Origin of the sequence: Thermogladius sp. KZ2Tp1 (genome assembly GCF_051131135.1) — an archaeon.
Classification (GTDB): Archaea; Thermoproteota; Thermoprotei_A; order Sulfolobales; family Desulfurococcaceae; genus Thermogladius.
Genome location: NZ_CP151274.1, coordinates 115,043 through 1,024,509, shown reverse-complemented (window position 1 = coordinate 1,024,509; position 909,467 = coordinate 115,043). Strand labels below are relative to the sequence as shown.

Below are 909,467 nucleotides of genomic sequence, written 5' to 3'. Positions count from 1 at the left end.
AAGAGCCGTCGTAAGAGAGGTGCCTCCCAGGCACGCTGGTTTCGGAACCACTACTCAGCTACTCCTGTCAATCGCCGTGGGCGCCCTGAGGCTCCACGGCATAGAGTACAGCCCCCTAGACCTCGCATGGGAGCTGGGCAGGGGGAGAGTGTCCAGTATAGGGGTGTACTCGTTTATGAGAGGCGGTTTCATAGTGGACGCGGGGCGCGGTAGGAGTACGCGTATAGCCCCGCTCGCAGTCAGGCTGGAATTCCCCGAAGAGTGGAGGTTCGTGCTCATCCTGCCGAGGGGCACCGGGTTGAGCGGTGAAGAGGAGGAGAAGGCGATGAAGAAGCCCAAGTTCTACGAGGCTGCGAGAGTTCACGAGGCGGCGTGGCTCTTACACTACGGGCTAGTCCCCGCCGTCATCGAGAGAGACCCGTCCACCTTCGCCGAGGCGCTGGGCAGGCTGCAGGAGCTCGTTGGGGGCTTCTTCCAGGAGGAGCAGGGCGGGTTGTTCAACCCGGCCTCCGCGAAGGTGGTCGAGCACCTGGAGAAACTAGGCGTGAGAGGTTACGGTCAGAGCTCGTGGGGGCCTCTGATCTACGTCTTCGCGGAGAGCGAGGACAGGGCTGGGGAGATAGCGGACTCGGTGTCGAGGTCGGGCGAGTTCAGGGTCTGTGTAACAGGGGCGGACAACAGGGGTGCCTTGGTAAGGGAGGTCTAGCCGCACTAGAGGGAAGTGAGTATCACGTAGAGGGATATCAACACGAGGGCGAGCCCGGTCAGGAAGTTCAACACGCTCGAGTTCCTAGAGAGCCACTTCGCAAACCTCTTCTGCCTGACAGCACTCCTTACTACGACCAGTATCGCGATGAGAGGGAGGACGAAGATCAGGTCGTACAGTAGAAGCAGGGCGGTCGCCAGCAGTGGAGATACACCCCTGAGTATCGCCGCGAAGACAGCATACGGCCCTGCCGTACACGGTAGTAGGACCGTTACAGAGATTGCGGCGAGGAGGGCTGCTGTAAGGTACGAGACACTGCTCGAGACGTTGATCCCGAGCCTCTCGCACCACCCGCACTTCAACTTCTCCAAGGAAGAGGGCGTGCTCGGCCTCAGCGTGTTGTAGACGCCTATCGCGAGTGCTACGAGTGCGAGGGGGAGCGGGTTAACGACTCTCGCGAAGTGGTATAGACCCAGCCCCAGGAGGAAGTAGCCGGCGTAGACGAGTACTATGAAAAGTATAGGCGGCCCGTAAGACCTCCTCTTCCCGCTGAGAGAGGTAGTCGCGAGGCTGAAGAAGGTCACTAGCTCACACGGGTTAACGGAGTCTAGAAGGCTGAGGAACACCATCGATGGTATTAGGGCTAGGTAGTCCACACTGCTCACCGCCCCGCTGATCACAGAACTTGTACTACCGTTACTGTAGAAATCGTTGTACTTCTCCGGTAGCGTCTGTTGCGACGTTGTACTACCGTGACCGTAGAAAACGTCGTATTTCTCCAGTAGCGCCTGCTGCGACGTCGCTGTAACGTTGCTCACCTCGACGAGCTTGTAGTCGAAGATGACGTATGCTCTCACCGTAGTCGAGTTGTTGGGCGCTAGCAGGGGTTCAAGCAAGCTGGGGCTGTTAACCGTGTAGTTTGATATTTCCCCCATTACGACCCCAGATATGGTGTTGTCAACCACGAAGAGCGTTATTGGCACCGCCTCGTAACCCCCGTAGAAGTCCCTCGCTATGTTCTCGTAGCACTTCTGGCAGGAGCTGTTGGACGATATGTCGCAGAAAGTTACGTCTGACCCGAAGAGGCTGCTCAGGTAAGCGTAGGTGTTTCTACAATGAGGGCACCTCGGGTCTCCGTAGATGACGATCTGCCTCCCCGCCTCCGACCAGGCCTGGTAAGCCAGCGCGAGAACCGATAATACCAGGAAGGCCAGCGCTACGGCCAGAGCCCTCATACCCGCCCCTTCTACCGTATCGTGATCTAGCTAGACATTTTATCCTTTATCCTATTATCCTAATGAAGCGTCTGGACCGGCGCTTAGTGTAGCGCGTATATAGAGGCTAGAACCACGCCTACCAGGGAGGGTGCTAGAGAGTACTTGGCCATGACGTCGAGTGCCTGCTCGACCCTCAGCCTGCCCGTTGAAGCCCTCAGCAGGCCCGACGCCAGGAACACGAGCGCTAACTTGCCCGCGAGCAACGCCAGCCCTTGTACTGAGAGGTGGGGGTAGGGGTAGGGGCCTCCGAGGACCAAGTAGACTATCGACAGCATGGTGACCGAGTACTCGATGTCGTGTAACAGCCTGGCCAGCCCGAGGAGGGGGCCCGAGAACTCGGTCTCGAAACCCGCTATGATCTCCTGCTCCGCCTCGGGTATGTTGAACGGGTTGAGCATCGCCCTTGCCTGCAGTATTACGAGGGACGAGACGAGGGACAAGGCCATTAGGGGGGCTGTAAACGGGTTAGCCCAGTACACGTAGACCGACCTCGACGTGGCGTAGATGCTGTAGGCGGGCTCTACTCCGCTCGATAGCACCACGGGTATTAGGAGCGAGGTGAAGTAAGCTGGCTCACAGACAGTGATGAAGCTCAGAATCCTAGAGACCCCCACCACGGTGTAGGGCCCGGGCATCGAGAGGCTGGCAAAGAGCAGCAAGAGCGGCGACACCACGCAACAGAGGTACATGTATATGAAGAAGTCGAAGGGCGCCGACACAGTGTAGGGGTTGAGCGGTAAGAACAGGGCCGCCACTACTAGGGACGATATCCCGAGTGCCAGCAAGGACTCGGCTAGTCTCGGCATTGAGTACCTGTTGGCCACCACCTCCTTGTCTCTGATCAGCTTAAAGAAGTCTGCGAACGGCTGGAGCACGCCGGCCGGACCCGTGTAGGACGGGCCCATCCTCCGCTGCATCCGGGCGACGACCTTCCTTAAAGCGTATTCTACGAGCAGCGAGAACACGAACAGGAATAGCAGGCCGGGGAAGACGAGCGCCGTGAACACGAGCATCGCGTAGTCCATCCTACCACCTCGCCGCCAGGTACAGCAAGCTTAAGATGATCGATAGCAGTACGAGCACGCCGAGCCACGAAGAGATGAAGTAGAACCAGTCCGCTAGGCTACCCGTCTGGACCCTGTCCAGTAGTAGTCTGTAGACCCTCCTCGCGTACTGCCTTATGAAGGCCCAGTACAGCCCCCCTACGCCAGGCATCGGGTTTGACACCACGTCCTCGCCCTCCGCGGACAAGTAGACTTCCGTGTACCTAACGTTCTTGTTGCGCACCAGCAAGTAGAGAACGTAGAGTGTAGCGAACACGAGTACCATGAGCCCCGTTGTCAGGACAACTGCTTGGTAGACGTCGAGCTCTAGCACCCTACCCATACGGACCACCAAGCGACTTCCTGGTCTCTAGGTAAGCCCTGATGTAGTCGTCCACGCCCTGTTGCGTGAGGCTCAGAGCCGGTTGGGAGAAAACACCCGGGCTTAGCCCGAGGACGAGCCCCAGCACTAGGAGGCTGGCTGACATCGCGACTAGGAGAACATCCACTAGCTCTACCCTCGGGCTTGTGAAAGGCGCGCCCTTCTTGAAGGAAAACGCTATCGAGTACATCGGCTTCATGTAGCCGAGTAAGCTCACCGCCGACACGAGTATCACAACGAAGGCGAGGACCGGCAGGCCCGCATCTAGGAAGGCCTGGTACATCAAGAGCTTAGAGAAGAAGCCAACGAACGGTATGAACCCGGCCAAGTTCAAGAAGGAGACGGTCATGGCGATTGCGGAGAGGGGCCTCACTCGCCCCAGCCCTCTCATCGCGTCGAGGTCTCTCGACCCCGCCTCGTGTATGAACACTCCACTGGCCATGAACAGCGTGGCTTTACTGATGCTGTGGGAGACCAGGTGGGCCACCATCGCTGTTAGCGCCAGGACTAGAGCTCCACCCGCCGCCGCGAAACCCAGCGAGCCGGCCATTAGAGCCAGGCCTATGTGGCTTACCGTGCTGTAGGCCAGTAGCCTCTTGATATCTCTCTGAACAAGCATCATGAAAGCGCCGAGTAAGGCGCTGGCGCACCCGAGTAAGAGTAGTGCAAGCAACACTGCGCCACGATACAGCCCGAGCGCGTTGTTGTACCCGAATATGGTGTACAAGAACCTGGCCACAGAGTAGACGCCGATGTTGACGACGAGGCCCGACAAGGCCGCAGAAACCGGTGTGGGGGCCTCCGGGTGCGCGTCGGGGAGCCAGAAGTGGTTGGGGAAGACGGCCGCCTTGTAAGTGAAGACCCACAGGGAGAAGGAGACCGCTAGGAGTGCCGGTAGAGGCGATGCCGCGTAGGCCCTACCGACCAGGGCGAGGTCGGCCATGTTGAGGGTTGAGTAGTTCCCGTATATTACCACGAGTGCCAGGAAGTACATGTTAGTGGCCACCGCTCCTATCAGCGCGTACTTGCTCGCTGCCTCAACAGCCTCGGGCCTCTGCTTGTGGTACGCCACCAGCCCGTAGGCGGAGATGCTCAAGACCTCTATCATCACGAACAAGTTGAAGGCGTCGCCTGTGTAGAGGCAGCCGAGCAGGCCTACCATGAGGCCTACTAAGAGAGTGTAGTACCAGACCGGCTCGTCCATCTCCTTCTCATACCACTTGGAGTAGATGGTTATCGCCAAGATAACCCAGCCGGTCAACAGGCCTAGAAGCCCGTTGAAGGCGTCGACCTCGTATATTATGCCTATCGGTGGAGGCCACCCGCCAAACGGGTAGACTAGCGGTCTACCGCCCACCGCGACCGCTGCGTAAACGGCCGTCGTTGTGACCGCGACGAAGAGGGCCGCGAACATTGCCAGAGCCCAGGGGACACGCTTCCGCGCCCTCCCTAACAGCGGGGTAGCGAACGCCACGATCGCTGTCACTGGTAGGAAGGCGCCCAGGAGGTTGAAAGCCAGCTCTCTCAGCATACTCCCACCTAGTCGAAGACTTTCTTCGAGTAGTACTCGAAGATCTCGGAGATACCCTTCTTCGCCTCCCTGGGCTCTATCGACGCGACGTCTATCCAGTGGACGTAGAAGACCTTGTTCTTCTTGTCTACTTCAACCACAACGGTACCGGGTGTATTAGTTATCGAGTTCGCTATAGCGGTCATAGCGTAGTCCGACTCGGCGTCGAACGGCACCACCACTATACCGGGGTTGACGGGCATTCGCGGGCTCAGTATACGCTTGGCGACGTCGATGTGGCACTTGGTCTCGTCGATTATGAAGTACCTGAGGGCGTACCTCAAAGCCCAGTACCACCTCTTGGGAGAGAGGAGCTTGCTCGGCCTCTCGATCGTTACATTGGCGAATAGCGCCCCTACGACCACGGATACCAAGAGCCCCGTTACCAGGTCGTAGCCACTAGTGCTACCGGAGAACACGATGTAAGTGACGAAGGCGAGCAACGCGACGGGTATAGCCCTGGCCGCCCTCACCCTCTCAGCCTCCTGATCTCCCTCATGTCGAGTGTTCCGTAGTGGTTGAACAAGTTGTCCCCTAGGAAGATCAGGAAGACCATTACCGCCAAGCCTATGACGACGGCTGTTAAAACGAGTGCCTGGGGTAGAGGGTCTACAGCTCTGGAAGTAAACTCCACTAACACGCTCGCGTTCTCGAAGGGGTAGGTGAGGAGGATCGGCGGCCTGCTAGGGGTTGTGGGGCTAGGCCACGCCCTGTAGCCGAGGAAAATCGCGAACATGTTCAAGGTGTCCCCGAGGATACCCAGCATTATCAGCTTCTTAACGTAGTGCGGCTTGTAGAACAGCCCGAAGAGCGATAGCCCTAGGTTCACGAAGAGCGACAGGTAGATTACAGTGAACATGTACTCGGCTAGGAACCCTACCACTTCTCCTCAGCCTCCGGGGTCATGAGTATTATGAAGGCGAGCGTGAAGCCGGAGGAGACCGCGAGGAACTCGAACAGGTTAAACCACCACAGGGTACCGCTCAGCAGAGCCCCGCGAACGTCGTAGGGCATCGAGAGCGGTGAACCCGCCTTGGCTATGTTCTGGAAGACGTAGGACGGGAGCCCGAGGAGGAGCCCCGCCAGGAACAGCGCTATCGAGGTGAGACCGATCCCTATCAACCCGGCGCTCCTCAGAGTCAGCATTCTCTGCGACGAGACGCCTTTCCACAGCAGGTAGAAGGACGAGAACACGACGATGAAGACCACGGGGACGACGGCCGCGGTGGCACCGCCCTGGAAGCCTCCTCCCGGGGTCAGGTGCCCGTGCAGCCCTATCGACGCCGCTACGGCGAGTATCATCGGGCCCGTTATCTTCGTAACGGTCTTCACTATTGGAGATAGGCCCGACTCGTCCGTCGGCCTCTGATTCAGCCTCTTGACACCCCTGCCGAGGGCTAGGCCCGCTATTATCGCGAGGTAGAAGACGGTCGTCTCGTAGAGCGTGTCCAGCCCTCTGTAGTCCCACACGATCGCTGTGACCGACTCGGGGCTCCAGACAGTGAAGTCCGGCAGGTAGGGGTTGTAGGTGGTGTTCAGGTAGACTATTGCGAGCCACCTGAGGTTCTCGGAGGGGTAGAAGGACTGCCCCGAGAGGGCTAGGAGGAGGCTCATCCCGAGGACGATAGTGACGAGCACGGCGAGACCTACGACCCTCTTCATTCCCTCTCGAACCTCTCCGTCTTGCTTATCAAGACCAGTAGAAGTGCGGGCAAGACGCCGCCCGCCACTGGTAGGTAGACCAGGACTATGTCGGGTGACATGAACAGGTAGAACAGTAGGGAGTAGAACACGCTCTGAATAGCACTGTATATCACGGCCTTCACGAGGTCTCTCTCGACTAGAGCGAGGTACACCGCCACTACGGACATCAGGGACGCAACCGCGCCGACCGCGTATATCAAGAGGTCTAGACTCACGAGCCGCCACCCCTGACGCACATGGAGGGGTCTAGCGCGTCGTGAACGCAGGGCTCTACCAGGGCTTGCCTCGTCTTATGTGCGGCCCTGGCGAGGGCGTGCGAGCCGGCCGGCGACAGGATCAGGACTAGGAATGAGGTGACGAACGCAGCCCCAGCCATAAAGGTCGAGTAGGGCCCGAGCTCCTTGTAACCCAGCGCTACGAGCCCAGCACCGGCGATCGGGTAAACGCACCCCCATATAGAACCTATCGTGGCGGCGTGAAGCCTCAAGTAGAAGTTCCTGAACCTGTTCACGCCTATCCCCGAGACCAGCTGCGCGAAGGCGCCGAGGGCGATCAGGCCGAGCCCCGTGTAGACCAGGAGCTCCTCTATCAAGCCCCCATCACCCTCCTCTCCAGGTACTTCGCTACATAGATGTCGAGGGCGTATATCCAGAGGGCCAGTGGTATCGCCGTGACTATCAGTATTGGCTCCTTGAAAAAGATCCCCAGGACTATGAACAGCGCCGCGAGGTTGTAGCTGAGCAGGTCTACCCCGAGCACGTGGTCCGGTATCGTAGGGCCCTTCAAGGCCCTGTAAAGGTAGAGCGATGTCGCGACCAGGTAGAGGGGGACCACGGCCGCTATGAACTCCTGGACAAACACTCAGACCACCCTTTCGAGAGTGCCGAGACTCGACTGCTCGCTCGTGTTCTCCCTCGGCCCTGCCATCCCGTAGAAGTTCGTGGTGACGTACGCGTCGAACGGGCACACAGTCACGCACCTATAGCAGAACACGCACCTCCCGTAGTCGATTTTGGGGTAGACCCTCCTGGGGTTGGACTTCGGGGCCTCTAGATGCGCCGGTATCTGAGTCATGGCTATCGCGTCTGCCGGACACTCGATCGCGCAGAGCGAGCAGCCGGTGCACTTCTTCAGGTCTGCGTAGTGCCTGCCTCTGTAGGCCGCCTCGACTTCCGTCTTGACGTAGGGGTACTGTACTGTGGAGGGCCTCCCGAGGAGGCTCCTGACTACAGCAGGTAGAAGCCTCGGCCTCGCCAAGTCTTATCCCCTCTACTGAGCTGGGTGAAGGGTACAGTCCTCCGTTCTCCCGTCCTGAGATCGGTAATAACAGCCCTCTCCATACACGAAATACACGGGTCTAGGCTCGCGAGTATGACGGGCAGGTCCGCTATCGTGTAGCCCTCGTAGAGGAAGGCTGAGTTCACGATGTTGGTGAACGAGGGAGTCCTGATCTTCACCCTGTACGGGTTGGCCTTCCCATCGCTCATGACGTAGTAGGTGAGCTCTCCTCTCGGGGCCTCCACCCTGGTGTAGGCCTCCCCCGGCGGGAACTTCCTCGGCAACTTTCTCTCGTCGGGGACGGGGCTGCCGTCTCGCGGGAGTTTGCTCAGCGCGCTGAGGACTATCTCGGCCGATACTAGCGCCTCGTCCCACCGCACCATCATCCTAGCCCAGCTGTCGCCCTCCCCCCGCACTACTACCTCGGGCTGGAGCTCGTCGTAGGCGTCGTACCTGTCGCTCACCCTGGCGTCGATCCTCACGCCACTGCCCCTGGCGACCGGGCCTAGGAGCGTGTGCCTTACTGCGTCGACCCTCTTCAAGACGCCTACCCCTATCAGCCTCTTGTTTATCGTGGTGTCCTCCTCGAACACCCTCTTGTAGTAGGTCAGCCTCTCCCTCACTTGCTCGACGAGCTTGGCTATCCTGCCGGCGTCCGCGTCGCTCAGGTCCCTCCTGACCCCTCCCACCATCATGTAGTCGGCCATTACGCGCGCCCCCGTCAGGATCTCCTTGGCCTTCATGACCTTCTCCCTGTCCAGCATGATGCTCATGAACAGGGTGTCGAAGCCCACCACCTCGGCCATGACCGCGTTTATCAGCATGTGGCTGTGTATCCTCTCCAGCTCCATCGCCACGACCCTTAGGTACTTTGCTCTCCTGTTAGGCTCTAGGCCGAGTATCTGCTCCAGAGCCCTCACGTACACGTCTGTGTGGACCGTGTTGCAGATCCCGCAGACTCTTCCGACTATGAATATGTCCTTGTAGAACGTGTTCTGCTCGCAGAGCTTCTCGATCCCCCTGTGGTTGTACCCCGTGTTGACTTCGACCTTGACTATCGTCTCGCCGTCAGCATAAGCCTTCAAAAGGATGGGCTCGTGGAGCGCCGGGTGCTGCGGGCCCACAGGTATCTCGATGGTGACCGGTAGCTCCACGACCTTGTCCACCATTCTAGCCCCTCCTCAACGGGTAGACGCCTTTCTCGGCGACGTCGCTGGGGACGAAGAACCCCCTCCTGAGGTAGGGGTTGCCTTGGAACAGCACTCCAAGGAGGTCGTGAGTCTCCAGCTCCCCGCTCAGCGCGCCGGGGACAATGTCCACGATACTGTCGACCACTGGGTTGTCCCGCGGGACCGCCGTACGGAGTACCACTGTCTCTTCCTCGGGTAGTAGTACGACGAAGTAGTCGACCCTGATCAGACCCTCCTCCTTCAAATCCACGCCGACAATAGTGGAGACGTAAAACCCCTCCTGACCCCTCTCCCGGACTAAATCCAGGAATACACTCCTGACTCTGGAAGGCTCCAAGGCGAAAACTCTCCTGTTCGGTTTTACGAATCCTCCCGCTTGGGCTAAAGTGGCCGTCATAGGACTCTGTGAGTTTTTACTTCGAGGCAAGGCTAATAAAACGAGTGTTAGTGTGGGTGACCAAACACCTCTATTTTTACACTGGCCGAGCACTCTTAACTAGTGGAGCGTGCGGCACGGTGAAGTGCAGGTTCGTTAGGTACTCCCCCTGGCTAGTCCACTTCAACACTGGTGCCTGTAACGGTTGCGACATAGAGGTCTTGGCTGCGATCACGCCTCTATACGACCCGGAGAGGTTCGGGGTGAAGCTGGCCCCCTCCATAAGGCACGGGGACGTACTCGTTGTGACGGGGGCCTTGACTAAGAAGAGCGCCGAGAGACTCAAGAGGCTCTACGACCAGATGCCCTCGCCGAAGTTCGTTGTAGCCGTTGGCGCCTGCGCTATAGACGGGGGAGTGTTCCAGAAGTCGTACAGCGTGTTAAGAGGGGCTGACAAAGTAGTGCCCGTAGACATCTACGTGCCTGGATGCCCGCCCAGGCCCGAGGCCATACTAGACGCCATTGTAAAGCTCAGAGAGAAACTGGCTCAGCCGCAGTCCTCAGAGAACAGGCAGTAGACGACCTGCCCGAACGAGACCCCCTCGTCGTTCGGCGGTACTCTTGAGGGTAGCAGTAGTTTGAGGCCCTCCCCCCTCAGAACCCTCTCTAGGCCCCTCACGATAAACTCGTTAACGGCCGCTCCCCCGGAGACCGCGACCTCGCTCCCCACTCCCAGCCCCCGCGTAGACTCGACTAGTAGCCTCCCGAGGTTCTCGCCTAGCGACTCCAGGAAGGTCCTCGCAATGACCGGCCTGGGCTCGTCTAGCTTGTCCAGCAACCACTCGACGTAGCTCCAGGTGTCCAGCCTGAGCACGCCGTTCTCTTCGTATAGTTTGACCTCGGGAGGGTCTGCGTACTCTCCCCTGAAAGCCTCTGCCTCTAGCCTAATAGCCGGCTCACCTTCGTAGGACCTCTCGCGGCACACGCCTAGTACCGCCGACACGACGTCGATCAGCCTACCCGTGCTCGAGGCAGGCCTATACAAGCCCTTCTCGACGAGCCTGCGCACTAGTAGGAGCTCGCCGTACTCCCTCTCCCCGACGCCTATTCTCCGTAACACCCTTACGAGCTCCTCCTCGCTGTACCCTCTCAACGTCATGAGGCCGGCAAACACCCTCAGAGGCCTCAGCGTGTCCGCGTCCCCGGTGAGAGGGACGGGGCGTATGCTCGCGACTCTCTGGTAGAGCCCTTTCTCCGTGTCTACCACGATGACCTCTCCGCCCCATATAGTGCCGTCGTCCCCCCAGCCCAAGCCGTCGATCGCGAGGCCCGCCACCCTCCCGTTGAGGCGGTGGTCTCCGACAACCGACAAGACGTGTGACAGGTGGTGCTGTACAGTGACCAGTCTAGCACCGGTCTCCCTGGAGTACTCCCTTGCCAGCGCGGTGGACACGTACCCGGGGTGTTTGTCCGAGACCACGACCAGGTCCTCTCTGCTAACGCGGTAGGAAGCGATGAGAAACTCGAGGTACCCTCTCAGCTCCGAGACCGTCTCGACCTCGTCTAGGTCCCCCACGTAGGGCGACACCACGACCTTGTCCTCGAACCCGACTGCTATAGTGTTGTTCAAGTCGCCGCCGAACGCTACGACGTTGCGCCTGAGCCTCTGCGGCAGCCTGATCCACAGAGGAGCGTAGCCCCTGCTCCTCCTCAACAGGACGTACCTCCCGTTCGTCTTCCTCACAACGCTGTCGTCTACTCTGTGCACGACCTCGCGGTCGTGCACAAGGAAGTAGTCCGCTACGTTCTTCAGCTCTCTGAAGGCGCACTCCTCGCTCCTGCACATTGGCTCTCCAGATACGTTGCCACTCGTCATGATCAAGAACTTGTCGCGTGTAGCCCTCAGTAGGAGGTAGTGGAGCGGGGTGTAGGCGACGAACACGCCCTCGTGGCTCAGCCCTGGGGATACCAGGGGTGAGACCGGCGTGTCCTCTCTCTTGGGGAGCAGGAGGATGGGGGCTTGATGCGAGTTTAGGAGCTCCTCGTCCTCCTCCGTGATGTAGACCAGCCTCCTCAGGACTACCGTGTCTATGCCCATGATAGCGAACGGCTTACGGGGCCTCCGCTTCCTAGCCCTAAGCTGCGCCACTACATCGTCGCTTGTTGCGAGGGCGGCGAGGTGAAAGCCCCCGACCCCCTTGACTGCGACTATGCCCCCCTCTTCGACCAGCTTCGCGGCGGTCTCTATCGGGCTTTTCTCGTCGACGACTGAGCCGTTCCTGTCTAGCAAGAGCAGTCTAGGGCCGTCGCGCGGGCAGCTGATCCCCTGGGCGTGGTACCTCCTCAAGTTCTCCGGGTCTCTGTATTCTAGCGTGCACTCGTCGCACAGCTGGTACTTCCTCATGCTCGTGTTCTCCCTATCGTAGGGCACCCTGTAGATCATGGAGAACCTCGGGCCGCACCAGGCGCAGGAGTTGAAGGGGTAGCCGTACCTCCTGTCCTCGGGGTTGAGCACCTCAAGCAGACAGTCGTGGCACATTGCCAGGTCTGGCGGTATGTTCGACCTCGCCTTGAAGTCGTAGCCGCTGGGCTTTATGGTGAACCCGCTGTAGCCCTCCGGCTCCACGTCCTCGACTCTTAGCTCCTCAATGAAGGCGGGGGGCGGTCTCTCGGAGACCAGCCTCTTGACGAACTCCTCTAGTACGCCCTCTTCCCCCTCGACCCAGATCTCGACCTCCGAGCCCCCGACGTTCCTCACGTAGCCCGCGACCTTCAGCCTCCTCGCTAGCCTGTCTATGAAGGGTCTGAAACCGACGCCTTGTACCAGGCCGACTACCACGACCTTCTTCGCGCGCATACCCTCCTCCGTCAGCTACCCAGCTCTCTCATTATGTCCCTGTAGAGGTCTAGTATGTCCTTCAGCTCTTCCTCCTCGATCTTCGATATCGCAACGCCCGCGTGGACTATGACGTAGTCGCCTTTCTTGACGCCCTCAACCGCGAGGATCACCTCTTTGACTAGCCCCCCTATCCTCACCTTAGCCAGCGGGAGGCCTCTTTCCGACTCGTAGACTTCGACCACCTCGGCCGGGTACCCCAGGCACATCCGGCACCGCCTCAGCATATCCTCGGTAGGTTCAACGGGTTGGACGTGACCAAGACGAGGCCCCCGACCTCCGTACGGGCTACCACTCTGCCTTTGAGCTCCGGTAGCTCGACGACCTCTCCCACGATCCTAGCCTCCTCCCCGGCTCTAACTAGCTCTCTCACTACCTCGTCGGCGACAGAGGCATCGACGCTTAAGACGGCTACGCCCTCAGACGCGACGTTTAAGGGGTCGACACCCATAGCCTCCAAGAACCCCCTGACCTCCTCCCTGATCGGCACCTCGCTCCTGTCGATCACGATGCTCACCTCTCTCCCGTGAACCCACTCGTTTAAGACCCCCGCCAGCCCGCCGCGTGTGGGGTCTCGTGCCGCGCTTATGTACGGCCTGTACTTCTGGATCACTGGGAGGACGGTCTTCACCAGGGGCCTGCTGTCGCTCTTTAGCCCCTTGTTCTCCTCTAGGAGGCCCAGCTGTGCCGCCAGTATCGTCGAGCCGTGCTCCGCGATGGGGCCCGTTACAATGATCTTGTCGCCCACCCTTGGGTAGTCGATTATAGGCTCGTAGCTCGAGACGCCGACGCCGAAGCCGCTCACGACGATCTTGTCTACGCTCCCCCTGGGCATCACCTTGAAGTCGCCCCCAATCAACGCCACGTTGTTCTCCCTCAGGACCCTGAGCATGGACTCCACAACCCTATCGAGTACATCTAGGTCCAGCCCCTCTTCGACGACTATGTTGTCCATGAAGGCGACCGGCGTCGCCCCCATTACTACAAGGTCGTTCAAGACCCCGCTGGCCGCCAGGTGCCCGATGTCGCCTCCTGGAAAGAAGATCGGGTTCACTGTGTAGGAGTCGCTGGTGAACACCAAGTAACTGTCGCCGACCCTCACGTAGGAGCCGTCGTCCATGACGTCTACGCCCCTGCCGTTCATTGCCCTCCTCAACGCGTCGGGGACTCGCGCTACGATCAGCTTTGTTACGACCTCGAACGTCTCTAGGCCTCCCGCCCCGTGTAGTAGCTCGACCTTCCTCGAAGACATGGGGTTAGCACCGGGAGAGAAGACGTCGACCTTTATTCTAGTTTAATCTATAACGTGGTCCGGGGAATTTAACAAATCATGTCACAAAAACCGCTCACTTTATCGACAGCTTCTTGAGGACGTTGTAGACCCTGGAAGGCCTGAGACCGAACTCCTTGGCTATCCGGTATATGGAGTAGCCCTCCAAGTAGAGTTTCTTTATCCTTTCGATCTCCTCCTCGGTGAGCTTCCGATGAGACGACTTCCTGAGCTTCTCCCCCCTCTCCTTCAGAGCCTTGTACAGGGTCTTGGTAGAGATGTGTACCTCCTCGACTATCTGTTTGATCGGCACGCCCTGCTTGTATAGCTCGATGGCCCTCTCTATCTTGTCGCCCACACTCAATTTTCCCACCGCGTTTTTTGTTTTCCACTAACCCTAATAAACTTAACTCCGAGGTACCGGCATAGACGAGAACGTGTACTATAGTGTAGTGTCATATCAATCTTATGACGCTGGGTAATTGCCTCAAGGAGTACACTACGGCCACCCCGAGCAAGTTTATGGAGAGAGTCAGCTTTGAGTCCCTCCTGATCAGGACCGCCTTCATACCCATGCTCACGGGTCCCCCGACGTCCTCTATAACGTTGTCGCCGACGTGCACCACCGCCCCGGGCTCGACCCCTAGCCTCTCGAGGAGGGCTATGAAGAAGCCCCTGTCCGGTTTGTTGTAGCCCACCTCGTCCGAGAACACCCTAGCCTCGAAGAACTTGCCTAGACCCAGCCTCTCGAGCAGTCTCCACGTGTAGGAGCTCGGCCAGAAAAGGACGTTGCCGGCCACAGCCAGTCTTAGCCCCTCCTTGTAGAGACCTTCGACAGTCTCGACCACGTCGTCGTAGACGATCCTATGAGGGTCGACTTCCTGGAAAGCCTTGTGAATTAACGAGTCAACCCCCGACGGGTCTACACCAATGTGCTTGGCGAGTATTGCCTGGCCCGTTTTAACGGTCTCGTTGCCCGGGATAAGGGAGGACCGCCTCACCTTCCGGGCCTCCTCGTGGGCCTTGAGGACCTTACTGTAGACTGTCTCGAAGGGGGCTCCCAGCGCCTCGGCTATGACTCGGCTGGCCTCCTGAAGCGTCTTGTCCAGGTCTAGGAGAGTCCCCCACACATCGAAGGACACGGACTCGACCACTACTACTCCACCCTGTGTGCGCCCGCTATTCTCGAAGACTCCTCCAACAAGTGGGGAGCTATCTCTAGTAGAATACTTAAACCTACCTCGACGCCGTCGGTGCTACCGGGCAGCACTGCTACTATCCTCCCGTCGAACGTCTCGTAGAGACCTGCCCTAGACAACAGGGCTCTCAACCCCACTCTGTTAATCGACCTCCTCCTAAACTCCTCGCCGAAGCCAGGAAACTCCCTCCAGGCAATGGACTCCACGACGTCGACAGATACGTCCCTCGGGCTCGGCCCAGTGCCTCCAACGACCACCACAAGCCTGGCGTCGTGCTCCCTCAAGCTCTTTATAATCTCGGCCGGCTTGTTCGGTGAAACAGACTTCACGACTTCGAAGCCCCTCTCCCTCAACATCCTCGCCGCGAGCTCGCCGCTTACGTCTTCCCCCTTACCCTCGTAGACGGTGTCGCTCACGACCAGGACGAGGGCCTTCAAGTCCCCGCCACCAAGTGGTCTTAAGGATTAGCCCGTGTTATATTAACTGCACTCGAGCTGGTGCCTCTTGGCGAGAATACCACTCCTAGTATACGAAGGTGGTGTATTCAGAGCGGCCCGCGTAGAAGACCTGAAAGAGGCCGTTTACATGCTAGTGTCCACCATACCAGTGGGGAAGGTCGCAACGTACAAGTGCATCGCAGACCTCCTTGGCGTCAGCCCCCGGCTGGTGGCCCTCGTCCTCAAGGAGAACAAGCAACCGGTTGTAGTCCCCTGCCACCGTGTGGTGATGTCTAGTCTCAGAGTAGGCGGCTACAGTATGGGGGGGAGTAGGGTCAAGGAGAGGCTCTTGTCCTTAGAAGGTGTCGCGGTGAGGGCTGGCAGGGTCTCCGAGAGGGACGTCTTAGACGAGTGTAGAGATGGGGGGCCTAGGGAGAGGCGAAAATCTTGAAGCCCAGGGGGCCGATGACCTGCCCCGGCTCGCTGGAGACTACTTCCCGTAGGCCTTCGATGGCGGCGCAACGGGAGGCTTCCACCGGCTCGCTACCGGCGTTGAAAAGGCCGACCACCCTCCTCTTAAGCCATCTCTCGACCACGACCACGTCGTCGTGGCACAGCCTCACACTGGCGAAGCCGTGTCTGAGCTCCTCGAGACCCTTGTACAGGTCTATGAAAGTCTTGTAGGCCTCGTAAAGCTCGAGGTCCCACTCTTTGCTATCCCACGGCATGGGCCTTCTGTTGTCGGGGTCGTCTCCACCCTCCAGCCCGACTTCGTCCCCGTAGAACACCGCCGGGGAGCCAGGGAGCGTGAAATTGAGCGCTATTAGTAGCTTCAGGAGCCTCTTGTCGCCTTTAACGAGCGTCTTAACCCTCGGAGTGTCGTGGGAGCCGAGTAGGTTGTAGAGGGAGAAGAGCTGGGGGTAGGGGTGGTTGGCTATCTGGAGGTTTATCATCTCGACTGCCTGCCTCACCTCCGTCTTTTTGAGGGCTATAGAAGAGACCAGCCAGTACCTCAGCCAGTAGTTCATGTAGGAGTCCATGTATTCCCTGTAGAGGAACGGGTAGTCGCATACCTCGCCTAGGATTAGGAAGTCGTCGCTCAGCTCCTTGACTCTACGGTAGTAGTTCCAGAGCCAGTCCTCCTTAATACCGTGGGCTACGTCTATCCTGAAGCCCGCGACCCCTCTCTCCATCCACGCCTTCGCAACCCCGACGAAGTAGTCCAGGGTCTCCGGGTTCTCGTGGTTGATCTTCGGCATCAGCCAGTTGGAGAAGAAAGACTCGTAGAAGGGGGTGGTCAGTGCCCTCCTACGAAGGTACTCCCTGAGCGCGAAGACGTCGCAGTCTCTCAACATCCTTACGACTCCTTGGTCGACGTACTTCGACGGGTCGTCGAGGAAGTTGTACCACTCCCAGTACCTCGACGCCCTCCCGTGCTCGAGAGCGTCTACGAAGAACGGGTGGCAGGCGCCCGTGTGGTGTAGTGTGATGTCGAGCACGAGCTTCAGCCCGCGTTTCTCGAGTTCCCTGACCAGCTCGTTGAATACGGAGATGTCGCCCAGGTACTTGTCCACGGACAAGTAGTCTCTCACATCGTACCTGTGGTAAGTCCCAGCGGGGTATATCGGCGTAAGGTAGACAGCTTCGACCCCGAGCCTCACTAAGTGGTCTACTTTGGCTAAGACCCCCTTCAGGTCGCCCCCGTAGTACCCGTGCTCCCTCGGCGCCACCCGCTTTATCTTGACGGGCGGGTCGTTGCTGGGGTCGCCGTTGTAGAAGGAGTCGACGAATATCTGGTAGTAGACCGTGCCCATGAACCACTTGGGCTTGTCGAAGCCCGGTACTTCGCGTCTAAGGGTCTTGATCGGGCGGACCCCTCTACCCACCCCGTTGAAGCCGTACTCTAGGCACTCACCCTCAGCACAGACCTGGAAGTGGTACGAGAACATCTCGCCCAGGCGTTCCTCCGGGACAACAAACTCGAAGACCCTCTCCAGAGGGAGCTCGTGGACAGCCGTCGGCCCTACATCCCCTCCCCCCGCGTGCAGCCAGGCCGCCTCGACCCGCTTGCCCGTCCTAAGCCTGAAAACCACGTACCCCGAGAAACGGTGTAGGTACGCTGGGTCCTTCTCGTCGTGGATAACGTATTCGAAAGGGCCTTCTGGAACGGTTAGGTCGAGGAGGCTGCCCCTAATCCCCGGCTTCTCGGGGTGCATTATGTTCGGGAGAACAGCCGTCCTCTCGTTCTCCTCGTCTAAGATAGGCGACGGGGCGTTGTCGGCTTGGAACCAGTAAGCGTAAGCGCCGGGGTAGAGGTTGAGTCTTGCGTGCCCCTCCTCCCCGGTTTTAGCCAGTCTCTTAAAGCCCGGAAACCAGCTAGTGAAATTGCCCACGAGGTACATCCTCTTAGCTCCCCGCCTCCACTTGGTCCTGAAAAAGACCTCGAACTCCTTCGGCCTCCCGCCTTCGATGACCCTCCTCCCCACGACCTTGTACAAGCCCACGCACCACCGGAAGAAGCGCTTTAAAAACGCCGCGACCGTTAATGAAGTCGGTAAATGGTTAATCAGACCACCACAAAATAGTTTTACGGTGCTGTACGGATCCGTCTCTACGAAGGGAGTGTTGTCCTTGGAGTACACGGTGATCTACGATGACTTGCCCAGTTTTATCGAAGGCTGTGCTAGAGACTTCGGGCTCTCAGTCCACATCTCGCTGGGGGGCTTAAGCCTACTCTTCGACACGGGGAGTAGAGCCGATGTCTTGCTGAACAACGCGAGGGCGGCTGGCCTCGACCTGTCCGAGGTCCGCTTAGTAGTGGTCAGCCACCCCCACCCAGACCACACGGGGGGCCTGAAAGTGCTCGCCACAAGCGAGCCCACCGTGTACATCCCGCACGGACAGCACAAGGGGCTACAGGAGTGGCTCGGCTCGATCGGCCTCAAGGACGTTGTAGTCGTGAAGGGGATAAGAGAGTTGTACAGGGGCGTCTACGTTATCCCCTTCCCCGAATCCCAGATATCCGAGCAGGCGCTACTCGTAGAGTCGGGCAGTGGCTACACCATGTTCGTGGGCTGCAGCCACCCCGGCGTTCACTACATGGTGGGTAAGGCTGTCGAGGGAGGGTTCAAGGTCGAGAGGGTTGTCGGCGGGCTACACCTCTCGGGGCAGCCCGAGTACAAGGCGAGGGCCACTGTAATGGAGCTAAAACGGCTCGGCGTGAAGGAGTTGCTCCCCCTCCACTGCAGTGGAGACCTGGTACTCCAGTACGCCAGTCTTCTCGGGATGCTACGCGATAGGCCCTATCTGTGCAGGACCTACCGCGCATGAAGTGTGGTTTAAAGGCTCCCAAAGCGTAGGCTGAGTCAGATGGGGAGGAAACCCTTTCCTAGAGACAGGGAGTCGATGAAGAGAGTGGCCAGGGCCGACAAATAACGTTGTTCAAGGCGGTCTGTCGAGTAGGCTCTCGATGAACGCTCTGTAGTTTTCATCGAGTTCCCCCTCGTACGACACCTGTGTGGCCCCGTCGCGCAGCACAAGCCTCACCCTAGTCGACCCCGCCTCTAGCAGGTCCGTGTCGTGCGTTACCACGACAATGTGCGCCTTCTGCTCCTCGTCGAGCTTGTTTAAGAGTTCCCTGAGCCTAGCCACCAGTTCTCTACTTAGGCCTATCGTCGGCTCGTCCAACAACAGCGTTGAGTCCTTGAGCCGCGGGCTAATAGCCCTCAGGGCCTGGTTCACGGCCAGCCTGAGAGCCAGCGACGCCACCGACTGCTGCCCTCCACTAGGTAGGACTACCGGCCCCCTCCCCTTCTCGGTAGCGTAGTAGAAGCGGATCTCGTAGTCTCGGCCCAGCTCTATGCTGAGAGATTTGTCCGGCGCTAGCATGGTGAATATCGTGGTGAAGCTCTCGGAGACAAACTTGAAGGTCTCCTGCGCCAGCACTCTACTGACCTCGTCGACCATATCGGCCACCTTCTTGACGACCTCTCTACTGTTCACCAGCTTGTTGAGCTCTGAGCGCAGCGACTTCAGCTTCTCCTCTAGCACCTGGATCTTCTGGAGCTGGTCGTTCAGCGTCCTCAACTCCCCCTCCAGCTCCGAGAGCCTGCTGCTCATAGCTTTCTCGGCCTCCCGTAGCCTGCTCAACTCGTTCTTCAGGCTGGCGTACTTCTCCTTCTTCTCCCTCAGCGAGACCTCGAGCGACTCTACCTCTTGCTGCATCCGCTTGATGGCCTCCTCGTTCGAGGCGACCTCGGCAGCCCTCTCCACCAGGTTCTTCAACTCCAGTAGGAGCTTCTCCGCCTCCCGGACGCGGTCCTTCGCCCCAACCAGGTCCGCGAGCTCCGCCTGTACTCTATCGATCTCGGACCTTAGCCGGGACCTCTCCTCTCTAACTATCCCGCGTTTCCTCCGCGCCTCCTCCAGTTCCTCTCTTATCTTCTCGGCTCTCTCCCTTAGCTCCGCCAACAGCCTGAACCCGTGCTCGTGGGGTATCTTCTGGCCACACACGGGGCAGATTCCCTTCTTAACGATCCCCTCCTTCTCCCTGTAATCGCTCTCGACCTCGCTCAACCTCCTCTCGAGCATCGCGATTTCGGCGTCGAGCCTGTTCTCCTCTGCTATCAAATCCTTCTCCCTGGTTATGAGGGCGTTGAGTCTCTCCCTCAGCTCCGACTCCCTCTGCTGGATCGCGCGGACCTCCTCCTCGACCTTCATAGTCGCCTCCTCCAAGTTGTCTAGGGCGACCCCGAGGCCCTGCGTGTAAGTCGCCAACTTGGACTTAACAGCGTTGACCTTGTCTCTTAGAAGCCTGGTCTCCTGCTGCAGCCTGGAGATCACGCCCCTCTTCTCCTGTATGACGGAGTTTATCTTGAGGATGTCGTTGTTGAGGTCCTCGAGCTCCTTCTCGGCCCCCTCTCTAGTGGAAACCACCTTCTCGAGCTCTCTCCTTACCCTGGCCTTCTCCTCCTCTATCTTCTTGACTCTGGACTGGAGACCCTGCTTGTCGAGGCTCCTCAACGTGTCCTCTAGTCTCGAGAGCTCTAGCTGGACTCCTCTGACCTTCTCCCCGATGGCGTCGATCACTTTGGCCACGTTAGCCCTAAAGTCGGTGTATCGCGATAGCCCGAGCGCTATCTCTATGACCTCCCGCCTCTTGGACGGCTCGAGTTCGAGTATGCTCGTCAAGTTGAACTGTGGGGAGTAGATGATGTTCGTGAACACCTCGGGTCTCTGCCTGCCGCTTTTCTCTACGAGCCCGAGTAGACCCCGGAGCTTCTCGACGTAGTCGCCCGAGCTGAGCCTAAGCTTGAGGACGGGCTTTACTTGTAACCCGCCTTCTTCGGGTAGCTCGTACGCGTAGATCGCGTTACCGCTGTTAACCACCCTATCGCCCTCCCTCTGTAGAGCCCGCTCTAGGATGAACAGCCTTTTCCCCTGCCTGACCAGGACCCTGATGACGCCTCTGGACTCCCCCGTCCTGAGGAGGTGCCTCGGCTGCGGCGTGGCGAAGGCGTCGGCGTACTCCACCCGACCCGCTGCCGGTGTCTCGAAAGCGTACGCGATGGACATGAGGATGCTCGTCTTCCCCGACCCGACCTCCCCCTGGATGACCGTTATGCCTTTCAGCGGGAAGACGATCAGCCCCTTACGGAAGCTCCTGATGTTCTCCAGGTAGACGCCCAGGATCCTCAAGACTCTTCTTCCTCGGCGAGCATCTTGTAGACCTTTTCGTCTAAGACGGGGCGGGCCGGCTCTCTACGGCTCGAGAATATCAGGTCCTCCTCGAAGTCGCCGGGCAGGTAGACCGGTAAAGGTCTTCTGATTGGGATGTCGACGGAGTACAGGTAAGCCTCCCTCTCGCCCAGGAGAGGCAGAGTCTCCTTGGGTATGCCTATGCTCTTAAAGAACTCCAGGTCCGGCTCGTGGCTCGTGCGCATCGCGATAATGGTGTTGAAGTTGGAGAGGATCTGCCTATCCATCATCGTGGCCATTTGCGTTATGGCCACTATGCCTATGTTGAATTTCCTGCCCTCTCTCGCTATCCTGGCAAACGGGTTGTACACCGACTTTACTTTTTCGCTACTCAGGTATAGCGGCGCCTCCTCGGATACGAGCGCTACGGGGGGCAAGGTCGCTGCTGCGGCTGGGCCCTTCCGCATTCTCTCCTCGAGGATCCTCCGCGCGAGAGCCAGCGCCACTACATCCCCCTCCCTAGTAGTAATCCTCGAGAGGTCCACGACGAACAGCCTCCCGTCGTCTAGGTGGGAGGCCAGGTCGCTCAACGACATCCCCGGGTCATGTGTGACAGGTATTTGACTAGCTTTCGCAATCAGTTCTTCTCTAGCGCGGGAGTCGAGTCCGGAGGGGATGAACTTGTACGGCCCGGTGTTCGGAGGAGACTTCGAGCCCTTGAGCCTAGTAAGAGCTTCGAGGAGGACGTAGAGGATCGCCACCACACTCTCCGGCTCCTTTAGCGGCTCGACGGTCTTGAAGACGCTTGACGAGTCGTCTACAACGTGAACGTACCTTCTGCTACCCTTAGCATCGACGTAGACTTTAGGCCGGGTCCGTATGTTGAGCGTCTCCGTTATCTCCCTCTTCATCTTCCTCAAGACTTGAATACTCTGGAACCCCTTGTCTAGGAGGTACTCGTGGAAGCCGTACTTCACTCCCGTCTCCACCTTCATGGCGGCCTCTGCTCTAATGGCGTTATCGAACAACAGCAAGTATAACGAGAAGAGGTGCCCCTTGGGTATGATCTCGTCCCCCGTTTGCGTGACCAGGTGTTGGCATAGTGAACTGCTCAGCAAACTTCCACGACACGCCTCGAGCACGACAATGGAGAGGGCCTCGAGCAACTCCTCCAGTTGGGCAGAATCGTCCTCGCCGAGGTTCATTGCCGTAGTAATGTCGTCTACTTCGATGTCAGCCAGGGATATCGGGGTTCTCCTGACACCCAGCGCTGTGTTCCCGGCCGTGTAGTCGAGGACGATGGTGTCTACCACCACGTTCTTCCATGTGCTGACGACCTCCAGGGACCTCTTGAAGTCAACGCCCCCGGTGAGGCCGGAGTACTCGCCGTGTCTATCGAGTACCACCCAGCTGATAGGGCGGTCCGAGTAGGCGGTCGCCGAGACCACGATACCCTTCACGCCACTAGTTTTACCGGCCCCGGTCTGGCCCGATACGAGGATGTGTTTTGGAATCATTTTGTCTATCGGGAGCCTGATCTTCGAGGACAGGAAGTACGTTCTGTCCCTGAGCTTCACGTGCGTCGCGTGCCCAGCTCTGAGGTAGCATGCCGGCACTCCTTCACTGACCGCTTCGCCGATCTTACTCATGATACTCGAGCTTGTCGCGTCCAGCGGGTCTACCTTGAAGACCGGGCTGCCCGGCCTCGGCAGTGAGGAGGAGGCGTAAAGCACTCCCTCGTCCTCGTTGTACTCGAGGAAGGGTTCTGCGAGCCCCGTCTGCGTGTACGAGTCCGATATTAAGGCCGAGGAGTGCAACGCCTCTATCGCGGGTACTACGGCCTCCATCCAGCTGTTCAGAGACGTTAATTGGAGGATGGCTTTCCTAGCCCCCTGGTTTACGTAGTAGAAGTCGCCTATGGCCGGGCTGAAGTCCCTGGCGAACTGTATGACTACTCTGTTTTCCCTCCAGCCCGCTATGAAGCCAGCCGTGCTCAAGTACGCCCCCTCACGTAACCCAGTCTCTTCTCGAAGCCCGGCCTGAAAAACTCTGCTAGGGGGTGGTATTTACCGCCGGTTTGCTCGATGATGGACACCAGCATTCTAGGTTCGAATTTGTTGGTGATGTACTCCTTCTTCAACCTCACTAGTGCGTCGACTTCCAAGAACCCTAGTGGAGGATACCCGGGCGCCCGCGTGAGCCTCGCAAAGATAGACTCGACGGCTGTCGACAGCCTACCAGACGAGTCCCCAACAACCCCCTCGTTTACAGCGTAGGCTTGCCTTATGTCTATTAGGGGGCCTCGAGTATAGAGTCCAAACATGAAGACGTTCACTCCGTCAACGGTAACGGGCGTCCTTAAAGCGTGGATAGTGTAGTCGTCGCTGTGGAAGACAGGGGGGTTCACTATATTGAGAAGGTGCTCAGTGAAACTTTTCGACCTCGCGCCTAAATCACGTAGAAACTTCGCCGCCCTCTCCACGCTCTCGAGGCTTATTGAGCCGTAGCCTCCCCCTACGGTGCTCAGCAACGCCCTGCTCCTCGCGATGACCGTGAACTTCGTGGTTTTCGCTATGCCGTAGATTCTCCAGAGGTAGCGGCTCAGGATCTCCTCTCTACTAACCCCCGAGAGTATGCTGGCAATATCTAGCCCGTCGAACCCAAGCCACGCCCGTAATTTAACCGCGCCAAACCACCGAATCAATGTTCCGTCCAGTACGCATATTGAGTCTTTGATTGTACTAAGCACCTTGACACAGTACGAGAGTTCAACGAGGGATATTAAGTAGTTAGCGACACGCCTAAAGTACTTAACACCCACTTCCCAGAAATCTAGACCGCCTCTGAGGAACCCGCTATAGCCGCGTGTTACTAGGCTGGTCAAGCTCTTCGAGACAACCTCGGCTCGCGACGTGTCCACGAGGAGAGAGTTGTCGTCCAGAGGGTGTATTGTTACCTTGAAGCCGTCGGAAGTTATAGAAGCGTACAGGATGTACCCCTCGACCTCAGGACCCCCGGCTCTATGCCCGAAGTATTCTATCTTCTCACCGTTCCTGAGCACCCCACCAACGTTCATCAGCACCAAGTAGAAGCTGTCCGTCGAGTAGGACTTGCCAGTGTGGCCCGAGTCGACGAAGACTACGGTCTGGTCGACCCCGCCCCTGAACGGGGTGGGCACGTAGAACGACCTGAAGAAATCGTCACGGACACGGAAGACCTCTACCTTGCCGAGGTTTCTGTAGTCCTCGAGCATCAGCCTCACAACGGCCTTCAATTTGTCGCTCAGCTCATCCCTCCTGCCCGACACCGCTGACCGCCTCGACTACGTCTTCAACTAGCTCGTCCAGGGGGGCTCCCCTGGAGACCATGTCGATCAGCTCCTGCACTCTCTCTGGTGTCAGTTTTAAGCCGTACTTGGGGAGGAGCTGGGCGATGAGCCTCTTCTCGCTCTCGATCAAGTCCGCGACCTGGACTATGCTCGGGAGGGTGAAGGGGGCAGCGTCGTCTACGCCCCTAGTCCTGAAGTACGCAAAGGCGCCTTCTCTCTCGGCTGTGCTCCTCAGCCTGTTTAGGATATTGCTGTCCGTGCCCTTGCTCACAGAGACTACCACGACCCGCCACCTCCCCTTGAGCCTCCCCAGCGCCTCGGCCAGCCTGCTCTGGGCATTCGCAAGGTCGACCCTCTCGGGTAGCTCGACGTACTCCACGTCGGGCGTGTTTGAGAGCTCCACAGCCTCGTAGACTGGAGGCTCCTTGTCGAGGTCGACTACGAGGACCCTCCTCCTGAATCCTTTGTTTCTGAGGAAGAACGTGTCCAGTAGGTCGTTCGAGTCGTAGCCGACGGGGGCACCGGGGTAGGCGGCCTTGACCTGGCCCCGCCTTTCTAGGGGTACTGGGTAGTGGACGTGCCCTAGGGCGAAGTACCTGGCCTGCGGGAACAGCTGAGCGACGTCCCCCCAGGCTATAGACTTGAGTCCGCTCAGCCTAGGGACTAGCTCGCCAACCCGGGCTCCCCCTATGTCCACGATGCTGTGGAGCAGGACTACCGTGGGCTTACTCGACGCGCCGAGAACTCTAACCCTCCTAGAGCCAACGTAGTCTACCTCGGCGGAGTTCTTCAAGCCAGGTAAGGCTATGAACGCTAGGTCGCCGAGCTCCAGCAGTTTAGTCTCGATGGCGTCGCCTACCCTGACGCGCGGCTTCGACAGCAGCTCCGCCCTCTCGAATACCTCTAGGACGCCGTTCTCGTCCAAGTGGTAGTCGTGGTTACCCGGCGAGACGACCACTCTTACCCCTCCTCTCCTCAACTCCCTGAAGACGTCGATGGAGCTGAGTATGGTCTCCGTGTCCAGCCTGTTGAGGCTATTCGCGTCAAAAAGGTCGCCGGCTACGACCAGGTAGTCGCAGGACTTAGCCGTGGCAACCTCGGCGATCTCCCTGAGAGACTCCAGGAACACCCTCCTGAAAACAGGGCTCTCGGAGAAGAGTCGCGACCCTAAGTGCAGGTCAGACGTGTGTAGAACTCGCAAATAACCGGCCCCTACTAGGTTCCATAAGTTGAGTGAGCCTATAAAAGGCGTAGTGCAACCTGCCCAGTAGGGATGTTGCTAGGAGGAGCCGGCTTATCCCCAGTTTGAGCACCAGGCCTAAACCAGGGCTGCACCCAGACTGGGAAGACAAAAGCACCAGACCCGCTAGCCCGGTTCACCCGGGTTAGCGAACCTGGCACCTTGCCCTCCCAGTCTAGGTTTCACCCTAGCCTAGACCTAGTACCCAAACCTGGTGTAGACCCGGCAAGTAATACTCTCTCCTCTCTCCCCTATAACTATTTTGCATATAATACGCTAAAGGCCTGCCCCCGTCCTTAAATACTTTTTGATCATGTGCTTGAGGACGGCTTACTCTTGTTGACTGTTACCTGTTAATCCCCCGATGGGAGTTTTAAGGTTTACGAGCTCGAGGTACGGGGAGATCAGGGATACACCCCTCTTCTTGGCCTCCTCGATCGCCGTCGGGTGGAGGTATAGTCCGTACATCACGAGAACCGAGTCGCCCGCGCACCCGTTGTGCCCCAGGATCTTCTGCGCCTTCTCGTAGAACAGCCTTACGTCCTCGCCGTGGATCCTGGCCTTGGCCTCCCCAACTACCACGACAGTCTCGCCCTCCGCCGCCCTCTTGCCCAGCCCGTAGATGTCCACCTCTACTGTCTTGCCGTCCAGCTCGAAGAACCTCCTCTCGAGGCTTTCAACCGAGACGCCCATCTTGGTGAACAGGATGCTGGGTAGGACGCTCCGGGCTATGTCCTCGACTATGTGGCCGAACGACTCGGAGAGCTTGTAGACCTCCCTCTGGAGGCTCTCGAGCCCAGACGACAGCTTCGATATATCGGCCTTCATGTCCATTGTCGCCTTGCTCAGCGCGTCGAGCCTGCCGGATATCTCGTCGACCTTCAACTTGAGCTCCTGTATCTCCCGTGCCAGAGGGTACCCCGCCTCACCCTCGACGGGCTCGCTTGGCACCTAGTTCCCCTTGGTTGAAGTCGCATGGGATCCTCTTAAAGAAGGAGGCACCTGTAGTGCGACCCTGGAACTAGGAGTTGCCTTACGAGCCGTTCTCGCCACACGGTGGTATCGCAGGTTCTATCGGGCGGTGCCAACGTGTTGATCTATACTCGGGCACAAGAGTATAACCTGGCTAAAGGCCTGATCAGCGAGGCCGGCTAGAGACCTTTCTCCGGGCTCGCTGTGTCCCTTGGTGGACTACTAACGGCGATGCACGTGTCGAAGGGGTTCGTGGGCTTAAACCTTCAGACCTTTAGATGAGAGCGAGATTCGGGGCCAACGGGTCAAGAGTGTGTTTGGTCGGTTCTTCGGTACACGCATCGAGCTCCTCGGGGCTAGGACGGCAAACGGGTGTAGCTCGGGACACACCCCCAGCGGCAACATCCAAACAGCCGTGTCGAGCACCTTACTCGTTGTCCCGACCCTGCTTGGTTATTGGGTCGTGCTATACGGGTTGCACAGGCTTAGGATTAACGAGCAGTGTATCCAATAAACCCCAAGATGTATACTTTGTTTCCCCATACGATTACTCGACGGCCAGCATTAAAGGTTCCAGCGGTGGCAAATCGGTCGACAAAGCACGTTGAGGTTCAAGAGTTTTAAACGTAGACGAGAGCGGGTCCTGAGCAGACAGGTGGTGCCTACCTCTCCAGCTCCTCTACTTGCCTGTACCACGGCTTTGAAGTACCGATCTTAGACCTCTTAATCCAAGCCTTGCTCTTGGGCGTAGACTCGACCTTGTTGACAAGGGAATTGACCCTGCTCAGCACCAGTTCGACTACGTCTTTTGTCAACGCCCCCTCGGCGAGCTTGTTCATGAGCATGTCTTTCAGCCTGACCAGGTTCATCATGGCGTCGTACCAGAAGCCCCAGTCATCCGAGAGGACGGAGGCTATGAGGTCGTCGTCGACGCACTCTCTACTCTTAGACCCCTCGAGGCTGCACAGGTTGTGGGAGTAGAGCAGGACTGCGAGGTCGACCAGGTCCTTCCAGTTGATCTCGTGTATCTGGAGCTTTTCCAGCACGAGGTGTGCCAGGGAGATGGTGGGGTAGTCGAGCTCGAGCAACCCCTTACCGGGCTTGTTGCCGAAGTCTATGTCGTGGCTGAACTCGAGTTTGTCGAAGAATACGTCAACGTGGTAGAGGTCTTGAGGGTGGTAGTAGACGAGCCTCTTGCCGGCGAACAGGGCCTTCACGTAAGGGTCGTACTTAAACTTGAGCTCCTTCTCGAAGAGGTCGATTATCTCCTTCCTCTGCTTGCTGTACCCTATCAAGTCGAGGTCTGTGAAGACGAGCCCCTCCCCCTTGAATCTCCCCAGCTTCTCGTACAGGCTGACCGCGCCCGGTCTGTCGACTGAGTGGATGTACACTCCTAGAGCCCCCAGTATTCTGAGCACGACGCCTCTCTCCGAGGCCTTCGAGACTATCCCAACCGCCTCCTTGACGAACTCGTCGGCGTTCAGAGCGACGCGCTTCGAGGACAAGGCTGTCTACCCCTCTATCTTGTAGTAGTTGACCAGCCTCTCCCCCTCGACCTCCACGATGTAGGCCTTGAGGACCCCCTCGCTGTACTCGCTCCCGGGGTTCACGACTACTGTCCTACCGATCACGTCTTGCCCGCCCGACTCGTGTATGTGGCCGTGTAGACCTATAACGGGCTGGTACTTCTCTATCACCTTCCTCACGGCCTTAGAGCCCACGTGCTCGAACTGCGGTACGCCGGCGACCGTCACCACTCTGAGGTCCTTGGTGAGCTTGGGTGCCAGGTCCAGCATCGTGTTGTAGGGCGGGGCGTGGAAGTTGAAGATCGACTTGGACGGGTCGGCCAGCTTCGATATCAGTTTCTCCAAGTACTTCTCCAGGTCCTTCTCGTCTTTCTCTCGCGGGGTCTTCCAGGGGGTCGGGTTGACGTAGGGCGACGACACGACTTCCAGCTTCTCCACTGTGAAGACCTTTTCAAGGGGGTACACCACGCCCCTGTCCTCGTACTCCCTTACCACGCCGTCGATCACCCACTCGTCGTCGTTACCTGGCATCACGACCGTGGTCACGCTCCTCGTGTCGACTTTGCTGACGAGTAGCTCCAGCCACCTCCTCATCCTCTCGACCATCTTCTCCACCATGACCCTGTTCACAAACTCTGGGTTGTTCTTCAGCTCCTCCAGCTCTCTCTCGTCGACCCTGACGTAGTAGGCCCCAGCACCCTCCAGCTTCTCCTCGAAAGCCGCCACCTCGCTCTCGCTCTTCATAACCCACCTCGAGCCGAAGTAGCGGGCCGTCCAAGTCCCGTCGCCGTGCCTGACGATCGGGACCAAGACCTTACCTGTCAAGTCGCCGGACAACACCAGGACGTTGGCCTTGTACATCTCTTGTGCTCTGATCCACTTCCTCCATACTAGCGTAGAGCCGTGGACGTCGACCGAGAAGAATATGCGTGAGACCATGCCGGTACATCTCACACTCTATTCTATGGATTGAAGGGTAAAAAACGTGGTTTTAAGCTGGGGGTATCTGCCCGTAGATCTTACTCGGGTCTATACCCTTCGCCCTGTTCTTGGCCATCATGTACACGTAGATCGATATGCCTAGTACGCCGGCGGCGATGTTGACCATTTGGACCGAGGGCTCGGGGTACGACGTGTATAGCATGAGCCACCAGCCGATGGCGAAGACTACTATGCCCAGCACTGAGGTTGCCACCTTCGACCTGAAGACCGTCCGCTCGAAGATCTCGGGCCTCCACCAGGGTAGTAGTGTTAGTGCCAGGCCGACAGGCCAGACGAATATGAACAGGCTGAAGTCCAGCCAGGAGATCAGTGCTGTGGCGAGAGTCGCGCCTAGGTTCTCGTAGTACGTTATTATGGCGCCTAGGCCGGCTATGATGGCTGTGATGTGGTTGGCCCAGGTTGGGGCGGCGAACCTGGGTGAAACAGAGGCCAGTTTCTCGGGTAGGGCCCTGTCAAAGCTCATTGAGAAGAAGCCTCTCACGGCCGCTACCCAGACCGGTATAGCGGTGTTGAGGTACCACAGGAAGTAGGCTAGCCCTACTATGACGGCTAGGACCGGGTTCGGGAAGGCGATCGCTATGTAGAAGGGTACGGAGGGCTCTGGTAGAGGTTTGCCTGGGAGGATGCTCGAAAGGACGTCCGGGTAGTTAGCCCTCAAGTAAGCGTAGGCGGCGAGGAAGTCGTAGTTGAAGACGTAGGGCAGTATGAAGGCGTTGAACAAGTAGAGGGCCATGACCACTGCGTAACCGGCGAAGAGGCCCTTAAGGTAGGACCTGCTGGGGTCCTTTACCTCGCTACCAATGAAGGTGGTTACCTCGAGGCCGGACCAGGCCCACAGCGTCCAGAACAGCATCCCGTATGTGCCGATCAGCAGGGGGTTGGCTGTCAGGACAGGGACGTTGTACTGCTTGCTTACAGCCTCGTTAAAGGCGACGCTCATTATCTTGGAGGTGCTTCCAGCCCCGTAGATGGAGTCGAAGGCCGCCACCCCGTTGTTGGCCCCCACGAAGGACAGAGCGGCGAGCGTGAGCACTGTGACGATGAGCGGTAGTATCGTGCCTATTCTCATAGTCCACTTTATGACCTTGATACCGCCCATGTTGAGAGCCCAGAGTACCGCCACTAGTATTATCGATATCACGAGCTGGTTTACGGGGTCTATGAGCGCGTTAGCCATGTTGATCAATGCCGGGTTGTTTGAGGCGACCCCGGCCACGGCGAGCGGGCCGCTGAACGCCTTTAAGCCGATGTACATTATGAACCCCGCTGTCATGGCACCGCCACCGCCCACAATGTAGTACCAGAACGGGATGTAGCCCAACACCGAGTGCAGTGTCCTGGATACCACGACGTACATGCTGCTAGACCTCGGGAAGGATGCCGCTATATAGTAGAACGCTATCGTCAGCGGGAGGAATATCAGTCCAGCTAGGAAGAACGCTAGTGCTATGTTGCCGCCGTAGGTGTCGGGGTAGCCTAGTACTTTAACCGCGTAGAAGGTCATACCCGACGCTGCGGGGCAGGCTATAGACCACAAGGCTACGTCGATCCACGACAGCTCCCTGACCAGGCCTGACGCCCTTCTTACAAAAACTACTTCTTCTGACATACCCCACCACAAGTGGATATTTTTCCCGGGAAGAATATAAATTTTTATGCCATGTAAGTAGGGGCTTTACGTGTATGGATGTTGAAAATCTCATTCGAGAAGAACGTAACGTGATCCCACGACCGTTCGTCCTCAAGTACTTTCCCCTAGTCCCTTCGAGAGGGCGGGGTTGTAAGCTCTACGATGAGGCGGGGAAAGAGTACATCGACCTCACGTCGGGGGCCGCAACCTACATAGTGGGGTTCAACCACCCGGACGTCGTTAGAGAAGTCGTAGAGCAGGTAGAGAACCTCTTCAATTACACCACGCTCTACTTCTACAACAGACCCTCCATTGAACTGGCCAGGAAGCTCGTGGACCTCGCGCCGGGGCACTTTCCAAAAAAGGTCGTGTTCGGCTTCAGCGGGTCGGACGCCATGGAGATAGCCCTCACGGCGTCTCTAAACTACGCGAGAAGGCGGAAGCTGGTCAGCTTCACCGAGTCCTTCCACGGGACTCTCGTCCTCTCGGCAAGCGTCAGCGGGATAATACGAGACGTCCTCGGGGACCAGGGCGGTCCATGGTACAAGGACGTGGTGTTCGTCGAGTACCCTAACCCGTACAGGAACAAGTGGGGCGTGGACGGCTACGAGAAGCCGGGGGAGCTGACCTCCCTGGCACTTAAAGAGCTAGAGGAGGCCTTGAGAGCCGCAGGCGACGTGGCGGCCATTGTGATAGAGCCTGTTCAGGGAGACGCGGGGGTGGTCGTCCCGCCCAAGGACTTCGTGAAAGAGGTGGCCGTGCTCGCCGGCGAGCGCGGCTCACTGCTAGTAGTCGACGAGGCGCAGACCGGGCTCGGGCGCACCGGGGCTTGGTGGGGTATCGAGCACTACGGTGTAGCACCCGACGTACTGGTATCTGCCAAGGCGTTGGGCGGCGGCTTCCCCTTGTCTGCCGTGGTGGCTAGGAGCGATGTACTCGAGGCTCTGCCGAGGGCTGGGCTAGGGTTCACAAACATGGGGCACGCCGTCTCCTGCAGGGCTGGACTGGCCACGATTAGGGTCATAGAAAGAGAGGGCCTCGTAGAGAGGGCCCGTGTTCTAGGGGACTACTTGGCAAGGAGGCTGAGAGAGGTCCAGGAGAAACACCCCGTGATCGGCGACGTCAGAGGCCTCGGTCTCATGGTGGGTGTAGAGGTAGTCGAAGACCAGAGGTCGAGAAGGCCCTCCAGGGCCAAGGCTTTGAAAGTGGCTTGGAGTGCGTGGAGAAAGGGGGTTATAACGACTCCCCTGGGCAGGCACGGGAACGTCCTCCGGCTTACGCCGCCGCTCAACATCCCGCTTGAGGACCTAGAAAAGGCGGTAACGGTGCTGGAAGACGCCGTTAAAGACGTGGAGGAGGGCCGGGTACCCGACGAGGCCGTCGAAGGCGTCGAGGGGTGGGGGTCGTGGAGCTAGAGCCGGGGGCGGGATTCGAACCCGCGGTTAAACGGGTCTCTGAGCCCCTGACTCGAGAGTGCCCTGCAGCCCGCCGCCTTAGACCGCTCGGCCACCCCGGCTTCAAGTCTAATCTTGTGTTAGAAGGGGTTATAAGCTGTCTATCGTCCAGCGGCTATAAAGCTTTAACGTGAGGTTATTGTCTGTATGTTCAGGGCTGTTTAGGATGTCCTGTTCTTTTACCCCGTTTTTCCTACATTAAGTTTTTTGTGTATATATTCGGTCATGTAGCCTGCGGTTAAGTATTTAAGGGTGTTAAGAATATATGTGTGTGAAATACACGTATGTAATGAAAGGGGGCGTATATGGCGAGCGTAGAGAGGAGGAAGGTGCAGAAGACAGGTAGTTCGTCGTTTATAGTCACTCTTCCTAAAGAGTGGGTCGACGCCGTGGGATTGAAGAGCGGCGACTATGTCTACATATACGAGCACGGCGGTAGGCTAGTCATAACCCCGGGGACCTTCGAGATAGGGCAGCTACAGGCCACTATCAGGGTATTCAGCGAGGCTAGGATCGAGGAGATCTTCAGGACGATAGTGGCCTTCTACCTAGCGGGCTACACGAACCTGACGGTGTCCTTCGACTCCTCACTACAGAACCTCGCGAAGAAGATAAGCGACCTGAAGAGCATGGTTAGAATAAAACTGGCGGGCATAGAGGTCATAGACGAGACGTACAACACGATCTCCTTCAAGATACTGCTAGACCTACGCGAGCTACCGCTAGAGAGCAGCCTGAGGAGGCTCCACTTAATAGTCTCGAACATGATGAGGGACAGCCTCTCCAGCTACAAGAGCGGCGACAAGGCGCTAGCGGAGGCGGTCATCCAGAGAGACGACGAGGCGGACAGGTTCCACTTCATGATCGTCAGGGAGCTGTCCATGGCGCTCCTCGACGTCAAGGTGATGCACGACCTCGGGCTCTCATCACCCGTTGAGACGATCAACTACAGGATCATAGCGAGGAACCTGGAGAGGATAGCCGACCACAGCGTCAACATAGCAAAGAACGTCATAACGTACGGTAAGCCGTCTAGCATGGCCGACGACATCTACAACCTCGGCGTATCGCTAATAGACCTGCTCAACAGTGCTATGGGGTCTCTCTACAAGCTCAGCAGGCAGGACGCTGAGGAGGTCATACAGAAGACGCGCGAGACCGTGAGCAGGATCGACGACCTGGTCGCGAAGGTCGTAGTAGCCAACATACCGGACCGCGAGAAGGCCTTCCACATCATGGTGCTGGACAGCCTGAGGAGGATAACGAGGTACTCGAACGGTATTGCGGAGACGTCGATCAACATCAAGTCCAGCAAGGTTTCGTCGATAGACATCAAGTAGGCGCTTCTTCAGAGCGGCGAGTAGCTGGATTTATAACCCTACTAGAGAATCGTTTTTCTAGGTGACCCCGGTGCCCATGCTACGCCCCCGTGTACCGGGGGTGGGTGACCATGGGTCGGGTCACTCCCGGCTCACATAAAACCTCCTGCTCCTCTCCTTCGCCGGGATAAACCTCCTGTCCTCCTCCCCCGTCTCATGTATATCCTCGTGAGCCTCCGCGTCGACCTCCAACTTTTTCTCGGCGATGTAGGCTTTGATTAACTCGAGTGGTATATTATCGAACCTGCCTATGATGTGGGTTATACCCTGTAATCTCAACCACTCGATGAAGTCTTCTTCGAGTCCTGCCTGAACTATTAGCTCGAGGTACTCCCTCCTCTCCCTTGGTTCGAGGAAGGACAATTCGACCGCCATATTTTACTTGGACTCCGCGTGTAAAAACCTTAACGTCAACCAGCCTTGTACCTGAGTATTCCGGCTACGCCGTTGAAGGTCTTGTAGAACCACTCGCCTTCAGGCATGTCGTTGTTGACCACTACTACCTTAGCCCCGTAGTTCTTGGCCTTCTCCAACCACTTCTCCACGTCGCCCCTCTCCTCGGAGACCACTAGTACCTTGACGGCCCCCATCTCCAGCGCGTTGTTCACCTCGTCCTCACCGTAGACGACCATCCCGTCGTCTTTAGCCAAGTGGAGCTTGAACTCCTCGATGACCTGCAGACCCTCCACGTACTCCTGCTCCTTGAGCACGTCTTGGGCCTTCATCACCATCTCTCTCAGACCTGCCTCGCCCTGGTAGGAGACGTCGATGAGCTGGTTTATTAGGATCTTTTTCAGCCTGTAGTCGAGGTAGTCTGCCTGAACAAAGTCGTACTTGCTGTAAGCGGGTCCACCCACGAGTACGGCCTTTAGCTTGCCCTGCTCTAGCAGCGGCAGGAAGGCCCTGTTGGCGTGCTCGCCTACCTTCTTGTAGAAGTCCTCGACCATCTGCTCTATGATCCTGTCGTACCTTCTCTGGCTCTGCCCGCCCTTCTCGTGCTTGCCGGGTATGTACTCCTCCATCTCCTCCAAGACCACGAGCCTGTTCCCCTTCAGTAGGCCGAGAGTTGCGGCGTCCCGCTCGACAATTATCAGCCCTATGACGTTGTGCTCGTAGACCATCTCTTCGAGGAACTCGGTGTGGAAGTACTTGTCAGTCCTGTAGAAGAAGAGCTTCACTTCCTCTGGCGGGATCAGCATCACGGATATGAAGTCGCCGGTCTCGACGTCCTCGCCGGCGAAGTAGACTAGGCCGTTGTCGGGTATCTTGGTGACCTTACTGAACCTGTCGATCGCCGAGGCGAGCGCCCTCTGCACGGCGTTCTTAGTCCTTTTCAGCTTGATGTTGTCGGATATCGACAACTCCTGCCTTAGCAGGTTGACAACGTCGCTCACAGGCCTGCCGGGTGGGACGTAGAGCGAGAGCAGTACTGTCGCGGGCGCCTTCCACTTCTTCAGCTCTTTTATGATCTCCCTTAGCCTTTGCTTGTCAACTCTGAGAGCCTCGATCTTCTCCTCGCTGTAGCTAAAAGCCCATACCCAGCACCTGGACCACTGATTTCCTTGACTCCTAATAAACGATACGATTTTAAATAACGAGGCCAAGATAGAGCTCCGACCATAGGCTCCAGCCCTACCAACCTGATCCGATGAGGTTGCCGGAGGGGGCACATGATCAAGGTAGCTGAAAGTGATCACGCGTGACAGTGAGTGTGGACGTTAAGAAGTGGGCAACATCGGTAGTCGTGGTATTTGCCACCATACTGTCTTACAGTCTCGTCACTTCCAGCTATACCGCGGTCTTTAAAACCCCGCTCACAAGCCTCGCCCTGGCGTCCGCGACACTTATGTTCGCCTACTTCGTCTCCTCTGTGAGGCTGATGATAATACACTCGAGGTACACGGGCACTAGGCTAGGCGTGTCAGAGTACTACAAAGCCAGGCTGGTGGGGAACCTCGTAGGGTTTCTCACACCGTCTGCGGTAGGAGGCGAAATCGGTAGAGCGGGCTACCTCTCGTCAAAGGGCTTCCCATTCACGGACATGGTCGCAGTGTCGTACTACGAAGTCTTCTTCGACGTCGTATTCTGCAATGTCATGGGCATCGTCTTCTCCGTGTACCAATTCCCCTGGACCCTCCCAGTCCTCTTAGTGGCCTCGTTCACCCTCGCTACGTGGGTTGCTATTTCAGCCGTACTCCTCTACGCGGGGGGAAGACAAGTCTCCAATAGCCGGGCGATCCCTGGCTGGAGAGGGCTCGGAGAGCGGGTTTTACTGCTGGCCGCTAACATAGCCAGGGCTTTCAAGTCCGTCTCGAGAAGAGTGGGGGTAGTAGACCTCGTGTATATCGTGTTGCTGACCTCCGCCTCCCAGGTGTTACAGGCGGCGTCCCTACTCGCAATCATGGGTGTTTACGCTGCCAGAGGACTGGTCGCCTCAATGAGGGCGTACTTCTACTCTCAGAGCCTGAGCTCCATCCCGACGCCAGGGGGCGCTGTGACCTCGGAGTACGGGCTCAGCCTAGTCGTAGACCCCGAGACCGTGGTCTCGTTCAGGCTCGTGTACGCGCTCGTCAACATAGTCCCCGGGCTTATTATAATGCTTAAGACCTATACTGGTAAGAGAGGGAGGGTTTGATTGGCCGAGTTTGGGGAGAAGCCCGCCTCCGCCTACCTGTCTATCCACCTCGTGCCTTGCGACGCCAAGAGCGAGTGCCCCTTCTACAAGCTCGAGAAAGCAGATGAGGACCAGTGCGTGGCGGTCTGTACTGTGACCGATAGAGTCCTGACCAGGTCCAGCGCTAGGAAGTGCCTCACCCTCTGGAGAGAGTGCCCCTTCTACAAGCTCGGCGTCGAGTCAAGCAGTAGCTAGGCCTGGCTCGCCTAACGACGGAGTGGTTGGGGCGGTGATCCTACTAGCCACGACGAGCACCTCGACGAGCTCCCTAACGCTAGGCACGTCCGCTATGTGCAGCTCTCTCACGCCGTCGATCTCGAGCTTGACCCCCTTGAAGCCCTCTAACAGGACCTCGTAGACCTCTACTCCGACACCGTAATCTCTCCTAGCGATCTCCACCGCAAAGTCCACTATGCTCTTGATCATCATGGACAATTCGTCGTTACCGTAGAATACGGTCAGGTCCATGCCGCGCACCCCTCCTCTAATTGGGTCGAAGTTTGCTTTTAACCGGTGTGAGAAAAAACTTAAAGCGGTGATTGACAGAAATCATCTCTTATGGGAAAGAGGTGGACACGTTGTCCGAGTTCATTATCGACTTCTCAGACGTGCCCCTAAACCCCTTTGGGACGCGTGACGAGCAGAAGCTGGAGGCTGCACTGATAGTTGGGACTTTATACAGCCCGGAAGTAGTCGAGCTGTTGAAAGACCCGGTCGAGAGGACGACGTGGATCGACAGCTTGGCCGTGGCGGCGGCTGCCTATGCTAAGTACAAGGCGGGGAAGCCGATAAGCAAGATCGCAGAGGAGGTCGGGAGGAGCGAGCACACGATCAGGGCCCACATACAGGGCAAGACCAAGGCAGGCAAGCTGATCATATCGACCTACGAGAAGCTCAAAGCCGGGACTCTGAGGGTCGCTGTGCCGTTCGTTTCTGGTGCACCCCAGGTCGAGGCAAAGCCCAGCGAGCTCGAGAGAAAAGTCCGAGAGCTGGCCAGGGAGAGGGACACTTTTCTCGCGAAGGTCTCGGAGCTCGAGAAAGAGGTCGAGAATCTCAGGAGACAGCTCGAGGCGTGCCGGGAGGAGAGCGGCAAGCTGAGCCGCGTGGTCGAGGCCGTGAAAAGCCGACTGCAGGCGCTCGAGGAGATCAAGCAGCTAATCTCCCAGCTAGCGTGATAGCCCCTTAATACCGAGCTACACCCCTTTAAAGCGTCCCGACCACCACTTTAAGAGAGGGTCTGATGGAAGAGGCCGTGCTACTCGTCCTGGACCTAGGTGGTAGGTTACTAAACTTCGTCGCGGACATGAACACGCCGCGTGAAGTCGTAGAGTCGCTCTCCAAGCTCGGTTACGGGGCTTACAAGGCCCTCAACAGCCTCTCGGCCATCGTAGGTCTCGGCGACGTTCACAAGTTGAGCTTCGAGGTAGAGGGGCTCACAGTGACGGTAACACAGCAAGGAAACAGAGTTATAGTCGTAGCACACAAGAGCACAAACGTGAAGACGGCCAGGTCCAGTGCCACAGCGGAGGCCTAAACCACCCCCCTCTTTTTACCCGAACAGCCTGAGGTAGTTCCTGTAGAACAGGCTCGTCAGGTAATCCCTGCTAGCGCCCCTAGTATTTGCCAAGAAGTCTACTGTCTCGTTGATTAGGCGGGGGTTGAGCTTCAGCCCCTTGTACTCGTACGGGGAGTCGCTCTCTGTTAGAGCCCTCTCTAGGTCGGCCACTTCGAGGACGCGCCTGTGCTTGTCCTGGATTTTGAAAGCGGGGTTCAGCCCGACGTAGTAGCCCTTCTCCTGGATCTCCTCCAGCAGGTCGAGGGGTCCGGTGTACCAGTGGAAGTAGGCCCTCTCGATGTCGTTTCTCAACAGGAGCTCGTAGACCTCTCTCCAAGCTCTAGGCGTGTGGAGGTTTAGGACCAGGCCGTAATCTCTAGCTAGCGCCAGCAACTGCTTGAAGAAGTCCAGCTGTCGGTCGAACGTCTCTGGTACAAACTGCCTGTCAAGTCCCACCTCCCCAAGGCACTTAACCGTGTCCGCGCTCCTCTCCACCAGCTCTACTACACGCCTGTAGTCCTGCCCACCTATCTCCCAAGGGTGAAGGCCTATACACGGCCGCACCTCGATCTCTCCGCTCAGCTCGAGCGTCCTCAGGCTGGACTCGTAGTCGTCGCTGACGCATACCAGAACGTAGCCCTGCTCGACGAGTGCTCTCAGCTCGCCGACGTCCATCTCGTGGCAGTGGACGTGCATGTCCACGATCTTCATCTGAGCTCCACCCCCTCGTCTCCCAGGCACTTAGCCTCGACTTCCCCTTTAACGACCCCGTCGATAACTTCCACGCTGATAAGCCTCCTCTCGACCGCGTTGAACAAGCAGGTGGACGCCCCGCCGGCAACTACCGAAAGCATGTCGCGTATTTTGTCGAGGACTGCGTCATCTATGGACTGGCCCACCACAACAGCGTTGTCTAGCCTCCCACCCGCCTTCGAGCCCCCTTTGAGGAGGAATATAGGCCTCCCTCTCGCTAGAACCTTCAGTACGCTTACTAGATACCCGTCTACGCCTGTGTCGGCTAGGTCTGAGTCCGTGGGGGTAACAACGTAGACTCCCTCCTCTACCTCTACTAGTCGCCCCTCGACGCTAGTACAGTCGAGGTGGCCGCCCCCCGGGTGCCACACAGTGTACAGGCTGCCGCCCCACGCCCCCACATTGAAACGTACGCCGTTACAGATGACCCTCTGTGTAGGGCTGTGCTTGAACACCACGGGGCCAGCACTCCTCGGCTTGACATGGTAGACGCCGTCTTCGAAAACGACCTCGGCGTTCAGACACTCGAACCTGTCTCCGACCTCGCAGACAGCCGTATAGCTCATTTAAAAACCCCCTCGACACTCAACAATTCTAGATGATGAGTTTGCCGAATATATGATTAGGTGAATTGTCTCCCGAAGACTGACGTGACCCTCTATGACACGCTTCAGGATCCTGGTGTCGGACTACGACCTAACGCTCGTGGACAGCCTTATGGACTTCTACCACGCCTTCGCGGAGACGCTCCGATCGCGAGCTGGTAAAAGCATCGACTTCGACACCTTCTACAGGCACTTCGAGTCGGACAACTTGAACGACCTGATACCAGAGCGCTTCGACAAAAACGACTTCTGGAGGTTTTTCAGGGCCGTGTACTCGAGCCGCTTCACCTACCCCTACAGTTACACGAGCCAATTTCTCAGGATGGTGAAAAGCGCGGGGGCTAGAGTGGTGATTGTCACAGGGCGTTACACTCACTCGTCGAGCATATGGGACGACCTGCGGAGGTTCGGGCTCGACGAGTGCGTCGACGAGGTGTACACAGCCTACGACATACACCTCATGAGGGGCTCCGAGGAGTACGTGTTCGACAAGACCTGGTTATTGAAGTGGATCACGAGCAAGCACGGCGCTCGGCCCTGCGAGGTTGTGTACGTCGGCGACTACACCTCGGACCTTAAGAGCGCGCTGAAAGCCGGCGTCAGGTTCGTAGGCGTGGCCAGAGAAGGTGGTAGGAGGAAGATCCTCGAAGAAAACGGGGCTAGGGCTTTCCGCGACCTAGTCGAGGTCTCGATCTTCCTCTTCTCAGACACTATGCTGGGACTGCCCTGTAGCGACCGTCAGGCCCCGTGATCACGAGCCCGTTCTCCACCAAGTTTGAGAGAGCCCTCCTGATCTTGTCCTCGCTTGCGATCCCGCTTAAGACGAGGTGTACCTCTTTCAGATTCAGTGGCTTCTCCAGTAGAAGAGCGAAGATTATGTCGGTCAACTGCTCCTCGTTTGGAGCAGTCATCAGCACAACGTCGTCATCCTCGTGGAGGATCTTGAGCCTGACTTTTCGGCTGAGTCTCTCTAGTTCGTCAGGGGTCAGCTCGATGTTGGCCATAAGAACCTCCTCGGGAAACTATTTATAAATTAAATAGAGGTGGTCTTGGGATAAGCTTTTTGGTGGTTTTTTGAGAGTAGCTTTCGTTCTGTACCTGGACAGGTATACTAGGTACAGCGCCTACAGCGTAGCCGCTCTCCTAGACATGTTGGGAGAGGTCTCAACCTTCCTGGTGGAGAGCCGCGAGGCAGTATTCAGGGTTATAGACTATGCGTCGTCCAACTACGCGAAATGCGTTGTAGGGCTCAGCTTGCTGACCACGAGGCTCGTGGACGAGACCTTCAGGTCCGCAGCGGCGTCGATCGTGGGGCTGGCCAAGAAGAGGGGCTGCGCTGCTGTGGCGGGCGGCCCCCACGCGTCGGGCGACCCCCTAGGCGTCCTGCTAAACCTTGGGTTCGACGTCGCCGTAGTGGGCGAGGGGGAGCCCGCAATAGAAGACCTCGTAGACCACCTCACGGGCGGTAGAGAGTTGGGCGAGGTGAGGAACGCGGTGTACAGAGACACAGACGGGGGTATCCTAGCCGGACCCCGCGCCGAGCCCGTCGAGCCCGACGAATACCCCCCGTTCCCATACTGGAGGCACTTGTACACCCCCATAGAGATAACAAGGGGGTGCTTCCACGGCTGCTGGTACTGCCAGGTCAGCTACACCCACGGTTTCAAGGTAAGACATAGGAGCGTAGGCAATATAGTAGAGTACGCCAAGATTATGGTTGAGGACGGTGTCAGAGACGTCAGGTTCATTACGCCGGACGCACTGTCGTACAACTTAACCAGCATAAACCAGAGGGTCGACGAGGACGCCATCGAGGAGCTCCTCGGCTCGCTGAGCACGGCCGTGAAAGCCAGGGGTGCCCGTATATTCTTCGGGAGTTTCCCGAGCGAGGTGAGACCCGAGCACGTCACCGAGAGAGTAGCCAAGACCCTGAAGAAGTACGTGTCTAACAGGGAGATCATAGTGGGCGCCCAGTCGGGCAGCGACAGGGTCTTGGAGAAGATACGTAGGGGGCACAGAGTCGAGGACGTGCTGAACGCTGTGAGCATACTCGTCAAAGAGGGGTTCAGGCCTAGCGTCGACTTCATACTCGGGCTACCCGTGGAGACGGAGGACGACATGGCCGAGTCCATTAGACTCGCGAAGAGGCTCGTAGAGATGGGGGCGAGGATACACCTACACTACTACCTCCCCCTACCGGGAACACCGCTGTTCCCCCGGCCCCCCGCGAAAATACCGGAGAGGATTAGAGCCGAGATAATGAGGCTCGTCGGGTCCGGTCAGGCCTACGGGGAGTTCCTGGAGCAAGAGAGGCTTTCTGCCAAGATAGTGGAGCTGGTGAGCAAGGGGTTCATACGCCCTACAACTAGGCGACCAGTGCTAGAAACAGGCTGAGGTGTCATCGGCTTCAAAACAGCGCCCGGTCTCGTCACAGCTCGGCTCCGCCATAGTCCCTCTACATCGCCTTCATGAATGACCACGGCGAACAAAGGTTAATAGGCTTGTGGGTGATAAAATGAAAGTGTGGGACGCAATGCCCCGCCTAGAGGACGTCATACGGAGGAACCTGGAGAGCTCCTCTAGGGGTGTCATACTCAACATCATAGTACAACCCGGGTCGCCGACAGAGGGGTTGGTCATCGAGGGCAGCGAGCTGGTGTTCCAGACAGTCGAGCCCGAGGGTAGAGGGCGGGAAAACGCGGCCCTAGTCAGGTACCTCAGCAAGAACCTTAACATACCCGTCTCGAAAATAGACATCGTGTACGGAACCAGGGAGAGGTATAAGCGGGTCCTCTTAATGGATATCAACGAAGAGAGGCTGATTACACTCCTGTCGAGGATCCTCGCTTGGCCGGGCGAGGGGAGGTAGGTTTTCACCTCGTCTCTTGTGTTACTGTAGTATTTTTCCACTATGGGCAAGATCATTGTCAGATTATCCACTACCCACCGGCTCTAGAGCCGTTAGTGTAGGTTATTAGTACTCGACGTACCGGACATGTTCTGGACGTGTTCCTCGGGTCTACGTATTCCTCAACATAGACGAGCTAGAGGTATTGTTAGGACCTAGTAGTATCCCGGCAACCGAGTTCCTATTCAAATTCCTCGAGCCGGAAGCACTATTCCTTGAAACGGGAAGACGAGGGTTCTACGGTTATTAGCAGAGGGGGCGCTAGGATAAGAGCACTTGGTATAAAGCCTTTCGTAAATTTTATATTTACGTCGGCAAACTCATTATTTTGGTGTAATATTGTGAGGCACGATTTAGTCTTGGCTGGGTTATTCCTCCTGTTTTCAATAGTCCTAGCCTCAGCTGTTATTCTAGCAGAGCTGGGCTATGGCCCGGGCGACTGGCTGAGGTACAGATATAGCATCTCGGCTGGAGGAGCTAAATGCGTATACATTATCAAAGTAACTGTTAGAGACGTCCAGGGCACTGTTGTCAAGTATGATGCTGGGATCGAGAAGCTTGAGAGCGGTGATAGCACGCGGTGTTCTTCTCTTAGTGGTCTACTGGTTCTCGGATTAGCTTTCTCAAGCGCTACGTCTAAAGACGTTTCAAGCCAGGGGCCTGAGGGAGGAGACTTCTTTATAAGCCCACAGTACTCGGGTGACTACACTACTAGTAGCGGGTACAGGGTCTCCTACAAGAACGGTGTCTTGGTTAAGATAGAGGGTGAGTCCACAACCGGCGTAGTAGCCACAATCAGCGCGGAATTAATTGATACCAGTATAGGATGGCTTAAGCAGGGGATAGGACAAACACTGTTCACGCAACAACTCCTAATAATTATAGCCATAGTAGCAATAGCCGCAATAGGGATAGCCGTATACTTTATTGCTAGAAGGAGAGCTGTAGAAACCCCGCCTTCACAACCCCAGCAGCCCAGTGTCCCAGGCAATTAGCTCCTCCGGGGCATTTCTACTCTCCTACTCGGCATCGAGAAAGCTTACTCCTAGCCGGCTACTTGGCCAAGCCTTGTCCTGAGCCTGCTAAGCTCGTCTACAAAGGCGTCTACGTCTTCTATGTCGTTGTACAAGTGCTTGGAGACCCTGACTCCAGACACCCCTAGGGCTCCTCTGTAGGACACCACTACGCCTTTCTTGCGGGAGCTCCTCGGCTACCCTGATTTCTCTCCCCTTCTCTAGGCCCGTCTTAACCAGGGATATGCCAGACCAGTGCTTTTTGTCGCTCGTGTAGCCGTAGATGTTTTAGCCCTCGCTACTCAGCTTATCAATGAGGTTCTTCTTGACGCTCAAGACGTGGCTTTCGATGCTCTCAATGCCAATGCTGTTTATGAATCGGGCTGCCTCGTAGAGCGCTACTATTGAGATGCATGACCTTCCCTGCCCCACTCGAACTTTGAGACGCTCTTAGAGACCGGCGGCGACCAAACGTCTTTGTCTGGGTCAGGCCAGTAGCCGCTCCAACCGCTACCGGGCTCCTCACTGTTTAAAATGCCGTAGGGGGCTGGGTTGAGCCCTTCAAGCAGCTCTTTGCTGATATGCATGAAGCCCGAGCCAACGTGGGGGTTTAGCATCCACTTCTCACCGCCAACGCAGAGGACGTCCACGCCTCCTTTGGCGGCGTCGGGCCTTAAAGCACCCACGTGCTAAACCCCATCAACTACTAGATTGGCTCCATGCTCGTGGAGCTCTCTCGAGAGCTCTCTCAGATCTATTCTCCACCCGGTAATCCACTGGACCGAGGACACCACTGCTACCTTGACCGAGTCGTCGGCCTTCTCGAGGTCTCCCGTCTCGTAGATCCCCATGCCCCCGGCTACCTTGACTCTGCAACCCCTGACTTCGCAGAGGGACTTGACGAGGGACGTAATAGTGGGGACTCCAGGTCTAGTGCGAGGACGCTGTCACCTGGCTTCAGGTCGAAGGCTCCCAGCACGTTCTTCAAGCCCTCCGTGGTCTGAACCGTAAAGGTTACTTCATGGGGGTCTCCACCGACTAGCCTGGCAACCTCTCTCCTGGCCTTCACCACGTACCCCTCTAGGTCTTCAACGCCCAGCTCGCCGCTGTAAACGGCTTCTAGCAGCTTCTGCAGAGATTCGTACACCGGCGAGGGCATTAAGCCTACAGAGGCCGTGTCGAGGTCCTCGCTTGGCCGGGTGAGGGGAGGTAGGTTTTCACCTTGTTTCTCGTATGCTACTGTAGTATTTTTCCACGATAGGCAAGATCTCTGTCAGATCCTCAACTACCCACCTGGCTCTAGAGCAGGCCTCACCACAAGGCTTCACGGCTACCGAGTTGCCCACGACGTTGAAGATGTCTATGTCCCACACGTCGTCGCCCACGTAGGTCACCTCTCCCAGATCGAACCCCGATTTTTCGGCCAGCTCGGCGATGAACCTGTGCTTCTCCATCAAGGGGACCCTGACTAGGCCCCCCGGCACCAGCTCGTCGCCCTCGTACCTTAACTCGTTGTAGTAGCAGAGACTTATGCCGAGCCTGCTACATACCCTGCCAACGACCTCCCCTATCCCGGAGCTCACGACTGCGACCACGTAGCCCTCCCTCATGAGGCGGCTCACAACACCGGGGGCCTCTTCTCTCACACCGATCCACGAGACGGCCCTTTCTACGTCCTGTCTCCTTATCGGTTTCCCGTAGCTGTGGATCATCAACGCGACGTCTATCTTCATCCAGTCCTCGTAGGTTATTATGCCTCTCCTGTAGTAGTCCGCGAAGAGCCTGTTGTCCCGGCTACCGAAGTACTCGTGTAAGACGGCCCAGCTGCTCTTGGCGGTGGTCAGGACGCCGTCGCAGTCGAAGACTATTAGCCCTCTACCCACCCGCGACAACCTCCCTCAGCCTCTCCACGTCACTCTTATCCAAGAAAGTCGTTCTGCACTGGACGACCCTTATTCTGCCCCCTTCGTACGAGATTCTGACTACGAAGTCCTGGCTTACCCTCAGTAAGACCTCGTTCCCTGCCAGAGACGCCTCATAGTTGGAGAACATGGACTTGACCCGCTCGAACAACTCGGCGAGCTCCGACTTCACGGGCTCACCCTCGCTCAGCCTCTGGGCCATGTCTAGTGCCCTGGCCCTCACCTCGGGGAGGTCTCTGTACTCCTCTGCGACCTCTCTTAGGATGCCGACGAGGACTTCCAGCGCGTTACCGCCCTTGAACGCGCTGACGAGTAGCTCGAAATCCTTGCTGTTAAAGTAGTCTAGTAGCTTCTCGGGGTTCCCGCCGTAGATGCTGAAGCCGTACCTCGACTCCGCTTGGGATATGAGCCTCCTCACCTCGTCCACGGTGTTGGCCTGGATCTTCCCCTCTCTGATAGCACTTCCAAGATGGGGGTTCACGATGTTCCTCAAGAAGTCCTTTAGGGCCATCAGTGTTCAACCTATGGTTTTTAAAGGGGCTCTTACCTTATATATCAGCGACAACGCGTGGTGGATGGGGTAGTTAGTGAGTAGACATCAGAAGAAACACTCGTGGGCTCCTTACACGAGCGACGTCCAGAAATTCAGCATCTACCCCAGCATCAAGAGACCGGAGGAAGAAAGGGAGCTGAGAGTTGGCTCGATAGCCGTCCTGAACATCGACGAGGTAGACGAGAAAGGCAACGGGATCGCCAAGTACAAGAACGTGAGGGTAATCGTGAGGAATGCTAGCCTGGGCTCCAGAGTCAAAGCGCGTATCCTCAAGCTCGCCCCCGACTACGCGGTCGCCGAGGTTGTGGAAGTACTAGAGGACTCCTACGTGGATTACTGATGCCCGGAAGAAGCTTGTTCTCCGAGATAGCGCAGGTGGTCGGGGCCGAGGTCGCGTCGACGCTCGAGCTAGGGGAACCCATTGAAGGAGAGGACGCCTGGCTGGTGCTAGACTACCTGTTGGAGAACAAGCCTGTCGAGGTCGTTGACGAAGAGGAGGTTGTAGAAGGAGGAGAATGCTACCACGTCGCCCTGGTCGTGGAGGGCTCCTACCTCTTCTACCTGTTGAAGATGGGTAGGGTTAGCAGGTGCGTCCTTATAGAGGTCGGTAAAAACAGGGTGGAGAGCGTACTCGACGAGGTTTTTCGTAGGCTAGGCAAGTGCGGTGAGGAGGGCTAGCCGGCCTACTTCTTGTAGCCGATCTTCCTCAGGAAGCCGTGCCTCTCTTTTTTGTCCTCGTCCCCCTCAACGCCTAGCGGCGTGTAGCCGTCGACTACGCCGACTACCGCCCTGCCCTGGTCTGTCTCGGCTACTAGGACTTGAACAGGGTTCCCAGTCGCGACGTAAATGGACACGACCTCTTGCACGCTCTTCAGCTGGTTTAAGACGTTTATCGGGTACGCATTCCTTATGAAGAGGACGAATGTGTGGCCCGCCCCGATCGACAAAGCAGCGTCGACTGCAGCCCTAGTTAGCTCTTCATCGTTGCCCTCGTATCTCACGAGCCTCTTCCCGCTGGCCTCGTTAAAGGCCAGGCCGAACCTGATCCCGGGTACAGAGGTGACGAGCACCTCGTATATGTCCTCGACCGTCTTGATGAAGTGGCTGCGCCCTATTATCACGTTGGCGCCCTCGGGTATTTTAACGGGTTCAACCTTGAAGGACACGGACACCCGAGAACACCATACTAAATATTCGCACGAGTTTTCGTATTAAGGTTTCCTAGGCCAATACAAGGAGCCTTCTTGATGTTGAAGGATTAAATAGGTGATACGACCTTAAGAGAAGCAGAGCCCCACTGTTTAAAAGGGTTTGTTATGAGGGCTGTTTTGAAGATCGTGGATTTGAGTCCTTACGTTGAGAACGACGGCGTCGTCACCGCCTTACTCTACAAGCAAGAGGAGAAGTGGAGCGAGGTCGAGGTCGAAGAGGGGCTTGAAAGCCTTCTCTCGGTGGCGGGGAACACCATATCCAGCAACCCGCCCCAGGTGAACGTCCTCAGATTCGTCGAAGTAGAGGCGCCGGGCATGAAGGTAACGATAGGCGAGGGGTCTGTTGAAGGCGTCGAGACCGTGATCTCCCCCATCCCGGCCTACTTGAGGTCTATCAAATTCGTCAAGGTCGAGGGAGAGAGCCCTGTAGTCGTGCACGAGTTCAAGCCGGGCAACCCTAGCATCGTTTACGACTCGTCCATCGCCTTCGGCAAGAAGCTTGAGTACGACTTAATCCTCGTCGAGACAAGCGAGGGGGTCAGGGTAGTCTTTCCCCACGAGCTCCTACTCGAAAAGGTGAAGACCGAGACTAAAAAGAGGAGGAAAAGGCGGAAGGCGCGGAGGAGTAAGAAGAGTAAAGCAGAAAAGAAGAAAAAGAGGAGGAGTGGTAAGAAGAGGAGGAGGGCTCGTAGATGAGCTTCAAGGAGTTACCCCACATTAAGGCTAGACCGGGAGACATAGCAAAAAACGTCATCGCCGTGGGCGACCCGGGTAGAGTAGACCTGTTGAGCCAGCTTCTCGAGGAGAGGAGGGTCGTCAACGAGCACAGAGGTCTAAAGGTGGTGACGGGGACCTACAAGGGCGTGAAAGTCTCCATAGCCACTCACGGGATAGGCTGCCCCTCTGCGATGATAGTGTTCGAGGAGCTGGGCATCCTAGGCGCGAGGCGGTTCGTAAGGGTCGGAACAACGGGGGGTCTGAGGAGGGATATAAGGGTCGGCGACGTCGTAGTCGCCACGGGAGCTGGCTACACCCAGGGGGGATGCGGCCTAGGGCAGTACATGCCCGGTATATGCGGTGCCACGAGCCCACACCCTGTTTTAACAGCCAGGATTATGGAGTCGTTGAGCAGGCACGGGGTCAAGTTTCTAGCGGGGCCCGTCTACAGTAGCGACGCCTTCTACGCTGAAGACCCATCGTTTGCCGAGAAAATGAGCCACCTGGGATTCGTTGCCGTGGAGATGGAGGCCGCCGGCTTGTTCGCGCTCGGCTGGATGAGGAGTTGGGAGACGGCTGCCGTACTGGTAGTCAGCGACGTTCTGCCGTCCGAGGAAAAGGTGTTCCTCACAACAGCCGAGCTCGCTGACAAGTTTACTAGCGTCGCAAAAGCCGTCCTAGACGTATTCTCGGAGCTAAGGGACTAGAGGGTATGGAGGTAAGGCTCTACAACACGCTGAGCAAGGAGTTGGAAGTCCTCAGACCCGTTGAAGAGAGCACTGTCAAGATGTACGTCTGCGGCCCTACAGTGTACGACTATACGCACATAGGGCACGGCAGGACGTACGTCGTGTACGACGCCTTGAAGAAGTACCTATCGCTTAGAGGCTACAATGTCATACACGTCATGAACATCACCGACATAGACGACAAGATCATCAGGAGGGCCCAGAGCGAGGGGAGAGACTGGAGAGAGGTCGTCGACGAGTACACGAGGGACTACTTGGAGGGCCTCTCCAAGCTGAAGGTAACAATAGACCACCACCCCAGAGTAACTGACCACATAAGGGAGATCATAGAGTTCATACAAGTATTAATAGACAAGGGCTACGCCTACGTCGCACCGAGCGGTAGCGTGTACTTCGAGGTCGACAAGTACCCAGACTACGGGAGGCTCTCGGGGAGAGCCAGCAAGGAGCTGTGGAGCCAAGAACCCGAGTTTCTCGGCGAGAAGAAGAAGCCCTACGACTTCGCGCTGTGGAAAGCGAGCAAGCCAGGGGAGCCGTACTGGGAGAGCCCATGGGGTAAGGGTAGGCCGGGGTGGCACATAGAGTGTAGCGTGATGAGCTCTAGGTACCTAGGGGGCCGGTTCGATATACACGGTGGCGGGACAGACCTGATATTCCCACACCACGAGAACGAGAGGGCCCAGAGCGAGGCGTACTACGGCGGCAGGTGGGTGAGTATCTGGATGCACACGGGTTTGGTGATGGTCGGCAGCGACAAGATGAGCAAGAGCCTGGGCAACATAGTGCCTTTGAAGGAGGCCTTTGACAAGTGGGGGCTGGCGCTGAGAGTCTGGTACTTGTCTTCCCACTACAGGAAGCCGCTGGTCTTCTCTGAGGAGGCGCTCGAGCAGTCTAAGAGGTTCCACGAGAGGTTCGTGAACACGTGGAGCCTGTTGACGAGGCTGGAGAGAGAGGCCGTCGACAGACACTACGTGAGAGACGAGGACATAGCACAAGCCAGGAAGCTCCTCGAACTCCGCAACAGGTTCCACGAGTCTCTGTCAAACGACTTTAACACCCCTGAAATGCTCGCCGCCGTCAACGAGCTTATGAGCTTCGTGAATAGAGAGCTGGCCTACAGGCCCGTCCACATGCTGGTGTCGATCGCCAAGAAACTGTTCAGGGAGGCTAACGCGGTCCTGTCCCTTGTAGAGGAGGCCGAGACGTCGGCAGAGGAGGAAGTGGACTCGCTGGTGAGGCTAATAGTAGACGTCCGGCGCGAGCTGAGGAGTCTGAAGTTGTACGACCTCGCCGACAGGATCAGGAGCGAGCTCATGAGGCAGGGTATAATACTGCAGGACAAGGGGCTAGAGACCACCTGGATCAAGAAGAAAACTCGTTGACTCCTCCCAGTAAGTGCGTAGAAGTGCGTCGCAACCACCACACGCAACACGGTGCGCGCTGCGTCGTCTCTCCTTCGGGTGGATGGAGCTCAAGCCCAGCTATGGGCGTAATAACGCTTATTTACTTTACGGTCGCTCCAATATCCTATGTACAGGTATAAGCATGTTTACCGAGAGCCGATAGCTGACCCGGGGGGTGGTTGTTGAGGGGCTACAGGATAGAGGAACACCCTATCCTAAAGTTCAGGCGTGGTAGAGTTGTCAAGTTCCGCTTCAACGGCGTAGAGGTTGAGGGTTACGAGGGCGAGAGCGTTCTAGCGAGTCTCTACGCTCTGGGCTACAGGGTCTTCTCTTACAGTAAGACCGGTAGGCCTCGCGGCGCTTTCTGTATGATAGGCAAGTGCTCGAGCTGCCTAGCCAGAGTCAACGGTGTCCCGAATACCAGGATCTGCATCGAGCCCGTGAGGGATGGTCTCGTCGTCGAGACCCAGAGCGGGCTGCCCGAGATCCCCTCGGAAACACACAGCGACGTCTCCGAGGAGGAGATCGAGGCCGATGCCGTAGTTGTTGGTAGCGGCCCGGCCGGTCTCCAGGCAGCGCTGACGCTCGCCGGACACGGGCTAAAGGTTGTACTCGTGGAGGAGCACTTCAAGCTCGGCGGGCAGCTGGTTAAGCAGACGCACAGGTTCTTCGGAGACACGGCGTACTACGGTGGCGTGAGGGGGTTCAGGATCGGCGAGCTACTCGCGGAGAAGGTTCGCGCTAGCTCGAACATGAAGGTCCTAACCTCAACAAGGGTCTACGGGTTCTTCGCCGAGGGCTACCTCGGCGCAGCGACGGTCACCGGCGAGCCCAGACACTACCTGATCAAGTCGAAGTACACGATCGTCGCCACCGGCGCCTCGGAGAGACTCGCGTTGTTCGAAAACAACGACCTCCCAGGAGTAATGGGAGCAGGGGGTGCCCAGACGCTAATGAACGAGTACGGTATTAGGCCGGGGGACAGAGCCATCGTCGTCGGGAGCGGCAACGTGGGGTTAATAGTCGCCTACCAGCTACTCCAGGCAGGCGTGGACGTGAAGACCATACTGGAGCTCAGGGACGAGATCGGCGGGTGGTTCGTCCACGCAGCAAAGATCAGGAGACACGGCGTCCCCATCAAAACGAGGCGTACTCTGCTGAGGGTGGAGGGGCACGATAGAGTGGAGAAGGCCGTGTCCGTGGCAGTCGACGGGGGCTACAACCCAATACCCGGGACCGAAGAGGCGTACGACGTCGACCTAGTCCTGCTGGCCGTCGGGCTCCAGCCGAGCTATGCTCTGCTCGGCCAGATGGGGGCTGTAGTAAAGCACGTCCCCGAGCTCGGAGGTCTGGTCCCCGTGAGGACCTGGAGCATGGAGACCTCGATACCGGGTGTATACGTGGCCGGCGACTTGTCCGGTGTCGAAGAGGCTACAGCGGCTTTCCTCGAGGGAGAGCTGGCGGCCCAATCGATTCTTGAGAAGGAGGGGTTGGCAGACGGGGGGAGGGCGGAGGTGCTGCACTACTTGTGGAACGTGTACAGGATGAGCCCTGTGCTCGAGAGGGCGAGGAGAGGTAAGCTGTCGGTGACGCTGAGCGAGGGGGAGATGGAGGAATTGAGGAGGGGGGCGGGTTGAGCTTCCGGAGGACCGGAGTACTGTCCTTCGAGGAGCTGGCTAGGCTGGGCATCATACCGCCCGAGGAGAGAGTGAAGAAGAAACCGGTTGCTATAATAGAGTGCCCGGAGGAAGTCCCCTGCAACATATGCGTATCCGCATGCCCATTCAACGCTATCAGGAAGGAGACTCTCTACTCTCGCCCTAGGCTGGACGAGTACAAGTGCATAGGGTGCGGTGTCTGCGTCGTAAAGTGCCCCGGGCTAGCGATATTCGTGGTCGACCTCCGCGGCGGAGACGCGCTCCTCACACTCCCCTACGAGATGAGCCCGCCGCCAGCGAAAGGGGACAAGTGCCTCTTGCTCGACAGAGAGGGAAAGGTTGTAGGCGAGGGGGAGGTAGTCAAGGCGTGGTCCTACGACTCGACGTGGGCCGTCACGGTGCGCGTCCCGCGCGATATGTGGCTCCACGTGAGGGCTGTTAAGGTGGTGAAGAACCGTGCTTGACGCGAAGAAGGTGATCGTGTGCAGGTGTGAGGACGTAACACTCTACGACGTCGAGAAGGCCATAGAAGAGGGGTTGACGGACCTCGAACTCTTGAAGAGGAAGCTGAGGATCGGTATGGGACCCTGCCAGGGCTCTGGCTGCCTACTGCTCGTCGCATCCGTCCTCGCGAGAAAGAAGGGGGTCCCCGTATCCGAGGTGCCCCTCCCGGTTAGCAGGCCCCCGATAACCCCGGTTCAGTTAAAGTTCTTCGCGGGTGGTAAGAGTGGCTAGGCGGCTGATCGTAGTAGGTGCGGGCGTGACAGGGCTCATGACGGCCAAGTTCCTGGTCGACAGGGGCTTCAGCGACATTCTCGTCATAGACAGGAAGTACCCGGGGTCGGGCGGTAGCTTCAGGTGCGCTACGGGCGTTAGGGCGAGCTTCACTAGTAGAGAGCACATTAAAGTGATGCTCAGGGCCGTAGACCTGTGGCCGAAGCTGTCTAAAGAGCTCGGGATAAAGTACTCGAGAGACGGTTACCTGTGGCTCCTCACGAGGGACAGGGACGTCGAGTTCTTCAGAGAGGCGGTGAAGTTCCAGAACAGCCTGGGCGTCCCTACCAGGCTCGTAACACCCGAGGAGGTGAGGGAGCTGGCCCCCACGATAAACACGTCTAGCGTCGTCGCCGCTGTCTACGACCCCATAGCAGGGAAGGCCAGCTGTTTCGACAGCGTGACGAACACGCTGACACACCTCCTAGCCAGGGGGGTCGAGGTCAAGTGGGGTGTAGAGGCTAGAAAGATAGCGCGCGAAGGAGGGGGGCTCGTCGTCGAGACGAACATCGGCTCCCTTAGGGCTGAAAACGTCCTGGTGGCTGCCGGGGACGGGAGTAAGAGGTTGCTCGAGACCTTGGGCGTCGACCTGCCGATTAGGAACCTCCCCAAGCACGCCCTAGTCACGGAGGCGTTTAGACCAGTCTTCAAGCCCCTGATCATAGACTGGGCCACCTCATCCTACATCGTCCAGCTGTTCAACGGCAACTTCTACATTGGCGCCGACATACCCGAGGTCTACGACACGGTGGCGAAGGTGAAGCTCGAGTTCCTCAGGAAGGCTGCGAGAGTGTGGACATCTTACTTCCCCTGGCTTAGGGAGGTCTACGTGCTGAGGTACTGGACGGGGTACTACGACATGACGCCCGACCACCACCCCGTAATAGGCCCCGTGGAGGGCCTCGAAGGGGTCTACGTCGCCGCAGGCTTTAGTGGGCACGGGTTTATGATGGCTCCTGCCGTCGGCGAGGCCCTAGCGTCGTACATACTCGGGGAGAGGCCACTCGTCCCCGAGTTCGAGAGACTATCCCCTGGCAGGTTCGCGAGGGGGGAGCTTATAAGGGAAATAGCCGTATTCGGCTAAAGTAGACCTAGTGGTTTTCGATGCTCGTAGACAGGTTTGGTAGGCCTCTCACGAGCCTTAGGATCAGCGTCACCGAGAAGTGCAACCACAGGTGCGTTTTCTGCCATAGAGAGGGCCTTCTAAACTACGAAAGCGAGAGCGAGCTGGGGGCAGAAGACTGGGGCTTCGTGGCGAACGTCGCGAGCTACCTCGGTATAAGGGACGCTAAGCTGACCGGTGGGGAGCCGCTAGTCCGTAGAGACATAGTGGAGATCGTTAGGGAGATCGCGGGGAACGGGCTGAGCACCTCGATAACAACGAACGGTAGCCTGCTCGACAAGTACGCTAAAGGGCTCGCCGAGGCCGGAGTTGACCACGTGAACGTGAGCCTGCACTCCCTGAGGGAAGACGTGTTCAAGGCTATAACAGGCGGGGACCTCAAGCGGGTTCTCCAGGGTATCGAGGCCGCGCTACAGTACGGGACCAGGCTGAAGCTCGACTTCGTAGTACTGACGTGGAACAAGGACGAGGTCGCGGACCTAGTCGAGTTCGCGTCGAAGAGAGGGCTGGAGATAAACATGATCGAGCTGATCCCGCTCGGAGTCGACGCCGAACTGTACAAGAGGATACACGTCGAGTTGAGGGAGGTCGAGGGGTACCTAGAGAAGAGGGCGGTCAAGGTCGAGGTCAAGGAGTTCCAGAGCAGGCCAGTCTACCACCTCGACAACGGCGTGAAGGTCACACTTATTAAAGGCTTCTGTAACCCCGAGCTGTGTGCTAGGTGTACCAGGATTAGGTTCACCCCAGACGGGAAGATCAAGCCGTGCCTCTTCAGGAACGACAACCTCGTCGACGCGAGGCCCTACATCCTATCCAGGGACTTCCACGGGCTGGTCGAGGCGTTCAAGAGAGCTAATAGCCTGAGGGAACCCTACTTCAAGGTAGTCAAGGGGTGACCGCCTTGAGTATGGTGGACATCACCGAGAAGAAGCCAGTCTACAGGGAGGCTGCTGCCGAGGGCGTCATAAGGCTTAAACCCGAGACGCTCAGGTTGATCAAGGAGGGCAAGGTAGAGAAAGGAGACGTGCTCGAGGTGACCAGGGCGGCTGTTGCTATGGCTGTGAAAAAGACCAGCGAGCTCCTCCCGTTATGCCACCCTATCCCTGTCACTCACGTAGAGACCAGCTTCGACTTCCCGTCAGACGACGAGCTCAGGTTGACGGTGAAGGTGAAGACGGTTGCTCAGACGGGCGTCGAGATGGAGGCGCTGACGGGCGTCGCGGTAGGCCTCCTCAACGTATGGGACATGGTGAAGAAGTACGAGAAAGACGCGGAGGGCCAGTACCCGGACACCAGGATAGAGTACATAAGAGTGGTCAGTAAGGTCAAGACCTCGCCCTCTTCACCCTAGTCTCGTCGCCGATAATCCAGTACTCGCCGTCCTCCCTCACCTCGAGCTTGAATATCGGGGCCTCTTTCTTCACCCTGTCTATGATAACCCTCGTAGCTCTGTTGACCTCGTCCCTCCCTCTCCCGGCCGCGACGATGACGACTGTTGCCTCGCCGGGCCTCACCTCTCCCAGCCTGTGGAGGATGACCACGGCCTCTAGGCTGTTCTTCTCCGCCTCCTCTCGTGCGATCCTCTCGAGCACCCTCTCGGCGACCTCCTTGTAAGCCGTATAGACCAGCTTCTCGACCTTGAACCCGCCGACCCTCCCCTTGACGACCCCCATGAATACCTCTACTCCGCCGACTTCCTTGTCCACCGCCGTCTTACTCACCTCCTCCAGGATACTCTTGAGCCTGCCTGCTATGTCCCCTTCAACTAGCTCGGCTCTCACGATCAACGTCAACCACCCGAGGAAGGTGGCAATAACACTACCCTGTCTCCGTTGTAGACCACGCGCGACTCGGGTGCCGGCTCGTCGTTCACGAAGACGACGATGCTAAACCTCCTCCTCACCTCGAGGGGGACAAGGGTTTCCACCAACTCCCGCACGGTGACCCCCTCCTTGAAAGTGTACCGTCCCTCCCTGACGTAGTCCCCGAGAACCCCGTACGCCTTGATATAGACCTCCAGCACGAATCATACACCTGCGACGAGATCCAACCCCAAGTAGCCAACTATGTCTTTCAAGCGCTTTAAACCCGAGCAGTGGAACGCCCGCTACAACAACTTGGGCAGGACGCGGGAGGGCCCCCCTGTTTCCCCACAGCCCAGGCCCGAGTTGATCGAGTCGGTTTAAACCTTACGATAAGATACAGTAAGCTTTTAATTATAGACTGTTAAGTAATTATTTGACGGTGAAATAATGAGGGCGATCGACCCAGTCATAGCTACAGTTATTATTGTTGCGGTGACCATAGCCGTCGCGATCGCTGTAGCCCTCTGGATGACAGGCCTGGTCGGAGGCTTTACAGGCACCGAGAACCTCCAGATAGTCAACTCGTACGCGCTTGCGACCACAACACCCGGGCAGGGCTGGAGTATAACACTCACAGTAAAGAACGCGGGGACGACCACGGCTACGATAGACCAGGTCTTCGTGAACGGGATACCATATGATGCGATTACTTTAACTTCTGTTACCGGTACCGTAACGGTCACCAATGCTAAGGTAACCTTGACCGGAAATCTGCCACTGACTCTCTCGCCAGGTAATAGCACTACAATACAGTTGTTCATACCCTTGGGGACGAGCTCCGCGCTGAGCTTCTCGTCAGGGCAGCAGGTCGAGATCAAGCTACACACTGCGAGCGGCAAGACCTACCCTGTCCAAGTCGTCCTACCTTAACGGTAGTTCCTGAACCCCGATACGTTTTTACAGGTTTTTAATAACTCCTCGAGACATACTCCTATGGGGTGCTTGTTGACCGACGACCGATGCCTGATGATAGCCAGGTTCCAGCCGTTCCACTACGGTCACTTGAACGCGCTAAAGTTCTGCTACGAGAGGTTTGGCGAGGTCGTGGTCGTAGTTGGGATGGCCAGCCAGAGCCACACGCCGGAGAACCCCTTCACGGCGGGCGAGAGGGTCCTGATGATCAGGGAGAGCCTGAAGTGGAGTGGTCTACCGCTAGACAAGTTAATTACAGTAACGCTCCCGACACTAGAGGTCAGCAGAGTTGCCGTGCACTACGTCAAGCTCTACAGCCCCCCGTTCAAGCACGTCGTGACGTTGAACCCCGTCATACAGAGGGTATTCATGGAGGAGGGGTATACGGTGGTGGAGCCTCCCAGGCTGGCGAGGGAGAACTACAGGGGTAGTATCATAAGGAGGCTCATAGCCGAGGGGAGGAGTGAGTGGGAGCAGTTGGTCCCGCCGCCCGTTGTCGACATTATTAAGAGCGTTGACGGTGTAGAGAGGATCAAGATGCTCTACAGAGAGAAGCTGCCAGGCTACTACGCGACCGTGTAAGGGGTAGTACATGAGGTTCGTCTGCACCCTCTGCGGCGACTGCTGCCGGGCGAGCCCCGTAAGCCTACTGCCTCACGAAGACGTTATTCTCAGGGAACTGGCGGAGGCGCTCGGTCTGCCTTACAAGAGCTACAACGGGTACTACATGTACGACAGGGTATCGGGCTACAACCTGGCCTTCAGCTACGTGATGGACTTGGTTGACGGGAAGTGCCCTTTTCTCGCGGAAAACCTCTGCAGGATACAGAACGTCTACAAACCACTCATATGCCGCAGTTTCCCCTACATACCGAGACAGGTGAAGTACAACATCGACTCCTACAACCGAGTCGTCTACGCCACAGTTGAGTACGGGCTCAGCCTGATGTGCCCCGTCATAAAGAAGGACAGGAGCGTGCTGGAGAAGTACAGCGAGCTGAACCCCGGGATACTCTCAGAGTACATGCCATACGAGTACGACGCGGCAAACGAGATGGAGCGTATACGGAGCCTATTCCTAGCACTGCTCTCCACGCTCTGGAGGCTTGGCATTGTAGACCTCGAGCCTGGGAGGCCCGGCGCACCCTTCTACAACCTCTACTTGTTCCTGGCGCGGCACTACCCCGACTTACCACACATACTCAAGGTAGACCATGTCACGAAGAGGTTGGCGGAGTTGGAGACCTATGAGTGAGCAGCCAGGTATAGCCGAGCTTCTGCTACTAGACCTGCTAAGCGCGAAGAGGAGCGTCGGATTAAACGAGCTGTCGGGCGAGCTGGGGCTCGAGGGGGAAGAAGTCCTGAGGCTTGTCGAGAAGCTGTCGAGGAACTACATCATCAGGCTAGAGGGGAGTAGAGTATCGTGGTTCAGTGGGGACAACCCGAGGACTTTCAAACCGTGGGGCTGGATGCTCCAGTACAGGGTGGTCACGGGTTCGACCATGGCGGCGGCCAGGCACCTCAACCCCTGGAGCATAGTCGTTGCGGAGTACCAGCTGTCTGGGAGGGGGAGGTTTGGTAAGAGCTGGGTAAGCTCCTTGGGCGGCCTCTGGGTCACCTACAAACTGAGGGTCTCACCAAGGGCCGCGTCGATATCTTCCCTGGCTATCCCCCTGTACGTGATCGAGTCCCTTGAGAAGGCCAGCAATACAACGTTCAACGTGAAGTGGCCGAACGACATAACTTTCAAGGGGAGGAAGGTGTCCGGGGTACTCCTCGAGGCGGAGTCGATAGGCGAGGACATAGTACTCTACGTGGGGATAGGGATCAACGTGAACAACGAGCCTCCTCTACCCACCGCCGAGTCCCTCAAGAATGTCACGGGCGAACTCGTGGCGAGGAACAAGGTCCTGTCCGTTTTAACGAGCCTGATATCTAGAATCGAGCACTACGCTAGGAGGCCCGAGACGATAATGCACGAGTACACCAGCAGGCTGGAGACGCTAGGTAGGAGGGTAAAGGCGGAGACCGACGAGGGCACCATTGAAGGCGTTGTGGAGGACGTTGACGAGCAAGGTAGGCTGGTCTTGAAAACAGACGGGGGCGAGGTCCGCCTCGAGCCCTACAGAGCGAGGAACGTCAGGTACGTCGACTAGCCGCCGGACACCTTGGCCTCAGCGATGTACAAGCTGGGGGTTACGTAGTTGGAGTTTACCTCCGCGTCCGACCCCACCTCGACGAGCTTGCCGCCCAGCCACTCGTATATGTTCCCCGCCACGACAAACGATTTGACGGGCCTTACTCTCCCGCCGTCTACGAGTAGCCCGTGAGTGACTGTGAAGTAGACCTGCCCCGAGACGAAGTTGCTCATCCAGCTACCTATAGTCGAGTAGACCACGATACCCCTCTTCAACTCCCTGGTGAACTCCTCTAAGCCCCCGCTACCATTCTCGAGCACGACGTTTGTTGGAGCCGGGGCCGTGGAAGCCCCGGGTAGAGTCCTGAAGCCGTTACCAGTCGACTCCATGTTAAGCCTTTTAGAGACGTAGTAGTTGGTCAGAGGAGTCGCGAAGACCCCCCTGTCGAACACGGTCTTGGAGTAGACGCCAACACCTTCGTCGTCGAAGCTCCTAGACCCGTAGTGAAGCGGGAGCGTCGGGTCGTCGCGTACAGTGACCTTCTCGTTGAGCACGGGCACCCCGATCTTCCCCTTCAACGGGCTCCTGCCCTCGACGATGTTTAGGCCCGAGACAGCAGGTATAAGAGCTGCCGTTAAGACCTCGGCTGCGACCCTAGGAGCCAACACTAATGGGTACACGCCGGATTCTGGGGTAGCGGGACCCCGGAACAGAGTGGTGTAGTCAACAGCCTCTACCACTCTCTTCACGAGCTCTTCTTCAGCTATCCTCCTGCTCCCCAACGAGAAGTCGTACGTCGAGTCGGTCCCGCCGAACACCGACTTCACGCTCCCGTACGCCCCGAAGAGACTACACCTCTCGCTCACGTCTACACCGTTCGTGTTGACCACCCTGATGTTCACCCTGGCCAGCTCCACCAGCCCCTCCATGACGGTAGTCCTGTCCGCACCTACTACACGACCCCGCTCCACCGCGCTGTCCACTACCAGCTTAGCCAGCTCGACGGCCTTTTCCGGCTCCAGGTAGTCAAAGTGTTTAGAGTACGTCTCGGACCTGACCCCTCTATCGATTTTCGGCGGAAAGCCCTGCCAGTAGGGGTCCTCGGGGGAGCTCCTCACCGCCCTTTCCAGGTCCCGCAAAGCCTCCTCTAAACTCGTACCCAGGTCGCCGACGGATATCCCGGTCACCCTCCTCCCGATCGCCGCCCTCAACCCATAAATAGTCCTCGCGCTGAACAACACCGGCTTGATCTCGCCCGAGACGATGGAGACCGTGACCCTCTCCGTGCTGACGGCCGCGACCTCGAGCTCGCTCAGCCCTCTCCTCAACCCTTCTCTCAGGATCGCCTCAGGGTCAAGCCTAGCCTCCAAGAGCCACACCCCTGACTCTTACGTGGGGGCCCCCGTCGCCCACCCTGACCATCTGACCACCCTTACCGCAACCGCCGAAAACGCTGGTCTTGACCTCCAGGTCTAAGCCGACAGCGTCCACGTTGAGGAGCGTCTCCAGGATGTTCCCTGCTATCATGACCCCTCTAATCATCCCCTGTACCTCCCCTCCCTCGATAATGAAGCTAGGGCCGCTCGTGAAGGTGAAAGAGCCGGTCGCGGGGTTTACCTGACCCCCGGAGGCGCCGCGGCCCTTCAGGTACACCCCCCTCTTCGTGTCCTGTACGATCTCGAATGGGTCCCAGTCCCCCGGCTCGAGGTATATGTTGGTCTGTCTCACGAGTACGTTGTCAGCATAGGTCATGGACCTCCCGTTGCCCGTCGGACTCGCGTTGAAGAAGCCCGCTGTCTCTAGGTTGTGGAGGTAGCCCCTGAACACCCCCTTCTCTATCAGGTAGACCTTTACCTTGGGAGACCCCTCGTCGTCGTACGGCAGGTACACGCCACCACTAACCCTCCCGTCGTCAACTATTGAAACGAGCTCGCTGGCCACGACGCTACCCACTTTATTCTCGAGAACGCTCCCCCCGGACATCACTATGTCCGCCTCGGACGCGTGGCCGAAGGCCTCGTGGATGAGCAGGCCCACCATCTCGTTGTCCAGCACCACGTCGTACTTGCCGGGCGGGAAGGCCTTCGCTTTAAGGGCCCCTACTACGAGCTCGGCATTCTCCTTAAAGAGCCTCTCCCAGTCGAAGTTCTTGACAAACTCCCATCCTGCAACCCTGGACTCCCCGTGAGAGAGCCTCTCCATAGAGCCCTCGGCTTGTGCTACAAGGACACCGCCTACGCCCACCATCCTCCTCGTGAAGTCCACGTAGTCCCCTCTCGAGGAGGCGATCACCCTCCTGTCTTTTTCGAAACCGTACCTCAAAACAACGCTGGACAGCGCCCTCTCCTCTCTTAGAGTAGCGTGAATAGCCTTGAGCAAGTCCACTTTTTCCGACACGTCTACGTCGACCGGGTCGATCGAGTAGTCGCTCGCGACCCTATCCCTGTGAACGCCGCGGCTCGCCACCCTCGCAGGCCTGGACCTGCCCTCGAGGGCCCTGGCAATCCTGAGCGCCTGCTCCAGGGCATTTTTCAGAGAGGGCTCGTTGAGGTCGTTCGTAGACGCGTAACCGACGAACCCCTTGTAAAACACCCTGAAGCCGACGCCCCGGCTCTTGGAAACGGTCGACTCTCTCACCACGCCGTTGTCTAGTAAAATGAACTCGTATGTATGCTCCTGGTACCTGACATCAACGTAGTCCGCTCCCATTTCCTCGCCTTTCCTAATCCAGGACACGGGGTCAAAGCCCAACGAGACCATCTCAGCCAATAATAAACACGGAGTGAAGTTAAATGGCTTTCTCGTATAGGTATTAGTTGTGTAGCAGTTAGTGCGAGTAACAACCCATGATAAGAGACAGGCTCCTACTGGAGGTCAACAGTGAGCTGGTACAGCTCTACCCCCGCGCCGGAGCCTCCATTGTACACGAACACGTGGAGGAGTCCGTCGAGCCCGAGCCAGGTCCAAGCGTAGAGGATTTGAACCTACCGGAGGACCTGAGGCGGACGCTCATCAAGGCAGGCATAAGTAGGCTCTACAAGTTCCAGTACGAGGCCTTCGAGAACATACTAAACGGCTTCAACACGGTGGTAGTGGCTGGGACGGGGACCGGCAAGACGGAGGCCTTCCTCATACCCATACTAGTCGACGTCCACCGCAACCCTTCACCCCTGCCGAGAGCCGTAGTGACCTACCCCACCAAGGCGTTGAGCAGAGACCAGCTAGCGAGGCTCCACAAGTACTTGGTCTTCGGTAAAGTATCAGCGGGCGTCTATGACGGCGATACACCGGTCGAGGCCAGGAGGAGGATGAGGTCTCAGCCACCGGCTGTACTTATAACGAACCCCGACATGATACACGTAGGCCTAGTCCGCAGCCCCGCGATCAGGTCGTTCGTCGACCGTGCGAAGTTCTTCGTTGTCGACGAGCTCCACGTCTACGAGGGGGTGCTCGGCACGCACCTGAAGTACATAGTGGACAGAGTAAAGCTAGCTAGGGGAGGGCAGCTCCAGTTTATAGCCTCTTCAGGCACTCTCAGCAACCCCAAGGAGTTCGCCGAGAGCATCTTCGGAGTCGACGTAGTGGTCGTCAAAGGACCCAGTAGGAGGAGAGGCGGGGCCGTACACGCCCTTGTCTCGACGGGCTACTTGAGCAGGTGGACTATAGCGGCGGCCCTATCGAGTATACTCGCAAAGAGGGGTCTCAAGCACATAGTCTTCGTCGACAGCCAGCAGATGGCGGAGCTCGTGGCAAGGATCGGTAGGAGCTTCGGGACAGAAGTCTTAGTCCACAGGGCTGGCCTCCCACCCGAGGAACGTAGAAGAGTTGAAGAAAAGCTGAAATCCGGCGAAGTACTCGCCGTCGCGGCCACGCCTACTCTAGAGCTCGGAATAGACATAGGTGACCTCGACGCCGTCGTCATGTCATCGCCGCCGCCCAGCTTCACGAAGTACGTCCAGAGAGCTGGTAGAGCCGGTAGGAGGGGGAGACCCGGCTACATCTTCACGATATTGGCCGACGACCCCATAGACTCGTACTACGAGAGGTACCCGACCCAGTTCTTCAGCCAGGAGATACCACCCTCCGTCATAGAGCCCTCCAACATAGAGGTCGCAAAGGTCCACCTGATAGCCCACCTACTCGAGAGGGGGCGCGTGCACTTAAACGGCCTCCCACCCGTCTGGAGGAGGGCTGTCGAACTCCTCATAGAACAGGGGCTCGCGTACACCAGGGGCTACTACGCCTACCCCCGCCGCAGGCTCGCAATGGGCTTCCTCGAGGAGTACAGCAGTATCAGGAGCGGGGGCCCCCTCGTCGAGATCTACGACGAGGCGACAGGCGAAGTGTTGGGGTCCAGGGAGTTACCCCAGGCGCTCCTAGACCTCTACCCCGGTGCGATCTATTTCATTCAAACCAAGCCCTACGTCTCGCTGGGGGTCGACGTCGGGAAGAGGGCCGCTAACGTGAAGAGGCTGGGTGAAGACGTGGACTACTACACTAAGCCCTTGTACACCGTGGACGTGGTCGACTTCGAGGTCCTCGACGAGCGCGTCTCCGAGAGAAACATACCACTAACCTACGCTAACGTCGAGCTCGAGATCGCTGTCGAGGGTTACGTTGTCAAAAACGCCTTCGACGACAGAGGCGGCGAGAAGTACTGGCTCGACACGCCCCTTCGCTACTCCTACCCGACTAAAGCCGTCCTGGTCAAGTACCCGACGATCGAGGAGTGGGACAGGCTCGGCCACGCCGAGGCGTTCCACGCGATTGAGCACTCCCTGATCTCCGCCGCGAGAATAGTCTGCGGCGCCGGTTTGACGGACATGGGTGGGGTGAGCTACCCCAGCGGCGACATCGTGATCTACGATGCTGCGCCTGGCGGCAGCGGGCTTGCCAGGCTGCTTTTCGAGAGGTTCGAGAGGGCCGAGGAGATAGCCCACGACATCGTCTCGTCCTGCAACTGCGAGGATGGGTGCCCTAGGTGTATCTACTCCCCGTTCTGCGGCAACAACAACCAGGTGCTCTCTAGGAGGAAGGCCGCGTACTACCTAAATGGCCTGCTCGCGGGTAAGCTGGCCGAGCACGGTAAGCCCCTGGAGGCGAGGTATGGGAAGCCCATCGCCTGAGGCCCCCAAGTTTTAATCCCTAGATCAACCTATATTGAGCCGGTAGACGGAGTTGCGGATAGGCGTATACGAGCACAAGGCCAGGAAGGGGCTGATTAGAGTCAGTTTAAAGATCGTAGAGGGAGTAATCGAAGAAGCGACCATTACAGGCGACTTCTTTATATACCCTGAGGATGCCCTGTTCGAGCTGGAGGCTACACTCAGGGGGGCTAAGGCGTCTTGGGAGGAGGTCTCGTCTAGGCTAGACGAGTTCTTCAGCCGGGGCGTAGAGCTAGCGGGCTCAACGCCCGAGGACTTCAAGACGGCTTTGAAGAGGGCTCTCGTGGAGGCGGGTGTACATGGGGAGGCTTAGGGTCCTTTTCTACGAGACCCCGGACAACCCGTTCTACAGCCTAGCGTTCGAGGAGGCGATATTCCAGAGCGTCATGCGCGGCGCCGACGCGACGCTGAGGTTCTGGAGACACAGCAACGCTGTCATTATAGGCTACTTCCAGAAAGCTGACGAGGATGTGAACATCGAGTATGCGAGGAAGATGAACATCAGTATCGCGAGAAGGTTCACAGGCGGGGGAGCAGTGTACCACGACCTCGGGTGCCTCCTCTGGACGGTCGCCACGAGGGGCCCCGAGACGGGGTCTACCTCCTACCTCTACGACTACCTGTTGGAAGGCTTCGTGAAGGCCCTGAGAAGGCTGGGCTTCACTGCTGTACGAGAGAACGTCAACGACGTTGTCGTAACAAGCGGAGACAAGTCCTTCAAAGTGTCCGGGGCAGCAGGCAGTTTCAGGGGTGGTACCTACCTACTCCACGGCACTCTCCTTCTGAATACCAACTTAGAGGTGCTGTCGAGGGTGCTCAGGGTCTCGAAGGCCAAACTAGCCGATAAAAAGGTCAGCGACGTGAAGTACAGGGTCACGAACCTGGCGAACCTGAACCCCTCGATAGGCGTCCCAGACGTGGTCAAGGCCGTGGTCGAGTCCTACAGCGAGCTACTGGGGTTAGAACCATACTACGACCTACCGAGCAGAGAGGAGATCGACCTGGCCAGGAGACTGTACGAGGCCAAGTACTCGAGAGCCGAGTGGAATCTGCTCAGAATGCCCCACTCATACTTCGAGCTTTCCAGCACCTCATAGAGCCGTTTTTATAACTCCCAAACCCCTTATTACGAGTACTGGATGGGGAGGGAACCGAACGCCGAGTCGAATGACGAGTACTATCATACCGACAGTACGTTTTCTACACTCACACTTCCTTTCATGAACTTGAATAGCCTGATCAGCGGGCGCTTACTCACTACAAACACGATCTTCTGCTCGCTGTAGGGGTTGTAGAACCCCACCCTCCTCTCCTCGAGGACTGCCGGCTTGGGCTTGTTGTGACAGCAGCAGTCCTCGCACACCTTAGCCGAGTCGATATCAGGGTAGACCGAGTGGCAGTAGTCGCAGACGTAGTACACGAGCCCGTCAACCTTAACCGTGATCAAGCCCCCACCCTCAATCTTGGATCGGAACTAGACCCTTATCACTTTTTTCACGGGAGGACGACGTACAGGACTACAAGGCCCAGAGACGCCGCCGTGAGAAGAGCGGTGTGCACGGCCGAGCTCCTCGTTGGTAGGACCCCTTTAACACGACCCCCTACCTTGAGCCAGTTGTACTCCTCGACGAATCCGCCGTACTCCAACATTATGGCGACAGCTGGTGCCAGCCTCCTGTGGGGCTTCTCCCTCTTCAAGACGCCTATGTGAATGGAGTCGACGAGGACTCTTAACCCGTAGGGTATAGTGCGCCAGGTGAGCAGAGGGTAGTAGCCTGGGGCTCGTAGTCTCAGCAGTGTGTTGGCGACCTTCACCGGGCTGAGGGCTGCGGCTAGGAACAAGATCAGGAGAGAGACTGCTAGAGACCTGACCAGGACAACGACTGCGCCTACGGCGTCTACGCCAGGTAAGCCCACGTAGCCGCTTACATAAGCCGTGAGGGAAAACCACGCAGCTGGTATAAGTGAGAGTACGAGAGCGCTGTAGAGCCAGCTCCACCCTGGCCAGACAACGGAGAGAGGTAGAGTGGACCCCATCACGGCGAGCGCCGAGACGGCACCCGGCTTGGTGACCACGAGCAGACCGGAGGCCAAGTACAGTAGCTTAGACCACGTGTAGGAGAGCCTGAAGCCCTCCTCTCCCCTCAAGAAGAGGGCGCGGTAGACTAGGTTGACTAGAGTCGCTATAAGGCTCACACTACAACACCACGGTCGATTACTACTTTCCTCTCGACGGCCCTCACGAGCCTATCGTCGTGACTCGCGATGACCACCGTTTTACCCTCCTCGACCAGCCTCTCGACAACTTCCACGACCCTGTTGGCGTTGAAAACGTCCAGCCCTCCAGTCGGCTCGTCGAGCAAATATACGTCAAAACCGCCGAGGTAGGCCGATGCGATCGCTAGCCTCCTTCTCTCCCCAGAGCTGAGGTCCGCCAGCTTACTCCCCACAACCCCTCTCAGGTCGAACAAATCAGCTACTTCTCTAGCTCTGTCCTCGTCACCGCCCGCCATGTACACCAGCTCTTCCCACGGAGTGGGCATCGAGAAGTACGCCAATGGGTTCTCCGGTATGTAGATCGGCCTACCCTTCACAGCAACGCTACCTCTACTGGGTCTCAGGAGCCCAGCCACTAGTTTCAAGAGCGTGGTTTTCCCAGAGCCGTTCCTGCCCACTACCGCTGTAAGGGTGCCGGAGCCGACCTCTAGGTCGACACCTCTCAAGACCCAGCCGTAGCCAGGGTACTTGAACCACACGTCTTTAAGCCGGACAGCGAGCCCGCTGCCGCCCCCTCTCCCTAGCCGAGGGCTCTTCACCTCCCAGGCCCAGCTAAGCGAGTAGCCGTCGTACTCTACGACGCCGTCGTTCATCAGTACGAACCTCGGCCTAAGCTCTGCCCAGAAGAGTGGGTCGTGGTCCACGACTACAAACCCCTTTCCCTCACCAAGTTGCTGTTGGACGAGGCTCTTCATTTTCGACCTGCCGGCCTCGTCGAGGTAGACGAGGGGCTCGTCCATCACGATAACTCTAGCGCCCGTGGCAAGCGCTTCAGCCCACAGCAGTAACTGCGTCTGCCCCGCGCTCAGCCCGTACGTTATGAAGTCCTCCACGCCTCCGAGACCAGCCTCGTTTAGAGCCTTCAGGTCGCACTTGTCTCGCACGATAAGCTGAGTATAGCAGAACTCCGACATCACAGTGTAGCCTATTATCCCGTACCAGGGCTCCTGGGGTATGTAGGCTAGCACTCCCGCCAGTTCGCCCGGCTGGTACTCCTTCACGCTTTTACCGAGTAGGTGGACGTCGCCGCGGAGGTAGCCTCCACGTAAGGTAATAGTGTTGGTCAAAGCCCTTGCCAGGGTCGTCTTGCCTGAGCCAGACTTGCCTGTTACGACTACCAACTCCCCCTCGTCTAGCTCGAGGCTCACGTCTCTGATTCTAAAACCTCCGGCGTAACCAGCCTCGTCTATCTTGGCCTCTAAGAGCAATAAAGTTCCCTTTCCTGTGGATACTACTTCTGTTTCACGAAACCTGCCCTATATAGCCACACCGCCACCGGTAGAGAGATTATGACGCCTGACACGGCCTGCCCTATGTTTACGGGGACTTCGTACAGCGCGTTGATGGGGGGTCTACCCGTAAGGGGATTACTGACGAAGTACTCGTAGAAGAAGTAGCCGGCAACCATCAACGAGCCCGCGATAAGCAGGGCGAGGGGCTCGAGGGACTTCACTATGTACCTCGTCACACCGTAGACTACTACAGCCCCGAGCAGGACCGTGACGAGAAGCCAGCCGTACCATGGTATGAACACCTCGCTAGACGACAAGCTGAACCAGAGCCACGAAGAGGGCCCCAACATGACCCTGCCAGCCCAGTAGGACACCCCGTAGTACAGGCCCAGGGCGTAGACCGCGCCTACACTAGCGGCCGCGACGGCCTTCTGCCTGGTTCTCCTGAAGAGCCCTATTAGCACCCCTGCTAAGTAGCCCTCGGCGAACTTTATGACAAAGGTGGCGGGCGCGAAGATAGCGTACCCTGTGGTCAGATCGGCTAGAGAGGCACCGACGCCGCCCGCTACCGCCGCTACTATTGGGCTACTGGTCAGGGCGGCCAGGTAGATCATGGACTCCCCTAAGTTGAAGTAGCCTCCTGTGACAGGCTGGTATATCTGGAGAGCCACCGTGGCTACGTACACGAGAACCGTGAAGACTACAGCCTCGAGACCTCTCCTCATTCTCTGTCACCAAGGTATCGCTATGTCTTCACACATTTTAAAGTTAAAACTTTAAGAAGGGCTTTAAGTCACTTTTCCACGTAGTACCTCTTCCTACCCCCCTCCTCAACGACCTTGACAAGGCCCTTCGAAGCCAGCTCTCTCAAGTGCTGGTAGACAGCTTGAGGCGATATGTTTAAACCAAGCTTCTTCCAGACCTCGTACCCTGTAAGCCCGGGGTGGTTCGTTAACACCTCGAGTATGAGCCTCTTAGTCACCCCGGGGAAGACCTCTGTGAACTTAAGCCTCCTGGCTCTGGCGTATGCCTCCGGGGACTTAAGCCCGTGACTCGTGACTAAAACAACACTCTTGTCTAACGGCTGCTTCAGGAAGCCGGCGAACCCCACCGCGGAAGAGGCCTCGGCGAAGAGGCCCTCGCTGCGGCTCAACCTCTCGGCGGCCTCGATGGCCTGCTTCCTAGTCACAGTCACGACATCGCCGTTCTCTTCGATCAACCTCAGCACGTGCTCGTAGATGACCGGCCTGTAGTACCTGAGCCCGGGCAGGGGCTCCTCGCCACACGGGGAAACGTTATACAACGCGGAAGCGTACAGCGGTCTACCACAGGGCTCAACCCCCACGAGGAGCGGGACCTTTCCCATGACACCTAGCTCGACGAGCTCCTTGAAGCCCAGGTAAAGAGAGAGTAGTGTCAGCCCGCTACCTAGTGGCAGGTAGACCGCCTCCACAGAAGAGCCGAGCTTCTCGTAGATCTCGAAGGCGATCGTCTTCAAACCTTGAACGGACAAGTAGTTGAAGGTGCTTGAAGCGTTGTAAAGACCCTCTTTCCGGCTTCTCTCCTCGACGTACTCCAGCAGCTCGTCCAGGCTCTTATTGTCAACGATCACCCTGGCCCCAAACGACTTCATCAGTATGATCTTCTCCTCCTCAACCCACTCCGGGACGTATATAGTGGCGGAGAGGCCTGCCCTCGCGGAGTAGGCAGCTATGCTCGACCCGGTATTCCCGTCACTAGCCAACACGACTCTCCGCTGCTTACTAGACAGGGCGTCGCTCACCATCAAGGCAGCCGCACGGTCCCTGAAACTGCCCGTAGGGTTCCTAGTCTCGTCCTTGAACCACGCCACCAGGTCTCCTTCTACAGCTCTTCCAGCCCTAAGAAGGGGTGTAGAGCCCTCGCCGAGCGTCACCTTCTCCCCGATACCAGGTAGGAGGCTTGAGAACCTCCACACCCCCTCGCCCGCTTGCGTCTCCCACCTAGGTTTGTAGACAGGTCTCACGAGCCCTCCGCAGTGTGGGCACACGAGGTACCTCTCGTGTACATAGGTGCGCCCGCACCTCTCGCACTTGGCGAGTAGACTAGCCGTCACAAGGGCAGCCTCTTCTCCTCTTTCGCCACCCTGAAGATAATGCTAGTCCTGCTCTGCTTAATATAGGGGTGTTTAAGGAGCCACTTGACGAACTCGTCTAGCTCGCTGATGCTCTTGAAGGAGGCTATCACCGCGACGTCGAACTCGCCCGTTATATCGTAGACTGCCTCGACGTTCTGGTGTCTCGATATGTCGCTCTCGACGTCCAGTATGTGCTTCCCGTCCACGTTCAACAGGATGAGGGCTTTAACAGTGTACCCAAGCTTGCTGTAGTCGACCTCTACAGTAAACCTCCTGATAACCCCCGCCCTCACCAGCCTAGCCACCCTCTCGTGGACCGTCGATACAGGCTTAGCGAGCTCGTAAGCGATGTCCTTCAACCTACGCTTGGAGTCCTCCCGTAAAATTTCCAATATTTTCTTGTCAACCTCGTCGAGTAGCCCTGGATAGCTTTCGGGCCTCTTCCTCAAGCCCTGGAATCCCATTCATAAACTAGCATTTAGACTTTTTAAACTTTCCAGAGTCTTAAATAGGCCCATTAAACGGTGGCCGAGAGATGTTGGCGCACCTGTTGTTCACCGACTTGGCGGGGAAGCTTAGGAGAGTCACTCTGAGAATAGACGGGAACCCGGAGCTTCTAGAGGGTTTAGAGACGATAGTCGACGGCTCTAGTCTACTAGGCTTCCTGAGGGTCGAGGAGAGCGACCTACTAGTAAAGCCTGTGTCGAGTAGGCCTATCGTGACGAGGTACGTTGAGGGCAAGCACTTCATATCTGGGCTCTTCAAGAACAAGACCACGAGATACAACAAAGACCCGAGACTCGTAGCGGAGCGACTTGTCGAGTACCTCAAGGACGCCGAGCTCGAGGCACGTGTAGGCGTGGAGCTAGAGTTTTACATCGTCGAGTCGGTGGAGTCCAGGCTTACACCCGTCTCTCAGAGCCTGGACGTTAAACTAATCGAAGAGGCGGAATACCCCCAGTCCTCGCTATGGTTTGTCAAGACCTACGACTCTCCCGGAGAGGACAGAGTAGGCAAGCTGTTGAGCAGTGTCCTGGCAGAGCTCGAGAAAAACGAGCTCTACTTCAGTAAAGTCCACAGGGAGAACGGGCCTAGAGGGCAAGTAGAGGTCTCGACGCCCGCCGGAACGCCTATAGAAACCGGCGACTTCGTCCAGCTCTTCAAGTACACGGCGAGAGTAGTGGGTGATAGAGAGGGGTTCAGACCGGTCTTTCTCGCAAAGCCGTTTCCAGACGACTACGGTAGTGGAATGCACGTCCATGTAAGCCTTTGGCAGGGCGCCTCCAACATATTCGAGGAGGGGGGAGCGCTAAGCGATGAAGCGCTCTACTTCATAGGGGGCCTACTAGAGCACGCGGGTAGCCTGGCGGCCTTCACTAACCCGACGGTCAACAGCTACAGGCGGCTCGTAGAGGGCTTCGAAGCACCCGTCTACGTGTCTTGGGGCCTAGGTAACAGGACTACGGCTATAAGGGTTCCAGCCCAGCACCAGGGCAGAGTCGAGTACAGGCCGCCCGACCCCACGTCTAACCCCTACCTCTCAATCTCGGCCATCATCATGGCCGGTTTAGACGGCATCAGGAGGAAAATAGCCCCGGGCGAGCCGACGTCGCGCAACCTGTTCGAGGAGGGGGCGGGCTGGAGTACTTGTGGTAGAGTGCTCCCGAGAAGCCTAGAGGAGGCCTTAGAAGAGCTTGAATCGGACAACGAGTACCTACGACCTGTCTTCGACCGCGAACTACTAGAGTCTTACATCGAGTTGAAGAAGAGGGAGGCGAAGGCCTTCAGGTCTTACCCGACACCCGTCGACTACTTGTTCTACCTCGAGTATTGAGTTTTAAAGTATCCGCCGACTTTATCACAGTGTAGGCAAACAGCCTGGCAGGTGGCCAGCATTGAGCCATCTTCTGCTAACTCCCGTAGACGTGATTGTAGACAGTAGAGAGGACTCCAAGCACCCCGATTTCAGAAGGGCTCTGAGCATGCGGGGGCTGAGGGTCTCTGTCCAACCCCTTCCAGCGGGCGACTTCCTACTGCTCGCGCCCCCCGATAAGCAGTGTATTCTGGTCGAGAGGAAGACTGTGGACGACCTGGCCAACAGCATAAGGGACAACAGGATATGGGAGCAGACCAAGCTCCTACGCGAGGCGGCCGAGAAAGACGGGCACCAGCCCCTCATAGTAGTCGAGGGCTGGATCGGCGCCCTGGAGAAGTACAGGGGTTGGAAGATACAGAGCGTCCTGAGAGTTCTAGACACCCTAATGCTGGACTTCAAGATACCCGTCCTCAACACGCCCAACGCCGAGGCCACTATCGAGTGGATCGTGGCGAAGTCTAAAAGTCTCGGGGAGACCAAGGAAAAGAGGGTCTTGAGGATGAGGGTCGAGAAGAAGCCCATGGACTTGAACGAGAGGATCCTCTACGTTGTCGAGGGTCTAGCCGGGCCGACCATCGCGAGGAGACTCCTCTCCCACTTCAAGACTATCAGGAATTTAGCTAACGCCACCATATCCGACTTGCTGAAGGTCGAGGGTATAGGCGAGAAGAGAGCACAGGAAATATACGCGGTCTTGAACACGCCTTGGAGGGAGTCGTGATTGGACGCGGCTACACTACTCTTCACGCTCCTCTCCGCGTTGGTGTCCTTTGCCAGCTCCCTCGTAGGCGTGAAGTGGTGGATTGGTAGAGCCCACGCGATCGGTTTCGTGGGCAGAGACATGAACAAGCCAGGGCACGTAGAGGTGGCCGAGGCCGGCGGCGTGTGGGTCTCGCTCGGTGTCGCACTAGGGCTCCTGACCTTCATAGGGCTGGAGACCTACGTCTTCAACGACCAAGACCTCCTAAAGGAGTACACTTCACTCGCATTAATGCTCTTCATGTCGGGCTACCTCGGCTTCCTCGACGACGTACTAGGCTGGAAGAAGGGGTTGAGGGCGGTCTACAGGGTTTTGCTCATGGCCCCCATATCACTGCCGCTCGTCATCCTCAAAGTGGGTATACCAACCATAACGCTTCCTTTGATAGGCACGGTAGACCTCGGTCTGATCTACTACCTCGTACTGATACCTCTCGGCGTGACGGGGGCCAGCAACGGGTTTAACATGCTGGCGGGATACAACGGGCTTGAGGCTACACAGGGGATCCTGCTAGTCCTGTTCTCGGGAATACTCGGCCTAATGAAGGGGCTCGACGGCCTCTTCACAGCGTCGCTGATAATGGTGGCCGGGATAGCTGGTTTCCTGGTATTCAACAGGTACCCAGCCAAGGTCTTCCCGGGTAACACCTTCACGTACGCTACCGGCGCGTACTTTGCCGCACTAGCCATCCTGTTCAAGACCGTGAAATTCTCTCTAGCTCTTTTCACGCTCTACTTCGTCGAGCTAGCGCTGTTCTTGAGGGGGTTGAGAGACGGCGTCTACAAGGAGAACTTCGGGAGGCCCCTTCCAGACGGGAGCCTACTACCCCCCTACGACAAGTCCTATAGCCTCACTCACGCCGCCCTGAAGGCGTTGGTCAAGATAAGGGGGAGAGCCAGGGAGCCTGATGTGGTGTTGTTTATCGCGCTGCTCCAGACTCTAATCGGGGTTGCAGCACTAGTGTTGAGTGCGGCGGGCCTGCTCTCTTAGTACTTTGTCACATAGTCGGGGGTCAGACTCCTGTCCCCCGCGTCTCCAATGCCCGGTACAATGAAGAACCTGTGGTCTAGCAGGGGGTCGACCTCGACGGCGTAAACGGGGACGCCAGGGTGTTTGCTCCAGAAGTACTCAAGACCTCTCTTGGAGGCGAGAATAGTCGCCGCGATGATGTCGCGCCCACCCCTCTCCGACACGAGCTCGACGACTTTGGTCATCGTCTTACCAGAGGCGAGAGTAGGGTCTACCACTATCGTTGTGTAGAACGCGAGATCTGTTGCGATCCTCTCGTAGAATATCTCCACCTCGAGCTCCCCGTCTACAATCCTCCTCCTCGCACCCACGAGGCCTAGGCCAGCCCAGGGTAACGCGTCCCAGATCCCGTGCATCATCGGGATCGAAGCACCGAGCACACCTATTATGTAGACGGGTCTCGAGGGGTAGACTCCCTCAGCCTTGGCGAGGCCCGTCTCGACGAAGAGCCGCCCCCACTTAAGCCTCCTAGACACCTCGTAGCCGACTATGAAGCCCAGCTTCCTGACGGCGTCTCTGTAGGACCTCGGCGTCGTGTTTTTGTCTCTAAGAACGCTCAAGTAGTACTTCGCCAGCGGGTTATCTATTAAAACAAGCTCTCCCAACTAAAACACCGGGGTTGAAATATTCTCACAGCCGGCTTTTTAACAAACTCGCTTCGTCAAAAAACCGTGTCTACTAGTTGCTCCTGCCCGTGGATGCGTTTAGCCCTCGCTCATTAGCCTGTCGACAATGTTCTCAAAGTAGCTCCTCAACGGACAGTTCCTCACGTTCTCTAGAGACCCGATACAGTTGTCGAAGCCGGGATAGAAGGGCACGTAACCTAGGTAAGTTATCCCAGGCTCCTTAAACACGTCCGCCAGACCGCCTCCACCCATGTTCTCCACCAAGAAGATCTCCCTCAGCCCGGACTCCCGGAGCAGAGATATCATCTTCCTAACACTGCTCACCGATAAGGGGCTGGGAGTCGTCACTACCACCGGCTTAACGACCTCACCTAGTCTGTAGACTATGTCCATGTGCTCGTCGCTCATCCCCGGAGGCGTGTCTATGAACAGGTAGTCTAGCCCGTCTAAACGGAGGATGGAGATCAGCTCGAAGAGGGCCCTCGACACGTTCTCCCCTCTCAGGGGTAGCGGCGAGTCCCTTGTGAAAGCCGCCGGGGTGACGTAGCGAAGTTTCCCGACCAGAGCCGGGAATATGCCCTTTTCCTCCACATACCTCACCTCCCTTGGGTCAACGCCGAGCACTATGTGCGTGGACGGGTTGGTGAAGTCCAGGTCTACTAGACCCGCTCTCGCGCCTCTCTCGGCGGCGTAAAACGCCAGCAGAGACGAGAGTGTCGATTTACCGACACCGCCTTTACTGCTGAGTACAACGTAGGTCTTCTTAACCGCCATCAACTTATCTTTGACATGGAGTATTCTGAAGTCCAGACGCACCACCCCAGGCTAGCCAGGGACCACCTCGGCTACCTCCAGCCCTCTCCCCTTGACTACCTTGAAGTCTCTACTCCCGCACCTCGGGCACCTGGTGTAGGCGAAGACGGCCTCGGGCAGGAAGTGTATAGACTCCCTCACCTCCTGTCCTAGGTCACCCGGGTTGAAGGACCACTCGTAGCCGCACCTGTTGCACTTGAATACGGCCTCCTCGTCTTCCAGTACTACGTCTCCAAGACTCACGTTGTACAAACCGGCGAGCTCGCGTATCGAGAACAAGAGTACTTCCTTGTCGATACTCTGCAACACACCCACTCTCAGCTTCAAGGACTTGATCCTAGGACCGTAGACGCTCGCAACGTACCTTAAGAGCGCCTCCGCGAGGCTCCACTCGTGAACCATCCGGTCACCCAATGTGTAGATCTCTGCTCATAGTATATAAGCGAGGTACGCTGTAGAAGCAATGCCGATAACGAACGACAACACGAGCGAGTTGAACGGGTTTAGAGCTGTATACAAGAGTCCCGCCACGTATGAGGCGAACGCTCCTCCCAGGGTCTCGAGCGTCCTCTGGATGCCCGTAGCCCTACCTCTCAACTCTATAGGGAGGACGTGTGTTAGAGCCGAAGATATAGCTGAGCCGACCACCAAGCCGCCGGCGTTCGAGACTACCGCGCCCACGTAGACAAGCGCTATGAGCCCCCTGTTGATGTACGGGAGAGCTAGGAAGAGCTGGCCGAGGGCTATAAGAGAGCTCGCTACGACTGTCACCCTCCTGTTGTGCACGCTTATGCGCGCGGAGAGAAAGAGGGAGGTCAGTATCGAGGAGGCCGTCCCCAGCGTTGTCGCGACCCCCCAGTCTACAGCGTTCATACCAAGCCGGTTTATGGCGTAGATCGCCCCAAAGGTGTTGACCACTGCGAGTGTCAGCTGGTTGAAGAAGGCGGTGTAAACGTAGTACTTGATAGCCTTGTTCAACACTGGCCGGTAACCGGCTAGCTCGACCACCACGCCTGATAGGTCCTTGTCCCTCGGGCTGAAGGTCTCCTTCAAAGCCTTGATCCTCAGTATGGACACGACTAAAGCTATTACGCCCGATAGTACGAACCCCCACCTGATACCGCTAACGCCATACATGTCGTACAGGGCACCACCAACTACCGGCATGAACAGCCAAGGTAGGCTGGAGAACGCGTTCAAGACCATGAAGCCCTTCATGGTCTTGTCCCTCGGCATGGAGTCCATTAGTATAGCTGTTAGAGCCGGCTGGTAGAAGTGGCTCGCGTTGTCGACAACCCAGATTACTGTAAGGTACCTCCAGTCCGGTGCAAGCGCGTAGAAGAACTGCACGGTCGCGACCATGAAAGTGCCTATTATAATAGGCTTTACTCTACCCCAAATATCCGTCAGTAGCCCGCCTATCGGCAGGAACACTGCGAGAGCCACGAGGCCTAGAGACCTCATAATGGAGACCTCGATGTCGCTAGCACCCAGGCTCCTGGCGTAGACGGAGAAAAACGGCGTTACGATAGCGCTGCTCAGGGCGAATAAGAACCAGGATATCGCCATCACGCCGACGTTCCCGGACAGTAGGAGCCTCAGCTCCGCCAGGTAGCTCTTCACACTGCTCAAGAAGTTGGCACCTTCGAGTTAGAGGTCTAGACCTTCTCTCCTCTCAAGTACGCCTCGAGGAGCTGCTTCGCGTACTCGTAGCTGATCTTACCGTCTCTCACCATCCTGTCGGCGATCTTGTCGACGAGATCCCCTGTAGCACCCGCGGTTATGGCCAAGTTTCTAGCGTGCAACCTCATGTGGCCGCGCTGAATACCCTCCGCGACGAGCGCCCTCAGCGCGGCCAAGTTCTGGGCTAGCCCTACAGCCGCCATGACCTCGGAGAGCTCTTTCGCCGTCTTAACCCCCAGCATCTTGAGGGCTATCTTCGCTATTGGGTGCACCCGGGTAGCGCCGCCGACGGTGCCCACTTGAAGTGGTATCTCGAGGGACCCCACAAGGTAGCCGTCCTCGTCTATCTCCCACCTACTGAGAGGCTTGTAGACGCCCGACCTGGCCGCGTACGCGTGGGCGCCCGCTTCTATAGCTCTGTGGTCTTGCGCCGTCGCGAGAGCAACCGCTATAATCCCGTTCATTATACCCTTGTTGTGAGTGACGGCCCTGTAGGGGTCTGCCTCGGCTATTATACTCGCCTCGACTATCCTCTCCGCGATCTCTCTCCCGCCAACGCTTTCCGGGCTCGTTCTAGCCCAGGCCCTCACGATCCTTCTCGTCGCGTAGTTCGAGAGTATCCTTAGCCTCGCCTCCCCACCCGTGATCCTCTCGACGAGCGGGGCTATCGACTCGACGATGGTGTTGATCGTGTTGGCACCCATCGCGTCGACCACGTCTACGATGACGTGGACGATTAAAATAGGCCCCATCCTCGAATCCACGACCCTGACCTCGAGATCCCTGGGCCCGCCACCTATGCTGACGATGGTCGGGGAGCTCTTCTTCGCCTCTTCCAGTATCTCTTGTTTCGCTTCGAGGATCTTCATAGCCTTGTAGTGGGGTGCCCTACACCCGACTATGTGAACCTGGCCGATCATTTCCTGCGGGCCGGCCAGGCTCCTGATCCCCTCGCCCTCCCTCAACATCTTGGCGGCGTTGCTGGCGGCAGCGACAACGCTCGGCTCTTCGATGACCATCGGGACTAGGTAGTCTCTACCGTTTATCCTGAAGTTCACTGCGACGGCAAACGGGTAGGTCATGCCGCCTACGACGTTCTCTATCATGGACTCAGCTACTTCTCTCGGCAAGTTACCGAGGTTGCCTAAAGCCCCTACCTCCTCCTCGGTTAGACCGGCCCAGTCCGCAACGATCTTGAGCCTCTCCTTCATGTCGAGCTTGTAGAACCCCTGTATCCTACTAGTTCTCTCCACGCTAAACACCGATAAAAGTACTATCTCCGTCGCAAGGTAATAAAAGGGTCTAGTCAGCCTTCGACTTTAAAGCCCATGCCCCTCAGCTCCTCGTAAATAGACTCGACTAGCCTGACACCAAAGCCTGGGAGGGACAGTAGCCTGCTCCTAGGCGTCTTTGCCAGATCCTGGAGGGTCTTAATGCCGTGGTTTATCAAGATCCTCGCCCTCACCCTCCCGATCCCCCTCAGTCTTATCAGCTCAAGAGCGTCTTCCTTGACCCCGTACTGGACCCGCAACGACAGCCGGTTCAAGCGCGTAGAGAACGTGATGTTGCCTAGAAGTCTTTCGATCTTGGCGAGGGAGCCGGCGATCCAGGCGACCGTCTCCCTCATAGTGTAGAGGTCGCCTGGGCCTATCTCGTACTTGCTTGCTATCCTGTCCTCGTCTACCTCGTTTATCCAGTCTCTGAGAGCGAGCGCGTGGACGTAGCCCGTTATCAAATTGTCTATTTCGACCGAGCTCATTCTGCCCAGCCCTACCCTCCGCGCCAGGCTCGAGTTCAGGGCTTCGTCCTCGAACACCTCCACTACGCTGTCGGGTATGTATGGTCTACTCCTGACGTAGTCGACAGACGTCGTTATCAAGTGTAAAACGTCACGCTCGTCGAAGTCTTCCGGTCTGTACTTGATGCAGTAGTGGACCGTTAGCGGGTCGAGGTACGTGAACGACGTGAGCTTACCGAGTCTAGTCGCCCTGAGACCGCCCTCGTACCGCTCGACCATTCTCATCTCAACTAGCGCCCTTATCGCCCTCTCGACCTGGTTCGAGAAGACTTCTATGCCGCCGTACTGACGAGCCCCTAGTGTTTGGCTGTAGACGTCCATCACCTTTTTTAAGTCGCCCGCGTCTCCCCCGGCTATCAGCGACAGGGTGTGAATCCTCAGACTCCTCTCGCTGGACACCTTGCTCACGATGTTCTCGGGGCCCGAGTTAATGTACTTCAGGGCCTCCTTCTCGCTCTTCGCGTCGGCTATGATCGCCTCGCCGATCTCGTCGTACCTAGGTCTACCGGCTCTACCCGCCATCTGCTTGTACTCGAAGACCGGGATGTTCACCATCTTGGACGATGTAGGGTCGTATCGCTTTATCGAGACGATGACCCTCCTGGCGGGCAGGTTGACGCCCGCGGCGAGAGTCGGCGTAGCGAACACGGCGCTGAGAGCTCTAGCCCTAAAGGCCTCCTCGACGGCCCTCCTCGCCTGAATGGACAAGCCCGCGTGGTGGTAGCCGACTCCTTTCTCCATCAAGGCGAGCAGTTTTTCTCTCTCCATTCGACTGGGGCTCTCCGACAGCCTCTCTACGACCTCGCTTGTAAGCCCTCTCGACCTCGAGACACCGATCAACGCGGCCGTGGTCTCGGCTAGCTCTTCAACCCTCCTCCTGTTGTGGACGAACACCAGGACCTGGATGCCCTTCGATAGGGACTGTGAGATCAGGTTGAGTATCTTGTCGTCGAACTCGTCTTCGACGTCCTCCGACCCCCCGTCGGCAAAAATTATGCTACCAGCCCTCTTGTCGTAGTAGCCCTCTCTCAGCTTGACGGGACGCCACGCTACGTCGACCAGCTTCGCGCCGAGCCACTCGGCCAAGTCTCTCGGGTTCCCTATCGTTGCCGACAAGCCTATTACCCGCGCAGAGAGCGACCTAAGCCTCGCTATTATCATCTCGACTACAGGGCCCCTCTCCGGGTCGTTGATCATGTGGAGCTCGTCGACCACAACAGTGCTAACCTTCCTGAGCCAGAGCGGCTTAATCCTGAGGAGGCTGTCAAACCTCTCGTACGTCGCGATCACCACGTCTTTGTCTTCGAGGTCTTCCGCTGGGGAGTCGTAATCTCCTGTCGATATACCCACTTTGATTCCCAGCTCTTCGAGGGCCTTGAACTCGTCGTACTTCTCGTTCGCGAGAGCCCGCAAGGGGAGGAGGTACACTCCCTTACCCCCTTCTTGAACCGCCTTGACAATCCCCATCTCTCCTACGAGCGTCTTGCCACTTGCTGTAGGAGCAGAGACGACGATGTTAAGGCTGGAGAAGAGGCCGCTCCTAACAGCCTCCTCCTGCACCGGGTTGAGTACCTCTATACCCCTCTTAATCAACAGGTTGATGTACTCCTTCCTCAGCCCGTAGGACTCGAGCTCTTCGACCCTCAAAACAACACCTTACCAAGACCTCACTACTTCCTCTGTCTCTTAAAAGACGGGGCCCTTTCACAGGACCAGTTTTATCTCTCACGGTGGATATAATCGTTACCAAGGCTGGGTGGTCCGGGTTTGTCTAGGAAGCTGTTCCACAGCCTAGTGGGGCTCGATGAGGCCTTTAAGATAATCGGCTCCTACTACAGGCTCGAGCCGCTTGGAGTCGAGAAGGTCCCTCTCGGTGAAGCCCTGTTTAGAGTCCTGGCGCAAGACGTCTACTCGCCAGTAGACTACCCACCCTTTGACCGTAGCGAGGTGGACGGGTACGCTGTACGGTCGCTCGACACTTCGTGGGCCGACGAGCTGAGCCCGGTGAAGCTTGAGATCAAAGGGAGAGTTGAGGTCGGCGAGGTCCCCTCCCTGAGCGTTGAGGAGGGCGAGGCCGTGGAAGTGGCCACGGGCGCTATGTTGCCGAAGGGTGCTGACGCCGTCGTCATGGAGGAGCACGCCAAGGCCGGCGACAACGAGCTGACGGTCTACAGGAGCGTGTACCCGGGCGAGAATGTTAGCACGACTGGTAGCGACGTATCGATAGGCGACCTCGTGCTCCAGAAGGGCGTCGTCCTGACCCCCGAGCGCATAGGTCTACTAGCGGGCTTGGGTATCAGGGAGGTCGTAGTGTACAGGAAGCCACGCGTAGCTGTGTTCTCGACAGGGAGGGAGGTGGTGCCGCCGGGGTCTCCGCTAGAGCCGGGTCAGGTCTACGACGTCGACAGCTACCTAGCCGTGTCGTTCCTGAACTCCATCGGTGCCAGCGCCGTTAACCTAGGCATCCTGCCAGACGACGAGAGGACTATACGCGAGGAGATCGGCAAGGCGGTGGAGGAGTTCGATCTAGTCCTAACAAGTGGCGGGACGAGCGCCGGCGTCAGAGACGTTGTGTACAGGGTGTTCGACGAGCTGGGCGAACCCGGAGTCGTTATCCACGGGCTCAGAATTAGACCTGGTAAACCGACGGTTGTTGCCGTCGCGCGGGGCAAATTACTCGTAGGACTACCGGGGTTCCCTCTCTCCTGCTACATAGTTCTCCAGAAGCTGGTAAAGCCTATCATCTACAAGCTAGTGGGCTTGAGCTCGCCTGAGCAGGAGGTCGTGAGGGCGGTGCTACCGGTGAAGATCAGGAAGAGGGCGGGTTTCACGATGTTCGTGCCCGTGGGGCTTGTGTCCTCGGATAGAGGGTTCACCGCCTACCCTCTCCAATCGAGTAGCGGCAGTATAAGCTCCCTCGTGTACAGCGACGGGTTTATAACTATAGGAGAGAGCGTCGAGCTGGTGGACGAGAACGAGCCTGTGGAGGTCGAGCTGGTGAAGGGCTTAAAGCCCACCGCGAGGCTTGTCGTCATAGGCAGTAACGACCCCCTGCTCTATAGGCTCATCAGCGAGCTCGGACTGGCCGATAAAGCCAAGATAATACCTGTCGGTAGCATGGGCGGCTGGCATGCTGTGGCTAGAGGGGAGGCCGACATTGCCCCAACTCACTTACTAGACGAGGAGACGGGTCTTTACAATACCCCATACCTCGAGAGGCTGGGCTTGAGAGGGAGGGCCGCGATTGTTAAGGGTTACAAGAGGCTCATCGGCCTCGTGTTCCCCAAGGGCAACCCGAAAAACATCAGGAGTATCGAGGACTTTCTCAGGTCTGACGTTAGAATAGTTAACAGGAACAAGGGTTCTGGCGTACGCGGGTTCTTGGACATCGAGTTGAAAAAGCTGAGTGCGCGATTAGGCATAGGATTCGAAGACCTGGTCAAAAGGATCAACGGTTACTTCTACGAAGTTAGAACACACACAGCGGTAGCAGCCGCCGTGAGGCATGGAAGGGCTGATGTAGGGATCGCCGTAGGCTGGGCCGCTGAGCTGTACGACCTAGACTTCAAACCGCTGGGCTGGGAGGAATTCGACTTTCTAATCCCGGTCGACAAGCTTGGAAGAGGAGAAGTGGCCAGGTTCGTAAACGCGTTGAGAGACAGGGAGTTCATGGAGAGGGTTGCGAGCGAGTTCAAGCCTTACTATCAAGTAACAGACGCCGCTGGGAGCGTCGTGTACTAGAAGGCGCCATCCAGCGATTGCGTAGAGGTCTATGCACGAACTGGGTGCGCCCCTGCTGTTAACTCGCTTTGCCGCTCTTCACTTGGTGAGTAGGTACTTAACCTCCACGTGGAAGCTCCTGAACCTGTCAACGAACTCCTCTAGCACAGCAAGCTCCTTGAAGCACACGATCGGGGTCAGTGAGCCGAGTAGGAGAGGGCCTAAGGCTATTAGCTCGTCGCTCACACTTATACCGAGTCTGAGCCCGACTCGACGAGCCCCTATCTTCTGGGTCACTGACTCCACAACTATCTCTGCGTAGTTTTCTATACTGCTAATCGAGACCTTGACCTGGGCTAGGAAGAACGAGTTCAGGGCGCTGTAGAGCTCGAAGAGTACTACAGCGTAGAAGAGCGTGTTGTACGAGATCAGCGAGAGTATACCGGCCAGGATCGCCAGCGGGTACCACTCCATGTAGGTCTTGAAGCCCCGTTCAAACTCTAGCGTTGCCACCTCCAGCGCCTCGAGCCTAACTCCTGTCCTCTCCCACACGAGCCTGGCAAGCGTAGAGCCATACTCGTGGAGGCTTTCGGCCAACCGGCTTGTCGACGAGATCAAGTATACCATCATGACCGTCGTGAAAACGACACCGAGGAACCCGAACATGAGTGCTATTCTCAAAGACTCTTCTGGAAGCTCTAGCAACTCATTCAGAGCCAAGAAGAGGGCGTAGGCTGGGCTCAGCGAGCTTACGTAGAGCGACACTAGCACGGCTCTGTTAGAGGCGCTGATCCCCGCTAGCTCCCTGACAATGGAGTCCATTCTCTTGGTCAGACTCATAGTGAGCCCTTTTTCAAGAGCTTCTCAACGCGGGACAGAAACCTGCTCGCCTTGACGGCTTCGTGGGATACCTCCAGTAGCTCGCCTTCGTGGATTACGAAGTGCCTCCTCTTCACGTTATCTGGATTTACTACCTTGAATACCTCCTCGACCATCCAGTGTAGTTGAGTGCAGTGCATACTGCCGTCAACTGTTAAAACGGAGACCTCTTCATAGGCCCCTCTTCTAAGCATGCCTGCCAGCTTGAAGCCGACCATGTTCACGTGCTCTGCCTCTAGGCAGACCGACAATGGGCAGTAGCCACTCTCCACAAACCTCTTGTACACCTCCGGGTGCTCTACCTCGACGCACCTCCCCACGACCAGGATTTTCCGGCAGCCCCTGAGAAGTCTCGACTTGGCGTTCAAGTCGATGAGCCTTGGGGCAGTATATACCAATTTACAGCACCGTTCAAGATGTAATCTGATTACTGACGAGTAAAAAATATTATAGGGGTTTAACAAAGCAATATTTGGGAAAAACATGTCTGTAGTGAAGACGGGCCCAGTCCGCTTAAGCGGGTACGCTATCAAGTTGAGAAAAGTGGTAAACGCATCCGTGTCCACTGCTCTCAAGAACAGGCCCGAGGTCTCAAAGAAGGAAGTCCAGAAAAAGGTCAACGAGGTTTTGACAAACCTGAATAGGGTGATTTACCAAGTTCTCGTAGAGAAGTACATGGCGCCGAAGGACGCTATCGTGAACATAGAGCTCGAGTACGAGCTAGTAGACACCGAGTTCAAGATCAAGAACTTAAAAGTAGACCTGTACGAGCTGAACACGTCGATCTCAGAGGAGGCCACAGCCGAGCTAAAGAAAATGCTTGAAATAGGAGCCTAGTTTTTACCCACTTACAGGTCTACATTACTGGTCACAGTTTAGTGAGGGTAGGGAGATGTCAGACTTTGTCACAGTGGGTATTGTCCAAGCAGACCTGAGCTCGACGCCCCTCGAGAACGCGGAGAAGATCGGTAGGCTTGTGAGGAGTGGGTTCAAAAACGCAGACTTGGTATTGACGCCTGAGTACAGTATGGCAAACCCGTTGAAGGTCAAGGACCCCAATCTGTTCTACGACATAGCCGAGAATGTCGGTGAGAGTAAGTTCCTGGACGTCATCGAGAAGGTCGCCCGAGAGACGGGTTCCGTGGTCGTGACTCACTTTGTGGAGAAAACGGCGGTCCGACCGAGGACGCTTAGCTCGAGTATAATGGTCGTCCCCGACGGTTCTCGTAGGAGGCTGTACAGCAAGATCCACTTGTTCGACGCATTCGGCTACAGGGAGAGTGACTTCTTTGATGAAGGCGAGGTACTCAGCGAGACGTTCAACTTGAAGAACTTCAAAATGAGAGTAGCTATCTGCTATGACTTGAGGTTCCCCGAGTTGTTCAGGCTGTACGCACTAGAAGGGGCCGACATAGTCCTGGTACACGCGGGCTGGGTTAAGGGTTTCATGAAGGAGTCCCAGTTAGATTTCCTCGCCAAGGCTAGGGCGCACGAGAACACATTCTACCTGGTCTTGTCGAACCAGGTTGGCGAGCTATTCACGGGAGGTAGCGGTGTTTACAGTCCTCTAGGCTACAAAATCAGGGACCTAGGCTTTAAGGAGGCCTACGTCGAGGTAGCCCTTGACAGAGAGGAGCTTAAGACGGCGAGAGAGCTCGTGCCGGTCGTGAAACAGGCTATAACGAAATGGAGAGTAGAAAAAAATAAAAAGAGGAAGTAAGGCTTAAAACTCACTTAAGGGCTTCCAATCTCTTCATTATCTCCTGGTACATCTCCTCGCTCGCGAAAACAGCCTCGACCTCACTGTCTCTGACCTTGACTACGAGACCCTCAAGCGGGTGCTTAGGCGGGTCGGGTAAAGTGGGGTCGGGCTTCTCCTTACCGATGTACACCCACCTGACTCCACCTTTCTCGCTGCGCTCAATCTTGTACCAGTACCTGCCGTAGTAGTAGTACTTTGTCTTGACCGTCTCCTTCTCCTTCCTAACGGCGATGTGAACAGGTTTTAGGTAATAGCCCTTCTGGCGAGCCGTGTTGTTGTACTCGTAGATCTGCTGGAGGTAGTCCGCTATTACTATGTTCAACTTCTTGAGGAAGTCGAGCGACTCCTTCACCTTCTTTTTCATCCGTCTTACCGGAACCTCCATGTTTTCAGCCCATGGGAGTCCTATCACTTGTTATCAAAAACGTATTTTCATCATCCTATATAAATTTTAGCACAAAAAACTTATTAACCGTTTTTTTAGCTGGGTGTTATGTTTATCAAACGGCTAGCCTTGACTAGTACGACTATCAGGTGCCCTTCTCACCCCTTCGTCGTCGATTTGGACCACGAGTGGCGTTAGACCTAGGAGCTTGATTTTCTCGACTACGCTTGGAACCTTACTGGTTTCCACCAGTCCTATAACGATACCTCCACGGCCGGCCCCACTTATTTTAGCGCCGAGCGCACCGGCTTCGCGCATAGCCCACACTATGCTCTCCAGGACCCGCGAGGACACGCCTATGGAGGAGAGGAGCCCGTGGTTGATGTCCATCAACTCCCCCAACCTCGCGAAGTCCCCCGTCTCGATGGATTTGAGCGCGTCGCGGACGAGCTCCGAGGCTGCGTCGTATATCCTCGACATCACATTGGAGTACTTATCGTACCTGTTTAACACGTCTGCTACTACGCTACCCGTCGACCTCTTGATACCGGAGTCCGCTATAACGATCACGACGTCGTCTGGCCACCTCCTCTTAACCCTGTTGAAGACCCCTCTCTCGTACACCATCACGCCGCCGTAGGTCGACAGCGTGTTGTCCACCCCGCTCGGCCTGACGTGGTAGACCTTCTCCGCCTCGAACGAGACCTCCCACACGGCTTTTTTGTCGGGCTCTACACCCGCGAAAGACAAGAGTGCGTGCGTTGTGGACACGGCCACAGCGGCCGATGAGCCCATGCCGGAGGAGATCGGTATCTCCGAGTCGATTGTCGCGTGGAAGTCCCTCTTTAAGCCGAACCGCCCGGCCAGCTCCTCGACTACCCTGTACAGCCCCTTGTCGTTCACCGTGTTGGATGACAAGTCCAGCAGTAGCCCTAGCTGCCTAGACTCGACCCTGCCCTGTCCACTTGATACACACACTCTCGCGTATAAGGTCACGGCTGCGCCTATAGCCGGCATACCCTTGACGACGAAGTGCTCGCCAAGCAAAATCACCTTGCCCGGGGCTATAGAGCAAGCCATCCTAGACACTCAACTATTAAAAGAGGGGTGGCCGTTTTATAGGATTTGAGGAGCCTTATGAGCGGTGCGAGGCAGATCCAGCCAGTCTTCACCCTCCTCAACAAAGCCAGGGACAGGGTCGGGAAAATAAAGCACAAGATAATGGTGTTGAGCGGGAAGGGCGGCGTGGGGAAGTCCTTTATCTCCTCAATGCTCGCGCTAGCGCTAGCTGAAAAAGGGTACAGGGTTTCAATACTCGACGCAGACATACACGGCTCGAGTATCCCGACTATACTCGGACTCCACGGCATGCGCCACTTCGCCGACGAAGAGGGTATTCTCCCCGTGGAGGGCCCGCTTGGGGTCCAGGTCGTCGCGATCAATCTGATGCTGGACTTCCCAGACGCCCCGGTCGTGTGGCGCGGCCCCCTGAAGTCGAGGGCTATAACAGAGTTGCTGGCCAAAGTCAAGTGGCCGGAAGGGGACTTCCTAGTCATAGACCTGCCACCCGGAACCGGCGATGAGGCGATAACAGTCGTCCAGACGATAAGGGACTTAAGCGGGGCAGTGATCGTCACGGCACCAAACATGCTGTCCGAGGTCATAGTCTCGAAGGCCATAAACTTCGTGGTTAAAAACAACGTTAAGCTACTGGGGATCGTGGAGAACATGAGCTACTTCAAGTGCCCGGGTAGCGACGTGGAGTACAACCTCCTAGGGAGGAGCACTGGAGAAGAACTGGCCAAGAAGTACCAGACTAAGCTGCTAGCTAGAATACCCTTGGATCCGCTTATAGGGAGAGCACTTGAGGAGGGCGTACCATACCTGCTAGCCTACCGGGAGGGGGAGGCTGCCAAGGCAATTAGATCGCTAGCTGAAGAGATATTAAGGATTGTGCAACCATAAGATATCCGTGGATTACAGGACCGGTGGTAAATTGGAAGAAGCGCAAGAACTAGGCCAGAAAAAGCCCAACTGGATGTTGATCAAGGAGGCGTCCCTTGAGCTCGTCAAGTCCGGCAAAAACTTTTTCACGAGGAGGGACATCATAGGCATCGCGAAGCAGAAAGACCCCTCGAGGTCGGATATGAGCCTGGACTTCGAGATAGACCTCGTCACGGTGAATAGCAATAGCAAAGACAAGTACAAGGACCCGGAAAAGCTGTTCCTCTTCAGGGTAGACAGGGGCACGTACACCCTTTACGACCCGGAGATCCACGGCCCTATTGAGAAGTACATTGAGCTGGCCAAGTTCAGCCCCGCGAGAAAGCAGGTGATCGCGCAGGTGATCAAAGACCTGGAGGAGAGGGGGTTCGAGGTCTCGGAGAACAAGACGTCAAAGCCGCTCCTCCCCGACCTAACCGCGTGGAAAGACGAGAAGAAGATCGGCGTGTGGATCATCGACCCTAGCGCTGATAGGGCTACCCAGCTCAAGAACCTGTACCTAGCTATCGGCTCTTCTATGGTGGACCAGAGCTACGACGGCTACTTCATCGTGATGCCGCAGGACCTGGCCGACAAACTCAGTGACAGGATAAAGGGGGTTCTGGAGTCCTTCAACACGAAGATTATAATCCTGAAAGAGGAGAAGAAGTACACTCTACTTATTTAGGCTTGGAGGCTGAATGTTCTCGCTCTCCAGTTTCGTCTTCAGGAGGCTCCTAGCCTCCTCGAGAACCCTTCTAGCGTCGGGTGTCTCAGTCGTGTCGTACGATAGGGGTGGCCCCACGTCGATGTCAGCACTAGCCAGCTCCCGTATAGACGAGTCCAGCTCAGCGAAGTAGACGGCTAGGTCGGGTATTCTCGACTCCGGTATCTTCTTTATTTCGCCGACTATACTCGACACCTCGTCCGCTATTAGCTTGAAGTCCCTCATAGTGATGGCAAGGTCGATACTCAGGGAGACCTTCTCGAGAACCAACCTCAGCACTTCGAGCCTACTCCTCATCTTGTCGAGCTTAGCGATCTCCTCAGCGTACCTCTTAGCGAGGAAAGTTTCGCCTCTAGCCTGGAGGTCAACGGCCATATCCATGAGCTTGCTTCTCCTGCTGTTTATCCTATCGATTAGGGAGTCGAGACGCTGGATACTCGCCCTCACGTTGTAAAGCGCTGTCAAAGCCGACTTTAAAGGGTCAACTTTCTTCCTCCTGAGAACCAAATCAGCACACCACTCTAGTAATAGCCTAGGGCTTTATTTATAAAACAATAGGGCTGTGTAACCGCAAGAGGGGTGTGGTCGGCACGGTAGTAGTCGGCGTGTCAATGAAGGGGTTTGTGAGCGTGTGGGGGAGCCGTTCCGTGGTCGCAGAGTTCGGGCACCTGTCGTACAACCACAAATCCTCTAAAAGGTGAGGCGGGTAAAACGCGTTCATCGGCCGGCCCAGGGGCTGTGAACCCCGAATACAACAGTGTTATCTAACAAAGGAGCGCGGAGCTTCGGGGACGTTAAGCCTGTGAGGGGTAGACTACTTGGTATACCGTTATTACCTCGTACAAGTACGCTCCGTTAATGAACACCTTGTTCCCGTTCTTGTCGTAGAAGGGCTCGGCTATGATGGCGTACGGCCTGAAGTAGGGGCTGTTAGCCAGCGGCCTCTGTTCGTAGGTGAGGGTCTTAACAGACAGCACGCGTATGTAGGTGGTCAAGTTCAGCTGTTCAACGACTCCGCTTAACTGAGGGTACTGCGAGGTCAGGGTTGACACAGAGTCGGCTACACCGGTATACCATGTGAAAGTGACGTTGGCGTTCCACTGTTTGTTCAGGTGCAAGACCCCGTCTACTAGCATCCTGTAGAGTAGTGGTGCGTTAGACAAGTCGTCAAACCTCGGAGAGATGACAATGTTGTTCTGGAAGAGGTAAAGGTAGAAAGCGTCGCCCAGGTTCCTGTAGGAGACGTTCACACCCACGGACTGCAGCTGGCCTACGATAGAGTCCCCAATCCTGATCATCCAGATGCTCTTCGGTATGTCGTCGAGTCCCACCATGAGTCCTGGTATTACGGGTGTAACCATGTAGGAATTGTTGCCAGACGGCCTGAAGTTGAACACGTCGAAGACTAGAATGTAAGTGCTGTTCACCGGGGTGTGTAGGAGCTCGAGCAACCTCAACACCTCGGAGTCGTTCTGGGCCGTCAACGTGAGCCCTAGTACGCCTATCTGTGTAGTGTTCAGCGTTGAACCGTCGGCCACTGTGGGTCTTTGCCCCAAGACGCTTATCGGGTAACCGTAGTCCCACCAGGCCACGATAACCGAGCCTGGCGTGGTGTTCCTGATCACCTCTATCGCCTTGTACCACGCGTCCGTCCAGTAGGGTAGGGACGTGTAGCCCGCTTTAATACTAGGCACCACGTTGTTCATTTGGCTGTACGTGTTGTACCCCGCCAAGGCAATGTTCGCGGTCATGAAGAGCGTCAATAACAGCGACGCGTAGAAAACCTCGGGGCTCGTCTTCTTAACGTACATCCTTTTCTTGTCCCTTGCGTAGACGGCCTCGCTGGGGACCAGTCTAGATGCTATGACCCCGGCGAAGACCCCCGCGATCGTCAAGCCGGTCGTAGCCGCTGTCACCTCCATGTAAGCGGCGTTCATGTAGGCGTAAACTGCTAGCAAGAAGGCAACGGAGACCAGTACTCTGTCCGCCGTCCCCTTGTACAGTAGATACAGGGCCCCCAAGACAGCTAGTATGAAGGGCGAGACGAAGAAGAGCCAGTCAGAGTACGTGCCCCAGCTCCTCAGTATGGCCGAGATCCCCATTACAGCGAGAGCTGGTTGGTGTTCTTCGACGCTCTCGAAAATAGGGTTTGAAGCTATCGTCCTTAGACCCAGTATCCACGCGAAACGTCCAGGGATGTCGAGCCTACCAATGTACACCAAGGCGGCGCCGAGTACGACGAACAGCAGGAGGACTAAGAAATAGCCAGCCCGCTTAAGAAGTGGTCTCCTAAGTCCTAGTAGCCCATACTGATAGAACTGCATGGAGAACAGTAACGGTACAAGGGTAGAAGCCAGCAGGAGGGTCCCCAGGCCGCTCAGTTTAAAGGGCATTATTTGCAGCATCGCTGTTATCGCTGGCGAGCCGAGTACTATGACCATGGTCAGAGCCAGTATGGCGGTGTTCAGCAGGACAAACCTCGGGGTCGCGTCTTTAATCGAGAGTAGAGGGAGTAGTAGGAGGTAGGCTACGAAACCCCCTAGGACGTAGACGAATCCGCCCCACGACCAGCCCAGTAGCCCTAGTGCTAGCGACGTAAATACCAACAACGCTAACGTCTTGGCTGACAGCCCTTTAGCAGAGTAGCTCTTGTAAAACAGGACGTACAAGTAGAAGAAGAGGGTCGAGAACATTATACCTATGCCGTACTTTGTCGAGAACCCTATTATGCTCCTACCCGTCGCGGCGGGGACGAACGCGTAGAACGCCGCGGCAAGTAGCCCAGCCAGGTGACTGCCTCTCGTGAGCTCGTAGGCCGTCAGGTAGACAAACAGAATCGTGAGCACGGTGAATATCAGGGGCTGGACAACACACCAGTCCTTGAACGAGACCCCCGTGAACTTGACCAGGTTGTAGGACAGCGCCTCCCACATCGGTAGAGCCGGGTACTCTGTGTGCGGGAAGTCTCTGCCCCAGGGATACCAGAATGTGTGTGTAGCAGGGTTCTCGGGTGTCAGCGTGTACCAGGACAGTAGCCCGTGCTCGTAGATGTACTTGGCTTGCCAGTACACTACGAACGGGTCGGCCTCGTAGAGCTCCAGCCCGAAGTTTATCCCTGGGAGGGCCCTGATGTAGACACCCAGGGCTATCACTAGTGCTAGGAGACCGTAGACCAGTAGCTTGAACTCCTTCTCGTGTTCAGCCTTGAACCTGTAGACGGTTTTGCCGAGCCTGTAGCTGAGCTCCGACAAGCATCACACCTCACGTTCAGAGAGCGTATATAATGGGGTCGAAGTATAAAAAAGGTGTTCTATGGTATGAGGAGCGCGAGGACGGCTTTCTGAACGTGCTTCCTGTTCTCCGCCTGGTCCCAGACCACGCTCCATTTCCCGTCGATGACCTCGTCGGTGACCTCTTCTCCCCTATGGGCGGGTAAACAGTGCATGAATATGGCGTCTGGCTTTGCCTGCTTCATTAGAAGGCTCGTGACCCTGTACGGCTCGAGGTCCTTAACCCTCTTCTCCCTCTCTTTCTCCTGCCCCATGCTCACCCACACGTCGGTGTAGACCACGTCCGCGTCCTTGACCGCCTTCCACGGGTCTCTCTCTATCTCGAAGCTACCGCCGTACCTGGCTGCTGTCTCGTTAAACAGCTTCACTACAGAGGGGTGCGGGTCGTAGCCTTTAGGTGCGGATATGGTGATCTTCCCGCCTAGTATACCGACAGCCAGCATCAGGCTGTGGGCTACGTTATCACCCCCGTCGCCCACGAAGACTATTTTGAGCCTTGTAATGTCCCTCCCCTTCTTCTCCAAAATGGTGAAGACGTCTGCCAGCCCTTGCGCAGGGTGGTGGAGGTCGCTCAACCCGTTGATCACGGGCACTTTACTGTACTCTGCCAGTTTTTCCAGTTTATAGTGCTCGTAGACCCTAGCCATTATCCCGTCAACGTACCTGGACAGCGTTCGGGCCGTGTCCTCGATCGTCTCGCCCCTGGCCAATTGCATCTCGCCGTAGTGTAAGACTATCGCGTCTCCACCCAGCTCCTTAATGGCGGCCTCGAAGCTCACCCTAGTTCTAGTACTAGGCTTCTCGAATATCATGGCCAAGTGCCTGCCTGGAAGGAGGGGGATTACCCTCTCGCCCATCTTGTAACGTAGCTTAAGGTGAGCGGCCGTCTCCAGCATCACGGTTAGCTCTTCCTTCGTGAACTCGGCGAGGGTCAGGAAGTCCCTGTTTTTCAGGCCGGTATACAAACCCTCCTCCCCAATCCGAGTCTAGTCCAGGATAGGAATATAAAAGTCGATTAGACAGTGCGTGTGATGTTTAAACTCTAGTCCGACCTAGTACTCATTGATGGTTTTTATGAGGCCCGTCGTCAGGTCTGTGACCTACTTTGCCCCGCTGGTAGAAGATCCAAGCGAGTTGGAAAAAGTGCTTGTCAGGGCAGCGACCCTGCTAGAGGAGGCAGAGAAAGCGCTTGAAAGCAGAGGCTACAGCGTCTTCTCTAAACGGGTATCGCTCCCGCAGAACGAGCTCGGTCTATCAAGGGTCCTCGAGCTTGTAGACAAAACAGGTGCCGTCAACCGGGGGGTTCTAGTTAGCGTGGGCTCGCAACACATCAGGAGGGCCGACTTGGAGGACGTGACGCACGTCTTACTAAACGGGTTGTACACCAGTCTCCTCTTCGACTACGAGAGACCTCTCGACGCGTCTAAGACGGCCTCCACGATTATTCACAGGGTTAGCGAAGCAGACCCCTCGGCAGGTACGAGACTTGCCATAGGCTTCCACGAGAGGCCTCTCGAGACCCCCTACTTCCCCGACTCCACGAGCAGTGGAGTGGGGGGGGTCGGTCTATCGTTCCTCTACCCCGATTACCTTAGGAGGCTCGTGGAGACAGGAGCTTCCGTCAGACAGGCCTTCGACAAGCTGGGCGAGGAGGTCGACAGCGTAGTACACCTAGTTAGGAGTGTGACCGGGCTGAGGGTCGTAGTAGACTACAGTCTATCGCCGTGGAAGGAGAACAGTGTTGTCAGGCTGATGGAGACGGTCGGCTACTACGTGAGAAAGCCGGGCTTTCACTTCGGCGTCATGACGCTGAACGCGGAGATAAGGAGAATAGCTACCTCTAGCGGGCTGGCATCGGGGTTCAACGAAGTCATGCTGCCCTACGCGGAGGACGACTCTCTTGTACAGCTCGGCTCTAGAGGCGCCCTCACGGCTTACGACCTCCTGTCGTACACGACTGTCTGTGTCGCTGGACCCGACATGGTCGTTATCCCCTGGTCGATCGACGACCTCGAGATGTTCATCCTAGACGCGTACAGTGTATCCCTCGTGAAAGCAAGGCCAGCCGCTTTAAGGGCCATCCCCGTCACCAGAGAACCCACGGAAACGGTAAACCTGGGGAAGTTCGGTAGAGTCCCTGTTATCCCGTATTATCCGTGGAAGTAAACGTTATATACATCCAGCCCAATTAGATGACTCTACAGTAGGGTGTACGCAATGAGCGAGGCGTGGTTCCTAGGTCTACTGGAAGGGAAACACTGGCTATCCAACGCGGACTACGACATAGACACCGTCTTCACTGTCCTGAAGGCGGCTAAAGAGCTCAAAGAGATGTTCCACAAGGGCGTCAGGAAGGTCAACTGGCTGGACGGCAAGACGCTGTACCTGATATTCTACAACAAGAGCTTGAGAACTAGGAACAGCTTCCAGACAGGCATGTACCAGCTGGGCGGGCAGGCTATATACATCTCTCCAGACCAGGTGTACACGCCGACTCTACCAGAGGACATGGTGCCTTACGCCACTGAGGCGATAAGCGACGTAGCCAGAGTCCTAAGCAGGTACGGTAGCGGTATTGCCATCAGGATCTACGGCGACGCCGCGAAGTGGATCATCGGGAGAGGTCATAGGATCATACAGGAGTTCGCGAAGTGGAGTAAGGTCCCCGTGCTCAACATGGAGGACGACATATGGCACCCGTTCCAGTCCCTGGCAGACGCCCTCGCCGCGTTTGAGGCGCTAGGGTTCCCCAAGGACCTGAAAGGGAAGAAGGTAGTGGTGAGCTACGCCTACAGCGGCGGCTTGAAGCCGCTCGCAGTACCACAAGACGTGGCGACGACCTTCGCCATGCTGGGTGCCGACGTATACGTGGCTCACCCACCAGGCTTCGAGTTGCTAGACGACATCATGAACAAGGCCAAGAAGTACGCCGAGCACTGGGGTAGCGAGTTCAAGATAGTCTACAACATGGACGAGGCCTTCGAGGGTGCAACAATAGTCTACCCGAAGGCCTGGAGCCCCAAGGGCTTCTTCCCACCCTTCAACAGCAAAGTCGACAAGGAGGGCGCCACGGCGTACCAGAACAAGTTCAAGGACTGGATCGTTACAACCGAGAGGCTGGAGAAGGCCGGCAAGCCGTTCTACATGCACTGCGGGCCGGCTGACAGGGGCCAGGAGGTAACAGACGAGGTTCTCGACAGCTACCCGAAGAGCCTCTACTTCGAGGAAGCCGAGAACAGGCTCCACGTACAGAAGGCCGTAATGGCCATGACCATGGGTAGCAGGAAGTGGTAATCGAGCTCTCTTTTTTCTCCTTTCTCCTCTTTAATCTGCGTTCATAAAAACGCCTGTGTCGATGTCCTGGTGCTAGGAGTAGCCTGTCGATGCGCATCAAAGGTATAAACTACGGTCTAACCCTCTACTACTCGTACCTCTTACCCCTGTTCGAAGTAGAGGAGGTGTCCGGCGGCTTCGCCTTCGTTAAGAGGCATGGAACCTGCTCTGGGCTGACGTGCAGGTTTAGAAAGCAGAGCCTCGAGACGACCTGCCGTGTACCTCGGTCGTGCCGGCTAGACGAGGTGGAGATGCTACTGGGGCTTCGGAAACGCCCTCTATTCCACGAGTTAGGGGTGGCCACTAACAGTGTTGGTGTGGTCGACCAGGTTACACTGTTGTACTCTCCGGGGGACAGGACAGCTGTTGCCTACGCGATTCACCTGTCACAGAACACGGACTACCACGTAAACACCGTCAAGTGGATCAGAGAAATGCTGGAGAAGGGCTCGATAAATTCGAGATCCTACCAGGTGGCGGCCTTCCGGCTCATTAAAGCTAGTGTGGACCGCTCCACGTCGATCGGCGACCCGTACGCAGAGGCCTCCAACCTGTTGAACATCAAGGGGCTTGGTGTCAAGTCCGCGAAGGCCTACCTACTACACGCCTACGGCCTCACAGAGCACGCGCCGGTCGACAGGCACTACAGGAGGTTGCTAGTTCTCGGCCGGGACTTGAAAGCCCCCGACAAGGCTAGGTGTGCTAAAGCCGGGCTAAAGTGCTCGACCTGTCCGTTCTCCTCGCGCTGTTTGTACGGGGTGTTGTTCAACAGACTCGGCGCGTTTAACGGGGTAATCCAGTCCCTTGCTTTCATAGCCGGTAGCTTAGAGAGGGTCGGGAAGGACTACTTGTCGAGAACCCTTGTGGGGGGTTTCGAGCATCTCAGCGATTTATTAAGGACCGTGATAAGCTCTTACCTAGTCGAGAGGTTCGAGGGTATCACGGGCTCTCGATGCCGGGGCTAGACCCGTTTAAGCTGACAGAGGAGGTCTACAAGAGAGTAGTGAGAGTGATCGGAGGTGTTGAGGAGAGGAGGTACTACAGGTTCAGGGGAGGTAGGTGGTACGGTGGTATCGCCACAGGCGACGTCGTTGGATGTAACCTAAGGTGCAAGTTCTGCTGGAGTTGGAGGTACAGCTACTTCTCCGACAAAGGGGGTTTCTACAACCCGTCGAGCGTTTTCAGCACTATTACCGACATCGCCAGCAGGAGGGGGTACAGATACGTTAGGCTGAGCGGTGGAGAGCCAACTATCTCGAGGAGGCACTTAGTAGACCTACTGAAACTCTTCGAAGAGACCAAGTTCGTCTTCATCCTGGAGACGAACGGCCTCCTCATAGGGAGGGACGAGAGCTACGCCCGCGAGCTCTCTAGGTTCCACAACATCGTGGTAAGGGTCTCATTCAAGGGGGCTACACCCGAGGAGTTCGAAGTGCTGACCGGGGCCGACAGGAGCTACTACGAGTACCAGTTCAGAGCCTTGGAGAACCTGATGAACTCTGGTCTTAGACCAGGCGAGGACTTCTACCCGGCGATCATGTTAAGCTTTAGTACAGACGAGAACTACAGGGTCTTCAAGAAGCGGCTTTCCCAGACACACCCCGCACTAGTCGAGTCCATCGACGAAGAGTACGTCATCCTATACCCCCACGTGGTCGAGCTACTTAGGAGGAGCGGTCTCAAGCCCCGTGTCGCTTACAGGCCGGACGGCGTGCCCGACTTTATGATCTAGTTGAACATATATACGCGAATAAACAAAGCTAGAGCAGTATTTGATAATTTAAAAACTCCTAGTAGAATCACACTTAATCCAAGCAAGGTGGTTCGAATGCCCAGAGACGACAAGTACATGGTAATAGCGTTCGGAGGGAACGCGTTCCAGTCCAAGGGCGATAAGGGGACTCCCGAAGACTACTGGAGGAACGCATACAAGGCCGCTGAGATAGTGGTGTCGCTGATCGAGGAAGGCTACAAGATAGCGCTGACGCACGGGAACGGCCCCCAGGTTGGCATAATAGCCGAGTGGATGATGGCTGGCTTGAAGATGAAAGAGCTCCCCCCGATGACTCTCGACATCGCGGGTGCGATGAGCCAGGGCTGGCTGGGCTACCTGCTCCAGCAAGCCCTGTACAACAAGTTGCTTGAGAAGGGCCTGTTCGGCAGTAAGGTCAAGGGCGTCGTCACAGTAGTAACGCAGACGCTGGTCAGCAAAGACGACCCGGACTTCAAGAACCCCAGCAAGTACATCGGGCCCTGGTACGAGAAGGAGGAGGCCGAGAAGCTGGCTAAGGAGTACGGGTGGTTCATAAAGCCAGACCCCAGAGGCGGTTATAGAAGGGTAGTGCCTTCACCGGACCCACAGATACAGGTGGAGATTGAGGCTATCCGGACCCTGCTCGACAACGGGTTCATAGTGATCTCCGACGGCGGTGGCGGAGTACCAGTGTACAAGGACGAGAAAGGCCTGCTCCACGGTGTGGAGGGAGTCATAGACAAAGACCTAGGCGCTGAGAGAATGGCGACAGCCCTCGGTGCTAGCGTACTCATGATATTGACCGACGTGGAGAAGGTCTACCTGAACTTCGGCACCCCCAACGCTAAGCCACTGGACGTGCTGACCGTCAGCGAGGCCAAGAAGTACTACGCGGAGGGCCACTTCAAGCCCGGGAGCATGGGGCCTAAAGTGCTCGCTGGGATAAGGTTCGTGGAGAACGGAGGCAAACTCGCCATCATCGGCCACCTCTTCAAGGCAAAGGAGGCACTGGAAGGAAAGTCCGGAACCCGTATCATACCTGGCTAGCGGAGGTTTTAGACTGGAGACCCTCTTTTTTCTCTCTCCTTACTCTCTTTCCATCTAGGCTGGCCTGACGCGAGCGCGTGGTGTCTATGAGGGATAGGTTAAAGGGGCTCTTAGCACTGCTCGCTACCTCTCTGATTTGGGGCTCTAGCTTCGTTTTCATAAAGTTGAGCGTGTCGGATATCGACGGTGTAGCCTACACGTTTTATAGGTCTCTAATAGCGCTAGCGCTACTAACCCCAGCTCTCCTACTGGGGAGGTCTAGGTTTAGCAAGGGGAGCTTTAGAAAGGGGTTCGTAGTAGGCTTGTCCTACGTCTCGGGACTGGCGTTACAGGGTGTGGGGACACAGTTCACCACCCCCTCGATATCCGCTTTCGTCACAGGGCTAAACACGGTCTTCGTCTACATATACGAGTTCTTGAGGGGCACCGCCGATAAATTAAAGCTCGTTGCGTCTCTAGCACTCTCCACGATCGGGCTATACCTGCTCACGGAGCCGGCGGGCGAGCTGGGCTTAGGTGTGGTACTGGTTCTGATAGGTGCTGTCGCCTGGGCCGCCGAGATAGTGTTGGTGGGCGTGTACAGCGCTGAGCTAACCCAGAGTACTATCTCCTTCTTGTACGGTCTTCTACTGCCCGGCCTACTCATCACACCGTACGTGGCCTTACACACCAAGACCCTGCCCAGCCCCAGCACTCTCCTCTACATCCTATACTTGAGCCTGTTCTGCACCATAATAGCCTCCGTACTCCAGGTGGTAGGGCAGAAATACGTCCCTGCCTACGCCGCGGCAACCATCTACTTGTTGGAGCCGATATCGGCAGCCGTGTTCTCTGCCTTGCTATACGGGGAGAGGCTCTCGTCTATACAAGTGGCGGGAGCCTCCCTGATCGTACTAGCGATCTACATCGTCTCGAAATAGCAAGCGGGGGCTCAGGAGGTCGTTTAGGAGAATTGTTTATTTCCCTCCACGGTAAATTTGAATACGAGGGTAGAGTGTATGAGGGAGAAGGTCGACATCCTCGTCTCCAACTCGCTAATCGTGACAATGAACAGCGAGCGTCGCGTCGTCCCGAGGGGCTACGTCGCAGTGAGAGACGGAACGATCGCCGACGTGGGAGTCGGCGACGGGAGAGACAAGTACACTAGCGAGGAGGTTGTTGGGGGCGGCAGGTCTGTCGTAACGCCTGGCTTCATCAGCGCACATACGCACTTCTACGGGGCCCTACTAACGGGTAGCCCCTGGTTCGGGAAGATCGAGCCCCCCACGGACTTCATGCAGAACCTCCAAAGGATCTGGTGGGCCCTTGACGTGATGCTGTGCCACGACGAGGCATACGCAGCTGCTCTGATCGGGTCTCTAATGTACGCGAAATCCGGGGTGACCAACTTCTTCGACAACATAAGCGCGCCCAACTGTATAGACAGCATACTCGACAGCATGGAGAAGGCTGTCAACGAGGTGGGTATCAGGGGTATTCTGAGTTTCGAGGCGACTCAGCGAAGGAGCTACGAGGAGGGAGTGAGAGGCGTGAAGGAGAACGAGAGGTTTATAGTCAAGAACAACAAAGACCCGAGAAAGCTAGTTAAGGGCGCCATCTACCTGCACGCCAGCTTCACGGTAACAGACGACTTGTTCAAGATGGCGAAAGAGCTCTCCGAGAAGCACGACGCGCTCGTGGCAATACACGCGGAGGAGGGGCTAGTCGACGTCTACCACAGCATCGAGAGGTACGGCGTGCGGCCTATAGAAAGGATGTACAGACTAGGCTTCCTCTCCCCGAGAGTCCACCTAGTCCACGCAGTACAGGCGACCGACGAGGAGATCCTGATCATCAAAAAGACCGGGGCGCACGTTGCGCACAACCCGATGAGCAACATGCTCAACGCCGTGGGAGTCCCGAAGATACCGAGAATGCTAGAGCTGGGCATTAACGTAGGGCTTGGCGACGACGGCTACATATTCAACGTTTTCGAGAACATGAGGGCGGCCTACCTGATCCACAAAGTCTGGAACCTAGACCCCAGGTTAATGACGCCTCTACAAGTCGTCGAGATGGCCACAGTCAACGCCGCTAGAATGTTCCACCAAGACAAGGACCTGGGCAGTATAGAGCCTGGGAAGAGAGCCGACATCGTTGTCATCAAGCCCAGGACGCCGCCAACGCCGGTAAACGAGAAGAGCGTTTACGGCCACCTCGTGAACTCCTTCACACCGGACGACGTGGACACAGTGGTGGTTGACGGGAGGTTCGTCGTTAAGGAAAAGAGGTTCGTCAACGTAGACCTCGACAAGGCTTTAGAGAAAGTCCACAGCACTGTCGAAAGGCTGTGGGACAAGATGATGGCTGAAGGAAAGTACCAGCTAGACTACCTCAAGTAGTAGAACTCCTCTCCTGCGTATAACATATCATTTTTCTACTACACTCTTTCAACTAACTTGTTCCTCTTATAACCACGGAATCTGTTCTATTGGGAGTTCATTTTTTCTAGCCGAATATTAAGCTGTAATATCGACACATTAACGTTTTATGGCTGCTTGTGAAAAATTATATAAACCCTTAACAACTAATATTTCTAACAGGTGATTGCGATGGCTGCTAGAGAGCCATGTAAAAATGCGGTCAAAGTCAGGACTCCTTCGGGCAAGGAGCTCGAGCTGATCCCTAGGAAAGTCTGGCAACTGACCCCCAGCGGGAGAAAGGGCGTAAAGGTGGGGTTATTCCAGGACCCTGAGACCGGGAAATTCTTCAGGCAGAAGGTCCCGGACGACTACCCGCTCTGCGGCTAAGGCTCAGCCTTCGAGCTTGTTTTTTACCTCGTCCTCTCAACTACAGGTCTGAAACTTGGAAAAATATTTTACTTGAGCCTCTCTAAATCTATGATTTTAGAGGTGTGAAATTGCCTAGTCTAGAAGTCGAAATAGCCGGGTTGAGGTTCAAGAACCCCCTGATGAACGCGGCGTGCCCTGTCTCAAGAGACGCCGAAATGATGAAGGCCCTTATCGAAAACGGTGTAGGCGGGGTAGTAGCCAAGACAATAAGCGTTAAACCGGCGATTGTCCCCAGGCCTAGCATGGCGGCCGTAGACCGGGGTATGGCGAGAATGCAGATCTTGAAGACTTTGAAGCCGGGCGACATAAGGATCGTCAACGTCGACAGCGGCAACAACAGGTTCATCTACGGCGTGTTGAACGCTGAGCTGTGGAGCGACATACCGGCCGAGCACTACCTTGAACGCGAGTACCCCATCGTCAAGGAGTACGCCAAAAAGAACAACGTGCCGTTCATAGCCAGCATAGGCTACACCCCGGAAGAGCTGTCCAACCTAGGTCCGAAAGTCGAGAAAGCCGGGGTAGACGCGATAGAGTTCTCTACACACTACATTGGTAGAGACTACAGGCCAGTCGTCGAGGCCGCTAAGGCCCTCCGCGAAAGTGTGAGCGTACCGATCTTCGCCAAGCTAAGCCCGTTCACCCCGAACATACCCGAGCTGGTTAAAGAGCTAGAGAAGGTCGGTGTAAACGGCATAGTGGCAACCAACACGATCGGCCCGGCCCTTAGTATCGACGTCGAGACAGGGATGCCTATCGTGGGCGGGCCTTACGGCTACGGGTGGTTGAGCGGCCCGGCCCTGAAGCCGCTGGCGCTCGCCGTCGTCTCCGAAGTAGCCCTCAACTCCAAGCTCCCTATTATAGGCGTGGGCGGGATATCCAGGGGTGTCGACGTGATCGAGTACTTCATGGCCGGCGCGTCGGCTGTCCAGATATGTACAGCCGCACTTATTGAGGGGCTAGGGGTCTTCAAGAGGATCCTGAAGGAAGTAGAGGACTGGCTCGCCAGGCACGAGTACGACAGTATACTGGACGTGAAAGGCCTAGCACTCAAATACCTGAAGCCGGAGCCGCGCAGGGTCTGGGCAGAGCCGCCCATAGTAGACGAGAAGAAGTGCATCGGCTGCGGTTTCTGCGAGCAGGTGTGTAACTATGACGCCGTACACGTGCTACCGGACGAGAAGGGCAAGAGGATCGCGAGAGTAGACATAAACAAGTGCTATGGCTGCGGGCTCTGTACTAGCGTGTGCCCAACACGAGCAATAGCCTTCAAAGAGTATATTACATAACCTCGTTTTTATTTTTCTACTCTTTTAATCACCTACATAAACTCTGTTCTCTAATCTTCTCCTATGTCTTTTTTACTCATTTAAATAAATTTTTAACGTAGACTTATATACGAGAGCCTGAAATCATCTATGTACGGTGGATCAATGGACAGCACCCTCCTCGACCTTCCGACACTTAAAGACCTGGATATAACTAGACGCAAGGTCTTCATGAGGATAGACGTCAACTCGCCTATAGACCCCGAGACTGGGAAAATCCTGGACGACAGGCGGATAAGGGTCCACGCGAAGTACATCAAAGAGATAGTCGACAAGTACGAACCCGCCCTCGTTCTCGGGTCTCACCAAGGGAGGCCGGGGGAGCGCGACTTCACCACTCTAGAAGAGCACGCAGAGCTCTTGAGCAAGTACAGCGGTGTCCAAGTGAAGTTCGTGGACGACGTGATGGGGCCGGCGGCAAGGAGCGCGATTTCGGAGCTGAGACCGGGCGAGGTTTTACTATTGGACAACCTCAGGCTGGTATCGGAGGAGGTCCTAGAGGCCGCGCCCGAGGAGCAGTCTATGACAGTGTTCGTTAGGAGGCTGTCCGGTTTGTTCGATTACTACGTGAACGACGCCTTTGCTACCGCTCACAGGAGCCAGCCGAGCATAGTGGGTTTCCCCTTGGTGCTACCCAGTGCTATGGGCCCGCTCTTCGAGAAAGAGGTGAGTGCTGCCGCTAGGATCTTCTCGTCTACGTCTGGACCCCGGATCTTCATACTAGGTGGTTCTAAAGTACACGACCTTCTCAGAGTCATCGAGAACCTTGTGAGAAACAGGCTCGCCGACCGGATACTCACAACGGGGCTCCTCGCACAACTCTTCCTAGTAGCTAAAGGCGTGAGACTGGGCGATGAAAACGTGAGACTTCTAGAAGAGAAGAACATCCTCACCCTTATACCCCGGGCGAGGCTCCTGCTCATGAAAGGCGCGCCCATTGAGACCCCCGTCGACGTCAAGGCGCACAACGAGAAAGACAACACGGTCGAAAACGTGTCCATAACCAAGGTTACCGGAGTGGTAAAGGACATTGGCGAGACTACCCTCGAGATCTACTGCGAGCTTATTAAGGAGGCCTCGTTGATCGTCATGAGAGGCCCTGCTGGAGTAATCGAGGACAGCAAGTTCAGAGAGGGCACGCTGAAAATACTCGATGCCGTTTACAACTCCAGGGCATTCGTCGTCATAGCTGGTGGTCACCTGGGCGCCATGATCGACGAGAGCAAGGTAAACGACAGGATCCACGTCTCTACAGGGGGCAACGCTCTACTCCTCTTGCTGAGCGGAGAGGAGCTGCCCGCGATTAAGGCGCTCCAGATGAGTAAATCCATCTTCTACGGTGGTAAGAAATGAGGGCTCCCGTGGCTGTTAACGGTTACGGTACGATCGGGAAGAGGGTCGCCGAAGCGATAAGGCAGATGCCTGACTTGGAGCTGAAGGGCATCGTAAAGTACACACCCGACTACAGCGTCCTGGTGGCCTACAGACAGGGCATCCCGGTATATGTGCCGGAGGGAAAAGAAGGGTTGTTCGAAGAAGTCGGGGTCAAGCCATCCGGGACTATCGACGAGTTACTCGGGTCGGTCAGTCTCGTCGTGGACGCGTCCCCTGGTGGAAAGGGGGCGCAGAACAAGCGGGTCTACGTAGAGCGGGGCCTGAGCGCCCTCTTCGAGGGCGGAGAGAGCCCAGACGTAGCCGAGGTCAGCTTTAGCACGCTCTGCAACTACCGGCAGGCCCTTGGTAAAAAGTACATTAGAGTGGTCAGCTGCAATACCACGGCCCTGCTTAGGCTGATATGTCTCCTAGACAGACACGTCGGCGTCAGGAAAGTCAGAGCGGTTATCGTCAGAAGGGCTAGTGACCCAAAGGAGGACAAAGGCATCGTCAACACGGTGAAGCTAGACCCGCCCAGTATACCCAGCCACCACGCAATAGACGTGAAAACGGTTCTACCAGGCCTGGACATCGAGACAGTCGCACTCATAGTGCCGACGACGCTGATGCACGTCCACGTTGTCCACGTCCAGACCAAGAGGAGTACCAGCATAGACGAGGTCGTTGAGGCGCTGTCCAGTACTCCTAGGGTAGTTTTCCTGGAGGGCGCAAAGATCGGTATAGACTCCACCAGCAAGATCGTCGAGTTCGCTAGAGACCTTGGCAGGAAAAGGTACGACATCTACGAGAACGTGGTTTGGAGGGACATGGTCAAGGTGAGTGGAGACGAGCTAACTGTAGTCCAGGCAGTCCACCAAGAAGCAATAGTAATACCGGAGAACATCGACGCGATAAGAGCGGCCCTGCGCCTAGCCGAGAGCGCGGAGGAGACGATGAAGGTGACAGACAAGGTTCTTAACGTCGGTTTACAACGTTAAAAGCGGGGTGAGAGTATGTCTGAGGCGCCGACCTACGAGATCAGTTTCATGTTGAGGAGAATCCTCGTCCCCTTCGACGGGAGTAGCCTCAGCCTGAAGGCTCTAAACATAGCCGTCGACCTCGCGAGGCACTACGGTTCGCAGTTGACAGTCCTCTACGTGAAGGTGCCAGGAGAAACCGGGGACCCCCTAGACCTGGCCAGGAGCGCTGTAGGCAAGAAAATAACGAACGTTAGGTACAAGACTATAGAGCTCAAGGAGAACGAGAGCATCTCGTCCATCATCCTTAAGGAGGCCGTTGAGGAGAGCTACGACCTGATCGTCGTGGGGGCTAGAGGAAAAACGAGCTACTTCGACTTGAGCATCGGGAGTATACCCCTAGCCCTGGCAGTCAACTCTACGTCCTCCGTCTTGATTGTCAGGTAGGGAGTTTTTTCTTCTTCAGGTACCCGAGAGACGCCTGGGGGTAGTCCTTAGAGCCCATCTCGCTCAACAGACCACTGTAGAAGCTAGCTACACCGCTCGATACTACCCCGGGGTAACCTCTGCTCTTCAGCTCACCCGATATTATACGGAAGTCCTTGGCTGCCCCTGCCACCGTGAACCTCGCCTTCTTTTCCTCGGCGATCCTGGGCCAGTACCTCTCAAATACGCTCTTCAGCCACGAGGCGTTTGCTACCTCTATGAGCTTGTCGACAGCAACGTTGTACGCCTCGAGGATCTCCAGCGACTCGCCTATCAGGGCTGGAAGGGCCAGGGCTATGTTGTTAACGGCGAGCTTCAGAGCCGTAGCTGCTGGAATGTCACCCGCGTACACCGTCTTCGAGGAGTACTGCGACACTAGGGACTCGACCTCCCCGAGCTTGCTACTCTCTCCAGCTACCATGGATAACAGCCTGCACTCCCTAGCCTCGTCGACGCTCCCGAATACTGTCCCCTCGAAGTAGTCGACGCCGTGCTGCCGGAATAACGACGATATCATGAGACTCGTCTGGGGTGATATTGTCGACGTGTTGACGACGAAACGTGTCTTGACATTCTCGTAAAGTCTCTTGCTGACCAACACCTCTATGTTCGCCACGTCGTCAAATAGAGAAACTAGTGTATAGTCCGCTGAGGCGCCTTCTAGGGTCTCCACCGCTTCACAGCCTATCTCCTCGCATAGTTCCACTGCTTTACTCGCTGTTCTGTTGTAGGCTAGGAGCTTGAACCCCTTTCTCGCCAGGCACGTTGCGATCGATGAGCCCATCAGGCCGGTTCCTACAATTAAGACTCTCATCTCACAGTGCCTCCAGATAGTACTTGTGCAGCACACGCCGCATATCAACCTTACTAGGGGTCTTCAGGGCGCTGTTAAGAGAGACCTCCCAGTACTTGTCTTTGTCGCTGTGGTACATGTCGATCAGGTCGAGGAGTTTTTTCTTGAACTCCTTGTACTCGTTCTCGTCGACCTCCTTCGCCCTGGGGTCGTCGTATATGTTTATGAAGTCTCTGATGTCGGTTCCGAAGAACCACCCCGTCACGTTGTCTTCTATCACCTCCAAGGCGGCCCCGTCTCTCGAGGAGAGCACGGGGACTCCGTTGACGAGCGCCTTCATGAAGCTAGTCCCGCTAGCCTCCCACCCACTGAATGGCGTGAACAAGAGGTAGTCGCTACCCTGTAGTACCGTCCTTGCTGCGGGTACATCGTGGTCGCTTAAGAAGACGACGTGGTTTATTTTCAGGTGTAGGTCTCTAAACTTCCTAGCGTAGCTCAGCCCGTCGAAGTCCTTGGGGTGGGGCTTCCCGCCCAGGACGAACACCGCCTCGACGTCCGGGTTCTCCTCTATAAACCTGGCAACGAAGTAGGGTCTCTTGTACCTCGCCAGCCTCCTCGTCCAAGCTATGATCGGCTTATCGTCAGCGGACAGCTCGGGCTTCACGTTCCTCAACAGCGAGACAAGCTTTTTCCTGTTATCGAGCCTCACGCTGATCAGTAACTCCCGGCTCAACGCATTTTTGTTGTACGCTTCGTAAAGCCTCGGGTCCATCCACCTCTCGAGGCTCACCCCGTTTGTTATGGAGACTATTTTACTCGAGTGCTTGGCGAACAGCTTCTTTATCACGTCTTCCTGCTTCTTGGAGACTACGATCCCCTTCCTCAGCTTGCTCAAGGCGTAGTCCGTCAACAGTATGTTGTCCCCGAGGAAGAGGCCGAACTCCCTCGCGATCAGGCCTCCAGGGAACGAGGGGTGACCCCAAGGCCCTGGAGTGTGGATTATGATTCTAGCCCTGTCCTCAACGTTAAGTGCCATTAAGAGTAGTGCTGTGTGGGCCTCTTCAAGGTCTATCACGCTCGCGTTCTCTAACCCAATGAAGTCCCGTATGAAAGCGGCCGAGGCCTTAGCCAGCAAAGCGTAAACCAGGAACTGATTCTCGAGGGTGTCGGCCATGTAAACCCTGTCTGTGAGAGCCCTAGCCCAGTTCGGGCAGACCGCCTCGAAGAAAACGACCTTCGCTGTTTTGTGAGTGTAGACGAGGGGTTTTATGATAACCTCCTCTCCCTTTAACGTCACGGTGAACTCGTCCCAGGGCTGCAACTTAGCCAGTACGCTCGGGGACTGCTTCTCCGGCTCTGCTATTGGCTCAGTGCCGTTGAACTTTAGTCTGACGTAACCCTGCCTGTAGTATAAGGTGAGAGCCCAGTAGTCTAAGCCCATCTCCCCTGCTGTTATCACCTTGTCACCCTCTAGTACGCCGAGACCGCCGGCATACGTTCTCAGTTGGTCGATAGCGATCTCAGGAGTGATGCTCACGATAACCATTGTACCACCACAAACAGAGGCTAAAGTTTATGCAAGTCTCTCAAAGTATTTAAGCTGGACTTTATACACTCATGGAAAAGGTGTCTTGTACGAACTTCAGGGAGCAGGTCCTAAAGCTCCAGAAAGAAGTCCCCCGGACACTAGGTGTAGACGTCGTAAACATGCTATCCAGCTACAGTAGGGTTACCGGTTCGACCGGGCTAGTGAGGGCCGTTGAAGAGCTCAAGGAGGCGCTGGAGAACGCTGGGCTCCCAGCCAAGGTCTACAAGGTCGAGAACAACGCTAGGAGAGGCTTCATAGAGACCCCGTCTGGTTGGGACCCAGTAGAGGCGGAGCTGGTCATTAGAATAGGCGAAAAGGTCTTGGGAAGGTTCAACCTGCTAGAGCATCCAACTCTCCTGTCCGCTCATAGCCCTGGTGGGGAGGGCTGTGGCAGGCTAGTCGTGTGCGAGAGGGAGTGCTCGGGCGAGGTCGTGCTAACAGACCTCAACCCGTACGACGCTTACCTAACCGTTGACACCAAGCTCATCCTCCACTACGATAAGAATAGGTTCCACGAAGCTGTCCCCTACACGGGGTTGTTCCTAAAGGCTAGCGAGGTCAAGCACGGCAAGGTCGTCATGAACATACCCTACCGCCTGGCCACAGACTTGATCTCGAGGCTGCTAGTTAACCCTTCGCTGGAGGTAGAGGTTTGCTGGAAAGCGAGCGTCAAGTTCCACAGCGCCGGGCTACCAGTCCTGGTCTCTTGTGGAGGTCGCCCGACCACGCTTATTGTAAGCCACGTGTGTCACCCCAAGCCCGGCGCCCACGACAACGCGAGCGGGAGCGCCGCCAACTTCCTGGCAGCTTTCGCTAAGGTGAACATGAGGGACCCCTCCCTGGGTAGCGTCTGCCACGTGTGGGTGCCAGAGTACACGGGAACGGTCTTCCTGAAAGAAATCCTGGGAGAATTACCCGAACACGTAGTGAACCTGGACATGGTCGGCTCGAAACAGAATGTGACGGGCTCAGTCTTATCCGTAGTGAACCCTCCCCTGTTCATGCCGGGCAGAGTCTCTTCCGCGCTGTACGTCTCGGCGAGGAGCGTCTTAGATACCGTGGAGAGCTTCGAAGGTGTGCCCCAGCCGTCTGTCAGGTACGACATAGCTCCGTACAGCGCCGGGAGCGACCACGACGTGTTCATTACCTGGGGTGTCGACTCCGGGATGCTCAACGAGTGGCCGAGTAAATACTACCACACAGACATGGACACGCCAGACACTATATCGCCGTCTCAGCTGTCGAACACGGCTGTCATCGCCCTTCTCGCCTCCTACATACTGAGCGACCGTGGATTGTCCGAGAGGGCCAACAAGGCTTACCGCGAGTACCTGGCTGGGTGGTACAGCGTTAAGTCGGCTGTCATGGGGGTCGAGACCCCTTCACTAGGGGGCCTCAATGTCGAGTATAGAAGGCCGGCGGGGTTAGAGTCCCCGGTATCCATGAGATTCATATACAAGACCCTCGGCAGAGACACGTTCAACAAAGTGAGGAAGATTAAAGGGGCCTACTCGTACTTGACAGTCTACGCCCCTGTAGCCGAGTCCCTAGGGCTTAAAGACCACTTAGACAGGTTCGTAAGAGAGGGGCTCGTGGAATGGGGCAAGGAGGAGGCCGAGAACGTCGCCAAGGTTTGGAATGAGCTCAAGGCAGTAGTGGGGTGGTGACTTGCCTACAATCAGCGTGCGCGTGGACGACCTCTACAGGCTTCTAGGTGTTGAGCTAGACGTGAAAAGCCTGGTTCGGCTGATGACGAAGCTAAAGTGCGAAATAGAGGAGATGGCGGGCGGCAATTTAGTCTACGAGGCCAACCACGACAGGCCCGACTTGTTCAGTGCCGAGGGGCTCTCCAGGGCTTTAAAGCACCTGCTCGGGCTACCCGTTAGGAGGCCAACCGTGTCTGACTGCGGAGCGGCGGCTTACGCAGAACCTGTCCCCGGCAGGCCTTTCGTCGCTTTCGCGATCGTTAGAAACGTGGAGTTGGACGACGAGGCTCTAAAGCAGATAATCCAGCTGCAGGAGAAGCTCCACACCACTTACGGCAGGAACAGGAGGAAGGCCAGCATCGGTTTGTACGACCTAGACAAGGTCAAGCCGCCTATTTACTACAGGGCTGTCGACCCCGACAATACTAGGTACCGCCCGCTAGGCTACGGTAAAGAGATGTCTCTGCGGGAGGTCTTGGGTCAGACAGACAAAGGAAGAGAATACGGGGACATAATCGATAAGATGGAGAAGTACCCCGTCATAGCGGACTCTGAGGGCAGGATACTGAGCCTAGCCCCCATCCTGAACAGCGAAGACGCGAAAGTGACCACGTCCACACGGAATGTGCTGATAGACTCGACGGGGCTGGACCCTAGAGTAGTCGTTGACATGGTTACAATAGTGGCATACAGCCTGTTTGAGAGAGGGCGTAACACGGAGATCTGCCTTGTGGAAACCCGGTATAGCAACGGGAAGAAGATCGCCGCTCCGAGAGTCAAGGGAGTAGTTCAGGAGCTCACCATTGGGCAGGTCAATAGCCTGCTGGGCACGGAAATGAGCGTTAAAGAGGCGGCCAGCCTCCTGGGGGTGTTCGGGTACGACGTGGTCGAGACCGCCGGAGACAAGCTAGTGGTCCGCGCGCCCCCCTACAGGATCGACGTGCTGAGCTGGGTCGACGTGGCAGAGGACATAGCGATCGGCTACGGGTACGAGAGGCTGGGCGAAGAGGCTAACGAGTTGCCCCCTTCACGGGGCAGCGGTAGAGAGGACGAGGTAGAGCACTTATCCGATCTCCTCAGAGGGGTGCTGGTCTCGATGGGGTTTAGCGAAGTAGCAAACTATATGATGACCAGTGTCGACGTTGACGTTAGACTGTACAACAGGAGAGTAGAACCTGTTGTGGTGGCGAACCCCATAAGCGAGAGATTCACTTCTCTAAGGACGTGGCTAACAGCCGGCCTCGTGAACTTCATCGTAGAGAACAAGAACAAGGCGACTGAGTTCAGGGTTTTCGAGGTAGGCGATGTAGTCTTCGTTAGAGAGGGCAGGGTTTACGAAGAGAGAAGGGTTGGGACAGCTATTTCGTCGCCGGAGGCTACGCTAACTGACGGCCTCGCCGTTGTCAATACTCTCCTAAACGCGATCGGGCTGAACCCGGCGTTTAGAGAAGGTGAGGTAGACGGGTTGCTAAGGGAGAGGACCGCTGAGATCATCGTTAGCGACGAAAAAGTGGGGTTTGTGGGCGAGGTCCACCCGGAAGTACTGCTGAAGCTGGACTACGATAGACCGATAGTCGCCGTGGAGATCGACGTAGGAAAAATATTAAAAGTGCTCAGGAAACAGTAACTATTGACGAGGATGAGGCTTGGAAGGGATGACCGCAGGTGGGATGAATTGACGGGCCTTTCTGAGGGGCGGATGTGTTGAGCGGCTTCATAACTACATTGCTTGTCTCCGTTCTATTCCTCCTCGCCGGATACTTAGCAGAGCTTGCCGTTAAAAGGGCCTCATCGCGAAGGAACGTAGTATAACTGGTTCTCCCAAACTACTTTCGACGCAACCTTCTTGTCGACGAGGTTCTCAGCCGCCATAACGCCGAAATCCCCGTAGACCTCGCTGACCTCGCTCACCCTGAGGGGCTTCCTTAGAATGTGGTTGTAGACCTCGACAAACGCCTTCTTGGACTTAACGCGGTGGACCCCCTGGGTTCTCTGGCAGGCTAGTACCTCGACGCCTTCGCTCTCCAGCTTCTCTCTCACCATGTCCAAGACACGTCTCGAGACGGGTTTGATACCCTGGTCTCTAACAGGCCTGTCGATCGTCTTTAGGAAAACCCTTTTCGCCCCTATCCTCCTCGCCTGCACTATGTACTCGTCTAAGTACCCCCCCAAAACGCTCTCCGGCCCCTTCCTCGCCACTATGATCTCGAGCACGAGCTTCTCATACGACCTCGCTCTACTGAATAGTTCGTGTAGTTTCCTGTAGTACTCGCTCTTCGTCGTGTTCGTTCTGGGCTGGTAAAGGGAGTCCCATTCCATGTCGGCGACGTAGAACGGGATCAACAGGGTATCCACCACCTCGAGGACTTCGTCGACTGCTCTCTGGAAGTAGCCCGGTGTCCTCGTGACGAGCCTGGCGTTTACAGAGTCGGATATACGCCTCAGCTCTCTGAGTAAGCGCGCGAGGTCATCGTATAGGAACGGGTCGGACGAGCCGTAGACATAGATAGTGTTCACCTTGACCTCCCTTTCCGCTAGGTCCCGCGCGACTCTTTCGGCTAGCTCGCCCGTAGTGTAGCTTTTGAGAGCTCTCGCCTGGCGGAGAGAGTGGCACACCGCGCAGGCCATATAACACCCTCTCGAGAAACTTACCGGGTCTACTCCCAGCGAGGCTCCAAAGCACCTACTGGGGTGGGGGCCGTAGACGGGCTCTAAGATCAACCAGAGAACACCCTGCTATCTAGTAGAGCTAAGTACATCCCCTGGCCGTCTACCACGTTAGGCATTATCCTGTACGTGTAGTCGCTAGACTTAAACCCCTTATACGCCTTCGACAAAAACCTTTCAGAGATCCTCACAGGCTCCGCTAACCCCTCGCGGAGGACCTCGTCGACTACCGCCTCACCCTCTTCAGGTAGCACGCTACAAGTAATGTAGAGAACACTCCGGCTGTTGACTAGAGCCCTCCTCAACAGCCTAGTTTGGATTTTTGTCAGGCTCTTCAGCTTCGCCGGCGAAAACCTGACTTTGACAGTGGGGTCGGAGTAGACGGCCCCGCTCCCTGTACAGGGGGCGTCTACAATGGCCTTCTCGAAAACCCTGCTGTAGTCGACAATCGTGGAGTCGCCGTTTATAATCACAGCCCTGTCTAAGCCGCCGTACTTCGACAACACGTTGTACACGTACTTGACCCTCTTAGGCGAGTAGTCTACTGCCACGGCCGTGGAGTCTCTGTATAAGGAGAGTACCAGCTGCAGTTTGACGCCGGGGGCACTACAGGCGTCAAGGACGCTCCTCTCGTAGGGTCTACCCGCGAGAACGGAGAGTACGCTGGAGGCATCCTGGGGGACCAGTATTCCCTTCTCAACGCACTCGATCGACGAGACCGGGCTGTAGACGTCTCCTAAGATCTTGTAGGAGAGGTCTGTGTACTTCGACGCCTCGAACCTCAGGCCGCGCTTCACGAGACAATCCACGGCCTCCTTCACGGTGGCGGCCAGCGTGTTGACTCTCAACCACCTCTTCCGCGTGTTGAGGCTCCCCAGCACCTCCTCGAGCTCGCCTTCGTCCAGGAACTCCGAGAGCCGGTGGACGATGAAGGGAGTGTAGCCGTACTTGACAGCTAGACCCTCTAGCCCGCCTAGCCTGTCCGCGTACGACTCTATCTCCCTGCGGACGGCGTCGAAGTCGAACTTCCTTGATGCCAGGTAAGACGCTATACCAAAGGGTGTTTGGTTGAAACCCTCTCTACGAGCGAGCAGCCTGAGAGAGTGGTAGTATATTAACGTCTCATACCCTACCCTGAAAAACCTCCTGAGAGCTGAGGGTGTCAGACGCCTCTTGCCCGCTACAACCTTGAATGCCCTCTCGAAACCCACTCTTCTCGTCATAACTACGTGGAGAAGCTGCGCGGTCAGGAGCTTCAGTTCGTGGACGGATATCTCGTGGACACCCCCCGGTCTTTTACTCGGGGCTCGGTCTAACCACTACATCTCTCCCACTAGTCGTACCCAGGAAGTACGGTAGCGGTTTTTTGGCGACGCTTCTCAACAAGTCCAGGTCTTTCGCGAACAGCAGTCTTATGTCGTCTATCCCCATAAACCACATAGCGAGCCTGTCGACCCCTATGCCCCAAGCCACCGCCTTGTACCCTCCAGCACCCAGCATCTCCATAACCTCCGGCCTGAACACGCCGCCGGGGAACACCTCGACCCAGCCCAACACGGGGTGTTTGATATAGCCCTCTACACTGGGCTCTGTGAACGGGAAGTAGCCCGGCTTAAACCAGACATCCTTGATACCCAGAGCCGCCGCGAACTCTTTGAAGAAGTAGAGTAAATGCTTGAAGTTGACGTCTTTGCCTACGATAATGCCGTCGAGTTGGTAGAACTCCATACTGTGTTTCGCGTCCAAGTTCTCCGGCCTGAATACTCTGTCTATTGTGAACGCCCTGTACTCGCCGCCGCCCCTGTAGTATATAGTCCTGGCCGAGACGGCGGTACACTGAGTCCTCAAGACGAGCCTAAGGGCCCTAGAGGGGTCCCAAGTGTACTTCCAGCCCTCTTCGTGGACTCTCTTGACCACTTCTAGAGCTTGGGTAGGGACGTCTACCAGCGCCCTGTTCAGCACGAAGAAGGTGTCGTGTATCTCCCTAGCAGGGTGGTCCTGCGGCTGGAACAGTACGTCGAAGTTCCAGAACTCGGCCTCGACGTGGGGGCCTCTGACCTCCTCGAAGCCCATGGAGACGAGGATTTCACGTAACTGCTTAATGAAGTCCATGAAGGGGTGGGTTGACGAGTACTTAATACTTGGTGGCGGGACATTTAAGTCGAACTTCTTTACGACAACACCCTCTGCCTCCTTGTACTGGGATGGCAGTACGACCGTCAAGAGCTTGCCTGGGACGACATGCCCTCTCCTGATCATCTCCGCTAGGTCTCCACGAGCCCTGACCACGAGTACGCTCTTCCGCTTCGCGACGACCATTTTACGTCTCTTTAAAGTCTCTAAGTCCTGAGAGCTCACCCCGGTACCCCTGCTAAGATTCAATAACGCTGACCTCAAGTAGGCTGACTGCTCCCTCAGCTCTAAGCACCTGGCCTCGTCTCCAAGCACCACGACGCTGTTGGGTCCGACCTTAACGCAGTTACTCTTAACGAGGATTTGTAGAGCTACACTAGCGTCTTCGGGCGTCAATTTACTGTTTTTGGCCAGGCAGTCCACGAAGTCGCCGATCTTCGAGTTCAAGCACTTCCTAAACACCTTGAGGGCCTGCTCCTCGGGCAAGCCGTCGTTGAGGTACCTCACGCCGTGCTCGGTCAGCTCGTGCGATATCGCTTGTTGAGAGCTAAGCTCGACTAGGTTTTTACCCGCTAGCTCGGCCAGGTCCCTCATGACGTCTTCTGGGGAAAGGCCGATCCTCGAGGACAAAGTGTATACGTCAACGCTTCCAAGCTCCGCAACGACCCCCAAAATTTCAAACTGTTTCTTTGTGACGACAACCTTCTCCGCCAACTTGACACCTCTAGTTTAGCGCGCTTCCCACATCACATAACAATACTAAATGGGTTCCATCATATAGCTTTTAACTAGGAGCCTCGTGTACTCGTGCCTAGGTCTCAAGATCACCTCTTCGAAGAGGCCCTCCTCTACCACTCGGCCCTCTCTGAGTATGACTACTCTGTCTGCGAGGTATTGGGCAACCGCGAGGTCGTGCGTCACCAAGAGAACCCCGATCTTATACCTCTCGTATATGTCGTTGATCAAGTTCACGATCTGGGCCTGTGTGGAGACGTCGAGAGAAGAGGTCGGCTCGTCTAGTATTAGATATTTGGGCTCGCCGACGATCGCCCTTGCTATTAGGACCCTCTGCAGCATTCCGCCGCTCAGGCTCCTAGGGTAGAGGTCCAGCACTTCCTCGTGAAGCCCGACCAGCTTGAGAACCGACCTCACCCTCTCCTCTATTTCCTCCCGTCGCATACCTGTTCTCTCCAGCGGCTCGATGAGGCTCGTTCTAATCTTTACCCTTGGGTCTAGCGACCTGTAGGGATCTTGCGGGACATAGCCGAGTTTTCTAACGCTTCTCAACCAGGACGCCCTGTCCCTATAAATGTCTCTGCCGTCAACGACCACTCTACCCTTGACGGGCCTCAAGAGTCCGAGCACGACCTTTAGTAGGGTCGTCTTGCCGCTACCGCTTTCACCTATTACAGCCACCCTCTCGCCTGGTCTTAAACACAAGTTCACGTCTTTCAGTACCGGTGTAAAGCTTCTCCTTATCGAGAGAAGAGACCTGGTTACGCGATAGCCCGCTACGACTCCCTCTAGCTTAATAAAGCACTCTCCCTGATCAGGGGCCTCCAACACTTGACCACCCTCCCTTCAACCTCCCGAGCTGGTGGCGTTTTGACGCACTCGTCTCCTCTAACAGGGCACCTTTCGTAGAAGACGCAGCCCTCCAGCACTTGACCGGGCCTAGGAGGCTCGCCGGGTATGGACTCCAGCTTCTTCTTGTAGCCCAAGACGGGGACTACGCGTGTGAGAAGCCTTGTGTAGGGGTGTAGTGGGTTTTCCAACAGCTCATTTGCGCCGGACACCTCGACTATCTCGCCCCCGTACATCACTAGGATCCTATCACAGACCTTACCCGCCAACAAGATGTCGTGCGTTATCAAGACGATCGTGATCCCGTACAGCCCCTTGATCTCCCTGAACAACCTCATTAACTGTAGCTTGAGGTGCGCGTCTACGCTTGAAGTAGGCTCGTCCGCCACGAGGAGTTTAGCACCCGTAACAAGGCTTAAGCCTACGGCCACCCTCTGCTGCATCCCTCCACTGAGTTCGTGTGGGTAGAGTTCTAGGACCTCTGTCTTTAGGTTGAGAAGACTCAGGATTTCTACGACTTTTTTCCTCGCCGTCTCCTCTGTAAACCCGTGGGCCTTCATAACACGCCAGAACTGGTCCCACACCCTCATATACGGGCTTAGCGAAGAGCCGGGATTCTGGGGTATGTAGGACACTAACCGCCCTCTCACGCCCTCGTAAAACCTCAGCTCGTCCTTCACGACCAGTTTACCGAAAAGGTAGAGCAACCCTCTCGTAACGGTGTAGGGTGGTAGAACGCCTGCGATAGAGTTACCTAGGGTGGTCTTACCCGAGCCGCTTTCGCCGACTAGACAGCACACTTCGCCCTCTTCTATACTGAAAGAGGCGTTCCTCACCACCAACACCACGTTGTCGTCCTCGTCGAGGTAGCCGATGCTCAAATTCCTCGCTTCCACGGCTAGAACCACAACCTCCACCTCCTCCTCAACTTCGGGTCTATCTCGTCCCTTAAAGCGTCGCCTACCATGCTAAAGCCCAAGGCCGTTACCAGGATGAACAAGCCGGGGATGAGGCTGATCCACGGCATTTTCATTATGTAGTAAAATCCGTTCTGGGCTATTACGCCCCAGTCTGGGTAGTCCGGGGGGAGGCCGAACCCCAAGAAGTTTATCGCCGAGGCCTCTAATAGGACGCTCCCGAAGTCTGTGACGGCCTGGACCACCACGGGAGGACTGGTGTTGCTCAAGACGTGTCTAAAGATTATCTTGTAGCCGGGTAAACCAGAGAGCTTTGACAGCGTGACGAACTCCATCTCGCATACACTCCTAGCGTACACGTTCGCAACTCTTCCATACCAAGCCCACCACGTGAGGACCATCGCCATAACGACAACGTGTAGCCCAGGGCCCAAGACCATTCTGAGCGGGACCGCTATCAAAATGGCCGGTAGTGCCAAGAAGACCTCTATGATGTAGTTCAGCACGGTGTCGAGTGTTCCTTTGTAGTACGCCGCGAATACCCCAACTGTCATACCGATGGCTAGGCTTAACCCCACTACGAGTACTATCTGGAGTAGAGCTGTCGAAGAGCCTAGCAGAACCCTTGATAAGAGGTCTCTACCCTTGTCGTCAGTACCGAATAAGTGCGCTAGACTCGGCGGCTGCCCGGCCTCTCCCGTCTGGTTGATCGGGACGAACCCCCAGCCTTCACTCGGATAAGGGACCACGAAGGGTGATAGAAACGCCAGCACTGTAATGGCCGAGACGATAACGACCCCGACTCTGAACCTGGCACTCCTCTTCCAGGCCCTAGTCAAGTAGTAAGTGAGCCCCCCTAGCGTGGTAGCCCGCTGGCTGGGCGCTATCACAGTACCACCCTGGGGTCTATCCAGGACTGGACTATGTCCGTGATGGTGTTCGCCAGGATGTAGAAGACGCTGATGACTATGAGTATCGATGCGGCGAGTTTAAAGTCGTTGGAGACCACAGCGCTCACGAGGAGGCTGCCCAACCCCTCCCTGCCAAACACGTACTCGACGACCATGGCGTCCACGAGGCTGTACGCGAAGGCTAGACCCATTACCTGTGTTAAGCCGGGGACTGTACCCCTAAACGCGTAGGCCCATATAACCTCCCTCTTCTCGACGCCCAGAGCGACAGCCTGCCTGACGTAGTCCTCGCCCAGCGCTTCTGACATCATCACTCTCACGACCCTAATTCCTACCCCCGTGGGGTAGAGGGCTACGACGAAGGCTGGGGGTAGTATCCTCTTCAAAACGTCGAGGAATAATATAAAGTCGCCCTGAAGCAGAGTGTCTACGGTGTAAAAGCCTGTTATAGGCTTAAACCCCAAAGTTGCTGCTAGCTTCGCGTCTATTCTACCGTAGGAGGATACGCCTAGTACTTCGGCGAGTACGAGGAAGAGCGCCATGCTGGTCCAGAATGATGGTGTGTTCGCGATAACGAATCCAACTGATTCCAGGGCATCCCCACGAGGAGTACCCCTCCTAAGTGCCGAGTATACACCTAGTAAAACTCCTAGAGGTATACCGATCAAGTACCCGAAGATCAGAAGCTCGAGCGTCGAGGACAAGTGGGCCCATATAGTAGCCAAAATGGGGGTCTTTGTTGAAATAGACACACCTAGATTGCCCGTGAACACGTTGAGTATAAAGAGTGGTATTTGAACATAGAGGGGCTTATCGAGGTTTAGTTCGGCCCTAGCTACTTCGATCGCCCTTTCAGCACCGGGACCCCTGGGGTTGCCAGCCCACCTGGCGGCGGGGTCTCCGGGAGAGAATATAATGATAGCGTAGGTCACGACAATGACGCCGATTATCACGAGGAGGGAGTAAAAAACGCGTTTCAAGACGTAGCCCAGGCTGACGGCCAATTACTATGCCACCTTCACGTACTGGTAGAATACGACGTACATGTACAGCGGGTTGATCGCCTCCTCAGGAATGTCGAGTCTCGGGCTGTAGACGAATACCTTCACCTCGTCCCACAGGTTGACGGCCACGCCGTTGGAGAACAGTATCTCTTGGGCCTGCTTGTACAACTCCATGGCCTTCCCGTAGTCGACTCCTTCAAGAGCGAAGGCCTGGTCTATGAGGTTGTTGAAAGTGTCGTTCTCGAAGCCGCTCCAGTTCCACTCCTTGCTATCGCTGTGGAACAGGTTGTACAGGTAGTCGTACGGGGACACCGTTGTCGGCCACCAGTCGTTTATGATCAAGTGAGGCGCCGAGTCCGGGCTGCTCCATACCGCCTTTCCAGCCTCTTTCATTGACTCCCAGCTCGCGGGTAGAAGCCTTACGTTGACACCTATCTGGGCTAGCGAGGTCTTGAGTATGCTCGCGAAGTCCTCCTCCTCGAGGTAGTCGGCTTGGTACATGAACTCTATTGTCACGCCAGGCTCGACACCGCTTTTCTCCAGGTAAATCCTGGCCAGGGTGAGGTTCTGTTTGTAGGTCAAGCCCTCAACGAAACCCGGGAAGTAGTGTGGAACGTACCCGCTCCCTAGTAGCGCGTAACCCTTCATTGCCTGCTGAACAATCCTGTCCCACGGTATAGCATAAAGCACAGCCAGCCTGAACTCGGTTATGTTTGTCGGGTACCTCTTGGTGTTGAAAACAAGGAAGTAGCTGTGGAAAGTCGCGAACTTTATGTACTTGTAGCCCCTGTTGACCAGGTCCTCTATGCTCGTCCGGGGGACACTCGTCACTATGTCCAGGCTACCGCTTACCAGCCCATTGAATTGGCTCTGCGGGTCCGTCACTACTTTGATTATCACCTTGTCGGGGGCCTTGTCGTTGCCCACCTGGCTCCACCCCCACCACTTGTCGAACTTCACCAGGACGACCTGGCTGTAAGGGTCGTAGGACTCGATTATGTATGGACCTGTGCCCTCGTCGGTACCCTTGTTGAACCACTCCCTCAACCGTAAGTCGGTGGGGTCGGACACGCCAGCCTTCGCTAGGGCGCCCGGGTTGAAGATGTAGGCCGCGTAACTAGATGCCGCTATCAGGTCCAGTCTCTGTGGGTACTTCAGCTTGAACTCAACAGTGTACTCGTCGAGGGCCTTCACCTCGTCTACCGCGTCCCATATAAACCCCAGCCCTATCCCGTACTTCTCGTAGACTTCTTTAGCCCTCGTTACACTGAGGACTACCGCGGTCGAGTTAAACGGCGAGCCGTCGTGGAAGACCACTCCTCTCCTCAAGTGGAAGACCCACACCGTGTTGTTCTCGCTAGACTCCCACCTCTCTGCGAGGGCTGGTATAGTCCTGTTATGAACAGGATCGTAGTACAGGAGCGGCTCGTAAACGCTGCCCAGTACGACTAGGCCGGTGTCGTCCTCGAGGCTGGGGTCTATCCCTGTTATCTTGTCGTTGTACGCGTAAACTACGACCCTTGTTTTACTCACGCTGTGTCTCGTCGACATGAAGTACGCTGAGAGGCCCGCAACCACGACGATCACTAGTAGTGTGATTACTAGCGTCCTCCTCATAGAGCAACACTGTGAAACCCTAATCCCGCTAGGGTTTTAAAACGTGAACCTATCGGCCGCCCACGAAAATACCCAGGCCTTTTAGCCGCTGGACAGCGCGAAGGGGCAGGCTCTACAAGTATTTAACCTTCCACCTAACTAAGAGGGGTTTAAGCGGAGAGTGGGTGTCATGCCCTCGCTAAGGTACCTCGTAAGGGAGTTGAGCGGGAAAGACCTGATCTCCACGCTAGAGTGGAGCGACGAGGAGATCGACATAGCGCTGAAACTAGCAGCCGAGTTCAAACAATTAGCGAACTACTACGGCGTCGAGGCTATTCCCAAGGTGCTGGAGAAGAAAGTCTTCTACATGCTGTTCTTCGCGCCATCCACGAGGACGAGGGCGGCTTTCGAGTCCGGCATGTACTTCCTTGGCGGCCACGCAGCATACATTGACGCGACCACGACTAGGATGGCGTTCGGCAAGCAGGAGAAGGCGGGGGAGGCCGTTAAGGACGTAGCCGCTATGTACGACTTGTACGGTCACGGCCTAGGCATCAGGATCCTGGACAAGGCCATTGACTACCTGTACGGCGTAGGCAATTCCTATATAAGGGAGATGGCTAAGGCGGCGAAGATCCCCGTCATCAACATGGCCGACGACATGTTCCACCCGACGCAGGGCCTGGCGGACATATTCACCTTCATCGAGAGGTTCGGGAACCCGCAGGGTAAGAAGTACGTGATAATGTGGGCGTACAGCCCGGAGATCAGAGGCTGGTGCAGCCCCCAGGAGGACATGATACTATTCCCCAGGTTCGGCGTAGACGTCGTCATTGCCAGGCCTCCAGGATTCGACCTAGACCCCAAGCTCGTCGAGCAGGCTAAGGAGCTCGCCAAGGAGCACGGCGGCTCCCTCGAGGTCACTGACAACCTACAGGAGGCGCTGAGGGGTGCTCACGCCGTCTTCCCGAGGAACTGGGCTACGCCAACACTAGTCCAGGTCGGCTACAGCAAGTTCAAGGACGAGGAGCTCAAGATATACGAGAAGTACAAGAACTGGAAGGTGACAAGGGAGTTAATGGACTTGATGGACAAGCACGGAGCCTTAATGCACGTGCTACCGATATTCAGAGGCTACGAGGCGGACGAAGACGTCATCGACGACCCGAAGAGGTCTATAATTTACGAGCAGGCAGAGAACGGCCTGTGGACGAAGATGGCCGTCCTAGCGTTGACGATGTACGGAGTCAAGTAGGTCTCTCACAACGTTTTTTCTCTCCTCTCTTACTTCTAGCTCACTTAACGTAGTCCTCGAAGTCCACCTCCCTACCCTGCTTCACGAACTTGATCCTTAGCTCGGGCCTCACGTCGAGGCCGAGCCTTCTCAGGACCGCTAATACGGTTAGACCGTCGAGCTTGTCTACAATCCCCCTCTTCAACATCTCGTACAGCACGGAGACGACCGCGGGGTATTCTCTCGGGTACAACTGCTTCGTCTTCTCTACCAGTTCAAGTGCCCTGTCGTCGGACAGCTTACTATAGACCGCTCTCTCCGGGTCAACGGGCTGGGCGTCTCTCTCCTCCTTTTTCTGGGACTGAGCAGAGATGAGCCTCTTCAACATCTTCAACCTCAGTTCGTCGGGGAGTGTGTCGTCCAAGGAGCTACACCCTGCCCTCGTTCTGTACGAGTGCTTTAACACCCATATATAATCTGAGTAAAACTTATGAGGACTCACGGCTTAAAACCCGCTCTACTAAAGTCGTCTGGGAGAGCGCCTTACGAAACTAAGCCTAGAAGTTGTAGAGGTGCTAGGAAAGCGAAGTAGACAACAATGTTTACCAGCGTCACTATAGCGCCGATCTTCGCGAACTTCGTGAAAGTGATGGTGGTCCCCATTCTCGACTCGAGGTACTCTACGATGATTATGTTGGACGCCGCCCCGAGTATGGTCAGGTTCCCAGCTATCGTCGTGGACATCGCTAGCGTCAGCCAGGGTAGGTCTTGTTTTCCTGTGTAACCCGCCTCGTGAAGCTCGGTTATCATCAGCCTGGTGAAAGGCACGTTACTTATCAGCTGGCTCCCAACTACCGAGAGGGCCGAGATCGATAGAATACTGAGAGGCGTGTCGACCGGTCTTCCCGAAACAAACAGCGCTAGAAGGGGGTTTAGGAAGCCGCTCCTCCAGACCCCTTCCATGGTTATGAACATCGATATGAAGAAGACTATAGTGCCCCAGTCCACCTTGCCTAAAACCTCACGTGGGTTCTCCGAGAACACATATATGGCCGAGGCGACGACAAAGGGGATTATCCCCCTCTCCTCTACGTAGGGGAGACCCATCAGCTGTAGTAGGTCGTTAACCATGAGTGCGGATACCGAGACGGCCAGCCCTATACCAGCCAGGGCAGCGTCTCTCCTGCTTTCTATCGTCTCCTCTGGTACTAGGAGCACCTCGCTCTTCCGCCCGTTTCTTACGCCATACAACTTCATCAAGATTAGAGGCGTGACGAGTAAGTTGAGAGCGGTCGGGATGGACAAGTAGAGTACAAATTTCACGAAGGGCGCCGACATGCCAGACCTAACAGCGATTAGCATGTTCTGCGGGTTACCAATAGGTGTCATGACGGAGCCGATGGTCAAGGAGAAAGCCAGTAGAAGCATCATCATCTCGGATTCGACGCCGATCGCTTTCGAGATAGTGTAGGCGATCGGTGGGCCCATCAACGCGACGGTATCGTTGACGGCCATAGCTGACAGAAGCCCGAATAGTAGCGAGGATGCTACTATTAGCGACCTTCTCGTCTTGAACAGGCGTATGAACCTGCTCGCCACGTAGTCTAATAGCCCGGACCTCTCTGCTAGGCCTGTGATGCTAAACATGCCTATCAAGAACAGCACGACGCTGAGGTCTATCACGCTGTTAAGCTCGTCGAGCCTTACGAGGCCCGATGCTACAGCAATAAACGCCGTGAATGTCATGATACTCCATATAGGGGTCTTCGGCCTCTTACCCCGAATAACTAAGGATACCATTAGCAACACTACTATGAAACCGCCCGCCGCGAGCTTGACGTTCACTTCCTTCACCAAGCCTAACTATGAAGTGTGAGCTAGCTTAAAGGCGGGGCCTCCCGCGATGACCCAGCAAAGGGGTCCCGCGGGCGATTCTCTAATAAGCCTTTTAGACCCGGGCCGTCGGATAAAATAAAGTACCGGCGAGACCCGGGGGAACATGTTCGCGCTCTACGCTTCTATAGTCAAGAACCTCCGCGGGGTGGTCCTGTTCGATCTCGACGAAGAGGGTGGCTGGGACACTGTGGAGTGGTTGAGGAAGAGGTTCAAGTATAGAGATCTCGGCTTGACACCTAGACTCGTCGAGAAGTACAGGGGCAAAGTCGAGAGGTACCTTCAAGGGAACCCCTTCAGAGAGTTGACGTTACCCATTACAGGGCTTGATCGCATGGTGGAGCTCCTGGAGAACGGGGGCGTATCGCGAGAAGTCTCCGAGCTCTTGGTGTTCTCCTCCGTCTACATCTCGCCAGCTATGTGTATTGGCGAGAAGTACTGCGGTGAGGTCGCGAAGCTTGTGGACGAGGCCGTTAAAGTGTGTAAGGGGATGGGCGTAAACGATTGGAAGCTACATCTAAGAATAGCAGACTACTCAATACTCGACTGGTACGAGAAGTGCGTTAAGACCTCTATGGACGTGATCAGGCGGAAAGACCCGCGTCTTTTGGAGGAGGTACTCAAGGCTAGGGCCCAAATGATCGAGAAGGATAAGAAGAGGTACTGGCGGATCGAGTGCGGCGGTGGGAGGGTATTTCTCGGCTACGTGGACTTGCTGGGACTATACTATAGGCTCGGGCTGATCGACCGCGTCGACAAGCCCGACTATTCCACGAGCCTCGCAATAGTCCCCGTGGTATTCATACCTGGCGGCATGAAGTAGTTTATAGCATGGTAGTCTGCATTAGAGATCTGTTAGTGATGGGCTTGGTCGGAGTTCTCATCGTAGTACTGGGAATAGCAATCAGCCTCGTAGGCTTCCTGCTGATGCTGTTCGGGGCCTTACTTTCTGGGGAGGAGGAGAGGAAAAACAGAGCAGAGGGCGGGGGTGTTCTGATCATCGGGCCGATACCAATTGTCTTTGGGACGAGTAGAAGAGCTGCCCTAATAGCAGCGGTTATCGGATTGGTACTAGTGGCTGTAACCATAGTGTTCCTATTGTTAACCACGTGGTGACGGTATGAGCAGCCTAACACGCATAGGCCTCCTGCTCTTCGTGGCAGGTATTGCAATGTCGATTGTTGGGGTTTTACTAGCCCTCTTCGAGTCTTCGACGTCAGCTACCAACGTGTCGACAGGGTTCTGTGTAGTGCTGTTCTTCGTCCCGCTCTGCTTCGGCGCGGGCCCGGCTGGGGCTGTCCTGTTAATCCTCTCTCTACTGGTCGCTCTATTGATAGTAGCCTCTACTCTCCTACTCGTAGTTCTCTCGCGTAGACGCGAGCCCGCCCAGCCGCCTAGCCTACCGAGCTAGGCGGGGTGCCGGTTACCTTACGCGTCCCGCCCGCCGCGGTCTTTTCGATAATCCATCTTCTAACCACGAGCCCCATCGGCTGACCCAGGGCTCTCCTCGTAAACCTGCAAAACGAGCACTCGGTTCCGCTACTTATGAGGCCACAACTAGCACAGGCCTTCGGATTGGTTTGCTCTGCCGACCTCATAGACATCGTTCTCCTAGCGTGAGACCTGAGTAGCGAGATCTTGAAGCCGGGGGACTCCTCCTCGGCCCTGTCGAGCAGTTCTCTAACGTAGCGCTCGAGCCAACCCACGTGCTTGAACGGGCACTTTACGCTCACGAACGGTAACCCGTACAGCCTCGCAAAGCTCTCGATCTCAAACTCGTAGAACTCGTAGAGTGGCTTGATTTTTCTAGCGGCGAGCCCCGGCACCTCGTTGTTAACGGGGGAGATCTTGTAGAGCTGGTCGTAGTCCTGTAGCAGGAAGCTCTTCACTATGTACACGGCCATGTCGTCTGCGTGGTGAGCGGTAGCCAGCGCATCGTAACCCAAGTCCAAGGTGAGCGCGTTCAGTACGTACCTCTTCACCATGCCGCACACGCTGCAAGGGCTTCTTCTAGTCTTCGCGACGAGCTCGGGGATGCCGATACCGTAATCGGAGAGGTCTACGATGAGGTAGTCTAGACCGTGCTCTACACTGAACCTTCTCACCGTCTCCACGGATATCCTGGAGTACTCTCCTATGGACAGGTTCACGTGGACGACTAGCATTTTCGCGAGACCGGACTCGGAAAGAAGCTTGGTGAGGGTTACGCTGTCTTTCCCGCCGGAAACGCCCACGACCACCTTGCTACCTTTACCGAACATCTTGTACCTCTCCACGCTCCTCTCGAGCTTGCGTAGAAGGTACTCCGCGAAATGCTCCCTGCAGAGGTTGAGCTTGGCGTAGGGCAACCTCACAACGGCTTCCCTGTCGCAGTAGTGGCACTTCACTGTGACAACACCTAGGCTCAAGGCACTAACTTTTTTTTACATAAATGTTGATAGACTTATCAAGGTGCTGCCTAGTTTGGGCAATAGCGTCTCGACGGACTTCGCCATCCTCATCCCCGTGCTGAACGAAAGAGAGGGGCTGGAGAAAACGCTTAGAGAGGTAATCGAGTTGGGATACGACCCAGCCAGGGTTCTCGTCGTAGACGGGGGCTCGACGGACGGTACACCCGAGGTCGCGAGGAGTTTAGGAGTGAGAGTGGTTCGACAAGAAGGGCGTGGTAAGGCAGACGCCATAAAGTCCGGCCTAAAGTACGTAAACGGTAGCGTCGTTGTAGTCATGGACGGCGACTACACTTACCCAGCCGAGCACATCCAAGACTTAATAAAAAAGATCAATGAGGGTTACGACCTAGTCATTGGAGCCAGGAAACAAATCGAGAAAAGGGCCCAGAGCGTAGTATATAGGTTCGGCAACTGGTTCCTGACCAGCCTGTTCAACGTCTTTTACGGCGTAAAACTTAGCGACGCGCTGAGCGGCATGTACGCGGTGAGGAAGCGTGTCCTAGACGAGGTCGAGTTCGAGTTCAAGGACTTCAGCGTAGAAGCCGAGATCTTGTCCCACACCCTCTCGACAGGCTATAAAGTAGCCGAGGTCCCCATCAAGTACAGGAAGAGAGTGGGCGAGAAGAAACTCGGTGTTAGGCACGGCTTCACGATACTCTTAAGCATGTTGTTGCTAACGTGGAGGTACAACCCAACTTTCACCGTGCTCTTACTCGGAGCCCTGACCCTAATACCGGGACTGTACTTCGACTTCTACGTGTTCCTTAAGTACGTTCTAACAGGTGTCATACACCACATTAGGGCCTTAGTAGGGGCCATATTCACGACAACAGGTATCGTGAGCTTCTCCCTAGCGCTCTCGGTGTTCTACATGAAAAGAATGGAGGTTAGGTTGCTGAGGAGGATATCGCAGTACTGTCACGACTGAGTCGTGGAAGTTATCTGCTCCAACAACACGTTTTTATCCCTTGAGATACTTTCTGAATATGGGGGTTACCAATGAACAGGGATCAAATGGTGGGTTGGGGTCTAGTCGTTGTGAGCATCGTAGTCATAGTAGCCTACGGCTACATACTGTTCATGACCCCCTACTGGGTGCAACTACTCCAGTTAACAGCGATGATAGCTGTCTTAGGCGTGTTCGGAATACTGGCTTGGATCGGCTACACACTAGCCACCACACCGCCTCCTAAGCCAATTGAGGAGATAGAGAAGGAGATAGAGGAGGAACTAAAGAAGCTAGAACAAGAGAAGTCGGGGGCGTCTAGTTAAGCCGGCTATTAGAGCCGCTCTAAATCGCTACGGCTACAACACCTAGAGGTGTTTTTGCTGGTTCCTCGAACTTAGAGCATAAAACACCGAGACTGGATCTATTCCCTGCTAGGATGATGAGTTACTCCCGGTTAGACGGGTGAAGAGAACTTACCAGGCTGAAACCACACCAGAGAGCAAGAGGCTACCACTTAGTGGTATTCGGCGAGGGTCTCGAGTATTTGAATAACAGATAACTTTGCGCGATTATAGCAAATATGAGAAAGCGAGTAGTGGTCGACTTTGTGTCCTACGAGCACGTTAAAAACGCTATCGCGAAAAGTGCTTGCTTTACGCCCTCTATAGCGTCCTCAGCCTCGGCTCAACGATCCTCTCGATTGCTAGACCCACCAACACGAAGGCCAGGCTCGTTATCGAGATCAGGATGCCCGGAGGTAGGATCCACCACCACACGTCGTACCTGTTGGAGTCCCTTGCTCTACTGAGTACCGCACCCCACGTGGGGTACCCCGACCTTATACCCAGCACGCTTAGGCCCGCCTCGGTTAGTATGGCCGATGGCACCGAGAACACCATGGAGGCTACACCGTAGGCTGCTACCTGCGGTAGTATGTGCTTGAGGATCACCCTGCTGTTGCTCGCGCCAAGCGCTAGCGCGGCCTCAATGTACGGCTCCTCCTTGATGCTCAGGGTCATAGTTCTGACGGTTATCGTGAGGCCTCCCCAGCCGAAGACTATCAGGACCGTGATTATAGTCATCAGAACCATGAACGGGTTGTTGACGAACACCAACAACGCGATCTGACCCAGCAGTATAAGGATCGGCAGGAGCGGTATGTTACCTATGACGTCAACGGTCCTCTGGATCGCCTCGTCGACGTAGCCTCCGTAGTATCCGCTTATGACGCCCAGTATCAGCCCTATTAGTGTTGTCGCCACGGCCGCTGTCAAGCCTATCGCCATGGCAACGGGGAACCCGTAGAACAGTATGACCGCTAAGTCTCTGCCGATGTCGTCCGTGCCTAGCAGTCCGAAAGCCGAGCCCTTGAATATAACACGCACGGTCTTAACAGGTAGCCCTGGCAGCTGTGACAGCGGGGCCTCCGTGGAGTAAGACACAATGACGTCTGCAGTGTACGTCCCCGTAAGCGGCTGCGTCTGTATTTCGATGTTGTAGTACTTTGTAGTCGTCTCGAAGTCGTTTATAACTTTCGAGAGCGACGTCATCGCGGAGGACAGGGCATTCGACTGGTCTGGGGTGAGAGTGTTGTAGGCGACCGAGAGGGCGTAGGCCTGAGTCAAGTTGCCGAGCGCGGCGTATAGGTGTGGTACCATCTCGGAGGGGGTCCTCGAGGCCAGCGCCGACCTCAGCTCTGAGAGGGCTCTGCTGAGGCTTTCCTTGACCAAGTCAGAGCCAGGTGCGCCGGGAGTTACGCTGTTCGCGACTGTCTCTACCTGGTGGTATATCGGTAACAGGTCAGAGGACACGTTTCCGAGAGTCACGGTTACCTTGAGCTTCCCGAATATGTAGAACTGCGGGAAGCTCCTCATCAAAGTCACGATGTTGTTGATTATCCCGAGCCTCACAACGGACAGCAGGGTCGCGTTATTCCCTATAACGCTGGATAGCTGCGTCTCGTTTATGTACTTCGACCCGAGGGCCTCAGCTATTCCACCGTAGTTTGTCGTCGTCAACTTCACGTCTGTTGTCACGTAGAGCCCTGTTATGTTGCTAACGGTCGGGGTCGAGGTTGTCAGAGTAAACGTCAGGTTGTCTGGCCTCGTCAGTTTGAGGACTATTGTCGGGGAGACCACCTTTGAGGTCCCGTTTACCTGGACGTTGAACACGGCAACACCCTGTACTTTAGCGAGTATGTCTTGCGGGTACTGTGGCTGTGTCAACGTGTACTTGACCGTGTATACGTAGTACATGAACCCGGCTTGCTCCATAGACGTAGTGGGCCTAGTTAAAACGTTGACGCTCTGTGGAGCAACCGGCTGGCCCAGGTAGGCGACCCATGCTGGAGGGACTAGCATGGGGTTCTCGTCCCAGAAGGACGGGCTCTCCCACATGGCAAGCAAGTTAGAGGGCATTGTAACGGTCGCTACCGCGGATACCCCGACGAGTACGAAGAGTAGAGCGAGCCCTACTTTACCCGTGCCGAAACTCCAGACCTCTTTGAGGCCGCCCCACAGCGGCTTGACGAACTTCTGCCTTATTAACGTGGTTAGAGATGGTTGCTGGACCGCCATAGCTACCCCACCCTACCTGTACCTGACTCTCGGGTCTAGGATGATGTACAGTACTTCTAGTAGCAGCCTTGCCAATATGTATACTAACACTAGGATGAAGAAGACGCCCATCACGGTGTTAACGTCGCCTGTTGTGATGGCGTAGTACGTCAGTGTACCCATGCCAGGCCAGTCGAAGACGGACTCCGTTATTATCAGCCCGCCTAGGGAGCCCGCGAGGGCCAGTATCACGTACGTCACTATGGGCGGGGCCATGACCCTCACGATATACCTTCTGGCTATGTCCTTTTCAGGCAGCCCCTTCGCCTTGGCCACCATGACGTAGTCCTCTCGCACGATTCGCAGTACCATGGCCCTGATCGAGTACAACCAGGTGCTTAGGAACGCTATGACCAGTGTTATGACTGGGAGCGTCGCGTACCATGATATGTAGAGCGTGTTGACCAGCGGATTGCTCCAGAACGTGTTTATGTACGTCATCAAGGCTCTGTAGTTGGTCGGAAAGATCCTGAGCGTGTAACCGAAGACCGAGAGAAGGATCATAGCCAGCCACCAGACCGGGACGGCGTTGAAGAGCGCCGCGTAGCTAACTATGAGCCTGTCCCACAAGGAGCCGTGTTTATAGGCTATCCTTGGAGCTAGAGGTAGAGCTATTAGAGCACATACGAGCTCGGCCACGGTGGCCATTAGGATGGTCCTCGGTAAGACGCCCGCTATCACGGTTATAACGGGCTGAGGCGGCAGCCTACCTATCAACCCGGTTATGCCCTCCTGGTTAGTATAGCCGAAGTCGAACTTGAGGCTGTTGAAGACCAGCTTCCACATCCTAATGTAGGGCGGGACGGGATTGCCGTTGGCGTCTATGAGGCCGTAGTACTCCATCCAGTACTTCGTCATCTGGTTCTTGAAGTTCTGGATATCGGACGGTGACGCGCCCGGGTGCGTCCTAGCGTATATCTGGACATCGGACTGCACGTTTTGCGTAACAAGAGCCTCGTATATTTTTTGCGCGAAACCAGTGCCCTCGAGTATGCCGGCCGTTAGTATCACTATGAGTATGAAGGCTAAAGTTAGTAGTATTGCTCTCCTTAATATTACTCTACCGGTGCCCGGCATAGTCCTCACACTCGTACCGCTAATAAAGGGAATTAGAAGGAGTATTTATATGTATTCTCTGGGCAGGATTGTATTAGTGTGGGTCGAAAAAATATTTGTGTTTAAAATTAGGAAGCTACTTCTTTCTAGCTAGCCCAATACCGCTGACTATTAGAGTCACTACTACGAGCCCGAGAGTGGCGTATACTAGGTTCTGCAGCGTGGAGACCTGGCTCTTCAAAGCCTCAACGTCGCTGGCCGAAGCGGCTCCCTGTAGTGTCGTCTGCATGCTTGCCAGTGTGCTCTTTATGCTCGAGAGGTCGCTGGATATGGAGGAGAACTGGCTGTTTGCCGAGCTCTGGAAGTTCGTCAGTGTGGCCTGCGTCGTGTTGACCGCGTTAGCTAGGCTGGTCAGCACGTCCGAGACTGTCTTGATGTTCTGGGTTAGAGCCGTTACAACGGCCTGGATCTGCTGCCCTAGCATGGCTGTCAGAGTAGAGTTCAACTGTGTTAGCTGGCTGTTCAACTGGTTAATCTGGTTGTAGACGCTGGATATCTGCTGGTTCAGGGCGCTCTGTAGCTTATTCAACGCCTCCTGGTTCAAGCTCTGCATGTACTGGAGTGCTTCTGCTGTTGAAGCCGTGGTCAACTCTAATTTCTTCATGTCGGGCATCGCTACTATGTCAGAATAGGCTAGAAGTATCAGGTAGTAGGTAGTCTTGTAGTCCAGGTTGATCGTGAAGTCGCTTGAGAAGGAGATCAGGAACGCCGTCTGGTTGATCTGGGTTGCGTCGCCCGTCGACAGTATGTTGCCGGCTGCGTCCTTCAGTATGTACTCCAAGTGTAGCGGTGGTATACCGTTGACTACGACCGTCAAGTTGGCTGGGCTACCCGGCAGTATCTTACCGGGTATAACGGTGCTGAGAGTGTAGCCGCCTATCAGTGTCGTGATCGGCTTGCCATAGTACCAGTCGCCCTTCTTGAATGGGTAGGTCGGGTCTCTGAAGGCCTTGTATACAGCCGTTTGCGCGTCTTTATCGAACTTGTCCATGTAGAACGGGCCCTGGCTTATCCAGGCGTGGCCGTGGGCGTTGATCCAGTTCAGGTCAGCCTGTATCCTGGCGTTCCACTCGTCCATCGTGAGGAGGCCGTCCGCGTAAGCGTTGGCCTTCGCAAAGACTGTCTGGTTGTTAAGGTACGTGGCAAGAGCGTTCTTCACCAGAGCCACGTGGTCGGGGTAGACTAGGCTGAACCACTGGTATCCCTTCCTCTGATAGAGCACTAGGCCTGTCTGGTTCCTCTGGTCAAGTGCCAGCTGCCACGTCACGGTGTGGATCTCGAGCGGGTTAACTATGCCTAGAGTCGCCATTCCGGCTATGTAGTTGGTGTCGAAGAACCAGTAGTCTATGTAGACGATCAACCTCTTGTTCTGGACATCGAAGACCAGGCCCTTGATCATGTCTAGTGTAGGTTTCAGGTTGCTCGCAATCCTGGGCTCCAGCGCGCTGTACTTCGGGTCGTAAGTTATGTCGAATGCGTATGCCCAGGTGGCCGCGACATCGGCCATTGTGATCGTTATACCGTTGTGCCATTTAGTACCGACCAGCTTACTCAGGTCGAAGACGACCATGCTAGTAGCCTTAGTGCCGCTTGGGACGGGGACCCACTTCTTAGAGTTCACGTCCCACATAACGGCGTTAGATGGTACGTCCAGCTTGCCAGTGGGTCCCGCCGTAGTCACGACGTACGGCGTCCTGAACGGTATTGGCTCGCCGTTGAACGGGTGGTTCCAGGTCAACGGGTCGTAGGTGGCGTACATCTGGTCGAAGTAGTACACGCTCCCGATCCCACCCCAGTAGTTCCACGCGTCGCCCGATGTGTAGACCCACAAGTGGCCTATAGTCAGGGCAGGTTTACCGGTGACAAACGCCTCTCTGACGTTCCATATACCTCTCAGGCCGGCACCCAAGTCCAGAGTAATGCCCTGCACCTGGTTTGTGGTCACCCATGTGTCTAGCCTGGTGGCGATCCAGACCCTAACGGACTCCTGTATAGCCATCTCCGTTGCCTTCCTATACAGCTGTACGAACTCGCTCTGGCTGGTGAAGTTGCCCGTGTAGATCCTGAGAGTGAGGTCGTCTATCGTGGAGTTCTGGTAGTTCCAGAAGGTGGGCTCCTGCCAGCCAGGCATGTATCCGAACCACGGGGCGGAGAACTGAGCTATTGAGGCGGTATCCCACCTGGTTATGCCGCCCTTACCCCAGCCCTCCGTGTAGATGTGCCACGCGAATTCCATCGGGTCGGTGCCGTACACGGTGTTGATCGCGTCGGTGAACCTCATCGGCAACACGTTGACCGTGAAGCCTAGCAGTTTTAAGTCGGTAGCCACCATGTTGCCGATGTCGTACCTCTCGTCCTCAATTCTGATAATGAAGTTTATCGCTATCGGCTTACCACCGTAGTACCATACACCGCCGATCTTCTGGGCGCCCACTGACGTCAGGACGCTGGTTATGAGGCTGTCAGCATACGATGGGTCGTACCTGAACTCGTACCTCGCCACGATGTCGGCTATTATCGTGTAGGTGGGGTCGTACTGGCTCAGGAAGGTGTACATCGGTACACCGAAGCCCTTGAGGATCTGCGAGACTATAGTGTCTCTGTCGACCAGGTAGTTCATGGCCCACCTAATCTGCTTGAAGGCAAACGGGTTGATACTGCTAGTGTTGGGGTTAGCGCCCAGCTCGACGATCGTCTGGTTGCCAGAAGTCCCGAAGCCCACGATAGCCGCCAGCGGGACGCCGAGAGCAGCTGCGGCCTGCTTTATAGTGAGCGTACCGTTGAGCGTTATGACTGAGACTGGTGCTGGGTTGAGTATCAGGTCTATTAGACCAGCCGGCGCCTGCCATAGCACTGCGTTAGGGACGCTCTGCTGTATCTGCTGGGCCTGTAGGGGTCTCAGAGCGTAGTAGTACATGTCGATCTGGTTGTTTTTGATCGCGTCAGGAACCTGGTCTATAGTGACCCTTATGAAGGTGATCTGGTCAGAGGCTGGGCCTGGCTGAACCTGCTGAGCGACTCCTAGATTTGCTAGAGGGATTATAGCGATCAACATTAGAGCTAATAGTATAGAGGAGACTCTCATGACGAGTCGCATGCACTGCACCACATTTATTGAAATACGCGTTGAATATATAAACATTTTGTGCTTTGATCGACTCACCTACTTGTCTTCCACCTAGAATAAGTGTACAACGCCACTGGAATTGCTAGTAGTCCTGCGATAACAGGCATATTGTCTTTTAGAGACAAATACGTTGAAGAGCTGTCAACTCTCGCTGTCAGGAAAAGCACACGGGCGTACAAGACGGGGTGTACGGCAGTGTAATTCCCTATGAGGTGAATGCTCGTAGAGGAGCGTGGTCGCAGATACAGTTTTTCTTGGACGGGCGTTCCATTAGTAGAGACCGCGTTCAATACACCGTACACGTCGAATCCTAGATTGTTGGTCACAGTGACAACCGGGCTATCGATGTAGATTGAGAGATTCGAGTAGGCAGTCGCGTAGCCGGCCTGGTGGAAGAGGAGTAGGTAACTCCCGTTACCAAAGCTCACCATTCCGCTAGGCGGCATCGGGGCTAGATAGAAGCCTGGGAGCTTCACCAGTATACGTAAGCCCGTGTTCAACGATACACCGGCCGTACTCTTGTTGATGCGGATACACGTGCCCCCGATATCGTCGTAGAAAGAGAGGTTTGTGTAATACCTGAAAGACGCCAGCTTGTACTCTGCTGAAGAGTTGCCCGTGTATAAGTACACGTAGACCGGTACGTCGAGCGGACTACTTGTTTGGGGTTGTAAGTAGAGAGTCACGTTCTCAACATAGAAGCAGTAGTAAACATCCTCGTAACTCAGAGAAACGGACGCCCCCCCACTACTCAGGGTCACCGGCGGGGTAAACCACAGGACGGCGATTAGAAGAAGGTAAACTATTACTGGTTTAACGAGCACGGCTTTCAGAGTACGCGGGCGGGCCTGCTTCCGGCTTTTCTTAACGGGCATGTTTAGACCTCGTCGTCTCGATACATTTTAAGGATTATGAGAGAGTTAGTATTTATTGACACTGAAACCAGTTTGCCAGGTGGAAGATTGAGGACTTCAGTAACTTTTTTCATCGTCGCGATCGCGCTACTCGTGGGTTCGAACCTGCTGTCTATAGAGGCGTCGAGAGAGGTCCTTGTAACCAAGGAGTCTGTCTTCGACGTACTCGTCTCAAACCCTCCCCGCTTCTTCCACCTGCTCTCGATGCTCAACGAAACAGTCCCCCTTGAAGCCCCCTGTAGCTTGACTATCCACAACCGAGGCAATACCAGTGTCAGGGTAGCCATCACTCCTAGCAACATGTCCTCGATAAACCTGAGTATCCCACCCGGAGGGAGTACGACATCGTCTTTCGACGACTCGAACATCTACATAGAAGTCGCTGACCCGGGTAGTCTCGTGTTCGACTACAGGACCTCGTTCGAGACACGCCCCCACGCTATCCTCGTTATACCGGCGATCCTTCTCTTCGTGCTAGGCTCCGTAACACTGATACTGGGAGTCTTAACCTACGTTTACGAGAGAGAATGAGGAGCGGGCCCGCCGGGATTTGAACCCGGGACCTACGGGTTAAGAGCCCGCCGCTCTACCAGGCTGAGCTACGGGCCCACCCTCCCAATTCCTTAAATCAACGGGGCTTTTATATTTAACCCGCCTCTTCGTGGTTGCTTCCCAGGATACGCTTCAGGCGTTAAGAGTAATAAGATTTTTTGACCAGTTGATCGACTCTGAAAGGTGTCTGGCCCTGGTCGAGACTACACCTAGCCTCTACAAGCTAGTCGACGGGCTGTACATCTACCCCGGGCTCCCCTTCGCCTACTTGAGCGAGCTGAACGCCCTGGTCATGTCGGACCTCCACCTCGGCTTTGAAGAGGCCGCTGCGAAGGGCCTTGAGTACAGCCTGAGGGGGAGGAGCGGGTACGCTGGCGTGTTCCTGCCCAGGATCCAGTTCAGGCGCACCGTAGAGATGCTCGCGAGGGCTTTCAAGATTCGGAGGCCGGGTAGGGTCATCATAAACGGGGACCTGAAACACGCTTTTGACAGGCTACTGAGGCAGGAGAAGGAGGAGGTGTCGAGGTTGATCGACTTTATAAGAGAAGGCGGCGTCGACGAGGTTACGGTCGTCCGAGGGAACCACGACAACTTCGTCAAGAGGGTTCTCGAGGAAAGGGGCGTGTTAATCGTCGACTCCATCGAGACCAGCAGCGGGTTTCTCATCACCCACGGCCACTTGGACGTAGACCCCTCGCGCTACAGCCATGTCGTGATAGGGCACGAGCACCCCAGCATACGCTGCTTCGGGGGGAAGATGCCTGTCTTCTTAAGGATGCCGTTGACCGGCGGTGGCGAGCTAGTAGTGTTGCCTGCCACGGGGCCGTACCACCCGGGTACAACGTTTTCACTGTCGAGAGAAGACTACCTGTCCCCACTGATCAGGAAGTACGGCGTCCTAGAAGAGGCGAGCTTTGTAGCCTGGGTCGAGACGAGCTACACGGGCCTCGCCCTGTCAGAGGCCGACATCAGCAGGCACGAAAAGCTCATAGGGCTTAGCGAGTACAGGTTTGACAACTCCATTGTCACACTAGTCCACATCGAAAACCCGGTGCTGTTACAGGCCTTATGCGAGTTCTGAGAGTAGTCAGCCAATCGACCCTTCTTCACATGGTCTGCTTATGTCGGCCTCATCACTCAGGCAGTTACTCTGTACTTGGGGGTTTAAAAGTTGAGACGGGGGGTGAAGGCTTGGGAAAAAAGGTTTGTGTGTTTCCCCTACTTCTTCCTCAGGATCCCGGCTAGTAGACCCAAGGCTATTACTACGAGGACTCCTCCGATAGCCATAGTCGGCGTGTAGTCGTAGGTCGTCTCGTACGAGGTGGTCGTGTAGGTGGTCGTGGCGGTCGCGGTGGCGGTTTGAGTCACGGTCTGCGTGACAGTCGTTGTCGTAGACTGGGTCAATGTGACGGTGGTGATGGGCACGGACGGCATGGTTGGAGGCGGTGTAGGCGAGACGAGCTCGCCTTTCAGGTTCACACCGTACACTACAGCAAACTTCCCTGTAGCGGTGTCGTAGCTACTAAGCATCCTGTACTGGTCCTGGGCTGTTGGGGCCACGATGTCAATGACTAGAGGCTGAACACCCGCCAAGACGGCCTTGGGATCGGCGCCTCCCAGCACCCACTGGCCTGGGTCTCCGGGCTGGGCAGTCCTTACCTTCATGTACCCGAAGCCGTCGTAGCTGACCACCGCTACCAGGTAGACCCATTTGTCGGCGTTAGCTGAGTCCTTCAACAGGCTCACTGCAACCTGGGCGACGATCGTGTTGTTGTCAGCCGGGTCGACGTAGACCTTGAATAGGGTTGCGTTGTGGTAAGCGTCGGCTACTAGGCTGCCGGAGGAGTCGTATATCGCTGAGACCTGGCCGTCTGGTACCGGCGTGTCGCCCCAACCCGGCGCTAGGAGGATCGCGTAGTTCCAGCCGTTACCAACAGTTATGTTGAGGCCGAATGTCGTGGTGTTCTTCGGTAGAGTGGTGTCCGTGGTCAGCACGTATACCTGGACGTACTGCAGGCAGAAGCCGGTTGGGCCGTTCCACGGGTTGCCGCCCAGGTCCTTGAAGGTGGTCTTGAAGTACAGGTACTGCCCGTCAGTGTAGACGGCGTACTTGGTTATGTCGAACACGCCGGGCTTAAACACGTCGGCTGTCGGGTACTTCAGGCCTCCGTAGCCCTTATCGTCGCCAACGGGGTCTGTCACAGAGCCAAGTGGCTTGAGAGGTGGAGTTGTTGGGGTAGGGGTTGGTGTGGGTGTTGGAGTAGGTGTCGGGGTAGGTGTCGGAGTTGGAGTCGGAGTTGGGGTAGGGGTAGGGGTTAGAGTCGGCGATACAGTAGTAGTCGTGGTCGTCGTAGTAGTTGTCACGGGGGTTGTTGTAGGAGTCGTGGTCGGTGTAGTTGTAGGTGTGGTCGTCGTAGTAGTCGTGGTAGTGGGTGAGGTGGTGGTTGGCGACACTACTTGCCCTGTCAGTGTAACCATGTATACTGTAGCAAACTGTGGCGGCGAGACGCTGTAAGACGACAGCATGGACTTCTGTAGGTCGACTGCGGGTAGCAGAACGTCTATGGCGAGCGGCTGTACACCCGCGCTGATCGCGGCTGAATCGCCTCCACCGAACTGCCAGTCTTGAGCAGGCCCAGCTACTATAGGTCTAACTTTCATAGGCCCGTAGCCGTCGTAGCCCGCCAGCATGATAGAGAAGTACCAGTAGTTGACGAGTGTGTCTTTGAAGACGCTCTTCGAGACAACGGCCAGAACCGTGTTGTTTATCGGGTCCACAGTGACCCTGAACACCGTAGAGTTGTGGTAAGCGTCGGCTACTAGGCTGCCGGAGGAGTCGTATATCGCTGAGACCTGGCCGTCTGGTACCGGCGTGTCGCCCCAGCCCGGCGCTAGCAACAGAGCGTAATGCCACCCTGGATAGACCGAGACGTTTAAACCGAAGGTCGTCGAGTTGACAGGCATTGCCGCAGTCGTCTTAATGTATATCTGGACGTACTGTAGGCAGAAGCCGGCTGGGGCGGACCAGGGGTTGTCGCCCAGGTTGTTCACCTGTACCTTGAAGTACCAGTAGTTCGAGTCCTGGTACAGGTAGAACGCCTTCAAGTCGAAGACGCCGGGCTGGAAGACGGAGTTCGTCGGGTAAGTTATGTTGCCGGCCCCGAAGTCGTCTCCCAACGGGTCGTACAAGACCGCGACTCTAGTCGAGGTTGGTAGGTCGACGCCTATAGTTCCCATGTATATGTTAAGTGTGGAGGTGTAAGTCGAGTTGACGCCCGAGTACACTACTACAAAGTTGGATCCGATAGTCCTCAGACCTAGAGGTGTCATGTTGAAGCCGGTTGTAAGGATGATGGGCGAGGACACCATGACGCCGCTACCCAGCTCGTCGAACGCGAACGCGAAAATAGATGATGGCTTGTTGGCCAGCCATGTACTCACGTAGAAGCCTCTCGAGAAGGACAGGAACGGCATGTTCTGGGGGCTCATGAAGGAGCTCCCGCCTCCTGCCGACAGTATAACGGAGTTGACTACGGAGCCTGTCCTAGCATCGTATATCACAGCCACGGGATACCCTGTCGTAATACTGGTTCCCTTGATGTAGGCGACGGCGAACGTGGTTTGGCCCGAGACCACGTGTGGTCTCAGACCGACGTCGACGTTGATGTACGAGACTGTCAAGGTCGGAGTTATCTTCAGTAGTTTGACCATTCCGGAGCCGTAGGCATACACAGCCACGTACAAGTTGTTGTTAATGACTGTGTAGCCGTAAGGCCTGTAGATTGTGCTATTCCTCTGCGTGGTCGGGTTGTAGATGTACAGTACGTCGCCAAGGGTCTCGTTCTCGCCAGGTGTGACTATTGTGGGCAAGTCTACGTAGCTCCCGTCTGGCTTTATGAAGTGTATAGCTATGTCCCTGTTAGTTGTGTCAGTGTTGTTAACTATTTGGTGCATGAATACGAAGCCGTTGAGGAACGGGGCGATCTGCAGCGAAACGGTCGTGTAACTGATGTTTGCCCCAATAGTCGTGAACGGCCCTAATGTAATGTTGGTCACAACAGTGTCGCCCGAGAACTTCAATAAAGTGACATTGAACTGCGTAATTGGCAGAGGCGACGCTGTAGTGCCTGAGAGGAAGTAGGCTACCGCGTACATGTCTACGATAGGGTTGTAGGCAACCACGGGGTACTCTTCGTAGTACTTAGTAGCCGATACTGTGAAGGGGCCTACAAGCATCTTCTCGGTAACGTTGTACAGGTATACGTATAAGTCCCTGTAGCTCGCTGTGCTAGGAAACTCCGTCACAGCTATCAGAATCGAGTCCTTGCCGGCTACGGCATTCACGTCAATAGCTAAACCGGAGGTGTCGACTGCGAGCTGTGTGCCAGTATTGGTCGCCGGGTCATATATATACAGGCTCACGTTGCCCTCAGCATATGTAGGGTTAGAGACGTTGATGTAGGGGACGTAGACCTTACCACCGAACACCACTATAGCTGGCTCGATCGTCGCCGCATATGTGTAGTTACCAGCTTGTATCTCCTGCGTTACGCCCGTAGTAGACGCTGGAGGCGTGATCGGCGTGGGTGCCAGGGTGCTAGCTGTGTAAGATACGAGTGGGGCTACCAGGATCGCTAGTAGGAGTAAATACGATACCTTCGCGACAGGGCTACTCATTTACTACACCCATATTTATATCTCATAGAGGCGTAAGTTTTAACCTTTTTCTAAAACCCCTACCCCAGACTAAGTTTTTCCTGGTTAACAGTTTTTAAAAGGTTGATTAAATTTATACAATTCCTTTCTCCCAGATGAAGTCCACGACCTCCTCGTGGCTAGGTGCCTCGTGCGAGCCTAGCCTTGTGATTTTAAGGGCTGCAACAGCGTTAGCGTAAGAGAGCGCTTTCCTCAAGCTGTAACCCCTCAGTAGACCCGCGATAAACCCAGCTGCGAATGCGTCGCCCGCGCCAGTCGTGTCGACGACCTCTCTCACACTGAAAGCGGGGACCTCCTCCTCGACATCCCTTGTCTTGAGGTAGGCCCCCTTCTCCCCCCGTTTCACCACCGCGATCTCTGCCCCAGACTCCAGTACCTTGGAGGCAGCCTGCTTGTAGTCGCTTACCCCCGTCATGTTCTGGTACTCTTGTTCGTTGGCAAGAACTGCTCTCACCCTCTTCACGACTCTCTCTAACTCGCTCCAGGGCCTCTTTGATATCAGGCGCCCGGGGTCCCAGGAAGTCGCTACCCCGTGTTTCTCGGCTATATCGAGCACTCTCGTAGTTGTTTCTAGGTTTAGGCTCGCCACGTGAACCCATTTACTCTTCGATATGACGTACTCGCTGACCTCTGTGGGTGCCAGCTCTTCGGCTACCCCTTTATAGCCGTACATTATGATGTTCCCCCGCGAGTCGATCACCACGATGGTCACACCTGTGGGGAGTAGCCCGATCCTGAGACCGCTGATGTCCACGTTCTCCCTTAGAAGCTCGTCCACGATGAGCCTGCCGAAGTTGTCGAAGCCTATCTTGGCAATGACCGACGTCTTCAGCCCTAGCCTCCTCCCGGCTATTGAGACGTTCACGGCCGACCCGCCGGCGCCCCAGGTCTGCTTCTTAACGTCCGCCTCCTGGTCTGGCTGGGGGAACTCGCTTACTACGAGCCTTATGTCGACCAGGGCGTGCCCAACGGCCACGAGGTCTATGTCCTTATCGCTACTCAAGACTGCTTCACCAGCTCGAAGGCATCCTCCGCTGTCCTGCCTTCGTGGACTACCGCGGCTATAGCCCTAACCGCCCTGTCGGGGTGCGGGTGCCTGAAGACGTTCCTGCCCACCACAACACCGCTGGCCCCAGCCCTCATAACGCTCTCGACGTCACGTAGGAAGTCTAGGAAGTTCTCTCTAGCGGGCCCTCCGCTCATCAAGACCGGTGTACCAGCAGCCACCTTAACCACCTCTCTGAAGGTCGCCTCGCTGCCGGTGTAGTAGGTCTTAATGAGGTCGGCCCCGCTCTCAATAGCGGCCCTCACACCGTACTTGACGACCTCGACGTCGTACATGTTCCTGATACTCGGGCCTCTGGGGTAGGCCAGCTGTAGACACGGGATCCCGTACCTGTCCGCTTTCTCCTTTACACTGAACCACCTCTCGAGCATCTGGTCCTCGAACTGGCTGCCCCAGTACACGGTTACGGCCACAGCGTCCGCGCCGAGAGCGATCGCCTCCTCGAAAACGCCGAAGACGCTCTGCCGAAGCCTCTCGTCGGGTGGCCTCAGGTTCGTCTTACTGGTCAGCTTCACTATCAGGCTTGTTTTCCCGGCCCAAATATCCCATGTACGGTAGGCCATGGCCGGCAACATCATGATGGCGTCGACTCCCCCCTCTACGACCTTGGATATTATACTCCTAGGGTCGATCGATTCGGGCGGGAAGTCCGATGGGCCGTGTTCAACACCGTGATCGAAGGCGAAAACGACAGCTTTACCCTGCTTGAGAATCCTGGAGAGCCGCAGCTTCTTTCCTACTAGGGAGTACAACCGCCGTCCCCAATGGTAGAGTATGACTAGCATGGCATAATAACTTGTTCTCGCCGCTCCAACATAGTCATGCCACACAAAGAGCACCGGCCATGGCGAGAGTGCAGGGCTCTTCACAGGGAGACTGGGCTCACAGGTAGTGACCGGACACGATTATTAGTGTAGAGACGAGAGATATCAGGACATTGTCGTCTAGGTAGGGCGGGAACTCGAAGTGCTCGACTACCGAGGCTACAACGCCGGCTAAAACACCTAACAGACCCGCGTAATGGTAGCCTATCACCGCCGCAACAGCGAGCATGCCGATATTGCCTAGCCAAGACTTCGTCCTGCGACCGTACACCATGTTCCTTATAAGCCCTGTAACAGCGTCTCCGAAAGAGATAAACAACGGCGGCACTACAGCGTAGAACGGGTTTGAGGTGGCCACCCACACTACTAGAAGGGATGCCCCCCACGCTAAACAGAAGTTGACTTCGTACCAGTTCTCGCTCGTCTGGAACCAGTTAAGTAGGTGCCCCCTTCTGTGAGGGACAAGCAGGAGAGCCGCCAGCGCTAGCGCGAACAAGAACGGGATCAGTGGCGACGTGAATAGGTAGGGTGTGAGGGCGGCTGTAACCCCCCCGGCCAGCATGTGTATGATCTTCCTGTTGTAGTAGACGGCCACGTTGTTTTTAACTCCTCGTAGCACGAGTACGCGGTGGAGCACTTTAGTCAGCCAGAGGCTACCCAACACTAGCCCCAGTAAGAGGAGGGCGTAAACCACCTCCTGCGACGGCTGTTGCGGCACCAGAGAACTAAGCCAGTCCATTCGCAACCCTTGTATCCCTTCATCACAAAGTTTTGCTTAGAGGGGCCAGCAAATAAAAGTTTATCCCTTACCATTTGAGCTTGTACATGCTTGCCACCTGGCCGATCTAGCTCAAAGACAACAAGTTAATTAGACCGGGTTAGCGCTACTTTTCTAGTTAGATCGACTGAGTAAACCGGGTGGTATGGTGCCCAGTGGGCGGATCGTGGCCCTCGTTTTGCTAGCCGCAGTACTTATATCTCCTCTCATGTCGTCCTCGGAACTCGTCGGCTACAAATACGTGAGGACGGTCGTAATACACGCTCCAGCAGTTAGCTCGAGCGGTGTCGGGATCCTCACCAACATAACACTGAGTATCGCGTACCCGGGTAAGGGGCGGGTCTACTTTTCCGCACTACCGCTGACGGAGTTAGACACCCAGGCAGCAGCCCGCGTTGCCGCTTGGGTCGCCGCCAGCATTAGCGGTGCCAGCTTCTACGACTACGACTACTTCGTCTCAATGGAGGCGAGCGCGCCGGTTGTGGGCGGGCCGAGTGCCAGCGGGCTTATGACCGTGGGCTTCCTAGGCCTCTTCCTCAACACCACTATTAAGCCGTACGCTACAATGACGGGCATGATCAACCCGGACGGCTCGATCGGCCCCGTCGGCGGGATTAAGGAGAAACTAGACGCGGCCAAAAGTATGGGCTTCACGCTGTTCCTCATACCCTACGGGCAGAGGTACTACACGTACCCCGTTGTAAACCAGACGGTCACGCCGTTCGGCATAATCAGGCGTGTCACCTACGTCACCATAGACCTAGTCAAGTACGGGCAGGAATTAGGCGTGAACGTGGTAGAAGTTAAGACTGCCAGAGAGGCATTCCAGTACCTCACAGGCTATTCTATTGTCTGCCCTAAGCAGGCCGAGATCGCCCTACCCGACGTCGTGATAAGCACAGTGAATAATGTCACGTTTAAGACTCTAAACGAGACTTCGAACAACCTAGACCAGGCCCAGGCAATGTTGAAATACATAACAGCGAATGCCCTCTACTACGACTACGCCGTTCGGTTGATAACGCAAGCGAGAAACTATGCCGCTAACGCGACCCACTACCTGGCCTTAAACATGAATATAATAGCGAACTCGTTTGCATTCAGGTCACTAGTCTACTCTACATACGCTCTTTGGCTCACGCAGTATCTGAGCGGGAAACTGAGTTTCGATGACGCCGTTAAGAGCGTCAATGACACAATTAACGAAGCGTCCCAGCTCTTCGAGAAGGTACAGCCATTCGATCTCACATACTTCGGTCTGGAGGTGTTTATTGACAACCTGGCCTCGTACTACGACTCGCAGATACTGCTCTACACCGCGCTCAACTCGACTAGTCTCACCAGCCAGCTCTATTTGCTGGCCTACGCCTACAGCGAGGCGAGCTTACTCAGCGACTGGATGGGCCTCGTCGAGTCTTTGAAAGGGGGACCCCTAGTTAACGAGAGCCTAGTAAGCCAACAGGCTATGACCCTGTACTCTCTAGCCTCGACTACTGTACCTTACGCACAGACTCTCTCCAGCGAGACCGGCTTAAGCGTGGACAGCCTCACCCTGGCTAGTGACTACTACGCGGCCGCCCAGCAGGCCTTGAACTACAACGACACACTCGCCCTAATAGGGCTGAGCATCTACGCCTCAGCTTACTCTAGCCTGGCTCTCCACCAGATGTTCTCTCAAGGGCAGGCGATCACGAGAGACCTGGTGAAAACTGTGGGTGACGAGGCCTTCTGCCTCTTAGCGAGCACTAACTACTCCTCCATAATGGCGCAGATATACTACGAGTACGGCCTTGAAGCTTTGAACGCCTCCTCGTTGGACGAGGCGCTAGCAGCGTTCTCTATGTCGATCCTTTACTCGCAGGCAGTCGAGCAGATAGGTGCCAAAGCGACCAGTCGCATCTCACCCTTTACAGAAACACCGGTTCCGCTGACAACCACGACTATACCTCCTCTACAAACCACAACAACTGGGGGTGTAACCCAGACGCCAGCCTCTCCTAGGATGCCTTTGACCACGGCTGTGATCATAAGCGTCATAGCGCTAGTTTCCTTGATCATTGGCATAATTCTGCTTCTGAAGGGCACGAGGTACCCTAGGTGAGAGAGTTGATAGGCAACAAACGTAGCGTAGCTGTAAACATGTACAGGAGTCTTTTCAAGGCGAGCCTGTTTTTTATAGCAGGCCTACCGGCCTGGATTTCCGGTATATTGATCTCGGCGACCTCAGTAATACACATTGTCATGTACGCTCTTAGGGTCTCGACAACCATAGAGATCATCAATTATCTACCCGGCATTGCTCTCATCGAGACGGGCTCCCTCCTCCAGCTGGTCGGCCTCTACTACTTATGGGGTTTCTTAAAGTCGTCGTACTGGGACGACCACGTAGTGAGGCCTCTGAGCACGGTGGTTCTGGCGGGTTTTGTCGGCGGCGTGGTAACGTCTATGTCGCTAGCACTAATCCCTCTCTCATTTCTATTCATGAGCATAGGGTACATGGGCCTCGGTGGTGTACTCCTGAGGCTGTACAAGCTCACTAACATACCAGAGCTTTACGGTGCCTCTATCGTATTCCCTATAAGCATATCTACACTACTTACCTTGAGTATAGTGGGCTGGGTACTCGTCCTATCCGTCTCAGCGAGAAGCCCCCGCGCCTTGTAAAACCTCGTAGACTGTTGTCAGGTTTATACGCCAGGCAAGCCATCTCTTGAGATAGTCAGGTGATGCGATGAACATATTCTACGGGCTGTGGTGGTACAACCCCCTGGCAATGCTCTCCATAATGGTAGCGTACGTCCTCGGCATGCTGGTCATGATTCTTGGCTCGTACGTCGTAGCACCGAGACTGGCGAGCAGAATAAGTGGAAAACTCTCCCTGAGAACCTCGATGTTCCTGCTAGGGGCTATCATAGTAATAGGCGGTGTCGCCGGCTTACTCTTCCTCGCCGGGCTGGTACTAGCTGCTATCGGTGTCCAGGCCAACCCGGCTACCGGCCTCGCACTGGTCCTCGGCGTGGTCCTCATGGTCCTGATCCTAAACGGGATAACATACCTGATCTCACCGCTGATGATCAACATAATGTACAGGGCCCGTAGAGACGAGGAGCTTCAGAAGCTCGTGGACGAGGTGGCCCGCCAAGCAGGCTTCAAGAAGCCCCCGAAGGCCGTGGTGGTTGAAGGGCCTCCCAACGCGTTTGCCTACGGGAACTTCCTCGCCGGTAGGTGGGTTGCGGTATCTAGCGAGATGCTTAGGATCACCAGCAGAGACGAGCTGAAGGCCGTGATAGGGCACGAGCTAGGCCACCACAAACACGGCGATAACGCTATAATGCTGTTCATGGGGCTGATCCCCAGCGTCCTGTACTACTTCGGGCTCATACTGATCCAGGCGAGCTTCTACTACTCGGGCCTCTCGTCGCGGAGAGACAGGAGTAGCGGGGGTATAGTGTTCCTGGCAGCCGGAGTCGTGGCTATCATCCTCAGCTTCCTCATGCAAATACTAGTGCTGGCCTTCAGCAGGTTGAGGGAGTACTACGCCGACGCCCACGGTGCTGGCGTGGCTGGCGCTAGGAACATGCAGAGAGCCCTGGCTAAGCTCCACGTGTACTACAGCTACAACAAGTACGCTAGGGCGTCTCTGAGCGAGAGCAAGCTGAGAGCCCTGTTCATATACGCCTTCACGGAGGCCTACGCTAACCCCTACTACCCAGCCTTCTTACCCAGACCCCCCGGCGACTTCTCGGGCATTGACATAGACGAGGTAATCGACGAGCTGAGGAGGACTCAGACTAGCAGCCCCGAAGAGTTCTTCAGCACACACCCGCCTATCCCGAAGAGGATAAGGTTCCTCGACCGCCTAGCGACAGGATTCGAAAAACTCTAGAGTCAGTGTGAGCTCGAGGTCTTCATCTCTTTTTCCGAAGCTGCCCACTTCATCACTAGAGTGCTATATTTACAAGAGAGGTTTTATTCCTGTTCTTCCAGCCTAGGGCCTATTATACACCCGAGGTCTGTGAGCTCCTGGGCTATCTTCTTGGCAGCCTCCTCTACCTCCTTCTCCTCCTTCGCGCCCGTAATAACCATTTTACCGCTACTAAAGATCAAGAGAACTACACGCGGCTCCCTCATCCTGTGAATTAGGCCCGGGAACTGCTCGGGTTCGTACATGCTGTCCTCGAGCATGTAGGCGGCCCTCTCCAGGTTTACTAGTGCGTGGATGTCACCGCTAGCGACGATGTTCTGGATCTGAATCCTGGGTTTACCGGTTATCCTTATACCGTGCCTCGCCAGGATCCTTATCATCCTCTTCACTACTTCGATCAGCTCGTTGGTGCTCTTCGTACCCGTTACAACCATTTTGCCCGACCTAAAAATGAGCGCGGTCGCCTTAGGCTTGTCGAGGCGGAATATCAGCCCGGGGAACTGGTCTGGTCTAAATGTGATGTTTGGTATCTTTGACTCAAGGAGGTCTAGGTCTATTCCGTGTTCCAGTATTACGGTAGCGACGATGTTCTCGATCCTCGTCGTGGGCCTAGCAATAAACTCCATTAAAAGCACCTTATCACGAAAGATATCTATTAGTGAAGGTATTTAAGCATATTAAACGGTTGATTCAAGCCCTGTGCCCCTCCACGGTTAACATTGTTACACGTACCAGCGGATAGTCCGCAAGGGGCTAGGCCGGAAAAAGGGTGAACAGTATCCTAGATAACAAGGGGGATAGAAAGAACACGTATAACAGAAGTAGAACCGTTGCCTCTAAGTAGCTCTTCTTGAGTAAATAGACTAGCTCGTATGCGGCATTGTTCAACAGCCTCAGCTTCACGGTAGACGTTGCCATGTACAACCCTCTCGAGAACGGCTTCGAAACAAGTCTTTTAACGCCGTCTTTTAAGCGCAGTATCGCCTCATCAGTCAAGTGGACCGGGATGTAAGTTATGTGAGCCCTGACACCGGTCTCAGTATGCTCGTCGTTGGTAAGAACCTCTACAAGACCGTTAAACTCCCCCTCCAGGGCGTTCAACAAACGGTCTCTAGACCCGGGCGCCATGTTGTTCCCCCTGAAGAAGACCATGAGCACCGGGTCCCTGCCATCGCTACCCCGGATCTCCACGAACCTCGCTACTCCTTTGACTACCCCGGGGGCTTTCACGTTAACAGATATAGACCTTACCATGGGCCACGTGGGATCCCTCTTCCTAGTCTCCCAGGCGGCCTCGACAGCCTTCGCGAGGGCGTCTCCTAAACCGCTGGTGTCGACCCTGCCAGCCCTCTCCCAGTTGTGGGACTCAACTAGCAGCAGGTTGCTATTCATTCTTCTGAGCACGAGGTCCTTTAACTTCAGGTTGAAGGAGTATGGGAGGTCGTCGATCCCGACGTGGGGCCTCGACACCATTAGAAGCAGTAGTTTGTCGAAGACTAAACCGAGGACCCTCCACTTGTCGCTCGTCGTTATCTCGAAAGCGCCGTGGTAGAGAAGGCTCTCCCCCTCCTCGTTCACTAGTTTGACCAGGTGGGGTCTCAGCTTGGCTAACTCCCTTGTCGACACGACGTCGCGGTCGTGGCTGCCGAAGCCGTGGAATACGATGACGTTGTAGTTCTCGGAAAAAGTCCTCTCGAGCTCTTCGGGTAGGAGGCTGCTTCCTACATTAGAGAACGGACCGTAGTGTAGGCTAGTGTAGACGAGAAGAGTGTCCCCCGACCTGAGTACAGCGAGGTCTACGTCCCTGGGCGAGCCGACGCTCTCGAAAAACTCCTCTATCGACTTGTCCCGGTCTAGCCAGTTCCTCAAGAATAGCGTGCCGATGTCTGCGGCACCGTAGCCTCCAATCTTTCTTCTGTTGATCACCCTATACACCACGTAGTCTAATGCGGCGACTATAACAGCCCCTACCAGCGCGTAAGCTATCAGGCCCTTCTTTAACGTGGTGAGTACGGTGTAGAGGGGGACAGGTATCGACGATATCACGACGGGGATGCTGTATCGCACGAGCTTTGTTCCATCAAGGCTTAAGACCACTACGGATAGGAGGGACGCGGACGCCACCGCCGCTACTACCCAGCTCCCTAGGAGCCAGGCGTATATGAGGACGTATATTAAGGCCGTGAGGGACAGCCCCAAAACCCTCTTAGGTTTCCAGAAAACCGTCCCTTTTGAGAGGCGTGAGTAGACGTACAGTACAAGGAGGGAGACAGCGAAGTACGTCAAGAACGGCAACGACCCCTGCCCCATTAACACGACTATTGCCACCAGAAAAACTACGATAACTGCCGCGAGTACTTTCCAGTGCGGCAGGGAGAATAGGACGGTGTAGTACTTGCTGACCACCGACTTAGGCCTGTACAGCTTCAAGCCTCTGACCCTACTTCTTAAGTCTCGCTTTTGCCAAGACCACGAGAATAGCCATAAGCACTACGGATACGACCGCGATCTCTGTACCCGCGAGAGAGTTTACCGAGATGTAAATCAGCACCAGGCCGGCTAGGGCCGCTATCACGGAGATGATGTAGTCCACTATAAGGTAGATGATCACGATCAAGACAAGCGATAACAAGAGCGTGTAGAGTAGGTTAAGCCCAAGGTACGAGCCCGCTATTAACCCTATGCCTAAACCGGCGATCAGTGATAGAGACAACTTGAAGACCGTCCAGCCCACGAGAAACCCTATAACGAACAACACTAAGACCGCTACGATCTCAGCTAACTGGCCCACCCTCATTAAACTCAGTACTCTCAGCCCCAGGTAGGCGAGTAGAACCCCGAAACCCACACTAACTATAGTCTTGATAAGCAACCTCCCGGCAAACAACAGAGCTATGCCTGCCAAGAGTAGTACTAGGGCTGAGCCCCACTCGGCCTTGCTCAGCTCTATAGCTGTAATCGAGGTTAAGTTCGTTAAACCGAATCCAGGGTTCATGAAGACACCTTACTTACTACGTCTATCCCTTTACCAGGACGGTATAAAAACGTAGCCCTCCTACGTCACGTCAGGTCGCCGCAGCCACAAAAGGCCTCGTGTATCAAGAAGTGTAGCTCCTCTAGCCCCTCCTCCCGAACAGCCGAGACTGCCACAGCCCTGAAGGCGCCTCGCGTCTTGTTCACTAGGTGAAGGAACTCCGGGACAAGGTCCTCGACTAAACCTTTTGCCTCAAGCGTATCGAATAGTCGTGAAACGTCGGCATCTCTGTCTACTATGCTTTTCAGAGCACTAACGTTCTTCGCGAGGTCGGCCTTACTCAAGACGGGCACTACGTCTAGACCCAGCTTGACCTGTACGAGGAAGCCCAATAACCACAGAGTTATCGCGTCGGCAACGTTCTCCACGACTGACGAGTCTATCAGGTAAACGACGACCGTGTTGCCTCTTTTCGAGAGTTCGTGTAGCACCCTGCTACCGGCCGGCCTGAGGATGAAAGCCTCCAGCTGTCCAGGTGTGTCGACAAGGACTATATCCCACTCCTCGAGGTTGCTAAACGGCTCCTTAGACAACACCTTGTCGATGTTCTCGGCCACTAGCTCCGCGGCTTTAATGAACGCGCCGTTGGGGCCCAGCCTAAACTTCCTCATCACGTCCTCCAGCGTGAAGAAGCCTCTTATGTCTAGGGTTGGCCTGTACAGTAACACCTCTGCGCCAGGGTCCAGGTTTACGACGGCGACCCTAGTTATCAGCCTACTCTTCAACCATTTGTAGTACGATGCTATCAGAGTAGACTTGCCGGAGCCAGCGACGCCGGTAAAAACCGCTATCACCACCAAGTGCTCCCACCCGAGGGCGGAAAAATCTGTTAAATCTGTTTTAGGTAGCTTCCCCTTCCCCGGGCTTCTCGACTATTTTCTTCAACTGGTTCTTGTACATCTCGACGAGCTCGTTTGAGGTGGTGGCGTCTTCGGGGCCCTTGTCGTCTCTCCACCTGATGAAGCGTGGGAACCTTATAGAGATACCGGCATCAGCCCTGACCTTGCCCACCGCGCAAGTGTGGAGCGGTGAAAGGGTTAGCTCGGCACCTATTATCTCGGCGACCAGCTTTGGTACAACCCAGACGTCTGGCTCGATGTTCGAGACCACCCGCGCCGGCTTTTTGTCCACGGTGTGGGGCTTAAGTAGGTCGGGTAGCTGGTTCAGGTCCTCGTCTGTGAAGCCGCTACCCACTTTGCAGACGGTCTCGAAGACGTCCTTCTCCTCGTTGTACGCAGCCATGAGCAGGGCGCCGAATTTACCGCCCCTACGGCCCCTGCCGTAGAAAGCCCCGACCACGACGAGGTCTACCGTGTCTATCATCTCGCTCCTGTAGTCCCTCTTGAACTTGACCCACAGCCAACCACGTGTACCAGCCTGGTAGACCGAGTCCTTGTGGACAGCCTTGACCATGACCCCCTCCGCACCGTCACTTATGGCCTCCATGAAGAACTTCTCCAACTCGACAGGGTTTTTCACCGTGATGTACTCTGCTATATCAAGACCCTCGTTCTTCTCGACAACCTCTTCTAGAGCCCTTCTCCTCTCGGGCAGTGGTTTAATAGTGTAGTCAACACCGTTGAGGTAGAGTAAGTCGAACAAGTAGACCCTTACAGGGATCTCCTTCACCACAGACTGTACGTCGTGCTTCCTCTTTCTGTGCATCAGCTCCTGGAAAGGCTTGAACTCGCCCGTGTCCGGGTCTATCGCGACGATCTCGCCCTCGACTATAGCCTCCTCCGCTTTGACGCCCCTCCTGACGTAGTCCACAACGTCGGGGTACTGGTGAGTGATGTTCTCCAGCCTTCTCGAGAATATCACTACTTCGTCCCCTTTCTTGTGTACTTGCGCCCTCTCCCCGTCGTACTTGTACTCGACGTAGCCTACACCACCCACCTTTTCCAGTATCTCCTTGGGGTTGTTGTGCCTCTCGGCGAGCATGGGCCTGATCGGTATTCCTACTACTGGTTTAAGAGCCTTCAGTTCCTCAATGCCCTTCGTTGCTACTACTCTCGCGACTTCGCCTAAGTCTGCCCGGAGGTTGTACGCCCTTTCAATAATAGGCCTTGCAAAGGAGCCTCCCCCGAAGGCTACCGCCAGGGCGTCCATTAACGTTGCCTCGCCTACACCAAGCCTCAGCTTCCCCTCGGCGAACCTGACTATGTACCTCGCCTCCTTGGGGGACGCCTCGGCTAACAGACCAGACAAAAGCCTGATCTTGATGTCTTTACTCCCTTCGCCCTGCGCCATTGCGATCCTGGCAAACGTGTCATAGACCCTAGACACCGTCAGCTCCTTCCTAGTAGTCACAAACGACAAGAGCGAAGTAGCTCTCTTCTGCTTCTCTCTCACAGCTGAGATCAGGGACTCGGCGGCCTTGCCTAGGTCGCCTAGGGTCTTCGCGGTTCTCTCTACTACGTCGTCGCTCTGACCCGTTGCTACAGCAATAGCCCTGATGATCGACTTCTCGGCTATCCCCAGCTCGGGCAGGCCCTTCCAGTCGGGCCACAACCTCTCCTCGATGATGTACACAACCCGATCGATGATCTCCGGGGGCGTCTTCTTCAAAAGTGCGACTAGGATATTGACCATCTGAGTCCTGGCGGTGATGCTCTCCAAGGACTCAAAAGTGTCCGCAAGCACTTTGAAAGGTAGATCACTCGTACTACTCAAGCAAAACCACCTTGCCTACTTTTTCCGCAGTATAATATTCTCTAAAAGCCGTTAATAGATTTAAGCCGGCTACACGCCCGCCCAACATTCTCGACGACACTATAACGTAAATAAAGGACTAACACGACCATATGATATCTTGATGATGACTACCCGGCAAGATTGAGCCCATGCTATGATATGTCAGTGTTACTCTGATACGAGAGCAGGGGCTACTTTTTCATGTACTTGAGAAGGCCTTCAGCCTGCTTACCGAAGGCCTCCTCGACCACTTGTCTGATCGACCCTTTAAAGTCCTTCTCGATCTCGTCGCGTAACCCGGGGTTGTACAAGGCTGATGCTGGATGATACGTTGCCACCAGCTTCACTTTCAAACCTAGGATCTCAACTGACCTGACTTTACCGTGTTCTCGCGTCATGCTAGTCCACTTAAGACCCGCTAACTGGTACAAGAACCTCGCCGAGTGCCTCCCCAACGCGATGATAGCCTTGGGCTTTAGTAGTTTGATCTGCCTTACGAGGTAAGGCGAGCACGCTGCGACCTCCTCGTCGCTGGGGTCCCTGTTTTCTGGTGGACGGCACTTGACTACATTGGTTATGTACACCTTGCTCCTGTCCACCCCTATGGAATGCAGTAGCTCTGTCAAAAAATGTCCAGCAGCACCCACGAAAGGCCTACCCGTCTCGTCCTCTGTCCTGCCGGGGGCTTCGCCGACTATGAGAACAGGAGAGTTCACGTCGCCCTCTCCCGGGACGGGGTTCTTCCTGCTCGAGTGGAGCGGGCATTTTGTACAAGAGGCGATCTCGTGTATCAGCTTCTCCCAACTGTCTTCCAAGCAGAGCACCTTGTTCATGTTAAAATATCGGTGTCGACCGTTGATAAACTGTGGTGTGAGCACTATAAGAGCCCCGATTAAGGTTGTGAAAGTCGATTGTTCGCAGAAAAGGGGATTAGACAGCCCTGAGGGCAGCCAAACTAGTTCGTTCCATAGTAGGGGTGTCGCGGAAAAAGTCCTTCTCCTAGCCGAGTTCGTCAGCGAGAAGGACGCGGCGAAGATCGCTGAAACGCTTAGCACGATGACAGAGGACGCTACTATCGTTATTAAAGCTCTATCCCCCTTGAAGCCGGTGTGCGACTCCCTCGGTGCGTGGGGCGTAAAAGGCGTAGTTGGGGTCTACGGCGACCCGCGCGATGTTTTCGGGTTTGCAGGGAAGTACAGCTCAACGACAAAAAACCGCAACGTCGTCTACGTGGACTACAAGGTTGACATGACAACAATGTACAGCTACGTCGTCGGTAAGCTCCCGAGGCCTCTTAAAATGCTCTTGAAAGAGCCGTTGAGGTTGTTTAAGTTCGGTTTCGTGGGGTTCACAGGCACTTTGGTGAACCTTCTTGTCGCCAGCCTACTGTACTACCTGGGGATCGCTAACGCCATTGTATCGACGATCGTCGGTTTCGAGGCCAGTACGCTGTGGAACTTCAATCTACACGAACGCTGGACGTTTGTAGACCTAGCGAAGCAGAAGCCCCGCAAGGTCCTCGGTAGGCTCCTTAAGTTCCACATCTCATCGGCGGCGAGCCTGGTTACGCAAGTACTTCTAGTCTACTTGGGGACGATCGTGCTCGGTGTGAACTACACGGCGAGTCTATTGGCGGGCATTTTGGCAGGCTTTGTGGCTAACTACATGGTCAGCAGGTACTACGCCTGGGAGTAGGCGAGACCGCGGATTTACCCGGTGGAGCCTGTTTAAAAGCCTTGAATACATCAACTACTTTAAGGTGCCTACCCATGGGGCTTAAACACGGCAAGTTCATCTACGTCGAGAGAGCCGACGGATTCTACGTCAAGGTTAGACTACTCAGAGTGAGGTTCGGTAAGAAGGGTAAGAGCAGCGGCGACTTCAACAACCCGCAGAACTACGTGGTCCTCCCGTTCAAGACGAAAAAACCTCCGGCCTCAGCCGTTGTCGTGAAGGGGCAGGACCTGCCGGACGACGTAAGGAGGCTTGTAGACGCGGCCTAGGTGTGATTCTTGTCCCTAAAGAGCAAGTTGAGCAAGTTTTTCGGCAAGGTTTACGAGGAGGATCAAGGAGAATATAAGTTGTTTATCCTGTACGAGAGGGGAGAACCTAGATACGTCCTCTGCGTCGAGATGGAGGACAACTTATTGGTCGGTAAAATAACCCTGTTCTCGAAGGCCGCGTCGACGGACTGCTCATCTCTAGAGTACCAGCCGGAGGGGTTGTACGTCATCTCGACTGATTTGGACGACTTCGTGGAAAAACTGAAGAATAAGGCCGCCAGGTTAGCCTCTCTCGAGCACGTAGGCGTATAGCCCAGAAAAGCCGAGCCCCGCAACAACCACAAGAGCCTTCGCTCTCATGTCTATAGGCAGGAGGCCCGCTAACGAAATAGAGAACAATATTGCACCGAGTGAGCCCCTAACGGTTCTACGAGAGACATACGCCGAGGGCTCCTTCTCCAACAGAAGCCCGGTTAGTGTGAGCCACAAAGAGAGGACTAGTAGTCCAACCTCCAAGGACTGAGTCGCTGGCAGGTTATACGATGAGGCGATACCCGCGATGAGGCCGAACACTAGCGCCAGGAAGTCGTATAGGGGTTTGTACCTCAAAGGTATACTAGACCACCACCTTATTCAGCATAGACGCGTCCCTTATAAGCAATCTTATCACTCCACCGCACACCTCAACGTAGCCCTCTTTTAACACGCCGGGGACGTATACCAAGTCGCCGACCTCTACTGCTATATTGGTAGCCTTGAACTTGGGCCCCCACGTTTTCCAATACTCGTAGTAGTACCTCTCGGCGACACTTCTGGGCGTCAACGGCGGTACTACGTGGAGACTTGAGCTCAGGTAGTCGTCTCTAAGCCCTTTGACCACTGGCTCGACGCAGGAGGTGTTGAAGGCTTTTACCTTCTCTCTCAAGTCCTTGCCTTTAGCCTTGGACACGAAGTCTACGTCTATCACCGGCGGGTGTGTTAAGGGTGTGGAGGCGGGTAACAGAGTGTTAAAGTCTATCATCTCGCCCTTCTTGCTTAAAAGCCCTCCCGTCACAGCCGTGACGGTTACCTTTGAAAGGTAGAAGGGGGCGAGGACGTCCCCTGCCCCCTGCGCGTAGCGGACTTTCCCAGCTCCTAGTTTCGCGTAGTGTATCCTCGAGTACTCGTTCAACAGCTCGACGAAGTCCTCATCGACCGGCCTGCCGCTCAGCCCCCTGTAACTCTTGATGAACTCTACGGTCTTGACGTAGGGTTCAAACGGGTCTCTACCGTGCTGAAGCCACGTATTTGACCAGTCCACTACGACCTTCACTACTTCGACACCGAGCCTGTCGGAGGGGTCGACTGCGTCGAGGCCCCCGATCAAGGTGGAAGAAGCGGTGGGGTCTCTATTTTTGACTTCCGCGAGGGCTCTGTAGACCCCGCTCACGGCTTTGACTCTCTGGGCAATCCTGGGTTCGCCTATAGAGTCCAGCACCCTCGCTGCCTCCTCGAGGTTCTTAGCCGCCTCGGAGTAGTTCTCGCCTGCTGCGTTTACCAGGGCGTTGTTGATGTAGGCTACTGCGCTGAAGTAGCTGGTCGCAGTGTTCACGAGGCTTAGGTCCTCGTCCGACCCCGCTAGCTCGCTCAAAGCAGAGAGCTTGAAGGACTCCTCGAAATAACGCTTTGGGTCTCCGGGCTCCTGCCTTCTCAATAGACCTTTAATATCGACTAGGCCTAAGCTTATAGTCCTGTAGAACTCCGCTCTAGCTGTTGCAAGTCTCGGGGTTATCCTCGGCACGATGTAGGCTTGGAACAAGTGGTGCCTTGCGACCATGTCTGCTGTAGACGAGGATACGACCTGCCTGGGGACCATGCTGGAGATCCACTGCTTGACTTCTTCGAGCAGCCGCGAAGTGTAGTTCTGCGTGTCTACGATCTTGTTCCAGTAACCGCAGTACTCGCACCTAACGTACTCCTCACCGGGCTTAGGCTGGGAGAGCGGGGCTCCGCAGTTAGAGCACCTTAATTTAAATGTCTGGGCCACTCCTTCTATACCCCACTCTAATAGAGGATACGGAGACCCTGAGCATTTCGATCTCGGCCCTTAAAGCCGATATCTGCGCCATCAACCTCTCTTCGAGCTTCCTCATTTCCTCTAGTGCTCTTTCGTAGTAGCGCTTCGAGATCTTGTCGCTCAACATGTATATCGTGCCGTAGCACACGGCGCAAACAGCTACTTTACCTTCGCGTATCATCAACTCGTCTTCGCCACTGTACTTCTTGAGGATGTACTTCGTTGTGAAGGTGTCTAGATATAGAAAGTGGACCTCCTCGCCCTGGATAGGCCTACCGCAGACCCAGCAGCGAGTGGCCTTGCTAAGCTTGTTTATCCTGTCATTCGCTTTTTTAACAAATTCGTCGACGTTAGCGGCCAATCCGAGATACCCTAGCGCCTCTGAGTAGGCCTCTATAGCCTTGTCGGGGTCCTCCTCCTCCAGCTGTTTAGCGATTATCATCTTTGAGAAAGCCAGTAGCTTGTAGCCTATAGACTCGAAAGTGTCGTGGATTTTTACCAGGTCCTCGATAACGAACTTCCTGCTGCCAGCGGAAACGAATATTTTACCTACTTCTTCAATCTTCGACGCGTCCCCGGGACTGTAGTTGGACAGGTTTGACAGGTCGATCTCGGGCGTGCTGCGAAGTAGGGCTAGGTACTTGAGGTCCTCGGCGAGCTCGCCCGCTTTCACCTTCTTGGGTAAAGCCAGGTCGAGCTCGGACTCTGCCGGCAAAGACGAGACGGCCTTCCGGGCCTCTTCGATGTCCTTAGGTCCGCCTGTGGACAAAGCCTTGTACACCAACGCGTATGAAAGGGGTAAGTTTGCGATTCCTCTCAGCTCCTCCTCTTTAGACTTGGTGGCGATCTCGTAGGCTTTCATGAAGTGCTCTATCGCGTCGTCGATCTTCCCCTTGTTCCTAGCGTCGAAGGCCTTACTCATCTCTTCCTCAAACTTCTCTCGGTCGCTCTTCCAAAACTTCAGCAAGGCCGGACCTCACGCTACTCTCTCTTGAACTCCTCGAGAAGCTCTTTTTTCATTCTCTCGTACTCTTCTTGAGTTATCAAACCCTCATCTAGCATCTTCTTCAGCTCCCTCAACTTCTCTATGACGGGCTTGCCCTCCTTCGGCTGCTGTGCCTGTTGAGCAACCGGCTGCATGACGCTCGGGAGAGCGACAAGTGCCCCGAGTACCCCAACACCCGGCGACCTTCCCAGGGCTCGGAGGCTCTCCACAGTCCTTATAATCTCCAGGACCTTGTCCTCGTCGCCCTTTTGTATCGCGATCAGCAGTGGCAGCCCGTAGGTTGGGTCTTCTTTCTCCATCTTCTCCAACTGGGGTAAGGAGACCCCTGCTACCTTTACGTCGATCAGTTCCAGCCCCCTGCTCTTGAAAGCCTCGTAGACGTTCCCCGACTTCACCTTTACCTCAATGTCCCTGAGACTAGTGTACACGTCTATAGCGGTGTACCTCGATATTTCCTGCATGAATAGCTCGACAAAGTAAGACCTCAAGAACTCTGTGACCGCAGACGTCGTCAGAGAGGGGACCGAACCTGCTATCTGGGTCAAGAAGAGAACAGGGTCTACCACCCTAAACCAGTAGTCACCGTACATCTGAAGCTCGGTCATGTAGAGGGTGCGGGGGCCCAGCTTTACCCTCGTCGATAAGCCAAACCTACCCCTAAACTGCTTGGTCGAAACAAACACGACTCTGGCCTTAAAGGGTGTCTCGCCGTAGCCCATGACGAGGTTGTACGCCTTTGTCAGCAACGGAATGTTCTGCGTCGTCACAATGTGCCTCCCGGGGGGTAGCACATCGTAGACCTTCCCGTCCCTCATGAAGACGGCTACTTCGTACTCGTGGACTACGACTACGCTACCCCACCTAATGTCCTCGCTCGGGTAAACCCAGAGGATGTCGTCGGGACCCGGGTTAACCCACTCTATTACATTGGTTTGTCTACCAGACGTCGGGACCACCCCTACAGTAGCAGGATGTAGTTCTCCCTGCTATTAACAAGGGCTTCTACCTCGTCCAGCTCGCCCAAGACGTAGTTAAATAGCCCCCGTACTTCGTCTAAGCTAGACGCCTTACCAGACCTTTCCTTAACTTCGCTTAGAAGCCTCGTGACCCGCTCACCCAGCGATAGGTCGTAGTCCTGGAGCTTCCTCAATTTCTCTTCGTCAATTTTCACAACATTGAACAACGGCCTGTACCCGTGAGGGGCGTGCCTGACCTTCTCTGCGACCGAGTCCACTCTGTAGATGACGGACTCCATGAAGGTCGCGTCGCTGGCGGTAGCCTGTAGGAGGGCGGCCCTTGAGTAGAGCCTCTTGAGGTGTTCTTCGAGCTCTTTCAGTAAAATGTATATCCTCTCCCTAACGACCCTATCCGTCTCCCTCAGGACTTCTTTCTCCTTGTACCCCCTGTACCCCGGAAAAATCGCCAGTAGCTTCTCGTAAACCCTAGTGTCTGGTCCTGTCCCGACAGACATAGGATTCACTTTCAACAAATTCCAAGTGCATCCATCCAATATTAACCTTCTTATCCCATTGACATAGCGGTCGCGTGAGGTTTAATAGGTGTGGGAGACCATAACTCATACACGGAATTCGTAATGACACCTCCCATTCACAGGATAAACGCTGTGTCGACGCTCGTGGAAGTAGACGACAGAAGGTTTAATGCGACTCAACTATCGGTGAAAGGCACTGGAAGCTTCACCGTCGAGATCGGCCCCGGCGTATTCAAGCTTAGCGGGCAGGTCTTCGGAGATTTGAGGGTTGTCGACGAGGGCGACTTGGTAACAGTTGAGTCCGGCGAGGTGACCGTCAACACGAGGATCGAGAAGGAGGACTTCATTATAGAGGACAACGTACTGTACGGCTACTCGAAGCCCATGATAGTCTCGGTCACTGTAAACAAGGATGTGATCACTAAGTTGAACTACAAGTACTCGTACAAGTCCGCGAACATCAAGATCAGAATAGACGGTTGCTCCGTATACTTCAACGCGATCACCTCCCCCTTCCTCTCGGCGTGGTTGTATATCAACGAGGGCGTCGTCTACGTAGAGAAGGAGCTGGCCGGGCTCGACATCGCCGTACTGCGTAGGCAGGAGAGGAGGGAGGTAAGGGAGGTCATATCTCGGGAAGGGGGTCTACAACCCAGCTTAACCTGACGTACCTGAAACCCTGCCTCTTATGCCTGGTCGACCTGTGCAGGCTTAGTACTCTCTCCACGACACTAACCGGTAATCCCGTGGCGTTAGCTGCCTCCTCAACACCCATTCTCATGTCAAATAGAGCGTACAACACCCTGTCTATGTCCTCGTACTTCATGCCCAACTCCTCTTCGGCGTAGTGGTTCTCCCAAAGTGCCGGGCTACTCGGCTTACTGACTATTTTCTCGGGGAGCCCCAGATAGCGGGCGAGTCGCCTAAGTTGGGTCTTGTAAAGCGAGGCCTGTGGGAGGAAGTCGCTCGCCCCGTCGCCGTACTTTGTGAAATAGCCTATTAACAGCTCGCTTCTGTCGCTTGTTCCGACCACAACGCCGTTCAGTGCGTTAGCGTACAGGTAGAGTATGCTCATTCTGATTCTAGCCCTGAGATTCCCGATGGGGATCCTCTCCCTTCCGCTGATGCCGGGTAGTATAAGGTACGAGTCCACGACCGAGTCTATCGGGATAACCCTGTAGCTCACGCCGAGAGAGCCCGCTAGCTCCACGGCGTCTACTGTGTCACCCGGCTTGTTCACCCTGGTATCGGGCATTATGAGCGCTAAAATCCTGTCTCTCGGTGCGGACTTCGCCAGTAGGGTTAGCGCGACAGCCGAGTCTAGGCCCCCGCTCACCCCTATTACCATCATCCTTCTGCCCGTTTCATCTAGAAACTCCCGTATTCCATTGGATATTTCAGCCACCGTCTTCTCCAGGGGGAATTCGAGGAGATCCTCGACGCTGATCGTGGGGGTCTCTCTGGCTACCATGCCCCAACAGCCACCTTTACTAGACCCGCTCTCTAAGGCAGTTCCTCGAGTACTCCTCCTCCATGCCCCTCTCGACTACCTCCCCTCTCGGCGCCCTCTCTCTGAACACCCTGGCCTCGTAGGCGTAGACCTTCACCCCAGGGCTCAGCCAGCACGTCGGTCTCAAACCAGCCTTTAGGCACGTCTCGCTGAGAAACGTCTCCTCGTCCCAGCAGTACTCGATCGGCACCTCGGGCAGTAGAGTCCCCTGGTAGAACCTCCCGTACTCGACTATCAGGCCGTGCCTGCCTATTTTTACTTGCTTAACAAGGTCTGCTCGGTTCTCCGCCCTTAGCTCTACTGGTGGAGACAGGACGGAGACCTCCACGACTATGCTGTCTAGCTCCCACGGCTCAACGGGGTGGAAGCGTGGATCGTTTACCGCGGCACTGACTGCGCTCTCGATCAGGGAGTCCACAAGGCTATAGACTGGGGCCAAGAAGCCTATACAACCCCTCAGGCTAAGCCTGCCTTGGCTATCCGCAATCTCCAGAGTAGTGAAGGTCATGCCAGGTCTACGGAATTTACTGGGGAGATCTGTAGGGGGTTTGATCTTCTTGTTAAACCTAACAACGTTCTCAACCGCTTCCCTCGCGATCCTCACCAGCAGTACTCCTTCCTCGAAAGTCAACTCGGACGGCGACACGACGCTCATGGAGACACCTTGATCTTATATATCTTCGACAGCTCGTTATAGATTTCTCGCGCTCTGGTCAAAGCACTTTCGATCGTTCTCCAGTGAGATCCAACCCAGTACACGTTCCCGCACCTCGTACAGACCCAGAAGTCGTTGTACAGGCTGTAAACCCTATCCGGCACCTTGCCCTTAACCCTCTCTTTGTTTACCTTGACCAACTCCCCGTTACAAAGAGGACACCTGGTTCTCTCGAAGTCGACCGCGAGCCTGATGTTTGTCAGCAACGCTATTACAGCCAGACTCTTGGGAATGTCTCCGGGGTTCTCTATGTAGACGCTCCTCAGACCGTTCTTTAGTGCCTTGTGGTGGAGGGCTCTATCCCTCGTGACCACTACTCGGTCTTCGTCCTTAGCGATCTTTAGTATCTGCCAGTCTTCGTACCTCCTGTCGTACACGACGTCGTATCCAAGTATCCTAAGCCACCTGGCAATACTACCTAGCATCGTGTCCGCAATAAACCGCGGTTCGTCTTCGCTCAAGCTCTATCACTGAGCTGAACAGGTTATATCCCACTACGTCTACCCAGCTTTATTATTCTTGTGCCTCATCTTGCCGCAGTTATGGCGTAGAGTATATCTCGCTCCGTGACAATCCCCTGCAAAACACCGTTCTTATCGACTATAAGAACGCTGCTGACGTTGTTTGCCTCCATCAACCTCACCACTTCGCTAAGGTCCGTGTAAGGCTCTGCCGCGACGATCTTCTCCCTCATCACCTCCCTCGCCTCCACCGAGTTAGCCTCCCTGATGTCTCCGGTTACACATCTCTTGAGGGCCTCGTGTCCTCCGTAGTACTTGATTATGTCCATTACTGTGACTATGCCGACTACACTATTGCCCTCGAGCACAGGTAGACGCCTGAACCCGACAGAGATCATCTTCTCCATGGCCTTCTTGAGAGTCTCGCCCGCGCCTATAGTGAGGACAGGTGAGGACATCACCTGGGAGGCCCTTATACCGGACTCGTAAATCACCGTTAGCCTCTTAACTAGGTCGTGTTCGGTCAGAACCCCTACTACGCGCCCTTCTCTGTCGACAACGGGTAGAAAGCCGACGTTGTAGACCACCATCTTGTACAGGGCGTCGTATATCCTCTCGTCTGACCTCGCCGTGACGACATTCCTCTCGTGGATCGACTCCACAGGCTCCCTGTTGAGCGCTGAGTAGATGTTGAAGCTGTGCTTGTGCTCCACGATCTTGTGCAGGCTCCCGCCGCCCAAGTAGTTCACGACATGAGTAGCCAGCAATATCCCATCTACGGTGTCTCTCTGGGAGACTACCAGGCCCCTGAAGCCCTTTGACATTTCCTCGATCGCTTTAATAACTGGGGCCGTGGGAGGGATCTTGGCCACGGGTTTGCTAGCGATGATCTCGAGTTCCCCCTCGATCTTGTATATTTTGTCTGAGAAGTTCGGGGAACCGTCGCTCCTGAGCCACCTGTAGTGGTCCTGTCTCCTCCTCGGCTTTATAGCCCGTACGCCTATGCTCTTCACCTAGAACATAGTCCGCTTTTCAAACAAATAATCTTAAACTGCAACCCTCTCTGGTGCCACCTGCCCGTAGTTCACGCTTACGAATACGATGTGGCTACCTCTGATCAGTGCTTTACCGTAGCGCGCGATGGGCCTGCCGTCGGCTGATGTCTCCTCGCAGTCGCTCAACACCACATTCATTGTTGGATCCACCATCTCCAGGTTCCCTATGTACTCGTTGCCGTCCTTAACCCGGACGAGGACTATCTGGTTTATCGCGCTCCTCAACACCTTGAGTGGGGATGGGTTTCTAACGCCTCTTGGTTGGTTACTCAATCGACCACCTCGTTGACAAGGCCATCAAAGACATTATTCACTATTGCGACGTTTTAAACTATCTGTCGCCTGAGGCAACGTAGAAGTAGTCGACCCTGAAACCTATTTCGCGGAAAGCCCCATCCAAAGCCGGGGGCGGCTCCGAGCGAGACTTGTGGTGCCGGGTCACGACCACGACTTTCGCCACCCTTCTCAGCTCACTCAACGCCCTACTCCTGTCCTCCAAGTTGTCCCACACGGTGACCGAGTAGGCGACGTCAAAGTACTTGTCTAACGCGGGGGTGTTTTCTATGTAGGCCACGACAGGTATAAACCTCGGGTCGCTTGACCGGGAAGCCGCTATTCTGACCATGCCCTCGCTTGCGTCTAGGCATACATAGATTCTGAAGTCGTCTAGGCCCCTCTCCACCATGTAATTGTACAGTAGGCCAGTCCCGCACCCCGCATCCAACACCCTCTTGAAGCCGCCAAGCAGCCTTTTCTCTTCGATGAACCCGTACTTCGAGTACTGCTCTTCTCTATATAGAGCGTCGTAAGATGGCGCGGTCAAATCGTACAGCTCAGCCACTGAGGTACTTGGAGAGTCCTCCAATCCTACCACGCCTCTTGAGGTACTCTAAGACCTTCTTCGCGTCGATGTACCTCCACTCGAGCCCCAGCCTACTGAGCAGCTCGATCGCTGCGGGGGTAAAGGACTGGGCCACGAGTATTCCGCGAGGTCTGCTGCCCTTCTCGTTCTCGAGGGAAACAACGTACTTGTACAGCTGGTAGACAGCGTCCTTGGTGGCCGTGCCGCGCTTGACCTCGACAACCACGTACCTGCCCTCTGCGTCTCTGGCCAATATGTCGACCACACCCATACTAGTCCTGACCTCCCTCGCCAACACCTCTATGCCCTCCCCGAGAATACCCGGGTTCTCGAAAAGGTAGTCCCTGACCTCCGCCTCGTCGAAGTACGTTGAGAACCCCCCTCTATCCGCCAGCCTACCTCTCACCAGCACGCTGACTTTAGTGAAAGCGACTTTCAAGACCTCTCTGGGCTTGTCCCTGACGGCGACCAGGGACAGCCTCCCATCCGGCTCGATCCAGGCCTCTACGAGGTCGGTTCTAGGCTGGTAATTGACCGGTTGGAAACCAGTGGGCCGGTGGACCATTAACGAGCCGTCACTCTTGACTATGACCACTCTCTCCCCTGCGGAAAGCCTCGTGTAGCCCCTACCCTCGTACTCGACCTCGCACTCACCAATGAGGAGGAGCACCTCCTTAGACCTAACAGCGTCGATGACTTCTCTCAACGCGGACTCCAAGTCTGGCTCTTTAATCGCCTTTATCAATCCAGGCAACCAGAATAGACTATCGTGAGTGTGCTTATTTAAGTGGTCCAGATGAAGCTGCGGCTCATAGGCTTCGACAGTATGGGAACCAGGGGTATGGCAGCGTTTATCGACGTGAACGGCGTCACGATATTCGTTGACCCCGGCGCTAACCTGGCGCCTCGCAGATTTGGTCTACCGCCACACGAGGTCGAGCTGGAAGCCTTAGAGAGGGCTCTACACGAAATAAGAAGTCTAATGCTAGAAGCGGAGTACGTCGTCGTGAGCCATTACCACAGAGACCACTTCTTGTACAGGAAGGGCGAGGAGGACCTCTACACCGGCAAGGTCGTTCTAGTAAAAGACTTTACGAGGAATATCAACTTCAGCCAAAGAGCGAGAGCGTACGGTCTGTTCGTTACGAGAGGGGTGTCAAGCAAGGTCAGAAGCCTCGAGATCGCTGACGGCCGGTCTTTCAGGATCGACCGAGACCTAACCATAGAGTTCTCGCCACCACTTCCACACGGGTCAGAGAACACGAGGCTAGGTTACATAGTCTATACCGTTGTAAGAGCGGGCGGGAAAGTCCTTGTACATGCTAGCGATGCCCAGGGCCCGATGTCCAACGCGGGTGTTGAGTTCCTTAAAAAGGCGAGACCCAACGTTCTAATTATAAGCGGACCTCCCACCTATTTGAGAGACCTGAAGACGCCCGAGCCCGAAATAGAGAAAGGCGTCCAGGGACTGCTCGAAGTGGCCTCTTCAATGCCGGAAGGGTCTGTGATCGTAGTCGACCACCACCTCCTCAGAGACCTTGACTACAGGAGGGTTTTTGAGACGGTAGAGAGAGCATTATCGTTGAGAGGCGCGCGTCAGGTTAACGACGGCTGCAGAGTATATGAACCAACCTCTAAACCAGCTTGAAGCGAGGAGGAGGGAGCTGTGGGGTCGCCGATAGTAGTAATTGAACACCTCGAGGAAGCACTGAGCCCGTGGCTGATCTTAGAGTACAGGCACGCCAGTACTATCGCTGGAAGGGAGAACTTGGTCTTCACGAACGTGCCCCCAAACTACACAAGGCTACTCAGCAGGTATGGGAGGGTCGTCAACGAGAGCGTGGTGAGGCTGGTAAAGAGCGGCGTCCTAAAAGCGAGCGAGGTGATCATACTGGACCCCAATGCGTCTCGAAGAATCGAATACGAGGACTTCCTACGCGCTCGGTACTTCGTAGTGGGCGGTATCCTCGGCGATCACCCGCCCCGGGGGAGGACTTATACCAACATCACGTCGAAACTCCCCGAATGCGAGGCTAGAAACATTGGTGAGCAACAGTTCAGCTTAGACGGCACTGTTTACTACATCATGTATTTGTTCAGGAACAGGGGGATTGCGGGGCTGGGTTTCGTCGACGGTGTCACCGTGGAGACCGACCACGGCTATGTATACCTCCCATACCGCTACCCGTTAGTTGAAGACAAGCCTCTCCTGGCGCCCGGGCTGGAGTACTACATTAAGTACAGACGTCTACCCCCCGAGATCGCGGAGGAGATATACGGTGAGGGGTCTAGAGAAAAGTAGCATGGATGTCATAGACGTGTATGTTGCGGCCAGGCTCTACAACGACAGGCTCAAGGACTGTTACCTCGACAACTTCTACAGGGTTCAGTTCTACTGGTTGGCGAAGGTCAGGTGCAGGGAGGGTGTGGCAAACATTAAGCTGGAGCCAGGCGTTAGGTTCCACTTGTCAAATATAGTGCCCTCTGAAAAGAAGGTAGACCCTCTCGCGATATTCGTGAGGAAGCACCTCGACAACGTTAAGGTCCTCGGTGTTAGACAGGTTGGGTGGGAGAGAGTACTGAGAGTAGAGCTCGCCAGGGGGTCTGAAAAGTACAGCCTGTTTATTGAGCTTCTACCACGAGGCGTTGTCGTAATAGCGAACTCCGAGGAGAAGATCTTGTTCGCATCTAGACAAATGGAGCTCAGGGACAGAGTTGTAAAGCGAGGTGTAAAGTACCAGCCTCCTCCTGCGCGAGGGCTGCCTCCCTACTCCGAGAAGCTCGTGGAGGTCCTGCTAGAGCACGACACCCTAATCAAGGGGTTGACCCGTGGTTGGGGTCTACCAGGCTATGTTGCCGAAGAACTTGCTTTCAGGGCCGGGCTATTCGAGTTGAAAAGCGCGAAGCCTGGGGACATTGCGCGAGAGGACCTCGAGAACTTAGCCGGGTTGTACAACGGGGTAGTGAAAGAGGCCGAGAACGGCAAAGGCTTCCTGGTTTATGCCGCGTCCAATGAGCCTCTCCTGTTCACTTCGTTCAAGCCAAGCGTCCTCATTGAGGAGTACGGGCTGAGCGTCAAAGACGTAGACTTCAACACCGCTGTAGACACGTTCTTCGGACACTACGAGAGGAGGGTTGCTAGAGAGACTGCGTTGAGGAGAGTGGGCGAGAAGGCGGCCGAACTAGAGAGGGCCATAGACGAAATCCAGCAACGCATCTCGGCTTTCCAAAAAGACTTAGATTGGTACAGGAGCGTCCTGAGCACCATTTACGAAAACTACGCGCTAGTCGAGCAGGCACTCCTTTGCGCCCAAGAAGTCAGAAGGACTGTTGGCTGGGAGTCGGTACCGGAGAGGTGTAGCGGGGTCGCGTCCTACCAGGCCGACAAGGGGTTGGTCCTCGTAAAAGTCGGGGACTCCCCCCTATGGCTTGACATAAGGCTAGACCTCAAAGGAAACGTCATCGAGATTAAAAAGAGGATCGGCGAGCTGGAGAGGAAGCTCGAAACCGCTATGAACAAAAAGCGTGAAATGGAGGAGGAGCTGAAACAAATAGGCGAAGCATCGCTGGAGGAGCCCAGACTTGTGATAAGGCCTAGAGAGTGGTACGAGAGGTTTCACTGGACGATTACGAGCAACGGGTTCCTGGCTATAGGTGGGCGCGACGCCGACCAGAACGAGACGATATACAGGAAGTACATGGAGGAGAGCGACATATTCCTCCACGCCGATGTACACGGGGCACCGGTGGTTGTAGTGAAGACCCGCGGCAGGGACGTGCCCGAGACCGATATACGCGAAGCAGCGTATCTGACCGCCTGCTACTCGAAAGCTTGGAGGGCTGGTCTAGCGTCCATAGAGGTGTTCTGGGTGAGGGGAGGACAGGTCTCCAAGTCGCCCCCGAGCGGGGAGTACCTGTCAAAAGGCTCATTCATGGTCTACGGTAAAAGAAACTACCTGAGCATACCCCTCGAGTTGGCGCTGGGGGTCGAGAAGGTTGAGAGTAGCGTCTACGGGGTCTACTACAGGCTGTTCACGGGCCCTGAGGACCTCGTCAAGCGCAGAACAGTCTCATACGTGGTTCTGAGGCCGTCCAACCAGCCTGTCGAGACTGTTGCGAAGGAAGTCTACGGTTTGATCGTGAAGGGGCTGGCCAGCGAGTTCATCTCGGTCAACGACATAGTTGAGCGTCTACCGGGCCCCTCCGTGGTAGTAAAAACAGTCAAGACTTGGGGTTAATTATAAAATCTTTTGGTTCTATTAATTAAGGAAACAACCTGGGCTATTGGTGATTAAAGTGGCGAGAAACATAGTCGTTGAACCGATAAAATTTCAAAGCGTCAGGGACATGCGTGTAGAGCTAGTTGAAAGGAAGGGGTTGGGGCACCCCGACTACATAGCGGACTCGGCTAGCGAAGTTGCCTCGAGGGCTCTCTGCCAGTACTACTTAAAGGAGTTCGGGACGATCCTACACCACAACCTCGACAAAACACTGCTCGTGGGCGGTCAGGCCAACCCCCGTTTCGGTGGAGGCGAGGTCATTGAACCGATCTACATTATAGTGGCCGGTAGAGCCACTACGGAGGTTAGAACCGAGAGTGGCGTCGAGAGAGTGCCGTTTGGCAGTATCATCGTAAAGGCGGTTAGGGACTGGATCAGAGAGAACATGAGGTATCTAGACCCGGACTCACACTTAGTAGTAGACTACATGGTCAGGAAGGGGAGCGCCGACCTTGTCGCTGTGTTCGAAGCGGGTAAACGAAGTGTACCCCTGGCCAACGACACCAGTATCGGGGTCGGCTTCTACCCGCTTACACCACTAGAGCAGCTAGTCCGCGAGACCGAGAGGCTTCTCAACTCTCGCGATTACAAGAAAAAGCTCCCAGCTGTGGGAGAGGACATAAAGGTGATGGGTCTAAGGGTGGACAAGAAGGTGAGGCTGACCATAGCCGTCGCGTTCATCGACAGCCAGGTCAAGGACGTCGGCGAGTACTCGAACTACAAGCAACAAGTGGTCGAGGACGTCTTGAACCTCGCCTCGAAAGTCATGCCAGACTACAACGTGGAGGTACACGTCAACACAGCAGACATGCCCGAAAAAGGCGTAGTGTACCTAACCGTTACGGGGACTAGCGCTGAGCACGGGGACGACGGGGCGACAGGCCGGGGGAATAGGGCTAACGGGCTGATAACGCCTATGAGGCCGATCAGCTTGGAGGCTACGGCTGGCAAGAACCCGGTTAACCACGTCGGCAAGATATATAACGTGTTGGCGGAGCTCCTCGCAAAGAAAATATACGAGGCGTCTAGCGAGTACGTGAAAGACGTCTACGTGGAGATCTTGAGCCAGATAGGTAAGCCCATAGACAGCCCCCAAGTAGTCAGCGTTAAGATGATCCCGCTAGACTTCTCCAAGACCGACCTGCCCTCCCACATAGTCAGCGAGATCGAGGGTGTTGTTAACAACGAGCTAGACAACATCAGGGACGTCACGAGGCTGATACTCGAGGGTAAAGTTACACTATATTGACCTGTCGAAGCGCTTGACACCGAGTTTTTTCATGCGATCGGCTTGATACTCCTCAATGAGTTTGAGCACGCGATTAAGCTCGTCCTCTCTCTCCTGTTTCTCGATGTCGCTCCAAAGCTTCTGGCCTTCGCTAATGACCCTCTTCTCGACTATAACCACGTCGTTAAACTCCACGACAGGGTTGTACTCTATAATTGCTGCCGGCGTGTAGCTAATACCCTTCTTACGGGTCAAGACGACGATCTTGTTCGACTTCAAGTACTTGAGAGTCTCCTCATCCAACACCCCAACCTCGTCCACGAAGACGACGAGCTGTGGTGGAGTAACTTTTAGCGCGTCAGGGAGTTTTCTAAACCTTGGGACAACTAACAAGTTGCCCTCGGACACCTCCTTGAGGGCTTTAGACAACCTGTTCAGCGTCTCGGCCAGTTCGTCGATCTTCCTCTCCTTGTCCTCTACGCTCTTCCTCAGCTCGCCGATCTCGTTTGTCAGCATGTAAATCCTTCTCTCGCACTCCTCGTCCCACTTTTTACTGCTTAAGAGCTTTAATTCGAGCTCGAGGTCCCTTAAAGCCTCCTCTTTCTCAGCTAGCTTGTTCTCCAGGGACTTGACTAGGGCCTCCAATTCTACGAGCCTCTGTTTCAACGCTAGAGTGTCGCTTGACTCCTGTGTTCCTTGTCGCTCAATAAGGGCTACCGGCTTGGCGGGTGCCGAGGATTTCTTGAGCTCTATCTCGATGTACTTCTCTATCACTTCGTTTACAGGTCTTCCCTTCAGGATTTCCCTCAGTATGTAGGGCAGGCTGTTCTTAAATCTATAGTGTCTCGCGTACCTCCTCACCACCAATAGCTTTTCCGAGATCATGTTCAACGCCTTGTAGGCGGCCGCCACCGCGTCTTTGACGTGAGAGTCTTTTAGCTCTAGGTCCTTGTTCAGACTGACGGCTTTCTCGAGTAGCCTTTGCTTCTCGCTCGCCTCCAGGTCCCTGGGAGGCGATATAAGGACCGAGCCCGTCTGGGCCGCGATCTTCTCGACGAGGTCTGGTGGGCTGTTAACGTCGCTGGTGACCACAACGGGTATACCGTACTCAGATATGATGTTTACTATAGCGGACCTGTCTATACCCCTGTAGGACGAAGCGTGTAGAACCCTACCGTCGAGGTCTATAATGGCCAAGCCCGTGGTCATGCCAGGGTCTATTCCAACGATTACGGGCCTGAACGGGGTTTCCTTGTCCTCTTCCCCGACGAAGATGTCCGCTAGGGGTTTTATTACTACTTTCACCCCCTTGCTCTTAATAGGTCTCACCAGCCCATACAACTCACTGCGCGGAGCGTAGACTATGAAGACGCTCCTCTCTAGACCCCCCTTACTCCTCCTGATATATAGGTCGTAGTCTAACCCTTTCTCGTCGAGCACCTTCTTTATGTCCTTTGTAACCGAGAGTATCCCGGCCCTAATACTCCTTAGATACCTGTTCAGGCTCATACCTCCGTGGCTTACACTTCTACCCCGTGTAACAACGATTTTCGTCTTCGTGACACGCCTCCCGATCTTAAGACCCACACCTCTACTAGCGGCATACGCTATTATGCGGGCTGAGGACAGCGGGTCTGAAGTGTTCAGGCCGTCTAGGCCTAAACTCCTCTTGATCTCCTCGAGGCTCCTGAATCCTTCTACCCCTGCCGTGACCTGGACGATCTCCGTGGATTCTGGGAACATCTCGAAGAGCTTTAGCAGACTCTTTTTATCGGGGGCGAGCTCGTAGATGTTGTCGACGGCGACGATCGCTTTCCCGCACTCCCACGCAAGCCTAATTATTTTACCTAGAGTCGCGTCTCTCAGTTCCTGTTTGACCTCGTTGTTTCTCAGAACGACAACCGAGTACTTAGCCGCTTGAGTGGACGAGGGTGAGTGACCTGGCTGGATGTCCACGCCTATTACACATACGTCCTCCGAGCCCCTGTTAGTTGGACCCTCGAACTGGGACAAAATGCCAGCCCTTGGCGCACTGTCAGCCAACAAACATGCAAGTATTTCACGCCTTATTTAATAATTCCCGAAGTCTCGTGCCCCTCCCCCTCGAGGTTAGGTCGTGATATACCTAACGACTTCGTCCGGGTCCCCGCCGACACCGTACACTTTGCCGAAGAACCGCAGGATGTACTTGACATCCCTGCTGAGTAGAGGGAGGGCGTTGGGCTCCTCCTTGTACACGAATTGAGGCCAGTCGATGATGTAGGGCCTCTCTTCATTTTTTGACACGATTATGTTGTACTCGCTCAGATCCCCGTGGACGATGCCTACTTTCGAGTAGGCTATCCTCAGCGTCTCGAAGATCTGCTCCAAGACCTTCAATGGGTCTCTAAGTGGCGGCCTGCGGAACAGCTCGACTCCGTCGATGAACTCCATTACTGTCGCGTGCCTGTTGAAGCCATAGGGCCTAGGTACGTTCGCCTTGTTGCTATAGAGGTCGACCAGCGCCTTGAACTCTCTCTCGGCCGCGGCCTTGGACTGCTCAAACCACGTGGTTGTTGGCGACTGGGCCCAGCTCCTCAGAAGCTTCGTCCTCCTAAAGCTGGAACGGCCGATCCTCAAGAACTTTATAACCAGTACTTCTCCGCTGGGTGACATGGCTCTGTACAAGTCGCTCTCCTTACCGACGCCCACCTTATCGCCTATGGCGGATACAATGTTCTGGTCAACGAGACTCTTCAACGCTAGCATATCGAGGGCCAGGTAAGTCAGCCTAAAAGACCTAGAGGACCCCGTCAAAGCCGACTTTACTAGTTTGAGCTTGTGGAGCTTGTACAGCACCAGCGAGGCTTTCTCCTCGTATAACCTGGTCTCCCTGACGATGTCTTCTAGCGGGATAAGCTCCCGCCTCTTTGAGAGCCTCTCCATCGCCCTGAGAACCTTGAAGTCGTCCTCGTTCAACGATCTATAGATGAGGCCGAGACTAGGCATCAGTTGTAGTCCTCGCTATTTCGTCTAGGGCGTCCAGGAACCTGCCGATCAAATGCTCGTTGAAGTGGGGCATTACCACGACTCTCAACCCGCGGATGCTGGGCGCCTTGTAGACAAACAGGCCTCTCTCGGCCAGGTACTCGAGGAGAGCCCGGCTGTCCACCCTCCTATGCCTGAAGGCCATAATGGTGGTTTGAGGCTTGACAACCTCGAATCCGCGTAGTGAGCTAATCCTTTCGTAGAGGTCGGCGGCCACTGTATACGCCCATAGCGCCCTCTCCCTTAGACGCGCTGCTCCCACTGCTTTGACGACGGCCCAGATACCTGCTAGGCTGCCTCCGGGTCTAGTCCCCAGTATGCCGCACGTCCTCCCCGAGAGCGTGTAGGAGTATTCGAAGCAGCTCTTATCCAGGTACTCGTCGCTAGAGAACAGTAAGAGCCCGGCTGGTGGGGGGGCTGCCGCGAACTTGTGGAAGTCCACGGCGATGCTCGAGACACCCGGGTAGAAGTAGACGTTGTCTCTAAGAAGCCCCTTCTCGTACAGGAACGGTACGATCAAGCCCCCGTAAGCTGCGTCAACGTGTAGGTAGACGCCGTGCTCTGAAGCCGCTCTGGCGACCTCTCTCAACGGGTCCACTAGACCCAGCTCCGTGGTACCTGCTGTCACAACGATCGCGAAGGGTCTGTGAGCCCGAATGTAGTCCTCGAGCAGTCCCGGGTCGACCGGCTTGTTTCCTGTCGGGACTTTCACGAGTTTACAGCCTAATAGCCTGCAACCCTTCTCTACAGACAAGTGGACGGTGTCGGGTGCTAGAACAACACTACTCTCCCTCCCGTGGAGTTCCCTGGCGACAAAGAGCGCCACTATATTGGACTCGGTAGCGCCAGCCGTGACGTAGCCTTTGCCAGACCCATACAAAGCGGCTGTGAATTCGAGGACTTCCCTGTACATGTCTTTGAGAGGCGGGAAGAGCTCAACGTCCGCCAGGTTCGTGTGCGAAAAAACACTGAAGGCGTGAAGTGCTAAGGGGTCTGGCGTAGTGGTCATCGAGCCGAGTATTGATGACTCGTGTCTAGGGGTCTTGCTACTAAGGACGTGAAGATCCCTCAGTAGACCGGCTACTCTATTCTTCTCGAGGGCCGTCATCAACTCTCACTTTAAGAACTTGGACTCGAACTCTTTCAAGTACTTAACGCTGGCTGACAAGTCTATGAATAGCTGTCTCGCCCTCCTCACCTCTTCGACCCCTACCTGCTCCTTACCGTTCTCGCCGGCTATTATGTAGGCGGGCTCCAGAAGCTGTACAGCGTACCTCAAGCTCGTCTCGGTAGCGAGCCTGACTAGCTCCTCTAGAGCTTCATCGCTCAGCTTGATGTCCTCCTCTTCTGCTCTAATCTTGATTATCTCCCTCATCTCTTCAGAGGTGTAAGGTCTCGTTGGTATTATCAACAACCTGTCGAGGAGGTCCAGGGGGATACCGTGCGGGGACTCGATGTCCGTACCCCTTATCTTGGCCATCCCTCTATTGGTCGCGAGGATGATCAAGGGGGAGAACTCGCTCTCCATCGCCCTCGTCAAGAAGCTGAAAGCCTCGATATCGAGCATGTGGGCATCGTCTATGAACAAGACTCCGGGGACTATCTCGCCCTTATTGCTCTCGATCCACTTCCTAACCGTCTCGTCGACCTCTTTCCTAACCTCCGGCGGTATCTCCTTCTCGAAGGCGAAACCGAAGAAGCTTATCAACGCCCTCTGGGAGGCAACGATCGTGTCAAGCTCGTGCAGCGTAAGGGTTCTGACTATCTCTTTCTCCTTCTTGACCGGACCGCGAGGTATCTCGACAAGCCTCTTGGTCTCCACGTCGTACGTCTTCACCTCGGCGAAGTCCTTCGCCTTGCCCTCCCTGAAGACCCTGCCCGTCTCTGCGTCGATCCATATGACGTCACCCCTCCTAATCCCCATCTCGATTATTTGCTCGGTTATCTCCTCGCCGACTGTCAGCGGGACTTCCTCGTCCTTTGTCGCTAGTACTATGCGTGCTTCACGGGGTATGGTGAGGTAGGGTGCCATGGGATGCCTCACTCTCTTGACTTTGACGTCCTTGACAACGCCTTCGTAGACAAGCCTTCTCTCCCTTATCCTCACGCCTAGAGACCTGCGTAGAGCCTCCATGAGTATTTCCGTCTTTTTCTTCTCGCTACTGTAAATCTCGCTGCCGCTCATTATGACAAACGGCGTATCTTCGCCGAGCTCTCTCGCGATCGCAATAGCCAACGCCGTCTTGCCAGTACCAGGGGGCCCGACGAAGAGGATGCCCCTGCCACTCATCCTGCCCGACTTGATTATTTGTACTATAATGCCGGCTGCCTCCCTAGCTTCTCTCTGCCCCACTAACCCGTCCGCAACAGGTAGGGCCCTGCCCTTCTCGTCCAGTCCCAGCCCCCTTATGTGGCTGTGGGTACTGATCCTCGCCATCCTCCTGATAGTCTCTACTTTAATCTCTGGCATTGCTTACACCACCCTTCGCACTGGGTAGCTCAAAACCAATAATCAATACTCTCTATAATTAGAAGTGGTCGTTTTATTCCTTGTAGCTATCGAGTAGGGCCCTAATCCTCCTCGTTATCTCGTCACTCGAGAACCCTGTGGCCCTCAACGCGTTGATCTTGTAGAGCAGCAGGTCCTTGCCTATCTCTCCGTAGTTTCTCGCGAACAGCTTTAAGACCTCCTCGTCTACCTCCACGCTAACAGCGTCTACGAAGACTAGACCCTCCTTTTCGAGCGTGTAGCTGGAGACAAGCCTTGCGTAAGCGCTCCCTCCGTACTTGGCTGCCTCGAATAGCACCAGGTATGTAGCGTTGGTGACAACGATCAGGGTGTACAGCGTGATCGTGAGGGCGTCATACCCTTGTTCAAACGAGGTAGAAAGGCCCAACAGCCCGCCTAATATGTCCAACAGGTATGAAGACGCTGCGGACAAAGCGAAGAGGGGTACTGCAATAGCCCCCAGTATGAACGAGAGTAGCGGGACGAATAGACCGGAACTCGCGTAGCATAGGAGAAACGCTATTGAGGACAGAACAACAGGGGCGGCGAGTTGTAATCTCTGTAACCTACTGCTTCTGAGAGCACGAGCATACGTCTCCTCTAGGGTGTTCCCAAGGTCTCTCAACAGGGACGCTACTGCGGTGCTGTCGAAACCCCTCTCGACGGCGTATGCCAATTGCGTCACCCTGTAGAGGAGAAGATAGGCCCCGAAAACAACCTCGCGGTCCAAACCATATAATTGGAGTCTACTAAGCCTATCATATGCTTCCTTGACTCTGTCGACCTCGCTTCTGAGACTGGGGTTTTTCAACGCCACGATATCTAATATCCGGGCCACATCTATTCTTTCCAGCTCTCCTCTAACCTCTCCCAAACCTGACCATCACGCAACTGCTTATCTTCCAGACTATTAGAGATGACGTATCGGCTCAAATACTTCGCCGGTACAATGCTGCGACTCAATTTTATAGGCCGTGATAACGTAATAGGTACAAGGCGGGTGTGGCGAGTGTCTAAACCGCAACAACCACAAACCTCCAAGAGCAAGGAGCTAAAGATCGTTACAAGGCATGTCGTGACCTTAAGCGACGTCGAGAAAAGCCCTAGACTAATAAAGCTCCTATACATCACCTCCCAATTCAAGGACATAAGCGAAAAAGCACTGATACACCTCCTTTACCATATGCGGCAAAACGGGTACGACCTCGGCTACAACTTCGTCGTCATAGGCCAGACCCCGACGAGCAAGGACGTATCAAGCGACCTCTCAGTTCTCAAGTACCTCGGCTTACTAGAGGTGAACGAGAAGAAAAAACTGTCCGTGAGCAGCCTAGGCAGGGAGTTCCTAGGGAAACACCTTGAGACATCTCTTAAGAACGACAAGGAGGCCATAGAGAAGCTCGTCAACGAGCTCAAGACCAAAATCGCCCCGATCGACACGGAAGTCGAGATTAAGGTCAAGAGAAGGGCGTCCAAAGCGTAGCTGAGAGCTCGAAACCTCCGCTTCAAGAATGCTATATTTGGAGCTGTACCCTCTTGGGCTCCTTCTCCCCCTTCTCGTAGAACAACAGCGGGTTTAGTCTACCCTCCGCCGACAGTTTCTTCAAGAACTCGTTGTACCTGCTCGTGTGCTCGATGTCTAGGTCTATGAGACCGTAGAGTAGTACCCTCAGCTTCTCCCACAAGTCCACCAGCATCTCCCTCGGCATGTGAGCTGTGATGGCCGGGTCTTTCAACCACTGGTCGAAGGCCTCTATAGTCCTCATCATGTGCTGGAAGGCCATTCTAGACAGCAGTATCAGGGCGAGTCTATCGGCCTCTCTGTAGTCCGCCTCCGCCTTCTTGAACCCCTCCTTGACCTCCTGTTGCCTCTTAACCCATGCATCTAGGTTTGCGAAAATGTCCCCCATTACAGCCCACATCCAAGCTGGTTGTTAAGGTGTAATAGGTAGCTACCCTAATAAGCTCTAGCCCCCAATAGTCCTGGACAAGTTGAACGGCTTCCCCTCGTAGACTACGTGGCTGGGGAGCTTGTCTCTATAAGCCTCCAGGAATTTGAGGTCTGACTCGGCCTTCCTCTTCTTATCCGGCAACAAGTAGACTATACCGTTCTTGATCGGGTACCACCTACCGCAGTTAGGACAGTAGAGGACGCCCGTCTTGATGCCTACTCTTAAACACCTGTCGCACGGGTACTGCTCCCCTTTGACTACGGGCTTGTTCAAGTAGGCACAGTAATTACGGCATATAGGGAACTCCAGCCCTGTAGCGTCGACGTCTTGCTCCTCCGACTCCAACACCACTAGCTGGAGAGGGTGGTGTTTACACTCGACGCACCGTATAAAGTCTACGCCCCAGTAGCGCATCATGCTCTCGCCCCCGCTACTTCGCCGATGATCTTCTCTATCCTCTCAACTATCTCCCTAGCTTTACTCTCGCTCTCCGCCTCCAGCATCACTCTAAGGAGGGGCTCAGTGCCGCTTGGACGGACGAGCACCCAGTAGCCTCTGCTAATCACCTTGACGCCGTCTACGGTTATCTGCCTCTCGTTCTTGAACTCCTCCTTCACCCTCTCGACTACTTTCAGCGCGGTCTCTCTGTCCATACCGTACTTTTTCTTCAAGACGTAGACCTTGGGCAACATGCCGTACAGCTCACTAGGTTTAGCCCTGAGCCTCGCGAGCATCTCGAGGAACAGCGCCATAGTCATCCCACCGTCCCTAACGTACTGGTGCGGGGGGTACATGAACCCGCCGTTCTCCTCGAACCCGCACAACACGTCTTGGTGTTTCTTCATCTCGTGGGCTATGTCTACGCTCCCGACCTTCAACCACACCACACTGACGCCCAGCGGCTTAAGCACGTCTTCGATCACGGTACTGCTAGAGACCGCCGTGAATACCTTAGAGCCCTTCTCGCCCCGCTCCTTCTTCAGGTAGTAGGCCAAGAGCGTGGCTGTCCTGTCCCCCCACTGCACGACTCCGTTTTCGTCTACTACTATGACCCTGTCCGCGTCGGCGTCGTGTGCAAACCCTGCTACGGCCCCGTAGTCCTTAACCAGCTTCACAGTCTCCACGAGCGTCTCGGGCGTGGGCTCCGGGCTCCTGGCGGGGAAGAGGGGGTCTAGCGTGCCGTTGACGACCACGGCCTTGACGCCGAGCTTCATAGCGATCTTGGGCGTGGTCAAGGCGCCAACGCTGTTGACGGGGTCTACGACTATTTTGAAACCAGCCTTCGCTATGAGGTAACTGTCAACGAGTTTGACGACGCCCTCCACGTATATGTCGTTACACACCTTGAACTCGACGACGTCGTTCACTACACTCCTCCAGCTAGAGACCCTGAACTTGCTGTTTAGGTAGATGTCTTCGATTTCGTCTTCGTGTTCCCTGGGTATCTCGACGCCGTCCGGTCCGATCACCTTTATCCCGTTGTATTCCGGTGGGTTGTGACTCGCAGTGATCATCACGCCTCCGTCAAAACCCTCTTTTTTAACACAGTACTGGAGCGCGGGTGTCGGAGTGTAACCGGCGTCGTATACTTTGACCCCCGCCGACAACAGACCCCCTATCACGATACTCTTGATCATGTCGCCTCCAGCCCTAGAGTCCCTGCCGATGACGACTTTAGACCCCTCTCCAAAGTAGCTGCCTATGGCCTGGGCCATCTTCAAGACGAACTCGGGTGTTAGGGTCTCGTTGACGACGCCTCTAATCCCATCTGTGCCAAAGAACTTACCCAAGACCTACACCTGACGTTCAACCACTAATAAGAGGTGTTACCAAGTATTTTAATAAACTCTGGCAGAACCCTAGGCTAGGAGTGCCCGATGTACGTAGTAGTGCTAGCATCGCAGGGTTGCGACGACCTAGCCGAGGTCAAGAGATACAGGAGCTCGAGGAAAGTACTCATGTACACTAGAGGCGTCGAGAGGCTTGTTAGAGGGCTGGCGCGGAGTATAGACGAGGAGGTCGTGCTGGTGAAAGTCGGCGATTTCAGCGAGGAGAACATGCTCAAGCTCTACGTAATGTACCCACCGGAACTCGTTTTAAACTGCGATTGCTCATTTAAATTCACAGGCTACAGCGAGCTTGTTAGATCAAGTGGCGTAGAAGAGGTCAACATCTGTCTTGACAAAGCATAGACTCGTCATAGGGATAGACGAGGCGGGGAGAGGGCCTTTAATCGGGGATATGGTAGTTACCGGCGTAGCAGTGTCTAGTAGCGTAATAAATAAACTCGAACAGCTCGGCGTCAGGGATAGCAAGGCCTTGTCTCCCGGAGCGAGGTCCAAGGCAAGGGCAGCGGTCTTAAGCGAAGTTCCGGTGTCTTTCGTCTCGATCTACGTCCACGCCGCCGAAATAGATTCGAAGAACTTAAACACGGCCACGCTGGAGGCCGCCAAGACGGTGCTTCTCCTGATCCGCGAGTTGGCGTGGAGAGGTGGGGAGGTCGAGATCTATGTCGACGAGATAAAAGGCGGGGAGTCCAAGCTCAGACGTTTTTCCACAGAGCTCTACGGGGACAAGCTAGCGGTATTCGTCATGGAGCCAGAGGCCGACTCCAAGTACCCGGTGGTCTCCCTGGCGAGCATAATAGCCAAAACGCTTAGAGACGAGAGTATCCAGCCTGGTAGAGTCCTCTTCGGCGATTTCGGTTCAGGGTACTCCGCTGACCCGAAGACGGTTAAGTGGGTGACCGAGTACTCTAAGCTAAGCCCGCCACCGCTCATAGTGAGAAGGAAGTGGAGGAACCTGGAGAGACTTGCCCCCTCATGGTGGAAGAAGAGTGCTAGGAGCCTCCTCGACTACATTAAGAGGGGTGAGACCTAGATGGTGACGAACCTTCCAGCCGAGGCCAAGGCCAAGTGGCTGAAAGTACTCGAGGCTAGGACTCTAGAGGAAAAGATCAAAGCCCTCGAAGAGTTCCTATCCGCGGTTCCTAAACACAAGGGGACCGAGAACCTAAGGGAGTGGGCTACTAAAAGACTGGCCGAGCTGAGAGACGAGCTCGAGGAGAGGAGGAGAAAGGCTACCAGGCGGGGGGTAAGCTTCCTCGTAGAGAAGGAGGGGGCCGCTCAGGTGGTACTCGTTGGGCTGCCTAACTCGGGTAAGAGCCTTTTAGTCCACAAACTGACAGGTGCTAGAACGAGAGTCTCCGAAGTGCCCTTCTCTACGACGTCCCCCCAGGTAGGTATGTTGAGGTACGAAGACATATACTTCCAGCTGGTCGACTCCCCACCGGTATTACCGGGTAAAGGACCGTACAACACCAAGGTCATGGGCCTCTGCCGAAACGCTGACTTGATCCTATTGGTCCTAGACGCTACCAGGGACGTCGTAAGCGACTACCTGGCGTTGAGAAGGGAGCTGGAGTCGGCTGGGATACTCCTTTCGAGGCCGAAAGGTAGGGTGGAGATCGAGAGGTTCAAGACCGGGAAAGTGGGTATAAGGGTTACCATGATGGGCGAGCTCGTCAACGCCACCGTCGAGGACGTGAAGAAGCTTCTGGCGTCCTACAACATCTACAACGCGCACGTCAGGATTATGGGTAGCGTGAGTCTCGACGACGTCGAGCACGCGATCTTTGGAAACGTCCTATACAAGCCCTCGGTCACCGTGGTTAACAAGATCGATCTCGGCGATAAGGCGTTCGTCCAGGAGCTCGTGAGCAAGGCTGGCGTTCCAGGCGTGGTCGTAGGGGTGTCAGCACTGACCGGTGAGGGCCTCGACAAGCTGGGCGAGCTGATCTTCAGGGAGCTGGAGATCATCCGCGTCTACACAAAGTCTCCTCATGGAGGGGTCTCGAACAAACCGCTCATCCTCAAGAGAGGGGCGACGGTACTAGACGTCGCCAGGCGCGTCCACGATGACTTTGTTAAGAACTTCTACTACGCCAGAATATGGGGTCCTTCGTCGAAGTACCCCGGTGAGAAGGTCGGACTCGACCACGTGTTGATGGACAAGGACGTTGTCGAGATCCACCTGAAAGACTGAAGCCGAATACGTTGCGCTGCCCTGGGTCATCGGCTCGTCTACCCCTGAGCCGATCACGAGCTCAAGAGGCATGACTCGCTTCATCGCCTCACCAATAATGTTCTGCAAGGGGGTTTATGAACTAAGCTCACGTAGCTCCGTGTTGCTCATACCATATCTTGTAGGCCTCGATCATCTTCGGCGATATGCTCGGCTTCCTTCTGTTTATCACCTGGACGAAGTCCTCCATAGTGAGCCTCCTCTCGACGCTGCCCGAGGTCTTCCCGTCTTGCCTCTCGTTCAACTCCTCCGCGATGTTGTTCTGCACCTCTTTCACGATAGAGGCGATATCGGCGGAGCTGTACCCCTCGGTCATCTCGGCCAGCTTGTCTAGGTCCAGCTCGTCGGCTTTGTAGACGTTAGAGAGCTTGTCGATGTAGTACTTGAAGAGCGCCTTCCTGATTTCCCTGTCCGGCGGTGGGACGTACACCCTCTTCTCGAACCTCCTGATGAAGCCTATGTCGAGTTTCCACGGCTTGTTGGTGGCACCTATTACAAACAGTGGTAGCTTACTGTTTTCTTTCTCCTTCAAACCGTCCATCTCCATCAAGAACTGGTTCCGCATCCTCTTCTCGCCGCCGACCTCGTCGCTGTACTCTTGGAACAAACCGTCTACTTCGTCGATGAAAATGATGACCGGGGTACCGCTAGAGGCGATCTCCCTGGCCTTGTTGAACACTTTGGCTACGTTCTTCTCCGACTCTCCAAGCCACTTGCTCATAATCGTCGCGGGGCTCACGTTTATGAGCGCAGCGTTTATCTCGTTGGCTAGCGCGATAGATATCTCCGTCTTCCCGCAGCCGGGTGGACCAAATAGGAGTATGCCTTTGGGCCACCCGAGCGGGTATAGGTGTGGCGTCTTTACAGGGTAGATGACGGCCCTCTTCAGGGCCTTCTTCACGTCTTCCAGGTCGACTAGGTCGTCGAACTTCTTCTTGTTACTCCTCTTGTCCGGCATCAAGACCTCTACGTCGTCTTTAGAGGCGTCTCCAGGTGAGCCCCCAGCAACGCTGGCCTTTTCCATGTGTTTCTCCAGTATTTCGATTCTCAGCTTGTACTTGGCGATCAAGTCCTTGTAGAAGTCTGCGAGCGAGTTGTCCGGGTAGAGCGATAAGTACTTGGAGAAGAGCTCGATAGCGGCCTTGTAGTACTTTATAGCCTTCTCGTACTCCCCCTTCTTGTCTAGCTCGACCGCGAGCCTGGCGTACTCAGTGCCTTTCTCGACTAAGTAGTGCATGGCCATCGGGTACACCCCGAGGAAAAAGTGAGTCAGTTTAGTATCGCTTAACCTTAATTATTCCTTTCTCCTCTAGGTACCTCAGCGCTTCGAAGACCTTTTCCTTGCTCACCCTAAACTTAGACGTAAAGGAGGGCAGGTCTAAGATCCCGCCGCTACCCCTCAGCTCGTCGAGCACCCACTGAGCAACGACGTTTGTAGGGACGGGCGTCTCCACGGCCACTTCTCTTTTTTCTACTCGACCCTGCCTACTTGAGAGAGGAGTCTCCGTAGGTGGGAGAGGCGGTAACTGTGCGGGGGCGGCCGTTTTCGCGTCCCCTTGCGCCTCCTGGACATGCTTCTTAGGTAGCGGTAAGGTTAGCGTAGATGACCCCAGGTTGGAGACCGCCATTATACTGGAGACCTTCCTCTCGACCTCGTTGAGCATAGTCGTGAGCTCGGGCGCTATCCTCTCTACTTCGGGCCTTAAGTCTTGTAGCTCCCTTATGACCTCTGGCAACATCTTCATGGGCTCTTCGACTAGTGTCAGTGTCTCGAGCCTGTACCTCACCCTGACGAGGTCGTAGGTGACCTTCTCGAATATGGCCATTAGGCTAGAGATGTGCTTTATTTCCTCGTCGAAAATCGCTTGGAACTCCGTCTTCCCGTCCTGGGCGGCCATCTTAGACCTCTTCGCGTGCTCGTCTACGACAGCTTTAAGGCTCCTCTTCGAGGACTCCAGGCTGTTGATCATCCTCTCAAGTATGACTATGGCGTCGTAAAGGTTCTTGGTGGTGGGGTCTTTGGGTTTCAAGGCCCATATTATCCTAGACAGCAAGCCTCCCCGGGCCACAGCACTAGACATGGACAAGCTTAACACCCTGCCGTTGAAGATATGGCTTTAGGAAGGCTTTTAAAAAACCGTCGGAGTCTTATCCCGTTAATACTAGCCGCCTTCGATCACGACAACCGGCATGGGCTGGCCAGAGGGTTGCTGCTGAGGTTGAGGAACGGGGGTCGTCTTAATGGATAGGTCTACGGGCTGGCTTTCTAACGCCTCTATCTTGTCTAAGTGTTGCTTGACGCTCTCCTTCTCCATCTCGCAACTCTCTAAGTGTCTCCTGATCTGCTCGCTCGCGGCTTTGTAGGCTTTTTCAGGTATCTCGCCCGAGAGGTAGCTCACCTTGATACTCGTCATAGCCTTCTCTAGCTCGAGTATCGTGTCCTCCAGCTCGTGTATCCTCTTTCTGAGCATTTCCTTTACGTTCTTAGCGTCTTCCTTCACCTTCATCAGGCTCTCGTCAAGGGACTTCTTGAAAGAGTCGTAGGCGTGTTTCGGTAAGTCCTTCCTAGCGTTGAGCTCCTCTAGCGCCGCTATCCTTTTCTTAAGCCTCAAAATCCTGTTCTCGAGCTGAACAGCCATGAACTCCCACTCGGGTACTAGGACTATGTTCCCGTTCTCGAACCTAAACCTCTCTATGTCTACCTGCTTGAACTCCACATCGCCGAGGCTCACCTCTAGCGACCTTACTTTACCGTCCGCGTCACTGTAGAAGCCGACTACGTAACCAAGCCTTCTACCGTAAGGGTCTACAACTGGCTTACCCAGGTACTCGTCGATCTGGTCTACTACTATCTCCATACTAACACCTCTCGACCGACCAGTTATCCCCATGAGATCCGTTATAAACGACCGGGCTGAGGGAGGCCTAGAGCAGTAATAGAACCCGAGGCCTCCTCAGAAGCCTGGTGCCTGGCATCGCCGCTCGGCGTTCCACGCTTTTAACCGTCATCATCAAGATAGCGTAAGAGCCTCCCTCTTTTTAAATCTAACAGCCCGACTCTAGGGAGGGGAATGGCATGGGGCTAGGAGTGGCGTCCCAGGTATTCAGTGGTGTAGCTAACGCGCTATCGGGAGCCGGAGGAGTAGGGGCAGTACTGTTCTTCGTAGGGCTGGCAATAATACTGGTGATAGCACTGTCGCTGCTAGTAGTAGGACTCGTGAGGCTGATCAAGGCACTACCAAACATGAGCGTGAGTGCATTCCTCAAACTAATGGTGGTCACGGCCGCCGTCTTGATCGTCCTAGGGCTAATCCTTCCATGATTTTTTACGGCTAGGGCTTCCTCGGAAACACGGTGAAGCCCGGGTATACCGGCTTTTCGACCTCCTCCTCTATCTCCAGCAACCTGTTGTACTTGGCCGTCCTTTCACTTCTAGCTGGAGCGCCCGTCTTTATAAGCCCGGCTCTTACGCCAACAGCGATGTCGGAGATGGCCGTGTCCTCGGTCTCGCCGCTCCTGTGGCTTATTATAGTCCTGTAGCCCGCCGTCTTTGCCATGTCCACAACTGTGAACGTCTCGCTCAGGGTGCCCACCTGGTTTACTTTGACCAATATAGCGTTAGCGGCCCTTGTAGCAATACCCCGGCTGAGCCTTTCAGGGTTTGTCACGAACAGGTCGTCGCCGACGATGAGGATCTTAGAGCCAAACTCGGTCGTAAACCTAGCGAACGTCTCGAAATCCTCCTCGTGGAACGGGTCCTCGATGCTGACTATCGGGTAGTCGCTTACCAGCCCAGCATAGTACTCCAGTAGCTTATCGCTCGTGAGCTCGGCCCCCTCAACAACGTAAACGCCCTTGTCCTGCTTGAAAAGCCTAGAGCTCGCCACGTCGAGAGCTAGGGCTATCTGGTCGCCCGGGCTATAGCCCGCCGCTTTTATGGCCTCCATTAAGAGGTCTAGCGCGTCTCTCGCCCTCTCTAGTGGCGGCGCGAAACCGCCCTCGTCTCCCACGTTAGTGGCCATCGGCCCGAACTTGTTCTTCAGTATGTTCTTAAGCTCGTGGTACACCTCGACGCTCGCTCTAAGAGCGTCGCTGAAGCTGGTAAACCCGGCGGGGACGATCATGAACTCCTGGAAGTCGAGCTTGTTGCCGGCGTGAACCCCCCCGTTTATTATGTTGAGCATGGGAACCGGGAGCACGTTCGCCTGCTTACCACCTATGTACTGGTAGAGCGGTACCTCCATGGTGTGAGCCGCCGCCTTCGCGACCGCTATACTGGTAGCAACTATAGCGTTACCGCCGACTCTCGCCTTGTTCTTCGTCCCGTCGATCTCGACCATCTTCATGTCGATCTCGTACTGTTTTCTAGAGTCCATCCCTATGATCACGGGGGCTATCATCCTGTTGACGTTCTCGACCGCTCTCTTAACACCTTTACCGTGAAACTCCCTACCGCCGTCCCTTAGCTCGAGAGCCTCGTGTGTTCCGGTGGACGCACCGCTGGGCGCGTAGCCCACGCCTACTCCAAGGCCCTCTGTTACAACCTTCACCTGGACTGTTGGGTTCCCCCTGCTGTCGAGAACCCACCTACCCTTGACACGCTTTATTAGGAACGCCTCGTCATACTCTGAGTGGTAAACGAGGTACACTACACTCACCCCAGAGGAGTACGCTATGTCTCCAGCTATGGTCTTAGAAGTAATAACTTTAACTCTAGTAATGGTAGCCTACGTCCTGTTCACCAGTTTCTCCTACGAGAAGATAAAGAACAGGGCTATCTACGTGGCATACCCGTCTACTCTCCTGTACTTAGCACTCGTCGTGGTGTCGGCCAGGAGAGGGGAGGTCGCCTACCCAGCCCTAGTGGGCCTCGCTGTGGTCGTGGCCTACTGGTTGACAGGTAAGCTGGCCCGAGGGTTGGCATCACTGTTATTAACTCCATTACTCCTATACTTAGCATTAATCCTAGCATTAAGGGGTCTGCCATGAGTAAGCAGTTGTCGTGCCCCAGGTGCGGGAGCACCGACGTCGTGGTCGAGAAGACGTGGCAACTGGTATCACCGCTGCCGGACAGCGCTGGCAGGATAACGATAACCGTCATGGGCATGGTCAAGTGTAATAGGTGTGGACACAGGTGGAGGGCAACGATCAGCAAGCTGAAGGTCGGTGGAAGCGGTGTTGAGATCGAGGGCGGTAAAAGGTTCGAGGAGAAAGAGGAGAGGAAACCCAAAGAGATAGTACTCGACGTAGACGAAATCCTCCGCGAGGAGGGGCCTTGAGGGGCCTAACCCGGGCTGTTCTTAAGGCCCTGACACTTGTACTAGTGGTCGCCGTCTTAACACAAGTACTCCTGTACTTGATAAACAGCTCGCAGACGACGGTAGCCGTTGTAGAGGGCTCGAGCATGTACCCTCTCATGAGAGAGGGAGATCTCGTCTTCGCTTACCGCCCAGCGCCCAATGAAATCAGGGTCGGCGATATCGTCATCTACAGGGCTTACAACAAGCTGATCATACACAGGGTGATAGATGTCAGAGTAAAGAACGGGGAGTACTACTACGTAACCCAGGGCGATAACAATCCTATACCAGACTACATATACTTCGACGTCGTCGACGGGGTCCCTGTAGGAGTGTCCTACAGCAGGATCGTCGGGGTGGTCCTCTCGGTGGAGGGGCACACGTTTAAGGTCCCGTACTTGGGTTACCTCGCGATATGGTATCACGAGCTAGCCAAGTCCTAGGACGTCCCCCCTAAGGACGGCCTCGGCTACCTCCTTGACCCACTTACCGGTGGACTTAGACTTCACCACCTGCTTCAGGTAGTCTTGGAAGGAGACGTCCTCTCTCCTAGACCACTCCAGGTAGCCTTCCTTTAACCTCTTATACGCCTCGTAGTGATATCTACACATATTGCCGGACAACGCCTGCCTACCGCATATTATGCACTTGCTGGCCGGGGCGATCAGACCGAGCCTTATTGCCAGCTCCTTCCCGACACCGCTTTTCCTCGGCTCGAATTTCTCGATCAGCGAAGACAATGTCTGCTTGGCTTTCTCTACCACGATGCTGCGAGATGTCTTACCTGCTCTTATGTCCTCGAGGGACTTCTCGAACTCCCTTGTCAGCTCCACCTTGGTTAGCTCGGGGAAGAACTCCTCTATGACTTCGATCACCCCGAGACCCAGGTCTGTTATCTCGACCCCTTTAGAGCTCATCTTTAAGTAGCCCCTGTCAAATAGCGTCTCGATAATTCTAGCCCTTGTAGACTCGGTCCCTATCTCAACAGACTCCATCCACTTGAGGATGCTCATTTTAGTAGGCTTATTGGGGGGCTTACTCGACATTCTCTTCAAATCTACCTCGACGACCCTGACCAACTCCCCCTTCCTGAACACGGGGATCCTTCTCTCCTCGGGTGTGTGGAAGTAGTAGTACGATAGCCACCCTTTCTTGACGAGGTACTGTCCCTCGCTGTAGAACGTCTCGCCCGGGACGCCTGCGGAGAAAACAACCCGCTGCCTCACAAGCTCGTAGGGGCGGCTGAAAACCGCAAGGAACCTCCTGACCACTAGGTCGTAAACTTTGAGCATATCTGGAGGGAGGTTGTGCGGGGGCTTGACACCTGTTGGGTATATCGCCGGGTGTGCTGGGTCGTCTTTGGGGCCCTCTCTCGGTTTCAGGCGACCGCCTGTCTCGGATAACAGTTGGGCTACGAGGCTCCTGTAAACGGGGTTCTCGGCTAGTTGGTCTAGTATCGTCCTGTAGTTCAGCGTAGGCGGGAGTTTCTGGCTGTTTGTACGGGGGTAGCTTATCAACGCCTCTAAGTACAGCCTCTCGGCGATCTCCTGTGTTTTGTACGGGCTGAAACCATATATTCTGTACGCCTCCTCCTGGAGGTCGCCCAAGTTAAACGGGAACGGAGGTAGCACCGAGACCTTTTCCTCTGTGTAGTCCTCGACTTGAACGTGCTTCTTTTCTTTTATTAGAGAGGCCACCCGGAGTGCTTCACGCTGGGTTTCGAATACTCCTTTCTCCCTCGAAGCACTGACTCTCGCACTGTTTTTCTCGACTACTATGCTAAGCAAGAAGATTGGGTACGGTATATGGTGGTTTCTCTCGGTCAATTGCTGGGCAACGTATGCTAGTGTTGGCGTCTGTACTCTCCCAGCACTAAGTATTACCCTTTTGCCAACAGCCCTCTCGACAGCCGACATCAGAGCCCTGCTTATGTTTACTCCCCACAACCAGTCGAGTTCGTGCCTCGCTAGCCCCGCCTCTATCATCTCGTAGTCCAGCCTGGTCAGTCTCTTAAACGACTCTCTCAGCTCTGCGGGCGTCAAAGACGAGAACTTCGCCCTGAGGGCCCTCTTGGGGTCTCCCAGGAACTTTATTATGAGGAAGCCTATGACCGAGCCCTCGATGTCGTAGTCGCAAGCATTGATGTAGTAGTCCCTGCCCCTGCAAGCCTCCACGAGCGCTAGGTAGAACTTCTTTATGTACAGAGACCTTTTGTCGACCTCGAACGAAGGTGCCCACTCGTATGAAAAAACGGGGTAGCCGGAGAGCTTCGTTGATAGGTTGAAGATGTGCCCCGCCGCGCTTGCGACCGTCACCTCGAGACCGTTGCCCTTGTACACGTATAGGGGGATCCCCTGTACCGCGATCTTACGGTAGCTAGGCAGGACGGCAGACGCGATCTTGCTGGCAGCTTTAGGCTTCTCGGCTATAATGACGACCCTGCCTCTCAGTTGCCACAAGTCTACGAACGACGTCACATAGTCCACCGTGCGGGTCTACGGGGGGCCTCTGGTTACATCGGTACATGTTTATATTATGGGATAGGGGCTGTTAAAGCGAGCAAGACCAGGTACAGCGCTAAGTAGATCAAGTTGTGAGACTCGCTATACTGGTTAGCCGAGCCAGGGTGCTGGTACCTGCCGAAGAGGAGCTTGAACAGTAGAGCGATGATCCCTATCCACAGGTATATTCCGTAGAAGATGCCGAGCGACATCAATAAGGCAATGCTAGCCCAACCGGCGAGGTCGTACAGAGACGGCGACAAGTAGCTCCTGAGAACGTGTCCGCCGTCCAACTGCCCTATCGGGATGAGGTTTAGGAATGTCACCAGGAAGACTATGTAGCTTATGAACGCAAGCGGGTGGACGAGTATAGTGTAACCCTGGGGAACCATGAAGTACTCGAGTACCTGGAAAATCAGCGGGACCCCTGCGAGTGGCGACGCCAAACCTGCCTCGATCATTGACTGTGCTTGTTGAACAGTTAGGGGTTGCGATAAGAGGATTCCAATAGGTGCTATGACTAGCCCCGCCAAAAACCCGAAGAGGGGGCCTGAAATCCCTATTTGAGACAAGCTCTTCTTATCCGGCGGTATGGTCTTCATGCTTATGACAGCCCCGAAAGTGCCTATGAAGCCTAGCTGTATCGGGGGAGCCGGAATGAAGAACGGCCCCTCGATCAGCACGCCGCTCCTCCTGCTCGCTAGAATGTGGCCGAACTCGTGAACAGCCAGGGCGACTATGAATATGACAGTGTAGACGGCACTCCAGGCGACAACGTCAGCCGTGACAGTGTAGAAGGACGCCGATAGGCCGAGACCTGTGGCGAAGACTGTGACCATAGTGGCGAGCAAGAGAGGGATCTTCCACCTAGACCGCTTACTGCTGATCGGTATAATCCTGAAAACCGGCTTCTCGGACTTCAACTGTACTGCCATGTAGCCTTTCTTTACCAGCTCTCGATATACCCTGTTAAAGAGTTCTTCGCTCAATGGTTCTACGAGTATTACGTCTGCTACTTCGCCTAGACCAGCCGAGTAGTACGTGCTATAGCCTTCTACTCTGACCCCAGCTGTCGAGAATAGATTCAAGATATCGCTTAATATCGTCTGTAATAAGCTTGTTGACTGGTACGAGCTCTGTGCTTCCATCAACGCCCCTCCTCTTAATAGACATTGGCAACAGTCCTCTTATTAACTCAGCTATGGCAATCGCGACAGGGTCTTTTATGGGGAAAGATGAAATGTCGAAAAGGGGAGGGGCGCCGTAGGCTAGCTGGAGCGCTCTAGCCCCTACAACGCGCGCCACTTCAAACCGCGTGAGCTTGCTGTAGTAGAGCTTCTCGGTCTCAGACGTCGACATCTAGAAACACCGTATTTTCAATAAACACTCAGCATGGAGAACTGGGATTAGTTGTTTGGTTAAAAAACGTTTCCCTTAAAAGCTGGTCTTACCGAGCGATGTCTCTTCCTCTTCCTTCTTCTCCTTCTTCTCCTCTTTCTCCTTCTTCAGCGGGCTGGCGGCAATTATGTCGTCTATCTTCAGTATCGTGACTGCGGCTTCGGCAGCTGTCTTGATCATCGAGTTCTTCACAAGCAGCGGCTCAACGACGCTGATGGCGCTCATGTCCTCTCTCACAACACCATTTATGACGTCAATCCCAGCGTTGACTTTGCCCTCGCTGTGGTATTGCCTCAGTTTCATCAGGGTCTCCAGCGGGTCTAGACCGGCGGTCTCTGCTAGTATCAAAGGTATCTCCTCAAGGGCGGAGGCAAACGCCTCTATAGCCAGTTGCTCCTTGCCTCCGATCTTTGCGGCGTAGTCTCTAAGCTTCAAAGCGACAGCTATCTCTGTGGCTCCACCGCCCGGGACTATCTTAGGCACCCTCAACACGTTCCTCAGGACGTTGAGGGCGTCCTTCAAGCTCCTCTCTATCTCGTCGAGCACCATGTCGCTGGCTCCTCTTACTAGTATGGTGACCGCCTTCGGGTTCTTGCAGCCCTCTACGAACACCATCTTGTCGTTACCCACCCTCCTCTCCTCTACGAGTGCGGCGTAGCCTAGGTCTTCGGGCTTCAGGTCTCTCACGCTGCTGACGATTTTACCGCCGGTCGCTCTCTCGAGCTTCTCGAGGTCGCTCCTCTTAACCCTCCTCACGGCTAGTATACCCTTCTTAGCCAGGAAGTGCTGGGCTACCTCGTCAATACCCTTCTGAGTAATCACAACGTTAGCACCAGTAGAAGCGATCTTCTCCACCATGTCTCTCAGTATTCTGGCCTCCTCCTCGATGAAGGCGTTCATGAGCTCAGGGCTCGTGATGTTTATCTTGGCGGTGATCTCGGGCTTCTCCACCTCGAGAGCTGCGTCTAGAAGGGCTATCTTCGCGTTCTCCACCCTCCTCGGCATACCAGGGTGTACGACCTCCTTGTCGAGGACAATACCGTACACCAGCTGGGTGTCGAGGACGTTACCGCCCTTCTTCTTCTCTATCTTGACGTCGTCGACCCTGAAGTCGTACGTCCCATCCGGCTTCTTATCTGCGACGGTCAAAGCCGCGTCTATCGCCATGTTCGTCAACTTCTCGCTTACTAACGGTCCACCGATGTACTTGCTTGCTATAGTGGTGGAGACGACCTTCTTGAGCGTCTCTCTATCAGAGGGGTTGACCTTGAGGGCGATCTCGTCTAGTATTCTAAGGGCCTCCTTGAGGGCCTTTGTGTATCCCTCAATTATAATCGTGGGGTGGATGTTCTGGTCTAGCAACTCCTCGGCCTTCCTAAGGAGCGCGCCTGCCAGGACGACCGCCGACGTCGTCCCGTCACCAACCTCGGCGTCCTGGGCTTTCGCGACCTCTACCAAGAGCTTAGCCGCCGGGTGCTGAACCTCCATCTCCTTCACTATTGTAGCACCGTCGTTAGTGACGGTGACGTCGCCGAAGCTGTCCACGAGCATTTTGTCTAGTCCTCTCGGGCCTAGGCTAGTCTTCAGGACCTCGGCTAGAGCCCTGGCAGCCATGATGTTTGCTCTCAATGCCTCCCTTCCAACAGTCCTTTGCGAGCCCTCCTTCAGTATTAAGACTGGAATACCATACATTGCCATACTAGACTACCACCTGGGAACCAGTTCGCATAGAAGTGATGATATTACTTCTATATAAACCTTTCTCAGCGAGTTAATAAAGGTGGTGAAGTAGAGTAGAAACCAAGGGATTAGGCGTTGAGCGTCGAGCTGACAACCAGAGAGGAGCTTGAGCGGGCTCTATCCATTGAAGAGCCTGTGATTGTTGAGTACTACGACCCCGACGTAGAGGAGAGCAGGTTCTTCTCAGAGGTAATAAAGGAGTTGGGGAAGGTGGCCGACCCTAGGTTGCTATTCTGCCGTGTGAACGTCAAACAACACGAGGAGCTCGCCGATGGCATAGGAAGCGTGCCGGCAGTGAGGGTGTTCTACAAGAAGAGCGTCATCTTCGAACAAAAAGGGTGTTTCGGAGACCCCAGGCTCGACTTGATGGTTTTGAGGCGCGGGATTAGAGCTGTGTTCGAGAAGGTCAACCTGCGTTTCAGGATCTAAGAGGTCTCCTATATAGGTTGACTTCTACCCTCGATCTCCTCCACGATCAGCGCGACCTCGTCCGACTTCAAGTATACCTGGAACATAACAGTTGGCTTGGGAGGCCTGTACAAGGGGTGGTAGACCCCGTCCTCCCCGAGTAGCACGTATCCACGCTCGACGGCTAACCTGAGCTCGCCTACGCTCGCCGTCTTAACAAAACTATTGAGTTTATCGCTAAAGTCGAGGGCGTCTCTAACGTACTTCTCTGTTACGACGGCTCCGCAGACAAGACAGGAATAGTCCGGCATTACCGAGTTAAAACCGCACTTAGGGCACTGTACTGGTGACCTGATCCCATACTTAGTCCAAAGGTACTGAAGGGTGGCGATCAGGTCCTCCCTACCATACTCTTTAGCCAGCTTGTATAGCCTGCCGACCTCGGCGATGGCCGCCCTACCCCCACTGTAGACGATGTACTCGAGCTGCTCGCGTGTAGGTCTCTTTATCAGCTCAAGCATCTTTGCCGATACAAGCTCGTCGACCTGGGGCTTAAACCTCTTGATCCTCCTGAGAACCGTGTCCACGTCTGGTTTAGAGGAGAGACCCTGTGTAACAAAGTCAAGCACCTCTAATACGATCTTCTTGGAGGTTTCCTCGTCTAGACCTAGTTGAGAAAGCCCTAACGCGTCGTTAACGTACCCGTACATCTTGTCCAACAGATCGCCCGCTTCGAAAGTCTTCTTCCTGGTGGCTTTACGCCTCGTCTTAGTCTCGGACTTCTTCTTTTTCCTTACTTCTTCCTCTGCAGACTCCTTTTTACGAGTTCTACGAGGAATGAGTACCCCCTACGAGTACTCCCTACTAGAAGACCGGCTCTCGAGGGCTCCGGAGTCTCTCTCCTCTATGTACTCGGAGATCAGGTAGCTGAGTATCAGCTTAGCCACCGAAGACCTCTTCCTGAGCTTCTCCAGTATTTTCAGGTATTTTTCCGTTCTGTTCTTTTTACCGGCTTTACGAGCGAGCCTCTTCACAATGAAGTTCAGTATGTCCTCGTACTCGGACTCTATGTCCACCTTGTCCTCGTAGTACTCCTCGATGATCTCCTCGATCATGTCGCCCAGGAGCTCATCGGTCATGTCCATCAAAGTGTCGAGGACCGATTGTCCGACCACTTCAATTGCGCCCCTGCTTCATAACACGATATTAAGGTAGCATTCCTTATAAATTAAACTCCGTTAATAGGACTCGAACTCTAGTTTGTCGATCACTCTCCTAGATATCACACCGACCCTCATCAGCTCGTACTTAAACCCAGCACCCGTCTTGACGATCCTCAGTAAACCAGTAGTCCCTAAGTGGTATGGGGTAGGCGCGCTGAAGACCGTTATAACTCTCCTCTCGTGGTTGATCCTGTAACCCTCTACAGCCTCATGCCCTCGAATTATGAGCTTGACTTCAGCTATCTTAAGGAACTTGTCGGTGAACTTCTGTCCGTAGAAGAAGCCAGCTCCTCTCACAGACTCCACTAAATACGTCTCCTCGTCCACCGGGTCGCTCCAGAGCACCGTCTCCAAGTCTAGGTCGTCTAGCATAGGGTCTCCTACGGAGAAGGCCTCCTCGAGAGTGCTCGCATGGAGCGTCCTGAATGGGGGTCCACCATGTAACAGCACGGCCTCGCCTGGCAGGACAGCTACTACTGGTAACTTGTCGAAGAACTTGTATAAGAGGTGGAGGGCTTCGCTCGACTTCTCGGGCCCGAAGTACTGTGAGACCCTGTAAGGTAAGTCGTGGGGGTAGGGTAGCAACCACCTCGGGGGTTCATGATTACCTCGCAATAGGATAACGTCGCCCGGGTACCTGTCTTTCAACTCGAGCAGTAACGCGAGCGTTTCTACCTGGTAAGACCCTCTATCGACGTAGTCCCCGAGGAAGACCAGCTTAACCCCTGTGCCTAGTTTCTCCGGAATACCGATGGTCTCGAAAACCAGCTTGACGCTCGAGTAGTCTCCGTGTACGTCTCCGAGCACGTAGAGCTCGTTGAAGGAGTTCTCATCTATCTCCACGAGTCCGGGGATCCTATACCTCACACCGCCCCCTGTGTAGTTAAGTTTACTGGCTACCCGTCTGAGGGTCTCGGCGAACTCGCTGTGTGAGAGCTTAACGTCCCTGTACGATTTTAAAACCAAACTCAGCCCCTACGCTCTTATCAAGTAGATCTCATAGCTGGTGAAATTAAAAACGTCGTGACCAACGTCGGCGGCGTATAAGTGCTGGGGGCTGACCCAGACGTGAGATACCGATATGAGCGGGGAGCCCTCGATAACGTTCACCTGATCCACGCCTGTAACCACGTTTATCTTGACTAACTCGTTTAGCAGTTCCCGCAAGGTCGAGAGATTTGGCGCCGAAGAGACCATGATAGCGTAGCTTCCCCCCTGCCTGAAAACCAGCCTCTTCTTCGTCAGCCTCCCATCCACATGCCTATAGTAGTGGTTGAGGAAACTCGAGAAGGTGACTCCCAGCCCGACAAAGCCGTACAGCTCGGCCAGGGTGAGCGGTTTAAAGGGCGGGTTGTAATGTCTGAAGAGCGTTAAGAGCGTTACTTCGTCGACTTTGTCTAGCTCGGATACCGGCTCTCCTTCCGCAACTTCGTCGAGCCTCAGTAGCTCTATTTTATCACCGTCCTCTACAGGGACAAGCACGTCTCTGACTCTCCCGTTGATTACTGGCTTACAAACGTACCTCACACCGCTCTCCAGTCTCTCTCCTAGACCCCTACCATACACCAAGATAGCGGGTCTCGAGGTGAAAGAATAGTAAGCAACGTCGGGCTTCGCGCCCCCCAAACAAAACTTGGGAGGGATTTTCTGTGAGACGCTTATTACTGCGAAGTCCAGAAACCCTATTTTGTGCAACGCTACGTGGTAATACTCTCTCAGTAAACCTAGTTTAAAACCTCGTCTGACAAGCCTCGTCAGCTTCTCGTACGGAACGCTGATCTCGGCGCTGATCTCTTTCAGGGAGCGATACCTCAGCGACGCAGAAGACACTTCTCTCAGGATGCCGACTATGTCGTCTGGGCCTGCCATGGAAACACCCGAGAAAGCTGGCGGCCGACACGTATACCCGGGCCCTGTTCTCGAACGCGATTTGAAGTGCCGGGTGCACACCCCCTCCGCAGGTCGCGGGTATCAGTGTATGTGGGCTCAGTGGCTACCATTCAGATCATCCACGGTCAACAGCGGCCAAGGTTCTTCACAGCCCTATCAGCACGCTCGTGTATCTTCACCGGTCGTTCGATGGACCTCATCACATGCGTAGAGCGCTCGGCCAAATGCCTTCAAATCATTGACTTATCATAGACGGGAGTACTCCTCATCGCTAGCAGTTCTCACAGTATGTTTAATTCTTTGAGCCTCCTTTTAACGATATCCGCTACAACAGAGCCCTCGACTCTACCCCTAAGAGCCTTCATCGCCTCGCTCATAACGATATTGAAGGCTTTGTCACGCCTTGCCTTCAACTTTTCCAAGTTCTCCTTCACGATTTTGTCTACTATGTCGAGTACGTCGCTCTCGGAGACCCTGCTCAAGCCTAGCTCTCTAACGACCTCCTCGACGTCCCTACCGGGCTCTTTAGAGACCTCCCTTAGCACGTCCGGTATGGCGTCTTTCACCAACTTGCCCGTGGCTACGAGATCTATGACTTTCTCTATGTGCTCGTCCTCTATGTTCTCGACGCGAACCCCCTCGTTCTCGAGCATCCTCAACGTGTTCGCTATAGTCGAGGCGATCAAGACTGGCGGTACCTTCCCCCTCCACTTCTCTACAAGCCTCTCATAGAGGTCGAGCCTTATGTCGTTTATGACGCTGGTGGCTAGCTCCCTGCTCAACCCGTGTTCGCGAACAAACCTCTCTAGCTTCGCTTCGAACGGCTCGGGGGCGAGACGCTTCGCAGACTCGATCAGATCGCTCGTTATCAGTATAGGCGGGATGTCTGTTTCAGGGTACATTCTTGCCCCTCCGGGCCTAGGTCTCATGTACCTCGTCGTGCCGTCCGGGTTCGCAGCCCGAGTCTCCTCGGGAACGCCGTCGAGGGCAGCCTTAGCCCTTTCTAGGACTACCTCGAGAGCCTTCAACGCCTTGCTTCTCTCGTCGACCACCAGTACGAATGCGTCCCTCTCCGGGTCGGCTCCCAACCTTCTATAGACTTCGTTGACCTCTCCCACTGTTATTCCATACCCCGGTAGCTCATCGCTGTGGATCAAGCCCCCGACCCCAGCCCACACCCTCGCGTAGTCGGCTAGCTCCGTACCGAATCTTCTACCAGGCTGTAACTCGAGGCCGAGTAGACCCCTGAATCCAGCAAGCTTGAGCCCGTAGACTACGGCGTTCCTCTCCGTGAGGAGCCTCTTGATCAGCTTCGACTGAGTGTTCCTGAACAGGTTGGTCAAGTCTACGAATACTGCTCTGAGACCCTCTTTGTCTACTCCCCTCCTACGTAGCTCTTCTCTTATCTCCAGGAGCCTTAACTGCCTCAACACCTCGTATTCTACTACTCTCGGAATCATGTAAAGGTGTTGAATACCTTTGATCTCGACCTTGCCCCCACCGGCAACACTTATGTTCACATCCTGCCTGATCGAGCCCAAACCACGCTTAGCTCTACCCGTCAACCGGACTAGCTGACCTATCTTGAACGCGACTCTCCTAGCCTGCTCCGGGCTGTGAATATCTGGCGCTGTTGCTATTTCGACCAGCGGGATACCAAGCCTGTCAAGCTTATATTCAACCTCATACTCCGACTCGCCTACTTTCCTGGCCGCGTCCTCCTCTAGGCACAGGGTCTGGATACGCACCCTCCCCTCCTCGTCTTCGAGCCAGCCATTCATCGCAATCAGGCTGGTCCTCTGGAATCCGCTGACGTTGCTACCGTCTATCACTATTTTCCTCATGACATAGACTTCGTCTACGATTCTCATGTTCAGCGATAGAGCTACAGCTAGAGCTACCTCGAGGGCCTCTCTGTTCATCTGGTGAGGTGGTTCTTCGTCGGCCTCAACGAGGCAAGAGGCTGAGCGGGGGAAATCGTACTTGAACCTCCTGCCCTTCTTCCACTCGAGGACGGCTGCCGGGTCGACCTCGCCCATCTCGCTTCTGCTAGGCCTCAACTCCCTGTAGAAGACGTCTACCGCGCCCTCCTCCACTAGCTTGGTGGGGCAGCCACAGAACAGCTTCTCCCGCGTGTCCAACTGGACGTGAATCTCCAGCCCAACCCTTAGACCGAGCTTCTCGTAGTCGAGGCCTTGAACCACTCTACTCATACGACCACCTCGGGTAAAGGTCTAGCGTGTGCCTGTAGTTTATCTCGCCCTCGAGGTTGGTCAACATCCACTTCCTGACCTCCGCGATGTCCCTCGTCTTGCTGGCTAGAACCCACGAAAGCTTTACGTAGGCTACTTCCGGCAACATATCCTCTGCTGGAATAACCCCGGCTTCGAGGAGCCTGCGCCCCGTGGAATAGACGTTCAAGTTCACCCTGCCAAAGAGGCACTGGCTCGTCATTACAACGGGGACTCCGCTCTCGACGGCCCTCTTTATCGAGTCTACTAGCCTGTTCGATATATGTCCTAGCCCGCTCCCCTCAATGACTATGCCGTGGAAGCCCTTGTCGACGAGCATGTCGATTATCTCGTCCTGTACCCCGGGGTAGGCCTTAACCAAGGCAACCTTGTCATCGAACCTAGCCTCCAAGGCGGGTGTTCTCGTAGGGTCTCTACTCTTTAAAATCCTCCCAACCTGTTTGACCTCCAAGGTGTAGGGGTTCACTAGGAGTATAGGCTTGTCGTTAATCGACTGAAAAGCGTCCCTCCTGCTCGTGTGCATCTTCCTTACTTTAACTCCTCTGTGGACGGCTATCAGGTCGTCAGAAGTAGAGGCGTGCATTGCGACAACCGACTCCGCTATCGGCGCTCTTGACGCGGTTATAAAAGCGCCTTTAAGGTTTAGTATGGAGTCGCTGCTTGGCCTGTCACTACTCCTCTGAGAGCCGACGAACACGACGGGGACGGGCTTGTCCCTGATAGCGAAGGCCAGCGCCGCGGCGGAGTAGGACATCATGTCAGTGCCGTGAGCTATGACAACCCCGTTCACGCCTTGCACCATCTCCCTGTAGACCTCGTTCGCGAGCCTCTCCCAGTCGCTGGGAGTTATGTCTTCGCTGAACACCCTCATGACCTCTCTTGCCTCGAACACGGCTATGTCGGACAGGTCAGGGGCCCACTCCGTGATCTCCCTAGTCGAAAGCGCTGGGACGACAGCGCCCGTCTCGTAGTCTATCTTAGAGGCTATCGTACCCCCTGTACTCAACAGTACGATCTTAGCCTTGCTCTCTACGGTCCCCTCCGGCTGTGCTACCTTCTCTAGTCCGGCCTTCTTGGAGGTCAGGATTACCTGCGTCCTCTCGTCGACTTTTACTCCTATGTTGTAGCCGTTTTCCAGCTTTATGACAAGTATATCCTCGCTCGCTCTGACGGTGTACCTCGGCATCAACACTCCTTCGAATACCTCACCATCCTTCACAACTCTGACTCTATCACCTGGCTCGACCCCTATGCCCGACAACAACGCGGCTAGTCTCCCCGTATACCCGTGGTAGACAAGCACCATTTCCCAGCTCCCTAGCCAGAAAAACAATAGAGTTTCGTGGAGTAAAATAACTGTCGTCTAACACGTCTAGGGTTCCTAGCTCTAGGAAAAACCCTACATTACAGTAGGCTTAGAGGCCGGGGCCAAGACTCTCCTCGCGTACTCTACCCTGTTCCTGACTCTCGGCGGCTTGTTCTTCCTACCCTTGGGCGGGATCTTGGGCGTTTGGCTCCTGACCTTGCCCGCCTTCGTAAGTGAGCCGTGGCTTGGCATACATGACCACCGCTGTTTTACGCTACTAGAACTATTTGTTTTGGGGATATTTAAATAAGAGTGTTCTTAAAGTAGAATTAGAAGGTTAGGTGAAAGAATGGCCGCAGTTTATTTTACGCAGAACGTGCTAGGGGCGTTTTTGCTCGACGAGGAGGGGAAAAGGCTAGCAGAGAGCCTGTCGCCTTTCAAGACTAACGAGATAATAGACTACCTCATAGACCTCGAGGAGGGCAAGGTGACACAGCAAGCGAGAGAGGTGCTCGAGAAGGCGAAGTCTATGGGGTTCAACGAAGTAGTCGTGGAGACTATAGAGGACGGGAAGATCGCCAGCTCCCTTGGCTTAACTCCGAGAGTCGACGTGAGAGCTAGTGCGATAAGCAGGTTCAAGGAGAGGCTACAAGACTTGGCCGTAGAGCTGGGTTTGAGTAGTTCTACAGACGAGTTCTACGCGAGGTTGCACGAGATATCGCTCGAGCTGTCCCGCAGGAAGCTCAGGAAAGAGGCCCAGAAAAGAGACCTACTCGCGATCCAAGCTATAAGGGCTATAGACGACATCGACAAGACCATAAACCTGTACGTGTCTAGGCTGAGGGAGTGGTACAGCATACACTTTCCCGAGCTAGACGAGCTCGTCAAAGACCACCACGACTACGCAAGGATAGTCTACGAGCTTGGGGACAGGGAGAACATTAGCTACGAGAAGCTGAAGAAGCTTGGCTTTAGCGAGGAGCTGTCCACGAAGATATCCGAGGCGGCGAAAAAGAGCATCGGCGCGGACCTGAGCGATTTCGACATTGAGTACATAAAGACTCTCGCCGGGATCATACTAGACCTCTACGAGCTCAGAGAGACCCTCGAGGGTTATATCGACGCGGTAATGAAAGAGGTTTCACCAAACGTCACCGCTATCGTGGGTAGTAAGTTAGGCGCGAGACTTCTCAGCCTGGCAGGTAGCCTCGAGAACTTGGCAAAGCTACCTGCTAGCACAATACAAGTGCTCGGGGCCGAGAAAGCCCTGTTCAGGGCTCTAAGAACGGGCGGTAAACCGCCGAAACACGGCGTGATATTCCAATATCCTGCCATACACAAGAGCCCAAGGTGGCAGAGAGGCAAGATCGCCAGAGCACTCGCAGCAAAGCTCGCTATCGCGGCCAAAATAGACCTCTACACAGGCAGGTTTGTAGGGGACAAGCTGGTTAAAGAGCTCCAGGAAAGAATCGAGGAGATTAAAAACCTGTACGCGAAGCCGCCCGCTAAGAAGCCAGAAGAGGTTAAACCAAGCAAGAAAGGTAGACAGAAGAGGAGGTGAAGTGGTTTGAGCGAAGTGGCCACCATTAAACCCCACGAGAAGTACTACGGAGTTTACGTGGTAGAGCTCGAAGACGGGAGCATGAGACTGGCTACCAAGAACCTCGTCCCAGGCCACAGGGTCTACGGCGAGAGGCTCTTCAAGTACGAGAACGTAGAGTACAGGGAGTGGAACATGTACAGGAGCAAGCTAGCTGGCGCCCTCGCGAACGGTTTGAGCGAGCAACCGATTAGAGAGGGAGACTCGATCCTGTACCTCGGAGTCGCTACGGGCACTACTGCCAGCCACATCTCCGACATAATAGGACTGAAGGGCAGGATATACGGGGTGGAGTTCGCGCCCAGGGTCATGAGAGAGTTCGTGGCGCTCGCAGACGTAAGGAAAAACCTCTACCCGATACTCGCCGACGCCAGGAAGCCACAGCTGTATAGGCACGTGGTGGAGCTGGTCGACGGGATATACGCCGACATTGCCCAGCCAGAGCAGGCATCCGTGGTGGCGGACAACGCGGATTACTTCTTGAAGCACAACGGGTACTTGCTACTAGCCATTAAGGCGAGGAGCATCGACGTAACGAAAGAGCCGAGCGAGGTCTACAGGAGAGAGATCGAGACGCTGAAGAACAGGGGCTTCGAGATAGTGGACGTAGTCCACTTGGAGCCCTACGACAAGGACCACGCTATGGTCTACGCAAGGTTCAAGAGGTAAAAGTTTTAAGTGCACCCTCGGGCTTTAGCCCGGTGTAGTTGATGAAAAGCAGAGTACTAGAAGAGCTCACAGAGGAAACGCTCGGAACCCTCAGCCGCGCCGGCTTTATTGTAGAGGAGATAGACTACCCCGAGGAGGGCCGTAGTGTAGACGTCGTTGGTAGGTCTGGAGACAAGAAGGTAATTCTGAAAGTGGTTTACGACTCGGCTAGGGTGAGTAAGAGGGAGATAGAGGATCTAAAGAAGCTCTCCGCAACCTACAGATCGTCGGTTCTAATAGTGTCGGAGAAGTACTGGAAGACCGAGATGGAAGACGACGTTGTCTACGTTAGAAACGACATCTACGTTGTCAACAAAAACCTCCTCCGGGACTACCTGTTGAAAAGCAGTAAGCCCATAGTGCTCAACGTGAGAGGGAACTACCTGGTCAGAATAAGCAGCAAGGGGTTTGCGAAGAGGAGGCTAGAGCTGGGCCTTTCAAGGAGTGAAGTCGCTAATAGGCTCAACATATCTCGGGAGGCGGTGTACCAGTACGAGACCAGGCGCTCGATGACGTCTGTCCAGACAGCTATTAAGATAGCCGAGCTCTTGGGCGAGGAGGTGTTCGAGGAGATAGACCTGCTCAACGAGAGCGTGTTCGACCGGTACGATACCCGTTCTGAGAGCCCGCTCCTAAACGAGTTACTAAGTCTCGTGAACGTCAGGGACGCCAAGCTCTACTCCTTCACAACGACACCTGTAGACGCTGCTATTGTCAAGGACGAAAAGGCGGTCTCGATAGTGAGGTTGACGGGGTTCAGCAGAAGCGAAGTCGAGCTCAAGGCGGATAACGCTGTGAAGCTAACTAGCATTACAAGGTCTACACCGCTGTTCATACACGACGAGAGGAGGATTGAAAGGGTCGGGGAGGCTCTGAGAGAGATACTCGGTGAGTAGCTGGGGATGGGCTACACCCTCGTGATAACGGGCAGGCCCGGAGTGGGGAAGTCCACGCTTTTCAACAAGATCGTAGAGGCGTTAAAGAGCAGTGGACTAGCCGTCGCGGGATTCATAACCTTCGAGGAGAGAGATCCCACGGGTCTGAGAGTGGGGTTCAAGATCCTCGACTTGAAGTCGAGGTCGTGGGCCTGGCTTGCCAGGAGAGACAACCCGTCCCCTGTACGGGTCGGTTCCTATGGCGTGTTCGTCGAAGAAGCAAACAAGGTCGTCGAGATGGCCCTCAAAAAGGAGGCTGTAGTGAACAGCGACGTCATATGCGTGGACGAGGTTGGCCCCATGGAGCTAAAGCTCCCGAGCTTTAAACCCCTGCTCATCAGTGCCCTTAAACTGGGTAAGCCGGCTATCCTCGTAGTTCATTACAGGCTGTCTGACCCCGACATACTGAGGTTTATTGACAGGTCCGAGAAGGTAACGCTCACTCTCGAGAACAGGGACGAGCTAAACCGTGTACTGCCCTTAGTAGTCTTGGAGAAAGTCAGGGGGAAGAGACCGTAAGGACATGACTAGCAGGCTGTTAAGTAAAACCATCGTAGTGGAAGAGGGCTTAGCAAAAGTATACGTGCCCGACCTCTCAGAGTACGTGAGAGAGGACGGAGTAGTAGAGCCTTCCTGGATGCCCGTATTTTACAACCCCTCGGCTAAGTTCTCTAGGGATGTAACCGTACTCGTCGCAAAGACGTACTTTAGTGGTAGGGAGTTCTTCTTCCTCGACCTTCTCTCGGGTACTGGCGTGAGAGGGATCAGGCTGTCGCTTGAGGCGGGAGGTTTAGGGGTACTGAACGACGTGGACCCTCGGGCATACGACTACATAACCGAGAACATCAAGTTCAACAAGCTGGACGACAGACTCGCAGCGTTCAATATGGAGGCCAACGCTCTAGCCAACCTCTTGACCTTCACGGGTGTAGTCGTTGACTACGCCGATGTAGACCCCTACGGCTCGCCGATACCCTTCCTCGAGAGCGTTCTAAAGCCGTTGGGGAAGAAGGCACTACTGGGCGTCACAGCCACAGACAAGGGACCCCTGACCTGCGTGAACAAGGAGAAGACGCTCAAGAGGTACTGGTTAGAGTGCCACAGTGTCGACTTCGCGAACGAACTTGGGATAAGAGTTTTGACGTACGTTACAGCCTTGAGGGCCTCAGCCCTTAACTACGCTATCACACCCCTGCTGTACCTCAGTAAGGCCCACTACTACCGCGTCTTCTACCTGGTCGAGCGTAGGAACCCGTACGAGGAGATTTCTAGGTGTAAGGGGTACGTATGGTACTGCCCGGATACCCTTGAGAGAGGGCTCTCAAAGACCGGCGAGCCGGACTCGAGCTGCAAAGGGGGGAGGAGGCCCGTGGTGATCGGCCCCCTATGGGTGTGTCCGCTGGGCAGCAAGGAGTTCGTTGACCGAGTAGCCGGAAACCTCGAGAAGACACCCTATCTCGAGAGCAGAGACGTGCTGAAGTACGTCAGCTTGTTGAAGAGCGAGGTCGAGGTGAACGTCCCGTACGTAAGGCTAGATCTCCTCTGCAAGAGGGTTGGAGTCAACATGCCGAACATGGACTCACTCGTCGAGAGGCTGAGAAGCATGGGTTTCAAGGCCTCGAGGACGCACCTTGACTACAGGGGTGTGAAGACCGATGCCCCTCTAGACGTTCTGACAAGCGCCATAAGGGAGACGAGTGGAGCTAGTTCCTCGTGACTGGCTCAACGCGTGCTTTTGGTTTGTCCGTGTCTCAGGACCCACTCGTTTATGAACTGGCAGTTCACTGGGTCGTAGAACCCGCCTTCATAGCACCTGTTGATGAAGGGGCAGGATACGCACGGTATGTCGAGCACCTCGTCAACCAGCCTACTAACAACGAGCTTCCCGAGGCGCCCAGCCTGGAGACCCGTCTTCTGTACTCTGGTTAAAGTGTCTGCTACGAGTGTAATTCTGTAAGTCCTCTTACCCTTGTATGTAACGGGCTCTCTCTTAATGACTCCTTCCTCCTCGAGCTTCTTCAAAGCCTTTGACAACTCCTTACTAGTCAACCCAAGCTCTTTCCACAACTCGCTCTGCAGAACATCCTTGCCCTCGTTTGAGAGTAAGAACCCGATTATTCTCTCGCTTACTGAATCCTTCGACATGAAAATTCGACCTGTCACTGAAGTCGCTGTTGAGCCAATATTTTATTCTATCATTAGAGGCTTATAATTTGACATGAGAAAAACACGAAACCGTTAGAACTACATCGAGATCACTATGTCTAGGTTTCTGACTATCTCGCTATAGGAATTCCTGATCGCCACGTCGGTCAACCCTACCGTCCTAGCGATGTCTAGTTGAGTCCTCCTGTTCCCAGTCAGGATAGCGGCCACGTAAACGGCTGAGGCTGCGAGGCTTGAAAGCCCCTTACCGCTCACGAGCCCCGTGCTCGTGACTTCTGCCACTATTTTATTGGCGACGAACTCGACTTCTGGGGGTAGGTTGGAGCTCTTCACTATGTAGGAGATGATCGTTTGGGGCTCGTTCCTCACCAGTTTCTTGTTCAGGTTCTTGACGGACTCGCTAACCATCTTAATAGCATTCCACACCTCCTGCGGTTCGAGCCCAAGCTCGCTAGCAAACTGCTTAAATGGTCTTGGGTAGCCGTGGATCTTGTAAGACAGGTACAGCGAGGCCGCGGCCAGCCGCTTGAGCGTCTTCTCCTTAAAGTTCTTGCCTGCGACCGCCTCCCTGAGAATCTCGCCCGCCGTCTCGGCGACTGCGGTAGGCGGCTTTATCAACTTGACTAGGTCGTTGAGGTGCTTGAGCGCCTTCTCGACGACCCTCTCGCCCTTGCTAACCCTGACGTCTTTCTGTCTCGCGACCCAGCCCCTGCCCTCCTTCACGTGGTTGACGATCTTACCGGCTATCTCTGTCCCCCCGATACCCCTGTCGTGAACCCTGTTCGTGTAGGAGCCGCTTACTCTGGGGGTGGCCTCGTCCTTTATCAGAGTCTCAATACCGTAGTCGATAGGTCTCTCCTCTAGGACTGTTCCGCAAACAGGACAAACATACGCGTTCTCAGAGTAGTCGAAGACTATGTTTTGATTACCGCACACCGGGCATCTCAGAACGGCCGTCTCGATCTTCATCATTGGGTCTCTCCCCCTTGCTTCCTAGCGCCCCTTCTCTGAGCGGGCTCGTAGTACACGTTGTAGTCGCGTATTGTAGAGGCCAGGTCCCTAGACTCCAGTTTAACGATTACCCTGGGGTCGTCAACTCTCCCTACTATGTCGACTACTTTTCCAAGCCTCCGAAGATTGGAGTCGTACACGAGGCTGCCTATAAGATCCTCCCGGACGTTCACGGATGGCCTTACCACCAGGATCCCATTCTTGCCCACGACTTCTACGAAACCCAAGCGCCTCAAACCCTGACTGAACCTCCTGTGGTAATACCTTGTTGACACGGTATTTAACCAGGGACCCTATAATACCTACGACACAACCGTTTTTTGTAGTATTGTTTCCCTCAATCGGGTGTTGGAATAAGAACGTAATACACTATATATGAGATATAATCACGTAATACGACCTAATCATGTGGAGGGACGGGTTAAGCGGTCACAACCCTAATTTCGAGTAGGCCCCCTTCCGAGGACTGGGTTAAGCGTACTGGTAGCTGGGATATTGAAAGCTCTTAGCCCCTCATCTTCTTCAGCTCCATGGATAAGAGCTTGAGAAGCCTCGTCTTGTTAAAAACCTTGTTTACAACGACTCTACCAGCCTTCCTCCACATTCGAGGGTACTTCTTGTCCGCCTCGACCTCCACCTCAAACCCTAGGCGCCGGGCTGCTTTCTCGATCTCCTCTAACGTGGGGTTCGGCACGCAAATCGACTTTGGAACCCTCCTTCCACTGCTCCGAGAACTCGAACAATCGATGTAGTGAGGGTATATGACGACCTTTCTTTTCTCGTACTCCCTACTCACTACGACACCGTGTACTCTACTTTACCAGCACCCCGTTCAAAACTCCGTCTTGCCCTGGCCTCGAAACGATTTTGACCAGCCCTACCTCAGTCTTAACGACCGCACCTTTAACGATTATCTTAGACCTCGCTAACTGGGGGTTAGACGGGACATTCACGACGTCTAGGATCTTGACTTTCCTTACACGCTTCTCTTCTGGCAGGTAAACGTTGACATAGGCTGCTCTCTTCAGCTTTACCTTGGTGTTCCCGCCCACAGTCCTAACGATCTTCCTCTCCTCCTCTCCCGCCAGGGTTGTGTTGATGGGCGGGCCTCCTAACTCGTATTTCCTCTTGTCCCTGCGTCGTCCTTTCTTACCCCCCGTTATCTTTTTGAAGTCGTTACCTTGGTAGTACGACATCGACAGCACCTTCCTCTTTCTAGAGTTTGAAGCCGGCTTATAAACTTCTTTAAGTGGTAAACCTAATGCATAAAACCTGGCAAAGTTCAGGGAAGCAGAGACATGCGCAGATTGCTCGCCTCTTCTCAGAGAAGGCTGGAGAGATTCGCTTTCAGGGTACTAAGCTTCTTCGAGAAAAGAGTTCTTGAAGACGTCTACGAGAGGTGGCTGTGGCTCCAGATCAAAGACGGCCCGTTCCCTACACACATAGGCATAATCCCGGACGGGAACCGTAGGTGGGCCAAAAAGCGCGGTTTAGACCCTTTAACAGGGCACGAGAATGGCTACGAGAGGATTAAGGAGGTCTTGAACTGGATCTGGGAGCTCGGTGTGAGGTACGTAACGATCTATGCTATGAGTAGCGAGAACTGCATGTTCAGGAGCCGCGAGGAGTTCTATCACCTGCTCTCCCTGCTCAGGAGGGGAATTAGAGAGATACTGGAGTCGGGCGAGATCGATGAGAAGAGGATCAGAGTCAAGGTGATCGGAGATCTAGACATGCTCCCACCGGACCTTGTCGACGAGATCAGGAAGCTCGAGGAGAGGAGTAGCTCGTACAAGGACAGGACTTTGATGATCGCCGTATGTTACGGCGGTAGACACGAGATAGTCGAGGCCGTTAAGAAGATTATTAAAGAGTACGAGGCGGGGAAGGTCAGCCTAGACGAAATAAACGAGGAGACTTTCTCGAAATACTTGATGACCAGCGATATCCCAGACCCTGACTTGATTATAAGGACGAGCGGGGAAGTGAGGATAAGTAACTTCCTGTTGTGGCAGGCCGCCTACAGCGAGCTCTACTTCTGCGATGCTTACTGGCCCGAATTCAGGAAAATAGACTTCTGGAGAGCTATAAGGAGCTACCAGGCCCGCGAGAGGAGGTTTGGGAGGTGATCACGCCTCTTCGCTCAACTCGTCGGGGTTCGAGTAGAGCAACTTGAGATCCTCGAACGTGAGCTTCTTAACACCCGACTTCAACTTCTCTTCGACCTGCCTCTTCTTCTCCTCGATTATCTTAGAGGTCTTCGCTCTTCTCAGCTCTTCTACCTTCTTGTTATACATCTCCCTTAACTCCCCTAGTCTAGACCTGTACTTCTCGATTTCCCCGTTGATTTCGTCTAGCCTCTTCTGCTTCTCGTTTATCGTGTTCGTTAGGTCGTTAACAGCCTTCGCTTTCTCGGTCAACTCTTGCCTCATCTTCGTGAGACTCTCTTTAGCTTTCCCAACCTCCTCCGTCAACACGCCTATCTTGTTCCTCAGGTCGCTTATCTGTACACGCAGTGATGTTATGTACGCTCTCAGTTCCAGGTACTGGTTCTTCTCGTTTACAGCCCTACGCGCTTTCTCGAGTAGCCTCTCGTAGCGTTTTATCCTATTGATGATCTCGTTTTCCTGCTCGAGTGATAGAACTCTCGTCTGCAGACTCCACTCGAGCCTGTTTATCTCGTCGACGATGGCGCTTATAGGTATCCTGACCTCCTTGTTCAGGTTCTCTACCTCGATCTTCTTGCTTCTAGCTAGCTCTATAAGAGAAGAGTACTCCTCCTTCTTCGACTTCAGCTCCCCGATTAGTCTCCTCCTCTCCTCCACCAGCCCCTTGTACTTCTCCTTCAGGCCCTTGTACTCCTCCTTTAGTTTTTTGATGTTCTCGATCAGCCCTCTACGCTGGGTCCTTAGAGTTTTCAGCTCTGCTATTAGCCCGGCTCTCTGCTCTTTAAGCTGAGATATCAAAGCCCTCGTCTTGGAAATCTCGTCTCCTATTGCCGTAAGAGACGGGTCCCCGTTAAAGCCGTTCTCGGCCACTCAACGATTCACCACACTAGCTCTACTGACTATGACTCTAGCGTCGACGACAACCGCCCCACGGCTATAGGCTATTACAGGATTTAAATCGACCGAGATAATATAAGGATTATCCTCCATCAATTTAGAGAGCGATACGATCATGCCGGCGATAGCCTCCTTGTCCACGGGGGGTTGCGACCTGTACCCTTCGAGTATTCTACTCGCCTTGATCTCCCCTAGCATCTCGATAGCGTCCTGGTAACTGACGGGGGCCACTCTAAAGGTGACGTCTTTTAGAACTTCCACGAATATGCCGCCGAGCCCGAACATAATGACTGGGCCGAACACCTGGTCGCGTGTAGCTCCAATAATCACCTCTACGCCTGGCGGCATCATTTTCTGCACGAGGAAGCCTGTCAGCCTAGCCCCGGGTTGCCTCTCCCTGACGTTCTTCGCTATAGCCTCGCAAGCACGCTCGACTTCCTCGCCGCTCTCCAAGCCTAGTACAACACCGCCAACGTCTGTCTTGTGACTAATATCGGGCGAGACGACCTTTACAACGACCGGGTAACCAATCTTGTCTGCGACCTCCCTGGCCTCACGGCCGCTCTCCGCGAAGCCGTAGTCGGCAACTCTGATGCCGTACAGCTCCATTAACCTCATTGCTTCGTGCTCGAGTAGCTTAGACCTCCCCTCTCTCAGCGCCGCCTCGACGATACTGCCGGCGTTCAAGACACGCCACCTTGTATTCTAATTCGCGAGTAAGTATATAAAGCACTCAAAGCCCTCGCAAGCCTCTCGGGGGACTCGAACACCGGTATGCCGTTCTCCTCGAGGAACTTCTTGTACTTCAGCGCGAGCTCTCCTCCTATTAGGACTACGAGCAGAGGTTTGCCGTACACCTTGGCCTTCACAAGGTATTCGAAGAGCTCGCCTCTCAGGCCCGGGATCTGGGGTAGAGCTACTACGACGACCGCGTCCACGTCGTTTCTCGGCAGCAGCTCGTTCAACACGGTAATGAACCTCTGGTCGTCTGTATCACCGGTCAAGTCTATCGGGTTCTCGACTATGCAGTGAGGCGGGAGAACACTCCTCAGTCCCTCCTTGAGGTCGGGTGGCGTCTGCGGTACCTCGAGGCCGTTGAGCTCGATGGCGTCTGTTAACATCACTCCTACACCACCTGCGTCGGTCACGATGTAGACCCTCCTACCCTTCATCAACGGCTGCGTGGACAAGACCTTGACGAGGTCCATAATCTCGTCGAAGCTGACAGCCTCTAGAAGCCTGCTCTGCTTGAAGACCGTTACGTAAAGAGTGTAGTCGCCGGCTAAGGCTGCCGTGTGGCTGGCTGCGGCGATACCCCCTCTCTTGGTCTTACCCGCCTTGTAGACAACGACGGGCTTAACCCTTGAAACCTTCCTCGCGGTGTCGATGAAGTCTCTTCCCCGCCCTTCTCTGACACCCTCCAAGTAGAGGAAAATAACGTTGGTGGTAGGGTCTTCCGCTAGGTAGTTCAGCAGCTCGACCTCGTCTACGTCGATCTTGTTCCCGAAGCTTATGGCCTTCGAGAGGCCGTAGCCGTGGTGCGCCATCCAGTCAAGCAACGCCGACGCGAAAGCGCCGCTCTGGCTTATCACACTCACGTAACCCCTGGGCGGCCTCCTCATTTTGTCTTCTGGAAGGAAGAAGGTGTCAACACCACTCCAGTTGTCTAGCACCCCTATACAGTTAGGCCCTATCACCCTAATACCGTGTCTAGCGGCGACCCGCTTTACCTCGTCCTCGAGCATGGCACCCTCTTGAGTACCGGTCTCCCTGAACCCCCCGCTTATTATTATAGCGCCCTTCACGCCTTTGACGCCCGAGTCTTCCAGTACCCCAGGGACTGTCCTAGCGGGGGTGGCTATCACTACTAAGTCCACTCGCCCCGGTATCTCCTGCACGCTCGCGTAGGCCTTTAGCCCGAGGATCTCCTGGTAGTGCGGGTTAACCGGGTATATCTCGCCCTTGAACTTGTTCTTGAAGTTCTCCAGTATTACCCTGCCTACCTTACCCTCCTTAGGGGTCGCCCCCACGACCGCTACGCTCGAGGGGTTGAAGAAGAACTCGAGCACCGAGAGCACCACTATCACGTAATTTTGGGCGAGGTAAAATAAGATTTGTCAACTAATCACGAGTCAGAGAACGGGGTTGGGCTCCTCTGTGTAGTAGTCCTCGCCGCCCGCCAGTACCCTCTGTAGGGCTGCGTAGAGCTCGTCGAGACCTTCTCCCGACACGTTCGAGACTTTCACGACATCGAAGAGCATGAGCTTCTCGAGCAATAACCCTATCTCGTCTTTACTCCATATGAGGTAACCCGGCGAATCGAGCGCCTCGGCCAGACTGTAGGGGTCTTCAAGGTACTCGCCTATCTTATCCAGCTCGTCGCCGGGTATCAAGTCCGTCTTCGTCACCACGTTTATCTGCGGGTATGCCAACCTGGCGTGGACAGAGGCCGATAAGAGGAGCGACGACAACAGGTTGTTTGGGTTCACGACCTGGAGACCGTCGATTAGGAACAAGGAGGCTCTCCTGTTATCACCTATTATCGAGTTGAGTATGATCGGCCCCGTCTCCCTGAATGCGAACACCTCCATCTGACCCGGGGTGTCTATGATGAAGTAGTTTGGACGAAGCCCCTCGATTTCCTCTCTTAGGTCGTTTATTTTCAGAGCCAGCATATCCATCGAGGCTATGAGAGCCCCGTTGGGCCCGAGCCCGTACTTCTCCATGACCTCACGCGCGTCGACGTAGTCCCTCACGTCTACGTCCGGGTCATAGGGCAGTTTTTCCACGGCTGGATCGAGGTTCACGATCGCCGCGTCTAGGCTGTGGTCTTCCAGGTACTCGCGTAGACTCCCAGACAAGGTCGTCTTGCCACTGCCTGCTGTGCCCAGCACCACGATGTAGTATGGCATGAGCTACACCTGCATTAGATGTAGAAGAGCCTCCTACCAGCACTGCCCCAGTACTTCCCTTTGAAGTTCAGCTTGTACCCGCACTTGGGGCAGGTAAAGTCTTCTTTTAAGTTCCACTTGGTGATGAAGAACCCCTCTCTTTCGACAACAAGGGTGCCACACCTAGGACAATACGTGTTCTCTAGGGGGTGCCCCCACACGTTGCCTATATACACGTGCTTCAAGCCCTGCTCTTTGGCCAGTTTCGCCAGCTTCTCTAACGTCTTGGTAGGCGTAGGGGGCACGTCAGTCATGAGGTAGTCTGGGTGGAACCTCAAGAGGTGGAACGGCGTCTCGTCGCCGAGGTTTTCTACTATCCACTTGCTCAACTTTACTACGTCCTCTTCTCGGTCCCCGTAGACCGGTACCACCAGGTTCGTGATCTCGATCCACCAGCCTTGCCTCTTCATCTCGAGGATTGTGGAGTATATAGGGGAAGGGTCCCACACACCCATGAACTTCCTGTAGAACTCGACGTTGCCTCCAGCCTTGAAGTCCACAGTAGCAGCGTCCATGTAGGGCCCGATCTCCCTAACGGCCTCTTCGGTCATGTACCCATTTGTTACCATCGTGTTGAACAGCCCGTGCTCCTTCGCCAGTTTAGCAGTATCGTACATGAACTCGTAGAACACCGTCGGCTCGTTGTATGTGTAGCTTATCCCCTGACAGCCCAGCTGTAGAGCCCTCTCCACGACCTCCTCGGGTTCAAACGGCTCCCCGTATAGCCTCTCTCTCCTAGACTGGCTCAAAACCCAGTTCTGACAAAACCTGCAGTAGAAGTTGCAACCCACAGTCGATATCGAGAAAACACAGGCGCCAGGGTTGAAATGCATTAGGGGCTTCTTCTCTATTGGGTCAGGGTTGGCGGCTGTCAGTAGACCGTAGACTAGCGTGTACAGAATACCGTCCTTGTTATACCTGACGCCGCAGGCCCCGTACGCCCCGGGTACTATCACGCACCTCTTGTGGCAAAGATTGCACTTGACACGCCCTCCCTCGAGGCGCTGGTAAAACATCGCCTCTCTTACACCAGGTCTCTCAAGCAAATACACCTGAACACCCTCCAATGTGTATTGATTAGAGAGTCTCATAAACGTGTGGTTACGGTTTATTATTCCCGTGCGTTATTCCTCTCTTGGTGAGACCTCTTTGCTGATCGTACCGGGCTCCAACTTCACAAGGCAGTCGATGGAGCTGGCTAAGCGCCTCGGGGTAGAAGTGGTCGAAGTCGAGAAGAAAGTCTTCCCCGATGGAGAGGTCTACGTGAGGCTCAAGGGCCTGCCGTCCGACCTCGGCTCCACCTGCGTCGCAGTGGCAAACACCATGTACCCGAGTCAGGACACCGCTCTGGTCGAGACGCTCCTGCTATTAAACGCGGTTCACAAGGCGGGCGGGAAAGACGTTGTTCTCGTCGCACCATATCTCCCGTACATGAGGCAAGACAAGGTGTTTCTCCAAGGAGAGCCCGTATCAGCGGAGGTAGTCCTAGAGGTGTTAACGAGAACAATAAAACGGGGTCTGGTAGTCGATGTACACAACCCAGGTGTTCTCGAGAGTAGGCCCTGGACCAATATACTCGTATCCGACATGCTAGTAGCCCAGGCTTTGAAGTACGTCACCGACCCCATTGTCATGGCCCCGGACAAGGGGGCCTTGGAGAGAGCCGGTTTTGCCGCCAGCAAGCTGAACCTGGAGTTCGACTACTTGATAAAAGAGAGAGACAGAGTGACCGGTGAAGTCACTGTGAAGCCGAAGAGCGTGAGCGTGGCGGGGAGAGACGTGGTGATCGTAGACGACATAATAAGTACCGGCGGGACGTTAGCGGAGGCCGCTAAGTTCCTGCGTTCGCAGGGAGCACGCAGGATCGTCGTGGCAGCCACGCACGGCCTGCTGGTCGGTGGAGCCATGCGGAAAATGGACGAGGCCGGGTTCTCTAAAATAATACTCGCAGACACCTTAGGAGTCACTCACATCAGCCCGAGCATCCTTTACGTAAGCGTAGTGGAGAGGATAAGCGGTTTCCTGAGAGAGGTCTGTTTAGAGAGATGAGTACCCTCTACTACGTCTTGTCCGGCGAGAACGAGGACGTCTCGGAAAGCGAGCTCAAGACACTCCTGGAACTCTACGACAGTGGACACAGCGTCTTCTGCTGGCCGATGATATGCGTGGTGAGACACTCGAACGAGAGTGCTTGGGCAAAGGTTGCTGAGAGAGCCAGTAATGTGCGGGAGGTCGGCCAGGTATACGACTTCGAACCTCTACCCGGTTGGGAGGACGTGAACTTATTAGCCGGTAAGCTCAGGGACCTGGCGAAGGGCTCCGAGTGGATCCACGTAACACAGCTCCACGGTTACTTGGAGGACGAGGAGCTGAAGAGGCTAGAGGGGGTGTTAGAGGAGAAAACCGGGCTGACGACCAGGTACCGTCGGGGTCCCTCTCTAAGGCTCATTTTCTCGGGCGGGGTTGTCGTAGTGGGTAGGGCGCTGTTCAGGGCTAAACGTAGACCGGTCTATACGAAGGTCTTCGACAGGAGTTTCGCCATTACTCCGTCGCTCGCGAGAACTCTGATAAACCTCTCAGCGGTTAAAGAGGGCGGGGTCCTACTCGACCCCTTCGCCGGAACAGGGACGATAATCCTAGAGGCGCGCTCGATCGGGGTGATCGGAATAGGGTTGGACATAGACTGGAGTATTATAAACGGGCTCGCGAGGAACCTGAGGCACAACAAGAACCCTTCTATACCTGTTTTGTCGGACGGGACTCGCGCCTCCTTCGCGAACATTGACGCCGTCGTCACCGACCCTCCCTACGGTAGAGGGGCTAGCACCAGGGGGGTTGAACTACGGGAGCTCCTCGAGAACTTCTTATCCAGGTCTCTCGAGAGTTTGGTTAGGTGGGGGAGGGTCGTGTTCATGGTCCCAGCGGAGGCCGAGCTCGAAGTAGACGACATAGTCACGCGTGTAGGTGGTTTAATAAAGAGTAAACACTATATGTACGTTCACAGTAGTCTAGCCCGAGTAATATACGTGGTCGTACCGGTTTGAACGGTAGGATTGTTTTCCTCGGGACGGGGGCGGCCATACCCATCAATAGGGGTCTACCCTGCCTAGCCCTCAAAGTAAACTCGTCGATCTACCTGCTAGACGCGGGTGAGGGCTGCCAACACAGGCTTTTCAAAGCAGGGCTCAGCCCACTCAAGGTCAAGACCGTCTTCATAACACACGGTCACGGAGACCACTACCTCGGCCTCTTCGGCTTAGTACAGTCAATGAACCTGCTGGGGAGGGATAGCGGGCTAAACGTGGTGGCACCAGAGCAGGTAGCACACCTGGTTAGTAGAGTCCTCGAGAACATGTTGGAGAAAGTAGGCTTCGAGATCAACATCGTAGTTGGCAAAACAGGGGAAGTGTACAAGGAGGACGACCTCGAGGTAACCCCATACCCGGTGTGCCACACCGTAGAAGCCCACGGCTACTTGGTTAGAGTCGGGGACAAGACTGTGAGCTACACAGGCGATACCAGGCCTTGCCCCAGCATAGTGGAGTACTCGAAGAACGCGAGCATCCTAATACACGAGGCTACATTCGCGAGCGAGTACTCGGAGGAGGCCCTGAAGCAAGGGCACTCTACAGCGAGGGACGCTGCTTTAGCCGCTAGAGAGGCCGATGTAGGGTTGCTAGTGCTCACACACCTTAGCTCCAGGTACAAGGACGACACCGCGATTTTTGTTGACGCGTACAGGTTCTTCAGGAAGTCAGTCGTTGCAAGAGACTACATGACCCTTATTCTTTAGCCGTTCAACTCGTCAGCTCTATGCTCCCCAATTAGTTTCGCCTTACTGCTTCGGGATTTAAAGGAGATGGCTTTTACTACATTACACAGTCCATTTAAAACTTGAATACTACTCAAGGGCTAGCCACGGCTTTGGTTTAAACAAAGGAGTAAATTAATATGTACCTACTCCTTATACCGCGGTATTACCGGCTTATTATACATCGGTGCATTCTGATGCCAATCAAGTACGTGTGCAGCCACTGTGGTGAAGTCATTTTCGAGTTCAGGTATGTAGGGCAGGACTATTACGGTATCCCCACTCCTCAGGAGGTCTACAACCTATACGGCGGTGTATGCCCCCACTGCCACAACGAGCTGAGGATTCCCACAGTAAAGGACATCACGATCAGGCCCAAGCTCTACAGCCTCAAGCTGGCTAGAATACCAACAAGTATCTCTGCCAGTACTATAGCTGTACCAGCCCAAGGCAGCGCTTGACGTTAATCAGGTTTTCTTCGTTCACAGAGTTCTTGTACGCCCTAAGCTTCTCCAGCACAGCCTCCTCTTTTATGTCGAGCGCCCTCTTGAGCTGGTCGGAGTACTTGAACCTGTAGAGGAGGTACGAGACAAGCTGTGTTAGATTAGAGGGCTTACCGCTACGGCTCGCGGACTCCCAGTCCAGTACCTTCACGCCACTATCGCACACCATAATGTGCGAGCCGGGCCTGTTTAGCTCTCTATGATATAAGCCGTGCTTGTCGAGGAGGAATAGAGCGTCGATCACTCTCGACACTGCTCTCCTTACCCCCTCGACGTCCCCTCTCGCGATCAGCCTAGCCAGGTCCTCTTCGAAGGGGGCGCATCTGCTCGAGTCGAGGTACTCCATGAAAACGTAGTCGTCATCGTAGTAGTACACTCGTGGCGCGACTCCGAGCGAGCTCGCATAAGATAGGAGCTCTCCTTCGGTGGCGAGGCTTGCCCTGCGGCTATCCAGCCTCCTTACCTTTAGAGCGCCCAGCCCGTGTACAGCGTGTAGTGCTAGTACGACTATTGAGGTGTAACCTTTCCCCAAGATCCTGACCCCCTGGAACGGTATGCCCTCTTCGACTATGCTTAGAAAGCCTGCCCTTACCAGTCTCGAGACGCGGGCGCTCAGCTCAGCACAACTCGGTCTAGGGAAGCACAGTACTCTGGAGACGTAAGTGTCCTGCTTCTCTAACTCGTGCACTCGAGAAGCCAAGACTCGACCTTCCCCAGCGATGCCCGCAGGAACTCCTCGCCGTACTTGGAGGCTATCTCCCTGAGCTTAGCAAGTGTGAGCTCGTAGACGACGGGCCTGCTGGCCTTGAAGTGAGGTGATACAAGGTATTCGCGCTGTTTACTCTCTAGTAGTTCGACAGCTCGTAGAACAGGTCTTTTGGAAACCGACATTAACCTGCCATCCCTATCCAACCACAACTTAACGGACTTACCAATGTGCTTCGAGACAAAGTCTGAAACTCTGTCAGGCTCGGAGAAGGGCGGTCCCTCGTACAACTTGTACGCAGGTTTAGCGCACTCGTCGAGCTCTACCACTATGACCCCTTTCCTGGAGTCGTCTGTCCAGGCCGACGAGTGGTAGACCGCGAAGTCGTGCCCAGACAGTAGTTTTACACAGCGGTCTCTGACCCTGTCGACCTCGCCCCATACAACCTCGGGTGGGAGCGGTTTTTCGGACTCGACCTCGACTACCACGATACACCTACTGCCCAGCGACCTCTCGAGAGCCTCGACGTCGTACTCTACACGGTTTTCGAAGAAGGTCTTACTCGGGCGTCTCAGGAAGCACTTCGAAGCCAGTATGAACCTCGCCAGCTTCTCGAAGCTCACGGCCGCGGTGACGTTCCTTGCGTGGTCCACGGGGTCTGGCATGTAGATGACGCTGTCAGGGTACTTCTTCGTGAGTACTTCCACGGCTCTCCTGAACAGCCCCTCCTCGCCCAGAGTGTTCACGTACACCGGAGGCCTCCACTCGGATGCCGCGCGCAGTACGTTTAGGAAACCCCCATAGGCTATCACTAGCAGCTCCACAGCGTAACCTGAAAACCCCTTCGTCTTTATCTCGGCCCCGTACGAGCCGATACCCTTCATAAATTTCTTGAGCAGCCTCACGTCGTTGTTTAAACCGCCCTTTAGATGGGAGTTCACAAACTCCGTGTGGAAGGGTGTCCTGTCCACGGCCGTCCTTATTCGAGACGGGGAACTCAACTTGTAAGCCGGGACTATGTCTGCCTCGACGTCCTCCACGAATACTCTAATATAGGGGTGCTCGGCATACCTTATCTCGACCCTGCCGACGTCTCTTACAGCCTCCTTGATTAGTTCGAAGCCCTTGGTCTTCACGTCCGCGACAGACCAGTCCTCGGGGTACAAGACGAAGACGTCGATGTCTCGATCCCCCCTGAGCCAGGTGTCGTGCGCCACGCTACCCTGAAGGGTGACCTCAGCCCACACGTTGTTCCTTCTTAGGTGCTCTTCCAACCTGTTCTTGATGACCTCGTAAGCTCTTGCGATCTTCTCTCTCTCGTCGGGTGTCGGGGTGATCTCGTCCAATACGCTCTTCAGCAGAGTCTCGAGGTCTGTCACTTCAGCAACTCGACCTCGCACACGTCTTTATATATCGGCCCCCTTGGCGTGAGGAAGCTCTCCTTTAACACGACCCTGTCCGCTGTGAAACTCCCGAAGTCCACACCGGTAGAGGCCTTTATCAGCCTGACGAGCTCACTTATACCCCTATTGCTCCTAACCCTCGCCAGCGTTACGTGGGGGATATACTCCTCCCTGTCCGGCTGAACACCCAGCTTCCTTAGCTTCTCCTCGTAGAAGTCGTGTATTCTGGCTAGCTCGCTCGAGCCCTCTGATACCCCGGCCCAAACGACCCTGGGTCTATCAACCGAGGGGAAGGCGCCTACACCCCTAACATGTACAAGGAAAACCTGGTGCCTTAGGCTTTTCACGGCGTCGCATACACGCGATACAACCTGGTCGTCCACTTCACCTATAAACCTTATCGTGATGTGCAAGTTCTCCTCCTCGACAGGTTTGACGTCTGCCCCCGTAGACACGATCTCTCTAACGTACTTCGCTAAGTTAGCGAGCACCTGCTTGTCGCTTATGTCGACAGCTATGAATATCCTGTGTAACGGCACCCCAATGACACCCTCGCCGTGTAACTCTAGATAAATACAAGGTTTGATATATTTCGATTAATAGGCTTTTACCCCGTGGTCTGAGATGATACTAGTACTCTTGACTGGAATGCCTGGAGCAGGGAAGAGTATAGTTGTGAAGGCAGCAGAGGAGATGGGCCTGCCGGTTGTCAGCATGGGCGACGTTGTTAGAGAAGAGACCTTGAGAAGGTACGGGGTTATCACCCCCGAACTCATGCTGAAGACGTCTTTGGAGCTCAGAAGAGAGCACGGAGACGACTACATCGCGCTCAAGACCATGGAGAGACTCCCGAGGAAGAGCGGGATTGTAGTCGTAGACGGTGTTAGAAGCCTGGTCGAGGTTGAGACCTTCAGAAGAGCAGGTAATACAGTGATAGTAGCCGTACACGCCTCCCCGAAAACCAGGTTTAAGAGACTCCTTGAAAGAAATAGGCCAGGGGATCCTAAGAGTATAGAGGAGTTTAACGCCAGGGACTCCCTTGAGCTGAGCCTCGGGATCGGCTCGGTTATAGCCCTCGCTGACTACCTCATAGTCAACGAGGGGAGTTTCGAGGAGGCGTATAAGGAGGCTAAGAAGATATTAAGCAAGGTGGTCTCGGATGCCAAGGGTAACGGTGGAGGCCGAAGTACGTCCGACTGAAAGTGTAGAGAAGGTCAAGAAAGCGGTTCAGAACTTCTTCGCAGGGGATTTACTGGTTCTAGAGGTGAGAGAGGGCTGGTTCGTAGTGAGGGGGGTTTCGGACAGCATCGAATCCCTGCGTGCTCTGCGGGACAGGGCGAGGGCTGAGGGGATTGAGCCTGCTCTGAGGAGCTACCTCGTCAAGAACAGGAGGGGGAATACGACAAGCCTCATGCTACACAAACAAGCAGCGTATGTTGGCAGGATATCACTAATAGACACCCCAAAGGAGTCCCCCCTAGGCCCAATCACTATAACTATAGAGGGCGACGACCTAGACCAGTCGATCGACTACTTAACCAGCTCGTAGAAGTTCCGGCATCCTAGGTCAGTCTCGACTCACCAGTCTGAGCGGTACCGGTACTAGGTTCTCGAGCTCGTTCTTCGAGACCTGCGTGTTACCTGTTATGTACGATAGGAGCTCCCAAGTCCTCGGGTCGTTCAACTGCCTCACTATCTCCTCCATCTCCTCTAGGCTGGCGCCCGGCGGCGGGTAGACCACGTTGACGTGGTTCTCCGCGACGAAGACTGTTCCGGGTGGTACGAGCGCGGCCTCGAGCCTCAGCCTCTTGGGGTGTCCCGTGACCCTCTTCACGACTATCGCCGGGCCCCTGTCGACCCTCCCGCCCCACCTTATGTACTGGGGCCTCCGCCCGTTGCCTAGGACTAGCCTCCCGCCCCTTATGTTGTGAGACCAGACGAGGAGGACTCCCTGGCCGGGGTCGTCCATCAGCTTGTCCCTGTGCTGGTTCCAGACCACCCTACCCGTCTGAACCCTGTAGCCGAGCTCCCCCAGCGTCGCCGAGCCCTCAAAAGCCTTCTTGAGCTCCTCCGCCCTCTCGGAGAATATGAGTATACCGCTCCTCCTGAACACGTACCTCCCAGTGTTCGGGGCCTTCCTGAGGACGAGCACTTGGAAGGTGTGGTTGACCCCGTCGAACACGCGGGGGTCGTCGAGGACCCTCATGTAGGCTATGTCGGCCACCCTGACGACGTACTCCCTCAGCCTCCTGAAGTAGGCGCCGTTGTTCATCGAGGAGGAGACGACCAGCCCCAGCCAGCCGCCCGGCTTGAGGAGCCTGAGGGAGAGGTAGACGAAGAGGGCGTATATGTTGACGCGGCCCCACACCACCTCCTTGAACCTCTCCCTGACCCACCCCTCGGGTCTGAACTCGTAGTACGGCGGGTTGGTGACCACGACGTCGAACTCCTCCCTGAACGGTTTCGTCAGGGAGTCCACCACTTCCACCCTGGCCTCTGGGACTACCCGCTTAGCCACCTCGGCCAGCTTGGGGTCGACCTCCCAGCAGTAGAGCTCCGGCTCCACGAAGTACTCCCTGGCCGAGAGCAGGAACTCCCCGGTGCCGCAGGCGGGGTCGAGCACCCTCGGTCTCACGAGGCGCGGTATGCGCCTCAGCACCTCCTCCCTCAGCTGCCTCGGCGTGAAGAACTGTCCTCTACGCGACCTCTCCTCCAGTGGGACGGTCTCCAGTATCCTCAATGTCTCTGGGTGGAGTTCGCCGTATAAGTTAGCTCCCATTAGATGTACCCGTGATTAGGTTTAATAGAAGGGTGTAGACTAGTATAATAGTACTCGAGGGGCCGTCGTCTAGCCTGGCTAGGATGCCGGCCTGGGGGGATGCCCCGCCTAGCCGGGTTGTCCCGGAGCGCCGGTGGTCCCGGGTTCAAATCCCGGCGGCCCCATTACCTCAACGGGCTTTAACTTTACCCAGGAATTTCTCCTTGTCGACAACGTACCTCTCGTGCAGCCCTTTGCCTATTGTCTCGTTGTTGTACAGGGCTTCTACTTCGAAAAGTATCCTCTTACCGTCGAACTCTACAACTCTGGCTTTCACCACCACCTTACCTCCAAGAGGCGCTGGTTTCAGGTGTCTCACGTTCACCATGGTACCGACAGTTGTATACTGTGGTGGCAGGTGCTTCTGAACGCAGTTTAGACTCGTCCTCTCCATGAAAGCTATCATGCTCGGGGTGGACAGGACTGAGACCGTGCCCGAACCGATATGCGATGCTGTGTGTTTCTCCTCTACGACGAACTCTTCTAAGCACTCCTCGCCTACTTTAACCTGGGCGCTCATGTACACCTCCTTGCTTCTGGAGGTACCACTTGACTCTGCTATTCCACATCGACGGAGGAGTCCAGAGCACCCAGGCCGGCACAGCCTTAATCAGTTCGTAGGCCTCCTCCCAGGACTCGAGGCCTAGTCTACGGGCCAGCTCGTCTAGGCTCATGGGCGCTTTCAAGTACTCTCTCAACACGGCTAGCGTGTTCTCGTTGATCTCGACTTCCTTACCACCGACTTTGACGACGAACACCACCTCTTCGCTCATACCGTAAACACCCAAGTTTGAGGAGATTAAACGGATTTTATAATCTTTTACCTATAAATCTACCCGATGATGACGCGTTCCAGCACAGACCCGTGAAGAGCTCTTTACGCCCCACTGAGTGTTTCAAGCTGTTCCCGCGGACCGCCCCCAGTGGGTCTGCCTATAAGTCAGTACCTCGAAGTCTTTGCGAGCTTCCCGGGCATCGGCTCGTAAAGTTCCCCGCTGTTCTTGAGGTGCTGGATCATCTCGTAGACGAAGTCTTTCTCGAATCCCTTCTCTCTAGCCAGTTTAACTAGCTGGCTCACCTCGATTTCCGGCACCTGTTCGAAAGTCTCGTTGAGGAACCTGACGAACTCCTTCATTTTCTCCCGCTTACTCCTTGACACACCCGTCTCTAGCACGTCGATGTCGATGGTCTTCGACTCTATGTCGAAGCCGACCTTCCTCAGAGTAGCGTACATCAACCTTATAGCCTCCTCGACGTCTTCTATAGTGGCCTTGTCTTTCAGCGCCATTTTAGCGTGTGCCTCAGCCAACCTGATCAGGCCCTCTAACTGCCTGGGTGTTATCGCTATCGGTGGCGGCGTCTTCAAGTCTTCGCCCTTGATACCGCCCTTACGCATAGCCACGTAGAACTCCTCTATCAGCCTCATGGCTTCCGGGGTTAACTGTGGTCTAATGTACTTCCTAGCGTAGCTCACGTACTTCTTCAATAGTTGCGGGTCTATGAAGGGCTTAGCCTTCTCTATATCGCTGTGTACGCCCAGTATGTGCCTTGCGAGCCTCCTGTCCTTCTCGGGTAACGGGACGTCCTGAATAACAAAGATCAGATCGAACCTAGACAGGATCGTGGGCGGCAAGTCGATGTTCTTGCTTATAGGCTGGGTGAGGTCGTAACGCCCAAACCTCGGGTTACCCGCCGCGAGGACGCTGGCTCTAGCGTTCAGCCTAGCAACTATACCCGCCTTCGCTATACTGACGGTCTGCTGCTCGAGGGCTTCGTGTATTGCGCTCCTGTCCTCCTCCCTCATTTTATCAATCTCGTCTATGGCAGCCACCCCACCGTCGGCGATCACCATCGCCCCCGCCTCCAGGTAGTACTCGCCCGTGGTCTTGTCCCTCAAGACCGTGGCCGTCAGGCCGGCCGCCGTGGAGCCCTTGCCACTCGTGTAGATACCTCTCGGCGCTATCCTAGCCGTGTACTGGAGGAGCTGGGACTTCGCCGTACCAGGGTCTCCTACGAGAAGCACGTGTATGTCGCCCCTGATCCTGGTACCGTCAGGCATCACCTTCGGTACCCCGCCGAAGAGCAGTAGAGCGATCGCCTCCTTGATGTCGTAGTAACCGTAGATCGATGGAGCGATGCTGGCGACGATCTTCTCCCTGACCCAGGGGTCTCTGGCCAACTCTCTGATCTTCTCCTCGTCTTCTCGCGTGATCTCTATCTCCTCCAAGACCTTCTGCTGGACGTCGACGTGGTTTGCCTCTATGTAGAACGAGAAGACCGACCTACCCGCGGCCTTCTGTACCGCTTGCGTCGGCATCACTCTCAGAACCCCTGTTATGAGCGCTCTGTCGCCCGGCCTAGCAGAGTCCACCAGGTCGCCTGTCAACACTACCTCGATACTCCTCGGGATCTGGCCGGGCGGTATCTCCTCGGGCCTCTCCTGGACCACGACCTTCTGCCAGTCGACGAACTTGCTCTTCTCTAGGTCGATCTCGAACCTGCCCATCCTGCCGCAGACAGGGCACACGATAGGCTTCTCGATCCTCTCCCCCATCTCTCCGTGCTCCGGGAAGTCGAATTCGTGGGTATCCCCGTCTGGAGTTACGTGGATGTAGTGTGCTTTAACGAGCTTCGCCTCGACTCTCGTGACCCTGGTGACGATCCCCTCGACCGCGACGAACTTACCTATGTAGTCGCTCGTCAGCTCCCTTATCTTCAGCACTCTGGGCGGCTGCCTGATCCTGACGTAGACCTTGCCGACTACCTCCTTGTACTCCGGCTGCTCCTTCTCCAGGTACTCCATCAGCGCCGAGGAGAACTCCTCTAGTGCTTGATCGGGGTCTTCCTCGACGTGTCTGGCCAATTCCCTGTCATAGAGGATCACGTCGCTGAAGTCCACTACTAAGCTCTTTTGCATCATGTGGGTCATTCTGAATATTCTCTCTCTGTACTTGAAGGCGCCCGCGGAGTCCCTGAAGTCCTGCAGGAACTTGTAGAACTTCAATTTCCAGTCTACGGCCTTCTTGACCTCCTTGCCCTGCACCGCCTCGACCACGCTACTCACCAACCTTCTTCTTCCAGAGGGCCACTATTGCCCGCAGGGTCTTCAACAGGTACCTCTCCTCCTCGCTGAGCTTCTCCTCAACGTCTTGCTGTACGTCTGGGAGAAGCGAGTAGTTGACTAGCTTCCTGACCCGAGACTTCAGGAGGGAGTCCATCGCGTCCTCTATCTTCTTCAACTCCTCGAATTTAGACAGGTCACCCGTGGTCTTGGCTTCCTCGGTTAAGTCGCGCCTCGCCTTGAACATCGCCATGTAGAAGAAACCTTTCAGCTTGTTAGTGAGGGGCTTCGAGTAGGCAGTCTCCTCGTTGTAAGCTAAGACAGAGAGGCTCTCCACGGGTATCCTGGCGTCTTTTATCTTGACGTAGCCTTTCTTCGCGAGCAAGTCCGCGAGCCATCTCGGGACGGTGTACTCCCCACCTTTGACTAGCTCTAGAACCCCTTCGAAGGTAGTGAGCCTCAACCCGTCTCTGTAAACCTCGATCTTTACCGAGTCCTCCTCGAAATCCCTCTTGAGGAATTCCATTACTCTCCCAAAAACTAGCTCGAAAAGCATCCGCACCCACACCATTATCATATCCATTAAAAGTGGTTTATTTACCCAGTACCAGATAGAGATGAACGGGGGTCGATCTTATTTGAGCGAGCAACCCCTCCTTTTATGGGCTGAGAAGTACAGGCCCAGAACCCTCGACGAGGTCGTAAACCAGAAGGAGGTCGTGGCAAGGCTCAAGAAGTTTGTTGAAGAGAAGAACATGCCCCACCTACTGTTCGCGGGACCGCCTGGCACGGGGAAGACCACCCTAGCTCACTGCCTTGCCCACGACCTCTACGGCGATAACTACAGGCAGTACATGCTGGAGTTGAACGCCAGCGACGAGAGGGGCATCGACGTGATAAGGAGCAAGGTGAAGGAGTTCGCGAGGACGAGGGTTGCCGGCGAGGTACCGTTCAAGATAATACTACTGGACGAGGCCGACAACATGACGGCCGACGCCCAGCAGGCCTTGAGGCGGCTCATGGAGCTCTACACTGCGACGACGAGGTTTATCCTAATAGCCAACTACCCGAGCAAGATAATAGAGCCTATACAAAGCAGGTGCGCGGTGTTCAGGTTCACGCCATTATCCAAGGAAGACGTTGTAGAGAGGCTGAGGTACATAGCCGAGAAGGAGAACGTGAAGTACAGCACAGAGGCGCTTGAGACTATATACGAGCTCTCTGAGGGGGATATGAGGAAGGCGATAAACATTCTACAGGCCGCTTCGGCCCTCGGCGAGGTCACAGTAGAAGCGGTTTACAAAGTCGTCGGGCTAGCACACCCCAAAGAGGTGAGGCAGATGCTACAGCTGGCTCTGAGCGGCAACTTCACCGAGGCCAGGAGCAAGCTGAGAGAGCTGATGTTGAACTACGGCCTCAGCGGTCTAGACATAATCAAGCAGGTACACAGGGAGATCTTCTCCAGCGACATTAAGCTGTCCGACGAGGCCAGGATCATGATCGCCGACTACGCCGGCGAGATACAGTTCAGGCTCGTAGAAGGCGCAGACGACGAGATTCAGCTGAACGCCTTCCTCGCACGCCTCGCGTTCATGGGGAAGAAGTTCAGGCCCACATCGTAGGGTGGTTTATTGAGTGAGCGCTTACCGTGGGTAATCAAGTACAGGCCCAAGAACTTGGACGAGTTCGTCGACCAGGAGGAGGCTAAAAAGGCTTTTATAAGCTGGTACGAGAGCTGGAAGAAGGGCGAGACCGATAAGAAGGCTGCCCTGCTACACGGGCCTCCGGGGACCGGTAAGTCCAGCTTCGTACAAGCCTTCGCAGCAACCTACGGGCTTGAGCTCTACGAGATGAACGCGAGCGACTACAGGCGTAAGGGCGACATAGACAGGCTACTGAGAGTCACCGCCTCTTCGGGTAGTCTCAGCGGGAAGGGCAAGCTGATATTTCTCGACGAGGTAGACGGGCTGAACCCGAAGTCCGACGCCGGGGGGCTGGAGGCGATACTTCAACTAATCGAGAACTCTAAACACCCCGTTGTCATGGCGGCCAACGACGCGTATAACCCCAACATAAGGCCTCTCAGGGACGTGTCTCTCCTAATCGAGTTTAAGAGGCTGAGAGAAGGCGCCGTCGTGCAGTTGCTGAGCAAGATCTGCGAGAAGGAGCGAGTCCGCTGCGACAAGGACGCTCTAGACGTGATCGCGAAGAGGAGCGAAGGCGACTTGAGGAGCGCTATTAACGACCTCGAGGCTATCGCGGAGGCCTACGGTAAGGTCACGAAAGACCTGGCCATGTCCGTGAGCACATATAGGGACAGGGAGTACGCCCCGTTCGAAGTGCTGAGAAGAATGTTCAACGCCAAGTACATCTTCCAGGCGAAGGATGCCGTGAGCTCCGCCAACATAGACTACGACACGCTGAAAGTGTGGATCAACGAGCACATACCGACCTACTACGAAGACCCCGAGGAGGTCTCGAGGGCCTTCGAAGCCCTGAGTAGGGCGGACGTCTACATGGGCAGGATCATCAAATCCGGGTCGTGGGACTTACTGAGCTACGCTATGGAGATGATGGGGCCCGGGGTCGCCTACGCTAGAAAGGCGTACAGCGGGAAGTTCAAGGCGTTCAAGTACCCCGAGAGGTTTAGGCTGCTCTCCGAGACCAAGAAGGCTAGAGAACTAAGGGACAGCATTGCCGAGGCCCTGGCTAGGAGGCTGCTAACAAGCAGGGCTACTGTGAAGTCTGACGTCATACCGTACCTAAAGGTCATCTTCACGTCAAACCCGAAAATGGCCGCTGGCATTGCTAAGGCCTATGGTTTGAGCGAGGACATGGTCAAGTTCCTCGCGGGGAGCAAGGCCAGCGAGGTAATGTCCTACCTGAAGAAGCCCGCTAGAGCTAGGAAGACCTGAGCTTAACAATCCTCAGCCTACCGTACCTCTTCTCCTCGACTACCCCCTGCTCGACCAGCTCCACAACGATCTTCTCTAGGACTGAGAAGTGTATCCCGGTCAACCTAGACAGCTTCGTGATGTTCAGCTCGCCGTGCTTCCTAAGGGTTTCTATGACAAGTTTTCTCCTGTCGATCATTCTAGGTCGCACCAATCGCGATCTTCCTCTTGATCAAGTCCATGAGGTACTGCTCGAGCATGTCTAGGGGGCCGTAGTTTATACCTATGAGTGTCGTTCTGCCCTTCATACCTTTCCCGCTGGACTTGGCTTCTATTATACCCGCTTTCTTAAGGTTCATCACGTACTCGTAAACCTGGGTGTGTCTCCTGGGTTGCTGGCCTAGAGTCTCGCAGACCATCTCGTACTCTTTCTCGACATCGCCTATCTTGACGTACGGGTTGCCGGTCCTCCTCAAGAGCCTCACCGCCGCGAGGAGGACGAGCAGTTCGTGTAGGGAGCTGTAGTTTATCGCTTCGGACACGTTGACGATGTCCCTGCTGATTTTCATGATCGCCTTTCTCGCGTGCTCTAACGTGATCCTCTTAGCCCCCTCGTTCTCGGCCATTACGCCGGCTATCATCAGGACCTCTATGGCGTGCCTGGCGTTCCCTCCCCCACCCTTATCGCGCCCCTCGTAGTCGGCGATAAACTTCAGCACTGTGTCGTCGTACGTGCCCTCGTAGAACGCCTTACTGGCCCTGTACTTCAATATGTCGAGCAACTGTGCCGAGGTATAGGGTTCCAGCTTTATCATGTGGCGTAGCAGGTAGCTCTCGAGCGAGGGGTCTAGGAGGGAGAGCTTGGCGGTGTCCTGCGAGATGAAGACGAAGTTTAGCCTCTTGACAGGCGTCTCGAACACGTCGTAGGCCCGGACTATGAAGTAGACAGCGTCCCTTCCGGCCAGGCTCGCGAAGTAGTGGAACTCGTCCAAGGATATTATTGCGTACTGGTCCGTCTCGTCCAGGTGCGCTAAAAGAGCCTCGAACATCTCCCTCGCGGACAGCCCCCTCGAGGGCAGGGGGGCGTTTAGCTGCCTGGACATATCGGCTATCACGTTGTAGAGCGTTCTGTTACTGTGGCAGTTCACGTGAGCGTACTTCACCTTGTAGCCCTTGGTCAGCGCGTACCTAGTGAAGTCCCGCCCGAAAACCCTAGCTGTAGCCGTCTTACCCGTCCCAACACCGCCTATTAAGAGGACCCTCTGGGAGAAACTACCCGGCGAGGAGACCAGGTGCTTAAAGTAGGACGCTAACTCCTTTAACTCCTTCTCCCTGTGGGGTAAGGTGTCGGGTATGTACTCTGGTGTAAGGCTCTCCTTGCTCTTGAAAATCGACGGCCTCTCTACCTCCTCTTCTATTATCTTCCAAACGTCCTCGCCCAACGGAAAACACACCCGAAACTTTCAGCCTTCTAATAACACTACGTTTCCTTAAAAAACGCCTTGCACAGCCCTTTCCCCAACAGTATAGACTCCTTGAACACCATTATGTATAGACAAGTCGGAGAAGACTTGTCCACGGAACCCCCTGCCCTCCCAATGTACTCTACGGCCCTCCGCCACACCTCGCTCGAGACACCCCTTACACCAAACGACTTCACTCTCAACCTGACCCTCTCGCCAGGGCAAACGAGCGACTTGATCGCGGCCTCCAATTCCTCAAGCCCGGAGAGAACTCTGTCCACGGGAACGATGTTCTCCACAAACCCGTACTCTCCCCCTTTGGCCCTGTTGTACAGCGTTCTCGGCTCGGCACCAGAACACACGACTAGCACGTCGGGGAACCCCGTCTCCACGACGACGATATCGTGGTTCACCTCGAACAGGGCGTCGCCTACCTCCTCCTCGCACCAGGCTCTGGTGCCAGTCCGGCAAGTAACAAGCAGGGCGGGTCTCCGCCCTTCATTAGGACACTTCAGGGGCAAACCCCTCCTAACTTCGCTCGCCTGGGCGTCAGCGGTTTCCAAGGTAAGTTTTAAAAGCAAAACCATTTAATTAACTATGTTGAGCGGCGGTCGTCTAGCCTGGACTAGGACGCCGGCCTGCCACGCCGGAAATCCCGGGTTCAAATCCCGGCCGCCGCACTAGCCCTTTACTAACCCCTACGCGGTTCAGGCCCACCGAGTGAACGCGCGTTCCCTAGCTCGCATTAGCGGCTCACCTCTGTCTTCTACAGGAGCCGGGCGCTCGCAATAGCCGTGCGCCCCGTTGCACGCCCAGGTCGACCCATTGCTGCAATGTTTATGTGCTTCCACTCGATCACTACACGGTGGCCAAGGTGTGTATAGGTTTGCCCAACGTGTTCTTTGAGGTTAGAGGGCGGGTACCCGGCGACTTCCTGTCCTTTGTGGAAGAGGCGATCTCGGGCTTTTACAACGCGGTGGAGACAGCGCCAGAGATACTGGAGGTCTACGTGTTCGAGTCGACGTGGCTCAAGAGGCGGTTCCTGGAGGACGAGGCCCGAGATCTCGGCGTCCTAGTCGTAGGTGACTACCCCGTTTCACACGACGCGTGGCGCGGGTGGCCTAGGATACACCTGGACTACGAGAAACTGAAGAACCTGCAACCACGCACTGTAAGGGCCCTACTCGCGCACGAGTGCGCCCACGCTATACTACACGGCTCGCTATCGAGTTACTTGATACGTGTAGAGGGTTGGACAGAAGAGGAGCTAGGAGAGGGCTTCATAGAGGGCCTCTACCTGGCCTCGACCGTTGTAAAAGACCTTGAAGTAAGCGCGTTTCTGAAAGAGAGGGGTCTCTACGACGTGCTAGCGGACTACTACAGCTATGTTAGGGAGGAACTAGCGGGTACGGATTGTGAGGGTCTCCACGGCCTCTTAGACTTCGCGAAGCTCGCGACTCCCTGCGCCTTAATAGACTGCGACCCACCCCCGTGTAGACTGGCGAGGGGGTGTTGCGCTAAGCGCTGTGAAGATATAGTAGAGGTCTTACGAGAGGTCTCCAGGCTGAAGACGGGTCTCAGTGAGAGAGTAACCTTTCTATTAAGGAGGATAAAGGAACTAGTGGGAGAAGAGAGAGTGTGCTTGTAGGGTGGCCGATGTGCGGAGGGTCTGGGGTTGAACGTGGGGGATGTCATTCCTATATTAATCCTCGTGACCTGCGTACTACCCGCTGCTCTCTCGGGCCCCCTTTCAGTCCACGCAACTCTTAGCAGTACCCCGCCCAGCTCTTGCGATAACGGGGTTGGTCTCGCCGTCGTTAACGCTGTTGGAGTAGTGATAAGTGGACACAATATAACAAATTGCCTCTACGGCGTGTACATTGCTAACTCGAGCCACGTTACCGTCCGGGACCTCTTCGTCTCAGACAACGTTGTAGCAGTTGTCGTAGTGAACTCCCAGGACATCTCCATCGTGGACACAGTTGCGGTGAGGAGTCTAACCGGGGTCGAGATCGTTAACTCTAGCGTCACAATCTACAATTCTACGGTCGAGTCGAACATGGACGGGGTTGTCGTCTTAGCCTCCCCTAGTTTCACCATGCACGGCACCATAGTAGACTACAACACCGTGGGGTTGAGGGCCTACAATACCTCGACCGGGCTGGTTTACGGGAACGCTTTCATCAACAACACGCGCCAGGTGGTGTTAGAGAACAGCGTACTCGAGTGGAACAGCACCTACTACGGGAACTACTGGTCGGACTACAAAGGGGTGGACGCCGATGGAGACGGTGTAGGCGACCAACCCTACACCATCGACGAGTACAACGTAGACTGGAAGCCTCTCGTGCGCTACCCGCCGCCAATCGAAGTGCAGGTTAATACGACGACCACGACAACAACCGTCACCAGGGCGACAACGTCCACGGTAACGACGCCTACTACGACGAGAACAACTGTTCCCACGGAGAGCACTCACACCACAATAGCTACGACGACGGCTGGCACCGCTACAATTACGTCCTCCACAACCACTACCGCATCGCCGCCCTTGCCTACCTCGGTTTACACAACGGCGACCACTACAGTACCAACACGCCCTTGGCCGACAACCACCAGCGGAGGTACGAATACGAGAACTCCTCAGAACACAACCTCTTTTACGACACCTCAGTCGAGATACGCGACATACAGCACTTCTACTACTGTTCAATACTCACCGGGGGCCCCACCGAGTAATCCACAGACTACGACCCCTGCTACGAGCTCTGAAAACCCGAGCGGTGCGACTCTCCAACCCGTCCAAGCAACTGCTTACCTGGCCCTTGGTCTAGCCTTGCTAGTCGCTCTTTTAATAGCGAGAGGCATTACTAGAGTCCGGAGAGAGTAGGCAGTCTTCCGGGTGGTCTATTGACCAGTAAAGACGAGTTGGACAGGCTACTGGCCTTGTACAACATCCCCAGGGCTGGGTGGCTGATCAGAGGGGTGCCGGCCGCCCTCGCCGAGGATGTGGCTTCTCACTCGTACCTCGTAGCCGTCCTAGCTCTGAGAATCGCTCACGAGGCTAGAGGGTGCGGCGGGAACGTCGACGAGGGTAAGGCCCTGACCATGGCCTTAATACACGACCTGCCCGAGGCGCTCACCGGCGATATACCGAGGCCCGTGAAAGAGAGACTGGGCGACGTGGTGGGGAGACTAGAGGAGGAGGCTCTGGGCAAGCTGGGCTTCACTCACTTCAAAGACCTGTACGCGGAGGTGGAGTCGGCTGCTAGTGTCGAAGCCCTTCTCGTTAAGATGGCAGACGACCTGGCTACCTACCTGAGAGCCGTGTACTACCTCAACAGCGGGTTCGAGGGGGTTAGGGACATAGCCGAGAACACGCGGTCTAGCGTGGTGAGCTTGATACCGAGGCTCCCCGGGGGCTTGAGGGAGTGCGTACAGAGATACGTCTCAACCCTACTGGAATACAAAGCTAGGTGAGAGGGCGATCTGCGTGGAGACCGAGCTCGCGAAGAGGAACGCCGCAAATAGGGCGGTCGACATCGTCCTAGAGGGAGGGTACAGGCTCGTCGGTGTTGGTACAGGGAGCACGGTTGAAAAGTTCGTCGAGGAGCTCTCGAAGAGGCTTGAGGCGAGGGAGAGCGTCCTTTTCGTGCCGTCCTCTATTAGTACAGCGCTTTTGTTGAGGCAGGGGGGGTTCAGAGTTCTGGATGCCTCGACTGTCGACTTCGTGGAGATATACGTCGACGGGGCCGACGAGGTCTCGGAAGACGGCTCGATGATCAAGGGCGGAGGCGCGGCTATGACTCTCGAAAAAATACTGGCCTACAGTTCACTGTTCAACGTCTTCATAGTGGACTACACGAAGAAGGTCGAGAGGCTCGGCGAGAGACACCCACTACCAGTCGAGGTCGTCCCGCAGGCGCTCAACCTCGTGCTACACAAGCTCAAGTCGATGGGCCTCGAGGCGGGTGTCCGCGTATCTGGGAGAGGCAAGTACGGCCCCGTGGTCTCGGACCTAGGGGGCGTCATTGTCGATGTGAGAGTGCCCGAGAACGCGGACTTGAACGAGCTGTCTGAGACTATAGAGTCGATACCAGGGGTGGTGTCGACCGGGTTCTTCAAGGGGTTTACCGACCTGCTAATAGTGGGGTACAGTGACAGGGTCGAGGAGCTGAGGTTTACAAGGAAAAAAGGTGTTCACCTAGCTGAGTAGACACCTACAACGTCCCTCTCGAGCGCGTAGACTAGTGGCGGGTACGTGGTGGAGCCTACTGTTAGCCTGTTAAACCTGTACATTAGGCTTGCCCCGAGCTTGACGTCGTAGTACTCGCTCTTGGTGTTCTTCGCCGACGCGCTCGAAATAGACGTTATAATGGCGCCTGTGAGCGATACGTACAGCAGGTTAGCGACCATGCCTCCGAAGGCGGACACAGACTGCTTCATGTACGCCGTAACGGGGTATCCGTACAAGTTGGTTGCGTATGCCGACTCGTACGAGTGGGAGACGAACACCCTCATCACGTCCTGCGCGGGCACCGGGTTGCTTACTGTCGCCTTGCTTATGTCACCTTGCGGGACCACTATTTCATAGTAGTTCATTCTTATAGAGGAGCTCTCGGTCCTCGCCAAGAAGCTCGTACCCCACCTGCTCTTGAAGCCCCAGACCTGGTTTAGCGTTGTGTTCCACCAGACGTCGCTGTAGGCCTGGCTCCCCGAGGCGTACACGTAGTAGTCTGTTATGTAAGTGTACGTCGATCCACCCACCGTTATGCTGAGTCTAGCCGTGTTGACGTAGCTCGACGATACAGTGTAGACTACGCCTCCAGCTACGCTGAGCTGGTTCTCGACGCGAGAGAACACGGGGTTGTCGCCTAGGAACGTGTACGAGACGCTCTGGCTAGAGAGTTTGAGGGCTATGAACCCTCCCACAAGCCAGTAGTTCATGTTGTTGCTCACGGTTATTGACAGGTTGTGCGTCCCTACCAGGAACGGTAGGTAAGGCGTCACGTCGACCACGAACGGGTGGAAGGCGTAGGTGTCGATAGCGGGCACAGGCCTCCAGAGGAATGGCAGTACCCCTCCCGTGTAGATGTATGGGAACGCCTGTGTCACCGCGACCAGCCTACCATCGGAGTAGACCATTATGAACCTGTCCGTGGGTATGTTCGTCCACCAGAACTCGTCGTACGACGCGCCCTCGGCGTACAAGTAGAGGAAGGCCTGAATAGCGTTGGACGGTATGTTGACGACCTGCCACGCGACCGGCTGCCTGGTGCTCAGCGTGACCCACGCTATCCCGGAGGTGTTCCAGAGTGGTAGGACCGCGTCGGGGACGTCTGGCGGCGGTGTCCCGGGGTAGTAGAGCAGGCTGGCGTTGACTACGAAGTACCCTGTCAGCCCTAGACGGGGTATGACCCAGTTGTTGAGTATCATGGTGAAGTTGTGGGGCCCGCCTACCAAGACGGGGTACAGGTACGTCACATCCGCGACTAGCGTGTAGTTGAATCTCTGAGCTGTAGTCCCTATTAATAGAGGTATGCCGTCTACGAATATCCAGAGAGCTCTGTCGTAGTTAACCCCGGGCCTACCGGGGACAGCGCTCTGTAACGTGACGTTGACTCTCAACAGGATCTTTGAGAAGCTACCCGACGGGAGGCTCGCCACAGCCGTTGAGGGGACTGGCGGGTAGTTGGGGTCTGAGAGGTTGTTTGAGGCAGCATTCACCAATATCGGGACTTCGACGGGCTGGGCCGAGGGGACGTAGCCGGGGTAGTCCTGCCAGCTCCAGAAGCCCTGCGTGCCTACGCCAGGTCTAGTGTCTAGCCCGGCGTACAGCGAGTAGCCTGGGGGTATGATCGGCACCGCGTAGGCTTGCTGGACGACCCTCTCTGAGAGGGGGGACACTGCGAGGCTCCTGAACCTAGTACCTGGTTGTACACTGCTCGAGGCCGGGAGGGCCTGCAGGGCGGTTACAAGGAGGAAGCCCAGTGCCAGCACTAGTAGAATTCTCCGCATTACACCACCAAAGTGGAATTATCTCACAGTTGAGATTATAAGTATTGACCATTATCTGGTGTGTACGTCTACCAGCTGCACTTACGTGCTGAATACATACATAGCCTGACCGCACATGCGACGAGAGAGTGGAGGTAGGCCGTTAGGCTACGGGATTACTGCTGGACAACGGCCCGAGGACGGCCAGCCGGGCGCGGACTACTGCTTGGAGAGAACTCCTGTCGCCAGCCTGGCGTTCTTGGAGTATATGAGGAGCTCTTGCGTCGTCTCGATGAGTCTCCTAGCAGTGTCTATCTTGTGCCTGAAGCCGGGGAGAAGGGCGTCCGGGAAACTGACCTTCCTCAGGTTGTCGTAGACGTACTTCATCAAGCGGAGGACCCTCTCCGCCTCTTCGAGTTTGCCGAGGAGCAGCAGGTCGAGGGCGTGCCTCTTGAGCTCGCCGATAAAGTCCGCCAGCCCTAGCAGGTACGAGACGTGGTCTACGCCGATCTCGGCTCTGCTCGGCACCCTACCCTCGGTTATCGCGTAGTAGGTCACGTAAGCCTCTACGTACTCGACTAACGCCCCCTGTAATATTCCGCTGTACAGTATGTCGGGGTGGTCCGCGAGCACGCTCCCCAAGCTGGCGTAGACGTCTCCAGCTCTTCTGATGTTCTCGAGAGCCCGCGACAGGTCGCCTGCGTGTATTAGACGCGTGGCCTCTGTCGAGTACCTCAGTATCTCCCTAGAAGCCTTCAAGACCTGCTCTCTAACCTTGTCCTTAACCGAGAGGTATTCGATCGCCTCGTTTACCTCCTGTTCGAGCCCTATGGTAGACCACCACGTAGAAAGTAGAACGCGAGGGTTAAAAAATCCCGCCGGGGGGACTTGAACCCCCGACCACCCGGTCACTGCCGACCCACCCTCATCCAACCCCTAGCGGGGAGTTTGGTGGGCGGGTGACCCCTACAGCCGGGCGCTCTGCCGCTGAGCTACGGCGGGTTGGGACACCAGACCAATCTCATTATATAGAGACAGCCCTTTTATAAACAACGCCTGCGAGGGTGTAGTGGGCCCGCGGGGACTTGAACCCCGGGCCTCCGCCTCTCCTAGCCTTGCTTGTAAGGGCGGCGTCCTAACCAGGCTAGACGACGGGCCCTAGACTATGATTATGATGATGGAGAGGAGGGTTTTAAACTTGGGAGTAAGGCCCCTTAGGGGCCCGATGTTTAGAAAAAAAGGAGTTGTGGTCAGGGTTTTACCCAGCCAGCTTCCTGTGTAGCACTATGACCTCGTATATCGCGGCAGCTGCGGCAATCAGCGCTAGTATGAGTGTTACCAGCACGTAGTTGGAGACGGTGGACACCTGCGAGCTCAGCGCCGACTGGGCGGAGTCGATCTTGCTCGACAGGCTCGACTGGGCGGAGCTCACGGCGTTCGTGATAGCGGACTGGGCACTACTTATAGCGCTGCTCAGGCTGCTTGTGCTGCTGTCGATCTTGCTCGACACGGCGCTTATGGCGCTCGACATGTTGGCGAAGCCCTTGTCCACCTTGTCGCTTAGAGCCGACAGGCTGCTCGATAGCGTGTTCACGCTACTGCTCAGAGCGTTTACAGTGGACTGCAGCCCTGACACTACGCTAGACAGCGAGTCGACGGTCGCCCTTATCACGCCCACAGTGGTGCTGATTGTGGCCACAGTGCCGTTCAGGCTCAGTACAACACCCTGTATCGTGCCGACGGCAGTCTTAATCTCGGCCACGGTGCCGTTGATGGAGGTGACGACCGGCTGTAGGGCCTGTACAGTCGTCTTTATCGTACCCACGTCGGTCTTGATAGTCGCAATGTCGCCCTGTACCGAGGCCAGGGTGGCGTTAATCTGCTGTAGGTTCACGAGTATCTGGGAAACGCCGGCCTTTATAGCGATCACATTGTCTCTTATGAGTTGTATGTCGGCTACGTCGTTGAATATGCCTATGTAGGTCGGCGCAGACAGGCTACCGTCGGGCATTATCATCCTCAACTCGTAGATGCCGGGCTCTAACACAGGTATGTAGAGACCTGGGAACACGTTCGGCGACAGCACGTCGGTGAGGGTGCCGTTGGGTGTGATCCTCCAGTTCGACACGTGCAGGTTGACGCCCATGATACCGTCGTTGAGGTTCTGCTTGTACTTACCGTCGGCAATAGTGTCTAGTACTGTAGTCCTTATGGCTACGCCCGCGACTCCACCGGTGGCACCGTATGGTAGGCCTGTAGCCACGACCTCAGCTACGTACGGGCCGATAGCTACTGCGGGGTTGAGGTAGAACCCTGGTAGTACCTGGAACGACGTGATGCTCGTCTTAGCTATGTAGACAGCCTGTACCTGGTCGTAGCCTCCAGAAATCCTGCCAACGAACACCCATATCTTGTACATTGCTCCGGGTAGTGTCGGGAATATGAACCACGTCGAGAAGCTGCCCTTGCTGTCAGTCGTGGTGTACGCTACTAGGATACCGTCGGGCAGGAAGCTCGACAAGCTCTGCCCGTAAGTGGCGAAGTAGCTGGGGTACAGTAGCCTCAGGTCGACTGGTGGAACACCCTCGATGAAGACCAGTACTGGCTGGTTGGGGTCGAAGCCAACGCCGGACACTGTCACGTTGGTGCCGAGAGCAGTCTTCCACAGCTGGACCACGTTTGTGGGTGCTGTGACGTTCACTCCGCAGACCGTCATGCCCGAGACCAGGCAGTAGTACGGGCCTGCGAAGCTGCCCGAGACGACACCTATGCCTGTGGTGGGCTCAACTCCGACGATGCTTGTGTACGGCCCTACCGTGCCGGCTGGTGGCGAGAAGAATGCCGTTGGACCGACAGCTATGTTAGTCCTAGCCGAGAACCTCAGCTGGACGGGCGCAGTGATGTTCTGGGTCTCACCGATCTCGTGGCCGCCCCTCACTATGGCCGAGGGCATCAGGACTACCACAATGTTGAAGCCGTCAGCGTCCGGTAGGAGGTTGTAGCTGTCGATCTGCGTGCCGACGACGACGCTGGAGATCGTCAGGGTGTTCTCTGGAACGTCGACGTCGATGAATATGTGGGCTGGGACGCTTACAGTGCCAGCGGCAGTAGTGATGTTGCCTGGGGCGAACGCCCAGCCAAACACTATCACCTTAGCGCCGGGGCTGGTGACCTTGAGAGATGGCATAGAGGCGGCCGCTGCGTTGTAGTCCGTGGAGCCGAAGGCGCTCGTGTAGGCGTTGTAGTCATAGGCCTCTATGTATGCGTTGAAAGTGATCACGTCCTTGAACGTGTAGCTGTCGTTGGTCGACTCGGTGACTATGACCGTGTAGGTGCCTCCAGGTATGTGGCCTATGTTCAGGACGGCAGAGAACACGCCGTATGAGTCAGTGGCGGCTGTAACATTTATTGCTTTATTGTAGTTGTAGAACGAGTTCCTGAACGTGATGGATATTACACCCACATCATGGTCGAAGCCGGTGCCCACTACTAGCAGAGGTGTTATGTTCTCCTCAAGGTCCCTGACTAGCGGGCCAGACACTGTGAGCAGGGCGGTGTAGACGGCTGTGTTGGGGTCGTAGAAGAATAGGGCTGGTATAACGTTTATCGTGGTGCTTGCTGTGACATTGCCGTCGGTGGCTACTATCGTGTAAGTACCTCTGGGCATGTTCTGGACCGACCATATGTATGTGAACACGCCCCTAGCATCGGTCTGGGCAGAGCCGATCTGGGAGCCTGTCTCGTTGATGAAGATGGTCACGCCAGCGCCAGCTGTAAAGCCCACACCAGTTATGTTTACGATCGACCCTGGTATTAGGCCGCCCATACCGCCGGACTTTACAGTCGTGACGTTGAGTATCAGCTTGGGCACTAAGGTGAACGGCACGTAGTCGTAGGTGTTTGCCTCGAAGCCTGGGACGAAGGCGTACACTGCGTAGTTAGTCGCGTAGGGGACGTAGGGCACTACGAGGACGGCCTGGAACTTACCGCCCACTCCGACAGATGCCAGTGTGCTAGCCAGGACCTGGTAGTTGCCTGGGGCCGGCGCAGTACCTGTGTAGTTGACGAACGACACGTTGACAGAGTAGCCTAGAGGCGCTACGCCTGTGACTACGATGACGTCGCCGGGAGAGCCCTTAGTTGGAGTAACCTGTAGCTGTAGGTTGCCTGTGACTCCGGCTACTGCCACTATTGGCGTTACGATAGAGGCGAGTATTAGGGCGAGTACGAGCGTATAGGTTGCTCTACTCATTCCACCACCACACTCGGACTGATAATTGATAAAGGGGGTTGGTTTTTAAGGGTGCGTACACAACCTTAAACCGATCATTAGATCCTGTGCACAGGCCACGGGATGGGCTGCGCCCTCGTGGAAGTCCAGGTTTAACGCTAAGCCTTGAACTCCACGACGATTATGCCTTTAGAGACCTCCTCTCTCAGTATCGAATAGCCGAGCCCTGCTAGCAGGCCCTCGATAAAGCTGGCGGTCATACTTGTCTCGACCTCGCCCATGACCGTTGAGACGCACATAAGCTTGTAAGAGCCGCCCTGCTCGACTACCGAGACCTCGTTTAAGTCCCACCTGGTCTTCTCGAGAAAAGACCTCACGATGTCGAGCGACCCCCTGTACCTGTTCCTGATGTACAGCCCGTAGGCCCTCCCAGCCTCGTAGAACACCCTCCGGACGTCGTCGGTGCCGCCCGTCTTCTCCAGTAGGGTCTCCACCACTTCGTGGGGGACGAACACTGCCCCGAGCTTCTTTTCTACCTCTACTACCTTGAGGAGGTTTATCAGCTCCTCCATGTTGTAGCCCATGTCGAAGGCTTCTACTACCTGCCTCAGTACCCGGTCTAGTAGCTTAGCAAGCGACTCGCCTCTAGCGTAGGCAAGCCTCGCTAGCCTCTCCAGCACGTCCTCCGAGACGTATATTAGCTTCTTCCTGCTCGCGTCAGGCATTGCTCGACCTACCCGCCACGATCACCGTCTTACCCACTACCTCGCTTGAGTCCACCCTGTACCCGAGCCCCTCTAAGAAGCCCTCTACCATGGACTTGAACAGGTCTGCGTACTCCGGGCTGAACCGTGGGCTGGTGGCAAAAACCTCGACCCCGTCACCCAGCTCTCTGATCTCAAGCTCAGGTATGTCCCAGAATATCCAGGGCGCCAGGCTCTTGAACTGCGAGAGAGCCCTCTCGCCGTACTTTGCTTTAAAGGACTTAGCCATCCACACCCCCGCGTCCCTCCAGACCGCGTGCGCCTCCTGGCGGTTCCTGTAAGTTATTTTGACCATAGCCTGGAAGAGGTTCTCGAGCAGTAGCACGAAGCCCGACTCACGTATTTGCTTGAAGAACAAGAACTCGTTGACAACACCGGTGATCGAGTACCCCTCCTTCTCTGCCTTGATAGCCACCTCGAAAAGCTCGTTCACGTAGTCGTACAAGCTGTAGCCCCTTCTCCTGGCGATCTCCTTTACCGCGTCGATCAAGTCCTCGCGGGCCGCAAAAGTCTTCCTCCTAGCCGACACAAAAACCATCCTCAGGTATAGTTAAGTCGCCCCGAATTTAATAATGTAAGTTTGCGGAGGTCGAAGGCTGGAAACCGCGGTGTAGCGTGAAGGTTTAATAGGTTCACCAACACTATTCATCAACCGATAAAGGGCCCGGACATAGAGCGTAAAGCGATGATGAGCTTGGGCCATTAAGCAGGGGAAATGGCCCGGGTAGCTCAGCCTGGTAGAGCGCCGGGCTGTGGACGGCCCCTTAAGGGGGCCGGCACAGACCCGGAGGTCCCGGGTTCAAATCCCGGCCCGGGCCCTTCGTCTAACCCATTTGTCTTTGACCTTACAGCCTAATGGATGAGGGTGGACCGTTCTACTCTCCGAGACCTGTTTAAGGCGTGTTAAGGGGCGTCTCTGCCAGCATTGACCTGAAGATTGGAATAGCAGCTTAGAATTCAACGCCCCAGTCCCCGAGATGGAGCCCTCTAGAGTCACCCCGTTCCAGTCTTAGTCTCTGGAATGCCGTCTCTAAAGCCCCGCGTGCTCCTCGGGCATGTGCAACCTCGAGGAGCTCTGAGGGAATAGTGGGCGCCTGTTGTACGGGGGCGATACCCCTAGCTTCTCGACTTCGAGTAAGCAATGAGCATGGAGGAGAGGGCCGCTGCTGTGATGAAGCACCCTGCTCTCAGCGTGTTGGAGCCCACTAGGGGTTGAGCCGGTAGGAGGAGGATACCGCCGAGGCTTGTGAAGAATATGACCTGCCCGAAGCCGTGAGTCCTGTTGTTCACCCCGCTCCTCTCCGCGACATACGAGTACACTGACGTGTCTAGGAACGGATATATCGGGACCAGCCAGAGTAGGACCGGTACGATACCGCTCGTCAGGGCGAACAGCCAGTAGGTAACCAGGTAGGAGGCGCCCGACGCTATGTAAACGTTTAACGGACCATACTTGTCGACCACGCGGCCCGACACCAGCCTCGCGAAGGGGCTTATTAGGGAGCCTATGAAGCCGTAGAACAGCCCGTACAGGACGTACCTTGTCCCCTCGTCTACCTGTGGGAACAGCTCGTCTATACTCGTGCTAAGCTTTACAGCGCCCACTGCAAAGAACATCTCACGGGCGAATACGATTAGAGTTAAAGACGTGAGGAAGGCTGTCAGCCCCCCGCTCCTTAACCGCCACTCGATTTTACCGTTGCTATCGCTTTTCCCCGTAGGGCTCAAGGCCCAGCCCGCCACGAACGTGGTGGCGAACAGGAGTGCTATTAGCAGGAACACGAGAAAGGCCCCACCCATCTTGTACACGAGGCCAGATAGTAGGGCTCCGACCCCGAAGCCTAGCCCTGTCGCGACTGTGAAGCTACTGTAGGCCTTACCGTACTCGCCTGTTACGTCCTGGAACACGGAGGAGACGACGCTTGGCCACGACAAGGCCCACAAGAGGCTGGAGAAGCTTATGACAGCCGAGAAAGCGTACGGCTCCTTAATGAAGCTCGATGCGACGATCGGTAGTGAGGAGAGGCCCCCGATCAGAATGCTCTTTCGGCCGAGGCGCTGTTCCAGGAGGGCTGCGAAAAGCGAGGCCATGCTCATGCCCCACTCCAGACCCGCCAGCAACATGACAACCCTGCCTGCCGACAACTCGTCGACTAGGTACCTCCGTGTAAACGAGTAGTAGACTCCCCATCCCAGGGTATTCACGAAGGCGACAGCCGCGTAGGTGCTCATCTTGTCCTTGAACATTGCTCCACCACGCTAGTCGAGACTACCTCGTTGCGGCGTCTTTTAGCCTTCTTATTGTACCCGCCCGAGTTTAAAGCTGACTCAGCTGTAGACCTCGACGACCGGGTCGACCAGCCTGTAGTCCACAACTAGACCCCTGTCCGTGATCCCGATCTCGGGTACGGACGGTAGCGAGACGAACTCTAGCTGCATGAACGGGTTGGGGAGGCTCGACCCCAGAACGTGCCTCGCTATGTACTCAAGCCTGTTTAACCTCTCCACTACCTCCTCGTAGCTCCTTGTCGACATCAACCCCGCGAACTCGAGAGGAAGCTCCGCCAATATCTCGCCGTCCATTACGGCGACGAAGCCCCCACCTATCTCGCTCAGCCTCTTCACGGCGACGTACATGTCTGAGGGGTCTACGCCGACCACCACTATATTGTGGTGGTCGTGCGACACGCTTGATCCTATCGCTCCCTTCTTCAGGCCGAAGCCCTTCACAAACCCCTTGCCTACGTTGAGCAACCCCTTGTGCCTCTCTACCACTGCTATGTGGATGATGTCGCGCCCTACGTCCCCAACCACTACTCCGCTCCTGACCTCGAGCCACTCCCTCAGCTCCTTCTTGAGGATCTGTCCGGGAGTCACTCCTATCACCCGAACCAGGGCCTTTCCACTCTCTGAGCCGGCTTTTACCACAAGGTCGCCCGCCTTTAGAGCCGGGTTGACTCTCACGGTGCTCCTCGCCCACTCGGGTATCTCCACTCGCGGGACCTCGAACATGAGTCTACCCTCTTGGTAGACGACCTCGCCGTCGAAGACAACGGTCCTAATGCCCAGCTTCTCGAGGCTGTCCACGACCACCACGTCCGCCTTACGGCCTGGCGCCAGAGAGCCTATTAAGTGGTCTAGCCTGAAGTACATGGCGGGGTTTATAGTCGCCATCTGAACTGCCACGACGGGGTCTAGACCCTCCTCAATAGACTTTCGTACATTGTAGTCGATGTGCCCCTCTCTCAAGATGTCCGTTGGGTGCTTATCGTCAGTGCAGAACATCAGGAGACGGTGGTCCCTGAGCCTGCCCATCAACCCCTTGATCACGTCGGCGAGGTTCCTCTCGCTACTACCCTCCCTCACCATGACTGCTACACCCCTGACCAGCTTAACAAAGGCCTCGTCGCCAGACACGACCTCGTGGTCGTCTGTTAGCCCAGCTGACGCCAGAGCGTTAACGAAGTCTTCCTCTACCACTCCAGCCATGTGACCATTAGACCTCTTCCCGAGCCTCCTAGCCGCCTCAACTCTCCTCAGGTAGCCCGGGTCTCTCAGTACGTTCTGGTAGTTCAGCTCACCAAGCGAGACAGCGGAGTCTTCTCTGAGCAACTCCTCCACGTCTCTGTCCTCTAGGACAGCACCCGTGGTCTCTAGCCCTGGTGCTGTGGGGACCCTGGATGGGACTTGTACGAATACCCTGATCTTCGACATCTTACTCATCTCCACTAGTAGCCTGACACCCCCTACCCCGAGGACATTGGCTATCTCGTGGGGGTCTGCCATGAGAGTGGTGACGCCGTGCGGTATGAGGAGGCGTGCTAGCTGCTGTGGGATGAGTAGTGTGCTCTCTATGTGGATGTGGGAGTCTATGAAGCCGGGTAAGAGGTAGTATCCTTTAACATCTAGTACCAAATCGGCCTCTCTAACTTTCTTAGTCAACCCGATGACCCTGTCCTTGTAGATCTCGAGGTTTCCCTCGACAACGGTACCGGTAAACACGTCGACGACACGCGCGTTCTTCAGGAGGAGGGTCGGCCTCCTCTTACCAGCGGCCGCCTCAAAGTACTCGATGAGGCTCTGCGCCAAGAACGGCACACCACTGTATACAACTGAGCTTTAAAAACCCGTGTAGAATAATATAGATAACGGCGGGGCAAAGCAGCGGGGTAGGGCAGCCAGGTAGCCCGCGGGGCTCATAACCCCGAGGTCGGTGGTTCAAATCCACCCCCCGCTATACCCCTGCCGCGAGGCAGGCCCCGCCGTTACCACAAAGTCTCTTCTTGCTTTTCTCGGCTTTCCCAATCATCTCTGTCGCAGCTTGTATTACAGAGGAAGAGAAAAGTGATGAGAGATGAATAAAATCTACTTCAAAAGCTCGACTATCTTCTTGGCGGCCTCTAGCCCGGCTTGATCCTGGGCCTCTACGCTACTGGCACCTATGTGAGGGGTCAAGACCACGTTGTCCAGTTGGAGTAACGGGTGGTCTTTCGGCAACGGCTCTTGCTCGAACACGTCTAGTGCTGCACCTGCTATCCAGCCTTCTTTAAGGGCTTTTACTAGGGCGTTGGTGTCGACTACAGCACCTCTAGCCGTGTTCACTAGAATAGCCGTCTTCTTCATTAACTTCAGCTTCTCCTCGTTGATCAGGTGCGTCGTCTCGGGCGTCAAGGGGACGTGAAGGGAGACGATGTCCGCCGCCCTGAGCAGCGTGTCTAGGTCTACACACTCGGCGTTGAACTCCCTCCCAGCCTCCCTGTCGCACTGTTTATCCGTGTAGATGATCTTCATGCCGAACCCGTAGTAGCAGATCCTAGCCACCGCCCTGCCGATCCTGCCGAAGCCGACAATGCCTAAAGTCTTGCCCCTCAGCTCAGTGCCCACCGCCTCGTGCTTAATCCAAATGCCTTCTCTCATCTTCCTGTCGCTTAACGCGATCTTCCTCAGGAGCGCTAACATTAAGCCCACGGTCAGCTCTGCAACAGCCTGCGTGACCGACTCGGGGGCGTTCACGACTTTTATACCCCTGCTCTCGGCAGCCTGGACGTCGATGTTGTCGAGGCCCACGCCGGCCCTGGCGATCACCTTCAACTCGTCGGCGGCCTCGATAACTCTCCTTGTTACTCTAGGCTTGCTCCTCACGATTATCGCGTGGAAGCCCTTGATGAGCCTGGCCAGCTCCTCTTCGCCGGGCTCGTGTACCTCGACTACCTCGAAGCCCTGAGACTTCAAGTAGTCTACTGCGCTCCTGCTGATCTTGCTCGCGACGAGAACTCTGTATACCAAGCTCTTCACCTCTTGGCGAAGCCGAGGGAGGTCAGTACCTCCTTGAGGTTCTTGAACAGCTCTTCTATGTCCTCTTGGGTGATGTAGCCCATGTGCCCTATCCTGAACGTGATGTCCCTGACCTTACCGTAGCCCTTGGCTATCTCTATCCCCCGCTTCCTCAGCTCCTCATATATCACGGGCCCCTTGACGCCGGGCGGGTTGTAGACTACCGTTATTGTGGGGCTATAATAGCCCGGCTCAGCAAACAGCTCTAGGCCTAGCTCGAGGACTCTTCTCCTTATAGTCTCGGCCCTCTCGGCGTACATCTTGAGCCAGGCCTCTTTTCCGCCCATCCGGTCGATGACCCTGAGCATCACGTCCAGCCCTATGACTATCGAGATCGGCGGCGTTGTCGGGGTCGACCACTGCTTCTCTAGGAACTCCCTTATTTCTAGGAGGTCGAAGTACAGGCCTCTCTCAGGTATCTTCTTGGCCCTCTCGAAGACCTCCTCGCTGACAGCCGCCATGGCCAAGCCTGGCGGAAGGCCGAACGCCTTCTGGCTACTAGCGAAGACTAGGTCTATACCCCACGCGTCTACTTTTATGTCGGCCGCACCCATCGCCGACACCGCGTCTACGAAAACCAGCTTCCCGTGCTCCTTTGCGACTTTAGCCAGCTCCCTCAGCGGGTTGAGGACGCCGGTGCTCGTCTCGTTGTATGTTATCGTGACGGCCTCCACGTCCGGGTTCTTTTTCAGCGCGTCGTCCAGCTCCTCTGGCTTGACAGCCTTGCCCAGCTCCTTCTCGAGGACAACGGGTATCCTCCCGTTCCTCTCCACGGCTTCCCTGTACCTGTTCCCAAACTCGCCTATCACCGTTACTAGGACCTTACCTCGGGGGGATATCGCGTTCCTCACGCTGGCCTCCATGAAGCCGGTCCCACTGGAGGGTATCAGCAGGACTGTGGCCTTGTCGGCCTCTAGGAACTTCTTCAGCCTCAGCGTAGCGTCCTTGTGGAGCTCCTGGTACTCCTTAGACCTGTGGCTGAACATCTGGAACTTCATCGCCTCCAGCACTTCCGGGAAGCAGGCCACCGGCCCTGCTGTGAACAGCCTCATTTTCCTAGGCCACACCAGCTGCTCTACTTCTCTTACAACGTCTAAGTACATGGGATCCCCCACCGATTACGTGATATCGGGTGCAAGGTATATTTCCTTTACTGCCTCCAACGTAGAGTACGGGCATTACTCTGTAGAGGTGGAATGAAAAGGTTGTGGTCCCAGTCGCTCCACCTACATCACACGTTCAGTCCGTCTCTGCCAGGTCATCCCACGTGGTAAGATTTTCAAAACCGGATTATATATGGTGTAGTAGGATGGTAGCATATGAAGGTCTACTTGAAGACGAGGACGGGCAAGTGGATACTCGTCAAGGGCTGGCTAAAGCAGGTCTCCACGAGGTCTGGGAAGAGGACTCAAGGCTACGCCTTACTGGGCGAGGAGACCGACCCTCCCGAGGTTGAGGGCGGGGAGGAACTGATAATCCCTGCGTCGGGCTTCTCGAGACTATTGTCAAAGGTCGTCAACGCGGGGGAGGGCGTTGTAGTAGTCGAGCAAGTGGATGCAGAGCACCTACGCGTGCGGGGTAAGAGCGAGGCTGTGAGAAGAGTCGCAGACATAGCGAGAGAGCTGAAGATTGTGGAGTAGGGCTCCTCCATGAAAGGATTTAAATACGCCCGATCCAACATCCTAATAAATTAACTACAGCCAGACCTAGGTTTTGTTGGAGACGAGGCGTTTCAATGGATGTTCTGGGGCTGAAGAGTGAGGTAGGCTGGATAGGGACAGAGCTAGTCCGCTTCCTACGGGAGAACATAGGTAGGGCTGAGCTGGGCGTAGAGATTGGAAGAGGGATTACAGGGGACACGACTAGGAAGATAGACTTGATGGCGGAGGAGTATCTCGTAGACCTCTTCAAATCCAAGGGGATCAACGCGTGGGTCTTGAGCGAGGAGAGAGGACTCTACGAGATCGCTAGAAACCCAGACTACCTGGTCCTGGCCGACCCACTCGACGGTAGTTTGAACTACGTGCTTGAGATACCCTTTTCAGCCGTCTCTATAGCCGTGTACCCCATGAGCGAACTGAGTTACGGGAGGGTTGTCTACGGTTTCGTCTCCAACGTATTCAGGGACGAGAAGTACGAGTACTTAAACGGAGTTGTCTACTTGAACAACGAGGAGTACAAATTCTCAACGAGGGGTAAGGGGCTGATCTGCATCCACACGATCAACCCAAGGCTAGTAGAGAAGATTAGAAAGTTCGTCTTAGACAAAGGAGGGGTCCCGAAGTTGAGAACGCTGGGCGCCGCCTCGCTGGAAGTCCTCTATACGGCTATAGGCAAGATGGAGTACTACATAAACGACGTCGGTAGACTGAGAATAAACGACATCGCGGTAGGGCTAGCTGTAGCGGTGAATAGGGGGTTGAGGGTCATACTGAGGCCTCCGCTCAATAGGATCAACCCAACGACCATAACCGTCCTCGACGAGGTCTGGATCACGCCAGGCGAATATGGGCCGTGAAGAAGGTTGGTTCACTCCGTATTAGAGAGCTGACAACCTAAACCTCGAAGACGCGGCTGAGACTCGAGGACAAGACCCTAGCGCCCCTCTCGTCTACGAGCACGTCCTCTTCTATCCTCACCCCGACGACCCCGGGTATGTAGACGCCTGGCTCGATCGTGAACACCATGTTCTTCTCTAGCACGGTCTCGTGGCCCACCCTCAGGTAGGGCGGCTCGTGGACTACAACGCCGATCCCGTGTCCGAGTCCGTGTATAAACCTCTCCTTCAGCCCGTGCCTCGCCATCACGGCTATAGCCCTCTCCGCCACCTCCCCTGCCTTAACGCCCGGCTGTACGGAGTCGATCGACTCGGAGACCGCCTCGACTACCACGTCGACCAGACGCTTGAACTCGCCCGGTATACTCCCAACCTTTACAACCCTAGTGAGGTCGCTACACCTCCCGCCGACTCTCACCCCGACGTCTATCACTATTAGGTCGCCCTGCTTCACCTTCGCTGTTGTAGGTGTGTTGTGGGGGTAGCTGTTGTTGGGAGAGGTGGATACTATGAGAGGGAAGGCGTAGTCCTCGACCCCCATCCTCCTGACAGTCCCCTCGAAGACGCCCGCGAGCTCCGCCTCGGATACTCCCACGTCGACGGCGTCGACCACAGCCCTAATGCCCTGGATCGTGACGTCGACGGCCCTCTTTATCAGCTCTATCTCCCAGTCTTCCTTGACCACCCTGTACCTAGATATGTCGTCCGACACGTCGACATACTCACCCAGGCTCCTCATGACGACCCCCATTAAAGGTGATGTGAACCGCGCGTCGAGCCCGACCTTGCCACCCCCAGCAAGGGTCTTAACCAGCTCGGCCCAGTCCTTGTCGACGACACGCGCATCAGACGGCTTAAGGGTCTTCGAGAGCCCGTAGACCTCGACACCAGAGGTCTCGAGGGAGTCCCTGTACCTGTAGTAATCTAGGAGCGGGGTGTACACCTGCGTAGACCTCCTCCGGCGGTCGTAGAACAGTAGGACGACCCCGTCGGCCAGGGACTTAACACCGGTGAAGTACTCGACGTTCTCCGGCGACACTATAATGACGGCGTCCAGCCCGCGTCTCTCCGCTATCTCCTCCACTTTCCAGAGCATGCTCCTCAAAAACAGCCCCTCAGCGTACAGTATTCCTGCGTTATTTTAATAACGCTTTTCTCGCCGATCTTAATAAGCGCTAAATCGACTAGGTTTTACAAGTGAGACCATGGCCCAGGTGGCGAAGACCGAGAACGGCTACCTTTGCAGGAGAGACGGTAGCCTTATGTACGTCGTCTACGAGTCGGAGAAGACCATGGACAACAAGCTTAGGGTCTCCATAGCCTACAAGTGCCCTGTCTGCGGCTTCAGAGTGGAGGCGGAGACGCTGGAGATGACGAGGGGGCGGGACTCGTATACCTTGACCAGGACTGTCAGGAGGCTGCCAGCCTAGCAAGCGCGAGTCGCGCACGCGGCGTGTACAGCCAGAAAGACCAGTTTACCAGTTTTCTTTAATCAAGCATATCGCATAAAAATTAATTTGGTCGAATATTTTTATTAAGAGGCGTTTAAATTGTTCAGAAGGAAGGTAAAGAAAACAGGGAAGGTCATCGAGCTGACTTTAACAGAGTCGCCACACCCCCTCCCCGCGGTGAGCTGGGAGTTTCCCCCAGGGGAATACGTTTTAGGCCGTAACCCCACATGCGACGTCGTGTTACTTGACTCTACCGTGTCGAGGCTACACGCTAGGATATACTTCAGTGACGGAGAGTGGTTTATCGAGGATCTGGGTAGCACTAACGGGACCGTCGTTGACGGGGTCGAGATCAAGGGTAAAGGGCCGGTTAGATTAAAAGACGGTAGTAGAATCACCGTCGGGAAGTCCGTGCTAGTCGTTAAGTTCAAGTAGGGAAAGATGGAGTATGGTGCTCAAAGAGTACGCCAATATCGAGGAGCTGAGCGATGTCCTAGGCGACCCCCTTCAGATATCCAGACTTCTACTCAGGATTAAGTTCGAGGTAGCTAACAAGAGGGCGCCGTTTAACGAGGCCCTCAGCGAACTCGAAAGGACGGCTAAGTCGAGCATCAAGGACTACCAGGCAGTTTACTTCCTGCTGAGGCACGAGGAGAGGAACAGGAACATAAGGGGCGTTCTCGTCGGAGACTACGTGATAGCTTTGACAGTCGAAGAAGGCGGGGTTATCAGGCTAAAGGGGAAAGCCGCCTTCAGCGAGGTGGCGACCTCCTATAAAGCCTCGAACCCGGTAATCAGGGTTAGCTACGCTAGGATAACACCCGACGTTGTAAAGGACACCCCCATCGAAAACTACCTGAGGGAGATCATAAGCAGGGTGTCCGAGGAGAAGCCGCCTAACATATGGGTGGGAAGGCTACTCTACGACTACAAGGTCGTCGAGGCGGTGTCGGACAAGGGAGGCTTCACCTACGTTCTGAAAACCGTGGGGAAAGATGGGCTGACGTACGTCTTCAAGATACCCCGGGACAAGCTACCAAACGGGACACTACTCGCTCTCTCGGGTCCCGAGAAGATCAGCGACTTCATGAGGAGCTACATTAACGTGCTGCAGATATGCCACCCTGACAAGGAGGAGATCGTGAGGTTTTTGACGAAGGTGGGGCTCGGGGAGGCCTTGTACAACGAGCTCAGCCTGTATAAGAAGTACGTCCTGTGCCCCCACGGATTCATACTCACCCAGGAGACCTACGACACCGACTCCTACATCGATAACCCGCCTGTGGTCATAGAGCCCTACGCCGACCTAGGCGACTTACACGACTACGTCAGCAGGAGAGGGGCGGACGCGAAGTTCGTCGCCAGCGTGGGGCTGAGGGTCGCGGGGGCTCTAGCGCTAGCACACGCGCTCAGCATACTACACCTCGACGTGAAGCCGCACAACATCCTACTGAGGAGCGACCCTAAGGAGCCCTACGGTGTACGCCCTTACATCAGCGACTTCGCTAGTACGGGTAGGGCTGTTGAGGGGTGGTATAAGCCCACGAGGCTCACACCAGAGTTCGCGGACCCGCTATCCCTCCTTGAGATGAGGGCCGGGTTTGACTACGACGTGTACTCGCTGGGGTTGACCCTTCTGACAGCGCTGACCTCCAAGAAACTCCCCCACAGGACGCTGGTCAACCTCCTAGCACTAAAGTACGTGTACGGGATGGACATCAGCGTAGAGCCATTCCTCCTCGACTACCCCGCGTTGGCCACTTTCCACAAGGAGGTAGAGCCTTTGTTTAAGAGCCTGGCCGAGGGCAGGGCCAGGGTTGGAGAGCTTGTCGAGAAGGTGATCCCGCTGGTCGTAGACCGCGACAAGATATCCATGGACGTGCTGTCGAGAGAGGTCGACAAAGACCTCTTCGCACTCCTATCCAGAACCATCACCCTTAAGAGAGAGGACAGGTTCAAGAACGCGCTGGAGTTCTGGCTGAGCTTCAAGAAACTACTACAGGATAAGAAGTGGGAGGACGCGATCCCCAAGCCCCCGTGAACCACAAGACAACCAGCTACGCCATGCAATATTCTAAGAGAACGTGGGGTTTCCAAGCCGCGGCCGGGATTCGAACCCGGGACCTCTGCCTTACCAGGGCAGCGCTCCACCAGGCTGAGCTACCGCGGCTCTCTAATTGTTAATGTTGTAGCGAGATTTAAAACTTGCTAGCCTTACAGGGCTTACGTGACAGTTTAGCTCGTCTTAGCAGCTGTCCTAACGGCTTTCTTGGGCCTCAGCGTACCCACCGAGTGGCATCTCCGGCACTTAGTCGCACCAGGCGGGTTTAACGCGCCGCACCTACGGCATACTGTCTTGTTGAGCGCTCTGTCGAAGACGATCTTCAGCTTGACTGGGTCGTTGATCGGCGTAATCACCACCTCTAGCGTCTAATTGCTCGAGGGGGTTTAAAACTTAAAGCCCACGCCCCTCAGCCTCTCGGCTATGTCCTCCGACTCCTCGGGGAAGCAGCTTAGTGTAGCCTCGAGTAAGCTCGTGTTCAGCCTACCGAGCTGCCTGTAGTAGTTTCTAAGCTTGTCCAAGTCTACTCCCTGCCTAGCCTTCAGTACAAAGTACTGCTCGGGGTGTAGAACCCTCACTTTGACCCCGTCTATAGAGGCCTGTCTCGTGTTTGCAACTACCTCATCCGGTATATTGAAGTCCATTATGTTCTCGTAGAGCTCGACCTCTACAGTCTCGCCGTCGACGTTGGCAACGAGCTTTAGTGTGCCCAGCTCTGTTAAACCGACCTCCCACCCCTCCTCTGCGGCTAGGCTCCGGTAGAAGTCCTCGTTAGCGACGGGACTGGGCTCTACGACAAACAGGTCCAAGTCGCCCTCGAAAACGTCCTTGTTTAGAGCGAGCTCTACAGCTGTACTACCTATCACAACGAACTCTACCCCTCTCCTACTGATTTTCTCGGCTACCTTCGCCAGGGCCTTCCTACTAAAGGACACTACCACCACCTACTCTACGCTAAACATCCCCTCGGATACCTCATTATCGGCTATTAAGGTTTTATGCCCACCCGTGGTATATTACGAACCCAGCGAAGCCCACCAGCTACCGGGTCGACTTCTTTATTCTGTTGAACACAAGGTGATACAGTGAGACACTCGAAACAATGAAGCCGTGCACTCTCGAAGGTGCAGGAAAGTCTCCAACTGTTATGGAACTAGTCCGGCCAGCGTAAGTAGAGTCGACCGTGAAGATGGTACTGTACCTCGAGAACGAGTTGGGCTCTTCGACCGGCCCCCGACAGCCAAACCGACCCCTCCACAGCCAAAACCCCTTTAAGCAGATCGACATAAGATCGTAATACAAGAGCAACCGGTCCACTGCTCGACCGTTACGAATATCCGAGATGCCGTTTTGGAGCGAGAAGTCTCGGCTGGTGCTTCTCGGCTAGCTACGAGTGCGGGTGCGCCTGAGCGACCTGGGTGGCAGTATCTTGAGCCCCGCCAAAAACAGGTAGTACACTAATACGGCGATCACTCCGAGTTTAAGCAGTACTCCCAGTGGATCGAGCAGGCTCACGGTGGATGGTGGGACGAACGGCTGGCTGTTTAGAACTCTTTTTATGGCCTCTAGCGCGGCGACCGTGGAGTCAGGGGCTGTCTCGCCAGGTGCTAGAAGCACCCTGACATATAGTTGAGAGGTGGCGGACCCATCTCTTATTGAAACAGGGAACAGGGCGGCTGCTACCGTACAGCTCGTATTCCACCTGCTAGCCTGCACGAGATACACGCGTACACCGTTCACGTCTTGAACCCATGACCTAACAACACTGTACCCCTCCAAGCTCAGGTCATAGCTCCACGCGTGAAGGAGTGCGGGTGTCTCGGCGACCTCGATGACCGATTGATAGGGTACCCTATTATAGCTGAAAGCTACGTACCTCACATTCAGTACGCCTAGTAGGCCCGCTCTACCAGGGTCGCTCCAGGCGCTCTCGACCTGGAAGCCCTCGAAAATGTAGTTCTCGGGCCTTGACACGAAGTCCCAGGCGCCAACTCCCGGAGAAATTATTGTGTAACCCCACGAAGTGTTAATGGGGCTTAAAACCGCTACCAGAGCCGCGAAAGCGAGTAGTAGCAGTAGTACTAGACCGGTTACAGCCCTTACGCCCGCGTCGGATCCTCCACGAGAGGTCTCCTCACTGGGCGTGCTCCCAGTGAGAAAAGTCCCGGAAGCTAGGTATACGGCCGCAATAGACGAGGCCGCTACATAGACTATGGTGGGAGTGTAGCTGAGAGCGCTCCAGGCGAGAGGGGCGCCCTCATACCTTACCGCCTCGACCAGGACGACCGCTCTCAACACTTCCCCGACAAAACCGATCAGGAGCCCTAACGCGATAGATAATAGGGCGAGCACGCTCTTCCTCCTAAAACTCAAAGTTTTCCTAGAAACTAACAAGAGCACCACTGGCAGCAGCGCGATCGTCGACGTGAGGGGGGCGTACCCGAGGCGTATTGATACCAGTGGCACTTCTACAGGCCCGTAACTAGTGTGGACTGTGATCTGCCCGAAGCCGTCCTCGTAACTAAACGTCGAGCCGGTTATCCCCGCCGCGATCTCTCCCGCCACTCTCGAAAAGATTCGCGCCGCGTTGTCGAAGGAGCTCACCGGGATCGGCGCTAATAGCAGCACTGAGAGGTAGGGTGCTAGGGTCCTTGCGCTCGTCGGTGTGAATATGAACAGTAGTGTGGAGAGAACGAGCAGGCTAAGGCTCAGACCCCAGTAGAAAGTCATGTACTCACCTACTAGAGGGGCTACCAGGTAGAAGAACGCCGAGAACAAGGCCAGCAATAGTGTCGCGAGGACCTTGCCAACGCTGACCTCGAACCTGAAGACTTCGTCTCTCAAGGCCATGTAGAGCGCTAACACCGCGTTGACTAATGCGATTACCAAGTAGGAGTGTACGTCGCTGAGTACCACTGTGGCTACATCCCTAACGTAGTCCCTGTAGAGCGTGGAAACAAGGAGAGCGACTATGCCAGCTACTCCAGTTAAACCGATGAAGAACGCTCTGCGAGAGGTCGTGTCCGGGGGTGTACTTTCCAGCCCTGGCACATCCACCACGCCGCGGGTCTAAGCTGAGCCTCTGGATAGGTCTCCCAGTTGCGGGTAAAAAAACACTTTTGAGCCTCACGCCCGCCCTTTAGAGCCCTTGAGAGCTCTGTCGGCCTAAGGCCGCCTCGGCCTCTACTGGAAGCACCTACAGGATGCAGACAGCAATATACATGGCATCGTGAACAGTATATCAACAACCAACGGAGAAGAAACTCTAGCGTCTACTCCGTTGAAGCAGGCGGCATACTTTGCTCTCACTCTGCTCCCTGCTAATAGCGGGTTAGGCCTCGACGGGCCCGCCGGGACTTGAACCCGGGACCTCCGGCTCCGAAGGCCGGCGCCCTATCCAAGCTAGGCGACGGGCCCTAATCTAGTAGTGTCTCAAGAGCTGTAATTAACTTTTGAGGACTGCTACGAGCAGTGCGGGGGGTGGGATTCGAACCCACGCAGGCCTACGCCATCGGGTCCTAAGCCCGACCCCTTTGACCTAGCTCGGGCACCCCCGCTCTAATTATTTCTGTTGATTCTTCCACGGGTTATAAACGTGAGCGGTAGGGTTGCTTCTAACCTTCTCGACTTCCTCGAGCGCTCTCTTGTAGAGGCTGTCGCTGAGCGCCTTGCTCCTCCACGCCTCTTCCAGTTTATCGAGGTCTACCACCTCCGGTCCGCCGTCTCTCCTGACCACGACGTCTACCTCCAGGTCCAGATACTCGACTACCCCCTCCCCGACGTCCGGGGGCGTGTTGATGTTCACGTACGTGCCCAGGTAGTCTGAGCCCCTGTAGTAGTTGTGGGATATGGTCCAAGACGACGTGTCCACTACCATGTAGTCCACGTCCCCGGGCTTCTTCTCCACGCCCAGCCCGTCGTAGACACCGCTGGACCTCATCACCCTCTTGAAGACGAGGGTCAGCCCTCCCCGCCCGACCTCCACCTTCTCTAGCACGCCCGGCGCCAGATTCACGACCCCTCCGTCCGGCTTAACCTGCCTGAACGAGAACTCCCGCCCGACCTGCTTGTACACCAGGTAGCTGGAGAGTAGGGCCGTGCTCTCCCTCGTTATCGCCTTATTGGACAGCAGGTACTCGGTGTAGTCCACTACCTCGTCTAACCCCATGTACTTCAACTGGTGGTGCCCTATCGCAGTCGGGGCGACCCTACCCCTCAGCTCGTCCAGCCTAGCCTTGGCAGGCGACGTCAGGTATACTAGGGCTATGGACTCGCCCTCGTACAGCACTCCCACGTCGCCCCCGCTCTTCAGCTTCGCCTCGAAATCCCTCAAAACCCCGAGTAAAAAGTCGATCTCTCTGGACACCTCGTGCGGGTCTGCGTACTGGCTGTTGCTCCTGAACCTCACGCCTAGACCAGACCCCACGAGCTTGGATACCGCCAGAGCCGAGAGCTCTGCTTTCTTCGCCGGGTCTCTGATGAACTCCGAGAACTCTATCTTTCCTCCTTTAATGAGGGAGACGTAGAGCCCGTCGAACCTCAGCTCCCTGGAGACTACGGCCCTCTCCCCTCTCCTAAACGAGGGCCTTGCAACGGACACGACCACGAGGTCGCCCTCTCTTCCGTGGCACGCGCGCAGAACCCCCTCAACCCCGCCCGGTAGCTCTAGTATACACCCGCCCTCCTCGAGCCTGCTGACCCGCGCCCTCACCACGGCGTGGAGACCGGGCCTCCCCCACCAGACCACTACGTCCCGTAGCTCCGCGGTTATCGAGTCCAACACTTCTCTGACTCCTTCAGGCTTGCCGAGGACTACGAGCGTGCTCGGCTCCTCGGAGTCCTTCACAGTGACCTCGGCAGGGGAGGTGTCGAAGGGTATCCCCAGCCTCTCCCTGATCACTCCCGACGCTTGTACGACCCTGAAGCCCCTCAACAAGAACAGGTAGGAGAGCGCAGTTGACGAGATACCTCTGACTCTGACGCTCGTCAAAAAGGTGAACCCCGTTCAGGACCGGCTAGTCGTGTATTGTCTCCAGGATCGCGATGACCTGCCAGATCTTCGTCCTAGCGGACAGGGGCATGTTGGGGTCCTGGCTGACCTGGTCCAGCACGCTCACCGCGTTCGCGGCCTTAACGCCCGGCGTCAGGTTCTCGCTCCTCAGGTAGTTCAGCGCCTCGGTGGCAGCCCTCCTTATGTTCCTGGGGACAGCCGTGTCGTTTATGATGGAGAGCAGCAGGTATATCGCGTTGTTGATCTTGGCAGTATTATCGGGCACCCTCGCCACGGAGGACACGCCGACCACCCCCACTTCTCTAATGTGTAAACGGCGATTAAAACAGTGTAGGGGCACCGCCCCGAAGACTGCCGCGTGCTCCTGGCCCGCGCGGCGCGGGTCGGCGCCGAGATAGAAATAGAGCGCCCGGCTTATAGCCGGGAGAGGCAGATGTGAACGGGTGAAAAACTGTTTGAGTTAGGCGGTGGAAGAGAAGCTCACGCCTATTACGTAGGACGCCGTTTGTCCCTAGATGTTCACTCCAATCATTTTATATGGATTCATGGTCTCATCTAGGGACTTCCGCCTCGCCCACAGGGCTCTGGGTACCCGTGTGGGCTCATGGGCGGCTGTCGAGCCCAACGGCACGGGGCTCCCATCTAGGTTGAGGCCCGCGGGGCTTGGAGCAGCACTCACACCGCCCGGGCGGCCAGGTAGCCTCTCCAACACTCGGCCCCGACCACCTGTAAAAAATTTTCCTCTACATTACTTATAAACGTTTAACCCACGCTCTCTTGGAAAATCTAATGGTACGCTTTGCTGGTGGTGTAGCGGGTCGTGAGGGTCGCGGACGTACAGGAGAGGCCGACAACGCGGCTGGGGAGGGGGAGGCGTAGGCAAGGGGGATCGTCGAGTACCTGGGATCGAAGCCCCGTGCCGAGGGGCCTCGCTGGCGCTAGCTTGCAATTAAAATCCTCTATAGCTATTTGGTATCCATGTGTGGTCTGACTTGGTGGAGGCTGAAGTAGACCCTGTCAAGAAGATGGCCGAGCTTATCAAGGCCGGGGCGGTAATGCTGGCCGAGACATGCCCTTACCCGGGCTGCGGCCTACCTCTGTTCAGGCTGAAGACGGGCGAGGTGGTCTGCCCCGTCCACGGTAGGGTCTACCTGGTCAAGACCGAGGAAGAGGCCAGGGAGGTGAAGACCTCTGTGAGCCTGGCCATGACGCTGGACAGGATAGAGGAGAGGGCCTTGATGGAGATGAACGCCATGCTGAGCGAGAGGGGGGAGATAGACCCCACCGAGCTGATAAGGTGGCTTGAGGTCGTCGAGAGGGTGAGGAGGATCAAGAGCGTCATCGCGTCTAGGCCTTCCTCTACGAAGTGAGCCGGTCGAGCAGGGGCCTCACCAGACCCCAGACGTCCCGGAAGACTTCCTCGAGCCCCCTGCTGGAGTCGACTACTACCAGCAGGCCTTCTCTGACCATCCTCAAGTAAACCTCCCTGACCCTGGAGAGGAAGTCGACCCTCTCGTACTCGGGGAACCTCGACGGGGCCCCCTTCTTCCTCGCCAGCCCGAGCGAGGGCTCTACGTCGAGGTATACCGCTAGGTCGGGCCTCGGCGCGAACCTGTTCACCTCCAAGACCCACTCGTATGGTGCCCCTGAGGCGGTCTGGTAGGCGACGCTACTGTAGAAGTACCTGTCGCACACGACCACGGCGCCCTCCCTCAGAGCCGGCTCTATCACCGTCTTCCAGTGTATGAGCCTGTCCAAGGCGTAAGCAAGCGCGTCGACATAGGCGTCCCTAGCGCTGGAGTACTCGCCTTTAACGGCTCTGACGATGCTCGAGTCGTAGGGCTCGTAGGTGTAGGTTGCCCTGTAACCCAGCTCGCCAAGCCTGCTTATGAGGATGTTGGCGATGCTCGTCTTACCCGAGCCGTCCAGCCCCTCGAGGACTAAGAACAGGCCTCTCCTACTCGAAGTGTAGCTCAACGTAGTCTCTCCCCTTCTCGTGTACGAGCACTGCTCTTTTAGAGCCCACCTCTTCTAAAAACCCTTTCCTGACCTGGAAGAGGGGTATATCCGCCATGATGCACCCCGTAATGATGATGGGCTCGGGCTCCTCAACCAACATGCAGCTCGGCTCTCTCCCGTAGTACTTCAGCGCGTAGATAACGTAGGAGCCCACCGTACTCCCGCGCCCGCCCCTGAAGGCCAGCGCTACGCCGGCTATCTGCTCGCCCACCTCCTTGAGCGTGCCGGTCGCGGGGTCTACCTCTCCGAAGAAGCTGATGTAGTCGTTGTAGACACGGAGGGGGGCCCGGCAGTCCCCGTCCACCAGGACTCTAACCCGCTCTCTCACCGTAGACAGCCCTTATCACCCCCAGGGTGTTCGTCAGGTAGTACTTTGCTTTTAGTTGCTTACTCAAGTAGAAGACCGCCTTACCGGAGTTCGTCACGAGGTGGTCGAACACCCGCGTCAGCCTAGAGACTACAGGGCAGGTGCCAGCGGCCACGTCTACGCCCAGCCTACGCAACCGCAAGACCTCGCTGTAGTGCTTCTCAAATACCTCTACAGGTATTGTTATTAGGAGCCTCCTGTCTCTGGGTAGCACACCCCGCTTTACGACTTGCCTGTATACCTCGAGGAACTCCCACGGGTAGAGGTGGGGGCATCCGAGGTAGCCCAGTACGCTGCCACCGCCGGGCTCTACCCCCGTGTACTCTTCCACGTCGTCCCACTCCACCTCGACCCTGTCCACGAAGTCTGTTGAGTAGAATCCCCTGGGCGTCACCCCTTCCAGGACGACGAGGGCGTGGGAGCCCGAGGCGGCGGACGCGGCGAGCATTATCTTCAAGTCCGCCAAGCCCTGTCCAGCGCCCCTGACGAGCGGTATCTCCCTGACCCTGTAGCCCAGCCACAACCCGAGAGCTCCCGGGTTCCCTCTAACGCGTGGATCCCTAACGTGGACCAGGACTCTCGCGACCCTGTTCTTCGGGTCGTGGAGGCCCGCGTAGTATGTGAAGCCCGTTAGCGCGGAGGCCAGCGCTAGCGGTCCCCCCTCCCGGTTCGTGCTCGCTCCGAACACGCTGTTGGCCACTGCGACAGCGCTACTCTCGCCCCAGGCTAGGAACTCCCCCTGAGCCGGGGGCCTGTGGTAGTACGGGATGCAGGTGAAGACCGGTTTAAACCCCATTTTGATTAGGGAGTCGTCTATCACAGCCTGTTTCCCGGCGTAGGAGCCGTCTATCAACTCCGATAGACCCGAGTAGTCGACGCACCCCGGGTTGACCGTGGTGTATACCCGAGCCCTGCCTCCCCCGAGAAGCAGGCTACGGACGAACTCTAGCCCGGGGTCTAGGATGTTGGAGTAGGAGACGCCGGACACGTGGGCGTGGGCGACCTCGACCAGCCTCGTGGCCCCCAGCGCCTCACCCGTCTTGACAATTATAGACATTGCCTTCGCGACGACCCAGCCGAACTCCCCGTTCAACATCCTCTCTTGTTCGCGCGTCAGGTACATTACATTCAACACCGCTTAAGGTACATGATATACCGACCCAGATGATAAAAGTGGAGTGTTCCCCTGCCCCGGACCCACGCCAGCTTCGTCTCGAGGAGTTGGCAGATGGGTGCATCCCGCAAAGTTTTTCGTGTAGTCTCCACTGTATTTAATCTATTTTTACTACCCCACCGTAATACCCCTAGTAGGGTAGGCGACGAGTGCCGTTCACCACGTACCATCTAGTCTCAGGGTTTCTGGTGGGGCTCCCGCTTAGAAGGAGGGTCCACTTACCGACCCTCTTGGTCGCGACGACTATACCAGTCGACCTCGGGTCTGTCCTCCTAGTCCTTGGCGGAATAGACGCTAGACCTCACGGGTTGACGCATAGTTTCGTCGTCGCAGCCCTTCTAGGGGTACTCACGGCTATCGTTGTCTACGTGCTCGACCGCTACTTGAAAGTCCATAAGACCCTGTACAGAGCATTCTACCTGGCTCAGGGCGACGAGAAGTTCCACAAGTATATCGCCGGAGGAGTTATCGGCTCGCTCCTCCACGTGGTTCTAGACGCGCCGTTATACGAGGACATGAGCCCCTTCGAGCCCTTTGTCTCGGGCGTAAACCCGTTCCTCCTCTCGGGCACTCAAATAACGCGGCCCCTATACGACTTAGTCCTGTACGCCGGGCTACTGGCGTACCTCGTATTCTTCTACGAGATGTCGAGAAGGGCGCTGGGCGGACCAGTGGCAAGGTTGCAGCTAGGTGTCCTTGTTATCTTACTAGCCATATTACTCGCCCCCACCACGGTCGATGTCGAACTCCTATTCAGAGAGCCCGAGGCGTTTATACCCCTGGGTGTTGGGGTTCTCGGTGTAGTTCTCGCCGTGCTATCTCTCGTGGAGATGAGGTTGATGAGCACTGTACGGGCAGGCCTTGTACTCTCGGTGACGGCAACCCTTCTTGCCACTGCCTGCGCCAACCTGGGAGGCCTGCTACTCTCCTCTACGACCGCTACTCTGGTCTACACTGGAGTCGCTGCGATAATAGTTTTGTTGAGGAGCCCGCTGACCCGTATCCGCATCACGTTTATGAATAAGTCTCTTAAAGCCGTAGACCTCCTATTGATGGGGTGGTTGAGCGCGTTGCTAATTGTGGGGATCCCCGTCTTCGTCGCGGCCTTGTTTACAATACTGGCAGAGTCGAGAAGGCTGGCGGGCCTAGAGCCTCTGGCACGCCTTCGATGAGCGTGCCCTTCAAGCCGCTACGTGTACGCGTCGGTCTCTAGTACTCCACGTACTCCTCCTTGAAGTCCTCTGTCAGCCTTATGGTGGAGGCCCTCACAACTCTCACGGGGAGTTCCGGGCAGGGGGTTCTAGCGAGTAGTTTACCCGCGTCGAAGTCTATCTTCTCCACGATGCCCGGGCACTCGCTGCCCTTCCCGTCGGAGAGCGAGACGTAGAGCCCTCTCTCGAAGCCCTGCGGGTAGACTGCCAGCTTGTCTCTCCCCAGGCTAGCCGACAACTCCTCGTAGACTCTCCTGGTGTCGCCTCTAGCCACCACGAAGTACTTGCCCCCCAGTACACTGCTGTACACCACCCTCTCGTCGTGTAAGTCGACTCGAGCCCCCTGGAGCAGGGGCATGTCTACGAAGACCAGCTGGTCGAGGTCGTACTTCACCATGGACGCGTTAGCGAAGAACTCCCTGTACCTGTCGCTCCGGTACTCTCTCCTCTCAGACCTGTCCCTTACCTTCTTCACGCTGGGCGAAGGGGCGGGTCTGTACTTGACCCCCAGCCTCTCGAGGGCCGAAAAAGAGGGGTCTGAGCCGCCCACGTGAACCAGGTAGTCTGGTCTCACCTCCACCACGAGCTTGGTCTTGTACAGGACCGCTCCGACCTCCTTCACCCAGCCGTCAGTGTCGACCACAACGGGTGTCCTACCCTCGCCGACAGCCTGCTCCACCAGCCTCTTGACGTAGTTGACTATCGCGTCCGTGCTTCTCTGGGGCTTGTTGTCCCCGACAAAACACATTCTCACGGGCTTTAGCCCCCTGTTCCACAGGGTCTGCTCGCTCGGGTAGGCGAGTGATACGTAGCCCGGGGGAGCAACGTCGGCTTGGCCTACGTCCGCGTCTACGAGAGCCGGCCTCATCCCCCTCTCGAGGGCCTTGTTGAGGAGAAGCGTCGTGAAAGAAGACTTGCCGGAGTCTACTTCGCCTACAACCACTACTACTGTAGGGCTGCTGCTCACGATTTCCTCGCTAAGCTTAACCCACTCGAAGTAGGCCTCGTTGTCCTCGAGCCTCTTAATCTGCGCCTCGTTGACCATGCTCAAGTCAAGCTCCGAGTCCTCGAGGGCTACCACTGCGTAGCTCTTCAGCCTGTGGATTATGACCCTCTCTCCTACGACGACCTTCTTGCCCAGGATCTCTACTGTGCCCCTCAAGAGCGTGAACGCCATCGGCCCGAACAACTTGACGCCCTCACCTTTGTTCAGCTTAAGAGTTGGCACAGCCGCTCACACCACTCGTAGCGGGTTTCACCAGGCCTTTTTACATGTGATGGTAACTTGGTGGGCGTCTATTAAGCTTCCTACAGGAGGAGAATTCCAATAGCGGACCCGCTGTTAGGGCACGCCGACCCTCCTATACTTGGACCACGGCTCATTGAAGGGTTTCGTCGCGATCACTATTAGTTTGTCCCCGACCCCCTCCGGGCTCCTTGGGTCCAGCGTACTAGCCTTGGCGTTCCTCAGCACGACGACGTCTTCGCCGGGCTTGCTGCGCGTCGCTATAGCCCACTCGACCTGTAAGGGGTCGTCGACGTCTATGTCCTCGTCTACGACTACGACCACTTTCATGCTGGGGTGTCCCGTCAGGGCCGCCAGGGCCGCGTTGAGCGCCTCTCCCCTAGTAGACTGTTCGATGGCTATGACCCCTATGAGCCAGCTGCCGCCGCTGACAGCCAGCCGGACGGCCCTGACGCCCGGCGCCACCCTCTTGACACTCTCGTAGATCGGCGGCTCTCTCGGGAGGCCCATCAAGTAGAAGTGGTCGCTTGTCGCCGGCACTATGGCGTGGTACACCAATCTGCCCTGGGCGTTAACGTAGTAGGCAACGGGCTTGAAGACGTTCTGCCTCCTCCTCTCGTCTACTAGACCCAGGATGTCGACGAAGGGGCCCTCCCAATCCTCCTCCCTGGAGATGACCCCCTCGACAACCAGCGAGGCGGTGACCGGTACAGGTATGTTGAACACGGGGGTCTTGGCCACCCTGTTCACCCCGCTTAGGGCCGCCCCTATTCCCACCTCGAAGACGCCGTAGGGCGGGCTCATGGCGGCCGCGATCTCCTGGTAGACGTCTAGGCCGAGCACCATAGCCACGGGCAGGTCTCTACCCGCCTCGAAGGCCTTTTTCACCATGTAGTGCAGGTGCCTCGGGACGATCCTGAGCGTTGCCCTGTCGTCGTCAATGTACATGACCCTGTGGAAGCTCGAGTTGCAGACGCCCTCCCAGCACGCTATGAAAACAGCGCTGGTCAGGTAGGGGCCCCCGTCCTCGCGGTAGAACTTGATGAAGGGGAGGTCTCGTAGAGCCATGTCGGCTCTCCTGAAGCTGCCGGCGAAGTCCACAACCTCGAGATGTGAAGGGCTGTAGTACGCTCTCAGTAGCTTCTCGTACAGCTCGGAGTCGCTCCTCGCACCCACCAGCTCGTATACGTCTCCCCGGTCTCTCAGTATGTTTGAGACGCACTCCCACTCCTTGTCCTTGAGCCTGAACACCACTCTCTCCCGCCTGTGCCCGTAGACCGCCCTCGTGGGCTCGTATTCGGGGTCTAGGTCGCCGGCAAAAAACGTGTCTTTTCGCCCCTTTATAGAGTCCACTAGCGAGGCGAGCATGGTCAAGTAGACGCCCTCTACACTCATCAGCTAACGTAAACTAATATCTGGCGGGGCGGAGACTTAACCTTATCTGGCGTCGGTAGCCGGAGGTGCTACAGCACCTCGACCCCCTGCTTCAAGGCTATCCTCAGGGCTGCCAGGACGTCCTTATTGCCCCTGAGGTACTGCCTGTTCACGACGAGGCCCTTCAAGAGGAGCCGGGCGCTAGCCCTACTGTGTGAGGGCGTGGTGTTGTACTCGCTGACGAGCTCTACTCTAACACCCGGGACCCTTATCTTGACGTCTCTGGCTATCTCGAGCCCCCGACCGTGAGCCCCCACTCTAACGATGACGGATGTCGCCGGGACGCACTCTACCAGCTCCCTCACTTTGCCGACCAGGTCGTCCATAAACCCCCAGTCTACTACAACCGAGTCTCCTAGAGCTATGAACGCGTGCCTCGAACCCGGGTCGACCCCTATTGTCAGGCTGCCGTACTCGCTCTTCATGAGAGAGGCGAGTACGGCCTTCTCCAGCCCTCTACAAGTCCTCTCCGGGTCGTAAACAACCGCTAAATCCCTCCTGGCGCCGACCTCGTCTCTTATCTCGCTAGAGTCCGTGTAGACGACGCTGTACTCAGGTACCTCGTCGAGCGTGTAGTAGAAGGAGAACTTGATACCCCTCCTCCTGAGCTTGTCGACGACTTCTCTAAACCACTTAGGGTCGTATACTGCGACTACCAGGTTCCTGTACAGCAATACAACCACTTCTATTATTAAAGGATACAAGAGTAGATTATAGGTTGTGAGCGATACAAAGACCCGTAGCCATCACCAGAGGTTTCGCGGGCTTGCGCGTGCCGACCGAGTTGAGGAGGCTGGTCTCCGGGTCTCCTACAACCCTCTTCTACGGCCCGGCAGCCGCTGGTAAGACGAACATATTGATCAGCCTGGCTAGAGAGTTCTGCGTCTTCGGGAAGAGGTGCGTGTTCATAAGCACCGAGGGCACCCTCCACTACGACAAGATAGCAAGGGCCGGCGTAGGTTTCGGGAACGTAGAGTTCGCGGACGTGGTGGACTTCGACGTCTTCACCGAGCTGCTCCTCAAGCTCTCATCGGCAACGGTATTCAACTACATCTTCATAGACAGCATTAACGCCCTCTACAGGCCGCTCGCGACTAGGGCCGACGTGCTGTCCAAGTACCTATTTACTCTCGCCAAGCTCTACAACTATAGCCTCAGGGGTGGTAGAGTGGTCGCCTCTGCGCAGGTGAGGGTGGGGGAGGACGGCGAGTTGGAGGCCTCGGGCTTCAAGCTGCTAGACTACTACTTCGACACTATCTTCCAGGTCAACTTCGAGGGCTCCAAGAGGTTTATTAGACTCGAGAAGCCCCCTAACAGGGAGCTTAAAATGTACTTTAGGGTAGGTGACGAGGGTGCTGTATTCTACTGACAGCGCCCTGGTGGCCCTAGTCGAGTTCGTGCTCATGTACTACCTCTCCCCGATGGTGGCAAACAGCGCCCCCGTCCTAGTCAGGGGGAGGACGCTCATCGACGGGGGCAGGCTGTTCCTGGACGGTAGACCGGTCTTCGGATCCCACAAGACCTGGGAAGGTTTCCTCGCAGGGGTCGTAATGGGTTTTACCTCTTCGTGTACTGTAGGCCTGGTTTTCGAGAGCCTGCCCCTCACGTTCCTCAACATGGGCGGCGTAGTAGCGGCATTACTAGGGGACCTGGGAGGGGCGTTCGTGAAGAGGAGGCTGGGTATCGAGCCGGGAGAGCCCCTACCAGTTGTAGACCAGCTCGACTTCGCCCTCGCTGCGACGCTACTATACCTCCTCCTAGACGCGGGTTTCGCGTCGCGCCTAGACCTCGTGGTAATGTCTCTGCTTATTATACTCGTACTCCACTTGCTGACAAACAACGTCGCCTTCGTGCTCGGGTTGAAGAATAAAAGGTGGTAACGTTTTTAACCATTAATAAAATGGTAGTTGAGGAGGGTGCTTACTCGTGAAGATACCCAAGGTTATTGTGACCTACTGCCCGAGGTGCAGGAGGCACACCGAGCACACCGTGACGATCTACAAGCACGGTAAGAGGAGGAGCCTAGCCGAGGGCGAGAGGAGGTACGCCAGGAAGAAGCAGGGCTACGGTTCCAAGAGGAAGGCCGAGCAGAAGAGGTTCGCCAAGACGACCAAGAAAGTCGTGCTGAAGCTGAAGTGTAAAGAGTGCGGCTACACCCTCCACAGGGAGGGTATTAGGCTGAAGAAAGCCGAGCTCGTAGAGGTGGCCAAGTAGTGAAGAAGCGGCTAATCCCGGTACCCCAGCCCAGGAGCAGGTTCTACAGGGTTATCTGCAAGACCTGCGGAGCGGAGAACGTAGTCTTCAGCCACTCGACGTACCCGGCGAGGTGCAAGGTCTGCGGCACGGTCTTGGTCAAGCCGACCGGGGGCCGGGCTATCGTACTCAAGGACAAAGCCGAGATAGTAGCCGAGCTAGGCTGAGACGCGACCCGCTCTTGTCCCAAACCCTCCCTGCTCGACTGTTCTCCGTTGCAGGCCGTTGGAGTCGGCGCTGCGCCTGCTACACAAAATTTTAAAGACAAAACTACATACCGGCAATTTAGGGAGGTGGTGTTTGCACTATAAGGCCGTTCTAGCCGCATTAGCTCTCATACTTCTCAGCCTTCTACCAGCCACAGTAGTCTCGTCTTACGCGCAACCAGGCGACGGCGTCTACTCGGTTAAGTACATAGTGGTCAAGGCCTCCCAGGTACCGGTGTTGATCGGCTGCAGACAGGACAGTCTGAGGGCAGTCACCTATCTACCGGGCGGGGGCGTAGTACACGGACGCGTCTTCATCGCCCCCAGAGAGTTCGTCGCGTCCAATAGTACGCTAAAGGGGCTGATCGAGATCCCAGTACTCGGAAACGGCCTGGTCGACGCGGACACCGTGCTTATGGTCCAGCTACTCGTACCTCAAGCAGGGAAAGACCAGCACGCGGCGGACCAGCCTGGAGTAGGAGAGACCTTACCATGGCCGGTTGAGTACGCGAAAGACAGGGTTAGAAGCAGGGCGATTGTACAGGTAGAGCCGGGCAGCCTCGTAATCGACCCCGCTAGGGGGCTAGAGTACGCTCAAGCACCGATGACCCTAGGGCTCTACTGTGATAGCGACCCGAGGGGCTCTAACGCTGTCTTCGATAATGACGTCCTCCAAACTCTGAAGTACGCTGTTGAGAGGGGGGTGTTCTCGTCAGTTAAGATAGTCAAGGAAGAGCACTTTAAGGGGTTTGTTGTGGACCTCAAGAAAAACTCCATTAGCGCTGTGCTCCCTGACAGCGAGCACGATACAGAGTCGGTGAGTAGTCAAGGCCTGATCGTTATTGGGGGCGGTGGCGGGCCAAGCCAGCTCTATCAGTTTGTCTACCCGCTCGTACCGCCCGAGTTCGCGAAGTATTTGGCGGGGGGCATCTCCTACGACTCCGTCTATCTAGGTCCCTACGTCTACAATGTGAAGCTGAATATCAAGTTCTCGGCGGTTAGCCCCGGTAGCGTCTTAGAGGTGAAGTATGTGCTCAAGAACATCGACCCCGCGACAGGCCGGGTTTTGAGCATACTCGAGTCGAAAGACTTGTTCTTCGAGGCCCCTACAACGCCGACCCTTATTACGTTGTACCCGTCCAACGTTGATTACTACGGTAATTTGAGCGTAGACATCTCGTTGAACACGTGGGTGAAATCGTCGGGCACGTTACAGAGCGGGGGGAACGTCTCGCTTAGGACGCTGTCCGTCTACGTGGAGAAGCTCTACCCCGAAATGCCGATACCACAGACGAGGAGGGCCGTGCAGGTCTTGTCTACAGGAGTCCAGTCCAGCCTACTGCCTTCCAACACTAGTGGCTACTTCAGGGACGCGGGGGCCTACTTCTACGTGCCCTACACTATCTCGCTGTCGTCCACGCTTATCAACGGGCAGTACTTGAACTACGCTACGGGCAACGGTAGTGTAAAGGTCAGGGTCGTACTAGTCGACGCCGGCCCCTTTGGTACTCCAACACCGTTCAGCGGCTGGGTGGCCATATATGTCGACAACTGGCTTTACGTCAACAAGACTGTGTCCAGCCGCCTCGTAGGGAGCGTATACATAGCGGACACCTACACCGAGGTACCGGTCGAGCTGGCCCTCGCGTATTTCGAGATGGCGGCGGGCCCTCTCCTGACTATTACAGTTAACGCGACAGACGTTTACGGCTCCCGGACGTATATAAGGGCGTACGTCGACGCCTGGGTCGAAGAGTGGTACGCTCCAGAGGTGTGGAACCGTTTGTCCCTAGATGTTCACTCCAATCATTTTATACGAGTTTATGATCCCATCTAGGGACTTCCGCCTCGCCCACAGGGCTTTGGGTACCCGTGTGGGTTCATGGGCGGCTGTCGAGCCCAACGGCACGGGGCTCCCATCTCCGAGTAGTCTCGCGGGGCTTGGAGCACTGCTCCCACCGCCCCGCAGGGCTTTGAGGAGGAGGTTCCAGACGGCTACCACGTCCCTGTGCCAGTACTCGCCGCCCTTGGTGCACCTCCCAACCCTAGACCCGTCCTCGTAGGCGATCTCCGAGCCGTGAACCGGGCAGAGCCTAGAGGTGTTCTTGGGGTCTACATAGACTACCGGTACGCCGTGCTCTCGAGCTTTCTCCTCGATCGCCCTCTGCACGCCTCTAAAGGCGGCTTGGAACACCCTGTGCCTCAGCTGGCTGTCCCTTATCCTAGAGACCATCTTCTCACCGGGTCTCATCCCAAGCCTCTCGAGGACTACGGCATAACCTCTTCTAGAAGCCTCTCTCACAATTATGTTCGCAATCTTCCACCTAGCATCCAGCTTCTTCCCCCTTTCATTAAGCTTCTTCAGGGTCTTCCTCTTGGTTCTGGACTTCACACCGTAGAGCTCATCGTACTTCCCCTGAACCCTCTTCCTACGGTAGTAGTAGCCGAGGACAATTCTCCCAATGTTTGTCTCGAAGAGATATACAGAGCCGTCGATTAGTGCGGTGACGTTGTTCTCGTTAACGTCGACAGGTATGAAGCCACGTGGTCTATGCTCTTCAACATCCTTCGCAAAGGTTAGGTAGATTATTAATCTTCTGCTTCTCTTATCCAGCTTAATCTTTGCCTCGGAAGCAAGACTCCAGCCCCCGTTAATGTACCTCCAGTACTGCTTGTGTGGGTTGAGCTCAACGGATACCCACCCCCTGTGGGTCGCTATCCTGACGACCGTGTAACCCTCCATCTTCCACAGGTGGTCGTCCAGCCAGATAGAGACGCTGTTGACCTCAGGGAATTCTTCTTCAGTCAACCGTTTCTCCCTCAGCTTGAGAAAACTCTTCGCCCTCGTGGAAGCGTCTTGGCAGACTGTGTATGCGTAGTGGGAGGGGAGATGTGGGTAGAGGTTTCTCAGCTCGCGGTACTTTGATGCCTTCAGCTTGGTGAAACTCCTCACCTTGCTCCTCACAGCATACATTGTAAGTTGCTCGACCATGTTCCGGTACATGCCCTCGAGCTCGGCGAAGACCCTGAACAGCCTCCGCGGGAGAGGGGGCGTCTCGACGGCAACGGTTCTAGTTACCCTCGTCTTTCTCGACCTCTTCTAGGAGCTCCTTGAATTCCTCGAGAAACCTCTTTTTCTTGTGGCTTCTAAGCCCGTAGAGCTTGCCCGCGAACGATGTGACAATCTCTATTAAGTCCTCGACTAGCTCTCGGTGAGCGTCCTTAGGCTCCTCGCCGAGGACAACCTCTATCCTGACCCCGTACTGCCTGAAGAAGTACTCGAGGTACTCGAAGCCGAACCTGGTCAGCCTGTCCCTGTATGCAACGACCACGACGCCCACTTTTTTATTGACGACGTATTCGAAGAGCTTGAGCAACCCTCTGCGGTCTGCCTTCAGCCCGCTGGCGACGTCCGTCAACACGTCGACCACCCTATACCCCTTCGCAGAACAGTATTGCGTAAGGTACTGTACCTGTCTCTCTAGGTCGCTCTTCTGGTCGCTGGAGCTAACGCGGGCATATACTACTGCCCTGACCTCTCCCGCCGGAATGCCTTCAATGATCCTCCTGACCTCGCTTTCGGGAATCCTGTACTTTCCGCCAGCAGTCCTAATGGCTTTAATTCTGCCTTCCCTAACCCACCTAGAGAGAGTAGAATAGCTTATGCCAAGCCTCTGGCAAACCTCTTTAGGTCTAAGCAACCTCTCTGAAATAAACAACACCAATAAACATAAACAAAACCAAAGCTTATAAACCTTACGATCCATTATCAACAACGAAACAGCCCTACAACCCGTTCCCCTGGATAAGCAACCAACCCCCTTCAATCCAGGTGATCGCGCAGGCGATAGTGGGCGACCCGAGTTATGTTGGGCATCCCACAACCGTACTCGGCGTAAGCTTGGCGGGTATCGGTCTAGGTGTTGTCACGGAAGAAAGCACGTGGATGGCCTTTGAGATAAAGGCCTCGGGGGTGAGAACGAGCAATCTCGCGAGCAGCGTAGGCTCGTTAAACCTACGAATCAGGATGCCCCTCGAGATGGCCCGATACGTCGATCACGCCGGTGGCTTCGAGTGGAATGTCTCTGTGGGAGGGGCAGAGTTTATCCTACAGCTGGCTGGTATTATAAACTTCCCGATATCTCTTGCCACCAGTGTTCTGGAGTTCTTTGGGTTGGTCAGGTCTGAAACAGCGTTTTTGGCTAGTAGCCTTTTCGCCATTCCTGACCTACTCTTGGACATTATATCGAGGGGTGCCACCAAGGTTGTCAACATCCTCAACATCCGCACGTGGAGCGACGGACAGTTCTACTACGTTCTCTACGGGTGGTCTTCTGGGCCTCGAATCGTCGACTGGGCCTCGCTTAGGGTTGTTTTGCCCTCCGGGAGGGTCGCTATCCCGTCCAATAGATCGTACGTCATCTACGTGTCGGGTAGCGTGAACGGGAAGGAGCTCGGCGAGTTTCCTGTGAACGTGTACTTGTTGCCCCCTCCCATCCCAGAGTACTACGAGCCTGGTGGTGTGAATGATGTATTCAAACCCTGGTGGTAGTCCCAGGCTACTACTAAACATTCTCGAGTACATCGGGGTCGTCACTCTGCTTGTTCTGCCCGTGTCCTTCGCATACTCGTTCGTGATTAAGAGCTACTTACTAGCGTTCCAAGACGACAGAGTGCTACCATACGCGACGGGTCTTGAGTTCACCCTGGCACTCTTACTCCCAATCCTTCTCCTGCCCCTCCCGCTATACATGGCCGCTAGGGAGGAGGCGCTCGTGCCACCCGTAGTGATACGTATAGTGAGGAACACTGCCTTCGCGTTCGCGCCGTATACCATGTATTCTCTAGTGGGAATCCTGTTGTCAGCCTTCGGTATTAGGAGGTTGATCGACCCCGTTGTCTCGTTCTTTATCGTGGGGGTTATCCTCTCGCCGATTCTAGGGCTCCTTGTTTTGGCGATCTTCTTCCTCGCGCCGGCTCTCTCGTGCTTCATAGTACACTACGACGGGGAAGTAAGGTGGGGTGCCTACAGGTACCTCTGGAGCATCGTCAAGTCTATGTGGGCCAGATCGCTGGCAGGCTCCCTGCTAGCCCTATTCGCATCGGCTATTGTGGGCTGGACTCTCCTCTTAACTCTGGCACCCCTCGTTCCCAGCTTCTTCCTCGAGAAGGTCGTAAGCTACACAGCGTACGACTGGTGGATAAGGGGCTTACTTGACAAGTACGTCCTGAACTACCTCAGCGTTGCCCTGGGCATCCCGAACATTCTAGTCTACAGCGCGGTAGCCATAGAAGTCGTGAGAAGTGAGTGTAGGCCGGTCACAGCCCCAAGCGCGTGAAGCCTCCAGCAGAGACCTTATTTTAACGATTGGTTTAACCCGAAGTGCGGGGGGTGGGATTCGAACCCACGCAGGCCTACGCCATCGGGTCCTGAGCCCGACCCCTTTGACCTAGCTCGGGCACCCCCGCCCCGTTAATATATTTATCTGGAGACCCGTTTTAAGCAAGGAGGGTTTGCCTAAAGCGCCGGGGGCGGGATTCGAACCCGCGTGCCCCGTATGGGGCAGTAGGTCTCTCGCTCTAGCCGGAACTCGAGCCTACCCCCTTAGGCCGCTCGGGCACCCCGGCTCAACATATTCTATATTGTTAGAGTGGTTTAAATCGCTCGTTCTACTAGGGACTTCACGAAGCCCGTGAAAACGGGGCTCGGGCTCAGCGGCCTGCTCTTGAACTCCGGGTGGAACTGGACTCCCAGGTAGAACCTGTGCCCCTTCAACTCGACCACCTCGACGAAGCCCTCATCGCTCCAACCCGTGGGTTTGAGGCCCGCCTCGCTGAGCTTGTCGACGTACTTGGGGTTCACGATGTACCTGTGCCTGAACCTCTCGTAAACAGGTGTAGTACCGTAGAGCCTCCATACCAGGCTGCCCTTCTCGAGGTTCACCTTGTGGACGCCTAGCCTCATAGTCCCGCCCAGCCTGCTCACGCTCCTCTGCCAGGGTATCAAGTCTATAACCGGGTGCTCTGTCCCCGGGTCTAGTTCCGTGCTGTTAGCCCCCTCCAAGCCGAGCACGTTCCTCGCCGCCTCTACTACCATGAGCTGCATGCCGAAGCATATCCCCAGGACGGGCTTACCCTCTTCTCTGAGCTTCTTCAAAGCCCTAATCTTGCCCTCAGCCCCCCTCTTCCCGAAGCCGGGCAGTATGACGGCGCCGTCGTACTCGTCGAGGGCGTCCAGGCTTACGAGGCCGCTCTCTATGTCGGTCGACTCGATCCAGCCCAGGTTAACCCTCGCACCCACCTGGGCGGCAGAGTGCCTCAACGCCTCCACGATGCTTATGTAGCTGTCTCTGACCTTGGTGTACTTCCCCACCATGGCCACTCTAACTTCCTTACCGGCACTCTTCACCTTCTCGGCCAGCGAGGACCAGTCACCTAGGTATGGCTCCCTGTAGTCTAGCCTAAGCACCTCTGTCACGTACTTCAACAGCCCCTCTCTGTGTAGGATAAGCGGCACCTCGTAGACGGAGGAGACGTCTGGGTCGCTGAACACCGCCCTCTGAGGCACGTTGCCGTAGAGGGCTATCTTGGCCTTCTCCTCCTCGTTCAGCATCCTGCCAGACCTCACCACTATCGCGTCTGGCTGTATACCGATCCTCCTGAGCTCCTGGACGCTGTGCTGGACGGGCTTGGTCTTCAGCTCGCCAGTAGATATGATCGGGGCCAGGGCCACGTGGACGAACACCGTGTTCGAAGGGCCCTCCTCGAGCCTCATCTGCCTAATGGCCTCCAGGAAGGGGAGGCCCTCTATGTCCCCAACCGTACCTCCTATTTCGACTATGAGTACGTCTGAGCCACGCCTCCTAGCCACCTCCCTGATCCTGCTCTTGATCTCGTCTGTCACGTGGGGGACGACCTGGACGCACTGCCCCAGGTACCCCCCTTCCCTCTCCTTCTCCAGGACTGAAAGGTATATCTGCCCCGCGGTGATGTTGTTCAGCCTCGACATGTCCTTACCTAGGAACCTCTCGTAGTGGCCTAGGTCGAGGTCTGTCTCGCCACCGTCCTCGGTAACGAAGACCTCTCCATGCATGTAGGGGTTCATAGTCCCAGCGTCTACGTTCAGGTAAGGGTCTATCTTGACAGCGTCGACGTTGTACCCAGCTCTACTGAGGAGCAATCCTATAGAACCCACTATAACGCCCTTGCCAAGGCTCGAGAGGACTCCTCCTGTTACAAAAATGTACTTGACCAAGTGCCCTTACCTTAATTAGCCTTACGTTACTTTATAAACTTGAAGCCAGATATGTTGATACATGGTCGACAAGACTTCTCTAAAGTACGTTACATGGGATGAAATACACAAAGCTCTAGCAGTGCTGTCCAGGAGAGTTAGGGAGACTTTCAAGCCGGACATACTAGTGGCGATCGCTAAAGGGGGGTACATCCCGGCCCGTATACTCTCGGACTTCCTTAACGTCGGCGAGATAGGGTTCGTGGAGATAAAGTTCTACAAGGAGATCGGTAAGACGAGGGAGAGGCCTGTTGTCTACCAGTTCTCGCTCAGGAACATCGAGGGTGTCAACGCTCTACTAGTAGACGACGTCGTCGACTCGGGTAGGACCCTGCAGACGGCGACAAACCTCTTATCGAACTTCGGCGCGAGGGAGATCCGCAGCCTCGCCATATACGTCAAGAAGTGGAGCCCGGTCCTGCCCGACTACTACTGGGAGGTCTCAGACAAGTGGATTGTCTTCCCGTGGGAGATATGTGAGACGGCTCGCGAAGTCGGCGGCGGCAACCTGCCGCCGGAGGTAGGTGTTGTAGAGCACTGCTACTAGCAGTGCTACAGCACGAGAGCCGTTATCACAGCCACCGACAAGACCGTCAGTAGTACCGAGTAAACCACGTAGACGCCCTCGTCGAAGACCATGAGGCTGAACATGTCCATTACCCTCCACAGCTCCATGTTGGGCTCCTTGATGTGCACGTGAGCCCACCAGCTGGTCGGGAACATGAAGACCCAGAACGCGATGTAGGCTATGTAGACTATTGATGCCACCGTTCTACGCCTGGACCCGCCCACCTGCAGGGCCGCCAGCCCTATCCCCGGCACGAAGTACTGGTAGTTCACCCTCCAGTACGAGGTCGTGAAGGCCAGGTAGAGGAGGAAGGCTAAGAGGCCCGCGTCGCGCTCTCTGGTACTAGTGAGCCAGATTGCCACCAGTATGTTTAAGACCAGGTAGAAAACCCACCAGTACGAGACGACCCACTCGTAGTCACCCCCACCGAACTGGTGCATGTATGTGGCTAGGCTCGACAGCCCGTTGAAGCTGTACACTATCGGGTAAGTGTACCCTGGTTTCAGCGAGGCGAGCACCTCAAAGGCCTTGGACAGGGTCTGGCTGTAGTAGGCTGCAAAGGGCGCGAAGGGCGATAATGCGCCCAGTACGAATGCCGCGAGGCCGGATAGCCTGCTCTTTAAGCACTTGTCCTCTACCAGGCTGGAGACCAGTACGCCTAGTGAGGCGGGGGCTACGTTGGGCTTGAAAGTCGCGGCTAGCCCCGCCAGGGCCAGGCTCGGCAGGCGCCTACCCGACCTGTACAGGTAGAGGGACGCTAGTATCATGCTTAGAGGTATTTGGTCGAACATGCCGTAGACCGAGGAGGTGTATATGACCGCGGGGTTCAGGTAGTAGAGGGCAAAACCCACTAGCGCGGCCCGGCCGCCACTGTACCTGGACAGAATGAGATAGACCAGGGCGCCTGACACGACGTCGAACGCTACAAACAAGCTCTTACACGCGACCACCCACTCGACGGGGACGTAGACGTAGTAGTTCCCGCTATTCCAGTACGCCAGGACGGGTTGTCTAAGTAGAGCCCTGAGAGGTGCTAGTAGCAGTACTAGCTGGGGGCCGTAAACGTAGGGCCAGTTGTAAGGCCACCCCTCCTCCGCGTAGAGCTTCGCGTCCGCGTACTTGTAGAATTCGAGTCCGTGTCTCAGGAAGGTGTCGGAGAAAGAGGCGAACTGTGCTATATCGCTTCCCGAGGTGTACGGTACGAAGACCAGCCGTACCATTAGGCCTGCTACCAGCATCAGCGAGAAGGCGTAGTCCCTAGCGAGCCCCCTCAACATCCAGGAGGACCCGTGTACTAGTGGGGCGGCTGTAGCTAATAAAAATTAAAGCAGCTCACGGCTTGACGCTGAAGTACAGCCTCTTCTTACCCTTACCCTTGTTCTCTACCCTGAGCAGGACTATCTCGCCTATCTCAAGGGTGTTCTTGACGTGCGGCCCGCCATCGGCCTGTACGTCTACCCCCGGTATCTCCACTATCCTCAGCTTCTCGACTCTCGGCGGCGCCCTGGAGGCCAATTTCACGATCCCGGGTATCTTCATGGCCTCGTCGTAGGGTAGCCAGTACACCTTCACCTCGATGCCCCTCTTCACGACGTTGTTTGCCATCTCGACAGCCCTCTGGAAGAGCGCCTTGTCCGCCGACTCGAGACTGTAGTCGTCGTAAGCGTACTCGGGGCTGACGTTGCCGCCCGTGATCAGCGCGTTGTACTCGCTGTACATGATCGCCGATATTATGTGCGCCGCCGTGTGCAACCTCATCAGCCTGTACCTCCTCTCCCAGTCCAGGACCAGCTTAACGACGTCGCCTGGCTTCAATTGGAGGTCGCCCGCGACCTCGTGGGCCACGTCGCCCGTGTCTCGATCGTAGTACACCGACTCCACCCGAGCCGAGGACCCGTCCTTCACAATAAAGCCCTTGTCGTTGTCCACGCCACCGCTCCGCGGGTGGAAGATCGTCCTGTCTAAAAAGACCTTGTTCCCGACGACATTAACGACTTTGGCGTCCAGCTCTTTGATGTACGAGTCGTGTTGATACACCAGCTCTGTCAAACAGGCCACCCACCACTCGTTTAACAGTAGCCGGGCGGGGATTCGAACCCCGGTCACGGGGTCTCCTCCCTGTGTGAGGACCAAAGCCCCGCATCCTTGGCCGCTAGACGACCCGGCTACTGGTAGGAGATATTACTTGCGTAGCTTATTAAACTTGGGACAGAAAAGTTTATTAACCCCCAGGATAAGGGTTTAATAGAGTGTGCTTAGGTGATCATATTTAAACTTTACTCTTCTAGGGGGTGACCGTTTTGAGCGGTGAAAAAACCTCCTCTACTCCTAGCCAGAGCCCCAACGTTTCGAAGTGCCCTCCTAACAAGATCATTTTCGACCACGGTAAAGGCGAGTACGTCTGCCTCGAGACCGGCGAGGTGATCGAGGAGAGGGTCATCGACGAGAGAGCTGAGTGGAGGGCCTTCACGCCGGAGGAGAGGGAGAGGAGGGCCCGCACGGGCGGGCCTATTACGGGTACTGTGCACGACATGGGCTTCGCGACGTCAATAGACTACGCTGACAAAGACGCCTCCGGGAGGAGGATCATAGATAAGAAGGCCCAGCTCCAGAAGCTAAGGAAGTGGCAGGCGAGGACCAGGATTCAGAGCAGCGTGGACAGGAACCTCGCCCAGGCCCTGAACGAGCTGGAGAGGATCGCGGAGCTACTGAACCTCCCCACGCACGTGAGAGAGGAGGCTGCCAGGATATACCGCATGGCTGTCGAGAAGGGCCTGGTGAGGGGCCGTAGCATAGAGAGCGTTATAGCCGCCGCGGTCTACGTAGCCTGCAGAGAGGCTAGGGTCCCGCGCTCCCTCGACGAGATAACAAAGTACACGAGGATACCCAGGAAGGAGATCGCGAGGTGCTACAGGTTGCTGCTGAGGGAGCTTGGTATCAAGGTCACCGCAGTAGACCCAATAGACTTCATCCCCAGGATAGCCCACGCCCTAGGGCTGAGCGGCGAGATAATAAAGAACGCCACGGAGATCCTGAACAAGGTTAGGAACAAGGGGGTGACCGCTGGTAAAGACCCGGCAGGGCTGGCTGCCGCAGCGGTCTACATAGCCGCTATAACGGCGGGCGAGAAGCGTACACAGAAAGAAGTGGCCCACGTTGCGGGGGTAACCGAGGTCACAGTAAGGAACAGGTACAAGGAGATAATCGACGCTCTGGGGATCCAGGAGAAAATGGAAGAGTGAGAGAAAAACCTTTTTGCTCAGTCTACTATAATCACGTTCTCAGGCGGGAACCCGAACTCGTTAACGAGGATCTCCTTGACTCTGTGCCTGTGGTCTCCCTGTAGCTCTATAACACCGTCGTCTCTATAAGTTCCTCCGGCTGCGAGCTTTGTCTTTAGCGTCTTGGCAATACTCTTCAAGACGTCTCTTTCCTGAGGTAGGCCTTCGATCACCGTCACGGCCTTGCCGAACTTCCTCGTGTCAACCCTTATCTTTATGATCTGCTCCTCGCGCCCTAGTTGCTCGCATATCTCCGGGGGTAGCCCACCACAATCCAGCTCTTTTGCCACCATTACTTTATCCAACCTTTGATCCGAGGTGTTCCGTATCTACTTTTATACTAGTAGCCTTAAAAACTTATTTAAACAATAAGAGTCTATCCCGGGGACGTGCCGGTTGGTCAAGTACGTGTGTGGCAGGTGCGGCTACGTATTCGACGAGGAAGAGTTGAGGGTTTACAGAGGTAGGATCAAGTGCCCGCGCTGTACGTACGAGGTCATCTACAAGATCGCTAGGCCTTATAGGCTGGTCAAGGCCGTCTAGCCCTTCTCTAAGAGGACACCTCTATCCATCGAGTAGGGCTTGTCCGCCACTGCCAGGTCTTCGAGGTCGTGCGAGACTATGACTGTGGGGACTCCGAGGGCCTTCACGAGCCTCGCGATCTCCTTTCTCAGCCCCCTCCTAGACTCCACGTCTATGTTAGCGAAGGGCTCGTCTAGCAGGAGGACGCGGGGGTTGGACGCAAGCGCCCTGGCCAAGGCTACTCGCTGCTGCTGCCCGTAGGAGAGCTCCCGTGGCATCCTATTCTCGAGGCCCCGGAGGCCTACGAGCTCCAGGACTTCGCTCACCTTCTCCTTGTCGGGCCTTATCTTCCTACCTCTCATGGCGTAGGCTATGTTCTCATAGACGCTCATGTGCGGAAACAACAGTAGGTTTTGGGGGAGGAAGCCGACCCTCCTCTTCTCCGGAGACTTGTTGACCTCGACTCTCTTATCCGCCTTGAAGACGACCTCCCCGCCTATCACTATAGTGCCTCTCACCGGCCTGATAATGCCCGCTATCGCTTTCAGGAGCGTGGTCTTGCCCGCGCCGTTCGGCCCCTGTATCACGGCGATCTCGCCCCGCCCCACGCCAAGGTACCCAACCCTCACGCTGAAGCCCCCGACCAGTACGAGGAGACCCCTGACCTCGAGACCCTCCTCAACCACCACTCCTCATCACCCTGGCGAGGATGCTTATCGTCAAGGATACGACAACAGAGAGCAGTATCATCGCCAGGGCCACGTTGACGTTACCAGTGCTCATCTCGACGTATATGGCGCCCGGGAGGGTCGCTGTCTTCCCCAGGATCATGCCGGCAACCATGACTGTAGCGCCGAAGTCGGAGAACGCCTTCATGAAGCCCATCAGTATGGAGGACACGAGCCCCCTCCTAGCCAGGGGTATCACCACGTTGAAAAAGGTGCTGAAAACGCCGTGCCCCAGCGTCCTCGAGACGTGCTCGTACTCCACGCTCACGTTCTTGAAGGCGTCGGTCATAGGGGTGATCATGGTTGAGAACGCAAGTATAAACTGGACGAGGACAGCCCCGTTCAACGTGAAGAGCAGGTTGAACGCGCCGTTTAAGGCTCTGCCCACGCTCGTCTGGACGATGAACAGCAAGACAATGCTGCCTGTGGCGACAGGGGTTAACATGAAGGGCAGCGATAGTATCGACTCGACCAGAAGAGGCGTGAACCCAGCCCTCCTCGAGAGCAAGTAGGCGACGACGACCGCTAGCGGCGTCGCCAGCAGCGTGGCGAGCGAGGCCGCGACTAGGCTGAGCGAGAGCGCGCTCTTGAACTCCCACGACGTGAATGCGGCTACCAACGACCCCACACCAGAGCTAGCTACTACGCTCCCCAAGACGTAAGCGACTACGAGTAGCGTTGTCAATAATATTATTAACATGCCGATGTCCACGTACACCACCGCTCTCGATTAGACTAATCACCGAAAGTTTATAAGCGTAACAACACCATAGGAAGTAAACAACACATTGCCCTCTCGGATGTGAGGACGTATGAGGTCAATTATCTTATTAACATTAGTTCTAGTAGCGGTGGCCGCTGGGACTCTCTACTACGTCTACCAGTCCAGTACTCAGGGTAAGACCTCGACGCCCGCTCAGACGACGACCCCGCTCACGTCTCCTCTGGCGGGCGGTGGCACGACCTCCACTGCTCCCTCTACAACCACTACCGAGAGAATAGGTGGGGAGATAGTTGTTGACGCGGCACCTATAGCCAAGCCGATCCTAGACAAGGTCGCAGGCGTGTTCGAGAACCAGACTGGTGCAAGAGTACTGGTCTCGTACGAGGCCTCCGGGAATATCTACACGAAGATCGAGGAGGGCGTCCCAATAGACGTGGTGATTTTCGCGTCTGAGGACTGGGGTGTTAAAGCCCTTAACAACGGGTTAGTCTACTCGACCCCCACCACGGGCCTCGGCTACCAGGTTGTCCTAATCTACGTCAGAAGCACAGTCCCGTACAATATAGCGTGTGTGGACGACCTAGCCAAGTACGACGTGAAAGTTGGGATCCCGAACCCGCAGGCCGCGCCGGCTGGGGCTGAAGCCCTGAAGATAATCAACCAGAGCCCCAACGCTAGCCAGATAATGGACAAGATCGTCGCAGCCAAGGACATCGCCGAGCTAATCACGTGGTACAAGTTGGGCAGCGTCGATGCTGCCTTCATATGGAACACGTTCAACTCTACGCTGGCCAACTTGACTAAGACCGTGATCTACCCGTGGAGGTGCGGCTATAACACTAGCGTGTACTTCTCACCGGTCTACGTGTCGAAGACTAGCAAGAACGTGGAACTGGCTAAGAAGTTCGTCGAGTTCCTTTCGTCAGACTACGTCAAGAACGTGGAGAGGCAACAAGGCTTCTTCGCCACAAAGGAAGAGGCCGAGTCCTTCATAAGGTCCACTTCAGCGTAGGTACAGCCCTATAACCTCTAATATTATTTTTGACGCCAACACAGAGGTGACGCCTCCCGGGTCTACTAGTGGGTTTACCTCCACTACGTCTACACCGACCAATCTGCTGGAGCTTGCTACTAGCTCTCTTACTAGTTCCAGCAACTCCCAGGGTGTCAAGCCGAGAGGCTCGGGGTTGCCAACCCCTGGAGCGTAAGAGGGGTCTACGACGTCCATGTCCACGCTGATGTAGACTGAGCCTAGCTTACCCGTGTTCACCCCTCTCCTGGCCTCTAATACGTCCAGTACTCTGACGTTGTCGAGGTCTTTGACGTACTCGGCCTCCTCAGCGCTCAGCGCTCTCGAGCCGATGTGCACGACCCTGAAACCCTCCTCTACCAGCCTCCTGGCGAACGTGGCGTGGTTGAGCGTCGAGCCCAGGTACTCGCTCCTCATGTCGAGGTGGGCGTCGAATATTACGACTGTGTCCACGAGGTCGCCCAGCGCCTCGACAATGGGTAGCGTCACGAGATGCTCCCCGCCCACGAACACCTTCAGCGAGTCTGGGTAGTCCTCTCTTACCCCCTTAGCTACCGTCTTGATGTTCCTCAGCGACAGCTCCACGTCTCCCTGGGGTATGACGATGTTCCCCAGGTCGGTCAGACCGATATGCTCGAGGCTCCTCCTGCCGAGCAGAGAGTAGAGCTCCAAGTTGCACGCCGCTTCCCTTATACTATCGGGGGCAAGCCTCGAACCGGGCCTGTACGTCGAGGTCGAGTCGAGGGGGGCGCCCACTATGACGGTGCCCGGCTCTTCCTTCTCGATACAGCCGAACGGCTTGGTCTTCGTCAACAAATGCCTCCAGCTCATGTAGACACCTCGCGTGATTTGTCTTTATATTATCCGGTGATTTAATATGAATCCCCTAAGGTGGGCGGTAATTGAGCGACGTGTACGATAGGCTAGCCGACCTAGCAAAGAAGAGGGGGTTCTACTGGGTCTCCTACGAGATATACGGTGGGCTCGCCGGCTTCTACGACTTCGGTCCCGTCGGCGTGCTCCTGAAGAGGAGCATTGCCGAAGAGTGGCTTAAGACCTTCGTCTACGCCTTCGACTTCATGGTGGAGGTCGAGACGCCGGTCATAAACCCCCAGGTGGTGTTCAAGGCCAGCGGGCACGAGGACCACTTCACAGATCCCATAGTCGTGTGCACGAAGTGTGGGAGAGTGTACAGGGCAGACCACTTGGTCAAGGAGGCGACAGGCCTGAACGTGGAGGGGGCCAGCATCGAAGAGATCTGGAGGGTGATCGTGGAGAAGAACGTGAGGTGCCCAGAGTGCGGCGGCGAGCTGTCCAAGCCCGAGAACGCACTCCTCCTCTTTAAGACCGAGATCGGCCCTTACAAGGGGCAGTTGGGGTACTTGAGGCCCGAGCTCGCCCAGGGGATGTTCGTCGACTTCAAGACCGTGCTGAATATCGCTAGGAACAGGCTGCCGCTCGGTATAGCGCAGATAGGAAGGGTTGCCAGGAACGAGATATCGCCTAGACAGGGGCTCTTGAGGCTGAGGGAGTTCACTATTATGGAGCTGGAGTTCTTCCACGACCCTTCCGAGAGCGTTAGAGAAGTAGAGGAGTACCTGCCTTACGTTGAGGGCGAGACGTTGAACATTGTGACAGCAGAGAGCCGCGAGAGGGGTGTCGAGGAGCCTGTCACGGTCACTGTCAGGGAGTCTATTAATAAAGGTATAGTCAAGAACCCGTGGCTAGCCTTCTGGATGGGGGTCGGAAACAAGTTCGTCAGGTCACTCGGCATCCCGCCCGACAAGACGAGGTTCTTCGAGAAGTTGCCGCACGAGAGAGCACACTACTCGGCTCAGACGTTCGACCAGGAGGTCTACTCGGCCAAGTTCGGGTGGATAGAGGTGGCGGGTTACGCCTATAGGACGGACTACGACTTGAAGAGGCACATGGACTACAGCGGTGTAGACATGTTTTACTTCAAGAAGTACGAGAAGCCCGTCGAAGTCGTCAAGAAGAGGGTGATCGTAGACTACAAGGCCCTAGCCGACCGCCTAGGTGAGCGGTTCCAGGAGGCGTTGAAGGTCCTCCAGGGGAAGAGCCAGGAGGAGCTGTACGAAGAGCTCTCGAGCAAGGGCTACGTAGAGGCGGGGGGCTTGAAGATAGGGAGGGAGTTCTTCACGCTGAGAGAGGAGAGGTCCCTAGTCCACGGTGAGAAGATCGTACCCCATGTAGTGGAGCCCTCCTACGGGGTTGAGAGGCTACTGTACGTTCTCCTGGAGTACTCCTACAACGTGGTCGAAGACAGAGTAGTGCTGAAGCTGCCGCCCAGGTTAGCGCCTTTCCACGTAGCCGTCTTCCCGCTCATGGCCGGGAGCAGAGAAGAGCACAAGGCTATGGCCTCGTTGGCGAGGAGTATCGTCCAGAACCTTAGGGAGGGGGGGCTGCGCGTGGTGTACGACGAGGAGGGCAGTATAGGTAGGAGGTACGCTAGGGCGGACGAGATCGGGATCCCCTACGCTGTCACGGTAGACCACCAATCGCTCCAGGACGGCACAGTCACTATCAGGTTCAGGGACACGCGTAGACAGGTGAGAGTGGGCGTCGGCGAGTTGTACGATACCATACTTAAATATCTCAGAGATAATACTATGATATGACTTTGAGAGATGACGCGTCATGAGCCAAGAGAGTGGGGAGGCTGGGGGGAGCAAGCCCGACATAAACAAGCTGCTCGCAATAGTCCCGCCCGCCAGCGAGTTGAGGAAGAAAGAGACCAGTATTAAAGAGAAGAGGATTAGGGTCCAGTTCGACTCCAGCCTAGACCCCTCTAAGATGAAGATCCCCACAGAGCTGGCCAAAATGCTCGGCGTTAAGGAGGGAGACGCGGTAGAGCTCGTTGTAGCAGGGAAGAAGAAGTTCACCTACACAGCCACTCTGTTCGAGTCGAGCGACACCAACGTCGTGTATGCTCACCCGGACGAGTTGACGAGGCAGGGGGTCGCAAACAACAGTATAGCCACGGTTAGAAGGGCTCACTAGCTTCGTAGAGGACAGCCTATAGTAATCTAAAGTCAGGGTGTTTCCTGGGTGGGGTCTGAAAGCGTGGACGTTCTAACAGCGTTGAAAAAGCTCGTAGACGACTACGAGGAGATCTTGGACTTCGCCAAGGCCATACCATATACAAGCGACAGGAGGCTCATCACCAGCTTTATACAGAGGCTCGCAGACGCGGTAGAGAGGACGGGGCGGCTCGAAGCCGAATACAGATTAGCCGATGTGCGCGACCCGACCCTGTCCAGGTATGTCCAGACCTACTACACATACTTAACCGCCGTCTCGATACCTTACCTGAAGGACCTCCTCTCCGATGCCGTGCTTGAGCTGGAGAAGAAGGGGCTTGTAGAAGAGTCGGCGAGTATAAGGAGGCTCCTCGAAAAGATAAGCGCTATGCGTCTACCCTAGAGGGTGGCCGCGGCCCGCACACGAGCCCCAGCCCGTGTTCTACTCGGTTAAGCCGATCCTTTGGGCTATATCGTAGACTAGGACGGGCCTCCAGTACTCGCCCTGGGCCGCTTTAACAACGCCTATGATCCATAGCACTACTACGAGTAGCCAGAACAGCGCCGACAACACGCCAGCGAGGATGCCTAGGTGTACAAGGGAAAGGAAGAGGTCTACTATCCACAACACCACATAACCGGCTATCACCAGGATGAAAAACCCTATGGAGAGGAACGACCAGTGCTTAACGTATTTCAGGTTGGGCCTGAGCACCAGCGCTAGCACCGGCCCCACTAAGGGTATCAACCACGCGATAAGACCCCAGAACTTCTCCTCCTCTTGAAGTGTCATTTATTCCTTCCTCCTCCAACTTACCTACAATAGGCAAAACAATTAATAAACGCTTCTAAAGATCTTGAAGAGCCGCTATTACTGCTGCCCGCAGAGACCCTTCTTCCTCATCTCCCTGTATACCTGGATGAGCTTCGCTAAGACCTCGCTACGGAACTCGCGTAGCTTCGCCTTGGGCGGCGTGTTGCCCGTCACCAACACTATGTAGTAGTTCTTGTCGCTCTGCTCCTCGACCAGTACCTTGAACTCGCCTAGCTCGCTTAGAGCCCTCCGGGCCGACTCTAGGACCTGGAAGGGGTCGCAGTCGACGGGGAACTCGAACCTGACTTGAAACCGCTTCTCCTCCTCGACCTCCTCGAGGACTATGCTCCCCGAGAACAATGTTGAGTTAGGTATCTTGACTAGCTCGCCGGAGTCGAGAACTACCTTGGTGTACATCAACCCTACTTCCACTACGACGCCCTTCAGGGACGGGACCACGTAGTCCAGGCTGAAGGCCTTGTAGGCAGGGAACGTCACGGCCGAGACCGGTAGGTTGGGGCTGCCGATCCTGACCCTCGAGCCGGGCTTTATAAAGCCGCTACCGAGAATTATCAGCCCGGCGAACAAGTTGGCTAGCACGGGCTGGAGGCCCAGACCGATCACGAGGCCCGAGAAGGTGGCGCCGGCAAGTATGCTCTCGCCGCTGACACCTAGTATGGCCAGTATTACGACGCCGAGTACCACGTAGCCTACTATCAGGAATACGTTCCTGATCAAGTAGGCTTCTCTTCCTACGTGCTTGACCCTCGCGAGTATCATCGATGAGACCAGCTCGATAGAGGACACCCCGAGTATCAGGGCCAGGGTTACCTGGATGATGGGGTAGTAGTTGACCACGACAACGCGGATCTCCTCGGGGAGGATTCCGGGCTGCCTTATCGCCCAGGCTATAATGCCGACCACTATAATCAGCAGTAGCAGGTACACTAGCTTTCTCAAGTCTCCCACTAGCCTAGGTTTAAAGAAGACAGGGCCCTATAAACAAGTGCGTGAGAGAATGTGTAGGCTCATCGCGCTCGTAGACCAGCACCCGGACAACTACACTCTCAGTAGACTTGCATGGGCCTTTGTCGAGTCAAGCAGGTTCGACGAGTACTTGTCTAGGTTAACTAATGGCAGGACCTACTCGCACGACGACGGCTGGGGGTTGGCGGGAGTTGGTGTTGTAAGGTCGGACTTCGCAGTAGTGTACCACAGGAGCCCACTGCCGTTGTTCAGCCCCTCGAGTATCGTGGAACTACAACTCCTACTGGACAGGCTGAAGCGTTACGACAGCATCTACTTTATAGCCCACGCCAGGAAGTCCGGTAGGAGCGAGCCCTACGGCCTGGAGTACACGCACCCGTTCAAGTTCGAGCTAGGGGGCGGCGTGTTCTGGTTTGCTCACAACGGGGGGCTCGACAAGAAGTCTCTGGCTAAAATGTTAGGGGTTAACCCGTGGGTTCACGTAGACTCCGAGCTGGCAGGGATGTACCTGGCGAGGCGATTGTCAGAGTGCGAGAGCGGGCTCAAGGACTGCCTCCTAGACGCCTACAGGGGGCTGGCCAAGTATACCACGAGCGGGTTGAACACGCTTCTCTTGCTACTGAGCGGCGAGAACACCAGGCTGTTTGTCACTCACTTCTTCAAGAAGACCGGTGATGGGGCGAGGGACGAGGCTTTGAGGGAGTACTTCCAGCTGTACCTACTCGAAGACGGGCATCTTAAGGCCGTGGTGAGCTCGACTGTGACGAGGTACTACGGAGGTGGCGGTTTTAAACCGCTCGATGAAGGCTTGTACGAGCTCGGCTTGAGCGGCCTCCGCAGGGTCGGCGACATTTGCGTGGAAAGTTGAGTGAAGCTTAAAAGAGTTGTTCACGGAATATAACTATTGCTTGATGGTGGTTACCACATGAGCAAGACCTACGAGACGCTTGGAAACTTGAAAGTGGGCAGCTTCATAGTCATAGACAACGAGCCCTGTAGAGTAGTAGAGATGTCGAGGGCGAAGACGGGGAAGCACGGGAGTGCCAAAGCCCACGTTGTGGCGATAGGCCTCTTCAGCAAGGCTAAAAAGACGCTGGTCGCACCCGTGGACACGCAAGTGGAGGTCCCGATCATCGAGAAGAGGGTTGGGCAGGTCATAGCCGACATGGGGGACAAGGTTCAAGTGATGGACTTGGAGAGCTACGAGACCTTCGAGGTGGAGAAGGAGTTCATAGACGAGAAGATCAGGGACAAAGTCCAGACAGGCGTCGAGGTAGAGTACTTCTCGATAATGGGTAGAAGGCTCATCGTTAGGTTGAGGTAGCTCACTGCAGGTCTGGTATGAAGTCCGGTTTTGCCGCCAACCTGATCAGCGGTATTGTCAGCCCTGGCTTCGGGTGTTTCGAGAGCTCGAACCTGTCCTCGCTTAGAGACGCCACTATATAGTTGGTGTTCTTCAAGTCCTCGGCCTCTTTACCCTCGGCTATGTAGTAGTAGAACACGGGTATCCCGTAGTACTTGTAGTAGTCCCTGAACACCCCTAGAATCCCCAAGACCACCTTGTCGCCCGTCTCGAACCTCAGGATGTAAGAGGCCCCCTGGGGCATGGAGATAGCGGCGGCGAGCCTTACGAGGTCAGCTAGGCTGCCCAGTTTGACCGGCACCACCTTCTCCAGGGACTCCCCCATAAATGCTGTACCTCTTGTACAAGTGCCTGTAGAGTCTATAGAACGTCCTGGAATTTAAACCGATAGTCCTAGGCGCAGACCTAAGGAGGCCTTTGGCTATCACGATAAACGCCTCCTCTAGACCGTAGTGCTTGTAGATTATCTCGCCCTCGGGGTTGATCATTATCGTGGGGAGAGCGTAGACCGTGCCGTCCCTCCTCACGAACCTGCTACCCGGAACCAGAACCCACACCCTGTAGATCAACGCCAGGCTCTTCGACAACTCGATGTAGTTCTTAGGCGGTTCTACCTGCGGGAGCGCCACTATAAGCAGGTTCGCGTTGTTCTCCGTAATGAACCTCGCTATCTCGGGGTAGAATAGCTCGTCTTCTATTAACGTGTTAAAGACGAGCCCTTTGTCTACGAACATCGGCAGGTCCACCCCCTTAGAGAGACCGAGCCTCCTCTCCTTCTCGTTGAGCACGAGCTTCCTGCGGGTAGCCAGGCCTTCTTCGAGCTCCCACGAGGTGAAGGCCGTGGAGACGTATATCTTGGAGGAGACCCTCTCGAAGTAGCCTGGGAGGACGATGCTTACGCCGTAGTGGTCTGAGAGAGTGACCAGGGTATTAATGTAGCTCGACTCCCTAGTCAGAGCGAAGAACTTGCGTAGGTCGTCTCTTCGGATCACGTCGTATAACTGGATAATGGGGCCGTACGGCTGCATGTAAGGCAGGACAATCGTGGAGACGTTGTTCTCGCTTGCGTAGAAGACTATTTTCCTCGTGGCTTCCAGGTTGAGCCTCAGCCCGGCCTCGTGGACGCTCAGGTGAGCTACGGCCAGTAGCCCCCCGGAAGGCGCCTCCTTGCCCCCCACAAACTCTACTTTCATCCACCGGGTCCTCGCGGGGACCTATTAGCTCTCCCTCCCGCAGTAGAACGAGTACCTGTCCCTGAGCTTGCTCAGAAGTTCGTCGTTGTTCAAGACCAGGCTGTGAAGCTCGCTGTATATCGCGTTGAGCACGCTCGAGTAGTCCTCTTTACCGGTTGCTACGTCGTCCATTTTACTCTCCAGTAGCCTCGTAGCCTCAACGCCGATCATCGGGGTTTTAGTCCAGCTCGTCCTCCCCGAAGCGTTGTGCGGGAACAACTCTTTGAACAAAAACTCCGCTACCATCTTGCCCTTTTTAGCCACTATTAGCCTGTTCTCTCTAATAATCACGTAGCCTCTCTCCACGAGGGTAGACAGGATTTTCGCGTAAGTACTCGGTCTACCGATCCCTTTCTCCTTCATCCACGAAACGACCTCGTGCGTTTTCGGGAGTGGGGGCTGAATGAATACCACGTCTTTGACGACCAGTTTCACCGGCGTCTCGACCTCCGGCAGTCTGTTCTTGGGGTCTACAGTAAACGGCTTGTACATGTCCAAGAAGCCCGGCTCGACCACGTCTACGTAGTCGGTTTGCTCCAGCGAGGCTTTTTTCGCACACTCGCCCTCCGCTCCGTCCTTTAGACAAAACTCCAACTCGTACTTCTCGGCAAGAACCTTCGCCGCCTTCATCTGGCTGGCAATGAACCTCCTGAATATAAGGTCGTACAACTGGTAGTGCTCCCTCCTCAACTGGATGGGGAAGTCCAGCACTCCCTCCCTTACAAGTTCCCTCAGGCGCTCGGCGTCGATGGGCCTGGTGGGTCTTATACACTCGTGTGCCCCGCCCGTACCCCACTGCCTGGGCTTGAACAGGGCTGTGTCACCGTACTTCTCCTCAATGTACTGCCTCGCCACAGCCAAGCCCGCATCGCTTACTCTGGTGCTGTCGGTCCTGTGATACGTTATCAAGCCTACCTCGAACAGTTCCTGTGCGATATTCATGGCCAAGGAGGCCGTGAAGCCCAGGGTTCTCGAGGCTTCCGCCAGCAGGGTGTCTGTCGTGAACGGGGGCGGGGGATCCACCTCTCTCTCATCGTGCCTCAGTTTTACGAGCCTCACCTCCACGTTATTTATGAAAGACTTCGACAGCTTATCTCTCACCCTCTTAGAGGCGACCTTGGGGTCCCTGCTACCTAACTCCCTCTTAGAAAGTTCCCTGAGGATACCCGGGAATCCCCTCTTCTTTAATGGTATCTCCACCCTCTTCTCGACGCCGTTGTGAGAGAGTATCACTGAGAGCCTGTACCCTCTAAGCTTACTTTTTTTCATCACACCTTCGAGTATGTACATGAGGACGGGGCTCTGCACCCTCCCTGCGCTCCAGTTGTAGTTAGGCCTGCAACAGTCGCGGACGCTCTTGATCCCCCTCTTGGGGTTGTGCATTTCTTCGTAGCAGTATTGGACCCACAGGTACTTCTGGAGGATAGCGGAGAGCGTGAAGCCGACCCACCTGTCGTCGAGCCTCCTCACGATCTGCGCCTTCACCATGTTGAGGTCTATGTCCTCCGGGTTCGCAATGGCGTTCAGGATCGCCCTCTTCGTGACCTCGTGGAACCTTATCCTCTTAATGTTCCTGTTGTAGGGCCTTAGTAGTACCGTTAGATCCCATGCTATCTTCTCGCCCTCGGTATCCGGGTCTGTGCCCACTAGGACGAGGTCTACCTCCCTGGCCAGCTCTCTCAGCACGTTTATCACCTCGAGCTTCCGCAGCGCTATCTTGTCGCAGAGAGCCTGTTCCTGGGGCTCATCTGTGAACTGGCGCCCGTCCTCGCACTTCTTGATGTCCGTGTAAATCGGGATGAACTTAGACCCGTCTCTCAAGATACCGTAGACGCTCTCGTCATCCACGTCTCTCCCGGCCAGTTTCTCGAATATTAGGTCCCTGTTCTTGCTCGCTACTAGGTCGTATACGTGCCCCCCGCTTGCGACGATCGTGAGGATGTAGTTACCGGTGGCCACTTCGTAGGCGAGCAAGCCCTTGCCCAGGATCCTGATGGAGGGCCTGCCGAAGAACCTGGCTATCGTCCTAGCCTTGTTCGGGGACTCGACTATCAAGAGCGTGGACTTGACCAGCTGGTGCACCTTGCTCTCTTTCACCTCCCCCTTCATGACCCTCAGTACTTCCTCCCTGTCCCTGTCTATCTCGGACACCACCGCGTCCAGGTCCACGTCCTTCAAGTCCTTGAACTGGAAGTCTTCTAGAACCCACCTCAGCCTCCTAGCGAGCCCCCTAAGAAGCCTGACGTCGTCGACCACAAGCACAGACAGCCCCTTCGTCAGCCCGCCGGGGTACAGCCTACTGGTTCTACCGCTAGCTTGGATGTAAGTCGTGTAGTCCGGTATCATGATGTACTGCTGCCCGTCCTCCGTCACCAGCGCGACCTCGCCCACGCTGCTCAGCTTGCTCCTCACGTCCTCCCTAGACAGAAGCCTCCTGGCGTACTCGAGGGCGGTCGTCAAGTCCCTTAGTAGGGGGGTCTCCTCGACCTGCTCGCCGCTGAGCTTCTTCCTGAAGTCCTCCCTGACTCTGAAGAGCGCTGCGCCGCTGAGCCTCCTGAACCTAGAGGACAGCCTGCCAAAGATTTTCTCCAGGTCGCGTTTCTCGTCTCCTTCAACGACCTCTAGAAGGGCCGCTATTAGCCTCAACAGGTCTATTGGGGAGACGTCCTCGAGCTTGCTGCTGAACTTGTGGCGGGGTACTCCAGCGAATACTGCGTACCTTACTCTAGCAGGCATGTCAAGCCCTCTCACCAGCGTCCCGTAGTAGACCGCGACGCCGACTAAGACGTCTACATCCCCTCTCTCGAACTCGGAGAGTATCCGCGGCGGCCTCTTACTGTGGAAGGACTCCGCTTTAACACCGCGCTCCCTCAACAACCCGGCTAGTTTATCGGCGTACTCAACGCCCTTGTCGACGGGGACGAAAACGAGCCCGCCACTACCCAGTTTCGAGACCAGGTCTATGACTGCCTCCTCGACACTCTCCTCGGGTACAGTGTACGTGTCCACTATATTCCTCAAAGCCTCGGGCCTCGAGCCTGCCACGAAGCCCATGAAAACCTTGAATAGCTTCGGGTAGACTCCTCGAGGCCTACCGGTCGCGGTGTTCACCACTAGTACCGTGTCTATTCTCCTCCTTACCTCGCTCAACTTCTTTTCCAGTTCCTCGACTTCCTTCTCGAGCTTCGACCTTTCATCGTCGCTCAGCCTCCTAGCCAGCCTCTGCGTCGCCCTGACAAGCCTAATACCCTCCTCTATCTCGTCCTCTGTGATACCTATCAGCCTCATCACGGTGGACACGGACCGCTTGCTCCTCAAGACCGCGTCGACGTCGTCCATTACTACCAGCTTGTACTTGTGCCTGCTCAGTACTTCGACGTTGTCCTGGAGGAACCTGTTAGTCACTAGTAGCACGTTGAAGCTACCCTCTTCTATAGCCTTCATCGCCTTAGCCCTCTCCTCCTTCCCCATCCTACCGTAGACGTAGACTATTCTCACGCAATCGCTCCCGGCGCTCTCTTCCTCAGTGCAGAGGCGGACACCCGCGTTCTCCGCGAGCTCTTTGACCCTACTAATGGACTGGGACAGCAGTACTACTGTGGGGAAGGCGACTACTACCTTGTACCCCCTGTTCTTCGAGACCAGGTAGAGCGACATCACGAGGGAGAACAGGGTCTTACCCATACCCGTCGGCGCGACAATGGTGAAGGAGACCCCCCTCAACACCCGCCTAGCCCACGTCTTCTGGGCGCTCGAGGGCCTCGAGCCCTTCGTAGCCCTGGCGAAGAACTCCTCGAACTCTCTAAGGGCCTCCTCCTCCTCGAGGAGCCTCTTCAGCCCGCCCTCTCTGTTGGCCAGCCTCTCGTAATACGTCTTGAAGAGGTCTAGGTCCTCCAGCCCCGCCCCCGACTTGTCGACCATCTTCTTAAGCTCAAAGAAGTCCTCGTCTCTCAAACACGACTTGCAGGGGGCCCTGTAAAAGAGGCGTAGGTCGTCGATGTCCCTACCACAGTTAGGACACGCGTGCCTGTAAACGGCTATTGGCTCGTCCAGCCTCTTTAAACCAACCTCCATGGAACCAGCCATTGTTTTCTATGTGATAAACCGTTGAAGGACAGCTTATATAACTTTCCTCCTACAATGGACAAGCAAAAAACTTTTAACCGACAACCCCACGCGTCTTCACGACTTTGTCCGGGTATATCACGATACCCTTGTCTGTTATCTCGAACGGGTGCCTCTTCAGGCTGTGGCTGGTGCCCCTCATCTTCCAGACGATAACGCTCCTAACCAGCTCCCCATCGACCTCGTCGAGGTCGAGCCTGACGATACCGTCCGCCGCGTGTTCTACACCCGGGCCGCCAAACCCCCTCTCCGTCACCGAGACCTGTGACACCAGCATTGACGTGGTGCCTGTACCCGAGAGCACCTTCTTCAACGACATTATCACGCTCCTCGCAACTGACGGTTTAGTCAAGTACAGCGTTGAGACACTGTCTATCACCACCCTCATCGCGTTCACGTCTTTGATAGCCGTCTTCACGACGTCCACGAGCTCGCCTACGTCTGTCGGGTCTTTGACGACGTACTTCTCCCTCTTCGCGGCCTCCCCGATCCCCCCGGTGAACGCGTCAACTACTGCGAAGACCCCTTGTTGCTCGTACTGCTTTACATCCCAGCCGAACTGCTTCATGTTGACCCTGACCTGGACCGGGTGCTCCTCAAGGGCCACGTATACGCCCGGCTCGCCCATCTGTAGCCCGTTCCACAGGAACTGGCTCGCCATTATAGTCTTACCCGTGCCGGGCCCGCCGCTCAGCAGCACCACGTTCCTCTTCGGGATACCGCCGTTCAGTATCTCGTCGAACCCCGGGATACCCGTCTTCACTCTCTCGACCATCTCTGACCACCGCCAGAGCCGCAGCATTAATCACTCTGGAAAAACAGTATTAAAAACCTTGTACCGTGGAGGTGGTCTGCTCGTCTCAAACCAAGTACACGCGGGTAGACGAGCCCGTTCTCTACGTGGCTCGCTACTCGCACGCCGCGACCGGGTGGAGCTCGCCTACGGGGTGTTAAATTATAATAACGGATTATCGCCCTAATTACAGACTGGACTAGAGGTGCTTCTCCGTGAGTAAGACCGGTGAGGTTAAGCTCAGGGTGCTAGAGGCGAGAACCAGCGACGTGGGCAGAAAGATCGCGAGGATGGACGAGAGGGTCATGAGGAGCCTCGGTGTAGAGTCGGGCGACTACATCGAGGTCATAGGGCCGAAGGGCTCTGTGGTAGTGAGAGTACTGCCCGCTAGACCCGAGGACGCGGGGAAGGAGGTGATAAGGCTGGACGGCTACATAAGGAATAAGATCGGCGTCGGGATAAACGAGTACGTCATTGTGAGGCCCGCTAAGATCGAGCCGGCTACAAGAGTCGTCTTAGCACCCGTGGCGCCCGAGGGTTACGGTTTCTACGGGATCTCCCTAGACCCGAGCTACGTGAGGCGCCTCCTGCCGCCCTACACTCCTGTGAGCAGGGGGGAGATAATCGTCATACCGTTTTTCGGCATGGAGTTGAAGATGGCTGTCGTGAGCACGCAGCCTACGTCGAACGTGTACATAACCGATAACACCGAGATAGTGATCAGAGAAGAGCCGGTGAAGGAGGAGGCCGTAGCAAGGGGTATACCCAGAGTCACCTGGGAGGACATAGGCGACCTGGAAGAGGTCAAGGAGAGGATCAGGGAGATCGTCGAGCTCCCCCTTAGACACCCGGAGCTCTTCAACAGGCTGGGTATAGAGCCCCCGAAGGGGATACTGCTTTACGGTCCCCCCGGTACTGGCAAGACGCTCCTAGCCAAGGCGCTAGCCAACGAGATCGGGGCCTACTTCATAGCGATCAACGGCCCAGAGATCATGAGCAAGTTCTACGGCGAGTCGGAGGAGAGGCTTAGAGAAGTGTTCAAGGAGGCCGAGCAGAACGCTCCGGCCCTGATCTTCATCGACGAGATCGACAGCATAGCGCCGAAGAGGGAGGAGGTCGTAGGAGAGGTCGAGAAGAGGGTCGTAGCGCAGCTACTCACGCTGATGGACGGTTTGAAGGAGAGAGGCAGGGTCATAGTAATAGGCGCCACTAACAGGCCCGACGCGCTGGACCCGGCTCTAAGGAGGCCGGGCAGGTTCGACAGGGAGATAGAGATACCACCCCCCGACAAGAGGGCTAGGAGGGAGATCCTCGCCGTCCACACCAGGAACATGCCCCTCGCCGAGGACGTGGACTTGGGTAAGCTAGCCGAGATCACGCACGGGTATACAGGGGCAGACCTCGCAGCGCTAGTCAAGGAGGCCGCCCTCGCGGCGTTGAGGAGGTTCGTGAAGGAGGAGAGCGTCGACCTCAACCAGCCTATACCGGCCAGCAAGCTCGAGAAGCTCAAGGTGACGATGGGCGACTTCCTGAACGCGCTTAAACTCGTACAGCCCTCGCTAATCAGGGAGGTCTTCGTCGAGGTACCTGAGGTCAGGTGGAGCGATATAGGAGGTCTAGAGGACGTCAAGCAGCAGCTCAGGGAGGCTGTCGAGTGGCCGCTCAAGTACCCGGACGTCATTAGCAAAATGGGCATAGAGCCGCCGAAGGGCATCCTCTTGTACGGCCCTCCCGGCACCGGTAAGACCCTGCTGGCCAAGGCCGTGGCGACGGAGAGCGGTGCCAACTTCATCGCCATAAGGGGCCCCGAGGTGCTGAGCAAGTGGGTCGGCGAGTCCGAGAAGGCGATAAGAGAGGTGTTCAGGAGGGCCAGGCAAGTCGCTCCGTGCGTGGTCTTCTTCGACGAGATAGACTCTATAGCGCCGGCTAGAGGGGCGAGGTACGACAGCGGCGTCACCGACAGGATCGTGAACCAGCTGCTTACCGAGCTCGACGGTATACAGCCCCTCAGGAAGGTCGTCGTGATAGCGGCTACCAATAGGCCGGACATACTAGACCCAGCGCTACTGAGGCCCGGCAGGTTCGACAGGCTCGTCTACGTGCCACCGCCGGACTACAAGGCTAGGCTCGAGATCTTCAAGGTGCACACGAGGAGAGTCCCGTTGGCTAGTGACGTTAACCTGGAGGAGCTAGCGAGGCTGACGGAGGGCTACACGGGCGCCGACATAGCCGCTGTCGTGAGAGAAGCCGTGATGCTCGCCTTGAGGGAGAGGCTCGAGGCCAGGCCTGTAGAGATGAAGTACTTCCTCAAGGCGCTCGAGGTCGTGAAGCCGAGTCTGACGAAGGACCAGGTAGAGGAGTACGAGAGGCTCGCTTCGGAGATCAAGAGAATGAGCAGTGTCGCTAGACGCGCCGCCCCATCTCCATACGGTTAGACGAGGCCAGACCAGTTGGCAGGAGAAATACCCTCGTCGTTCAACAAGCTTTTGTCCACTATTGGAAAGAGCGAGGAGTTCCTAGTCAAGAGAAGGCTTAGGAGCCTAGTCGCCATATCGGGCTCCGACAGCGAGAAGCTGGGGCACCTGGCCGCGAGGGCTATCTCCTACCACGAGCGGGTTAGGCACAGGTACGACAAGAGGAAGTACACCGGCCTGTACGTCTACCACGACGAGTTCCCCGAAGCCGAGTCCATGAAGGAGGTCTTCGAGGGGCACGCCAAGAACTTCAAGTACACTAAGTTCGAGCTCGACGTCTACGAGAAGTCTGAGAAGTACCTGGGCAAGACCTACTCCTACCTAGTACTAGACCTGACCAGGGACCTGAAGCCTAACGACATAGGCAAGCTTACGGGCATAGTCGAGGGAGGGGGGCTCGTAGTACTCCTTACGCCGAGCTGGGAGGACTGGGACAACCACTTGACGATATTCAAGCAGAACCTGACCGTGCCGCAGTTCCCGGAGCCGCGCCACGTTTTCATAACCTGGTTCAAGAGCAAGCTACTGGAACACGAGGGCGTGGCCGTATACGACTCCGACAAAAACAGAGTGCTGAAGAAGTTCGCTCTAGACAAGGAGAAGTACAGCGAGGCGGCGAGCCGGGACATAGTCATACCCGAGGAGACGCTCTTCCCCAGAGAGCTCTACGAGCTCGCGCTGACGAACGACCAGGTGAGGGTTGTCGAGCTGATGGAGTGGTTCTACGAGAAGCCTAAGGGCAAGAAGGTCCTCGTAGTCACCGCGGACAGGGGTAGGGGGAAGAGCTGCGCCGTGGCAATAGGCTCCGTGGGGCTAATACACCTGCTGGCCAAGGTCAAGCCCAAGCCGAGGGTGCTAGTAACCGCGCCCTCACCCGGCGGCGTACAGTCGTTCTTCACCATGGCCGCCACCGCCCTAGACACGCTGGGCTACAAGTACGACGTCGTGAAGAAGGGCGGGGACGTCATAGAACTGAGGAGTAGCAGGTTCAGTATCGAGTACTGGGAGCCGCTCTCGGTGCCGAAGATCAAGGCAGACCTCGTCGTGGTAGACGAGGCCTCCGGTATACACGTGCCCATGCTGTACAAGATATGGGAGGCCCACAAGAGGACGGTCTACGCGACTACGATCCACGGCTACGAGGGCGCGGGCAGGGGCTTCTCTGTCAGGTTCTTGAGGAGGGTGAAGAGCGACAAGTCCACCGAAGTACTGGAGTACGAGATGACGGAGCCCATACGCTACGGTAGGGACGACCCCGTGGAGGTGTGGTCCTTCAAGACCCTCCTCCTAGACGCCGAGCCAGCCGAGCTCGACGAGATAGACCTGAGAGACATCGACGAAAAGAACCTCGTCTACATCTCCTACGACCCCTCGTATCTATTCAGTAAGAGTGGTGAGGAGGAGCTAAGGCAGCTGTTCGGCATATACGTCCTAGCCCACTACAGGAACGAGCCAGACGACCTCGGAATGCTGGCTGACGCCCCGCACCACTCGATCAGGGCCGTCAAGACCAGGTCGGGGAAGATCGTCTGCGCTATCCAGATAGCTGAGGAGGGCCCGATACCGGAGAGCATGGTCGACGAGCTCTTGAAGGGGGGCAGGATACCCGGTAACATAATACCGGACAGGTTCCTGAAGCACACCAGGCTCCGGGAGTTCGGCGAGTCAAAGGGCTGGAGGGTCGTCAGGATAGCGACACACCCCAGCGTCCAGGGGAGGGGGATCGGTAGCTGGGGGCTAAAGAAGCTGATCGAGGAGGCCTCTATCAGGGGCCTGGACTGGGTCGCCTCGGGCTTCGGAGTAAACGAAGAGCTACTGAAGTTCTGGGTCAAGAACGGGTTTAAGGCGGTTCACATAAGCCCTGACAGGAACCCTGTCAGCGGCGAGTACACGATACTCGTCGTCTACCCGTTGAACGAGAGGACGAAGGAGTTCGTCGAGGTGTCTGAGAGAGAGTTCAAAGCCAAGCTACTACTCAGCCTACCGATAAACTACAGGGACATGGAGCCGGAGGTCGCGAAGCTACTCGTCGACTCGACGCCCCCTATACTCGAAAAGCTGGACAAGAGCTGCCTCACCCCTATACAGCTGGACAGGCTCTGGGTCTACTGCCTGGGCCCTATGACTTTCGAGGCGGCGGCAGACCTCATGTTTAAACTAGCCAACCTCTACTTCTCGCTCCCGGCCGGGTCGAGGCCCCAGCTTACACGCCTCGAGGAGTTTGTCCTCTTAACGAAGGCACTCCAGGGGAGGAGCTGGGAGGACCTCGAGGAGATGCTCAAGAAGCCGGCTAAGGACCTCCACAAGGCGGCACACGACATAGCCTGTAAGATGTTCGAGTTCTTGACGGGGGTTAGACCAGAGGACTACAAACCGGGTATCAGGCTCGGGGACTACGGCGGCGGTAGGCTACTCTTCCTCTAGCTCCTCTTCACCGTAGAGCTCGAGGTTCTTCCTCAGCTCGGCCTCCAACATCTTCCTCATGACCGACGCTGGCAACGCGAAGTCTTCACGCGAGAGAGCGTAAGGCCCGACCACGACCATCCCCCTCCCGTCCACAATGTCGACCTCGAAGACCCTCTTGTCGTGGTCTGTCTGCCTCATCTTCTCGACGACTATGAACCTCTTCAGGTAGCCGCCGACAAGCCTCTTCCTGAACCTTATTATCCCGTCGGCTACGTGCTCTACCCCGAACCCGAAGCCTAGGCTCGTCGTCACGGCGTACTGGCTCGTGAGGACCGTCGTGAAGTCCCACTTGCTCAACACTCTCTTCACGTGGTAGCTGTACTTCCTCGCCATGGCTGGCTTGTCGAGCCAGAACGCGCTCATCGAGTCTATGACCAGCCTCGTGTGGCCGTGTCCGAGGTACTTCTTGGCCTCTATCACCATATTCACCAGCTCCTCGACGTCGAGCTCTCTCAGGCTCCAGGCGTCCCCTCTATCCCCCATGAGCGCGTCGATCACTACTAGGTCGCCCCTGTTTATGGCCTGGAGGAAGTCCATGTTGAACGCGGCGGCCTGCCTTATGATGCTGGCCCTGCTCTCCTCCGTAGTGACGTAGATCGCCTTCTCGCCGTTCACGAGGCCGGCGTTGACGAAGTGTAGCGAGAAGACGGTCTTCCCTGTACCCGGCTCGCCGACCACGGCCACTGTGAAGCCCTTGGGTATCCCGCCTCTCAGGATTTCGTCGATTCCGCTTACACCCGTCGACAGCCTCTCAACGGGTGTAGACACCGATTATACCCCCCTTGTCTGTATTCTTGTTCTAGAAGAGTATTTACTTTGACGCGCCCGCGGTGTAACGAATGACTATCGTGGCTAGAGTGGACCCCTTGAACCCGGACGAGGGAGTGATCGAGAGGGCCGCCGAAGTCATCCGGAGAGGGGGCCTCGTCGCCTTCCCCACTGAGACGGTCTACGGGCTCGGCGCCAACGCCTACAACAAGTCCTCGGTCCTCAGGATCTTCGAGGTGAAGCAGAGGCCGGCTGACAACCCCCTTATTATACACGTCGACAGCCTCGACATGCTGCACGAGGTCGCAAGGGACATACCCGAGGAGGCCTACAAGCTGATGTCGAAGTTCTGGCCCGGCCCCCTGACCCTCGTACTGCCGAAGACGGACAAAGTCCCTTACGAGGCGACGGGCGGGCTTGACACGGTGGCTGTCAGGATGCCCGCGCACCCCGTCGCGCTGAGGCTGATCTCCAGGGCTGGGGTCCCCATAGCCGCTCCAAGCGCGAACCTGTCCGGTAGGCCTAGCCCGACGAGGGGCGAGCACGTCGTCGAAGACCTCTACTCCAAGGTGGAGATGATCATAGACGGCGGCGAGACTCTCTACGGTGTTGAGTCGACTATTGTAAACCTCCTCGTGAAGCCCCCTGTTCTGCTCAGGCCGGGCGCTTACCCGGTCGAGGAGATCGAGAGAGTGCTGGGGGTCAGAGTACACGTGCCGGGCTTTGCGCGCGGGCTCTCAGAGGCTGAGAGAGCCCTGGCCCCAGGTATGAGGTACAGGCACTACGCCCCGGAGACCCCGCTGCTCCTCGTCGAGACAGACAGGTACGACGCGGACGGCCTCGCGAGGCTGACCCTTAAGGTGGCCGAGCTGGCGAGCGAGTTCAAGGAGGGGAAGGTCTGCGTCCTAGCCTCGAAGGAGACCCTGGCCCGCTACAGCGGGTTGGGCGCCGAGGTCCTCAGCCTGGGTAGTAGGAGCAACCTCTACGAGGTCGCGCACAACCTCTTCAGCGCCCTGAGGAAGATCGACGAGCTGGGTTGTAGAGTAGCCATCGCGGAGGGGTTCCCCGAGCAGGGGCTCGGCCTCACCATAGTGAACAGGTTGAGGAAGGCTTCGTCGAGGCGTTTCTTCACCTGAGAAACTTCACCTCTAGCTTGTAGCCGGGCAGGTACCTGGCTATTACACCCCCTATCTCCCGCGCGACCGCCTCGTTTAGTTCCCTGGACTCCGCGTAGACCCTGACTTCTACCAAGTTGTAGCCGGGGTAGAAGTGGAGGCTCGCCACGAACCTGCCCTGGTACATCACCCTCATGCTGTACGAGTGCCTCTCGGCCCACAAGCCCCTCTCGCGTAGGTCTCCTATCATCTTGTTGAAGACCCTAGGGTGTATGCCCTGCGGGACGTAGCTCAAGGGCGGGCGCCTCTTAGTCAAGGTATATTACTCGAGGAGGGGATAAGTATGACTGAGTGATGTGGCTCGAAAGGCCTGAACCGTGATGACCCCGCGCAGGCCTGACACCAGGACGCTCGTAGTGGGCTTGACCGGCGCTAGTGGTGTGAGGTACGGTCTGAGCCTCTTAGGCAACATCTCCCTAGCCAGGAGGGTCTACGACAAGGTCTACGTCGTCTACACGGGTAACGCCGCCGCGGTGGCCCGCCTCGAGGAGGGCGTAGAGCTGCCCGAGTACCTGGCCAGGCTCGGCGGCCTAGACGGGGTCTACCCCAGCAGCGACCTCTCCTCGGACATAGCCAGCAGTAGCAACCTGGTGTCCACCGACATGGTGGTAGTCCCCGCCTCTATGAGCACCATCGCCAAGATAGCCCACGGCATCCAAGACAACCTCCTCACACGCGTCGCCTTGGGGGTCCTGAGGCTGAGGAACAAGCTAGTCTTGGTACCGAGGGAGACGCCCCTCTCCCCCGTGGACTTGAGGAACCTCTACGAGCTCTCGCTGATGGGGGCTGTCGTAGTCCCGGCCATGCCGGCCTTCTACATCAAGCCCAAGAGCGTCGACGACATGGTCTTGTTCGTGGTCGGTAAAATCCTCGACGCCCTGGGGGTCGAGCACTCCCTCTACCGGAGGTGGTCTCCGGGGGGCTAGGCTACCTCAGCCACCTGTCGTCGACGTCCTCTATCGCCTGGATCTCCCTGAAGAGCTCCTCGTCCGAGACGGGCTTGACCTTCTTCTCTAGCGCTTTAGCGCACTTCCCGTCCGGCAGTAGCGCGTTCAGCCTACAGGACGCGTACTGGCACTCGCCCCCGATGCACTCGCCGCCGGTCAGCCTGCACATCGCGACCTTGAACGTCTTCCCCCTGTAGGACTTCGTAGTCACGAAGAGCGCGTTTCTCGTGCACTTGAAGAGCGGGCACAACGGGTTGCACTTGTCGTCTATCGGCATGGGTACCTGCCGCTCAGCTTGCTGCCTGGGGTTGAAGCCCCCTTCTCTCCCGGGTCTTCTCCAAGCCAATAAAAAGCACCTCGACGGCTAGCCCTGCTACCCACCCTACGTTTTGAAACATGTCTATCCATATTATTAAGGCTTCCACCAGCTAAACAACAGGTAGTTGATATTGTTCTTCTCGTCGACGACCGCTACTATGAGCCTCTTCCTCACCGAGTGGAGGAGCCTCCCCATCCTCACTATCTCGATGGGGTCTGTCAACTCGTCTTTACTGTACACCTGGACGCCGTAGGGGGCGTGGTCTATCCCCGGCCCGTGCCTGTACACTAAGTAGTCGCAACCGAATTTGAGGCCCCTCCTCACGACGAACCCTCTCTCCCTCAAGTCCTTGTAGACGGCGTAGAGCTCCCTGAACCTGTTGACCCTCTCTAGACCGATCGAGTACAGCTCCTCCGGTGAGAGAGGTGCGGGTCCGCCGCCTCTATTGGCGTAGACCCTCAGGAGGTTTTTCTCGAGTAGGTAGAGCGCCTCTATGAGAGAGAGCTCTAGGGGTGCCTGGTCGCTCCTACTCCTCGGCTTCTCGATCCCTAGGAGGGAGCCGTAGTACGAGCTCCAGTATACCGCGGAGCCGCAGGCGGGGTCGGGTACTACCACCCGGTTGTGTAGCAAAATAGAGAAGCACTTGGTCACGTCGACGCTGTCTTCAGGAGTGCTAGGAACCGTATCTCCTCACCGATGAGCTTGGCGAAGTCGCATATGTCCTCGACGAAGTCGACTATCTCTTTACCGACCATGAGAGCCACTATGTTCCCCGAGTGGAGGGTGTACAGGCTGAAGGTGGTGTTCCGGTACGTCTCGTCCGCTAGAGCCTCTAGCTTGCTCACTTCGCTGCAGTTGCTCAAGCTCTTCCTGGGGTTGAGCCTCAGCTTCTCCAGGGAGTCTCTTACCAGGAGCATCTGCTTCCTCGCGGTCTTCACCAGCTCGACCACGCTGTCGACTATCTTGTTGTCCAGTCTTATGTTGTTCTCCTCCAGCAACATGAGCCTGTACCCTGCGCCGTCGGACAACTGGGCTATCTTGTCCAGCCCCTGGGCCACAGCTATGTAAGACCTGGCGTTCATTAGGGCTTCTCCCAGCCTCATGAGGTACTCCAATATCAAGACCTTGCCTTCCTCCACCTTGTTCTTTAGGTCTCTTATCTTGGGGTAGACCCTCGAAACGCTGTTGCCCCCCGCGTAGGCTTTCACGGCCTCCTCTAGTACTGCCAGCACGTCCTCGACGTCTCTCACCATCATGGTCAGGTAGTCTATGCTGTTCATCTCTGCTATCGACGTCTCTGCTGGCATTATTTACCCCGTGTAACTTTACATGTCAAAGGGTATATAAAGAACTCCAAGTGAGCCTATGAGAGTCGCCGTTGTGGACGCGCTAGCGAGGGGCAGGGGGTCTAGGTACTCCACCTTCGACGTCGTGGGGGCGGGGCCCCGCGTCGTGGCGGGCATTGTAGCTACCCTGGGCTACAGCGTGGGGCTGCACACCTACGAGGACGTGTTACTCGGGGGAGTTAGGCTCGACAGGGTGGACGCCGTCATGATCAGCGCCATGTCCACAGACGCCGGCGCCGTGAGGGCCCTCTCGGACTACGTCAAGAGGAGGAACAGTAGAGCCGTGGTAGTGGTGGGCGGGCCCATAAGCTTCTCTTGGAGGAGGCTACTGGAGAAGGTCGGTAGCGTGGACTTCGTCGTGCTGGGGGAGGCCGAGCCAGTCCTACCCGTCCTCCTAGACAAGATGCGGGAGAGCGGCGTCGGGGGCTTCGACCCCAGGGGGGTCCCCGCCCTAGCCTACAGGTCGAGCAACGGGGCCAAGCTGACCACGCCGCACTTGTACGCGGCTGTCGAGGAGATCACTAGGTTCGAGCACTGGACTAGAGTCGACCGCGTCTACAGGCCTGTCAAGGTCTACAGGTACTACGTCGAGGTGGTGAGAGGCTGCAGCAACTTCTACAGGCCCCTGCTAAGGGAGCTCGGTTGCCTCAAGTGCATGCTCTGCCGCCACCCGGACAGTGCGAGAAGGGTGAGCTGCCCCGTCGACATACCCCCCGGCTGCGGCTTCTGTAGCGTCCCCTACATGTTCGGCGCCGCCCGCTCGATCCCGGTGGAGTACGTGAGGAGAGAGGTGGAGGGCCTGGTCGAGAGCGGCGCTAGGAGGGTCGTGCTGAGCGCGCCCGACTTCCTCGACTACGGCAGGGACTGGCTAGTGAAGGGCGTCCTAGCAGACCCCTGCAACCCCCCAGCCAACGTGGACGCTATAGAGGGGCTCCTCTCCGCCCTCAGCGACGTCGGGGTCTTCAAGGCCGGCGAGGGCGCCCTGATGATAGAGAACATAAAGGCCTGCCTGGTCGACGAGGGAGTGGCGAAAGTCCTCGGCAAGTACCTGAGCGGCACCACTGTCCACATAGGGCTGGAGACAGGCGACTTCGAGTACAACAGGGACGTACTAGGTAAGCCGATAGGGCTGGAGCACGTTGCGAGGGCCTCCAAGCTCCTGCGGGAGGCGGGCCTGAGGCCCTACGTATACTTGATGTACGGGCTCCCATTCGAGGGCGCGGGAGTGTACCGTAGGACGCTGGAGGGGCTGAAGGCGCTGTCCGAGACCGGCGTGGAGAAGATCACCCTCTACAAGTACACACCCCTCCCCGGCACAGCCTTCGAGAAGCTGGGTAGGCCGGTCTTGTCTGGTAGCGAGAGAAGAGCGGTGGAGGAGCTGAGGAGGGCGGTCAACGAGTACAACCTGGTAATGAAGAAGAGCCTGCTCGGCAGCGAGCTGGAGGTCTACCTGCTCTACAGCAGCGGGAGGTTCTACGGGTACCCGGTGAAGCACGGGCCCGTGGTCTTCGTGGAGGGCGTCCAGTCGGGTAAGTTCAGCGGGTGTAGGGCTGTCGTGAGGGTGACTAGAGTCGGGGAGAGGTACGTCGTGGGGGGCCTCGTTAGAATAGCCTCCTGCTAGTAGAGGGCCCGGGGAGTGGGCCCGCGGGGATTCGAACCCCGGACCTCCGCCGTGTGAGGGCGGCGTCCATACCAGGCTAGACGACGGGCCCTAGTTATTTTCATGGGTGTTCACGGGTTTAATAAACGTGAGCGCTACCCGCCTACTTCCCCCCGCTCTTCTTCTCGGAGAGTACGAGCTCGGCGAACCTGTCTCTCACGGGCTCGTAGGCCTTCCTGTAGAACTCCTGGGGGTCTAGCAGGACCCTCTCGGGGAACCTCCTCACGTACTCCACGGCGGCCTCCCAGGCCTTCTCGTACGGGATCCCGGCCCCCTCGATCTTGTAGGCTATGTTCCTGTCGTAGTCCTCGGGCGTCTGCTCCACTCCACCCATTGTGTAGTAGCCGCGGGGCGAGACCTGCGCCCTCTCGCCGCCCAGCGAGTCCCAGCCGAGCTCTTCGTCCCTGTAAGCGCTCCGCGCCGAGTCGCTAAAGGCCTCCCTGACCTTGTTCATGAGCCTCCTCGACGAGGGACCGTAGTACTTCGCCCACGCGTAGAATATGGCCCTGTTAAGGCCCCAGCTCTTCGCCTTCTCCAAGTCCCCCCTCAACACGTAGTAGCGGGCCGCCTGCAGCAGCCCCATTACCTGGAACCTCCCCAACCTAGGCACGTTGACCGGCTCCTCGGGGATCGGCGGCACCGCCTCCGCTCTTCTCTCTACTGGCTTCTCGACGGCGATCCTCGTGTGCTCGCCCCTACCCCTCTTACCGAGGGCTTTAAGGGCCTCCTCGACTAGGGGGTCCGCCTCCCCCCTCCTGAAGCTCCTCCACGCCTGGGGGTCGTGGCGGGGGTTTGAGGGGTTGGACCACTCGGGGTCGAAGCCGTCTATTGCCCCGGGCTTGAAAGCCACTGCTACCCTGTTCTTCTCCCTGTGGAGGCTTAGAGGGGCTGTGAAGACCCTCTTCGGGTTCACGATGTTCTCGACCTTGACGCAGCCGCCGCAGCCCTTTATAATCTCGAGCAACTTCTCCTCCAGGCTCACGAGAGTGTACTCGACGAGCGCCCAAGCCGCCTCCACGGGGCTGGCCCTCCTCAGCGAGTCTTCGATAGCGTTCTCGTTGACCCTGACGTGGAAGCCGTTACCGCTCCACAAGACGTACACGCTGTCCTTGACGCCCCTGTCCTCGAGGAAGCCCACTATGGTCTTGACGACCTCGACCCCCCTCCTCCACGCCACCCCGAAGTCCTCTCCCTCCAGGTCTACGTCTATGAAGGGGGTCGCCCTCTCGACGTTGAGCTCGTAGTCGTCCTCGACGTCGCGCCTAGACTCCAGCCTCTTGAACACCTCTATACTACCGTAGACGCTCCTGGGGTTCAGCTTGACGTACTTGGAGAACAAGACGTAGACGTCCGAGGGCCTCGACAAAGCCAGAGGCCTGTCGCCCTCCCACCTAACCCACTTCTTGCCGACCCCCTCCAACCCAGCCCAGCGCCCCTTGAGGAAATCGAAGACCTCCTCCTGCACGCTCCTCCTACTGTAGTAGGCGAGAACCGCCAGCGACAGAAACAACCCCTCCAACAGACTAATCCTAGCCCGTACCATGAAAAAGGGTGGGCCTACCTAGCCTTGTTACAACCGCGGGCACAGGAGAGGCTTTTGAAACGTAGCGTGAAAGGCCGCCTTGTAACGGGTTAACACCGACTATTAAAGCGCCTACCTCGGATCGAGAAGATAGGGTAGTTCTATGAAAGCGGTGATGGTCGTTGTAGACGGCTTATTCGACGAGCCTTCGCCGTCTCTAGGGGGTAAGACGCCACTCGAGGCTTCCGAGACCAGGACATTACGCAGGCTCGCCGAGAGATCCGTTCTCGGAGTTGTGGAGAACGTAGTTGAAGGAGAAGTCACAAGCGACGTCGCAGTAGCCAACCTCCTGGGTCTCGAAGCCTCAAACCTGGCCAGGGTACCACGCTCAATACTGGAAGTGGTGGCTGAGGGGACAGACTTTATTGATGGTAACCTAGCGCTTCACTGCAACTTCGCTACACTGGATACGCATACCATGAAGATAGTTGACAGGAGAGTCGGCAGGTCACTCACGCGAGGTGAGGCCAAGATCCTAGAGAAGGACATAAATAGCAAGGTGAAGCTGGTAGGCGCCGACTTCGCTTTCAGGCACATAGTCGACTACGTCGGTGTTTTAGTACTACGGGACGAGAAAATAGAGTTATCCGACCAGATATCGGATACCGACCCCTGGCGAGAGGGGGAGGAAAAGGTCCTGAAGCCTTGTAGACCCCTGTCCCAAGACGGGTCGGCTGTGCGAGCCTCGATTCTACTCAACGAGTTCACAACGAACGTCATTAGAGTGCTCGAGGATCACCCGGTAAACACCTTCAGGAGGAGGAAAGGGTTGTTGCCGGCAAACTCTGTCATATGTAGGCAGCCGGGGAACAGGCTGCCTAGAATCGAGAAGAGGTTCGCCGACTTGTTCGGGTTAGAGGGCTGTTTCCAGGCAAGGTTACCGACCGAGAGGGGGATCGCTACGCTACTGGGACTAAGACCTCTGCAACTACCACTAGTAGAGCCGTTTGAGAACTTGGGAGCCTACTACTACGAGAGAGCCCGTATAGTGGCTGAAAAGCTGAGGGAGTGCGACTTCGTGTACGTGCACTTGGACGAGGCCGATGACGCTGCCCACGACAGAGACCCGTTGAGAAAGAAATTTGTCATCGAGACTTTAGACGAGTACTTCCTAGGCCCGCTATACGACGCACTAGCAGACACGGACGTCACACTTATCGTAACAGCCGATCACTGGACTTCCTCGAGGACAGGGCATCACCTGAATAGACCACTACCAGTCCTAGTACACAGTAGGAGGTTCGCGGAGAGGGCGGGGAAGACTTTCTCCGAGAGGGTGATCGAGGGCGGCTATGAGTTCTGGGTCAACGCCAAGGACTTCTTAAAAAAGGTGATCTTCGGCTTTAAGTAGACAACGGACAGGGGCTACTCGACGAGGAACTTTATGTCTCGTTTACCTATGGTCAGGAATACCTTGTCACCCGGCTTTATAGAGTTCGCGAAGCTGGTCGGGACGTACGTTATCAGTTCCGTGCCCTCGACGTCGATATACACCTCGGTGTCCGAACCGTAGAACAACTTATCGACCAATTTTCCCTCTAGTACTATCTTGTCGCTCTCGAGCTTTTCGGGGCGCGTCACCGAGACGACTACGACGTCGGGCCTCACACCCACGTACAGTCTCCCGCTTGTTGACGGTATATTGAAGCTTTTGGTTTCAAACTTCCTACCAAACATCTCAATATAGCCGTCACCCACTTTCACCTCGAAAATATTCTTATACCTCAAGAACCTCGCCACAAAGACCGTCCTCGGATCTTCGAACACGTCGTCGGGCGAACCTAGCACCTCGATCCTCCCCCTGTTCATTACAGCGATCCTGTCGCTCAGGCTAAAGGCCTCGTCCTGGTCATGAGTAACATAGATAGCCGTGACACCGGTCTTACGCTGGATGTTCTTCAGCTCTCTCCTAAGCTCTATCCTGAGCAGCGCGTCAAGGTTGCTTAACGGCTCGTCTAGGAGTAGGACGTCTGGCTCTCTGGCTAGAGCCCTAGCCAACGCGACTCTCTGCTGCTGCCCTCCGCTTAGTTGCCTAGGATACCTGTTCTCCATGCCCTCCAATTTGACTAGCGCGAGGAGCTCCTTCACCTTCCTCCTAATCTCCTCGTGACTGTATCTCTTCAACTTGAGCGGGAACGCTATGTTGTCGAAGACGGTCATGTGGGGGAACAACGCGTAGTTCTGGAAGACGAAGCCGACGTTCCTTTTCTCCGGCGGTAGGTCGTTGACGACCTGCTCGCCTATGTATATGGTTCCCTTATCAGGCTTCTCGAAACCTGCTATCATACGGAGGGTGGTAGTCTTGCCACAGCCACTCGGGCCCAGTAGAGTGAAGAACTCTCCTTTCCTCACCTCCAGCGTTATATTGTCGACTGCTACGGTTGTCCCGAAGGTCTTTGTTACCCCGGTCAACCTGACCTCCTTCACCTAACCACCTCGATATACCTCGCGATCGCCTTACGAGACAGGTACGCAACGAGGAAAGATGTAATTACGCTCACGACGATCACCAGTAGGATTATCGCGCTTGCGTTCCAGGCGTTCTTAAAGAAGTACTGGAATATGGCGATGGTCACAGTCCTGTACTGCCACGGGGCGAGCAGGTTAGCCATCTCGAAGTCGCCAAAAGATACTGCGAAAGCGAGTAGCATGGCGCCGATCAGTCCATGGTATATGTTCGGCAAAATGACCTTATAAGCTGTTGTTAAAACACCCGCTCCCAGGCTCCTAGACGCCTCTATAAGCGTCTTCATGTCTATCATCTTCGCTACGCTGAACAAGTTCCTGAAGACGTACGGCGACACGATGGTTAAGTGGGCTGACACGAGGATCCAGTACGTTCCGCCGATGAACGTCGGCCTGTACACCTCGTATATCGCGAGAGCCAGCAGTATTGCCGGGAGCATAAGGGGTATGAGCACCGCGACCTCGATGAAAGTTGACACCCACCTACTCCTCTCTCTCAAGAACAAGTACAAGATGACGAGGAAGTATACGGTTGTCGAAAAGACAGAGGTTATACCAGCTATTAGGAGAGAAGCGTACAGGCTCCTCAAGACGAAGGGGTCTTCGAATAAGAATTTGATATTGTTTAAGGTCCAGACCTCGGGTAAGATGGAGAGCTCCCATTTTAAGGCGAACGCCCCTATAACCGGTATAAACGATACCAGGAATATGTATGCCACTACTAACACCAACGTTAAATAACTAACTGCTTTAGCGACCACGTATACGAAATCTGATAGACTCAAACTACCCCACCTACTACTTTCTTTAGAAGCCTATTGTAAACCAACGCCAGAGGGATCGTTATTATAGCTATATTCATGGCAAGCGCGCTTGCGAGGTGAGGCTGATATTCTACGTCGCTAATCAACATTATGATCCTTAGAGTTATCAGGTTTCCTCCTCCGCCCACAAGAGCGAGGGCGGTGCCATACCCGCTAATAGCAATAATGAAAGCTTGAATGAAAGCCGCTATGAGTCCCGGAGCAACTATGGGTAAAACTACCCTGAAAATAGTCTGAAATACGTCGGCTCCCAGGCTCCTAGAAGCCTCTATAATCGACCTATCTAGTGACAGGAACACTCCACTCAACGTTATAGACGTGAATCCTACCAGGAAAGATTGGTATGCGAGTATCAAACCATTGTAACTCCTTACGTCGAAAATGCCCGGTAAATACACTCCAAAGTACTTGAGGAGCATGCTCGTTACTACACCTGAACTACCGAAGAGTATGACGAGAGAGAAGGCTATGACGAGACCGGGGTAGATTATAGGTAGTAGGAGAACCGATCTTATGATGTCTCTCACCGTTGGAGACAAGAACGTGAAGGCGTAAGCTAGTAGTGAGCCGAATAGAGTGCTTAAAACAGCTGACTCTAGAGATATCACTATGCTATTTCTTATAGCGTCGAGGTACGATCGATCAGAGTATATTCTGATGAAATTACTTAAAGTAAGCGAAGACCCGGATTGATCTGATAGGCTATAGTAGAGGGAAACACTGAAAGGTATAAATATGAAGAAGACGAGTATGAGCATGAAAGGAAGCAACAGTAGGGTGTCTAGCAAAAAACTCTTTATATACGGGTTAACCATTTGTATCCTTCCTCGTCTACTATTAAACTAGTTTACCCAGCTTTTCAACATCCAGGAGTATCAGCGATATAGCTGGTAGCATAAGACCGGTGTTGACTAGTAGACCAGGTAAGGCCGTATTAGCCGACCCAGCTACCTTCATGTTCTTCACGTATTCCTCGATCAGAGGCAGCGCTTTTTGCAAGAGGTACGGGTTTATCTTCAATGACGGGTCTTTCTCCAGAGGGTCGCCGAGAGACGCTTTGAAGCCCGGCATTATAGCGGAAGCTATTGGCAACACCTCGGACTGCCAAGCATTTGAAACGTCTTGCAGGACTTTCGATAGCGCTCTTTCATCGATAGGCACGGCTTTAGCGTATGCTTGGGCAGGCGGGAAGAGTTGCTGAATAAAGGCCGGCGGCGTATAGTCTGTCCTAGATGGTTTGGCGAAAGCCAGTGTTATCAAGAGCGAACCTAGGTCTGACATTATGAAGTTGAAGAACAGTCTGGCGGCGAAGGGGTGAGGTCCTCCTCTAGCTATTATCATGGCGCCAGCTCTACTTACGGTTCCATCCTCGGGGATGATGACCTCCGTATTCGGGAACCCTGGTGAGTACTTGTATGTTAGACCGTTGTAGTCGAAGTTGATTAAGATTGGGACCTCGCCTTTCTGGTAATCAGCTGTTGGAACAAGCGGTGGGACGTACTTTATATTGCCTATTTCATGCAGTTTCTTGATGAAATCTAGGCCGGGTCTCCAATTATTTATATCGCCCCCATTAGCATAAGCTGCTGCTATAATGGTTATTAAGCCAGTTGCGGTTTTGGTCGGATCTTGGTAGACTATCATTCCTTTATAGACAGGGTTCAATAGGTCCTTCCACGATTTGGGAATGGGGACGCCTCTAGCCTTCAGGTAGTCAACGTTTACAACGAACGCGATAGTACCATAATAGGGGGCGATCCAGCACCCATTAGGGTCTTTAAAGACTCCGGGCACAGCATCAAAGTGGGGGGGTATATAGCAGTCCGTGAGGTTTTCTTGAGCAGCCTTTATCGCGTATGGAATAGCCAGATCTGCTACGTCGGCGTCAGGGTGTCCCTTAGCAGCTTCCAGCGTTGCAACTACTACAGCGCTACCCATGTCTGTGTCGGAGTGTTGAATACCGTAGAGTTCGGTGAAGGTCTTCCACGCAATACCATAGTGAGCCCAGCCCGGCGGCATACCGTAGCTAAGAGCTACACCTTCCTGAAGAGCGTACCTGACCAGGTCGGCTTGGCTTATCTGGTCGTACCGGGTAGGTGGGGGAGGTAATGCAGCGGGCGCTGGGGCGGGCTTATATAGTAATACAAACGCTATTGTTTCCACTATTATTATCAGTACTAAGATAAGTGATACTAGCTTCCACTTCTCCATACAAACACCCGTTGCTTCTACTTTCTCTCCTTGATTATTCTCAGCTGGGGTTCTATATAAGATTGCAAGAAAATGGGACTTATGTCTAGTTGAAACCAGGATTTCAAGAACTCTTTTAAGCGTAGCTGGGTTGATGCGTAATTGGGGTTCTAATGGATAAGGCAAGGGTTTTATACAAGCTAGCAGACGCCATAAAGGACGAGAGGCTTAGGGGGCTAGTTTACAAGTACTTGGATAGAGTTCTTAGTTCAGCTAGTAGTGTCTGTGTGAGTTTTGACGAGGCTCCAGGCGAGATCGAGGAGCACCACTCCTACCCAGGCGGGTTACTAGACCACACTATTAGCGTGACACGTATATCCGTATACATAGCTGACCTCTTCAAGGAAGTATACGGTTATGACATTAATAGGGACCTCGTCCTCGCGTGTGCTATCTTACACGACTTGTACAAGGTCCTAGAGTTCAAGTACAACGGAGTGATGATAGAGAGGTGCGAGCAGTACTACCCCCACGACGCGAGGATCTCAGGTGAGATACTCGCGAACGAGGGGCTTGTCGAGCTGGCTAAGTGTATCACCGAGTTGCACGGCTACTATGGCTACACGAGTTTGGAGTCTCTTGTTGTTGGTTTGTCGGATATTCTCGACGCGAAGTTCCACAGCGTAATACAGAGTAAGATCAGGAACTACCTCGCGAGGAGAGGTAGAGCAGACATTAGATCGTTCTACGAGTTCGTGAGGAGCAGAGAGTGGTGTAAGAAGGGAGTGATAGAAGAAATTATGTTGACGCCCCCATGACAGGCTAGGCATGCTAGGATTAGACGGGGGTCTGTTATGGAGCGAGGTCGATGTTTGTATTGTATGGAGGGCAACAGGTGTTGAGAATCGTCTTCTCGAAGCTTATACTTGGGACATAAGCTTGGTCAACATGCCCTCTAGTATAGGCTCTTCTACGTCTCTCGGACACTTCCACGGTGGTACATTAGCGTAGCCGAGGCTGGCGAGTTCGTATCCCTCTTTCAAAGCCTCGATCTTGTTCTCGACATATTTTACTTTACTCGACTCTAGCTCTTTTATAACACCGGCTAAGAACTCCTCGTCGTCGTTACCCAGCTGGAGAAGGAGTTGGATATCCTTATCCTTGAGTTTTTCCTCAGCGAATACTAGCCAGCTTTTTAACCTGCTCTTCATCAGCTCCTTAAAGACCCGGTCTGCGTACGATTGATCAGTGTTTATCTTCTCATACTCGTTCTCTTCGACGACTATCGTGTACCCGCCACTATTCTCTATTTTCTCCACAAATTTCTGCAACTCGTTTTCTTTCATCACGTGCTTCTTGTTGAGATAGTAGGCTTCAAAGTAGTCTTTTCTCCTCAGTATGGGGACGAAGTACTTGCCGCTTATGTCTCCACCGTAGATCAAGTAGTCTACTTTATACATTAGCGACGCGTTAACGAACTTCCTGAAAACTATTGTAGACCCGTGGAAGTCGGAGGCGTAGAGTATCTTTAGCTGGGGCAAAAGCTCACCTTATGTTAAACTTCTCTTCGGCCTCCGAGAACACCTCGTCGAAGATCTCCAGGGCCCTGTTCAGCGTCTCCTCGCTTATCACTAGCGGTGGTGATAGGGCGAACCTGTTACCTAGGTAGCCCGCTCTCTTGACTAGCATACCCTTCTGCATCAGCCTCATGGTCATCCACTTAGTCTCCTCGGTAGCCGGCTTCTTGCTCTGCCTGTCTTTGACGAACTCGACGCCTATGTACAGGCCCTTTCCCTCGACGTAGCCTAGTATTGGGTGCCTCTGCATCAGGTCTTGGAGACCTTTCAGGAACTTCTCTCCTTTGACCTTAGCCTGGTACGCCAGGTTCTCCCTCTCTATTATCTCTATAGTCTTTAGCGCTGCCGCACAACCGAGCATGTACCCCGCAAAAGTACTCGAGTGGGCGCCGGGCCCCCAGCTGTCCATTATCTCCGCCCTCCCTATTACGGCGGAGAAGGGGAGACCGTTGGCTATAGACTTGGCCACCATCACCAAGTCGGGCTCGACACCCGGGTAGTGGTCTACAGCCCACATCTTACCCGTCCTAGCCCACCCGGTCTGGATCTCGTCGACCATGAAGAGAGCGTCGTACTCCCTGGCCAGCTTGTACAAGCCTGGCAACCAGTTGTCTGGGGGTATCATGTAGCCCGCCGCGCTCTGATAGGGCTCTATCAGGAATCCCGCTACATTAGTCGACTTGCTGAGCGGGTCTCTCAGGCCGTAGTAGGTGTGGGTGAACATGTACTCGACAATGTACAAGCAGTCCTCCGCACACTCCTCGCACGTTTCCGCCTTCGGGTTACACGGGCACCTGTAGCAGTAGGGGAAGGGTATCCTCACGACGTTCATGTCGGCACCCATTAAGGGGTAGTTCTGCGACCACGTCGAGAAGCTGGTGGTGAAAGGTACTGTCCCGATCGTCCTGCCGTGGTAGTCCGCCCACTGGGTTATTATGATCGGTCTACCGGTATAGTACCTGGCCAGTTTTATAGCCACCTCGTTCGCGTCAGAGCCAGTTAAACCGTAGAACACCTTCTTCTTGAAAGAGCCGGGCGTTATCTGGACGAGCTTCTCGCCGAGCTTAATCCTAACCTCGCTGAGCATCTCCGAGTACTGGACTAGCCTGTTGAACTGCTCTATAATGGCTACCAGTACTTCCTTCCTGTGGTGGCCCACGTTGTTGACCGCAAAGCCGGCCATCATGTCGATATAGCGCTTACCATCTGCGTCGACGATAATGGCGTCATCTACGGCCTCCTCGACTATAGGGGGTGCGTCGTACATGCTGAAGGGCATTGCTCCAAGAGACTCTACTTCGAGTGCTCTCCTCAGCAACTCCAGCGACCTTGGGCCGAGCCCCCACGTCACGGCTTTCTTCAGGATTTCCTGCGGGTCTGGTATCATCTTTAGCTTTTTCTCGATAGTTTCAAGGATCTTAGTCAAGCGCATCGCCTCTACTGCAACACGTATTGATTCGGGTTGGTATTAACCGTGAAACCCAGTAGAGGGTACCGTTTTTTGGAGGATATGGGGAAACTATATGAACTCAAACTCGCTCATTACACTCTTCCTGGCCTCATTAGGTAGTATCAGGACAACGTGTAGTCTGTTCCCCAACTTCCCGACGAGCCTTTCATAGACGTCCCCAAAGGTCGCTAGCAAGAAGACGCCTACGACATCGCACTTCTTGCGAGCCGCGTACTCTGCTAGAGTCATTACCGTAGCCCCTGTCCACGCTATGTCGTCTACGACTACTACCCTCTTGTTCTTCAGCTCTCTGCCGAGGGGTAGGGTGATGTACCTCTTGATCCTAGGCCCCCACGCGTAGACCGGCGTATACTTGTAGGGTATACTGTGGCCACCCCTTATGATAATGTCCCTCAGGCCGTAGACGACAGGTAGCTTGAGGCGTGAAGCTATGGCTTGGGCTAGTGCTAAACCCCCGCCCTCTACGGTCAGGATGTAGTCGAAGACCACCCCTCCAAGCTCCTTGAGAAACTCGTAGACCGCGCAGTCGAGGAGCTCGTTGCACTTGAACAGCAGGTTGTTCATCTCTGGGAACGGGTATGGTTGCCATATTAAGCAGTCTCTGATCACGCTCTTGTAGTCTACGTCCCTAAGCTTCTCACCGAGCTCCCTCATTCTAGGCCTACTAGGCTTTATGTGCATGTTAACGTACTTGCTCAGCGTGGTCAAGTCGACACCTAGGCTGCTGGCGAGGTCTTTGAGCTTCATAGTTCTACGAGCCGCGTTGACCCTGCAGTAGAACTCTGCCTCAAGCATTAGGTCTTCTATTCTCCTGGCTACAGACAACTCCAACCCTACTCTACTAATCCTCCAAGCTCCTTATATACTCTTTTCATTTTTCTGTATACCTGGAACAGCGCGTTGTATGCCACAACTAGCTCTGGCCTAGGGCTATACACTTGCTCGAACTCTATGAGTCTAGGGACGTCGCTGAACTTGATCTTCCCGGCGCCTATTGCGGCCAGTAAAGCTGCTCCGTAGGGAGACAAGTCTCTCACGCGGGGCTTCTTGACCTCTAGACCAAGGATGCTCGAGGTTATAGTATTGAAGAGGTTCGAAGAGGACAGACCGCCCGAGACGACTACTTGTCTCACCTCTAAACCGAGTCCACGCGATAACTCCAAGACCTCTCTCGCCCAAAAACCTATCCCCTCGTAAGCCGCTTTGAGTAGATCGAGCCGTGTCGTCGAGAGGCTCAGCCCGTAGACCAGCCCTCTCGCTGATGAGTCCCAGTCCGGGCTGCGCGAGCCTGTCAAGTAGGGTACTAAGACCAGCCCTGAGGGCTTGTCTAGGCCCACCTCCTCTTCGACGCCCCTCTCTAGACCAGCGAGCTCGAGCACCTTGTCTACCGTGAGACCCGCAGACGGGAGCGAGGCCTCGAGCACGAACCAGCCGGGTAGCACGTGGTAGTAGGTCTCGAAACCTTTCTCGTAGTCTAGTACTGGTCTCGCAACGGGTATGTCAACGCAGGCAGAAGACCCCGCCGACAAGGAGACCGTGCTAGACTCGACGACACCTCCACCCAAAGCTGCCACGACGGAGTCTACGCCGCCTAGGACTAACCAGATACGCGGGTTCGAGACGTGTTGGAGGACTGTGTGGGAGGCGGCCGGCTCGAAGAGCTTTGACTCGTCTAGCCCGAGGAGCCCCAGAATCTCGTCGTCGTAGAAGCCTCTTATGTTGAACAACTGGGTCTCGGAGGCGCTCGAGTAGTCCGTGTACGCCTGCTTCGTTAAGTTGTAGACAACGTAGTCTTTGAACTGGGCGACCCACCTCGCCCTCTCTAGTACGGAGGGCTTGAACCGCTTAATCCACAGTATCTTAGCCGGGAAGAATATGGGGGATAGACGTAGGCCGGTCTTGTAGTACCACTCCTTCTCCCCCATTAGTTTAGCAGCCTCGTCGAGCACGGAACTGGCCCTCGTGTCTAGCCATACAATAGTCTCGAGGCTTCTACCCTGTTCGTCCATGACTACGAGCGAGGGTGAGTGCCCGCTGAAGCCCACGTAAAGGTCTCCGCCCAGTTTACTGGACAGAGCTCTCAGCTCGCCCTCGACAGTCCTTAACACTGCTTCCGGGTCGTAGAGTACGCTACCATCACTAGCGAACCCTATTCTGAGCTCGCGTGATAAAGCGTACACTTCCTTAAGCGACTCGTCTAAGACGACAAACTTAACAGAGGAAGTCCCCAAGTCCACGCCCACGAAGTACTCCAACACATACCCCCTGAGTACTAGTCTACTATCCTCCCTTCTCCTCGAAAACCCTCAACTGGTAAACCTCAAAGGGCTCATTGCATTATATACTCCAAAAGTGCTCTGTAAGACTGGCTAGAGGAGGTGTGTGGAGTGAGGCTAGTAGAGCTGAGGGCGGTCAAGGGGGGGCTTACAGGGTTCGGGGAGGCCCTGCCCTACATCAAGGAAATACTCGCTTCTTGGAGGGCTCCCCCGCTACCAGTCGACGGGGAGCTGAGGGCTCTAGACGACGCCCTGTACACCGCGCTCTGGTCTCTCGGCCCCCGCTTCGTACCCGTGGACGAGCCTGCGTCCCTTGACGCCCTCGACTTCTACTACAACGTTAAGGGGGACGCCGCGAGGGTCTACGACTCCGTGCTAGACCTGGCCGTGAGGGACGCCCCGACCCCGCTCGTGAAGCTCAGGAGCCTCAGCGACGGGAGGGTGAGGGTCTGGGCGAAGCTCGAGTGGTACCACCCCTTCAGCCTGAGTATCAAGGACAGGATAGCCTGGTTCATGCTGTTGAACAACCCCGGTGTGAGGCCCGGGCTCAAGGTTGTCGAGGCCACGTCGACCAACACGGGGCTGGGGCTCGTCGGGGTCGCGAACAACCTCGGGCTGAAGGCCAAGGTCTACCTGCCCCAGACAGCCCAGAGGTGCGTCGACTACATATTCGAGCTCATGGGGGCCGAGGTCGTGAGGCTGAAGGGGGCCTTGACCACGGAGATCCTCGGCGACGTGAGAGAGACGGCTAGGCGGGAGGGGCTGCTACACCCAGACCAGTTCGAGAACGACCTGAACGTCATAGCTCACCTCCAGTACACGGCGAAGGAGGTCGACTACCAGGCCTCGCAGTCGGGCCTGAGGATAAGGGGGGTGGTGGGGGCCCTTGGGACCTCCGGCCACTTGTCCGCCCTCTCGGTGTACTTCAAGTCTAGGCTTGGGGGCGTGAAGGTGTTCGGGGTCCAGCCCGCGAGAGGCGACTTCATACCGGGCATGAGGAGGGTGGAGACGGGGATGAAGTGGGTGCAGCTAGCGGGTGTAGACGGGGTCCTAGAGGTCAGCCTAGACGAGGCGTTCCAGGAGGTTGTCGCACTGGCGAGGAGCGAGGGTTTGCTGGTCGGGTTGAGCGCCGGGGCAGTACTCAGGGCGACCAAGGAGCTCACGCGTAGAGGGGTGCTGGAGGGCGACGTGGTAGTCGTCCTACCCGACCACGGGCTGAAGTACGCCGAGCTACTCGAGGCCCTCTACTCCAAGGTCTGCCCCGACGTGGCGGATTACAAGGGCAGGGTCGACTAGAGGCGTGGTCCATGGCCGACGTCTGCGTTTACGGGACTGTCTTCAACAACGCCCGCTACATCGAGGAGTCGATCAAGTCGGTCTACAGACCGAACTACACGATAGTGGTCGTAGACTCCTACTCAACTGACGGAACTTGGGAAAAGCTCCTCGAGCTTAAGAGAGACTTCAACTTGAAGCTCTACAGGTACAAGTCTAGTAGAGGGCTAGGCCGGCAGATCGCGCTACACAAGTGCCCGGAGGGGTCTATAACGGCCTACTTCGACCTAGACACCGTTTACAACACGAGTTTTCACAAGGTCATAGAGGTGGCCGAGGCCCACCAACCCGTGTACGCTATTGGTACACTGGCCGGAAAAAGAGAGCATATACTATCTAGAGGCGGCTGGAGAGATTTGATGAATGGGGAGGACTTGGAATTCTGTGTTAGAGTAGGCTTCTCGGTCGCGGTCCCAGTAATGGTCGGGCTTAACGCTCAGCCGGCTCTCATCGATTTCAGGAGGGAGAAAAGGTATACCAAGAGTGTTGTGAGTTACGTGGGCAGGGTGGTAAGAAACAACATCGACTACTACAGAGCCCTAGGCTTAAACCCCGCCGAGCTGCTTGTTTTTAAAAGGAAGAGAGACGCCCTTGTATTCCCGTTTTACACACCCTACGTATTGATCAGAGAACCGCTCAGGTACATCAAGTCGGTTAATAACAACGTGGCCTTCGAGGTCAGCGTCGTATCTAAGATGGTTAACCCCAGGGAGTATGGTATAGACGACTCTCTCTTCCTCGTGGGCGTCAGCCAGGAGACTCTCGAGAGGCTAAGAGACCTAGGTGAGGTCGACTTGGTTGTTAAGGGTAAGATCGGTAGAAGTATTAAGGTAACACGTGAACGAGCACAATACAGGGTCGTCTACATAAAAGATCCGAGAGTCTTCCACTACGCTGGAGCACTTCTCAAAGGAGTCAGGTCTGTAGAGGTGTTAGAGTAGTGGAAGTGGTTATCGTACACCCCCTCCTCGAGATAGGGGGTGGCGCCGAGAAGCTGGCGATCGAAATGCACCGGGCTCTAGCCGAGATGGGCTTCGAGAGCAGGATCGCGACCTACTACCTGGACTGGGAGAGGCTGGCCGAGGTCGTCGGGCTGCTCTCGCCTGGTTTCAAGCCTTTGATCGAGGCGAGGCCTCTGCCCCCGACAGCCGGTATAGTCGACCTTCTCGCGAGGGCTTTGACGGGCGACCGGTTGACGAGGCTGAGAAGGGCTCTTCTGACCGGTGTCTTGGTGAAGCGCATCAAGAGAGAGGCGGGCGGGGACGTCGTCGTGGACACCGCCTCGCACGTCCCCACGCCCGTTGACGTTGCCTACATACACGTCCCGCTCATAACCCCCAGCGGTAGGAGGGGGTTCGTGTGGAGGAGCTACGAGACCCTGCTTAAAAGGCTGGCCGACTCGGTCACGGGCAGGCCGAGGCTCGTCTTGGTCAACAGTAGCTGGACGCGAGCGGTCTTCCACAGCGTTTACGGGGACCAGTTCAGGGTCGAGGTGGTCCACCCGCCAGTGGACGTCGAGTACTTCGAGAGCCTGGACGAGAAGAGGGAGAAGGCCATCGTAACCGTCTCCAGGTTCAGCCCCGAGAAAAACCTCGGCAAGGTCGTAGAGGTGGCCGGCGCGCTACGGGACTACGACTTCTACATAGTCGGCTCCGCCACGAGGAAAGGCTCGAGGTACGCTGGCTACCTGAAGAGGTTGGCCGAGGAGCGGGGGCTGTGGAACGTCCACGTGCTGCCTAATCTGCCGAGGAGTAGGCTGAGGGACCTTCTACGGACTGCCTTGTTCTACCTCCACCCCCCTTACGCGGAGCACTTCGGTTTATCGGTAGCCGAGGCCGTCTCGGCCGGGGCCATACCGATAGTGTACAGGGACGGCGGCGCCTGGTTCGACATCGTGTCCAGGATTAGCCCCGCCCTGGGCTACACCGAGGTAGGCGAGGTCCCATCTATTGTGAGGAGAGTCGAGGAAGACCCCGCTTTAGCTAGAGCCCTGAGAGAGAGGGGTCTCAGCGTAGTGCGGGGCTTCGACTTCGAGTCGTTCAAGAAGAGGCTCTCAAAGGCCTTCCTTTCGTGCTGCCCACCAGCCAGGGGCTCGTAAATAGGCTTCTCCGGGAGTATTGTGCCTTGGCATCTCATACCTCTTCTCCACCCCCGCTAGCAGGCTTCTCACCTCCCTTGGCTCCAGCCCGCTCTTTATAGCTGCGACGGCGAGTCTCAGACCCCTAGCAAAGCCTCCTAGTCTAGGGTTACGAGAGTTCCTGGAGTAGACTTCATAGACGTGCGAGAGCAGCTCTAACTTGTTCAAGTCGATTTTAAACCTATACAGGCTGACACCGTAGGGTAGTAACCCGAGCTCTACGCCGATCATGTAGCTTTTAGTAGGGATTACTGCTCTAGACAATGACTCGCCTCTTTCCACGTGTCTCACGATTCCGCCCTTGAAGCGTGTCGCGTGTAGTCCCTGCCTAATGTAATGTAGGGCTAATAACTGCTCGTTGCGCAAGCCCCTCACAGTGTAGCCCTTCAGCTCGAACCCCTCTATGTAGTTTCTCGACTTGAAGCTCAGGTTAACGCCTCTAATGTCTACTGTTAGGACGTACTCGCCCTCCCAGTCATGTTTTTGGTAGAGTTTCTTGAGTGCAGTCAAACCAACGTTGCTAATAAACACGTCGTAGTCGTTCATGTTTTCCAGGAGCGGCTTATTAACGCCGAGAACCCTCTTAGCCAAGAAGGCTGCCAGGCCTGCGCGAGAGGCCCAGACGGTTTTTTCTACGACGAGCCCGCTGGTGATACCCACTTTACCATGGGTGTTGTGGAACGCGACGTGGTCTTCTACGAACCTCGAACTGGGCACGGCATCGTCGTCTGTTACTATGGTGAGGTCGTACTCCTCCGACACCCTGAAGATCTCGTTCATTGCTTCCTCAAAGAAGCCGCTTTGTTGTACTCTGACCTCGATGTCCAGCTTGTCCTTATATTCGTCTACAATGTCGAGTGTCCTGTCCCCCGGGCTCGGCTTGTAGACTACTAGTGCACGGAAGCCCCCTAGGGTCTGGTCGCACAGCGCCTTCAGAGTAGAGCGGATAACATAGCCTGTCGACGCATTCCTGTAAGTAGGTATGGCGACGAGCACTCTCAAGTCTTGAGACCACCTATCCAGAGACTGGTGAACGGCTAACCGTGGGGTGTTCCTCTCCCTATCTCTTCAAGCAGCGCCCTAACGGTAGCAGTAACGCTGGCCGTGGAGTTCATAGACGGGCTGAAGCCCAGCTTCTTCAACTTGTCTATTCTCAAGGCTATGCGCTTCACGTCCCCCGGCCAGCCCACGCCGTGGGCCACGGGCTTGTAGACCAGCTTCACCCCTTCCAGCCCCATCTCGCTCAGTACTATCCTCACCACGTCGTTGACGGTTATCCAGTCTTCGTTCCCGACGTTGTAGACGGCGAAGCCCTCCCCCGCCCTCCGCCAGGCTAGTAGGGTGGCCTCGACTGCCTCGGACACGTGGAGGTAGCTCCTGGTCTGGGTCCCATCCCCCAGCACCTCGAGCTCCCTGGGGTTTGCCAGGAGCTTGTTTACCAAGTCCCATATAACGCCGTGCCTCAGCCTGGGCCCCACGATATTCGCGTACCTGAGGGAGACGGCCCTGATGCCGTAGAGCCTGGAGTACGCGTGCATCAAGTTCTCGCAGGCGGCCTTGCTGGCGCCGTACACCGAGACGGGCCTCACGGGCTCCTCCTCACCCACTGGTATGTGGCCCGGCTCCCCGTAGACCGAGCTCGACGACGCGAAGACGAGGTCTCTAACACCCCTCCTCCTCATCGCCTCGAGGAGGTTGAAGGTCGCCACCACGTTCTCGCTGAAGTGTACCTCGGGGTTGGTGGTGCTGACCCTCACCTCGGGGTTCGCGGCGAAGTGGAAGACTGCCTCAACACCCTCCACGGCCTTGAGGGCCGTGCCGGGGTCCTTGAGGTCGCCCACCACTACTTCAACGGAGCTACTCCCCCTGTGCCTCTCCAGGTTCTCGAGCCTGCCGCTGCTGAGGTTGTCGACGACTCTAACCCTGTACCCTTCGAGGACTAGCCTGTCGACGAGGTGGCTGCCGATGAACCCCGCTCCCCCCGTGACCAGGACAAACCTGCTCAACCGAGCACACCGCTGGTTGCCTGTCCGCGTGTACGCTAGCTAGATTAGAGGCCCGCTCGCTAATAAAGCTTCAAAAGACCGCAAACCACGCAGGTACCCCCAGAGGATCGACCACTGGCACCCTCCCCGCATTAGGGGCGGGGCCGGGTGCTTTACCGTCGGCTGGGCGGATGGGTATTGAAGTGTATAGGCTCATCGCCCCGGGCTACGCGTAGCCGCGCGGCCGCTCGCACGCGGTGGAAGGGCTCAGTAGGAGGCCCTCGTCAGCCTCCACTTGACCGATCTACCGGCTCTCTCCGTCAGCATGTACTCCAGCGCGTTGACTAGGGTCGACCTGAACACGCTGTCCCTGAACAGCTTGCGCGCGTAGGCACCGGCTAGGTAGGAGACCGGTATCCTCGAGGGTAGCTCCACTAGCCCGCTGTCCACCAGCTCGTTCAAGCGTGTGGACGCCCTGAGGGAGTCCTCTACCCCGAGCTCTCCCGCGAGGTCTAGGGCCCTCTTGTTGAGCCACTTCTTCACCGTGAAGTAGTCTGCTAGGAGGTAGACGTGCTCTTTGTACACCGCGTGTGCTGCTGTGACGACTACCTCTGCCTCTTTTGTGAGGCCCCTGAGCTCGAGGCCCTCCCACTCGAACTCCTCCGTGCAGCACTCGAGGAGCTCCTCCCCGTCTAGGTAAACAACCCACGCGAAGGAGGGGTGCGTGTAGAGGTCTACTATAGCCCGCCCCCTCGTCATCGTGACCGTGTACTTCTCCCAGACCTCGACCCCGAAGCCCCTAGACGCCAGCCTCTTGACCGCCTCGGGTAGCTGCCGTGCGTCGACCAGGACGTCTACGTCGACCGAGACGTGCTCCACCGGCTTCCTGAACTTGTGTAGCGCGTAGTCCAGCCCCCTCAGCGCGCCGGCCACCTCCCCCACGACGCTGCTGAACCGCTTGTACCTCTCCTCCTCGCGGCGACTCGCCTCGCCCTCCACGCCCGCAGACCTGAGGAAGCCCAGTAGCACCTTGTTCAAGCCAGCCGCCTCAACCAGCTCCCCCAGCTCGCCCTCCCCCGGCTTCTCCAGGCCCTCCAGCGCCCTGACCAGCCTCAGGGTCCTAGAGCTCAAGTCTATACAGCACCTCCGCGGCTGTCCTGGCCGGCCTGCTACTAGAGGTGTCCACAGTGATTGAGGCGATGTACCTCGCTAGTACAGTGTAGTAGGCGTACTCTGCTTTAAGGAAAGAGGGCGGCACGTCGGCCCTCCTCCTCAGCACGTCCAGCCTCGCCGTCAGGACGACGGGCCTCTCCCTGGAGGCCAGGGCTAGCAGGAACCTGCCGAGCGCTGTCCCGAGGAAGCCCTCGCACCTCAGCGTGGCCGAGACCCAGACCAGGAAGTCCAAGACGCCCCTGTCGCACACGACGACGTCGCTGAAGAGGAGCCTCAGCCGCCTCGCGAGCAGCTGGGGCAGGAACCCCGTGAACTCCAGTAGCGCGAACAGCCCCCTGAGAGCCGGCGGCACAGAGAGCTTGTAGTAGGGGTTGTCGGCGCCGCTGAAGGTCTTAGTCTTCGAGAGGAGCCTGTAGAGTAGCGAGACGTGGAGGTGGCTCCCCCTCAACCAGTGGGTCGAGGCCCTGTGAGAGGCCGCCAGGTAGGAGGACAGGGCCCTCGCAACAGTCGTCTTACCGCTACCGTCGCAGCCCGACAGGACAACAGCTCTACCCATAGCAATCAGGTTTCATAGAATGTCCCGCCCGGAATTAAAACAGGGCGGCCCGCCACTCGGTAGCCGCGCTACAGCTACGCTGTCCCGCCGCCACCTGCTCCCCGAATAGCCCGCTCTTCCAGGCGGGTGTCGCCTCCCGGTCGGCCCGTGGCGTATTCCTGGGCCAATACTCGGGGGCCCTATTTAGCGGCTCCTCGCCTACGTGGACACTACACCGCTCCGGGTCACGAGTCCAGGCGGCTACCCGAGTTTTCTCAATGCGCTTCCGAAGTCCTCGACGAAGGACTCCCAGGAGAAGTACTTTCTGGCCACTTCCCTTATCCGGGACTGCTTGAAGCTATCTATGTTGTCCACCACGTACACTAGCGAGACCAGGTAGGCCTTGTAGTCCTCGCCGCTCCTCACGTAGGGTTGCCTAGCGCGAGAGCTTCCATTATAGCATCTCGGGCTTTTTCGACCCTTGTAAAGCTGTTTCAAGCGGTTTGTATCGTGGTGGAGCACTAGACTATCCGCGAGTCTTCTTTACCGCGAACAACGCTGCCGTGGCTGTGAGTAGCACTACCAGGGCTGATACTAGTAGTATGCTCGTGTACCCTCCCCCGCCGGCCTGGCTGCTTGTTGTGTCCGTGGCTGGAGTAGGTTTGGTAGTAGCCGTGTTTGTAGCGGTCTGTTGCGTGGTCGTGGGTGTTGTAGTGGATGTGGATGGGGGTGTCGTTGGCGTCGTCTGCGTTGGCTTCGTGGTTGTCGCCGTGGTCGTGGTTTGCTCTGGGGCTACTAGTGGTCTCGCCAACGGGTATTTGTCTAGTATCTCGATGCCGGTGGTCGTTGGTATAGGGTAGGGCTGGTCTGTTATACCGTCGCCGTCCAAGTCGGGTGCCTTGTTGTTAGACCAGTAGTTGCCCATCCTAATAGTCTCGTTGTACCAAGTGTTGCCACCGCTCTCGTCGGCCGCCTCGTAGTTGTAGCAGAGCCAGAAAGTGTTGCCGTAGATAGTGTTCTGGCTAGTGTACTTCGACATGTACACTCCGACGTTTCCAGTCCTGTTGATTAAGTTGAAGGCTATAGAGTTCCCCCTGCCGTTCGAGCCGTGAACCCCTCTACCTCCCGAGAGCGTGTTGTTCAGTATCAGGTTCCCGCTACCGTAGAGCTCTATAGCGTGACCCCCAGCGCTTACGGTGTTAGCCTCGACGACGTTCCCGTCGCCGACTAGGTTGACCCCGTTACCCGGGGTCGTAACCTGGTTCCGCTCGATAACGCTCTGGCTGCCCCGGACGTCTATCCCCCCGTTGAGCACCCTGTTACCCTCTATTAAGTGGCTCTTCCCGTCGACGAGTATACCCGCTGCGCTACCGGTGATGTTGACCTCGTTCCCCCTCGCAATATTACCCTCGCTCAAGGCCCCGCCGACGGCCACCCCGACCCCCTCGGAGGCGACCCTGTTGAACTCCACGTCCATTCGGCCGCAGTAGGCTACAGCAGCCGCGCTCTCCGAGACAACGGTGTTGTAGAACAAGCTGAGGCTCGTGCAGTAGCCGTAGACGGCCTCTCTCCCCGAGCGGATGCTGCTGTACTCGATTAAGGCACTAGCCTTACTGTCGGCGCTGCCGACTTGGACGCCGTACTTGTAGCTTTCGACTACAATGTTGGTGAGGACGGCGTCGAGTCCCTTGACTAGGACGGCTACCGAGCCGCCCGTGCTCTCGTCGAGGACTATCTTGAGGTTACCAAGCTTCACCCCGTTAGCCGAGACGACGACCCCGCCGTAGACTACCACGGTCTCGTTGCTCTCGCCGATGACTGTTACACTCTTAGACACCGTGAAGCCCTTGTAAGAGCCCCTGGACACTAGTATGACGTCCCCCATAGAGGCGTGGTCCAGGGCGGCCTGGATACTCCCGTAGTCGCCGGGGACCCTGATAGTCGAGCCCCTGGCCACGACCGGCATGGATAGCAGTAGTAGGATTAGGACTAGGCAAGCTGATGACAAGGGTGGCCTCAAAACCTAAAACCACACACCGTTGGGTGGATCTACTAGTGTACTGGCTAATAAACACCTCACACTCTTTTTCCTATCAACGAATTGCGTTGTTTGCGGCCGCTTAGTGTACCCGCGGATTAAACAGGTGTAGGCACGATGCCTATGTCCAAGCCCGCTCTCTTAAGGAGCTCGACAAGCCTCACACCCGGTGCCAGGAACGCTAGCCCATGGTCTCTGGCAGCGGCGTACGGGAGGGGGTCTATCCCGTACGTTGAACACCAGAGCAACACCCGCCAGACACGAGGTCTAGGCCTCCTACGAACTACGCTGCCGCCACACCCGGCTGCCGGGGCTTCGAAGGAGCCCGAGACGGGCTCTACTGGCGGTTGGAGTGTGTACGCTGACTGAGAGGCCCCCAAGGTGATAGAGTAGGCGCTGCCGTCGGCGCCGGCCGGGTGAACGAAGAAGGCTGTCGAGGGCTTTGCTCACCTGAACTTCTCGGCCTCCCTGAACCCGGGGCACTTCTTGTCCTTCTCGCTCACTATGACGCCCTCTCTTATCGGCCAGTCTATCGCCAGTTCGGGGTCGTCCCACCTGATACACCTCTCGTGGAGTGGGCTGTACTCCTTGGTGACCAGGTAGAGGAGGAGCGTGTCCTCCAGCGCCTGGAAGCCGTGGGCGAAGCCCGGGGGTATCCAGAGGGCTAGGCCCGGCTCCAGGAAGACGCCCACGTGCCTGCCGAACCAGGGCGACCCGGCCCTCACGTCCACCGCCACGTCGTAGACCCTCCCCTTGACCACGTACACCAGCTTGCCTTGCTCCATGGGCTCGACCTGGTAGTGTAGCCCCCTCACCACGCCCCTCCTAGAGTAGCTGAGGTTCACCTGTGCGAAGCCCGCGGGGAGGCCCCTGGAGGCGAAGTCGCTCCCCTTGAAGAGCTCCGCGAAGAACCCCCTGCTGTCCGGGAAGACCACCAGCTCGACGAGCACTACCTCAGGTACACACGGTCCGCACCAGACAAGTTTGTAGTCTTTGTTTCACTCCGTGTATTTGTTGGGGTTTTGTTTAAGAACTGGGGATTCTTTTGAGGTGAATCGCGGTTGGTGATATGTGTTTCTGAGATCCCGCTTAGTAAATTATTGTTAGCCCTGCTTGTAATTGGGTTTCTCTGGGAAGGTCACCTCAAGTTCAAGTTCATGCTCTACTGAAGTGAATATATTTCCTATTCTTGCCTCCGGTAGTTTGAACTTTTTGCACACTTCCACGTCCTCTTTAACAGCTTCAACTAGCTTGTTCAAATAATTAGGCCAGTTACTCACTATTGCTGCGACCTCTACGGAGTCGCTGTCCACCTGTATTTTAACGTCCTTACACATTAGGATTGACACTGGCTGGGGCTTGGCATAAGATCCTCTACTATCAACGGAGAAACCAATTTCGATCAAATCCCCTCTTGGAGTCATGCTTAGCCTACTTAGCATTTCTTTAACGTCATCCACATTACGCGGCCAACTATCGTAAACTCCCAACGATATCATCAAAATCAGGGAGATCAGATCCTCCGCGCGAATAGCTTTTTGCTCAAACCTACAAGTGTTATTAATAATGTAGCTCTCTACCTCTGCCGGCTTCAGAATATTATATTTAGCATCTTGATCTTCGCTTCTTCGAGGGGTTTCGAGGAAATTGTACGATGCCTTGACGTGTTTAATCTGGTACTCCCCTCTGGGAAGTCTAATGCTCACAGGCTTTAAAGGCATGTAGATGCCTTTTTGTGAGTCTTCGCGCCACAAATACTTGATTGCCACACCCCTGTCTGTAAGCACATATATTTGAGCTTCGCCAGGCTCCTTGGACAAGTCCGGGTCTACAACAACCTCAACCTCGTTAACCTCGAAGTTTTCTAGAGTTTTGAAGAGCAATGATCCAGCGCTACACTCGTCCCTTGTGTCTGAGCTTGGAGTGAAAGACCGCTGTGGGTGTTCAAGCTCTACATCGTTTTTGAGCGTACGTAACACCCTCATTATGAGCTCCCCAGACTTACCTAGGTAAGATTTAATTAACTCGCTCAACTCGTGTTGCTTGCTATAAGCCTCGATTTCATGCGGTCTATGATCGTAGGGTAGGATCTTAGCTAGTAGCTCCGCATCCTTTATGCTAAGTTTTACCTCACATATATTATCAGGGCCTCCAGCAAACTGGCAGTGGTGAACAAGCTCGTGAGAGACGGTCTCAAGGAATTCATCAGCAATATTCCCACCTGATCTTAACAGACACGGTAGAGAAACCAGGATCCCCCTGCTAACTGGATCGTACCTACCGCACACGATAAGCGTACTTTCGCTTTCTTCTTCCCGGAACTCCTTCAGAGAAAGCAACACCTCCACCCCTGGCAGGTGAAGAATCCTACACGCACTGGAAATCTCCGAGGTTAACTCTCGAGAGGCATCGACGAGCACTTCGAGAATGCCCTCAGCGTTTCTAAGAAGCTCTTTTGTCGGTGTTCCCACTAATGACCCTCGGTGTTCTATCATGGTCTAGCCTTTTGGGTCCATGGTCGCAATCTCGCTATTGTTACTGTCGGTGCTTTTGATTAACTCTAGTGACTGCGTATCATGTGTGATTGCCGTTAAAGGCTTCTTGACTGACAAGGTAGTTAGATAGGCACAGCACACCCGCCTTTGATCAAGCTTTTCACCAATGAACACTGGGTCTTCAGCTCTGTTGCTGAACTACCGAGACATCATCAAGTCGTTACCAAGGAACTTATATTGAAAGTTACCAAAGCCGATCGATACGAAGACTATTCTAGCGAGACCCTTACTTGTAAAGACCTTGATTATATCAGCCACGTGATCAATAACCGCGTTGTTAGTCTCTTCGTTGCGAATTCTAGGGTTAACGCCTAAAACCGTGGCATTGGTTAAACCATAATTACTAGTCGAGTAGTTGCAGAGCAATTTCAAGACCTCCCACAAAAAGATAAGTAAAGAGTTGAGAAACGAACTATATTCAACACAACTCACTTAGCATGATAGGTAATGGGATGCCGTCATTGGCTTCACGCCGTTGATAAGCTTCTTAGCCTGAGCCCTTAGCAGATGCCAGCATCTTCAAAGCACTCAGCGCCAGAAGACGACCTCAGTCTCGGCACGGCCCACTTTCAAAATCTCACATACTGCTGTACAATCGATGAATCGAGCTATGTTAGGAGCTTTAACATAATTCAAGCTTTAAAATGCTAAATACCATGGGATGTTTTCACTATCCCTAATCCTAGCTTCTCACAGACTTCTTGAACAACATCATCAACACTCCTTCTAACATCAACTACAGGTATATTCATGTAATTGGCTAAGAGAAGATATAGCCTCCTCTTAAACTCAAGCTCTTTCAACGACACTATATCTTTCTTCCTCTCAACAGCAGTTTTTACATCAACATCTAAGACAACGGAGTTAGAGATCTTGGAGTGCATAGATAGATACAGCCGCAAAAGACGCCTGCTACAGCGCCTTGATTCATACAAGGAGTCTACTAGCGCGTCTAGAAAGAACCTATCGTAAATAACAACTTCAACACCTCGTACGAGAAGTAAAATCGTGTTAAATATGTAGTGAATGGCTAGGTCGAGAAATAGCAGGTAGGGGTAAAGAAGAGCTGTAACGGGGTCTAGGCGAAACACGTGTATTAGAAACCAGCGTCTAGCAACAGGGTGGTAGAACTTCACATATAGTCCTCGAAGCCTTGAGTAAGCGTAAAGAACATACAGGGTTAGGGCTCTCCACCTAAACCAAATAACTTTAACTCGTAAGCCGCGCCTCCTATGAAGTGCCGTAATGTGTGATGCTATCGTTGATTTGCCGGAACCGTCAATACCCGAGATTATGATCTCTCTCATGTTAATTTAGCCTTTAAAGCCCAGATTATCTTTTCATAGGAGAAATTATTATGAGCATACTTATGTGCTGCGTCGCGAATTCTCCAGTAGAAATTGCTATCGTACTCTTCATATAAGTATTCAAAGGCCTTAACAAGCTCCTCAACAACATCCTGAGTATCAACTATGAAGGCACACTTCTCAACATCCCTGTGAAGGACGGAAGCAGCATTTTTAGTTGCTATAACAAAGCCGCCTGCGCCCAGTGCTTCAAGTAATGTTAGAGAAGGGGTTATGTGAACAGGTCTTGTATAGGGAAGTACGACGTAGGAACTATAAGCATATTTGTAGGCAATCTCCTCGATTATTTGTCTAGGACTTGAAGCACCCTCTTTAACACGCTTTATTGGGTTAGTTATAACTATGTAAACATCGCCTCCATAAAGCTTAAATACTTCTTTTGTCCCTTTATCTTCACTAAACGAGTCTATGATAAGCTTAGCTCTTGCTTCAGGTCTCTTAATCCTGAACCTTTTAAATGCTGTAATGACCTCCTTAATCCCTCTTCCTCCCTGAAATCTTCCCATAAGCCTGAAGGTTACGCGACCTCTATCGACACTCCTCTCTCTGAGAACCTTAGATCCTTTCTGTAGGAAAATGCTGTGAACTGGTGGTAGAACCTTAATTAATTTCAAAGAACCTCTGTCTATATCACAGCAAGGATTTAGAATTACTACCTCGGAACTTTCATCTTTTAATCTTAAGCTTTTTAAAACTTTTTCCAGGTAATTGAGCGAATAGGCAAATGATATAAGCTTACTGTTGTAACCACTAATCTTATCTAAAATCCTATTCTGAATTATTGAAAACGATGGATGAGGTTTCCAGGAGAGCACTACGACTTCGGCCTTCCTCAGACCTCTCAAGACTGCGCCGATCAGCTCATCTAATGGGTACATATTGTCATATACTTCGATCACAGTATTTACACGCTTAGAGAGGTAAGCATAGAGACTAGATATTACTAAGTTAACGCTTATACCCCCCTGATTTACGTTAGTGACATGTACTTTGTCGGGTTTCCACATAAATGTAAGAAGATTGGAGAGCTCGAGAAAAATCTTAGCATGGCCTTCTAAAAAGTATTCTGCATGAAAGCCACTAAGCAGTAAGTCCATATCTTAAAACCTCCAGAAACAGCCTCTCTACTTCCCAGTAATACCCTTTCATATCGACCCTTCTAGCTCTAAGATTTGCAAGTATAGTTGAGACTGAAGTTAGTAGTAAGTATTTAATGGGGATCCGGGCCTTTCCATACTGAAATATGTTTGAAATAACATCCTCATTGTTTAACATAGCCACTAGGTATGAATAAAACCTTCCAATATTCAAATACGTTTTTACGTTCTCGACAGAGGCACTCATATTCATTGGGTTTAAAATAAATAATTTCAATAGGTCACCAAGTGTAACCCAACCCTCGCTTTCAAATATGTGAGCAATCAATATAGCTAAGTCTATATCCTCTCTGATCACGGAGATTTCCAGACTGTTTACAAGCCTTACTACCCTCCTTGTTGTGGGACTAGCAAGAGAGACGTCTAGTACTTTAAGACCTCTCCAGCCTACCTCGTTGTAAATATCTACTTGTAGTTCCATGTCATTTAGCAATAATGTGACACCCTTCCCAGATTTTCCAATGATGCTCTCTACTTGAAGCTCTCTACTTAGATGCTTAACCACAGCTTCTAAGTTTTTCTTCTCGACAAGTATATCCACATCGTTACCTAAATGAGTTATAAATGGATGTACTTTTATCAGCGCGTAACCCTCTTGGGGTAAAAGCGAAATCGCTTTAAGGATTTCCATAAACTCAATGTATTTTTTACGTATCTTAGGGTTTCCATGAAGTAATAGCAAGTTTATCTTGGCATTTTCAAAATACTTCCAGTCATTACTTCTATGTTTAGCAAAAACTACTGTAGCGATTCTTCTTGCTAAACGTTCGTTTGTTAACTTTCTGATTGCGTTCTCATAGAATTCGTCATATGAGGTGATTACAATCATCTTCTCTTCACACTTCCACAAATCCTTCTCTTCATTGTTTCAGCTGTGATCACGTAGAAGAGAATACTCTTGAGCAAGATTAATATAGGTAGTCCGATTATCCCGACTACTATCTGTTGATGAGGTTCACAATTCTCTGCAAGTTTCTCTGTTAATATCGTGAGAACGGCATATGTTATTAACAGGAATAATATAGGTGGCCCCAGATATGTTGTAAGGAATCCCATTGTTATTACTGTTAGAGGTGCTACCAGGAGAGCTGTGAGGTAGTCTTTATTGATCACTAGTGAATCATAGCTATTGTAATACCATCTAAGTCTCTTGTAGATGAACATCGCATCAAACTTCTCATACACGTGTCGCACGTCTTTGACAAGCACTTTATCGATGTGATAATGCCTTAGCGATTTTCTATGTAGGGCTACTAGGTTGGCAGGCCCTAGATCATCTAATAGCGAAATCTCAGGTCTACGAACCCTAGCCTCCATAAGCAAGAGGTTTCTCTGCCAAATGTAGAGGGTGTTGACAAAACCGTAGTCTCTGTTAAAATGTAGACCGCCCCTGAGGGTAGAGAGGAATTGTTGAGCATAGAATAAGCTTCGGCAACATCTTGATATCACACTTTTCGATAGAAAGGAGACAAAATATCCCTTGCTGAGAAGCGGCACCACAATCCCCATGAAATCCCTCTCCAATACATTATCTGCGTCTATGAAGAAGACATAATCTCCTCGCGCTCTTTCCAAGCCACTTAGCATTGCAATACCAACTCCTCCCCTAGACCCCTTCACCAACTCTACATCTACGTTGGAAGACCTCAAGCCCTCGACACATTTCTTAACAAATACCTCGTACTCAGGATCACTATCATCGACTATTATTACCTCGAAAATCTCTTTGAACCTCTGCACCGAGATGCTCTTGCACACCTCTAGTAGGTTGTAAGATTCATTCCTTATGGGCAAAACTATTGATAGCAACTTTGACACGCAGGACACCTGTATGAGTTTTAAGAGCTTTTCACGAATAGGAAATTGCTGTTATGTCTATCCTTTAGTCTAAACCCCAATTGCATGAAGGCGCTTACCGCTTTCACATCTCTACCCAACAGTTCTACGAATAGGTACTTGGTTTTACTAAGAGTTTTCACAATCCCCGGCAGAGCCTCCATCACATGTCCCTCAATGTCTATTTTCAGGAAGTCAATTCTCTCCAACCCCTCAGTTATGTCGTCGAGAGTATTTGTTGCAACAACATATTTCGGTTTGCACTTTGTACTCTGCTTTATTATATGTGCTGTTTCGAGCCCTAACTGAGAGACACCTCCAATGGGTATACACATCTCGGCATACCCCTTACTTCGGCTAATAGCACTATTCACTAACACCACTTTATCAGAGTATTCATTCAGCCTTACATTGGCCATCAGAGAAAGGAAGTTGAGCAGCAAAGGCTCTATAGCTACAACCCGTTCAACCTCATCCTTCTTACAAGCAAACACCGTGTACTTGCCTATATAGGCACCAACATCAACAACGATTCCTTTTGCATAAGGTAAGAACCATGTTCTAAGCTCATAATCTTCTTCTAAAGCGACATGGAACAAGTCAGAAGTGTTAGCCCTCACTATAAAGTAGGGAGCGCATCCATGCTGTTCCTCTAATCTTCTTGAACCCCCAGAAATTAATCGTATGAGAGAAAATAGCCCTTAGTAGCCCAACCATGGCAGTCATATTTACAGCGTTCACATTCTATATAATCATGAACTTGCGTATAACAGCTTGAAACTTAGCTTAAATGTTCACGCGTATTTTGAAAAGTCCTGAATCATATACTATGTCACTTTTGCTATTCAAAATGGACTCAACACTATTAAAATCTAGAAACAGTGTATTGTGATACACAATGTATTTTTCCAGTGGGGACTCTACATAAACTCCATTATACACCTTTTCAACGAATTCTTTCACAAACCCTTTAGATAATAAATATGCGTTTAAACTAGCTTGCCCTCCAATCAGATATGTACAGAAGGGGATAGCGTGTCTTAACTCCATAAAGGCAAAATGTATCGAACCTGAGGGAGAACCTATGCACTGATGCATCTCGTAATACTTAGCCATAAACGCAGCAGTAATAATTTCATTGGTGGAGTGTACTATAGTTACAGGGTTATTGTTTGTTAAGAACTCTAGTAAAGCTATATGTGATAAATAAGGAACTATTATTAGCAATAGGAGCATTGAGGATTTGATGAAGAATCGCATACGTGGAGTGACGTTTTTCACAAAAATCCGAGATAGACTTGCGATAGATGCAGGAACCAACATTACCATGATAGTACTAGTGAAATATAGTAATCTATGGAGAAAGGACCCCGGAATAAAGTTTAATGGAAGTGATCCCACTAATGCTCCAGCCATAATTATTAAGACTCTATTCTTGAGCGAGTCCCTACTTTTGACCATAGCGATTACGTATATTAACGTGAACAACCCTAACATGAATAAACTTATATAGCGATAAATAGCCATAGCCTTGTAGAATAAATCAACATCATATATTAGGACTGTAGCTACTGGTGGCAAAGACTGTAGTTTGGCTTCACCAAGGAGTTCCACTAACACGGATCTAATAAGGCTCTCAAAGTTCAAGTTCCATACTATGAAGAGGATGATAACACTTATGGAGAGCAACGGTAAACCCAGCAATTCTCTTGATCTCTTAATTAGTACGAAGAGCATCATAGCCGACATTACACTAACTACGATTAACGAAGTTAAGGGATGAGATGTTATTATGGTTACCGATAAAATCAGTAAGGTTATTAGATCTCGTACCGCTAGTTGATTCTTAAGAAGAGTTGAAATAAAAAGTAAGAATAGTGTAAGCGCGTATATTTGTGGGCAGAAGTGCAGTATCTTATAAGGATCGATTGTAGCATAAGCTATTATTGATGCTAATGCAATATTTTGAGCCCTCATTGGAAGTATCTTCTGACTGGCAGTGAGTATTGCTAAACCAAGCAGAAGATAATTTGCTACCATAAGTAGAACAGGTGCATCAAAGGAAGTCATACCTACAATATTAGAGAAAATGCCCTCTAAAAGCCATGTAGAAGGCCAATTGAAATAGCCACTCAGTGCAGACGCTTCTTCAAGTGATGTAATCTTACCGCTCACCATAAGTGATCCTATTGAGAACTCTAACCTAGGTTGATCTCCCACAACAAGCCCAAAAGCTAGGAGATTTAAAATTATGATCATATGCCACATGAACGTTAGAAGTACGGCAATAAAATTCAAATAGCGATTTTTCATTAGAAGAAAAATGCTTAAGAGAGCAAGGGTGACAAAAACTTTTATAGAGAATAGACCAGGATACAGGATGTAGGTTTTGCCATTAGCTATACTCTGAGATAAAACGTTATAGTTGATTACAGGGGTTGAGAATAAGATCTCCAACGAAGTAATCAGCAAAGCAAATAACACGATTGCCTTAACGTCTCGCTTCATCTTTGATCACGAAAAGGACTTAAGGATCTTGTTAACTCTTTCAGCCACCTTTGACGGGTGGAAGAGTCTCCTACTTATACTGTATGCTCTATGAGATAACCTTTCGTAATTATCTACCACTTTTCCAACAGCCTTTACAAATGCATCCTCAGAATCTTCGCTAAACCCAATAGCGTAGCCTAATTCAATATGCTCCTTTAATGCAAATGCCTCTCTAACAACTGAGGGCATGGCAGAGGCAGCAGCTTCAGCTACAGGTAGACAGAAGCTTTCCCAATAAGATGCTGTTACTAGTATATTGGAATGCTGATAAATCTCTAATAACCTACTACCGTCAACAAAGCCGTGGATAAAAATCCTGTTGCTTAAGCCCTGTCTGCGAATCATATACCGGAGATAGTTTAATAAGGAGCCGCTACCAACTACGTGTAGCGACACGTCACCAAAATCTCTTAGTACGCTAGGGAACCACTCAATTAATTTGTGAACCCCCTTCAACCTTTCCAGTCTACCAACATATAACAATCTTAATTTTGATGGGTGTGATAGTCTTTGAATTCTCTCTTCACCTAGCTGGAAGTATTGTTCCATAACGGGATTATATATTAAGGCGATTCTTTTTGGTTTGAAGACATCTACTATTCTCTTGTACATATACTTTGATATAGCAGCATAAGCTCCCACGCTTCTAGAAACAAGGTATATCTCTGGATATGTTGCAAGGGCCTTCATATCTAATGGTTGAAACCTAATAACTATAGGTTCAAGGAATCCTTGTGGAATCACCAAAGTTCGCTCTAATAACCTTCTACTTTGTAAGCATAGCAATTCTGGAGCAGTAGATATTATGTAGTCTGGTTTATATACATCAACAACGTGCCTAACGAGAGCCTGCATTACGTAATGGTTAACTTTGCAGTTGAAAACTATTATTTTCGTATTTAAAGCTTTTTCAACATTTATAAGACTAGCTCGAAGAATAGGGTTTGCAGGGAATAGAGTTTTCGTGTAATCATTAAGGTATTTAATGAAGTAAAGAGCATTAGAAGGGCCCCCTATTCCAAAGCATGGTGCTATAATTAGTAGCTTCGGCTTTGTCATTTTTCTTAACCCTGCATCTAATCTAATGATTTATGACAAAACATATAGTCAGGCCGAGTCTTGAAACACACGTATGAAAATTTCGTTAATAAGTGTTTTAACGCGTAATACGTATCCTTCCTAAACTCTATGAGTATTGCTGGTGAGCACTTGTCAAGACACTCTATTCCTCCTTTTAGAACATCTACCTCTGCACCTTCAACGTCGATCTTTATTATGTCCGGGCATCCATAGGTTCGAACTATGTCATCAAGTGTTAAAGCTTGAACCCGCTGAACGCTAACATGTTTGATTGGTCTTTTAATGGTGTGACGCCCCGAATACTCACTTAAATATAATGATATTTCGCCCCTAGTATCAGATAGAGCAACATTTAACAATACAATGTTTCTCATTCTGTTTAGAACCACATTATACTTAAGAACATGATAATTTAGTTTAGCAGGTTCTACACATACCACTTGCCAACTCGGCTTAAGCTTAGCCATCAGAAGACAATATTTACCTATGTGGGCTCCTACATCTATGAATAATCCCTTATGTTTATTCTTAACTTGGCTTAAAACTTCATGCATGTTTTCTAACTCAAAATAAGGTGATAGTACATTTAGGGCCTCTAAATCGGGAACCAAATATATTAAGTTTAGCGATTTATCGAAGTAAAATGCTCTATTACTTAGTATGCACTTTGAGATTATTTTGTGTAAATGTTCATTTACGATTTTAATAATTCTAGTTGAACTGATAGGATAAGTAAACCATTTTATTAGAAGATCTATCAATAACCATATAGCAACTTTTTTAGAATTTATTCTTCTAGTTAGCAGAATCGTATTTAGGAGCTCAATCTTTCTATATTGTAAAAATCTTGCAAATTTCATGAAGATCATCGGTTTGCCTTGATAGTAAAGAGGCTGCCACCTTTAGGTAAAGTTTAGCTGTAGAATGCCATGATGGAACTGCTACACTGTTAACATGATAATCTCTTTTAACCCCCTCAATTAACTTAAGAGCTAGACTACGTGAGAAATCATATGATTCTATATTCGCCAATAGATTGTTCAAGTTTGCTAAAGCTAAGTACTCTGGGTTCCCACCAACGTTTGTTGCTACCACGGGTGTTCCGCATGCCAGCGATTCTGGGGTGATTAGAGGGCCTCCCTCCGAGTACGAGGGTACTACTGTTAGGTCTGCCGCGTTGTAGAGTAGGGGTAGTTTATCTTGTTGCACGTAGCCCAGGAACCCCACGTTGTTCTCGAGTCCAAGGCTTTTAACCATCACCTCAACGTACTCTTTGTAGCTTTTAGGGCCTATTCTACCGGCTACCAGAAGAGTTATATTCTCTCCGTAAACCCTCTTCACCATCGCAAGTGCTTTTATAAGCATGTGGGTGCCTTTTATCGGCCCGGGGTTCACATGGAGCAAGACCTTGTCCTTGAGCTTAACTCTAAACACCTCCTCAACCACTGTTTTAGCATAGTCCTTGTTCATAGGCTTAAACAAGTCCTTATCAACACCGTTTAAGATAGAGAAAACTCTGTGACTCGGCACACCAGCGTTCACGAGCTCCCTCTTCGTGTTCTTCGATACAGCCGATATAAGCGTGTTATTTAGCTGGGCCACGGTTCTTAATTGTGATATTTCAATATCGAATGATAAGCGAATACCCATCATATACCTGATTTTTTCAAGTCCAGCAATTGGATGGTACTTCATGTACTTCAATTCATTAAAATATGTTCCATGAACAGTAACTATTATGGGTAATTCTGTTTTCAGGAAACGTGAAATTATCGATAACCATCCTGGATGGATCATTATAGCATCCGGTTTTTCGCGTGTTACTATCTTCTTTATTTTCTCTGAAACAGCTAAAGCGTAGAAGTAAGAAGAGAAGGGGGGTAACATGAGATTCACGTTAAGTATTTCCACGTTGCTCTCCTCAAGTGTTTTCAAGATTTCGGGTGAAGATCTTTCAAATGTTACGACTATGTTCTCTACACCGATCTTATTAAACGCTTTAACTAGGCCAGTAACTACGTTAGATACTCCTCCAGGGATAAGTGGTTGAACAATATGTAAGATTTTCATTTAGTTTGCACCGAGGTTAACAGTTCTTCGTATAAACGTCTCGTGATAAGTTCCTCGTTAACAAGCTTTCTACCCCTTACCCCGCGTGACAGGCTCTCCTCTCTGAACATGTGTAGTATAGGGTTATTGGGTGTGTACACGCAATCCCACCCCTTGAGAATCAGTTGGATGCCCACATACTGCTCATTGCCAGGAGCTCTTCTCAGCTTTGGATGCTCTGGGAATTTCGCGTTCTCTATGGCCCCCTTCCTAAAAGCCATGTTTACTCCCCTAAACGGTAATGAGTAGCATTCTTTGCTCGGTATGCAGGGGCCGTGCTTAACGTAGTAGTCCTTGCCTATGTAGACCCCGCACCAGTACTTCTCTAGGATTGGCAGTGGTTTCTCGAATAGCGGTCTTGTTAAGTATCTATAGAGTTTCACGTGAGCCCTGTCATCGGGTGTGGGCATCAACCTGAGATTTTCAAGGTCAATGTATATATCTCTGCTGGAGACGCATCCAACTCCGCTTCCGTAAACCTCGAATAATTTAACGTATCTTTCAACCCACTTCGGCAGGGCTATTGCATCGTCATCCGTAAACACCACTATATCCCCTGAAGCAGCTTTTCTACCCATGTTCAAAGCCCTTGTAAAGAAGCCTTCCACCTGCTCAAGGATCACACACCTCAGGCCATGACGTTCACACGTACTCTCTAGGTATAACACATTCACGTTCTTAGCGACTATCACAACCTCGTAGGGTCTAAGGGTTTGCGTAGATAGGCTTTTGATGAGATACTTTAATCTCTCAATATCCGTCGTCGGAACAACAATAGAAACTCTGTCCATAGAAGCCTTAATCAGTTATCAACTCGAATATCGGAGATTGCCGAAGATAAGTAGGTTGTTAACCGGCATTGCTGGTATAGCAAAGCCAACCATCGGCTAAGCACGACTCTAACCTTGCAACCCCCTCTAATGAGCCTATCGACTAGATGGGTGGCTGTGGACCCTACTACACCAGCAGCTAAGAGTACTCTGCCCATACTGTCATCTAGCTGTGTAAATGCTTAGTAGCTTACTCACTATCTCATCCCAGGTAAACACCGATTTCCTACCCTCCATCCCCAACCTTACACTTAACTCCCTATCTTGCACTAATGCTATCATAGCTTCGGCAAGCGCTTTGGGGTCTCTGGGCGGTACTAGAAGCCCGTTAACCATGTGCTTAACCCTATAGGGTATGCCACCAACCGAGGAGGCTATAACAGGCTTGGATCTCGCCCAAGCCTCTGATATAACCATTGGGTAGACCTCAACGTAATCACTTATGCTAGGTAGGACAACACATACCGACCCGTCTATAGCCCCTACCTTATCCTCCTCGCTAATGAAGCCCGGGAAGAGCACGTATTTATCCACGCCTAGACTACGCGCTAGCTCTACGTAAGGCCTTTTATCGCCAGTTCCTGCAATGACCAACCTGAGATCCACTTTACTAACAACTATGCGCATAGCCCTAAGCAGCACGTCGATACCCTTCAACGGGTGAAGCCTACCAACGTAGAGCACATAGTCACCGTCTACGCCGTATTTTTGCCTAAACGATTTTCCGGCATGATCATGCTCTACGAACCACTTTGGTACCCCATCTGGTACGTACTCAACGTTTACACCGAGTTTACTCTCAATTAACTCCTTGTCCCTGAGACTACGAGCTAAACGGATATCAGCAGAGCTCAAAGCTCTCTTAAGCATGGTATCAGAGTATAACGAGCCTAGTAGTCTAATCAAAGCGCTCGGGTGATCTTTTAAAGCGTCAACAGCCATGAAGTGCATCGCTGTTATAATATTAAGTTTCTTAGCCTGCTCAATCACCTTCACAGTAAAGAGGCTGTTTTGACTGTGGCCGTGCACAACGTCAGCATCTCTCAAAACACTTCTTGGAACTTCGATAGGGTATGTTAAATCCGGGTATCCAAGTCTAGTAGACTTAACCCTGTGAATATGCACACCGCTAATAACCTCCTCTCTAGGCCTACCCTCAGCACCGTAGTTGCTTGTCACCACGTGAACCTCGTGGCCAAGCCTAGCCATGCCCTCGGCCAGCGCCTTAACCACGTTTTCCAGGCCGCCGACCACGGGCCAGTAGTGGTGAAATATGTGTATTATTTTCACGTTAGCCCATCCCTTATTCCTTTTAGTACTGTTTTGATGTAATGTGGCCTGTATAGTGTGAGTATTACCGCTGTGTTTAGCATATACCAGGTCTTAATCATTGGCGACTTAACCCACTTGGCGATGAATTTTGTGTGGTTCCTGCTTTTCCAGTACATCCTCTCCCTCATGCTCATCTTCGGCCTGTCACCGCCTTCTTCGAGGGCTAGATGGTACACGTAGGCCCGGGGTACGAGTATTAGTTTGTAGCCCAGTTTCCTTATCTGCATCTGTAGGTCGCTCTCCTCCCTGAACGCCGTCGGTGTTTCGAAAACCCTGCTGTACCTGACCCTGTCTAGCAATTCGCCGCGTATCATGAAGAAATGTGTTAGGTATTCTGCGTATCTTGGCCCGTTCCTCACGTCTAGGAATATGTAGCCCGTTATCTTCGTTACCGCGTCTGCTATCGGTATTGGTGTGTTTAGGAAGAAGTCCGGGTCAACGGCCCTCTTCCTCAACGGAATTACTCTACCACCCACCGCGCCTACGTCCGGGTACCGATCTAGATATGCTTTCATCATCCTAACGACATCTCTACCTGGTAACAAGTAGTCGTCATCGACCATTAGACCATATCTACAATTGTTCCTGAATGCCAACTCTAGTAACTTATTTCGAGCATTTACCGAACCAAGCCTGCCCTTATTGAGCACATAAGTAACCTTGTCATCATACTTCGAGAGCACACGTTCATACTTGACTAGTGTATCTTCGTTTGAAGCCTCGGCAACTACAATAACACCATCGACACCCCTAGCCTCCAGCCACCTAGGCAAAGTCATACCAACGATACTAGGCCTATCGTACGACGGCATCAATACACAGGCCATAACCCGCCTCCAACCCCATTGTAAGTCACCGCATAGACCTCACGGCCCTTACCGGTTATGTACTCGGCTACGTGCTTAACCACGTCCTCGACACCGCCGACCACGGGGTGGTAGAAGGGCGCTACGTGGACTATCTTCATTTCCTCGCTAATACTACGATTCTCCTTGCTAGTGATGGTATTTTTGAAAATAGCTTGTCTAGGTGTGCTAGCTCCCCAAGTTCTACTTCTGAAGGTACACTCACCTTGACTACTGTGAAGCGCCGGTATTGGAGTAGCTCTCTTAGAGCTCTAAACGCTAAGGGCTTCGTGTGCCCGCTAGGGTTGGAGAATCTCCTCGCCCTCCAGGATGCACCCACGTTGGTAACTCTGTATGCTACCACCTCTCTATGGGTGTCGTCTCGGGCTCTCCGACTTTTTCTGCTACTATGACGATTAGCTGTCTTAGTGATGGTACTAGCTTTACGAGGGGGTATGCTAGTAGTCTTGCCGCGTTCGTTCTGGTCGGGTTGGCAAGCGCGTGTTTAGCCAAGTTCGGGTAACTGGGAGGCGAGAGGTGTTGCCTAGGTTCCCTGACGTCGACGTACGTTAGATCGTTTATTGCCGAGTAGTAGCTTCTAATTATCTCGAAGCCGTTTGCGGCGAGTAGTTCCTCCACCTCGTTTTTCGTATACTCGTGTACGTGAACCCTGTACTGTGGTTGTACACCCGGTAGCAGCCTTAGCCTCCCGAATAGGGGTTGCTGTCGAGTATTTGGTAGTATAGCTAGCCGCGTTAGGTGCTTCACGACTTTCTCTGCTTTCTCCACACTAGTTCCTTGGTCCACAGGTTTCTGACCATCGCGGTTATTAGGAAGGCTTGTGTCGCTGTCCACGCCCTGTAGGGCTTGTAGAGGAGTAGTAGTGCCCCCAGTGCTAGTGTGGCCGCGGGGAGTACCGCGCCCGCGGCTGCCGAGGCTGCGAGCAGCGCCGCCGCCAGGAGTAGCAACCAGGGGTTCACCAGGTGGAGGTAGGCCTCCGCTAGGAGCACCGCCTTGAAGCGCCCCGGGGCCCTCGAGCCCCTCAGCCGCCTCAACGCCTTGGCGAAGCTCTGCACCAGGTGCTGCGCCCTCCTGGTCCTCCAGGCCGCGTAGCCCCTCCCCGGGACGTACTCCACGCAGGTGAGGCCCTCGGGCGTTATAGCCCTGAACCCCGCGAGGGCGGCCGCTACCGCCGTGTAGCTGTCGTCCGCGCCGACGTCCGTGGGGAACCCGCCGATCTCCTCGAGAAACCCCCTCTTGAACGCCGCCAGCTCCCCGTGGAAGACGGGGGTTGACCAGGCCTTGCTCTCCGCGAGCCTGACGGTGTTGTAGAAGCCCCTGTAGGCCTCCTCCACCCCGGGCACAGCCCCGCCCCCCGGCAGCTTGAGGCAGGAAACCGCGGCCACCCTCTCGTCCGACAGCCACTTCACGGCCTCGCTCAGAGCGCTCCTCGGCCAGAGGGAGTCCGCGTCCGTCACCACCACGACCTCGCCCCCCGCCCGCCTCAGAGCCTCGTTGAGGGCGGGGGCCTTCCCCCTCCTAGCGGGCTCGACTACCACCTCCACCCTCAGGTCCCCGTGTCTCCCAGCCCACTCCCTAGCGGCCTCCGCAGTCCCGTCGCCGCTAGCGCCGTCGACCACCAGCACCTCCAGCAGCTCCCTCGGGTAGTCCTGCTCGTAGACGTTCTCCAGCTTGCCCTCTATCAACCCCCTCTCCATGTACGTCGGGACGACGACCGTCACCCGGGGCCTGTAGCCCGGGTCAAGCCTCAGGCCCCAAGGGCGGCCGAGCCACCTCGCCTTCAAGTAGGCGTAGTAGGCCAGGGGGAAGGCGAAGTGGGCCAGGGAGAGGGCCAGGCCCGCCGCGCCGAGGGCGTCTACCAGCCCCATGGACTCCCGAGGGCTACCCCTCGCCCCCGTGCTCCTCGTTGGGGGCCTCCAGCTCCACCACCTCCCCCCTCCCTACGGCCTCGGCCACCTCCTCGATCGACAGCAACCTGCCGGGTGCCTGCCTCGGGGCTAGCACTCTGAAGCCCCTCTCCCTCAGGAGGCTGAACGCGCCGGGGCCCACCTCGCCGACGACGACCGCGCCGACGCCCCTCCTCGCCAGCTCCTCGACTATGGCCCTAGCCCTCCCGTACCCCTCCCTCCCCAGCCCCGGGTTCTCGAAGACCTCGACTACCCTGTAGCCCCCCTCGCCGACCTCCACCACTGCGAAGTGCCTCGCTCTCCCGAAGTGCGGGGACAGGAGCAGCCCCCTGCCGGTCTTGACTACAGGCGAGGCGAACCTCATACCCCTACCCGTAGAACCTGTAGAGGGTGGGGAGGTTGAGGTAGAATATGCCCAGGGTGAGCAGCCTCGAGGCCTTGGACACCAGTTCCCCCAGCCTGCCCCAGCCCTCGGCCAGGGCGACTATAGCCCCATAGAAGAGGGCCCTACCCCTGAGCGTGTAGAGCTCTATCTCGAGGAAGACCTCCCTCAGGACCGCCCTGAGCGTGGGGGACTTGACCACCCCCCACCTCCTCAGGGCTAGCAGGAGGCCCCGGCTATGTGCCGGCAGCCTCCTCCAGGCGCCGTGGCGGAGGGCCTTCCTAAGGTACTTCTCGACCACGGAGCCGTCCACTCTCTCCGGTAGCAGCACCCTCGCCACAACCTCTCTAGCCCTATACTCGACCTCCCTACTGAGGCCCTCGACCGCCCTCTCCAGAAGGCCCTCCGCCACGAGGGTCATGAGGTAGCACACCAGGCAAGACATCTTGATGGAGGCGGCGAGAATAAAAAGCTTTCACTGGAAGCGGGGGCCCCCTAACTTTCGCCCCACTGGGCTCCTCAACAGCCGGCCTTAGGGTAGGGTGGTCTAGTGGAGGAGTTCGTCGCTGCCTCTCTAGCCCTCCTAGCTACGCTCGCGGGCTTCGGGCTCGTGCTGGCCTCGGTCATCAACGCCGAGGGGGCTCTCAGCGGGGTGGAGTACCAGTGCGGGAGGCTCGCCTACGTGGCCTACAGCGGCGGCTACGTGTACGCCTACTACCAGGGATGCCCCGCCGCGCTGAAGAGCGGGGTCGAGGCCTACGTCAGCGGGTCGTGGACACTCGTGGACAGGCTGGTGGACGGGGCGCTCGTGAGGGCCCCTAGCAGCGACGGGAGGCTCGTGCTCGAGACGAGTAGAGGGGCCCTGGTGGCGTCGCCTTGAGAGCGGTCAGCACAGTGGTGGGCCTCTACCTCGCCCTCATAGCGATGGTAGTCGTGGGCCTGGCGGTAGCCGGGAAGCTGTTGGAGTTCTCGAACACCTTCGACTACGCCGCCAGTAGAGCGGGGGGTGCGCTGGGGGAGGCCTCGAGCCCGCCCCTGATGACGCTCGCCCTGTCCGGGGACACCCTCTACCTGAACGTCACGCCCCTCAGGCCCTTCACCCTCAAGCACCTCTTGCTGGAGTACTCGAACGGGACCGTGGACGTGAGGGAGCTGGACCTGCCGGTCCTCAACTCGACGCTGCTACCCCTTGTACGCGGCTACAGCGGGGAGGTTTTCAGGCCCATCCTGGTGACGGGGAACGGCGCCACCTACGTCTACACGCCCGGTAGAGACCCCCTACTCGCCTCCCTCAACCCTGCCCTGGCGGGGAGGGCGTTCATAGACCGGGACGTCGTGGACTCCCTGAGAGTTGCCGGCCCCCTAGTGTGGGGTCCCGCGGGCCTCAGAGAGGTCTACGACCCACTGAGCAACTCGCCCCTGCTGGTACTCTCGGGCTCCAGCCCCCTCAACTACACGAGGGTCAGGCTCGGCACGCAACTGACCTTGTACCTGACCGTGAAACAGGCTGGCTGGCCATACAACAGCTGCCCCGCAGTGTACTTCGACATCGGCGGCTGGGCGGTCATCCCCTGCTCCCTCCAGGAGGCCGGCTTCTTCGACAAGGTCTTCTACTACAAGAGGCTGGACCTGGGGGGCTACCCCGTCGACCTCTACATAGAGGTCTACGGCCTCAGCAAGGGCTACGTGTACTACTGGTACCCCAGCCTGGAGTCGGGCACCACCATACCCCTGGCGTCCTTCTACGTGGCCCTCAGGTTCAAGCCTGCCGGCCCCTACGCCCTGCTACTCAACGGGACCGCCTCTGTCGAGGTCCGCTTACCCGCAATAGTCTTCCCCCCGAACCCCACTGTGACCGTCCCCTTCTACGTCCCCGGCACCAACGCGTGCGACGCTGTGCTGGACGACTACCTCGGCCTCCCGACCCTTACCCCCGTAGTGCTCGCCCCCTACTCCACCTTCATCTCGAACGCCAGCCTCAACGCCTACGTGGTCAAGACAGGGGTGTCGGGGGGCTTCAACTCCACCAGGCTGTACTCCTTCACCAACGCGACCGTCATATCCTCGCTCCCGGGGAGGCCCTTCTACACGGCCAACGCGGCGGGTGTCTTCTCCACGAGCGACTACCTTGTAGTCCTAGCGGCGGGCACCTACTTGTTCCCGCCGCTCACAGAGCAGGTAGCCGTAGCCAGCGTAGCCGTGACCCTGGCGCTCGACACCCTCACCGTGGCCCCACCCCCCTACGTCGCCGCCCCCGTCCCCGAGTCCTTCAACGCCACTGTAGAGAGACTCGTCGACTACAGCCCCCCACCCCTCCTCCAGAAGCCGTGGTACACGCTGGGCTACAAGGTCGTGTCGGACTACCTGACTCCGAGGGCCCTCCTCAACGTCAGCGCGGCTGGGGGAGTCCGAGTAGAGCTCGGGTACGGGTCGTCCACAGTCCTCTACGCGCCGACCCGCGACCTCATAGTACTGGACACGCTCGCGCGCACGCCGGTGGAGTCCTCCTGGAACCTGACGTGCACTGGGAGCAGCGTCCCGTCTACTGTCGGAAGCCCGCTGTACTTCAACTTGACCGCCTACGCCGTGAGACTAGGCCTCCCAGCACCCCCCGCCCCTATAGTCCTGTCACTCTACAACGGCTCAGCTACGTTGAGGGTGTTCGTCTCCCCCGCAAGGCCACCGGTAGTACTGTCGTACGGGGGGTACGATCAGCCCTTGTACGCCTACGCTTACAGGGGCTACAACGTGACGCTGGTCAACACGTACAACGCCAGCCTCCAGGCCGTACTGGTGAGGCTGCGCCCATGGAACGGGGTCTTGGTCTACGACATGGGTTCCAGCCCTGTACTGAGCTTTGTTCTGAGCCCTGGCCTCAACAGCCTCGAGCTCCCGGCGTGGCTCGAGAAAGGGTTCTACGCCCTAGTGGTTAAACCGGTAGATGAAGCGACCCCGGGGGTAGTCAGCGGCCTGTCAGTCCTCTACGTTATTTAAACACCCAATTCAAGGAGCCCGCGGGCGCCCCTCTCCGCGCCGACCAAACACGTTTAAATAATTGCGTGTAATGATTTTATATATTGGCGAGTGCGCTATGTACGCGTTAACGAAGGTACAAGCCGTACTGATCGTTATCGTAATCGTTCTAGCAGCGATAGGCGTGGCGATGTACTTCGCGACCTCTAAACCCTCAGCGCCCCCCACGACCACCCCGCCCGCGACGACAACGACTACTACGACCACGACCACCACTACGACCACCACGACAACGACTACTACGCCGGCCGTTCCAACCCTCACCATAGGCAACACTACTATCAGGGTTTCCAGCGACCTGGCAAACTTCGTCGCCGCGTGCAAGTCCGGGAGTATACCGGCTGGCAGCGTCGAGATAATATTCGGCCACGCCCTGGCTAGCAACGAGATACCGGCCTTCAACAAGGTTATACAGGACTTCATGAAGGAGTACCCGTGCATCAAGGTCACCGTTAAGCCCTACGCCGACATGAACTCCCTGAAGTCCGCTGTGATAGCCGCCGTGGCCGTGGGGCAGCCGGGCGCCGGCCCGGACGTTTTCACGTGGGCCCACGACTGGATAGGCAGCTTCGCCGACGCCGGTAGGATAGTCGCCCTGGACAAGTACCTGCCGCCCGAGTCGATCCAGGACATCAGGGCCCAGCTCCTACCCGTGGCCGGCGCGGCCGTCACGTACAAGCTCAAGATGTACGGCGTACCATACGCTGGCGAGGCCATAGCCTTGATCATAAACAAGAAGATGGTCTCGACGCCCCCGACCACATTCGACGAGATGAAGGCCATAATGCAGCAGTTCTACAACCCGGCGCAGGAGAAGTACGGGCTGGCGTACCAGATAGACCCCTACCACATATACCCGTGGATAACAGCGTTCGGAGGGTACTGGTACGACCAGTTAACCGACACGATAGGTGTCAACTCGACGCAGACGAAAGAGGGCCTGGTATTCTTCATCGAGAACATACTGCCCTACCTCTACTACCAGGACCTGGGCGCACCCACTCAGCCCAACCTGTTCTTCACCGAGAAGGCCCCAATGATCATAACAGGCCCCTGGAACCTGGCCGGCATAAACCAGACCATCGGTCTTAACAACGTGATCGTCGAGGCGATACCGCCGATCATCGTAAACAACACAAAGTACATACCAAAGCCGTTCAGCGGTTTCAGGAACATGTACATAACAGCCCTGGCTGAGCAGGGCGGCAAGAACAGGGTGCTTGCGTCCATACTCTTCACCCTCTACGTCGGGCTCAACGACGACGACCTCAAGACTCTCATGGTCGAGAACGGCTACGTCCCCGTCAAACTGAGCGTTCTACAGTACCTCGAGGCCAACAAGGACAAGTACCCCATCGTCTACGGCTTCGCTCAGGCGGTCATCAACAGTACCCCGATGCCGAACTCGCCCAAGATGGACGTCGTGTGGAACGTGGGCACCTACCTGAACGCCGTCATAAACGCGTACACCAGTGCCATGAGCGCCGGTAAGCCGCAGAGCGAGGCTATACAGGCAGCCGTAGCCCAGGTCGGGCCGCAGCTAGACCAGGCCTACGCCGCTATAGTGCAGGCCCTGTCTACGTTGACCACGTAGCTTTTTTCCCGACTTCCCATCGGGGGGTCAAGATGCCCTCTCGCAAGACCAGGGCCGAGGTACTCTACCCTAGGAGAGTAGCCTACTCTCTCGTCGTCGCTAGTATAGCCCTCTACCTGTTCTTCTCTGTATGGCCAATCCTATTCTCGATAGGGATAGCCTTCACTAACGCGAACGACGTAAACATAGCCCCGAACCCACAGTTAGTCGGGTCGATCAACAACGCCATAGCGTGCGCGGAGGCCCTCAGAGACAACGCGTCGTACGTCGAGAGGGCCGTTGGCACGGTCAAGCGCGTGGACGAGCTGTTGACCTCGATAAACCAGAGCCTCGCGAACATATACAACATGGTCTCTAACGGGACGAGCCCCTCGAGCCTCGAGTACCAGCTGGCGGTCTCAGACCTCTACAACAAGGCGAACATGCTGCCGAGTATACTGAGCGACTTCGAGAAGGCGTTCAACTGCACGGCCCTGGGGTACCCCACGGACAAGACCATTATCAGCTCTGCCGTAGAGTCTAACCTGACCAGGCTCATGGAGCTCTCCTCTTACCTCCCCACGCTACAGGACCCCAACAGGATACTCAACTTGACGTCGATGGGGCTGAGCATCGTCTCGGCTAGCGAGGCGTACTTCAAGTCCATCGAGACGGACTACAAGGGCTACTTCAACTCGGTGATCAAGAGCCTAGAAGCCGACAAGTACGGCGTGGAGATGCACTTCGCGGGCTTGAGCAACTTCCAGAAGCTCTTCACGGACCCCAGGTTCGTCTACTCGCTCTACAAGACGCTCCTCTTCGTGGCTACGAGCGTCCCCTTGAAAGTCTCCGTCGGAGTACTACTGGCCTTCCTGTACTCCACGCCGCTAGTCTACGGTAGGAGGGTGTGGAGAGGCCTGCTCCTTACGCCGTGGGCTCTACCGATACTCCTCTCTGGAATGATGTGGAAGTACATATTCTACCCCAGCGGACCACTGGGCGCGGCGTTCCACCTAGACATAAACAACAACGAGTGGCACGCCTTCCTAGTCTACAACCTGTTCGAGGCCTGGCTAGCCTACCCGTTCATAATGACCGTGACAATGGGGGCTCTCTCGGGCGTCTCCAAGGACTTGATCGAGGCATCCTACATAGACGGGGCCAGCCTCTTCTTCAGGATGAGGCACGTGGTTCTACCGCTGGTATCCAGGCCCCTGGTACTAGCCACAATACTGACAACAGGCGCCTCTCTCCAGGCCTTCATGGTGCCGCTGCTCATAAACGGCGGCGGGCCCACAAAGACTATAGCCGTCCCCTACCTCGGCTCCGCAACAGGGAACGCGAACGAGGTTCTGCTACTCTTCGGCTACGACAGGGTGACCATAGACAAGCAGTACGGCTACGCGGCGGCGACGTACGTGGTCGTGGTCTTGATAATACTCGCGTACGTAGCTCTATGGTTCTACTACAGTAGGAGGGGTGGTAGAGGGTGGTGAGGTCTATCACCTTCACTAGCATAATGCTGAGAGTCGCCCTGACGGTAGCCGGCGTACTGGTAGTCTCGATACTACTGTACCCGGTAGCCTACGCGTTCCTCATGTCGGTCCTTGGGAAGGAGGGGATATTCCTAACCAGCCTCAGCCAGCTGGAGGAGTACGGGGTGGACCCATGGAGGTACGTCCAGGTCCTGAGGGACCCGGAGTTCGTCAAGTCTCTCGTCACGAGCCTCGTCGTAGCGTTCCTCACCATACTGATATCGGTCATCGTAATCACGCCAGCCGCCTACGGGTTCTCGAGGTTCAGGTTCTGGGGCAGGGACTCCCTGCTCTACGTCTACCTGATAATGAGCCAGGTGGGCGGCGGCTTCGGCATCATGGCGACGGTGGCGCTGTACATATTCCTGCTGAGGCTCAACGCCATGGGCGTACCGGTGCTGGGGAACATGTTCGTACTCCCGGTGATCTACAGCTCCGGGCTGGTACCTTTCATGACCTGGTTGCTGAAGACCTACTTCGACAGCCTACCGAAGGAGCTGGACGAGGCCGCCTTCATGGACGGCGCGAGCTGGACTACGATCGTGTTCAGGGTGATTCTGCCCGCCTCCAGGTCGGCAATCATCATAATAACCCTGTTCGCGTTCATGAGCGCCTGGGGCGAGTTCATCCTAGCTAACTTCCTCGGCGTCAGCACGCTGGCGCAGTACATCTTCCAGACCGCCTTCGGGGCCAGGGGACTGGAGCTCCCGGCCAGGTTCGCCGCTAACGCCATACTCTTCGCTATACCCACGATAGTGATCTACGTAGTGGCGCAGAGGTACATCGGCGAAGCGATGAGAATGGGGGCTGTGCGAGGCTGAAAAAACTAGACTATAAGCTTACCTGTTTTTTTATCGAATACCAGCACCCTCCTCGGGTCGATTAAGAGGTACGCCTTGTCGCCCGGCTTGAACCTGGTCTCCCCTGTCAACTTCACCTTGACGAGCTCGTCGCCCAGCCTCGTCGTCGCAATGGCCTCGGAGCCGAGGTTCTCCACCAATTCGATCGTCGTCTCTGTCACCGCGACCTCCCTCACCCTCTTACCCGAGAGAGCCAGGTGCTCCGGCCTAATACCTACGTAGACCTCGTCCACGCCTGCGCCCGCTATCTTGGAGGCGATCCCCGGCTCGATAGGTAGCGCGACGCCGGGGCACTCGAGCCTAAAGGCCGTCTTAACCTTACCCGAGCCCATCACACCACCGGACAGCTCCTCGGGGACCGCGTACTCAACGGACTCGACCTCCCTCACCCTACACGGGAGGAGGTTCATCGGCGGAGAGCCTATGAACGTCGCCACGAAGGTGTCGGCCGGCTTGTGGTACAGCTCGCTCGGCGACCCGACTTGGAGGACCCTACCGGCGTTCATGACAGCTATCCTGTCCGCCATGCTCATGGCCTCTACCTGGTCGTGCGTCACGTAGACCGTGGTTATCCCCAGCTTCATCTGGATCTTCTTTAGCTCGGTCCTCATAGCCACCCTCAGCTTCGCGTCCAGGTTGCTTAGAGGCTCGTCCAGCAGCCAGACCTTGGGCTTCCTCACCAGGGCTCTCGCCAGCGCCACCCTCTGCTGCTGCCCTCCACTCAACTGCGACGGGTACTTCTCCAGGTGCTCTTTAATGCCCAGGAACTCGGCTACGGAGACCACGAGGCTCCTTATGTCGTCCTCGGTCAAGCCGACTTGCTTCTTCCTGGCCCTCAGGGGGAACGCTATGTTGTCGAAGACGGTCATGTGGGGGTAGAGAGCGTAGTTCTGGAACACCATGGCTACGTCTCTGTCCTTGGGGTGTACGTCGTTCACGAGCCTGTCGTCTATGTAGACCTCCCCCTCGTCAGGGGTCTCGAGCCCGGCTATTATCCTCAGAGTGGTGGTCTTACCGCAACCAGACGGGCCGAGTAGAGCGAAGAACTCCCCGTCCCTTATGTCGAGGTTGACGTGGTCTACCGCTACGACCCTCCCGTACCTTTTAACGACGTTGACGAGCCTAACCCTAGCCAACTAGACCACTCACCCACAGATTATTTGTGTGAACGGGTGTGAAAAAACTTTTGAACTCAAGCTACTTCGCCCTCAACCCGAGGAGCACCGCCGCTGCCAAGACGACGACCACTACTACGACGATTACCCACAGCTCAACTGCTGGCGCGCCCGCGGGCGGTGTAGCCGGCGTAGTGGCAGGTGGTGTGACCGGTGTTGTAGTGGTTGTCGTCGTGGTAGTCGTAGTAGTGGTGGTGAAGGTCGTGGTGGTCGTGGTCAGAGGCGGTGTGGTCGTGGTAGTTGTAGTAGTCGTAGTGGTCGTTGCCGTGGGCGGGGTGTACGTAGTGTACGACGGGCCGAAACCGACTACGACCGCCAGCTTCCCGGTGTTAGGGTCGAAGGAGTTGAGCATCTCGTACTGGTCCTTGGCAGTCGGGGCAAGGATGTCGAAGACGAAGGGTGCCACACCCTTCGCCACCGCCAGGGCGTACTTGCTGCCAGTACCGCACACCCACTGCTCCGCGTCCACGCTGAAAGCCCTCACCTTGGTAGCCGAATAGCCGTCGTAGCTCGTGACGGCCACAGCGAACCTCCACTGGTTGACGTTGGACAAGTCGAACAACATGGACTTCGGTACTTCGGCAATCATAGAGTTCGAGGTCGGGTCGGCGTACACCTTGAAGCCGTTGGTGTCCTGGGCTACAACCGTGTCGTTGTAGTAGTAGAGGGCCGATCTCTCGCCCTTGGGCACCGGGTCCGTACCCCAACCAGGCACTAGTAGGAGAGCTATGTGCCAGGCGCTATCAGTAGACAGGTTGACGTTCAGCCCGTAGGTGTCGGTCCTACCCCCGCTCATAGTCGTGTGTATGTATATGTGTACGTACTGTAGCGACCAGCCGTTGGGCCCGTTCCACGGGTTGCCGCCTAGGTTAGCTACTGTTACCGTGAACACTAGTTTGTCCCCAGCGTCGACGACCTTGAACTCCGTCAAGTCGAAGACCCCCTTCACGAAGACGTTCGCTTTCGGGTAGACGTAGCCTCCCGGCCCGTCATCGTCTCCGACAGGGTCTTTCATGTCGAAGACTACCGCTCCTCCAACCGCACCTCTCGGCACCTGCACCAGGTAGACCAGCCCAAGCCTGGTCGAGGAGCCCACATACTGCCCGTTCGCGTAGGAGGTGACGGTGATGTAGACTCTGTCGCCCTGGGTGAAGTTGAGCGTGCTCCAGGGGACTGCTACGTTTACTAGCGTCCCGTTGTCCTGGACGAGCTTGCTCGAAGCCGTGCCGACGGTGACCCAGCCTCCCCTACCGTCCGCCTTCAGCACCACTGCGCTGCCCGTCGCCTGGTCGACCTTGACAGCGTACACCAGGTAGACGCCTAGGTCCGCCGTGCTGTTCTCCGGGTAAACGTTGTAGCCGGGGTTGAACGGCGAGAGGCTCACCTTGGGGGAGGGCATGTAGAAGACGGCCACGCTGTTCGTCGAGGCGGTTGTGAAGTGGGCCGCGAGGTAGAGGTTACTGCCGTCAACTCCCACGTAGGCGTAGTCCACGAACCTGGGCTCGACTGGGAGGGCCAGCGCAGTGCCCGCGGAGACAAGGCTGTTCCAGTCCGAGAGCTTGTTGCCCAACGGGCTGGACGGGACCGGCTTGGGCACGTCCGGGTTGAGCCAGCCAATGGGCTGGCCGTCGGGGTACGCCGTCACGTTCAGGTAAGCCGGCGGCGTCAGGCCCGCCTTAAGGTAGGCCTCTCTCAGGAAGCCCTTGAAGATCGGGTCGAAGGTCTGCGCCGAGCCCGTCTCCTGCCCGTACCACCACCACCAGTCGCTGGCCTCGGCCCTCAGAAGGTACTCCGCGACGTCCTTGCTGACCTTGATAGCGTCCACGAGCGTTGAGACGCCTAGTTTAGACAGGATCTCGTCTCTCGCCTTAGCCAGCCACATCCAGGCCACGTTCTCCTGCCTGTCTCCGATCCACATTGCGAGGTTGCCACCCCAAGAACCCTCGGGTATTCTCCCGCTGACCGTCTTCACGGGTAGCATGGAGTAGCCGTCGCCGTAGCTGTCGGGCGGTATGTTGGATATGTCCTTCCCAGCCAGGTCGAAGTACTGGTACTGCTTCGGCGGCAGCTCTTTCGCCGTGCTGGAGTAGAGCTTGACGAACTCGCCTGGAGTAACGGTCTTAATGACGCCCTGGCTCTGGAGCTGCTCGAGCGTACTGTAGAGCTTGTTCAGGAAGTCGTCGCCGAAGTTGATGTAGTTCTCCCACGGGTTCTCGCCGTCGAGTGCTATGACTACGACCCTGGGACCGGCCGCGCTAGACGCTGACGCCTTGACCCTGTTCACGAGGTCGTTTACAGCCGAGTCCGTCGCCCAGGCGCTGTACTGGAAGCTTATCATGTTGCTGATGTCCGTGTTCCTAAAGAATACGTATATCCTCGACCCGCCGTAGTCGGCGTACCAGGGTACGCCGTAGTTGTTTATATCCGAGGCGTCCACGCCCGTCGCTGCGAGAATAGACTGGTCGGTGACAGTCCACGTCATGCCGGCCGAGGCGAACGCCTGCAGTACGTAGTCGTTCACCGCCTGCTCAGCCGGCCAGACGCCGACGGGAGTGTAGTTGAAGTACGTCTTGAAGAGCTCTATGCTCCTGGTTATGTGGGCTACCAAGTCGCTACTCCAGCCGAAGTCGGCTATGAGGGGTGCCAAGGGGTGGCTGTATGGCACTGGTATGAGCTCCGCCTGCCCCTTGCCGGCCAGGTCCCTGTATATGCCGGTTATCTTCGACATTATGTCCTTCTGAACGCTGAGGACGAGCTTCAGGTCGTCCCTTGTGAACATGGGGTTGGCCGAGGACTTAGCCCTCTGCATCAGGTCGTATACCTGCGGGTACTGCTCCCTGGCGACCTGGGGGTCTATCCAGAACAGGTTGAAGAGGACTGCTAGGTCTATCACCCTCTGGGAGGAGTAGTTGCCCGCAGTGAACTGGTTCGCCACGCACTTGATGAACTCCTGTTGTGTCAGCGGCTGCGCGCTGCAGATCTGGAACGCGGACTGAGCCGCGTTCCTCAGCTCCGTGTACCTAGGTATGACGTTCACGATCCTGTTCCAGTTTATGTCGAAGAAACCGCCGGGTATCTTGATCATGTTGTATACGTCCTCGGCTGTCAGGTTCTCGTTGTTCGCCACCTTGTAGGCGAGTATCTGGTAGCTGTCCATCCTACCGGTGGTGACGTAGTCGACCAACTGGTAGAGGAGCGAGCCCGAGAACGTGAAGGTGACCTTGATGTCCGGGTATTTAGAGAGGATGTACGCCATCTTGTAGTAGTTACCAACGCTGTGCATCCTAACCCAGGGCAACACGAAGTAGGTGCCGTCGGGGCTGTAGTACCAGGGCTGGTGGTAGTGCCATATGAAGGCTACGTATATAGGCTGGCTCTCGCCGACCATCACTGGTTGTACAGACACTAATATAGACATAATGAGGACGAGTTGCAGAACTAACAGTATTTTCCTCAATATACCACCCAATTTTATCTTGAAGCCACAAGTTTTAAAACTTAAATTGTTTTTGTATGATGAAACGCTTAAAACGTTTGTTTAAAGAATTAGTTATTTAGGGTTCCAGAAATAGTGTAGATACGGGTATTTATGGAGACGGGCTTCTCCTGGTTTTGTCCCAAGTGCGGCTTTAGAGAGGAGTTTGGCAAGTCCTACTACTACAAGTGCCCGAAGTGCGGTAGTCCGCTGACGATCTCGACTAACAAGAGGTACGAGTTGTCCGAGGGGAAGGGCCTCTACAAGTTCAAAAGCGTTCTCCCCGTCCTCCCGCACAAGTACATCGGTGAGGGGGGGACACCTCTAGTCGAGGTCGTCGAGGAAGGGGTAAACGTGTGGTTTAAACTCGAATACACGAACCCCAGCGGTAGCTTCAAGGACAGGGGTACGAGCCTCTCACTCGCGTACGCTAAGAGGCTGGGGTACACGAAGGTCGTTGACGACTCCTCCGGCAACACCGCCATATCCATATCGCTCTACTCCCGAGTACTCGGACTGAAGCCTGTCCTCTTCGTGCCCAAGACCGCGCCGGAGGGTAAGAAGAGGGCTCTCAAGTTCCTCGGGGCCACGCTCTACGAATCGGAGAGCAGAGGGGCGGCGAGCGTGGACGTGGTCAAGTACGTTGAGAGAAACCCCGACGCGTACTACGTGGCTCACACCTGGAGCTACTTCTACGTGGTGGGCGCCGCCACCATCTCCTTCGAGGTATTCGAGGAGGCCGGTGTACCGGACTACGTGATAGCCCCCATAGGCTCCGGAGGCCTACTACTAGGGCTGGCGCACGGCTTCAGGACGCTACTCGAACAAGGCTTGACGACCAAGATGCCCAGGGTGATAGGCGTACAGGGCTACAGCGTTCAACCGGTCAGCGTGGCTCTCAAGGGTGTCGAGACGCCCGGGGAGGACTCCAGCCTAGCCGACGGCATAATGGTCCCCAACCCTCCCAGGCTGGGCGAGATCGTGGAGGCGATCAAGGAGACGGGTGGAGACGTCTACCTGGTGGGCAACAGCGAGATCCGGGAGGCGTGGTCTAGGCTGATAGACCAGGGCTTCCTCGTAGAGCCGACCTCGGCGGCCGCGTACGCGGTGCTCCAGAAGCTGAAGACCAGGCTCCAGGGCAAGACAGTACTGGTACCCCTCACCGGCTCGGGGCTGAAGATAATATCGCAGGCCTAGCCCACGGGCCCGGCCCCGCTAAGCCCTACACAGGTTGACCACCAGAGCCGTCCCACGCCCGGCTCAGCCCCGTTGACCCATGAACGCCAGCGTCCGGGGTTAGGTTGCTCCCTTCCGGGCCTGGCCAGGTTCCCCCGGCTAAGGCGGTTGACCCCTCTCCTCCGAGAGGGGCTCCGCCTCCGCTAGCCCCATGGGGCGGGGGTCACAGCCTACTGCGTGGGGGATGGTGGGCCTGTGTAGAGCCCAGCGGTTATCTGGCCCCGTGTTACAGGGCCCTACCCGCGGCCCGTGGGCGATATTATATTTTGTCACACAGGCTTAAAAACACGCTAGGGTAGAGGGGCGAGCGAAAAGGCTAGGGCGAGCAACGAGACCGCGTTGACTAGGAGCGCCGCCTTCTTGAACCTCCCGCCCAGGACCTCGAAGACAATCCTACCCCCGTCCGTTATGAAGAGGGGGGCTGCGTTCAGTATGGCGAGGTTGAAGTTCACTAGGTAGAGCCAGAAGAATGCTCTCAAGAGCTGGACGGCAGGGTAGACCCCGACTACGCTGATTAGCCAGCTCGCCGGGGGTGTGGTCACGTACACGCCCAGCTTCCTCTCGGTAGCGTTCCTCGCTATGGAGACGGTCTCGACCGCACCCCTGGGAGTCAGGAGCGTTATGTTCAATACCGTGGCAGTCGCGTTGGAGAGCAAAGACCTGAGGTCTTCCACGCCTCTCGGGCTAACCCCGTTAACGCTCAGTAGGATGCTGTAGGGCTCGATACCCGCTCTGGAGGCGAGGCTGCCCGGGACTACACCGGTGACCAGTACACCGCTAGGCGACGCGGCGATATTGAAGAGGGCTAGGCCTAGCAAGCCGAGGGCCAGGTTCGCGGCCACGCCGGCCGCGAGGACGCTCGTTTTAACGAAGCGGCTCGACCTGTTGAAGTCCGACTCCTCGATCTCGGTGAAAGCCAGGGGTATGAGGACGGCTACGGCGAGGCCGAAGGACTTCACTCCTACGTTGTGGCTTACCGCCGTCTTCCCGTGGAAGAGCTCGTGTAAGACTACCGCAGCCCCTAAGGCCAGGACGAAGTAGGCAAGGTCGAGGCCCGTAATGTCGACGCCGGGAACGAGGACTCTCAAGGCGCCCGTACCGTTAAGCTTCGCATCGATACCACTGTACACTACCAGGAAGAACCACGCGACCGAGACAGCGTACAAGGCAACCAGTAGTATAGACGCCCGCCTCCAGGCTCTACTGGCTCCTCTCACTCTCCCGGCGCGGTAAACGAGTACACAGCCGTACATCAGCCGTATACGCCTCGACTCGAAGAACTCCCTCTTGTGGTAGTAAAGCAGGTTTAGAGTAGACCAGGCGGCCAGTAGACCCCCAAGCACTGTGAGAGCGGTGTTCAATACTGCAACCCTTACCAGGCTTCTTAATAAGTTCGGAACATCTGCATAGTAAGATGAGCGCCGCTTATAAAAGTGTATTGGAGATGGTCAGGGAGAAGGTCGAGAAGAGGCCCGAGTACCGGGAGGTCGAGTACACCCCCGACCACTGGATGCTGCTAGCCGAGTTGAGGAGGGCCGCAGGGAAGTTGATGAGGGTACTGGCCTCCCGCGGGCTGTACTCCGTAGTCCACGGGAGTATCGCCCGAGGCGACGTCCACGAGAAGAGCGACATCGACGTCTTCATACCCTACGTTATATCGTCCTTCAAGCTCGAGCAAGTCCTGGAAGAAGCCGGGCTGAAAGTCTACTCTAGGACCATCATCATGGCCACGCCTCAGAGCACCCCTAAGGCGTACTACGCTCTAGACCCCGAGGAGAGGGTCGTCATTAGCTACCCGCTCGCAAAGCTGAAGCCCCGCGAGATAGAGTTCTACAAGTTCGGGGGCATGCTCGAGCTCGAGGAGCTGGAGAGGGGCGCCCGGAAGCCGGGCGTTAACAAGAAGCTCGTCCTGATAGTCCCCTCGGAGAAGGGCCACCTAGAGGCGCCGGTGACAGGCTTCGAGAGCTACGTCGCTAGGGTCGTAGGAGTCAGCGTCGACACCGTCCTGGAGAGGGTGAGGGTCTTGACTAGGAGGGACGAGGTCGGCAGGACGGGCGTCTTCCTGAAGATAAACGTGCCCTCTACACTGAGCATCGAGGAGGCCTTAGCCGAGGAGACTACTAGGAACCAGTACCTGCGGAGGGCGCTCGTCGAGGCCGACCTCCTCTGAGGTGCCGGGATTGAAGATCCTCGAGGCAGACGAGAAGAAGGGGGTCTACAAGGTCCTGGTCGAGGACGAAGAGGACCTCTGGGCGCTGAGGAACATACTGAGAGAGGGCGACCTAGTCGAGGCTGTTACGACCAGGGAGGTCAAGCCCGGGGAGGGAGGTGAGAGCCGGAGGTTCCCGATGGTGCTCAGGGTGAGAGTGAAGGACGTCGAATTCCAGCCTTTCACGGACAGGCTCAGGATAAGGGGGGTCGTCGTCGAGGGGCCCGACAAGTACGGTGTCGTGGGTAAACACCACACACTCAGCATAAAGCCCGGGGACGTCGTGGTCTTCGTCGAGAAGGAGCTCGACGACTTTAGCAGGAAGTTCCTCGAGACCTACTCGAGGAAGAGGAGGATACTCGTCGTAGCACTAGACTACGACGAGGTCTGCATATCCCTGGTGTCGGAGCAGGGCGTGAGGGCTGTGAGAGAGTACTACACCAACCTGCCCGGGAAAGACGCTGTAGAGGAGTACGAGGAATCTGTCAGGAGGGTGATAGAGCAAGTCGTCGAGGAAGTATTGGAGTACTCCAGGACGCTCAGAGTAGACGGCGTCATAGTAGGCTCGCCGGGGTTCCTGAAAGACGAGGTAGTAGCCAGGCTGAAGAGCAGGGGGCTCGACAAGCCGCTGTTCGCAGACTCCGTATCCTACGGTGGTTGTAAGGGCGTTGACGAGATACTGAGGAGGGGCGGCGAAAAGAACGTAGTGAGGGAGCTGAACATAACGACGGCCGTGAAGTACTTCGAGGAGTTCAAGGAGGCCGTGACGCGAGACCCGGAGCAGGTGGCCTACGGGCTGGAGAACGTCGCGAAGGCCGTGGAGCTCAACGCCGTGAGAGTACTGCTGGTATCCAGCAGGCTCCTCTGGTCTAGCGAGGGGGGCGTAGACCCCAACGCCGTCGTGCTCGAGGCCTTCAAGAGGAGGGCCGAGGTCTACATCGTGCCCCCAGACTCCAACATCGCGCCGGAGCTGGAGGGTTTCGGCGGCATAGTAGCCCTCCTCAGGTTCAGGCTGCCGCTGGGCTGAGAATACCGCGCCCAGCAGTGGCCCTCGTTAAGGTTTATCACGTTCGAAAACATGATTAACCATTGTGAGGTCTAATAATGAAGATAGAGTTCTACATGCTCGACGACACCTACGAGGTCGTCGGGAACGAGCCTCACGTCCTCATCTACGGTGTTACCAGGGACGGGAGAAGGGTCGTCCTGAGGGACAGGCGCTTCAGGCCCTACTTCTACGTCGTATTGTCGCCCGACGCCGACCCCAACACCGTCGCGAAGAGGGTCAAGGCCCTCTCCGAGACGTCCTCGCCCATTATAGACGTGGGCGTCGTGGACAAGAAGTACTTTGGCAGGCCCGTTAAAGCCCTCAAAGTCACGACCGTGATACCGGAGAGTGTTAGGAGGTACAGAGAGAAGGTCAAGGGCGTGCAGGGGGTTGCCGATGTCCTCGAGGCGGATATCAGGTTCAGCCTGAGGTACGTCCTAGACCACGGGCTTAGACCGTGCGGCTGGCACGTCGCAGAGGTTGTAGAAGTCCCTAAGAAGCCCGGCCTGAGAGTAGACGCCGAGTACGAGGTGACCGGCCCGATCGAGACGCTAGAGGACTCAACCCCGCCCCGCGACTTGAGGATACTCGCCTTCGACATCGAGGCGTACACGAAGACGGGCAGCCCCAAGCCCAGCCAAGACCCCGTCATCATAATTGGTGTTATGAACGACAAGGGGGAGCTGAGGTCGTTCGCCTCGGACGGCCTAGACGACAGGAGGGTGATACAGGAGTTCGTCAAGTACGTTCAGGAGTACGACCCCGACGTAATCGTGGGCTACAACTCCGACGCCTTCGACTGGCCGTACCTGCTGGAGAGGGCCAGGAGAGTAGGCGTCAAACTAGACGTCTCCCGCCGGCTGGGCGTGGAGCCCCAGACCAGCACTTACGGGCACGTGAGTATACAGGGCAGGCTCAACGTGGACCTCTACAGGTTCGCGGAGGAGATACCCGAGATAAAGGTGAAGAGCCTCGACGTGGTCGCGGAGTACCTTGGCGTAATGAAGAGGGGCGAGAGGACCCTGGTCGAGTACACGGACTTCCCGAAGTACTGGGACGACCCGTCGAAGAGAGGAGTGCTCGTGAAGTACAACCAGGACGACGTCAAGTCTACTATGGGCTTAGCCGAGAAGTTCCTGCCCTTCGCGATGCAGCTGTCCTACGTAACGAGGCTCCCGCTAGACCAGGTAGGCGCGGCGAGCGTGGGTAACAGGCTAGAGTGGTTCCTGATGTACGAGGCGATGAAGGCGGGGGAGCTGATACCCAACAGGGAGGAGAAGGAGGCCGAGCCGTACAAGGGCGCTGTAGTCCTCCAGCCCGTTAGGGGCATACACGACAACGTAGCCGTGCTAGACTTCTCCAGTATGTACCCCAACCTGATGATCAAGTACAACGTGGGCCCCGACACCATTGAGAGGGCGGGCGAGTGCGATGTCGAGACCCACAACATCGCGCCCGAGGTAGGGCACTGCTTCAGGAAAGAGCCGCCCGGCTTCTTCAAGGACGTCTTGACGAAACTACTCGAGCTCAGGAAGTCCATTAGGAGCGAGATGAAGAAGTACAAGCCCGACACCGTGGAGTATAGGATACTGGACGAGAGGCAGAGGGCTATCAAGATACTTGCCAACGCTACGTACGGCTACATGGGCTGGGTCGGGGCTAGGTGGTACTGCCGCGAGTGCGCTGAGGCCGTTACAGCCTGGGGTAGGGCCACGATCACCAACGTCATCAAGTACGCGGAGGGGCTAGGCCTGAAGGTCATATACGGCGACACGGACTCCATCTTCGTCAAGTACGACAAGGAGAAGGTCGACAAGCTCATCAAGTACGTGGAAGAGGAGCTCGGCTTAGAGATCAAGATCGACAAGCTCTACACCAGGGTCTTCTTCACAGAGGCGAAGAAGAGGTACGCAGGGCTCCTCGAGGACGGGCGCGTCGACATAGTGGGCTTCGAGGCTGTCAGGGGCGACTGGGCCGAGATAGCCAAGGAGGTCCAGGAGGAGACAACCGAGATACTGTTGAAAGACGGCGACTTGAACAAGGCCATCGAGTACGTGAGGAGCGTTGTTAGCCAGGTCAAGTCCGGGGGCGTACCGGTGGAGAAACTCGTGATATGGAAAACACTGACTAAGAGGCCCGAGGAGTACTCGGCTGAGGCCCCCCACGTGTCGGCCGCTAGAAAGCTGATGAAGAGGGGCGTCCGCGTCGACGTCAACGACAAGATCGGCTACGTGGTCGTGAAGGGGTCCGGCAAGATATCCGACAGGGCCGAGCCGTACATATTCGTGAAGGACCCCAAGTCGGTTGACGACGCGTACTACGTAGACCACCAGATAGTACCCGCCGCTATGAGGATACTCGAGTACTTCGGGGTGTCCGAGGCGCAGTTGAAGAAGACTTCGCAACAGGCCCCAAGCCAGAAGAGCCTGCTAGACTTCCTGAAGCAGAAGAAAAACTAGCTATGTGAACTCGGAGAACGTCAGCACCAGTACTTCGGGCGGTTTAAGGGTTATCTTGCCCACTTTGGCCCCGACGAGTATCTTAATGTTTTTCTCAACCGCCTTGTCCAATAGCCTCTGCGTAACGATACCGTCGAATACGACCGCGTTTACCGCGCCCTCCTGCACGTTTGACAGCTCGTCCACCAGGTCTCTAGTCGGTATCCTCTTTATCTTACCCCAGTTACTGTCGTACAAGATAGCCTCAAGGGTGCCTACCAGGGACTTTATGTCCTCCACGACTGTGGAGGGTATCACAACCTCCTCCCTTGTTACCTCCTCGGTCTCCTTCCTCAGCCTCTCCTGCGCCTGGAGTAGTTGCTGAGCCTCCTTAACACCCTCTTTCGATAGCTCCTCGAGGTAGGTCTTGTAGTCTACAGCCTTGCTCAAGGCCTCCTCGATGTCCTTGCCCGTTAAGTCCTCTACCTCCTTGCCAGGTGGCGCTCTCGCGACCAGGTCCACCTTGATGCTCCTGAGCAGCTCTCTCAGTATCAGGTCGCCTATGTGGTCCCCGTCTACGAAGACTATCGTCTTCTTCTTCCTAGCCAGCTCTTTAACCGTGTCGGGGACCTTCCTCGCGCCGCCTATCGCTATGACGTTGGTCTTACCATACCTCAGAAGGTTTATGACGTCGGCTCTCCCCTCGACTATTATCACCGTATCGGACTTGTCGACGTCCGGGCCCGCCGGGAGCTCTTCTTTACCGTAGGATATAGGCTCGGGTACCCTCAGCAGCTCCTGTATGTCTCTCAGTATCTCTTTTATGTCAACGGTCTTTTCCTTACCCCATCTCCTGAGTATGTCGACAGCCCTGTCCATTATCTTCTTGATCCTCTCGATCCTCAGGTCGACTATCTCGGTTACCTCGACTTTGGCGTCGTAGGGGCCTACTCTATCGACGATCTCTATCATGGCCGCCAGTAGCGCTGTCTCGACTCTGTCGAGGTTGCTCGGTATCTGGATCTCCCCGACAGTCTTGCCGCCCTGGGTCTTTATGTTCACTACTATCCTCCCTACCCTGCCCTTGTCTTGGAGTGCCTTCAGGTCGAACTGCTCGCCGAACAACCCCTCCGTTTGACCGAAGAGGGCGCCGATTATGTCGTGCTTCTCCACAACGCCGTCTACTTGGACGCGTGCCCTGATAAGGTACTTGCTCATATACTCCACGCTACTAGCCAAACAGATCTCAATTCTTAATAATGTTTTTAAAGACCTAAATTAAGGTGGTTTAAGCGACGCTCCTTCAGACTATCCTAACCCTGTTGACCTTCTTGTTAGCCCAGCTATACCTCCTAATCCTCTTACTCCTACCGAATCCGCAGGCAGCGCAGTAGCCCTTGGCGACGTTGAAGCTGTGCCTCCCGCACCTCCTGCACCTGATGTGCGTCTTGCTCCTACCGTGTTTACCCATCGCAGTGGTTCCTTTGACCATGGCTCAGACCCTCAGGCCTGGAGAGGTGATATGAGTACTACAGTGTCTCCTCTTATAACCAGTGTCCCGAGCTTCCTGCTAGAACCGTCTCCTCTGACCTCCTCGGCGTCGTCGAGGACTATGTTCAAGTGCTGATCGTAGCTCCTGAGCTTCCCTCTTATAGAGACCTCGCCCTTCATCTTGATCAGCACTATCTTGCCGACGTTCTCTTCGAGCAGCTTGTACGTTGTCTCGGCAATCATGAAGTCATCCCTAGACCAGGTATCTAATGCGTGTTAAAATACCTGAAACTCTTTAAATACTTGACTAGCAGGTTTACTGGAATGCTGCGGCACCCGTTGTCTAAAAAGGAGAAGAGGGGCCTACTCCAGGAGGTGTCGGCCAAGTTCGGGTTTCTCGGGCTGGATGTAGAGCAGCCTCTCGAGCACGGTAGAGACGAGGACGGGGAGTACATCATAGTGGGCAGGAGCATAGCCCTGATCAAGGCAGGGGGCAAGTGGTTCCCCGCACTAAGGTATGTGCTGGAGAGGGGTCTCAAGCCGAGCCCGGGCATCTACGTCGACAGAGGCGCCACCAACGCGCTCCTCCGCGGCGCCGACCTTATGGCGCCCGGTGTGAGGAGGGTCGAGGGCGGCTTCAGTAAAGAAGACGTAGTCTTCGTATACGACGAGGAGTCGGGTAAGCCCGTGGCCCTCGGCGTCGCGCTCTACTCCTCAGACGAGCTTAAGTCGCTGAGCCGGGGTAAAGTAGTGAAGGTGCTCCACTTCGTCGGCGACAAGTTCTTCGACAAGAAGGTCTAGCACGCGAGAAACAACAGCGGGGTACCGGCTGGGGAGCGGGTTTAAGAAACATCATTCTTTAAAAAACCGTATACAGCTCTAATTAAAGAGGTGGTTTAGATGCCATTCGAGAAAGGGGACTTCCTGTTAGTGGACTACACTGTGAGGGTTAAAGAGACGGGCAACCTCGTCGACACGACCGACATGAACACGGCGAAGCAGGAGAACATGTACGACGAGACGAAGGTCTACGGACCGACGCTAGTAGTCCTAGGGAAGGGGTGGATCAACCAGTATGTCGAAGAGGAGATCATGAAGATGGGCGAAGGCGAGGAGAGGACTATTGAGGTCCCGCCTGATAAGGCCTACGGTGACAGAGACCCGAACAAGGTAAAGGTCTACAGCCTTAGAGAGTTCACTAAGAGGGGCTACGAGGTGAAGGTAGGAGACATAGTCGAGACGGAGTCCGGGAGAGGAGTAGTCAAGAGTATAAGCGGGGGTAGGGTCGTAGTAGACTTCAACCACCCTCTAGCCGGCAAGGTGCTGGTGTACAAGGTCAAGGTCGTGAGGAAGCTCGCCGACGCCAAGGAGAAGCTCCTCTACCTCGCGGTTAGACACCTGAGCATACCGGGTGAGGAGCTCAAAGTAGACTTCGACGAGGCGTCGAAGAGAGTGACGGTGGGCCTCCCCGGCAAGTACATTAGTAGGAGAGACCTACCATACGCCAAGATAAGCCTCGCCACGGAAATCCTAGAGACGTTCAAGGACACCGTCAACGAGGTCGTGTTCCAAGAAGTGATCGCCAGGAAGACCGAGCAGTCGCAGAAGAGCTAGGCGACGCCGGTCTCCTTAACTAGCCTCCAGGCGGCCTCCCACGCCAAGCCGTTTTCGCCGAGTATAGTGTATCGCTCAGGCCTAATTTTGTGGGCGATCGTTAGAGCCTTGACTATGGTCTCGGCTGGAACGCCTATCTCGTCGGCTCTCGTGGGCAGGCCTATCTTTCTCATGACGTCCCTGACGAGCCTCCACTTCTTGTCCCCGTACAAGTAGAGCATGAGTATAGTCCCGAGGGCGACCTGCTCGCCGTGTAACGCTCGCCCCGGGGCTAGTAGGTCTAGCGCGTGGCTGAACAAGTGCTCGCTGCCGCTCGCGGGCCTACTCGACCCAGCTATACACATGGCGACCCCGCTGCTAATGAGAGCCTCTACGAGTATCCTCACGCCCTCCTCGCTACCGCTGGCGATCAGCTCGTGGTACCTCAGGACGTGCTTAGCGCTCATTAACGCTAGTTGTGCGGCGTACTCGCCGTAGTACTCCCCCTTCAGCCTGTGGGCGAGCCTCCAGTCTTTGACAGCCGTGAATTTCCCCAGTAAGTCCCCGACCCCGGCTAGTATCAGCCTCCTGGGCGCCCTAGATATGACGCCCGTATCGGCGATAATAGCGCTGGGCGTCGTCGCATATACGCTTGTCGGCCTCTCCAGGCCCCTCAAGCTAGCGAAGGGGCTCGCGATGCCGTCGTGACTAGGGGCCGTGGGGGCGCTCACCATCCTGGCACCCGCTCTCCCCGCCGCGAACTTCGCTAGGTCTATAGACCTGCCTCCGCCGACACCCAGCACGAAGCCCACGTTCTCTCCTCTAGCCTGCTCCGCGATTCTCTCCGCCTCACCGACGCTGGCCTCCCCGGCCTCGAAGACCCTCACCCTGAAGCCGCTGGCTTTCAGGTTCTCCGCGACCTCCCTACCGGCGATCTCGAAAGTGCTCCTCCCCGTGACGATGCCCACTAGGTCGCCGGGCCGGCCGCCCAGGGCCTCCAGGACGCCGGCGGTCTTGCCGAGCACTCTACTGCCGACGACGACTATAAACGGCAGTTTTATCTCGTGAATACTCAAGCCGACACCCTTTAGACATACGTTTATATAAGCTTAAAACCCGATTCATAACACCATAGAGGTGTCCTCTACTTGAATACCGAGAGCAGAACAACGACTGTCGGCCTAGTAGTGGGCGACTACGTAGTGCTGGCCGCCGATAAGAGGGCCACCGGGGGCCCCATGGTGTACCACAAGAGGGTCAGGAAAATACACAAGATAACCGACTACGCCGCAATGACGATATCCGGGCTTGTGGCAGACGCGCAAGTACTCGTCGACGAGGCGAGGTACATAGCTAGGCTCTACGAGCTGGACTACGGGAGGAGGATCGCATTAAGGTCCCTCTCGAACTACATGTCTCTCATACTCTCAGCGTACCTGAGGTACGTCCCCTTCATAGTCCAGCTCCTGCTCGGAGGCGTCGACGAGGAGGGGCCCTCGCTGTACTACCTGGACCTGTACGGCTCCATCTCCAAGGAGAACTACGCTTCCACGGGCAGCGGGTCGCCGGTGGCTTACGGGGTTCTAGAGAAAGAGTACAGGAAGAACATGAGCCTCGAGGAGGCAAAACACCTGGCGTTCAAGGCTGTAGAGGCGGCTCTGAGCCGGGACGGTTTCAGCGGCGAGGGCGTAGACGTGGTGGTCATAGGCCCCAACTACTACACCGAGGAGACGTTCCTCTTCGAGAAGAAGCTCTTGTCCAACCAATAGGCTTAAAAGTATAAAAGTTAATTAACGTCTTATACAAAGATCCACACAGAACCACAACTTCTCCCCGCGTAATTAAGGGTGTGTAGGGAAGTGACTTTACCTAGCGACATACTGGACAAGAACAGGAAGACGTTAGTGGAGCTGCTATTGAAGGAGATACCGCCCGAGCTCAACCTGGCGAGCATCGAGTTCGAGGGGCCGGAGATAGTCCTCTACGTCAACAACAGGCAGGCAATAGTAAAGTTCCTAGACACCATAAAGGCCATCGCCAAGAAGATACGTAAGAGGGTCGTGGTCAGGGCCAGCCCAGACGCGAGGCTCCCCCCTGAGGAGGCCAAGAAGAAGATCCTCGAGCTGGTCCCGAAAGACGCGAACGTCGACCCCAACAGTATAGTCTTTGACGAGACCCTCGGCGAGGTCTGGATTAAAGCGGAGAAGCCGGGTGCGATAGTCGGCAAGGGCAACATCATAAGGCACTTCATCCTGGCAGAGACGGGCTGGAGGCCCGTGCCCCAGAGAGCATCGCCGCTAGAGTCCAAGATGTTGAACACCATTATGTCCAACATGCTGAAGCAAAGCAAGTACAGGCTAGAGTTCCTCAGGAGAGTCGGCGAGAGGATTCACAGAGACGTGATCTTCAAGAACAACTACGTTAGGGTCACCGCTCTCGGGGGCTTCATGGAGGTGGGCAGGTCCGCGATCCTCGTCGAGACGAAGGAGAGTAGAGTGCTACTAGACCTCGGCATTAACGTGGGCGCTCTACACGACCCCCTCAAGGCTTACCCCGAGATCGACCTCGACGCTATCAGAGTAGACGAGCTCGACGCTGTTATCGTGACTCACTCGCACCTAGACCACGTGGGGGTAGTGCCGCTGCTCTACAAGTACGGCTACAGGGGCCCGACGTACATGACCAAGCCCACTAGGGAGCTCTCGGCGATCATGGTCCAGGACTTGATCCAGGTCACCAGGAGAGAGGGGAGAGACCTCCCCTTCGGCGAGAAAGACCTGTCCACGATGATACTCCACACTATACCAGTAGAGTACGACGAGGTCACCGACGTAGCGCCCGACATAAAGCTGACGATGTACAACGCCGGGCACATACTGGGGTCCGCTATAGTCCACCTCCACATAGGCATGGGGTTGCACAACATAGTGTACACGGGAGACTTCAAGTACTCTAGCACCAGGCTGCTGGACAAGGCGGTGAGCGAGTTCCCTAGAGTAGAGACTCTAATAATAGAGAGCACTTACGGCGCCACTAAGCAGCAGAGTAGGCAGGCCGCCGAGCAGCAGTTGATAGACATCGTTAAGAGGACTATCGAGAGGCGCGGCGTCGTCCTAATACCTGTCTTCGCCGTGGGTAGAGGACAGGAGATCATGGTGGTACTAAACGAGGCTATCGAGAAGAAGATGATCCCGCCCGTAAACATATACATCGAGGGCCTGATAAACGAGGTGACAGCCATACACACCGAGTACCCCGAGTACATGAGCAAGAGCCTGAGAGACGCCATATACAGGGGCGAGAACCCGTTCACCAGCGAGCACTTCAAGATCATAGAGGGGGACGTCGGCAGGCCCGATATCGTGGAGGACAGGCCGTCCATAATCATGGCGACCAGCGGCATGCTCACAGGCGGGCCCGCCGTAGACTACCTCAGGCTGATAGCCAGCGACGAGAGGAGCTCCCTAGTCTTCGTAGGGTACCAGGCCGAGGGGACGCTGGGAAGGAAGATAAAGGACGGTATGAGGGAGATAACGAACGTCGTCGAGGGCAAGGTCGAGGTACTCAAGATAAACCTGGAGGTTCACAGCATAGACGGCTTCAGCGGCCACAGCGACCAGACGGAGCTCGTCAGATACGTGCTGAACATCAAGCCCAAGCCGAGGAACATAATACTGAACCACGGCGAGCCCAACGCTATATACACCTTCGCGAGGCTTATATCGCGGGCTGTCAGAGACCCGTCGTCCGGCTACCAGACCGTGCCGAACATCTTCACACCAAGCATCCTAGACAGCGTCAACCTAACTGTCTCTAGATAGCCTCTACCGGTGGAGTCTGTGAGCCGGGTACTCTACCCCGGGAGATTTCAGCCGTTCCACAAGGGGCACGCGTACGCGCTGGGGTGGCTCCTGGAGAGGTACGACGAGGTCGTAGTAGCCGTAGGCAGCGCCCAAGAGGGCTTCACGTGCCAGAACCCCTTCACGGGCGGCGAGAGAGTCGAGATGATCAGGAGGTACACCAAGTCGCGGGGGATAGACGGCAGAGTCTGGATTATAACAGTCCCCGACATAAGGATGCCGCCGGCCTGGACCTCCTACACGCTCTCTCTATCGCCCCGGGTCGAGGCCGTGGCCTCGGGGAATCACCAAGTGCTCGACCCGTTCAAGTGGCTGGGGCTCAAGACCGTTGAAATACCCCTCGAGAAGCCCGAGCTCTACAAAGGCACCGTGATCAGAGGGTTTATGGTGAGAGGGCTGGAGTGGAGGCACCTTGTACCAGAAGAGGTGGCAGGCTTTGTAGACGAGATCGGCGGTGTCGAAAGAGTCAGGAGAGTGTGTAGCGGTGAGGGTCGTTGAAATAGACGGTAGCATGGGGGAGGGAGGGGGCCAGATACTCAGGTACAGCCTAGCCCTGTCGGCCCTCACACTAAGGCCTGTGAGGATCTACAACATCAGGGCTAAGCGGGACAACCCTGGCCTAAGGCCGCAGCACCTAACAGCCGTTAACGCCTTGAAAGAGGCCACCAACGCCGTCGTGAGGGGGGCCGAAGTAGGGAGCACGGAGCTGTACTTCGAGCCCAGAGAGAGGAGAGGCGGCTTCATGAGGCTCGACATCGGGACTGCCGGCAGTATAAGCCTAGTCATGCAGGCCATGATACCGGTGCTACTCTTCAACGAGAGGGAGGCCAGAGTCCAGATAACGGGGGGCACCGACGTCGAGTGGAGCCCGCCCATCGACTACATGAAGCACGTCTTCGCGTATAACATGAGGCTGCTGGGGGTCGAGGTGAAAATAGACGTGTTGAAGCGGGGGCACTACCCGCGCGGCGGGGGCTTAGTCGAGTTCTCGGTGAAGAGGGCTGCCAGCGTGCTAAAGCCGGTCAAGCTGGTCGAGCACGGGGGTATCGTAGCGGTCAGGGGGGTTAGTCACGCCGTTAGGCTGCCGAAGCAGGTCGCAGAGAGGCAGGCCTCTAGCGCGGCCAGCGTCGTGACGAGCAGGCTCGGTGTCAAGCCCGCGATCGACCTAGAGTACTACGAGCCGGGCAAAGACCACCACTTGGGCCCCGGTAGCGGCATCGTGCTGTACGCCGAGACGAGGTCTGGCACTAGGCTGGGGGCAGACTCGCTGGGGGCTAAGGGGAAGCCGGCCGAGAGAGTAGGTGCCGAGGCCGCGGAGGCTCTCGTCGAAGAGGTCTCGACAGGCATGTGCTTTGACAGGCACATGGGCGACATGCTCGTGCCCTACCTCGCCCTAGCGGGGGGCCGAAGCGAGGTAGGAGTGTCTTCTATAACACTCCACACCCTGACGGCAGTAGAGGTCGTGAGGATATTCTTCCCAGAGGCTGAGATCAGAGTTGAAGGGGGTCTGGGCAAACCCGGTACTATAAAGGTCAAGGGGGTCTCCTACCAGCCGTAAGCCTCTCTAACACTACTCTCTTCAAGTAGTCTAAATTCAGCTCTTTCAGGGCCGAGACTCGTACTAGCCCCCCGGGCACCTTCTCGCCGAGCTCTCTCGCTAGTTTCTCGAGCTCGTCTTCACGCAGGGCGTCGACCTTGTTCAACACCGCGATGACGGGCTTATCCCCCAGCAGGCTTCTCACGGTGTTGTACGTCTTCAACTGCTGTTCGAGGCTGTAGTAGCTGTTCGGGTTAGCGTCGAACACGTAGATAGCCGCGTCGGCGAGGTACTTGACTGCGTAGACGGCTTTGAGCTCTATCTCGTTCATCTCGTCCACGGGCCTGTCCAGTATACCCGGTGTGTCGACGAAGACGACCGTCCCATACTCGCTCTGCCAGTGCCCGACTATAATGGTCTTGGTCGTGAACGGGAACATCCCTATCTCTGGCTTAGCCCGGGTCAGCTTGCTTAGGAGAGTGGACTTCCCTACCTGGGGCATGCCCGCTATGACCACGACGTAGTCCCCTTTAACACTGGGCATCTTGGCCAGCTCTGCGACCCCCTGCTTTACTCTCAGGACGTCCCTGTTGAGCCTCTTGTACGTTGAAAGGCACCTACCCAAGCCTTCTCTAAACGACGCGACCGCTTCCCTCCTCGTCCTGGCGCTTTTCAACCTGCTAGCGTAGTCCTCCTCTATCCTGCCAGCAAGCCTGCGGCTCCTCCTCAACTTGCCTAGCAGTGCGTCCAAGTCTAGCCTAGTGTACAACTCGAACAGCTTAGCGTAGAACTCGCCCATGCTCTTAACTAGGGAGACGGCCTCCTCTACCCTCTCGAGCTCCTCTCGAACGGTCTCGCAGGAGACTCTGAGCTTAGCTGTGAGAACCCTCCTGATCTTCTCGTCGCCCACGAGCCTGCGAGCTCCCACACTCCTGTCGGTGATAGACCTCATCCTCTCGTCTACTAGAGCGTAGACCTCTTTGAAAGACCTCACCCTAACCCTCTTGAACTCCTCCAGCGAGACCACCGCGTGGCCTCAGTCACGGCTCCGCTTCACGCTTATGGAGGACGTCTGAAAACCCTTATTTAGCCGATAGCTCGTAAGTGCACTCACGCCGCGGTAGTGGTGCACTACCTTGGTCTTGTCCAGCGGGAACCTGAAGGTCCACTGGCTTCTCAGGAGGCCGGCTCGCATGGAGCTGTTCAAGGTCGGAGGCGCCGGCTTACACACTAAAATGGTTAGAGAGAGCATGAGAGACGGGAGGATAGGCGTCTACGTTCACATACCGTACTGCAGGACTACATGCCCCTTCTGCCCCTACTTCAAGACCCTGCCGAGATCAAGGGACGAGGTCGAGAAGTACCTCCGCGCCGTCGTGGGCGAGATAGACATCTACGGGAGACTACTCGAGGGCGGAGGCTACGAGGTCGTCGAGATACACGTGGGCGGAGGCACGCCGAGTCTAGTACCAGCCTCCTTCTTCAAGGAGCTCTACGAGAAGCTGTCAGAGTACTTCACCTTGAAGACGAACATCGGGATGGAGGCGAACCCCGAGGACCTAACCAGCAGCGAGTACGCTGGTGAGCTCTACAAGAACGAGGTCGGCGAGGTGAGTATAGGGGCCCAGAGCTTCAACGGGAAGGTCTTGAAGGCGCTCGGCAGGAAGCACACGGTCGAAGACAACGTTAGGGCTGTCGAGAACGCTGTCAAGGCTGGTTTCAAGTGGGTTAACGTAGACTTGATGTTCCTTCCGCCTAGTATAAGAGGCTACGTGGAGATCAGCCCGAAGGAGGGGTTGGCCATATTCGAGGACGACCTGGAGAGGGCTCTCGAGCTAGGAGCGCACCAGATAACGTTTTATCCCACAATAATCCCACGCCACTCACCAGGTTTCAAGCTGGTGGAACAGGGTAGACTAGCCCAGGACGAGAGACTAGTCGACATGTTCGTGGAGAGGGCCCTGGACTTCGCGGAAAACAAGAAACTCAGATTAGTCAGGGTGTACTCGATCTCGAGGGAGCAGTACGAGTACGCGACCGTGAACCTGGAGATGGTCGGCCCACTCTTAGGCCTTGGCGCAGGGGCGTGGAGTAACACGGGTCTCTACCAGTACATCAACGTGCACGATGTCCAGTCATATGTACGTCTAGTGAACGAAGGTAAGCCGCCGGCAGCGTACTACAGGAGCCTCAGGAAGTCCACTATCGCTTGGAGAGTCCTCTTCGACCAGTTGGGTAGTGGAGTGGTCAAGACAAGGCTTTTCAACGAGCTAGGTGTAGAAAAGATCCCCTACAGTATTAGGGCCTTCCTCGAGTTGGCTACTCTAGCGGGGCTCCTGGAGAAGAGAGGTGGAGACTACTACCTGACGAGAAGAGGCGTCGTCGAGGTCTACAAGTCCGTCATAAACTACGTCGTCGAAATACCCGTGAAAGCAACAATGATCCTCGAGAAGTACAGCAGGCAGGAGAGCATGCCGGATAAGATAGTAGTTTAGAGTAATGCCATAACAGACTGACACAGTAAACTCCTTGCAATCTCTAAGAGGGTTACTTTTAATTGGTTACCTAGGTAACCTGCATGTTGTTTGACCTAAGACCCAAGGAGAAGAGAGAAGAGTTATACGGGCGGGAGAAAGAGCTCGAGGAGCTACACAGGCTCACCGAAAGTGAGTGGGTTGTAGTCCTCGGCAGGAGAATGACGGGTAAGACATCGCTCCTAAAGGTCTTCTTAAACGAGGTGGACGGTTTGTACGTGAACCTCGCTGGAGTTAGGAGTATGAGAGGGTTTGTCGAAGAGTTGATGAAACACGCTAGGAAACTGAACATAGAAATAACCATGGGGCCTCTGACTATAAGCTGGACAAGGCTCGCTGAGGACGTCTTCTCGAAGCTTGAGGGCAGAATTATCGGGTTAGACGAGGTGCAGGAACTCCCACGTAACTACATGTTGAAACTACTCAAGAAGGTCTGGGACACTTACGATGTAAAGCTCGTCTTCACGGGTTCCCTGGTGGGAGTTATCACGGGGCTACTAGAGCCCACGCCGCAGAGCCCCTTGTATGGGAGGCAGCCGGCGAAGATAGAGCTCAAGCCTTTCCCTAGCGATGTCGGGGTCGAGTTCCTGGAAGCAGGCTTTAGAGAGTTCGATATGAGGCCTCCTCGGCTTGAGGTGGAGGAAGCGGTGGAGTCGCTAGGAGGCTACCCTGGCTGGCTTGCTTACTACGGGAACATGAGGTGTGTCAGGGGTCTAGGGCATAGAGAGGCCCTAGAACAAGTCTACTCCGATGGAAAGCAAGTCCTTATCCAGGAGCTCAAGAAGTTCCTAGCGGGGAGGAAGAACCCGGAGAGGTATGTCAGGCTCCTCAAACTTCTCCCAGCCAAGTGGAGCGAGCTCGAGACCGCGCTAGGCATCAACGCTAAAGTGCTCTCAGACATGCTAGACAGCCTAGAGAGAGCCATGATCATAGAGAAAAAGGGTAACACTTATACGATACCCGACCCTATAATGAGAAGACTAGTCTTAGAGCTCTGAAAAACGCCCGCCACCCCCCTCTCGGCGGTGGGGATGAATCGCGCGAGCGTTACGAGACTGGACGGGGTGTAGGTTAGCGCGGTCGCTTGACACGTTGTCTACTTCTACTCTTTCCTTAACACGACTATCTTGCCCTGGCATTTGGGGTCTCCCAGGCTCCTGGCTACAGGCGGGCACTTCGGTATGAGTATGAAGAACACCTGTTTGCCGAGGTCTACCTCCGACAAGTACTCGTAGTGGCTCATGCCCTTGGCGACGACCACGTCTGCTTCCTCGACCAGCCTCCTAGCCTCGTCGCCCAGTTTCTCCAGGTGTACTGTGGAGCACCTGCAGCCGTAGGACGCGATGCGGTCTAACACCCTGTCCAGCCCGATGAGTGCGGCGTCTTCTATAGTGACGTCGTTCTGGAAGCCCGGCTCATCCTTAACCAGGCCCCACACCGTGTTGCCGTACCTCTTGACCTCCCTGATCAGCAGCGTGTCGTAGACAGCCTCGCCGGCGTTGTCGAAGAGCCAGAGCACGCGGAGCCCGCCACGCGAGACGGCCTCGTAGAGCTCCCCCGTGTCGTCTATGCAGAACTCGTACCCCTCCACCAGGCCCGGTGTGAGCGCCTCCGGGCTGATGTGGTTATGCCCAGCTACCCCGAGGTCTATCAAGTTGCCTAGAGCCGATAGCTTGACCAGGTACCTGAACCTACTAGGCCCATCCAGCCCCGCAGCGTAGTCTTGGTGGAGGCCCAGGCTCTTGACCGCCAGCTCGTTCAGCTCTCTCTTGACCTTCTTGTAGTAGTCGACCACGCTGGGGAGGAGGGTTGTCAACGTGTTGTACAAGTCTGTCGCTAAATGCGTCAGCTCGGCCTCGTAGCCGAAGGACGACTCGGCCAGAGAGAGGACTCTCCTAGCCGTCTCGAGCTTCTCCTCGCTGCTTGCCCCCGAGCTCTCGACCTCTCTAAGCCTGATGGTCAACAAGCAGCGTAGGCACTCGAAACTCGGCTTCATGCTAGAGACCCCGAGCATTGTCGAACGATAGACTGGTTACCGGCGCTAACGGGCCCGCCGGGACTTGAACCCGGGTCCTCCGGCTCCGCAGGCCGGCGCCCTATCCAAGCTAGGCGACGGGCCCTACTTAACTCTCATCTATTAGGCCCAATTTTAACTTGCAGAGACGGCCCCGCGGTTTTCAAGGAGTCTTTCTATCCAAGAGCCTCTTGGCTTCCCTCGAGTACAGGTCTGCCCGGTAGAGCGGCTCTGGCAGCTTGTGGCCTAGGAGGGTTTTCTTGACGAGTCTCACGGCCTGCTCTAGTGTAACGCTGTAGCCTATACTAACGTAGAGCTCCGAGCCGCCGTGCTCGACTACGACGCCCGCCTTCACGCCGTGGGCGTACACGTACCTGATACCGCCCTCCACCTTCTCCTCCCCGTATAGCCTGCTCTTCGCCACTCCTACGCTGGGAATCCCCGTCACGAGCCCGACGTGGGAGGCTATACCGAAGCCCCTGGGGTGTGTTAGACCGTGGCCGTCGACCATTAACACGTCCGGCTTCTTCTCGAGCTCCAGCAGTGCTCTTATAACCCCCGGCGCCTCTCTGAAGGCGAGTAGCCCCGGTACGTACGGTATACCCGCTCTTACAACCGCGTACTTTTTGTCGACCACCCGCATTTCGTGTAAGTCCATTAGCACCGCAACGCCGACCGAGAGGCCCCGCGTATACGAAGCGTCCAGCCCCGCGACAAGCCGGGCCTCGTCTTCGCGGAAGAGAGGCCTCTCTACGCTCGCAATGACCTGTTTAAACAGTTCTCTCTGTAACCTGGTCGCCCTGCTGTAGTCGAACAACTCCACCATCTAGTGAGAGAGTGTGGGTGCCGGGGAAAAAAGGGGTTTCAGGTTTAGAAGCCGGTCGTGATGACCGCGTTGTACGCTATGCTGAAGACTACCAGGCTGTTCGAGGTAGTGTTGTAGTAGTAGAGGCCTGTCGCGTGCCACGTCCAGCTGGGTAGTACCATTACAGTCTCGACGTAGCTCGCCGATGAGACCGTGTAGGACGCGTAGTAGTTGATGCCGTTGCTCGAGGCGCCCAGGTAGTAGCCCTGGCCCGCCAGCACGGTAGCCGTTGAGCCGTTCTGGAACGTCCTCGTGCCGAGAGGTATGGTACTCAGGCTTGCGCCGGCTACACTACCGTCTGTGACGGCGTAGGCCTTAGCGCCTAGTAGCGGGAACATTATCGAGGGCGCGGTGAAGTAGGCTGTCACGCTCAGCCCGCTGGCGGTCTGGGTCTTGACCTGGTAGGCCCTCACCACGGTTATCTCTAGCGTGACGGGGTCGTAGAGGAGCCTACCGCTGTAGCTGTTGAAGGCTACCAGAATCCTGTAGAGCCCGCTCAAGACGCCCGGATACGCGTAGGTCACCGGTATGATCGTCTCCCCGTAGCCCGTCGGCGAGACCGTTATCCTGTAGTGTGCGAGTATATCGGTGTAGGCGTGTAGCGTACTCCACTTCACGGGCGCGTAGAGCCTCAAGACACTGCTCAACTGGTCACTCGGGCTCGGGTTGTACACGTAGCCTATCGACGCCGCGAGCTTGTAGCCCGAGAACAGGTTGAGGTCTCCTGAGGGCAGCAAGGGGCCTCCCGGCGGCTGGACCAGTAGCTCGAGGGAGGTGGCGGGCCCGCTAGACCACCTGGCCATCAGTAGAATGCCGGCTATCCTCGGGTCTGACACGTAGACAGGTATCATCCTCCAGTCGAGGCTCTCGGTGTACCTGCCGTAGGCAGGGTCTGCGAGGCCGACCGGCGTGTACGAGTCGTACGACAGCACTGACTTGAAGCCGCCTAGCCTGACGTACCACGTGGAGTCTAGTACAGCCGGTACGACTACTGTGGCCGGTATCACTATTATCTTATTGGACGTGTACACCTGTATCTTGAAGTCGTAGACTCCTGGAGGCTGAGTCGAGGGCACCACTATTCTACCCTTTATAGAGCCCGTGCCGTTGACGTAGGCGTACGGTAGACTGAACGACACTAAGTACGACGGCGCCTCCTTGTACACCCTAGCAACTATACTGACAACAACGGGCGTGGGGGCGGGGACGCTCGGGTTCGGCCTGAGCCTCAGTACAAGGTCTCCTTTAACTCTCTGCATCACGTTGCCCACGGGGATCCTGTCCTCGGTCGCTACCCTAGCGTCCGTGGTCAGCCTGTACATGCTACCGTTGTAGTAGTCGAAGGCGTCTGCCCTGATCATGTAGCCGTTGCTCGAGGGCAACATACCGTAGTATGGCGGGTTGTAGGACAGGTTCTGGAAGACTATGTAGAACTCTACGTAGTCCGCGTCAGCGAAGTACATTCTAGGTAGTACGAAGTACCTCGTGGTGAAGTAGTACACGCCGCTGTAGACAGGTACCTCCCTAACGAGCTGGTACCACACAGCTCTCGCGAAAGCTGGGCCCTGGCCTTTCAGGTTTATCGTGAAGTCGTAGGAGGAGCCCGGCGGAACTACAGCGTACAGCGCCGTGTCGGCTAACATGCCCGCTATAACACCAGTGTAGCTACCGTACACGTTAGCGTAGTTCTCGGTGAAGGCCGCTGCTATCGGTTGCGTCAAGTACGCGGTCATGCCCCCGCTCAGTATCGTGGATACCAGCTTGTACGCGTCGACCTGCCCGCTGCCCTGCTCCAGGGCGGGGTACTTCAAGTCGTTCGTGCTGCTCTTGAGCAGCACCTTGAGCTCTATGGGGGAGGGGACATAGCCGTGCTTGGACATGTAGGCCTGTACGCCTAGGGCTAGGACGCCGCTAGTGAAGGGTGTCGCCTCGCTTGTACCGCCGAATAGCGTCAAGCCCCCGCCGGCGCCCTCGTTGTAACCTCTCACGCCGTAGCCTCTACCGTCGACCGTCCTGACGCCGGCCCACTCGAACGCGCCTACGGCAGCGACGTCGGGCTTCGGGTAGCCGAGCGCGTTGGGCCCTCTGCTACTGAAGGGTACTATATCACCGCTGTAACCGGGCGGGAAGCCGTACAACCTGAAGTACTCCATGTTCGTGGAAGCGGCAACCTCTATTATCAACAGGTCAGCACCGGGTGCGGATATAGTCGTGTAGCCCGGCCCGTAGTTCCCAGCCGCGAACACTATGGTTACGTTGTGGTTGATCAGCAGGTTGACGGATATTATCTGGTTGAAGACTGCCGACAGGTAGTCCATGCCGGGGCCTTGGTGGCCCCACCTAGCCAGGTTTATGTAGCCCCAGCTGTTGCTGATTATGTCGGCCCTCCTCACACCGCTGGGCACTGGGAAGAGGGCGCTGTAAGTCGGGTCGTAGACCCAGTCCCAGCCGCCCAGCCAGTACTCGACCGGTATCAGGTCTCCGAAGAAGAACCCCGTGCCGGCAGATAGCTTGGCCTCGGGCGCGACACCGTATAGCTTGTACACGCCGCCGTAGCCTGTGTAGTTGAGCCTGCCCCTAGCGGCAATAACCGTAGCCACACTAGTGCCGTGCCCCTCCCAGTCCGTCAGTATAGCGATGTAGTTGCCGTTGGGGTCTAAGCCGGGGTACTCGCCGGGCTGACCGAACGTGAAGGTGGGGTACGAGTAGGTGTAGTTCGCTAAACCGTACGAGTCTATGTAAGCGCCCGCTATCACGCCGACGCCGAAGTCTATAATGCCGTCACCATTGAAGTCCCTGCCGACCACGTCGTTTACGCCCAGCTTGAAGAGCTGCTCGTCGTTAAAGCTGTAGTCTAGCCAGGCGGGTTTCGGGGCAGCCCATAACACTGTGCCCAGCGTGCTGTTCTCCAGGCTCCTCATTGTCGCGGACAAGGCGTAGAACGCCGAAGACAAGTCGAACATCACGGCGTTGTACACTCCTGGAGTGTCGGCGTCCACGAGTAGAGTGGGTATCCTGACTCTTACGTAGTAGCCTGTGAGCGAGTCGGAGAAGAACCACTCTAGGAAGCCGAACTTGTAGACGCCGCTCTTACTCACAGGCGGAGCCGTGTAGTTGACCGTCACCCTTACTGCGTATACGTATGGATACCCGTAGAGACCGGAGTAGAGGGTGCTGAACACTGGGACGATAGCGCCGCTCGTGTTCAGGTAGCCGTTAGCGTCTCTCACAACAGTAATGGGCGTCAGCGCTATGTGCTCGTCGTTGACTACCATGAGCGGTGTACCGGAGGAGTCCCTCGCGACCGCGTCTAGCCCAAGCTCGGGGTTGGTGAAGTCTACACCGGTGTCTACTATGCCAACTATCACTCCCTTACCTTTGTAACCGTAGGTGGACCACTCCCTCTTCACGCCTAGTACGTCTAGGCTCGAGAAAGTACTGTAACCGCCAGCACCAGCGACCTGGCTGGGGCTCTTGTCCTCGAACGCCATCGACTTAAGCCTGGCCTGATCCGAGAACAGCTCCTCCAAGGAGGGTGAGGGCATGATACTCAAGACGCCGGGTAGCCCAGCTAGCTTGACGAGCCCCTCTCTCGAGACCGCCACGTGCGCGACTACTACGCCGTTGGGTAGCGGGACGTAGTACTTTATCTTAGCGTACTCCCTGACGTAGGAGAGCGCCTGCTTGTACGCCACGAGGATGAAGGGCTTGTATACCTGTGAGCCACCGCTGGTTACGACCTGGACGCCCGGCTCCTGCGCGTCTACAACCTTGGGGCTAGGGCTATCGAAGACCTCTAGCAGGCTCTTCACGTCCGTGACCCTGCTTGGAGGCAGGGTTGCTGCCTGGCTCACCGGCACTACCGTAAGGAGGGGTAGTACTACTATAGCCAGGAAGAGTATAGGGAAAACTGCCTTCACGCGTATATTCATATAGAGGTACACCTATCCCACTCGACTAATTATTTTAGGCTTGAGTCGAGTAAATAAATTTTCACCAACGGCCTTAGAAAAGCGGAAGGGTCTTCCCTCAGCGGGTCGTGGACCTGGCCAGCAAGTGTTCCTCGCTCTTAATACCCTCCCTAGTTATGACTAGGACGTCGACGCCGTCGCCCGACAAGACGTCCCTCTCTATAGCGGCCAAGACCGCTTTGATAGCCAGGTTCTTCGCCTCTTCGAGCGGCATGTCCTCCCTGTAGCTCTGCTCGATTATGCTCAGAGCTAGCTGGGAGCCCGAGCCCAGCGCAGTGTACCTCTCCTCTAGCAAACTGCCTACGGCGTCTAGCACGAAAAGGCTCGGGGCCTCGTCGAAGCCGCCCACCACTGCCTCTGTCAGCATGGGGAAGAGCTTGTAACTGTAGAGGATTATGGAGAGCAGCTTGGCGAGGCTCCTGGTCTTGATCTCCCTCCCGTGCTCGAGCTCGTAGTTCCTTGCCTCGGTCTTGAGCACCCTGTACAGGAAGTTCATGTCCCCTGTTAAGCCCGCGAACCCTACCGCTGTGTGCTCGGTGATCGGGAACAGCTTCCTTACACTCTTACTCAAGATGAAGCCGTCGTAGGTCATCCTCTTCTCGCCGGCCAGGACCACGCCGCTGCTGGTCTTGATCCCGATTACTGTGCCTGGTAGAACAGCCTCCAATACAACCACCTTGCTAATGATAGACTTTACAAGGTTAATAAACGAACTCCGCTCAATACTTTCGCTCAACCCTCCCCCTCCCCTCGGTTGAAATCTCCTCTAATAACAACGGCTAACGTATGCTAGCTTGGTGTCGCAATGGAGAAATGCCCTGTATGCGGGTCCAGCCTCGTCTGGGACTACGAGGAGGGCTTCGTGGTCTGTAGCTCGTGCGGCCTCGTCGTAGACAGGGTTTACGAGTACGCCCACGCACCTGACACCGAAGAGGGCGAGGCAGTACGCGGGCGGAGGCGTGGCCCGAGGAGCGTGATCGACAGGAAGACGTACAGGTTCAGGCTCAGGCTGTACAACAAGGCCTACAAGATCGCCAAGGAGAAGCCTTGGATGGTAGTCGACACAGACAAGGTCCTCGAGACAGGCAGGTTTGTTAACACGGTTAAGAGCAAGGCGTCTATAGCGGCTGAGAAGAACATTGAGAAGGAGGGGGTGAAGACCTACGTGGAGAGAGGGCTCGAGATCATTAGGAGGGAGAACCCCGCCCTCCTCTCCAGGAGTCTTCGCGGCAGGTACGCGCTAGCGTATATGGTGGCCTACGCGGCTTCAACGAGAGTAGTGCCCCCCGAGGACTTCGTAACCAAGGTGTTCAACATCAGCAGTACGAGCTACAAGCGCCTCAAGTCGATCACCGTGAAACTCCTGGGGAGGAACGGCGGCCTCTCTCAGATGCCGGGAGTAGTAGTCGGCGAGGTTCTCTCCTTGGATACCACCGCGTAGTGTAGGCTGAGCCCCCTCGTAAGACTCCTCTCAGCTGAGACAGGTCCGCTCATCTCTCGCGTTTTAGGGGTTCATCACCAACTACTACGAACGCGATACACGCTATTAAGCTTCTTCAGCGGAAGCAAAGTATTAAATGAGTCCTCGCTCATTAATGCATCAAGCCTTAAAGGGATGGGTTTTGAGGCTACTTCTAATACACGCCAAGAGGTTCTCGTACAAGGTGAGGGAGCCGGCTGTCAAGGAGCCGGAGAGCCTCGGCGAGGCGAGCGCTACAGGCGATTTCGAGAACGCACTAGTAGTCTTTTCGACAGTGGAGCAGGGCGACGACGAGAGTGTCGCGGAAAGGGCTGCCAGCGAAATCTACGAGACGGCCTCCAGCCTCAAGCCCGGTATTGTAGTGGTCTACCCCTACGCCCACCTGTCGAGCGAGCTGGCTCCCCCGCCAGTAGCCATGGACGTCCTCAGGAAGTTCGCCGACAAGTTAAAGGAGAGGGGGCTGAGGGTAGAGAGAGCCCCCTTCGGCTGGTACAAGGAGTTCGCCTTGGAGTGTTACGGCCACCCCCTCAGCGAGCTGTCCAAGACCATAAGGAAGCAGGAGACAGGCGTAGTGAGGCGGACTGTGGAGAAGACCTTCTACATCGTCACCCCCGAGGGCAGAGTGTACAACCCGACCGAGTTCGACTACTCGAAGTACCCCGACCTGAAGATCCTGGTGGACAAGGAGGTCTTCGGGGTCGAGCTGGCGGGCGGAGAGAACAGGGTGAACGACTACTGTAGGAAGTTCGGCTTCGAGTGGGAGCCGATGAGCGACCACGGCCACATGAGGTACGGGCCCCACGCCGTGGTTATAATGGAGTCCGTTATGAGGTACAGCTGGCAGGTCGTGAGGAGCCTAGGCATCCCCGTCTTCAAGGTTATGGGCAGTAACATGTTCAACCTGAAGGAGAGGCCTGTCCTAGAGCACGCGCTCTTGTTCGGGGACCGGCTGTACGAGGTCGCTGTAGACGAGGACAGGTACGTCATGAGGTACGCTGCCTGTCACCAGCAGTTCGCCATGTTGAGAGACTGGGTCATAAGCCACAAGGACCTGCCATTCGGCATGTTCGAGGTCGCAGACAGCTACAGGCTCGAGCAGAGAGGCGAGCTCAACCTCTGCTTCAGGCTTAGGAAGTTCTACATGCCGGACCTCCACATACTGACCAGAGACCTCAGGGAGGCCATAGAGGTGTCGAAGCTAGTCCAGGAGAAGATTATGGAGGAGGCAAGGAAGGTCGGCAGGAGGTATGTAGCACTGTACAACGTCTCGAGAGACTTCTTCGAGAACAACTTCAACGACATAGTTGAGTACGTCAAGAGAGAGAACTACCCAGTCCTGGTAGCCGTGATACCGGGCGGTATCTACTACTGGGTTCTCAACGTAGAGTACCACATAATAGACAACATCGGGAGGCCTAGGGAGATAGCGACCTTCCAGATAGACGTAGGCAACGGTAAGAGGTTCAACATAACCTACACGACACCCGAGGGCGAGAAGAGGCACCCGGTGATAATCCACACCGCTATCATCGGCGGCGTCGAGAGGTACATCTACATGTTGCTAGACACCGCTGCGCTAGAGGAGAAGCAGGGGAGGACGCCCAGTATACCCACCTGGCTAGCCCCTGTACAGGTTAGAGTAGTACCGGTCTCCAAGGACTACGTGGACTACGCCGTCAAGGTGGCCCAGGCGCTGGCTGGCGAGGGCTACCGGGTAGACGTCGACGACAGAGACGAGAGCCTGGGGAAGAAGATCAGAGACGCGGGGAGGGAGTGGGTACCTTACATCGTAGTGGTAGGCGAGAGAGAGGTCAAGAGCGGGACGCTCAGCGTCAGGGTGAGGGCGACTAACGAGACTACCACTATGTCTGTGAGCGAGCTCACCGCTAAGCTCGGTGAAGAGGTCAAGGGGTACCCTAGGACAGAGCCCACGCTGCCTCTCCTGGTCAGTAGGAGGCCGTTGGCGAGCTACCAGCTGTGAGTAGAGTAGCCGAGGATGCCGCCCAAGAAGTTTCTCGGGAGGCACATAATCTTCCGGGGGGAGTACGCGGAGAAGATAATCGAGGGCTCTAAAACGACGACTATCAGGAGGGGTATTGTAAGGCCGAGATACAGGCAAGTAGTGATACACGCGGGCTCGCGCCCGATAGCCCTAGCTAGAGTCGAGTACGTGTACTACAAGAGACTGAGAGACATCAGCGAGAGCGAGGCTAGAAGAGACGGGTTCGAGAGCAGAGCCGAGCTCGTGAGCGAGTTGAGGAAGATCTACCCTGGTATAAGAGACGACGAGTACGTCACGGTCATCGGTTTAAGAGTTGTTAAAAGGCTCGACAGCGTCGACACCGGTAAGCCATTCGGCGGCTTGGAGCCGGTTGTCCTAGCCCGGATAGCCTTAAGGTATCTCTCAGACGTGCTAACGGACTCGGAGGCAAAAGTCCTTTTTGACCTGACCAGGACAGGCGATATAGACCTGACAGCTATTAGGGTACTGGGCGATGTTAGTAAGAGGGGTGCTGTCGTAGACGTTTTAAACCGGGCACTAAGAATCTTGGTCGAGAGGGGCATACTGCAGGAGAAGGGGTGACCAGGAATACCCTACTGGCTACTAAAGTGTAAAGAGTGCGGCAACACGTGGAAGCTAGAGGTAAGCTTCCCTCTCAAGAAGGAGTTTACACAGCTTTTCCACTACTGCCCATACTGTCGCCGGAACACGTTCCACGAGATACTAGAGTACCGGGAGGAGGTAGAGCCCAGTTAACGTAAATAGCCGGTTTAAAAACAGCTATTACATAGTAGGGTGGTCGCGTGAGCGAGGGTGGGTCTTCTAGCAAGGTCGTTTACGTGAAGGATTTACCGGGCGTCAACCCCCAAATAGCCGAGAAGCTCGAGTCGGCCGGGTACACTACTGTTTGGGCTCTGATAGTTGCCAGGCCCGAGGAGGTTTCGGAGAAGACCGGGCTACCCCCCACAACGGTGTCCAGGGTCATCGACTCCGCGAGGAAGGTCCTCGGGCTGACCTTCAAGACGGCCAAGGACGTGAAGTACGAGAGGCTGTCTATAAAGAAGATAACGACGGGTAGTAGAGAGCTCGACAACATCCTAGGCGGAGGTGTTGAGACAAAGACCATTACCGAGTTCTTCGGCGAGTACGGCACGGGGAAGACCCAGATATGCCACCAACTCAGCGTGAACGTGCAACTACCGCCCGAGAAGGGGGGGCTGTCTGGGAAGGCGGTCTACATCGACACCGAGGGGACTTTCAGGTGGGAGAGGATCGAGGCGATGGCTAGAGCTGTGGGCCTGGAGCCCGATAAGGCTATGGAGAACATATTCTACCAGAGGGCGTACAACAGCGACCACCAGATCAGCATAGTCGAGGAGCTCTTCAGCTTCGTGCCCAAGAACAACGTCAGGCTCGTGGTGTTAGACAGCGTGACGAGCCACTTCAGGGCGGAGTACCCTGGTAGAGAGCACCTGGCGGAGAGGCAGCAAAAGCTCAACGCGCACCTGCACCAGTTAATGAGGCTCGCAGAGGCGTACAATCTAGCGGTTGTCGTAACGAACCAGGTGATGGCCAGGCCCGACGTGTTCTACGGCGACCCCACCGTGGCCGTGGGAGGGCACGTACTAGCGCACACACCAGGTGTGAGAGTCCAGCTGAGAAAGTCGAAAGGTAACAAGAGGATAGCCAGGATCGTCGACGCCCCCCACCTACCGGAGGGGGAGGCGGTCTTCGTAATAACGGAGGAGGGTATTAGGGACTCCGAGGAGTGAGGTCTAGAAGCCCCTTACCAGGAACATTATGAAGCCAAACAATATGTAGACCACTAACGGGTGGCCGTAAGAGGCCCACACTACTTCGTCGTGTTTGACCAGCCCCCTTTCGAGGTACTCGCCGATTCTAGACCTCAACTCCGAGTCCTCTATTTTCGTTACTCCCTTAAGCCTCCACTCGACTCCCAGGGGGCTCTCGAACGGCTCCTGTAGAGGCACGTAGTAGTCTTTCTCTAGTAGTTCGCCTACTGTAATAGGCCAGCCCGCTATCGCCAAGAAGGCCTTGTCCCACGCGCTGAAGCCTTTTGGAACCCTAAACCCGAACCTGCGTAATCTCGCAGCAAGAACAGCGTAGTGGACCGCGATCTGGAGTACTAGGGCGTAGATTAAGACCGAGTAGACTATAGGAGGCACGGGGACGCTGTATCCACCTAGTAGAGTGGGGTAGTTGAGCGGCGAGGAGTAGGCGACGGCGATCGACGTGACCACGTAGAAGTCGGCCGGCCCCACGAGCTCTAGCCTCGCCAGGACCAGTAGCACTAGCGGGACAGGCACCACGGACAGCAGGGTGTAGAGAGCCTGGGCTTGGAAGGGCACGAGGTCTTTCACCAAGTAGAAGTTCAGGAAACAGAGGACCACCGACACCGCTAGGAACAAGTACACGAGTTTATCCGGGATGTCCCTCTTCTTGTAGTCGTAGACGGAGAAGGGGGTTAGGAAGAGCAACGTAATAGCGTACTCGACTACTGCGAGTAGCGAGAGCTCGATCAAACGGGACCACTCCCGTCCGTGGACAGCGTTTTTGTTGATTTACTACACATATAATCCGCCTTGAGCTAAAAATATGCTATGCGACGGGGTGCCTACATTTGAGGATACTCTGGTCGCCCTGGAGGTACCAGTACGTCAAGACGCTGGCGGGCGCGCAGGAGTGCCTCTTCTGCAAACTGCAGGGCGCGAGGGACGACGAGGCCTATATAGTCTACAGGGGGCGGTTCAACTTCGTGGTGTTAAATACCTTCCCCTACAACACCGGCCATGTAATGGTGGCGCCCTACAGGCACGTGGACAGCCTCGAGAAGATGAGTGACGAAGAGCTTTTAGAACTGGTGCAGCTTGTCAACAAGAGCATGGCCGCGATAAGGAAGTCCCTCAACCCCGAGGGCTTTAATATAGGGGTTAACATAGGCAGGCCCGCCGGCGCGGGTGTGCCGGGCCACGTCCACGTCCACGTCGTCCCGAGGTGGACAGGCGACAGCAACTTCATGCCGGTAGTAGCCGAGACCAAGACTCTCCCCGTGGCCTTATCCGAGGTCTACAAGTTATTAAAGGAGAATTGGCCTAGTTAGAGATTGCATGAGGAAGTCCTCGATCGCTGAGGAGTGATGATAAAGGGGTTGGCTGATTGAGCGAGGTTTCGAAAAGCGACCTTGTCTTGGTCGAAAAGTACGTTTTCCTGGGTAAGACGAGGTACAGGATAGCGCTGTCGGGCACGAACATAGTCTTCAACGTGGAGGCGTCCAGCGACGAGGAGGCGTACAATAAGGTGCTCGAGATCGTTAGGAGAATGGGTATAGACAGGAGTTTGCTCGAGTCTATTAGGGCGAAGGTGAAGAAGAGCTAGGCGAAGTCGCTTAAGCCGGTGCTCTTCCTCTTCCTCGCCTGGAACTCCTCGCTCGTCTTCTCCAGGACGATCTCGTACAACCTGGCCTCGCCACCACCGGGCTTCGGTCTCAGGATCCTGCCCAGCCTCTGTACGAACTGCCTCCTAGACCCCGTGCCGGAGACGATTATACCGACGTTCGCGTCTGGTATATCCAGCCCCTCGTCGCCTACTGTCGTGACCACGAGTATACCCGACTTCGCGGACTTGAACTCCTCGAGGGCCCTCCTCCTCTCCTCCCCGGGCGTCTCGCCTGTCAGCAGCCAGGCGTTAAGCCTCTTCGCTAACTCCTCGGCCTGCTCGACGTACTGTGTGAAGACTATGATCTTGCCCCCCTTCGCGAGCTCGCTTCTGGCGATTTCAATAGCCTTCTCTATTTTGGCCTTAGACTTTGCGAGGATCCCCCTGATCTTGCTGTGAACCCTGAGCGCTTCGGCAGCCGACTTGTCCCCTCTAGACGCGTCGTCCACTAGTTGCTCAAACGTTCTGCCCGCAGCGTACTTCTCAAATACAGTCCTCAACTCGAGGTACTCCTTCCACTCGTTGGGAGGGAGCCTGGTCTTCACCGTGTAGACCACGTACCTCGCTAGGTAACCCTGCTCCGCCAGCTCGCCGGGCGTCTTGTAGTACACTACTCCCCCGAGTAGCGGGAACAGCTCTTCGTGCCTCCCGTCCTCCCTGTACGGGGTGGCCGACAAGCCCATCCTGTAGGGTGCCATGGCGTGGACGGCGATGAACCTGAACTTGTCCGCGGGCAGGTGGTGCACCTCGTCTACTATTAAGAGGCTGTACTGCGGTGCTATCTCCTTGATCATCCTGAAGCCTGTTTGGTAGGTTGTTATCGTGATGGGTGCTATCCTCTTCTCCTCGCTGTAGAGCAGGCCTACCATGTGGCTGGGCGTGTTCGTGTACTTCAGTATCGTCTCTCTCCATTGGACAGCCTGCTCTTTCGTGTAGGTAACAATGAGGGTTCTCTCGGAGATCTTCGTGATGGCCGCCACCCCTATGAGCGTCTTCCCGGACCCCGTCGGCAGGGCTATAATACCGGTGCCCTTGTTCTCGAGCCACTTCGCGAGAGCCTCTTCCTGGTAGTCTCTCAGCTTTACGTTGACGAGCTCGGGCTTGAAGGGTAGTTCCTTCTTAGCCGTCAAAGCCTGCCTGTCCTCGATGGATAAACCCGACGCCTCCACGACCATCCGGGCTGTATGTAGCATGTAGGGGGGTAGCCTGTACACGACAAGCCCGTTCTGCACGCCGAGCCTCCTAGCACCCATCTCCCTCAGCTTGTCCTTGACCCTGCCCACGACCCCCAGCGGTACTCGAAACAGGACGTAGCCGGACAACGAGTCGTAATCCACCGATACACGGAACTTATCGAACTCGCGTCTCAGCTCCTCGATAGATCCCTCGACCTCTAGCTGGAGGTCGTTGACCAGGTTGAGGACGTCCTCGAAAGTGTAGCCGTTCAATACTGCCTTGTCCACGTCGATCTCGAAGGAGACACTGCCCCCCGTTCTACCAATATAATTGGCTACCTTGAGTAGCTCCTGGAAGTCCTCTTCGCTGAGCCACTTGCTCGCTCTGACTAAGACCACTACTCCCTCCCGCCCTCGATAAATTCTCTCTCCTCAAATAACGCCTTTTCGACTCTTATATCAGAGGGCTCTCTGTCCCCGCAGAGCATGAGCCGCGCCGGCTTGGCGAATTCGGGGGAGAGGTAGAAGTACACTCTACTACCCTTTTTCACGACGGTCCGCGAAAGCGCGAAGAGCCTCTCGACCAGCTTATCGAATGGGTGCTGTTCGCTCACCGAGACTCTAGCCCCCCTCACACCGACCTCGAAGTAGTCGCCCTGGAAAGTTATCGAGGAGACCACGCAGTACTCCCACTCGCTACAGGAGCCGCAGACGAGGACGTAGTCCAGCCCTTCTAGTACGCTCTCAAGGAGCTTCTCGTATACCGTCTCGTCCCTGATACCGAGCTCTGTAAACGCCTCGTCGAACTTTAACTCGACCAGTTCAACCCACCGGTCGTAGCGTGGGTTTCTCCTCATCAAGGTCGGTACTTAAGACCCCACTCATCCCACTTTGAATAAGTTTTTATTTAGCCGTATTAAAGTTATCATAGACGAGAAGGTCGGTAGCATGGTCAGGAGTTCTATAACCTCGATAGTCGTGAGAAAGCCCCTCGACAGCGAAGTATTTCAAATGATGAGCAACATTAACAGAGTCTACGGTACAACGAAGGCCAACAGGATGAAAATCAGGCTATTAGCTAACGAGATGCTACGACTCCTGAAGATCAACCTGTCCTACAAGGACCTCTCTATGCTCACAGGCATACCGGAATCCGTTCTCTGCAGGTACGTGAGAGGGAACATAATACCCAGCTACGAGCAGGCCGTCAACATACTCTCGAAGCTGACCCTCTCGATAGACATAAACCACCTCCTACGAGAGCTTGTCGAACACGAGAAGAGCACGCTAATAGACCTGTCGAGGGTCCTCAAAGACCCCTACGTCATCAGGCTGCTCTCCATAGTCCTACTACTAGAGCTGGTCCCGACGAACATCACTAAGATCGTTGTGACGGCTGAGTCCGTGCTACCTCTAGGCACACTCCTGGGGATGGAGCTTGGGGCGCCCATTATACTGGTCAAAAGGAGGAGTTACCCGGGCGTCCAGTACTTCAGCTCTATAGTCGTGAGGACCCCGAAGGAGGCCGAGGCCCTCTACCTGGACAAGGACATGCTGAGTAGGAAAGACTTCGTCCTCATACTGGCCGACGTCGTCTACTCGGGTAAGACCATGAGGGCTGTAATAGACATGCTCGAGAAGGCGAGGGTGACCGTATCGGACATAATAGTGATACTAGGGTTAGGCGAGATGTGGAAAGAGAGGCTCAAAGACTACCCGGTTAAAACTCTCACTATAATACCGCCGCCCGTCAGCTAGCCCTTGAGGAAACACTTTTATACGCAGAATGAGGTAAGAACTCCACAGGGACTTTCACAGTTGACGATCGAAGTTTTGAACCTGCACAAGTCTTTTGGGCGCAAAAAGGTTCTCGAGGACGTGTCTTTCAAAGTATCTAATGGCGAAGTAGTCGGGTACGTCGGCCTCAACGGGGCCGGTAAGACGACCACTATTAGAATAGCTGTCGGGGTGCTGCCGCCCGACTCCGGGGACGTCGTTGTAGACGGCTACTCTGTGACCAAGGAGAAGAGGGCCGCCTCTACAAGAGTCGGCTGGGTTCCCGAGCTACCTATCTTCGAGACAGATTTCAGGGCGCTAGACTACTTCGTCTACCTCGCGGGCTACTACGGGATTACTGGCACAGAGGCTAGGAAGCTCGGCAAGGAGCTCCTCGAGGAGTTCGGGTTGGGTAACGCCCTCTACATGAAGCTGTCCTCCTACTCCCAGGGGATGAAGAAGAGGTTTGCCCTAGCCGTGTCTATGATGAACGACCCGCCTAACTTCATACTCGACGAGGTCTTGAACGGCCTAGACCCGCAGGGGATCGCCTTCTTCAGGGAGTTGACTAAGGAGTTCAGGAAGAAGGGTAAAGCAGTCCTCTTCTCATCCCACATACTGAGCGAGGTTGAAGACATAGCAGACCGAGTCGTCTTCATACACAAGGGTAGGATAATAGGCGTACACGCGATGGAGGAGATCAAGAGCAAGGCTAGCCCGGGAATCTACCTGGCCTTAAGCAGAGTGGACGAAAACACGCTCAGGATACTCGGCAGGTTCGGCGAGCCCCTCGTCCTGGAAGGGGGTAGAATCCTCGTTAGGAGGCCCATGGGCAGCGTGGAAGAGATAGTCGCCGAGCTCGTCAAGAACGGTGTCGGTGTTTTGGAGGTTAGGAGAGAGGAGAGGAGTCTCGAAGACTTCTTCTTCAGCTTGATTAAGGAGGCCGAGAGTCCGTGAACCCCGTGCTCTACGACTTCAAGAGAGGTCTTCTAAGACTATCCGTAATAGTGGCACTATCATTGTTTATCCTAGCCGGGGTAGGGCTCGCCTACTTAACCTCTAGCACCCTGGCCACTACGCCCGGGACTACTTACGTCGCGCTATATTCGTATGTAAGCCCCGCTAGAAATCAGTTCTACCTCGAGGCGCTACTGCTGACGCCCGATCTCAAATCGACGGAGGGGGGTATATTCTACGAGCTGGATAATTTCACGTTTTCCAAGCCTAATACGCCACCCGAGACCACTGTCTTAGATAGCGGCGTGGTCACCGGGTACGGCAAGATCTCCGTGCTCAAAAACTTGACTAGCCCGATCGGCCAGTTTGACAAGCAGTCTAGCCTGTACTTAAAGGTAGATGTCACGACTAAGACGGGTAGCTACTCTTTCACCACATCGTATAGTAGACCATTTACTCTCGACAACGACACCGTCTATGTGGCGAGCTCAATCCCGTTCAGCCCCCCAGCCGACTGGGCGTTCTACTGCCTGAACGAGACTTCGTTCCCTATTAAGGAGTTAATACCCCAAACGAGACCTCCTGGGGTAATAGTTCTGACTCCACTACAAGGCAGGACGTTGTCGGACAAGTACCTTGATACAGCCTTCTTACTGGTGAGTCACGGGCAGGGCAGGTACGAGCTTGTATCTGTGGTCCTTCTACTAGACAGGGACAACTTAACTTACGAGCTCTACCTGGTACCGAACTCCACAAGTCTCCCAGACAAAGTTGACTACGGCAACCTCGCCTCCTACCTGATACCCCTCGGCGAAGTCGCGCCAGGCCTGAACTTGGTCAGGTTTAATGTAGGGAACTCTAGCGAGCTCGAAAAAATAGTGTGGGATTTCCAGAGCGTCACGACGACTACTGGCGAGGACATAGTTGGGTCACTACACGTGTTGTTAGTGGCGCGTAACAGCAGCTGCGTCATAGTCGGCTACGCCAACTCGATGGTGTCCACAGTGAGCAGTGTGCCTATGGGTAAGATCGTGGCGGGCGTCCTGGCCGGGACGGTAGGGTTGGCCCCGTTCTCGATGTTCTTCCCTATCCTGATGATATACCTAGCGTACGTATACCTGGCTAAGCCCAGGTCGTCGGGCTCCCTCGAGTTCCTCCTGGCGAGGCCTATTACCCGTCTGGACGTCTACATAACGAGGTTTGTAGCGGGCGTACTAGTGGCTCTGGCGTCGTCCCTGCTGTTCTTCGCATCAACAATGCTGACACTGCAAGCCTTGATCGGGGTTTACTTCGACCTGTACTCCTACCTCTTGCTCTTCGCCGGGCTGGCTGCTTCCCTGATAGCGTTCTACAGTGTTTGCTACGCTATCGCGAGCTCTACCAGGGGAGGAGCCTACATCGCGCTAGCTGTGGCAGCGTACTTGCTATTCACTATACTCTACCAGATCATAGTGATCGTGGTAACTCAGTTGCAGGGGATAGGGCCTGACCTCTACGAGAGGCTCCGGGTGAACATGTACATATCGTACTACCTCTCACCTCTGGGCCCAACATCTTTCTCCCAGTACTACTTCGGGATCCACAACGGTCTCAGCATCGAGCCTAAAAACGTGGGGTCTGTCGTTAACCCGTTACTGGTTGTAGCCTCGGCAGTGTTGTGGGTTATTGTACCCTTCGTAATAGGCTGGTTAAAATTCAGGAGGGCTAATTTGATCGGATGATCAGCAGTCTTCCTTATCATTTTTTAAAACACTTGATCGACTAACATTAGCGTCACTAGTCCAGTAGCAGTGTGTAGAAGTCCGGGTGTTGAAACACCGACCAGTTCTCTAGGTAACTAACTATGAAGAAAACCACAGCTCTAGATAGCAGTTTGTTTGCTATAGCTTATAAAAGGCGTTTACAAATTAAACAAGTAGCAAAGGGGGTCTCATGAATGGTTAAGATAGAGGAGCTTGTCCGTGTAGACTCCAAAGGCAGGATCACGATACCCTTGACCATTAGAGAGGCGCTAGATATACGGGAGGGCATGTTCGTGGTGGTGGTCGGGGACAGAGACAAGAAGGAGATAGTCATAACACCCCTCCCGGTATCGGCGAAACTGGTTAGACTATTGATGAGGATAGAGGACAGGCCTGGAGTGCTGGCCGAGATAACGAAGTACCTGGCGGACTACGGTGCCGATATTGTGATGACCAAGTGTGTCGTGATCAAGAGGGGCGATATCGCCGAGTGCGAGATCATAGTCGACGTCTCCAAGACAGACATAAAGCAGCCGAGCTTGATAGCGGATAAACTGAAGATGTTGGAGTCGGTCAAGAACATCGAGGCCGTGTGGTTCACAGGGTAAACCGTAATGGTAGTCAAGGTAGGCTGCTGCGGGTTCCCTAAAGCGAGGAAGAAGTACTACGAGTCCTTGAGCCTAGTCGAGCTCCAGAACACGTTCTACGACCTCCCCACCGTCGAGTGGGCGGAGAACCTCAGGAGCGAAGCTCCGAGAGACTTCGAGTTCACCGTGAAAGCCTGGCAGGCTATAACACACCCCCCGACCTCACCCACGTGGAAGAGGATGAAGAAGAGGCCGAGGGGCGACCTCGCGAACTACGGCCTGCTAAAGCCGACAAAAGAGAACCTCGAGGCACTAGAGGAGACCCTGAGGGTCGCGGAGGCTCTTGGGGCCAAGGTCGTAGTTTTACAGACTCCGCCCAGCCTCCCCTTCAACGAGGAGTCCGTGAGATGGGTCAGGGAGTTCTTCAGTAAGGCGGGCGAGGTTTCGCAGGGCTTTGTTTTAGGCTGGGAACCGAGAGGAGAGTGGGCCCACTCGGCCGAGCTACGCAGGGTCGTCGAGGAGTTCGGTATAGTACACGTGGTAGACCCCTTTAGAAACAGGCCGATTTCAGAGAGGGCGGACGTGGTCTACTTCAGACTCCACGGTATCGGCCCCGGTGAAGTGAACTACAGGTACAAGTACACCGACAGCGACCTGGAGAAGCTGAAGAACATCGTATCCGAGTACAGAGACAGAGAGGTCTACGTGCTATTCAACAACGTCTACATGTTCGACGACGCTCTCAGGTTCAAGAAGGTACTCCATGAAAGCGGGTTGTAGGACTCTCAGCCCCCGTTTTCAGACAGGGTTCGTTAATCTTCATCCTGGCATGTCGTTGGATAGGGCGCTCATCACTAGTTCATAGTCTCCGCCTCCGCCTTAATAGAGATTACCTCTCACGCCAAGCTCCTAACGTAGGACGATAGGGCTTCAAGGCTCTTGCCTATCGAGGTTGTTAGCTTGTCGAAGCCTTCTCTATCAGCACACACGGTGAAAACAGAGGAGGGAGGGCTCGCGAGGTCTCTCAACGACCCTCTCAGGGCGACCCTGATTAAGACGCCCCTAGGGCCGCACCTTATGTAGAGCTGCACCCCCTCTATGGTGTCCGAGCACGCGACCCAGTCTTTCACTTTAACGAGGGGTTTGGTACACGGGCACTTGGACGCCCTAGCCCAGTACTCGAGGCACGCACTCCTAACGTACTCGTTGGAGCCCGCGGACTTCACCTTGTACATCACGTCGTGAACCGACCCTACCTCCGCGGATAGTAATGCTATTAAAGAGACGGGTGGGAGTACTTCGACTCTAAAACCCATCCCTCTTAGAGCACGGGCTAGCTTGGGTAGCGCGACCTCGCTTACAGCGTCCACGTAGAGTTTGACTAGAAGCGTCGCCCCCAAACGCTACACCCTATCAGGCAGGGATAACCTCCTCACCGATCAGGGCTCCCCTATCATCACCAAAGTTAGTTTCACTGGTAGACCACTTAAATTGGTTACAGGGCGTCAGAAACACGAGCCGTCTTCACTACTCCGATAAGTGGCGACTCATCATCACAACCTAATATTGCTATCCAAATTTATTAATCTACCAGCCAATAGTGTTCTTAGCGTGTCTGTGATGATGGGCCAGCCTAAGAGGCACGTCAGCGTCCTGATCAACGCTATCAGCATAATAGTCATAGCTCTCTTGACAACTCTGCTACCGGCATACAGTCTACTGATATTCTTCGTCTTCTACATGTTCGTCTTGTTCATCGTCTACAGGTTCACAATGAAAACCGGTAAAATGCCTCCGCCGAGCGAGCTTGGAACCCCTTTATACAAAGAGTCTAACGCCATGAAGGTTGCGGTCTCAGACCCGGGCCTAAACAAAGACCTAGGACAGCAGTTCAAGTTCCTCATGGTGACGATCGCGATCTCTATACTGGCGATCTTCCTGTACTCGCTCTACAACGGGTTAGCCGGCGTAGAGTTGGTGGGCTACCTCCTTACTGTGACAGGGAGTAAGTTGCTCTCCAACTTCCTGAACTACGTTACAATGTACACCTTGATCTTTGCCATACTTTACTCGCTGAGGTGGGCCGTCACGAGGAGGATGACCTACGTAAACTTGATCATACCCTACAGCTTCGCGGTGTATAGGAGGGGCATTGTCGTAAACAACAAGAACTTCATAACTCTAGACCACAACCTCTGCTTTACTTTAAACAAGCAGAGGAGGTTCATCGAACTACTAGACCCCCGCTCCAAGACCTCTAGAATCAGGCTCTACACTGAGACTCCCACGGCTTTATACGAGAGGCTAGTCGAGGTGGGTTTCAACGAGTGTAAAGCATAAGTGTGTTGTGTGCGGGAGGCCCTTCCCGGAGGGGCAGGGTATCGTAGTGCAGTACGGCGACCTGAGACTCGAGTTCCACAGTAGCAAGTGCGCCAGCAAGTTCTTTAAAAGCCTGTTGGAGAGGGTGGAGCCGCGCGTCTTGTCCCCGTACATCAAGAGGCTGATCGAGGAGTATAACGAGGTAGTCGAGTCGAAGGCCAGGAAGAGGATGAAAGTGATCTAGAGGCGTCAGATCGCGGTAATTTCGTCATCCATGCGTCATCTGGGGGCAAGTGTCTTCATCCAGGCTATAACTTCTGCAAATCAGGCCTTTAAACGCGTCCTCACCTGTCGGCCAGGTATAGAATGGCGTCGACGAGGCCGAGGAAGTACAGTGTCGCGTGCTCTCTGCACTTCAAGGGTATCTTAAGGTTCACAACCTCCCTCCCCCCAGCTGAAACCTCGAGCAACCTATACCCGCCTGGTTGCGAGACTAGCCCTGGCTCGCCCGTGTAGGGCCGGCCAGGTTTCGCACCGGCGTAGTGGTATGGTGCCGTGTAGAAGCCTGTCGCGTGTACTTCTTGGCAATCTTCTTCTACGACTCCCAGTCGGATCTCGATGTTCTCGTCTAGAGTGACAACCCCACAGTTGTTCTCCAGCACACACCCCTTGAGAGCCTCGGCGACTGCTAGTAGAGTCCTCGCGCTAACCCACTTCAAGTCCAGCCACGTGTCCCTGGCCGTGACGTAGGCTACAGGAACCTTCGAGATCGCCGGTAGAGTCGCGGGGTCCACGCCACTTACGACAATAGCGAACGGGGGTACGGCAACGTCGACTGCCCTCTCGCCTAGGCGTGCCAGTATGACGCCCGGTCTGGTCGTGACACCGACTCTACTCTGGTCGTCTAAACTCTTGAGAAGGGCCGCCAGCTCGTGCAGCGTTAGCCTCCAGGCCTCCAACACCACGCTACCCGCTAACACGCGTGGCAACATACCACCGCTGTTTTAATACAGGTCAGCTAATCCCATGACTCGTGGGGTAGTTATGGTCGAGCAGGGAGTTAAATTCCTCAAGAAAAGAGACTTCTTGTCGTATGTAGCCCTCTGCCTAGACCGCAGGGAGCCGCTGAACATAGGGGAGGCTGTTGATACACTGAAAGAAAGGTTTTGCCTACCAAACAAGACCGCTTTAAGCATAGTTAGGAAGCTGGTTAAGAGGAGCCTGCTCGTTAAAGTCGGGGACTTGGAGTACAGGTGTGTAGACCCCCTTGTTTACCTCAGGGGGCTCGTCGAGAAGTATTCGGCTGTGAGGAGGGGGCGGTCGAAGATGGCCTGTTAATGGGCGTTCGTTAAAAATAGTGTTTGCTAACTACGTCGTACAGGCGGTCCTTTACTCTTTTACCTTGATCTTGATCTCGATGATGCTGACCCTGCTCTCCTTGCCCTGCGGGTTTGTCACTGTCTGGCTGCCGATCTTTATCTCCTCTACGTCGACCTTGCCTGGCAGGAACCTGTTCCTCACTATCTCGACCGTGTCCACAGCCTTGCTAATGGCTCTGCCGCGGGCTTTCACGTATATCTCTTTGATGCCCTGGTGTACTAGAGTTAGTACAGCTATTACATAGTTCATTACGGGCTTCTTACCAACCAACACGGTGTTGGCACTTTGTGGTTGGACTGCCATTTCCTTCACCCTTTTCTGACTTAGGTGTATAGCTGAAATCTATAACATTAAGAGAACCGTATAAAAGCTTTACTATCTACGCGGTGGAACCACAGTAATACGGCACCACGCCTCTTTAAACGAATTCTTCTAGCGGTATAACCACATAGGGGCATTAAAGCAAATGCTGAAGTTAAACCCGGTGTACTCTTCTTCTTGCCCTGTTTGCGGCGGAGACGCTTACTCCGAGGAACTCGAGGCCACGGGTGTCTGCAAGCTGTGCTCTAGGCGGGAAGGCCTAGAGGGTAGTCTAGAGGCCTTCTTGAACAGCGAGCTCGAGGACTTCAACGGCTTCTTTGAAAAGGCAGTGGGGTCCCCGATGTGGGGTGGTCAGAGAGCGTGGGCGATGAGGTTGCTGAGCGGAGAGAATACGGCAATAATAGCGCCTACAGGGCTGGGGAAAACAACGCTGCTCGCCGTTTTCGCAGTGTACTCTTCGGCAGTGTACAGGAAAAAAGCCTTGTTCTTGGTGCCGACGAGGGCTCTAGTCGGCCAGGTGTACAATAAACTGGTGGAGATCTCCGAAAAGTCGAAGACCGAGTTGAGAGTAGTGGCCTACGACTCGAAGATGTCGAAGAAGGCACGCGAGAGTTTAATAAGAGACATAGCGAGCGGCTCCTTCGACGTACTAGTCGCAACCAACAGCTTCTTCTCCAGGTACGAGAGCGCCCTACGCGACTCGCGTGTAGACATCGTGATAGTAGACGACGTCGACAGCCTCCTTAGAAGCCAGAAGAACATCGTGAGGCTCCTCAGGGTCGTCGGCTTCGACGAGGACGTGGTAGGTCTAGTGAAAGCTAAGATGAGCCTTCTCTGGAAGCTCCTCGTCTCAAGGGCTCTAGGGGACGACGAGGAGTACATGAAGCTGGCCGGAGAGCTGGTAGAGCTCGAGAAGAGAATAAACGAAGCCTACAGCAAGGTGGGGGGTAGGCAGGTCGTATTCTCGTCTGCGACTGGGCGGATGAAGGGGTTGTACTCCAGGATCCTGAGAGAGCTGCTGAGAGTGGACATATCGGGCGTGACTGTGTACGGTAGAGACGTAACCGACTCCTACCAACCCGTGGTGTCGTGCAGGGAGGTAGTTGACATTGTCGGCAGGCTGGGTAGAGGCGGTATCGTCTACGTCAGCCCAAGACACCCGTTAAGGGGCTTTTTCGAGAAGTGCGTTGAGGACCTGAAGCAGGCAGCCGCTGGTCTAAGGGTAGAAGAGGCCTCTCCTTCGTCGATCGAGAAGCTCAGGAGAGGAGAAGTCGACTTGATCTACGGTAGCGCGAACTACTACGGCGTCAGTGTTAGGGGTGTGGACGCCCCGGAGGCGATCAAGTACATAGTCTTCTTGGGCACGCCACTGTTCACGTTGAAACTAGAGGACTACGCCTCCAGTCTGAACGGCCTACTCCGGCTCGCCATACTAGCACGGGACAAAGGGGTTGACGCTGGAAGCGTGTTGCAGGAGTTGAGAGCCTACGTGTTGAAGCTCTCCCCGAGCGAGCTGAGGCTGGTCTCCCAAGTGCTCAAGGGTAAAGTTGACCCCGACTCGTTGAGCGACTACTTGAGAAGCGTGGTCTTGAGGCTGGTCGAGATAAAGAAAAGGCTGGTAGAGGTCGTTCGCGAGATTGTGGCCGCGAGCGGGGTGGTCGAAGCAGGCTCCCTCACTCTCACTTACACCGAGAGCGGGGTCCTCGTACTCATACCAGACCTGATGACGTACATTCAAGCCACGGGTAGGGCTAGTAGGATGCTCAAAGGCCGCATGACGCACGGGTTATCGGTGATATTCGAGCACGCCCAGCTGGTGAACGTGGTTAGGGGGCTCGAGGCGCGCCTGAAAAGCATATCGAACGACGCCCTCTCGATCAAGAGTCTGGACCAGCTAGACCTAGGGAGAGAGCTCCAGTTGATCGAGTCCACGCGGAGGGGTGAGGGTGGGGAGTTCGGCTTCAAGAGTATACTGGTCGTCGTCGAGTCACCTACCAAGGCGAAGACGATAGCGAGCTTCTTCGGCAGGCCGTTGAAGAGGGTTGTAGGCAGGACGCCCGTGTACGAGATCCCGTTTATAAAAGACGGGCGTGTAACCCACCTAGTCATAATGGCTACCAGAGGACACCTGTACGACCTCACAACCAACCCGGAGCGAGGTCTACACGGTATCGTCTTCAACGGGGACGCCATATCTCCCGTCTACGAGACGATCAAGAAGTGTTTAATCTGCGGGGCCCAGTTCACCTACGGGGACTCTTGCCCTAGGTGCGGGAGCAGGGTGTACAGCGACGCCTCGGAGACCATCGCATCGCTGAGAAAGGTCGCGAGGGAGGTGGACGAGGTGTACATAGCGACCGACCCGGACGAGGAGGGGGAGAAGATAGCGTACGACGTTTACCTGTCTATAAGGTATCTCGGGAAGAAAGTGTACAGGGTTGAGATGCACGAGATCACCCTGAGAGAGTTCTTCAGAGCCCTGGAAAACAAGAGGAGCGTCGAGAAGAGGCTCGTCGAGGCCGAGATTTACAGGAGAGCCTTGGACAGACTCGTCGGCTTCAGCCTTAGCACTCATTTGTGGGAGAAGTACAACGCCAGGTTTCTCGGGGCTGGGCGCGTACAGACGCCCGTTCTCGGCTTCATTATACAAAGAATGAGAGAGTACAACGAGTCGAAGTGCTGGAAGGTATCTCTCCAACTAGACCTCCAGGGAGGACTGTGGGTAAACGCGTGTCTCGACGACAGGGAGGTCGCTGAGAGAGTAGCCTCTGCTAAAACTGCTACATTGGTGAGGAGGTCTAGCACTATACAGGTCTTCAACCCCCCGCCACCTTTCACGACAGACGACTACCTGGCCGCGGTGTCGAGAATCGGTGTCACTGCCGGTGTCGCGATGAGGGTTGCCCAGGACCTCTTCGAGATGGGCTTGATCACGTACCACAGGACCGACTCGACACACGTGTCGTCGACCGGTATTGGCCTGGCCTTGAAGTATCTCGAGTCTAGGAACATGTCTCACCTGGCCAACCCGAGTAGCTGGGGCAGTAGTGGCGCCCACGAGGCGATAAGGCCGACAAGGCCTCTCGACGTCGACATGTTGGAGAAGTCGGTCTCCGAGGGCGTCGTCGTGTTGACGAGGCCGATCACAAGACTCCACCTGAGGGTCTACGACCTCATATTCAGGAGGTTCATCGCGAGCCAGATGAAGCCCTTCAAGGCTGTTGTGTCAGAGTACGCTGTTATCGTGGACGGGTTCACCCTGTCCGAGCTGAGACTCGTAGAGGAGGTGGTAGAGGAGGGCTTCAACCTAGTGCAGCCGCCCAGACTGGTAAAGGTCGGTGTCGACGTGGCCACCGTAGGGGTAGCGTCGAAGAGCGTTGTTAGGGGGAGCCGAGTAGCGCTGTATAGCGAGGGCGACGTCGTCTCCTTGATGAAGAAGACCGGCATTGGGAGGCCCAGCACCTACGCGAAGACAATCGAGAGTATCAAGCGGCACGGCTACGTCGTAGAGACGAAGAAGAAAAAGAGGCTGGTGCCGACGAAGTTGGGCGTAGAGGTCTACGAGTACCTGTCATCGGAGTACCCGTCCCTGGTAAGCGTCGACATGACCAGGAGGATGGAGAGGACGATCGACGACATAGTCAAGGGGGCCACTAGCGCCCCCCTAGAGATCAGTAGAGTCGTCGACGAGCTGGAGAGGCACAACCTGATACGACGCCCGCTAAAACCCGCATACGAGGCCACCACCATAGCCTGACCTGGCCAGGTGATCCAGTCGAAGCAATGAGGGCGAACCTGCGGTTCCCCCCTATTTCCACCACACTTTCTGGCGTAGACTCTCCCGAGGCTCGACACTGCAGAGCCGGCTTCTTGACACACAGGTATTTACTTACTAGGCTACGATTTCAGCCGCATAAGCGTTTCTCGATTTTCTTTTGTCTACCTTTATACAAACTTATAGATGTGGTCGTTTCAACGATGACACTTCCTGCAGTTGAATTATAGGGGTGGGTGAGCTGGCCAGTTGTTCCACTTGACACAGACCTGTAAAACCACAGGTCTCCACGGTGGATCGACTGCCGGGTACAGTGGTTGCAGTTGAAGAGGAGGGGTAGAACGACCGGTTCCTGCGGCGCTCATCCATTCAGCAAAATATATAATACGGGGGTGTCTAAAGCTAACTCAAGATATGGTGACCTGGCGTGTCTGCCGGCCAAGTTAACAAGGTCATCAACGTGAGGAGGGGTAGTATAGACGACTACGTCATAGAGGCTATAGTAGGCTTCCAGGAGGGGCCTGGCCTCGTGCTGCTGAAGGGTAGGGGTCCGTACATCTCGAAAGCCGTGGACGTGTATAACGAGCTGGTTCACAGGCTTGGAGACGGCCTCGAGCTGGTGAAGGTGGAGATAGGGAGCGAGAGGGTCAAGGGACGGGTGTTCTCTTATATAACCATATCCTTAAAGAAGAGGTTCTAGTAACATAAGCTTAAGGGGCCTATAGCGAAATAGAATTGTGGGGCCGGGGAGCCCGCTTCGCCCCGTAAGGGGTGAGGAAACACCGTCCACCGGGCGACACCGCGGCTCCGCAAGGAGCACGGGTAGAACCCGTGGCAACGGCACAGAAACGACACGGCCACCGCTCTAATGGCGATGGGGCCGCGCGAGACCCCCGGCGACGGGGGTCTGGTAACCGGCCGAGGACGGCGGTGGATGCGTTGAAACGGCCGTCCCGCGGGGTGTAAGGCCTGGGGCCGGTGTGACCTGTCGCCGGACCGGTACAGGCCGCTTAGTCCAATGCGGGCGAGAGACAGAAGACGGGTTAATCCCCGGCCCCGTCAACAGGGGCTAACGCCCCAGTACTCGGCGACAACCTTCTCCAGCTCGGCAGGTGTACTGGCCTTATAGTACTCCTCTAGAAGCTCTCTGTTAAGCTCGTGGAACGTCCGCATCCACTTGAACAACCCCAGTAGCTTCTCGTAGTCCTCCCTGAAACCCGTTATGTAGAGTGCTGCCGCGACGGCCTCTACACTAGATAGTACGCAGGGCTTTCCGTAGTTTACGGGGTTTGCCGCCAGGAGAGGTGGTAGTTTCACGTGTATTCCACGTATCCCTCTGAAGACGTCGGGGTGGAGCCTCTTCCAGCTCGCGTCGACTACGACAACACTGCCAGCCTCCAGTTCACCCCTCAGCCAGGCCCCTAGTACTTCCCTCGAGAACGGGTCTAGGACGACGCCCCTCCTCACCGAGCTAGGTCTAACTCTCTCTGCTAGCCCTTTCCTCACCATTTTAATGGACGTGTTCTTCCTAGGGTCGTCCTCTCTCTTGTAGATCACGAGTATTCTAGGCAAGGTTTTCAACGACAGATATTTATTTTACAACAGGATTTTTATAAAATGGGGGTGTGAAATGCCCAAGGCGACCGCGATAGTACTAATTCAGACCGAGATCGGCGCCGAGTCGCGCGTCCTCGACGAGCTTTACAAGATTCCAGAGGTTACCGAGGCCTACATTGTTTATGGGACTTACGACGTAGTGGTTAAGATCGAGTCGGAGTCCCTAGAGAAGATAAGGGAGATAGTCACAAACAAGATAAGGAAACTGCCCGACATAAGGACCACAATCACAATGATCGTGGTCGAGGAGAGAGTCAAGAGTAAGAGCAGTTAAGGTCTGCTCTAATAAGGCACTCTAACAGTTTTTCACAGCCATAAACCCGATCCTGCGTAGTTGTCGTAAAGGACGCGACCACCTCCTGAATAGTTGAGTGGAGTGGACCGGCCGGGACTTGAACCCGGGACCTCCGCCTCTCCTGCGACCTCGGTTGAAGCTAAGGCCTTGCAAGGGCGGCGCTCTTCCAGGCTGAGCTACCGGCCCGCTATTATTTTAATGGATTTCTACATGGATTTTAAACTCTCACCTTGTCACCTTTACGTTCTTCAACTCCTCGAGTAGAGCTACCGCTTCCCCGCTACTGAACAACCTCCTCCTAATGTCCTCTAAGAGCTTGTTAAGGCTCTGCGCGGTGGCCTTCTTTAAGTCCAGCGGGTGTAGCTTGCCCTCGACGTAGGCCCTCTCCAGCTCTTTGTAGTCGTTGTAGACGACCGTCCCCCCGTACTTCTCGGGTCTTTCGACTACGAGGCTGAAGCCCTCCTGCTGGAATAGGAGGTACTTGTTCAACTCCATTACAGGGTTGAACTCGACCACCCCCGGTGGGCAGTAGGCCTTCATCACCTTGGACTCGACCTCCTCGGGACTGTCGTGGATGAATATAGCTGTCTCGGGTTTGCTCTTGCTCATTTTAGCGTCGGCTAGCACGTCGTCTACGTCAAGCCCCTCCATTCTCCGGCCCGGCCCGCTCAGGCCTGTCAGGATCGGCGTGTGGATGGCAATCGGCTTCTTGAAGCCCAGCTTCTCTGCGATGTCGCGGGCGAGCATGTGGGCCTTCCTCTGGTCCATCCCGCCCAGGGCTATGTCTACTCCCAGGTAGAAGATGTCTGTGACCTGCATTAACGGGTATATGACCTTGGAGGAGTCCAGCTCGGCCTCCTCGGCTCTACGACCCATAATCGTTAGCGCCCTCTTCACCCTGGCGAGACTCGTCGCCTTGGCCGCCTTGAGCAGCACCCCCCAGTAGTCCTCGTCGGAGACCAGCTCCTCGGCGTCTACGAACCTGATATTGGACTCGACCCCGACCGCTCTCAGGACGTGCCGGACAAACCTGGCGGCCTTTCTTATCATATCCATGTCTCCCCCCAACTTGTCGTTGATGTACGCGTGCCACGTGGCCTCTAGCACCGTGAAGTCCACGCCTATGCTCGTCAAGTCCCTCACCTTGAACATCCATATGAGCCACCCTACATGGACTAGCCCGCTCGGCTCGAAGCCCAGGTAGCCCGTCACCCTCTGCCCGCTCTCCAACTTCTGCGACAGCTCCTCGGGCAAGACCACTTCGAGGGTGTTCCTGACGGCTATGTCGAACCTGCTCTTGGACAAGGCTGTACACCACTATTCTATAACACCACTATACTGCGTCAACTTAAATAGGCTAGCAAGGAAACACTGTCCACTTGGTGATGACGAGACCTAGAAGCCGACTCGTGACGACCCACGCAGGACTGAAGAGAGCGAATGTACCCCGCCCCTGACACCCGTGCTCACTCGACCTCTACGGGTCTTTTACACGGGCTCTTTAGGCGGGGCTACTAATTAGTATTGTTGAAAACCTTTTTATCTCAGGCTCTCTAAGGGTACTGCAACTCGTCGCCTGGCCTCAAGACTACTACTCTAGAGGGCGTCGTAGCCTCCACGAGCTCCTTGAACCTGGCCGGGTCCTCCTTTATGACGGGGAAGGTGTTGTAGTGCATAGGCACTACGATCCTAGGCCTTAGTAGTTCCACCGCTTTAACGGCCTCCCTGACACCCATCGTGAAGTGGCCGCCTATGGGTAGCATGGCTACGTCCGGGCTGTACAGCTCGCCGATGAGGCTCATCTCGTAGAAAAGCCCGGTGTCTCCTGCGTGGTAGAACGACACGTCTTGCCCTTTCACGACAAAGCCGACGGGAGTACCCTTAGAAGAGGAGTGCGTGGCAGGCGTCATCACTATGAGGAGGTCTTCGATTTTCAGGGGGCCACCTATGTTCCCCCCTATCGACTTAAAACCTCTAGACTCTGCTTCCTCGGCCAGCTCGTAAACGCCGACTATAGTCGCCCCTGTAGCCCTGGCGATCTCGAAGGCGTTCCCTAGGTGGTCGCCGTGGTCGTGCGTGACCAGGATGTAGTCGACCTTCTTGCCCTTGAAGTAGTCTAGCCTAACAGGGCTCAAGGGGTTGTCGATCCACGGGTCTACGAGCACGGTCTTCTCCTTACCGTCTAGGCCTTTCAAGACCACCTCAAAGGCGCTGTGGCCTAGGTACTTGATGCGGGCCATGAGAACCCCCATGTATAAAATACCCTCCGTTACGACATAAAATGTTCAAGGTGGTTAAATGGACGAAGAGGAAGTGAGGAGCTATATCAAGGCTGGGGAGATCGCCAGGAGGGTCAGAGAGAAGGCGGAGAAGATGGTGAGGCCAGGTATAGGGGTTCTCGAGCTGGCCAGAGAGCTCGAGAGGGAGATCGTCGAGCTGGGCGGCCAGCCGGCGTTCCCGGTGAACATAGGGATTAACGAGGTAGCGGCTCACTACACTCCCACTCCCGAGGACGCGGGTGTCATACCAGACGGCTCCGTAGTCAAGGTAGACCTGGGGGTCCACGTCAACGGTTACATAGCCGACACGGCTACCACCGTGTGCTTCAACCCGGCTCTCGAGGGCCTCGTCGAGGCTACCAGGAGGGCCCTAGAGGAGGTGGTCAAAGTCTTCAAGCCGGGTGTGAGGGCGAGGGAGATAGGCAGAGTCGTGGAGAGGGTTGTGAAGTCCGCCGGCTACAAGCCGATAGTCAACCTGAGCGGCCACAGCATGGACCTCTACCTCATCCACAGCGGTAAGACCATCCCCAACTACGACGACTTGACAGCTCTGTGGAGGATAGGGGAAGGGGCTTTCGCGGTCGAGCCGTTCGTGACAGACGGCTCGGGCCTCGTGAGGGAGGGTAGCGAAGTCACTATATACGCTCTGAGACCCGTTAGGCGCGTGGAGCTGACCGCCCCCGAGGGGGACTTCTACAGGCGCGTCTACGGGGAGAGGAGGACTCTCCCCTTCACCCTTAGGTGGTACCCGGACTACTACAGCCAGTCGCAGCGCATACTGGGCTTGCTGAGCAGTAAGGGCCTGCTCGTGAAGTACCCCGTCCTGGTCGAGAAGACGAACAGGCCGGTTGCGCAGTTCGAGCACACGTTCCTCGTCCTGGGAAAGGACGTCATTGTAACGACGATGTGAGGCGACCGGCTTCGCCGGCTTTATCTTAAAAACTCTCTTAACGAATAGAGTTCTTAAGTCAGTTGATGCCGAATGAACGGAGACACGATCTCCCTGATAACCCAGATAATCTGGCTAATAATATTCATACTGTTGATCACCGGGCTAAACACGAAAATCCAGATGAGAATTTGGGCAATGGACATTAGGAACAAATTGAACTTGATCAAGAGGATCATTGACGAGGACAGGGTCCGCGTCGAGAAGATGATCTCCAACTTGGGGTACCAGACGCCCTCGGTCCTCGTAGGGAGGGTTCTAGACTTCTTCACGATAGAGCCCGTTAGTATCGAGCCTATAGACATCATAAAGAGACTGGACCACATGATAAGAACTAGTGAGGCGACCGTAAGGAGGTTTGTCGAGAGCTCTCTACCAAACACTGGTAAATTCGAGAGGAGCCTTGTCGAGACAAGCATCGAGGTGTTAGCGGGCCTAAACCTTATATACAAGGTGATAAGGCACTACCTCTTAACCGGCGAGAAAGAGAACAACTGGGTTCTTCTAATGCAGCTAGAGCTTCTAATGCCTACGATTATGAGGTATGTCGAGACCTACCATATGGCCCTAGACCCGTTCATGTCCGGGAAGCCCGTTGGAGACTCTGCCGGCCCCCTCGTAGTCTACAATCTACTCGAGAAGTCGAAGGTCGTGTCGAAGAGGGTTATCGAAGACACCAGCGTGTTCGAGACCTGGCTAGAGGACAGGAGGGTCTTCTTCGTGAAGGCCGAAGGGCCGGGTAGCAACGTCGGTCACCCAGGGGCGGTAATAAGAAAACTGGTGGAGGAGCTAAAGGGCAACGTGGACTTGATCGTGACGATAGACGCCGCCCTAAAACTAGAGGGAGAGGAGACAGGCTCAATAGCGGAGGGTGTAGGTGCTGCCATCGGAGACCCCGGCCCCGAGAAGATCGCGATCGAGAGGGCCGCGGCCGAGTACGGGATACCCTTGAGAGCGCTAATCGTAAAGATGGACTACAGGGAGGCCCTCACCGTTATGAAGAAGGAGATATTCGAGGCTTCTAGGAAGGCCGTTGACTACGTCCTCAAGCTTATCAAGGAGGAGACCAAGCCGAATGCCACCGTTATAGTAGCGGGTATAGGCAACACCATAGGGGTGCCTATGTGATGAACACGCTGGATCCATACACTTTGTTCATGATCGTGCTTACAGTGCTATTAATAGTCTACATGTACCTGGAGACCAGGAAGAGGCCTACTAGGACAGAGTACGTTACGCGTGAACTACTAGTCTGCGAGGGCTGCGGGTTCCAGGTAGAGAGGGACTTCGAGCCAGGCGACTTCATAGGGCTCGTTAAGGGTAAGTGCCCAAGGTGCGGGAGGGAGCTCAAGATTAAGGGGATTTACTCGGTCGATAAAAGTAAGATTTTAAAAGCCAGCTAGCCATCAGAAATAGACGGCCCGACCCGGCCATAGCGGTTGGGCAACACCCGGTCTCATATCGAACCCGGAAGTTAAGCCAACCGCGTCAAGGTGGCCGTGAGGTCCGAGAGGCCTCGCAGCCACCTTGAGCCGGGATCGGGCCGCTCAGCCTTAACGCTTCTTTTGGATTCTCCTTCTTAGCTCCTCAATTCTCTTGATCGTGTTGAAGAGGGGCCTGTGAGCTAGGATACTCACCGATGCGGCTACAGCTGTTGTCAGCGCGAGGAAGCCTATGACGAAGATGTAGCCGGTGCTCACGAGAGTTGAGGCTGCCTTGCTGGCTTGTGCTATGACAGGGTTTTCAACGGTGTTTGTCTGGGTCACCGTCATCGTCTGCGTCAGCGTTGAGTTGTGCCCGACCGTGATGGTCTGCGTCAGGGTGCTGTTCTGTAACACCGTTGTGGTCACTGTGCTTGTGAAGGTGTTGTTGACGTAGATGGTCTGCGTCAGGGTAGACGTCACCGTGGATGTCAATGTGGTTGTGGCGGTCGTCGTCTTCGTGACCGTGACGTATACTGTTGTCGCAGTGGTAGTGCTACTGACCGTGGACGTGGTAGTAGTCGGAGGGGGCGTGACAATGTTCCCGGAGGGCGGGTTCACCGTGACCCCTCGGTAGCACGTCCTCGGCGGGGGGTCTAGCATGACTTGGCGTATTGTACTGTTGTAACCCGTGTTCGACTGGGGGTCGTAGACAACGATCCAGATACTCGAGGTGTTGGTGACGACCGGGAGTGTTAGCGTGGTGTACAGGTCACCGTAGGCTCCAGTCCCTAATACTGCGAGGTGAAGGGGGTTGCCCGGTATGTTGGGGTATACGGCGAGTATCTCGTAGATCTTGAAGGGGGCGAGCCCCCTGGCGTACACGTATATCTGGGGTGGTGAGGCCACCTGGTTGGTTATTATGCTCGGCATAACCGATACCGTCACGTTACCCACAGTGTTGTTGCTCCATAAGTCGACAGCCCAATTGTAGCCGCTTATAAAGACATTTCCCGACGCGAGTGTGCAGGCGTAGACGAGTTTACTGTCGCTCAGGCTCCTGAGCGAGACTATAATGGAGTAGGTGTTGGTGGTGTATATAGTGTACCCGGACAAGTCTGACGACAAGTAAAAGGGTGCCGTGCTATTCGGGTATATGACCTTCGTGTCGCTGGCGACCACAACGCCGTTGAAAACGAGCGTGACGTTTAGCAAGCCGCCGATGTCGTTGTAGTTGAGGACAACGCCTTCTATCGAGACGTAGGGTCTCCACAGGTATATGTCGGAGCCGTTGAAGAACCCTACAAGGCTACCCGTGATAGTGTATATACCCTCAAAGCACAAGCTCTGGGAGACCGCGTGCCAGGTAGAGCTGAGCGTGATGGCTAGCGCTAAGGCTATGAAAACGATCGCGAGGAACCTCCCCATGCTACCACGTTTCAGCGCGACAAACACTAGGTATTTAATGTATAAGGGGGTTACTTAAATAAGATTCCTACGTGTGGCGGGTTTGAAAACGAAGATCATTGTGACTCTTGGCCCGGCTACTAAGTCCTACGACATCATAAAAAGGCTGATTAAAGAGGGCGTGTCCGGGTTCAGGATTAACTTCAGCCACGGCGACGCGAGCGAGTGGGATTTATTTGTCAAACTAGTCAGGGAGGCGGCTAGCGAGCTCGATCAGCCGACCTCGCTTATAGGGGATCTGAGAGGCCCGCAGATCAGGATAGGCGTCTTAGACCAGGGGGCTCTCAAAGTAGAGCGAGACCAGGTTTTGAGGTTTGTCTTCGGGGAGAGAGCCGGGGAGAAAGATGTCCCGGTAAGGTCTAAGAGCCTCTTCGAGACCGTAGAGGTAGGCGACACGATACTGGTTGGAGACGGCGAGTGCATCCTACGAGTTGTCGAGGTAGGAGACGACTATTTCCAGGCGAGAGCTCTCTACGACGGCGTTATAGGGTCGGGCAAGAAGATCGTTGCGAGGGGCAAGGAGCCCAACGTGCCTCTCCTGTCCAGCGAAGACGTCTCGTTGGTCAAGTATGCTGTGGACCGCGAGTTCACGTTCATAGGGGTTAGCTATGTTAGGAGCGGGCACGACATCAATGTCGTGAGGAACCTCATCGAGGGTATGAAGGGCTCTACGGGGATAATAGCGAAAATAGAGACCCCCACAGCGTATAGGAACCTAGCCGAGATCGTCAGGTCGAGCGACATGGTACTCATCGCGAGAGGAGACCTCGGCTTACACTTCGACCTAGAGAAGCTCCCCACTATACAGAAGGAGGTGATCATCGCCTCCGTCAGCTACGGGAGGCCCGTCATAGTAGCGACCCAGATCCTCGAGTCGATGGTAGAGCAGCCTAGGCCGAGTAGGAGCGAGGTAGTAGACGTCTATAGCGCTGTCCAAGACATGGTCGACGCCCTTATGTTGACGAACGAGACGGCTGTCGGAAAGTACCCTCTCGAGACTGTTAGGTGGTTGAAGAAGATAATTGAGTCGGCAGAGGCCGACATCAAAGTAGAGCAGGCCAAGAGTATCAGGGACTCGCTGGGCAAGCAGTCTCTCAAGGACAAGTACGTCCACGGCCTGTTGTCTTTAGCTGAGAGCGTGGAGGGTAAAGTGCTTGTCTTCTCCAAAACCGGCTCTGTACCCCCGCTGATAGCCAGGATGAGGCCCCAAGTCCCTGTGATAGTCGGCACGCCTGACAGAAGACTGGCCGAGAGGCTAGCGCTATTCTATGGTCTCAAAGTGTACGACATGAGCAAGACTGTTCAGGGCGATGTCGGTTATGAAGAGGGGATTGGGTTGCTGGAGAAGCTCGCCAGGAGTAGAGGAGAGCTCTCAATCGGGGACGTCGTGGCGGAGTCTTTCGCTAGGCCAGGCGAAGAGATGCACGAGATCCTAATCAAAAGGATACTGTTTTAAGCCGCCGGCGGGATTTGAACCCGCGTCCACCGGCTCTCCCGACCTCGGCTACACCGGAGCCATACGAGGCCGGCGCTCTACCCGGCTGAGCTACGGCGGCTCCGCACCGGAATTAATAAATTCTCACGCGGATTTTATAGGTTTCACCACTGGCCGGTGACGGCTTTAAGAGCGCTTACAGCCATGTCCCTTATAACCGAGTAGGGGTCTTTCGCCTTCACGATCGCCGACGCGACTAGAACGCCGCTCGTCCCGTACCTTATAGCCGAGTACACGTCTTGCCCGTCCGTTATGCCGGCGCCCGTCAAGATCACTACTCTACTATTGACTCTCCTGATGAGCTCAACGCTCCTAATAATGACTTCTGGTTTAGCCTTACTCACGCTAATACCCGTGCCTATAAGCTCAGGTGGCTCGACAGCGACATAGTTGGGTTCGAGAGCGGCCACGGCAGCGCCCGTCTCGGGCTCGTCGGCGCAGACAAGCGTCTCCAACCCGAGCTTAGCGGCCCTCTTGACCAGTAAGTTGATGTCCGCAAGTTTGAGCCTGTGCTCGCTGTGGTTCAGTATGACTCCGCTCACACCCGCCTCTTTGAGACCCTCGAGCGGCATGAAACCCGTAACAGCTCCCGGCTCCACGGGGTCGGCGTGTTGTGCGAAGACCCTTACACCAGACCCTCCTACCTCCTCGACGACCCTCCTTATCTCAGTGTAGGGCGGGGCCAGAACGATCTCGACTCCACCGCCCAGTTCTTTCACCACTCTAACCGCGTCCCGAGCAATCCTTAAAGCATGCTCGCCGAAGCTCTGGGGGTAGTAGGCCTTGTAGTTTACGACTATAATAGGCTTCAGACGCCCCCACCTCTAGGTGGAGTGATCAATGCCTAGAGGAGTAAAAAATTAGTCGTGTTCCCCGCTTAACATCTCGCTGTGTCTCTTCACGACCTTAACTTCCTCGGTCTTGACGAACCTGTTCTTGAGCTTCTCAAGCACCTCTGGTAGAGTAGTGTACTCCATCTCCTCTGGTCCGAGCCTGTGCGGCATGAAGGGCCCGTGCCTACGCATGTACTCGGCTATCTGTATAGCCAGCCTCCTAGTCTCGTCGAACGCCACGTCGTCGAACAGGTCGGCCGGGCCTATCAACCTGCCTTTGCTGATGTTCCAACCGAGCGCTAGTACCCTGGGCGGTCCGTCGAACCTCGTCACCCTGGCGTACCTCATGGAAACCGGTACTAGGGGGCCGTGGTGGCTGCCCCTCATCCAGCCAGCGACCAGGTGAGGGAACGCGAACGCCTCGAGTATCTCGCCCGCGGCTGGTAGCCCGGATTGCGCTCTAACGATCGCCACGGGGTCGTCCTTGCCAACGTACTGGCCCGCTACCAGGTTCAGCCTCTCGACACTTACTACGGCAGCGAGTAGGTTGTCTTCTTTCCTATAGACCCTCCTAACAATGTACCTGCCGGGGGTGCCTATCAGCGCAAGCAGGTCGTAGGACTCCTCGGGCGTCTTTAACAGGACGCTCTTGCCCTCGTATACGTCGAACACCTCGAAGACGAAACCGGCATGCATCCTGGGGTCGATGACAAGCCCGGCGGTGTTGAAGGGGTCGGCGAAGATCCTGTACATGGGTAGGTTGAAGGCGCCGGGCTCCGTCTTGTCGGCGTGGAAAGTGATGACCGGCTCGGCTTTCCTCTCCTCCATCTCGAGCTCGGCAACACCCGGCCCAAGCCCTCTAACGTTGCCGCTGAAGGCGTCGCTCAGCAGGTCCTGGCCCGCGGCGTAGAGTTTGAGCTCCTTGGCCACCTTGGTAGCGGCCTGGAACGCGTCCCAGGCGAGCCCGTGTATGTCCGGGTGGTCTGGTCCCTTGGTGTGAGTCATTATTAGCTGTATGTCGTCTCCAACGTGGGTGACGTAGAAGTCTATTAGCAGCCCCTTCTGCTTGGCCTCCGACAGGACTTTGGTCGCAGCCGCGAGCTGGTCGGGGTGCGGCATGTAGTGGCCTGATATGCTGCCAACGTCCGCCTTTATCACAGAGAGTGTAATCTTATCTGCCATGATACCACCTTGTTTAATTGAGTGCGTCAGGTGGGTAATAAAAGTAATCCCTCTTTGCCAGCCTTGGTTATTTAAACACTTGTTTAAATTAGTCTGGCAGGTAGTACTCGCCTCTGGTTTTCTGCTCCCTGTCGAGGTACGAACCCGGCTTGTTTATCCTGGGCCTACCCGTCTCCGGGTCTCTTCTAACAGTTACATCAAGTTGCTTAAGAAGGTTGTTGAAGCCAGTCCTGATATCAGACGGCCTTAACGCGACGCCTTCAACGCTAGGCTTACCCGTGAAGACCATAATCTTGTCGCTCACGTAGTTCTGGAACAGGAGGTCGTGTTCGACCACTATAGCGGCCTTCCTCTTCTCCTCGACCACCCTCCTTATCAGCCTAGCAACACTGACCCTCTCCTCGACGTCTAAGTACGCGGACGGCTCGTCTAGCAGGTAGACGTCGGCTTCTCTGGCCAGCGTAACGGCCACGGCCAGTTTTTGTAGCTCTCCCCCACTCAGCTCTGTCACCTTCCTGTCTAGCATCTTGTTCAAGCCCAACCTCCTTGTCAACTCGTCGTAGAGCCAGCTAGTGGGGTCTACAGCGTCCTTACTAGCGTCTGCCAGGTTCTCCTTGACGGTCTCGAAGCGGAAGATAGAGGGGGAGACTTCCTGGGGCTTGTAGCTGATCTTATCGGTGCCTACGAGGATCTCCCCTTCGTCCGGCTTAACCACGTCCGCGAGCATGTTTATGAAAGTGGACTTGCCTATCCCGTTCGGGCCGAGTACCCCTAGTACTTCTCCGGGGTGCACCTCGCCCTCCTCAACGCTAAGTCTGAAGCCGCTGCTCGGGTAGACCTTGTAGAGGTCACTCCACTTGAGTATAGGATACTCCTCGGGCAGCTTACCCCTGTCGGCTACTACTACCCTGAACCTGATCTGCTCCTTCCTGATCCTGACGTTCTCCGCTGGCAGGTAGCCCTCCAGGTAGAAGTTAATACCGTTCCTAACGCCGTACGGCTTGCTCACTATACCGTACACCCCGGGCTCACCGTACAAGACCGCCACGTAGTCGCTCACGTAGTCGAGTATCATGAGGTCGTGTTCGACCACCATGACGTAGACCTTCGACGGGTTTAGGAACTCCCTTATAGCCGATGCCACTCTGACCCTCTCCCTGACGTCCAAGTACGAGAAGGGCTCGTCAAAGAAGTACGCGTCGGCGTTCTTGACAAGGACAGCCGAAATAAGGAACTTTTGTAGCTCGCCGCCGCTGAGGTCTCTAACGTTCCTGTCCATGACTCCCGAGAGCCCCATCTTATCGGCGAGCTCTCTGAACAATCCCCTTTCGTCGGCCTTCTCTAGGAGTTCCCTGACACTCCCCTTCAGCACCCTTCTCGCCGCCTCTATGTACTGCGGTTTAACGGCAGCTCTAAGATTGCCGTTGGCGAGTTTCTGGAGATAGGCGTTTATTTCAGTACCTCGAAACGTCCTCAGTACCTCGCTCCAGTCTGGGGGGTTGGAGTAGTTCCCCAGGTTAGGCTTCACCTGGCCGGACAGTATCTTAACGCTCGTCGTCTTACCGCTACCGTTCCTCCCAATAACCCCGAGTATCCCACCGAGTGTTAGTGGTGGCAGCCCGTACAACTTGAACATGTTCTCGCCGTACCTGTGTACAGTAAACTTTTCCAGCTCGTCGGGTAGGTTCACAATGGAGAGAGCGTTAAACGGGCACTTTCTCACACATATACCGCACCCTATACACGTTACCTCGTTTATTACAACGTGTTTACCGTCCTGGCTCAGCTCTATGGCCTTTACTTTCTTGCCCCTGTTAACCGGGCAAAACCTTATACACTCCAGCGTACACTTGTCGGGTTTGCAGAAGGCCCTGTCTACTATCGCGACTCTGACCAACGGCTCTCACCTTAATTGCTTATTAGCGAGTTAAGCATGATCCAAGTCTGATAGTAAGGAAGACGGGTTTAATATGATGAGTGGTGACGGCTCGGATAAGTGAAGAGTCGTGCTAGTCTGACTCCTCTTCCTCGACTTCCTCCTCCCTCATGCTCTCGAGTAAAACCTCGTAGTACTCCTGCAACATCTCCCTCTCATCGGGCGTCAGAGCCGTAGCCTTAGCCTCGGTAGCCTTAGCTGTAATCGTCCTCTTACTGGAGTCCACGACGTACTTGATACCGTACTTCTCGAGGTCTTTCTGCGAAGCCCTCTCTTCGTAACCGCACCTAGGGCACTTCAAAACGTAGTACTCCTCTTTACCCTCCCTCTTCTTAATAGGCATCATTGCTGCGCCACATCTAGGACAAAACTTGACCAACCCTCACACCTTACGTTAGTTAATCTTCTATCACTTACTTAAGGAACCTTATTAAATGCTATCACCGGCAGTAGCGGCGGCCCCCGTCGAGCTAGTGTACATACAACACGTCCTCATTTAACGACTCTCCCGCCGAACCGTTTTACTTAAATATCCTTACTCCACAAATACTTCTAAGACGTAAGGTGGAAGACATGTTGTGGCTTGAGGAAGAGTGGGAGGAGTGGGAGGAAGAAGAAGAGGAGTGGGAAGAGGAAGAGTGGGAAGAGGAGTGGTGAGCCTACAAGAGGTCTAGTAAAACAGCAACGTTTTTTACAATGTTCGTGATGTCCTTTGCGATGTCGGTCTTACGAATCTCGTATTCCGAGCAGTTTGAGGGCCTGGGGAAACCACCTGTAGCCGCAACTACGAGATAACGCTCTGACTGCGAGTAGGAGACTCTAAGGTTCTCCAGTAGGTCCTTCAACTGCTTAAAGCCTGTCACCAGCGTAGCGAGTAGTAAACCCTTGTGCCTTATGCGTGTGAGCAGGTTTTTGTTCATGTAGTAGTGAGCTAGCCCTTGAACCAGCTGAACGTCGTTCCCGACTAGTTTAGAGGGGATCAGGGCCACAGGTAGGTCTGGTGCTAGACCTAAGTCTTGAAGCTCCGCGTCTATGTCCTCGTTTTTCTTCCAGCATTGGTAGATCCGCGCTTCGAACTCTTTACCGAAATACCTAATTGACAGGAGACCAGGCTTCGGGGAGTAAACTTCGAATACCATTAACACAACCTAGGCTGGGCAGGTAGCACCGAGGACTCTAGCCTGCTTCACGAGACAGGCTCTTCGACGGTCTCAACCCTCTTCTCTCTACTCCTTATAGCCACGAGGTGAGTTATGTAGCCTGCGATCTTGTTTCTCAGCTTTTTAGACCTTGTCGAGATGAGCTTCGACACGACTTGTTTATTGGACTCGAAGTCCCGTGTGAACAACTGAGGGTAGCTGTCCAGGAGCTGCCTAGCCACCCTCTTCACCAGCCTTATCCTGACTTTCCCCACGCTAAGCACCTCGCCTCAGGTACTGTCTAACAGGGAATACGTTAGGGTGTTTTAAATTTTTAAGCAAGAGCCGACGACCCTTCGAGAGCCCCGACCAGCTGGGGTGCTATACGCGATTCATTAATATTCACCGGGTTGCATAATGAAGTTCCGGTGTTCCGATTTGAAGAGCAGAGTCAAAGACTTAAGTCTAGCCGAGCAGGGCAGGCTAAAGCTCGAGTGGGCAATGAAGCACATGCCTGTCCTGATGAGACTCAGAGAGGAGGGTAGGGATAAGAGACCCCTAGCAGGTCTGAGGATAGGAGCGGTTCTACACGTTACTAAGGAGACCGGGGTTTTAATGATGGCCTTGAAAGACTCTGGTGCCGAGGAGGTGGTCTTAGCTGCCAGCAACCCGTTGTCCACCCAAGACGACGTGGCGGCCTCTCTCGTAGAGTACGGTATAAAAGTATACGCTTGGAGAGGCCAGTCTAGTGAAGAGTACTACTGGTGTATAAGGCAGGTCGCCGAGAGCAGACCGGACGTTGTTCTAGACGACGGTGGAGACCTCCACGCAATGCTCCACAGCGAGTACAAGAAGCTGGGGGGCGAGATAACGGGAGGCACCGAGGAGACGACTACCGGTGTCATAAGATTAAAGTCGCTTGAGAGAGAAGGACTCTTACTCTACCCCGTAGTAGCCGTGAACAACGCGTACACCAAGTTCTTGTTCGACAACCGCTTCGGCACTGGTCAGAGCACTTTTGACGGGATAATGAGGGCAACCAACATCCTAGTGGCTGGGAAGAACGTCGTTGTCGCAGGCTATGGTTGGGTCGGTAAAGGAATCGCGCTGAGAGCGAGAGGGTTGGGGGCTAGGAGAGTCATAGTAACAGAGGTCGACCCTATTAGAGCGCTAGAGGCAGTGTTCGACGGCTTCGAGGTGATGCCCATGTCCGAGGCGGCTGGTATAGGGGACGTATTCGTGACAGCCACAGGCAACAAGGCTGTTATTAGGAGAGAGCATTTCGAGAAGATGAAGGACGGAGCCATCTTGGCGAACGCGGGTCACTTCAACGTCGAAGTATGGATACCGGACCTGGAGAGCTTGTCGGTCGGGAAGAGAGTGATCAGGGAGAACGTGACAGAGTACACTCTACGAGACGGGCGTAAGCTGTACTTGTTGGCCGAGGGAAGGCTTGTCAATCTAGTAGCGGCAGAGGGACACCCGAGCGAGGTGATGGACATGAGCTTCGCGAACCAATACCTCGCTGTGAAGTACCTACACGAGAACAAGGGGAGGCTCGAGAAGAAGGTCTACAACCCGCCGAGAGAGCTAGACGAGATGGTGGCCAGGCTAAAACTAGAGACCATGGGTATCAGGATAGACGAGCTAACCCCCGAGCAGGTCGAGTACTTGAAGTCCTGGTCTTATGGGACCTAGAGAACGCGAAAGAAGTGGGCCCGGGGGGATTCGAACCCCCGACCACCCGGTTATGAGCCGGGCGCTCTACCGGGCTGAGCTACGGGCCCACGGTTCTAATCAATCAAAGTATTTATTCGGGGTTTAATAGCTTTAAATCCGTTGTCCTCCGCTCACGTTTTCTTTACCGATAAGATGTACTTGAACGCGGCGTCAGCCGCAATAGCCCCGTCTGCGGCAGCGGTTATTATCTGCTCGAACCTGTACTTGTAGGGCCCACCAGCCGCGTCGCCTGCCACAAACACGCCTTCCAAGTTTGTCGACCTGTCAACTTTGACGACAGCGTGCCCTGTCTCGTCTACCTCTAGCCCGATCTTCTCGAAGAACCCGCGTGGAGGTTTCAACCCTATCTCGACGAAGACCCCATCTACCTCGATCACCCTCTCCTCGCCGGTAGCCCTGTTCTCGACTCTCACCGCGCGTACCCGGGTGTCGCCTATTATCTCTTTGACTACGCTGTTCTTCAAGATCTCTATCTTAGGGTTGTTCAAGGCCTTCTCCACGTAAACCCTGAAAGCCCTGAACTCGTCCCTCCTGTGTATTAGGTACACTTTCGAGGCCAGCGAGGCGAGGTATATCGCCGAAGTCAGCGCCGAGTTACCCCCACCGACCACCGCCACGATCTTGTCCTTGAACAAGGGGCCGTCGCACGTGGCGCAGTAGGAGACTCCTCTACCACTGAACTCCTCCTCTCCCTTCACATTAAGCTTCCTCTTCTCGCTACCCACCGCTATAATCACGGCGTAGCCGCACAGCTCCTTCTCACCGGCAGTCTTTACACACCATAGCTTGTCCTTCCTGTACATGTCTACGACCTCGTCTTGTATGATCGGAACGTTGTATTTCTTCAAGTGGTTAACAAACCTGTTTACTAGCTCTTCTCCCGGTATGTCGGGTAGTCCAGGGTAGTCGTCAACAATAGTCGCCTCGGTAACGTATCCACCCACTAGTTTTGTTACAACCACAGTTTTTAGTTCGTACCTAGCCGAGTAGAGAGCAGCCGTTAAACCGGCGGGACCGCCGCCTACGATCACAACGTCGTACACCTCTTCTCTAGTGGGTGCTTTAACAGGCACGATCTTGAGCTTGAAGCTCACGTTAAGCACCTCTTTGTCTTAACATGGGAGAAGAGCGGTTTAAAGCTTGATTTAGGATTAATACGACGTGGTGTTCGTCCTCATGGAGTACGTGGAACTCGGCTGGAGCGACCTTAAAATATCCAGGATAGGTCTCGGCACGTGGCAGTTCAGCGAGACGTGGGGGCTCGTCGACTACGAGAAAGCAAAAGCGGTAGTAGCTAAGGCTGTAGAGCTTGGCATAAACTTCTTCGACACGGCCATGGTATACGGGAGAGGCATGAGCGAGACATTCCTAGGCAAGGCCCTTAAAGAGCTCGGGGTTAAGAGGGACGACGTGGTGATAGCAACAAAAATACCTGGAGAGTTTTTACAACCGGAAGACGTGTTTAAGGCCGTGGACAGGTCGCTTAAGAGGCTGGGAGTCACATACATCGACCTACTTCAGATACACCACCCGCCGACCCATCACAACTTCCCGACCTCGAAGTACGCTAAGGCCCTCGAGAGGCTCGTGGTACAGGGGGTTGTAAGGTACCTCGGCGTGAGCAACTACCCGATAGCACTGATAGAGGACCTCAGGTCCAACTTGTCGGTAATAGACATTGTAAGCATGCAGTATAGGTTCAACCTCGTCGAGAGGTGGTCCGAGGAGGAGCTGATACCCTACGCCGAGGCAAACGACCTCACCTTCATCCCCTGGAGCCCGCTCGCTAAAGGCGCGCTCTCGGGCAAGTACAACTTGGAAAACATCAAGCAGTTCACAGACCTGAGGAAGAACGAGCCGGTCTTCCACGAGGAGAACTTCGTGAAGGTAATGCCTCTCGTCAACCTCTTAGTCGAGGTAGGTAAGAAGTACGGTAAAACACCATCCCAGGTAGCCCTGAGCTGGTTGATCAGCTGCAGCCCGGTTATCGTGCCAATACCAGGCGCTAAGACCCCTGAACAAGTCGCTGAGAACGCGGGAGCTGTTGGCTGGAAGCTCAGCTACGAGGACTGGAGGGCCATCGACGAGTTAAGTAGGAGTATAAAGATCACCTACGTGACCTGGTAGAATACCTTGTACATGAATATAGACAGCAAGGCCAGAGCTGGTAGTTGAGAAGGGACGTCCTTTAACCTGACGAGCTTCAGCCCAGTCAGCTCTTTTTTGCTCGGCTCGCTTTCACCCGACGGGAACACTATCAGCAGGCTCCCGTTCCGGGCTTGGCGTATCTGGATCGCCTCCAGCTCGGCTCCTTCATCGCTGTAAAAGTACGCTTCGCTTGGTCTCAGGAGCTCCAGCGCGTCGCCGAGCTCGGGGAAGACCATGAAAGGCTTGTTAAGCTTAACCGATACCTTGAACGCCTCCGGAATCCCTATCTGGGCTGCCGCCCCAATAGGCTTGACTATAACAGGTACTACCTGTGCTTTCTGCGAGAATGCGTAAACCGTCTTCACGAAGTCGACCGCTCTCTGAACACTTGTGGGACTGTATAGTCCTACGTAGACCATAGCCAACCCCGAGCTACCTCCGCACCTCTTGTTTAACTGGAAACTCATGTATTGGTTGTTTTTAATAACCTGTCGCGCTTCTTATAACTCCCGGAGTATCTCGTAGACGAACAGGGCGATCGCCCTGGATAACGGGATTGGTACGGCCTCGCCTACCTGGTTGTACTGCTCGTCTCTACCCCCGTAGAAGACGAAATGGTCTGGAAACCCCATGAGCCTCGCCTGCTCTCTTACGGTAAGCAGCCTGTTCTCGAAGGGGTGTATGAAGCGAGATGAGCCGAGCACCGTCGGGGCGACCTCGTAGGGGTCGAGCCTGATCAAATTGGGAATCTCTCCCACGGCGCCTTGGAAGTATATGAGGGCCTTACCGTGCTTCAGTTTTGCCACCTTTTTAAGTTTCCTCCAGCTCAGCTCAGGGGGCGGGTCGTGGTTGGGGAGAGAACTCCCGGGCGGCGGCATCCCGCTCAGTGCGTCTATCACTCTCACCTTTTCGTTCGACTTCGGGGGTTTTATCTCGACGTTCGATATGAAGACCCTTCGCCTCTTACTTGGGTTAGAGTAGTCCTCGGCGTTCAGTACATTGAAGTATAACTTGTGATAACCGATACGCTTAAACTCACGAGTTAAGGCCTCTCTCAGACCACCCTCCATTATCGCAGGCACGTTCTCCATTATGAAGACTCTCGGCTTCAACAACCCGACTATCCTTATGAAATGTAGAGTTAGTTGCCCCTGGGGGTCGACGTACAGCCGGTTAATCGGGTCTCTCTCCCTCCTCGGGTTGGCGCCAGTGAACGGCTCACACGGCGGGCTGCCAATGACGAGCGGGATGTCCAGATCTCCGAGCACGCTTTTCAGCGTTGTGTAGTCTACTTCTTTAATGTCCTCTACCAGGACTAGGGGGTCCGGTATGTTAGCCTTGTAAGTTAGAGCCGCGGGCTTGAAGTTGTCTACTGCTAGAACTGGTTTGTAGAGCCCCGTCTCGTAGAAGCCCCAGGCAAACCCTCCTGCTCCAGAGAATAGGTCGACGAATTCTACTTTATGTCTCAAAATCCATCACTGTGTATGTAGTCCAGAAGTTTGTCGAGAGACTTTAGCTTCTCTCTCAGAAGGGCGAGCTCACTGTCTTTGTCTACTTCCATTAACAGGGAGTTGTCGTTGGGGCAGTGAAAGTCGTTTATGAGGGCCTCGTCGTACCTGAACCTCCTGTGGCATGTCGGGCAGATGAAAAAGGTGTTCTCCTCAAGCTCTCTTATTCTGGTTGCCAGCTTCTCCTTGGACTTCCTCAGTCTTGAGACTATGAAATTGGCTAGCGCATCTCTATTCAAGACCCACCCGTGTAAAACCTTGTCCTTGTCTTTTACCTTGACCGGTACAACTACGGCCTCGTCTGACAGCTTCTGGAGTATTTTCCTCACTATGTTCGACTTTGTGTTCAGGTCTTTACCAGCCGTCTCCTCGATAATCAAGCCGTTGTTCGCCAGCATGAACTCCAGTATTCTCCTGCCCTCCTCGCCCATCATCTTCTCAACGATCAAAATCGTTACTTCAACGAGTTTGTCCTCCCTGGGCACTCCGCTCACAGCTCTCTCTGTCGCCAACTCTTAACACCTTTTTGCCTCTAGGGGTCGGTGCTACTACTAGTTTTGCTCCACTAAATTTCCTATGTAGTTCTTCTCCCTTATAATACCTATCTAGGAACACGGCGAGTGCTGCGACCTCGGAGTGCGGCTGGTGACCTATGGCCACGTTGTAATCGGCCAGCTCGTAGAATATCCTTGGGACTTTCTCGGCGCCTACCACGACCAGCAGGTCTTTACCCGACCCCCTGATCTCGTCTATAACGTTGTCGACGTGTAAACCGTACATTGTCAAATGAACTACAATACCCCGGGACTTCCACTTCTTAACGTACTCAACGGAGTTCACGCCCATGATGACCTCGAAAGGGCCGCCCCACAGATCCACGACTTTTCTAAGAGACCTCGCAACACTTTCGTCTACAACGTCACCAATAACTATCCCGTTAGCCCCGAAAGACCTCGCGACAAGTCCCACGTGCGTAGTGACTCTTTTGTCTCTCCCGGGTCTGTGACCTAGTCTCAGCACGTAGATCTCGACCATCTCTCACATACCTCTAAAGACTCCGACTATCTCGCGCTTAAGAGCGTCCAAGTTGATTCTTTTCTCGGCCGAGATGGGCACAATCCTAGCCGCATTCACCGCCGATTTAGACAGCTCTCTAACTAGCTCTTCAACCCCGTTTTCGTTGATCAGGTCTATCTTGTTCAAAGCGATAATAATAGGCTTACCGTGGACACCTATATCGTTGAATATTTTCAATGAGGAGTCAACTTCGCTAATAACTCTCTTTAAAGGCTTTGATGAGTCCACGACAAGGACGATCAAGTCGGCGGCTGTTACCTCTTCGAGTGTTGCGTAGAACGCCTCGGTGATCTCGGGCGGCAGGTCCCTTATGAAACCGACGGTATCTGTCACAACCATGTGAACCCCGTCGATATTCAGTTTCGCGGTCTTGGGGCTCAGAGTGGTGAAAGGCTCGGGTCCTACGGGCATGTTCTTCCCGGTTAAGGCATTGAATAAAGTGGTCTTACCAGCGCACGTATAGCCTGCAATCGCTACGTGGGGGACTCCCTCTCTCACCCTCCTTTCTCTCCTGACCTCTCTCACCCTCCTGATCTCCTCGATCTCTCTTCTTATACGGCCCTCCCTTCTTCTGAGAAAAGTGTAATACTTCTCGTAGCCGTACCTGCCAGGTCCAAGATACCCGGCCAGCTCGCCCAGCTTGGACTTCCTGATGAAGTCTCTCACGAGCGGGAGCATGTGTTTGATCCTCGCGAGCTCTATCTGTAGGAGAGCCTCTCTACTACCGGCGTGCTGGGCAAATACCTCGAGTATTAGCAGAACTCTGTCGACAACCTCCGTTTTCACCTCTCTGAGTATGTTAGTCACCTGGCTTGGCCTCAGTATGTCCATGACCACGAGCCTGTCGGGCGGGTCATCTGCTAGTTCCTTGAGCTTGTCTTGTTGAATGTAAGTCCTAGGGTTGGGCCTCTTGACGAAGTGGACCTGGTCTACGACTCCATACACCGTCTTGACGAGGCTTAGCTCTTCATCAACAAAGTCGCGGTACTTACTTGGTATGAATACGACTACTCTCCCTGTCTTCACTTCTTGCTCACTCTGATGAGGTCGCCTACGGTAAAGTAGTCTTCGTCCCCCCTCCCCGTTTCCAGCGGCTCTTCGGCGGTTCTCTCGATCAATTTAATACCCAGCACCTTCTCCAGTCTCCTAGCCAGTTCTAAGCTGGGTTTAAGCCTGCCCGACTCTATTCTCTTAATAGTGTTCTCGCTCTCTTTTATCTTAGAGGCTAGCACAGCCTGCGTCCAGCCGAGCCTCTCACGAGCCTCCCTAATCCTCTTGGCATAGTCCTCAACAATCTCGAACTCCTCTCCAAACCCTCTACCAGCTCCCGTCATAACTCTCTTACTCCGGGAAGCAACGACCAGCGGCTTCTTACTCTCTTCCACGTAGGGTTTTGCCTTACCGCTACTTACGAGCTTGCGGTAGCAGTCGGGGCAGACTTGTAAGACAGAGCCCTCTACAACGACCCTTCTGCAGTCCCTCTCATTCAGTACTTCTCTCCCGCATATCTCGCAGTAACAAGGCATTTAGATAACCTTAAGACTTCTCTCCCTGAAGACTCTTAAATACTATTGAGTCCGGGTTTTAAAGACCTTCTTAAAACCGATAAAAGGAAAGGGAATTTTCATGTTTAGTGAAGACGTGCGAGAAGACGCAGCTGAAGCCAGGCTACCCGATGAAGACTACATTCGCTACCTAGAGAGCAGGTTGAAGCAGCTGGAGAGCGAGGTTAAGAAGCTCAGTATGAAGGTCAATTATTACAAAGCCGAGATCGAGAGGCTGTTGGCCCCCCCTCTGATAGAAGGTGTTCTCTTGTATTTGATCGATGGAAACAGGGCCGTTGTAAGGAGCACTACTGGCCCCAACCTCATCGTCCACGTATCGGAGAACGTGCCTCGTGAGAGGCTTGTCCCCGGCGTGCGTGTTGCCTTAAACCAGAGAGGCTCGACGATAGTGGACGTCCTCCCCGAGTACGAGGATCCGTACGTGCAGTCCTTCGAGGTAATCGAGAGACCAGAGGTGGCTTACAACGACGTAGGCGGTCTAAAGGAGCAGATCAGAGAGTTGAGAGAAGTCGTTGAACTACCTTTGAAATCCCCCGACTTGTTTAGAGAAGTGGGTATAGAGCCCCCGAAAGGGGTCCTGCTCTACGGTCCGCCCGGGTGCGGCAAGACCCTCCTAGCCAAGGCCGTAGCTAGAGAGGCGGAGGCGACATTCATCAGTATTGTAGGTAGCGAGCTAGTACAGAAGTTCATAGGGGAGGGGGCTAGGATCGTCAAAGAAGTATTCAACATGGCTAGGAGGAAGGCTCCTGCTATAGTCTTCATAGACGAGATAGACGCGATCGCGGCTAAGAGGATAGACATCGGTACTAGCGGGGAGAGGGAGGTTCAGAGAACTCTTATGCAGTTGCTGGCGGAGATAGACGGCTTTAGGCCCCTGGACAGAGTCAAGGTGATCGCGGCAACGAACAGAGTTGACGTGCTGGACCCCGCTATACTCAGACCGGGCAGGCTAGACAGGCTGATAGAGATCCCATTGCCCGACAAGCAGGGGAGATACGAGATTTTCAGAGTTCACACAAGGAGGATGAAACTTGCAGACGACGTCGACTTACACGAGCTGGCGAGCAAGACCGAGGGTTTGTCTGGAGCCGAGATTAAGGCGATCGTTACGGAGGCCGGCTACAACGCTATCAGGTCGGGTAGGAAGGTTGTAACGAGGGAAGATTTCGAGCTCGCAGTGAAGAAGATTGTGGCGAAGAAGAATGTTAGGAGGGGTATTGTAGAGGAGAGGAACAACAGCCTCCACGTTATCTTCTGAGAATCGTACAACCGAAGTTTTTAACAGGTACTTAAACGATCCTTAATCACCATAGTACCTAACGTGACAGCTCATGATCAGGAGGAGGCTAAGCGACCAGGAGCTAGAGGAGCTGAGGTACATAGCCGGCCTACAGTTCGGAGTGGGCGGCGAGTTCATACCTGAAGGGGCTGTGGGCGAGTTTAGTAAAAACACCTTGAAGCTGAGGAGGGTAATCGTCGACGATAAACCTTACCTGTCCATCAGAGCCTCGGACTACAGGTTTAACCTCCACATACCTTCAGGACTGGTTCTAAACCGGCTGCTCCCGCAGCCCCGCCTACGAGTGTACGTAATGGAGAGGTACTCGGAATTCGTGGCCAGCGGTGGTAATGTGTTCTGTAAACACGTGGTGATGGCCGACCCCGATATAAGGCCCGAGGACGAGGTCTTGGTCGTCGACGAGAAAGGTAATCTGCTGGCAGTAGGCCGCGCGGTTAAGCCCGGCTGGGAGATGGTTTTTTATAAGTGGGGTGAAGCAGTTAGAATAAGGCAGGGTGTTCGGGAGTGAATATCGTACTGCTAGAGAAGATAACCGATGAAGACCTGCAGGACTCGATATTCATAACAGGCTTCCAAGGGTTTGGCATGGTGGGTTATTTGACGAGCAGGCACCTTGTTTTAGAGTTGAAGTTGAAGAGAGTGGGCTTCGTTAAGACGAAGTACTACCCGGAGACCACCATATACACGAGGGAGATAGGTGTAGTCTACCCGTTCGAGCTGTATTATGGTGTTGTGGAAGGTAAGAAGCTCCTCGTACTCCTGAACAACGGGACACCGAGTGTACGTGATAGGACTAACTACGCCGACCTGGTCGCCAGGTGGGTTAAAGAAAAGAAGGTCTCGACCGCAATACTCGTGGGGGGTCTAGACCCTAGTCTCAGAGAAAGCGAGGAGGAAAAGTACAGGTGGATCCCTGTAGGCGGTTACGAGGGCAAGCTAAACGCGCAGCTACTCGAGAACAGGCATATCATCGGGCCTCTAGCCCTCTTGATAATGTTCATGGACGCTTACAAGGTACCTGGTGTAGCGATCTTCGCCTACACGGAACTCTACAGACCAGACCCGAGGGCTAGCGCGGCCGCGGTCGAGGCCATAGGCGAAATGCTCGGTTTCAAGATCGACACTACGAGGCTACTCGAAGAGGCTAAGATCATAGAGTCGATCGAGGCTGAGCGAGAGAGAATGTTAAAGACGATCGAAATGGAGGAATCAGAGAGGAAGGGCCACCCAATATACCTGTAAACTCTAGTGTGCCGCCCCGGCTTCTCCTAACGCTAGTACGTTGAGCTGTACTTCTACGCCAGAGCCTTTTAACAAGTCCTCTATTATCCTGGCGAGCCTGAGCTCTACGTTGCTTGAGTTCTCTAAAACACCTATTTCAACCCTGGCTATCTTCTTTCCTTTGACCAGTTCGAGGACTTTGGCGGAGACCTCCTCTAGTACCTTGTTGCCTAAACCGTCCAATACCCCTTCCTCGTGTTGGAAGTAGGGGTACGTGTTGGCAAGTTGGATTGGGAATAGGCCTAGGACGGGGTGTACTATGAAGACTTTGTCGCGGCCCCACTTCTTCAACGAGTATTCTCCTAGACTTGCGAAATCTTTGCCGGCGGCCACCAATAGGACTATACTGTCGCTTACGAGTACCTTCTCAACCAGCTGCGAGCTCTTCGACTCGATAGCTCTCACTCTCGGGTTGTAGTAGGAGTCCTCGTCCAGGATCAGAAGGGCTGGAGCGTCTGGTTTGGATACGGGGTTGAACCTGAGGAGTACGTCGGCGTGTCTCTTGACTACTTCGAACGCTCTACGCAGGCTAGGGTGCGTCTTGCTCCTCTCTTCCAGTAACTCCCAGAGCCTCCCCTCTCTAATGCTCTCCTTTACAGTGTTAAGTTCCTTCTTCAAAGTGTACAGGTTGTGGAGCGCGATAAGTCTCGTGCGCTCTTCGCTAGGTAGCTCCAGTAGATCCCTGGGGGTGTACCTCGAGCAGACCGGGCAGTTGCAGGGCAGGTATGTCAGTTCCTCGACCCTCCTAGTCCCACCAGGTAGCATGTACCTCCCTTCCCGCGCGTAGAGGATGTAGCTTGCGGAGTCGAAGAGGTCTGCCCCCAACGCGACGAGGAAGGGTATGATCATCGGGTGCCCTACACCGAACACGTGTATTGGTTTACCTGGTGGCAGGACTCTCTTGACTAGGCCGACATACTCTAGGAGAGGGCTGTAATCGTACTTCTCCAGTAGTACTGTAGGCGAGCCGAACGCGAAGATGTGGTAGGGGGTCCTCCAAGCCCTTACAGCGGACTTCTTGAGTAGGTCGGGGTAAGGCGAGCCTTGTATAGGTAGAGCCCATAACTGGTCGCTGTCCATTATGAGGGGGAGTGCCTGGAGAGCTCTTCTCCAGGTCTCTTCCACAGCATTGTACGCTTCGCTCCACGTCATTTTAGTCCCCGTCGGCACATCGAGTATGACCGCTATGTCGCTACCGATACCCTTCTGATAGCTCACGATAGTTGGGTTGTCTACCTCCACGTCGCCATATACGAGTACTTGATAACCCCCCGAGTCGGTCATTATCGTGTTGCTCCACTTCAGCTCTTCGTGTATGTCCTTGACGACGCCTTTGTTCCTCTTGTAGAACAGGTAGGCGTTAGTTATGATCGCGTTGAAACCGGTCTCTAGGATCGTGTTTAAGTCGACGTCCTGCCTCACCGGGTCAACAACAGGAAAAATATATGGTGTCTCGATAGACCCGTGTCTCGTTTTCAGTCTACCGATTCTCCCCGCTAAGTCGTACTCTCTCACGTCGAAGTACTCCAATACTATTCTCCCTTTAGCATCTTACGCCTCGTTTCGAGGTACTGCTCTAGCAGCCTGTATAGGGTCTCTGCTATGGGTCCGGTGCCCTCGACACCCCTCTCGCTCACCCTATAGCGCCCCTGGACTTCCACGACTCTGGCCTCGGGTATGATCTTCACGAGGTGTTCAGGCAGCTTCATCTCCTTGATGATGATGTTCTTGAATTCCTCTGGGTCGAACAAGGGTATCTCGAGCACTATTATCTCGCTCAACCTCTCGCCTTTCACTATCACCTTGGGGTACCTGTTACCTTTGTCGTCCACAGCGTTCTGTAGGAGAATGTTCAGGGAAGGCGTGTCGAACCCCACGAGCCTACCCTCGTAGGACCTCCCGTCGGCCAGGACGATTTTAACTCTCTTGTCGATCAAGCTCGTCAGCTCGCTTGTAAGCCTCCTCGACGCGTCTAGCACGCTCATAAGACCACCTTCAGGCACTTTAACCTATGTCAAAGTGGTTATTTTGAATATTTCTCCCCCTGACACCCTAATAAGCGTCCTTTCAGCGTTGACGCTGGGTTAATACTTAAAAATATCTCAACGACTTAAATAGAGCATGGTCTTAGTCCATTAGACTAAACTGTGGCCTGGTACTATGCTTCAGAGGTATACTTGCTCAGTAGAGGACATCGAGAGGCTGAGGTATCCCGGCGTTTACAGGGTCAAGTTCAGATGCGGGGATGTGTCGATAGAGCTAGAGTTCCACGAGAAAGTTATGCCCCCTCTGAAGAAGGGGGGTAACGCCACGATAGTTCTGACAGACAGCAGAGAGGAATGCCTACAGCACTACTTCTGCGGTAAAGGCAGCGTAGTGTCTAACAGGAGCATAGGTGATACGTACAGAGCCGTGGTCTCGATAGGGGGCTTCCTACTCGTGTTGAAGTCGGCCCAGCAACTAGACCTCAAACCTCTCGACGAGGTCTACACAGGGGTCTCAGTCAGTTAGCGGCCGTCCTTGAAACTTTCGGCTGTCACCCCAGCCAATACGTGCTCCTACTTCAAGGGGATGGTTCTTGAAGTACTACGTCTTGAGGCTATACAAGTATATGGGCTCCAGGGACGAGCTCGTCGAAGACGAGCTGAGGAAGCTAGGCGAGCTCATAAGGAGTAGAGTTAGTAGGAACAGGTCAGCGAAGTACATAACAATGAGCGTACTCGGGAGGAACAGAGCTGACGGGATGCTGATCATAGGGGTGAACGAAGGTGAAGAGGCGGAAATACAGCTCATAAGCGACTACATAAAGTCCAACTTCAAGCACATAACCGTAGGCGAGGTAAAGGAGTTCGGGCGGGGAGACTCGCGAAGTATACTCGAGACGCTCGTAAATTTTTGAAGAGGAGGGAGAGCGTAGGGGTAATACACCCCACGTCGCTAGGGGTGGCCCCGAAATACCCGGTCCAGGAGCCCGTGAAGACCAGACAGATATCTGGCGATGAGTGCGTCGTCTTAGGAGAGGTAGTGAACTCCATCCCCCCGGTTGACGCGTGCGTCCCCGTAGAAGACTTAAACAAACATTTACTGGTAACCGGCGCGACGGGCTCGGGTAAGACGTTCACAGTCGCTACACTAGTCAACCGGCTAACTACCAGAGACAACCCGTTTAACTACAGGCCGCTTGTACTCGACTGGCACGGGGAGTACGGTCGCTTGCTGAAAAACCCCAAGGTCGTAGACCCGTTTCAGTTACCAGTCCCCCTCTTGGGGGACGAGGACCCTAACGCCTCCGTCGACTTCGCTAGTCAGGTGCTCGCCTTAACACCCGCCCAGGAGTACGTCTTGCTCAAGGCCTTCGAGAACCTCAGGGGTTGGGACCACCTGGACTTAGCGGGTGTTATCGAGGCGCTCGAGAAGATGGTGGACGAGTCTGGGTGGTTCAGGGAGAGCCGTCTCTCGCTCGTGAGAAAGTTGAGAAGGCTCGTGGTAGGCAAGTACAAAGGCCTGTTCAGGGAGAGAAAGGCTGGGTTCCTCGATAACACGAGAAGCCCCCTAGTAATAGACCTGTCCAGAGTGGGCGATCTGACCATTAGGAGGGTCTACGTGGCCGCCCTCCTCAAGAAGATCTTCGATATGGCTGTCCGTGGCGAGTTCGGGGTCAGCAAGCTACTCGTAGTCGTGGAGGAGGCTAGGAACCTTCTAGGGAAGGAAAACCACGTGGACGTGTTAGTCAAAATGCTAGACGAGGTGCGGAAGTTCGGGGTTGGTCTCGTAGTGGTGTCCCAGTCGCCCTCTTCACTCGTGGAGGACGTGATGGTGAACACCTCTACTAAGATCGTCCACTCGGTGAAGTCTGCCGTGGACTTGGAGGTGTTGGATGGAGCGACTAATATGCAGGTCGAACTAAGAGAGGTGATACCTTACCTGGACAAAGGGGAAGCGGTTTTGTTCTCGAGCCTGTACAAAAAACCTCTATTGATAAAAGTGGTTTAGTCTTCCTCTTTCTTCTCTTCCTCGCCAGGCTTCTTACCGGTCTCGGCGCCTTTCTCTTTCGCCTTGCTGGCAGCTATCACGTCGTCGATTCTCAGTATTATCGTAGCGGCCTCTGTACCCGCCTTTATCGCGTTGGCTATGACGCTCACCGGCTCTATTACGCCTCTCTCCATCATGTTGACGAGGTCGCCGTTGTTTAGGTCCACGCCAGTCCAGGCGCCCTCTTCTCTCTCGTGAGAGGCCCTCAGTTTCATGATTATGTCTACCGGGTCTAGACCCGCGTTCTCGACGAGCGTGACAACCAGCCCTTCTAGAGCCTTTGCGAAAGCCTCCACGGCAAGCTGCTCCTTGCCGCCGACCTTCGTGGCGAATTTCCTAATGTGCTTCGCTAGTTCAGCTTCTACCGCCCCGCCTCCCGCAACGATCTTTCCGTCCCTTATAACGTCCGCAACCGCGGACAGGGCGTCCCTCATACTCCTCTCGGCCTCGTCTACGAGCCTCTCTAGACCTCCCCTTATCACGATGCTGACGGACCTCGGGTTCTTGCAGCCCTCTACGAACACCATCTTGTCCTCTCCGACCTTCCTCTCCTCTACGAGTGCGGCGTAGCCTAGGTCTTCGGGCTTCAGGTCGTCGATGTTGCTAACTATCCTCCCACCGGTCGCTCTCTCGAGCTTCTCGAGGTCGCTCCTCTTAACCCTCCTCACGGCGAGTATACCCTTCTTAGCCAGGAAGTGCTGGGCCACCTCGTCAATACCCTTCTGAGTAATCACAACGTTAGCACCAGTAGAAGCGATCTTCTCCACCATCTTCTGGAGGATGTTCTCCTCCTGCTCTAGGAAAGCCCTCAACTGGTTGGGGTCGCTAATTCTTATCTCGGCGTCTATCTCGGGCTTCTCTATCTCGAGTGGGGCGTCTAGTAGCGCGATCTTCGCGTTCTCCACTCTCCTCGGCATACCAGGGTGTACGACCTCCTTGTCGAGGACAATACCATAGACGAGCGTCGAGTCTAGTAGAGCCCCGCCGTACTTCTTGATTATCTGGACGTTGTCCAGGTCAATGTAGTACTTGTCGCCCCTCTTCTCGACGATCTGCTTTACCGCTTTCACGGCCATCTCGGCGAAGTAGTCTCTGGCGTCGTGCACGGCCTTACTTGTTAGAGACGTCTTTGCCACCTTCTTGAGGAGCTCCTCGTTGTTTATGTCTATCGGGACCGCTACCTGGTCTAGCAACTTCAGGGTCTCTTCCATGGCCTTCCTATAACCGCTCACGATCACCGTCGGGTGTATGTTCTTAGCCAGCAATTCTTCGGCCTGCTTTAGTAGCTCGCCAGCGAACACCACCGCCCTCTTAGTCCCGTCGCCGACTTCGTTGTCCTGGCTCTTAGCGACCTGGACGAGCATCTTGGCAGCGGGGTGCTGTATCTCGGCCTTGTCTAGGATCGTAGCGCCGTCGTTCGTGATCGTGACGTCTCCAAGGGCGTCGACGAGCATTTTGTCCATGCCCTTGGGTCCATAGGTCGTCTTGACCATCTCAGCAACTGCCCTAGCAGCCATTATGTTTGTACGGAGCGCGTCTCTACCGGCTGTCCTCTGAGTTCCCTCCTTCAATATTAACACGGGTATACCGGTCGGCTCAATTGTCATCTACTTCACCTGTGAGGAACACGATCCTAGAGGAGTTGATGATAAGACTTCTATATAAACTTAACTTCGGTCAGCGAGGAGTTAACGAGTACTGCCCAGCCAACGCTTCACCCTTGTACTCCTCCACGCTCCACGACTGGATCCTGTAATACTCGTTTATCACCGGGTCTTCGATCACCACCCTAGGGTCTACACCGTCGTCTAGTAAAACGATGATATTCATCCCTACTACACGCGCTCCCTTGACACCCCTAATCTTGAACAAGTGTATCAATGCCGTCGCTATACAGCCGGGGCAGCCAATGCTTTTGATCCTCATTACAAGCTTCTTCATATCGTTCACCAGAGTGTATTCGTGTCTAAGACATTTGAAGCAGCTGATTAAACTTACCTTATTTGCTTACAGTGAACGCGTCCTACTGCTCCCCAAACTCCCTCCTGTAATTGTCCGCCAGGGTCTGGCTCCAGTTACCCACGTCTCTTAGCCTGCCAAGGAAGAACCTGAGGACGGGCGGCTCGTAAACCCACTCGAGCCCCTTGACTACGTCTCTGTTCTCGTAGAGCCATACAAGCCTGTCCACGAGGTACTCTACGTGGTTTCTCAAGTAAGTCTTCCTCGGGAATGCCAGCCTCATTAGCTCGAGGGCTGGGTACTCCTCTCTTCCGTCAGGTAGCCTGTCGTTAGATATAGCACCTCGCTCCATCCCCCTGATGCCGGACGCTATGTAGAAGGCGGTCGTTAAAGCCCCCGCGGGGTACCTATTGCGGGGGACGTTTTCTAGGAACTTCAGTGCGTCAACGTGGATGCCGAGACCGCCTGGCGGTTTAACGACGGGTACACCCGCCCTATCCAGCTCCCTTACGCCGTTCTTTATAAGCTCTATCTCGGACCCTATCAACTCTTCTTCGGCTAGCTGCCTTAGACCCACTGCGAGAGCTGCGATCTCCTTGACAGACATACCGCCGTAGGATAGGAAGCCTTCGAAGACCGGGAGTAGTACGGCTATTTTTTCGTAGAACTCTCTATTGTTTGTAGCAAGTAGACCCCCTCTAACCGAGCCCGCTTTACGTGCGCTCATGTAGAATACGTCGGCGTGACTGGCGAACTCTTTAATTATCTTGCCGAGGGGCCAAGACCCTAGTTCGCGCTCCTTTACGAAGTAGGAGTTCCAGTCTATCATACTACCGTCTACGACCAGCGGCACGCCATACCTCTCGCAGATCTCTTTGACCAGCTTAATGTTCTCCATCGAAACAGGCTGGCCGCCTAGGAGGTTCGCGAGCGCCTCGACCCTGACGAACGCCGTCCTCTCGCGGTTGCGTGCTAGGAACTCCTCCAGTCTCGCGGCATCCATGTTGCCCTTGAACGGGTGTTCACTGGACGTGTCGAGTGCCTCGGGGATAGGTAGCTCCACTAGAGCCCCTCCGGCGAGCTCGACGTGTGCTCTGGTCGTAGTGAAGTGGAAGTTTGTGACCACGAAACTACCAGGTCTTACGAGCGTCTTTGCTACCAAGTGCTCAGCGGCCCGGCCCTGGTGGACTGGTAGCGTATACTTAAAGCCGAGCACCTCCTCCACCGCCCTCGCCAGCTCCTCGTAGGTGTTGCTACCGGCGTACGCGTCTTGGGCGCTGACCATGCCGGCCAGCTGCTCAACGGTCATGGCGTTAACTCCGCTGTCTGTCAGCATGTCCAGGAACACGTCGTCGGCTTTCAATAAGAAGGTGTTAAACCCTGCTTCTCTAATAGCGAGCAGCCTCTCTTCCAGGGACGGGAGCCTAATCCTCTCTACGACGCGTACTCTGAACCCTTCTACTCGAATGTAACCTCCGTTCCTCGATCTTACCTGTATAAATAGGCATCACCGAAATATGGTACACTATTATGTTTGAGTATATAACTCTTACGCTACATATGGGGGAGGCAAAAGCCCTGCGGGCTAAAGGCGTCTTCCGGCGTAGGTAGCTCCTTCCTCACCTTCTCGAGCAACCTCAGGTAGTACCCGAGGTCTACTTCCTCGGCGCCGACTCTCCCATCGTAGACGGCGAGACCGCTCTTCAGCGCGATTAACTGGTGCGACGCGCCGTCTCCTTCCAGGACGTACCTGGGCGGCCTCTTGTAGGATCCTCTCGCGCGCCTAGACCTGGTCATGAGGAGGAGCCTAACGTCGACGTTCTCTAACAGTCTCCTCTCGTAGTCTTTCACGACGTCGTAGGCGGTGCTGAGGGCCTCGGCCATGCTCAAAGGGTCTCTCGCCTCGGCCAACTTACTCAACGCTTCGAGCTCTGCCTGTCTCACGATCTCGGGGGTATCCCTTCTGACGGCTAGTACACCCTTTATCTTCAAACCCCCCTCGTGGAGTAGCCCGTAGTACCTGTTGGCTACACCCCTGCTACCGTCTAGTTCTCTGGGGAGATACAGCCACACGTAGTAGGCCTCCACCTTAGTCTTGTAACCCGTAGCCCCCTCTATGGCCGCGGCCAGCTCCGCGCAGCACTCCGCGTCAGCTACGCCACCTATGAACAGGCTGTCTACAATGGCGTGTACTACTTTGTAGCCTCTCCTAGCGACCTCCTCCGAGGCTCTCTTCATTATCTCTCTACTAGTAGCCGTGACAGCTTCGTGCGCCATTATAGAGCCGAACAAGCTGTTCCTGTAGCCTAGGTAGCCGAAGCTGGCGACGAGGAGCCACTTAACAGCGCTCCTCCTTTCATAGTACAGTTCGTCGCCTGTAGCCTTGTAGAGCTGCTCGTAGAGCTCTTTCAGCTCTAGCAGTATCTCCAGGCTCATGGGCACGACCCCTCTCCTGTCTACGCACACCTCTTTAGCGACGTAGTCTAGGCTTACTTTGCTACCGCAACCGGGGTCGTTCACAGTCTCGCCCGAGATGTTCAGTTTGGCGATGATAGACGGGTAGAGGCTCTTGAAATCGACCTGGCACACCCCCCAGTAAAGGCCCGGCCTAGGCTTAAAGACCACGCCTCCACGGTCGAGCAGTATCAGGTCTGTTATCCGCCTAAAGTGCTCGGGCCTAGAGTGGTCTTTCCTGACGATGTACTTCAAGTCTCTAGACGCGAGCACCTCGATGGTGGTCAGTAATCTACCTATCGTAACGTTGTTCATGAGGCTTAGTGGTGTGAAAGACAGCCTTGACCACTCGAAGTACTCGTGGGGGCTGAAAGCGCCTCCTAGAACCCACTTCCCGACGTACTCCTTCACCTCCGGGTACATCGACGCGAGCCTGAGATAAACGCTGGGCTCGGTGAACGCTAGTTGTGGCCGGTGCTCAGCTATGTAGGCCGCTAGATCCCTCACAGTATAGAACTTGATGGGGGTCTTACCGCCGACTATGTAGGCCCCGTTCCTGACGTCCACGACCATGCTCCTGAGACCCGGGTCTCTCTCGCTAGGTCTCCAAGCTATGGTCAAACCCTTGTTGGCCTCGCAGACCCTGGTTAGAGGTCTAACACCCCCCTTGTACAGGGACTCCACCAGCGGGTGAGGGTACTTGTTGACCGGCCTCAAGCCCCTCTTCTCGGCGGTACTCGTGATCCTTCTCAGCTCGTGCAAGCTCTTGACGGAGAAGACCACTATCTCCTCCCTACCCCTGTAGTAGGGTGGTGTAAACCACTCCTCGACCCACGCGTTCTCTACTATACCCTCGTAGACAAGCTCTCTAGATACAGCGTACGGGTCGGGCGCCTCCATGTAACCGTAGAAGTGCAGGTCGACCGGCAGCTCCCTGACCAGGCCAGAGCCTTCGTCGAATAGCTCTAGGACCACACCTCCACTAGGCGACGGTCTTGCGTCTAGGATCCAGAGCCCTCTCTCTTCGCTGTTACACTCACTTACACTGTTTACCTTCATACTCCGCCTTTAACTCCGCTATTACGAGTAGGAGATGGAAAACAAGAGGCTCTAAGGGGTCCACGACGCCCTTGTACGACAATAGGGAGGCCGAATAATCAGCCCTCTCGAGGACCTCCTTGACCGCAGCCCTAGTACAGGGGTCTAGTAGTGGTAGTAGGCTAGACCACCTCTCCAGGTACTTGTCGACGAGGTCCTTGAGAGAAGGGGTTGTCCTACCCAATCAGCCCACCCTCACCCAGTTCAGTAAGCTAACAGTGTCGACGGGAGCCGTCTTCTCCTTGAGTAGCTCGACTCTAAAAAGCCTCCTCAGGCCGGCGGGCTTCGCGGGGTGTTTTACGAGCTCTGCTACCACGCTCCTTCCCAGCCTCTTGACTCTGAGTATAACCTCAACTACGTGGTGGTGCATACTACCGCCCTCCGGCATCCTCGACCCGAACCTCGTCGTGGTGTTAAAGATGAGGACGGTGTTCTCCGCCGATACCCTGTTTATAAGCCCCGATATCTCGGTGGCCTCGTAGTAGGTCGAGGGGTCGTCTCCTAGGAAGTTGTAGGGGTACAGAAGGACGACCGTGGAGTCTCTTACACCTATTAGGCTCTCTAGTATGCGTACGACATCCCTTGTTTTGAAAGCCCTGCTAATACTTACAGCCGTCAGTCTACAGTCGAAGACCCTACAAAACGCCTCTATGAGGTCTGTCCTGATACCCCCGAACTCTAGAGAGACAACTACGTAGACCTGGCCTCGCCTACTCTGTATGGCTATAGACCTGTGAAACAGGTAATCTAGAACGTAGGAGTCCCCGTAGAACTCTATACTCCAGTACCTGCCGACCGGGTTCAAGAGGTCGTCTATCGGCTTTAAGCCTGTTATAATCACTTTCGATGACCTCACTATACTCAGCTCTAATAAAGAGGGGTAGAGATGACCGAAACTTTCATTCTGTCCTAGGCTAAACGTTATTTCTTAGCGTTCACAATATTAATGGTTGGTGGTCTTGTTGGAGGACCTCGTGAGGCTTTTCCAGGAGTACTCCGAGGTAGAGAAGAGGTACGCCGAGGAGCTCAAGTCCATAACGAGCAAGTTCAGGCACCCGCTACTCAAGGCCTTGATAGAGAGCGTCGCGCAAGACTCCCTGAAGCACTCGCTGATGTACCAGGCTCTAGCGGAGATAGCAAGGGGTGGGCTACCGTTCTTAACGGAAGAGGAGCTGGAGTACATCAGGGAGGGCATCGTCAAGCATATACAAGCCGAGGCGGAGATGATCGCGAAGACTAAGAAGCTCCTAGAGGAGAGTAAGGAGCCCTACTCTAAGTTGATACTGGCGGCGATACTCGACGACGAGAAGAGGCACCACACACTCCTACTCGATATACACGACAAGGTGGCTGTGAAGGAGAAGTTCGGCGAGGAGGAGTTGTGGGAAGCGGTGTGGAAGGACAGCCCGTGGCACGGGACGCCGGGTGGATGATGCCTTAACTTAGAGGGAAGCTACACCTGTGTTTTAGTCTATCCAGTCGCCGCCCTCTATCTTACTCGGTATGTACGTATCCGCGAGGAATTTCAGACCCTTGCTAGCCATCGCCTCTATCTCGAGCTTGTTTAGGGTCTTGAAGAATATACAAAGTTCTCTGACCCAATTCGGAGTTCTAAACCACGGGTAGCCCGTAAGACCCTCCTTCTTTTTGAGCTTAGACCTGAGCTCGGAGCCTTCTACGCACTTGTCGGCGACATCGTACCCCACGAGCTCTACTGCGCGCTCGATGTCGCGTTGTTTCGCCTTTATAACGTAGTTCCTCCTCTCGCTCTCCGACAAGTAGGGCTTCTTCTTCTTGAGTTTGCCGAGAGCGGTTTTAGTGAACCCGCCTACCTCCTTAACTTCGTCTAGAACCTCGCGGAAGACCTCGTCACCGAAGACGTCCGTCATGGAGACGCCTATAAACCTGGCACTAGGAGTAGCGAGCCTCTCGCTCTCGTAGGAGAGGGTTATAGAACCTATCTTGAAGACGCTGTAGATGTAGAAACCGTAGGGGTCGCTGTCAGTCAACACGTAGACAGGTAATTTTAGCTCCTCGTTGAGTCTCCTAACAAACCTCCTCGTGGCCCTGTCGGGCTGCCCGGCGCTCGTGACTAGTATGGCTCTGTACTTCCGCCAGAACCCGTACCTGTGGAGCTGCTGGAATACGGCGTCCTTCTCGACTACCAGCACGTACTCCGCGTCCACGTCTTTGAACTCCACCAGGTCGGGGGTGGGCTCGATCGAGTAGGCCCCGTGCCCCATCTTGCTCAAGTCTATCGTGTCATCGCCGCTCCTGATCACGAGGTTCCCTACCACCTTCCCCTTCTCCTTGCTTAGGATGAGCATCTCCTCTCTCAGGACGTTCATGAAGACCTCCAGGTCTCGTATGACGCTGTCGGACTCCTTCTGTTCGTCCCATGTGTTCTCGTGCACCAGCTTCCCGTCCACGTCCCTGTACCCTATGCTGTGCTTACCCCTGTAGTACAAGTCACGTATAGTGGGGTACTCGTTGTTGACTAGTGCCTCGTATATTATGGAGGCCATTAAGAGGGTCTGCATGAACTTCCTGGCCTCGTTTACGTCGATGAGCGACCTCCTGAGGACGTCGGGGCCTAGAAGGAGCATTTTGTTCTTCTCGTCGTAGATAGTGTTGGACAGGACCCTCTTGGGCATGACTAGGGTCGGCTTCTCGCCCCTCTGTATCTGGTCTAATATGATCTTGAACTTCTCCTTCAGTACGCCTATGGCGTTCATCCTCGCCCTAACGTCTACACTCGACATGGATGCCCCTCCTAAGCACCTATCTCGACGCCCCTGATCACCTCGTTGATCTTGTTCTCTGGTATACCCGTTTTAGCCGATATAATCCCTACGAGCCTCTTTACGAGGGTGCCCTTGTCGAACCCGTCACCGGAGAATATGACCTCGAGAGACTTGGCGATCTCCGGTATATACTTGGCTAAGTGCACTACTTTCCTCTGCGTCTCCAGCTCTTTCTGTTTAGCTGTTAAGTACCCTCTGAGCCTCCTGGCTACCTCTGAGATGGCGAGCTTGATCTCCCTACGGACTTCGGGTACGTCTGCTATGCTCTCTTTGCCAACGCCCTTAAACGGCACTTTCGTGCTACAAACGTGTACCAGTAGCACTAGCTGGGCTGGGAAAGCCACCATGTAGTTGTCCCACGCGATGTCCTCCTTGACAACGCTAGTTATCACGTCGCTGCCCTCGTCGTACAGTAGCGGTATCTTGTTCGCGTACCTCAGTAGAATTGGTTTGTCGGCCTCGCTGAGCGGGACTTTGCCGCCGTAGGCTATCCCCGCCTCTACTATGAACGGGTGCCCTTCGTAGGTCGACGGCTTCCTCGTCACCGCGTCCACGAACTCCGGCTCGAACATCCTTGTGAGCCCCGCCTTTATGACCTCAACACCCAGGGGTGATATAGCCGAGCTTGACGGGGGTTTGAACTGGTCGTACGACTTCATCGTGTTGATCAGCCTGAGGAGGTCGTTCTCCTTCAAGTCCCTCGGGTTTGAGGACGGGTCTATACCCGCCTTCGACAAGAGGTCTTTAGCAGTTACTTCGCCTACGCTCTGAAAGTTCTCGACCAGCACTTCGAGTATCGTCGGCTCCTTGCTGGACTCTATGATCATTTTCAGCATTTCCAAGTCCACACCGTAGGGGTGCGGCTTGACCTCCTTTGGGGGTCTAGGCATAGTCTCTATGACCCTCTTGTACAGGATTACCTCGTTGTCGGGAGTGTACATGACTACGTTAGCGTAAGGTGTAACGGTAGCAGTCCTGTTGATGTACTCTTTTATCCTGGCCTTGGCCTTACCCCAGTCCCCCTCGATCGTGAGGGACACTATTGTGCCGTGCCAGTCTCTCTGCTTCCTCCAGCTACCTCTCTCCAGTACCACGGGCTCGTTCTTGTTGATGTCTATCCTTATCTTGAAGAAGTAGATCCTCCTGTACTCCCTCTTGCTCGTGATCACCTCGATCGGTCTGCCGGTAGTCATCTGCCCGTATAGGACGGCCATCTTAACGCCCAGCCCGTACATGCCTCTTGTTTGTCTCAGGACGTACTTCGAGCTGAACAGCACCCTGCCGAAGGCGTTCGGCACTATATCGGGCGGTATACCTATACCGTTGTCCTCGACAGTTACTCTGTAGAACTCCTGAACAGGGTCAGCCCTCTGGATCACGACCTTTATATCGGGCAGTATCCCGTGGGAGTCGGTGGCGTCGAGAGCGTTCTCGACCAGCTCTCTGACTGTCTGGTATAGTGCTCTAGCAGGGTTGGCAAAGCCGGCTATCTCCTTGTACTTGTAGAAGAACTCCGCTGGGCTGATCGCCTTGTACTTCTCGACGGCCTCGCTCGACAAAACATCCCCACCTTACTTCCTTTCCGTAAATCCACCAATAGACGTCTTTAAACTAGGGGACTAAGGGGGTTAGTTTCGCTGAACCCCGCGACCACCCAGCTATTTAAAACTATTCTTAACAACCTGTTTAAAGCCACTCCTTTCGACTGGGGTGTACGGGCTTGAAGGGCGTAGAAGGTCTCGTAGCGGCGGCCCTACTACTAGTGATAACGGTAGCTGGGGGGCTACTATTGTACAACTATGTAATGAACTACCTGTCACTTCCTCAGCAATACGTTAGCTTGAAGGTGGTGTCCGCAAAGATAGTAGTGCTAGACTCGACATCGTCTATGCTGACAATACAGGTCAGCAACCTAGGCAACATACCCGCTAACATCACAGGCGTTACCGTGTACACAAGAGGTGGCGCCTACTCGGTTTCATTATCGAACCAGGTCCCGGCTGGAAGCACGATCGCCATAAACGTCGGTTTAAACAGCACTGTCACGAGCGCCGTTGTGGCTTCCAGCCAGGTCTACATATCCGTTAACTACACTTCTAACGGGAGTAGTGGGGCAACAGATCTAGTCAAGGTACCCGTGTACTAATTAGGTGTTTTTTCGCATGATCAAAAACCTCCTCGCGTTTGGTCTGTTCTCTCAATCGAATTCTAAGCAGAAGAGCTTCTTTTCTAAGCTTGTACAAGACTATCTCTCTAGTACTGTATATGACAAAGTAGAAGTGAAGAGGGTTTTCGAGGAGTACACTGTTGGCGGTGTGGTCAAGGTCAGGATCGCGGAGGGGGGAGACGGCTTCCTCTACTATCTCGTGGAAGAGCCGCTTCTGGACGAGACCGAGGTTGAAGTACTCGGCCACGTGCTCTCCACGGGCGTCGAATGCGTAGACGTGGAGTGTTTGACGACAGAAGTCGACGGTAAGCTGAAGGGGCTCCCAAAGGAGTCTGTGAGTAGAGTCTACTACCACTACGCGAGAATAGTAACGGGTTACGGACCCTTGTACCCTATACTCCTCGACCCCTTGGTCGAAGAAGTGGCTCTCAACTCTCTTGACAGGAGAGTCTGGGTAATTCACAGGGCGATTAGCCACTACGGCTGGATTAAGACTAACCTGCTCGTCAGAGAGGGCTTTGTCGACAAGGTTGCGTTAAGCCTGTCCAGGAAGGTCAGGAAGCATGTGAGCTTAGCGTCTCCCATCGCCGAGGGGCTGACCAAGGAGGGCTACAGGGTCAGCGTCATCTTCGGCGGGGATGTCTCTAGGAAGGGTAGTAGTATCGTCATCAGGAAGAGGCCCGAGAAGACGTGGACCTTAACGCAGCTCATCAACCAGGGCGTGCTCAACAGCCTTATAGCGGCGTACCTGTGGCTCGTGATAGAGTCGAAGGGCTGGGTCATCGTAGCCGGAGGGGTGGGAGCGGGTAAGACCACCCTACTACAGGGCTTGCTCAACCTCATACCACACAACAGGAGAGTCGTTACTATCGAGGACACGCCCGAGCTATTCCTGTCGAGCGAGCAGTGGGACCCGCTCGTAGAGAGAGTGTCGGTGATAGACCCTAGCACGAACATCGACATGTATGGTTTGCTCAAGGCCAGTTTGAGGAGGAGGCCTGACTACATCGTGGTAGGTGAGGTGAGAGGGGTGGAGGCCAGGGTCCTAGTCCAGGCGTCGAGGCTCGGGCACGGAGTCCTCAACACTATTCACGGCGACAGCCCAGACTCCGTCCTGAAGAGGCTCACAGCGTACCCGATATCGATACCGAAGAACCTCCTCGGCAACATATGGTCGATAATCATAGTCGAACAGACCGGCTACGGGAGGAGGGTCGCGAGAGTATCCGAGATAACCGAGAAAGTCGACGTGGTCGACATCGCGTGGTTTGAGAGGGGGGTGTTTAAGCCCCTCGGTGTAGAGGAGCTGGCGTCCAGGTCTCTGAGACTCGCGGAAAGGATGGGAACAAGGGGCCTCTTGAAAGAGCTGACCGAGAGAAGCCTCTTTCTAGAGAGGCTCGTGTCGAACGGCGTCTTCGAAGAAGCCGAGCTCGCGCGGATGATCAACGAGTTTTACCGTGGTAGGGGCCTGCTAGGCGGGAACTAGCGTTATGAGAATCAAGAGGTCCAGGCCTCTTTTCACGACCGTGTCTAACGTGTCCGAGCTAGAGTTCATGGAGTTCTTGACCCTCCTCCTCGCGTTCGAGACTAGCGGTCTCAGACTACCCAGGCTACTAGTAGAGATCGCCGAGGGGAGAGTTGAGGCCAGCGGTTACATAAAGGAGCTGGCGAACAAGTTCAAGGTCCTCGAAAAGACGATGATGGAGGACTACAGTGCCCTGAGGAAACTGGCGGAGTTGGCAGGCTCTCCAATGGTCGCGGACTTCCTGAGGGGCTATAGCGAGGTGGCTTCAACGAGCGGCGAGACGTTGAGGTTCGTCGAGTCGTACCTAGAGAGAGTGTCGTCGTACCTCAAGTCCAGGCTCGAGGGCATGCTCAGGTTCATGGAGGGCGTATACGAGGGTCTAATGCTAGCTGTCTTCGGCTTGGTAGCTCTATCAGTAGTGCCGATGGCAGGGGCGGATCCGAGGATGTTGACTTCCGCTATCATACTGGCTGCCCTGGCCTCGTACTCAATAGTACTGAAGGTCTCGGAGAACGTTCTAACACTCTCGAGAGTAGAGCACATTGCCACGATAACGCTGATGGGTCTTACGCTCATCACGGAGCTAGGGGGCACGTGGACTCTGCTACACATGTTGTTGCTAGCCTTAGCGCTGGTTATGGTCGCCCCACTAGCTAGGAGAGCGGTCGAGATCGAGAAGAACGTCGTAGACTTCCTAGAAGAGGCGTTCTCAATGACGAGGCACGGAATACCCCTCGAGCAAGTCTTCCACCACGTCGAGTTCAGGAGCGACCCCCTGAAGCTCCTCAAGAGAGTACTGCTGCTTGGGTACGACTACGTTCAGCTACTGGGGGCACTACCCGACTTGGCGCGGAGGGCGTTGTACCAGTTACTGGCACCGCTGCAGTACACCTCGAAGCACGAGAGAATCTCGTCTTACGTGCTCAGGTTTGTAGAACTGATATCCGACGCTAGAGCTCGGCTCGAGAGAAGGGGCTTGACTTATATGGTCTACTCTTTCATTTTCCCCGCAGTAGTGTACGTCTCCTACACGCTCGTGCACTCGATGTCCAGGACTATCGGGGGCGCGATAGACTTCGGCCAGGCGAAAGTTATCGCCTACTCCACTTTCTTCAACACTTTTACACTGGCAGTAAGCATATCGGGTATAGGCTTGTTCAGGAGCAGAAAAATCGGGTTGTTGCTCTTTGGAAGCCTCCTAGCGATCGTGCTGCTGCCTAGCCCTTAACTACGCCGATAGGCCTCAGCCTGACAACAGGGCTAGCTATCCCTACCTTCTGAGCCACCAGGACTACGCGGTCGACGTCCTTGTAAGCCTCAGGCGCCTCCTCGCTGACAACGCGCTTAGTAGCAGCTCTCACGGCTATCCCCTTCTTCGCCAACTCGTTTATTACTCGGTCAGGGCTGTAAGACCTGATGGCCTCACCCCTGCTCAGCCACCTCCCAGCCCCGTGAGGGGCGCTGTACCACGTCCTGTAGCCCTCCGGCACACCAACGAGTATGTAGCTCGCCGTCCCCATGCTCCCCGGTATGAGGACTGGTTGCCCGATGTTCTTGTACTTGGCCGGTATATCGGAGTGTCCTGGAGGGAAGGCCCTCGTGGCCCCCTTCCTGTGAACGATCACCTTGTACCTCTTGTTGTTTATCACGTGCTCCTCGATTTTCGCGATGTTGTGTGCCACGTCGTAGACTATGTGTAGCCCGAGCTCTTCCGGGTCTTTCTTGAAAACCTCCTTGAAGCTCTCGCGTGTCCAGTGGGTTATCAACTGCCTGTTAGTCCAGGCGAAGTTCGCAGCGGCCGCCATCGCCTTGAAGTAGTCCTGCCCCTCGTTACTCTTGAAGGGTACAGCTGCTAGCTCTCTGTCGGGAACAGTGATGCCGTACCTCCTCATGGCCCTCTCCATGATTATGAGGTAGTCGCTGGCCACCTGGTGTCCAAGCCCCCTGCTACCCGTGTGAATCATTACGGCAACTTGGCCGACGTGGTCGAAGCCGAGCACCTTGGCTATGTCGGGGTTGTAGATGTGGTCTACCACCTGTATCTCTAGGAAGTGGTTGCCAGCTCCGAGAGTGCCGAGTTGCTCGTGTCCTCTCTGTTTTGCTATATTGCTCACTTTACTCGAGTCTGCTGCCCTCCAGCTACCGTGCTCTTCGATGTACTCCATGTCCTCTTTCCAGCCGAATCCTTTCTCTACGGCCCACTCGACCCCGCGGTCCAGGACTTCGTCCAGCTCTCTAGTGCTAAGCCTTATCTTGCCTGTGGAGCCGACACCGCTAGGTACGTTCCTAAATAGCGCGTCCACCAGCTCCTTGAGCCTACCTCTTACGTCCTCCTCGTCAAGGTCTGTCCTGAGTACTCTGACACCGCAGTTAATGTCGTACCCGATACCACCTGGGCTAATCACGCCCTCGTCTAGGTCAAAGCCAGCCACGCCGCCGATTGGGAAGCCGTAGCCCTGGTGGCCGTCGGGCATGACGTAGGCGTACTCCTGTATACCAGGAAGGCAGGCTACGTTGGCCGCCTGCTCCAGTGTTAAGTCCTCGTTCATCTTCTCTAGCAGAAACTCGTCAGCGAATACTATAGAGTCTGTTCTCATACAGGGCTTGTAAGACCTCGGTATCCTCCACTCGTAGTTGCTTATCTTCTCCACGTAAACTTTTGTCATGTAGAAACACCGTTACGAGGCCTGCTTGATAGGATTCTAATTTGGACCTAATAAAGCTAGGTTGAACCAGGCTTGGGAGCGTAGGTGTCTATGTAGTCTTCGATGGACTTCAACGGCACTTCTTCCTGCGTCTTCTTGTTTAGATCTCTAACTGTCACTTTGCCATCCTTGAACTCTCTCTCGCCAATAATCAGAGCTAGGTCGACCCCTGTTCTACTAGACACTCTGAGCGCCTTGTCGAGGTTCTTCGTCGCCAGAACGGTGAGCGAGGCGAATTTGCTACTAAGCCTCTTGACCAACCCGTACCCTACACTCAAAGGTATGTTCTCTGACAAGACCACTATAACACCCGACAGGCCTCTTTTGGCGAGGAGCCTGTCCTTCGAGTCCATCAAGATCAGCGCGATCCTATCCAGCCCTAGCGCCAGGCCCGTGGAATACTCGTAAACACTACTGTAAACGCTCGTGAGCCCGTCGTATCTACCACCTCCCCCTATGCTCTGCTCTATGCCTCTCGTCGCCTTGTACTCCCATATGAGACCAGTATAGTATGCTAGCCCTCTCACGAGCCTGGGGCTGAACTCCACCTTGTAGCCTAGGTCTGACAGGGTCTTGGAGAAGTCTTCGAGCCTCCTCGCCTCTCTCACCACCTTGTTGTACTCGTCTCCCAGCCCCTGCTTGAACTCCTCCACGAGGCTCATGACGCTGTCGAGCGTACCCCTCATCAACTTGACCACAACCTCTCTCACCGTGCTGCCATACCTATCGAGCAACTCCTTCTCCAACTGGTCGTCCATCTCCTTGTCTATCAAGTGAAGTATGTGGTCCTGTTCTTCACCGGGGACCTTGAACATGTTCATGAAGGCCCTGTATATCGCCACGTTCCCGACCAGGTATTTGTGGTCTAGACCCAACTTGTCGAGAAACCTTGAGGCGGTGTAGGCGGCGGACACGTCTGCGTTGACGGTCTCGTCTCCTATGATCTCGAGGCCTCCCTGCCAGAACTCTCTGTACCTAGCCTTCTGCGGCTCCTCGTACCTGAAGCACTGAGAGATATAGTACAGCCTGATGGGTTTAGGCCTAGCCCTCATCTCCTTGAGGTACACTCTTATTACGCTCGCGGTCACTTCCGGTCTCAGAGCTAGCAGCCTACCGGCTTTGTCTTCGAAGACGTACATGCTCTTCCTAATCTCTTCGCCACTCTTGACCTCAAACAACCTGTAGTACTCTACAGTCGGTGTTATTATGGGCTCGAAACCGTTTTCCGAGGCCGTCTCCGAGAAAAGGCTGAACAGGGTGTAGTACAGCTTGGCCTCGTCGCCGGTAATGTCCCTCATTCCTCTTGGGGGGTTTAGGGTCTCTGCCTCCATGTAGGTCCCTTGGCCTTCACATGTTAATTGGGATACTCACTGATAAAACTACGTCAAACAGCTTTACTCTGGTACAGCCCCCTCCTCTCTATACGGGCTCGATCTTATGAACCTCGTAGTACGTTACCTCCCCCTGGAGACTCACCACGGCGACGATGGGGGACACGTTGTTCCTAGTGGACTTCTCCGCGAATTCGAGTATGTCCTTGACTCCTAGCCGGCTCTTCTCCTCCAGGACCAAAACTAGTCTGATATCACCGTGCTTGTCTTTCACCATGAAAGTATTCTTGTCTACTATTCTGACTCTTCTCCCTCTGTCTCTCAGGTCTTTGTAGACGACCAGGTTAGACCAGGAGTAGTCCTTAAAGCACTCCACAGACGTTTTCATGAGGTCTTCAAAGCTCCTCACGGCCCTACCTTCGACATCGGCGACGGCTCTCCCGGTCAGCAGCAGGTAGGATAGTTCAACAACGTTCAGGACTAGGACGTCACCGCTTTTCTCCCCAAACCACTTCTCCTCGAGCTCTTGAACGTTACCGTCCTTTACAATACCTGTACAAGAGCTCTTGTCTACCCTTACAACTATGCTCATTGAGCATACCTTAAAATATTCTTCTTGAAATCACTTACACTTAACAAGGTGTTATAATGTATACGCACAAGTACCCTTTAACGGTCAAGGCTGTGTGGTGGGACGAGACCAAGCGTGAGGTTTGCTGGATAAACACTCTGAAACTCCCGTTCGAGGAAGAGGTTATATGTAGTAGCGACCCCGCCAGGGTGGCTAAGGCTATCGTCGAGATGGAGGTAAGGGGTGCTCCAGCAATAGGCGTCATAGCCGCTCTCGCTGTAGCGGCGTACGCCAATAAGCTAGCCGCGGAGAACGGCTCTAACGTCGTGGAAAAGCTGAACGAGGCCATCGACCTGCTGTGGAGGACTAGGCCAACAGCTTACAACTTGTTCTGGGCTCTCGAGAGGATGAGGAGAAGGCTTATGGCTTCGGCTGGGTTAGGCCCACGCAGTCTGGCGGGCAGCCTCACGGAGGAGGCCTTGAACATTCTAAACGAGGATATCGAGGCAAACATCAAAATCGGCGAGTACGGGGCGGATCTAGTGCCGGAAGGGGCAACTATACTCACACACTGTAACGCCGGCGCTCTAGCCACGTCGGCTTTCGGGACGGCAGAGGCAATAATGCGCGTTGCGTGGTATAGGGGTAAGAAGATAAAGGTGATAGCGACCGAGACGAGACCTCTCCTCCAGGGAGCACGGCTGACCGTCTGGGAACTGGTGAAGGAGGGTATACCTGTTACGCTGATAACAGACAACATGGCCGGCTACGTTATACGAAAAGGGCTAGTAGACCTAGTGATAGTCGGGGCAGACAGGATAACGCGCGAGGGCTACGTGGTGAACAAAATAGGCACCTACATGATCGCCCTCGCCGCGAAGAGGAATAACGTGCCCTTCTACGTCGCCGCCCCGACTAGTACGATAGACTTGAAGTCGAGTATCAGAGATGTGGTGATCGAGGAAAGGAACCCCGTGGAGGTTAAAACGGTTATGGGGAGACTCATAACACTTGAGAACGTCAAAGCGCTGAACTACGCCTTCGATGTGACGGACCCCGACCTCGTAACAGCTATCATAACCGAGAAGGGTGTCGTGTACCCGCCTTTCGAAGAGAACCTGAGGAAAACAGTTGAGAGGTAACCCCTAGAAGCATGCTCTCAGCTAGACCCCCTAGGGCTTTACTACTACTGGTCGCCGAGCTCACTCTCTCGGCTTTCTACGTATACTATTTTTCCAAAACAGGGGTATCGGGAGGACACCTGGCTCTCCTCCAGGTCGCCGCACTCGCCCCCCTCGTAGCCGTAGTCGTTGCTGTCGTATACGGCTTGGTCGCCTCGATAGTCTACACATCAGTAGTACTAGGCGCTCTCAACAGTGTTTGGCTCTACTTCCTAGTAGTGTACTCCACGGGCAGTGCCGAACTCGCGTCATTAGATAACCTGGTGTACCTAGCGACCGTGGCAGGCGTCTCCCTGTACTTCGTCTACTCTAAGCTGCTACACGTGGACGTCTTGAAGTACCTTACGGGCTCTGTAAGTGCTATCAACTACGTTGGAAAGCGTGGTTGGGCTGCCTTCGTAGAACCCCTTCCTATGTACTTCTACTCGTTAGCCGTCTTCAACATAGTCAGCTTCTACGCCTCCGCTGTCACCGACCTACCCCTGAACGCTCTACCTATGCTACCTGCTAACATCGTCCTCGGCGTTGTCACGGCTTACATCTATACAGCCGTCCACGCGGACGGTCGCGGAGGTGTTCAGCTGGTCAAAGCGATGGAGTTGGCTGCGGTGTCGTCCTCAGGGCTGCTGGCGCCCGCGATTCTGTTAAGCGAACTCCTCTACAGCCTCTCGGTCGACGTCGGCTACAGATTTGGGGGTGTGAGTGGGCTGATGAGCGAGAACGGCCTTAACTTAGGGGTCGGACTAGGCGTAGCACGTAGAGGTAGGAGGATATGCCCCGTGGAGCTAGAGGGGTTCGAAGAACCCGCCGAAGATTGGTACTGGGCCTGTTTAGGAGCCCCTCTCAAGCTGGATCCTGGAAGACTCGTTAACTCTCACATGATAGTAGCCGGGTCCTCGGGTATGGGTAAGACCACGTTTGTCAAGGGTCTCGTAAGAGATATCGCCAGTCAAGGGGGCGTGGACGTCCTGGTATTTGACCCTCACAACGAGTACGTAGACCTGCTCGAGACCCTGGGAGCTAGAAGCATCAATCCTAGGCAGATGGAGGTAAACATCCTCTACCTGGGCCTTAGCCCCCCTAGAGAGAGGGCGCGTAGACTAGCGGACATAGTTTCCAGCTTCTTTAACCTGGGACCCCTCCAGCGCAGGGCGCTCGAGGAATTGATCGTAAAGGCGTATGAGAGGAAGGGTATAGTTGACGGGGACGAGAGAACTTGGACAAGGGAGCCGCCCTCGTTAAGAGATCTAGTCGAGATGTGTGAGTCCGAGTCTTCCGAAACACCCTCCTGCTCGTCCATACTCCCATATGTGAAGACCCTAGAGGAGGCCTTCTACCAACCGCAGGCAACACGTGGGGGTTCGTGGACTCTCGAAGGTAGCGCGATCATAAACTTATCAGACATACCAGATGACTACACAAGGTTTATCTACGTGGACGCTATCCTCCAGCTTGTACTGAGCGAGATGTACTCTAGGTCTGTAAGGCGGAGGCTTGTCATAGTTCTCGACGAAGCGGCTCTGCTGATGAGGAGCAGGGCCGTCGAAGACGTGATGTCGAGACTGTACATGGAGAGCAGGAAGTTTGGCTTCAGCGTGATATTGGTTGTCCAAAACCCGTACTTGCTACCGGAGTCCATAATAGTCAACTCGGGTATAAGAGTGGTGTTTGGTCTCGGAGAGCCGAGGAGTGTTAGTTACGCTGCTAGAATCCTGTCACCTGGCGGACCGCCAGGTAGGAGTAGGCTGGTCGAGAAGACTCTAGCCAATCTTAAGCCTGGGTACTACCTGGTAGGGCTACTAGGGAGTGAAAATATATTCCTTGCAACCAGATATAAACCAACTTGCTGAGGTGTAGCTCATGATCTACGAGGAGGAGGGCGAAGAGCTTACCGAAGCAACGGAGCCGGCTGCCGAGGAGTTAGCGGAAGAGGAGGCCGAGGAAGTCGAAGTAACGCCTAGTAAGATAGCAATGCTAGAGCAGTTAGTCGACATCACGCGTAAGTGGGAGAGAGTCATAGCCGGGGAGGAGAGCCTAGAGTCGCTAAAGTCGGTGGTCAGCCTACCGGTGGTCACGAAGACCGTAAAAAAGAAAAAGGCCAAGAAGAAGAAAGCAACCGCGTCCAAGAAAAGCAAAAAGGTGGAGAGCAAGAAGAAAAGGGCGAGGACTAAGCGTAAGGGTAAGAAAGGAGAGTCTAGTTCTTAAACGCTCTGCCTCTCTACAGTTACGTCAACGTAGCCTATCTTCTTTAGCGCCTCTTTTATAAGTTCTACCCTGATCCTCCTATCGAATACTATCTCGACGTACTCGCCTCCGTTCTTGGTCAGCCTCAGCTTCTGAACTACGGTGTACCCTCTTAGAGACTCCGCGGGGTCTTTAGGAGGGAATATGAACTCCTCGAACCTCTTCCTGCTCAACCTGTAGTACTCTTCGAAGTTACTTACAATTCTAATAGACTCTGATAAGTTCCTCGAAGAGCCCATAGCCTCGGCTAGTGTGCTCAGCAAGCGTACAGCGCTCTCCTTGTCTAGAACCACGTGCGGGGACCCCGCGAAGTCGACTACGACTTTGATCTGCATTGCTTACTACCCTTACCAGGCGTGCGAACGCCTGCTTTTAATGCAAGCTTATAACAATACTGGAGTTTATAATTTAGTGAAGGTGCGCTACTTGTTTAGGGCGACATACCCGTCTGGTAGTAAATTCAAGTCTATAGCCTCGGCGATAGTCAAGATCACGGATGAAGCGCCTTTCTACATAAAACCCGAGGCTCTCGAGGTAAAGGTGTTCAGTCCCGACAAAACGGCAATGATCATAGTCAAGATACCGAGTGTGGCTTTCGAGGAGTACAATTTCGAAGCAGAAGACTACTTCGTCGTGTCCTCATCGGATCTCAATAGAGTTCTCAGGAGAGGGACTAGAACAGATGTCTTGGTACTGGAACTCGATAAATCGGTCGGTGTACTGAAGACGGTCTTCAGGAACAAAAAGACTGGCGTGGAGAGGACGTTCTTCGTAGAGCTCAAGCAGAGCATACCAGAGGAGGTGCCAGACCTCGACATCGAGTTAGGAGTCACAGTGACAATGCTGGCCAGCGACTTCAAGCTGCTCATACGAGACCTTAAAACCGTGGGCGACTACGCCACTTTCCACTTCAAAGAAAACAAGCTCCACGTGTACTCGGGTGAGCAACAAAAGGAGTACAGGGCAGTACTCGAGGAGGGGTCCCCCCTCATCTCCGTGGCTTCGACCGTGGACGAGGCGAAAGCCAGCTACAGCATCGACCTACTGAGGCTAGCTACTAGGGCTGCCTCGGCGTCTAAGAATATCACGTTTTCGTTCGACAACGACAAGCCGATGAAGATAGTCTTCGAGCTTGAAGGAGGAGGGTCTATCGCATACTGGCTGACCCCGAGAGTCGAGTAGAGTTTACTTTCCTTCTTCAAGCTTGGAGAGTAGGTCTAGTAGAGCCTCCTTACCCGCGGTCTTGCGCGTGGGCCTTGTCGCGGGCCTCAGCTCGAAGGCGAATTTCCACACGGGGTTGGGGCAAACAGGCCTATTCATGCAGGCAAGACAACAGTGCGGACAGACATAGTTGCCGGGAAACATTGTACACTCCCTAGTGGCGTTGTGCTGCCCACAGAAGTCGCACCTCTCCCAATAAATGGTCAACTAGACCACCACTCTTTCACCTTTACAACTATTCGAACTTGGTGTAATAAAGAGTGGTACCTTTGTAGATTAAGCACAAATGCATACGTTTGAAACATAGAACACTATACGCGTATATAAGATTTTTAATGCTGGCGAGGCATGGTTCTTCATTGGTGGACTAATGCTTGAAATAGTGTTTATAGGACGGGGAGGGCAAGGAGCTGTAACAGCGGCCAACATTCTCGTCGAGGCCGCTATGATAGAAGGTCTACACGCCCAGGGCTTCCCCTTTTTCGGGGCCGAGAGAAGAGGAGCCCCGGTAGCGGCTTACGCGAGGGTGGATAAGAAGCCGATTTTGAGGCACGGTATGTTCAACACAGCAGACGTTGTAGTGGTATTGGATAGCAAGCTTGTCCAGCAGGACTACGTATCACAGTTCAGCCTCAGGGATAAAGGAGTTCTCGTGTTGAACTCTTCGCACACTCAGGTACCCCGAGACCTCAAGATACGCTTCGAAGGAGACTACTCCATATACGTTGTGAACGCTACAGAGATAGCTGTTAAAAACAAGTTAGTAATAGCTGGCTGGCCTGTAGTCAACACGAGTATGTTGGGGGCGCTCTCTAGGGCTATAGGAATAGTGTCTAAGAACGCGGTGGTCGAGGCTGTGAAGAGGTACTTCGGGGGGAGGGTAGGCGAGGTCAACGCGAAGGCCTCGGAGGATGCTTACGAGCAGACTGTTAGGGTGGTCTGATGAAGGTCATAGTTGAGCCCTCGAAGTACAGGTTGCCCATCGCGAGACCCCTCGTCGGGGTAGCGGGGAAGACGGGTACTTGGAGGCTCGAGAGACCAGTAGTAGACGATAGTAGGTGCACAAGGTGCTACCTATGTGAAATACACTGCCCTGTCAACGTTATTAGGGTCGAGCCCGACACCGGGGTCTCGATCGACTACGACTACTGCAAGGGGTGCGGTCTGTGCGCGGACGTCTGCCCCGTTCTCGCGATTAGAATGGTCCCGGAGGAGTGAGGGCCGTGGGGTTGAAACTAGTCTTAACAGGCAACTACGCCTTGGCGTATGCGGCTAAAGTTGCTAGAGTAAACGTCGTGGCAGCCTACCCTATCACGCCTCAGACGAGCGTGGTAGAGAAGCTGGCGGAGTTCATAGAAGAGGGCGAGCTAGACGCCGTGATGATAAGGGTCGAGTCGGAGCACTCGGCACTAGCTGCCTGTTTCGGAGCGGCCCTCGCTGGGGCGAGGGTATTCACAGCCACGAGTAGTCAGGGGCTCTTGTACATGCACGAGGTGGTACACTGGGCTTCGAGGGCCCGCGCCCCTATGGTCATGGGTATCGTTACGAGGACTATAGGCCCCCCGTGGAACATCTGGCCCGACCACACGGACTACATGGATCAGAGGGACACAGGCTGGGTTATGAGCTTCGCGATGGATAATCAGGAGGCCCTCGACCTGACGTTGCAGGCTTTCAAGGTCAGCGAAGATCCCAGAGTCTACTTGCCGGTCATGGTCGGGATTGAGGGGTTTATACTGGGCCATACCTCCATGCCGGTTGAGGTACCGGAGCAAAAATTGGTTGACGAGTGGCTCGGGCCTAGGAGGCAGCCGTACGTTGTCGACGGCGGTGAGCACTTGGCGATAGGCAACCTAGCCTCGCCGGAGGACACCGAGGAGTTCTTTATGGATGTACAGAACGCCATGGAGCAGGCTAGGAAGGTCGTAGTGGAGGTTGAAGAGGAGTATTCGAAGATTAGTGGGAGACCCTTCAAAGGACCTGTGGAGTGCTTCAAGTGCGAGGACGCCAAGTACGTTGCTATTAGTATGGGAGCCTGGTCAGGGGACTTGATGGAGTCCATACTGCAGTTACGCGACGAGGGGTACAGCGTCGGTCTGATGAGGATCAGGTATTACAGGCCCTTCCCTGGGGACTATATATTCGAGAAGGCCAACTCGGCAAAAGGCGTTGTGGTGTTCGACAGGTCCGTCAGCTTCGGGTCTTACGGCCCGATCTTCCTAGACACAGCTGCCTCATTCTTAAGGCACGCGAGGAAGACCCCCTACATTAAGAATGTGGTCGCCGGGATCGGCGGCGTCAATATCACGTCGGACGATTTCTCGAGGATATTGAGGAGGTTTGTGCACGAAGTGGAGTCTGACGACGTAATTGTGTTTGAGTGGTACCACAAAGGTAAGGTGGTCAAATGAGCAGGCCACCCCTACCCTACAAGGCCAGAGACGTGGTGTTGCCAGGCGACGCAGCCTGTCCGGGCTGCCCTATACCGATAGCGTGGAAGGTTCTCTCCGCGGTGTTCGGAGACAAGATGATACTCGTTATACCAGCAAGTTGCTCGTCGGTCGTCGTGGGAATGTACCCCGGCAACTCCTTGAGGGCGAGCGTGATACACGTACCATTTGCTTCGGCAGCGGCAGTAGCCTCGGGGGTTTTGGAGTCCCTCAAGAAGCGGGGTGTTACGGACGTCCAGGTCATAGCCTGGGCTGGAGACGGCGGTACAGCCGACATAGGAATGGCGTCCTTGAGCGGTGCGGCTGAGCGTAACCACGACTTCATATACATAATGTACGACAACGAGGCTTACATGAACACGGGTATTCAGAGGAGTTCCTCGACTCCTAGAGGGGCGTGGACAACGACTACACCAGTAATAGGGAAGAGCGAGGAGAAAAAGGACGTGGCCAAGATCATGATAGCGCACGGCGTGCCATACGTAGCTACAGCCAGCATAGGCTACGTCCACGACTTCTACAACAAGCTCGTTAGGGCCAGTAAAATCAGGGGTTTCAAGTTCATAAGTCTGCACGCCCCGTGCCCGATAGGGTGGAGGTTCGACCCGAGGTACACTGTTAAGATCGCGAGGCTGGCTGTAGAGTCAGGGCTCTGGATACTCTACGAGTACTACGATGGAAAGATCCATCTTTCGGGCCCAAGCAGACCTTATGTGGACCCGTCGAAGAGGAAGCCCGTCGAGGAGTACTTAAAACTGCAGGGCAGGTTTAGGAGGATCGACGACGAATTACTAAAGAGTATACAGGAGTACGTAGAGAAGAACTGGGAGTGGGTCAAGAAGCACATGTGAGCCCAGCGCTGCATCAGTACAAGGGGTGTACTTTCTGTAGCACGATCACCGCTATACTTACAGCTAAAGCTAATATTATGAGTAGGTGAGGTTTCACCTTGATACCCACATCGGACTCCTCGTAGAACCTGACAAGCCCGGCTGCTGTCAGGGGGGCCGCTACCTCTCTTCTTCTCTTTCTAGCTCTACTCACTTCCTCCACCGCAAGTCTTTATTTACGCGTGTCTTTATAAGCCTGAAGCTGGGTGCGCTGGTATTGGAGCTGAGAGAAGCACAAGAGCTGATAAGGAGAGTCTACTACGAGAGAGACCACGCCAGAGGACTCTACGCAACCTTCACGTGGCTCGTTGAAGAGGTTGGGGAGCTCGCGAGGGCGCTTCTCGAGATGAACCAAGAGAACCTGCGCGAGGAGATAGCTGACGTGTTTGCTTGGCTCCTCAGCGTAGCGAACCTGCTAAACATAGACCTGGAAGAAGCGTTCAAGGAGAAGTACGTCGAAGCTAGCGGCTCTTGATCCCTCTAATGATAGAGACCGCTTTCTCGTAGTCTTCTTCTACGACGGTACCGGTCACTATTATGTCGGCCCCTGCTTTAGCAAGGCTCCTGGCCACCTCGGGCGAGCGCACACCTCCCCCCACGATCACTGTTAGACTAGTGCTCCTCTTTATCAGGCTTGGGAAGGTCTCCGGGACGTGTCTGCTAGCCCCACTACCAGCCTCGAGATATATGTACCTAAATCCCATCATCTCGGCTGCGAGGGCGTAGGCCAGCCCGATCTCAGGCTTCTCCGGCGGTATGGGTTGTATTCTACCTACGTGAGCGACAGCGGTCTCGCCGTATAGGACGAGGTAGCCTGTCGGGAGGGCCTCTAGGCCGTACTTTCTTACTAAAGGAGCTGCCTGGACCTGCGCTTGCACTAAGTAGTACGGCTCTAGGCTGTTCATTAAGACCATGAACAACACGGCATCGGCCTTAGGCGTGAGGCAGTTGATGTTCCCTGGGAAGATTATCACGGGTAGACCGGTCGCCTTTTTCAAGGTGCTCGATACTTCTCCTGCCTCCTCTGGCGCAACACCAAGACTACCACCGACCAGAAAGGCGTCTGTACCAGCCTCGTGTAGCCTGAGCGCGACCTTCTCGAGCTCGCTGTGGTCTACGTTCTTAGCGGGGTCAATCAAGGTGAAGTGAAGCTTCTCTCCTTTCTCAAGCTTCTCCTTCAGATAGTTGCTGACCCTCTCCAAGCCCGCCCCCTTCGCTAGGCTTCCTCGTCTCAACTTTGATGCTGCCTTCTAAATATAAGTCCAGGAACTTGGCGTAGACGTCGACGGCTTGGAGTATCTCCGGGACCGGCTGCGGGTACTCTGCGTACAACCCGCAGGAGCCGCAGGATATTATAGCTCTCTTGAATCCAGGCGTTTCGAGTTTCTCGAACTTCACGCTAAGGGTCTTGGCCCCGCACCTTGGGCACTGGAATACTGTTGGTATTTTAGGGGCTCTCTTAACGACCCTCTTATACTTCTTCCTCCTTTTACCCATTTTCTCTACCTCGTGTACAGTTTCTTTCTCAAGGTAGATGTTAAATTCTGTGTAAAAACCTCGTTTAATACCTTAATGTACTCGTCGAAAGAGCCGAGGTCCACTACCCTGTAGAGCCCCCTTTTCTCAGACAGCGCTTGTTCAACGAGGTGCTTGCAGTAGCACTTCTCTCTCCTCCCAACCACCCTGATGGTGAAATCACTACAGCTACAGAAGACCCCTGGGACTATGACGTAGTCACCGCTGGGGCCCATGTAAACCCACGTGTTTAAGTCTGCGCCTTGAACGTTGACTTTGACAAACCTCCTTAGAACCTGCTCATCGACCACCCCGACCGTTTTAGAGGCCTCGAGGACTTTCTTGATAGAATCTCTTGCGGAGCAATAGCCAGCCGTAGACAAGACATAGCACCATGTAAGTGGGCCCGCGGGGATTTGAACCCCGGGTCACGGGGACCCGAACCCCGCATCCTAACCAGGCTAGACCACGGGCCCTATCTGATAGTCTTAAGTTAAAAGGGTTTAAAGGGTTTCCAGATAACTGGTGCCTTTGTGCGCTTATTCCGGGAAAAGGCATGAGTTTGCCTGAATGTTTAAGACGGCTAGGCTATAGGGAGTTTACAAATTTACAAAAAGAGTCTTTTAAAAAGGTAGTTAGAGAGCGGAGCAACGTAATCGTGGTCGCGCCCACGGGCTCGGGAAAGACGGAGGCCGCGGTCATACCGGTCTTCTACATCTTGTCGAGGTTGAACGCGAAGCCCATTTCCTGCGTTTACATTACCCCCCTCCGAGCTCTGAACAGGGATATAGTGAACAGGATTAGTAGGCTGGCCAGGTGTTTTAATGTCACCGTAGCTCTCAGACACGGCGATACGCCGTACAGCGCGAGGAAGGCTATACAAAAGAGCCCTCCACAGGTTCTCGTCACGACCCCGGAGACGTTCACTTATGTCCTATTGAACGAAGAATTATTGAAGCGGCTTTCTAACCTAGGGTTCGTGATACTAGACGAGCTGCACGAGCTCGTCGAGAGCAAGAGAGGGCTCTTGCTACTGACGACCCTATACCTGGTGGTGAACCACCTGCGGATAAGGCCTGTCGTGATAGGGTTGTCGGCTACAGTGAGCAATGAAAACGCCGTCAGCGAACTGATCTCGTCCATTAACAGGCTCCCCACGGAGGTCGTCAAGGACGCAGGTGGTAAAGAACTAGAGATCAGCGTCGAGGTCCCGTCTTGCGACGACAAGTGTAGAGAAGCTGTCAGCGGTACAGTGGACGAGCGTGTTGCCGGGAGAGCGTACTACATTATCAGGAAGATAAACGAGAGCAGGAGCGCCCTGGTCTTCACGAATACGAGGACGATGGCAGAGTACATGAGTAGTCTGCTGAAAAAACTCAGCGAAAGGCTCGGGCTCGACCTCCAGATAAGCGTGCACCACGGGAGCTTGTCGAAGGAACACCGCGAGGAAGTAGAGAGGAGGTTTAGAAGCGGGGAGATAAAGGCTGTAGTTGCGACCTCCAGCCTCGAACTGGGTATCGACATAGGTAGCGTCGACTACGTTATACAGTACTTGTCCCCAAGGCAAGTAACGAGGCTTGTGCAGAGAATCGGGAGGAGCGGGCACAGGCTGGGGGGCGTTGCTAAAGGGAGCATCGTGTCGACCAGCAACCTGCTTCATTACCTAGAGTCGGCCGTGATAGCTAGGAGGGCTATAGCGGGGGAGCTGGAGAAGGAGACTATACACGACTCTCCTCTAGACGTGCTGTCCTACTCCATCGCCGTGTACACGTTAATCAACCCCCACGGTGTAGATGTCAACAGGCTGTACGCTAGTATTGCTCAAATGGCACTATACAAAAACCTCTCCTTCCAGGACTTCATGGACGTCGTGTCTTACCTTGATTACAGTAGGATAGTGAAACTGGAGTCAGGAGTCCTGAAGCCTACTCGGAAGACGAGGCTACACGTCTACAAGACCTCTATGATACCCTCGACTAGAGAGATAACAGTTGTAGACGTAGCCAGCAGTAACAGGGTCGGGAGTCTAGACGAAGACTACGTGATTTTAAACGTTCAACAAGGGGACTACCTCGTTCTAGCGGGGAGTGTTTGGAGAGTAGTTTCATATGCCGAGAGCGAGGGGCGGCTGTACGTTGAAAGAGCAGAAGCCCCGTCCGAAGAGGCCGTCATACCGTCTTGGGAAGGGGAGAACATACCCGTAGAGTACAAGGTGGCCCGGGAAGTAGGCAGCGTGGTGAGGAGGCTTAAAGAGGGCCGAGTAGAGGCCGTGAGAAGAGAGTACGAGCTGAAGATCGATGCCGCGACAAGGGGGCTAGACCTCTTTGGGGACGACAAGACTATCGTTGTAGACTACGTCAGGCCCCTGAGGGCCATCGTCATAAACGTCTTCGGAGGCTCAAAAGTGAACTCGATGCTTAAAGACCTGCTCCACTACTACGTCAAGAGGATCTACCCGTTGGGGAGCATCAAGACGTACTCTACACCTTACGCTATCGTGTTGCGGGCTTCCAACGTAGACCCCGAGTTACTACGTGAAAACGTGGTCAAGTTCTTCAACTCGCTTGACAAATTTGTTGAAGAGAGCTTTTTGCTAAGCGCTGCACGGGAGAGTAAGACCCTCCTCTGGCGGATATACCAGGTAGCTCAAAGGTTTGGCGCCATATCCCCTGAAGCTGAGAGAGTTAGCAACACCATGTTACAGGCCTTCGTAGACACGGTAATAGGCAGAGAGGCGTTCAAGGAGGTGCTGACCAGAGACTACGACATTACCTCGGCTAGGGAGCTCGCGAGGCTCGTCGCGACGGGTGTTGTCAAGGTAGTGGATAGAGTCTCGGAAACCCTCAACGACTTCCACAAGGAGGTACTGGAGTACATAGAGGTTCCACTGGTCAGAGGGCTGGTCTTCGACCAGGAGGCGTACCTTGCGAAACTCCTCTCGCGTAAGGTAACACTACTCTGCCTCAGTTGCGGGTACCACGAGTCCGGTAGCGTGGCGGACTTCTTGAAGTGGAGCGAGTTCGGGTGCCCAAAGTGTGGGAGAGCCACTCTCACACTCGTCAAGGGGCACGACATATCTAACGAGCTCGAGATTGTTAAGAAACTCAAGAATAAGCTGAAACTGACAGACGAAGAAAACAAGACTCTCGACGAGCTGAGCAAAAGGGCCGTCCTGCTCTATAGGTTCAAGAGGGACGCGCTGCTGGCGCTGTCCGCGAGGGGGGTGGGGTCGGTAGAGGCTGCCAGAATACTAAACAACGTTATGAGAGGCAGAGACCTAGTCCAGGAGATCTACGAGAGCGAGAAGAAGTTCCTCATGGTGAAAGAGTTCATAAAGCGGGACTGACCCTGTTACCCCATAGCCTGTACATTCTTGTGAACACCTGGATTACTTCTGCCCCATGCCTTCTCGAGCTGCGCTTAAACGCCTTCGGATTACCCAGTATAAGCGGGATGACCACTTTCTCGACTAGCTGGTCAGCCAGCGGGCACGTGTCAATACATAGCTTACAGGAGGGACACGGCACGCGCGGTAACGGGCCTTTGGGGGTCATTTTAACCCTGTTAAGCGGGCACCATAGTACGCAGCTAGCACACTTGGCACAAGACCTTGTTCGGTAAGTCACCTTCAAGACGTCTGCTAGGTCTTCCACGTTCTCGTCTTTGTCGAAGGGCTCTACCTTAAGAGTGTTGCGGGCGATCTTAATGCGCGTATTCTTGGTCTCCACGAGTATAGAGTCGCCCTCCCTCCAGACCTTGAACGAGAGCATTCTAATGTTCTCGGCGAATGTTTGCTGCGCCTCGTCTTCCACCACGTTGTCGTTAAACGTTACTTCGAGCGAATTGCCACCCCTCTTCACGTGTAGTGGTGCGAGCCGAGCCTCGCTACTGAGAAGCCTCAGAGTGTACTCTTTTCTCCAGTCTAGGGCGTAGCCGGGTATTCTCCTGGCAACCCTCTTCTTAGCTGCTGCCGGCGTAAGCCACCTCCACAAACCGTACTTGACCCACTCCGGAGGCTGGTTCAGCCTCTCTCTCCAGTGCTCTAGGACGCTGAGCCACCTCTCCCACAAGCAGGGGTAGTGAGTTGACACGTCCTTGAACTCGGCCAGGTAACTAGAGGGGCAGAGGTAGCAGCCTAGCCTGTCGAACCCTGTATCGTACAGCCTGTTGTATGGGAGCTTGTTGGCGTAGATGTATAGCCAGACCGAGAGCTGGCTCCAGTCCTGTATGGGCGTGGTAGAGACCACGTGGGGTATCCACCTGTTCCTCCACACTACGGGACTCTTCGCCCTGTCCAGGGACTCGTACGCCCTCTGCCCCACTATATTGAGCGCTCCACTAGGCCACTTCGCTCTACTAGTCTTTGCTATAGGCACCAGTTTGATTATCTTGCAGCACCACCGGTAGTCTTTCCCGGGCGGCCCAAAGGTTTCAACGGCTGTCCAGAAGAAGTTGCCAGCGGACGCTGTGACCAAGTCGAGGCTGTAAGCTTTAGAAACCTCCTCGACGTTCTTGAGAGTCTCCGGTAGCTCGATGCCCGTATCGTTGAACAGCATGTCAACACCTCCAAAGGCCTTGACAGCGAGATGGAGGCTGACGAGGCTGTCTTTACCGCCGGAATAAGAGACTACGGGCTTGTAGTTGTATTTCTCGCGGACTTTTAGGAGGTGCCTGATAGCCCTTCCTTCCAGCGTCAGAAGACCCTCCATATTCTTCTTTACCACGTCTTGGAGAGTGCTCGGTCTTCTACTCGTCTCCACAGGCGGCCTGTAGTCGTGGAATGTCTTAGTTACGACGAGCTTACCCCCGACGTTCTCGGCTACAGCCCTGATCCTACCCTTGTAGTCAAGTACGACGAGGCTTTGCTGGCTTGAAGAGGGCGGGTTTATTGCCATACCAGTATAGAAGTACTTGGAGTCGACCTTGACGTGGTCTACTAGCCCCTTGTCCAGCGCCTCGTAAGCCCCGTGGTAGCTCAGCCTGAACTTCCAAGTGTCGGCAAAGGGGTCGAAGTAGAGCTGGCCCCATACGTTACCCGAGGACGCCACCTCCCACATGAGGTCCCAGTGAGGCACCTTGTTGAATAACACCACTCTATTCTCAAAGAGTTCCCTGAACAGTTTATCGCTACCGAACCCCCTTACGATGCTCTCTCTAAGTCTCTGGTAGTCCCCCGGCCTTGCCGGCCTCGCATCGCCTGGCTCGGTGAGCCTTAGAACGTAGTACAGGTCGATCTCGTCCTGTCTGGGCTGTATTATGGGTATGTCGTCGTAGGGGTCCCAGTACACCTTCGCTACCTTCGGCCAGGTTCTCGGCATACAGCTCAGTCTCGTGGCCGGTGATTAGAGATTCATAGATAGTGTTCAGTCTTACCCCCTCTAATATAGCATCCCTGGACAACACTTTCGCCTCAGTCTCATCGTTGTTAGGGCGACGCCTTGGACGGGTTTGGTCATGGGGTTAGTAGAGTTCGTTAGAGACATAACAGCTCAGGTTGTTGTAGTAGCCTGGGCTCTCTTCTTCTTGTCTTGGGTCGTAGGTTGGGCTCTTAAAGGTCTCCCCATACCGCTCACGAGAGTCAAGAAGATAGGTGAGAGGATACTGGAGGACGGCGTTTGGGCTGCTTTTTGGCTAGCTGTGGGTAGTAGCGTGTTCGCGCTCGTGTCGTACATAGCATCCTCGGTGTACCAGCCCCTACCCCCACCGCCCAGCCCGTAGGTGTTTAAATGGACCTACTGTACCTAGCATACTACCTCTCGGTATTGACGTACTTCATAGGCGCCGCGTTGAAGGGCCTGCCACTACCGCTGGCCTCCGTCAAGAAGGTCGGGCAAAGGCTCATGGTTGACGGGGTGTTCTCGGCTTTCATGGTCTTTAGCTACAAGGCGCTTGTCTTCAGTATCTCCTACTTCAGCTCGGTCATCGGAGCAGACTGGAGGTTGTTAAACGAGTGGTATATCGCGGAGTCGGCCTCGTTGATGTCCCTCTTCGTGCTGCTGAAGACCATAGGCTTCCTGTACAGTAAGGTGGGACTAGGGTTCTTAGCCTCGGGCCTAATATCCCCCATGGTTAGCCTACTCGTAGACGTCCTCGTCACGATCACCGTCTTCTACCTGGCTGTAAAGGCGATATATCTCACGGCTAAGACGATGATCGCCGCCGGCATTCTACTATACTCTATACCTTTTAGGCTGACGAGGCCGGCAGGAGCCGTACTCATATCCCTCCCGATAGTATTCACGGTCGGCGCCCCGCTCCTCCCAAACTTCGTTGCGATGTTCTCGACCTTCAACCCGCCAGACAGCTTTGTCCAGGCTCAGCCAGCGTACATAAGACTGCTCGACTACCTAAACCAGCCTATCGCTTACTACGTCGTAAACGCGAGCGACGCTAACGGCAACCAGCTCTACATGTACTTGAGCGATTCGAGCGGCCTCGTCAACGCTACCTCCATGGAGAGGTGGATCCCCCCGGGATACCAGAGGCTCGACTTCTTGATGCCGGGCTCGAAGTACTCCGAAGAGGCTAACGTCACTAGTAGCGGGGGCGTAGTGAATCTGACCTACCGGGTTCCAAACATTATAAAAATAGACGTGAACACTCTCGTCTACTACAATACAGACGAGGCAGTCGTGGAGTCTGTTGATAGGTCGAACAACACCTTCACCACGCTATTCAACGTCTTGTACAGTACTAAGATCTACCTCGTTTACGAGTCGTCTAGTACATTAATTGTGTGGCTCGACAACACCACTGCTCAGGGTTACACTGTTTCATTCGACTGGTTCAACGTCGGTTTCAAGGCACTAGTGTTAAGTCTCCACCCAGGACTACACAATCTCACCATACAAGTGATCAACGCAGCGGCGTCTAGGCCTAACGTAAGCGAGGTGTACTACTTCGAGAAGGTCGCCGAGAGCGGTTCAACCCTCTCCCTGGCCATCGGCCTTGTCTCTATAAAGTTCTTCACTCTCTTAGTCCTACCCGTTGTGTACATATTTGTGCTCGTGACAGCCACCCTTGGTTTGGCCAGGATACTCGGCGGGGTCGAGGCTAGGATATCCAGGCTACTGGTGCTAGGGCCTTGAGGAGGCTAGAAGGCGCCCTAGTGATAATGACCCTCCTAGTCCTTCTCATGAGCCTGTTAGAGGAGCCTGCCCCCTCCAGTCTACTGGTCTCTCTAGGCGTGGCGATACTCGTCACCTTGCTGGTGTCTATCCTTGGTAAGACTGAGAGGAATTAGAGGCCTGTTCAACAGGCAGTCTAATAACCAGGAGGTACGTGTTGACCCGCCAGACGTGTACTTAGTCAGCAGAGACAAGGTCGTCGGGTTCAGGTATATAGTAGCGGACGAAATGGACTTCGACGTGAGGGGCTTGAGCCCATCAAGGCTTTACGACAATGTCGAGAGGCTGGCCTCAGTCATCGACAAGCTACCCCACGGCAGCGAGGTAAAGCTGGTTAAGACGCAGCTCGACCTGTCCTCGTACGCCAGAAAAATCGAGAACGAGATGGCCAACTTGAGAGCGTCGTTGGAGTTGACGAGCGAGCCGCACATAAAGGCGAGGCTCGAGACTAGGTTGGAGACTCTCAGCGAACTCTACAGGCTGATCGTGGAGGGTAGACCTCTCTTAAGGCTGTCTTTCGTGGTGAAGATACGCGTGGAGGCGAAGTCGGTCGAGGAGGCTAGGCAAATACTGTCCTACCACTCCTCCATGGTATCGAACATCCTCCGCTCGAGCCTGGGTCTGAAAGTCAGGGAGGCTAAGAGAGAGGTCGAGAAAATACTAGCGTACGAGGCCGGGTTGTCGAGCGAGCTGGGTATACGAACGTTTGTTGGGCCGATGAGCGCCGCCGCCCCCGTACTCCCCATACCGGCCGTCAAGAGACCCAAGCTAGACTACGACAACGCCGTGGTTCTCGGAGTAGAAATCGAGGAGAACACCCCGGTGCTCGTGCCTACCGAGTTGCTTACTAAACACATGCTAGTCATCGGTCCTACGGGACGAGGCAAGACGACACTCTTGGCCAACCTGCTCCAGGTATTCGCCTCCCTGGGGACCGGCATCTTCCTTGGAGTGGACTTCAAGGGAGACCTGGCCTCGTACCTAGAGGGGGGAATCGCTAAGGTAGTCGAGCCCAGGGAGTACCCTCTCTCTATTAGGAGCCTGGTTAGTGGGGGTCTAGAGGTCAAGAGCCTTATAACCGATATCTTGTCCTCGTCGCTACAAGTACCGAGGGACAGCCTCGTCGAGTCGGTGGAGTACGTCTACTCTCTCTTGACAGACGACCATTTAGAGGGCGGCGTCAGGGCGGACGTTCTGCCGCTAATGGAGTTACTTAGGGGCGATGCGTCCACCAGTAACCTACGCGAGTTGATCCTGGGCGACAACGTCCTTGTAAATCTGGGTGGGTACGGCTACGCGTACCAAACAGCTTACGGTCTTTCACTCTTGTACCTAGCCAAGGACGCGATCTTTAAGAGAAGCACAAGCGAGCCGAGACTGCTCGTCGTCGACGAAGCGTGGAGGGTGAGCAGGTCTAGGCTCGTAGTAGAACTGTTCAAGGAGGGGAGGAGTAGAAGGGTAGGCGTAGTTCTATCCACTCAGAACCCCGGGGATATCCCCAGGGAGGTCTTCGAGAACGCTCACTTATTAGTAGTCTTTGGGTCGCCCAACGAGAAGTACGCTCGTACAGTCGCGGAACTCCTCGGGCTAGAGTACGACGCCCTGTTTAAGAAGCTCGGCCGGCTCGGCGTCGGCGAAGCAGTGCTTCTAAATACCCTAGACCCTCATCCAGTAGTATTTAAGGTCAGAAACCCGGTGAAGAAAAACAGTGGTGATGAGCGGCGAGCATCCTGAGTAGTGATGTGTGCGGTCGTATCTGATGGTAAAAGAGTTTAATAGGAGACTCTACTTGTCTCTCTAGCTTGGGTGATATAGGTGGGAGGTAAGCAGAGGACTACCATATTTATGACTAAGGAGAAGAAGTCGTCGAGCGAGAAGAAGCCCAAGCCCGAGGAGAAACCTGAGAAGGGTAAAGAGAAGGGTAAGTAGGTTTGGGGAATGCTGTTCACGTCGCTCTTCCTTCAAGCGTTTTAACAGTAGAGCCCCCTGGGCTGCCTAGGCTTCTCAAAGCCTATCAGATACTGAGGTACTCCTCGATATTCGGCGTGGAGAAGGCGGTTTTCTTCAGAGACTTCTCGACCAGTGAAAGGGATCACGGGGCTGCGAGGGCCTTCATAGAGAAGGCCTGGAACTACTACAAGACGCCCCCTTATCTGAGGAGGAAACTAGTCCCGCTCGACAGAGACCTGAGAGGCGTGGGGATACTGCCGCCTCTTAGGTTGGAGTCCTTTCACGTCTCCAAGAGACCGTATACAGGGCAGGTGAGACCCGCACTAGTAAAGCGTTTAGCGGACGGCTGTTTTGCCGACATAGGGGTCGGAGAGGACTTTTATGTCGAAGGAGAGTGTAGAGAGGGAGTTCGGCAGGTGAGAGTAGTAGACCCGATTAAAAAAATAGTGGAGTTGGCGGAGACGAAACTCTACACGGGTCCGGAGGCCGCTTTCAAAAACTCCCTGAGGGAAGTGCTAGAGGAGTACGCTGGAAAGAGCTTTCTACTCGCTACCGACAGGAGAGGACGGGTACCATCCCTAGTGGCCGATGCGAAGAGATTGTCGGGTAAAAAAGTCGTAGTCCTATTCGGGTCTCCGAGCCACGACCTCTTCGAAATGTCTGTGGCCGAAGGCTTCAACCTGAGGATGTTCGTTGACGACGTGTGGAACACGATACCTGGCCAGAAAGTTGTTACCGTGAGAACAGAGGAGGCTCTAGTCATAACCCTTGGAATAGTCAATATGCTTCTGGTCTCGACCACGTGACGCGTAGAGGGCTGTCCCGACTCAGCTCGCTTGGAGGTCATCTTTAAAACCTTGTCTAAGTGTTTACATTGAGTAGCCTGGGGTATGCTTAATGGGTCATAGAAAACTAGAAGCGCCGAGACACGGGAGCATCGGCGTAAGGCCGAGGAAGAGGGCTAGCGAGCTGACAGTACGCGTGAGGACCTGGCCAGCCAAGACATGGATCGAGCTACTCGAGGAGAGGTACGGGAGCGAAGTCGAGAAACTCAACGTCGTTAAAAGGCCCACGCTACTAGCGTTCCCTGTATACAAGGCCGGTATGACGCATGCTATGGTAGTAGAGGACAGGCCCCACACGCCTTTAACAGGCAAACCCGTCTTTACACCTGTCACGGCACTGGACGCCCCGCCTATAGTGGTTTTAGGTCTGAGGACATACGCCTCCGAGAACGGCTCTTTGAAGACCCTTGGAGAGGCGTGGAGAAGCCCTGTTAACGCCGTTGTCGAGGTCTTCGAGAAGTTTTACAAGGACAACCCGTTCTTCAAGGACGCGGCAGCCAAGGACGTTGTGAGAAAGTACCTCTCCGGCTTGAGGAAGGTCAACCACGGCCTCGTTAAACCGGACCCGAGTGGTGAATACGGGTTTAAGTTTATCGAGACGGACTACGAGAGCAGGTTGAAACAAATCTTGACGGGTGACGTGAAGGCCGTTAGCCTGGTCGTTTCGACCATACCGGTTCTCTCGGGGATCGGCAAGAAGAAGCCCGAGATCTTCGAGATCAGAGTAGGGGGTGGGAAGATCGACGAGATAACCTCGTACGCCGAGAAGGTGACTGGAGGGTACGTGAGCGTCACAGACGTCTTCATTGAGGGCCAGCTCGTCGACGTTATAGGTGTAACCAAGGGGAAGGGCTTCCAGGGCGTTGTAAAGAGGTTTGGTGTGAAGGAGCTGCCCCGGTGGCACAAGCACAGAAAGGGTAGTAGAAAGATTGGTGCCAGGAGTCCGGGCTTCGGCACGATGAGCGAGCCGCCTCAAGCAGGCCAAATGGGGTTCCACAGGAGGACGGAGTTGAATAAGCGTATTCTAAAGATCGGCTCGAGCGGTCTCGAGATAGTGCCAAAGGGCGGGTTCCTACACTACGGCCTGATCTACGGCCCATACATATTGATCGATGGCAGCGTCATAGGGACTGTTAAGAGGGTCTTGCTGCTCAGACACCCAGTTAGGCCGCCTGCTGGCTGGATACCTTTAACACCCCCGCAAATAACATACATGAGCCTTGAAAGCAAGCAGGGTGTGTAGCTGTGACCTGGCAGCTACTAGTCAGGGTCTCCTCGCCGGAGAGAAAAAAGGTGGGCGTGCTAGACGAGAACGCCAACAAAGTAGGCGAAATAGAGCTGCCTCCAGTATTCAACGTCCCTATTAGAGCAGACCTGGTCAGGAGGGCTTTCCTGGCAGCCTTCACAGCGAGGCTGCAACCCAAGGGTAGAGACCCTCTAGCAGGCAAGAGAACCACTGCCTACAGCTGGGGTGTAGGGTACGGTTTAGCGAGAGTGCCTAGAAACCCCAACGGGAGAGCGAGGTTTGTTGTTAGCGCTAGAGGTGGGCGCGCAGCCTTCCCGCCGACCCCTGATAGGGTTCTGAGAGAGGAGATCAACAAGAAGGAGAAGGCTCTCGCTCTCGCAAGCGCTTTGGCGGCGACAAGCAATATCGAGCTTGTCAGGAGAAGAGGGCACGTATTCAGTGCGAACCAGCTACCAGTTGTTCTAGCCGATAGTGTCGAAGACTCCGTTGACTCGACTCAAAAAGCCAGAGAGCTGCTGGTCAAGCTCGGTCTATGGAGCGATGTGGAGAGGAGCCGGGGCGGGACCGGGATAAGGGCTGGTAAAGGGAAGATGAGGGGTAGAAGGTATGTGGAGCCCAAGAGCATCCTATTCGTCGTGTCTAGTACCGAGAAGCTGCTTGCTAAGGCTGTAAGGAACTTGCCTGGAGTCGACGTCACCACGCCCAAAGACCTAAGCGTCCTCCACCTCGCCCCTGGTGGCGTGCCGGGAAGACTCACCGTCTTCACGAAGAGCGCTCTCGAGGAGATAGGAAGGCGGTTCGAGGTGATACCCCTGTGAGCGAGCAGGACAGGTTGGCTAAAGTCATCATCAGGCCCGTCCACAGCGAGAAGGCCTTGACGCTCATAGACAAGAACAATACACTAGTATTCATAGTCGAGAGAACCGCTAATAAGACTCTCATAAAAGAGGCCGTTGAGAGGCTCTTCAACGTCAAGGTAGTCAAGGTTAATACGGTGATCACGCCTAGAGGTGAAAAGAAGGCTTACGTCAAATTGGCTAGCGAGTACAAGGCCAGCGATGTGGCCACTCAACTAGGCTTACTGTGAGGTGGTTTGTATGGGTAAGAGGATACTCCCCCAGAGAATGGGTAGGGGCTCGCCTACATTCAGGAGTCCGGGACACTTACGCGTCGCCCCTGCCAAGTATCCCCAACTACCCGTAGACAAGACCGTTAGAGGGAAAGTCGTGGACCTGGTTCACGACCCCGGCAGGTGGGTGCCGCTCGCTAGGGTAGTACTAGAGACAGGCGAAGAATTCTATATGCCAGCAGTAGAGGGGATGTACGTAGGGCAGGCGATCGAGGTAGGCCCCGAGGCCAAGATCGAGAACGGTAACATCCTACCGGTAGGGAGGATACCCGAGGGTACTCAGGTCGCCAACGTGGAGAAAAACCCCGGTGACGGAGGGAGGTATGCTAGGGCTGGCGGGACGTATGCTGTGGTGGTTGGGAGGTCGGGGAACAGGACGCAGATCCAGCTGCCCAGCGGGCGCGTAGTCGAGGTGCCTAACGAGGCTAGGGCCACTATAGGCGTGGTAGCTGGAGGAGGTAGGGTCGAGAAGCCGCTCTTGAAGGCTGGTGCTTCCTACTACAAGTGGAAGGCAAAGGCTCACAAGTGGCCCAGGGTGCGCGGTCTCGCGATGAACCCCGTTTCCCACCCCCATGGAGGCGGCAGGCACGTAGGTAGGCCTACAACGGTTGCCAGGAACACCCCGCCCGGTAGGAAGGTCGGTCATATAGCGGCGAGAAGGACTGGGAGAAGAAAGGGTAAATAACCTTTTTACACAATGCTGTTCTGGAAAAAGAGCTCACACCTGCTCATAGGTCTCGGTCGAGATGGCAGTTGGCGGCGATAAAGTCACCGACCCGATAGTAAGTAAAGTCCGCGAGATCTACTCCCAGACTATCCGGAAGTACCCAGTGATAAGAAACCCGCCCGATATTATCAGGTATCTTAGGGAGCACTTCAAGCTCATTGTTAAACCTTATATAGTGTATATAACAGTGGCGGCGTTCTTAAACAACAGACCCGTCCTGTTCGAGGGGCCGCCGGGTACTGGGAAAACAGAAATAGGCGAAGCGATTTTAAGCCTCTGGAGCGGCAAGTCGGCGTTCATCCTGCCCTGCAGCGAAAACTACGACGAGTACCGTGTCATAGGGGACTTTCACCCCGCAATGGCGATGAGTAAGGGCTTCAACGAGGAGAGCTTTATACCGAGACCTTTACTAGCAGCCATGATACTCGGCACGGGGGTCTTAATAGACGACATAAGGAGGAGTAGCGAAGAGTTCCAGAACCTCTTGCTGGATATAATAGATAAGAGGAGGATCGTAATCCCGGAGCTGAAGCGGGTTTACTACCAGAGGGATGACGGCTTTCAGATCATTCTCACGAGCAACCCCTACGACATAGCACAGGGCGAGCTGAGCGACGCCTTCCTGAGGCGGGTCGTCAGGGTGGAGTTCAGGTACCCGACCCTCGAGGAGGAGTTCGAGGTGATAAAGTTGAGGCTAGGAGACCTGGTTAATAGGCTAGAGCCCAAGCTGATCGAGGAGGCTCTTCAAATCGTCAGGACCCTTCGCCAGAAAGCCGTGTACAAGCCGGGTATTTCAGATAGCGTCATGTGGCTTACGCTGGCTTCTCTACTCGCAGAGGCGCGGGGGCTGGAAAAGGCCGGTAGAAACGAGTTGGCTGAGGCAGGCAGGGCAGTACTGCTCAAGAACGTCGAGGACGAGGCGTTGTTGAATGAGCTACTACCAACACGTGAGTGACGAGTTCAGGAGCCTAGTAGACAAGGTGCTCGACGAAGTATACGAGAGGGCTAAGAGTGCGGGGAGAATCCCTACAGGGCGGCTCGAGGACTTAGCAAGGATAAGGTTGACGCTCGAGCTCCTAAACTACGAGGCGGGCACGGTAAAGAGCGAGGTAATCGAGGAGTTCTACAAGTCCAACCTTGCGAAGCGAGAGCCAACAGGCTACGGGGGCTGGCTCTATAAACCGGGTAAAGAAAGTGTTCACAAAGTCCTGTCCAACAAGGGTAAGAGACTGAGGCTAAGCGACGTCATCAGGGAGGGCACCGCTGAGGAGGTTCTTAACTACGTGTGGCTCAGGGCGAACAAAGCTCTTTACAGAGACAAGAGCGGTAAGCTCGTCATAGACAAGAGCAAGGCTCATAGAGCCGTTGTGGAGGAGAGACCGATATCGGCTAGGGACGTACTTAAGTACCTGAAAGAGGTTCCGAGCAGGTACTGGGCCGGTGTAATAACGAGCGAGCTGCTCACGTCGTTGGACTACGACCAGGTCGAAGAGCTTGTAAGAAGTTATTACGGTCACAGTAAGACGGTGGACAAGAGAATCCTAGACTTCGTGCTAACAAAAGCGGGCGGGACCAGCGGCGGGGGCGATAAATTAGGCGTCGTACTGGGTCTGTCGAAAAGGCTCGGTAAGCAGACGTCTAACAAGGTTAGGTCGCTAGTAGACGAGCTTGTGTCTACAACCGACTTGAGAGACATAGAGAAGCAGCCCCTCGCTGAGAGGTGGGCCGTCGTCTCTAGCCTCTACAGGGATAGCAGGCTCAGGAGCAGGATGTCTCCGCTATCACCACTATCTCTAGCGGGGTTGACGAGCGTAGAGAAACTGGATGACACCGCAAGGAACAAGGCCCTGCTCGGCAAGGCTCTTAGACACTACTTAAACTACGTAGTGACCGGTGACCAGGCCGAGAGACAAGCCGCCTTGTACTACGCAGGAAGGGTGGAGCCCGCTGCCCTTGAGCCACAACACAGAGCGATCCTAGAGAAGATACTGAGCGACGACCAGAGGCTTCTGCTTCACCTGGTCTCGAAGGTCTATCCGGACGACACCTTGGAGCTGGTCTCGATGAAATTGTCGGATGTTTTCTCGACGAGAGGCCTCGACTACGTTGTACTAGAAAGGGCGATAAAGCTGAGCTACCGGGTCTTCGAGAGGGCGCGACGCGGTGTACCGGTCGGGGGCAGAAAAGTCAGGTCCGCCAGGGGGAGACTCGATGTAAGGTCAACGTTGTTCAACTACACTAGGTTCAACTACAGGATGGTGTTCGAGGACTTGCCGAGAAAAAGGAGCATAACGGCCGTCGTAGACGTCAGTGGGAGTATGCTCAGGTACAGTATGTGGACGCTGGTAGCGCTGGCTAGCGTGATAGAGCTTGTAGACAAGGTAGTCTTGTTCTGGGACAGAACCGAGGTCGTGAGACCTCCTGTGAAGAAGACAAGGCCCCTCATCTACAGGTTCCTTGAAAGAGTCTACACGCAGAGGTTCAAGGGGTATACGAATATCAGCCAGGCTATTAGAGTAACGGTGAGTAGTCGACCTGGAAGGCTGGTCGTTCTCGTGTCCGATCTTCAGCAGACCGTGAGAGACGTAGACCCCTGGCTAGAAGTGCAGAGCCTGATCGATAGAGGCATTAGAGTGGTCGTGGTCGCGCCGCCGAGACACAATAGGGATGTCTTGAGGAGGTTCGAGAGTATAGGTTGCGAGACGGTAATCGTTAAAAATCCCAGCAAGATACCCATTTACCTTAAAAAGAGGTTAAACATTAAAATCTAGACGCAGGCATATCAGGATCGAGTGCTTACAGGTGTGTTAGCGTGGCTTTGGACTTGAAAGAGATGCCGCCCGAGTGGAAGAAGTTCAGGTACAGGGGGAAGACCCTCGAGGAGCTGCTGTCTATGCCGATGGACGAGCTGATCGAGCTGTTGCCAGCCAGGGCTAGGAGGAGCCTGAAGAGGGGGTTCACGAAGGCCCAGATCAGATTGCTCGCGAAGATAAGGAAGATCAGACAGAACCCCGACCTCGCGAAGAAAGCCGTCATAAAAACCCATGTGAGGGACATGATCGTGCTACCCGAGATGGTGGGGTTGACGATTGCCGTTTACAACGGGAAAGAGTTCGCCCCGGTGAAGGTAACCCCCGAGATGATAGGGCACTACCTTGGCGAGTTCAGCCCGACGACCAAGAAGGTCGTCCACGGAGAGCCGGGTCTCAAGGCGACCCGGAGCAGTATGTTCGTAGCCCTGAAGACGTAGGGTGGTCGAATGCCGACTTGGCACTACTCACTACAGTTGAGAGACGAGTCGAAAATTGCAAAGGCTGTAAGGTACGACATACCGGTCTCTATAAAGTACATGAGAGAAGTCGTCTCAGTCATCAGGGGGATGAAACTAGAAGACGCCAAGAAACTCCTGGAAAACGTCGTTAAACTAAAAGAGCCGATCCCGTTCAGGAGGTACCACGGCAAAGTCAGCCATAGGAGAGGGCTAGCCGACAAGTACGGTTGGCCAGCCGGCAGGTACCCGGTCAAGGCGGCAAAGTTCCTTCTCGAACTCCTCGAGAACGTGGAGGCAAACGCCGAAAACAAGGGGTTGGACAAGGACAAGCTGGTCATAATACACATAGCAGCACACAAAGGGGTCACGCTGAAGAGGTACATGCCTAGGGCTTTTGGTAGGGCGACTCCCAAGTTCCGTAGAACAACGAATGTGGAGGTCGTAGTTAGAGAGGCGAGCTGACATGGTGGGCTCGAGGGTAAAACAGTATTTCATAAACCTTGGGCTTAAGAAGACGATGATCGACCAGTTTCTAGCGAGCTACTTCGTTGACGCGGGCTACGCAGGTGTAGAGCTCTTCAAGACCCCTACAGGGCACAGGGTTGTGATATACGCTGAGTACCCGGGGAGGCTGATCGGTAGGGGAGGCTCGGTGATCAGGAAGCTCACAGCGATCTTCCAGACGAGGTTCGGGCTGGAAAACGTAAACATCACGGTTTCCCCAGTGACGGACGCAGACCTGAATGCCAGGGTCGTAGCGTTCCGCATAGTCAGAGCCCTCGAGAAAGAGATACCGTACAGAAGAGTTATGATGGCCATGCTAAAGAGGATTATGGACGCGGGAGCACTCGGGGCCGAGATCGTGATCAGTGGTAAGCTCAGAGGCGAGAGAGCGACGTACGAGAAGATGAGAACCGGGAAAATTTACAAGGCGGGAGACCTAGTCGACTACATAGTGGACAGGGCTGTCGCCAAGACTCTACTAAAGCCTGGTATATTCGGTGTTGAGGTTATCATCGTCAAACCGTCTATGCCGTTACCGGACCAGGTCGAGCTGAAACAGCTGAAACCCGAGGAGTTGCAGGAACTAGTGCAGCCCCAGGCCAAAGAGGGGGCACCAGTAGGGGGTGGTAGTAGTGAAGGCCAGTGAGATAAGGAAAATGCCGCCCGAGGAGAGAGTCAGGAAACTCGTAGAGCTCAGGATGGAGCTGGTCAAGCTGAAAATGCAGTCGCGGGTTGGGACTCTCACCAATACTAGTAGAATTAGGAACATCAAGAGGGACATTGCCAGAATCCTCACGGTCATGAGAGAGGAAGCCTTGAGAAAGAGCTCTGTAGAGGCGGTCACTAGAGAGGGGACTAGTGAAGGTAGTCAAGCGGTTGAGAATAAGCAGTAAGAACATTCTTTTCCACGAGATAATAGGCCTAAGAGTGAGGATCCTATCCTATACAGACACAAACCTCAACGGGCTCGAAGGAGTAGTGATAGACGAGACCCTGAAAACTCTCCTCATAGAGACCGCAGAGGGCAGAAGGATCAGGGTTTTTAAACCGAGCGGTGTATTTGAATTTAAGCTCCCGCACGGCGAGGTAGTGGTTATAAAGGGGGATTTAATTTTAGGTAGACCAGCTGAAAGGCTTAAGAGGTTGAAGAGGCGGTTAAAGTGAGCGCTGTGCAGGCCCGGGACGTGGGTATAAGGGGCGTGGAGCCACCCAGCGAGACTTGTAATGACCCTAAGTGTCCGTGGCACGGTCACCTGAAGGTCCGCGGCGTTATTTTGACTGGCGTTGTTAAGAGCGCGAAGATGCAGAAGACTGTTGTTGTAAGGCACGACTACTTGTACTACGACCCAAAATACAAGAGGTACGAGAGGAGGCATAAACACATCCACGCGCACCTACCACCCTGTATCAAAGTCAGAGAAGGGGATGTTGTAGTCATCGGCGAGACAAGGCCTTTAGCCAAGAGCGTGTCTTTCGTAGTCCTAGGCGTCGTGAAGAGAGGTGGTTGAAATGGGCGCGAAGAGAGCAGTAGCGGGGAAGCCCGCCTTCTCCAGGCGGAAGGTGAACACTGGTCTCCAGGTCGGGTCGAGAGTCGTTGTGACCGATAACAGTGGTGGGAAAGAGGCGATGATCATAGGAGTGCCAGGGTATAAGGGTAGGCTGAGAAGAGTGCCGCCAGCTGGAGTAGGAGACCTAGTAGTAGTGACCGTGAAGAAGGGGAGTCCGAGCGTCAGGAAGCAGGTCTTCAAGGCCATTGTAGTCAGGCAGAAAAGACCCTACCGAAGACCGAGCGGCGTGTGGGTGGCTTTCGAGGACAACGCCGTGGTCCTGTTAACACCCGAGGGGACCCCGAAAGGTAGCGAAATTAGAGGCCCAGTTGCTAGGGAGGCAGCGGAGAGGTGGCCTCAGATAGCGAACCTTGCGACGATGATAGTCTAGGTGGTATGAATGGCCTTAACCAGGTCTAAGAAGCCCTCTAAACAGCGAAAAGCCCTCTACAACGCGCCCCTCCACTTGAGGCACAAGTTCATGACAGCTAAACTTAGCGACGAGTTGGCGGAGAAGTACGGGGTTAAAAGGCTGCCCGTACGTAAGGGGGACACCGTTAAGATCCTAAGGGGTGACTGGAGAGGTCACGAGGGTAAAGTGGTCGAAGTCGACCTAAATAGGGGGCGCATCTTTGTCGAGGGTGTTCAAGTTAAGAAGGCAGACGGTACGCTGGTGTACTACCCTATACACCCCAGCAAGGTCATCATCACTAAACTAGACCTGAGCGACAAGTATAGGATGAGGATCATAGAGCGACGGAAGGGGGGTGAGAGCAAGTGACAGTCTCTAGGCACTTAAAAGCCCTCGCGGCACCCTACTACTGGTCTATCCTGAGGAAAGAGCACAAGTGGACGGTAAAGCCCTCCCCAGGTCCACACCCCATCGAGTACTCGCTACCCCTACTAATAGTCGTCAGGAACGTCTTAGGCTACGCCGAGACGGCGAGAGAGGCTCGGAGACTTATCTCCGAGGGGCACTTCGAGATCGACGGGCGCGTTGTCCGGGACTACAAGTTCCCGGTAGGATTCATGGACGTCCTCCGCATTAAAACGACCGACGAGTACTACAGGGTGGTACCAGTCCCCACGAAAGTGATAGGCTTCGTGAAGATCCCCAAGGAAGAAGCAACGTTCAAGTTGTGCCGGATACGGAACAAGACCACCGTGAAAGGCGGCCACATACAGTTGAACCTACACGACGGTAGAAACGTGTTGATCAGGGTGAACGACCCGAGAAACCCGGTAGAGGACGTCTACGAGACGCTCGGAACAGTCCAGCTGTCTCTAGCAGACAACAAGATCGTGGACTACATTCCACTCGCTGAGAATAACCTGGTAATAATATCGGGTGGAAGGAACGTAGGGCGGGTCGGCCTACTGAAAAAGGTACATAGAGGTATGGGTGTGAAGAGGAGTGTAGCCGTCATTGAAGACAGAATCGGGAACTTGTTCCAGACTAGCCTGAACTACGTCTTCGTAATAGGTAGAGACAAGCCACTAATAACGCTTCCCGAGGCGGTGTGGAAATGAGCACCGAGCTCGCCATAGACGAAGACAAGATCTTGTCAAAGTGGAACAGTAATCCCATGCTCAAGCCAAGGATAGTCAAAGTAACCGTCAACATCTCGGTAGGCTCGGAGACCGAGAGACTAGGTAAGGCCATAAAGGTTCTCGAGGAGCTGACGGGAGCCAAGCCCGTGCCCCGGAGGGCAAAGAGGACCATCAGGGACTTCGGTATCAGGAAGGGAGAGAACATAGCGGCGATCGTCACGTTACGGGGAGAGGAGGCCTTGGACTTTCTTAGAAAGGCATTCGAGGCTGTAGGGTACAGGTTGAAGGAGTCCAGCTTCGACGACTACGGTAACGTTTGCTTCGGGGTCAAAGAGCACATCCACATACCCGGCGTGAAGTACGACCCGGAGGTGGGCATCTTCGGAATGGACGTCTGTATCACTATTGAGAGACCGGGTTACAGGGTCATGAGGAGGAAAAGATCTAGAAAACGGAGAGTACCCAGGAGGCACAGGGTCTCGAAAGAGGAGGCAATAGTCTTGCTTAAGCGCGAGCTCGGAGTCGAAATAGTCCCAGAGTAGGTGGTGGCGGTGGGGAAGTACAGGCCGCCTAAGGAGAGGAGCTACGGTAAGGGGAGTAGAAGGTGCCAGAGGTGCGGGGCGAGAGACGCTGTGATACAGGCCTACGGCCTCTACTTGTGCAGGCAGTGCTTCAGAGAACTAGCCTACTCGATAGGGTTCAAAAAGTATGGTTAAATAAGTCTTTTAACCCGATATAATGGAGAGGTGTTGCTTATGGTGATGATGGACACGCTCGCTAACGCCCTCGCGGCGATACAGAACGCGTCGATGAGGTCGAAGAGCGAAGTGCTCATCATGCCAGCCTCTAAGCTCATACTCAACGTCTTGAAAGTCCTCCAGAGGGAAGGGTATATTGGCGAGTTCGAGTACATCGACGACGGGAGATGGGGTAAAATAAAGGTACAGCTACTTGGCAGGATTAACAAGATCGGTGTCATAAAGCCGAGGTACAGTGTGACCTACAGGGAGCTATCAGAATTCCCAGACTGGTTGAAGAGGTACCTCCCGGCGTACAACATAGGTATCTTGATAGTGAGCACGTCGAAGGGGGTCATGAGCCACAGGGAGGCGGTAGAGAAACACGTTGGCGGCGTACTACTAGCGTACGTCTACTAGGTGGTGGCAATGGTAAAAATGATACACTACAGCTCGACCGTTGAAGTGCCGGAAGGGGTAAGCGTCCAGGTAGACGGGATGAGGGTCAAGGTAAGGGGTCCTCTCGGCGAGCTGGAGAGAGATTTTAGCCACGCGAGGGGTATTGTCATCAGAGTTGAGGACAACAAAGTAGTCGTAGAAGGCTTTTACTTGGACAGGAAGAAAAAGGCGCTCGTCGGTACAATCGCGGCGCATATCAGCAACATGATCACAGGTGTCACAAAGGGCTTCACGTATAAGCTGAAGATAATCTACTCGCACTTCCCGATCACTGTACAGGTAGACGAGAAAAACCGCGTTGTCAGGATAAAGAACTTCCTCGGCGAGAAGGCCGACAGAACTGCTAAAATCTACGGCGAGAAGGTGAAAGTAAAGGTGTCGGGCGAAGACGTAATAGTTACAGGTATAGACATAGAGGAGGTTGGACAGACAGCAGCTAATATAGAAAGGGCTACTAGGGTCAGGGACTTAGACCGGAGGATATTTGCTGACGGGATCTACATATACGAGCGGGGTGTGGGGATTGAAAAGTAGAATAGAGCGCTTACTCGAGTTGAGAGGGAAGATCAAGGAGAAGAAGCCAGAGTTCCTCAGGTATCTGTGGTGGAAGAAACCGAAGTTCGAGAACGACCTCAAGTGGCGGAGACCTAAGGGTATCGATAACAAGGTCAGGAGGAAGTTGAAGGGGTACCCGCCGCTGGTGTCGGTGGGTTACGGTGGTCCAGCTGAGGTAAGGGGGTACCATCCATCGGGGTTAGTACCAGTGACTGTTTCGAATGTAGACGAGATCGATAAACTAGATCCTTCGAAGAACATCATATATATTAGCGCGGCTACGGGATTGAAGAAGAAGATTGAGATATACAGAGCGGCGGTGGCAAAAGGCTTTAAGGTAGCAAACCCGCCCGCGCTAGCTGAGGGGGTGCGGTAATGGTGGACTTAAGCCTCCAGAAAAGGCTTGCCTCGGAAATACTGGGTGTAGGGGTCTCGAGAGTCAGGGTCGACCCCGCTAGAGTAGAGGATGTAGCCGACGCCATCACTAGAGAGGAGATCAAGAGGCTCATCAAAGACGGGGCCGTATACGCAGAGCCCGCTCACGGGAACACGGGTTACAGCAGTAAAGTTAGGCGTGAACAGAGGAGGAAGGGCAGGAGAAGGGGGCACGGTAAGAGGAAAGGGGTCAGAACTGCGAGGACCGACGAGAAGGAGGTCTGGATGAGCAAGATTAGGAAGATCAGAAAGTATCTACGGTTTCTCAGAGACAACAAGATCATAGACAGGAAGACGTACAGGAGGCTCTACAGGCTTGCTAAGGGTGGTTTCTTCAAGTCCTTCAACTCCCTCAGAACGTATCTGATTGAGCACGGGTACTTGAGGCAGTAGGGTGTTCAACATGGCAAGGGGGCCTAGGTATAAAGTTCCGAGGAGAAGGAGGAGAGAGGGTAAAACGAACTACTACAAGAGGTACAAGATGGTCTTATCGGGTAGGCCGAGGTTCATCGTGAGAAAGACCCTAAACTACATATGGGTGCAGGTGGCAGTGGCCAGACCCGAGGGCGACCACATAATAGCGGCAGCTCACTCGTACGAGCTAGTGAAGAAGTACGGCTGGAAGGGTGGTACGGCGAACACGCCGTCCGCTTACCTGACTGGTCTGCTGGCCGGCTTTAGAGCCTTAAAGAAAGGCATTAAAGAGGCAATTCTGGATATAGGGCTTCACTCGCCGACGAAAGGTGGTATAGTGTTTGCGGCGGCTAAAGGGGGCATAGACGCTGGCCTGCAGATCCCGGTGGGCGAGGGGATGTTCCCCAGCGAGGAGAGGATTAAGGGCGAGCATATAGCGTCGTGGTCCAAGATCCTCAGGGAGAAAGGGCTTTTAGAGAGGTACTTCTCAAGGTATTTAGCTAGGGGTCTTAACCCGGAGGAGTTGCCTCAACACTTCGAGGAGGTAAGGAAGAAGATAGTTGTAGAGTACGGTGGTTGATATGAGTATGAGTGCTGTGGATAAAGGGGCCTTGGAGAAGTGGGTTCCGAGGACGAAAGTCGGTAAGATGGTACTAGAAGGCAAGATCACATCTCTTAAGGAGATATTCGACAAGAACCTACCACTACTAGAGCCGGAGATAGTCGACTACCTCTTACCAAATCTCAAGTACGAGAGGATAGACGCGGGCCTCGTACAGAAGATGACCGACGCCGGTAGGAGGACTAGGTTCAGGGTTGTGGTAGTAGTGGGTAACGAGGACGGCTTTGTCGGGGTCGGACTAGGCAAAGCCAAACAGTACGTGGAAGCGCTGAACAAAGCGATAAGGGACGCCAAGTTGAACATCACCCCTGTCAAGAGGGGTTGCGGTAGCTGGGAGTGCAGGTGTGGAGAGCCGCACAGCGTTCCGTTCACGGTCGTCGGGAAGAGTGGCAGCGTCAGGATCGTGATTAAGCCTGCCCCTAAGGGTACAGGTCTAGTCGCTGGAGAAGTTGCCAAAGTCGTGTTGAGACTCGCGGGCATAAGGGACGCCTGGACAGAGACCTTCGGCGAGACGAGGACGTCGGTCAACTTCGCCAAGGCGACTCTAAACGCTCTCAAGAACACCTACAAGTTTGTTACGCCGCTCGACTGGCTGAGAGGCTAGGGGTTGGGCGATGCCGGTGCTCTACGCGATTATCAGGGTTAGAGGTGTTCCAGACACCCCGCCCGACGTCGAGCACACGCTAAAGTTGCTGAGGCTGAGGAAGAAGTACCACATGGTAATATACCCAAAGGACCTGCCGGGCCTCGAGGGAATGTTGAGGGTAGTAAAGGACTGGGTAACCTGGGGCGAGATTGACGAGGAAACGCTCGCGCAAGTCTTGGAGAAGAGGGGTAGGGTCGTAGGCGGCTCTAAGCTAACCTCTGAGCTGCTGAAGAAGTACTTCAACGCAGGCAGCTACGAGGAGATGGCGAGGAAGATTTTCACGGGCGAGGTTCTCCTTCACAAACAGGAGGTCATAAAACCCGTTTTCAGGCTGCACCCACCGAGAGGCGGGTTTAAGGGTAGTATTAAAAAGCCCGTTGGAGATCATGGCGAAATAGGTTACCGCGGGCCCGCGATCAACGAGTTGATCAAAAGAATGCTGTGAGGTGTTGGAGATGGCGGTTAGGAGGAGGAAGAAGAGCAGGAAGCTACGGGGTAGGACGCGCTCCATGGGGTGGGGTAGGGTAGGGCAGCACAGGAAGAGCGGTTCGCGAGGCGGCTTCGGCGCGGTTGGGATGCACAAGCACAAATGGGTCTGGATGTTGAAGTACGCTCCTGACTGGTATGGGAAACACGGCTTTGTCAACCCGACGAGTAAGACGGAAGACATCCGCGAGATCAACGTGGGGTTGCTAGACGAGATAGCAGAAAAACTAGTTAGGGAGGGCAAGGCCGTCGTCGAAGGAGACCTGGTAGTCATCGACGTTACTAAACTCGGGTTTAACAAAGTGACAGGCTCAGGGAAAGTCACCAGGAGAATGAAGATCATCGCAGAGTACGTAACAGAGAACGCTAAGAAGAAAGTAGAGGAAGCCGGTGGGCTGGTTCAACTCCTCGAGTGACGTTAACGTTCTCAACGGATAAGTTTTAATAAGCTACTTGATATGTCTAACCCAGATAGCCTAGTTTACGCCAGTAACCCGCTGGTGTCCACGATGGGAGCCTTGGACGTAATGGCGAGGATAGCAGACTATTTGCCTGCTGCTAAGAAGCCGGATAGGAAGCCGTCCTTGTACGAAAGGTTGTTCTGGACCGCTATGGCGCTAATAGTATACCTAATACTCGCTAACACCCCGCTGTACGGTATCCCAATCCAGCCGGCCTCGCAACAACAGATACTGTTAATACAGGTGATCTTTGCGTCTAATAGGGGAACCCTAATGGAGCTAGGTATAGGCCCGATCGTGACCGCGGGCCTGATAATGCAGATCCTGGCCGGAGCTAAGCTGGTCGACCTCGACCTTACAGACCCAGAGGATAGGAAGAAGTTTACCTCAGCCCAGAAGACGCTGGCGATTATATTGGCCGTCTTCGAGGCCGCGATGTACGTCTTGTCGTGTAGGTATTGGGTAGTCACGGGGCCCAACCCGTTCACTGCGTGTACTGCCTCGTGGTCTACTAGGTTGATAGTGGGGCTCCAGATCTTCGCGGGAGCTTACATCGCGATACTCCTCGACGAGATGATACAGAAGGGGTGGGGTATAGGGTCGGGTGTCAGCCTCTTCATCCTGTCCGGTGTAGCAACTATAATCTTCTGGAACATATTCAGCCCAGTCGTGATAAACGGCACAGCCGTGGGGTTGATACCCTACATCATCCAGGCTCTCTCCACTGGTAGTAGCCTGTCGAGTATAATGATAAGACCCGGCGGGAGGGACCTGGTCGGTCTCATAGCTACGATCGTTGTCGCGGTACTCGTGATCTACTTAAGCAACATGAGGGTTAACATCCCCATTACAACGCCGAGACTTCAGTCAATAAAAACTCGGATACCCCTACAATTCCTTTACGTCTCGAACATCCCTGTCCTGTTTGTGGGTATATTGTACGCGGACATTCTAGTATTCGCGTCGCTGTTCAGGACTTACGGGGGAGGCTTGATACCCCAGTGGCTAGTTAACACACTCGCTACGTACGACCAAAACGGCAACCTAGTCGGCGGGATCGCGTACTACCTGAACTCCCCGCTGGGAGTGTACAGTGCCTATGCCGACCCCGTTAAGACCGTTGTCTACATCGTGGTGCTCGTACTGCTATCAATAGTGTTCGGCTACATGTGGGTAGAGGTCTCCGGGCTAAACGCGACCGCTCAAGCCCAACAGCTAGTAGACAGCGGGATGGAAGTCCCCGGCATGAGGAGGAACCCCAAGGTCTTGGAGAAGATGCTCGACAAATACATAACACCTCTCACAGTGTTGTCCAGTATTATAGTGGGTGTTATAGCAGCGCTATCCGACGTGCTTGGCGTCTACGGCGGCGGAATGGGCCTCTTACTGGCAATCGGTATCGTACAGCAGTACTACATGATGATAGCGTACGAGAGGGCGCTCGAGGCGTACCCGTTACTGAAGAGAATCATAGGGGAGTAGAAGGATTTATTAGACTCCGAGCCGATTTTCTGGATAACACGATAACGCTTACAGGGGTCGGCAGCGATGCCCAGACCGATGTACAGGGCTAGGAGCTGGAGAAGGGTTGTGGTGAGGACGCCCGGGGGCGAGCTTAGAGTCCACTACGAGAAGAGAAGGCCCTCCTCCGCCCATTGTGCTATATGTGGACGACCGCTCAACGGTGTCCCGAGGCTCAGGCCGAGTCAGTTGAGGAAGCTCGCTAAGACTGAGAAAAGGCCCGAGAGGATCTACGGCGGGGTCGTCTGCCCGAGTTGTCTTGCCAAGCTTATTAGGCGATCTGTGAGGGCTGCCAGCTAGATAGTCTACTTTTGCGGTGCTGAAGTTGGTGAGGATAGCTGTAAGCGGCCCTCCGGGGAGTGGGAAGACTACACACGCTAGGAGAATCGCTGACACCTACGACCTGGTCTACTACTCCGCTGGTGGTATTTTCAGAGAGCTGGCCAGAAGCAGGGGGTTGTCGCTGGAGGAGTTATCTCTCGTCGCACTGAAAGACCCGAGCATTGACCTAGAGATAGACAAGAGGACGTTCCAATTAGCGCACGAAGACAATGTAGTGCTAGACGGCCATCTGACGGCATGGATCGCGAGCGACATCGTAGACTTTAAGATCTACATAACAGCCCCCCTAAAAGTCCGCGTAGCCCGAATCGCGGCAAGGGACAACAAGCCATTCGAGGACGCTTTACGCGAGACTATTGTGCGCGAGAGTGTCCAGCGGAGGAGGTTCATAGAGTTCTACGGGATAGACCCGCTGGACCTGTCGGTTTTCGACCTAGTCATAGACACGTCAAAGTTGGGCGTTGAGGAGACTTTTGCGATCATAAAGTATAGTATAGACAAGTTTTTAAAAACACATAAAACTGCTAATCTTTGAGAGAGGGTGTTGACTATGCCGGCTATTGAGATAGGCAGGGTCTGCGTCAAGGTGTCGGGTAGAGAGGCGGGCAGGAAGTGCGTCATAGTCGACATAATAGACGACAGCTTCGTCCTGGTTACAGGCCCGAAGAGCCTCACAGGGGTGAAGCGGAGGAGGGTCAACATAAAGCACATAGAGCCTCTAGACAAGAAAATACCGATATCTAGAGGAGCGAGCGACGAGGAGGTATTGAAGGCCATTGGTGAAAGCGGGTTAACGGATTTCATGAAAGAGAGAGTAAAGGTCTCAACCAGCGTCGTCTAAGCGGCGGTGTCCACCTGAACGCGGCTGACCCGCACGGCTATTTTAGTACAGGTTTTCAGCTCATCGCCTCACCCTTATCGTGTATTAAGCTCCTTAATAGGTGCTGACTCGTGCATTAAAGACTTAGGGTGGTGCTACCCGATGGGTCTAGTGGAGAGAGGGCTGGAATTCCTAGACCACGTAACAGAGAGAGCTGGATACAAAAACGACTGGATAGTGGTGAGAGAAGCCGACACGTCGAGCGATTACGGTAGGCTTCCTTACGAGAGGCCGATCAAGGAGCACATTGTTAACGGAGTGATAAACCTAGACAAACCACCAGGGCCTACAAGTCACGAAGTAGTCGCATGGGTTAAGAAACTGGTAGGGGTTAGCAAGGCAGGGCACGGGGGTACCCTAGAGCCCCTGTAGACGGGGCGGGGATACCCCAAAGTAACAGGTGTCCTGCCTGTAGGCCTAGAGAACGCCACGAAAGTGATCGGCAGCGTAATTCACACGGTCAAGGAGTACGTCATGGTGATTCAGCTCCACGACGCGGTCGATGAAGAGAGTTTGAGGAGGGCTGTTGAGTACTTTAAAGGCGAGATCTACCAGAGACCACCTTTGAGATCGAGCGTGAAGAGGGCTTTGAGGAAGAGGAAAGTCTACGAGATCGAGTTGCTCGAGTACAGGGACAAGTTTGCCTTAGTCCGCGTACTCTCCGACCCCGGTACTTACATGAGGAAGATAGCTCACGACGTAGGGCTGCTCCTGGGTGTAGGGGCTCACATGAGGGAGCTCAGGAGGACTAGGACAGGGCCGTTCAGAGAGGACGAGACTCTGTTTACAATGCAGGAGGTCATGGAAGCGGTCACTTTATGGAGGGAGAGAGGCGACGAGAGACTGCTCAGGAGAGTAGTACAACCTGTCGAAGTCTCGGTTGTACACCTACCCAAAGTGGTGATACTGGACACGGCTGTAGACGCCATAGCCCACGGGGCCAACCTCGCTGCGCCGGGTGTAGCGAAAGTCACGAGCGACGTGAGGAAAGGGTCTACGGTGGCGGTTTTTACACTAAAGGGCGAGCTGGTATCACTGGGCGTATCCCAGCACGACGCCGCCGAGATCAAAAACATGAACAAGGGCATCGTAGTTAAGACTAAGAGAGTGTACATGCAACCGGGCGTATACCCGCAAACCTGGAAGAGGCAGGTCTCGAAGAGTTGACCCACTACTTTAAGAAGGGGCCTGCAGGGAATAAAGTCGTAGTCACCTACGTCTACAGAGGCGTGCCTCTCCAGTTCGTTTCGTACACGAGCCTGTTCTCCGGTAGCGAGGTCGACGAGGGCACTCGCCTATTACTGGGACACCTAAGGATACCCGAGGAGGGAGAAGTGCTAGATGTCGGATGCGGTTTTGGCGTAATAGGTGTAGCGGTCGCGAGCGTAGCGCCCCGCCTGAAAGTCTACATGGTGGATGTGAACCCGCTCGCAGTTAAGGTCTCAAAGCTGAACGCTAAACTGAATAAGGTGGAGGATAGGGTTGTAGTGGTCTTAGGGGATGCCTACGAGCCTTTCAAAGGGAAGAGGTTTGATGCGATATACTCAAACCCCCCTCTTGCGGCGGGCATGGACGTGGTCGAAAGGATAGTACTGGGGGCTGTCCACCACCTGAGAAGCGGTGGATGGGCTCAGTTCGTGCTAGCTAAGGGTGGAGAGAGAATTCTTAGCAAGGCAAGAGATGTATACAAGCGCGTTGAAAAGGTTAGCAAGAAAGGGTACACTCTGATATATGCGGAGCCGTAGCACTCCAACTATTCATGGTAGGGAAACTTTGTAAAAGGCCGTCTTAAGCGGTCTGCTGTTAGATTAATAAGGTTGCCATCTCATACTCATCTCCATGTTTATAGTAGACAGGTGCCATGAAGCAATAGTGCTAACGGTAGTCCATCAATTTTAGGGTGTTTCTATGATTCAATTGCTGATCGTCTACTGGCTTAACATTTTCTTGACCACTGTTATAGCGGGCTACGTTCTAAGCGGGGTTATTAGAAAAATGGTTGTTGAATGGCACAAGAAGCCGCCGAGACTCCTAGAGGTAATTTACAGGTGCTTAGACCGTATAGGCTTGGACACTACTAGCAGGTCCTTCACCGACTACGCTAAAGACTTGCTGTTTTTCAATTTCATCTTAATAGCCATCGACACCGTGCTACTCGCTAAACAGGGACTATTCTTCGGTGGAACCGACCTCCCTTGGGACCTAGCTTTCAATACGGCGGTATCCTTCGCAACGAACACGAATCTCCAGCATTACATCGGCGAGACGACGCTCACGAACATGGCTCAGAGCGTAGTTATCGGCTCGACGATGTTTCTGGCTCCCGCTACAGGTATATCGGTTTCGCTAGCCTTTTTCCGGTCGCTGATGGGAGAGAGTGCGGGCAACTTCTACCGCGACTTGGTTATGACGATAGGGCTACTATTGCTACCGCTATCCATCGTCAGCGCAGTACTGCTATCTGCCCTAGGCGTCCCGCAAACCTTCAACGAGTGGGTTCGAGTAGACAACCCGTATTCCGGGTCGTTTATGTTGAGGTTAGGCCCAGTAGCCTCGTTCGAGGCGATAAAACTTCTAGGTACTAACGGTGGGGGTTTCTACGGGTCGAACTCCGCCTACCCTCTCGAAAACCCGAGCGGGCTCACGAACTTCATAGAGTCGGTTTTAATGCTACTCACACCGACGAGCATGCTCTTTGCCTTCGGCAGGGTCTTAGGGAAACGTAGGGGTCTCTCCCTGTTCGCCGTAGCCTACGTAACGGCTTTCATAATCGTCGGTGTCTCCGTAGCAAGCGGCGTGCCCTCCCTAAACAACCTGATAGAGCCGAGACTCGGCTACCCTGGCTCCCTCGTTTTCAATACGGCCTCTCTCTTGTCGGATACAGGGGCTACGGCTTCGAGTCTGCTAGCCATGAAGCCCTCCGCCATAGCCGCCTTCCTTACAGCTATGTTCATCCAGGCCGTCCCCGGGGCCGATGGAGTAGGGCTGCTGTACCTGCTAGTCTACGTCTTCATAATAATTTTCATCGGCTCGCTGATGGTGGGTAAGACTCCGAGATTCGTTAACATCCCTATATCTCCTAGAGTAGTCAAGCTATCTACGGTGGTATTCCTGATACACCCCGCCATTATACTCGTGCCGACCTCTATAGCTCTAGTACTAAGACAGTACACAGCCTTTTCGAATAGCCTGGACCCCCTCACGTACACGATGGTCTTGTACGAGTACACCTCTGCGGCGGCCAACAACGGTTCCGGCTACCTAGGGTCTCTCGGTAACACGGCCTTCTGGAACTTGTCTACAGCCATAGTCATGCTCTTGGGCAGGTATTTGCCTATTTTCCTGTTCTTACTGATAGCTGACGACATAAGTAAAGCCAAGAGAAGCGTTGCCGAGGAGCCCGTCGAAACACAGGGGTTGCTGTTCGTAATATTCTCTGTAGTTATGATCGTAATTCTGACCGCTTTAACGTTTTTCCCGTTCCTGGCAATAGGCCCCCTGTTAATGGGTGGCTGAGTTGAGCGAGTTTAAGATCAGCTGGATTAGTGTTTTAACCGAGTCCGTCAAGAGGCTTAACCCCCTCTACCTACTGAAGACAAGTCCGATAATGTTCATCGTAGAGCTTGGGGCGTTCTTCGAGCTACCTCTCGTCTTCTACCCCTCGCCTTACTTGGGCACGTGGTTCTATGTGGACGTCTTCGCCATTCTACTAATCACGGTGTGGTTCTCGACGCTGTCGGAGTCCTTCTCGGAGCACGAGGCTAAGGCTAGGGTCGACTTCCTGAAAGGGCTCGAGAAAGAGATAGTAGCACACAAACTGGTTGGCGACAAGGTGGTTGACGTCAAGTCTAGCGAGCTGAGGATCGGGGATTATGTAGTGGTAGAGCAGAACGAGTACGTCCCTCAAGACGGCTTTGTTGTCGAGGGGGAGGCCTTCGTCGACGAATCGATGCTTACGGGGGAGTCGGAGCCCGCCTTCAAGGGTAAGGGCGACAGAGTCATATCTGGTACTAAAGTGGTAACGGGCAAGATCGTTGTAGAGGTCGCCGCTGAACCGGGCAGGAGCTATCTCGACAAAATGATAGCCCTGATCTCGGGGGCCAAGAGAGCGAAAATGAGGAGCGAGATAATGCTGTCGATGCTGCTCCTCGGCCTCTCGCTGATCTTCCTAGTGGTAGTGGCGTCGCTGTACTTCGTGTTGGGTGCCTTCGGCAATTACCCAGACCCGTCTCTCATGATATCATTGTTAGTGGCCTTAATGCCGACAACCATAGGGGGGCTGCTGCCTGCGATAGGGATATCGGGTGTACTAAGGCTCGCGAGCCACAACGTCATCGCCAAGTCGGGTAAGGCGGTGGAGGCGGCGGGCGACGTAGATGTCGTGATCTTCGATAAAACTGGCACTATTACCGAGGGTATCAGGAGCGCTGTCGAATTCGTTCCGCTGAACAACTATAGCGAGAGGGACGTGGCGATTGCAGCGTACCTGTCTTCTGTAGGCGACTCCACGCACGAGGCGAAGTCGATAATCGGGCTGGCCGAAGAGAAAGGCTACGTCCCAGCCAAAGTCCTAGTGGAAGAGGCGATGGTCGCATCGAGGATAAACTACACACCTAGCAAGAGGTACGGCGGTATAGTCTTCGCGTGGAGGGGAGGTAAGAGAATGTTCGGGGAGCCGGAGGGTCAACCACTCTCCAGGATTGAGAAGGAGATTTTAGCCATGAGGAGTCTGGGTGAGGAGGTCAGGATAGTCAAAGGAGCTCCAGACGCCATATTAAGACTCCTGAACATCGACAAAGACCCTAGGATAGAGGACATTGTGAGGACTATAGGGTCTCGTGGCGACACCCCACTACTAGTGGCCTTCAACGACGTCCTCGTCGGTTTCGTCGTGTTGAGAGACAGGTTAAAGAAGGGCATCAGGGAGAGGATCCACGAGCTGAAGCTAATGGGTATAAAAACGGTCATGATCACGGGTGACAACCCCTATACTGCGGCTAGTATCGCAAAAGAGGCCGGTATCGAGGATTTCTACGCTCAGGCTAAGCCCGAGGACAAGTTGCTGTTGGTAGAGAGAGAAGAGAAACAGGGGCATGTTGTGGCGGTTATGGGCGACGGAACAAATGACGCCCCGGCGCTTGCGAGGGCTGACGTTGGTGTTGCGATGCACACGGGTACGAGGCCCGCTAAGGAGGCTGCCAATATGATAGACCTCGACTCCAACCCGGCCAGGATAGTCGACATCATCAAGCTCGGCAGGTCTATATTAACGACCAGGGGCGCTCTCACGACTTTCAGTATAATGAACGACATAGCCAAGTACTTCACCATACTCCCGTTCATCATCTCAACAGTCGTCCCCCAGGCGAGCTTCCTAAACTTCCTCAACCTGTACAACACTGTGACGGCCGTCTTAGCCACCATGATTTTCAACGCCATCATAATCCCGTTGTTAATACCGCTCGCAGTCAAGGGGGCGGGTTTCAAGGTCTCCACTTTCAAGAGGCTCCTAGTGCGGAACCTTATCGTGTACGGTATCACGGGGGCCATTATACCGTTCGTCGCGATCAAGTTGATCGACACTGCGGTCGCATGGACCGTTTACGGGGTGATCCACTGGTGAGTTTCTTTAAGGTCGTGGTTAAGCTCGCTAGTCTGGCGGCTCTCCTTCTAATTCTAGTGGTCGTGTTGGGGTTCGTGTACCCGGCCTTAGTGTGGCTGGTCTCACACGCGATTGCGCCGTGGCGGGCTGAGGGGAGTCTACACGTGGCCTGCGGGAGGGTTATAGCCTCCTCTCTAGTGGCGCACTACAACGAGTCAAGCCCTCTATTCCACCCCTTCAGCACTAATATGACCTCCTCAGGTGCGGACCCGTACGTTCCACTAACCTACGCGCTGGAGCAGGTAGATAGAGTGTCTAATGAAACGGGTTTGCCGCGTCACCTACTCGTGAAGCTCCTGCTAGACAACGCCGCAAAGAACGCCGTGGCGAACCTGCACTTGTTTTCTCCAGGTTACAGCATAGTCAATGTGGAAGAGGTCAACTTGGAGATCCTACAAATTCTCAACAAGACTTGCGGGTGGTGAAAGTGAACATACAGATGATCCTGTTCGTTGCATTCGTCCTATTCTCGGCAATAGTGCTGTTGGTAGCGTTGGCAAAGGAGGGATGAGGTTAGGGAGGACGTGTTTGAGCCGATGCGGCGGCCGGGATTTGAACCCGGGATCTCCGGCTTGGGGGGCCGGCGTCCTATTCCAGGCTAGACGACCGCCGCGTCCAAGAATATCATCTAAACTGCATCGTTTTATAAACCTATAAGCCCAGGTCTACGCGTAACGTGGAATAGTAAAAAAGGTAATTATCGTGGGAAAGACTGTAGTACAGCTAAGATGGAGACCTCTCCTCCTCGGGCTCGCCGCGTTTTATGCTCCCGGTTCTTATCACCTTTATGACGTAGTCTATGAAGCTTCTGACCTCCTCAAGCTCCTCCTCTGGTATATTCTTTATCTTGTGGTTCTTGTTCTTATTCGTTAGTAACTTGAGAAGTAGCAGTCTCCCAATAGCGGTCTTAGTCGGTATCTTCCCCTCGTTCCAGTCCCTCCAGATCGCGTTGGCAATACCGTAGAACTCTGGTATGCTGTCTAGACCGGGGTCACCCACATCTATGACCTCTTTACCCAAATACTTATATCGTTCTTCTTTTTCGCTTTCCGAGAACTCTTTGGTCTTTTCCTTTATGTACTGGTGTAACACAATTACACCAAGATGTGGTAAGGTGTCTCATTGTAATAAGTTTTTTAGCAAGACTCCCCGAGAGAAGGATTAGCGGTGTGCGGTAGCAAACTGTTTTAAACGACTACTGTAATTAAGAAGTGCTGGATGATGAGAAGAGGGTCTCATGAACTGTGATGTGAGCCGGAAATGCTGATCATAGCTCGCCTTTAAGGACGTTTGAGATGAGGTTAGAAGCCTCCTCCAAGTCCTTGTGCGTGTCTATAGCCCTCCAAAACACGTTGTCATACCTTACAACCCCTAGAACGCCCTCCTCAGCCATCTTGGGGAACGCGGTTTTCTCTAGATCACCCTTCTCGGGGAAGTACCTTAAACTCTCGGGTCTCAACGCGTAGATGCCGGCGTTAATCCAGTAGTCGGATATAATAGGCTTCTCCACGAAACCCACCACCCTATCACCCTCAATCTTCAACACTCCGTAGGGGCTGGGCAACGGTATCGACGCGATGACTCCGAGAAGTTTCCTGTCTTCCTCAAGTTTAACTACGAGCTTCTTGGGGTCTAGGTTTGTGAGTATATCCCCGTTTACCACTATGAAGACGTCGTTTTTAGACAAGACATGCTCGGCGTTCTTTATAGCCCCGCCTGTGCCTAGCGGCTCGTCCTCGATAACGTAGGTTATCTTGACGCCATGCCTACCCCCGCTACCCAGGTGTTCGATGAGCCTCTCCTTCTTGTAGCCGGCAAGTATCACGAGCTCCCTAACTCCATGCTTCTTCAACCACTTGATCTGCCAGTCTATGATGGCCTCCCCCGCTACTTGGACTAGGGGTTTGGGGACGTCTTCTGTGAAGGGTCTCAATCTCTTCCCGAAACCGCCCGCCAATATGGCCGCGATCAAGGTCTTACCCCACGCAACCAGAAAGCTGTGCAAATCTATTTATGTGCGGTTAAAGTATTAAAATCCCCCATGCGAGATTCAGAATATGCAGAGGCCGCCGTAGCTCAGCTGGGAGAGCGCCCGGCTGAAGACCGGGATGTCCGGGGTTCAAGTCCCCGCGGCGGCATTCCAACTCCTAGGGTGGTTGATTGCCCAAGCTCTACATTATCCCTTTAACTCAAGCAGGCATCGTCGAATACCTCGACACCATAATTGGCATGGTTCGCGAGAGTTACAACAGGGCTGGTGTGGACCTGGAGATATACAGTTGGCCGGAGGTCCTCAAGCCGAGTTTGAAGTGCTACGACTGGGACAGGATGCAGTACCGGGTTGGTTGTATAGTTGAGGACTTGTACAGGGGGGTCTCGAGTCTAGACGAAGGGGGTTATTTCGTCGGGGTGGGAATGATCGACGGTTACGAGCCTGGCTTAAACTTTGTGTTCGGACTCGCGGAGCCTCGCAAGAGGACGGGAGTAGTCTTCACTAAGAGGCTGAGAGAGGAGTTCTACGGAAGGTCGGCTAAGTTCGACCTCTACGTAGAGCGGGTAGCGAAGGAGGTGGTGCACGAGTTGGGACACCTACTCGGCCTACCCCACTGCCACAATAAGAGGTGTGTAATGAGCTTCAGTAACAGTATAGTCGATGTCGACTCCAAGGAGAGGTTCTTCTGCGACGAGTGCTCGCTTACTCTTAAAAAGCTAGTTTTAACCTAGATGTCGAGAACGAAGTAAGCGGTCCATTTGTCGTCTTTCAAGATCCTCATCAGACTGTACGTGACGGCCTTGACCTCTACACGGGCCTCGTGTAGCGAGGGGTCGAAGACTTCCCCAACGCACCTACCGCCAACTCTGTAGTTGAGCTCGTTGCCCCTCCTCTCAATCTCTAACTTGTGTACCTCGAGGTCTCCACACATAATCCTCTCAGAGTAGTACACTGTAAGGAGGGCCTCGAGCCACCTGTACAGCAAGTTCTCAAGGTCGAACCCTTCGGCGCTAACACTTCTCTCCAATACCGGTCTAACGCTCTTAGTGTCCACCATGCTCTCGAAGAGCGCTAGCCCCGCGTTCTCGAGAAGCTCCAGTATGTCGCTCCCCACCGCCTTAACGTATATGTCACCCGTGTGTTCCAGGTAGTAGAACCTCCCCTCCGGGTCCTCGTATACAATTTTTTCCTCAACCAATTTGGGCACCCTCAAACTTATTGGTCTCCCCAAGGTCGGAGATTTAATCGTGAATTAACCCAAAATATTCTTTGAGTGAGGGATCGTATTGCCTAAGGAGGGTTTTGAACCATACCCCGAGTACGTCGACAAAACCTACCAGCCAGACCCTGATACTCATGTGATAGTCACGTTCAGAGTCAAGCCGGCCCCCGGGTTCACTGTAGAGGACGCGGCCGGCGGGGTAGCGGCAGAGAGTAGCACTGGCACTTGGACCACGCTGTTCAGCTGGTACGACGTCTCGAGGGTTAAGAGGTTAAGTGGTAGGGCCTACTACTTCAAGGACTTGAAGGACGGGTCTTACATTGTTAGAGTAGCCTACCCCGTCGAGCTGTTCGAAGAGGGGAACATGCCGGTATTCCTGGCTAGTATAGCTGGCAACATATTCGGCATGAGGAGAGTTGAGGGTCTAAGAGTAGAAGATATTTACCTGCCGAAGCAGTTCCTCCAGTACTTCAAAGGCCCCTTCAAGGGCGTTAAAGGGGTAAGAGAGATATTTGAAGTCCACGACAGACCCATTGTGGGGACTGTGCCTAAGCCCAAAGTGGGCTATACTCCAGAGGAGGTCGAAAAGCTAGCGCTCGAGCTTCTAATGGGAGGAATGGACTACATAAAAGACGACGAGAACCTGGCCAGCCCTAGCTTCTGCCGGTTCGAGGCCAGGGCAAAGTCGATCATGAAGATCATCGACAAAGTGGAAAAAGAGACTGGTGAGAGGAAGGCTTGGTTCGCCAACATAACTGCAGACGTAAGAGAGATGGAGAAGAGGCTTAAGCTGGTGGCAGACTACGGCAACCCCTACATAATGGTCGACGTCGTCATCACGGGCTGGTCGGCCCTGACTTACATTAGAGACCTCGCGGAGGAGTACAAGCTAGCGATACACGCTCACAGAGCGATGCACGCTGCTATTACGAGGAACCCCTACCACGGTATCTCGATGTTCGTGCTCGCTAAGCTGTACAGGATCTTGGGGATGGACCAGCTACACATAGGTACGGCAGGCGCGGGCAAGCTCGAGGGCGCCAAGTTAGACGTGGTCAGGATAGCCAAGATGCTCAGGGCGGAGGAATACCAGCCCGACCCCGACGACGACTTCCACCTACCTCAGAAGATGTACCACATCAAGCCAATGATGCCCGTGTCGTCTGGCGGCCTACACCCCGGCAATCTACCAATAGTGGTCGAAGCCCTTGGGACGGACCTCGTCATGCAGATAGGTGGAGGTACAATAGGCCACCCAGACGGCCCCAGAGCGGGAGCTACAGCAGTTAGGCAGGCTCTCGACGCTATAATAAAGGGGATACCCCTAGACGAGTACGCGAAGGACCATAAGGAACTCGCGAGAGCCTTGGAGAAGTGGGGCTTCGCCAAGCCTATATAGCCCGCACTTCTAGCCTCCGTAGGTCACATACTCTTTTTTACCTTACCCAGGCATGCTTAACTACAAGGGTTATTACAGCAAAGGGGTTGGTGTTGGTTATGGTGAAGACTTGGCTCAAACTAGCCTACTCGCTAGCGCTCTTCGGGGCATTGTCCGCAGCAGTCTTGTCAGGGCTCCTGAGGGGTCTGGACTACTATGTTTACGAGCAACTAAGGTTTGACAACGTCGTGGTTATAGGGATCTCGAGTACGGCGAGCGTGGTTTTCCTCGGCGTAGTCTGGGTCGTAATGGCTGTTGTAGACCTTGTCCGCTCAAGGGGGCTTAGAGAGCATACTTACGACGTGGCGGTTCTACTGGTGTTATCCGTCTTGTTCGACGCGGCCTTCAAGCTGGTTTTCAGAGTACCGCGGCCGGGCTTGAGCGGCCTTCTTCAACCAGCGTCGGCGTTGATGTCCTTGGAATACTACAGTTACCCGTCCGGTCACGCCACGAGAGCAGTAGCGCTAGCGCTGTACGCAGGTAGGAGATCGAGTAGCGCGTGGAGCCTGGCTATATACACCTGGGCCCTCGCAGTCTGCCTATCAAGGATACTCCTGGGTGTCCACTGGACATCTGACGTCTTAGGGGGGTTTGCGGCAGGTCTTATCACAATGTATGCCTCGGAACTACTGAAAGGCCCCTTTAAGAGAGTTCTCGAGGCCCTACGGCTCGGTTTCATTTTGAAGCAGTGAGCACGGTTTAAAGACCTTGAAAAAGGATAGAGATATGTAGAGCCGGGGTGCCCGAGCGGCCTAAGGGGCTGGCCTTGAGAGCCAGTGGGCTCGCGCCCGCGCGGGTTCGAATCCCGCCCCCGGCGTTCACGAGACGGTACCATACGTCGTCAAATAGGTTCTACCGTGGTTTGCTTTTGACGTGTTCCTAGTGTTATCTCCGTAGACAATTTAGAAGATAGACCCCCGCTTCTCCGACCTTTTCGGTTCATCTTAGAGCACAAGACCCCTGGTTCATAGCTTCGACTATAAGTGTTGGAACTCGTAGTAGGCCTGTCCAAGGGTTACCGGTGTTTCCAATACCTTGCTTGAACCCCAACGACCTAACCGGAATCGGGTCTATACACTCCCCCTACTCCCACGAAGTAGAGCAAGCTTCAATATAAAAGAATCGGGTCCTCGGTCGCCCTTAATCCTGGTGGTCGAGGTGTCTCTCGTAACCTCTCGTCATAACCGGCAAGACTTACTAGGCCAAAACCTCCTCCCCAAAGCGCCGGTAGGCCCGCCTATCGAGGTACCCCGGATAAATGAGCCGGAGAATAAAGATCACTATACCTCCTAGTACTGGTGCCGTGCGGGTTTGGGTCTCTCGATGTAATGGGAGGGGATTTCGCGCCTTTAGGCTAGTGACGTATTTTAGAACCTCTGCGTTAGAGGTTTGATAGAGACGGTGTTTAAATGAGGATAGACCGCAAGAGAGCAGGATACCTAGAGGGCGTAGTCTCAATTGTAGTGAACACTGTTCTCTTCGTGGTTAAATACTACTATGGTGTACTTTTCAACTCGATCGCGGTAATAGCGGACTCTGTTCACACGCTCTCCGACAGCTTGACCTCTGTGGTCGTAGTCGTGGGTTTCAGGGTAGCATACATAAAGCCGGACGAGGAACACCCCTTCGGCCATGGGAGAGCTGAGGAGGTGGCCGCCATCATAATAGGTGTACTGCTCTGTGTGGTGGGCTACGAGTTCGCTGTATCGAGCTACAACAAGCTCGTCTCTAGAGAGACACTAGTATACTCGCTCACACTAGTCTTGGTTCTACTGGTCTCCGCCGTTATCAAGGAAGTCCTGGCCATGTGGGCTTTCAGGCTGGGGGAAAAGTTTAACTCTGAGTCTATAAGGGGTGATGCGTGGCACCACAGGAGCGACGCAATAGCGACTGGTCTACTAGCTCTCGCTATATTGACAGCCGGTGGCACGTACTGGTGGGTCGACGGCGTAATGGGGTTGGTAGTCTCGGCCTTCATAGTGGTGACAGGGGGCAAGATCGTCCTCGACGCCTCCAGCGTCTTACTTGGTAGAGCCCCATCGAGGGAAGAAGTAGAGGAGATAGTAAGTGTGGTCAAGAAGGTGAGCCCGAAAGTCCAGAGCGTACACCACATACACGTACACAAGTACGGCGAACACACAGAGGTGACCCTCCACGTGCACTTACCAGACGACATGTCTCTCTCGGAGGCGCACGAGATAGCTACTTTAATAGAAGAAGTTTTAAGGAAAGAGCTCGGGTATGAGGCGACAGTACACGTAGAGCCGGCTAGTGCTAAAAGACTCAAAAACCATGCCGACTAAATCCCGGTTTACAACCCGAGTACTAGTCTGACGAGTATACTCAACCCTGCCGAGGCGAGGATCACGTATATCGGATGCAGTCTCGCCAAGTACAGTAGTGCGAAGGCTATCACGAATATGACCGCCGAGATCACGTCGATAAAGGGAGGCCGCTCGACGACGAGGACGCTCCTGCCGACGGTTATTAGCGCGTAGAGTATGAGCGCTACCACGGCGGAGTTTATGCCCCTGAACACAATCCTAGCCGCCTCTGTGTACATGTAGCGTGTAAGGAACATCGCTATTACTAGGATCACCAGATAGGGGGGCGTGACCACCCCCATAGTGGCAAGCATCGAGCCCGGTACGCCCCCTAGCTTGTAGCCTATGTAAGTGGCAGAGTTGATCGCTATAGGACCCGGGGTGCTCTCTGCGATACCTAGTATTTTGACGAACTCGTCCTCGCTGACCCACTTGTTGATCTCCACCAGCTCCTTATACATTAAAGCTATCCCTCCGTACCCTCCGCCGAACATGAAGAACCCTATCTTCATGAACTCCAGGAACAGCTGGAGTAGACTAACACTCATCCCCGTAAGTCACCTAAACATAAAGACTTGGGGTCATCTATTAAACTAGAGCCCATAGTCTAAGCAGATACCAGTTGAACAGACCCGTGTAGAGTAAGCAGGGTAGAGCGAGGCGGCTGGAAACAAGTGTAGGAGTGGTAAATTAGGGCCTCCCCCATTTGATTAATTGGTTGTCAGGAGTACAGAGTATGAGAGTCGATACAAGGGCTCTGCTCGAAAGGTTGGGCTACAACTACTACTACGAGGTAGAAGAGGCCTCTAACCCGGACTACGCGGATGCGAAGTTCTCGGACTTGGTGCCCGAGTTTAGCGGGCTAAACATAGGGGGTAAGAGGCTCTACAGGCACCAGCTCGAGGCCTTCGAAGCCCTGAAGAACGGCGAGAACGTCATACTGATCTCCGGCACTGGTAGCGGTAAAACAGAGGCGTGGGTCCTATACGTCTTGGACCAGGCTAGAAGGGGCACACCCCTCAAGGTGATAGCCGTCTACCCGACACTAGCGCTCGCGAACGACCAAGTCAAGAGGATAGCAAAGTACTCGGGTCTGCTGAAAATCGGGTTCACACAGCTTGACAGCATACGAGTCAAGCGACTGTCTGCGGCGGGGAGGAGAAAGCTGGTCGAAGAGATGGGGAAGGTTAAAATCGTAGTTACAAACCCCGCCTTCCTCTTAAACGACTTGAAGAAGTTCCTCATAACCCAGAGCTCGGCGCTCTTACACAACTTCTACAAGGGTCTAGACTTACTCGTTATCGACGAGATAGACTTCTACAGTCCCCGCAGCCTAGCCCTCCTACTAGCTATGCTCAAAATTTTAGGCTATGTGTCGGACAAGAAGCCCCAAGTCGCCGTGCTAGGGGCGACCATTTCCAACCCCGAGGATCTCGGCGTTTTCCTAGAGGAGGTCACTGGCAGGAAGTACCGCGTAATCAGGGGTAAGCCGTTCAGGGTCGAAAACAGGACTTACATCGTCCTCGGTAAAAACCTCAGGGAGAGATGGGAGAGAGTTAGGCGTGAAGTGGAGAAGCCCGAGTTGAGGGGCAAAATCCCAGAGGAAGTAAGGGTGGCTATGGAAAAATTCGATGTTTTCGCAGAGAGGCCGTACTTCTACCTCCAGTACCTCGAGTCGCTAGGATTAGAGGTTCCCCCGATCCACCCAGACTACATTGAAATACTGTCGGGCTACCTCGCCGACGACTACGTCACAATCGTTTTCACCAGGGGCATAAGCCAAGCAGAGGAGGTTTTGAGGGACCTCAAAAACAGGTTGGGAGAAGGGATCCCTGCTGCCACACATCATCACCTGGTGCCGAAGGAGAGACGAGAGGAAATAGAGGAGAAAACTAGAAAGGGGCTTATCAAGCTGCTGATATCCCCCAGAACTCTCTCCCAGGGGATAGACATTGGCGAGGTAGCCAGGGTGGTTCACCTAGGCCTGCCGGACGACGTGAGAGAGTACTATCAGCGAGAGGGGAGGAAAGGGAGGAGATCCGAGCTAGGCTACTCTGAGACTGTGATAATACCTACCGGCCGGTGGGACAGAGAACTGCTCGCCAATGGTTTCGACGCGCTCAAAGAGTGGCTCAACCTCGGAGCAGAGAAGACGATAATCAACCCAGGGAACCTGTACCTCCACCTGTTCCTCGGCCTCTCGAAGCTCTTGTCACCGTGGTTTAAAAGCGAGCTGAGCGAGCTAGAGAAAGGGGCCTTGGAGAAAGCAGGCCTGCTCTCGAGCGGCAAGGTTAGCTTAGACTACCTGAGGAGAGTATACGAAAGGATCAACTTCTACGAGTACGCTCCACCGTACGGTATCAAGAGGTACCTGGTGAAGGGCGACAGAGAGCTGGCTTTAGAGCCGATAGGGCACTGCGACCTCGTAGAGAGGTTTCAGCCAGGTTGCATCGACTACGGGGAGGAGGCAATAGTTGTTTCCCTAGAGAAAGGTAGGAGTACAAGACACGTCGCCCGGGTGGTAGAGAAAGGTTTCAGGGAGATAGACTTCTACCAGGACGACGCGTTCAGGCTCGCCTTGGAGGAGTACAGGTACATAAAGGACGGGTGGGGCGAGAAGCCGAACATACTGAGGGACATCCTAGCTGGAAGAATATCGTCTTACGAGCTCTGCGTGGTCTACGTGCCCTCGAGGGGGTTCGGGGTCTACAAGAAAGTCCCAAACCGCTGTATATGGACAGTGAGATCCGAGAAACCCAAGTCGATAAGAGTCGGAGGAGAGACCATCGTCTTCTACGATAGGAGGAACATATACATCCCAACCCCCACAGGAGGCGAGTACAGGGACTTCACCTACGGATACAAGTTTGACGTAGACCCCGCGGAAAACGCTGAGCTCCTCAGGCTGGCCCTTGCCAGCCTGATGATAATTCTCAGGAAGAGGCTCGGTATAGCCTTCGAGACCATAATGTACGATGTCGTCAAAGTCGGTGAGACGAAGTACTTCAACCTCCACGAACCCGAGTCAGCGGGTCTAATAGACAGCATAGACTGGGACACCGTTAGGAGGGCTGTTGAAGATTACACATTCACACCGCTCGACAGAATACTGCTATCCCAGATAGACGAACTAGCGTACTCTACACTAGTCTCGTACGAGTTTAACTGGGAGGTCGTCAGGCAGGAGGTCCTTAGGGTCGTTGATTACATTGTTGCCAAAAAGAAGCTCCCGCTTCTCGTGAGGGGGGTCAGGGTGAAAATCCCGAAACCTAGCAAGGCTTTGAAGATAGGCGCCCTCTACGCGTTTACGGAGGTATCAGGCGAGGACTCCCCTAGACCGGTGATGATCGCGGGGCTCAGCTTCTTCGACGGCGAAGACGCGTACAACGTCGTGGAGTCCTACCCGCCAATACCCTACATTAAGCCGCCGGAGTCGTTAAGGTCTCTCGAGGCACTCATAGCCGAGAAGGTCGACTACGAGGACTACAAGCTCGTGGTCGAGTCCAAAGATAAGACGTTGGAGCAGCTAAAGAGGGCTAATCTCAGAACACTGGTAAGAGTGCTCGAAAACGCCGAGCCCGGTAAGCTGATCGATGTAAGGGAGGTCAGTAGACCGGAGTGGCTCAGGGGCCTGAGCTTGAGAGACGTCCTCGTCGAGACGGGGTTGCTCACGCCAGGTGTCAGTATTGAGAGCGTGTCCTTGTCGATTACACGCATTTTCGAGAAGGGCAAAATATATCCAGAGACCAAGAACGTCATAGAGGCGTTCCTAGCGGAGCAGTCTAGGTCCTTGTACTTAAGCTACCTGCTCCTCACCTCGTCGGAAGTAGAGAACTTGGGAACCGGGTAGGGGACGGACCCTCATGTAGTTTTGGCTAGGGTGAGACGGCCCCTCCGTTACCGTGCTGCTCGTGCTTCTTCAACGCACCGGCTATCTTGTCCCACCAGAGGAATAGAATGCCCAAGACTATTATTTGTCCGATGTCAGGGTAGAGCGTCGAGCCCTTGGTAGTCGACTCTACGATGAGTAGTGGTAGCACTGTCAGCTGGACTTCAGTAGAGGTAACGACGAGATAGACCACAGTGTAATGTAGGAGTACTACCACTAGGCCAAGTATGGTAACGGCGGCTCTGAGTAGAGGTCCTCTAAGTAGGGACGAGAGGATTATTAGACCGACCACGAGGGCTCCGACGATCGCTGAAAGCTCGTATACAAAGCCGGGCGAGAACACGTCCAACACCATGTCTAGCCGTCGAGCTGGGGACCAATGTTAAATACGGGGGGCATTGAAATTTAAAACTCCTCTACTTATAGAATTAGAAGGAGCCGCCGTAGTATAGCCCGGTCAAGTATGCGGGCCTCTCGAGCCCGTGACACCCTAGGCCCGTGAGGGTGCGGGACACCCGGGTTCAAATCCCGGCGGCGGCACTAGGAATAACGCCTCCTCTAGCTCCCGTCCCTCAGCGCTGGTGTTACACCACGTTGGCCCTGGTACTTGCCGCTGTAGGGCTTATAGACCGGGCTACTCGTCCTGAGGAAAACTACGTGGAGGAAACGCTGGCCAGGGTATACCCTAACAGAGTTGGGCCCCCCAACGATTTCAATAGTTACCTCCCCTTTGAACCCGGCATCTATTACTGTAGGGGGTATGTAGATCCCGGCTCTAGCGAAGGTACTCCTCAGATTGACCAGGCCGACGAGGTCGGCGGGTAGCTCCACCCATTCCAAAGTCGTCGTTAAGACGTGTTCGTACGGTTTTATTAGGAAGCCCCCTCCGCCGACCCTTTCGCACTCGAGGAAGTCCGTTACGTTCATCTCTCTCGTGTCTATCAGACCCCCCGTCTTGAACCTGCAGAACTCGCCTCCAAACCTTAGGTCAACGCCGTTCTCCCTCACGGTGTCCTCGTGAAGAGGGTTTATCACGAGGAGTTTCTTCTCGAGGTAGACCTTGATATCCCAGTCGCTCAGGATCATAGTATCACCACGTACCACTACCTATTACTACATACCGTTACTCATTAAAGGGGTCGGTTTGGCGAGGGGTAGCTCTACACGGTTTAGGAAGACACCAGGACCACCCTCAGGTAGAAGTTCTCGTATATGGTCTCTGACCTGAAGTTTGCGGGAACAACGGCTTGGTCATTCGTCGACAGGACCACTACCACGTGCCCGTTTTCTCTTACAGCGAGCTCTATAGCACTGGTACTCAGGCTAGGGCACGAGGTGAGCATTCTGGGATCAGGGTTTCTCACAAAGAGGTGGATGAACCTAGCAACCCACTCGGGTGCTAGAATGGGCATTTTACCGTAGAAGTCCGCGACTCTCGCGGACACGTCTACGGCAGCGTTGTAAAGGAGCAGGTCGGGTGGCATTGGTCTCAACAGAGCTGGAGTCCTGTACAAGGCGCTGTAAATCACAGTGTTATAGAAGTATCCTCCCGGTAGTACAGCGTAGAGTCCCGGCAGGGTGATCAGTACGGTTATGACAGCCAGCGAGTTTCTGAGACCCGTTTCAGAAGCCTTCTTGAAACTGGAGGACAGGATTAAAGGAGCTATCGTCATCAGGATCCTGTCCCACTCACTCCCGCTAATATTTAAGGTAGGTGCTACCAGCGGGGTAAGAGAAATCATGAGTAGGGCTAGCGAGATAGCAGCAGAATACCTGGGCTTGCCTAGGTCTTCGCTCAGCTGGGCGACGTAGAAGGGTAGTAGAGGACCTAGTGTTACGATTAGGTATGCCGTTACGTAAGGTGCCTGTACTGCCAGGCTATCATATGTAACCACTGGCGGGGATACTACTGAGACAGGGTTCTCGACCAGAGCCGGCAGTCTCATCATGAAATGAACGGTCACGTAGTAGAAGACCAGGGAAGACGCTAGGTAAGTAAGACCTGTTAGGGTCCTCCTCCTTTTCAGTATTTCGAGCAACCCTATCACAAGAGCTGAGACGCTCGAGGTAAACCCGCCAAACTCGCTGGCGAGAGTGGATAAGGCGAAGAACAACAAGGGTGTTAGGCGTCGCTCTTCGTCGACGAAGATGACTGCTGTCAGAAAGAAGAGCTCGGCGAGGAGTTGCTTCATCAAGTCCCAGGAGAGCCTCAGCATCAGCAGGCTGAAAGAAGCTGCTACGCCGAGAGCTATCCCCGACTTGCCCCTCAGCCTCATCAACTTTGTTCCGTAGTAGACCGTGAGTGCCACTACTATCGAGTATACTGCGGGGGTGTACAGCTTGAACACCATCACGGGGTCGGCGAGTCTAGCAAACGGGTAGAGCAGCCAGTCTAGGAGCGGGGGTACTCTCCTCAAACCTCCAAACCAGTAGTATACGCCGAACAAGCTGGGAGAGGCTGCGAAGTCCTTTAAATGAGCAACGTACTCCACCGTGTCGTATCCTAGAATGTAATTGGAGTATGTTAGCTCAGGTACAAGTCTAACGAGGAACGCTATAGCCCCCGCCACCAGGGCAGGGTGTGCTAATAAAGCGCGGGCTAAACCGGCCACGGTGTTTAGGGGGTTGGGAAGGAGCGTCTGCCAACTCTTGACGAGGTCACCAGCAGCAGAGAGGACCAGCCCCATAACCACCAGCACAATAGTCGGCGTGTAGTTACCTGCGTCTATAAAGCCCCCGAGATAGAATTTCAGAGGTATACTCTGGAGGGCGGTGAGCACGCTGTAAAGCCTCCCGGCCGCGACCAGGAGGAAGCCGGTAAACCATATTAGTTCGCCTATCGGGACCTTGTCCCCTCTTAAAACACCGCGTCTCATACTCGCTAGAAGTAAGGTAAGGAAGGACACCCACACAACGAGGTCTAGTCTAGTAAAATATGCTAGGAGGTCGTCTGTAGGAGTTGAGGCGGCAAGTACTAGGATAGCGAGGAGAGCAATACTCTTCAGTCTCTGAGCGAACATTAGTTTGCCCATGTAGTCACGTCCCTGGGATTTGTTAGCGGTCGCGCGTTATATAAATGCCCGATAAAGTCTTCAACAGCCTTCAGTATACCTGCGAAGTCTACGTCGCGAACTCAGCCTGTTCGAGTACACCCCTGGAACTCTGACACCGAGTAAAAGAGGCACTCATGTATTTTGTCTCTCGGCACTAGCTCAGGGCACCTCTCAATCGTGAAGGAGCACTTCTTACTCGCAAAGTCCTCTAGGCTACACGGGCTGCTTCTGGCCCTGTTTTCCATGAGGACACATCGCGGACCGGAGAATTTGAATATGAGCGGGTCGACCTTAACGAGCTCCTCTCTCACAGCCCAGGCGACCCACCTGATCTCCCATTGGGCTCTGCTACAAGTCCTTAACGGTATGAATACCTCGAGTAGTTCCCGGGCGTTCATACTCACAATGACCCTTGTCTTCACGGCCTGGGGTAGGAGAAACCTGGCGTCCTCGTAAATAACCCCGCTTTTGAGGACCTCGTAGTAGTCTCTAACGCTCTCAAGTAACCTCTCTAAAAACGCCCTGTTCTCAAGTTCGACAACCTTTGGAGGCACGATAAAGGCCTCGCCGACAACGTCAAGGAGGGTATTGAAGTCTAGCCTCATCTCGAGGAGTCTGTCTATCACCTCGACCTCGCCAACGTCTTCACCTGTTAACCCGGTCAACTCTCTAGCTCTAGACACCAGGCTTCTCAGGTACTTGTCGCTGTACCTCTGGCTTAGCTGGGAGAACGAGGCATGCCTGTGCCTAACCAGTTGGTGGCTACACACCCTGCTGCAGACAACCTCGAACACGTAGATGCTGTGCTCTAGTGGGCTGCCGTGACCTCTCTTAACCAACTCGGTAATCCACGTCTCTATTTTGTTTTCGTCCATTATCTCCGCGACACTCTCGAAGTCCTTCGGCGTAATGGTGAGCTTAGCCGAGATGGCGATGAGCTTCTGCGCGTCGGGCAGCCTAGCTACAAGCCTGGCTGAAGGGTAGTGTTTAGATGGCATCCAGCTATCCTACCGGCACCAGGTATTGCTGGCAGAGGTTAAAACGGTGTGTTTCAGCTAGAAAGCCACCTTTTTACCCTCACGCGGAAGCCGAGCTTGGACACCGTCCCGGCAACCTCGTCTAATAGACCGTTGTCCGGGTTACAGAAGAGCTTGCACCAGTCTGGGTCTCTCGGCGTGGTAACCGGCTCACCGAGTAGCGGCTGGACAACGATGATAAGCCTTCCGATTTTGGACAGGTACTGTTGGATTTTAACCAGGTATTCCGACACGAGGGCTGGTTTACTGAACTTGGTGACGGGGATTCTCAGCTCTAGGGGTACACCGTAGTCGGCTACGAGTGCGAGCCCCCTCTCGTATAGAGACCACAACTTCGAGGCCGTCTCGGGGTCGTGTCCGTACATCACTTCGGGAGGGAGCTTCAGGTCCGTGGCGATGTGGTCTACTAGCCCCTCTCTGAGGAGCCTACTCAGTGGTGAGTACAAAGTTAGGTTCGTGTTAACGCTAGTCTTCTCCCCTATGTTGTTTTTCACCAACCTGAGCAGCTTACTCAGCTCAGACCACTGTACTAGGGGCTCTCCACCGGTCACGTGAAGGTAGTCGACCAGCATCTTGGACGCGTCTAGTTCGTCGATCAATCTCTCGATATCGAGGAGTCTACACCTCTCCGGGTCGTTTACGGCAAGCCTCCAGTTATGGCAGAAGGGGCATCTCAGGTTACAGCCGCAGAGCCATAGGGTGAAAGTGACCGAGTCTACAACGTCGACTAGGCTAACATTCTTCCAACCCGCTCCTACAAGTCTGATGTCCTCCATAACAAAAACCCGTTTTTGACCCCCGCGCTACGTGTAGTGCTTTCTAGTCCAGAACTCCTTTCTCCTGTACGGGTTCCAGTTCTTCAGCGGTCTGTAGTACCCTATAATCCTGCTCCAGATCTCCACGTTCGCGTTGCCGCACACCGGGCACTTAGTGTAGAGGCCGGTGAAGGTCCTGTTACACGAGGGGCAGTACGTCAGGGCAGGTGTGAAGCTCCAGTACACGATGTCCGTCTCCATGATCCTCTTGGCGAGCTTTGCGAGGGCCTCCGGCTCTGGTTCTTCGCCGAGGAATATGTGCATCATGACTCCTCCGGTGAAGTACTTCTGGACTCTGGCCTCGATCTCTATCCTCTCGGCTAGATCGATTTCGCCGTAGTACGGCGCTATACTTGTACTGTACACCGGGTTCTCCGGGTCGGGAAGGTACTCGGCGAGCTCGGGGTACAGCTTCATATCGATAGAGGCCATCTTAGGCGACGCGGACTCAGCGGGGACTTCCTCCACGTTCCACGGTGTACCGGTCTCCCTCATCCACTCCCTTGCGTGGCTGGTCGCGAACTCCACCATTTTCCTCATCAACTCGGCGGCTCTCAACCAGTCTTTCCTAGACCCCTCGAGCCATAGTTTGGGCTCCCCCATGTATACCGCGGCGGCCTCGGGTAGCCCTACTAAACCAATGGTGTTGAAGTGGCTAGAGGGGAACTCCGGCATGTACTCCAGTATCATGCTGTAGAGACCCGGGTACTGCTTCATCAGCTTCACGTACCTCTGCCTGAACCAGTCGACAGCCTCTTTCACCAGCTCGAGCCTCTCCTCGTACAGCTCCCAGAACCTGGACTCCTCTCTCTGGGACTCGAGTACTACCCTAGGCAGGTTAACGTCGACAACGTTCACGCTGCCCGTTATGTCCGGCATAGCCCATAGCCCTCCAAACCTCTGTCTCTCCAGTTTACTCCAGTACTCCTCCTCAGCCTCCTCGAGGTCCTTCCTCGTAAGCGAACTACCCTTTAGGCTAAAGCCGCCCGTCTTGGAGTATGCGTACACAAGCTCGTTCTTGTCGATGGCGATCCTGCAGCACATCGCGAAAGACCCGTCGGGGTCGACGACCCTCGTGTTGAGCCAGTAGAAGCTACCCCTCTTGGCCGCGGTCTTAAACACTAACTCGTGTATCTCGGGGTCGTCCCAGATCCAAGAGGCAGTGGTCATGAGCGTCGGTATAGGGAACGTAAACGGCTGTCCAACAGCGTCGCCCTCCGTGAGCAGTTCGAACATCGCCTTCAAGAAAGTCTTGGCCTCGTCCTCGTAGGCCCCTAGAGGCTCAACCTTCTTCCCGTCGTATACAGCGTAATCTCCCTCAAGAGCTTTCTTGGCAGCGTCCATTGTGACGGTGAAGTTTGTGAACGGCGTCTGCATACCGACTCTAGTCGGGTAGTTGAGGTTGAAGAGCAACCTCTGTATTTGTTGCTTAACGGTCCTGAAGTCCAGCTTATCGTTTCTAATAAACGGACCAGCATACCACTCAACGCTCGAGAATGCTTGAGCACCGGTGAAGTAGTGCTGTAGGGTTATCAGGTAGTTGGCGACGTGGTCGACATAGGTATCGAAGTGTTTGGCCGGCCTCGAGACAACCGTGAAAGTCTTCAGGCCCTTCTCCAGAAGCCTGCTAACACTGTGGCCCGAACAGTAGGGTATGTATACACTGTAGGGTAGCTTGTGGATGTATATCAGCCCCGCCTTATGGGCCTTGAGGATCCTCGACGGTATCAAGTCCAGCAGGTCCTTCTTCATGTACTCCTCGAGTAGGTAGCTGAAGAAACCGGTGGGACCCATATACCTGTTAGCGTTCTCGTTCACGTCTAGACTATTCCATCTAGCGTACTCTACTAGTGGGTCGACCTTGCTCTCTATTTTATGACTCACGATCTGCTGATCCATAAAAATTTCACCTGATCCAAACCCTTGAAAAGTATTCTTGCTGTTACTCTATTGGTTTTAGAAGGTTTAAAAGAGAGTGATAATTTCGTTATTATACCTAATTATTAAACACCGTAGAAGCGAGAGATCACCATTTTTGATTATTTGATCTAGATCTGACAATAATTATTTAGTTAAGGGCTTAATAAACCTAGCTTTACCTCAAATGCTGTGATCAGGCGTGATGCCACGATCCATGTCGGCAACGACTCTTTGTAGACGGAATATTTCACTGTAGCGATCTGAAGCGTTTTTTCATCGAAGTCGCTGTGCTGGAACCCACCTATACCTATGGCGTAGTTGTTCTCGAGGGCCTCCGTTACTATTGTGCTAAGCCCTTTGGGCTCGCCCCTCTCCCAGAGTAATACGACGCCTTTTAAGCCGTTTCTACGAGCGAAGTCCTCTAGGCCGTAGTCTTCTACCTTGATCAGGGGCTCGCCCTTCCCAGGGGGGACTCTACCCTCGGATAAGAGCTGCTCCATCAGTCCCACAAACCTGTTGTAGTTTCGGGGTATTCTCACGCCCGCCTTGAAAGATACGATAAGCCCCTGGTATGTGTGGACGAACACGTTGACTAGACCACTCCTGCCAGCCGGCCCGTCGAGGACCTGCAGAAGGGTCGTGTGGACTATGTCTGGGCGGCCCCTCTTAACCCAGTCTCTGAGTCTCCTCGCAGCGTGGTAGTGGATAGAGATGTCTAGCAGTATTCTAGACGGGTCCTTACCCCGCCTCCTCGCGTTTTTAACAACGGACGGCTCGCGCCTAATCTCTGGTGGTACGAGCTCAAGCCCGGACTCTAGGAGTATTATGGTCAGCGGCCCCACACTCTCCACCTTGTCGTATGAGATCGCGGGAGGTGGTTTATTTAGCACGCTCTTCAGCAAGAGTCTAGAATAGGGTTAGTGGAGGAACGGTTTTGAGAGACGTGCTCAGGGACATAGCTAAGGAGAGAATGACCATACTCTACGACATGGCGTTAAAAGCAGTTAGGAGAGGCGACAAGGACTTGGCGAGAAGGTACGTCGAGCTAGTGGTCGACATCGCTGGTAAGAGCCGGACTAGGCCGCCCAAGAGCATCAGGAGAGGGTACTGCAGGAGGTGTTACATACCTTTAATACCCGGGTTAACAGCAAGGTATAGGATAGTTAGCGAGGGTAGGGGCTCAAGGCTGGTTGTCACATGCCTAGAGTGCGGTTGGAGAAGGAGGTTCATGATAAAGTCAAGGAGGAGATCAGGAGGAGGCTCGAAGGCAAGGTAGACGTTCAACTAGGTAAGAGGGGTATTACAGAGGGTTTTGTAAAGGAAGTTAAGACGAGGCTGAGTAAGAGGGGCGTGGTGAAGGTCCGCGTGCTCAAGTCTTATCTAAGGGCGAGCGGGTCTGATGTGGAGGAGATAGCTAGAGAGATCGCCTCGAGAACCGGCGGTGTTGTTAGAGACGTTAGAGGGCACACGTTTATCATTGTTAAGAAGCGTGGCGCTGACTCGGCAGCTGTCTATTAACATTTAAAACACCTTAACGATTTTAAACTACATCTAGCTTGCTTAAGGGAGTGCTTTAGGATGGTCAACGCGCTAGAAGTCCCAGCAGACAGGCTAATAAAAAGACTGGCCGCGTACTTGAAAGAGAACGTGCCCGAGGTCAAGCCGCCGAGTTGGCACTCGTTTGTTAAAACCGGCTGCTTCAAGGAGAGGCCGCCTTCGGACCCTGACTGGTGGTACGTTAGGGCTGCGAGTATACTCAGAAAGATGTACAAGGCAGGTGAGCCGGTCGGGCTGAGCGAGCTGAGAGTCGTCTACGGCGGTAGGCAGAGGAGAGGTGTCAGACCCCCTCACTTCAGGAGGGCTGGCGGGAGCATAATCAGGAAGATCCTCCAGCAGCTCGAGCAGGCGCAGCTGGTGAGGAGGACCCGTAAAGGTAGGGTGCTCACCCCGCAGGCTATAGCGATAATGGATAGGGTGGCGCTCGAGGTAGCGAGGGAGTACGCTAGGGAGAACCCCGAGTACTCCAAGTACCTAGCTACCACCTAAGCCTTAAGAGGATCAAAAACAGTTTTAGACAACTAGGTGGGTGCTTCGCCGTGGCGGCAGGCTACGAAGACGAGGAGTTAGAGGAGATCAAGAGGAGGAAGCTCGCCGAGATGCAAAGAAAGATGGAGGAGGAGAGGCAGCGCAGGGCGCAGATCGAGGCGGAGCTCCGGCAGATCTTGACACCCGAGGCTAGAGAGAGGCTGGCAAACCTGAGGCTCGTTAAACCGGAGCTAGCACAGGCCCTGGAGGAGCAGCTGATCAACTTGGCTAGGAGCGGGAGAGTTAAAATACCCATCACAGATGACTTTCTCAAGAGACTACTCGCAGAGATATACGAACAGACCCATAGGGATACAAAGATTGAGATAAGGAGGAAGTGAGTATGGCCCGCTTCAAACCCCTGGCCAGGAAGCTCAGGTTAGCGGCCGCCCTTAAGAGTAATAGACCTATACCTATCTGGGTCACGCTCAAGACGAACAGGAGGGTAAGGAGGGCCTTTAGGCTGAGACACTGGCGTAGGAGCAAGCTGAAGCTGTGAGGGGGGTGGTATAGTTGAGCGAGGCACAAGTCAAGAGGTCTGTCCACGTAATACCGCTCTCCCGCGTCTACTTCGGTAGAAGAATGAACAGAGCCGACAGGGCTGTCAGGCTCGTAAGAAAGTATGTTGCGAGACACTATAAACAGGCTGAGAAGATAGTTATCGACCCGCTGGTGAACAAGCTCATTTGGTCGAGGGGGAGGGAGAAGCCCCCTAGAAGAGTAGTGGTCGAGATAAGGTACGACCCCGAGGAGAAGACAGCGAAGGTGCTGCTAGCTAGAAGTACTCGCAAGACAAAGACCGCTTGAATCTCTACTAGGTGTTTTAATTAATGGAGATTGTGAAGCTGAGCGTTTATGGGAATTCGAACATAGGGGTCTACATTTTCGTAAACAACGAGATCGCGCTTGTACCGCCGGGCCTACCCCGCGACGACCTAAAGATGATCAGCGAGATACTGGGCGTTAACATCCTCGAGTTCAGAGTAGCCGGCAGTCCTCTGAACGGAGTTTTTGTGGCGGGAAACGACAACGGGATTTTGCTCCCCCATTTTGTCCACAGCTCGGAGCTAGACTGGCTGAAGAAGGAGGTCTCTAGGTACGGTCTCGAGGTGAGAGCCCTGAAGTCCCGTGTCACGGCGCTGGGTAACGCGATACTCCTCAACAACAAGGCGGGCATAGTTTCTCCAGATTTCTCAGGGGAAGACGTGAAAGAGATGGTAGAAGTGCTGCGTATCAACGTAGTGAGGAGGAGCTTGATGAACCTCCCTATACCCGGTAGCTTAGGTGTCGTGAACGACTTTGGAGGCATAGTTCACCCCGACCTACCCGAGGACGAGATAGGTCTCGTCAAGCAAATTCTGGGAGTCACAGTTGAGAAGGCTACAGTCAACGCTGGAGTTCCGTTTATAAAGAGTGGATTAATTGCTAATAATAGGGGCGTTATAGTAGGGGGCATAACAACTGGCCCCGAGATACTGAGGATAAAGAGGGGTTTCGGTGGTGGCTGATGGGAGAGGTGAAGGTCTACAGGGTTGTGGGTAGAATGCTCGTCAGCCACGACAGGTACCCCACGTGGCAGAAGTTCACAAAGGAGGTTAGGGCCTTGACAAGAGAGCAAGCCCTGGAGAAGGTCTACTCCCTGCTAGGGAGCAACCACAAGCTTAGGAGGAAACACATAGTTGTCGAGAAAGTTGAGGAGATACCGCTCGAGGAGGCTATGGACCCGCACGTGCGGGAGCTTCTGAGGGTCGAGAGGCTGGTAGTTAAATGAGCAAGAAGCCGGGTGAAGAGGGGAGGGCTGTAACCCTAGAGGAACTAGTTGCGAGAGCTGAGGAGTTGAAGGAGTACGCTGGCGCGCTGCAGTCGGCATTAAACACCTACCTGACACAGTACGCAGAGCTACAGCTGGTTCTAGACACCCTTAGAAACCTGCCGCAAGGGGAGACCCAGATATACGTCCTCTTGAACAGGCTCGGCTCTGCTATGGTGCCGGCTGTAGTGAAAGACGGTTGGGACAGAAATGTAATAGTGAACCTAGGCCTAAACTACTATGCTAAGGCGAGCAGGGAGCAGGGCGTCAGCCTGCTGGAGAAGAGACTGCAGGCGGTGAAGAGGATCGTTGACAAACTGCAGAGGGACTACAAGTCTGTAGTGGAAGAGTACTCCTACATCCAGCAAATCCTCAGCCAGGTATTTGCTCAATTACAGTCTAGGCAAGCAGGTTCTACCGGCGGGGAAAGCGGTAGTAGGTAATAGAGAACCTATAGGGTGTTTTCTTGTTTCGTAGGCTCAAGAGCGCCTTCTCAAACTTCGTCGAGAGAGTCGCGTCGATAGCGTTCTCAAAGGATAAGCTGTTAAGCGAGCTGGAGGAGCTGAAGCTGGAGCTATTGTCGAACGACGTCGCTCTGGAAGTAGCGGAGGACATATCAAGCAAGCTCAACAAGGCGATAGAGGAAAACGTGGTCAAATCCAGAGAAAAACTCGTAGAGTACTTGAGGGATACTATACTAGGCTACTTCCGCGAAGCGGGTAGTATAGAGTTCGACAAGGCCGTTAGGAGCGAGAGGCCTTTCAAAATAGTCTTTCTAGGCGTAAACGGTGTCGGCAAGACCACCACTATAGCCAAGATAGCCCACTACCTTAAAGAGAAGGGCTTCAAGCCCTTGATGGTGGCCGCGGACACCTTTAGGGCTGGGGCTCAAGAACAGCTGAAAATACATGGGGACAGAATAGGAGTCCCAGTCTTTACGGGTAGATATGGGGTAAGCCCCGCCTCGGTGGCGTATGATAGCGTAGCCTACGCGAAGAGCAGGGGCTTCGACGTGGTGCTTATCGACACGGCTGGTAGAATGCACACAGACATAGACCTAGTTGAGGAGTTGAGGAAGGTAGTGAAGGTCGTTAAGCCGCACATGAAAATACTCGTAGTAGACGCCTTAACAGGGAACGACGCAATAGAACAGGCACGGTTCTTCAACGAGAAGGTAGGCGTAGACGCTGTTGTGATAGCTAAAGTAGATGCTTACGAGCAGGGGGGTGTCCCTGTGAGCATAATCTACGCGATCAAGAAGCCGATCCTGTTCATAGGCGTCGGCCAGGACTACAAAGATTTAAAACTGTTTGACCCAATTGAGTACCTGGAAAGAATTTTACCCGCTTAGAAAGGGTGTCCGTGTTGGACTTGCGGGAGATGGTCGACCAGTGGAGGAAAATTTTCACTCTCGCGTCTAAACCCGAGAAAGACGATTTCATGACCACGCTCAAGCTGAGTTTACTTGGCATGGCCATCGTAGGGGGGATCGCGTTTATCATAAGAGTGATCTTCTACGCCTTCCTCTTCCCACAGATAGCGGGGTAGCAGTATGTCTTCGGAGGAGGCTAAGATATATGCGGTAAGGACCACCGTAGGGCGGGAGCTGGACGTAGTCCTCATCCTGGAGAGGAGGATAAAGGAGCTAGCCGAAAAGGGTGAGGACGTCGGCATAGCTAGCCTGATAATACCGCCTGGTGTGAGAGGTTACATTTTCATCGAAGCGACAAAGCCCACGGGTATATACAAGGTCATATCCGAGGTAAAGCACTTGAAGAGCTCGTCTCTCATACTGGTATCCATGGAGGAGATAGAGAGGCTCATCAAGCCAAAGCCCGTAGTAGAGTCCATCAAAGTCGGCGACATAGTAGAGATCGTGAGAGGGCCGTTCAAGGGTATGAGAGCTCAGGTCACCAACGTGGATAAGAATAAAAACATGCTTACGGTTAGCATTTTAGAAGCGAGTCACGCGATACCTATAACTATCTCAGGTGAGTACGTGAAGCCTGTTAAGAAGGGTGATTAGTCGTGGGTAAGAAAGTCGTTAGGGTTATGGTGGAGGGCGGGAAGGCCAACCCTGGCCCGCCGCTGGGTCCAACCCTGTCCTCTCTCAAGTTGAACGTGCAGGAGGTTGTGAGGGCGATCAACGAAGCCACGAAGGAATTCGCAGGGCTTAGTGTTCCCGTCGAGATTCATGTAGACACGTCGACTAAGAAGTACGAGATCAAAGTAGGCGTACCCACCACGACAGCACTGCTATTGAAGGAAGCGGGGGCTAGCCAGTTCACAGGTGACCCGGCTCACCAGAAGATAGGCGATCTAAAGATGGAGCAGGTCGTTAAAGTGGCCATCTTGAAGAAGGATAAGCTGACCGCTAGGACCCTCCGGTCCGCGGTCAAGACCGTTCTCGGTACGGCTAGGTCTATAGGTCTAACCGTGGAGGGTAAGGACCCCAAGGAGGTGCAGAAGCTTGTTGACGAAGGTTTTTACGACGAGTTATTAAAGAAGTTTGAGAGCGAGTGGGAGAAAGAGGTGTCTTGATGCCCATAACCAAAGAGATGCTTGCCCAGGCTTTGGAAAAGGCAGTAGCGCACAAGCACGCTAACTTCAGGGAGTCTGTGGAGCTGGTCATAGTACTGAGAGACGTGAATGTGAAGGAGCTGGGCGGCAAAGTGAGAGAAACGGTGTTCCTGCCTAAGGGGAGGGGCAAAGAACGTAAAGTGTGCGTTGTAGCTGACGGCGAGATGGCCGAGAAAGCTAGGCAGGCAGGGGCTCATATGGTCTTGACGCCCGCCGACCTCCAGGGGATGACAAAAAAGAACGCAAAGAAGATCGCGGACACATGTGACTGGGTCCTAGTAAAGACGGATCTAATGGCTGTTGTAGGTAGGACTCTCGGACCGGCTCTCGGCCCCAGAGGGAAGGCACCGATACCTGTCCCGCCCGGATCGGACATGTCAGCCTTGTTGAACAGGTTCAAGAACGCTGTGTTGGCCAGGCTAAAGGATCAGCCGCAAGTAATGACTTCTATAGGCACTGTTGACATGAAACCCGAGGACTTAGCCGAGAACGCTCTTGCCGTGATCTCGGCTGTGGAAGCGAAGCTTCCCCAGGGTGTAGCCAATATCGACAAGGTTATAGTCAAGACTACAATGGGGATACCCGTAGAGGTTAGGGGTGCCTAGTGTGCCAGCCCTCGTGCAGAAGAGGGAGGTCCCTGGGTGGAAAGTCAAGCAAGTAAAGGAGCTAGCAGACGAGATCAGGAGGCACAAAACGATCCTCATAGCGGACCTCACAGGCTTCCCTACGAACAAGCTTCAGGAGCTGAGAAAGAAGATAGGCAAGGTAGCATTTATCAAGGTCGTAAAGCCGAAGCTACTAGCCATCTCGCTAAGGGAAGCCGGGATAGACCCAGAGAAGACGGGTTTAACGAAGTACTTGACGGGCCAGGTCGCCCTCCTATTGTCGGACATCAACTCGTTCGAGCTCAACAGCCTTCTCGAGAAACACAAGTCGTACACGTACTACAAGCCCGGCGACGTCGCGTCGAGCGAGATCGTTATACCGGAGGGGGACACAGGCATACCTCCAGGGCCTATGTTGAGCGTATTCGGGAGGCTTAAAATACCGACAAAAGTAGTTGGGAACTCCATTCAAGTAGCCAAAGACACGGTCGTGGCTAAACCGGGTGACCAGATATCACCTGAGCTAGCGAGCCTACTCCAGAAACTCGACCTCCCCTTGAAGGAGGTCAAGCTGAGAGTCAAGGTAGCTTACGACGGCGGCGTCGTCATCCCCGGCGAGAAGCTCGCGTTGAACATCGACGAGTACGTAGAACTCCTTAAGGTCGCGGTTCTGGACTACCTGAAGATAGGCGTCGAGATAGCGTGGCCGGAGCCCGACATCCTAAGGCTAACCCTGGTGAAAGCCCACAGACAGGCGCTAGGCCTAGCAGTAGAGGCAGCCTTCGTGACCCCTGACACCGTAGAGCACGTTATCAGGGTAGCTGAGAGTAGGGCCCTGGCGCTAGCAGCGGCCGTGTCGGAGAAGGCACCGGAACTGGGACTCAAGGTCAGCGCGGTTCAGCAGCCATCTCAGCCTCAGCAGCCTGCTGCTGAGAAGAAGGAGGAAGAGAAGAAAGAGGAGGAGAAGCAGGAGACGATCAGCGAGGAGCAGCTGGCTGAAGGGCTCGGAGCCCTCTTCGGGATGTAGCCTAACTGGTTCACGATAGTTTTAAAACCCTCGCATTAATTTAAAAAGCCCTGAAACAATCTACAATGCGTGTAGAGGTGATGCCTATAGAGTACATCTATGCTTCCCTACTACTCTATAGAGCCGGGAAGGAGATAAATGAGGAAAACGTCAAGAAGGTCCTGGAGGCCGCTGGTGTAGCCGTAGACGAGGTAAGGGTTAAGTCCCTCGTCGCGGCGCTCAAGACGATCGATATAGGCAAAGTCCTGGAGCAGGCACTGGCAGCGCCCGTCGCGGCGGCTCCAGTAGCTCAGCCGGCCCAGCCTCAGCAGCCTGCTGCTGAGAAGAAGGAGGAAGAGAAGAAAGAGGAGGAGAAGCAGGAGACGATCAGCGAGGAGCAGCTGGCTGAAGGGCTCGGAGCCCTCTTCGGGATGTAGCGCGATCCAGTTCTACTCCCACGAAGCGGCAGAAGTATTTTAATATAACAGCGGGTTTCTATACTCTTTGATGCCTACCGGGGGTATTCTTGTCTACAAGCGGCATAGACCTAGGGTACTTGAGGAAGTACGGGTACGAGAAGTACAGGTGCGTCAAGTGCGAAGGAGTCATGTGGAGTACGAGGCCTCGAGAGACGTGCCCCGACAGACCGTGCTCCAAGTACGAGTTCCTCTACAAGGACTATAAGAACCTGAGACCTCTGTCCCTCCGAGAGGTTAGGAGCAGGTTCATCGACTTCCTCGTAAAGAGAGGCCACGGGGTCGTCGACCCCTACCCTGTACTAGCAAAGTGGCGCGACGACCTCTACTTGACGATCGCGTCGATAATAGTCTTCCAGCCGCACGTGACCGACGGTCTCGTCGACCCACCTTACAACCCCCTCGTTATAGTTCAGCCGTCGATCAGGCTGACAGACATAGACAACGTCGGGCTGACTTTCGGTAGGCACATGACCAGTTTCGAAATGGGGGGCATGCACGCCTTTAACAAGCCCGGTAAGTTTGTTTACTGGGTTGAGGGTGTCCTCGATAACACGATAGACTTATTCACGAAGGAGATCGGGCTGAGCCTAGACGACATAGTCTTCAAAGAGTCTTGGTGGGAGGGAGGGGGCAACGCTGGTCCGGCCCCCGAAGTGCTGGTCGACGGTTTAGAGGTGGCTACGCTCGTATTCATGAAGTATAAGGACGCAGGTGGTAGGTGGGTAGAAAACCCCGTACTAGTCGTCGACTGCGGTTATGGCATCGAGAGGATCACGTGGCTTTCCCAGAGGACGCCGACCGGCTTCCACGCAGTGTACGGTAGCCTGGTTGGCAAGTTCAAAGACCTCCTCGGGGTCGAGGAGCCCCCCAGCGATGTCTTGAAGAAGATCGTGTACGAGACTAGCGACAAGGAGATATCCTCTGTGAGCGAGCTCCTAGACCTCGCTACCAAGTTGGGCTTCGGCGAGTACGCCAAAGACTTGGAGAGGAGCGTCTACACGTACTCTATACTCGACCACACGAGGACGCTAGCCCTAATGCTCGCGGACGGGATAGTCCCGTCGAACACGGGGGAAGGCTACTTAGCGAGGCTAGTGGCTAGAAGGCTCGTCAGGAACGTACTACTCGCTGGCGTGGAGCTTAGCAGGGTAAGAGACGTTGTACTGGAGCTAATCAACGCCCAGATAAACTACTGGATCGGGGACTACGTCTTCGGCAAGTTGGCTAGTAGAAGAGACTACATCCTGGAAGTGGCGCAGGCGGAGGTAGGCAAGTTCGTTGACATGTTGGTCGAGAGCGAGAGCCTGGTTAGGAAAATCGTATCCAGGAAGAAGCAGCTGAGCCTAGAAGACCTGATCTCGATATACGACTCCTACGGTGTACCCCCGGAGATAGTCGTCGAGAAAGCCAGGTCCCTGGGCATTAACGTCCAGTTACCGCCAGATTTCTACTCGGTCGTGGCAGCGAGGCACTCTGCGCCGCCAAGGCTAGCGAAGCAGGTCGAGAAGCAGGAGGAGTTCGAGTGGGTGAGTAACCTGTGGGAGACGGTGCCGGAGTTCCACGTCGACCCATATAAGAAGAGCACGGAGGCTAGAGTGCTAGGCGTTAAAGGCAGGCTGGTGGTCTTCGACAGAACAGTGATCTATCCGAGGTCGGGTGGGCAGGACTACGACACGGGCATTGTGAGGTCTGGCAAAGAAGTCTACAGGGTTGTCGAGGCCTACAAGTTCGGGAATGTCATAGTCCACGTGCTAGACCGCGAGCCCTCTCTTAGACCAGGTGACGCCGTAGTAGTCGAGGTTGACTGGGGCAGGAGGTACAGGCTTATGAGACACCACACAGCAACTCACTTAGTTCTCGCCGCCGCCAGGAAGGTACTTGGAGAACACGTTTGGCAAGCCGGCGCCGAGAAGACCGTCGAGAAGGCTAGGCTAGACGTAACCCACTACAAGCCTCTGACAAAAGAGGATGTTGACGCCATAGAGAAAGAGGCTAATAGAATAGTCGACTTAAGGATCGACCTAAACGTCAACACCTTGAGTAGGTTCGACGCGGAGAAGAAGTACGGGATCAGGCTGTACCAGGGCGGCTCGGTCTACTCGAGTAACGTAAGAGTCGTCGAGATACCAGGTTTCGACGCTCAAGCGTGTTACGGGACGCACGTCAAGAACACAGCCGAGGTCGGCGGGATAAAGATAATCAACGTGGACAGGATACAGGAGGGCGTTGTCAGGCTGGAGTTTGTATCGGCAACCAGGATACCCGAGGTCATGAGAGACTTCGTGGAAGAAGAGCAGAAAGCCCTAAGTATCCTAGGCGGGGACAACATAGTCGCGGCTGCCGAGAGAACAGTGAGCGAGCTCAAGGAAAAGACCTCGCTCTTAGGTAGGTACAGGAGTTTCCTCAAGGAAATCCTCCTCGAGAGGAACGTTGTGAGAACGAGTTGCGGGTTCGAGTACTACTTCGTCCCCATACCGATAGAAGACGAGGCGCTTAGGAAGGAGGTCGTTGAAGAGGCCGCCTTGAAGAGGAGGGCAATGGTCGTCGTCTTAATGGGCGACCTACTCGAGGTAGCGGTAGACCCTAATAAGGCGAGGGAGAGTGGTTTGGACCTCACAAAAGTGGTAAAGGAGCTCGGTCAGTACGGTAAAGGCGGGGGTAAGCCAGACCACGTGATAATCAAACTATTCAAGCCCACAGACCCCGGTCTCATCAACCACGTCATCGAGAGGGCTATTTGCTCCAGTAAATAGCCTCGAAGGCGTCGCGCTCATTCTTTTAAACCGGGTTAACTCATAGAAGCATAAAGGCGGGCCCGTCGCCTAGCCAGGATAGGGCGCCGGCCTTCTAAGCCGGAGGCCCGGGGTTCGAATCCCCGCGGGCCCGCTTGAGCAGGATATTTCTCCTCGAGGACGAATCCCTGTAGCGAGGATACTACGCCCGCTTCTAGGCGGTACTTGAGAATACGCGTGGAAGCCGTTGGGCAGAGCTGTCTAGTTTATTACGTAGCCGCGTAAGTCGAAGAATGTGGCCTCACTAATAGCTACCTTTACCCACCTCCCGTAGTCTAGATCCTCCCCCGATCTCAGGACGACCGGTATGTAGTTCTCAAGCCTACACACCCAGCCCTTGTCCTTTTCTGTGGTGAAGCAGCTCTGGACCGTGTTGACGTACCTCTGTTTGTCTTCGAGCCCCACCAACTCTATTACCCTCAGGGCTTGGAGTACACGTGATTTCTTAGTCTGAGTTGGGATCTGGGGTAGAGACGAGGCTAACGTCCTAGGTCTTATACTGTAAGCCGCTAGGTGCACCCTCTCGAACCTCAGCTTCTTGATGACTTCTACCGTGGCCTGGAAGTCCTCGTCCGTCTCGTGCGGGAAGCCGACGAGTATGTCGGTGGCGATACTAATGCCTGGGATCTTGCTCTTCAGCTCCTCGACGTAATCGATGTACTCTTCAACGGTGTAGTTCCTCCCCATAAGTCTCAGTACCCTGTTGCTGCCCGATTGGAGGGGTATATGGAGGAACTTGTAGACTTTCCTATGCTTTAGGGCTTCGACGAGGTCGTCTAGGATGTAGCTCAAGTGTTCGGGGTTGAGCATGCCGACCCTCACCATGAAGTTCCCCTCGACCTCAGCCACGGACTCGATCAACTCCGGCAATTTCCGTGTCTTGTATAGGTCGATGCCGTATGTGCCGAGGTCCATGCCGGTGAGTTCTATCTCCACAGCACCGAGCCTGACGGCCTCTTCGGCAGCCCTCCTGACGCTCTCGATAGGGTGGCTTACGAGCACCCTCCTAGCGTGTTTCACGATGCAGAAAGTGCAGTTGCCCAGGCAACCCTCTTGTGCGGGTATTGGAGCTACTCTACCCGTCAACAAGACCCCTATAGCCCCCCTGCTCCTAAGCCCTGTCAGCAAGACGACTCTAGAGTTGGACTCGACCGCGAGGTGTATTTTGTCGGCGTTCTGGGGCGAGACGATACTGGCGTCAGGCGCCAGCTTAGCCACCTTGTAGGGCTGGGCCTTGGCGAGACAGCCCGCAACCACTAGCTTTTTACCGCCCTCTTTAGCTAGCCTGTACAGCTCGCCGATCCTCCTCGCCATCCTATACTCGGTATCGAGCCTCACAGTACACGTGTTGATCACTAGGGCATCAGCGCTGGTAGGGTCGTCTACTATACTATGCCCTCTACCGGTGAGAACCCTCTTCATTAACGCCTCGTCGCTCTTGTTCAAAGCACATCCATAGGTCTCGATGTATACTCTCATCTGGTTTTCCTCAACGTTGTTTTGAATGAGAGTTATTAAAGCCCTATTAACCATTAAATCTAGGAGCGTGGTCTTGATGTCAAAACGTGCTAGGGACTACGCCTACGAGGAACTACTCGAGAGAGCCTACAGTAGGCTACCGCAGAGGACAAGTAGCGGCGAAGTCTTCGAGGTGCCTAAGGCAGAAGTTACAGTTGTAGGCGGTAAGACGATAATAACGAACTTCAGGAAAATAGCCGATGTTCTAGCGCGCGACGAGTCTCTCCTCCAGCACTACTACATCAAGGAGCTGGGTGTGCCGGCCGTGATCAACGAGGCGGGCCAACTGGTGTTGCAGGGTAAGTTCAATGCTATAGTGATTAACAAGTTCCTAGACATGTTCGTGAAGAAGTACGTTAGATGCCCGACCTGTGGTAGCTATCACACCAAGCTGATAAGGAAGGGTAAGGTCTTTGTTCTCAAGTGTGAGGCGTGCGGCGCCGAGACGACACTGGAGGCGTTCAAATGAGCGATCGCGAAGCCGCGGTGAGGGTGTACGTCAAGGCCTACAACACGGAGAGCGGGCTTTTTGTAGCGGCGTGCGACGAGGACGTTTTAGGGCTTAGGCTCGTGGACGAGTCACGGGGCATCAACTTCTACGTGGACCCGTCTTTCTTTAAAGGAGAGGTCTTGGACGTTGATAAAGCCGTGAAAGTTCTAAGGAAGGCTAGTATGGCGAACATCGTGGGCAACGGTATCGTGGGGCGAGCTGTAAGTGAGGGCCTTGTCAGAGAGGACACCGTGCTCGTTGTGAACGGCGTTAAAGTAGCTATGTTCGTAACCTTGTAGGCGTCCTAGGTGCGGTGGGTCGTAGTGAGGTACTGCCTTAATTGCGGTAGAGAGGTCCCTGACGAAGACTACGTCAACGGCTACTGCATAGACTGTTTCAGGAAGATTGGGAACCCCTTTACTAAACAAGTCTCCCTGGAGCTAAAGGTCTGTAGCAGGTGCGGCTCAATATTCTATAAAGGCGAGTGGCACCAGGATAGCATGGAGAACGTGGTCAGGAGGTACCTCCTCGACAACCAGGCCAAGTACATGATATCCTCGGCTGAGCTGATCTCGGTGGAGCCCTCGGGCGAGCCTAGGGAGTCTGCTAAAGGGGTTTACGTCCAGAACTGGTTATTTGGGACAGTCCTGAACCAGAGGCATTTCGCGCAGTTCAACCAGGACGTCAGGATTGCCGTTTCAAGAACCATATGCCCGCGGTGTTTGGCCCGTGCCAGCAGGAAAATCTCGGCTGTGGTACAAGTCAGAGGAGTTAATGCTCAAGCTCACAGAGGCTTGGTTGAGGAGGTCATCAGGTCGAACCCGGGTTATAGCGAGTACTTGGTAGACTTGGAGGACGCCCCTAACGGGTTTGACATAAGGTTCGTCGACCAGCTTCCTGCTCGGAGGCTAGCATACGAGCTGGCTAGGTTGCTAGGGGGTCATGTGAAAGAAACCTTCAAGTCGACCAGGTACGACTCGCGGAAAGGTGTTTGGCAGGGTATACACACTTTCTCGGTAAGGCTTCCCGATATTACAGAGGGCTCTATAGTCAGATACGGCGGCGAGCTATGGGTGGTGAAGAAGCTCGACGTAAGAGGGGTCCAGTTAGAAGCGGTTTCCTCCGCTAGGAGAACTACTGTACCGTTGTCGGAGTACTGGAGTGGGCGTCTACCCATCGTCGAGAACTACTACGTTAAGGGAGTGTACGAGGTAGTCGCTGTGGACAAGTCGATGGTCTATTTGCTGAACCGCGACTCGGGGGAGGTGAAGGAGTTCCTGCTGTCAAACATACCGTTTCAGGTCAAGCAGGGTGATTACGTTAAAATACTTGTTATAGATGATAAAGAGTATGTCTTGAAGTATGGTCAATAGGGTGATTATACTGTCGAAGAAATCAGTTGGGGAACCGAGCAGTAAAGAACCACCTGTTCCCAGCGAGGGGACTATAATTTGCGGTGTCATCAAACACCTCGGTGGCGACTACTTGCTGGCTAAGTGCATGGACGGGGTTGACAGGAAGCTGCGAATACCGGGGAAAATGAGGAGGCGCGTGTGGATTAGTGAGGGAGACATAGTGCTCGCGGGCGTGTGGGACTTCTCTCCCGAAAAAGGCGAGGTACTGTACAAGTATGGTAGGAGTGAGCTGGAGAAGCTGATGGAGAAGGGTATTGTGACGAAGGAGTTTATCGACGCGATCAGTGAACTTGTATGACTGGGGGTTATGAGAAGCGAATTAAAGACGACGATTTATTCGAGACCGTAGAAGAGGTTTTTGACACCAGAACTGTTCTGAACGTTGTCGAGTTGATGAGGAGGAGGGTAATCAAGAGGCTGGCTGGTACTATAAGCGCTGGTAAAGAGTCAAGGGTATACTTAGGCTACACCTACGACGATAAACCTGTGGCCGTGAAGATATACCTGACAAGTAGTGCCGAGTTCAAGAAAGGGATGTGGAAGTACATTGCGGGAGACCCCAGGTTCGCAGGCTTTTCGCCGCGTAATACGCGTGAACTCGTCTACGCCTGGGCTAGGAAAGAGTTCAGGAACTTGGCGAGGCTCTACGAGGCGGGCGTGAGGGTTCCAAGGCCTATTAGCGTCTACAACAACGTGCTCGTAATGGAGTTCATAGGCGAGGACGGCTTAAGATACCCGCTGCTGGTCGAAGCTTATAAAGACCTAGAGTTGGAGGAGCTCGAGAAGATACATGGCAGAGTCTTGGAGGAGCTCGAGAAAATGGTCTGCGGGGCTAGGCTGGTCCACGGCGACTTGTCAGAGTTCAACATCATGGTGACTCCCGACGCGGACGTGGTCATAATAGACGTTAGCCAAGCACTCGACGTTGGCCACCCCAACGCGCTTGAATTCCTAAAGAGAGACGTAGAGAGAGTAGAGAGCTTCTTCAAGGACGAGGTAGGGCTTAATAGCGTTAAAGACACTAATAGTATCCTCGAGGTACTACTCAAATGTCTGGGGAAGAGAAAGGTAGAATGATTATAGGGGTCACGAAACTCTACGAGAAAATCCCCTTGGAGAGGATTGGAGTCCTGATAGGTAACGAGGGGAGGGTTAAGAGAGAGATCGAGGAGAAGACTAGGACCAGGATAACCGTGGACTCGACCAGCGGTATGGTCATAATTGAGCCAGCGTTTCCTTCAACAACGACGTATGAGCTGATGAAGGCTAGGGAGATCGTCAAAGCGATCGCCAGCGGTTTCTCACCCGACAGAGCCATGAGCCTCCTAGGGGAAGACCAGGTCTTGATGATTATCGAGCTCAAGCAGCACGTAGGCGACAAGCCTAACCATATACAGAGGGTCCTGGGAAGGGTGATCGGGGAAGGGGGTAAAGCAAGGAGGGTTCTAGAGGAGATGACTGGCACGTTTATCTCGGTATACGACAACAATATAGCGATCATAGGCGACTACGAGTCAGCCCAGGTTGCGAGGACAGCGGTAGAGATGCTTATCGAGGGTAGGAGGCACAGTACGGTCTATTCATACATTGAGAGAGAGATGGATAAGCTGAAGAGAAGGAGAATGAGGGAGCTGTGGAGGCCTAAAGAAGCTGGATGAGGGTCGAACCTCAGTAGCGGGCCTCGTCAGCACGCTCGGTCTACGCTTAAACCCGGATTCCCTCTTCATCGGCGCGGCGTCATCTTCTTAAATTAGGCCTCGCGGGATATAAACTTGAGGTGCAGGCTAGGGGCACGCAAGCAGGCAATTACCGGTGTACACGTTTTCGGCTGGACAGTCTGGAGGGGTTTGCTTGAGCTCTATTGAGCAGGTGTTTTCGAAGAGTTTTATAAGAGTAGTACCCCGCATAGACATCGACTCTATTCTAGCAGCTAGTACTATGCTCCACAACTTGCCTGAGCGCGGCGTCGATGTCGCCATCAGCTTCGACACTACGAGCATATTAGAAGCGAAAGAGGAAGTCGCCCTTCTAGGCCTGCCACAGCCCAAGGGGGCTAAGGCCATCGTCCTGGGCAAGCAACCGAACTCTACGTTGACAGGGTCTATCGTCTACGAGATGGAGAGGAAGTTCGGCGTTCATGCCTGGGACAAGGTCTTATCCGTCGCGGCCGGCGTTTACGAGGGCGTGGATGTCGGGAGGGAGGGCCCTAAAGGAGTCGAGAAATCGATTCTCAACGAGCTCTTAACCAAGGGCTTGATAGAGCAAGAACTGGGCTTCAGGCTATGGGGGTACAAGAGAGTGAGTATACTGAAGGCGTTGACGAGAACGATAATCCCTCCCTTGCCCGGCTTAACTGGTAGAGAGGATGTCGTAATGAAAATGCTGGCGGAGCTAAAGTTGCAGCCGACAGTGAGGGCCTCCGAGACTGGGGTTGAGCAGGACCCAAACCTACTGAGGAAGTTCATCCTGTTGCTGGAGTCGAATATCGTGGGCGACAAAGCTCTTAAAGAGAAAATAGAGCGTAGGCTGGTTGGTTACGTTTACACGACGACAATAAATGGGACTCTAGTCGACCTCGTCGAGTTGCTGGGGGCCTTCTTGGTGTACCTGAGCCTTGTAAAGGGGGCGCCTTACCAACTACTCGAGGTGACGCTCCACCAGAGACTCGCCTACGACTTTCTCAACGTATACGAGGACGCAATCGACACAGTAGCCAGGGCTATTTCTACCCCCCTCACCAGCCCCAGTAGAGTTGTTGAGATGCCCGAGCCGATGACTAGGCCTGAACTGCTCGTAGAGGCGCTGAGGTTCATCTACCCGATCGAGTCCAGGAAGCCGATTATTGTCAGAAGGGACGGGGAGTTGATGACGAACGTCGGTGAGCTCTTGAGAGCCGGCTACCCGGTGGAGGAGGTGTACGATAGCTGCGGTCCCGACCAGCTGTGTAGGGTAAGAGAGGATGGAAGTCTCGTTAAGGCTTAGTATCGAGCTAGACGCAAGGGAGGCAAGGTCTGTATACGTCTCGCTTAAGCCTGACAACGAGTACCCTGGTCGCGACCTGTATATAGAGGATCGCGTAGTCGAGAGGGACGGTAAGGGGGTTTACATTCTGGAGGTTAAATGCCAAAGTAAGGAGACCTGCTTAAACACGGTTAAGGGGACAATAGACGAAGTGCTCGCGCTAGTGAGCGTAGTGGTCAAAATAGGGGACTTAGTGCACTGAAAGCTTAAAAGTTAGTAAACTAATCTGCTTTATAACCCGAAGAGAAGGGATGCTTACATGGCTGCCAGAAAGGGAGTGATCAAGGACAAGTGGAAGTTGAAGAAGTGGTTCAGCATAGTGGCACCCCAATCGTTCGGAGGCGTTGTTCTGGCTACCACACCGTCCGATGACCCGATGAAGCTGATCGGTAGGACTGTTGAGACTACACTGTATGATCTAACGGGCGACATATCGCAGGTTCACGTGAAGCTGTACTTCCAGGTGGTCGACGTTCAAGGCGACCAGGCCATTACCAGGTTCAAGGGCCACGAGCTGGCTAGAGACTACATGAGAAGCCTTATAAGGAGGAAGAGTAGCAAGGTTCAGGGGATTTTCGACGTTACGACAAAGGACGGCTATGTTGTCAGGCTAACGATCGTCACCTTGACAAGCTTTAGGTGTAACACCAGCCAAAAGAGGGCGATCAGGAGGATTATGAGAGAGTACATATTCGAGAAGGCGTCGAGCCTAACACTGGACGAGCTGATCAACGAGATACTGGGAGGCAAAGTCTCCGCCGACATAGCCGAGAGGGCTAGGAAGATATACCCGGTTAGAAGAGTAGAGGTTTACAAGAGCAAGCTCCTAATGGTACCCGGCCCCACCGGTCCTCAGCCGGCCAAGGTTGTATCACCGATACAGAAGGGTGCCGTGTAAGACTTTTTACGAGTAGGCTACATATAGTGCTCACAGTGGTTTATTTTGAAAGCGGTGATACTAGCCGCGGGTAAAGGGGAGAGACTGAGACCGATCACCGAGACCAGGCCTAAGCCTCTGATACCAATATTGTGTAAACCACTACTCGCGTGGCAACTCGAGTGGATCGAGGGATTGAGCGGTCTAGTCGACGAAGTTATAGTTGTAGTGGGCGACATGAAAGACAAGGTAATAGAGTTTCTATCGAAGACGGCGGCAAGCAAGAAAATAAGGACGGTGGAACAGGAGCAACAACTTGGCACGGCCCACGCTGTCTTGAGGGCCGTGGAAAAGGCCGAGGAGGAAGAGGACGTTCTCATCGTATATGGGGACGTGTTTTTGAGTAAACCGGGGTTGCTACTCGAGGTAGCCAAGCGAGAGGGCAACGTGATACTGGGCGCGGAGGTGGACGACCCCAGCCAGTACGGGGTGCTGTTAACAAAAGGCGAAGACTTGCTAGGTAAAATCTTAGAGAAGCCCAAGGAGCACCTCTCTAAAGTGGTAAACGCTGGGGTGTACAAGCTTAGGGTGGGCGATATACTCTCGAACAGGGACATACAGTTGAGCCCGCGTGGAGAGCTAGAGTTCACAGACATAGTCAACAAGATAGCGAGCGTAAGCGATGTGAGGGTTGTTACAGCGCCGAGAGGGAGCTGGATAGACATAGGGTTGCCGTGGCAGGTCATCGAGGCAAATAAAACCGCCCTCAGCGTCCTGAGAGGACAAAACATAAAGGGAGTCGTAGAGCAACCCGTCGTGATACACGGTGACGTCTACGTAGGCGAGGAGAGCCAGATAAAGGCGTTCACCTACATCGAGGGGCCGGTTTACGTAGGCAGGAGAGTGAGGGTAGGCCCCTCTGCTAGGCTTAGACCTTACAGCGTGATATGCGACGGCTCAGTGATTGGTTTCTCCGTTGAAGTGAAAGAGAGCGTTATATTCGAGAACGTCCACGCAAACCACTTGGCCTACATTGGGGATAGTGTTGTGTGCGAGGGAGTGAACCTAGGGGCAGGGACGGTCACGGCTAACTTGAGGTTCGACGAAAAAACCGTTAAGATGAGGATTAAGGACAAGGTTGTCGACTCCGGTAGGAAAAAACTTGGCAGCGTGATTGGGGGCTACGCGAAGACCGGCGTAAACGTCTCGCTAATGCCGGGGGTGAAGGTGGGGCCCTTCTCGTGGATATATCCAGGAGTTGTGGTTACGAGCGACGTGCCGCAGAAAACGATATTAAAGCCCGAGACTAAGGCAAGAGTTGATGTGATGAAGTTTGAGAATGAGCACTGATGAATTCAGAAGAAAGTACCCGAACCTCGCGAAAGAGATACTGGACGGGCAATATGAGGGTATCAGGCTGACCGTAGACCAGGGGTTCTCCGATCCGTGGCATGGTTATCTCCCCAACGTCTACGACTACTTGAGGAGGTGTAGGGACGAGAGCGAGGCAGTAGAGGTTATAGAGTACCTGGTGAGGCGCGGCGAGATACCCCTAGAGGAAGGCGAGGAGCTGAAACGAGCGGTTCGAGAGCACGGGTTAGCGTACTTCGGTGAGAGGAAGTCTCCCGATTACTACTACAAGGCGGCTCAACGCTACTGGAAGTCCTTAAGGAAGAACAGGTGACGGCGCCTTAGACGTCAACGTCTCGACTTGGCTGAGACGACCTTAATGACGTCGCCGTATTTGAGCTGGTAGTCCTCGCCGACTCTCTCCTTAGTACGTGCGTTGATGGCGTACAAGAACCCTTCACCCAGGTCTGTGTGTATCATGTACGCGAGCTCCTTGGCTGTGGTCCCCCATGGCACTAGGTAGACATCGGGTAACACATTCCCGTGGTGGTCTGTGTACTTGTTAGCATCCTCGACAGGGTAGACGGGTATTAGGCGTAGCACGTCGAATACAGCCTTGTTCAACAGCAGCTGAACCCCGGTGCTACCATAGACTCTTAAGACGCTCTCTTCTATGAGCTCCAGCGCTCTCTTGTACTGTCCCGACAGCTTCTTCTCGTCGACAACCCTGAACGAGGAGTCTCCGGGCAGGTACTCTATGGCTCCGTCTGCTGCGAGTTTCCTCAGCAACAACTCTGCGAGGGAGCTTACAGGTACTACGCTTCCCTCGCCGAAGACCTCCACGAGCCTCCTAACATTCTCCCTAGCCTCCGCCACATCTATCTTGTTGGCTGCTATAACTATCGGCTTGCTCAGCCTTCTCACAGCTAGGCTGAAGGACCTGACGTCGTCCGGTGACCAGTTCTTCAGGTTCTTGTTTTCCAAACCCACTTCTCTAAGAGCCTCGACGACGTGTTGTTTCCTTATGGATAACCCCGATAGGCTTCTCGCTAGTAGGTCGACCTGGTCCACGGTACTGTGAAGGCTCCGCTGGATTTTAGTCTCCCAGAGCTTCTTGACGACGCCCCAGAACCACTCGTCTATCTCGGCCTGAATTAGCTTGACCTCTTCCACAGGGTCGAACGAGCCAGGCCGTACAGGTCTCCCCTCGGGGTCGGTGGATCCGGCCGCGTCAACTACGTGGATCAGCACGTCTGCTTGGCGAAGGTCGTCCATGAACTTGTTGCCAAGCCCTCTACCTTGGCTAGCCCCTGGTATCAGTCCAGCCACGTCCATTATCTTTACCGGCACAAACCTCTCGCCCCTAGTACAGGCACCCGCCCTGGGGTTACAAGAAGGTAGGTTCAGTTCTACGTGGGCGCATCTTATCCTGACGTACCCAACTCCTACATTGGGCTCGATAGTGGTGAACGGGTGGTTCGCTATCTTCACTGTCGCGAGCGTCATAGCGGAGAAGAGCGTTGATTTACCGACGTTCGTCTTACCCACAATACCGATGAGGCGCTCTGGTGGAGGCATGATACTCCACTACAACATTTAGGGGGTGGGTACGCCCTCTTAAAAAGTGTGGCCCGATCCAGTCTTATATAAGTTTTTTAAGCTTGTATAACGGTTAGAGTGTAGAGTCAGGTAGCGGTGGGCCGAATGGCCAAGAGCATGTACCACTACATTGCGATGCTGTGGAAGAAGCCCTACGAAGGAGCCATGAAAGACTTGATGAGAGAGCGGCTGATGAAGTGGAGGAGAGAGCCGGCTGTAAGCAGGGTGGAGAAGCCTACTCGTATTAACAGAGCGAGAGAGCTTGGTTACAAAGCTAAAGTAGGGTTTATTGTGGTAAGGGTCAGAGTAAGGAAGGGGGGACTAAGGAAGCAGAGGCCCTCGAGTGGCCGTAGGCCCAAGCGGATGGGTGTCTATGGTTACGCGCCTGCGAAGAGCCTGAGACTGATAGCAGAAGAGAGAGCCGCGAGGAAGCACCCGGGCTTGGAGGTGCTAAACAGCTACTACGTCGGTGAGGACGGCAGATACAAGTGGTACGAGGTCATACTCGTCGACCCCCACCACCCGTCTATCTGTAAAGACCCGGAGGTAAACTGGGTCTGCGAACCGCAGAACAGAGGGAGGGTGTTCAGGGGTCTGACCAGTGCCGGCAAGAAAATTAGGGGGCTGAGGAAGAGTCGGGGGCTGAAAGGCACTCACAAGCATAAGTGGAAGAAGAAAGCCAAGGAGAGGAGGCTGAAGAAGAGGCACGAGGCTAGCAGGGGAGCAAGAGAACCTTGGAGCGAGGCAGAAAAGAAGAAGTAAGACTCGGTGTAAGAGAAGTAGAGGTATCTACACACTGCCACGCGACAGAGGATTGTTCGAAAGTCCTGGTAGCTCTCCACAACGTTATACCTGCCGAGCTTAGAGACCGCGTGAGAGTCGAAGAAGAAGACCTGGAGGGCTTCTACGGGAATAGGATAAAGGTCATGAAGATTAGAGTCGGAGAGAGAGGAGTGCTCGAGAACATACTGAGAAACCTGAGCAAGAGCGATAGGTCTCTGCTAAACGCCTCGCTAGACCTGAGGTTCGATGGGAGAACTGGGAGGTTTTTCGTGAGACTCGACAAGCAGAGCCTATACCAGGGCAAATTTGTCTTGAACGACGCCGACGACGTGGTCAAGGTAGTCGTCCACTTCAAGGGCTTAAAGAACGTGAACGAGTTAAGGTCGCTTCTCGACTCGATCTCCGGGGAGTGAGGTAGGAGGCTCTGCGAACATAGGGGTGGTTCTACGCTAATCGACTTGTGGCTGAAAGACTACAAGCTAGTAGACGAGGCTAGGAGGCTTGGGTACAAGGTCGTCTCAGTCGAGGGGTTAGACTCGGGCGAGGCGTCGTTGGACCCCAACGTTTTCTCGAAGGTCGTCGTAGTCTCGGACAGCATAAGCAATCTCAAGAGCGCTCTTGGCGGTCTCAAGGGACCTAAAACCGTTGTGAGCGTCGTACCGCTAAACGTCGAAGTAGCAAGGTGGGTAGCCCACGATAGGCGCGTCGACAGCATTGTCATGACGTCGAGGAACCAGGTGTTGTTTGACAAGAAGCAGGCGTCGGTTATGAAGTACTACGACAAGCCTCTTGAAGTACCGTTTACGGAGATAAGGGGGGCAAACGAGAGCAGTCTCGCGGGATTCGTTAAAAGGCTCAAGTTGATGATCTCCAGGAAGGTGCCGATCATAATATCGAGCGGTGCTAGCGGCATTCTCGAGTACCACCACCCCTTGGTGGTCTTGTCGTTTATCGTGAAACTACTAGACGTAGACTACGAGGCGGCAAAGGCAATGCTCTCTACGAATCCTTACAAAGTACTCACGAGGACGGCGATTTGACGTGGACATCTACCAGTTGTTATCGGTCCTCTCCATAGTACTGTCGGGAATTTCTCTCGTCACTGTTCTCGTACTTCTCTCGGACTCGACGGTGGTTTGTAAGGCGCTTACGTGGTTTATGCGGGCCAGGAAAGTTGGAAGGTACAGGAAGAGGTACCTCGCCATAATGTACTACCCTCCAGGCCGCTTCAAGGAAACGGGGGAGCTGGAGAAGGCTTTGAGATCGGTCGTGATGAGGTCTTTCGGAGTTGTCTACTTAGCTGGTATAGACCCCAAGGTTGTATACTTCGACCCGGGCGGGTGTAAGGCTATAGTGAAGTTCAATGGCAGGTTTAAGGTCGAGTTTCTAGCTTCTCTAGCGGCTTCTAGCGAGCTGGGCTTCAAAGTTATACCGGTCGGTATATCGGGCACGTTTAAGTCTGCGAAGAAGAAGCTTGGTTGAGTGCCTAGTTTAATAACTCTGAACTGCTATAGTCTTCACAAGATGATGAAGCCGCTCCAACACGACGGGTGAAGAACTCGCGACGAACTGAGTTCTCGTCTCAAGCTTAAAACCCAGGTTAAGTAAGATACTTGTTGAGAGCGGGGGTGCCCGAGCCAGGCCAAAGGGGGCGGACTTAAGATCCGCTGGTGTAGACCTGCGTGGGTTCAAATCCCACCCCCCGCACTAATCGTGCCGACAACGGCTTGAGACCCAATTCTTATAAAACCCTTGATTCATTGAGTACAAATCAGCGGTGGTTTAGATGAGCTTCGGGATATCGGCGGCAGCCTACGACAGGGCGATCACGATATTCTCGCCGGACGGGCGTATATACCAGGTCGAGTACGCTTTCGAGTCTGTTAGAAGAGGCTGGACTACAGTCGGGCTGAAGAGCAAGACGGCGGCAATGGTTGTTGTGGAGAAGAAGAAAATAGCGCCCTTAGTTGACGAGAATTTGATACAGAAGATATTCAAAATAGACGACCACGTTGGCTCGAGTTTTGCCGGCATCGCGAGCGACGGGCGCGTCTTGATCGAGTATGCTAGGCAGGCCGCCTTGTTGCACAGGCTGTATTACGACGAACCGGCCCCCGTGGAGTACCTCGCGAAGAGGGTATGCGACGTGAAGCAGGCTTACACGCAGCACGCGGGTGTTAGACCTTTCGGTGTAGCAGTGATATTCGCAGGCATAGACGAGCAGGGTACGCAACTCTTCATGACAGAGCCTAGTGGGAGATACCTCAGCTACTACGCCGTGGCCATCGGTGAGAAAGCCAACGCGGTATCGGAGTTCATGGAGAAGAACTACAAGTACGACATGAGCGTAGAGGAGACGATCAAGCTCGGAATACAGGCTATAGCCTCGGTACTTGATGTAAAGCCCTCTAGTGAGTTCATCGAGGCCGGCTACGTTGACGCCAGCTCCAGGAAATTCAAGATAATGAGCAGACAGGAGATAGACGACGTGCTAAGGCAGCTGGCAAAGGAAGGAAAATTGAAAATGTGAGACGCCACCTTCTCATCAGTAACTAGAGTGTAATACAGGAAGTTATTTTACCCTGTTAGTTAAAGAATCTGTAGTTTAGTGTAGAAGAGTGATGTGTTTTGACAGACAAATACGTGATAGCGAGACTCGAGGAGAAGGGGCACAGGTTTGAAGTGTTGGTTAACCCGGATTTAGCTCTGAAAGTAAAGGAGGGAAAGTCTGTTAGTGTAGACGACCTTCTCGTAGGCGACTTCATTTACAAGGATGCGAGGAAGGGGTTGAAGGCGTCGCCCGAGAGCCTGAGGGAGGTTTTTAAGACGGATGACGTCAGACAAATAGCCCTTGAGATAGTTCGGAGAGGCGAGATTCAGCTGACGGCTGAGCAGAGGCGAAAATTTGTCGAGGAGAAAAAGAAGCAGGTTATAACACTTATAGCAAAAAACGCCGTGGACCCGAAGACTAAACTACCGATACCTCAGAAGAGGATCGAGCTGGCAATCGAGCAGGCAAGGGTTTCGATAGACCCGTTCAAGCCCGCCGAGGCCCAGATGGAGGAGATCCTTTCGAAGATCGCGCGGGTGATACCAATAAAGATCGCCAAGGCATACATTAGTGTGAGGGTCCCGCCTGAGTACGCTGGGAGGATCCACAAGTCGATTGCGCAGCTAGGCGAAGTGAAGAAGTCGACCTGGATGAACGACGGTAGTTTATTAGTGGAGATAGAGATACCAGCTGGTATGCAGCAGGAGTTCATAGACAAGGTAAACAGTTTAACAAAGGGTACGGCACAGGTCAAAATCATCAGCGTGGGTTGAGAGGCTTGAAGCTCAAGGTCTACGTGGCGGACAGGCAGATTGTCAGGCCGGGCGATACTCTGGCCGAGATAGAGGAGGACGGGAACCAAGGCTTTAAGAGGCTACCGGAGAAGCACGTATACCTGGTAAACAACAAGATTTACTCTGACGTCTACGGGGTTACCTCGGTCTCCGAGAACGACATCGCTGTTATACCATTCAACACCGTGTACTACCCTAGAAGAGACGATGTCGTGATCGGCGTTATCGAGGGAATCGGGATAACGGCCTGGGAAGTCAACATCAGGAGCCCGTATAGAGCCTACTTGAACGCGAGCGACGCGATAGAGAATTTCAACCCCTTATACCACGACTTGAAGTCTTACCTGGACGTAGGTGACATGGTACTTGCTAAGATCGTCGCTTTTGACAGGACAAGAGACCCCCTTCTCACGATAAGAGGTAAAGGTCTTGGCAAGATCATCGAGGGCATCATAATAGAGGTTAAACCTAGCAGGATCCCTCGGATAATAGGCAAGAAGGGCAGCATGTTCAACCTGCTAACAACGAAAACGGGTTGCGATATAACAGTTGCCCAGAACGGCTTCATATGGGCGAAGTGCCCGGACGAGTACAGGGGGGAGGTTTTAACCCAGGCTATTAAGATAATAGAGGAAAAGCCGCATGCGAGGGGCTTAACGGAGGAGGTGAAGCAGTTCCTAGAACAAAAACTGGGTGGTTGATGTGTCGGAGTCTAAGCCCAAGCTGATCCGCGAGGACGGATTGAGGGTCGACGGTAGGAAACCAGACGAACTGAGGCCAATAAGAATGGAGATAGGTATACTGAAGAACGCGAACGGCTCCGCCCTAGTTGAGTATGGTGGAACAAAAGTTCTAGCAGCCGTGTACGGACCTAGGGAGGTAGTACCCAAGGCTGTGCAGCTCCCGGACAGAGCTGTACTAAGGGTGAGGTACCATATGGCCCCATTCTCGACCACAGAACACAAATCACCAGCACCTACAAGGAGAGAGATAGAGTTGTCCAAAGTCGTAAGAGAGGCGCTAGAGTCGGTGGTCTTCACAGAACAGTTCCCCAGAGCCAGCATAGATGTGTTCATTGAGGTGATCCAGGCCGACGGCGGTACTAGGACAGCCGGGTTGACAGCGGCTTCGTTGGCATTAGCCGACGCGGGCATACCGATGAAAGACCTAGTGGCCGGGGTCGCGGTGGGCAAAGTCGAGGGAGTCCTGGTACTAGACATAAACGAGCTCGAGGACGAGTACGGCGAGGCGGACCTGCCTGTAGGGTATGCTGCTGGCATTGGCGAGATAGTCTTACTTCAGCTGAACGGTGTTCTAACAGTAGAAGAGTTCAAGAAGGCCATCGAACTCGCGAAGAGAGGGGCCGAGAAAGTGTACGCCTTGATGAAGGAGACGCTGCATAAGAAGTACCTGTCTGTACTAGAGTCGTGAGGTGGGCTCTATGTCGATAACTCCTCAAAGAGAGCCTATAATGCCCAAGATAAGGGCGGAGACGATAGTAAGGATGCTGAAGAAGGGTGAGCGTGTAGACAACAGGGGTCTTCACGACTACAGGAACATCTCGGTAAGCGTTGGCATAATAAGCAAGGCGGAAGGAAGCGCCTTAGTGAAGCTGGGTGGTACGCAGGTAATAGCGGGTGTGAAAGCGGAGCTGGGCACGCCTTTCGAGGATAGGCCGAATGAGGGGGTTTTGCAGGTTCACGCCGAGTTCGTCCCACTAGCATCCCCCTCCTTCGAGCCTGGACCCCCGAACGAGGACGCGATAGAGGTCGCGAGGGTAATAGACAGGAGTCTCAGAGAGCCTAAGGTAGTTGACCTGTCTAAGCTGGTGATCCAGCCGGGGAGGCTAGCGTGGGTGATATACGACGACATCTACGTGATAGACCACGACGGGAACATACTAGACACCGGCATGATAGCGTCTATGATAGCCCTCGCCACGTCGAGATTACCTAGACTTGACACTACGGTGGAGGGCTTCAAAGTCGTCTATGGAACCAAGGATACGCCCCTGCCAATAAACACTCTCGTGACCACGGTAACCATGGGCGTGCTAGGTGATATTCTGATCGTAGACCCGTCGCTCGAGGAGGAGAGTGTGATAGACACGTTCTTGTCGATCTCGGTGGACGAGAAAGGACGTATAGTGGGCCTACAGAAGAGAGGGCCGAGAAGTATAACGCCCAGGACGTTGGACTCTGCTGTCGAAATAGCTTTAAAGGCTGGCGAACAAGTCTTAAGCTTTATAAGGAGGGTTATAAGCAATCCGCAAGAGTACACGAAGTGGTAGACCAGGTGTTGCTTATGGGAAGGACGAAGGTCGTTGGTCCGGCCGGTAGGTTCGGGGCGAGATACGGCTCTACTCTGAGGAAGAAGGTTAGGGATATACTACTCAAGAGGTACTCTCCCCAGCAGTGCCCCTTCTGTGGCTACACGGGTGGTGTAGTGAGGGTGTCGGTCGGTCTATGGACTTGTAGAAAGTGCGGAGCTGTTTGGGCCGGCGGCGCGTACTACCACAGGACAGAGATCAGCAAGTACTTTCCCAAGGTCGTTGTAAGGGAGTAGAAGGGGTTGTTTTTAGTTACTACGTCGCATCGCCCGAGTCAGAGACTAAGGTCTTTCGTAAAAGACCTTACCCTCGTCTTACCTGGGTCTGTCAGAGTTACTAGGGGTAAAAGAAGGCTTGTCGACCTAGCCTACCTCGCGTTGCTGTTGAAAAAGAAGTACCTAGTTGTAGCCACGAATAAGAAGGGAAACCCGGCGGTTATTCACGTTTACGTAGTCCACTACGATGCCGAGGGCAAAGCCGCGGCGTCGAAGTACTTCGACGTGCTCCTAGGTGGCGTAAGGCTTTCCAGAGAGGGAGGGGCTAAGTTAACGGCCCCTATAACATCATATAGTGGTGTTGACGAGTCGAACTGCTCTAGTAGTAAGTGCCTAGAACTAGCGGGGTTATTGATGAGCCTGCTCAAGGACTTCATTAACAAGTCGTCGGCCTTCAAGATATCTCTACACGACGAGGGGGGTAATGTAACGGTTAAAATACTTTCTCGGAATGGAGATGTAGTCGGCCCCTTGTTAAAGGTGAGAGGCTTCAAGATTTATGGAGAACAAGGTTGAGCTCGAGGTAAGAGGTGCTGACGAGAATATTGCTAGGTCCATCGTGGAGTCTCTGCGGCCAGAGATAGAGAGCCTCCCGGAGGCCTGCAGGGGCGAGCTAGAGTTGAAGGAGTCTACGCTCAGGGTTGTTGTATCGTGTTCCAGAATAGGTCTTTTAAGAGCGGTTGTTAATAGTATAATAAGTACCATATCAATGCTCATGGAGTTAAAGGCGGTGATCGAGGGGTGAGCGAGCAGAGATTGCCACCCGAGGTTCAGCAGTTGATAGCACAGTACCAAGCTGTGAGGGAGAGCTACGTCAAGGTCGACTCGGAGCTAAAGCTCGTAGAAGCTGAGATATCGGAGATAGACAACGTACTAGAGAACCTGCAGTACCTACAGGACTCTACGGAGGTCTACAAGCTTATAGGTCAAGTCTTGGTGAAGAAGAGCAAGGACGAAGTAGTCAAAGAACTCCAAGAGAGGAAGGAGCTACTCAGTTTGAAGAAGGAAAAGTATAGGAAGCAGCTCGAGGTACTCTCGAGGCAGCTAGCAGACCTAGAGAGCAAGATCAGAGAGGTACTATCAAAGTATGGGCTCACAACCCAGAAACAGACCTAAGCTCGTGGGCTTAAAACTAGACAATATAAAAGACGACGACTTGGAGGAAATCGCTCTGAGAGTCGAGGAGGCTGTCAGGGGTTTCATCGACGAGAAGGCGCGAGGTCTTGTCGAGGCCGACATAATAGTCCGGTTAGAGAGGACTACGGAGAGCGTCAACGTAGTGATCGACGTGAGGCTAAGAGGGGGAGCGCCTGTTGGGGCGCTCGACATTGACACGCTGCTAAGGGACTCGGTTAACGTCGGTAAGAGGGAGTTCGAGGAGCTCATAAGCAGGTACGCGAAAGGGAGTACTTGATATCCGATTTTTAACCCCCATATACATGAGGTCTTTTAGTACGGTTACGTGGGCGAGGCTGGTTTACGCATGGTCAAGTATAAGCAGACTAGTGAAGTCTTGAAGATAATGAAGAACCTCGAGCAAGTCAGGAATATAGGTATAACAGCACACGTCGACCACGGGAAGACGACGCTGTCTGACTCACTGTTGGCGATGGCGGGTCTGCTCTCTGAGAAGATCGCAGGGCAGGCATTAGCGCTGGACTACCTAGATATCGAGCAGAAGAGGCAGATGACCGTCAAGGCGGCGAACGTTAGCTTGTACCACGAGTACAAGGGCAAGCCCTACGTTATCAACTTGATCGACACTCCGGGGCACGTCGACTTTCAGTCGAAGACTATAAGGGCGCTGAGGGTGATCGACGGCGCTATTGTCGTGGTCGATGCCGTTGAGGGGGTGATGACGCAGACGGAGATGTACCTTAGAGTAGCGCTGGAGGAGATGGTGAGACCGGTACTGTTCATAAACAAGATCGACAGGTTGATAAAGGAGCTTAAGTTGTCCCCGACAGAGATACAGCAGAGGCTAGTCCAGATAATTAAGGACATCAACTCGCTGATAGCCACCTATGCCGACAAGGAGTTCCGGACGGCGTGGCAGCTCGACCCGGCTAAAGGCCAGGTCGTATTCGGCAGTGCTAGGGATAGATGGGGCTTTTCAGTACCCATGGCTCAGCAAAAGGGCATCAAGTTCGGCGATGTCGTTGATGTCTACCAGAGGGGTAAGGACGCCCTCCCCGAGCTACAGAAAGTAGCCCCGCTACATGAGGCTATCCTCGACATGGTAGTCAAGTACATCCCCAACCCAAGGGAGGCACAGGCCTACAGGATAAGGAAGATATGGCACGGCGACTTGAATAGCGAGGTGGCAAAAGCGATGCTAGAGGCGGACCCCAACGGGCCTTTGGTGATGCTGGTTAACGACGTTAGGGTGGACCCGCACGCCGGCCTGGTGGTTACTGGGAGAGTATACTCGGGGACTGTTAGAGCCGGCGAGGAGCTCTGGCTGGTGAACGCGAGGTTAAAGCAAAGAGCTTTACAGGTCGGGCTGTACATGGGCCCGTACAGGGAGCTGGCTGACGAGATAAGCGCCGGCAACATAGCCGCCGTACTGGGACTGGACAAGGCCAGGTCTGGAGAGACCGTGTGCTCCCTCGCAGTCAAAGACTCTATGACCCCCTTCGAGAGGCTGAGGATGATCACAGAGTCGGTTGTCACGGTGGCCATCGAGCCCAAAGACCCCTCTCAGCTGACTAAGCTGATCGACGCGATGCACAAGCTGAGCATAGAGGACCCGAGCTTGGTGGTCAAGATAAACGAGGAGACGGGCGAGTTCCTGCTGAGCGGTGTTGGGACTCTTCACATCGAGATCGCTCTTACTCTCCTCAAAGACTTCTACGGACTGGAAGTAGTCGCCACCCCGCCGGTCATAGTATACAGGGAGAGTGTTAGGGCGGGTAGCCGTGTATTCGAGGGCAAGTCGCCGAACAAACATAACAAGTTGTACATAAGCGTCTCGCCGCTGGACGAAAACGCGATCAGGCTGATACAGGACAGGATCATCACGGAGGACATGGACCCAAGAGACAGGGCTAAGATCCTCAGGGAACAGGCTGGATGGGACGCAGACGAGGCCAGGAGAATATGGGCTATCGACGACAACATAAACGTGTTCGTCGACATGACCACCGGTGTTCAGTACCTTAGGGATGTAAAGGACACCATCATACAGGGCTTCAGGCTAGCCATGAGAGAAGGCCCGCTGGCCATGGAGCCCGTTAGAGGGGTCAAAGTGGTACTACACGACGCGACAATACACGAAGACCCGGCGCACAGAGGTCCGGCACAGTTGTTCCCGGCGGTTAGGAATGCCATATACGCTGGCATGTTGACCTCGAGGCCCACTCTCCTAGAGCCCATCATGAAACTCGACATAAGAACCCCCATGGAGTTCATAGGGAACATATCGACGATAATAACGAAGAAGAGGGGGAAGTTGATAGAAGTCCAGCAACTGGGCAATCTGTCGAGGGTGATAGCCGAGATACCGGTCGCCGAGTCTTTCACAATAGCCGAAGAGCTCCGGAGCGCAACTGCCGGCAAGGCGATCTGGGGGCAGGAGTTCAGTAGGTGGGCCCCAGTACCAGACAGCATGTTAATGGACCTGGTGGCTAAGATCAGGGAGAGGAAAGGGCTCAAACCAGAGCCTCCAAAGCCGGAGGACTTCCTCGGTCCATAGGAACTTTTTCAAGCTACCAGTTTTTCATATACTGTTCTCGCTTCACCTTTAGAAGTAGAATAAAGCGCCGGGGCGGGGACTCGAACCCCGGACCACCGGGTTTCCACCAGGCTACCTAGTGCGGTTAACAGCCCGGCGCTCTACCAGGCTGAGCTACCCCGGCTCGAGTTCTTATTATATATTGTACGACGGGTTTTATACTTCAACAACCGTTGTAGCCGTTAGTTTCAGGGTGGTGGTCGTGTTTCAACACCAACCTCCACAGGGGGTGCTCGGAGATAGCAAGCACAGTGAGGGTTAAGGTTGACGTGGTCAAACTCTACAAGAGCTTTGTTGAGTCCGGGGTGTTGTTCGTTAGCGTAGAGGACGTCGCTGAGAGGCTCTACACCAACAATACGTCGGCTGGGAGGGTACTGTCTAGGTTAGAGAGGCTGGGTCTTGCTAGGAGGTGGTCCAAGAACGTATACGTAATCAGAGCCAGTCTAGTCAACAGCGATGGAGTCCCCGTTGTTAGGGACGTAGATGTTTAGGTCTTTCCCCAGGTTCTCCCTTATGGCATTGGCCAGCCCTTTAGACGACTCCTCGTCTCCGTGGACTATGACCACGTTGCGTAGCGTGTGCGAGTAGGTCTTGGCTATGTCTACTAGCCCGTCTCTACCGGCGTGGCTAGAGAAGTCGAACCACTCTACGCGGGCTTTAGTGAAGTAAACCCCGATCTCCTCCAGCCCCCCTTTCTCGAGGAGCTTATGTCCCGGGCTGTTAGGCGACTGGTAGCTAACGAGTAAAACAGCGTTCTTAGGGTCGTCGGCAAGCTTCTTCAAGTACTGAAGACTGGGACCCCCTTTGAGCATTCCCGCCGTAGCTACGATGACCCCCGGACTCTTCAGGGCTTTCTTCCTATCTCTCACGTTCTTCACGAAGGTAACCCTTTCCAGCGCCCTTAGGTACAGGGACGGGTCCCTCAAGTACTTCTGGTAGTTTAGGTATATACCGCATATCTCTCTCGCCATCCCGTCTACGTAGATGCCTACATACGGTAGCTCGTTCGCGAGTAGCGTCAAGACCTCCTGGCTTCTGCCCACACTGAATGAAGGTACTAGTACCACGCCCCCACCGGAGATCACCTCTTCGACTACGCTGACGAACCTTTTTTCGACGCGGTACCGGGGTGGGTGTACCCTATCACCGTACGTGGCCTCTGTGATAAGGGTATCTACTTTGACAGGCCACAACTCAGCCCCGCTGAGCGTCCATGTCTGCACCGTATTGATGTCTCCCGTGTACAGAATCCTGTGCCCGCTCCGGGTCTCGACGTAAATAGCTGTGCTACCGAGTATGTGGCCCGCGTTCATGAAGACCAGCTTAAAACCGCCGGCTTCGACTTCCGCCCCGTAATCGACGAACTGGGCATTGTCGCTCATCTTCACGAACTCGCTGTACTCGTAGTCCACGTTGACCGCGTTCAGCTTCAGGAAGTCTAGTACGAGGAGTCTGGCGATTTCGATCGTGGGCCTCGTCATGTAGATCCTCGGCCTCCCGGTTATGTACATCAAGGGGGCTGCCCCGATGTGGTCTAGGTGAGCGTGCGAGATCGCGATCAGGCTTAGGTCAGCAGGCCTCACGTGCAAGGGCATTTGCGGGCGGTCCTTGTCGTCGAAGTTAATACCGTAGTCTAGTAAAGCCTTCTCCCCGTCCTCAACTAGTATGGCGGCTCTACCTACTTCCCTACCTCCACCTAGTATTCTCAGGCTGGGCATTTTGAATCAACAGGATTCTTCGCTTCGGCTTCTACTTTAATAGGTTAACACGACTTATATAATTTAGACTACCGCGGTGTTTCTCCTTGATACCGGGATTTAGCCCCCGAGAACTGAAGAGAGCACTGAAGAGAATGGGCCTTGATGTTGAAGAGCTGAGCGGTGTCGAAAAAGTGGAGTTCTATTTGAAAGACAGGAGGATCGTTATCGAGAGCCCCCAGGTAGTGGTTATAAAGTCTAAAAACCAAACGGTTTTCCAGGTCGTCGGGGAGGCAAAAGAGGAGACGACCGGGAAGGAGCAAAGAGAAGCAGTGGTCGCGGTAAACGAGGAAGACGTTGAGTTCGTAGCCTCACAGGCTGGCGTGTCCAAAGAGGAGGCTAGAAGAGCGCTCATGGAGACTAAGGGCGATATCGCAGAGGCGATCCTAAGGCTGAAGGAGAGGAGGGGGTCTAGTGAAGTACAGTAAAATAGGCGATGTTTACACACTGGATTTCGACAGGTATGTTTCTACACTAGACTCGCCAGCTTACCTGCTCAATGTCGAGTATAATGGAGAGGCCGGTAGAGCCTGCCTCGTATTTTTGTCTAACGATGGAAGAAGGATAATTAGACTGCTAGACCCCACGGGGCATAGGCCGTACTTCATCACCGACGAGCCCGCTGACGAGGTCTTGAAGAGGAAGGAGGTCACTGGAGACCCTTCTTTTGAGACTGTTGAGGAGGTGTTCAAGGTAAACCCCTTGACCATGCAGAAGGTAAAGCTGACAAAAATAGTTGTTAAAGACCCGCTCGCCGTAAAGAAGCTCAGGGAGCATTTCGCCTCGGCGTGGGAGGCCAAGATCAAGTACCACAACAACTACATTTACGACAACTTTCTTGTGCCCACCATGAAGATAAAGGTCGAAAATATCAACCATAGACCCGTCTTGTCAATAGTCAAGCCCTCCGTAGATAAGCAAGTCCTGGAACTCGTCACAAAACTATTCGGTAATGAACACCCCGAGGTCTACGAGACATCGATGGGCTTCCTCGACTACTTCGAAGAAATGCCGCCAAACCCCGTGAAACTAGCAGTCGACATAGAGGTCTACAGCCCGGCAAAGGGCAAAGTCCCCTCGCCTAAGCACGCAGACCTCCCCGTGATATCGATAGCGTTCAGCGCAAGCGACGGGTTTAAGAAAGTCTTGGTCTTAGCTAGGGACGTGAGGTTCGGCGAGCCGACCGATGAGTACCCTTGGGAAGCCGAGGTCGAGGTATTCGACAGCGAGAGGGCGATGATCCTCGAAGCCTACAGAGTCATGTCTAACTACCCTGTGGTCGTGACGTTCAACGGAGACAACTTCGACCTGCACTACCTGTACAACAGGTCGATTAGCCTCGGTATAGAGAGAGACAAGATCCCCATCAGGGTTGCGAGGGTAGAGGAGACTAAAGAAGTCCAGGCCAGGTTAGAGTCATCTATACACATCGACTTGTACAAGTTTTTCTCGAATAAGGCCATTAAGAGCTACGCCTTCGGCAACAAGTACCAGGAGGAGAATCTAGAGGCAATATCAACCGCCCTACTTGGAATATCCAAGGTCGCGTTCGAGGGAAATCTCGGCGAGAAAGACCTCTTGTTGCTTATAGCCTACAACTACCGAGACGCCGAGATCACACTGCAGCTGATCAACTTCAATAACGAGCTGGTCTGGAAGCTGATGGTATTAATGGCCAGAATATCGAGAACCGGTATTGAGGACATCTGTAGGAGGAAGATCTCAAACTGGATCCAGAACATGGTCTTCTGGGAGTCGAGGAAGAGGAACTACCTGATCGTGAACAAAGAGGATATCCAGAGGTTCGCAAAGAGCACTCACACCAAGGCTATAATAGAGGGCAAGAAGTACGCTGGCGCTCTCGTGATAGAGCCGCCAATAGGCGTCTTCTTCAATGTAGCAGTCCTAGACATTGCCTCCCTGTACCCGAGTATTATAAAGAGGTACAACCTGAGCTTCGAGACTGTCGATGTAGAGTGGTGCTCTAACAAGTACTGGATAGAAGACGAGACTGGGAGGAAAATCCATAGTGTCTGTAGAGACAGACCAGGCCTTATGTCGATTCTCGTGGGTATACTAAGGGACTTTAGGGTTTTTGTCTACAAGAAGAGAGCCAAGGACAAGAGTCTTCCGCCAGAAGTACAGGCTTGGTACGACGTCGTGCAGAAGGCCATAAAAGTGTTTATAAACGCTAGCTACGGGGTGTTCGGCGACGAGGCCTTCCCACTCTACTCGCCGGCTGTAGCCGAGAGTGTTACAGCGATGGGAAGGCGATCTTTCTTCAGTATCCTTAGTAAGGCGGCGGAGCTAGGGGTCAAGATATTGTACGGGGACACGGACTCTATATTCTTGTGGAACCCGACGCAGGAGCAATTAGGGAGACTACAGGAGTGGGTTTACAACAACCTAGGGCTGGAGATAGAGCTCGACAAGGTGTTTACTTTCATCGTCTTCACGGGGTTGAAGAAGAACTATCTCGGGCGGTCTAGTGATGGCGGGATCGAGATAAAAGGCCTTATTGCCAAGAAGAAGAACACGCCCGACTTCCTCAAGAACTTCTTCGAGGAGATAATAGAGAGGATGAGAGTCGTCTCAAACCCGGCAGACCTCAAGGAGTTCGAGGAGTGGTTGAGGAGCGAGGTGAAGGAGAAGTACGTTAGCTTGAAGAGGAAGGAGATAACCCTCGACCAGCTCACGATCAGGACTGGTTTGACCAAGAAGGTCGAGGAGTACACGAAGAACACGCCGCCCCACGTCAAAGCAGCTATACAGTTGAAGAACTACGGTATCCACGTTGGCGAGAACGACATAATAGCGTACGTGAAAGTTAAGAGCAAGGACGGTGTGAAGGCTATCCAGTTGGCGAAACTCGCTGATATAGACCCCGACAAGTACATCGAGAACATAAGGAGTAGTCTCGAACAGCTACTGGAGGCGATAGGGCTGGACTGGGACAGCATTATCGGGACGAGGGTAAGCGACCTGTTGGCCAGGTCGAGATAGAGTGCACGGGATAGAAAGGTATATAGGCTTTTGATCCAATTAGAGACTCAGCCGATAGGTGATTACCTCATGCCAAAGAAGAGGGAGAGCAGGGGACGTAGAAAAGGTGATAAAGGCAAAGTAGAGATGATACAGTGCGACAACTGCGGGAGGCTCGTCCCCGCAGACAAGGCTATATGTGTTACGAGAATGTATAGCCCTGTAGCCCCTCAATTAGCTCAAGAACTAGAGAAGAAAGGCGCCATAATAATGAAGTACCCTGTTAGGAAGTGCTACTGTATATCGTGCGCTATACACTACGGTATAATCAAGGTCAGACCAGAAGAAGAGAGGAGGGCTAGAGGACTGGTTATTTAGAGATAGGGATACAGTTTTAACCTCTTTAAGGCATTTAAACGGCTCTGAGAGCGGGTGATCGGATGGCCTCTGTAAAGAAGGTAGTACTGGTCACCGCGGAACACCACCCCTATCACAAGCTATGGGTTAAGCTGGCGGAGAGGATATCGAAGGACCTCAACGCGCCCTTGGACGTCAAAATAGAAGACTACGTGTACATCAACGAGTACGGTGACAAGGACGAATACGGTATGGCGTGGCTACCCCAGATTTTAGCCGAGTACGACGACGGGACAGTAAAAGTCCTCTTGTCTCAACTTCCCTTGAACCAGGCTCTTCAACCAGACGAGGAGAAAGCAATAGAGATTATGAAGAGTAAAGCTTTAGGGTCTTGATGGCAAATATTTTTACCTTGGACTCGAACGCGAGGCCTTAGACATGTACTATGTGCCTTACGTCCCTACCCCCTACCCTGTTGTCAGAAAGATGCTTAGCCTGGCTAATGTCGGACCCGAGGACGTGGTTTATGACCTAGGATGCGGCGACGGGAGAATTCTCATCGTATCAGTTAAGGAGTTCAACGCCAAAAAAGCCGTCGGCATTGAGAAGGACCCTGAGAGAGTGAAGGAGGCGAAAAACAATGTTCTGAACCACGGACTGGCCGACAGGGTAGTGGTAATAAACGACGACTTCTTTAACGTAGACATCAGCGAGGCCACGGTTGTAACGCTCTTCTTGTTGACGTCCGTGAATGAGGCCCTGAGACCCAAGCTCGAAAAAGAGTTGCGGGACGGGGCTAGAGTGGTCAGCCACGAGTTCAGAATACCTGGTTGGAACCCGGTCAAAGTTGTCGACGTTAAAGACGACAACGGGTTGACTCACACGGTTTACTTGTATGTTAAAGGCAAACACGTTTGATTAAGGGAGTATTTTTCTACCAAATACTATGTAACCCGTGTGCCCCGTCATCCTAGGGCTGGGACGTGTACCCTCTCTGGATACGATGTATTCTCTCAGGAGAACCTCGTAGACGTGGATATCGACGAACAGCCCCTGCATCGAAGCCACGGTCTTCTCGACCTGGTTTACGGTGGGTAGAAAGGCGACGAGAGGGGAACCCGACTTGAGCGAGTCGTACACGGCTTTGACGGCGTTCCAGGGGTCGGGGATGTCTAGGATAGAGGCGTCGAAATCACGCTCGTCGACCCCCTCCCTGATGTCTCTCTTGACGAAGACGACCCTCTTAGCGAGACCAAGCCTCTCCAGGTTTTCGGCGGCCTTCCTAAGCTTCGCCTCGTCTATGTCTACGGCGTAAACCTTCCCGTTATCCCCTACCAGGTAGGCCAATACTGCTGTGACGTGCCCTGTCCCCACGCCCCCCTCGAGCACTCTAGACCCCTCTGCGACCCCAGCCAAGTATGTGATCAGGCTCACGTCCTTGGGGTATATAACCTGGGTGGCTCTCCTCATTGACGCGAGGAAGTCGACTGGGAGAGGTCTGAGCAGGCGTACTCTTACGCCCTTAGAAGTCGTCACAAACTCGCCTATCTCCCGCCCTATAACTTCCTCGTGTCTGACAAAGCCTTTGTCGGTTCCGAGGATGCCGCCCTCGCGAATCACCTGTACGAATCTTCTCTTGGGGTCTATGTAGAAGAGAACCCGATCACCGGGTCGGATCGGCATTACTCGAAACACCGCTCAGTACTGGTGTCATACATCACCGCTCAGCAATACCAGCTATCCTCATCTCAACTATATTTAAAGTTCTTCGGAGTTTAAATAGTGTAGGCGCTCACCCGCTGGTTAGAGGCAGTACGTGGTCTACATGGAAATGTACTTGATAAGCATACTGCCTCTATACACCCACAGGATCTTCACTGGGAAGAAGAAGATCGAGTTGAGGAGGTTCTTTGGATTAAGGCCTTCACCAGGCAGTCTCTTCGTAGTGTACTCTAGCGGGAGTGTGAGGGCGATCGTTGGGGAGTTCTACGCTGGCAAGGTGTTTGTAGGGAGCCCGGAGGAGGTGGGCGAGATCGCTTTGAGAGGCGAGACGGGCGTTTCTAAGGGCGACCTCAAGTATATCAAAGGGTCGAGGATGGCGGTTGGGATTGAGATACGTGGGGCTAGGCTTTACAGGAGGCCGGTTAAACTAGAAGAGCTCAGGACGATCTTTCCCGGGTTCCAGCCCCCGCTCAGTTTCAGAGTGTTGAGAGAGGACGAGCCCCTTTACGTCTTGTTGATAAAGAAACTACGAGAGCTCTCGTAAACCAGGAAAAACCCCTATCTCATTTCCCGGTCTCTAACCCAGAGCTCCTTTTTCAACAAGTCTCTAATCGCTACTCTTATGACTTCACTCCTGCTACTGTACCTGCCGATCCTGACCAGTTCGTCAATCCCCTCGACGTAAATCTCGGGCATTTTGACTGTAATCAATCTCATTCTAGCAATGCTGTTAGCCATCTTACTCACCAACCTTCTATGGCGTACGGTAAGATTTATAAACCCCAAGCCATTTTTCCCGGGGCACTACTGAAGGAGCAGCAGTCTTCCAACCGTCCTCTCCGCTTCGGTCAAAAAGTCTCTCCAGGATCTGAGGACTTGCAGCACGTCAGTACTCTTGAAAGTGGCTAAAATGGTCATCGTGGACGTGTAGACTACCGGTGCGAACTGGACGGCGTAGAAGCTGTACTGTGTTCTCCCACCCGCAGCCCACAAAAGGGCATAGCCCGCAAGTAACCCGAGCAGCCAACACGACGACTTGGCGAACGCGTTTTTACCTTTCAGGTACCCTGGCAACAGGACTAGTGTACTGACTAGCGCGAATGACCATACGGGCCAGAACCCGACAGCTACCACAGCCGCTCCGCCGGGGAAGTAGTAGAGCGTGAAGGGGTTTACACCGGCGAACCAGTCCCACGGAGCAGAGCTGACCGGGCAGCCGTTACCGGAGCACTTTACTTGGGTGTGCCAGGCTATAGCCCCGGTTATTGACTGCTTGAACCAGTTAGTGAACCCTAAGTAGCTGATCAGAGGCAGGCTGGCTAAGATCTGTGTGGCGAGGAACGCCAGCCCGCTGACTATGTAGAACCCTAGCAGGGTAGCGGTGAAGTCTAGCAGGTTAAAGCGCTTCTTCACCCTCTCCCGGGCGTACAGCAAGGACAGAGGTATTAGAGCGAATAGTGCGTTGAACTTAAATAGAGCCCCAATAACCGCGGCGAGTAGGGCCAGCCCGTACCTTTTACCGAGCGCGAGGTAGAATGACAGAGCTGTGAACAAGGAGACGTACACGTCCAACAGCGCGATTGACGACAGGCTTCTTACAAGCGGGTCTACGGACAGGAGAGCGGCTGCCGCCAAGCCCGCTACAGTGTTTCCCTGTAGGAGCCTCCTTGTCGCGAGAAATGTCAAGAAGATCAACAGAACCCCCGCAACCATGTTACCCAACCTCCAGTACAAGGGGTAGTCCCCAACCAACACCATGGTCAAGCCTATAACGTACTTTCCAAGCGGCGGGTGTTCGAGATTGAGGTACGTGTTGATACCGGAGGCGTCGGGCATCATCCAGCCGGGTATCACGTCCCCCACGCTGACTACTCTCTTAACAGCGTCTAGGAACTCGTTGAGAGCTGTAAGGTTCGTAGAGTGCGCGTAGAACCCGTTCAGCTTGCTGTAGTCAAGCCTGAGGGTTACACCGTACTCCTTCGCCAACGACTCTACGCGCGCCCTGTCTAGTGTGCCGTTATAGATGATGGTATACCCATAGCCCCCCACTTCTCTTGGGGATAAGTGGAATACCTTTAACATGATGTTTCTAGCAGAGGCGACATACCACACCTCGTCCGAGACGTAGCCTTTCCCGCCAACGGCCAGTTCGTTGTCGGTGAAGCGCGCGTCCCAGTAGTAGAACTGGGCTGCGGACAGAGCCAGAATAACAGCCAGTAAGGCAAGCTCGTATAGCCTCAGCCTAGGCAACGCGACACCTTGCGTTATTATAAATCGGGCGGGTATTAATATAGGGAGTCAGCCTCCGGTGACGCTCGTTTGAGGGAGAGAGTAGTAGTGTTGCTGGTAGCTCTATTCGCGGGGTTGGCGGCCTTTATTATACACATGCCTCCCGAAGTATCGGCCGCCTTGTTCGGGAGACAGCTTATACAAGCACCTTTCTACGACGACTTTTACCAGTCAGTCTACAACGGGGTCTACGCGAGTTCGTGCTCTGGAGGCGAGAACTGGATTAACGCGCAGGTAATGCGTGCTGTTTGCGAGGGGGTACCCGTGTTCCCCGTACCTTACTCGGACTACAAGCTAAACCAGCCACCTCTCTACGCTCTGATAGCAAGCTCCATGATCTACCTGTCAAACGCTGTAGGGTATAAGCCCGGGACCCCCCAGGCGGGCGCCTTCTTCTACACTCTTCAGTCCGCCGTAGAGGTGCCTTTTCTCGTCGCCGCAGCGCTGGTATACCACGGGTTCACAGTCGAGCTTAACGCGCCTATTCAGAGGAGGGTGTTCTCGTTCTTTTTTCCGTCTATGGTAGCGTACTCCGTGTACTCCCTCGACACCGTATCCCTCTTCTTGCTGGCCTCCTCGCTCTACTTCGCCTCGCGGGGTCGCCTTACATATTCAGCGCTCGCGCTGGCCGTGGGCTCCTCGGTGAACGCGTTTCTCTTCATACCGCTCTCCTTGCTTCTCTATCTCAACGCGGTCGGTGGCGTAAAGCTGAGCTATCCACCTATCGTAGCCGGGTTCACACCCTATATAGTGCTAGGGGTGTTAACGCCCTCGGGCCTAGTGGCCTACTTTACTTACCTGGTAGACAATAGCCTGAACAACGGGCTGGCGGTGATATTCAACTACTTCGCGGGCAGGGACGGTTACGGGTACTGGGTCGGGCTCTACACGACTGCTCTATTCGTCTTGTTAGCCCTCTCTGGGGCAGTAGAGGAGGGGGGTCTGAGCACTTACATGGCGTCGTTCACAGCCCTTGCTGTAGTGCTAAACCCCTCCCTACCGCCTCAGTCTCTTTTGTTCCTAACGCCCCTACTCTACGTGTTCACGCTAGGTACTAACGAGCTACTCCTGTTGTACACAGCTGACTTTCTTAACACCATGATAATACCGATGTGGTTTAAGGACTCTACACTGAGATACTACGCAAACCTCTACCTGGGCCTTAACCTGCCAGTCTACGACCAGCCGTGGAGTCTCGACTCGCCTGTCCAGTGGGTCGTCCAGGCTAGGAACGTAGTACTACTCGCGCTCTGTCTGGGGGTATTCCCCGGGCTTATTAAGCGAGTGATTAAAGTTAATAAAAGCTAGAGTAGATAAACCTATAACGCCTGCCGGGGTCGCCTAGCCTGGTAGGGCGCCGGCCTGCTAAGCCGGTGGGGGAAACCCCGCGCGGGTTCAAATCCCGCCCCCGGCGCCTATTTTTTATTTCGAGGCTCGCGGCTCGACATACCTCGTTATGGATAAACCAAGTCGGTAGGGACAACGAGAATCGCTGCGAGGTCGGTAGCAAGCGCGACATGCGCGCTGCCCTGCTCGGTACCGTGCGAGTCTCTATCGTAAGGCTTTATCAACGCCGTATACGTTTTTTCATTTTCTCGAGGTAGTAGTCCGTTAACCCCCCCTCGCCAAGTCTAACGATGTGTTCTCTAGGCACTCTCGCCTTAGACGAGACCCACGGGAGTATTACGTCTAGGAAGTTGAGGTCCGGGAAGTGTATTATACCGCTCGAGACGCCTATGATGGCCTTGTCCCCCTTGTAAGCGACCATGCTCATTGTGGTCGGCTTCATGGGGATACCGTAGGCTACTACCGTGTCAGCCACCATTCTTATCGCGACCGGCGTCCTATCGGTCGGGTCGACGCTCATGCCCCCGACTGCTATGACCGCGTCGGAGTCCTCGAGCAACTCCTCTATTTTGTGCGCGATCTCCCTCTCGTCATCCCTAGCATAGAGAACTCTACCGGGACTACAGTTGTACTCGGCGAGCTTCTTTATGACGATCCCGCTGGCAATGTCTCTCTTAAGGCCCTCCACGATCTCGGTGCCCACGACGAGAACCCCGACTCTGGGTCTCGCACTCGGTATCAGGGCTAGAACCGGGTTGTAGGGCTTGGTCTTGTTCAACAGGTCTTCTAGGACCGCTCTAGGCACTTTCAGTGGCACAACGTCAACGACCGCCACCACGTCCCCTTTCCGCACAAAAACGCCGTTTCTCCGTGCTATCACAACCAATAACCCGCTTTCGTTAACAACTCTCAGCCCCTCGGAGTTGACAATAAACAGCCCGTCTTCGCCGGCTCTTACAAGGGCTTTACCCTCTTCTGAAGCCTCTACTACGAGATTTCCACTCGTAATACTACTTGCCAGGGAGACCGCGGCATCCGTCTCGAAGACCTCTTCAGTAGACTCTTCCTCGCCCTCTAGCACGTAGACGTAGTAGTGCCCGTTAGCCTTCATTACCTCAACGTCCCTTGCCTCCAGGACCTCGCCCCTTCTCTTCAGAGCCCCTTTCTGGTCGGGTGTTACGATCGTGTAGTCCATTGCCAGCTTCTTCCCTACAGCGTCCTCTACTCGCAGGAGTTTCAAGGTCTCCACCCGTGGGAGTTTCCATGTCTAATAAGTAATTGTGTGTATTAAATGTGTAGTGAAGATGGGATGTTAATGGGTTGATGGACTAAAAACTACTTATAGAGCTGTTTAGCGTACTCGTACGCTTTTAGACTGTACATTAGTGCGGGGCCGCCGCCCATGCAAACGGCAACTTTGATCACGTCGTAGACCTCCTCAATAGTGGCACCAGCTTTATACGCCTCGTACAGGTGCCACTGGATACAGGGCTCGCACCTTATCGCGATGGCTATACCCAGAGAGACGAGCTCCTTGGTTTTCTTGTCTAGAGCCCTCGCGGACTCCGCCTCCTCAACGTAGTGAAGGAAGTCCTTAAGCTCGGGGGCCCTGCTGAGAAGTTCGAAAAGGACTCGTTTAACCTCGTCGAGGCTCTTTATTAAGGACGCCTCCTCCAAGACTAAACCCTCTCCTCTCTAATCTGCGGGAAAGTTAAAAAAGTTAAGTCAGCCTAAGTCAGGCCTCGGGCTTCCTCCTCTTAACGGCTTTGTCGAAGATGATCCAGTTCCTATACCACTCCTCGTTCTCCCTCTTCAAAAGGTCCAGGACCATCTTCATCAGGTCTTTGCTAGAGATCTCCGTTACGTTTTGCTCGAGGAGTTTTCCCTCGACGATTTTGGCGATCCTTCGAGCAACATCTACCGGTGCTCCTGTTTTGATAATGCTGACCACGATCTTCTCCGGTATGAACTCTTCCTTGCTCCCGTCTCTCTTTATTACAAAGATACTGCTCACACTCAACGCCCCCTGTTTAATATAAGCGGTGTGAATATATATCCTTTATGCACGTATGTACAAGGTCTTTTGCCTACGGGGGTCTAGTACATAGCCGCCTCCCATAAAAGGCACTCTTGAATAGGGGAAAAGCCTTATTCTCATGGGTGGCTTAAAGCAAAATGTGGTTAGCTATGATAGTCCTTGTCACGGGCTCTACCGGGCAAATAGGGTCTGAGCTGGTGCCGGCTCTAAGGGAACTTTACGGCAAGGACAGAGTGATCGCCTCTGGTAGGAACGTGGCCAAGCTGAGAGAGATAGGCGAGCCGTACGTCGAGCTCGACGTGTTGAGACGGGATGAGATAGCCAGAGTTGTCAAAGAGTACAAGGTTAACGTGATAGTCCACCTAGCTGCGGTGTTGTCGGCTAGAGGGGAGCAGGACCCCGCCCTCGCCTGGGACGTCAACACCAACGGGACACTAAACGTGTTCGAAGTAGCGAGGGAGAGCAGGCTCGACATGGTCGTAGTACCCAGTAGTATTGCTGTTTACGGGCCCGAGACGCCTGACAACCCTGGTGACATAACGGTGATGAGACCGAAGACGATTTACGGGATCAGCAAAGTCATCACGGAGCTCCTAGGCGAGTACTACTACTTAAAGTACGGCCTCGACGTCAGGGGGCCTAGGCTGCCGGGCGTCATAAGCTGGAAGACCCCGCCTGGAGGCGGTACGACCGACTACGCTGTCGAGGCATTCTACGAGGCTGTTAAGAGGGGGGAGTACACGTTCTGGGTTAGACCCGACACTAGGCTGCCCATGATCTACATGCCGGACGCAGTAAGGGCGTTCACGATGTTGATGAAGGCCGATAGCACTGCCCTCACGGTCAGGTTCTACAACGTCCAGGGCATGAGCTTCACAGCCAAGGAGCTGGCTGACACTATAGCCAAGTATATACCCGGCTTCAAAGCAGACTTCAAGCCAGACCCGCTGAGGCAGAGAATAGCAGACTCGTGGCCCAAGAGCATCGATGACAGCAGGGCTAGAAGGGACTGGGGCTGGAGACCGATGTGGGACCTCGAGTCCATGGCTAGAGACATGATTGAGAACCTGAAGAAGTCCCTAGGAGGAAAGGGCTAGAGGACCCTTAAACCGTTTATTTGCGTCTAATACATTTATATCCGAACCAGCGATCTATACATATATGGCGTGGTGTTGAACGTGGGGAGACTAGACTGGATTAAGGAGGAGCTGGAGAACCTGAAGAAGCAGGGCCTCTACGTCACAATACGCAAGCTACAGACAGCGCAGGGCCCATGGGTCGTCGTGAACGGTAAGAGAGTCTTGAACATGTGTAGCAACAATTACCTGGGCCTCGCGGCTCACCCGAGGATTAAAGAGGCCGCGATCAAGGCTATACTAGACTATGGTGTCGGCGCTGGGGCTGTGAGGACTATAGCAGGGACTATGGAGCTACACGAGATACTTGAAGAGAAACTAGCCAGGTTTAAGAGGAGGGAGGCGGCAGTAGTCTTTCAGAGCGGTTACAACGCTAACTTGGGCGCTCTAAGCGCCTTGGGGTGGGGTAGAAAGGACCTCGTCTTCGTCAGCGAGGAGCTGAATCACGCGAGCATGATCGACGCCATGCGCCTCGCAGGGGCGCCGAAGGTGATATACAAGCACGTGGACGTGGAGGACCTCAAGAAGAAGCTCGAGGAGGTCAAGGACTACAGGATCAAAGTGATCGTAACCGATGGAGTGTTCTCGATGGACGGAGACCTAGCCCCTCTCCCGGAGATCGTCGAGCTAGCCGAGCAATACAACGCGATCGTCTACGTCGACGACGCGCACGGCGAGGGCGTCCTAGGCGACCATGGTAGGGGGATAGTCGACTACTACAAACTGCACGGTAGAGTCGACTTCGAAATGGGCACTCTGAGTAAAGCCTTCGGCGTTATAGGGGGGTATGTAGCCGGGGACAGAGAGTCGATCGAGTTCATAAAGCAAAGGGGCAGACCCTTCCTGTTCTCTAGCGCAATGAACCCGCCCGACGTAGCAGCCGCGATAGCGGCTGTCGAGATACTAGAGGAGAGCGACGAGTTGATCAGGAGGTTGTGGGAGAATACAAACATACTGCAGAAAGGTCTTAGGGACGCCGGCTTCGACCTAGGCAACACTAGACACCCGATCACACCCGTGATGCTCTACGACGAGAAACTAACGCAGGAGTTCTCGAGGAGGCTGTTCGACGAGTACAACATATTCGCTCAGGCTATCGTATACCCTACAGTGCCGAAGGGCAAAGCTAGGATCAGGCTCGAGCCTTCAGCGGCGCACAAGCCGGAGGACATGAAGTACGTCGTAGACTCTTTTACAGAGCTGGCTAGGAAGACCGGTTTCTTCAAGTAGTTTTTAACTCTCATAGACGACTTCCACTATCTCGGAGTACTTCCTGTACAGTCCTAGTAGGCTTAGCGCGGTGGTGAGTATTGCGAGCGAGGTTAGTACAGGTGCGAGTCTTATCCCAAACGGGGTGTAGTTTAAGACGAGCCCTACTAAGGGGACTATCGCTAGGCTTAACCCTATGGATAGAGCTAGCTCTTCGATCGGGCTCAACTCTCTGCTTTGATACAGCGCTCTTATCAGCGAGTACCCTGGTAAGAACAGGACAAAAAGCGAGCCGAACAAGTATCTAGCGGGTGTTAAAATAGGGCTTGTACTCGATACGGCAACCAGCAGGAGTGTCACTGCCTCGACCGATACCACTGTCCAGAACCAGAGCGAGTAGTCGAGCCTCACGACAACTTCTAGGAACGAGCGAGGAGGGTTTGGATCTCTTAGCTCAATGTCGCCTCTCGCCCACTCCCTGTAAGCCTCCAAGATACTTTTTGTTCCAGCCTTCTTCTTGGCAACATAGTCCTCGAGAGTTTCCTTGCCGCTCAAAGCACGACACCCGTCACGTTCAGTCTTAGGAAGACGTACTCGCCCATGTAAACCCACGTGCTGTTATCGGGGGAGTAGTCATACAGTTCTAAAACCAGCGTCTGGTTCACCATAGGGTACGTGAAGGTCACGTTGAAAGGTATTGTCGCGTTCTCGTAGTCGCCGAGGAGCGTGTAGAGACTGAATAGAGGAGGCTTGGGTAAAGGAGTGGTGTTCGAGGGTACCTCCCCGTCTCCTACCTTCACGTCTACTCTGAATAAGGCCGTGTAGCCGAGATGGTTGTAGACGAAGACGTTGAGAGAAACAACCTGCCCTACCCTCACGTTACTGGGGTAGTCCCCTATCTTACCCTCCTTATTCAGCAGCCCTATCGCCGCGAAGTTTTCCGAGGGTCTCGGTAGAGAGACGGCTATGCCGACAACTGACAGGACTACGGATATAGCCAGTACGACCGCGAACACTTCGTCGTCCAAGATCACAGCGCACCAACCTTTAAACCAGTTCTCGACAATCCCGGCTCTACAACTTCTGGCAATCTGTAGGCTGTTAAACCGTGCGACTCCAGTATAAACCTCAGGAAGTCGTATTTCAACATTGTCGGCGTACCGTTTATTATCATGTAGGGTGTTTTAGTATCTCCCACAAGCCTCTTGAACTCCTCGTATATCCTACTCGACTCTACTCTGTGTACCTCCCGCAAGAATACTACCAAAAACGGTTCTTCTAGCGTCATCATCTTGTCTGCCACCATTTTGTAATTGCTGTTTACCGGGCTGAAATCCCAGTTCAAGCTCAGTTCCTCACTTCTAAGCACACTAATCAGGCCAGCAAGAGACTCGAGAGGAGAGCCTGATATAAAGTACTCCCTCAGCGAGGGTGTACGCAGGTAGATGTAGAGACTCTCTTTCACGTCTTTCACATACCAGACCAAGCTAAGGGTGGTCAGAACGAGGCTGTCGAGCTCCTCGTAGTTAGAGGCCACCCAGTCAGCCACTATGAGCAGACTCCCGGACCCCCCAGCCACCCCTCCCCCATCTCCTCTAGAGAACTCTTTGACTACGAGCTTGCCTTTACTAGCGCTCTTCTTCCAGTGTATCCTCCTAGGCGGGTCGCCTGGGATGTAGTCTCTGCAACCGATGTATTCCCCGTAGAACCCGGAAAACAGTCTCCGCATCAAAATGTACACTCTGCGAGCCAATCTCCACGCAGCGTAGTACTCCCTGGCGTCCCCAGCCGTGATAGTCTCTCCACTCCACTCTCCTAATTCTCCGCGGAGGGGAATACCTGAACCCGCATACCCTGCGCCCGCTTCTCCTGGTGCGGGTTGGGAGCCTGCCCCAACCCGTCCAGCTGTCAGACTCCTACCTACGCCAGCACCAGTAGTGCCCCCTAACGGAACCCCGGGCTCGGTGTGTAAGACCCTCTCGCGTACGAGTATGAGAGGTGAAGGGGTCTCTCTCAACGCCCTCCTGAGATAAGCTAGCGCTCTCTCGGAAACTACTCTAAACTTGGGGACGACTTTGAAATTCACCTTAATAGCGGGTTTCTCAATACAGGCGAAACCGCTAATGTCACAGAACCTGACGTTCACGAGCATGTTAACCAAGCCTATCCTAGTAGCCCTGGCCACGTACTCGTATTCAATAGGCCCGCTCGCTAACCCCCTTCTAACGAAATTGTCCCCGACGCGTATCTCGTACCAGGCGCTCTCCCCTATCTCAGCCCTCACCCTAATGCGTGCTTCTCCCCCGAGTTCCACTACTTTTCGATCGGCTTCGGCAACTACGTCAATCTTACTTAGCTTGAACTGGACCAGGCCTAGTCTAAAAGCAGCCGTACTTAGTGCGGAGAGCGCTGAGACGATGTTTATGGGCGTTAGTATGTAGATAGGTGTAAAAATCCCCGTGAAGACGGATATCTCGGTAAAACCGCTCCGCGCGCTGCTGGGAGAGGACTTGTAGGCGAGTACGCTTACGGCCGACGACACTGCTTTGGCTAGCAGGCACAGGGGGTGCAAGCTCAGGCAGAGAAGACTCGACGTAAAGGTTGTGAAGCTCGTGTAAGCAGGGTCAACCATCGTAGCGGATGCCAGTACTAGTGCTACCAACGATCTGACGAAGTCCCTCTCAACCAATAGCACCAATAGAAACACAGTGAGCTGAGCTGAAACGGCGACGTAAACGGTTAGAGCCTTAAAACCTCTGCCTGACAACAAATACTCCTCCGGCTAGTAATGTCCCTAATAGAAAAACGAGGATAAAACTGTTGTAACCCCTAGTAGAGGCGGCGAGCCTTAAGTACTCTAGCAGGTCTCTACTCTGGGCGGTCTGGTCGATCACAACCTCTCTACCGCCTCTAATTTCGTCTAGAAAGTCCTTGTTAAGGCTGAACAGGTTGTTGACGAAAATATTGCTGGACGGTATTATAAACGCAGTACCGTTGAGGTACCTGAACGCGACGCCTACGCAGAAGCTGTCCATCGGTTCGCCAGGGTCGTAAAAACCGTTGCCGTTCAGGTCTATGTACGAGAAGGGTGAGGAGCGCAAAATACACTCTCCACCCGGTCCCCAGCTTTCGATGGGGCGAGGTTTTTCGAGAACGACACTTACGTTTAGCGGCCTGGAGAAGACCACGGGTTCGAACCTAGTGCCGTGCTTGGAAACCTCGTCTAGCAGTGTCCCATTGTATACCGTGATGGTCAGGTTGAGGAGGCTCGGGAACTCCTCTGTGGAGTTGTCGACCCACATGACGACAGAGCCCCCTTTAGCGAGGTAGTCGGCGACGTACTTCAAGCCGTTACTGTCCAACGGGCTAACAGATGTAAGCACTAGTATAGTATTCTTCGGGTCGAGCCTCTCGAGCTCGCTATACCTCAGGATTATCGCGGCGTTGTACTCTGAGTAGAGCATCGAGAGCCCATCCTCGCCGGTGTTTACCACCGACTCGGGCATGTTCGAGGGTGCTACAACGAGCACGCTAAGGGAGGTGAGAAGCAAGAACGCGGTCATGACAAACAGTAGCGGGCTAGGTCTCGGCATTTCTAATCTCCCTCACAACCGACTCGGCCTCCTCCCTCTTGGGCTTGTCCCGCGAGTAGAGCTCCCTCTCCACCAACAGGAGCAGCCTCCATAGCAGGCTCTTAATAGCGGTGTTAATCCTTAGGCTGGCAAAGTGCTCCCTAAGCGTCTCCTGCGCCTCGGGCTTTCTGAATCCCAACTCCATTAAAAGCCTGTAGTACAGGCCGGCTACTGGCAGGTGTGTACTTAGGTAGTCTCTAAACCGAGAGACACCCCTCAGCAGACTTCTCCCCCCACCTCTTGAACCAACACGTTTCAACGCCAAGTACACCCCCTTCTCGTGGACTACGAGAAGTGGGAACACAAAAGTGACAGCCAAGCCGATGGACAGGAGCGTCAGCGGGTTTATGTACAGTACCGATACACGGTGTACCGTTGGTTGGTAGACGGAGCCCTCTACTGGGTATACCTCTATCACGGCCTCTACACGGTCAAACAGCCCCAATCCACCGTTTAAGTAAGTTATACCCTCATTGGAGACTTCTCTTTCACCACTACTAGTGACAACGACTATTCTGGAAGCGTTCCCCAACGCTCTCACAAGCACGGGTATCGTGTTGGAGAGGCCTACGTACACTGTGGGCGCTTCCACGACAACGGGGATCTCGGGTCTCTCGACTAGTAGCGGTATCGAGACTGTGCCGCCCAGGTACCTGAAACCAGGCTCCAGCCTCACTTCCAGGTAGTGTGTTCCGGGGGTGGCGTTGTCGGGGATCCTGAAAGTGACAACAGCACCCTCCTCCCTCAAATAGCCCTCGAAGATCACGTCTCGATCCAGTAGGATAGAGGCAAAACACCCCTCGGCGGGGACTATGCTGGCCGAGACGAGCTCCCCAGGCCGCACAACCCTGGGTACGTTGACCGTTATGTTGTTTGTGTAGAGGTCTAGTGTTAGGAGTGAAAGGACCGACGAATTAATAGGGTCCCGTATCCCGACATGAGCGACCACAATGTACCTCCCGGCGGTCAACACCTCGCTCAGTTTGCTTGCAGGGGGGATACTTACATCGATCTTATTGACGCCCGTCGAAACGGGGATCTCTTCGGAGACCAGAGTCGCGAGCCCTGGGAGTACAGCCAAAACTATGGACCCGTTAAAGACGCCCTCTTCTAGGACAACGATCTTAAACGACACGGTGTCCCCTGGAGCAAGGGTCTGCGAGCTCGGGTACACCTTGATAGAGCTGCTTGAGCTGGACGTGGCTAAGTATACCATCGCCTGGTTCAGTAGGCTGTCGACCCTGTCCAGCAGCGTATAGACCTTCCCCGAGTAGAGCGAAGCCGAGCTCTTGTCTACGCTACATGCTGTAAGGGTTTCAACATACGATTCGACGTCTGTTCTCAGCCTCTTTGATAAATCCGCGATATGTTCTAGGGTGGCGGCGACGCTGCTCTCGTTGAATACCGAGTTGAGGACATCGTGTAGGTCGGCGAGGTCCTCCACGACCCTTCCGTGTAGCTGGCTTATTGGCGGTGGTAAAACAGCCTTAGAATACAGGTCTAGTAGGCCCGCCGAATTGTTACCGCTCAAGGAGGCTTCCATAACTTTGTACAGCGAGGCGATGAGGGCTTGGCAGTCAAGGCCGGTCTCTTCGGCGCGGTCTAAGCTTAGGAGGGGGAGCGCGAGGACAAGAGCGAGTAAAACGGCCAAGGCGAGCTTTGTCAAGGCGCTAAGACCTCGTAGACCCTGTACGATACCAGGGCTATGAATAGTGTTATTAGAATCCCGTGTAGAACCCCTACAACCCTCCTGTTCTCAAAACTAGGCCTGTTCATGGCGTACGATATGTAGAACGAGAGGATGTTGAGTACAACGTACACGTCCCACCGAGTCTCGCCTAAAAACAGAACCCAGCCATTCAAGACCAGGGTTAAGACTATATACAGGCGCACGAACCTGTCCAGCTCGCTCACACTACCCCACCCTTAAGAACACCTCGGCATTGCCGCCCACGAGACTAACCCTCTCAAGGCAAACAACCCGGTCTTTAAGCCTACCCACGGCTGCGAGCACGTACCCTACGAGAGGGTTGTAGGGGTACTTTAGTAGATCAGCGAACTCGGGCGGTAGGTTGAAGAGAACTACTCTCACGGAGCCTTCTTCCTCGGATAAGGCTATGTTATTACAGAGCCCTCTGTTAGAGCACAGGGCACTGCGCAGGTCCGCGGCGCCCAGCTTATCGTAGTCGGCTAAAACACCAGATATAGGGAAGGCTATGTATGGTGTATCGGCGTAGCCTACACCAGGTTTTTGAATAGCGAGTGGGGCGCTCTTCGAGAAAACGACGTACTCCTCCCCGCCCGACCCCTTCATATAGCAAGGTCTCACACCCAACATGTCGGCGTCTTGTAGTATACTCGTGATAGCCACGGTCGACGCCAGAGAGTACTCTTTGAGAGATAAAAGCAGGCTCTCGCTCGTAGAAGCCGAGGTGAAGATCAGGACTACACCTATAACTGCTGTCGAGGCACCCATACCTATGATAGGCTGGCTACCCGTTACGACACCGTACGCGATCAGTATAGAAGCGATAACGACTATGTTCAAGCCGGCTACCATGTAGCGCAGTATCAAACCAGCCCACCCAGGTAGTAAACGACGGGTTTAATTATGGTGTCAAATACCACGATGACGTCTGCCCTCTCCGAGCTATCGAGAGCAATGTTTTTCGCCATGTAGACGAGATACGAATACACCAAGTATAAGAGGTTCACGCTCAGGACCGGGCTAAGGTAAAGGGGGATAAAGTAGATCGAGACCAAGACGGCGCTGTCTAAACTAGCCGGTTCTAGTAGCCTGGCTGAAAACAAGACATCGTATACAGCAACCACGGACACGCCCAACGGGTTCTTGATGCCCAGAATTACGCCTACTGTAGCTGACAAAAGTAGGGGCGGTAGGATATACGGTCTGTAGAGAGACTGGTACTTATCCACATCTGTGGAAGAGTAGAGCCCCAGAACTAGAACGGCGAGACACGCTAGATCAAGTAGCCACAGAGGCGTGTTGAGCGATGTGGTGAGCGCTTTTACGGTCAAAGGTACGTAAATGAGTAACGGCTGTAAGTCTAAACTCCCCCTTTTGTTTGGTGAAAAGTAATAGGCCTCTAGTACAGCCGCGAACGAGCCTAGTGCTACAACTAGCGATAATAGGCCCGGGGTAAAGTATTCGAGGATCGAGGTCACAGCTAGTAGTATGACTACTAGTATATCGAGCATTTCGAGCGACCTACTTTGGGACAGGGACTCTATTTAGAGCCTCTTCGACAAGGCTCTTCGGGGTCACACTCTCGACCTCGAACTCCTCCCTGATCTTGACCCGGTGCGCTAAGACGGGGACCGCGAGGGCCTTCACGTCATCGGGTATAACGTAGTCCCGCCCCTCCATGAAGGCGAGGGTCCTAGACACCCTGTACAACCAGACGCTAGCTCTATGGCTAGGCCCGTAAAGCACGGCTCGGGAGCTCCTCAAGTAGCTCACTAGATCAACTATGTACTTCTTGACGTTCTCCTCCACGTGCACCCAGTAAGCGATCAACTCGGAGATCTTAGTCACGTCGGACGGGGTGAGCACCTGCTCGACTGGAGGCTGTAGCACGTAGTCCGACCTCGAGACTATTTCGAGCTCTTCCTCGGGTGGGTTGTAGAGCGAGGGCAGGCTAGTAGCAAACCTGTCGATCAGCGTCTCGACCACGCCGTAAGCTCCGCTCGCGTACTCCTGGGGGATCATCGTCGCGATCACCATGAAAGGCCTGGGCAGAGAGTAGGTGACCCCCTCGACCGTGACCTGGTATTCCTGCATCGCCTCTATGAGTGCGGCTTGAGACCTGGACGGCACCCTGTTAAGCTCGTCGAGCAATAAAATATTAGAGAAGACAGGCCCTCTCACAAAACTCGACGAACCGTCCGGCCTATACACGTGGAAGCCCGTCATATCAGAGGGCAGCGTATCGGGGTGTCCCTGGATCCTCCTGTAAGTCCCACCTATAACTCTGGCCAGCGTCTTTGCTAGAAGGGTTTTACCGGTGCCGGGTAAGCCCTCGATCAGCAGGTGGCCACTACTCAGAAGCGTTGCCATGCTCAGCTTTACCAAACCCTCCTTCCCGACGTAGACCTTCTTAATCTCGCCTAGGGCTTGTTTGATCATCTCGCGGGCGTGGTCTATGTCAATCGACAAGCCTGAATCCCTAGCGAACCGCTTAATCAATAATTTCACGTTGTTAATATAAGCCTTAACTACCTCTTGTACCTCCTGCGGACTAACCACTTCTTCCTAGTCTTGAACCACAGGTAGGCCCAGACACGCGGCAGCAGGAAGTACACAGCTATAGGTATGGACGCGAAGCCGACTACTGTGCCGGCTAGCGTAATGTAGCGCCAGGTTACGAAACTGGAATACGAGCTCTCAAGGGACGACAGCTCCTCTCTGGCCAGGGTGAGGTTGCCTTCAACCCACGCCGCCTCTTCGGGGGTCAGGTTGCCTTTGTTTATGAGCGACAAGGCGTTGTTCACGCACTCTTCCACCATACTGGTGTTCACGCCCGCCTGGCTTAGGCTCTTCAACTTAGTAGCTATCTCCTCAACCTGGGCGAGGTAGTCAGGCGAGGCAGCCCAAACGACCTCAGCCGCTAAAACGAGGATTGCGAGAACGGCGACTACCGGCCTGACCATAGAGCTCCTCATCTCGCCGTCGGGGTCTAATCATCCCTAGACCTTTGTTAGAGTCCCGTTGGTTAAAAGGTATTCCTCGTCCCCCGTGAAGCTCTTGATGTTTATCTCCGTAGTAGTGATGACGAAGGAGACCCCGAGCCTGTCCCTTAGCTCTCTTATAGTGTTGAACAGGTTTTCTACACCCTTATCGTCAACGTAGGCGAAGGGCTCGTCCGCGACGACGAGCCTAGGCTTGGTCACCAGGCTCCTAGCCAAGGCGACAACCTGCTTCTCGCCGCCGCTCAACGTCTCCACTCTTCTCTCAAGCATGTGCGGTATTCCGAGCAGCTCGCTCACTTCCCTGACGGCCAGCTCTCTGTTTCCCTTTTTCAAGCCCCTAATAACGGCCGGCAACTCTATGTTCTCCCTAACCGTCAGGTTGGGGAGCAGGTCTATTGTCTGAGGGATGTAGGATATGGTTCCCGATACGAGCCTAGACCTCGCAGCAGTGCCGAGTCTCCACGCGTCTACGCCGTTTATCAGTACCCTACCCTCGTCAGGCTTTAGCAGTAGGACCATGAGCTTTAGTAGGGTCGTCTTACCGGCCCCGCTCCTACCCCTTATCACGACGATCCTCGAGGGCCCTACTTGTAGGTCGACGTTCTCGAGTACAGCCCTTCCGTTAATGGTCTTTCTGACCTTTTCCAGCTTAACGAGCTCCAATAGGCTGACCCTACCCCGCTACACTGCTATACCAATAAGAGGAAACCGTTGCCGTTGTTTAAAACGGTACCGTTGACCCTATTCGGGTCCACACTCACTTTTACAACCCGGCCGGCGGACAAGAGAGCCCCGTTCGTCGCCATGTACCTGTACCAGAGTCTCAGGGCCTCTGATCCGCACGGGATCTGTGCCGTCTCAACCCCGTAGAAACCACTCAGCATCATGCCCTGCTTCACGTCGCTACACACCTTCAACCCTGTAAGTTTTTCCTTGAGTAAGAGCCCCGTGTAGACCTCGCTCTCCCTGTACACCCAGTACCACCCGAGGGGAGACGCTGCCCCGGTGAAGGTCAGGACGTAGACGAGGACTGACGCCGCGAGGAAGAGGGCGGACGCAAGAACAGCACGCCTCCTACGGTGCCCGTTGATGGTTAACGGGGCTAGAACTACGATGAACCCGGCCACTCTGTAGATTATGGAGTCGTAGCCGGGGATCTCCTCCCCGACAAAGAACGCGATCAGGCCTGCTACAGCGGTGAACCACGCGAGAGAAGAGAGCGTTGTCCTGTCCCTCGACACAGCGTTAATGACCACGATGAGTAGAGCCGTTAGAACGAGGAGCACTGTCAGAGCGAGACTCACCGTGTCTAGGGAGTAAACGACCTCCGCGACCACGCCCGATAAAGCGACCCCTGTAACAAGGGATAGCAGAGCCGCGGCCTCTAACAAACGCTCCTTCACCTTGACTACGAAGACCCCTATTGCTAGCCCGACCAGGCTGAAAACGACGACGTAGGAGACTAAGCTGAGGGCAAGCCAGCCCGTTACAACCGAGAGCGTCGAGAACCTCCCTAGCACAAGGTACTGCAGATATTGCGACGCGAGTAGCGGGACAGAGGAGACGACAACCCTACGAAACTCCACCGCCCAGTAGGGTAGCGGCTTATATAGCCTGACTACGTGGGCTAAGAACGACGAGAACAGGATGACGGCGGCGATTAGAGAAGTAAGGTGGTGGGTGAACGGAAGCGCCAGCGCGGAGACCACGGGTATGACCGGGCCTAGATTCGCTCTGCCGACGAGGGAGTAGACCATCATTAAGAGGAGGACGTAGGCGTACCCCTCTTTTGTATAGGCGGCCGTCATCATCAGGACGTTGAAGGCCGCCCCTATCACTACCGCGGCCAGGCCGCCCTCTAAGCCCCTCCTAAACGAGTAGACAATTGTTATGATCGACGCCGAAATAAAGCTCGTTATCGTGACTACGGAGAGCAGCAGGCCGGCCCCCGTCACCTCGCTGAAGATGGCGAGCTCAAACGATGTTGCTGGCCAGTAGTTGTTGTAGCCGTCGAAAACGCTGGAGTAAAGGCTAATAGGTGAATACTGGCTCAACACCTGCGAGTTCCTTAGAATACCCCACACGTCGGTCGAGAAAAAAGTACTGCAGGTAATGTAGAGTGCGAGCCTTGCTAGGAGCGGGATTGAGACGGCCAATAGTAGAAGCAGGACACCGCCGTTAGGCCTCTTCTCCAATATTGCCGACACCTCTCAACACGATAAGCGACTGAACCACCACGAGGCCCAGGGTGTACAGCAAAGTGTTGTCGGGCTGCGGGTCGGGGCTGATACTGTGGAACAGCACCTGGAAGCGCAATAGCCCGTGGAGAAGCCAGGTAAGCAAGACCCCGAGAACATACCCAGACACGAACAAAGCTATTAGGGAGGCTGCGGCCATAAACCTCACCCTCCTCGTATCAAGCACCACCTCGAGAATCGTGTGCAGGACTTTCCTTTTCGCCTTCAAGTAGTATGACGAGGTCTCGACCAGTACGGCCGTCGAGAGTATCAAGGAGCCGGCTATCCCGAGGAGACTCGTCTCCCTACTCAAGTTGACCACGTCGCCGAAACCCTTGATCGACACGACTCCTTTGAACCCCCCTCTCTGCGACTCGAACAGGGAGACGAGCCAGCTGGGTATGCTTACCTTGAGCCCGTAACCCACGCTGGTGTTGCCCGCGATAGCCTCCAATAGCCTGGTCGCCTGCTCGTCTAGGCTACTACACGTCAAGACGCTGTACTCGCCTACGCCTATGCCCCTTAGAAGCCTGGCTGTATCAAGGCTCGTCAGCACCTCGTCGTCCAGTAGAGTCCCTGTCTCGAAAACGCCGGAGACCTCGACTGCTACAGCGTTGTTGTTCAAAACCCCTCTCAGTAGGAGTAGTTCCCCGGGAGAGACACCCAGCTTGCTCGAGACCCGGGCGCCAACCACGGCGTTGAACCCGTCTACTCTCAGCTCTCCGACAACCTTGCCTGCACCAATTACCTGTTGGACCTTGTCTGGTGGTACACCCCGGACTACCACGGGCGTCGCGTCGTTGATCAGCGCGGGAGCTAAGACGACAGGGACGCATCTCCCGCCAGTACTGTTGACTACGTATTCGGCTAAGCGACTCGGTAATAGACCGGTCACCACGAAGCTGTACCTGTTATAGACCAGGAGGTCGCTACCCCCTCTAGCGACCTCTAGTGGTGCTAGTACAATGCCCCCCGCTATGCTTATAGCGACCATGCTGAAAGAGACGACGACTGCTAGTACCGCTGCCGAAGCAAAGTAGTCTTTGTCGAAGAAGAGTTTCAATAAGACGTTCACTCGTACACCCTCCTCGTCACCCTCCTGACTATGAGCGTGTGGGGTAGTAGAGCGATGGCTGCTATCAAAGCGTAAGAGCGCGCGAAACCGGCCAAATTTATGTACGGGCTTACAACGATCGGGGCCTTCAGGAGATATTTTGCTACAACGGTGAGAGTACGCGACAGAGCTATAGAGAGGCTAAAACCGAGGAGTGCACCGGTCACGGCCGTGACCGCGATCGAGAGGAGAAGACCAGCGGCTGCGGACCCTCTCCCGCCTCCTAGCTCCCTAATTACCTGTGCCGTGTTCGCTAAGTCGTCCTCTCTTTTCAAGCCGAGCAAGAGGGAGCCCAGGAGGAGTACGGCTAGAGCAAAGTAGACGAGCACTTCTCCCACGTTCTCGAACTCGCGCACTACACTAGAGGAAGCTATCGACAAGGGGTGCAGGCTCTCGTTACACCCCGAGACAGGTTTCAACGCCGGCGCCTCTCCAGGGAAGGAGCCCGTGATGACGACGCTGGTTTTCACCGGGCCGATCTTGACCTCGGCTTGGAGGCGGGTTGGCGGCTCGCCCCCGTACTGGAGTAGTTTTAACAGCCCCGTAGAAGCCAGCATCTCGACGCCTCCACGGGAACCCTCGGCTACGGAGGGGCAGTAGACTACTAGGGGGATCTCGCACTCGTTCGCAAGTAACACGCCAACGCTAGCCGGTTGCGCCGGCGGGGCGTTCACTATAGAGCTTAGACCGCTGACGATGACTACGACGGGTGTGAAGAACAGCTGTATCATGAAAATTATGCTAGACACGAGCACTGTAAACAGAAGGAGTTCGCCGAGGCAACACCTCGTGAAAGCCGCTATAAGGGGCACCTTCATCGGTTCTCCTCCAACTTAGTGCGGGGGGTGGGATTTGAACCCACGCAGGCCTACACCAGCGGATCTCCCCTGGGCTACTTGAGTCCGCCCCCTTTGGCCTGGCTCGGGCACCCCCGCACCGTAGATATAAATTAGGTGTAGAAGGGGTTTTAACCTAGACTTTGCCGACTCCAACCGCGGCGTGGTCTGTGTAGGCCGTCTAGTCGGGATGTGCGGACTAAGCTTTATTAATCTAGTTAAGGTTCTCGTATACTCTAGGGTGCTACTTAAATGCCTCTGAGACCGGCGAGGTGCTACACACACTTCAGCGGGCCGCCGTACACTAGGAAGGAGTACATACCGGGCGTCCCCCAGCCCAAGATAACGAAGTTCGAGATGGGGAACCCGAAAGGCGATTACCAGTACGTGCTGAAGCTAGTGGCGGAGGAGGCCGGGCAGATCAGGCACAACGCTCTCGAGGCCGCGCGTGTTATGATCAACAAGAGGATGAGTATCGTGGCGGGCGACTTCAACTACTACCTGAAAGTGAAGAAGTACCCCCACCACGTTATCAGGGAGAACAAGATGATGGCGTTTGCCGGTGCTGACAGGTTGCAGGACGGTATGAGGCTGTCCTTTGGCAAACCCATCGGATTGGCCGCCAGGGTCAGCCCCGGCGACGTGATCGTGGAGCTCTACGTGAAGAAGGAGCACTTGGACGAAGCCAAGAAGTCTATGAAGATAGCGGCGTCTAAGCTACCTCTGCCGGCAAGGGTGGTCATAGAGCCTATCCAGGCAGATGTTGGGCAGTAGTAGCTACGCTGTCAAGAGCCGTTTTCAGTCCGAAAGGTTAGTACCTTGAAATGCGACACCTACATTGTTGAGGAGAGCCTATTAGTAGAGGAGCTATCTTCGATACCTGCCTCGAGGCCCCGGGTTCTCTTACAGGCCCCCGACGGACTAAAGAAGCTGTACGACTGCCTAGGAGGCCTCCTAAGGAAGGTAAGGGACGTCGAGGTCTACTACTCGGCGTCGCCCTCGTTCGGTGCTTGCGACATCCCGCTGGAAGAGACAGCCCTCCTGAGACCCGACTTAGTGGTCCACGTCGGGCACGCCGAGTACCCCCTCGCCGAGGTCGAGCCCCCCTTGAGGGTCGTGTACGTCCCGGTCTACTACGACGTGACACCCCGCGCCGAGTCTTTACTGGAGATAGAGGGTTCGCTGAGGTCTAGGTCTTGGAGGAGGGTGGCCGTGGTCAGCCCTTTAACGGAGCGCCTTGTGGCTAAGAGGGTCGCAGATTACCTGTCCAGCAGGGGTTTCGACGTTAGAGAGGCCGAGGATAGACCTATACTCGGGTGCGACTACCGCTCTGTAATAGCACTGGCGGGCTCGGTGGACGGGTTCCTACTAGTCTCTGGGGGGCTGTTCCACGCGTTGGGCGCGGCCCTATATACCGACAACTTGCTGGCCTACGACCCCTACAGGGGGAAGGTCTGGGATCCATCAGTAGAAGCACGCAAGTTGATCAGGGAGAGGGTTTACACGGTAGTCAAACTCCGCAACCAGGCTTTGAGGAGAGCAGTAGTGGTCGCCGGCGCGAGGCCGGGACAGTTCAGGCCTAGTGTACTAAACATGGTCGCCAAGCTGATGGAGAAGATTGGGGTCGAGTACGTCGTGACGACCGTCTCCTACCTAACCTTGGACAGGCTCCTCACGATAGACGAGACGTTCAGGCCCGACTTCATAGTCGTCACGAGCTGTCCTAGGCTGCCCCTCGACGACTTCCACGGCTTCCACAAGCCGGTCCTCACACCAGGAGAGCTCGCCATGCTTGTCTGGGGGGTTGAAAAGTACGTCTTCCCGTGGTAGTTTAGACAAGAAGGGCCTCGAAATAGCCCTCTCCAAACTACCTCGTTACCCGCATCCAAGGAGAGAGCTGGAGCAGTACGAGACGTCGCCGGACGTCGCTGCGGCTGTTCTCTGGGACGCGTACATGATGGGGGATATTGAGGACTCCGTTGTCCTGGAGCTGGGGTGTGGTACTGGCAGGTTCGTATTCGGAGCGCTGATGCTGGGGGCCAGGCTCGGTATATGTCTTGACATAGACGAGGGGGTGCTGGAATACGCGAGGGAGGCCCACTGCCGCCACAGCCGCCAGCTCTGTAGGAGGGTCGTCTACATGGTCGCCGACGCCCTCTACAACCCCGTCGTAAGCGTTGACACGGTCTTAATGAACCCGCCTTTCGGCGTGTACGAGAGCAACCGGGGGCTTGACATGGGCTTCCTGAGCTCGGCGCTAGACGTCGCGGGCAGCGTCTACTCGATCCACAAGTACACGGAGAAGGCCGTTGAGCTGGTTAGGGCGCATGCTGCTGAAAAAGGTTTCGGAGTCGTTAAAATAGGCTTTCTTGAATTAAAAATACCGATGATGTTCGAGACCCACCGTAGGAGGGTGCACAGGTTCAAGGCGTTCTACGTCGTGCTAAAGAGGGGTCTGGGTTGAGTAGCGACAAGGTCACACCGGGCGACGTCTTGGGGGTCCTAGAGGAGTTCATAGCGGGTAGTGGCGTGTACGAGGATGCTAGTGGGAGGCTCAGGAGCAGCGTCGTAGGCGTGGTTTTCGCGGATAAGTTGAGGAAGTCCGTGAGCGTAAAACCCGCTGTCGCCAAGACTCTCGTACCACGCGTAGGCGACATAGTAGAGGGTGTAGTAGTACACATGAACGACGACCTAGCATTTGTGAGAATTTACTGGGTCGAAGACAAAAGGTCTGTAAAGCCTGTGAGTATGACTGGGGTCATACACGTCTCCCAGGCCAGCCAAGCATACGTGGAGACCATGTTCGACGTTGTCAGGGTCAGCGACGTGGTCAAAGCCAAGGTGATAGGTGGGAAAGGGGTTTTCCAGCTATCCATCAAGGAGCCGCAGCTGGGCGTGGTGTACGCGAGGTGTAACTACTGCGGAGGCGAGCTAGTGTACGAGGGCGGCAGGCTGGTCTGCAGCGTGTGCGGGCAGGTTAACAAGAGGAAGGTGAGCACGAACTACGTACTCGTGAAGGTGCAGTGATGCCTCTCGTCAAAAGAGTTTTCAGAGTGAGGTGTATCAGCGAGCCCTGCGAGAAGATAGCTGAGAGGATAAGCGAGCACGTAGCTCTTGTAGGCGAATACACTATAACCATCCACGACAACTGGATATCGATAGAGTTCCACGGATACGAGTCGGAGATCAAGAGGGCCTGGGCCAGGATCAAGAGCCTGTTAGCCGGGTTACCCAGGGCTGGTAGAGGAGGGTCCTCCTTCGAGCTTAACGCTTTGTTCAGGGACCTCGGCTCGACCTTCCCGCCCCGTGTTTTAGTAGAGGTGTTGAGGAGGAGGGGGTTCACGGCCGCTCTAGACAAGGACAGCAACAGGGTAATAACTAACGCGGGCAAAGAGGTGGTCTACGAGCTGTCCAAGAGGATAATAGAACTAGCCAAGAGAATGCCCGGCAACGTGAGAGGGTTGTCGACGAAGTACTACCTGTTAACTATAGGCGCTCTAACAGGGGCCCCTCTGGAGGAGATCCTGGAGAGGGCTCTCGCGTTCTCGCACCTGAGGAGGGATGAAGAGGGGTCTATCGTCTTGAATATCGAGTGGGTCCAGGGTGTAGATGAATTTTTAAAAAAGCTAAAGTATAGTACTGGCTAGCCAGCGAGCAACCGGTGGTTTCACCGATGGAAGTGAGAATTCTCAAGAGGGAGGGGAACGAGCTGGTGATAGAGATCCAGGGAGAGGACCATACAATTGGAAACCTGCTAGCAAAAGAGGCTCTCCTAGACCCGAGAGTGGAGTACAGCGCGTACAGGATTCCGCACCCGCTCCAAGAGAGAATGGAGCTAACAATAGTCACGAAGCAGGGCGAAGACCCCCTCAAGGTCCTCGTAGAGATAATAGACAAGCTAGTCGGCGACATAAGAGCTTTCAGGAGCCTGGTAGAGGAGAAGCTATGAAGAGGGAGTCGAGGGTACTAGCTGTAGCGTTACTCGACGACATCATAGTACTGGCAGTATACAGGGGAAATTTTTAGAAGAGATGAAAATAGTCCAGGCCCTCGATAGGCTGTTCAGCCTGCGAGAAGCCGTTAGAAGCCTGTCCACTTTCAACGAGTTGTCGATAGTAGTGAACTGCGAAGGCTCGAAGTACGACCACGCCTGGCTGGGGTTGAGGGTCGTAGAGGGCTCCCAGTACCTACCGTTAAGGGAGAAGTACTGTAGCTTTATAAGACTCGCCTCCAGTCTTGTCAAGTATATAAGTCTGGGTGGTGTAGAGGCTCTAGAGTCGGTTGTCTGCGGCGAGACACCATGCCACGGTTTTGCCCTCGTTGCGGGGGTCTAATGAAGCCTGTGAACGAGGGCGGGACATACTACCTAGTTTGCTCCAGGTGTGGTTACAAGGTAAAGGCCACAGAGCGAGACCTGGCCCTCTACGGGTTGAAGGTGAAAATCGAGCACTCGGAGAAGGAGAAGACGCTCGTGCTGAAAGACAGCGGCGAGGCCAACCTGCCTATAACCAGGGAAGTGACTTGCCCGAAGTGCGGTTACCACGAGGCGTACTACTGGTTCATCCAGACGAGAGCCGCTGACGAGCCTCCGACGAGGTTTTACAAGTGCAGGAGATGCGGGCACGTCTGGAGGGAGTACGAGTAGACGGTCGGGCGGGTTGCTGGGCGCTCCTACTAGGCCCCCAAGGTTTAATTCCTCTGGAGCCTAACTAGTTGCATAGAGCGGGTGGTCACTGCTTGAGGCTCAAGTTCTCGAACGCGGCGATATGGAAGTACGTAGTTTCTTCTATTGCCAAGATCATCGAGGAGGGCGTCTTCAAGGCCGACGCCGGTGGTCTAAGGATGAGGGCTCTAGACTCGTCTAATACCGCCCTAATAGACCTAGTAATCCCGAAGGAGTCGTTCGCCGAGTACGAAGTCGGCGGGGAGGAGAGGTTCGGCGTCAACTTCGAGGACTTCTCTAAAATACTCAAACTAGCCTCAAAGGGGGACGAGCTCGCACTGGAGACTTTCGAAGGCGGTAGGCTAGGTGTGACGTTTCACGGTCACGGGACGAGGACGTTCATCTTACCCAATATCGAGGTGTCAACTGTCGAGGAATTATCCGAGATAGAGCTCGAGTTCCCGGTAACCGCTAGAATCCAGCCGGCTATCTTTGCGGACGTGTTGAAAGAGCTGGAGGTAGTCGGCGACGTGATCACGCTAGAGTCCGAGGCGGGCTCTAGCAAGTTGGTATTCTCCTCGTCTAGCGACGTGGCCGAGGCGAAGATCGAGCTATCGCTCGAAGACGGGTCCCTCCTCGAGTACGCCGCCAGCGCTGACGCGAAAACCAGCTACAGCATGGAGTACCTGGTAGAGATCTCGAGGATCTCGCCGGTAGCAGAGGGCCTCACTCTCAGTTACGGGCCTAACATGCCCATGAGACTCGTATTCGACATCTCGCAGGGCGGAAGGCTAACGTTCTATGTATCGCCGCGAGTCGAATAAGCATTTTCTCCGGAGAGTGCTCAGGCAATACTATAGTAGAAGGCCTCTTGTAGAGCCGCCTAACCTCCATTCGAGAGAGATAGCTCTCGTAGACCTCGAGAGCGAGACTTACGTGAGACACCTGAGTTTCCCCTCGATGGCCCAGCTGTACCACTTCATTCTGGACCAGAAGACGCCGCTACACCTGTACTACTCGTCAGCAGTCTACGAAGACCCCTCCGCCGAGAACATGAGTATGAAGGGCTGGAAGGGCTCGGAGCTCATATTCGACATAGACGTGGACCACCTCCCCGGGTGCGAACTCAAGTTGAAAGTGTGCGTCGAGGACAACAGCGTTCTCGGTGAACACGCCGAGAAGTGCCCCTCCGGCTCTGAGCCCGTCGAGGTGAGCGTTATAGAGCCCGAGTGCTTTAGGAAAGGGCTTAGTGAAGCCTCCAAGCTACGCGAGATCCTCGAAGACGACTTCGGGTTTAGAGACGTCAAGGTCTACTTCTCGGGGCATAGGGGGTTCCACGTGAGAGTCTCCGACGACCTCGCGCTAGACCTAACGAGGGAGGCGAGAGCCTCCATAGCTGACTACGTCTCCTGCGAAAACATGGACGTCTCGCGCCTCTTCCCATCGGATACCTCCAGTAGAGCTGGGTTTGTGTACTTTGGTGAAAGCGAGGTGGGGTTCAGGAAAAGGGTTTTAAAACTCGCGCTCGAGATGGGTCTGGCCGAGAAGGTGGTAGCCGCAGAGGGCTTCAGGAGCCCTCCTAGACACAGTGAGAGGGGCGTGTTGTACAGGCTGCCCGGCGAGTACCTTAGCAACCTACTGAGCGACTTGTGTGTTAAGGTCGACAAGGTCGTCACAATGGACATCACGCGCCTGTCTAGGTTCGAGGGCGGCATCAATGGTAAAGCGGGCCTCAAGGTGGCGGAGTTCAAAGAGGCCGAGCCCTTTAGTTTCACCGACCTCTTCGCATGGTCGGGGAGAGTAGTGGTGAGCCCTCTCATAGATTTCGCTGGCTTCAGGGTATTCGACCAGAAGCTAAACCTGAAGAGGGGGGTCAGGCTGGAGATGGAGGCTCCCTACGCCATATATTTAATTCTCAAGAAGCTAGCAAATTACGTGGGCGATAGAGGAGTGGAGCCTCTGGTATGAGCAGTCCGCTAACCAGGTTAATCCGCGAGGAGATCTGGTCTGCCAAGCTCCTGTCAATCCAAGACGTCAAGTTGCAAGACGTCCAGTCGGGTCTGGAGAGCGGCCTTCAGGCAGGCTTAAGTTCTAGCAGAGAGGAGAGAGAGCTCTTCCTAAAGATACTAAGCCGGGTTGTCGAAGACGCGCGTACTCTGGCCGAGTTCAGGCTGTTGAAGGCGTCTCTCGGCGTCGAGCCCCCCACCGATAGCGTAGACGGGTACGTGCTCAGGCTTGTGTGGCGCATGAAGAAGTTCCTCGCCCTACTCTACTCTGGTTCCTCAGTACCGCACGGGAGGAGGTTGCTCGCGTACTTCAAGTCCAGTTGTGGCAGGTACAGGAGAGGCGATGTCGTTTTACTAGAGGTCGAAAAGACGCTGCCCTTCTACTTGGAGGACTGTGTCGAGCTAGTCGAGAGACCGATCTACTCGTATCTACAGCTAAGGGGGGAGGTACTGCGAACTAACGGCTAAGGCGGTCAAGGACGCGACAGCCAGCAAGCTGACCATTACGTAGAAGTTGATCTCTAGCCTCCTCTCCTCTGTTATCCTCTTGAAACCCTTTGGTCTAATAGACTCCGTGAAATGCGGGGCTATCGCTCCTACCACGATTAGGAACGCTATGAGGGTTGTGTAGAGCAGTGTGTACCCTACAGCGCTCAACCCGTACGAGGCTAGCTGTGAACCATAGGTCAGGACGAGGTAGGGCCAGTTCGGCACGACCACTACGATCGCTACGATCGACAAGACCACGAATAACGACAGGGCCTTGTCGGCCACGTAGTCGTAGTCGAACTCGTAGGCCAGGTCCTCTTTAAACCTCTTCGTCTTTCTCGACACGTCTCCTCCCTACGTGTTTAGGTTTTAAATTTAGGTCTCAACTAATAAACACAGCCCTGAAGGTGCTTACTATGAAGGTCAGGAACGTAGTGCCCGGCGTTGTTTTCCTCGCACTAAGCCTGGTCTCCTACTTTGTTCTCGGGTTTTACACCTTGAAGTACGGTCTCCCAAGCGACATTTCGTGGTTTCACATATACGTCGTAAAGTATGCTGGGTACCCGCTTGACAGGGGTCTCTCCGTTGTGGCACCCGTCGATCTGAGGTACTACGACACGCTAGGGGACCTTTTAATCAGGGTGCTGGCCCGGAGCTCTGTAGACGTAGTGCCCCTGGTAGCGGGGGCTTTAACGCTGGTCCTTGTAGTCGCTCTCACGTATTTCTGGTCCAGGGATCTGCTGGCGGCGGGTCTCGCGGCTCTCCTCGTCGCGACGACTCCAGGCTTCGTGTACTGGTTTAAACTGGGGATGTTCGGTCCTTGGAACATGGTCCCGCTCACTCTGCTGGGCGCCCTACTCCTATTCGCCGCCTCGGGCACGGGAAGCCGCTTGGTTGGCGTGTTAGCGGGAGCGGTCTTGGCGTTTTCGTGGCTGTTGAATGGTAGTGTATGGGTAGTGGTGGCATCGTACGGCATCGCCGCCAGCATCCTCGTGACGGCTGGTAAAATGGGGTGGAGAGAGCTCCTGCCAGCCCGCGTTATACTTGTCGTGTTCCTCGTAGCGGTCTTGCTCGGCTACAGGTTCGTAACCCTCTGGCACGCGGTGGCGCTAGGCTTGCTGGCGGGCCCCCTAGTGGGGTGGTACTTGGTTAAGAGGTTCGGTCTCAACAAGGCGTCTTCGAGGCTCGTTGCTGTCGTCGCCTCGCTGGTACTCGCCGCCGCCTCGTCTGTGCTCGCGTCGGCAAGCCTAGGCGCCCCGGGCGTCACCGGGGTGTACTACAAGCAGTATAACCCGATGTTCGACCTGGGTGCTCCAGGGCTCCTCCTCGTCCTCGGCTTCCTAGCCTTGTCGAGGACGGCCAGGTATTCGGGGATCGTAGACCTCTTCGCAAAGGTCTTCCTGCTCTCGACGTCTGTTATCTCACTCCTCCTGGGCTACGTTGACGTGGTCAACGAGCTGTACGCTATAGTAGCATCCTCCGTGGTGGTCGCCTATGTTTTGACAAGGGTACTCCACGGGATAAGCGTATTCGAGAAAGGCTTCGGCAGAGCCACCTCTATACTCCTGGTCTCGCTAGTACTGCTATCGATCGTAGGGAGCAACGCCGTCTCTTCGACGGCGGTGAGCTGGAGCCCCCCGAGCATCGTGTCTTTGGACATCCCGTTGACCTACATAAACAGGACGGGGGTCGACCTTAGCGGTCTGCCCAGCCTTCTAAGCGCTCTCTCCAACGTCTCTAGCAACAGAACCCTCGTCGTAGCGTACTGGGGCTACACGTACTACATCCTGGGCTATCTAGGCGAGGGATATACAGCCCTCGCAGGCCCTTCCGGCCCCGTGGAGGGGTGGAGGCTCGCGTCTTGGATCATGGTCAGCGACGAGGCCACCGCGGCCGGCATCTTGAGGAGACTGGCTATGGCGTACAACATAAGCAGGGTCTACGTGATCGTGGGGGAGGCTGTAAGCATCGAGAACACGGTGTATGGTACTAAGCAGGCGCACTTCGGGAGGGCTATACCAGCGGGTGGTATCGGGACGGTGACCTACCAACCCTTAGGGGACGTTGCCAGGATACCCGTCTACGCCGCGCTCGCCAACCAGAGCGTAACGGACTTCGTAGACTACAGTAAGGCGACGTACTTCGTGAACGTGCCCCTGGCTTGGACTAGCAGGGCGGCGTCGTCCCTCGTAGTAGAGCTCGTAGCTTACGCGGCTCACTCGATGGGCTACCCTGTCCTGAACGACGTCTACCAGCCCCAAGAGCTCAGCGTAAAGACTCCGATGTTCTTCAGACTCGTCAACACTACGCTCATACCGCTGGACACCACTACTTCGACGTCGGCGACCTTCTACAATTATTACCTGCTGGCACTATACGAATTCCGTGAGGTGGCGGTTTAAGGTGGTAGTCCCAAGGAAGCCCCTGCCAGACCTCGGCGAGCTAGTAGTCGCCACGGTGAGAGAGATATTCGACTACGGAGCTTACGTGACCCTAGACGAGTACAACGACCTGAGGGCGTACTTGCCCTGGAGCGAGACCTCTACGAAGTGGGTCAAGGACCTCCACGAGGTCATATACGAGGGCGAGAAGATAGTCGTCAAGGTCATAAGAGTGGACAGGAGGAAGAACGAGGTAGACGTCTCTCTAAAGAGGGTTTCTGACGGAGACAAGCGGAGAAAGATGATGTGGTGGAAGAGGTTCCTGCGCGGCGCCAAGATAATCGAGACAGTAGCCAAGTCTATGGGCTGGAGCCTAGAGGAAGCCTACAGGGACGTGGTCTGGAAGCTAGAAGACCAGTTCGGGGAGCCGCTAACTGCGCTGGAGGAGGCCGTGGGCAAGGGAGAGGAGGTTCTCATTAAAGCCGGTGTACCCGAGAAGTGGGTCAAGCCTATTCTCGAAGAGGCGTCTAAGCACGTGAAGCCCAGGAAGATCTCGGTCAAGAGGGTCGTCCTGCTCAGGAGCCTGGAAAGGGACGGCGTTGTGAGGGTTAGGAGCGTCCTCGAAACCCTGGACAGTGAGATCACGGGGCAGGGGCTGGCGGCGAGAATATACACGGCTGGCTCCCCGAGGTACGTCGTGGAGGTGGAGGCTGGAGACTACAAGACGGCGGAGGCGGTCCTGGAGAGGTCGCTTGAGCGCGCGCTCAAGAAAGCCAAGGAGCTCGGTGTCGAAGTCTCTGTAGAGAGTGTGAAGTCTTGAAGTGGCTCATGAGGAAGTGCTCTAGGTGTGGCAGGTATACTCTTGCGACAGACAAGTGCCCGTACTGCGGGGGAGAGCTGAGAGTCCCACACCCGCCCAGGGCCAGCCCGGACGATAAGCTCGTCGCGTACAGGTTGCAGGCCAAGCTGGAGTCGGGCGTCTTGAAACTAGACGAGAAGCCTCCTTACATACCGTGAAACAACTTTTTAAAACCCTACAATGCAGTATCCAAATTTACAGGGCCGCCGTAGTATAGCCCGGTCTAGTATGCGGGCCTGTCGAGCCCGTGACCCGGGTTCAAATCCCGGCGGCGGCGTATACACTGATCACACCGGCTCTCCCGGTCTTTTAAAACCCTGTAGATCCTCCAATAACTCTCATAGTGCTAGGGTGGTAAGCATGGCCAGGGTAAAGATAGTGTTCACCGACCTAGACGGGACCCTGACCGAGTCTAGGAGGACGTACAGGATCTACCTGGGAGCCGTCGAGGCGCTGAGAAGGCTCCAGAGCATAGGTGTCCGAGTCAGCATTGTCTCCAGCAATGCTCTCCCGGTAGTCATAGGCCTGCACAGGTACCTAGACCTGAACGGCCCCGCTATAGCGGAGACCGGTGCACTGGTATACAGCGAGGACCTCGGAATAGTGGAGCTGCCGTCGAGGTCGGCGAGAGAAGCCTACTCGGACGCCCTCTCTAAGTTCAGGGGGCTGGTGGCGGACTCGTGGCAGAACAGGTTCAGGCTTTACGACTTCGCTCTCAGAGTAGTTGATAGGGCCAACGGCGACCAGGTCTACAAACTGGTGAAGGACTACGTCGAGGGCAGGTACGACTGGGTGAGGGTAGGCTACAGCAAGTACGCTATTCACCTGACGCCGCGTGACGTGGATAAAGGCAGGGCTGTCAAATTCGTCCTCGACAAGCTGGGTCTGGACCCCAGCGAGGCCGCGGCTGTGGGCGACAGCTCCATGGACGCAGACCTCCTGAGAGCCGTGGAGCTGGGCGTAGCGACCGGGGACGCGGACGAGGAGCTCAGAGCGGTGGCCAAGCTAGTTGTAGACGAGCCCGCGGGAAGGGCCATCGTGAAGCTCGCCGAGTTGATCGAGGGCGGCCAGCTGTGATTAGGGCTGTCCTGTTCGACATGGACGGCACATTACTGGACTCGGAGGACTTCATAACCTGGAGCTTCCTCGAGGCCTCGCGTATAGTGGGCGTCGAGGTAGACGAGGACGCGATTAGGAGAAACATCGGTAGGCCCCTAGAAGAGTTCTCCTCCCTGGTATTCGGGGGGCTAGGTAGGGAGAAGCACCTTGAGCTGATGAGGGTCAGGGCCAAGCTGGTAGAGGAGAACTGGAGGCGGATGATCAGGGTTTTCGACGACGTCCCCGAGGTTTTGGGCCTGCTGAGGAGTAAGGGGTTCAGACTCGCGGTAGCCTCCTCCAGTAAGCTGGAGAGGATAGTCGAGTACCTCGGCTACTTCAACATACTCGGCCTCTTCGACACGGTCTCAGGCGTCGTTGACGGGGTACGAGGCAAGCCCTACCCGGACGTGATCCTGAGAGCCCTGAGCACTATGGGCGTCGGGGCCGACGAAGCGGTTTACGTCGGCGACAGGGAGGTCGACTGCCTCGCCGCTAGGTCGGCGGGGGTCGGTTTCGTTCTGGTCAACAGGAACAACTACAGGTACGACCAGGGTGTGTGCCGCCCAGACTACGCCGTGGGGAGTCTCAGGCCCCTCCCCGACCTCCTTCTGTATATCAACAAAAAATGATATGTTTGTAAACGTAGTTTTATCACAGAATATAAAAGGGGGTTTAGTAATAAGCTAACCCTGGGTGAAGTATGTGGACATAAACATGGTTGACCTGATCATATATATTTCTTTGACAAAATCTGTCGAGCTAAGTAGAGCACGCGACGCGGGAAGAGACGCGGCTATCACGCAGAGCCTTAGAGCGGCGACCCTAAACCAGGAGGGGCACGCCCCGGTCTAACGTTGGAGCGCACCACACAGCTCCAGCAACGCCTGGCTCCAAGGAGCTAGAAGTCGATAGGTCTAGGCCTCCTACACGGTGGGCGGCGCCCGCCGCGGGAGCGAGGGTCCGGTCTCGGTGGCCATCCGCTGCAGGTTAATTAGGTCTTACAGTCAATACTATATACAGCCCCGCGGCACCCGGCGGCGGCGCGGTTCCTACGCTGGGTTATACCAGCGAGTGAGGAATCGGCCTCCTGCCGCGGGGACAGTTGAGCTGTTTAATGAACAGATCAAAGGGGGTAAGGTTTATAACACCCTCAGAGTAAGATAGTTATGCTGGAACCACGCTTACCACGTGGGGACTCAAGAAAACCGGGGAGTTTAACCCCGGGAACCTTGAGTCCGACGGGGGCAGGGCGGCGTGGCACACGAGGTAGCATGCCTCCCGCCTTGCGGCTAACTCCGGTTGATCCTGCCGGACCCGACCGCTATCGGGGTAGGGCTAAGCCATGGGAGTCGTACGCCCCGCCGCCGCGGGGCGTGGCGGACGGCTGAGTAACACGTGGCTAACCTGCCCTCGGGAGGGGGATAACACCGGGAAACTGGTGCTAATCCCCCATAGGGGAGGAGGCCTGGAAGGGTTCCTCCCCGAAAGGGTGCGGCAGGGGTTATCGCTGCCGCACCGCCCGAGGATGGGGCTGCGGCCCATCAGGTAGTTGGCGGGGTAACGGCCCGCCAAGCCTATAACGGGTAGGGGCCGTGAGAGCGGGAGCCCCCAGTTGGGCACTGAGACAAGGGTCCAGGCCCTACGGGGCGCACCAGGCGCGAAAACTCCGCAATGCGGGAAACCGTGACGGGGCTACCCCGAGTGCCCCCGATAAGGGGGCTTTTCCCCGCTGTAAGGAGGCGGGGGAATAAGCGGGGGGCAAGTCTGGTGTCAGCCGCCGCGGTAATACCAGCCCCGCGAGTGGTCGGGACGATTATTGGGCCTAAAGCGCCCGTAGCCGGCCCGGGAAGTCTCCCCTTAAATCCTCGGGCTCAACCCGAGGGCTGGGGGAGATACTCCCGGGCTAGGGGGCGGGAGAGGCCGGGGGTACTCCCGGGGTAGGGGCGAAATCCTATAATCCCGGGAGGACCACCAGTGGCGAAGGCGCCCGGCTGGAACGCGCCCGACGGTGAGGGGCGAAAGCCGGGGGAGCGAACCGGATTAGATACCCGGGTAGTCCCGGCTGTAAACGATGCGGGCTAGGTGTTGGGTGGGCTTAGAGCCCACCCAGTGCCGCAGGGAAGCCGTTAAGCCCGCCGCCTGGGGAGTACGGCCGCAAGGCTGAAACTTAAAGGAATTGGCGGGGGAGCACCACAAGGGGTGGAGCCTGCGGTTTAATTGGAGTCAACGCCGGGAACCTCACCGGGGGCGACAGCAGGATGACGGCCAGGCTAACGACCTTGCCCGACGCGCTGAGAGGAGGTGCATGGCCGTCGCCAGCTCGTGCTGTGAAGTGTCCGGTTAAGTCCGGCAACGAGCGAGACCCCCACCCCTAGTTGCTACCCGGGGCTCCGGCTCCGGGGCACACTAGGGGGACTGCCGCCGTTCAAGGCGGAGGAAGGAGGGGGCCACGGCAGGTCAGCATGCCCCGAAACCCCCGGGCTACACGCGGGCTACAATGGCGGGGACAGCGGGATCCGAACCCGAAAGGGGGAGGTAATCCCTCAAACCCCGCCGTAGTCGGGATCGAGGGCTGCAACTCGCCCTCGTGAACGCGGAATCCCTAGTAACCGCGCGTCATCAGCGCGCGGTGAATACGTCCCTGCTCCTTGCACACACCGCCCGTCGCTCCACCCAAGGGAGGAGGGAGTGAGGCCTGGTCTCTTCGGAGGCTGGGTCGAACTCCCTCCTCCTGAGGGGGGAGAAGTCGTAACAAGGTAGCCGTAGGGGAACCTGCGGCTGGATCACCTCCTGCTACCCCGCCGCCGGGGGGCATGCTACGTGAAAGGCCACTGCCGCCCTGCCCCTCCCTCCGATGCAGCACAGGGCCTCAGAGCCCTGTGTAAAGGGCGTTATTCCTCCTCCGATAACGGGAGGGGGAGATGAACGCCGCAGGTAGGCCTATCAGGGGTGCCAGTCGAGCTCCGCGTGGGCGTTGCTCTCGCATCCCAGGCTACGGCGAGGAAGCCGCCTGGTGGATGGCTCGGCTCGGGCGCCGAGGAAGGCCGTGGCAAGCTGCGATAAGCCCGGGGTAGGCGCAGGCAGCCGTCGAACCCGGGATCGCCGAATGGGACCTCCTGCCACGGGCTCAAAGCCCGTGGCGCCCGGGAAACCGTCGAGGGAGTACCGGGCGGGAACCCCCCGAACGGAAACATCTTAGTAGGGGGAGGAAGAGAAATCAAACTGAGATCCCCTGAGTAGGGGCGACCGAAAGGGGGAGAGCCCAAACCAAACCCCCACGGGACGACCGTGGGGGGATGTGGGGTTACCGGCTCCACGGCTAGGGGTTCGACCCCGAGCGAGCCTACCCACGGTAGCCGAAGTGGCCTGGAATGGCCCGCCGTAGAGGGTGACAGCCCCGTAGGCGAAACCGTGGGGGCTCGCGCCGTGGAGCAGAGTACCACGGCTTGGTTGTGCCGTGGGAAGTAGGGGGTCACCGGCCTCCAAGGCTAAACACGTCCCGAGACCGATAGCGAACTTAGTACCGTGAGGGAAAGCTGAAAAGCACCCCGCAAGGGGGGTGAAAAGAGCCTGAAACCAGGCGGCTACATACGGCGCTGCCCTAAAGAGGTGATGCCCCCCGAAGGAAACCGGGGCGACCCGGGAGTACGAGGGGGGTGGATCAGGGTGGCGCCGTCCGTCTTGAAACACGGGCCGGGGAGTCCACGGCAGTGGCGAGCTTAAGGGGTTGAACCCCGTAGGCGTAGGGAAACCGACATGCCCGCAGCCACGGTTAAGCCGTGGCGAGGGGCGGGGTCCCAAAGGGCCCGGAGTCACTGCCGTGGGACCAGAAACCGGGCGATCTAGGCGGGGGCAGGGTGAAGCCGGGGGAAACCCCGGTGGAGGCCCGAAAGGGTTCTGACGTGCAATTCGTTCCCATGACCCCCGTCTAGGGGCAAAAGACCAATCAAGCCCGGTGATAGCTGGTTCCCGCCGAAGTGGGTCTCAGCCCAGCCCCGCCTGAGGTGGGCCACGGGGTAGAGCTACGGATTGGGGGTGCAGGAGCCGAAAGGCTCCGGCCTCCAGTCCAACTCCGAACCCGTGGTCACCGTAGAAGGCGGGAGTGGGGCTCCCCGCCGTAAGGGTGGGGGCCGAGGGGGGAACAACCCAGACCGGGGTTAAGGCCCCTAAGTGCCGGCTAAGTGCCAATCTTAAAGGGCGTCCCACGGCTCAGACAGCGGGGAGGTGGGCCTAACAGCAGCCATCCTCTAAGGAGTGCGTAACAGCTCACCCGCCGAGCCGTGGGGCCCCGAAGATTGGTCGGGGCTTAAGCCGGCCGCCGAGACCCCGGGGCACGGCCCCTATGGGGCCGCGATCTAGTAGGCGGGCGTCGGGTCGGGGCAGAAGCCGGGCCGTGAGGTCCGGTGGACCCGATCCGAGTGCAGATCCCGGCGGCAGTAACAGCGAAGAGGGGTGGGAATCCCCTCCGCCGGAAAGGACCAGGGTTCCTCGGCAACGGTCGTCGGCCGAGGGTTAGCCGGTCCTAACCCGGGCCGTAACTCGGACCCGGGGAAAGGGAAACGGGTTAATAATCCCGTGCCGCGGGGGTAGGTGCGGCAACGCAAGCCCAGCCCCCGACGCCTCCGGATAGGCGGACTGGGGGCGGTCGAATGGCCGCGACCCAGCTAACCGGTGAAGACCCCGGAGTACCGTAATGGTGAGAAGGGGCTGAAGCCGGGAATGGGGCCCCGTTAGGGGCCTTCCGCCGACTCTGGGGGCCCTTGAAAAGGGGGCTGGGAACGATCCCCCGCGCCCGTACCGAGAACCGACACAGGTGCTCCTGGGTGAGTAGCCCCAGGCGTGTGGGGGTTAACCCGGGCCAGGGAACTCGGCAAATTGGCCCCGTAACTTCGGGAGAAGGGGTGCCTGCGGTTCTGGGGCGCACCCCTGGAACCGCAGGTCGCAGTGCCTAGGGGGGCCTGACTGTTTAATAAAAACATAGGTCCCCGCTAGCCCGAAAGGGTTTGTACGGGGGCTGAATCCTGGCCACTGGCGGTCCGTGAAACCGGGGTACAACCCGGCGAAGCGCCGCTGAAGGCCGGGAGTAACTCTGACTCTCTTAAGGTAGCCAAATGCCTTGCCGGGTAAGTTCCGGCGCGCATGAATGGATCAACGAGGTCCCCACTGTCCTGGCCCGGGGCCCCGTGAAGACACGGAGCCGGTGCACAGGCCGGCAACCCCCCGCAGGGCGATAAGTCCCTGTGGAGCTTTACCGCAGCCTGGCGCTGACCTCTGGGCTGTGGTGCGTAGCGTAGGTGGGAGCCTGTGAAGCCACACCTCCGGGTGTGGCGGAGGCGACAATGAAACACCACCCACTACAGCCTGGGGGCCTCACCCCGGGGGAGACCCTGGGGGACAACGCCAGGTGGGCGGTTCGGCTGGGGCGGCACGCCCGCGAAAAGATAACACGGGCGCCCAAAGGTCGGCTCAGGCGGGTCAGAGCTCCGCCGTAGAGTGCAAGGGCAAAAGCCGGCCTGACCGGACCCTTGAACACAAGGGGTCCGGCCGGGAAACCGCGGCCTAGCGAACGCTCGTGTCCCCCTCGGTGGGGGCCGGGCATGACAGAAAAGTTACCCCAGGGATAACAGGGTCGTCGCGGGCGAGAGCTCCCATCGACCCCGCGGTTTGCTACATCGATGTCGGCTCTTCCCATCCTGGGGGTGCAGCAGCCCCCAAGGGTGGGGCTGCCCGCCCATTAAAGGGGAACGTGAGCTGGGTTTAGACCGTCGTGAGACAGGTCGGACTCTACCCGCGGGGGGCGCGGGCCGCCTGAGGGGAAGGTGCCCTCAGTACGAGAGGAACGGGGCGCCGCGGCCTCTAGTCTACCGGTTGTCCTGGCGGGCAACGCCGGGCAGCCACGCCGTGTGGGGTAACCGCTGAAAGCATCTAAGCGGGAACCCCTCCCCGAGACGAGGCGGCCGTCCGCCACGGGGTCACCCGTGGCGGGTAGGGCTCCCGTAGAAGACGGGGTTGATGGGGCGGGGGTGTGAGCCCCAAGGGGTTCACCCGAGGGGTTCAGCCCGCCGCTCCCAAGAGCCCGACGCCGTAGCTACTCACCCGGGAGCGAGGGCGTTAGCCCACGCGGGCTCGGGCGCGTCTCCTGGTAGGCCTACCTGCGGCGTAGACCCCCTCACTCCACTCTCGGATCTCGTTCTCGGGTACAGGAGTAGTGTAGGCGAGCTTGTCGTAGGCTAGGAGGAGGCCTCAGCTAGGGTAACGCTCTTCACCGGTCCGTAAACCGTCGTCTCATCACACCGTATTTAACTCTGTTTCCCGAGTTTAAAACAGTGGTGTGCTGCTTGGGGCTGCGCGACTACGTAGCGATGACAAGGCCTGTCAACAGCCTCATGAGCGGCCTGGGCGCCCTCATGGCTGTCCTGGTCTACAGGGGCTACACTCCACCAGACGTCCTAATGGCGGCGGTCGCTACCTCGACGGGCTACCTCTCCACGGCAGCCTCGATGCTAATGAACGACTACGTGGACGCGGCGGTGGACGCGGTGAACAAGCCGTGGAAACCGATACCGTCCGGCCGGGCCAGCCGGGAGGCCGCGAGGAGCCTCGGGCTAGCCCTGGCAGTAGCCTCTATAGCCCTGAACGCGCTACTCGTGCTCGCCGGGCGGGGCGTAGGCTGGCCGCCCGCCCTGGTCGCAGCGGTCTACACACTAGCGGGGCTGGCCTACAGCTACCTCAGGGCTCACTGGTGGAGCCACCTACTCGTCTCGCTCTCCACCACGGGGCCCGTCGTCTACGGCTATGTGCTCGCTGGGTCTCCCCAGGGGAAGCTGGCGTTCACAGCCGCCTTCGCAGTACTCGTCTTCCTCGTTACCACGGGCAGGGAGGTGGTCAAGGCGCTCCAGGACGTGGAGGGCGACAGGAGGGCCGGCTACAGGACGATACCAATAGTGTTCGGCGTGGAGGCGTCGAGGAGGCTGGTCCTGGCGGTCGGGGCCTCGGCGCCCCTCCTAGCCCTGGCCGCGTACGCGCTCAGCGGGAGCGCAGCCTTCCTGGCCCTCATAGTGTTGGCGGCGGCAGCCTACCTACACCAGGCGGTGAAGGCCTACTCCAGGCCCACGGACAAAAGGGTGCTGGAGGACGCGAGAGTGAAAATGCTGGCTTCGATGGTGCTGGGGCTGGTCGCCTTCTGGGCCTCAGGGCTTTAGCGGGCCTGTCCCGAAGATCCTCCCAGCCGCGCTCTTGTACCTCGCAATACTCTCCGTCGCGGCGGGGTCCAGCCCCCGCTTCAACGCCAGCTCCACGCTCGCCAGCCCGAACAACATGGCGGCGTAGAGGACCTTCCCCACCTTGTTCACCCCCCTCAACGCGAGTACCCTGGCTCTCCTGCCCCTCCTCTCGTGCTCCCCCACCATGAACTCGACGAGGCCCCTCCCCGCCTGGTCGTCGGGGTCGTAGAACGCGACAACCCGGTATACGTCGAACAGGGGCTTCTCGTAGCCGACTATGTCGTTGTGCATCCACTCGGGTGCCACGTCTACCTTGACCACTATCTTCGAGTTCTCGTTGAACTCCGACTTAGCCCTCACGGCCAGGGGCTCCAGGGGGCTGTGGGTCGCGACGACGAGGAGCTCTCTGCTGTAGGCGAACTCCGCTAGCGAGGAGGCCTCGCCGGCTATGTCCCCCGCCTCTCTCTCCAGCTGCCTATTGGCGTCCTCGACCTCGGCTCTCGACGCTACGGTGAGGCCGCTGGAGTCCAGTACGCCTAGCACGCCGGTCAGCATGTGGGGGAAGCTCACCCTGGGTAACAGGCCTACAGGGGTCTTGAAGACGGGGAGCCCCCTCTCCACGGCCAGCCTCTCGAGCAAACCACCGCTGGTCACAGCCACTACCCTGGCCCCCTTCTCGAGGGCCCTGGCTGTGGCCAGTAGGGTCTCGTGGGTGTTCCCACTGTAGCTCACGCTGACGAAGAGCGTCCTAGTGGACACGTAAGATGGGACTATGTGGGACTTCACAACCTCCACGGGGACGCTGAGCCTTTCCAGCGACAGTAGCTTGACGACGTCCCCGACGATACCGCTACCGCCCATCCCCGACACCACGATGTTCTCGAACGGCCCCTCGACAGCGGCACTACCCCACTTGGAGAGCGCGTCCTCCACTAGTCTAGGCCAGTTGAGGTAGTCCCCCCGCATGCCGCCACCCCAGGCCACTTTATATGGCGCAGAGAGTATTTTAGTGTAGGCGAGAGGAAGCCCTCTTGCGCGTAGTCGAGGCGCTGGCCCGGGGCAGGCACGTAGTCTACACCAGCGACATCAACGTAGTACTAAAGCTCGTCGCGAGGTTTGTCGAGGAGACCACCGGCGGCCGGGTCAACGTCGTGGCGGAGAGGGGCGTCACAGAGGCCCTGGCGGCAGTCTTGACCAGGGGGTTGGAGAGGGTGGTGCTAAGCGAGGATCCCGGAGAGGGCCTGCCGGGCCCCGAGACTAGACTGGTCTGCGTAGACAAGCCGTGTTTCGACGTCCCAGCCGAGAACGTGGTCGTCTTCCTGACGCGGGGGGTCAAGGCGCCCAGGTTCTACACGAGGCACTACCTGAGGAGGCTGGACTGGGGCGTGTACGTCTTCGAGACACCCTCGACAGGCGAGAGGGTAGTCCTCACAGCCAGCGGCGGCCTGGCAGAGGGGACCGGCCTAGCCCCCCTCGAAGAGAGGGCTCTGGAGCTCGTCAAGAAGGCGATGCTCGACTACGGTGAGCTGAGGGTGGGCGACGTGCTGTTCCTTATAGAGAGGGAGATGGGCGTGTCCAAGAACGCGGCCAGGGAGATACTCTCTAAACTGGTGTCTAGGAGGTACCTCAGGGTCAGGAGGGGAGTAGTAGAGCTAGCGTAGAGCCCGTCAAGAGCCGAGCCTCCGCATCCCCCTCACGTACACACCTGTTAGCGGGAGGCAGTCCCTCAGCCCCGCGAGGACGGAGTTGACCTCCTCCTCGGGCCCTAAGATGTCTATGTAGAGCTGTTCCCCCCTGCTCACTACCAGCACCACGAGTTCTCCCCTGAGGTAGAGGCCGACAGGTCCATCCCTGACCGGCTCGCCCAGCAACTCCGAGAGCCTTCTCGTGATACGCGAGGAGCCCTCTGCCCCCAGCCTGACGTCGAGGGAGACGTGGTACATAGGCCACCATCGCGCGAGGGCTTAGAGTCGGGGGTATCCAGGTAACCCCGGGCTACTGTAACCCAGTATCGGTGGTAATATGTCTTTGCAGAGGCCACTCTAGGGCTACTCCTTACGAAGCAGCTGTGGATTGATGTATTGCTGTTAGGCGTACCCCGAGGCCCTTTCGCATGCGTGTCGAGGCGTTGGTCGTGGACGACGAGCGCGAGCAAAAGTTTATAGATACAAAACTTGTTTAACTGTTATAGGGGGCTCCTAGTGCGTGTTTGGCCACGCTGGCTCAGCCGGCATTACGTGGCTCTATTGATAGTTGTCGGGGTACTCTCGGCCTCCATACCTCTCGGGACATACCTAATGGTCGAGCCTGGGGTCTACCTGGAGTTCAGGTTCCACGAGCCCTCGCACGACAGGAGTATCGATGTGTCAGACCAGCTGTCTTTGAGCAGGGACGTATACCTGTGTGTGAGGGCAGAGGCTGTCGCCCCTGTCCCAAGCGACACTCTTCTACTGGGCTTCAAGTGCTACAAGGGTATACCCCTCCTCCTAGTCCCGTACAAGAGCATCGAGCCGGCGTTGAGGGCCTGGGCCTCGGTGCTCAGGTCGAGAGGAGTACCAGGCGACGGTTTGACAAACCACTTCTTCGGCCTAATAGTACACGCTGTCTTACTGAACTCCTCAAACAACAGCGTGTTGTACGAGACGACATACTCGCTCCCGGTTAAACTCGGCGACCTCTTGTCACCGCGAGCGCTGAAGTACACGCTCTCGGTGTCCAAGGCCGGGGGGCTCTACCAGGCGGTCTACAGAGTAGAGAACGTCCTATTAAGGCCTGTGAAAAACTTTGAAGTTCTCCAGGTCGAAAACGCCGAGGCGAGCACTACTCCACCGACTTCGAGTAGTGTAGACCTGAAGTGCGCCCCCGCGTACCCCCCATTCTACTACTGCGAGAAGACGTACACGAACAAGCCAGAGTACGTGACAGCGTACCTACCTCCCAGCTACTCCAGGGTAGAGAACGGAATACTCTACGTTAAAACGCCCGTGTTGATCGCGAACAACCTCTTCTCCTACTCGGGGGTGGTCATGGTCAGCATGAATATAGGGCCCCGGCAAAAAGTAGTAGAGGCTAAGCTCACCGTCGGCACTGGAGACATCTTGCCGAATATAACGCGTGCTAACCTGCCGGACATAAGCCTGCAGCTAGCCGGGAGAACGTGGGGAGGAAACACCTACTACTACGGCGTCAGTTACCCGGTTGCGCCCAATTCTAGTGCGTGGTTGTACATATGGGCCAGGCCAATACAGCGGTTCGTCGAGGCCTACCTATGCAGTTCGAGTGAATGTACCCGCCTGCAGGGCCGGGACAGAGTAGAGGCGTTCATAACAGACGTCCTGGTGAACGGCACCACCATACAGGGGGGTGTAGAGCAGGGGTTGCCGCACCCCTACATCATGGACAAGTTCTTCAACGCAACCACTAGAACCCGGCTTGTAATACCGGGCACTGCCCTAAGCGACGGGACGCTGAGCCCGGGCGAGTACGTCGCTCTAGAGAGCGTATTCCAATACTACGACACCTGTGGGAGCGGGTCCGGAGTAGGGGTATCCGGCGCGGTCATAGCGATGGGTGTTTGCCCCGCCCTTGGCCTCCCCACTAGCGGCGCGGCGTGCGCGGTGGCCGCGACTCTCGCCTCAGCAATACAGATATCGCTGGGCACCGAGCGGCCCGGCATCTACGTTACGGGCAATGTATATAATGTTGGCAGTTGGCAGGGCACCGGCTACAACGTCGACAAGTACGTGTACGTAGCAGTCAGCAAATACAATTACACACAACCGCCCCCATGGCCGTGCCCATCGTGCGGCAGCTGCGTCTACAATGTTCCAGCTGGCATATACTTCGAATTCGCTTAACCTCCCAATACAGTGCCTAGACAGAGTTCAACGGCGCAACCTCCCCCTAAACTTGCGTTTTTCCCGTCGTGCCCACACCGGCTTGGCGAGTGTTTATTTGTACTCAACACGACATTTACTTCACGGACTACCGCCTCAGGGGATCGGGACGCTGATAGTAGACCGTGATAGGGTAAGGTTCATAGCAGGGCTCTTGAGGGGTCTCGGAGGATTCCTCGAGTGCTTCGAGAGGGTCGACCCTCAGTTCGGCGCGGTGAGGCTGGTCGTTGAGAGGCTTGGCTGCGGGAAGTCCGCTGTCCTAGTCGTAGCCAACTCCCTGGTGAGCTACCAGCTCAGTACTACCGGCGAGGTGTACTGGACGGAGTTCGCTAAGTGGGTGGTGTCGTCGACGGGAGGACTATACGAGGTACACAGGGGCTTCCTCGAGTCCACGCGCTTCAACAGGGCCAGGCTGTTAGACAAGCTCGACAGGCTCAGCAGGTTCTACGCTTCGAGACTGGCGGCGGAGCTCGAGGCCGACCCGCTGAGGTACTGTGGCAACCTCCCGGGACTCGTGGAGGAGCTGGCGAGGACGATGGGTGGAAGCCCCGAGGACAAGACAATCGCCTTCGCGGGTAAGATGCTGAGGTACGTCTGCTTGGCGTGCGGCTCGGAGACGAGGGGGGACGTAGCCGTACCCGTAGACCGGAGAAACGCCCTACTATTGCTAGCAGGCTGTCTCGTGAGGGGGTGTGGCGGGAGCCTAGACGAGTGCGTGGGCTTGTTGATGACAAGGCACAAGAGGACCGCCCTGGCAGCCCTCAGAGAGCTCTGCGCCACGGCCGGAGTGGACTGCGTGAAGCTGGACGCCCTCACCTGGGCACTAGCAGGGGCGCTCACGGGTAGGAGGCGGATGGACGAGATCCTGGAGGCGGTGAAGGGCTGTCTTGGCGGTGAGCGTATCGAGATTGTCTCGGGGCTCTACAGCGAGTTCTCGAAATGCCTAGAGCCCCGGACCAGAGGGGTTTAAAGACGAGGGCCCTCATGTAAACGTGGGTGTGCCCATGGAAGGTGTCGTGGCCGAGGCTAGGCGCGTAGCACGGGAGTCGCTGGGATCGGACTTCGACCACGGGTTCCCCCACGTGGAGAGAGTGAGGAAGTGGGCTTGGGAGATCGTTAGGGGGGAGGGGCTGAAAGTCGACCCCCTCGTGCTAGACCTCTCGGTATACCTGCACGACGTCGGGAGAGTCATAGGGGAGCCCCACGCCTACTACTCGGCGGTCTTCGCAGCGGGGTTCCTCAGGAGGTGGGGCTTGGACGACGCGGTCGTCGAGAAGGTTGTCAACGCCATAGAGTACCACAGCTTCAGTTACTCGCGCTCGAAGAAGGTCTGGCCTATGAGCACCGAGGCCCTCGTCCTGAGCGACGCCGACAAGCTCGACGCGCTGGGCGTGGTAGGGTTCCTACGGGTGTTCGCGTACAACTGGAAAACGGGTAGCAGTATGGACGACATCATAAGGCACTTCCACGAGAAGATATTCAGGCTGAAGGACCTGATGCACTTCGCGTACTCCAAGAGGAGAGCGGAGGAGCTGACGAGCAGGGTCGAGAGAGTGGTCAGAGAACTCTTAGAGGAGCTCTCCTCCTCGGGTGAAGGCTCGTAGGCCTCTGAGGGCCAACCTCTATCACATGCTTAACGGAGTGGGGAGACCTAGACACGGTTTTAAGAGTCTTATCCAAGAGAAAAGTTATGAAGACCATGTTCGAGGTCTTCGTACTTAGACCCGACGCCCTCACAGTGTGGGAGGACAGGGTAGTAAGAGAGAGGCTGTCCTGGTACCACAGCGTGATGGTCGACGAGAAGCCGGCGAAGTTCATAGTCGCGCGTAAGGTCGAGGTCCCCGAGGACCCGTACAGGTTGGAAGACACGAGGGAACTGTGGAGGGTCCACGAGAGGGCTGCCAGGGACTTCGACAGCCTGCTGAGAGAGGTCAAGAGCGCCGACGCGACCCCTGCCTCGTACCTGAAGACCCCCGACCCCAGGCACAGCTACCTCGACGTGAAGACAGCTATCGCCCGCAGGCTCATGGACCCCTGCAGGCTGTGCGAGAGGAGGTGCGGCGCCCGCCGGCTCAGCGGCCAGCCCGGCGTCTGCTTGATGGCCGACAAGTGCATTGTTCACTCGGCCTTCCTCCACATCGGGGAAGAGGCGCCGCTCGTACCTAGCGGGACTATCTTCTACGGTGGCTGCAACTTCAAGTGCGTGTTCTGCCAGAACTACGACATCAGCCAGGTCAACGCGAGAGGCGGCGAGGTTGTCTCGAGCCTGGAGCTCGCCAAGGTCCAGAGGGCTCTAAGGTTGAGAGGTGCGCGCAACATAAACCACGTGGGGGGCGAGCCGACGCCTCACGTGGCCTTCATACTCGAGAGCCTCAAGTTCCTCGACGTGAACGTGCCACAGCTGTGGAACAGCAACATGTACATGACCGAGGAGGTCACGAGGCTGCTCCTCGACGTGATAGACATATGGCTCCCAGACCTGAAGTACGGGAACGACGAGTGCGCCTGGCGGCTAAGCAAGGTTAGGGACTACTGGGCGGTAGCGACGAGAAACATTAAGATGGCGCACGACTCAGGGGACATGATCATAAGACACCTGGTCTTACCCGGGCACCTGGAGTGCTGCACTAGGAGAGTCCTACAGTGGATATCCGAGAACACGCCGGGGGCGCTAGTGAACGTCATGGACCAGTACAGGCCAGAGCACCTAGTCCTGAAGTACCCGGAGAAGTACAAGGAGTTAACGCGGAGGCTCAGGCGCGACGAGGTCCTCGAGGCTTATAAGATGGCCGAGGAATTTAAGTTAGAGTACAAACAGGTGTCTTAGCCGATGCTGCCGGGCAGTGTAAGGGAGGTGTACTTCAGCGACTACTACAGGGTACTGGTGGTTGAGGAGGACGACAAGGTCTTCGTAAGCGTGGACGTGTACAAGAAGGGCTTTGACTACCCTGTCACGAGGACTAGCTGTGTAAAGGAGGACTTTTGCCTGGTATATTCGACTCTAGACCCAGCTTTGGCGGGTCCCGAGCTCAAGGACGTGACCCTGAGCCTCGAGGTCGTGGGCTCCAAGACCCCGGGCGGCGTGGAGACGTTGAACGTCAGGTGGGTTTTGAGAAAGCCCCTCGGAGAAGACGTGCTAAGAAAGGTGTTCGAGACCTCCTGGCTTCTCATTAGGGCAAAACCCACTCCACAGTGAGTCGTTGAACGTTTTTAATCACAAACGGCTACTTTATAACACCTAGCCGGATAGGTGTCGCGTTGCCGGACACGTACAAGCCTAGGTTAAAGGTGACGCGCTGGAGCCCCAGTAGAGAGGTCGAGTTGCTAGAGCTGTGGGAGAAGGAGGGGCTGTACAAGCCCGGTCTAGACTCGAAGGAAGTGATAGTGATAGACACGCCGCCCCCGTACGCTAGCGGCAAGTGGCACGTGGGCGGCGCGGCGCACTACGCCCAGATAGACATGGTGGCAAGGTACTTCAGGATGAAGGGCTACGCCGTCGTGGCCCCCTTCTACGCCGACAGGAACGGGCTACCAGTAGAGGTACAGGTCGAGAAGAAGTACGGCGTCAACCCCCACGAGCTCTCCAGGACGCCCGAGGGTAGGGAGAAGTTCCTGGAGCTGTGCAAGCGCTTCCTGGACGAGGCGGAGAACGAGATCGTTAAGGTCTGGAGGAGGCTCGGCTGCAGCTTCGACTACTGGAGGGAGGGGACGGACAGCGCCAAGTACAGGGCGATAACACAGTCGACCTTCATAGACCTCTACAAGAAGGGGCTGATCTACGAGGCCGAGAGACCCGTTAACTGGTGCCCGAGATGCAGGACGACGCTCGCGGACTCCGAGCTAGAGTACTTCGAGAGGGACGACTACCTGTACTACATAAAGTTCAAAGTCAGGGAGACCGGCGAAGTCGTTGTTGTGGCCACTACTAGACCCGAGCTCCTAAGGGCCTGCAAAGCCCTCGTCTATAAACCGGGCGACGAGAGGTACGAAAGGCTGAAAGGTCTGCACGCTGTAGCCCCGCTGTACGGGACAGAACTGGTAATAGCCGAGCACCCGGAGGTAGACCCCTCCTTCGGCACAGGCCTTATGATGGTGTGTAGCTTCGGAGACCACGTCGACGTCAAGATGTTCAGGGACCTAGGGCTCCAGCCCGAGATAATCATCGACAAAGAAGGCAGGATGACGGACAAGGCAGGCTTCCTCGCAGGGCTAACCGTCGAGGAGGCGCGGAAGAAGGTCGTCGAGTCGCTCGAGTCGAGCGGACTCCTAGTAAAGAAAGAGGCCATTAGGCACTCGGTGCCGGTCTGCTGGAGGTGCAAGACGCCGACTCAGATCATCGCGACGAGGGAGTGGTTCCTCAAGCAGGTGGAGTTCAAGAACGCGCTGATCGACCTGGTCAACAAAATCGTTTTCAGGCCGGAGTTCCACAAGAACAGGCTTGTGTCGTGGATCAACAGCGTAGCAACGGATTGGCCTATAAGCCGGGACAGGTACTACGCCACCGAGGTCCCCGTCTGGCGCTGCACGAGCTGTGGTAGCGTGCTCGTCCCGGAGCCGGGCACGTACTACAGGCCCTGGAGAGACCCGCCGCCATGGGACAGGTGCCCAGTGTGCGGGGCGCCCAGAGACAAGCTTGTCGGCGAGAAGAAAGTGTTCGACACCTGGTTCGACAGCAGCATCTCGGTGCTCTACGCTTCTGGGTACATGCACAACCCCGGCCTTTACAAGAGAGTGAAGTACACTCTGCGCCCGCAGGGCGTCGACATCGTGAGGACGTGGCTCTACTACACACTGCTGAGAGTGTACCAATTGACAGGGAAGCCGGCCTTCAGCTGGGTGAGGATAACGGGGATGGGGCTAGACGAGAAGGGTGAGGAGATGCACAAGTCCAAAGGCAACGTCATAGACCCAGACCCCTACCTGGAGAAGTACGGGGCAGACGCCTTCAGATTCTGGGCCGCAGCCAGTGGGAGGCTAGGGTACGACTACAGGTTCTCGGAACAGCTGATCAAGACGGGGCTGATGTTCGCAACCAAGCTGTGGAACATAGCGAGGTTCGTGTCTAGTTTCCCCGAGCCGGGCGACTACAGGCTGAGGCCCATAGACGAGGCGACCCTGGCCTACTTGAACGCCGTCCTCGAGAAGGCCGACAGGGCTTACGCGGAGCTAGACGTTTACGAGCCGGTACACGAGATATACCAGTTCGCGTGGAACTACTTCGCCTCTCAATACGTCGAGCTGGTCAAGTCGAGGGCCTACAACCAGAGCGGGAGGTACAGTAGCGAGGAGCAGAGAGGGGCCTGGTTCACTCTACACTACGTGTTGAAGACTCTTCTCAAGATGCTGGCGCCGGTAATGCCGTTCGTCACAGACGCCATTTACAGAGAGCTCTACGGGAAGAGCGTGCACACAGAGGAGTTCCCTAGGGCGGATAAGGTGCTCGTAGAGAAGGGGTACGAGCTAGCTAAGCTCGTAGAGGAGGTCAACTCCGCTATATGGAGGTTCAAGAAGAAGAGCAACATGCGGCTCTCCGACCCCGTAAAGGCCAAGGTCTACCTACCTGCCAAGCTCCGGGGGGTCTTGGAGGAGGTAGTAGACCTGCACAGGCTCGAGGATGTCGAGTTGTACGAGGAGCCGCCCGCGAATGCGGCGGACATCGGTGGCGGAGTCTACATTGCGTTGTGACCGGGCGATTTTTCACTCGAGAGAGACCTCGACGATCCTCCCCCTAGCCGGGAAGGAGACGTTGTATACAGGCGTGCCCCCGACGACCACCCTCTCGTACACCCCCCTGTGGGCGTGAGCGTGGATAGCCAGGCTGAAACCCCCCTCGGCCAAGACTCTCTCGAAGTCAGGGTTGGCTAGGTAGTCCCAAATATCGCGGGGCTCACCCGCGAGGTTCTTGAAAGTCACCCCGTAGTGCGTCAGCAGTACGATTTTCTGGCACCCACGAGCCCGGCACTCCCTGCTCATTCTCAGCACCTTCTCCGGTAGAGTCTTATAGTAGACTCTTAGACCCGGCATATGCCTCTCCTGCCACTTCGTCGGCCTGTTGAGCGCGCCCCGAGACCCTATAATACACAGCCTTGCACCGGACACCTCTAGGTCGAGGACCTCGTCGTTCAGCCACCTGACCCTCCCGTAGACTCTCCTATACTCGTCCTCAAACCCCGCGTACTCCTCGTTCCCGAAAACCGCCACAATAGGCACGCGTCCAAACCGCTTGAGGAGCTCTTCGTAGACTGGTCTAAAAGCGGCTATGTTGTTGTGCTCCACTAGGTCGCCCGCGAGTAGAACCACGTCCGGCTCTATAGAACCAGCTTTCTCAAGAACGCCCAGGAAACTCGAGGTGTAGACCGGGGCGTGTATGTCGCCGGTGGCCAGGATCAGTACCACAGTAGTACCCTAGGTAAACTTATAAAGACCTCGTTTTATCAATAATCTCCCAGCTCCCAGGTGCGGTGGTGCTATGACTGTAGGCTTACTGAGGGGTGCGGAGAAGTCCGGTCACAAGGGCTGGACCACTGTATACTGTGCGATTTGTAACAAGAAGCTGGACTTGTTCGCCGCGTACGATACAAAGGACGTCTTCTACTGCCCCACCTGCGTCTCAAAGGGTAGGGATGCGTACTTCTGTAGTGCCGACGCGAGAAGGCTGCACTACAGGTGCCCCTACTGCGGAGGCGAGCTTAAGCCGTACTTCCCTCTGGAAGAGACTTTCCGTCAACAAAGACCTTGATGGCCCTCCTAGGGCAGAGAGGTACGCAGGCAAAACACCCTATGCAACGCGAGTCGTCGACGCGTACTTCCCCGTTCTTACCCGTGTAAAAGACGTGTAGCGGGCACAAGTCGACACAAAGCATACACTTGTCGCACTTCTCGGGGTCCAGTACCACTCTAAAGCTCATGACTCTCAGCTAATACTTTAAACTGTCCAACCCGGTCTAAAATACCGTCGAAGAGCGGTGCTAGGTAGTGAGGGTCAAGGCAGACCTCCACATACACTCCCTCTACAGCGACGGGAAGAACTCCCCAAGCGAGATAGTCCACCGCGCCGCAGACATCGGGCTGGCCGTGGTATCGATAAGCGACCACAACACCTTCGAGGGTAGCGTGAGAGCCATAAGACAGGTACCCAGGGGCTCACTGGAGGTGCTAGTGATCCCTGGAGCAGAGGTTAGAACGGACAGAGGAGACGTGCTGGTCTACTGCGAGCAGCCTTTCGAGACCCCATACAGGCTTGAAGAGCTCGTCGATAAAGCGCACGAGAACAACTGCCTCGTGGTCCCCGCTCACCCGTTCGACCTTTTCAGGCTCGGTATAGGCGAGTACGTGTACAGCGTAAGGGGGTGGGACGCTATAGAGGTTTGGAACGCGTCTTCTACCAAGGCCTCCAACAGGAGGGCGGTTCAGGCGGCCAGAGAGCTAGGCCTACCCGGGTTGGCCAACAGCGACGCACACGTTGTCGAACAGGTCGGCTCCGCTCACACGATCATCGAAGTGGACGACCTAGAGATCCAATACGTCTTGGAGTCCATTAGGAGAGGCCGGGTGCAACCTGTATTCGGGCGTCACGGAGTGAAAGCGACCTTTAAGTGGGTCGAGTGGAGCATTGAGAGGAGGATTAGAGACTTGTTGGAGGGCAAGTAGCCCTACGCTGTGAGCAACCCCTCGTAGACTGCCAGGAACGTCAGCACCGCAAGCTCCTCGACGTACTCGTTGAAGCTGAACCCCTGCCTCCTCACCTCGACGTCTACCTCGAGTAACTTCTTAGCCGCATCCTTACTGGTCAGGTCCTTCTCTACCAGGTCTCTCACGGCACCTCTGAGGTTAGCCGGAATGCGGGGGGTGATTAAGTCGAGGTAAGTGGCCAGTATACTGGCCTCCGTGCTCTTGAACCGTTTCTTGTAGTTGAGCATGTTCTTCAGTAGCCCTATGACCGGGAACTCGTAGGTGTCGAGAAGAGTAAAGGCGGGCCACCTAGACGACAAGGCTCTGAACACCTCGCCGAAAGAAACCGTTGAGCTGATCAACCTGACGCCTGTAAGGTCTGTAGAGGCGAGGTGGTCGAGCATGTCCGTCCTATGGACACTCCTCAGCGCGTCTTGGAAGGCCTTGATGTCCCCAGGCCTGTTCGCCGAGAGGAGGTTTTCCACCACCCTCTTCACTTGCGCGTGGTCTCTCAGAATACTCTCGGTACCGGTGTACCCAAGCGAGAAAGCGTACAAGAGGCTCGGCACTATCAAAGAGGGGTACACCCTACCACACCACCTGAAAGCCTCCCTTAGAGCTTTACTGAGAAACCTGCCGAGTTCGACAGAGGGCAGTGAGAGGTCGCCTCTCCTAACCCGCTCCCCTACCGAGGTCGCCTCGTTTACGAGGTCCGAGACCGAGATACCGTTGCACACGAGGCTAACCGACTCGAGGTCTACTCTCAACCTGTGGTAACCACCCGGCTTGATAGGGGTGTCGACTGCTAGGTAGACCCCGTACAGGAAGGACTTTACCACGGTGCTCACGTGGACCACCCCTCTTTACCACTCGTCTTGGAGGACCTAGAGGTCAGGCTGAGAGCTCTTCCTCACCACTCCGGATGGTTTGCTACTCATCATCTCACTTCTTTATCTTATCCTTCAGGAGCCTAATTATATCCCTCGAGGGGTCTACGCCGGTGGCCAGCTTGAGTCCGTGCCACTGCGGGAAAGCGTTTACCTCCAGGATGAACAGTTTGTTTGTCGCCCTGTCTAGTGCGATGTCTACCCCGGCGTAGTCGAGTTTTAAGACCTTAGTAGCCTCTAGTGCTAGTTTGAATGCTTCAGGGTACTCGCTCTCGTCGACTTTCACCCCTCTAGCGCCCTGCGCTACGTTAGTCTTCCACTTACCCTCCACGACCCTCTTCATACCGGCGACTACTCTACCACCTACCACGAACAACCTGAAGTCGAAACCAGGCTTGTCCAAGAAGACCTGGTAGTAGCTTGGTATACCCATCGACGACAGCCCCTTAGTTAGCTGGAAGGCAACGTCGGGGTCTTCTACAAGTGTCGAGCCGAGCCCCAGACTCCCCGTGATGGGCTTTAGAACAGCTCTTCTGGCCTGCTCTACGTACCTCATCGCAGTAAACGGGTTCTCGGTGACCAGCGTGTTAGGGACCGGCAGTCCAGCAGAGGCCAGTGCCAGGAGACTCCTCCACTTGTCTCTGGCAATGACTGAGGCGATTGGGTCGTTGACAACCGGGACTGTCTTTGATAGCGCCTCCAAGACGCCTATCCTCTTCATGAAGACCTCAAGCGACATGAACACCCCTACACCTCTAAGAACGGCGCCGCTTATGTCTAGTTCTCTGTTGTGGTACTTCACGCTGATCTTCCCGTCCACTATGTAGGAGTCGAGGCCTTGAACCCTGACGTACTCTGCCTCCACGTTCTCCTCGGTGGCAGCCCTCATCAAGTCTACGACGGACTCCGATAGTGTCGACCTAGAGTGGATTATCCCTATCTTCATCTCGGGTACAGCCTCAGAGAAGCGACTGCGGTGGCGAAAGAGGCTAGTGCCAGCGTGGCACAGGTCGACAAGGAGTAGTATGAGCCGCTGAGGACGTAGCCTAGGAGCCCCCCGATCGACACGAGAACTACTGATAGCAAGACGAGGACGGCCGTCTCTCTCGGGCTTTTAACGTAGTCGACGTACTTGACGTAGTAAGCCATCGAGAGCAAGAACAACGCGACCCCTGCCACGACTGTGTAGAGGCTCGCCTGGTAGGTTATGAGGAGACTGCCTATGCCTGAGGCCGCTAAGGCGGCGTAAGTGTACCTCCTGGTGTAGAGCCTAATACTGGGCATGCCATATACCACGCTCAACAAGTCGTTTACACTCGTCTCTTATTAAGATTTTAACTCGTTTATAAACAGGGACAAAATCGCGAAGTAGACAAGCGACTCTAGCGGGTCGGTATTCATTTGAATGCTATGCACCTTTACACCGAGGCGTGTAAGCTCCACCACTCTTTGCTTCACGAGGAACTCCTCAACACTGTTGTACAGTAGTACGAGGTGCCCCGAGAGCGGCGCCTGCTCGAGACTCACGTAGACCGAGCTGATCCCTGCGCTTCTCAGCGCCTGTGAGAAGAGGAGCCCGGTTGGCTCGAGGAACCTCGTAGACGACACGTAGACGGCTCTCTCCGACACCACATCCTCTAGGTTACCGACATACTTGCTGACCAGCTCCTCGCCCAGGACGCTGAAGCCCTCCTCGGCGTGTTTACGTAGTCTCCTCCCTCTCGCGTCGAGCTTGTCCCCGTACAGGCCCGCATAGTACTTGAACACCGTGATCGCCTCCAACGTGGCGTACTCCACTTCGTCATGGACGCTCACGAACCGCACGCTCTCAAATCTGCTTAGGAGCCCTCTGGCTCTCTCGTCTCTTGGCTGGGGTAGCACCAAAACTGCCTCGTACCCGAGAGCCCTAGTTGTTTGGAGTAGTTCGTAAACAGCTGGGGAGTAGGGGTTTGACGCGTATGCTAGGACCGGGTCTCCCTCTCTATAGGGGGCTACGTGGTAAACAAAAGACTCGACGTCAAAGAGGAGGACCGTCTTAGACGGGTTCAACACGTTGTTAAACCAGTAGACTAGCGAAGCCGGCAAAAACCCGTGCCTATCGTACAGGACTACTAGGCGAGTTGCGTCGGACAACTGCCTAGGTGTCTCGGCAACTAGCTTATTTGATAGCTCCTCTAGTCTATTTAGGCTGGTTAAAAAACGCTCTAGATAAGCGCTGTCTCTAAGCTTCTGCAGCAACTACACATCCGCTCATCTGGTCTGTCGGGTAATCTTCTCACAATCAGCGGTATTAAACTCCTAGCCTTCACCGTGTTCTCCTCCATGACTCTAACCACTTCCTCGGCTGTGACGGGGCGTTCAGCCCACACGTCGTAGTCGGTGACCATGGCTACCGTGGCGTAGCACATCTGGGCTTCGCACGCCAGGTTGACCTCGGGCACCAGCGTCATGCCGATGATGTCGGCCCCGAAAACGTCTCTCCACAACCGGCTCTCCGCTCGCGTACTGAACCTCGGCCCTTCTATGCATATGTACGTGCCCTTGGGGTGAATCCTAAGCCCAGCTACTTCCTTAGCCGCCTCTACGATAACCCTCCTCAGGTGCTCGCAGAAGGGGTCAGCCATGCTCACGTGAGCCACGGTGCCGCCCTCGAAGAACGTGAAGTCCCTTATGCCCTTGGTCATGTCTATGAACTGGTCTGGTACAACGAAGTCGCCCGGCCTCATCTCTTCGCGCAGGCTACCTACAGCGGCGAACGAGATGACCCACGAGGCGCCCAAAGCCTTGAGCGCCCATATGTTGGCTCTGTAGTTTATTCTGTGCGGGGGTATTCTGTGCCCTCTACCGTGCCTGGGCAGGAAGGCTATTCTCCTTCCGCCTAGCTCCCCGACTACGACCTTGTCGCTCGGCTCACCGTACGGTGTGTAGACCTTGTACTCGTTCACGTTCTTTAACTCGGGGATGTTGTAGAGACCGCTACCCCCTATAATGGCTACCTCCACCTGGACAGGAGGCTTAACCAGCAAGTCTAACCAGCCTCAACCACGTACCTCCCAGTCCTCTCGTCGTACTTGAGGAGCCCCTTTTCCACGAGGGCGCTTACGGCTTCCTTGTAGTAGGTCTCGCCCACGTCCACGCCGTACCAGTCCTTGAAAGACTCGACTATCTCCTCGTACGACCACTCCCTCTTGCCCGCCTCTTTGAGGGTCTCCAAAACCATTCTTTTTATGAACTGGGTGGTGTCCTCTAGCCTGGTCCAGGGGTACTGGAACCACCACCAGTCTTTTACCTCGATGTAGTAGTAGTCCGGCTTGAACTTCGCGACGCTACTTATCCACTGCAGGGCGGCTGTTCTGAGCTCGCTGGGCCTCCAGTTCTCCGCAATGTAGTCCCTCGCAAGCTTAAGGGTGTCACCAGTGTCCACTATGTCGTCGACCACTAGCACCTTGAAACCCCTAAGGTCCAGCTGGTAGGGGAACTTTATGATAGCCCTCTCCTCCGCCTTCGCCGCCTCTGTCCAGTGCTGGCTTTGTATGCTCAACAGGTTCTCTACCCCGAGGAAATCACAGACCAGCCTGCCGGGTACGTAGCCCCCTCTAGATAGCGCCACTACGATGTCTGGTTTAAACCCGCTGCTTTTTACTATATTCGCGAGACCACGAGACCACTCAACGATCTCTTCCCAGGAGACCAGTTTCACTTTTACCCTTGGCATGGTCTCACAAAATTAATAAAAACGCCCCCCGCTTATAGGATTTACGGCGTTGATTATGAAGAGAGCAGCCGTAGTACTCTTAGTAGTCATGCTGTTCGCCTACGGTCTAGTCTACTTCCACAGGGTTATGACGGGCATAATGAAGGAGGAGATCGAGGGGTTCGCCGAGTACTACAAAGTGGACCCAGAATACCTGCTGGCGTTTTTCCCATCAGCGTACTTCTACGCGTACGCCCTGTCACAGCTGTTCATGGGTAGTCTCGTTGACACATACGGCGTGAAGAGGGTTGGGGCCCTAATGATGGGCTTGATGGGTTTGTCGACCGCTCTCATGATGTTGCCGTCGCCTGCGGCGTTGATGCTGGGCAGGACGCTGGTAGGGGTGTCGGCGGCCGTGGTGTTCGTGGGGACTCAGAGGGTGGCCTCGCTCTACTTCGCGTCTAGTAGCCAGGCGATAATAACATCACTGCTGTTGATGACCGGAAACATAAGCGGGCTCCTCGCGACCTACCCTCTACGGGTCTTCCTATCGTACTACGGGCTAGCAGGGCTCTTCACGATCCTAGCGGCGCTCGCCCTCACGATCATGGTCCTCGTATATCTTCTAGCATGGGACGTCGGTACGCGGAAGAAGGGGCTCGGGCTGAGAGAGGTGTGGGGTAAACTGGTTCACCTGTCCCGCGAAAAACACGCGTGGGCTACAGCGCTGGGCGCCGTGGCCTCTTACGGGACTGGGACAGCCTTTCAGGCGGCCTGGGGCCAGGACTTGATGTCGCGGGTGTTCGGCTACGACAAGTTCACGGTGAGCATACTCCTGATGTACCTCGCGCTCTCCTTCGTGTTGTCCGCGCCTCTAGTAGGGGTCTTGAGCGATAGGGTAATGGGGAGAAGGAAGCCCGTCCTAATCGCGTCCAACATTGTTTCCACGCTCTCGTGGGCCTTGATAATAGCCTCGGTACTGACGCACAGTAGCCCCCTACTCCTCGCCGGGCTGGTACTCCTCGGCGTATCGATGGGGCTGCACATAGTAGCCCCGCCTATGGCCAAGGAGCCCTACGGCATCGACTACTCGGCTACGGCTACATCGTTCTTTAACCTAGTCTTATTCACCGGGATCGCCGTGCTACAGAGCACAGAGCCTTTCGTCGGGCCGCTAGCCAACTCGGCGTTGAGTCTCACCGTCTCCCTGCTAGGGCTAGTGCTCGTGGTGGCCTGGACACGCGAGACGCTTAGGTCTTAGGCACAACAGTCACTTTTCCGGGGCCAACGAACACCCGCCCCCTCATGTGCATGAGTATCCTAGCCCTACCGAGGTTCCAGCTGTACTTCTCGTAGAGGTCCTGCCTCACGTGGACTGCGAGCGACCTAGCCAGGACGAGGGCCACGGACTCCACGTCTATCATCCTCTCGACCCTGCACTCTACGAAGCCGTAAGACCCCTTGACACCGGGCGGCTTGACGAACTTCGAGGGAGCTGGCTCGAGGCGTAGGAGTTTCCACTTGTCGACACTCTTACCGCTCAAGCTACCGGCCTGGTAAACTAGGCCTGCGTGCTCCTCCCCCATCACGTTCACCGTGAACTCGCCTACTTCGAGGAGGTTCTGGTACGTCTTCGTCTCCTTGTCCAGGGCGAGGGAGAGGATGAAGGGCTCGTCGTTCACGGGCATAACCCATGACGCCGCCATTACGTTCAGCCTGCCCTCCCTATCGGAGGTCACGATGAGGTATGCCGGCCTGGGGTGCAGGACGTGGTACTCGTTCGGGTCTAGGGACACGTACACCTGTTCCACCAGGACCCTCCCAATGCTGTAATTACTCCATCAGAACTCTATATTAACCCAGTCGCTGGAATAATTAAAAAACCCCGAGTGACTATCTAAGAGACTGAGCGGGGGTGCCCGAGCTAGGTCAAAGGGGCCGGGTTGAGGACCCGGTGGCGTAGGCCTGCGTGGGTTCGAATCCCACCCCCCGCACTAGCCGAACCTGGTTAAAGACGCGGCTTGGCATCACACTCTCAGGGTAGGTAAGGTTTGGTACTCGACGGCCTGAGGAGGATCGTCAGGAACTTCATGGAGTCTAGAGAGTATGAGGCGAGCGTCAACGAGTTCGTGAAAGAGCTCCAAAAGGAGTTGATCAGGAGCGACGTGAACGTCAGGCTCGTTATGGACCTGACCAAGAAGATCAAGGAGAGAGCGGCCGAGGAAAGGCCTCCCCCCGGGCTAACCCGAAGGGACTGGTTCCTGAGCATAGTGTACGAGCAGCTCGTGAACTTGTTCGGCGGCCCCGAGAGGCCCCAGGTCAAGCCGCCCAAGAAGCCCTGGGTCGTTCTGCTTGTGGGTCTGCAGGGCTCCGGTAAGACGACCACCGCGGGCAAGCTCGCCTACTTCTACAAGTTGGAGGGCTACAAGGTAGGGCTTGTGGCAGCCGACACTTTTAGGCCTGGAGCCTACGAGCAGCTGAAGACCCTCGGCGAGGTAGCGGGCGTCCCAGTGTACGGGGAGCCGGGGTCCAAAGACGCGGTATCCATTGCCGTGAAGGGCGTCGAGTTCTTCAGGGAGAAGGAGTTCGACGTGATTATCATAGACACCGCAGGCAGGCACCACAGGGAAGAGGACTTGCTGGCCGAGATGGAGGACATCGCTGGGAAGGTGCGGCCAGACGAAGTGGTGCTCGTGCTAGACGCCTCGATCGGACAGCAGGCCTTCGAGGTCGCCTCGAAGTTCCACAACAAGACCCCCGTCGGCTCCATAATCGTGACCAAGCTCGACGGGACGGCGAAGGGGGGCGGAGCACTGTCAGCGGTTGCAGCCACTGGGGCCAGGATAAAGTTCGTGGGTACCGGCGAGAAGATAGACGAGCTCGAGGTCTTCGACCCCAAGAGGTTCGTCGCCAGGATTATGGGGCTGGGAGACCTGGAGGGCCTGCTAGAGAGGGTCAAGAAGGCTAAAGTGGAGCTGAGCGAGAAGGACGTCGAGGACATCCTCGAGGGGAGGGTTAACATGAGGATCGTATACAAGCAGTTGGTGAGCCTGAGGAAAATGGGCCCGCTTAGGAAAATACTGGAGATGATCCCCGGGCTCCAGGTCAGGATGCCCGTCGAGGTAGACTCCAAGACCTTAGAGGAGAAGATGGAGAAGTGGCTGGCCGCTATAAACTCGATGACGTATGAGGAGCTCGACAACCCGGAGGTTATAGACAAGAGCAGGGTAAAGAGGATATCTTACGGGGCCGGTATAGACCCCGAGGACGTGAAGGCCCTCCTAAAGCAGTACGAGGCGGTCAAGTCCATATCGAGGCAGTTGAAGAGGCAGAAGAACCTACTCGCGAAGATGGGCCTGGACGCGAAAAAGCTCGGCGAACTTATGAAGGGCTGAGTACCAGCACCGACCCATCACCTAAATTAACCCTGGCTAGATCCTTGAGCTATAGCCACCCCTAGAAGTGATGCAATATGAGCGTCGAAGACGTGATGGGACGAGCCGAGAAGGCGCTATTTAAGTACCCGCTCTGCGACCACTGCCTTGGTAGGTTGTTCGCTAAGATGGGACGCGAGCTAGGGAACGAAGAGAGAGGAAGGGCTTTGAAGACCCTGCTGTCGATGGTGTACGACCTTAAGCTAAGGGCTGCGGGCGAGGGAGGGGTGAAGGGGGAGCTATACACGCTGGCGAAGCACGGGGGAGAACCTCTAACGAGGCTGTACAAGAGGGTCTACGGGGAGGAAGTGGCCGTCGACAAGTGCTACGTATGCGGCGGGCTCCTCTCGCGGTCGCTGTTCGACGAACTAGCCGAGAGGGTCTCCTCGTATTTGAGAGACCTTGACGCGTCGACCTTCCTCGTTGGAGTGAAACTCGAGCAGAGCGTCCTCGAGCACGAGCTGGAGGTAGCCAGGGTGGTGGGGTTCGACTACAGCGAGTCGATAAAAAACGAGGTGAAGCGGGAGGTCGGTAAGCGGGTCGCCCAGATAACCGGCCTTCAACCCTCCTTCACGAACCCGGACGTCGTAGCCATAATACACATACCTAGCCTATACGTCGAGCTAGAAGTGAAGCCGGTCTACTTGAGAGGTTACTACGTGAAGACGGGTAGGAACATATCCCATACCCCTTGGATCACGAGAGACGGCGCCAGGAAGTATCCTCTGAGTATACAGGAGTTCGTCGATAGTAGGCTGAGGGGCTTGTTCAAGGCGGACGCGGTCCTGATCCACGCTGCTGGGAGAGAGGACGTGGACGCGAGGATGGTCGGCACGGGCAGGCCGTTGGTCATCGAGGTCGTTAGACCCCGCCGCAGGAGGATCGACCTGAGCGAGCTGAACACTCTCCTCGAAGGCGGGGCAGTGACCGTGAGGCTCGAGGGCTACACTCAGCCCCGGGACAAGAGGGTTGTCAAGGAGAACCTGGGGAAGAAGGCGAAGGTCTACAAGGTCCTGGTCCTCCTCGGGGAGGAAGTCGGCGAAGACAAGCTCAGGCAGCTCGAGGACTCCTTCCAGGATAGGGTCGTGACGCAGAGGACCCCGACGAGGGTCTTGAGGAGGAAAAAAGACGTCGCGAGGAGGAGGAAGGTCTACTCCGTCAAGGTGGCCTCAGCCAAGGGCAGACTGGTCGAGGCCTTGATCTACTGCGAGAGCGGGCTCTACGTCAAGGAGCTAGTCCACTGCGATAACGGCAGGACAGACCCCTGCTTCGCAGGTATACTAGGGGTACAGGCCGTACCCCTTGAGCTGGACGTCCTCGGCTTCGCTGGGAGGCCAGGATTAGACTTTTAAAAGCCTAAAGAGTATTCGTTTTCAATGCTCAAAAGGGTTCTAGTATGGTCAAGGCGCCAAAGGGTTACAGGCACAGGACAAGGAAGCTATTGAAGAAAGACGTGAGGGAGAGGGGCGCTGTACCGCCACTCAGTAGGATCCTCGTGGAGTACAAGGAGGGCGAAGTAGTCCACATAGACATAAACCCGTCTGTTTACAAAGGCATGCCGCACAGGCGGTACCAGGGCAAAACGGGAGTGGTGGTAGGCAAGAGGGGGAGGGCCCTAATAGTTAAAGTCAACCTCGGAGGTAAGGAGAAGATACTGTTCGTGAGGCCCGAGCACGTCATAAAGGCGGGAGCAGGCTGAGCGAGTTGAGCAGGGTCATTAGGCTAAATGTGGTCGAGCAGAAGGTACTGTCCAACCCCGAGGCCGCCATCCTCCTCAAGGACGTCGTCGAGAGAATAAAGAGTAAGGAGGGCAGTATCTCCCCGTTCCTGGCCAAGGCTCTAAACTACCTCAGCAAGCACTCCAAACTCAAGGAGGACGTCGGCGTAGAAGCCGTCAAGTCCTTCCTCAAGGGTTTAGGCTACAAAGACGAGACCATAGTTATGATAATCAACCTGTGCCCAAAGACAGTGGACGACCTCAGGATCCTCCTCGACTATGAAGAGAGGTATGTCGAGGAGAGCGTTCTCAACGAGACCGTAGAGTACATGAAGAACGTCTGCCTGTAGTCCCCCTCTATTGGAAACGCTGGGGTGTGCTAGGAAATATTAGACTCCTTCGAACTCTTATTTAGTGAGGGTGTTTGAGAGGACTGAGCGGTTTTGTCCAGGAGAGGGCTAGAGGCTAGGAAGGAGGCTGGCAGAGAACCCGCGATGTATGTCCTAGACTATTTGGAGACAGGTAACCCCTCCGACAGGCACTTCGAGCACAGGAACCAGCCTTTGGTCCAGGGCGTAGGGGTCAAGTACCTCTCACTGCTAGAGGCTATTCCGCTGCCCGCTTTAAGGGTCGAGATCTTCGAGAGGATAGACCTGGGCCCCCACAGCAAAGTGAAGCACATCATCCACGTCTCGTACGACGACTTGACCAGCGTAGCTAGGTCGAATCTACCCGAGGCCCTGAAGAGAGTCGTGGCGGAGAACGAGAAGCTGTACACGGAGTTCTTCAACGTAGCGGAGCCCATAAACATCAGACTCCACGCCCTAGAGCTGCTCCCAGGCGTGGGGAAGAAAACAATGAAGACTATACTGGAGGAGAGGGAGTCCAAGAGGTTCGAGAACTTCGCGGACATTAAAGAAAGAGTGAAAATAGACCCCGTCAAGACCGTGGTCGAGAGAATAGTCAAGGAGATGGTTGGAGGCGAGAAGTACTACCTATTCGTAAGACCCAGAGAAAGGACTGCCGGCGAGGTCTATTTGGGCTACTTGGAGAGACTCCATGGTGAGCTCCTATAATGTGGACCCAGACTCTTTCCGGGCCGTCTTCAGGAGGGTCGTGGAGAGAGTTAAGTCCAGCCGTGTCAAGCTGAGGAAGAGCCTCAGCCAACACATAACAGCTAGCCCTCGCGTCGTCAACTGGGTCTTGGAGAGCGTCGACAGGTCCGCTGTGACCCTAGAGGTGGGGTCCGGTACAGGCATCCTCACGTACTTCTTGTGCAGGGCTGTGAAGGTCCCGGTCTTAGCTGTGGAGATCGACAGCGCCTTCGCCGACCTCTCCCGGGAGGTCGTCAGCTGCCGCAACGCCGTGGTATTGGTAGGCGACGTCCTAGACCTGGAAATAACAGCCGACCAGGTAGTGTCCAGTGTCCCCTACGCGATCTCGGGTAGACTGCTCTCTAAAATAGCGCGGAGTAACAGCGTCAGGAGGGCGGTTCTAATCCTCCAGAGAGAAGTGGTGGACAGGATGCTCTCGAGCCCGGGTGAAGACGCCTACGGGAGGTTGAGCGTCCTCGTCAAGCTACTCTTCGACGTGACTCCAGGCCCCCTCTTCCACAGGGCGGAGTTCTACCCGAGGCCAAAGGTTGAGTCCAGGGGTGTAGTCCTCGTGAGGAAGAGGGTGTACGACGACGATGTGGCACTCGTCGAGGAGCTGACGAGGGCGCTCTTCCCGTTCAGGAGGAAGATTGTGGGGGGCGTGGTGGAGAGAGTGTTCAAGGTCGGTAGGGAGGAACTGGGTCGCATAGGCTTGAACTGGTCCACGAGGGTCTACGAGCTGAGCGAGGGGGACCTGCTACGACTGGCGGAGTACCTGAGGTCAAGAGGTATACTATAGACAGCATCAGGATCGCACTGCTCAGAGACGTGTACGAGCCTAGCGACGACACCTGGCTCGCGGCCAGCCTGCTCGGTAGCGTCAAGACGTCTCTGCGGCAGAGGAGGCTGAAGGCCTGCGCGGATATAGGGTCCGGCACGGGGTTTCTAGGGCTGTACACGTTGGTCGCGGGCATCTGCGAGGAGACGGTGTTCGTGGACGTCTACGATAACGCGCTACTCAATACGAGGCTCAACATAGACTTAAACGGTCTGGGCTCTCGTGGGCTCGTAGTGTCTTCGACAGGGGGGTTACGAGACTCCTCACTCCATCTCGTCGTGTCCAACCCGCCCTACCTCCCAGGTGTACCGAGTAACGAGTACGAGGCGTCCCTTTACGCAGGTGCCCGCGGGTTCGAGGTCATAGTCGACGTAGTGAGGGAGGCCCATAGACTGCTCGTGGAGGGGGGTTTGTTGGTTTTAGTCTACTCGTCGCTCAGCAACACAGAGGTGGTAGAGGGGGAGATAAGCAAGTACTTCAAAGTAAGAGAGGTTAAGGTTAAGAGGTTCTTTTTCGAGGAGCTTAAGGGTGTAGTTCTCGAGAAAAAGAGTGGTGGGAGTTGATAACCAGGGTCGTACTGGTCGGCGTCGAGGGAGCGTACAACTTGGGCGTGATAGCGAGGACGTGCGTGAATTTCGGGGTTGAGGAGCTGTACCTCGTTAAGCCGAAGGCGGACTTGAACGAGGCCCTCAACTACTCTGCTAAGGCGAGGGAGTACCTTTCAAGGGCCGTCGTCGTCGAGGACCTAAAGTCGGCCCTGGAGGGAGTGGACCTGTCGGTCTCGACCAGCGACGAGGGCTTTTCTAGAGGCGACGTGTTGAGGCAGGCCGTAACCCTCGAGAAGCTCCTGGAGCTCGTGAGGTCCCGGGGTGTCAACAGGCTGGGGATCGTCTTCGGCCGCGAAAGCACGGGGCTTACGAGGGAGGAGATAGCCCAGACAGACCTGCTGGTCACAATACCGGCCAACCCGGAGTACCCGGCTCTCAACCTGGCGCAGGCCGTGGCAGTTGTCCTATGGGAGGTCTGGAAGATGAAGGGGGCGGCGCCGACCAACGTCCCCCCTCTCGCGCCTAGAGAGAGGCTCGATAGAATCGTTGGCGTCCTAAGCGAGCTAACAGACCTGGCCGTTTCGCCAGAGGACAAGCGGAGGAGGATCAAGACAGTACTAAGAAGGGTCGTGTACAGGTCTGGAATGTCTGAGCTGGAGGCGAGGACTGTACTCTACATGCTCATGAGGCTGAAGAGGAGGGTTTCGAGGTAGGAGTGTAGCCTACTCGGGGATTACGGTCGAGCCCGGGTTACCGCCTCTCATCATCTCGATCAAGCTGCCCGGGTTCTTGTAGCTAGCTATCTTGATGGTGATCCGGCTCCTGACGGCGATGTCTAGGGCTCTCAGGTCGAGTAGTGCGTAGTCCCCCGGTACCTGGCCGGCCTTGAGCCACTCGGCTAGCTTGGAAGCCTCGACGACCTTAAGCGGCCTCGCGTCGGGGTTTGTCCTGGGGTCTTTGTCGTAGACGTAGTCGGCGGCTGAAAGGTCGTAGACCTCGCGAGCCCCCACGGCCTCGGCCACTTCTAGTAGGACTGCCGCCGTCGACTGCCCCGGCACTAGGCCCCCCAAGACCACGACTCTACTGTACGCGAGCCCGTGCATGACCTCCCCGAGGGTTCTCGGGACTCCGGGGTAGGAGAGGGGCTGAAGGGACGCTACTAGGATCAGCGCGTTGAGCCTCGAGGCCTCTATCCCGATCTCGTCAAGCCAGTAGTTGGAGGAGACCCCTATAGACTTCGCCCTCTCGATAGCCTCTCTGGCCGCCCTACCCCCGCCCGCTACTACGACGACCCTCCTCTCGCGGGCAAGCTCTCTCACTACTTCTACGAACCTCCTCAGGGCCTCCTGGTCGTCGAAAATCTTGCCTGTCACTTTCACTACAACAGTGTCCACGCTACCCGAACACCCTTAGTCTAAGTAGGTGGATTAGGTTTTAAAGAATACACGGGTTTCAACCATATGTAGGTGTGTGGGGCGCAACTGTTTGTGCGGCATAATAGGCGTTTGCACCCGCGTCGACAAAAAGCTTAACACTGGGGACGTCGTCTACAAGGGTCTTTTAAGACTCGAGTACAGGGGTTACGACTCCGCCGGTGTTGCCTCGGTCGAGCAGGGAGTCCTGAGGGTGTTGAAGGGCAAGGGCAAGATCGCCGACCTGGAGAAGAGGCTGGGGTTGAGCCGGGTCAGGGGCAGCGTGGTGATAGGTCATACGAGGTGGGCGACCCACGGGGCGCCCAGCGACGTCAACGCCCACCCGCACACGGACTGCACGGGGACGATAGCGATAGTCCACAACGGCATAATAGAGAACTACAGGGAGTTGAAGGAGGAGCTGGCCAGGAGAGGGCACGTCTTCAAGAGCGAGACCGACACCGAGGTCGTCGTCCACCTGATAGAGGAGTTTTACAAGAGCGGTGATAGGCCCTACGACGCGTTCAAGAAGGCGGTCTCGATGATCAGGGGTAGTTACGCGATCCTCGTCGTCTTCGCGAGCGCCCCCAACACTATCTTCTTTGCCAAGAAGGACAGCCCCCTCGTAATAGGGTTGGGGGACGCGGCCAACTTCGTCGCGAGCGATATTCCGGCGGTCCTGGAGTACACTAGGAGGGTTATCACGCTGAGGGACGGCTGGGTGGGCTTCGTGACGGGGGACAGCGTTTTCATCGAGGAGCTCGGTAAGGGGCCGGTCAACCCTATGGAGTACGTGAGAGTAGTGGAGTGGAGCCTGGAGAGCGCGAGCAAGGGAGGCTACTCCCACTTCATGCTCAAGGAGATACACGAGCAGCCCAGGGCCCTGGTCGACACGCTTTACGGGCTCAGTAGCGACCCCACCCTGAGGGAGGCCTCGAAGGTCATGGCTGAGGCCCGCAGGGTCTTCATAACAGCCGCCGGGACAAGCTACCACGCGACTCTCCACTTCGCTGCTGCGCTGGCCAAGATAGCGGGGGCGCTGGCGACCCCTTTCGTAGCAAGCGAGTACGAGGCGTACCTCCCCGTCGTGAGGGAGGGGGACGTCCTGATAGCCGTGAGCCAGAGCGGCGAGACGATGGACACCCTGAAGGCGGCGAGGGCGTTCAAGGAGAGGGGTGCGAAGCTTATAGCGGTGTCGAACGTGGTGGACTCCGCTATACCTAGGGAGAGCGACATAGCGCTCTACACGAGGGCTGGCCCCGAAATAGGGGTTGCGGCGACGAAGACCTTCACCACTCAGGCCCTCCTCCTCTCGTTCCTCGCGCTGGACTACGCCCTCCTGCGAGGGGCGATACTGAAGAGCGAGTACGACGAGTACGCCAGGGAGCTCTCCAGGGCCAGCGACCTCGCGGCGAAGTCCATTGCGTGGAGCGAGGGTCTGGCGAAGAAGGTCAGCGAGATGCTGAGGCTGAAGCAGAGCGTCTACTACCTGAGCAGGGGGGTGGGCCTCCCGACGGCGATGGAGGGGGCGCTCAAGATCAAGGAGATAGCCTACATCCACGCGGAGGCCTACCCCGCGGGAGAGTCGAAGCACGGCCCCATAGCCCTCGTCGAGGAGGGGTTCCCAGTGGTCTTCGTGGTCCCCAGGGACGCCTACTACGAGAAGGTGCTCCTAGGGAATATACAAGAGATGAAGGCGCGTGGGGCCTGGATTATAGGCGTAGCACCCGAGGACACGAGCCTGGGCGAGCAGTTCGACGTGTTCTTCAGAGTCCCATCTTCGCACTGGCTGACAACCCCTATAACCCACACTCCACCCATGCAGCTACTAGCGTACTACACGAGCACGCTCAAGGGCCTCGATCCCGACAAGCCGCGGAACCTGGCCAAGACTGTCACCGTGGAGTAGGTGGTGGCCATGCTCAACTTAGTCCTAGCCGCTGGGAGGCCCTCCAAGGAGCTCGGCGTACTAGTCCCACCCCGCTCTAACAAGGTCTTGTTGAGGGTGCTCGGTAGACCGGTCCTGTACTACCCTGTGAGCGGGGTGTACCAGGCGAACAGGTCGACGGTGCTCGTCGTCTACAGGAGCGAGGAGGACGCTGTGCCGAGAGAGGCGTCGTCGGTTCTCGAGCCCCCTGTGGAGTTCGTGGAGCAAGAGGCGGGAGAGACGGTGAGGGACGCTCTACTGGCCGCGAGAAGGGCCATCGACGTTACGGACTACTTCCTGCTGTCGTTCGGCGACATAGTGCTCGACGCCGAGGCCTACGCGAAGGTCGTCAACACGCACCTGGAGGAGAGCCCGGACGCGACTATCCTCGTGGCGCCGGTCGAGCCCCACAACGTGGAGAACTACGGCTTCGTGTCCGTCGACGAGAACTGGCTCGTTAGGAGGGTCTACTCGACGGGGCCTAGACCCCCGGAGGCGGTGTACACGATAGCCGGGGTCTACGTACTCCCGTCGCGCGTATTGGACTACCTCGAGAAGGGGCTGAACCTCCCCGAGGCGATCCAGAAAATCGCGGAGTCCGGGCGGGTCAAGGCGGTCCTGTGGACGGGGACGTGGGTGGACGTAGGGTACCCCGCAGACCTCCTGGAGGCCGTGTACCAACTACTCTCGAGGCTGAGAGGGGTCGCGATATCGGGGAAGGCGGTCGTGGAGAGGACCGCCGTGATCGAGGGGCCGGTCGTGGTCGAGGACGGCGCCTACATAGACCACTACGCGGTGGTCAAGGGGCCGGCCTACATCGGTAAGAAGAGCTTCGTGGGCGCCCACAGCTTCGTGAGGGACTACGTGGACTTGGAGGAGAGCAGTAGGGTGGGCTCCTACAGCGAGGTCAAGTTCTCGAGCATCCAGCCGTACTCTCTCATGGACAGCAAGGTCACAGTGCTGAACTCGGTCCTGGGCTCGGAGAGCATCGTAGGCATCGGGGTCACCACGCTCAACGTGCTGCCCTCCGAGGAGGCCCCGCCCCGCCTCAGAGAGCACGTGGTCAGGAGGGGCGTGTTCGAGAAGAAGATGGGGGCCGTCATAGGCTACGGTGCTAGGGTCCCGCCGTACACGGTGCTCAAGCCGGGTAGCGCATTCAAATGAGGCCCCCACCATATAAAAGGCGTGGAGGGGTGTACGCCCCGCGGGCTTGACGGGGGTGCTGGGTTGGAGGTCGTCGGGGTAGTCCACTTGCCCAGGCTACCGTACACCGACACGAGAGAGGACTTCGACCTGGACAGAGTCCTGGAGGCAGTCCTGAGAGACGTCTCCGTCCTCGAGAGGCTCGGCTACGACGGGGTCGTAGTAGAGAACTACGGCGACAGCCCGTACCCCAAGCGCTTGAGAGACCCGCTGGCCCTGAGCACGCTGGCCGTGATCGTTAGGGGGGTCGTGAAGTCAACGAGCATGAGGGTCGGCGTGAACGTGCTCCGGAACTCGGGGAGGGAGGCGTACGCGATAGCCGTGGCGACGGGGGCCAGGTTCATCAGGGTCAACGCGCTGACCGAGAGCATAGTGAGCGACTCGGGCCTCATCGAGCCCGAGGCGCCCAGGTTGAGGGCTATCAGGAGGAACTACGGGGGCGTAGAGGTGTATGCGGACGTACTGGTCAAGCACGCCGGCAGCCTGTCGCTACTGGCCTACTCGGCGTCTGGCAAGAGCGCAGAGGCCTTCTGGGACGCTCTACGCGAGGTCGTACACGACACCGTCGAGAGAGGCGGGGCCGACAAGGTCGTTTTAACGGGCTACAGGACAGGGGAGGCGCCCGAGCCCGGGTTCGTGGAGAGGGTCAGGGGGCTGACGCGCGCCCCTCTAGTTCTGGGCAGCGGCGCTACACCCGAGAATATCGGGCTCTACAAGAAGTACGTCGACGGGGTTATTGTGGGCTCGTATATCAAGGTCGGCGGTAGAGCGGGCAACCCGGTGGACGAGGAGAGGGCTAGGGCGTTCATAAGAGCGGCGAGAGGTTGAGGGGGAGGGTAAAAAGAGACTGGGCTCACATATAGTAGAGCGCGTAGTCGACCGCGGCCTTCGCGTCCACTATACCGTAGCCGTAGAGCGGGTCGTAGCTGTAGCCGGTCGGGTTGTACGCGGTGTACTCTATCGCGTAGTAGACCTTGTCGGGCGTCAGCTTGGCTTTGCCCGCGGCCAGCCTTAGAGCCTGTATCAGAGCGGCTATCGCCGAGACGTGGGGTGTGGCCATCGAGGTACCGCTCATGTAGGCGTACTTACCGCCAGGGTAGGTCGACAGGATGTTGACGCCCGGCGCGGCCACGTCAGGGTACCTGTTGCTCCAGCTCGGCACGTTCCCGTTGGAGTCCACGGCGCCCACGGCCAGCACCTCCGGGTAGGCGGCCGGGTAGTCTGGGTAGCTGGCGCCCTCATTACCTGAGGCCGCGACCAGCACTACGCCGTAGCTGTAGGCGTACTTGACGGCGTCGTGTAGGGTCGTGCTGTCGGAGGAGCTGCCCAGGGACATAGAGATGACGTCCGCGTCGTCGCTGGTACCGGCGACGCCGTCTGGGCCCTTAGTGGCCTCGATGATGCCCTTGGCTATATCGCTGACGTACCCGCTACCAGAGGCGCTCAGCACTCTGATAGCGTACAACAGCGCCTTGGGAGCCACGCCTGCGACGCCCGCCCCGTTCAGCCTGGCGGCGATGATCCCGGCTACGTGGGTGCCGTGCCCGTTGGGGTCTGAGCACTTACTCAGGTCTGTGCCCTTGTAGAAGGTCGCCCCGTTGTTCAGGGACACGACACACCAGGTCACAGCCCCGTTCAAGTCCGGGTGCTTGTAGTCGATACCGGTGTCGACGACGGCCACTCTTACGGTGGAATAGTAGCCGTAGGCTGCGTTACCGTAGTACGGGCTGTAGGCCGACCAGACCTGCGGCGCGTTGACCATGTTGACGTTCCACTGGACCTCGCCGTGCAGCCTGGCCGGCTTGTCCTCCTCGACGAGCAGGACGCCCGATATCCTCGCTATAGCCGCCTTCGCGCTACTGGGCACTGCCAGGACGACCGCCCTTATCTCGGGTATCTCGCTGACTAGGGCCCCTCCAAGCCTCCTAGAGGCGTCTAGTACCTGGGCCTTGACAAGCGCGTAGTTGGCCGAGGGGCTTACCCTTACAACAACCCTCTCAACGGTCGCAGGGGCGGCAGCTGTCTCGGCCGATAGTAGGATGGTGGTCAAGAACATTACGACGACGAGGGCTACGAGCCACTTTTTCATATTCACACCGAGGGTAAAATTCTCTACGGCTAGGAAATATAAACTTTTCCCTCCAACCTAGATACATACCCCGCTGTCCCAAATACTTACGTGTAATAGGAGGGGCTGGACGTATATACGCAAAACTCGAACAACGCTCGAGCTACTAGGAGTCGTTAGAGAAGCGGCGGGGTCTCCACGCGGTGTAAACGCCTTCTCGTCCCGCCCAGCTTTCAGCCCTCGGGGGTCACGGGGTGATGGTCTTGCCCAGCCTCTCGCGTATCCTCCTCTCGAGCTCCTCGGCCCACCATGGCTGCTTCAAGTCCTGGACTACCCTCCCCCTATCGTACGGCTTGATGTCGAGGACGGGCGTCCCGTCGAACAAGTCGAGGTTCTCCACGTGTATCTTCCGCCCCTCGATACCTCTGACCCTCAGGATGGAGAGGGCGATCGGGTTGGGTCGGTGGGGGCTGTCGGTCGCGAAAACCCCCACCTCGGGGAGGTCCTCTATGTCTATCCCCAGCCTGCACAGCCTCCTGTGCTTGACTCTGAGAACTTTCCTGTCATCCTCGCTCGTCTTGTGGAGGAAGGCTATCACGATAATGTGTGAGAACCCCTCAAGGTTGAGGAGGCCGTCCGCGTACTCGGGTAGGACCTCGACGCAGCCCGGTACACCCTCGACGCTGTTCCTGACCACCTCGTCACTGAAGCCGTGCCTAACAAAGCCGATGGGCCTCAGGCATATCTCCGTACAAGACACCCCTGGTTTGAATGGCTTTAGGTGGAATATATCCCTTAGCCCATGATCGGCTCCTTGAGGTAGCACCCCCATTAGTCTAAGACCGTGTAAAGGCAGCTTTGATTACGAGGCGATCTATCATAACTGTTAAAGCACAGACATCGACCAGTAAAGATAAAACATTACGGCGTCTAGAGGAAACGGAGGTATTACGGGACTCGTCGGATCAAGGGGCCGGGGGTGCCGTAGAACCTATATCAAACCTCGCCTGGCCCCCTTGATCGAGTCTACTCGGTTACACCGGACAATATTTAGACATTGAAAAGTGCAGTAATTACGATGACTATCAGCTCAATAAAGCATACTGTTGTACATGAAGGCGTGACCCTCTTAAATACACAGAGTAGCCGCTTATTGGTGTTACCCGGCCGGGGAGATCAAGGGCTAAACCTCCCGCAACACCTGTGTCATTTGGGCCCTCGCCCAGATGTGGCGGGTACGAGGAGTACTACTTCCACAGAAATCATTACAGTGTATTTCAAGCCATGACATATTGATGCCTCTTCGTAAATCCAGTATGGAATACATGAGTCTGGCTCGGGGTTTTTGACCGCGTATTTCGACTCCTTGGGGTAGTCCGTCCTTGTACACAATACTTTTGTCGTACATGATCAACCCTAACCCGGGGATCTTCTCCGACCCCTGTTTACAGTGTTTCCCCGCCCTCGACGCGGAGGGGGCCTGGTTAACTGCCCTCCAGTCAAGTTAACCGGGGATTAACTTCCACGGCTCGATCAAAAGATCCTGTCTCGATCAGCCGTCAAACCACCTTTTTCTCCATCAAGTGTCCTAGACCCGGTATCCTGTCGCCCACGGGGCGTCGTGGCCGTGTGTTAGCCCTGTCTAACGCAAGGACGATTTCCCTCTCCTGCAGTCCACTACTAAGGGTGGTCGGGTTGATAAACGAGGAGGCCTTGATAAGCGAGGGCATACTAGAGGCAGCTAGGCTGATGGCGGTAGCGGCTAAGACAGCCCCGAAGGCTAGGGGGGTCGACAACGTCGTCACGGCTCTAGTGACAGACAGAGGCGAGATCGAGAGGCTGGCCTCGAAGATGGAGGAGCTGGCGCCAGTCTACGGGGAGTTCTTCAGGAGGGACGCAGAGTCTGTCAGGGCGAGTAAAGCCGTGTTTTTGGTCGGCTGCAGGTTCCTCAAGCTGGGGCTCGAGTCGCCTAAGAGGTGGGGCTTAGACGTCGACTTGGTGAACTGCCTCGTGAACCTCGGTATAGCCATCGGCTCGGCGGTCAAGACAGCCCAGATCCTGAACGTCGACAACAGGGTCATGTTCTCGGTGGGCGTCGCGGCGCAGGAGCTCGGCTTAATACAGGCAGACGTGGTCTACGGTATACCCCTCTCCGCGACCTCGAAGAACATATACTTCGACCGGAAGTGGCCTCGCTGAACCCGATTTTCTATTTTTGCGAGCCCTACGAGCCGCACAAATCCTGTCAACTCCGTCAATTGTTGGTAGCGGGGTCGGCCCGCTCGAGTGGAGTTCTGGGTTTTGTATACACGCGGGAAGAAGGTGGGGAGCAGGCCGTTTTCCAGCCCTGACGGGAGCCGTAACAGGGATACCGACGCCCTCGCCAGCCGCCGTAGAGCGGCGCCTGTTCCACATACAGGTCTAGCACGAGGTTGCTTGGAGGCGAATCCAGCTGTAGATCTCAGCGCGGGCGGTGGGCAGAGCGACACCACTCCGCCTGGAACCACAGTGGGCGCCTTCACCCTGGCTGTAGTGGTCGCTGTCCTGGCTACACTAGCGTGGACGCGTTTTGTCGAGCGGCCTCCCGAGTAAGACTCTTGGTTGCTGGGCTCGTCCTCGAGAGGCCCGCCCTTGATGATATGTAACTAGGTTGGCTATCGGTGGCGTGGAGGGTGGTAGGGTGCCGGAGCCCCTCGGCCAAAGCCCGGGGATCCTCGCGGAACCCGGTGCGGTGCTCGTGGGTTATGAGAGAGCGTATTTTTAGGCGTTGTTCAACATAAGCCGTTACCCGGGGCGGTTTCGATGGACAACGTGAAGAAGGGTCTAATAGTATCTCTCGTGATCCTCGTGTTGTCGTTCGCCGGCATGTACCTCATCAGGGTACCGTACGAGGGGGTGGGTAAGAGCATCATCGACGCTTGGTGTAGTGTGAGAGGAGGCTGCTTGGACCCTTCGCTGATAAACTCCGCGAGGAGCATAGTGGAGCAGGGCGCTAGCCTGGGCTTCTTCCTCGTCGTGATAGCCCTCACGGTGATCTCGATGGAGTACAGGTACTACGCGGCCCTCCTCGGCGTCTCCGCGATAGTCTTCCTGGGTGTTGCCTCCCCGCAGCTGGTGTTAGGGGGCGTTGAGTGGGGGCTGATCCTCTTCCTAATCGGTAGCATGACCCTCGCCTACGTCCTGAGGTCGCTGAGGGTCTTCGAGTACCTCGCTATAAGAGTGCTGGAGGCCAGCCGCGGCAACCCTGTACTGGTCGTGGCTTACTTGTCCATCCTCTCCTGGTTCCTCTCGCTGGCCGTGGGCGAAGTAGCTAGTATCACGTACGTGCTCATGCTGGTCTTCGACATGTACAAGCTCACAGGCTACGACGTGAGGCCTCTGATCATACTGTCAGTCCTAGCAACCAACACGGGCAGCGTCGCCCTGCCCGTGGGGAACCCCATAGGGCTCTACTTGGCCTTCACAGCGAACCTCAGTATAACGTCCTTCATAGTCAAGGCTTTACCCCTGTCCCTGCTAAACCTAGCGCTCCTGGTAGTGGTGTTCTCCGCGCTCGCGAGAGGCTACCTCTCGGGTTTCGGCGAGAGGTTGAGCAGGGACATGATAGACAAGATAGCGGCGCGCTTCTACACCTCGCTTTCGCCCAGCGAGATCACCAGGGTCAAGGGGGGCCTGGTAATACTAATAGCCTTCCTGACCCTCGTCGGGGTAAACGACCAGCTGTCGAGGGCGATAAGCCTCCTAGGGGGCATTAACGTAGACCCCCACGCTCTGCTGGCCTTCACACCCTACCCGCTGATAATGGTGTCGACCCCCCTTATCGGCGCCTCGAGAATGGGCGAGGTGCTCGAGAAGGGCGTCGAGTGGCCCTCTATAATATTCTTCATCTCGCTCTTCATGCTAGGCTACTCTCTGTTCTGGTCTGGCGTGGCCTCCAAGCTGGCTTACCTGACAGTCCTGCTAAGCTCTTTGACAGGCGCGGTGTCCTTCCCGCTCCTGTACACCATCATGCTGGTTCTCTCGGCGGGCCTAAGCAGCGTCTTAGACAACTTGTCCGTCATAGTGGCCCTGACACCCGTCGCGCAGACGCTGGTCTCGATCGGGGGCTCGGCTGCGGCGTTCTGGGCCCTACTATACGGCGGCGTGTTCGGCGGGAACTACACGCCGATAGGCAGCTCGGCGAACATAATAGCCGTGGGCCTGAGCGAGAAGAACAAGATGAAGATAGGGTGGGGCGAGTGGCTGAAGATAGCCCTGGTCGCTACGACCATCGAGGTAGTGGTCGCCATTGCTTGGACTCTAACAGTGGCTAGCATGTAGGAGCCGCCTATGCCCGTGAGGGCCCTCGTACTACCCAGCAGGGTCTGGGTCGAAGTACCCGGGGACTCCATAACGCTGGCAGAGCTCGTGAGGACCATAGTGGAGCGCGGTTTCAGCGGCAACCTCATAGTCTTGGTAAACGACAGAATCGCGGACGAGCCGTGGACTCTTATAAGGGCCGGGGATAGAGTTGTAGTTATAGAGGAAGCGCCGGGTGGCTGACGGTGAAGGTGAAGGTCGTCTTCACCGGGAGGGCGAGCGAGATGTCCGGCGTCTTCGCGATGGAGGTCGAGCTACCGGAGGGCGCCACGCTAGACGAGCTGGTGAAGACGGTGTCCAGTAAGCTCAACCCGAGGATATACAAGAGGTACTCCCAAGGACACTTCGTCTTCGTGACCTTCGTAAACGACAGGCCTGTACTCAGCCCCGACTACAGGCTCCGGGACGGCGACAGGGTCACATTCATGACGCCCGAGATGGGTGGTTGAGCCTCACTGGCACCTCTCGAACATTTTTGGGTCGGGCTTGAACTCGATAACCTCGAAAGACGGCTGGAGACCGTTGTAGACGAGCAGCTTGTTGACTAGGAGGCCGCCCACGCCTAGGATTATCTTGGCGGTCTCCAGGGCCTCAATTAGACCTATGATCCCCGGCGTTGTGGGGAATACCTGGAGAGGGGACTCTTCCCTGGTCTCGTCGGTAATCGGGAACAGGGCCCTAAGACAGGGTGTCACCCCGGGGAGGATGACTGTCACCTGTCCGTAGAAGCCCCTGACACCCCCGTGGACAAGGGGCTTTCTCTTAGACCAGGCGACCTTGTCCAGTACGAACCTAGCAGGCCAGTTGTCAAACGCGTCGACGTACACGTCCACGTCTATGCTCGACAAGAGGCTCTCGGAGGCCTCGGCGTATATGGGCTGGACGTTCGTGTTCGGGTTCAGCTTCCTGAGCTTCTCAGCGGCTGCGAGCGGCTTGGGCTTGCCAAGGTCGTCTATTGAGTACAGCACCTGCCTCTGGAGGTTGCTGACCTCAACCACCTCTCTGTCCAGTATGTAGAGGTTCCCCACACCCATGGCTGCCAGGTAGATCGATACGGCTGAGCCTAGACCGCCTAGACCGGCGACGAGGACCCTGGCCTTCTTCAGCTTCAGCTGCCCCTCTTCTCCTATCAGCTTTAGTTGCCTGCTGTAGAGCTCTCTCTCGAACTCGCTCAACCCCGCACTCTCAGCCACCGGACTTCACCACGTAGACTATTACCTCGTCCCCGTCGCTCAGCTCGTCGTCCTCTGTCAGTATGACGCCGTTCCGGAGCACGACCACCTCCTCTCCCACCAGGCCTACTCTGGACAGCAGCTCCCTCACGCTAGAGACGTTCTCGACGACGCGCTCTCCCTCACCTGTTATCCTCACGCGCACCCCCATCGCCGTGCTCACTCCGCCTCCACGGGTTCGACGTAGTACGGTATCAGACCATCGTGGAAATCCCTAATAACCTTGCGAGCCGCCTCGTCAACGAGGGGCTCCCCACTCTTCTTATAGAACCAGCCGTGCCTGGCCGCTATAGCCCTCAGTATCTCCTCGGGGTCCACGGAGTCGAGGCCATAGGCCTTCTTGAAGGCGTCGGGCCTTTTCTCGAGAACCCTCTTGATCAGCATGTGGGCTATCCCTACCGGGTCCTCGATGTGCTCGACGGGGGTCCCCCTGATAACCCTCTCCAGCGGGTCTCCCTCTATGGGGATCACGCCAGGGGTGTCTAACATGAGAATGTCCTTGTCTACTCTAACGAACTGGACGCCCTTGGTGTAGCCTGGGGAACCGGGATAGGGGCTTGTTGGGGCGGATCGCCTCCCCTTCAAGGCGTTGATTATAGACGACTTCCCAGTCTTCGGGAACCCGACTACGGCCACGACCGTCGGGAGTCCCGGTGCTACGCGCTTTATAGTCCTTCTAAGTATGAGCGTGCCCTGGTGTCTAGTGGTCGACACGTAGACCGCGTTGTAGCCCCTTCCAGCGAAGTACCTCTTCCAGGCCTCGGCTACATCCCTGGGCACGAGGTCGGCCTTGTTCAAGACGAGGACTAGTTCCTTTCCCTGGCGGCGGACTATGCTCTCGACCCGCGCGCTCAGCGTGGAGAGCGGGTCTCTGATGTCGAGCACGTGCAGGACGACGTCCGCCGAGTCGATCACCCGCCTGACCTCGCCCCAGGACATCAGCCGGAAGAAGCTAGGCCTCCGGCTCACGCTCCAGCACCCTCTCGAGCTCCTCTATGAAGCCGGGCTCCACAACACCGAGCCAGTCGATGTACCCGGCTGGGGTAGCCCCTCCCCTGACCTTGTGTAGGAGCTCGTCGACGACCTCATCAGGGGTCTTACCTGTGACATCCACCTCGACAACCTTCCCAGTACCGAACCTGGCCACGGCGTTTGACAACACTACGGATAAGACCTCTGCCATCACGTTCTCCGCCACCTTCTTGTCGCTCCAGCCCCGGCTCCTCAACCTGGCGATCAGTTCCCGGGGATCCAGTCGTAGGACGACCACCACGTCCACCGCCTCGCTGTCTAAGACCTCGGGATAGTGCGTCGAGATCACGATCCCTCTACCGCTCTCGCACAACTCCCTCACCCTAGCCGAGACCCTCTCCTCGCTGATCACGTAGCTGTTAGTCTCGGGGTCGTAGTAGTTGTACAGCCCCTCCCTCACGACGAGCTCGCTCAAGTCGACGTAGGTGCCTCCGATCCGCTCTGCCAGTAGTCTCGAGACCGTCGACTTGCCCACTCCCGGCGTGCCTGCTACGACCAGGCACTTGAAACCCGACATGATTCAACCAACGCGTAGGGATGGAAATAGCCCGCTAAAAACAGGGGTCGTTACCTCTTCACCAGCTCGAGGATACCCTCATAGGTCTTCTTGTAGATCTCCGTCGACTCCAGCTTGCGCCTGTCCCTGATGTACTTCCTAGTGACGATGCCCTCGGGCAACCCGTACTTCTTGCTGTACTCGAGCAGGCTAATACTGTTCTCCTTGTGTATCTTCTCCCTGTAGATGTCCTCGAAGATGTTGAACGCGCAGAACGGTATCAGCCTACCGTCTGGGACAGCGTAGTGGATGTTGCACCTCTGGACCCTCTGAATGTCGTAGTTGTATAGGTCCATGAAGTGCATCTGCCCCAGGAACAAGAGCTTGTAGTGGAGTTCACCTAGAGCTTCGTAGCTCCTCTTCACGATGATGTTGAACAGCAACTTGTAGAGGTCGAAGCCCTCGGGGGCCTTCTCCTGGTGTATGAACTTCCGGATAGTGTAGAGCAGCCTCATCCCGGTCAAGAGCCTGCTCGAGCCCTCCACTAAGTCCCTCCACTTATCCTCGAGGTACTCGACGAGCCCTTCCACGTCCACGAACTCGGTTATGGGCACGAGCCTGGTGGCGTCACCCCTCCTCTCGACGTAGACGTAGGTCCCCACCCCGCAGGCCGGGTGGTTGCTCATCTCGAACTTGAACTCCCCGCTGAAGCCCTCTATAAACCTGGAGAACACGGCGCTGACGTTGATCGGGAACCACGCCTCCCTCGGGACCTCCCCATCGGTCTGCTCCTCTATCAGCTTGACTATGTCGCCTATGGTGACCCTGTACTTCTCCCTCTCGTGCCTCTTCATAAGCCCTGTTATGCTCACTGGTTGGAAGTTCACGGACCTCACGATGTCCATGTGCTTGGCGGCGAACCTTATCATCGCCCCGAGCTCGTGGGTGTTCACGTTGTTGATCACCGTGGGCACCAGCACGACGCTCGTCATACCCGCTTTCCTGAAGACCTCGAAGATGTACGGGACCTCCCAGTGGTTCTTCCAGTTCGTGACGGGCGACACGCCGTCGAAGCTCAGGTAGACCGTGTTTACGCCCGCAGCCCTCAGCTCGCGGGCGTACTCGACAGCTTTAGCGGGCTCCTCCCAGTACACCTCGGCAAACTTAATCCCGTTGGTGTTAAGCTGAATGTGCCTTACGCCCTCGCTCCTCAACATCTTGACTATATCGACGAGGTCCTCCCTAAGGGTCGGCTCCCCGCCTGTTAGCTGGACAGCGACCGTCACACCCTGCTTCTTGATCGCCCTCACCATCTCCCTTATCTGGTCGATAGACGGCTCGTACACGAAGCCTGAGGCCTCCGCAAAGAAGAAGCAGTACCAGCAGCTCAGGTTGCACCTGTTAGTCAAGACGATGTTCACTAAGGCGGAGTGCTGCTTGTGCATCGGGCAGAGACCACAGTTGAACGGGCAGGGCCCCCTCAACTGGGTGTAGACGTGCCTCGTCCCTCTCCCGTCTTCCTCCCACTTGGCGATCCTCTTGTACGTAGTAGCGTCGCCGTAGTATATCTCCTCGATCTCCCCGTGCTCAGGGCACGCTCTCCGAATGTAGATCTTCCCTTCTCTCTCGACTAATACGGCTGGTAAAACTCTGTAGCAGTAGGGGCAAACACTCATGGTCGTGGATACGAGCTCCTCGCCCTGCCTCAGCCGGGGGATTACGTAGGAGATCTCTCCGACCCTTTTGCCTACAGTTAGGGTCACAATACCACCGTTCTCTTAGGTTCACCTAATAACCGGGGGCGAATATAAGCGTTTACAGGCTCATGAAAAACAAGTGGGAGGTATGACAGATATAAACTTACAGGTCGCTTTCGAGTCCAGTATCGGCGAGCCGTTCACGCGGGCTTTTAGTGGAAAAATCGCAAGGAGGTCTGGGACGCTGGTCTTCGAACTGGGCGATCTCGTCCTCAAATCGAGGCACAGTATCAGGGTCGAGTACGAGAACAGCGCGGCGGGCTACTACAAATTAGTGGCGAGCGGGTGGCTTAGGATCGGGCCTTTCGAAATCCCACTCCCCTGCCTCATAGCTGTGGGCGAGCCCTGTTACAGAGTCCAGGTCTTGATCCCAGGGCTGGACGAAGAGCTCGATGTAGAACCAGGCGTCTACGGCTCCACGCTCTCCTTAAGTTGGGATTTGGCAGAGGGCACCGGCTCCCACAAGCTCAACGTGAGAATCCGCGGTAGAGAGGGCTCTCCCGGTAAAGTTTATAACAGAACATAGAGTAGGAGGAGAACTGAGGGCCCGTAGCTCAGCTTGGTAGAGCGGCGGGCTTTTAACCCGTAGGTCCCGGGTTCAAATCCCGGCGGGCCCGCTCACGGCCCCAGGCGCCGAGCCCCCAAGGGTATAAGACTTTTAACCCTTGTTGCCAAGTATCAATATACTTGATAGCCGGGTCGTCTAGCGGCCAAGGATGCGGGGCTCTGGGTCGCCGGGGAGGCACCCGGCGAGGGGAGCCCCCGTGACCGGGGTTCGAATCCCCGCCCGGCTACTCTTCTCCTACACTTAACCTGTGGTAGAGCAGCCTCGTCAACGCGGACGCTAAGCTGTGCGCTATCCTGAGGGGCTCGGGGATAGGGCTGTAAATCATGGCGGCCCTGACCAACACGACCGCCTCGTAGAAGTCCACCCCTACCGGTAGTATCCTTATGGTTCTCCAGGGCGTCTCCAGGGGTTTCATGGACTCGTATGCTCTCAGGAAGGTCTCGAGCCTCTCGCGCCCGTCTGGGAAGTGCCTGGTCAAGGCGTCGACGACGCCTTGTAGGTCGACGTCGCCGTACTGCACCACCACGACGGGCTGCCCCGTGGACTCGTGCACTCTCCACGGGTCTACGATGTCGAAGCCGCTGTACGTCACTCCGTCCAGCAGCAGTAGCCCGCCCCCCAGTCTCCTCCCTAGCTCTATCACCGCGTCTTCGCTACGTCCAGCGTCTACCAGGACGGGCTTGAACCCCACGGCCGTCGGCCTCAGGGTCTCGTCTGTCTTAACCCCGAGTACGATCGTATAGCCCCTCCTCGACTTGAACTCGACAGGGAAGTACCCGTCGTCGAAGGCAACGTAGTTCATTTAACATCCTTCAACAAGTCGTCGACGGTCTCCACGAGATCAGATCTGACTCTAATAACCTTGGTGACCCCGTACCTCCCTCTACTCGCAACGGTCGCGTTCACGAGCCCGAGCATGTCCAGCTGGCTTATTATCTCGCTCACCCTCCTCTGAGTCAGCGGCTCTAGGCCCAGCTCCTTGGCGATCTCGGAGTACTTCAAGTAGACCTCGCCAGTGGTGGCGCTCCCCTTCAGCTTGGCGACTTCGATTATTGCCTTCAGCACTATCTTCTGGTGGAGAGGGAGGGACATCACGCTCTGCTGGACTCTCCCCTCCTCTATCTCGACATTAGCCCTCTTCACGTGGTCAACGGTGACCTTCGGCGAGCCCTCCCTCTCCGCGATCTCGCCCGCTACTCTGAGCAGGTCGAGCGCTCTCCTCGCGTCTCCGTGCTCTCGGGCGGCTATGGCGGCGCAGAAGGATATCACGCCGTCGTCCACGACACCCGGGTAGAAGGCCTTCTCCGCTCTCTGCTTCAGGATGTCGAAAAGCTGCTCCGCGTTGTAGGGCGGGAAGACGATCTCGACCTCTCCCAGGCTAGACCTCACCCGCGGGTCTAGGCTCTCGACGAAGTTTATGTCGTTGGTAATCCCCACGAGGGCTACACGGGAGCTCTTCAGCTCCTCGTTGATCCTCACGAGCTTGTAGAGCAGGTCATCCCCCTCCCTCTTCACGTAGTAGTCTACCTCGTCGAGGACTATGATGTGTACACCGCCCCAGTTCTCGAGGGCGTTGATGTACCTCCTGTAGACCTCGCTGATCGCCAGGCCTGTTGGGGGGATCTTCAGCCCTACACTAGAGGCTATCTGGGCCACAACCCTGTACGTCGTGTCGAGCTTCCTGGTGTTGACGTAGGCCTGCTCCAGCTTCACGTTAAGCGAGTTGGCCTTCTCGACAAGCCTCTTGACGACGTACCTGGCCACAGCAGTCTTGCCGGTGCCCGTGAGACCGTAGAGGAGGGCGTTGCTGGGCCTCTCCCCTCTTAAGGCGACGACCAGTATCTCCGCCAGGCGCCTGATCTCGTTCTCTCTGTGTGGCAGGACTTCCGGGACGTACTCTGGGTGAAGTATCTCCCTGTCCTTGAAGATCCTCGTGGAGGGCGCTCTCAGGTTCTTGACCAGCTCGTCGATAATGTCCGAGGACATACAGGGACACAACCTCTTCTTCAACTGGGAATAGGGGGCTCTTCCTATTTAACAGAGAGGGTTGAGTTGACTCCCTACACGTGAACGCTTTTAAGACGTCCGAGGCGTATAGTATCAACTAGCGGGCCGGTAGCTCAGCCTGGAAGAGCGCTCGGTTGGCATCCGAGAGGTCCCGGGTTCAAATCCCGGCCGGTCCACTCCCAACCTCCACTCCCTTCTCGGCAGCGTCGCCGCTGACGATAAATTTAATAGACTTTTATGAATTGGGGTATTCAGGTGTGCTAGCTAGGATTATATCATGTTTATATCCGGTGTTGATTATGGGCGAGGAGGAGAGTATAAACATCTTAGAACACGTTCTAGTCCCTAAACATGAGGTCCTGTCCCCCGAGGAGGCGCTCGAGGTCCTAAAGAAACTGGGTGTAAGCCCGAAGAACCTCCCCTGGATATCTGTTGACGACCCGGCGGCTAAGGCCGTGGGAGCCAAGCCCGGCGACATTATCAGAGTGATGAGGAAGTCCCCCACAGCCGGGGTCGCGATCGCTTACAGGTACGTAGTAGTGGACGTGAGCAAGAAAGAGGCGAGCACGGAGTGACGTACAAGCCCTCTATCGAGGACTTGTGGACTCTAATGAAGGCTTTTTTCGAGGAGAAGGGTCTTGTACGCCAGCACCTGGACAGCTACAACAGGTTTGTCCGCGAGCTACTCCCTGAGATAATGAGGGAGTACCGGGAAATCCCGATCACAGCCGACCTTAAGCTGGTGATAAAGGACTACAAGATCGGGAAGCCGGTTTGGAAGAATATCGAGGGGGTCGAGAGCGAAGTAACCCCCATGGAGTGCAGGCTCAGGAATCTGACCTACGCTGCCCCGGTGACAGCGAAGGTCGTCCTAGTAGACAAGGAGGGCTCTCACAAGGAGCAGGACATAAAGCTCATGGACCTCCCAGTCATGTTGAAGTCCGAGCTAGACCCGCTGAGCAAGCTGTCTAGGGAAGAGCTTAGGCAGGCCGGCGAGGACCCCGACGATCCGGGCGGTTACTTCATAATCAACGGCGCCGAGAAGGTCTTGATAGCCCAGGAGGACCTAGCGAGCAACAACATAATAGTGGACGTCTCTCCCGAGGGCTCGTCGACGACGCATGTAGCGAAGGTTGTCAGCACTGCCAAGGGTAGGAGGAGCCAGCTAGTGATAGAGAGGAGGAAGGACGGGGTCTTCTACGCGAACTTCCAAGGGAGGAAGATACCGGCTCCAATTCTGATGATAGCCCTAGGGCTGGCTACGGAGTACGAGCTGATGAACGCGGTGTCCTTCGACCCGGACGTCCAGATCCAGCTCCTACCCTCCATAAGCGAGGTTCAGTCGGTCCTGCCTAGGCTCGAAATCCCGCCGGGAGTCTCTGACGAGGAGATTCGTAGACTGGAAGAGGAGTACAGGAAGAAAGTAGTCGAGGAGGCCCTCGACTTCATAGGTGCGAGGATGGCCGTCGGCAGGCCTAGAGAGGAGAGGGTCAGGAGAGCTGAGAGGGCGCTAGACGAGTACCTCCTACCTCACATCGGCACGGACCCGAGCCCTTCAACGAGGCTGAAAAAAGCCCTGTTCATAGGGCAGATGATAAACAAAATAATCGAGGTCTACCTCGGCAGGAGGCAACCCGACGACAAAGACCACTACAGGAACAAGAGGCTCAAGCTCGCAGGGGACCTCCTCGCAACGCTTCTCAGGCACGCGATCGTCGTGTCGTTCATCAGGGAAGTGAAGACCAGCATCGAGAAGACCTATAGCAAGTACAGGAAAGTAGACCTAAAGATGGTAATCAAACCGAACATAATAACCGACAGGATCTCCCACGCGATGGCCACAGGTAACTGGCCTGGAGGCAGGACCGGCGTCAGCCAGATTTTAGACAGGACGAACATGCTGAGCACTCTTAGCCACCTCCGTAGAGTCGTCTCTCCGTTAGCTCGCGCGCAACCCCACTTCGAGGCTAGAGAGCTTCACTTCACTTCTTGGGGTAGGATGTGCCCCTTCGAGACCCCCGAGGGCGCGAACATAGGCCTCGTCAAGAACCTCGCTCTTATGGCTCACATCAGCGTCGGCTTCGACGAGAAGGAGGTCGAGCAGGCGCTCGTTAAACTAGGCGTGAAAACCCTGCCCCAGATACTGGACGAACTCAAGGAGAGTATTAAGAGAGGAGAGGGCTACTCCGGCTCGGTGGAGTACGGCTCCTGGAGCAAGGTCTACCTTAACGGTAGGCTGATAGGGCTCTACCCGGACGGCGGAGAGCTCGCGAGGAAGATCAGGGAGCTGCGCAGGCAGGGCAAGGTCTCGTCGGAGGTCAACGTGGCCTACTTTAGAACAGAGTACCTCAACGAGGTCTACGTCAACTGCGACGCCGGGCGTATAAGGAGGCCCCTCCTCGTCGTAGAGAATGGCGAGCTAAAGCTCAAACCCGAGCACATAAAGCAGCTCAAGAACGGGAATTTGAAATTCGAGGACCTGGTCAAGAGGGGCGTCATAGAGTACCTGGACCCCGACGAGGAAGAGAACGCGTACATAGCCCTAACCCCCGACGAGTTGACTAACGAACACACGCACCTCGAGATATGGGTCCCTAGCATTCTCGGCATAGTGGCCTCCATTATACCGTACCCAGAACACAACCAGAGCCCGAGGAACATATACGAGGCTGCCATGGGTAAGCAGAGCCTCGGCTTGTACGCCGCGAACTTTCAGAGGAGGACGGACTCTAGAGGGCACTTCCTCCACTACCCCCAGAAGCCCCTAGTCCAGACTAGGCCGCTCGAGGTAATCGGTTACAACGAGAAGCCCGCTGGCCAGAACATGGTGGTGGCCGTGCTGACTTACACAGGCTACAACATCGAGGACGCGGTCATAATGAACAAGAGTAGCATCGAGAGGGGGCTAGGCCGCAGCACCTTCTTCCGTGTTTACTCGACGGTCGAGTACAAGTACCCCGGTGGACAGGAGGACAAGATATCTGTCCCGCCGAGCGACATAAGGGGCTACAAAGGCCCGAGGGCCTACGAGAAGCTAGACGAGGACGGCATCGTAGCCCCGGAGACGTACGTTGTAGGCGGTGACGTCCTGATCGGGAAGGTCAGCCCATCAAGGTTCATGATCACGCAGGAGCTGACTGGTAGCGAGCAGGTCAAGCAGGACACGAGTGTCGTGATGAGGCACGAGGAGAAGGGTATAGTGGACGTCGTCATGATAACCACGGACAGCGACGGTAACAAGCTCGTCAAGGTGAGGGTGAGGGACCTCAGAATACCCGAACTAGGGGACAAGTTCGCCTCGAGGCACGGCCAGAAGGGGGTTGTAGGCCTCATCATCCCACAGTACGACATGCCCTTCACCGAGGACGGGGTTACACCAGACCTCATAATCAACCCCCACGCGTTCCCTAGCAGGATGACGGTGGGGCAGCTGATCGAGAGCATAGCGGGTAAGGTGGCCGCGCTGGAGGGTAGGCTTGTAGACGGGACGCCGTTCTTCAAAGAGGACCCGGAGAAGCTGATGGTCGTACTGAAGAGGCACGGCTACCCGGAGACGGGTGAAGAGGCCATGTACGACGGCAGAACCGGCGAGCTGATGAGAGCGCCCGTTTTCATAGGCATAGTCTACTACCAGAAACTGCACCACATGGTCAGCGACAAGATCCACGCCAGGGCTAGGGGGCCGGTGCAGATCCTGACCCGGCAGCCCACGGAGGGCAGGGCTAGAGCAGGCGGGCTTAGATGGGGCGAGATGGAGGTAGACTGCTTGGTGGGCCACGGCGCGGCCTCGCTACTGAAGGAGACGATGATTGACAGAAGCGACAAGGCAGTGATATACGTGTGCGAGTTATGCGGTCACATAGGTTACTACGACAGGATCAGGGACAGGTACGTGTGCCCCGTCCACAAGGAGAAAGGGGTTCTAAAACCCGTTGAGGTGTCGTACAGCTTCAAGTTGCTCATACAGGAGCTCATGAGCATGGCTATCATGCCTCGTCTAAGGCTGGAGGACGTTAGGGAGGCGTGAGAGCATGGGTATGTACAGGGTTAAGGAGGTTAAATTCGGCATACTTTCGCCGGACGAGATCCGTAGAATGAGCGTGACCAACATAATAACGAGCGACGTCTACGACAGCGACGGAGCCCCCGTGGACGGGGGCGTAATGGACAAGCGGCTAGGGGCGATAGAGCCTAAGGAGGTCTGCCCGATCTGCGGGAACACGAGAGACGAGTGCCCGGGGCACTTCGGCCACATAGAGCTGGCTAAGCCCGTCATACACGCAGGTTTTGCCAAGCACATCCACATGTACTTAAAGACCACCTGTAGGGCGTGCGGCAGGGTTAAGCTCCCCGAGAACGAGAGGCAGCTCTACCTGAAGCTGTTGAAGGACCTCGAGGACTTGAACCTCAGGTACCTAGTTAAGCGGCTCCACGAGTTCATAAGGAAGAGAGCGGCAGCGCAGCAGACGTGTCCGCACTGTGGCGCGCCTCAGTACAAGATCAAGCTGGACAAACCACACACCTTCTACGAGGACCGGGAGGAGGGGCTCGTCAAGCTCACTCCCGCCGAAGTCAGGAGCAGGCTGGAGAAAATACCGGACGACGACGTTAGGCTACTCGGCGGAGACCCGACCGACGCTAGGCCGGAGTGGATGGTTCTAACGGTCTTACCGGTGCCGCCGAGGGCTGTGAGGCCCTCGATCCTGCTAGAGACGGGTATAAGGAGCGAGGACGACCTGACGCACAAACTAGTGGACATTATAAGAGTCAACAACAGGTTGAGGGAGCACGTAGAGACGGGCGCTCCCAACGCCCTGATCGAGGACGAGTGGGAGCTGTTGCAGTACCACGTCACTACCTACTTCGACAACGAGGCGCCGGGCATACCGCAGGCCAAGCACAGGACAGGTAAGACGCTTAAAGGCATAGCGCAGAGGCTCAAAGGTAAGGAGGGCAGGTTCAGAGGTAACCTGAGGGGTAAGAGGGTAGACTTCAGCGCCCGTACTGTGATCAGCCCGGACCCCAATTTGAGCATAAACGAGGTGGGTGTACCGGAGGTAGTAGCGAAAGTCCTAACCGTCCCGGAAAAGGTGACGCCTTGGAACATCGAAGAAATGAGGAAGCTCGTTCTCAACGGTCCCGACAAGTGGCCTGGCGCTAACTACGTGATAAGGCCGGACGGGAGGAAGATCAGCCTCAAGTTCGTCGACCGGAAGGCCGTAGCCGAGTCGCTAGCCCCCGGTTTCATAGTGGAGAGACACCTACTAGACGGCGACGTAGTCCTGTTCAACAGGCAGCCCTCGCTTCACAGGATATCGGTGATGGCCCACATCGTCAGGGTTCTCCCGTACAAGACCTTCCGCCTCAACCTGCTAGTATGTCCGCCCTACAACGCCGACTTTGACGGGGACGAGATGAACTTACACGTACCTCAGAGCGAGGAGGCGAGAGCCGAAGCCAGAATACTGATGCTCGTCGAGAAACACATCCTCACCCCGAGGTACGGCGGGCCTATAATCGGTGGGCTACAGGACTACATAAGCGGCGCCTTTTTGTTGACCAACAAGTCCACTATACTCACAAAAGCCGAGGTCATAGACCTGCTGAGCGTTGCCGGCTATAAGGGCTCGCTACCCGAGCCGGCTATCCAGAGACCTGCAGAGTACTGGACGGGGAAGCAGATAGCCTCCGTCTTCCTGCCGAGGGACTTCAACTACAAGAGGAACGCTAAGATAGCCTCCGCCTCGGCGTTGAGGTGTATAGACGAGGACTGCCCGCACGACAGCCTCGTTATAATCAAGAAAGGGCAGCTGCTCGAGGGCGTTATAGACAAGGCTAGTATCGGCAGGGAGGAGCCCGAGAGCTTGGTCCACTGGTTGATCAAGGAGCACGGGGAAGACGCTGCTAGGAAGTTCATGGACAACGTCTACAGGGTATTCATAAGGTACTCGGAGATGTACGGTTTCACCATGAGCTACTACCACTTGCTCATACCCCCCGAAGCCAGGGAGAGGATCAAGAGCATAATCGATGACAAGAAGAGGGAGGTTAGTAGACTGATCGAGGAGTACAGGGCTGGAAGGCTGCAGCCTAAGCCGGGGAAGACCGTTGAGGAGACCCTTGAAGACGAGGTTATAGACCTGTTGTCCAAGAGGCTTCTCGACGAAGTAGCTGACGTCATCACGCCGTACTTCACACTGGCCAACCCCGTGATAGTCATGGCCAGGACGGGCTCTAGGGGGAACCCTGTCAACCTAACGCAGATGGCGGCCCTGCTAGGGCAGCAGACGGTCAGAGGTAAGAGGCTTACGAGGGGCTACATGGACAGGAGCCTACCCCACTTCAAGCCCGGCGACCTAGGGCCGGAGGCCAGGGGCTTTGTCGCGAGGGGCTTCGTCAACGGCCTGTCGCCTATCGAGATGTTCTTCCACGCGGCAGGCGGGAGAGAGGGCCTGATCGACACGGCTGTGAGGACGAGTCAGTCGGGCTACATGCAGAGGAGGCTGATAAACGCCCTACAAGACGTCAGAGTAGACATTGACGGTAGTGTGAGGACTACTAACGGCGAGGTCATACAGTTCAAGTACGGGGAGGACGGTGTAGACCCCATGAAGAGCGACCATGGAAAGGCCGTTAACGTGGACAGGGTTATCCAGAGAGTGGTGGGGTGGAGGATGTGAGGCCCGTCAAGTCTGTCGAAGAGCTAAGGAATCGTATCGAGGCGTTACGGGGTAGAGTGAGCGAAAACGTCGTGGAGGAGCTCGAGAAAAAGCTCGTCGAGGTGTACGAGAAGTACGGCCTTTACGAGGAGGAGGTCGACGCTATCCTAGGCGAGGTGGCTAAGAGGTACGAGAGCTCTCTCGTTGAACCGGGCGAGCCTGTGGGGACGGTGGCGGCTCAAAGCCTGGGTGAGCCGTCGACCCAGATGACACTACGTGTCTTCCACTACGCTGGTGTTAGGGAGTTCAACGTGACACTGGGCCTCCCGAGGCTTATAGAGATAGTCGACGCGAGGAAGAGACCGGAGACTCCTATCATGGAGATTTACCTCGAAGAAGAATTCAAGAACAGAGAGGGGAAGGCCAAAGAGATAGCCAGGAGGATAGAGTCTACCCTTGTCGAGAACGTTGCCGAGAGTATCGTTATCAACCCGTACGAGGGGGCCATCATCAAGCTGGACCAGGAGATGCTGGAAGACAAAGGCGTCAAGATATCAGACGTGGTGGCCGTCCTCGAGGCGCTTAACATTGGTGAGATCGAGGTAGACGAAGAGAACTATACGGTGAGAGTGGAGATACCCGAGGAGTACATGGACTATTCCAAGATGGAGAAGGTACGGCAGAAAATAGCGTCGGCCCGAATCAAGGGGGTGAAGGGTATCAAGAAGGTCATTATCCAAAAGAGGGGTGACGAGTACGTGTTGATCGCCGAGGGTAGTAACCTACCCGAGGTGATGAGGATCAAGGGCGTTGACTGGAGGAAGGTCTACACGAACGACATCATGGAGATCGAGAGAACGCTGGGGATCGAGGCTGCGAGAGCGGCGATCATACGCGAGATCAAGAGCATCCTCGACGACCAGGGGCTTGACGTCGACATAAGGCATATCATGCTCCTGGCCGACGTTATGACTTGGACAGGTAGGGTGAGGCAAGTGGGTAGGATGGGCGTCGCCGGCGAGAAGCCCAGTGTTTTGGCCAGGGCCACTTTCGAGATGACGGTGCAGAAGCTGATCGAGGCGGCAGTCAGCGGAGAAGTAGACAACTTAAACGGTGTCCCCGAAAATATTATAATAGGGCAGATAATACCTGTTGGTACAGGGTTGGTAGAGCTCTACGCGACACCGTCAAGTATTAGGAACCAGAAGACGGAGGGATAGGCATGTCCGCAGCCCAGCCCGAGATCATCAAGGCTATTCAAACGGCGTATAAGACGGGTAAGGTGGTCATGGGCTACAGAAGGACTGTGAAGTTGCTCCTCCACGGTAAGGTCAGGCTAGTAATACTGGCAGCAAACGCGCCGCCGGAGTTCAAGGAGGACGTGTACTACTATTCTAAGCTGTCTAACGTCCCCGTGCTGGTCTTCCCGGGCACCAACATGGAGCTCGGCACAATACTAGGGAAGCCGTTCGGCGTGTCTACGTTGGGAGTGATCGAGCCCGGGCAGTCCAACATCCTAGAGTTGGCGGGTGGAGGCAAGCAATGAGTAAGGAGAGGCCCCAGATCAAAATAACGCCCGAAGAGTTCAGGTACATGACCCTCCTACACGAGCTGACCGGGGTCCACGTCCACGACTGTGTGGTTGACGAGGAGAACAACAGGATAATATTCCTCGTTAAGCCGGACGAGATAGGTAAAGCGATCGGCCCCAAAGGCATTTTCGTGCAGACCCTGAAGAAGATGCTCAATAAGAACATCGAGATCGTCGGCTACAGTGACAACATAGAGGAGTTGACGAAGTACGCATTAGCGCCTGCTAGAGTTAGAGAAGTGAAGGTGGCTCAGAGACCTGGCGGCAAGAGAGTCGTGTACGCCACCGTCGACCCTAACGACAAGGCGGTTGCTATAGGGAAAAACGGTAAGAACGTCGCCAGGGCCCGTCTACTACTAAACCGGTACTTCAACATTGACACAGTGATAATAGCGTGAAGCTTAAAAGCCTATGTGAGACTCCCTTCTTAGAGGGGTCAAGGAATGCCAGGTAAAAAGGCGCCGAACGGCCTCTTCGCTGCGAGGAAGCTGAAGAAGAAGAGGCTCAAGTTTAGGTGGAGCCTTAGAGAGTTCAAGGTGAAGATGTTAAGGCTGAAGGAGAAGGCCGACCCGTTGGAAGGGGCCCCAATGGCACGCGGTATAGTGCTTGAGAAGGTCGGTGTCGAGTCGAGAAAACCGAACTCTGCTGTGAGAAAGTGTGTTAGGGTTCAGCTAGTGAAGAACGGCAAGGTGGTCACGGCTTTCGTGCCGTGGGACGGCGGCGTAAACTACATAGACGAGCACGACGAGGTGATCATCGAGGGTATCGGAGGCCCCAGAGGCAAGTCTATGGGAGACATACCCGGTGTTAGGTACAGGGTTATCAAGGTGAACGGGGTCTCTCTTAGGGCTATATGGCTCGGTAAAAAGCAGAAACCGGTCAGGTAAAGCCCCGGCGGTTCACTGCTTAAACAAGGCTTCCTGAGCGTCTACCAGCTCCTTCTTCACGTATACAGGCTTACTCACTAGTAGAGCTAGAAGGATGGCGTGACTCGGCACCATCTTCCTCTTTATGGTCAGTTCCCCATCGTTGAACTCGACGTAAGCCGAGTACACCCCTCGCGTCTCGTCGAACTCTTCGATCAGGACTCTCTTGACGTGCTTGCCGAGCGCCTCCAGCACCTCGGGCATCGAGATTAGCAGGTCGCCCAGCCTCTCTCTGTCGTCGTCGATCACGCCGCCGTTGATTTTCTTCACAAATATGATGACATCGTAGGGCACCCTCTCCAGGTAGAAAGACCTCCCGTCCTCGAGCTCGCACACTAGTCTTGGTACAGGCATATACAAGTCCAGCCCTTCTACTCTGACCTCGCCGATCTCGTCGCGAACCCTCTTCACGAGCAGGTATTTAGTCAATCCTGCTGTCCTCTCTTACGCTATGTAGATAGAGTTAAACCTAGTTTTAAACCTAGCATGCCGTCAGCGAGGGACTTCTACGGGACAGCTCCAGCAATCTTTTCGCGGGGAGGCTGTTTCCGGTTTGGCGATAAATTCAAATGCTTTTGATCACTCTTGACCCCGTGGGTGGGGAAACGCTTTGAATACGTGGCGGGCATAGAGAAAAATATTTGGGAAGAGAGAGTAGGGTTTGACGGTGAAATCCTTATGGTTGACGTTTGTTGTCAAAAGCGTATAGTGACATCCCCTGCAAAACCCCTCTTTTCTATTTTAGGACAGAAATAAACTTCACGTTCAGTTAGACATTACTAACAGAAACCTGTGTTCAAGAATAGTTGAATAGAAGAGTCTTCCGTAAATTTTAAGTTTAAATATCCCCAGAGTGTTTTTATCTTGGAGGTAAAGATGGGTTGAGAAAGGCCGTTGCTTCCAGCTTGTGGCTGTTTCTCCTTCTGACAAGCACCTTGCTTATAGCGGTTAAAATTCAACCAGTTAAGGCGCAGTGGACTGAAAAAGTCTATATTAGGGCTGATGGAAGTATTGACCCTCCAACAGCACCAATACGACGAGACGGCGATGTTTACACCTTTACAGATAACATTTACGGTTCAATTGTTATCCAGAAAGATAACATTGTGGTTGACGGAGCAGGCCACACTCTTACAGGAAGCGGGGATGGAATAGACCTTGCAGGGAGAAGCAACGTGACAATCAAAAACACAATTATCAAAAACTTCTATACTGGCATCTATCTTGAATATTCTTATAATATCATCATTTCTGGAAACAATATAGCAAACAACGATTATGGCATCGAGCTTTTCCATTCTTCAAACAACAGCATTAGCGGAAACAAAATAATAGCAAACAACGATTATGGCATCTGGCTTTACGATTTGTCAAAATATAACATCATTTCTGGAAACAATATAGCAAAAAACGATTATGGCATCGTTCTTTCCGAGTCTTCATACTATAACAGCATTAGCGGAAACAATATAGCAAACAACTATTATGGCATCCTTTCCCAAGGTTCATACTATAACAGCATTAGCGGAAACAATATAACAGCAAACAACGAATATGGCATCAGGCTTTCCTCTTTCTCAAAACATAACATCATTTCTGGAAACAATGTAGCAAACAACGGATATGGCATCATTCTTTACGATTCAGACTATAACAGCATTAGCGGAAACAATATAGCAAACAACGGGGATGGCATCATTCTTTCCTATTCTTTTAATAACATCATTTCTGGAAACAATGTAGCAGACAACTATTATGGCATCCTTTCCCGAGCTTCAGACTATAACAGCATTAGCGGAAACAATGTAGCAAACAACGTTGGTGGCATCGATCTTGCCTCTTCTTCGAACAACAGCATTAGCGGAAACAATATAACAGCAAACAACGAATATGGCATCAGGCTTTCCTCTTTTTCATATTCTTCAAAATATAACATCATTAGCGGAAACAATATAACTGCAAACAACTATTGTGGCATCATTCTGACCGATTCTTCAAAATATAACAGCATTTCTGGAAACAACATAACAACAAACAACTATTGTGGCATCGAGCTTGACTATTCTTCAAACAACAGCATTAGCGGAAACAATATAACAGCAAACAACGAATATGGCATCCTTTCCCAAGGTTCATACTATAACAGCATTAGCGGAAACAATATAACAGCAAACAACGGGGATGGCATCAGTCTTTCCGAGTCTTCAAAATATAACATCATTTCTGGAAACAACATAGCAAACAACCGTTATGGCATCGATCTTAGATCTTCTTCTAGCAACAGCATTTCTGGAAACAATATAACAGCAAACAACAAATATGGCATCTGGATTGACAATTCTTATAATATCAGCATTTCTGGAAATGTGTTTATTAATGATGGTCTTGGCGTTAGGGATTCTTATCAGAACTCTGTTGAAAACAATACTGTTAATGGTAGACCACTTGTCTATCTGGAGGGTGTTTCAAACTACACTGTGGTTGATGCTGGGCAGGTTGTGCTTGTCAGATGTAGCAACATAAGGGTTGAAGACCTCAACCTATCCAACACGACTATTGGTATACAACTATGGGAGACAAGCAACAGCACAATCCACGGAAACAACATAGCATGGGACATTGCTGGCATCTGGATTGTCAATTCTTCTAGCAACAGCATTTCTGGAAACAATATAGCAAACAACAAATATGGCATCTTTCTTTCCTATTCTTCAAACAATAAAATCTATCATAACAACTTCATAAACAACACCCAGCAAGTCTACAGCAACGCTTCAATAAATGTTTGGGATGATGGTTATCCTTCTGGCGGAAACTACTGGAGCGACTATAATGGAGTTGATGAGAAGAGCGGCCCAAACCAAGATCAGCCCGGGAGCGATGGAATAGGCGATACGCCGTACGTCATCGATGACAACAATATAGACCATTACCCTTTGATGTGTGCACTAAACGAGACGGCACCGCCCACCTCCCCGCCCACCTCCCCGCCCACATCCCCGCCCACCTCACCGCCCACCTCCCCGCCCACCTCACCGCCCACCTCACCGCCCACCTCCCCGCCCACCTCACCGCCCACCTCACCGCCCACCTCACCGCCCACCTCACCGCCCACCTCCCCGCCCACCTCCCCGCCCACCTCACCGCCCACCTCACCGCCCACCTCCCCGCAGGCGACACCGTCCACCCCCCTACAATATATTGTAGCTGTAGCGATAATCGTCTTCGTTGGGATTATAACGAGTATGATGATTATAAAACGGAAAAGCTGAAAAACAAAACACGAACCCTCTATTTTTTCCCATGCCTTTCCTCTTACGAGGCCTGTGCTTGTGGCTGTTCCACTAAGGTTTTTCGGAAGTTTTATTTTTTGAATCAATCTTTGCCAAGCTTTGAGAAAGAGGGATGCAAATTGAGGGGAAACATTTTTGAACTGGCGTTTGTTCTTCTTCTGCTTTTGCGCGACAACTTTAACCTTTAGCGTCCAGGTAATTAAAGCAGAACCTGCAACAATCATCGTGCCAGACAATTATCCAACCATTCAAGGGGCTATTAATGCTGCCGGCTTCGGCGATGTTATATACGTGCGGGCTAGAACGTATTATGAGCACTTGGTTGTGGGCAAGGGCATATCACTTGTAGGCGAGAATACGCTTTCCACCATTATCGATGGAAGGGGCGTCGACACGGTAGTTTATGTCACCGCAAGCCATACTTCTATAAGGAATTTTACAGTAAGAAACAGTGGTGTCGAGCGGCTTAACAGTGGCGTACGCCTCAATGGGGTTAGCAACAGCACGATTCAAAACAATCTTGGACAACTTTGACATAAGACTTGTTTTCACAGGCTGTTTTTCGATTTAGCGGTGAATTTAAATGCTTTTGTTCACATGTAAATACTTGTTTACGAGTGAAGAAGTTGCGTAAGCCCATCTCTGTGATCCGCGCTGCGGTGAGAGGGGCTAGGAGGGTGAGGGTGGCAAAGGTCGCCCTAAGGCTGGCCAGGCTGAGCAACGGGCTGACCCTAGACAGGGACGTCGTCGGGGCCGTAAACATCGGGTTGAAGCACCTGACCGCAGATGGGAGACCCGTGGCGTTGGGCTCGACGGGACCCCATGAGGTGCGGGTGAAGCTAGTGAACCCGCACCAAGGACCAACCCCACCCACGGTACTTTTAATTGGTTTCAACTACTTTTAATTCCGTGGGTGGGGAAACGCTGAGATTTAAAAGACCAGTTTGACTATCCAATCCCTTCAGGTGCTCAAGTTGAGCGGTACTGCTGGGTTAGAGGTGCCGGAGATTAAGCTGTTCGGTAAGTGGAGCTACGACGGGGTGGTCGTCAGAGACCCAAGCCTGAAGAGGTATATATCCCTTAAACCGGTGTACCTGCCCCACACAGGGGGGCGGCATGAACACAAGAGGTTCGGAAAGGCCGAGGTGCCGATAGTCGAGAGGCTGATAAACAAGATCATGAGACCTGGACGCAACATGGGCAAGAAACACCTGGCGTACAACATAGTGAAGACCGCTTTCGACATGATATACCTGAGGACCAAGGAGAACCCTATTCAGGTCTTGGTTAGGGCTATCGAGAACGCGGCCCCCCGTGAGGAGACCACTAGAATAATGTACGGCGGTATAGTCTACCACGTCTCCGTGGACGTCTCCCCGCTACGCAGGGTGGACTTAGCCCTGAGGCACATAACCGAGGGAGCCCGTTCTAAGGCGTTCAGGAGCACCATTAGCGTAGAGGAAGCCCTCGCAGAGGAGATCATACTGGCCGCCTCCAACGACCCCAGGAGTTACGCGATACAGAAGAAGGACGAGATCGAGAGAATAGCCTTGAGCAGTAGGTAGAAGTATAAGGTCTGGCTTCTTTTACTTCTCAACCCTGCTCAAACATAATGCTTTATAAACACCTCATTTTTATTTAAATCCCAGTGCGTTAGGTTACAGGAGAGGGTCGATATGAGCGTACCCCAGAAGCCTCACTTAAACCTGGTGATAATAGGGCACGTCGACCACGGCAAAAGCACGATGGTAGGGCACATACTCTACCGTCTAGGCTACTTCGACCAGAAGACGATGCAGATGATCGAAGAAGAAGCCAAGAAGATGGGCAAGGAGAGCTTCAAGTTCGCGTGGTTGATGGACAGAATGAAAGAGGAGAGGGAGAGAGGAGTAACAATAGCGTTATCCTACATGAGGTTCGAGACGAAGAAGTACTTCTTCACGATCATCGACGCTCCGGGTCACAGAGACTTCGTGAAGAACATGATCACCGGCGCCAGCCAGGCTGACGCGGCCATACTAGTGGTGAGCGCGAGGAAGGGCGAGTTCGAGGCCGGCATGAGTCCCGAGGGCCAGACAAGAGAGCACGCGATCCTGGCCAAGACGATGGGCATCGACCAGCTGATCGTCGCGGTAAACAAGATGGACGCGACCGAGCCGCCCTACAGCAAGGAGAGGTTCCTGCAGATCAAGGAGACCGTGGGTAAGTTCCTCAGGGGCCTAGGCTACAACCCGGACAAGGTACAGTTCGTCCCTGTGTCTGCCTGGACGGGTGAAAACCTCATAGAGCGCTCGCCCAACATGCCGTGGTATGATGGTCCGACCCTAGTAGAAATCCTCGACACGCTCCAGCCACCGCCAAAGCCGTTAGACAAGCCTCTCAGGATACCTATCCAGGACGTCTACAACATCTCCGGTGTGGGCGTCGTACCGGTTGGTAGGGTCGAGACAGGCGTCTTGAAAGTAGGCGACAAAGTAGTGTTCATGCCAGCTGGGGTTGTCGGCGAGGTCAGGTCGATCGAGACGCACCACATGAGGATCGACAAGGCAGAGCCAGGCGACAACATCGGTTTCAACGTCAGAGGCGTCGAGAAAAAGGACATTAGGAGAGGAGACGTTGCCGGGCACTTGGAGAACCCGCCGTCGGTGGTCGAGGAGTTCACGGCTAGGGTGTTCGTTATATGGCACCCGACAGCGATAGCCGTTGGCTACACGCCGGTCATTCACGTACACACAGCCAGCGTTGCCTCGAGGATAACCGAGATCGTCGGCAAGCTCGACCCAAGGACTGGCCAAATAGTGGAGAAGAACCCGCAGTTTATAAAGCAGGGTGACAACGCTATAGTGAAGTTCAAGCCGATCAAGCCGCTAGTGATAGAGAAGTACTCCGACTTCCCACCGCTCGGAAGGTTCGCTATGAGAGACATGGGCAAGACGATAGGTATAGGCATAGTCACCGACATTAAACTAAGCGAGGTCAAGATAAAGAAGTAAGAACGATTTTTTCACAAAACACCAAGTGCTTTAAGGGTTTCAGTCATGTCAGCGCCTCGAATGGTCAAGATAAAGGTCTGGAGTACTAATGTGGACGTGCTCAACGACTTCACGGGGAGAATAGTCGACATAGCGAAGAAGACGGGGGTCAAGCTGTCCGGGCCTATACCCCTCCCCACGAAGAGGCTCTCGATAAGGACTCTCAAGCTACCTCACGGCGAGGGCAAGAAGAAGTACGAGAAGTGGGAGATGAGAATCCACAAGAGGCTGCTCTACATCGCTGCCGACGAGAGGGTAATGAAGCAGCTTATCAGGCTAAGAGTTCCACCCGAGATCTGGATGGAGATCGAGCTGTAAAAAAGGGTTTTTAATTCCGGTAACCGCTGCCTGCCATAAGCATCAAAAACCTTACTTCTTCTCAGCCTTCTTTTCCTCCTTCTTCTCTTCCTTCTTCTCCTTCTTCTTGCTCATACGGACACCCTTTGTTTGCTACCATTTTATGGCTTCAATCACCAAAGTTAAAAACCTATCTATTTGTCTTCGTGAAAGTCATGATCGCCCTGTTGTAAACCCGCAGTAGAACCGGGACCTCAAACCTTTTTGTATCATAGGACCCAAGCGCCGGGGGCGGGATTCGAACCCGCGCACCCCGTAGGGGGCACTGGCTCTCCAGGCCAGCCCCTTAGGCCGCTCGGGCACCCCGGCTCAGTTATAATATTTCGGTGTAAACTTCTTTAAAAGTGTTGAGTAGAGGGGTCTCGGAGCAGCATCCTAGGCGCGGAAGCCTACGGCCCTAGGCGGCATAAACTTAAAAAGAGTTTACTTAATTGAAGGTTCTAGGCGTGCTTAAACGGTTTAAGGGATGCTCATGGAGAGAGGCTTTAGACCGATAGTCAGGATAGCAGGCGTCGACGTCGATGGGAACTTATCGCTAGTCCACGGGCTAGCGGAGATAAAGGGCGTCGGCCTTAACTTTGCCCTAGGCGTCTCGAGAGTCTTAAGGTTCAACCCCGACATGAAAATAGGCTTTCTCACCGAAGAGGAGGTCAAGAAGATAGAGTCGGTTATAATCGCGCCAGAAAAGCACGGTATCCCGGCTTGGATGTACAACAGGAGGAAGGACTTTGCGACCGGGAGAAACGTCCACCTGGTCGGCAACGAGCTGATCTTCTTCGTGAAGGAAGACATCGAGAGGGAGAAGAGGATGAAGAGCTGGAGGGGTATTAGGCACTCGCTAGGGCTCAAGGTCAGAGGGCAGAGGACGAGGACCACCGGCAGGACGGGCATGACTGTGGGTGTGAGGAAGAAGAGGCAGGCCCAGCAGCAACAGAAGAAGTAGTAGGTGGCGGTCCAGATGGGCGACCCGCGTAAGATAAGGAAAAAGTGGGAGGGCCCGAGGCACCCCTGGAGGAGGGACGTCTTAGAGCACGAGATGAAGCTGATAGGTACTTATGGTCTTAGGAACAAGAGAGAGCTCTGGATAGTAGCTACCCTAGTCAGGAGGATCAGGCACAGAGCCAGGTCGCTCCTAGCCGCACCGAGGGAGGTACGCGAGAGAGAGGAGAAGGTCCTCATTAACAGGCTAGTCAGGCTCGGAGTAGTCCGGGAGAACGCCAAGTTGGAGGACATCCTAGCGCTGAAGCCGGAGGACCTCCTCGAGAGGCGGCTCCAGACAATAGTGTACAGGAAGGGGCTCGCTCGCACAATTCACGAAGCCCGCCAGCTTATAGTCCACGGGCACATAGCTATAGCTGGGAGGAGGATCAGGTCTCCTAGTTACCTGGTCTCCTTGGACGAGGAGAAACTCGTGGATTATGCTCCTACGAGCCCCATTAAGGCGAGGGCTTCACAGGCTGGTGGTGGGTAATGTCCTTCGCTGGTAGAGAGCTCAAGTGGGGTCTAGCCCACATCTACAGCAGCATGAACAACACGATAATCCACATAACAGACATCACAGGGGCCGAGACGGTCAGTAGATGGAGTGGCGGTATGGTCGTCAAAGCCGACAGAGAGAAGCCCAGCCCCTACGCTGCTATGATCGCTGCCAGCCGCGCCGCAGGCGACGCAATGGACAAGGGTGTTACGGCGATACACATAAGGGTGAGAGCACCGGGTGGACACGGCCCTAAGACGCCTGGGCCGGGTGCTCAGGCCGCGATTAGGGCCCTAGCGAGGGCCGGCTTCATCATAGGCAGGATCGAGGACGTGACTCCGATACCCCACGATACCACAAGGAGGCCCGGCGGTAGGAGAGGTAGGAGAGTCTAGTGGTGTCCGAGGTTTATGGACATAGAAGTCCTGCGGAGAGAAGGCAACGCTGTTAGGTTGCTTGTCAGAGGCGTAAAGCTACATGTTTTGAATAGCATAAGAAGAGCCATCTTAGCCGAAGTACCGACAATGGCAGTGGACTACGTGGTTTTCATGGAAAACAGCAGCGTGTTCTACGACGAGTACATCGCGCACAGGCTAGGCCTGATACCGCTGACCAGCGAGAACGCCCTTGGAAAGTACAAGCCACCGGAAGAGTGCCGCGAAGCAGGAGAGAAAGGCGTGTTCTCGGAGGACTGTTTCGTCAAACTCGAGTTGAGCGGGGAGGGTACTCCGGGAGGAGTTAAGACCCTGTACGCCGGCGACCTTGTCACCGGCGACCCCGACGTCAGGCCTGTGTACGAGAGGATACCAATCGTCCAGCTACTAGAGAACCAGCGGATCAAGTTGGAGGCGTATGCCAGGCTCGGTAGGGGTAGGGAGCACATAAAGTGGAGCCCTGTCTCAGTGGCTTCTCACAAGTACGTTGCAAAGATAAGCATAGACGGAGAGAAGTGCAGGTACCCGGGTTGCAAGAAGTGTGTTGAGGTATGCCCCAGGCAGGTCATTGTAGAGAGGGAAGGCACCGTTAAAGTCGAAGAGGCCAGGTTACTGGACTGCAGCTTCTGCAGGTTATGTGAGACCGTCTGCCCTAGTGAGGCTATTAAGGTCTCCTGGAAGGAGGACGAGTACGTACTGTACTTCGAGTCGACGGGTTCTTTAACCCCCAAGAGAATTCTAATAGAGGCAATTAGAGCCCTTGAAGACAAGCTTAACGCGCTTAAGAAGAGTCTAGTCGAGGGTGTCCCGTATGGAGCTGGCTAAGACAAACATAGTGTTGAGGAGGACTATTAGCGAGCTGAGGAAAGCCGCAAACAAGTACGGGGCAGCGATATGGGATAGGGTCGCAGAAGAGCTCTCGAGACCCCGTAGAAGTAGGAGAGTGGTCAATTTGAGTAGGATCAACAGGTACACTGGGCCAGGCGACGTGGTGGTGGTGCCGGGGAAAGTTCTCGCGGCGGGTAGACTAGACCACCCGGTAACAGTGGCCTCTTTCAGCTTTTCTAAGGCGGCCGTAGAGAAGATACGGGCTAGCGGTGGCAGGGCAATACACATACTCGACCTAGTAAAGGAGAACCCGAAGGGCAGTGGGGTGAAGATTATTGGGTGAGGCAAAGACGACAGAGAAGGACAGGGTTCTAGTAGTAGACGCGAGCGGGCTGATTCTAGGAAGAATGGCGAGCATCATAGCAAAGAAGCTACTCGAGGGGTACAAGGTCTACGTGGTCAACGCAGAGAAGGCAGTCTTGAGCGGTGAGAGGAGGAGGGTTGTGGAGGGTTATAAGCTGCTTTTAAACGTTAGAACCCACTACAACCCAGATAAGAGTGGTATCAGGAGGCCTAGGACGCCAGTGGGAATTGTCAAGAGGGCTGTCAGGGGCATGTTACCAATGGATAAGCCGAAGGGCAGACTCGCCTTCAGGAACCTGAGAGTGTTCGTGGGAATACCCAAGGAGCTACAGGGACAGAACGTGGTCCGGTTCGAGGAAGCCGACGCGAACAGGCTCTCAGGCAGGTTTGTAACGGTTGCGGAAGTAGCTAAAAGCCTTGGTTGGAGGGGTGGTGTTGAATGAGCTCGCAAGAGGCTGGTGGACACAAGATAGTCGTGTCGTCGGGGAAGAGGAAGACGAGCGTAGCCGTGGCAACGATCAGGCCCGGGAAGGGTAGAGTGTGGGTTAACAACGTCCCACTAGAAGTCATACCCATCGAGTTGGCGAGGAACAAGGTCCTAGAGCCGCTCCTACTCATAGGAGACCTGAGAAACGCGATCGACGTGAAGGTCAGAGTCAGAGGTGGGGGCTGGATGAGCCAAGCAGAGGCCTCCAGGATAGCTATAGCTAGGGGTATTGTGGAATACTTTGGACTAGAGGAGATAAAACGTGTTTACAAGGACTACGACAGGCACATGCTCAGCGGCGACCCCAGGCAAACCGAGCCCGAGAAGTGGGGTAGAATTAGTGCTAGGAGGAGGTGGCAGAAGAGCTACAGGTGATTGACATGCTCTTCCCGGTCAGGTGCTTCACGTGCGGTGCTCCAATAGGCCACTTGTGGGAGGAATACGTCAGGAGAGTCCAGGCAGGGGAGGATCCGGGGAGAGTCCTCGACGAACTCGGCGTTAAGAGGTACTGTTGTAGGAGGATGTTTTTGTCCCACGTGGACATAGTGAAGCAGGTGCTGTACTTCCCCAAGATCTCGTGAGGTGGTCTGAATGAGCGAGGAGGAAAGACCAGGTATGGAAGAGGAAAAGCCGATTACAATGCTACCGGGGGAGAAGGTAGTCGAGCTACTGATACCGCTCGAGGACTACTTGACAGCGGGAGTTCACATTGGTACACACATCTGCACGAAGTTCATGGAGCCCTTCGTGTACAGGGTCAGGAGCGACGGGCTCTACATACTGGACGCCAGGAAGATAGACGAGAGGATAAGGGTAGCTGCTAAGTTCCTCGCCAGGTACGAGTCGGCGAGGATCGCCGCGGTGTCCGTCAGGCAGTACGGCTTTAAGCCGGTCACTAAGATGTGCCAGTACGTTGGGTGTAAGCCGTTCACTGGCAGGTTCGTTCCCGGGACGTTCACGAACCCCAGCCTGAGCTGGTACTTCGAGCCCGACGTAGTGATAGTGACGGACCCCAGAGCCGACGCGCAAGCCGTCAAGGAGGCCGCCGAGATGGGCATACCCCTCGTGGCGTTCGCGGACACCGACAACAAGACCGAGTTTGTCGACCTAGTTATACCTGGAAACAACAAGGGCAGGAAGAGCTTGGCCCTACTCTACTGGCTGTTGACTAGGCAGATACTCAGGGAGAAGGGGCTGATCCCGCCTAACGGAGACCTGCCGGAGAAGCCCTCCGATTTCGAGACGAAGCTCTAGGCGTGGTCTTGATGAGCAAAAGGTACCCCGCTGTTGCCGGGTTTTTTTATCCAGCCAGTAGAAAAGAGCTCGTTGTGAGCATAGAACAGTCCTTCACTCACAGGTTGGGGCCCGGTAAGAAGCCCGTCTTGGCAGCCTCGCGGAATAAGAGCGTTGTCGGTTTCGTTGTCCCGCACGCTGGCTACATGTACAGCGGCCCTGTAGCAGCCCACGCCTACCTGGAGCTCGCATCGGCGGGAGTCCCGGAGACCGTCGTCGTACTTGGAACAAACCACACGGGGTACGGGGCATTAGTATCGGTTTACCCGGGTGGGACCTGGGTCACTCCACTAGGCGAGGTAAGGGTCGACGGGGAGCTCGCGAAGAAGATCGTGGAGCTCAGCGGTTTTGCTGAGTTAGACGAAGAGGCCCATGTAGAGGAGCACAGTGTTGAGGTTCAGGTCCCCTTTATTCAGTACATATACGAGGACAGAGTCAAGATCTTACCGGTCGTCATAGGGCTGCACACGGTAGATGTGGCTAGGGACCTGGCCCTCTCTTTGAAGAAGGCTGTATCGGAGCTAGGCCGGGACGTGGTAGTGCTCGCGAGTAGCGACTTCAACCACTACGAGCCTCAACACGTTACGGTAGCAAAGGACATGGAGGCCATAAACTACATCCTGAGAGGCGACTCCGAGGGCTTCTACAGGGCGATAACAGAGAAGAACATAAGCGTATGCGGTCCAGGGGGGATAATGACCCTCATAGAGTACACCAAGCTATTCGAGAAGTACACCCCGCGTATATCGCTTTTGAAACACGCTACAAGCGGCGACGTAACGGGAGACTACTCCGCCGTCGTAGGCTACGCATCGGTCAAATTCGAGGTAGCCTAAGGTGTTCCAGCCTGGTTGTAGACCACTTACTGAGGAAGCTTAGCCACATAAACGTGGTTCTGACCAAGGACGTCGACCACCCAGACCACTGTAAGCAGTACTTCGACTCAGTCGTACTGGTGCACCAGGCATTCCCAGCGCTGAGACTGGAGGACGTAGACCTACGCGTCAGGTTCCTGAAGTACGAGGTTAACGCTCCAGTTATGATCACCGGTATGACAGGGGGGCATCCCGAGGTCTACCCGGTTAACGAGAAGCTGGCAACGATAGCAGAAGCACTACGTATACCCATAGGCGTCGGGTCGATGAGGCCCGTGCTAGTGAAGCGGGGCGACACCGCTGTAGCAGAGACCTACAAAATCGTAAGGCGCGTGGCACGGGACGTCCCCGTAATAGGTAATATAGGTGCGGTCAACCTGCCGAGCTTAGACGAAAGACTCTTTATAGACCTAGTGAACGAGTTTGAGCTAGACGCGCTGGCAGTCCACTTAAACCCTGCTCAAGAAGTCGTACAGCCGGAGGGCGAGACAGGGTTTACCGTTGAGGTGGTCGAGGCGGTAGTCAGACTGTCGAAGACTGTGGGAGTCCCTTTAATAGTCAAGGAAGTCGGGAACGGGCTCTCAATGGAGGCGGTCTCGGTCTTCTACTCGAAGGGCATCAGAATGTTCGATGTTGCGGGGGCCTGCGGCACAAACTGGGTTTCCGTGGAAAAGCACAGGCTCCCAGAGGACGACGTGAGGAGAGTCGTGGCAGAGGCCCTCTCTTCATGGGGTATACCAACCCCAGCCGCCATTGTGGAGGCCAGGTACGTAGCCCCCGACGCTACTATAATAGCTAGCGGGGGGGTCTGGGACGGTTTGAGGGCTGCCAAGTCGATATCGCTAGGGGCGGACCTCGTAGGCCTGGCAAAACCCTTGCTCAAGACGCTCCTTCTGGAGGGCTACGAGCGGGCTCTGAAGTTCATGGAGGCATACATACATACCCTGAAGACCGTCATGTTCTTGACGTCCTCGCGGAATACGTTCGAGCTGAGAAGGAGGCCCGTAGTCATACTCAGCCCACTACTAGAATACTTGAAGCAGAGGGGGGTCGACGTAAACGAGTACGTGATGGCGAGGTAAGAGTTGCACTACTACCCGGCAGTCCTAGTACCGTGTTCTAGCAACGCGAAATGGTGCCTTGTAGGAGACCAGCTCTGTCCGTCGGCTGGCTCGTGCGAGTCTGGTCAAGGTTTCTGCCCTATCGAGTACGAGAGGGCTCTAGAGAGAATAGACCTCGTCGAGGCCACTGTTGTAAGCGACTTCATCGTCATCGAAAAGTACGGTCTGTCCATCCCATCAACACGCGGGTTCTACCTTAAGGCGGGGGACAAGGTATGTCTCCAAGAGGTCTCGGCAGCCTACGTGACGGTTACCAAGGGGGAGGGCGACCCGGTAAGGGAGGGGGAGAAAATAGGCTACATGCTCTCCTCTAAGGGCAATCTCAAGACTATAAGGTCTAGTTGTAATGGGATAATAACGCTGGTCATCAATATAACATGGGAGATGCCAGAGAAATACGTGGTCGTGGTAGTGAAGGAGGATGAGCTTAGACAAGTCTTTGTTAGAGAAGGTACGGGAGGTTGCTCTAAAGAACGCCTTAGTTAACGCTGTTAAACACAGTGGTAGGGCTGATACTAAGGCTGTAGTCTCGAAGGTTCTCGGAGAGCTGCCAGAGGCTAGGAAGTACGCGAAAGAAGTGGTCAAGGTTGTCCAGGAGGTCGTCGACTCCGTTAACAGAATGGCGCCCGAGGAGCAGCTTAGGCTTCTAAAGTCCAACTGGCCCGACCTAGTCCTCGAGAAAAGAGCAGAGAAGGAGAAGACCCTCCCGCCGCTACCAGAAGCAGCGGAGGGCAAGGTCGCCACAAGGTTCGCCCCCAACCCAGATTTCGCCATACACTTGGGTAACGCGCGGCCGGCGCTACTTAGCTACTGGTACGCGAGGGAGTATAACGGGAAGTTCATTCTCAGGTTCGAGGACACGGACCCAAGAACAAAGGCCCCATTCCCGGAGGCATATCTGCAGATCAAAGAGGACCTGAGGTGGCTCGACGTCAAGTGGGACGAGGAGTACATTCAGAGCCTCAGGATGGAATTGTTCTACAAAATAGCGAAGGAGTTGATCAGGGTAGGCGGGGCTTACGTGGACAGGTGTGGCGAAGAAGACTTTCGGAAACTCAGAAACGAGGGCAAGGCCTGCCCTCACAGGGGTAAGAGCCCCGAGGAGAACCTCGAGGAGTTTGACAAAATGCTTGAAGGCCGTTTCGCTGAAGGAGAGGCTGTTGTAAGGGTGAAGACCGACCTCCTCCACCCCGACCCAAGCGTGCGGGACTGGGTGGCTCTGAGGATAATAGACACGTCCAAGACCCCTCACCCTATAACCGGGGACAAGTACGTCGTGTGGCCCACATACAATTTCGCTGCTGGAGTAGACGACTACTTGATGGGGGTCACCCACATACTCCGCGCGAAAGAGCACGTGTCGAACACCGTGAAGCAGAAGTATCTCTACGACCACCTCGGCTGGAAGTACCCCGTCACGATTCACTTCGGTAGGCTGGGCCTCGAAGGCGTTATCCTTAGCAAGTCGAAGATGAGAAAGCTCAGTACGAGATCAGGTCTAAACCCCTACACCGACCTGAGGTTCGGCACTATTAGCAGCTTGAGGAGGAGGGGCATCAAGGCAGAGACTATACACCGCGTCGTCATGGACGTAGGAATAAAACCCGTTGACGCCAAGGTCAGCTTGGTGAACTTGTTTGCTATAAACAGGAGCATCGTGGACCCAATTGCTAGAAGGTACATGGCGGTGGAGGACCCTGTACTAGCGGTTATGGAGCTGAATGTCGACAAGGCCGAGGCCCACATACCGAGGAGACTTGGGACTAAGGAGGTCGACCGCTACGAGGTTAGGGGCGGGGACATTGTGGCCGTATCACAAAAAGACCTCGTGGCATATAAGGAGACGGGTTTCAGGCTGATAGGTCTAGGGAATTTCCGCGTCAAGGGGGTAGTGGAGAGAGACGGGCTACCTCTAATACAGCTCGAGTTGACGAGTCTGAGCTCAGAGGACGCGAAGAGACTCGACCTCCCGATCATACAATGGGTGAAGGTGGGCGAGCACGTCCAGGGTAAGCTGATCAGAGCAGAGGGCGACAGGGTGGAATCCCGCGACATACTCGCCGAGAAGAGGATCCTAGACGAGAAAGCAGACAGTATAGTCCAGTTGTACAGGGTAGGGTTCGCTAGAGTGGACTACGTAGGCGACGACGAGATCGTCCTCGTGTACAGCCATGACTGAGGGATGGCTGAGAGCCCTCAGGTTTCCACGCTATTTTTACAGGCCTGCGAGGGGTTATTGGTTCACGAGCTTTCTGGCGCAGTTAATCGAGAGCGGAGAGGGTTGCCTCAATGTCACACTGGACATAGGGCTCACGCAGAGCCAGGTCTGTAGACAGGGCGGTTACGTGAGAGTCGGGGACGTAGAGCTCCCTATTACCGACCTGAAGCCTACTGAACCTGATAGGGTCGTGTTCTTCGACGTCGATAGGCATGAGCTCTACGAGGTTGTCAAGCACACGGAGTCGGGGTTCTACAAGCTCAAGGCTGTCGGGCTAGACGTAGCCCCGACACTCGAGATCAACGGTATTCACATGCACCGGATAAAGGACGTCGACCCCATCACTGACACGCTGTACAAGATAAGAGCGTTGAGACCCAAGAGAGGGGCGTAGTCCTCGACACTTGCCTGGGGCTGGGATACACGGCGATTATGGCGGCCAAGTCTGGGGCAAGCCTGGTAGTCTCGTTCGAGATAGACCCTAACGTTGTTTACATCGCCGAGAGGAATCCGTGGAGCAGGGGCCTGGCCGACGAGAGGGTGAAGGTCTACCTAGGCGACGTAGTCGAGGCTGTGTACGAGTTGCCGGACGAATTCTTTGACAGGGTCATTCACGACCCCCCGAGGTTCACGTCCTCGACGGGTGACCTGTACAGCCAGGAGTTCTACAACCAGCTGTTCAGGGTCTTGAAGCCAGGCGGGGTGCTCTTCCACTACACGGGTGAACCTAGGGCGAGGGGGCCTCCGAGCATTCTGAAGGGGATAAAGGAGAGACTCGTAAGGGCCGGTTATGTGAGGGTGTTCTTTGACAGGAGGGCTCTGGGGTTTACCGCTGTGAAACCCGGTTAAGCCGCTCTAAGTTAACGTTAAAAACCCGTTGTAGAATTCTAGGAGACTACAGACGACCACTAGGGAGGAGGATGATATGCCCAAACCGTTCTACGTGAAATTCGAGGTTCCGCAAGACCTGGCTGAGAAGGCGTACGAGCTCCTTAAGAAAGCGAGGGAGACCGGCGGGAAAATCAGGAAGGGGACAAACGAGACCACTAAGGCCGTGGAGAGGGGTCAGGCGAAACTCGTGCTGATCGCGGAAGATGTAGACCCTCCAGAGATAGTCGCTCACCTGCCAGCGCTGTGCGACGAGAAAAAGATACCCTACATATACGTGCCCAGCAAGCAGAGACTAGGGCAGGCGACCGGTATTGAAGTCGCCGCAGCCAGCGCGGCGGTAATCGACTTCGGGGGAGCTAAGGATCTCGCCGAGGAAGTGCTGTCGAAACTGAAGGAGATCAGGGCCAAGAGCTAAGGGTGAACCGCTCCTACATACAAAAGAACCGTTTTTATTTTCAGCTTTCGGTTTTTGGCCTCGTGTGCCGCCAGAATAGTCCTATTGGACCAAGTAGTCTTGATAGCCAAGAGCCCCTCTCTTCTACCGGCAAAGGACTGACGTAGAGAGGTCTACCTCTTGCCTGTGAGCTTCTTGGCTTCTCTCTCCGTCTCTCTCAGTATGAGAATATCGCCAACTCTAACAGGTCCCTTGACATTCCTGGTTATGACTCTCCCCTTATCGCGCCCTTCGAGGACTCTTACTCGAACCTGTATAATCTCGCCTGTGACACCCGTCCTTCCGAGTATCTGGACGACTTCGGCGGGGAAGCCTATCTCCTCTACTACGTTGACGTTCAGCGGCTCGAAGACAACTTTCTTAGGGCTGCTCGTTGTTATCACCTTAGCAACTTTTACAACTAAAGCGTGTTTATAAAGGTTTATATTGGAGGTTTAAACTGCTTGGTGTATGTAGTGGGTGTGCTTACAATGCTGAAGATAGTGACGTGTGCCTTTTGCGGCAGAGAGATAGAGCCGGGAACAGGCTTGATGTTCGTGAAAAACGACGGCTCAATCCTGTACTTCTGTAGCAGCAAGTGCTTCAAGAACTACAGGCTGGGTAGAGACCCGAGAAAGTACAAGTGGACCGCAAAGCACTCGGCCCAGAAATGATGAAACGAGTGAAGGCCGGTGAGTGTTGAGGTGGTTGTAGAGAGAACACTTGTGATGGTGAAGCCGGACGGGGTTCGTAGAGGACTCGTAGGCGAGATCATCTCGCGCTTCGAGAAAAAGGGTTTCCGTATTGTGGGCCTGAAGATGTTGAGGATGAATAGGGAGCTCGCGGAGAAGTTCTACAGTGTACACAGGGGCAAGCCCTTCTTCAACTCTCTAATCGACTTCATAACGTCGGGGCCCGTAGTGGCAATGGTGATAGAGGGGGACTCGGCGATCAGCGTCGCGAGGCTTATGATCGGTAGCACGGACGGTAGAGAGGCTCTCCCAGGCACTATACGGGGTGACTACGCGCTCTCGAAATCGGAGAACGTCGTCCACGCTAGCGACAGCCCGGAGTCTGCAGCGTACGAAATAGGCTTGTTATTCAGCGAGAACGAGCTAGCTTAGCTGGGCTTACAGCTGGTAGAAGCCCCCGTAGAACGGATCCTTCTTTTTCTTTATCGCGATTATCTCTTTTAGAACAAGGAGCTCGTCATCGGACAACTCACTCCTGTACTTTGTCAGCCAGAGGTTGACGTGGTCTTTTGGGACACTAGTGTACAGTAGGTCTCCTTCGTCGATTTGCCTGCCGACCATAACGTGGCCCTTGATACTTATCGCGACAGAGGATCCTACTACTGCCTCCTTTAACACCTGGTCTTTGTCTCTGATCTGCAGGATCACCCCTACCTCGGTGCCGTCTTCCCTCATGAGAGGGTACCCGGGCTTTATTCTACCGCCCAACACCTCGACGCCGACAATTGCGGGGTCGCTCCTCCTAAAGACATAGCCCGGCAGTATTCTTATTTTACCGGGTCTAACAAGCTGCTCTAGTTCTTTCATCTTCTCTCTAGTCCTAACCTCTTTGACCCACTTGTCGAACTCCTCGAGTAACTGGTATATCACGTTGTGGTATAAGATGTTCACGTTTTCTCTTTCGGCCAGGCTCTTCGCCTCGGGTAGTACTTTGACGTTGAAGGCCAACACCACTTTATACTCAGGAGCCGTCTTACCAACAATGGAGGCCTCTAGGACGTCGTTTTGGGTCACCGGGCCCACGTCGGCTATTCTCACGGGTATGCCCATTTGTTTTAGAGCAGAGGTCAAAGCCTCTAGTGTGCCCAGTGTATCGGCTTTGACCACCACACCGCTCCCACTGCCCCTCACTATGATCTCGCCCACCTCCTCCCTAACAGCCTTGACGACCTCACCCAGCACCTCATCGCTGGGAGCGACGTATATCGGGGAGCCGGCTAGCGCGTCGTCGAGGTTCGCGGCGGATATCTTTACGCCGGCGGCCGCCACGACCTGGTCTATGAGGGTGAAGGCCCCCTCGTGCATTCTCATGTCCTGTAGCGGCCTTGGCATTAGGAGCGCCCTGACCTTCGTGACTATAGGCCCGCTCTTCCCTGCGAGAACGATGGTGTCGCCCCTCTTCAAGACGCCGTCGAATACGACGGCGTCGATAGTCGTCCCAAAGCCGGGCTCCTCCTTAACCTCGAGGACTACCCCTTTCGCAGGCTCGTTCTTGGTTACAAGTCTCTTCTTCATGAACTGCTGTACTAGCCCTGTGATCAGTGCGAGGAGCTCCGGGATGCCTTCACCGGTCTTGGCAGAGACCGGCACGACTGCCACGGTCTTACGGAAGTCTCTTACCCTGTCAAACCTGTCCGCCTCGAATCCCTGCTCGTACAGCTTCGAGACGATCGCGTAGATCCTCTCGTCTAGCTTAGCGAGGGCCTTCTGGCTCTGCGACTTGAGGGACTCTAAGAAGGAGGCGTCGGGCTTCGAGACCCACCCCTCCACCCTATCGATCTTGTTGGCCACCACCACGAAGGGGACTCTCTTCTCCTTCAGTATGCTGAGGGCCTCGTAGGTCTGCTTCTGGAAGCCCTCTATGACGTCGACGACTAGCAGGGCGAGGTCGGCAACACTACCCCCTCTGCGCCTCAAGTTCGAGAAGAGTTCGTGGCCGGGGGTGTCGATGAACAGTATACCGGGGATATCAACGGTCAGCCTCGGGAAGAACTTCCTCAGGGGCTCGGTCACCTTCTTGAGAACGCTGGCCGGCACCATACTCGCACCCACGTGCTGTGTGATTTCGCCCGGCTCTTTCTTAGCCACAGCAGTACCCCTGATCTTGTCCAGCAAGGTGGTTTTCCCGTGATCTACGTGTCCCAAGACTACTACTATGGGCTGCCTTATCCACTGTTCGGCGTCAGACCCCAACTCGGCGTCACCCCTACTGGAGTCACCTGCTCTCACATTTTTACATTGTGAGGTTCACAGCTTAATTAAATGTACGCCAGTAATAGACCCGGGCGAACCCGCCTCGTCCACGCTGAAGAATCTCGGTCAGCCCGAATTCTCACCGGCAGGGCTGGTCTTACTAGAGAAGCGTTTATAAAACTGGCTTTTACATCTAAAACTAGTCCACCGGGCAACTGGTGGAGTCGTATGCCTGACTTCAAGATCGTGGTGAGCGACCCGGAAGCACCTAAGAAGGAGGTCGTTTTAAAGGTCAAAGTAATCGGAGACCCCGATGTGGAGTACACTGACAAAATAAAAGAGAAGTTCGAGTTGCCCAGGATCAAGCTCAACCCGGAGACCATCAACAGGCTCGGGGCTAAACACGGCGTTGTCACGATAAGAATGAGGAGGCCGGACACAGGCGACAAGGTGAAAATAACGGGAGTGGCCATCCCCGACTCAGCGGTTCCCGAGGGGGAGGCCAGGGTGAACTCGGAGCAGATGATAAACCTTACGGGCGTTAACGAGCTCGAGGGCGAGATTTTCAGGGCGAGGGCTTGGCAGATCAGGGTCAACGACGAGAGGACGAACTCGTTAATAGGCCTGAAAATAGGCGAGGAGATAGGCGGCGAGATAGTTGGTCTCAAGGGCGTCAAGCTGGTTATAACCGGTGGTAGCGACAACAGCGGGTTCCCGATGAGACCCGACATTCACGGGCCCGTTAAGAAGAGGGCTCTCTTATCGGGTCCGCCAGGCTTTCACCCGGCTGAGAGCGGAGAGAGGAGGAAGAAGACTGTTCGCGGGGACACCATATCGGGTGACATAGTCCAGATAAACGCGATGATTAAATACTAGGAAGGTGGTATTTCTTCACCGCTGAAACCTGGTGCTCGAGGTGAACGGTTTCTGCCCTGGGAGATGAGACAGCCCGAAGTGAATATAGGTGTTGTCGGCCACGTTGACCACGGGAAAACGACGCTCGTACAGGCTATAACAGGCATTTGGACCGCTAAGCACAGCGACGAGATAAAGAGGGGTATGACGATTAAACTAGGCTACGCGGACGGGAATATCGCGTACTGCGACTCCTTGAACCCACCCGAAGCATACACCACGGAACAGGTATGCCCCGACAGTAGCGAGTCAAGGCTTCTCAGGCGGGTCAGTTTCATAGACGCCCCCGGTCACGAGGCGCTCATGGCCACTATGCTGAGCGGCTCCTCTCTGATGGACGGAGCGATACTCGTCGTAGCGGCAAACGAGCCGTGTCCCCAGCCGCAGACCCTAGAGCACTTCTCGGCTCTCAACATAATAGGCATCAGGAGGGTCGTCGTAGTTCAGAACAAAATCGACGTGGTGTCGAAAGAGAGAGCGCTGGAGAACTACCGCGAGATCAGGAGACTTCTAGAGGGCTCTCCGATCGAGGACGCCCCTATAATACCGGTCTCCTCGCTCCACAAGGTGAACATTGACGTAGTCCTAGAAGCGCTTTACGAGGAGATCCCTGTCCCCGAGAGAAACTTGGCGGGGGACCCGATAATGCTCGTGGCTAGGAGTTTCGAAGTGAATAGGCCTGGAACCCCGTACAGAGATCTGCTAGGCGGGGTTGTCGGGGGGTCGTTAATACAGGGTGTCTTGAGGGTAGGAGACGAGATCGAGATCGTCCCTGGGGCTAAAGTACTTGTCGGAAAGACGTCCTACAAGTACCAGCCGCTCGTAAGCACTATTGAAGAGCTAAGGTTCGGCGACCTGAGGGTTAAAGAGGCTAGGCCGGGCGGACTACTGGCGATAGGCACTAACCTAGACCCCTCTCTCACCAAGGCGGATAGCCTCGTCGGCAACGTCGTCGGGAGGCCCGGTAGAACGCCACCAGTCGTCGACTCTCTGACTATACAGTACAATGTACTAGAGAGAGTCGTTGGTCTTAAGGAGCTAAGTAAGATGTCTCCGCTGCAGCAAAAGGAGATGATAGTCCTTACTATTGGTACGGCCGTGAGAGTGGGGACCATAACGAAGCTCAGTAAGGACCACATGGAGGTCGAGTTGAAGGAGCCTGTAGCAACGTGGCCCAACTTTAGGGTGGCTCTGAGCAGGAGGGTCCTCGGTAGGTGGAGGCTCTCGGGTTGGGGTATAATAGAGAGTGTGGCCAGCAAAGGAGCCTAGAAATTGTCCTTGACACAAACTTTGTAGTTATCTTGTCCGAGCACCCCCACCTAATATCCCAGCTGGAAGGCATTACCGAGTACCCCTACAAATGTGTGCTGCTGAGCGCGGTGCTCAGAGAGCTCGAAACCGTATCAAGACAGCTCGGAAGGACGAAGAGGAGGTTGCTAGAGAGAGTCTTGGACCACCTTAAACACAGGTGTAGCGTCGTCGACTTTGAAACAGCGCCTGACGCGGATCAGGCGATCATAGAGTACGCGAGCGGCAGGGGCTGTCTTGTGGCCGTGGCGACAAACGACAGAGAGCTCAGGAGGCGGTTGAGAGAGGCTGGGATTCCAAGTATATACTTCAGAGAGGAGTCGCGTAGGCTAGAGTACGAGGGTTTACTGCCTTGATCGTGAAAACATTAAAAAGACCCTCTTAATACTATTAGGCTAAGGTGTGCTTATTGTTCAAACTCATTAAAGTCAAGAGCGTGGTCAGAATACCCCCGGACAAGTTCGGTAGGCCTCTTGACGAGGTCTCGTGGGAAGAGCTTAGGAAGGAGTACGAGGGGGCGTTGACGAGTAACGCGGGGCTGGTAGTGGCAATATTAGACGTGAAGGTCAACGAGTACGGCAGGATTATACACGGCGACGGCGCCACATACCACGACGTAGAATTCACAGCCCTGACGTTCGACCCGTTCCTAAAGGAGGTGGTCGAGGGAGAAGTCCTCAACGTCACGGAGAGCGGTATCTTCATAGACTTGGGCCCCCTCGACGGCTTCATCTACATAGGTCAAGTCTCCGACGAGCGAGCCGAGTACGACTCCTCTAGGCAAGCCCTCTTGCTGAAGGGCGGGAAGAAGACTATCGAGAAAGGCGACGTGGTTAAGGCCAGGATTTACAACATCGGCCTCCAGCCGGGGAAGGGCCTGAGAATCCAGCTGACGATGAGACAGGTCGGCCTAGGCAAAGTTGAGAAGGAGGAGTAGCCTTGTCTACTCGTGGAAAGCCATTCAAGGTTTGCCGGAGGTGCAGGACGCTGGTAGACAAAAAAGCCGAGGTATGCCCTGTCTGCGGCTCAAAGGACTTCTCAGAGGAGTGGGAGGGGGTCGTAGTAGTAATCGACCCAGCCAAGTCGTCTGTATCCAAGGAGCTGGAGCTCACAAAACCTGGTCGCTACGCTATAAAGGTAGTTTAACCTTGTTTCTACCGTCCCTGGTATTGAGGGAGGAGTTCAGGAGAAGTGCCAGCCTGCCACAGGGCACACTCTACGTCGCGCCCGAAGAGGGTACTGTTAGAGGGCTCAAGTTCACTGCCACAGTAGGGGATGTCGTGTCGGAGACTCTCGAGTCGTCAATAAAGGTCGTCGACGGTAAAACGAGAAGGGGCGACCACCGCCCCGGCGCCGTTGGCGTAGCGAACATCGTCAACCCGCGGGGGGCGGTATCGCTCCACTCTCTCACGGTTCTAAGGGGGTCTAGAGGCGGCACGTACGTTGTCCTCGGAGAGGAGGACCTCTTGACGACTTCTCTCGCTTGGGTGTTGAGCCGGGGTACAATAGCCTACGGGCAACCAGGCGTAGGTGTGGTCTCCGTGGAAGTCGACAAGGTCAGGTTAGCGAAGTTTATTAAAGTATTAAAACCTGCCATAATTCATATAACACCTGGTCGTGCTTAAGGGGGTAGAGCATGGGCAAGAACGTCCAGGTCGGCGAGTTTGCCGGCGAGGTTGTCGAGGAAAAGTACAACCCGCTCATAAGGCGTAGGGAAGTAGTCTTGAGGATAGGCCACGTCGGTAAGGGTACGATCAGCAGGGGGCTTCTTCGAGCAGAGCTGGCGAGGCTGTACAACGTGTCCGTGGAGCACGTGTACGTGAAGAAGATCGAGACGGAGTACGGCATGGGAGTCAGCGTGGTCAGAGCCCACATCTACGACTCGCCGGACAGGGCGAGGTACTTCGAGCCCGAGTACATTGTAAAGAGGAACGAGGAGGCTCTCCAGAAACTCCAACAGGCGCAGGGTGGCTAGGGACATGGCGCACGTCCATAAACTCTACGAGTTTGACCTAGAGAAGGGCTTCATAAAGCCCAGGAACAAGAAGTGCCCGAAGTGCGGTAGCTTCATGGCTTACCACAAACAACCTGTCCCGAGATGGCACTGCGGGAAGTGCGGTTACACCGAGTATGTCCGGTAAGGTCAAGTACAGGATACCCTTCACAGTCCCCCTTAGAGAGGACAGGAGCGTACTAGTCCTGGGGTTCGAATCTACAAGCCACACCTTTGGTGTCGGCCTAGTAGAGTTCAGGGAAGGCGCTGTCACCATACTGGCAAACGTCAACAAGAGGTACACTCCGTCCAAGGGAGGCATACACCCAAGAGAGGCCTCTTACACCCACCTTAGGAACTCGAAACAAGCCCTCGAGGAGGCACTAGACCAAGCCAGTGTAAAGTTGAAGGAGGTAGACGCGGTCGCAGTAGCCCTGGGGCCCGGTCTAGGCCCTTGTATCAGGGTAGGCGCTACCCTGGCTAGGTTCATTGCATCGATGTCGAACAAGCCTCTAGTCCCGGTCAACCACGCGGTCGCACACGTCGAGATCGGTAAGCTGGTCTCGGGGCTGGCCGACCCGGTAGTGGTCTACGTCTCCGGCGGCAACACCATGGTCCTCGCAGGTAAGAACCGCACCTACAGGGTGTACGGGGAGACCCTCGATATACCCCTCGGGAACCTCTTCGACACTTTCACGCGCGAGGTCGGAATTGCCCCACCCTACGTGGTCGACGGTAAACACGCTATAGACGTGTGCTCCGAGTGGGGGCAGGAGTTCATACCCCTACCATACGTCGTGAAGGGTAACGACCTGAGCTTTTCTGGGCTGTTAACTGCGGCTCTCCACCTGGCTAAGAGAGCGGGCAGGAGCGACAAGAGGAGACTAGGTGACATATGTTTGAGCCTCAGGGAGACCGCCTTCAACATGCTAGTAGAGGTCTCCGAGAGAGTCTTACTCACCACTGAAAAGGACTCGGTCCTGCTGGTAGGGGGTGTGGCGTCGAACGCCGAACTGAATAGGAAGTTCGAGCTGATGGCTTCAGAGCACAACGCCGTCTACCACTCAACACCACCCGAGTACTCGGGCGACAACGGTGCGATGATAGCCTACACTGGTCTACTACACTACCTCTACGGGGTTACAGTAGACCCTGTGAAAGCATACGTAAGGCAGAGGTGGAGAGTGGACGAGGTAGAAGTCCCATGGGTCCCATAGAGAGGCTAACGAGGCTTGCGGAGGGGGCGGAGTCGATCGTCCTGCTCGGTAGCCTACTCGGGCAGGACGTTGTGGTCAAGGTAAGAGTCAGTAGGAGCTACAGGCACCCCGACTACGACAGGGTCTTCAGGTTCTACAGGACAAAGACCGAGGCCAGGGTCATGGCCGAGCTACTCGAGAAAGGCTTGAAAGTGCCTCAACCAATCCTGGTGGACATGGAGAACTACGTGATCGTGATGACATTCGTCAAGGGTCGCCGGCTTCTTCACGTGCTGAACAACTACGGGGTCGAAGACCTGGAAAGGATATACAGGGACGTCGGCCGACAGGTGGGCGTCATGCACAACTCGGGGATCTACCACGGCGACCTCACAGTCTCCAACGTGATCGTTACCGAAAACGGCGAGGCCTACATCATAGACTTCGGGCTATCGGGGTACAGCAACGACGTCGAGGAGTATGCAATAGACCTACACCTATTCGACAGAAGCACGAGGAACCTTGTACCGGACAAGGCAGACCGGCTGTTCAAGTCTTTTATCGAGGGCTACAGCTCAACGTTCCCTAGGCACCAAGAAGTGGTCGAGAGGATGGTCGACATTAGAAGGAGGGGGAGGTATGTCGAGGAAAGGCTCAGAAGAAAGCTCAGGCGCGAAGCATACACCCAGTAGGCAGGAGCTACTCTTCGTGTCGGACAATATACACAAGTACGAGGAGGTGAGAGCTGTTGCCAGAGAACTGGGCTTCGACGTTCAACTAATGCCCGGCCTCAAGCTCGAGGTGCAGAGCGACAGCATAGAGGAGGTGTCGAGGAAATCGGCAATACTCGCGTACTTGCTTGTTGGCAGGCCCCTTTTTGTCGAGGACGCGGGGTTGTATATCCAGGCTCTGAGGGGGTTCCCGGGTCCGTACAGCAGCTTCGTGTACAGGACGATAGGCATCGAAGGAGTGCTTAAGCTGTTAGAGGGCGCGAGCGATAGGAGGGCGTGCTTCAAGTCGGTGGCGACGGTGATATACGAGCCCTTCATCGTCGTTGGACATGGAGAGGTATGTGGGTTCATAACCGACAGGCCGAGGGGTAGCCGGGGTTTCGGCTTCGACCCGATTTTCACGCCAGACGGGTCAGAGAAGACATTTGGCGAGATGAGCTTAGAGGAGAAGAACAGGTTCTCCCACAGGGCGAAGTCTGTTTATAGCGCTCTGAGCAGGCTGAAAAAGATGATGGAGCAGAGCGGGTAGTAGCCGGGTAATGTTTTAAAGCTTGGTTAACAGTTTATCCCATTCTTAGACGCTAGGAGTGACCGGTATGAACAAGAGGAGAGACAAGGGGCAGTCCCACTCGACGAGGCCCTCTCGGGCCGGGCCGCCTAGGTGGCTGAAGCTGGATATGACCCCCAGCGACGTGGAGCTGCTCGTGGTGGAGCTTGCTAAGAAGGGCTACCCTCCGTCCATGATCGGTATAATACTGAGAGACCAGTTCGGGATTCCACTGGTGAAGCAGGTCACGGGCAAAAAGGTAGTAGAGATACTCCGCGAGCACAACGTAGCACCGCCTATTCCAGAAGACCTGTTCAACTTGATGAAGAGGGCGGTGAACCTGAGGAGACACTTAGACGAGCACCCCAAAGACTACCACAGCAAGAAGGGCTTGATCGAGATCGAGTCTAAGATACACCGGCTAGTCAAGTACTACAAGTCTAGGGGCATTCTACCGCCGGACTGGGAGTACACGCCGGAGAAAGCCAAGCTAATAGTTTCGGGCGCCTACTAGATAGCGAGGGCTGTTCAGCGGGGATAGGCCTTTATAGCCCGAGTAGCATAATTCTAAAGAATATAAATTCGGTTTTCATAGAGTAGTTAGTGTTGGGAACTAGAAATGAGCAAAAGTAGCCAGCAGAAGGCTATTTACTCTCCCGGGAGGCAAAAACAGGTCTACTCGAGTTTGTGGGATTTGAGGACCTTCTTTTCGAGGAACCCCCGGGTAGTGATCGTGCGGGGCGACAAGAACTACGTTGAGGCGGAGCTCTCGATCAGGACAGGTTTTAGGTCCCTACAGAGAGAGTTTGTCAGGATGCGTAGCGAGGCCGTAGACGAGGAGAACTTGGCAGTTAGAGGCGAGGGCGGGAACATAAAGTTCACTATCAAGTACAGAGTTGTCGGAATAGGTTTCGCGACCCACGTAAACGTCTATATGGACTGTGAAAGCACCATAAGAGACTTGTGTAGACACTTTCTCGCAGATTTGATGGACTACATCGAGGAATACGTCAAGAGGCCTCCTAGTATAGAGCTCCAGATACCAATGCCCGCCAAGCGCGCCGAGGCGCCTCCGGCGCAGCCGCCGGCACCTACAGCTCCCACACCGCAGCCGTCCCCGCCTACCCCGCCACTGGTGGTTAGTCCCCCCCAGCCGGCCCAACCTCCCGCAGTACCCGCACAACCGGCTGTAGAGGAGCGTAGAGAAGCTGTAGCTGGAGCCCCCGCTCTCACGTTCGACAAAGTAAAGCATTTACTGGACTACACTACTCTAGCCACGCTCGTGATGAACGCAACCCTCATCGCGAGAGTCCAGATGCCGCAGCCTTGGGGTCTAGAAGAGGTGGAGAAGGCTATTAGAGAGAGAGCAGGCTTATTGCGGGACTACGCGGTGGTAGTGTTGAGCGTGAGGGGTGCTGGAGAGGCCTACATCATACTAGACAACCAAGGCAACTACATAGCTGGCCTAGCCGAGATCTCCGGTAACCTTGTTAGCGGGGGAAGGGACGTGGTCGAGAAGATCATCGGTCAACTGGGCAAACAACAGGCTGTGGTCAGGATATGGGGTGTCAAGGAACTTCCAGCACAGGTTTAAATAACCCCCGTAGGGAATAATTAATCACTTGATGACTGCTGATGGGCCCGTAGCTCAGCCAGGCAGAGCGGCGGGCTCCAGATCCAAACTATGGGTCAGACGACCCCTCGGGGGATGAGTTAGATCTGGAGGGAGTGACCCGTAGGTCGGGGGTTCAAATCCCCCCGGGCCCATCAGCGTACACTTCTGCCACATCTTCACGGTCTAAATTTAAAACCTCTCACGGAGTTAACTACTAGGAGAGGGCCCGTCGTCTAGCCTGGTTAGGACGCCGCCCTGACACGGCGGAGGTCCGGGGTTCAAGTCCCCGCGGGCCCACTGAAAACGCTAACGGTCGAGGTATCCGTTGCGTATAGCCTGGACGCACTTCTTCTACTGGACGCCCCCACGTAGCCGTACCTCCTTTGCGAGAAGGGAGTTACTTCCGGTGTTAGACCTGGTGGGCGGGCACTTGCCCTCCAGCACCCCGGCTATACAACAAACCCGCTTAACAGGAGTCTGCCTGCCGGAGCAATCTGGGGCCGTCAGTGAAGCGGACAGAGTTATGCGTTGTAAACGCTGGCGAGAGAGGGTACGGAGTGGTTGCTGCGATCGCTATAGAGACCGGTACTGGGGGTTAGGTGACTCGAGGGTATAGGATGGAATCCCTCGGGTCTCCATCACAAGTAACGTTATTATCTAATAGCGAGAATGACCTCATCAAGAACCCGGTTTAGGTGAAGTCGACGATGCCGCCGGTGAAGAAAACGTTAGGGGTGGTCGTTCTCGTCTCTATCGTAGTCTTAATACTCGCAAGCGAGTTGTGGGTTTTAACCCAGCAAGGGCGCGAACAGATTTTGACGCAGACCAAGACGTCTTCCCAGGTTTCGACTACAACGACCTTCACCCCTAGTACTACGAGCGTCGCTTACACGACAACACCGGGTACTACGAGCAGTCCGAATAGCGCAACGGCCCTCCCGGTGGAGGAATACCTAGGTAGCGGGGGATCGAGCGCTGTGTTCAACCCAGCCGACCCGGCGTTCCTCTCCGTGGCAGACAGCAGCGTAGTAGTGAGATTGACGACACCCGCGGGGACGTACTCGAGCGTCTATGTCGTCGTCAACGGGACTTCGATAGAGATGAGGAGACAGCTCAAGTGGAGCGGGTACGAGATGTGGTACGCAAGGGTCGACAGTGTAAGGCCCTTCGAGTACTACTTCGTGCTCGCGACGAGTGGAGGTCGGAGAGTCTACCTGTACAACACGACTGAGAGGCCACTGTTCAACTTCGACGGCGTTGACAGGTTCCCGCAGGTGAGGTGGGTGGTCGGCTCGGTCGGTTACCAGATCTTCCCCGACAGGTTCTATAACGGGGACCCGACGAACGACCTCCTAGCGAACAGGACGGACGAGTTGTGGCTGAACGCTTTCTCCACGTCGAGACCCGTTTTCTCGAACTGGAGTGACCCTATAACGCCGCTACACTGCTGCCACCAGTACTTCGGCGGTGACTTGAAGGGCATCACCATGAAGCTAGGCTACTTAAAGAGCCTCGGGGTGGACATGATATACCTAAACCCCATCTTCCTCTCGGGTAGCGTCCACGGGTACGACACCTACGACTACCTGGTTGTAGACCCCAAGTACGGGACGCAGGAGGACCTCAGGAACCTGATAATAAGGGCACACGACCTAGGCATACGGGTGATATTCGACTTCGTACCGGACCACGTCGGCATAGGCTTCTGGGCCCTCCTAGACGTCTACGAAAAGGGCATCTCGAGCAAGTACTGGTACTGGTTCACGATATACAAGTGGCCGTTCAAGCTCGGAGACTCATCGGCCTACAGGTGCTGGTGGGGCTTCGGCAGTCTACCGCAGTTGAACACCACTAACCCAGAGGTGAGGGACTACCTGCTGAACGTGGCGCTCTACTGGATGGACTTCGGCTTCGACGGGATGAGGATAGACACCCCGACAGACCTGCTCGGCGCGAAGGACTTCTTCAGGGAGTTGAGGGCTCTCGTTAAAAGCAAGTACCCTCAAGCCTACATCGTCGGCGAGATCTGGGACTTGGACCCCTCCTGGCTCAAAGGAGATTTATTCGACTCGCTGATGTTCTACTCGCTTGGTAGAGGGATTCTCCTCGCGTTCAGTAGTGGTAAGATAACAGGCACCCAGGCAGCCGAGGCTCTGTCGGTCTTCTACGCCTCTATAGGTGTCAACGTAGCGGGTATGGGCTTCAACGTGGTCGACAGCCACGACACATCGCGCGTCTTGACAGACCTCGGCGGGGGCAGACTGGGCGATAAGCCCAGCTACGAGTCTATACAGAGGCTCAAACTACTAACCGTGCTCCAGTTCACTATGCCGGGCATGCCCGTGATATTCCAGGGCGACGAGAGAGGGGCTCTAGGTGACAAAAACCACTTCGACGAGCAGAGGTACCCCATCCAGTGGGGTCAACTGATACCCGAGGTTTACAACCACTACCTGTACTTAACGACCCTCAAGCACACCCTACCAGGGCTCAACACGAGTATCATACGTGTACTGTACTCGAGCGATGACGTGCTAGTGCACACGCGAGGATACAACGACGAAGTCCTAGTGATAGTGAATAACGGCCTTATAGACCACGAGGTTCAGCTGCCCGAAGGGGCTTGGAGAGTGGTTTACCCGGCCGGTTATCAGGCGGTAGTCATCGGCAAAATCCGTGTCAGCCCGCTCTCCGCACTAGTCCTCGTGAAAGAGTAGCGCTGTTGGCGACCGACCCCAATATATTTAAATCAATTAAAGAATCTCTCAAGTATGATTAAGCGTAGACCTGGTGATGTTCCTAGTGAAGTATCCGCTAGACAGGATATGTGTTAAAAGCGGTGTGCTGTGCCCGAACTGCCAGCGCAAGGTGGAGTCGGGGGAGGTTGCGAGGGAGGAGATCCCTATAATGAAGACGTTAATGGAGCTGGAGGAAGACCTCAAGGAGCTTAGGACAGGCAACTATATCAAGTCCTTTGATTTCGGGGACGAGGTCATAGTGATCTTGAAGGGCGACTGGGATAAGGCGAGTCTCGACAAGATAGCCAAGGAGCTATCCTCCAGGTTAGGAAAAAGCGCTAAAGTACTCCTGGAGGGTGAAGGCGTCAAGAAGCTGATGGAGCAACTGCTCTACCCCGCGACCATACTCGGGATCAACACGCTCTGGCTTCCTGACGGGAGCGAGCAGATGGTGGTAAGGGTCCCGAGGAGGGACAGGAAGTACCTAAGGGGGAAGGAGGAGAAGTACAGGAGGTTCATATCAACTATACTAGGGAAGGACATAAAGATAACATTCGAATAACGGCGGCGAACTCGCTTTAAGCCAGGTCGCAGGTCTCGGGAGTTCTGGGCCGTATAGGTTCCGTCACCGGTCCTGCTGGACTAAGAAGTTCTCCTTGAAGAGCTCTCTAATGACAATAGTGGCGTAACCCGCTCTCGGGAGCGTGAAGGAAATCTCGAGAGTGTTCCCCTCCCTGCTCACCGAGGGGTCGGCAGGCCTAATAACGCTGTCTCTATACCAGCACTTGACTAACCCCCAGTTTCTCGGCTCGAGCTTCTCCTCCGACAAAAGCTGCTGGTAAGCCATTCTATCGCAGCCCAGCGTCGGTATCTTAGTGTCAGGTAGGGAGCCCTTGTTCGAATCTATCAACCTCGTGAGTAACCTGTTGAAAAGGTAGGATACGTAAGCGTCTACGTAAAGGTTCCGCAACCTCTTGTTGAGAGCGAGCCCGCAGTCCTCGAGAGGAGGCATCCCGTAACACATTTTTTCGTACAGTAAGGCGTCGTCGAACTTCATGAGAGTTCTACTAAGCACGCTCTTCTCTGACTCTAACGGCGTAGTGTCGCTGAGCAGCGTCTTCGCGAAGAACGCCGAGTCGGCTTCGAGGACGGCCTTGCCTAACAAGTGGGTCACAGGCCTCTTAACCCCGAACCTCTGGTAACCGTAGTAGTTAGGCAGGCCATGCTCTACCACGAGCTTTAGTATCTCCTTCGCGAGTTGGTGGTCTGACTCGTGGGAGTCCTCGAACCTTATTTTGAACCGGTTCCCCAACAACGCCGATTTGCCCGGCTTGCCCCTGCTGAACCCTACGACTCTGGCCTCGACGCCACCCTTCTCCACGCTGAAGTTCTCGGGGAGTAAGCTTCTTTTAACGAAGACGTACTGGACGCTGGTCGAGTCCTTGTCCTTCAATCCCAGGACGAGGAAGTTCTGTAGGGGGATACCCGCCTCTTTAGACATTATCCTCAAGGCTTCGTACGTGTCTAGCCCCTTCTTCCTCACCTCTAGAACAGCGTACTCCCCTCCCTCGGCCAGAACGCCTCTGTCGAGCACCTCTTGTACGTGGAAGGAAGAGGGGGTCTGACGGTACTCGGCGTGTAGACCTCTCTCGGTGACCAAGTAGGCTATGTCAAACACGAAGTCGAGTACGTTGACGTACCTCTTGATCAAAGAAGTCTTAAGCCTCCTGTGAGTTCGTCGACTAGCTTAGTTGGGCAAGGCCCGATAGCGACAGCTGTCAGCGTGCCGGGTGGTAGCTCCGTTAAGCCAGCGTCTCTTACCATGGATGCCGGCAACCCCCGCTGCCTAGCCTTCTCGTAGAGCTCGAGAAGCTCACCCTCATTACTCACCTTGACCACGACTTTCTTCTGCCCGCTTTCCCACCACGCCGTAAACCACTCTCTATGCTCCTTGTACGCCTCGAACGCGGCCATGAGAGAGGCGTGGGCTACCTGAACAGCTATCTTCCCCCTGCTCATGTTGAGGTCGCTTCTGACTATCACGACTTGCTTGTAATCTTCTCCCGCCATGTTCCACAGGCCAGTGACAAGTATGTTTTTAAACTGTTTAAATGTTGATATGAATGGACTAGTGTGATACAACATGGCGTCGAAGTACATGCTTACATCGCTAGACATATCCATACACGAGCCAGCGGCGACGCCCGTGTGTAGCAGTTGTCACCGACCGATGCTGCCACAAGAGCACGGCGTGGAGTTCTTCTGCCCCAACTGCGGGAAGGCCATTATAAGGCGCTGTAAGCGTTGCCGCCAGCTGGGCATCCCTTACGAGTGCCCTAGTTGCGGCTTCAGGGGGCCTTAGGTGGTGTATATGGCGAGGGTACTGGTCGTTCTAAAGGTGCTGCCCGAGGATGTCGAGACTAAGCCAGAGGAGCTGAAAGAGAGGATTGAGAAGGCGCTGCCCGAAGGCTACGAGCTCAAAGGGTACGATATCGAGCCGATCGCGTTCGGGTTGAACGCCCTACGGCTCTACATATTCATGCCCGAACAGACCGAGGGGGGCACCGAGAAGTTGGAGGAGACGGTGTCGGGCGTCCCGGGCGTCAGCCAGGTAGAAGTGGAGATCGTCCACAGGGTTAGCTGAAGTGTCAGGTTAGCCCTCTAAGCGTGTCTTCCAGTGTATTCCCGTTTTTCCCGCTGATGCACCTATAAGGACCCTTCATCATAAAATCTCTCGAGAGGCGGTGCTGCCTGGATGTCGAGCGAGAGAGTCAAGCTCACACTGCGGGTTCTAGAGGCTGAGCCCAAAGACGTGGGAAAGGGTATTGGTAGAGTAGACCCGGAAGTACTCGAGAGAACAGGCCTGATGAACGGGGACATCGTGGTCATCGAGGGTAAGAGGAGGACCGTGGTCAGGGTAATGGAGAGCAAGCCCCAGGACAGGGGGCTGGGAGTCATAAGGATAGACAACACAACTAGACAAAACGCTGGTGTGAAGATAGGAGACCTCGTAATTGTGGAGAAAACAGAGGCCGCGAACGCTGTCTCGATAAAACTAGCGCCAAGCAAGTACTACGCTCCACCAGACTCTCAACTAGCGGACTTCGTGAAGAACAAGTTGCTCAACCGCCCGCTCGTTGAAGAGGACATAGTGGTAGTCCCCGTCCTGGGGCAGACCATACCGTTCAAGGTGGTATACACTAAGCCCAAGGGCCCCGTCGTGGTGACTAAGGACACGATAGTAACGATCTCGGAGAAGCCGATGGAGACCTACAGGCTGCCGCGCGTCACCTACGAAGACATCGGGGGTATGAAGCACATCATACAGAGGGTCAGGGAACTTATCGAGCTACCCTTGAAACACCCAGAGCTCTTCAGGAAGTTGGGGATCGAGCCCCCCAAGGGCATACTCTTGTACGGCCCTCCCGGCACCGGTAAGACCCTGCTGGCCAAGGCCGTGGCTAACGAGGCCGACGCGTACTTCATAGCGATAAACGGGCCCGAGATAATGAGTAAGTACTATGGTGAGTCTGAGCAGAGGCTAAGGGAGATCTTCGAACAGGCAAAGAAGAACGCTCCAGCGATCATATTCATAGACGAGATCGACGCGATAGCCCCCAAGAGAGACGAGGTCGTAGGAGAAGTCGAGAGGAGAGTAGTAGCCCAACTACTCGCCCTAATGGACGGGCTTGAGGCTAGGGGCGACGTTATCGTCATAGGCGCTACGAACAGACCTAACGCCCTCGACCCGGCGCTTAGGAGGCCCGGTAGGTTCGACAGAGAGATAGAGATACCAATGCCGGACAAGAACGCGAGGCTGGAGATACTACAGATACACACTAGGGGTGTGCCGCTAGCTAAGGACGTCGACTTGAACAAACTAGCCGAGATCACGCACGGGTACACTGGGGCAGACCTCGCCGCCCTGGTCAGAGAGGCGGCCCTCCACGCCCTCAGGAGGTACCTGCCCGAGATCAACCTGGACAGCCCGAGTATACCCTTCGAGATACTCGAGAAGATGGAGGTCAGAATGGAGGACTTCATGGCGGCCTATAAGGAGATAGTCCCAAGCGGCTTGAGAGAGGTCTTCGTCGAAGTACCGGAGGTCAGGTGGAGCGATATAGGTGGGCTGGAGAACATAAAACAAGAGCTGAGGATGAGCATCGAGTGGCCAATAAAGTACCCCGAGACGTTCAAGAGGATCGGGATCAAGCCCCCCAAGGGCATCCTCTTGTACGGCCCTCCCGGCACCGGTAAGACCCTGCTGGCCAAGGCCGTGGCGACGGAGAGCGGTGCTAACTTCATCGCCATAAGGGGCCCCGAGGTGCTGAGCAAGTGGGTCGGCGAGTCCGAGAAGGCGATAAGAGAGGTGTTCCGGAAGGCGAGGCTCTACGCGCCGGCGGTGATATTCATGGACGAGATCGACGCGATAGCCCCTGTTAGGGGGTTCGCTTACGACTCGGGAGTCTCCGAGAGGGTTGTCAGCCAGCTTATCACAGAGATGGACGGGATCGAGAAGTTGGAGAACGTCGTGGTCATCGCGGCGACGAACAGGCCCGACATACTCGACCCGGCCCTACTAAGGCCGGGCAGGTTCGATAAGCTGATCTACGTCCCTCCTCCAGACCTGTCTTCGAGGCTCGAGATATTCAAGATACACACCAGGAATATGCCTCTCGCAGACGACGTCGACCTCTACGAGCTGGCGAAACAGACGGAGGGGTATAGCGGGGCAGATATTGAGGCCCTCGTTAGAGAGGCTGCCCTGATAGCGATCAGGGAGGACCTGATGATAGACAGGGTATACATGAGGCACTTCAACGAGGCCTTGAACAAGGTGAAGCCATCTATAACCCAGGAGATGACCAAGTTCTACATCGAGTGGGGTGAGAAGGCCAAGCAGAAGTTGCCCAAGGAGCACTTAAGACCGCAAGTGTACACGTGAGGCGCCCCTAGCCCTCGCGGAGATATAGTAATCAGGTTTATAACTCCGCGAAAACCTGTGTTATGAAAGGTGCTTCTACGTCGTCTTGAAAACCGTGGAGCGGTGTTTTGCCCATGAGCAAAAGGACGCTGTGGCGCACGAGCCCGCTGTTCAGGGTGGTCATCGAAGAGGTGCTGGCAAAACCAGAAGGGATTCTAGAGAGCGAGCTATTGGAGATACTCAAAAAGAAGCACGACCTCGAGGTCTCCAAGCCGGAGCTTTACCAGGCGTTGATTAAGCTGGAGCTCAACGGGTTTATCACGTCGGAGTTTATTGGTAAAGAGCTGAAGATCAGGCCGTCTAAGACCCTCATGAGCCAGTTAACCGGCTACTAGTGCGATCAAGTATTTTAGGGTAGCATGTCAATCAAAAAGGATCGGGATGTTTCTGAATGGGTGTCAACCTGAAAGACCTCATCCCGCTCGAAGCGAGGATCGTTTTAGACGATTTGAGGGCCCTCCGCGGAAAGATCGTCGCAATAGACGGGTATAACGCTCTCTACCAGTTCCTAGCCGCAATAAGAGGTCCTGACGGCTCGCCGTTAATGGACAGCAGCGGGCGTATTACGAGCCACCTGAGCGGGCTTTTCTACAGGACTATAAACTTAGTTGAGGAGGGTATTAAGCCGGTCTACGTGTTCGACGGCAACCCGCCGGAGCTTAAAGTAAAAGAGCTAGAGCGGAGGAAGGCGCTGAGAGAGGAGGCCGCCAAGAAGTACGAGGAAGCCGTGAAAGAGGGCGACTTAGAGGCTGCTAGGAGGTACGCGATGATGTCCTCAAAGCTCACCAGCGACATGGTCGAGGAGACCAAGAGACTGCTAAACGTGATGGGTATACCGTGGGTTCAGGCTCCCGCCGAGGGAGAGGCACAGGCCGCCTTTATGGTGAGGAGGGGTGATGCATACGCGAGCGCGAGCCAGGACTACGACAGCCTCTTGTTCGGGTCTCCTAGGCTGGTTAGGAACCTCACGATCAGCGGTAAGAGGAAGCTGCCGAGAAAAGACGCGTACGTGGAGGTTAAGCCCGAGGTCATAGAGCTCAGCAAGCTTACGGAAAAACTCGGTATTACTAGGGAGCAGCTGATAGACATAGGCATCCTGCTCGGGACGGACTACAACCCGGAGGGCTTCGAGGGTGTAGGGCCTAAAACTGCTCTAACGCTCATCAAGACGTACGGGTCGATCGAGAAGGTCCCCAAAGGCTACCTCAGAACACGCGAGGAGGTCGACGTGGTCAAGATCAAGAACTACTTCCTCCACCCTCCTGTGACCGCCGAATACAAGCTAGAGTGGAGAGAGCCTGACCAGAAGGGGATAATCGAGGTGCTCGTCAAAGACCACGACTTCAACGAGGAGAGGGTTAAGAACGCGGTGGAGAGGCTTAGCAAGGCCTATAAGGAGTTCCTCAAGGGGAGGCAGTTAGGGCTAGATCAGTGGTTTAAGAAGAGCAGCTGAGGTCACCCCTCTCGCCACCCGTACTCTCCGATCAAGGGGACGAAGACACAGTCGATCCCCCACTTCATTGACAACTCTCCGCTAGCCTTCTTCCCGACGATCAAGAGCCTTTGTATGTACCTGTCGCCGACGGGTATAACTAGTTTGCCGTGCACGTCTAGCTGCTCTATGAGAGGCTTGGGTACGCTGGGAGCGCCGGCTGTCACTACAATCCTGTCGTAGGGCGCCCCTTCCGGGTACCCCTTTGAACCGTCGGCTACAACAACTGTCACGTAGTCCTTGTACCCAGCCCTCTCGAGGTTACGCCGGGCGAACTCTGCGAGCTCAGGTATTCTTTCGATCGTGTAGACGTGCCCCTTGTGGCTCGGGTCCATTTTGGCCACGATCTCGGCCAGGACTGCGGCTTGGTAACCAGACCCGGTACCGACCTCCAACACTTTCATCCCCGGTAGCGGATCCAAGGCCTCTGTCATGATGGCCACCATGTGTATAGCGCTGATGGTCTGCCCGTAGCCTATAGGGAGCGGTGTGTCATAGTAGGCGTACTTCCTCAGGTTCTCCGGCACGAACATCTCGCGTGGGACCGACAACAGAGCCCTCTTTACGATACTGCTCTTCAAGTACCCCTCTCTCTCCAGCATTTCTACTACTCTCTCCCTGCTGACTCTGAACACGTTGTCCTCGGACAAATGCCGACCCGTTGAAATTTCAATTAAATCACCTTAATTATCTTTCACAGTAAATTAGACCTGGCTGAGAGAAGCCATGAGAGCAAGAGAGGTGGTACACGCGAGGGGGCACTACAATGTTAGAGCGGTCCATAGGACTACTATCGAGATCACCAAAGAGGAGCACTTGACTACCAGGGGCGACTGTATAGTCGGGGTCGCGGCCGATAAGTCTGCTAGCGACCTCAGCGAGGTGTTCAAGACGCTAGTAAGAAGGCCGGATAGCGTCGTCTTCGCCAGATTCACGGCCGGAGGGGCGAGCGACGTTCTAGTGGCACAGGGGCATCCCGGGCTCGTACTAAGCGATGATAAGAAGATCATTATAAGGAGGAGCGAGTATATCGAACCCGCCACGATAGGTGTGAGGGCCAACAAGGCTGCGCGCGACCTCAGGAGAGACCTCGTCGAAGCCCTGCGTAGAGGAGCCGAGCTCGTGGTCGAGCTAGTCGTGTTAACGCTTGACGAGGTCTACTCTGAACACGCCGGTTCTAGGGCTGTGCTCTAGGACGAGCCTGTGTCCCTCGATCGAAAAGTCGGCGAGCTTCTCGCGTACGACGTCGTAAGTTGCCAAGATGTCGTGTGACAAGGTGTAGAGGTGTAGAACCCCGCCGCTCCTTAGCAAGCGGCCGTAGAAGGGCGCGAAGTCCAGGCTTCTCGTGGGCAAGTTTGCTATAACCCTGTCAAACACCTCCTTCTCCAAGACGTTTACCAAGTCGACGGCGTCGTAGTTTAGCGGGTAGACCACGCCCTTCAACTTCTTGTAGTTCAGCCTCACGTTGACTATTATGTGCTTGTAGGCCTCGGGGTTTTTGTCGTTAGCGACCACGAAGGCGTCTCGCAGGGAGGCGATGTGTAAGGCGAACCCGCCTATACCGCTGAACATGTCCAGAACGACCTCGCCGTCCTCCACAGACTCCGCCACCCTATGGTGCTCTTCTGCCAGCCTCGGGTTGTAGTAGGCCCTGCCCAGCGGGACGCGGAAAACGAGCCCGTACTCCCTGGCCTCGGCGTAGCCCCTATTCTCGCCCCACAAGAGCCTGAGACTCGGCACTCTGTACTCCCCAGTCGTCTCCTCGACCACGTAGATGCTTTTGATCCTAGGGTGTATCGAGGTTAAAGCCGAGACGACCTCATCCTCGCCGAGCGACTCGAGGGCTCTCGACCTCACCAAGGCCACGTCGCCTACCAGGTCGTACGCCGGGATAGTAGGGGGAGCGGTCTTACTGACAAGGGGAGGGTGGCAGTCAACCACAGCAAACTCTAAACCCCCCAGCGCCTCCTCGACCTCGTCGAGCTTGGACTCGTCGACAGGAAGGAGAACCCGCGAACCCTGCCTGGTAACCCTCAGGTCACTCCTCAGCGCCTTGATGCGCTTCAGTGTGGAGAGAGCTATACTGGCAACCCCCTTATCGACACTAACGCACAGAGGCAAGAAACCGACCTCTACACCGGGCCAGATAGGATCTTCTCCGTCCCGGGTTTATAATAATACGAAGATGGACAGCTAAGCTACCCCTCGGCATGTCCTAGGATGCGCGGATTCAAAGATGTAAACGGGGGAGAGGCGTGGGGCCCTCTCTTACGCAAGCACTCCCTGCGCTGGCGATGTTCGCTGTAGGGCTCGGCGGCTTCCCGCTCACGAACACGCTAAACAACTTCTTAAACGTGTTCTTCGACGTGGCAGGCTCCTACACCGACGGCGATGTGTTGAGGGTTGGAAGCCTCACCGGGGGCTACCTCGTCGAAGTGGGCGCGGTAGTAGACACCCCTCTGGCTAGTAGACCTCTTTGTCGCGTCGAGCGTACTAGTCTCGCAGTTTTTACAGCGGAACCCGCTGGCACCATCGACAAGCCTACCCCTCCACAACGCTTATTCTCTGCGTTAATCATAGTAGTGCTAGAAGCGTGGGGGAGGCCTCTACCAGCGGCCATAGAAGGTTTGTGCCGAGTGGTGGCTTTCGGTGGATACTCCCGTTTTCACGAGTGCGCTGGTCATCTTCAAGCCAAGCGGGAGCTGTATAGAGGTCGCTAAAAAGTTGACAGACCACCTACGGCGACGGGGTATTGAGGTTGAGAGCGTGTGGGTCGACGACCTCTACAGGATAGAAGGGAGAGAGTTTCCCCTCATAGCCCTTGTAGGAGGCGACGGGACCTTCCTCAGGTTCTCGAGGCTTGCTGGAAAGACCCTCGGCCTCGTCCTTCCGGTCCCGTGCGGTAGGAGGACAGCCTTCTACGAGGATATAAAACCAGAGGAGCTGGGCTCTTTCATCGACAGGTTTTTCGTCGGCGACTTCTCCATCGAGTACCTGCCGAGAGCAAGGGTGGTCGTAGAAAACAGGGAGTACAACGTATTGAACGAGGTTGTCGCCGTCAACGTCGACCAGGGAAGGGTAGGTAGCTTCAAGCTGACGATAAAGACCCCGTCGGTCAGCACAGAGTTCGAGGTCGAGAGCGACGGGGTCATCGCGGGGCCTAGCCCGGGCTCCTCTGCCTACAATCTCTCTGCCCGCGGGCCATTGATAGACTTCTCCCACCTAGGGCTTTTCGTGAACTTCCTCAACCCCCTGCAGCTTAACTTGACCCCGATCGTACTGCCTTTCACTAGCAGAGTGGTGATAGAGCCGGAGGTGGTGTCGTCGGTGTATGTCGATGGTGAGAAAGTGTCATCTGTCTACAACACCCCTGTTGAAGTCACGGGCTCCTGGGAGTGGCTGAGAGTCGTTAGGTTTAGAGCCCCACGGGGCTGGATACTCGATGTACTCGCTAAGAGAGCACTCAGCCAATAAGGTTGCTGTCGTGGGCGACACGGGGGCCTTGCTCGCGCGGCTCTACTACATGCTCCCCTCCTACCGCTTCGACTTTTACACCACGAGCATTTGTGTCAGCGAGGTTAAAGACCAGGAAAACCGGGAGGCTCTTCTTAAGGCCGTAGACCTGGGACTGGTAAAGGTCGTTGACCCGGGAAGCGAGGACTTCCGCAGGGCTACCGACGCGGCGAAGAGCATTGGCGAGCTAAGCAAAGTCTCCGAGGCAGACTTGAGCGTGATAGCACTGGCCTTAAAGCTCTCGCAGGAGACCCGCGTTGTCGTGCTGACAGACGACTACAGTGTCCAGAACGTGCTATACCAGCTAGGGATCGGCTTTAAGCCTGTGAGGACCAGCGGTATCAGGTCGGCTTTCAAATACAGGGAATACTGCCCCACGTGCGGGTATGTACCGGGGAGGCCGGGCGAGAAGATCTGCCCTGTGTGCGGATCCCCGATACTGCGAGTCAGGGTTTCCTGAGGACAGCTATGAAGAACCCCGGCATGTCGTCCTTTAACGGGTGGAACCGGTAGGCGGTCGCCTCGTCTAAGTAGACCTTGTCAGCTCTGGGCACCCAGCCTAGGTCTAGTGGCTCAAGCCCAAGAGACCTCGTAGCGTACAAGATGTTCTCCTCGTTTTCTACTCGGGTGAGTGTGCAAGTAGAGTAGACTAGGACTCCCCCGGGTCTCAGGATGCGCCTGGCCACTTTCATGAACTGCCTCTGGTAGTCGGCCAGGTTGACCGCGTCCCTGAGAGTCTTCTTAAACGAGAGCTTCGGCCTCACGCCCAGGTTGGTGCACGGCGGGTCTATTAGGACCTTGCCCACTCTGTTCTCCAGTAGGGTTACGAGGTCTAGGAACCTCGAGTCGAACGGTACAGGGAGCACATTCGTTGTGAGGTGCAGCCTAGCCAGGTTCTCGACGAGCTTCTCCACTTTCCCAACGCTCCTGTCAACGGCCACGACGAGGGCTCTCCCCCTCGAGAGCTGGACTATATGCCCGGTCTTCCCGCCAGGGCTCGCGTTCATGTCCACCACAAGCTCGGAGCCTGGGGAGACGAGTCTGCCGGCGACCATCGATGGGAAGCTCTGGGGGTAGACCAGGCCTTCCTTGAACTCCGGTAACTCGGCGATCGGGGGGGCTCTATAGACAGGCCTAACGTTCACGGCCACCAGCCCCCTCCTCATACTCTTGAGCTGGTCCGATGAAACCGACGCCTCCAGCTCTGCTACTACGACCCCGTTTTTCGTGACAGCCGTCAGAACATCCCCTTTCTTAAACACGTCATAGGCGACTACGCCCGGCCGGTACAGGTTCGCACCCATCATTAGAGACTCCGCAGCGATGTCGTCCACGACTACCCGTCTACCGTGGTCTCTCACCTGGTAGGGCCCCTCTAGCTCTATGTAGATGGCCTCCTCCAGGAGATCGTCTGACCTGACCTCCACCCCTCTCCTTCTGAGGGACTCTATCACCTCTTCCCGCCGTGCTCTCAGAGTATTCACCCTCAAGTACAGCCTTTTAGGAGGGTAGGTGAGCATCTCGAGCAGTCTATCCGTCAGGCTCCCGTAAACCGCCCTCAACTCCATGTACAGCCCGTGGTCTATTCGAGTAGCCTGCACCTCGCCGCCCTCATACTTGTGCACTAGGTTCATTTTTATTATCCAATCTATCCATTCAGTAATCACGAGGTGATTGGGGTGAGCACCACTAGGGTCACGGACGAAGACCTCAAGAAGGCACTGCTCGAGAAGGAGAAGAAGCCCGGTGACGAGAAGCAACGGTGGGTGCAGAAAATGATCAAAAAGGCCAGGCAGTACCACAAGATATGCCCCTACTTCGACAAGAGAACTAAGATGTGCTTCCTGACTCTCGGCCAGAAGTGTGACAGGGAGGGTAAGTTCGACGTGTGCCCGGTGTTCAAGTCGTTCCTCGAGAAGAAGTACGACGAGTTCAAGGCCAAGAACCTCCCACTACCACTAGACTTCGCCGACCTCGTAGCCTCGCCGTTGTAGGCGGTGTCGAGCGCATGTCTGTTAAAGAGTACAGGGTGAGAGACCTAGACAAGGTGTGGTTTGAGTACGACAAACAGAACGACATTCTCTACATAAACTTCGGGGACTCAACCGAGGAGGCCGACGAGGAGTTTCTCAGCGAAAACGGCGACGTCGCGTTCAGGATCAAGGAGGGTCGCGTCATATCCATAATGATAATCGGCCTGAGCACCAAAGCAGGTATCACTGTCATGTAGCCCGAGGGGTATCGGGCCTCTAGTTAAGGCCGCTACTCGGGTACAGCTTTCTCGCTTGCCTCAGGCGGGCGGAGTTTTTCGTCGAACACCACCTTTAACAGGCCCAGCTTTTTCATGACCAAGTTTACGTAGTCGGTGATCACGTTCCTGTCAAACCCCATTTTTTCGGCCCTATTCAAGACTATGTTCTCCACGACACTGTACTTACCGTACTTCTCGTTCAGGTCTTTCCAGGGTATGCCGGTCATAGCCTTGATTACCTCGTTGTCCACCGGTAGAATACCCTTCACCATCATGAAGGCTATGATGGGGTAGCCTACGTACCCTTTGAACACCGTGCCGTTGTCGTTGCTGTAGACCCTGTACGCGTTCTCCCCCTCCTTTAACACGACCACAACGTACTCCTTCTCGCCCCTGCTCGAGGTGATCTTGGCCGTGTTCTCGTCTACGACCTTTATTCTCGCGTCACCTATACTCCCGGCAGCCTCTAACACCTTAATCCTGGGGGGCTTAGTCAGGACCTTCAAGCCTAGACAAACCCCGCTAATCCAGTCTTAGAACAAGAGGAGAGTCAGACACCTTGACAGCTTCGCCCTCAACTCTCTGACCTATACCGAGCCTTAACAGTTCGTTGAACTTGTCCTCCGATACAACGAGCGTGAACTCCGCCGGCTCCCCCTCAACACTCCCGTAAACCTGTACCCGCCTCTCGTCCGTAGACTCGAACGAGACTATAACGCCTTCAAACCTGGCTTTCATCTGTTTACAACCCAAGAAATAGGTTGTCTCCAGGTGTAAAAATACTTTATGACTCGATCAAGCGAAGTGTTTAGTGATGTTCACATTCCTGATCAGTGCGTATGGGGCCCTCGTCGGTATCCTTACCTCCCACCACATTACGTCGTAGGTGTCCCTGGTTAGCCCGGCGACGTTCTTGAGGATGTTGGGTAGTGTGTCCGCTATCCTCAGCCTCTCCAGGGGCTTCACAATCCTGCCCGACTCGACTAGGAATATGGCGTCTCTAGCGATCGTAGAGAACACCCCCTCCACGTAGTTCTGTAGCCTGGTGTACCAGTTGTTAGTGATGAAGACCCCCCTCTTCACTTCCGAGACGAGCTCGTCGAACTTGTAATCGCCGCTCTCGATCACGAGGTTCCAGGCGCGTGGAGCGACCCAGCCAGCGTTACCCGTGGGTCTCGCGTTCAGCTTGGCGGCGGTCTTCGAGTTGTGGAGGATGTTCTTGAGAACACCCTTCTCTATTATCGGCTTATTGTACGTCTCGAGTGCTTCGTCGTCGAACCCGGTGGAGTGAGGCAGCTTTTCGTCCCTCGGGGCGTCCCAGACCGTTAAAAGCGTCGACGCCACCTGCTCCCCTGGCCTCTTGTCCGTGAAAACAGAGGTGCCAGTCAAGATCGAGAGCCCAGTCGACATCCAAGCAACGACGTTTAGCAATTGTGAGAAGACGAGCGGCGAGAGGATCACGTCGTAGACGCCCGGTTCGACGGGGCTTCTCCCCCGGCTCTCGTGGGCTAGCCCCGACGCCTTTAAAGCGGTCTCCTCGATCTTCTTCTCGTCAAGGCTCCTCGAGGAGAACCCCCACTGCCCGCTACCGTCCTCTTTAAAGCTCCTGACGTACACTTCAACGCCGGTAGACTCCTCTTCAAGCAGGGCCCCCGTAGAAGTCGCCAAGTGCTTTCTCCTCAGCCACAAGTCGACCTTCCCCGCAGTGAAGTCTACCTTGTGCTCCCTCGCAGAGGCCTCTAGAACGAGCTCGGCGAGTCTAGACGGGTCTTTCATCGACTCGACGACCCTAGTATCGACGAACGAGAAGCCTCCGGCCTTCCTACTCGGCTCCGGTAGAGGCGCGTAGAGCTCGCTCTCGGACACCCTATCAACGACGTAGCCTATCTCGTGGAGTAGTTTGTCAAGGTCTCTCAGCCTATCCAGTACAACCGACCCGGTGTAAAGCCTCTTATTCTTGCTCAAGTACAAGCTTGCCACCGAGGTATCCCATCTTTGGACTACGCTAGGCTGCGAGTTGGCGAACTTCACCATAACCCTGCTTACGTCTTCCACTAGGACGGCAACGTCGCTAAAGCCCATTTCGAGGGCTTTCGAGACAAACCGCGAGGCGAGCTCGCTACCACTCAAGCCGCCATCACCCCGGGGCAACGCTCAGCCTTATCTTAGTCAGCTTAACGTCCGGCCCGCCGAACCAAACCGGCACGCCCTGGCTGGGCTCGCCCTTTCCACACGTGCCCGCGTAGAACCTCAGGTCCTTTGACTTGGCCACGATACTGCTGTAGAACGTCTTGGTCGTGAGCTCTAGCACAGGGTTTCTCACGAACCCCTTCAGCTCGCCCTTCTCTATCAGGTAGGCCTCTAGGCCGACGTACCTCTGGCTCCACCTCTCGTCGTCTATGTTCCACTCCATGTACGACTTGATGTACACGCCGTACTCTATGTCCTCTACGAGCTCCTCGAAGGTGTAATCGCCCGGGGTTACATAGGTGTTGGACATCCTTATGATGGGTTCGCTGGCGTAGTTCATAGCCCTGGCTGAGCCGTTGGACTCCGTGTTGTACTCGGCTGCCGTGAACCTGTTGTGGAGGTGCTCGTAGACCTCGCCCTCCCTGTAAAGGTACTTGGGTCTCGCAGACACGCCCTCGTCGTCGTAGAGGAAGAAGCCGTAGCTACCAGGTATAGTCGGGTCGTCCACGACAGTGGCATTCTCGTTGCCTACCTTGAACCCTCTCATACCTTTCTTTATGAAGCTCATGCCCGCCTGAGCGGCCTCCCTGCCGAGAATCCTGTCGGCCTCGCTGGGGTGCCCAGCGGACTCGTGCGCCATCAGGCCCACTATCTCGCTCCCCACCAGCACCTCCACTGGCTCTGATGGGGGCGCGCGGGCCTCAAGTATGACCCTTCCAAGCGTCCCCGCCTCCTCTACGACAGTGTCCACGACTCTCCACTTCTCAACCAGCTCGAAGCCGCCGCTACCACCGAACTCGCGCCACCTCTGAACCACGCCTTTCTGAGGGTGAGAGATCACCATGTTGTAGCCGAAGTACAGCCTCGGAATAGTGCTCCTCACGTAGGCTCCCTCGCTAGTCAATATCACCTTCTCCTCGAGACTCTCCACGTACTCGTTGAACATCACCTTCAAAGAGGCCTCTTTAACGACCTCCCTGCCCCGGTTCCAGAGCTCCCTGAACAGGCCTATCTTCTCGTCTAGCGGCGTATTCTCGAAGCTCTTGGCCACGGGGACCTCGTACTTGACCCTGCCCGTCCTGCCAGGGCCTAGCCTGAGAGGGCTCTTCATGAGCCAGCTCAATCTCTTCGCTGCCGCCACCGCCCTCCTAACGGCCTCTAAGACGCCCTCTTTGCTAAGCGTACTAGTAGAAGCGAAGCCTAGAGACCCGTCCACGAGTACTCTGACGCCCACCCCTTCTTCAACTTCACGAGAGCTGTCGATCAAGTTTCCATTACGTGCTCTCAACGTGAAGTAGTCGTTCTTGTGGTACCTGGCCTCAACGTAAGTAGCGCCCATGGAGGAGGCTTCAGCGATCGCCTTCTGTAGAAGGTCTTCCAAACTCGTTACACCTCAGAAATATTTAACTATTGCGTCCACTAAATAAAATATGATGCAATCATTGAGGATGAGATGATGTCGTCCGAGAACGTCCAGGAATTTACCTTGAGCACAGGGCTGGTGATCGCTGGAGCGTACGCCGCCAAGGTCCGGAGGACGTTGTTTGCTCAGTTGAAGGATTTGACGAAGAACGATAAGGAGATGGCTAAAGAAGCCGCGAGAGCCACAGCCGAGTTGAACAGGCTGCTCTACTACCTCATAGTTGGCGAGCTGAAAAGCGACAAGGGAGATGCTGTTAGGATCAGGGTCAAGTACAAGGTCCACCCCGAGAAGAAAATGATCGAGTGGGACTACAGCAGTTTAGTGGTAGAGTTCTTTAGGAGGGTCAGCGACGAGGAAGTCTCTAAACTTCTCGGAAAGGTGATAAACGAAAAGCTCAAGGAGGTTCAGGAGGCCTTCGGGAGAAGGCCAGGCGTGGAGCAGGCGCCTACAATAGAAACGGAGGAGAAGCCTCGCGAGAAGGTAGAGTCAGAGACTACGCCGCCGCCCACGGTTATCGAGGTAGCAGACCTGCCCGAGATAGGCGAGACTACCATGGGGACTAGACTGCTGAAGATCGAGGGACCCGGAGGAGAGTCCATAGGAGTAGTGGAACTTAGCGAGAGGGAGGGGAAAGTCCTGGGCGAGGTGCTCTTGGTGTACGGCGGCGAAGGTTATAGGGCGATAATATCGTTGCCGGGGAGTGTAGAGAAGCTACTGGAGGAGAAGTCTGTCGTGATCGAGGAGATCAAGAAGGCAAAGTATGAGAAGATAGGTAAGGAGGAGGCTCAGCACCTTCTTAGAGAGAAAATGAGCATGTTGTGAGACTCTACCTCGCGAAGTCCCTGTACAACGAGTTGATTTTTTCCACGAAGGCGTCGAAGAGGCTAGCAGGAACCCTAGCTCCAGCCGCGAAGGGGTGTCCCCCTCCTTGAATATCAATGGTTTTACTGATCGCTCTCAACAACCTGTTTAGATCGACCCCGTCGCTCCTCAGGCTCATGACGAGTACGTGGCCGCGGGTCTCGTACGCCAGCCCGATTAGACCACCACCGTATATCTTTGCGTAGTTCGCAGCACGCCCCACGCTACCCGGCGGGTTCTCAACGATGGAGACCACGCCTCTAGTGTAAACAGACATCTTGACTTTTAGCCTAAGCTCCTCGTCCAGCCTGCTCTGCTTCACTGCTCTCTCGTAAAGCTCGCTTATCGAGCTCGGTAGCTGATTCTGGCTTAACGCTTGAAGTACCTGCCTTTTAAAGTCGTACTGCCTACCCGTGCCCTCGAGGCCCTGGATCAAGACCCCCGCCTCGTAGTAGACAAACCTCTTGTCCCACCTCGCCAAGTGCTCGCGAACCCACGGAGTCTCGTCTATGTAGTCGCCTATAGCCCCGTACAACCCTACTCTGGAGTAGTCCGGGTCGAGGTATTTCTCGACGTACCTATACGTCAGCTCGGATGCCGAGCAACAAGTGTCGTGAACAAACTCTATGTTGTTCACTCCTCTGAACTCCTCCGGCAGGGGGTGGTGGTCTATGTAGACTACTTTCCCCGCCTCACCCCGCTTCTCCAGTAGTTCGACCACCTGCCTGAACGTCTTCTCGTCCAGTGCTATATCGGCTATGTAGATGTGGTCCCCCTGGCTCGTGAACTCCGAGAGGTCTTTCACGAGACCAACCGGGTGCGTGAAGTAGACGGAGACCTCCCCCTTCTTCTCCAAGTAGGCCTTTAGGAGAGCGCCGCTACAGACTCCGTCGCTATCCCCGTGGACCAAGATCTTGATCAGCCTTCTTCACCCCGTGAAAAGCAAGACAGGGTGTCAGCCCCGCGCGGATACTTCACTACTCAGACCTGCCACGTTTCTTCATCCAAGTAGGGAACTATAGGGGGAGGCGTACCTATTAACCTAACCCGGCTTCTTAAAACCGGACCCCTTCGATTTCAGTAGGGGGAGAATGCCTGCCGGGATCGACGTAGGCAAGGCGTCAGACGACATACTGGGGCTCCCGAACGAGGGCATCGTTCAGGAGTTCCTAGCAGTACTCGAGGCGTCGGGCGCGAGCCAGGAGACGGTGAAGGCTTACAGGTCGGCCCTCGCAGACTTCCTGTCGTTCATTGGTAACAAGCCCCTGAGAGAGGTTACTCTAAGGGATATCGTGTCCTGGAGGAACGACAGGTTGAGGAACGGGTTCAAGGGGAGGAAGACGGAGGAGAAGGACTCTTGGTTGGCCACGCTTCACTACTACACGATCTACTTGAAGAAGTTCTTCAAGTGGCTGGGGCTCCAGGTAACGATCCCCTCGGTGAAGAAGCCTCCCAGGAGAGTGGAGGCCTTGAGCGACGAGGAGGTTAACAGGCTCCTGTCAGCGGCTAGCAAGGTGGAGGAGAAGGTCGTCCTGAAGACCCTGCTGGACACGGGTTTGAGAAGCAGAGAGCTGTTGTCGCTCAGGGTCTCGGACATCAACTTCGACGAGAGGGTGATCAGGGTCAGAGAGGCGAAGTACGGCAGGGAGAGGTACGTCACGGCCACTCAGGATACATTCGAGGCGATCAGGGCGTACGTCAAGTTGAAGAATCTAGGCCCAGGCGACAGGTTATTCGACTACACGTATTCGGGGCTTTACAAGATGCTCAAGAGGCTGGCGAGGAGAGCGGGGCTCGACGAGTCCAAGGTCAGGCCGCACGTTCTCAGGCACACCTTCGCGACGAGAGCTCTCAGGATGGGGCTAAGCCTCAACGCTCTCCAGAGAATACTGGGCCACAGCGACATCAAGACAACGCAGGTCTACCTGCACCTGACGATAGAAGACTTGAAAAACGAGTATGCTATGAAGATGGACTCCACCAGCAGAGGGGTGAAGAGGTGTGCGAATTGCGGGAGGCCCATACCCCTCGACGCCCTGTTTTGCCCGTACTGCGGGGCTAGGCAGAGCGCGCCCGGCGAGCCAGCGAGCACGGCGGTCTAGGCTAGCTCGTCCAGCAGTCTCGCGACAAGCAACTTGACGGTGCTCTGGTACTGGGGATTTCTACGGCGGTACTCGCTAACTAGCAGTTCGCCGTCGGCTACAGGGTACTCGTCGCTGTACCCCCCTAGCATCTCTACAAGTTCTTCGCTTAGCGCGACTACGGCGACGTCGTCGACGGGTATCCTCCACTTCTCTTCGCTATACTTGACCTCTAGGAGGGCTCTCAAGTACTCCTTGTCGTCCTGCAGCCCTCGTAGCTCGACGCGATAGTACGGGGTTATGAAGTGTACAACTGCGTAGCCTTGTAGAACTCCCTCCCTCTCTATCTTGACCGATACGACCTCGCTCTGGTCTACGAGAACAGTGTGAGGGCCTTCTTCGACCTCGTAGCCCCTGGCTCTCAGGTACTCGACAAACTTGTCTACGTCCTTGACAGGGATCCTGACTACCCCGAGCATCTTACGACCTCGACGGACTTAATTACGGTATACGGCGTCTTAACATTATAATGCTGCGGTGTCTGAATGGGGCTTCGCGTCCTTAGACGACCTTTTACAGAGGAGGTTGTAACAGGCTCTAACGCTGAGCAGGTAGTTGTGCGCGGTCTTAAGGAGTTGTTTGTCGAGGTGGCAGAATGGGTCAAGGTCTTCGATACGCCCGTCGTCTCGTGGGTAGAGGAGGGCTGCCGAGTTGAAGCCGGGGAGACCGTCGTGGAATGCCGTGTCATGCCGCCTACAACTGATTTCGAGGTAGAAGGCAGACTGGTAGTTGCTCAAACTCCCACGGATATTCCTGGGCCGGTGCCCGAGGGGTCAGTACTGCTCGCCGGCTACACGGGTAGCGCCCTGGGTCTGAACCGCGTGGTACAGGAGGCGGTCTCGAAGGGGTTTAGCGGCGTGATAATTTACGACCCGACCAGGGACTCTTTCAAGAGGGAAGTAGTGTCGGGCTCGGCTAGGATATCGCTGGAGGCAGGCTCGCCGCCCGCGGTTCCAGTCGTCTCAATTAAGGCAAGTGACGCGTGGGAGCTGGCCAAGCTCTCTGGTGCGAGGATAGGGCTGTCGGGTAGGGCTAGACTCGTGAGAGGCGCTGTAGGGAAAACAGTTGTGGCAGGCCTGAACGGTAGAGGGGAGCTGGAGGTCCACGTCAACGCGCACCACGATCACTGGCTGAGCGGGTACTACGACGACCTCGCCGGGCTGGAGACCCTCCTACAGGCTGCTCGCCTCCTGAGACAAACGAGCCGCGCAGTCAACGTGGTCCTCGTCAGCTTTACGGCGAAGGAGTTCGGCTCGCCGGGGCTAACGACGTGGTACTGGTCGTGGGGAAGTAGGTACTTCCTCGAGGCGCTGGCCTCTAGGGGGAGTGACGAGGAAATCATAGCCAGTATAACGGTGGACAACCTAAGCGGAGAGAGCGTGAGGGTCTCCTCCCACCCCTTACTCGACGGCTGTGCCGAAAAAGCGGCACTTGGAGTACAGGCTTACTTCGACGGTTCGCGATACCTCCCGTACCTCGACTCCTACAGCTACCTACTACACTCAATACCCTCCGTGGCAGTACACGACCAGCCACGCCACTTGTCAAAGGGGCACGTCGAGGAGGCTGTAGAAGAGCAGCGGTTGAGACACCTTATCGAGAAGCTTGCTGGGCTGACAACCAACATCGCTGTGTGCCTGTCGACTCAGGAGGCCAACCTCGGACAACGCCGTCCAGAAGACCTCTTCCCCCACGGGGACTCGGAGCTCAGGTACCTCGCCGGCAAGGTCGCGATGATGTTGGATAGCGCTGGCAGCCTCAAGGAGAAGGCCAAGATTCTGGGGGAGTTCCACGCAACCGTAGCCTACTACGAACCGTGGCTCGAGGTGAGCTACGGGCTTCTCGAGGACGTCGTCGCCGTTAAAAAGGTCATGGAGGAGGTCGAGAAGGGCGTGGGCGGCAGGTTTGCTGTCGAGGCCCTCGACAACGGGCTGTTAATAGAGCTCCTCGTGAACGACTTCAACAGGGGTGTCGCGACTTTGGCATTAGCCGAGGTCTACAGGAGGAGGGTGAGACGGTACCTGGAGAAGTCGAACAACATCGTTGCGAGGATGAAAAAGGTGGTCTGATCGCGCCCAATTTAAAAGTTATTTTAGGTGTCTCAACTCAATAAGGATAGAATCAAGGTGCCTACATTGTCGAAGATCGATAAATTCAGCAACTTCCCAGAGTGGTACCACAACATATTACGCGACGCAGACATAGTAGACATAAGGTACCCCGTCAAGGGCATGATAGTTTGGAGACCATACGGCCTTAAGGCGCTTAGGCTCGCCCAAGGCATCCTGATAAGGCTCCTCGAGGAGACAGGCCACCAGGAGGCGTATTTCCCAACCTTTATCCCCGAGTCCGTGTTCTCGAAGGAGAAGGACTTTCTCGAAGGCTTCGGTGGGGAGACCTTTGTAGTAGAGGGCACTATGAGCAAGAAGTTCAACGAGAGGTTGCTCGTCAGGCCCACCAGCGAGACGGTAATGTACTACATGTGGAACCTTTGGATCAAGGGCAGAAAAGACCTGCCCCTCAAAATGTACCAGGTGGTCAACGTTTTCAGGTACGAGACTAAGATGACCCACCCTATCCTGAGAGTACGAGAGATAATGGGCTTCATAGAGGCCCACACGGCGCACGCCACGATGCGAGAGGCCGAGGAGCAGATCAAGGAGGCGATATCAATTTACAAGCAGTTCTTCGACTCGCTCCTCCTCCCCTACTTCATAGTCAAGACACCGCCCTGGGACACCTTCGCTGGCGCTGAGTACAACTACGACTTTGTAACTGTAGCCCCCGACGGGAAGGGGCTTGAACTGGGGAGTGTCATAAACCTGGGTCAGAGGTTTGCCAAGGCTTTCGACTTGAAGTTCCTCGACAGCGATGGGCAGTACAAGTTCGTGTACCAGACGTGCTACGGGGTCAGCGAGAGAGTCCTAGGCGCCGTTATAGCGGTCCACGGCGACGAGAGGGGCCTCTTCTTCCCCCCTGCAATAGCGCCCATCCAGGTGGTCATAGTACCTATTTTCAGGGAGGGCGAGGAGGACGTTGTCGACTACGCAAGGAAAGTGCTCAAGATACTGAAGGAGAGCGGCGTGAGGGCCCATCTAGACCAGGATACAGAGCACTCGCCAGGCTGGAAGTACTACTACTGGGAGCTGAAGGGGGTCCCCACAAGAGTAGAGGTCGGGAGAAGAGAGACGTCATCTAACACTGTCACGATAGTCAGGCGCGACACACTAGAGAAGAAGACGGTACCTCTCGAGAAGCTCGTCGACACCCTCAAAGAGACGTGGCTACAGATCGAGGCCCATATGAAGAGCAGGGCACTCGACTACCTCAAGAGGCTGACTATTATCCCTCACAGGCAACCCCGAACGGAGAAGGGCCTCATAGTGGCGGCCTGGGACGGTACTAAGGAGTGTGCCGAGAGACTCGAGCAGGAGTACGGTAGGACTGTACTGGGGGAGATCGTCGAGTCGCCCATAGAGCTGCCGCCCTTGAGCGAGTTTGAGAGCTTGTGCGAGAAGCAGCCGGACAGGTACGCTCTCCTGGGTGTGACGTACTAGATCGAGACATTTATAAGGACTCTAAAATTTTCAATATCCTACGACAGGGTGGTTAGATGAGTGAGTACATAAAACAGTTCAAGATACAGCTAGCTAGTAAAGTTCGCGGCGTGACATTCCAGGACAGGGGTGCCAACGTCACGTCTGTCCTCATGGGAGGGAGCGTTAGGGTGGTCGTGAAAGACGAGGGCGACTACGTCGTAGTTACCATAGACAACAAGGACTTTAAGTACGACAAGTGGTACACTAAGCCCCAGCACTTAGCCGATACAATAGCGGTTTACCTCAGCTCCAAGAAGTGACACGCGGCGTCCAAGTGTTTTTAGCGGCAAGAGCGACTCTCTTTATTTCGAGGTACCCCTCGTACTCGCTCACAGACCTCACCACGCCGTCCACGTTCAGCCTGTACCTGAAGAGCGGCATGTCGACGACGAGGGTCTCCGCCTCACCACCCTCGAACGACGGGTTAAAGCCGTACTTCTTCGAGAGCCTGATTATCGAGTCCACGTCTTCCCTGGTGATCTCCTTTCCTATTAAGCTGTGTGGCAGCCCCATTGTCGAGACCCGGACTATTATGAACTTAACCCCCATGTCCAGAACCCTGTTCAAGTACTCCTCCTCGTCTACCCCCCACCAAGGGGCGTAGACCTCGAGCCCCACTCTACCGGCTACCTCCTCGAATACCCTCTTCTGGAACCTGCTAAACAGCCCTCCCGTAACGAGTGTTTCGACACCGTACCTCATCTTCACGCGGTCCAGCGCCTTCTCCAGCACTTCTCTCTCCTTGCTCTCGTTAGAAACGCCCACGGTCTCGAGAGGTACGCCAAGAGAGTAGCTCTGGAGGCTCAGTGCTTGGAAGTGCGGCCTGTGGTACAAGTAGGAGTAGTCGTACTGGGGGACCACCGAGACGAGCACGGCTATTCTGTACCCATTCATCGAAGCCCTTAGCAAGGCCGAGGATGAGTCCTTGCCGCCGGTAAACATGACAGCCGCACTGGTTATATCTCTTCACCCGCTTTATATGTGTATGTCTACTAGACAGGAGTTTAATCATGCGCGTTTACGTTCTAGTGGGTGGTGCTCCCAGGAAGGGCTTTGAACAGAAGAGGGGACTCTCAATCGGTGTGGAGTACAAGGGGCTGTACATAGTCTTCGACGCAGGCCCCGACGCTTACGTGATAGCCAACAACGCGGGCATGTCGGGCTTCCCGCTGGACTTGGTAGACCACGTGGTGGTATCCCACGCCCACTCGCCACACGTAGGCGGCTTGGAAGCCATAGGGTGGGAGGCCCCCTTCGCCAAAGTGTACCTGCCCTACGCCTCTATGGAGGCGCTCGGTAGGCAAGCCCAGAGATGGCAACTGAGCCCGGTAGAGGTCGTGAAGGAGACGAGGGTTGTCGACGGCGTTGTGGTCTCGAGGCCTTTCCACGGCCCTCCATGGGAGCACTTCATGCTGATCGAACTCGAGGGTGGTAGAGGGGAGTACGCTCTGTTCACGGGATGCCTCCACCCCGGTGTCAGGGAGGTGTTAGCGGACATTTCGACAAGGTACAGGGTCACAACGGTGATAGGAGGCTTTCACCTGGAGACGGCGCCGCCAGAGACCGTGAGGAGGTTTGCCGAGGACATAGCCTTGAGGCTCCGTGCCGAAAGAGTGTACCCCCTCCACTGTAGCGGAGGCTTGGTCGGGGAGTTACTGTCGGAGAGATTTAAGCTGGACGTGAGGTATCTGAGGACAGGTGACGTAGTTGACCTCTAGCGAAGAGGGCGAGTTGGGGAAACTAGTGCTCGCTATGCGTGAGCTCTTCCAGTTAGGGCTCATAAACCCTAGAGGAGGGAACGGTAGCGTTCTCCTAGACGAGAGACACATAGCCATCACACCGTCGGGAGTGGCGAAGCAGTGGCTCAAGGTTGAAGACCTCGTTATCTACGACATGGAAACAGGCGAGTTTCGAGGGAGGTTCAAGCCCTCGATCGAGGTCAACGCTCACGTTTTGACGTACAAGAAGGTCAAGGAGGCGAGGGCAGTGCTCCACGCCCACCCCCCATTAGTTCTTGCTCTAACAGACCGCTTCACGAAGTCCAAGTCGCGGAGGCGGTGGTGGGAGACGGGTCTAGTTGAAGTGGAGTATAGCGTTGGTAGGGCGGAGATCGCTGAGCCGTTCCAGCCCGGGAGCGTGGAGTTGGCAGAGGAAGTCTCGAGCAAGCTTGCCTCCGGGGCGCGGATCGTCATCGTCCCTAAGCACGGTGTCTTTGCGTTGGGGCGGACGGTCGAGGAGGCAATGGACGCCGTAGTGGCCTTGGAGCTCGTAGCCAAGTATGTTCTTGCGCGGCTCGTCTCAGTAAAGTAGCTACCTAAGCCCTAGCAGCCCGCGCCTGTAGCCCGCCAGCAGGACCCCTATCACCGTCTTAGCGTCCCTTATCTCGCCTCTCAAGACCCTCACGAGCACTTCCCTGAAGGGCACTCTGACCACCTCGATCAGCTCGTGTGGCTCGGGCTTCGCCCCCTTGAACTCCAATTCCTCCGCCTCGAAGACGTGCATTACCTCAGTGCTATAACCGGGCACAGGGTACACCGTCGCTAGCCTTGTCAACCTACGCGGGTAGAACCCCGTCTCCTCGACCAGCTCCCTCCTAGCAGCCTCCTCGGGGCTTTCACCCTTGTCTAGGACGCCTGCTGGAACCTCGACAATGTACTCGCCCAGGGGCGCGCGGAACTGCCTTATAACGATGACCTCTTCGTCGTTGACGAATGGGACTACTACGGAGCTCTCGGGGAAGACCACCACGTCTCTGGCGAACCTCCGCGACCCGTACGCGTAGTGCCTACGAACCACGTCAAACCTCAAGCCCCTGAACAACACCTGCTCCTCTAGAACCTTGGGAACCTCCCCCGTACACCACACCCCTCGACACCATTTAAACCATCTTTAACGCAAATAAAAGAGTCAGGGGTCGAGTTTTGAGATTCAGGTTCGGACCTGCCGGCAAGCCCTTTTCGATGAAGTCTACCGACATTCTAAAGGCCCCGGCTTTCCTTAGAGACCTGGGCTTGAACGCCATGGAGTACGAGGCTGTCAGGGGAGTGAACATCACGGAGGGGAAGGCAAGGGCGTTCGGCGAGGAGGCGGCGAAAAACAACATTCTACTGAGCCTTCACGCCCCCTATTTCATAAACCTGTCGAGCAAGAACACCAAGACCGTAGAGGCGAGTATCGAGCGGCTGAAGCAGAGCGTTCTGGCGTCTTACTGGATGGGGGCGTACGTTGTGGTATTCCACCCCGGCTACTACAAGGACATGCCGAGTCGCGAGGAGGCCCTGAGGGCCGTCGTAGAGAGTTTGAAGGCCGTCGCCGAGTTCAGGGACTCGATCGGGGCGAAGAACGTGTGGCTGGGCCCCGAGACCACCGGCAAGACGTCGCAAGTTGGCGACTTGGACGAGACCATAGAGATATCCAGCAGGGTTCCCGGTACGAGGCCTGTGGTGGACTGGGCCCACCTCTACGCCAGGTACGAGGGGAAGTTCATAGTATCAAAAGACGACGTCGTCGGGGTGGTGGACAAGATCGAGAGGAACCTGGGGAGCTGGGCCCTCAAACCCCTCCACATGCACTTCTCTAAGATCGAGTACGGGCGCGGCGGGGAGAGGGAACACCACATGCTCAACGAGAAAGAGTACGGCCCCGACTTCGAGATGGTGTGCAGCGCTCTAGCCGAGGTCGGCGTAGAGGGTGTTTTTATAAGCGAGAGCCCCGTTCTTGAACATGACGCCATCATAATGAAGAACATCTGCGACAAGGTCTGCGGTGAAGCATGTGTTGGGGAAGCTGAGAAAGAGGTTGGGGGCGAAGGTAGAGGAGCTAGGAGGAAAACTAGGAAGACTGGGAGTTAGACCCGTTCACTTGACGTTGGCAGGCCTGGTTTTCTCGACTCTCGCCTTCCTGCTGTCCTTCAAGGGGGACATACCTACCTTTACCGCCCTCCTTGTGCTGTCAGGGCTTATGGACATGTTGGACGGCCCTGTGGCTAGGGCGACTGGCAGTGCTACACCGCTAGGGGCCTTCCTGGACTCGTTCATAGACAGAGTCTCCGACGTGTTCTTGATCGTCTCTTTCGTAAACTTCGGAGCAGACTGGGGCATGGTCACCGCCCTGGTGGTGGCATCCCTCCTAATTAGCTACACTAGGGCGAGAGCTGAGAGCCTGGGGGTCCCGCTCGAAGGAGTAGGGTTGATAGAGAGAGGCGAGAGAGTGGTCGCGCTGTTCGTGTCCGCAGTCTTACTGGCTTTAAACCGGGTAGCCGGTTACATGGTGCTGTCCCTGCTGCTGGCGTTATCGGTTGAGACGGTCGTCCACAGGGTTGTCCACGTGGTTTATCGGATGAAACGCTAGACCTTGGACAAGTCGTAGTGCCCCGCGATAGTGAGCGGCGTCCTGAACGACACGTAGCCTAGCCTGAGCACGTGGCTCTTGAGCACCCCCACTCTGTCACCACAGCGAGTCACAAAGTCCTTATACTCGGGCGGTAGGTCGAGCGAGGAGACGTGGGTTTTGTCCATTCGCAGCACTATCTTCGTGTTCGCCAGTTGGAGGATTATGTCGTGGACGTCATCTGGGCTGTGAGTGCTGAAGACGAGCCCGAGCCCTCTGCTACGTCCCAGCCTCGCGATCCTGTCTATCATGCCGCTCACGTGCTCTATAAACTCCTCGGTCCCCCCTCCCTTAGAGGGGAAGAACCTGTGCGCCTCGTCGACGAATATCACGACTGGCTGCGTCCTCACCCGCTCTCTGCTCTTCGCCAGCTTCCATTCGAAGACCCTATTGAGGATTCTGTAGGCGACTATGCCTATCACTTTTTCGGGGTCTGCCGGCGAGTACTCCTGGAGGAAGTCGAGGTCGACTACTATTGGGAAGCCAGAGAATACAGACTTGTGCTTCTCGAGGATGTCGGAGATCGGTGGCTCCACGAGGTACTCCTCTCCACCCCCCACGCCTATGTCGAAGACACCCGTGTCGATTAGTGAGCCCAGCTGTCTCAAGATGTTTTCCAAGGTGCTCTTGTGGACTGCGAGGTCTTCTACGACTTCCACCAGCCCTCTCCACCTACCAGTTGGCGCGCCACCCTTGTGCTCCATGTAGTACCTTGCGACACGGAGTAGGTCGTAGAGCTCGTTGAGGGTCTTAATAGGGCTGCCCAGGTCTTCCAGCCTCTTCATCAGCCTGGACAGGGTGTCCTTGGCCTGTCTAGTGAAGTAGGGGTTTAAGACAATGAACTCTCTAGGCGAGAAGTCGCTGAACCTGAAGCTGTAAGGGACTATGTAGAGGGTGAAGGACTCCTCCTCTGGGTACTTGACTGTTACGGCGATCTTCACGAACCTCAACGGGCTACGGCCCGGCTCCTCGTGTACGACGAGCTCTTTTATGCTCCAAGCCCAGTTAAACCTCTCGAAGAGGGGTCCATAGGTGTCCGAGACGTATGCCTCGCTTACGTCCTTCAGCGCCTTAGCCCAGGTCTGCGAGCCTCCAGCGTACTGCTCAACGACCAGGCTTGTGATGGGGAGGACTATAACAAGCCCTTCAGGCCTCCTGGCCTTCTTCGAGAAGTGCTCGACTAGCTCTCTCTCGCTGTGGGGCACGTCCTCGGGGAAGACCGGCCTCAGCGGTAGAGAGACGTAGTCCTTGTTAGGGTCTAGGACTATAATAGTCGCGTCGTGTGAGGTAGTTATGTCGTACTTGCTGTATATCGACGTGACTACGTTCTTCAGCAGGGTGGTCTTCCCGCTTCCCGTAGTACCTAGGACTAGTACGTGTTGGTAGAACGTGTTCACCGGGAGGAAGAGGGGTACTTGTGCGTCGAATATGGGCCTGTCCCCCGTGGTGACGAAACCTACGAACACGCCGGTCGTGGGCATCCCCAGCATGAACTGCGCGGTGGACGCCTCGCGGGGCCTGATAACGGGGCTCTGGGGCTCTACCACGTAGTTCGCTATGCTCACGGTCGAGGTCTCGGGGTCGTAGGACAGGAGAGGCTTGGCCTTAACGCGAGTCCTAGTCAGCAGGCCTGTGACCTCAGGGCTGAGTGCGGGTGTGTAGACCTCGGGGATCGACAACTCGGCTAGGATGTCTCTCCTCTCAACAGATATCACGCGCAGGCTGATCACATGGCCCGTCTTCAAATCCACGACGGCAAGGAAGCTACCGGCGGAGGCCACGTCGACAAACTTATCGAAGTAGATGACCGGGTCTACGTCGAATACTACGAGCCCCCCCTCCTCGTCTATTAAGGAGGGGCTAGTCCGCGAGACAAAACCTATTACCTCCCCGAGCCTATTCGCCGTCTCGATAGCCTTACTAGCCCTCGAGCTCAGCTCCCTGATGATCCTTTCACTCATGTAGGGCATCCATCGATATAATGTTCGATCTATGGACTTAAATACTGGAGGGTCGACTCGCGGTCCACGCCGACGGCTAGCATTACATTCCTCGCGATTGCTTCGCTGAGCCTCTTGACCCTCTGGTCGGCGATGACGATACTTAGCGGGATGCCCGCGCCAGCGCAAACAGAGTCGAAGAGAACCGGCTGGACGTCTCCCAAGCTACTCGTGTTGCCGAGCGTCTCGACCCTGAAAAAGACGTAGCTCCCTGTCTCACCCCCCACGAACCTCCGAGGCACGCATATGTACCACATGCTCCTATCCACTCTCCTCCCGTCGATCTCGCTCCTGACGCGAATAGGCCCTAGGGCGAAGGGGGACGCCTTCTTTCCGACGAACATCCTCTCAGACAAGATCGACAGGTACGCGTGGTCGCTGACCTTCTCGACCCCTAGCCTAAACGGGTCGTTGCGCGACAGGATGTGTGTGTACTGTAACCTCTTGACGATGCCGAAGACCCTAGTGGTGGAGTCGATCTTCTCGATGATCCCGAGCCTCCTTCTCATCAGGAGACTCCAGTTCTCCTTGTAGACGTCTATGAGGCGGCTTCTTCCACGCGCCTCTGTAACCGGGTGTGTGGGGAGGAACAGGGGGCCGTCTAGGAAGACTAGCTCCCCCCAACTCAGCACGTTCTCGAGTACATGGTTCTCGAGCTCTACGCGGTGCTCCTCGAGGGCGAGGGCCTTGTTGTACTCGGGCGGGTATGGGCGTGATGAGGGGTCTTTATACTCGACCCCCAGCTCCCCTAGCACGTTGTAGTTGAACGGCTGCACCTCCGGTATGACGAGTATGTACTTGTGGTCGCCTTGCGTCAATATCGAGGAGGGAGATGGTATATCGAACGCTTTGAGGCCTAGCCTACTAATCCCCGTCGCCGAGCCCACGGCTATGAACATGTACGGGGTGTCCACGACGCGGCTGCTGCTGTCCACGCCTACAATACCCTTTGGCACCGTCTGCGTACAGTATTCGCGGCTCAGCTCGTAGACCCCCACCTCCGACCCTTCCACGTCCCCGCTCTCGACGGACACGGTATACTGCCTAGACTCCTCTACTCTGACCACCCGACCGGAGCTTCTGCTTATCTCGTATAGTGCGCTGAGTATGCTGGCCACCAAACGTGGTTACCGAGTATTAATGTATCCTTTAAAATTGGTTTAATTATGTCTCTATAGCTTGAGCTGAGCCCGTTAGCGTGTCGACCTATGGAGAAACCCAAGAGAGTGCTGGTCGCCGGCGACTGGGACGCCGACGGCATCGTCTCGGCCGCCCTGCTGGTCTACACGCAGGAGAAGCTGTCACTCTACCCGCTCAAGAGCGTGAGCATAGTAGACAGGGTCCCCGTAGACCCCGATAGGTTGAGGTACATGCTCAACAGCATCTCGGCACCCTACGACCTGGTGGTCTTCCTAGACCTCCCATACGTCCCCTACACCGGAAATGTGCTGAAGATGATGAAACAGCACTTCGGAGTCGGGAAGATAATGTACGTAGACCACCACTTGTCAACACTGCAGCACGAGGAGGAGCTCAGGCAGATAGTAGACGTCCTCCTCGTAGACCACAGGCAACCAACGGTGGGACTTCTAATGGACGAGCTCTCGAAGAATGGCATTAGGGTTCACAAGCGGCTCGAGAGCTTCGCAATGGCGGTCAGGTACATGGACGCCGGTAAGAGGGTGCCCCCCGAGTACATGAAGATATTCGAGATAACGAAGACGATCTCGAAGGCTTTGACAGCGGTCAGAGACGACGAGTTGTGGGTTAAGATCGTGAACTGGCTGGCAGACCCTACACCGCTACCGATGCCTCTCGACGAGCAGGTCATGGCGAGGGTCAAGGAGGTGATCGACAAGAGGGACAGCGAGCTGAGAGAGGTGGCGATGTCGCTCGCGATCGAGGCGGTCAAGGTCGGGGACCTCAGGTTCGTAGACGCGAGGAAGAAGTGGAAGAAGCGCGGAGCCACCGCACTGGCCTCCAAACTCGCAAGCATACTCAGGGCTCCCGTCGCCCTGCTGGTCGACACGAACAAGAACCACAGTCTCCTGGTGATTAAGGCCTCGCGGGGCAGAGCCTACAGGATGGCAAAGTACCTAGTAGGGGAGGGCGTGGCGTACGACATCGCGGGACACCCGAATCTCGCGATCGTCAGAGTAGAGAAGGAGATCGACAAGAAAACGGTACTGGACGCCCTCCAGCAGGCCCTTTTCTACACTGCCTGAGCCCTGCAAAGGGTATTAAGGCCCCTGACCCCTACCTACACTCCTGAGGCATGGCGTTTTGCTCGAGGTAATCGTAACAAGGAGTTCGCTGACAAAGCACAAGCCTTGGTTCGACCACCCCGAGAACCCTGGTAGAGTGGTGAAGATCCTCGACACTCTCAAGAGGATGGGCTCGGTACCGTATAGAGTGTGGAGCGACGTAACGGACGCTGGGGAGGCTGTTGACGTAGCTAGCATGGTTCACAGCCGCGACTACGTCGAGAGGCTAGTCGACATTTCTAGGAGGGGTATCGCCCTCCTGGACGGCGACACGTACGTTGCCCCTGACAGTCTCGAACTGGCTCTAGAGTCGTTCCTGCTCTCTTACAGGTTCGCGGGCGAGCTGAGAGGCGTCTCCTTCCTAGTTATCAGGCCCCCGGGACACCACGCCGGTAAGAGGGGCAGGACGAAAGGTGTCTCGAGCAACGGGTTCTGCCTCTTGAACAACGCAGCGGCGGGCGTTCTCGGCTTCAGGCACAGAGGCTTCAAAAACATCGCCATACTAGACTTCGACGTCCACCACGGAAACGGTACAATGGAGATGTTCTACAGGGAGAGGGTCCTCCACATAGACCTCCACCAGCACCCCGACACCCTCTACCCGTACACGGGGTACCCCGATGAGATCGGGGAGGGCGAGGGGTTCGGCTTCAAGGCGAACTTCGTCTTCCAGCCGTACACGGGCGACGACTCTTACACGGCGGCACTAGACTACGTTGGGGACCTCCTCTCAAGGTACCAGCCCGACGCGCTCGTGGTCTCTGCGGGCTTCGACGGATACGCGGGCGACGGGCTGGCGGACCTCTCGCTGTCTGAGGCGTCGTATTACAGGCTGGGGAGACTGGTGAGAGACCTGGGCGTTCCTACGCTAGTAGTGCTCGAGGGAGGTTATACAAGGGGGCTTGAGGGGGGCTTTAGGGCTTTCGTCGAGGGGCTCGCTGGACTGGACAGGTCTTACACCCCAGCAACCAGCCCTAGGGGCGTCGCCAGGTTCAACGAGCAGGTCAACAGGGGTGTTTATGAACAGCTGGCGAAAAGGGTGGGGTGATGTACGAGACCGAGGCTAAGATAAGAGTTAACGGCAGCAAGGAGGGCGTGGTAACCTGGTTCGCTAGCATGGGGTTCCAGTACGTTGACACCTGCTACGAAGAGGACGTCTACTTCACGCACCCCTGTAGGGAATTCGCCGCGACAGACGAGGCGTTGAGGTTTAGGTACAAGAGATGTAGTAGCGGTGATGCCTACCTCCTGACATACAAGGGGCCTAGGGTTAACGAGGGCTTCGTTAAGACCAGGCTCGAGCTGGAGACCAGGCTCGAAGAGGGCCAGGTGAAGAGTGTACTAAAGACTCTCGAGATGCTCGGGTTCACAGGAAGGTTCGTCGTGAGGAAGAGCAGGGTCACACTAAGAAACGGGGGGATAACGGTCAGCGTTGACGAGGTCGAGGGTCTGGGCGTCTTTGTCGAGGTTGAGGGTGGGGGTATCGAACCCCTATTGAGAGAGGTAGCCTCGGCTCCTTGGTTTGGCGGCTTCGTCGGTAAAACATATCTAGAACTCATGTTAGAGAAGAGTAAGGTGTGAGAATTGTCCCACCAGAAGCAAGCTGTCCGCGTGAGGGCCTCCGAGGGCCGCGTCCTCTCTCTGGTCTACAGCAGGTTCGTGAAGGAGCAGGTCAGCAGGATGGGCGAGCTGACCGACCCCCGCGTAGTCTACGTCACCGACCTCGTGTCGTGCCACCACAAGTTCCACTTGAGGAAGCTGTACCCGGAGCTCTCCATCGGCTTCGAGCCCCCGGCGGTGGTGGGGAGCCTGATACACGCGGGCGTGGAGTCCATTGTGCTCCAGCACGGCTTCGTCCCGGAGTACACCGTGGAGAAGCACGTCGACGTCGGCGGCTCCCTCTACGTCTTGAAGGGGAGGGTCGACGCCTACAACGTAGAGACGAGGGAGGTCTTGGAGGTGAAGTCGGTTAAGACCTTCCAAGGGGAGCCCTACGACCACCACGTCCAGCAGCTCAACATATACCTCAACCTCCTGGGCTCACCCAGGGGCTACCTCCTCTACGTCTCGCACGACAGGATAGTGGAGTACGTCGTGGAGCCCTCCCACGTGGACGTCGAGGAGGAGGTGGCGAGGCTCCTAGCGGACGAGAAGCACCCGCTCTACCCCTGGGAGTGCCGCTACTGCCCGTACAGGAAGATATGCCCGTACAGGAGGCCAGAGGGCGAGGCCGAGCGCGAGGCGACACTCTGACGGTAAAGCTCGCGTCAGGGGTAACCGGTTCAAGTAGCGTCTATGTTTCTCTGCTCTCGGTTTTCCAGCAGTTTACGAGGGGTCTTAGCTACACTACCAGCCCGGCCCCTATAGCCATGGCTACGAGAACGTGCGTGCGTGGGGTTGACAGCGACTATTACAGGCGAGCTGGGCCTCGGATGGCCAGCGTGCCCTTTGTTTTGTCGTGCCACGGCAGTGCTGAAGGGTCCGTCAGCACTCAAGACCCATTTCATCCCATCGAGGTAGTCAAATACCCGAGCTCATCACTCGATTAGGTACATGGTTGTCTAGGCGTTTAAAGTGTTGCCCACTCAACCGGCCGCTGGCTTGCTGGGTTTAATAGGTGTGAGGGCCAATTTCTCTCCTCGGTACCTGCTCTGAGGGTGCCCAGGGTGGAGAGGGACAGGGTGGGCAGGACCATACTGCTCCTCGCCCTTCTGAGCGTAGCTGGCGGCCTCCTCAAGATCTACGGTAGTCTCACCGGCGGTTCGAGGGCCGTGTTCGTCGACGCTATGACGTCGATAGGCAACAGCGTCACTATAGCCCTGACCTACAAGTACTTCAGGGAGAGCTTGAAGCCCCCCGACCTCGACCACCATTACGGTCACTACAAGATGTTGATGGGGGCCCCCGTGTCAACCCTAATGGTCTACTCTTTCGTAGCGGGGGTCGTGTTATTCGACCTAATAGAGTCCTACGGAAACCCCTACAAGGTGGGCTACGAGTCCCCTCTTTTCGCGGCGCTAGCGGTCGTACCCTACGGAGTGGCAGTGGCCATATCGAAGGGCTCGAGGAGCTTCCTAGCCGTATACGGGGGCTTCACAGTTATCGAACTCATTGAGAGCTCGGTCTCTATAGCGTCGTCCATTGGCGGTATGGCGGTGAGTTACACGATCGACTACGCTGGAGCGCTAGTCTTGCTGGGCTACCTGCTCTTCGAGCTGGTGTCCAGCTTCCGAGAAGTCATCCTCTCCTACAGCGACGTGGCCCCGAAAGACGTCGTCGAGAGAGTTCACGCCATAGTCAAAGAGCTCAACGTCGAAGTCTCGAGGGTGAGAGTCAGAAAGGTGGCCGATGGGCTGTACCAGGGAGACGTTGTCGTAAGGGTCAGGCCGGGGACTCCTGTAGAGGAGGCGCACGCTATCATGGACAGGGTCGAGAAGGAGCTGGCCAAGCACGGTATCGAAGTGGTGGTCCACGTCGAGCCGTAGGTCCCCCGCGCGTCTAGCCCGCCTTCCTTATCACTAGCTCGTCGTCAAGTCTAACACCGAGTTCGCGGGACGCGTCGCCCATGTTCACCCCTAGCTCGAGGTAGTCGAAGCTGCTTATGTAGCAAGCCAGCTCTCCCACCTTGACTAAGCTGAAACTGCGAGTAAGAGTGCACTCCCTCCTCGCACTCCCCGCCTCTACTAGCAGCGTGTCGCCCATCCTCCAGCCGAGCGAGTCCAAGAGCCAGGGCTCAACGTTGGTCAACACATTCCCGTACACGTCTACGTATATGACCCTCGCTCTTACGCTCTCACCGTGGACCGAGGGCTTGGGTATCTCGATCACCTGTATACTGTTCGAGTCCACCCTCTCGCCCAGCTCGCTCAAGGGCACTCCGAGGCTGGCGTAGGCCGCCACGGGGGCGAATATGTCCCTACCGTGGAACGTCCCGGACACCCTCTCCAGGCGGTACCTCGACTCACCTATGTCGTAGACCTCCTCGATGCCGTCCTCTATTGCCAGGAGCGAGAGCAGCCCGTTGTCCGGCCCGACGAGGATGTAGTTTCTCGTCTTTACCAGGATACTCCTTCTCTGGCTGCCGACTCCCGGGTCTACGACAGCCACGAAGATCGTGCCTGGGGGGAAGTACTTCGCGGAGGACTTTAGGATCAGGGCGCCCTCTCTAATGTTCTGTCTCTCGACCCCGTGCGTCAAGTCCACTATCTCGGCGGCGGGGTTTATCCTCTTGATGACGCCCTTTAGGATCCCCACGTACGGGTCCTTGTAGCCGTAGTCCGTTAACAGGGCGATCAAAGGCATGGCAAGCCCCCAGCTAAAGACACATTATTATAGGCGCCTATAACTAAGTCTTAAATAGCCGGGGATGAGTACGACGGGCGGCCTGACACGTGATGACCCATTGTAGCACTAACCCGGCCCAGAGTTAAACCGCCCAGAGAGAAAGTGGCTCAAGCCTCAGCTTCAACCGGTCCTAGAAGGGGGAATGGTCGTAGAATCATTAACCCCCTTACCAGACATGGTTATTTAGTGGAGCCCGATGATTGACAGCGGATAATCGGATGAGTTGGTGAAGAGTTACGTGGATGAGGGCCGTTTTAAGCTTTAAAAGAAGAAGTCTAATCAGATAGATGGGGGCCCGTAGCTCAGCTTGGTGGAGCGCCCGGCTGATAACCGGGAGGTCCGGGGTTCGAATCCCCGCGGGCCCACTCTCCTAAAGGCCGGCAAAATACTCCACTATGCTGGGGGGTTGGACGAGCAGGTGCTCGCCTTTCTCGAACGCCACTTCGCCCCCCACGAACACGACCTGCGGCCCTCCCCGCATGGCCACTACTACTGGGCTCAGCTTACTGAGAGGCAGGGATAGTACTGGGTCGGACAGATCGTAGACAACGAGGTCGGCTAGAGAGCCCCTCTCAACGAAGCCGCTGTCGAGCCCGAGAACCCTGTACGGCTGGACAAGGGTCCTTAAGAGAGACTCGGGGTTGTCGGACTTGGAGAACCAGGCCTGCGGGCTTCTCGAGTGCTCTCGTCGCGTGTCGAGTATGAGGCACTCGTCCCCGATGCTGCGGGGGTCGCAGACGACCTCCCCCCACCTGCCTATCAACCTGTTGTCGAAGACGAGCATGCCCTCTTCAACGAGGATGTTGTAGACTCCCGGCTTCGCGCAGGGTTTTGAGGATATTACGGCAGCCGTTAAACCGTGTTTGCTGATCACGCTGGAGACCTTGCAGTCAGGGGTATCCTCTAGTATGGGGAGCGTGACGCCGTTCGCGTATGCCGTGCTAAGGGATGACAGAACGAGCTTTTCAACTGTGCCCTCGTCCGTTGGGGGCTGGACGGAGTCTAGACCTCTAAACGGGAATTCCACGCCTGGTACTAGGGCGCTGAAACCGTGTACGACCAGCGACGGCTTTTCGTATCTCAGTACGAGCTCCGACAGTTCGTACTCCGGCTGCGGCTCCTCGCCCACGTCTCTAATCTTACCCCCGTCGATGAACAAAAAACCTTTCTCGACCCCTTTCGACCCGTAATAGTACACCTCTCCGTGTATCAGCGTCCTCAGGCTCATCTCGGCCACCACGCCTACTCAACTTATGCTGTAAGTCATTATACATAAACTTTTATCTGTGGACCGCCTTTAGTAATCGTGTGAGGGGTGCGGCGTGAAGGGGTGGTGGGGCCGGCTTCTTAGAGTAGACCTTTCTAGGGGGAAGACTAGCGTCGTAGAAATCGACAAGAGGATACTCCTAGACTACATGGGTGGCAGAGGCCTCGCGATAAGGATCCTGTGGGAATACAACCCCCCGGGAGTGGACCCTCTATCCCCCTACAACACACTAGTGATAGCCTTGGGTCCGTTGTCCGGCTTGCCTCTGCCTAGTAGCGGTAAGCTCGTGGTGGCCTCCAAGAGCCCGCTGACGAACGGTTACGGTGACGGGAACATCGGTAGCATGGCGAGCCACCACCTCAAGAGGGCTGGTTTCGACGCGATCGTGATCCAGGGCAAGGCTAAGAAGCCCGTCTACCTGTACATCGAGAACGATAAAGTGAGTATAAACCCGGCAGACGACCTCTGGGGCCTCGACTCGTTCAGCGTGGAGGACAAGCTAGTTAGGGAGCACGGGAAGAACGTGGGCATCTTGACGATAGGACCTGCCGGCGAGAAGATGGTGAGGTATGCTACTGTTGTCTCCCAGAAGGGGAGGAGCGGCGGCCGTCCCGGGATAGGCGCTGTGATGGGCAGTAAGAACTTAAAGGCCGTTGTGATAAAGGGCACCCTCCAGCCCCCCGTCCACGACCTGGACTCCCTGAGGAAGACGGCCGAGGAGGCTTACAAGAAGATCATGGAGGCAGAGGGCTATGACTACTGGGTAAGGCAGGGTACGATGGCGACGATAGTGTGGAGCCAGCAAAACAGCGTGCTACCGACTATGAACTTCAGGGAGGGCGTGTGGGAGGAGTACGAGGGCATATCAGGGGACTTGATGGAGAAGCTTAAAGTCGACAGGCGGGCCTGCCCCTACTGCAACATGGGTTGCGGTAACGTGATAAAGGACGAGCTCGACGAGCTCAGCGAGCTGGACTACGAGAACGTGGCGATGCTGGGCAGCAACATACTGTTGGGCGACCTGAGGAAGGTGGCGGACATAAACAAGCTTGCCGACAAGTACGGTCTCGACACGATCTCGCTGGGGAACTCGATAGGATTCCTCATGGAGGCCAGCGAGAAGGGCTTCGTTAGGGAGAGGGTCGAGTGGGGCGACTACAAAGTGGTTAGGGAGCTCACCGAGGACGTGGCGCTTAGGCGCGGCTTGGGCGGGTTCCTCGCGGAGGGCGTAATGAGGATGAGTACGGCACTCGGAGGCGAGGCACTCGAGTTCGCAATACACGTTAAAGGCCTCGAGGTCTCGGCCTACGACTGCCACGCAGCCCCAGCGATGGCGCTCGCATACGGCACCTCGTCTATAGGTGCTCATCACAAGGACGCCTGGATCATAAGCTACGAGGTCAGGACGGACAGGCTCGGATACACAAGGGAGAAAGTCGAGAGGCTCGTGTACCTTCAGGACGTGAGGGGAGGGATGTTCGAGTCTTTAACCGTGTGTAGGCTCCCGTGGGTAGAGTTAGGGCTGGACCTCGACTACTACCTGAAGATGCTGAGCCACGTCACGGGTATCGAGTGGAGCTGGGGCATGATACGCGAGGTCGCAAACAGGATCTACACGTTGATAAGGGCCTTCTGGATAAGGGAGTTCGACGGGTGGAGCAAGTACTACGACTACCCGCCGGCTAGGTGGTTCAAACACCCGTTGACTAAGGGCCCATACAAGGGTGTCAAGCTAGACCCTGCGAAGTACGAGCAGATGCTCCAGGAGTACTACGCTCTGAGGGGCTGGGACAGCAACGGAGTACCGAAGCCCGAGACCCTCAGTAAGCTCGGACTAACGTTCGTCGAAGACGCGTTGAAGAGAGTTGGAGTACTGGTATGATAGCCATAACGGGGAGAGTAGTCTCCGGCCTCGGCGAGGGGGCTCTCTACGTAGACTTGTACAGGGTGTTTTTTATCAAGTATCTAGAGATAGACCCTTTCCCCGGCACCCTCAACATCGAAGTTGACAACCCCGTCTACGTGAGCGAAGTTCTCGGGATGATCAACCCTGTGAGAATACCACCACCTAGACCTGGCCTCGGCGGCGTGTTGGCGTACCCGGGTCTAATTCATAACCTCCGCGTCTACGTTGTGAGACCCGAGAAGACGAATCACCCACCGAGGATAGTGGAGATCGTTTCCGAGAGGTATCTGAGAGGCTACCTCAGGCTGAAAGACGGGGACCCTGTCACGGTCGTTTTACTAGCATGAGATGGCACAAGTCGCTATTATTGTTTAAAACAGGTTTCACGATATATGTTAAGAGTGTCTCGTTAACGCATGAAGGCTCGGCTCTTTAAGGCGCTTACCATGTCAAGCAAGACCTCAGCTGTTAGGATTGTGAACTTTACTAAGCGATTCGGGAGCTTTACTGCCGTGGACAGCTTGAACTTGGAGATATACGACAGGGAGATCTTCGGCTTCCTAGGCCCAAACGGCTCCGGTAAGACGACGACCTTGCTCACGATAGCGACAGTCTACAAGCCGACCAGTGGCGACATATACGTGTACGGCCACAGCGTGACGAAGGAGGACTACGAGGTAAGGAGGCTTGTCGGGATAGCGTTCCAGGACCCAAAGGCGCTGTGGATAGACAAAGTACAGGACATGTTGGAGTGGCATGCTAGAGTGGTCGGGCTCAGCAGAGTGGAGGCCAAGAACGTTGTTAAAGAGGTTCTGGAGACTCTCGAGTTGTGGGATCACAGGAACAAGTACTTCTACCAGCTAAGCGGGGGCACGCGCAAGAAAGTCGAGTTAGCAAAGGTACTCATCCAGCGGCCGCGGCTGGCTATACTGGACGAGCCCACGGCCCAGGTAGACGTGCCCACGAAGCACAAGCTCTGGGATATCATTAAGATGATGAGAGACGAGGGCTCGACTATAATAATCGCCACGAACGACATGTTCGAGGCCGAGAAAGTCTGCGAGCGGATCGGCATCATATACAAGGGTAGGCTGGTCACGGTCGACACTATTAGCGGCCTAAAGGACAAGATACCCAAGGGCGACGTAATAGAGGTCACGATCGAGGGCGACGGGTTGAGGGACAGGTTATTGAACATGTTGAGCGAGATAGGCAGGGTCGACTATAGCGGCAACGTCATAAGGGTCTTCGTCGAGAGAGCCGAGGAGAAGGCCTTGTTCGTTGCGGACATGTTGAGGTCTGCCGGGGTTAAGGTAAAGTCGCTGATGATCAAAGAGCCCACGCTAGACGACGTCTTCATGTACTTTACGGGGGCAAGGCTCATTGAGAGCAGTCAGTAGCCGAGACCTCGTAGACCTCCTCCACGTGATAGAGTGGGACGTTAGGAAGCTCAGACGCCAGACTCTTTTCGTGGCTATGAGGACAACGTGGTTCATACTACAGGTCATAGTATTCGGTACTAGCATCTCCCTGCTCGTCAGGTCCTTCCCGGGTCTCAACTACTACGACTTCTACCTCCTCGGCGTCTTCACGGCGCTTGTCTACTCTGTCAGTATAGCTAGGGGTTACGAGATCGCAGACGAGTTCGACGAAGGTATTGTAGAGTACCACTTGGCGCTCCCGGTGAAGAGGAGCACGCTAGCCCTGGGGCGCGTCCTGGGAGGGTCGGTGGCCTCGTTCCTCTTCACCCTCCCGATGTACGCCTTCATAATGTTCATGATCAGGCCGGACAACGCCTTTTACGTCCTCGTATCCCTCGCAGCCATATACTTGTTCTCGGCGGGGGTAGTAGGCTTGGTAATAACGGTCGTCCTGAGCGTCAAGTCAACCGATGCCACAGACATCTTAATGGGGGTTATCGACGCCCTCCTCGTCAGGCTCAGCACGGTGTTCTACCCGGCCCCGGTAATAGCGAAGGTGCTACCCTACTACTACGCGTCGCTCGCCAACCCCATATCGAGCGTCTCCGACTTCCTGAGGGTTTTGTTCCTACCCGAGTACGTGGTCTACGCTAGCCTCCCACCCCAGGGCCAGGTAGCCTACATCGTGGGGCTCGCAGCGGGCTTCTCGTACTTGGCGATATACGTCATCTCGCATAAACTCGAGGCGGGTGGCTGGAGGTAAGGTCTGAAATGAAGAGCGTACTCGTCATAGCCGCTAGGGACTTGAAGAGGTTCTGGAGTTACAGGTTCTGGCTAGCTGGGCAAATAGTGATGAACGTCGCGGACATAGTGATCTTCGGCCTGTTGTTCAACAACATGATCAACAGGAGCCTTATACCCGACTACATCAAGTTCGTCACGCCCGGCATACTCTCCCTAGCGCTGTTCATATCCAGCTTCAGTATAGGGAGGGAGGTGGGCGTGGAGCTCAGGCGGGAGGTGTCGGACTACCTATTGTCGCTACCTGTGTCGAGGGTAGAGCTCGTACTGGGCAGGTTCACTGGTGGCGCCTTGAGGGGCCTCATATACCAGTCCGGGTTCATCGTGTTGGCGATGCTGCTCGTCGGCGTCCCCAGCGGGTACGCGTGGTTGGTGGTGGCCTACACTTCGATAACCCTCTCCTTCGCGATGTCGGGTCTCTCAATAGCTCTGTCGACGGTGACAAGGGACTTCAACCTGCAGGCCACAATAAGGTCGGTGGTCTACTACGTCTTGTTCTTCTTCTCCAATATCTTCTACCCCCCACGGGTTATTGCCGCGAGATTCGGGGGGTTCTCCGACGCAGTCTCGTACTCACCTCTATCTATCGCTACCTCGCTGTATAGGTGGGCTTTCGGTTATACACCAGAAGTCGACGTCGCGGTCGACAGTTTGCTGCTGGCTGCTTGGACAGCAGTACTGCTGCTCGCGTCTTACTTCCTCTACTTGAGGAACTTGACGAAAAAAGGTTGATTGCCTTTAACACGTCCCAGGGTGCTTACTCAGCTTCTGCGGTAATTGTAAAACCGCTGTGGATTTTCCTCATCCTGTCGCCGTATACTTTCAGCAACTCGGCTTCGCCTCTTAAACCGGTGCAGTGGCCTGCGTAGACCTCCTCAACGCCCTCGTTCTCGAGCTCGCTTACGACTCTACTAACAGTCTCAGCGTCCGCGTTAGCGAGGTGAAGGCCGCCCAGGACTACAAGCTCGTCCCCGCCCGCGGCCTTCCTAGCTTTTCTCACAATGTTTGAAATACCGCTGTGCGAGCAACCAGCTAGGACGAGCGTTGTACTGCCTAGTCTGATAGCCATGCCGGTGTCGTCGAGTACAGGGTCGTCGACGAGCTCACCCTCTCTCAGCTTCTTAAAGCCTTTCACAGCGTACTTGTTGTCATAGTACCTCTCGACCTCCCCGAGGAACCACGTGCCTGGTGCTAACTCGAACGCGCTTTTCGTGAGTAGGGTCCTAAACCTCTCCAGGGCCCCCCTAGACTCATCCGTGAGCCCTATATACCTTAGGCCTTGCTCGCCGACGGAGTAGGCCGGCTCCAGGATCCCCGGGTGGGCTATCACTGTCGCCTTTTGGTTGACCTTTGCTACTCCAGGAAGGCCCCCCGTGTGGTCCCAGTGCCTGTGCGAAACAACCACATAGTCTACGAGCCCCAAGTCCAGGCCAAGCCTTCTCGCGTTGAACAGTAGGACCCTACTCGTGGCGCCGGTGTCGAACAAGACCCTCTTTACCAGCCCGTCACTGTACCTCAACTCGACTAAGGTGCTGAACCCGTGCTCGCCGAGCAGCCCCTCGGTGAACCCGGCGTAGTCGTCCACTAAGACGACGAGCCTTATCGAGGACAGCTCTCTCATAGTAACCCCTAAGAACGAGACTGGATTTACACTGTTAAATAATCGCCTAACGCGGGGGAGAGCATGTGCCGCCGCCGGGATTTGAACCCGGGTCACGGGCTCGAAAGGCCCGCATACTTGACCGGGCTATACTACGGCGGCCAATCTATGCTATTCGTTGAACGGGGTTAAATCCCTTCAGGCCCTGGTCTGCCGGAATTGAATATAAACTCCTGACAGTAAGATAGAGACTAGGCGGCGGTCGTCTAGCCTGGACTAGGACGCCGGCCTTCCAAGCCGGAAATCCCGGGTTCAAATCCCGGCCGCCGCACTCAGAACGCTTTTTGTCACGGGAGCTCAACAGCAAACCCCTTAGCTAAGCTAGCGGAGCACGCCAGGACGCGATCACGGACACCCTCAACACCGAGACCGGGAGATCGGTCGTTCTTTCCCGCGGAGACCTGGGGTCGCAATAGTGCGGGTCAGATGGAGGTACTCACCTGGTTTAGGGTGAGGTTCTACGGCTTCGAGAGAGACCGTACGTTCCTGGTTCTCTTATAAGGAGTTGTAAATATCTGCGTAACACGTCTTTTATACGGTTAATTAAACCAAAATTTTAAACTTTGGACGAGCTAGTATACGGTAGGACTTACAAACGGTGTTTAAATTGCTGGGCGTCGATTTGTACCCGCCTCTCATACCGTACGCTTTGATCGGCTTCGCATTTCTCCTCCCGTTACTGAGAGCTTTGGGTGTTAAGAGGTCGGTATCGAGGGACCTGGCTCTAATAGCCACTCTCGCGGCTTTCTACGGCTCTCTAGAGGTCTACAGGGCCGCTTCCAGCAGCGTCCTCGTGTACACTATAGGCGGCTTCCCGATCCCCGTCGGCATAGCCTACGTTGTCGACGGCTTCTCGGCCCTGTTTGGTCTACTGATAGCGTCGCTGTTCGCCGTGCTGACCCCTGTCTCCCCCGTCTTTGTGGAGGACAACGAGTACTTCTACTCTGCTCTACTCGGCCTGGAGGCCGGCCTACTAGGGGTCGTCTACACGGGGGACGTGTTCAACATGTTCGTTATGCTAGAGGTTTTCACCATATCTGCCTTCGTCCTTATATCCGCGTCCAAGACGAGAGGTGCTTACAGGGCAACGATCACGTACGCCATAGTCGGCATGGTCGCTGGCACGCTGTTCTTTTTCGCGGCAGTACTAATCTACTACGTCTCAGGCTCCCTGAACATAGGCCACGTCGCGGCCATGGTCTCAGGGACCGCCCCGCCCGCGGGAAGGACTAGTCAGGTGCAGCTCGCCATACTATTGCCCCTCTTCATAATCACGTGGTCGATGCTGGCCGAGTCCGCGATCTCCCCCCTCCACTTCTGGCTGCCCGAGGCCTACACTCACGCGCCGCCCGTGGTGTCCTCCCTCTTGAGCGGCCTGGCTGAGGGCGTGGCCTTCTACGTTATAGCCCGGGTCTACTACACGATATACTCCGGCATCCCGCCTTACATCCAGTTGATGCTGGCAATTCTCGGAGGGCTCACTGTAGGGGTCGCCGGTGCAGGGCTACTGGCGTCGAGGGACCTGTTGAGGGTGGCAGGCTACACCGTGATACTGGACTCGGGCTTCATGGCCTTAGCCCTGTCAATGGGTGCGAGAGGGTTACCGGTCTTAATGGCGTACGCAATAGCACACGCCTTCGTCAAGCCCATCATCTTCCTAGTCGGCGGCTACGCGACGAGGTTGCGAGTCGGCGTTTTGAGGAAGAGCTGGCCCTTAGCGGCCTCTTTCATGATCGGGGTGCTCAACATCGTCGGCGTGCCGCCCACAGCGCTGTTCATGGCCAAGTTGCAGCTATACCAGGTAGCACTAGAGTCCCTCGGGTCGAACAGCGTGCCGGCGCTCATAACCCTGGTCAGCCTACCCGTGGGCTCCGTAATGGCTTTAATAGGGTTCATGAAGGTACTACCGCCCCTCGTGACAACGGAAACTAGAGAGGCAGCAGAAAAACCGCCGAGGTACTTGATGGCCCTCGTGCTCTACTTCGCCCTGGCCAGTTTGCTTCTCGGAATTCTCTACAACCAGGTACAAGCCGCCGTCTCCTCCTCTGTCGAATCCATGCTGAACAGGCTCTCATACATTGGGTCGGCCTTGGAGAAGACAACGGAGGTGGTGTACTCCTATGGCTAGCTTGCTTAAGAGGCTCGTAGACTGGGCTAGGTCGAGGAGCCCCTGGATGATACACTACTGCGCTGCCTGCGGGGCAGTGGAGTTCCCGCCCCTAGTGACGTCTCCGTTGGACTGGGAGCGCTACGGCTACATGCCTGTCCCGTCGCCTAGGCAGGCAGACTTCGTAGCTGGAATGGGCTACTTGACGAGGAAGACAGTGAAGCTGATGATAAACCTCTTCAGGCAGACCCCGAACCCGAAGTTCGTGGTGGCCGGTTGCAACTGTACCGCCACTGGAGGCCTCTACTGGGACTCGTACGCGACTTACAAGAGGCTGGACGACTTCTTCACGGTCTCCGGCTGGGTCCCCGGTTGCATGCCAATGCCGGACGACTGGACGGCCCTGATCACAGACCTCAGGAGGCAGATCTACGAGGGCTTGAAGGGAGACAAGCTAAAGGACGCCGAGGAGTTTATCGCGAGGGTCGAGGAGGGCGAGAGGAAGTGGCGGGAGGAGTACTTTGCCAAGCCCCAGCCCCCGTTCAACTACGCATTCAAGGAGACCTACCCCGAGTGCGAGGAGATGTACGAGAGGGCTAAGCTCTGCGTGACCAGCGTGAGAAGAGAGAGGCTGAAGACAGCCCTATCGGAGCTCAAGGAGAAGGGCTTCGTACTACTCTCCAACATCGACGCAGTCGACTACCCCAAGAACGGCGTCATAGAGCTGTACTACTTCGTAGAAAACAAGGACGACTCGTCCCAAATTGCTTTGGAGACCTTCGTGCCGAGGTCCGAGCCTGAGATTGAAAGCGTTCACGACCTCTACCCTAACGCCCTGTTCATCGAGAGAGAAGTCTACGAGATGATGGGGGTTGTTTTCAAGGGCCACCCGGAGCTTAGGAAGTGGATACTCGACGGCAACTGGGAGGGCCCCCCTCCTCTGAGGAAGGACGTGGACACAGCTACCTACATCGTCAAAACGTTCTACGGGGGCGACAAGTATGGCAGGTAGCTACATGCTGTACTTCGGGCCGCAGCACCCGGGAGCGCCGGGGAACGTAGGGTTCAGGCTAGAAATGGAGGGGGAGAGGGTAGTACGGGCCGAGCTAATACCCGGCTTCCTCCATCGCGGCTTCGAGAAGATGATGGAGAACAGGAAGTGGGAGAACAGCTACGTCCTGTCCTACAGGTTCTGCGTCGAGGACCCCGACCCGTTCGAGGTCGCCTACGCAGAGGCGCTTGACATGGTGTTCAAGGTGGACCCGCCCCCTAAGGCCAAGTACTTCAGAATGATACAGGCCGAGTTCTCTAGGATAGCGTCTCACATGTTCTGGACCCACTTCATGCTAGGCTCTGTCGGCTTAAGGACACCGGCTTACTGGGCCCTCGCAGCTAGGGAAGAGATACTGAAGTGGTTTGCCTGGGTCACCGGTCACAGGATATACCACAACTTCAGCGTCCCCGGCGGTATCAGGAGCGACGTGCCGCAGGACTTTCAGAGTAGAACACTTGACCTGACCTACCGCGTCGAGGACCTCGTCAAGGACGTGGAGAAGGCGGCGCTGGGGAACAGGGTCTTCAAGAGGAGGACGAGAGGGGTCGGCGTGATCAAGGGCGAGACGGCCCTCAGGCTCGGCGCCACAGGCCCGGTCGTAAGAGGGGGCGGGCTAGCCTACGACGTGAGGAAGCTCGCACCATACGAGCGCTACGACAGCGTCAACTTCGAGGTACCGGTTGGAGAGGTCGGTGACGCGTACGACAGGGCCCTCGTGAGGTTCAGGGAAGTCCATGAGAGCCTTAAGATCATAAGGCAGGCGACCATGGAAGTGAGACCAGGCGGCCCATACAGGGTAAAAATACCCCTTACAGCACCTCCTGGGAGAGGGTATGCGAGAGTCGAGTCGGCGAGGGGCGAGTACACCGTTCACGTCACGAGCGTTGGCGGGAGGTCGCCGTACAGGGTGAGGTTCAAGAGCCCCTCGATGCCACTGCTCACGACGGTGTTGGACTACATCATAAAGAACGAGGAGGTGACAATAGCAGACTTCCCGGTGGTACTCGCCTCCCTAGATCCGTGCGCGCCCGATATAGACAGGTGATACCATGGTACTCTCCACAATAGCCGAGGCGGTCAAGTACCTCTTCAGGAGGCCCTACACGAGACTAGTCCCAGCCGAGACGGGGCCCTTCAAGACGGACAGAATGAGAGGTGCTCACATACTCGACATGTCGAAGTGCACGGGGTGCTCGATGTGCCAGCTGGTCTGCCCAGCGAACGCGATCGACATGGTCGAGGTCCCCGGCCAGTACCCCCAGAACCCCAGGAGGAGGTTCCCCAGGATAGACCTCCACAAGTGCACTTTCTGCGCCCTCTGCGTCGAGTACTGCCCGTTTGACGCCCTCTACATGACGAGCGTGACCGGCTTCGAGCTCTACACTAGGGACAAGTCCACGACGCTCAAGAGCCCGGTCGAGCTCTCCAGAGGGGACTACACGCTCGTGACGGTGAAGAGGGACCTCTACGTGACCAAGGAGGTGAAGGCCAGTGGTTGACCCGTCTCTACTGAACTACGTGTTGCCGGTCGTACTGGGGGTCTACGGCCTCGCCTACTCCATCTACAGCATAGTCGTACTGAGGGGGCCGACGGTCCCAGACATGGTGCTAGCACTAGACGTCATGACAGTAGACCTTATCATCATCTACCTCTTGATAGCCTTGTACTACGAGTCTCCAATGCTCGCGATCGGTGCGATCCCCCTGGCCTCGTGGATTCTGCTACTCGACTTCGTGGTCGCGAAGTACCTGTTGGAGGTGAGGAAGAAGTGATAGACGTGCTGCTGTTCGTACTAGGCTCCTCCCTGATGGTCTTAAGCGCGGTACTCTCCCTGATCGGTGCGGTCGGCTTCCTACGGTTCAGGAACTTCTTTCTTAGACTACACCCAGCCACGGTGGGGTCCATAGGCGGCGGGGTCTACGGACTGGTCGGCCTAGCACTACTAACGCTCTCACTCGACGTACCCGGCTACTTGAAGTACTACATATTCGGCGTCGCGATCGTCTCGGCGGCTCTCGTGGTCTTCGCCTCCCCTACAGGCTCGCACATCCTCGCCAGAGCTGCCTACAGGTCCGGCGAGGCCGCACCCCGACCCCTAATTAAAGACAAACTAAAGGAGGCCGGCCTCGAATGACCCCCGTCATCATCCTTCTACTCAGCGCGTTCAGCGCGGTAATGGCTTTGATCGCCACGATAAAAATAGTCTACGAGAGAGACGTCTTGAAGACCATAATCATCTCGGGTGTCGAGTCGCTTTTCTACTCCATTATACTCGCCAGCTTCCTGGCCCCCGACCTGCTCATCGCGTATATAGCCGTAGGCCTAGGCCTCAACTCGGCGATCCTCTTGTACGCCCTGAGAGGGGGTGAGAGGTATGAGGAGTAGGGGTGCGCTAGAGGAGGTAGGGCTGGTCCTTTCCATACTCCTAGGGGTTCTACTGACCTACTACCTGGTGAGGGCTGACGTGGTCTCTTTGACATACGGCAACATCCCGCTGGCAAACCTTTACTTGAGAGCCGTGCCAGACCCCAGCTCGCCGTTCACTAGCAGGAGCCCGGAGGTAGTGACCAGCGTTATATGGGACCAGAGGGGGTACGACACCTACTTCGAGACCTCGGTCCTGTTCATAGCGATCATAGGGGTGCTCTACCTGGCCGGTTTAGGTAGTGGGCAGGATAAAAGCTCCGTCTCCACGGTGATACCCAGGGTGATCACGAAGATACTCTTCCCCGTCATAGTCGCCGTCTCTGTGTCTGTCGCGCTTCACGGGCATCTAACCCCTGGCGGAGGCTTCCAGGGAGGCTCCATTTTCGCGGTCGCCCCCTTCCTGTACCTACTAGTGTTTGGACGGAGAATGCTGGAGGGGAAGGGGTTCAGGGCAAACGCACTAGTATTCGCGAGATCGCTAGCCGTGTTCCTGATCACGGTCGTCGGCTCCATAGTTCTGGTTGTCGGCCTACTCACGGGAGTCTCTGCTTTCCTCTTCCAGAACCAGCCGAAGCCGCAGCTCTCCCCTATAGGCTACCCGGCTTACGTGGTTTTGCCCTGGGGCGGCATCTTCCTGTTCTCCGGTACCCTCATGATACTGAACGTCCTGGAGTTTACCGCTGTCTCGACCGGCTTCACGCTAGCCCTAATCATCATAGACACCGTAACAGGTGGTAGGGAATGATCGCGGAGGCCCTGTTCTACCTAATAGTCTTCGCGGTTGGTGTAACGATAGGGGTGGCGATCTACGGGATCATTGTCAGGCCGCACATCGTTAAGAAACTAGTGCTGCTAACGATCTTGACCGACGCCGCCAACGTCATGGCGGTCCTCTTCGGCTACTACTTGAGGGCGATCTCGCCACCCGTCTACCCGGGAGGCTCACTCGAGGACTTCGCCTTCCCTTCGAGCGGTCAGCTGAGAGAGTTCTCGTCTATAAGCGTCGACCCGATACCTCAGGTCCTCATCGTCACAGCTATAGTCATAGGACTAGCAGAGCTGATCTTCCTCTCCCTCGTCGCGTACAACATTGGCGTGAACTACAAGACGTTGATGATCAACAAGCTGGAGGTGGAAGAGGAGTGAAGAGGCTCCTAGTGGTGGGACTCTCTATAGCCCTCGTATACCTAGTGTACACTGGGACCCTCAGCGTCGTCGAGGTCCTTATAGCGGTCGGCATAGGACTAGCCTTAAGTAGGGTGATAGGGGTAGACCTCGTCAAAGACGAGAGCAAGCTCAGTGTAAGGAGGTTTTTCGAGGCCGTTAAGTACGCTCTCAAGTACTTCACGATCATAGAGTACCTCGCCCACTACTCGGTAGTTAAAGCGATACTGTCAAGAGACCCGGGGCTGAAGCCGGCTATTGTCGAGGTGCCCTACTACGTGAACAGCGAGATAGCCGTGGTCACGATCGCGAACTCTATAACCAATACCCCGGGTACGGTCGTGGTGGACGTCGACGAAAAGAGGAAGAAGTTCTACGTACACTGGATCTTTGCCGAGGCGTTCGAGGGCGAGGAGGCGAGGAGAGGTGTCTCGGCGGAGTTCGAGGAGTGGGCTAAGAAGATATTCGATTAGGTGACGGCCATGCTCCTAGACCTCTACACCCTGACAGCAGTCGTCGCGGCGGCCACCGCTCTCACGGGCCTTGTGGTGTACTTCGTCTTCTACTGGCTCTTCCAACGTGTGGCCGGTAGAAGGGAGGCCGAGGAGGACGAGGTAAAGAGGAAGATCGTTTTCTCGGGCTTTATAGTGGACAAGCCCGAGTTCCCCAGCCTCGTTGAACTCGTCAAGGACATCTATTCAAGGGCTTTCAGGAGGGGCTTCAGGGTCGTCGAGAGGACGTCGAGAGGCCTAGTCGTGGACTGGTACCTCGTCGGCTACCTACTCATGCTAGCCCTGCTTATAGCGGGTGTCGTGATATGGTTCACCAGGTGATCTGGTTCCTATTCGAGTCGCTCGTCTACCCAGGGCTCGTTTTCGTAGTCCTACTGATCATATTCACCCAGTGGCTGTACAGGAAGCTGTCTGCTAGGATCCAGTATAGGAGGGGGCCTATACACTCAGGCCCCTTCGGGCTACTGCAGCCCCTCGCCGACTTGGTAAAGCTGCTCGCTAAGGAGGACGTCTACAACGTCTTCGGCCTCAACATACCACCTCTAGTAGTGATCTCCCTCGCGATAGGCGCTCTCTCGAGCGTCGCACTACTCACACCGCTGGCGCTGAAGCCCCTCTACGCGCCCTTCGACGCGGTGGTAGTGCTCTACTTGCTAGCGTTCGTACCGTTCGCGATAGCGTACCTGGCGCTCTCCAACCCCAACCCGTACACCTCCGTAGGCGTCGCGAGGTACCTGGCCCTCCTGATAGCCGCCGAGCCCCCCTACGTCCTGTCGTTCCTAGTACCCCTAGTGATAGCGGCTAGGCACGAGGGTACAGAGTACTCAGTCTACCTAACGAGCAACTTCTCGTACAGACTGTGGGCGGAGAACCCGGCCTCCATGGCGCTAGCCGCGGCGTCCTCCTTCATAGCTGTCATGGCGTTGCTGATGGTTAAGCCCTTCGACTCTCCCGAGGCCGAGGCGGAAATCTACTGGGGCTTGTTCACCGAGCTGGGTGGTCCGAGGCTCGCGTTGGGCATGTTCGCGAAGTTCGCTGAGAGGATAGTCTACCCCCTGTTCTTCGCCCTGCTCTTCCTCGGAGGCCCCTGGCCCTTCCAGGGGTCGGGCCTGCTGCCGGTTACGGCGGTTCTACTGAAGTACCTCGCCGTATACGTGGTGCTCACAATAGTGGACAACAGCCTGCCGAGGTATAGGCCGGACCAGGCAGTAGAGTTCCTCATTAAGTACCTCTACCCAATGTCCGTAATATCACTAGTTCTAGCGGTAGTGTTGTGATCGCTGACCGTGTCCAGAAGGAGCGGGTTGAATACCGGTCTCGACGCATATGGGGCCGCGGGGATTTGAACCCCGGGTCACGGGGGCCCAAGCCCCGCATCCTAGCCAGGCTAGACTACGGCCCCCTTCAATAATGATTATAATCGGCCGATTGATGTTTTAAACCTACGCGAAGGATTTCATTTTTAAGACTCCAGAGATAGGTTTCCTGGGGTGGAGGTGTGGAGGAGTTTACCCTAGGTGAGGTGAAGACTCTAGAGGTTAAGGAGAGGACCGTCCACCAGCTCCTGCTGGAGATGAGCGACGTCTCTTTCCAGGGTAGGGCGTTGGGGGAGGCGTACCGGGTACTCATAGACATGTTCGAGGACCCCGACAACACGATCTTCATGGGCCTAGCGGGGTCAATGAGCACGGCCGGGATGTGGAGGATAGTGAAGTGGTTTGTAGAGAACAGGTACGTGGACGTCCTAGTCTCCACCGGGGCCAACATAAGCGAGGATATCGTGGAAGCCATGGGCTTCAAGTACTACAAGACCTACCCGACGGTAGACGACGCTAAGCTGCTCGAGCGGAAGTTCGACAGGTTCTACGACACCGTGGTCAACGAACTCGAGTACAGGCAGATGGAGGGCCTGATCGGAGAGTTCATCGAGACCCTCCCAGAGGGCGGCGTCTACTCGACGATGGAGTTCCTATACTTGTTCGGCAAGTTCCTGAACGAGAAGGGGATAGACTCGATAGTGTCCGCGGCTTACAGAGCAGGGGTACCGGTTTTCTCCCCGGCGCTAGTAGACAGCGGCTACGGTATCGCCGCCGTCCTCAAGTACAGGAGAGGGCACAGAATAGTCCTTGACATGGTGAAGGACTTCGCGCAGCTGGTGGAGATAGGCCTCAGGAGCAAAAAGATCTCCGCGATCTACATCGGGGGCGGCGTCCCCAAGGACTACGTGAACCTCGTCGCAGTTGCCAACACCCTCGTCGCAGAGTACGAGCGAGGCGAACACGACTACCACAAGCCGCTCGAGTACGTCGTCCAGTTCACCACCGACAGCCCTCAGTGGGGCGGGCTCAGCGGCGCCACACTCGAGGAGGCCGTGAGCTGGGGTAAGGTCTCGCCGAAAGCGAAGAAGAGGGTGGTCTACGTCGACGCCACTATAGCGCTGCCCCTGATCTCCCACGGCCTAGTGAGCGGGGGTGTTAAGAGGAGGAGGCCCGTCGACCTGAGCTGGCTCTTCAGCGAGTTGGAAAAGAAGTGACGGCCTAGAGACCCGTGGAAATACCGAGGTGCCTACTCAGAGCAGCGCCCAGGAGGTAGCTCGCGAGAGCGATGCCCAGGAGGAGGGAGAGGCTCTCCAGAAACTCCCTCTTAAACTCCTTGTCCTCGACTACGCTCGAGTAGTACGTGAAGACCCCCGTGAGCAGTACGCTGGCGGTAACGCTCGCCGCGAAGGCGGCTGGCAGGCTCCTCATGGTGAAGAAGGGTGCTACGAGTAGGAGGACCGACAAAATGTAGGCCAGCCCCGTGACCACAGCGCTCTTAGTGGGCGAGACCCTCTTTTCGTGTTTCGACTGGAGGTACGACGCCCCCGCCATGGAGAGAGCGGCGGAGAAGCCCACTATTAAGCCCGCTAAGCCAACGATGACCGTGTTCTCGGTGGCCCCAAGGAACCCCGCGTTGACGCCCGTTATCTCCACGATGGCGTCTGCTAGCCCTAGGGCCACGAAGCCCAAGTACTTCAACCTGGGGTCTGAGAGTATTCCGATAAGCTCTTTCTCGTGGGACTCCTCGTCTTTGATCAGAGCCTCTAAGGTACTCCTCGCCTCCCCACTCAACGCGCCCAGCAGGCTAGTGTACTCTCTAATAGCGCTCTCTTCACCCCTCTCCAGCAGTTTGATCGTATACAGGGGGCCCAGGAGCACGTAGCTGAGCTTGAAGAGCCACACCCTCCAGTAACCGGGCCTACAGTCTTTGCCCGCGTACTCTCTCCAGAACTCGTAGTGCCGTTCCTCGTCCTCCGCAAGCTTGCTCAAAATCCTCCTCCTCTCTTCGTCCTTCTCCAACCTCGACAGAGACCTGTAGACCTCTAGACTAAAGGCCTCGTCGAGACAAAACCTGTACGCTTGACGCGGGTTTATCGAACCGGGTGTTGACTCCATAGTGGCCGCTCCCAACAACTAATTCCCGCAGTGGGCTCTTTAAACGTGGTCGAGCCCGTTACGCCTCCGTTGGCCAGTGGTCAGTTTTTAAAGGACTCTTCACGCCTCAGCGAGTACAGCCTTCTTCATCCCGGTGCAATCTTACTCGTCTCCGACCTTAAACTAGACGGCCGGGTTCAGACGTAGTTCAGGGCTACTCCTAGCGACACGGCGATCGAGCCGAGGACGTGATTTAAGGCGACCCTCTCCCGGGACACCAGCCTTGTGGTGAACTGGGATAGGACGGGCGTGAAAGCGGTTGCCACGGCGGTCAGCGACGCGCCCACGGTGTTGATCGAGTAGATGAATAGGTACATCCCGATCGTCCAGCCGAGGATCCCTGTGACCAACCCCGCCTTGATAACGTCCCTGAGAGACCGCCGGTCGTACCAGCCCTCGAGGACGTAGCCAACCGGTGTCAGGAATAAGGCTATGAGTACCAGCCGGACAACTGTGAGAGAGACCACGTCCGGCAGGAAGCGCAGACTTATCTTAACCAGTGTTGTGGCCAGCCCCCACAGCACGCCGGCGCCGAGACCCGCGAGTATGCCGGTGGCGAGTTTGCCCTGCCCCCTAGAGTTGTTCGAGCCGATAGTCGCTACAGCGATACCGGTGAAGGCCAGCACCCCGCCCAGGGCAGCCTTGAGGCTCACGGCCTCGCCGGCCATGGTTAGGGAGAAGAGCTGGGTGAAGAAGATGTACGTGTAGCTCACCGTCACGGCTAGGGAGCCCCCCACGCTCTTTATGGAGAGGGTGTATAGAGAGTCGCCTAGGCCTGGGCCGAGCAAGGCGGACAGCGCGATCACCAGCCACCCGTATGGGGTCGCGTTCAACGCCACCGGTCTGAAGGGAATGAGCACCAGTAGAGGCGCGACCGCGATGAGAGCCCTTAGCCCGGTGAAGGTTAGGGGCTTCAAGCTCCTACCATATCGCGATATCACGGCCGGGTTCAGGCTCCACACAAGGGACGCCAGTACAGCGGCTAACAGGCTCAAGTAGACCACCGGCCCAGGCTTCCCGTCGCTGGCGTCTACATACTCTCAAAAACCGCTACATATGCGTACGTGAATACTCATCTCCGTAACCTCCTTTAAACCTTACAAGAATACCACTACTAAGGCGAGAAAGGAGCCGGTAGAGCCCTCCTTTAGCGTAGTGCTACGGAGGGTTAGCGTTGCTTGCCGTGAAGGTAAGGGGGAGAGACAACTACTTGAGGTACACCCTAGTTAGCTGGCTCCTCGAGGTGAAGGACCTGCTCGAGAGAGAGCTGTGCGACAACATCCAGCTAGAAGTCGAGGAGGGCGAGAACGAGTTACCGTAGCTCATAGTGGACGGCCAACTAGTTGGCGCGGGACTGCCGGGCGAGGAGGGCTACCTAATAGAGGTCGTCAAGAAGGCGGTCATGGACCTGCGTGGGCCGTCGAGTCGGTGCGACGAGCAGGGGGAGTGGCTTGCCGAGTAATTAGGCTGTACTGCAAGAGACCATAGCGGTGCGAGAATGGGCGGTCCACGTGATCACAGGCTACGGTATGCTGACGCCGCTACAACTGATACCCAACCCCAGGGCCGTCCACGCGGACAGGTTGCTGAGAGTAACCGCTCTGGTCCTTAGTCTACCACACTCCTACTTCGGGGTTCGGCACACTCTTCATGTTCGCGAGGAGGCGCCGTCGAGGACGTGGAGGAGCGTCTACGCGGCTGTGCCCACATCCGCTATAGTCGTACTCGCGGTAGCCCTGGCGCTACTCGAGTCTTACTTGGCCGCCCCGTAAACTTGATTAAGCGGTCTAGTCTCGTGGTTAACACGGGGGTGCTGTCTACGAGGCCTGTCTACTCTAGTAGAGCACCGAAGCCGATAGGCCCTTACAGCCAAGCCGTACTAGTGGACGGCTGGCTGCTTGTCTCGGGGCAGATACCCGTAGATCCGGCCACCGGCGAAGTGGTCAGGGGCGACTTCAGAAGCCAGGTTACCAGGGTGCTCGAGAACATCAAGGCCATAGTCGAGGACGCGGGGGGCACGCTCAGAGACGTGGTCAAGGTGACCGTCTACTTGAGGGACCTGAGTCGCGTAGGCGAGTTTAACGAGGTTTACGCGAAGTACTTCGGGGAGAGCCAACCGGCCAGGAGCCTCGTCGGCGTCTCGGACCTGCCCAGGGGGGTCGACATCGAAGTCGAGGTCATAGCGCGCCTAAAAAGCGGTAGTGGGGGCGAGTAAAGAATACGCCGATAGGCGCCCCCTCCGTCACTTCCGCGGCTTTACCCTGACCACGAACTCGGACTTTTTACCCTTCGGGGACACACCCGAGTAGTAGTTGAACACTTTGTGGCACCTCGGGCACTCCAGCCTCATCACTGTGTAGAAGCGGAACCTCCAAGGCTCCCTCAGTAGCTTGAAGGCCGAGACGTCCGCCTCGTAGCCGCAGTAGGGGCACTTGACCAACTTTCACCACCATTCTAATTCTACTGCACACAAAGAAATAAACCGACGCCTCTGCCGGGTCAGCTGACGACAACCTCGAAGGTACCCTCGGGCTTGACGCAGGTCTTGTCTGAGCAAAACTCCGTGCCGCCAATGGTCCCGTACTTGAACACGCCCTTGAACGGCCTCTCTACGAGGAACACGAACTCCCTGGAGTAGAACACGCCGCCTGGGAGGAGGCCTCTACGGCACAACACCTGGCAGTCTACGTACGGCACCGCCACGACACCGCCCCCCTCGACGAGAACAAGGTGCGCCTGGAGGGCGGTGTTGCACGCACAACCGCCAGCGTAGAAAGAGACGCTGGAACCCCCCTTGTTGGCTATTACGAACCCGACTCTCAGGACCGCGAGCTTGTCGAGGCTCTTGTTAGCCCACTTAGCGTAGTCGACCCCAGTTAAGTTCCACTGTTTGAGCAGGTCGAGTACTGCGCGGACCTCACTCTCGTTGAACGACACGGTGTAGTAGGGCTGGACGGCCAGGGAGCCGAAGGGGGGCTGGGCGACCACGACCGTGTAGCTCCCTGGTGGGGGCGCGTGCGTGGTCTGACCATACGGCGGAGCCGCGCTGACCGGCGAACCCGTCAGAGTAGCGAGCGGCGGAGTAGTAGCCGGTGTAGTCGTTAGGGTAGGCGCTGCCGACCCGCCTTGGGGCCTGGCCTGGAGGGCAGCCCACAGTAGCGCCCCGGCCAAGGCCAGCACGGCGGCTATTGCGTACGCTGCGACCCTCTTCACACGGCCACCAGTAGTTGCTACGGGTTCGACGAAATAAACGGTTTGCATGTGGTGCCTGTACGTCTCTTCAGTCTCCCGGGTGAGCGATTATGCGATGTTTCCTGTGGGCGTTAATGATTTAAAACCCCTGTCGAATCCAGATGTCCTGAAGGGTGGGTCGATGTCGAAGAAGAGGGAGAAAGCCGAGAAGGCTCTACCACCCGAGCTCGCCTTGACGTCGCCGGACTTGACCGGGGAGTTGCTGGCCAAGGTCGAGAAGGAGATCGCGAGAGCCGAGGACCCGTACGTAACCCCAAGTACTATAGCGCAGAAGTACGGGGTCAAAGTGAGCACTGCCAAGAAGGTCCTGAGGCTACTCGAGGAGAAGGGGCTCGTGAAGCCGGCCTCTCACACGAGGAGGACCCGGGTCTACGTCGTCGTGAAGTAACAGCGTGGACCGCCCTCACCCCCTCCCTACCCGAGAACGCTGTTTCGCGCCGGCGCAGCTTGAGGGCCTGCCTCCTGTCTACGGGGTCTGGGCGGGTCCGGCGACCCCAGCCCGGGCACTCCGGTTTTATCGGGTTTCTAGACTACTTGGTTACAGGGTGCTAGTGTAGACTCGTCGCCGCTCCGGCACATCTCCAGGAGTGGTGGGGATGCGGGAGGTCCCTATAAGCGAGTACCTCGAGTTCGTCTCTAGGAACAGAGAGGTCGTCGTCGAAGACCAGGTGATAAGACTCGACCCTATAGAAGTCAAGCGGCTCGACCCCCTCCCAGAGGAGCTCACCGACGTGTCGACGACGGTCTGGAGCTTCCCGGTCAGGGGGGGCTGGGCCACCCACAGGGGGGACTACAGGGGCAACTGGGCGCCTCAGATCCCCAGGGCGCTTATACTCATGTACACGAGGCCCGGTGACGTAGTGCTAGACCCCATGGTGGGCAGCGGGACTACGCTGATAGAGGCGAAGCTCCTGGGGAGGAACTCGATCGGCGTCGACATAAACTACAACGCGGTCATGCTCGCTCTCCACAGGCTCTACTACCTCGAGAAGGCCCTCGCGGAGTACTTGAAGAGGCTGAGGGAGCGGGCCGTGGCGAGAGGCGGAGGTGCGGGCCCGGCTCTCGGGGACGCTACGCCGGAGGACGTGGAGAGGGCCTGGTACAAGGCATACCACGGCGACGCCAGGAGGCTGAGCCTCCTCGGGAGCGAGAGCGTCGACCTGGTTGCTACACACCCGCCGTACTTCAACATTATAGACTACGGGGGCGGGGAGAGGCCCGAGGGCGACCTATCTGCTGCTAGAGACCTCGAGGAGTACCTGAGGTGGGTGAGGGAGGTGGCCGGGGAGCTCTACAGGGTCTTGAAGCCGGGGAAGTACTGCGCTATACTGGTAGGCGACACCAGGGTGCACAAGCACTACGTCCCGATATCACACTACGTGCTCCAGGCCTTCCTGGACGCCGGCTTCCTCCTCAAAGAGGAGGTCATCAAGGTCCAGCACAAGATGAAGACCACGAGAGAGGTCTGGAGCAGGGTCAAGAACAGGGACTTCCTACTGATATACCACGAGAAGCTCTTCATACTCAGGAAGCCGGGGCAGTCCGAAGAGGGCAGACCTGGCAGACTCAAGTACAGCGGGAGACAGCCCTTCATCAAATTCGAGCTATAACACGGTAGAAAGCCCCGTCTACATTCCCGGCGTCTTCTAGAATCTAATTAAGGCGGGAACACCGGCACGGGAGTCGCTGTAACCCCTGTTTACCACTTTTCCGAGCCCCTTTGTTTAGGCTCCTGAGATTGTCACGCCGCTTGTGAAGACCACGGAGTTCAGCACATCCCTGCAAGCCTTCCCAAGACCCTTGTAGTCTCCAAGAAGTCTGTACCCGCGAACTCCGGGGCCGTAGAGTGTGGTGGGTTCTTGGTAGCGATGCACGCCCTTAGTACCGGGAGTGTCACCGGTCTAACCGCGTCGAAGGCTACTATGTTCATATGTGGGCTCCACCACTTATCAAGGGCCCTCTTAAACTACTACAGCCTCTCGGCATCGGAGACGGCGTCCATGTAAATCTCAAGTTAGGTTGCTGTGTCCGGACTGTTCAACACAAGAATAAGCCCGGCGAGAGGGCTGCCAGACGAGAGGACACCAACAGAACACCTACTGGTTATGAGACGGAAGAACTAACGGCTTGTTCACACAAATTGTACCCCCTCTAGGAGCAGTATCAGCCGAAGCCCCACCGTTACGGCGACGAAAAGGAGACCAGCCTGGCTCCTGAAACCTCCAACACTTCATCCTCACACACCTCAAGCTCAAACCCGGAGTATGTACGTGGAGTAGTGCTACCCACGTGTTCTTTATGCACCTGCTCGCATGACTTCAGGTCTAAGCTCGCATCCAAGGCTATGTGCCGACGAGCCCATCGCCAGAGGTTAGGTATTTATCCTTATGCTCCGTGTTTAACAGATGGCTTGCGGGCTCAAAGGGTTTGAAGGGTGCGGTTCTTCGACCCGGGATTCAACGATAGGGTTAGGGCGTTCCGGGAGGCCGTTGTCGAGTGGTACAGGAGCCACGGGGATAAGAGCCTGCCCTGGAGGGCCGCGAGGGACCCCTGGCACGTGCTCGTCGCGGCTTTCCTCCTGAGGAGGACGACCAAGAGCCAGGTCGTTAAGGTCTACGAGGAGTTCCTGAAGCGCTACCCCAGCCCGGGAGCCCTCTTGTCCGCCGGCGAGGACGAGGTGAGGGAGCTCATACGGCCCCTGGGCTTGGAGCACGCGAGGGCCAGGCAACTCAAGGAGCTGGCCGAGCAGATCGAGAGGAGGTTTGGGGGCAGGGTCCCCTGTAGCAGGGAAGAGCTCAAGGAGCTCCCGGGCGTGGGGGACTACGCTGCGTCGGAGGTCCTGCTAGCGGCCTGCGGCAGGCCGGAGCCTCTCCTAGACACGAACATGATAAGGGTTATCGAGAGGGTGTTCGGCGTCAGGTCGACGAGAAGGAGGCCGCACAGGGACCCCCGGCTCTGGGACTTCGCCAGAGCCCTAGTACCCAGCGACCCGCTGCTAGCCAGGGAGTTCAACTACGGGGTTTTCGACATAGCGAGAAAGTACTGCAGAGCCCGAAGCCCCAAGTGCACAGGGTGCCCCCTCACACATGTATGCGACTACTACTCGAGGCTCGAGAGGTCACCTCGAGCTCCACGATCCGGCGGAACGTAGGACTTTGGGAAGTTTCCAGAATACCTGCTCAATCCCTTTACAACTCCTAATGATCTCGAGGGACGATCGAAACCACTAACTTATTATCGAGGGCACACCATCTAATGATTGTTCATGTAGACGTGAAATGGTTAAGCATGCTAGTTAATGCTCTAGATCTGCTACCACAGATGGTCGGTCCGTAGAACTGCTAACGGGCTACTCGAGGACAAGACCTAATGTCCCTAGCAGGGTCAGACGGTCTAATCCCTACATGATCAACCAGCCTGGTGTGGAGTTAGCTGGTGTTCGCCTCATCATAGACTCGTGTAGAAGTTCATGAAACGCTTTACCAGCGGGGGCGAAACGACACTCTAGATGGTCTAGTAATAATTTACGCATTAGTAGGTCCTGACTAGGCAACCCATGTAAGTTATTAGCTATAGGTGGTCGATGATCGAGACGGACTAGATCAGCTAGTAGAGACACCAGATGTACTACGCTCAGCACGCTTGCCCTACCAGCACGGCTAGATAATGTGCCGGATCAACCGGTCGAGGCGTTGGTCGAGCTCGGCTCTAGACGCCTCTTCTATATGATCATCTTCATCAGGGTAACACCTCTCAACGGTCATTTCGGGCAACCTACTATAGACACTCTAGGCTGTGGTAGTCCACAATAAATGGTAGCTACACCCGTACCTCGCCTTAGTCCAAGCCTCTTTAGACCCTCTAATCATAGTGTAATCGCATACTGCCAAAACCCTTAAACCTGGTCACCCGCGTAATGTGAGAGCCGTCCGGGTACTATATGTAAGGAAGCAAACCACCTTATGCCCCTCAGAGCCTGCTCACGTGTCTCTCCTATTCGTCACACTTAGCTCTCCCGGTTTACCTTAACCCCTTCCAGCTAGGTTAACATGTAGAAATATATGGATTACGTCTCATAAGTTATTCATGTTCATAACACATTTCACAATCTATCATTACTGTGTTAAAATCTCTGGTTATCTCTGATGGAGATATTTTAAATTGTATTTGGTTTGCTGCTACGTCCCACCATTTTCTTTCTTTAGTCCATCTGTTGCCTCCTTTCCTTTGTAACTCGACTTTTCCAATAAGTAAGCTTCCCTCCTTCGATATTGTAACCTCTCCCTGAGAATATATTTCGATTACTCTGCTTGCTTCCGCAATATAATAGCAGCACGTGTTTCTTTCAATTTTCACTACTAAGAAAAATAGGCAATCTTCGTTTAAGTCGCCGACAAGTATATTTTTCACGACAAATTTCTTATTTTGTTTAAAGAAGCTTAGAACGTCTCGAACTAATTGCTCGTCTATGTGGTTGATTTGATTAAAGGTCAATCTTCTCATTTTACCGATCAATCCTGGGGTTACCCCTTTCTTCTCAACTTCTTTCATTAGTTCTCGTTTTTCATTTTCATCTATTAGACCCTGTCTGGCCCTTTCATTAAGCTCGTTTATGATGAGGTCTACATTACTAGAAATTTCCTTAGCTTTATCCACGAACTGTTGCCTCGGCAGAGGAGTACCTTTCTCGTCTACTTCTCCTACAAATAACTTCAGTGCCTTATAGACAGACTCCGGCAGGTTCCATTTATTCCTATAATCGTCTACATAGCCTCTCTCTACGTGATTATAGTCGGCTTTAGGCTCGTACGATTTGACTGAGATGTACAGGGTAGCATTGTTACAATTTACTTTAATATCGGCTTTCCTCTCAGACTTGCCTGTTTTCTGTGCACTACAGCTAGTGAGATCTCTCCCCGTAAGTTGTTTTAGATAACTTACTATTTTCGCACCTATGCCTGTGTTTTCATTTATGAGAGTTATCACCCTATTCTCTATTTTCGCGCCCCTCCTAGCTGGCTTTGCCGTGAGCTACCCCCCTTGCTTGCCGCGTATCGCGTGCTCCTTCAGCGGCTTGGCTAGTAGCTCGTGTAGGTAGTCTACGCCTACGCCTTGAACCCCCAGCGTGTCGAGTATGAACTCGTCGAGTCTGCGCCTCCTGGGGTCGTCCAGCTGTAGTGGTAGCGGGGGCAGTCTCGCGGCGGAGATCTCTCTGATCAACTTCTCGGACTCCTCCCTGTACTCTCTACACGTGCCCGGGCTTGGGGCGGGGAGCCTCAGGTAGTCCTCCTCGAGGAACCTCGTCCACGCCTCGCTTATCGCCCTCCCGGCGTAGAGTAGTAGCGATATGAAGAGGCTGCTGTTGAACCAGAGCGTCAGCAGCGGCGAGCACTGCTCGTCGAGTACTAGGTAGAAGTCCTTGGTCGCGGAGGCGGGGGCTTCGGACGCCACCGCGAAGACGCCCCTATTCCTGAACCTCGCGTCGACTTTGTCGGGGAGGAACAGCTTCGCGAACGGCTTCTTGCTCTCTACCTGCCTGTACACGTGGCTGTACCACTTCTCCCCGAAAGCCCTGACCGCCGCGGCGGCCGCGCCGCTCTTCAGACCCCACGCCACGTACCTCCTCACGCCGCTCGGGAGCTCCTCTACGCTCACCGGGGGTATGCTGACGAGGTAGTGGTCGGGATCCACGAGGATCCTGTCGGTGTACAGCCCGGGCTTCCTGAGGCTTTTAACCGCGTACTCTCTAGGTAGCTCTAGAACCTCCCCGCCGCCGCTTATCGCTATGGAGTCGCCGCTGACCCCGGCGACCCTCCAGTACTTGTTGGGCACCAGGAAGAAGTCCGGCCCGTACATCTCCACGCCCCTGATAACGCCGTCTTCTCCAATGGCCTCAGCCAGGGGGAGCAGCCTCCCCGCCGAGGTTAGGGTGGAGAGCGCGCTGACGAGCGGCTTTAGAGCCCCTAGGTTGAACAGGGAGAGCCAGTTGAAGTCGAGTATGGGCGGTACGCTGTGGAGGTCTACGTACTCGGCCCCGGGGGCCCTCACCCAGCCCGAGGAGTACGCTAGGCTGGGCTCGAGGCCGCTGTCGAGGGTTACGAACGCCGTCTCACCCCTCCCCTCCCTGGACTTCGAGGCTACGAGTACTACCTCCTTGAAGCCGCTGCCCAGGGAGAAGGAGGACTCGCCCCTCTTCTGGATCAGCGCTAGTATGCGGTAGTTCTCTCTCAAGAGCTTCTTGACGCCCTCGCCGTATATAGTGTAGAACGTGGAGGCTGGGAGGACGGCGGCCAGCAGCCCCCCTTTCCTCAGCATGTAGTCGGCTGTGAACAGGGACAGCGTCTGGAGGTTTAGCTGCCTCCTCGCTATGTACTTGGAGTAGTGCGTCGCTGTAAACCTGCTCTCCAGCAGCCTCCTGTACTTGCTGTCCAGCAGCTCCCACCTCGTGAACGGCGGGTTAGTCAGGATGAGGTGGGCGCAGGACTTGTAGCTCGCCGTGGAGCCGGCTAGGGTGGGCTGGAGCCTGACGATCTCGAACGTGTCCCCGCACTTGACCTCGACTTTACCCCTACCGCACAGCCTCAGGAGCGCGGCGTAGCCGACGAGGCAGGCCAGCGGGTCTTTCTCGAAGCCTATGACCCTCCCCACCTTCTCGCACCCGAACTCCTTGATGAACCCTGCTAGCAGAACCCCGGAGCCCATGAAGGGGTCGGCTACCACCACGTCCTCGAAGCCCGAGTCCAGGGCGTAGGACTTGGCGAGGGCGGATATGACCCTGACACCGAGGGGGTCCGTGTAGTAGGCGGCCAGAACCTTCCTCCTGCGCCCCTCTATGAGGTTTGAGACCTCGTACAGCCCGCGGGGCGTGCTACCCCCTTTCAAGGCCGCGGCGTCTCTCACGGCTTTATCGAGGTCGACCAGCGCCTTGACCCCCAGTTCTTCGAGGACGCGGGCGTCCCCGTGAACCTCGAGAATGACAGAAAGGGATTCTACAAGCAGTCTATAAGCCTCGCCCGGAGAAGTGTACCTAGATAAATCGAGCACGTAACAACCCCTCCAGCGCCGCTGTCCTTGTAGCTCCTATTAATCTGTGTACAGTGATACCTACTTAAACCACAGCTTAGCACATCCCAAGGAGACGCGTCGTCTTGTTCTCCTAAGAGTCTCCTTGGCTGTCTCTACACATGTTCTCCTGTCTGAGAGAGGAGAATCCGCCTTCGGAATCTAAGCCCATGGTCTATTAAACCTCTTCTACTGAATCTTATAGTGGGTTGTATGGAGTTCACACCTATACTCGCCAGGACCATGGTTGGGAGGCTGTCGAGGGCCGGGGAGGCTAGGGTCGACGCCCTCAAAGGGTCTGAGGAGCAAGCCTTTAGAAAAGCCAAGAAGAGAGGTAGAGGAGGCGAAGTTGGGAGACCCGTGAGGAGGCTCGACGAGTTCTTCCGCCGCGCCTGAAACCCCTCACACGTTTTTAACGTTATGTAGCTCACAGGAGACAAGCGTATTTACCCCTGAGGTGGTTAGTGATGTTAGTGATTAACATCTACCTGGTTTGCTAGGAATAGTTAGACTCAGTATGATGCCGAGTAATGGGTGTGAAGACCATTCAAATTTCATGTAAGTAGAGGGCTAAGATAGAGTTCCTCGATATTGTTTAGAAAGCGGATTGCCTAAAAATTCTTTGGATACCGAATCCAGCTTCACCACGGACTGGGCTTTATTCTGCGGGAGGTTATTCGACGTGTTTGAGGTTCTATGGTGTTGGGTACTGTGGGCTCACCCATGTAGTGCCGTCGCAGGGAGCCCACACCTCGTACAGGCCGCAGTCCCTAGGGCCGAGTCTGCGGGAGGGCCTTGTACCCCTGTAATCGAGTGGCGTCTCTTTCGATATTTCATCGATTATAATTCGAACGCCGGGCCACTTAATGAAAAGTCTGCCGGGATGAACAATTATGCGGTAATGTAGTGTCCAACCCTTGTAGTATTCGATTAATACTGCGTCCAGGCCGCGGCATCTAGGCATTACCAGCGGTAGCTTGACGTATTTGACGAAGTCTCTATAACCTGGCATCTGGTAGTGGTGGTAGGCGATTCTGAGTATCGTAAGGTAACTGGCGAGGATAGATTCTATTGGTATGAGTTTGTAGGCGTGCCCTCGCCGCAACTGTTCTTTGTCAAATATATACCTCTTGAACGCCTCGTATAGCCCTAGGGCTGTCGCCTTCCCCTCGTCCATTATACCCCCTACACAGTGTGCTCTTTCGTGTACCTGGAGGTAGGCTAGCGCCGTCTCCTCTGTCGCTAGATAAACATTCTTAACTAGGTCGATGAGGAAAGGATCCCTCAGCAACCGCTCATAATCGTGTGGTCTATCTATTTCCAGGCACTGCTTGAAAATGAATGCCAGGTTGTTGAGGGCGTGTTTCCTCACCCAGCTTCTTATCCTATCGATATTGTAGTAGATAGCAGGGGCGTCCGCGCGTGCTGAAGACTCCGCAGAGCACGGGGTTTTCGAGCAGACGGCTAAAGTCTCCGTGCAAGCTATACTACCCCACCTACGGGCGTCACAGCTACCTTCTACAACCCTTATCTCCGGCAGTCTCTCCAGCGAGCGATATATGTCCTCGCCTGCAAAGTCGAGTTCTCCTTCACCCAGCGGGCGGTGCTCCCCCTCGCCCGCGAAGCCTGGGACGCCTTCAATCTCGTAGCAGAGCCCTTCTAGATTCGAGAAATCCATACCCTCAGGTAGCGGAGGGCCCTCTCCAGGCCCCTCAATTACACAACTACCGAGGCACCTACTCGACATCCCGCAGTTCCCGAAAAGTATTCCAGCCTTAAAGGATATAAAATTTGCTAGACCGCCGAGAAGCACTATTGGGATTAAGTCTGAGAGTCCCTGAGATGAGGGCTATCCGACTAGGAGGTAGCAATATTATACCTAGACGTCGTTGAGGTTTAATGATAAGGAAGTTAAGCGATCTGAAGGAAATCGTGGATAAGGGGCTCTTATACATCGAGAACGCCTCTACAAATATTATTGTTGTGAGCACTGCGAGAGCATGTTCGTGGTGATAGCGCTGGGCGTGCTAGGGAGAATTCGATGCTGGGAGGGCGTGGAACTACTTAATCTTATGATGAGACGATAACAAAGGCCTTAGATTTCTTATAGTGCACAGATAAGCGTCTTGAGCCGTCTAGACCCCCACGTATCCGGATCGGGTCTTAAGATACTATAAAAGAGGGTCAGCGGCCGTGGAGGATTTAGCGGGCCCGCCGGGACTTGAACCCGGGACCTCCGGCTCCGGAGGCCGGCGCCCTATCCTGGCTAGGCGACGGGCCCCGTGTATTGTATTGGGCTGTCGAGGTTTTATTACTGAACACCGCGTGCTTCCGCGGGTGAGGCGTGCGTCCCGCTGTTGCACCTGCGCCCTCTGTGCGGCCGTGCTACTACGGCGTGATTTTTGAATAGAGGTTTGGGTCTTGAACGCGGTGAAACGCGGTACCGGGTTCGCGCGTCTGTCAGGGACGCTACGCTTCGACCTCGACTCTGTCTCCGCCGAAGAGGGTGAGGTACTCCCCCGTGTCGTACACGAGGTCTCCGCCTCTAAAGACCCTGATCTTGACGTGTACGTAGTCGTCGGCGCTCGGGAGCTTTAGGGCGCACGGCAGGACCTCGCACACGGTCCTCTCCCCGTCTAGGGACACGGCCTCGACCGCCAGGCCCGGCGCCCCGGCCTCTATGAAGGCCTTGTCCGATATCGCGTGGTAGAGCCGGTCGCTGGAAAGCACCTCGGTCCTCCCGCCTGCTATCCAGCCCAGGCGTATCTGCGAGAACCTGTACCTGCAGTAGAACAAGAGCCTCAGCTTGTAGAAGCCCCTCCTCAAGTAGACCTCCTCGCTCATGTAGAGCGTCGGCGGCTGGTCTCTCCAGGCGTCTATCAGGAGCTTCCCGTCCAGGTAGAGCCTGCTCCCGTCGTCCGTCACCACGTAGAACCTGTAGGAGCCGGGCTCGTCCACCCTCAGGAAACCCCTCCACTCGACCATGAAGAACTCGGGCGGTACACCCCTAGTGGGCGAGTCCCACCAGGTGAAGTCCACCCCGCTGTGGACGGCTGCCGCGACCGGCGTCAGGCCGGAGGTGTCTTGGGGAGGGGCCTCGCCGCTCCAGGTGTAGAAGAAGGCCTTGAGCCCCGGTATGAGGCCTCTCTTCTTGACCTTGATCAACCCTTCCAGACCCACGTTTAAAACGCGCTCTACGTAATTAACTAGGGCAAGTAAAGTAATAAGCGTTAGGTGGTCGGGCGTGGTAGTGGTCAGCCCCCAGCTGGTGAAGGCGCTGGTCACAGGCAGCAGGCTGCTAGAGGAGGCCTACTACACCCTGCTGAACGACGTGGAGGTGCAGGCCCTGTGGGAGATGGCCAACGTCATGGCCGTTAAGAGGCTGAGGTACAACGACCACGGCCCCGTACACGCGCAGATAGCAGCGGGCGCGGCCCTGTACCTCTACCAGCTGCTCAGGAAGAAGGGTGTCGAGTCCACGCTAGTCAAGGACGGGATAGTCGACACGGAGGAGGAGGCAGCCCTGGTCCCGCTGGTCGGCGCACTGCTACACGACGTGGGAAACTCCGTCCACAGAGACAACCACGAGAGGGTCGGGGCCCTGCTCTCCGAGCCTATTGTCTCGAGGCTCCTAGGCTCTTTGATCGACGACCCGCGTAAGAGGGTCAGGCTGAGGCAGGAGATACTCCACAGCATATACTGCACCGCCTACGACGTGGACTGCCTCACGGTGGAGGCCGGGTGCGTAAAGGTCGGGGACGGGCTGGACATGGCAGAGGGGAGGGCTAGAGTCCCTTACTCTCTAGGGAACGTCAACATCCACAGCTTGTCTGCCCTGAGCATCAAGAGCGTCGAGGTCCTGGAGGGGGAGAGCAGCCCCGTCAAGATACTCGTCTACATGGACGAGACAGCGGGCGTCTTCCAGGTGGACGAGGTGCTCATGCCGAAGCTGAAGACGACGCCGCTGAGAAAGTACGTAGAGGTGTACGCGATCTCCGGAGACAGGGTCCTCAAAACATACTCGCCTTCTTGAGAATATAGGTTTATAAGCTTAGGTCCTATCATAGTAGGGCTGGTGGCCGAGGGATGTCATTTAACAAGGCTACCTAACCCGTCCTGGTCTAAGTTCAAGAGGACCAGGCTCCTGGTCCAGCAGGGGCCGGGAGAATTCCTCGCCTGGATCGCCGGGAAGAAGGGGCGCACTCTCGTTCTCCGAGACCCCTCGGGGGCGCGAGAGCTAAGGCCTGCGGGGCCCCTGGGAGAACAGCTGCTCGCACTACCGCTCGAGACCCTCGTCTGGGTCAGGGGCTGGGTGGACGGCGAGAGCATAGTAGTCGAGGACCTGGCGGTCGTAAACAGGCCGCTGGTCGAGAGGAGGGTAGACTACCTGGCCTCGCCGCCGGACCCGAGGAGGTACGCTGAGCTCTACTACTGGTACGTCAGGGGCGACGGCTTCAGGAGGGTCGCGCTAACCAGGAGCCTGATACTGAAGTACTCAAGGGAGTTCCTGGACGCCAACGGGTTCATCGAGCTGGAGCCCCCCGTCGTGGGGGTGGTGAGCGACCCTGGTCTGAGGGGCGCTGGGAAGCTGGCTACCGAGGCCTACGGCTTCAGGCTAGAGCTGATGAGCAGCTTGATAATGTACAAGCAGTTGATGGCCAGCGTGTTCGAGAAGATCTACTACGTCGCTAGGAACGTGAGAGAGGAGCCCCCCGAGAACCAGTCCAGTGGAAGACACCTGTTCGAGTTCACCCAGTTGGACGTCGAGTGGGGGCTGTCGAGCCTCGAGGACGTCAAGGGGCTGGCAGAGCGGCTCCTACACTACGTCCACAAGAGGGTGTTGGAGGAAGCACCCAACGTACTCCACGAGAGGTTGCTTGACAGGAGCCTCTTCAACCCCCCGTTCCCGGTCATAACGTACGAGGAGGCTCTTAAGAAGGCCGCCGAACTCGGCTTCAAAGAGGAGTGGGGGCGCGAGCTCAGCATCCAAGCGGAGACGGCCATTTCCAACGCGGTCAACAGGCCTTTCTGGCTGATGTTCTTCCCAAAGCAGAGCAGGGGCTTCTACTACTACCCCCTGGAGGGCAACGAAGCCCTCAACACGGACTTCAACCTAATACTCCCCTGGGGCTTCGGCGAGGTCTTGGACGGTGGCTGTAGGGAGTACAGGTACAGCAGGCTGTTGGAGAGGATAAAGAGCCTGAACGAGGACGTCGGGAAGTACGGGTGGTTCCTGGAGCTAGCTCTGAACGGCGGTATCGCGCCGTCCTGCGGCTGGGGGCTGGGGGTGGAGAGGCTCGTCAGGTTCATGCTAGGCCTGGAGCACGTAGCCTACGCCACACTACACCCTAGGCTGCCCGGCGTCCTACCCCCTTGACGAAGTCGAGGACCACCTTCGACGCCTTGGCAGCCCCGTCGCCGAAGGCAGCCGGCCTTTTCGAGAGCGTCTCCTCCACGACCCTGTCTAGCTGAGATGGGTCGCCTGGGTCTGGTGTTAGGTAGCCCAAGTTCAGCTTCCGCGCCACGAACTCCGCGCCCTCCCTTCCCCCGGCCAGCGGTATGTCGGGGTTGTAGGCGATCACAACGGGTTTACCGTAGGCCTGGCTGGCCTGTATGGCCGCTATCCCCTGGTGCGTGATGACGAGGTCTGCCCCCGCGATCCACCTGTCTATGTCGGGATCGTAGTCGAACACTACGCTACCCGGCAGCTTCCTCTTGAGGTACTCCGCCCAGTACTTGCCCGCCTGGATGACCAGCCTGTAGCCCCTCAGCCCCCCTCTCGCGATCGTCCTAAAGAGTAGGCGGTGCCCCATAGTCCCAGTCGTGACGAGGACGTAACCCCCCCTCTCCGGCTTGTAGACGGGCCTCTCGTAGATCAGCCCGACATAAAAACCCCTACTCCTGTAGAGTCTCAACTGCTCCCCCCACTGCAGGAGCGCGTAGGCCCCCAGCCCGTGGAGCAGCCCCACCGACCTGCTCTTCTCGAACACCCTGTACGGGTCCTCGACGCAGAAGACCGGCACCCCCCTGGCAAGAGCCGCCAGCGAGGGGGGTACGCTGTGGTTGGAGCCGGTGCAGACGAGGGCGTCTACACCCCTCGCGAAAGCCGACGCCTTTACGAGCGCGTGCGGAGCCCTCGTTAAGACCCTGTACAACCTTTCCTGGGGGTGCAGAGGCTTGGGCGATGTCGAGACTCTAACGCCGCGGCCGCGCAGCCTCGAGGCCAAGCGCCTTAGAGTGTTGGTGTCGCCCGCCGGCGCGACGACATCGATCTCGAGCCCCGGCTCGAGGTCTAGGAGGCGCTCGGCAAGAGCCACGGCGAAGCTTGTGTGCCCTCCGCCGCTCGCTACGAGGGCCACCCTCAACTGACCACCTGGTACCCCTCAGCACCGATAAAAGTATAATTGTCATACTAGGATATGAAATTCTGGGACTCCGGATGTTTGACCCACTTGAAGTCAGGAAGGACTTTCCCATCCTCGAGCGAGTCGTTAAGGGCAGGAAGCTCGTGTACTTTGACAACGCTGCCTCGACGCAGAAGCCCGTCCAGGTGATCAACAGAATAGTCGAGTTTTACAGCAAGCACTACGCTAACGTCCACAGGGGCCTCCACACGCTGAGCCAGGAGGCTAGCGAGATGTACGAGAAGGCCCACGAGACGCTCGCGAAGTTCATCAACGCGTACTCCTGGGAAGAGGTGGTCTTTGTCAACAACACGACCGACGCCATGAACCTGCTGGCGTACACCTATGGCCTCGAGAACCTAAGGGAGGGCGACGAGGTGGTGACTACCGTGATGGACCACCACAGCACTATGTTGCCGTGGAGGAAGATAGCCGCTATGAGGGGGGCCAAGGTCAAGTACATAGACGTCACTTCCGAGGGGTACCTGGACTACAGTTCTATCGACGAGGCGATCACGAAGAGGACTAAAGTAGTGGTGTTCACGATGGCCAGCAACGTCCTCGGGACTATCAACAACGTCAGGGAGATCGCGAAGAGGGCCAGAGAGGTGGGGGCGATCGTGATAGGCGACGGCGCCCAGTACGTCCCCCACATCCCCACCAACGTGAGGCAGCTGGGTCTAGACTTCATGGCCTTCAGCGGCCACAAGATGCTGGGCCCGACGGGGAGCGGCGTCCTGTGGGGTAGGAGAGACCTACTCGAGAGGCTGGGTACGTTCAAGGTCGGCGGCGACACGATCAAGGACGTAACGCTGGACGACATTGTGTGGCTCGACATCCCGTGGAGGTTCGAGGCCGGCACCCCGAACATAGAGGCCGGTATAGGCCTGGCGGCCGCAGCCGAGTACCTGCTCAGGCTCGGCATGGAGAACGTGAGGGAGCACGAGAAGAGGCTCGTCGAGTATCTGCTGAAGAGGCTGGAGGAGGAGTTCCCCGACGAGGTCGTAGTCTACGGGCCTCGGAGGCCTGACGACAAGACCGGCGTCGTGGCGTTCAACGTGAAGGGGCTGCACCACCACACCGTGGGCATGGCGCTCGACTTCTTCGGGATTGCCGTGAGGACGGGCCTGCACTGCGCCCACCCACTGCACTACAGGCTCAAGATGACCTACCTAGACCCTCCCCCAGACAAGGTCCCCGACAGCGCCGACGAGAGGATGAGGATCTTCGGCTCTGTTAGGGCCAGCTTCTACGTCTACAACACGCACGAGGAGATAGACTATTTCATAGACGTCCTGAGGAGAGTCATCGAGTTGAAGGAAGCGCTGAAGTCCAAGCCTGTAGAAGCTGCCTGTACAGGAGGCTAAGAGCAGGAGAACGATGCGGGGATTAAAAAAGAGGTTTCCTGGTTAGGGGTTTAACGGGCTTACTTGGCCGGGCCTAGGATCCTGGCGAACTTCTTGCCGGTGTAGGGGCTTGTAGCGAACGCTATCTTGATCTTGCCCCTCTTAGTCTCCCTGACGACGACCTCGTACTGGTCGGTCTCGTAGTACTTCTTCGCCTTTAGGTCGAAGAACTTTAGCTTCTCAGGCATGATCCGACCCTCTTACACTTTTATTTTCACTTTTAATTGTAGAATGAGGGGATATATAAATTTATTGCTCGGAAATTAATCAGTATTTGAGACACATAAAGTAACACCAATAATATTAAATATTAAATCATTAATCAGAATCATTCTTTGTAGGGATCGAGTTTAAATTGAAAACACGGATTACTTTAAGCATTTAAACAGTATCACGTAACGCAGTAAAGTGTTCATAAAAAAGTAGAGTGTTAAAATTTAAGGGAAGGAAAAACTGGTTAAAAGATGGGCCACTTGAGGTCGGGCTCCCTGCAGACCCCTGCTCGCTGGTAGAGGTTGAACGCGGCCTCGTCGGCCTTCCTGAGGACTTCCTCCTCGTCGAACGTCAGTATCTGCCTTTCGAAGACCACGAGCCTGCCGTCTACTATGACGTGCTTGACGTCGCTACCCATGGCGGAGTAGACGAGGTGGGACACCGGGTTGTTCAGCGGCTTCAGGTGTGGTTTGTGAAAGTCGACCACCACGAGGTCGGCTCTCTTGCCGACCTCTATACTACCGACTAAGTGGTCGATCATCAGGGCCTTCGCACCGTTTATTGTCGCCATCTCGAGTACTTGCTCCGCTCTTATCGCTTCGGGGTCACCGGTCAGGAGGGGCTGGAGTAGCGCGGCCACCTTCATCTCCCTGATAAGGTCGTAGTCGTTGTTGCTCGGCCCGCCGTCTGTGCCCAAAGTTACGTTGACACCCCTCCTCAACATCTCCGAGACCCTGGCGCCCCCGCTGGCGAGCTTCAGGTTGGACGACGGGTTGTGGCTCACGCTAGTCTTGGTCTTAGCCAGCAGGTCGATCTCGTCGTCCGTCGCCCAGACTACGTGGACTAGGACTACGTTAGGCCCGGTTAGGCCGACCCAGTGAGCAAACTCGACAGGCTTTTTACCGAAAACCTTGACGGTGTAGTCCACGTCTTCCCTGACCTCGGCTAGGTGCATCGTGATCCCTGTCTTCATCTCCCTAGCCTTCTCGGACATCTTCTTGTACAGCTCCACGGACACCGCGCCGGGGGTCCTCGGACCGAACCAGATCCATATCCTCGAGTCCCGGCCGTGGTACTTGTGGTAGAGCCTTATCGTGTCGTTGAAGCTGGTGTCCCCCGGCTCCACGAGGCCCTCGTGTAAGACGTTCTCCTCTAGCGCGTACCCTTTCAAGTCCATTACATGCCTAGCGACAGCTGCCCTGATACCGCTGTCGTGTAGGAACTCGATTATTGCGTCCACGCCGTACCTACCTACTAGGCCCGTCTCGAGGAAGGTCGTGACACCCGACTTCAGCATCTCGGCGACCACCAACTTCGCCGAGACCGACGCCTCCTCCGGCTTGTAGTTGCCCTGCAGCGGCCACACCCTGTCCTTGAGCCAGGGGATGAGCCTCTTGTAGTCGGCGCAGGCCTTCAAGAGCCCCTGGGCGAGGTGGACGTGCGTGTTGACGAGGCCCGGTATCACCACGCCGTCTCGCGCGTCGATCACCACGTCGCTGTAGGACTTGTACTGCGGGTCCAAGTTGTCTCTCTTCCCTACCGCGGTTATTACGCCCCCTTCCACCGCTACAGCGCCGTCCTTGATCACCCTTTTCTGCGGGTCCATCGTTACGATCCATCCGCCCCTTACGTATATGTCCGCCACAGCCTCCACCTTCACTAGCATATCTGCCGTGAAAATTAATAAGGTGATGTTGAGAGAAATTAGTAAAACCCCACGAGGAGTACTCATGAGGAGCTTATTCAAGTACGACATATCCGAGAGAGCCAACCTTATAAAGGTCGCGAGGGGCCTCCTCCCCGCTGACATCGTCGTCGTGAACGCGAACGTCGTGAGCGTGACTACTGGCGAGGTCCTCGAGAACAGAGCGGTGCTGGTGAAGGGGAGGAGGATCGCTGGCATAGTGAACTCCAACGGCGTGAGCAGGTACATCGGGCCTGACACGCTGGTGATCGACGGTAGAGGTGGGTACGTGGCACCGGGTTTCATCGACCCCCATATACACATCGAGTCCAGCCTCCTCGATCCCTACGGCTTCTCCAAGGTAGCTCTAAGGCACGGGACAACGACGGTGGTAGCCGACCCTCACGAGATAGGCAACGTTCTAGGGGTTGAAGGCGTAAGGATATTTGCGGAGGCCTCTCTGAAGCTCCCCCTCAAGATCCTCATAGACATACCTAGTTGTGTACCGGCCACCTCGCCCAGTATGGGCCTGGAGACCACGGCTCACGTGATCACGGCACGCGACGTAGAGAAGCTCGCGGACCTCGAGAACGTGGTGGGGCTGGGCGAGGTAATGGACTTCGTGAGCGTCGTGAACTCCTCCGAGGAGGTTCTAGAGAAGGTCAAAGTGGCCTACGAGAAGGGGCTTGTAGTTAACGGCCACGCCCCGCTGCTGCCCGAGGACATGCTTAACGCGTACATATCGGCGGGCATATTCAGCGACCACGAGTCCACCGAGGGCCTGGAGGCCCTGGAGAAGGCTAGGAGGGGTATGCACGTGTTCATAAGGCAGGGGAGCGCCTGGAGGGACCTAGAGCCCCTACTGCAGAGTCTCTCCAAGGTGGACTGCGAGGTCTGCTCTTTTACAAGCGACGACTTGAACGTGGTGGACCTCTTCGAGAAGGGCCACATGGACAGGATCGTGAACGAGGCGATCGAGAACGGGATGGACCCAGTGAAGGCGATCAAGTACGCGACCTTGAGGCCCGCCACCAGGCTGCACCTACAGGAGCACATTGGCGTCGTGGCCCCCGCAAGGCTGGCAGACATATTCACTTTCAGCAGGCTGGAGTACGTCGTCCCGGAGACCGTCATCGCGAACGGCGGGGTCATCTACTACAAGGGGGAGTTGAAGAAGGAGTTCGTGAAGCCTGTTTACCCCGACTACGCGTTGAAGACGGTGAACTTAAAGCGGCTCCCGGCTCCCGAGGACTTGGTTCCGCGGGCTAGTGTGCCTAAGGGCACTGTAAAAGCCAACGTCATAGAGGTCAAGCCCGGCTCGGCCTTGACGAAGTGGGTAAGGGAGGACGTTGAGGTGGTCGACCACAGGCCTGTACTGGGTGAGGACGAGCTATACGTGAGCGTGATCGAGAGGCATAAGGGTAGCGGGAGTACTGGGAGGGGGATTATAAAGGGTCTAGGCGTCAGGATCGGCGGCTTGGCCCAGACCATAGCTCACGACACACACAATGTCATCGTTGCCGGGCGGGACCCTGTCGACATGAGCCTGGCGGTCAAGAAGCTGGCGGAGATACAGGGTGGAATAGTGGCGGTCCACGAGGGGGAGGTACTCGGGCTCGTCGAGTTGAGGTTGGCGGGCTTGATGAGCGTGAAAGAGCCCGAGGAGGTGTACTCCGAGTACAAGAACTTCGTGAATAGGCTCAGGGAGAAGCTCGATGTAGAGTTCGAGAGCTTCTTCATGACACTAGCACTGGTCGCGCTACCGGTCATCCCAGAGCTGAGAATAACAGACAAAGGACTTGTTGACGTCATGAACGCTAAGCTCGTACCCCTTTTCCTCGAATAGACTAGCTCGCAAACCCCTTACTCACTCAGCTTTTTCACTATCGCCTTCTCGCTTAAGATCCTCGAGACACCTGTCGGGTCTGACACGACTATCGTGACCGGCTTGAGGCCTCTAAGAACCCCTTCAAGGTATTCGATCTTCGAGGAACACGCAGGGGACGAGTTCTCGCACGCGTATCTCAGCACGTCTATCACCCTCGTGATGACCCCTTCAACCGTTGTTATCTCGCCTTGGGAGAAGAGACCCGGGGAGACCTCGATGTCGACCTCGGGGATCTTGATCGTCGCCGCAGACGACTTGATGATGAGGGCCCGCTCGTCACCAGACTTCTCTATCCTGTACAAGATTTGGACCGGCTCGCTCTCCTCGAGGCTCGTTACATCGCTGTGCTTGTACCCGCAGTGGGGGCACTTAAAGGTCGACAACAGCACTTCGCCGAAGAAGGGTATCTTGTATAAGAACTCCTCTACGACGCCCTCCTTTCCGCAGAGCGGGCAGCGCGCCTTGTACTCGAGGACCTTGAGCGGCCTCGGTTGCTGCTCAACCTCGTCCATATGGGACCCTGGACGCTACGAGATGGGATCCATCACAACTAGGGGCCCTTAAAAAGCCTACCCCCAGCCCCTCTCTGCAGACAGCCGCCGTCAGGCCCCTCGCCAGAGAGAACTCTATGACAGGGGCGAGCATCCTTGCTCTGAGGGGTTTGCCGAGGTACCTGTAGCCTTGTATCAGCTCCCCCTCTTCGAAGTAGAGCCTCTTGTACAGCTTCTCTAGCTCTGGAAAGGCCTCCACGATCCTCCTGTAGCTGTCGGGCTTGAGCTTGTAGGTCGACGTAACCACGTGTTTAGCGCCGGCGTTGGCCACGGCATCGACCAGCTCCTTGATCGAGGTCGGGTCGTCGTTGAGACCGGGGAGTATAGGGTCGACCCTGACTCCGACAGGTATGCCCGCCTCACTCAGCTTCTCGACGGCTCTCAACCTCCTCGACGGGCTGGGAGCGCCGGGCTCTAGCTTAGACGCTAGCGAGTCGTCTATCGTCGTTATGGTTATCATTACCGCGCTGGGCGTCTCCCTTAGGATGTCGACGTCCCTCACTACGATGTCTCCCTTGGTAGTGATGAGCACCCTCAACCTCCTCTCCGACAAGACCTGTAGTGTCCTCCTCGTCAACCTCAGCCACTCCTCGAGAGGGGGGTACGGGTCGCTACTACTGCTGAGCTCGATTACCAGCCTGGGGTTCACGTAATTCAAGTCCTTTCTAAGCCTCTCGAGGAAACCCCTCTTGGGAGTGCTGGGCCTCCTCCCGATGTAGGAGGTTGCGTAACAGTAGAGACAAAAGTGGCTGCACCCCGTGTAGGGGTGTAGGCTGTACTTCAACGGGCACGTGCACAGAGGGGAGTTCCAGGGGTCAAACGGCCTCAGTACACTCAGCTTCCTGGCGTCACCGTAAGGGGCCGAAGTACTTACACTCAATTCAGTCTCCCTGTAAAGGGGTGTGCCCCGCTCGACCGCAGCTCTCTCACAATCATCAACCGCGAGGTTTCTTCCAGAGGCGTGAGAGAGCGGGGCCAATAAGAGTTATCGGAAGAGGACATTTTATTCTCGCCAGCTGGTAGGCGTTTTGCGTACGTACATCCTTAAGGCGATTATGTTTTAATACGTACTTCAAAATATTTGAATCAGGGCTCTCATGGTTACTGGTCTAACTCGGCGCGCGATGTTGGAAATAATAGACTACGTTACTAAGTCTATAGAGGTCATAAGCGACCAAGACAAGGACAGGCTGATAGAGACCCTCGTCGACGCCTATAAGAGGGGTGGTAAAGTCTTTGTCACGGGCGCCGGCAGGAGCGGGCTGGTGATCAAAGCCTTTGCCCTTAGGTTGATGCACCTGGGTTTCCAGGTCTACGTAATGGGGGAGACGATCGTCCCGAGCATGAGGAAGGGCGACGTGCTGATAGCACTGTCGGGTTCGGGCAGGACCAAGTCAGTGGTGTCAGTAGCGGAGGCGGCCAAGTCTGTCGGGGCGGTGATCGTGAGCATCACCACGTACTTGGACTCCCCGCTCGCAAGGCTCGGCGACGTAGTGGTGCTGATACCCGGTAGAACGAAGTTGGCGAGAGAGGACGACTACTACGTCAGGCAGGTCATGGGTCTGCACGAGCCGCTGACGCCTCTGGGTACGCTGTTCGAAGACACCGTAATGATATTCCTGGACGGCGTCATAGTAGAGTTGATGGAGAAGCTCGGCGTTTCGGAGGACGATCTAAAGGAGAGACACGCTAATGTGGAGTAGCTCAGTCGAAGCCGCGCGCCCTCAAAGAGGACTCGAGGACGCCCAGCCTTCTAGCCAGTACTTTTGTAGCGTCGAACAACCCTACCAGCTGCCCGCGGAGACTCCACCTCAACTCTATACCCCGGCTCCTCTTAGAGTCCAGCACCTCGTCTAGCTCCCAGACCACGTTTTTCATGAGCCTTATCGCGAGGCCGAGACCGACGCGGTCCATGGCGCTGACGAGTAGCCTTGGGCTGGTTGTAGCCACTACAAGCATCAGCGAGAGAAACGTGTTGTAGCCGAACAAGTAGTTGTGTAGTATGGCGGGCGTGTACCCGTGGACGGAGTAGCTGAGCCCCAACATAACACCCCCGGCCGGCAGGAAAACGGCGAGCGAGTACGCCAGCAAGTCGAGGCAACCGCCGGCTACCAGTAGCGCGGCGGACAAGAGGAGGTTCAAGACGTCTGCTACAACGTTGTTGAAGTACCCTACCCCCAAGGTGGCTGTGAAGTAAGCGGTTTTGAGGTAAAGCCAGGCCTTCCCAGAGCCCCTGCCCACTTCCTCGGACTCAGCCCAGTGCCTTAGTAGCGACTTGGCTACCGACATATCATCCTCCTCGAGAGAACGCCGTACCTCTCCAACACCGAGTCGTCGACTTCACCGCCCTTGAACACGTCCAGCGACCTCTTGTCCTTGTCTATAATGAGGACGCTGTCGCTCTCGACGACCTCCAAGTAGAACGGGTTGTGGAGTGCCACGACAATGTTCTTCCCCCTCTGCTTGCCCTCCCTCACGATCTCGGATACGCGCCGGACACCGTCCGAGTCGAGGTTGTCGAAGGGCTCGTCCAAGAGCCAGACCGGTTGGTCTGCTACGAGCACACTCGCCAGGCTCACTCTCTTAGCTTCACCCCCACTTAGAGAGAACGGGTCCCTGTCCCACAGCTGCTGGGGTACGAGCCTGTCCGCGACATCCGTGTTCCCCCTCGCTCTCAACTGCCGCAGTATGAGGTTTACCTCATCTCTAACAGTCGGTTCGACGAATCCATAGTACGGGTCCTGCCACGTTATCCCGACAACGGCCGCAACCTTGCGCCTCCTCTCCTTGTAAGGCTCAATACCGTCGACCAGCACCCTCCCGTAGAGAGGGCTGATAAGACCCGCGACCGTCTTCAGGAGCGCGCTCTTACCCGACCCGTTCGGGCCGAGTAAGATGTGTAGACCAGGCTTAAGAACGAGGTCGACGTCGACGATTAGGGGTTTAGTCCTCAAGTAGCCGACCGTCGCCTTCTCGAATACTATGTCCGTCATAGCCCAATCCTTTGCGCAAACTTCACAAGTAGTCCGCCGAAGACCTCGAGAATTACGAGCTCGCTTGCAAGCACTGACAGGAAAGTCCATGTAGGCAGGCCGAAAATCGCCGCGAGCTCGAGGTAACCGACCGCGAACGCTATCCACGCAGCGCTAAGTAGACCCCCGAGGATGAAGGGTACAGCTCCAATGCCCGCAACCCTCTTTACGGCGTAGAATATCAGGGAGGCCCCTAGGTTGGTGACGGGGCCGAATAGCCAGTCCCACAACCCGAAGGGGCTTGGTATATTCCCTAAGAAGCCGCCTATTGTCAGGCCCGCCACGGACTCGAACCCCATTGATGTTAAATACGGCAGTACGAGCATAGCGTCGGCGACCCTGAACTGTAGAGGCCCGAACGACCAGTAGCCGAGTACTACGGTTAAGGCGGTGTAGACGCCTGCTATTGCCATGGCCTTTGCGACCCTCACGCTCTTCACTAAGTACCCCCTCTCCACAACGGCTCATATGCAGGCTGGTTTTTAAACGTCGTTTGACCCCGCTTTGCCACACCCCCTCTAAACACTGTACGTGAACACGGGCCCGACGCCGTTCTTCAGTAGGAACAAGGCTATTGTCGAGGTCAGTAGGTCGGCGAGACTCCCCGGGTTAATCATCCTACTCTTGAGAGACCTGTCGAGCTCGGACACCCTCTCCTCGAAAGACGGGTCAAATAGACGCTCCTTCACCTTCTCGGCCTCTCTCTTCACTTCTAATGCTACAGCGTAGCCGTGCTTCCGTGAGACGAGGGTGTCGACTTCCGTGGACAAGAGCTCGATAAAGGTCGCTACGACGGCCTTATTCCAGTCCCTGAAGGCCGTTACATACTTCTCGAGCACGTCTAGAAGCTCCCTGCTCCTCTTTAGACCGGAAACCACTTCGTCTGACACGACGTCTATCCTCGACGCGTACTGGAGGACGTCGACAAGCCTGTGCCCCCTGGCCCGAAGTTTGTTTGCGAAGTCGGGGTCCCACACGTCAACAAACCCGCTGTCTACACCCCCTCTCCTGATATAGCTGGGTTTAACTAGCCGGACAGCCTTGTAGAACCATACGGAGTCTTCGACCGTCGTCTCCTCTACTACGGCCTTATAGTTCCCGACAAAGCACTCGTAAGACGGGGTGCTCCTCCCCACGCACCTCCCTATAGAAATTGCGAGAGGCGAGAGCAGCAAGATCTGCCCGAGAGACGTGTTGAAACCGCTATACACCACAGTGGCCCTAGCGGCCCTGTACACCGCCCTACCCAGGCTCACCCCCTTCGCGATCGAGTCGCGTATGGTTCTCTCGAAGACGTCTTTCAACGCAATAGAGTTCAAGAGAAAGGCTAGGTAGGGCTTGTCCCTGTAGTCAGACAGCCTATGCGTGTTGCCCGGTTTAGGGTAGGCCGAGACCTCTAGGGCGATAGAAAACGCTAGGAGCGTCGAGTAGCGTTCTACGAGCTTCCTAGTAGCCCGCGTCAAAACCTCTTAAACCTCTCCGAGTTTTCTACTCTGCCTCTCGGGTGGTAACCCATGACCTCCCAGTAGCCGTCCCTGTACTCGCTGGTGAACTCCAGCCTCTTCACCCACTTAACGCTCTTCCAGCCGTAGAGGCCGGGGAAGAAGAGCCTGACGGGACCCCCGTGCTCGGGAGGGAGAGGCTTGTCGCCCATGTAGAGCACTAGGATTCCCTTCGAGAACTCGTCGACCGGGACTATAGCGGAGTAGTCGTCGTATCCTGTTATGTACACCCACCTGGCCTCCCTCAAGGGTTTTGCTAACTCGGTGATGAGCCTGGTCTCGACACCCTTTAACCGGGCTGACCTAACGCTCCAGCCTGTGACGCAGTGGAAGTCCGTCGTGATCGACGCCATAGGCATCTTAACCAGGTCGTTGTAGCGGAGTAAAAGACTGTTTTCGACTAGGCCGGCTACCTCGAGGTACCACTCGCTGGGCTGTACTCTGGGGATACCCTTTACAGCGTATATCACGGGGTACGGGATGTAGACCTGTTGGTCGGGTACCTGGGCAGCCCCGCTCACGTCCTTGTCGGGGTTGTACCTACCGATCGTCAGCCCGCTCTCCAACGCGCTGGATACGCCCTCCAGCTCCCTTGGTACAACAAACAATACCCTAGTCACAACGTTGTCGACGGCAACAACTCTTACGCCGACGTACTCGCGGGCAGAAGCGTCGGGCTTAAAGTGCAGCCTGAACAGGACAGTCCTAGACCCGATCGCCTCGTTACTCGAGAACTCCAGGACCCCCTCTAGGCCGGCTTCCCTTAGTATACCCTCCACGTAGGACTTGACGTCTTCCACGTCGTTGAAGACGACGTTAACCGGGCAATCGTACACCGCTAGAATTCCGGGCCACTCTTTCATACCCGTGGTCTTGTAGCACAGCAACCTCGGGCACCGAGAGGGCCGAATGAGAGACAGATGATAATTAGCTTTGCGCCGGCTTAATGAACGACCTGATCGAGAGGGAAGGGTTGTTTCTCGCAAAGCCAGGTAAACATTTAACGTTGTGTTCTTTACACTTAGACTCTATGTAGTTGAACAGGCCTCTCCAGTCGTAAGAGCTCGCCCTATTAGCGTAAGGGGCTAAAACGTGCCCTCCCGACATGAACGGCTTGACGTGCAGGCTGTCGTAGTAGAAGTCTGAGCGCGTCGACTCGGCTAGCTTGAGTAGAGCCTCTATGTTGTCCTCGCCGTCGTTCAGACCTGGTATTATCGGTCCGTAGAACAGCCACGTTTTGACCCCTCTCTCTGAGAGGTGTTTGAGAGCACTGGCTCTCTCGCTCGGCGGCGGTGCCCTCGGCTCGATAAAAGAGGCGACCTTGTTGTCGAGGGTCGTAATAGTGAAGCCCACGTCCACCCTGTCTTTGTACGCCGCGAGTACGTCTACGTCCCTGGTCACGAGCGGGTTCTTTGTCTGAATACTCACTCTGAACCCCAGTGGTAGGAGGACCTCTAGCGACCTCCGCGATAAGAGGTAAGTGGCCTCGACGGGCTGGTAGGCGTCTGTTATAGTGCCTAGCCCCACAACCCCTCTAGGCTTGCTGGGGGCCTCCTTCTTAAGCACTTCGACTATGTTTGTCTTGACGGCGACGACCTCACCCCAGTTTTCCGAGACTTCGCGTATCCTAGTGTAGAGCCTAGCATAGCAGTACGTGCAGGCGTGGTAGCAGCCGAGGTACGGGTTTAGAGCGTAGTCTAAGTCCGGCAACCCGCTCCTGGAGAGCGCTCTCGTAACCTTGACCTCTAGGATCTTGATGGCTACGCACCTCGGCTGGACATGAACTTTGTAATCTCCTCCGTGGCGACTATAGTCTGGAGGAGCTTTGACGACTTAAGCCACCTCTTCGCGCCCAGCTTAGTCCTCTTGTCCAGGTAAGCCAGCACCTCTCTCACGTCGCTCGTCGTCAAGACGGAGCCCCTGTCGTAGGCCTTCCTGAGCGACTCCCTCACAAACCAGACCCCGATCGCGAGGTTGAAGCCCGGGTATATCTCCCGGAGCAACACCGCCATGGCCTGCCTCCTCAACTTGTAGAGGTGCTCGGCCGTGGCGAGCCTGCTCGCGTAGTAGCAGCCGCCAATAGACGGGTATTCGTCTCTGCCCCTGTACAGCTCGTAGTCCCCTTCCACGCTCACCTCGCTACTCAGCGGGTTCCAGGTCGACCCCGGCCACCACGCCTCCATCCACTCGAACCCCCACTTCCTCGGCGTCAGTATTGCGATGAACAGGTTGTCGTGTATGGAGATCTCGTAAACCCTATACTCATCGATGGGCTCGAACCTCTTCACCTCCTTTACAAGTTTCTCGGAGATTATCGAGTCCACTGCAGTGATACTCCACCTAGTAGGCACTAGCACTCTGCTTCCTCTCCTTCCGAGCACGCCTATGCTGAGAGCTCTCTGGATGTACGAGACCGGGAGACCGCTCTTGTACAACTCGATAACCGCAGTAGAGGCCTTTACGTCGTCGGCTATCAGCCTGTCGACTACGCCCGGTACTTTAGGGTTAGAGTCGACCCTGAAAGACTCGAAAGGGCTTCTAGGACCTATTGGAGGGTTCGTCTCGTCTAAAAGAATGTTTGTCTTCGGAGGCTTCTCCAGCTTCAACTCTACGTCCACAGGCCTGGTGCTCAAGGCGACTTCTTGGATCCTACCGAGGACGGGGTGGTCGACCTCGGTCTTCTTGTTCAGCCTAAACCCAAGTACGAGGGTCAACCTGTAGTCCAGAATAGTGTTGAGGTCAAGGCCGATCCACTGCTCAGGGTAGTCGTAGATAGCCGTGTCGCCCGTCTCGGGGGGCACGCTCAAACCGACTCTCACCACAGGGTACCCGACTCTCCCTACAAAGACCGAGGGGGGTGACGAGCCGAAGACCTCTCTCTTCGTAACCAGGCTGCTCAACTTGAAAGACACATACTGTTTGACGAGTATTGGACAATACGATAGACCGCACCAGCCCCTGCCTCTACACAGGACGCACAAGTTGGAGGGGTACGTGCGAGCCCCGCTCATGAGGGTTCTTCCACTCGTGTCTTACCGATTCTATCCTAATTCCTCTTAATAAAAAGGCGGTTAGACCCGTACTCCTTCTACCCTAGCTTGTTAGAGTTGTTGTTGACGACCTCAGGGGCGAACCTGTACGCTACGCCGCTACTGATGACTCTCAGCACGGAGGATATCATGAAAGGCGCGTAGACGAGCCCGGTCAAGCCCGCGATCACCGAGCCCGTGAAAGAGGCCGCCGAGGCTATCAGGTTTGACGACAGGTTTAGTAGCGAGATGAAGACAGGCCTCTCCTCGCTGGGCGTTATGTAGAACGTGTAGAGTGCGCCTGTGAGGTCGAGCGACGACCAGGCGAACCCGCTATAAGCCTCCGCTAAGACGGTCATCCAGGAGTTGGGTACCGTGATGTAGGCTACGGGGACGAGGCTCGTTGTAGCCATTCCCAGGCTCATGGTTCTCCTAGAGCCGCGCAAGTTCAGCCTCTTCTTCCAGAAGTCTATCGTGAAGAACTTCACCATAAGCCCCGTCATGTTCTTGAAGAGTATCACCACCTCGTTACCCCCGAGCACGTTGAGGACGAGGTAGTCCCAGAAAGGCGCCGGTATGTTGACCGAGTAGCTGAACACTAGCTGCAGCGCCAGGTACTTCGACGCGCTGTTCGAGATGGAAGGTACTCTGCTGTTTTTACTCCTCGAGTTGTTCAGGGACGGCGCTATCCCGTTACCGTTGTTGCGGTGCCCGGGGTCCCTGATGGACAGGAGCATGGCGGTGGAGAAGACGGCTGCCACTAGTGAGGCGAGGTAGACTACGGTGTACGCCTCTAACAGGTTCCTTATCGTGAGGAAGACTAGGGTCCCCGTGAGCATGGATGAAGCGATCGCGACGTAGTTGAGCTTGTTTATCCTAGCCCAGAAACCCGCGGCCTCCTCCAGGGAGACCATGTCGCCCAGCAGGTCCCCAGCGGCTACCCCTGCTATACCACCGGCGAACTGTGTTAGGGTGGTAAGCCCGAGTAGATACTCGAAGTTGTACGGGTAGGGTAGGAGGACGCTTAGAATGGACATTGACAGCCCGATCCTGTTCAAGGCGCCGCCAATGCTCCACAGGAGCTTCCTGTTCCTTTTAATGTAGCTCGCGAAGAAGACGCCGGGTAACTGTGAAAGGGCGTATGTGAAGATCCTTGTGGAGGTCAGAATACCGATGTCGAGGATGTCCAGGTTCAGGACTCTCAACGCGAAAGCATTTGCGAGCCCCGAGGAGAGGTTGACGGAGAAATTGTACGACGTGGTCTCGAACTGGAAGTACCGCTTACTCCTCTCAGCGACGTTGTCAGTGCCCGTCAACGTAAGCCCCTCAACTAGATGGGTATGCCGTTCACTTAAAACAGGGGCCTCTAAACCCGTGTTCAGGAGGCGAGTGGATGGGGGTGAGAGTAGAGAGGTGAGGAAAAAAGGCTATAGGTCTAGCTCGCCTAAAAGCTGGTCTCTCCTAGCGATCTCTCTCTTCTTCTTGAAGAGCTTTGTAGAGAAGTACCTCGCTGCGTAGTCCGGGAGTATGGTGACGACCTTCGAGCCGCCGCCGAGGTTGTACTTCTGGGCCACCTTGATCGCGGAGACCACGTTAGCGCCGCTGCTGATCCCGACCGGCAGGCCCTCTAACCTGGCAATCTTCCTCGCCATGTAAATCGACTCGTCGCTGCTGGCTGTCACGAAGTCGTCTAGGAGGTGCTTGTACTTCATTATAATGTCTGGGATGAAGCCGTCGCCTACACCCTCGATCTCGTGCCTACCCCAGGGCCCCGGCTTGCCCTCCTTAAACCAGTGCGCCGCGACAGGGCACTCGGCGGGCTCTGCTCCTACAACTACCACTTTCTTGCACTCCTCCTTCAGCCTCTTGGCCACTCCTATCAGAGTCCCGCCTGTACCCACCTGGGCCACGAAGGCGTCCGGGCATCCTACCTGCTGTAGTATCTCCTTCCCCGTGGTCTCGTAGTGTGCCTGCACGTTGGCCTCATCGCTCCACTGGTCGAAGAAGTAGTACTTGTCCGGGTGCTCGGCAGCGAGCTTCTTAGCCTTCTCCAACGCGAGCCCGGCATCGCTCTCTCCACCAGGCGTGAACAGGAAGTCTGCTCCGAACAGCTTCATTAACATGAACCTCTCGGCGCTCATCTCCTCGGGTATGACTATCAGGACCTTGAAGCCCATGAATGAGCCGATCGCGGAGAACGCTATACCGGTGTTACCGGTAGTCGGCACTACCAGCGTCATACCGGGCTTCAGCTCGCCCTTCTCCATAGCCTTCTTTATCATGTAGTAGGCCATTCTGTCTTTCACGCTACCGGTCGGGTTCATGAACTCCATCTTACCCCATATCTCGGCTTTCACGTCGCTGGGGACCGCCCTCGACAGCCTTATGATCGGCGTGTTCCCTATGCAGTCCAGTATGCTGTTACACACCTTCACCCAGCTCACCTCGCCCTAGACTATTAACGAGGATGAGTATAAATTGCTTACTTTCCCGCGGCGCTGTAGACAAATGTAAAGAATTTTATACCAGCCCCTCTATAAAGGGTTGACAACTAAGGGTGGTGGGTATAGAGCTTGTTAGTATATACAAGCCGAAGAGCCTCAGCGACGCCCTCGAGTTCCTAGACAAGAACGCCCCCGATGTAAAGCCCATTGCGGGTGGCACAGAGCTACTGCTGCTGATAAGGGACAAGAAGATAAAGCCGCCTAAGTACCTCCTCGACTTGTACCCGTTGAAGAAGCAGCTATCCTACGTCAAGGTCGAGAACGGCCTCGTGAGGATCGGTGCCCTGACCACGGTGCACGAGCTGAGCCAGAGCGTCCTACACAGAGACAAGAGGTTCGCCGGGTTCGTAGACGTCTACGACAAGTTTGGGACTATGGCGCTCAGGTTCGAGGCTACGATCGGCGGCAACCTGAACGCCGCGACGCAGTACAGCGACTACATTACGCTAATGCTCGTCTTCGACGCGTCCGTTAGGCTAGAGAGCGTGAAGGGCGTGAGAGAGCTCAAGCTCAGCGAGTTCGTACTCGACAAGAGGAAGACGGCTCTCAACCCCAACGAGCTCGTCACAGAAGTGGTCTTCAGGGAGCCCCCGCTGGACTCGAGCAGCTCTTTCGTCAAGTTCGATAGGAGGGAGATACTGATAGCCGGCATAGTCACCGAGGCGACCTACCTACACCTAGAGGGAGACACGATAAAGGACGTCAGGATATCCTTCGACATGGTCGCAGGTAGGAGGATCCCAGCGAGGGCTCTGAAGACCGAGGAGTTCTTGAGGGGGAAGAGCTTCACGAACGACCTACTAGAGGAGGCAGCCGAGAAGGTGCTGCCCTCGGAGATGTCGAGGGTTACAGACTGGTGGACAACAGCCGATTACAGGCTTGAAATGTCCAAGGTCTCTTTGAAGAGGGGCCTGAAACTCGCGTACGAGAGGGTGAAGGGGGTGAGGTAGATGGTCAAGGTCACTCTCACAGTCAACAACGTTAAGTACGAGCTCGACGTCCCTCCGCTGGAGAGGCTCATCGACACCCTCCGCTACAGGCTAGGGTTCACGAGCGTCAAGGAGGGCTGTGGTAGGGGAGAGTGCGGTAGCTGCATTGTGCTGGTCAACGGAAACCCGGTCCACAGCTGCCTCGCGTTGACTTCGAGGCTGGACGGCGCTGAGATAACGACACTGGAGGGGCTGGCGCCTGCCGGTAAGATGCATGCTATACAGGTGGCTTTCATCGAAGCAAGGGGTGTCCAGTGCGGGTTCTGTACACCGGGCTTCATCATGGTGACGAAGGCGCTGCTGGACAGGGTCAGCGACCCCGACGATAAGACCATACGTGAGTGGCTGTCGAGCGTGTTGTGCCGGTGTGGTAGCTACCCGTATTACTTCGAGGCCGTGAAGAGGGCCGCTAAATACCTCAAGGAGGGTAAAGTATACTTTGACGAGAGGGAGGTCAGGGAGAAGTACCACCTCAAGGTCCTTGCGAGGTGACGGGCATGAGTAAGCCCGACTACGTGGAGATCGTCGAGGAGGTGTTCTACAAGTACAAGGACAAGAAGACAGAGGAGTTCAAGTATATAGGCAAGAACGTCGTACGCTGGGACGCGATCGCCAAGATAACAGGCCAGCCGATATTCACTGCTGACCTGCTAAAGCTCGTCAAGAACCCGGTGTTCGTCTACAGCGTGAGGACAAAGTACGCCCACGCGAAGGTCAAGGGCGTTGACTACAGCGACGCCCTTAAGTATCCAGGAGTACTCGCCGTGTTCACGGCCAAAGACGTCCCCGGGATCAACGACGTCGGCTACGTTATACCAGACCAACCACTGCTCGCGGACAGGAAGGTAAGGTACATAGGCGACACCGTGGCGCTAGTAGTAGCGGAGTCTCTAGAGAACGCTAGAGAAGCGGGCGAGCTCGTACAGGTCGACTACGAGCCCCTCAAGGTCTACCTAGACCCACTCGAGATAATCGACCCCGAGACCCTCGAGGAGAAACCCCACGAGCTGATACACGACGAGCGAGGCACAGACATACTGACGAGGTACAAGATCAGAGTGGGTGACGTGGAGAAGGCCTTTAAGGAGGCCGCGGTGGTGGTAGAGAACAATTACGAAACACCGTTCCAAGAACACGCCTACATAGAGCCCGAGGCGGCTATTGCTATACCGGAGCCCGACGGAGGCGTTACCATATACGCCAAGACTCAGTGCCCCTTCGACACTAGGAAGGCCGTGGCCAACGTCCTGGGCCTACCGTTCAACATGGTCAGGGTCATAGCCCCCGCGCTAGGAGGCGGCTTCGGCGGAGCTGAAGACGTAGGCAACGAGATAGCGGCGAAGGTCGCACTCGTTGCGACCAGGCTGAAGAGGCCGGCCGTACTGATCCACACGAGGGAGGAGTCGATCATAGGCCACACGAAGAGGCACAGAACCATATCGTGGTACAGGCACGCGGCCGCCAGAGACGGGACTCTACTGGCGGTCGAGGCGAAGGTCATCTTAGACAAGGGCGCCTACGCAAGTCTCGGCCCGTTCGTGGCATGGAGAGCAGTAGTACACAGCACCGGGCCCTACAAGGTCAGGAACGCCAAAGTCGACGTAGTCGCGGTGTACACCAACAAGATACCCGGCGGGGCGTTCAGAGGGTTCGGCAACCCACAAGTCACCTTTCCGGTCGAGAGGCAGATGGACCTGCTCGCGGAAGAGCTCGGCATGGACCCAGTCGAGCTGAGGCTAAAGAACGTGCTGAGGAACGGCGACAGGACCGTACACGGCCAGCTACTGGACCACGGCGTCGGGGCTGAAGAGGTCATCAAGAAGGCTGTGGAGCTGAGCGGCTGGTACGAGAAGAGGAGACTGTACGCCTCGCTCACAGGCCCCGTGAGGAGGGGTATAGGCATAGCGATATTCTACCACGGGAACAGCATTGGTGCCGAGGGCGCCGACTACTCCAGCGCCTCCGTGATCATTCAGAGGGACGGCTCTATAATATTCAGGACTGGCCTGACAGACATGGGCCAAGGCGCGATACAGGGATTGATCAACATCCTCGCAGAGGTCCTGGGAGTACCTCCTAACTACATTAAAGTGGAGGCAGCCGACACTGCCGCGACGCCGGACGCCGGTCCAACAGTGGCGTCTAGGTCGACGGCCATGGGCGGCAACGCTACGCTCGTAGCTGCCTACAAGCTGAGGCAGAGGCTGAACAAGCTCGCTGCGGAGCTTCTCGGCTGCGGCTCGCCCGACGACGTTGTCATCGAGGCACCCAAGGTGTACTGCAAGGACGACCCGTCCCACGCGATCACCTGGAGGGAGCTAGTCGAGCAGGCCTTCTGGAAAGGCGTGCCGCTCCAGGAGTTCGGCTTCTACAGGGCGCCGCCAGCCGAGTGGGACGAGGAGACCGGTACTGGCGCGCCGTACTTCACGTACACTTACGGTGCCATTGTGAGCGACGTCGAGGTAGACCTCGAGACAGGCTTAGTGAGAGTAAAGGAGGCGACCACCGTCTACGACATCGGCAGAGTAGTCAACAGGACCGGTGCGGAGCTTCACGCTATTGGAGGCTACATCCAGGGCATGGGCTACGCACTGATGGAGGACCTGTACTACGACTCGGCGGGCAGGCTTATGAACAGCAACTTGAGCACATACCACATACCCACGGCCAGGGACGTCCCCGAGAAGTTCAACGTTTACTTCGTCGAGGCCGGCTACTACCACGCGCCGTTCGGCGCGAAGGGGCTGGGCGAGCCATCTATAGTGGCCATAGCCCCCTCAATCGCCAACGCCGTGGTGAACGCCCTCAGGAGCAAGCAGGCCAACAAGCTCGTCAACAAACACCCGTTGACGCCCGACTACGTGTACGGCCTTATAAAGAAGGCTGGTGTGAAGCCGTAGAGTTTTCACCAGACCTCTTTTTCTTTCCTCACTCATACCCCCCCTTTTGCCCACACCCTCCCTCTGTCGGCTACAATGTACACCCCGCTCTCCCTATACTCTATCTCCCCCTCGACGTAGTACACCCCCGGTGGCAGCTCTGCGTAGAGCTCCCTGTGCGTCTCGAACACGAGTTCTTCACCACCGATAAACGCTCTTCTACGAGCGGGCAGTATAGGGGTCGCCCTGTCCCTCAACTCGATGACACCCCTTACGCTAGCCCTTTTTACAACCCTGTCGACGCACTTGTGCCAACCGGCTCTGTACCTGTACGGTCTCAGGTTCACGACGACGCCATTTACTGACAGGTGGAGTAGCGTCCTGGCCTTCAACGCCAGGTATAGGTCGAGGTCGACCCGGCCCACGTGCTTGGTGTAGTACTCTCTCAGCGAGTGCCAGAGCCCGGCCCTCTTCAAGACCCCTCTAGATACCAGTGCTTCGAGCCTTTCCACTGTAGACTCGTCGGCGCCGTATAATACGATGTCGACATCGCCGGCCTCGTGGGGGTCGACTAAATAACTCCCAGTCACCTCCATATCCTCTTCGTCGAAGTCTAGCAGATGCGACAGAAGCCGCAGGACGGGAGTTTTCAGTCCTGTGAATGGCTTTGAAACCCTGTCTAGGGGTATCAACGGCAATCTCAACTTAAGGCAGTCCCACCACGACTCGTGGGAGCTTTGAAGCCTCTCGACTTCGCGGCGCTCCATTTTCCTCCTGTTGACGAGGTCGTATCTGGGGTAGGCGACGAGCCAACCGGGCTTGTGCTGGAACCCCTTCACCAACCACCCGTGGCCATCGTATACAACAAACTCTCCTTCGAGGGCCCTCAGCAAGGGTTTACCTGTGGGTGTCGTATATGTGGACCCCCTTCTCCACCCACTCCCAGCCGAGGCCGTAGAACTTGCTTAAGACCTCTGGCACGAGCACTTCTTCGGGGGGACCGTAGGCGTACAGCGTCTTGTTCAGTATGAGGATCATCCTAGTCCACTTCACCATGATCAACGGGTCGTGGGACGTGACTATTATTAACTTCTCCTCGCTCAGCCTCCCGAGGGTCTCCGCCAACAGCGCCCTACCCTGAGGGTCTATGTTCGCCAGCGGCTCGTCGAGGAGGAGTATGGGTGGGTCGGCAACGAGCGTCCTCGCAAGGAAGACTCTCTGCCTCTCCCCGCCAGAAAGCTCAGACACCCTCTTATGCCACAACTCCTCGGTCAAGCCGGCCCTCAAGAGGGCGTTTCTAACGGCCTTGCTGTCCCTCTTGAATAGCCGGGGCCAAGGCCTGTGCAGTCTAAAACAGCAGTCCACGAGCTCCCAGACCGTAAAAGGCGCGTTCAACTCCAACTCGGAGGTCTGAGGCATGTACCCGATCCTCCCCTTCAACGTTTCAGGCTTAGACGTGACGTCGACGTCATCTATCAAGACGCTCCCCTTGACAGGCTTAACAAACCCAAGTATTGCCAAGAGAAGAGTGGTCTTGCCGGCGCCATTAGGCCCTATGACCTGAACCAACCCCGGCCCTTTAAAATCCACGTTCAAGTCGCTTAAGACCAGCGTGTTATCCCGTTTAACCGTTAAGTCAACAAGCGTGATCTCCACTACTCGGACCACCCTGTCGTATTCTAATTGTGCACAATCCTTTTAAACCCACACAATAGATTGTGCACAACGGGGTTGCCCGTGAGGCTCCTCGCTATCGTTGCTATTAGTTTAGTCGCGGTAGTACTGTTCGCTATTAGTCCTGGTAACGCCGCTACTAATAGAACTCTCCGGGTAATTACGACGTTTCCAGGGCTTAAGTACGACGTCCAGAACCTAGTTTGTGAAGGGGACGTTGTTGAGAGCTTGTTACCCCCCGGTGTAGACCCGCACGAGTACTCGTTAACGCCGGGAGACATAGCTAAGCTGCAGCAAGCCGACTTGATCGTATCTACAGGTCACACTGGGTTCGAGCAGAAGATAGAAGAACTCTGGAGGAGTGGAGTGATCAAGGGAGTACTAATCAATGTGCTCGAGATACCAGGGCTTACGATCTTCACCAACCCATCTACTGGGCAGCCAGACTACCACATGCCAATATACTACCCTCTAAACTACATTGCCTTCGTTAGAAACGTCTCCGGGACCCTCGCCTCTTTGAACCCAGCGGCGTCCCAGTGTTATATGAGCAGGGCCCTAAACATTACCGCCCGTGTAGCCAGCTTGTACGTGTCGACGCCCCCTCTCAGAGGTAAGGCCATAGGAGACCTGCCTTACACGATCTACGTCGCTAGATGGCTCGGGCTCGACATGGTTGGCCTAGTGATGAAGGAGGAGGGTCTACCCGCCACACCGGGCGAGCTCTCCACGTACCAGGAAATGATGAGAAACGGCAGTATTGCGTACGTGCTCGTGACAGCTTATGGAAGCGATAGCCCAACAGCCTCGACCCAGTTGGAGAACATGGCCGCCTCTTACGGAGTAAAGGTCATCAAACTGTACAGCGAGGTGTACCCCAACTCCATCCTCGACAAGCTGGCCTACGTCTACACCCAGATCGCCAACACGTCGCTGACCACGGCTACGGAGACCGCACACCAGATCACGCCGTCTGGGCCCTCGTGGTTAGGCGTTACCATGATAGTCCTAGCCGCAGTGGTGCTAGTCGGCCTCGCGGTATACCTCTTGGTGAGCCGTAGATGAAGCAAGATCTCGTGTTAGCCGGCTTACTAACCGCTACTCTGCTCTACGCGCTCGGCCTCTCGACGATGTACAACCCCCTGTGGGTTTTAGTGATGGTGTCCGCATCGGTCGGCTTCGCGTTCGTGAGCGTTATCGTTGCCTACAGGAGGCTCTTCTTCCTAGCCTCCGAGATGCCGCACGTCAGCTTTCTAGCTGTGACGCTGGGGATTTACTTATCGTATGTTCTGTGGAGAGGGTTGGAGATCGTTCTCTCCATAGTAGTGGGTCTCGGGCTAACCTACATAGTCGGCTACATGATACACAGGCGTGTAGACCCCTCTATTGCCACATCGGTCTTCGTAGGCTCCACTACATCGCTAAGCGTACTGGTGGCGTACTTTGTCTTAACGAGAGTACCCGTGGCGTACAACATAGCGAGTCTGATAATCGGAGACCCGCTACTAGCGACCTACAGCGACGTGATTACATGCGTACTCGCGACCGTCCTTACACTAGCAGCGTTTATCTTCACATACCACGAGCAGGCTTCGATAGGTTTGGACAGAGTCGCGGTCAAGATCGCAGGGGTTGACACGAGGGTCTACGACCTCTTGGCTTACACCCTCCTCGGCGTCAACACTGTTGGCATGTTGAAAATCACAGGGTATATCATGGAACACGTTTTCATACTTATGCCCCCCGCAATCGCGTTCTCCCTTGCGAGGAGTTACAGGGGGGCGGTCTACATAGCGGTGGTATCGAGTCTTGTCGCCAGCTTGATAGGCCTTCACCTGAGCATCCTGCTCAACCTGGCGCCCTCAGGCATGGCCGGCTTAATAATGCTCCTAATGTACATTGCTAGCTTACTGGTGAAGAGGGCGTGAAGAGGAGGAGATTTGGCGTTAGCCTACCCGAGGAGCTGGCCTGCGAGCTTGACAAAATATCGAGAGAGTGCGGGTTAGACAGGTCTAGCGTGGTAGCAACGGCCTTGGAGAAGTACGTTGAAGACATGTCCCACTTTAAGAACAAGCACGAGTGTCTAGGCGTCTGCATAGCTGTAACCGAGGGGGAGCCTAGCCTTAGGCTGGAGGAGTTCAGGGACATAGTCGTTAGCTACTATCACAACCACACGAGAGGGCTGTGCCTCAACATATTCGTCTTTCGAGGGGACTCAAACAAAGTCCTAGATCTGTACTACAGGCTTGGGAAGAGCTCGAGGAAGACGGTACTGGTTCCGCTACACTAGGCGTTAAAAGAGGCGCTCCCACCCCTCGCGCGAGTGATCAGGCTAGGCTCTCTATGTTCTTCGGGATCCCTGGGTCCAGCCTCCCCAACTTCTTCTTCAACTCCTCTATTAGCGGCTTTGACAAGTTGTAGACGCCACCCTTGTACTCCAAGTACCCCGCTGTTATGAGCCTCGATATGACTCTCGAGACCTCTCTCTCTATAACCACGTCGTCTAACTCGGGTACCAGGTCTCTCTCCCCCCTCGAAGCTCTCCTCTTAACCTCCTCCCTCAGTTCGATCAGAGCTATAATCTCCCCCACGCTGATGTTCTTGATGAAGTACTCCATCACGATCCTCTCCAGCCTCCCCATCGACAAAACGTCTTTGAGCTTGACCTCGCCCGGCATGTTCGACCCCCGCTAGTAGAACCACGTGTTGTAGTACGTGGGCTCGTTGACCATGAAACTCTTGTTTCTAAACGCCGCGCACACGTTCCTCAGAACACACTTGTCGCACTCAGGCTTGTCTCTTAGGCAGACCGTCCTCCCGTGGAGCCAGAAAAAGTCGTCTAAGGCGCTGGCCCGGATGCCCGCCGTGCTCGACAGGTGCCTGTAAGCCAGCCTCACCGTTAACCTCAGTAACACGTCCTCGTCGCGGGTGATCTCGACCCCCCTTTTTATCTTGTCCCAGAGCCCGCCCGAGACGACGACCAGGCCGATCCTAATAGCCTGCCTGGTCAGGTGGTTGTCTACAGCTACGTCGAGCTCGTCTACCGGGTTGAACAAGCCGCGCCCAGCCAGGAATTTCGCTAGGAGCATGGCCTTCTTCTCGACGGGGTCCTCGAAAGCCCTGAAAACCCTCATGAGGTCGACCAGGCCCTGCTCGCCCAGAGTCCCCCTCAACCTCCCTCCAGCGGACTTTACGAGTTTTGTTACCTGGCCGTCCCAAAGCCTGGTCAGCTTAAACCCGAGGTCCCGTAGCAGCATCGCCCTAACCTCTGGGTCTGGCGGCGCGGCACCCCCTACGCTCAACCACTTCACCACGTCTTCAACCTTGACCTCCGCGAGTCTCGCGGGGTCGAAGAAAGAGGGGTCTTCGTCGAACTTCAACTTGCCGAGCCTGTACAACAGGTCGGCCCCGTGGTAGCAGCCGTCTTCCAGGCATGCCTCGTAGGGCCTTCCAGGCCTACTGAGCCTGTGGTCCATGGACACCATGACGACGAAGTACCTTGCAACGCTCTCCTCGTCTGTCGTAGCCGGTGGGTAGTAGCGCTGGTCGTAGAGGTCGAGTCTGGGTAGGTTGATTGAATGCTTTTTAAGAACCCTTCCGACCTTCTCGACAGCTCTCCTGTCGATACCCACTAGGTCCATTGAGGGCGCCCTACTAACCGGTCACGCTGTACCTGTACTCAACTACATTAATCGACGGCTCGTTTTTAAACCAGACGTGGGGGTCGAGGAACACGGCTCGACGCGACTCTACAGACCCGACGAGGGTCTCCTGCCCGAATACCGCCGTTTCTGCTCTGAGGCTGCCCACAACCGCCTTCTTGAAGAAAGCCAGCTCGGCGGAGACGGCGTCCACCACGACTTTACCTCTAAGCCCGAGTAAGAAGGCCTTAACACAGTCGAGCCTCCTCAGCCTGACGAGCCTGCCGGCCGCCAGGATGAGGCAGGTGTCACCTACAACCCAGTCGCCCGAGCCGGACCCGTAGAGTAGGACCGTATCAGCTACGCACAACCCCCTGATCTTGAACTTACCGAAGTGGACTATCTCCTTGTCCTTCACGTTCTCGAAAACTCTCGTTCCGAAGGTTATCATACGACCACTTTAGCCGGTCAGCGACCTCGCGATCAGCCTAGCCCTGACGACGCTTTCTCTGGCCTCGACCAGGTTTTGATATATCTGGAAGACGACCCCCTTCGACGTCTCTGTAGCGAGTGTGAGCCTAGCTATCAGCTCCTCTATCTTGTCTATCGAGTCTATGGCCCTATCTAGCAGCTTGACCAGCTCCTCTACTTCCTGCAAGGCTGAACCCTATCTTTAAACCCTGGTTGAAGGCTCTTAAATTAGCCTCCGCCGCTCTGCCTGCGAAGAGGGTGTTTATCGCCTCCTCCACCATGGCCGGGCTGACCACTCTCCTCAGCCTCTCGTCGACCGCGACGGATATCCCGAGGAGGAGCGTGTTCGAGTAGAGGGTGGAGCCGGCCACCTGTTTCGCCTCGTTATCGGCGTCGTAAACGTAGACCAACCCGTCAAAGGCCTTGCGCAGCGCCCCCTCTATGACGTCTAGACCAGGCGGGCTCGTGAGAGGAGGGGGTAGCCTAAGCCTGTTGACGACCAGGACAGCCCCCCTCCTTGCGTAGGACAGGTACCTCAGCGCTTCTAGAGCTTCCAGCGCTATTACGTGGTCTGCCTCGCCGACGGGTATGAGCGGGGCGTCCTTGTTGTTCAGCCTCACGTGGACTGCCAGGCTTCCACCCCTCTGGCTCAGCCCGTGGGTCTCAGCGACCGTAACATCGATGCCCGAGAGTGTTGACGCCCACGCTATCAGGCTCCCCAGCGTGAGGACTCCTTGACCGCCGACCCCGACTATCAGCACGTTGAGCCTCCCGGGCACCTCAACCAGCCCCCTCGACGAACCTCTCGCTGTACAGCCTCTCCCAGCCCTCACCACCCGGCCTCTTCACGTAAATAGCCTTGAACGGGCAAACGTGTTCGCATAGGCCGCAACCAAGGCACATGTCCTCCAATATAACCGGCTTCTTAGCCCCCTCTGGGACGACTATAGCTGGACACGCGACGAGGTTTACACACGCCATGCAGGCCGTGCACTTGCTCTCGTCTATAGCGTAGACGGGGAGCCTAATACCCGTCTCCCTTGAAAGCCTGTACGCCTCGAGCGAGCACCTCATCCTCGATACCACAGCGACCTTCCCACCGTTCAGGTAGTCCTGGAAGGCCCTAACAACCGTCTCGACGGATTCTCTGACCCTCAACGGGTTGATGACGTAGACCCTGAACCCAACGGACCTCAGCACGTCCGCTATCTCGACGACCGGCGCACGACTGCCCGTCGCGGAGAGTCCTGTACCCGGGTGCGGCTGGTGGCCCGTCATAGCCGTAGTGTAGTTGTCTAGCACGACTATCATGGCCCTGCCGCTGTTGTAGACTATGTTTACAGAGCCTGGTATACCCGCGTGGAAGAATGTCGAGTCGCCTATCACCGCCACAACGGGGTCCTCAACTACCTTACTGATGCCGTGTGCTATGCCGATCGAGCCCCCCATCTCGAAGCACGTCATTTGCGTCTCGAAGGGCTTCTGGTAGCCGAGCGTGTAGCACCCTATGTCGCCCGTGTACACGACGTTTCTCAACTTCAGTTTGTTCGCCGCTATCTTTAGGACGTAGAAAGTCATCCTGTGGGGGCAGCCTGGGCACATGACCGGGGGTCTTGGCGGTACCATAGCCTGCTCCTCAACCTTGAGCGGGGGCGGGGGTGTATACTCGATCCCCAGGAACTTGGCTACACCCGGTAGGACCCTGTCTGTGCTGAGCTCGCCGATCTCCGGGATCAGCTCCTTGCCCAGAACCCTGGCCCGAACCCCGTGCTTCCCTAGAACACTCCTCACGTTAGTCTCGACAACAGGGTCGAGCTCCTCTACGACGAGGATCTCGTCTGCTTCACCAGCTATGTTAAGCACAGGCTTAACCGGTAGTGGCACTGTAAGGTTCAGCTTCAAGACCGTCACCTCGCTCCAGGCCCCGAGCCTCTCGAGCGACTCGGATAAGTAGGCGAAAGCGAGACCAGAGGCTATGATAGCTTTGCGTTTACCCGGGTTCAGGACCTCGACTAGTGGGGGTCCCAGGTCCGCTCCCTCGATGCTCCTCCACACCTTCAGCGCCCTCTCCTTCATTAGCCGCGCGTGCGCCGGGATCAAGACCCAGCGCGTCAAGTCTTTGTCGAACACCCCCCTGCAGACCCTCGATGTCGCTACGTTGTCCTCGAGCTCCACGTACTGCCGGCTGTGGCTTACGCGGGTTGTAGTCCTGAACATCACAGGCTGCTGGTACTTCTCGCTCAACCCTAGAGCGACCTTGACGAGCTTGTACGCTTCTCTCACGCTACTCGGCTCTACCACCGGGATGTGAGCTAGGTACCCGTACCATCTGTTGTCTTGCTCGTTCTGGCTGCTGTGCGCGCTGGGGTCGTCAGCGGAAACAACCAAGAAACCGGCCTTGGTCCCCGAGTAGCCGCTGCTAACTAGTATGTCGGCAGCGACGTTCAGCCCCACATGCTTCATGGCGGTGAGACTACTCACCCCGGCGATGGCCGCGGCGTAGGCGGACTCGTAGGCCACCTTCTCGTTGACACTCCACTCAGCTATAACTCCAACGTCCTCTGCGACCTCTGCCACAGACTCGAGAATCTCGGTAGACGGCGTGCCCGGGTAAGCTGCGAAGTAGCAGATGCCAGCCTCAAGGGCGCCTCTCGCTATCGCCTCGTTGCCCATGTAGAGTACTCTACTCCCCTTCTCGGCAAGAAGTGTTTTTACCGGGATATCCACCACCTTAAAAGGCCTATACTCGTGTAAACTTTATAGCCGGTCAAGCTATTTAACCTTCGGCAAAAAATTGTGGGATTTGCTTATAATCAAAGTTTAAATATCTGTTATCCCACTACCTTATATTGGGTGAGACGTATGGTTAATGGTAGAGTCATACATGAAGATAATGACGTGATCGTCGCTATAGCTCCGAGAGACGAGGAGCTGCCGGACATGGTGCTAGAGGCGATCAGGAAGAAGGGGCGTCCAATGTACTTCGATGAGATCGTGAAGGAGTTCAGCGGTCTAGCCGGCGAGGACAGGGTTAGGAAGGCTGTAAACCACCTCCTGGCCTTGAGAGCCATCATGGAGTACCCGGACGGAAGCCTTGGACTACCAGGCATGAAGTGGGAGCCTAGGAGAGCGAGGAAGAGGAGGAGGAAGAGGACGCCGAAGCTGATGTCGGTAGACCAGGAGCCCAGGTTCTACTACGTGCCACCAGAACAGTAGGCCTTGGCGGCGCCTACTCTCGCACAGCCTCACTTTTTTAACACTACTTCTTCCTCCTACTCTTGGGCTTATACTGCCTACCGATACTAGGCTTGTAGTCCCTGCACTTCTCTTCCAGGCCTAGAATAGTGATCCCGTACCTGTACTGGAGCTCGCACAGGAAGTGGTCCGGAACTACTGCGAGAGCCCCCCTGTTCGTCTTCACGACTAACGTCTTGTCGGTGAGGCGGTCTACGTTAGCTGTCTCCGACACCCAGTCCAGGAAAATGGGTAGCCTCGTCGTGTTCACGAAACCCCTCTTCCTCTCGATGCCGTACTCGTCTACGACGTTGTCTCCCACCCGGACGCCGTCCTTGCAGACCCCGTTGGCTTCGCACTCTATCCTCTTGAACGACGGACTACTGGCTATCTTGCTCAGCACGTCCACGGCTATGCTGGCCTTCTGCTCGGCTTCCACCTCCTTGGAAACCTCCGCCTTCTTCGCCATTTTCTCCTCGGTGAAAGCCCTTACGATCTCCTCAATACTCGAAAGCCCTGTCTCGCGATCACCAGCGCTGTCCGGCCGGCTGGCCTGGGCCGGTTCAGCCTTCTTGAGAAACTCCGTCAGCGGCTTATACTTCCCCTTGCCGTTTTTACTGGTCTTCAAGTATACCATCCATCAAGAGACTTTATACCGCGAGACTTTAAATAAAGCGAAGCCGGGAGTAGAACTGGCCTACCCCCGCCACCTACACAGGTGGCATCCCCACCCTGTCCGGGGAAATAGGTGGATACCGTGAGCAAACTACCAGACAATCCCCGGGTGTAGGTGGGGCTTAGGGGGTATCTGGCCTCACAATAATTATACACCTGGCATCCTTATAAATTTTGATCGGCTCCTATTTGGTGGTGTCAGAGATGAGGCTGTGCGGCTGGGTATTGCGGAGTAAGACGATCGGTAGAGTTGTGATCGTCGAGGTGTCGGGTGGAGACGTCAGGCCGTATGTTCTAGTAGGTAAACAGGACGTGAACCCAGACCTGTACAAAACCTTGAGTAGCCTGCCTCTGGGCTCGGCTGTCTGCTTCGAGGGCGAGCCTGCTAAGGAGCAGAAGAGCAAGAGGGGCACGGAGTTCGAGGTGAAGTCTATCAAAGTGTACGCCGAGCCTGTTGAGCCCCTACCCGTCGAGCTGGTGGGCAAAGTGCCGTCTCTGCTAGAGACCAGGATTAAGTACAGGTGGCTACTTCTAAGGAACCCCGTCGAGAAGGCCATATTCAGGGTCAGGCAGGGCATTGTCCAGGCGGCCAGGGAGTACCTGTTAAACAACGGCTTCACGGAAGTCCACACCCCCAAGATAGTCGCCGCGGGAGCGGAGGGCGGTACCACCTTATTCAAGGTCCAGTACTTCGAGAGAGAGGCTTACTTGAGCCAGAGCCCCCAGTTGTACAAACAGATACTCGTATCCTCCATCCCGAGAGTTTTCGAGATAACCCCCTACTTCAGAGCCGAGAAGTTCAACACTGTGAGACACTTGAACGAGTCTTGGGGTATCGACGTCGAGCAGGGCTTTATAGAGGGCGTGGAGGACGTAATGAACACGCTCGAGAACCTGGTCGCCTACATTATCAACTACGTCAGGGACAGAAACAAAGAGGAGCTCGAGACCCTTGGAGTAGAGCTGCCCCGTGTGTCCACCCCGTTTAAGCGCCTCAAATTCGAGGAAGCAGTGGACATACTGCGGAGCAACGGAGTCGAGGTACCCGAGGGAGAGGACCTGAGCGACTACGCGGAGAGGGAGCTGGGAAAGATCATGTCCGAGAAAGGGCACGACCTCTACTTCATAGTCGGCTTCCCGTGGCAGTCCACAGGGTTCTACTATATGAGAGAAGAGGACGGTTACCACACGAGGAAGTTCGATCTCGACTTCAGAGGGCTCGAGATCGCGAGCGGTGGGCAGAGAGAGCACAGGTACGACAAGCTCGTCGAGGCGCTGAGATTAAAGGGTCTAGACCCAGCCAACTTCTCGTTCTACTTGGAGGCGTTCAAGTACGGCATGCCGCCTCACGGCGGTTTCGGGCTGGGGATCGAAAGGCTCATGATGCAGATGCTGGGGTTAAGCAACATCAGGGAAGCGGTGCTCTTCGTTAGGGACAGGACGAGGCTAGTCCCGTAAAGATATTTAGCCTCACAGCCCATGGCACGTGGTGTAAGCCTTATTTGCGGCCGTAAATATACACTAGAAGGGTGTCGTACGTTTGGATAAAGTGAGGGCTCTCGAGAGGTTGAAGAGGAAGCTCACGGTCGAGAACCTCTGGTTGTACGTGATAAGGGTGCTGCTCGACAGCCAAACGCCTATGAGAGCCTACGACGTCCGGAAGCAGATCAAGTCGAGGTTCGATATCAACCCACCAGCCATAACCGTCTACACGGTAGTCTACAGGATGAACAGAGAGGGCCTAATAGCCAGGGTCACGGGTGGGGACGAGACGTATTACAAGGTGACCGAGAAAGGGATTGAGGCGTTTAACCAGGGGCTGAAGTTCCTAGAGGAGACGCTTAGGGCTCTAGGTGGTCTGAAATGAGGGTCGTGGTAATAGGTCAGGGTATGGCGGCCTCGTACTTGGAGGTGGGCCTAGAGAGGCTGAAGAGGAACGAGATACCCGACTACGGTGTGCCTTTGAGAGACTGGATCCCGGTCAAGTACGACGACATCGAGATCGTTGCCGCCTACGACGTTGACGAGAGGAAGATCGGCAAGACGGCCTACGAGCTAGCGAGGGAGTACTTTAACTCTTCGAGCATCCCCGGCAGCCTGAAAGAGATCCAGGTGAGGAGGGGGATACACCTAGGCAGTTTGAAGGGGTTGCCGTACAAGGCCAGGGGGCTCGAGGAGAAATACGGGCTCGAAAAGTCTATAGAGATGCTCGTGGACGAGTGGAAGAGCTTCAACGCCGACGTGTTCTTAAACGTGATTACCACTGAGCCCGTGGAGCCAATCCACAACGTGGGCGAGCTCGAGGCGAGGATGAAAGAGGGTTACCTGACCGCGTCCCAGGCGTACGCGTACGCCGTTGCACAGTACGCTAGGAGGGTTAAGCCGGCTGTTTTCATCAACGCTATACCCTCGCCAATCGCGACCGACCAGGCCTTCGTAGACCTGTACAAGGCAAGCAACGCGGTGGTGTTCGGGGACGACGCAGCCACGGGCGCGACGCCCCTGACAGCGGACTTGTTAGAGCACTTGTTCCAGCGGAACAGGAGAGTTCTAGACATCGCGCAGTTCAACATCGGGGGGAACACCGACTTCCTGGCCTTAACAGAGCCCGAGAGGAACATCATGAAGAAGAAGACCAAGAGCAGCATGGTGTCCGACATACTGGGTTACGAGGCCCCGAACTACATCAGGCCTACAGGGTTCCTAGAGCCGCTCGGGGACAAAAAGTTCGTCGCCATGATCATCGAGTATATGAGCTTTGGAGATTTCAAGGACGAGATCTACGTGATAATGAGAGTGAACGACAAGCCGGCAATAGTCGGCGTGTTGATAGACCTTATACGGTTGGGCAAAATAGCGCTGGAGAGGGGGTTGTACGGGACGGTCTACGAAGTAAACGCGTTCTACACGAAGAAACCCGGCCCGCCCGGTGTTAAGGTCATAAGCAAGGTCAAGGCGTTCTACAGGCTACTGGACTGGTTAGGGATAAAAGACCCGAGGGGAATCTAGAGAGTGCTCCAGTGTAGGTGTAGGGGTTGAGAGTCGTCTTAATAGGCCCACCGGGGGCCGGTAAAGGGACTTACTCGGAGTACTTCACGAAGAAGTACTGTATACCGCACATCAGCACCGGCGACATCTTCAGGGCCGAGGTAGCCAAGAAGTCTGAGTTGGGCCTGAAAGTGAAAGAGTACTTAGACAGGGGGGAGCTCGTACCCGACGAGATCGTAGTCGAAGTGGTGAAGAGGCGGTTGAGCGAGCCGGACACCAAGCGCGGCTTTATCTTGGACGGGTTCCCGAGGACGATTAAGCAGGCCCAGGAGCTGGAGAAGATCACCCCCCTAGACGCAGCGATACACATCTACATCTCAGAGGAGGAGGCGGTGAGAAGGCTGAGCAACAGGTATGTCTGCCCGGTCTGCGGGAGGGTCTACAACCTCACTTACAACCCCCCTAAAAACGACTTGGTGTGCGACTACGACGGGGCAAAGCTGGTGAGGAGGAGCGACGACGAGCCAGAGGTCATAAGGAGGAGGTACCAGGTGTACTACCAGACGTTCAACCCCATCATAGAGTACTACAAGGAAAAGAGGTTGCTGGTAGAGATAGACAACACCGTAGGGAGCGACAAGGGAATCCCGCTGCTCGAGAGGATACTCGTCGACAAGGGTATTCTCAGGATAAAGCCCTGTGTAACGTGAAGTGGTCGAAGACTTGATACCGAGACTAGTCTACTTCGAGCCCAGGCTGGAGTCCACCTCGGAGGTAAAGGTTTTCAGCCTCCAGTCCTTTGTGTCGGGTGGAGAGCCCGGGGGCAGGGTTCTGCTCGATAGGTACAGAACCGGCTTTAAAGGCCTTCTCCTACAGCCTGTGGGTGTGGATAGCGTCTTTTTAGTAGGGCCGGGTACCAAGCTGAGGATCAAGGAGCCTAGCCAGAGGTTCTGCTTGTGGCACACGGGCGACATCGCGGAGAAGGACAACCCGCTGTCTCGTAAGTACTGTGCAGAGACCGTCGTGACCCCGCAGGGTTTCTGCCCGAAGCACCGTAACACGCTTAGGGCGTTCTACACTCTCTGCTTCACACTGGGGGGCTCTGGTAGCTTGGAATACTGCAGGCAGTTAGACAAGGCTCTAGCGGGGGAGGGCAGGTACTCTGTGTACGCCACGGTACTCCACGGCAAGGTCAAGGTAGGCTCTACCAGGTCGTGGAGGTACATCGAGAGGCTCGCTGAGCAGCCTCACAGTGTCAGCACTGTCTTAGTCGAGACGACGAGCTCGTACGAGGCGAGAGGTCTCGAGCTTAGACTAGGGAGGACCAGCGGGCTGACAGAGCACTTGAAGTTCGAATTCCGGAAGATGCTAGAAGAGGACTTGGCCAGAGACGTTAACGTGCTGAACAACAAGCTCAGGAAGCTGTCGCAGCAGGGGTTCGCATTCGAAGTTGGAAAACTCGTTAAAGTAGACGCTGACGACCCCGCCTTACTAAGGGCTGTTTCCGAGAGGAGGGTTAGCGAGGTGTCCGATAAGACGCTGGAACTCGTCAGCTACTATTCGGGTTACCTAGTGTTATACGACCCTGCTGAGAGCGCTTACGCGGCTGTGCGCGCGAATCAGCTACTACACGGCGATAGTGTAGTGGTGTTGAGTTGAAGAAGAGCCTTGACCAGGCGATCAGGTTGCTCAGGATATTGGTGGAGGGTAGGGAGGTCTACTTCAGTGGCGACTACTTGAACAGCGAGGGTAGAAAGCTCCTAGAGGAGGCGGTCAGGAACATACTACGCGATGCGCCCTTTCTCAAGAGGCGGGTGGTTAAAGTCCGTAAGAAGGGCGACTACGACAGCGTGCTGTCGTTAGTAGAAGACTTATTGAGCCTCCAGTCAAGCGAGGACTTCAGAGACCCTTAACAGGCAACAAGGCGGGCGTTTAGACGGGTCAGGCCCTGTTCCTACGTAGAGAGGGCAGGCAGTTGCCGCAGAACGAGTTCACGTTTGCGTCGTTCATGTATGTGTGGCAGTTGGGGGCGTCGTTCTTGAGAGGTATCATGAAGTCGCTGGGAAGTCTGCCGTAGTGTATCTCTACCTCGTCTACGTCCTCTGCTATGTATTTGACGAATGACACGAGGCTGGCGATCTCCCTCTTATCTCTGCCGTAGACCATCGCTAAGATCTCGTTGTCGTTGACCACCATCACTCCTAGAACCCGGTTACACATGGTCAAGACCCGCATGACGGCCTCTCTTTTCCCACCCTTTATCCTGAGGAGCGCCGCCTCGCTCCCCAGCATCCTGGCTGAGAACAGGGGCTTGAATTGGAGCATGTCTTTGTCGATGAGTCTCTTCAACCGGTTTCTAATCGAGGTGGGGCTCAGCCCGGTCTTCTTGGATATCGCGGATATGTTGGCCCTCGTGTTCTGTATAAGAGAGGCGATCAGCCTTTTGTCGTCGCTGTCCGAGTTTTGTTCCATAACATTCCCATGGATATTGTTAACTATAAAGTGTTATATATTTTGGCCGTCTATCCTAGTAGTCAGTAAGGGTTTTAGTGGATGGGGATTAGGCAGGCTTACTCGTATATAACGGGATCGGGCTACCTGATCGAGAAGGAGAGGGAGGTCAAACTTATACTAGCAGCGCTGATAGCTAGGGGCCATGTCCTGATCGAGGGCGTTCCAGGCGTAGCCAAGACCACCATAGCGAAGACAATAGCGAGGACTCTATCGCTCGACTTTAAGAGAGTCCAGATGACCCCAGACCTGCTCCCGATGGACATAATAGGGTACAAGATCTTCGACCAGAAGACAGCCGAGTTCAAATTCGTGAAAGGCCCTATCTTCACCAACATTCTACTCGCGGACGAGATCAATAGGGCTTCGCCGAGGACCCAGTCTGCTCTACTAGAAGCTATGCAGGAGAGGCAGGTCACCATTGAGGGCGATACGTTCCGGTTAGACGAGCCTTTCATCGTCCTAGCTACGCAGAACCCTATCGAGATGGAGGGCGTATTCCCACTCCCCGAGGCGCAGCTGGACAGGTTCTTGGTGAAAATCGAGACTGGGTACCCGAGTACGAAAGGGTTTGTCGAGATGTTGAAGAAGGTCGACGAGATAGAGGCGTGGGTCGAGGCGATCAAGCCGGTCGTGACTAAAGAAGAGGTCTTGAACGAGATAAGGAGCGCGAGAGACGTCAAGGTCGACGAGGCGGTTTACCAGTACATCGCTAATTTAGTCGAGGAGACTAGGAGACACCACGCGGTGAGGCTCGGCGCCTCCCCTCGTTCCGGGATCGCCGTTCTGAGAATGGCGAAGGCCGTGGCGTATCTCGAGGGGCGGAACTACGTCATACCGGACGACGTGAAGCAGGTCCTCGCCCCGACTCTATCCCACAGGATAATCCTGAAGCCGGAGTACGAGGTAGAGGGGTTGACCGCGAGTAGAGTTGTCGAGGAGATAGCTAACAGGGTACCGGTGCCTAGGCCTTGACTAGAGGCGTGATGGTCTTTCTAGCCCTTCTATACGTCTCTATGTCCGCCGTGGCGAGCGCTCAGGCTCTCGAGACGTACAGGCACACCCCTGGCTTCACAGGCTTCAGTCTCAGCGACTGGCAGGAGATAATAAGCTCGCTCCAATCAGGCAATTTGAGCGCCTCGGAGGCGCAGAAGGCTGCTAGCACTATAGGAACGCTGATAAACCAGACCTCTCAACTGGGGGTCTCGAGCTCCTCTCTAAACCAGTCGCTTGAAGCACTGTACTCCTACTTCCACCTCTCTTCGGGGAACTATACCGAGAGCGACATACTCAACGCACTGTCTCTGCTTAACAACACAGATGTGAAAAACATGCTTACATCACTCTTTTTCCCTTACATGTTCGAGAACAGGAGTGTCTCTGAGAGCGATATATTAAGCGCCCTCGAAAGGATCGAGACGCTTTGGAGACAAGGGAAGCTGACGCCCGCCGACTACGCCCTGGCTCTAAAACTCCTCTCTATACTGGCCCGCTCAGAGGGCTACACGAACTTGTCGGATAGACTCGACTCGGAGTCTATGAGAGTAGCGGCTGACGCGTTAAAGGCTTTAACCAGCCAGCTACCGAATCTCATCCCCCCATACCTAGGTCAGTCCCAAACCCCAACAAGCGGCGTGAAGATAGGGGGGCTCCCTAGTGCGGCGTTTCCGCTACTAAGCTACCTGTCTATCCCGGAGGGGTTACAGACCGTTGTTCTAGTAGCAACAGTTGTTGCGACCTCGATTCTGCTATCTTACCTGGCCCCGAGGCTGGTGGGTAAGGTGAGTGCTCTCTGGTCTCCAACTGCGAGGAGAGTGAAGAGGCTGATCGCGCATGCTGGGAGGTGGGGAGATGCTGTGGAGTACTACTGGAGAGCAGTGGCGAAAGTTGAGAGAGCGACAGGTGTCAGGCTCTCGCCAAGCAACACTCACCGCGAGTACTACAACGCCGTGAAGAGCGCGCTGGGAGGGCTGTCACAGTCTTTCAGAAGGCTCACGGAGATCTACGAGGCGAGGAGGTACGCGGGCGACTCCAGGAGGGATCTCGACGAGGAGGCCCGCAGGCTATACGGTGATCTAGTTGGCAAACTATAGGAGTCTCCTAGTCGCGGTTGTCCCCCGGCTGGTCGCGCTCGCTCTAGTCTACTACACGGTCATAGTAAACTTCAACCTTCCCGCCATCAACTTCGCCGGCATGGGGTTGGTCTCGACTCTCATGGTTGTGGTCGCGTGGGGCCTAGTAGTCGTGACTATTGTGACAGCATCGCCGCAGTTTTACGGTATCACTCTAATCTTCTTGTCCCTGCTACCCGCCGGCCGTGACCTTAAGTTGATTGTAACCGCGCTTGCGGGCTATTTCGTCTTGCTGTTCGTCGACAACCTTGTCTCGAACTACAACATCAACCAGTATGGATGGATAAGGTATAGGCAGGGAAGCGGTCACCTGGCTGTTTTCCAAGTACTCTTATTCGTCGCGTCGTTGTCGGGGGTCGCGTTCCTTATTTCAAGGCTGTGGGTTCTGTACTATGAGACGCTTACTTCGACGGCCTCGTCCGGCTTAGGCATACTGCTCACGTCTACATACTTGTTTAAGTTGCTACTTCTGATCGCGGTAGTAGTCTACGCGCTTTACACCGCTAGAGAGTTTTTCACGGTTTTCTTCTTCTACATGAAGCCCAACGCCAGGATGGCGCTGAGCATCTTGCTAGACGAGGAGTCGATCAACGTGTTTTACAACCCTGTGTTTGGGAGCCTGAGAGGAATGATAATCGCAAGCGCGTTCGCCCCGCTCCTATACCAGCCCATATACGAGGTCTTCGGAGATTACCTGGCGAGACAGCTCTACTTCCTCAAGGAATACGCCCCTATGGTTTCAAGTGTCGTGTTAGCGTTGGTCTCCTGGATACTTGTCACTATTGTCTTGAGGGGTCTGGACTCTATTTTGATGGACACCCCCCGCCAGCTACTCGTGGCATCCCTGGTCATGTTGGCGGTAACGTACGCGGGGGGCGTATACTACACTTTCAAGGCCACCAGCGATCTATGGCTATCTCTCATACACCCCGACTTCGAGACGTGGTCCCTAAGCGTTGTCTCGGCCTACCAGAGCTACTACACCGTGTTTTATAGCTTGGTAGAGTATATACCCAAGATGTTGGGTGCTGTGCCTTGAGGCAGATAGTGAGGTTCCTGGTCTACCTGGTAATAGGAGTAGTCCTGTTGTCGCTGTCCATACTAACGCTCCTCTGGAGTATCGGGTACATGCAGGCTGGTTTTGTTGCCACAAGCCTACTGAGCGCTCTTATAGGTTTCACACTGCTCTCGGCGGGCTTGTACATTCTACGTATATCGGCGTACGTGTACGCTCTAGAGAAGGGAGGCGGAGTTGAGCGAGTGGAGGGTAAGAGTTAGAGGCACGCTCTCTATTTTCCTGATACTGTCTCTGGTGGCAATAGGGCTCATCTCTCTAGCCGAGAAAGGAGGGCCCGGACTACCAGTTTTCAAGGGGGCGGCCCCTTTCAACACTGGCGAAATAGGCACGTCTAGCCTCGTAGAGATCCTGAGGGAGAGGTACGGTAGCGTATACGTCATCACGAATTTGTCCGAGCTGGCCAACCTACCCCTATCCGGGAGCTGTCTCTTCGTAACGGTATCCCCCGAGAGGCCATACACAGAGGCCGAGTCGAACGAAATACTGAGCTCGCTGGCCAGGTGTAGGGACATAAAACTGCTGATAGCCGACGAGAACACCACATCCAACGCACTGCTCAAGGCCGCTGGGGCACCTCTACGGGTCGCAGAGGTTGTTGTGCTAGTTCAGCAGAGCGGCCTAATCCGGTTGGTCTACGACCCTTCAACGCGGCAGTACCTGCCTCCTTACCCGGTGTCCAGGTTCAACGTGGCGGGCAAGGTATACGATATAGTCCTAGACATAGCCTCCTACATTAAAGTAGGCGAGGGCAACGCGACAGTTTTCGGAGAGTACTACGTCGGCAACAAGACCCTCGTCTCGGGGGCTGTCGCGTGGTCTAGTATCACATTGGAGGGGCAAAAGAGAGACGTCGAAACGGTAGTCTTGTCCGACGGCTCTGTTTTCCTGAACCAGGTCATAGATCGAAACGAGACCTACAGGCAGTTCGCCCTGGACCTGTTCCAGGGCATCTGTGGCACCGGGGGGTGCCAGATAGTTTTCGACGCTAGCAGATACACACTTATCCCCCTAGCTGACATAATGAACAACATCAACAGCATTACGCCGCTCTACGTATCTTTCCCAACCCTTCTCGGCATGATAATAGCGAACCTAATCCACCCTTCGACGTGGTTCGAGCCTCTTCTCGACTACTCCAACAGCTTGCTGAAACAGGCCATACAAAACCAGCTGGTGGCCTCGGTTTTCTCGGTTCTTCTCGCTTTGCTCGCGTTCGTGTACTTCTCAAGGGGCGAGAGCTTCATACGGGATAGGCCGATGGGCGAGGAGAGGCTCGTGGAGGTGGCGTACGCTGTGAACATCAGAGAGGAGATCGTGAGGGGGAAGCTGAAACTCGGGAAAGAGGACTTTAAGTCCCTCTACGAGCTGGTAGACCAGGCCATGTTGAGCGTCTACGGGCTGGGCTTAAAGGATGCCGACCTGGTCAAGAGGTTGTCCGAAGTCCTCGGCCCCGAGAATGCGAGGAGATACGTTGACGCGATGAACAAGCTATACGGGAAGGCGACAGGTGCCCGCAGAACGCCTGTCGTGTTGTCGTGGCATAGGACGGTCCTGAAGTACGCGAGGGAGAGCGACGAAGTGCTCTCGAAGATAGGCGTGAGCTTGATGAAAGTAGAGGTGCTAGAGAAGATAGCGAGGCGGTGAGGTATGCGCGAGGAGTCCCCGGTGCACTCGACTCATAGAGCTAAAGTACTGTACATCGTCTCCTTCCTGGTGCTGCTCTCCGGTTTCGTGTCGTCCAACGGCTCATTAGTCACGGTCGCGTTGGTAGTACTGGCCTTCCTCTTCGGCTTGAGAGCGTACGTCACCTACGTTGCTGCCGGCTTGAGAGACCTTAGAGTTGAGTTCGACCACGACACTCCCATCGATAACGGGGAGTTCGAGGTCAGAGTTGTAATAGAAAACCCGGGGATCGCGCCGCTGGCCTTCGTAGAGTACAATGTGAGGCACTCCCCCTTCCTCAAATTTGTGAAGGGCGCTACGCGCGGCTTCATAGCAGTACCGGCAAAGTCGGAGGTGGTCGTAAGAATGGTGTGTCACGGAAGGGTGGGGAAGCATAGAATAGGTCCTGTCGAGTTGCAGGCAAGGGATGTATTCGGGCTGTTCAAGACTAGACCCTATAACACGGGGGCCTTCACCTACATCAGGATACCCCCGTCCTATCAAGTGGCAGTGTTGAGGAGACTGGCCGCCTACGCTAGGTCGGTCGGGCTGTCGAGGTCAAGGATCGCCGGGGCTGGTGTAGAGTTCCACAGCTTGAGAGACTACAAGCCGGGCGACGAACTGAAGAGGATAGAGTGGAGGAAGAGCGTCAAGTTGAACAGGCTGATCGTCAAGCAGACCGAGAGAGAGGCCCAACAAAACGTGTACATCCTGCTGGACTCCTCTCACGTAATGCTGGTGGGCCCCTACGCCAAGACGGTATTCGAGCACATGTCGAGGGCTATGAGTGCTATCGTGGCCTACCTGGCCCAGAGGGGTGATAACTTCCAAGTCATAGTGTTCGGGGCTCGGAGACTAATCGCTATGCCGACCTTAATGAGGTCAAACGCCGGTCTTAGGGTTGCTCTAGAAGCCATGTCTAGTGTCGACTATGAGGATGTTGTAAAGGAGGAGAGAGCGCGGAGTCTCTTGGAGGCGTACAACATGTTACTAATGTCGCTCAGGAGAGAGAGGAACATAGTGATAATCGCGACGGTCGTCGACTCCCAAGAGTATTACGAGGCCCTCGTTAAAGTGGCAAGGGATCTCGCTGGTTTGAAGAACATCGTTTACGTGGTAAACCCCGTCATCACCTCTTACGACATGATCGGCATTCCTGTGTGGGCCCGCGGGCTCTACTCTCTGAAGACGCACGAGTTGCTGACCAAGCAGTTGAACTACTCGAAAATGTTGAGGAGGAGCGGTGTTAACACTGTCGTGGTCACTTCACTGGACGCCCCTCTGAAGATCGCCGCGTTGATCGAACAGTACAGGTCTAGATAGTCAGGCATTACCCTGCCCTGAGGCTTAGCACTTATATTCCACAGCGCATATCCTAAACAACTCGGTGTATCCTATGGTCGAGCTTGGCAAGTTAAAGGAGGAAATGTACAGTTTACTCCAGAAGCTGACAAGCGTCCACGCACCAAGCGGTTTTGAGTACTTGATCCACGATACCGTGATAAGCGAGCTGGAGAGGAACGCGGACAAGGTGTGGGTGGACTCCTTAGGCAACGTGATCGCGTTAAAGAAGGGAAGCAAGGGAGGGGCCAGCTTGATGCTCGCGGCCCACATGGACGAGATAGGGCTGTTCGTGTCCTACATTGAGGACGACGGCTTCCTGCGCGTCACCCCGATAGGCGGGGTTCTCGAGAGGACCCTACTACACCAGCGCGTAGTCATAGTGACTAGGAGCGGGAGGACTGTGAAAGGCGTCATAGGCTTAAAGCCCCCTCACGTAGTCAAGCCGGAGGAGGCCCAGAAGATACCCGAGATAAAAGAGCTCTTCGTCGACATCGGGGCGTCATCGCGGGACGAGGTGGAAAAAATGGGGGTGAGAGTTGGCGACGTGGCGGTGTTCGACAGGGCCATGGAGAGGTTGACCGGAGATAGAGTCACAGGCAAGGCGTTTGACGATAGGGCAGGTCTCGCTGTGATGCTCAAGGCCTTCCAGCTGATTGACAACAACGAGGCCGACGTATACGCGGTAGCAACCGTCCAAGAGGAGGTCGGGCTCAAGGGGGCTAGGACTGCTGCCTTCGCAATCTCCCCCAGCGCGGCGATCGCCCTTGATGTCACTATCGCGAGCGACTTCCCTGGTGTGGCGAAGAGTGAGCAGTTCACGAGGTTGGGTAAGGGCCCCGCGATCAAGATAGCCGACGGGAGGAACGCGTCAGGCCTCATCACACACCCCGAGATACTCAACTTCATGATCAAGGTTGCCGAAGAGGAGAAGATACCCTATCAGCTAGAGGTCATACCTGGGGGGACTACCGACGCCTCGATAATAGCGCTGAACAGGGAAGGGGTACCGGCTGGCGTTGTCTCGGTGCCTGCCAGGTACATACACTCCCCCACGGAAGTAATAGACTTAAACGACCTCGCCTACGCGGTACTACTCACGGAGAAGATAGCCGAGAAAGCGAGCGTCGAATGGCTTAAGAGGATTAAGATGCGAGTCGTGAAGTAGCTCTCACAACCCGAAAAACACCCTTAACACCGTGGCACCGGTCTCGACGACCGCTAAGACTATTAGGAAAGCCCCGAGCACGCCTAGCTCGATACTGAGAACCCCCTTTCTAAGATCCATACCCAGCACGTGCGCTACGAGCGCGCCAGTCCACGCCCCAGTACCTGGTAAGGGTATCGCGACGAATACTGCCAGGCCGGCGAACTCTAGCTTCTCGTGCCCTCTCGCCTTTTTCCTAGCGTAGTCCACGACTTTCCAGTAGAGTCTCTTCAGAAAACCGGGGGCTCTACTGTTGTTTACAATCTTCCTCTCAACGAACCTCAAGGCGAGAACGGCTATGGGGGCCACCGCTAGATTACCCAATAAACCTGCGGCCAGTGCCACCATGTAGAGCGCCTGGTCCTGTCTGAAGAAGTAGTACGCAAGCGGTATGGCCCCTCGTATCTCGGCCACGGGCGAGAACCCCACCAGAAGGACGAGTAGTAGCTCGTACGCTACACTGCCCACGTGGAACACCGCGCACTACCTATTTAAGAGACCCGCGGTCGAATAAAAACTTGGTGTCCTCGGTGGAGGCAAGACCCTTAATCCTCGTCTCACCCTTTATCGCGTCTCTCCTCTCTCTACTGCTCCTCGCCTGGTGCACCCCCTGGTTTAACATCTGGGAGAACGCATTCAGCGATCTTGGGAGAATCGGGAACGGCCTGACAGCTGTGGTGTTTAACGGGTTGGTGTCCACCACGGGGGCTATCCTGTTGGTATACGCGACCTCGGTAGCACGCCACCTCGCCGCACCCTACAGAGCCCTGCTCGTGTTAGGAGGCTACTCTCTGACCATGATAGGTGTTTACCCGGAGGACTACGGGAGGCTGCACTTCTACGTCTCTCTACTCTTCTTCTTGGCCTCAATAGCCTACATGGTGGTACACGCCATGGAGACCTCTGTCGAGGGGGCAGTGATTGCCGCCCTAGGGCTCGTCAATTTAGGGGTCTGGACAGCCCACTTCGCGTCCAACTTTCCGCCGGGCGCCGCCGTCCCCGAGCTAGTCTCGCTCGTATCGATGCTCGCCACTCTGGCTAGAGACCTCGGGAAGACCGCTTCAGGTCAGTCGTAAGCGTTTCCGAGGAGGAACGTGTTCCCCAAATAGACCCTTCTAAGCCCGTTCTCCTCCGCGATTTTCAACGCCCTCCTAGCGTGAGACCAACTCGTCCTTGGTAGGTCGTTGAGGTAGAAGTCCGGGTGGAAGCCCAGAAAGACGACGGGTATGTCGGGGTTCAGGCCCGCGACAAACTTCGTGATACCGTCTAGCTCGTAGTCGTCTATATACCCTGGTACAAGTAGTACCGATACGACTAGTAGCGGGGGCTCTCTCCTTTTTTCAAATAGCTTCGCAGCTCTTTCCACGTTCTCCCTGATCAGGTGAACGTGTTCGGGCCTCACCCCCGTCAGCGCACTGTAGACCTCTGGGCTCCACGCCTTCATGTCGACCTTGACTATGCCCCCCGTCTCTAGTGAGAGCTCGACCGCCTTTTCGAAAATCGCCGGATTCCAGAGCCCGTTGGTCTCCCAGCAGACTCTGAAAACCCTGAGCCCGACTTCTTTTGCCCTTTTTACCATTCTTTTCGCGGCGATGATAGCTGCGGTGGAGAACACAGACGGGTCTCCACCGAAGAAGCAGACGCAGGTTGTCTGCCCGTTTACAGCCTTCCCAAGGTCGTCAATAGTGAAGCTGGGCCCCTTTCTAACTGCTATAAGGTGGTGTTCCCAGTTCTGGCAGAAGAGACAGTTCAAATTACAAGAACCGAAAAATACAGCGATGTTGTAGTAACCCGGCTCCCCGTTGGGGGTGAGGGCGTAGACCGGGTAGCCAACCCCTTTAGCCGCCGGGCACACCTCAACCGCTACGCAGTTCGTTGGGTGAGGGTCGTAGTACACGTGGCCCAGCATAGTATCCGCCCTAAGGAAGGCGGACACCTTCCCGGTAGTCGAGTATCTGAGCCCGCAATAGCCGACCTCCCCGTCGCGTAGAGAGCAAGACCTACCGCACACGGTACACTTCAAGCCGTTGCCGGTGGGCTCCTGCCGTTTGCCCAGCTCCCTTCGGACCTCTTCGTGAATCTTTAATACATGGTAGAGCGCGCCTTTGTTCTTCCTCAGGCAGTCTACGCAAACTCCCAGAAAGGACGAGATCGTCCTCGAGGACCTCCCGCAAAAAGAGCACGTGCCCATGTCTCCGGCACTACTCCTAGTCTCTCCCACTTTGATCTCGTGGTAAGAGGGGTTATAGGGATTAAATCTCGTCAACCCTTGCTTAACCTGAGCCTGGGGCACATCTTGAACTCGTGTAGGACAACCTCGGATACATACGTAGGGTCGCAGTTCACGCACTTCCCCTTGGCAACTATTGTGGCCGCACCCAACGTCACCGAGGAAGCTTCGAACCCCAGTCTCTCAAAGAGCGAGGTGACTTCGTCGACGCGGGGCCTTCTCATTCCGCCTACTTCGACTCCGTACAAACCCATCTTCCAGCACCTCATCCCGTGGGTGTACAAGTTCGCCATGCAGGCTGAGGGGAAAAACAGCAAGCCCCTCTTCAACGCGTACTTCTGGATACCGGACTTGATGTCGCCTGTGTAGACATCGTACTGGACCCCGTTTTTCATCTTCTCGACTGGGACGTCTACCCTTTTTAACACCTCCCTTATATCGACGCCCGACTCCTTCAAATTCTTTATAATGCCTTTCGTAACCCTCAACCCGCCCGCTACGACCCCCACCGCGCCGTACTCGAGGGCTTTGTCAACTACCTCCTTGTACTCGCGCTCAGTAACGCCAGGTATTATGGGTCTGAGGAAGAGGAAGGGCTTTAACCCTGTCTCTCTAAGGTTCTTAATAGTCTCGAGCCTGAGTTCGGGCCTCGGTGCGTAGGGTTCGAGTTCGCTCCACTTGCTCAGAGTGACGACTGAGACAAGCGGGGATATTAGCCCCCTACTCGCACCGGCTATTCTCGCGGCATCGTCTCTGCTGATATATGCCTTGGTCGAGAACTGGACTGGGTTACCCAAGTACGTGTAGAACGCCCGAACGTACTCAATAGTCCGCTCCTTTACTAGGGGGTGGAAAGGCTCTGATACGCTACCGATTGCGAGGTATGTCCCATGCAGAGACGGTATGAAGTACTTGTTTGAGAGGAGCGCGTAGACGACCTGGATACCGCTAAGCGGGTACGGGCTCGCCTTCGCTGGGAACCCCATATCGTATATGTAGCAGTACCTACACTGAAAGAAGCATCCGATCGAGGTGTGGATGGTCAGACCGCAAGGCCTAGGCCTCCTTTTAGCGTGGGGATCGTTCTCGGCCTCTCGGGCTTCTCTCTCGCTCAGTAGGCCCCGGACCTCCTCTCTGAGCTTCTCCTTCAGCTCCAGTAGCTTGACGACGTTGAACAAACAAGACCACTCAAAAGATGTTTAACGTGCTGTGACCCCTTTTACGCACCCCTCCAGAGCGAGGAGAGAGGTCTAGCCGAGCTATATTCTCTTGAGTTCCTCTAGGTCTTCTCTCCTCATCCTCCAGCCCATAGAGCCCATTATCTCCTTTACGTGTTCTATTTTCTCAGCCTTGGGTATGGGGATGACGTTGTCCTGGCTTATCAGGTAGTTCAAGGCGACCTGTACGGGTGTCCTCCCGTACTTGGAGGCGATCCTTTGTACCACCGGGTGAGTTACAACGGCGCCCCTCTCGAGCGGCGTATACGCCTGGACCGCGATGTTGTTCGCGCGGCAGAACGGGAGGAGAGTCTCTTCAACCTCTCCTTTATGTAGTACGCTGTAGTGGACTTGGTCTACAACTATCCTCTCCCTTGAGAGAGCGTGTATTGCCCTATCTAGCTCGCTGAGGTCGAAGTTGCTAACGCCAATGTACCTAGTCAGCCCCTCTTTCGCCACGATCTCGAAGTTCCTGACCTGCTCTTCCATACTTATAGACGTGTTAGGCCAGTGGATCAGGTACAAGTCCACGTAGTTTACCCCTAATCTTCTCAAGGCAGCTCTGGCGGCCTTGATGATGAGGTCTTTGTCGACAAGCCTGTCGGGCAACATCTTCGTCGTTATGAACACGTTGTCTCTGCCGACGGCTTTGACTAGCTTGCCGACAAATTCCTCGGCTTTCCCACCGTCGTACATCTCGGCCGTGTCGACATTGTTGACCCCACTACTCAGAGCGTACAGGTAGGCCTCGTACGCCTTACCATAGTCTCTGATAGCCCAGGTTCCTAGACCAATGGCAGAGACCTTGTCGCTACCAATAACCTTGAACTCGACCTGCACGGCATTCACCTCCTAGTAGAGCCGCCGGCGGGACTTGAACCCGCGACCACCGGCTCTCCCGGGCCTTAGGAGACGAGGCTTACAAGGCCGGCGCTCTACCCGGCTGAGCTACGGCGGCTCTAGAATATAATTAAGAGTCCATGAGAGTCTTATAAACGTCGACAACCGTTCCTCGGAGGACGTGCTAAGAGAGGTCGAGTACCGCCTTCTTAATGTTAGCGAGCTTCTTCAACGCGACCTCGTAGGCTTCCCTCCTAGAGCCCGAGGCGGTTGACAGCCCACCGAAGCCACAGTCAGCAGAGACCAGGTCGACTCTCCCTCTTGCCTTCGCGAGAAGCTCTCTCAGTAGACCTCTAATTTCCTCTACACTTTCTATTTCAGGCCTCTTGCTACTGGCCACACCTGGAGCCAGAACTTTTCCTTTAAACGACAGTCTCTCGCCGTCCACTATATTTACGTTTTCTGGAGAGTCGTGAAACTCGAAGTTGAGGAAGTCTACTACGGGGACGTCGACTAGCAGGTCGAATAGCCTCCTACTGACCCTGCCACAGACGTGGATCCCGTGGTACCCGCCTATCCCTTTGAAAACGGTCTCAATCACGTCTGCTATGCTTCCCTCATCCCAGCCGAAGAGAAATCTACGCGCGCCCACAATCACCCCTAGTATGGGCTCGTCTATGAAGAGGTAGTTGAAGCCCAGCCTCTCCATGTACTTCAGGACGCCATTGACGTACCTCGCCATGGTTCTCACTACGTCCGCGTTCGCTAGGCCCGTGGACTCTAGCCCGCCCCCCTCCGCGAGCAAGACCTTACTCGAGAGTGTGAAAGGCCCTGTAACCGGGGCTCTCAAACCCCTGAAGCCTAAACTCCGCGCGTGGTCTACAAAGACCTCCGCCTCCTCTATCCTACCCTCGAAAACCACGTCCTCGGCCCCCAGGCTCTTGCTTAGGAAATAGCTCTCACCTCTCAGCGTTACAAAGCCACCGGCTACCAGAGGCTCCATGTATATTTCTATGAAGTTCCTCAACTGCGGGTAGGGGGGTACATCCACGCCCACCTCGTGGAGGTCTCTCGCTATCAAGCTCACGTTCTCCAAGCTGAACTCCAACGGGAAGCTGCCCACGTGGCTCGTCTTCACGTGCTGGTCACCTTCTAACGCTTAATTTGTGCAGATACTATGTGAGGGATATAATATAACCGAGAGGGTAAGCAGTTGAGCCTCGAAGAGGCAAGAGAGTGCCTGGTGAACCTCGAGAAAGACTGTGTTTTGAGAAACGTGAAAGCCGCTCTAGACGAGGGTATCCCCGCCTCCAAGATAATACTCGACTCCCTGAGCAAAGCCATGGAGGAGATCGGGAGGCTTTACGAGAGCGGAGACTACTTCATAGCTGAGCTGATCGAGGCGGCTAGTATCTTCAAGGAGGCCATGAGGATCCTCGAGCCCAGGTTGAGAGAGGAGGCCTCGAGAATGAAGGCCGTGAAGAGGGCAAGGATCGTTATAGGGACTGTGAAGGGAGACGTGCACGACATAGGCAAGACGCTTGTAGCCATCATGCTCCAGGCGGCTGGACACGAGGTTATAGACCTAGGCGTAGACGTCTCCGTGGAGAAGTTCATTGAGGCCGTCGAGAAGTACAAGCCTGACATCGTAGGCATGAGCGCCCTGCTCACGACGACTGCCAGGTACATGAAAACTGTCATAGATGAGCTTACAAGGCGTGGGTTAAGGAGTAGAGTGAAGGTTATTGTAGGCGGGGCGGCCACGACTCCAGAGTTCGCGAAAGAGATTGGGGCCGACGGCTGGGCCCCTAACGCAATAGAGGCCGTTAAACTAGTGGAGAAGTTAATGGAGGTTCAGGCTTGAGCGAGGTCAATATCGTAGTAGGTAACAGGGTGCTGAGGGGGGTTAGCGGCGGTAATCTGGGCGAGATACTCGCAAAGAACGGCGTTATAGCGCTACCGTGTGGAGGTAGGGGTCTCTGCGGCCTTTGCCGCGTCGTCGTTAAGAAAGGCTCGACGTCTCCGCCTTCAAAGTACGAGAGGGCACTAGGCTATACGGGACCCGTAAGGCTGGCCTGCCAGACCAGAGTCCTAAGCGACGTCGAGGTAGAGCTCTTCCCGGGGCTAGCAAAGCCCGTCAGAATAAACACCGTTGTCGTTAACCCTAGAAGGGTCGAGCCCGTTGTAACAAAAGTCAAACCCAGGCTGTTCAGGGTTCTAGACCGCGTGGTAGAGCTTACCACGGATCTCCAGCGGGCTCTCTTAGTAGACCTGGGGACTACTAAGACAGCGTACCAGGTCGTGGACCTCGAGGGTGATGTTCTGGCCGAGGACTCCGTCTTTACCCCGCTTCAAGACTACGGGGCCGACATCATAACGAGGTTGACGAAGGCGTTGGAAGACAAGCGGTACATGGACGATATGACGACGAGACTGCGCGGCCTAGTGTCCGAGATAGCAGACAAGCACAACGCAGGCCTAGTGCTACTAGCAGGGAACAGCGTAATGGAGTCGATCTTCTTCGGTCTAAAACTCGACAGCCTGGCTGAATACCCTTACCAGCCCCCAACTCGCGGCCCCATCTTAGACAGCCTGGGGGGTAGGCTTGTGCTGGGCTTTCCCATGCTGCACGGCTACCTCGGAGGCGACGCTTACGCGGACCTCGTTGCCACCTTAGAACTGAGGTTAGAGACCCCCTACTTGCTGATCGATATAGGCACCAACACCGAGATCTTCCTCGTCAAGGAAGAAGTCGTGTACGGGACCAGCACGCCGAGCGGTCCAGCTTTCGAAACGGGGGTCTCGAGAGGGTCCACTATAGTCCAAGGAGGCGTATACGAGGCGAGAATAGACAGGCTGGAGAACGGCAGGCCCGTCTTCAGCTACAAGTACCTGGTCTCAACCTCAGGCATTTTAGGTCCGGCGCTCGTAAGCATAGTCGCCGACTTGAGACGTCATGGACTAGTGGACGAGAACGGCAAGTTCACTACCGGCTATGCGACCATTGAAGGCGGGCTGAAGGTATTCTACATCGACCCCTCTAAGGACCTCTACGTATCCCAGCTAGACGTGAGGAACTTGCAGAAGGCTGTTGCGGCGGTGAAATCTGGTATTAGAATCCTCATGAGGGAGGCCGGAGTGTCGTCAAGCGACCTGAGGCAAGTCGTGGTCGCCGGCAGTTTCGGCGCGGCCCTTGACCTTGAGGACGCCATGGCTATAGGGCTGGTACCCCAAGTTGACAGAGAAAGAGTGTTGGTCGTAGGCAACCTGGTTCTCCCAGGGTTGAGGGTTGCGTTCTTGGACAGAGAGTACCTGGTCGACTTCAGGGAGATCGCGGGAAAGATGCTCTTCGTCGAATTACCCAAGGTAGCGGACTACATGAACGTGTGGATTGACAGCCTCCGGCTCAGCCCCTTGTGAAGATCTGCTGCAACTCCTTTAACAGGGCCTTGACAGGGTGCTTACCCTCTATCCTGACACCAGACCTCCTTAGCCCGTAACCCAGGAGAGAGTCGACCATGGATACGACCGGGGCAACGTACTTTGCTCTAGAGACGGGACCGTACATTACGAAGTCCGCCCCCATCATCCTCAGAAAAGCCGCAGCACCGCCATGAACACCAACCGCCCCCTCAACGCCTAGCCTCTCCTTAGTGGCCCCGCCGAGCGCGTTTGCGGGCGCGCTACCGGAGGGTAGCTTGAGCTCGGACTTGATCCTGCGTATCGCTTCACCGCTCAGATATATCGAGGACGGGTCTAGTACCACAGTGTCGACCAACACGTTCTTTACACCCGTGTCTCTAGCCGTGTCAAGCAACCTTCTCACTATCTGAAGCCTCTTCTCCGGCTCTATGGAGGTATAGGGGTCTCTGGGATCGAACGCCATGAGAACGCTGGTCTCGATCCCGCTATTCCTCAACGCCTCCAGCTCCTCGCGCGGGCTGTCCACGTACAGGCCGTTCGCGATCGACAACCTCTTCAGACCCATCTCGGAAGCCCTTAGATACGCTTTAGCCCTCACCGCGGGATCTGGGGAATCCAGGAACAACGGGATGTCGAATTCTCCCACGAAGCTTAGGATGTCGTCGACGAGCTCTTCTCGCGGAAAGACCACGTCGAGGGCTAGTACAAGCCCGTGCCTTTCACATATACTAATAGCCTCCTCTACCTTCTCGCGTGCCGAATTCTTGTCAAAACCGCTGCTTGTAAGAAGCTTATCTCCCATGTAGAATATGGAACCCACCAGCCACGTTGGGCACTCGCCAAGTATACCCCCAATACAGTAGTCGCCCACACGGTACTTACTCGCTTCGAGCTGGTTCACCTCATCACCACCGTAGGTTCTAACTTATAACGATAGCGCCGACCACATATTAACCTGCTGACGGGTGTTTGGAGTAGGAAACGTTTATACACCTACTGCCGGATACAAAGGCCATAAACCGAGACACGGTGACGGCGTTTGGAGATCATAGTGGAGCTCCCCTCTTTCTCAAAGAAGGGGGTCGACAAATTAGCTCCCCGGCTCAAAGACCTTGGTTTCAGCGTCTTCGTCCCCGAGAACCCCGCAGGCATACCGGCACTATTGGCCGCGTCAGTAGGCGTCTACTTGAGGACGAAGTTCGAGTTAGGGGTCTACGTTAGCACTAGGCTTGTGGACGTGAACCTCCTCCACGCGTACTCAACGGTTCTGACAGCGAAGGAGTTCGGCTTTAAGGGTGTCACATTGCTAAGGGGTGACAAGCCAGCCTTCGGTGAAACCTTGGAAGCAGACTCCGAGGAAGCGCTGACTTTCATAAAAGAGAGAGTGAAAGGTGTCGACCTAGGGCTCATCGTGAGTATGAGGTTCTCCACGGACAACATACAAGCCCGCCTGTTAAAGAACCCCGACTACGTTATGGTCATACACTTCGGTCTGGGCAATATGGACAAGATGGTCGAGGTCTCTAAGGTTGCTAGAGAGCGAGGTGTAAGGGTTTACCCGTTTGTCTTGCTGGCCCTCGAGAAGAGTAGGAGTTTGTTCGAGCAACTCGGGCAGCCTTTCATCGACCCAGACCAATTAAGAGGTGTATGTGAGAGCCTCAAAAAAGTCGTTGACGGTGTAGTGGTGTCCTCGCCGCTAGACTTGGACACAGCTGTAGAGCGAGTCGCGCGGCTGTGCTTCTAGCCCCCGGACACCGGGGGGAGCAAGACCACCTCGTCCTCCTCCTTCAAGCTAACCGGCGCTGCGGGGTTGACCGACACCCCGTTTACCAGGACGATCAGCTCCCCTCTTTGATAGAGCTCGTCCAAGACCCTGTACTTCGAGCTCAACGTGTTGACCAACTCCGATAGACTACCCGCGCTTATGAACTCTTCGGAGACCCCCGTCTTGTCCTTGAGCCAAAGCATGAACTTGACTCTCGGCACTACTCACCCTCTTTAGACTTCTCCTCCTCGAGCCGCTTCTCGAACAAGCTCTTCAGTTCTTCATCGCTCATACTCCTGTATGGTTCGGCAAGCAGCTCTCTCGCTTCTTTGTGCTTCAAGAAGTAGTAAATCGAGTAGCTACAGATCGGCTCTATTAAGTACCCGTTTTCCTTCGCCATGTTTACAGCGTACTCCATTAACTGGCCGGCTATCCCCTTACCCCTGTGCTGAGGTGGCGTGTACGTTTCGAGTAGCTTCATAACGTTGTTCTCGACCCTGTACCTGATAAAGGCTTTTGTGTTGTCGGGTAGGGTCATGTAGATCACAGTACTGGTGTGTCTAATACCCTCCAAGCAACCACCTCGATCCTTTTAGGTTAAAGAAGTAGGAGTTTTAAATAGGTTGTTTAAAGGTGGAGTGGGTGGAACCGTTTTAAACACTCGCGACATTGTATTAAACCGGTTTGAATCATGGAGAGGCTTCTACTAGTAGTACTGCTAGCAGGAGTATTGGCTCTCCCCAACACGGTCCTCTACGCGGAGCCTCAAACTAGAATCGCCCACACCACGATTTACTACGACGGCCTTCTCGAAGTAGCTACTAGCGGTGAGTACACTCCGAGAAATTTTGTAAACAGCGGGGCTAGTTCCTTCTACATGAGGGTCACATACCTGGTGAGAGCAGACATAGAGATAGCCGTCGTGAACGGGGTAACTATGTATAGCGCAAACATAAGCAGGTGGATCGACTCGATCTCCTCCGCTCCACTGAACGTCGTCAACTCCACTTCGCTACAGGCCGAGAGCAACTTATCCTATGCTTCTATCGGTGTTTTCAACCCACCTATTGTCCTATCCTTCAACGAGAGCCTGGGATGGGACGTCTTAGACTGGAGCGGGTTTAAAGAGAACATTGTCTTGTTCGACGTCGACCTCGTACACAAGGGGGTCAAACAGGTTGAGAGCTACGAGAAGACCAATGTAATGCTGATCAAAGACCTGTACTACGAGCCGGTGACCATGATCCCGGTGTTCTATGCGTATACCTACTCTGTTCAGTCGCCTAACGGGGGTGTGATGGTGAGGGTCAGCCTTAACGGCCTCTTCTCCACATTGAACTTGACTTCAATTGTAAGGAGGGAGGTGATTTCGATCGGTGTCGGGAACGACACTAGCGTTGTAATAAGGGTCGACAGGCTAGTCCACGACAGGCTCAGCGTGGAACAGGTCAACAATACCTCGATCAGGCTCGTTTTCAACGGACTCGCCCCCGCCTTTATCCAGGTAGAGATACCACCGAATGTGGAGTTGAAGTCGAACGTAGGTTTCACGAAGTTGAGTAGTGGTCCTACAGCGTACTACGTCTACGAGGGGGTTGTCTCGGGTGATGTATTGTTGGATTTCGGCGAGAGGGTGTCCCTCTTAAGCGGGAACCAGACCTCCTTAACTGGGGGTGTAGGACTCCCCATGAGCACTAATGTCGGAGACCTCGTCTTCACCGCCCTGGTGGTCTCCCTCTCCGTCTACGCTGCCTACCTCCTCGCGGACAAGATCTCCCGGTCTCTCTAGCGCGCCTGTCCTCCCTCTCCTCAAATTCCTGTAGTAAACCGACAAGGGGTTCCTCCCGTCGCACCGGTCTAGAATAGGGCAGACCCCGAGAGCCTTTAGTTTGTCGCAGCTATAGGGGCTGTACTTCTTCCTACCGCCTCTCAGGCCTGCCAAATGCTCGACCTGGTAGCGCGTGACCTTCTCGTTGAAGTCGGGTGCGGAGCTGAAGATCTCCACGACCTGGTCTACTTCGAGACCTATGTTAAGCAGGAAGGTGGCTATGAGGAACCTCTCGGCGTGGGAGACGTTCTCGCCCTGCCTTAGGCGCTCAATAGCCCTCTTAACGCAGGGAGGGAAAGCCTCCTCTTTGACAACCTGTACTCCTTGCTCACCAGCGATGTCAGAGGACGCCGCCCCCTTTACTTGGGCGATTTTCCGCGCCTCTTCCAGCAGTTTTTGGTCAACTCTCAAAGGCTCCAGAGCCTCGAGTGTCTTAAGCACGTGCTGGTATATCGCCTCCTCTAACACTCTCGTATAGGTCTCTTTGTCGAGGTAGACCCTCCCCTTGGACACGACGTTGCTGGATATATGGTATTTCTTGTCCTGGGAGAGCCTTGCGGATACTACCGCTAGGTAGGACTTCAAGCCCATAGAGAAGCTCAGGGCCCTGTACACCACGGTTCCCTTCTTCAAGTGGAGGGGGATCTTGTGGGGCTGGTCGTTCAGCTCGACGTCTAGCCCGAGCTTCTGCCCTATACCTACCAGCGTCTCGTCGTCGAGCCCTTCTAGCAGATTACCCGCCTGTTTAGAGTACGCTACAGCGATCTTAGTGTAAAGCCTTCTCTCGGCCAGCGACTTCGCCAACATGGCGAGGGCGTAATAAGCCGCGACCTCGTGTTCTAGGGGTAAGCTGGGCTCCGCTGGAGTGCCCTCGGTCACGATCTTGTCGAGGTTCTGAAGCACCCTCAGGCGTATGGGTGAGTCCTCTTGTTCCACGAGCTGCTCTAAGGGTGCGCCTCTTAGCAGGTCTGATAGCTCTTCTCGCTTTATTAGAAACGGGAACTGCCTGTAGTCGATTACCCGCCTCCTCGGCATGTCGTTCTCCAACCCGTAACGAGGTGTTCAGCGCTTTGGCCCCACATCACAGTTCAGGACGACCTCTTGTGAGGTCCCCTTACATCATCAATCTTACCTTCATACTCTTCGAGAGTTATAACGTTTAGCGCCTCAGCGCTACCCACGATCGAACTGGCCGAACTACCTTAAGTCGAACACGATCTCCTCCCTTCCCGGTAGCCTCGTCCCCCTCGCTACCGTGAACTTGACCCCCCTGCCCTCGAGCACGACCTCGTATGGGACGTTCAATGAGGCCCTGACGAATCTCGCGTTCTCGGGGAAAACCCAGTATACCGTGTAGTCGTACTCGGCGGTCTCCTCCTCGTACTCGTTTAAGTAGTGGTTCAGCCCCTTTCTCAGCTCGCCCTTGAACACGATCTTAAAGACGATGTACGCGAGGTTCTCCAGCCCTGCAACGCCGATGTCCACGTCTTTCACTACCGGGTATACCCTCTTGTTGTTGATATACACTCGCTCCTCGTCGAGGAAATACTGCATGTTCCTGGCGAGGAGCTCTATCTCTCTACCACGTTTAACGGGGTCTTTGGAGATCTCGAGGTACAGTCTGCCTGGGTCGGAGTAGAGAAACACTATTGTCTGGTCCACGAGCCCCGAGTCGTGTACGTGAAAGAAGCCGTAGCCGTAGATTGGCTGGAGCTCGCTCATTTCTTCAACCTTTTATAGAGAAGAACACCTTTCTCGGTCAGCTTCAGGACGTTGTATTTACCTACCCGCTCTACTTCGACATAGCCTTCTTCGAGCAGTCTCTTGACCCTCCTACTGATACTGGACTTGGGCCTCTTCGTGATCGAGACCAGCTCGCTCTGTCTGAGACCCTCCTCGCCCGCCTCTCCTAGGGCCAGGACTATCTCTCTAACCACGTCGTCCTCCTCGAGCCTCTTAGGCGGCAAGGTCTCCACCTCCAGCCGCCCCCGTCTCAGCGAGTAGTAGAGGGCAGCGGCAACAGTGCCTGCTAGAAGAGCAGTTACCGCCCAAACCCACCAGGGCATTGACACGGTCTGTGCTCCGCCAGACGGCTGAGACACCTGGTTCATCGGTACTAATAGTATTACGTGGTAGAGCCCGGGAGAGCTAAACGTTATTACTGTTGTGTTGGCGGAGTAAGAGACAGATACAGTCTCCGTGGGAGAGTCGAACCTCCTGGCGATGACCTGGTAGACCCCCGGTACGGTGATTGTAGACGTAAACGAAGTGTTGCGGAACATCGTGAAGTCGAGTACAGCCTCGTACGAGCCCGGCGTTAGCTCCTGGAAGAGGTCGTAGAGCAAGAGGTAGACGTTAGCGGTCGTCGGCGAGTTGGCGACGAAGTCGATGACCCCTGTAGAGGAGTTGAACGAGGGGGGTACGAGCACAGCGGCGGAGTTTGAGAATGTCGCGTTCAAGAAGCTGGCGTTGGCGTAAGACGGGTTGACCAACTGAATAGAGAACTGAGTCGTAGTATTGACGTCTACATTGAAGGTAATACTCGCGTAGCCGCTCCGGGCCAGCGGGTCGTACATTATGTAGTACGTCACATTGCTGATAAGGGGGTGCGAGCTGAGAGCCGGCGCAACGGTCAGAAGGTAGGCTACGACCAAGAGAGCGGAGAGCCCTGTAGTCGCCTTTCTCAACATGAAAGCCTCGACTCCCTTTACGCTAAGTAAAAAAGTCGTGTAAGGAAATTTAAGCCCTCTTCCTAGCCAGTACTACGCCTATAACCCCGAGAACTACCAGAACGGCCAGTACTATAACTACCAGCGCGGGGTAAGCCAACGGGGGGCCCTGCGTTGTCGACGGGGTGGTGGCTGCCGCTGGCGACCGTGTTGGTGTTGTAGGGGTCGAAGTAGTGGTCTGCAAGCTTGTAGTTGTAGCGGTAATAGCAGGGGAGGTCGTCGTTGGGGGTGTGGTGGGCGAGACCGCTCCCTGAGTGTAGACGGTGAGCGTGAGTATTAGTGTACCCCTCCCGTCAACGTGTATATTTGTAGTGTTAGACGAGAAGTCCAGCCTAGTAGAGCAGGGGAGGCCTACACAGCTCACGTTGTAGAGGCCCGGGACGTAAATGTCCACGCTCACGCTGCCCGGCATTGCCGAGGTGTCGAGGGTCACGGAGTAGCTGCCCGGCACCAGCGGTGTCATGAGGTCTCTAATACTGTAGGTCAGGGAGAAGCCGCTCGTGTTATTCAAGAGGACGGCGACCACGTTAGCCTGCTGGTCGTGGAAATACGGTAGTGGGGTGCCATCGCTACTCGTGACATTCAGTACTGTGATATTACTGCCCGGCAACAAGCCTATAGTGAAGTTCACGGGTGTGGCTACTACACTACTGAAGACTATATTGTAAGTTACGAACCCCGCACCTGCAATAGGGTCGTACACTATTCGGACGCCTATGCTAGAGACCTGCTGCGATAAAGACATCCCCGACAACAGCATAATTATCGTTAAAAAACTCAAGGCAAGTAACGACGAACCTTTCACCTTTGGTCACCTTGTTACAGGAAGGGGGTTTAGGGTAAAAAGGTTAAAAAAGTAGTATGTGGCTATCCGCACTTAGTCCTCGTTTTCCAGTTCGTGTTCTACCTCAACATGGACTTCGTGTATTTGGCTCTTGATCTCCATTTTTAGGTTGAACTTACCATTGGTCAGGTTGCTAAGGTAGTTGGATACCTCGTCAATTATCTGTCCCATCGTCTTGTTCTGGCTCAGCCCGCTCTGTATGATCTGGGCTATGGCGTTCCTGAACTCGTCCTCGCCTCCCCTGAACTTGACCTTTATCTCCTTCAACACACCGCTCTGGTTAGTCGCGTTCATTACCATGTTTTGTACGAAGTTCTTAATGTACCCATCGACCTCGCCCTTCACCTTGAGCTTCCACTGTAGCGCTATTTCTCTGACCACCTCAACTACCTGCTCCGTCTCGTTGGCCTCGCCGATCTTGATCTTGGTTATAACGACCTCCTTAAGGCCCTCCGGCAGCCTCTCGAACACTTTTACCAGCGTCTCCCTGCCGAACTTCTCCTTGAGGAGGAGCTCGTCTATGTGGTGAACTGTGGGTAGCTTTAGGTCCTGGGCGAAGACGTTGGTCACGAGCAGGCCGTAGGCCTTGACGTAGGTGTGGTAGGCCTTAATAGCCAGCCTGAAGGCCAGCGAGATGTTACCCGCTGACAGGTTGGACTGAGCGTAAGACAACAGTTTGTCTCCGAGCTCCGTCAGGTTGCTGAGCCCGGCGGGGACGGTCAGGTTCCTAGACTGGGCTGTCGAGACTGCCTGCGAGAGTATCGACTTCAGGTCTGAGGCCAGGTTTATGACGGCAGCGGTCATCTGCTCGCTAGTAGCGTTCTGGTTAAAGAGGGCGTCGAGCGTCTTACCCAGTACCGGGTAGGCCAGCGGAACAGCGTGGCCGTAGTGGATCGCGGCAACGACAGCCATCACAGTTGCCCTCTTGGTTAGGTTCTCGCTACTAAGGTTGAGGGCCCTCTCCAGGAACCTGTCCCCGAGGTTGAGGGTCACGTTAGCAGCTGTCACGTTGTGTGATATCTCCCACTCGAACAGCGGGTACGTCACGTTCCTGACGTCGTAGGCCAGCTTCAGGGCCTGGTCAAACGTGATGTTGAACGCCGGCCTCACGGCGATTGTCCCGTTAGCGATATCGACCTCCTCTTCTACATCGACGTTTTCGGGGGCTCTGTACTGGTCCTGCGGTTGCGCCTTTGCGAACGGGATTGCTACCAGCCCTATCAATAGGCCTGCTAGTATTAGGAGGCCACCTAGGCTTGCCAGCCAGGCTCTCACACGCACCACCTGGGCTCAACTTAGGTGGACCGTTTTAAATAACCCCTCCACCCAAAATCTAATTGGAACCGTTCCACACCCAGCTGGAACGGTTGATCACTTTGACCTGGGAGTACGACGAGCTGTACAGTTGCCCTCTGGCCCTCCTGCTGGACGAGTTCCCCGTAGGCCGCAGCAGAGCCTACGTGGTGGTCCAGTCCTTGAACTACAGGGTCAACATACTTAGGAAAGGCGGCTCTTACAGGGAGGTCTCCAACATCCCCAGCCTCTTCGACGCGGGGCCTGTCCTCGAGGCGTGCAGGGCTGTCTCAAGAGGTGTCGACCCAAGATCCGTAAGCGACCCACTCGTGAGGGTCGTCGCGACCTCCTTCTTCTACGGTGGCTTTGGCGTGTTCGTCGACACTGCCGAGGGGGAGACTATCCCGCTACAGCTTGAGATGGTGTCGCCGCACCTCTACCTGTACTACCAGAGGCAGGGAGGCGACAGCCTGGACCTGGACACCTGGGTGCGGGTAGGCGCCTTCTTGAGGTCCGGTTTCGACAGCCTCGTGAGCGACCTCTGCTGTAGAAAGATAGAGTGCCGGGGCGGCGCATACCTAGTCTGCGGCGCACGGGGGTGCCTAGTCGTATCCCGGCACGAGATCCTCGGGGAGAGCCGTCAGAGGATCTTCGTAGACAACACACCCATGCGTCACGTGGTTAAAATCTGAGGGGGTAATGTAGATCCTTCTGGGAGTGGAGTGTTTGAGGTTCTTCAAAGTCGTAAGCTCTAGGGAAGCGAGGGAGATCGACGAGAAGGCCAGTAGCGAGTACGGCCTTGACAGCGAGGTGCTGATGGAGGACGCGGGTTCGGCTGTGTACGAGGTTGCTAGAAGGGAGTTCGGCTTGGACAACAGGTTCCTTGTTGTAGCCGGGACAGGGAACAACGGAGGCGACGCGTTGGTGGCCGCGCGGAGGTTGTACTCGGCTGGGGCCGAGGTGCGAGTGCTGGTCGTCGGGGACTTGGCCAAGGCGTCAACGCTTATGGTTAAGAACCTGGAACGCCTGCGGAAGATGGGTGTTAATGTCACTGCGGTGTCGAGTGAGAGAGACCTCGAGTTGCTGAGAAGAGAGATCGAGTGGTCGACTGTATTGATCGTCGGGATTTTCGGTCTGGGGTTGAGGGGTGAGGTCAGGGACTACAGGCGTAGCGTGATCGAGGCGGTTAACAGCTCCGGTAAGCCGGTCATCAGTGTTGACATACCGTCGGGGGTTAACCCTGACAACGGGAGGGTGGAGGGGGCTGCCGTGAAGAGCACTGTGACAGTGACGTTCGGGCTACCCAAGTACGGGAACGTCCTTCACCCTGGAGCCTACTACTCGGGGAAGCTCTACGTCTCGGCCCTCTCCTACCCTCCCGCCCTCCTGGACTTGCCCGGCATAAAGGTGGAGCTAAACTACCCGGTGAAGATCCCCGAGAGGTCAAGGTGGGGTCACAAAGGCACTTTCGGCAAATACCTCCTCGTAGCAGGGTCGAGGTACTACTACGGGGCGCCCTACTACGCCTCTGTGTCCTTCTACCAGACCGGGGGTGGGTACGCTAGGCTACTGGCCCCGAAGTCCGTTGTCCCCGTACTGGCTGCGAAGGCCAGCGGAGTGGTGTACATACCTGGAGATGAGACAGAGGAGGGGTCCCTATCGTTGTCGAACCTCGAAAGGCTATTGAAGACCGTTGACGAGGCGGGGGTAGACATTGTCGCCGTAGGTCCAGGTCTATCAACCCACAGGGAGACAATGGAGCTGGTCGCGAGGGTTGTCGGCGAGGTGAAGGTGCCGGTCATAGTAGACGGAGACGGGCTCACGGCACTCTCCGGCAGGCTTGACGTGCTCAAGTCTAGGTCGCAGCCGGCGGTTCTGACCCCTCACCCCGGCGAGTTCTCGAGGTTGACGGGTCTCTCGATTAAGGAGATAGAGAGCGACCCCGTGGGTCACGTAAGCAGGTTTGCTAGTGAGTACAAGGTGTACGTCGTGTTGAAGACCGCCAGGAGCGTGATAGGCTTCCCCGACGGCAGGGTCTACATAAACTTGACAGGAAACCCCGGTATGGCTAAAGCCGGTATGGGGGACGTCCTTGTCGGGGTGGTCGCCGGCGTTTTCGGCCTCGGGCTGAGAGACGTGGGGCTGGCTCTTAGAGCAGGTGTGTTGGTGCACGGGTTAGCTGGGGATATCGCTGCCGGCGAGGTAGGCGAGGACGGAGTCACACCCGACCTAGTCTTACAGACCCTCCCCCGGGCGGTCAAATTGCTCAGGGAGAACCCTGAGGCGATCGTTGACCGCTACTTCCCCATACGTCTATAATCTGTTGTAACGAATTAGCTTACTCGAAGGCGGGAGCGGTTGCCGGGTGAGGGCAAGAAAGAAAGGAAGACGCTCAAAGGTCTGATCGTCGACGAGGATGTCATCATACAGTACAGCCTGGGCTCCCTTAGCGAGTCTCCATGCTACTCCTGCCCCCTCAGGGGGTTCTGCCCCGTTAGGAAGTTTAAGAGAGGTTAGGATAGTTGTCCGATAGGCTTCTCAGACCGGGAGACAAGATCCAGTTCAAGTGCGGGAGGAGCGGTGTTTGCTGCTCTAGCGGGCCCAACGTCTCTTTGACAGTGTACGACATATGCCGCATATCCAAGTACCTGGGCGTCGATTGGAGAGAGCTGGCGGGCAAGAAGGTCTATGTGGTGGTAGCCGACTACGTGCCTATACCTATCCTGAGGGGCTTGAACAACAAGTGCGTCTTCCTGGAGTACAAGAACGGCATTCCCACGTGCTCCATCTACCCTGCTAGGCCCATGAGGTGCAGACTATTCCCGTTCATCCCGGTATCCCCCGGGAATAAGCGTGTCGTAAGAGTCTCGAGTATATGCCCGAGCGTTGGGAAGGGCCCCCTAATAGAACCACCGTGGAGGTTGCTGGAGGTCTACTACGAGGAGGTCAAGGCCCACTACAGTAAGGTCATGGAGCTAGTGTTGAACGGTGGGCTGGACCCTGTCGAGGCCCTTGAGAAAGTCCTCGACGAGGTCTGCGAGAAGGGCGAGGACTGGCACTGGGACTTGAGAAAGCTGGAGGAGACGTGGTGACTCAGCCAGGGGTTCATGCTACGGCATTGCGGCTGCTAACCAGCGGCAGGGCGTCATCATCCCGTGTGACGATTAGTTTAAACGACGATATTAACCTAACTCCCCGGAACCGTGTTGTAGGCTTGATTTCGTTTCCAATACTTGAAGACTAATAACTAACCCCCTCTTTATTATTACTCGGTGTGTTGGTTGCCAATAGGGGTTATTAGCGAGGTCTACAGGGGAAGCCTCAACGCAGACCTCCACTACGTGTTCACAGAGGTCAATAAGGTGTTGACGACCGCGGAGGGCTCCAAGCTAAGCCACACCATAGACATCCCCAAACCGGTAGGGGTCGAGTCCCTGTACGCGATACTCGAACTACTAGTCGAAACAAGCTCGCCGCGGATCGACTGGAAAGTGAAGGTTAACGGTGTTAACGTCTCGAAGGAGTTCAAGCCGGCAGTCTCGATAAGGCATGAAGGCAAGTTCGTGCACAAGCTCATATACGACGTAAAAAGCGTGCTCAACACCCCCGAGTCCGTTAGTAAGGCCCGCGTCCACATGACCATCAGACATGAGGGAGGCGGCGATGCCGTCTTGAAGTCTATAGGCTTTATCGTCGCGTACAGCCAGTCGGAAGCCTACACGACGCTGAGGCAGTACTCGGGCTTGCTACTGTTGGACAAGGGGGAGAGGTTCAGGATGAGCGAGCTGTGCGAACACGGCGGTTCGAAAGTCGACATAGTAGCCTACTCCCCAGCCCCGACCTATGTGACCCTTAGCAACGGCTCCAGCACGAGGAGGCTAACAGCTAAGGGGCTGTTGAACACTCAGCTAGACAGCGAGTTCTGTAAGGTGCTTGAGCTCTCTAACGAGGGTCTTAGCCCCCTTTTCGTGCTCAATGTGTTATCGAGCAGCGTCCAAATTAAGAGAGCCTCACTCAAAGTAACTAGGGTGGCCCCGGTCGTCGCCGACAAGCATCTGGGCTTAAAAGTCGAGATCGCCAACGTGGGAGAAACACTGCCTGACGAGGCGATTCTGATAGTCCTCGAGAAGGGCTTCGTGAGAGGCGTCAAGAGAGTGACTCCTCCACCACCAGGTGGGAGAGTGGAAGAGGTCGTGGGGTTCCAGGCCGGTCAAAGACCCGAGGTGATGACTCTAAGGCTCGTCTGGAAGAAACTAGCGAGGACGGACTTCGAAGATGTACAAGTGAGCATACCGAGCGTCTAGACGACTAGCTAGCACGCGTGTACAGGTCCTCCTATTATATGTACACGACCTCCAGCCCCTTACTGTCCGCAAACGACTCTATCATCACTCTGTGCTCTAGTCTAGTGCTCTTCTTCTCCACTACGATGAGCTCGACTGACCCATAGGTCCTCCCGATCATTTGTTCCAGGACCTCGGCTGACAGGTACTCAATCGCGTACTTCGGCAGAAGGTGCCCGAAGCAGACCTTCTCTCTAAGCGAGTACTCTGTGTGTTTCCACGGGTAGTGCCCGCCCCCGATCCCGATCGCAGGCCTACACTCAGCGGGCCCGCTCTCGAGCAGGCCGGCTACACTCTCGGCTAATATCTCGTGGTTCACTTCGTCGGCCCACTCGGTTTGCGAGCTCCCGATCTCCACGAACGTCAGCGGCTTCTTCAGGCTGGTCGGTCCGTGGTGCGTGGCCTCGTAGCTCACCCTGTACTCGTCTAGTCTACCCATCGCCCCCGCCCTCTTCACCAGCTCCCTGAGGAGACCGAACGCCACCGCTGGATTAGCGATGCCCAGCTCTCCAGGTCTACCCCCGTAGAGGGCTTCTCCGCCGAAGTTCCCTGTGTGGTGAACCGTGTAGCTCTTGACACCGGCTTGTGAGGAGTGCCTAGACAGTACGATGAAGTACTCGGCCTCTGGCATGGCGTCGTCCAGGAAGTCGAACTCTATTACGTCCTTATCGAAACCGGCAACGGTCACTCCAGGTCTAGACCAGCACTCTACAGCACGGCATTCCGCCCTCCTGAAGCCGAGTCGGACAAGTCTAGCAGCAGCCCCCGCCCCCGCAGGGTCGTTGACGCTGTAAACAATGCCGATCAAGCGCACGGCCCCCGTCGGTGGTTAATATCCTCTAGTAGTTATGTCTGTTAAATAAGTGAGCGTATTTGGTCGTCGACAGTAAGTCGTGGTACAAATTTAAGAGGCAGCTGTGGTCTAGGCTGTGGGAGGACTTAGAGATAGGGTACCTCGACAAGGACCTCCTGCCTGTCCTCGTGTTGTTCAACCTCGACAGGGACATCTACACCCTGAGTAGTTGCAGTGGGAGGATCGTTGTGAGCGACTCCAAGTACCCGTGGAGCAGAGAGGAAAGCAATATCGTGCTCAAGAAACACGTGCCGCTAGACTACTCGGAATTGGACGCCCTACTCAAGAAGCCGGTCGTCAGGAGGCTGTGGCTTAACGCGACCGGTCCCATCATACACTTGTCCACGAGAGACCCTCGCACAGCAGCTTACGTCCTCAGGGTGGCGAGGCTTGCCGGGTACAAGCACAGCGGGGTACTGAGCGTGAACAGGTACAAGGGGGTTATAGTCGAGCTGACCACCGGGGTCCGCTTTAGTACTTTCCTGGCGGAGGCCGGCAACGCTCTCGAGGGTGACGACGTGAGGAAGCTCGTGGAGAAGGCGAACGAGATACTGCTCTACGGGAAGCTCATGCTGAACAGGCTGTACGAGGTCGCTAGAAGACACCTACCGCGAGTCGTTGACGAGGAAGTGGAAAGGCACGTGAAGGCCCGGGGTGGGTTGTTGGACAAGGCACCGGCGGAAATATTCGTGGACATGATGCGCCGGCTCAACCAGTTCAACTACATAGAGGCCTACAAAAGAATCGTAGCAGGAATGAGCTAGGAGGAGTTTGAAGGAGAGGAAAAGTGTATTTATCTCGACACCCACATACATTCACGTGGTGCTCGGTTTGAGCAACGTGGTGGAGTACGAGGACTTCGCTAAATTAGACCTGAGAGTAGGGCTAGTGAGACACGCCGAGAGAGTCCAGGGTAGTAAGAAGTTGATCAAGCTGGTCGTCGACCTCGGCGAGCTGGGCGAGAGACAGGTGGTGGCGGGGCTAGCCGAGTTCTACAAGCCCGAGGACTTCGTAAACAAGTACGTGATCGTAGTCGCGAACCTGAAGCCGAAGAAGATCTTCGGGCTCGAGAGCCAGGGTATGATCCTGGCAACAGACACCGAGACACCTGTACTCGTAACTGTCGAAAAGCCCGTTAGGCCGGGTAGTCGCATCAAGTAATGAGACGCCGACCGAGCCTAAGCCGGTGACAAATTGCTTCAAGTGTTGATGCTGGGCGACGTAGTGCGTTGCTACATCATTAAGAGGGCTACGAGGTTCACGGTCGAAGTAGAGGTCGGCGGTTCCTTAGCTACTGCCTACACCAACAACACGGGTAGACTCCTAGGATACCTGACGAGGGGGAGAGTCGGCTACTGCTTGAGAGCAAGAGGCGGTAAGCACCCACTGAGGCTCGTGGCTGTCGAAGACGGTGAATACGCGGCGCTCATAGACACGAGACTTCAAGAAGAGGCTTTTGCGGAGGCGGTGCGCCTAGGCTGGCTCCCATGGCTTGCGGAGTGCTCTATATCAAAGAGGAACCCCAGGGTAGGCAGCTCAGTCCTAGACCTTATGCTGGACTGCCGGGGTAAGGCCACGTTCGTCGAGCTGAAGAGCGCCGTGATGAGGCTGGAGGAAGGGTTTGCCGCATACCCCGACGCCCCGACCAAGAGAGGTAGGCAGCAGATCGAGCACCTCGCCGAACTCGCGAGGCAGGGGACTCGGTCAATCATAGTATTCATCGCAGGCATACCCAACGCCAGGGGGTTCAAGTTCTACTGCGAGGTGGATAAAGAGATCTGCCGCTCGGTCCGAAAGGCGATGGAGGCCGGGGTCGAGTTCCGGGGCGTCAACTTCTTCGTGGACGTTAAGAGCAACGCTATCGTCCTGGGAGACGCCGACCTCCAGGTGGACTTGTCGTGCTGCATACAATAGTGGGCGCCGAATAATGAGCCAGCGACTGTAGACCACGGGGGGTAAACGGTCGGGAATAGGTTGAGGGGAAACGATTAGAACCAGGCTAGGCAGCACTAGTGAGTTTCTCCTTAAACTTCTTGTACTTCAACATAGCGGCTAGACTGCCCACAGCCCGCTCGGGGCTTGGGTAGGCTGGGATACCGTTTTTGTTCATCAACTTGATGGCCTTTGCCACGTCCTCTCCCCCGACAAAACCAGCTATAAGCGGCTTCGTCATCGTCTTCCTCACTTCTATCAACCTCTTCGCCAGGTCGACCGGGTCTAGAACAGCAGTCCGGCAGTACAGAACTATGATGTTGTCGACCTCCTCGGAGTTCTCGAGTATCTCTAACGCCTGTACATAGTTGTCTGCTACGGCCCCTCCTGTCAGGTCGACCGGGTTCCTGGCACTTCCAAACCATGGCATCGTCTTCCTCAGTTTCTCCTTGAGAGAGCTGCTGGGGTCTATCAGGTGAACACCGTGGAACTCGGCGGCATCCGTGGCTAGGACCCCTACACCCCCGCCGTTTGTGAGTATGATCGTCCGGTCACCTCTAGGGAGGTCTAACAGGGAGAACGCCCTTGCCCAGTCGAACATCTCCTCTATGGTTTCGGCCTCTAGTATGCCTGCCTGCTTGAAAGCCGCCTCGTACACTTTGCCGCTACCCGCCAGGCTCCCGGTGTGGCTAGCGACGGCTACCGATCCCCTGGCAGACTTTCCGGCTTTGATCAAGATCACAGGCTTCTTCATGACGACTTTTCTCATCTCTTCGATGAAGACCTTCCCCGACGCTGGCTTCAGGCCCTCGAGGTAAATTGTGATCACTTTAGTGTTCTCGTCGTCTGCTAGGTACTTCGAGATCTCCACTATGTCTAGGTCGCTCATGTTACCGAGGCTCACAAGGGCCGCCATGCCCAGCTCCTCCATTAGAGTCCAACCCATCAACGCAATACCGAGTGCCCCACTCTGCGTCAGGAACGATATACCTCCGGGGGCTATCTCCTTCGGCCCGAAAGTGGCGTTGATTCTGTTGGGCGTGTAAGCGTACCCGAAAATGTTGGGACCGAGAACCCTCATGCCGTACCTCCTCGCGATCTCGACGAGTTTGCGTTCGCCCTCCTCGTTTCCTGCCTCGGAGAACCCGGAGGTTATCACGACCAGGAACTTCACGCCTTTCCTCCCACACTCTTCAGCTACTTGAAGGACCTTGTCAGCGGGTACCGTGATGATGGCCACGTCGACTTCGTCTTCTATTTCTAGAACGCTCTTGTAGGCTTTCAAGCCCAGTATCTCCCCCGCCTCGGGGTTGACCGGGTACAGCCTTCCCTTGAACCCGTAATCAACGAGGTTCTTTAGGATGATATGACCTATCTTCTCGGGGTGTCTACTGGCACCTATCACAGCGATGCTCTCCGGGTTGAACAGCCTTCTCAGGCTCAATACTTAAGCACCTACAGGGCCCTTACGGTAACTCCTTACACGGATAGAGGATTATATAATCATATTTGCGGTCGTAAATGGCTATCTAAGAACGTGCTAGTTACAATTATGGGCTCTGGCGGGCCGAGGTCGATGGTCGCGTAGAACCCGCGCAGTGCTTCGCCCAGACATGTGAAACTGCCGAGGCGTCTGGTCTCTTTGCAGCTCGTGATCAACACACCGCTAGGTTTAGTCCTCGCGATCACCCTGTCCACGAGCGGGCTAGTCAGGGCGAGCCCCGGCTGTACAGACTCGGGAGGGGCAAAGTAGGTTATGAGTATGTCTACTTCCCCAACACTACGAAGTCTCTCGGGCAGCGGGTTGTAGCCGATGTTAAGGACCTTTTTACCCCCCAGTTCCACCACAACCGACTCAACATACTCCCCGTAGTCTTTGAAAGCCTTGACAACGCTCTCGTCGTCTATTCTGCCAGCGAAGCCCATAACCCTTAGACCACAGGACTCCGCGAGGTACCTCACCGTATTAGGGCTCTTTACGTCCCCCGCCAGGTGTACGACGTTGACGCCCTCCCTCAGGGACGCTAAGCACACGAAGCGTGCTAGTGCGTGGAGACCCCTGAGCCCGTGCACTACCAAGACCCGCATTTCAACCAACCCATATAACGCTCCCTCTATACTCTTGACCGCCAACTAAGACCCTGCAGTAGCCAGCAGTATCGCTGCACTGTAGCAGCCCTCTCGCAACGGCCCTCCCCCCTTCGTAGAATAGGGGAATATACGTGGCTTCGAAAGACATCACCTCGCGTATGTCCATCGGCGGTGTGGCCCCCTCCACCTGCCTCCACCTGGTCACCCTACCAGTAGTAGGGTAGTTGAGCGCGTCTAAACCCCCTTCGACGTCGACCTGAACAGCAGCGATACCCATAGTCTTGAAAGACGGGAGGTTTAGGAGACTACCAGGTACTCCGGAGTTGTAGATGATCGAGTACTCTGTGCCGTGGAAAACACCCCTCCTGTAATTCCGGTAGTACTTCAGAACCTCGCTTTTGGTAAGGCTTGTCGCCTCTGCGTTGGTCTCAGCCCACGAGCGTAGTCTAGTTTCACTGAACGGTTGGAAGAGACTCTTGTTCTCCGACACGAACTCGATCACCGAGGCCGAGTCGCGCCAGCCGTAGACGACCATGTCCACGTCGCTCGTTTCGGGGTTGTGTATAGAGGGTAGCACCGAGCCAGTAACGCCGAGGCTGTCGAGGCCTGCCACCTGGAGTAGTGCGTGGGTCATTGAGGCGGCAACTACCTCAAGCCTGTCTCTGACCCTGGTCAACAGTTCGCGCGCCCTCAGCACAGGGTTGTACACTCTCTCTATTTCGAGTTCTCCGACGCAGGGGACGGCAGAGTCGTAGAACGGTACGAATACCTGCTTGAGGACACGCCTTCGGACCTCGACTGGGTCGTACTTGGCCACAACCCGCTCTAAGCGCGAGAAGCTATCTCGCCAAGGGGTCTCCGCACTGCCAGGGCAGTACTTCACGTAAGACAGTACAGCATACCTCTCGTGGTTGTTGCCTACCACGACAGCGTAGCAGTTGTTCCTAAGCCTTAAATAGTAATGGTCTAATACCGTGTCGTATAGCAAGCGTGGCACCTATGGATCCATCAAGTGTACTGCTGGCTTTAGACTATGACGGGGTCCTAGTAGACAGTTACAGGGGTGTATTCGACTTCTACATGAGGGACCTGAAGGAAATGATCGGGATTACGAGGGAGGAGGCGGAGTTCTTGTTGTACACGGAGTTCTTGAGCGAGGGGGTCGGATTGATGAGGGAGGACTGGTGGTTCAAGTTCATACCACGCTTAACACAGGAGCTGTTCGACGACCTGATCACAAGGTACTGGGAGAGGAGGATCGAGAGGACGGTTGTCCTGCCCGGTGTTGTCGAGTCGCTGAAGAAGGCGAGGAGAGAGGGTGTCGTGATCGCCCACGTCGGCTACAGGGACGACATCTACGGCTTGAAGAGGGAGAGACTGGCTTACGACGGGCTGATAGACCTCTTCGACGAGGTGGTAGTTGTCGGAGAGGACTACCCGACCAGGCACGACGCCATTGCTAGCTTGATCGACAGGTACAGACCCGAGAGGGTCCTATACGTGGACGACAAGGCGCAGAACCTCTACGTTATGAGGAACCACCTCCCCCCAAACGTGGAGCTGTACAAGGTCTCGTTCTCGTCACTCTTCGACTTCCCCTGGAGGAACCCGGGAAGGGTCTTCAAGGAGTTCAAGAACGTCTACGAGGTGGTCGAGTACGCGGTCAGAAAACGTGATCGGGCCCGGGGACAGCCTTTAGCGTAGCGCCCCTCTAAAGCCGCTCAGTTCACCACGGGCTCCGGGACTTCCCTGAGCTGCTCCAGCACGTAAGCCCTAATCTCCTGCGGGGACGGCAGCTTGTCGACCAAGAGCCTCCCGTTCTCCACGTACTTGGCGAGCATCGGTTTGTACCCCTCAGGCGCCTCCCCGGACTCTAGGAGTAGTACCTTGTCGTTTAGGCCAGGCCTCTTCCTGTAGAGCTGCTTAGCCCCCGGTAGCTTACCTCTCTTTGAAACAGGCTTCCATCTACCCTCCTCGTAGACCTCCACGATGTCGGCACTGATGTCGACACTCGGCGGTGAAGCCACACTGGTCCCGATCCCGAAGGCGTCCACTACATCGCGTAGGGCAACGATCTCCTTCTCGTCGATCCCGCCGCTCACAACGATCTTCACGTGCTTGAACCCGAGGATGTCGAGAGTCCACCTCACCTCTTCGACGATAGCCCTCATATTGCCTCTCCTCGAGCCAGGAGTGTCGAGCCTGACGCCGCTGAGCCTCTCTCCTAGGAGCTTCGCGGCCTCTACGGCCTCGATCCTCTCGTCGTAGAAGGTGTCCACCAGCATTATACGAGGCACACTCTTGTCGACCACCTCGTCGAAGGCCTTCCAGGCAGCCCTCTGTTCGCCGAACGCTATGATTAGAGCGTGGGGCATTGTCCCTTGGGGCTCGACCCCGAGATACTTCCTGCTCATAGCCCCCGAAACAGCGTCGAACCCCCCTATGTACGCGGCCCTGTCGATCATCGGCGCTACGGCTGGGTGCGTCGCTCTCAGGCCGAAGAAGAGGAGCGTTTTGTCCATGGCCAGCCTCTTCAGCCTAGCAGCCTTCGTCGAGATGCTGGAGTAGTGCCTGAGGATACCGAGTAGCGCGGTCTCGTAGAGGATGATGTCGTGTAGGTAGCCCTCGATGAGCATCAAGGGCTCGCCGGCCTTGAACAGGGTGCCCTCAGGTAAGCTGTAGACTGTGACCGGCATGTCTTTCAGTAGCCACAGAGCCTCCTCTAGTCCAGTGAAGACGGCCCAATCGTAGCCCCTGGGCAGCTTCATTACGTGGAACTCTATTCTAACCTTCTTCTCGAGTTTTTTAGCCTCGAGGATCTGCTTGCTCCTGACAAAGTATATGTCGGTTACCTCCCCGGCCCGTATCTCTTCAGGGGTGGCCGTGTAGAGTCTCAACTCACTCACCCATCACCGTGACAAGCACGCTCCTCTCTCTGCGGGGACCGTCCATCTCCACGAGGAACACGTTCTGCCAGGTACCCCTCACCAGCCTACCGTTGACAACAGGCAAAACCCTCTCTTGGCCGAAGAGAGCGGACCCTATGTGCGCGTGGGCGTTGTCGTCTATAATGTTGTGCCTCCACTTGCTGTGACCCGGCTCGGTGAACTCGGCGATTTTCTGGATTATGTCCTCTATCAGCCCGGCCTCGTGCTCGTTTAAAACTACAGCGGCAGTAGCGTGGGGGGCAAAAATGAGGGCAAGCCCGTTTCTAACCCCGCTGTCTTCGACGACCCTCTCTACTTCACGGGTTATGTCAACGAGTTGAAACCTGCTAGACGTCGAGACCTTGAGCTCTTTTGTCACAACCTTCAAAGCGGCCCCCATGAAGCCTTATCAAAGTGAACGCTTATATAGGATACCTGGATTTGCTTAAGAAGCTCGAGACATAGGTATAAATCTTCTCTGGCACACAAGTAGACAGTAGGGTGACAGTTGTGTCCGACGACTGGGATTACTGGCGTAGGAGGCGTAGGTTCTTCGAAGACCCCTTCAAGTACATCGAAGAGATGTTTGACGAGATGATGGAGGACATCGAGAGGATATTCAGGGAGTTCGAGCGAGCACCGCTCGACACCAAAGAGCTGGAGAAGAGAGGGTTTAAGCTCTATGGTCCCTACGTTTACGGCTTCAGGGTGACGATCGGACCCGACGGTAAACCGGTAATTGAGGAGTTCGGAAACGTTAAGCGAGTTAAGGGTAGGCCAATGATCACCGAGGAGAGAGAGCCGTTAGTGGACGTTTTCGAGAGCGACGATGAGGTGACGGTGGTGTGCGAGCTGCCCGGCGTTGACAAGGACAAGATCAGCGTTGAGGTTGGAGAGGACAAAAAGACGCTCATAATAAGAGCGAGTGACACAAACCGGAAGTACTACAAGGAGGTCAATTTACCCACTGAAGTAGACCCCGAGTCTGCGAAGGCCTCTTACAAGAACGGTATACTGGAGGTCAAATTAAAGAAGGCTAAGGTTGAGAGGAAGGGGTTCAAAGTCAAGATAGAGTAAATCGAAGCTACTTTTTCCTCAATCACGGTCCTCACGGGGGACGGGCATGAGAGTGGCAGTGGTTAGTGATACCCACGATAACATACGTGCTATAAAGAGGGTCGCGGAGAGGATCACGGAGGCTGGAGTCGAGACCGTCATCCACTTGGGCGACATCATATCGCCTTTCGCGGTAAGGCTCCTCCGGGATGCGTTGAGAGGCGTTAAGGTAATAGGTGTCCTGGGCAACAATGACGGCGACGTCCTACAACTGGCAAAGCTCTTCTCCGAGGCCGGCTGGGAGCTGTATAGCGGGCCGAAGATGATTGAGCTAGGCGGCAGGAGGATTCTCGTACTCCACGGCTACGGCGGTGTAGCGGACACGGAGAGCCTGGTAACAAACCTAGCCAAAAGCGTGGAGGTAGACGCGGTGTTCTTCGGCCACACCCACAAGGTGATGGTGGAGAGGCTCCAGGGCAGGCTAGTCTTGAACCCGGGGGAGGCCTGCGGCTACTTGACCGGGAAGTCCTCTTTCGCACTCGTAGACCTCGATACAATGGAGGCGAGCATCCAGGTAGAGGAGGCTGGGGTGTGAGGGGGCTCTATGACCGGGGAGAGGTTGAGTTCCGCTAGCAGGCCTGTTAGCGCCGAGGGTAGGGTGTACCACCTAGCCGTGAAGCCGGGTGACGTATCACGCTATGTCCTTTTACCGGGCGACCCCGAGAGAGTGTCGCGGATAGCCAAGTACTGGGAGAAGCACTGGCCTGTGGCAACTCACAGGGAGTACGTGACTTACAGCGGTTACTACAAGGGGGTTTTTATCAGCGCTACTAGCACCGGGATCGGCGGTCCGGCCACAGCGATAGCCGTCGAAGAGCTGGCACAGGTCGGGGCCGACACGCTCATAAGGGTGGGCACTACCGGTGCCCTAACGAGAGAGGTCAAGGTGGGGGACATAATCATATCAACGGGTGCCGTCAGGCTCGACGGCACAAGTAGGCAGTACGTGATACCAGAGTACCCCGCGGTCGCGTCTTTCGAAGTAGTACTGGCCCTTATAGAAGCGGCGGAGGAGCTGGGTGTAAGGTACCATGTCGGGTTGACCGCCAGTAGCGACAGCTTCTACGTCGGGCAGGAGAGACCCGGTTTCAAGGGCTACCTACCGCCATTTCAAAGGGGGCTAATAGAGTTCCTCAGGTCGGTGAGAGTCCTGAACTTCGAGATGGAAGCCGCGACGATATTCACGCTCTCAAACATCTACGGGCTTAGGTCTGGAGCGGTCTGCGCCGCGATAGCTAACAGGGAGACAGAGGAGTTCATTGTCGACGCAGGAGTCGAGGACGCGATAAAGGTCGCTAACGAGGCTGTCAAGATCCTGAGTGAGTGGGACAACATCTCATCGAGCAGGAGGCGTGCGTTCGTGACCCCCTCGCTGATCGGTGAGTGGTTTGAAAAGAGGAGAAAAACATAGCCTGAGGCCCGTCCACGTCAGCGTGGGTAACGTAAACGTAGATATTCTGTTTTACGTCGACAAAATACCCGGCCCCGACGAGTCTATCTACGCTAGAGACTTGAACATAAGCCCGGGCGGGGCGGCGCTAAACTACGCGGTTGCCGCAACGTACTACGGGCACTACGTCTACCTCGTCGCGTCTGCGTCCAACCACGTCCTAGTCCAGAAGTTGCTCGAGGAAGTTAAGGAGATAGGGGTCGACACTAGGTACGTCAAGGTCGTCGACGAGCAGCCGGGCGTCGTAGCAGTGTTTGTCGCAGAGAAGGGGGAGAGGCACATGGTGAAGTTCAGAGGCGCCAACGAGTTCTTGACGTTGAACGACATCCCTAGAAACCTCGTGAAGGACGCGAGCGTCGTACACCTAGCTTCTGTGCCCCCCGACATCGTGGAAGGGCTGGGGACGGTCGCAAAGTCTCACGGTGCCATCGTCACGTACGACCCCGGGCTCTACGCTCTCGAGGTTCCAGAGGAGATTGTTAGGCTGTCCAGCAAGGTCAACGTCCTCTACTTGAACAGATCGGAGGCCAGGAGAATGGGGGTATCCAATGTACTCCAGGCTCTACACAGAGGCGTAGACATGGTGGTCGTCAAGAGAGGGAGCGAGGGTGCTGTTGTGGTCACGGGTGGTATGAGGGTTCTCAGAGGCTACTCTGAACCTATTAGGAGGGTAGTGAACGCAACGGGTGCGGGTGACGCTTTCGACGCCTTCTTCAACGCCGCTTACGTCGACTGGGGTGACCCCCTCAAGGCACTCCTCTACGCGCTCGCAGCGGGAGCCCTCAAAACCTACTGCAGGGGCAGCACGCTGTGCTGGGACAGACACCTCTTCGCTAAGCAGCTCGAGAAGACTACCGTGGAGGATCAGGGTAGAGTTGACGAGAACAGAATAGGAGACTTCATTTGACGGAACGCGCTTCCGACAACTGTGTTGGCAGGCTTCTCGGCATAGTGGAGGCTACTGGGCGAGCGCTCCTAGCGACGCCGCCGCTTCTACTCGTCGAGGCAGAGAGGGGGGTCTTCGAGGCGCTCAGAACAGTGGTGGAGAGAGTCGGGGGTGGAGTTCGAGGTGTCGTTATAGTTGTCGACGATACCGTCGAGGAGACGAGGAAGTGCATCAGAGTACTGTGTTCCACGAACAAGGCCTTGGACGTCTTCGCGACATGCAGTATATTGGAGTTAGTTGAAAGGGTCAACCAGCTGGCCAGCTCTATGAGAGCCTTCAGGGAAGCCATATCCAAAGGCGCGGAGGAGCTCTACGACAAGTACGTAGAGTACGCAAGAGAGCTCGACGACCTCACTGGGCGCATCACACGCTACTGGGTTGAAAGCCCCGACACCGTCGACGAGGTCATCCGCCTCTCCCAGTCGCCGGTGCAGTCTGCGGTCTGCGATAGCGCTGTCCTCACAGGTCTGATCAGCAGTAGGTACTTTGCCTCGTCTAGAAGTGTAAGGGTTGTCCTGGTCTCAGAGATCGCTGGAAGCGCGCAGGCGGACTACTCTGCGAGGACGCAAGTTGTTCTAGAGAAGCTCGGGGGCGACGGCGATCTGATCGTAGTCACTGACGAGTCCAAGTTGATTGCACTAGGAGGCCTTGTTCACAGGTACGCAACTGTAGTATGCTGACGTACACGTGTTTTATATACCGTGGTTGCGAGTTTATAGAATAACTGGTGTCGCCATGAGGCTACTGGAGTACGAGGCTAAACAGGTTTTCAGGGAGTACGGTATTAAGACCCCCGAGGGCGTTCTCTGCCGCTCACCAATGGAGGTCAAGGAGGCTGTCGCGAGGCTTGGTGAGTCCGTTATTAAAGCCCAGGTGCCTGTAGGTGGTAGGGGTCTAGCCGGCGGAGTCAGGTTCACGGGCGACCCTGAGGAGGCCGTGAGAATAGCGTCAGAGCTTTTCGAGAGAGGGGTAAGGGGGTATAGAGTCGACGCGGTACTCGTCGAGAAGAAGGTGTGTGTAAACAGGGAGCTCTACCTATCAGTCACGGTCGACAAGTCTGCGAAAAGCATTGTCTACCTGGCCTCGAGACTGGGCGGGGTCGAGATAGAGGAGCTAGCCAAAAAGAAGCCAGAGGAGGTTCTAAAGATCAACCTAGACCCGTTCATAGGCTATTCGCCCTTCGTTGCCAGGACGATAGCGTCGTTTATTGGTCTACCACCGTCCGCCTGGGGCGAGTTTGAGAGAATAGCCGTTGGTCTCTACAGGACCATGATCGACTACGACGCCGAGCTCGTCGAGATAAACCCGCTAGTCGTGGACTGTGGAGGTTCCCTCGTAGCGTTAGACGCCAAGATACTGGTAGACGACAACAGCCTTTACAGGCACCCAGACCTGGCGGGTCTAAAGAGTAGGGAGCTGACAGAGGAGGAGAGGAGCGCCAAGGAGAAGGGCTTCACCTACGTGTCGCTCGACGGCTATATCGGGGTTATCGGCAACGGAGCGGGGTTGACGATGGCCACGATGGACTTGATCGAGTACTACGGTGGAAAACCAGCTAACTTCCTAGACGTCTGGTCGGGTGGAGGGGCTAGTAGGGACAGGGTGAAGGAAGCCGTGAAACTGCTCCTCGAGAACCCTCGTGTCAAGGTGGTTTTGGTCAACATATTCGGTGGGATGACGAGGTGCGACGAGGTAGCCATGGGCGTTAGGCAGGCTCTCGAGGAGGCACCGGTCAAAAAACCGATCGTAGTGAGACTTATGGGGACCAACCAGGAGGAGGGCGCAAGAATTCTCAGGGAGGTAGGGCTGGACGTCTACGAGGACGTTGACGAGGCCGTCCGTAAGGCCGTAGAGCTGGCGAGGGGGTGATATGGTGCTAGCGGACAGGAGTACCCGTGTCATCGTCCAGGGGATCACAGGTAAGGAGGGTAGTTTCCATACGAAGCTCATGCTCGAGTACGGCACAAGGATAGTGGCGGGCGTCACTCCCGGTAAGGGCGGCTCACAGGTCCATGGGGTGAGAGTCTACGACACGGTCAGAGAGGCGATCGGCGAAGTGGGCCGGGTGGACGCGTCCGTGGTGTTCGTGCCCGCTAAGAATGCTCACGACGCCGTTTTGGAGTCTATCGAGAACGGCGTTAGGCTAGTAGTCGTTATAACCGAGGGCATACCGCTCCACGAGGAGTTGAGAATGGTGAGCTACGCCAGGTCACGTGGCGTAGTAGTTGTAGGCCCGAACACTCCCGGCCTGATCGTACCCGGCGAGACGAAGCTGGGTATTATGCCCGCGAACTACTACAAACCCGGGGTAGTAGGGATCATGTCGAGGAGCGGTACTCTATCGTATGAAGTGGCCTGGCAGCTTAGCAGGTCTGGGCTAGGAGTGTCCGCAGCGGTCGGTATAGGAGGAGACCCTGTGACAGGCCTCGACTTCGTGGAGGTTTACGACAAGCTCTTGAAAGACCCGAGGACGAAGTACGTTGTTCTCGTCGGAGAGATCGGGGGCGACTACGAGGAGAGGTTCGCGAAGTACTACTCGGGATTGAGTGAGAAGAAACCCGTTGTAGCGTACATAGCAGGTAGAACAGCACCGAGGGAGAAGAGAATGGGGCACGCGGGCGCTATTATATCGATGGGGTTAGGCGACTACGAGTCAAAGGTCAAAGCCCTACAGGAGAGCGGCATACCCGTAGCTAGGAGAGTCAGCGAGATCCCCACTGTGATCCAGTCCATTGCTAGTAAACAATATTTTTAACTTTTAGCATTCGAATTATATCCTAGTGGTGTAAATATGTCCATGGTCGTCAGGGAGTTTAAATCCGTTGGAGAGCTAATCAAGTTTATAGACGAGCAGATCAACAGCTACAGGGCCCTCCTAGCCGAGTTCCTGAGGAGGCTCGAAGACGTCCGCGTGAGATCCGAGCAGGAGAAGAAGCTGAAGGACCTCCTCAAGAGCCTGGGTGTAGCCGAGACCAAGAAGTCTACTGTGATCGACCTGAAGGACTCCAAGCTGATAATAGACCCGTCTGCCGAGGAGGAGAGCAAAGTGATCGAAGAGACCGTGGAGAGGTTGAACAAGAACATCCAAGTACTCCAATCTATTAGGAAGACGCTCGACCCGCTGGCGAACCTGGACATAGAGGCTAAGATAACAGTGGTTCTACGCGACGGTATCCCGGCGAGTGTACTGATCAAGCTAGGTGGTTAGGGCTCAGGTTCGATCGGGTAGTCGGGAGCGCGGCGTCTTGGTGGTGGAGAACTATGAGTATATTTGACAAGATAGGTCCAGGTGACAAGGCCCCCGAGGTAGTCAATGTCGTTGTAGAGATTCCAATGAACAGCGGTGTCAAGTACGAGATCGACAAGGAGACAGGTATAGTGCAGGTGGACAGAGTCCTGTTCACGTCTATGGTCTACCCCTTCAACTACGGCTTCATACCGGGGACTCTCGAGGAGGACGGAGACCCCGTAGACGTCCTGGTCTTCATGTACGACACTCTTCTACCCGGGTCGTTGATCAAGGTAAGACCTATAGGCGCTTTGGAGACGGAGGACGAGAAGGGCAGAGACGTGAAGATAATAGCCGTGCCGTACGAGAAGATTGACGCAAGATTCGAGAACATCAGGGACATCAACGACTTACCAGAAATGGTCAGGCAGAGAATAGCCCACTTCTTCGAGCACTACAAAGAGCTCGAGAAGGGTAAGTGGGTCAAGGTCGTTGGCTGGAGGAACAGGGAGGAGGCCCTGCAGAGGATTCGGAACGCGATCGAGAGGGCTAAGAGGAAGTAGTGTCAGCTCGGCTCTTTCTCGTCACGGCTTTCCTCTCGTCCGCGATTTATCATCACACACTAAAACTGAACCTGGTAGAGCCCTTATAAAACCCGCGTTTCGAACACGACTATACCCTAGACCACCTTAACGGGGTCACGTACTCCTCCACAAGCCCACGACCGTCTCGATGATCCTTGATATCTCTTTGTGGTACCTGTACCTGCTAAAGCTTAGACTCCTGAGCCTGGAGTTAGTGCTCAAGCGCTTCCAGAGCTCCTCGCTCCTCCCTAACCTGACTAGGTGGTCTGCGAGCTCATCGACCGAGGTGTAGGGGAGGCTTATCGAGGTATCCTCGTTTGCTATGTCGAACCACGCCCCGCTATTCCTCGGTATTATAGTTGGAGTGCCCGCCGCCATGGACTCCACGATGGTTATCCCGAAGTGCTCCATAGGTGTGAGGTGTACGTAGACTAGCGAGGTCTTGTAGAGTTTTACCAGCTCTGACCTCGAGATGTTCAACCTGAGGTCGATCAGCTCGCTGAGGCCGTTCTCCTCTATCTCCTCTACGAGCTTTTTCAAATACCACCCGTTGTTCTCAGAGAAAGCCCCGGCGAGCGTTATTCTCATGTCGATGCCCCTCTCATTCACCGCCCTCCCGATACTCACCACCTTCTCCAGGTTCTTCTCGGGGGAAAACCTGGATATAACGAGGATCCTCCGCTCCCTGTCCCTGAACGGGAGCGGCTCCTCGCCTATGATGTCATCGATGTTCACAGGCGGGTAGACCACGACGGGGTTGATACCGTACACTTTGTTGAAGAACCACGCCGTGAGACTAGAGTTGGCTAGGAAGACCTTCGTGGACTTGATGTAGAATGGGAAAATCAGGTTGTTTAGGAGCGAGTACAAGTTGCCGAGGGTCTTCGCGAACCCTTTCACAGCAGGATAGTACGTGTTCACCTCTAGGAACGAGGGGAAGTGGAGGTAGACTACATGGCTTTTCCCGGAGAGCACGTCTCCACTCGTGTTAAAGACGATATCGGGGTCTTCTTGCGGATAGCCTAACCCTACACCGCGTAGCTCGTCGTGGTTTAAGCCGTAGAACTCGCACAGAGAGTAAAGCTTGTCTGCGCTCCTCAAACCGAGGGAGTCTATGTAGACTTCGAAGCCCGCCTTCTTCAGCGAGATGGCCGTCTCTATCGAGACGTACTCTGACCCTCCAGGGCCCATGAGGATGGAACCGATCATGTGGTGCCTAACGAGTGCCAGCAACTCTGTCTTCACCCGTGTCGGGCATCACGAAAGTAACGTAGCCCCTGCGGAACAGCTCGCGGGCTAGCTCGTACGGCTCCCCGTTCCTGGACGCGTCTACGACCACTACTCTCGGGCTCGACATCTCGACGTAGGCGACCAGGTCGTCGAAGTCCCCGTGGTCGCTCAAAGCGATGACCCAGGTATGTTCGTCCACCTGGCGTGCCGGGTTCTCGAACTCCCAACCCGTTAAGACTACGTTGAGCGTGGAGCCGTCTATCTTGCGGTACTTTGCTTGGTTGAAGTGCCTGAAAACCACGTACCTCTCGAACTCGTCCCCAATCCTCTCCCTGTAGTACTCTCCTATCCTCACGCCGTGCTTCTCGAGTACTCTTGTAGCCCTGTAGACTCTCTCGGGCATTAGAAAGGGCTCCTCTATCCCGCTTCTTCTCAAGAGGTGCATTGCTTCCTGGAGTTTGCCGTGGTAGCCGTAGATGTGGACTCTCCCGTACTTCCTCAAGCCGTACCTCACAGTATCCACGAGTATCTCTTCGACGCTGTGCTTGAACGGCCTCCTGTATCTCGGTGAACCATAGGTCGACTCTATGACAAGAACGTCTAGGTCTCTCATAACCCGCGTGTTGTTACCTAGCTTCACGTCTCCCGTGTAGCCTACACGGCGCCCCTCTAGCTCTATGAGAACAGAAGAAGCCCCAAAGGTGTGGGCGTTCTCCACTAGAGTGATAGACGAACCCTGGTACTCCAACCTCTCGCCGTAGTCCAGCGACCTCCTCTTCGCTCTGAAAAGGCTGTGTAGACCGCTGCCGTGGATGACGAGCTCTTCGAGCAGGTCGAGGGTAAGAGGTGTACCTACGATATAGCTCGAGACTCTCAGGCTCTCGCTCAACCCCACGGTGTGGTCGCTGTGTATGTGCGTGACAACGCGGATCGGCCGCGGGAAGTAACCGTCGATCGCAAAGTACCTCCCGACAGTGATGGCCCTTGTCTCTTTCTCGATGCCCACATTCTTGAACAACCACTCGACGAGCTTTTCGTCCCTACCCGATGACAATTAGCTTACCCCGTCACATTAACGAGGTTTTTCCACTTCTTAGTGACCGGGTCGTATATCACCTGGTTGTCGTCTCTTAATTTAGTGAAGAGCATAAAACCCTTGTCGCCGAGAGCCTTACGCAGTTCGTCCTCGTCGCTTGTGGCGGCCTTCTCGAACAGCTTTGTCTTGAAGTCCTCCCAGAAGTCGGGGTCCACGGCGATCCTCTCCTTGGACGTCTCTATGACAACTGCCCCCTCCCTCCGCAGGTAGTTAAAGAACGCGTCGCGGTTAAGCTTCTTGGGTAGGCCGCTCTCGAAGACGACCTTCTCCTCTCTCAGCCTTTCAATACCCGTTTTTCTCCTCTCTCTTCTCTGCTCCGAGACCTCTGCGGCCCTCGACTTGATCTCCTCGACCACGCTGGTCAAGTAGTCAACCCTCTCGTACAGCTCGGCTACCTGTCTCCGCAGGCTCTCTATCACCTGTAGCTGCTTATTCAACTCGTCTTGGACGATCCTGGCGACCCTGGCCTTCACACTGTCTTCTAAGCCTCCTTTCTCGGCCCCCTCTACTCTCTCTTTGATAAGCTTCACGACGTAGTCCAGTATAGAAGGATACCCCTCTTTCTCTGACAAAAACGCTAGAGCCCTAAATAAGTCCTCGTCTAAGTAAACCGTGAGCGGCCTCTTTTTCTTCTCGCTCAAAACACTAGTCCCCGTTTTAAAGCTCACTCTATTATTTCTTTGTTGACCAGGATATAAACGGATGAGGAAAATGGGGAGACTACTGTTTAGCGACGCGCACCTCCACCTCAACCCCGTGGGCGGTGTCGGCGCGAGGGGCATCGTAGACCGGCTCGTTAAGGAGGGGTTCTGGTTCGTCGGCCTGGTAAACCTGCCGCCCTACCACTACGGGTTCAACACGCCCACTCTTAGTTCGTTCGAAAAGGCACTCGACATACTGGTCTCACAAGCGAGGTTGCTGAGGGAGAGAGGCATCAAGGTGAAACTCCTGGCAGGCTTCCACCCAGCCGAGGTAGACGCCTACAACAAGCAGGGGCTTGGGCTTGAGGAAGTCTACACACTCGCCGAGCGCGTGTTAAAGTTGATCGAGTCGAAGATAAAGGAAGGGGTCATTGACGGGATAGGGGAGGTCGGCAGGCAGCACTACGGGACTTCGTTCGGCAGAATATCTGTCTCGGAGGCAGTGATGATCAGGGCTCTCGAGCTCGCGAGGGATCTCGGGGCCGTAGTCCACCTCCATCTAGACCAGTCTGGCTGGGCTACGTGCCACCTTGTAGACATGCTGACCAGCCTGGTTAAAATAGATAGGTCTAAGGTGCTCGTACACCACGCTAACACGGCGACCGCACAGGCCTGTATCCAACGAGGCCTACCCGTGTCGTTTCCCGTTAAGCACGACCTGGATAGGATCATCGGGTTCGACGGCGAGGTACTGGTCGAGTCCGACTTCATAGACGACAACCAGCGTCCAGGCGTATCAGCGTACCCGTGGGAGATAGCGAGAGTGGTGAACTCGTTGATCGCCTCGGGAAGGATAAGCGAGGAAATGGCTTATAGGGTGATGGTCGACAACGTAGTGAAATTCTATGGAGTTGAACCCCCCTGACCTCCTGCGCCCCGCGGGTCTACTTCCTCGATATAGATCCTTGACTCCGGGCACTCGTCTATTCCCAGAAGCAAGAGCTCGAAGAGCCTTCGCGGGTCCTCGTCTATAACGTCGAGACACCCGACGACCTTTATTCTCAGCCTCATAGAGTCCTCCACCAACACCGCCCACGTCTTAGATATTAGTTGGAAACACCACGATATTTCCATAAAGGTTGTAGGGATGGGGTTTAAGACCAGGCTGTGCGATGTATGCGAGTCTAAACCTGCTGTACACAAGTGCCCCGCCTGCGGTAGGTGGGTGTGCGAAGAGGACTTCGATTACTCGAAGAACCTATGCGTGGTCTGCGCCAGCACCCTATGCGAGATTTGCGGGCTTAGGCCCTCCATAGGGTACTGCCGCGTCTGTGGTAGGGTGGGCTGCGAGGAGTGTCTCGTACAGGAGTCCACGGTATCCTACGTGTGTCGGGAGTGCGCCGAGAGGCTCGGGCTACGATTAAATTCCAAGAGGTATAGATTTAGGCTAAAGTGACAGCAGGGGTGGCATGTTTTGGCGATTACTAAGGGGGGAAAGATATCCTGGGAAGAGCTTAGTAGGCTCATCAGGTTTCTACCAACCGGCGACGTCGACTTGGTTATAGGGCCTAAACTAGGCGAGGACGCGGCGGTCATCAGGTTAAAGGACGGCTTTCTAGTTGTACACAGCGACCCGATCACAACGGCCTTCTGGAGAATAGGCTGGTACGCTGTCCACGTGGCCGCAAACGACATCGCTGTAAGAGGGGTTAAGCCGAGGTACTTTCTGCCGGTCGTTCTCCTCCCGCCGCGAATGGGGGCCAGTGAAGTCGAAGAGATATTCAGAGATATGGGTGAGGCCGCGAGGGAGGTATCGGGCGTGGTCATAGGCGGGCACACAGAGGTCACACCGTACTTGGAGAGACCGATCATATCCATGACGGCCATAGGCTACTCTACGGGCAGGTTTGTCTCCACTTCAGGGGCTAGGCCAGGGGACTACCTGGTGATCGTGGGTAGGGTCGGCGGGGAGGGTGCCAGCGTTGTCGCGTGGGACTTTGAGGAAGAGCTGGCAGGTCGGGGCGTGGATAGAACCCTGATAGGCGAGGCCAAGAACTTCCTGCGAGAGATAAGCGTGGTGAAGACGGCTCTGTCCATAGCCCCCTACGTGGACTCGATGCACGACGCAACAGAGGGCGGGGTTATCCAGGCTATCAGGGAGGTGTCTGTCGCGAGCGGGGTGAACGTTCACGTAGACCTCGACATGATCAGAGTAGACGTTGCCGTAAGAGAGATCAGCAAAGCAATGGGTCTCGACCCGTTGAAGTTGTTGAGTAGTGGTTGCATAGTTGCGGCAGTCCCACCGAGCAAGCTCGGCGTTCTCGAAGAGACCTTAAGGGGCTTGAACCAGGTTTACAGCGTGGCAGGTAGAGTCGGCGATTTCGCTGACAGGCCCGTTGTAGAGTTGAGAGAGAAAGGTAGTGTGATCGGGGTCGTTGACAGAGACGTCGTTGATGAGATTTATAAGCTCTTTGGTTGATTACGAGGCAGAGAGTGACCTGAATGCCCGAGCTAAGCGTGCTGCTTGAACAGGCTGTCAAGATGCTCAACATGGTCAGGGAGGAGATCGAGTCGAACGTCGTGTCGAGGTCGAAGGAGCTAGACGCTAGGAAGGTTAGCCTGGCTGCCGGGATATTTAAGTCCGTTGGCGAGATGGCGGACTTTCTCGAGACCCTCAAGAACAGGCTGTCAAGCGCCAAGCTGGGGGAGAGAAGTACTGTCTCGGTCGGCGAGAACACTTACCTGACCTTAGACGGAAACGTCTTCACTATATCCAAGCTGAGGCCGGTGCGGAGAATGGTGTCCTTCAACTCCGACTCGTCTACACTCGTCGTAAAGTCCGGGGACAGCCTCGTCGAGATCCGGCCAGACGGTATAACGGTCAAGACGAGGGCCGGGGTATTCAAATTCAACCCATCGGACTTAGAGGACTACGAGAACAGGTTCGACGAGTTGAGAGCGGCTAGCAAGGTGATACAAAACAGTATTTCGGATTGTGTAGGTATAATTGGCCAAAAAATCAGGTAAGCGTAACGACCATTAGGCTGTGGGTGAAGCCTTCCCCTGCTCGGTCTCTGGTACGCCGATGGTCTTCGGCAGTTCCGCAAACCTCTCCTTGACTTTCTGCTCGGCTATTATCCTGGCCTCCTCGAATATCTTCCTGGCCTCGCTGTCTAGGCCGCTCTCGATGTCGGCAGATATATCGACAATGCTCGAGCCCATGGCGGTCTCGAGCTCTCTAACGGCGTACTGTAGGTCGATCCAGATGTCCGGCGCGACGCTCTTCAGTATACCCAGCGCCTGCTTCATGACGCCTATTACGGGCCCAACCTCGTTAATGGCACCGCCGTAGATCAGGAACGTCTCCAGCTTCAGCGCGGCGTGCTCGAGCGCGTACTGTACTGTCAGTAGTTGCTTAGCGACCTTCCTTATCTCGGCGGTCTCCTTCGCGTAGATCTTGGCCCTCTTCTCGTCTCTCCTCATTAGCGCCTCGACAACGTTGTTGAAGAGCTCCCTGTCCCTCTCGTTCAGCTTCTCGACGTAGTTGTTTATCCTAGATATCGCCGTTTTCAGCCTGTACTGGGCCATTATAGCCTTCTTCTCGAGAGGCTCCCTGTCAGGGTTGAACCACTTCTTTATCTTGTCCGCTATCGACTCCTGCTCTTTATTCCAGTTCCAGTTCACGCCCATACGACACACCGATTCCAATCGTTGAGTCCAAGATGGTAGGTTTATAAAGAGTCGGGTGTATCATTACGAGTACGTTTTTTATTGGGAGTGCTCATAGTGGTTTGCGAGGGGTGAGCTATGTTAAGCGAGGTGATCAAGAACTACGTCACGTGCCGCAAGGGCTGTTCTCTCAGACTGCTTGAGTCCCTCGCAATGTGGGGCTTGGCGACCAAGGCCGAGATCGAAGACTGCGGTGGCAAAAGGAGGTTCAAGAAGATCAGGATGGAGCTCGTCGACGGCAGTTTCGTCGAGTCCGACTGCTTCCTAGACGAGGAGGTCCTCCAGAGCATTAGGATTATAAACGTGTACATAGGGTTTGCCAGGCAGAACAGAGCTCCCGAAAATATAAGGGTTGAGGGCTAAATAATGCTAGTACGGTGATGAGTGGTATTACCGGCGAACCGATGAGCGGGCCCCAGGGCTGATCACCATGAGGGGTGGTTGGGTAGTCGTCCTCACCACTGCGGCCACTCGCGAGGAGGCGGAGAGAATAGCGAGGGCCTTACTCGAGGAGAAGCTAGTGGCGTGTGTAAACATAGTCGACGCTGTCAAGAGCCTGTACTGGTGGCGAGGGACTATCGAGACCTCCAACGAAGTGCTACTCGTCGCAAAGACTAGAGCCGACAAGCTACCTGGTGTAGAGAAGACGATAAAAAGCCTCCACTCATACGAGGTTCCCGAGATCATAGCACTACCGGTGGTTTCGGGTAGTGACGAGTACCTGGAGTGGCTAGACCAATCGATCAGGGAGAAAGAGGGACCTCTCGGCTAAAGGGTGTAAGCACGGGTAACCTCACCGTTACAGTCCCGGAAGGCGTTACTGCCGAGGGCTACCTTTCACTCCTCGAGTTGTGTGCAGCTTGTGCAGTAGTCGCTATAGCCGTCTTCAGGATATACAGGTTGGTGAAGGCCTCGAGGAAGGGCCCAGGCGAGTGCGGGCAGTCCCGAGACTAGCCCGGCGGACGCGGAGAGGGCTTAGCGGCTTCCCCGAGCGCACGACAGAAATCGACGTTCGAGCCAACCATAACGTTGGATAGACCAGCGAGCTCTATGAAGTACTCTACAACGTCTCGGGGCAGGACTCCCGCAATCCCCTCCTCTAACTCCAAGTAAATACCCCCGACCTGGACTATGATGCTCATCAAATTCAAGGCTATCACATCTGAGAGGTACCTCTTCTCGAAGGGCGAGGAGTTAACGATGCTCTCAACGAACGCCGAGACCGGCAAGTAGACCAGGTTGTACTCGTCCACAGGCGACTCTTCGAAGTAGAAATCGGTACCCGAACTCGCTTTCACCCAAGCCAGGAGCTGGGCCGTGAGCGGTCTCGGCCTGACGACCGAGGCGAGGCTCGCACGCGGATACCTAGACTTGATGGACTCATACACTAGCTCGTGGTGTTCCCTGGGCCGACCCCCGGAGAACCAGATGTAGCTGGAACCCCACGCGTTGAAAACGCTCGGGCAGGGGTCGCCCACGAGGGAGGCTAGGTAATTCAGAGACTCGGCCGCCGTCCCACGCGACTCTCCCAAGCGTATGATGGTCACTCTTGGCATACGGTTTCATCCATCGACTTATCGCGCGCTCCTACACACTTTTAATTTAAAATCCACGGGGTAGATATAAAGACACCCGAAACCGTTTAACCCTCGAAAGGTGACCCTAATTGGAATGGGCATGAGGATAGACCCGTGGGACTACAGGCTGATACAGGAATACGACAAGCTGATCACGGTCTTCGGCATACAGCCCATAGACAAAGTTGAGCACGTCGAATTGCTGAGCCACCACTTCTTCAAGAGGCGGATCGTGTTCGGGCACAGAGATCTAGACAAGTGGCTCGAGGCCTTAAGCAAGGGCGAGAGGGTGGCCGTCTTAACCGGTTTCATGCCCTCCGGCACCCCTCATCTCGGGACTGCCATGGTCTTCGAGGAGCTCAAGTTCTTCCAGTCTATCGGGGCGCATGTCAAAGTAGTCATAGCCGACGCCGAGGCGTACGCTGTGAGACGTGAAGACCGTGAGACGACGATAAGGTGGGGGCTAGAGTTCATAAAGCACGCGATAGCGTGGGGAGTAGACCCGGAGAAGGCGGAGTTCTACTTCCAGACAGCCATGAGGGACTCGTACTACAGGCTGATACAGATGTTCTCGAGGAAAGTTACCCTGGCTGAGATGGAGGCGATATACGGGGACCTGTCTCCAGCTAAGGTTATGTCGGCTTTAACTCAGGTGGCAGACATCCTCCACCTGCAGTTGGACGAGTTCGGAGGGTACAGGTACGTACTGGTACCTGTCGGTGTCGACCAGGACCCCCACATTAGGCTAGCCCGCGACGTCGCGGACAGATTCGAAGGAGAACTCGGGTTAAAGAGGCCTTCTTCGACCTATCACAAGCTGCTTAGAGGGCTGGACGGGAACAAGATGAGTAAGAGCCGTCCCGAGTTCGCTATTTTCCTGGACGACGACGAGGACTTCGTCAAGAAGAAGATCGCCATGGCGCTGACCGGAGGTAGAGCTACAGCTGAGGAGCAGAGGAGGCTAGGGGGTGAGCCCTGGAAGTGCATGGTGTACGAGCTGTACACATACTTCCTTCTAAGCGACGACGAGCTAAGGGAGATCACAGAGAGCTGCGTTAAGGGGAGAATCTTGTGCGGCGAGTGTAAGAGGCTAGCCTACAGCAAGTTGATAGAGAGGCTGCGCGAGCACAAGAAGAGGTACAAGGAGGTCAGCGAGAAAGTCGACCTCGACAGAATTGTTAAGACCCCCTCCTTCTAGCTCTACGCGTCTGCTCGCCGACTTTATTTCGGGATTTTTTCGAGGAAGTCCAAGACGGTCTTGACGGGGTTGCTGGACCTAGTGATCGCGCCGCCGACAACTATAACGTCCGGCTCGGCCTCTAGGAGCCTGTCGACGTCCTCCAGCTTTATACCGCCCGCTATGCAGTACCTGCCGCCCGTCTCCTTCTTAAACCTGTAGGCCTCCTTCACTAGCTCCACAGCCGATAAACCGCGGGCTCTCTGCACGTCGACGCCTATGTGGAACAAGACGTAGTCGGGTCCCATGCTATAGACCTGGACCGCCCGCTCGTAGGGCCTCTGGACGCCTATTAGGTCCACGATCAACGTCTTCCCGTTAGTCTTAGCGAGCTCGACACCAGCCCTTATCGTAGAATCGTCAGCCAGGCCGAGCACGGTAGCAGCGTCCGCCCCGCTCTTGAAAGCCTCCCCTATTTCTAGCTCGGCAGCGTCGATTGTCTTGGTGTCGGCCACGACGAACATGTTCGTGGCTTCCTTTATTAACCGCACGGGAATAAGACCCCAGCTCTTGATCAGAGGTGTCCCCACCTCAAACCACACCCTTCTGTCTCTGACCTCCCTGAAGATCGCCATAACGAGGTCTAGCGCCTTCGTCATGCTGGTGAAGTCTAGGGCTATCTGCAGGTACGTCAAGCGGTGCCACCGCCCTACATTTATTTTCGTCCAAAAATTAAAACAAGGGGGGTGTAGTCGTTGGCCTCCGACCCGGTTTCGATCGCTAAGAGTGTCGTAGAGCAGGAGTTGAGCCAGCTCTTCGGAGAAGTGGAGGCTGCGGCGAAGCACACCTCCCCAAGGCTGTCCCAGCTGGCGTGGATAATAAGGGACTTCACGCTACGTGGTGGAAAGAGGTTTCGCGCCACGCTAGTGCTCGCCGGCTTCTGGAGTAGGAGATGGGGGAGGGAGCTAGACGACGACGTAAGGAAGGTCATGGCGTCCGTCGAGCTCCTCCAGAGCTACCTGCTCGTCCACGACGACATAATGGACAGAGACGAGATCCGCAGAGGGGGGCCGACGGCGCACGCGTGGTTCAGGGACGTGTGTGTAAAGGAGGGTCTGCTAGCAGACTGTCCGCACTACGGCGTCTCGCAGGGGATAACCGCGGGCGACCTACTGGAGTCCCTCGCCGTACGGCTTCTATCCTCGACGAGCCCAGACGTGGCGCGACCTCTGATCAGCAGGTACACGGATGGGTTGATGAAGGTGGCCTTCGGGCAGTACTTAGACGTCCTCCTGGCGAGCCTCCCGCTGGAACTAGTTAGCGAGCAAGACGTCATAACTGTACACACGTTGAAAACAGCTTCGTACACAGTCGAGCTCCCGCTTCACTTGGGGGCTATAGCCTCGCGCGAGTCGAGCACCAAGCTACTAAACGAGTTGTCGAAGTACGCTATACCGGCCGGCGTGGCGTTCCAATTGAGAGACGACATAATAGGCTTGTTCGGTAAGACCGAGGTAACGGGGAAGCCGGTTGGTAGTGACGTGGTCCAAAAGAAGAAGACGCTCCTCGTCGTGAAGGCCTACGAGTTTGCCGGCGAAAGCGCGAGGGAGAAGCTCAGGGAGATCTACTCGACTGGGAAACAGCCGTCGGTCGACGGCGTGAACTTCGTGGTAAGAACCGTCGAGGGGACGGGCGCGCTAGACTACACTCTGAGGGTCATAGACAGGTATGTGGCTGAAGCCAATAGGGCGATAGACGAGATGACCGAGACTTCTCGCGAGGCTAGGGAGTTCCTCAGAGAGCTACTCCTGAAAATGGCCTACAGGGAGGTCTAACTCCAAGTCTAGGCCTCGCCACGCCTCCTTTTACTCAGTATTTCGTATATCTCTTCTGGCTTCAAGGTCGGGGTCTTGACAAAAATGTATCCAACGTAGGCGACCGAGACTAGCACGAGCGTGACGATCACGTACACTGTCAGGTCGATTACCTTCGTCCTTAATTCGAAAGGAGCGAAAAATACCAGGTATGTGTAAAACACGAACATTGCCAGCGAGGCAGCGATCATGAGCCAGCCTTGAAAGGCCCTCTTATTCAAAACCCTTCCACCTAATCGTCAGGGAGACTTAATACAGGCTACATTAATAAGTGTTAGGCGTGTGGAGTGTCAAGTGATGGGCCGGAGAAGAGGGGAGATAGAGGAGGTACTGCGGAGGGTCTTCTTCTCAGGTCACCGTAGTGAGTACATCGTATACGTCCTCGACAGGACGCCTGAGGGCGAGGGCTTGAAGGCTATACCTGCCGACTCTATAGACGACGTGAGAGGAGGCTATATTTTCACCAGGGGGTATGCCATACCCTTTCACAGGGTTTTAGAAGTGAGGGATGTAAAGGGGAGGGTTATTTACACTCGGAAAAAATGAGGTCTAGATCCAGCCTCTGAGCTTCATCGCCTTAACGACCCTGTCGACGGCGATCGCGTAGGCAGCAGTCCTCATCGGGTACTCCCTGTACTTCTTCTCCCACTCGTCAAACACCTTGTTGAAGTTCTTCGTCATCATCTTGTCGAGCCTCGCTAGCGCCTCGTCGTCTGTCAGCCAGCAGCCCATCCTGTTGTGACTCCACTCTATCCAGCTCATGACTACTCCTCCAGCGTTGGCCAGTATGTCGGGGACCACTATGACTTCCTTCTTGTGGAGGATCTCGTCTGCTTCAGGGGTCGTAGGCCCGTTGGCGCCCTCGACAACAAGCTTTGCTTTAACGTTCGGCGCGTTCTCCCTCGTGATCACGTTCTCGATGGCGGCGGGCACGATCACGTCTACTGGTAGCTCGAATACAGCCTTGTCGTTCGTGAATACCTTGACGTCGCCGCTCTTGTAGTCGACAACTCTCCCGGTCTTCTCCTTGACCGCCATGACCTCTTTCACATTCAGCCCCTTCGGGTCGTACACTACACCGCTAGTATCGCTTACGGCTACCACCGTGGCGCCCCACTCCTCCAGGTACTTCGCCGCGTAACTACCCACGTTACCGAAGCCGTGGACTGCCACGGTCTTACCCTCCAGCCCTCCCAGCCACTTCTTAGCCGCCTCCCTGACGCCGAGTGCTACGCCGTAGCCGGTGGACACCAACCTGGCGGCTAATCCTCCCAGCTCGACCGGCTTCGCAGTTACAACCCCCCACGCGTTGTACCCTACTATCTTGCTGTACTCGTCGAAGTACCACGCCATGGTCTGGGGGTTAGTATACACGTCTGGCGCCGGTATGTCGACGTCGGGGCCTACCTCCTTGGCGATAGCCGCGAAGAACTTCCTGCTGAGCTCTTCCAGTTCTCGCGCCGACAAGGTCTTGGGGTTGACCCGTACAGCGCCCTTGCCGCCGCCGTACGGTATCCCCGCCAGGGCGTTCTTCCAAGTCATCCACATCGATAGCGCCACGGTCTCCCCAGCTGTGGCGTTCTCGCTGTACCTTATACCGCCTTTGTACGGCCCTAGGGCGCTGTTGTGCTGGCTCCTCCATCCGATGAAGGACTCTACCTTCCCGTTATCTCTTTTGACGACGACCTTGACCTGGACTAGCTTCTCGGGGTGTCTCAAGACCTCCACTATCTCCACGGGTAGGCCCAGTATGGACGCAGATTGTTTCAGTTGCTGGACGGCTTGCTGGTACACGGGGTCGTTCTCGTATAGAGTCGCCAAGCTCATATATAGGCACCTCGAAGTCGAATATAGCTGTCTTACGTATAAATACTTTACAGGTGCCCAGACCGCGTCAGCCCTCACACGGTTCTTCACGAATCCGGACCGAAGTCGCTCATCATCAAAGATATTTACTTACACCACACTGTTATATTCGTGGTGGCGTTTTTGAAACCCGCCCTGATAATAGTTGACATGGTACACGAGTTCGTGAGGGGTAGGCTGAGGAGCCCGCAGGCCGAGCAGATAGTCCCGGTCATAAGGAGACTGATCGACGTCGCGAGGTCCTGTAAAGCGCCTGTAATGCACGTCGTCGACAGACACCTACCTTTCGACCACGAGCTGAAGCTGTGGGGTCCCCACTCCCTAGTTGGCTCGCCGGAGTCACGTATTGTGGAAGAGCTCCAGCCCGTCGAGGGGGAATATGTGTTCGGGAAGAGGTTCTACAGCGGTTTCAGAGACACCGGGTTAGACAACGCCTTGAGAGACCTCGGAGTAGATACGCTGGTTGTGACGGGGATACACACCCACATCTGCGTGCTCCACACCGTGGGGGACGCCTTCTACCACGGGTACAACGTTTACGTCGTCAGAGACGGTGTAGCCGCATTCAGTGAGAGGGACCACGAGTACGCGCTCGAGTACATGAAAAGCGTATACGGCGCCAAGATAGTCGACTCGGCGACAGCCGCGGATGTACTATGCGGGAGGCAGTAGGAGAGATAGACTGCCAAGCCCTAATCGAACTCTACCGCTTGGTCAAGGAGTATTTTGATGAAGACCCCGCCACAGCTCTCACAACGATCGCCCTGTACAAGTTCGAGGGACTGGGACGGGTCTACATATCGAAGTTGCTGAACGTGCCGGAGAGGAGGGTTAGGCGCGTCGTCGAACTGCTGTCAAAGCTAGGGGAGGAAGAGTACGAGGCTCTAATGAGGGTGTTGCACGGCATTAAAATAGACAGGAAGACTGTTGGTCGCTACGAGGTGACCGTGTTCTACCCGTTCAACATGCGTCTCGTAGAGTGCGTCGCTGAGAAGGTCGTCTACTTCAGGGACCTCCTGGTCATAAACCTTGGGGACTTTAAGCGCCTTTTTATGATAGGGGTCAAAATCGGGCAGTTGATCTTCCCGCTTGTTCCCGACGAGATATCGAGGAGCTTCGTGGAGTCCCTAGAACCAGACACCTCGCCCAATTCCATCGTTATCGTCTGGTCGTCCCCGCACTCATTAGTCGACGAGGCGTCCGTCCTAGTCAGTCTGTCAAATCTGTGTACGGGCTTCTGCGTCAAGACAGGGTAGTCGTGTAGTCCGGTAGCAACATGCTCCTACCTGAAAGGGTAGTCGCGACCAGCCTTGTCTTGAAAACTCTTTCGAGGGTACTTACATGCTCGGTCAGTTCTTCGGCTTTGAAGTCTCTTAGTACGATACCCTTGTAGAGCAGTACGATCCTGTCGCACACTAACGAGGCGAAGACTGGGTCGTGGGTGGACACGGTGACCAGTTTATCCGCCGCGATACTCTTAACTAGTACGGATAAGCGGGACTTGTTGTAGAGGTCTAAATGGGTGTCTGGCTCGTCTAGGAGGACAACGAGAGGGTCTTTGACGAGGGCCATTGCCAACAACACTCTCTGGAGCTCGCCGCTACTCAGCTCGTTAAGCGTCCTGTCGAGCAAGTCTGCAACACCCAGTGCCCGGCTCACCTTCTCGACATACTCGAAGTCCTTTACGGTGTAGAAAAAGCCCGGCGAGCAGGGGTACCTCGCACTTAACAGGGCCTCTCTCACTCTAAGCCTTATAGAGCTCGGCTGGATATCCGCGACGTAACTTACGAACCTGTGGATATCCCGCTTATCAATTTTAGTACCCCCCGCCGTGATCGTTATAGTACCCTTGTAGTTCACGATGCCGGCCACAGCCCTCAACAGGCTGCTTTTCCCCGCCCCGTTTGGGCCTAGAACACAGTTAACGACACCGTTCTGGAGTCTTAGCTTGTCGACTTTCAGCGCAGTCATGCCACCGTATTCCACGGCGAGGCCCGTTATGTCGACAGCTATCATCTCGTACCACGCACTTCACGGATCAGTAGCCCGAGGAAAAACAGCCCACCTAACGCCGAGACGACTCCCCCTGCCGGCACTTCACCCACGCTGGCTACCAGAGCTTTCCTAGCGAGTAGGTCTGTTGCCAGAAGTAAGGCGCCAGACGTCACCGACGAGTACATTATAACGACCCTGTTGTCGCTCGTCTTTGTCAAAAGCCTCGTGAGGTTCGGTGTTATCAGACCCACGAACCCGATCGTACCGAAGAAACCGACAACAACGCTGGCTACACTCCCCGCTATGAGGGTCGAAACGAGCCGAGTGAGGGACGGCTCAACGCCGAGCTGCCTGGAGTAGATGTCGCCGAGTAGGAGCACGTTCAACCTCTTGGCGAGCAGGATATAGCTCAATATGACGGCTGCTGTTGCCGCTATCAGGTATGGCATGTACTCTCTTGAGGGGGTAGCGAAGGAGCCCAATAGGAGTGCTTGAGCGTAAGGCTGTTTCTCCAGTATGTAGTATGACAGTAGGAACGAAGCACCCGAGAAGACGCTTGCGACGCCTATTCCCGACAGGATGTAGGAGACCTCGCCGCCCCCCAAGAGGTTCGCGATACTTATAGAGAGCAGAAGACCGCTTAACCCGCCCGCGAGGCTTGAGATGGCAATCTCGGTCGAGTCGACAACGCCCGTGACGGCTATGGTTAGATAGGCGGCGAACAGAGACGTCGAGCCAACGCCTAAAACGTAGTGGTCGACCAGCGGGTTCCTGAGGGAGGCTTGAAGAACGCTGCCGGCAAAGCCGAGTATAAACCCCGAGATAAACGCGTAGAGGTCTCTGTGAAATCTGTAGTCCCACAGAACCGCCGGGATTGGCTTGACGAAGTCTACTAGGTACACGACTAGAGCCGTGGTGATCAGTATCAGGGCGTTGATAAGGAACGATCTCCAAAAAACAATTTTGTCACTGTAAACGCTGGTCATGGGCTCAGCCTTTCTTGGTCCGGCGTCCCGTCAGTAACCCGGCGGCGAACGCTATGACGAGAGATAGCACTACTAACGCTAGCACCCAGCTTGACTGATAAGCTGTCTTCTCGATCGTAATAGTCGTCGTGAAAGTCGACGTCTCGGTCTTAGTCTCCGTGTAGGTCACCGTTGCCGTTTGTGGAGTAGTAGTCGTAGTTGACGGTGGTATTACTTCACTCAAGGCACTGTAGAGCACGCTGGGTACTAGGGCTACCAACGGCGAGGGCCTGCTTAACACGTCTGTCTCCGTAGAATTCAAGTACACAATCTTGGCACCCAGGCTAGCTAGACCGCTCTTTTCAACGTCTTCTCGGGTGACCCCCATAGAGGCTACGATTACCACGTCTGGTCTCCAAGCGGCGACATCCTCGATGTTCACAGCTCTCCAACCATAGGACTCGGCGGCGTTCCTAAGTCCAAGCCTAGACATGAGGTCGTTGAAGTACGTTGACTTACCGGCTACCCAGATACCCTGGTATATCCCAACTACGTACAACACGCTTAACCCGGCGTGTCCGCTTAACAGTCTCTTACCTTCGTTTAACAGGTCTTCTATGTTGTTTATTAGCTTAGTTGCCTCGCTTGTTCTGTTGAAGATCAACCCTGTCGTGTATATGTCCGAGTAGACGTCTTCGATACTAGTGGCACTACCCCCCTTCAGATAAACTACAGTAAGGTTGTATTCGGCAAAGGTGTTCAGGAGCGGCCTGTGCGCGCCTGCGTCAGCTAAGACTAGGTCTGGCTGGAGTGATAGGATTTTCTCGACACTTATCGCGCTCCACCAGTACCCGCCCACATCAGTGACGTTTCTGGACTGGAACAGGCCTGAGGCGTTCATGAACCAGTCGTTGTAGGAGTAGTGGTCTACGCCGACTATCACGTTAGACAGGTTCAACGCGAGTAGCGTCTCAGTGATGGAGGGGGACAGCGAGACTACTCTCTGAGGCGCACGAGTCAGGTTGACAACTCTGCCGAGCGCGTCGGTGATCGTCAGAGTGCTCGCGTGCGATACGGCGGATAACTCCGTTACATGACAAAGCGCAAGTGCTGTGAACACTAATAGCAGTAACGACTGTACCCGCTTGGACATTTCGTCCAACACCCTGGCTAATTGAAATATCTCTGGGACTTTAAAAGCGTTGACCCAGTTAGGCCGACGCGCCTCTAAAGACGCTTTACTAGCCTCTCGTACAGTTTTTCCGGCAGGCCACAGTTGTACCTCAAGCTCTCCACCTCCATGAAGTGGAGGTCTCCCGTGACTATGAGGGAGTGCGGGGGGCCAGGGTACTTGTACCCCCCGAGGTTCGGGACTAGATCTGCCACCATGTACTCGTCGCTGAACCCCAACCTCGCAAGCCCCACACCGACTCTCTCGGCTAATAACCCTTGCTTATCCGCCTCCAGCAACATGCTAACAGCCTCCTGGACGGTCATAGCCCTCGACTCCTCTGTTCTCAAGTCGAGTAGAATCAGCGTGTGCAGACCTCTAGATGTGTTGTCTTGTATGACTCTCAGCACGTAGTCGACAGAGGAGGGGTCGTACGTCAGGGTCACAGTCCTACCCAGCTTATAGAAATGGAGCCCACTCCTACTGAATGCTAGTGCGACCACTGTTAGACCGTTCACGACTTTCACTTTCACCCCTCTTTTCGCGGCCTCCACTCTTATGGCCTCGTGGGTCGTGGCTATTAGTGGGTCGCCCGGTACAAGTATAGCTACGTTCCTCCTCGCCGCCTCTTCGACGATCCTCTCAATGCCCACTCCCTCCAGGTCGCTGCGCTTAGCTAGCCGGACCTCTTTGCGTCCGATCAGTTCTATGACCCTGTCGATGTCGCCGTGAATGCTAGTGTACGTGTCGACGATTACAAGGTCGGCGGACTCGATCGCCTGGATCGCCTGTAGTGTCAGGTCCTCGTACTTCATCCCTATGCCCACTAGCAAGAGCAACATCTACCACCCTGCCGAGCGCCAGGCAACCTTCATCACGTAAATGATCGCCGCGTTGTAAACTAAAGTTACCATGATTGAGGTTAGGGGCATTGCGTTGTAGAGGCTCCTAAAGATGAAGTAGGAGGTGGGGCTGGACTTTAGGAAGGAGATAATGGCCGCTAGCGGGTTGTGGTACCCGTAGCTCGCGTAGAAAATCCCCTCAGCGGGCTCCCAGCTAGAGTCCTCCACGATGTATATGTCCCCTCCGACGATCACCGCGGTGTAGAACGTGAAAAACGGGTATATTGCGAGGCTCCACATGGGCAGGGCCACGCTCACCTTCCTTAGCTTAAGTCCTAGGTCCCCTCCTAGCCTGGCCGACATCGCTATGAGAAGGGGGGTCAACCAGGTCAGGTAGTTGAGCCCTCCTACTTTGTTGAGGACCAATATTCCACTAACGACCAGGACGTAGTAGAACAGCGCTTTCTCTATGTGGACTCCCATGCGGACTAGCTTGTAGAAAAGGTAGGCCATGAACGCTGCGAAGGGCACGACCCAAGCCCACGTAATGAACTCCGGCAAGAGCTGGACGTTGAACGACACCGCGTAGAGGGGTACCGCCCACAAACTCAGGTCTTGCGGGTAGCGGAGACCGTGGAATAGGAGGCTTTTTGCGACGAAGTCTACCGGGTCGTAGAGTAGGAAGGGCAGCGAGAACAACACGATCGGCGCGACGAAGTACACAAAGGCGTCTACGAGCGCCTTCCTTAGACCGTGGCGCTTGAGTATGTAGGCGAAGGGGACCAAAGCGGTGAACACGAAGATCTGCTTGAGTAGAGTGACAAGAGATGCTACCAGCAGGCTTTTTTCTGCTTTTCCCTCCTCGAGAAGTATCATGGACAACAAAATGAGCAAAGCTACGAGGAGATCGAACTGGAAGCCCGCCAAGGTTGAATATGCGCTTAGATTGATCAACCACAGTAGGCCGGCCGCGTACCCGTACCTCCTCCGGAGTACGAGGTATATGAGGTTGAAGCTCAATATGAAAGGTATCTTGTCGACCAAGACTACTACGGGGTTCAAGGGGCCCGCCTCGAACTTGAGCAGGCTTGCGAGACTTAGCCCTAGCCAGTGGAAGAGCAGGAACGTGTAGACCGTCAACGGAAAATAGGCCGTCTTCGCAGCTAGAGTATACGTTTTGCTCAAGCCGTACTTAATCGCTATATCGTACCACTGCTCGAAGTACCTGTAATCGTAGTAAGCGGTTGTGAAAGGCGCCGCAAACGCTATAAAGATGTTGGCTACTATTAACGGGATCCAAGACCTCTCCAGCTTCTCGACGAAGCGATTGACAGTAAAGCGCATGTACTTAAACCACCGCACGAGTTTTTAACTGCACTCAAAACCTAGATTAGGCGCTCGAAGATAAAAATAGGCTAAGGAGAGATGAGCGGTGAAGAACTCCGCGGACCCAGGTGAACCCGTGGTCTACCTTAAAGCCGGGGGTAGCTTTCTGACGAACAAAGAGAAGCCCTTCAGCCTTAACTTCCGCGCTTTGAGTTCCCTCGCTAGGATATTGAGGGAAGTCCCAGCTGAGCTGCCGTTGGTTCTAGGTAACGGAGGCGGCAGCTTCGCCCACACAGTCGTAAAAGCCATGCGCGATAAGTACGGCGCCAGGTCCCTGCTTGTAAGGTGCCAGTCAACGACACGCTGGCTGAACAAGCTCGTTGTCGACTACCTCGTGCTCGAAGGAGTCGATGCCACCTCTATCCAAACAAGCGCCATTATCACAGGTGGACCCGGCGGGTTCGTGGTCAATCACCTGCCAGTCGTGATGTCGATCAAGAGGGGGATAAGACCTGTGGTCTACGGGGAGTGCGTTTTCACCGAGGACGGCTACTCCGTGCTCTCCACAGAGGCGGTCTTCTCACTGCTGGCAGAAAGGATTAGGCCCTCGCTGTTCGTCTTCCTCATGGACGTGGAAGGGGTCTACACGTGCGACCCAAAGAAGTGCGAGGAACCCGAGCTCATCTCGAGGATCGATAGCAGTAACGCTGGGAGGGTCTTGAAGAGTCTGGGAGCTCGGTCAGCTACCGACGCTACAGGCGGGATATCTGGCAAGGTCAGGTCAGCCATAGAGCTCTCTGCCAAGTTTAGGGTCCCCGTGGTCTTGATGAGCGGGTTCAACGCCGATGACGCCGTCAAAGCTTTAACGGGGCAACTCGAGGACGTCAGAGGAACGGTCGTCTATATCGGTAGTTAGACTAGGTAGATAGCGAGAGTCCCTTGCGTGAGGTCAAAGTAAGGCTCCCTCTTACGCGATACGACAACACACGAGATACGCCTGGTCAGGACCAGGTAGTCGATCAAGCTCTCGCCGGGTGTGGTCACCGTCACGTACTCCTCGAACCCTATGTCTACACTGCTTATCACGTATTTTCCCAAGTCCAGCTCCTCGCTACAGTTCATAACGTCCGCGGGCTTTAGCTCCTCGTGTTCCACGTAGATGTACTTCTTTCTCTCGTCGCTCGCTACGCGATACGACTTGACCTGCTCGAAGACCACCCCTCTGGGCCTGACCTCTACGTTGAAGCTCCCCTCGATCGTTAAGGCGTCGTCCTCTAGTTTGACCAAGAGGCCCGACGGACCCCACTTCACGCACTTCCTCTTACTGCTCAAAGTCTCACTCTACCTTTTTAAAGAGCCCGAAATGGTTACTTAAATAGTAAGGGGGGTTACTATGCCGAAGAGCCCAGTCGTGATATTGCGAGAGGAGGCGAGAAAGAGGGGGGTAGAGGTCCTAGACATTTACTCGTTCAAGGAGGTAGACCTGGTCAGAGCGAGGGTTGGGAACAAGGTCATTGTTGCCGAGTCAGCTAAAAAGGTCTCGACTCTCACGACGAAGGACGAGGTCGTCAAGTTCGTAGAAGACCTCCTTAAAAAGCTGGCGTGAACGCTAGCAGTGGAGCTAAGGGACTACTCTAGGACTATATACACCACCGCTTTCTCGTCGGGGCTCATCAACTTAAACGAGACTATGTTGTCGTGGTTGCTTAGGTCTACTCTGTTACAGCCCTCAGAAATGGAATAGCTGCTAGTGTCGACAAGTCTCGGCGGTAAGCCTACGTCGTACTCGCTCACCTTAAGAGTGTTGGGCTTGCTCGAGTATACCCTCAGGTGGGGCTCCTTGTACCCGGTTAATGGTACGCCGCCGAAGACCCTACTGCCCACAGTGGAGCCTTCGACCCTGAAAACGACAGGTGGCTGTCTACCCGTGAGGATGCTCTCCTCGCTTACGCTCAAGACCTCTCTCACCCCGACATCGATCTTGGTCGCGTCCCTCCCTCCCAGGTTGGGGGAGTTGTTCGTGCCGAGTAGCACGTCGCCGCCTCTTTTGGTCATACTCGTGATCCTGGCGCCCGCTGCGAGGACTATTCTAGCAACTGGCGGAGTTATGTAGACGAGAACAGACGGGCCCACGCTGTAGTTTAGAGTCCTTACCAAGCTTTTCTTGGGCTCCGCCACGTGTAGGGCTCCGTGAGAGTAGGCGTTGAACACAGCTAGTACACCGCCCCCGATTACGAGGGCGTTGCTCCTGGAGGGCGAGTACTGCGTTCCTGGGAAGTCGAACAAGCGAACAAACGAGGGCTCTTCGACATCAGGCTCAACAGGGTTTCCTACGAGTAGTCCACCCCTGAAGAAGTGCCAGTACCTAGCGTAGGCTGAGACCGCGTAACCGCTGCCCCTGTTCTCGACGCCTTCACCGTCTACGCTCACAGCGGTCCAGTCCCGGACACTATAGTAGAGCATCCTCTTCTCGTGTGGGTCGTAGCACTGGACCCCGTCTACACCCCTCCTCCAGTCCGGTTGCATGTCGAAGCACGCGAACTCCAGAAAGAGGCTGCCCTTCAACCCTGGGATGTCGCTGAGCCTTTTCAGCTCGCTACTGGACCTGTCTAGCTCAAATATCCCGAGGTTGAAGTGCCCGTCGGCCCTGGCTAGTAGGAGTTTGTCGTTCAGCCAGTCGTAGACTATCTCGGATACCTCACCAGCCCACTCCCTTTCGCTTCTGGCAGTCTCGCTCCAGACAAGCCTAACAGTCTTTTCGTTGATGTTGTACTCGTGTACGTGTGAGTACTTGTTCCTGAAATCGATCTCACCGGCGAACCCCTCTCTTGACTTGTAGACGGCTGGGTTATGGACCCACCCGCCAAAGTATATGTACTCGTCCACGGTCTCGACGGCGTTGTACGTGTCTCCGCCCGACGAAGGGCCCGGCCCCAATAGCTCGAACCTGTAAACCGTCTCCTCGCTGTCGTGTCGGAAGTGCGCCTCTGCTTCCATCGATAACGTGTAGTACAGGATTTTTCTGTAGTAGGTCAAGCCAAATACTCCGCCACTACCCCACTCGGGCCCGTAACCCGGCTTGACGAGGTAGTCCATAACCTCACCTGGCTAACTCTTTAATGGGAAAGATAAAAAACGATTTCCTTCTCGGCACATCAACCAAAATTTGGGAGGATAAGTTACCCCCGCGGAACTCCAGAAGAGAGCTAACAGGAGCTCCGAGGACCAGGGGCTTTAGAAAACGTAGTCCATGTAGAGACCCGTCTCCACGTGGATTTCTCTCACCCCACTCAACTCCAACTCGGTCGAAGCCCTCGCGACTCTAGAGGCTATGTCATCGCACGGAAAGTCGCACAGCAGCCTCAAGTGCAAGACCCCGCTATCCACCTCACCGTCGAGTACGACGACCCTCCCGCTCATGTCCTGGTCTAGCACTACGGCCAGCCTCGCGATACCGGTAACATGCTCGACTCCACCGGCTCTCACCTCCTTTATAACGTCTTCGATAGAACTCCTCAACTCGCGTCTCCCCATGCCGATCAAGTTGCCCAGCTCTATCGCGAACTGGACAGCCTTCGACAAGTGGAGAAGCCGCTTAAACCCGAGCTCGCTGGCTAAAGCCCGGTATTGGGTGATCACGCTCTCCCCACCCATGAGCTCGACGAGAGTACCGAAGTCTTCGAGGAGCCTGAGCTGCCAAGGTATCTCGAAAGCCCCGCTGACGACGCTCCTAACCCTTCTCACAGCTGTGTAAAGGTCGTAGCCCCTATATACCAGGTAACTACCGGTGACCTGGCTACTCCTCCCGACACCCCCGGAGCAGTGGACCAGTACTCTACCACTCCTTTCGCGGTGTCTCTCGATGAAGTCTATGGAGCCTATAACGTGGACTAGTTCTACGGGGTGGAAGTCGTGAGTTGGGGCGTGGTAGACCTCGACACCTCTAGATGTCAAGGCCATTATAAGGTCCTCGGGTCTCTCCTCCTTTGAAAGGAGGTTGACGACTCCCGTGAACACGTTTTTCACAACGTCGACTTCGCCGAGGCTCGGTCGAGGAGACTGCGCTAGGAGCCCAGGTATAATCCACTTGAACATCACACCACGCCTGCTGAACGGCTATCCATGTCCATGCTAGCATTTAGGCTTAGATATAGTGGAGCCGGTTGAGTGGTAGCTGGCAAAACAACCTGGTGGGCGGAGCCAAGCCCGCCTTCAAAATCTTAGACGTTTGTCCCGTACTACTCTCGCCTAGTCGAGCACAGAGATGTTTCCTAGTGTGGCTCTACATGGGGCACACGGTGCTCAGGTAGGAGAGGTATCCTGGAGGTCTAGCCCCCAACGTGGCCCGTGTGCTTGGTCAATCCTTAGACCTAGCCGGTGTCACGCGTTCAAACGGCGGTCACGTGAACTGGACAAAGGGTATCCCGGCTCAGAGCATGCCTCTTCTACTTCTATAAGCCTCTGAAGGCGGAGGTCCTCGAACTCGGGGCAGCTTGCTTGAGCCTAGATATTGAGAATGGGATTGCAGAAGCCATTATCAGGGACTGGACCAGGAACGAGTACTTTATAGCCTTCCCCAACAGGGCCGTCCTACTGCTCGTCAAAAACGTCGAGGCTGTTTGACCACCGGTTATGAGCATTGATGCCAGTTTGTAAGGGACGTAGTTCGTTATTGAGAGCACGGCTATGTTCAAGCTAGCCACGAACCCGACGTTGAAGGATATAGTCCTGAGCGATGACGCTACGCCCCGCCTCTCTGGAGGGACAGACAACATTATACTGCTGGTATTTGGTGAAACGAAAAGGCCTGTACCGACCCCTAGAAGCGACTCGTAAATAAGTATGCGTGCTGTGGTGTTGACTGTGTACAAGCCAAATAACGAGAACGACGAGATAGCGAGGCCTACAGAGGACACGATCGGGTATCCGACGATGTCGGAAAGGTAGCCTCCTAGTACCCCGAAGACCAGAAAGGCCAGCTCGTACGGGGTTATCAGCAGCCCTGTCAGGCTCGGGGAATAACCCTCTACCACTTGGAAGTAGAGTGCTAGGAGCGTCATAGAGGCCCCGAACCCTACCGAGTAGAGCAGCTGCGCTATTATACCACCCGTGAAAGTCCAAGACCTAAACAACCGCAGGTCTAGCGCCGGGCTCCTCGTCCTCAACTCGTTGAAGACGAAGAGCGTTAGGGCCACGAAACTCAGAACGAGGGTCGCTAGGGAAATGTCAGCGAAACCGTACCCGTGGAGCGTCAACCCTACGAGTAGGGTCGACATGAAGGCCGTGAACAGCGTGAAACCAGTGATGTCTACGACAGGCCTCTCCACCGGTACGTAGATGTCTCTCAGCCTCGCCTGAGACCACAAGAGAATGACCAACGATATCGGGAACTGGACTAGAAAGACCCACCTCCACCCCAGGGCATCGATTATGAACCCGCTAACTGTCAAGCCGACTAGAGCGCCGACTCTCCATGATACCTGGTTTATGCCTAGCCACGTCGCTAACCTCTCTTTGGGGACGTAGTCGGTGAGCAGTGTGATCGTTAACGACATTAGAAAGGCCCCTCCAACACCCTGGAGCAGTCTCGATACAATGAGGATTACCGGGTTTGGCGCCGCACCGGCTGAGAGAGCGGAAAGCCCGAATATGGCTACACCGAGGTTGAACAACTTCACCCTACCATACAGGTCCGCCAGTCTACCAACGACCAGCTGAATTATGGTAGACCCAAGCATGTACCCCTGGATAATCCAGATCGACTGCCACAAGTCCGCGTGGAGACTAGAAGCTATTGTAGGTAGCCCCACTATGGCGAGCCTCGCGTTAAACCCTGTAAGGAAGTTGACAAGCGTGGTCACAGACAGAACTTCCAGTATCCTTCTTTTGAAGTCCTGCTCCATACTACTAGCTCGCCTCAACGGGTGCTGGCTAAACTTTCCACTTTCTATTGCGTACAAGGCTTTTAAATGAGGCCAGACCCGACGGCTTAAAAACCGTTATTCTGGGCATTCAATTCTGGTGTAACGATGTCTGTTGAAGCGACCGGCAACGCGTTAGCCGATGAGAACGAATACCTCGAGGACGAAGAAAGGCTCTTAGCCATCTCGTACTCTATCGATGTCTCTCTTTCACTATACACGGTGGGCAGTGAGGACGAAAAAGTCGAGGCTACTAAGCTGATCTGGGCCAGCATCAACGACTGGCTCGGACTCGTGGGTCCGCTAGGCTACTACGAAGGGCTTGTTGATCATGTTTCGAAACTGGACCTGAAGAAGATATGGGATGCCAATATTGACCAGGAACTCGTCGAAGAGGCACTGCACGCGGGCTGGTACTGTAAAAGAGCGGAGTTACTGGACCTCCAAGACAGCGAGTCGCTGGAGTACTGTAGAAGCGTGGCGTTAGAGCTGTTCAAGGCCCTGGGCTCGGACCTCAACCACGTATTGGACGTTTTCAGGGACGAGTCTGAGCAGCCCGGCTTCTACTCAACTCTAATCGGCCTCGCGCTGGTTCTCTCCTCGAACGCCTGATTTTTATCCTAGTTGTGCTATTAACAAGCTCCCGAGGTCGACCCGATTGGATAAACCTGGCTCCGCGCTCAAGTTCGAGCTCTTGCTCGTCTACGTAGCGGTCTCGGTAACGCTCGTCGTCGTCCAGCAGCTAGTTCAGCCTTCTGTCTTATACGGCGTCTTCCCTGACAACACAAGCATCTACATAGCCCCGGTAGGACGTGTAGCTGTCGTGGTCACGGACTTCAACGACGCAAGAGGAGTATCTGCTAGTACCTACTTGTCCGGATTCGTGCCGGCTCTACAAATCACGCCGGCCAACAGGGGTGAGGTCCTGGTTGTGAGAGGCTACGGCCCGGACTGGATCCAGATATTACTACTAGTCGTAGGTCTAGGCGTCCTTTCCCTGGCGATCTCGAGGACGAGGGCTAACGTCACCTGGGACAAGATACACGCACTACTAGTACTCATCCTAGTCGTGGCCGCGCTGTCCACGTACACTTACTACACGGTCGCAGTAGAGAAGAGCCCCGTCATGACCGGCTGGTATGCTAGGGTCGCCGACAGGCCCTTTGACAAGGTCAACATCACAGGAGTAGGGTACGAGCTGGGCGTCCTAGACTTCTTTAACGGGAGTTATTTGATAAACGTAAGGACGAACGCCAGCGTGATAGCCGTATATACCCCCGGTGTGGGGCTAGACTACTGGCAGGGCTGCTTAGGGACTGAAGGTGTCCAGTACATGTCAAGGTACTTCAATACCGTGAACCAGACGTACGTCTTAATCCAGCCCTGGAACTCAACGGTCTACTACAGTAGGATAGAGTTCGCGAGGTATAGGAGCGGCGTGGAAGGCCTAGTGTACCTCACGGCCTCGGTTGCTCTCGTAGCCTTATCGGTTCTGCTCCAGGTGTTATACCCGATTTTACGCCGGCGCCTTGTCAGCGAGTAGCAGAGTTTACCTTGGGATCGCGTCAACAACCGCTAGTAGGTCTCCAGAGCCGAACTTCTCCACTTTGAGGTACCTGTAGGATATCTTCTTCAAGCTCTTGTTCTCGCCGCCGACCATGACTGTGATCAGCCTCGCCCCGGCCTTCCTAAGCCCGTAAGCGACCTGCTGCTCGGCGATCCTGTCGATCCCGTCAGTGATCAAGACTATGTCGGAGACGTTCTTTGTCCGCCCCGTTCTCAGGTCTGTTGTCGCGGTTATGATAGCCCTCGTGATATCGGTACCCCCGCTCCCTCTCACGCTCGCTATGTAGTCTATCATCTTTACAACTCGCCTGGCTTTCAGCATTCTCTCGATCTTGACGAGAGGATACGTTATACTGTCGAAGAACCTGAAGTAGAAGTCCCTGAACTCCCTACTCGCCTTCATGAAGATCGCAAGCGCCACGGCTTTAGCCCACGTCATCTTTAACCCGTCCATGCTACCGCTCTTGTCTAGGAGGACGTAGACGGGCCCCTTACCTTTGCTTAGGACTTTCTTGTAAAGTAAAAGGCGTCCCTCGACAAACCTGAGGTCGAACAGCTCCTCTGGCAGGGCCAGGTTCGAAGACGTCACTCTCTCGACGTCCCTGCCGAGCTCGTACCCGTCGTACTCGCCCCGCTTGAAGTTCTGCTTCTCTTCGGTTGTGGTGAGCATCCAGGGCTTAAGACCCTTGATCAGCTCAAGAATCTTCGACACGTCCAGGTTCCTAGCTAGCTTTAGCAAGTCCATGGAGTACTCCTCTATCTCGTACAGGCTCGAAGACCCCGGTTGATCCCCCTCGGCCATCTTCTTTAGCGCTTTCACGTTGTCTACGATCCGCGCTGTCGCTTCTACTGCTCTCTCTACCCTCTCCCGGATGTTCTTTTCTTGCCCCTCCCTCCCCTCACTCGGGTGATAACCTTTCGTACTCTCCTCGATTGCCTTGATAAGCTCGCTCGCGAAAACAGAGGCCGCCAGCGAGCTGGTGAAAGAGTCGAGTACCGTCTTACTCCTGACCTCGTTGAACCTCCGCGACTCCAGTAGGCTTTTAACGATCGCGTAGTGCCTCTCTAGAGCCTTCTCAACGTCTTCTACGAGGACAGGTGCTGGGAGGTAGAAGGAGTAGAAGAAGTCGGTGCTCAACGCCTCGCTTAGGTCTGGCGGTTTACGGCCTTGGATCAACGTTATGAGCCTTATTACTTTCGAACCCCTGTACTTGACGACTGGGTCGTCGTAGTTGACGCCTGCCAACACGCCCTTGGCCATCAATACCACTACAGCGAGAGCTTCTTCCTGATCACCTCAATTAGCTCTTCGACCTCCACTAAGAGCTTGCTGGCCCTCTCCCGGATCCGCTGGTCGCCAGACTCCTCCGCCAGCCGCTTGACCCTCTCTTTCACCGACTCGAAACTCCTCAAGTAGTCGACTAGCCTGGGGTCGAGGTCCGACAACTTGCCGATGTACCTGAACGCCTCCTTGACGTTGTTCTCGATCTCGGCGAGCTCTCTCGCGAGCCTTTCACTAGCCTTGACCTCCTCGAGCAAGATGCCGTAGACTTTCTCGTACTCCTCCCTGTCGCGTGCTACTACGTACTTCAAGACCATCAAGTCTTCCTCGACAGCCCTCATCCTGCCGTTGATCACCGCCATCGCCGCAAGGGCCTTCAGGCTCTTCCCCTTCCTCCTGTCCGTTATATGAATTCCCTGGTCCTCGAATATGGCGAAGAGACGTAGGACTTTCTCCTTCACGCTGTTCACGTCGACCGAGAGTACCAGCTTGTATAGCTCTCTTATCTCGTCCATGGATAATACGTGCTTCGTCGCCCCGAAGCCTCTAACCTCGATCTCCCAGGCCGCGTCTAGTAGGCTACTCCACTTGTCCTCCTCGACAGGCTTTACGAAGTGCCTAAATAGGAACCTGTCGTACAAGGCTTGTAGCTCCGGTTCGTCGGGTACGTTGTTAGACGCCGATATAAGCGTCCACAGCGGGACTCTTATCTCGTTATAGCCGTCGTAGATTATCCGCTCGTTCATCAGCGTCAGAAGAGTGTTTAGTATGGCAGAGTTGGCGTTGAATATCTCGTCTATGAATGCTATCTCCGCCTCAGGGAGCTTGTTGGAGGTTATTCTGACGTACTTTCCCGTCTTAAGCGCATTTATGTCGATCGGCCCGAAGAGCTCGTCCGGCTCTGTGAACCTCGTGAGCAGGTACTTGAAAAACCTGGCGTTTATTAGCTCGGCCGCCCTTCTCGCCATCGCCGACTTCGCGGTACCCGGCTCGCCGACCAGGATAACGTGCTCTCCTGTCAGGACACCAAGGCTTATGACCAAAGCCTCCTCGTCACGCCCCACAAAAGGCTTGGAGAGCTCCTTGACAAAGTTGCTTGCCTTCTCGAAAAGTTGTTGTATACTACTCATCTATACACCTTCTATCCTAGTTTAGCTTACGGGACTATTTTATCCTTACCCGCCTCCTTTTAAACAAAGAAATCACCCATAACAAGCGGGGGCGTCGACGAGCCGCGTCAGGAGGTTCAAGAAGAGAACAAGCTACTGGATGTGGCTCAGGCTAACGGGGACCCAGATCTACACCGAACCGCTCGCACACACGGTCTTCGTAAGTAAGAGGAGGCTTGAGGCCGTTTCGACTGCCTGACCCTAGCCGATGAGCGGACGAAGCGTGTCTTCTACAGGGCCATCTTCAATATGAGGCCCGTTACCACAGACAACGCAGTCGCCGGTAGGAGGTACCTGTACACTCTCCTCAGGTTGGCTTTGTAGAACTCGGCTGAGAGGACGAGACAGGCGTGGACCGGGCTGAGCATGCTCCCGGTAAACCCGCCCAGAAACCCGTAGAAGACGTTTACCGGGTTTAAGTACGGCCTGAAGACCGGGAACGCGATCGAGCTGAAGGTGAACTCGAACCCCGTAGCCACCACGATGAGGGCCGTTACTACAAATATGGAGACCTCGACGGGCCTGAGGAGGCCCCCGAGCTCGTACGCTAGACCGCTCTCGGATATGGCGTACCCGTACACTAGGCTCGCGGCGACCAGGACTATAATATGGGGGTTCAAACTATACTTCAGGGCTCTAACGTGGTGCTCCAACTTGACTCTGTATACTAGCGTGTAGGCCAGTATTGTGATGAAGACCGAAAAGAAGACGTTGATGTTGAGCACTAGGTTGAGGACGGCTATGGATACGAAGGGCCACAGGTGTACGAGGCCCCGCAACCCCCTTCTCTTGACCGAGTTCTTAAGTCTCATGAAGTAGAAGAGGAAGGGTAGACCCGAGGCTACGCTCGCCAGTGTTATGGGGATGTTGCTTAAGGAGATCTCTCTCACGTCCATGCCGGTTATGTACGAGGCTATTATTACTCCTTGGTATAGCGGCCACACGGTGATCCATATGTGTCTGAACCAGAAGTTCAAGAATGTCTTTTCCTCGGGGTTTAAGTCGGCTCTTTCGTACACGTCGTTGACTAAGGTGGCCGAGACGTAAGCCCCTCCAGGCATCGGCAACAGGCCGATCACCGCGGGTATTGAGACGCCCGCCAGTCTAGGGCTTACGGACTCCAGCGACTCCACCACTTGCTTAGAAATAGCGCTACCCCGGTACAGCTCGGCAAGGTACATAGCTGCGACCAGTGAGGCGAATGTCACAAGAAAGCTCTGGTTGACAGAGCGCCACCAAACCACGGGGAACGCAGGTCCGTACGCCACTACCGAGAACAGCGTAAGCGAGGCTAGGACCGAGATGTAAGGCTTCAACCCCGCTGCCAGTGTGGCTATCATTAGAGCTAGAGCTGCTATGAAACCGGCTGTTAACACGGACATCCTAGATCACTTAAGCGGAGTCCTCGAAGCCTTCTTGGTTCGTCTTAAATAGGGTGTGCTCCGATTTAAATCCAACAAGTGACCGGCATGATTGCGAGGCTCGCCAGGAGGACGATCATAATCCAGGAGGCATACTCGCACTGGGACATACAGGACGTGTTGAACGATATCAACCCAATACTTTTGACAGGTAACTACCAACCAGCGTACTTCTTCGAGGGGTCGCCTATAATAGGTCAAGGGGGTTTCCACGTAATGATAAAGCTCTCTAAAGACCTCACGGAGAGCGATTACAAAGTGATTAGAAGACTCCTAATGTTAAGGGGCATAAACGTCGTCGAGGAGGATAAGATATGAAGCCGGAGTTCCTCTACAGTAAGTTGATAGAGGAGCTGTCTAAGAACAGAAGCGTAGCAGTGGCAACCCTTATATCCAAGGAGGGTAGTGGTCCCAGGGATATTGGAGCCCAAATAGTAGTGACGGAGGACGGGGCCAAGTACGGGACTATTGGCGGGGGTAGCCTCGAGAAGATAGTGATCGAGGAGGCATTGAAGGCCCTGAGCGAAGGGAAGCCCAAACTCCTGAAGCTAGCTCTAAGGAGAGACAACATACCTAAAGACGCGATAGCTACTAACCAGTTGTGCGGAGGAGTCGTAGAGATCTTCATAAACGTCATACAACCCTCTCCTAGACTGATATTGGTTGGCGGGGGCCACGTCGGCAAGCCGGTCGCGGACATTGCAAACATGGTCGGGTTCAGGGTCATCGTGATAGACGATAAGGAAGAGCTGGCCAACCCTGTTCGGTATCCCTACGCCGAGAGTGTGATCGTGGGGAAGCCCGACGACGAGGTCGGAAAGCTGCAGTTCGTCAAGAGCGACGTCCTAGTGATCGCCTATGGAGAGGTCGAGACGGACTACAGGGTTCTCAAGAAGCTCGTCGAGGTTAAGTTCCCCGGCCACGTCTGGGCGCTTTGTAGCCGTAGCAGGTGTGCGTGGATGTTGAAGAGGTTAATGGACGAAGGCTTCAACCTAGCCGATTTCAGGGGTAGGCTCCACATGCCTGCTGGCCTCGACATTAGTAGCGATACACCGGAGGAGATAGCTGTCAGTATACTAGCTGAGGTAATCTGCGTTAGAAAAGGTTGTGCGATGCCTGTGAAGTCTATGGACGTGTCGAACGTACTGATCAAGTAGCGAGGGCTAAATGTACTTTCCCACAACCCTTATCTTTAACTCCCTCAGTTTCTTGAACGTTCTGAGCTTGTCCTTGTCCCCTAGCTTGGCCCTGTTGACGATGTCCTCGAGTGTGGTCACGACTTCCTCTGCCTCACGTCTCCTGACCCTATAGGGTACCCCGTCCTTCCCACCGATCGCGTACGAGTACACGAACGGGTCTAGAGGGGTGTCTACGCGGTCGTCGAACCCGGGTGGCTCGTCGTAGACGAGGTGGCTCACCAGGGCGAGCGCCCTCATGGTCTTAGCTCCCACGCCTCTCGCTAAGACGAGGTCTTCGAACCCGTCAACCACAACGTCTATGCTCTTAAACAGCCTGTGGACTTCGAAGGGGTGCGGGAGAGGCTGGTAGACCAGCAGGCCCTTGTCGCCGTACGCGACCCGCGTTATGGAGCCCGAGCCTGTCTCTGCAAGGTAGGTGGTCAAGCTCGCTTGACCCTTCAGGCTGTTGTAGACCTCGCTGTAAAGACTGGAGGCTCTCTCTAGCCCTTCTTTCACTAGGTCGTCTAGTACACGCCTCAGCCCCTCGGCTCTGGAGTCGACGATGTTCAACACCTTGCCTGACGGAATCCCGGAGACTGCCTCGTGGGGGTCGCTGAAGAAACTCGTACCATGCTTCCAATGGTACCTCCTCGCAGTCTTCTTCTCTAGGTTCATGCCTTGCTGGACAACGCTCCAGAGGCCGTTCTCTGACAGGAAGAGGGCGTGGTGGTAGAGAGTGTAGCCTGCCTGGAAGAGGGCCGAGTCCACTTTAGCTACCAGCCTCGACGCCTTCTCGAGTTCGCGGGCCTTCTCGTCGCCTAGGTCGAAGAGCCTAGTAGCGGTCGCGACCTCCTGCGGGACCCTCCTGGCGTTGCCCCCCTTCCCGCCGAGTACCAAGAGGCCGAGGTCAGGGCTCCTCCAGGTGACGCTCTTTAAAACACCAGTTAGCACTGTTGTAGACCCGCTACTGTCCCAGTCCATACCTATGACGTTGTTGAACCCCTGGAACCACAGCGGGCTACTAAACCTCTCGACGACCTTGTCTGGGCCGAACTCCTCCACCATGATCCTGAGTATTGCGAGAGACATCCTCTCCATAATCCTTAGTAGCCATGTAGGCACCGAGCCCTCGTGTAGGGGTAGCTCAGCTACGCCTTCTAGAGACATGGGCTACCTCTTCTTCAGTACTCAACTCTAGCATAAGTCCCTTATAAGGCGGGTGAAAGAGTTATACCTTTGCGAGGGTTATAGTGGTCTCCAGAGTACGAGCGAAGGGTCGAAAGATTTTGAAGAGAGCCCTATTCATAGGGAGGTTCCAGCCTTTCCACATAGGGCACTTGGAGAGCGTTAAACACATACTGTCAACCTACGACGAGGTCGTGGTAGTCGTGGCCGCCGCTCAGTACAGCTACACGATGGAGAACCCCTTTACTGCCGGGGAGAGGGTCGAGATGGTCAAGAGGGGGCTAGGTCCCATCTACGAGCGGTCTTACATTATCCCGGTCGATAACGTCCCAAGTAACTACGAGTGGCCGAGGCACGTGTTGAACTACACCCCGAGAGCAGAGGCTGTATTCAGCAACAACAGGTTTGTTAGGATGCTGTTCCAGGAGTACGGGTACAGGACTTACGAGACCCCCCTCGTCGAGGGGGTCAGTGGCAGTATTGTGAGAAGGCGCATGGCCGAGGGGGGAGACTGGAGGAGCCTCGTACCCCCTCCTGTGGCGTCCCTCATCGACGAATTAGACGGGGTCGAACGGGTTAAGTCCCTGTACGCGATGAGGGTCTCCATGAGAGGTGAGAGGTTTGAAGGCTAGGGCTTCTATAATGGTGATCGGGAGCGAGATACTGAAGGGGGTCACTCTCGACACCAACTCCAACTGGCTGGCTAGGAAGCTCACTAACCTCGGCTTCGAGGTAGTCAGGATCCTGGTAGTCCCAGACTCCATAGAGGACATCTCGTGGGGGCTACGGGCACTGCTAGGGCTTTCCAGTCTTATAGTGACCACCGGCGGGCTCGGCTTCACCGAGGACGACATCACAGCAGAGGCGATCGCCAGCTCGTTGGGCTTGAAGCTCGATAAGAACGAGGAGGCCTTCAACATGATCAAGGCTAGGCATGGGGACGAGGCGTACAAGTACGTCAAGGCGGCGTTCATGCCAGAAAAAGCGAGGCCCCTCCCAAACGAAGTAGGCGTTTCGCCCGGGTTCCTACTGGAGTTCCAGGGGAGACTCGTCATCTCATTGCCGGGAGTCCCGGCCGAGATGAGGGAGATGTTCGAGAGACACGTTGAGCCGCTGCTTCAAACGGTGACCGGGAGAGCCTCCGTGAAAGCGTCTATCGTGACAGGCCACATGGTGGAGGCCGAGGTAGACGGTTACATTAAAGACCTGAGGAGGCTGAGCGACGTCTACATCAAGACCCATGCCGAGAGGCCGGTGAAGGTGACGATCGTTGCCTACGGTAATAGCGCTGAGGACGCCTGTATTAGGCTTAACGAGGTCTTAGGCGAGATCTCGAAGAGGCTCAGAGTAGTCCACGTGGAGAAGACGGGGACTTGTAAATAGGAGCGAGTGCCGCCGCCGGGATTTGAACCCGGGACAACCGGATCTCCCCTGGGCCACCAACCTCGGTGACGTACCACCCGTATGAGTCCGGCGCTCTAGCCGGGCTGAGCTACGGCGGCTCTATCTTTAGAATAGAGATTGAGGAATCTTATAAATGTCAACGCGTAGACAAAAAGCGTTGAGCGCGTTCACTCCCTGATGTAGGGTCTCCCCAGCCACTTAGGACCTCTCGCTTGTCTAGAGACTATTACGAGTGCTAGTGTTATGATCAGGTACGGTAGGGCTAAGAGGAAGTATACAAGGTCTGGGCGGCCTATCGCGTTGAAGTAGCTCTGAGTCGATATGGCCACCGACCACGATAGCCCGAACAAGAGGGCTCCCGCGAACGTCCTAACGGGGCTCCACTTACCGAAGTACACCAAGCCTATAGCTATGAAGCCTATCCCGTAAGTCAAGTTCTCGTAGAAGACCTGGGTAATGCCGATGCTCAAGAAGGCACCCGCCAACCCCGCTAGTCCTGCACCAACTAGCACCGAGACGGTCTGGATCATTGAGACGTTAACACCCATAGCGTCTGCGGCCTTGGGATTCTCGCCTACGCTCCGTATCCAGAGCCCGAGCTTTGTCCTGTTAATTAGTAGCCAGGCCAGCGGGACTAGGGCGTACATGAAGTACACCATGTCGAACTGTTGGAAGAGCGGGGGGCCGATCACGGGTATATTCGCGAGCACGGGTAAGCTTAGCGGCGTCGGCGGTGGGAGGTAGACCTCCTTCTCGCCGTATATGGTCCTGTAGAAGAAGTCCGACAACCCAAAGCCGAGGAAGTAGAGGCCCATTCCCGTGATAGCCTGGTTGAGTTTAAGGTAGACAGACAAGACTGCTAGGATTAACCCCATTAAAACCCCGACTCCAACGCCTGCCAGATACCCTAGGTACGGGTTGCCTGTCTGGAGAGATACGTGGAAGCCTATGAAAGCCCCCAGGAGCATTATGCCGTCGATGCCCAGGTCTATGACGCCGGCTCTTTCGCTGATAACTTCGCCTATGCCGGCTATTGCGAGCGGCGTACTCAGTGTGACGCCAAGCGATAGGACCGATGAGACGACCCTCTCGAAGCCCAAGTCAACTCACCTTCACGAGCTTGATCTCGTAGAACGTAAAGAGCGTGGTCACTAGAACGAACAAGTATATCAGGCCTTCCAGGGCCTTCGAGAACGTGTAGGTTAGGTGGGTCGCGGTCTGGAGGAACGAGCTACCGCTGTAAATCGTCCCGAACATTACGGACGCGGCGATCACGCCAAGTGGGTGGTCTCTGGCCACCAGTGAGACTATGATCGAGGTGTACCCTAGGCCGATAGAGATCCCCTCGAACAGGTAGTGAAGGTTACCAAGCACCTCTACGCCTCCCGCTACCCCGGCTAGTGCACCACTATAGCCCATGCTCAGGACGACGACCCTCTCCACGCCGAACCCTGCGTACCGGGCTAGATCGGGGTTTGACCCAGTGACCCTTATTTTGAACCCGATCTCCGTGTTGAACAACATGAGATAGGAGAAGACGGCCAAGGCAACTGCTACGATCAGACCTGCGTTCAGCCCCGAGGACGGCTCTAGGACGGGTAGCGTGGCCGTTATTGGAGGCGACATGGGGTATAGCTGAGGGCCGGGTAGTCTGAGAGGGCCTCTTATTATCCACTGGAGGACCCTGTAAGCCAGCCAGTTTAGAATAACGGTTGTCACGACCTCGTTCACGTTCATGTAACCCCTGAGAACACCCGGTATAAGGGCCCAGAGAGCTCCCCCTATAGCTGCTAGTAGCATTGCTAACACGACTACGAGAGCTGGGTGCAGGGTCTGTTGTAGTTCGACTGCCACGTACGTGGCGAGGATCGCCCCCGCAATGTACTGCCCCTCGGCGCCCACGTTGAGGACACCAGCCCTATTCGATATGGCTATACCAGTCGCCATAAGCATGAACAGCGTGGCCTGAACCAGCGTCTGCATGAACCCCGGGAAGGTAGTCAACGAGCCCTGGACAAACGCTGTGTACCCGGATACAGGGTCGACGCCGGCCCATACCATCAATAATCCTCCAACAATGAACGCTAGCGCGAAACTGGCCACCGGCGCGAGTACAACAGCAAGAGGCTTAACAGGCTTGGGCCTGATCCTGATCACGTACCCCAAGCCCTCTCAACCTCCTCCTTACTCATTCGCTTCGCACAGGACATCAACAGACCGATCTCCTCCATACTCAGCTCACCGGGCCTGAACACGCCCATAACCTCACCGTTACATAGTATGACGACTTTGTCGCTCAACTCGAGTACTTCCTGGAGATCGCTCGAGATCAGCAGTACACCCGCGCCCGCCTCGCTCATCTCGACGATCGTCTTTCTAACGAAGTTGGTGGCGGCGATATCTAAGCCTGCTGTGGGCTCGTCCGCTATCACTAGGAGCGGCTTTCTTTCGAGTTCTCTACCCACTATCAACCTCTGTATGTTCCCCCCTGACAGCTTCCCCGCGTTGGTGAAAACGCTTGGGGTCTTCACACCGAACTTTTCCACGACTTTTTTAGCGTAGTCAACCATCCCCCTCTTGTCGAGAACCCTTAACCCGACCCTGTCGAGCAGGCTTTTCCTACCCTCGAGATGCACCTTCTCTAGGTATACGTTCTCGTAAACCGGTAGCTCAGCCGCAACACCGTACCTCAACCTATCTTCGGGGATCAGGGATACCCCCATCTTTATCCTCTCGACTGTATGAGCGCGAGTGATGTCCTTCCCCTCTAGCAGAATTCTACCCCTCCACGCGGGTCTCAAGCCGTATATCGCTTCAGCGAGCTCTCTCTGACCACTACCAGCGACTCCGGCGATACCGACGATCTCGCCCTTCCTGACGACCAGGTTCACAGCTTTCAGGGAGTCCTCTCCCCTGTCGCCCTTCACCCACAAGTCGACTACCTCGAGTAGTTTGCCGGCCGGTCTAACACGCTTTTCGAACTTATCCTCGATGTTAACGGCTCTCGAACCTATCATGAGCGTTGCGAGCAGTTGCTTGGTTGCCTCATGTCTGGCGAGTTCACCTACCACCTTGCCTCCACGCATGACCACAATCCTGTCCGCGATCTCCATAACTTCGTCTAATTTGTGGCTTATGAAGACAACGGATATCCCCGTACTCTTCAGGTTGCGCATGGTCTTGAACAGCTCTCTCACCTCGATCGGCGATAAAACCGATGTCGGCTCGTCTAGTATTAGAACCTCCACTTTCCTGTAGAGCGCCTTCAGTATCTCGACTTTCTGCTTTTCGCCTGCCGATAGCTCATGTGCCTTCTTCAAGGGGTCTACGTAGAGCCCGATGGTTCTCATGAACTCGTCGATCTCCATAGCCAGCTTCTCCAGGTCGTAGAAAACTCTAAACTTCTCTGCCCCTAGAACTACGTTCTCGGCTACCGTCAAGTCGTCCACTAGCGTGAAATGCTGGTGAACCATCCCTATACCGTTCTCTATCGCGTCACGTGGCGAGCGGTGCGACACTCTTCTCCCTTTAACGTATATCTCGCCCTCGTCGGGGAGGTACAGACCGTACAGAACGTTCATCAAGGTGGTCTTACCGGCACCGTTCTCGCCGAGTATGGCTAGAACTTCGCCCCTACAGATCTTGAGGTCGACGTGGTCGTTGGCTACGACCCCCGGGAACCTCTTGACTATACCTCGCATCTCAACTACAGCTTGGCACCCGCGAGAACTCATGGAGAGCCACCGCTAAGGTGATTGGGCAGAAAAAACTATGGAGCGAACCCAGTGCTTATAGTCCCGTTTATGATCCCCTTGATTATATCCTGTGCTTTTTGCCATGAATCGCTTGGACACGCACTACCCTGTACCAGCTTGATCCCGCCGTTGGCTAGGCTAGCCCAGTAGTACTGGCCCCCACTAGCTAATTTCCCTGACAGATAGTCGTTGTAGAACTGGGAGTACACGGCACTCCAGTCCCACACCTCCCCTACCAGCAACTGCTCGGCGTATAGCTCTGGGTGATACGTCGAGCTCGGCATTATGAGGACGCCGGGGAACTCCTTCACAGCGCTTATGGCGCCGAGCTGGACTCCGTCACCCATGGACTTTATGACGTCTACGTGGTACTGCTGTATGAGGCTCTCGGTGGCCAGTTTAGCCTTTGTCACGTCGTGGAAATCACCAGTGTAGACCACGTGTAAGACCTTGTCTGGGTCGTAGCCGGCGTACCTTATACCGTTCCTCAGGCCGATCTCGCACAGACCGAGCTCGGACACGTTCATTCCGGCTACGTAGCCTATCTCCTTCGTCTTAGACACCTGGATGGCTATATACCCCTCGACGAAGCAGGACTGGTCAGTCCTAATGTTGGCCCCGCTTACCTGCGGGCCCACGTACTCCTTAGCTCCAGCTATAGCGAGGTAGTAGACGCCCGGAGTCTGGCTGGCTATCTGTGCGAAGGGCGGGCCGAACTGGAAGCCGACACCTATGATTAGTTTGTATCCCTGCTGGGCGTACGACTTCGCTACGCTAACGATCTGCGTGGGGTCGTACACTCCTTGAACCCACGCGTACTTGACTTCGGGGTGAGCTCCGACAAACGATAACATCGACTGATACCCGGCCTCGTTCCAAGCCGTATCTGTTATGCTTCCAGGAAAGACGAATGCTATCGCGACCTGCATCGGTGTAGTGACTGTTGTACTTGGTCGCGTGACATTGGCGACGTAATAGCCTACAAGGCCTGCAACAACAGCTATTATCACTATAATTGCTACCAACAAGCTCTTACTCATACCACTCGCCTATGGTTATATACTTCCTAAGTCGGAATATATAAACGTAGTCTTTTTTTATATGCTTTATTACAAAAAACCCAAAATCAGCACAACTAGATAGACGTTCGAGCCGGTCAGAATATTAGGAGTTAAAGAGATCACGTGATGCCTGGTCGTGTTGATGGCGGTGGCCGGGATCGAGATAAGGGTGTTCAAAGAGCACGACATCCCCGCACTGCTGGAGATCGAACGGGAGTGTTTCCCACCAGACCTGGCTTACGACAGGTCGGTCTTCGAGGAGCTGTTCACGATGAGTAACGGCGTTGTAATAGTAGCCGAAGTGGGTGGGAGAGTAATTGGGTACGCCGCTGGGGTGGTCGAGGGAAGTTACGGGCACGTGGTCTCAATTGCCGTGGCTCCTAGCTGGCAGGGGAAAGGGATCGGGTCACTCCTCCTCGAGAAACTTGAGGAGAAGTTGAGGGGGCTTGGAGCAGCGTGCTTTGTGCTAGAGGTTGCCGTAGATAACGAGAGGGCAATAAGGCTTTACACAAAGAGGGGTTACCGGGTCGCCCGCGTACTCAAGGGGTACTATGGTGGGAGGGACGGGTTTCTCATGGTCAAGGGCTGTCTATACTTAAACGAGTAAGCATGGTCAGAAGCGTACAAGTTAGTGCTTTAGCTGTTTTCTCTATATGTCAAAAGTTAACGTTTATATATGGGCTGGTTCTCTAGGTATACCACGATAAGCCATGGACAGGCTGTTTAGAGACGTTTTCCCGTTTAGCGAGCCCCCCAAGATCAAAGTCGTTAACTGGGCTAAGGCTGACCTCTCCAAGATCTACTTGACCGACACGACCCTTAGAGATGGACAGCAGGGGTGGAAGTACCTCACTGTGGAAGAAGGGCTGGAGATCTACGAGCTACTCCACGAGATCGGGGGCAAGGGGTCTATACGCTCAACAGAGGTCTTCCTCTACACGGGGCGCGACAGGGCTCTCGCAAAGGCTATAATGGAGAAGGGCTACGAGTACCCCAAGCCCGTGGCGTGGATCAGGGCCAATCTCCAGGACCTCAACTTGGTGTCCGAGACAGGTCTAGACGAGGCAGTCGTTTTGATGTCGATATCGGACTACCACATACTCTACAAGTTTAACTCTACTAGAGACGTAGTTATCGGTAAGTACATTAGCGTGGCAGAGGAGGCTTTCCAGAGGGGTATCACGGTCAAGGCGTCTCTAGAGGACGTGACTAGGGCTGATCTGGACAACGTGGTCATAACCTTCCTCCAGAAGTTGATCAACCTGAGCGAGAAGTACGGAGTTAAGCTGAAAGTCAAGCTACCCGACACGCTGGGCGTGGGGATGCCTTTCGAGTTCGTACCGCCGCCACGGGGTATCCCAGCCCTCGTCACACGCATCAGGGAGGAGACGAACCTGCGAGAGGAGGACATCGAGTTCCACGGGCACAACGACCTGGGGCTAGTCGTAGCAAACCACCTAGCAGCCTGGTTTTACGGCGCGGCCTCTTCCAACGTCACACTCTTGGGGATAGGGGAGAGGGCTGGCAACTGCCCCCTGGAGGTCATGGCGATCCACTACGCTGGCATAAAGGGGTTGTCGGACATAAACCTGAGGCCTCTGGGGAGGATCAGGGAGCTGTTCGAGAAGATGGGGTACAGGGTGCCAGATCACCTCCCTATACTCGGCAAGAACGCCTTCAAGACTAAAGCTGGAATCCACGCTGACGGTTTGCTCAAGAACCCCGAGGTTTACCTGCCCTTCGACCCCTACAACCTCTTGGGCATCCCCGTCGGCGTCGAGATCACCCCTCACTCGGGCAGGGCTGCTGTGGCTTTCTGGTTGAAGCAGATGCTGGGCGAGGACTCCATCTCGAAGGACAGCCAGGCCATACAACAGATCTTCGAGGAGATAGTCCAGCTCTTCGAGAAGACTGGTAGGACGCAGCCGCTGACAGACGAGGAGATGTTGGAGATCGCGTCGAAGTACTACCCCCAGCTGAGGAAAAAGCGGTGATTTCGGTGCCGTTCATCGAGAGAATTTTGTCGGAAAGGCTTGGCAAGGATGTCTCTCCGGGAGACATGGTCTTTGTACCCGTTGACCTGGTCTACGCGCACGACGGTACTGCCCCTCTCGTCATAGAAGTTGTAGTCAACGAGCTCAAGCTGGAGAAGAGGCACGCGCGTAACAGGGCCTTCTTCTTTATAGACCACGCGTCGCCGGCACCGACACTGGCTGCTGCGGCTGTTCACAAGAGGATGAGGGAGTTTGCATCGAGGTTCATGCTAGGCCTCTTCGATGCCGGCGAAGGGATCAGCCACCAGCTCGTGATCGAGAACGGCCTGGCCGGCCCAGGCGACATAGTGGTAGGCGCAGACAGCCACACGCCCACGGTGGGCGTCACAGGCGCCCTCGCCCTGGGTCTCGGCAGTACAGACGTCGCGGTAGCCCTATCCTACGGGTACACGTGGCTCTCGGTCCCCGAGACCGTCAAGGTCGTGCTGAGGGGCTCCCTCAAACACATGGTGATGGGTAAGGACGTAGCACTTTGGCTACTCGGGTTGAAGGACGTGGAGAAGTTTCACGGGAGGGTGATCGAGTACGCCGGCGACCTGCGGGCGATCGGGCTAGACGGCCTCGCGACGCTGACCAACATGTCCACGGAGATGATGGCCGCGACCTCAGTGATACCCCCCGAGGGCTTGCGCGAGCAGACCACTGGGTTGTCGACGAGTAGCGGTTACGTGGACGAGGTCAGCGTTCAACTGGGCGAGGTAGAGCCCATGGTCGCGAGACCACCCGACGTGTTCAACGTAGCCCCAGTGAGCTCTGTAGAGGGCGTCGAGGTCGACCAGGTGTTCATAGGCTCGTGTACGAACGGCAGGTTACAGGACATGGAGGTAGCTGCGAGGATCGCCAGGGGGAGGAGGGTTAAGAGTGGTGTGAGGTGTATAGTCGCACCAGCCTCTAGGAGGGTCTTGTTGGAGTCTCTTGAGAGAGGCTACATAGACGTTCTCTTAAAGGCGGGCTGTATACTGTCGCCCCCGACATGCGGTCCTTGCGTAGGCGCCCACATGGGGCTTCTAGCGGAGGGCGAGGTAGCCGTGTCTACTACCAACAGGAACTTCCCTGGTAGAATGGGGCACAGGAAGAGCGAGGTCTATCTAGCCTCACCCGCCACAGCCATGGCTTCCGCTCTGACCGGGAGAATAACCGACCCGAGGGTGTTCACGTGATCATAAGAGGGAGAGCCATCAAGCTAGGAGACGACGTCTCCACAGACCACATAATATCGGGGAAGTACAAGTTCGAGTTCATAGACGATATGTCCAAGATGATACCCCACGTGCTGGAGGACGTGATACCCGAGTTCTACAAGAAGGTCAGTAAAGGGGACATCATAGTAGCTGGGCGGAACTTTGGTAAGGGTTCTAGTAGAGAGCACGCACCCAGGCTCCTCAAGATGGTCGGCATAGGTGCCGTTGTAGCGAAGAGCTTCGGCTTCATATTCTACCGGAACAGCGTGAACATCGGTCTACCGGTTGTCAAGGCGAAAGTCGTACCGGACACGGCTGAGTCGGGCGACGTGATCGAGGTCGACCTGGCGAGGGGGATTGTACGCGACGTTACCAAGGGGGTTGAGGAGAAGGTGCCCCCTTACCCCCCGGAGTTCTTGGAGGTTGTTTCAGAGGGGGGTATTGTAGAGTACATAAAGAAGAGGGGTGGCTTACCGTGGTCTATAAGATAGGGGTTGTTAGAGGGGACGGTATAGGCCCCGAAGTCGTCGAGCAGGCGTTAAGGGTGTTGTCCTTCATCGGCGACTTCGAGTTCGTGGAGCTGGGTATAGGGTATACCTACATGAATAGACACGGTGAACTCTACCAGAGAGACTTCTTCGACGTGGCCAGGGGGATGGACGCTGTTTTGAAAGGCCCGCTCTACACCCCTTGGGACAGGCGCGACTTTAGGAGCTTGAACTACCTGATACGCAGAGAGCTAGACCTCTACGCCAACGTCAGGCCCTTCGAGAGCTACGAGGGCCTGTCTCTGGGGAAGTTCGACTTCACGATCGTCCGCGAAAACCTCGAAGACCTGTACGTCGGCGTTGAGGGCGAGGTAGGGGGTGTAGCGGTCTCTGTCAGGTTCACCTCTAGACAAGAGGCCGAGCGCGTATCTCGGTTCGCGTTCGAGTACGCTAGGCGCGAGGGGCTCGAGAGAGTGACCCTGGTACACAAGGCCAACATCTTGAAGTACACCGACGGGCTACTACGCGAAGTGTTCTTCGAGGTTGCGAAGGAGTACCCGGATGTCAGGGCCGAGGAAGTGCTCGTAGACACGTCTGCGTACAAGCTGGTCAAGGAGCCCTCCTCGTTCAGGGTGATTCTCACCCCGAACCTCTACGGCGACATCTTGTCCGACCTAGCCGCCGCACTTATCGGGGGTTTAGGCCTCTGCGGCTCAGCTCAGATCGGGCCCAGGACAGCCGTTTTCGAGCCGGTCCACGGGGTAGCCTTCGACATAGCGGGTAGGAACCTCGCAAACCCCTACGGTATGCTGGAGGCGACAAGGCTTCTATTGAAGTACCTCGGGTGGTCGCGGGGTGACGGCAGCCTGCTGAAGTGGAGCAAGGCTTTAGAAGGCGCTATCAGAAGAGCGATCCAGGAACAGAAGGCGTTCACACCTGACCTAGGGGGGAAGTACCACACTAACGAAGTGGGAGACGTGGTGTTGAAAAACCTCTCTAGAGGAAACAGTTAAATCCTCGTCGCATTATAGGCGCTTCAATGCTTGGAGCGGGTGTAAGTATGGAAACGAGTTAAACCCGATCAGGGAAGACGTCTTCTTAAGATGCATTAGGTGCGGGGCCGTCTTCAAGGGCGACCCCCTCCTCTTCAAGTGCCCGAGGTGCGGTGTCCCTCTCGAGGTCGTTGTCAGGGGGCTGAGGTTCGAGATATCAGGTGCGAGGGGGGTGTGGAAGTACAAGCTGATGTTGCCTGTGAAGAGGGACGTTGAGCCTGTATCGCTTGGCGAGGGCGACACTCCTCTCATACCCTCGAAGAGCCACAGGCGGCTGTTCGTGAAATTCGAAGGCGCTAACCCCACGGGCAGCTTCAAGGATAGAGGTATGACCCTCGCTGTCACTATCGCCAAGTACATAGGTGCTAGGAGCGTCGTGGTCGCCAGCACCGGTAACACATCGGCGTCGGCAGCTGCGTACGCGGCAAGGGCTGGGCTCGAGTGCCTGGTCTACCTACCCAAGGGCTCGGTGGCTAGAGGCAAGCTCTTCCAAGCCCTACTACACGGCGCCAAGGTAGTCGAGGTAGACGGGAACTTCGACGAGGCTCTAGAAGAGGTCGTAGCGAGGTACGTCGACAAGGCTTCAGGACATGTATACCCTCTAAACTCCGTAAACCCCTGGAGGCTCGAGGGGCAGAAGACCATAGCGTTCGAGATATACCAACAGCTAGGGTTCGTGCCCGACAACTTGATCGTGCCCGTCGGCAACGCAGGCAACATATACGCTATATGGAAGGGGTTCAGGGAGCTCCGCGAGGTTGGGGTTACTGACAGGGTACCTAGGATGATAGGCGTCCAGGCCGAGGGCGCGTCACCCGTCTTCAAGACCTGGCTCGCGAAAGCCGACGAGCTGGTACCCGTTGAGGGACCGTATACGGTGGCTACAGCGATAAAGATCGGAAGACCCGTGAACTGGCTGAAGGCCCTCACTGCCGTTAGAGAGTCGAAGGGCTTCATGTTATCGGTGAGCGATGCCATGATTGTGGAGGCGCTCAAGACCCTCGCGAGAGACGAGGGGATCGGCGTAGAGCCCGCCTCGGCGGCACCATTAGCAGGGTATAGAGTTGCGGTCGAGCAGGGGCTGATAGGGCGGGACGAGACCACCGTGCTCATAGCTACAGGACACGCGCTGAAAGACCCCGAGGTAAGGTTCTGAAGACGGCTTATAAGGCAAGGCTTTTCCGTTGATAGTTTATCAACCCTCTTAGGTGGGAGCGTGAGGACGGGTACCAGACTTGTTAACATCGAGGGATTAAGCGACCCGTACGGGTCTCACATACCACCGGTCTACTTGAGCGCTGTGTACGAGTACGTCGACTACGAGCAAGGCCTTGCGAAGTACACGGACCGGGGGACTTACGTTAGGTACGGTAGAGAGGAGAACCCTACGGTCAGAGCCCTCGAGAGACTCCTGAGCTCGCTCGAGGAAGCAGAGGACGCCCTGGCGTTTAACAGCGGAATGGCTGCCGAGACCACGCTGTTCCTCTACCTCGTGAAGCCGGGTGTCAGGGTGGTTATGTCGGCGGAAGTCTACAGTACGACCTACCTCATGGTCCGTCACCTGGTTGAAAAAGTGGGGGGCAAACTCGACCTCGTATTTCCATCGGCGCGAGAAATACTCGAGTCCTTGGGCAGGGAGCCGGCGGTCGTGTTCGTGGAGACCGTCACAAACCCGACGTTGAAGGTCGTCGACCTCGCAGAGCTGGTAGAGGGCTTGAAGGACACAGGCTCTATTCTAGTGGTCGACAACACGTTCGCGACTCCTCTCAACGTCAAGCCTTTCAAGTTTGGGGCCAGGTTCGTCGTACACAGCTTGACCAAGTACATTGCGGGCCACAACGACGTGGTTGGAGGCGCTCTGCTGGGTGCTAGGAGAGAGATATCCGAGCTGTGGGATTGGCGGCGTATGACAGGATCGATAATGGCACCTCTAGAGGCGTACCTCGTTTACAGGGGTGCGAAGACTCTCGAGGTTAGATTCGAGAGGGTTTCTAAGTCTGCTAAAGCAATAGCCGAGTTCTTGGCGGAACACACTAGAGTAGAGGAAGTCCACTACCCGGGGCTCGACAAGGACGAGTACCACCCGATCGCCAGGAGGCTCTTCGCGACAAGCAACTACGGGGGCGTTTTGAGTTTCAGTGTCAAAGGAGGCTACGAGATGGCACTGAGGTTCATGAAGAAGTTGAGGGTGATAAAGAGGGCACCAAGTCTCGGGGGGACCGAGTCGCTCGCGGTACTACCAGCCAAAGCGGGCAGTATGTACCTGCCCGAAGACCTCCGGAGGAGGCTCAAGATAACCGAGGACCTGGTCAGGTTGTCGGTGGGTCTCGAAGATGTGAACGACCTTATAGAGGACATAGACCAGGCTCTAGCCTGAAAACAGGGAACTTTTTAGACGAGGCCCTTCTTAACCAGTAGCTCTGCGATCAAGACACCGTTCCCGGCGGCCCCTCTAATCGTGTTGTGGCCCAGCACCACGTACTTAACACCGCCCATGACCTTGTCCGGCCTGACACGCCCCACCACGACGCTCATCCCTCTACCGGCCTCCCTGTCGAGACGTGGCTGCGGTCTGTCGGGCTCTCTTCTCACTACAACCGGCTTCTCGGGTTGAGATGGCAGGTTTAGGCCCTTTATCTTGTTCCCCTTGAACTCCTCCATGGCTTTAATGACCTCTTCCACCGCTACACTCTTTTTCTCCAGCTCAGCGAACACGGCGATCGTGTGGCCTTCGAGCACCATAACCCTGTGGCAGCTGGCGGTCACCGCGAAGCTGTTGTTGAGCGTTACTCCCTCGCTCCCGACGCTACCCAGTAGCTTGAGCGTCTCTTCTTCCACTTTCTCTTCCTCGCCCTCGATGAAGGGTATCAGGTTGTCCATTATCAGCATGGACGGGAGGCCCGTCAGGCCTGCTCCTGATATGGCCTGCATCGAGGAGGTGACGACTCTCCTCAGTCCGAACTCGTCTAGCAGGGGCTTGAGGGAGAGGGTCAGTATAGACGTAGTACAGTTGGGCACCTTTACTATACCGCCACTCCAGCCTCTACGCCTCCTCTGTAGCTCTAACACCTCCACGTGGTCGGCGTTGACTTCGGGTAGCAGCAGGGGTATGTCCGGCTCCATCCTCATAGGGCTTGCGTTCGAGACCACGACCAGGCCCTTCCTGGCGAGCTCTAGCTCCACGTCAACAGAAACTTCGGCGGGGAGGGCTGAGAAAACGACGTCGACGCCTTCGCGGGCGATAGAAGCCGGGTCTAAGGGCTCCACCGGTAGGTCGGCCACTTTAGCAGGGAGTTGTGAGTCTAAGACCCACTTCACGCTCTCGCCGTACCTATTGCCGGCGCTCTTACCCGAGGACTGTAGTAGTGTGATCTCGAACCACGGGTGGTCTGCCAGTAAGGATGCGAACCTCTGCCCGACGAGCCCCGTAGCTCCTAGAATCGCGGCCTTCTTCACGGCTCCCCCTCCTCTATCAGGTGCTTGTGGAGTAATCTAACAGCTCTGGGGATATAATCTTTAGGCATATATACGACCACAGATTGTCTACCTACTCCAGCCTCGAGTCCTCGGATTTCGACGTCTTCGCTTTCAAGGACCTCCACCACCCTCCTAATAGTCCTGAGCCTACTCCCGTCCTCACCTATCACCACGACCCGCGGGTGGGGGCTGAGGGACGCGTGTACGATTTTAGGCCCTTTATCCCCCTCCCCCAGCTCCCTCATAACTGACGAGCCTAGGTGCTCGTAGTCGCCTATTCTAACAACAGGCCCCGGGAAGAAGAGGAGGGGCTCGAACGTCTTCGCGTTAAACCTCTTGACGCCATGTCTAGCCGCTTCGTCTGCTTCACGGTAGCTTAGGCACTTCACTACCCTTGGTTTAACGCCTAAATCAGGGTCGACCGAGTACACCCCTTTAACGTTCGTTATTAGTCTTACCTCCCCTATACCGCCTAGCGCGGCTATGGCAGTAGCGGTCAGGTCCGACCCGCCTCGGCCAAGTGTTGTAGTCACGCCCTTCTCGTCGCTCCCGATGAAGCCCTCGATGACTATTACCACGTTATTCTCGGAGGCCGTTTTGACGAGCCACTCTACCCTTGGCTCGGTATTCTCGTAGATGATCGAGGCGTCCCCGTGTCTGGAGTCGGTCTTGATGACCTCCTCCGCGTCTACCCTCACCACCCTGCCCACCTCTGTCTCAATCGCGCTTGAGAGGACCAGCTTACTGGCTTTCTCACCGTAGGAGAGAACTATGTCGCCGAGTACTGGTCGCTCGAGACCCGCCTTCATCGCTTTGAGAGGCACCTCTGCCAGCCCTCTCACCTCGTGCTCGAGCTTCTCGCCACCTATCCCGCGAGCTAGCTCGGAGTAAAGCTCTACTACCTCGTGGAAAGCGTTTCTGTCCCCTTGTAACGCCTCTAGAAGCTTGTCTGTGACACCCTTAGCCGCGGACACGACGACGATGGGTAGTAGCCCGGCCTCGTACAACTGCCTAACATAGCCGGCGGCTCTAACGTAGCTGTCGATGTTCGACAGGTTCGACCCGCCGATTTTTACTACGACGAGGGTACGCACCCCTCACACCTCCCTCAACGCGATGGCTAAGACGTCGTTTGCCACGGTGTGAGCTGTCTCTACGCCGCCCCCACCCTTCCCCATGAAGAAGTAGCTTCCCGTGTCAGTCTCGATTACAACACCGTTCATAGCCCCCCTCACATGGTACAACAGGTCGCCCGGCTCTACTTTCTCTAGGGCGACACGGGCTTTCTGACTCCTGTAGTCTATCGAGCTGACCTGCTTCCAGGCTCTCCCCTCCTTTATCGCCATCACGACTTCTCTCAGGCTTAGCCCCCTCAGGCTGACCTTCTCAATGCTTTTGAAGTCCACAGGCTTGCCGATGACGTTGGAGATTATCGTCAGCTTAGCGGCGGCGTCATACCCGTCTATGTCGATAGAGGGGTCTCTCTCGGCTATACCTAGCACGATCGCCTCCTCGACTGCCCTCTCTACCTCGACCAACTTCTCGTGGGCTAAGCTCAAAACGATGTTACTCGTCGTGTTGAGTATCCCCCTCACGCTGTAGACGTCCTGTAGCTTCATGTGTTTGAGCAGAGACAAGAACGAGGAGGCACCCATAACGGTAGCCGTATACTTCAGGACGAGGCCACGGGACCTGGCCAGCTCTGTTAGCCCTTTAAAGTCGAACACGAGAGGGGACTTGTTAGCCGTCGCAACATGGGCCCCCTCGTTGAGCGCGAACCTTATGTTGCTGAGCCCCGGCTCGCCGGTCTCGTAGTTGGCTGGTGTAAGCTCGACGTGTATGTCTGGCTTGGTCTTCTCGTAGAGCTCCTTCAAGTCGACGTACCGTTTGGCAGCCTCTAAGCTCCCAAGACCAGACCTTGGGGTCTCCAGTATCTTGAGCAGTTCGACGGGTCTGAAACCCTCGGGTTTGTAGACCATACCTTTCGAGTCGACTATTCCTACGACGTTAATGTTAACGCCATACCTGGTCAACCTATCACTCTTGAAGAGCAGCGTCTTTACCAGGCCTCTGCCGACGTTGCCGAACCCGACAACGACGATCTTCAGCTCAGCCAATCGCCACCACCTCGACGCCTCGGTTAGAGAAGCTCGAGGCCAGGAACGAGGCCTTTACACCTTTAGAGCTCAAAAAGTCGAGGATAACGCCGCCTATTCTATTAATCTCGTCTAAGTCTTCGTGTATGTAGAACACAGAGGGCCCAGCCCCCGCGATGTTGAAACCGTACGCCCCCTCGCGGAGAGCTACCTCTTTTATCTCTTTGTAGAAGGGGATGAGCTTTGACCGGCTCGGCTCGCAGACCTCGTCCTCTGATATAGCTTTGCCTACCAGCCTTAGTTCGCCCCTTATCAAACCGTAGACCAGCTTAGCCAGGCTAGAGGACTGCTGTACGTGTGTCTCTAAGTCGATTTTGCCAGGCAGGACACTCCTGGCGAAGGCGGTCTTCCTCTCGGTCCTCACCCCCCTCTCCGGAATAACCACACCTACGCGTATCTCTCTAGGAACCTCGATTTTGTATGCCTTCTTGTACTTCGTGTCGACTATGACGACACCCCCCAGCAGGCTAGCTGCCACGTTGTCGTAGTGGGCGACCCCCGAGACAAACCTCTCTCCTTCACCAGCTAGCCCCAGTACCGTCTCCTCGTCTACAGAGCCGGCGATGAGAGACAACGCGAACGCGGCTCCGGCCGCCGTGGCTCCGGAGCTCCCCAGGCCGACTGAGACGGGGACGCCCTTCCTCACGTAGATCTCGATGTCGCATGAACTGAGCCACTTGAACTTCTCGAGGGACTTCACGGCAACGGCGTAGGCGTTGTTGCTACTGCCGGCAAGCACCGGTATGTCCGAGTAAACCCTCACTACACCGTTACCCGGCGATGCCTTGACGTGAACGAGGTCGTGTAGACCCGACAACGCCACGGCGAGTACGTCGAACCCCGGGCCTAGGTTTGCTATAGAACCAGGAGACTTGACTACGGCTTCACGATCACACACGTAGGGTGCACTACGTTTCACCTCGCTAAGCGTTTAGAGAGACTACTTACGCAGCGGCTTAAAAACCTTACTTGTTTAGGCAAACACCCCACATAATTCCCATCCATCGAACGTAGTAGCATACCTTTTTTTTAGACTCAAGTACTGTGAGCCATGTATTTAACTCGCCCTGTCGATAACCCCTCCTTGGAGCACCTTATGGTTAAGTACGCTATTGAAGTCCTCGACGTGAGGAAGACCTACCGCCCGAGAGTGGGGTTGCGGAGTAGGGCGGTTGTCGAGGCGTTGAAAGGGGTGACCGTCAGGGTTCGCAAAGGTACGATTCACGCTCTACTAGGCCCCAACGGGGCAGGCAAAACAACGTTGATCAAGGTCGTAGCCACCCTTCTAGCCCCTGACAGCGGGGCTGTATACGTGGGTGGGTACGACGCCGTTAAGGAGGCTAGTCGAGTAAGGGAGATCATCGGGGTAGTCCTAGACGTGAGTAAGGGGTTCTACGGGTCTCTCACGGGCTTCCAGAACCTCGTCTTCTACGGTCTATTGAAGGGTTTCTCAATGGAGGACGCGCGAAAGAGGGCGAGAGAGGTGATCGAGCTGGTCGGCTTAGATGAGCAGAGCGCTTTCAAGAAACCCTATTTCTCCTACAGCCTGGGTATGAGGGCTAAGCTGAGCCTGGCGAAGGCGCTGTACACAGACCCGGAAGTCTTGCTGCTGGACGAGCCCACACTAGGCCTGGACGTGCCCAGCGCTATGGAGGTCAGGAATATGCTGGTCGAGTCGGCGAGGGCGGGGAAGACGATACTGGTCACGGGGCACAACATGAGAGAGATCGAGGAGATAGCCGACGAGGTGACAATAATAAACAGGGGAGTCGTCGTCGCTCAAGGCGGTATCCAGGACTTGAAGAGGTCGCTGGGCCTCGTCAACATCCTGTACCTAAAACTCCGTGAAGAGGGCTCTGGCAAGTACCTTACCCGCATAGAGTCGAGCCTGCAGGTGGCTAGGACGGAGGTCTCGAGGAGTAGCGAGGAAGTGGCCGTCAAGGTCTACGTTAGAGACCCGAGAGATAAGATTGTGGAGACCATTACGAGGATCCTCAGCGAGGACCCCCGTCCGCTAATCGACTTCTCTATCGCAGAGCCGTCGTTGGAGGACGCATACCTAGCGGTAGTCGGAGGCGATCGGCCACGGTCCTGAACCTCTTTAAAGCCACGGTATACAGGGAGGCTTTGTGGTTTAAGAGGTACTTCTCCGACTACCTCGGTCTGTGGTTGACCCAGGTCGGCTTCGCCGTCGGCGTGTTAATGACGCCCGCTTACATCTACGGTTCGCAGAGCGTGATATCGAAGGCGGGGGAGCTTTTCGGGGTAAAGCCGGCCTTTACAGACCTGCTCGTATTCTCGATGGTCTTGTCGGCGCTGCTGGGCGTCGTCACGATAATCATTGGAGACATGGTGGGCACCCTCTACTACGAGTTCAAGATCGCGGAGTCTACAGTGCTGATCTTTGAGACCACTGGTTTGACAACCTACATCGTGGCCAACGCCGTGGTAAGGTCCATCGTAAACACCCTGCTATCCTCGATATACCTCCTCCCAGTTCTCGGGGTGTTGAAAGGAGCCAGTGGACTGATCGCGTACCTCGTGGTGGTTATGATACTTGTCCCTGCCGGGGTGACGCTCGGTCTTCTGGCTAGCATAGTCGGGCTGTCGGTGATATACTTTGTCGACGTCAGAAGGCCGTGGTCTATAGCGCAGCTGTTACCGCCAGTCATACTCGCCTCGAGCGGTGTCTACATACCTGTCCACATGATACCGCTAGCCTTGAGAGTCGTAGGCTACATCACGCCAGTGCCTTTTGTTGTCGAGACACTACAGTGGATCACGCTGCTCTTCAACGAGTCGAGAATATCCCAGTACCTGTTTTTCCTCACCGCCATCTACGCAGTCTACGTCTCGGTCTCTGTTCTCGTGATAAATAGAGTGGACAGGGTTGTCAGGAAATGAGCCTCGTCAGAGAAGTTAGAAGGTCTCTGCTGGTGGGCTACGGGATGTTTAGGATGCACTTGACGAGCTACCTGTCTTCCACGCTAAACGCGCTCCTCTGGCTGACGTTGTTCTTGGCACCCTCCGTGGTCTTTAGTAGCGACCCGCTTTCGGCATTGCTCTATTTGACCCCTCCCGTTATCGGGGTGAACATCGTGCTGTTGAGTATAGGGCTGAGCCAGGAGTACGTCACGTGGTTGAGCGAAAGCGGGGAGCTAGACGACCTAAGACTGGCAAACCTCACGCTATGGAAATACGTGGCTGCCACCTTCCCCTTCGACTTCCTGGTAGTCGGCTTCGCGCCGTTCCTGCTCTCAGCCCTCCTTCTATCATGGTACCTAGGTATAGCACCCACGTGGCTGTTCAGGCTGAATGCGGCGCTCTTCGCACTATCTATACCCGTCTTAATGGCCTCGGGTCTACTAATGGCCTCGTTGATCGGCCTGCTCTACTTGAAAAACCCGCTTGCGAGAGTTTTGAGTCAGGTCATCCAAATATTGTTCGTAGTAGTCCTCTTTTTACCCCCAAGATACTTGCCTGAACAGTACATGGCACTCCTAGTCCCGGGCCTCGTGGCGGTGGAGTTGCTCAGAGCCTCCTTCGGGTCTAACACGATCTCTACTAACCTACTCGTGTCAATGACTATACCGGCCGTCATATCATACCTACTCCTATCACTCCTAGCTTCAAGGCTTGTCGAGAAGCACTTCTTGAAGTTCGGGGTCGAGACGAGGTACTAATCGACCCGTGTCCGCAACCTAGTACAAGTCGGCTTGGACCAGCTCCCAGCGCTCGCGTCTCTGAAAACGGCCCCTGGCCCTTATACCACGTGGAGACAGGTGGTGCGGCGATCTCGCGGACTCGACAGGGCCATCTCAAAGAGTTCATAAAACACAGCGGGGAGACAGCCTCACCGTACAGTGGCCTGGCCTGTTCGAGAAGAAGACTGTTAGGTCTACTTACCACACCGTTTTTAAAGGTGCACTCAATCTCGTTATTTGGTGCACTCAGATGCACATACCCGACGGCTACTTGGACTTGTGGTCTAGTCTAGTGACGTACGCGGTGGCAGGCGTATACTTCATTGCTTCCACCAAGCTCGGAAAGCTCAGGCTCTCCCCCAGCGAGGTCTCCGAGGCGACAGCGTTGGCGGCACTCGTCTTCGTCGCGCAGATGCTGAACTGGCCCATACCGGGAGGTACCAGCCTCCACTTCGTTGGAGGGGCCCTAGCCGGTATTATTCTAGGACCTTTCAAGGGCAGCCTGGTCATAGCAATAGTTCTCCTAGTCCAGTGCCTTGTCTTCCACGATGGTGGTATAACTGCCTTGGGAGCCAACGTCATCAACATGGCTATAATAGACGTTTGGGCCGGCTACCTGGTCTACAGGCTAGCGTACAAGGCCCTCTCGCCGAGACTGGGCGACGCCAAGTCCGGGTTCGTCGGAGGGCTTATAGGCGGCTGGCTCGGCCTGACGCTCGCGGGTATTGCCTGCGGTGTGGAGATCGGGCTCTCGCCGTCGTTCCCCTACGGCGTATTCATAACCGTACCGATAATGGGCGGCTGGCACGCTGTCCTGGGGGTTGTCGAGGGGGTTATAACAGGGCTGGTCGTCTACTACCTGAAACTCAGGCACCCCGAGGTGATCAAGTCGTGAAGAGATCGGTATTACTACTGGTAGTGCTATTGCTGGTATCGCCGGTATTCGGCGTTTACCTGGCTAGCTTGGTGGGGTACCACGAACCCCTGGACATCGCGGGCGAAAAGCTGAACTTGACAGACATCTCTGACGAGGTCAACTGGACCTTCCTAAAGGACTACACAGTACCAGGCCTTCCCGAATGGCTTGGTTACATAGTCTCCGGAGTACTCGGGGTCGCCTTGATCTACTCTATAGGGCTGCTGCTACGTAAAGTTGCAGAGAGGAAGAAGTAGCGTGAGCTTACTCTCCGAGTTCTTGAAAGCCGCGTCAAGGGTTCTCGACGAGGCGTACGCGGGCACGGACAAGTCCTTCCCTCACCCAGGAGCTTTTTTCTTAATGTCCCTGGCACTCTCCTTCACGTCGGCTGTCCTCAACTCGCCCGTTCTCTGGCTAGCAAGCGGGCTCTACTCCATCACGTGGGGTGTTGTACTGAGACCCCGGCTGAAGTCTTTTTTAAGTATAACCTCTATAACGCTGCTATTGGCGCTGGTACCCGGGATACCCATCCTTTTCACGGGGTTTGATGCGCTGAAGTACCCCGTGTCAGTGGAGTCGCGGGCGCAGGTTTTCGCGTTTTTCGTAGCTCGCGTCGCACTGTCTCCGATGCCATTAATAGTCTCCCTCACAGGTTTCGGCTGGGCCAGCATATCGGCGAGCCTCCGAGGTAGTAGAGTAGTGAGCAGGTATGTTAGCAAGGTCGACTTCTTCTTACTCAACACCAAGTACCTCACGGTAGTCTTTGCGGACTACCTAGCCGCACGCGAGTCGAGGGTCGTGTCGAGGGCGAGGTCTACCCTTTGGAGAGCCCTAGCCCTGACTATCGCAGACATAATAGGGAAGTTCACAGCGGTATCAAGAGACCTAGTCAAGGCGTACGAGTCCAGGTGTGTTGAGAATTGCTGAGGCTGTCCGGCGTCTGGTTCAAGTACCCGGGTTCGAAGACCTACGTCCTCGAAGACTTCAGCCTCGAAGTAGGTGGTGGCGAGTTAGTGTTGTTGACGGGCCCAAACGGCTCGGGTAAGACAACTGTGCTATTGATCGCGGCCGGCCTCCTCGAGCCGCAGAAGGGGTCTGTAGAGTTCGAGGGCAGGCCGCTGAAAAAGCAACTACCCGAGGCTAGGAGGTATATCGGGCTTCTATTCCAGAACCCGGAGGTCATGTTGTTCAACCCAACGGTCTATGACGAGGTTACGTTTGTACCAAGGCAGCTCAGCAGGGACAAGAACTGGATCGACAAGGTGGCCAGAGACTCGATCAGGACCGTCGGGCTGCCGGATAGGTTCTTGAACAGGAGGGTTCAAGAGCTCAGCTACGGCGAGAAGAAGTTGGTCGCCCTCGCCTCCGTCATCTCGTACAGCCCTAAGATACTCCTACTAGACGAGCCCCTTGAAGGGCTCTCGCGCAGGGCACGGGAGAGAGTCGCGTGTATCGTTAAAGAGGCTGTGAGGAGAGGTTCTGGTGTGCTCCTAGCCTCGCACGAGCCCCCTCCAGAGCTGGTGGGGGTTAGCAGTAGGGTTGTCGATTTGGGGGGTAAAAAAACTCTAGAGGACCTTGTCCAGGACCTCAACGATAGCGGGTGCTACGCTGACTCTGCTGATAGGGCTTAGAACAGTGTTCGTGCCTACGAGCTCTTTTAGGCCAAGCCTCATCAACTTGCTGTAGGCGTCTCCTATCAGGAGAGGGTGGACGGCTGCGACGTAGAAGTCTCTCGCCCCTAGGCTTCTGAGGGCTTTGACGCCTTCGACGATCGTCCCTCCCGTGCTGATTATGTCGTCGACTATCACCACGTCCTTACCCTCGACTTTAACACCCCTCGCCTCTACTACTACCTTTTCGGCTGTCAGCCTGGTCTTCTCTAACACGCTGTACTCTAGGCCGCCGAGCTCCTCCGCCATCACCTTCGCCCACTGCTCTGCCTCCTCGTCCGGGCCTATCACCACGGCGTTTGTCAGGGAGTAGTGTTTCTTCAAGTACTTGCCCAACTCCCTGACACCGGTTATGTTGTGGAAGTTGGCTCCGAACAGAGAGCTCGGGTCGCTGATCCTGTGGAGGTGCATGTCTACGGTCACGATGTGGTCGACGCTGACCGTTCTGAACAACTTGGCAAGGATATGTATGCTCACCGCCTCGCCTGGGTTGAACCTGCTGTCCTGCCGGGCGTAGCTCATGTATGGGATGACGGCGACCACCTTCCGCGCCCCCAGGTCTCTGAGAGTGTCGATTGTGAAGAGGGTCTCGATAACAGCCTCGTTGGGCTCCCTCTGAAGCGAGTTGACGTAAACCACGTCCCTCCCCTGCACGTCGCTCAGTACACGTATGTAGGTCTCGCCGTCGGGGAACTTCTTCACCTCTACGCTCCCCAGTTCAAAGCCTTTTAGCGAGGCTATCTCCACTGCGAGGTAGTCCCCGTTTCTGCCCCCTAGAACAAGCGGTTTCAAAGTCCCACACTCTTTTAATAACAGATTTCCCGTGAGGGGACTAATAAACGCTGGTCGGGGCGTAGAAGCCCGTCTTTGGATAGTAATAGCCGACAGCACCGAGTAAGCGTGTAATATACCCCTGTTAGTGCCTCGACGCAGTGCTGTGTCTGAGCTACGCTTGACCCTCTCTCAAAGTCGGCGCACTAAGCCGACGTAATTAGGGGTGAAGGTGAATAGGATTTGGGGAAAAAATCAGTTGTATCCCAGGGTGACCTTTGCGTAAGCCCAGACAGCCGTGTTAACGGACACGGCGATCTTCGCCCTGTACTGCATCGTGTACTTGACGAGGTCTTGCGAGCCAGTCCAGGTCATGCCCTGTATTGGCGTGACATATACGTACGCCCCCGTCCTGAGGTTCTTGTACCCGAACGTGTACGTAGAGGTCGGGGAGTTGACCTGGCTTAGAGAGTTACCGTATAAGAGGTTGTTGAAGAAGTCCACGGAGTAGCCGATAGCCGTGTACAGGGTTCCGTTCTTCTTGACTCCTAGGTAGTCCACGTATATGTAGTTAGCAGTGTTGTACAAGACGTAGTACTTGTAGAAGTCGGGGTAGCCGTCGCCGTCGAGGTCGGGGGAGTTTAGCCTGACCACGACTCTCCCGTTAACGGAGTCGTAGTAAGCGTACGCGATCGTGTACACGGCGTTGTAGTAGTTCTTCCCCGTCGCCGCGAAGTAGTCGTCGGCGAACAGCCCAACCTGGCTGTCACCGAACCACATGTCGCTCCATGTACCCCAGTAGACCGCGGGGGCACCTATCCCCATGAAGACCTTGTTACTGGTCTTGTTGTACATGAACACGTAGGGCGCGGCGCCGCCCTTGTCGTCTACGAAGGCGAAGATGTACGGGTTGTATATTATCGTCTCGTTCCTCCCGTCCCAGTCGAAGTCACCGATCATGTAGGAGGCCTGGGTTACCAGGCCTCTCCTGGTCGAGTCCAGCCACTTAGCTGCCTGTAGAAGGACGTTGACGAGCCGCAGGTGGTTCCACACGTTCAGGCCCCAGCCCGCCGCGTCGTACATGCCGTCCCCGTCCCAGTCGCCCCCGTCGTGCCAGGCCGTCTCGTACAGCATGGCGTTAGCTACAGCTAGCGCGAGCCACCACAACTCGTTCTTAGGGGTGGAGTCGAACAGCCCTCCTGGTGCCAGTAACCTGTAGATCACGGTGTTGTTCGGCGACCCATTGAAGCTAGTCTTGCCGAAAACGTCCCCGAAGGGCATGATAGTGTCGGGTAGCACGTAGTTGGGGGAGGTCTGCCCGCTACCATACCACGCGAAGCTCTTCTCGGTCGAGGTCCCCCAGTACCAGCCGTCGTAGGCCCTCCTGTAGTCGTACGGGTAGTTGTGCACCCACGTCTTTAGGAGTGCGTAGGTGTCGTACCCACAGTAGAAGCCCGTGACAGGGGTCCAGTAGCCGTTTCTCAACCAGTTGACTACGTCGTCTGTTGTCACGACCTGGATCCACGGGTGCATAGCTATCCAGGTCAGGCTGTTGTTATACCTGCCAGGGTTGTAGGTGTCCCACCCCGCTATGCCCGCGGCCTTCTCCCAGTCGTCGGCGTACACGAATATCATCTGCTGGTCGCTGTTGGTCGCAGCCCAGATGTACTTCTTCCTCAGGTCGATGTTCAGCCCACCGTCCGTGTTCGAGAGTAGTAGCTGCTGGGTGTCCCAGTCTATGAACAGGACGTACAGCGTTCTACCCGCCGTCTTAGTGGTGTCGTACTGGTGGGGCTTGTACTTGTTGGTGCTGGGGCTCCAATCGTCGTGGTGCGTGTTACCGTCCAAGATCACGGCATAGTAGTACTTGCTGAGAGTGTAGGCAATGCCGGTCCTCTCGTCGTCCCACGTCCTCTCGGGCACCCATGCCGTAAGCGGGGTGTACCCGAACACCTGCTGGATGTACCACTTGGTGAAGTTCGCGGAGGGGTCGTTGAAGTTGTCGTAGAAGTAGGCGGTTATGTGCTCAGCCCACACTCCGCCTACGGGGACGGCAACTCCTCTCGAGACCAGAGTTCTGATGTAGCTAATGAAGCCCGGGTCCCACCACAAGTAGCTGGCCATGAGCGTCCCGCTCATGTGTATGGTCACGGGTATCCTGCGGCCGGTCCTGTTGGTCAAGTAGTCGTGGACGTACAAGATGTAGCCGTAGCTGTTGATGCTGGACGGGTTGTTCAGGGCCCTGTTGTCGGTCAAATGCTGGTTGCCGTGGTGAACGACAACCACCTTCGCGGTGCCGCAGTTTTGGTCGCTGAAGACAGCACCGCTCCACTCCGCCCTACCGCTCCCGACGCTTATAGTGTTGGGCATTACGTCGGAGACCTTGCTCACTCCGTTGTAAACCACCACTGTGGCGACCTTGGCCCACACCCTGGTAGTCGAGGTCCAGCCGTACTGGGCCAATAGGCTCGTTGGAATCGCGATCTCCACGAGGTCCCACTGGCTATTGAAGGCCACGCTCAACCCGGAGTTAACCAACACCTTGTTCCAGTTGTAGTCGTAGACCGTGTAGTGAGCCGAGTCGTATATAGCGATCGCCAGGACCCAGTTGTAGTCCGGGAGGTGGATCCCGTAGCCCTGGTACTGCACGTAGTCTGGCACCCACTCCTGGTAGCCCGGAGCACCAGCCCAGCCTATCATGATGTATATGTTGAGCGCGTCGTTGACGCTCCCGTAACTAGCCGTCTCGGCCCCGTAAGATAGGTCTAGCAAGTCGAGCCTCATGAAGACGTACGACGTGCCTACCAAGTAGTACCACGCAAGTAGGTCTCTGCTAGTAGACCAGTCGGGTACGCCGTCTAAGAGGTCGCCGGCGGGGTCGAGCGCGTGGCATGAGGTGTAAGGCCAGTCGAATCCCACGCCGTCAACGGTCACGGGTTCCTGTGCCCTTACGTGTACAGGGGATACCGTTAAGAATGTTACCAGTGAGTACACAAGTACTATAATTATTGTAAGTCCTAATACCTTCTCTCTTTTCAAGACTATACCACCCGTCTACCTTTTTACTTAAATTTTGTAGCTTAAAAGCATGAAACAACGTTGAGCTAATGGTATGGTTTCATCAATTGATTAAACGCTGATCGAGCCCCTAGAGCAGGTATAGGAGTAGAAACCCGGTAAGGGGCGTGATAAGGGATACCAGGAAGACAGGCAGGTCGTGTATGCGTTTGACCCCTGTCCTCTCCCAATCGGGGACGGGGTCGGGTAAGCCGTACAAGTAAACAGCTTCGTTGACCTGAATGCCGTACTCGACGGTGTATAGCAAGAGCGGCCTGAGCGCTAGGACGGTCCTCGTCTTCTTCAGTCTCACTACAACCAGTACCTCTGAGTAGGCTGAGACTATGCTACCGATGTGCGTCATGACCAGGGCTAGCATACGACCCGCCCTCTTTAACCCGGCCTTGTCAGCGAGCCAAACGAGCTCTCCAGGCCTGACCGTCTGCAAAAAGACGCTGATCGCCAGGAATGCCTCAACCAGTAAGACGGTCGAGTAGAGCGTGGACTCGACGCTAACCGGGTTGTGGAAGAGGAAAATCCCGACAAGCCTCATAACCAGGCTAATAGTCACGAAGAGCCCTATCACGGCGACTGCCCTGAGCAGCGTCCTCACACCACTCGCCACCTTGAGTATGGATAGTTCCACGACTGCGACTAACGCGGCTACAAGCCAGCTAGACGGCTTAGGTTGGGAGAGAGAGGCAAGTACTATGGTGACAAATAACGACATGGTCATAACAACGCGGCTGGCGAGAGAGGCTTCGAGGCCCTTACCGTATCTGAGAATCTCCGAAAAGCTCCTCAGCAAGTTCTCACCCTACGACCCCCCTTTCCGTGAGAGTGCCGTCGCGCAGCTCTACAAGCCTGAAGCCCTTGAGGTAGACGAGGTGCTCGGTACTGCTGGCAGCGACTATGATGGTCTTAGACGTCTCGGCCAACCTCCGTCCGATCCCCTCTCTATCTTGGTATGTCAAGCCCGAGAAGGGCTCGTCCAGTAGCAGGAGCTCGTGTCTCGAGTTAAGAGAGAGCTCTACGATAAAGCGGACGGCCTCACCCCACGACAGTGTGAAAGGGGACCTGTCCAGGGACAGAGCCCACCCCGAGTATAGACCTGGCAGAGCGTGGCCGGCCCCCACGGCTCTAGCCTCTTCCGAGAGACTCCCCTCGGTGAAGTAGAGGTAGGGTACTTGGGGTATGTAGAGCGTCTCGGCTCTTCTAACGACCCTCCCTTTCTCAGGCTTTAACACGCCCGCTATTAGCTTGAACAGCGTGGTCTTACCTGACCCGTTTAGGCCGTACACTACTACCTTGTCCCCTCTCCTAGCCGTTAAATTGATCCTGTTGAGACTCAAGGAACCTACGTGGAGCGAGACGTCTCTGAGCTCGAGCAGTACGTCCCTCTCCCACGCTGTGGGCTTCTCGGGAGTTATGCTTACCCCTGCCGTGTCTTCGCCTGTATTTACATCGTCCATTTGGTTCAAAACACCGTCCTTCAGTAACAGGACTTTGTCTGCTAGGTCGAGCAGTCTCTTGAAACGGTGTTCTAGCACGACGACAGCGACGTCGTACAGTTTGAGTATCTCTATGGCGCTCCTAACCTCCCGAACACCGTTGTCGTCGAGCCACATTAGCGGCTCGTCGAGTACTACGATGTCGGGGCTCGAGACCATAGACTTCGCGATGCTCACCCTCCTCAGCTCTCCCCCCGAAAGCTGGTCGACGTGCCTGTCGAGGAGGTGAGAGATCTTGAACACCTTGCTGACGTTAGAGATGGCCTTCTCGGCGAGAAGCTTCGACTTGTAGACCTGGTGCGCGTAAGCCGCCAGGTCCTCGTACACGACTGGGTAGACAAGCGCGGCTCTCGGGTTTTGCGGGACGACCTTGATCCTGTCCTTCACGTACTCCCAGCTCTCGTCCGTCAGTTTGACCCCTCCTATCTCGACGACGCCCTCTACGTCTGCATGGTAGAGTTTGCTCGCAACGCACGTGATCGCCCTCACAAAAGTGGTCTTGCCAGACCCCGTTCCTCCCACTATCAGAGCGACTTCTCCTTTACCGACCTCTAGGTCGAGGCCCCTTAGAACCCAGTCTCCACCGGGGTACCTGACTCTAAGACCCTTCACCCTGAGAACTTTTGACATAAGGTAAAACACCCACTTTCTCAAGCTCCCTGACGATCGGCAGCGAGAGCCACGTTACGTAAACTGCTGTGATGACGTTGAAGACGCAGACATATGGTAGGGCCATCAGGGTTAGCTGGAGACCCTGGCCGTAGATCTCGACCCACTTGAACAGGACGAAGTAGAAGGGGTCTATAGCGAGGTTTAACACGAGCATGCTGACCGTCCGTGACGCGACTACTAAGGCCGTGGCCAACGCGGAGCGGGCCTTCGTCGCGAACCACCTCCTCTGATAGAGGACGTAGAAAGGCAATATAGTGAAGCCTTCGGCAGCGACCTTCATGAACGGCCCTATCGGGTCTTGGGGCCTGTACAGGAGGAGGCCTATGTAGAAGACCGGTAACCCGGCGATCACGGTGAGACGGGGGCTGAAGAACATCGAGAGGGCCAGGGGTATGCCGGTGAGGTCGAATAACAAGTACTGTGCTGGGGGGAAGGGTATGTTGAATAAGTGGAGTATCACGGACAAAGCTACCAGGGACGCAACGATGCCGATGTTCTCCGCTTTACCTTTAGCCGGCAAGCGACCACCTGTCAGGCTCACATACTAGAATCAAAAGGTAGCTAAATAAAACTCGCCCGCCGGCCTCTAGGGGTATATCCTACCCCTGAACCTCGGGAACGGCATCGCGTCCCTTATGTGCTCGAGCCCAGCGATCCACATCAGCAGCCTCTCGATCCCTAGCCCGAAACCGCTGTGGACAACGCTCCCGTACTTCCTGAGGTCCAGATACCACTTGTAGTCGTCCACGTTGTACCCGTTCTCGACTATCCTCTGCAACAGCTTGTCGTAGTCGTCTTCACGCTGGCTACCACCGACCACCTCCCCGTAGCCCTCGGGAGCCAGCAGGTCGAAGCCTAGGACGACTCTCGGGTCCTCCGGGTCTAGCTTCATGTAGAAGCTCTTGACCTCCTTGGGGAAGTGCGTCACGAAGAACGGTCTGTCGAACTCCTGCGTGAGCAACCTCTCCTCGTCCGCGCCCAGGTCGCTACCCCACTTTATATCCACACCCTTCTTCTGGAGTATCTCGATCGCCTCGTCGTACTTTACTCTAGGGTAGGGAGTCTCCACAGCGGTCTTCAAGAAGTCCACGTTCCTGCCAAGCGCGTCCAGCTCTCTCCTCCTCTCCTCTAGAACCCTGTTGACGATGTGGGAGACGAGACTTTCTACTACTCTCATCATGTCGTTCATGTCGTACCACGCGGCTTCAGCCTCCAGGTGCCAGTACTCTGCGAGGTGGCGCCTAGTCCTACTCTGCTCGGCCCTGAAACTCGGGGTCAGGCTCCAGACCTTCTCCAAGCTGAATATCATGACCTCGAGGTACAGCTGGGCGCTCTGGCTCAAATAAGCCTGCTTTTCGAAGTACTGGACCGGGAATAGAGTAGCACCGCCCTCACAAGCTGAGGCTGTGAGTATGGGTGGAGTTACCTCCCACCAGCCGTCCTTCTTGAACCACTCCCTACCGGCGTCGAGTATCGTGTGCTTTATCTTCCATATCGCGGTGTACTTCGGGCTCCTAATGACGAGGTGCCTGTTGTCTAGGAGGTACTCGACCCCCTCCCCGCCCTTTATAGGGAAGTCCCTGCTGTAGCCCAATACTCTGAAGTAGTCGGCCACAACCTCGTACCCTGTCGGCGCCCTAGGCTGCTTCGTTACGGTACCGCACGCCTCGACGCTAGCCTCCAAGCCTATGTCCTTTAGTGTCTTGACGAGCTCCTCGCCGAGGACAGCCTCGTCCACTACTACTTGGACTACTCCTGTCGAGTCCCTCACCCTGACAAAAGCCTTCCCTCCGACCACGCTCCTACGGTAAATCCAACCCCTTAGACAAACCCTCTTACCCACCATGTCGTCGCTTAGCAGGGCGCCGATCTGGTGGAAGAGCATCCACGCCCCCTGAAACCATGATAGGCCTTAGGTCAATATAAACAGGTTGTCGCACCGAGCTTTGGAAAACACGGTACGTAATGCCTGTTAGGGCCTGTCACGGCGTCTATAGGGGCCTTGCCATCACGTAGGCGTCTTCCCCGTCTAGGTAATAGCCCCTGGCCACCTTGACGACTTCGTACCCTAGCTTCCTGTACAGGTTTATCGCGGGCTGGTTGGAGACCCTGACTTCGAGGTAGGTCTCCTCGCACTTGTAGTCGGTCTTCATACTGTAGATCCCGTGCGCCATCAAGGCGAAGCCCAGGCTCTTCCCCCTGTGTTCCTTTAGTATCGCTATGCTGACAACGTGACCGCTCCTCACGATGAAGTGCTTAAAGAAACCGGGCTTCCACTCCACTCTGTTCATTATGTACCCCACGACCCTTCCGCTCGGGTCTACGGCGACGTAGAAGGCTTTACCGTAGTGCTCGTACAGCTCGTAGAAGAACTCGTCCGGGTAGTGCTCTGGTAGTGACACCATGTTTATCTCTATGACGCTCTTTACGTCCTCCATCACCGCCGGCCTAACGGTGTAGTCGGCCGCCTCGGCGGCCAGCCTCTTCTTGGCCTCTTCCAGTATCTCTTCTGCGCTGGGCCTTTTGACCTCTGTTTTCAAGTCGTCCACCAGGACGTTATATATGCTCTGGCGAATAATCTATTTTACGGTGACATCGTTGAGTTTGCCTGAGGAGATCAAGCCCAGGGAAGTGACGCCACTAAGGGAGAAAAAGATCGTTCTCGGCTTGACGGCGAGTAGCGCGGTCTACAGGTCGATAGACCTTGCGAGAGAGATTATCAGGCTGGGCGCTAGCGTCAGGGCGGTTATGACGAGGGCCTCCACGAGGCTGATAGGGCCTGACCTAGTCTACTGGGCCACGGGCTGGGAGCCGTTCATCGAGTCTACGGGGAGGACGGAGCACATAGACTTGGCTAGGTGGGGTGATGCGATGGTGATAGCCCCTGCCACCCTAAACACGATGGGGAAGATAGCGAGTGGAGTCCTAGACGAGCTACTCCACTTGACCGCAGCCACTATGATGGGGGACGGAAAGCGGGTGGTTTTCGTGCCGGCCATGAACCTTAGGCTGTACAACTCCCCGCAGTACAAGAGAGTGGAAGAGACCCTTAGGTCCTACGGCGCAGTTGTAATAAGACCTATGATAGAAGAGGGTAAGGCCAAGTACCCCCCGCTTCAGGATCTCGTCCACTGCGTCGAGGCGGCCGTCAACAGGGGGGCAGACCTTGGGGGTAGAAGAGTCCTGGTAACAGCCGGCGCCACAGTCGAGAAGATAGACCCGGTTAGGGTCATAACTAACCCTAGCAGTGGTCTAATGGGTGTCCTAGTGGCCAGGGAGGCGGCCTGCAGAGGCGCTGTCGTCGACCTGGTCTATGGGAGGATGAGCCTGCCGCCCCCGTACAACGTTAACAAGTACTACGCCGAGGAGACAAGCGACATGGCGAGTATTGTGAAGGAGCTTACCGCGAAGCACGTATACGACGCGGCAGTGTTCGCGGCCGCGCCAGCGGATTACAAGCCGCTGGAGAAAAGCCCGACCAAAATACCGACTTCGAGGACCGAAAGGCTCACTATAACTCTAGTCCCCACGGAGAAAGTCATAGCCTCTATGTCGAAGAGGCCTAAGATAGTAGTGGCCTTCGCGGCGGAGACGTCTTTCGGTAGAGAACTCGCCGAGAGAGGCGCGGCCAAGTTAACCGAGTACCAGGCAGACCTAATGGTAGCACACAACGTACTGACAAGGGGCGCCGGCTTCTCTGAGAGCTATTTGGACACAGTCCTGATAACCCCCAGCGATGTCAGAGAACTCGGCCTCGTGCACAAGCTCGAGCTCGCCAGATACATAGTCGACTTCGTGTCAGGGAGCCTGCCAAAGTAAGTCCCTGGAGATGAAAAAAGTATATAAGAGGCATACACTATCACGCAAAAGAGGAGCTACAAACTACTTTTCAACAGGGAATAAGTCTCAACCAGGTTGCGTCCCTCCCTCAAGAGTTATTTCGCGGGTGAAGTGAAATGGCCAATCTCACCTTGAGGCTTAAGTGGTCTAGTAGAGTCCTGGCGTACACGTTTGCTCTCGGGTTAGTCGGCGTTTTGATCGACTCGGTGTTCGTCGTCTTTATGAACAACATAATACTGTTCACGGACTTGGTACACTGGGTCACGGACTCGCTCCTAGAACTAACTCTGCTCCTTGGGCTATACTTCGCGAGCCGCCTGAGCAGGAGGTACCCTATGGGTGTTGTGGTCCTGGAGTCGACACTGGGCCTTTTGATAGCCCTAACCGTGGTCGGGGTCTACTTCTACGTCTTCTACGACTTCTTGAACGGCCTGCTGTACGCGGGCGGAGCCGCAACCGTGAACATGTACTCCAGTATTGCCACGATCGCCGGAACCGCCCTCACCGTGTTAACGTACACCACGTTGAGGAGAGGGTTCGAGAAGTACAATGTAGAGACTCTCAGGTACGAGTCCACGCACGCGCTAGTCGACGTCCTGGCAGGCGTAACGGCCACCGTCGGGATACTAGCCACATCTATAACAAAGAGCACGGCTCTAGAAGTACTGTTCACGGTCGTGTTGATGATGTTCATACTCCACAGCGTACAAGGTATAGTCAGCGACAGCGTCTCGCTGATAAGAGGAGAGAACCTCGACTACAAGATGAGCCTCGCAGTAATGAACAGCATCCAAGACCTGCTGGCATCCGCGGGAGCCCGCGTCAAGTCTGTTGAAGCAAGGAAGCTAGCGTCGTTCTACGTGATCGGCGTCGAGGTGTACATCGACCCTCTCACCACGATAAGAGACGCTTTCAAATTGAGGAGGAAGATAGTCAAGAGAGTGATCGATCTCTACGACTCGGTATACCACGTAGACGTCAGGTTCCACCCGGAGGTGTCGTTTGAAAGGGTCGAGGAGGGCGAGAGGTCCCGGGGAGAAGAGTTGAAGGCGAGGAGGAAGAGGTAAGGACTCACCTGTCCACCGGACTAACGCTAAGGATTTATTCTCTAGCGAAACCCATTATGCAACTGTGTGGTGTTGATGTCGGCATCTCACAAGTTCTCCTACCGCGTAAACTTTGTTAAACCATCCCCGATAAGAACTCTCGTCTCAAAGATCTCGGCGATATCCGCCACGAGAAAAGTTATATCGTTTGCGGCCGGCGAGCCGGACCCCAACGTAATACCGAGAGACCTCTACTCTACTATACTCGGCAAGGTCCTCCACGAGGAGACCAAGTCCTGCAACTACTCTCCCACCGAGGGGCTGCCCTCGCTTAGGAGGTCTATCGCAGATTTCATGTGGAGGTACGAGGGCGTGAAGACCAGCGAGGACAACGTGCTGGTGACCGTGGGTGGGAGTCAGGCGATCGACTTGCTAGGAAAGCTCTTCATAGACCCTGGAGACCAAGTGATCCTCGAGAACCCCAGCTACGTTAACACGATAGTCGACTGGGAGTTCTACGGGGCGCGGCTTGTCGGGGTCGGCGTCGACGGGGAGGGAGTTGATACACAGGGTCTCGAGGTGGTCGTGAAGAGACTCATATCGGAGGGTAGAAAGGTAAAGCTCGTCTACACGATACCCACCGGGCACAACCCTGCCGGGATCGTCATGAGCGAGGAGAGGAGAAAGCACTTGGTCGAGATCGCGTCGAGGTACGACCTCCTGGTCGTCGAGGACGCCGCGTACAATCACCTGGTCTACGAGGGCAGCTACAAGCCGCTCTCCCACTACGACAAGGAGGGGAGGGTTGTCTACGTCGGCAGCTTCAGCAAGGTGCTCGGGACGGGTCTACGCATAGGATGGCTCAGCGCCCCCTCCGAAATAGTGGAATTCGTGAAGGCGATCAAAGGCCCTAGCGACATGTGCGCTCCAGTCCCGATGCAACTCCTGGTAGACCGGGTCTTAAGAGAGGGCCTATACGACCAGATAAAGAGGAGGGCCGTACAGGAGTACGCGAGAAAGCGTGACACGATGATGTCTGCCCTAGACGAGTACGTCCAGGGAGCCGTGTACAACAGACCGCGCGGCGGCATGTTCATACTGCTGGAACTCCCCGCAAGGGTAGACTCCGAGGTCTTTGCCGACGTGCTACTGGAGAAGTACGGTGTAGCGGTCGTCCCCGCAAAGCCCTTCTACCTCGACGACTCTGGGAGAAGCAGCATTAGGCTTAACTTTACGATGGTGGAAATGGACGAGATCGAGGACGGTATTAAAAAGCTCGGGCTTCTAGTAAGGGAGCTATCCTAGTAGCGGTTAGTGGGCCTGCCTCCTGATCTTCTCAGCGTAGGCCTCGGGTTTCAACAAGCTGTTAAGTTCGTTTAGGTCCTTGATCTCCAGCTCGAATATCCAGCCCTCGCCGTAGGGGTCTTTGTTGATCAGCTCAGGTGTATCGGTAAGCCTCTCGTTGACTCTGGTAACAACACCTGACACCGGAGCGTAGTAGTGGGAGGTCGCTTTCACAGAGTCTAGACTCCCCACCGCCTTCCCCTTCTTCACCTCCGTGCCGACCTCCGGCAGCTCGACGCCGACTATGTCTCTGAGCTCTTTCTGAGCGAAGTCTGTTACACCTACAACGCCTTTATTGCCCTCGACTTTAATCCACTCGTCGCTCTCGGTGTAGAGCCTGTCCGTCTTGACCACGTACTTCTTTTTCCCAACTTCTACCACTATCTCCCCGCTAGACACGCCGCTCACCCACCCCGTGTCATGGATGTAGTAGGAGAGACAATAACCTTACCTCGTCCTCTCTCGAGATCTTGAAGCAGTACTGGACCTCGAGGAACTCCTTCCTGAACTCGACTACTTTCCTCCTGACTTCTGACGGGTCCCTTTTATCCACGATCACCTGCTTGATGAACTCGGCTATTTCTTCCATCTCCCCCTCTCTCATACCCCACCTTGTGACCTCCTGCACGCCTATCCTGATACCCGAGGGGTCTTTCACGTCCTCCGGCCTGTCCCAGGGCAACATGTTCTTGTTGACTATTATGTGGGCTTCCTCCAGGGCTGCTGCGACCTTTGTACCCCTCCCGTGCCTCGAGACGTCTAAGACGACCTGGTGGCTCTCGGTGAAGCCCTTCTCCTCCATCACGACTTTCACCCCCCTACTCGCCAGAGCCTGCGCGAGGGCCTTGGCGTTCCTCACCACCTGGCTTGCGTAGTCCCCTCCGAACTCCCTCATCTCTAGAGCCGTGACCGCGGTGGCGGCTAGCCTGTGTAAGTGGTGGTTGGAGACGAACATGGGGAATATCACTTTACCTATCTCCTTGTAGTCCTCCTCTAGCCTAGTTGCGAACAAGCCTCCCTGAGGCCCAGGGAACGTCTTGTGCGTCGAAGACGTTATAACGTCTGCCCCCTCGTTGAGGGGGTTGGGCCAGACTCCCCCCACTATGAGGCCTAGCACGTGCGCCACGTCGTGTATTACCTTGGCACCCACGCTGTGCGCGGCCTCGGCGATTGGTCTGGTGGGGTGGGGGAAGATGTAGAGGGAGCCCCCGAGCGTGACTATCTTGGGCTTGACTTCTTCGATCAGTTTAACGGACTTGTCCACGTCTATGTTCCACTCCTCAAGCGAGAACGGCATGTCTATCTGCTCTATCCCGAGAGCACCTAGCGTGCCGTAGCGTGTGTGGCTAACGTGCGCCCCCGCTTGGACTGGCGCCACCACAGCCTTGTCCCCGGGCTTGGTGAAGGTCCTGAAAGCAGCAGCGTTGGCTGTAGTGCCGCTGACCGGTCTTAGGTCCACGAACTTGGTGTTGAGCAGCTGGCCCATGAGTTCTGAGGCCTTCACCTCCAGCTCGTCGACGTACTTCAGCCCCTGGTAGAACCTCTTGAAGGGCTTGCCTTCGGCGTACCTGTGCATCATGTCGTTCAAGTAGAGCAGCATCGCGAGCGGCGACATCACGTTCTCGCTCGCTATTAGGTTGATCGTCTCCTTCTTCCTGTACCTGGTATGGGTGGTCGTGAGGTCGTAAACGTGCTTAAGGTCGGGGTACTTTGATAGTAGGTCCTCTAGCATTAGACCCCTTCACCTTCTTATTGTTTGTACACGTATATAAGGATATCATAGAGCCAGTGGTAGTGATGAGGGTCGGCTTCGTTGTCAACCCATATGCCGGGCTTGGGGGCTTCATAGGTAGCAAAGGAACCGACGAGAAGGCCGTTGCGAGGGCTCTCTCGCTTGGTTACCAGCTGATCGCCCCTAGACGCGCGGTAGAGTTCCTGCGGAGCCTGCGTTCGAGGGAATTTAGAATAGTGACGGCAGCGGGCTTAATGGGCGAGGACGAGGTCGCTGAGGCGGGGCTCAACGAGCTCGTGGAAAGGGTCGTGGGAGAGAGGAAGGGGTCTACGACCAGGGAGGACACTATTGCTTCAGCCACCGAGATGCTTCGTGCGGGAGTCGACATCATTGTCTTCGTGGGGGGCGACGGCACCCTAAAGGACGTTTACAGCGTAGTCGGGACCTCGGTACCTGTTTTGGGTGTCCCCAGCGGGGTTAAAGTCTACAGCGGGGCCTTCGCGTACACCCCACGGGATGCGGCCGGGATTCTCGAGGCCTACCTGCGCGGCAGCGGGGCCATCGTCGAGGCGGAGGTTGTGGACGTAGACGAGGAGCTGTTCCGGTCGGATAAACTGAGCCTGAGGGTTTACGGCTACGTCAAGACTGTGAGGGTCGAGGGCCTACTACAGCCCAGTAAGGGTCTCGTGACGAGCTCAGACGACGAGGAGAACAAGAGAGCGATAGCTAGGTACCTGTACGAGACAATGGAGGACGGCGCTTACTACATACTGGGCCCCGGCAGTACGGTGAAGGCTATCGGGGAGTTCCTACGGGACGACCTCACGCAGTTAGGCGTAGACGTGGTGCTCAACAGGAGGGTGGTGTTGAGGGACACGTGGGAGAGGCCTCTGCTGGAAATAGTCGGCAGAGGTGTGAAGACGTACGTTGTCGTCACGCCGATCGGGAGACAGGGCTTCATATTCGGTAGGGGTAACCAGCAGATCTCGCCGAACGTACTGAGGCTCGTCCCAAGGGAGAACATCATCGTGGTCGCGACACTGTCCAAAGTCCGCGAGCTGGACTACTTAAGGGTCTACACTGGAGACGAGGAGGTGGACAACAAGCTTAGGGGTTACTACCGGGTGCTGGTAGACTACGGTCAGTATATGGTGAAAAAAGCGGTTTGACCCCCTCACTTCTTGGCGATGAATGGGAAGTCGGCTATCTTGGCTTCGTGCCTCCTGCCTCTAACTTCTACCTCCACCTCCTCGCCCAGTACAGCGTACCTGGTGTCTATGTAGGCTTGCGCTATAGGCCTCTCTAGGACTGGCGAGTACATTCCGCTGGTGACCCAACCAACACGGACGTCCTCGACGTAGACTGCGTCGCCGTTCCTGGGCACGATCCTCCCAGCTTCTTTCGAGAGCTTTAGGCCGTACCTCACCCACCTCGGCCCCTCCCTGCGACAAGCCCTGAGAGCCTCCTCTCCAACGAACCCTCGTTTACTCCACGAGATGGCGCCCATCCCGTACCTCAACCCGACCGCGCATGGGAACTTCAGGGGGTCTTCACCGTACTCGTTACCCCCCAGCACAAAACCCGCCTCAATCCTGAGGGTGTCCCTGGCTATGAGGCCCGCCGGCTTTACACCCAGCCTCACGAGTTGCTCGACTAGCTTAACGGCCTCCGCCGGCCTAGCCCATATCTCGAAACCGTCCTCTCCAGTCCAACCACTCCTGCTCACGAGGTAGACGCTCGAATTGCCGATTACCTCGTTCTGCCTGAACTCGAGCGGCCTGAGCCCCGAGGCCCAGCCGGCGCCGAGGGCCTCCATGACCCTAACGCTCTCCGGGCCCTGCAACGCTAGCATGGAGTACTCGTTCGTCAAGTCCGAGATCTCGACCTTGAAGCCCTTTTCGCTCTTGACGGACGCGAAGAAGCTCTTCATCTTCTCCGTGGCTAGGGCGTTCGTGACTATCAGCCACTCCTCGTCGCTCAGCTTGTATAGCATCTCGTCGTCCTTCACTCTCGCAAACTGGTTCAAGGACAGGGTTGGGCCGCTCATGAACCCTGCTTTGACCTTGCCTAAGTCCTTCGTGTAGACGTACTGCAAGAACTCGAAGGAGTCGCTGCCCCTCACTAGGAGTCTCCCCATGTGTGAGACGTCGAAGAAGGCCGCCCTTCTTCTCACTTCGAGGTGTTCTTCTATGGCGCCGCTGAACCTGTAAGGAACCTCCCAATCGCCGAACGTGCCCGGCTCAGCGCCTAGTTTTTCTACGTAGAAGTCTAGAAGCTGGATTTTAGGCATAGTCCCGATCTCCGTCTCGTCGACAGTACAGATATGATTCCTATAAGCAAATATAAGCTCACGCGACATTCCTTATCACGGATGAACGGAATGACCCCAGATTACACTCAGCCGTGGATATCCACACTCAACGGCAAAGACGTAGAAAAGATGCTGAAGACGATCGGCGTCAAGAGCGTAGAGGAGTTGTTTGCCGACATACCGGAGACGTACAGGATGAAGCTCGAAGACTGGTTAAGGCTAGAAATAGGGTTCGGCAGGCCCTTGTCCGAGGTCGAGTTGAAGAGGTTAATGGACGAAAAGCTGAGTAAGAACGCGGCCCTTAGAACACCCCCGTTCATGGGTGGGGGAGTCTACCCTCACTACGTGCCACCGGTAGTGAAGTACATAATATCGAGGGGCGAGTTCTTAACAGCCTACACACCCTACCAAGCCGAGATATCGCAGGGGCTTATGCAGGCCATCTTCGAGTACCAGAGCCTCATGGCCGAGCTTCTCGAAATGGACGTAGTGAACGCGTCGATGTACGACTGGGGATCGGCACTAGCCGAAGCCGTTCTAATGGTCTCGAGAGTCAACAAGGGGAGGAGCAAGTTCCTTATCCCGAAAAACGTGAATCCCTTCCACAAGAGGGTGGTCGAGGCTTACACCAGGCCCCACGGTATAAAGCTCGTGGAGGTAGAGTACGACAGGGCAACCGGCGAGGTCGACTTGGAGGACGTCAAAAACAAGTTGGACGGCGAGACCGCCGGCGTCTACGTCCAGTACCCGAACTTCTTCGGCGTGATCGAGAGCGGTGTGAAGGAGGTCTTCGAGCTAGCTCACGAGAGAGGGGCCTTGGCAGTCGCCGGGGTATACCCGGTGTCGCTCGGCTTACTCAAGCCGCCGGGTGAGCTCGGCGCCGACATCGCGGTGGGTGAGGGGCAGTCTCTGGGGCTAGGAATGAACTATGGAGGCCCCCACCTGGGGATATTTGCCGTCAGGTACGACATGAGGCTGATTAGGCAGATGCCCGGTAGGCTGATAGGCCTCACCACCACGAGGGACGGGAGCGAGAGGGCGTTCTCGATGGTCCTCCAGACCAGGGAGCAGCACATCAGGCGCGAGAAGGCTACCAGCAACATATGTACGAACGAGGCGTTGATGGCGATCGCCGCCGCGGTGTTCATGTCGCTCCTGGGGGGCAAAGGCTTGAGGAGGCTCGCCGAGATCAACTACTACAACGCCCACTACGCTCAGATGAAGCTGTCCGAGATCGGTTTGAACACCGGGGTCTTCAAGTCAGACTTCTTCAACGAGTTCCCTGTTTCGTTCAACGGTGTTGGCGTGAGGTACAAGGAAGTCCACGAGGGGTTGCTGGCGAAGAGAATACACGGTGGGCTGTACATTGGTGACTACTACCCCGAGCTAGGCGAGACGGCCTTGTTCGTCATCACGGAGGTGCACTCAAGGGACGACATCGACCTCCTCGCGGGCGCACTGAGTGAAATCCTGAGAGGTGGCAAGGGGGTGCCGTGAGATGTTCAGGCAGGCCAAGTGGAACGAGCCGTTGATTCTGGAATACCCCGACAAGGGCTTCACGGGGCTCAGCTTAGACTCCTACAGCGACAGCACGGCTAGGGCCGTGGGAGAGATCAGGATACCGAAAAGGGTCCTCCGAGACACCCCTCCTAACATACCCGGCCTCCCCGAGGTCGAGGTGGTAAGGCACTATACACGGCTCTCCCAGATGTCCTACGGGGTCGACAACGGGCCGGTACCACTAGGCTCATGCACCATGAAGTACAACCCGAGGATAGCCTGGTGGGTCGCATTTGACGAGAGGGTCGCGAACCTCCACCCGCTCCAAGACGAGAGGACTGTCCAGGGACTGCTCGAGATACTCTTCGAGCTGCAGAAGTGGCTCGCCAGCATCACGGGCATGGACGTCTGCACTCTCCACCCCGCGGCGGGCGCGCACGGGGAGCTGGCGGGCGTACTGACGATCCGGAGGTATCACGAGGTGAAAGGGAGGGCCGACTTGAAGAGGGAGATCATAGTCCCGGACAGTGCTCACGGGACCAACCCGGCCAGCGCCTCAATGGCCGGTTTCGTCACCGTCACCGTCCCGACGGGTGAGGACGGAAACATCGACCTGGAGGCCCTCAGGGCGGTCGTCGGGGAGAGGACGGCGGGGCTGATGATCACCAACCCAAGTACACTCGGGCTGTTCGAGGAGAGGATAGGGGACATAGTGAAGCTGGTGCACGAGTACGATGCTCTGCTCTACTACGACGGTGCCAACTTGAACGGCATCTTAGGCTACGCCAGGCCGGGTGACATGGGCTTCGACATCGCCCACCTGAACCTACACAAGACGTTCAGCTCCCCCCACGGTGGCGGTGGCCCCGGGGCGGGGCCGGTCTGCGTAAAGGATCGAGTGGTCGACGAGGACAAGAACATCAGACTTAGCGACCTCTTACCGGGCTACCTAGTGGTTTACGACGAGGAAAAGGGCATCTATAGGCTGAGGCACCCCGGGCCTCATAGCGTCGGCCTGATAAAGTCCTTCTTCGGCAACGTGGTACCGCTGGTGTGGGCGTATGTGTACATAGCGTCGCTCGGGCCGCAGGGGCTAAGGAGAGCGTCCGAGCACGCTGTCCTGGCTACAAACTACTTTATCAAGCTTGTCGAGGGGGTGAGAGGCTTCGAAGTGCCTTACGGTAAAGGCAGGTTCAGGAAGAACGAGGTCGTGTTGAGCGCGAAGCCTCTCGCAGAGGAGACCGGTGTTACTGCTATGGACGTCGCAAAGGGGTTGCTCGACGCCGGCTTTTACGCGCCCACGGTCTACTTCCCCCTAATAGTGAAGGAGGCGCTGCAGGTGGAGTTCACCGAGAGCGAGGCGATAGAGAACATAGAGAGGTATGCTGAGAGGCTGAAGGAGATCAGTAGGGTGGCCTACGAGAACCCTGACGAGGCGAAGAAATGGCCTATTAATACCAGCGTTAAGCTCATCGACTACGTGAAGGGGGACCACCCCAAGACGCTAGCGCCCACGTGGAGGGTTTACGTGAGAAAGCAGAGAGGTGAGCTATCGTGAAGCACGACGTTGTAGTTGTGGGGAGCGGTGTAGCGGGCTACCCGGCGGCGATCATGCTGGCCAGGAGGGGCCTCAAGGTCGCGGTCGTCGAGGAGCACTACCTCGGGGGCGAGTGTACAAACTACGGATGCGTACCCAGCAAGGCCTTCTACCACGTTGCCGAAGCCGCTAGGACGGTGAGAAAGGTCGGGGGGAGTGCGGAGCTGCCTTGGGAGTCGATAGTAGAGTGGTCCAACTCCATGGTCGAGGCCGCTCGCCAAGGCATCGAGTACCTGTTCGAGTCCTACGGTGTTAAAGTCTACAACGGGAAGGGGGTCATCAAGGAGGGTAAACGAGTGAAGGTCGAGAACGTCGAGATAGAGGCGGAGAAAGTCCTCCTCGCCCTCGGTACAGACCCCAGGCCCTTGCCGGGTCTCGAGTTCGACGGTAAGCTCGTCGTGAGTAACAGAGAGATCTTCCAGATGAGGGAGCGCCCTGGCTCTCTGGCCATTTTGGGCGGGGGTGTGATCGGAGTCGAGGTTGCCAACGCACTCGTCAACCTCGGCGTAGAGGTAACCGTTGTGGAGAGGTCCAACCAGATCCTACCGTTCCTAGACAGCGATGTGGCACAGGCAATTAGAGGCCACTTGAAACGCCGGGGAGTCAACGTACTAGAGGGTGTCGAGATCGCTGGGGTGGAGAGGGGGGAGAGCGGTGTTCGCCTGAAACTGAGCGACGGGAAGGAGACAGCGGTGGATAAGGTGCTTGTTGCCGTAGGGCGTGTACCGAAGACTTCCAGCGTCAACCTGGAGAACGTGGGGGTCGAGCTCGACAGCGCCGGTTTCGTCAAGGTCTCGCCTAGGCTGGAGACCAGCGTCCCCGGTATCTACGCCGCGGGGGACGTTGTGGGCGGCCCCCTGCTAGCCCATAAGGCGATGGTCGAGAGCATGATCGCGTCGAAGAACATCGTGGGGGAGGAGGCCCACAACATCGACTACAGGCTAGTCCCGTTAACGATTTTCACGGGCCTGGAGGTAGCCTACGTGGGTTACACGGAGAAAGAGCTCTCTAGGCTGGGGATAAAGTACGTTAGGTACAAGGTACCATTGAACTTTTTATCGGCCGTGAAAATAAAGGACGGGTCTTACTCGTTCATAAAAATGCTGGTCAGCGAGGATTCTTCGAGGGTGTACGGCGTCCACATAGTCGCACCGAACGCCTCTGAGGTCATTTCGGCCTTCATCCCGGTCGTGATCGGGAAGATGATGTTCGAGGACGTCTCTCAACTCCCCTACCCGCACTTGACGGTAGGGGAGGCCCTTCGAGAGATAGCTCTCCTGATGCTGGGCGAGCCTGTACACATTCTAGTGAGGAAGTGAGGTCTAGAGGAGGAGTATAGGTGGAACATAGAGAGGGACAAAAACTTTTTCATTCAAAAACGTAGAGTTCCTCATCGTATCTCCTGTCCAGTACAGTGCCCGGCGGCAGCCTCCTTATCCTCTTACCAGAGAGAAGCTCCCTAACCCTCCTGTTGACCTCGTCTTTCGGCAAGTCGCCCGTTAACCACTCGAGAGGCACGTTGATGTTCATGGGCCTCGCTGGTATGACGTGCCTCGTAGCCTTGTGCGTGAACACCTCACCCCTCAAGGCTACTCTTCTCACCTCGTCTTTTGTTATCACGGGGGGTATCAGCGAGGCGGCAGCCTTACCGGATTTCACCGCGTCTATCGAGTCTTTTTCAGTCATGTAGCTGATCTTGAAGCCCCTACTCACTAATGTGGACTCGACCTCCTTGACTCGGTCGTAAATCTTCTTGATGTCGTTTTCTCCGGAGGATACTACATAGATGCCTGAGGGCGTGACGAGCACGCCCACAGCCCTCCTCTCGCTTAAGAGCCGCTGCCCCTCCTCCATGCTGCTCAGTTCCCCGACGTGGAACCCGGCGCTTTTGATGGCGTCTACAAGCTGTCTCCAGTCGCCGCCTGCGAAGACCCTGCCCCAGGCGTGCAGCTCTATCGACTCGTTGTCGTAGTCCACGAGGCAGACGGGTATGTACTTGAAGCCTATCTCCTTAGCCGCAGCCACCCTGTGCATCCCGTCGAGAACAACAAATGTCTTCTCGTCGACGAGGATGGGGTCTTTGAACACCTTGTCGCTCCTTATTTTTTCCACAAGCCACCTCAGTATGCTGGGTATTATCTCCTCGTGTATGTGGAGTTTATCCAGGTCCTCCACTGATATCTTCAGCACGAGCCTGGGTGTCTTTATCTCGTAGAAGCTCGATACCTTTCACCTCGCCGATTGCTGTGGGGAATGATTTGGGGTCTCACTAATTAAGTTTTACCCGTCGAGCCGGGCTACCGTGTCTTAGTTGTCTCAAGATACCTTGCGCCCTGTCAAGAAGGTCTCAATAAGCGTTCTCGCCTCGTGGGAACCGGGGAGGTACTCCCCGGCTATCCTGCCCTCGACGAGGTGGTAGACCCTGTCCGCTACGCTCATCGCGTAGTCGACGTTTTGCTCGACCAGGAGGATCGACACCCCCATACTCTTGATCTCTAGGAGCTTGTTGAGTAGGCTCTTGCTGGCCTTGGGAGAGAGGCCCGTAGTCGGCTCATCGAGTAGGAGTAGCTTCGGCTTGGACATCAGGGCTCTCGCGATCGCCAGCATTTGCCGCTCCCCTCCGCTCAAGTTCTTCGCCTTGCTCTTCGCTCTATCGGCTAGCTCGGGGAACAGCCTGAAGACATCCTCAATGTCGTCTCTCAACCTGTCGTGGCGCCTCGTGTACGCCCCAATCACTAGGTTTTCTAGGACGCTCAGGTTAGGGAAGACGTTGTTGGTCTGCGGAGAGTAGCTCAAACCGAGCGCCACTCTCTTCTCCGTCTTTAACCCGGTTATGTCGGTGCCGTCGAAGTAGACCCTCCCGCTGTAGACCTCGGCCAACCCCATGATCGAGTTTAGCAACGTTGTCTTGCCAGCTCCGTTCGGGCCCACTACCGAGACGACCTCTCTATCCCCAACCCTCAAGGACACGTTTTCTAGAACTTTCAGCTTCCCGTAGCCGGCGGCTAGATTAACGACTTCCAGCATTCTCACTTCCCCAAGTACGCCTTTATCACCCTCTCGTCCGAGACCACCTCGTCCGGCTTGCCCTCGGCGAGTAGGCTACCGTTGTGAAGGACGTAGACGTAGTCGACACCCTCCAGTAGCTCGGTTATCCTGTGCTCTATGATCACGAACGTTGAGCCCTTCTCCCTGTTTATCTTCCTTATGGTATCGGTCAACTTGCGCGCCATCCAGCTCTCCACTCCTGCGAAAGGCTCGTCGAGCATGAACAGCTTCGCGTCAGACATGAGACCCCTCAACGTTTCTACCAGTTTAAGGTGTCCTGCGGATAGCTCAGCCGGTCTTTTGTGTGCTATGCTCTCGAGGCCGAACTCTCTCAGGATGCTCATCGCTCTCGCGATAGCCGCCTCTTCGACGTCGACCCACTTCCTTCGGAGACTGCAGGTGATCGACGCGCACGAGCCGTAGTCGTAGAACAGCAGCATGTTCTCTAGAACGGTCAGCGAGGGTATGAGCCGCGGTATCTGGAAGGTTCTAGCGACACCCATCCTAGAGATCCTGTTAGGGTTCCACCCAGTGATGTCGACTACTCTGCCGGAGCCCTCGATCAGCACCCGCCCCTCGTCGGGCGTGTAGTAGCCTGTTACCACGTTGAATAGCGTTGTCTTACCCGACCCGTTCGGGCCTATTAAGCCCACTACGAGCGAGGAGGGCACGTTTATCGAGACTCTATTCAGCGCCACGACTCCGCCAAACCTCTTGGTGACCTTCTCGACGATCAGCTTAACGCCCACGCTCTCCCACCCCTCTCACAGCTTTGACACGCCTCCTCGTCTAGGTGCGAGACCCTCCGGCTTCTTAAGTAGGACGACCAGCATTACCAGCCCCACTATGATCCAGCGGAGGTAGTCGGGGGTCACAAGCGTTGTGCCAATGAAGGGTATGACGAACCTCGTGGCGTAGTCCACGGAGGCGAGGAGGACAGTGCCCAACACGCCGCCCACTATGCTGTCTATACCGCCGAGGATCACCATTGCCCATATATTGAAGGTGAGCGAGGGGGTGAACATGTTCGGGTTTATACTCGTGAAGTAGTACGCCCAGAGGACTCCCGCTACACCCGTAAAGCCGGACGTAAGGGCAAGTACCTTGGACTTGATCAGGGGCGTCGGCCAGCCCGCGTACAGGGCGACGAGCTCGTCGTCGCGCATCCCCTTCAGAATCCTGCCGAGCGGCGAGTTCATTATCCTGCTAACGGTGAAGTGGGTGAGGCCTACGAAGCACCACACTATAATGAGGTACAGCGCCTCGGCCCCCCTGGCCTGCGGAAGCCACGCGAAGGGGTTTGGTATGCCCATGAACCCCTTGCTCTCGCCTAGCGGCTCTGTGTTCAGGTAGAAGAGCCTCAGGACTTCGCCCGTGCTCAGGAGTGTGAACCCGACTAGAGCGCTTCCGACCCTGTGGATAGGGTACGTCAACAGTAGGCCAAAAAGAGCCGAAACAGCGAACCCGGCGGCAAGGGACAACAAGAAAACGGACAGGTCGAGTACAGGGTTGCTCTTCGATATCGTGTACAAGAGCTGTATCCCGTTCACGTCGAAGGGAGACGCCCTGCTACCAGCAATTGCTAGTGGCAGGTAGGTTCCTATGAGTGCGCCAGTGTAGGCTCCCAAGCCGTAGAACGCCACCTTGCCGAAGTTCGTGATCCCGCTTGACACCTCGAGAGTCAGCGTCAGGGAGAGGACCAAGTAGATGCCGATATAGGTGGTTAGAGTGATCAGGAAGCCCAACACGTCGATCAACGTCTAGCACCCCTCGTAAACCTGTACGGCACACCACCCGCAACTCCAAGTGGTGGGCTTACGATCAGAGTCGCGAGTAGCACGGTAAACGTGAGCATTGGCTTAATGCTAGTCGGCAAGCCCAGGTACGTGCTCAAGAGGTCTGTGCCAAAGTTCTCCACTCCGCTAATCAGCAGTGCACCAGCGGCTGTCCTCGTGAGTGATGAGAGACCACCTATGAAAGCGATAGTGAAAACCTGTAGTATGAGGGAGTCTCCTACCTCGGGCGTTATTGCCCCACTGTACGTGGTCCACATGACACCTGCCAGCGATGTGAGACCGGCTGTGAGAAACCAGGTGAGGCTGACAACTCTTCCCACGGCGACACCCGAGAGCGACGCCAGCACGCTGTTGTCCGCGACCGCGAGTACAGCCCTACCCACTCTAGTCTCGCTTAAGACCAGGTATAGGATAAACATGGACGCGACCGCGAGTAGTGGGAAGACTACAAGGCTCTGCTGTACGCCTACAAGCCCGGCTCTCACCGTTAACAGGGAGATATCGTCGTAGTGGATCTGGGAGTACGAGACCAGGTTCGTCCTCCAAGCGGAGCTCGCGATATCCGACACGATGTAGAGCACGTACTTGAGGACGATCCACAGCCCCATGGAGGCGATCATGAGGACGTCCCCCTTCACCCTCATCTCGGCGAGAGGCTTGAAGACGGCTAAATTAGACATTACGGCGATCAAGCCCGTAACCGCAAATGAGGAGAGTACCGTTAGCAAGAGCGAGTTGTGCCCGAAACTGCTCCTCATATAGTAGTCCAGTAAAACAGCTGTGTAGGCCCCGTAAGTTATGTAGTTTGCGACGGTGAAGTTGATCACTTTAGTAACGCGGTAAGCGAGGACGAGGGGTATGGTCACGGTGAGGTAGAGAAGGGAGAAGAGGAAAAAACTGACTAAGTCTTGGGTTATCATCACGGCTCGTCACCTGTACGGCGTCGTAGTGAAGATCACAGAGTCGCCTTGGACCATGCCGACGTCCATGAACTGGTATCCCTGGTCTGTCTTGACGATCGCCCACACGCCGTAGTCCTGGAAGGCCTTGTCACCGTTTTCGTCGAACATGGTCCAGCCGCTAGGGCCATAGTAGTGCTTGGCCACCTCGACGAGGGCAGCCCTTATCGCGTCGCCGTCGTACTTGCCGGCTCTGAGGATGGCCCATCCAGCGAGCTGTACTGCGTCGTAGAGGGTGTCGCAGAAGACGGTGGGCTCTACACCGTACTTCTCCTTCAGCTTCTTAGCAAACTCGTCGTATAGCGGGTTGTGGACGAAGAGGGGTCTCGTGCCGAGCAGCCTGGCCTTCTGCGCGAACTGCCCTATCGTCGGCGAGAGGAGCTCCTGGGCCCCGTGCGGCCCCTCGGACAAGAACCACCTAACACTGGAAAGAACGCTGTTGCCGGCGGCGTGTGCTAGGATGTTAGCGGCGTCCGTGTCGAAGGCTATCAACACCACGGAGTCCGCGCCAGTGGACTGCACCTTGGAGGCGAGGGCGTTGACCTCGGAGGTGTAGTCGCTCAGGCCTGCCTGGTATGGCAGGTCGTACACCTTCGTGTTGTTGAACTGGGAGAAGTACCTCGTGAAGAAGTCGGCGAAGGCGTTGCCGTACTCGTCGTTGCGGTGGAAGACTACTACCGTACGGGCGCCTTGCGTGTAAGCTAGAGTAGCAAGGGCCTTAGCCTGCTTCGCGTCGCTACCCACGGTTCTGAATATGAAGTCGTTCGGTATCGCGAGGGTAGGCGCCGTCGAGGACGGGGATATGATGACGATGTGGTTGGCGTCCGCGAACGACTTGACAGCCTTGACCTGCGAGCTGGCGGCCGGGCCTATGACGACCTTTATACCCATCTGGGCGAAGCTCTGCACGTTAGCGAGGGCCTTGTCGTCCTGTGTACCGTCGTCCAGTATTACGGGCTTGAAGGTAACGTTGAAACCGTAGGCCTTGACCTCGTTGTTCAGGTCGTCAAGAGCGAGGTAGACGACTTTCTCCCATATCTTGCCGATGGAGGACAGCTCTCCAGACAGCGGTAAGGTGAAGCCGATCTGGTACTCCCTAGCCTGGCCCGCCTGCGGGGCACTGGTTGACTGGGGGGAGAGGGCGGTGCTGGTCACGTATCCTAGCGGGAACCCCACTACAAGTCCTATGAGTAGTAAGGCCAAACTCGCTGGAGACAACTTCAACCAGTCGCTCACCTTGTAGGAGAGTAATAGAGGTGGGAGTTGTATATAAGCTTAAATAAAAATGTGAATATTCTATATGTTTATAGCTAAAACATACAATCGGGTTAGGAGATGTGCGGAGGTGTATGTAGAAAAAAGGTTGGGCTACTTCTCAGGGACTTGGAGCTTCCAGGGCTTCGCCGCTCTCTCGAGCCACGACCTGACCTGGTTGACCTCTTCCGCGGGTACCTTGCCTTCCTCGATGCAGAACCACCAGTCGAAGCACTTGTACTTTTGCAGCCTCTCAGCAGCCTCCTGTACTGTGGCGGCGGGCGGCACTATCACGGCGTCTCCGATCAGCGCGTTGTTAGGCCAGTTGGCCGGCAGAGCCCTGTGGTACTTGTCGTTGACCTGGAGAGCCTTGATGAGCCTTAGTATCTCGTCGAGGTTCCTGCCTGTCTCCTGCGGGTAGTAGAGGACTGCCCTGACAATACCCTTGTCGTCCACGATGATGACAGCTCTCACAGTGCTCGTAGCGGACTGGGCATGTAGCATGCCCAGCTTCCTGGCGACCTCGCCTGTCGGGTCAGCGATTATCGGGAACGGTATCTCGATCTTAAACTTCTCCTTGATCCACTCGACCCACTTGATGTGGGAGAAGGTGCTGTCAACGCTGAGCCCCAGAAGCTCGGCGTTCAGCTTCTTGAAGTCCTCGTACCTAACTGCGAAGCCTATGAACTCGGTTGTACAGACGGGTGTGAAGTCCGCGGGGTGGCTGAACAAGACAAGGTACTTCCCTAGGTAGTCGTCTGGCAGTTTCTTCGGGCCGTGCGTAGTCATGACAGTCATTTCAGGGAGTTTCTCGCCGATCAGAGGCATCATGCCGGGCACTTTCCCACCTAAGAATACTTTATCTAGGGGTTTGATTTATAAACTTTTTGGTTTCTGAAACTAATTCAAAGAGGAGTGTTTCTAACACCAAACTTAATAGGGATCTCAACCAACCTCTGATCGGTTGAGGGAATGGAGCTGGAGTGCCCGTTCTGCGGCTTCAGGGGTAGACCGAGCGACTTCTACTTCGTCTACGAGTCGGTTCTATACGTGGCAGACTCGAAGACCGTCCCTGAGGAGAGGAGCCGCCCTGTCCTAGTAGTGTGCCCCGTTTGCAGGAACGGGTTTTTCCTCGAGTCGCCCTACAAGGCGTTGATAGAGAAGATGAAGTCTGGGAAGTAATATTTATTAAGATCGCAAGTGTATTTTGTTGAAGGAAAATAGTACTCGCCGTGATCGAGTTGGAGTCAGGCCCAAGCCCGTTCCCGTGGATGCTCCCGTTCAACGCCCAGGTCAGGGACGTGATCTACAACTACATAGACTACATAAAGGGCGTTGAAGACATCGTAATGGACAGCTGGCCCCTTCAGAGGCTGAGGTACATTCTACAACTCCAGATGGCCCACTTCGTATACCCCAGTGCCACCCACACGAGGTTCAACCACAGCCTCGGCGTGATGCACGTGTCGTACAAGTACATCACTTACCTCCTCAAGGGTAGCTTAGAGTACCTCTCGCAGTCCAAGCACTACAGCGAGCTCTCGGCGAGGCTCAAGGAGATCTCGCTCGCTACGAGGCTGCTTGGATTGCTACACGACATTGGGCACGGACCCTTCAGCCATGCCTTCGACGAGTACGTTTACAAGACGAGGGACTTCCTACCATATGTCATAGGCAACCACGAGATCCTCGGGTACCTCATTTACAGGGAGAACATCCGCCGCCTGATCGAGCAGGCCCTCAAGGACAACTACAAGGCGCTCGGGGTCGACCCCGAGTACGCTCTGAACGTGCTGGACGACGGATTGAAGCCGCCGCTCGGTATGAAGGACTACACGGAGCTCCTTAAGAAGGGGCATATCAAGCCAGAGGACTTCTTCGTCCCGACCCGCGATAAAGCGCTGAGCACGATAGTTAGGCTTGTGGTGAGGGACTACATCTTTACGAGCGATATAATGGACTACCTCAAGCGGGACTCCTACTACACGGGCCTCGCTATAGGGGAGATAAACGAGGAGTGGCTCCTGAGGAACACGTTCATAGTAGAGCACGACGGCCTGCTGAAGCCTGCCGTGTCTAGCAAGGCGGTCGACGACCTCGTAAGGCTGTTGGAGGCGAGGAAGATGATGTACAAGAACGTGTACTTCCACCACGTGAACATAGCGTTCGTCGAGACTGTAGGGCGGTTGCTCAAGTGCATCAAGAGCAGGGTCACCGGCATCCTCGAAGACATGCTGGACAGGAACGAGTGGTCCAAGTACGTACTCTTGAACGATTTCAGCATCTACGGGGTACTCCAGTCCCTAGTATACCAGCCTGCGTCTGAGCTCGAGTGCGAGGACAGAGACTTCGCTAAGAGGGCTCTCGAGAGCCTCTTTGTTACGAGGAAACCCATATGGAAGCTCCTCAGTAGAGAGGTCCTGAAGCTAGAGGACGCCAGGGTACTGTTCTCCACGAGGTTTAGCAGGGACTTGAAGAACAAGATAAAGAGCGAGATCGTCAGCGAGCTGAACAGTAGGTTCGGCAAGCTGCAGCTCTCAGACGAGGACGTGCTCACCCTCTACAACAAAGTAGACGTGTTCCCCTCCGCTGGTAGCGAGATAGTCAAGCACCTCCTAGTCGTATCCCTGAAGGACTCCAAGGTGATCGGCTACAAAGAGGTCAACTTCAACAGTTTCGCGGAGAGGCACGGGTTAGTACCAGAGGCCCTGGTCACGGTCTACCTCGAGAGGCGCAAGTACAAGATGCTCGACGAGGACGAAGTCGCGGAGGCCAAAGAGATCGTAGCGAACGTCATAAGCGACTTGGTCAAGGCTAGGATAGCCGAAGCACCGGAGACGAGCTGAAAGACTCCCTCACGAACCTCCTTATAGCCTCGTCTACTATACTACTCAAGTCCTTGTTGTCTGAAGGGCACGTGTCCGTTGTCAGTCTACCGTTGTTGCACACCCTGATAGAGCCGGAGTTTATCAGCTCCTCCACGACTCTTTCAAGCCTCTCACTGTACACGCCTGTTATGGTCAGAGTCCAGTCCTTCAGCAACACCCCGTTCTTCAAGTAAACAATGGAGTGGAGGGTGCTCCGGGACGGCTTGTACTCGCGTACTACGCTCAAGACCAGCTCCTCGAGCAATAAACCACCACGCTCTAATTGCACCTGGATGAACTTAAAAAGCGGGCGGTAATTGAGTTAAAAACGTTAGGATTTATTACTAGTGTTATCACTGCTATTTGACCAGACCTAGGTGGGCTACTACTTGCCCATACCGGGTAAGCTGACGGGACAGTACAATTGGAGAGCCGTTGAGGACGCGGTCAAGAGCTACTGGGCGGAGGTGGAGATATACCGAAAGATGAGAGAGAAAGCCCAGCGCTCGCCGAACACGTTCATCTTCATAGACGGCCCGCCGTACCCCTCTGGAGACGTACCCCACATAGGCACGTTGTGGAACAAGACGTTGAAAGACGTGGTTCTCCGCTTCAAGAGGATGAGAGGCTTCCGCGTATTCGACAAGCCCGGCTACGACTGCCACGGGCTACCCATAGAGGTGAAAGTCGAGCAGAAGCTCGGCTTGACAAGCAAGAGAGAGATAGAGGAGAAGATAGGGGTAGACAAGTTCGTGGAGGAGTGTAGGAGGCTCGCCCTCACAAACGCGGCCTCCATGACGAAGTGGTTCGAGGAAATCGGCGTAGCCATGGACTGGGAAAACCCCTACTACACCCTCGATAACAAGTACATAGAGTCAGCGTGGTGGCTGATTAAGAGGGCTCACGAGTCGGGCCTGTTAGACAAGGACTACAGAGTCGTCCACTGGTGTCCCCGGTGCCAGACCACTCTCGCTGAGTACGAGGTAGAGTACCACGACCTCGAGAGCCCGAGTATAGTAGTGAAGATTCCGGTGGAGGGGGAGCCGAAGACCTTCCTACTGATCTGGACTACAACTCCGTGGACTCTCCCAGCCAACACGTTCATCATGGTTAACCCCAAGGGCACCTATGTTAGGGTGAGGGTGGGCGATGAGGTCTGGATACTCGCCAAGACGCGCCTCGGGGAAGTCATGGAACTAGCGGGACTTGAGGACTACTCTATCATCGAGGAGTTCCCAGGCGAGAGACTCGTAGGTTTAAGGTACAAACACCCCCTCGAAGACCTGGTCGAAGCCCAGAAGAAGCTGGGCAAGTACCACGTCGTCCTCCCCTCGGAGGAGTACGTAAGCCTACACGAGGGTACGGGCCTAGTACACGCGGCTCCCGGCCACGGCTTCGAGGACTTCGAGGTCGCCAAGAAGAGCGGTATTGACCTGGTTGTGAGCCCGGTCAACGACGAGGGCGTCTTCACGGAGGAGGCTGGTAAGTACCAGGGCATGTTCGTACGCGACGCCAACAGAGCGATCATCGAGGACCTGAGAGAGAGGGGCTATCTCGTGTACGAGGGCTCCATCATCCACAAGTACCCCGTGTGCTGGAGGTGCAAGACGCCCGTCGTCCTGCGTGCAACGAAGCAGTGGGTTATCAGAGTATCTAGGTTGAGGGAGAGGCTAGTACAGGAGGCAAAGTCTGTCAAGTGGATACCCGAGTGGGCGCTCCAGAGGATGCTACACATGCTCGAGAACGTCCAGGACTGGGTGGTATCTAGGCAGCGGTACTGGGGGACGCCACTACCAGTCTGGGTTTGCGAGAATGGACACTACGTCGTAGTCGGGGACGTCGACGACATCAGGAGGCTGGGCGGCGAGGTCCCGCCAGACCTCCACAGACCATGGATCGACAGGGTCGAGCTCAAGTGCCCCGTTTGCGGCAGGAGTATGAGAAGGGTCGAAGACGTCGTGGACGTCTGGTTGGACAGCGGTATAGCCTTCTACGCTGCCAGGGGGCGCCCGCAAGACCTCAAGGGAGGGGAGGTAGTCGTAGACTTCATTGTAGAGGGGCACGACCAGACGAGAGGGTGGTTCTTCTCACTCCTGAGGTCGGGCGTCATAGGCTTCGGCGTCAGCCCATATAAGACTGTCTTGGTTCACGGTTTCGCCCTCGACGAGAAAGGGAGGGAGATGCACAAGAGCTTGGGCAACTACGTGGGCGCAGACGAAGCGATCAAAACGGTTGGTAGAGACCCGCTCAGGCTGTGGCTGTTGAGCAACACTGTGTGGGAAGACCTGAGGTTCTCCTGGAAGAGCATCGACGAAGTAGCGAGCGACCTGCAAGTGGCTTGGAACGTCTACTTGTTCGCCTCCACCTACATGAACCTAGACAAGTTCGACCCCTCGAGGAACAGCTTAGAGAAGTTTGCCGGCAGGCTGAAGTTCGAAGACAAATGGTTGTTGAGCCGTTTCACGAACACCTTGATCAGGATAACAGAGAGCCTCGAGAACTACAGGATACACGAAGCTGTCAGAGAGTGGAGGAGGTTTGTCGTGGAAGACCTGAGCCACTGGTATCTCAGGATCGTTAGACCGAGGATATGGGTGGAAGAGGAGACCGAGGACAAGCTAGCAGCGTACGCGGTGCTCTACTACGTCTTGAAGAACATGTTGGTGGTGGCTGCCCCCTTCACACCCTTCTTTGCGGAGTACGTGTACCAGAAGGTCTTCAGACCCGTCGAGGGCGCCGAGTCTGTCCACCTCTCCGACTGGCCACAGCCAGACTATTCGCTCCTCGACCCCTCAGTAGAGAGGGAGATGGAGGTCGTCAGGACACTCGCAGACCGGGTCGCGGCGGCCAGGATGAAAGCCGGGATTAAACTGCGGCAACCAGTCAAAAGCGTGATAGTCTACACGGACAAGAAGGAAGTCGCCGAGGTCGTGGAAAAGCACTCGGAGCTCTTAAAGAAGGTGTTCAATTCGAAAGCGGTGGAGGTGAAGGGCGCAAAAAGCGTCGAGGAGATAGTGGTCTACACCCTGAGACCGGTCTACAAGAGGCTCGGGCCAAAGTTCAAGGAACTAACAGGCAGAGTGATAGAGTACGTCAAGGGAAGAGAGAGCGAGGTCGCGCACGGGCTCCTGACAAAGGGCTACTTCGACCTCGAGATCGAGGGGAGGACTGCGAGATTAGAACAAGGCGACTTCGAGGTCGTCGTAGGTTACGTAGAGGGCTACACAGTTGAGGTAAGCGAGCTTGGGACAATAGCGGTCGACAAGAGGTTGACGGAGAAGGAGGTCGCGGAAGGGCTGGCCAGAGACGTCGTCAGGAGGATCCAGGTGATGAGAAAGATGATGAACCTAGAGCTCGACGAGAAGGTCGAGACGTATATCGTCGCCCCGGCCGACAAGAAGAGCCTACTCACGTGGTACCAAGACTACGTGAAGAACGAGACAGGCTCCGTGAAAGTCGAGCTCGTGGACACGCTCCCCGAGCTAGACGGCTACGCCAGGGAGTGGGACATAGGTGGAGACGTGTTCGTCATAATGGTGAGAAGGGTTGGACGATAAGACTATGAGACTCCTCATAGAAGAGGCTAAAAGGGTCCTCCCACACTCCTACGCACCCTACAGTGGTGTCCACGTCGCTGCTGCCGTCCTAACTGACAGAGGTAACATCTACCGAGGCGTTAACGTAGAGAACAGCAGTTACGGGCTCACGATATGCGCCGAGAGGTCTGCGATATCCGCCATGGTAACAGCTGGGGAGAGGCGCCCGGTGGCGATCGCCATCGTCACAGACATGGACAAGCCCATTCCTCCGTGCGGAGCTTGTAGGCAGGTGTTAGCAGAGTTCAACAGCGAAGTAGAGGTGGTCATGCACAGCGTGAAGACGGGTAAAACCGTCGTCGCGAACCTGAGAGACCTCTTTCCCTCGCCATTCAAGTTGAGGTCTACGGGGTCCGGGGAAGGAGTGAATTAGCCAACCCCCATGACAACCAGCATTTACGAACAGTATAGGTACCTAGAAACGTACTCGCCTTCCGGGATATATCCGTCGAGGGCTCTCCACCTCGATTAGGTGCCATAGGGGCTCTAATCCAGGCGACTACCTTACCTCCCGCCCTCCGGCAACACCCCCTAGTGGAGTACTCGAGAGTCCAGTCCAACGACTAGCCGAACTCGCCGTCACACAACTCGTACACGAGCTAGCGGCGGTCAGCTGAGTAACTCCTCATCAGGTCTCAGCTGAAACCGAGGCTCATCACTACCTTAAAATCACTCCACACGGTGATTAAAGGGTGGTCGTCGCGTTTGGTGAAAGGGCTCTACGTACTGGTGCTCACCCTTGAGGAGGACTTAAGGGTGGTTACACGCGGAGGGAAGGTCTTCGATCTACCGAGGGGTGTCTACCTCTACGTCGGCTCAGCTAGGGGCCCCGGCGGCGTGGAGTCGAGGGTGAGGAGGCACGCCTCTAAGTCGAAGAAGCTCTTCTGGCACATCGACCACGTTACGTCTGACCCGAGGGCGAGGGTCTTGGGATACTTCGCGGTGACCGAAAAGGGTATTCGGGAAAACGTTCTCTCTACATTGCTCTCAGGGGTGTTCGAGCCGGTGAAAGGGTTCGGGTCTAGCGATGACCCGACCGCAGTATCGCACATGTTCAGGTGTCGGTGGGATGTCCCCGAGTGTCTGGAGAGAGCCTCGAGGAGACTCGGCGAGCTCGGTGTAACCGTCAAGTTTATTAGAGCCCCTTAGCTTAGGGGTTAGCGACGTATCGGAGTCGAAAGCGTAATGGAACGTGAGTCGGAAGAGGAGTCGGGGGGAAACCCCGTTAATATAATAGACCTAAAACCCGGAATGGAACACGTGAAGATCAAGGGCAGGGTCCTAGAAGCCGGGCCTCCCAAAGTAATCCAGACGAAGAAGGGGCCGCGTACGATCAGCAACGCTGTAATTGGCGACTCGACCGGTAGGGTAGAGACGACCCTGTGGGGCGAGAAGGCGGGTACCATCAAGGAAGGGCAGGCGGTCGAGATAACAGGTGCCTGGACGACGAGCTTCCGAGGCAAGGTCCAGCTGAACGTTGGAAGGTCAAGCGAGGTAAAGGAGGTCTCCGACGCCGAAGTCCCCCAGCCGAGCGAGGTACCGGCCGACTCGCCTACAGCGCCGGAGGAGGAGCGACGCCCCGTTTTCCAGGGCCGGAGGCGCGGTGGGTTCAGGCCGAGGCGAGGGTAATGAGCGAGGAGCACACCGCGGACACAGGGGCTAAGAGCCGTTACGAGGAGATAAGGGGCCTTAAGCCGCTGAGGCAAGGAACCTTCCTTGGAGAGGAGGGCGAGAAGTTCTACGTCGCGAAGAGCGAGGAAGAAGTGTACGAGCTGTCGCCGCTAGCGTACTACGTCTGGCTGCTGTGCGACGGCGAGCACACCGTGGAGGACGTAGCGAACACCATCAGTAGCGAGGTAAACATGCCTCTCGAGGACATCGTTGAACCCCTCGTCGAGGTGCTCGAGAGCCTACACGGTGCTCAGCTGGTCGTGTACTGACCACGCCCTCGGTCCCTGCTCGTATATAAGTCCATTTTTTAGATAACTACTCCTTGAGAGAGTTATGCCGCGGGCCTTTCTAGTCGCAATAGCGGTATTAATCTTGAGCTTGTCAGTTGTGCCGACCGCTCTGGGGCAGGACTTCACGCCTACTGTACAACAGGTCTACGTGAAGATCTACAACGAGGTCCAAAACATGGGGTCTACGCCTGTCCCCCTCTCCGAGACGGGGGTCACGGAGTTCAACTACCCACTCGAAGACCCGACTCAGAGGATAGAGCGTGTCGAGGCGCGGTTTAACGGCGTGAACGTCAGTTACGCTATTTACGGTGGGGACGAACCCTACATCAGGGTCATCCCCCCAAGCTCGTGGACGAACCTGACGCCGGGTTCTAAAGTCGACGCGTGGGTGGTTTACGTGGTCAGAGTAGACACTTTGTCCAGGTTCGAGAGCATAATAGACTTCTCGGACGCGTATATAACAGGCAACACTAGTAGGCTGGAGGAAAAGTCCCAGCCTATAGTGCTGAACTCGACCTTGGAGGACTACGTATCCGCGACGAGCGGGTGGAACTACACCAACCCACTCATCAAGCTACTCCTCAGGTACGTGTTGTCTATTGCTGACCCTGGCAAGCCCGTAGACCTCGTGAGAACTGTTGTAGAGTACGTGGACTCCAACATCGCCTACTCGATCAGGACGCCACCGAGAGAGCCGTGGGAGACCCTCCTCTTCATGGAGGGCGACTGTGACGACCAGTCCAACCTCCTCGTGACAGTGCTCAGGGGGCTTGGGATACCCAGCTACCAGGAGTACGGCATGGTATACTTGTCCAGCGATTTCCGCCTGGAGACTGTGGGGGACAACGGGATGCTCAATATAACCATGGTAGGCGGGGGAGGACACGCGTGGGCGGTTGCCTTCCTGCCACCCTGGGGGTGGGTCCGCATCGACACTGTTTTCGGCGTTAAGGGCAACTGGCTGTCCCACATCGTCTCGATACCCTACTACAACTACCCTACGGTCGTCATGGGGAGGAGTAGAGGGGAGGCGAGCCAGGTCGAGTGGCTGAGCTTAGAGAGGCAGATCGCTAGGGCGAAACTCAAGTACGTAATATTGTACGAGGTCTCGGTTGTAGAGCAGTTTTAAAGGCTTAACAACATTACAAGCTACTTGGATGACCGAAGACTTCAATGCTGAGCCGTGACGAGACTCCACCCCTAGGGAGCCCCCGACGGTGGTTTAATAAAGGGGTCTACTAGCCGGTAGTCGAACTTCTTCGGGGGTATACTAAACCTCTCAACGGGCTTCATCAAGTGCTTGAAGGCATGCTTCGGCGGCTGGTAGAGACCTGGTGCTATACTCCTCTCGATCCTTATCTTCACCTTCCCCAACTCCGTTGTCCGGTAGCCGCACTTCGGGCACTTGAACCCCTTTCCATACCCCGCGCTAGTCATCCTAGCCCCACACCTGGGGCATAGCGGGTTCTCGAACCTGTAGACCTCGGTGAGCCTCACCACCCGCAACTTCTCGAGGTTGAGGGTCGGAGGGTGGGTGGCGGAGCCGGGCCTCACACACCCCATCACCTCGACCTCGTCCCCGGCCACGAGCTCGGAGACGACGTCCCTGAACTCCTTGGTGGGCTCGTAGGCCGCGACGTCTATTGAGCAGTGTCCGTCTGACACGCTGAACACGACATGCCCGCCCTGGATCCTTTGCGGGGCTCTCGTGATTATGCCCCTGACTCTCACACACCTGTAGGGGTACGCTTCGCAGACCGACTCCACCTCCTGGAGGTGCATGTCGGTGTGCTGGTTAGTCCTAAACAACACCACCGCCTCTACTTCCTCGAACACTCTTATCGACTTCAGCGCCGTCACAATGGGCTCTGGGCTCTCTCCTCTTATCCCCATTAATATGGGGTCCGGGCCTCTCGGGGTCGCCAACAGCCGGCCCGTGTCGTGATCGTAGTTGAGGAAGAGAGCTCCCTTAGATCCCAGCTCGGCTTCTTTGACCGACTCCGCGTCTACGAGCCTCGGCCTACCGATGTTCTCCCTGACTCTGTAGAGAATCGCTTCGTACGTGAAGTCGCCCTCGAGGAGGTCTACGCCTATCGCAGCTGTAGCCCCTACTAGCCCTCTCCTCCCCTTAACAGATTTTGCCAGAGCCCCCGACTTCTCTATGACTCTCTCAACGACTTGGAGAGGGATCAGGTCCCCGACTGCTCTCGTGCCGATCCTCCTCAAGTACTCGGGTATCCCCCCTTCGAGCACGACGATTGCCGGCTGATGCTTCGGGTTGTCGAACTCCCTGGCGTAGTCCTCTGCCATCACCTCGATCATGTCGAGTATGTCTCTGGCGGCCCTCTCCGTCTCGAGCCTTAGGGCTACGGCACCGTTCCCTCTCGTCTTCCAGGGCACCGCTGGATTGAGCCTTACTAAGTTGGGGTAGTCGACCAGCCTAGCCTTCCTACCTGTCAACTCCCACGCTATTTTGACAGCCAGGTGTGTGGTACAACCCCCCGTGTGGGAGTCGAAGTCGTCTATCCCAACGTGTACTAGCAAGTTACCCACGCTTCATAAGGCACTTCGCCCCCACCACAATTATTGGCAAAAGGACGGTGGCGTCGCCGTAGACCACCACGCTCTTCCCGCTGGGCTTCACCTTCCCCCACGTTATGGCCTCCCTCAAGTGGGCCCCGCTCAGGCTCCCGTCGTACTCGACCGCCGTGGTGATGTAGACGCTGTACTCCATCCCCTCTTTGAACTGAGACCACCACAAGGCGTGGTGCTTCGATATGCCACCACCTACGATCAGCCCCCCGACCTTCCTCGCCGAGAACACCTTCTCCGAGAGGAGCTTCTCGTCAGCGAGGAGGTCTAGTTTCAGGCCGCTCATAGTACTGTGGAAGACGATGTTCGTTCCAAAAGCCCCGTCCAGTAGGCCTGGGACTACTACGGGCACCCCTTTCTCGTAGGCTGCTCTGAGGAAGCTGTTCTCGTCTCTCAACCTCTTTCCGACCTCTGCGAGTAGCTCCACGCCGCTCCACTCCTTCTTGACCTTCACCAGCTCGTCCAATAGGCTCCTCGTGAACTTCTCTATGGCTATACCGTAGCCTTCCCAGGGTATTAGCACGTTCCCGAGCCTGTGCACCTCCACGCTCCTCAAGAACGCGTCGTCGTATAGCCAGTCACCCTTATAGTACCTCGAGCCAGTAGACCTCGCTATGTCATGGTCTACGGCCCCGCACGTCGTTATAACCACGTCGGCGAAGCCCTCCCTTATCAACTGAGCGATGACCCCTCTCAGGCCGGTCGCGGCGAGGTTACCGGTGAAGGAGAAGATCTTGAGGACGTCGGCGTCACTCAACATGGCGGCCAGTACCCGGGAGGCGTTGTAGACGTGGGAGGCCATGAAACCGTGGGACTTACCAAAAGCTTCGACGAGGTCGCACACAGTCATCTCGTGTGAGACTGTGTAGTCTGAGACACTCTCAACTAGGATGTCCCTTCTAGCGCTCTCCACAAAGTCCGACATCGGCGAACGCCTCGGGGCGGTGCAAATTGGTCGTGCTCATGATTCTTATCGCTGCTCGGCTAAAATACCTATTTAACTCGGTCAACGAGTACTTGAGAACGCACGGCAACAGGGTTCAGCAATGATAGTAAACCCGCTAGAGCTCCTACTAAAGTACCGCGTTTTAACCTTCGAGGAGTTGTCGAGGTTGTCGGGCTTCTCCCGCGAAGTCCTAGAGAGGCTGGTGAGAGACCACGGCACAGCTCTACGCGTCGAGGGCGAGCTGGTCAGGGTCGTCAACCCGATCGACCTAGCCCTGAGGCTTGTACAGCGGGGTATGAGCCCTACGAGGGTCAGCGAGCTGATCTCGTGGAGGGACTTCGAGGAGTTCTCCGCGGAGATCCTCTCCAAGAACTCGTACGAGACCGTCACAAACCTCTTGCTGACTAGTCCCGTGAGGTTCCAGATAGACGTCTTAGGTGTCGACACGGTGACGGGTATAGCCCTAGCCGTGGACTGTAAGCACTGGAGTAGGAACACGAGGGTCTCTCTGACGGCCGCAGCCCAGAGGCACCTCGAGAGGCTCGAGAAGATGAGGAGGTACCGTAGCTTTGTGGCGGCTCGTTACCCGGTCGTGAAGAGAGCCGTAGAGGTCGCTGGCGTCATCCTCACGCTCGTTAGGCCGCTATTCAGGGTCTACTCGGGCACTGTCGTTCTAGTCTCTATAAGTGAGTTCAACTCCTTCCTCCGAGACCTACGGGCTGTGATGGACGAGCTGGACGTGAAGCCTCTCAAGCTCTATTGAATAAACTCGATTCTGACCCCTCTCTCTTCAAGGTACCTCAAGAGCACCCTTGCCACCTCGAGCTTGAGCCTCTTCACACTCAAGTCCTTTACGACGTCAGAGGGGCAGTAGTGGGGGCTGTCGAGGTCGAACCCCGCGAGTATGACGCGGGTACTCCCGAGGGCCCTTGCTAGGAAGACGGACCTGTCGCCGTCCGTGAAACCCCCGAAGTTGTAGACAAAGGGTCTCGGCTCCACCTGGGTCGAGCCTACGAGCCTCCCGTCCAGCCTCGGCACCACCGCTCTCAGCCTATCCACGTTGTCCCCGTGGGCGTGAACCACTACAATAGAGCCCCTCTGGGCCGCCAAGTTTATGTACCTAACGTCGCCGTCAAGGTCTGTCACCACTATCAGCGGCAGGACGCCCTCTTCGAGTAGGTGCTTCGTGGAGCCGTCTGCCGCTATAACGGGTAGGTGGCTGTACTTCTCCTTGTAGAGCCTGGTGTCCTCCTCCAGGTTCTTGCCGCAGCCGAAGACCACTACGGCGCCTCTGAGCCTCGGCAGCTGTTCGAGCGTGGTCTTCCCTCTGTGGGCCGAGATCAGGCCGCTCAGCACGTCTGTTGCGTACTGGTCTCTATCGAAGGACAGGGGCAGCCTGGACTTGATCACACTGTAGAGGGCCGTCCACTCGCTCCTGTCTACGACCCACGTCAACGCCCGGCTCACCTATCCTAGCTTCACTCTCAGTGCTGCCTCGACGTTGTACTCGTGGATGGACTCGAATGAGATGGCCCTGACGGTGGCATAGCCCTTGAACCACTTCAGGTTGTCTCTTATCCAGCTCGCCACCTCTCTCACGACATCCTCGACGAACATAGGTCTCTCAACAAGCCCTTTTATTAGCTCGACTTCCTCGACCCTGTTCAAGTACCCTTTCAACGATGGCTGGACAATGCTCGAAAGACCGCTTATCAACGCCTCCTCGTCGACCTCCGCGTGGCCGCCTCTCAGCGTCACCTCTACGACCACCCGCTGCATGTGGGTCAGAGGCCTCCCGGTCAGCTCGAGGGAGGTCTGAAGCGCGCAGGGACAGGCGTTGGAGGTGGTGAACCTGTAGCTCCAGACCCTCCTAGTCACGCCCACGCCCCTCGCGTATAGCACTCGCTTGGAGGCTTCGAAAGACCTGTAGTCGTCCCCCTCTCTGACGAGACCGCTGGCCTTCAGTACCACGAGAGCCCTACCGGAGTACTCGTGGAGGGATAGCAGCCTTTCAGCTAAGACCTCCGGCTCTCTGTAGACATGCTCGCTCGTCATGGACCTCACGGCCTTATAGCTCCTAGACAGGTGAACCCCCCTCATGTAGGGTGGTAGGTCCACGTAGGCCTTCAGCATCGGGACAAGCGTTATACTCCCCCAAGTAAACGGGGGCAGCCTTATCCACCCTATACCGACGAAGTCTATGTAGATCTCTCGCGCCGGCCTCTCGTCGTGGATATCGCGGGTCGACATACCGGGCTACACACCTTTAAAAAGGCGTATCAGCGTTATAGCATAATAGGATTTAGTGTTAGGATAACCGAACATGGGAATGGAGGATGCTTACACTCGACAATGCTAGGCCTGGTGCGAGGCTTAGGATTGTGAGCGTGGACGGGAGAGGGTGGGTCCAACGGCTCTACCAGATGGGTCTCCTACCCGGTAGTATCGTGGAGGTCGTGTCAAACTACGGTGTTGGACCTGTAGTGCTGAGAGTGATGGGGGTAGAGGTAGCTATTGGTAGGGGGATCGCCAGGAGAATCTACGTTGAAGAGGTGAAAGAGAGCTGAAGGAGGTCACTGTAGCAGTAGCGGGTCAGCCTAATGTCGGCAAGTCTACGTTCTTCAACCTGCTTACCAAGAACAGGGTTTTGGTTGCCAACTGGCCGGGCGTTACAGTCGAGAAACACGAGGGGTTTCTAGAACACAGGGGCTACCGCATCAAACTAGTGGACCTGCCCGGCGTCTACGGCCTCTCCGCGTTGACCCTGGAGGAGAGGATTTCGAGAAGCTACATCCTCGGAGGAGAAGCTGACGTCATTATAGCGCTCGTGGACACGACTATACCCGAGAGGACTCTGTACCTGCCCATCCAGATCCTAGAAATGTTCAGGAACGTAGTGGTAGCCTACACAAAGTACGACATGGCTCACGAGATGGGTATACACATAAACTTCGACGCATTGGAGAAAAGGCTCGGCGTCCCTGTAGTGCCTGTATCCGCGGCGACAGGCTACGGTATAGAGTACCTCTTGGACAAAGTAGTAGAAGTAGCGGAGAAAGGCGGTAGAAGAGACTACTTGAGAATCGACTACGGAGAGCTAGAGCCTTTCATAGAGAGCGTCGAGCGGGAGCTGGCGGAGTGCGAAGG

The 909,467-nt window shown here is 55.5% G+C and carries 987 protein-coding genes, 44 tRNA genes, 3 rRNA genes, 2 other RNA genes and 2 pseudogenes (2 of these 1038 running past the window's edge); 552 read left to right on the top strand and 486 right to left on the bottom strand.

Translation table 11 applies throughout. The features are described from left to right. Positions 1-706, top strand: partial view of a beta-ribofuranosylaminobenzene 5'-phosphate synthase family protein gene (locus tag WLZ34_RS05725; protein WP_434731093.1) — the 3' portion only. 230 nt of this gene lie to the left of the window's left edge; only the last 706 of its 936 coding nucleotides appear in the window; its start codon lies off the left edge, out of view; its stop codon occupies positions 704-706. Between the two features lie 5 nt (positions 707-711). On the opposite strand, the gene WLZ34_RS05720 is transcribed toward WLZ34_RS05725, so the two are convergent. The 13 genes from WLZ34_RS05720 to WLZ34_RS05660 all read right to left on the bottom strand — a co-directional run bounded on the left by WLZ34_RS05720 (position 712) and on the right by WLZ34_RS05660 (position 9,547). Next, positions 712-1,941: a hypothetical protein gene (locus WLZ34_RS05720; RefSeq protein ID WP_434731092.1), complete on the bottom strand. Its 1,230-nt coding sequence runs from the start codon at positions 1,939-1,941 to the stop codon at positions 712-714. Between the two features lie 83 nt (positions 1,942-2,024). Beyond that, a complete protein-coding gene (locus tag WLZ34_RS05715; protein WP_434731091.1) occupies positions 2,025-3,008 on the bottom strand; it encodes a complex I subunit 1 family protein in 984 nt (327 codons plus the stop codon). Position 3,009: 1 nt separating this feature from the next. Further along, entirely contained in the window at positions 3,010-3,369 is a 360-nt protein-coding gene (locus WLZ34_RS05710) for a sodium:proton antiporter (protein WP_434731090.1), read from the bottom strand. Continuing rightward, a complete protein-coding gene (locus WLZ34_RS05705) occupies positions 3,362-4,939 on the bottom strand; it encodes a proton-conducting transporter transmembrane domain-containing protein (protein WP_434731089.1) in 1,578 nt (525 codons plus the stop codon). The genes WLZ34_RS05710 and WLZ34_RS05705 overlap by 8 nt, the downstream gene beginning before the upstream one ends. A gap of 8 nt (positions 4,940-4,947) precedes the next feature. Continuing rightward, positions 4,948-5,451, bottom strand: a complete 504-nt coding sequence (locus WLZ34_RS05700; RefSeq protein ID WP_434731088.1) for a Na+/H+ antiporter subunit E — start codon at positions 5,449-5,451, stop codon at positions 4,948-4,950. After that, entirely contained in the window at positions 5,448-5,861 is a 414-nt protein-coding gene (locus WLZ34_RS05695) for a sodium:proton antiporter (protein WP_434731087.1), read from the bottom strand. Before WLZ34_RS05695 ends, WLZ34_RS05700 begins: the two co-directional genes overlap by 4 nt. Continuing rightward, positions 5,855-6,640, bottom strand: a complete 786-nt coding sequence (locus WLZ34_RS05690; protein WP_434731086.1) for a Na(+)/H(+) antiporter subunit B — start codon at positions 6,638-6,640, stop codon at positions 5,855-5,857. The genes WLZ34_RS05695 and WLZ34_RS05690 overlap by 7 nt, the downstream gene beginning before the upstream one ends. After that, complete coding sequence (locus WLZ34_RS05685; RefSeq protein WP_428727069.1) at positions 6,637-6,897, bottom strand: hydrogenase subunit MbhD domain-containing protein; 261 nt, start codon at positions 6,895-6,897, stop codon at positions 6,637-6,639. Before WLZ34_RS05685 ends, WLZ34_RS05690 begins: the two co-directional genes overlap by 4 nt. Further along, positions 6,894-7,274 (bottom strand): monovalent cation/H(+) antiporter subunit G, encoded by a 381-nt coding sequence (mnhG, locus tag WLZ34_RS05680; RefSeq protein WP_428727070.1) that lies wholly within the window; start codon positions 7,272-7,274, stop codon positions 6,894-6,896. The genes WLZ34_RS05685 and mnhG (WLZ34_RS05680) overlap by 4 nt, the downstream gene beginning before the upstream one ends. Further along, on the bottom strand, positions 7,271-7,543 hold the full coding sequence (locus tag WLZ34_RS05675; RefSeq protein WP_434731085.1) for a monovalent cation/H+ antiporter complex subunit F: 273 nt from the start codon (positions 7,541-7,543) through the stop codon (positions 7,271-7,273). The genes mnhG (WLZ34_RS05680) and WLZ34_RS05675 overlap by 4 nt, the downstream gene beginning before the upstream one ends. Next, a complete protein-coding gene (locus tag WLZ34_RS05670) occupies positions 7,544-7,939 on the bottom strand; it encodes a 4Fe-4S binding protein (RefSeq protein WP_434731084.1) in 396 nt (131 codons plus the stop codon). Beyond that, on the bottom strand, positions 7,909-9,129 hold the full coding sequence (locus WLZ34_RS05665; RefSeq protein ID WP_434731083.1) for a nickel-dependent hydrogenase large subunit: 1,221 nt from the start codon (positions 9,127-9,129) through the stop codon (positions 7,909-7,911). The genes WLZ34_RS05670 and WLZ34_RS05665 overlap by 31 nt, the downstream gene beginning before the upstream one ends. A 1-nt stretch (position 9,130) precedes the next feature. Beyond that, on the bottom strand, positions 9,131-9,547 hold the full coding sequence (locus WLZ34_RS05660; protein ID WP_434731082.1) for an NADH-quinone oxidoreductase subunit C: 417 nt from the start codon (positions 9,545-9,547) through the stop codon (positions 9,131-9,133). 119 nt (positions 9,548-9,666) lie between these two features. Between WLZ34_RS05660 and WLZ34_RS05655 the strand changes: the two genes are divergently transcribed. Next, positions 9,667-10,104 carry an NADH-quinone oxidoreductase subunit B family protein gene (locus tag WLZ34_RS05655; RefSeq protein ID WP_434731081.1) on the top strand — a complete coding sequence of 146 codons (438 nt, stop codon included), beginning with the start codon at positions 9,667-9,669 and terminating at the stop codon, positions 10,102-10,104. On the opposite strand, the gene hypF is transcribed toward WLZ34_RS05655, so the two are convergent. From hypF to WLZ34_RS05625, 6 genes are all read right to left on the bottom strand, one after another. Further along, positions 10,074-12,383, bottom strand: coding sequence for a carbamoyltransferase HypF (hypF, locus tag WLZ34_RS05650; RefSeq protein WP_434731080.1), 2,310 nt, complete (start codon positions 12,381-12,383; stop codon positions 10,074-10,076). The genes WLZ34_RS05655 and hypF overlap by 31 nt on opposite strands. A gap of 11 nt (positions 12,384-12,394) precedes the next feature. Beyond that, a complete protein-coding gene (locus WLZ34_RS05645; RefSeq protein ID WP_434731079.1) occupies positions 12,395-12,631 on the bottom strand; it encodes a HypC/HybG/HupF family hydrogenase formation chaperone in 237 nt (78 codons plus the stop codon). An 11-nt stretch (positions 12,632-12,642) separates the two neighbouring features. Beyond that, complete coding sequence (gene hypE / locus WLZ34_RS05640) at positions 12,643-13,674, bottom strand: hydrogenase expression/formation protein HypE (protein WP_434731078.1); 1,032 nt, start codon at positions 13,672-13,674, stop codon at positions 12,643-12,645. 94 nt (positions 13,675-13,768) lie between these two features. Beyond that, a complete protein-coding gene (locus WLZ34_RS05635; protein ID WP_434731949.1) occupies positions 13,769-14,050 on the bottom strand; it encodes a helix-turn-helix domain-containing protein in 282 nt (93 codons plus the stop codon). Between the two features lie 97 nt (positions 14,051-14,147). Continuing rightward, positions 14,148-14,846 carry an HAD family hydrolase gene (locus tag WLZ34_RS05630; protein WP_434731077.1) on the bottom strand — a complete coding sequence of 233 codons (699 nt, stop codon included), beginning with the start codon at positions 14,844-14,846 and terminating at the stop codon, positions 14,148-14,150. Between the two features lie 2 nt (positions 14,847-14,848). Continuing rightward, complete coding sequence (locus WLZ34_RS05625) at positions 14,849-15,328, bottom strand: MogA/MoaB family molybdenum cofactor biosynthesis protein (protein WP_434731076.1); 480 nt, start codon at positions 15,326-15,328, stop codon at positions 14,849-14,851. Between the two features lie 67 nt (positions 15,329-15,395). Here WLZ34_RS05625 and WLZ34_RS05620 point away from each other — a divergent pair, with 67 nt between their 5' ends. Then, on the top strand, positions 15,396-15,779 hold the full coding sequence (locus WLZ34_RS05620; protein WP_434731075.1) for an MGMT family protein: 384 nt from the start codon (positions 15,396-15,398) through the stop codon (positions 15,777-15,779). Here the strand turns inward: WLZ34_RS05620 and WLZ34_RS05615 are convergent. Next, on the bottom strand, positions 15,757-17,832 hold the full coding sequence (locus WLZ34_RS05615; RefSeq protein ID WP_434731074.1) for a glycoside hydrolase family 13 protein: 2,076 nt from the start codon (positions 17,830-17,832) through the stop codon (positions 15,757-15,759). The genes WLZ34_RS05620 and WLZ34_RS05615 overlap by 23 nt on opposite strands. A gap of 88 nt (positions 17,833-17,920) precedes the next feature. On the opposite strand from WLZ34_RS05615, the gene WLZ34_RS05610 reads away from it, so the two are divergent. Beyond that, the gene (locus WLZ34_RS05610; protein WP_434731073.1) at positions 17,921-18,658 is read left to right on the top strand and encodes an MBL fold metallo-hydrolase; all 738 of its coding nucleotides are present in this window, start codon (positions 17,921-17,923) and stop codon (positions 18,656-18,658) included. 111 nt (positions 18,659-18,769) lie between these two features. On the opposite strand, the gene WLZ34_RS05605 is transcribed toward WLZ34_RS05610, so the two are convergent. The 8 genes from WLZ34_RS05605 to WLZ34_RS05570 all read right to left on the bottom strand — a co-directional run bounded on the left by WLZ34_RS05605 (position 18,770) and on the right by WLZ34_RS05570 (position 30,702). Then, entirely contained in the window at positions 18,770-21,025 is a 2,256-nt protein-coding gene (locus WLZ34_RS05605; protein WP_434731072.1) for a hypothetical protein, read from the bottom strand. Further along, positions 21,022-23,022 (bottom strand): ATP-binding protein, encoded by a 2,001-nt coding sequence (locus WLZ34_RS05600; RefSeq protein WP_434731071.1) that lies wholly within the window; start codon positions 23,020-23,022, stop codon positions 21,022-21,024. The genes WLZ34_RS05605 and WLZ34_RS05600 overlap by 4 nt, the downstream gene beginning before the upstream one ends. Further along, entirely contained in the window at positions 23,019-24,332 is a 1,314-nt protein-coding gene (locus tag WLZ34_RS05595) for a hypothetical protein (RefSeq protein ID WP_434731070.1), read from the bottom strand. Before WLZ34_RS05595 ends, WLZ34_RS05600 begins: the two co-directional genes overlap by 4 nt. Continuing rightward, entirely contained in the window at positions 24,313-25,554 is a 1,242-nt protein-coding gene (locus WLZ34_RS05590; RefSeq protein ID WP_434731069.1) for a metallophosphoesterase family protein, read from the bottom strand. The genes WLZ34_RS05595 and WLZ34_RS05590 overlap by 20 nt, the downstream gene beginning before the upstream one ends. 369 nt (positions 25,555-25,923) lie before the next feature. Next, positions 25,924-26,544: a hypothetical protein gene (locus WLZ34_RS05585; RefSeq protein WP_434731068.1), complete on the bottom strand. Its 621-nt coding sequence runs from the start codon at positions 26,542-26,544 to the stop codon at positions 25,924-25,926. A gap of 683 nt (positions 26,545-27,227) precedes the next feature. Further along, positions 27,228-28,070 (bottom strand): hypothetical protein, encoded by an 843-nt coding sequence (locus WLZ34_RS05580; RefSeq protein WP_434731067.1) that lies wholly within the window; start codon positions 28,068-28,070, stop codon positions 27,228-27,230. A 6-nt stretch (positions 28,071-28,076) separates the two neighbouring features. Further along, positions 28,077-29,030 (bottom strand): metallophosphoesterase family protein, encoded by a 954-nt coding sequence (locus tag WLZ34_RS05575; RefSeq protein WP_434731066.1) that lies wholly within the window; start codon positions 29,028-29,030, stop codon positions 28,077-28,079. 52 nt (positions 29,031-29,082) lie between these two features. Beyond that, the gene (locus WLZ34_RS05570; protein ID WP_434731065.1) at positions 29,083-30,702 is read right to left on the bottom strand and encodes an APC family permease; all 1,620 of its coding nucleotides are present in this window, start codon (positions 30,700-30,702) and stop codon (positions 29,083-29,085) included. Between the two features lie 110 nt (positions 30,703-30,812). Between WLZ34_RS05570 and WLZ34_RS05565 the strand changes: the two genes are divergently transcribed. Continuing rightward, positions 30,813-32,138 (top strand): aspartate aminotransferase family protein, encoded by a 1,326-nt coding sequence (locus WLZ34_RS05565; protein WP_434731064.1) that lies wholly within the window; start codon positions 30,813-30,815, stop codon positions 32,136-32,138. Here the strand turns inward: WLZ34_RS05565 and WLZ34_RS05560 are convergent. Beyond that, positions 32,139-32,239, bottom strand: a tRNA-Cys gene (locus WLZ34_RS05560). A gap of 243 nt (positions 32,240-32,482) precedes the next feature. Between WLZ34_RS05560 and WLZ34_RS05555 the strand changes: the two genes are divergently transcribed. Continuing rightward, the gene (locus tag WLZ34_RS05555) at positions 32,483-33,517 is read left to right on the top strand and encodes a PhoU domain-containing protein (RefSeq protein WP_434731063.1); all 1,035 of its coding nucleotides are present in this window, start codon (positions 32,483-32,485) and stop codon (positions 33,515-33,517) included. Positions 33,518-33,637: 120 nt separating this feature from the next. On the opposite strand, the gene WLZ34_RS05550 is transcribed toward WLZ34_RS05555, so the two are convergent. Together WLZ34_RS05550 and prf1 are read right to left on the bottom strand one after the other, a co-directional pair. Next, positions 33,638-33,919 (bottom strand): hypothetical protein, encoded by a 282-nt coding sequence (locus WLZ34_RS05550; protein WP_434731062.1) that lies wholly within the window; start codon positions 33,917-33,919, stop codon positions 33,638-33,640. A gap of 47 nt (positions 33,920-33,966) precedes the next feature. Next, the gene (gene prf1 / locus WLZ34_RS05545; RefSeq protein WP_434731948.1) at positions 33,967-35,064 is read right to left on the bottom strand and encodes a peptide chain release factor aRF-1; all 1,098 of its coding nucleotides are present in this window, start codon (positions 35,062-35,064) and stop codon (positions 33,967-33,969) included. A 191-nt stretch (positions 35,065-35,255) separates the two neighbouring features. On the opposite strand from prf1, the gene WLZ34_RS05540 reads away from it, so the two are divergent. Further along, a complete protein-coding gene (locus tag WLZ34_RS05540; protein WP_434731061.1) occupies positions 35,256-36,191 on the top strand; it encodes a lysylphosphatidylglycerol synthase domain-containing protein in 936 nt (311 codons plus the stop codon). Continuing rightward, complete coding sequence (locus WLZ34_RS05535; RefSeq protein ID WP_434731060.1) at positions 36,192-36,425, top strand: hypothetical protein; 234 nt, start codon at positions 36,192-36,194, stop codon at positions 36,423-36,425. Here WLZ34_RS05535 and WLZ34_RS05530 read toward each other — a convergent pair. Then, positions 36,411-36,698, bottom strand: coding sequence for a hypothetical protein (locus WLZ34_RS05530; RefSeq protein WP_434731059.1), 288 nt, complete (start codon positions 36,696-36,698; stop codon positions 36,411-36,413). The genes WLZ34_RS05535 and WLZ34_RS05530 overlap by 15 nt on opposite strands. Positions 36,699-36,799: 101 nt before the next feature. Here WLZ34_RS05530 and WLZ34_RS05525 point away from each other — a divergent pair, with 101 nt between their 5' ends. Beyond that, complete coding sequence (locus WLZ34_RS05525) at positions 36,800-37,405, top strand: transcriptional regulator (protein ID WP_434731947.1); 606 nt, start codon at positions 36,800-36,802, stop codon at positions 37,403-37,405. Between the two features lie 65 nt (positions 37,406-37,470). After that, entirely contained in the window at positions 37,471-37,764 is a 294-nt protein-coding gene (locus WLZ34_RS05520; RefSeq protein WP_428727462.1) for a hypothetical protein, read from the top strand. Between the two features lie 15 nt (positions 37,765-37,779). On the opposite strand, the gene WLZ34_RS05515 is transcribed toward WLZ34_RS05520, so the two are convergent. Together WLZ34_RS05515 and WLZ34_RS05510 are read right to left on the bottom strand one after the other, a co-directional pair. Then, entirely contained in the window at positions 37,780-38,496 is a 717-nt protein-coding gene (locus tag WLZ34_RS05515; protein ID WP_428727463.1) for a TatD family hydrolase, read from the bottom strand. Further along, positions 38,493-39,104, bottom strand: coding sequence for a hypothetical protein (locus WLZ34_RS05510; protein WP_434731058.1), 612 nt, complete (start codon positions 39,102-39,104; stop codon positions 38,493-38,495). The genes WLZ34_RS05515 and WLZ34_RS05510 overlap by 4 nt, the downstream gene beginning before the upstream one ends. Positions 39,105-39,198: 94 nt before the next feature. Here WLZ34_RS05510 and WLZ34_RS05505 point away from each other — a divergent pair, with 94 nt between their 5' ends. After that, positions 39,199-39,894, top strand: coding sequence for an HAD family hydrolase (locus WLZ34_RS05505; RefSeq protein WP_434731057.1), 696 nt, complete (start codon positions 39,199-39,201; stop codon positions 39,892-39,894). Here WLZ34_RS05505 and WLZ34_RS05500 read toward each other — a convergent pair. Further along, positions 39,854-40,147 (bottom strand): ArsR family transcriptional regulator, encoded by a 294-nt coding sequence (locus tag WLZ34_RS05500; protein ID WP_428727466.1) that lies wholly within the window; start codon positions 40,145-40,147, stop codon positions 39,854-39,856. The two genes, WLZ34_RS05505 and WLZ34_RS05500, sit on opposite strands and share 41 nt — an antisense overlap. 70 nt (positions 40,148-40,217) lie before the next feature. Between WLZ34_RS05500 and WLZ34_RS05495 the strand changes: the two genes are divergently transcribed. The 3 genes from WLZ34_RS05495 to WLZ34_RS05485 all read left to right on the top strand — a co-directional run bounded on the left by WLZ34_RS05495 (position 40,218) and on the right by WLZ34_RS05485 (position 43,046). Then, positions 40,218-41,537: a TIGR04013 family B12-binding domain/radical SAM domain-containing protein gene (locus tag WLZ34_RS05495; RefSeq protein ID WP_434731056.1), complete on the top strand. Its 1,320-nt coding sequence runs from the start codon at positions 40,218-40,220 to the stop codon at positions 41,535-41,537. Positions 41,538-41,658: 121 nt separating this feature from the next. Continuing rightward, positions 41,659-42,012, top strand: coding sequence for a DUF167 domain-containing protein (locus tag WLZ34_RS05490; RefSeq protein WP_434731055.1), 354 nt, complete (start codon positions 41,659-41,661; stop codon positions 42,010-42,012). A 254-nt stretch (positions 42,013-42,266) separates the two neighbouring features. Continuing rightward, the gene (locus tag WLZ34_RS05485) at positions 42,267-43,046 is read left to right on the top strand and encodes a hypothetical protein (protein ID WP_434731054.1); all 780 of its coding nucleotides are present in this window, start codon (positions 42,267-42,269) and stop codon (positions 43,044-43,046) included. 50 nt (positions 43,047-43,096) lie between these two features. Here the strand turns inward: WLZ34_RS05485 and WLZ34_RS05480 are convergent, their stop codons facing one another. The 6 genes from WLZ34_RS05480 to WLZ34_RS05455 all read right to left on the bottom strand — a co-directional run bounded on the left by WLZ34_RS05480 (position 43,097) and on the right by WLZ34_RS05455 (position 45,497). Continuing rightward, the gene (locus WLZ34_RS05480; protein ID WP_434731053.1) at positions 43,097-43,231 is read right to left on the bottom strand and encodes a hypothetical protein; all 135 of its coding nucleotides are present in this window, start codon (positions 43,229-43,231) and stop codon (positions 43,097-43,099) included. Positions 43,232-43,465: 234 nt separating this feature from the next. Further along, positions 43,466-43,750, bottom strand: coding sequence for a hypothetical protein (locus WLZ34_RS05475; protein WP_434731052.1), 285 nt, complete (start codon positions 43,748-43,750; stop codon positions 43,466-43,468). Between the two features lie 3 nt (positions 43,751-43,753). Further along, positions 43,754-43,915, bottom strand: a complete 162-nt coding sequence (locus WLZ34_RS05470; protein ID WP_434731051.1) for a hypothetical protein — start codon at positions 43,913-43,915, stop codon at positions 43,754-43,756. Between the two features lie 8 nt (positions 43,916-43,923). Next, on the bottom strand, positions 43,924-44,211 hold the full coding sequence (locus WLZ34_RS05465) for a hypothetical protein (RefSeq protein ID WP_434731050.1): 288 nt from the start codon (positions 44,209-44,211) through the stop codon (positions 43,924-43,926). A gap of 70 nt (positions 44,212-44,281) precedes the next feature. Continuing rightward, complete coding sequence (locus WLZ34_RS05460) at positions 44,282-44,947, bottom strand: HAD family hydrolase (protein WP_434731049.1); 666 nt, start codon at positions 44,945-44,947, stop codon at positions 44,282-44,284. Continuing rightward, positions 44,940-45,497: a hypothetical protein gene (locus WLZ34_RS05455; protein ID WP_434731048.1), complete on the bottom strand. Its 558-nt coding sequence runs from the start codon at positions 45,495-45,497 to the stop codon at positions 44,940-44,942. Before WLZ34_RS05455 ends, WLZ34_RS05460 begins: the two co-directional genes overlap by 8 nt. Before the next feature lie 76 nt (positions 45,498-45,573). Here WLZ34_RS05455 and WLZ34_RS05450 point away from each other — a divergent pair, with 76 nt between their 5' ends. Both WLZ34_RS05450 and WLZ34_RS05445 read left to right on the top strand, forming a co-directional pair. Next, complete coding sequence (locus WLZ34_RS05450; RefSeq protein ID WP_428727532.1) at positions 45,574-45,879, top strand: TRAM domain-containing protein; 306 nt, start codon at positions 45,574-45,576, stop codon at positions 45,877-45,879. Continuing rightward, complete coding sequence (locus WLZ34_RS05445; protein WP_428727533.1) at positions 45,879-46,217, top strand: hypothetical protein; 339 nt, start codon at positions 45,879-45,881, stop codon at positions 46,215-46,217. Before WLZ34_RS05450 ends, WLZ34_RS05445 begins: the two co-directional genes overlap by 1 nt. 5 nt (positions 46,218-46,222) lie before the next feature. On the opposite strand, the gene WLZ34_RS05440 is transcribed toward WLZ34_RS05445, so the two are convergent. Beyond that, complete coding sequence (locus tag WLZ34_RS05440; protein WP_434731047.1) at positions 46,223-46,711, bottom strand: adenosine-specific kinase; 489 nt, start codon at positions 46,709-46,711, stop codon at positions 46,223-46,225. Positions 46,712-46,867: 156 nt separating this feature from the next. Between WLZ34_RS05440 and WLZ34_RS05435 the strand changes: the two genes are divergently transcribed. From WLZ34_RS05435 to moaC, 9 genes are all read left to right on the top strand, one after another. After that, a complete protein-coding gene (locus WLZ34_RS05435; protein ID WP_434731046.1) occupies positions 46,868-47,446 on the top strand; it encodes a hypothetical protein in 579 nt (192 codons plus the stop codon). After that, complete coding sequence (locus WLZ34_RS05430; protein WP_434731045.1) at positions 47,443-48,174, top strand: purine-nucleoside phosphorylase; 732 nt, start codon at positions 47,443-47,445, stop codon at positions 48,172-48,174. The genes WLZ34_RS05435 and WLZ34_RS05430 overlap by 4 nt, the downstream gene beginning before the upstream one ends. 5 nt (positions 48,175-48,179) lie before the next feature. Then, complete coding sequence (gene cysS / locus WLZ34_RS05425) at positions 48,180-49,598, top strand: cysteine--tRNA ligase (RefSeq protein WP_434731044.1); 1,419 nt, start codon at positions 48,180-48,182, stop codon at positions 49,596-49,598. Positions 49,599-49,801: 203 nt separating this feature from the next. Continuing rightward, positions 49,802-51,256: an FAD-dependent oxidoreductase gene (locus WLZ34_RS05420; RefSeq protein WP_434731043.1), complete on the top strand. Its 1,455-nt coding sequence runs from the start codon at positions 49,802-49,804 to the stop codon at positions 51,254-51,256. Further along, on the top strand, positions 51,253-51,741 hold the full coding sequence (locus tag WLZ34_RS05415; RefSeq protein WP_434731042.1) for a 4Fe-4S binding protein: 489 nt from the start codon (positions 51,253-51,255) through the stop codon (positions 51,739-51,741). Before WLZ34_RS05420 ends, WLZ34_RS05415 begins: the two co-directional genes overlap by 4 nt. After that, the gene (locus WLZ34_RS05410) at positions 51,734-52,012 is read left to right on the top strand and encodes a (2Fe-2S)-binding protein (protein ID WP_428724834.1); all 279 of its coding nucleotides are present in this window, start codon (positions 51,734-51,736) and stop codon (positions 52,010-52,012) included. Before WLZ34_RS05415 ends, WLZ34_RS05410 begins: the two co-directional genes overlap by 8 nt. Next, positions 52,005-53,135 (top strand): NAD(P)/FAD-dependent oxidoreductase, encoded by a 1,131-nt coding sequence (locus WLZ34_RS05405; RefSeq protein ID WP_434731041.1) that lies wholly within the window; start codon positions 52,005-52,007, stop codon positions 53,133-53,135. Before WLZ34_RS05410 ends, WLZ34_RS05405 begins: the two co-directional genes overlap by 8 nt. A gap of 20 nt (positions 53,136-53,155) precedes the next feature. Continuing rightward, a complete protein-coding gene (moaA, locus tag WLZ34_RS05400) occupies positions 53,156-54,070 on the top strand; it encodes a GTP 3',8-cyclase MoaA (protein ID WP_434731040.1) in 915 nt (304 codons plus the stop codon). 11 nt (positions 54,071-54,081) lie between these two features. Beyond that, complete coding sequence (gene moaC / locus WLZ34_RS05395) at positions 54,082-54,525, top strand: cyclic pyranopterin monophosphate synthase MoaC (RefSeq protein WP_434731946.1); 444 nt, start codon at positions 54,082-54,084, stop codon at positions 54,523-54,525. Here the strand turns inward: moaC and WLZ34_RS05390 are convergent. Both WLZ34_RS05390 and WLZ34_RS05385 read right to left on the bottom strand, forming a co-directional pair. Beyond that, positions 54,500-54,955, bottom strand: a complete 456-nt coding sequence (locus tag WLZ34_RS05390; RefSeq protein WP_434731945.1) for a molybdenum cofactor biosynthesis protein MoaE — start codon at positions 54,953-54,955, stop codon at positions 54,500-54,502. The genes moaC and WLZ34_RS05390 overlap by 26 nt on opposite strands. 8 nt (positions 54,956-54,963) lie before the next feature. After that, positions 54,964-55,197, bottom strand: coding sequence for a MoaD/ThiS family protein (locus tag WLZ34_RS05385; protein ID WP_434731039.1), 234 nt, complete (start codon positions 55,195-55,197; stop codon positions 54,964-54,966). A gap of 229 nt (positions 55,198-55,426) precedes the next feature. Here WLZ34_RS05385 and WLZ34_RS05380 point away from each other — a divergent pair, with 229 nt between their 5' ends. The 4 genes from WLZ34_RS05380 (at position 55,427) to WLZ34_RS05365 (ending at position 58,107) form a co-directional block, all read left to right on the top strand. Further along, complete coding sequence (locus tag WLZ34_RS05380) at positions 55,427-55,909, top strand: DUF4352 domain-containing protein (protein ID WP_434731038.1); 483 nt, start codon at positions 55,427-55,429, stop codon at positions 55,907-55,909. A gap of 63 nt (positions 55,910-55,972) precedes the next feature. After that, positions 55,973-56,533 (top strand): nicotinamide-nucleotide adenylyltransferase, encoded by a 561-nt coding sequence (locus tag WLZ34_RS05375; protein WP_434731037.1) that lies wholly within the window; start codon positions 55,973-55,975, stop codon positions 56,531-56,533. A 10-nt stretch (positions 56,534-56,543) separates the two neighbouring features. Next, positions 56,544-57,206 (top strand): YkgJ family cysteine cluster protein, encoded by a 663-nt coding sequence (locus WLZ34_RS05370; RefSeq protein WP_434731036.1) that lies wholly within the window; start codon positions 56,544-56,546, stop codon positions 57,204-57,206. Beyond that, on the top strand, positions 57,199-58,107 hold the full coding sequence (locus WLZ34_RS05365) for a biotin--[acetyl-CoA-carboxylase] ligase (RefSeq protein WP_434731035.1): 909 nt from the start codon (positions 57,199-57,201) through the stop codon (positions 58,105-58,107). The genes WLZ34_RS05370 and WLZ34_RS05365 overlap by 8 nt, the downstream gene beginning before the upstream one ends. Here WLZ34_RS05365 and WLZ34_RS05360 read toward each other — a convergent pair. Next, the gene (locus WLZ34_RS05360; RefSeq protein WP_434731034.1) at positions 58,104-59,459 is read right to left on the bottom strand and encodes a TldD/PmbA family protein; all 1,356 of its coding nucleotides are present in this window, start codon (positions 59,457-59,459) and stop codon (positions 58,104-58,106) included. The genes WLZ34_RS05365 and WLZ34_RS05360 overlap by 4 nt on opposite strands. Continuing rightward, entirely contained in the window at positions 59,449-60,849 is a 1,401-nt protein-coding gene (locus WLZ34_RS05355) for a TldD/PmbA family protein (RefSeq protein ID WP_434731033.1), read from the bottom strand. Before WLZ34_RS05355 ends, WLZ34_RS05360 begins: the two co-directional genes overlap by 11 nt. An 86-nt stretch (positions 60,850-60,935) precedes the next feature. Between WLZ34_RS05355 and WLZ34_RS05350 the strand changes: the two genes are divergently transcribed. Genes WLZ34_RS05350 through WLZ34_RS05340 form a run of 3 tightly spaced genes read left to right on the top strand, consistent with a single transcriptional unit; the run spans position 60,936 to position 64,351 of the window. Continuing rightward, positions 60,936-63,215, top strand: a complete 2,280-nt coding sequence (locus WLZ34_RS05350; RefSeq protein WP_434731032.1) for a DEAD/DEAH box helicase — start codon at positions 60,936-60,938, stop codon at positions 63,213-63,215. A gap of 52 nt (positions 63,216-63,267) precedes the next feature. Further along, on the top strand, positions 63,268-63,567 hold the full coding sequence (locus WLZ34_RS05345) for a lipoate protein ligase C-terminal domain-containing protein (RefSeq protein WP_434731031.1): 300 nt from the start codon (positions 63,268-63,270) through the stop codon (positions 63,565-63,567). Continuing rightward, entirely contained in the window at positions 63,554-64,351 is a 798-nt protein-coding gene (locus WLZ34_RS05340; protein WP_434731030.1) for a lipoate--protein ligase family protein, read from the top strand. Before WLZ34_RS05345 ends, WLZ34_RS05340 begins: the two co-directional genes overlap by 14 nt. Before the next feature lie 83 nt (positions 64,352-64,434). Here WLZ34_RS05340 and WLZ34_RS05335 read toward each other — a convergent pair whose 3' ends face one another. From WLZ34_RS05335 to WLZ34_RS05310, 6 genes are all read right to left on the bottom strand, one after another. Further along, positions 64,435-64,701 carry a hypothetical protein gene (locus tag WLZ34_RS05335; protein ID WP_428726677.1) on the bottom strand — a complete coding sequence of 89 codons (267 nt, stop codon included), beginning with the start codon at positions 64,699-64,701 and terminating at the stop codon, positions 64,435-64,437. 47 nt (positions 64,702-64,748) lie between these two features. After that, positions 64,749-65,450, bottom strand: coding sequence for a hypothetical protein (locus WLZ34_RS05330; protein WP_434731029.1), 702 nt, complete (start codon positions 65,448-65,450; stop codon positions 64,749-64,751). Continuing rightward, the gene (locus WLZ34_RS05325; RefSeq protein ID WP_434731028.1) at positions 65,447-66,739 is read right to left on the bottom strand and encodes an ATP-binding cassette domain-containing protein; all 1,293 of its coding nucleotides are present in this window, start codon (positions 66,737-66,739) and stop codon (positions 65,447-65,449) included. The genes WLZ34_RS05330 and WLZ34_RS05325 overlap by 4 nt, the downstream gene beginning before the upstream one ends. Positions 66,740-66,762: 23 nt before the next feature. Beyond that, the gene (locus WLZ34_RS05320) at positions 66,763-67,488 is read right to left on the bottom strand and encodes an ECF transporter S component (protein ID WP_434731027.1); all 726 of its coding nucleotides are present in this window, start codon (positions 67,486-67,488) and stop codon (positions 66,763-66,765) included. 68 nt (positions 67,489-67,556) lie between these two features. Beyond that, positions 67,557-68,858, bottom strand: a complete 1,302-nt coding sequence (locus WLZ34_RS05315) for a pyridoxal-phosphate dependent enzyme (RefSeq protein WP_434731026.1) — start codon at positions 68,856-68,858, stop codon at positions 67,557-67,559. Further along, the gene (locus tag WLZ34_RS05310) at positions 68,855-69,343 is read right to left on the bottom strand and encodes an Lrp/AsnC family transcriptional regulator (protein ID WP_434731025.1); all 489 of its coding nucleotides are present in this window, start codon (positions 69,341-69,343) and stop codon (positions 68,855-68,857) included. Before WLZ34_RS05310 ends, WLZ34_RS05315 begins: the two co-directional genes overlap by 4 nt. Before the next feature lie 71 nt (positions 69,344-69,414). Between WLZ34_RS05310 and WLZ34_RS05305 the strand changes: the two genes are divergently transcribed. From WLZ34_RS05305 to WLZ34_RS05295, 3 genes are all read left to right on the top strand, one after another. Further along, complete coding sequence (locus tag WLZ34_RS05305) at positions 69,415-70,713, top strand: glutamine synthetase family protein (protein WP_434731024.1); 1,299 nt, start codon at positions 69,415-69,417, stop codon at positions 70,711-70,713. Between the two features lie 61 nt (positions 70,714-70,774). Beyond that, on the top strand, positions 70,775-71,476 hold the full coding sequence (locus WLZ34_RS05300) for an ERCC4 domain-containing protein (RefSeq protein ID WP_434731023.1): 702 nt from the start codon (positions 70,775-70,777) through the stop codon (positions 71,474-71,476). Next, positions 71,477-72,505, top strand: a complete 1,029-nt coding sequence (locus WLZ34_RS05295; RefSeq protein ID WP_434731022.1) for an MraY family glycosyltransferase — start codon at positions 71,477-71,479, stop codon at positions 72,503-72,505. Here WLZ34_RS05295 and upp read toward each other — a convergent pair. From upp to WLZ34_RS05265, 6 genes are all read right to left on the bottom strand, one after another. Beyond that, positions 72,502-73,149: a uracil phosphoribosyltransferase gene (upp, locus tag WLZ34_RS05290; RefSeq protein ID WP_434731021.1), complete on the bottom strand. Its 648-nt coding sequence runs from the start codon at positions 73,147-73,149 to the stop codon at positions 72,502-72,504. The genes WLZ34_RS05295 and upp overlap by 4 nt on opposite strands. Before the next feature lie 99 nt (positions 73,150-73,248). Beyond that, on the bottom strand, positions 73,249-73,986 hold the full coding sequence (locus WLZ34_RS05285; RefSeq protein ID WP_434731020.1) for a P-loop NTPase: 738 nt from the start codon (positions 73,984-73,986) through the stop codon (positions 73,249-73,251). Between the two features lie 9 nt (positions 73,987-73,995). Then, complete coding sequence (gene hypA / locus WLZ34_RS05280; RefSeq protein WP_434731019.1) at positions 73,996-74,385, bottom strand: hydrogenase nickel incorporation protein HypA; 390 nt, start codon at positions 74,383-74,385, stop codon at positions 73,996-73,998. Between the two features lie 27 nt (positions 74,386-74,412). Then, on the bottom strand, positions 74,413-75,606 hold the full coding sequence (locus tag WLZ34_RS05275; RefSeq protein WP_434731944.1) for an MFS transporter: 1,194 nt from the start codon (positions 75,604-75,606) through the stop codon (positions 74,413-74,415). Between the two features lie 35 nt (positions 75,607-75,641). After that, a complete protein-coding gene (locus WLZ34_RS05270; protein ID WP_434731018.1) occupies positions 75,642-76,919 on the bottom strand; it encodes a hydroxymethylglutaryl-CoA reductase, degradative in 1,278 nt (425 codons plus the stop codon). A gap of 53 nt (positions 76,920-76,972) precedes the next feature. Continuing rightward, positions 76,973-79,111 (bottom strand): DEAD/DEAH box helicase, encoded by a 2,139-nt coding sequence (locus WLZ34_RS05265; RefSeq protein WP_434731017.1) that lies wholly within the window; start codon positions 79,109-79,111, stop codon positions 76,973-76,975. 120 nt (positions 79,112-79,231) lie between these two features. Here WLZ34_RS05265 and WLZ34_RS05260 point away from each other — a divergent pair, with 120 nt between their 5' ends. Further along, positions 79,232-81,205 carry a molybdopterin biosynthesis protein gene (locus WLZ34_RS05260; RefSeq protein ID WP_434731016.1) on the top strand — a complete coding sequence of 658 codons (1,974 nt, stop codon included), beginning with the start codon at positions 79,232-79,234 and terminating at the stop codon, positions 81,203-81,205. Positions 81,206-81,283: 78 nt separating this feature from the next. Here WLZ34_RS05260 and WLZ34_RS05255 read toward each other — a convergent pair whose 3' ends face one another. Together WLZ34_RS05255 and WLZ34_RS05250 are read right to left on the bottom strand one after the other, a co-directional pair. Continuing rightward, positions 81,284-82,024 (bottom strand): hypothetical protein, encoded by a 741-nt coding sequence (locus tag WLZ34_RS05255; RefSeq protein ID WP_434731015.1) that lies wholly within the window; start codon positions 82,022-82,024, stop codon positions 81,284-81,286. Then, positions 82,021-82,461: a 4Fe-4S ferredoxin gene (locus tag WLZ34_RS05250; protein ID WP_434731014.1), complete on the bottom strand. Its 441-nt coding sequence runs from the start codon at positions 82,459-82,461 to the stop codon at positions 82,021-82,023. Before WLZ34_RS05250 ends, WLZ34_RS05255 begins: the two co-directional genes overlap by 4 nt. An 85-nt stretch (positions 82,462-82,546) precedes the next feature. On the opposite strand from WLZ34_RS05250, the gene WLZ34_RS05245 reads away from it, so the two are divergent. Further along, positions 82,547-82,900, top strand: coding sequence for a DUF2258 domain-containing protein (locus tag WLZ34_RS05245; RefSeq protein WP_428726660.1), 354 nt, complete (start codon positions 82,547-82,549; stop codon positions 82,898-82,900). 55 nt (positions 82,901-82,955) lie between these two features. Beyond that, complete coding sequence (locus WLZ34_RS05240) at positions 82,956-83,783, top strand: nitrilase-related carbon-nitrogen hydrolase (RefSeq protein ID WP_434731013.1); 828 nt, start codon at positions 82,956-82,958, stop codon at positions 83,781-83,783. A gap of 10 nt (positions 83,784-83,793) precedes the next feature. On the opposite strand, the gene WLZ34_RS05235 is transcribed toward WLZ34_RS05240, so the two are convergent. Beyond that, the gene (locus WLZ34_RS05235; protein ID WP_428726658.1) at positions 83,794-84,189 is read right to left on the bottom strand and encodes a hypothetical protein; all 396 of its coding nucleotides are present in this window, start codon (positions 84,187-84,189) and stop codon (positions 83,794-83,796) included. A 144-nt stretch (positions 84,190-84,333) separates the two neighbouring features. Beyond that, positions 84,334-85,290 carry a mevalonate kinase gene (gene mvk / locus WLZ34_RS05230; protein WP_434731943.1) on the bottom strand — a complete coding sequence of 319 codons (957 nt, stop codon included), beginning with the start codon at positions 85,288-85,290 and terminating at the stop codon, positions 84,334-84,336. Between the two features lie 57 nt (positions 85,291-85,347). On the opposite strand from mvk, the gene WLZ34_RS05225 reads away from it, so the two are divergent. Both WLZ34_RS05225 and WLZ34_RS05220 read left to right on the top strand, forming a co-directional pair. Further along, positions 85,348-86,175, top strand: a complete 828-nt coding sequence (locus tag WLZ34_RS05225; protein ID WP_434731942.1) for an Mrp/NBP35 family ATP-binding protein — start codon at positions 85,348-85,350, stop codon at positions 86,173-86,175. A gap of 31 nt (positions 86,176-86,206) precedes the next feature. Next, positions 86,207-86,881: a DUF7669 domain-containing protein gene (locus tag WLZ34_RS05220; protein ID WP_434731012.1), complete on the top strand. Its 675-nt coding sequence runs from the start codon at positions 86,207-86,209 to the stop codon at positions 86,879-86,881. On the opposite strand, the gene WLZ34_RS05215 is transcribed toward WLZ34_RS05220, so the two are convergent. The 3 genes from WLZ34_RS05215 to argF all read right to left on the bottom strand — a co-directional run bounded on the left by WLZ34_RS05215 (position 86,870) and on the right by argF (position 91,175). Then, a complete protein-coding gene (locus WLZ34_RS05215; RefSeq protein WP_434731011.1) occupies positions 86,870-87,427 on the bottom strand; it encodes a Snf7 family protein in 558 nt (185 codons plus the stop codon). The genes WLZ34_RS05220 and WLZ34_RS05215 overlap by 12 nt on opposite strands. A 287-nt stretch (positions 87,428-87,714) precedes the next feature. Then, a complete protein-coding gene (locus WLZ34_RS05210) occupies positions 87,715-90,171 on the bottom strand; it encodes a peptide permease (RefSeq protein WP_434731010.1) in 2,457 nt (818 codons plus the stop codon). Positions 90,172-90,230: 59 nt separating this feature from the next. Next, positions 90,231-91,175, bottom strand: coding sequence for an ornithine carbamoyltransferase (argF, locus tag WLZ34_RS05205; RefSeq protein ID WP_434731009.1), 945 nt, complete (start codon positions 91,173-91,175; stop codon positions 90,231-90,233). Between the two features lie 109 nt (positions 91,176-91,284). On the opposite strand from argF, the gene WLZ34_RS05200 reads away from it, so the two are divergent. The 12 genes from WLZ34_RS05200 (at position 91,285) to WLZ34_RS05145 (ending at position 103,300) form a co-directional block, all read left to right on the top strand. Then, the gene (locus WLZ34_RS05200; protein ID WP_434731008.1) at positions 91,285-92,376 is read left to right on the top strand and encodes a DUF711 family protein; all 1,092 of its coding nucleotides are present in this window, start codon (positions 91,285-91,287) and stop codon (positions 92,374-92,376) included. Between the two features lie 51 nt (positions 92,377-92,427). Continuing rightward, positions 92,428-93,504 carry an ornithine carbamoyltransferase gene (locus tag WLZ34_RS05195; RefSeq protein ID WP_434731007.1) on the top strand — a complete coding sequence of 359 codons (1,077 nt, stop codon included), beginning with the start codon at positions 92,428-92,430 and terminating at the stop codon, positions 93,502-93,504. Between the two features lie 89 nt (positions 93,505-93,593). After that, positions 93,594-94,508, top strand: a complete 915-nt coding sequence (locus tag WLZ34_RS05190; protein ID WP_434731006.1) for a hypothetical protein — start codon at positions 93,594-93,596, stop codon at positions 94,506-94,508. Beyond that, a complete protein-coding gene (locus tag WLZ34_RS05185) occupies positions 94,496-95,275 on the top strand; it encodes a radical SAM protein (RefSeq protein ID WP_434731005.1) in 780 nt (259 codons plus the stop codon). Before WLZ34_RS05190 ends, WLZ34_RS05185 begins: the two co-directional genes overlap by 13 nt. Positions 95,276-95,371: 96 nt before the next feature. Beyond that, positions 95,372-96,343 carry a carbamate kinase gene (gene arcC / locus WLZ34_RS05180; RefSeq protein WP_434731004.1) on the top strand — a complete coding sequence of 324 codons (972 nt, stop codon included), beginning with the start codon at positions 95,372-95,374 and terminating at the stop codon, positions 96,341-96,343. 86 nt (positions 96,344-96,429) lie between these two features. Next, positions 96,430-97,263, top strand: a complete 834-nt coding sequence (locus WLZ34_RS05175; protein ID WP_434731003.1) for a DMT family transporter — start codon at positions 96,430-96,432, stop codon at positions 97,261-97,263. Between the two features lie 78 nt (positions 97,264-97,341). Further along, a complete protein-coding gene (locus WLZ34_RS05170; protein ID WP_434731002.1) occupies positions 97,342-98,724 on the top strand; it encodes an amidohydrolase family protein in 1,383 nt (460 codons plus the stop codon). Positions 98,725-98,934: 210 nt separating this feature from the next. Next, the gene (locus WLZ34_RS05165; RefSeq protein WP_014738044.1) at positions 98,935-99,132 is read left to right on the top strand and encodes a chromatin protein Cren7; all 198 of its coding nucleotides are present in this window, start codon (positions 98,935-98,937) and stop codon (positions 99,130-99,132) included. Positions 99,133-99,242: 110 nt separating this feature from the next. After that, the gene (locus WLZ34_RS05160; RefSeq protein WP_434731001.1) at positions 99,243-100,463 is read left to right on the top strand and encodes a 4Fe-4S dicluster-binding protein; all 1,221 of its coding nucleotides are present in this window, start codon (positions 99,243-99,245) and stop codon (positions 100,461-100,463) included. Between the two features lie 129 nt (positions 100,464-100,592). Continuing rightward, a complete protein-coding gene (locus tag WLZ34_RS05155) occupies positions 100,593-101,855 on the top strand; it encodes a phosphoglycerate kinase (protein WP_434731000.1) in 1,263 nt (420 codons plus the stop codon). Then, a complete protein-coding gene (locus tag WLZ34_RS05150) occupies positions 101,852-102,874 on the top strand; it encodes a type II glyceraldehyde-3-phosphate dehydrogenase (protein ID WP_428726644.1) in 1,023 nt (340 codons plus the stop codon). The genes WLZ34_RS05155 and WLZ34_RS05150 overlap by 4 nt, the downstream gene beginning before the upstream one ends. 15 nt (positions 102,875-102,889) lie before the next feature. After that, positions 102,890-103,300 (top strand): universal stress protein, encoded by a 411-nt coding sequence (locus WLZ34_RS05145; RefSeq protein WP_428726643.1) that lies wholly within the window; start codon positions 102,890-102,892, stop codon positions 103,298-103,300. Here the strand turns inward: WLZ34_RS05145 and WLZ34_RS05140 are convergent. After that, entirely contained in the window at positions 103,293-104,153 is an 861-nt protein-coding gene (locus WLZ34_RS05140; RefSeq protein WP_428726642.1) for an NAD(P)-dependent oxidoreductase, read from the bottom strand. The genes WLZ34_RS05145 and WLZ34_RS05140 overlap by 8 nt on opposite strands. A gap of 1 nt (position 104,154) precedes the next feature. After that, positions 104,155-105,678 (bottom strand): glycogen/starch/alpha-glucan phosphorylase, encoded by a 1,524-nt coding sequence (locus tag WLZ34_RS05135; RefSeq protein WP_434730999.1) that lies wholly within the window; start codon positions 105,676-105,678, stop codon positions 104,155-104,157. Positions 105,679-105,749: 71 nt separating this feature from the next. On the opposite strand from WLZ34_RS05135, the gene WLZ34_RS05130 reads away from it, so the two are divergent. Next, on the top strand, positions 105,750-107,387 hold the full coding sequence (locus WLZ34_RS05130; RefSeq protein WP_434730998.1) for a M28 family peptidase: 1,638 nt from the start codon (positions 105,750-105,752) through the stop codon (positions 107,385-107,387). A 1-nt stretch (position 107,388) separates the two neighbouring features. Beyond that, positions 107,389-109,053 (top strand): phenylalanine--tRNA ligase subunit beta, encoded by a 1,665-nt coding sequence (gene pheT, locus WLZ34_RS05125; protein ID WP_434730997.1) that lies wholly within the window; start codon positions 107,389-107,391, stop codon positions 109,051-109,053. Positions 109,054-109,214: 161 nt separating this feature from the next. Here pheT and WLZ34_RS05120 read toward each other — a convergent pair whose 3' ends face one another. The 8 genes from WLZ34_RS05120 to WLZ34_RS05085 form a co-directional block, all read right to left on the bottom strand. Next, positions 109,215-110,147 (bottom strand): radical SAM protein, encoded by a 933-nt coding sequence (locus WLZ34_RS05120; RefSeq protein WP_434730996.1) that lies wholly within the window; start codon positions 110,145-110,147, stop codon positions 109,215-109,217. Beyond that, positions 110,144-111,316 carry a hypothetical protein gene (locus tag WLZ34_RS05115; protein WP_434730995.1) on the bottom strand — a complete coding sequence of 391 codons (1,173 nt, stop codon included), beginning with the start codon at positions 111,314-111,316 and terminating at the stop codon, positions 110,144-110,146. Before WLZ34_RS05115 ends, WLZ34_RS05120 begins: the two co-directional genes overlap by 4 nt. A gap of 73 nt (positions 111,317-111,389) precedes the next feature. Further along, complete coding sequence (locus tag WLZ34_RS05110) at positions 111,390-112,940, bottom strand: phenylalanine--tRNA ligase subunit alpha (protein ID WP_434730994.1); 1,551 nt, start codon at positions 112,938-112,940, stop codon at positions 111,390-111,392. 45 nt (positions 112,941-112,985) lie between these two features. Further along, positions 112,986-113,792 carry an ABC transporter ATP-binding protein gene (locus WLZ34_RS05105; protein ID WP_434730993.1) on the bottom strand — a complete coding sequence of 269 codons (807 nt, stop codon included), beginning with the start codon at positions 113,790-113,792 and terminating at the stop codon, positions 112,986-112,988. Then, entirely contained in the window at positions 113,750-114,718 is a 969-nt protein-coding gene (locus tag WLZ34_RS05100) for an ABC transporter ATP-binding protein (RefSeq protein WP_434730992.1), read from the bottom strand. Before WLZ34_RS05100 ends, WLZ34_RS05105 begins: the two co-directional genes overlap by 43 nt. Beyond that, the gene (locus WLZ34_RS05095) at positions 114,709-115,617 is read right to left on the bottom strand and encodes an ABC transporter permease (protein ID WP_434730991.1); all 909 of its coding nucleotides are present in this window, start codon (positions 115,615-115,617) and stop codon (positions 114,709-114,711) included. Before WLZ34_RS05095 ends, WLZ34_RS05100 begins: the two co-directional genes overlap by 10 nt. Then, positions 115,614-116,642, bottom strand: coding sequence for an ABC transporter permease (locus tag WLZ34_RS05090; RefSeq protein ID WP_434730990.1), 1,029 nt, complete (start codon positions 116,640-116,642; stop codon positions 115,614-115,616). Before WLZ34_RS05090 ends, WLZ34_RS05095 begins: the two co-directional genes overlap by 4 nt. A 3-nt stretch (positions 116,643-116,645) precedes the next feature. Beyond that, a complete protein-coding gene (locus tag WLZ34_RS05085) occupies positions 116,646-118,259 on the bottom strand; it encodes an ABC transporter substrate-binding protein (RefSeq protein ID WP_434730989.1) in 1,614 nt (537 codons plus the stop codon). Positions 118,260-118,428: 169 nt separating this feature from the next. On the opposite strand from WLZ34_RS05085, the gene WLZ34_RS05080 reads away from it, so the two are divergent. Next, positions 118,429-119,493, top strand: coding sequence for an ornithine carbamoyltransferase (locus tag WLZ34_RS05080; protein ID WP_428726630.1), 1,065 nt, complete (start codon positions 118,429-118,431; stop codon positions 119,491-119,493). A gap of 40 nt (positions 119,494-119,533) precedes the next feature. Here WLZ34_RS05080 and WLZ34_RS05075 read toward each other — a convergent pair whose 3' ends face one another. Next, on the bottom strand, positions 119,534-119,896 hold the full coding sequence (locus WLZ34_RS05075) for a hypothetical protein (RefSeq protein ID WP_434730988.1): 363 nt from the start codon (positions 119,894-119,896) through the stop codon (positions 119,534-119,536). A 119-nt stretch (positions 119,897-120,015) separates the two neighbouring features. Further along, complete coding sequence (locus WLZ34_RS05070) at positions 120,016-121,326, bottom strand: SLC13 family permease (protein ID WP_434731941.1); 1,311 nt, start codon at positions 121,324-121,326, stop codon at positions 120,016-120,018. 145 nt (positions 121,327-121,471) lie between these two features. Between WLZ34_RS05070 and WLZ34_RS05065 the strand changes: the two genes are divergently transcribed. From WLZ34_RS05065 to WLZ34_RS05055, 3 genes are read left to right on the top strand one after another with little or no spacing between them, the layout of a single operon-like run. Further along, positions 121,472-122,188 carry a hypothetical protein gene (locus WLZ34_RS05065; protein ID WP_434730987.1) on the top strand — a complete coding sequence of 239 codons (717 nt, stop codon included), beginning with the start codon at positions 121,472-121,474 and terminating at the stop codon, positions 122,186-122,188. 8 nt (positions 122,189-122,196) lie between these two features. Further along, a complete protein-coding gene (locus WLZ34_RS05060) occupies positions 122,197-122,481 on the top strand; it encodes a TIGR00304 family membrane protein (RefSeq protein ID WP_434730986.1) in 285 nt (94 codons plus the stop codon). Between the two features lie 4 nt (positions 122,482-122,485). Continuing rightward, positions 122,486-122,776: a hypothetical protein gene (locus tag WLZ34_RS05055; protein WP_434730985.1), complete on the top strand. Its 291-nt coding sequence runs from the start codon at positions 122,486-122,488 to the stop codon at positions 122,774-122,776. Here the strand turns inward: WLZ34_RS05055 and WLZ34_RS05050 are convergent. Continuing rightward, on the bottom strand, positions 122,760-123,773 hold the full coding sequence (locus WLZ34_RS05050; RefSeq protein ID WP_434730984.1) for an ATP-binding protein: 1,014 nt from the start codon (positions 123,771-123,773) through the stop codon (positions 122,760-122,762). The two genes, WLZ34_RS05055 and WLZ34_RS05050, sit on opposite strands and share 17 nt — an antisense overlap. A 55-nt stretch (positions 123,774-123,828) precedes the next feature. Here WLZ34_RS05050 and WLZ34_RS05045 point away from each other — a divergent pair, with 55 nt between their 5' ends. After that, a complete protein-coding gene (locus WLZ34_RS05045; protein WP_434730983.1) occupies positions 123,829-124,743 on the top strand; it encodes a glycosyltransferase family 2 protein in 915 nt (304 codons plus the stop codon). Between the two features lie 71 nt (positions 124,744-124,814). After that, positions 124,815-125,087 carry a transcriptional regulator gene (locus WLZ34_RS05040; RefSeq protein WP_428727492.1) on the top strand — a complete coding sequence of 91 codons (273 nt, stop codon included), beginning with the start codon at positions 124,815-124,817 and terminating at the stop codon, positions 125,085-125,087. A 339-nt stretch (positions 125,088-125,426) separates the two neighbouring features. Here the strand turns inward: WLZ34_RS05040 and WLZ34_RS05035 are convergent, their stop codons facing one another. From WLZ34_RS05035 to WLZ34_RS05020, 4 genes are all read right to left on the bottom strand, one after another. Then, positions 125,427-127,340 carry an ABC transporter permease gene (locus WLZ34_RS05035; RefSeq protein ID WP_434730982.1) on the bottom strand — a complete coding sequence of 638 codons (1,914 nt, stop codon included), beginning with the start codon at positions 127,338-127,340 and terminating at the stop codon, positions 125,427-125,429. Positions 127,341-127,352: 12 nt separating this feature from the next. Further along, entirely contained in the window at positions 127,353-128,456 is a 1,104-nt protein-coding gene (locus tag WLZ34_RS05030) for an ABC transporter permease (protein ID WP_434731940.1), read from the bottom strand. 115 nt (positions 128,457-128,571) lie between these two features. Next, positions 128,572-131,592 (bottom strand): ABC transporter substrate-binding protein, encoded by a 3,021-nt coding sequence (locus WLZ34_RS05025; protein ID WP_434730981.1) that lies wholly within the window; start codon positions 131,590-131,592, stop codon positions 128,572-128,574. 62 nt (positions 131,593-131,654) lie between these two features. Beyond that, positions 131,655-132,497, bottom strand: a complete 843-nt coding sequence (locus WLZ34_RS05020; protein WP_434730980.1) for a hypothetical protein — start codon at positions 132,495-132,497, stop codon at positions 131,655-131,657. 87 nt (positions 132,498-132,584) lie between these two features. On the opposite strand from WLZ34_RS05020, the gene WLZ34_RS05015 reads away from it, so the two are divergent. Beyond that, positions 132,585-133,067 (top strand): hypothetical protein, encoded by a 483-nt coding sequence (locus WLZ34_RS05015; protein ID WP_428727497.1) that lies wholly within the window; start codon positions 132,585-132,587, stop codon positions 133,065-133,067. 4 nt (positions 133,068-133,071) lie between these two features. Here the strand turns inward: WLZ34_RS05015 and WLZ34_RS05010 are convergent. Next, positions 133,072-133,145, bottom strand: a tRNA-Lys gene (locus WLZ34_RS05010). Between the two features lie 109 nt (positions 133,146-133,254). Here WLZ34_RS05010 and WLZ34_RS05005 point away from each other — a divergent pair. Then, a complete protein-coding gene (locus WLZ34_RS05005; RefSeq protein WP_434730979.1) occupies positions 133,255-134,169 on the top strand; it encodes a metallophosphoesterase in 915 nt (304 codons plus the stop codon). 137 nt (positions 134,170-134,306) lie between these two features. On the opposite strand, the gene WLZ34_RS05000 is transcribed toward WLZ34_RS05005, so the two are convergent. From WLZ34_RS05000 to WLZ34_RS04985, 4 genes are all read right to left on the bottom strand, one after another. Beyond that, positions 134,307-137,765 carry a glucodextranase DOMON-like domain-containing protein gene (locus WLZ34_RS05000; RefSeq protein WP_434730978.1) on the bottom strand — a complete coding sequence of 1,153 codons (3,459 nt, stop codon included), beginning with the start codon at positions 137,763-137,765 and terminating at the stop codon, positions 134,307-134,309. 112 nt (positions 137,766-137,877) lie between these two features. Continuing rightward, entirely contained in the window at positions 137,878-138,807 is a 930-nt protein-coding gene (locus WLZ34_RS04995; RefSeq protein WP_428727508.1) for a carbohydrate kinase family protein, read from the bottom strand. Next, a complete protein-coding gene (gene fba / locus WLZ34_RS04990; protein ID WP_434730977.1) occupies positions 138,804-139,655 on the bottom strand; it encodes a class I fructose-bisphosphate aldolase in 852 nt (283 codons plus the stop codon). The genes WLZ34_RS04995 and fba overlap by 4 nt, the downstream gene beginning before the upstream one ends. A 97-nt stretch (positions 139,656-139,752) precedes the next feature. Next, positions 139,753-140,433 (bottom strand): dolichol kinase, encoded by a 681-nt coding sequence (locus WLZ34_RS04985; protein WP_434730976.1) that lies wholly within the window; start codon positions 140,431-140,433, stop codon positions 139,753-139,755. 187 nt (positions 140,434-140,620) lie between these two features. On the opposite strand from WLZ34_RS04985, the gene WLZ34_RS04980 reads away from it, so the two are divergent. The 3 genes from WLZ34_RS04980 (at position 140,621) to WLZ34_RS04970 (ending at position 144,358) form a co-directional block, all read left to right on the top strand. Then, entirely contained in the window at positions 140,621-142,573 is a 1,953-nt protein-coding gene (locus WLZ34_RS04980; protein WP_434730975.1) for a S16 family serine protease, read from the top strand. Between the two features lie 5 nt (positions 142,574-142,578). Further along, the gene (locus tag WLZ34_RS04975; protein ID WP_434730974.1) at positions 142,579-143,136 is read left to right on the top strand and encodes a hypothetical protein; all 558 of its coding nucleotides are present in this window, start codon (positions 142,579-142,581) and stop codon (positions 143,134-143,136) included. Positions 143,137-143,203: 67 nt separating this feature from the next. Continuing rightward, positions 143,204-144,358 (top strand): zinc metalloprotease HtpX, encoded by a 1,155-nt coding sequence (locus WLZ34_RS04970; protein WP_434730973.1) that lies wholly within the window; start codon positions 143,204-143,206, stop codon positions 144,356-144,358. A gap of 83 nt (positions 144,359-144,441) precedes the next feature. Here WLZ34_RS04970 and WLZ34_RS04965 read toward each other — a convergent pair whose 3' ends face one another. The 6 genes from WLZ34_RS04965 to udg all read right to left on the bottom strand — a co-directional run bounded on the left by WLZ34_RS04965 (position 144,442) and on the right by udg (position 150,958). Beyond that, on the bottom strand, positions 144,442-145,023 hold the full coding sequence (locus tag WLZ34_RS04965) for a TATA-box-binding protein (protein WP_048163455.1): 582 nt from the start codon (positions 145,021-145,023) through the stop codon (positions 144,442-144,444). Positions 145,024-145,150: 127 nt separating this feature from the next. Next, entirely contained in the window at positions 145,151-146,827 is a 1,677-nt protein-coding gene (locus WLZ34_RS04960; protein WP_434730972.1) for a DUF2070 family protein, read from the bottom strand. Positions 146,828-146,837: 10 nt separating this feature from the next. Continuing rightward, a complete protein-coding gene (locus WLZ34_RS04955) occupies positions 146,838-147,392 on the bottom strand; it encodes a hypothetical protein (RefSeq protein WP_434730971.1) in 555 nt (184 codons plus the stop codon). A gap of 65 nt (positions 147,393-147,457) precedes the next feature. Further along, positions 147,458-148,228, bottom strand: coding sequence for an ATP/GTP-binding protein (locus WLZ34_RS04950; RefSeq protein WP_434731939.1), 771 nt, complete (start codon positions 148,226-148,228; stop codon positions 147,458-147,460). 43 nt (positions 148,229-148,271) lie between these two features. Then, positions 148,272-150,104, bottom strand: a complete 1,833-nt coding sequence (locus WLZ34_RS04945) for an ATP-dependent DNA ligase (protein WP_434730970.1) — start codon at positions 150,102-150,104, stop codon at positions 148,272-148,274. Positions 150,105-150,316: 212 nt separating this feature from the next. Then, the gene (udg, locus tag WLZ34_RS04940) at positions 150,317-150,958 is read right to left on the bottom strand and encodes a type-4 uracil-DNA glycosylase (protein WP_434730969.1); all 642 of its coding nucleotides are present in this window, start codon (positions 150,956-150,958) and stop codon (positions 150,317-150,319) included. A gap of 37 nt (positions 150,959-150,995) precedes the next feature. Here udg and WLZ34_RS04935 point away from each other — a divergent pair, with 37 nt between their 5' ends. From WLZ34_RS04935 to WLZ34_RS04925, 3 genes are all read left to right on the top strand, one after another. Continuing rightward, a complete protein-coding gene (locus tag WLZ34_RS04935) occupies positions 150,996-151,820 on the top strand; it encodes a GtrA family protein (protein ID WP_434730968.1) in 825 nt (274 codons plus the stop codon). 74 nt (positions 151,821-151,894) lie between these two features. Continuing rightward, a complete protein-coding gene (locus tag WLZ34_RS04930) occupies positions 151,895-152,128 on the top strand; it encodes a DUF5622 domain-containing protein (protein WP_434730967.1) in 234 nt (77 codons plus the stop codon). A 9-nt stretch (positions 152,129-152,137) separates the two neighbouring features. Then, positions 152,138-152,440: a hypothetical protein gene (locus WLZ34_RS04925; RefSeq protein ID WP_434730966.1), complete on the top strand. Its 303-nt coding sequence runs from the start codon at positions 152,138-152,140 to the stop codon at positions 152,438-152,440. On the opposite strand, the gene WLZ34_RS04920 is transcribed toward WLZ34_RS04925, so the two are convergent. The 5 genes from WLZ34_RS04920 to WLZ34_RS04900 are packed head-to-tail and all read right to left on the bottom strand — an operon-like array spanning position 152,411 to position 156,661. Continuing rightward, entirely contained in the window at positions 152,411-152,737 is a 327-nt protein-coding gene (locus WLZ34_RS04920; protein ID WP_434730965.1) for a hypothetical protein, read from the bottom strand. The two genes, WLZ34_RS04925 and WLZ34_RS04920, sit on opposite strands and share 30 nt — an antisense overlap. A gap of 7 nt (positions 152,738-152,744) precedes the next feature. Continuing rightward, positions 152,745-154,154, bottom strand: coding sequence for a hypothetical protein (locus WLZ34_RS04915; protein WP_434730964.1), 1,410 nt, complete (start codon positions 154,152-154,154; stop codon positions 152,745-152,747). After that, positions 154,138-155,151, bottom strand: coding sequence for a hypothetical protein (locus WLZ34_RS04910; RefSeq protein ID WP_434730963.1), 1,014 nt, complete (start codon positions 155,149-155,151; stop codon positions 154,138-154,140). Before WLZ34_RS04910 ends, WLZ34_RS04915 begins: the two co-directional genes overlap by 17 nt. A gap of 14 nt (positions 155,152-155,165) precedes the next feature. Then, the gene (locus WLZ34_RS04905; protein WP_434730962.1) at positions 155,166-156,146 is read right to left on the bottom strand and encodes an SPFH domain-containing protein; all 981 of its coding nucleotides are present in this window, start codon (positions 156,144-156,146) and stop codon (positions 155,166-155,168) included. A gap of 2 nt (positions 156,147-156,148) precedes the next feature. Next, a complete protein-coding gene (locus WLZ34_RS04900; RefSeq protein ID WP_434730961.1) occupies positions 156,149-156,661 on the bottom strand; it encodes a hypothetical protein in 513 nt (170 codons plus the stop codon). Positions 156,662-156,784: 123 nt separating this feature from the next. Between WLZ34_RS04900 and WLZ34_RS04895 the strand changes: the two genes are divergently transcribed. Continuing rightward, positions 156,785-157,348: a hypothetical protein gene (locus WLZ34_RS04895; RefSeq protein WP_434730960.1), complete on the top strand. Its 564-nt coding sequence runs from the start codon at positions 156,785-156,787 to the stop codon at positions 157,346-157,348. Here WLZ34_RS04895 and WLZ34_RS04890 read toward each other — a convergent pair. The 7 genes from WLZ34_RS04890 to nucS all read right to left on the bottom strand — a co-directional run bounded on the left by WLZ34_RS04890 (position 157,308) and on the right by nucS (position 162,030). Beyond that, entirely contained in the window at positions 157,308-158,153 is an 846-nt protein-coding gene (locus WLZ34_RS04890) for an NAD+ synthase (RefSeq protein WP_434730959.1), read from the bottom strand. The genes WLZ34_RS04895 and WLZ34_RS04890 overlap by 41 nt on opposite strands. Before the next feature lie 19 nt (positions 158,154-158,172). Beyond that, positions 158,173-158,847, bottom strand: coding sequence for a TIGR00296 family protein (locus tag WLZ34_RS04885; protein ID WP_434730958.1), 675 nt, complete (start codon positions 158,845-158,847; stop codon positions 158,173-158,175). Then, positions 158,844-159,368, bottom strand: coding sequence for a Mut7-C RNAse domain-containing protein (locus WLZ34_RS04880; protein ID WP_434730957.1), 525 nt, complete (start codon positions 159,366-159,368; stop codon positions 158,844-158,846). Before WLZ34_RS04880 ends, WLZ34_RS04885 begins: the two co-directional genes overlap by 4 nt. Positions 159,369-159,433: 65 nt before the next feature. After that, positions 159,434-160,381, bottom strand: a complete 948-nt coding sequence (locus WLZ34_RS04875; protein ID WP_434730956.1) for a CBS domain-containing protein — start codon at positions 160,379-160,381, stop codon at positions 159,434-159,436. 33 nt (positions 160,382-160,414) lie between these two features. After that, entirely contained in the window at positions 160,415-160,696 is a 282-nt protein-coding gene (locus WLZ34_RS04870) for an LSM domain-containing protein (RefSeq protein WP_434730955.1), read from the bottom strand. Between the two features lie 58 nt (positions 160,697-160,754). Then, positions 160,755-161,246 carry a class I SAM-dependent methyltransferase gene (locus WLZ34_RS04865; protein ID WP_428727142.1) on the bottom strand — a complete coding sequence of 164 codons (492 nt, stop codon included), beginning with the start codon at positions 161,244-161,246 and terminating at the stop codon, positions 160,755-160,757. Positions 161,247-161,256: 10 nt separating this feature from the next. Further along, positions 161,257-162,030 carry an endonuclease NucS gene (gene nucS, locus WLZ34_RS04860; protein WP_434730954.1) on the bottom strand — a complete coding sequence of 258 codons (774 nt, stop codon included), beginning with the start codon at positions 162,028-162,030 and terminating at the stop codon, positions 161,257-161,259. A 51-nt stretch (positions 162,031-162,081) separates the two neighbouring features. Here nucS and WLZ34_RS04855 point away from each other — a divergent pair, with 51 nt between their 5' ends. The 4 genes from WLZ34_RS04855 to WLZ34_RS04840 are packed head-to-tail and all read left to right on the top strand — an operon-like array spanning position 162,082 to position 166,814. Further along, positions 162,082-162,933, top strand: a complete 852-nt coding sequence (locus tag WLZ34_RS04855) for an MBL fold metallo-hydrolase (protein ID WP_434730953.1) — start codon at positions 162,082-162,084, stop codon at positions 162,931-162,933. Positions 162,934-162,951: 18 nt separating this feature from the next. Further along, entirely contained in the window at positions 162,952-163,587 is a 636-nt protein-coding gene (locus WLZ34_RS04850; RefSeq protein WP_434730952.1) for a hypothetical protein, read from the top strand. Beyond that, positions 163,565-165,523, top strand: a complete 1,959-nt coding sequence (rqcH, locus tag WLZ34_RS04845; protein ID WP_434730951.1) for a ribosome rescue protein RqcH — start codon at positions 163,565-163,567, stop codon at positions 165,521-165,523. Before WLZ34_RS04850 ends, rqcH begins: the two co-directional genes overlap by 23 nt. A 49-nt stretch (positions 165,524-165,572) precedes the next feature. Beyond that, the gene (locus WLZ34_RS04840) at positions 165,573-166,814 is read left to right on the top strand and encodes a methionine adenosyltransferase (RefSeq protein ID WP_434731938.1); all 1,242 of its coding nucleotides are present in this window, start codon (positions 165,573-165,575) and stop codon (positions 166,812-166,814) included. Here the strand turns inward: WLZ34_RS04840 and WLZ34_RS04835 are convergent. The 5 genes from WLZ34_RS04835 to WLZ34_RS04815 form a co-directional block, all read right to left on the bottom strand. Then, on the bottom strand, positions 166,806-168,836 hold the full coding sequence (locus WLZ34_RS04835; RefSeq protein WP_434730950.1) for a DUF460 domain-containing protein: 2,031 nt from the start codon (positions 168,834-168,836) through the stop codon (positions 166,806-166,808). The two genes, WLZ34_RS04840 and WLZ34_RS04835, sit on opposite strands and share 9 nt — an antisense overlap. A gap of 66 nt (positions 168,837-168,902) precedes the next feature. Then, positions 168,903-169,781: an RIO1 family regulatory kinase/ATPase domain-containing protein gene (locus tag WLZ34_RS04830; protein ID WP_434730949.1), complete on the bottom strand. Its 879-nt coding sequence runs from the start codon at positions 169,779-169,781 to the stop codon at positions 168,903-168,905. Beyond that, complete coding sequence (locus tag WLZ34_RS04825; RefSeq protein WP_434730948.1) at positions 169,774-170,928, bottom strand: aminotransferase class V-fold PLP-dependent enzyme; 1,155 nt, start codon at positions 170,926-170,928, stop codon at positions 169,774-169,776. The genes WLZ34_RS04830 and WLZ34_RS04825 overlap by 8 nt, the downstream gene beginning before the upstream one ends. A gap of 6 nt (positions 170,929-170,934) precedes the next feature. Continuing rightward, entirely contained in the window at positions 170,935-172,290 is a 1,356-nt protein-coding gene (locus WLZ34_RS04820; RefSeq protein WP_434730947.1) for a RuvB-like helicase, read from the bottom strand. Between the two features lie 73 nt (positions 172,291-172,363). Continuing rightward, positions 172,364-173,203 (bottom strand): hypothetical protein, encoded by an 840-nt coding sequence (locus WLZ34_RS04815; protein ID WP_434730946.1) that lies wholly within the window; start codon positions 173,201-173,203, stop codon positions 172,364-172,366. A gap of 135 nt (positions 173,204-173,338) precedes the next feature. Here WLZ34_RS04815 and WLZ34_RS04810 point away from each other — a divergent pair, with 135 nt between their 5' ends. Beyond that, positions 173,339-173,812 (top strand): hypothetical protein, encoded by a 474-nt coding sequence (locus WLZ34_RS04810; RefSeq protein ID WP_434730945.1) that lies wholly within the window; start codon positions 173,339-173,341, stop codon positions 173,810-173,812. Between the two features lie 31 nt (positions 173,813-173,843). Here the strand turns inward: WLZ34_RS04810 and WLZ34_RS04805 are convergent, their stop codons facing one another. The 3 genes from WLZ34_RS04805 to glmM are packed head-to-tail and all read right to left on the bottom strand — an operon-like array spanning position 173,844 to position 176,071. Beyond that, on the bottom strand, positions 173,844-174,239 hold the full coding sequence (locus WLZ34_RS04805) for a DUF2153 domain-containing protein (RefSeq protein ID WP_428727154.1): 396 nt from the start codon (positions 174,237-174,239) through the stop codon (positions 173,844-173,846). Between the two features lie 57 nt (positions 174,240-174,296). Beyond that, complete coding sequence (locus WLZ34_RS04800) at positions 174,297-174,698, bottom strand: Trm112 family protein (RefSeq protein ID WP_434730944.1); 402 nt, start codon at positions 174,696-174,698, stop codon at positions 174,297-174,299. Further along, entirely contained in the window at positions 174,695-176,071 is a 1,377-nt protein-coding gene (gene glmM / locus WLZ34_RS04795; protein ID WP_434730943.1) for a phosphoglucosamine mutase, read from the bottom strand. The genes WLZ34_RS04800 and glmM overlap by 4 nt, the downstream gene beginning before the upstream one ends. Before the next feature lie 87 nt (positions 176,072-176,158). On the opposite strand from glmM, the gene WLZ34_RS04790 reads away from it, so the two are divergent. Genes WLZ34_RS04790 through WLZ34_RS04780 form a run of 3 tightly spaced genes read left to right on the top strand, consistent with a single transcriptional unit; the run spans position 176,159 to position 178,325 of the window. Beyond that, positions 176,159-176,473 carry a hypothetical protein gene (locus tag WLZ34_RS04790; RefSeq protein WP_434730942.1) on the top strand — a complete coding sequence of 105 codons (315 nt, stop codon included), beginning with the start codon at positions 176,159-176,161 and terminating at the stop codon, positions 176,471-176,473. Beyond that, positions 176,460-177,161, top strand: coding sequence for a ribonuclease HII (gene rnhB, locus WLZ34_RS04785; RefSeq protein ID WP_434730941.1), 702 nt, complete (start codon positions 176,460-176,462; stop codon positions 177,159-177,161). The genes WLZ34_RS04790 and rnhB overlap by 14 nt, the downstream gene beginning before the upstream one ends. Next, complete coding sequence (locus WLZ34_RS04780) at positions 177,162-178,325, top strand: OBG GTPase family GTP-binding protein (RefSeq protein ID WP_434730940.1); 1,164 nt, start codon at positions 177,162-177,164, stop codon at positions 178,323-178,325. Positions 178,326-178,452: 127 nt separating this feature from the next. Here WLZ34_RS04780 and WLZ34_RS04775 read toward each other — a convergent pair whose 3' ends face one another. The 3 genes from WLZ34_RS04775 to WLZ34_RS04765 all read right to left on the bottom strand — a co-directional run bounded on the left by WLZ34_RS04775 (position 178,453) and on the right by WLZ34_RS04765 (position 181,222). Beyond that, positions 178,453-179,607, bottom strand: a complete 1,155-nt coding sequence (locus WLZ34_RS04775; protein ID WP_434730939.1) for an AAA family ATPase — start codon at positions 179,605-179,607, stop codon at positions 178,453-178,455. Positions 179,608-179,638: 31 nt separating this feature from the next. Next, positions 179,639-180,460, bottom strand: a complete 822-nt coding sequence (locus WLZ34_RS04770; protein ID WP_434730938.1) for a Snf7 family protein — start codon at positions 180,458-180,460, stop codon at positions 179,639-179,641. Between the two features lie 66 nt (positions 180,461-180,526). Then, the gene (locus WLZ34_RS04765; protein ID WP_434730937.1) at positions 180,527-181,222 is read right to left on the bottom strand and encodes a CdvA-like protein; all 696 of its coding nucleotides are present in this window, start codon (positions 181,220-181,222) and stop codon (positions 180,527-180,529) included. A gap of 218 nt (positions 181,223-181,440) precedes the next feature. Between WLZ34_RS04765 and WLZ34_RS04760 the strand changes: the two genes are divergently transcribed. Then, positions 181,441-181,686, top strand: coding sequence for a hypothetical protein (locus tag WLZ34_RS04760; protein ID WP_428727163.1), 246 nt, complete (start codon positions 181,441-181,443; stop codon positions 181,684-181,686). A 10-nt stretch (positions 181,687-181,696) separates the two neighbouring features. Here WLZ34_RS04760 and eno read toward each other — a convergent pair whose 3' ends face one another. Continuing rightward, on the bottom strand, positions 181,697-183,013 hold the full coding sequence (eno, locus tag WLZ34_RS04755; RefSeq protein ID WP_434730936.1) for a phosphopyruvate hydratase: 1,317 nt from the start codon (positions 183,011-183,013) through the stop codon (positions 181,697-181,699). Between the two features lie 70 nt (positions 183,014-183,083). Between eno and WLZ34_RS04750 the strand changes: the two genes are divergently transcribed. From WLZ34_RS04750 to WLZ34_RS04740, 3 genes are read left to right on the top strand one after another with little or no spacing between them, the layout of a single operon-like run. Beyond that, positions 183,084-183,353 carry a hypothetical protein gene (locus tag WLZ34_RS04750; protein ID WP_428727165.1) on the top strand — a complete coding sequence of 90 codons (270 nt, stop codon included), beginning with the start codon at positions 183,084-183,086 and terminating at the stop codon, positions 183,351-183,353. Further along, positions 183,350-183,643: a chromatin protein Cren7 gene (locus tag WLZ34_RS04745; protein WP_434730935.1), complete on the top strand. Its 294-nt coding sequence runs from the start codon at positions 183,350-183,352 to the stop codon at positions 183,641-183,643. The genes WLZ34_RS04750 and WLZ34_RS04745 overlap by 4 nt, the downstream gene beginning before the upstream one ends. Then, positions 183,640-184,107 (top strand): signal peptidase I, encoded by a 468-nt coding sequence (locus WLZ34_RS04740; RefSeq protein ID WP_434730934.1) that lies wholly within the window; start codon positions 183,640-183,642, stop codon positions 184,105-184,107. Before WLZ34_RS04745 ends, WLZ34_RS04740 begins: the two co-directional genes overlap by 4 nt. Here WLZ34_RS04740 and WLZ34_RS04735 read toward each other — a convergent pair. The 4 genes from WLZ34_RS04735 to thsA form a co-directional block, all read right to left on the bottom strand. After that, positions 184,093-186,141, bottom strand: coding sequence for a DNA topoisomerase I (locus tag WLZ34_RS04735; protein ID WP_434730933.1), 2,049 nt, complete (start codon positions 186,139-186,141; stop codon positions 184,093-184,095). The genes WLZ34_RS04740 and WLZ34_RS04735 overlap by 15 nt on opposite strands. Before the next feature lie 56 nt (positions 186,142-186,197). Further along, entirely contained in the window at positions 186,198-187,253 is a 1,056-nt protein-coding gene (locus WLZ34_RS04730) for a site-2 protease family protein (RefSeq protein ID WP_434730932.1), read from the bottom strand. Next, a complete protein-coding gene (locus tag WLZ34_RS04725) occupies positions 187,210-187,524 on the bottom strand; it encodes a DNA-directed RNA polymerase subunit K (RefSeq protein WP_428727170.1) in 315 nt (104 codons plus the stop codon). The genes WLZ34_RS04730 and WLZ34_RS04725 overlap by 44 nt, the downstream gene beginning before the upstream one ends. 75 nt (positions 187,525-187,599) lie before the next feature. Then, complete coding sequence (thsA, locus tag WLZ34_RS04720; RefSeq protein WP_434730931.1) at positions 187,600-189,261, bottom strand: thermosome subunit alpha; 1,662 nt, start codon at positions 189,259-189,261, stop codon at positions 187,600-187,602. A 117-nt stretch (positions 189,262-189,378) separates the two neighbouring features. Between thsA and WLZ34_RS04715 the strand changes: the two genes are divergently transcribed. Further along, positions 189,379-189,732, top strand: coding sequence for a thioredoxin family protein (locus WLZ34_RS04715; RefSeq protein WP_434730930.1), 354 nt, complete (start codon positions 189,379-189,381; stop codon positions 189,730-189,732). Positions 189,733-189,740: 8 nt separating this feature from the next. Here WLZ34_RS04715 and WLZ34_RS04710 read toward each other — a convergent pair whose 3' ends face one another. The 7 genes from WLZ34_RS04710 to WLZ34_RS04680 all read right to left on the bottom strand — a co-directional run bounded on the left by WLZ34_RS04710 (position 189,741) and on the right by WLZ34_RS04680 (position 196,634). Continuing rightward, entirely contained in the window at positions 189,741-190,421 is a 681-nt protein-coding gene (locus tag WLZ34_RS04710; RefSeq protein ID WP_428727213.1) for a hypothetical protein, read from the bottom strand. A gap of 138 nt (positions 190,422-190,559) precedes the next feature. Continuing rightward, positions 190,560-190,886: a hypothetical protein gene (locus WLZ34_RS04705; RefSeq protein WP_157864667.1), complete on the bottom strand. Its 327-nt coding sequence runs from the start codon at positions 190,884-190,886 to the stop codon at positions 190,560-190,562. Between the two features lie 63 nt (positions 190,887-190,949). Then, on the bottom strand, positions 190,950-191,900 hold the full coding sequence (locus tag WLZ34_RS04700; RefSeq protein ID WP_434730929.1) for a metallophosphoesterase family protein: 951 nt from the start codon (positions 191,898-191,900) through the stop codon (positions 190,950-190,952). Between the two features lie 9 nt (positions 191,901-191,909). Beyond that, entirely contained in the window at positions 191,910-192,803 is an 894-nt protein-coding gene (locus tag WLZ34_RS04695) for a hypothetical protein (RefSeq protein ID WP_434730928.1), read from the bottom strand. A 302-nt stretch (positions 192,804-193,105) separates the two neighbouring features. Beyond that, entirely contained in the window at positions 193,106-195,037 is a 1,932-nt protein-coding gene (gene gatE / locus WLZ34_RS04690; protein ID WP_434730927.1) for a Glu-tRNA(Gln) amidotransferase subunit GatE, read from the bottom strand. Then, complete coding sequence (gatD, locus tag WLZ34_RS04685; RefSeq protein ID WP_434730926.1) at positions 195,030-196,382, bottom strand: Glu-tRNA(Gln) amidotransferase subunit GatD; 1,353 nt, start codon at positions 196,380-196,382, stop codon at positions 195,030-195,032. The genes gatE and gatD overlap by 8 nt, the downstream gene beginning before the upstream one ends. A 93-nt stretch (positions 196,383-196,475) precedes the next feature. Continuing rightward, positions 196,476-196,634, bottom strand: a complete 159-nt coding sequence (locus tag WLZ34_RS04680; RefSeq protein WP_014736729.1) for a 30S ribosomal protein S30e — start codon at positions 196,632-196,634, stop codon at positions 196,476-196,478. A gap of 97 nt (positions 196,635-196,731) precedes the next feature. On the opposite strand from WLZ34_RS04680, the gene WLZ34_RS04675 reads away from it, so the two are divergent. Genes WLZ34_RS04675 through WLZ34_RS04655 form a run of 5 tightly spaced genes read left to right on the top strand, consistent with a single transcriptional unit; the run spans position 196,732 to position 201,342 of the window. Continuing rightward, complete coding sequence (locus WLZ34_RS04675; protein WP_434730925.1) at positions 196,732-197,943, top strand: C/D box methylation guide ribonucleoprotein complex aNOP56 subunit; 1,212 nt, start codon at positions 196,732-196,734, stop codon at positions 197,941-197,943. 6 nt (positions 197,944-197,949) lie between these two features. Beyond that, positions 197,950-198,651 (top strand): fibrillarin-like rRNA/tRNA 2'-O-methyltransferase, encoded by a 702-nt coding sequence (locus WLZ34_RS04670; RefSeq protein ID WP_434730924.1) that lies wholly within the window; start codon positions 197,950-197,952, stop codon positions 198,649-198,651. Positions 198,652-198,692: 41 nt separating this feature from the next. Next, positions 198,693-199,586, top strand: coding sequence for a transcriptional regulator (locus tag WLZ34_RS04665; protein ID WP_434731937.1), 894 nt, complete (start codon positions 198,693-198,695; stop codon positions 199,584-199,586). A 6-nt stretch (positions 199,587-199,592) separates the two neighbouring features. Further along, complete coding sequence (locus tag WLZ34_RS04660) at positions 199,593-200,144, top strand: nucleoside-triphosphatase (protein ID WP_434730923.1); 552 nt, start codon at positions 199,593-199,595, stop codon at positions 200,142-200,144. Between the two features lie 4 nt (positions 200,145-200,148). After that, complete coding sequence (locus WLZ34_RS04655) at positions 200,149-201,342, top strand: N2,N2-dimethylguanosine tRNA methyltransferase (protein ID WP_434730922.1); 1,194 nt, start codon at positions 200,149-200,151, stop codon at positions 201,340-201,342. Positions 201,343-201,347: 5 nt separating this feature from the next. On the opposite strand, the gene WLZ34_RS04650 is transcribed toward WLZ34_RS04655, so the two are convergent. From WLZ34_RS04650 to WLZ34_RS04630, 5 genes are all read right to left on the bottom strand, one after another. Further along, positions 201,348-201,770, bottom strand: coding sequence for a MarR family transcriptional regulator (locus tag WLZ34_RS04650; protein WP_428727200.1), 423 nt, complete (start codon positions 201,768-201,770; stop codon positions 201,348-201,350). 99 nt (positions 201,771-201,869) lie between these two features. Then, on the bottom strand, positions 201,870-202,760 hold the full coding sequence (locus tag WLZ34_RS04645) for a TFIIB-type zinc ribbon-containing protein (protein WP_434730921.1): 891 nt from the start codon (positions 202,758-202,760) through the stop codon (positions 201,870-201,872). Then, the gene (locus WLZ34_RS04640) at positions 202,760-203,038 is read right to left on the bottom strand and encodes an H/ACA ribonucleoprotein complex subunit GAR1 (protein ID WP_434730920.1); all 279 of its coding nucleotides are present in this window, start codon (positions 203,036-203,038) and stop codon (positions 202,760-202,762) included. Before WLZ34_RS04640 ends, WLZ34_RS04645 begins: the two co-directional genes overlap by 1 nt. 269 nt (positions 203,039-203,307) lie before the next feature. After that, positions 203,308-203,598, bottom strand: a complete 291-nt coding sequence (locus WLZ34_RS04635; protein ID WP_428727197.1) for a signal recognition particle subunit SRP19/SEC65 family protein — start codon at positions 203,596-203,598, stop codon at positions 203,308-203,310. 16 nt (positions 203,599-203,614) lie between these two features. Then, positions 203,615-203,998: a 30S ribosomal protein S8e gene (locus WLZ34_RS04630; RefSeq protein ID WP_434730919.1), complete on the bottom strand. Its 384-nt coding sequence runs from the start codon at positions 203,996-203,998 to the stop codon at positions 203,615-203,617. A 102-nt stretch (positions 203,999-204,100) separates the two neighbouring features. On the opposite strand from WLZ34_RS04630, the gene uppS reads away from it, so the two are divergent. Beyond that, positions 204,101-204,931, top strand: coding sequence for a polyprenyl diphosphate synthase (uppS, locus tag WLZ34_RS04625; protein ID WP_434730918.1), 831 nt, complete (start codon positions 204,101-204,103; stop codon positions 204,929-204,931). Here uppS and WLZ34_RS04620 read toward each other — a convergent pair whose 3' ends face one another. The 5 genes from WLZ34_RS04620 to amrS all read right to left on the bottom strand — a co-directional run bounded on the left by WLZ34_RS04620 (position 204,932) and on the right by amrS (position 209,909). Continuing rightward, positions 204,932-205,840: a coiled-coil protein gene (locus WLZ34_RS04620; RefSeq protein ID WP_434730917.1), complete on the bottom strand. Its 909-nt coding sequence runs from the start codon at positions 205,838-205,840 to the stop codon at positions 204,932-204,934. Then, on the bottom strand, positions 205,841-206,554 hold the full coding sequence (locus tag WLZ34_RS04615) for an acetate--CoA ligase family protein (RefSeq protein ID WP_434730916.1): 714 nt from the start codon (positions 206,552-206,554) through the stop codon (positions 205,841-205,843). Continuing rightward, entirely contained in the window at positions 206,551-207,936 is a 1,386-nt protein-coding gene (locus WLZ34_RS04610; RefSeq protein ID WP_434731936.1) for an acetate--CoA ligase family protein, read from the bottom strand. Before WLZ34_RS04610 ends, WLZ34_RS04615 begins: the two co-directional genes overlap by 4 nt. 63 nt (positions 207,937-207,999) lie before the next feature. Beyond that, complete coding sequence (locus WLZ34_RS04605; protein WP_434730915.1) at positions 208,000-208,779, bottom strand: ATP/GTP-binding protein; 780 nt, start codon at positions 208,777-208,779, stop codon at positions 208,000-208,002. 14 nt (positions 208,780-208,793) lie between these two features. After that, positions 208,794-209,909: an AmmeMemoRadiSam system radical SAM enzyme gene (gene amrS / locus WLZ34_RS04600; protein WP_434730914.1), complete on the bottom strand. Its 1,116-nt coding sequence runs from the start codon at positions 209,907-209,909 to the stop codon at positions 208,794-208,796. A 58-nt stretch (positions 209,910-209,967) separates the two neighbouring features. Here amrS and prs point away from each other — a divergent pair, with 58 nt between their 5' ends. The 4 genes from prs (at position 209,968) to WLZ34_RS04580 (ending at position 213,090) form a co-directional block, all read left to right on the top strand. After that, complete coding sequence (prs, locus tag WLZ34_RS04595) at positions 209,968-210,867, top strand: ribose-phosphate diphosphokinase (RefSeq protein ID WP_434730913.1); 900 nt, start codon at positions 209,968-209,970, stop codon at positions 210,865-210,867. Then, complete coding sequence (locus WLZ34_RS04590) at positions 210,864-211,862, top strand: TRM11 family SAM-dependent methyltransferase (protein ID WP_434730912.1); 999 nt, start codon at positions 210,864-210,866, stop codon at positions 211,860-211,862. The genes prs and WLZ34_RS04590 overlap by 4 nt, the downstream gene beginning before the upstream one ends. Beyond that, positions 211,859-212,611 carry a ribonuclease Z gene (locus WLZ34_RS04585; RefSeq protein ID WP_434730911.1) on the top strand — a complete coding sequence of 251 codons (753 nt, stop codon included), beginning with the start codon at positions 211,859-211,861 and terminating at the stop codon, positions 212,609-212,611. Before WLZ34_RS04590 ends, WLZ34_RS04585 begins: the two co-directional genes overlap by 4 nt. Before the next feature lie 215 nt (positions 212,612-212,826). Then, the gene (locus WLZ34_RS04580) at positions 212,827-213,090 is read left to right on the top strand and encodes a hypothetical protein (protein ID WP_434730910.1); all 264 of its coding nucleotides are present in this window, start codon (positions 212,827-212,829) and stop codon (positions 213,088-213,090) included. Here WLZ34_RS04580 and WLZ34_RS04575 read toward each other — a convergent pair. Genes WLZ34_RS04575 through thpR form a run of 3 tightly spaced genes read right to left on the bottom strand, consistent with a single transcriptional unit; the run spans position 213,059 to position 215,780 of the window. Next, positions 213,059-213,832 (bottom strand): serine/threonine protein kinase, encoded by a 774-nt coding sequence (locus WLZ34_RS04575; protein ID WP_434730909.1) that lies wholly within the window; start codon positions 213,830-213,832, stop codon positions 213,059-213,061. The genes WLZ34_RS04580 and WLZ34_RS04575 overlap by 32 nt on opposite strands. Next, the gene (gene cca, locus WLZ34_RS04570; RefSeq protein ID WP_434730908.1) at positions 213,808-215,217 is read right to left on the bottom strand and encodes a CCA tRNA nucleotidyltransferase; all 1,410 of its coding nucleotides are present in this window, start codon (positions 215,215-215,217) and stop codon (positions 213,808-213,810) included. The genes WLZ34_RS04575 and cca overlap by 25 nt, the downstream gene beginning before the upstream one ends. Then, the gene (gene thpR, locus WLZ34_RS04565) at positions 215,214-215,780 is read right to left on the bottom strand and encodes an RNA 2',3'-cyclic phosphodiesterase (RefSeq protein ID WP_434730907.1); all 567 of its coding nucleotides are present in this window, start codon (positions 215,778-215,780) and stop codon (positions 215,214-215,216) included. Before thpR ends, cca begins: the two co-directional genes overlap by 4 nt. Before the next feature lie 85 nt (positions 215,781-215,865). Between thpR and WLZ34_RS04560 the strand changes: the two genes are divergently transcribed. Both WLZ34_RS04560 and WLZ34_RS04555 read left to right on the top strand, forming a co-directional pair. Next, positions 215,866-216,441, top strand: a complete 576-nt coding sequence (locus tag WLZ34_RS04560) for an AAA family ATPase (protein ID WP_434730906.1) — start codon at positions 215,866-215,868, stop codon at positions 216,439-216,441. Further along, positions 216,401-216,790 (top strand): RNA-binding domain-containing protein, encoded by a 390-nt coding sequence (locus WLZ34_RS04555; protein ID WP_434730905.1) that lies wholly within the window; start codon positions 216,401-216,403, stop codon positions 216,788-216,790. The genes WLZ34_RS04560 and WLZ34_RS04555 overlap by 41 nt, the downstream gene beginning before the upstream one ends. Positions 216,791-216,808: 18 nt before the next feature. On the opposite strand, the gene WLZ34_RS04550 is transcribed toward WLZ34_RS04555, so the two are convergent. Then, on the bottom strand, positions 216,809-218,020 hold the full coding sequence (locus WLZ34_RS04550; RefSeq protein WP_434730904.1) for an HsdM family class I SAM-dependent methyltransferase: 1,212 nt from the start codon (positions 218,018-218,020) through the stop codon (positions 216,809-216,811). Positions 218,021-218,078: 58 nt separating this feature from the next. Between WLZ34_RS04550 and WLZ34_RS04545 the strand changes: the two genes are divergently transcribed. Beyond that, positions 218,079-218,184 (top strand) — tRNA-Pro (locus WLZ34_RS04545). 5 nt (positions 218,185-218,189) lie between these two features. On the opposite strand, the gene WLZ34_RS04540 is transcribed toward WLZ34_RS04545, so the two are convergent. The 4 genes from WLZ34_RS04540 to WLZ34_RS04525 form a co-directional block, all read right to left on the bottom strand. Then, a complete protein-coding gene (locus tag WLZ34_RS04540) occupies positions 218,190-218,579 on the bottom strand; it encodes a thioesterase family protein (RefSeq protein ID WP_434730903.1) in 390 nt (129 codons plus the stop codon). Next, positions 218,563-218,832, bottom strand: coding sequence for a hypothetical protein (locus WLZ34_RS04535; RefSeq protein ID WP_428727179.1), 270 nt, complete (start codon positions 218,830-218,832; stop codon positions 218,563-218,565). Before WLZ34_RS04535 ends, WLZ34_RS04540 begins: the two co-directional genes overlap by 17 nt. Before the next feature lie 167 nt (positions 218,833-218,999). Next, positions 219,000-221,123 (bottom strand): minichromosome maintenance protein MCM, encoded by a 2,124-nt coding sequence (gene mcm / locus WLZ34_RS04530; RefSeq protein ID WP_434730902.1) that lies wholly within the window; start codon positions 221,121-221,123, stop codon positions 219,000-219,002. Further along, the gene (locus tag WLZ34_RS04525) at positions 221,116-221,676 is read right to left on the bottom strand and encodes a hypothetical protein (protein WP_434730901.1); all 561 of its coding nucleotides are present in this window, start codon (positions 221,674-221,676) and stop codon (positions 221,116-221,118) included. Before WLZ34_RS04525 ends, mcm begins: the two co-directional genes overlap by 8 nt. A 61-nt stretch (positions 221,677-221,737) precedes the next feature. On the opposite strand from WLZ34_RS04525, the gene WLZ34_RS04520 reads away from it, so the two are divergent. Together WLZ34_RS04520 and WLZ34_RS04515 are read left to right on the top strand one after the other, a co-directional pair. Further along, entirely contained in the window at positions 221,738-222,742 is a 1,005-nt protein-coding gene (locus tag WLZ34_RS04520; RefSeq protein WP_434730900.1) for a replication factor C small subunit, read from the top strand. A gap of 9 nt (positions 222,743-222,751) precedes the next feature. After that, positions 222,752-224,035 carry a replication factor C large subunit gene (locus WLZ34_RS04515; protein WP_434730899.1) on the top strand — a complete coding sequence of 428 codons (1,284 nt, stop codon included), beginning with the start codon at positions 222,752-222,754 and terminating at the stop codon, positions 224,033-224,035. On the opposite strand, the gene WLZ34_RS04510 is transcribed toward WLZ34_RS04515, so the two are convergent. The 3 genes from WLZ34_RS04510 to WLZ34_RS04500 are packed head-to-tail and all read right to left on the bottom strand — an operon-like array spanning position 224,022 to position 226,040. Next, complete coding sequence (locus WLZ34_RS04510; RefSeq protein WP_014736761.1) at positions 224,022-224,213, bottom strand: hypothetical protein; 192 nt, start codon at positions 224,211-224,213, stop codon at positions 224,022-224,024. The genes WLZ34_RS04515 and WLZ34_RS04510 overlap by 14 nt on opposite strands. Before the next feature lies 1 nt (position 224,214). After that, positions 224,215-225,456: an ORC1-type DNA replication protein gene (locus WLZ34_RS04505; RefSeq protein ID WP_428727173.1), complete on the bottom strand. Its 1,242-nt coding sequence runs from the start codon at positions 225,454-225,456 to the stop codon at positions 224,215-224,217. A 38-nt stretch (positions 225,457-225,494) separates the two neighbouring features. Further along, positions 225,495-226,040, bottom strand: a complete 546-nt coding sequence (locus WLZ34_RS04500; protein ID WP_434730898.1) for an RNA-binding protein — start codon at positions 226,038-226,040, stop codon at positions 225,495-225,497. Between the two features lie 41 nt (positions 226,041-226,081). Between WLZ34_RS04500 and WLZ34_RS04495 the strand changes: the two genes are divergently transcribed. The 5 genes from WLZ34_RS04495 (at position 226,082) to rpiA (ending at position 229,693) form a co-directional block, all read left to right on the top strand. Further along, a tRNA-Gly gene (locus WLZ34_RS04495) sits at positions 226,082-226,157 on the top strand. A gap of 206 nt (positions 226,158-226,363) precedes the next feature. Then, positions 226,364-227,125 (top strand): hypothetical protein, encoded by a 762-nt coding sequence (locus WLZ34_RS04490; protein WP_434730897.1) that lies wholly within the window; start codon positions 226,364-226,366, stop codon positions 227,123-227,125. Positions 227,126-227,188: 63 nt separating this feature from the next. Further along, positions 227,189-228,367, top strand: a complete 1,179-nt coding sequence (locus tag WLZ34_RS04485; RefSeq protein ID WP_434730896.1) for a NosD domain-containing protein — start codon at positions 227,189-227,191, stop codon at positions 228,365-228,367. A 20-nt stretch (positions 228,368-228,387) separates the two neighbouring features. Beyond that, the gene (locus WLZ34_RS04480) at positions 228,388-228,957 is read left to right on the top strand and encodes an HD domain-containing protein (RefSeq protein ID WP_434730895.1); all 570 of its coding nucleotides are present in this window, start codon (positions 228,388-228,390) and stop codon (positions 228,955-228,957) included. A gap of 13 nt (positions 228,958-228,970) precedes the next feature. Continuing rightward, entirely contained in the window at positions 228,971-229,693 is a 723-nt protein-coding gene (rpiA, locus tag WLZ34_RS04475) for a ribose-5-phosphate isomerase RpiA (RefSeq protein WP_434730894.1), read from the top strand. On the opposite strand, the gene WLZ34_RS04470 is transcribed toward rpiA, so the two are convergent. The 7 genes from WLZ34_RS04470 to WLZ34_RS04440 form a co-directional block, all read right to left on the bottom strand. Next, positions 229,678-231,495, bottom strand: a complete 1,818-nt coding sequence (locus tag WLZ34_RS04470; RefSeq protein WP_434730893.1) for a peptide-N4-asparagine amidase — start codon at positions 231,493-231,495, stop codon at positions 229,678-229,680. The two genes, rpiA and WLZ34_RS04470, sit on opposite strands and share 16 nt — an antisense overlap. Positions 231,496-231,693: 198 nt before the next feature. Further along, positions 231,694-232,233 (bottom strand): haloacid dehalogenase, encoded by a 540-nt coding sequence (locus tag WLZ34_RS04465; RefSeq protein WP_428727515.1) that lies wholly within the window; start codon positions 232,231-232,233, stop codon positions 231,694-231,696. A 114-nt stretch (positions 232,234-232,347) separates the two neighbouring features. Next, positions 232,348-232,476: transfer RNA gene (locus tag WLZ34_RS04460), tRNA-Tyr, on the bottom strand. Between the two features lie 68 nt (positions 232,477-232,544). Then, positions 232,545-232,633, bottom strand: a tRNA-Val gene (locus WLZ34_RS04455). Positions 232,634-232,732: 99 nt separating this feature from the next. Beyond that, positions 232,733-235,726: a hypothetical protein gene (locus WLZ34_RS04450; protein ID WP_434730892.1), complete on the bottom strand. Its 2,994-nt coding sequence runs from the start codon at positions 235,724-235,726 to the stop codon at positions 232,733-232,735. Between the two features lie 137 nt (positions 235,727-235,863). Next, a complete protein-coding gene (locus WLZ34_RS04445) occupies positions 235,864-236,430 on the bottom strand; it encodes a hypothetical protein (protein ID WP_434730891.1) in 567 nt (188 codons plus the stop codon). Beyond that, on the bottom strand, positions 236,423-237,007 hold the full coding sequence (locus WLZ34_RS04440; RefSeq protein WP_428727512.1) for a hypothetical protein: 585 nt from the start codon (positions 237,005-237,007) through the stop codon (positions 236,423-236,425). The genes WLZ34_RS04445 and WLZ34_RS04440 overlap by 8 nt, the downstream gene beginning before the upstream one ends. Before the next feature lie 180 nt (positions 237,008-237,187). Between WLZ34_RS04440 and WLZ34_RS04435 the strand changes: the two genes are divergently transcribed. Beyond that, positions 237,188-237,287, top strand: a tRNA-His gene (locus tag WLZ34_RS04435). 298 nt (positions 237,288-237,585) lie between these two features. Here WLZ34_RS04435 and WLZ34_RS04430 read toward each other — a convergent pair. Next, complete coding sequence (locus WLZ34_RS04430; protein WP_434730890.1) at positions 237,586-238,716, bottom strand: MFS transporter; 1,131 nt, start codon at positions 238,714-238,716, stop codon at positions 237,586-237,588. A gap of 81 nt (positions 238,717-238,797) precedes the next feature. Continuing rightward, on the bottom strand, positions 238,798-240,567 hold the full coding sequence (gene ade, locus WLZ34_RS04425; protein ID WP_434730889.1) for an adenine deaminase: 1,770 nt from the start codon (positions 240,565-240,567) through the stop codon (positions 238,798-238,800). 65 nt (positions 240,568-240,632) lie between these two features. On the opposite strand from ade (WLZ34_RS04425), the gene WLZ34_RS04420 reads away from it, so the two are divergent. Then, a tRNA-Met gene (locus tag WLZ34_RS04420) sits at positions 240,633-240,706 on the top strand. Positions 240,707-240,834: 128 nt separating this feature from the next. Here WLZ34_RS04420 and WLZ34_RS04415 read toward each other — a convergent pair. Both WLZ34_RS04415 and WLZ34_RS04410 read right to left on the bottom strand, forming a co-directional pair. Further along, positions 240,835-241,764, bottom strand: coding sequence for a D-2-hydroxyacid dehydrogenase (locus tag WLZ34_RS04415; RefSeq protein WP_434730888.1), 930 nt, complete (start codon positions 241,762-241,764; stop codon positions 240,835-240,837). Beyond that, the gene (locus WLZ34_RS04410) at positions 241,761-242,906 is read right to left on the bottom strand and encodes a pyridoxal-phosphate-dependent aminotransferase family protein (protein WP_434730887.1); all 1,146 of its coding nucleotides are present in this window, start codon (positions 242,904-242,906) and stop codon (positions 241,761-241,763) included. Before WLZ34_RS04410 ends, WLZ34_RS04415 begins: the two co-directional genes overlap by 4 nt. 216 nt (positions 242,907-243,122) lie before the next feature. On the opposite strand from WLZ34_RS04410, the gene WLZ34_RS04405 reads away from it, so the two are divergent. After that, positions 243,123-243,443, top strand: coding sequence for a hypothetical protein (locus WLZ34_RS04405; RefSeq protein ID WP_434730886.1), 321 nt, complete (start codon positions 243,123-243,125; stop codon positions 243,441-243,443). Between the two features lie 95 nt (positions 243,444-243,538). Further along, entirely contained in the window at positions 243,539-244,321 is a 783-nt protein-coding gene (locus tag WLZ34_RS04400; protein ID WP_434730885.1) for an inositol monophosphatase family protein, read from the top strand. Between the two features lie 37 nt (positions 244,322-244,358). On the opposite strand, the gene WLZ34_RS04395 is transcribed toward WLZ34_RS04400, so the two are convergent. Beyond that, positions 244,359-245,456, bottom strand: a complete 1,098-nt coding sequence (locus WLZ34_RS04395; protein ID WP_434731935.1) for a M24 family metallopeptidase — start codon at positions 245,454-245,456, stop codon at positions 244,359-244,361. Positions 245,457-245,565: 109 nt separating this feature from the next. Here WLZ34_RS04395 and WLZ34_RS04390 point away from each other — a divergent pair, with 109 nt between their 5' ends. The 3 genes from WLZ34_RS04390 (at position 245,566) to WLZ34_RS04380 (ending at position 247,852) form a co-directional block, all read left to right on the top strand. Next, positions 245,566-245,790 carry a hypothetical protein gene (locus WLZ34_RS04390; protein ID WP_434730884.1) on the top strand — a complete coding sequence of 75 codons (225 nt, stop codon included), beginning with the start codon at positions 245,566-245,568 and terminating at the stop codon, positions 245,788-245,790. 120 nt (positions 245,791-245,910) lie between these two features. Continuing rightward, complete coding sequence (locus WLZ34_RS04385; RefSeq protein WP_434730883.1) at positions 245,911-246,246, top strand: FHA domain-containing protein; 336 nt, start codon at positions 245,911-245,913, stop codon at positions 246,244-246,246. A gap of 13 nt (positions 246,247-246,259) precedes the next feature. After that, positions 246,260-247,852 carry a protein kinase domain-containing protein gene (locus WLZ34_RS04380; protein WP_434730882.1) on the top strand — a complete coding sequence of 531 codons (1,593 nt, stop codon included), beginning with the start codon at positions 246,260-246,262 and terminating at the stop codon, positions 247,850-247,852. A 55-nt stretch (positions 247,853-247,907) separates the two neighbouring features. Here WLZ34_RS04380 and WLZ34_RS04375 read toward each other — a convergent pair. The 8 genes from WLZ34_RS04375 to WLZ34_RS04340 all read right to left on the bottom strand — a co-directional run bounded on the left by WLZ34_RS04375 (position 247,908) and on the right by WLZ34_RS04340 (position 253,158). After that, positions 247,908-247,981, bottom strand: a tRNA-Thr gene (locus WLZ34_RS04375). Positions 247,982-248,046: 65 nt separating this feature from the next. After that, on the bottom strand, positions 248,047-248,232 hold the full coding sequence (locus WLZ34_RS04370; RefSeq protein ID WP_434730881.1) for a 50S ribosomal protein L40e: 186 nt from the start codon (positions 248,230-248,232) through the stop codon (positions 248,047-248,049). Positions 248,233-248,259: 27 nt separating this feature from the next. Further along, positions 248,260-248,808, bottom strand: a complete 549-nt coding sequence (locus WLZ34_RS04365; protein ID WP_434730880.1) for a nucleotidyltransferase — start codon at positions 248,806-248,808, stop codon at positions 248,260-248,262. Positions 248,809-249,256: 448 nt separating this feature from the next. Then, on the bottom strand, positions 249,257-250,924 hold the full coding sequence (locus WLZ34_RS04360; protein WP_434730879.1) for a hypothetical protein: 1,668 nt from the start codon (positions 250,922-250,924) through the stop codon (positions 249,257-249,259). A 291-nt stretch (positions 250,925-251,215) separates the two neighbouring features. Further along, positions 251,216-251,290, bottom strand: a tRNA-Arg gene (locus tag WLZ34_RS04355). A 55-nt stretch (positions 251,291-251,345) separates the two neighbouring features. Beyond that, positions 251,346-251,430, bottom strand: a tRNA-Leu gene (locus WLZ34_RS04350). Between the two features lie 5 nt (positions 251,431-251,435). Beyond that, a complete protein-coding gene (locus tag WLZ34_RS04345) occupies positions 251,436-252,863 on the bottom strand; it encodes a DUF402 domain-containing protein (protein WP_428727707.1) in 1,428 nt (475 codons plus the stop codon). A 25-nt stretch (positions 252,864-252,888) separates the two neighbouring features. Further along, positions 252,889-253,158, bottom strand: a complete 270-nt coding sequence (locus tag WLZ34_RS04340) for a UPF0147 family protein (RefSeq protein WP_434731934.1) — start codon at positions 253,156-253,158, stop codon at positions 252,889-252,891. Between the two features lie 751 nt (positions 253,159-253,909). Here WLZ34_RS04340 and WLZ34_RS04335 point away from each other — a divergent pair. Beyond that, positions 253,910-254,254: an Sjogren's syndrome/scleroderma autoantigen 1 family protein gene (locus tag WLZ34_RS04335; RefSeq protein ID WP_428727685.1), complete on the top strand. Its 345-nt coding sequence runs from the start codon at positions 253,910-253,912 to the stop codon at positions 254,252-254,254. On the opposite strand, the gene tmk is transcribed toward WLZ34_RS04335, so the two are convergent. Genes tmk through WLZ34_RS04320 form a run of 3 tightly spaced genes read right to left on the bottom strand, consistent with a single transcriptional unit; the run spans position 254,244 to position 256,393 of the window. Then, positions 254,244-254,861 carry a dTMP kinase gene (tmk, locus tag WLZ34_RS04330; protein ID WP_434730878.1) on the bottom strand — a complete coding sequence of 206 codons (618 nt, stop codon included), beginning with the start codon at positions 254,859-254,861 and terminating at the stop codon, positions 254,244-254,246. The genes WLZ34_RS04335 and tmk overlap by 11 nt on opposite strands. Further along, positions 254,842-255,231, bottom strand: a complete 390-nt coding sequence (locus WLZ34_RS04325) for an aconitase X swivel domain-containing protein (RefSeq protein WP_434730877.1) — start codon at positions 255,229-255,231, stop codon at positions 254,842-254,844. Before WLZ34_RS04325 ends, tmk begins: the two co-directional genes overlap by 20 nt. Beyond that, on the bottom strand, positions 255,215-256,393 hold the full coding sequence (locus WLZ34_RS04320; protein WP_434731933.1) for an aconitase X catalytic domain-containing protein: 1,179 nt from the start codon (positions 256,391-256,393) through the stop codon (positions 255,215-255,217). The genes WLZ34_RS04325 and WLZ34_RS04320 overlap by 17 nt, the downstream gene beginning before the upstream one ends. Positions 256,394-256,593: 200 nt before the next feature. Here WLZ34_RS04320 and WLZ34_RS04315 point away from each other — a divergent pair, with 200 nt between their 5' ends. After that, positions 256,594-257,616, top strand: a complete 1,023-nt coding sequence (locus WLZ34_RS04315) for a hypothetical protein (RefSeq protein WP_434730876.1) — start codon at positions 256,594-256,596, stop codon at positions 257,614-257,616. 37 nt (positions 257,617-257,653) lie between these two features. Here the strand turns inward: WLZ34_RS04315 and WLZ34_RS04310 are convergent, their stop codons facing one another. The 3 genes from WLZ34_RS04310 to WLZ34_RS04300 form a co-directional block, all read right to left on the bottom strand. Next, positions 257,654-258,883, bottom strand: coding sequence for a Clp1/GlmU family protein (locus WLZ34_RS04310; RefSeq protein ID WP_434730875.1), 1,230 nt, complete (start codon positions 258,881-258,883; stop codon positions 257,654-257,656). Positions 258,884-258,997: 114 nt separating this feature from the next. Continuing rightward, positions 258,998-260,296 (bottom strand): UbiD family decarboxylase, encoded by a 1,299-nt coding sequence (locus tag WLZ34_RS04305; RefSeq protein ID WP_434730874.1) that lies wholly within the window; start codon positions 260,294-260,296, stop codon positions 258,998-259,000. A 68-nt stretch (positions 260,297-260,364) separates the two neighbouring features. Continuing rightward, positions 260,365-261,018, bottom strand: coding sequence for a hypothetical protein (locus WLZ34_RS04300; RefSeq protein ID WP_434730873.1), 654 nt, complete (start codon positions 261,016-261,018; stop codon positions 260,365-260,367). Between the two features lie 83 nt (positions 261,019-261,101). Between WLZ34_RS04300 and WLZ34_RS04295 the strand changes: the two genes are divergently transcribed. The 5 genes from WLZ34_RS04295 to WLZ34_RS04275 all read left to right on the top strand — a co-directional run bounded on the left by WLZ34_RS04295 (position 261,102) and on the right by WLZ34_RS04275 (position 264,631). Further along, positions 261,102-261,704, top strand: coding sequence for a hypothetical protein (locus WLZ34_RS04295; protein WP_434730872.1), 603 nt, complete (start codon positions 261,102-261,104; stop codon positions 261,702-261,704). Continuing rightward, positions 261,688-262,215 (top strand): CDP-archaeol synthase, encoded by a 528-nt coding sequence (locus tag WLZ34_RS04290; RefSeq protein ID WP_434730871.1) that lies wholly within the window; start codon positions 261,688-261,690, stop codon positions 262,213-262,215. The genes WLZ34_RS04295 and WLZ34_RS04290 overlap by 17 nt, the downstream gene beginning before the upstream one ends. Before the next feature lie 46 nt (positions 262,216-262,261). After that, entirely contained in the window at positions 262,262-262,549 is a 288-nt protein-coding gene (locus WLZ34_RS04285) for a 50S ribosomal protein L44e (protein ID WP_014736806.1), read from the top strand. Next, complete coding sequence (locus WLZ34_RS04280; RefSeq protein WP_014736807.1) at positions 262,549-262,755, top strand: 30S ribosomal protein S27e; 207 nt, start codon at positions 262,549-262,551, stop codon at positions 262,753-262,755. The genes WLZ34_RS04285 and WLZ34_RS04280 overlap by 1 nt, the downstream gene beginning before the upstream one ends. Positions 262,756-262,888: 133 nt before the next feature. Next, positions 262,889-264,631 carry a hypothetical protein gene (locus WLZ34_RS04275; RefSeq protein ID WP_434730870.1) on the top strand — a complete coding sequence of 581 codons (1,743 nt, stop codon included), beginning with the start codon at positions 262,889-262,891 and terminating at the stop codon, positions 264,629-264,631. On the opposite strand, the gene WLZ34_RS04270 is transcribed toward WLZ34_RS04275, so the two are convergent. Together WLZ34_RS04270 and WLZ34_RS04265 are read right to left on the bottom strand one after the other, a co-directional pair. Continuing rightward, positions 264,584-265,786 carry an RNA-guided endonuclease InsQ/TnpB family protein gene (locus WLZ34_RS04270; protein ID WP_434730869.1) on the bottom strand — a complete coding sequence of 401 codons (1,203 nt, stop codon included), beginning with the start codon at positions 265,784-265,786 and terminating at the stop codon, positions 264,584-264,586. The two genes, WLZ34_RS04275 and WLZ34_RS04270, sit on opposite strands and share 48 nt — an antisense overlap. A gap of 79 nt (positions 265,787-265,865) precedes the next feature. Then, positions 265,866-266,561: an IS607 family transposase gene (locus WLZ34_RS04265; RefSeq protein WP_434730868.1), complete on the bottom strand. Its 696-nt coding sequence runs from the start codon at positions 266,559-266,561 to the stop codon at positions 265,866-265,868. Between the two features lie 134 nt (positions 266,562-266,695). Here WLZ34_RS04265 and WLZ34_RS04260 point away from each other — a divergent pair, with 134 nt between their 5' ends. Further along, positions 266,696-267,346: a hypothetical protein gene (locus tag WLZ34_RS04260; protein ID WP_434730867.1), complete on the top strand. Its 651-nt coding sequence runs from the start codon at positions 266,696-266,698 to the stop codon at positions 267,344-267,346. Next, positions 267,321-268,133 (top strand): hypothetical protein, encoded by an 813-nt coding sequence (locus WLZ34_RS04255; protein WP_434730866.1) that lies wholly within the window; start codon positions 267,321-267,323, stop codon positions 268,131-268,133. The genes WLZ34_RS04260 and WLZ34_RS04255 overlap by 26 nt, the downstream gene beginning before the upstream one ends. A 45-nt stretch (positions 268,134-268,178) precedes the next feature. Here WLZ34_RS04255 and WLZ34_RS04250 read toward each other — a convergent pair. From WLZ34_RS04250 to WLZ34_RS04240, 3 genes are all read right to left on the bottom strand, one after another. Further along, a tRNA-Leu gene (locus WLZ34_RS04250) sits at positions 268,179-268,263 on the bottom strand. 55 nt (positions 268,264-268,318) lie between these two features. Next, positions 268,319-268,422, bottom strand: a tRNA-Ser gene (locus WLZ34_RS04245). 28 nt (positions 268,423-268,450) lie between these two features. Next, positions 268,451-270,049, bottom strand: a complete 1,599-nt coding sequence (locus WLZ34_RS04240; RefSeq protein WP_434730865.1) for a CTP synthase — start codon at positions 270,047-270,049, stop codon at positions 268,451-268,453. Positions 270,050-270,110: 61 nt separating this feature from the next. On the opposite strand from WLZ34_RS04240, the gene WLZ34_RS04235 reads away from it, so the two are divergent. Then, complete coding sequence (locus tag WLZ34_RS04235; RefSeq protein WP_434730864.1) at positions 270,111-270,635, top strand: phosphoribosyltransferase; 525 nt, start codon at positions 270,111-270,113, stop codon at positions 270,633-270,635. A 5-nt stretch (positions 270,636-270,640) separates the two neighbouring features. Here WLZ34_RS04235 and WLZ34_RS04230 read toward each other — a convergent pair whose 3' ends face one another. From WLZ34_RS04230 to WLZ34_RS04220, 3 genes are all read right to left on the bottom strand, one after another. After that, positions 270,641-271,933: a hypothetical protein gene (locus WLZ34_RS04230; protein ID WP_434730863.1), complete on the bottom strand. Its 1,293-nt coding sequence runs from the start codon at positions 271,931-271,933 to the stop codon at positions 270,641-270,643. Between the two features lie 55 nt (positions 271,934-271,988). Further along, positions 271,989-272,705 (bottom strand): alanyl-tRNA editing protein AlaXM, encoded by a 717-nt coding sequence (gene alaXM, locus WLZ34_RS04225; RefSeq protein WP_434730862.1) that lies wholly within the window; start codon positions 272,703-272,705, stop codon positions 271,989-271,991. Between the two features lie 27 nt (positions 272,706-272,732). Further along, positions 272,733-272,823: transfer RNA gene (locus WLZ34_RS04220), tRNA-Gln, on the bottom strand. A 124-nt stretch (positions 272,824-272,947) separates the two neighbouring features. On the opposite strand from WLZ34_RS04220, the gene WLZ34_RS04215 reads away from it, so the two are divergent. Next, on the top strand, positions 272,948-273,898 hold the full coding sequence (locus tag WLZ34_RS04215; protein WP_428727398.1) for a transcription initiation factor IIB: 951 nt from the start codon (positions 272,948-272,950) through the stop codon (positions 273,896-273,898). A 17-nt stretch (positions 273,899-273,915) separates the two neighbouring features. Here WLZ34_RS04215 and yciH read toward each other — a convergent pair whose 3' ends face one another. Beyond that, entirely contained in the window at positions 273,916-274,230 is a 315-nt protein-coding gene (yciH, locus tag WLZ34_RS04210) for a stress response translation initiation inhibitor YciH (protein WP_428727399.1), read from the bottom strand. 103 nt (positions 274,231-274,333) lie between these two features. Here yciH and WLZ34_RS04205 point away from each other — a divergent pair, with 103 nt between their 5' ends. Beyond that, entirely contained in the window at positions 274,334-274,480 is a 147-nt protein-coding gene (locus WLZ34_RS04205) for a DNA-directed RNA polymerase subunit P (protein ID WP_428727400.1), read from the top strand. On the opposite strand, the gene WLZ34_RS04200 is transcribed toward WLZ34_RS04205, so the two are convergent. Both WLZ34_RS04200 and WLZ34_RS04195 read right to left on the bottom strand, forming a co-directional pair. Then, positions 274,477-275,148, bottom strand: coding sequence for an ABC transporter ATP-binding protein (locus WLZ34_RS04200; protein ID WP_434730861.1), 672 nt, complete (start codon positions 275,146-275,148; stop codon positions 274,477-274,479). The two genes, WLZ34_RS04205 and WLZ34_RS04200, sit on opposite strands and share 4 nt — an antisense overlap. Beyond that, positions 275,138-275,908 (bottom strand): molybdate ABC transporter permease subunit, encoded by a 771-nt coding sequence (locus WLZ34_RS04195; RefSeq protein WP_434730860.1) that lies wholly within the window; start codon positions 275,906-275,908, stop codon positions 275,138-275,140. Before WLZ34_RS04195 ends, WLZ34_RS04200 begins: the two co-directional genes overlap by 11 nt. Positions 275,909-276,038: 130 nt before the next feature. On the opposite strand from WLZ34_RS04195, the gene modA reads away from it, so the two are divergent. Next, positions 276,039-276,923 carry a molybdate ABC transporter substrate-binding protein gene (modA, locus tag WLZ34_RS04190; protein ID WP_434730859.1) on the top strand — a complete coding sequence of 295 codons (885 nt, stop codon included), beginning with the start codon at positions 276,039-276,041 and terminating at the stop codon, positions 276,921-276,923. Here modA and speB read toward each other — a convergent pair. Next, on the bottom strand, positions 276,915-277,772 hold the full coding sequence (speB, locus tag WLZ34_RS04185) for an agmatinase (RefSeq protein ID WP_434730858.1): 858 nt from the start codon (positions 277,770-277,772) through the stop codon (positions 276,915-276,917). The genes modA and speB overlap by 9 nt on opposite strands. Before the next feature lie 71 nt (positions 277,773-277,843). On the opposite strand from speB, the gene glyS reads away from it, so the two are divergent. From glyS to WLZ34_RS04170, 3 genes are read left to right on the top strand one after another with little or no spacing between them, the layout of a single operon-like run. After that, a complete protein-coding gene (gene glyS / locus WLZ34_RS04180; protein WP_434730857.1) occupies positions 277,844-279,580 on the top strand; it encodes a glycine--tRNA ligase in 1,737 nt (578 codons plus the stop codon). 19 nt (positions 279,581-279,599) lie between these two features. After that, positions 279,600-279,962 (top strand): hypothetical protein, encoded by a 363-nt coding sequence (locus WLZ34_RS04175; protein WP_434730856.1) that lies wholly within the window; start codon positions 279,600-279,602, stop codon positions 279,960-279,962. Between the two features lie 48 nt (positions 279,963-280,010). Beyond that, positions 280,011-280,385 carry a hypothetical protein gene (locus WLZ34_RS04170; RefSeq protein ID WP_434730855.1) on the top strand — a complete coding sequence of 125 codons (375 nt, stop codon included), beginning with the start codon at positions 280,011-280,013 and terminating at the stop codon, positions 280,383-280,385. A gap of 39 nt (positions 280,386-280,424) precedes the next feature. Here the strand turns inward: WLZ34_RS04170 and WLZ34_RS04165 are convergent, their stop codons facing one another. Both WLZ34_RS04165 and WLZ34_RS04160 read right to left on the bottom strand, forming a co-directional pair. Then, positions 280,425-280,775: a DUF4870 domain-containing protein gene (locus WLZ34_RS04165; RefSeq protein ID WP_434730854.1), complete on the bottom strand. Its 351-nt coding sequence runs from the start codon at positions 280,773-280,775 to the stop codon at positions 280,425-280,427. Between the two features lie 78 nt (positions 280,776-280,853). Beyond that, positions 280,854-281,765 (bottom strand): mechanosensitive ion channel family protein, encoded by a 912-nt coding sequence (locus tag WLZ34_RS04160; RefSeq protein WP_434730853.1) that lies wholly within the window; start codon positions 281,763-281,765, stop codon positions 280,854-280,856. Between the two features lie 49 nt (positions 281,766-281,814). Here WLZ34_RS04160 and WLZ34_RS04155 point away from each other — a divergent pair, with 49 nt between their 5' ends. Together WLZ34_RS04155 and WLZ34_RS04150 are read left to right on the top strand one after the other, a co-directional pair. Then, complete coding sequence (locus tag WLZ34_RS04155; protein ID WP_434730852.1) at positions 281,815-282,651, top strand: class II glutamine amidotransferase; 837 nt, start codon at positions 281,815-281,817, stop codon at positions 282,649-282,651. A 57-nt stretch (positions 282,652-282,708) separates the two neighbouring features. Next, complete coding sequence (locus WLZ34_RS04150; RefSeq protein ID WP_434730851.1) at positions 282,709-283,107, top strand: translation initiation factor IF-5A; 399 nt, start codon at positions 282,709-282,711, stop codon at positions 283,105-283,107. A 1-nt stretch (position 283,108) separates the two neighbouring features. On the opposite strand, the gene WLZ34_RS04145 is transcribed toward WLZ34_RS04150, so the two are convergent. The 4 genes from WLZ34_RS04145 to WLZ34_RS04130 form a co-directional block, all read right to left on the bottom strand. Next, positions 283,109-283,471: a hypothetical protein gene (locus WLZ34_RS04145; RefSeq protein ID WP_428724695.1), complete on the bottom strand. Its 363-nt coding sequence runs from the start codon at positions 283,469-283,471 to the stop codon at positions 283,109-283,111. After that, positions 283,419-284,339: a carbon-nitrogen hydrolase family protein gene (locus WLZ34_RS04140; protein ID WP_434730850.1), complete on the bottom strand. Its 921-nt coding sequence runs from the start codon at positions 284,337-284,339 to the stop codon at positions 283,419-283,421. The genes WLZ34_RS04145 and WLZ34_RS04140 overlap by 53 nt, the downstream gene beginning before the upstream one ends. 24 nt (positions 284,340-284,363) lie before the next feature. Continuing rightward, positions 284,364-288,464, bottom strand: coding sequence for a reverse gyrase (gene rgy, locus WLZ34_RS04135; RefSeq protein WP_434730849.1), 4,101 nt, complete (start codon positions 288,462-288,464; stop codon positions 284,364-284,366). Positions 288,465-288,537: 73 nt separating this feature from the next. After that, entirely contained in the window at positions 288,538-289,278 is a 741-nt protein-coding gene (locus WLZ34_RS04130) for a KaiC domain-containing protein (protein ID WP_434730848.1), read from the bottom strand. 233 nt (positions 289,279-289,511) lie between these two features. Here WLZ34_RS04130 and WLZ34_RS04125 point away from each other — a divergent pair, with 233 nt between their 5' ends. Together WLZ34_RS04125 and WLZ34_RS04120 are read left to right on the top strand one after the other, a co-directional pair. After that, a complete protein-coding gene (locus WLZ34_RS04125; RefSeq protein ID WP_434730847.1) occupies positions 289,512-291,731 on the top strand; it encodes a CDC48 family AAA ATPase in 2,220 nt (739 codons plus the stop codon). A 15-nt stretch (positions 291,732-291,746) separates the two neighbouring features. Further along, the gene (locus tag WLZ34_RS04120; RefSeq protein WP_434730846.1) at positions 291,747-294,194 is read left to right on the top strand and encodes a tRNA(Met) cytidine acetyltransferase TmcA; all 2,448 of its coding nucleotides are present in this window, start codon (positions 291,747-291,749) and stop codon (positions 294,192-294,194) included. Here WLZ34_RS04120 and WLZ34_RS04115 read toward each other — a convergent pair. Then, on the bottom strand, positions 294,180-295,004 hold the full coding sequence (locus WLZ34_RS04115; protein ID WP_434730845.1) for a KaiC domain-containing protein: 825 nt from the start codon (positions 295,002-295,004) through the stop codon (positions 294,180-294,182). The genes WLZ34_RS04120 and WLZ34_RS04115 overlap by 15 nt on opposite strands. A 71-nt stretch (positions 295,005-295,075) precedes the next feature. Between WLZ34_RS04115 and WLZ34_RS04110 the strand changes: the two genes are divergently transcribed. Then, positions 295,076-296,140 (top strand): L-threonylcarbamoyladenylate synthase, encoded by a 1,065-nt coding sequence (locus WLZ34_RS04110; RefSeq protein ID WP_434730844.1) that lies wholly within the window; start codon positions 295,076-295,078, stop codon positions 296,138-296,140. Here WLZ34_RS04110 and WLZ34_RS04105 read toward each other — a convergent pair. Further along, the gene (locus WLZ34_RS04105; RefSeq protein ID WP_434730843.1) at positions 296,133-296,414 is read right to left on the bottom strand and encodes a hypothetical protein; all 282 of its coding nucleotides are present in this window, start codon (positions 296,412-296,414) and stop codon (positions 296,133-296,135) included. The two genes, WLZ34_RS04110 and WLZ34_RS04105, sit on opposite strands and share 8 nt — an antisense overlap. 85 nt (positions 296,415-296,499) lie before the next feature. Between WLZ34_RS04105 and WLZ34_RS04100 the strand changes: the two genes are divergently transcribed. Next, a complete protein-coding gene (locus tag WLZ34_RS04100; RefSeq protein ID WP_434731932.1) occupies positions 296,500-297,105 on the top strand; it encodes a UbiX family flavin prenyltransferase in 606 nt (201 codons plus the stop codon). A gap of 1 nt (position 297,106) precedes the next feature. Here the strand turns inward: WLZ34_RS04100 and WLZ34_RS04095 are convergent, their stop codons facing one another. The 3 genes from WLZ34_RS04095 to WLZ34_RS04085 all read right to left on the bottom strand — a co-directional run bounded on the left by WLZ34_RS04095 (position 297,107) and on the right by WLZ34_RS04085 (position 298,752). Next, positions 297,107-297,472, bottom strand: a complete 366-nt coding sequence (locus tag WLZ34_RS04095; RefSeq protein WP_434730842.1) for a hypothetical protein — start codon at positions 297,470-297,472, stop codon at positions 297,107-297,109. A 66-nt stretch (positions 297,473-297,538) separates the two neighbouring features. Further along, positions 297,539-298,096, bottom strand: coding sequence for a tRNA-intron lyase (gene endA, locus WLZ34_RS04090; RefSeq protein ID WP_434730841.1), 558 nt, complete (start codon positions 298,094-298,096; stop codon positions 297,539-297,541). Further along, the gene (locus tag WLZ34_RS04085; protein WP_428727546.1) at positions 298,093-298,752 is read right to left on the bottom strand and encodes a DUF47 domain-containing protein; all 660 of its coding nucleotides are present in this window, start codon (positions 298,750-298,752) and stop codon (positions 298,093-298,095) included. Before WLZ34_RS04085 ends, endA begins: the two co-directional genes overlap by 4 nt. Positions 298,753-298,810: 58 nt before the next feature. Here WLZ34_RS04085 and WLZ34_RS04080 point away from each other — a divergent pair, with 58 nt between their 5' ends. After that, the gene (locus WLZ34_RS04080) at positions 298,811-300,412 is read left to right on the top strand and encodes a B12-binding domain-containing radical SAM protein (RefSeq protein WP_434730840.1); all 1,602 of its coding nucleotides are present in this window, start codon (positions 298,811-298,813) and stop codon (positions 300,410-300,412) included. A gap of 16 nt (positions 300,413-300,428) precedes the next feature. Here WLZ34_RS04080 and WLZ34_RS04075 read toward each other — a convergent pair. Together WLZ34_RS04075 and WLZ34_RS04070 are read right to left on the bottom strand one after the other, a co-directional pair. Continuing rightward, positions 300,429-300,503, bottom strand: a tRNA-Val gene (locus WLZ34_RS04075). A 51-nt stretch (positions 300,504-300,554) separates the two neighbouring features. Then, positions 300,555-301,970: a hypothetical protein gene (locus WLZ34_RS04070; RefSeq protein WP_434730839.1), complete on the bottom strand. Its 1,416-nt coding sequence runs from the start codon at positions 301,968-301,970 to the stop codon at positions 300,555-300,557. 166 nt (positions 301,971-302,136) lie between these two features. Between WLZ34_RS04070 and WLZ34_RS04065 the strand changes: the two genes are divergently transcribed. After that, positions 302,137-303,384 carry a hypothetical protein gene (locus WLZ34_RS04065; protein ID WP_434730838.1) on the top strand — a complete coding sequence of 416 codons (1,248 nt, stop codon included), beginning with the start codon at positions 302,137-302,139 and terminating at the stop codon, positions 303,382-303,384. A 14-nt stretch (positions 303,385-303,398) separates the two neighbouring features. Here WLZ34_RS04065 and WLZ34_RS04060 read toward each other — a convergent pair whose 3' ends face one another. The 4 genes from WLZ34_RS04060 to WLZ34_RS04045 all read right to left on the bottom strand — a co-directional run bounded on the left by WLZ34_RS04060 (position 303,399) and on the right by WLZ34_RS04045 (position 307,534). Continuing rightward, entirely contained in the window at positions 303,399-304,460 is a 1,062-nt protein-coding gene (locus WLZ34_RS04060; protein ID WP_434730837.1) for an ABC transporter ATP-binding protein, read from the bottom strand. Next, positions 304,457-305,284: an ABC transporter permease gene (locus WLZ34_RS04055; protein WP_434730836.1), complete on the bottom strand. Its 828-nt coding sequence runs from the start codon at positions 305,282-305,284 to the stop codon at positions 304,457-304,459. The genes WLZ34_RS04060 and WLZ34_RS04055 overlap by 4 nt, the downstream gene beginning before the upstream one ends. Continuing rightward, positions 305,281-305,931, bottom strand: a complete 651-nt coding sequence (locus tag WLZ34_RS04050; RefSeq protein WP_434730835.1) for an ABC transporter permease subunit — start codon at positions 305,929-305,931, stop codon at positions 305,281-305,283. Before WLZ34_RS04050 ends, WLZ34_RS04055 begins: the two co-directional genes overlap by 4 nt. 229 nt (positions 305,932-306,160) lie before the next feature. Further along, positions 306,161-307,534, bottom strand: coding sequence for an extracellular solute-binding protein (locus WLZ34_RS04045; protein WP_434730834.1), 1,374 nt, complete (start codon positions 307,532-307,534; stop codon positions 306,161-306,163). 152 nt (positions 307,535-307,686) lie between these two features. On the opposite strand from WLZ34_RS04045, the gene WLZ34_RS04040 reads away from it, so the two are divergent. Continuing rightward, positions 307,687-308,331, top strand: coding sequence for an HD domain-containing protein (locus tag WLZ34_RS04040; protein ID WP_434730833.1), 645 nt, complete (start codon positions 307,687-307,689; stop codon positions 308,329-308,331). Between the two features lie 102 nt (positions 308,332-308,433). On the opposite strand, the gene cas8a1 is transcribed toward WLZ34_RS04040, so the two are convergent. The 4 genes from cas8a1 to WLZ34_RS04020 all read right to left on the bottom strand — a co-directional run bounded on the left by cas8a1 (position 308,434) and on the right by WLZ34_RS04020 (position 312,816). Then, positions 308,434-309,054 (bottom strand): type I-B CRISPR-associated protein Cas8b1/Cst1, encoded by a 621-nt coding sequence (cas8a1, locus tag WLZ34_RS04035; RefSeq protein WP_434730832.1) that lies wholly within the window; start codon positions 309,052-309,054, stop codon positions 308,434-308,436. A 4-nt stretch (positions 309,055-309,058) separates the two neighbouring features. After that, entirely contained in the window at positions 309,059-310,522 is a 1,464-nt protein-coding gene (locus WLZ34_RS04030) for an aspartate aminotransferase family protein (protein ID WP_434730831.1), read from the bottom strand. 87 nt (positions 310,523-310,609) lie between these two features. Further along, positions 310,610-311,392 (bottom strand): phosphoribosyltransferase family protein, encoded by a 783-nt coding sequence (locus WLZ34_RS04025; protein WP_434730830.1) that lies wholly within the window; start codon positions 311,390-311,392, stop codon positions 310,610-310,612. A gap of 2 nt (positions 311,393-311,394) precedes the next feature. Beyond that, the gene (locus WLZ34_RS04020; protein WP_434730829.1) at positions 311,395-312,816 is read right to left on the bottom strand and encodes a xylulokinase; all 1,422 of its coding nucleotides are present in this window, start codon (positions 312,814-312,816) and stop codon (positions 311,395-311,397) included. 132 nt (positions 312,817-312,948) lie between these two features. Here WLZ34_RS04020 and WLZ34_RS04015 point away from each other — a divergent pair, with 132 nt between their 5' ends. Genes WLZ34_RS04015 through WLZ34_RS04005 form a run of 3 tightly spaced genes read left to right on the top strand, consistent with a single transcriptional unit; the run spans position 312,949 to position 316,270 of the window. Further along, complete coding sequence (locus WLZ34_RS04015; protein WP_434730828.1) at positions 312,949-314,133, top strand: PLP-dependent cysteine synthase family protein; 1,185 nt, start codon at positions 312,949-312,951, stop codon at positions 314,131-314,133. Between the two features lie 11 nt (positions 314,134-314,144). Beyond that, positions 314,145-315,113 (top strand): glycosyltransferase family 2 protein, encoded by a 969-nt coding sequence (locus WLZ34_RS04010; protein ID WP_434730827.1) that lies wholly within the window; start codon positions 314,145-314,147, stop codon positions 315,111-315,113. Further along, the gene (locus WLZ34_RS04005) at positions 315,113-316,270 is read left to right on the top strand and encodes a glycosyltransferase (RefSeq protein WP_434730826.1); all 1,158 of its coding nucleotides are present in this window, start codon (positions 315,113-315,115) and stop codon (positions 316,268-316,270) included. The genes WLZ34_RS04010 and WLZ34_RS04005 overlap by 1 nt, the downstream gene beginning before the upstream one ends. Here WLZ34_RS04005 and WLZ34_RS04000 read toward each other — a convergent pair. The 26 genes and pseudogenes from WLZ34_RS04000 to WLZ34_RS03875 form a co-directional block, all read right to left on the bottom strand. Beyond that, complete coding sequence (locus tag WLZ34_RS04000; protein ID WP_434731931.1) at positions 316,226-317,305, bottom strand: glycosyltransferase; 1,080 nt, start codon at positions 317,303-317,305, stop codon at positions 316,226-316,228. The two genes, WLZ34_RS04005 and WLZ34_RS04000, sit on opposite strands and share 45 nt — an antisense overlap. Before the next feature lie 41 nt (positions 317,306-317,346). Further along, the gene (locus WLZ34_RS03995) at positions 317,347-318,315 is read right to left on the bottom strand and encodes an NAD-dependent epimerase/dehydratase family protein (RefSeq protein ID WP_434730825.1); all 969 of its coding nucleotides are present in this window, start codon (positions 318,313-318,315) and stop codon (positions 317,347-317,349) included. Between the two features lie 246 nt (positions 318,316-318,561). Continuing rightward, complete coding sequence (locus tag WLZ34_RS03990; RefSeq protein WP_434730824.1) at positions 318,562-319,425, bottom strand: nucleotidyltransferase family protein; 864 nt, start codon at positions 319,423-319,425, stop codon at positions 318,562-318,564. Continuing rightward, complete coding sequence (locus WLZ34_RS03985) at positions 319,415-320,023, bottom strand: thymidylate kinase (protein ID WP_434730823.1); 609 nt, start codon at positions 320,021-320,023, stop codon at positions 319,415-319,417. The genes WLZ34_RS03990 and WLZ34_RS03985 overlap by 11 nt, the downstream gene beginning before the upstream one ends. A gap of 240 nt (positions 320,024-320,263) precedes the next feature. Next, the gene (locus tag WLZ34_RS03980; protein WP_434730822.1) at positions 320,264-320,428 is read right to left on the bottom strand and encodes a hypothetical protein; all 165 of its coding nucleotides are present in this window, start codon (positions 320,426-320,428) and stop codon (positions 320,264-320,266) included. A gap of 100 nt (positions 320,429-320,528) precedes the next feature. Continuing rightward, entirely contained in the window at positions 320,529-322,022 is a 1,494-nt protein-coding gene (locus tag WLZ34_RS03975; protein WP_434730821.1) for a right-handed parallel beta-helix repeat-containing protein, read from the bottom strand. A 116-nt stretch (positions 322,023-322,138) separates the two neighbouring features. Then, positions 322,139-322,420 carry a hypothetical protein gene (locus tag WLZ34_RS03970; RefSeq protein WP_434730820.1) on the bottom strand — a complete coding sequence of 94 codons (282 nt, stop codon included), beginning with the start codon at positions 322,418-322,420 and terminating at the stop codon, positions 322,139-322,141. Between the two features lie 66 nt (positions 322,421-322,486). Continuing rightward, positions 322,487-322,990 carry a dTDP-4-dehydrorhamnose 3,5-epimerase gene (rfbC, locus tag WLZ34_RS03965; RefSeq protein WP_434730819.1) on the bottom strand — a complete coding sequence of 168 codons (504 nt, stop codon included), beginning with the start codon at positions 322,988-322,990 and terminating at the stop codon, positions 322,487-322,489. A 153-nt stretch (positions 322,991-323,143) separates the two neighbouring features. Next, entirely contained in the window at positions 323,144-324,511 is a 1,368-nt protein-coding gene (locus WLZ34_RS03960) for a hypothetical protein (RefSeq protein ID WP_434730818.1), read from the bottom strand. A gap of 731 nt (positions 324,512-325,242) precedes the next feature. Continuing rightward, positions 325,243-325,902 (bottom strand): hypothetical protein, encoded by a 660-nt coding sequence (locus tag WLZ34_RS03955; protein WP_434730817.1) that lies wholly within the window; start codon positions 325,900-325,902, stop codon positions 325,243-325,245. Then, positions 325,899-327,059 carry a glycosyltransferase gene (locus tag WLZ34_RS03950; RefSeq protein WP_434730816.1) on the bottom strand — a complete coding sequence of 387 codons (1,161 nt, stop codon included), beginning with the start codon at positions 327,057-327,059 and terminating at the stop codon, positions 325,899-325,901. The genes WLZ34_RS03955 and WLZ34_RS03950 overlap by 4 nt, the downstream gene beginning before the upstream one ends. Next, positions 327,043-327,948 carry a hypothetical protein gene (locus WLZ34_RS03945; protein WP_434730815.1) on the bottom strand — a complete coding sequence of 302 codons (906 nt, stop codon included), beginning with the start codon at positions 327,946-327,948 and terminating at the stop codon, positions 327,043-327,045. The genes WLZ34_RS03950 and WLZ34_RS03945 overlap by 17 nt, the downstream gene beginning before the upstream one ends. Beyond that, on the bottom strand, positions 327,945-328,937 hold the full coding sequence (locus WLZ34_RS03940) for a glycosyltransferase family 2 protein (protein WP_434730814.1): 993 nt from the start codon (positions 328,935-328,937) through the stop codon (positions 327,945-327,947). The genes WLZ34_RS03945 and WLZ34_RS03940 overlap by 4 nt, the downstream gene beginning before the upstream one ends. 20 nt (positions 328,938-328,957) lie before the next feature. After that, the gene (locus tag WLZ34_RS03935) at positions 328,958-329,575 is read right to left on the bottom strand and encodes an FkbM family methyltransferase (RefSeq protein ID WP_434730813.1); all 618 of its coding nucleotides are present in this window, start codon (positions 329,573-329,575) and stop codon (positions 328,958-328,960) included. A gap of 166 nt (positions 329,576-329,741) precedes the next feature. Beyond that, entirely contained in the window at positions 329,742-331,214 is a 1,473-nt protein-coding gene (locus tag WLZ34_RS03930) for a hypothetical protein (RefSeq protein ID WP_434730812.1), read from the bottom strand. A 255-nt stretch (positions 331,215-331,469) separates the two neighbouring features. Continuing rightward, positions 331,470-332,564: a glycosyltransferase family 4 protein gene (locus WLZ34_RS03925; RefSeq protein WP_434730811.1), complete on the bottom strand. Its 1,095-nt coding sequence runs from the start codon at positions 332,562-332,564 to the stop codon at positions 331,470-331,472. Positions 332,565-332,581: 17 nt separating this feature from the next. Continuing rightward, positions 332,582-333,454 carry an FkbM family methyltransferase gene (locus WLZ34_RS03920; RefSeq protein WP_434730810.1) on the bottom strand — a complete coding sequence of 291 codons (873 nt, stop codon included), beginning with the start codon at positions 333,452-333,454 and terminating at the stop codon, positions 332,582-332,584. Beyond that, the gene (locus WLZ34_RS03915; protein ID WP_434730809.1) at positions 333,417-334,655 is read right to left on the bottom strand and encodes a glycosyltransferase family 4 protein; all 1,239 of its coding nucleotides are present in this window, start codon (positions 334,653-334,655) and stop codon (positions 333,417-333,419) included. The genes WLZ34_RS03920 and WLZ34_RS03915 overlap by 38 nt, the downstream gene beginning before the upstream one ends. Next, a complete protein-coding gene (locus WLZ34_RS03910; RefSeq protein ID WP_434730808.1) occupies positions 334,652-335,485 on the bottom strand; it encodes a glycosyltransferase in 834 nt (277 codons plus the stop codon). The genes WLZ34_RS03915 and WLZ34_RS03910 overlap by 4 nt, the downstream gene beginning before the upstream one ends. A gap of 201 nt (positions 335,486-335,686) precedes the next feature. Next, a complete protein-coding gene (locus WLZ34_RS03905; protein ID WP_434730807.1) occupies positions 335,687-336,814 on the bottom strand; it encodes a glycosyltransferase family 4 protein in 1,128 nt (375 codons plus the stop codon). After that, positions 336,811-337,629, bottom strand: a complete 819-nt coding sequence (locus WLZ34_RS03900; RefSeq protein WP_434730806.1) for a glycosyltransferase family 2 protein — start codon at positions 337,627-337,629, stop codon at positions 336,811-336,813. The genes WLZ34_RS03905 and WLZ34_RS03900 overlap by 4 nt, the downstream gene beginning before the upstream one ends. 71 nt (positions 337,630-337,700) lie before the next feature. Beyond that, positions 337,701-337,823, bottom strand: a pseudogene (locus WLZ34_RS03895) (glycosyltransferase family 4 protein); the annotation flags it as partial. 235 nt (positions 337,824-338,058) lie between these two features. Next, complete coding sequence (locus tag WLZ34_RS03890) at positions 338,059-338,490, bottom strand: hypothetical protein (protein ID WP_434730805.1); 432 nt, start codon at positions 338,488-338,490, stop codon at positions 338,059-338,061. Then, positions 338,466-339,590 carry a glycosyltransferase gene (locus WLZ34_RS03885; protein ID WP_434730804.1) on the bottom strand — a complete coding sequence of 375 codons (1,125 nt, stop codon included), beginning with the start codon at positions 339,588-339,590 and terminating at the stop codon, positions 338,466-338,468. Before WLZ34_RS03885 ends, WLZ34_RS03890 begins: the two co-directional genes overlap by 25 nt. A 13-nt stretch (positions 339,591-339,603) precedes the next feature. Continuing rightward, positions 339,604-339,993, bottom strand: a complete 390-nt coding sequence (locus WLZ34_RS03880; protein WP_434730803.1) for a NifB/NifX family molybdenum-iron cluster-binding protein — start codon at positions 339,991-339,993, stop codon at positions 339,604-339,606. A gap of 4 nt (positions 339,994-339,997) precedes the next feature. Then, positions 339,998-340,456, bottom strand: coding sequence for a hypothetical protein (locus tag WLZ34_RS03875; protein WP_434730802.1), 459 nt, complete (start codon positions 340,454-340,456; stop codon positions 339,998-340,000). 105 nt (positions 340,457-340,561) lie between these two features. Here WLZ34_RS03875 and WLZ34_RS03870 point away from each other — a divergent pair, with 105 nt between their 5' ends. The 5 genes from WLZ34_RS03870 to WLZ34_RS03850 all read left to right on the top strand — a co-directional run bounded on the left by WLZ34_RS03870 (position 340,562) and on the right by WLZ34_RS03850 (position 346,973). Continuing rightward, a complete protein-coding gene (locus tag WLZ34_RS03870; protein WP_434730801.1) occupies positions 340,562-340,891 on the top strand; it encodes a hypothetical protein in 330 nt (109 codons plus the stop codon). Further along, positions 340,888-343,005: a hypothetical protein gene (locus WLZ34_RS03865; RefSeq protein WP_434730800.1), complete on the top strand. Its 2,118-nt coding sequence runs from the start codon at positions 340,888-340,890 to the stop codon at positions 343,003-343,005. The genes WLZ34_RS03870 and WLZ34_RS03865 overlap by 4 nt, the downstream gene beginning before the upstream one ends. Before the next feature lie 97 nt (positions 343,006-343,102). Further along, on the top strand, positions 343,103-344,638 hold the full coding sequence (locus WLZ34_RS03860) for an extracellular solute-binding protein (protein WP_434730799.1): 1,536 nt from the start codon (positions 343,103-343,105) through the stop codon (positions 344,636-344,638). Positions 344,639-344,670: 32 nt separating this feature from the next. Then, complete coding sequence (locus WLZ34_RS03855) at positions 344,671-346,113, top strand: carbohydrate ABC transporter permease (protein WP_434730798.1); 1,443 nt, start codon at positions 344,671-344,673, stop codon at positions 346,111-346,113. Continuing rightward, positions 346,107-346,973 (top strand): ABC transporter permease subunit, encoded by an 867-nt coding sequence (locus tag WLZ34_RS03850; RefSeq protein ID WP_434730797.1) that lies wholly within the window; start codon positions 346,107-346,109, stop codon positions 346,971-346,973. The genes WLZ34_RS03855 and WLZ34_RS03850 overlap by 7 nt, the downstream gene beginning before the upstream one ends. Positions 346,974-346,978: 5 nt before the next feature. Here WLZ34_RS03850 and WLZ34_RS03845 read toward each other — a convergent pair whose 3' ends face one another. Beyond that, positions 346,979-348,148 (bottom strand): ABC transporter ATP-binding protein, encoded by a 1,170-nt coding sequence (locus WLZ34_RS03845; protein ID WP_434730796.1) that lies wholly within the window; start codon positions 348,146-348,148, stop codon positions 346,979-346,981. Positions 348,149-348,209: 61 nt separating this feature from the next. Next, positions 348,210-351,644: a glucodextranase DOMON-like domain-containing protein gene (locus WLZ34_RS03840; protein ID WP_434730795.1), complete on the bottom strand. Its 3,435-nt coding sequence runs from the start codon at positions 351,642-351,644 to the stop codon at positions 348,210-348,212. 132 nt (positions 351,645-351,776) lie between these two features. Between WLZ34_RS03840 and WLZ34_RS03835 the strand changes: the two genes are divergently transcribed. Then, the gene (locus WLZ34_RS03835) at positions 351,777-352,859 is read left to right on the top strand and encodes a threonine synthase (protein WP_434730794.1); all 1,083 of its coding nucleotides are present in this window, start codon (positions 351,777-351,779) and stop codon (positions 352,857-352,859) included. Positions 352,860-352,865: 6 nt separating this feature from the next. On the opposite strand, the gene ffs is transcribed toward WLZ34_RS03835, so the two are convergent. Both ffs and WLZ34_RS03825 read right to left on the bottom strand, forming a co-directional pair. Further along, positions 352,866-353,139, bottom strand: an RNA gene (gene ffs / locus WLZ34_RS03830) — signal recognition particle sRNA. A gap of 49 nt (positions 353,140-353,188) precedes the next feature. After that, on the bottom strand, positions 353,189-354,259 hold the full coding sequence (locus tag WLZ34_RS03825; protein WP_434730793.1) for a site-2 protease family protein: 1,071 nt from the start codon (positions 354,257-354,259) through the stop codon (positions 353,189-353,191). 83 nt (positions 354,260-354,342) lie between these two features. Between WLZ34_RS03825 and WLZ34_RS03820 the strand changes: the two genes are divergently transcribed. The 3 genes from WLZ34_RS03820 (at position 354,343) to WLZ34_RS03810 (ending at position 358,614) form a co-directional block, all read left to right on the top strand. Next, positions 354,343-355,068 (top strand): nucleotidyltransferase domain-containing protein, encoded by a 726-nt coding sequence (locus WLZ34_RS03820; RefSeq protein WP_434730792.1) that lies wholly within the window; start codon positions 354,343-354,345, stop codon positions 355,066-355,068. A 10-nt stretch (positions 355,069-355,078) separates the two neighbouring features. Next, a complete protein-coding gene (locus WLZ34_RS03815) occupies positions 355,079-356,134 on the top strand; it encodes an mRNA surveillance protein pelota (RefSeq protein WP_434730791.1) in 1,056 nt (351 codons plus the stop codon). A 77-nt stretch (positions 356,135-356,211) separates the two neighbouring features. Further along, a complete protein-coding gene (locus WLZ34_RS03810) occupies positions 356,212-358,614 on the top strand; it encodes a DNA-directed DNA polymerase (protein WP_434730790.1) in 2,403 nt (800 codons plus the stop codon). Here WLZ34_RS03810 and dnaG read toward each other — a convergent pair whose 3' ends face one another. From dnaG to WLZ34_RS03795, 3 genes are all read right to left on the bottom strand, one after another. Beyond that, complete coding sequence (gene dnaG / locus WLZ34_RS03805) at positions 358,615-359,811, bottom strand: DNA primase DnaG (protein WP_434731930.1); 1,197 nt, start codon at positions 359,809-359,811, stop codon at positions 358,615-358,617. Positions 359,812-359,896: 85 nt separating this feature from the next. After that, positions 359,897-360,085 (bottom strand): 50S ribosomal protein L37e, encoded by a 189-nt coding sequence (locus WLZ34_RS03800; RefSeq protein ID WP_048162840.1) that lies wholly within the window; start codon positions 360,083-360,085, stop codon positions 359,897-359,899. An 11-nt stretch (positions 360,086-360,096) separates the two neighbouring features. Then, the gene (locus WLZ34_RS03795; protein ID WP_048163522.1) at positions 360,097-360,324 is read right to left on the bottom strand and encodes an LSM domain-containing protein; all 228 of its coding nucleotides are present in this window, start codon (positions 360,322-360,324) and stop codon (positions 360,097-360,099) included. An 84-nt stretch (positions 360,325-360,408) separates the two neighbouring features. On the opposite strand from WLZ34_RS03795, the gene WLZ34_RS03790 reads away from it, so the two are divergent. Further along, positions 360,409-360,885, top strand: coding sequence for a DUF1947 domain-containing protein (locus WLZ34_RS03790; protein WP_434730789.1), 477 nt, complete (start codon positions 360,409-360,411; stop codon positions 360,883-360,885). 99 nt (positions 360,886-360,984) lie between these two features. Then, complete coding sequence (locus tag WLZ34_RS03785; RefSeq protein WP_434731917.1) at positions 360,985-361,698, top strand: FKBP-type peptidyl-prolyl cis-trans isomerase; 714 nt, start codon at positions 360,985-360,987, stop codon at positions 361,696-361,698. On the opposite strand, the gene WLZ34_RS03780 is transcribed toward WLZ34_RS03785, so the two are convergent. Next, positions 361,695-362,753, bottom strand: coding sequence for an NAD(P)-dependent glycerol-1-phosphate dehydrogenase (locus WLZ34_RS03780; RefSeq protein WP_434731916.1), 1,059 nt, complete (start codon positions 362,751-362,753; stop codon positions 361,695-361,697). The two genes, WLZ34_RS03785 and WLZ34_RS03780, sit on opposite strands and share 4 nt — an antisense overlap. A gap of 72 nt (positions 362,754-362,825) precedes the next feature. Here WLZ34_RS03780 and psmB point away from each other — a divergent pair, with 72 nt between their 5' ends. From psmB to rtcA, 4 genes are all read left to right on the top strand, one after another. Beyond that, complete coding sequence (psmB, locus tag WLZ34_RS03775) at positions 362,826-363,446, top strand: archaeal proteasome endopeptidase complex subunit beta (protein ID WP_434731915.1); 621 nt, start codon at positions 362,826-362,828, stop codon at positions 363,444-363,446. 90 nt (positions 363,447-363,536) lie between these two features. After that, complete coding sequence (locus tag WLZ34_RS03770) at positions 363,537-365,498, top strand: beta-CASP ribonuclease aCPSF1 (RefSeq protein ID WP_434731914.1); 1,962 nt, start codon at positions 363,537-363,539, stop codon at positions 365,496-365,498. Positions 365,499-365,516: 18 nt separating this feature from the next. Further along, positions 365,517-366,035: a nicotinamide-nucleotide adenylyltransferase gene (locus tag WLZ34_RS03765; RefSeq protein WP_434731913.1), complete on the top strand. Its 519-nt coding sequence runs from the start codon at positions 365,517-365,519 to the stop codon at positions 366,033-366,035. After that, positions 366,022-367,095 (top strand): RNA 3'-terminal phosphate cyclase, encoded by a 1,074-nt coding sequence (rtcA, locus tag WLZ34_RS03760; RefSeq protein WP_434731912.1) that lies wholly within the window; start codon positions 366,022-366,024, stop codon positions 367,093-367,095. Before WLZ34_RS03765 ends, rtcA begins: the two co-directional genes overlap by 14 nt. Here rtcA and WLZ34_RS03755 read toward each other — a convergent pair. Further along, positions 367,070-368,101, bottom strand: coding sequence for an NOG1 family protein (locus WLZ34_RS03755; protein ID WP_434731911.1), 1,032 nt, complete (start codon positions 368,099-368,101; stop codon positions 367,070-367,072). The two genes, rtcA and WLZ34_RS03755, sit on opposite strands and share 26 nt — an antisense overlap. A gap of 109 nt (positions 368,102-368,210) precedes the next feature. Between WLZ34_RS03755 and WLZ34_RS03750 the strand changes: the two genes are divergently transcribed. Both WLZ34_RS03750 and WLZ34_RS03745 read left to right on the top strand, forming a co-directional pair. Next, positions 368,211-369,569: a coproporphyrinogen-III oxidase family protein gene (locus WLZ34_RS03750; protein WP_434731910.1), complete on the top strand. Its 1,359-nt coding sequence runs from the start codon at positions 368,211-368,213 to the stop codon at positions 369,567-369,569. Between the two features lie 83 nt (positions 369,570-369,652). After that, a complete protein-coding gene (locus tag WLZ34_RS03745) occupies positions 369,653-370,606 on the top strand; it encodes an AAA family ATPase (protein ID WP_434731909.1) in 954 nt (317 codons plus the stop codon). Between the two features lie 104 nt (positions 370,607-370,710). Here the strand turns inward: WLZ34_RS03745 and WLZ34_RS03740 are convergent, their stop codons facing one another. The 5 genes from WLZ34_RS03740 to WLZ34_RS03720 form a co-directional block, all read right to left on the bottom strand. Beyond that, positions 370,711-371,604 (bottom strand): damage-control phosphatase ARMT1 family protein, encoded by an 894-nt coding sequence (locus tag WLZ34_RS03740; RefSeq protein ID WP_434731908.1) that lies wholly within the window; start codon positions 371,602-371,604, stop codon positions 370,711-370,713. A gap of 49 nt (positions 371,605-371,653) precedes the next feature. Further along, positions 371,654-371,728: transfer RNA gene (locus WLZ34_RS03735), tRNA-Arg, on the bottom strand. 57 nt (positions 371,729-371,785) lie between these two features. Beyond that, positions 371,786-372,448, bottom strand: coding sequence for an endonuclease V (locus WLZ34_RS03730; protein WP_434731907.1), 663 nt, complete (start codon positions 372,446-372,448; stop codon positions 371,786-371,788). Between the two features lie 44 nt (positions 372,449-372,492). Then, positions 372,493-376,419: a S8 family serine peptidase gene (locus tag WLZ34_RS03725; protein ID WP_434731906.1), complete on the bottom strand. Its 3,927-nt coding sequence runs from the start codon at positions 376,417-376,419 to the stop codon at positions 372,493-372,495. A 97-nt stretch (positions 376,420-376,516) separates the two neighbouring features. Continuing rightward, entirely contained in the window at positions 376,517-377,134 is a 618-nt protein-coding gene (locus tag WLZ34_RS03720; RefSeq protein ID WP_434731905.1) for a proteasome subunit beta, read from the bottom strand. A gap of 129 nt (positions 377,135-377,263) precedes the next feature. Here WLZ34_RS03720 and WLZ34_RS03715 point away from each other — a divergent pair, with 129 nt between their 5' ends. From WLZ34_RS03715 to radA, 4 genes are all read left to right on the top strand, one after another. After that, positions 377,264-377,899, top strand: coding sequence for a TFIIB-type zinc ribbon-containing protein (locus WLZ34_RS03715; RefSeq protein ID WP_434731904.1), 636 nt, complete (start codon positions 377,264-377,266; stop codon positions 377,897-377,899). A gap of 181 nt (positions 377,900-378,080) precedes the next feature. Next, a complete protein-coding gene (locus WLZ34_RS03710; protein WP_434731903.1) occupies positions 378,081-379,919 on the top strand; it encodes a threonine--tRNA ligase in 1,839 nt (612 codons plus the stop codon). Positions 379,920-379,934: 15 nt separating this feature from the next. After that, positions 379,935-380,522 carry an ASCH domain-containing protein gene (locus WLZ34_RS03705; RefSeq protein ID WP_434731902.1) on the top strand — a complete coding sequence of 196 codons (588 nt, stop codon included), beginning with the start codon at positions 379,935-379,937 and terminating at the stop codon, positions 380,520-380,522. 221 nt (positions 380,523-380,743) lie between these two features. Continuing rightward, on the top strand, positions 380,744-381,712 hold the full coding sequence (radA, locus tag WLZ34_RS03700) for a DNA repair and recombination protein RadA (protein ID WP_434731901.1): 969 nt from the start codon (positions 380,744-380,746) through the stop codon (positions 381,710-381,712). A 3-nt stretch (positions 381,713-381,715) separates the two neighbouring features. Here the strand turns inward: radA and WLZ34_RS03695 are convergent, their stop codons facing one another. Then, entirely contained in the window at positions 381,716-382,483 is a 768-nt protein-coding gene (locus WLZ34_RS03695; RefSeq protein ID WP_434731900.1) for an A24 family peptidase C-terminal domain-containing protein, read from the bottom strand. A 98-nt stretch (positions 382,484-382,581) separates the two neighbouring features. On the opposite strand from WLZ34_RS03695, the gene WLZ34_RS03690 reads away from it, so the two are divergent. After that, positions 382,582-383,061: an HIT family protein gene (locus tag WLZ34_RS03690; protein WP_434731899.1), complete on the top strand. Its 480-nt coding sequence runs from the start codon at positions 382,582-382,584 to the stop codon at positions 383,059-383,061. 56 nt (positions 383,062-383,117) lie between these two features. After that, the gene (locus WLZ34_RS03685; RefSeq protein ID WP_428727260.1) at positions 383,118-383,336 is read left to right on the top strand and encodes a hypothetical protein; all 219 of its coding nucleotides are present in this window, start codon (positions 383,118-383,120) and stop codon (positions 383,334-383,336) included. Here WLZ34_RS03685 and WLZ34_RS03680 read toward each other — a convergent pair. Together WLZ34_RS03680 and WLZ34_RS03675 are read right to left on the bottom strand one after the other, a co-directional pair. Next, positions 383,333-384,970: a DEAD/DEAH box helicase gene (locus WLZ34_RS03680; protein WP_434731898.1), complete on the bottom strand. Its 1,638-nt coding sequence runs from the start codon at positions 384,968-384,970 to the stop codon at positions 383,333-383,335. The genes WLZ34_RS03685 and WLZ34_RS03680 overlap by 4 nt on opposite strands. Next, a complete protein-coding gene (locus tag WLZ34_RS03675) occupies positions 384,970-385,431 on the bottom strand; it encodes a hypothetical protein (RefSeq protein WP_434731897.1) in 462 nt (153 codons plus the stop codon). The genes WLZ34_RS03680 and WLZ34_RS03675 overlap by 1 nt, the downstream gene beginning before the upstream one ends. An 88-nt stretch (positions 385,432-385,519) precedes the next feature. Between WLZ34_RS03675 and WLZ34_RS03670 the strand changes: the two genes are divergently transcribed. The 5 genes from WLZ34_RS03670 (at position 385,520) to WLZ34_RS03650 (ending at position 390,413) form a co-directional block, all read left to right on the top strand. Beyond that, positions 385,520-386,329, top strand: coding sequence for a phosphoribosyltransferase (locus tag WLZ34_RS03670; protein ID WP_434731896.1), 810 nt, complete (start codon positions 385,520-385,522; stop codon positions 386,327-386,329). A gap of 60 nt (positions 386,330-386,389) precedes the next feature. Next, positions 386,390-387,304, top strand: coding sequence for an ABC transporter ATP-binding protein (locus tag WLZ34_RS03665; protein ID WP_434731895.1), 915 nt, complete (start codon positions 386,390-386,392; stop codon positions 387,302-387,304). Further along, on the top strand, positions 387,301-389,025 hold the full coding sequence (locus WLZ34_RS03660; protein WP_434731894.1) for an ABC transporter permease: 1,725 nt from the start codon (positions 387,301-387,303) through the stop codon (positions 389,023-389,025). Before WLZ34_RS03665 ends, WLZ34_RS03660 begins: the two co-directional genes overlap by 4 nt. A gap of 215 nt (positions 389,026-389,240) precedes the next feature. Further along, positions 389,241-389,654: an ACT domain-containing protein gene (locus WLZ34_RS03655; RefSeq protein ID WP_428727254.1), complete on the top strand. Its 414-nt coding sequence runs from the start codon at positions 389,241-389,243 to the stop codon at positions 389,652-389,654. Positions 389,655-389,660: 6 nt separating this feature from the next. Further along, the gene (locus tag WLZ34_RS03650; RefSeq protein ID WP_434731893.1) at positions 389,661-390,413 is read left to right on the top strand and encodes a DUF72 domain-containing protein; all 753 of its coding nucleotides are present in this window, start codon (positions 389,661-389,663) and stop codon (positions 390,411-390,413) included. A gap of 116 nt (positions 390,414-390,529) precedes the next feature. Here WLZ34_RS03650 and WLZ34_RS03645 read toward each other — a convergent pair whose 3' ends face one another. After that, the gene (locus tag WLZ34_RS03645; RefSeq protein WP_434731892.1) at positions 390,530-391,033 is read right to left on the bottom strand and encodes a hypothetical protein; all 504 of its coding nucleotides are present in this window, start codon (positions 391,031-391,033) and stop codon (positions 390,530-390,532) included. A 220-nt stretch (positions 391,034-391,253) separates the two neighbouring features. Between WLZ34_RS03645 and WLZ34_RS03640 the strand changes: the two genes are divergently transcribed. Further along, a complete protein-coding gene (locus tag WLZ34_RS03640) occupies positions 391,254-391,973 on the top strand; it encodes a DUF2208 domain-containing protein (RefSeq protein WP_434731929.1) in 720 nt (239 codons plus the stop codon). Between the two features lie 7 nt (positions 391,974-391,980). Continuing rightward, positions 391,981-392,196 carry a hypothetical protein gene (locus tag WLZ34_RS03635; RefSeq protein ID WP_428727251.1) on the top strand — a complete coding sequence of 72 codons (216 nt, stop codon included), beginning with the start codon at positions 391,981-391,983 and terminating at the stop codon, positions 392,194-392,196. Positions 392,197-392,296: 100 nt separating this feature from the next. Here WLZ34_RS03635 and WLZ34_RS03630 read toward each other — a convergent pair whose 3' ends face one another. Beyond that, positions 392,297-392,941, bottom strand: coding sequence for a hypothetical protein (locus WLZ34_RS03630; protein ID WP_434731891.1), 645 nt, complete (start codon positions 392,939-392,941; stop codon positions 392,297-392,299). Positions 392,942-392,996: 55 nt separating this feature from the next. Between WLZ34_RS03630 and WLZ34_RS03625 the strand changes: the two genes are divergently transcribed. Beyond that, a complete protein-coding gene (locus WLZ34_RS03625; protein WP_434731890.1) occupies positions 392,997-393,290 on the top strand; it encodes a hypothetical protein in 294 nt (97 codons plus the stop codon). A 51-nt stretch (positions 393,291-393,341) separates the two neighbouring features. Here WLZ34_RS03625 and albA read toward each other — a convergent pair whose 3' ends face one another. Continuing rightward, positions 393,342-393,635 (bottom strand): DNA-binding protein Alba, encoded by a 294-nt coding sequence (gene albA / locus WLZ34_RS03620; protein WP_048162867.1) that lies wholly within the window; start codon positions 393,633-393,635, stop codon positions 393,342-393,344. Between the two features lie 163 nt (positions 393,636-393,798). On the opposite strand from albA, the gene rgy (WLZ34_RS03615) reads away from it, so the two are divergent. The 3 genes from rgy (WLZ34_RS03615) (at position 393,799) to rnpB (ending at position 398,486) form a co-directional block, all read left to right on the top strand. Then, complete coding sequence (gene rgy, locus WLZ34_RS03615) at positions 393,799-397,410, top strand: reverse gyrase (RefSeq protein WP_434731889.1); 3,612 nt, start codon at positions 393,799-393,801, stop codon at positions 397,408-397,410. A 445-nt stretch (positions 397,411-397,855) separates the two neighbouring features. After that, positions 397,856-398,128 (top strand): DNA-binding protein, encoded by a 273-nt coding sequence (locus WLZ34_RS03610; protein ID WP_428724807.1) that lies wholly within the window; start codon positions 397,856-397,858, stop codon positions 398,126-398,128. A gap of 39 nt (positions 398,129-398,167) precedes the next feature. Then, positions 398,168-398,486: RNase P RNA component (gene rnpB, locus WLZ34_RS03605), an RNA gene on the top strand. Position 398,487: 1 nt separating this feature from the next. Here rnpB and WLZ34_RS03600 read toward each other — a convergent pair. Further along, a complete protein-coding gene (locus WLZ34_RS03600; RefSeq protein ID WP_434731888.1) occupies positions 398,488-399,009 on the bottom strand; it encodes a DUF367 family protein in 522 nt (173 codons plus the stop codon). A 49-nt stretch (positions 399,010-399,058) separates the two neighbouring features. Here WLZ34_RS03600 and WLZ34_RS03595 point away from each other — a divergent pair, with 49 nt between their 5' ends. After that, positions 399,059-399,319 (top strand): Lrp/AsnC family transcriptional regulator, encoded by a 261-nt coding sequence (locus tag WLZ34_RS03595; RefSeq protein ID WP_428724805.1) that lies wholly within the window; start codon positions 399,059-399,061, stop codon positions 399,317-399,319. Between the two features lie 103 nt (positions 399,320-399,422). On the opposite strand, the gene WLZ34_RS03590 is transcribed toward WLZ34_RS03595, so the two are convergent. The 3 genes from WLZ34_RS03590 to WLZ34_RS03580 form a co-directional block, all read right to left on the bottom strand. Then, a tRNA-Ala gene (locus WLZ34_RS03590) sits at positions 399,423-399,526 on the bottom strand. A 39-nt stretch (positions 399,527-399,565) separates the two neighbouring features. Beyond that, positions 399,566-400,645: a tyrosine--tRNA ligase gene (locus WLZ34_RS03585; protein WP_434731887.1), complete on the bottom strand. Its 1,080-nt coding sequence runs from the start codon at positions 400,643-400,645 to the stop codon at positions 399,566-399,568. A 248-nt stretch (positions 400,646-400,893) separates the two neighbouring features. Beyond that, positions 400,894-401,580 carry a metal-dependent hydrolase gene (locus tag WLZ34_RS03580; protein ID WP_434731928.1) on the bottom strand — a complete coding sequence of 229 codons (687 nt, stop codon included), beginning with the start codon at positions 401,578-401,580 and terminating at the stop codon, positions 400,894-400,896. 58 nt (positions 401,581-401,638) lie between these two features. On the opposite strand from WLZ34_RS03580, the gene map reads away from it, so the two are divergent. From map to rrf, 4 genes are all read left to right on the top strand, one after another. Then, positions 401,639-402,529: a type II methionyl aminopeptidase gene (gene map, locus WLZ34_RS03575; protein ID WP_434731886.1), complete on the top strand. Its 891-nt coding sequence runs from the start codon at positions 401,639-401,641 to the stop codon at positions 402,527-402,529. Positions 402,530-402,601: 72 nt separating this feature from the next. Beyond that, the gene (locus tag WLZ34_RS03570; protein ID WP_434731885.1) at positions 402,602-403,696 is read left to right on the top strand and encodes a DUF1512 domain-containing protein; all 1,095 of its coding nucleotides are present in this window, start codon (positions 402,602-402,604) and stop codon (positions 403,694-403,696) included. After that, positions 403,696-403,971 carry a hypothetical protein gene (locus tag WLZ34_RS03565; RefSeq protein WP_434731884.1) on the top strand — a complete coding sequence of 92 codons (276 nt, stop codon included), beginning with the start codon at positions 403,696-403,698 and terminating at the stop codon, positions 403,969-403,971. Before WLZ34_RS03570 ends, WLZ34_RS03565 begins: the two co-directional genes overlap by 1 nt. A gap of 19 nt (positions 403,972-403,990) precedes the next feature. Then, positions 403,991-404,109: ribosomal RNA gene (gene rrf, locus WLZ34_RS03560) — 5S ribosomal RNA — on the top strand. Between the two features lie 12 nt (positions 404,110-404,121). Here the strand turns inward: rrf and WLZ34_RS03555 are convergent. After that, complete coding sequence (locus tag WLZ34_RS03555) at positions 404,122-405,444, bottom strand: hypothetical protein (RefSeq protein ID WP_434731883.1); 1,323 nt, start codon at positions 405,442-405,444, stop codon at positions 404,122-404,124. Between the two features lie 46 nt (positions 405,445-405,490). Between WLZ34_RS03555 and pyk the strand changes: the two genes are divergently transcribed. Further along, on the top strand, positions 405,491-406,912 hold the full coding sequence (pyk, locus tag WLZ34_RS03550; protein WP_434731882.1) for a pyruvate kinase: 1,422 nt from the start codon (positions 405,491-405,493) through the stop codon (positions 406,910-406,912). On the opposite strand, the gene WLZ34_RS03545 is transcribed toward pyk, so the two are convergent. The 7 genes from WLZ34_RS03545 to WLZ34_RS03515 all read right to left on the bottom strand — a co-directional run bounded on the left by WLZ34_RS03545 (position 406,912) and on the right by WLZ34_RS03515 (position 412,316). Beyond that, positions 406,912-407,012 (bottom strand) — tRNA-Thr (locus tag WLZ34_RS03545). The genes pyk and WLZ34_RS03545 overlap by 1 nt on opposite strands. A gap of 43 nt (positions 407,013-407,055) precedes the next feature. After that, positions 407,056-407,763: a triose-phosphate isomerase gene (gene tpiA / locus WLZ34_RS03540; RefSeq protein WP_434731927.1), complete on the bottom strand. Its 708-nt coding sequence runs from the start codon at positions 407,761-407,763 to the stop codon at positions 407,056-407,058. Positions 407,764-407,811: 48 nt separating this feature from the next. Beyond that, a complete protein-coding gene (fbp, locus tag WLZ34_RS03535; RefSeq protein WP_434731881.1) occupies positions 407,812-408,966 on the bottom strand; it encodes a fructose-1,6-bisphosphate aldolase/phosphatase in 1,155 nt (384 codons plus the stop codon). 88 nt (positions 408,967-409,054) lie between these two features. Beyond that, positions 409,055-410,863 carry a ribosome biogenesis/translation initiation ATPase RLI gene (locus tag WLZ34_RS03530; RefSeq protein ID WP_434731880.1) on the bottom strand — a complete coding sequence of 603 codons (1,809 nt, stop codon included), beginning with the start codon at positions 410,861-410,863 and terminating at the stop codon, positions 409,055-409,057. Between the two features lie 112 nt (positions 410,864-410,975). Beyond that, on the bottom strand, positions 410,976-411,248 hold the full coding sequence (locus WLZ34_RS03525) for a hypothetical protein (protein ID WP_014736941.1): 273 nt from the start codon (positions 411,246-411,248) through the stop codon (positions 410,976-410,978). Positions 411,249-411,561: 313 nt separating this feature from the next. Continuing rightward, positions 411,562-412,041: a hypothetical protein gene (locus tag WLZ34_RS03520; protein WP_428727337.1), complete on the bottom strand. Its 480-nt coding sequence runs from the start codon at positions 412,039-412,041 to the stop codon at positions 411,562-411,564. Positions 412,042-412,088: 47 nt separating this feature from the next. Further along, positions 412,089-412,316, bottom strand: a complete 228-nt coding sequence (locus WLZ34_RS03515; protein ID WP_428727338.1) for a 30S ribosomal protein S17e — start codon at positions 412,314-412,316, stop codon at positions 412,089-412,091. A 163-nt stretch (positions 412,317-412,479) separates the two neighbouring features. Between WLZ34_RS03515 and ahcY the strand changes: the two genes are divergently transcribed. Next, positions 412,480-413,739 (top strand): adenosylhomocysteinase, encoded by a 1,260-nt coding sequence (gene ahcY, locus WLZ34_RS03510; protein WP_434731879.1) that lies wholly within the window; start codon positions 412,480-412,482, stop codon positions 413,737-413,739. A 15-nt stretch (positions 413,740-413,754) separates the two neighbouring features. On the opposite strand, the gene WLZ34_RS03505 is transcribed toward ahcY, so the two are convergent. Together WLZ34_RS03505 and WLZ34_RS03500 are read right to left on the bottom strand one after the other, a co-directional pair. After that, positions 413,755-413,828 (bottom strand) — tRNA-Ile (locus WLZ34_RS03505). A 63-nt stretch (positions 413,829-413,891) separates the two neighbouring features. Beyond that, positions 413,892-414,884 (bottom strand): NAD(P)/FAD-dependent oxidoreductase, encoded by a 993-nt coding sequence (locus WLZ34_RS03500; protein WP_434731878.1) that lies wholly within the window; start codon positions 414,882-414,884, stop codon positions 413,892-413,894. Positions 414,885-414,957: 73 nt separating this feature from the next. On the opposite strand from WLZ34_RS03500, the gene WLZ34_RS03495 reads away from it, so the two are divergent. After that, entirely contained in the window at positions 414,958-415,908 is a 951-nt protein-coding gene (locus WLZ34_RS03495; RefSeq protein ID WP_434731877.1) for an aldo/keto reductase, read from the top strand. Here WLZ34_RS03495 and WLZ34_RS03490 read toward each other — a convergent pair. Genes WLZ34_RS03490 through WLZ34_RS03465 form a run of 6 tightly spaced genes read right to left on the bottom strand, consistent with a single transcriptional unit; the run spans position 415,893 to position 420,040 of the window. After that, on the bottom strand, positions 415,893-416,396 hold the full coding sequence (locus tag WLZ34_RS03490) for a RecB-family nuclease (RefSeq protein ID WP_434731876.1): 504 nt from the start codon (positions 416,394-416,396) through the stop codon (positions 415,893-415,895). The two genes, WLZ34_RS03495 and WLZ34_RS03490, sit on opposite strands and share 16 nt — an antisense overlap. Positions 416,397-416,429: 33 nt before the next feature. Then, entirely contained in the window at positions 416,430-417,398 is a 969-nt protein-coding gene (locus tag WLZ34_RS03485; RefSeq protein ID WP_428727342.1) for a DNA cytosine methyltransferase, read from the bottom strand. Next, entirely contained in the window at positions 417,395-417,949 is a 555-nt protein-coding gene (locus WLZ34_RS03480) for a transcription factor TFIIE (protein ID WP_428727343.1), read from the bottom strand. Before WLZ34_RS03480 ends, WLZ34_RS03485 begins: the two co-directional genes overlap by 4 nt. Further along, on the bottom strand, positions 417,897-418,472 hold the full coding sequence (locus tag WLZ34_RS03475; RefSeq protein ID WP_428727344.1) for a tRNA (cytidine(56)-2'-O)-methyltransferase: 576 nt from the start codon (positions 418,470-418,472) through the stop codon (positions 417,897-417,899). Before WLZ34_RS03475 ends, WLZ34_RS03480 begins: the two co-directional genes overlap by 53 nt. A 3-nt stretch (positions 418,473-418,475) precedes the next feature. Further along, complete coding sequence (gene hflX / locus WLZ34_RS03470) at positions 418,476-419,540, bottom strand: GTPase HflX (RefSeq protein WP_434731875.1); 1,065 nt, start codon at positions 419,538-419,540, stop codon at positions 418,476-418,478. Beyond that, complete coding sequence (locus tag WLZ34_RS03465) at positions 419,537-420,040, bottom strand: multiprotein bridging factor aMBF1 (protein ID WP_428727346.1); 504 nt, start codon at positions 420,038-420,040, stop codon at positions 419,537-419,539. The genes hflX and WLZ34_RS03465 overlap by 4 nt, the downstream gene beginning before the upstream one ends. A gap of 100 nt (positions 420,041-420,140) precedes the next feature. Between WLZ34_RS03465 and WLZ34_RS03460 the strand changes: the two genes are divergently transcribed. From WLZ34_RS03460 to WLZ34_RS03450, 3 genes are all read left to right on the top strand, one after another. Next, positions 420,141-421,337: a proteasome-activating nucleotidase gene (locus WLZ34_RS03460; protein WP_434731874.1), complete on the top strand. Its 1,197-nt coding sequence runs from the start codon at positions 420,141-420,143 to the stop codon at positions 421,335-421,337. A gap of 73 nt (positions 421,338-421,410) precedes the next feature. Then, complete coding sequence (locus WLZ34_RS03455) at positions 421,411-421,887, top strand: PUA domain-containing protein (protein ID WP_434731873.1); 477 nt, start codon at positions 421,411-421,413, stop codon at positions 421,885-421,887. Beyond that, a complete protein-coding gene (locus WLZ34_RS03450; protein ID WP_434731872.1) occupies positions 421,884-422,621 on the top strand; it encodes a proteasome assembly chaperone family protein in 738 nt (245 codons plus the stop codon). The genes WLZ34_RS03455 and WLZ34_RS03450 overlap by 4 nt, the downstream gene beginning before the upstream one ends. 3 nt (positions 422,622-422,624) lie before the next feature. On the opposite strand, the gene tgtA is transcribed toward WLZ34_RS03450, so the two are convergent. Further along, positions 422,625-424,190: a tRNA guanosine(15) transglycosylase TgtA gene (tgtA, locus tag WLZ34_RS03445; protein WP_434731871.1), complete on the bottom strand. Its 1,566-nt coding sequence runs from the start codon at positions 424,188-424,190 to the stop codon at positions 422,625-422,627. A 2-nt stretch (positions 424,191-424,192) separates the two neighbouring features. Further along, the gene (locus WLZ34_RS03440; protein WP_428724514.1) at positions 424,193-424,645 is read right to left on the bottom strand and encodes an Lsm family RNA-binding protein; all 453 of its coding nucleotides are present in this window, start codon (positions 424,643-424,645) and stop codon (positions 424,193-424,195) included. 175 nt (positions 424,646-424,820) lie between these two features. Here WLZ34_RS03440 and WLZ34_RS03435 point away from each other — a divergent pair, with 175 nt between their 5' ends. The 3 genes from WLZ34_RS03435 (at position 424,821) to WLZ34_RS03425 (ending at position 426,653) form a co-directional block, all read left to right on the top strand. Then, positions 424,821-425,171 carry a DNA-directed RNA polymerase subunit G gene (locus tag WLZ34_RS03435; RefSeq protein ID WP_428727351.1) on the top strand — a complete coding sequence of 117 codons (351 nt, stop codon included), beginning with the start codon at positions 424,821-424,823 and terminating at the stop codon, positions 425,169-425,171. Between the two features lie 67 nt (positions 425,172-425,238). Continuing rightward, positions 425,239-425,559, top strand: a complete 321-nt coding sequence (locus WLZ34_RS03430; RefSeq protein WP_428727352.1) for a hypothetical protein — start codon at positions 425,239-425,241, stop codon at positions 425,557-425,559. Next, positions 425,556-426,653: an ATP-binding protein gene (locus tag WLZ34_RS03425; RefSeq protein WP_434731870.1), complete on the top strand. Its 1,098-nt coding sequence runs from the start codon at positions 425,556-425,558 to the stop codon at positions 426,651-426,653. Before WLZ34_RS03430 ends, WLZ34_RS03425 begins: the two co-directional genes overlap by 4 nt. Here the strand turns inward: WLZ34_RS03425 and thsB are convergent. The 6 genes from thsB to WLZ34_RS03395 all read right to left on the bottom strand — a co-directional run bounded on the left by thsB (position 426,650) and on the right by WLZ34_RS03395 (position 433,059). Next, on the bottom strand, positions 426,650-428,299 hold the full coding sequence (thsB, locus tag WLZ34_RS03420; RefSeq protein WP_434731869.1) for a thermosome subunit beta: 1,650 nt from the start codon (positions 428,297-428,299) through the stop codon (positions 426,650-426,652). The two genes, WLZ34_RS03425 and thsB, sit on opposite strands and share 4 nt — an antisense overlap. A 70-nt stretch (positions 428,300-428,369) precedes the next feature. Continuing rightward, positions 428,370-428,633, bottom strand: a complete 264-nt coding sequence (locus WLZ34_RS03415; protein ID WP_434731868.1) for a hypothetical protein — start codon at positions 428,631-428,633, stop codon at positions 428,370-428,372. An 82-nt stretch (positions 428,634-428,715) separates the two neighbouring features. Further along, positions 428,716-430,119, bottom strand: a complete 1,404-nt coding sequence (locus tag WLZ34_RS03410) for a tryptophanase (protein ID WP_434731926.1) — start codon at positions 430,117-430,119, stop codon at positions 428,716-428,718. An 86-nt stretch (positions 430,120-430,205) separates the two neighbouring features. Further along, positions 430,206-432,164 carry a DNA polymerase domain-containing protein gene (locus WLZ34_RS03405; protein WP_434731867.1) on the bottom strand — a complete coding sequence of 653 codons (1,959 nt, stop codon included), beginning with the start codon at positions 432,162-432,164 and terminating at the stop codon, positions 430,206-430,208. Next, entirely contained in the window at positions 432,142-432,387 is a 246-nt protein-coding gene (locus WLZ34_RS03400; protein WP_434731866.1) for a hypothetical protein, read from the bottom strand. Before WLZ34_RS03400 ends, WLZ34_RS03405 begins: the two co-directional genes overlap by 23 nt. Then, on the bottom strand, positions 432,388-433,059 hold the full coding sequence (locus WLZ34_RS03395; RefSeq protein ID WP_434731865.1) for a hypothetical protein: 672 nt from the start codon (positions 433,057-433,059) through the stop codon (positions 432,388-432,390). A gap of 97 nt (positions 433,060-433,156) precedes the next feature. Between WLZ34_RS03395 and WLZ34_RS03390 the strand changes: the two genes are divergently transcribed. Then, a complete protein-coding gene (locus WLZ34_RS03390) occupies positions 433,157-433,636 on the top strand; it encodes a ferritin-like domain-containing protein (protein ID WP_428726751.1) in 480 nt (159 codons plus the stop codon). A 33-nt stretch (positions 433,637-433,669) separates the two neighbouring features. Here WLZ34_RS03390 and WLZ34_RS03385 read toward each other — a convergent pair whose 3' ends face one another. Both WLZ34_RS03385 and WLZ34_RS03380 read right to left on the bottom strand, forming a co-directional pair. Next, complete coding sequence (locus WLZ34_RS03385) at positions 433,670-434,965, bottom strand: DNA topoisomerase IV subunit A (protein ID WP_428726752.1); 1,296 nt, start codon at positions 434,963-434,965, stop codon at positions 433,670-433,672. A gap of 11 nt (positions 434,966-434,976) precedes the next feature. After that, positions 434,977-436,566 carry a DNA topoisomerase VI subunit B gene (locus WLZ34_RS03380; RefSeq protein WP_434731864.1) on the bottom strand — a complete coding sequence of 530 codons (1,590 nt, stop codon included), beginning with the start codon at positions 436,564-436,566 and terminating at the stop codon, positions 434,977-434,979. 161 nt (positions 436,567-436,727) lie between these two features. On the opposite strand from WLZ34_RS03380, the gene WLZ34_RS03375 reads away from it, so the two are divergent. The 3 genes from WLZ34_RS03375 (at position 436,728) to WLZ34_RS03365 (ending at position 439,927) form a co-directional block, all read left to right on the top strand. Next, positions 436,728-437,153 carry a hypothetical protein gene (locus WLZ34_RS03375; RefSeq protein ID WP_434731863.1) on the top strand — a complete coding sequence of 142 codons (426 nt, stop codon included), beginning with the start codon at positions 436,728-436,730 and terminating at the stop codon, positions 437,151-437,153. A gap of 133 nt (positions 437,154-437,286) precedes the next feature. Then, positions 437,287-438,660: a type II/IV secretion system ATPase subunit gene (locus WLZ34_RS03370; protein WP_434731862.1), complete on the top strand. Its 1,374-nt coding sequence runs from the start codon at positions 437,287-437,289 to the stop codon at positions 438,658-438,660. Between the two features lie 4 nt (positions 438,661-438,664). Next, a complete protein-coding gene (locus WLZ34_RS03365; RefSeq protein ID WP_434731861.1) occupies positions 438,665-439,927 on the top strand; it encodes a hypothetical protein in 1,263 nt (420 codons plus the stop codon). On the opposite strand, the gene WLZ34_RS03360 is transcribed toward WLZ34_RS03365, so the two are convergent. The 3 genes from WLZ34_RS03360 to WLZ34_RS03350 all read right to left on the bottom strand — a co-directional run bounded on the left by WLZ34_RS03360 (position 439,917) and on the right by WLZ34_RS03350 (position 443,327). After that, complete coding sequence (locus tag WLZ34_RS03360; protein WP_434731860.1) at positions 439,917-441,365, bottom strand: RtcB family protein; 1,449 nt, start codon at positions 441,363-441,365, stop codon at positions 439,917-439,919. The two genes, WLZ34_RS03365 and WLZ34_RS03360, sit on opposite strands and share 11 nt — an antisense overlap. A 56-nt stretch (positions 441,366-441,421) precedes the next feature. After that, on the bottom strand, positions 441,422-442,735 hold the full coding sequence (hisS, locus tag WLZ34_RS03355; protein ID WP_434731859.1) for a histidine--tRNA ligase: 1,314 nt from the start codon (positions 442,733-442,735) through the stop codon (positions 441,422-441,424). An 88-nt stretch (positions 442,736-442,823) separates the two neighbouring features. Beyond that, a complete protein-coding gene (locus tag WLZ34_RS03350) occupies positions 442,824-443,327 on the bottom strand; it encodes an endonuclease (RefSeq protein ID WP_434731858.1) in 504 nt (167 codons plus the stop codon). 56 nt (positions 443,328-443,383) lie between these two features. Here WLZ34_RS03350 and mtnA point away from each other — a divergent pair, with 56 nt between their 5' ends. Genes mtnA through WLZ34_RS03335 form a run of 3 tightly spaced genes read left to right on the top strand, consistent with a single transcriptional unit; the run spans position 443,384 to position 446,692 of the window. Beyond that, on the top strand, positions 443,384-444,448 hold the full coding sequence (gene mtnA / locus WLZ34_RS03345; RefSeq protein WP_434731857.1) for an S-methyl-5-thioribose-1-phosphate isomerase: 1,065 nt from the start codon (positions 443,384-443,386) through the stop codon (positions 444,446-444,448). Between the two features lie 11 nt (positions 444,449-444,459). Next, positions 444,460-446,337, top strand: a complete 1,878-nt coding sequence (locus tag WLZ34_RS03340) for an ATP-binding protein (protein WP_434731856.1) — start codon at positions 444,460-444,462, stop codon at positions 446,335-446,337. A 10-nt stretch (positions 446,338-446,347) separates the two neighbouring features. Beyond that, entirely contained in the window at positions 446,348-446,692 is a 345-nt protein-coding gene (locus WLZ34_RS03335; protein WP_434731855.1) for a hypothetical protein, read from the top strand. Here the strand turns inward: WLZ34_RS03335 and WLZ34_RS03330 are convergent. Further along, complete coding sequence (locus tag WLZ34_RS03330) at positions 446,689-447,066, bottom strand: hypothetical protein (protein WP_428726763.1); 378 nt, start codon at positions 447,064-447,066, stop codon at positions 446,689-446,691. The genes WLZ34_RS03335 and WLZ34_RS03330 overlap by 4 nt on opposite strands. 82 nt (positions 447,067-447,148) lie before the next feature. Between WLZ34_RS03330 and WLZ34_RS03325 the strand changes: the two genes are divergently transcribed. After that, positions 447,149-447,913 (top strand): DNA polymerase sliding clamp, encoded by a 765-nt coding sequence (locus WLZ34_RS03325; RefSeq protein WP_434731854.1) that lies wholly within the window; start codon positions 447,149-447,151, stop codon positions 447,911-447,913. Positions 447,914-447,916: 3 nt separating this feature from the next. On the opposite strand, the gene WLZ34_RS03320 is transcribed toward WLZ34_RS03325, so the two are convergent. Further along, entirely contained in the window at positions 447,917-448,051 is a 135-nt protein-coding gene (locus WLZ34_RS03320; protein ID WP_428726765.1) for a hypothetical protein, read from the bottom strand. A gap of 271 nt (positions 448,052-448,322) precedes the next feature. Here WLZ34_RS03320 and WLZ34_RS03315 point away from each other — a divergent pair, with 271 nt between their 5' ends. From WLZ34_RS03315 to WLZ34_RS03300, 4 genes are read left to right on the top strand one after another with little or no spacing between them, the layout of a single operon-like run. Beyond that, on the top strand, positions 448,323-448,895 hold the full coding sequence (locus WLZ34_RS03315; protein WP_434731853.1) for a 2-oxoacid:acceptor oxidoreductase family protein: 573 nt from the start codon (positions 448,323-448,325) through the stop codon (positions 448,893-448,895). Then, a complete protein-coding gene (locus WLZ34_RS03310; RefSeq protein WP_434731852.1) occupies positions 448,895-449,170 on the top strand; it encodes a 4Fe-4S binding protein in 276 nt (91 codons plus the stop codon). Before WLZ34_RS03315 ends, WLZ34_RS03310 begins: the two co-directional genes overlap by 1 nt. Before the next feature lie 5 nt (positions 449,171-449,175). After that, entirely contained in the window at positions 449,176-450,363 is a 1,188-nt protein-coding gene (locus WLZ34_RS03305; protein ID WP_434731851.1) for a pyruvate ferredoxin oxidoreductase, read from the top strand. Beyond that, the gene (locus tag WLZ34_RS03300) at positions 450,360-451,253 is read left to right on the top strand and encodes a 3-methyl-2-oxobutanoate dehydrogenase subunit beta (protein ID WP_434731850.1); all 894 of its coding nucleotides are present in this window, start codon (positions 450,360-450,362) and stop codon (positions 451,251-451,253) included. Before WLZ34_RS03305 ends, WLZ34_RS03300 begins: the two co-directional genes overlap by 4 nt. Positions 451,254-451,266: 13 nt before the next feature. Here the strand turns inward: WLZ34_RS03300 and WLZ34_RS03295 are convergent, their stop codons facing one another. Then, a complete protein-coding gene (locus WLZ34_RS03295; protein WP_434731849.1) occupies positions 451,267-451,446 on the bottom strand; it encodes a preprotein translocase subunit Sec61beta in 180 nt (59 codons plus the stop codon). A gap of 63 nt (positions 451,447-451,509) precedes the next feature. On the opposite strand from WLZ34_RS03295, the gene WLZ34_RS03290 reads away from it, so the two are divergent. Further along, entirely contained in the window at positions 451,510-451,767 is a 258-nt protein-coding gene (locus WLZ34_RS03290; protein ID WP_434731848.1) for a MazG nucleotide pyrophosphohydrolase domain-containing protein, read from the top strand. Here WLZ34_RS03290 and WLZ34_RS03285 read toward each other — a convergent pair. The 4 genes from WLZ34_RS03285 to WLZ34_RS03270 form a co-directional block, all read right to left on the bottom strand. Continuing rightward, on the bottom strand, positions 451,754-452,494 hold the full coding sequence (locus WLZ34_RS03285) for a geranylgeranylglyceryl/heptaprenylglyceryl phosphate synthase (protein WP_434731847.1): 741 nt from the start codon (positions 452,492-452,494) through the stop codon (positions 451,754-451,756). The two genes, WLZ34_RS03290 and WLZ34_RS03285, sit on opposite strands and share 14 nt — an antisense overlap. Next, positions 452,457-452,789: a hypothetical protein gene (locus tag WLZ34_RS03280; RefSeq protein WP_428726773.1), complete on the bottom strand. Its 333-nt coding sequence runs from the start codon at positions 452,787-452,789 to the stop codon at positions 452,457-452,459. Before WLZ34_RS03280 ends, WLZ34_RS03285 begins: the two co-directional genes overlap by 38 nt. 5 nt (positions 452,790-452,794) lie before the next feature. Beyond that, positions 452,795-453,190 (bottom strand): metal-binding protein, encoded by a 396-nt coding sequence (locus tag WLZ34_RS03275; protein ID WP_434731846.1) that lies wholly within the window; start codon positions 453,188-453,190, stop codon positions 452,795-452,797. A gap of 18 nt (positions 453,191-453,208) precedes the next feature. Next, positions 453,209-453,283, bottom strand: a tRNA-Pro gene (locus WLZ34_RS03270). A gap of 80 nt (positions 453,284-453,363) precedes the next feature. Here WLZ34_RS03270 and WLZ34_RS03265 point away from each other — a divergent pair. After that, positions 453,364-456,153 carry a DEAD/DEAH box helicase gene (locus WLZ34_RS03265; protein WP_434731845.1) on the top strand — a complete coding sequence of 930 codons (2,790 nt, stop codon included), beginning with the start codon at positions 453,364-453,366 and terminating at the stop codon, positions 456,151-456,153. Here the strand turns inward: WLZ34_RS03265 and WLZ34_RS03260 are convergent. Beyond that, positions 456,137-458,125, bottom strand: a complete 1,989-nt coding sequence (locus WLZ34_RS03260; protein ID WP_434731844.1) for a phosphoadenosine phosphosulfate reductase family protein — start codon at positions 458,123-458,125, stop codon at positions 456,137-456,139. The genes WLZ34_RS03265 and WLZ34_RS03260 overlap by 17 nt on opposite strands. A 136-nt stretch (positions 458,126-458,261) precedes the next feature. On the opposite strand from WLZ34_RS03260, the gene cedA1 reads away from it, so the two are divergent. The 40 genes and pseudogenes from cedA1 to WLZ34_RS03060 all read left to right on the top strand — a co-directional run bounded on the left by cedA1 (position 458,262) and on the right by WLZ34_RS03060 (position 486,349). After that, positions 458,262-458,525 (top strand): DNA import protein CedA1, encoded by a 264-nt coding sequence (gene cedA1 / locus WLZ34_RS03255; RefSeq protein WP_434731843.1) that lies wholly within the window; start codon positions 458,262-458,264, stop codon positions 458,523-458,525. An 8-nt stretch (positions 458,526-458,533) separates the two neighbouring features. After that, a complete protein-coding gene (locus WLZ34_RS03250; protein WP_434731842.1) occupies positions 458,534-459,895 on the top strand; it encodes a hypothetical protein in 1,362 nt (453 codons plus the stop codon). Continuing rightward, complete coding sequence (locus WLZ34_RS03245) at positions 459,892-460,050, top strand: hypothetical protein (RefSeq protein WP_434731841.1); 159 nt, start codon at positions 459,892-459,894, stop codon at positions 460,048-460,050. The genes WLZ34_RS03250 and WLZ34_RS03245 overlap by 4 nt, the downstream gene beginning before the upstream one ends. Further along, positions 460,028-461,668 carry an ATP-binding protein gene (locus WLZ34_RS03240; RefSeq protein ID WP_434731840.1) on the top strand — a complete coding sequence of 547 codons (1,641 nt, stop codon included), beginning with the start codon at positions 460,028-460,030 and terminating at the stop codon, positions 461,666-461,668. The genes WLZ34_RS03245 and WLZ34_RS03240 overlap by 23 nt, the downstream gene beginning before the upstream one ends. 197 nt (positions 461,669-461,865) lie before the next feature. Then, positions 461,866-462,690 carry a putative RNA uridine N3 methyltransferase gene (locus tag WLZ34_RS03235; protein WP_434731839.1) on the top strand — a complete coding sequence of 275 codons (825 nt, stop codon included), beginning with the start codon at positions 461,866-461,868 and terminating at the stop codon, positions 462,688-462,690. A gap of 91 nt (positions 462,691-462,781) precedes the next feature. After that, positions 462,782-463,972: a 50S ribosomal protein L3 gene (locus WLZ34_RS03230; protein ID WP_434731838.1), complete on the top strand. Its 1,191-nt coding sequence runs from the start codon at positions 462,782-462,784 to the stop codon at positions 463,970-463,972. A gap of 2 nt (positions 463,973-463,974) precedes the next feature. Next, positions 463,975-464,793, top strand: a complete 819-nt coding sequence (gene rpl4p / locus WLZ34_RS03225; protein WP_434731837.1) for a 50S ribosomal protein L4 — start codon at positions 463,975-463,977, stop codon at positions 464,791-464,793. Next, positions 464,790-465,062: a 50S ribosomal protein L23 gene (locus WLZ34_RS03220; protein WP_428726784.1), complete on the top strand. Its 273-nt coding sequence runs from the start codon at positions 464,790-464,792 to the stop codon at positions 465,060-465,062. Before rpl4p ends, WLZ34_RS03220 begins: the two co-directional genes overlap by 4 nt. Positions 465,063-465,072: 10 nt before the next feature. Then, a complete protein-coding gene (locus WLZ34_RS03215; protein ID WP_434731836.1) occupies positions 465,073-465,789 on the top strand; it encodes a 50S ribosomal protein L2 in 717 nt (238 codons plus the stop codon). 61 nt (positions 465,790-465,850) lie between these two features. Next, a complete protein-coding gene (locus WLZ34_RS03210) occupies positions 465,851-466,786 on the top strand; it encodes an AAA family ATPase (RefSeq protein WP_434731835.1) in 936 nt (311 codons plus the stop codon). Further along, on the top strand, positions 466,761-468,602 hold the full coding sequence (locus WLZ34_RS03205) for a vWA domain-containing protein (RefSeq protein ID WP_434731834.1): 1,842 nt from the start codon (positions 466,761-466,763) through the stop codon (positions 468,600-468,602). The genes WLZ34_RS03210 and WLZ34_RS03205 overlap by 26 nt, the downstream gene beginning before the upstream one ends. 62 nt (positions 468,603-468,664) lie before the next feature. Next, positions 468,665-469,081, top strand: coding sequence for a 30S ribosomal protein S19 (locus tag WLZ34_RS03200; protein ID WP_428726813.1), 417 nt, complete (start codon positions 468,665-468,667; stop codon positions 469,079-469,081). Positions 469,082-469,090: 9 nt separating this feature from the next. Continuing rightward, positions 469,091-469,564, top strand: coding sequence for a 50S ribosomal protein L22 (locus WLZ34_RS03195; protein WP_434731833.1), 474 nt, complete (start codon positions 469,091-469,093; stop codon positions 469,562-469,564). A gap of 1 nt (position 469,565) precedes the next feature. Then, the gene (locus tag WLZ34_RS03190; RefSeq protein WP_434731832.1) at positions 469,566-470,252 is read left to right on the top strand and encodes a 30S ribosomal protein S3; all 687 of its coding nucleotides are present in this window, start codon (positions 469,566-469,568) and stop codon (positions 470,250-470,252) included. Further along, positions 470,239-470,499 carry a 50S ribosomal protein L29 gene (rpmC, locus tag WLZ34_RS03185; protein WP_434731831.1) on the top strand — a complete coding sequence of 87 codons (261 nt, stop codon included), beginning with the start codon at positions 470,239-470,241 and terminating at the stop codon, positions 470,497-470,499. The genes WLZ34_RS03190 and rpmC overlap by 14 nt, the downstream gene beginning before the upstream one ends. Further along, the gene (locus WLZ34_RS03180; protein ID WP_434731830.1) at positions 470,465-470,770 is read left to right on the top strand and encodes a ribonuclease P protein component 1; all 306 of its coding nucleotides are present in this window, start codon (positions 470,465-470,467) and stop codon (positions 470,768-470,770) included. The genes rpmC and WLZ34_RS03180 overlap by 35 nt, the downstream gene beginning before the upstream one ends. After that, positions 470,767-471,114, top strand: a complete 348-nt coding sequence (locus WLZ34_RS03175; RefSeq protein ID WP_434731829.1) for a 30S ribosomal protein S17 — start codon at positions 470,767-470,769, stop codon at positions 471,112-471,114. The genes WLZ34_RS03180 and WLZ34_RS03175 overlap by 4 nt, the downstream gene beginning before the upstream one ends. Before the next feature lies 1 nt (position 471,115). Continuing rightward, positions 471,116-471,544 carry a 50S ribosomal protein L14 gene (locus WLZ34_RS03170; RefSeq protein ID WP_428726793.1) on the top strand — a complete coding sequence of 143 codons (429 nt, stop codon included), beginning with the start codon at positions 471,116-471,118 and terminating at the stop codon, positions 471,542-471,544. Positions 471,545-471,553: 9 nt separating this feature from the next. Next, positions 471,554-471,934: a 50S ribosomal protein L24 gene (gene rplX, locus WLZ34_RS03165; protein WP_434731828.1), complete on the top strand. Its 381-nt coding sequence runs from the start codon at positions 471,554-471,556 to the stop codon at positions 471,932-471,934. Then, positions 471,931-472,683, top strand: a complete 753-nt coding sequence (locus WLZ34_RS03160; RefSeq protein WP_434731827.1) for a 30S ribosomal protein S4e — start codon at positions 471,931-471,933, stop codon at positions 472,681-472,683. Before rplX ends, WLZ34_RS03160 begins: the two co-directional genes overlap by 4 nt. Next, on the top strand, positions 472,680-473,246 hold the full coding sequence (locus WLZ34_RS03155; RefSeq protein WP_434731826.1) for a 50S ribosomal protein L5: 567 nt from the start codon (positions 472,680-472,682) through the stop codon (positions 473,244-473,246). The genes WLZ34_RS03160 and WLZ34_RS03155 overlap by 4 nt, the downstream gene beginning before the upstream one ends. A gap of 9 nt (positions 473,247-473,255) precedes the next feature. Continuing rightward, the gene (locus WLZ34_RS03150) at positions 473,256-473,420 is read left to right on the top strand and encodes a 30S ribosomal protein S14 (protein ID WP_048162899.1); all 165 of its coding nucleotides are present in this window, start codon (positions 473,256-473,258) and stop codon (positions 473,418-473,420) included. Positions 473,421-473,459: 39 nt separating this feature from the next. Next, a complete protein-coding gene (locus tag WLZ34_RS03145) occupies positions 473,460-473,861 on the top strand; it encodes a 30S ribosomal protein S8 (protein WP_434731825.1) in 402 nt (133 codons plus the stop codon). Positions 473,862-473,870: 9 nt separating this feature from the next. Continuing rightward, a complete protein-coding gene (locus WLZ34_RS03140) occupies positions 473,871-474,434 on the top strand; it encodes a 50S ribosomal protein L6 (RefSeq protein ID WP_434731824.1) in 564 nt (187 codons plus the stop codon). After that, positions 474,415-474,831, top strand: coding sequence for a 50S ribosomal protein L32e (locus WLZ34_RS03135; RefSeq protein WP_428726799.1), 417 nt, complete (start codon positions 474,415-474,417; stop codon positions 474,829-474,831). Before WLZ34_RS03140 ends, WLZ34_RS03135 begins: the two co-directional genes overlap by 20 nt. Beyond that, positions 474,831-475,283 carry a 50S ribosomal protein L19e gene (locus tag WLZ34_RS03130; RefSeq protein WP_434731823.1) on the top strand — a complete coding sequence of 151 codons (453 nt, stop codon included), beginning with the start codon at positions 474,831-474,833 and terminating at the stop codon, positions 475,281-475,283. Before WLZ34_RS03135 ends, WLZ34_RS03130 begins: the two co-directional genes overlap by 1 nt. Positions 475,284-475,293: 10 nt before the next feature. Next, on the top strand, positions 475,294-475,884 hold the full coding sequence (locus tag WLZ34_RS03125) for a 50S ribosomal protein L18 (protein WP_428726801.1): 591 nt from the start codon (positions 475,294-475,296) through the stop codon (positions 475,882-475,884). Position 475,885: 1 nt separating this feature from the next. Beyond that, the gene (locus WLZ34_RS03120) at positions 475,886-476,530 is read left to right on the top strand and encodes a 30S ribosomal protein S5 (protein WP_428726802.1); all 645 of its coding nucleotides are present in this window, start codon (positions 475,886-475,888) and stop codon (positions 476,528-476,530) included. Positions 476,531-476,540: 10 nt separating this feature from the next. Then, a complete protein-coding gene (locus tag WLZ34_RS03115; RefSeq protein ID WP_434731822.1) occupies positions 476,541-477,017 on the top strand; it encodes a 50S ribosomal protein L30 in 477 nt (158 codons plus the stop codon). 10 nt (positions 477,018-477,027) lie between these two features. Next, positions 477,028-477,474, top strand: a complete 447-nt coding sequence (locus tag WLZ34_RS03110) for an uL15 family ribosomal protein (RefSeq protein ID WP_428726804.1) — start codon at positions 477,028-477,030, stop codon at positions 477,472-477,474. A gap of 93 nt (positions 477,475-477,567) precedes the next feature. Then, a complete protein-coding gene (gene secY, locus WLZ34_RS03105; protein WP_434731821.1) occupies positions 477,568-479,001 on the top strand; it encodes a preprotein translocase subunit SecY in 1,434 nt (477 codons plus the stop codon). A gap of 66 nt (positions 479,002-479,067) precedes the next feature. Next, positions 479,068-479,340 (top strand): 50S ribosomal protein L34e, encoded by a 273-nt coding sequence (locus WLZ34_RS03100; RefSeq protein WP_434731820.1) that lies wholly within the window; start codon positions 479,068-479,070, stop codon positions 479,338-479,340. Between the two features lie 25 nt (positions 479,341-479,365). Further along, positions 479,366-479,917, top strand: a complete 552-nt coding sequence (gene cmk, locus WLZ34_RS03095) for a (d)CMP kinase (protein WP_428726814.1) — start codon at positions 479,366-479,368, stop codon at positions 479,915-479,917. A gap of 15 nt (positions 479,918-479,932) precedes the next feature. Continuing rightward, positions 479,933-480,223, top strand: a complete 291-nt coding sequence (locus WLZ34_RS03090; protein WP_428726807.1) for a 50S ribosomal protein L14e — start codon at positions 479,933-479,935, stop codon at positions 480,221-480,223. Positions 480,224-480,364: 141 nt separating this feature from the next. Continuing rightward, positions 480,365-480,634: a tRNA pseudouridine synthase A gene (locus WLZ34_RS03085; RefSeq protein WP_428726808.1), complete on the top strand. Its 270-nt coding sequence runs from the start codon at positions 480,365-480,367 to the stop codon at positions 480,632-480,634. A 27-nt stretch (positions 480,635-480,661) separates the two neighbouring features. After that, positions 480,662-481,429: pseudogene (locus WLZ34_RS03080) on the top strand (RNA-guided pseudouridylation complex pseudouridine synthase subunit Cbf5); the annotation flags it as partial. Beyond that, on the top strand, positions 481,426-482,007 hold the full coding sequence (locus tag WLZ34_RS03075; RefSeq protein WP_434731819.1) for a class I SAM-dependent methyltransferase: 582 nt from the start codon (positions 481,426-481,428) through the stop codon (positions 482,005-482,007). The pseudogene WLZ34_RS03080 and the gene WLZ34_RS03075, both read left to right, overlap by 4 nt. Positions 482,008-482,170: 163 nt before the next feature. Beyond that, complete coding sequence (locus WLZ34_RS03070; protein WP_434731818.1) at positions 482,171-483,778, top strand: potassium-transporting ATPase subunit KdpA; 1,608 nt, start codon at positions 482,171-482,173, stop codon at positions 483,776-483,778. After that, positions 483,771-485,885 (top strand): HAD-IC family P-type ATPase, encoded by a 2,115-nt coding sequence (locus WLZ34_RS03065; RefSeq protein ID WP_434731817.1) that lies wholly within the window; start codon positions 483,771-483,773, stop codon positions 485,883-485,885. Before WLZ34_RS03070 ends, WLZ34_RS03065 begins: the two co-directional genes overlap by 8 nt. After that, positions 485,882-486,349, top strand: a complete 468-nt coding sequence (locus WLZ34_RS03060) for a potassium-transporting ATPase subunit C (RefSeq protein WP_434731816.1) — start codon at positions 485,882-485,884, stop codon at positions 486,347-486,349. The genes WLZ34_RS03065 and WLZ34_RS03060 overlap by 4 nt, the downstream gene beginning before the upstream one ends. Positions 486,350-486,461: 112 nt before the next feature. Here WLZ34_RS03060 and WLZ34_RS03055 read toward each other — a convergent pair. From WLZ34_RS03055 to WLZ34_RS03045, 3 genes are all read right to left on the bottom strand, one after another. After that, positions 486,462-486,537: transfer RNA gene (locus tag WLZ34_RS03055), tRNA-Gly, on the bottom strand. Positions 486,538-486,647: 110 nt separating this feature from the next. Then, the gene (locus WLZ34_RS03050; RefSeq protein WP_434731815.1) at positions 486,648-487,016 is read right to left on the bottom strand and encodes a hypothetical protein; all 369 of its coding nucleotides are present in this window, start codon (positions 487,014-487,016) and stop codon (positions 486,648-486,650) included. A gap of 175 nt (positions 487,017-487,191) precedes the next feature. After that, positions 487,192-487,896: a nucleotidyltransferase family protein gene (locus WLZ34_RS03045; protein ID WP_434731925.1), complete on the bottom strand. Its 705-nt coding sequence runs from the start codon at positions 487,894-487,896 to the stop codon at positions 487,192-487,194. 93 nt (positions 487,897-487,989) lie between these two features. On the opposite strand from WLZ34_RS03045, the gene WLZ34_RS03040 reads away from it, so the two are divergent. Together WLZ34_RS03040 and WLZ34_RS03035 are read left to right on the top strand one after the other, a co-directional pair. Beyond that, positions 487,990-488,062: transfer RNA gene (locus WLZ34_RS03040), tRNA-Phe, on the top strand. A gap of 22 nt (positions 488,063-488,084) precedes the next feature. Continuing rightward, positions 488,085-488,648, top strand: coding sequence for an archaemetzincin family Zn-dependent metalloprotease (locus tag WLZ34_RS03035; RefSeq protein ID WP_434731814.1), 564 nt, complete (start codon positions 488,085-488,087; stop codon positions 488,646-488,648). Here the strand turns inward: WLZ34_RS03035 and WLZ34_RS03030 are convergent. Next, positions 488,645-489,124: an archease gene (locus tag WLZ34_RS03030; RefSeq protein ID WP_434731813.1), complete on the bottom strand. Its 480-nt coding sequence runs from the start codon at positions 489,122-489,124 to the stop codon at positions 488,645-488,647. The genes WLZ34_RS03035 and WLZ34_RS03030 overlap by 4 nt on opposite strands. A gap of 79 nt (positions 489,125-489,203) precedes the next feature. On the opposite strand from WLZ34_RS03030, the gene rbcL reads away from it, so the two are divergent. The 4 genes from rbcL to WLZ34_RS03010 all read left to right on the top strand — a co-directional run bounded on the left by rbcL (position 489,204) and on the right by WLZ34_RS03010 (position 492,880). Then, positions 489,204-490,538: a type III ribulose-bisphosphate carboxylase gene (gene rbcL, locus WLZ34_RS03025; protein ID WP_434731812.1), complete on the top strand. Its 1,335-nt coding sequence runs from the start codon at positions 489,204-489,206 to the stop codon at positions 490,536-490,538. A 98-nt stretch (positions 490,539-490,636) separates the two neighbouring features. Beyond that, positions 490,637-491,269: a phosphatase PAP2 family protein gene (locus tag WLZ34_RS03020; RefSeq protein ID WP_434731811.1), complete on the top strand. Its 633-nt coding sequence runs from the start codon at positions 490,637-490,639 to the stop codon at positions 491,267-491,269. 41 nt (positions 491,270-491,310) lie between these two features. Continuing rightward, positions 491,311-491,394 (top strand) — tRNA-Ser (locus WLZ34_RS03015). A gap of 592 nt (positions 491,395-491,986) precedes the next feature. Beyond that, positions 491,987-492,880, top strand: coding sequence for a cation diffusion facilitator family transporter (locus WLZ34_RS03010; protein ID WP_434731810.1), 894 nt, complete (start codon positions 491,987-491,989; stop codon positions 492,878-492,880). A gap of 8 nt (positions 492,881-492,888) precedes the next feature. Here the strand turns inward: WLZ34_RS03010 and WLZ34_RS03005 are convergent, their stop codons facing one another. Further along, positions 492,889-493,449 (bottom strand): chromate transporter, encoded by a 561-nt coding sequence (locus tag WLZ34_RS03005; protein WP_434731809.1) that lies wholly within the window; start codon positions 493,447-493,449, stop codon positions 492,889-492,891. Between the two features lie 188 nt (positions 493,450-493,637). On the opposite strand from WLZ34_RS03005, the gene WLZ34_RS03000 reads away from it, so the two are divergent. Beyond that, positions 493,638-496,751, top strand: coding sequence for a DEAD/DEAH box helicase (locus WLZ34_RS03000; RefSeq protein WP_434731808.1), 3,114 nt, complete (start codon positions 493,638-493,640; stop codon positions 496,749-496,751). Positions 496,752-496,776: 25 nt separating this feature from the next. On the opposite strand, the gene WLZ34_RS02995 is transcribed toward WLZ34_RS03000, so the two are convergent. Next, positions 496,777-497,145, bottom strand: a complete 369-nt coding sequence (locus tag WLZ34_RS02995) for a hypothetical protein (RefSeq protein ID WP_434731807.1) — start codon at positions 497,143-497,145, stop codon at positions 496,777-496,779. Between the two features lie 82 nt (positions 497,146-497,227). Here WLZ34_RS02995 and WLZ34_RS02990 point away from each other — a divergent pair. Next, positions 497,228-497,330: transfer RNA gene (locus tag WLZ34_RS02990), tRNA-Glu, on the top strand. 18 nt (positions 497,331-497,348) lie between these two features. Here the strand turns inward: WLZ34_RS02990 and dcd are convergent. The 6 genes from dcd to WLZ34_RS02960 all read right to left on the bottom strand — a co-directional run bounded on the left by dcd (position 497,349) and on the right by WLZ34_RS02960 (position 504,517). Further along, the gene (dcd, locus tag WLZ34_RS02985; RefSeq protein WP_428726530.1) at positions 497,349-497,876 is read right to left on the bottom strand and encodes a dCTP deaminase; all 528 of its coding nucleotides are present in this window, start codon (positions 497,874-497,876) and stop codon (positions 497,349-497,351) included. Between the two features lie 83 nt (positions 497,877-497,959). Next, entirely contained in the window at positions 497,960-499,822 is a 1,863-nt protein-coding gene (locus tag WLZ34_RS02980; protein ID WP_434731806.1) for a hypothetical protein, read from the bottom strand. Positions 499,823-499,923: 101 nt separating this feature from the next. After that, positions 499,924-500,841 carry an FAD-dependent thymidylate synthase gene (gene thyX, locus WLZ34_RS02975; RefSeq protein ID WP_434731805.1) on the bottom strand — a complete coding sequence of 306 codons (918 nt, stop codon included), beginning with the start codon at positions 500,839-500,841 and terminating at the stop codon, positions 499,924-499,926. Positions 500,842-500,894: 53 nt separating this feature from the next. Beyond that, the gene (locus WLZ34_RS02970) at positions 500,895-501,656 is read right to left on the bottom strand and encodes an anaerobic ribonucleoside-triphosphate reductase activating protein (protein ID WP_434731804.1); all 762 of its coding nucleotides are present in this window, start codon (positions 501,654-501,656) and stop codon (positions 500,895-500,897) included. A gap of 27 nt (positions 501,657-501,683) precedes the next feature. Next, entirely contained in the window at positions 501,684-503,594 is a 1,911-nt protein-coding gene (locus WLZ34_RS02965) for an anaerobic ribonucleoside triphosphate reductase (RefSeq protein ID WP_434731803.1), read from the bottom strand. Positions 503,595-503,767: 173 nt separating this feature from the next. Further along, on the bottom strand, positions 503,768-504,517 hold the full coding sequence (locus WLZ34_RS02960) for a 16S rRNA methyltransferase (protein WP_434731802.1): 750 nt from the start codon (positions 504,515-504,517) through the stop codon (positions 503,768-503,770). Positions 504,518-504,558: 41 nt separating this feature from the next. Here WLZ34_RS02960 and WLZ34_RS02955 point away from each other — a divergent pair, with 41 nt between their 5' ends. The 18 genes from WLZ34_RS02955 to WLZ34_RS02870 all read left to right on the top strand — a co-directional run bounded on the left by WLZ34_RS02955 (position 504,559) and on the right by WLZ34_RS02870 (position 515,066). Next, positions 504,559-504,891 (top strand): ribonuclease P protein component 4, encoded by a 333-nt coding sequence (locus WLZ34_RS02955; protein ID WP_434731924.1) that lies wholly within the window; start codon positions 504,559-504,561, stop codon positions 504,889-504,891. Next, positions 504,822-505,133 carry a YhbY family RNA-binding protein gene (locus WLZ34_RS02950; RefSeq protein WP_434731923.1) on the top strand — a complete coding sequence of 104 codons (312 nt, stop codon included), beginning with the start codon at positions 504,822-504,824 and terminating at the stop codon, positions 505,131-505,133. Before WLZ34_RS02955 ends, WLZ34_RS02950 begins: the two co-directional genes overlap by 70 nt. A 60-nt stretch (positions 505,134-505,193) precedes the next feature. Then, positions 505,194-505,661: a 30S ribosomal protein S19e gene (locus WLZ34_RS02945; protein ID WP_434731801.1), complete on the top strand. Its 468-nt coding sequence runs from the start codon at positions 505,194-505,196 to the stop codon at positions 505,659-505,661. 50 nt (positions 505,662-505,711) lie between these two features. Further along, positions 505,712-506,041 carry a DNA-binding protein gene (locus WLZ34_RS02940; RefSeq protein ID WP_434731800.1) on the top strand — a complete coding sequence of 110 codons (330 nt, stop codon included), beginning with the start codon at positions 505,712-505,714 and terminating at the stop codon, positions 506,039-506,041. A gap of 2 nt (positions 506,042-506,043) precedes the next feature. Then, complete coding sequence (locus WLZ34_RS02935) at positions 506,044-506,199, top strand: 50S ribosomal protein L39e (RefSeq protein WP_014737053.1); 156 nt, start codon at positions 506,044-506,046, stop codon at positions 506,197-506,199. A 14-nt stretch (positions 506,200-506,213) separates the two neighbouring features. After that, on the top strand, positions 506,214-506,507 hold the full coding sequence (locus tag WLZ34_RS02930) for a 50S ribosomal protein L31e (protein WP_428726538.1): 294 nt from the start codon (positions 506,214-506,216) through the stop codon (positions 506,505-506,507). Between the two features lie 23 nt (positions 506,508-506,530). Beyond that, on the top strand, positions 506,531-507,208 hold the full coding sequence (locus WLZ34_RS02925; RefSeq protein WP_434731799.1) for a translation initiation factor IF-6: 678 nt from the start codon (positions 506,531-506,533) through the stop codon (positions 507,206-507,208). Beyond that, positions 507,208-507,471 (top strand): 50S ribosomal protein L18Ae, encoded by a 264-nt coding sequence (gene rpl18a, locus WLZ34_RS02920; RefSeq protein WP_428726540.1) that lies wholly within the window; start codon positions 507,208-507,210, stop codon positions 507,469-507,471. Before WLZ34_RS02925 ends, rpl18a begins: the two co-directional genes overlap by 1 nt. Then, positions 507,468-507,953: an ATP-binding protein gene (locus WLZ34_RS02915; RefSeq protein WP_434731798.1), complete on the top strand. Its 486-nt coding sequence runs from the start codon at positions 507,468-507,470 to the stop codon at positions 507,951-507,953. The genes rpl18a and WLZ34_RS02915 overlap by 4 nt, the downstream gene beginning before the upstream one ends. 23 nt (positions 507,954-507,976) lie before the next feature. Further along, positions 507,977-508,861 carry a signal recognition particle-docking protein FtsY gene (gene ftsY / locus WLZ34_RS02910; RefSeq protein WP_434731797.1) on the top strand — a complete coding sequence of 295 codons (885 nt, stop codon included), beginning with the start codon at positions 507,977-507,979 and terminating at the stop codon, positions 508,859-508,861. Between the two features lie 11 nt (positions 508,862-508,872). After that, positions 508,873-509,058 (top strand): protein translocase SEC61 complex subunit gamma, encoded by a 186-nt coding sequence (locus tag WLZ34_RS02905; RefSeq protein WP_434731796.1) that lies wholly within the window; start codon positions 508,873-508,875, stop codon positions 509,056-509,058. A 4-nt stretch (positions 509,059-509,062) separates the two neighbouring features. After that, positions 509,063-509,536: a transcription elongation factor Spt5 gene (locus tag WLZ34_RS02900; RefSeq protein WP_428726544.1), complete on the top strand. Its 474-nt coding sequence runs from the start codon at positions 509,063-509,065 to the stop codon at positions 509,534-509,536. Between the two features lie 2 nt (positions 509,537-509,538). Next, positions 509,539-510,051, top strand: a complete 513-nt coding sequence (locus tag WLZ34_RS02895; RefSeq protein ID WP_434731795.1) for a 50S ribosomal protein L11 — start codon at positions 509,539-509,541, stop codon at positions 510,049-510,051. Further along, positions 510,051-510,695 (top strand): 50S ribosomal protein L1, encoded by a 645-nt coding sequence (locus tag WLZ34_RS02890; RefSeq protein WP_434731794.1) that lies wholly within the window; start codon positions 510,051-510,053, stop codon positions 510,693-510,695. The genes WLZ34_RS02895 and WLZ34_RS02890 overlap by 1 nt, the downstream gene beginning before the upstream one ends. 1 nt (position 510,696) lies before the next feature. Beyond that, entirely contained in the window at positions 510,697-511,722 is a 1,026-nt protein-coding gene (locus tag WLZ34_RS02885; protein ID WP_434731793.1) for a 50S ribosomal protein L10, read from the top strand. 86 nt (positions 511,723-511,808) lie between these two features. Continuing rightward, a complete protein-coding gene (gene rpl12p / locus WLZ34_RS02880; RefSeq protein ID WP_428724020.1) occupies positions 511,809-512,138 on the top strand; it encodes a 50S ribosomal protein P1 in 330 nt (109 codons plus the stop codon). An 89-nt stretch (positions 512,139-512,227) separates the two neighbouring features. Further along, positions 512,228-514,933, top strand: coding sequence for an alanine--tRNA ligase (alaS, locus tag WLZ34_RS02875; protein ID WP_434731792.1), 2,706 nt, complete (start codon positions 512,228-512,230; stop codon positions 514,931-514,933). A gap of 58 nt (positions 514,934-514,991) precedes the next feature. After that, positions 514,992-515,066 (top strand) — tRNA-Arg (locus tag WLZ34_RS02870). A gap of 107 nt (positions 515,067-515,173) precedes the next feature. On the opposite strand, the gene WLZ34_RS02865 is transcribed toward WLZ34_RS02870, so the two are convergent. Continuing rightward, the gene (locus tag WLZ34_RS02865) at positions 515,174-516,451 is read right to left on the bottom strand and encodes a tRNA (N(6)-L-threonylcarbamoyladenosine(37)-C(2))-methylthiotransferase (RefSeq protein WP_434731791.1); all 1,278 of its coding nucleotides are present in this window, start codon (positions 516,449-516,451) and stop codon (positions 515,174-515,176) included. A gap of 76 nt (positions 516,452-516,527) precedes the next feature. On the opposite strand from WLZ34_RS02865, the gene WLZ34_RS02860 reads away from it, so the two are divergent. The 11 genes from WLZ34_RS02860 to WLZ34_RS02810 all read left to right on the top strand — a co-directional run bounded on the left by WLZ34_RS02860 (position 516,528) and on the right by WLZ34_RS02810 (position 523,977). Then, entirely contained in the window at positions 516,528-516,959 is a 432-nt protein-coding gene (locus tag WLZ34_RS02860; protein ID WP_428726550.1) for a translation initiation factor IF-2 subunit beta, read from the top strand. Beyond that, the gene (locus WLZ34_RS02855) at positions 516,956-517,279 is read left to right on the top strand and encodes a DUF424 domain-containing protein (protein WP_434731790.1); all 324 of its coding nucleotides are present in this window, start codon (positions 516,956-516,958) and stop codon (positions 517,277-517,279) included. The genes WLZ34_RS02860 and WLZ34_RS02855 overlap by 4 nt, the downstream gene beginning before the upstream one ends. A 24-nt stretch (positions 517,280-517,303) precedes the next feature. After that, positions 517,304-518,353, top strand: coding sequence for an NMD3-related protein (locus WLZ34_RS02850; RefSeq protein ID WP_434731789.1), 1,050 nt, complete (start codon positions 517,304-517,306; stop codon positions 518,351-518,353). A 1-nt stretch (position 518,354) separates the two neighbouring features. Next, positions 518,355-518,693, top strand: a complete 339-nt coding sequence (locus WLZ34_RS02845; protein WP_434731922.1) for a translation initiation factor aIF-1A — start codon at positions 518,355-518,357, stop codon at positions 518,691-518,693. Continuing rightward, entirely contained in the window at positions 518,690-519,472 is a 783-nt protein-coding gene (locus WLZ34_RS02840) for a serine protein kinase RIO (RefSeq protein ID WP_428726554.1), read from the top strand. Before WLZ34_RS02845 ends, WLZ34_RS02840 begins: the two co-directional genes overlap by 4 nt. After that, positions 519,445-520,053: a KH domain-containing protein gene (locus tag WLZ34_RS02835; protein WP_434731788.1), complete on the top strand. Its 609-nt coding sequence runs from the start codon at positions 519,445-519,447 to the stop codon at positions 520,051-520,053. The genes WLZ34_RS02840 and WLZ34_RS02835 overlap by 28 nt, the downstream gene beginning before the upstream one ends. A 193-nt stretch (positions 520,054-520,246) precedes the next feature. Further along, the gene (locus WLZ34_RS02830; protein ID WP_434731787.1) at positions 520,247-521,377 is read left to right on the top strand and encodes a hypothetical protein; all 1,131 of its coding nucleotides are present in this window, start codon (positions 520,247-520,249) and stop codon (positions 521,375-521,377) included. After that, positions 521,355-521,618, top strand: coding sequence for a KEOPS complex subunit Pcc1 (locus WLZ34_RS02825; protein ID WP_434731786.1), 264 nt, complete (start codon positions 521,355-521,357; stop codon positions 521,616-521,618). Before WLZ34_RS02830 ends, WLZ34_RS02825 begins: the two co-directional genes overlap by 23 nt. Positions 521,619-521,675: 57 nt before the next feature. After that, positions 521,676-522,314, top strand: a complete 639-nt coding sequence (locus WLZ34_RS02820) for a 30S ribosomal protein S3ae (protein ID WP_434731785.1) — start codon at positions 521,676-521,678, stop codon at positions 522,312-522,314. Between the two features lie 54 nt (positions 522,315-522,368). Next, positions 522,369-523,643, top strand: coding sequence for a bifunctional sugar-1-phosphate nucleotidylyltransferase/acetyltransferase (gene glmU, locus WLZ34_RS02815; protein WP_434731921.1), 1,275 nt, complete (start codon positions 522,369-522,371; stop codon positions 523,641-523,643). Further along, positions 523,633-523,977, top strand: coding sequence for a DUF2095 family protein (locus WLZ34_RS02810; RefSeq protein ID WP_428726559.1), 345 nt, complete (start codon positions 523,633-523,635; stop codon positions 523,975-523,977). The genes glmU and WLZ34_RS02810 overlap by 11 nt, the downstream gene beginning before the upstream one ends. Positions 523,978-523,991: 14 nt before the next feature. On the opposite strand, the gene WLZ34_RS02805 is transcribed toward WLZ34_RS02810, so the two are convergent. Next, positions 523,992-525,221 (bottom strand): redox-regulated ATPase YchF, encoded by a 1,230-nt coding sequence (locus WLZ34_RS02805; RefSeq protein ID WP_434731784.1) that lies wholly within the window; start codon positions 525,219-525,221, stop codon positions 523,992-523,994. Positions 525,222-525,347: 126 nt separating this feature from the next. Between WLZ34_RS02805 and WLZ34_RS02800 the strand changes: the two genes are divergently transcribed. From WLZ34_RS02800 to WLZ34_RS02725, 16 genes are all read left to right on the top strand, one after another. Continuing rightward, positions 525,348-526,004: a 50S ribosomal protein L15e gene (locus WLZ34_RS02800; RefSeq protein ID WP_434731783.1), complete on the top strand. Its 657-nt coding sequence runs from the start codon at positions 525,348-525,350 to the stop codon at positions 526,002-526,004. Continuing rightward, the gene (locus WLZ34_RS02795; RefSeq protein ID WP_434731782.1) at positions 525,977-526,438 is read left to right on the top strand and encodes an RNA-binding domain-containing protein; all 462 of its coding nucleotides are present in this window, start codon (positions 525,977-525,979) and stop codon (positions 526,436-526,438) included. The genes WLZ34_RS02800 and WLZ34_RS02795 overlap by 28 nt, the downstream gene beginning before the upstream one ends. Positions 526,439-526,483: 45 nt before the next feature. Next, complete coding sequence (locus WLZ34_RS02790) at positions 526,484-527,065, top strand: RNase P subunit p30 family protein (RefSeq protein WP_434731781.1); 582 nt, start codon at positions 526,484-526,486, stop codon at positions 527,063-527,065. 1 nt (position 527,066) lies between these two features. Further along, the gene (locus tag WLZ34_RS02785; RefSeq protein WP_434731780.1) at positions 527,067-527,507 is read left to right on the top strand and encodes an Rpp14/Pop5 family protein; all 441 of its coding nucleotides are present in this window, start codon (positions 527,067-527,069) and stop codon (positions 527,505-527,507) included. Between the two features lie 140 nt (positions 527,508-527,647). Continuing rightward, positions 527,648-527,732, top strand: a tRNA-Leu gene (locus WLZ34_RS02780). A 79-nt stretch (positions 527,733-527,811) separates the two neighbouring features. Continuing rightward, positions 527,812-528,555: an archaeal proteasome endopeptidase complex subunit alpha gene (gene psmA, locus WLZ34_RS02775; RefSeq protein ID WP_434731779.1), complete on the top strand. Its 744-nt coding sequence runs from the start codon at positions 527,812-527,814 to the stop codon at positions 528,553-528,555. Between the two features lie 98 nt (positions 528,556-528,653). Beyond that, a complete protein-coding gene (locus WLZ34_RS02770) occupies positions 528,654-529,349 on the top strand; it encodes a ribosome assembly factor SBDS (protein ID WP_428726566.1) in 696 nt (231 codons plus the stop codon). A 5-nt stretch (positions 529,350-529,354) separates the two neighbouring features. Next, a complete protein-coding gene (gene rrp4 / locus WLZ34_RS02765; protein ID WP_434731778.1) occupies positions 529,355-530,071 on the top strand; it encodes an exosome complex RNA-binding protein Rrp4 in 717 nt (238 codons plus the stop codon). Position 530,072: 1 nt separating this feature from the next. Next, positions 530,073-530,801 (top strand): exosome complex exonuclease Rrp41, encoded by a 729-nt coding sequence (gene rrp41 / locus WLZ34_RS02760; protein WP_434731777.1) that lies wholly within the window; start codon positions 530,073-530,075, stop codon positions 530,799-530,801. A 10-nt stretch (positions 530,802-530,811) separates the two neighbouring features. Next, positions 530,812-531,660 carry an exosome complex protein Rrp42 gene (rrp42, locus tag WLZ34_RS02755; RefSeq protein WP_434731776.1) on the top strand — a complete coding sequence of 283 codons (849 nt, stop codon included), beginning with the start codon at positions 530,812-530,814 and terminating at the stop codon, positions 531,658-531,660. 14 nt (positions 531,661-531,674) lie between these two features. Then, on the top strand, positions 531,675-531,935 hold the full coding sequence (locus WLZ34_RS02750; RefSeq protein WP_434731775.1) for a 50S ribosomal protein L37ae: 261 nt from the start codon (positions 531,675-531,677) through the stop codon (positions 531,933-531,935). 6 nt (positions 531,936-531,941) lie between these two features. Then, positions 531,942-532,490, top strand: a complete 549-nt coding sequence (locus WLZ34_RS02745) for a Brix domain-containing protein (RefSeq protein WP_434731774.1) — start codon at positions 531,942-531,944, stop codon at positions 532,488-532,490. Further along, positions 532,474-532,719, top strand: coding sequence for a KEOPS complex subunit Pcc1 (locus tag WLZ34_RS02740; RefSeq protein ID WP_434731773.1), 246 nt, complete (start codon positions 532,474-532,476; stop codon positions 532,717-532,719). Before WLZ34_RS02745 ends, WLZ34_RS02740 begins: the two co-directional genes overlap by 17 nt. Beyond that, complete coding sequence (locus WLZ34_RS02735) at positions 532,716-533,090, top strand: prefoldin subunit beta (RefSeq protein WP_428726573.1); 375 nt, start codon at positions 532,716-532,718, stop codon at positions 533,088-533,090. The genes WLZ34_RS02740 and WLZ34_RS02735 overlap by 4 nt, the downstream gene beginning before the upstream one ends. Beyond that, positions 533,062-533,388, top strand: a complete 327-nt coding sequence (locus WLZ34_RS02730) for a hypothetical protein (RefSeq protein ID WP_434731772.1) — start codon at positions 533,062-533,064, stop codon at positions 533,386-533,388. The genes WLZ34_RS02735 and WLZ34_RS02730 overlap by 29 nt, the downstream gene beginning before the upstream one ends. A gap of 69 nt (positions 533,389-533,457) precedes the next feature. Further along, on the top strand, positions 533,458-535,668 hold the full coding sequence (locus tag WLZ34_RS02725; RefSeq protein WP_434731920.1) for an elongation factor EF-2: 2,211 nt from the start codon (positions 533,458-533,460) through the stop codon (positions 535,666-535,668). Positions 535,669-535,733: 65 nt separating this feature from the next. Here the strand turns inward: WLZ34_RS02725 and WLZ34_RS02720 are convergent. Beyond that, positions 535,734-535,831 (bottom strand) — tRNA-Asn (locus WLZ34_RS02720). 127 nt (positions 535,832-535,958) lie between these two features. On the opposite strand from WLZ34_RS02720, the gene WLZ34_RS02715 reads away from it, so the two are divergent. Beyond that, positions 535,959-536,198, top strand: a complete 240-nt coding sequence (locus tag WLZ34_RS02715; protein WP_428726575.1) for a hypothetical protein — start codon at positions 535,959-535,961, stop codon at positions 536,196-536,198. Here the strand turns inward: WLZ34_RS02715 and WLZ34_RS02710 are convergent. Continuing rightward, the gene (locus WLZ34_RS02710) at positions 536,151-537,425 is read right to left on the bottom strand and encodes an MBL fold metallo-hydrolase (protein WP_434731771.1); all 1,275 of its coding nucleotides are present in this window, start codon (positions 537,423-537,425) and stop codon (positions 536,151-536,153) included. The genes WLZ34_RS02715 and WLZ34_RS02710 overlap by 48 nt on opposite strands. Before the next feature lie 86 nt (positions 537,426-537,511). Here WLZ34_RS02710 and WLZ34_RS02705 point away from each other — a divergent pair, with 86 nt between their 5' ends. The 5 genes from WLZ34_RS02705 (at position 537,512) to WLZ34_RS02685 (ending at position 541,721) form a co-directional block, all read left to right on the top strand. Next, positions 537,512-537,892 carry a nascent polypeptide-associated complex protein gene (locus WLZ34_RS02705; RefSeq protein WP_428726577.1) on the top strand — a complete coding sequence of 127 codons (381 nt, stop codon included), beginning with the start codon at positions 537,512-537,514 and terminating at the stop codon, positions 537,890-537,892. Then, the gene (locus WLZ34_RS02700) at positions 537,879-540,467 is read left to right on the top strand and encodes a DNA-directed DNA polymerase I (RefSeq protein ID WP_434731770.1); all 2,589 of its coding nucleotides are present in this window, start codon (positions 537,879-537,881) and stop codon (positions 540,465-540,467) included. The genes WLZ34_RS02705 and WLZ34_RS02700 overlap by 14 nt, the downstream gene beginning before the upstream one ends. Before the next feature lie 69 nt (positions 540,468-540,536). Beyond that, complete coding sequence (locus WLZ34_RS02695) at positions 540,537-540,824, top strand: 30S ribosomal protein S26e (protein ID WP_428726579.1); 288 nt, start codon at positions 540,537-540,539, stop codon at positions 540,822-540,824. 62 nt (positions 540,825-540,886) lie between these two features. Further along, on the top strand, positions 540,887-541,198 hold the full coding sequence (locus WLZ34_RS02690; protein ID WP_428726580.1) for a hypothetical protein: 312 nt from the start codon (positions 540,887-540,889) through the stop codon (positions 541,196-541,198). A 43-nt stretch (positions 541,199-541,241) separates the two neighbouring features. Then, entirely contained in the window at positions 541,242-541,721 is a 480-nt protein-coding gene (locus WLZ34_RS02685) for a protein-lysine N-methyltransferase (protein ID WP_428726581.1), read from the top strand. On the opposite strand, the gene WLZ34_RS02680 is transcribed toward WLZ34_RS02685, so the two are convergent. Beyond that, positions 541,722-542,486 (bottom strand): tRNA (adenine-N1)-methyltransferase, encoded by a 765-nt coding sequence (locus tag WLZ34_RS02680; RefSeq protein WP_434731769.1) that lies wholly within the window; start codon positions 542,484-542,486, stop codon positions 541,722-541,724. Between the two features lie 142 nt (positions 542,487-542,628). On the opposite strand from WLZ34_RS02680, the gene WLZ34_RS02675 reads away from it, so the two are divergent. Further along, positions 542,629-543,069 (top strand): DNA-binding protein, encoded by a 441-nt coding sequence (locus WLZ34_RS02675; protein WP_434731919.1) that lies wholly within the window; start codon positions 542,629-542,631, stop codon positions 543,067-543,069. A 14-nt stretch (positions 543,070-543,083) separates the two neighbouring features. On the opposite strand, the gene WLZ34_RS02670 is transcribed toward WLZ34_RS02675, so the two are convergent. Continuing rightward, positions 543,084-543,263 (bottom strand): ribbon-helix-helix domain-containing protein, encoded by a 180-nt coding sequence (locus tag WLZ34_RS02670; RefSeq protein ID WP_428724025.1) that lies wholly within the window; start codon positions 543,261-543,263, stop codon positions 543,084-543,086. 66 nt (positions 543,264-543,329) lie between these two features. Next, positions 543,330-544,775, bottom strand: coding sequence for a glycosyltransferase family 39 protein (locus WLZ34_RS02665; protein WP_434731768.1), 1,446 nt, complete (start codon positions 544,773-544,775; stop codon positions 543,330-543,332). Positions 544,776-544,844: 69 nt separating this feature from the next. Between WLZ34_RS02665 and WLZ34_RS02660 the strand changes: the two genes are divergently transcribed. Both WLZ34_RS02660 and WLZ34_RS02655 read left to right on the top strand, forming a co-directional pair. Further along, positions 544,845-546,122: a hypothetical protein gene (locus WLZ34_RS02660; protein ID WP_434731767.1), complete on the top strand. Its 1,278-nt coding sequence runs from the start codon at positions 544,845-544,847 to the stop codon at positions 546,120-546,122. Between the two features lie 22 nt (positions 546,123-546,144). Beyond that, positions 546,145-546,228: transfer RNA gene (locus tag WLZ34_RS02655), tRNA-Ser, on the top strand. 153 nt (positions 546,229-546,381) lie between these two features. Here the strand turns inward: WLZ34_RS02655 and WLZ34_RS02650 are convergent. From WLZ34_RS02650 to WLZ34_RS02640, 3 genes are all read right to left on the bottom strand, one after another. After that, complete coding sequence (locus WLZ34_RS02650; RefSeq protein WP_434731766.1) at positions 546,382-547,410, bottom strand: molybdopterin-binding protein; 1,029 nt, start codon at positions 547,408-547,410, stop codon at positions 546,382-546,384. A gap of 86 nt (positions 547,411-547,496) precedes the next feature. Next, complete coding sequence (locus WLZ34_RS02645) at positions 547,497-547,820, bottom strand: carboxymuconolactone decarboxylase family protein (protein WP_434731918.1); 324 nt, start codon at positions 547,818-547,820, stop codon at positions 547,497-547,499. A 76-nt stretch (positions 547,821-547,896) separates the two neighbouring features. Then, on the bottom strand, positions 547,897-548,175 hold the full coding sequence (locus tag WLZ34_RS02640) for an ATP cone domain-containing protein (RefSeq protein WP_434731765.1): 279 nt from the start codon (positions 548,173-548,175) through the stop codon (positions 547,897-547,899). A 173-nt stretch (positions 548,176-548,348) separates the two neighbouring features. Here WLZ34_RS02640 and WLZ34_RS02635 point away from each other — a divergent pair, with 173 nt between their 5' ends. Continuing rightward, positions 548,349-549,296, top strand: coding sequence for an NAD-dependent epimerase/dehydratase family protein (locus WLZ34_RS02635; RefSeq protein ID WP_428726587.1), 948 nt, complete (start codon positions 548,349-548,351; stop codon positions 549,294-549,296). An 81-nt stretch (positions 549,297-549,377) separates the two neighbouring features. Beyond that, complete coding sequence (locus WLZ34_RS02630; RefSeq protein ID WP_434731764.1) at positions 549,378-550,565, top strand: glycine C-acetyltransferase; 1,188 nt, start codon at positions 549,378-549,380, stop codon at positions 550,563-550,565. 3 nt (positions 550,566-550,568) lie between these two features. Here the strand turns inward: WLZ34_RS02630 and WLZ34_RS02625 are convergent, their stop codons facing one another. The 15 genes from WLZ34_RS02625 to WLZ34_RS02555 form a co-directional block, all read right to left on the bottom strand. After that, a complete protein-coding gene (locus tag WLZ34_RS02625; protein WP_434731763.1) occupies positions 550,569-551,099 on the bottom strand; it encodes a DUF1616 domain-containing protein in 531 nt (176 codons plus the stop codon). After that, the gene (locus tag WLZ34_RS02620; RefSeq protein WP_434731762.1) at positions 551,096-551,578 is read right to left on the bottom strand and encodes a DUF1616 domain-containing protein; all 483 of its coding nucleotides are present in this window, start codon (positions 551,576-551,578) and stop codon (positions 551,096-551,098) included. The genes WLZ34_RS02625 and WLZ34_RS02620 overlap by 4 nt, the downstream gene beginning before the upstream one ends. Then, positions 551,575-553,242: a DUF58 domain-containing protein gene (locus tag WLZ34_RS02615; RefSeq protein WP_434731761.1), complete on the bottom strand. Its 1,668-nt coding sequence runs from the start codon at positions 553,240-553,242 to the stop codon at positions 551,575-551,577. The genes WLZ34_RS02620 and WLZ34_RS02615 overlap by 4 nt, the downstream gene beginning before the upstream one ends. 49 nt (positions 553,243-553,291) lie before the next feature. Then, on the bottom strand, positions 553,292-554,137 hold the full coding sequence (locus WLZ34_RS02610) for a hypothetical protein (protein ID WP_434731760.1): 846 nt from the start codon (positions 554,135-554,137) through the stop codon (positions 553,292-553,294). Further along, the gene (locus tag WLZ34_RS02605; protein WP_434731759.1) at positions 554,124-555,842 is read right to left on the bottom strand and encodes a hypothetical protein; all 1,719 of its coding nucleotides are present in this window, start codon (positions 555,840-555,842) and stop codon (positions 554,124-554,126) included. The genes WLZ34_RS02610 and WLZ34_RS02605 overlap by 14 nt, the downstream gene beginning before the upstream one ends. Further along, positions 555,839-556,090 carry a hypothetical protein gene (locus tag WLZ34_RS02600; RefSeq protein WP_428726592.1) on the bottom strand — a complete coding sequence of 84 codons (252 nt, stop codon included), beginning with the start codon at positions 556,088-556,090 and terminating at the stop codon, positions 555,839-555,841. Before WLZ34_RS02600 ends, WLZ34_RS02605 begins: the two co-directional genes overlap by 4 nt. A gap of 1 nt (position 556,091) precedes the next feature. Continuing rightward, positions 556,092-556,751 carry a hypothetical protein gene (locus tag WLZ34_RS02595; protein WP_434731758.1) on the bottom strand — a complete coding sequence of 220 codons (660 nt, stop codon included), beginning with the start codon at positions 556,749-556,751 and terminating at the stop codon, positions 556,092-556,094. After that, a complete protein-coding gene (locus WLZ34_RS02590; protein ID WP_434731757.1) occupies positions 556,748-557,395 on the bottom strand; it encodes a hypothetical protein in 648 nt (215 codons plus the stop codon). The genes WLZ34_RS02595 and WLZ34_RS02590 overlap by 4 nt, the downstream gene beginning before the upstream one ends. 10 nt (positions 557,396-557,405) lie before the next feature. After that, positions 557,406-558,353, bottom strand: a complete 948-nt coding sequence (locus WLZ34_RS02585) for an AAA family ATPase (RefSeq protein ID WP_434731756.1) — start codon at positions 558,351-558,353, stop codon at positions 557,406-557,408. A 59-nt stretch (positions 558,354-558,412) separates the two neighbouring features. Further along, entirely contained in the window at positions 558,413-558,859 is a 447-nt protein-coding gene (locus tag WLZ34_RS02580; protein ID WP_434731755.1) for a hypothetical protein, read from the bottom strand. A 24-nt stretch (positions 558,860-558,883) separates the two neighbouring features. Further along, positions 558,884-559,549: an ABC transporter ATP-binding protein gene (locus WLZ34_RS02575; RefSeq protein ID WP_434731754.1), complete on the bottom strand. Its 666-nt coding sequence runs from the start codon at positions 559,547-559,549 to the stop codon at positions 558,884-558,886. Between the two features lie 26 nt (positions 559,550-559,575). Continuing rightward, positions 559,576-561,081, bottom strand: a complete 1,506-nt coding sequence (locus tag WLZ34_RS02570) for a hypothetical protein (protein WP_434731753.1) — start codon at positions 561,079-561,081, stop codon at positions 559,576-559,578. After that, positions 561,065-562,198 carry a hypothetical protein gene (locus WLZ34_RS02565; protein WP_434731752.1) on the bottom strand — a complete coding sequence of 378 codons (1,134 nt, stop codon included), beginning with the start codon at positions 562,196-562,198 and terminating at the stop codon, positions 561,065-561,067. The genes WLZ34_RS02570 and WLZ34_RS02565 overlap by 17 nt, the downstream gene beginning before the upstream one ends. Further along, entirely contained in the window at positions 562,195-563,055 is an 861-nt protein-coding gene (locus WLZ34_RS02560; protein ID WP_434731751.1) for a hypothetical protein, read from the bottom strand. The genes WLZ34_RS02565 and WLZ34_RS02560 overlap by 4 nt, the downstream gene beginning before the upstream one ends. 19 nt (positions 563,056-563,074) lie before the next feature. Then, a tRNA-Leu gene (locus WLZ34_RS02555) sits at positions 563,075-563,172 on the bottom strand. A 153-nt stretch (positions 563,173-563,325) separates the two neighbouring features. On the opposite strand from WLZ34_RS02555, the gene WLZ34_RS02550 reads away from it, so the two are divergent. The 11 genes from WLZ34_RS02550 to WLZ34_RS02500 all read left to right on the top strand — a co-directional run bounded on the left by WLZ34_RS02550 (position 563,326) and on the right by WLZ34_RS02500 (position 570,210). Beyond that, positions 563,326-563,847: a 50S ribosomal protein L16 gene (locus WLZ34_RS02550; protein ID WP_434731750.1), complete on the top strand. Its 522-nt coding sequence runs from the start codon at positions 563,326-563,328 to the stop codon at positions 563,845-563,847. A gap of 45 nt (positions 563,848-563,892) precedes the next feature. Then, on the top strand, positions 563,893-564,903 hold the full coding sequence (dph2, locus tag WLZ34_RS02545; protein WP_434731749.1) for a diphthamide biosynthesis enzyme Dph2: 1,011 nt from the start codon (positions 563,893-563,895) through the stop codon (positions 564,901-564,903). Further along, a complete protein-coding gene (locus WLZ34_RS02540; RefSeq protein ID WP_434731748.1) occupies positions 564,878-565,537 on the top strand; it encodes an METTL5 family protein in 660 nt (219 codons plus the stop codon). Before dph2 ends, WLZ34_RS02540 begins: the two co-directional genes overlap by 26 nt. Next, positions 565,534-566,100 (top strand): exosome complex RNA-binding protein Csl4, encoded by a 567-nt coding sequence (locus tag WLZ34_RS02535; protein ID WP_434731747.1) that lies wholly within the window; start codon positions 565,534-565,536, stop codon positions 566,098-566,100. Before WLZ34_RS02540 ends, WLZ34_RS02535 begins: the two co-directional genes overlap by 4 nt. Beyond that, the gene (locus tag WLZ34_RS02530; RefSeq protein WP_434731746.1) at positions 566,100-566,720 is read left to right on the top strand and encodes a DUF2067 family protein; all 621 of its coding nucleotides are present in this window, start codon (positions 566,100-566,102) and stop codon (positions 566,718-566,720) included. The genes WLZ34_RS02535 and WLZ34_RS02530 overlap by 1 nt, the downstream gene beginning before the upstream one ends. A 26-nt stretch (positions 566,721-566,746) precedes the next feature. Beyond that, positions 566,747-567,022, top strand: coding sequence for an RpoL/Rpb11 RNA polymerase subunit family protein (locus WLZ34_RS02525; RefSeq protein WP_428726605.1), 276 nt, complete (start codon positions 566,747-566,749; stop codon positions 567,020-567,022). A gap of 82 nt (positions 567,023-567,104) precedes the next feature. Continuing rightward, positions 567,105-567,407: a hypothetical protein gene (locus tag WLZ34_RS02520; RefSeq protein ID WP_014737131.1), complete on the top strand. Its 303-nt coding sequence runs from the start codon at positions 567,105-567,107 to the stop codon at positions 567,405-567,407. Then, complete coding sequence (locus WLZ34_RS02515) at positions 567,407-567,718, top strand: transcription factor S (RefSeq protein ID WP_428726606.1); 312 nt, start codon at positions 567,407-567,409, stop codon at positions 567,716-567,718. Before WLZ34_RS02520 ends, WLZ34_RS02515 begins: the two co-directional genes overlap by 1 nt. Before the next feature lie 92 nt (positions 567,719-567,810). Beyond that, positions 567,811-568,560, top strand: coding sequence for a DNA polymerase sliding clamp (locus WLZ34_RS02510; protein ID WP_434731745.1), 750 nt, complete (start codon positions 567,811-567,813; stop codon positions 568,558-568,560). Between the two features lie 16 nt (positions 568,561-568,576). Then, complete coding sequence (locus WLZ34_RS02505) at positions 568,577-569,704, top strand: DNA primase small subunit domain-containing protein (RefSeq protein ID WP_434731744.1); 1,128 nt, start codon at positions 568,577-568,579, stop codon at positions 569,702-569,704. Further along, positions 569,701-570,210 (top strand): hypothetical protein, encoded by a 510-nt coding sequence (locus WLZ34_RS02500; protein WP_434731743.1) that lies wholly within the window; start codon positions 569,701-569,703, stop codon positions 570,208-570,210. The genes WLZ34_RS02505 and WLZ34_RS02500 overlap by 4 nt, the downstream gene beginning before the upstream one ends. Here WLZ34_RS02500 and WLZ34_RS02495 read toward each other — a convergent pair. After that, complete coding sequence (locus WLZ34_RS02495; RefSeq protein ID WP_434731742.1) at positions 570,178-570,576, bottom strand: hypothetical protein; 399 nt, start codon at positions 570,574-570,576, stop codon at positions 570,178-570,180. The genes WLZ34_RS02500 and WLZ34_RS02495 overlap by 33 nt on opposite strands. Before the next feature lie 71 nt (positions 570,577-570,647). Here WLZ34_RS02495 and WLZ34_RS02490 point away from each other — a divergent pair, with 71 nt between their 5' ends. From WLZ34_RS02490 to WLZ34_RS02445, 10 genes are all read left to right on the top strand, one after another. Continuing rightward, entirely contained in the window at positions 570,648-572,633 is a 1,986-nt protein-coding gene (locus WLZ34_RS02490; RefSeq protein WP_434731741.1) for a hypothetical protein, read from the top strand. 1 nt (position 572,634) lies between these two features. Then, positions 572,635-573,432: a translation initiation factor IF-2 subunit alpha gene (locus WLZ34_RS02485; protein ID WP_434731740.1), complete on the top strand. Its 798-nt coding sequence runs from the start codon at positions 572,635-572,637 to the stop codon at positions 573,430-573,432. Beyond that, positions 573,429-573,629: an RNA-protein complex protein Nop10 gene (locus WLZ34_RS02480; RefSeq protein ID WP_428724011.1), complete on the top strand. Its 201-nt coding sequence runs from the start codon at positions 573,429-573,431 to the stop codon at positions 573,627-573,629. Before WLZ34_RS02485 ends, WLZ34_RS02480 begins: the two co-directional genes overlap by 4 nt. A gap of 44 nt (positions 573,630-573,673) precedes the next feature. Continuing rightward, positions 573,674-573,748, top strand: a tRNA-Asp gene (locus WLZ34_RS02475). Positions 573,749-573,831: 83 nt separating this feature from the next. After that, positions 573,832-574,548 carry a phosphoglycolate phosphatase gene (locus WLZ34_RS02470; protein ID WP_428726613.1) on the top strand — a complete coding sequence of 239 codons (717 nt, stop codon included), beginning with the start codon at positions 573,832-573,834 and terminating at the stop codon, positions 574,546-574,548. Further along, the gene (locus tag WLZ34_RS02465) at positions 574,545-575,198 is read left to right on the top strand and encodes an HAD family hydrolase (RefSeq protein WP_434731739.1); all 654 of its coding nucleotides are present in this window, start codon (positions 574,545-574,547) and stop codon (positions 575,196-575,198) included. Before WLZ34_RS02470 ends, WLZ34_RS02465 begins: the two co-directional genes overlap by 4 nt. Before the next feature lie 64 nt (positions 575,199-575,262). After that, positions 575,263-575,421 (top strand): hypothetical protein, encoded by a 159-nt coding sequence (locus tag WLZ34_RS02460; protein ID WP_434731738.1) that lies wholly within the window; start codon positions 575,263-575,265, stop codon positions 575,419-575,421. Between the two features lie 440 nt (positions 575,422-575,861). Further along, positions 575,862-577,361, top strand: a 16S ribosomal RNA gene (locus WLZ34_RS02455). A 197-nt stretch (positions 577,362-577,558) separates the two neighbouring features. Further along, positions 577,559-580,660 (top strand): 23S ribosomal RNA (locus WLZ34_RS02450). The 16S and 23S rRNA genes sit together here, the layout of an rRNA operon. Positions 580,661-580,907: 247 nt before the next feature. Then, complete coding sequence (locus tag WLZ34_RS02445) at positions 580,908-581,771, top strand: geranylgeranylglycerol-phosphate geranylgeranyltransferase (protein WP_434731737.1); 864 nt, start codon at positions 580,908-580,910, stop codon at positions 581,769-581,771. On the opposite strand, the gene WLZ34_RS02440 is transcribed toward WLZ34_RS02445, so the two are convergent. Next, positions 581,760-582,758, bottom strand: a complete 999-nt coding sequence (locus tag WLZ34_RS02440; RefSeq protein ID WP_434731736.1) for a bifunctional phosphoglucose/phosphomannose isomerase — start codon at positions 582,756-582,758, stop codon at positions 581,760-581,762. The genes WLZ34_RS02445 and WLZ34_RS02440 overlap by 12 nt on opposite strands. A 65-nt stretch (positions 582,759-582,823) precedes the next feature. On the opposite strand from WLZ34_RS02440, the gene WLZ34_RS02435 reads away from it, so the two are divergent. Then, positions 582,824-583,453 carry a hypothetical protein gene (locus WLZ34_RS02435; RefSeq protein ID WP_434731735.1) on the top strand — a complete coding sequence of 210 codons (630 nt, stop codon included), beginning with the start codon at positions 582,824-582,826 and terminating at the stop codon, positions 583,451-583,453. A gap of 6 nt (positions 583,454-583,459) precedes the next feature. On the opposite strand, the gene WLZ34_RS02430 is transcribed toward WLZ34_RS02435, so the two are convergent. Then, positions 583,460-583,735 carry a hypothetical protein gene (locus WLZ34_RS02430; RefSeq protein WP_434731734.1) on the bottom strand — a complete coding sequence of 92 codons (276 nt, stop codon included), beginning with the start codon at positions 583,733-583,735 and terminating at the stop codon, positions 583,460-583,462. Between the two features lie 303 nt (positions 583,736-584,038). Between WLZ34_RS02430 and WLZ34_RS02425 the strand changes: the two genes are divergently transcribed. The 6 genes from WLZ34_RS02425 (at position 584,039) to WLZ34_RS02400 (ending at position 591,373) form a co-directional block, all read left to right on the top strand. After that, a complete protein-coding gene (locus WLZ34_RS02425) occupies positions 584,039-585,649 on the top strand; it encodes a hypothetical protein (RefSeq protein WP_434731733.1) in 1,611 nt (536 codons plus the stop codon). Positions 585,650-585,746: 97 nt separating this feature from the next. Then, the gene (locus WLZ34_RS02420; RefSeq protein WP_434731732.1) at positions 585,747-586,658 is read left to right on the top strand and encodes an N-glycosylase/DNA lyase; all 912 of its coding nucleotides are present in this window, start codon (positions 585,747-585,749) and stop codon (positions 586,656-586,658) included. A gap of 34 nt (positions 586,659-586,692) precedes the next feature. Continuing rightward, the gene (locus WLZ34_RS02415; RefSeq protein WP_428726937.1) at positions 586,693-587,292 is read left to right on the top strand and encodes an HD domain-containing protein; all 600 of its coding nucleotides are present in this window, start codon (positions 586,693-586,695) and stop codon (positions 587,290-587,292) included. Positions 587,293-587,378: 86 nt separating this feature from the next. Further along, positions 587,379-588,515: a radical SAM protein gene (locus WLZ34_RS02410; protein ID WP_434731731.1), complete on the top strand. Its 1,137-nt coding sequence runs from the start codon at positions 587,379-587,381 to the stop codon at positions 588,513-588,515. Between the two features lie 3 nt (positions 588,516-588,518). Beyond that, positions 588,519-588,884 carry a hypothetical protein gene (locus WLZ34_RS02405; RefSeq protein WP_434731730.1) on the top strand — a complete coding sequence of 122 codons (366 nt, stop codon included), beginning with the start codon at positions 588,519-588,521 and terminating at the stop codon, positions 588,882-588,884. Between the two features lie 62 nt (positions 588,885-588,946). Continuing rightward, positions 588,947-591,373 (top strand): valine--tRNA ligase, encoded by a 2,427-nt coding sequence (locus tag WLZ34_RS02400; protein WP_434731729.1) that lies wholly within the window; start codon positions 588,947-588,949, stop codon positions 591,371-591,373. Between the two features lie 12 nt (positions 591,374-591,385). Here the strand turns inward: WLZ34_RS02400 and WLZ34_RS02395 are convergent, their stop codons facing one another. Beyond that, positions 591,386-592,084 (bottom strand): metallophosphoesterase family protein, encoded by a 699-nt coding sequence (locus WLZ34_RS02395; protein ID WP_434731728.1) that lies wholly within the window; start codon positions 592,082-592,084, stop codon positions 591,386-591,388. Positions 592,085-592,157: 73 nt separating this feature from the next. Here WLZ34_RS02395 and WLZ34_RS02390 point away from each other — a divergent pair, with 73 nt between their 5' ends. Beyond that, positions 592,158-592,427 carry a hypothetical protein gene (locus WLZ34_RS02390; RefSeq protein WP_014737154.1) on the top strand — a complete coding sequence of 90 codons (270 nt, stop codon included), beginning with the start codon at positions 592,158-592,160 and terminating at the stop codon, positions 592,425-592,427. On the opposite strand, the gene WLZ34_RS02385 is transcribed toward WLZ34_RS02390, so the two are convergent. Next, complete coding sequence (locus WLZ34_RS02385) at positions 592,378-592,596, bottom strand: indolepyruvate ferredoxin oxidoreductase subunit alpha (protein ID WP_428726942.1); 219 nt, start codon at positions 592,594-592,596, stop codon at positions 592,378-592,380. The two genes, WLZ34_RS02390 and WLZ34_RS02385, sit on opposite strands and share 50 nt — an antisense overlap. 67 nt (positions 592,597-592,663) lie before the next feature. On the opposite strand from WLZ34_RS02385, the gene WLZ34_RS02380 reads away from it, so the two are divergent. Then, positions 592,664-593,338 carry a CehA/McbA family metallohydrolase gene (locus WLZ34_RS02380; protein ID WP_434731727.1) on the top strand — a complete coding sequence of 225 codons (675 nt, stop codon included), beginning with the start codon at positions 592,664-592,666 and terminating at the stop codon, positions 593,336-593,338. 2 nt (positions 593,339-593,340) lie between these two features. Here WLZ34_RS02380 and WLZ34_RS02375 read toward each other — a convergent pair whose 3' ends face one another. The 6 genes from WLZ34_RS02375 to WLZ34_RS02350 all read right to left on the bottom strand — a co-directional run bounded on the left by WLZ34_RS02375 (position 593,341) and on the right by WLZ34_RS02350 (position 597,961). Beyond that, positions 593,341-594,207 carry a hypothetical protein gene (locus tag WLZ34_RS02375; RefSeq protein WP_428726944.1) on the bottom strand — a complete coding sequence of 289 codons (867 nt, stop codon included), beginning with the start codon at positions 594,205-594,207 and terminating at the stop codon, positions 593,341-593,343. Positions 594,208-594,301: 94 nt separating this feature from the next. Continuing rightward, positions 594,302-595,192 (bottom strand): ATP-grasp domain-containing protein, encoded by an 891-nt coding sequence (locus tag WLZ34_RS02370; RefSeq protein ID WP_434731726.1) that lies wholly within the window; start codon positions 595,190-595,192, stop codon positions 594,302-594,304. Continuing rightward, positions 595,189-595,551: a hypothetical protein gene (locus WLZ34_RS02365; protein ID WP_434731725.1), complete on the bottom strand. Its 363-nt coding sequence runs from the start codon at positions 595,549-595,551 to the stop codon at positions 595,189-595,191. Before WLZ34_RS02365 ends, WLZ34_RS02370 begins: the two co-directional genes overlap by 4 nt. 21 nt (positions 595,552-595,572) lie before the next feature. Further along, positions 595,573-596,379 (bottom strand): hypothetical protein, encoded by an 807-nt coding sequence (locus WLZ34_RS02360; protein WP_434731724.1) that lies wholly within the window; start codon positions 596,377-596,379, stop codon positions 595,573-595,575. 71 nt (positions 596,380-596,450) lie between these two features. Beyond that, the gene (locus tag WLZ34_RS02355; protein WP_434731723.1) at positions 596,451-597,272 is read right to left on the bottom strand and encodes an S-methyl-5'-thioadenosine phosphorylase; all 822 of its coding nucleotides are present in this window, start codon (positions 597,270-597,272) and stop codon (positions 596,451-596,453) included. A gap of 2 nt (positions 597,273-597,274) precedes the next feature. After that, a complete protein-coding gene (locus WLZ34_RS02350; RefSeq protein WP_434731722.1) occupies positions 597,275-597,961 on the bottom strand; it encodes a phosphoribosyltransferase in 687 nt (228 codons plus the stop codon). A 55-nt stretch (positions 597,962-598,016) separates the two neighbouring features. Between WLZ34_RS02350 and WLZ34_RS02345 the strand changes: the two genes are divergently transcribed. Further along, positions 598,017-599,201 (top strand): MFS transporter, encoded by a 1,185-nt coding sequence (locus tag WLZ34_RS02345; protein WP_434731721.1) that lies wholly within the window; start codon positions 598,017-598,019, stop codon positions 599,199-599,201. Here WLZ34_RS02345 and WLZ34_RS02340 read toward each other — a convergent pair. Next, positions 599,191-599,751 (bottom strand): flavin reductase family protein, encoded by a 561-nt coding sequence (locus WLZ34_RS02340; RefSeq protein WP_434731720.1) that lies wholly within the window; start codon positions 599,749-599,751, stop codon positions 599,191-599,193. The two genes, WLZ34_RS02345 and WLZ34_RS02340, sit on opposite strands and share 11 nt — an antisense overlap. 98 nt (positions 599,752-599,849) lie before the next feature. Here WLZ34_RS02340 and WLZ34_RS02335 point away from each other — a divergent pair. The 9 genes from WLZ34_RS02335 to WLZ34_RS02295 all read left to right on the top strand — a co-directional run bounded on the left by WLZ34_RS02335 (position 599,850) and on the right by WLZ34_RS02295 (position 606,284). Continuing rightward, positions 599,850-599,934: transfer RNA gene (locus tag WLZ34_RS02335), tRNA-Leu, on the top strand. A 57-nt stretch (positions 599,935-599,991) separates the two neighbouring features. Further along, a complete protein-coding gene (locus tag WLZ34_RS02330; protein ID WP_434731719.1) occupies positions 599,992-601,335 on the top strand; it encodes a signal recognition particle protein Srp54 in 1,344 nt (447 codons plus the stop codon). A 77-nt stretch (positions 601,336-601,412) separates the two neighbouring features. Next, positions 601,413-602,726, top strand: a complete 1,314-nt coding sequence (locus WLZ34_RS02325) for a tRNA pseudouridine(54/55) synthase Pus10 (protein WP_434731718.1) — start codon at positions 601,413-601,415, stop codon at positions 602,724-602,726. 44 nt (positions 602,727-602,770) lie between these two features. Further along, a complete protein-coding gene (locus WLZ34_RS02320) occupies positions 602,771-603,073 on the top strand; it encodes a 50S ribosomal protein L21e (RefSeq protein WP_434731717.1) in 303 nt (100 codons plus the stop codon). A 5-nt stretch (positions 603,074-603,078) separates the two neighbouring features. Beyond that, positions 603,079-603,441 carry a DNA-directed RNA polymerase subunit F gene (locus WLZ34_RS02315; RefSeq protein WP_434731716.1) on the top strand — a complete coding sequence of 121 codons (363 nt, stop codon included), beginning with the start codon at positions 603,079-603,081 and terminating at the stop codon, positions 603,439-603,441. Positions 603,442-603,585: 144 nt separating this feature from the next. Next, positions 603,586-604,167 carry a DUF655 domain-containing protein gene (locus WLZ34_RS02310; RefSeq protein WP_434732000.1) on the top strand — a complete coding sequence of 194 codons (582 nt, stop codon included), beginning with the start codon at positions 603,586-603,588 and terminating at the stop codon, positions 604,165-604,167. Next, positions 604,151-604,984 (top strand): rRNA adenine N-6-methyltransferase family protein, encoded by an 834-nt coding sequence (locus tag WLZ34_RS02305; protein WP_434731715.1) that lies wholly within the window; start codon positions 604,151-604,153, stop codon positions 604,982-604,984. Before WLZ34_RS02310 ends, WLZ34_RS02305 begins: the two co-directional genes overlap by 17 nt. A gap of 29 nt (positions 604,985-605,013) precedes the next feature. Next, positions 605,014-605,586, top strand: a complete 573-nt coding sequence (locus WLZ34_RS02300; protein ID WP_434731714.1) for a methyltransferase — start codon at positions 605,014-605,016, stop codon at positions 605,584-605,586. Continuing rightward, a complete protein-coding gene (locus WLZ34_RS02295; protein WP_434731713.1) occupies positions 605,583-606,284 on the top strand; it encodes an RNA methyltransferase in 702 nt (233 codons plus the stop codon). The genes WLZ34_RS02300 and WLZ34_RS02295 overlap by 4 nt, the downstream gene beginning before the upstream one ends. Positions 606,285-606,293: 9 nt before the next feature. On the opposite strand, the gene pyrH is transcribed toward WLZ34_RS02295, so the two are convergent. Continuing rightward, entirely contained in the window at positions 606,294-606,965 is a 672-nt protein-coding gene (gene pyrH / locus WLZ34_RS02290) for a UMP kinase (protein ID WP_434731712.1), read from the bottom strand. A gap of 91 nt (positions 606,966-607,056) precedes the next feature. Here pyrH and glmS point away from each other — a divergent pair, with 91 nt between their 5' ends. From glmS to WLZ34_RS02275, 3 genes are all read left to right on the top strand, one after another. Next, positions 607,057-608,892 (top strand): glutamine--fructose-6-phosphate transaminase (isomerizing), encoded by a 1,836-nt coding sequence (gene glmS, locus WLZ34_RS02285; RefSeq protein ID WP_434731999.1) that lies wholly within the window; start codon positions 607,057-607,059, stop codon positions 608,890-608,892. Positions 608,893-608,901: 9 nt separating this feature from the next. Beyond that, positions 608,902-610,074, top strand: coding sequence for a sugar phosphate nucleotidyltransferase (locus WLZ34_RS02280; protein ID WP_434731711.1), 1,173 nt, complete (start codon positions 608,902-608,904; stop codon positions 610,072-610,074). Between the two features lie 63 nt (positions 610,075-610,137). After that, the gene (locus tag WLZ34_RS02275; protein WP_434731710.1) at positions 610,138-610,941 is read left to right on the top strand and encodes a BtpA/SgcQ family protein; all 804 of its coding nucleotides are present in this window, start codon (positions 610,138-610,140) and stop codon (positions 610,939-610,941) included. A 25-nt stretch (positions 610,942-610,966) separates the two neighbouring features. Here WLZ34_RS02275 and WLZ34_RS02270 read toward each other — a convergent pair whose 3' ends face one another. Both WLZ34_RS02270 and tsaA read right to left on the bottom strand, forming a co-directional pair. Continuing rightward, positions 610,967-612,202 carry a S8 family peptidase gene (locus tag WLZ34_RS02270; protein ID WP_434731709.1) on the bottom strand — a complete coding sequence of 412 codons (1,236 nt, stop codon included), beginning with the start codon at positions 612,200-612,202 and terminating at the stop codon, positions 610,967-610,969. A 226-nt stretch (positions 612,203-612,428) separates the two neighbouring features. Next, positions 612,429-612,941 (bottom strand): tRNA (N6-threonylcarbamoyladenosine(37)-N6)-methyltransferase TrmO, encoded by a 513-nt coding sequence (tsaA, locus tag WLZ34_RS02265; protein WP_434731708.1) that lies wholly within the window; start codon positions 612,939-612,941, stop codon positions 612,429-612,431. Positions 612,942-613,867: 926 nt separating this feature from the next. Between tsaA and WLZ34_RS02260 the strand changes: the two genes are divergently transcribed. From WLZ34_RS02260 to WLZ34_RS02245, 4 genes are all read left to right on the top strand, one after another. Next, positions 613,868-614,380, top strand: coding sequence for a ferredoxin domain-containing protein (locus tag WLZ34_RS02260; protein WP_434731998.1), 513 nt, complete (start codon positions 613,868-613,870; stop codon positions 614,378-614,380). Between the two features lie 603 nt (positions 614,381-614,983). Then, positions 614,984-616,501, top strand: a complete 1,518-nt coding sequence (locus WLZ34_RS02255) for an SLC13 family permease (RefSeq protein WP_434731707.1) — start codon at positions 614,984-614,986, stop codon at positions 616,499-616,501. Positions 616,502-616,510: 9 nt separating this feature from the next. Beyond that, positions 616,511-616,723 (top strand): MoaD/ThiS family protein, encoded by a 213-nt coding sequence (locus tag WLZ34_RS02250; RefSeq protein WP_434731706.1) that lies wholly within the window; start codon positions 616,511-616,513, stop codon positions 616,721-616,723. A 2-nt stretch (positions 616,724-616,725) separates the two neighbouring features. Continuing rightward, the gene (locus tag WLZ34_RS02245) at positions 616,726-616,989 is read left to right on the top strand and encodes a MoaD/ThiS family protein (protein WP_014737182.1); all 264 of its coding nucleotides are present in this window, start codon (positions 616,726-616,728) and stop codon (positions 616,987-616,989) included. Between the two features lie 3 nt (positions 616,990-616,992). Here WLZ34_RS02245 and WLZ34_RS02240 read toward each other — a convergent pair whose 3' ends face one another. From WLZ34_RS02240 to tes, 5 genes are read right to left on the bottom strand one after another with little or no spacing between them, the layout of a single operon-like run. Beyond that, on the bottom strand, positions 616,993-617,733 hold the full coding sequence (locus tag WLZ34_RS02240; RefSeq protein ID WP_434731705.1) for a HesA/MoeB/ThiF family protein: 741 nt from the start codon (positions 617,731-617,733) through the stop codon (positions 616,993-616,995). Further along, a complete protein-coding gene (locus tag WLZ34_RS02235) occupies positions 617,726-617,935 on the bottom strand; it encodes a MoaD/ThiS family protein (protein ID WP_434731704.1) in 210 nt (69 codons plus the stop codon). The genes WLZ34_RS02240 and WLZ34_RS02235 overlap by 8 nt, the downstream gene beginning before the upstream one ends. Next, the gene (locus WLZ34_RS02230; RefSeq protein ID WP_434731997.1) at positions 617,932-618,711 is read right to left on the bottom strand and encodes a GTPase; all 780 of its coding nucleotides are present in this window, start codon (positions 618,709-618,711) and stop codon (positions 617,932-617,934) included. Before WLZ34_RS02230 ends, WLZ34_RS02235 begins: the two co-directional genes overlap by 4 nt. A 13-nt stretch (positions 618,712-618,724) precedes the next feature. Continuing rightward, positions 618,725-619,321, bottom strand: a complete 597-nt coding sequence (locus WLZ34_RS02225) for an adenylate kinase family protein (protein ID WP_434731703.1) — start codon at positions 619,319-619,321, stop codon at positions 618,725-618,727. Positions 619,322-619,371: 50 nt separating this feature from the next. Continuing rightward, positions 619,372-621,063: a tetraether lipid synthase Tes gene (tes, locus tag WLZ34_RS02220; RefSeq protein ID WP_434731702.1), complete on the bottom strand. Its 1,692-nt coding sequence runs from the start codon at positions 621,061-621,063 to the stop codon at positions 619,372-619,374. Between the two features lie 82 nt (positions 621,064-621,145). Here tes and WLZ34_RS02215 point away from each other — a divergent pair, with 82 nt between their 5' ends. From WLZ34_RS02215 to WLZ34_RS02205, 3 genes are all read left to right on the top strand, one after another. Continuing rightward, entirely contained in the window at positions 621,146-621,583 is a 438-nt protein-coding gene (locus WLZ34_RS02215) for a hypothetical protein (protein WP_428726973.1), read from the top strand. A 17-nt stretch (positions 621,584-621,600) separates the two neighbouring features. Then, a tRNA-Lys gene (locus tag WLZ34_RS02210) sits at positions 621,601-621,674 on the top strand. Between the two features lie 75 nt (positions 621,675-621,749). After that, positions 621,750-621,851: transfer RNA gene (locus WLZ34_RS02205), tRNA-Gln, on the top strand. Here WLZ34_RS02205 and WLZ34_RS02200 read toward each other — a convergent pair. Both WLZ34_RS02200 and WLZ34_RS02195 read right to left on the bottom strand, forming a co-directional pair. Next, a complete protein-coding gene (locus WLZ34_RS02200) occupies positions 621,849-622,427 on the bottom strand; it encodes a DUF99 family protein (RefSeq protein ID WP_434731701.1) in 579 nt (192 codons plus the stop codon). The genes WLZ34_RS02205 and WLZ34_RS02200 overlap by 3 nt on opposite strands. Next, complete coding sequence (locus tag WLZ34_RS02195; protein WP_434731700.1) at positions 622,424-623,611, bottom strand: Cdc6/Cdc18 family protein; 1,188 nt, start codon at positions 623,609-623,611, stop codon at positions 622,424-622,426. The genes WLZ34_RS02200 and WLZ34_RS02195 overlap by 4 nt, the downstream gene beginning before the upstream one ends. Positions 623,612-623,734: 123 nt before the next feature. Here WLZ34_RS02195 and WLZ34_RS02190 point away from each other — a divergent pair. The 8 genes from WLZ34_RS02190 (at position 623,735) to WLZ34_RS02155 (ending at position 632,769) form a co-directional block, all read left to right on the top strand. After that, positions 623,735-623,808 (top strand) — tRNA-Ala (locus WLZ34_RS02190). Positions 623,809-623,931: 123 nt separating this feature from the next. Further along, complete coding sequence (locus tag WLZ34_RS02185; RefSeq protein WP_428726976.1) at positions 623,932-624,207, top strand: DNA-directed RNA polymerase subunit H; 276 nt, start codon at positions 623,932-623,934, stop codon at positions 624,205-624,207. Positions 624,208-624,242: 35 nt separating this feature from the next. After that, positions 624,243-627,659, top strand: a complete 3,417-nt coding sequence (locus WLZ34_RS02180; RefSeq protein WP_434731996.1) for a DNA-directed RNA polymerase subunit B — start codon at positions 624,243-624,245, stop codon at positions 627,657-627,659. Positions 627,660-627,663: 4 nt separating this feature from the next. After that, a complete protein-coding gene (locus tag WLZ34_RS02175; RefSeq protein ID WP_434731699.1) occupies positions 627,664-630,312 on the top strand; it encodes a DNA-directed RNA polymerase subunit A' in 2,649 nt (882 codons plus the stop codon). Then, positions 630,300-631,511, top strand: a complete 1,212-nt coding sequence (gene rpoA2 / locus WLZ34_RS02170) for a DNA-directed RNA polymerase subunit A'' (protein WP_434731698.1) — start codon at positions 630,300-630,302, stop codon at positions 631,509-631,511. Before WLZ34_RS02175 ends, rpoA2 begins: the two co-directional genes overlap by 13 nt. A gap of 2 nt (positions 631,512-631,513) precedes the next feature. Continuing rightward, positions 631,514-631,837, top strand: a complete 324-nt coding sequence (locus WLZ34_RS02165) for a 50S ribosomal protein L30e (RefSeq protein ID WP_434731697.1) — start codon at positions 631,514-631,516, stop codon at positions 631,835-631,837. Beyond that, positions 631,834-632,280 (top strand): NusA-like transcription termination signal-binding factor, encoded by a 447-nt coding sequence (locus WLZ34_RS02160; RefSeq protein ID WP_014737196.1) that lies wholly within the window; start codon positions 631,834-631,836, stop codon positions 632,278-632,280. Before WLZ34_RS02165 ends, WLZ34_RS02160 begins: the two co-directional genes overlap by 4 nt. A 45-nt stretch (positions 632,281-632,325) precedes the next feature. Then, complete coding sequence (locus tag WLZ34_RS02155) at positions 632,326-632,769, top strand: 30S ribosomal protein S12 (protein ID WP_014737197.1); 444 nt, start codon at positions 632,326-632,328, stop codon at positions 632,767-632,769. Positions 632,770-632,781: 12 nt separating this feature from the next. On the opposite strand, the gene WLZ34_RS02150 is transcribed toward WLZ34_RS02155, so the two are convergent. Beyond that, the gene (locus WLZ34_RS02150) at positions 632,782-633,237 is read right to left on the bottom strand and encodes a bifunctional nuclease family protein (protein ID WP_434731696.1); all 456 of its coding nucleotides are present in this window, start codon (positions 633,235-633,237) and stop codon (positions 632,782-632,784) included. Positions 633,238-633,689: 452 nt separating this feature from the next. Between WLZ34_RS02150 and WLZ34_RS02145 the strand changes: the two genes are divergently transcribed. The 6 genes from WLZ34_RS02145 (at position 633,690) to rpsJ (ending at position 639,451) form a co-directional block, all read left to right on the top strand. Next, positions 633,690-636,080 carry a NosD domain-containing protein gene (locus tag WLZ34_RS02145; protein ID WP_434731695.1) on the top strand — a complete coding sequence of 797 codons (2,391 nt, stop codon included), beginning with the start codon at positions 633,690-633,692 and terminating at the stop codon, positions 636,078-636,080. 168 nt (positions 636,081-636,248) lie between these two features. Then, positions 636,249-636,635 carry a right-handed parallel beta-helix repeat-containing protein gene (locus tag WLZ34_RS02140; RefSeq protein ID WP_434731694.1) on the top strand — a complete coding sequence of 129 codons (387 nt, stop codon included), beginning with the start codon at positions 636,249-636,251 and terminating at the stop codon, positions 636,633-636,635. An 83-nt stretch (positions 636,636-636,718) separates the two neighbouring features. After that, a complete protein-coding gene (locus tag WLZ34_RS02135; protein WP_434731693.1) occupies positions 636,719-637,006 on the top strand; it encodes a hypothetical protein in 288 nt (95 codons plus the stop codon). Positions 637,007-637,066: 60 nt separating this feature from the next. Continuing rightward, on the top strand, positions 637,067-637,666 hold the full coding sequence (locus WLZ34_RS02130) for a 30S ribosomal protein S7 (protein WP_434731692.1): 600 nt from the start codon (positions 637,067-637,069) through the stop codon (positions 637,664-637,666). A gap of 111 nt (positions 637,667-637,777) precedes the next feature. Next, the gene (gene tuf / locus WLZ34_RS02125; protein ID WP_428727272.1) at positions 637,778-639,094 is read left to right on the top strand and encodes a translation elongation factor EF-1 subunit alpha; all 1,317 of its coding nucleotides are present in this window, start codon (positions 637,778-637,780) and stop codon (positions 639,092-639,094) included. A 45-nt stretch (positions 639,095-639,139) separates the two neighbouring features. Next, positions 639,140-639,451 carry a 30S ribosomal protein S10 gene (gene rpsJ / locus WLZ34_RS02120; RefSeq protein WP_083829962.1) on the top strand — a complete coding sequence of 104 codons (312 nt, stop codon included), beginning with the start codon at positions 639,140-639,142 and terminating at the stop codon, positions 639,449-639,451. Positions 639,452-639,713: 262 nt separating this feature from the next. On the opposite strand, the gene WLZ34_RS02115 is transcribed toward rpsJ, so the two are convergent. Further along, positions 639,714-639,799, bottom strand: a tRNA-Ser gene (locus tag WLZ34_RS02115). Between the two features lie 157 nt (positions 639,800-639,956). Between WLZ34_RS02115 and WLZ34_RS02110 the strand changes: the two genes are divergently transcribed. The 16 genes from WLZ34_RS02110 to rpl7ae all read left to right on the top strand — a co-directional run bounded on the left by WLZ34_RS02110 (position 639,957) and on the right by rpl7ae (position 649,892). Further along, positions 639,957-640,433: a 30S ribosomal protein S13 gene (locus tag WLZ34_RS02110; protein WP_428727273.1), complete on the top strand. Its 477-nt coding sequence runs from the start codon at positions 639,957-639,959 to the stop codon at positions 640,431-640,433. 15 nt (positions 640,434-640,448) lie between these two features. Then, a complete protein-coding gene (locus WLZ34_RS02105; protein WP_434731691.1) occupies positions 640,449-640,961 on the top strand; it encodes a 30S ribosomal protein S4 in 513 nt (170 codons plus the stop codon). After that, positions 640,961-641,362 (top strand): 30S ribosomal protein S11, encoded by a 402-nt coding sequence (locus WLZ34_RS02100; protein ID WP_014737204.1) that lies wholly within the window; start codon positions 640,961-640,963, stop codon positions 641,360-641,362. Before WLZ34_RS02105 ends, WLZ34_RS02100 begins: the two co-directional genes overlap by 1 nt. Before the next feature lie 15 nt (positions 641,363-641,377). Further along, positions 641,378-642,226, top strand: a complete 849-nt coding sequence (locus WLZ34_RS02095) for a DNA-directed RNA polymerase subunit D (RefSeq protein ID WP_434731690.1) — start codon at positions 641,378-641,380, stop codon at positions 642,224-642,226. Then, the gene (locus tag WLZ34_RS02090) at positions 642,213-642,572 is read left to right on the top strand and encodes a 50S ribosomal protein L18e (RefSeq protein ID WP_428727276.1); all 360 of its coding nucleotides are present in this window, start codon (positions 642,213-642,215) and stop codon (positions 642,570-642,572) included. Before WLZ34_RS02095 ends, WLZ34_RS02090 begins: the two co-directional genes overlap by 14 nt. Further along, on the top strand, positions 642,565-643,035 hold the full coding sequence (locus tag WLZ34_RS02085; RefSeq protein WP_434731689.1) for a 50S ribosomal protein L13: 471 nt from the start codon (positions 642,565-642,567) through the stop codon (positions 643,033-643,035). The genes WLZ34_RS02090 and WLZ34_RS02085 overlap by 8 nt, the downstream gene beginning before the upstream one ends. After that, positions 643,032-643,454 carry a 30S ribosomal protein S9 gene (locus tag WLZ34_RS02080; RefSeq protein ID WP_428727278.1) on the top strand — a complete coding sequence of 141 codons (423 nt, stop codon included), beginning with the start codon at positions 643,032-643,034 and terminating at the stop codon, positions 643,452-643,454. Before WLZ34_RS02085 ends, WLZ34_RS02080 begins: the two co-directional genes overlap by 4 nt. 5 nt (positions 643,455-643,459) lie before the next feature. Then, complete coding sequence (locus tag WLZ34_RS02075) at positions 643,460-643,660, top strand: DNA-directed RNA polymerase subunit N (protein ID WP_428727303.1); 201 nt, start codon at positions 643,460-643,462, stop codon at positions 643,658-643,660. A gap of 34 nt (positions 643,661-643,694) precedes the next feature. Then, complete coding sequence (gene rpsB / locus WLZ34_RS02070; RefSeq protein WP_428727304.1) at positions 643,695-644,333, top strand: 30S ribosomal protein S2; 639 nt, start codon at positions 643,695-643,697, stop codon at positions 644,331-644,333. 11 nt (positions 644,334-644,344) lie between these two features. After that, positions 644,345-645,208 (top strand): AmmeMemoRadiSam system protein B, encoded by an 864-nt coding sequence (gene amrB / locus WLZ34_RS02065; RefSeq protein ID WP_428727279.1) that lies wholly within the window; start codon positions 644,345-644,347, stop codon positions 645,206-645,208. Continuing rightward, positions 645,184-646,329 (top strand): type 2 isopentenyl-diphosphate Delta-isomerase, encoded by a 1,146-nt coding sequence (fni, locus tag WLZ34_RS02060; protein ID WP_434731995.1) that lies wholly within the window; start codon positions 645,184-645,186, stop codon positions 646,327-646,329. Before amrB ends, fni begins: the two co-directional genes overlap by 25 nt. A 3-nt stretch (positions 646,330-646,332) precedes the next feature. Next, positions 646,333-646,854, top strand: a complete 522-nt coding sequence (locus WLZ34_RS02055) for a DUF2118 family protein (protein WP_434731688.1) — start codon at positions 646,333-646,335, stop codon at positions 646,852-646,854. Then, complete coding sequence (locus tag WLZ34_RS02050) at positions 646,790-648,547, top strand: glutamate--tRNA ligase (RefSeq protein WP_434731687.1); 1,758 nt, start codon at positions 646,790-646,792, stop codon at positions 648,545-648,547. Before WLZ34_RS02055 ends, WLZ34_RS02050 begins: the two co-directional genes overlap by 65 nt. Continuing rightward, on the top strand, positions 648,540-648,980 hold the full coding sequence (locus WLZ34_RS02045; RefSeq protein WP_434731686.1) for a hypothetical protein: 441 nt from the start codon (positions 648,540-648,542) through the stop codon (positions 648,978-648,980). Before WLZ34_RS02050 ends, WLZ34_RS02045 begins: the two co-directional genes overlap by 8 nt. A 38-nt stretch (positions 648,981-649,018) precedes the next feature. After that, positions 649,019-649,435 (top strand): MnmC family methyltransferase, encoded by a 417-nt coding sequence (locus WLZ34_RS02040; RefSeq protein ID WP_434731685.1) that lies wholly within the window; start codon positions 649,019-649,021, stop codon positions 649,433-649,435. 76 nt (positions 649,436-649,511) lie between these two features. Then, positions 649,512-649,892, top strand: coding sequence for a 50S ribosomal protein L7Ae (gene rpl7ae / locus WLZ34_RS02035; protein WP_428727283.1), 381 nt, complete (start codon positions 649,512-649,514; stop codon positions 649,890-649,892). 152 nt (positions 649,893-650,044) lie between these two features. Here rpl7ae and WLZ34_RS02030 read toward each other — a convergent pair whose 3' ends face one another. Further along, positions 650,045-650,272, bottom strand: coding sequence for a 30S ribosomal protein S28e (locus WLZ34_RS02030; RefSeq protein ID WP_193386237.1), 228 nt, complete (start codon positions 650,270-650,272; stop codon positions 650,045-650,047). Between the two features lie 129 nt (positions 650,273-650,401). On the opposite strand from WLZ34_RS02030, the gene WLZ34_RS02025 reads away from it, so the two are divergent. Further along, a complete protein-coding gene (locus WLZ34_RS02025) occupies positions 650,402-650,584 on the top strand; it encodes a 50S ribosomal protein L24e (RefSeq protein WP_428724493.1) in 183 nt (60 codons plus the stop codon). A gap of 30 nt (positions 650,585-650,614) precedes the next feature. Further along, entirely contained in the window at positions 650,615-651,034 is a 420-nt protein-coding gene (gene ndk, locus WLZ34_RS02020) for a nucleoside-diphosphate kinase (protein ID WP_428727306.1), read from the top strand. Between the two features lie 6 nt (positions 651,035-651,040). On the opposite strand, the gene infB is transcribed toward ndk, so the two are convergent. Beyond that, positions 651,041-652,891, bottom strand: a complete 1,851-nt coding sequence (gene infB, locus WLZ34_RS02015; protein ID WP_434731684.1) for a translation initiation factor IF-2 — start codon at positions 652,889-652,891, stop codon at positions 651,041-651,043. Between the two features lie 192 nt (positions 652,892-653,083). Between infB and WLZ34_RS02010 the strand changes: the two genes are divergently transcribed. The 17 genes from WLZ34_RS02010 to WLZ34_RS01930 all read left to right on the top strand — a co-directional run bounded on the left by WLZ34_RS02010 (position 653,084) and on the right by WLZ34_RS01930 (position 664,460). Further along, entirely contained in the window at positions 653,084-653,731 is a 648-nt protein-coding gene (locus tag WLZ34_RS02010) for a 30S ribosomal protein S6e (protein ID WP_434731683.1), read from the top strand. 63 nt (positions 653,732-653,794) lie between these two features. Further along, positions 653,795-655,039: a translation initiation factor IF-2 subunit gamma gene (locus WLZ34_RS02005; RefSeq protein ID WP_434731682.1), complete on the top strand. Its 1,245-nt coding sequence runs from the start codon at positions 653,795-653,797 to the stop codon at positions 655,037-655,039. After that, on the top strand, positions 654,985-655,434 hold the full coding sequence (locus WLZ34_RS02000; RefSeq protein ID WP_428727287.1) for a PIN domain-containing protein: 450 nt from the start codon (positions 654,985-654,987) through the stop codon (positions 655,432-655,434). Before WLZ34_RS02005 ends, WLZ34_RS02000 begins: the two co-directional genes overlap by 55 nt. Positions 655,435-655,487: 53 nt before the next feature. Then, positions 655,488-656,015, top strand: coding sequence for a DNA-directed RNA polymerase (locus tag WLZ34_RS01995; RefSeq protein ID WP_428727288.1), 528 nt, complete (start codon positions 655,488-655,490; stop codon positions 656,013-656,015). A gap of 2 nt (positions 656,016-656,017) precedes the next feature. Next, entirely contained in the window at positions 656,018-656,224 is a 207-nt protein-coding gene (gene spt4, locus WLZ34_RS01990) for a transcription elongation factor subunit Spt4 (RefSeq protein WP_428727289.1), read from the top strand. Positions 656,225-656,247: 23 nt separating this feature from the next. Then, entirely contained in the window at positions 656,248-656,703 is a 456-nt protein-coding gene (locus tag WLZ34_RS01985) for a DUF359 domain-containing protein (RefSeq protein ID WP_434731681.1), read from the top strand. A gap of 11 nt (positions 656,704-656,714) precedes the next feature. Next, positions 656,715-657,053 (top strand): 30S ribosomal protein S24e, encoded by a 339-nt coding sequence (locus tag WLZ34_RS01980; RefSeq protein WP_428727291.1) that lies wholly within the window; start codon positions 656,715-656,717, stop codon positions 657,051-657,053. 4 nt (positions 657,054-657,057) lie between these two features. Then, positions 657,058-657,219, top strand: coding sequence for a 30S ribosomal protein S27ae (locus WLZ34_RS01975; protein WP_434731680.1), 162 nt, complete (start codon positions 657,058-657,060; stop codon positions 657,217-657,219). Continuing rightward, positions 657,209-658,288 (top strand): KEOPS complex N(6)-L-threonylcarbamoyladenine synthase Kae1, encoded by a 1,080-nt coding sequence (gene kae1 / locus WLZ34_RS01970; protein ID WP_434731679.1) that lies wholly within the window; start codon positions 657,209-657,211, stop codon positions 658,286-658,288. Before WLZ34_RS01975 ends, kae1 begins: the two co-directional genes overlap by 11 nt. Then, positions 658,276-658,959: a Kae1-associated kinase Bud32 gene (locus WLZ34_RS01965; protein WP_434731678.1), complete on the top strand. Its 684-nt coding sequence runs from the start codon at positions 658,276-658,278 to the stop codon at positions 658,957-658,959. Before kae1 ends, WLZ34_RS01965 begins: the two co-directional genes overlap by 13 nt. After that, complete coding sequence (locus WLZ34_RS01960) at positions 658,907-659,527, top strand: non-canonical purine NTP pyrophosphatase (RefSeq protein WP_434731677.1); 621 nt, start codon at positions 658,907-658,909, stop codon at positions 659,525-659,527. Before WLZ34_RS01965 ends, WLZ34_RS01960 begins: the two co-directional genes overlap by 53 nt. A gap of 67 nt (positions 659,528-659,594) precedes the next feature. Next, a complete protein-coding gene (locus WLZ34_RS01955) occupies positions 659,595-660,059 on the top strand; it encodes a 30S ribosomal protein S15 (protein ID WP_428727295.1) in 465 nt (154 codons plus the stop codon). A 105-nt stretch (positions 660,060-660,164) separates the two neighbouring features. Continuing rightward, positions 660,165-661,139 carry a hypothetical protein gene (locus tag WLZ34_RS01950; protein WP_434731676.1) on the top strand — a complete coding sequence of 325 codons (975 nt, stop codon included), beginning with the start codon at positions 660,165-660,167 and terminating at the stop codon, positions 661,137-661,139. Between the two features lie 43 nt (positions 661,140-661,182). After that, positions 661,183-661,312 (top strand) — tRNA-Trp (locus tag WLZ34_RS01945). Positions 661,313-661,382: 70 nt separating this feature from the next. After that, positions 661,383-661,457 (top strand) — tRNA-Val (locus tag WLZ34_RS01940). A 398-nt stretch (positions 661,458-661,855) separates the two neighbouring features. Beyond that, positions 661,856-663,877, top strand: a complete 2,022-nt coding sequence (locus tag WLZ34_RS01935; RefSeq protein WP_434731675.1) for a glycoside hydrolase family 13 protein — start codon at positions 661,856-661,858, stop codon at positions 663,875-663,877. 76 nt (positions 663,878-663,953) lie between these two features. Beyond that, positions 663,954-664,460, top strand: a complete 507-nt coding sequence (locus WLZ34_RS01930) for a transcription elongation factor (protein ID WP_428727307.1) — start codon at positions 663,954-663,956, stop codon at positions 664,458-664,460. Between the two features lie 63 nt (positions 664,461-664,523). Here WLZ34_RS01930 and truD read toward each other — a convergent pair whose 3' ends face one another. Next, positions 664,524-665,609, bottom strand: a complete 1,086-nt coding sequence (gene truD / locus WLZ34_RS01925) for a tRNA pseudouridine(13) synthase TruD (protein WP_434731674.1) — start codon at positions 665,607-665,609, stop codon at positions 664,524-664,526. Then, entirely contained in the window at positions 665,606-665,968 is a 363-nt protein-coding gene (gene pth2 / locus WLZ34_RS01920) for a peptidyl-tRNA hydrolase Pth2 (protein ID WP_434731673.1), read from the bottom strand. Before pth2 ends, truD begins: the two co-directional genes overlap by 4 nt. Positions 665,969-666,041: 73 nt before the next feature. On the opposite strand from pth2, the gene WLZ34_RS01915 reads away from it, so the two are divergent. The 5 genes from WLZ34_RS01915 (at position 666,042) to fen (ending at position 670,335) form a co-directional block, all read left to right on the top strand. After that, complete coding sequence (locus tag WLZ34_RS01915) at positions 666,042-666,260, top strand: zinc finger domain-containing protein (protein ID WP_428727300.1); 219 nt, start codon at positions 666,042-666,044, stop codon at positions 666,258-666,260. A 9-nt stretch (positions 666,261-666,269) separates the two neighbouring features. Beyond that, positions 666,270-666,542: an elongation factor 1-beta gene (locus WLZ34_RS01910; protein ID WP_014737237.1), complete on the top strand. Its 273-nt coding sequence runs from the start codon at positions 666,270-666,272 to the stop codon at positions 666,540-666,542. A gap of 111 nt (positions 666,543-666,653) precedes the next feature. Continuing rightward, positions 666,654-668,843, top strand: a complete 2,190-nt coding sequence (locus tag WLZ34_RS01905; protein ID WP_434731672.1) for a CDC48 family AAA ATPase — start codon at positions 666,654-666,656, stop codon at positions 668,841-668,843. A gap of 113 nt (positions 668,844-668,956) precedes the next feature. Next, entirely contained in the window at positions 668,957-669,217 is a 261-nt protein-coding gene (locus tag WLZ34_RS01900; protein ID WP_048162997.1) for a hypothetical protein, read from the top strand. Positions 669,218-669,273: 56 nt separating this feature from the next. Continuing rightward, positions 669,274-670,335 carry a flap endonuclease-1 gene (fen, locus tag WLZ34_RS01895; protein WP_434731671.1) on the top strand — a complete coding sequence of 354 codons (1,062 nt, stop codon included), beginning with the start codon at positions 669,274-669,276 and terminating at the stop codon, positions 670,333-670,335. Between the two features lie 2 nt (positions 670,336-670,337). On the opposite strand, the gene WLZ34_RS01890 is transcribed toward fen, so the two are convergent. Beyond that, positions 670,338-671,024 (bottom strand): protein-L-isoaspartate O-methyltransferase, encoded by a 687-nt coding sequence (locus WLZ34_RS01890; protein ID WP_434731670.1) that lies wholly within the window; start codon positions 671,022-671,024, stop codon positions 670,338-670,340. A 76-nt stretch (positions 671,025-671,100) separates the two neighbouring features. On the opposite strand from WLZ34_RS01890, the gene WLZ34_RS01885 reads away from it, so the two are divergent. Then, the gene (locus WLZ34_RS01885; protein ID WP_434731669.1) at positions 671,101-671,568 is read left to right on the top strand and encodes a DUF371 domain-containing protein; all 468 of its coding nucleotides are present in this window, start codon (positions 671,101-671,103) and stop codon (positions 671,566-671,568) included. On the opposite strand, the gene WLZ34_RS01880 is transcribed toward WLZ34_RS01885, so the two are convergent. Next, on the bottom strand, positions 671,515-672,495 hold the full coding sequence (locus WLZ34_RS01880; protein ID WP_434731668.1) for a class I SAM-dependent methyltransferase: 981 nt from the start codon (positions 672,493-672,495) through the stop codon (positions 671,515-671,517). The genes WLZ34_RS01885 and WLZ34_RS01880 overlap by 54 nt on opposite strands. Before the next feature lie 227 nt (positions 672,496-672,722). Next, complete coding sequence (locus WLZ34_RS01875) at positions 672,723-672,929, bottom strand: hypothetical protein (RefSeq protein ID WP_434731667.1); 207 nt, start codon at positions 672,927-672,929, stop codon at positions 672,723-672,725. A 94-nt stretch (positions 672,930-673,023) separates the two neighbouring features. Between WLZ34_RS01875 and WLZ34_RS01870 the strand changes: the two genes are divergently transcribed. Beyond that, complete coding sequence (locus WLZ34_RS01870) at positions 673,024-673,848, top strand: NAD(+)/NADH kinase (RefSeq protein WP_434731666.1); 825 nt, start codon at positions 673,024-673,026, stop codon at positions 673,846-673,848. Then, entirely contained in the window at positions 673,817-674,347 is a 531-nt protein-coding gene (locus tag WLZ34_RS01865; RefSeq protein WP_434731665.1) for an NOB1 family endonuclease, read from the top strand. Before WLZ34_RS01870 ends, WLZ34_RS01865 begins: the two co-directional genes overlap by 32 nt. On the opposite strand, the gene WLZ34_RS01860 is transcribed toward WLZ34_RS01865, so the two are convergent. After that, positions 674,334-675,521, bottom strand: coding sequence for a PUA domain-containing protein (locus tag WLZ34_RS01860; protein WP_434731664.1), 1,188 nt, complete (start codon positions 675,519-675,521; stop codon positions 674,334-674,336). The genes WLZ34_RS01865 and WLZ34_RS01860 overlap by 14 nt on opposite strands. A 45-nt stretch (positions 675,522-675,566) precedes the next feature. Here WLZ34_RS01860 and WLZ34_RS01855 point away from each other — a divergent pair, with 45 nt between their 5' ends. Both WLZ34_RS01855 and WLZ34_RS01850 read left to right on the top strand, forming a co-directional pair. Continuing rightward, positions 675,567-675,881, top strand: a complete 315-nt coding sequence (locus WLZ34_RS01855) for a hypothetical protein (RefSeq protein WP_434731663.1) — start codon at positions 675,567-675,569, stop codon at positions 675,879-675,881. Between the two features lie 14 nt (positions 675,882-675,895). After that, positions 675,896-676,117, top strand: coding sequence for a DUF2283 domain-containing protein (locus WLZ34_RS01850; RefSeq protein WP_434731662.1), 222 nt, complete (start codon positions 675,896-675,898; stop codon positions 676,115-676,117). A gap of 32 nt (positions 676,118-676,149) precedes the next feature. Here the strand turns inward: WLZ34_RS01850 and WLZ34_RS01845 are convergent, their stop codons facing one another. Genes WLZ34_RS01845 through WLZ34_RS01830 form a run of 4 tightly spaced genes read right to left on the bottom strand, consistent with a single transcriptional unit; the run spans position 676,150 to position 679,709 of the window. Further along, positions 676,150-676,644 (bottom strand): hypothetical protein, encoded by a 495-nt coding sequence (locus WLZ34_RS01845; protein WP_428726860.1) that lies wholly within the window; start codon positions 676,642-676,644, stop codon positions 676,150-676,152. A gap of 16 nt (positions 676,645-676,660) precedes the next feature. Further along, entirely contained in the window at positions 676,661-676,891 is a 231-nt protein-coding gene (locus WLZ34_RS01840; protein ID WP_434731661.1) for a hypothetical protein, read from the bottom strand. Between the two features lie 42 nt (positions 676,892-676,933). Further along, positions 676,934-678,268, bottom strand: a complete 1,335-nt coding sequence (locus WLZ34_RS01835) for a TldD/PmbA family protein (protein ID WP_434731660.1) — start codon at positions 678,266-678,268, stop codon at positions 676,934-676,936. Positions 678,269-678,275: 7 nt separating this feature from the next. Further along, positions 678,276-679,709: a TldD/PmbA family protein gene (locus WLZ34_RS01830; RefSeq protein ID WP_434731659.1), complete on the bottom strand. Its 1,434-nt coding sequence runs from the start codon at positions 679,707-679,709 to the stop codon at positions 678,276-678,278. 105 nt (positions 679,710-679,814) lie between these two features. Here WLZ34_RS01830 and WLZ34_RS01825 point away from each other — a divergent pair, with 105 nt between their 5' ends. Further along, positions 679,815-680,573 (top strand): DUF2258 domain-containing protein, encoded by a 759-nt coding sequence (locus tag WLZ34_RS01825; RefSeq protein WP_434731658.1) that lies wholly within the window; start codon positions 679,815-679,817, stop codon positions 680,571-680,573. 4 nt (positions 680,574-680,577) lie between these two features. Here the strand turns inward: WLZ34_RS01825 and WLZ34_RS01820 are convergent, their stop codons facing one another. Next, entirely contained in the window at positions 680,578-681,522 is a 945-nt protein-coding gene (locus tag WLZ34_RS01820) for a DHHA1 domain-containing protein (protein ID WP_434731657.1), read from the bottom strand. 181 nt (positions 681,523-681,703) lie between these two features. On the opposite strand from WLZ34_RS01820, the gene xerA reads away from it, so the two are divergent. Continuing rightward, the gene (xerA, locus tag WLZ34_RS01815) at positions 681,704-682,714 is read left to right on the top strand and encodes a site-specific tyrosine recombinase/integron integrase (RefSeq protein WP_434731656.1); all 1,011 of its coding nucleotides are present in this window, start codon (positions 681,704-681,706) and stop codon (positions 682,712-682,714) included. On the opposite strand, the gene WLZ34_RS01810 is transcribed toward xerA, so the two are convergent. Next, the gene (locus WLZ34_RS01810; RefSeq protein ID WP_434731655.1) at positions 682,711-683,172 is read right to left on the bottom strand and encodes a hypothetical protein; all 462 of its coding nucleotides are present in this window, start codon (positions 683,170-683,172) and stop codon (positions 682,711-682,713) included. The genes xerA and WLZ34_RS01810 overlap by 4 nt on opposite strands. Positions 683,173-683,238: 66 nt before the next feature. On the opposite strand from WLZ34_RS01810, the gene WLZ34_RS01805 reads away from it, so the two are divergent. The 3 genes from WLZ34_RS01805 to WLZ34_RS01795 are packed head-to-tail and all read left to right on the top strand — an operon-like array spanning position 683,239 to position 686,612. Beyond that, entirely contained in the window at positions 683,239-684,822 is a 1,584-nt protein-coding gene (locus tag WLZ34_RS01805) for a M28 family peptidase (RefSeq protein WP_434731654.1), read from the top strand. 27 nt (positions 684,823-684,849) lie between these two features. Then, on the top strand, positions 684,850-686,310 hold the full coding sequence (proS, locus tag WLZ34_RS01800; protein WP_434731653.1) for a proline--tRNA ligase: 1,461 nt from the start codon (positions 684,850-684,852) through the stop codon (positions 686,308-686,310). Between the two features lie 56 nt (positions 686,311-686,366). Continuing rightward, positions 686,367-686,612 (top strand): hypothetical protein, encoded by a 246-nt coding sequence (locus tag WLZ34_RS01795; protein ID WP_434731652.1) that lies wholly within the window; start codon positions 686,367-686,369, stop codon positions 686,610-686,612. On the opposite strand, the gene WLZ34_RS01790 is transcribed toward WLZ34_RS01795, so the two are convergent. Next, positions 686,596-687,294: a diphthine--ammonia ligase gene (locus WLZ34_RS01790; protein ID WP_434731651.1), complete on the bottom strand. Its 699-nt coding sequence runs from the start codon at positions 687,292-687,294 to the stop codon at positions 686,596-686,598. The two genes, WLZ34_RS01795 and WLZ34_RS01790, sit on opposite strands and share 17 nt — an antisense overlap. Before the next feature lie 68 nt (positions 687,295-687,362). Between WLZ34_RS01790 and WLZ34_RS01785 the strand changes: the two genes are divergently transcribed. Both WLZ34_RS01785 and WLZ34_RS01780 read left to right on the top strand, forming a co-directional pair. After that, positions 687,363-688,070, top strand: a complete 708-nt coding sequence (locus WLZ34_RS01785; RefSeq protein ID WP_434731650.1) for an MBL fold metallo-hydrolase — start codon at positions 687,363-687,365, stop codon at positions 688,068-688,070. Then, on the top strand, positions 688,060-688,662 hold the full coding sequence (locus WLZ34_RS01780) for a class II aldolase/adducin family protein (RefSeq protein ID WP_434731649.1): 603 nt from the start codon (positions 688,060-688,062) through the stop codon (positions 688,660-688,662). The genes WLZ34_RS01785 and WLZ34_RS01780 overlap by 11 nt, the downstream gene beginning before the upstream one ends. Here WLZ34_RS01780 and WLZ34_RS01775 read toward each other — a convergent pair whose 3' ends face one another. Continuing rightward, positions 688,663-689,217, bottom strand: coding sequence for an NUDIX hydrolase (locus WLZ34_RS01775; protein WP_434731648.1), 555 nt, complete (start codon positions 689,215-689,217; stop codon positions 688,663-688,665). Between the two features lie 95 nt (positions 689,218-689,312). Between WLZ34_RS01775 and WLZ34_RS01770 the strand changes: the two genes are divergently transcribed. Together WLZ34_RS01770 and WLZ34_RS01765 are read left to right on the top strand one after the other, a co-directional pair. Beyond that, positions 689,313-690,203, top strand: a complete 891-nt coding sequence (locus WLZ34_RS01770) for a TIM barrel protein (RefSeq protein ID WP_434731994.1) — start codon at positions 689,313-689,315, stop codon at positions 690,201-690,203. Continuing rightward, positions 690,130-690,702: a CDP-alcohol phosphatidyltransferase family protein gene (locus tag WLZ34_RS01765; protein WP_434731647.1), complete on the top strand. Its 573-nt coding sequence runs from the start codon at positions 690,130-690,132 to the stop codon at positions 690,700-690,702. The genes WLZ34_RS01770 and WLZ34_RS01765 overlap by 74 nt, the downstream gene beginning before the upstream one ends. Here the strand turns inward: WLZ34_RS01765 and WLZ34_RS01760 are convergent. Both WLZ34_RS01760 and WLZ34_RS01755 read right to left on the bottom strand, forming a co-directional pair. Next, positions 690,699-692,711 carry an ATP-binding protein gene (locus tag WLZ34_RS01760; RefSeq protein WP_434731646.1) on the bottom strand — a complete coding sequence of 671 codons (2,013 nt, stop codon included), beginning with the start codon at positions 692,709-692,711 and terminating at the stop codon, positions 690,699-690,701. The genes WLZ34_RS01765 and WLZ34_RS01760 overlap by 4 nt on opposite strands. A gap of 20 nt (positions 692,712-692,731) precedes the next feature. Beyond that, complete coding sequence (locus WLZ34_RS01755) at positions 692,732-693,859, bottom strand: DNA double-strand break repair nuclease NurA (RefSeq protein WP_434731993.1); 1,128 nt, start codon at positions 693,857-693,859, stop codon at positions 692,732-692,734. 90 nt (positions 693,860-693,949) lie between these two features. Here WLZ34_RS01755 and WLZ34_RS01750 point away from each other — a divergent pair, with 90 nt between their 5' ends. The 5 genes from WLZ34_RS01750 (at position 693,950) to WLZ34_RS01730 (ending at position 698,490) form a co-directional block, all read left to right on the top strand. Beyond that, complete coding sequence (locus WLZ34_RS01750; RefSeq protein ID WP_428726843.1) at positions 693,950-694,966, top strand: phosphoesterase; 1,017 nt, start codon at positions 693,950-693,952, stop codon at positions 694,964-694,966. Positions 694,967-695,024: 58 nt separating this feature from the next. Continuing rightward, on the top strand, positions 695,025-696,053 hold the full coding sequence (locus WLZ34_RS01745) for a histone deacetylase family protein (protein ID WP_434731645.1): 1,029 nt from the start codon (positions 695,025-695,027) through the stop codon (positions 696,051-696,053). Then, the gene (gene cyaB / locus WLZ34_RS01740; RefSeq protein ID WP_434731644.1) at positions 696,053-696,586 is read left to right on the top strand and encodes a class IV adenylate cyclase; all 534 of its coding nucleotides are present in this window, start codon (positions 696,053-696,055) and stop codon (positions 696,584-696,586) included. The genes WLZ34_RS01745 and cyaB overlap by 1 nt, the downstream gene beginning before the upstream one ends. A gap of 3 nt (positions 696,587-696,589) precedes the next feature. After that, positions 696,590-697,258: a CRISPR-associated protein Cas4 gene (cas4, locus tag WLZ34_RS01735; RefSeq protein ID WP_434731643.1), complete on the top strand. Its 669-nt coding sequence runs from the start codon at positions 696,590-696,592 to the stop codon at positions 697,256-697,258. Positions 697,259-697,671: 413 nt separating this feature from the next. Then, positions 697,672-698,490, top strand: a complete 819-nt coding sequence (locus WLZ34_RS01730; RefSeq protein ID WP_434731642.1) for a cation diffusion facilitator family transporter — start codon at positions 697,672-697,674, stop codon at positions 698,488-698,490. Positions 698,491-698,503: 13 nt separating this feature from the next. On the opposite strand, the gene WLZ34_RS01725 is transcribed toward WLZ34_RS01730, so the two are convergent. Beyond that, complete coding sequence (locus WLZ34_RS01725; protein ID WP_434731641.1) at positions 698,504-699,307, bottom strand: SAM hydrolase/SAM-dependent halogenase family protein; 804 nt, start codon at positions 699,305-699,307, stop codon at positions 698,504-698,506. A 333-nt stretch (positions 699,308-699,640) separates the two neighbouring features. Here WLZ34_RS01725 and WLZ34_RS01720 point away from each other — a divergent pair. Beyond that, positions 699,641-699,714 (top strand) — tRNA-Ile (locus WLZ34_RS01720). Positions 699,715-699,719: 5 nt separating this feature from the next. Here WLZ34_RS01720 and WLZ34_RS01715 read toward each other — a convergent pair. After that, positions 699,720-700,577: a hypothetical protein gene (locus WLZ34_RS01715; RefSeq protein ID WP_434731640.1), complete on the bottom strand. Its 858-nt coding sequence runs from the start codon at positions 700,575-700,577 to the stop codon at positions 699,720-699,722. A 94-nt stretch (positions 700,578-700,671) separates the two neighbouring features. Here WLZ34_RS01715 and WLZ34_RS01710 point away from each other — a divergent pair, with 94 nt between their 5' ends. The 5 genes from WLZ34_RS01710 to WLZ34_RS01690 all read left to right on the top strand — a co-directional run bounded on the left by WLZ34_RS01710 (position 700,672) and on the right by WLZ34_RS01690 (position 705,476). Then, positions 700,672-702,498 (top strand): aldehyde ferredoxin oxidoreductase family protein, encoded by a 1,827-nt coding sequence (locus WLZ34_RS01710; RefSeq protein ID WP_434731639.1) that lies wholly within the window; start codon positions 700,672-700,674, stop codon positions 702,496-702,498. After that, a complete protein-coding gene (locus WLZ34_RS01705; RefSeq protein ID WP_428724567.1) occupies positions 702,495-702,869 on the top strand; it encodes a DUF120 domain-containing protein in 375 nt (124 codons plus the stop codon). The genes WLZ34_RS01710 and WLZ34_RS01705 overlap by 4 nt, the downstream gene beginning before the upstream one ends. A 99-nt stretch (positions 702,870-702,968) precedes the next feature. After that, the gene (locus WLZ34_RS01700) at positions 702,969-703,922 is read left to right on the top strand and encodes an ATP-binding cassette domain-containing protein (RefSeq protein ID WP_434731638.1); all 954 of its coding nucleotides are present in this window, start codon (positions 702,969-702,971) and stop codon (positions 703,920-703,922) included. Continuing rightward, positions 703,906-704,706, top strand: a complete 801-nt coding sequence (locus WLZ34_RS01695; protein WP_434731637.1) for an ABC transporter permease — start codon at positions 703,906-703,908, stop codon at positions 704,704-704,706. Before WLZ34_RS01700 ends, WLZ34_RS01695 begins: the two co-directional genes overlap by 17 nt. Positions 704,707-704,714: 8 nt before the next feature. After that, positions 704,715-705,476: an ABC transporter permease gene (locus WLZ34_RS01690; RefSeq protein ID WP_434731636.1), complete on the top strand. Its 762-nt coding sequence runs from the start codon at positions 704,715-704,717 to the stop codon at positions 705,474-705,476. 25 nt (positions 705,477-705,501) lie between these two features. Here WLZ34_RS01690 and WLZ34_RS01685 read toward each other — a convergent pair whose 3' ends face one another. Both WLZ34_RS01685 and WLZ34_RS01680 read right to left on the bottom strand, forming a co-directional pair. Further along, on the bottom strand, positions 705,502-706,365 hold the full coding sequence (locus WLZ34_RS01685; protein ID WP_434731635.1) for an MBL fold metallo-hydrolase: 864 nt from the start codon (positions 706,363-706,365) through the stop codon (positions 705,502-705,504). A 66-nt stretch (positions 706,366-706,431) separates the two neighbouring features. Further along, positions 706,432-706,506 (bottom strand) — tRNA-Glu (locus tag WLZ34_RS01680). Positions 706,507-706,599: 93 nt separating this feature from the next. On the opposite strand from WLZ34_RS01680, the gene WLZ34_RS01675 reads away from it, so the two are divergent. The 13 genes from WLZ34_RS01675 (at position 706,600) to WLZ34_RS01615 (ending at position 714,946) form a co-directional block, all read left to right on the top strand. Beyond that, positions 706,600-706,675: transfer RNA gene (locus WLZ34_RS01675), tRNA-Gly, on the top strand. Between the two features lie 336 nt (positions 706,676-707,011). After that, positions 707,012-708,532, top strand: a complete 1,521-nt coding sequence (locus WLZ34_RS01670) for a proton-conducting transporter transmembrane domain-containing protein (protein WP_434731634.1) — start codon at positions 707,012-707,014, stop codon at positions 708,530-708,532. Then, positions 708,525-709,523 carry an NADH-quinone oxidoreductase subunit NuoB gene (gene nuoB / locus WLZ34_RS01665; RefSeq protein ID WP_434731633.1) on the top strand — a complete coding sequence of 333 codons (999 nt, stop codon included), beginning with the start codon at positions 708,525-708,527 and terminating at the stop codon, positions 709,521-709,523. Before WLZ34_RS01670 ends, nuoB begins: the two co-directional genes overlap by 8 nt. Beyond that, positions 709,513-710,610 carry an NADH-quinone oxidoreductase subunit D gene (locus WLZ34_RS01660; RefSeq protein ID WP_434731632.1) on the top strand — a complete coding sequence of 366 codons (1,098 nt, stop codon included), beginning with the start codon at positions 709,513-709,515 and terminating at the stop codon, positions 710,608-710,610. The genes nuoB and WLZ34_RS01660 overlap by 11 nt, the downstream gene beginning before the upstream one ends. A 4-nt stretch (positions 710,611-710,614) precedes the next feature. Continuing rightward, a complete protein-coding gene (locus WLZ34_RS01655; protein WP_434731631.1) occupies positions 710,615-711,064 on the top strand; it encodes a 4Fe-4S binding protein in 450 nt (149 codons plus the stop codon). Beyond that, positions 711,057-711,338, top strand: coding sequence for a monovalent cation/H+ antiporter complex subunit F (locus WLZ34_RS01650; protein ID WP_428726826.1), 282 nt, complete (start codon positions 711,057-711,059; stop codon positions 711,336-711,338). Before WLZ34_RS01655 ends, WLZ34_RS01650 begins: the two co-directional genes overlap by 8 nt. After that, positions 711,335-711,700, top strand: coding sequence for a monovalent cation/H(+) antiporter subunit G (mnhG, locus tag WLZ34_RS01645; protein ID WP_434731630.1), 366 nt, complete (start codon positions 711,335-711,337; stop codon positions 711,698-711,700). The genes WLZ34_RS01650 and mnhG (WLZ34_RS01645) overlap by 4 nt, the downstream gene beginning before the upstream one ends. After that, positions 711,697-711,951 (top strand): Na(+)/H(+) antiporter subunit B, encoded by a 255-nt coding sequence (locus WLZ34_RS01640; protein ID WP_014737286.1) that lies wholly within the window; start codon positions 711,697-711,699, stop codon positions 711,949-711,951. Before mnhG (WLZ34_RS01645) ends, WLZ34_RS01640 begins: the two co-directional genes overlap by 4 nt. Continuing rightward, positions 711,941-712,738: an MnhB domain-containing protein gene (locus WLZ34_RS01635; RefSeq protein ID WP_434731629.1), complete on the top strand. Its 798-nt coding sequence runs from the start codon at positions 711,941-711,943 to the stop codon at positions 712,736-712,738. The genes WLZ34_RS01640 and WLZ34_RS01635 overlap by 11 nt, the downstream gene beginning before the upstream one ends. Continuing rightward, on the top strand, positions 712,735-713,139 hold the full coding sequence (locus WLZ34_RS01630) for a sodium:proton antiporter (protein WP_434731628.1): 405 nt from the start codon (positions 712,735-712,737) through the stop codon (positions 713,137-713,139). The genes WLZ34_RS01635 and WLZ34_RS01630 overlap by 4 nt, the downstream gene beginning before the upstream one ends. Then, complete coding sequence (locus tag WLZ34_RS01625; protein ID WP_434731627.1) at positions 713,136-713,630, top strand: Na+/H+ antiporter subunit E; 495 nt, start codon at positions 713,136-713,138, stop codon at positions 713,628-713,630. The genes WLZ34_RS01630 and WLZ34_RS01625 overlap by 4 nt, the downstream gene beginning before the upstream one ends. A gap of 9 nt (positions 713,631-713,639) precedes the next feature. Further along, the gene (locus tag WLZ34_RS01620; protein WP_434731626.1) at positions 713,640-713,990 is read left to right on the top strand and encodes a hypothetical protein; all 351 of its coding nucleotides are present in this window, start codon (positions 713,640-713,642) and stop codon (positions 713,988-713,990) included. Continuing rightward, complete coding sequence (locus tag WLZ34_RS01615) at positions 713,975-714,946, top strand: complex I subunit 1 family protein (protein WP_434731625.1); 972 nt, start codon at positions 713,975-713,977, stop codon at positions 714,944-714,946. Before WLZ34_RS01620 ends, WLZ34_RS01615 begins: the two co-directional genes overlap by 16 nt. Before the next feature lie 50 nt (positions 714,947-714,996). Here WLZ34_RS01615 and WLZ34_RS01610 read toward each other — a convergent pair. Continuing rightward, positions 714,997-715,071 (bottom strand) — tRNA-Pro (locus WLZ34_RS01610). A gap of 96 nt (positions 715,072-715,167) precedes the next feature. Here WLZ34_RS01610 and WLZ34_RS01605 point away from each other — a divergent pair. Next, positions 715,168-716,202, top strand: coding sequence for a deoxyhypusine synthase (locus WLZ34_RS01605; RefSeq protein WP_434731624.1), 1,035 nt, complete (start codon positions 715,168-715,170; stop codon positions 716,200-716,202). A gap of 4 nt (positions 716,203-716,206) precedes the next feature. Here the strand turns inward: WLZ34_RS01605 and WLZ34_RS01600 are convergent, their stop codons facing one another. Continuing rightward, a complete protein-coding gene (locus WLZ34_RS01600; protein ID WP_434731623.1) occupies positions 716,207-717,118 on the bottom strand; it encodes a VIT1/CCC1 transporter family protein in 912 nt (303 codons plus the stop codon). A gap of 161 nt (positions 717,119-717,279) precedes the next feature. Continuing rightward, positions 717,280-718,137, bottom strand: a complete 858-nt coding sequence (locus tag WLZ34_RS01595) for a DMT family transporter (protein WP_434731622.1) — start codon at positions 718,135-718,137, stop codon at positions 717,280-717,282. A 179-nt stretch (positions 718,138-718,316) separates the two neighbouring features. On the opposite strand from WLZ34_RS01595, the gene WLZ34_RS01590 reads away from it, so the two are divergent. Genes WLZ34_RS01590 through WLZ34_RS01575 form a run of 4 tightly spaced genes read left to right on the top strand, consistent with a single transcriptional unit; the run spans position 718,317 to position 719,357 of the window. Then, positions 718,317-718,463, top strand: a complete 147-nt coding sequence (locus tag WLZ34_RS01590) for a hypothetical protein (protein WP_434731621.1) — start codon at positions 718,317-718,319, stop codon at positions 718,461-718,463. Positions 718,464-718,469: 6 nt separating this feature from the next. Beyond that, the gene (locus WLZ34_RS01585; protein ID WP_434731620.1) at positions 718,470-718,604 is read left to right on the top strand and encodes a hypothetical protein; all 135 of its coding nucleotides are present in this window, start codon (positions 718,470-718,472) and stop codon (positions 718,602-718,604) included. 49 nt (positions 718,605-718,653) lie between these two features. Beyond that, a complete protein-coding gene (locus WLZ34_RS01580; RefSeq protein ID WP_434731619.1) occupies positions 718,654-718,914 on the top strand; it encodes a hypothetical protein in 261 nt (86 codons plus the stop codon). Between the two features lie 2 nt (positions 718,915-718,916). Continuing rightward, positions 718,917-719,357: a RidA family protein gene (locus WLZ34_RS01575; RefSeq protein ID WP_434731618.1), complete on the top strand. Its 441-nt coding sequence runs from the start codon at positions 718,917-718,919 to the stop codon at positions 719,355-719,357. 27 nt (positions 719,358-719,384) lie between these two features. Here the strand turns inward: WLZ34_RS01575 and WLZ34_RS01570 are convergent, their stop codons facing one another. Together WLZ34_RS01570 and WLZ34_RS01565 are read right to left on the bottom strand one after the other, a co-directional pair. Continuing rightward, complete coding sequence (locus WLZ34_RS01570; RefSeq protein ID WP_428725166.1) at positions 719,385-719,582, bottom strand: hypothetical protein; 198 nt, start codon at positions 719,580-719,582, stop codon at positions 719,385-719,387. A gap of 59 nt (positions 719,583-719,641) precedes the next feature. After that, on the bottom strand, positions 719,642-720,355 hold the full coding sequence (locus tag WLZ34_RS01565) for a hypothetical protein (protein WP_434731617.1): 714 nt from the start codon (positions 720,353-720,355) through the stop codon (positions 719,642-719,644). A 160-nt stretch (positions 720,356-720,515) separates the two neighbouring features. On the opposite strand from WLZ34_RS01565, the gene WLZ34_RS01560 reads away from it, so the two are divergent. Further along, complete coding sequence (locus WLZ34_RS01560) at positions 720,516-720,782, top strand: 30S ribosomal protein S25 (protein WP_434731616.1); 267 nt, start codon at positions 720,516-720,518, stop codon at positions 720,780-720,782. Positions 720,783-720,990: 208 nt separating this feature from the next. After that, positions 720,991-722,004 carry a DNA methyltransferase gene (locus WLZ34_RS01555; RefSeq protein ID WP_434731615.1) on the top strand — a complete coding sequence of 338 codons (1,014 nt, stop codon included), beginning with the start codon at positions 720,991-720,993 and terminating at the stop codon, positions 722,002-722,004. A gap of 158 nt (positions 722,005-722,162) precedes the next feature. Here the strand turns inward: WLZ34_RS01555 and WLZ34_RS01550 are convergent, their stop codons facing one another. Continuing rightward, on the bottom strand, positions 722,163-722,324 hold the full coding sequence (locus WLZ34_RS01550) for a hypothetical protein (protein WP_434731614.1): 162 nt from the start codon (positions 722,322-722,324) through the stop codon (positions 722,163-722,165). Positions 722,325-722,828: 504 nt separating this feature from the next. Between WLZ34_RS01550 and WLZ34_RS01545 the strand changes: the two genes are divergently transcribed. After that, complete coding sequence (locus WLZ34_RS01545; protein WP_434731613.1) at positions 722,829-723,545, top strand: A/G-specific adenine glycosylase; 717 nt, start codon at positions 722,829-722,831, stop codon at positions 723,543-723,545. Between the two features lie 929 nt (positions 723,546-724,474). Here the strand turns inward: WLZ34_RS01545 and WLZ34_RS01540 are convergent. Both WLZ34_RS01540 and WLZ34_RS01535 read right to left on the bottom strand, forming a co-directional pair. Then, on the bottom strand, positions 724,475-725,380 hold the full coding sequence (locus WLZ34_RS01540; RefSeq protein ID WP_434731612.1) for a hypothetical protein: 906 nt from the start codon (positions 725,378-725,380) through the stop codon (positions 724,475-724,477). 45 nt (positions 725,381-725,425) lie between these two features. After that, positions 725,426-727,438, bottom strand: a complete 2,013-nt coding sequence (locus tag WLZ34_RS01535; protein WP_434731611.1) for an N-6 DNA methylase — start codon at positions 727,436-727,438, stop codon at positions 725,426-725,428. Positions 727,439-727,660: 222 nt separating this feature from the next. On the opposite strand from WLZ34_RS01535, the gene WLZ34_RS01530 reads away from it, so the two are divergent. Next, positions 727,661-727,852, top strand: a complete 192-nt coding sequence (locus WLZ34_RS01530; protein WP_434731610.1) for a hypothetical protein — start codon at positions 727,661-727,663, stop codon at positions 727,850-727,852. 298 nt (positions 727,853-728,150) lie between these two features. Here the strand turns inward: WLZ34_RS01530 and WLZ34_RS01525 are convergent, their stop codons facing one another. The 3 genes from WLZ34_RS01525 to WLZ34_RS01515 all read right to left on the bottom strand — a co-directional run bounded on the left by WLZ34_RS01525 (position 728,151) and on the right by WLZ34_RS01515 (position 730,636). Next, positions 728,151-729,269 (bottom strand): hypothetical protein, encoded by a 1,119-nt coding sequence (locus WLZ34_RS01525; protein WP_434731609.1) that lies wholly within the window; start codon positions 729,267-729,269, stop codon positions 728,151-728,153. A gap of 393 nt (positions 729,270-729,662) precedes the next feature. After that, positions 729,663-729,737 (bottom strand) — tRNA-Arg (locus tag WLZ34_RS01520). A gap of 188 nt (positions 729,738-729,925) precedes the next feature. Beyond that, a complete protein-coding gene (locus WLZ34_RS01515) occupies positions 729,926-730,636 on the bottom strand; it encodes a PA14 domain-containing protein (RefSeq protein WP_434731608.1) in 711 nt (236 codons plus the stop codon). Positions 730,637-730,700: 64 nt separating this feature from the next. Here WLZ34_RS01515 and WLZ34_RS01510 point away from each other — a divergent pair, with 64 nt between their 5' ends. Continuing rightward, a complete protein-coding gene (locus WLZ34_RS01510; RefSeq protein ID WP_434731607.1) occupies positions 730,701-731,489 on the top strand; it encodes an HD domain-containing protein in 789 nt (262 codons plus the stop codon). Between the two features lie 42 nt (positions 731,490-731,531). Further along, complete coding sequence (locus WLZ34_RS01505) at positions 731,532-732,833, top strand: asparagine synthetase A (protein WP_434731606.1); 1,302 nt, start codon at positions 731,532-731,534, stop codon at positions 732,831-732,833. On the opposite strand, the gene WLZ34_RS01500 is transcribed toward WLZ34_RS01505, so the two are convergent. Next, on the bottom strand, positions 732,805-733,815 hold the full coding sequence (locus WLZ34_RS01500; RefSeq protein WP_434731992.1) for a glycosyltransferase: 1,011 nt from the start codon (positions 733,813-733,815) through the stop codon (positions 732,805-732,807). The genes WLZ34_RS01505 and WLZ34_RS01500 overlap by 29 nt on opposite strands. A gap of 80 nt (positions 733,816-733,895) precedes the next feature. Between WLZ34_RS01500 and WLZ34_RS01495 the strand changes: the two genes are divergently transcribed. Next, entirely contained in the window at positions 733,896-735,227 is a 1,332-nt protein-coding gene (locus tag WLZ34_RS01495; protein ID WP_434731605.1) for an aminotransferase class V-fold PLP-dependent enzyme, read from the top strand. Positions 735,228-735,286: 59 nt separating this feature from the next. Here the strand turns inward: WLZ34_RS01495 and WLZ34_RS01490 are convergent, their stop codons facing one another. Beyond that, the gene (locus tag WLZ34_RS01490; protein WP_428727028.1) at positions 735,287-735,454 is read right to left on the bottom strand and encodes a hypothetical protein; all 168 of its coding nucleotides are present in this window, start codon (positions 735,452-735,454) and stop codon (positions 735,287-735,289) included. A 269-nt stretch (positions 735,455-735,723) separates the two neighbouring features. Further along, positions 735,724-737,145, bottom strand: a complete 1,422-nt coding sequence (locus WLZ34_RS01485; protein WP_434731604.1) for an amidohydrolase family protein — start codon at positions 737,143-737,145, stop codon at positions 735,724-735,726. A 25-nt stretch (positions 737,146-737,170) separates the two neighbouring features. Here WLZ34_RS01485 and ade (WLZ34_RS01480) point away from each other — a divergent pair, with 25 nt between their 5' ends. After that, a complete protein-coding gene (gene ade, locus WLZ34_RS01480; protein WP_434731603.1) occupies positions 737,171-739,009 on the top strand; it encodes an adenine deaminase in 1,839 nt (612 codons plus the stop codon). A 17-nt stretch (positions 739,010-739,026) separates the two neighbouring features. Here ade (WLZ34_RS01480) and WLZ34_RS01475 read toward each other — a convergent pair whose 3' ends face one another. Continuing rightward, on the bottom strand, positions 739,027-739,563 hold the full coding sequence (locus WLZ34_RS01475; protein ID WP_434731602.1) for a ZPR1 zinc finger domain-containing protein: 537 nt from the start codon (positions 739,561-739,563) through the stop codon (positions 739,027-739,029). Beyond that, a complete protein-coding gene (locus WLZ34_RS01470; protein WP_434731601.1) occupies positions 739,550-740,482 on the bottom strand; it encodes a radical SAM protein in 933 nt (310 codons plus the stop codon). Before WLZ34_RS01470 ends, WLZ34_RS01475 begins: the two co-directional genes overlap by 14 nt. 217 nt (positions 740,483-740,699) lie before the next feature. Here WLZ34_RS01470 and hxlB point away from each other — a divergent pair, with 217 nt between their 5' ends. Next, positions 740,700-741,305 carry a 6-phospho-3-hexuloisomerase gene (hxlB, locus tag WLZ34_RS01465; protein ID WP_434731600.1) on the top strand — a complete coding sequence of 202 codons (606 nt, stop codon included), beginning with the start codon at positions 740,700-740,702 and terminating at the stop codon, positions 741,303-741,305. A gap of 1 nt (position 741,306) precedes the next feature. On the opposite strand, the gene WLZ34_RS01460 is transcribed toward hxlB, so the two are convergent. From WLZ34_RS01460 to WLZ34_RS01420, 9 genes are all read right to left on the bottom strand, one after another. Further along, entirely contained in the window at positions 741,307-741,891 is a 585-nt protein-coding gene (locus WLZ34_RS01460) for a hypothetical protein (protein WP_434731599.1), read from the bottom strand. Next, positions 741,882-742,595 carry an ABC transporter ATP-binding protein gene (locus WLZ34_RS01455; RefSeq protein WP_434731598.1) on the bottom strand — a complete coding sequence of 238 codons (714 nt, stop codon included), beginning with the start codon at positions 742,593-742,595 and terminating at the stop codon, positions 741,882-741,884. Before WLZ34_RS01455 ends, WLZ34_RS01460 begins: the two co-directional genes overlap by 10 nt. Continuing rightward, positions 742,592-743,074, bottom strand: a complete 483-nt coding sequence (locus WLZ34_RS01450) for a QueT transporter family protein (protein ID WP_434731597.1) — start codon at positions 743,072-743,074, stop codon at positions 742,592-742,594. The genes WLZ34_RS01455 and WLZ34_RS01450 overlap by 4 nt, the downstream gene beginning before the upstream one ends. A gap of 78 nt (positions 743,075-743,152) precedes the next feature. Next, entirely contained in the window at positions 743,153-744,097 is a 945-nt protein-coding gene (locus WLZ34_RS01445; protein ID WP_434731596.1) for a triphosphoribosyl-dephospho-CoA synthase, read from the bottom strand. After that, positions 744,094-745,023 (bottom strand): molybdopterin-dependent oxidoreductase, encoded by a 930-nt coding sequence (locus tag WLZ34_RS01440; protein WP_434731595.1) that lies wholly within the window; start codon positions 745,021-745,023, stop codon positions 744,094-744,096. Before WLZ34_RS01440 ends, WLZ34_RS01445 begins: the two co-directional genes overlap by 4 nt. 40 nt (positions 745,024-745,063) lie before the next feature. Then, entirely contained in the window at positions 745,064-745,846 is a 783-nt protein-coding gene (locus WLZ34_RS01435) for a radical SAM protein (protein ID WP_434731594.1), read from the bottom strand. A gap of 50 nt (positions 745,847-745,896) precedes the next feature. Beyond that, positions 745,897-747,147 (bottom strand): Nre family DNA repair protein, encoded by a 1,251-nt coding sequence (locus WLZ34_RS01430; protein WP_434731593.1) that lies wholly within the window; start codon positions 747,145-747,147, stop codon positions 745,897-745,899. A gap of 77 nt (positions 747,148-747,224) precedes the next feature. Then, positions 747,225-748,481 (bottom strand): hypothetical protein, encoded by a 1,257-nt coding sequence (locus tag WLZ34_RS01425; RefSeq protein ID WP_434731592.1) that lies wholly within the window; start codon positions 748,479-748,481, stop codon positions 747,225-747,227. Between the two features lie 111 nt (positions 748,482-748,592). Further along, positions 748,593-749,600, bottom strand: coding sequence for a PLP-dependent cysteine synthase family protein (locus WLZ34_RS01420; RefSeq protein WP_434731991.1), 1,008 nt, complete (start codon positions 749,598-749,600; stop codon positions 748,593-748,595). Between the two features lie 122 nt (positions 749,601-749,722). On the opposite strand from WLZ34_RS01420, the gene WLZ34_RS01415 reads away from it, so the two are divergent. The 3 genes from WLZ34_RS01415 to WLZ34_RS01405 are packed head-to-tail and all read left to right on the top strand — an operon-like array spanning position 749,723 to position 753,558. Beyond that, positions 749,723-750,619, top strand: a complete 897-nt coding sequence (locus tag WLZ34_RS01415) for an FAD binding domain-containing protein (protein WP_434731591.1) — start codon at positions 749,723-749,725, stop codon at positions 750,617-750,619. Then, the gene (locus WLZ34_RS01410; RefSeq protein ID WP_434731590.1) at positions 750,620-751,150 is read left to right on the top strand and encodes a (2Fe-2S)-binding protein; all 531 of its coding nucleotides are present in this window, start codon (positions 750,620-750,622) and stop codon (positions 751,148-751,150) included. 5 nt (positions 751,151-751,155) lie between these two features. Beyond that, the gene (locus WLZ34_RS01405) at positions 751,156-753,558 is read left to right on the top strand and encodes a xanthine dehydrogenase family protein molybdopterin-binding subunit (protein WP_434731589.1); all 2,403 of its coding nucleotides are present in this window, start codon (positions 751,156-751,158) and stop codon (positions 753,556-753,558) included. Between the two features lie 32 nt (positions 753,559-753,590). Here the strand turns inward: WLZ34_RS01405 and WLZ34_RS01400 are convergent, their stop codons facing one another. Beyond that, complete coding sequence (locus WLZ34_RS01400; protein ID WP_434731588.1) at positions 753,591-754,430, bottom strand: hypothetical protein; 840 nt, start codon at positions 754,428-754,430, stop codon at positions 753,591-753,593. 4 nt (positions 754,431-754,434) lie between these two features. Continuing rightward, positions 754,435-755,205 (bottom strand): metal ABC transporter ATP-binding protein, encoded by a 771-nt coding sequence (locus tag WLZ34_RS01395; protein WP_434731587.1) that lies wholly within the window; start codon positions 755,203-755,205, stop codon positions 754,435-754,437. A gap of 69 nt (positions 755,206-755,274) precedes the next feature. Here WLZ34_RS01395 and WLZ34_RS01390 point away from each other — a divergent pair, with 69 nt between their 5' ends. The 3 genes from WLZ34_RS01390 to WLZ34_RS01380 are packed head-to-tail and all read left to right on the top strand — an operon-like array spanning position 755,275 to position 757,501. Next, a complete protein-coding gene (locus WLZ34_RS01390) occupies positions 755,275-756,276 on the top strand; it encodes a metal ABC transporter substrate-binding protein (protein ID WP_434731990.1) in 1,002 nt (333 codons plus the stop codon). Next, the gene (locus tag WLZ34_RS01385; RefSeq protein WP_434731586.1) at positions 756,273-757,139 is read left to right on the top strand and encodes a metal ABC transporter permease; all 867 of its coding nucleotides are present in this window, start codon (positions 756,273-756,275) and stop codon (positions 757,137-757,139) included. Before WLZ34_RS01390 ends, WLZ34_RS01385 begins: the two co-directional genes overlap by 4 nt. Next, complete coding sequence (locus WLZ34_RS01380; protein WP_434731585.1) at positions 757,136-757,501, top strand: CopG family ribbon-helix-helix protein; 366 nt, start codon at positions 757,136-757,138, stop codon at positions 757,499-757,501. The genes WLZ34_RS01385 and WLZ34_RS01380 overlap by 4 nt, the downstream gene beginning before the upstream one ends. A gap of 37 nt (positions 757,502-757,538) precedes the next feature. On the opposite strand, the gene WLZ34_RS01375 is transcribed toward WLZ34_RS01380, so the two are convergent. From WLZ34_RS01375 to iorA, 6 genes are read right to left on the bottom strand one after another with little or no spacing between them, the layout of a single operon-like run. Beyond that, positions 757,539-757,889: a PolB1-binding protein PBP2 family protein gene (locus WLZ34_RS01375; protein ID WP_434731584.1), complete on the bottom strand. Its 351-nt coding sequence runs from the start codon at positions 757,887-757,889 to the stop codon at positions 757,539-757,541. A 12-nt stretch (positions 757,890-757,901) separates the two neighbouring features. Continuing rightward, positions 757,902-758,852, bottom strand: a complete 951-nt coding sequence (locus WLZ34_RS01370) for an iron-sulfur cluster loop (protein WP_434731583.1) — start codon at positions 758,850-758,852, stop codon at positions 757,902-757,904. A gap of 13 nt (positions 758,853-758,865) precedes the next feature. Further along, positions 758,866-759,303 (bottom strand): hypothetical protein, encoded by a 438-nt coding sequence (locus WLZ34_RS01365; protein WP_434731582.1) that lies wholly within the window; start codon positions 759,301-759,303, stop codon positions 758,866-758,868. A 9-nt stretch (positions 759,304-759,312) separates the two neighbouring features. Then, positions 759,313-759,510, bottom strand: a complete 198-nt coding sequence (locus WLZ34_RS01360) for a hypothetical protein (protein WP_428727005.1) — start codon at positions 759,508-759,510, stop codon at positions 759,313-759,315. Next, positions 759,473-760,159, bottom strand: a complete 687-nt coding sequence (locus WLZ34_RS01355) for an indolepyruvate oxidoreductase subunit beta (RefSeq protein WP_434731581.1) — start codon at positions 760,157-760,159, stop codon at positions 759,473-759,475. Before WLZ34_RS01355 ends, WLZ34_RS01360 begins: the two co-directional genes overlap by 38 nt. After that, complete coding sequence (iorA, locus tag WLZ34_RS01350; RefSeq protein WP_434731580.1) at positions 760,104-762,050, bottom strand: indolepyruvate ferredoxin oxidoreductase subunit alpha; 1,947 nt, start codon at positions 762,048-762,050, stop codon at positions 760,104-760,106. The genes WLZ34_RS01355 and iorA overlap by 56 nt, the downstream gene beginning before the upstream one ends. Positions 762,051-762,185: 135 nt before the next feature. Between iorA and WLZ34_RS01345 the strand changes: the two genes are divergently transcribed. After that, positions 762,186-762,539 carry a hypothetical protein gene (locus WLZ34_RS01345; RefSeq protein WP_428727002.1) on the top strand — a complete coding sequence of 118 codons (354 nt, stop codon included), beginning with the start codon at positions 762,186-762,188 and terminating at the stop codon, positions 762,537-762,539. 43 nt (positions 762,540-762,582) lie between these two features. On the opposite strand, the gene WLZ34_RS01340 is transcribed toward WLZ34_RS01345, so the two are convergent. Then, a complete protein-coding gene (locus WLZ34_RS01340) occupies positions 762,583-763,194 on the bottom strand; it encodes a hypothetical protein (protein ID WP_428727001.1) in 612 nt (203 codons plus the stop codon). A 242-nt stretch (positions 763,195-763,436) separates the two neighbouring features. On the opposite strand from WLZ34_RS01340, the gene aspS reads away from it, so the two are divergent. The 6 genes from aspS (at position 763,437) to WLZ34_RS01310 (ending at position 768,133) form a co-directional block, all read left to right on the top strand. Further along, entirely contained in the window at positions 763,437-764,690 is a 1,254-nt protein-coding gene (gene aspS / locus WLZ34_RS01335) for an aspartate--tRNA(Asn) ligase (protein WP_434731579.1), read from the top strand. 91 nt (positions 764,691-764,781) lie between these two features. Next, positions 764,782-765,099 carry a PadR family transcriptional regulator gene (locus tag WLZ34_RS01330; RefSeq protein ID WP_434731989.1) on the top strand — a complete coding sequence of 106 codons (318 nt, stop codon included), beginning with the start codon at positions 764,782-764,784 and terminating at the stop codon, positions 765,097-765,099. After that, a complete protein-coding gene (locus WLZ34_RS01325; protein ID WP_434731578.1) occupies positions 765,096-766,241 on the top strand; it encodes an inositol-3-phosphate synthase in 1,146 nt (381 codons plus the stop codon). Before WLZ34_RS01330 ends, WLZ34_RS01325 begins: the two co-directional genes overlap by 4 nt. A 26-nt stretch (positions 766,242-766,267) precedes the next feature. Continuing rightward, positions 766,268-766,930, top strand: coding sequence for an adenylate kinase (locus WLZ34_RS01320; RefSeq protein ID WP_428726998.1), 663 nt, complete (start codon positions 766,268-766,270; stop codon positions 766,928-766,930). A 1-nt stretch (position 766,931) separates the two neighbouring features. Beyond that, the gene (locus WLZ34_RS01315; RefSeq protein WP_434731577.1) at positions 766,932-767,879 is read left to right on the top strand and encodes a hypothetical protein; all 948 of its coding nucleotides are present in this window, start codon (positions 766,932-766,934) and stop codon (positions 767,877-767,879) included. Then, positions 767,876-768,133 (top strand): hypothetical protein, encoded by a 258-nt coding sequence (locus WLZ34_RS01310; protein ID WP_428726996.1) that lies wholly within the window; start codon positions 767,876-767,878, stop codon positions 768,131-768,133. The genes WLZ34_RS01315 and WLZ34_RS01310 overlap by 4 nt, the downstream gene beginning before the upstream one ends. 28 nt (positions 768,134-768,161) lie before the next feature. Here the strand turns inward: WLZ34_RS01310 and WLZ34_RS01305 are convergent, their stop codons facing one another. Continuing rightward, positions 768,162-768,692: an Lrp/AsnC family transcriptional regulator gene (locus WLZ34_RS01305; protein WP_434731576.1), complete on the bottom strand. Its 531-nt coding sequence runs from the start codon at positions 768,690-768,692 to the stop codon at positions 768,162-768,164. Positions 768,693-768,773: 81 nt separating this feature from the next. Between WLZ34_RS01305 and WLZ34_RS01300 the strand changes: the two genes are divergently transcribed. The 7 genes from WLZ34_RS01300 to WLZ34_RS01270 all read left to right on the top strand — a co-directional run bounded on the left by WLZ34_RS01300 (position 768,774) and on the right by WLZ34_RS01270 (position 776,112). After that, a complete protein-coding gene (locus WLZ34_RS01300) occupies positions 768,774-769,706 on the top strand; it encodes an AAA family ATPase (RefSeq protein WP_434731575.1) in 933 nt (310 codons plus the stop codon). Beyond that, complete coding sequence (locus WLZ34_RS01295) at positions 769,703-770,824, top strand: DUF4129 domain-containing protein (RefSeq protein WP_434731574.1); 1,122 nt, start codon at positions 769,703-769,705, stop codon at positions 770,822-770,824. Before WLZ34_RS01300 ends, WLZ34_RS01295 begins: the two co-directional genes overlap by 4 nt. Beyond that, complete coding sequence (locus WLZ34_RS01290) at positions 770,811-771,902, top strand: hypothetical protein (protein ID WP_434731573.1); 1,092 nt, start codon at positions 770,811-770,813, stop codon at positions 771,900-771,902. Before WLZ34_RS01295 ends, WLZ34_RS01290 begins: the two co-directional genes overlap by 14 nt. Further along, on the top strand, positions 771,899-772,141 hold the full coding sequence (locus WLZ34_RS01285; protein WP_428726990.1) for a hypothetical protein: 243 nt from the start codon (positions 771,899-771,901) through the stop codon (positions 772,139-772,141). The genes WLZ34_RS01290 and WLZ34_RS01285 overlap by 4 nt, the downstream gene beginning before the upstream one ends. Next, complete coding sequence (locus WLZ34_RS01280; RefSeq protein ID WP_434731572.1) at positions 772,116-773,585, top strand: DUF4350 domain-containing protein; 1,470 nt, start codon at positions 772,116-772,118, stop codon at positions 773,583-773,585. The genes WLZ34_RS01285 and WLZ34_RS01280 overlap by 26 nt, the downstream gene beginning before the upstream one ends. A gap of 3 nt (positions 773,586-773,588) precedes the next feature. Continuing rightward, positions 773,589-774,926 carry a DUF58 domain-containing protein gene (locus WLZ34_RS01275; RefSeq protein ID WP_434731571.1) on the top strand — a complete coding sequence of 446 codons (1,338 nt, stop codon included), beginning with the start codon at positions 773,589-773,591 and terminating at the stop codon, positions 774,924-774,926. Between the two features lie 73 nt (positions 774,927-774,999). Further along, positions 775,000-776,112, top strand: a complete 1,113-nt coding sequence (locus WLZ34_RS01270) for a M42 family metallopeptidase (protein ID WP_434731570.1) — start codon at positions 775,000-775,002, stop codon at positions 776,110-776,112. 3 nt (positions 776,113-776,115) lie between these two features. On the opposite strand, the gene WLZ34_RS01265 is transcribed toward WLZ34_RS01270, so the two are convergent. Further along, the gene (locus WLZ34_RS01265; RefSeq protein WP_434731569.1) at positions 776,116-776,628 is read right to left on the bottom strand and encodes a COG2426 family protein; all 513 of its coding nucleotides are present in this window, start codon (positions 776,626-776,628) and stop codon (positions 776,116-776,118) included. Between the two features lie 44 nt (positions 776,629-776,672). Here WLZ34_RS01265 and WLZ34_RS01260 point away from each other — a divergent pair, with 44 nt between their 5' ends. After that, a complete protein-coding gene (locus WLZ34_RS01260; RefSeq protein ID WP_434731568.1) occupies positions 776,673-777,227 on the top strand; it encodes a DUF998 domain-containing protein in 555 nt (184 codons plus the stop codon). Here WLZ34_RS01260 and WLZ34_RS01255 read toward each other — a convergent pair. The 5 genes from WLZ34_RS01255 to WLZ34_RS01235 form a co-directional block, all read right to left on the bottom strand. After that, positions 777,218-778,372 (bottom strand): radical SAM protein, encoded by a 1,155-nt coding sequence (locus tag WLZ34_RS01255; protein WP_434731567.1) that lies wholly within the window; start codon positions 778,370-778,372, stop codon positions 777,218-777,220. The two genes, WLZ34_RS01260 and WLZ34_RS01255, sit on opposite strands and share 10 nt — an antisense overlap. 41 nt (positions 778,373-778,413) lie before the next feature. After that, complete coding sequence (locus tag WLZ34_RS01250; RefSeq protein WP_434731566.1) at positions 778,414-779,559, bottom strand: radical SAM protein; 1,146 nt, start codon at positions 779,557-779,559, stop codon at positions 778,414-778,416. Between the two features lie 81 nt (positions 779,560-779,640). After that, a complete protein-coding gene (locus WLZ34_RS01245; protein ID WP_434731565.1) occupies positions 779,641-780,438 on the bottom strand; it encodes an aldo/keto reductase in 798 nt (265 codons plus the stop codon). A 19-nt stretch (positions 780,439-780,457) separates the two neighbouring features. Next, positions 780,458-780,556, bottom strand: a tRNA-Thr gene (locus WLZ34_RS01240). 66 nt (positions 780,557-780,622) lie between these two features. Further along, on the bottom strand, positions 780,623-781,576 hold the full coding sequence (locus WLZ34_RS01235; protein ID WP_434731564.1) for a methionine synthase: 954 nt from the start codon (positions 781,574-781,576) through the stop codon (positions 780,623-780,625). A gap of 75 nt (positions 781,577-781,651) precedes the next feature. On the opposite strand from WLZ34_RS01235, the gene WLZ34_RS01230 reads away from it, so the two are divergent. Next, a complete protein-coding gene (locus WLZ34_RS01230) occupies positions 781,652-782,302 on the top strand; it encodes a cobalamin B12-binding domain-containing protein (protein WP_434731563.1) in 651 nt (216 codons plus the stop codon). Continuing rightward, complete coding sequence (locus tag WLZ34_RS01225) at positions 782,299-783,858, top strand: ASKHA domain-containing protein (protein WP_434731562.1); 1,560 nt, start codon at positions 782,299-782,301, stop codon at positions 783,856-783,858. Before WLZ34_RS01230 ends, WLZ34_RS01225 begins: the two co-directional genes overlap by 4 nt. On the opposite strand, the gene WLZ34_RS01220 is transcribed toward WLZ34_RS01225, so the two are convergent. Then, complete coding sequence (locus WLZ34_RS01220) at positions 783,845-784,762, bottom strand: tetrahydromethanopterin S-methyltransferase subunit H (protein WP_434731561.1); 918 nt, start codon at positions 784,760-784,762, stop codon at positions 783,845-783,847. The genes WLZ34_RS01225 and WLZ34_RS01220 overlap by 14 nt on opposite strands. Before the next feature lie 138 nt (positions 784,763-784,900). Between WLZ34_RS01220 and WLZ34_RS01215 the strand changes: the two genes are divergently transcribed. Continuing rightward, positions 784,901-785,605 carry a hypothetical protein gene (locus WLZ34_RS01215; RefSeq protein WP_434731560.1) on the top strand — a complete coding sequence of 235 codons (705 nt, stop codon included), beginning with the start codon at positions 784,901-784,903 and terminating at the stop codon, positions 785,603-785,605. Here WLZ34_RS01215 and WLZ34_RS01210 read toward each other — a convergent pair. The 7 genes from WLZ34_RS01210 to WLZ34_RS01180 form a co-directional block, all read right to left on the bottom strand. Beyond that, entirely contained in the window at positions 785,602-785,847 is a 246-nt protein-coding gene (locus WLZ34_RS01210; protein ID WP_434731559.1) for a MoaD/ThiS family protein, read from the bottom strand. The two genes, WLZ34_RS01215 and WLZ34_RS01210, sit on opposite strands and share 4 nt — an antisense overlap. After that, positions 785,847-786,164, bottom strand: a complete 318-nt coding sequence (locus tag WLZ34_RS01205) for a GNAT family N-acetyltransferase (protein ID WP_434731988.1) — start codon at positions 786,162-786,164, stop codon at positions 785,847-785,849. The genes WLZ34_RS01210 and WLZ34_RS01205 overlap by 1 nt, the downstream gene beginning before the upstream one ends. Before the next feature lie 1,125 nt (positions 786,165-787,289). Then, the gene (locus WLZ34_RS01200) at positions 787,290-788,489 is read right to left on the bottom strand and encodes a DNA primase (RefSeq protein ID WP_434731558.1); all 1,200 of its coding nucleotides are present in this window, start codon (positions 788,487-788,489) and stop codon (positions 787,290-787,292) included. 162 nt (positions 788,490-788,651) lie between these two features. Further along, positions 788,652-789,176 carry a hypothetical protein gene (locus WLZ34_RS01195; protein ID WP_428724077.1) on the bottom strand — a complete coding sequence of 175 codons (525 nt, stop codon included), beginning with the start codon at positions 789,174-789,176 and terminating at the stop codon, positions 788,652-788,654. Further along, the gene (locus WLZ34_RS01190) at positions 789,173-790,144 is read right to left on the bottom strand and encodes a helix-turn-helix transcriptional regulator (RefSeq protein WP_434731557.1); all 972 of its coding nucleotides are present in this window, start codon (positions 790,142-790,144) and stop codon (positions 789,173-789,175) included. Before WLZ34_RS01190 ends, WLZ34_RS01195 begins: the two co-directional genes overlap by 4 nt. 49 nt (positions 790,145-790,193) lie before the next feature. After that, positions 790,194-790,928 carry a hypothetical protein gene (locus WLZ34_RS01185; RefSeq protein ID WP_434731556.1) on the bottom strand — a complete coding sequence of 245 codons (735 nt, stop codon included), beginning with the start codon at positions 790,926-790,928 and terminating at the stop codon, positions 790,194-790,196. A gap of 132 nt (positions 790,929-791,060) precedes the next feature. Then, positions 791,061-792,302 (bottom strand): hypothetical protein, encoded by a 1,242-nt coding sequence (locus WLZ34_RS01180; protein WP_434731555.1) that lies wholly within the window; start codon positions 792,300-792,302, stop codon positions 791,061-791,063. A 92-nt stretch (positions 792,303-792,394) separates the two neighbouring features. Here WLZ34_RS01180 and WLZ34_RS01175 point away from each other — a divergent pair, with 92 nt between their 5' ends. From WLZ34_RS01175 to WLZ34_RS01155, 5 genes are all read left to right on the top strand, one after another. Beyond that, positions 792,395-793,012, top strand: coding sequence for a hypothetical protein (locus WLZ34_RS01175; RefSeq protein WP_434731554.1), 618 nt, complete (start codon positions 792,395-792,397; stop codon positions 793,010-793,012). Positions 793,013-793,037: 25 nt separating this feature from the next. After that, on the top strand, positions 793,038-794,639 hold the full coding sequence (locus WLZ34_RS01170; protein WP_434731553.1) for an NAD(P)H-hydrate dehydratase: 1,602 nt from the start codon (positions 793,038-793,040) through the stop codon (positions 794,637-794,639). Positions 794,640-794,678: 39 nt separating this feature from the next. After that, a complete protein-coding gene (locus WLZ34_RS01165) occupies positions 794,679-794,837 on the top strand; it encodes a hypothetical protein (RefSeq protein WP_434731552.1) in 159 nt (52 codons plus the stop codon). A gap of 5 nt (positions 794,838-794,842) precedes the next feature. Then, positions 794,843-795,412 carry a YkgJ family cysteine cluster protein gene (locus WLZ34_RS01160; RefSeq protein WP_434731551.1) on the top strand — a complete coding sequence of 190 codons (570 nt, stop codon included), beginning with the start codon at positions 794,843-794,845 and terminating at the stop codon, positions 795,410-795,412. A 189-nt stretch (positions 795,413-795,601) separates the two neighbouring features. Further along, positions 795,602-796,624 (top strand): hypothetical protein, encoded by a 1,023-nt coding sequence (locus WLZ34_RS01155; RefSeq protein WP_434731550.1) that lies wholly within the window; start codon positions 795,602-795,604, stop codon positions 796,622-796,624. Positions 796,625-796,658: 34 nt separating this feature from the next. On the opposite strand, the gene WLZ34_RS01150 is transcribed toward WLZ34_RS01155, so the two are convergent. Then, a complete protein-coding gene (locus tag WLZ34_RS01150; RefSeq protein ID WP_434731549.1) occupies positions 796,659-797,477 on the bottom strand; it encodes a D-aminoacyl-tRNA deacylase in 819 nt (272 codons plus the stop codon). 59 nt (positions 797,478-797,536) lie between these two features. Between WLZ34_RS01150 and WLZ34_RS01145 the strand changes: the two genes are divergently transcribed. From WLZ34_RS01145 to sfsA, 3 genes are all read left to right on the top strand, one after another. Then, positions 797,537-798,280, top strand: coding sequence for a tRNA(Phe) 7-((3-amino-3-carboxypropyl)-4-demethylwyosine(37)-N(4))-methyltransferase (locus WLZ34_RS01145; protein ID WP_434731548.1), 744 nt, complete (start codon positions 797,537-797,539; stop codon positions 798,278-798,280). A gap of 67 nt (positions 798,281-798,347) precedes the next feature. Beyond that, positions 798,348-798,677, top strand: coding sequence for a methionine--tRNA ligase subunit beta (gene metG / locus WLZ34_RS01140; protein ID WP_434731547.1), 330 nt, complete (start codon positions 798,348-798,350; stop codon positions 798,675-798,677). 42 nt (positions 798,678-798,719) lie between these two features. Then, positions 798,720-799,430, top strand: coding sequence for a DNA/RNA nuclease SfsA (sfsA, locus tag WLZ34_RS01135; protein WP_434731987.1), 711 nt, complete (start codon positions 798,720-798,722; stop codon positions 799,428-799,430). A gap of 85 nt (positions 799,431-799,515) precedes the next feature. Here the strand turns inward: sfsA and WLZ34_RS01130 are convergent, their stop codons facing one another. From WLZ34_RS01130 to WLZ34_RS01120, 3 genes are read right to left on the bottom strand one after another with little or no spacing between them, the layout of a single operon-like run. After that, positions 799,516-800,892 carry an acetate--CoA ligase family protein gene (locus tag WLZ34_RS01130; protein ID WP_434731546.1) on the bottom strand — a complete coding sequence of 459 codons (1,377 nt, stop codon included), beginning with the start codon at positions 800,890-800,892 and terminating at the stop codon, positions 799,516-799,518. 59 nt (positions 800,893-800,951) lie between these two features. Next, the gene (locus WLZ34_RS01125; protein WP_434731545.1) at positions 800,952-801,536 is read right to left on the bottom strand and encodes a hypothetical protein; all 585 of its coding nucleotides are present in this window, start codon (positions 801,534-801,536) and stop codon (positions 800,952-800,954) included. 1 nt (position 801,537) lies between these two features. After that, entirely contained in the window at positions 801,538-802,536 is a 999-nt protein-coding gene (locus WLZ34_RS01120; RefSeq protein WP_434731544.1) for a hypothetical protein, read from the bottom strand. Positions 802,537-802,538: 2 nt separating this feature from the next. On the opposite strand from WLZ34_RS01120, the gene WLZ34_RS01115 reads away from it, so the two are divergent. After that, on the top strand, positions 802,539-803,243 hold the full coding sequence (locus WLZ34_RS01115; protein WP_434731543.1) for an HAD family hydrolase: 705 nt from the start codon (positions 802,539-802,541) through the stop codon (positions 803,241-803,243). A gap of 17 nt (positions 803,244-803,260) precedes the next feature. On the opposite strand, the gene WLZ34_RS01110 is transcribed toward WLZ34_RS01115, so the two are convergent. Together WLZ34_RS01110 and WLZ34_RS01105 are read right to left on the bottom strand one after the other, a co-directional pair. Then, positions 803,261-804,436 carry a nicotinate phosphoribosyltransferase gene (locus WLZ34_RS01110; protein WP_434731542.1) on the bottom strand — a complete coding sequence of 392 codons (1,176 nt, stop codon included), beginning with the start codon at positions 804,434-804,436 and terminating at the stop codon, positions 803,261-803,263. 1 nt (position 804,437) lies between these two features. Next, on the bottom strand, positions 804,438-804,854 hold the full coding sequence (locus WLZ34_RS01105) for a secondary thiamine-phosphate synthase enzyme YjbQ (protein ID WP_434731541.1): 417 nt from the start codon (positions 804,852-804,854) through the stop codon (positions 804,438-804,440). Between the two features lie 122 nt (positions 804,855-804,976). Between WLZ34_RS01105 and hsp20 the strand changes: the two genes are divergently transcribed. From hsp20 to ppa, 9 genes are read left to right on the top strand one after another with little or no spacing between them, the layout of a single operon-like run. Next, a complete protein-coding gene (gene hsp20 / locus WLZ34_RS01100; protein WP_434731986.1) occupies positions 804,977-805,543 on the top strand; it encodes an archaeal heat shock protein Hsp20 in 567 nt (188 codons plus the stop codon). A 46-nt stretch (positions 805,544-805,589) separates the two neighbouring features. Then, entirely contained in the window at positions 805,590-806,117 is a 528-nt protein-coding gene (locus WLZ34_RS01095; RefSeq protein ID WP_434731540.1) for a metallophosphoesterase, read from the top strand. A gap of 9 nt (positions 806,118-806,126) precedes the next feature. Next, entirely contained in the window at positions 806,127-806,993 is an 867-nt protein-coding gene (gene udp / locus WLZ34_RS01090) for a uridine phosphorylase (RefSeq protein ID WP_434731539.1), read from the top strand. Continuing rightward, a complete protein-coding gene (locus WLZ34_RS01085) occupies positions 806,962-807,939 on the top strand; it encodes a carbohydrate kinase family protein (protein ID WP_428726905.1) in 978 nt (325 codons plus the stop codon). Before udp ends, WLZ34_RS01085 begins: the two co-directional genes overlap by 32 nt. Next, positions 807,936-808,658: a hypothetical protein gene (locus WLZ34_RS01080; protein ID WP_434731538.1), complete on the top strand. Its 723-nt coding sequence runs from the start codon at positions 807,936-807,938 to the stop codon at positions 808,656-808,658. The genes WLZ34_RS01085 and WLZ34_RS01080 overlap by 4 nt, the downstream gene beginning before the upstream one ends. A gap of 55 nt (positions 808,659-808,713) precedes the next feature. Further along, positions 808,714-809,847: an ADP-forming succinate--CoA ligase subunit beta gene (sucC, locus tag WLZ34_RS01075; protein WP_434731537.1), complete on the top strand. Its 1,134-nt coding sequence runs from the start codon at positions 808,714-808,716 to the stop codon at positions 809,845-809,847. A gap of 1 nt (position 809,848) precedes the next feature. Further along, on the top strand, positions 809,849-810,733 hold the full coding sequence (gene sucD, locus WLZ34_RS01070; RefSeq protein ID WP_434731536.1) for a succinate--CoA ligase subunit alpha: 885 nt from the start codon (positions 809,849-809,851) through the stop codon (positions 810,731-810,733). Between the two features lie 36 nt (positions 810,734-810,769). Further along, positions 810,770-811,186 (top strand): hypothetical protein, encoded by a 417-nt coding sequence (locus WLZ34_RS01065; RefSeq protein WP_434731535.1) that lies wholly within the window; start codon positions 810,770-810,772, stop codon positions 811,184-811,186. Between the two features lie 53 nt (positions 811,187-811,239). Continuing rightward, positions 811,240-811,770 carry an inorganic diphosphatase gene (ppa, locus tag WLZ34_RS01060; protein ID WP_428726910.1) on the top strand — a complete coding sequence of 177 codons (531 nt, stop codon included), beginning with the start codon at positions 811,240-811,242 and terminating at the stop codon, positions 811,768-811,770. A 135-nt stretch (positions 811,771-811,905) separates the two neighbouring features. Here ppa and WLZ34_RS01055 read toward each other — a convergent pair whose 3' ends face one another. Genes WLZ34_RS01055 through WLZ34_RS01045 form a run of 3 tightly spaced genes read right to left on the bottom strand, consistent with a single transcriptional unit; the run spans position 811,906 to position 814,758 of the window. Beyond that, entirely contained in the window at positions 811,906-813,024 is a 1,119-nt protein-coding gene (locus WLZ34_RS01055) for a glycosyltransferase family 4 protein (RefSeq protein WP_434731534.1), read from the bottom strand. Beyond that, positions 813,008-814,075: an MBL fold metallo-hydrolase gene (locus tag WLZ34_RS01050; protein ID WP_434731533.1), complete on the bottom strand. Its 1,068-nt coding sequence runs from the start codon at positions 814,073-814,075 to the stop codon at positions 813,008-813,010. Before WLZ34_RS01050 ends, WLZ34_RS01055 begins: the two co-directional genes overlap by 17 nt. A gap of 5 nt (positions 814,076-814,080) precedes the next feature. Beyond that, the gene (locus tag WLZ34_RS01045) at positions 814,081-814,758 is read right to left on the bottom strand and encodes a CopG family transcriptional regulator (RefSeq protein WP_434731532.1); all 678 of its coding nucleotides are present in this window, start codon (positions 814,756-814,758) and stop codon (positions 814,081-814,083) included. A 61-nt stretch (positions 814,759-814,819) separates the two neighbouring features. Here WLZ34_RS01045 and WLZ34_RS01040 point away from each other — a divergent pair, with 61 nt between their 5' ends. Next, positions 814,820-815,683 carry a TatD family hydrolase gene (locus tag WLZ34_RS01040; RefSeq protein ID WP_434731531.1) on the top strand — a complete coding sequence of 288 codons (864 nt, stop codon included), beginning with the start codon at positions 814,820-814,822 and terminating at the stop codon, positions 815,681-815,683. On the opposite strand, the gene WLZ34_RS01035 is transcribed toward WLZ34_RS01040, so the two are convergent. Then, entirely contained in the window at positions 815,662-815,844 is a 183-nt protein-coding gene (locus WLZ34_RS01035; RefSeq protein WP_434731530.1) for a hypothetical protein, read from the bottom strand. The genes WLZ34_RS01040 and WLZ34_RS01035 overlap by 22 nt on opposite strands. A 61-nt stretch (positions 815,845-815,905) precedes the next feature. Between WLZ34_RS01035 and WLZ34_RS01030 the strand changes: the two genes are divergently transcribed. The 3 genes from WLZ34_RS01030 to WLZ34_RS01020 are packed head-to-tail and all read left to right on the top strand — an operon-like array spanning position 815,906 to position 817,785. Beyond that, on the top strand, positions 815,906-816,214 hold the full coding sequence (locus tag WLZ34_RS01030; RefSeq protein ID WP_434731529.1) for a hypothetical protein: 309 nt from the start codon (positions 815,906-815,908) through the stop codon (positions 816,212-816,214). 18 nt (positions 816,215-816,232) lie between these two features. Beyond that, positions 816,233-817,237: an AIR synthase family protein gene (locus WLZ34_RS01025; protein ID WP_434731528.1), complete on the top strand. Its 1,005-nt coding sequence runs from the start codon at positions 816,233-816,235 to the stop codon at positions 817,235-817,237. 23 nt (positions 817,238-817,260) lie between these two features. Further along, positions 817,261-817,785 carry a hypothetical protein gene (locus tag WLZ34_RS01020; protein ID WP_434731527.1) on the top strand — a complete coding sequence of 175 codons (525 nt, stop codon included), beginning with the start codon at positions 817,261-817,263 and terminating at the stop codon, positions 817,783-817,785. Between the two features lie 12 nt (positions 817,786-817,797). Here WLZ34_RS01020 and WLZ34_RS01015 read toward each other — a convergent pair whose 3' ends face one another. Next, positions 817,798-818,448 carry a Snf7 family protein gene (locus WLZ34_RS01015; RefSeq protein ID WP_434731526.1) on the bottom strand — a complete coding sequence of 217 codons (651 nt, stop codon included), beginning with the start codon at positions 818,446-818,448 and terminating at the stop codon, positions 817,798-817,800. A 117-nt stretch (positions 818,449-818,565) separates the two neighbouring features. Between WLZ34_RS01015 and WLZ34_RS01010 the strand changes: the two genes are divergently transcribed. Both WLZ34_RS01010 and cutA read left to right on the top strand, forming a co-directional pair. Continuing rightward, positions 818,566-818,850 (top strand): hypothetical protein, encoded by a 285-nt coding sequence (locus WLZ34_RS01010; protein WP_434731525.1) that lies wholly within the window; start codon positions 818,566-818,568, stop codon positions 818,848-818,850. Between the two features lie 67 nt (positions 818,851-818,917). Beyond that, entirely contained in the window at positions 818,918-819,259 is a 342-nt protein-coding gene (cutA, locus tag WLZ34_RS01005; protein ID WP_434731524.1) for a divalent-cation tolerance protein CutA, read from the top strand. Positions 819,260-819,437: 178 nt separating this feature from the next. Here the strand turns inward: cutA and WLZ34_RS01000 are convergent, their stop codons facing one another. Beyond that, positions 819,438-820,043, bottom strand: coding sequence for a hypothetical protein (locus WLZ34_RS01000; RefSeq protein WP_434731523.1), 606 nt, complete (start codon positions 820,041-820,043; stop codon positions 819,438-819,440). Between the two features lie 115 nt (positions 820,044-820,158). On the opposite strand from WLZ34_RS01000, the gene WLZ34_RS00995 reads away from it, so the two are divergent. Continuing rightward, positions 820,159-821,262, top strand: a complete 1,104-nt coding sequence (locus WLZ34_RS00995; protein ID WP_434731985.1) for a tryptophan--tRNA ligase — start codon at positions 820,159-820,161, stop codon at positions 821,260-821,262. A 23-nt stretch (positions 821,263-821,285) separates the two neighbouring features. Here the strand turns inward: WLZ34_RS00995 and WLZ34_RS00990 are convergent, their stop codons facing one another. Next, the gene (locus WLZ34_RS00990; protein WP_434731522.1) at positions 821,286-821,936 is read right to left on the bottom strand and encodes an orotidine 5'-phosphate decarboxylase / HUMPS family protein; all 651 of its coding nucleotides are present in this window, start codon (positions 821,934-821,936) and stop codon (positions 821,286-821,288) included. 60 nt (positions 821,937-821,996) lie between these two features. On the opposite strand from WLZ34_RS00990, the gene WLZ34_RS00985 reads away from it, so the two are divergent. Next, positions 821,997-823,076 carry a polyprenyl synthetase family protein gene (locus WLZ34_RS00985; protein ID WP_434731521.1) on the top strand — a complete coding sequence of 360 codons (1,080 nt, stop codon included), beginning with the start codon at positions 821,997-821,999 and terminating at the stop codon, positions 823,074-823,076. An 8-nt stretch (positions 823,077-823,084) separates the two neighbouring features. Here WLZ34_RS00985 and WLZ34_RS00980 read toward each other — a convergent pair whose 3' ends face one another. Beyond that, on the bottom strand, positions 823,085-823,336 hold the full coding sequence (locus tag WLZ34_RS00980; protein ID WP_428726927.1) for a hypothetical protein: 252 nt from the start codon (positions 823,334-823,336) through the stop codon (positions 823,085-823,087). A gap of 76 nt (positions 823,337-823,412) precedes the next feature. Between WLZ34_RS00980 and WLZ34_RS00975 the strand changes: the two genes are divergently transcribed. Then, positions 823,413-823,661: a DUF504 domain-containing protein gene (locus tag WLZ34_RS00975; protein WP_428726928.1), complete on the top strand. Its 249-nt coding sequence runs from the start codon at positions 823,413-823,415 to the stop codon at positions 823,659-823,661. Positions 823,662-823,664: 3 nt separating this feature from the next. Here WLZ34_RS00975 and WLZ34_RS00970 read toward each other — a convergent pair whose 3' ends face one another. Continuing rightward, positions 823,665-824,942 carry a Glu/Leu/Phe/Val family dehydrogenase gene (locus WLZ34_RS00970; RefSeq protein WP_434731520.1) on the bottom strand — a complete coding sequence of 426 codons (1,278 nt, stop codon included), beginning with the start codon at positions 824,940-824,942 and terminating at the stop codon, positions 823,665-823,667. Positions 824,943-825,104: 162 nt separating this feature from the next. Between WLZ34_RS00970 and WLZ34_RS00965 the strand changes: the two genes are divergently transcribed. Both WLZ34_RS00965 and WLZ34_RS00960 read left to right on the top strand, forming a co-directional pair. Further along, a complete protein-coding gene (locus WLZ34_RS00965) occupies positions 825,105-825,653 on the top strand; it encodes a cysteine hydrolase family protein (RefSeq protein WP_434731519.1) in 549 nt (182 codons plus the stop codon). After that, a complete protein-coding gene (locus WLZ34_RS00960) occupies positions 825,638-826,237 on the top strand; it encodes a hypothetical protein (RefSeq protein WP_434731518.1) in 600 nt (199 codons plus the stop codon). The genes WLZ34_RS00965 and WLZ34_RS00960 overlap by 16 nt, the downstream gene beginning before the upstream one ends. On the opposite strand, the gene WLZ34_RS00955 is transcribed toward WLZ34_RS00960, so the two are convergent. The 5 genes from WLZ34_RS00955 to WLZ34_RS00935 all read right to left on the bottom strand — a co-directional run bounded on the left by WLZ34_RS00955 (position 826,224) and on the right by WLZ34_RS00935 (position 831,298). Beyond that, complete coding sequence (locus WLZ34_RS00955; RefSeq protein WP_434731517.1) at positions 826,224-826,997, bottom strand: ABC transporter ATP-binding protein; 774 nt, start codon at positions 826,995-826,997, stop codon at positions 826,224-826,226. The two genes, WLZ34_RS00960 and WLZ34_RS00955, sit on opposite strands and share 14 nt — an antisense overlap. Further along, positions 826,994-827,962 (bottom strand): iron chelate uptake ABC transporter family permease subunit, encoded by a 969-nt coding sequence (locus WLZ34_RS00950; RefSeq protein ID WP_434731516.1) that lies wholly within the window; start codon positions 827,960-827,962, stop codon positions 826,994-826,996. The genes WLZ34_RS00955 and WLZ34_RS00950 overlap by 4 nt, the downstream gene beginning before the upstream one ends. A 4-nt stretch (positions 827,963-827,966) precedes the next feature. Then, on the bottom strand, positions 827,967-829,094 hold the full coding sequence (locus WLZ34_RS00945; protein WP_434731515.1) for an ABC transporter substrate-binding protein: 1,128 nt from the start codon (positions 829,092-829,094) through the stop codon (positions 827,967-827,969). A 74-nt stretch (positions 829,095-829,168) separates the two neighbouring features. Next, the gene (dph5, locus tag WLZ34_RS00940) at positions 829,169-829,951 is read right to left on the bottom strand and encodes a diphthine synthase (protein ID WP_434731514.1); all 783 of its coding nucleotides are present in this window, start codon (positions 829,949-829,951) and stop codon (positions 829,169-829,171) included. A 3-nt stretch (positions 829,952-829,954) separates the two neighbouring features. After that, the gene (locus WLZ34_RS00935; protein ID WP_434731513.1) at positions 829,955-831,298 is read right to left on the bottom strand and encodes a hypothetical protein; all 1,344 of its coding nucleotides are present in this window, start codon (positions 831,296-831,298) and stop codon (positions 829,955-829,957) included. Between the two features lie 118 nt (positions 831,299-831,416). On the opposite strand from WLZ34_RS00935, the gene WLZ34_RS00930 reads away from it, so the two are divergent. Further along, a complete protein-coding gene (locus WLZ34_RS00930) occupies positions 831,417-832,196 on the top strand; it encodes an isopentenyl phosphate kinase (RefSeq protein ID WP_434731512.1) in 780 nt (259 codons plus the stop codon). Here WLZ34_RS00930 and WLZ34_RS00925 read toward each other — a convergent pair. Next, on the bottom strand, positions 832,193-832,612 hold the full coding sequence (locus WLZ34_RS00925; protein ID WP_434731511.1) for a hypothetical protein: 420 nt from the start codon (positions 832,610-832,612) through the stop codon (positions 832,193-832,195). The two genes, WLZ34_RS00930 and WLZ34_RS00925, sit on opposite strands and share 4 nt — an antisense overlap. 61 nt (positions 832,613-832,673) lie before the next feature. On the opposite strand from WLZ34_RS00925, the gene WLZ34_RS00920 reads away from it, so the two are divergent. Further along, entirely contained in the window at positions 832,674-832,886 is a 213-nt protein-coding gene (locus WLZ34_RS00920; protein WP_434731510.1) for a hypothetical protein, read from the top strand. A 23-nt stretch (positions 832,887-832,909) separates the two neighbouring features. On the opposite strand, the gene WLZ34_RS00915 is transcribed toward WLZ34_RS00920, so the two are convergent. From WLZ34_RS00915 to WLZ34_RS00905, 3 genes are all read right to left on the bottom strand, one after another. Beyond that, entirely contained in the window at positions 832,910-834,376 is a 1,467-nt protein-coding gene (locus tag WLZ34_RS00915) for a DUF2139 domain-containing protein (RefSeq protein WP_434731509.1), read from the bottom strand. Positions 834,377-834,514: 138 nt separating this feature from the next. Then, positions 834,515-835,375, bottom strand: coding sequence for a protein-tyrosine phosphatase family protein (locus WLZ34_RS00910; protein ID WP_434731508.1), 861 nt, complete (start codon positions 835,373-835,375; stop codon positions 834,515-834,517). Between the two features lie 356 nt (positions 835,376-835,731). Next, positions 835,732-837,240, bottom strand: coding sequence for an MFS transporter (locus tag WLZ34_RS00905; protein WP_434731507.1), 1,509 nt, complete (start codon positions 837,238-837,240; stop codon positions 835,732-835,734). A gap of 69 nt (positions 837,241-837,309) precedes the next feature. Between WLZ34_RS00905 and WLZ34_RS00900 the strand changes: the two genes are divergently transcribed. Beyond that, a complete protein-coding gene (locus WLZ34_RS00900) occupies positions 837,310-837,813 on the top strand; it encodes a hypothetical protein (protein WP_434731506.1) in 504 nt (167 codons plus the stop codon). 46 nt (positions 837,814-837,859) lie between these two features. After that, entirely contained in the window at positions 837,860-838,744 is an 885-nt protein-coding gene (locus WLZ34_RS00895) for a hypothetical protein (RefSeq protein WP_434731505.1), read from the top strand. Between the two features lie 6 nt (positions 838,745-838,750). On the opposite strand, the gene WLZ34_RS00890 is transcribed toward WLZ34_RS00895, so the two are convergent. From WLZ34_RS00890 to WLZ34_RS00880, 3 genes are all read right to left on the bottom strand, one after another. Continuing rightward, entirely contained in the window at positions 838,751-840,028 is a 1,278-nt protein-coding gene (locus tag WLZ34_RS00890; RefSeq protein WP_434731504.1) for a vWA domain-containing protein, read from the bottom strand. Positions 840,029-840,036: 8 nt separating this feature from the next. After that, positions 840,037-841,179, bottom strand: coding sequence for an AAA family ATPase (locus WLZ34_RS00885; protein ID WP_434731503.1), 1,143 nt, complete (start codon positions 841,177-841,179; stop codon positions 840,037-840,039). A 269-nt stretch (positions 841,180-841,448) separates the two neighbouring features. Next, positions 841,449-842,600, bottom strand: a complete 1,152-nt coding sequence (locus WLZ34_RS00880) for a DUF401 family protein (RefSeq protein ID WP_434731502.1) — start codon at positions 842,598-842,600, stop codon at positions 841,449-841,451. A gap of 87 nt (positions 842,601-842,687) precedes the next feature. On the opposite strand from WLZ34_RS00880, the gene WLZ34_RS00875 reads away from it, so the two are divergent. Next, positions 842,688-842,957, top strand: a complete 270-nt coding sequence (locus WLZ34_RS00875; protein WP_434731501.1) for a hypothetical protein — start codon at positions 842,688-842,690, stop codon at positions 842,955-842,957. Beyond that, entirely contained in the window at positions 842,954-843,796 is an 843-nt protein-coding gene (locus tag WLZ34_RS00870; RefSeq protein ID WP_434731500.1) for an XdhC family protein, read from the top strand. The genes WLZ34_RS00875 and WLZ34_RS00870 overlap by 4 nt, the downstream gene beginning before the upstream one ends. Before the next feature lie 6 nt (positions 843,797-843,802). Here the strand turns inward: WLZ34_RS00870 and WLZ34_RS00865 are convergent, their stop codons facing one another. Further along, positions 843,803-844,984: a DUF763 domain-containing protein gene (locus WLZ34_RS00865; protein WP_434731499.1), complete on the bottom strand. Its 1,182-nt coding sequence runs from the start codon at positions 844,982-844,984 to the stop codon at positions 843,803-843,805. Between the two features lie 119 nt (positions 844,985-845,103). Between WLZ34_RS00865 and WLZ34_RS00860 the strand changes: the two genes are divergently transcribed. Beyond that, a complete protein-coding gene (locus WLZ34_RS00860) occupies positions 845,104-845,634 on the top strand; it encodes a nicotinamide-nucleotide adenylyltransferase (protein WP_434731498.1) in 531 nt (176 codons plus the stop codon). Continuing rightward, positions 845,624-846,385: a competence/damage-inducible protein A gene (locus WLZ34_RS00855; RefSeq protein WP_434731497.1), complete on the top strand. Its 762-nt coding sequence runs from the start codon at positions 845,624-845,626 to the stop codon at positions 846,383-846,385. The genes WLZ34_RS00860 and WLZ34_RS00855 overlap by 11 nt, the downstream gene beginning before the upstream one ends. Positions 846,386-846,392: 7 nt before the next feature. Here WLZ34_RS00855 and WLZ34_RS00850 read toward each other — a convergent pair. The 5 genes from WLZ34_RS00850 to WLZ34_RS00830 all read right to left on the bottom strand — a co-directional run bounded on the left by WLZ34_RS00850 (position 846,393) and on the right by WLZ34_RS00830 (position 851,201). Continuing rightward, positions 846,393-846,504, bottom strand: a tRNA-Met gene (locus tag WLZ34_RS00850). Between the two features lie 69 nt (positions 846,505-846,573). Beyond that, complete coding sequence (locus WLZ34_RS00845) at positions 846,574-847,506, bottom strand: ABC transporter permease (protein WP_434731496.1); 933 nt, start codon at positions 847,504-847,506, stop codon at positions 846,574-846,576. A 1-nt stretch (position 847,507) separates the two neighbouring features. Continuing rightward, positions 847,508-848,563 (bottom strand): ABC transporter permease, encoded by a 1,056-nt coding sequence (locus WLZ34_RS00840; protein ID WP_434731984.1) that lies wholly within the window; start codon positions 848,561-848,563, stop codon positions 847,508-847,510. Further along, complete coding sequence (locus tag WLZ34_RS00835) at positions 848,560-850,140, bottom strand: ABC transporter ATP-binding protein (RefSeq protein ID WP_434731495.1); 1,581 nt, start codon at positions 850,138-850,140, stop codon at positions 848,560-848,562. The genes WLZ34_RS00840 and WLZ34_RS00835 overlap by 4 nt, the downstream gene beginning before the upstream one ends. 35 nt (positions 850,141-850,175) lie before the next feature. Then, positions 850,176-851,201, bottom strand: a complete 1,026-nt coding sequence (locus WLZ34_RS00830) for a BMP family lipoprotein (RefSeq protein ID WP_434731494.1) — start codon at positions 851,199-851,201, stop codon at positions 850,176-850,178. Positions 851,202-851,364: 163 nt separating this feature from the next. Here WLZ34_RS00830 and rimI point away from each other — a divergent pair, with 163 nt between their 5' ends. The 7 genes from rimI to WLZ34_RS00795 all read left to right on the top strand — a co-directional run bounded on the left by rimI (position 851,365) and on the right by WLZ34_RS00795 (position 858,374). Then, positions 851,365-851,829 carry a ribosomal protein S18-alanine N-acetyltransferase gene (rimI, locus tag WLZ34_RS00825; protein WP_434731493.1) on the top strand — a complete coding sequence of 155 codons (465 nt, stop codon included), beginning with the start codon at positions 851,365-851,367 and terminating at the stop codon, positions 851,827-851,829. Between the two features lie 103 nt (positions 851,830-851,932). Next, positions 851,933-853,216 carry a homocitrate synthase/isopropylmalate synthase family protein gene (locus WLZ34_RS00820; protein ID WP_434731492.1) on the top strand — a complete coding sequence of 428 codons (1,284 nt, stop codon included), beginning with the start codon at positions 851,933-851,935 and terminating at the stop codon, positions 853,214-853,216. Positions 853,217-853,221: 5 nt separating this feature from the next. Next, positions 853,222-854,436 carry a 3-isopropylmalate dehydratase/homoaconitate hydratase family large subunit gene (locus WLZ34_RS00815; protein ID WP_434731491.1) on the top strand — a complete coding sequence of 405 codons (1,215 nt, stop codon included), beginning with the start codon at positions 853,222-853,224 and terminating at the stop codon, positions 854,434-854,436. Next, entirely contained in the window at positions 854,436-854,948 is a 513-nt protein-coding gene (locus WLZ34_RS00810) for a 3-isopropylmalate dehydratase (protein WP_434731983.1), read from the top strand. The genes WLZ34_RS00815 and WLZ34_RS00810 overlap by 1 nt, the downstream gene beginning before the upstream one ends. Beyond that, the gene (locus tag WLZ34_RS00805) at positions 854,933-855,958 is read left to right on the top strand and encodes an isocitrate/isopropylmalate dehydrogenase family protein (protein ID WP_434731490.1); all 1,026 of its coding nucleotides are present in this window, start codon (positions 854,933-854,935) and stop codon (positions 855,956-855,958) included. Before WLZ34_RS00810 ends, WLZ34_RS00805 begins: the two co-directional genes overlap by 16 nt. Before the next feature lie 211 nt (positions 855,959-856,169). Further along, complete coding sequence (gene thrC, locus WLZ34_RS00800) at positions 856,170-857,153, top strand: threonine synthase (protein WP_434731489.1); 984 nt, start codon at positions 856,170-856,172, stop codon at positions 857,151-857,153. A 60-nt stretch (positions 857,154-857,213) separates the two neighbouring features. Then, on the top strand, positions 857,214-858,374 hold the full coding sequence (locus WLZ34_RS00795; RefSeq protein WP_434731488.1) for a cystathionine gamma-synthase family protein: 1,161 nt from the start codon (positions 857,214-857,216) through the stop codon (positions 858,372-858,374). A gap of 14 nt (positions 858,375-858,388) precedes the next feature. On the opposite strand, the gene asd is transcribed toward WLZ34_RS00795, so the two are convergent. The 4 genes from asd to WLZ34_RS00775 are packed head-to-tail and all read right to left on the bottom strand — an operon-like array spanning position 858,389 to position 862,528. Then, complete coding sequence (gene asd, locus WLZ34_RS00790) at positions 858,389-859,453, bottom strand: aspartate-semialdehyde dehydrogenase (protein ID WP_434731487.1); 1,065 nt, start codon at positions 859,451-859,453, stop codon at positions 858,389-858,391. Beyond that, positions 859,450-860,568, bottom strand: a complete 1,119-nt coding sequence (locus WLZ34_RS00785) for a hypothetical protein (protein WP_434731486.1) — start codon at positions 860,566-860,568, stop codon at positions 859,450-859,452. The genes asd and WLZ34_RS00785 overlap by 4 nt, the downstream gene beginning before the upstream one ends. Before the next feature lie 3 nt (positions 860,569-860,571). Beyond that, complete coding sequence (locus tag WLZ34_RS00780; protein WP_428726714.1) at positions 860,572-861,591, bottom strand: hypothetical protein; 1,020 nt, start codon at positions 861,589-861,591, stop codon at positions 860,572-860,574. Next, on the bottom strand, positions 861,584-862,528 hold the full coding sequence (locus WLZ34_RS00775) for a homoserine kinase (protein ID WP_434731485.1): 945 nt from the start codon (positions 862,526-862,528) through the stop codon (positions 861,584-861,586). Before WLZ34_RS00775 ends, WLZ34_RS00780 begins: the two co-directional genes overlap by 8 nt. A gap of 186 nt (positions 862,529-862,714) precedes the next feature. On the opposite strand from WLZ34_RS00775, the gene WLZ34_RS00770 reads away from it, so the two are divergent. The 7 genes from WLZ34_RS00770 (at position 862,715) to WLZ34_RS00740 (ending at position 867,881) form a co-directional block, all read left to right on the top strand. Then, positions 862,715-863,725 (top strand): ABC transporter ATP-binding protein, encoded by a 1,011-nt coding sequence (locus WLZ34_RS00770; RefSeq protein WP_434731484.1) that lies wholly within the window; start codon positions 862,715-862,717, stop codon positions 863,723-863,725. A 32-nt stretch (positions 863,726-863,757) separates the two neighbouring features. Further along, positions 863,758-864,534 (top strand): hypothetical protein, encoded by a 777-nt coding sequence (locus tag WLZ34_RS00765; protein ID WP_434731483.1) that lies wholly within the window; start codon positions 863,758-863,760, stop codon positions 864,532-864,534. Further along, positions 864,531-865,313, top strand: a complete 783-nt coding sequence (locus WLZ34_RS00760) for a hypothetical protein (protein ID WP_434731482.1) — start codon at positions 864,531-864,533, stop codon at positions 865,311-865,313. The genes WLZ34_RS00765 and WLZ34_RS00760 overlap by 4 nt, the downstream gene beginning before the upstream one ends. A gap of 271 nt (positions 865,314-865,584) precedes the next feature. Next, on the top strand, positions 865,585-866,229 hold the full coding sequence (locus WLZ34_RS00755) for an energy-coupling factor ABC transporter permease (RefSeq protein ID WP_434731481.1): 645 nt from the start codon (positions 865,585-865,587) through the stop codon (positions 866,227-866,229). Continuing rightward, positions 866,226-866,507, top strand: coding sequence for a PDGLE domain-containing protein (locus tag WLZ34_RS00750; RefSeq protein ID WP_434731480.1), 282 nt, complete (start codon positions 866,226-866,228; stop codon positions 866,505-866,507). Before WLZ34_RS00755 ends, WLZ34_RS00750 begins: the two co-directional genes overlap by 4 nt. Beyond that, the gene (locus WLZ34_RS00745) at positions 866,488-867,177 is read left to right on the top strand and encodes a hypothetical protein (protein WP_434731479.1); all 690 of its coding nucleotides are present in this window, start codon (positions 866,488-866,490) and stop codon (positions 867,175-867,177) included. Before WLZ34_RS00750 ends, WLZ34_RS00745 begins: the two co-directional genes overlap by 20 nt. Then, complete coding sequence (locus WLZ34_RS00740; RefSeq protein ID WP_434731478.1) at positions 867,171-867,881, top strand: energy-coupling factor ABC transporter ATP-binding protein; 711 nt, start codon at positions 867,171-867,173, stop codon at positions 867,879-867,881. The genes WLZ34_RS00745 and WLZ34_RS00740 overlap by 7 nt, the downstream gene beginning before the upstream one ends. Here WLZ34_RS00740 and WLZ34_RS00735 read toward each other — a convergent pair. From WLZ34_RS00735 to WLZ34_RS00705, 7 genes are all read right to left on the bottom strand, one after another. Beyond that, complete coding sequence (locus tag WLZ34_RS00735) at positions 867,816-868,712, bottom strand: ribose-phosphate diphosphokinase (protein WP_434731477.1); 897 nt, start codon at positions 868,710-868,712, stop codon at positions 867,816-867,818. The genes WLZ34_RS00740 and WLZ34_RS00735 overlap by 66 nt on opposite strands. A 234-nt stretch (positions 868,713-868,946) precedes the next feature. Continuing rightward, positions 868,947-871,625 carry a glycoside hydrolase gene (locus tag WLZ34_RS00730; protein ID WP_434731476.1) on the bottom strand — a complete coding sequence of 893 codons (2,679 nt, stop codon included), beginning with the start codon at positions 871,623-871,625 and terminating at the stop codon, positions 868,947-868,949. A 214-nt stretch (positions 871,626-871,839) separates the two neighbouring features. After that, a complete protein-coding gene (locus WLZ34_RS00725) occupies positions 871,840-872,556 on the bottom strand; it encodes a hypothetical protein (RefSeq protein ID WP_428726725.1) in 717 nt (238 codons plus the stop codon). A 4-nt stretch (positions 872,557-872,560) separates the two neighbouring features. After that, positions 872,561-873,889 carry an ATP-binding cassette domain-containing protein gene (locus WLZ34_RS00720; RefSeq protein ID WP_434731475.1) on the bottom strand — a complete coding sequence of 443 codons (1,329 nt, stop codon included), beginning with the start codon at positions 873,887-873,889 and terminating at the stop codon, positions 872,561-872,563. Then, a complete protein-coding gene (locus WLZ34_RS00715; RefSeq protein ID WP_434731474.1) occupies positions 873,858-874,451 on the bottom strand; it encodes a hypothetical protein in 594 nt (197 codons plus the stop codon). The genes WLZ34_RS00720 and WLZ34_RS00715 overlap by 32 nt, the downstream gene beginning before the upstream one ends. Positions 874,452-874,517: 66 nt before the next feature. Then, on the bottom strand, positions 874,518-875,816 hold the full coding sequence (asnS, locus tag WLZ34_RS00710; RefSeq protein ID WP_434731473.1) for an asparagine--tRNA ligase: 1,299 nt from the start codon (positions 875,814-875,816) through the stop codon (positions 874,518-874,520). Positions 875,817-875,922: 106 nt separating this feature from the next. Next, positions 875,923-876,480, bottom strand: a complete 558-nt coding sequence (locus WLZ34_RS00705; RefSeq protein WP_434731472.1) for a GNAT family N-acetyltransferase — start codon at positions 876,478-876,480, stop codon at positions 875,923-875,925. A 49-nt stretch (positions 876,481-876,529) separates the two neighbouring features. Here WLZ34_RS00705 and coaBC point away from each other — a divergent pair, with 49 nt between their 5' ends. The 3 genes from coaBC to WLZ34_RS00690 all read left to right on the top strand — a co-directional run bounded on the left by coaBC (position 876,530) and on the right by WLZ34_RS00690 (position 880,122). Beyond that, a complete protein-coding gene (gene coaBC, locus WLZ34_RS00700) occupies positions 876,530-877,750 on the top strand; it encodes a bifunctional phosphopantothenoylcysteine decarboxylase/phosphopantothenate--cysteine ligase CoaBC (RefSeq protein WP_434731471.1) in 1,221 nt (406 codons plus the stop codon). A gap of 137 nt (positions 877,751-877,887) precedes the next feature. Then, positions 877,888-878,838: a cation transporter gene (locus WLZ34_RS00695; protein WP_434731470.1), complete on the top strand. Its 951-nt coding sequence runs from the start codon at positions 877,888-877,890 to the stop codon at positions 878,836-878,838. A 75-nt stretch (positions 878,839-878,913) separates the two neighbouring features. Beyond that, entirely contained in the window at positions 878,914-880,122 is a 1,209-nt protein-coding gene (locus tag WLZ34_RS00690) for a PLP-dependent aminotransferase family protein (RefSeq protein ID WP_434731982.1), read from the top strand. 6 nt (positions 880,123-880,128) lie between these two features. Here WLZ34_RS00690 and gcvH read toward each other — a convergent pair whose 3' ends face one another. Further along, complete coding sequence (gene gcvH, locus WLZ34_RS00685) at positions 880,129-880,569, bottom strand: glycine cleavage system protein GcvH (RefSeq protein WP_434731469.1); 441 nt, start codon at positions 880,567-880,569, stop codon at positions 880,129-880,131. Positions 880,570-880,579: 10 nt separating this feature from the next. Next, a complete protein-coding gene (gene glyA, locus WLZ34_RS00680) occupies positions 880,580-881,893 on the bottom strand; it encodes a serine hydroxymethyltransferase (protein WP_434731468.1) in 1,314 nt (437 codons plus the stop codon). Here glyA and WLZ34_RS00675 point away from each other — a divergent pair. Then, a complete protein-coding gene (locus tag WLZ34_RS00675) occupies positions 881,872-883,062 on the top strand; it encodes an ATP-NAD kinase family protein (protein ID WP_434731467.1) in 1,191 nt (396 codons plus the stop codon). The genes glyA and WLZ34_RS00675 overlap by 22 nt on opposite strands. A 5-nt stretch (positions 883,063-883,067) precedes the next feature. Here the strand turns inward: WLZ34_RS00675 and gcvT are convergent, their stop codons facing one another. After that, positions 883,068-884,183: a glycine cleavage system aminomethyltransferase GcvT gene (gene gcvT, locus WLZ34_RS00670; RefSeq protein ID WP_434731466.1), complete on the bottom strand. Its 1,116-nt coding sequence runs from the start codon at positions 884,181-884,183 to the stop codon at positions 883,068-883,070. Between the two features lie 90 nt (positions 884,184-884,273). Here gcvT and gcvPA point away from each other — a divergent pair, with 90 nt between their 5' ends. Genes gcvPA through lpdA form a run of 3 tightly spaced genes read left to right on the top strand, consistent with a single transcriptional unit; the run spans position 884,274 to position 888,620 of the window. After that, complete coding sequence (gcvPA, locus tag WLZ34_RS00665) at positions 884,274-885,701, top strand: aminomethyl-transferring glycine dehydrogenase subunit GcvPA (protein WP_434731981.1); 1,428 nt, start codon at positions 884,274-884,276, stop codon at positions 885,699-885,701. Position 885,702: 1 nt separating this feature from the next. Further along, on the top strand, positions 885,703-887,262 hold the full coding sequence (gene gcvPB / locus WLZ34_RS00660) for an aminomethyl-transferring glycine dehydrogenase subunit GcvPB (RefSeq protein WP_434731465.1): 1,560 nt from the start codon (positions 885,703-885,705) through the stop codon (positions 887,260-887,262). Further along, on the top strand, positions 887,259-888,620 hold the full coding sequence (gene lpdA, locus WLZ34_RS00655; RefSeq protein WP_434731464.1) for a dihydrolipoyl dehydrogenase: 1,362 nt from the start codon (positions 887,259-887,261) through the stop codon (positions 888,618-888,620). Before gcvPB ends, lpdA begins: the two co-directional genes overlap by 4 nt. A gap of 49 nt (positions 888,621-888,669) precedes the next feature. Here the strand turns inward: lpdA and WLZ34_RS00650 are convergent, their stop codons facing one another. The 7 genes from WLZ34_RS00650 to WLZ34_RS00620 form a co-directional block, all read right to left on the bottom strand. Continuing rightward, a complete protein-coding gene (locus WLZ34_RS00650) occupies positions 888,670-889,491 on the bottom strand; it encodes a ParB N-terminal domain-containing protein (protein ID WP_434731463.1) in 822 nt (273 codons plus the stop codon). Positions 889,492-889,617: 126 nt separating this feature from the next. Then, complete coding sequence (locus WLZ34_RS00645) at positions 889,618-890,328, bottom strand: ABC transporter ATP-binding protein (protein ID WP_434731462.1); 711 nt, start codon at positions 890,326-890,328, stop codon at positions 889,618-889,620. Between the two features lie 2 nt (positions 890,329-890,330). Further along, positions 890,331-891,098, bottom strand: coding sequence for an ABC transporter ATP-binding protein (locus WLZ34_RS00640; RefSeq protein WP_434731461.1), 768 nt, complete (start codon positions 891,096-891,098; stop codon positions 890,331-890,333). Positions 891,099-891,113: 15 nt separating this feature from the next. After that, complete coding sequence (locus WLZ34_RS00635; protein WP_434731980.1) at positions 891,114-892,097, bottom strand: branched-chain amino acid ABC transporter permease; 984 nt, start codon at positions 892,095-892,097, stop codon at positions 891,114-891,116. Between the two features lie 5 nt (positions 892,098-892,102). After that, the gene (locus tag WLZ34_RS00630) at positions 892,103-893,065 is read right to left on the bottom strand and encodes a branched-chain amino acid ABC transporter permease (protein WP_434731979.1); all 963 of its coding nucleotides are present in this window, start codon (positions 893,063-893,065) and stop codon (positions 892,103-892,105) included. A gap of 9 nt (positions 893,066-893,074) precedes the next feature. After that, the gene (locus tag WLZ34_RS00625) at positions 893,075-894,340 is read right to left on the bottom strand and encodes an ABC transporter substrate-binding protein (protein WP_434731460.1); all 1,266 of its coding nucleotides are present in this window, start codon (positions 894,338-894,340) and stop codon (positions 893,075-893,077) included. A 132-nt stretch (positions 894,341-894,472) separates the two neighbouring features. Continuing rightward, positions 894,473-895,198 (bottom strand): peroxiredoxin, encoded by a 726-nt coding sequence (locus WLZ34_RS00620; RefSeq protein ID WP_434731459.1) that lies wholly within the window; start codon positions 895,196-895,198, stop codon positions 894,473-894,475. 132 nt (positions 895,199-895,330) lie between these two features. Here WLZ34_RS00620 and WLZ34_RS00615 point away from each other — a divergent pair, with 132 nt between their 5' ends. After that, positions 895,331-895,540, top strand: a complete 210-nt coding sequence (locus WLZ34_RS00615) for a hypothetical protein (protein WP_428726508.1) — start codon at positions 895,331-895,333, stop codon at positions 895,538-895,540. A 50-nt stretch (positions 895,541-895,590) separates the two neighbouring features. Beyond that, positions 895,591-897,204, top strand: a complete 1,614-nt coding sequence (locus WLZ34_RS00610; protein WP_434731458.1) for an HD domain-containing protein — start codon at positions 895,591-895,593, stop codon at positions 897,202-897,204. Here the strand turns inward: WLZ34_RS00610 and WLZ34_RS00605 are convergent. Beyond that, positions 897,173-897,490, bottom strand: a complete 318-nt coding sequence (locus tag WLZ34_RS00605; protein ID WP_428726506.1) for a hypothetical protein — start codon at positions 897,488-897,490, stop codon at positions 897,173-897,175. The two genes, WLZ34_RS00610 and WLZ34_RS00605, sit on opposite strands and share 32 nt — an antisense overlap. Positions 897,491-897,602: 112 nt before the next feature. On the opposite strand from WLZ34_RS00605, the gene ileS reads away from it, so the two are divergent. The 6 genes from ileS (at position 897,603) to WLZ34_RS00575 (ending at position 903,911) form a co-directional block, all read left to right on the top strand. Continuing rightward, on the top strand, positions 897,603-900,782 hold the full coding sequence (gene ileS / locus WLZ34_RS00600; RefSeq protein WP_434731457.1) for an isoleucine--tRNA ligase: 3,180 nt from the start codon (positions 897,603-897,605) through the stop codon (positions 900,780-900,782). Positions 900,783-900,786: 4 nt separating this feature from the next. Continuing rightward, a complete protein-coding gene (locus WLZ34_RS00595; protein WP_434731978.1) occupies positions 900,787-901,194 on the top strand; it encodes a cytidine deaminase in 408 nt (135 codons plus the stop codon). Positions 901,195-901,529: 335 nt separating this feature from the next. Then, positions 901,530-901,970: a GIY-YIG nuclease family protein gene (locus WLZ34_RS00590; RefSeq protein WP_434731977.1), complete on the top strand. Its 441-nt coding sequence runs from the start codon at positions 901,530-901,532 to the stop codon at positions 901,968-901,970. 102 nt (positions 901,971-902,072) lie between these two features. Beyond that, positions 902,073-902,450, top strand: a complete 378-nt coding sequence (locus WLZ34_RS00585; protein ID WP_434731456.1) for an OB-fold nucleic acid binding domain-containing protein — start codon at positions 902,073-902,075, stop codon at positions 902,448-902,450. Then, a complete protein-coding gene (locus WLZ34_RS00580; protein WP_434731455.1) occupies positions 902,450-902,761 on the top strand; it encodes a PqqD family protein in 312 nt (103 codons plus the stop codon). Before WLZ34_RS00585 ends, WLZ34_RS00580 begins: the two co-directional genes overlap by 1 nt. Positions 902,762-902,825: 64 nt before the next feature. After that, complete coding sequence (locus tag WLZ34_RS00575; RefSeq protein ID WP_434731454.1) at positions 902,826-903,911, top strand: transglutaminase-like domain-containing protein; 1,086 nt, start codon at positions 902,826-902,828, stop codon at positions 903,909-903,911. A 71-nt stretch (positions 903,912-903,982) separates the two neighbouring features. Here WLZ34_RS00575 and WLZ34_RS00570 read toward each other — a convergent pair whose 3' ends face one another. Next, on the bottom strand, positions 903,983-905,335 hold the full coding sequence (locus WLZ34_RS00570) for a TiaS agmantine-binding domain-containing protein (RefSeq protein ID WP_434731453.1): 1,353 nt from the start codon (positions 905,333-905,335) through the stop codon (positions 903,983-903,985). Next, positions 905,328-906,299: a deoxyhypusine synthase gene (locus WLZ34_RS00565; protein WP_434731452.1), complete on the bottom strand. Its 972-nt coding sequence runs from the start codon at positions 906,297-906,299 to the stop codon at positions 905,328-905,330. Before WLZ34_RS00565 ends, WLZ34_RS00570 begins: the two co-directional genes overlap by 8 nt. 121 nt (positions 906,300-906,420) lie before the next feature. Here WLZ34_RS00565 and WLZ34_RS00560 point away from each other — a divergent pair, with 121 nt between their 5' ends. Further along, positions 906,421-907,083: a restriction endonuclease gene (locus tag WLZ34_RS00560; RefSeq protein WP_434731451.1), complete on the top strand. Its 663-nt coding sequence runs from the start codon at positions 906,421-906,423 to the stop codon at positions 907,081-907,083. Here WLZ34_RS00560 and WLZ34_RS00555 read toward each other — a convergent pair. Together WLZ34_RS00555 and WLZ34_RS00550 are read right to left on the bottom strand one after the other, a co-directional pair. Beyond that, positions 907,077-907,775, bottom strand: coding sequence for a 6-hydroxymethylpterin diphosphokinase MptE-like protein (locus tag WLZ34_RS00555; protein WP_434731450.1), 699 nt, complete (start codon positions 907,773-907,775; stop codon positions 907,077-907,079). The two genes, WLZ34_RS00560 and WLZ34_RS00555, sit on opposite strands and share 7 nt — an antisense overlap. Before the next feature lie 12 nt (positions 907,776-907,787). Beyond that, a complete protein-coding gene (locus tag WLZ34_RS00550) occupies positions 907,788-908,570 on the bottom strand; it encodes a GTP cyclohydrolase, FolE2/MptA family (RefSeq protein ID WP_434731449.1) in 783 nt (260 codons plus the stop codon). An 86-nt stretch (positions 908,571-908,656) separates the two neighbouring features. Here WLZ34_RS00550 and WLZ34_RS00545 point away from each other — a divergent pair, with 86 nt between their 5' ends. After that, entirely contained in the window at positions 908,657-908,887 is a 231-nt protein-coding gene (locus tag WLZ34_RS00545; RefSeq protein WP_434731448.1) for a FeoA family protein, read from the top strand. After that, on the top strand, positions 908,884-909,467 hold the 5' portion of the coding sequence (gene feoB / locus WLZ34_RS00540) for a ferrous iron transport protein B (protein ID WP_434731976.1). 1,489 nt of this gene lie beyond the right edge of the window; 584 of the gene's 2,073 nt are visible here — the first part of the coding sequence; the start codon lies at positions 908,884-908,886; its stop codon lies beyond the right edge, outside the window. The genes WLZ34_RS00545 and feoB overlap by 4 nt, the downstream gene beginning before the upstream one ends.

Bases quoted from the DNA above. Each gene is read 5' to 3' on its own strand.
- WLZ34_RS05470 (WP_434731051.1), bottom strand. From the start codon at position 43,915: ATGGGGATCTACGAGACGGGAGACCTCGAGAAGGCCGACGACTCGGTC.
- WLZ34_RS03145 (WP_434731825.1), top strand. From the start codon at position 473,460: ATGGTGATGATGGACACGCTCGCTAACGCCCTCGCGGCGATACAGAAC.
- WLZ34_RS04140 (WP_434730850.1), bottom strand. From the start codon at position 284,339: ATGAAAGTAGAGTTTGTGGGGGGCAAGGAGGCGCCTTCCGGGGGGCTA.
- WLZ34_RS02255 (WP_434731707.1), top strand. From the start codon at position 614,984: ATGGACAACGTGAAGAAGGGTCTAATAGTATCTCTCGTGATCCTCGTG.
- WLZ34_RS05510 (WP_434731058.1), bottom strand. From the start codon at position 39,104: ATGAGCTATACGGCTGTCTGCGAGGTCGGAGACAGGTTCGAGTGTCTG.
- WLZ34_RS05430 (WP_434731045.1), top strand. From the start codon at position 47,443: ATGAGCTTCAAGGAGTTACCCCACATTAAGGCTAGACCGGGAGACATA.
- WLZ34_RS05185 (WP_434731005.1), top strand. From the start codon at position 94,496: ATGCCGGGGCTAGACCCGTTTAAGCTGACAGAGGAGGTCTACAAGAGA.
- WLZ34_RS04100 (WP_434731932.1), top strand. From the start codon at position 296,500: ATGACCCCGCGCAGGCCTGACACCAGGACGCTCGTAGTGGGCTTGACC.
- tuf (WP_428727272.1), top strand. From the start codon at position 637,778: ATGAGCGTACCCCAGAAGCCTCACTTAAACCTGGTGATAATAGGGCAC.
- WLZ34_RS04780 (WP_434730940.1), top strand. From the start codon at position 177,162: ATGGTGACGAACCTTCCAGCCGAGGCCAAGGCCAAGTGGCTGAAAGTA.
- WLZ34_RS02075 (WP_428727303.1), top strand. From the start codon at position 643,460: ATGCTCTTCCCGGTCAGGTGCTTCACGTGCGGTGCTCCAATAGGCCAC.
- WLZ34_RS03525 (WP_014736941.1), bottom strand. From the start codon at position 411,248: ATGATGCCTATTAAGAAGAGGGAGGGTAAAGAGGAGTACTACGTTTTG.
- WLZ34_RS05350 (WP_434731032.1), top strand. From the start codon at position 60,936: ATGATAAGAGACAGGCTCCTACTGGAGGTCAACAGTGAGCTGGTACAG.
- WLZ34_RS02890 (WP_434731794.1), top strand. From the start codon at position 510,051: ATGCCCATAACCAAAGAGATGCTTGCCCAGGCTTTGGAAAAGGCAGTA.
- WLZ34_RS01205 (WP_434731988.1), bottom strand. From the start codon at position 786,164: ATGACCCTACCCGACAACACAAAAGCCTTTATCAGGTACAGGGTCGAG.
- WLZ34_RS00580 (WP_434731455.1), top strand. From the start codon at position 902,450: ATGAGCGAGGAGCACACCGCGGACACAGGGGCTAAGAGCCGTTACGAG.
- WLZ34_RS03785 (WP_434731917.1), top strand. From the start codon at position 360,985: ATGCCATTCGAGAAAGGGGACTTCCTGTTAGTGGACTACACTGTGAGG.
- WLZ34_RS04155 (WP_434730852.1), top strand. From the start codon at position 281,815: ATGTGTAGGCTCATCGCGCTCGTAGACCAGCACCCGGACAACTACACT.
- WLZ34_RS02835 (WP_434731788.1), top strand. From the start codon at position 519,445: ATGTCTGGGGAAGAGAAAGGTAGAATGATTATAGGGGTCACGAAACTC.
- WLZ34_RS02215 (WP_428726973.1), top strand. From the start codon at position 621,146: ATGACAGATATAAACTTACAGGTCGCTTTCGAGTCCAGTATCGGCGAG.
- WLZ34_RS04890 (WP_434730959.1), bottom strand. From the start codon at position 158,153: ATGGTAGCCAGAGAGACCCCCACGATCAGCGTCGAGGATCTCCTCGAA.
- WLZ34_RS03130 (WP_434731823.1), top strand. From the start codon at position 474,831: ATGGTGGACTTAAGCCTCCAGAAAAGGCTTGCCTCGGAAATACTGGGT.
- WLZ34_RS02710 (WP_434731771.1), bottom strand. From the start codon at position 537,425: ATGCCCAGCCTGAGAATACTAGGTGGAGGTAGGGAAGTAGGTAGAGCC.
- WLZ34_RS00970 (WP_434731520.1), bottom strand. From the start codon at position 824,942: ATGAGCTTGGCGACTCTATACGAGAACGACCCCGTGTACCAGCAAGCC.
- udp (WP_434731539.1), top strand. From the start codon at position 806,127: ATGACCGGGGAGAGGTTGAGTTCCGCTAGCAGGCCTGTTAGCGCCGAG.
- WLZ34_RS04580 (WP_434730910.1), top strand. From the start codon at position 212,827: ATGCCAATCAAGTACGTGTGCAGCCACTGTGGTGAAGTCATTTTCGAG.
- WLZ34_RS02155 (WP_014737197.1), top strand. From the start codon at position 632,326: ATGCCAGGTAAAAAGGCGCCGAACGGCCTCTTCGCTGCGAGGAAGCTG.
- WLZ34_RS05555 (WP_434731063.1), top strand. From the start codon at position 32,483: ATGGCGAGCGTAGAGAGGAGGAAGGTGCAGAAGACAGGTAGTTCGTCG.
- WLZ34_RS00910 (WP_434731508.1), bottom strand. From the start codon at position 835,375: ATGTTCAAGTGGATTATACCTGGGCTCCTAGCGCAGTCTCCTCGACCG.
- WLZ34_RS04965 (WP_048163455.1), bottom strand. From the start codon at position 145,023: ATGGAGTTTATTGCTAGGCCCACGACGAGGATCGAGAACATCGTCGCT.
- WLZ34_RS01620 (WP_434731626.1), top strand. From the start codon at position 713,640: ATGCTCCTAGACCTCTACACCCTGACAGCAGTCGTCGCGGCGGCCACC.
- speB (WP_434730858.1), bottom strand. From the start codon at position 277,772: ATGAGCTGGAGGCATTTGTTGACGAAGACCAAGCCGTTCGGCTGTATC.
- WLZ34_RS01860 (WP_434731664.1), bottom strand. From the start codon at position 675,521: ATGAACCTAGTGCACAAGTATGAGGGCGGCGAGGTGCAGGCTACTCGA.
- WLZ34_RS00935 (WP_434731513.1), bottom strand. From the start codon at position 831,298: ATGCGCTTTACTGTCAATCGCTTCGTCGAGAAGCTGGAGAGGTCTTGG.
- WLZ34_RS05175 (WP_434731003.1), top strand. From the start codon at position 96,430: ATGAGGGATAGGTTAAAGGGGCTCTTAGCACTGCTCGCTACCTCTCTG.
- WLZ34_RS02160 (WP_014737196.1), top strand. From the start codon at position 631,834: ATGAGTAAGGAGAGGCCCCAGATCAAAATAACGCCCGAAGAGTTCAGG.
- WLZ34_RS01630 (WP_434731628.1), top strand. From the start codon at position 712,735: ATGATCGCGGAGGCCCTGTTCTACCTAATAGTCTTCGCGGTTGGTGTA.
- WLZ34_RS04380 (WP_434730882.1), top strand. From the start codon at position 246,260: ATGGTGCTCAAAGAGTACGCCAATATCGAGGAGCTGAGCGATGTCCTA.
- WLZ34_RS03190 (WP_434731832.1), top strand. From the start codon at position 469,566: ATGGTGGGCTCGAGGGTAAAACAGTATTTCATAAACCTTGGGCTTAAG.
- WLZ34_RS02010 (WP_434731683.1), top strand. From the start codon at position 653,084: ATGCCTGACTTCAAGATCGTGGTGAGCGACCCGGAAGCACCTAAGAAG.
- WLZ34_RS03625 (WP_434731890.1), top strand. From the start codon at position 392,997: ATGGTCGAGCAGGGAGTTAAATTCCTCAAGAAAAGAGACTTCTTGTCG.
- hisS (WP_434731859.1), bottom strand. From the start codon at position 442,735: ATGGAGGCAGAGACCCTAAACCCCCCAAGAGGAATGAGGGACATTACC.
- WLZ34_RS00975 (WP_428726928.1), top strand. From the start codon at position 823,413: ATGGGCCGGAGAAGAGGGGAGATAGAGGAGGTACTGCGGAGGGTCTTC.
- WLZ34_RS02820 (WP_434731785.1), top strand. From the start codon at position 521,676: ATGGCTGCCAGAAAGGGAGTGATCAAGGACAAGTGGAAGTTGAAGAAG.
- rplX (WP_434731828.1), top strand. From the start codon at position 471,554: ATGGCCTTAACCAGGTCTAAGAAGCCCTCTAAACAGCGAAAAGCCCTC.
- WLZ34_RS02430 (WP_434731734.1), bottom strand. From the start codon at position 583,735: ATGTACCACGTCTCCCTCGACGTCAGGCTGGGGGCAGAGGGCTCCTCG.
- hypA (WP_434731019.1), bottom strand. From the start codon at position 74,385: ATGGTTCACGAGTGGAGCCTCGCGGAGGCGCTCTTAAGGTACGTTGCG.
- WLZ34_RS03280 (WP_428726773.1), bottom strand. From the start codon at position 452,789: ATGGGTAAAAGGAGGAAGAAGTATAAGAGGGTCGTTAAGAGAGCCCCT.
- map (WP_434731886.1), top strand. From the start codon at position 401,639: ATGGACGAAGAGGAAGTGAGGAGCTATATCAAGGCTGGGGAGATCGCC.
- WLZ34_RS03465 (WP_428727346.1), bottom strand. From the start codon at position 420,040: ATGCCTTGTTACTGCGAGATATGCGGGAGAGAAGTACTGAATGAGAGG.
- amrB (WP_428727279.1), top strand. From the start codon at position 644,345: ATGAGCAAAAGGTACCCCGCTGTTGCCGGGTTTTTTTATCCAGCCAGT.
- WLZ34_RS01410 (WP_434731590.1), top strand. From the start codon at position 750,620: ATGGTCAAGGTCACTCTCACAGTCAACAACGTTAAGTACGAGCTCGAC.
- WLZ34_RS02185 (WP_428726976.1), top strand. From the start codon at position 623,932: ATGGGCGAGGAGGAGAGTATAAACATCTTAGAACACGTTCTAGTCCCT.
- kae1 (WP_434731679.1), top strand. From the start codon at position 657,209: ATGTCCGGTAAGGTCAAGTACAGGATACCCTTCACAGTCCCCCTTAGA.
- WLZ34_RS03950 (WP_434730816.1), bottom strand. From the start codon at position 327,059: ATGGACTTACTGCTTAGTGGCTTTCATGCAGAATACTTTTTAGAAGGC.
- WLZ34_RS04395 (WP_434731935.1), bottom strand. From the start codon at position 245,456: ATGCTCTGGAAAGTGGAGGAGATAGCGGAGAGACGCGGGCTGGACGCC.
- WLZ34_RS02500 (WP_434731743.1), top strand. From the start codon at position 569,701: ATGAGCAGTCCGCTAACCAGGTTAATCCGCGAGGAGATCTGGTCTGCC.
- WLZ34_RS00880 (WP_434731502.1), bottom strand. From the start codon at position 842,600: ATGTCCGTGTTAACAGCCGGTTTCATAGCAGCTCTAGCTCTAATGATA.
- WLZ34_RS03955 (WP_434730817.1), bottom strand. From the start codon at position 325,902: ATGAGAGAGATCATAATCTCGGGTATTGACGGTTCCGGCAAATCAACG.
- WLZ34_RS03650 (WP_434731893.1), top strand. From the start codon at position 389,661: ATGGTAGTCAAGGTAGGCTGCTGCGGGTTCCCTAAAGCGAGGAAGAAG.
- WLZ34_RS02675 (WP_434731919.1), top strand. From the start codon at position 542,629: ATGGAAATGTACTTGATAAGCATACTGCCTCTATACACCCACAGGATC.
- albA (WP_048162867.1), bottom strand. From the start codon at position 393,635: ATGGCAGTCCAACCACAAAGTGCCAACACCGTGTTGGTTGGTAAGAAG.
- WLZ34_RS02405 (WP_434731730.1), top strand. From the start codon at position 588,519: ATGCTGCCGGGCAGTGTAAGGGAGGTGTACTTCAGCGACTACTACAGG.
- gatD (WP_434730926.1), bottom strand. From the start codon at position 196,382: ATGGTGCTTGTCTACCACGGGTATACGGGGAGACTAGCCGCGTTGTTG.
- rpsJ (WP_083829962.1), top strand. From the start codon at position 639,140: ATGTCAGCGCCTCGAATGGTCAAGATAAAGGTCTGGAGTACTAATGTG.
- WLZ34_RS00900 (WP_434731506.1), top strand. From the start codon at position 837,310: ATGTCTGTTGAAGCGACCGGCAACGCGTTAGCCGATGAGAACGAATAC.
- nuoB (WP_434731633.1), top strand. From the start codon at position 708,525: ATGGCTAGCTTGCTTAAGAGGCTCGTAGACTGGGCTAGGTCGAGGAGC.
- rimI (WP_434731493.1), top strand. From the start codon at position 851,365: ATGGCGGTGGCCGGGATCGAGATAAGGGTGTTCAAAGAGCACGACATC.
- WLZ34_RS02970 (WP_434731804.1), bottom strand. From the start codon at position 501,656: ATGGAGGACATCAGACTTGTAGGAGCGGGTTGGAAGAATGTTAGCCTA.
- WLZ34_RS00545 (WP_434731448.1), top strand. From the start codon at position 908,657: ATGCTTACACTCGACAATGCTAGGCCTGGTGCGAGGCTTAGGATTGTG.
- WLZ34_RS04525 (WP_434730901.1), bottom strand. From the start codon at position 221,676: ATGCTTTTCGAGCTAGTTTTTGGGAGAGTAATGGAATTCCTCAAGAGG.
- WLZ34_RS03490 (WP_434731876.1), bottom strand. From the start codon at position 416,396: ATGAGTTTCCAGTTAAACAAGAGGTGCGGAGGTAGCTCGGGGTTGGCT.
- WLZ34_RS01790 (WP_434731651.1), bottom strand. From the start codon at position 687,294: ATGTTTACCGGCGGCAAGGACTCATCCTCGGCCTTGCTAAGGGCTTCG.
- WLZ34_RS01850 (WP_434731662.1), top strand. From the start codon at position 675,896: ATGTCTGTTAAAGAGTACAGGGTGAGAGACCTAGACAAGGTGTGGTTT.
- xerA (WP_434731656.1), top strand. From the start codon at position 681,704: ATGCCTGCCGGGATCGACGTAGGCAAGGCGTCAGACGACATACTGGGG.
- WLZ34_RS02825 (WP_434731786.1), top strand. From the start codon at position 521,355: ATGGAAGTCTCGTTAAGGCTTAGTATCGAGCTAGACGCAAGGGAGGCA.
- WLZ34_RS01020 (WP_434731527.1), top strand. From the start codon at position 817,261: ATGCCCGAGCTAAGCGTGCTGCTTGAACAGGCTGTCAAGATGCTCAAC.
- WLZ34_RS03365 (WP_434731861.1), top strand. From the start codon at position 438,665: ATGAGAATCAAGAGGTCCAGGCCTCTTTTCACGACCGTGTCTAACGTG.
- WLZ34_RS01195 (WP_428724077.1), bottom strand. From the start codon at position 789,176: ATGAGCGAGCTCCAGCCAATCTACGGCTACGGCTTCTTTCACGTACAC.
- rpl7ae (WP_428727283.1), top strand. From the start codon at position 649,512: ATGCCCAAACCGTTCTACGTGAAATTCGAGGTTCCGCAAGACCTGGCT.
- WLZ34_RS03920 (WP_434730810.1), bottom strand. From the start codon at position 333,454: ATGATCTTCATGAAATTTGCAAGATTTTTACAATATAGAAAGATTGAG.
- WLZ34_RS01065 (WP_434731535.1), top strand. From the start codon at position 810,770: ATGTCCATGGTCGTCAGGGAGTTTAAATCCGTTGGAGAGCTAATCAAG.
- WLZ34_RS01340 (WP_428727001.1), bottom strand. From the start codon at position 763,194: ATGGTATACTTGAAGACCAGTAAAAACGGCAAGGGGAAGTATAAGCCG.
- WLZ34_RS01040 (WP_434731531.1), top strand. From the start codon at position 814,820: ATGAGGAAAATGGGGAGACTACTGTTTAGCGACGCGCACCTCCACCTC.
- WLZ34_RS04270 (WP_434730869.1), bottom strand. From the start codon at position 265,786: ATGGTCGAGCAACTTACAATGTATGCTGTGAGGAGCAAGGTGAGGAGT.
- WLZ34_RS04405 (WP_434730886.1), top strand. From the start codon at position 243,123: ATGAAGGTCTACTTGAAGACGAGGACGGGCAAGTGGATACTCGTCAAG.
- WLZ34_RS04680 (WP_014736729.1), bottom strand. From the start codon at position 196,634: ATGCCAAGCCACGGCTCACTTACGAAGGCGGGCAAGGTCAGGAGCCAA.
- WLZ34_RS01705 (WP_428724567.1), top strand. From the start codon at position 702,495: ATGATAGCCATAACGGGGAGAGTAGTCTCCGGCCTCGGCGAGGGGGCT.
- WLZ34_RS01185 (WP_434731556.1), bottom strand. From the start codon at position 790,928: ATGTCTTTATCGCAGCAGGTCTCTAGCATAGGCGTCCGAATAGTGTAC.
- WLZ34_RS05365 (WP_434731035.1), top strand. From the start codon at position 57,199: ATGAGTGAGCAGCCAGGTATAGCCGAGCTTCTGCTACTAGACCTGCTA.
- WLZ34_RS03925 (WP_434730811.1), bottom strand. From the start codon at position 332,564: ATGACAAAGCCGAAGCTACTAATTATAGCACCATGCTTTGGAATAGGG.
- WLZ34_RS01795 (WP_434731652.1), top strand. From the start codon at position 686,367: ATGAGTGAGTACATAAAACAGTTCAAGATACAGCTAGCTAGTAAAGTT.
- WLZ34_RS00560 (WP_434731451.1), top strand. From the start codon at position 906,421: ATGATAGTAAACCCGCTAGAGCTCCTACTAAAGTACCGCGTTTTAACC.
- WLZ34_RS02095 (WP_434731690.1), top strand. From the start codon at position 641,378: ATGGACATAGAAGTCCTGCGGAGAGAAGGCAACGCTGTTAGGTTGCTT.
- WLZ34_RS02040 (WP_434731685.1), top strand. From the start codon at position 649,019: ATGGCGGCCAAGTCTGGGGCAAGCCTGGTAGTCTCGTTCGAGATAGAC.
- WLZ34_RS03820 (WP_434730792.1), top strand. From the start codon at position 354,343: ATGGTCAGGGAGAAGGTCGAGAAGAGGCCCGAGTACCGGGAGGTCGAG.
- WLZ34_RS05140 (WP_428726642.1), bottom strand. From the start codon at position 104,153: ATGAGAGTCTTAATTGTAGGAACCGGCCTGATGGGCTCATCGATCGCA.
- WLZ34_RS04555 (WP_434730905.1), top strand. From the start codon at position 216,401: ATGCCAAGGGTAACGGTGGAGGCCGAAGTACGTCCGACTGAAAGTGTA.
- WLZ34_RS02865 (WP_434731791.1), bottom strand. From the start codon at position 516,451: ATGAGAGTATACATCGAGACCTATGGATGTGCTTTGAACAAGAGCGAC.
- WLZ34_RS01865 (WP_434731665.1), top strand. From the start codon at position 673,817: ATGTACTCGCTAAGAGAGCACTCAGCCAATAAGGTTGCTGTCGTGGGC.
- WLZ34_RS01910 (WP_014737237.1), top strand. From the start codon at position 666,270: ATGGCGAGGGTACTGGTCGTTCTAAAGGTGCTGCCCGAGGATGTCGAG.
- WLZ34_RS04235 (WP_434730864.1), top strand. From the start codon at position 270,111: ATGGTCGACAAGACTTCTCTAAAGTACGTTACATGGGATGAAATACAC.
- WLZ34_RS03210 (WP_434731835.1), top strand. From the start codon at position 465,851: ATGGCAGTTGGCGGCGATAAAGTCACCGACCCGATAGTAAGTAAAGTC.
- WLZ34_RS00995 (WP_434731985.1), top strand. From the start codon at position 820,159: ATGGGCATGAGGATAGACCCGTGGGACTACAGGCTGATACAGGAATAC.
- fen (WP_434731671.1), top strand. From the start codon at position 669,274: ATGGGTGTCAACCTGAAAGACCTCATCCCGCTCGAAGCGAGGATCGTT.
- WLZ34_RS01930 (WP_428727307.1), top strand. From the start codon at position 663,954: ATGTTCCTAGTGAAGTATCCGCTAGACAGGATATGTGTTAAAAGCGGT.
- WLZ34_RS01810 (WP_434731655.1), bottom strand. From the start codon at position 683,172: ATGCTCGGGGTAGTCAGGATCCCTGTCAAGGACGTAGACAAGTTTGTC.
- WLZ34_RS04230 (WP_434730863.1), bottom strand. From the start codon at position 271,933: ATGTTGAGGGGGCTCGCTAGGGACTACGCCTTCTCGCTGATGCTGGTA.
- WLZ34_RS03335 (WP_434731855.1), top strand. From the start codon at position 446,348: ATGATCTACGAGGAGGAGGGCGAAGAGCTTACCGAAGCAACGGAGCCG.
- WLZ34_RS02090 (WP_428727276.1), top strand. From the start codon at position 642,213: ATGGAGCTGGCTAAGACAAACATAGTGTTGAGGAGGACTATTAGCGAG.
- WLZ34_RS01125 (WP_434731545.1), bottom strand. From the start codon at position 801,536: ATGCGGGTCTTGGTAGTGCACGGGCTCAGGGGTCTCCACGCACTAGCA.
- WLZ34_RS04540 (WP_434730903.1), bottom strand. From the start codon at position 218,579: ATGAGCGCCCAGGTTAAAGTAGGCGAGGAGTGCTTAGAAGAGTTCGTC.
- WLZ34_RS02390 (WP_014737154.1), top strand. From the start codon at position 592,158: ATGACTGTAGGCTTACTGAGGGGTGCGGAGAAGTCCGGTCACAAGGGC.
- WLZ34_RS00885 (WP_434731503.1), bottom strand. From the start codon at position 841,179: ATGAGTAGTATACAACAACTTTTCGAGAAGGCAAGCAACTTTGTCAAG.
- WLZ34_RS03215 (WP_434731836.1), top strand. From the start codon at position 465,073: ATGGGTAAGAGGATACTCCCCCAGAGAATGGGTAGGGGCTCGCCTACA.
- WLZ34_RS04150 (WP_434730851.1), top strand. From the start codon at position 282,709: ATGAGCAAGACCTACGAGACGCTTGGAAACTTGAAAGTGGGCAGCTTC.
- WLZ34_RS02550 (WP_434731750.1), top strand. From the start codon at position 563,326: ATGCCTCTGAGACCGGCGAGGTGCTACACACACTTCAGCGGGCCGCCG.
- WLZ34_RS03385 (WP_428726752.1), bottom strand. From the start codon at position 434,965: ATGTCGAGTGTAGACGTTAGGGCGAGGATGAACGCCATAGGCGTACTG.
- WLZ34_RS03790 (WP_434730789.1), top strand. From the start codon at position 360,409: ATGCTGCGGCACCCGTTGTCTAAAAAGGAGAAGAGGGGCCTACTCCAG.
- WLZ34_RS01015 (WP_434731526.1), bottom strand. From the start codon at position 818,448: ATGGGCGTGAACTGGAACTGGAATAAAGAGCAGGAGTCGATAGCGGAC.
- WLZ34_RS05720 (WP_434731092.1), bottom strand. From the start codon at position 1,941: ATGAGGGCTCTGGCCGTAGCGCTGGCCTTCCTGGTATTATCGGTTCTC.
- WLZ34_RS03570 (WP_434731885.1), top strand. From the start codon at position 402,602: ATGAACGGAGACACGATCTCCCTGATAACCCAGATAATCTGGCTAATA.
- WLZ34_RS05085 (WP_434730989.1), bottom strand. From the start codon at position 118,259: ATGAGGAGGACGCTAGTAATCACACTACTAGTGATCGTCGTGGTTGCG.
- WLZ34_RS01325 (WP_434731578.1), top strand. From the start codon at position 765,096: ATGAGGGTCGTGGTAATAGGTCAGGGTATGGCGGCCTCGTACTTGGAG.
- WLZ34_RS04130 (WP_434730848.1), bottom strand. From the start codon at position 289,278: ATGGTCGAGAGAGTGAAGACGGGTATCCCGGGGTTCGACGAGATACTG.
- hypE (WP_434731078.1), bottom strand. From the start codon at position 13,674: ATGTCTTCGAGGAAGGTCGAGCTACTACACGGGGCGGGAGGCCTAGAG.
- sucD (WP_434731536.1), top strand. From the start codon at position 809,849: ATGGTGCTAGCGGACAGGAGTACCCGTGTCATCGTCCAGGGGATCACA.
- WLZ34_RS03155 (WP_434731826.1), top strand. From the start codon at position 472,680: ATGAGCACCGAGCTCGCCATAGACGAAGACAAGATCTTGTCAAAGTGG.
- WLZ34_RS01660 (WP_434731632.1), top strand. From the start codon at position 709,513: ATGGCAGGTAGCTACATGCTGTACTTCGGGCCGCAGCACCCGGGAGCG.
- WLZ34_RS00890 (WP_434731504.1), bottom strand. From the start codon at position 840,028: ATGGCCAAGGGCGTGTTGGCAGGCGTCAACTACGACGACCCAGTCGTC.
- WLZ34_RS02915 (WP_434731798.1), top strand. From the start codon at position 507,468: ATGAGCAAGAAGCCGGGTGAAGAGGGGAGGGCTGTAACCCTAGAGGAA.
- WLZ34_RS03330 (WP_428726763.1), bottom strand. From the start codon at position 447,066: ATGCAGATCAAAGTCGTAGTCGACTTCGCGGGGTCCCCGCACGTGGTT.
- WLZ34_RS02410 (WP_434731731.1), top strand. From the start codon at position 587,379: ATGAAGACCATGTTCGAGGTCTTCGTACTTAGACCCGACGCCCTCACA.
- WLZ34_RS04175 (WP_434730856.1), top strand. From the start codon at position 279,600: ATGAGCCAAGAGAGTGGGGAGGCTGGGGGGAGCAAGCCCGACATAAAC.
- WLZ34_RS01190 (WP_434731557.1), bottom strand. From the start codon at position 790,144: ATGTTGAGAAAGGCGACTACAGGGCTCTCCGCTCTCTTGGTCGTAGCC.
- WLZ34_RS00820 (WP_434731492.1), top strand. From the start codon at position 851,933: ATGGACAGGCTGTTTAGAGACGTTTTCCCGTTTAGCGAGCCCCCCAAG.
- WLZ34_RS02855 (WP_434731790.1), top strand. From the start codon at position 516,956: ATGAGCGATCGCGAAGCCGCGGTGAGGGTGTACGTCAAGGCCTACAAC.
- WLZ34_RS02350 (WP_434731722.1), bottom strand. From the start codon at position 597,961: ATGCCAAGGGTAAAAGTGAAACTGGTCTCCTGGGAAGAGATCGTTGAG.
- WLZ34_RS05145 (WP_428726643.1), top strand. From the start codon at position 102,890: ATGTCTGAGGCGCCGACCTACGAGATCAGTTTCATGTTGAGGAGAATC.
- WLZ34_RS03985 (WP_434730823.1), bottom strand. From the start codon at position 320,023: ATGGGTAGAGCTGTTGTCCTGTCGGGCTGCGACGGTAGCGGTAAGACG.
- WLZ34_RS04805 (WP_428727154.1), bottom strand. From the start codon at position 174,239: ATGGGGGACATTTTCGCAAACCTAGATGCATGGGTTAAGAGGCAACAG.
- WLZ34_RS05060 (WP_434730986.1), top strand. From the start codon at position 122,197: ATGGTAGTCTGCATTAGAGATCTGTTAGTGATGGGCTTGGTCGGAGTT.
- WLZ34_RS02165 (WP_434731697.1), top strand. From the start codon at position 631,514: ATGTCCGCAGCCCAGCCCGAGATCATCAAGGCTATTCAAACGGCGTAT.
- WLZ34_RS00565 (WP_434731452.1), bottom strand. From the start codon at position 906,299: ATGTCGGACTTTGTGGAGAGCGCTAGAAGGGACATCCTAGTTGAGAGT.
- WLZ34_RS02695 (WP_428726579.1), top strand. From the start codon at position 540,537: ATGCCAAAGAAGAGGGAGAGCAGGGGACGTAGAAAAGGTGATAAAGGC.
- dnaG (WP_434731930.1), bottom strand. From the start codon at position 359,811: ATGAGCAAGTACCTTATCAGGGCACGCGTCCAAGTAGACGGCGTTGTG.
- WLZ34_RS04695 (WP_434730928.1), bottom strand. From the start codon at position 192,803: ATGGCAGGCCCAGACGACATAGTCGGCATCCTGAGAGAAGTGTCTTCT.
- WLZ34_RS03745 (WP_434731909.1), top strand. From the start codon at position 369,653: ATGTTGTTTGACCTAAGACCCAAGGAGAAGAGAGAAGAGTTATACGGG.
- WLZ34_RS03565 (WP_434731884.1), top strand. From the start codon at position 403,696: ATGAACACGCTGGATCCATACACTTTGTTCATGATCGTGCTTACAGTG.
- WLZ34_RS02370 (WP_434731726.1), bottom strand. From the start codon at position 595,192: ATGAAGATAGGGATAATCCACTCTAGGTCGACACTATCGGAGTCCGTC.
- WLZ34_RS01900 (WP_048162997.1), top strand. From the start codon at position 668,957: ATGAGCAAAAGGACGCTGTGGCGCACGAGCCCGCTGTTCAGGGTGGTC.
- WLZ34_RS02610 (WP_434731760.1), bottom strand. From the start codon at position 554,137: ATGCCGAGACCTAGCCCGCTACTGTTTGTCATGACCGCGTTCTTGCTT.
- rpsB (WP_428727304.1), top strand. From the start codon at position 643,695: ATGGAAGAGGAAAAGCCGATTACAATGCTACCGGGGGAGAAGGTAGTC.
- WLZ34_RS04560 (WP_434730906.1), top strand. From the start codon at position 215,866: ATGATACTAGTACTCTTGACTGGAATGCCTGGAGCAGGGAAGAGTATA.
- WLZ34_RS04760 (WP_428727163.1), top strand. From the start codon at position 181,441: ATGGGGCTAGGAGTGGCGTCCCAGGTATTCAGTGGTGTAGCTAACGCG.
- WLZ34_RS01955 (WP_428727295.1), top strand. From the start codon at position 659,595: ATGAACAAGAGGAGAGACAAGGGGCAGTCCCACTCGACGAGGCCCTCT.
- WLZ34_RS05505 (WP_434731057.1), top strand. From the start codon at position 39,199: ATGACACGCTTCAGGATCCTGGTGTCGGACTACGACCTAACGCTCGTG.
- WLZ34_RS01495 (WP_434731605.1), top strand. From the start codon at position 733,896: ATGTTTGACCCACTTGAAGTCAGGAAGGACTTTCCCATCCTCGAGCGA.
- cutA (WP_434731524.1), top strand. From the start codon at position 818,918: ATGAGGGGTGGTTGGGTAGTCGTCCTCACCACTGCGGCCACTCGCGAG.
- WLZ34_RS05255 (WP_434731015.1), bottom strand. From the start codon at position 82,024: ATGAGTCTGACCAAGAGAATGGACTCCATTGTCAGGGAGCTAGCGGGG.
- yciH (WP_428727399.1), bottom strand. From the start codon at position 274,230: ATGGTGGCAAAAGAGCTGGATTGTGGTGGGCTACCCCCGGAGATATGC.
- ade (WP_434731603.1), top strand. From the start codon at position 737,171: ATGTTGAGAGAAATTAGTAAAACCCCACGAGGAGTACTCATGAGGAGC.
- ppa (WP_428726910.1), top strand. From the start codon at position 811,240: ATGAGTATATTTGACAAGATAGGTCCAGGTGACAAGGCCCCCGAGGTA.
- WLZ34_RS02995 (WP_434731807.1), bottom strand. From the start codon at position 497,145: ATGGTGTTGGACGTGTTCTCGCCCGGCTTTGTATACGAGCTTTCAGCG.
- WLZ34_RS00915 (WP_434731509.1), bottom strand. From the start codon at position 834,376: ATGGACTACCTCGTCAAGCCGGGTTACGGGCCCGAGTGGGGTAGTGGC.
- WLZ34_RS02690 (WP_428726580.1), top strand. From the start codon at position 540,887: ATGGCCTCTGTAAAGAAGGTAGTACTGGTCACCGCGGAACACCACCCC.
- WLZ34_RS01405 (WP_434731589.1), top strand. From the start codon at position 751,156: ATGAGTAAGCCCGACTACGTGGAGATCGTCGAGGAGGTGTTCTACAAG.
- WLZ34_RS05195 (WP_434731007.1), top strand. From the start codon at position 92,428: ATGAGCGAGGCGTGGTTCCTAGGTCTACTGGAAGGGAAACACTGGCTA.
- thsA (WP_434730931.1), bottom strand. From the start codon at position 189,261: ATGGCAATGTATGGTATTCCAGTCTTAATACTGAAGGAGGGCTCGCAA.
- WLZ34_RS02110 (WP_428727273.1), top strand. From the start codon at position 639,957: ATGCTCATGGAGAGAGGCTTTAGACCGATAGTCAGGATAGCAGGCGTC.
- WLZ34_RS04825 (WP_434730948.1), bottom strand. From the start codon at position 170,928: ATGACGGCCCTCGAGAAGAATAGAGTAGCCGGTCTACTGAGGGATCTT.
- WLZ34_RS05715 (WP_434731091.1), bottom strand. From the start codon at position 3,008: ATGGACTACGCGATGCTCGTGTTCACGGCGCTCGTCTTCCCCGGCCTG.
- WLZ34_RS03340 (WP_434731856.1), top strand. From the start codon at position 444,460: ATGCTCTCAGCTAGACCCCCTAGGGCTTTACTACTACTGGTCGCCGAG.
- WLZ34_RS05190 (WP_434731006.1), top strand. From the start codon at position 93,594: ATGCGCATCAAAGGTATAAACTACGGTCTAACCCTCTACTACTCGTAC.
- WLZ34_RS02345 (WP_434731721.1), top strand. From the start codon at position 598,017: ATGAAGAGAGCAGCCGTAGTACTCTTAGTAGTCATGCTGTTCGCCTAC.
- WLZ34_RS02080 (WP_428727278.1), top strand. From the start codon at position 643,032: ATGAGCTCGCAAGAGGCTGGTGGACACAAGATAGTCGTGTCGTCGGGG.
- WLZ34_RS01345 (WP_428727002.1), top strand. From the start codon at position 762,186: ATGGTTAATGGTAGAGTCATACATGAAGATAATGACGTGATCGTCGCT.
- WLZ34_RS03835 (WP_434730794.1), top strand. From the start codon at position 351,777: ATGGAGACGGGCTTCTCCTGGTTTTGTCCCAAGTGCGGCTTTAGAGAG.
- WLZ34_RS03315 (WP_434731853.1), top strand. From the start codon at position 448,323: ATGCTTGAAATAGTGTTTATAGGACGGGGAGGGCAAGGAGCTGTAACA.
- WLZ34_RS01950 (WP_434731676.1), top strand. From the start codon at position 660,165: ATGAGCAAAAGTAGCCAGCAGAAGGCTATTTACTCTCCCGGGAGGCAA.
- WLZ34_RS01700 (WP_434731638.1), top strand. From the start codon at position 702,969: ATGTCAAGCAAGACCTCAGCTGTTAGGATTGTGAACTTTACTAAGCGA.
- WLZ34_RS04450 (WP_434730892.1), bottom strand. From the start codon at position 235,726: ATGAGTAGAGCAACCTATACGCTCGTACTCGCCCTAATACTCGCCTCT.
- WLZ34_RS03140 (WP_434731824.1), top strand. From the start codon at position 473,871: ATGGTAAAAATGATACACTACAGCTCGACCGTTGAAGTGCCGGAAGGG.
- WLZ34_RS01750 (WP_428726843.1), top strand. From the start codon at position 693,950: ATGGAGAAACCCAAGAGAGTGCTGGTCGCCGGCGACTGGGACGCCGAC.
- WLZ34_RS01560 (WP_434731616.1), top strand. From the start codon at position 720,516: ATGTCGAAGAAGAGGGAGAAAGCCGAGAAGGCTCTACCACCCGAGCTC.
- WLZ34_RS03740 (WP_434731908.1), bottom strand. From the start codon at position 371,604: ATGAAGCCGAGTTTCGAGTGCCTACGCTGCTTGTTGACCATCAGGCTT.
- psmA (WP_434731779.1), top strand. From the start codon at position 527,812: ATGAGCTTCGGGATATCGGCGGCAGCCTACGACAGGGCGATCACGATA.
- rrp42 (WP_434731776.1), top strand. From the start codon at position 530,812: ATGTCGATAACTCCTCAAAGAGAGCCTATAATGCCCAAGATAAGGGCG.
- WLZ34_RS05080 (WP_428726630.1), top strand. From the start codon at position 118,429: ATGCCCTCGCTAAGGTACCTCGTAAGGGAGTTGAGCGGGAAAGACCTG.
- WLZ34_RS01725 (WP_434731641.1), bottom strand. From the start codon at position 699,307: ATGCCTTTGATCGCCCTGTTAACGGACTACGGCTACAAGGACCCGTAC.
- WLZ34_RS05170 (WP_434731002.1), top strand. From the start codon at position 97,342: ATGAGGGAGAAGGTCGACATCCTCGTCTCCAACTCGCTAATCGTGACA.
- WLZ34_RS04110 (WP_434730844.1), top strand. From the start codon at position 295,076: ATGACTATCGTGGCTAGAGTGGACCCCTTGAACCCGGACGAGGGAGTG.
- WLZ34_RS03205 (WP_434731834.1), top strand. From the start codon at position 466,761: ATGAGCTACTACCAACACGTGAGTGACGAGTTCAGGAGCCTAGTAGAC.
- dcd (WP_428726530.1), bottom strand. From the start codon at position 497,876: ATGATCCTGAGCGACTGGGATATCAAGGTCTACCTCGAGAAGAAACTC.
- WLZ34_RS04510 (WP_014736761.1), bottom strand. From the start codon at position 224,213: ATGATCGACAGGAGAAAACTTGTCATAGAAACCCTTAGGAAGCACGGC.
- asnS (WP_434731473.1), bottom strand. From the start codon at position 875,816: ATGCTCTTCCACCAGATCGGCGCCCTGCTAAGCGACGACATGGTGGGT.
- WLZ34_RS03705 (WP_434731902.1), top strand. From the start codon at position 379,935: ATGCCGCCCAAGAAGTTTCTCGGGAGGCACATAATCTTCCGGGGGGAG.
- WLZ34_RS05515 (WP_428727463.1), bottom strand. From the start codon at position 38,496: ATGAAGATCGTGGACATGCACGTCCACTGCCACGAGATGGACGTCGGC.
- thsB (WP_434731869.1), bottom strand. From the start codon at position 428,299: ATGACAATTGAGCCGACCGGTATACCCGTGTTAATATTGAAGGAGGGA.
- WLZ34_RS02935 (WP_014737053.1), top strand. From the start codon at position 506,044: ATGGCCCGCTTCAAACCCCTGGCCAGGAAGCTCAGGTTAGCGGCCGCC.
- WLZ34_RS05055 (WP_434730985.1), top strand. From the start codon at position 122,486: ATGAGCAGCCTAACACGCATAGGCCTCCTGCTCTTCGTGGCAGGTATT.
- WLZ34_RS02965 (WP_434731803.1), bottom strand. From the start codon at position 503,594: ATGGATCAGCAGATCGTGAGTCATAAAATAGAGAGCAAGGTCGACCCA.
- WLZ34_RS04745 (WP_434730935.1), top strand. From the start codon at position 183,350: ATGAGTAAGCAGTTGTCGTGCCCCAGGTGCGGGAGCACCGACGTCGTG.
- WLZ34_RS02590 (WP_434731757.1), bottom strand. From the start codon at position 557,395: ATGCTCGATATACTAGTAGTCATACTACTAGCTGTGACCTCGATCCTC.
- WLZ34_RS02230 (WP_434731997.1), bottom strand. From the start codon at position 618,711: ATGTCCTGGGGCGAGGTCAGGCGGGTGATCGACTCGGCGGACGTCGTC.
- WLZ34_RS05530 (WP_434731059.1), bottom strand. From the start codon at position 36,698: ATGGACCTGACCGTATTCTACGGTAACGACGAATTGTCCATGATGATC.
- mtnA (WP_434731857.1), top strand. From the start codon at position 443,384: ATGTATACGCACAAGTACCCTTTAACGGTCAAGGCTGTGTGGTGGGAC.
- WLZ34_RS00615 (WP_428726508.1), top strand. From the start codon at position 895,331: ATGGAGCTGGAGTGCCCGTTCTGCGGCTTCAGGGGTAGACCGAGCGAC.
- WLZ34_RS04520 (WP_434730900.1), top strand. From the start codon at position 221,738: ATGAACGGGGGTCGATCTTATTTGAGCGAGCAACCCCTCCTTTTATGG.
- arcC (WP_434731004.1), top strand. From the start codon at position 95,372: ATGCCCAGAGACGACAAGTACATGGTAATAGCGTTCGGAGGGAACGCG.
- WLZ34_RS04590 (WP_434730912.1), top strand. From the start codon at position 210,864: ATGAGTACCCTCTACTACGTCTTGTCCGGCGAGAACGAGGACGTCTCG.
- cyaB (WP_434731644.1), top strand. From the start codon at position 696,053: ATGTACGAGACCGAGGCTAAGATAAGAGTTAACGGCAGCAAGGAGGGC.
- WLZ34_RS03170 (WP_428726793.1), top strand. From the start codon at position 471,116: ATGGGCGCGAAGAGAGCAGTAGCGGGGAAGCCCGCCTTCTCCAGGCGG.
- WLZ34_RS04165 (WP_434730854.1), bottom strand. From the start codon at position 280,775: ATGACACTTCAAGAGGAGGAGAAGTTCTGGGGTCTTATCGCGTGGTTG.
- secY (WP_434731821.1), top strand. From the start codon at position 477,568: ATGGGAGCCTTGGACGTAATGGCGAGGATAGCAGACTATTTGCCTGCT.
- WLZ34_RS05575 (WP_434731066.1), bottom strand. From the start codon at position 29,030: ATGGTCTCACGCATATTCTTCTCGGTCGACGTCCACGGCTCTACGCTA.
- gcvT (WP_434731466.1), bottom strand. From the start codon at position 884,183: ATGCCTAAAATCCAGCTTCTAGACTTCTACGTAGAAAAACTAGGCGCT.
- WLZ34_RS00690 (WP_434731982.1), top strand. From the start codon at position 878,914: ATGTCGGCATCTCACAAGTTCTCCTACCGCGTAAACTTTGTTAAACCA.
- WLZ34_RS02440 (WP_434731736.1), bottom strand. From the start codon at position 582,758: ATGCGGGGGGACTACCTCAACTGGCCTAGACTAGTGGAGGACGCGCTC.
- WLZ34_RS02325 (WP_434731718.1), top strand. From the start codon at position 601,413: ATGAGCGTCGAAGACGTGATGGGACGAGCCGAGAAGGCGCTATTTAAG.
- WLZ34_RS00945 (WP_434731515.1), bottom strand. From the start codon at position 829,094: ATGTCCAAGCGGGTACAGTCGTTACTGCTATTAGTGTTCACAGCACTT.
- WLZ34_RS03930 (WP_434730812.1), bottom strand. From the start codon at position 331,214: ATGATCATAATTTTAAATCTCCTAGCTTTTGGGCTTGTTGTGGGAGAT.
- WLZ34_RS00865 (WP_434731499.1), bottom strand. From the start codon at position 844,984: ATGTCTCTAGAAGGCGTAGCTGAGCTACCCCTACACGAGGGCTCGGTG.
- WLZ34_RS02680 (WP_434731769.1), bottom strand. From the start codon at position 542,486: ATGCCGATCCGACCCGGTGATCGGGTTCTCTTCTACATAGACCCCAAG.
- WLZ34_RS04045 (WP_434730834.1), bottom strand. From the start codon at position 307,534: ATGGAGAAGTGGAAGCTAGTATCACTTATCTTAGTACTGATAATAATA.
- WLZ34_RS04900 (WP_434730961.1), bottom strand. From the start codon at position 156,661: ATGTCTGTCGGGACAGGACCAGACACTAGGGTTTACGAGAAGCTACTG.
- WLZ34_RS04665 (WP_434731937.1), top strand. From the start codon at position 198,693: ATGAAAAGCAGAGTACTAGAAGAGCTCACAGAGGAAACGCTCGGAACC.
- WLZ34_RS05380 (WP_434731038.1), top strand. From the start codon at position 55,427: ATGAGGGCGATCGACCCAGTCATAGCTACAGTTATTATTGTTGCGGTG.
- WLZ34_RS02530 (WP_434731746.1), top strand. From the start codon at position 566,100: ATGCCTCTCGTCAAAAGAGTTTTCAGAGTGAGGTGTATCAGCGAGCCC.
- WLZ34_RS04265 (WP_434730868.1), bottom strand. From the start codon at position 266,561: ATGGATCGTAAGGTTTATAAGCTTTGGTTTTGTTTATGTTTATTGGTG.
- WLZ34_RS02180 (WP_434731996.1), top strand. From the start codon at position 624,243: ATGAAGGCTTTTTTCGAGGAGAAGGGTCTTGTACGCCAGCACCTGGAC.
- WLZ34_RS02045 (WP_434731686.1), top strand. From the start codon at position 648,540: ATGACTGAGGGATGGCTGAGAGCCCTCAGGTTTCCACGCTATTTTTAC.
- WLZ34_RS01275 (WP_434731571.1), top strand. From the start codon at position 773,589: ATGCGCGAGGAGTCCCCGGTGCACTCGACTCATAGAGCTAAAGTACTG.
- WLZ34_RS01760 (WP_434731646.1), bottom strand. From the start codon at position 692,711: ATGCCCTACATGAGTGAAAGGATCATCAGGGAGCTGAGCTCGAGGGCT.
- WLZ34_RS00645 (WP_434731462.1), bottom strand. From the start codon at position 890,328: ATGCTGGAAGTCGTTAATCTAGCCGCCGGCTACGGGAAGCTGAAAGTT.
- WLZ34_RS05375 (WP_434731037.1), top strand. From the start codon at position 55,973: ATGGGGTGCTTGTTGACCGACGACCGATGCCTGATGATAGCCAGGTTC.
- WLZ34_RS05520 (WP_428727462.1), top strand. From the start codon at position 37,471: ATGGAAGAGGCCGTGCTACTCGTCCTGGACCTAGGTGGTAGGTTACTA.
- WLZ34_RS05310 (WP_434731025.1), bottom strand. From the start codon at position 69,343: ATGGGATTCCAGGGCTTGAGGAAGAGGCCCGAAAGCTATCCAGGGCTA.
- gcvPB (WP_434731465.1), top strand. From the start codon at position 885,703: ATGTTCAGGCAGGCCAAGTGGAACGAGCCGTTGATTCTGGAATACCCC.
- mvk (WP_434731943.1), bottom strand. From the start codon at position 85,290: ATGGCTTGCTCTATAGCCCCGGGCAAGGTGATTTTGCTTGGCGAGCAC.
- WLZ34_RS01615 (WP_434731625.1), top strand. From the start codon at position 713,975: ATGGTTCACCAGGTGATCTGGTTCCTATTCGAGTCGCTCGTCTACCCA.
- WLZ34_RS02560 (WP_434731751.1), bottom strand. From the start codon at position 563,055: ATGAAGGTGCCCCTTATAGCGGCTTTCACGAGGTGTTGCCTCGGCGAA.
- WLZ34_RS04985 (WP_434730976.1), bottom strand. From the start codon at position 140,433: ATGGACTGGCTTAGTTCTCTGGTGCCGCAACAGCCGTCGCAGGAGGTG.
- WLZ34_RS00835 (WP_434731495.1), bottom strand. From the start codon at position 850,140: ATGAGTTCTCGCGGGTGCCAAGCTGTAGTTGAGATGCGAGGTATAGTC.
- fba (WP_434730977.1), bottom strand. From the start codon at position 139,655: ATGCTAGTCATACTCTACCATTGGGGACGGCGGTTGTACTCCCTAGTA.
- WLZ34_RS03100 (WP_434731820.1), top strand. From the start codon at position 479,068: ATGCCCAGACCGATGTACAGGGCTAGGAGCTGGAGAAGGGTTGTGGTG.
- WLZ34_RS01975 (WP_434731680.1), top strand. From the start codon at position 657,058: ATGGCGCACGTCCATAAACTCTACGAGTTTGACCTAGAGAAGGGCTTC.
- WLZ34_RS04970 (WP_434730973.1), top strand. From the start codon at position 143,204: ATGAACATATTCTACGGGCTGTGGTGGTACAACCCCCTGGCAATGCTC.
- WLZ34_RS05340 (WP_434731030.1), top strand. From the start codon at position 63,554: ATGGGGAGGCTTAGGGTCCTTTTCTACGAGACCCCGGACAACCCGTTC.
- WLZ34_RS01455 (WP_434731598.1), bottom strand. From the start codon at position 742,595: ATGACGGACATAGTATTCGAGAAGGCGACGGTCGGCTACTTGAGGACT.
- WLZ34_RS02195 (WP_434731700.1), bottom strand. From the start codon at position 623,611: ATGTCCTCGGACATTATCGACGAGCTGGTCAAGAACCTGAGAGCGCCC.
- WLZ34_RS02945 (WP_434731801.1), top strand. From the start codon at position 505,194: ATGGTCAACGCGCTAGAAGTCCCAGCAGACAGGCTAATAAAAAGACTG.
- WLZ34_RS05000 (WP_434730978.1), bottom strand. From the start codon at position 137,765: ATGAGTAGCCCTGTCGCGAAGGTATCGTATTTACTCCTACTAGCGATC.
- WLZ34_RS01905 (WP_434731672.1), top strand. From the start codon at position 666,654: ATGTCGAGCGAGAGAGTCAAGCTCACACTGCGGGTTCTAGAGGCTGAG.
- moaC (WP_434731946.1), top strand. From the start codon at position 54,082: ATGGTGGACATCACCGAGAAGAAGCCAGTCTACAGGGAGGCTGCTGCC.
- thyX (WP_434731805.1), bottom strand. From the start codon at position 500,841: ATGCCATCTAAACACTACCCTTCAGCCAGGCTTGTAGCTAGGCTGCCC.
- WLZ34_RS00720 (WP_434731475.1), bottom strand. From the start codon at position 873,889: ATGTCAAAAGTTCTCAGGGTGAAGGGTCTTAGAGTCAGGTACCCCGGT.
- WLZ34_RS02025 (WP_428724493.1), top strand. From the start codon at position 650,402: ATGCTGAAGATAGTGACGTGTGCCTTTTGCGGCAGAGAGATAGAGCCG.
- rgy (WP_434731889.1), top strand. From the start codon at position 393,799: ATGCTGAAGTTAAACCCGGTGTACTCTTCTTCTTGCCCTGTTTGCGGC.
- WLZ34_RS05370 (WP_434731036.1), top strand. From the start codon at position 56,544: ATGAGGTTCGTCTGCACCCTCTGCGGCGACTGCTGCCGGGCGAGCCCC.
- WLZ34_RS02225 (WP_434731703.1), bottom strand. From the start codon at position 619,321: ATGTCGGGTTTCAAGTGCCTGGTCGTAGCAGGCACGCCGGGAGTGGGC.
- WLZ34_RS01485 (WP_434731604.1), bottom strand. From the start codon at position 737,145: ATGCTAGTGAAGGTGGAGGCTGTGGCGGACATATACGTAAGGGGCGGA.
- WLZ34_RS03320 (WP_428726765.1), bottom strand. From the start codon at position 448,051: ATGAATAGGCCTGTTTGCCCCAACCCCGTGTGGAAATTCGCCTTCGAG.
- WLZ34_RS01300 (WP_434731575.1), top strand. From the start codon at position 768,774: ATGGGGATTAGGCAGGCTTACTCGTATATAACGGGATCGGGCTACCTG.
- WLZ34_RS04885 (WP_434730958.1), bottom strand. From the start codon at position 158,847: ATGAGCGTCGTGTCGCCGTCCGAGTTGACTTTCGAGGAAGGAGTACTG.
- WLZ34_RS00955 (WP_434731517.1), bottom strand. From the start codon at position 826,997: ATGATAGCTGTCGACATAACGGGCCTCGCCGTGGAATACGGTGGCATG.
- WLZ34_RS00575 (WP_434731454.1), top strand. From the start codon at position 902,826: ATGCCGCGGGCCTTTCTAGTCGCAATAGCGGTATTAATCTTGAGCTTG.
- WLZ34_RS02490 (WP_434731741.1), top strand. From the start codon at position 570,648: ATGAAGGTCAGGAACGTAGTGCCCGGCGTTGTTTTCCTCGCACTAAGC.
- WLZ34_RS05115 (WP_434730995.1), bottom strand. From the start codon at position 111,316: ATGACGAGAAGAGTGGGTTTCGAGAGGGCATTCAAGGTTGTAGCGGGC.
- WLZ34_RS02100 (WP_014737204.1), top strand. From the start codon at position 640,961: ATGTCCTTCGCTGGTAGAGAGCTCAAGTGGGGTCTAGCCCACATCTAC.
- WLZ34_RS04010 (WP_434730827.1), top strand. From the start codon at position 314,145: ATGGCCGACGTCTGCGTTTACGGGACTGTCTTCAACAACGCCCGCTAC.
- WLZ34_RS01430 (WP_434731593.1), bottom strand. From the start codon at position 747,147: ATGAGCGGGGCTCGCACGTACCCCTCCAACTTGTGCGTCCTGTGTAGA.
- WLZ34_RS03230 (WP_434731838.1), top strand. From the start codon at position 462,782: ATGGGTCATAGAAAACTAGAAGCGCCGAGACACGGGAGCATCGGCGTA.
- WLZ34_RS03520 (WP_428727337.1), bottom strand. From the start codon at position 412,041: ATGGTATTCGAAGTTTACTCCCCGAAGCCTGGTCTCCTGTCAATTAGG.
- WLZ34_RS00755 (WP_434731481.1), top strand. From the start codon at position 865,585: ATGCACATACCCGACGGCTACTTGGACTTGTGGTCTAGTCTAGTGACG.
- WLZ34_RS01490 (WP_428727028.1), bottom strand. From the start codon at position 735,454: ATGCCTGAGAAGCTAAAGTTCTTCGACCTAAAGGCGAAGAAGTACTAC.
- glyA (WP_434731468.1), bottom strand. From the start codon at position 881,893: ATGCTAGAGGACCTACTATCAAAGTACCCCGACCTTAAGCACGTTTAC.
- WLZ34_RS04645 (WP_434730921.1), bottom strand. From the start codon at position 202,760: ATGAAGATCGAGACGGCCGTTCTGAGATGCCCGGTGTGCGGTAATCAA.
- WLZ34_RS03415 (WP_434731868.1), bottom strand. From the start codon at position 428,633: ATGAAGAAGCTTGTAATGAGGATCAAAAGCATTGGCTGCCCCGGCTGT.
- WLZ34_RS02980 (WP_434731806.1), bottom strand. From the start codon at position 499,822: ATGGGCAAACTAATGTTCGCTCAGAGACTGAAGAGTATTGCTCTCCTC.
- WLZ34_RS03265 (WP_434731845.1), top strand. From the start codon at position 453,364: ATGAGTTTGCCTGAATGTTTAAGACGGCTAGGCTATAGGGAGTTTACA.
- gatE (WP_434730927.1), bottom strand. From the start codon at position 195,037: ATGAGTAGAGTGGTTCAAGGCCTCGACTACGAGAAGCTCGGTCTAAGG.
- WLZ34_RS04820 (WP_434730947.1), bottom strand. From the start codon at position 172,290: ATGCCAGAGATTAAAGTAGAGACTATCAGGAGGATGGCGAGGATCAGT.
- WLZ34_RS02635 (WP_428726587.1), top strand. From the start codon at position 548,349: ATGATAGTCCTTGTCACGGGCTCTACCGGGCAAATAGGGTCTGAGCTG.
- WLZ34_RS03800 (WP_048162840.1), bottom strand. From the start codon at position 360,085: ATGGTCAAAGGAACCACTGCGATGGGTAAACACGGTAGGAGCAAGACG.
- WLZ34_RS03860 (WP_434730799.1), top strand. From the start codon at position 343,103: ATGTACGCGTTAACGAAGGTACAAGCCGTACTGATCGTTATCGTAATC.
- WLZ34_RS02580 (WP_434731755.1), bottom strand. From the start codon at position 558,859: ATGAGGAGCTCTATGGTCAGGCCGGTAGTCGCCGTTCTCGCAATCCTC.
- WLZ34_RS04630 (WP_434730919.1), bottom strand. From the start codon at position 203,998: ATGTCGTACTACCAAGGTAACGACTTCAAAAAGATAACGGGGGGTAAG.
- WLZ34_RS00695 (WP_434731470.1), top strand. From the start codon at position 877,888: ATGGCCAATCTCACCTTGAGGCTTAAGTGGTCTAGTAGAGTCCTGGCG.
- WLZ34_RS05665 (WP_434731083.1), bottom strand. From the start codon at position 9,129: ATGGTGGACAAGGTCGTGGAGCTACCGGTCACCATCGAGATACCTGTG.
- WLZ34_RS02415 (WP_428726937.1), top strand. From the start codon at position 586,693: ATGGAAGGTGTCGTGGCCGAGGCTAGGCGCGTAGCACGGGAGTCGCTG.
- aspS (WP_434731579.1), top strand. From the start codon at position 763,437: ATGAGGCTGTGCGGCTGGGTATTGCGGAGTAAGACGATCGGTAGAGTT.
- WLZ34_RS05570 (WP_434731065.1), bottom strand. From the start codon at position 30,702: ATGTCAGAAGAAGTAGTTTTTGTAAGAAGGGCGTCAGGCCTGGTCAGG.
- WLZ34_RS05135 (WP_434730999.1), bottom strand. From the start codon at position 105,678: ATGGTTATCGTGAGCATCACTCCTGAGATCGCTATCGACCAACTGAGA.
- WLZ34_RS03200 (WP_428726813.1), top strand. From the start codon at position 468,665: ATGCCGCCCGAGTGGAAGAAGTTCAGGTACAGGGGGAAGACCCTCGAG.
- WLZ34_RS03010 (WP_434731810.1), top strand. From the start codon at position 491,987: ATGAGGATAGACCGCAAGAGAGCAGGATACCTAGAGGGCGTAGTCTCA.
- WLZ34_RS02050 (WP_434731687.1), top strand. From the start codon at position 646,790: ATGAGCTTAGACAAGTCTTTGTTAGAGAAGGTACGGGAGGTTGCTCTA.
- WLZ34_RS03875 (WP_434730802.1), bottom strand. From the start codon at position 340,456: ATGTCTTGCCTGGTGTGCTACCTCATGACCCTCGTGGCGGAGGGCCTT.
- WLZ34_RS04775 (WP_434730939.1), bottom strand. From the start codon at position 179,607: ATGGCCATGCACTACTTAGTCGAGAAAGGCACTGAGTACGCCAGGCTC.
- WLZ34_RS01785 (WP_434731650.1), top strand. From the start codon at position 687,363: ATGCGCGTTTACGTTCTAGTGGGTGGTGCTCCCAGGAAGGGCTTTGAA.
- WLZ34_RS01115 (WP_434731543.1), top strand. From the start codon at position 802,539: ATGGATCCATCAAGTGTACTGCTGGCTTTAGACTATGACGGGGTCCTA.
- WLZ34_RS01640 (WP_014737286.1), top strand. From the start codon at position 711,697: ATGACCCCCGTCATCATCCTTCTACTCAGCGCGTTCAGCGCGGTAATG.
- WLZ34_RS05660 (WP_434731082.1), bottom strand. From the start codon at position 9,547: ATGACGGCCACTTTAGCCCAAGCGGGAGGATTCGTAAAACCGAACAGG.
- cysS (WP_434731044.1), top strand. From the start codon at position 48,180: ATGGAGGTAAGGCTCTACAACACGCTGAGCAAGGAGTTGGAAGTCCTC.
- WLZ34_RS05445 (WP_428727533.1), top strand. From the start codon at position 45,879: ATGCCCGGAAGAAGCTTGTTCTCCGAGATAGCGCAGGTGGTCGGGGCC.
- WLZ34_RS05155 (WP_434731000.1), top strand. From the start codon at position 100,593: ATGTACGGTGGATCAATGGACAGCACCCTCCTCGACCTTCCGACACTT.
- WLZ34_RS04650 (WP_428727200.1), bottom strand. From the start codon at position 201,770: ATGTCGAAGGATTCAGTAAGCGAGAGAATAATCGGGTTCTTACTCTCA.
- WLZ34_RS02470 (WP_428726613.1), top strand. From the start codon at position 573,832: ATGGCCAGGGTAAAGATAGTGTTCACCGACCTAGACGGGACCCTGACC.
- WLZ34_RS00960 (WP_434731518.1), top strand. From the start codon at position 825,638: ATGCGGGAGGCAGTAGGAGAGATAGACTGCCAAGCCCTAATCGAACTC.
- rgy (WP_434730849.1), bottom strand. From the start codon at position 288,464: ATGGCTGGTTCCATGGAGGTTGGTTTAAAGAGGCTGGACGAGCCAATA.
- WLZ34_RS02320 (WP_434731717.1), top strand. From the start codon at position 602,771: ATGGTCAAGGCGCCAAAGGGTTACAGGCACAGGACAAGGAAGCTATTG.
- WLZ34_RS03715 (WP_434731904.1), top strand. From the start codon at position 377,264: ATGGAGAAATGCCCTGTATGCGGGTCCAGCCTCGTCTGGGACTACGAG.
- WLZ34_RS03110 (WP_428726804.1), top strand. From the start codon at position 477,028: ATGGCGGTTAGGAGGAGGAAGAAGAGCAGGAAGCTACGGGGTAGGACG.
- WLZ34_RS01555 (WP_434731615.1), top strand. From the start codon at position 720,991: ATGCGGGAGGTCCCTATAAGCGAGTACCTCGAGTTCGTCTCTAGGAAC.
- WLZ34_RS01475 (WP_434731602.1), bottom strand. From the start codon at position 739,563: ATGGACGAGGTTGAGCAGCAACCGAGGCCGCTCAAGGTCCTCGAGTAC.
- WLZ34_RS05690 (WP_434731086.1), bottom strand. From the start codon at position 6,640: ATGAAGAGGGTCGTAGGTCTCGCCGTGCTCGTCACTATCGTCCTCGGG.
- WLZ34_RS03855 (WP_434730798.1), top strand. From the start codon at position 344,671: ATGCCCTCTCGCAAGACCAGGGCCGAGGTACTCTACCCTAGGAGAGTA.
- WLZ34_RS04430 (WP_434730890.1), bottom strand. From the start codon at position 238,716: ATGTTCAAGGACAAGATGAGCACCTACGCGGCTGTCGCCTTCGTGAAT.
- WLZ34_RS01370 (WP_434731583.1), bottom strand. From the start codon at position 758,852: ATGGACCTAGTGGGTATCGACAGGAGAGCTGTCGAGAAGGTCGGAAGG.
- WLZ34_RS03730 (WP_434731907.1), bottom strand. From the start codon at position 372,448: ATGGTGGAGTTGTTCGACTACAGCAGGGCGACCAGGTTACAGAGAGAA.
- WLZ34_RS04710 (WP_428727213.1), bottom strand. From the start codon at position 190,421: ATGTACGGGTACGTTAACGACGCGTTAGGGCTTTCTCAACTAGGTCTA.
- WLZ34_RS03880 (WP_434730803.1), bottom strand. From the start codon at position 339,993: ATGAGGTTCGCCTCGCCTGTAGTCAAGACCGGCAGGGGGCTGCTCCTG.
- hypF (WP_434731080.1), bottom strand. From the start codon at position 12,383: ATGCGCGCGAAGAAGGTCGTGGTAGTCGGCCTGGTACAAGGCGTCGGT.
- WLZ34_RS05200 (WP_434731008.1), top strand. From the start codon at position 91,285: ATGAGGCCCGTCGTCAGGTCTGTGACCTACTTTGCCCCGCTGGTAGAA.
- WLZ34_RS03120 (WP_428726802.1), top strand. From the start codon at position 475,886: ATGAGTATGAGTGCTGTGGATAAAGGGGCCTTGGAGAAGTGGGTTCCG.
- WLZ34_RS04790 (WP_434730942.1), top strand. From the start codon at position 176,159: ATGTACGTAGTAGTGCTAGCATCGCAGGGTTGCGACGACCTAGCCGAG.
- WLZ34_RS03360 (WP_434731860.1), bottom strand. From the start codon at position 441,365: ATGACAAAAGTTTACGTGGAGAAGATAAGCAACTACGAGTGGAGGATA.
- WLZ34_RS05035 (WP_434730982.1), bottom strand. From the start codon at position 127,340: ATGGCGGTCCAGCAACCATCTCTAACCACGTTAATAAGGCAGAAGTTC.
- WLZ34_RS04800 (WP_434730944.1), bottom strand. From the start codon at position 174,698: ATGATGCGCTACTGGGGCGTAGACTTTATACGGTGCGTCGAGTGTAAA.
- WLZ34_RS03495 (WP_434731877.1), top strand. From the start codon at position 414,958: ATGGAGTACGTGGAACTCGGCTGGAGCGACCTTAAAATATCCAGGATA.
- WLZ34_RS03580 (WP_434731928.1), bottom strand. From the start codon at position 401,580: ATGGCCCGCATCAAGTACCTAGGCCACAGCGCCTTTGAGGTGGTCTTG.
- WLZ34_RS05025 (WP_434730981.1), bottom strand. From the start codon at position 131,592: ATGCGACTCGTCATGAGAGTCTCCTCTATACTATTAGCTCTAATGTTG.
- WLZ34_RS02685 (WP_428726581.1), top strand. From the start codon at position 541,242: ATGTACTATGTGCCTTACGTCCCTACCCCCTACCCTGTTGTCAGAAAG.
- WLZ34_RS03125 (WP_428726801.1), top strand. From the start codon at position 475,294: ATGGCAAGGGGGCCTAGGTATAAAGTTCCGAGGAGAAGGAGGAGAGAG.
- WLZ34_RS01375 (WP_434731584.1), bottom strand. From the start codon at position 757,889: ATGCCGGGCGAGGTCAAGCTCAAAGACGTTTTGTCGATGGGGAGGCTG.
- WLZ34_RS01550 (WP_434731614.1), bottom strand. From the start codon at position 722,324: ATGAACATAGTAGCCTTCGACGCGGTTAGACCGGTGACACTCCCGGTA.
- WLZ34_RS04655 (WP_434730922.1), top strand. From the start codon at position 200,149: ATGACTAGCAGGCTGTTAAGTAAAACCATCGTAGTGGAAGAGGGCTTA.
- WLZ34_RS03085 (WP_428726808.1), top strand. From the start codon at position 480,365: ATGGGTCTAGTGGAGAGAGGGCTGGAATTCCTAGACCACGTAACAGAG.
- WLZ34_RS01095 (WP_434731540.1), top strand. From the start codon at position 805,590: ATGAGAGTGGCAGTGGTTAGTGATACCCACGATAACATACGTGCTATA.
- WLZ34_RS01010 (WP_434731525.1), top strand. From the start codon at position 818,566: ATGTTAAGCGAGGTGATCAAGAACTACGTCACGTGCCGCAAGGGCTGT.
- WLZ34_RS00950 (WP_434731516.1), bottom strand. From the start codon at position 827,962: ATGACCAGCGTTTACAGTGACAAAATTGTTTTTTGGAGATCGTTCCTT.
- WLZ34_RS04550 (WP_434730904.1), bottom strand. From the start codon at position 218,020: ATGGGAGCTAACTTATACGGCGAACTCCACCCAGAGACATTGAGGATA.
- WLZ34_RS00875 (WP_434731501.1), top strand. From the start codon at position 842,688: ATGATTGCGAGGCTCGCCAGGAGGACGATCATAATCCAGGAGGCATAC.
- WLZ34_RS05040 (WP_428727492.1), top strand. From the start codon at position 124,815: ATGAACAGGGATCAAATGGTGGGTTGGGGTCTAGTCGTTGTGAGCATC.
- WLZ34_RS04080 (WP_434730840.1), top strand. From the start codon at position 298,811: ATGAGAGTCGCCGTTGTGGACGCGCTAGCGAGGGGCAGGGGGTCTAGG.
- WLZ34_RS03090 (WP_428726807.1), top strand. From the start codon at position 479,933: ATGCCGGCTATTGAGATAGGCAGGGTCTGCGTCAAGGTGTCGGGTAGA.
- WLZ34_RS03595 (WP_428724805.1), top strand. From the start codon at position 399,059: ATGCCCAAGGCGACCGCGATAGTACTAATTCAGACCGAGATCGGCGCC.
- WLZ34_RS02515 (WP_428726606.1), top strand. From the start codon at position 567,407: ATGAAGCCTGTGAACGAGGGCGGGACATACTACCTAGTTTGCTCCAGG.
- WLZ34_RS02280 (WP_434731711.1), top strand. From the start codon at position 608,902: ATGCTCAACTTAGTCCTAGCCGCTGGGAGGCCCTCCAAGGAGCTCGGC.
- WLZ34_RS03725 (WP_434731906.1), bottom strand. From the start codon at position 376,419: ATGAATATACGCGTGAAGGCAGTTTTCCCTATACTCTTCCTGGCTATA.
- uppS (WP_434730918.1), top strand. From the start codon at position 204,101: ATGCGCAGATTGCTCGCCTCTTCTCAGAGAAGGCTGGAGAGATTCGCT.
- WLZ34_RS04765 (WP_434730937.1), bottom strand. From the start codon at position 181,222: ATGGAGATAGTAGTAGACCAGATCGACGAGTACCTGGGTAAGCCAGTT.
- WLZ34_RS03915 (WP_434730809.1), bottom strand. From the start codon at position 334,655: ATGAAAATCTTACATATTGTTCAACCACTTATCCCTGGAGGAGTATCT.
- WLZ34_RS01635 (WP_434731629.1), top strand. From the start codon at position 711,941: ATGAGGAGTAGGGGTGCGCTAGAGGAGGTAGGGCTGGTCCTTTCCATA.
- WLZ34_RS03250 (WP_434731842.1), top strand. From the start codon at position 458,534: ATGGACCTACTGTACCTAGCATACTACCTCTCGGTATTGACGTACTTC.
- WLZ34_RS04895 (WP_434730960.1), top strand. From the start codon at position 156,785: ATGACACCTCCCATTCACAGGATAAACGCTGTGTCGACGCTCGTGGAA.
- WLZ34_RS02670 (WP_428724025.1), bottom strand. From the start codon at position 543,263: ATGGCTAACAGCATTGCTAGAATGAGATTGATTACAGTCAAAATGCCC.
- WLZ34_RS05130 (WP_434730998.1), top strand. From the start codon at position 105,750: ATGGAAAAGGTGTCTTGTACGAACTTCAGGGAGCAGGTCCTAAAGCTC.
- WLZ34_RS04470 (WP_434730893.1), bottom strand. From the start codon at position 231,495: ATGCGGAGAATTCTACTAGTGCTGGCACTGGGCTTCCTCCTTGTAACC.
- WLZ34_RS02310 (WP_434732000.1), top strand. From the start codon at position 603,586: ATGTATGTCCTAGACTATTTGGAGACAGGTAACCCCTCCGACAGGCAC.
- WLZ34_RS01690 (WP_434731636.1), top strand. From the start codon at position 704,715: ATGAAGAGCGTACTCGTCATAGCCGCTAGGGACTTGAAGAGGTTCTGG.
- WLZ34_RS04930 (WP_434730967.1), top strand. From the start codon at position 151,895: ATGGGGCTTAAACACGGCAAGTTCATCTACGTCGAGAGAGCCGACGGA.
- WLZ34_RS05240 (WP_434731013.1), top strand. From the start codon at position 82,956: ATGTCAGACTTTGTCACAGTGGGTATTGTCCAAGCAGACCTGAGCTCG.
- WLZ34_RS04750 (WP_428727165.1), top strand. From the start codon at position 183,084: ATGGTAGCCTACGTCCTGTTCACCAGTTTCTCCTACGAGAAGATAAAG.
- WLZ34_RS02860 (WP_428726550.1), top strand. From the start codon at position 516,528: ATGTCAAAACGTGCTAGGGACTACGCCTACGAGGAACTACTCGAGAGA.
- WLZ34_RS04335 (WP_428727685.1), top strand. From the start codon at position 253,910: ATGGCCGAGCTTATCAAGGCCGGGGCGGTAATGCTGGCCGAGACATGC.
- WLZ34_RS02200 (WP_434731701.1), bottom strand. From the start codon at position 622,427: ATGAACTACGTTGCCTTCGACGACGGGTACTTCCCTGTCGAGTTCAAG.
- WLZ34_RS03460 (WP_434731874.1), top strand. From the start codon at position 420,141: ATGTTTAGTGAAGACGTGCGAGAAGACGCAGCTGAAGCCAGGCTACCC.
- WLZ34_RS04675 (WP_434730925.1), top strand. From the start codon at position 196,732: ATGGCCGCAGTTTATTTTACGCAGAACGTGCTAGGGGCGTTTTTGCTC.
- WLZ34_RS01915 (WP_428727300.1), top strand. From the start codon at position 666,042: ATGGCGTCGAAGTACATGCTTACATCGCTAGACATATCCATACACGAG.
- WLZ34_RS01965 (WP_434731678.1), top strand. From the start codon at position 658,276: ATGGGTCCCATAGAGAGGCTAACGAGGCTTGCGGAGGGGGCGGAGTCG.
- WLZ34_RS03195 (WP_434731833.1), top strand. From the start codon at position 469,091: ATGCCGACTTGGCACTACTCACTACAGTTGAGAGACGAGTCGAAAATT.
- gcvPA (WP_434731981.1), top strand. From the start codon at position 884,274: ATGACCCCAGATTACACTCAGCCGTGGATATCCACACTCAACGGCAAA.
- WLZ34_RS04605 (WP_434730915.1), bottom strand. From the start codon at position 208,779: ATGCCATACTACATCGTGGTGCTGGGCACAGCAGGCAGTGGCAAGACG.
- WLZ34_RS04855 (WP_434730953.1), top strand. From the start codon at position 162,082: ATGAAGCTGCGGCTCATAGGCTTCGACAGTATGGGAACCAGGGGTATG.
- hxlB (WP_434731600.1), top strand. From the start codon at position 740,700: ATGGTTACTGGTCTAACTCGGCGCGCGATGTTGGAAATAATAGACTAC.
- WLZ34_RS05020 (WP_434730980.1), bottom strand. From the start codon at position 132,497: ATGCCCGTTAAGAAAAGCCGGAAGCAGGCCCGCCCGCGTACTCTGAAA.
- WLZ34_RS05165 (WP_014738044.1), top strand. From the start codon at position 98,935: ATGGCTGCTAGAGAGCCATGTAAAAATGCGGTCAAAGTCAGGACTCCT.
- WLZ34_RS02305 (WP_434731715.1), top strand. From the start codon at position 604,151: ATGGTGAGCTCCTATAATGTGGACCCAGACTCTTTCCGGGCCGTCTTC.
- WLZ34_RS02250 (WP_434731706.1), top strand. From the start codon at position 616,511: ATGCCCGTGAGGGCCCTCGTACTACCCAGCAGGGTCTGGGTCGAAGTA.
- WLZ34_RS03020 (WP_434731811.1), top strand. From the start codon at position 490,637: ATGGTGAAGACTTGGCTCAAACTAGCCTACTCGCTAGCGCTCTTCGGG.
- WLZ34_RS03655 (WP_428727254.1), top strand. From the start codon at position 389,241: ATGGTTAAGATAGAGGAGCTTGTCCGTGTAGACTCCAAAGGCAGGATC.
- WLZ34_RS02800 (WP_434731783.1), top strand. From the start codon at position 525,348: ATGGCCAAGAGCATGTACCACTACATTGCGATGCTGTGGAAGAAGCCC.
- WLZ34_RS05245 (WP_428726660.1), top strand. From the start codon at position 82,547: ATGTCTGTAGTGAAGACGGGCCCAGTCCGCTTAAGCGGGTACGCTATC.
- WLZ34_RS05355 (WP_434731033.1), bottom strand. From the start codon at position 60,849: ATGGTCTCGTTGGGCTTTGACCCCGTGTCCTGGATTAGGAAAGGCGAG.
- WLZ34_RS03070 (WP_434731818.1), top strand. From the start codon at position 482,171: ATGATTCAATTGCTGATCGTCTACTGGCTTAACATTTTCTTGACCACT.
- WLZ34_RS02925 (WP_434731799.1), top strand. From the start codon at position 506,531: ATGGAGATTGTGAAGCTGAGCGTTTATGGGAATTCGAACATAGGGGTC.
- WLZ34_RS03670 (WP_434731896.1), top strand. From the start codon at position 385,520: ATGGTCAGGAGTTCTATAACCTCGATAGTCGTGAGAAAGCCCCTCGAC.
- WLZ34_RS05710 (WP_434731090.1), bottom strand. From the start codon at position 3,369: ATGGGTAGGGTGCTAGAGCTCGACGTCTACCAAGCAGTTGTCCTGACA.
- WLZ34_RS03260 (WP_434731844.1), bottom strand. From the start codon at position 458,125: ATGCCGAGAACCTGGCCGAAGGTAGCGAAGGTGTACTGGGACCCCTAC.
- WLZ34_RS04955 (WP_434730971.1), bottom strand. From the start codon at position 147,392: ATGAACCCTGGATTCGGTTTAACGAACTTAACCTCGATTACAGCTATA.
- WLZ34_RS04400 (WP_434730885.1), top strand. From the start codon at position 243,539: ATGGATGTTCTGGGGCTGAAGAGTGAGGTAGGCTGGATAGGGACAGAG.
- WLZ34_RS02175 (WP_434731699.1), top strand. From the start codon at position 627,664: ATGGGTATGTACAGGGTTAAGGAGGTTAAATTCGGCATACTTTCGCCG.
- WLZ34_RS00920 (WP_434731510.1), top strand. From the start codon at position 832,674: ATGCCGAAGAGCCCAGTCGTGATATTGCGAGAGGAGGCGAGAAAGAGG.
- WLZ34_RS04040 (WP_434730833.1), top strand. From the start codon at position 307,687: ATGGATAAGGCAAGGGTTTTATACAAGCTAGCAGACGCCATAAAGGAC.
- WLZ34_RS04725 (WP_428727170.1), bottom strand. From the start codon at position 187,524: ATGTCGACGTCTGAGACCGAGAAGCTCTACTACAGCAAGCTCACGCGG.
- WLZ34_RS03810 (WP_434730790.1), top strand. From the start codon at position 356,212: ATGAAGATAGAGTTCTACATGCTCGACGACACCTACGAGGTCGTCGGG.
- pth2 (WP_434731673.1), bottom strand. From the start codon at position 665,968: ATGGCGGGAGAAGATTACAAGCAAGTCGTGATAGTCAGAAGCGACCTC.
- WLZ34_RS05500 (WP_428727466.1), bottom strand. From the start codon at position 40,147: ATGGCCAACATCGAGCTGACCCCTGACGAACTAGAGAGACTCAGCCGA.
- WLZ34_RS03640 (WP_434731929.1), top strand. From the start codon at position 391,254: ATGATGGGCCAGCCTAAGAGGCACGTCAGCGTCCTGATCAACGCTATC.
- WLZ34_RS00630 (WP_434731979.1), bottom strand. From the start codon at position 893,065: ATGATAACCCAAGACTTAGTCAGTTTTTTCCTCTTCTCCCTTCTCTAC.
- WLZ34_RS05645 (WP_434731079.1), bottom strand. From the start codon at position 12,631: ATGTGCCTGGGGTACCCGGCCGAGGTGGTCGAAGTCTACGAGTCGGAA.
- WLZ34_RS04390 (WP_434730884.1), top strand. From the start codon at position 245,566: ATGGCCCAGGTGGCGAAGACCGAGAACGGCTACCTTTGCAGGAGAGAC.
- WLZ34_RS02740 (WP_434731773.1), top strand. From the start codon at position 532,474: ATGGAGAACAAGGTTGAGCTCGAGGTAAGAGGTGCTGACGAGAATATT.
- WLZ34_RS02840 (WP_428726554.1), top strand. From the start codon at position 518,690: ATGACTGGGGGTTATGAGAAGCGAATTAAAGACGACGATTTATTCGAG.
- WLZ34_RS04145 (WP_428724695.1), bottom strand. From the start codon at position 283,471: ATGGGGGAGTCCCTGGAGAAGGTGGTGCCGGTCAAACTGGGCAGCCTA.
- WLZ34_RS03310 (WP_434731852.1), top strand. From the start codon at position 448,895: ATGAAGGTCATAGTTGAGCCCTCGAAGTACAGGTTGCCCATCGCGAGA.
- WLZ34_RS04535 (WP_428727179.1), bottom strand. From the start codon at position 218,832: ATGAGCGAAGAGGTGGTGTTCGTCGTCAAAGTCGGTGGTAAGGAAGTC.
- WLZ34_RS05030 (WP_434731940.1), bottom strand. From the start codon at position 128,456: ATGCCGGGCACCGGTAGAGTAATATTAAGGAGAGCAATACTACTAACT.
- WLZ34_RS03350 (WP_434731858.1), bottom strand. From the start codon at position 443,327: ATGAGCATAGTTGTAAGGGTAGACAAGAGCTCTTGTACAGGTATTGTA.
- WLZ34_RS02730 (WP_434731772.1), top strand. From the start codon at position 533,062: ATGGGCTCACAACCCAGAAACAGACCTAAGCTCGTGGGCTTAAAACTA.
- WLZ34_RS01715 (WP_434731640.1), bottom strand. From the start codon at position 700,577: ATGAGCCTGAGGACGCTGATACACGGAGAGGTGTACTATTACGGGTCG.
- WLZ34_RS01885 (WP_434731669.1), top strand. From the start codon at position 671,101: ATGAGAGCAAGAGAGGTGGTACACGCGAGGGGGCACTACAATGTTAGA.
- WLZ34_RS02725 (WP_434731920.1), top strand. From the start codon at position 533,458: ATGGTCAAGTATAAGCAGACTAGTGAAGTCTTGAAGATAATGAAGAAC.
- WLZ34_RS01655 (WP_434731631.1), top strand. From the start codon at position 710,615: ATGGTACTCTCCACAATAGCCGAGGCGGTCAAGTACCTCTTCAGGAGG.
- WLZ34_RS03440 (WP_428724514.1), bottom strand. From the start codon at position 424,645: ATGAGCGTGCTAGACGCGTCGAGGAGGCTTACAAGCGAGCTGACGAGC.
- WLZ34_RS04305 (WP_434730874.1), bottom strand. From the start codon at position 260,296: ATGAGTGTAGAGGGCGTCTACTTGACCATGCTCGCCTCGCTAGTGGAC.
- fbp (WP_434731881.1), bottom strand. From the start codon at position 408,966: ATGGCAGATAAGATTACACTCTCTGTGATAAAGGCGGACGTTGGCAGC.
- WLZ34_RS05225 (WP_434731942.1), top strand. From the start codon at position 85,348: ATGAGCGGTGCGAGGCAGATCCAGCCAGTCTTCACCCTCCTCAACAAA.
- WLZ34_RS04065 (WP_434730838.1), top strand. From the start codon at position 302,137: ATGAAAGCGGTGATGGTCGTTGTAGACGGCTTATTCGACGAGCCTTCG.
- WLZ34_RS02105 (WP_434731691.1), top strand. From the start codon at position 640,449: ATGGGCGACCCGCGTAAGATAAGGAAAAAGTGGGAGGGCCCGAGGCAC.
- WLZ34_RS01305 (WP_434731576.1), bottom strand. From the start codon at position 768,692: ATGGAACAAAACTCGGACAGCGACGACAAAAGGCTGATCGCCTCTCTT.
- WLZ34_RS01000 (WP_434731523.1), bottom strand. From the start codon at position 820,043: ATGCCAAGAGTGACCATCATACGCTTGGGAGAGTCGCGTGGGACGGCG.
- WLZ34_RS02900 (WP_428726544.1), top strand. From the start codon at position 509,063: ATGTCTTCGGAGGAGGCTAAGATATATGCGGTAAGGACCACCGTAGGG.
- WLZ34_RS02810 (WP_428726559.1), top strand. From the start codon at position 523,633: ATGAGCACTGATGAATTCAGAAGAAAGTACCCGAACCTCGCGAAAGAG.
- WLZ34_RS04660 (WP_434730923.1), top strand. From the start codon at position 199,593: ATGGGCTACACCCTCGTGATAACGGGCAGGCCCGGAGTGGGGAAGTCC.
- WLZ34_RS03945 (WP_434730815.1), bottom strand. From the start codon at position 327,948: ATGATTGTAATCACCTCATATGACGAATTCTATGAGAACGCAATCAGA.
- WLZ34_RS04830 (WP_434730949.1), bottom strand. From the start codon at position 169,781: ATGCCTAGTCTCGGCCTCATCTATAGATCGTTGAACGAGGACGACTTC.
- WLZ34_RS00585 (WP_434731456.1), top strand. From the start codon at position 902,073: ATGGAACACGTGAAGATCAAGGGCAGGGTCCTAGAAGCCGGGCCTCCC.
- WLZ34_RS00760 (WP_434731482.1), top strand. From the start codon at position 864,531: ATGAGCCTCGTCAGAGAAGTTAGAAGGTCTCTGCTGGTGGGCTACGGG.
- WLZ34_RS04410 (WP_434730887.1), bottom strand. From the start codon at position 242,906: ATGTACTTAGACGTTGTAAGAGAAGTAGAGCAGCTGGTGTGGCCTAGG.
- WLZ34_RS01385 (WP_434731586.1), top strand. From the start codon at position 756,273: ATGAAGCAAGATCTCGTGTTAGCCGGCTTACTAACCGCTACTCTGCTC.
- rpl18a (WP_428726540.1), top strand. From the start codon at position 507,208: ATGGGAGAGGTGAAGGTCTACAGGGTTGTGGGTAGAATGCTCGTCAGC.
- amrS (WP_434730914.1), bottom strand. From the start codon at position 209,909: ATGAGACTCTCTAATCAATACACATTGGAGGGTGTTCAGGTGTATTTG.
- WLZ34_RS03000 (WP_434731808.1), top strand. From the start codon at position 493,638: ATGAGAGTCGATACAAGGGCTCTGCTCGAAAGGTTGGGCTACAACTAC.
- WLZ34_RS05705 (WP_434731089.1), bottom strand. From the start codon at position 4,939: ATGCTGAGAGAGCTGGCTTTCAACCTCCTGGGCGCCTTCCTACCAGTG.
- WLZ34_RS05150 (WP_428726644.1), top strand. From the start codon at position 101,852: ATGAGGGCTCCCGTGGCTGTTAACGGTTACGGTACGATCGGGAAGAGG.
- WLZ34_RS03435 (WP_428727351.1), top strand. From the start codon at position 424,821: ATGCTTCAGAGGTATACTTGCTCAGTAGAGGACATCGAGAGGCTGAGG.
- WLZ34_RS04085 (WP_428727546.1), bottom strand. From the start codon at position 298,752: ATGCCAGCAGAGACGTCGATAGCAGAGATGAACAGCATAGACTACCTG.
- WLZ34_RS05305 (WP_434731024.1), top strand. From the start codon at position 69,415: ATGTTGGCGCACCTGTTGTTCACCGACTTGGCGGGGAAGCTTAGGAGA.
- WLZ34_RS03885 (WP_434730804.1), bottom strand. From the start codon at position 339,590: ATGGGGCTGGTAGACGCCCTCGGCGCGGCGGGCCTGGCCCTCTCCCTG.
- WLZ34_RS02525 (WP_428726605.1), top strand. From the start codon at position 566,747: ATGGAAGTGAGAATTCTCAAGAGGGAGGGGAACGAGCTGGTGATAGAG.
- WLZ34_RS03475 (WP_428727344.1), bottom strand. From the start codon at position 418,472: ATGGTCGAGATCTACGTGCTGAGACTAGGTCACAGACCCGGGAGAGAC.
- WLZ34_RS05490 (WP_434731055.1), top strand. From the start codon at position 41,659: ATGAAAGTGTGGGACGCAATGCCCCGCCTAGAGGACGTCATACGGAGG.
- WLZ34_RS00595 (WP_434731978.1), top strand. From the start codon at position 900,787: ATGAGACTCCTCATAGAAGAGGCTAAAAGGGTCCTCCCACACTCCTAC.
- WLZ34_RS01200 (WP_434731558.1), bottom strand. From the start codon at position 788,489: ATGCCGAGGAGGCGGGTAATCGACTACAGGCAGTTCCCGTTTCTAATA.
- WLZ34_RS03300 (WP_434731850.1), top strand. From the start codon at position 450,360: ATGAGCAGGCCACCCCTACCCTACAAGGCCAGAGACGTGGTGTTGCCA.
- WLZ34_RS03405 (WP_434731867.1), bottom strand. From the start codon at position 432,164: ATGAAGGTAAACAGTGTAAGTGAGTGTAACAGCGAAGAGAGAGGGCTC.
- WLZ34_RS02750 (WP_434731775.1), top strand. From the start codon at position 531,675: ATGGGAAGGACGAAGGTCGTTGGTCCGGCCGGTAGGTTCGGGGCGAGA.
- WLZ34_RS04030 (WP_434730831.1), bottom strand. From the start codon at position 310,522: ATGCGCTTGACTAAGATCCTTGAAACTATCGAGAAAAAGCTAAAGATG.
- cedA1 (WP_434731843.1), top strand. From the start codon at position 458,262: ATGGGGTTAGTAGAGTTCGTTAGAGACATAACAGCTCAGGTTGTTGTA.
- WLZ34_RS01805 (WP_434731654.1), top strand. From the start codon at position 683,239: ATGGGGCTTCGCGTCCTTAGACGACCTTTTACAGAGGAGGTTGTAACA.
- WLZ34_RS05065 (WP_434730987.1), top strand. From the start codon at position 121,472: ATGTTCGCGCTCTACGCTTCTATAGTCAAGAACCTCCGCGGGGTGGTC.
- WLZ34_RS03115 (WP_434731822.1), top strand. From the start codon at position 476,541: ATGCCGGTGCTCTACGCGATTATCAGGGTTAGAGGTGTTCCAGACACC.
- WLZ34_RS01685 (WP_434731635.1), bottom strand. From the start codon at position 706,365: ATGAGAGAGCTGTCCTCGATAAGGCTCGTCGTCTTAGTGGACGACTAC.
- WLZ34_RS00830 (WP_434731494.1), bottom strand. From the start codon at position 851,201: ATGAGTAAGAGCTTGTTGGTAGCAATTATAGTGATAATAGCTGTTGTT.
- WLZ34_RS05455 (WP_434731048.1), bottom strand. From the start codon at position 45,497: ATGGCCCTAAAGGACTTCTTGAGGAACATCGTGAACCCCCATCTTGGA.
- WLZ34_RS01365 (WP_434731582.1), bottom strand. From the start codon at position 759,303: ATGATAACCTTCGGAACGAGAGTTTTCGAGAACGTGAAGGACAAGGAG.
- WLZ34_RS03455 (WP_434731873.1), top strand. From the start codon at position 421,411: ATGATCAGGAGGAGGCTAAGCGACCAGGAGCTAGAGGAGCTGAGGTAC.
- WLZ34_RS02005 (WP_434731682.1), top strand. From the start codon at position 653,795: ATGAGACAGCCCGAAGTGAATATAGGTGTTGTCGGCCACGTTGACCAC.
- WLZ34_RS04320 (WP_434731933.1), bottom strand. From the start codon at position 256,393: ATGTACCTGACGCGCGAACAAGAGAGGATGTTGAACGGGGAGTTCGGC.
- WLZ34_RS04445 (WP_434730891.1), bottom strand. From the start codon at position 236,430: ATGCCTGACGCGAGCAGGAAGAAGCTAATATACGTCTCGGAGGACGTG.
- WLZ34_RS01770 (WP_434731994.1), top strand. From the start codon at position 689,313: ATGAAGTCTACCGACATTCTAAAGGCCCCGGCTTTCCTTAGAGACCTG.
- moaA (WP_434731040.1), top strand. From the start codon at position 53,156: ATGCTCGTAGACAGGTTTGGTAGGCCTCTCACGAGCCTTAGGATCAGC.
- WLZ34_RS04440 (WP_428727512.1), bottom strand. From the start codon at position 237,007: ATGGTTTTTGTGTCGGCTAGGAGGAAGACTTTTGCGGCCCGCGAGGAC.
- WLZ34_RS05235 (WP_428726658.1), bottom strand. From the start codon at position 84,189: ATGAAAAAGAAGGTGAAGGAGTCGCTCGACTTCCTCAAGAAGTTGAAC.
- WLZ34_RS02805 (WP_434731784.1), bottom strand. From the start codon at position 525,221: ATGCCTCCACCAGAGCGCCTCATCGGTATTGTGGGTAAGACGAACGTC.
- sucC (WP_434731537.1), top strand. From the start codon at position 808,714: ATGAGGCTACTGGAGTACGAGGCTAAACAGGTTTTCAGGGAGTACGGT.
- WLZ34_RS01030 (WP_434731529.1), top strand. From the start codon at position 815,906: ATGGGGTTTAAGACCAGGCTGTGCGATGTATGCGAGTCTAAACCTGCT.
- WLZ34_RS03910 (WP_434730808.1), bottom strand. From the start codon at position 335,485: ATGGACAGAGTTTCTATTGTTGTTCCGACGACGGATATTGAGAGATTA.
- WLZ34_RS02385 (WP_428726942.1), bottom strand. From the start codon at position 592,596: ATGAGCTTTAGAGTGGTACTGGACCCCGAGAAGTGCGACAAGTGTATG.
- udg (WP_434730969.1), bottom strand. From the start codon at position 150,958: ATGAACAAGGTGCTCTGCTTGGAAGACAGTTGGGAGAAGCTGATACAC.
- WLZ34_RS05320 (WP_434731027.1), bottom strand. From the start codon at position 67,488: ATGAGGAGAGGTCTCGAGGCTGTAGTCTTCACGGTTCTCGTGTACGTA.
- WLZ34_RS01460 (WP_434731599.1), bottom strand. From the start codon at position 741,891: ATGTCGGTAGCCAAGTCGCTACTAAGGCACTGGGCTGAGTCCGAGGAA.
- WLZ34_RS00550 (WP_434731449.1), bottom strand. From the start codon at position 908,570: ATGTCGACCCGCGATATCCACGACGAGAGGCCGGCGCGAGAGATCTAC.
- WLZ34_RS03005 (WP_434731809.1), bottom strand. From the start codon at position 493,449: ATGAGTGTTAGTCTACTCCAGCTGTTCCTGGAGTTCATGAAGATAGGG.
- WLZ34_RS02520 (WP_014737131.1), top strand. From the start codon at position 567,105: ATGAAAATAGTCCAGGCCCTCGATAGGCTGTTCAGCCTGCGAGAAGCC.
- WLZ34_RS01980 (WP_428727291.1), top strand. From the start codon at position 656,715: ATGGGCAAGAACGTCCAGGTCGGCGAGTTTGCCGGCGAGGTTGTCGAG.
- WLZ34_RS04255 (WP_434730866.1), top strand. From the start codon at position 267,321: ATGATGTATTCAAACCCTGGTGGTAGTCCCAGGCTACTACTAAACATT.
- WLZ34_RS02270 (WP_434731709.1), bottom strand. From the start codon at position 612,202: ATGAAAAAGTGGCTCGTAGCCCTCGTCGTCGTAATGTTCTTGACCACC.
- WLZ34_RS01960 (WP_434731677.1), top strand. From the start codon at position 658,907: ATGTCGAGGAAAGGCTCAGAAGAAAGCTCAGGCGCGAAGCATACACCC.
- WLZ34_RS01270 (WP_434731570.1), top strand. From the start codon at position 775,000: ATGGTCGAGCTTGGCAAGTTAAAGGAGGAAATGTACAGTTTACTCCAG.
- WLZ34_RS00870 (WP_434731500.1), top strand. From the start codon at position 842,954: ATGAAGCCGGAGTTCCTCTACAGTAAGTTGATAGAGGAGCTGTCTAAG.